The sequence below is a fragment of the Microbacterium sp. SW12 genome, from assembly GCF_055391095.1.
This window is the reverse complement of sequence record NZ_AP024335.1, coordinates 1,990,104-2,902,420: the sequence shown is the minus strand read 5'-3', so window position 1 is coordinate 2,902,420 and position 912,317 is coordinate 1,990,104. Positions and strand designations below refer to the sequence as shown.

General features: G+C 67.2%; 876 protein-coding genes, 17 tRNA genes, 1 other RNA gene, 30 pseudogenes and 3 riboswitches. Of the genes and pseudogenes, 565 read left to right on the top strand and 359 right to left on the bottom strand.

Annotated features, from left to right (window positions below):
- Positions 1–594 precede the first annotated feature (594 nt).
- Complete coding sequence (locus MICSW_RS14690; protein WP_267189609.1) at positions 595–717, top strand: hypothetical protein; 123 nt, start codon at positions 595–597, stop codon at positions 715–717.
- 14 nt (positions 718–731) lie between these two features.
- Here MICSW_RS14690 and MICSW_RS14685 read toward each other — a convergent pair whose 3' ends face one another.
- Both MICSW_RS14685 and MICSW_RS14680 read right to left on the bottom strand, forming a co-directional pair.
- Positions 732–827 carry a hypothetical protein gene (locus MICSW_RS14685; protein WP_370651862.1) on the bottom strand — a complete coding sequence of 32 codons (96 nt, stop codon included), beginning with the start codon at positions 825–827 and terminating at the stop codon, positions 732–734.
- An 84-nt stretch (positions 828–911) separates the two neighbouring features.
- A protein-coding gene (locus MICSW_RS14680) for an IS3 family transposase (protein WP_370428832.1) occupies positions 912–2,308 on the bottom strand; the annotation gives its coding sequence in 2 pieces (ribosomal slippage) (positions 912–1,972 and positions 1,972–2,308; 1,398 coding nt in all).
- A 279-nt stretch (positions 2,309–2,587) separates the two neighbouring features.
- Here MICSW_RS14680 and MICSW_RS14675 point away from each other — a divergent pair.
- Positions 2,588–3,823 carry an IS256 family transposase gene (locus MICSW_RS14675; protein ID WP_046746337.1) on the top strand — a complete coding sequence of 412 codons (1,236 nt, stop codon included), beginning with the start codon at positions 2,588–2,590 and terminating at the stop codon, positions 3,821–3,823.
- 43 nt (positions 3,824–3,866) lie between these two features.
- Here MICSW_RS14675 and MICSW_RS14670 read toward each other — a convergent pair whose 3' ends face one another.
- Positions 3,867–4,151 carry a helix-turn-helix domain-containing protein gene (locus tag MICSW_RS14670; protein WP_139833211.1) on the bottom strand — a complete coding sequence of 95 codons (285 nt, stop codon included), beginning with the start codon at positions 4,149–4,151 and terminating at the stop codon, positions 3,867–3,869.
- A 402-nt stretch (positions 4,152–4,553) separates the two neighbouring features.
- Between MICSW_RS14670 and MICSW_RS14665 the strand changes: the two genes are divergently transcribed.
- Positions 4,554–4,847 (top strand): hypothetical protein, encoded by a 294-nt coding sequence (locus MICSW_RS14665; protein ID WP_005055297.1) that lies wholly within the window; start codon positions 4,554–4,556, stop codon positions 4,845–4,847.
- Positions 4,848–5,118: 271 nt separating this feature from the next.
- Here MICSW_RS14665 and MICSW_RS14660 read toward each other — a convergent pair whose 3' ends face one another.
- From MICSW_RS14660 to istA (MICSW_RS14650), 3 genes are all read right to left on the bottom strand, one after another.
- On the bottom strand, positions 5,119–5,772 hold the full coding sequence (locus MICSW_RS14660) for a GNAT family protein (protein WP_005055300.1): 654 nt from the start codon (positions 5,770–5,772) through the stop codon (positions 5,119–5,121).
- Positions 5,773–6,159: 387 nt separating this feature from the next.
- Entirely contained in the window at positions 6,160–6,906 is a 747-nt protein-coding gene (locus MICSW_RS14655; RefSeq protein ID WP_183498614.1) for an ATP-binding protein, read from the bottom strand.
- Complete coding sequence (gene istA / locus MICSW_RS14650) at positions 6,903–8,465, bottom strand: IS21 family transposase (RefSeq protein ID WP_464495435.1); 1,563 nt, start codon at positions 8,463–8,465, stop codon at positions 6,903–6,905. The genes MICSW_RS14655 and istA (MICSW_RS14650) overlap by 4 nt, the downstream gene beginning before the upstream one ends.
- Before the next feature lie 815 nt (positions 8,466–9,280).
- Here istA (MICSW_RS14650) and MICSW_RS14645 point away from each other — a divergent pair.
- A pseudogene (locus MICSW_RS14645) lies at positions 9,281–9,869 on the top strand (aldo/keto reductase); the annotation flags it as partial.
- Positions 9,870–9,905: 36 nt separating this feature from the next.
- Here the strand turns inward: MICSW_RS14645 and MICSW_RS14640 are convergent.
- Complete coding sequence (locus tag MICSW_RS14640) at positions 9,906–10,478, bottom strand: TetR/AcrR family transcriptional regulator (RefSeq protein WP_292729152.1); 573 nt, start codon at positions 10,476–10,478, stop codon at positions 9,906–9,908.
- Between the two features lie 263 nt (positions 10,479–10,741).
- Here MICSW_RS14640 and MICSW_RS14635 point away from each other — a divergent pair, with 263 nt between their 5' ends.
- A complete protein-coding gene (locus MICSW_RS14635; protein ID WP_464496386.1) occupies positions 10,742–11,161 on the top strand; it encodes a DUF2269 domain-containing protein in 420 nt (139 codons plus the stop codon).
- Positions 11,162–11,207: 46 nt separating this feature from the next.
- On the opposite strand, the gene MICSW_RS14630 is transcribed toward MICSW_RS14635, so the two are convergent.
- The 5 genes from MICSW_RS14630 to MICSW_RS14610 are packed head-to-tail and all read right to left on the bottom strand — an operon-like array spanning position 11,208 to position 15,701.
- Positions 11,208–12,116 carry a DMT family transporter gene (locus tag MICSW_RS14630; protein WP_248243419.1) on the bottom strand — a complete coding sequence of 303 codons (909 nt, stop codon included), beginning with the start codon at positions 12,114–12,116 and terminating at the stop codon, positions 11,208–11,210.
- Positions 12,113–12,379, bottom strand: a complete 267-nt coding sequence (locus tag MICSW_RS14625; protein WP_375236790.1) for a DUF2933 domain-containing protein — start codon at positions 12,377–12,379, stop codon at positions 12,113–12,115. The genes MICSW_RS14630 and MICSW_RS14625 overlap by 4 nt, the downstream gene beginning before the upstream one ends.
- A complete protein-coding gene (locus MICSW_RS14620; protein ID WP_464496384.1) occupies positions 12,376–13,419 on the bottom strand; it encodes a type II glyceraldehyde-3-phosphate dehydrogenase in 1,044 nt (347 codons plus the stop codon). The genes MICSW_RS14625 and MICSW_RS14620 overlap by 4 nt, the downstream gene beginning before the upstream one ends.
- A 39-nt stretch (positions 13,420–13,458) precedes the next feature.
- Complete coding sequence (locus MICSW_RS14615; protein WP_036286080.1) at positions 13,459–15,114, bottom strand: ABC1 kinase family protein; 1,656 nt, start codon at positions 15,112–15,114, stop codon at positions 13,459–13,461.
- The gene (locus tag MICSW_RS14610; RefSeq protein ID WP_375236792.1) at positions 15,114–15,701 is read right to left on the bottom strand and encodes an AAA family ATPase; all 588 of its coding nucleotides are present in this window, start codon (positions 15,699–15,701) and stop codon (positions 15,114–15,116) included. The genes MICSW_RS14615 and MICSW_RS14610 overlap by 1 nt, the downstream gene beginning before the upstream one ends.
- A gap of 60 nt (positions 15,702–15,761) precedes the next feature.
- Between MICSW_RS14610 and MICSW_RS14605 the strand changes: the two genes are divergently transcribed.
- The 6 genes from MICSW_RS14605 to MICSW_RS14580 all read left to right on the top strand — a co-directional run bounded on the left by MICSW_RS14605 (position 15,762) and on the right by MICSW_RS14580 (position 20,541).
- The gene (locus MICSW_RS14605; protein WP_056207405.1) at positions 15,762–16,046 is read left to right on the top strand and encodes a metal-sensitive transcriptional regulator; all 285 of its coding nucleotides are present in this window, start codon (positions 15,762–15,764) and stop codon (positions 16,044–16,046) included.
- A gap of 45 nt (positions 16,047–16,091) precedes the next feature.
- On the top strand, positions 16,092–16,442 hold the full coding sequence (locus tag MICSW_RS14600) for a heavy-metal-associated domain-containing protein (protein WP_375236793.1): 351 nt from the start codon (positions 16,092–16,094) through the stop codon (positions 16,440–16,442).
- Positions 16,439–18,730: a heavy metal translocating P-type ATPase gene (locus tag MICSW_RS14595; RefSeq protein WP_464496382.1), complete on the top strand. Its 2,292-nt coding sequence runs from the start codon at positions 16,439–16,441 to the stop codon at positions 18,728–18,730. Before MICSW_RS14600 ends, MICSW_RS14595 begins: the two co-directional genes overlap by 4 nt.
- A 25-nt stretch (positions 18,731–18,755) precedes the next feature.
- Positions 18,756–19,046 carry a YHS domain-containing protein gene (locus MICSW_RS14590; protein ID WP_347425205.1) on the top strand — a complete coding sequence of 97 codons (291 nt, stop codon included), beginning with the start codon at positions 18,756–18,758 and terminating at the stop codon, positions 19,044–19,046.
- 30 nt (positions 19,047–19,076) lie between these two features.
- On the top strand, positions 19,077–19,694 hold the full coding sequence (locus tag MICSW_RS14585; RefSeq protein ID WP_284530398.1) for a hypothetical protein: 618 nt from the start codon (positions 19,077–19,079) through the stop codon (positions 19,692–19,694).
- Positions 19,695–19,809: 115 nt separating this feature from the next.
- Positions 19,810–20,541 (top strand): alpha/beta fold hydrolase, encoded by a 732-nt coding sequence (locus MICSW_RS14580; protein ID WP_464496380.1) that lies wholly within the window; start codon positions 19,810–19,812, stop codon positions 20,539–20,541.
- A 28-nt stretch (positions 20,542–20,569) separates the two neighbouring features.
- On the opposite strand, the gene lnt (MICSW_RS14575) is transcribed toward MICSW_RS14580, so the two are convergent.
- The 3 genes from lnt (MICSW_RS14575) to MICSW_RS14565 form a co-directional block, all read right to left on the bottom strand.
- Positions 20,570–21,949: an apolipoprotein N-acyltransferase gene (gene lnt, locus MICSW_RS14575; RefSeq protein ID WP_464496378.1), complete on the bottom strand. Its 1,380-nt coding sequence runs from the start codon at positions 21,947–21,949 to the stop codon at positions 20,570–20,572.
- A 222-nt stretch (positions 21,950–22,171) separates the two neighbouring features.
- Positions 22,172–23,191: a flavin-containing monooxygenase gene (locus tag MICSW_RS14570; RefSeq protein ID WP_464496375.1), complete on the bottom strand. Its 1,020-nt coding sequence runs from the start codon at positions 23,189–23,191 to the stop codon at positions 22,172–22,174.
- Between the two features lie 418 nt (positions 23,192–23,609).
- Positions 23,610–23,879: a hypothetical protein gene (locus tag MICSW_RS14565; protein ID WP_464496373.1), complete on the bottom strand. Its 270-nt coding sequence runs from the start codon at positions 23,877–23,879 to the stop codon at positions 23,610–23,612.
- Between the two features lie 146 nt (positions 23,880–24,025).
- Between MICSW_RS14565 and MICSW_RS14560 the strand changes: the two genes are divergently transcribed.
- Together MICSW_RS14560 and MICSW_RS14555 are read left to right on the top strand one after the other, a co-directional pair.
- On the top strand, positions 24,026–24,232 hold the full coding sequence (locus MICSW_RS14560; protein WP_375237503.1) for a hypothetical protein: 207 nt from the start codon (positions 24,026–24,028) through the stop codon (positions 24,230–24,232).
- A gap of 63 nt (positions 24,233–24,295) precedes the next feature.
- Complete coding sequence (locus MICSW_RS14555) at positions 24,296–24,664, top strand: hypothetical protein (RefSeq protein WP_464496370.1); 369 nt, start codon at positions 24,296–24,298, stop codon at positions 24,662–24,664.
- On the opposite strand, the gene MICSW_RS14550 is transcribed toward MICSW_RS14555, so the two are convergent.
- Positions 24,651–25,115 carry a hypothetical protein gene (locus MICSW_RS14550; RefSeq protein WP_464496367.1) on the bottom strand — a complete coding sequence of 155 codons (465 nt, stop codon included), beginning with the start codon at positions 25,113–25,115 and terminating at the stop codon, positions 24,651–24,653. The two genes, MICSW_RS14555 and MICSW_RS14550, sit on opposite strands and share 14 nt — an antisense overlap.
- Before the next feature lie 151 nt (positions 25,116–25,266).
- On the opposite strand from MICSW_RS14550, the gene MICSW_RS14545 reads away from it, so the two are divergent.
- The 29 genes and pseudogenes from MICSW_RS14545 to MICSW_RS14405 all read left to right on the top strand — a co-directional run bounded on the left by MICSW_RS14545 (position 25,267) and on the right by MICSW_RS14405 (position 53,985).
- Positions 25,267–25,737, top strand: coding sequence for a DUF6153 family protein (locus MICSW_RS14545; RefSeq protein ID WP_464496365.1), 471 nt, complete (start codon positions 25,267–25,269; stop codon positions 25,735–25,737).
- 212 nt (positions 25,738–25,949) lie between these two features.
- Positions 25,950–26,450: a DUF305 domain-containing protein gene (locus MICSW_RS14540; RefSeq protein WP_464496363.1), complete on the top strand. Its 501-nt coding sequence runs from the start codon at positions 25,950–25,952 to the stop codon at positions 26,448–26,450.
- Between the two features lie 117 nt (positions 26,451–26,567).
- Positions 26,568–27,428: a F510_1955 family glycosylhydrolase gene (locus MICSW_RS14535; protein ID WP_464496360.1), complete on the top strand. Its 861-nt coding sequence runs from the start codon at positions 26,568–26,570 to the stop codon at positions 27,426–27,428.
- Positions 27,429–27,548: 120 nt separating this feature from the next.
- Positions 27,549–29,938, top strand: a pseudogene (locus MICSW_RS14530) (phosphoketolase family protein).
- Complete coding sequence (locus MICSW_RS14525; RefSeq protein ID WP_464496357.1) at positions 29,935–31,029, top strand: cation transporter; 1,095 nt, start codon at positions 29,935–29,937, stop codon at positions 31,027–31,029. The pseudogene MICSW_RS14530 and the gene MICSW_RS14525 overlap by 4 nt, the downstream one beginning before the upstream one ends.
- Entirely contained in the window at positions 31,029–31,325 is a 297-nt protein-coding gene (locus tag MICSW_RS14520; protein ID WP_464498423.1) for a P-type ATPase actuator domain-containing protein, read from the top strand. Before MICSW_RS14525 ends, MICSW_RS14520 begins: the two co-directional genes overlap by 1 nt.
- Positions 31,313–32,536 carry a heavy metal translocating P-type ATPase gene (locus tag MICSW_RS14515; protein ID WP_464498421.1) on the top strand — a complete coding sequence of 408 codons (1,224 nt, stop codon included), beginning with the start codon at positions 31,313–31,315 and terminating at the stop codon, positions 32,534–32,536. The genes MICSW_RS14520 and MICSW_RS14515 overlap by 13 nt, the downstream gene beginning before the upstream one ends.
- The gene (locus tag MICSW_RS14510; RefSeq protein WP_464496355.1) at positions 32,529–34,058 is read left to right on the top strand and encodes a multicopper oxidase family protein; all 1,530 of its coding nucleotides are present in this window, start codon (positions 32,529–32,531) and stop codon (positions 34,056–34,058) included. The genes MICSW_RS14515 and MICSW_RS14510 overlap by 8 nt, the downstream gene beginning before the upstream one ends.
- A gap of 425 nt (positions 34,059–34,483) precedes the next feature.
- Positions 34,484–35,467: a bile acid:sodium symporter gene (locus MICSW_RS14505; RefSeq protein ID WP_204947467.1), complete on the top strand. Its 984-nt coding sequence runs from the start codon at positions 34,484–34,486 to the stop codon at positions 35,465–35,467.
- A 7-nt stretch (positions 35,468–35,474) separates the two neighbouring features.
- Positions 35,475–35,810 carry a Cd(II)/Pb(II)-sensing metalloregulatory transcriptional regulator CmtR gene (gene cmtR, locus MICSW_RS14500; protein ID WP_067165134.1) on the top strand — a complete coding sequence of 112 codons (336 nt, stop codon included), beginning with the start codon at positions 35,475–35,477 and terminating at the stop codon, positions 35,808–35,810.
- Positions 35,807–36,151: a hypothetical protein gene (locus tag MICSW_RS14495; RefSeq protein ID WP_048809235.1), complete on the top strand. Its 345-nt coding sequence runs from the start codon at positions 35,807–35,809 to the stop codon at positions 36,149–36,151. The genes cmtR and MICSW_RS14495 overlap by 4 nt, the downstream gene beginning before the upstream one ends.
- Before the next feature lie 323 nt (positions 36,152–36,474).
- Positions 36,475–38,092 (top strand): annotated as a pseudogene (locus tag MICSW_RS14490) (heavy metal translocating P-type ATPase).
- 272 nt (positions 38,093–38,364) lie between these two features.
- A complete protein-coding gene (locus MICSW_RS14485) occupies positions 38,365–38,760 on the top strand; it encodes a hypothetical protein (RefSeq protein ID WP_054678994.1) in 396 nt (131 codons plus the stop codon).
- Positions 38,761–38,851: 91 nt separating this feature from the next.
- Positions 38,852–39,520 (top strand): DsbA family protein, encoded by a 669-nt coding sequence (locus tag MICSW_RS14480; RefSeq protein ID WP_045246904.1) that lies wholly within the window; start codon positions 38,852–38,854, stop codon positions 39,518–39,520.
- The gene (locus MICSW_RS14475) at positions 39,520–40,539 is read left to right on the top strand and encodes an NAD(P)-binding domain-containing protein (protein ID WP_045246903.1); all 1,020 of its coding nucleotides are present in this window, start codon (positions 39,520–39,522) and stop codon (positions 40,537–40,539) included. The genes MICSW_RS14480 and MICSW_RS14475 overlap by 1 nt, the downstream gene beginning before the upstream one ends.
- 13 nt (positions 40,540–40,552) lie before the next feature.
- The gene (locus MICSW_RS14470) at positions 40,553–41,269 is read left to right on the top strand and encodes a copper resistance CopC family protein (RefSeq protein ID WP_048809232.1); all 717 of its coding nucleotides are present in this window, start codon (positions 40,553–40,555) and stop codon (positions 41,267–41,269) included.
- Complete coding sequence (locus MICSW_RS14465) at positions 41,266–41,541, top strand: TFIIB-type zinc ribbon-containing protein (protein WP_045246902.1); 276 nt, start codon at positions 41,266–41,268, stop codon at positions 41,539–41,541. The genes MICSW_RS14470 and MICSW_RS14465 overlap by 4 nt, the downstream gene beginning before the upstream one ends.
- Positions 41,542–41,618: 77 nt before the next feature.
- Entirely contained in the window at positions 41,619–42,152 is a 534-nt protein-coding gene (locus MICSW_RS14460; protein ID WP_045246901.1) for a signal peptidase II, read from the top strand.
- Positions 42,149–42,484 (top strand): DUF6804 family protein, encoded by a 336-nt coding sequence (locus MICSW_RS14455; RefSeq protein WP_045246900.1) that lies wholly within the window; start codon positions 42,149–42,151, stop codon positions 42,482–42,484. The genes MICSW_RS14460 and MICSW_RS14455 overlap by 4 nt, the downstream gene beginning before the upstream one ends.
- Complete coding sequence (locus MICSW_RS14450) at positions 42,481–43,080, top strand: TlpA family protein disulfide reductase (RefSeq protein ID WP_045246899.1); 600 nt, start codon at positions 42,481–42,483, stop codon at positions 43,078–43,080. The genes MICSW_RS14455 and MICSW_RS14450 overlap by 4 nt, the downstream gene beginning before the upstream one ends.
- Complete coding sequence (locus MICSW_RS14445) at positions 43,077–43,844, top strand: cytochrome c biogenesis CcdA family protein (RefSeq protein ID WP_045246898.1); 768 nt, start codon at positions 43,077–43,079, stop codon at positions 43,842–43,844. Before MICSW_RS14450 ends, MICSW_RS14445 begins: the two co-directional genes overlap by 4 nt.
- Positions 43,825–45,513, top strand: a complete 1,689-nt coding sequence (gene resB, locus MICSW_RS14440; protein ID WP_464496349.1) for a cytochrome c biogenesis protein ResB — start codon at positions 43,825–43,827, stop codon at positions 45,511–45,513. The genes MICSW_RS14445 and resB (MICSW_RS14440) overlap by 20 nt, the downstream gene beginning before the upstream one ends.
- Entirely contained in the window at positions 45,510–46,451 is a 942-nt protein-coding gene (locus MICSW_RS14435; RefSeq protein ID WP_045246896.1) for a cytochrome c oxidase assembly protein, read from the top strand. The genes resB (MICSW_RS14440) and MICSW_RS14435 overlap by 4 nt, the downstream gene beginning before the upstream one ends.
- Before the next feature lie 3 nt (positions 46,452–46,454).
- Positions 46,455–48,074, top strand: a complete 1,620-nt coding sequence (gene lnt / locus MICSW_RS14430; RefSeq protein ID WP_048809231.1) for an apolipoprotein N-acyltransferase — start codon at positions 46,455–46,457, stop codon at positions 48,072–48,074.
- On the top strand, positions 48,071–49,477 hold the full coding sequence (locus tag MICSW_RS14425) for a M23 family metallopeptidase (protein WP_048809230.1): 1,407 nt from the start codon (positions 48,071–48,073) through the stop codon (positions 49,475–49,477). Before lnt (MICSW_RS14430) ends, MICSW_RS14425 begins: the two co-directional genes overlap by 4 nt.
- Before the next feature lie 191 nt (positions 49,478–49,668).
- Positions 49,669–50,376, top strand: a complete 708-nt coding sequence (locus MICSW_RS14420; protein ID WP_048809455.1) for a M23 family metallopeptidase — start codon at positions 49,669–49,671, stop codon at positions 50,374–50,376.
- A 77-nt stretch (positions 50,377–50,453) separates the two neighbouring features.
- Positions 50,454–51,470 carry a c-type cytochrome biogenesis protein CcsB gene (ccsB, locus tag MICSW_RS14415; protein WP_464496348.1) on the top strand — a complete coding sequence of 339 codons (1,017 nt, stop codon included), beginning with the start codon at positions 50,454–50,456 and terminating at the stop codon, positions 51,468–51,470.
- 129 nt (positions 51,471–51,599) lie between these two features.
- Positions 51,600–53,579, top strand: a complete 1,980-nt coding sequence (locus tag MICSW_RS14410; protein WP_045246025.1) for a bifunctional copper resistance protein CopD/cytochrome c oxidase assembly protein — start codon at positions 51,600–51,602, stop codon at positions 53,577–53,579.
- 10 nt (positions 53,580–53,589) lie between these two features.
- Positions 53,590–53,985 carry a DUF4307 domain-containing protein gene (locus MICSW_RS14405; protein WP_045246023.1) on the top strand — a complete coding sequence of 132 codons (396 nt, stop codon included), beginning with the start codon at positions 53,590–53,592 and terminating at the stop codon, positions 53,983–53,985.
- 39 nt (positions 53,986–54,024) lie between these two features.
- Here the strand turns inward: MICSW_RS14405 and MICSW_RS14400 are convergent, their stop codons facing one another.
- Complete coding sequence (locus MICSW_RS14400; RefSeq protein WP_292732329.1) at positions 54,025–56,061, bottom strand: heavy metal translocating P-type ATPase; 2,037 nt, start codon at positions 56,059–56,061, stop codon at positions 54,025–54,027.
- Positions 56,062–56,139: 78 nt separating this feature from the next.
- Between MICSW_RS14400 and MICSW_RS14395 the strand changes: the two genes are divergently transcribed.
- The 9 genes from MICSW_RS14395 to MICSW_RS14355 all read left to right on the top strand — a co-directional run bounded on the left by MICSW_RS14395 (position 56,140) and on the right by MICSW_RS14355 (position 65,906).
- The gene (locus tag MICSW_RS14395) at positions 56,140–56,472 is read left to right on the top strand and encodes an ArsR/SmtB family transcription factor (protein ID WP_045246029.1); all 333 of its coding nucleotides are present in this window, start codon (positions 56,140–56,142) and stop codon (positions 56,470–56,472) included.
- A 386-nt stretch (positions 56,473–56,858) separates the two neighbouring features.
- On the top strand, positions 56,859–57,140 hold the full coding sequence (locus MICSW_RS14390) for a metal-sensitive transcriptional regulator (RefSeq protein ID WP_228179440.1): 282 nt from the start codon (positions 56,859–56,861) through the stop codon (positions 57,138–57,140).
- A gap of 32 nt (positions 57,141–57,172) precedes the next feature.
- On the top strand, positions 57,173–57,502 hold the full coding sequence (locus tag MICSW_RS14385) for a heavy-metal-associated domain-containing protein (RefSeq protein ID WP_228179439.1): 330 nt from the start codon (positions 57,173–57,175) through the stop codon (positions 57,500–57,502).
- The gene (locus MICSW_RS14380; protein WP_292726259.1) at positions 57,499–59,772 is read left to right on the top strand and encodes a heavy metal translocating P-type ATPase; all 2,274 of its coding nucleotides are present in this window, start codon (positions 57,499–57,501) and stop codon (positions 59,770–59,772) included. Before MICSW_RS14385 ends, MICSW_RS14380 begins: the two co-directional genes overlap by 4 nt.
- Before the next feature lie 40 nt (positions 59,773–59,812).
- Positions 59,813–61,996: a heavy metal translocating P-type ATPase gene (locus MICSW_RS14375; RefSeq protein WP_374198036.1), complete on the top strand. Its 2,184-nt coding sequence runs from the start codon at positions 59,813–59,815 to the stop codon at positions 61,994–61,996.
- 35 nt (positions 61,997–62,031) lie between these two features.
- Positions 62,032–62,469 carry a DUF6153 family protein gene (locus MICSW_RS14370; protein ID WP_363497899.1) on the top strand — a complete coding sequence of 146 codons (438 nt, stop codon included), beginning with the start codon at positions 62,032–62,034 and terminating at the stop codon, positions 62,467–62,469.
- Positions 62,470–62,565: 96 nt separating this feature from the next.
- Positions 62,566–63,177, top strand: coding sequence for a DUF305 domain-containing protein (locus MICSW_RS14365; RefSeq protein WP_228179436.1), 612 nt, complete (start codon positions 62,566–62,568; stop codon positions 63,175–63,177).
- Between the two features lie 61 nt (positions 63,178–63,238).
- On the top strand, positions 63,239–64,075 hold the full coding sequence (locus tag MICSW_RS14360) for a F510_1955 family glycosylhydrolase (protein ID WP_348681100.1): 837 nt from the start codon (positions 63,239–63,241) through the stop codon (positions 64,073–64,075).
- 319 nt (positions 64,076–64,394) lie between these two features.
- Positions 64,395–65,906, top strand: coding sequence for an MATE family efflux transporter (locus MICSW_RS14355; RefSeq protein WP_464496347.1), 1,512 nt, complete (start codon positions 64,395–64,397; stop codon positions 65,904–65,906).
- 26 nt (positions 65,907–65,932) lie between these two features.
- Here MICSW_RS14355 and MICSW_RS14350 read toward each other — a convergent pair whose 3' ends face one another.
- Positions 65,933–66,769 carry a formate/nitrite transporter family protein gene (locus tag MICSW_RS14350; RefSeq protein WP_228179419.1) on the bottom strand — a complete coding sequence of 279 codons (837 nt, stop codon included), beginning with the start codon at positions 66,767–66,769 and terminating at the stop codon, positions 65,933–65,935.
- Between the two features lie 243 nt (positions 66,770–67,012).
- Between MICSW_RS14350 and MICSW_RS14345 the strand changes: the two genes are divergently transcribed.
- The 6 genes from MICSW_RS14345 to MICSW_RS14320 all read left to right on the top strand — a co-directional run bounded on the left by MICSW_RS14345 (position 67,013) and on the right by MICSW_RS14320 (position 71,650).
- The gene (locus MICSW_RS14345) at positions 67,013–68,068 is read left to right on the top strand and encodes a TerC family protein (RefSeq protein ID WP_292726269.1); all 1,056 of its coding nucleotides are present in this window, start codon (positions 67,013–67,015) and stop codon (positions 68,066–68,068) included.
- 94 nt (positions 68,069–68,162) lie between these two features.
- Positions 68,163–69,452, top strand: coding sequence for a hemolysin family protein (locus MICSW_RS14340; RefSeq protein ID WP_464496346.1), 1,290 nt, complete (start codon positions 68,163–68,165; stop codon positions 69,450–69,452).
- 31 nt (positions 69,453–69,483) lie between these two features.
- Positions 69,484–69,711 (top strand): hypothetical protein, encoded by a 228-nt coding sequence (locus MICSW_RS14335; protein ID WP_228179416.1) that lies wholly within the window; start codon positions 69,484–69,486, stop codon positions 69,709–69,711.
- Positions 69,708–70,148 carry a TA system VapC family ribonuclease toxin gene (locus MICSW_RS14330; protein ID WP_228179415.1) on the top strand — a complete coding sequence of 147 codons (441 nt, stop codon included), beginning with the start codon at positions 69,708–69,710 and terminating at the stop codon, positions 70,146–70,148. The genes MICSW_RS14335 and MICSW_RS14330 overlap by 4 nt, the downstream gene beginning before the upstream one ends.
- A 49-nt stretch (positions 70,149–70,197) precedes the next feature.
- Positions 70,198–70,941 (top strand): alpha/beta fold hydrolase, encoded by a 744-nt coding sequence (locus MICSW_RS14325; RefSeq protein ID WP_228179414.1) that lies wholly within the window; start codon positions 70,198–70,200, stop codon positions 70,939–70,941.
- Positions 70,942–70,996: 55 nt separating this feature from the next.
- Positions 70,997–71,650: a hypothetical protein gene (locus MICSW_RS14320; protein ID WP_464496345.1), complete on the top strand. Its 654-nt coding sequence runs from the start codon at positions 70,997–70,999 to the stop codon at positions 71,648–71,650.
- An 87-nt stretch (positions 71,651–71,737) separates the two neighbouring features.
- Here MICSW_RS14320 and MICSW_RS14315 read toward each other — a convergent pair whose 3' ends face one another.
- On the bottom strand, positions 71,738–72,643 hold the full coding sequence (locus tag MICSW_RS14315; RefSeq protein WP_228179412.1) for a LysR family transcriptional regulator: 906 nt from the start codon (positions 72,641–72,643) through the stop codon (positions 71,738–71,740).
- A gap of 133 nt (positions 72,644–72,776) precedes the next feature.
- On the opposite strand from MICSW_RS14315, the gene MICSW_RS14310 reads away from it, so the two are divergent.
- The 7 genes from MICSW_RS14310 (at position 72,777) to MICSW_RS14280 (ending at position 79,519) form a co-directional block, all read left to right on the top strand.
- A complete protein-coding gene (locus tag MICSW_RS14310) occupies positions 72,777–73,805 on the top strand; it encodes an amidohydrolase family protein (RefSeq protein ID WP_464496344.1) in 1,029 nt (342 codons plus the stop codon).
- 10 nt (positions 73,806–73,815) lie between these two features.
- Positions 73,816–74,508, top strand: coding sequence for a 4-carboxy-4-hydroxy-2-oxoadipate aldolase/oxaloacetate decarboxylase (gene ligK / locus MICSW_RS14305; RefSeq protein WP_341578198.1), 693 nt, complete (start codon positions 73,816–73,818; stop codon positions 74,506–74,508).
- 2 nt (positions 74,509–74,510) lie between these two features.
- Positions 74,511–75,446, top strand: a complete 936-nt coding sequence (locus MICSW_RS14300) for an amidohydrolase family protein (RefSeq protein ID WP_464496343.1) — start codon at positions 74,511–74,513, stop codon at positions 75,444–75,446.
- Positions 75,447–75,448: 2 nt separating this feature from the next.
- On the top strand, positions 75,449–76,807 hold the full coding sequence (locus MICSW_RS14295) for a protocatechuate 4,5-dioxygenase subunit alpha/beta (protein WP_228179408.1): 1,359 nt from the start codon (positions 75,449–75,451) through the stop codon (positions 76,805–76,807).
- 80 nt (positions 76,808–76,887) lie between these two features.
- Complete coding sequence (locus tag MICSW_RS14290) at positions 76,888–77,844, top strand: Gfo/Idh/MocA family oxidoreductase (protein ID WP_228179407.1); 957 nt, start codon at positions 76,888–76,890, stop codon at positions 77,842–77,844.
- The gene (locus MICSW_RS14285; protein WP_464496342.1) at positions 77,841–78,815 is read left to right on the top strand and encodes an aldo/keto reductase; all 975 of its coding nucleotides are present in this window, start codon (positions 77,841–77,843) and stop codon (positions 78,813–78,815) included. The genes MICSW_RS14290 and MICSW_RS14285 overlap by 4 nt, the downstream gene beginning before the upstream one ends.
- Entirely contained in the window at positions 78,812–79,519 is a 708-nt protein-coding gene (locus MICSW_RS14280; RefSeq protein WP_292799373.1) for a substrate-binding domain-containing protein, read from the top strand. Before MICSW_RS14285 ends, MICSW_RS14280 begins: the two co-directional genes overlap by 4 nt.
- Positions 79,520–79,536: 17 nt before the next feature.
- Here the strand turns inward: MICSW_RS14280 and MICSW_RS14275 are convergent, their stop codons facing one another.
- Together MICSW_RS14275 and MICSW_RS14270 are read right to left on the bottom strand one after the other, a co-directional pair.
- Positions 79,537–80,826, bottom strand: coding sequence for an NAD(P)/FAD-dependent oxidoreductase (locus tag MICSW_RS14275; protein ID WP_464496341.1), 1,290 nt, complete (start codon positions 80,824–80,826; stop codon positions 79,537–79,539).
- Between the two features lie 29 nt (positions 80,827–80,855).
- A complete protein-coding gene (locus MICSW_RS14270) occupies positions 80,856–81,245 on the bottom strand; it encodes a TIGR03618 family F420-dependent PPOX class oxidoreductase (protein WP_228179403.1) in 390 nt (129 codons plus the stop codon).
- 63 nt (positions 81,246–81,308) lie between these two features.
- Here MICSW_RS14270 and MICSW_RS14265 point away from each other — a divergent pair.
- Positions 81,309–81,680, top strand: a pseudogene (locus MICSW_RS14265) (helix-turn-helix transcriptional regulator); the annotation flags it as partial.
- On the opposite strand, the pseudogene MICSW_RS14260 reads toward MICSW_RS14265, so the two are convergent.
- Positions 81,681–82,067 (bottom strand): annotated as a pseudogene (locus MICSW_RS14260) (squalene cyclase); the annotation flags it as partial.
- Between the two features lie 107 nt (positions 82,068–82,174).
- Between MICSW_RS14260 and MICSW_RS14255 the strand changes: the two are divergent.
- Entirely contained in the window at positions 82,175–82,588 is a 414-nt protein-coding gene (locus MICSW_RS14255) for a VOC family protein (protein WP_228179401.1), read from the top strand.
- Positions 82,589–82,612: 24 nt separating this feature from the next.
- On the opposite strand, the gene MICSW_RS14250 is transcribed toward MICSW_RS14255, so the two are convergent.
- Complete coding sequence (locus MICSW_RS14250) at positions 82,613–83,302, bottom strand: aspartate/glutamate racemase family protein (protein WP_292732301.1); 690 nt, start codon at positions 83,300–83,302, stop codon at positions 82,613–82,615.
- A gap of 85 nt (positions 83,303–83,387) precedes the next feature.
- On the opposite strand from MICSW_RS14250, the gene MICSW_RS14245 reads away from it, so the two are divergent.
- The 3 genes from MICSW_RS14245 to MICSW_RS14235 are packed head-to-tail and all read left to right on the top strand — an operon-like array spanning position 83,388 to position 85,991.
- Positions 83,388–84,344, top strand: coding sequence for a LysR family transcriptional regulator (locus tag MICSW_RS14245; protein WP_292732299.1), 957 nt, complete (start codon positions 83,388–83,390; stop codon positions 84,342–84,344).
- A 49-nt stretch (positions 84,345–84,393) separates the two neighbouring features.
- Positions 84,394–85,197 (top strand): alpha/beta fold hydrolase, encoded by an 804-nt coding sequence (locus MICSW_RS14240; protein WP_228179398.1) that lies wholly within the window; start codon positions 84,394–84,396, stop codon positions 85,195–85,197.
- A gap of 8 nt (positions 85,198–85,205) precedes the next feature.
- A complete protein-coding gene (locus tag MICSW_RS14235; protein WP_292726804.1) occupies positions 85,206–85,991 on the top strand; it encodes a dienelactone hydrolase family protein in 786 nt (261 codons plus the stop codon).
- 129 nt (positions 85,992–86,120) lie between these two features.
- On the opposite strand, the gene MICSW_RS14230 is transcribed toward MICSW_RS14235, so the two are convergent.
- Complete coding sequence (locus MICSW_RS14230) at positions 86,121–86,576, bottom strand: GNAT family N-acetyltransferase (protein WP_464496340.1); 456 nt, start codon at positions 86,574–86,576, stop codon at positions 86,121–86,123.
- Positions 86,577–86,647: 71 nt separating this feature from the next.
- Between MICSW_RS14230 and MICSW_RS14225 the strand changes: the two genes are divergently transcribed.
- The 3 genes from MICSW_RS14225 (at position 86,648) to MICSW_RS14215 (ending at position 88,737) form a co-directional block, all read left to right on the top strand.
- On the top strand, positions 86,648–87,643 hold the full coding sequence (locus tag MICSW_RS14225; RefSeq protein WP_464496339.1) for an aldo/keto reductase: 996 nt from the start codon (positions 86,648–86,650) through the stop codon (positions 87,641–87,643).
- A 90-nt stretch (positions 87,644–87,733) separates the two neighbouring features.
- Positions 87,734–88,387, top strand: coding sequence for an acyl-CoA synthetase (locus MICSW_RS14220; RefSeq protein ID WP_228179481.1), 654 nt, complete (start codon positions 87,734–87,736; stop codon positions 88,385–88,387).
- Positions 88,384–88,737, top strand: coding sequence for an amino acid transporter (locus tag MICSW_RS14215; RefSeq protein WP_228179482.1), 354 nt, complete (start codon positions 88,384–88,386; stop codon positions 88,735–88,737). Before MICSW_RS14220 ends, MICSW_RS14215 begins: the two co-directional genes overlap by 4 nt.
- A 14-nt stretch (positions 88,738–88,751) precedes the next feature.
- Here MICSW_RS14215 and purB read toward each other — a convergent pair whose 3' ends face one another.
- On the bottom strand, positions 88,752–90,161 hold the full coding sequence (gene purB / locus MICSW_RS14210; RefSeq protein WP_292726801.1) for an adenylosuccinate lyase: 1,410 nt from the start codon (positions 90,159–90,161) through the stop codon (positions 88,752–88,754).
- 55 nt (positions 90,162–90,216) lie between these two features.
- Positions 90,217–90,723: a low molecular weight protein-tyrosine-phosphatase gene (locus MICSW_RS14205; protein ID WP_464496338.1), complete on the bottom strand. Its 507-nt coding sequence runs from the start codon at positions 90,721–90,723 to the stop codon at positions 90,217–90,219.
- Positions 90,724–90,859: 136 nt separating this feature from the next.
- On the opposite strand from MICSW_RS14205, the gene MICSW_RS14200 reads away from it, so the two are divergent.
- Positions 90,860–91,147 (top strand): hypothetical protein, encoded by a 288-nt coding sequence (locus MICSW_RS14200; protein ID WP_228179485.1) that lies wholly within the window; start codon positions 90,860–90,862, stop codon positions 91,145–91,147.
- Positions 91,144–92,565, top strand: a complete 1,422-nt coding sequence (locus MICSW_RS14195) for an alpha/beta hydrolase (protein WP_464496337.1) — start codon at positions 91,144–91,146, stop codon at positions 92,563–92,565. Before MICSW_RS14200 ends, MICSW_RS14195 begins: the two co-directional genes overlap by 4 nt.
- A 7-nt stretch (positions 92,566–92,572) precedes the next feature.
- Here the strand turns inward: MICSW_RS14195 and MICSW_RS14190 are convergent, their stop codons facing one another.
- Positions 92,573–92,968 (bottom strand): phage holin family protein, encoded by a 396-nt coding sequence (locus tag MICSW_RS14190; protein WP_292726798.1) that lies wholly within the window; start codon positions 92,966–92,968, stop codon positions 92,573–92,575.
- Between the two features lie 91 nt (positions 92,969–93,059).
- Between MICSW_RS14190 and MICSW_RS14185 the strand changes: the two genes are divergently transcribed.
- From MICSW_RS14185 to MICSW_RS14105, 17 genes are all read left to right on the top strand, one after another.
- Positions 93,060–94,163 carry a histidinol-phosphate transaminase gene (locus MICSW_RS14185; protein ID WP_464496336.1) on the top strand — a complete coding sequence of 368 codons (1,104 nt, stop codon included), beginning with the start codon at positions 93,060–93,062 and terminating at the stop codon, positions 94,161–94,163.
- 10 nt (positions 94,164–94,173) lie between these two features.
- Entirely contained in the window at positions 94,174–95,304 is a 1,131-nt protein-coding gene (locus tag MICSW_RS14180) for a thiamine pyrophosphate-dependent enzyme (RefSeq protein WP_464496335.1), read from the top strand.
- A 62-nt stretch (positions 95,305–95,366) separates the two neighbouring features.
- On the top strand, positions 95,367–96,332 hold the full coding sequence (locus MICSW_RS14175) for an alpha-ketoacid dehydrogenase subunit beta (protein ID WP_228179512.1): 966 nt from the start codon (positions 95,367–95,369) through the stop codon (positions 96,330–96,332).
- Positions 96,333–96,432: 100 nt separating this feature from the next.
- Entirely contained in the window at positions 96,433–97,809 is a 1,377-nt protein-coding gene (locus tag MICSW_RS14170) for a dihydrolipoamide acetyltransferase family protein (RefSeq protein ID WP_341578175.1), read from the top strand.
- 78 nt (positions 97,810–97,887) lie between these two features.
- Positions 97,888–98,868, top strand: coding sequence for a metal ABC transporter solute-binding protein, Zn/Mn family (locus MICSW_RS14165; protein ID WP_464496334.1), 981 nt, complete (start codon positions 97,888–97,890; stop codon positions 98,866–98,868).
- Entirely contained in the window at positions 98,865–99,713 is an 849-nt protein-coding gene (locus tag MICSW_RS14160; RefSeq protein WP_464496333.1) for a metal ABC transporter ATP-binding protein, read from the top strand. Before MICSW_RS14165 ends, MICSW_RS14160 begins: the two co-directional genes overlap by 4 nt.
- Complete coding sequence (locus MICSW_RS14155) at positions 99,710–100,576, top strand: metal ABC transporter permease (protein WP_292732265.1); 867 nt, start codon at positions 99,710–99,712, stop codon at positions 100,574–100,576. The genes MICSW_RS14160 and MICSW_RS14155 overlap by 4 nt, the downstream gene beginning before the upstream one ends.
- A gap of 54 nt (positions 100,577–100,630) precedes the next feature.
- Positions 100,631–101,056 (top strand): Fur family transcriptional regulator, encoded by a 426-nt coding sequence (locus MICSW_RS14150; RefSeq protein ID WP_464496332.1) that lies wholly within the window; start codon positions 100,631–100,633, stop codon positions 101,054–101,056.
- Positions 100,974–102,080 carry a permease gene (locus MICSW_RS14145; protein WP_464496331.1) on the top strand — a complete coding sequence of 369 codons (1,107 nt, stop codon included), beginning with the start codon at positions 100,974–100,976 and terminating at the stop codon, positions 102,078–102,080. The genes MICSW_RS14150 and MICSW_RS14145 overlap by 83 nt, the downstream gene beginning before the upstream one ends.
- On the top strand, positions 102,073–102,894 hold the full coding sequence (locus MICSW_RS14140; protein ID WP_348681112.1) for a TIGR03943 family putative permease subunit: 822 nt from the start codon (positions 102,073–102,075) through the stop codon (positions 102,892–102,894). Before MICSW_RS14145 ends, MICSW_RS14140 begins: the two co-directional genes overlap by 8 nt.
- Positions 102,884–104,338: an Ig-like domain-containing domain gene (locus MICSW_RS14135; protein WP_464496330.1), complete on the top strand. Its 1,455-nt coding sequence runs from the start codon at positions 102,884–102,886 to the stop codon at positions 104,336–104,338. Before MICSW_RS14140 ends, MICSW_RS14135 begins: the two co-directional genes overlap by 11 nt.
- Positions 104,335–105,033: a DNA-3-methyladenine glycosylase gene (locus tag MICSW_RS14130; protein ID WP_347424243.1), complete on the top strand. Its 699-nt coding sequence runs from the start codon at positions 104,335–104,337 to the stop codon at positions 105,031–105,033. The genes MICSW_RS14135 and MICSW_RS14130 overlap by 4 nt, the downstream gene beginning before the upstream one ends.
- Positions 105,034–105,174: 141 nt before the next feature.
- The gene (gene rpmB, locus MICSW_RS14125; protein ID WP_228179498.1) at positions 105,175–105,411 is read left to right on the top strand and encodes a 50S ribosomal protein L28; all 237 of its coding nucleotides are present in this window, start codon (positions 105,175–105,177) and stop codon (positions 105,409–105,411) included.
- Positions 105,411–105,581, top strand: a complete 171-nt coding sequence (gene rpmG, locus MICSW_RS14120; protein WP_005051772.1) for a 50S ribosomal protein L33 — start codon at positions 105,411–105,413, stop codon at positions 105,579–105,581. The genes rpmB and rpmG overlap by 1 nt, the downstream gene beginning before the upstream one ends.
- 3 nt (positions 105,582–105,584) lie before the next feature.
- Complete coding sequence (rpsN, locus tag MICSW_RS14115) at positions 105,585–105,890, top strand: 30S ribosomal protein S14 (protein WP_228179499.1); 306 nt, start codon at positions 105,585–105,587, stop codon at positions 105,888–105,890.
- Positions 105,891–106,244: 354 nt separating this feature from the next.
- Positions 106,245–106,532, top strand: a complete 288-nt coding sequence (locus MICSW_RS14110; RefSeq protein WP_195692545.1) for an HU family DNA-binding protein — start codon at positions 106,245–106,247, stop codon at positions 106,530–106,532.
- Between the two features lie 74 nt (positions 106,533–106,606).
- The gene (locus MICSW_RS14105) at positions 106,607–108,583 is read left to right on the top strand and encodes a bifunctional copper resistance protein CopD/cytochrome c oxidase assembly protein (RefSeq protein ID WP_292728195.1); all 1,977 of its coding nucleotides are present in this window, start codon (positions 106,607–106,609) and stop codon (positions 108,581–108,583) included.
- Between the two features lie 13 nt (positions 108,584–108,596).
- Here the strand turns inward: MICSW_RS14105 and MICSW_RS14100 are convergent, their stop codons facing one another.
- Positions 108,597–109,721 carry a hypothetical protein gene (locus tag MICSW_RS14100; protein WP_228179501.1) on the bottom strand — a complete coding sequence of 375 codons (1,125 nt, stop codon included), beginning with the start codon at positions 109,719–109,721 and terminating at the stop codon, positions 108,597–108,599.
- A gap of 135 nt (positions 109,722–109,856) precedes the next feature.
- Here MICSW_RS14100 and MICSW_RS14095 point away from each other — a divergent pair, with 135 nt between their 5' ends.
- The gene (locus tag MICSW_RS14095; protein WP_228179575.1) at positions 109,857–111,050 is read left to right on the top strand and encodes an integrase; all 1,194 of its coding nucleotides are present in this window, start codon (positions 109,857–109,859) and stop codon (positions 111,048–111,050) included.
- 100 nt (positions 111,051–111,150) lie between these two features.
- Positions 111,151–112,527, top strand: coding sequence for an ATP-dependent DNA helicase (locus tag MICSW_RS14090; RefSeq protein ID WP_292732260.1), 1,377 nt, complete (start codon positions 111,151–111,153; stop codon positions 112,525–112,527).
- Between the two features lie 7 nt (positions 112,528–112,534).
- Here MICSW_RS14090 and MICSW_RS14085 read toward each other — a convergent pair whose 3' ends face one another.
- Positions 112,535–113,200, bottom strand: a complete 666-nt coding sequence (locus MICSW_RS14085; protein ID WP_228179503.1) for a biliverdin-producing heme oxygenase — start codon at positions 113,198–113,200, stop codon at positions 112,535–112,537.
- A 128-nt stretch (positions 113,201–113,328) separates the two neighbouring features.
- Complete coding sequence (locus MICSW_RS14080; protein ID WP_464496329.1) at positions 113,329–113,580, bottom strand: DUF2470 domain-containing protein; 252 nt, start codon at positions 113,578–113,580, stop codon at positions 113,329–113,331.
- Positions 113,581–113,659: 79 nt separating this feature from the next.
- Between MICSW_RS14080 and MICSW_RS14075 the strand changes: the two genes are divergently transcribed.
- On the top strand, positions 113,660–114,952 hold the full coding sequence (locus MICSW_RS14075) for a serine hydrolase domain-containing protein (RefSeq protein WP_464496328.1): 1,293 nt from the start codon (positions 113,660–113,662) through the stop codon (positions 114,950–114,952).
- 64 nt (positions 114,953–115,016) lie between these two features.
- Entirely contained in the window at positions 115,017–115,880 is an 864-nt protein-coding gene (locus MICSW_RS14070) for an EamA family transporter (protein WP_292728224.1), read from the top strand.
- Positions 115,881–115,901: 21 nt separating this feature from the next.
- Here the strand turns inward: MICSW_RS14070 and MICSW_RS14065 are convergent, their stop codons facing one another.
- The gene (locus MICSW_RS14065; RefSeq protein WP_464496327.1) at positions 115,902–116,870 is read right to left on the bottom strand and encodes a nucleoside hydrolase; all 969 of its coding nucleotides are present in this window, start codon (positions 116,868–116,870) and stop codon (positions 115,902–115,904) included.
- Between the two features lie 123 nt (positions 116,871–116,993).
- Between MICSW_RS14065 and MICSW_RS14060 the strand changes: the two genes are divergently transcribed.
- On the top strand, positions 116,994–117,830 hold the full coding sequence (locus tag MICSW_RS14060; protein ID WP_347424212.1) for a PfkB family carbohydrate kinase: 837 nt from the start codon (positions 116,994–116,996) through the stop codon (positions 117,828–117,830).
- A gap of 3 nt (positions 117,831–117,833) precedes the next feature.
- Here MICSW_RS14060 and MICSW_RS14055 read toward each other — a convergent pair whose 3' ends face one another.
- Genes MICSW_RS14055 through MICSW_RS14045 form a run of 3 tightly spaced genes read right to left on the bottom strand, consistent with a single transcriptional unit; the run spans position 117,834 to position 120,309 of the window.
- Positions 117,834–118,631 carry an ABC transporter permease subunit gene (locus MICSW_RS14055; protein WP_228179508.1) on the bottom strand — a complete coding sequence of 266 codons (798 nt, stop codon included), beginning with the start codon at positions 118,629–118,631 and terminating at the stop codon, positions 117,834–117,836.
- Position 118,632: 1 nt separating this feature from the next.
- A complete protein-coding gene (locus tag MICSW_RS14050; protein WP_228179509.1) occupies positions 118,633–119,574 on the bottom strand; it encodes an ABC transporter ATP-binding protein in 942 nt (313 codons plus the stop codon).
- A 42-nt stretch (positions 119,575–119,616) separates the two neighbouring features.
- A complete protein-coding gene (locus MICSW_RS14045) occupies positions 119,617–120,309 on the bottom strand; it encodes a TetR/AcrR family transcriptional regulator (RefSeq protein WP_464496326.1) in 693 nt (230 codons plus the stop codon).
- 199 nt (positions 120,310–120,508) lie between these two features.
- Between MICSW_RS14045 and MICSW_RS14040 the strand changes: the two genes are divergently transcribed.
- Positions 120,509–120,703 carry a hypothetical protein gene (locus MICSW_RS14040; protein WP_464496325.1) on the top strand — a complete coding sequence of 65 codons (195 nt, stop codon included), beginning with the start codon at positions 120,509–120,511 and terminating at the stop codon, positions 120,701–120,703.
- 378 nt (positions 120,704–121,081) lie between these two features.
- On the opposite strand, the gene MICSW_RS14035 is transcribed toward MICSW_RS14040, so the two are convergent.
- A tRNA-Gly gene (locus MICSW_RS14035) sits at positions 121,082–121,155 on the bottom strand.
- A 60-nt stretch (positions 121,156–121,215) separates the two neighbouring features.
- On the opposite strand from MICSW_RS14035, the gene dcd reads away from it, so the two are divergent.
- Positions 121,216–121,809: a dCTP deaminase gene (gene dcd / locus MICSW_RS14030; RefSeq protein WP_228178244.1), complete on the top strand. Its 594-nt coding sequence runs from the start codon at positions 121,216–121,218 to the stop codon at positions 121,807–121,809.
- A gap of 132 nt (positions 121,810–121,941) precedes the next feature.
- On the opposite strand, the gene MICSW_RS14025 is transcribed toward dcd, so the two are convergent.
- Positions 121,942–122,661 (bottom strand): hypothetical protein, encoded by a 720-nt coding sequence (locus MICSW_RS14025; RefSeq protein WP_292728184.1) that lies wholly within the window; start codon positions 122,659–122,661, stop codon positions 121,942–121,944.
- 140 nt (positions 122,662–122,801) lie between these two features.
- On the opposite strand from MICSW_RS14025, the gene MICSW_RS14020 reads away from it, so the two are divergent.
- Positions 122,802–123,386 (top strand): MarR family winged helix-turn-helix transcriptional regulator, encoded by a 585-nt coding sequence (locus MICSW_RS14020; protein ID WP_292728182.1) that lies wholly within the window; start codon positions 122,802–122,804, stop codon positions 123,384–123,386.
- Between the two features lie 110 nt (positions 123,387–123,496).
- Here MICSW_RS14020 and MICSW_RS14015 read toward each other — a convergent pair whose 3' ends face one another.
- Complete coding sequence (locus MICSW_RS14015) at positions 123,497–124,951, bottom strand: MFS transporter (protein ID WP_347424211.1); 1,455 nt, start codon at positions 124,949–124,951, stop codon at positions 123,497–123,499.
- Positions 124,952–125,013: 62 nt separating this feature from the next.
- Between MICSW_RS14015 and MICSW_RS14010 the strand changes: the two genes are divergently transcribed.
- From MICSW_RS14010 to MICSW_RS14000, 3 genes and pseudogenes are all read left to right on the top strand, one after another.
- A complete protein-coding gene (locus MICSW_RS14010; protein WP_228178247.1) occupies positions 125,014–125,502 on the top strand; it encodes a cation:proton antiporter regulatory subunit in 489 nt (162 codons plus the stop codon).
- Positions 125,503–125,505: 3 nt separating this feature from the next.
- Positions 125,506–126,725, top strand: a pseudogene (locus tag MICSW_RS14005) (cation:proton antiporter).
- Complete coding sequence (locus MICSW_RS14000) at positions 126,722–127,330, top strand: hypothetical protein (RefSeq protein ID WP_464496324.1); 609 nt, start codon at positions 126,722–126,724, stop codon at positions 127,328–127,330. Before MICSW_RS14005 ends, MICSW_RS14000 begins: the two are co-directional and overlap by 4 nt.
- Positions 127,331–127,344: 14 nt before the next feature.
- Here the strand turns inward: MICSW_RS14000 and MICSW_RS13995 are convergent, their stop codons facing one another.
- The gene (locus tag MICSW_RS13995; protein WP_464496323.1) at positions 127,345–127,911 is read right to left on the bottom strand and encodes a GNAT family N-acetyltransferase; all 567 of its coding nucleotides are present in this window, start codon (positions 127,909–127,911) and stop codon (positions 127,345–127,347) included.
- Positions 127,912–128,087: 176 nt separating this feature from the next.
- On the opposite strand from MICSW_RS13995, the gene dnaK reads away from it, so the two are divergent.
- Genes dnaK through MICSW_RS13970 form a run of 5 tightly spaced genes read left to right on the top strand, consistent with a single transcriptional unit; the run spans position 128,088 to position 133,234 of the window.
- A complete protein-coding gene (gene dnaK, locus MICSW_RS13990; protein WP_228178251.1) occupies positions 128,088–129,956 on the top strand; it encodes a molecular chaperone DnaK in 1,869 nt (622 codons plus the stop codon).
- Between the two features lie 12 nt (positions 129,957–129,968).
- Entirely contained in the window at positions 129,969–130,613 is a 645-nt protein-coding gene (locus MICSW_RS13985) for a nucleotide exchange factor GrpE (RefSeq protein ID WP_464496322.1), read from the top strand.
- A 15-nt stretch (positions 130,614–130,628) separates the two neighbouring features.
- On the top strand, positions 130,629–131,621 hold the full coding sequence (locus tag MICSW_RS13980; protein WP_228178253.1) for a DnaJ C-terminal domain-containing protein: 993 nt from the start codon (positions 130,629–130,631) through the stop codon (positions 131,619–131,621).
- Positions 131,622–131,641: 20 nt separating this feature from the next.
- Positions 131,642–132,106: a heat shock protein transcriptional repressor HspR gene (locus tag MICSW_RS13975; RefSeq protein ID WP_464496321.1), complete on the top strand. Its 465-nt coding sequence runs from the start codon at positions 131,642–131,644 to the stop codon at positions 132,104–132,106.
- A gap of 33 nt (positions 132,107–132,139) precedes the next feature.
- Positions 132,140–133,234 (top strand): DUF998 domain-containing protein, encoded by a 1,095-nt coding sequence (locus MICSW_RS13970; protein WP_464496320.1) that lies wholly within the window; start codon positions 132,140–132,142, stop codon positions 133,232–133,234.
- Here the strand turns inward: MICSW_RS13970 and MICSW_RS13965 are convergent.
- On the bottom strand, positions 133,221–134,504 hold the full coding sequence (locus MICSW_RS13965; RefSeq protein WP_464496319.1) for an ion channel protein: 1,284 nt from the start codon (positions 134,502–134,504) through the stop codon (positions 133,221–133,223). The two genes, MICSW_RS13970 and MICSW_RS13965, sit on opposite strands and share 14 nt — an antisense overlap.
- Before the next feature lie 94 nt (positions 134,505–134,598).
- Here MICSW_RS13965 and MICSW_RS13960 point away from each other — a divergent pair, with 94 nt between their 5' ends.
- Complete coding sequence (locus MICSW_RS13960) at positions 134,599–135,351, top strand: potassium channel family protein (RefSeq protein WP_228178257.1); 753 nt, start codon at positions 134,599–134,601, stop codon at positions 135,349–135,351.
- Positions 135,352–135,395: 44 nt separating this feature from the next.
- On the top strand, positions 135,396–136,568 hold the full coding sequence (locus tag MICSW_RS13955) for an AI-2E family transporter (protein WP_228178258.1): 1,173 nt from the start codon (positions 135,396–135,398) through the stop codon (positions 136,566–136,568).
- Between the two features lie 2 nt (positions 136,569–136,570).
- On the opposite strand, the gene MICSW_RS13950 is transcribed toward MICSW_RS13955, so the two are convergent.
- From MICSW_RS13950 to MICSW_RS13940, 3 genes are read right to left on the bottom strand one after another with little or no spacing between them, the layout of a single operon-like run.
- On the bottom strand, positions 136,571–136,912 hold the full coding sequence (locus MICSW_RS13950; RefSeq protein ID WP_228178259.1) for an SHOCT domain-containing protein: 342 nt from the start codon (positions 136,910–136,912) through the stop codon (positions 136,571–136,573).
- Between the two features lie 18 nt (positions 136,913–136,930).
- The gene (locus tag MICSW_RS13945; RefSeq protein WP_292728753.1) at positions 136,931–137,359 is read right to left on the bottom strand and encodes a DUF6325 family protein; all 429 of its coding nucleotides are present in this window, start codon (positions 137,357–137,359) and stop codon (positions 136,931–136,933) included.
- 40 nt (positions 137,360–137,399) lie between these two features.
- Positions 137,400–138,074, bottom strand: a complete 675-nt coding sequence (locus tag MICSW_RS13940) for a GAP family protein (RefSeq protein WP_228178261.1) — start codon at positions 138,072–138,074, stop codon at positions 137,400–137,402.
- 165 nt (positions 138,075–138,239) lie between these two features.
- On the opposite strand from MICSW_RS13940, the gene MICSW_RS13935 reads away from it, so the two are divergent.
- The 4 genes from MICSW_RS13935 to MICSW_RS13920 all read left to right on the top strand — a co-directional run bounded on the left by MICSW_RS13935 (position 138,240) and on the right by MICSW_RS13920 (position 142,627).
- The gene (locus MICSW_RS13935; RefSeq protein ID WP_292728750.1) at positions 138,240–139,463 is read left to right on the top strand and encodes a glycosyltransferase; all 1,224 of its coding nucleotides are present in this window, start codon (positions 138,240–138,242) and stop codon (positions 139,461–139,463) included.
- Positions 139,464–139,465: 2 nt separating this feature from the next.
- A complete protein-coding gene (locus MICSW_RS13930; RefSeq protein ID WP_228178263.1) occupies positions 139,466–140,665 on the top strand; it encodes a glycosyltransferase in 1,200 nt (399 codons plus the stop codon).
- A 236-nt stretch (positions 140,666–140,901) separates the two neighbouring features.
- On the top strand, positions 140,902–141,879 hold the full coding sequence (locus MICSW_RS13925) for a GlxA family transcriptional regulator (RefSeq protein WP_228178264.1): 978 nt from the start codon (positions 140,902–140,904) through the stop codon (positions 141,877–141,879).
- A gap of 76 nt (positions 141,880–141,955) precedes the next feature.
- A complete protein-coding gene (locus MICSW_RS13920) occupies positions 141,956–142,627 on the top strand; it encodes a hypothetical protein (protein WP_228178265.1) in 672 nt (223 codons plus the stop codon).
- A gap of 37 nt (positions 142,628–142,664) precedes the next feature.
- On the opposite strand, the gene MICSW_RS13915 is transcribed toward MICSW_RS13920, so the two are convergent.
- Complete coding sequence (locus MICSW_RS13915) at positions 142,665–143,900, bottom strand: DUF2254 domain-containing protein (protein ID WP_464496318.1); 1,236 nt, start codon at positions 143,898–143,900, stop codon at positions 142,665–142,667.
- A 166-nt stretch (positions 143,901–144,066) separates the two neighbouring features.
- On the opposite strand from MICSW_RS13915, the gene MICSW_RS13910 reads away from it, so the two are divergent.
- The gene (locus MICSW_RS13910; protein WP_228178267.1) at positions 144,067–146,280 is read left to right on the top strand and encodes an ATP-dependent Clp protease ATP-binding subunit; all 2,214 of its coding nucleotides are present in this window, start codon (positions 144,067–144,069) and stop codon (positions 146,278–146,280) included.
- 68 nt (positions 146,281–146,348) lie between these two features.
- Here MICSW_RS13910 and MICSW_RS13905 read toward each other — a convergent pair whose 3' ends face one another.
- Positions 146,349–146,915 carry a nitroreductase family protein gene (locus MICSW_RS13905; protein WP_375236828.1) on the bottom strand — a complete coding sequence of 189 codons (567 nt, stop codon included), beginning with the start codon at positions 146,913–146,915 and terminating at the stop codon, positions 146,349–146,351.
- An 89-nt stretch (positions 146,916–147,004) separates the two neighbouring features.
- Entirely contained in the window at positions 147,005–147,832 is an 828-nt protein-coding gene (locus tag MICSW_RS13900; RefSeq protein ID WP_341578126.1) for an LLM class F420-dependent oxidoreductase, read from the bottom strand.
- 119 nt (positions 147,833–147,951) lie between these two features.
- On the opposite strand from MICSW_RS13900, the gene rraA reads away from it, so the two are divergent.
- Positions 147,952–148,419, top strand: coding sequence for a ribonuclease E activity regulator RraA (gene rraA, locus MICSW_RS13895; RefSeq protein WP_292732226.1), 468 nt, complete (start codon positions 147,952–147,954; stop codon positions 148,417–148,419).
- A gap of 12 nt (positions 148,420–148,431) precedes the next feature.
- Here the strand turns inward: rraA and MICSW_RS13890 are convergent, their stop codons facing one another.
- A complete protein-coding gene (locus MICSW_RS13890) occupies positions 148,432–149,805 on the bottom strand; it encodes a glucose-6-phosphate dehydrogenase (protein WP_341578125.1) in 1,374 nt (457 codons plus the stop codon).
- A 119-nt stretch (positions 149,806–149,924) separates the two neighbouring features.
- Between MICSW_RS13890 and MICSW_RS13885 the strand changes: the two genes are divergently transcribed.
- The gene (locus MICSW_RS13885; protein WP_292728740.1) at positions 149,925–151,718 is read left to right on the top strand and encodes a glycoside hydrolase family 15 protein; all 1,794 of its coding nucleotides are present in this window, start codon (positions 149,925–149,927) and stop codon (positions 151,716–151,718) included.
- A gap of 19 nt (positions 151,719–151,737) precedes the next feature.
- Positions 151,738–152,004 (top strand): hypothetical protein, encoded by a 267-nt coding sequence (locus MICSW_RS13880; protein WP_464496317.1) that lies wholly within the window; start codon positions 151,738–151,740, stop codon positions 152,002–152,004.
- A gap of 140 nt (positions 152,005–152,144) precedes the next feature.
- Here the strand turns inward: MICSW_RS13880 and MICSW_RS13875 are convergent, their stop codons facing one another.
- From MICSW_RS13875 to MICSW_RS13860, 4 genes are all read right to left on the bottom strand, one after another.
- Entirely contained in the window at positions 152,145–153,248 is a 1,104-nt protein-coding gene (locus tag MICSW_RS13875) for an ABC transporter permease (protein ID WP_228178273.1), read from the bottom strand.
- Complete coding sequence (locus MICSW_RS13870; protein ID WP_228178274.1) at positions 153,245–154,129, bottom strand: ABC transporter ATP-binding protein; 885 nt, start codon at positions 154,127–154,129, stop codon at positions 153,245–153,247. The genes MICSW_RS13875 and MICSW_RS13870 overlap by 4 nt, the downstream gene beginning before the upstream one ends.
- A 105-nt stretch (positions 154,130–154,234) precedes the next feature.
- Entirely contained in the window at positions 154,235–154,879 is a 645-nt protein-coding gene (locus MICSW_RS13865) for a response regulator (protein WP_464496316.1), read from the bottom strand.
- Positions 154,876–156,126 (bottom strand): sensor histidine kinase, encoded by a 1,251-nt coding sequence (locus MICSW_RS13860; RefSeq protein ID WP_464496315.1) that lies wholly within the window; start codon positions 156,124–156,126, stop codon positions 154,876–154,878. Before MICSW_RS13860 ends, MICSW_RS13865 begins: the two co-directional genes overlap by 4 nt.
- A 258-nt stretch (positions 156,127–156,384) precedes the next feature.
- Between MICSW_RS13860 and MICSW_RS13855 the strand changes: the two genes are divergently transcribed.
- Positions 156,385–157,182 (top strand): UbiA family prenyltransferase, encoded by a 798-nt coding sequence (locus tag MICSW_RS13855; protein ID WP_464496314.1) that lies wholly within the window; start codon positions 156,385–156,387, stop codon positions 157,180–157,182.
- Here the strand turns inward: MICSW_RS13855 and MICSW_RS13850 are convergent.
- From MICSW_RS13850 to MICSW_RS13835, 4 genes are read right to left on the bottom strand one after another with little or no spacing between them, the layout of a single operon-like run.
- Complete coding sequence (locus MICSW_RS13850; protein ID WP_464496313.1) at positions 157,163–158,314, bottom strand: FAD-dependent oxidoreductase; 1,152 nt, start codon at positions 158,312–158,314, stop codon at positions 157,163–157,165. The two genes, MICSW_RS13855 and MICSW_RS13850, sit on opposite strands and share 20 nt — an antisense overlap.
- Positions 158,315–158,317: 3 nt before the next feature.
- Positions 158,318–159,001, bottom strand: coding sequence for a methyltransferase domain-containing protein (locus MICSW_RS13845; RefSeq protein ID WP_464496312.1), 684 nt, complete (start codon positions 158,999–159,001; stop codon positions 158,318–158,320).
- A gap of 19 nt (positions 159,002–159,020) precedes the next feature.
- Positions 159,021–160,193, bottom strand: coding sequence for a type III polyketide synthase (locus tag MICSW_RS13840; RefSeq protein ID WP_464496311.1), 1,173 nt, complete (start codon positions 160,191–160,193; stop codon positions 159,021–159,023).
- Positions 160,194–160,232: 39 nt separating this feature from the next.
- Positions 160,233–161,093, bottom strand: coding sequence for an exodeoxyribonuclease III (locus MICSW_RS13835; RefSeq protein WP_464496310.1), 861 nt, complete (start codon positions 161,091–161,093; stop codon positions 160,233–160,235).
- A gap of 173 nt (positions 161,094–161,266) precedes the next feature.
- Here MICSW_RS13835 and MICSW_RS13830 point away from each other — a divergent pair, with 173 nt between their 5' ends.
- Entirely contained in the window at positions 161,267–161,647 is a 381-nt protein-coding gene (locus MICSW_RS13830) for a hypothetical protein (protein WP_375236480.1), read from the top strand.
- Between the two features lie 32 nt (positions 161,648–161,679).
- Here MICSW_RS13830 and pntB read toward each other — a convergent pair whose 3' ends face one another.
- Both pntB and MICSW_RS13820 read right to left on the bottom strand, forming a co-directional pair.
- Positions 161,680–163,137 carry a Re/Si-specific NAD(P)(+) transhydrogenase subunit beta gene (gene pntB, locus MICSW_RS13825; protein WP_347424202.1) on the bottom strand — a complete coding sequence of 486 codons (1,458 nt, stop codon included), beginning with the start codon at positions 163,135–163,137 and terminating at the stop codon, positions 161,680–161,682.
- On the bottom strand, positions 163,134–164,672 hold the full coding sequence (locus tag MICSW_RS13820; RefSeq protein WP_228178284.1) for a Re/Si-specific NAD(P)(+) transhydrogenase subunit alpha: 1,539 nt from the start codon (positions 164,670–164,672) through the stop codon (positions 163,134–163,136). Before MICSW_RS13820 ends, pntB begins: the two co-directional genes overlap by 4 nt.
- 191 nt (positions 164,673–164,863) lie before the next feature.
- On the opposite strand from MICSW_RS13820, the gene pyrE reads away from it, so the two are divergent.
- Complete coding sequence (pyrE, locus tag MICSW_RS13815) at positions 164,864–165,457, top strand: orotate phosphoribosyltransferase (protein WP_292728348.1); 594 nt, start codon at positions 164,864–164,866, stop codon at positions 165,455–165,457.
- A 182-nt stretch (positions 165,458–165,639) separates the two neighbouring features.
- On the opposite strand, the gene MICSW_RS13810 is transcribed toward pyrE, so the two are convergent.
- Positions 165,640–166,449, bottom strand: coding sequence for an HAD-IIA family hydrolase (locus tag MICSW_RS13810; protein ID WP_464496309.1), 810 nt, complete (start codon positions 166,447–166,449; stop codon positions 165,640–165,642).
- A 42-nt stretch (positions 166,450–166,491) separates the two neighbouring features.
- On the opposite strand from MICSW_RS13810, the gene MICSW_RS13805 reads away from it, so the two are divergent.
- Positions 166,492–167,439, top strand: a complete 948-nt coding sequence (locus tag MICSW_RS13805) for an SDR family NAD(P)-dependent oxidoreductase (protein ID WP_464496308.1) — start codon at positions 166,492–166,494, stop codon at positions 167,437–167,439.
- A gap of 98 nt (positions 167,440–167,537) precedes the next feature.
- Here MICSW_RS13805 and MICSW_RS13800 read toward each other — a convergent pair whose 3' ends face one another.
- Both MICSW_RS13800 and MICSW_RS13795 read right to left on the bottom strand, forming a co-directional pair.
- Entirely contained in the window at positions 167,538–168,173 is a 636-nt protein-coding gene (locus MICSW_RS13800; RefSeq protein WP_464496307.1) for a metal-dependent transcriptional regulator, read from the bottom strand.
- Between the two features lie 34 nt (positions 168,174–168,207).
- A complete protein-coding gene (locus MICSW_RS13795) occupies positions 168,208–169,518 on the bottom strand; it encodes an Nramp family divalent metal transporter (RefSeq protein ID WP_228178289.1) in 1,311 nt (436 codons plus the stop codon).
- Positions 169,519–169,612: 94 nt separating this feature from the next.
- Between MICSW_RS13795 and MICSW_RS13790 the strand changes: the two genes are divergently transcribed.
- Together MICSW_RS13790 and MICSW_RS13785 are read left to right on the top strand one after the other, a co-directional pair.
- Positions 169,613–170,251 carry a TrmH family RNA methyltransferase gene (locus MICSW_RS13790; protein WP_228178290.1) on the top strand — a complete coding sequence of 213 codons (639 nt, stop codon included), beginning with the start codon at positions 169,613–169,615 and terminating at the stop codon, positions 170,249–170,251.
- A gap of 54 nt (positions 170,252–170,305) precedes the next feature.
- Positions 170,306–170,797, top strand: coding sequence for an FBP domain-containing protein (locus MICSW_RS13785; protein ID WP_464496306.1), 492 nt, complete (start codon positions 170,306–170,308; stop codon positions 170,795–170,797).
- A gap of 6 nt (positions 170,798–170,803) precedes the next feature.
- Here the strand turns inward: MICSW_RS13785 and MICSW_RS13780 are convergent, their stop codons facing one another.
- Together MICSW_RS13780 and MICSW_RS13775 are read right to left on the bottom strand one after the other, a co-directional pair.
- Positions 170,804–171,532, bottom strand: coding sequence for a pyridoxamine 5'-phosphate oxidase family protein (locus MICSW_RS13780; RefSeq protein ID WP_228178292.1), 729 nt, complete (start codon positions 171,530–171,532; stop codon positions 170,804–170,806).
- A complete protein-coding gene (locus tag MICSW_RS13775) occupies positions 171,529–172,875 on the bottom strand; it encodes an MATE family efflux transporter (RefSeq protein WP_228178293.1) in 1,347 nt (448 codons plus the stop codon). The genes MICSW_RS13780 and MICSW_RS13775 overlap by 4 nt, the downstream gene beginning before the upstream one ends.
- 192 nt (positions 172,876–173,067) lie before the next feature.
- Between MICSW_RS13775 and MICSW_RS13770 the strand changes: the two are divergent.
- The 3 genes and pseudogenes from MICSW_RS13770 (at position 173,068) to MICSW_RS13760 (ending at position 177,367) form a co-directional block, all read left to right on the top strand.
- Positions 173,068–174,428: pseudogene (locus MICSW_RS13770) on the top strand (ClC family H(+)/Cl(-) exchange transporter).
- Positions 174,429–174,451: 23 nt separating this feature from the next.
- Positions 174,452–176,416 carry a M13 family metallopeptidase gene (locus MICSW_RS13765; RefSeq protein WP_464496305.1) on the top strand — a complete coding sequence of 655 codons (1,965 nt, stop codon included), beginning with the start codon at positions 174,452–174,454 and terminating at the stop codon, positions 176,414–176,416.
- Between the two features lie 144 nt (positions 176,417–176,560).
- On the top strand, positions 176,561–177,367 hold the full coding sequence (locus MICSW_RS13760; RefSeq protein ID WP_464496304.1) for a serine hydrolase: 807 nt from the start codon (positions 176,561–176,563) through the stop codon (positions 177,365–177,367).
- Between the two features lie 24 nt (positions 177,368–177,391).
- On the opposite strand, the gene MICSW_RS13755 is transcribed toward MICSW_RS13760, so the two are convergent.
- From MICSW_RS13755 to MICSW_RS13730, 6 genes are all read right to left on the bottom strand, one after another.
- On the bottom strand, positions 177,392–177,985 hold the full coding sequence (locus MICSW_RS13755; RefSeq protein ID WP_300591854.1) for a PadR family transcriptional regulator: 594 nt from the start codon (positions 177,983–177,985) through the stop codon (positions 177,392–177,394).
- A 135-nt stretch (positions 177,986–178,120) separates the two neighbouring features.
- A complete protein-coding gene (gene ligM, locus MICSW_RS13750; RefSeq protein ID WP_464496303.1) occupies positions 178,121–179,533 on the bottom strand; it encodes a vanillate/3-O-methylgallate O-demethylase in 1,413 nt (470 codons plus the stop codon).
- A 53-nt stretch (positions 179,534–179,586) separates the two neighbouring features.
- The gene (purU, locus tag MICSW_RS13745; protein ID WP_228178300.1) at positions 179,587–180,459 is read right to left on the bottom strand and encodes a formyltetrahydrofolate deformylase; all 873 of its coding nucleotides are present in this window, start codon (positions 180,457–180,459) and stop codon (positions 179,587–179,589) included.
- A 19-nt stretch (positions 180,460–180,478) separates the two neighbouring features.
- Entirely contained in the window at positions 180,479–181,348 is an 870-nt protein-coding gene (locus tag MICSW_RS13740; RefSeq protein ID WP_464496302.1) for a methylenetetrahydrofolate reductase, read from the bottom strand.
- A gap of 146 nt (positions 181,349–181,494) precedes the next feature.
- Positions 181,495–182,004: a MarR family winged helix-turn-helix transcriptional regulator gene (locus MICSW_RS13735; RefSeq protein WP_292732185.1), complete on the bottom strand. Its 510-nt coding sequence runs from the start codon at positions 182,002–182,004 to the stop codon at positions 181,495–181,497.
- 109 nt (positions 182,005–182,113) lie between these two features.
- Complete coding sequence (locus MICSW_RS13730) at positions 182,114–183,610, bottom strand: aldehyde dehydrogenase family protein (RefSeq protein WP_347424192.1); 1,497 nt, start codon at positions 183,608–183,610, stop codon at positions 182,114–182,116.
- A gap of 328 nt (positions 183,611–183,938) precedes the next feature.
- Here MICSW_RS13730 and MICSW_RS13725 point away from each other — a divergent pair, with 328 nt between their 5' ends.
- A complete protein-coding gene (locus MICSW_RS13725; protein WP_464496301.1) occupies positions 183,939–184,715 on the top strand; it encodes an aldehyde dehydrogenase family protein in 777 nt (258 codons plus the stop codon).
- Here MICSW_RS13725 and MICSW_RS13720 read toward each other — a convergent pair.
- Positions 184,648–185,316, bottom strand: a complete 669-nt coding sequence (locus MICSW_RS13720; protein ID WP_464496300.1) for an acyl-CoA dehydrogenase family protein — start codon at positions 185,314–185,316, stop codon at positions 184,648–184,650. The genes MICSW_RS13725 and MICSW_RS13720 overlap by 68 nt on opposite strands.
- Before the next feature lie 79 nt (positions 185,317–185,395).
- On the opposite strand from MICSW_RS13720, the gene MICSW_RS13715 reads away from it, so the two are divergent.
- The gene (locus MICSW_RS13715) at positions 185,396–185,896 is read left to right on the top strand and encodes a MarR family winged helix-turn-helix transcriptional regulator (protein ID WP_464496299.1); all 501 of its coding nucleotides are present in this window, start codon (positions 185,396–185,398) and stop codon (positions 185,894–185,896) included.
- A gap of 15 nt (positions 185,897–185,911) precedes the next feature.
- On the opposite strand, the gene MICSW_RS13710 is transcribed toward MICSW_RS13715, so the two are convergent.
- Both MICSW_RS13710 and MICSW_RS13705 read right to left on the bottom strand, forming a co-directional pair.
- Entirely contained in the window at positions 185,912–187,087 is a 1,176-nt protein-coding gene (locus tag MICSW_RS13710; RefSeq protein WP_464496298.1) for a 4-hydroxybenzoate 3-monooxygenase, read from the bottom strand.
- Positions 187,088–187,181: 94 nt separating this feature from the next.
- The gene (locus MICSW_RS13705; RefSeq protein ID WP_228178307.1) at positions 187,182–187,934 is read right to left on the bottom strand and encodes an IclR family transcriptional regulator; all 753 of its coding nucleotides are present in this window, start codon (positions 187,932–187,934) and stop codon (positions 187,182–187,184) included.
- A 110-nt stretch (positions 187,935–188,044) separates the two neighbouring features.
- Here MICSW_RS13705 and MICSW_RS13700 point away from each other — a divergent pair, with 110 nt between their 5' ends.
- Positions 188,045–188,959, top strand: coding sequence for an NADP-dependent oxidoreductase (locus MICSW_RS13700; RefSeq protein ID WP_464496297.1), 915 nt, complete (start codon positions 188,045–188,047; stop codon positions 188,957–188,959).
- 110 nt (positions 188,960–189,069) lie between these two features.
- On the opposite strand, the gene MICSW_RS13695 is transcribed toward MICSW_RS13700, so the two are convergent.
- The 4 genes from MICSW_RS13695 to MICSW_RS13680 all read right to left on the bottom strand — a co-directional run bounded on the left by MICSW_RS13695 (position 189,070) and on the right by MICSW_RS13680 (position 193,552).
- Positions 189,070–189,780 carry a Pr6Pr family membrane protein gene (locus MICSW_RS13695; RefSeq protein WP_464496296.1) on the bottom strand — a complete coding sequence of 237 codons (711 nt, stop codon included), beginning with the start codon at positions 189,778–189,780 and terminating at the stop codon, positions 189,070–189,072.
- 96 nt (positions 189,781–189,876) lie between these two features.
- On the bottom strand, positions 189,877–191,253 hold the full coding sequence (locus MICSW_RS13690) for an NADP-dependent succinic semialdehyde dehydrogenase (protein ID WP_228178310.1): 1,377 nt from the start codon (positions 191,251–191,253) through the stop codon (positions 189,877–189,879).
- An 86-nt stretch (positions 191,254–191,339) separates the two neighbouring features.
- A complete protein-coding gene (gene purU, locus MICSW_RS13685; RefSeq protein ID WP_464496295.1) occupies positions 191,340–192,218 on the bottom strand; it encodes a formyltetrahydrofolate deformylase in 879 nt (292 codons plus the stop codon).
- Between the two features lie 23 nt (positions 192,219–192,241).
- Complete coding sequence (locus MICSW_RS13680) at positions 192,242–193,552, bottom strand: condensation domain-containing protein (protein WP_464496294.1); 1,311 nt, start codon at positions 193,550–193,552, stop codon at positions 192,242–192,244.
- A gap of 53 nt (positions 193,553–193,605) precedes the next feature.
- Between MICSW_RS13680 and MICSW_RS13675 the strand changes: the two genes are divergently transcribed.
- From MICSW_RS13675 to MICSW_RS13650, 6 genes are all read left to right on the top strand, one after another.
- Positions 193,606–194,439 carry an alpha/beta fold hydrolase gene (locus MICSW_RS13675; RefSeq protein WP_228178313.1) on the top strand — a complete coding sequence of 278 codons (834 nt, stop codon included), beginning with the start codon at positions 193,606–193,608 and terminating at the stop codon, positions 194,437–194,439.
- A complete protein-coding gene (locus tag MICSW_RS13670) occupies positions 194,436–195,146 on the top strand; it encodes a GNAT family N-acetyltransferase (RefSeq protein WP_292725940.1) in 711 nt (236 codons plus the stop codon). Before MICSW_RS13675 ends, MICSW_RS13670 begins: the two co-directional genes overlap by 4 nt.
- Before the next feature lie 181 nt (positions 195,147–195,327).
- Positions 195,328–196,461, top strand: a complete 1,134-nt coding sequence (gene menC / locus MICSW_RS13665) for an o-succinylbenzoate synthase (RefSeq protein ID WP_464496293.1) — start codon at positions 195,328–195,330, stop codon at positions 196,459–196,461.
- A complete protein-coding gene (locus MICSW_RS13660) occupies positions 196,458–197,342 on the top strand; it encodes a hypothetical protein (RefSeq protein ID WP_464496292.1) in 885 nt (294 codons plus the stop codon). The genes menC and MICSW_RS13660 overlap by 4 nt, the downstream gene beginning before the upstream one ends.
- A 41-nt stretch (positions 197,343–197,383) precedes the next feature.
- Positions 197,384–198,253, top strand: coding sequence for an LLM class flavin-dependent oxidoreductase (locus MICSW_RS13655; RefSeq protein WP_228178320.1), 870 nt, complete (start codon positions 197,384–197,386; stop codon positions 198,251–198,253).
- A gap of 103 nt (positions 198,254–198,356) precedes the next feature.
- Positions 198,357–198,803 carry a hypothetical protein gene (locus MICSW_RS13650; protein ID WP_228178321.1) on the top strand — a complete coding sequence of 149 codons (447 nt, stop codon included), beginning with the start codon at positions 198,357–198,359 and terminating at the stop codon, positions 198,801–198,803.
- Between the two features lie 29 nt (positions 198,804–198,832).
- On the opposite strand, the gene MICSW_RS13645 is transcribed toward MICSW_RS13650, so the two are convergent.
- Entirely contained in the window at positions 198,833–201,466 is a 2,634-nt protein-coding gene (locus tag MICSW_RS13645) for an MMPL family transporter (protein WP_464496291.1), read from the bottom strand.
- 113 nt (positions 201,467–201,579) lie between these two features.
- Here MICSW_RS13645 and MICSW_RS13640 point away from each other — a divergent pair, with 113 nt between their 5' ends.
- Complete coding sequence (locus MICSW_RS13640) at positions 201,580–202,188, top strand: TetR/AcrR family transcriptional regulator (protein ID WP_464498410.1); 609 nt, start codon at positions 201,580–201,582, stop codon at positions 202,186–202,188.
- A gap of 82 nt (positions 202,189–202,270) precedes the next feature.
- Positions 202,271–203,656, top strand: coding sequence for a glycine--tRNA ligase (locus MICSW_RS13635; protein ID WP_292732165.1), 1,386 nt, complete (start codon positions 202,271–202,273; stop codon positions 203,654–203,656).
- 27 nt (positions 203,657–203,683) lie between these two features.
- Here the strand turns inward: MICSW_RS13635 and MICSW_RS13630 are convergent, their stop codons facing one another.
- A complete protein-coding gene (locus tag MICSW_RS13630) occupies positions 203,684–204,250 on the bottom strand; it encodes an HhH-GPD-type base excision DNA repair protein (protein WP_464496290.1) in 567 nt (188 codons plus the stop codon).
- 236 nt (positions 204,251–204,486) lie between these two features.
- On the opposite strand from MICSW_RS13630, the gene MICSW_RS13625 reads away from it, so the two are divergent.
- The 5 genes and pseudogenes from MICSW_RS13625 (at position 204,487) to MICSW_RS13605 (ending at position 208,014) form a co-directional block, all read left to right on the top strand.
- Entirely contained in the window at positions 204,487–205,962 is a 1,476-nt protein-coding gene (locus tag MICSW_RS13625; protein ID WP_464496289.1) for a protoporphyrinogen/coproporphyrinogen oxidase, read from the top strand.
- Positions 205,959–206,345: a hypothetical protein gene (locus MICSW_RS13620; RefSeq protein ID WP_228178328.1), complete on the top strand. Its 387-nt coding sequence runs from the start codon at positions 205,959–205,961 to the stop codon at positions 206,343–206,345. Before MICSW_RS13625 ends, MICSW_RS13620 begins: the two co-directional genes overlap by 4 nt.
- Position 206,346: 1 nt before the next feature.
- Positions 206,347–206,748, top strand: a complete 402-nt coding sequence (locus MICSW_RS13615; RefSeq protein WP_228178329.1) for a phage holin family protein — start codon at positions 206,347–206,349, stop codon at positions 206,746–206,748.
- Positions 206,738–207,013, top strand: coding sequence for a hypothetical protein (locus tag MICSW_RS13610; protein ID WP_292726523.1), 276 nt, complete (start codon positions 206,738–206,740; stop codon positions 207,011–207,013). Before MICSW_RS13615 ends, MICSW_RS13610 begins: the two co-directional genes overlap by 11 nt.
- Positions 207,014–207,214: 201 nt before the next feature.
- A pseudogene (locus MICSW_RS13605) lies at positions 207,215–208,014 on the top strand (uroporphyrinogen-III synthase).
- Here the strand turns inward: MICSW_RS13605 and MICSW_RS13600 are convergent.
- The 4 genes from MICSW_RS13600 to cofG are packed head-to-tail and all read right to left on the bottom strand — an operon-like array spanning position 207,956 to position 213,487.
- Positions 207,956–208,642: an NTP transferase domain-containing protein gene (locus MICSW_RS13600; protein WP_464496288.1), complete on the bottom strand. Its 687-nt coding sequence runs from the start codon at positions 208,640–208,642 to the stop codon at positions 207,956–207,958. The pseudogene MICSW_RS13605 and the gene MICSW_RS13600 sit on opposite strands and share 59 nt — an antisense overlap.
- On the bottom strand, positions 208,639–209,652 hold the full coding sequence (gene fgd, locus MICSW_RS13595; protein WP_464496287.1) for a glucose-6-phosphate dehydrogenase (coenzyme-F420): 1,014 nt from the start codon (positions 209,650–209,652) through the stop codon (positions 208,639–208,641). Before fgd ends, MICSW_RS13600 begins: the two co-directional genes overlap by 4 nt.
- Positions 209,649–211,121, bottom strand: a complete 1,473-nt coding sequence (locus tag MICSW_RS13590; protein ID WP_464496286.1) for a flavin-containing monooxygenase — start codon at positions 211,119–211,121, stop codon at positions 209,649–209,651. Before MICSW_RS13590 ends, fgd begins: the two co-directional genes overlap by 4 nt.
- Positions 211,118–213,487, bottom strand: a complete 2,370-nt coding sequence (gene cofG, locus MICSW_RS13585; RefSeq protein ID WP_464496285.1) for a 7,8-didemethyl-8-hydroxy-5-deazariboflavin synthase CofG — start codon at positions 213,485–213,487, stop codon at positions 211,118–211,120. Before cofG ends, MICSW_RS13590 begins: the two co-directional genes overlap by 4 nt.
- A gap of 304 nt (positions 213,488–213,791) precedes the next feature.
- Here cofG and MICSW_RS13580 point away from each other — a divergent pair, with 304 nt between their 5' ends.
- A complete protein-coding gene (locus MICSW_RS13580; RefSeq protein WP_292728644.1) occupies positions 213,792–214,043 on the top strand; it encodes a helix-turn-helix transcriptional regulator in 252 nt (83 codons plus the stop codon).
- Between the two features lie 199 nt (positions 214,044–214,242).
- Here MICSW_RS13580 and MICSW_RS13575 read toward each other — a convergent pair whose 3' ends face one another.
- Positions 214,243–215,589 carry an IS256 family transposase gene (locus tag MICSW_RS13575; RefSeq protein ID WP_228481089.1) on the bottom strand — a complete coding sequence of 449 codons (1,347 nt, stop codon included), beginning with the start codon at positions 215,587–215,589 and terminating at the stop codon, positions 214,243–214,245.
- A gap of 7 nt (positions 215,590–215,596) precedes the next feature.
- Here MICSW_RS13575 and MICSW_RS13570 point away from each other — a divergent pair, with 7 nt between their 5' ends.
- Both MICSW_RS13570 and MICSW_RS13565 read left to right on the top strand, forming a co-directional pair.
- Positions 215,597–216,589, top strand: coding sequence for a hypothetical protein (locus MICSW_RS13570; RefSeq protein ID WP_464496284.1), 993 nt, complete (start codon positions 215,597–215,599; stop codon positions 216,587–216,589).
- Positions 216,590–216,888: 299 nt separating this feature from the next.
- The gene (locus MICSW_RS13565) at positions 216,889–217,428 is read left to right on the top strand and encodes a hypothetical protein (RefSeq protein ID WP_228178338.1); all 540 of its coding nucleotides are present in this window, start codon (positions 216,889–216,891) and stop codon (positions 217,426–217,428) included.
- A gap of 238 nt (positions 217,429–217,666) precedes the next feature.
- On the opposite strand, the pseudogene MICSW_RS13560 reads toward MICSW_RS13565, so the two are convergent.
- Together MICSW_RS13560 and MICSW_RS13555 are read right to left on the bottom strand one after the other, a co-directional pair.
- A pseudogene (locus MICSW_RS13560) lies at positions 217,667–218,628 on the bottom strand (IS481 family transposase).
- Between the two features lie 159 nt (positions 218,629–218,787).
- Positions 218,788–220,026 (bottom strand): IS256 family transposase, encoded by a 1,239-nt coding sequence (locus MICSW_RS13555; protein WP_464498407.1) that lies wholly within the window; start codon positions 220,024–220,026, stop codon positions 218,788–218,790.
- A 138-nt stretch (positions 220,027–220,164) separates the two neighbouring features.
- Between MICSW_RS13555 and MICSW_RS13550 the strand changes: the two genes are divergently transcribed.
- Entirely contained in the window at positions 220,165–220,737 is a 573-nt protein-coding gene (locus MICSW_RS13550; protein WP_228178339.1) for a hypothetical protein, read from the top strand.
- 164 nt (positions 220,738–220,901) lie between these two features.
- Here the strand turns inward: MICSW_RS13550 and MICSW_RS13545 are convergent, their stop codons facing one another.
- The 3 genes from MICSW_RS13545 to MICSW_RS13535 are packed head-to-tail and all read right to left on the bottom strand — an operon-like array spanning position 220,902 to position 222,315.
- Complete coding sequence (locus MICSW_RS13545; RefSeq protein ID WP_228178340.1) at positions 220,902–221,183, bottom strand: hypothetical protein; 282 nt, start codon at positions 221,181–221,183, stop codon at positions 220,902–220,904.
- On the bottom strand, positions 221,180–221,671 hold the full coding sequence (locus MICSW_RS13540) for a hypothetical protein (RefSeq protein ID WP_228178341.1): 492 nt from the start codon (positions 221,669–221,671) through the stop codon (positions 221,180–221,182). Before MICSW_RS13540 ends, MICSW_RS13545 begins: the two co-directional genes overlap by 4 nt.
- A gap of 26 nt (positions 221,672–221,697) precedes the next feature.
- Complete coding sequence (locus MICSW_RS13535; RefSeq protein WP_228178342.1) at positions 221,698–222,315, bottom strand: DUF6349 family protein; 618 nt, start codon at positions 222,313–222,315, stop codon at positions 221,698–221,700.
- Between the two features lie 310 nt (positions 222,316–222,625).
- Here MICSW_RS13535 and MICSW_RS13530 point away from each other — a divergent pair, with 310 nt between their 5' ends.
- Positions 222,626–223,015 carry a hypothetical protein gene (locus MICSW_RS13530; RefSeq protein WP_228178343.1) on the top strand — a complete coding sequence of 130 codons (390 nt, stop codon included), beginning with the start codon at positions 222,626–222,628 and terminating at the stop codon, positions 223,013–223,015.
- Here the strand turns inward: MICSW_RS13530 and MICSW_RS13525 are convergent.
- Positions 223,008–223,826: an ABC transporter permease gene (locus MICSW_RS13525; RefSeq protein WP_228178344.1), complete on the bottom strand. Its 819-nt coding sequence runs from the start codon at positions 223,824–223,826 to the stop codon at positions 223,008–223,010. The two genes, MICSW_RS13530 and MICSW_RS13525, sit on opposite strands and share 8 nt — an antisense overlap.
- Positions 223,823–224,857, bottom strand: a complete 1,035-nt coding sequence (locus MICSW_RS13520; RefSeq protein ID WP_464496283.1) for an ABC transporter ATP-binding protein — start codon at positions 224,855–224,857, stop codon at positions 223,823–223,825. Before MICSW_RS13520 ends, MICSW_RS13525 begins: the two co-directional genes overlap by 4 nt.
- A 125-nt stretch (positions 224,858–224,982) precedes the next feature.
- Between MICSW_RS13520 and MICSW_RS13515 the strand changes: the two genes are divergently transcribed.
- Entirely contained in the window at positions 224,983–226,029 is a 1,047-nt protein-coding gene (locus tag MICSW_RS13515) for an enoyl-CoA hydratase/isomerase family protein (RefSeq protein WP_292728454.1), read from the top strand.
- A 16-nt stretch (positions 226,030–226,045) separates the two neighbouring features.
- Here MICSW_RS13515 and MICSW_RS13510 read toward each other — a convergent pair whose 3' ends face one another.
- Positions 226,046–227,476, bottom strand: a complete 1,431-nt coding sequence (locus tag MICSW_RS13510) for a D-alanyl-D-alanine carboxypeptidase family protein (protein ID WP_464496282.1) — start codon at positions 227,474–227,476, stop codon at positions 226,046–226,048.
- Between the two features lie 38 nt (positions 227,477–227,514).
- A riboswitch (TPP riboswitch) is annotated at positions 227,515–227,625 on the top strand.
- Here MICSW_RS13510 and MICSW_RS13505 point away from each other — a divergent pair.
- From MICSW_RS13505 to MICSW_RS13490, 4 genes are all read left to right on the top strand, one after another.
- Positions 227,617–228,237: an ECF transporter S component gene (locus MICSW_RS13505; protein ID WP_228178348.1), complete on the top strand. Its 621-nt coding sequence runs from the start codon at positions 227,617–227,619 to the stop codon at positions 228,235–228,237. (Overlaps the previous riboswitch by 9 nt.)
- A complete protein-coding gene (locus MICSW_RS13500) occupies positions 228,197–229,714 on the top strand; it encodes an ABC transporter ATP-binding protein (protein WP_464496281.1) in 1,518 nt (505 codons plus the stop codon). The genes MICSW_RS13505 and MICSW_RS13500 overlap by 41 nt, the downstream gene beginning before the upstream one ends.
- Positions 229,711–230,496, top strand: coding sequence for an energy-coupling factor transporter transmembrane component T family protein (locus MICSW_RS13495; RefSeq protein ID WP_464496280.1), 786 nt, complete (start codon positions 229,711–229,713; stop codon positions 230,494–230,496). The genes MICSW_RS13500 and MICSW_RS13495 overlap by 4 nt, the downstream gene beginning before the upstream one ends.
- 50 nt (positions 230,497–230,546) lie before the next feature.
- The gene (locus tag MICSW_RS13490) at positions 230,547–231,311 is read left to right on the top strand and encodes an SDR family NAD(P)-dependent oxidoreductase (RefSeq protein ID WP_347425253.1); all 765 of its coding nucleotides are present in this window, start codon (positions 230,547–230,549) and stop codon (positions 231,309–231,311) included.
- Here the strand turns inward: MICSW_RS13490 and MICSW_RS13485 are convergent.
- A complete protein-coding gene (locus MICSW_RS13485; RefSeq protein ID WP_464496279.1) occupies positions 231,289–232,767 on the bottom strand; it encodes an LssY C-terminal domain-containing protein in 1,479 nt (492 codons plus the stop codon). The genes MICSW_RS13490 and MICSW_RS13485 overlap by 23 nt on opposite strands.
- A 188-nt stretch (positions 232,768–232,955) precedes the next feature.
- Between MICSW_RS13485 and MICSW_RS13480 the strand changes: the two genes are divergently transcribed.
- A complete protein-coding gene (locus tag MICSW_RS13480; protein WP_292734677.1) occupies positions 232,956–233,765 on the top strand; it encodes an enoyl-CoA hydratase/isomerase family protein in 810 nt (269 codons plus the stop codon).
- Entirely contained in the window at positions 233,762–234,601 is an 840-nt protein-coding gene (locus MICSW_RS13475) for an SDR family oxidoreductase (RefSeq protein ID WP_292734674.1), read from the top strand. Before MICSW_RS13480 ends, MICSW_RS13475 begins: the two co-directional genes overlap by 4 nt.
- A gap of 29 nt (positions 234,602–234,630) precedes the next feature.
- On the opposite strand, the gene MICSW_RS13470 is transcribed toward MICSW_RS13475, so the two are convergent.
- Positions 234,631–235,107, bottom strand: a complete 477-nt coding sequence (locus tag MICSW_RS13470; RefSeq protein WP_464496278.1) for a GNAT family N-acetyltransferase — start codon at positions 235,105–235,107, stop codon at positions 234,631–234,633.
- A 128-nt stretch (positions 235,108–235,235) separates the two neighbouring features.
- Between MICSW_RS13470 and rlmN the strand changes: the two genes are divergently transcribed.
- A complete protein-coding gene (gene rlmN / locus MICSW_RS13465; protein ID WP_464496277.1) occupies positions 235,236–236,468 on the top strand; it encodes a dual-specificity RNA methyltransferase RlmN in 1,233 nt (410 codons plus the stop codon).
- A 6-nt stretch (positions 236,469–236,474) separates the two neighbouring features.
- On the opposite strand, the gene MICSW_RS13460 is transcribed toward rlmN, so the two are convergent.
- Positions 236,475–237,923: a carboxylesterase/lipase family protein gene (locus tag MICSW_RS13460; protein ID WP_464496276.1), complete on the bottom strand. Its 1,449-nt coding sequence runs from the start codon at positions 237,921–237,923 to the stop codon at positions 236,475–236,477.
- Between the two features lie 67 nt (positions 237,924–237,990).
- On the opposite strand from MICSW_RS13460, the gene MICSW_RS13455 reads away from it, so the two are divergent.
- Positions 237,991–239,001, top strand: a complete 1,011-nt coding sequence (locus tag MICSW_RS13455; protein ID WP_464496275.1) for an aldo/keto reductase family protein — start codon at positions 237,991–237,993, stop codon at positions 238,999–239,001.
- Positions 239,002–239,077: 76 nt separating this feature from the next.
- Here MICSW_RS13455 and MICSW_RS13450 read toward each other — a convergent pair whose 3' ends face one another.
- On the bottom strand, positions 239,078–240,613 hold the full coding sequence (locus tag MICSW_RS13450; RefSeq protein WP_341578731.1) for a carboxylesterase/lipase family protein: 1,536 nt from the start codon (positions 240,611–240,613) through the stop codon (positions 239,078–239,080).
- A gap of 119 nt (positions 240,614–240,732) precedes the next feature.
- Between MICSW_RS13450 and MICSW_RS13445 the strand changes: the two genes are divergently transcribed.
- A complete protein-coding gene (locus MICSW_RS13445; protein WP_292727472.1) occupies positions 240,733–242,697 on the top strand; it encodes an ABC1 kinase family protein in 1,965 nt (654 codons plus the stop codon).
- A gap of 26 nt (positions 242,698–242,723) precedes the next feature.
- A complete protein-coding gene (locus MICSW_RS13440; RefSeq protein ID WP_464498404.1) occupies positions 242,724–243,194 on the top strand; it encodes an NUDIX hydrolase in 471 nt (156 codons plus the stop codon).
- Here MICSW_RS13440 and MICSW_RS13435 read toward each other — a convergent pair.
- Together MICSW_RS13435 and MICSW_RS13430 are read right to left on the bottom strand one after the other, a co-directional pair.
- Complete coding sequence (locus MICSW_RS13435) at positions 243,187–244,008, bottom strand: hypothetical protein (RefSeq protein ID WP_464496274.1); 822 nt, start codon at positions 244,006–244,008, stop codon at positions 243,187–243,189. The two genes, MICSW_RS13440 and MICSW_RS13435, sit on opposite strands and share 8 nt — an antisense overlap.
- An 84-nt stretch (positions 244,009–244,092) precedes the next feature.
- Positions 244,093–244,896, bottom strand: a complete 804-nt coding sequence (locus tag MICSW_RS13430) for a hypothetical protein (RefSeq protein WP_292734651.1) — start codon at positions 244,894–244,896, stop codon at positions 244,093–244,095.
- Positions 244,897–245,025: 129 nt separating this feature from the next.
- On the opposite strand from MICSW_RS13430, the gene MICSW_RS13425 reads away from it, so the two are divergent.
- The 13 genes from MICSW_RS13425 to MICSW_RS13365 all read left to right on the top strand — a co-directional run bounded on the left by MICSW_RS13425 (position 245,026) and on the right by MICSW_RS13365 (position 258,322).
- Complete coding sequence (locus tag MICSW_RS13425) at positions 245,026–245,397, top strand: VOC family protein (RefSeq protein ID WP_228178364.1); 372 nt, start codon at positions 245,026–245,028, stop codon at positions 245,395–245,397.
- 98 nt (positions 245,398–245,495) lie between these two features.
- Positions 245,496–246,146: a GntR family transcriptional regulator gene (locus MICSW_RS13420; protein WP_228178365.1), complete on the top strand. Its 651-nt coding sequence runs from the start codon at positions 245,496–245,498 to the stop codon at positions 246,144–246,146.
- Positions 246,143–247,669: an MmgE/PrpD family protein gene (locus MICSW_RS13415; protein ID WP_292726184.1), complete on the top strand. Its 1,527-nt coding sequence runs from the start codon at positions 246,143–246,145 to the stop codon at positions 247,667–247,669. The genes MICSW_RS13420 and MICSW_RS13415 overlap by 4 nt, the downstream gene beginning before the upstream one ends.
- Complete coding sequence (prpB, locus tag MICSW_RS13410) at positions 247,669–248,583, top strand: methylisocitrate lyase (RefSeq protein ID WP_292800902.1); 915 nt, start codon at positions 247,669–247,671, stop codon at positions 248,581–248,583. The genes MICSW_RS13415 and prpB overlap by 1 nt, the downstream gene beginning before the upstream one ends.
- Before the next feature lie 2 nt (positions 248,584–248,585).
- Positions 248,586–249,776 carry a bifunctional 2-methylcitrate synthase/citrate synthase gene (locus MICSW_RS13405; RefSeq protein ID WP_347425192.1) on the top strand — a complete coding sequence of 397 codons (1,191 nt, stop codon included), beginning with the start codon at positions 248,586–248,588 and terminating at the stop codon, positions 249,774–249,776.
- Positions 249,773–250,948, top strand: coding sequence for a thiolase family protein (locus MICSW_RS13400; RefSeq protein ID WP_464496273.1), 1,176 nt, complete (start codon positions 249,773–249,775; stop codon positions 250,946–250,948). Before MICSW_RS13405 ends, MICSW_RS13400 begins: the two co-directional genes overlap by 4 nt.
- 92 nt (positions 250,949–251,040) lie before the next feature.
- On the top strand, positions 251,041–251,829 hold the full coding sequence (locus tag MICSW_RS13395) for an enoyl-CoA hydratase-related protein (RefSeq protein ID WP_292726178.1): 789 nt from the start codon (positions 251,041–251,043) through the stop codon (positions 251,827–251,829).
- Positions 251,830–251,898: 69 nt separating this feature from the next.
- Complete coding sequence (locus tag MICSW_RS13390) at positions 251,899–252,675, top strand: electron transfer flavoprotein subunit beta/FixA family protein (RefSeq protein WP_292726176.1); 777 nt, start codon at positions 251,899–251,901, stop codon at positions 252,673–252,675.
- A 10-nt stretch (positions 252,676–252,685) separates the two neighbouring features.
- Entirely contained in the window at positions 252,686–253,666 is a 981-nt protein-coding gene (locus tag MICSW_RS13385) for an electron transfer flavoprotein subunit alpha/FixB family protein (RefSeq protein ID WP_464496272.1), read from the top strand.
- 4 nt (positions 253,667–253,670) lie between these two features.
- Positions 253,671–255,407: a cytochrome b/b6 domain-containing protein gene (locus MICSW_RS13380; RefSeq protein ID WP_464496271.1), complete on the top strand. Its 1,737-nt coding sequence runs from the start codon at positions 253,671–253,673 to the stop codon at positions 255,405–255,407.
- A gap of 127 nt (positions 255,408–255,534) precedes the next feature.
- A complete protein-coding gene (locus MICSW_RS13375) occupies positions 255,535–256,800 on the top strand; it encodes a sensor histidine kinase (RefSeq protein WP_228178374.1) in 1,266 nt (421 codons plus the stop codon).
- Complete coding sequence (locus MICSW_RS13370; protein ID WP_292800892.1) at positions 256,788–257,465, top strand: response regulator transcription factor; 678 nt, start codon at positions 256,788–256,790, stop codon at positions 257,463–257,465. Before MICSW_RS13375 ends, MICSW_RS13370 begins: the two co-directional genes overlap by 13 nt.
- Positions 257,462–258,322: a head GIN domain-containing protein gene (locus MICSW_RS13365; RefSeq protein WP_464496270.1), complete on the top strand. Its 861-nt coding sequence runs from the start codon at positions 257,462–257,464 to the stop codon at positions 258,320–258,322. The genes MICSW_RS13370 and MICSW_RS13365 overlap by 4 nt, the downstream gene beginning before the upstream one ends.
- Before the next feature lie 32 nt (positions 258,323–258,354).
- On the opposite strand, the gene cofE is transcribed toward MICSW_RS13365, so the two are convergent.
- Positions 258,355–259,143 (bottom strand): coenzyme F420-0:L-glutamate ligase, encoded by a 789-nt coding sequence (gene cofE, locus MICSW_RS13360; protein ID WP_464498400.1) that lies wholly within the window; start codon positions 259,141–259,143, stop codon positions 258,355–258,357.
- 58 nt (positions 259,144–259,201) lie between these two features.
- Positions 259,202–259,708, bottom strand: a complete 507-nt coding sequence (locus MICSW_RS13355; RefSeq protein WP_464496268.1) for an N-acetyltransferase family protein — start codon at positions 259,706–259,708, stop codon at positions 259,202–259,204.
- A 131-nt stretch (positions 259,709–259,839) separates the two neighbouring features.
- Between MICSW_RS13355 and MICSW_RS13350 the strand changes: the two genes are divergently transcribed.
- Positions 259,840–260,400 carry an acyl-CoA thioesterase gene (locus tag MICSW_RS13350; protein ID WP_464496265.1) on the top strand — a complete coding sequence of 187 codons (561 nt, stop codon included), beginning with the start codon at positions 259,840–259,842 and terminating at the stop codon, positions 260,398–260,400.
- A 120-nt stretch (positions 260,401–260,520) separates the two neighbouring features.
- Positions 260,521–264,246: a proline dehydrogenase family protein gene (locus MICSW_RS13345; RefSeq protein WP_464496262.1), complete on the top strand. Its 3,726-nt coding sequence runs from the start codon at positions 260,521–260,523 to the stop codon at positions 264,244–264,246.
- Positions 264,247–264,308: 62 nt separating this feature from the next.
- Here the strand turns inward: MICSW_RS13345 and MICSW_RS13340 are convergent, their stop codons facing one another.
- Both MICSW_RS13340 and MICSW_RS13335 read right to left on the bottom strand, forming a co-directional pair.
- Positions 264,309–265,049 (bottom strand): YidC/Oxa1 family membrane protein insertase, encoded by a 741-nt coding sequence (locus tag MICSW_RS13340; RefSeq protein WP_464496258.1) that lies wholly within the window; start codon positions 265,047–265,049, stop codon positions 264,309–264,311.
- A gap of 124 nt (positions 265,050–265,173) precedes the next feature.
- On the bottom strand, positions 265,174–265,446 hold the full coding sequence (locus tag MICSW_RS13335) for a DUF6412 domain-containing protein (RefSeq protein WP_464496255.1): 273 nt from the start codon (positions 265,444–265,446) through the stop codon (positions 265,174–265,176).
- A 70-nt stretch (positions 265,447–265,516) separates the two neighbouring features.
- Between MICSW_RS13335 and MICSW_RS13330 the strand changes: the two genes are divergently transcribed.
- The 6 genes and pseudogenes from MICSW_RS13330 (at position 265,517) to rocD (ending at position 270,811) form a co-directional block, all read left to right on the top strand.
- Positions 265,517–266,764 carry an FAD-binding protein gene (locus MICSW_RS13330; RefSeq protein WP_464496253.1) on the top strand — a complete coding sequence of 416 codons (1,248 nt, stop codon included), beginning with the start codon at positions 265,517–265,519 and terminating at the stop codon, positions 266,762–266,764.
- Positions 266,765–266,868: 104 nt separating this feature from the next.
- A complete protein-coding gene (locus MICSW_RS13325) occupies positions 266,869–267,303 on the top strand; it encodes a hypothetical protein (protein ID WP_464496250.1) in 435 nt (144 codons plus the stop codon).
- The gene (locus tag MICSW_RS13320) at positions 267,303–267,539 is read left to right on the top strand and encodes a helix-turn-helix transcriptional regulator (RefSeq protein ID WP_228178384.1); all 237 of its coding nucleotides are present in this window, start codon (positions 267,303–267,305) and stop codon (positions 267,537–267,539) included. Before MICSW_RS13325 ends, MICSW_RS13320 begins: the two co-directional genes overlap by 1 nt.
- On the top strand, positions 267,536–268,570 hold the full coding sequence (locus tag MICSW_RS13315; RefSeq protein ID WP_464496247.1) for an NAD(P)-dependent alcohol dehydrogenase: 1,035 nt from the start codon (positions 267,536–267,538) through the stop codon (positions 268,568–268,570). Before MICSW_RS13320 ends, MICSW_RS13315 begins: the two co-directional genes overlap by 4 nt.
- A gap of 131 nt (positions 268,571–268,701) precedes the next feature.
- Positions 268,702–269,589, top strand: a complete 888-nt coding sequence (ddaH, locus tag MICSW_RS13310; protein ID WP_464496244.1) for a dimethylargininase — start codon at positions 268,702–268,704, stop codon at positions 269,587–269,589.
- Positions 269,586–270,811, top strand: a pseudogene (gene rocD, locus MICSW_RS13305) (ornithine--oxo-acid transaminase). Before ddaH ends, rocD begins: the two are co-directional and overlap by 4 nt.
- A gap of 139 nt (positions 270,812–270,950) precedes the next feature.
- On the opposite strand, the gene MICSW_RS13300 reads toward rocD, so the two are convergent.
- A complete protein-coding gene (locus MICSW_RS13300; protein ID WP_464496239.1) occupies positions 270,951–272,513 on the bottom strand; it encodes a molybdopterin-dependent oxidoreductase in 1,563 nt (520 codons plus the stop codon).
- Positions 272,514–272,613: 100 nt separating this feature from the next.
- On the opposite strand from MICSW_RS13300, the gene MICSW_RS13295 reads away from it, so the two are divergent.
- The 4 genes from MICSW_RS13295 to MICSW_RS13280 all read left to right on the top strand — a co-directional run bounded on the left by MICSW_RS13295 (position 272,614) and on the right by MICSW_RS13280 (position 276,727).
- Positions 272,614–274,290: a circularly permuted type 2 ATP-grasp protein gene (locus tag MICSW_RS13295; protein ID WP_292725616.1), complete on the top strand. Its 1,677-nt coding sequence runs from the start codon at positions 272,614–272,616 to the stop codon at positions 274,288–274,290.
- Positions 274,284–275,216 (top strand): alpha-E domain-containing protein, encoded by a 933-nt coding sequence (locus MICSW_RS13290; RefSeq protein WP_464496235.1) that lies wholly within the window; start codon positions 274,284–274,286, stop codon positions 275,214–275,216. Before MICSW_RS13295 ends, MICSW_RS13290 begins: the two co-directional genes overlap by 7 nt.
- Positions 275,213–276,058: a transglutaminase family protein gene (locus tag MICSW_RS13285; protein ID WP_228178390.1), complete on the top strand. Its 846-nt coding sequence runs from the start codon at positions 275,213–275,215 to the stop codon at positions 276,056–276,058. Before MICSW_RS13290 ends, MICSW_RS13285 begins: the two co-directional genes overlap by 4 nt.
- A gap of 123 nt (positions 276,059–276,181) precedes the next feature.
- Positions 276,182–276,727, top strand: coding sequence for an OsmC family protein (locus MICSW_RS13280; protein WP_228178391.1), 546 nt, complete (start codon positions 276,182–276,184; stop codon positions 276,725–276,727).
- A 9-nt stretch (positions 276,728–276,736) separates the two neighbouring features.
- Here the strand turns inward: MICSW_RS13280 and budA are convergent, their stop codons facing one another.
- Positions 276,737–277,453 (bottom strand): acetolactate decarboxylase, encoded by a 717-nt coding sequence (budA, locus tag MICSW_RS13275; protein WP_228178392.1) that lies wholly within the window; start codon positions 277,451–277,453, stop codon positions 276,737–276,739.
- Positions 277,454–277,538: 85 nt separating this feature from the next.
- Between budA and MICSW_RS13270 the strand changes: the two genes are divergently transcribed.
- Positions 277,539–278,669, top strand: coding sequence for a glycerate kinase (locus MICSW_RS13270; RefSeq protein WP_464496225.1), 1,131 nt, complete (start codon positions 277,539–277,541; stop codon positions 278,667–278,669).
- A 2-nt stretch (positions 278,670–278,671) separates the two neighbouring features.
- Here the strand turns inward: MICSW_RS13270 and MICSW_RS13265 are convergent, their stop codons facing one another.
- The 3 genes from MICSW_RS13265 to MICSW_RS13255 form a co-directional block, all read right to left on the bottom strand.
- A complete protein-coding gene (locus MICSW_RS13265; protein WP_292800503.1) occupies positions 278,672–279,952 on the bottom strand; it encodes an MFS transporter in 1,281 nt (426 codons plus the stop codon).
- A 5-nt stretch (positions 279,953–279,957) separates the two neighbouring features.
- Entirely contained in the window at positions 279,958–280,407 is a 450-nt protein-coding gene (locus tag MICSW_RS13260; protein WP_374198022.1) for a MarR family winged helix-turn-helix transcriptional regulator, read from the bottom strand.
- Between the two features lie 87 nt (positions 280,408–280,494).
- Positions 280,495–282,108 (bottom strand): MFS transporter, encoded by a 1,614-nt coding sequence (locus MICSW_RS13255; protein WP_464496219.1) that lies wholly within the window; start codon positions 282,106–282,108, stop codon positions 280,495–280,497.
- Positions 282,109–282,187: 79 nt separating this feature from the next.
- Here MICSW_RS13255 and MICSW_RS13250 point away from each other — a divergent pair, with 79 nt between their 5' ends.
- Genes MICSW_RS13250 through MICSW_RS13235 form a run of 4 tightly spaced genes read left to right on the top strand, consistent with a single transcriptional unit; the run spans position 282,188 to position 286,009 of the window.
- Entirely contained in the window at positions 282,188–283,036 is an 849-nt protein-coding gene (locus MICSW_RS13250) for an alpha/beta fold hydrolase (protein WP_464496216.1), read from the top strand.
- Between the two features lie 41 nt (positions 283,037–283,077).
- Positions 283,078–284,127: a lipoate--protein ligase family protein gene (locus MICSW_RS13245; protein ID WP_292800509.1), complete on the top strand. Its 1,050-nt coding sequence runs from the start codon at positions 283,078–283,080 to the stop codon at positions 284,125–284,127.
- Positions 284,128–284,162: 35 nt separating this feature from the next.
- Entirely contained in the window at positions 284,163–284,969 is an 807-nt protein-coding gene (locus MICSW_RS13240) for a DNA-methyltransferase (protein WP_292800585.1), read from the top strand.
- A gap of 35 nt (positions 284,970–285,004) precedes the next feature.
- Entirely contained in the window at positions 285,005–286,009 is a 1,005-nt protein-coding gene (locus MICSW_RS13235) for an LLM class F420-dependent oxidoreductase (RefSeq protein WP_228178398.1), read from the top strand.
- Positions 286,010–286,024: 15 nt separating this feature from the next.
- Here the strand turns inward: MICSW_RS13235 and MICSW_RS13230 are convergent, their stop codons facing one another.
- Positions 286,025–287,521: a carboxylesterase/lipase family protein gene (locus tag MICSW_RS13230; RefSeq protein WP_464496209.1), complete on the bottom strand. Its 1,497-nt coding sequence runs from the start codon at positions 287,519–287,521 to the stop codon at positions 286,025–286,027.
- Entirely contained in the window at positions 287,518–288,117 is a 600-nt protein-coding gene (locus MICSW_RS13225) for a TetR/AcrR family transcriptional regulator (protein ID WP_228178400.1), read from the bottom strand. The genes MICSW_RS13230 and MICSW_RS13225 overlap by 4 nt, the downstream gene beginning before the upstream one ends.
- An 83-nt stretch (positions 288,118–288,200) precedes the next feature.
- Here MICSW_RS13225 and MICSW_RS13220 point away from each other — a divergent pair, with 83 nt between their 5' ends.
- The gene (locus MICSW_RS13220; protein WP_464496207.1) at positions 288,201–290,474 is read left to right on the top strand and encodes a glycoside hydrolase family 3 C-terminal domain-containing protein; all 2,274 of its coding nucleotides are present in this window, start codon (positions 288,201–288,203) and stop codon (positions 290,472–290,474) included.
- A 137-nt stretch (positions 290,475–290,611) separates the two neighbouring features.
- Here the strand turns inward: MICSW_RS13220 and galK are convergent, their stop codons facing one another.
- A complete protein-coding gene (gene galK, locus MICSW_RS13215; protein ID WP_347425164.1) occupies positions 290,612–291,751 on the bottom strand; it encodes a galactokinase in 1,140 nt (379 codons plus the stop codon).
- Between the two features lie 44 nt (positions 291,752–291,795).
- Positions 291,796–292,953, bottom strand: coding sequence for a galactose-1-phosphate uridylyltransferase (gene galT, locus MICSW_RS13210; protein ID WP_464498394.1), 1,158 nt, complete (start codon positions 292,951–292,953; stop codon positions 291,796–291,798).
- A gap of 55 nt (positions 292,954–293,008) precedes the next feature.
- On the opposite strand from galT, the gene MICSW_RS13205 reads away from it, so the two are divergent.
- Positions 293,009–294,016, top strand: a complete 1,008-nt coding sequence (locus tag MICSW_RS13205; protein ID WP_347425146.1) for a LacI family DNA-binding transcriptional regulator — start codon at positions 293,009–293,011, stop codon at positions 294,014–294,016.
- Positions 294,017–294,037: 21 nt separating this feature from the next.
- Here MICSW_RS13205 and galE read toward each other — a convergent pair whose 3' ends face one another.
- Positions 294,038–295,015, bottom strand: coding sequence for a UDP-glucose 4-epimerase GalE (galE, locus tag MICSW_RS13200; protein ID WP_228178403.1), 978 nt, complete (start codon positions 295,013–295,015; stop codon positions 294,038–294,040).
- A gap of 197 nt (positions 295,016–295,212) precedes the next feature.
- On the opposite strand from galE, the gene MICSW_RS13195 reads away from it, so the two are divergent.
- A complete protein-coding gene (locus MICSW_RS13195; RefSeq protein ID WP_267189684.1) occupies positions 295,213–295,434 on the top strand; it encodes an FUSC family protein in 222 nt (73 codons plus the stop codon).
- Here the strand turns inward: MICSW_RS13195 and pgm are convergent.
- The gene (gene pgm / locus MICSW_RS13190; RefSeq protein ID WP_292728966.1) at positions 295,431–297,071 is read right to left on the bottom strand and encodes a phosphoglucomutase (alpha-D-glucose-1,6-bisphosphate-dependent); all 1,641 of its coding nucleotides are present in this window, start codon (positions 297,069–297,071) and stop codon (positions 295,431–295,433) included. The two genes, MICSW_RS13195 and pgm, sit on opposite strands and share 4 nt — an antisense overlap.
- A 119-nt stretch (positions 297,072–297,190) precedes the next feature.
- On the opposite strand from pgm, the gene pheA reads away from it, so the two are divergent.
- Both pheA and MICSW_RS13180 read left to right on the top strand, forming a co-directional pair.
- Entirely contained in the window at positions 297,191–298,147 is a 957-nt protein-coding gene (gene pheA, locus MICSW_RS13185; protein ID WP_228178406.1) for a prephenate dehydratase, read from the top strand.
- An 8-nt stretch (positions 298,148–298,155) separates the two neighbouring features.
- Positions 298,156–298,575, top strand: a complete 420-nt coding sequence (locus MICSW_RS13180) for a hypothetical protein (protein ID WP_292728962.1) — start codon at positions 298,156–298,158, stop codon at positions 298,573–298,575.
- Here the strand turns inward: MICSW_RS13180 and MICSW_RS13175 are convergent, their stop codons facing one another.
- Positions 298,576–299,946, bottom strand: coding sequence for a cryptochrome/photolyase family protein (locus MICSW_RS13175; protein ID WP_347425144.1), 1,371 nt, complete (start codon positions 299,944–299,946; stop codon positions 298,576–298,578).
- Between the two features lie 220 nt (positions 299,947–300,166).
- Here MICSW_RS13175 and MICSW_RS13170 point away from each other — a divergent pair, with 220 nt between their 5' ends.
- Complete coding sequence (locus MICSW_RS13170; protein WP_464498392.1) at positions 300,167–301,342, top strand: serine hydrolase domain-containing protein; 1,176 nt, start codon at positions 300,167–300,169, stop codon at positions 301,340–301,342.
- Positions 301,343–301,374: 32 nt separating this feature from the next.
- Here the strand turns inward: MICSW_RS13170 and MICSW_RS13165 are convergent, their stop codons facing one another.
- The 5 genes from MICSW_RS13165 to MICSW_RS13145 all read right to left on the bottom strand — a co-directional run bounded on the left by MICSW_RS13165 (position 301,375) and on the right by MICSW_RS13145 (position 305,078).
- Positions 301,375–302,424: an LLM class flavin-dependent oxidoreductase gene (locus MICSW_RS13165; RefSeq protein ID WP_347425142.1), complete on the bottom strand. Its 1,050-nt coding sequence runs from the start codon at positions 302,422–302,424 to the stop codon at positions 301,375–301,377.
- 56 nt (positions 302,425–302,480) lie between these two features.
- Positions 302,481–303,242 (bottom strand): HNH endonuclease, encoded by a 762-nt coding sequence (locus MICSW_RS13160; RefSeq protein ID WP_347425141.1) that lies wholly within the window; start codon positions 303,240–303,242, stop codon positions 302,481–302,483.
- On the bottom strand, positions 303,230–303,850 hold the full coding sequence (locus MICSW_RS13155) for a DUF222 domain-containing protein (RefSeq protein ID WP_347425140.1): 621 nt from the start codon (positions 303,848–303,850) through the stop codon (positions 303,230–303,232). Before MICSW_RS13155 ends, MICSW_RS13160 begins: the two co-directional genes overlap by 13 nt.
- Positions 303,851–303,996: 146 nt before the next feature.
- Positions 303,997–304,848 carry a diacylglycerol/lipid kinase family protein gene (locus tag MICSW_RS13150; protein ID WP_464498390.1) on the bottom strand — a complete coding sequence of 284 codons (852 nt, stop codon included), beginning with the start codon at positions 304,846–304,848 and terminating at the stop codon, positions 303,997–303,999.
- The gene (locus MICSW_RS13145) at positions 304,761–305,078 is read right to left on the bottom strand and encodes a hypothetical protein (protein WP_464496199.1); all 318 of its coding nucleotides are present in this window, start codon (positions 305,076–305,078) and stop codon (positions 304,761–304,763) included. The genes MICSW_RS13150 and MICSW_RS13145 overlap by 88 nt, the downstream gene beginning before the upstream one ends.
- A 62-nt stretch (positions 305,079–305,140) precedes the next feature.
- Between MICSW_RS13145 and serS the strand changes: the two genes are divergently transcribed.
- From serS to MICSW_RS13130, 3 genes are all read left to right on the top strand, one after another.
- Positions 305,141–306,406, top strand: coding sequence for a serine--tRNA ligase (gene serS, locus MICSW_RS13140; protein WP_347425139.1), 1,266 nt, complete (start codon positions 305,141–305,143; stop codon positions 306,404–306,406).
- Entirely contained in the window at positions 306,403–307,311 is a 909-nt protein-coding gene (locus MICSW_RS13135) for an HAD family hydrolase (RefSeq protein WP_228178413.1), read from the top strand. Before serS ends, MICSW_RS13135 begins: the two co-directional genes overlap by 4 nt.
- 78 nt (positions 307,312–307,389) lie before the next feature.
- A tRNA-Ser gene (locus MICSW_RS13130) sits at positions 307,390–307,477 on the top strand.
- Between the two features lie 206 nt (positions 307,478–307,683).
- Here MICSW_RS13130 and MICSW_RS13125 read toward each other — a convergent pair.
- Positions 307,684–309,783, bottom strand: coding sequence for a DUF4012 domain-containing protein (locus tag MICSW_RS13125; RefSeq protein ID WP_464496198.1), 2,100 nt, complete (start codon positions 309,781–309,783; stop codon positions 307,684–307,686).
- 301 nt (positions 309,784–310,084) lie between these two features.
- Between MICSW_RS13125 and MICSW_RS13120 the strand changes: the two genes are divergently transcribed.
- The 3 genes from MICSW_RS13120 (at position 310,085) to MICSW_RS13110 (ending at position 312,132) form a co-directional block, all read left to right on the top strand.
- On the top strand, positions 310,085–311,371 hold the full coding sequence (locus MICSW_RS13120; RefSeq protein WP_228178415.1) for an LCP family protein: 1,287 nt from the start codon (positions 310,085–310,087) through the stop codon (positions 311,369–311,371).
- Positions 311,372–311,447: 76 nt separating this feature from the next.
- Positions 311,448–311,539, top strand: a tRNA-Ser gene (locus tag MICSW_RS13115).
- Between the two features lie 62 nt (positions 311,540–311,601).
- Positions 311,602–312,132: a cupin domain-containing protein gene (locus MICSW_RS13110; protein WP_228178423.1), complete on the top strand. Its 531-nt coding sequence runs from the start codon at positions 311,602–311,604 to the stop codon at positions 312,130–312,132.
- A gap of 35 nt (positions 312,133–312,167) precedes the next feature.
- Here the strand turns inward: MICSW_RS13110 and MICSW_RS13105 are convergent, their stop codons facing one another.
- Both MICSW_RS13105 and MICSW_RS13100 read right to left on the bottom strand, forming a co-directional pair.
- Positions 312,168–312,491, bottom strand: a complete 324-nt coding sequence (locus tag MICSW_RS13105; RefSeq protein WP_464496197.1) for a hypothetical protein — start codon at positions 312,489–312,491, stop codon at positions 312,168–312,170.
- 53 nt (positions 312,492–312,544) lie between these two features.
- Positions 312,545–312,982: pseudogene (locus tag MICSW_RS13100) on the bottom strand (transposase); the annotation flags it as partial.
- Between the two features lie 112 nt (positions 312,983–313,094).
- Here MICSW_RS13100 and MICSW_RS13095 point away from each other — a divergent pair.
- Positions 313,095–314,441 carry an IS256 family transposase gene (locus MICSW_RS13095; RefSeq protein WP_228481089.1) on the top strand — a complete coding sequence of 449 codons (1,347 nt, stop codon included), beginning with the start codon at positions 313,095–313,097 and terminating at the stop codon, positions 314,439–314,441.
- On the opposite strand, the gene MICSW_RS13090 is transcribed toward MICSW_RS13095, so the two are convergent.
- Positions 314,425–315,003 carry a DDE-type integrase/transposase/recombinase gene (locus tag MICSW_RS13090; protein WP_464496196.1) on the bottom strand — a complete coding sequence of 193 codons (579 nt, stop codon included), beginning with the start codon at positions 315,001–315,003 and terminating at the stop codon, positions 314,425–314,427. The two genes, MICSW_RS13095 and MICSW_RS13090, sit on opposite strands and share 17 nt — an antisense overlap.
- The gene (locus MICSW_RS13085) at positions 315,000–315,404 is read right to left on the bottom strand and encodes a transposase (RefSeq protein WP_138178340.1); all 405 of its coding nucleotides are present in this window, start codon (positions 315,402–315,404) and stop codon (positions 315,000–315,002) included. The genes MICSW_RS13090 and MICSW_RS13085 overlap by 4 nt, the downstream gene beginning before the upstream one ends.
- Positions 315,405–315,548: 144 nt before the next feature.
- Between MICSW_RS13085 and MICSW_RS13080 the strand changes: the two are divergent.
- The 3 genes and pseudogenes from MICSW_RS13080 to MICSW_RS13070 all read left to right on the top strand — a co-directional run bounded on the left by MICSW_RS13080 (position 315,549) and on the right by MICSW_RS13070 (position 318,434).
- Positions 315,549–316,540: pseudogene (locus MICSW_RS13080) on the top strand (epimerase).
- The gene (locus tag MICSW_RS13075; protein WP_464496195.1) at positions 316,530–317,204 is read left to right on the top strand and encodes a TetR/AcrR family transcriptional regulator; all 675 of its coding nucleotides are present in this window, start codon (positions 316,530–316,532) and stop codon (positions 317,202–317,204) included. The pseudogene MICSW_RS13080 and the gene MICSW_RS13075 overlap by 11 nt, the downstream one beginning before the upstream one ends.
- Before the next feature lie 60 nt (positions 317,205–317,264).
- Entirely contained in the window at positions 317,265–318,434 is a 1,170-nt protein-coding gene (locus MICSW_RS13070) for a MalY/PatB family protein (RefSeq protein ID WP_464496194.1), read from the top strand.
- Here the strand turns inward: MICSW_RS13070 and MICSW_RS13065 are convergent.
- The 4 genes from MICSW_RS13065 to MICSW_RS13050 form a co-directional block, all read right to left on the bottom strand.
- Positions 318,431–319,147 carry a glycosyltransferase family 2 protein gene (locus MICSW_RS13065; RefSeq protein WP_228178428.1) on the bottom strand — a complete coding sequence of 239 codons (717 nt, stop codon included), beginning with the start codon at positions 319,145–319,147 and terminating at the stop codon, positions 318,431–318,433. The two genes, MICSW_RS13070 and MICSW_RS13065, sit on opposite strands and share 4 nt — an antisense overlap.
- Positions 319,144–320,511 carry a PIG-L family deacetylase gene (locus MICSW_RS13060; protein WP_464496193.1) on the bottom strand — a complete coding sequence of 456 codons (1,368 nt, stop codon included), beginning with the start codon at positions 320,509–320,511 and terminating at the stop codon, positions 319,144–319,146. Before MICSW_RS13060 ends, MICSW_RS13065 begins: the two co-directional genes overlap by 4 nt.
- Entirely contained in the window at positions 320,505–321,605 is a 1,101-nt protein-coding gene (locus tag MICSW_RS13055; protein ID WP_464496192.1) for an acyl-CoA dehydrogenase, read from the bottom strand. The genes MICSW_RS13060 and MICSW_RS13055 overlap by 7 nt, the downstream gene beginning before the upstream one ends.
- A gap of 176 nt (positions 321,606–321,781) precedes the next feature.
- Entirely contained in the window at positions 321,782–321,952 is a 171-nt protein-coding gene (locus MICSW_RS13050) for a CsbD family protein (protein WP_228178431.1), read from the bottom strand.
- Between the two features lie 485 nt (positions 321,953–322,437).
- Between MICSW_RS13050 and MICSW_RS13045 the strand changes: the two genes are divergently transcribed.
- Positions 322,438–322,734, top strand: coding sequence for a hypothetical protein (locus MICSW_RS13045; protein ID WP_341578682.1), 297 nt, complete (start codon positions 322,438–322,440; stop codon positions 322,732–322,734).
- Positions 322,735–322,789: 55 nt separating this feature from the next.
- On the top strand, positions 322,790–323,218 hold the full coding sequence (locus MICSW_RS13040; protein ID WP_464496191.1) for a MarR family winged helix-turn-helix transcriptional regulator: 429 nt from the start codon (positions 322,790–322,792) through the stop codon (positions 323,216–323,218).
- A gap of 16 nt (positions 323,219–323,234) precedes the next feature.
- Here MICSW_RS13040 and MICSW_RS13035 read toward each other — a convergent pair whose 3' ends face one another.
- From MICSW_RS13035 to MICSW_RS13010, 6 genes are all read right to left on the bottom strand, one after another.
- Positions 323,235–323,567: a protein-L-isoaspartate carboxylmethyltransferase gene (locus MICSW_RS13035; RefSeq protein WP_464496190.1), complete on the bottom strand. Its 333-nt coding sequence runs from the start codon at positions 323,565–323,567 to the stop codon at positions 323,235–323,237.
- 87 nt (positions 323,568–323,654) lie between these two features.
- Positions 323,655–326,048, bottom strand: coding sequence for a phosphoenolpyruvate synthase (ppsA, locus tag MICSW_RS13030; RefSeq protein ID WP_464496189.1), 2,394 nt, complete (start codon positions 326,046–326,048; stop codon positions 323,655–323,657).
- Positions 326,049–326,085: 37 nt separating this feature from the next.
- On the bottom strand, positions 326,086–326,922 hold the full coding sequence (locus tag MICSW_RS13025; protein ID WP_292727590.1) for a pyruvate, water dikinase regulatory protein: 837 nt from the start codon (positions 326,920–326,922) through the stop codon (positions 326,086–326,088).
- A gap of 99 nt (positions 326,923–327,021) precedes the next feature.
- Positions 327,022–327,546 carry a flavin reductase family protein gene (locus tag MICSW_RS13020; protein WP_464496188.1) on the bottom strand — a complete coding sequence of 175 codons (525 nt, stop codon included), beginning with the start codon at positions 327,544–327,546 and terminating at the stop codon, positions 327,022–327,024.
- Between the two features lie 26 nt (positions 327,547–327,572).
- Positions 327,573–328,112: an NADPH-dependent FMN reductase gene (locus MICSW_RS13015; RefSeq protein WP_292727593.1), complete on the bottom strand. Its 540-nt coding sequence runs from the start codon at positions 328,110–328,112 to the stop codon at positions 327,573–327,575.
- Between the two features lie 274 nt (positions 328,113–328,386).
- Positions 328,387–329,010 carry an FMN-dependent NADH-azoreductase gene (locus tag MICSW_RS13010; protein ID WP_341578678.1) on the bottom strand — a complete coding sequence of 208 codons (624 nt, stop codon included), beginning with the start codon at positions 329,008–329,010 and terminating at the stop codon, positions 328,387–328,389.
- A 90-nt stretch (positions 329,011–329,100) separates the two neighbouring features.
- Here MICSW_RS13010 and MICSW_RS13005 point away from each other — a divergent pair, with 90 nt between their 5' ends.
- The gene (locus MICSW_RS13005) at positions 329,101–329,700 is read left to right on the top strand and encodes a PhzF family phenazine biosynthesis protein (RefSeq protein ID WP_464496187.1); all 600 of its coding nucleotides are present in this window, start codon (positions 329,101–329,103) and stop codon (positions 329,698–329,700) included.
- Between the two features lie 138 nt (positions 329,701–329,838).
- On the opposite strand, the gene dacB is transcribed toward MICSW_RS13005, so the two are convergent.
- Positions 329,839–331,401 carry a D-alanyl-D-alanine carboxypeptidase/D-alanyl-D-alanine endopeptidase gene (gene dacB / locus MICSW_RS13000; RefSeq protein WP_464496186.1) on the bottom strand — a complete coding sequence of 521 codons (1,563 nt, stop codon included), beginning with the start codon at positions 331,399–331,401 and terminating at the stop codon, positions 329,839–329,841.
- A gap of 108 nt (positions 331,402–331,509) precedes the next feature.
- On the opposite strand from dacB, the gene MICSW_RS12995 reads away from it, so the two are divergent.
- The 3 genes from MICSW_RS12995 (at position 331,510) to MICSW_RS12985 (ending at position 334,738) form a co-directional block, all read left to right on the top strand.
- A complete protein-coding gene (locus tag MICSW_RS12995) occupies positions 331,510–333,378 on the top strand; it encodes an ABC transporter ATP-binding protein (RefSeq protein WP_464496185.1) in 1,869 nt (622 codons plus the stop codon).
- An 80-nt stretch (positions 333,379–333,458) separates the two neighbouring features.
- Positions 333,459–333,677 carry a hypothetical protein gene (locus MICSW_RS12990; RefSeq protein WP_464496184.1) on the top strand — a complete coding sequence of 73 codons (219 nt, stop codon included), beginning with the start codon at positions 333,459–333,461 and terminating at the stop codon, positions 333,675–333,677.
- A 53-nt stretch (positions 333,678–333,730) separates the two neighbouring features.
- Positions 333,731–334,738, top strand: a complete 1,008-nt coding sequence (locus tag MICSW_RS12985) for a LacI family DNA-binding transcriptional regulator (RefSeq protein ID WP_464496183.1) — start codon at positions 333,731–333,733, stop codon at positions 334,736–334,738.
- Between the two features lie 12 nt (positions 334,739–334,750).
- Here MICSW_RS12985 and MICSW_RS12980 read toward each other — a convergent pair whose 3' ends face one another.
- From MICSW_RS12980 to MICSW_RS12965, 4 genes are all read right to left on the bottom strand, one after another.
- The gene (locus MICSW_RS12980; RefSeq protein ID WP_464496182.1) at positions 334,751–336,025 is read right to left on the bottom strand and encodes a PucR family transcriptional regulator; all 1,275 of its coding nucleotides are present in this window, start codon (positions 336,023–336,025) and stop codon (positions 334,751–334,753) included.
- The gene (locus MICSW_RS12975) at positions 336,022–337,461 is read right to left on the bottom strand and encodes a phytoene desaturase family protein (protein WP_375237195.1); all 1,440 of its coding nucleotides are present in this window, start codon (positions 337,459–337,461) and stop codon (positions 336,022–336,024) included. Before MICSW_RS12975 ends, MICSW_RS12980 begins: the two co-directional genes overlap by 4 nt.
- Positions 337,458–339,287, bottom strand: coding sequence for a DUF3556 domain-containing protein (locus MICSW_RS12970; protein ID WP_375237196.1), 1,830 nt, complete (start codon positions 339,285–339,287; stop codon positions 337,458–337,460). The genes MICSW_RS12975 and MICSW_RS12970 overlap by 4 nt, the downstream gene beginning before the upstream one ends.
- A gap of 91 nt (positions 339,288–339,378) precedes the next feature.
- Positions 339,379–340,905, bottom strand: coding sequence for a class I adenylate-forming enzyme family protein (locus tag MICSW_RS12965; RefSeq protein WP_375237197.1), 1,527 nt, complete (start codon positions 340,903–340,905; stop codon positions 339,379–339,381).
- Between the two features lie 334 nt (positions 340,906–341,239).
- Here MICSW_RS12965 and MICSW_RS12960 point away from each other — a divergent pair, with 334 nt between their 5' ends.
- The 7 genes from MICSW_RS12960 (at position 341,240) to MICSW_RS12930 (ending at position 346,712) form a co-directional block, all read left to right on the top strand.
- Entirely contained in the window at positions 341,240–341,617 is a 378-nt protein-coding gene (locus MICSW_RS12960; protein ID WP_464496181.1) for a DUF5684 domain-containing protein, read from the top strand.
- Positions 341,618–341,702: 85 nt separating this feature from the next.
- Positions 341,703–342,323 carry an asparagine synthase gene (locus MICSW_RS12955; RefSeq protein ID WP_228178447.1) on the top strand — a complete coding sequence of 207 codons (621 nt, stop codon included), beginning with the start codon at positions 341,703–341,705 and terminating at the stop codon, positions 342,321–342,323.
- An 88-nt stretch (positions 342,324–342,411) separates the two neighbouring features.
- Positions 342,412–342,484, top strand: a tRNA-Arg gene (locus MICSW_RS12950).
- A gap of 125 nt (positions 342,485–342,609) precedes the next feature.
- Positions 342,610–343,800: a CaiB/BaiF CoA transferase family protein gene (locus MICSW_RS12945; RefSeq protein WP_228178448.1), complete on the top strand. Its 1,191-nt coding sequence runs from the start codon at positions 342,610–342,612 to the stop codon at positions 343,798–343,800.
- Positions 343,787–344,962: an acyl-CoA dehydrogenase family protein gene (locus MICSW_RS12940; protein WP_464496180.1), complete on the top strand. Its 1,176-nt coding sequence runs from the start codon at positions 343,787–343,789 to the stop codon at positions 344,960–344,962. Before MICSW_RS12945 ends, MICSW_RS12940 begins: the two co-directional genes overlap by 14 nt.
- Before the next feature lie 158 nt (positions 344,963–345,120).
- Positions 345,121–345,582: an Hsp20/alpha crystallin family protein gene (locus MICSW_RS12935; protein WP_228178450.1), complete on the top strand. Its 462-nt coding sequence runs from the start codon at positions 345,121–345,123 to the stop codon at positions 345,580–345,582.
- Between the two features lie 98 nt (positions 345,583–345,680).
- Complete coding sequence (locus MICSW_RS12930; RefSeq protein ID WP_228178451.1) at positions 345,681–346,712, top strand: DUF2804 domain-containing protein; 1,032 nt, start codon at positions 345,681–345,683, stop codon at positions 346,710–346,712.
- Positions 346,713–346,824: 112 nt separating this feature from the next.
- Here MICSW_RS12930 and MICSW_RS12925 read toward each other — a convergent pair whose 3' ends face one another.
- The gene (locus tag MICSW_RS12925; protein ID WP_228178452.1) at positions 346,825–347,268 is read right to left on the bottom strand and encodes a MarR family winged helix-turn-helix transcriptional regulator; all 444 of its coding nucleotides are present in this window, start codon (positions 347,266–347,268) and stop codon (positions 346,825–346,827) included.
- Positions 347,269–347,311: 43 nt separating this feature from the next.
- Here MICSW_RS12925 and MICSW_RS12920 point away from each other — a divergent pair, with 43 nt between their 5' ends.
- The 3 genes from MICSW_RS12920 (at position 347,312) to MICSW_RS12910 (ending at position 351,782) form a co-directional block, all read left to right on the top strand.
- Positions 347,312–349,150 carry a DUF2207 domain-containing protein gene (locus MICSW_RS12920; RefSeq protein ID WP_464496179.1) on the top strand — a complete coding sequence of 613 codons (1,839 nt, stop codon included), beginning with the start codon at positions 347,312–347,314 and terminating at the stop codon, positions 349,148–349,150.
- A 130-nt stretch (positions 349,151–349,280) separates the two neighbouring features.
- Positions 349,281–350,492 (top strand): MFS transporter, encoded by a 1,212-nt coding sequence (locus tag MICSW_RS12915; protein ID WP_228178454.1) that lies wholly within the window; start codon positions 349,281–349,283, stop codon positions 350,490–350,492.
- A gap of 417 nt (positions 350,493–350,909) precedes the next feature.
- Positions 350,910–351,782, top strand: coding sequence for an aggregation-promoting factor C-terminal-like domain-containing protein (locus MICSW_RS12910; protein ID WP_464496178.1), 873 nt, complete (start codon positions 350,910–350,912; stop codon positions 351,780–351,782).
- 209 nt (positions 351,783–351,991) lie between these two features.
- On the opposite strand, the gene MICSW_RS12905 is transcribed toward MICSW_RS12910, so the two are convergent.
- Positions 351,992–352,291 carry a YrhK family protein gene (locus tag MICSW_RS12905; protein WP_292727290.1) on the bottom strand — a complete coding sequence of 100 codons (300 nt, stop codon included), beginning with the start codon at positions 352,289–352,291 and terminating at the stop codon, positions 351,992–351,994.
- Between the two features lie 122 nt (positions 352,292–352,413).
- Between MICSW_RS12905 and MICSW_RS12900 the strand changes: the two genes are divergently transcribed.
- Positions 352,414–354,132 carry a long-chain-fatty-acid--CoA ligase gene (locus MICSW_RS12900; RefSeq protein WP_464496177.1) on the top strand — a complete coding sequence of 573 codons (1,719 nt, stop codon included), beginning with the start codon at positions 352,414–352,416 and terminating at the stop codon, positions 354,130–354,132.
- Between the two features lie 275 nt (positions 354,133–354,407).
- On the top strand, positions 354,408–355,454 hold the full coding sequence (locus MICSW_RS12895) for an isopenicillin N synthase family dioxygenase (RefSeq protein ID WP_292727294.1): 1,047 nt from the start codon (positions 354,408–354,410) through the stop codon (positions 355,452–355,454).
- On the opposite strand, the gene MICSW_RS12890 is transcribed toward MICSW_RS12895, so the two are convergent.
- On the bottom strand, positions 355,448–356,113 hold the full coding sequence (locus MICSW_RS12890; protein WP_292727296.1) for a TetR/AcrR family transcriptional regulator: 666 nt from the start codon (positions 356,111–356,113) through the stop codon (positions 355,448–355,450). The two genes, MICSW_RS12895 and MICSW_RS12890, sit on opposite strands and share 7 nt — an antisense overlap.
- 101 nt (positions 356,114–356,214) lie before the next feature.
- On the opposite strand from MICSW_RS12890, the gene MICSW_RS12885 reads away from it, so the two are divergent.
- Positions 356,215–357,258 (top strand): NAD(P)-dependent alcohol dehydrogenase, encoded by a 1,044-nt coding sequence (locus tag MICSW_RS12885; protein WP_292727298.1) that lies wholly within the window; start codon positions 356,215–356,217, stop codon positions 357,256–357,258.
- On the opposite strand, the gene MICSW_RS12880 is transcribed toward MICSW_RS12885, so the two are convergent.
- Positions 357,246–360,041, bottom strand: a complete 2,796-nt coding sequence (locus tag MICSW_RS12880) for a S8 family serine peptidase (protein ID WP_464496176.1) — start codon at positions 360,039–360,041, stop codon at positions 357,246–357,248. The genes MICSW_RS12885 and MICSW_RS12880 overlap by 13 nt on opposite strands.
- A gap of 142 nt (positions 360,042–360,183) precedes the next feature.
- On the opposite strand from MICSW_RS12880, the gene MICSW_RS12875 reads away from it, so the two are divergent.
- Positions 360,184–361,008 (top strand): formate/nitrite transporter family protein, encoded by an 825-nt coding sequence (locus MICSW_RS12875; protein ID WP_464496175.1) that lies wholly within the window; start codon positions 360,184–360,186, stop codon positions 361,006–361,008.
- On the opposite strand, the gene MICSW_RS12870 is transcribed toward MICSW_RS12875, so the two are convergent.
- Positions 360,977–361,342, bottom strand: coding sequence for a DUF2834 domain-containing protein (locus MICSW_RS12870; protein WP_292727302.1), 366 nt, complete (start codon positions 361,340–361,342; stop codon positions 360,977–360,979). The genes MICSW_RS12875 and MICSW_RS12870 overlap by 32 nt on opposite strands.
- Positions 361,343–361,383: 41 nt before the next feature.
- On the opposite strand from MICSW_RS12870, the gene MICSW_RS12865 reads away from it, so the two are divergent.
- The 6 genes from MICSW_RS12865 (at position 361,384) to MICSW_RS12840 (ending at position 364,973) form a co-directional block, all read left to right on the top strand.
- Entirely contained in the window at positions 361,384–361,518 is a 135-nt protein-coding gene (locus tag MICSW_RS12865) for a hypothetical protein (protein ID WP_292727304.1), read from the top strand.
- Positions 361,519–361,545: 27 nt separating this feature from the next.
- A complete protein-coding gene (locus MICSW_RS12860; RefSeq protein ID WP_464496174.1) occupies positions 361,546–361,977 on the top strand; it encodes a sigma factor in 432 nt (143 codons plus the stop codon).
- Complete coding sequence (locus MICSW_RS12855) at positions 361,860–362,813, top strand: RNA polymerase sigma factor (RefSeq protein ID WP_464496173.1); 954 nt, start codon at positions 361,860–361,862, stop codon at positions 362,811–362,813. Before MICSW_RS12860 ends, MICSW_RS12855 begins: the two co-directional genes overlap by 118 nt.
- Complete coding sequence (locus MICSW_RS12850) at positions 362,803–363,660, top strand: Cof-type HAD-IIB family hydrolase (protein ID WP_348681165.1); 858 nt, start codon at positions 362,803–362,805, stop codon at positions 363,658–363,660. Before MICSW_RS12855 ends, MICSW_RS12850 begins: the two co-directional genes overlap by 11 nt.
- A 38-nt stretch (positions 363,661–363,698) precedes the next feature.
- Positions 363,699–364,532, top strand: a complete 834-nt coding sequence (locus MICSW_RS12845) for an aldo/keto reductase (RefSeq protein ID WP_292727314.1) — start codon at positions 363,699–363,701, stop codon at positions 364,530–364,532.
- Between the two features lie 120 nt (positions 364,533–364,652).
- Positions 364,653–364,973 carry a hypothetical protein gene (locus MICSW_RS12840; protein WP_464496172.1) on the top strand — a complete coding sequence of 107 codons (321 nt, stop codon included), beginning with the start codon at positions 364,653–364,655 and terminating at the stop codon, positions 364,971–364,973.
- An 11-nt stretch (positions 364,974–364,984) separates the two neighbouring features.
- Here MICSW_RS12840 and MICSW_RS12835 read toward each other — a convergent pair whose 3' ends face one another.
- Positions 364,985–365,995: a DNA-3-methyladenine glycosylase family protein gene (locus MICSW_RS12835; RefSeq protein ID WP_464496171.1), complete on the bottom strand. Its 1,011-nt coding sequence runs from the start codon at positions 365,993–365,995 to the stop codon at positions 364,985–364,987.
- A gap of 162 nt (positions 365,996–366,157) precedes the next feature.
- Positions 366,158–366,847, bottom strand: a complete 690-nt coding sequence (locus MICSW_RS12830; RefSeq protein WP_464496170.1) for a winged helix-turn-helix domain-containing protein — start codon at positions 366,845–366,847, stop codon at positions 366,158–366,160.
- A 364-nt stretch (positions 366,848–367,211) separates the two neighbouring features.
- Between MICSW_RS12830 and MICSW_RS12825 the strand changes: the two genes are divergently transcribed.
- The 7 genes from MICSW_RS12825 (at position 367,212) to MICSW_RS12795 (ending at position 376,412) form a co-directional block, all read left to right on the top strand.
- Positions 367,212–367,556, top strand: coding sequence for a hypothetical protein (locus tag MICSW_RS12825; RefSeq protein WP_375237357.1), 345 nt, complete (start codon positions 367,212–367,214; stop codon positions 367,554–367,556).
- Positions 367,557–367,573: 17 nt separating this feature from the next.
- Positions 367,574–369,001 (top strand): GH1 family beta-glucosidase, encoded by a 1,428-nt coding sequence (locus MICSW_RS12820; protein WP_464496169.1) that lies wholly within the window; start codon positions 367,574–367,576, stop codon positions 368,999–369,001.
- Between the two features lie 65 nt (positions 369,002–369,066).
- On the top strand, positions 369,067–369,360 hold the full coding sequence (locus tag MICSW_RS12815; RefSeq protein WP_375237359.1) for a GNAT family N-acetyltransferase: 294 nt from the start codon (positions 369,067–369,069) through the stop codon (positions 369,358–369,360).
- 185 nt (positions 369,361–369,545) lie between these two features.
- The gene (locus tag MICSW_RS12810) at positions 369,546–370,655 is read left to right on the top strand and encodes a LacI family DNA-binding transcriptional regulator (protein WP_292727324.1); all 1,110 of its coding nucleotides are present in this window, start codon (positions 369,546–369,548) and stop codon (positions 370,653–370,655) included.
- 41 nt (positions 370,656–370,696) lie between these two features.
- A complete protein-coding gene (locus MICSW_RS12805; RefSeq protein WP_292727326.1) occupies positions 370,697–371,851 on the top strand; it encodes an exonuclease SbcCD subunit D in 1,155 nt (384 codons plus the stop codon).
- Positions 371,848–374,826, top strand: coding sequence for an AAA family ATPase (locus MICSW_RS12800; protein ID WP_464496168.1), 2,979 nt, complete (start codon positions 371,848–371,850; stop codon positions 374,824–374,826). Before MICSW_RS12805 ends, MICSW_RS12800 begins: the two co-directional genes overlap by 4 nt.
- Before the next feature lie 59 nt (positions 374,827–374,885).
- Positions 374,886–376,412 (top strand): MFS transporter, encoded by a 1,527-nt coding sequence (locus MICSW_RS12795; RefSeq protein ID WP_414683161.1) that lies wholly within the window; start codon positions 374,886–374,888, stop codon positions 376,410–376,412.
- Between the two features lie 134 nt (positions 376,413–376,546).
- Here MICSW_RS12795 and MICSW_RS12790 read toward each other — a convergent pair whose 3' ends face one another.
- Positions 376,547–377,104: a phosphorylase family protein gene (locus tag MICSW_RS12790; protein ID WP_464496167.1), complete on the bottom strand. Its 558-nt coding sequence runs from the start codon at positions 377,102–377,104 to the stop codon at positions 376,547–376,549.
- A gap of 80 nt (positions 377,105–377,184) precedes the next feature.
- Between MICSW_RS12790 and MICSW_RS12785 the strand changes: the two genes are divergently transcribed.
- Positions 377,185–377,778: a hypothetical protein gene (locus MICSW_RS12785; RefSeq protein ID WP_292735034.1), complete on the top strand. Its 594-nt coding sequence runs from the start codon at positions 377,185–377,187 to the stop codon at positions 377,776–377,778.
- Between the two features lie 20 nt (positions 377,779–377,798).
- On the opposite strand, the pseudogene MICSW_RS12780 reads toward MICSW_RS12785, so the two are convergent.
- Positions 377,799–379,876 (bottom strand): annotated as a pseudogene (locus MICSW_RS12780) (NAD(+) synthase).
- Between the two features lie 119 nt (positions 379,877–379,995).
- Here MICSW_RS12780 and MICSW_RS12775 point away from each other — a divergent pair.
- Both MICSW_RS12775 and MICSW_RS12770 read left to right on the top strand, forming a co-directional pair.
- Positions 379,996–383,640, top strand: coding sequence for a TM0106 family RecB-like putative nuclease (locus tag MICSW_RS12775; RefSeq protein WP_464496166.1), 3,645 nt, complete (start codon positions 379,996–379,998; stop codon positions 383,638–383,640).
- 45 nt (positions 383,641–383,685) lie between these two features.
- On the top strand, positions 383,686–384,687 hold the full coding sequence (locus tag MICSW_RS12770) for a magnesium and cobalt transport protein CorA (protein WP_228177847.1): 1,002 nt from the start codon (positions 383,686–383,688) through the stop codon (positions 384,685–384,687).
- 40 nt (positions 384,688–384,727) lie between these two features.
- Here the strand turns inward: MICSW_RS12770 and upp are convergent, their stop codons facing one another.
- Positions 384,728–385,360 (bottom strand): uracil phosphoribosyltransferase, encoded by a 633-nt coding sequence (gene upp, locus MICSW_RS12765; protein WP_464496165.1) that lies wholly within the window; start codon positions 385,358–385,360, stop codon positions 384,728–384,730.
- A gap of 29 nt (positions 385,361–385,389) precedes the next feature.
- Between upp and MICSW_RS12760 the strand changes: the two genes are divergently transcribed.
- Positions 385,390–385,857: a nucleoside deaminase gene (locus MICSW_RS12760; RefSeq protein WP_292735039.1), complete on the top strand. Its 468-nt coding sequence runs from the start codon at positions 385,390–385,392 to the stop codon at positions 385,855–385,857.
- A 94-nt stretch (positions 385,858–385,951) separates the two neighbouring features.
- Here MICSW_RS12760 and MICSW_RS12755 read toward each other — a convergent pair whose 3' ends face one another.
- From MICSW_RS12755 to MICSW_RS12745, 3 genes are read right to left on the bottom strand one after another with little or no spacing between them, the layout of a single operon-like run.
- Positions 385,952–386,881 carry an LLM class F420-dependent oxidoreductase gene (locus tag MICSW_RS12755; protein ID WP_228177849.1) on the bottom strand — a complete coding sequence of 310 codons (930 nt, stop codon included), beginning with the start codon at positions 386,879–386,881 and terminating at the stop codon, positions 385,952–385,954.
- 11 nt (positions 386,882–386,892) lie between these two features.
- Entirely contained in the window at positions 386,893–387,876 is a 984-nt protein-coding gene (locus tag MICSW_RS12750) for a cation diffusion facilitator family transporter (RefSeq protein WP_464496164.1), read from the bottom strand.
- Positions 387,877–387,917: 41 nt separating this feature from the next.
- Entirely contained in the window at positions 387,918–389,030 is a 1,113-nt protein-coding gene (locus tag MICSW_RS12745) for an alpha/beta fold hydrolase (protein ID WP_228177851.1), read from the bottom strand.
- Positions 389,031–389,189: 159 nt separating this feature from the next.
- Between MICSW_RS12745 and proC the strand changes: the two genes are divergently transcribed.
- The 3 genes from proC to MICSW_RS12730 all read left to right on the top strand — a co-directional run bounded on the left by proC (position 389,190) and on the right by MICSW_RS12730 (position 392,163).
- A complete protein-coding gene (gene proC, locus MICSW_RS12740) occupies positions 389,190–390,029 on the top strand; it encodes a pyrroline-5-carboxylate reductase (RefSeq protein WP_464496163.1) in 840 nt (279 codons plus the stop codon).
- Between the two features lie 78 nt (positions 390,030–390,107).
- Positions 390,108–391,475 (top strand): TrkH family potassium uptake protein, encoded by a 1,368-nt coding sequence (locus MICSW_RS12735; RefSeq protein WP_228177855.1) that lies wholly within the window; start codon positions 390,108–390,110, stop codon positions 391,473–391,475.
- Positions 391,468–392,163: a potassium channel family protein gene (locus tag MICSW_RS12730; protein ID WP_228177856.1), complete on the top strand. Its 696-nt coding sequence runs from the start codon at positions 391,468–391,470 to the stop codon at positions 392,161–392,163. The genes MICSW_RS12735 and MICSW_RS12730 overlap by 8 nt, the downstream gene beginning before the upstream one ends.
- 39 nt (positions 392,164–392,202) lie before the next feature.
- On the opposite strand, the gene MICSW_RS12725 is transcribed toward MICSW_RS12730, so the two are convergent.
- On the bottom strand, positions 392,203–392,874 hold the full coding sequence (locus tag MICSW_RS12725) for a potassium channel family protein (protein WP_195692296.1): 672 nt from the start codon (positions 392,872–392,874) through the stop codon (positions 392,203–392,205).
- Positions 392,867–394,303, bottom strand: a complete 1,437-nt coding sequence (locus tag MICSW_RS12720) for a TrkH family potassium uptake protein (protein WP_464496162.1) — start codon at positions 394,301–394,303, stop codon at positions 392,867–392,869. The genes MICSW_RS12725 and MICSW_RS12720 overlap by 8 nt, the downstream gene beginning before the upstream one ends.
- Before the next feature lie 104 nt (positions 394,304–394,407).
- On the opposite strand from MICSW_RS12720, the gene MICSW_RS12715 reads away from it, so the two are divergent.
- From MICSW_RS12715 to MICSW_RS12705, 3 genes are all read left to right on the top strand, one after another.
- Entirely contained in the window at positions 394,408–394,815 is a 408-nt protein-coding gene (locus MICSW_RS12715; RefSeq protein WP_228177858.1) for an ArsR/SmtB family transcription factor, read from the top strand.
- Positions 394,816–394,926: 111 nt separating this feature from the next.
- Positions 394,927–395,118: a helix-turn-helix domain-containing protein gene (locus MICSW_RS12710; protein ID WP_195692293.1), complete on the top strand. Its 192-nt coding sequence runs from the start codon at positions 394,927–394,929 to the stop codon at positions 395,116–395,118.
- 92 nt (positions 395,119–395,210) lie between these two features.
- On the top strand, positions 395,211–395,309 hold the full coding sequence (locus MICSW_RS12705; RefSeq protein ID WP_003792170.1) for a 30S ribosomal protein bS22: 99 nt from the start codon (positions 395,211–395,213) through the stop codon (positions 395,307–395,309).
- A gap of 175 nt (positions 395,310–395,484) precedes the next feature.
- Here MICSW_RS12705 and MICSW_RS12700 read toward each other — a convergent pair whose 3' ends face one another.
- Positions 395,485–396,693: a mechanosensitive ion channel family protein gene (locus tag MICSW_RS12700; RefSeq protein WP_464498384.1), complete on the bottom strand. Its 1,209-nt coding sequence runs from the start codon at positions 396,691–396,693 to the stop codon at positions 395,485–395,487.
- 191 nt (positions 396,694–396,884) lie between these two features.
- Between MICSW_RS12700 and MICSW_RS12695 the strand changes: the two genes are divergently transcribed.
- Both MICSW_RS12695 and MICSW_RS12690 read left to right on the top strand, forming a co-directional pair.
- The gene (locus MICSW_RS12695) at positions 396,885–397,175 is read left to right on the top strand and encodes a glutaredoxin family protein (RefSeq protein WP_464496161.1); all 291 of its coding nucleotides are present in this window, start codon (positions 396,885–396,887) and stop codon (positions 397,173–397,175) included.
- Entirely contained in the window at positions 397,172–397,474 is a 303-nt protein-coding gene (locus tag MICSW_RS12690) for a Dabb family protein (protein ID WP_228177861.1), read from the top strand. The genes MICSW_RS12695 and MICSW_RS12690 overlap by 4 nt, the downstream gene beginning before the upstream one ends.
- A 17-nt stretch (positions 397,475–397,491) precedes the next feature.
- On the opposite strand, the gene MICSW_RS12685 is transcribed toward MICSW_RS12690, so the two are convergent.
- Positions 397,492–398,310, bottom strand: coding sequence for a tyrosine-protein phosphatase (locus MICSW_RS12685; RefSeq protein WP_464496160.1), 819 nt, complete (start codon positions 398,308–398,310; stop codon positions 397,492–397,494).
- A 31-nt stretch (positions 398,311–398,341) separates the two neighbouring features.
- A complete protein-coding gene (gene aspS, locus MICSW_RS12680; RefSeq protein WP_292727561.1) occupies positions 398,342–399,685 on the bottom strand; it encodes an aspartate--tRNA(Asn) ligase in 1,344 nt (447 codons plus the stop codon).
- Between the two features lie 57 nt (positions 399,686–399,742).
- Between aspS and MICSW_RS12675 the strand changes: the two genes are divergently transcribed.
- From MICSW_RS12675 to ccsB (MICSW_RS12645), 7 genes are all read left to right on the top strand, one after another.
- Positions 399,743–400,243 carry a DUF6264 family protein gene (locus MICSW_RS12675; RefSeq protein WP_464496157.1) on the top strand — a complete coding sequence of 167 codons (501 nt, stop codon included), beginning with the start codon at positions 399,743–399,745 and terminating at the stop codon, positions 400,241–400,243.
- A 126-nt stretch (positions 400,244–400,369) separates the two neighbouring features.
- Positions 400,370–400,978: a DedA family protein gene (locus tag MICSW_RS12670; RefSeq protein ID WP_464498380.1), complete on the top strand. Its 609-nt coding sequence runs from the start codon at positions 400,370–400,372 to the stop codon at positions 400,976–400,978.
- A 67-nt stretch (positions 400,979–401,045) separates the two neighbouring features.
- Entirely contained in the window at positions 401,046–401,675 is a 630-nt protein-coding gene (locus MICSW_RS12665; RefSeq protein WP_292728946.1) for a histidine phosphatase family protein, read from the top strand.
- Between the two features lies 1 nt (position 401,676).
- A complete protein-coding gene (locus MICSW_RS12660; RefSeq protein WP_464496154.1) occupies positions 401,677–402,297 on the top strand; it encodes a TlpA family protein disulfide reductase in 621 nt (206 codons plus the stop codon).
- Positions 402,294–403,049 (top strand): cytochrome c biogenesis CcdA family protein, encoded by a 756-nt coding sequence (locus MICSW_RS12655; RefSeq protein WP_464496151.1) that lies wholly within the window; start codon positions 402,294–402,296, stop codon positions 403,047–403,049. Before MICSW_RS12660 ends, MICSW_RS12655 begins: the two co-directional genes overlap by 4 nt.
- Entirely contained in the window at positions 403,030–404,763 is a 1,734-nt protein-coding gene (gene resB, locus MICSW_RS12650) for a cytochrome c biogenesis protein ResB (protein ID WP_464496150.1), read from the top strand. Before MICSW_RS12655 ends, resB (MICSW_RS12650) begins: the two co-directional genes overlap by 20 nt.
- Positions 404,764–404,772: 9 nt before the next feature.
- On the top strand, positions 404,773–405,837 hold the full coding sequence (gene ccsB, locus MICSW_RS12645; RefSeq protein WP_347424115.1) for a c-type cytochrome biogenesis protein CcsB: 1,065 nt from the start codon (positions 404,773–404,775) through the stop codon (positions 405,835–405,837).
- A gap of 346 nt (positions 405,838–406,183) precedes the next feature.
- On the opposite strand, the gene MICSW_RS12640 is transcribed toward ccsB (MICSW_RS12645), so the two are convergent.
- Positions 406,184–408,241 (bottom strand): YhgE/Pip domain-containing protein, encoded by a 2,058-nt coding sequence (locus tag MICSW_RS12640; protein ID WP_464496145.1) that lies wholly within the window; start codon positions 408,239–408,241, stop codon positions 406,184–406,186.
- Positions 408,238–411,138 carry an MMPL family transporter gene (locus tag MICSW_RS12635; protein WP_464496142.1) on the bottom strand — a complete coding sequence of 967 codons (2,901 nt, stop codon included), beginning with the start codon at positions 411,136–411,138 and terminating at the stop codon, positions 408,238–408,240. The genes MICSW_RS12640 and MICSW_RS12635 overlap by 4 nt, the downstream gene beginning before the upstream one ends.
- Positions 411,139–411,269: 131 nt before the next feature.
- Between MICSW_RS12635 and MICSW_RS12630 the strand changes: the two genes are divergently transcribed.
- The gene (locus MICSW_RS12630) at positions 411,270–411,944 is read left to right on the top strand and encodes a TetR/AcrR family transcriptional regulator (protein ID WP_464496138.1); all 675 of its coding nucleotides are present in this window, start codon (positions 411,270–411,272) and stop codon (positions 411,942–411,944) included.
- A gap of 27 nt (positions 411,945–411,971) precedes the next feature.
- On the opposite strand, the gene MICSW_RS12625 is transcribed toward MICSW_RS12630, so the two are convergent.
- Positions 411,972–412,985 carry an o-succinylbenzoate synthase gene (locus tag MICSW_RS12625; protein ID WP_464496135.1) on the bottom strand — a complete coding sequence of 338 codons (1,014 nt, stop codon included), beginning with the start codon at positions 412,983–412,985 and terminating at the stop codon, positions 411,972–411,974.
- Positions 412,986–413,066: 81 nt separating this feature from the next.
- On the opposite strand from MICSW_RS12625, the gene MICSW_RS12620 reads away from it, so the two are divergent.
- Complete coding sequence (locus tag MICSW_RS12620; protein ID WP_292730240.1) at positions 413,067–413,870, top strand: LLM class F420-dependent oxidoreductase; 804 nt, start codon at positions 413,067–413,069, stop codon at positions 413,868–413,870.
- Positions 413,871–413,888: 18 nt separating this feature from the next.
- Here the strand turns inward: MICSW_RS12620 and MICSW_RS12615 are convergent, their stop codons facing one another.
- Positions 413,889–414,293 carry a glucose-6-phosphate dehydrogenase gene (locus tag MICSW_RS12615; RefSeq protein WP_347424111.1) on the bottom strand — a complete coding sequence of 135 codons (405 nt, stop codon included), beginning with the start codon at positions 414,291–414,293 and terminating at the stop codon, positions 413,889–413,891.
- Positions 414,294–414,557: 264 nt separating this feature from the next.
- Between MICSW_RS12615 and MICSW_RS12610 the strand changes: the two genes are divergently transcribed.
- Genes MICSW_RS12610 through MICSW_RS12600 form a run of 3 tightly spaced genes read left to right on the top strand, consistent with a single transcriptional unit; the run spans position 414,558 to position 417,604 of the window.
- On the top strand, positions 414,558–415,460 hold the full coding sequence (locus MICSW_RS12610; protein ID WP_228177875.1) for a 1,4-dihydroxy-2-naphthoyl-CoA synthase: 903 nt from the start codon (positions 414,558–414,560) through the stop codon (positions 415,458–415,460).
- A gap of 21 nt (positions 415,461–415,481) precedes the next feature.
- Positions 415,482–416,612 (top strand): AMP-binding protein, encoded by a 1,131-nt coding sequence (locus MICSW_RS12605; protein ID WP_292735074.1) that lies wholly within the window; start codon positions 415,482–415,484, stop codon positions 416,610–416,612.
- A gap of 11 nt (positions 416,613–416,623) precedes the next feature.
- Positions 416,624–417,604, top strand: coding sequence for a 1,4-dihydroxy-2-naphthoate polyprenyltransferase (locus MICSW_RS12600; RefSeq protein WP_374198010.1), 981 nt, complete (start codon positions 416,624–416,626; stop codon positions 417,602–417,604).
- Here MICSW_RS12600 and MICSW_RS12595 read toward each other — a convergent pair.
- Positions 417,551–417,892 (bottom strand): DUF4229 domain-containing protein, encoded by a 342-nt coding sequence (locus MICSW_RS12595; protein WP_228177876.1) that lies wholly within the window; start codon positions 417,890–417,892, stop codon positions 417,551–417,553. The two genes, MICSW_RS12600 and MICSW_RS12595, sit on opposite strands and share 54 nt — an antisense overlap.
- A gap of 94 nt (positions 417,893–417,986) precedes the next feature.
- Here MICSW_RS12595 and MICSW_RS12590 point away from each other — a divergent pair, with 94 nt between their 5' ends.
- The 4 genes from MICSW_RS12590 (at position 417,987) to mgtE (ending at position 422,652) form a co-directional block, all read left to right on the top strand.
- On the top strand, positions 417,987–418,406 hold the full coding sequence (locus tag MICSW_RS12590) for a PLD nuclease N-terminal domain-containing protein (RefSeq protein WP_228177877.1): 420 nt from the start codon (positions 417,987–417,989) through the stop codon (positions 418,404–418,406).
- Complete coding sequence (gene menD, locus MICSW_RS12585; RefSeq protein ID WP_464496126.1) at positions 418,366–420,228, top strand: 2-succinyl-5-enolpyruvyl-6-hydroxy-3-cyclohexene-1-carboxylic-acid synthase; 1,863 nt, start codon at positions 418,366–418,368, stop codon at positions 420,226–420,228. Before MICSW_RS12590 ends, menD begins: the two co-directional genes overlap by 41 nt.
- Positions 420,229–420,255: 27 nt before the next feature.
- Positions 420,256–421,119 carry a polyphosphate kinase 2 family protein gene (locus tag MICSW_RS12580; protein WP_464496123.1) on the top strand — a complete coding sequence of 288 codons (864 nt, stop codon included), beginning with the start codon at positions 420,256–420,258 and terminating at the stop codon, positions 421,117–421,119.
- Positions 421,120–421,302: 183 nt separating this feature from the next.
- Positions 421,303–422,652 (top strand): magnesium transporter, encoded by a 1,350-nt coding sequence (gene mgtE / locus MICSW_RS12575; RefSeq protein WP_375236610.1) that lies wholly within the window; start codon positions 421,303–421,305, stop codon positions 422,650–422,652.
- Positions 422,653–422,667: 15 nt separating this feature from the next.
- Here the strand turns inward: mgtE and MICSW_RS12570 are convergent, their stop codons facing one another.
- Complete coding sequence (locus MICSW_RS12570; RefSeq protein ID WP_464496120.1) at positions 422,668–423,948, bottom strand: isochorismate synthase; 1,281 nt, start codon at positions 423,946–423,948, stop codon at positions 422,668–422,670.
- Between the two features lie 22 nt (positions 423,949–423,970).
- Here MICSW_RS12570 and MICSW_RS12565 point away from each other — a divergent pair, with 22 nt between their 5' ends.
- The 8 genes from MICSW_RS12565 (at position 423,971) to MICSW_RS12530 (ending at position 431,286) form a co-directional block, all read left to right on the top strand.
- Complete coding sequence (locus tag MICSW_RS12565; protein ID WP_464496118.1) at positions 423,971–424,546, top strand: DUF402 domain-containing protein; 576 nt, start codon at positions 423,971–423,973, stop codon at positions 424,544–424,546.
- A gap of 62 nt (positions 424,547–424,608) precedes the next feature.
- On the top strand, positions 424,609–425,346 hold the full coding sequence (locus tag MICSW_RS12560) for a demethylmenaquinone methyltransferase (protein WP_228177883.1): 738 nt from the start codon (positions 424,609–424,611) through the stop codon (positions 425,344–425,346).
- Between the two features lie 9 nt (positions 425,347–425,355).
- Positions 425,356–426,411 carry a polyprenyl synthetase family protein gene (locus MICSW_RS12555; protein WP_292727030.1) on the top strand — a complete coding sequence of 352 codons (1,056 nt, stop codon included), beginning with the start codon at positions 425,356–425,358 and terminating at the stop codon, positions 426,409–426,411.
- A gap of 57 nt (positions 426,412–426,468) precedes the next feature.
- Complete coding sequence (locus MICSW_RS12550; RefSeq protein ID WP_228177885.1) at positions 426,469–427,842, top strand: FAD-dependent oxidoreductase; 1,374 nt, start codon at positions 426,469–426,471, stop codon at positions 427,840–427,842.
- Positions 427,839–429,041, top strand: coding sequence for a multidrug effflux MFS transporter (locus MICSW_RS12545; RefSeq protein WP_228177886.1), 1,203 nt, complete (start codon positions 427,839–427,841; stop codon positions 429,039–429,041). Before MICSW_RS12550 ends, MICSW_RS12545 begins: the two co-directional genes overlap by 4 nt.
- Positions 429,042–429,137: 96 nt before the next feature.
- Positions 429,138–429,719 (top strand): DUF3558 domain-containing protein, encoded by a 582-nt coding sequence (locus MICSW_RS12540; RefSeq protein WP_228177887.1) that lies wholly within the window; start codon positions 429,138–429,140, stop codon positions 429,717–429,719.
- Between the two features lie 61 nt (positions 429,720–429,780).
- Complete coding sequence (locus MICSW_RS12535) at positions 429,781–430,260, top strand: hypothetical protein (RefSeq protein WP_228177888.1); 480 nt, start codon at positions 429,781–429,783, stop codon at positions 430,258–430,260.
- A 51-nt stretch (positions 430,261–430,311) separates the two neighbouring features.
- Positions 430,312–431,286 (top strand): alpha/beta hydrolase, encoded by a 975-nt coding sequence (locus MICSW_RS12530; RefSeq protein ID WP_464496109.1) that lies wholly within the window; start codon positions 430,312–430,314, stop codon positions 431,284–431,286.
- Here MICSW_RS12530 and MICSW_RS12525 read toward each other — a convergent pair.
- Together MICSW_RS12525 and MICSW_RS12520 are read right to left on the bottom strand one after the other, a co-directional pair.
- Positions 431,283–432,527 carry a type II toxin-antitoxin system HipA family toxin gene (locus MICSW_RS12525; protein ID WP_464496107.1) on the bottom strand — a complete coding sequence of 415 codons (1,245 nt, stop codon included), beginning with the start codon at positions 432,525–432,527 and terminating at the stop codon, positions 431,283–431,285. The two genes, MICSW_RS12530 and MICSW_RS12525, sit on opposite strands and share 4 nt — an antisense overlap.
- A complete protein-coding gene (locus tag MICSW_RS12520; protein ID WP_464496104.1) occupies positions 432,524–432,763 on the bottom strand; it encodes a helix-turn-helix domain-containing protein in 240 nt (79 codons plus the stop codon). The genes MICSW_RS12525 and MICSW_RS12520 overlap by 4 nt, the downstream gene beginning before the upstream one ends.
- 194 nt (positions 432,764–432,957) lie before the next feature.
- Between MICSW_RS12520 and MICSW_RS12515 the strand changes: the two genes are divergently transcribed.
- The 4 genes from MICSW_RS12515 to MICSW_RS12500 all read left to right on the top strand — a co-directional run bounded on the left by MICSW_RS12515 (position 432,958) and on the right by MICSW_RS12500 (position 436,331).
- The gene (locus MICSW_RS12515) at positions 432,958–434,442 is read left to right on the top strand and encodes a type I restriction-modification system subunit M (RefSeq protein WP_464496102.1); all 1,485 of its coding nucleotides are present in this window, start codon (positions 432,958–432,960) and stop codon (positions 434,440–434,442) included.
- A complete protein-coding gene (locus MICSW_RS12510; protein ID WP_464496100.1) occupies positions 434,439–435,584 on the top strand; it encodes a restriction endonuclease subunit S in 1,146 nt (381 codons plus the stop codon). Before MICSW_RS12515 ends, MICSW_RS12510 begins: the two co-directional genes overlap by 4 nt.
- A gap of 94 nt (positions 435,585–435,678) precedes the next feature.
- Positions 435,679–435,951 carry a hypothetical protein gene (locus tag MICSW_RS12505; RefSeq protein ID WP_464496097.1) on the top strand — a complete coding sequence of 91 codons (273 nt, stop codon included), beginning with the start codon at positions 435,679–435,681 and terminating at the stop codon, positions 435,949–435,951.
- Entirely contained in the window at positions 435,948–436,331 is a 384-nt protein-coding gene (locus tag MICSW_RS12500) for a PIN domain-containing protein (RefSeq protein ID WP_464496094.1), read from the top strand. Before MICSW_RS12505 ends, MICSW_RS12500 begins: the two co-directional genes overlap by 4 nt.
- A 73-nt stretch (positions 436,332–436,404) precedes the next feature.
- On the opposite strand, the gene MICSW_RS12495 is transcribed toward MICSW_RS12500, so the two are convergent.
- Positions 436,405–436,926 (bottom strand): hypothetical protein, encoded by a 522-nt coding sequence (locus MICSW_RS12495; protein WP_464496091.1) that lies wholly within the window; start codon positions 436,924–436,926, stop codon positions 436,405–436,407.
- Positions 436,927–436,942: 16 nt separating this feature from the next.
- Positions 436,943–437,821: an Ltp family lipoprotein gene (locus MICSW_RS12490; RefSeq protein ID WP_464496089.1), complete on the bottom strand. Its 879-nt coding sequence runs from the start codon at positions 437,819–437,821 to the stop codon at positions 436,943–436,945.
- 148 nt (positions 437,822–437,969) lie between these two features.
- On the opposite strand from MICSW_RS12490, the gene MICSW_RS12485 reads away from it, so the two are divergent.
- From MICSW_RS12485 to MICSW_RS12475, 3 genes are all read left to right on the top strand, one after another.
- Complete coding sequence (locus MICSW_RS12485) at positions 437,970–439,322, top strand: HNH endonuclease signature motif containing protein (RefSeq protein ID WP_464496085.1); 1,353 nt, start codon at positions 437,970–437,972, stop codon at positions 439,320–439,322.
- A 60-nt stretch (positions 439,323–439,382) separates the two neighbouring features.
- Positions 439,383–442,772, top strand: coding sequence for a DEAD/DEAH box helicase family protein (locus tag MICSW_RS12480; RefSeq protein WP_464496082.1), 3,390 nt, complete (start codon positions 439,383–439,385; stop codon positions 442,770–442,772).
- 182 nt (positions 442,773–442,954) lie between these two features.
- Positions 442,955–443,539, top strand: coding sequence for a hypothetical protein (locus MICSW_RS12475; RefSeq protein ID WP_464496078.1), 585 nt, complete (start codon positions 442,955–442,957; stop codon positions 443,537–443,539).
- Positions 443,540–443,546: 7 nt separating this feature from the next.
- Here MICSW_RS12475 and MICSW_RS12470 read toward each other — a convergent pair whose 3' ends face one another.
- The 10 genes from MICSW_RS12470 to MICSW_RS12425 all read right to left on the bottom strand — a co-directional run bounded on the left by MICSW_RS12470 (position 443,547) and on the right by MICSW_RS12425 (position 449,135).
- The gene (locus MICSW_RS12470; RefSeq protein WP_464496077.1) at positions 443,547–444,254 is read right to left on the bottom strand and encodes a hypothetical protein; all 708 of its coding nucleotides are present in this window, start codon (positions 444,252–444,254) and stop codon (positions 443,547–443,549) included.
- 6 nt (positions 444,255–444,260) lie between these two features.
- Positions 444,261–444,446: a hypothetical protein gene (locus MICSW_RS12465; RefSeq protein WP_375236522.1), complete on the bottom strand. Its 186-nt coding sequence runs from the start codon at positions 444,444–444,446 to the stop codon at positions 444,261–444,263.
- A gap of 85 nt (positions 444,447–444,531) precedes the next feature.
- The gene (locus MICSW_RS12460; RefSeq protein WP_375236521.1) at positions 444,532–444,750 is read right to left on the bottom strand and encodes a hypothetical protein; all 219 of its coding nucleotides are present in this window, start codon (positions 444,748–444,750) and stop codon (positions 444,532–444,534) included.
- Between the two features lie 347 nt (positions 444,751–445,097).
- Positions 445,098–446,009 (bottom strand): phage major capsid protein, encoded by a 912-nt coding sequence (locus tag MICSW_RS12455; protein ID WP_464496073.1) that lies wholly within the window; start codon positions 446,007–446,009, stop codon positions 445,098–445,100.
- Between the two features lie 64 nt (positions 446,010–446,073).
- On the bottom strand, positions 446,074–446,295 hold the full coding sequence (locus MICSW_RS12450) for a hypothetical protein (protein ID WP_464496069.1): 222 nt from the start codon (positions 446,293–446,295) through the stop codon (positions 446,074–446,076).
- 488 nt (positions 446,296–446,783) lie between these two features.
- On the bottom strand, positions 446,784–447,059 hold the full coding sequence (locus MICSW_RS12445; RefSeq protein WP_341578583.1) for a hypothetical protein: 276 nt from the start codon (positions 447,057–447,059) through the stop codon (positions 446,784–446,786).
- Positions 447,056–447,340 (bottom strand): hypothetical protein, encoded by a 285-nt coding sequence (locus MICSW_RS12440; RefSeq protein WP_375236519.1) that lies wholly within the window; start codon positions 447,338–447,340, stop codon positions 447,056–447,058. Before MICSW_RS12440 ends, MICSW_RS12445 begins: the two co-directional genes overlap by 4 nt.
- Positions 447,337–447,903 carry a hypothetical protein gene (locus tag MICSW_RS12435; protein WP_375236518.1) on the bottom strand — a complete coding sequence of 189 codons (567 nt, stop codon included), beginning with the start codon at positions 447,901–447,903 and terminating at the stop codon, positions 447,337–447,339. Before MICSW_RS12435 ends, MICSW_RS12440 begins: the two co-directional genes overlap by 4 nt.
- A gap of 321 nt (positions 447,904–448,224) precedes the next feature.
- The gene (locus MICSW_RS12430; RefSeq protein WP_464496062.1) at positions 448,225–448,920 is read right to left on the bottom strand and encodes a hypothetical protein; all 696 of its coding nucleotides are present in this window, start codon (positions 448,918–448,920) and stop codon (positions 448,225–448,227) included.
- Complete coding sequence (locus tag MICSW_RS12425; RefSeq protein ID WP_375236516.1) at positions 448,920–449,135, bottom strand: hypothetical protein; 216 nt, start codon at positions 449,133–449,135, stop codon at positions 448,920–448,922. Before MICSW_RS12425 ends, MICSW_RS12430 begins: the two co-directional genes overlap by 1 nt.
- A gap of 96 nt (positions 449,136–449,231) precedes the next feature.
- On the opposite strand from MICSW_RS12425, the gene MICSW_RS12420 reads away from it, so the two are divergent.
- From MICSW_RS12420 to MICSW_RS12410, 3 genes are read left to right on the top strand one after another with little or no spacing between them, the layout of a single operon-like run.
- Complete coding sequence (locus tag MICSW_RS12420; protein WP_375236515.1) at positions 449,232–449,933, top strand: helix-turn-helix domain-containing protein; 702 nt, start codon at positions 449,232–449,234, stop codon at positions 449,931–449,933.
- Entirely contained in the window at positions 449,908–451,017 is a 1,110-nt protein-coding gene (locus MICSW_RS12415; protein ID WP_464496057.1) for a site-specific integrase, read from the top strand. Before MICSW_RS12420 ends, MICSW_RS12415 begins: the two co-directional genes overlap by 26 nt.
- Positions 451,014–451,835, top strand: a complete 822-nt coding sequence (locus MICSW_RS12410; protein WP_375236513.1) for a DUF3800 domain-containing protein — start codon at positions 451,014–451,016, stop codon at positions 451,833–451,835. The genes MICSW_RS12415 and MICSW_RS12410 overlap by 4 nt, the downstream gene beginning before the upstream one ends.
- Before the next feature lie 194 nt (positions 451,836–452,029).
- On the opposite strand, the gene MICSW_RS12405 is transcribed toward MICSW_RS12410, so the two are convergent.
- The gene (locus MICSW_RS12405) at positions 452,030–452,518 is read right to left on the bottom strand and encodes a YajQ family cyclic di-GMP-binding protein (protein ID WP_228177902.1); all 489 of its coding nucleotides are present in this window, start codon (positions 452,516–452,518) and stop codon (positions 452,030–452,032) included.
- A gap of 206 nt (positions 452,519–452,724) precedes the next feature.
- Between MICSW_RS12405 and MICSW_RS12400 the strand changes: the two genes are divergently transcribed.
- The 8 genes from MICSW_RS12400 to MICSW_RS12365 all read left to right on the top strand — a co-directional run bounded on the left by MICSW_RS12400 (position 452,725) and on the right by MICSW_RS12365 (position 462,414).
- Complete coding sequence (locus tag MICSW_RS12400; RefSeq protein WP_228177903.1) at positions 452,725–453,960, top strand: sugar ABC transporter substrate-binding protein; 1,236 nt, start codon at positions 452,725–452,727, stop codon at positions 453,958–453,960.
- Between the two features lie 72 nt (positions 453,961–454,032).
- Positions 454,033–455,655, top strand: coding sequence for an ABC transporter permease subunit (locus MICSW_RS12395; RefSeq protein WP_464496050.1), 1,623 nt, complete (start codon positions 454,033–454,035; stop codon positions 455,653–455,655).
- 1 nt (position 455,656) lies between these two features.
- On the top strand, positions 455,657–456,649 hold the full coding sequence (locus tag MICSW_RS12390; protein ID WP_464496047.1) for a sugar ABC transporter permease: 993 nt from the start codon (positions 455,657–455,659) through the stop codon (positions 456,647–456,649).
- Positions 456,650–456,652: 3 nt separating this feature from the next.
- Entirely contained in the window at positions 456,653–458,128 is a 1,476-nt protein-coding gene (locus MICSW_RS12385) for an alpha-amylase (RefSeq protein ID WP_464496045.1), read from the top strand.
- Between the two features lie 121 nt (positions 458,129–458,249).
- On the top strand, positions 458,250–460,172 hold the full coding sequence (locus MICSW_RS12380; RefSeq protein ID WP_464496043.1) for a glycoside hydrolase family 13 protein: 1,923 nt from the start codon (positions 458,250–458,252) through the stop codon (positions 460,170–460,172).
- On the top strand, positions 460,159–460,950 hold the full coding sequence (locus MICSW_RS12375) for a hypothetical protein (RefSeq protein WP_292729706.1): 792 nt from the start codon (positions 460,159–460,161) through the stop codon (positions 460,948–460,950). The genes MICSW_RS12380 and MICSW_RS12375 overlap by 14 nt, the downstream gene beginning before the upstream one ends.
- 55 nt (positions 460,951–461,005) lie before the next feature.
- Positions 461,006–461,506, top strand: a complete 501-nt coding sequence (locus MICSW_RS12370; protein WP_228177908.1) for an FBP domain-containing protein — start codon at positions 461,006–461,008, stop codon at positions 461,504–461,506.
- The gene (locus MICSW_RS12365; protein ID WP_292729711.1) at positions 461,503–462,414 is read left to right on the top strand and encodes a PfkB family carbohydrate kinase; all 912 of its coding nucleotides are present in this window, start codon (positions 461,503–461,505) and stop codon (positions 462,412–462,414) included. Before MICSW_RS12370 ends, MICSW_RS12365 begins: the two co-directional genes overlap by 4 nt.
- A 212-nt stretch (positions 462,415–462,626) precedes the next feature.
- Here MICSW_RS12365 and MICSW_RS12360 read toward each other — a convergent pair.
- Positions 462,627–462,708, bottom strand: a tRNA-Tyr gene (locus MICSW_RS12360).
- A 196-nt stretch (positions 462,709–462,904) separates the two neighbouring features.
- On the opposite strand from MICSW_RS12360, the gene MICSW_RS12355 reads away from it, so the two are divergent.
- The 6 genes from MICSW_RS12355 (at position 462,905) to MICSW_RS12330 (ending at position 467,359) form a co-directional block, all read left to right on the top strand.
- Positions 462,905–463,969 carry a hypothetical protein gene (locus MICSW_RS12355; protein ID WP_341579954.1) on the top strand — a complete coding sequence of 355 codons (1,065 nt, stop codon included), beginning with the start codon at positions 462,905–462,907 and terminating at the stop codon, positions 463,967–463,969.
- A gap of 20 nt (positions 463,970–463,989) precedes the next feature.
- The gene (locus MICSW_RS12350; protein WP_228177911.1) at positions 463,990–464,790 is read left to right on the top strand and encodes an inositol monophosphatase family protein; all 801 of its coding nucleotides are present in this window, start codon (positions 463,990–463,992) and stop codon (positions 464,788–464,790) included.
- A 583-nt stretch (positions 464,791–465,373) separates the two neighbouring features.
- A complete protein-coding gene (locus MICSW_RS12345) occupies positions 465,374–466,489 on the top strand; it encodes a M23 family metallopeptidase (protein ID WP_375236509.1) in 1,116 nt (371 codons plus the stop codon).
- 73 nt (positions 466,490–466,562) lie between these two features.
- Positions 466,563–466,634, top strand: a tRNA-Thr gene (locus tag MICSW_RS12340).
- Between the two features lie 35 nt (positions 466,635–466,669).
- Positions 466,670–466,746: transfer RNA gene (locus MICSW_RS12335), tRNA-Met, on the top strand.
- A gap of 103 nt (positions 466,747–466,849) precedes the next feature.
- Positions 466,850–467,359, top strand: a complete 510-nt coding sequence (locus tag MICSW_RS12330; RefSeq protein WP_464496034.1) for a hypothetical protein — start codon at positions 466,850–466,852, stop codon at positions 467,357–467,359.
- A gap of 252 nt (positions 467,360–467,611) precedes the next feature.
- On the opposite strand, the pseudogene MICSW_RS12325 reads toward MICSW_RS12330, so the two are convergent.
- From MICSW_RS12325 to MICSW_RS12290, 8 genes and pseudogenes are all read right to left on the bottom strand, one after another.
- Positions 467,612–468,340 (bottom strand): annotated as a pseudogene (locus MICSW_RS12325) (recombinase family protein); the annotation flags it as partial.
- A 522-nt stretch (positions 468,341–468,862) separates the two neighbouring features.
- Complete coding sequence (locus tag MICSW_RS12320; RefSeq protein ID WP_464496032.1) at positions 468,863–469,684, bottom strand: replication-relaxation family protein; 822 nt, start codon at positions 469,682–469,684, stop codon at positions 468,863–468,865.
- A gap of 163 nt (positions 469,685–469,847) precedes the next feature.
- Positions 469,848–471,959, bottom strand: a complete 2,112-nt coding sequence (locus tag MICSW_RS12315; RefSeq protein ID WP_464496031.1) for a type IV secretory system conjugative DNA transfer family protein — start codon at positions 471,957–471,959, stop codon at positions 469,848–469,850.
- Complete coding sequence (locus MICSW_RS12310; RefSeq protein WP_300590599.1) at positions 471,959–472,162, bottom strand: helix-turn-helix domain-containing protein; 204 nt, start codon at positions 472,160–472,162, stop codon at positions 471,959–471,961. Before MICSW_RS12310 ends, MICSW_RS12315 begins: the two co-directional genes overlap by 1 nt.
- 16 nt (positions 472,163–472,178) lie before the next feature.
- Positions 472,179–472,373, bottom strand: a complete 195-nt coding sequence (locus MICSW_RS12305; RefSeq protein WP_300590598.1) for a hypothetical protein — start codon at positions 472,371–472,373, stop codon at positions 472,179–472,181.
- Positions 472,374–472,420: 47 nt separating this feature from the next.
- Positions 472,421–473,026 carry an MT-A70 family methyltransferase gene (locus MICSW_RS12300; RefSeq protein ID WP_300590597.1) on the bottom strand — a complete coding sequence of 202 codons (606 nt, stop codon included), beginning with the start codon at positions 473,024–473,026 and terminating at the stop codon, positions 472,421–472,423.
- 265 nt (positions 473,027–473,291) lie between these two features.
- Positions 473,292–473,567 (bottom strand): hypothetical protein, encoded by a 276-nt coding sequence (locus tag MICSW_RS12295; protein ID WP_300590596.1) that lies wholly within the window; start codon positions 473,565–473,567, stop codon positions 473,292–473,294.
- Between the two features lie 3 nt (positions 473,568–473,570).
- On the bottom strand, positions 473,571–473,879 hold the full coding sequence (locus MICSW_RS12290; RefSeq protein WP_300590595.1) for a hypothetical protein: 309 nt from the start codon (positions 473,877–473,879) through the stop codon (positions 473,571–473,573).
- Positions 473,880–473,992: 113 nt separating this feature from the next.
- On the opposite strand from MICSW_RS12290, the gene MICSW_RS12285 reads away from it, so the two are divergent.
- The 5 genes from MICSW_RS12285 to MICSW_RS12265 all read left to right on the top strand — a co-directional run bounded on the left by MICSW_RS12285 (position 473,993) and on the right by MICSW_RS12265 (position 479,781).
- Complete coding sequence (locus tag MICSW_RS12285; protein ID WP_464496030.1) at positions 473,993–474,979, top strand: hypothetical protein; 987 nt, start codon at positions 473,993–473,995, stop codon at positions 474,977–474,979.
- A 159-nt stretch (positions 474,980–475,138) separates the two neighbouring features.
- Complete coding sequence (locus tag MICSW_RS12280) at positions 475,139–476,845, top strand: SIR2 family protein (protein ID WP_464496029.1); 1,707 nt, start codon at positions 475,139–475,141, stop codon at positions 476,843–476,845.
- Between the two features lie 700 nt (positions 476,846–477,545).
- On the top strand, positions 477,546–478,628 hold the full coding sequence (locus tag MICSW_RS12275; protein WP_464496028.1) for a helix-turn-helix domain-containing protein: 1,083 nt from the start codon (positions 477,546–477,548) through the stop codon (positions 478,626–478,628).
- A gap of 146 nt (positions 478,629–478,774) precedes the next feature.
- Positions 478,775–479,104 (top strand): hypothetical protein, encoded by a 330-nt coding sequence (locus tag MICSW_RS12270; protein ID WP_464496027.1) that lies wholly within the window; start codon positions 478,775–478,777, stop codon positions 479,102–479,104.
- 164 nt (positions 479,105–479,268) lie between these two features.
- On the top strand, positions 479,269–479,781 hold the full coding sequence (locus MICSW_RS12265) for a DUF3846 domain-containing protein (RefSeq protein ID WP_464496026.1): 513 nt from the start codon (positions 479,269–479,271) through the stop codon (positions 479,779–479,781).
- Between the two features lie 188 nt (positions 479,782–479,969).
- Here MICSW_RS12265 and MICSW_RS12260 read toward each other — a convergent pair whose 3' ends face one another.
- Positions 479,970–480,398 (bottom strand): hypothetical protein, encoded by a 429-nt coding sequence (locus tag MICSW_RS12260; RefSeq protein ID WP_300595135.1) that lies wholly within the window; start codon positions 480,396–480,398, stop codon positions 479,970–479,972.
- A 120-nt stretch (positions 480,399–480,518) separates the two neighbouring features.
- On the opposite strand from MICSW_RS12260, the gene MICSW_RS12255 reads away from it, so the two are divergent.
- Complete coding sequence (locus MICSW_RS12255) at positions 480,519–480,851, top strand: DUF6907 domain-containing protein (RefSeq protein ID WP_300595137.1); 333 nt, start codon at positions 480,519–480,521, stop codon at positions 480,849–480,851.
- Positions 480,852–480,910: 59 nt separating this feature from the next.
- Here MICSW_RS12255 and MICSW_RS12250 read toward each other — a convergent pair whose 3' ends face one another.
- Positions 480,911–482,077 (bottom strand): hypothetical protein, encoded by a 1,167-nt coding sequence (locus tag MICSW_RS12250; RefSeq protein WP_464496025.1) that lies wholly within the window; start codon positions 482,075–482,077, stop codon positions 480,911–480,913.
- 145 nt (positions 482,078–482,222) lie between these two features.
- Between MICSW_RS12250 and MICSW_RS12245 the strand changes: the two genes are divergently transcribed.
- Positions 482,223–482,513: a helix-turn-helix domain-containing protein gene (locus MICSW_RS12245; protein ID WP_464496024.1), complete on the top strand. Its 291-nt coding sequence runs from the start codon at positions 482,223–482,225 to the stop codon at positions 482,511–482,513.
- 22 nt (positions 482,514–482,535) lie between these two features.
- On the opposite strand, the gene MICSW_RS12240 is transcribed toward MICSW_RS12245, so the two are convergent.
- Positions 482,536–483,042, bottom strand: a complete 507-nt coding sequence (locus MICSW_RS12240; protein WP_464496023.1) for a hypothetical protein — start codon at positions 483,040–483,042, stop codon at positions 482,536–482,538.
- A gap of 113 nt (positions 483,043–483,155) precedes the next feature.
- Between MICSW_RS12240 and MICSW_RS12235 the strand changes: the two genes are divergently transcribed.
- Both MICSW_RS12235 and MICSW_RS12230 read left to right on the top strand, forming a co-directional pair.
- Positions 483,156–484,124: a thymidylate synthase gene (locus MICSW_RS12235; protein WP_464496022.1), complete on the top strand. Its 969-nt coding sequence runs from the start codon at positions 483,156–483,158 to the stop codon at positions 484,122–484,124.
- Positions 484,117–485,055: an alpha-glutamyl/putrescinyl thymine pyrophosphorylase clade 3 protein gene (locus MICSW_RS12230; RefSeq protein ID WP_464496021.1), complete on the top strand. Its 939-nt coding sequence runs from the start codon at positions 484,117–484,119 to the stop codon at positions 485,053–485,055. Before MICSW_RS12235 ends, MICSW_RS12230 begins: the two co-directional genes overlap by 8 nt.
- Here MICSW_RS12230 and MICSW_RS12225 read toward each other — a convergent pair.
- Positions 485,039–485,989, bottom strand: coding sequence for an ImmA/IrrE family metallo-endopeptidase (locus MICSW_RS12225; protein ID WP_464496020.1), 951 nt, complete (start codon positions 485,987–485,989; stop codon positions 485,039–485,041). The genes MICSW_RS12230 and MICSW_RS12225 overlap by 17 nt on opposite strands.
- 1,127 nt (positions 485,990–487,116) lie before the next feature.
- Between MICSW_RS12225 and MICSW_RS12220 the strand changes: the two genes are divergently transcribed.
- From MICSW_RS12220 to MICSW_RS12185, 8 genes and pseudogenes are all read left to right on the top strand, one after another.
- Entirely contained in the window at positions 487,117–487,776 is a 660-nt protein-coding gene (locus MICSW_RS12220; protein WP_464496019.1) for a hypothetical protein, read from the top strand.
- Between the two features lie 205 nt (positions 487,777–487,981).
- Positions 487,982–488,497, top strand: coding sequence for an RNA polymerase sigma factor (locus MICSW_RS12215; RefSeq protein WP_464496018.1), 516 nt, complete (start codon positions 487,982–487,984; stop codon positions 488,495–488,497).
- A gap of 2 nt (positions 488,498–488,499) precedes the next feature.
- Complete coding sequence (locus MICSW_RS12210) at positions 488,500–489,159, top strand: hypothetical protein (protein WP_300593559.1); 660 nt, start codon at positions 488,500–488,502, stop codon at positions 489,157–489,159.
- Positions 489,160–490,173: an ImmA/IrrE family metallo-endopeptidase gene (locus MICSW_RS12205; protein ID WP_464496017.1), complete on the top strand. Its 1,014-nt coding sequence runs from the start codon at positions 489,160–489,162 to the stop codon at positions 490,171–490,173.
- 67 nt (positions 490,174–490,240) lie between these two features.
- Positions 490,241–490,396, top strand: a complete 156-nt coding sequence (locus MICSW_RS12200) for a hypothetical protein (protein ID WP_464496016.1) — start codon at positions 490,241–490,243, stop codon at positions 490,394–490,396.
- A gap of 79 nt (positions 490,397–490,475) precedes the next feature.
- Positions 490,476–490,736, top strand: a complete 261-nt coding sequence (locus MICSW_RS12195; RefSeq protein WP_464496015.1) for a DUF3892 domain-containing protein — start codon at positions 490,476–490,478, stop codon at positions 490,734–490,736.
- 208 nt (positions 490,737–490,944) lie between these two features.
- The gene (locus tag MICSW_RS12190) at positions 490,945–492,024 is read left to right on the top strand and encodes an IS110 family RNA-guided transposase (RefSeq protein WP_292735243.1); all 1,080 of its coding nucleotides are present in this window, start codon (positions 490,945–490,947) and stop codon (positions 492,022–492,024) included.
- Positions 492,025–492,431: 407 nt separating this feature from the next.
- Positions 492,432–493,413, top strand: a pseudogene (locus tag MICSW_RS12185) (IS481 family transposase).
- On the opposite strand, the gene MICSW_RS12180 reads toward MICSW_RS12185, so the two are convergent.
- Positions 493,410–493,901 (bottom strand): hypothetical protein, encoded by a 492-nt coding sequence (locus MICSW_RS12180; RefSeq protein WP_464496014.1) that lies wholly within the window; start codon positions 493,899–493,901, stop codon positions 493,410–493,412. The pseudogene MICSW_RS12185 and the gene MICSW_RS12180 sit on opposite strands and share 4 nt — an antisense overlap.
- 257 nt (positions 493,902–494,158) lie before the next feature.
- Here MICSW_RS12180 and MICSW_RS12175 point away from each other — a divergent pair, with 257 nt between their 5' ends.
- Positions 494,159–494,953, top strand: a complete 795-nt coding sequence (locus MICSW_RS12175) for a helix-turn-helix domain-containing protein (RefSeq protein ID WP_464498377.1) — start codon at positions 494,159–494,161, stop codon at positions 494,951–494,953.
- Between the two features lie 41 nt (positions 494,954–494,994).
- On the opposite strand, the gene MICSW_RS12170 is transcribed toward MICSW_RS12175, so the two are convergent.
- Positions 494,995–495,477: a hypothetical protein gene (locus MICSW_RS12170; protein WP_464496013.1), complete on the bottom strand. Its 483-nt coding sequence runs from the start codon at positions 495,475–495,477 to the stop codon at positions 494,995–494,997.
- Positions 495,478–496,763: 1,286 nt separating this feature from the next.
- On the opposite strand from MICSW_RS12170, the gene MICSW_RS12165 reads away from it, so the two are divergent.
- The 4 genes and pseudogenes from MICSW_RS12165 (at position 496,764) to MICSW_RS12150 (ending at position 499,463) form a co-directional block, all read left to right on the top strand.
- The gene (locus tag MICSW_RS12165; RefSeq protein ID WP_464496012.1) at positions 496,764–497,675 is read left to right on the top strand and encodes a peptidoglycan-binding domain-containing protein; all 912 of its coding nucleotides are present in this window, start codon (positions 496,764–496,766) and stop codon (positions 497,673–497,675) included.
- Positions 497,676–497,683: 8 nt separating this feature from the next.
- A pseudogene (locus MICSW_RS12160) lies at positions 497,684–498,219 on the top strand (ATP-binding cassette domain-containing protein); the annotation flags it as partial.
- Positions 498,211–498,366 (top strand): hypothetical protein, encoded by a 156-nt coding sequence (locus tag MICSW_RS12155; RefSeq protein ID WP_464498373.1) that lies wholly within the window; start codon positions 498,211–498,213, stop codon positions 498,364–498,366. The pseudogene MICSW_RS12160 and the gene MICSW_RS12155, both read left to right, overlap by 9 nt.
- Positions 498,366–499,463: an ABC transporter permease gene (locus tag MICSW_RS12150; protein WP_464496011.1), complete on the top strand. Its 1,098-nt coding sequence runs from the start codon at positions 498,366–498,368 to the stop codon at positions 499,461–499,463. Before MICSW_RS12155 ends, MICSW_RS12150 begins: the two co-directional genes overlap by 1 nt.
- 211 nt (positions 499,464–499,674) lie before the next feature.
- On the opposite strand, the gene MICSW_RS12145 is transcribed toward MICSW_RS12150, so the two are convergent.
- Together MICSW_RS12145 and MICSW_RS12140 are read right to left on the bottom strand one after the other, a co-directional pair.
- Complete coding sequence (locus MICSW_RS12145) at positions 499,675–500,160, bottom strand: hypothetical protein (protein ID WP_464496010.1); 486 nt, start codon at positions 500,158–500,160, stop codon at positions 499,675–499,677.
- 227 nt (positions 500,161–500,387) lie between these two features.
- Entirely contained in the window at positions 500,388–500,975 is a 588-nt protein-coding gene (locus MICSW_RS12140; RefSeq protein WP_228177913.1) for a Dps family protein, read from the bottom strand.
- 264 nt (positions 500,976–501,239) lie between these two features.
- Here MICSW_RS12140 and MICSW_RS12135 point away from each other — a divergent pair, with 264 nt between their 5' ends.
- The 3 genes from MICSW_RS12135 (at position 501,240) to MICSW_RS12125 (ending at position 503,307) form a co-directional block, all read left to right on the top strand.
- Positions 501,240–501,605 (top strand): hypothetical protein, encoded by a 366-nt coding sequence (locus MICSW_RS12135; RefSeq protein ID WP_348681563.1) that lies wholly within the window; start codon positions 501,240–501,242, stop codon positions 501,603–501,605.
- A 59-nt stretch (positions 501,606–501,664) separates the two neighbouring features.
- Complete coding sequence (locus MICSW_RS12130; protein WP_375236508.1) at positions 501,665–502,426, top strand: DUF2510 domain-containing protein; 762 nt, start codon at positions 501,665–501,667, stop codon at positions 502,424–502,426.
- An 83-nt stretch (positions 502,427–502,509) separates the two neighbouring features.
- Positions 502,510–503,307, top strand: coding sequence for a sulfite exporter TauE/SafE family protein (locus tag MICSW_RS12125; protein WP_228177916.1), 798 nt, complete (start codon positions 502,510–502,512; stop codon positions 503,305–503,307).
- Between the two features lie 16 nt (positions 503,308–503,323).
- Here MICSW_RS12125 and MICSW_RS12120 read toward each other — a convergent pair whose 3' ends face one another.
- Both MICSW_RS12120 and MICSW_RS12115 read right to left on the bottom strand, forming a co-directional pair.
- Positions 503,324–505,753 (bottom strand): aminotransferase, encoded by a 2,430-nt coding sequence (locus MICSW_RS12120; RefSeq protein WP_464496009.1) that lies wholly within the window; start codon positions 505,751–505,753, stop codon positions 503,324–503,326.
- 58 nt (positions 505,754–505,811) lie between these two features.
- Positions 505,812–506,195, bottom strand: a complete 384-nt coding sequence (locus MICSW_RS12115) for a hypothetical protein (protein WP_464496008.1) — start codon at positions 506,193–506,195, stop codon at positions 505,812–505,814.
- 31 nt (positions 506,196–506,226) lie between these two features.
- Here MICSW_RS12115 and MICSW_RS12110 point away from each other — a divergent pair, with 31 nt between their 5' ends.
- A complete protein-coding gene (locus tag MICSW_RS12110) occupies positions 506,227–506,922 on the top strand; it encodes a hypothetical protein (protein WP_292726816.1) in 696 nt (231 codons plus the stop codon).
- A gap of 51 nt (positions 506,923–506,973) precedes the next feature.
- Here the strand turns inward: MICSW_RS12110 and MICSW_RS12105 are convergent.
- The 3 genes and pseudogenes from MICSW_RS12105 to MICSW_RS12095 all read right to left on the bottom strand — a co-directional run.
- Positions 506,974–507,546 (bottom strand): annotated as a pseudogene (locus MICSW_RS12105) (aldo/keto reductase); the annotation flags it as partial.
- A 34-nt stretch (positions 507,547–507,580) separates the two neighbouring features.
- Positions 507,581–508,873 (bottom strand): glycosyltransferase, encoded by a 1,293-nt coding sequence (locus tag MICSW_RS12100; protein ID WP_375237592.1) that lies wholly within the window; start codon positions 508,871–508,873, stop codon positions 507,581–507,583.
- Complete coding sequence (locus MICSW_RS12095; RefSeq protein ID WP_464496007.1) at positions 508,870–511,023, bottom strand: glycosyltransferase; 2,154 nt, start codon at positions 511,021–511,023, stop codon at positions 508,870–508,872. Before MICSW_RS12095 ends, MICSW_RS12100 begins: the two co-directional genes overlap by 4 nt.
- A 151-nt stretch (positions 511,024–511,174) precedes the next feature.
- Between MICSW_RS12095 and MICSW_RS12090 the strand changes: the two genes are divergently transcribed.
- From MICSW_RS12090 to MICSW_RS12075, 4 genes and pseudogenes are all read left to right on the top strand, one after another.
- Positions 511,175–512,362 carry a polysaccharide pyruvyl transferase family protein gene (locus tag MICSW_RS12090; protein WP_464496006.1) on the top strand — a complete coding sequence of 396 codons (1,188 nt, stop codon included), beginning with the start codon at positions 511,175–511,177 and terminating at the stop codon, positions 512,360–512,362.
- A gap of 46 nt (positions 512,363–512,408) precedes the next feature.
- Positions 512,409–512,858, top strand: a complete 450-nt coding sequence (locus MICSW_RS12085; RefSeq protein ID WP_292732781.1) for an FAS1-like dehydratase domain-containing protein — start codon at positions 512,409–512,411, stop codon at positions 512,856–512,858.
- A complete protein-coding gene (locus MICSW_RS12080) occupies positions 512,855–513,280 on the top strand; it encodes a MaoC/PaaZ C-terminal domain-containing protein (protein WP_347424955.1) in 426 nt (141 codons plus the stop codon). The genes MICSW_RS12085 and MICSW_RS12080 overlap by 4 nt, the downstream gene beginning before the upstream one ends.
- Positions 513,280–514,429: pseudogene (locus MICSW_RS12075) on the top strand (UDP-N-acetylmuramate dehydrogenase). The gene MICSW_RS12080 and the pseudogene MICSW_RS12075 overlap by 1 nt, the downstream one beginning before the upstream one ends.
- 16 nt (positions 514,430–514,445) lie before the next feature.
- On the opposite strand, the gene MICSW_RS12070 reads toward MICSW_RS12075, so the two are convergent.
- On the bottom strand, positions 514,446–515,645 hold the full coding sequence (locus MICSW_RS12070) for a pyridoxal phosphate-dependent aminotransferase (protein WP_292730016.1): 1,200 nt from the start codon (positions 515,643–515,645) through the stop codon (positions 514,446–514,448).
- A gap of 52 nt (positions 515,646–515,697) precedes the next feature.
- Entirely contained in the window at positions 515,698–515,916 is a 219-nt protein-coding gene (locus MICSW_RS12065; protein ID WP_464496005.1) for a response regulator transcription factor, read from the bottom strand.
- Positions 515,917–516,006: 90 nt separating this feature from the next.
- On the opposite strand from MICSW_RS12065, the gene MICSW_RS12060 reads away from it, so the two are divergent.
- The 6 genes from MICSW_RS12060 to MICSW_RS12035 all read left to right on the top strand — a co-directional run bounded on the left by MICSW_RS12060 (position 516,007) and on the right by MICSW_RS12035 (position 522,897).
- The gene (locus MICSW_RS12060) at positions 516,007–517,311 is read left to right on the top strand and encodes a nucleotide disphospho-sugar-binding domain-containing protein (RefSeq protein ID WP_464496004.1); all 1,305 of its coding nucleotides are present in this window, start codon (positions 516,007–516,009) and stop codon (positions 517,309–517,311) included.
- Between the two features lie 103 nt (positions 517,312–517,414).
- Positions 517,415–518,320 carry an ABC transporter ATP-binding protein gene (locus MICSW_RS12055; RefSeq protein ID WP_228177925.1) on the top strand — a complete coding sequence of 302 codons (906 nt, stop codon included), beginning with the start codon at positions 517,415–517,417 and terminating at the stop codon, positions 518,318–518,320.
- Positions 518,317–519,165, top strand: a complete 849-nt coding sequence (locus MICSW_RS12050; protein ID WP_464496003.1) for an ABC transporter permease — start codon at positions 518,317–518,319, stop codon at positions 519,163–519,165. The genes MICSW_RS12055 and MICSW_RS12050 overlap by 4 nt, the downstream gene beginning before the upstream one ends.
- 39 nt (positions 519,166–519,204) lie before the next feature.
- On the top strand, positions 519,205–520,368 hold the full coding sequence (locus MICSW_RS12045; RefSeq protein WP_464496002.1) for a sensor histidine kinase: 1,164 nt from the start codon (positions 519,205–519,207) through the stop codon (positions 520,366–520,368).
- Positions 520,365–520,988 (top strand): response regulator, encoded by a 624-nt coding sequence (locus MICSW_RS12040; RefSeq protein ID WP_228177928.1) that lies wholly within the window; start codon positions 520,365–520,367, stop codon positions 520,986–520,988. Before MICSW_RS12045 ends, MICSW_RS12040 begins: the two co-directional genes overlap by 4 nt.
- A gap of 187 nt (positions 520,989–521,175) precedes the next feature.
- Positions 521,176–522,897, top strand: a complete 1,722-nt coding sequence (locus MICSW_RS12035) for an acyl-CoA dehydrogenase (RefSeq protein ID WP_292727853.1) — start codon at positions 521,176–521,178, stop codon at positions 522,895–522,897.
- An 85-nt stretch (positions 522,898–522,982) separates the two neighbouring features.
- Here MICSW_RS12035 and MICSW_RS12030 read toward each other — a convergent pair whose 3' ends face one another.
- Together MICSW_RS12030 and aceB are read right to left on the bottom strand one after the other, a co-directional pair.
- Positions 522,983–524,578 (bottom strand): isocitrate lyase, encoded by a 1,596-nt coding sequence (locus MICSW_RS12030; RefSeq protein ID WP_228177930.1) that lies wholly within the window; start codon positions 524,576–524,578, stop codon positions 522,983–522,985.
- A 32-nt stretch (positions 524,579–524,610) separates the two neighbouring features.
- Positions 524,611–526,272, bottom strand: coding sequence for a malate synthase A (aceB, locus tag MICSW_RS12025; protein ID WP_374198012.1), 1,662 nt, complete (start codon positions 526,270–526,272; stop codon positions 524,611–524,613).
- 203 nt (positions 526,273–526,475) lie between these two features.
- Here aceB and MICSW_RS12020 point away from each other — a divergent pair, with 203 nt between their 5' ends.
- Complete coding sequence (locus tag MICSW_RS12020) at positions 526,476–527,924, top strand: helix-turn-helix transcriptional regulator (RefSeq protein ID WP_292732802.1); 1,449 nt, start codon at positions 526,476–526,478, stop codon at positions 527,922–527,924.
- A 12-nt stretch (positions 527,925–527,936) separates the two neighbouring features.
- Here the strand turns inward: MICSW_RS12020 and MICSW_RS12015 are convergent, their stop codons facing one another.
- Complete coding sequence (locus MICSW_RS12015) at positions 527,937–529,307, bottom strand: NAD(P)/FAD-dependent oxidoreductase (RefSeq protein WP_292732771.1); 1,371 nt, start codon at positions 529,305–529,307, stop codon at positions 527,937–527,939.
- Between the two features lie 111 nt (positions 529,308–529,418).
- Between MICSW_RS12015 and gabT the strand changes: the two genes are divergently transcribed.
- The 10 genes from gabT to rplA all read left to right on the top strand — a co-directional run bounded on the left by gabT (position 529,419) and on the right by rplA (position 536,908).
- Positions 529,419–530,774: a 4-aminobutyrate--2-oxoglutarate transaminase gene (gene gabT / locus MICSW_RS12010; RefSeq protein ID WP_228177932.1), complete on the top strand. Its 1,356-nt coding sequence runs from the start codon at positions 529,419–529,421 to the stop codon at positions 530,772–530,774.
- A 38-nt stretch (positions 530,775–530,812) separates the two neighbouring features.
- Positions 530,813–532,177 (top strand): aldehyde dehydrogenase family protein, encoded by a 1,365-nt coding sequence (locus MICSW_RS12005; protein WP_375236527.1) that lies wholly within the window; start codon positions 530,813–530,815, stop codon positions 532,175–532,177.
- A gap of 72 nt (positions 532,178–532,249) precedes the next feature.
- The gene (locus MICSW_RS12000; protein WP_292727846.1) at positions 532,250–532,690 is read left to right on the top strand and encodes a pyridoxamine 5'-phosphate oxidase family protein; all 441 of its coding nucleotides are present in this window, start codon (positions 532,250–532,252) and stop codon (positions 532,688–532,690) included.
- A gap of 46 nt (positions 532,691–532,736) precedes the next feature.
- Positions 532,737–533,558 (top strand): hypothetical protein, encoded by an 822-nt coding sequence (locus MICSW_RS11995; protein ID WP_292727844.1) that lies wholly within the window; start codon positions 532,737–532,739, stop codon positions 533,556–533,558.
- Positions 533,555–534,037, top strand: coding sequence for a hypothetical protein (locus tag MICSW_RS11990; protein WP_292727842.1), 483 nt, complete (start codon positions 533,555–533,557; stop codon positions 534,035–534,037). Before MICSW_RS11995 ends, MICSW_RS11990 begins: the two co-directional genes overlap by 4 nt.
- Before the next feature lie 152 nt (positions 534,038–534,189).
- Positions 534,190–534,262, top strand: a tRNA-Trp gene (locus tag MICSW_RS11985).
- Between the two features lie 45 nt (positions 534,263–534,307).
- Positions 534,308–534,571: a preprotein translocase subunit SecE gene (secE, locus tag MICSW_RS11980; RefSeq protein WP_228177937.1), complete on the top strand. Its 264-nt coding sequence runs from the start codon at positions 534,308–534,310 to the stop codon at positions 534,569–534,571.
- Positions 534,572–534,640: 69 nt separating this feature from the next.
- The gene (nusG, locus tag MICSW_RS11975; protein WP_228177938.1) at positions 534,641–535,669 is read left to right on the top strand and encodes a transcription termination/antitermination protein NusG; all 1,029 of its coding nucleotides are present in this window, start codon (positions 534,641–534,643) and stop codon (positions 535,667–535,669) included.
- A gap of 100 nt (positions 535,670–535,769) precedes the next feature.
- Entirely contained in the window at positions 535,770–536,201 is a 432-nt protein-coding gene (gene rplK / locus MICSW_RS11970) for a 50S ribosomal protein L11 (protein ID WP_195692156.1), read from the top strand.
- 14 nt (positions 536,202–536,215) lie between these two features.
- Positions 536,216–536,908: a 50S ribosomal protein L1 gene (gene rplA / locus MICSW_RS11965; RefSeq protein ID WP_228177939.1), complete on the top strand. Its 693-nt coding sequence runs from the start codon at positions 536,216–536,218 to the stop codon at positions 536,906–536,908.
- A gap of 51 nt (positions 536,909–536,959) precedes the next feature.
- On the opposite strand, the gene MICSW_RS11960 is transcribed toward rplA, so the two are convergent.
- The gene (locus MICSW_RS11960) at positions 536,960–537,622 is read right to left on the bottom strand and encodes a LysE/ArgO family amino acid transporter (protein WP_228177940.1); all 663 of its coding nucleotides are present in this window, start codon (positions 537,620–537,622) and stop codon (positions 536,960–536,962) included.
- Positions 537,623–537,693: 71 nt separating this feature from the next.
- Here MICSW_RS11960 and MICSW_RS11955 point away from each other — a divergent pair, with 71 nt between their 5' ends.
- Positions 537,694–538,608, top strand: a complete 915-nt coding sequence (locus MICSW_RS11955; protein WP_228177941.1) for a LysR family transcriptional regulator ArgP — start codon at positions 537,694–537,696, stop codon at positions 538,606–538,608.
- Here MICSW_RS11955 and MICSW_RS11950 read toward each other — a convergent pair.
- The 4 genes from MICSW_RS11950 to MICSW_RS11935 form a co-directional block, all read right to left on the bottom strand.
- Positions 538,595–539,626: an NADP-dependent oxidoreductase gene (locus MICSW_RS11950; RefSeq protein ID WP_228177942.1), complete on the bottom strand. Its 1,032-nt coding sequence runs from the start codon at positions 539,624–539,626 to the stop codon at positions 538,595–538,597. The two genes, MICSW_RS11955 and MICSW_RS11950, sit on opposite strands and share 14 nt — an antisense overlap.
- Positions 539,627–539,793: 167 nt before the next feature.
- The gene (locus tag MICSW_RS11945) at positions 539,794–540,279 is read right to left on the bottom strand and encodes a MarR family winged helix-turn-helix transcriptional regulator (RefSeq protein WP_228177943.1); all 486 of its coding nucleotides are present in this window, start codon (positions 540,277–540,279) and stop codon (positions 539,794–539,796) included.
- Complete coding sequence (locus MICSW_RS11940) at positions 540,276–541,997, bottom strand: MDR family MFS transporter (RefSeq protein ID WP_228177944.1); 1,722 nt, start codon at positions 541,995–541,997, stop codon at positions 540,276–540,278. Before MICSW_RS11940 ends, MICSW_RS11945 begins: the two co-directional genes overlap by 4 nt.
- 172 nt (positions 541,998–542,169) lie before the next feature.
- The gene (locus MICSW_RS11935; RefSeq protein WP_292725857.1) at positions 542,170–542,820 is read right to left on the bottom strand and encodes a YqaJ viral recombinase family protein; all 651 of its coding nucleotides are present in this window, start codon (positions 542,818–542,820) and stop codon (positions 542,170–542,172) included.
- A gap of 329 nt (positions 542,821–543,149) precedes the next feature.
- Between MICSW_RS11935 and rplJ the strand changes: the two genes are divergently transcribed.
- The 3 genes from rplJ (at position 543,150) to MICSW_RS11920 (ending at position 546,719) form a co-directional block, all read left to right on the top strand.
- The gene (gene rplJ / locus MICSW_RS11930) at positions 543,150–543,665 is read left to right on the top strand and encodes a 50S ribosomal protein L10 (protein WP_228177946.1); all 516 of its coding nucleotides are present in this window, start codon (positions 543,150–543,152) and stop codon (positions 543,663–543,665) included.
- Positions 543,666–543,706: 41 nt separating this feature from the next.
- Entirely contained in the window at positions 543,707–544,096 is a 390-nt protein-coding gene (rplL, locus tag MICSW_RS11925; protein WP_109211492.1) for a 50S ribosomal protein L7/L12, read from the top strand.
- A gap of 103 nt (positions 544,097–544,199) precedes the next feature.
- Positions 544,200–546,719 carry an HAD-IC family P-type ATPase gene (locus MICSW_RS11920; RefSeq protein WP_464496001.1) on the top strand — a complete coding sequence of 840 codons (2,520 nt, stop codon included), beginning with the start codon at positions 544,200–544,202 and terminating at the stop codon, positions 546,717–546,719.
- Here the strand turns inward: MICSW_RS11920 and MICSW_RS11915 are convergent.
- Complete coding sequence (locus tag MICSW_RS11915; protein WP_464496000.1) at positions 546,649–547,032, bottom strand: hypothetical protein; 384 nt, start codon at positions 547,030–547,032, stop codon at positions 546,649–546,651. The two genes, MICSW_RS11920 and MICSW_RS11915, sit on opposite strands and share 71 nt — an antisense overlap.
- 208 nt (positions 547,033–547,240) lie before the next feature.
- Entirely contained in the window at positions 547,241–548,275 is a 1,035-nt protein-coding gene (locus tag MICSW_RS11910; RefSeq protein WP_228177949.1) for a LacI family DNA-binding transcriptional regulator, read from the bottom strand.
- Between the two features lie 300 nt (positions 548,276–548,575).
- Between MICSW_RS11910 and MICSW_RS11905 the strand changes: the two genes are divergently transcribed.
- The 4 genes from MICSW_RS11905 to MICSW_RS11890 all read left to right on the top strand — a co-directional run bounded on the left by MICSW_RS11905 (position 548,576) and on the right by MICSW_RS11890 (position 553,718).
- Entirely contained in the window at positions 548,576–549,898 is a 1,323-nt protein-coding gene (locus tag MICSW_RS11905; protein ID WP_228177950.1) for an ABC transporter substrate-binding protein, read from the top strand.
- 102 nt (positions 549,899–550,000) lie between these two features.
- Positions 550,001–551,134, top strand: coding sequence for a carbohydrate ABC transporter permease (locus MICSW_RS11900; protein ID WP_228177951.1), 1,134 nt, complete (start codon positions 550,001–550,003; stop codon positions 551,132–551,134).
- A 58-nt stretch (positions 551,135–551,192) separates the two neighbouring features.
- The gene (locus tag MICSW_RS11895; RefSeq protein WP_464495999.1) at positions 551,193–552,179 is read left to right on the top strand and encodes a carbohydrate ABC transporter permease; all 987 of its coding nucleotides are present in this window, start codon (positions 551,193–551,195) and stop codon (positions 552,177–552,179) included.
- A 162-nt stretch (positions 552,180–552,341) separates the two neighbouring features.
- Positions 552,342–553,718, top strand: a complete 1,377-nt coding sequence (locus MICSW_RS11890; protein ID WP_464495998.1) for a multidrug effflux MFS transporter — start codon at positions 552,342–552,344, stop codon at positions 553,716–553,718.
- Here the strand turns inward: MICSW_RS11890 and MICSW_RS11885 are convergent.
- Complete coding sequence (locus MICSW_RS11885) at positions 553,708–554,301, bottom strand: nitroreductase family deazaflavin-dependent oxidoreductase (protein WP_464495997.1); 594 nt, start codon at positions 554,299–554,301, stop codon at positions 553,708–553,710. The two genes, MICSW_RS11890 and MICSW_RS11885, sit on opposite strands and share 11 nt — an antisense overlap.
- Positions 554,302–554,347: 46 nt before the next feature.
- On the opposite strand from MICSW_RS11885, the gene MICSW_RS11880 reads away from it, so the two are divergent.
- Together MICSW_RS11880 and MICSW_RS11875 are read left to right on the top strand one after the other, a co-directional pair.
- Positions 554,348–554,980: a GNAT family N-acetyltransferase gene (locus MICSW_RS11880; protein ID WP_464495996.1), complete on the top strand. Its 633-nt coding sequence runs from the start codon at positions 554,348–554,350 to the stop codon at positions 554,978–554,980.
- Between the two features lie 9 nt (positions 554,981–554,989).
- Positions 554,990–556,542 (top strand): annotated as a pseudogene (locus MICSW_RS11875) (SDR family oxidoreductase).
- Here the strand turns inward: MICSW_RS11875 and cydC are convergent.
- Both cydC and cydD read right to left on the bottom strand, forming a co-directional pair.
- Positions 556,539–558,200, bottom strand: coding sequence for a thiol reductant ABC exporter subunit CydC (gene cydC, locus MICSW_RS11870; protein WP_228177955.1), 1,662 nt, complete (start codon positions 558,198–558,200; stop codon positions 556,539–556,541). The pseudogene MICSW_RS11875 and the gene cydC sit on opposite strands and share 4 nt — an antisense overlap.
- Positions 558,197–559,858, bottom strand: a complete 1,662-nt coding sequence (gene cydD / locus MICSW_RS11865) for a thiol reductant ABC exporter subunit CydD (RefSeq protein WP_292732758.1) — start codon at positions 559,856–559,858, stop codon at positions 558,197–558,199. Before cydD ends, cydC begins: the two co-directional genes overlap by 4 nt.
- A gap of 173 nt (positions 559,859–560,031) precedes the next feature.
- On the opposite strand from cydD, the gene MICSW_RS11860 reads away from it, so the two are divergent.
- The 4 genes from MICSW_RS11860 to MICSW_RS11845 are packed head-to-tail and all read left to right on the top strand — an operon-like array spanning position 560,032 to position 562,795.
- Positions 560,032–560,424, top strand: a complete 393-nt coding sequence (locus MICSW_RS11860; RefSeq protein WP_375236855.1) for a TOBE domain-containing protein — start codon at positions 560,032–560,034, stop codon at positions 560,422–560,424.
- A 3-nt stretch (positions 560,425–560,427) separates the two neighbouring features.
- Positions 560,428–561,213: a molybdate ABC transporter substrate-binding protein gene (gene modA / locus MICSW_RS11855; protein ID WP_228177958.1), complete on the top strand. Its 786-nt coding sequence runs from the start codon at positions 560,428–560,430 to the stop codon at positions 561,211–561,213.
- Complete coding sequence (locus tag MICSW_RS11850; RefSeq protein ID WP_228177959.1) at positions 561,210–562,028, top strand: ABC transporter permease; 819 nt, start codon at positions 561,210–561,212, stop codon at positions 562,026–562,028. The genes modA and MICSW_RS11850 overlap by 4 nt, the downstream gene beginning before the upstream one ends.
- Complete coding sequence (locus MICSW_RS11845) at positions 562,025–562,795, top strand: ABC transporter ATP-binding protein (RefSeq protein ID WP_228177960.1); 771 nt, start codon at positions 562,025–562,027, stop codon at positions 562,793–562,795. Before MICSW_RS11850 ends, MICSW_RS11845 begins: the two co-directional genes overlap by 4 nt.
- Positions 562,796–562,855: 60 nt before the next feature.
- On the opposite strand, the gene cydB is transcribed toward MICSW_RS11845, so the two are convergent.
- The 3 genes from cydB to MICSW_RS11830 all read right to left on the bottom strand — a co-directional run bounded on the left by cydB (position 562,856) and on the right by MICSW_RS11830 (position 566,148).
- Positions 562,856–563,887, bottom strand: coding sequence for a cytochrome d ubiquinol oxidase subunit II (cydB, locus tag MICSW_RS11840; RefSeq protein ID WP_228177961.1), 1,032 nt, complete (start codon positions 563,885–563,887; stop codon positions 562,856–562,858).
- 12 nt (positions 563,888–563,899) lie between these two features.
- The gene (locus tag MICSW_RS11835) at positions 563,900–565,342 is read right to left on the bottom strand and encodes a cytochrome ubiquinol oxidase subunit I (RefSeq protein WP_228177962.1); all 1,443 of its coding nucleotides are present in this window, start codon (positions 565,340–565,342) and stop codon (positions 563,900–563,902) included.
- A gap of 161 nt (positions 565,343–565,503) precedes the next feature.
- Positions 565,504–566,148 carry a helix-turn-helix transcriptional regulator gene (locus tag MICSW_RS11830; RefSeq protein WP_292732750.1) on the bottom strand — a complete coding sequence of 215 codons (645 nt, stop codon included), beginning with the start codon at positions 566,146–566,148 and terminating at the stop codon, positions 565,504–565,506.
- Positions 566,149–566,237: 89 nt separating this feature from the next.
- Between MICSW_RS11830 and MICSW_RS11825 the strand changes: the two genes are divergently transcribed.
- From MICSW_RS11825 to MICSW_RS11800, 6 genes are all read left to right on the top strand, one after another.
- A complete protein-coding gene (locus tag MICSW_RS11825) occupies positions 566,238–566,846 on the top strand; it encodes a hypothetical protein (RefSeq protein ID WP_292732748.1) in 609 nt (202 codons plus the stop codon).
- 79 nt (positions 566,847–566,925) lie between these two features.
- Positions 566,926–567,582 carry a copper resistance CopC family protein gene (locus MICSW_RS11820; protein ID WP_464495995.1) on the top strand — a complete coding sequence of 219 codons (657 nt, stop codon included), beginning with the start codon at positions 566,926–566,928 and terminating at the stop codon, positions 567,580–567,582.
- A gap of 11 nt (positions 567,583–567,593) precedes the next feature.
- Positions 567,594–568,148 (top strand): copper chaperone PCu(A)C, encoded by a 555-nt coding sequence (locus tag MICSW_RS11815; protein ID WP_443477147.1) that lies wholly within the window; start codon positions 567,594–567,596, stop codon positions 568,146–568,148.
- Positions 568,148–569,377 (top strand): Dyp-type peroxidase, encoded by a 1,230-nt coding sequence (locus MICSW_RS11810; RefSeq protein WP_464495994.1) that lies wholly within the window; start codon positions 568,148–568,150, stop codon positions 569,375–569,377. Before MICSW_RS11815 ends, MICSW_RS11810 begins: the two co-directional genes overlap by 1 nt.
- A gap of 71 nt (positions 569,378–569,448) precedes the next feature.
- Entirely contained in the window at positions 569,449–569,799 is a 351-nt protein-coding gene (locus MICSW_RS11805) for a hypothetical protein (protein WP_464495993.1), read from the top strand.
- Between the two features lie 7 nt (positions 569,800–569,806).
- On the top strand, positions 569,807–570,802 hold the full coding sequence (locus tag MICSW_RS11800; RefSeq protein WP_464495992.1) for a TIGR00341 family protein: 996 nt from the start codon (positions 569,807–569,809) through the stop codon (positions 570,800–570,802).
- Between the two features lie 3 nt (positions 570,803–570,805).
- On the opposite strand, the gene MICSW_RS11795 is transcribed toward MICSW_RS11800, so the two are convergent.
- The gene (locus tag MICSW_RS11795) at positions 570,806–571,261 is read right to left on the bottom strand and encodes a hypothetical protein (protein ID WP_464495991.1); all 456 of its coding nucleotides are present in this window, start codon (positions 571,259–571,261) and stop codon (positions 570,806–570,808) included.
- 84 nt (positions 571,262–571,345) lie between these two features.
- Between MICSW_RS11795 and gnd the strand changes: the two genes are divergently transcribed.
- Together gnd and MICSW_RS11785 are read left to right on the top strand one after the other, a co-directional pair.
- Positions 571,346–572,404: a phosphogluconate dehydrogenase (NAD(+)-dependent, decarboxylating) gene (gnd, locus tag MICSW_RS11790; protein WP_228177971.1), complete on the top strand. Its 1,059-nt coding sequence runs from the start codon at positions 571,346–571,348 to the stop codon at positions 572,402–572,404.
- Positions 572,405–572,441: 37 nt separating this feature from the next.
- Positions 572,442–572,807, top strand: coding sequence for a PLD nuclease N-terminal domain-containing protein (locus tag MICSW_RS11785; RefSeq protein WP_228177972.1), 366 nt, complete (start codon positions 572,442–572,444; stop codon positions 572,805–572,807).
- Here the strand turns inward: MICSW_RS11785 and MICSW_RS11780 are convergent.
- Complete coding sequence (locus MICSW_RS11780; RefSeq protein ID WP_464495990.1) at positions 572,783–574,024, bottom strand: sensor histidine kinase; 1,242 nt, start codon at positions 574,022–574,024, stop codon at positions 572,783–572,785. The two genes, MICSW_RS11785 and MICSW_RS11780, sit on opposite strands and share 25 nt — an antisense overlap.
- A gap of 50 nt (positions 574,025–574,074) precedes the next feature.
- Between MICSW_RS11780 and MICSW_RS11775 the strand changes: the two genes are divergently transcribed.
- The 12 genes from MICSW_RS11775 to MICSW_RS11720 all read left to right on the top strand — a co-directional run bounded on the left by MICSW_RS11775 (position 574,075) and on the right by MICSW_RS11720 (position 584,083).
- Positions 574,075–575,937 carry an ABC transporter permease family protein gene (locus MICSW_RS11775; protein WP_464495989.1) on the top strand — a complete coding sequence of 621 codons (1,863 nt, stop codon included), beginning with the start codon at positions 574,075–574,077 and terminating at the stop codon, positions 575,935–575,937.
- 3 nt (positions 575,938–575,940) lie between these two features.
- Positions 575,941–577,959 (top strand): FtsX-like permease family protein, encoded by a 2,019-nt coding sequence (locus MICSW_RS11770; protein WP_464495988.1) that lies wholly within the window; start codon positions 575,941–575,943, stop codon positions 577,957–577,959.
- Positions 577,959–578,570, top strand: coding sequence for an FtsX-like permease family protein (locus tag MICSW_RS11765; protein ID WP_464498367.1), 612 nt, complete (start codon positions 577,959–577,961; stop codon positions 578,568–578,570). Before MICSW_RS11770 ends, MICSW_RS11765 begins: the two co-directional genes overlap by 1 nt.
- Before the next feature lies 1 nt (position 578,571).
- Positions 578,572–579,504, top strand: coding sequence for an ABC transporter ATP-binding protein (locus MICSW_RS11760; protein ID WP_228177978.1), 933 nt, complete (start codon positions 578,572–578,574; stop codon positions 579,502–579,504).
- Complete coding sequence (locus tag MICSW_RS11755; protein ID WP_464495987.1) at positions 579,497–580,219, top strand: ABC transporter ATP-binding protein; 723 nt, start codon at positions 579,497–579,499, stop codon at positions 580,217–580,219. Before MICSW_RS11760 ends, MICSW_RS11755 begins: the two co-directional genes overlap by 8 nt.
- A gap of 73 nt (positions 580,220–580,292) precedes the next feature.
- Positions 580,293–580,928, top strand: a complete 636-nt coding sequence (locus MICSW_RS11750; RefSeq protein WP_464495986.1) for a DMT family transporter — start codon at positions 580,293–580,295, stop codon at positions 580,926–580,928.
- Positions 580,886–581,191, top strand: a complete 306-nt coding sequence (locus MICSW_RS11745) for a hypothetical protein (protein WP_464495985.1) — start codon at positions 580,886–580,888, stop codon at positions 581,189–581,191. The genes MICSW_RS11750 and MICSW_RS11745 overlap by 43 nt, the downstream gene beginning before the upstream one ends.
- Before the next feature lie 53 nt (positions 581,192–581,244).
- Positions 581,245–581,661 carry a GNAT family N-acetyltransferase gene (locus tag MICSW_RS11740; RefSeq protein ID WP_464495984.1) on the top strand — a complete coding sequence of 139 codons (417 nt, stop codon included), beginning with the start codon at positions 581,245–581,247 and terminating at the stop codon, positions 581,659–581,661.
- Positions 581,662–581,703: 42 nt separating this feature from the next.
- The gene (locus tag MICSW_RS11735) at positions 581,704–582,792 is read left to right on the top strand and encodes a DNA glycosylase AlkZ-like family protein (RefSeq protein ID WP_464495983.1); all 1,089 of its coding nucleotides are present in this window, start codon (positions 581,704–581,706) and stop codon (positions 582,790–582,792) included.
- Between the two features lie 23 nt (positions 582,793–582,815).
- Positions 582,816–583,163: a DUF2200 domain-containing protein gene (locus tag MICSW_RS11730; protein ID WP_464495982.1), complete on the top strand. Its 348-nt coding sequence runs from the start codon at positions 582,816–582,818 to the stop codon at positions 583,161–583,163.
- Complete coding sequence (locus MICSW_RS11725; RefSeq protein ID WP_464495981.1) at positions 583,160–583,573, top strand: VOC family protein; 414 nt, start codon at positions 583,160–583,162, stop codon at positions 583,571–583,573. The genes MICSW_RS11730 and MICSW_RS11725 overlap by 4 nt, the downstream gene beginning before the upstream one ends.
- Positions 583,574–583,993: 420 nt before the next feature.
- Positions 583,994–584,083 (top strand) — tRNA-Ser (locus MICSW_RS11720).
- Positions 584,084–584,138: 55 nt separating this feature from the next.
- Here the strand turns inward: MICSW_RS11720 and MICSW_RS11715 are convergent.
- The 3 genes from MICSW_RS11715 to MICSW_RS11705 form a co-directional block, all read right to left on the bottom strand.
- Positions 584,139–586,334 carry a transglutaminase TgpA family protein gene (locus MICSW_RS11715; protein WP_464495980.1) on the bottom strand — a complete coding sequence of 732 codons (2,196 nt, stop codon included), beginning with the start codon at positions 586,332–586,334 and terminating at the stop codon, positions 584,139–584,141.
- Between the two features lie 89 nt (positions 586,335–586,423).
- Complete coding sequence (locus MICSW_RS11710; RefSeq protein WP_292725874.1) at positions 586,424–587,644, bottom strand: DUF58 domain-containing protein; 1,221 nt, start codon at positions 587,642–587,644, stop codon at positions 586,424–586,426.
- A gap of 1 nt (position 587,645) precedes the next feature.
- Positions 587,646–588,659, bottom strand: coding sequence for an AAA family ATPase (locus tag MICSW_RS11705; RefSeq protein WP_464495979.1), 1,014 nt, complete (start codon positions 588,657–588,659; stop codon positions 587,646–587,648).
- Between the two features lie 142 nt (positions 588,660–588,801).
- Between MICSW_RS11705 and ffs the strand changes: the two genes are divergently transcribed.
- The 7 genes from ffs to recR all read left to right on the top strand — a co-directional run bounded on the left by ffs (position 588,802) and on the right by recR (position 598,585).
- An RNA gene (gene ffs, locus MICSW_RS11700) (signal recognition particle sRNA small type) lies at positions 588,802–588,898 on the top strand.
- Between the two features lie 105 nt (positions 588,899–589,003).
- Positions 589,004–591,187, top strand: a complete 2,184-nt coding sequence (pta, locus tag MICSW_RS11695) for a phosphate acetyltransferase (RefSeq protein WP_464495978.1) — start codon at positions 589,004–589,006, stop codon at positions 591,185–591,187.
- Positions 591,184–592,416, top strand: a complete 1,233-nt coding sequence (locus tag MICSW_RS11690) for an acetate kinase (RefSeq protein ID WP_464495977.1) — start codon at positions 591,184–591,186, stop codon at positions 592,414–592,416. Before pta ends, MICSW_RS11690 begins: the two co-directional genes overlap by 4 nt.
- A 91-nt stretch (positions 592,417–592,507) precedes the next feature.
- The gene (locus tag MICSW_RS11685) at positions 592,508–593,329 is read left to right on the top strand and encodes an HAD family hydrolase (RefSeq protein WP_464495976.1); all 822 of its coding nucleotides are present in this window, start codon (positions 592,508–592,510) and stop codon (positions 593,327–593,329) included.
- On the top strand, positions 593,326–595,869 hold the full coding sequence (locus tag MICSW_RS11680; protein WP_464495975.1) for a glycoside hydrolase family 65 protein: 2,544 nt from the start codon (positions 593,326–593,328) through the stop codon (positions 595,867–595,869). Before MICSW_RS11685 ends, MICSW_RS11680 begins: the two co-directional genes overlap by 4 nt.
- Before the next feature lie 20 nt (positions 595,870–595,889).
- Positions 595,890–597,989: a DNA polymerase III subunit gamma and tau gene (locus MICSW_RS11675; protein ID WP_464495974.1), complete on the top strand. Its 2,100-nt coding sequence runs from the start codon at positions 595,890–595,892 to the stop codon at positions 597,987–597,989.
- Between the two features lie 2 nt (positions 597,990–597,991).
- Complete coding sequence (gene recR, locus MICSW_RS11670) at positions 597,992–598,585, top strand: recombination mediator RecR (protein WP_464495973.1); 594 nt, start codon at positions 597,992–597,994, stop codon at positions 598,583–598,585.
- Between the two features lie 24 nt (positions 598,586–598,609).
- Here recR and MICSW_RS11665 read toward each other — a convergent pair whose 3' ends face one another.
- A complete protein-coding gene (locus MICSW_RS11665; protein ID WP_464495972.1) occupies positions 598,610–600,043 on the bottom strand; it encodes a threonine/serine exporter family protein in 1,434 nt (477 codons plus the stop codon).
- A gap of 122 nt (positions 600,044–600,165) precedes the next feature.
- Between MICSW_RS11665 and MICSW_RS11660 the strand changes: the two genes are divergently transcribed.
- From MICSW_RS11660 to MICSW_RS11645, 4 genes are read left to right on the top strand one after another with little or no spacing between them, the layout of a single operon-like run.
- A complete protein-coding gene (locus MICSW_RS11660; protein WP_228178037.1) occupies positions 600,166–601,452 on the top strand; it encodes an aspartate kinase in 1,287 nt (428 codons plus the stop codon).
- 11 nt (positions 601,453–601,463) lie between these two features.
- Positions 601,464–602,534, top strand: coding sequence for an aspartate-semialdehyde dehydrogenase (locus MICSW_RS11655; protein WP_464495971.1), 1,071 nt, complete (start codon positions 601,464–601,466; stop codon positions 602,532–602,534).
- A 52-nt stretch (positions 602,535–602,586) separates the two neighbouring features.
- Positions 602,587–604,062 (top strand): malate:quinone oxidoreductase, encoded by a 1,476-nt coding sequence (locus MICSW_RS11650; protein ID WP_464495970.1) that lies wholly within the window; start codon positions 602,587–602,589, stop codon positions 604,060–604,062.
- Between the two features lie 32 nt (positions 604,063–604,094).
- The gene (locus tag MICSW_RS11645; protein WP_228177997.1) at positions 604,095–604,748 is read left to right on the top strand and encodes a thymidine kinase; all 654 of its coding nucleotides are present in this window, start codon (positions 604,095–604,097) and stop codon (positions 604,746–604,748) included.
- Between the two features lie 21 nt (positions 604,749–604,769).
- On the opposite strand, the gene MICSW_RS11640 is transcribed toward MICSW_RS11645, so the two are convergent.
- Complete coding sequence (locus tag MICSW_RS11640) at positions 604,770–605,612, bottom strand: DUF1295 domain-containing protein (protein WP_464495969.1); 843 nt, start codon at positions 605,610–605,612, stop codon at positions 604,770–604,772.
- Between the two features lie 104 nt (positions 605,613–605,716).
- On the opposite strand from MICSW_RS11640, the gene MICSW_RS11635 reads away from it, so the two are divergent.
- Positions 605,717–606,424, top strand: coding sequence for a FadR/GntR family transcriptional regulator (locus tag MICSW_RS11635; protein WP_228177999.1), 708 nt, complete (start codon positions 605,717–605,719; stop codon positions 606,422–606,424).
- Here MICSW_RS11635 and MICSW_RS11630 read toward each other — a convergent pair.
- From MICSW_RS11630 to MICSW_RS11615, 4 genes are all read right to left on the bottom strand, one after another.
- Positions 606,405–607,181 carry an HAD-IIB family hydrolase gene (locus MICSW_RS11630; RefSeq protein WP_228178000.1) on the bottom strand — a complete coding sequence of 259 codons (777 nt, stop codon included), beginning with the start codon at positions 607,179–607,181 and terminating at the stop codon, positions 606,405–606,407. The two genes, MICSW_RS11635 and MICSW_RS11630, sit on opposite strands and share 20 nt — an antisense overlap.
- Positions 607,182–607,379: 198 nt before the next feature.
- Positions 607,380–607,453 (bottom strand) — tRNA-Pro (locus MICSW_RS11625).
- A 24-nt stretch (positions 607,454–607,477) separates the two neighbouring features.
- Complete coding sequence (locus tag MICSW_RS11620; protein ID WP_464495968.1) at positions 607,478–608,437, bottom strand: metallophosphoesterase; 960 nt, start codon at positions 608,435–608,437, stop codon at positions 607,478–607,480.
- Positions 608,434–611,043, bottom strand: coding sequence for a transglycosylase domain-containing protein (locus MICSW_RS11615; protein ID WP_464495967.1), 2,610 nt, complete (start codon positions 611,041–611,043; stop codon positions 608,434–608,436). The genes MICSW_RS11620 and MICSW_RS11615 overlap by 4 nt, the downstream gene beginning before the upstream one ends.
- A 119-nt stretch (positions 611,044–611,162) precedes the next feature.
- Between MICSW_RS11615 and MICSW_RS11610 the strand changes: the two genes are divergently transcribed.
- A complete protein-coding gene (locus tag MICSW_RS11610; RefSeq protein ID WP_228178003.1) occupies positions 611,163–611,375 on the top strand; it encodes a DUF4177 domain-containing protein in 213 nt (70 codons plus the stop codon).
- Positions 611,376–611,379: 4 nt separating this feature from the next.
- Positions 611,380–611,847: a RidA family protein gene (locus MICSW_RS11605; protein WP_228178004.1), complete on the top strand. Its 468-nt coding sequence runs from the start codon at positions 611,380–611,382 to the stop codon at positions 611,845–611,847.
- A 92-nt stretch (positions 611,848–611,939) separates the two neighbouring features.
- Here MICSW_RS11605 and acs read toward each other — a convergent pair whose 3' ends face one another.
- Entirely contained in the window at positions 611,940–613,904 is a 1,965-nt protein-coding gene (gene acs / locus MICSW_RS11600) for an acetate--CoA ligase (protein WP_228178005.1), read from the bottom strand.
- Positions 613,905–614,288: 384 nt separating this feature from the next.
- On the opposite strand from acs, the gene MICSW_RS11595 reads away from it, so the two are divergent.
- From MICSW_RS11595 to MICSW_RS11545, 11 genes are all read left to right on the top strand, one after another.
- The gene (locus tag MICSW_RS11595; RefSeq protein ID WP_375236571.1) at positions 614,289–615,317 is read left to right on the top strand and encodes a TadA family conjugal transfer-associated ATPase; all 1,029 of its coding nucleotides are present in this window, start codon (positions 614,289–614,291) and stop codon (positions 615,315–615,317) included.
- Positions 615,314–616,264, top strand: coding sequence for a type II secretion system F family protein (locus MICSW_RS11590; RefSeq protein ID WP_464495966.1), 951 nt, complete (start codon positions 615,314–615,316; stop codon positions 616,262–616,264). Before MICSW_RS11595 ends, MICSW_RS11590 begins: the two co-directional genes overlap by 4 nt.
- A gap of 46 nt (positions 616,265–616,310) precedes the next feature.
- A complete protein-coding gene (locus tag MICSW_RS11585; protein ID WP_228178008.1) occupies positions 616,311–616,508 on the top strand; it encodes a DUF4244 domain-containing protein in 198 nt (65 codons plus the stop codon).
- Positions 616,505–616,837, top strand: coding sequence for a TadE family type IV pilus minor pilin (locus tag MICSW_RS11580; protein WP_228178009.1), 333 nt, complete (start codon positions 616,505–616,507; stop codon positions 616,835–616,837). Before MICSW_RS11585 ends, MICSW_RS11580 begins: the two co-directional genes overlap by 4 nt.
- On the top strand, positions 616,837–617,154 hold the full coding sequence (locus MICSW_RS11575) for an Rv3654c family TadE-like protein (protein WP_228178010.1): 318 nt from the start codon (positions 616,837–616,839) through the stop codon (positions 617,152–617,154). The genes MICSW_RS11580 and MICSW_RS11575 overlap by 1 nt, the downstream gene beginning before the upstream one ends.
- Before the next feature lie 63 nt (positions 617,155–617,217).
- Positions 617,218–619,950 carry a type I DNA topoisomerase gene (gene topA / locus MICSW_RS11570; protein ID WP_228178011.1) on the top strand — a complete coding sequence of 911 codons (2,733 nt, stop codon included), beginning with the start codon at positions 617,218–617,220 and terminating at the stop codon, positions 619,948–619,950.
- A complete protein-coding gene (gene tmk, locus MICSW_RS11565; RefSeq protein ID WP_464495965.1) occupies positions 619,947–620,576 on the top strand; it encodes a dTMP kinase in 630 nt (209 codons plus the stop codon). Before topA ends, tmk begins: the two co-directional genes overlap by 4 nt.
- 59 nt (positions 620,577–620,635) lie before the next feature.
- Positions 620,636–621,808, top strand: a complete 1,173-nt coding sequence (locus MICSW_RS11560) for a DNA polymerase III subunit delta' (RefSeq protein WP_292730400.1) — start codon at positions 620,636–620,638, stop codon at positions 621,806–621,808.
- A complete protein-coding gene (locus MICSW_RS11555) occupies positions 621,805–623,352 on the top strand; it encodes an alpha/beta hydrolase (RefSeq protein WP_228178014.1) in 1,548 nt (515 codons plus the stop codon). Before MICSW_RS11560 ends, MICSW_RS11555 begins: the two co-directional genes overlap by 4 nt.
- Positions 623,353–623,420: 68 nt before the next feature.
- A tRNA-Thr gene (locus tag MICSW_RS11550) sits at positions 623,421–623,493 on the top strand.
- 354 nt (positions 623,494–623,847) lie between these two features.
- Positions 623,848–624,234 (top strand): hypothetical protein, encoded by a 387-nt coding sequence (locus MICSW_RS11545; protein WP_228178015.1) that lies wholly within the window; start codon positions 623,848–623,850, stop codon positions 624,232–624,234.
- A gap of 7 nt (positions 624,235–624,241) precedes the next feature.
- Here MICSW_RS11545 and MICSW_RS11540 read toward each other — a convergent pair whose 3' ends face one another.
- Positions 624,242–625,198 carry a DMT family transporter gene (locus MICSW_RS11540; protein ID WP_228178016.1) on the bottom strand — a complete coding sequence of 319 codons (957 nt, stop codon included), beginning with the start codon at positions 625,196–625,198 and terminating at the stop codon, positions 624,242–624,244.
- A gap of 53 nt (positions 625,199–625,251) precedes the next feature.
- Between MICSW_RS11540 and MICSW_RS11535 the strand changes: the two genes are divergently transcribed.
- On the top strand, positions 625,252–627,558 hold the full coding sequence (locus tag MICSW_RS11535) for an MMPL family transporter (RefSeq protein ID WP_464495964.1): 2,307 nt from the start codon (positions 625,252–625,254) through the stop codon (positions 627,556–627,558).
- A 20-nt stretch (positions 627,559–627,578) separates the two neighbouring features.
- Positions 627,579–628,157 (top strand): isochorismatase family protein, encoded by a 579-nt coding sequence (locus MICSW_RS11530; RefSeq protein ID WP_464495963.1) that lies wholly within the window; start codon positions 627,579–627,581, stop codon positions 628,155–628,157.
- On the opposite strand, the gene chrA is transcribed toward MICSW_RS11530, so the two are convergent.
- The 4 genes from chrA to MICSW_RS11510 form a co-directional block, all read right to left on the bottom strand.
- Positions 628,158–629,390, bottom strand: a complete 1,233-nt coding sequence (chrA, locus tag MICSW_RS11525; RefSeq protein ID WP_464495962.1) for a chromate efflux transporter — start codon at positions 629,388–629,390, stop codon at positions 628,158–628,160.
- A 9-nt stretch (positions 629,391–629,399) separates the two neighbouring features.
- Positions 629,400–630,149, bottom strand: a complete 750-nt coding sequence (locus MICSW_RS11520; protein WP_464495961.1) for an aquaporin — start codon at positions 630,147–630,149, stop codon at positions 629,400–629,402.
- A gap of 11 nt (positions 630,150–630,160) precedes the next feature.
- Positions 630,161–630,571, bottom strand: coding sequence for an arsenate reductase ArsC (locus MICSW_RS11515; RefSeq protein ID WP_464495960.1), 411 nt, complete (start codon positions 630,569–630,571; stop codon positions 630,161–630,163).
- Between the two features lie 74 nt (positions 630,572–630,645).
- Entirely contained in the window at positions 630,646–631,539 is an 894-nt protein-coding gene (locus MICSW_RS11510; RefSeq protein ID WP_464495959.1) for a metalloregulator ArsR/SmtB family transcription factor, read from the bottom strand.
- Between the two features lie 52 nt (positions 631,540–631,591).
- Between MICSW_RS11510 and MICSW_RS11505 the strand changes: the two genes are divergently transcribed.
- Entirely contained in the window at positions 631,592–632,386 is a 795-nt protein-coding gene (locus MICSW_RS11505) for an MOSC domain-containing protein (RefSeq protein WP_464495958.1), read from the top strand.
- A gap of 30 nt (positions 632,387–632,416) precedes the next feature.
- On the opposite strand, the gene MICSW_RS11500 is transcribed toward MICSW_RS11505, so the two are convergent.
- Positions 632,417–632,492 (bottom strand) — tRNA-Lys (locus MICSW_RS11500).
- A 109-nt stretch (positions 632,493–632,601) separates the two neighbouring features.
- On the opposite strand from MICSW_RS11500, the gene MICSW_RS11495 reads away from it, so the two are divergent.
- Together MICSW_RS11495 and MICSW_RS11490 are read left to right on the top strand one after the other, a co-directional pair.
- The gene (locus tag MICSW_RS11495) at positions 632,602–632,853 is read left to right on the top strand and encodes an antitoxin (protein ID WP_228176812.1); all 252 of its coding nucleotides are present in this window, start codon (positions 632,602–632,604) and stop codon (positions 632,851–632,853) included.
- Positions 632,850–633,278: a TA system VapC family ribonuclease toxin gene (locus MICSW_RS11490; protein WP_228176813.1), complete on the top strand. Its 429-nt coding sequence runs from the start codon at positions 632,850–632,852 to the stop codon at positions 633,276–633,278. The genes MICSW_RS11495 and MICSW_RS11490 overlap by 4 nt, the downstream gene beginning before the upstream one ends.
- A gap of 102 nt (positions 633,279–633,380) precedes the next feature.
- Here the strand turns inward: MICSW_RS11490 and MICSW_RS11485 are convergent, their stop codons facing one another.
- Positions 633,381–634,049, bottom strand: a complete 669-nt coding sequence (locus MICSW_RS11485; RefSeq protein ID WP_464495957.1) for a fasciclin domain-containing protein — start codon at positions 634,047–634,049, stop codon at positions 633,381–633,383.
- Positions 634,050–634,171: 122 nt separating this feature from the next.
- Between MICSW_RS11485 and sigK the strand changes: the two genes are divergently transcribed.
- The 4 genes from sigK to MICSW_RS11465 all read left to right on the top strand — a co-directional run bounded on the left by sigK (position 634,172) and on the right by MICSW_RS11465 (position 637,584).
- Entirely contained in the window at positions 634,172–634,762 is a 591-nt protein-coding gene (sigK, locus tag MICSW_RS11480) for an ECF RNA polymerase sigma factor SigK (RefSeq protein WP_292730371.1), read from the top strand.
- Positions 634,759–635,514, top strand: coding sequence for an anti-sigma factor (locus tag MICSW_RS11475; RefSeq protein WP_228176815.1), 756 nt, complete (start codon positions 634,759–634,761; stop codon positions 635,512–635,514). The genes sigK and MICSW_RS11475 overlap by 4 nt, the downstream gene beginning before the upstream one ends.
- Before the next feature lie 30 nt (positions 635,515–635,544).
- Entirely contained in the window at positions 635,545–636,183 is a 639-nt protein-coding gene (locus MICSW_RS11470) for a DNA-directed RNA polymerase subunit beta (RefSeq protein WP_464495956.1), read from the top strand.
- Positions 636,184–636,699: 516 nt separating this feature from the next.
- Positions 636,700–637,584: an aminodeoxychorismate lyase gene (locus tag MICSW_RS11465; protein WP_464495955.1), complete on the top strand. Its 885-nt coding sequence runs from the start codon at positions 636,700–636,702 to the stop codon at positions 637,582–637,584.
- Positions 637,585–637,666: 82 nt separating this feature from the next.
- Here the strand turns inward: MICSW_RS11465 and pstB are convergent, their stop codons facing one another.
- The 4 genes from pstB to MICSW_RS11445 form a co-directional block, all read right to left on the bottom strand.
- On the bottom strand, positions 637,667–638,446 hold the full coding sequence (gene pstB / locus MICSW_RS11460) for a phosphate ABC transporter ATP-binding protein PstB (RefSeq protein ID WP_228176818.1): 780 nt from the start codon (positions 638,444–638,446) through the stop codon (positions 637,667–637,669).
- A gap of 16 nt (positions 638,447–638,462) precedes the next feature.
- Positions 638,463–639,554 (bottom strand): phosphate ABC transporter permease PstA, encoded by a 1,092-nt coding sequence (gene pstA, locus MICSW_RS11455; RefSeq protein WP_228176819.1) that lies wholly within the window; start codon positions 639,552–639,554, stop codon positions 638,463–638,465.
- Entirely contained in the window at positions 639,554–640,516 is a 963-nt protein-coding gene (pstC, locus tag MICSW_RS11450) for a phosphate ABC transporter permease subunit PstC (protein ID WP_292730361.1), read from the bottom strand. Before pstC ends, pstA begins: the two co-directional genes overlap by 1 nt.
- A 129-nt stretch (positions 640,517–640,645) precedes the next feature.
- Positions 640,646–641,749 (bottom strand): phosphate ABC transporter substrate-binding protein PstS, encoded by a 1,104-nt coding sequence (locus MICSW_RS11445; RefSeq protein ID WP_348681467.1) that lies wholly within the window; start codon positions 641,747–641,749, stop codon positions 640,646–640,648.
- A gap of 176 nt (positions 641,750–641,925) precedes the next feature.
- Between MICSW_RS11445 and MICSW_RS11440 the strand changes: the two are divergent.
- A pseudogene (locus MICSW_RS11440) lies at positions 641,926–645,944 on the top strand (Pls/PosA family non-ribosomal peptide synthetase).
- A complete protein-coding gene (locus MICSW_RS11435; protein ID WP_292727537.1) occupies positions 645,941–647,311 on the top strand; it encodes a M1 family metallopeptidase in 1,371 nt (456 codons plus the stop codon). Before MICSW_RS11440 ends, MICSW_RS11435 begins: the two are co-directional and overlap by 4 nt.
- On the opposite strand, the gene MICSW_RS11430 is transcribed toward MICSW_RS11435, so the two are convergent.
- The 4 genes from MICSW_RS11430 to MICSW_RS11415 are packed head-to-tail and all read right to left on the bottom strand — an operon-like array spanning position 647,308 to position 651,741.
- Positions 647,308–647,865: a 4'-phosphopantetheinyl transferase family protein gene (locus MICSW_RS11430; RefSeq protein ID WP_228176824.1), complete on the bottom strand. Its 558-nt coding sequence runs from the start codon at positions 647,863–647,865 to the stop codon at positions 647,308–647,310. The genes MICSW_RS11435 and MICSW_RS11430 overlap by 4 nt on opposite strands.
- Entirely contained in the window at positions 647,862–648,800 is a 939-nt protein-coding gene (locus MICSW_RS11425; RefSeq protein WP_292733971.1) for an NUDIX hydrolase, read from the bottom strand. The genes MICSW_RS11430 and MICSW_RS11425 overlap by 4 nt, the downstream gene beginning before the upstream one ends.
- A gap of 29 nt (positions 648,801–648,829) precedes the next feature.
- Complete coding sequence (locus MICSW_RS11420; RefSeq protein WP_292728922.1) at positions 648,830–650,995, bottom strand: RNA degradosome polyphosphate kinase; 2,166 nt, start codon at positions 650,993–650,995, stop codon at positions 648,830–648,832.
- 50 nt (positions 650,996–651,045) lie between these two features.
- Positions 651,046–651,741 carry a response regulator transcription factor gene (locus MICSW_RS11415; RefSeq protein ID WP_292709182.1) on the bottom strand — a complete coding sequence of 232 codons (696 nt, stop codon included), beginning with the start codon at positions 651,739–651,741 and terminating at the stop codon, positions 651,046–651,048.
- Positions 651,742–651,820: 79 nt separating this feature from the next.
- Here MICSW_RS11415 and MICSW_RS11410 point away from each other — a divergent pair, with 79 nt between their 5' ends.
- The 4 genes from MICSW_RS11410 to MICSW_RS11395 all read left to right on the top strand — a co-directional run bounded on the left by MICSW_RS11410 (position 651,821) and on the right by MICSW_RS11395 (position 655,147).
- Complete coding sequence (locus tag MICSW_RS11410; RefSeq protein WP_292709180.1) at positions 651,821–652,111, top strand: hypothetical protein; 291 nt, start codon at positions 651,821–651,823, stop codon at positions 652,109–652,111.
- Between the two features lie 173 nt (positions 652,112–652,284).
- On the top strand, positions 652,285–652,896 hold the full coding sequence (locus MICSW_RS11405; protein ID WP_464495954.1) for a heme-binding beta-barrel domain-containing protein: 612 nt from the start codon (positions 652,285–652,287) through the stop codon (positions 652,894–652,896).
- Positions 652,896–654,005 carry a CAF17-like 4Fe-4S cluster assembly/insertion protein YgfZ gene (ygfZ, locus tag MICSW_RS11400; protein ID WP_228176829.1) on the top strand — a complete coding sequence of 370 codons (1,110 nt, stop codon included), beginning with the start codon at positions 652,896–652,898 and terminating at the stop codon, positions 654,003–654,005. Before MICSW_RS11405 ends, ygfZ begins: the two co-directional genes overlap by 1 nt.
- Complete coding sequence (locus tag MICSW_RS11395; RefSeq protein ID WP_228176830.1) at positions 654,002–655,147, top strand: FUSC family protein; 1,146 nt, start codon at positions 654,002–654,004, stop codon at positions 655,145–655,147. Before ygfZ ends, MICSW_RS11395 begins: the two co-directional genes overlap by 4 nt.
- A gap of 14 nt (positions 655,148–655,161) precedes the next feature.
- Here MICSW_RS11395 and MICSW_RS11390 read toward each other — a convergent pair whose 3' ends face one another.
- Entirely contained in the window at positions 655,162–655,983 is an 822-nt protein-coding gene (locus MICSW_RS11390) for a methyltransferase domain-containing protein (protein WP_292733962.1), read from the bottom strand.
- Positions 655,984–656,091: 108 nt separating this feature from the next.
- On the opposite strand from MICSW_RS11390, the gene MICSW_RS11385 reads away from it, so the two are divergent.
- Positions 656,092–656,841: a phosphoglyceromutase gene (locus MICSW_RS11385; protein WP_228176832.1), complete on the top strand. Its 750-nt coding sequence runs from the start codon at positions 656,092–656,094 to the stop codon at positions 656,839–656,841.
- 78 nt (positions 656,842–656,919) lie between these two features.
- Here MICSW_RS11385 and phoU read toward each other — a convergent pair whose 3' ends face one another.
- Positions 656,920–657,591 carry a phosphate signaling complex protein PhoU gene (gene phoU, locus MICSW_RS11380; protein ID WP_228176833.1) on the bottom strand — a complete coding sequence of 224 codons (672 nt, stop codon included), beginning with the start codon at positions 657,589–657,591 and terminating at the stop codon, positions 656,920–656,922.
- Positions 657,592–657,756: 165 nt separating this feature from the next.
- On the opposite strand from phoU, the gene MICSW_RS11375 reads away from it, so the two are divergent.
- Both MICSW_RS11375 and MICSW_RS11370 read left to right on the top strand, forming a co-directional pair.
- On the top strand, positions 657,757–659,061 hold the full coding sequence (locus tag MICSW_RS11375; RefSeq protein ID WP_292728507.1) for a sensor histidine kinase: 1,305 nt from the start codon (positions 657,757–657,759) through the stop codon (positions 659,059–659,061).
- Positions 659,058–659,741: a response regulator transcription factor gene (locus MICSW_RS11370; RefSeq protein ID WP_228176835.1), complete on the top strand. Its 684-nt coding sequence runs from the start codon at positions 659,058–659,060 to the stop codon at positions 659,739–659,741. The genes MICSW_RS11375 and MICSW_RS11370 overlap by 4 nt, the downstream gene beginning before the upstream one ends.
- Positions 659,742–659,815: 74 nt before the next feature.
- On the opposite strand, the gene MICSW_RS11365 is transcribed toward MICSW_RS11370, so the two are convergent.
- Positions 659,816–660,280 (bottom strand): DNA modification methylase, encoded by a 465-nt coding sequence (locus tag MICSW_RS11365; RefSeq protein ID WP_228176836.1) that lies wholly within the window; start codon positions 660,278–660,280, stop codon positions 659,816–659,818.
- A gap of 168 nt (positions 660,281–660,448) precedes the next feature.
- Between MICSW_RS11365 and MICSW_RS11360 the strand changes: the two genes are divergently transcribed.
- Both MICSW_RS11360 and ispD read left to right on the top strand, forming a co-directional pair.
- A complete protein-coding gene (locus tag MICSW_RS11360; protein WP_195692045.1) occupies positions 660,449–660,931 on the top strand; it encodes a CarD family transcriptional regulator in 483 nt (160 codons plus the stop codon).
- 31 nt (positions 660,932–660,962) lie between these two features.
- Positions 660,963–662,162 (top strand): 2-C-methyl-D-erythritol 4-phosphate cytidylyltransferase, encoded by a 1,200-nt coding sequence (gene ispD / locus MICSW_RS11355; protein WP_464495953.1) that lies wholly within the window; start codon positions 660,963–660,965, stop codon positions 662,160–662,162.
- A 17-nt stretch (positions 662,163–662,179) separates the two neighbouring features.
- Here ispD and MICSW_RS11350 read toward each other — a convergent pair whose 3' ends face one another.
- Positions 662,180–662,656: a GNAT family N-acetyltransferase gene (locus tag MICSW_RS11350; protein WP_464495952.1), complete on the bottom strand. Its 477-nt coding sequence runs from the start codon at positions 662,654–662,656 to the stop codon at positions 662,180–662,182.
- Between the two features lie 92 nt (positions 662,657–662,748).
- Between MICSW_RS11350 and cysS the strand changes: the two genes are divergently transcribed.
- The 4 genes from cysS to MICSW_RS11330 all read left to right on the top strand — a co-directional run bounded on the left by cysS (position 662,749) and on the right by MICSW_RS11330 (position 666,171).
- Positions 662,749–664,182, top strand: a complete 1,434-nt coding sequence (cysS, locus tag MICSW_RS11345) for a cysteine--tRNA ligase (RefSeq protein WP_464495951.1) — start codon at positions 662,749–662,751, stop codon at positions 664,180–664,182.
- A complete protein-coding gene (rlmB, locus tag MICSW_RS11340) occupies positions 664,179–665,174 on the top strand; it encodes a 23S rRNA (guanosine(2251)-2'-O)-methyltransferase RlmB (RefSeq protein ID WP_347424453.1) in 996 nt (331 codons plus the stop codon). The genes cysS and rlmB overlap by 4 nt, the downstream gene beginning before the upstream one ends.
- Positions 665,175–665,452: 278 nt before the next feature.
- Complete coding sequence (locus tag MICSW_RS11335) at positions 665,453–665,770, top strand: helix-turn-helix domain-containing protein (protein WP_464495950.1); 318 nt, start codon at positions 665,453–665,455, stop codon at positions 665,768–665,770.
- A 5-nt stretch (positions 665,771–665,775) separates the two neighbouring features.
- The gene (locus tag MICSW_RS11330; protein ID WP_464498358.1) at positions 665,776–666,171 is read left to right on the top strand and encodes a cupin domain-containing protein; all 396 of its coding nucleotides are present in this window, start codon (positions 665,776–665,778) and stop codon (positions 666,169–666,171) included.
- 33 nt (positions 666,172–666,204) lie between these two features.
- Here the strand turns inward: MICSW_RS11330 and MICSW_RS11325 are convergent, their stop codons facing one another.
- Positions 666,205–666,732 carry a zinc-binding dehydrogenase gene (locus MICSW_RS11325; RefSeq protein ID WP_292727063.1) on the bottom strand — a complete coding sequence of 176 codons (528 nt, stop codon included), beginning with the start codon at positions 666,730–666,732 and terminating at the stop codon, positions 666,205–666,207.
- Between MICSW_RS11325 and MICSW_RS11320 the strand changes: the two genes are divergently transcribed.
- Both MICSW_RS11320 and MICSW_RS11315 read left to right on the top strand, forming a co-directional pair.
- Complete coding sequence (locus MICSW_RS11320) at positions 666,671–667,216, top strand: 2-oxo acid dehydrogenase subunit E2 (RefSeq protein WP_292733176.1); 546 nt, start codon at positions 666,671–666,673, stop codon at positions 667,214–667,216. The genes MICSW_RS11325 and MICSW_RS11320 overlap by 62 nt on opposite strands.
- Before the next feature lie 108 nt (positions 667,217–667,324).
- On the top strand, positions 667,325–667,963 hold the full coding sequence (locus tag MICSW_RS11315; protein ID WP_228176849.1) for an NAD(P)-dependent oxidoreductase: 639 nt from the start codon (positions 667,325–667,327) through the stop codon (positions 667,961–667,963).
- Between the two features lie 10 nt (positions 667,964–667,973).
- Here MICSW_RS11315 and MICSW_RS11310 read toward each other — a convergent pair whose 3' ends face one another.
- From MICSW_RS11310 to MICSW_RS11300, 3 genes are all read right to left on the bottom strand, one after another.
- The gene (locus MICSW_RS11310; protein ID WP_228176850.1) at positions 667,974–669,287 is read right to left on the bottom strand and encodes a DUF4032 domain-containing protein; all 1,314 of its coding nucleotides are present in this window, start codon (positions 669,285–669,287) and stop codon (positions 667,974–667,976) included.
- Between the two features lie 79 nt (positions 669,288–669,366).
- Positions 669,367–670,470 (bottom strand): ABC transporter ATP-binding protein, encoded by a 1,104-nt coding sequence (locus MICSW_RS11305; RefSeq protein ID WP_228176851.1) that lies wholly within the window; start codon positions 670,468–670,470, stop codon positions 669,367–669,369.
- A 141-nt stretch (positions 670,471–670,611) separates the two neighbouring features.
- Positions 670,612–671,460: an NAD-dependent epimerase/dehydratase family protein gene (locus tag MICSW_RS11300; RefSeq protein ID WP_464495941.1), complete on the bottom strand. Its 849-nt coding sequence runs from the start codon at positions 671,458–671,460 to the stop codon at positions 670,612–670,614.
- Between the two features lie 190 nt (positions 671,461–671,650).
- Here MICSW_RS11300 and ppk2 point away from each other — a divergent pair, with 190 nt between their 5' ends.
- From ppk2 to MICSW_RS11280, 4 genes are all read left to right on the top strand, one after another.
- Positions 671,651–672,532 (top strand): polyphosphate kinase 2, encoded by an 882-nt coding sequence (ppk2, locus tag MICSW_RS11295; protein WP_375237365.1) that lies wholly within the window; start codon positions 671,651–671,653, stop codon positions 672,530–672,532.
- A gap of 184 nt (positions 672,533–672,716) precedes the next feature.
- A complete protein-coding gene (locus MICSW_RS11290) occupies positions 672,717–673,667 on the top strand; it encodes a DsbA family protein (RefSeq protein ID WP_292729993.1) in 951 nt (316 codons plus the stop codon).
- Between the two features lie 40 nt (positions 673,668–673,707).
- Positions 673,708–673,783, top strand: a tRNA-Thr gene (locus tag MICSW_RS11285).
- A 186-nt stretch (positions 673,784–673,969) separates the two neighbouring features.
- Positions 673,970–674,926: a DMT family transporter gene (locus tag MICSW_RS11280; RefSeq protein ID WP_292733156.1), complete on the top strand. Its 957-nt coding sequence runs from the start codon at positions 673,970–673,972 to the stop codon at positions 674,924–674,926.
- 12 nt (positions 674,927–674,938) lie between these two features.
- On the opposite strand, the gene msrB is transcribed toward MICSW_RS11280, so the two are convergent.
- Positions 674,939–675,343 carry a peptide-methionine (R)-S-oxide reductase MsrB gene (gene msrB / locus MICSW_RS11275; RefSeq protein ID WP_292727169.1) on the bottom strand — a complete coding sequence of 135 codons (405 nt, stop codon included), beginning with the start codon at positions 675,341–675,343 and terminating at the stop codon, positions 674,939–674,941.
- A 58-nt stretch (positions 675,344–675,401) separates the two neighbouring features.
- On the opposite strand from msrB, the gene MICSW_RS11270 reads away from it, so the two are divergent.
- The 5 genes from MICSW_RS11270 (at position 675,402) to groL (ending at position 679,435) form a co-directional block, all read left to right on the top strand.
- Positions 675,402–676,412, top strand: a complete 1,011-nt coding sequence (locus MICSW_RS11270) for a DUF2332 domain-containing protein (RefSeq protein ID WP_292727171.1) — start codon at positions 675,402–675,404, stop codon at positions 676,410–676,412.
- Between the two features lie 9 nt (positions 676,413–676,421).
- Entirely contained in the window at positions 676,422–676,721 is a 300-nt protein-coding gene (locus MICSW_RS11265; RefSeq protein WP_228176857.1) for a DUF3263 domain-containing protein, read from the top strand.
- Positions 676,721–677,320: a LytR C-terminal domain-containing protein gene (locus MICSW_RS11260; protein ID WP_292727173.1), complete on the top strand. Its 600-nt coding sequence runs from the start codon at positions 676,721–676,723 to the stop codon at positions 677,318–677,320. The genes MICSW_RS11265 and MICSW_RS11260 overlap by 1 nt, the downstream gene beginning before the upstream one ends.
- A 129-nt stretch (positions 677,321–677,449) precedes the next feature.
- Positions 677,450–677,650 (top strand): cold-shock protein, encoded by a 201-nt coding sequence (locus MICSW_RS11255; RefSeq protein ID WP_228176859.1) that lies wholly within the window; start codon positions 677,450–677,452, stop codon positions 677,648–677,650.
- A gap of 165 nt (positions 677,651–677,815) precedes the next feature.
- Entirely contained in the window at positions 677,816–679,435 is a 1,620-nt protein-coding gene (gene groL / locus MICSW_RS11250; RefSeq protein WP_228176860.1) for a chaperonin GroEL, read from the top strand.
- A 66-nt stretch (positions 679,436–679,501) separates the two neighbouring features.
- Here the strand turns inward: groL and MICSW_RS11245 are convergent, their stop codons facing one another.
- The 6 genes from MICSW_RS11245 to MICSW_RS11220 all read right to left on the bottom strand — a co-directional run bounded on the left by MICSW_RS11245 (position 679,502) and on the right by MICSW_RS11220 (position 686,251).
- The gene (locus MICSW_RS11245) at positions 679,502–679,789 is read right to left on the bottom strand and encodes a WXG100 family type VII secretion target (protein WP_228176861.1); all 288 of its coding nucleotides are present in this window, start codon (positions 679,787–679,789) and stop codon (positions 679,502–679,504) included.
- A gap of 131 nt (positions 679,790–679,920) precedes the next feature.
- Positions 679,921–681,672, bottom strand: coding sequence for a sensor histidine kinase (locus tag MICSW_RS11240; protein ID WP_464495930.1), 1,752 nt, complete (start codon positions 681,670–681,672; stop codon positions 679,921–679,923).
- Positions 681,673–681,691: 19 nt separating this feature from the next.
- On the bottom strand, positions 681,692–682,384 hold the full coding sequence (locus tag MICSW_RS11235; protein WP_228176863.1) for a response regulator transcription factor: 693 nt from the start codon (positions 682,382–682,384) through the stop codon (positions 681,692–681,694).
- A 169-nt stretch (positions 682,385–682,553) separates the two neighbouring features.
- Complete coding sequence (locus MICSW_RS11230; RefSeq protein WP_464495926.1) at positions 682,554–684,209, bottom strand: DNA repair helicase XPB; 1,656 nt, start codon at positions 684,207–684,209, stop codon at positions 682,554–682,556.
- Between the two features lie 41 nt (positions 684,210–684,250).
- Entirely contained in the window at positions 684,251–685,984 is a 1,734-nt protein-coding gene (locus MICSW_RS11225; protein ID WP_292727179.1) for a helicase-associated domain-containing protein, read from the bottom strand.
- Positions 685,985–686,251, bottom strand: coding sequence for a multidrug ABC transporter ATPase (locus MICSW_RS11220; protein ID WP_228176866.1), 267 nt, complete (start codon positions 686,249–686,251; stop codon positions 685,985–685,987). It abuts the gene before it with no gap.
- Between the two features lie 107 nt (positions 686,252–686,358).
- Between MICSW_RS11220 and MICSW_RS11215 the strand changes: the two genes are divergently transcribed.
- On the top strand, positions 686,359–686,739 hold the full coding sequence (locus MICSW_RS11215; RefSeq protein WP_228176867.1) for a cold-shock protein: 381 nt from the start codon (positions 686,359–686,361) through the stop codon (positions 686,737–686,739).
- Positions 686,723–687,316 (top strand): DUF3027 domain-containing protein, encoded by a 594-nt coding sequence (locus MICSW_RS11210; protein WP_292727181.1) that lies wholly within the window; start codon positions 686,723–686,725, stop codon positions 687,314–687,316. The genes MICSW_RS11215 and MICSW_RS11210 overlap by 17 nt, the downstream gene beginning before the upstream one ends.
- Here the strand turns inward: MICSW_RS11210 and serC are convergent.
- Positions 687,313–688,419 carry a phosphoserine transaminase gene (gene serC, locus MICSW_RS11205; RefSeq protein ID WP_464495915.1) on the bottom strand — a complete coding sequence of 369 codons (1,107 nt, stop codon included), beginning with the start codon at positions 688,417–688,419 and terminating at the stop codon, positions 687,313–687,315. The genes MICSW_RS11210 and serC overlap by 4 nt on opposite strands.
- Positions 688,420–688,520: 101 nt before the next feature.
- On the opposite strand from serC, the gene MICSW_RS11200 reads away from it, so the two are divergent.
- The 3 genes from MICSW_RS11200 (at position 688,521) to MICSW_RS11190 (ending at position 691,190) form a co-directional block, all read left to right on the top strand.
- Positions 688,521–689,222: a metal-dependent transcriptional regulator gene (locus MICSW_RS11200; protein WP_228176870.1), complete on the top strand. Its 702-nt coding sequence runs from the start codon at positions 688,521–688,523 to the stop codon at positions 689,220–689,222.
- A gap of 255 nt (positions 689,223–689,477) precedes the next feature.
- Positions 689,478–690,377, top strand: coding sequence for a M23 family metallopeptidase (locus MICSW_RS11195; protein WP_464495911.1), 900 nt, complete (start codon positions 689,478–689,480; stop codon positions 690,375–690,377).
- Positions 690,378–690,692: 315 nt separating this feature from the next.
- Entirely contained in the window at positions 690,693–691,190 is a 498-nt protein-coding gene (locus MICSW_RS11190; RefSeq protein ID WP_228176872.1) for an HNH endonuclease, read from the top strand.
- A gap of 3 nt (positions 691,191–691,193) precedes the next feature.
- Here MICSW_RS11190 and MICSW_RS11185 read toward each other — a convergent pair whose 3' ends face one another.
- The gene (locus tag MICSW_RS11185) at positions 691,194–691,694 is read right to left on the bottom strand and encodes a MarR family winged helix-turn-helix transcriptional regulator (RefSeq protein WP_292733169.1); all 501 of its coding nucleotides are present in this window, start codon (positions 691,692–691,694) and stop codon (positions 691,194–691,196) included.
- A 65-nt stretch (positions 691,695–691,759) separates the two neighbouring features.
- Here MICSW_RS11185 and MICSW_RS11180 point away from each other — a divergent pair, with 65 nt between their 5' ends.
- The 6 genes from MICSW_RS11180 (at position 691,760) to MICSW_RS11155 (ending at position 700,489) form a co-directional block, all read left to right on the top strand.
- Positions 691,760–692,764 carry an EamA family transporter gene (locus tag MICSW_RS11180; protein WP_464495905.1) on the top strand — a complete coding sequence of 335 codons (1,005 nt, stop codon included), beginning with the start codon at positions 691,760–691,762 and terminating at the stop codon, positions 692,762–692,764.
- A 2-nt stretch (positions 692,765–692,766) separates the two neighbouring features.
- Positions 692,767–693,324, top strand: coding sequence for an isochorismatase family protein (locus MICSW_RS11175; RefSeq protein WP_464495904.1), 558 nt, complete (start codon positions 692,767–692,769; stop codon positions 693,322–693,324).
- Positions 693,325–693,550: 226 nt separating this feature from the next.
- Positions 693,551–694,327, top strand: coding sequence for a hypothetical protein (locus MICSW_RS11170; protein WP_292735556.1), 777 nt, complete (start codon positions 693,551–693,553; stop codon positions 694,325–694,327).
- Position 694,328: 1 nt separating this feature from the next.
- Positions 694,329–695,918 (top strand): DNA polymerase Y family protein, encoded by a 1,590-nt coding sequence (locus MICSW_RS11165; protein ID WP_464495900.1) that lies wholly within the window; start codon positions 694,329–694,331, stop codon positions 695,916–695,918.
- Entirely contained in the window at positions 695,918–699,469 is a 3,552-nt protein-coding gene (locus tag MICSW_RS11160) for an error-prone DNA polymerase (protein WP_295794933.1), read from the top strand. The genes MICSW_RS11165 and MICSW_RS11160 overlap by 1 nt, the downstream gene beginning before the upstream one ends.
- Before the next feature lie 18 nt (positions 699,470–699,487).
- On the top strand, positions 699,488–700,489 hold the full coding sequence (locus MICSW_RS11155) for an NAD(P)-dependent alcohol dehydrogenase (protein ID WP_464495896.1): 1,002 nt from the start codon (positions 699,488–699,490) through the stop codon (positions 700,487–700,489).
- 35 nt (positions 700,490–700,524) lie between these two features.
- Here MICSW_RS11155 and MICSW_RS11150 read toward each other — a convergent pair whose 3' ends face one another.
- Both MICSW_RS11150 and MICSW_RS11145 read right to left on the bottom strand, forming a co-directional pair.
- Entirely contained in the window at positions 700,525–700,662 is a 138-nt protein-coding gene (locus MICSW_RS11150; RefSeq protein ID WP_292709076.1) for a hypothetical protein, read from the bottom strand.
- A 212-nt stretch (positions 700,663–700,874) separates the two neighbouring features.
- Entirely contained in the window at positions 700,875–701,156 is a 282-nt protein-coding gene (locus MICSW_RS11145) for a Fe-S cluster assembly protein HesB (RefSeq protein ID WP_195692006.1), read from the bottom strand.
- A gap of 154 nt (positions 701,157–701,310) precedes the next feature.
- Between MICSW_RS11145 and MICSW_RS11140 the strand changes: the two genes are divergently transcribed.
- Together MICSW_RS11140 and MICSW_RS11135 are read left to right on the top strand one after the other, a co-directional pair.
- A tRNA-Arg gene (locus tag MICSW_RS11140) sits at positions 701,311–701,382 on the top strand.
- A 37-nt stretch (positions 701,383–701,419) separates the two neighbouring features.
- Positions 701,420–701,779 (top strand): nuclear transport factor 2 family protein, encoded by a 360-nt coding sequence (locus tag MICSW_RS11135; RefSeq protein WP_292709072.1) that lies wholly within the window; start codon positions 701,420–701,422, stop codon positions 701,777–701,779.
- On the opposite strand, the gene MICSW_RS11130 is transcribed toward MICSW_RS11135, so the two are convergent.
- From MICSW_RS11130 to MICSW_RS11120, 3 genes are read right to left on the bottom strand one after another with little or no spacing between them, the layout of a single operon-like run.
- Complete coding sequence (locus MICSW_RS11130; RefSeq protein WP_464495890.1) at positions 701,769–702,587, bottom strand: hypothetical protein; 819 nt, start codon at positions 702,585–702,587, stop codon at positions 701,769–701,771. The genes MICSW_RS11135 and MICSW_RS11130 overlap by 11 nt on opposite strands.
- Before the next feature lie 4 nt (positions 702,588–702,591).
- A complete protein-coding gene (locus tag MICSW_RS11125; protein ID WP_292709068.1) occupies positions 702,592–702,822 on the bottom strand; it encodes a helix-turn-helix domain-containing protein in 231 nt (76 codons plus the stop codon).
- A complete protein-coding gene (locus MICSW_RS11120; protein ID WP_464495884.1) occupies positions 702,822–703,298 on the bottom strand; it encodes a DUF2975 domain-containing protein in 477 nt (158 codons plus the stop codon). The genes MICSW_RS11125 and MICSW_RS11120 overlap by 1 nt, the downstream gene beginning before the upstream one ends.
- 105 nt (positions 703,299–703,403) lie before the next feature.
- Here MICSW_RS11120 and MICSW_RS11115 point away from each other — a divergent pair, with 105 nt between their 5' ends.
- The gene (locus MICSW_RS11115; protein WP_292735538.1) at positions 703,404–704,528 is read left to right on the top strand and encodes a hypothetical protein; all 1,125 of its coding nucleotides are present in this window, start codon (positions 703,404–703,406) and stop codon (positions 704,526–704,528) included.
- On the opposite strand, the gene MICSW_RS11110 is transcribed toward MICSW_RS11115, so the two are convergent.
- A complete protein-coding gene (locus MICSW_RS11110; RefSeq protein ID WP_292727868.1) occupies positions 704,515–705,360 on the bottom strand; it encodes an LLM class F420-dependent oxidoreductase in 846 nt (281 codons plus the stop codon). The two genes, MICSW_RS11115 and MICSW_RS11110, sit on opposite strands and share 14 nt — an antisense overlap.
- Positions 705,361–705,432: 72 nt before the next feature.
- Here MICSW_RS11110 and MICSW_RS11105 point away from each other — a divergent pair, with 72 nt between their 5' ends.
- The gene (locus MICSW_RS11105) at positions 705,433–706,359 is read left to right on the top strand and encodes a DUF1990 family protein (RefSeq protein WP_348681278.1); all 927 of its coding nucleotides are present in this window, start codon (positions 705,433–705,435) and stop codon (positions 706,357–706,359) included.
- Positions 706,360–706,367: 8 nt separating this feature from the next.
- Here MICSW_RS11105 and MICSW_RS11100 read toward each other — a convergent pair whose 3' ends face one another.
- Both MICSW_RS11100 and ald read right to left on the bottom strand, forming a co-directional pair.
- Entirely contained in the window at positions 706,368–708,476 is a 2,109-nt protein-coding gene (locus MICSW_RS11100; RefSeq protein WP_292727867.1) for a heavy metal translocating P-type ATPase, read from the bottom strand.
- Between the two features lie 79 nt (positions 708,477–708,555).
- The gene (gene ald / locus MICSW_RS11095; protein WP_292735533.1) at positions 708,556–709,641 is read right to left on the bottom strand and encodes an alanine dehydrogenase; all 1,086 of its coding nucleotides are present in this window, start codon (positions 709,639–709,641) and stop codon (positions 708,556–708,558) included.
- A gap of 177 nt (positions 709,642–709,818) precedes the next feature.
- Here ald and MICSW_RS11090 point away from each other — a divergent pair, with 177 nt between their 5' ends.
- The 4 genes from MICSW_RS11090 to MICSW_RS11075 all read left to right on the top strand — a co-directional run bounded on the left by MICSW_RS11090 (position 709,819) and on the right by MICSW_RS11075 (position 712,862).
- Positions 709,819–710,289: an Lrp/AsnC family transcriptional regulator gene (locus MICSW_RS11090; RefSeq protein WP_228176884.1), complete on the top strand. Its 471-nt coding sequence runs from the start codon at positions 709,819–709,821 to the stop codon at positions 710,287–710,289.
- A 121-nt stretch (positions 710,290–710,410) separates the two neighbouring features.
- The gene (locus tag MICSW_RS11085; protein WP_292735528.1) at positions 710,411–711,262 is read left to right on the top strand and encodes an ABC transporter substrate-binding protein; all 852 of its coding nucleotides are present in this window, start codon (positions 710,411–710,413) and stop codon (positions 711,260–711,262) included.
- Positions 711,259–712,131 (top strand): amino acid ABC transporter permease, encoded by an 873-nt coding sequence (locus MICSW_RS11080; protein WP_292730469.1) that lies wholly within the window; start codon positions 711,259–711,261, stop codon positions 712,129–712,131. Before MICSW_RS11085 ends, MICSW_RS11080 begins: the two co-directional genes overlap by 4 nt.
- Positions 712,128–712,862 (top strand): amino acid ABC transporter ATP-binding protein, encoded by a 735-nt coding sequence (locus tag MICSW_RS11075; RefSeq protein WP_292799316.1) that lies wholly within the window; start codon positions 712,128–712,130, stop codon positions 712,860–712,862. The genes MICSW_RS11080 and MICSW_RS11075 overlap by 4 nt, the downstream gene beginning before the upstream one ends.
- 42 nt (positions 712,863–712,904) lie before the next feature.
- Here MICSW_RS11075 and MICSW_RS11070 read toward each other — a convergent pair whose 3' ends face one another.
- From MICSW_RS11070 to MICSW_RS11060, 3 genes are all read right to left on the bottom strand, one after another.
- Entirely contained in the window at positions 712,905–714,659 is a 1,755-nt protein-coding gene (locus MICSW_RS11070; protein ID WP_464495866.1) for a carbohydrate-binding domain-containing protein, read from the bottom strand.
- Positions 714,644–715,378: a CYTH domain-containing protein gene (locus MICSW_RS11065; RefSeq protein WP_292736190.1), complete on the bottom strand. Its 735-nt coding sequence runs from the start codon at positions 715,376–715,378 to the stop codon at positions 714,644–714,646. The genes MICSW_RS11070 and MICSW_RS11065 overlap by 16 nt, the downstream gene beginning before the upstream one ends.
- A 269-nt stretch (positions 715,379–715,647) precedes the next feature.
- Positions 715,648–717,171 carry a SulP family inorganic anion transporter gene (locus MICSW_RS11060; RefSeq protein WP_464495864.1) on the bottom strand — a complete coding sequence of 508 codons (1,524 nt, stop codon included), beginning with the start codon at positions 717,169–717,171 and terminating at the stop codon, positions 715,648–715,650.
- 241 nt (positions 717,172–717,412) lie between these two features.
- Between MICSW_RS11060 and MICSW_RS11055 the strand changes: the two genes are divergently transcribed.
- From MICSW_RS11055 to MICSW_RS11045, 3 genes are all read left to right on the top strand, one after another.
- Positions 717,413–718,597, top strand: coding sequence for a sensor histidine kinase (locus tag MICSW_RS11055; protein ID WP_464495862.1), 1,185 nt, complete (start codon positions 717,413–717,415; stop codon positions 718,595–718,597).
- A gap of 71 nt (positions 718,598–718,668) precedes the next feature.
- The gene (locus tag MICSW_RS11050) at positions 718,669–720,345 is read left to right on the top strand and encodes an acyltransferase family protein (RefSeq protein WP_464495860.1); all 1,677 of its coding nucleotides are present in this window, start codon (positions 718,669–718,671) and stop codon (positions 720,343–720,345) included.
- Positions 720,345–721,052 carry an SGNH hydrolase domain-containing protein gene (locus tag MICSW_RS11045; RefSeq protein WP_464495857.1) on the top strand — a complete coding sequence of 236 codons (708 nt, stop codon included), beginning with the start codon at positions 720,345–720,347 and terminating at the stop codon, positions 721,050–721,052. The genes MICSW_RS11050 and MICSW_RS11045 overlap by 1 nt, the downstream gene beginning before the upstream one ends.
- 11 nt (positions 721,053–721,063) lie before the next feature.
- Here MICSW_RS11045 and MICSW_RS11040 read toward each other — a convergent pair whose 3' ends face one another.
- The 4 genes from MICSW_RS11040 to MICSW_RS11025 form a co-directional block, all read right to left on the bottom strand.
- A complete protein-coding gene (locus MICSW_RS11040; RefSeq protein ID WP_464495854.1) occupies positions 721,064–721,915 on the bottom strand; it encodes an alpha/beta fold hydrolase in 852 nt (283 codons plus the stop codon).
- Between the two features lie 40 nt (positions 721,916–721,955).
- Positions 721,956–722,300 (bottom strand): histone-like nucleoid-structuring protein Lsr2, encoded by a 345-nt coding sequence (locus MICSW_RS11035; RefSeq protein WP_228176893.1) that lies wholly within the window; start codon positions 722,298–722,300, stop codon positions 721,956–721,958.
- A gap of 87 nt (positions 722,301–722,387) precedes the next feature.
- On the bottom strand, positions 722,388–723,236 hold the full coding sequence (locus MICSW_RS11030; RefSeq protein WP_228176894.1) for a LuxR C-terminal-related transcriptional regulator: 849 nt from the start codon (positions 723,234–723,236) through the stop codon (positions 722,388–722,390).
- A 145-nt stretch (positions 723,237–723,381) separates the two neighbouring features.
- A complete protein-coding gene (locus MICSW_RS11025; RefSeq protein ID WP_464495852.1) occupies positions 723,382–723,930 on the bottom strand; it encodes a methylated-DNA--[protein]-cysteine S-methyltransferase in 549 nt (182 codons plus the stop codon).
- A 220-nt stretch (positions 723,931–724,150) separates the two neighbouring features.
- Here MICSW_RS11025 and MICSW_RS11020 point away from each other — a divergent pair, with 220 nt between their 5' ends.
- Both MICSW_RS11020 and MICSW_RS11015 read left to right on the top strand, forming a co-directional pair.
- Complete coding sequence (locus tag MICSW_RS11020) at positions 724,151–727,831, top strand: AAA family ATPase (protein WP_292799322.1); 3,681 nt, start codon at positions 724,151–724,153, stop codon at positions 727,829–727,831.
- Entirely contained in the window at positions 727,818–728,018 is a 201-nt protein-coding gene (locus tag MICSW_RS11015) for a hypothetical protein (RefSeq protein WP_228176896.1), read from the top strand. Before MICSW_RS11020 ends, MICSW_RS11015 begins: the two co-directional genes overlap by 14 nt.
- Before the next feature lie 135 nt (positions 728,019–728,153).
- Here MICSW_RS11015 and mscL read toward each other — a convergent pair whose 3' ends face one another.
- From mscL to MICSW_RS11000, 3 genes are read right to left on the bottom strand one after another with little or no spacing between them, the layout of a single operon-like run.
- A complete protein-coding gene (mscL, locus tag MICSW_RS11010) occupies positions 728,154–728,582 on the bottom strand; it encodes a large conductance mechanosensitive channel protein MscL (RefSeq protein WP_228176897.1) in 429 nt (142 codons plus the stop codon).
- Between the two features lie 23 nt (positions 728,583–728,605).
- Positions 728,606–728,929: an FmdB family zinc ribbon protein gene (locus tag MICSW_RS11005; protein WP_228176898.1), complete on the bottom strand. Its 324-nt coding sequence runs from the start codon at positions 728,927–728,929 to the stop codon at positions 728,606–728,608.
- 27 nt (positions 728,930–728,956) lie between these two features.
- Complete coding sequence (locus MICSW_RS11000) at positions 728,957–729,553, bottom strand: 5-formyltetrahydrofolate cyclo-ligase (RefSeq protein WP_464495851.1); 597 nt, start codon at positions 729,551–729,553, stop codon at positions 728,957–728,959.
- A 116-nt stretch (positions 729,554–729,669) separates the two neighbouring features.
- On the opposite strand from MICSW_RS11000, the gene galU reads away from it, so the two are divergent.
- The 4 genes from galU (at position 729,670) to MICSW_RS10980 (ending at position 732,373) form a co-directional block, all read left to right on the top strand.
- On the top strand, positions 729,670–730,557 hold the full coding sequence (gene galU / locus MICSW_RS10995) for a UTP--glucose-1-phosphate uridylyltransferase GalU (RefSeq protein ID WP_292801336.1): 888 nt from the start codon (positions 729,670–729,672) through the stop codon (positions 730,555–730,557).
- Positions 730,558–730,581: 24 nt separating this feature from the next.
- Complete coding sequence (locus tag MICSW_RS10990; RefSeq protein ID WP_292734844.1) at positions 730,582–731,211, top strand: GNAT family N-acetyltransferase; 630 nt, start codon at positions 730,582–730,584, stop codon at positions 731,209–731,211.
- Between the two features lie 84 nt (positions 731,212–731,295).
- Positions 731,296–732,246: a large exoprotein gene (locus MICSW_RS10985; protein ID WP_464495850.1), complete on the top strand. Its 951-nt coding sequence runs from the start codon at positions 731,296–731,298 to the stop codon at positions 732,244–732,246.
- A 54-nt stretch (positions 732,247–732,300) separates the two neighbouring features.
- A tRNA-Ala gene (locus MICSW_RS10980) sits at positions 732,301–732,373 on the top strand.
- Between the two features lie 40 nt (positions 732,374–732,413).
- Here the strand turns inward: MICSW_RS10980 and MICSW_RS10975 are convergent.
- Together MICSW_RS10975 and MICSW_RS10970 are read right to left on the bottom strand one after the other, a co-directional pair.
- Positions 732,414–732,611, bottom strand: coding sequence for a hypothetical protein (locus MICSW_RS10975; RefSeq protein ID WP_228177190.1), 198 nt, complete (start codon positions 732,609–732,611; stop codon positions 732,414–732,416).
- A 5-nt stretch (positions 732,612–732,616) separates the two neighbouring features.
- A pseudogene (locus MICSW_RS10970) lies at positions 732,617–733,018 on the bottom strand (helix-turn-helix domain-containing protein); the annotation flags it as partial.
- 49 nt (positions 733,019–733,067) lie between these two features.
- On the opposite strand from MICSW_RS10970, the gene MICSW_RS10965 reads away from it, so the two are divergent.
- Positions 733,068–733,535 (top strand): DUF3817 domain-containing protein, encoded by a 468-nt coding sequence (locus MICSW_RS10965; protein WP_228176933.1) that lies wholly within the window; start codon positions 733,068–733,070, stop codon positions 733,533–733,535.
- A 26-nt stretch (positions 733,536–733,561) separates the two neighbouring features.
- Here the strand turns inward: MICSW_RS10965 and MICSW_RS10960 are convergent, their stop codons facing one another.
- Genes MICSW_RS10960 through MICSW_RS10945 form a run of 4 tightly spaced genes read right to left on the bottom strand, consistent with a single transcriptional unit; the run spans position 733,562 to position 735,532 of the window.
- Positions 733,562–734,320 (bottom strand): ZIP family metal transporter, encoded by a 759-nt coding sequence (locus MICSW_RS10960; protein WP_292735993.1) that lies wholly within the window; start codon positions 734,318–734,320, stop codon positions 733,562–733,564.
- Between the two features lie 50 nt (positions 734,321–734,370).
- Positions 734,371–734,511 (bottom strand): hypothetical protein, encoded by a 141-nt coding sequence (locus MICSW_RS10955; protein WP_375237642.1) that lies wholly within the window; start codon positions 734,509–734,511, stop codon positions 734,371–734,373.
- 60 nt (positions 734,512–734,571) lie between these two features.
- Positions 734,572–735,375, bottom strand: a complete 804-nt coding sequence (locus tag MICSW_RS10950; protein WP_228176936.1) for a cation:proton antiporter domain-containing protein — start codon at positions 735,373–735,375, stop codon at positions 734,572–734,574.
- A 4-nt stretch (positions 735,376–735,379) separates the two neighbouring features.
- Positions 735,380–735,532, bottom strand: a complete 153-nt coding sequence (locus tag MICSW_RS10945) for a hypothetical protein (protein ID WP_228176937.1) — start codon at positions 735,530–735,532, stop codon at positions 735,380–735,382.
- 64 nt (positions 735,533–735,596) lie between these two features.
- On the opposite strand from MICSW_RS10945, the gene MICSW_RS10940 reads away from it, so the two are divergent.
- A complete protein-coding gene (locus MICSW_RS10940) occupies positions 735,597–736,073 on the top strand; it encodes a YbaK/EbsC family protein (protein ID WP_228176938.1) in 477 nt (158 codons plus the stop codon).
- A gap of 22 nt (positions 736,074–736,095) precedes the next feature.
- Here the strand turns inward: MICSW_RS10940 and MICSW_RS10935 are convergent, their stop codons facing one another.
- The 6 genes from MICSW_RS10935 to MICSW_RS10910 all read right to left on the bottom strand — a co-directional run bounded on the left by MICSW_RS10935 (position 736,096) and on the right by MICSW_RS10910 (position 742,212).
- Entirely contained in the window at positions 736,096–737,367 is a 1,272-nt protein-coding gene (locus MICSW_RS10935; RefSeq protein ID WP_464495847.1) for a DUF445 domain-containing protein, read from the bottom strand.
- A 51-nt stretch (positions 737,368–737,418) separates the two neighbouring features.
- Positions 737,419–738,546: a baeRF11 domain-containing protein gene (locus MICSW_RS10930; protein WP_464495843.1), complete on the bottom strand. Its 1,128-nt coding sequence runs from the start codon at positions 738,544–738,546 to the stop codon at positions 737,419–737,421.
- Positions 738,547–738,617: 71 nt separating this feature from the next.
- Positions 738,618–739,796: an acyl-CoA dehydrogenase family protein gene (locus MICSW_RS10925; protein ID WP_292735999.1), complete on the bottom strand. Its 1,179-nt coding sequence runs from the start codon at positions 739,794–739,796 to the stop codon at positions 738,618–738,620.
- The gene (locus MICSW_RS10920; RefSeq protein ID WP_228176942.1) at positions 739,793–740,548 is read right to left on the bottom strand and encodes an alpha/beta fold hydrolase; all 756 of its coding nucleotides are present in this window, start codon (positions 740,546–740,548) and stop codon (positions 739,793–739,795) included. Before MICSW_RS10920 ends, MICSW_RS10925 begins: the two co-directional genes overlap by 4 nt.
- Before the next feature lie 15 nt (positions 740,549–740,563).
- Complete coding sequence (locus MICSW_RS10915; RefSeq protein ID WP_464495832.1) at positions 740,564–740,971, bottom strand: DUF4260 family protein; 408 nt, start codon at positions 740,969–740,971, stop codon at positions 740,564–740,566.
- A gap of 35 nt (positions 740,972–741,006) precedes the next feature.
- The gene (locus tag MICSW_RS10910; RefSeq protein WP_228176944.1) at positions 741,007–742,212 is read right to left on the bottom strand and encodes an MFS transporter; all 1,206 of its coding nucleotides are present in this window, start codon (positions 742,210–742,212) and stop codon (positions 741,007–741,009) included.
- A gap of 422 nt (positions 742,213–742,634) precedes the next feature.
- Between MICSW_RS10910 and nrdH the strand changes: the two genes are divergently transcribed.
- The 7 genes from nrdH to MICSW_RS10875 all read left to right on the top strand — a co-directional run bounded on the left by nrdH (position 742,635) and on the right by MICSW_RS10875 (position 750,378).
- Complete coding sequence (gene nrdH / locus MICSW_RS10905) at positions 742,635–742,868, top strand: glutaredoxin-like protein NrdH (RefSeq protein WP_195691937.1); 234 nt, start codon at positions 742,635–742,637, stop codon at positions 742,866–742,868.
- Positions 742,869–742,871: 3 nt separating this feature from the next.
- On the top strand, positions 742,872–743,309 hold the full coding sequence (gene nrdI, locus MICSW_RS10900; RefSeq protein WP_228176945.1) for a class Ib ribonucleoside-diphosphate reductase assembly flavoprotein NrdI: 438 nt from the start codon (positions 742,872–742,874) through the stop codon (positions 743,307–743,309).
- Positions 743,291–745,447, top strand: a complete 2,157-nt coding sequence (gene nrdE, locus MICSW_RS10895; RefSeq protein ID WP_228176946.1) for a class 1b ribonucleoside-diphosphate reductase subunit alpha — start codon at positions 743,291–743,293, stop codon at positions 745,445–745,447. Before nrdI ends, nrdE begins: the two co-directional genes overlap by 19 nt.
- Positions 745,448–745,474: 27 nt before the next feature.
- Positions 745,475–746,275 (top strand): NUMOD3 domain-containing DNA-binding protein, encoded by an 801-nt coding sequence (locus MICSW_RS10890; protein ID WP_292729928.1) that lies wholly within the window; start codon positions 745,475–745,477, stop codon positions 746,273–746,275.
- Positions 746,268–747,242, top strand: coding sequence for a class 1b ribonucleoside-diphosphate reductase subunit beta (nrdF, locus tag MICSW_RS10885; RefSeq protein WP_228176948.1), 975 nt, complete (start codon positions 746,268–746,270; stop codon positions 747,240–747,242). The genes MICSW_RS10890 and nrdF overlap by 8 nt, the downstream gene beginning before the upstream one ends.
- Before the next feature lie 106 nt (positions 747,243–747,348).
- Complete coding sequence (locus MICSW_RS10880) at positions 747,349–747,609, top strand: hypothetical protein (protein ID WP_228176949.1); 261 nt, start codon at positions 747,349–747,351, stop codon at positions 747,607–747,609.
- Positions 747,610–747,612: 3 nt separating this feature from the next.
- A complete protein-coding gene (locus MICSW_RS10875; protein WP_464495812.1) occupies positions 747,613–750,378 on the top strand; it encodes a DNA methyltransferase in 2,766 nt (921 codons plus the stop codon).
- 9 nt (positions 750,379–750,387) lie between these two features.
- On the opposite strand, the pseudogene MICSW_RS10870 reads toward MICSW_RS10875, so the two are convergent.
- The 5 genes and pseudogenes from MICSW_RS10870 to MICSW_RS10850 form a co-directional block, all read right to left on the bottom strand.
- Positions 750,388–750,795: pseudogene (locus MICSW_RS10870) on the bottom strand (methyltransferase); the annotation flags it as partial.
- A 64-nt stretch (positions 750,796–750,859) separates the two neighbouring features.
- A pseudogene (gene istB / locus MICSW_RS10865) lies at positions 750,860–751,667 on the bottom strand (IS21-like element helper ATPase IstB).
- Positions 751,664–752,971, bottom strand: coding sequence for an IS21 family transposase (istA, locus tag MICSW_RS10860; protein ID WP_464495809.1), 1,308 nt, complete (start codon positions 752,969–752,971; stop codon positions 751,664–751,666). Before istA (MICSW_RS10860) ends, istB begins: the two are co-directional and overlap by 4 nt.
- A 154-nt stretch (positions 752,972–753,125) precedes the next feature.
- Positions 753,126–753,854 carry a 23S rRNA (guanine(1835)-N(2))-methyltransferase RlmG gene (locus tag MICSW_RS10855; protein WP_464495805.1) on the bottom strand — a complete coding sequence of 243 codons (729 nt, stop codon included), beginning with the start codon at positions 753,852–753,854 and terminating at the stop codon, positions 753,126–753,128.
- A gap of 32 nt (positions 753,855–753,886) precedes the next feature.
- Positions 753,887–754,138, bottom strand: coding sequence for a DUF4287 domain-containing protein (locus MICSW_RS10850; protein ID WP_464495804.1), 252 nt, complete (start codon positions 754,136–754,138; stop codon positions 753,887–753,889).
- 86 nt (positions 754,139–754,224) lie between these two features.
- Here MICSW_RS10850 and MICSW_RS10845 point away from each other — a divergent pair, with 86 nt between their 5' ends.
- The gene (locus MICSW_RS10845) at positions 754,225–755,541 is read left to right on the top strand and encodes an acetyl-CoA hydrolase/transferase family protein (protein ID WP_464495802.1); all 1,317 of its coding nucleotides are present in this window, start codon (positions 754,225–754,227) and stop codon (positions 755,539–755,541) included.
- A gap of 22 nt (positions 755,542–755,563) precedes the next feature.
- On the opposite strand, the gene MICSW_RS10840 is transcribed toward MICSW_RS10845, so the two are convergent.
- Positions 755,564–755,803 carry a hypothetical protein gene (locus MICSW_RS10840; protein WP_228176954.1) on the bottom strand — a complete coding sequence of 80 codons (240 nt, stop codon included), beginning with the start codon at positions 755,801–755,803 and terminating at the stop codon, positions 755,564–755,566.
- 151 nt (positions 755,804–755,954) lie between these two features.
- Here MICSW_RS10840 and MICSW_RS10835 point away from each other — a divergent pair, with 151 nt between their 5' ends.
- The 4 genes from MICSW_RS10835 to MICSW_RS10820 all read left to right on the top strand — a co-directional run bounded on the left by MICSW_RS10835 (position 755,955) and on the right by MICSW_RS10820 (position 758,694).
- Positions 755,955–756,398 carry a MarR family winged helix-turn-helix transcriptional regulator gene (locus MICSW_RS10835; RefSeq protein WP_228176955.1) on the top strand — a complete coding sequence of 148 codons (444 nt, stop codon included), beginning with the start codon at positions 755,955–755,957 and terminating at the stop codon, positions 756,396–756,398.
- Positions 756,399–756,400: 2 nt separating this feature from the next.
- Complete coding sequence (locus tag MICSW_RS10830) at positions 756,401–756,781, top strand: DoxX family protein (RefSeq protein ID WP_464495795.1); 381 nt, start codon at positions 756,401–756,403, stop codon at positions 756,779–756,781.
- Positions 756,782–756,855: 74 nt separating this feature from the next.
- Entirely contained in the window at positions 756,856–757,236 is a 381-nt protein-coding gene (locus MICSW_RS10825; RefSeq protein ID WP_292800772.1) for a DoxX family protein, read from the top strand.
- Between the two features lie 66 nt (positions 757,237–757,302).
- Positions 757,303–758,694, top strand: coding sequence for an HNH endonuclease signature motif containing protein (locus MICSW_RS10820; protein WP_464495790.1), 1,392 nt, complete (start codon positions 757,303–757,305; stop codon positions 758,692–758,694).
- Between the two features lie 6 nt (positions 758,695–758,700).
- Here the strand turns inward: MICSW_RS10820 and MICSW_RS10815 are convergent, their stop codons facing one another.
- The gene (locus tag MICSW_RS10815; protein WP_292729943.1) at positions 758,701–759,681 is read right to left on the bottom strand and encodes a Gfo/Idh/MocA family protein; all 981 of its coding nucleotides are present in this window, start codon (positions 759,679–759,681) and stop codon (positions 758,701–758,703) included.
- A 47-nt stretch (positions 759,682–759,728) separates the two neighbouring features.
- Between MICSW_RS10815 and MICSW_RS10810 the strand changes: the two genes are divergently transcribed.
- Positions 759,729–761,057: a M20/M25/M40 family metallo-hydrolase gene (locus tag MICSW_RS10810; protein WP_292729946.1), complete on the top strand. Its 1,329-nt coding sequence runs from the start codon at positions 759,729–759,731 to the stop codon at positions 761,055–761,057.
- A 10-nt stretch (positions 761,058–761,067) separates the two neighbouring features.
- Here MICSW_RS10810 and MICSW_RS10805 read toward each other — a convergent pair whose 3' ends face one another.
- The 6 genes from MICSW_RS10805 to MICSW_RS10780 form a co-directional block, all read right to left on the bottom strand.
- Complete coding sequence (locus MICSW_RS10805; protein WP_464495784.1) at positions 761,068–762,384, bottom strand: O-acetylhomoserine aminocarboxypropyltransferase/cysteine synthase family protein; 1,317 nt, start codon at positions 762,382–762,384, stop codon at positions 761,068–761,070.
- 77 nt (positions 762,385–762,461) lie between these two features.
- Complete coding sequence (hrpA, locus tag MICSW_RS10800; RefSeq protein WP_464495783.1) at positions 762,462–766,340, bottom strand: ATP-dependent RNA helicase HrpA; 3,879 nt, start codon at positions 766,338–766,340, stop codon at positions 762,462–762,464.
- 18 nt (positions 766,341–766,358) lie between these two features.
- Positions 766,359–768,764 carry a transglutaminase domain-containing protein gene (locus MICSW_RS10795; protein WP_464495780.1) on the bottom strand — a complete coding sequence of 802 codons (2,406 nt, stop codon included), beginning with the start codon at positions 768,762–768,764 and terminating at the stop codon, positions 766,359–766,361.
- The gene (locus MICSW_RS10790; protein ID WP_464495778.1) at positions 768,761–770,044 is read right to left on the bottom strand and encodes a DUF58 domain-containing protein; all 1,284 of its coding nucleotides are present in this window, start codon (positions 770,042–770,044) and stop codon (positions 768,761–768,763) included. Before MICSW_RS10790 ends, MICSW_RS10795 begins: the two co-directional genes overlap by 4 nt.
- A 62-nt stretch (positions 770,045–770,106) precedes the next feature.
- A complete protein-coding gene (locus MICSW_RS10785; RefSeq protein WP_228176965.1) occupies positions 770,107–771,072 on the bottom strand; it encodes an AAA family ATPase in 966 nt (321 codons plus the stop codon).
- On the bottom strand, positions 771,069–771,791 hold the full coding sequence (locus tag MICSW_RS10780) for a hypothetical protein (RefSeq protein ID WP_464495773.1): 723 nt from the start codon (positions 771,789–771,791) through the stop codon (positions 771,069–771,071). Before MICSW_RS10780 ends, MICSW_RS10785 begins: the two co-directional genes overlap by 4 nt.
- Before the next feature lie 255 nt (positions 771,792–772,046).
- Here MICSW_RS10780 and MICSW_RS10775 point away from each other — a divergent pair, with 255 nt between their 5' ends.
- The gene (locus MICSW_RS10775) at positions 772,047–772,241 is read left to right on the top strand and encodes a hypothetical protein (protein WP_464495771.1); all 195 of its coding nucleotides are present in this window, start codon (positions 772,047–772,049) and stop codon (positions 772,239–772,241) included.
- A gap of 412 nt (positions 772,242–772,653) precedes the next feature.
- On the opposite strand, the gene MICSW_RS10770 is transcribed toward MICSW_RS10775, so the two are convergent.
- Together MICSW_RS10770 and MICSW_RS10765 are read right to left on the bottom strand one after the other, a co-directional pair.
- Positions 772,654–776,949: an Ig-like domain-containing protein gene (locus MICSW_RS10770; protein WP_464495768.1), complete on the bottom strand. Its 4,296-nt coding sequence runs from the start codon at positions 776,947–776,949 to the stop codon at positions 772,654–772,656.
- 1 nt (position 776,950) lies between these two features.
- Positions 776,951–778,009: a serine/threonine-protein kinase gene (locus MICSW_RS10765; protein ID WP_464498342.1), complete on the bottom strand. Its 1,059-nt coding sequence runs from the start codon at positions 778,007–778,009 to the stop codon at positions 776,951–776,953.
- A 187-nt stretch (positions 778,010–778,196) separates the two neighbouring features.
- On the opposite strand from MICSW_RS10765, the gene MICSW_RS10760 reads away from it, so the two are divergent.
- Entirely contained in the window at positions 778,197–779,033 is an 837-nt protein-coding gene (locus tag MICSW_RS10760; protein WP_464495765.1) for an aldo/keto reductase, read from the top strand.
- A gap of 10 nt (positions 779,034–779,043) precedes the next feature.
- On the opposite strand, the gene MICSW_RS10755 is transcribed toward MICSW_RS10760, so the two are convergent.
- Positions 779,044–780,615: a dolichyl-phosphate-mannose--protein mannosyltransferase gene (locus MICSW_RS10755; protein ID WP_464495762.1), complete on the bottom strand. Its 1,572-nt coding sequence runs from the start codon at positions 780,613–780,615 to the stop codon at positions 779,044–779,046.
- Between the two features lie 99 nt (positions 780,616–780,714).
- Here MICSW_RS10755 and rsmI point away from each other — a divergent pair, with 99 nt between their 5' ends.
- The 3 genes from rsmI to MICSW_RS10740 are packed head-to-tail and all read left to right on the top strand — an operon-like array spanning position 780,715 to position 784,018.
- Positions 780,715–781,524 carry a 16S rRNA (cytidine(1402)-2'-O)-methyltransferase gene (gene rsmI, locus MICSW_RS10750; RefSeq protein ID WP_292800782.1) on the top strand — a complete coding sequence of 270 codons (810 nt, stop codon included), beginning with the start codon at positions 780,715–780,717 and terminating at the stop codon, positions 781,522–781,524.
- 38 nt (positions 781,525–781,562) lie between these two features.
- A complete protein-coding gene (gene metG, locus MICSW_RS10745) occupies positions 781,563–783,140 on the top strand; it encodes a methionine--tRNA ligase (protein ID WP_300590393.1) in 1,578 nt (525 codons plus the stop codon).
- Positions 783,137–784,018, top strand: a complete 882-nt coding sequence (locus tag MICSW_RS10740) for a TatD family hydrolase (protein ID WP_292725700.1) — start codon at positions 783,137–783,139, stop codon at positions 784,016–784,018. Before metG ends, MICSW_RS10740 begins: the two co-directional genes overlap by 4 nt.
- On the opposite strand, the gene MICSW_RS10735 is transcribed toward MICSW_RS10740, so the two are convergent.
- Both MICSW_RS10735 and MICSW_RS10730 read right to left on the bottom strand, forming a co-directional pair.
- Entirely contained in the window at positions 784,000–785,085 is a 1,086-nt protein-coding gene (locus MICSW_RS10735; protein ID WP_464495757.1) for a LacI family DNA-binding transcriptional regulator, read from the bottom strand. The two genes, MICSW_RS10740 and MICSW_RS10735, sit on opposite strands and share 19 nt — an antisense overlap.
- Positions 785,086–785,091: 6 nt before the next feature.
- Positions 785,092–786,351 carry a glutamyl-tRNA reductase gene (locus tag MICSW_RS10730; protein ID WP_464495754.1) on the bottom strand — a complete coding sequence of 420 codons (1,260 nt, stop codon included), beginning with the start codon at positions 786,349–786,351 and terminating at the stop codon, positions 785,092–785,094.
- Between the two features lie 41 nt (positions 786,352–786,392).
- Between MICSW_RS10730 and hemE the strand changes: the two genes are divergently transcribed.
- The 8 genes from hemE (at position 786,393) to hemL (ending at position 794,910) form a co-directional block, all read left to right on the top strand.
- Positions 786,393–787,514, top strand: a complete 1,122-nt coding sequence (gene hemE / locus MICSW_RS10725) for a uroporphyrinogen decarboxylase (RefSeq protein ID WP_464495751.1) — start codon at positions 786,393–786,395, stop codon at positions 787,512–787,514.
- Positions 787,504–788,913 carry a protoporphyrinogen/coproporphyrinogen oxidase gene (locus tag MICSW_RS10720; RefSeq protein ID WP_464495749.1) on the top strand — a complete coding sequence of 470 codons (1,410 nt, stop codon included), beginning with the start codon at positions 787,504–787,506 and terminating at the stop codon, positions 788,911–788,913. The genes hemE and MICSW_RS10720 overlap by 11 nt, the downstream gene beginning before the upstream one ends.
- 30 nt (positions 788,914–788,943) lie before the next feature.
- Positions 788,944–789,639, top strand: a complete 696-nt coding sequence (gene hemQ, locus MICSW_RS10715; protein ID WP_347424886.1) for a hydrogen peroxide-dependent heme synthase — start codon at positions 788,944–788,946, stop codon at positions 789,637–789,639.
- A complete protein-coding gene (locus MICSW_RS10710; RefSeq protein WP_425355667.1) occupies positions 789,636–790,850 on the top strand; it encodes a ferrochelatase in 1,215 nt (404 codons plus the stop codon). The genes hemQ and MICSW_RS10710 overlap by 4 nt, the downstream gene beginning before the upstream one ends.
- Positions 790,793–791,770 carry a hydroxymethylbilane synthase gene (gene hemC, locus MICSW_RS10705; protein WP_464495744.1) on the top strand — a complete coding sequence of 326 codons (978 nt, stop codon included), beginning with the start codon at positions 790,793–790,795 and terminating at the stop codon, positions 791,768–791,770. Before MICSW_RS10710 ends, hemC begins: the two co-directional genes overlap by 58 nt.
- Positions 791,763–792,536: a uroporphyrinogen-III synthase gene (locus MICSW_RS10700; protein WP_292725712.1), complete on the top strand. Its 774-nt coding sequence runs from the start codon at positions 791,763–791,765 to the stop codon at positions 792,534–792,536. The genes hemC and MICSW_RS10700 overlap by 8 nt, the downstream gene beginning before the upstream one ends.
- A gap of 62 nt (positions 792,537–792,598) precedes the next feature.
- Positions 792,599–793,600 (top strand): porphobilinogen synthase, encoded by a 1,002-nt coding sequence (gene hemB, locus MICSW_RS10695; RefSeq protein ID WP_464495740.1) that lies wholly within the window; start codon positions 792,599–792,601, stop codon positions 793,598–793,600.
- Entirely contained in the window at positions 793,597–794,910 is a 1,314-nt protein-coding gene (gene hemL, locus MICSW_RS10690) for a glutamate-1-semialdehyde 2,1-aminomutase (protein ID WP_464495737.1), read from the top strand. The genes hemB and hemL overlap by 4 nt, the downstream gene beginning before the upstream one ends.
- A gap of 89 nt (positions 794,911–794,999) precedes the next feature.
- Here the strand turns inward: hemL and MICSW_RS10685 are convergent, their stop codons facing one another.
- The gene (locus MICSW_RS10685) at positions 795,000–796,454 is read right to left on the bottom strand and encodes a sugar porter family MFS transporter (RefSeq protein WP_347424883.1); all 1,455 of its coding nucleotides are present in this window, start codon (positions 796,452–796,454) and stop codon (positions 795,000–795,002) included.
- A gap of 92 nt (positions 796,455–796,546) precedes the next feature.
- Between MICSW_RS10685 and rsmA the strand changes: the two genes are divergently transcribed.
- From rsmA to MICSW_RS10645, 8 genes are all read left to right on the top strand, one after another.
- Positions 796,547–797,401, top strand: a complete 855-nt coding sequence (gene rsmA, locus MICSW_RS10680; protein ID WP_464495734.1) for a 16S rRNA (adenine(1518)-N(6)/adenine(1519)-N(6))-dimethyltransferase RsmA — start codon at positions 796,547–796,549, stop codon at positions 797,399–797,401.
- Positions 797,402–797,410: 9 nt separating this feature from the next.
- The gene (locus tag MICSW_RS10675; RefSeq protein ID WP_292725721.1) at positions 797,411–798,490 is read left to right on the top strand and encodes an aldo/keto reductase; all 1,080 of its coding nucleotides are present in this window, start codon (positions 797,411–797,413) and stop codon (positions 798,488–798,490) included.
- Complete coding sequence (locus MICSW_RS10670; protein ID WP_228176990.1) at positions 798,487–799,461, top strand: 4-(cytidine 5'-diphospho)-2-C-methyl-D-erythritol kinase; 975 nt, start codon at positions 798,487–798,489, stop codon at positions 799,459–799,461. Before MICSW_RS10675 ends, MICSW_RS10670 begins: the two co-directional genes overlap by 4 nt.
- A 148-nt stretch (positions 799,462–799,609) precedes the next feature.
- Entirely contained in the window at positions 799,610–799,912 is a 303-nt protein-coding gene (locus MICSW_RS10665; RefSeq protein ID WP_228176991.1) for a DUF427 domain-containing protein, read from the top strand.
- 12 nt (positions 799,913–799,924) lie between these two features.
- Entirely contained in the window at positions 799,925–800,767 is an 843-nt protein-coding gene (locus MICSW_RS10660; protein ID WP_464495727.1) for an ABC transporter ATP-binding protein, read from the top strand.
- A complete protein-coding gene (locus tag MICSW_RS10655) occupies positions 800,764–801,450 on the top strand; it encodes an ABC transporter permease (RefSeq protein WP_341579392.1) in 687 nt (228 codons plus the stop codon). Before MICSW_RS10660 ends, MICSW_RS10655 begins: the two co-directional genes overlap by 4 nt.
- Entirely contained in the window at positions 801,447–802,208 is a 762-nt protein-coding gene (locus MICSW_RS10650; protein ID WP_464495724.1) for an ABC transporter permease, read from the top strand. The genes MICSW_RS10655 and MICSW_RS10650 overlap by 4 nt, the downstream gene beginning before the upstream one ends.
- Positions 802,209–802,246: 38 nt before the next feature.
- Complete coding sequence (locus MICSW_RS10645; RefSeq protein ID WP_464495721.1) at positions 802,247–803,161, top strand: ABC transporter substrate-binding protein; 915 nt, start codon at positions 802,247–802,249, stop codon at positions 803,159–803,161.
- 75 nt (positions 803,162–803,236) lie between these two features.
- Here the strand turns inward: MICSW_RS10645 and MICSW_RS10640 are convergent, their stop codons facing one another.
- The 7 genes from MICSW_RS10640 to MICSW_RS10610 form a co-directional block, all read right to left on the bottom strand.
- The gene (locus MICSW_RS10640) at positions 803,237–803,398 is read right to left on the bottom strand and encodes a hypothetical protein (RefSeq protein WP_195691894.1); all 162 of its coding nucleotides are present in this window, start codon (positions 803,396–803,398) and stop codon (positions 803,237–803,239) included.
- Between the two features lie 86 nt (positions 803,399–803,484).
- On the bottom strand, positions 803,485–803,772 hold the full coding sequence (locus MICSW_RS10635; protein WP_374197992.1) for a metal-sensitive transcriptional regulator: 288 nt from the start codon (positions 803,770–803,772) through the stop codon (positions 803,485–803,487).
- A complete protein-coding gene (locus MICSW_RS10630) occupies positions 803,772–805,457 on the bottom strand; it encodes an FAD-dependent oxidoreductase (RefSeq protein ID WP_464495719.1) in 1,686 nt (561 codons plus the stop codon). The genes MICSW_RS10635 and MICSW_RS10630 overlap by 1 nt, the downstream gene beginning before the upstream one ends.
- Before the next feature lie 204 nt (positions 805,458–805,661).
- The gene (locus tag MICSW_RS10625) at positions 805,662–807,479 is read right to left on the bottom strand and encodes an ABC-F family ATP-binding cassette domain-containing protein (RefSeq protein ID WP_464495718.1); all 1,818 of its coding nucleotides are present in this window, start codon (positions 807,477–807,479) and stop codon (positions 805,662–805,664) included.
- Positions 807,480–807,518: 39 nt separating this feature from the next.
- Positions 807,519–808,835: a GNAT family N-acetyltransferase gene (locus tag MICSW_RS10620; RefSeq protein WP_292736161.1), complete on the bottom strand. Its 1,317-nt coding sequence runs from the start codon at positions 808,833–808,835 to the stop codon at positions 807,519–807,521.
- A gap of 67 nt (positions 808,836–808,902) precedes the next feature.
- Positions 808,903–809,463 (bottom strand): hypothetical protein, encoded by a 561-nt coding sequence (locus MICSW_RS10615; RefSeq protein ID WP_292736164.1) that lies wholly within the window; start codon positions 809,461–809,463, stop codon positions 808,903–808,905.
- Positions 809,456–809,953 (bottom strand): MarR family winged helix-turn-helix transcriptional regulator, encoded by a 498-nt coding sequence (locus tag MICSW_RS10610; RefSeq protein ID WP_292736167.1) that lies wholly within the window; start codon positions 809,951–809,953, stop codon positions 809,456–809,458. Before MICSW_RS10610 ends, MICSW_RS10615 begins: the two co-directional genes overlap by 8 nt.
- Positions 809,954–810,037: 84 nt before the next feature.
- Here MICSW_RS10610 and MICSW_RS10605 point away from each other — a divergent pair.
- The 6 genes from MICSW_RS10605 (at position 810,038) to MICSW_RS10580 (ending at position 815,624) form a co-directional block, all read left to right on the top strand.
- Positions 810,038–810,109: transfer RNA gene (locus MICSW_RS10605), tRNA-Gln, on the top strand.
- 1 nt (position 810,110) lies between these two features.
- Complete coding sequence (gene glmU / locus MICSW_RS10600) at positions 810,111–811,577, top strand: bifunctional UDP-N-acetylglucosamine diphosphorylase/glucosamine-1-phosphate N-acetyltransferase GlmU (protein ID WP_464495710.1); 1,467 nt, start codon at positions 810,111–810,113, stop codon at positions 811,575–811,577.
- Positions 811,552–812,586, top strand: coding sequence for a ribose-phosphate diphosphokinase (locus tag MICSW_RS10595; RefSeq protein WP_228177003.1), 1,035 nt, complete (start codon positions 811,552–811,554; stop codon positions 812,584–812,586). The genes glmU and MICSW_RS10595 overlap by 26 nt, the downstream gene beginning before the upstream one ends.
- Before the next feature lie 92 nt (positions 812,587–812,678).
- Positions 812,679–813,140, top strand: a complete 462-nt coding sequence (locus tag MICSW_RS10590; RefSeq protein ID WP_292736170.1) for an FMN-binding protein — start codon at positions 812,679–812,681, stop codon at positions 813,138–813,140.
- Between the two features lie 13 nt (positions 813,141–813,153).
- Entirely contained in the window at positions 813,154–814,053 is a 900-nt protein-coding gene (locus tag MICSW_RS10585) for an FAD:protein FMN transferase (RefSeq protein WP_464495706.1), read from the top strand.
- Entirely contained in the window at positions 814,050–815,624 is a 1,575-nt protein-coding gene (locus MICSW_RS10580) for an FAD-dependent oxidoreductase (protein ID WP_464495704.1), read from the top strand. Before MICSW_RS10585 ends, MICSW_RS10580 begins: the two co-directional genes overlap by 4 nt.
- Here MICSW_RS10580 and MICSW_RS10575 read toward each other — a convergent pair.
- Together MICSW_RS10575 and MICSW_RS10570 are read right to left on the bottom strand one after the other, a co-directional pair.
- Positions 815,618–817,156, bottom strand: coding sequence for a sensor histidine kinase (locus MICSW_RS10575; RefSeq protein WP_464495701.1), 1,539 nt, complete (start codon positions 817,154–817,156; stop codon positions 815,618–815,620). The genes MICSW_RS10580 and MICSW_RS10575 overlap by 7 nt on opposite strands.
- The gene (locus MICSW_RS10570) at positions 817,153–817,884 is read right to left on the bottom strand and encodes a response regulator transcription factor (protein ID WP_292725743.1); all 732 of its coding nucleotides are present in this window, start codon (positions 817,882–817,884) and stop codon (positions 817,153–817,155) included. Before MICSW_RS10570 ends, MICSW_RS10575 begins: the two co-directional genes overlap by 4 nt.
- Before the next feature lie 191 nt (positions 817,885–818,075).
- On the opposite strand from MICSW_RS10570, the gene MICSW_RS10565 reads away from it, so the two are divergent.
- Complete coding sequence (locus MICSW_RS10565) at positions 818,076–819,530, top strand: ABC transporter permease (RefSeq protein ID WP_464495697.1); 1,455 nt, start codon at positions 818,076–818,078, stop codon at positions 819,528–819,530.
- Positions 819,531–819,597: 67 nt separating this feature from the next.
- A complete protein-coding gene (locus MICSW_RS10560; protein WP_464495694.1) occupies positions 819,598–820,317 on the top strand; it encodes an ABC transporter ATP-binding protein in 720 nt (239 codons plus the stop codon).
- 68 nt (positions 820,318–820,385) lie between these two features.
- Here MICSW_RS10560 and gndA read toward each other — a convergent pair whose 3' ends face one another.
- Both gndA and MICSW_RS10550 read right to left on the bottom strand, forming a co-directional pair.
- On the bottom strand, positions 820,386–821,861 hold the full coding sequence (gndA, locus tag MICSW_RS10555) for an NADP-dependent phosphogluconate dehydrogenase (RefSeq protein ID WP_464495692.1): 1,476 nt from the start codon (positions 821,859–821,861) through the stop codon (positions 820,386–820,388).
- 59 nt (positions 821,862–821,920) lie between these two features.
- Positions 821,921–822,046, bottom strand: a complete 126-nt coding sequence (locus MICSW_RS10550) for a hypothetical protein (RefSeq protein ID WP_292736217.1) — start codon at positions 822,044–822,046, stop codon at positions 821,921–821,923.
- Between the two features lie 236 nt (positions 822,047–822,282).
- Here MICSW_RS10550 and MICSW_RS10545 point away from each other — a divergent pair, with 236 nt between their 5' ends.
- The 3 genes and pseudogenes from MICSW_RS10545 to mfd all read left to right on the top strand — a co-directional run bounded on the left by MICSW_RS10545 (position 822,283) and on the right by mfd (position 827,180).
- Positions 822,283–822,912 (top strand): 50S ribosomal protein L25/general stress protein Ctc, encoded by a 630-nt coding sequence (locus tag MICSW_RS10545; protein WP_375236551.1) that lies wholly within the window; start codon positions 822,283–822,285, stop codon positions 822,910–822,912.
- 34 nt (positions 822,913–822,946) lie between these two features.
- A pseudogene (gene pth, locus MICSW_RS10540) lies at positions 822,947–823,530 on the top strand (aminoacyl-tRNA hydrolase).
- Positions 823,531–823,565: 35 nt separating this feature from the next.
- On the top strand, positions 823,566–827,180 hold the full coding sequence (gene mfd, locus MICSW_RS10535; RefSeq protein WP_464495688.1) for a transcription-repair coupling factor: 3,615 nt from the start codon (positions 823,566–823,568) through the stop codon (positions 827,178–827,180).
- Here mfd and MICSW_RS10530 read toward each other — a convergent pair.
- Positions 827,177–828,071, bottom strand: a protein-coding gene (locus MICSW_RS10530) for an IS5 family transposase (protein WP_464495685.1) whose coding sequence is annotated in 2 segments (ribosomal slippage) — positions 827,177–827,719 and positions 827,721–828,071 — 894 coding nt in all. Because the reading frame shifts where the segments join, the coding sequence is not laid out codon by codon here. The two genes, mfd and MICSW_RS10530, sit on opposite strands and share 4 nt — an antisense overlap.
- A gap of 166 nt (positions 828,072–828,237) precedes the next feature.
- Between MICSW_RS10530 and MICSW_RS10525 the strand changes: the two genes are divergently transcribed.
- Positions 828,238–829,233: an IS481 family transposase gene (locus tag MICSW_RS10525; RefSeq protein ID WP_292801103.1), complete on the top strand. Its 996-nt coding sequence runs from the start codon at positions 828,238–828,240 to the stop codon at positions 829,231–829,233.
- Here MICSW_RS10525 and MICSW_RS10520 read toward each other — a convergent pair.
- Positions 829,230–830,015, bottom strand: coding sequence for a siderophore-interacting protein (locus tag MICSW_RS10520; protein ID WP_464495683.1), 786 nt, complete (start codon positions 830,013–830,015; stop codon positions 829,230–829,232). The genes MICSW_RS10525 and MICSW_RS10520 overlap by 4 nt on opposite strands.
- 84 nt (positions 830,016–830,099) lie before the next feature.
- Between MICSW_RS10520 and MICSW_RS10515 the strand changes: the two genes are divergently transcribed.
- Complete coding sequence (locus tag MICSW_RS10515; RefSeq protein ID WP_464495679.1) at positions 830,100–830,699, top strand: gamma carbonic anhydrase family protein; 600 nt, start codon at positions 830,100–830,102, stop codon at positions 830,697–830,699.
- Between the two features lie 4 nt (positions 830,700–830,703).
- Here the strand turns inward: MICSW_RS10515 and MICSW_RS10510 are convergent, their stop codons facing one another.
- On the bottom strand, positions 830,704–830,877 hold the full coding sequence (locus MICSW_RS10510) for a hypothetical protein (protein WP_228177015.1): 174 nt from the start codon (positions 830,875–830,877) through the stop codon (positions 830,704–830,706).
- A gap of 59 nt (positions 830,878–830,936) precedes the next feature.
- A pseudogene (locus tag MICSW_RS10505) lies at positions 830,937–833,623 on the bottom strand (phosphoenolpyruvate carboxylase).
- 167 nt (positions 833,624–833,790) lie between these two features.
- Here MICSW_RS10505 and nhaA point away from each other — a divergent pair.
- The 13 genes and pseudogenes from nhaA (at position 833,791) to MICSW_RS10440 (ending at position 845,582) form a co-directional block, all read left to right on the top strand.
- Entirely contained in the window at positions 833,791–834,966 is a 1,176-nt protein-coding gene (gene nhaA, locus MICSW_RS10500) for a Na+/H+ antiporter NhaA (protein ID WP_464495677.1), read from the top strand.
- Positions 834,963–835,661 (top strand): MazG nucleotide pyrophosphohydrolase domain-containing protein, encoded by a 699-nt coding sequence (locus tag MICSW_RS10495; protein ID WP_228177018.1) that lies wholly within the window; start codon positions 834,963–834,965, stop codon positions 835,659–835,661. Before nhaA ends, MICSW_RS10495 begins: the two co-directional genes overlap by 4 nt.
- A 31-nt stretch (positions 835,662–835,692) precedes the next feature.
- Complete coding sequence (gene hisS / locus MICSW_RS10490) at positions 835,693–836,943, top strand: histidine--tRNA ligase (protein WP_228177180.1); 1,251 nt, start codon at positions 835,693–835,695, stop codon at positions 836,941–836,943.
- Positions 836,944–837,011: 68 nt separating this feature from the next.
- Positions 837,012–837,851: an SGNH/GDSL hydrolase family protein gene (locus MICSW_RS10485; protein ID WP_228177019.1), complete on the top strand. Its 840-nt coding sequence runs from the start codon at positions 837,012–837,014 to the stop codon at positions 837,849–837,851.
- A gap of 54 nt (positions 837,852–837,905) precedes the next feature.
- Positions 837,906–838,343, top strand: a complete 438-nt coding sequence (locus tag MICSW_RS10480) for a GntR family transcriptional regulator (protein WP_464495676.1) — start codon at positions 837,906–837,908, stop codon at positions 838,341–838,343.
- On the top strand, positions 838,340–839,359 hold the full coding sequence (locus MICSW_RS10475) for a DUF1648 domain-containing protein (RefSeq protein ID WP_464495674.1): 1,020 nt from the start codon (positions 838,340–838,342) through the stop codon (positions 839,357–839,359). Before MICSW_RS10480 ends, MICSW_RS10475 begins: the two co-directional genes overlap by 4 nt.
- 124 nt (positions 839,360–839,483) lie before the next feature.
- A complete protein-coding gene (locus tag MICSW_RS10470; protein ID WP_464495671.1) occupies positions 839,484–840,152 on the top strand; it encodes an O-methyltransferase in 669 nt (222 codons plus the stop codon).
- Between the two features lie 105 nt (positions 840,153–840,257).
- Complete coding sequence (eno, locus tag MICSW_RS10465) at positions 840,258–841,538, top strand: phosphopyruvate hydratase (protein ID WP_228177023.1); 1,281 nt, start codon at positions 840,258–840,260, stop codon at positions 841,536–841,538.
- A gap of 35 nt (positions 841,539–841,573) precedes the next feature.
- Positions 841,574–842,107 (top strand): FtsB family cell division protein, encoded by a 534-nt coding sequence (locus MICSW_RS10460; protein ID WP_228177024.1) that lies wholly within the window; start codon positions 841,574–841,576, stop codon positions 842,105–842,107.
- Between the two features lie 97 nt (positions 842,108–842,204).
- A pseudogene (locus MICSW_RS10455) lies at positions 842,205–842,755 on the top strand (DUF501 domain-containing protein).
- Positions 842,752–844,056 carry a S8 family peptidase gene (locus tag MICSW_RS10450; protein ID WP_464495667.1) on the top strand — a complete coding sequence of 435 codons (1,305 nt, stop codon included), beginning with the start codon at positions 842,752–842,754 and terminating at the stop codon, positions 844,054–844,056. The pseudogene MICSW_RS10455 and the gene MICSW_RS10450 overlap by 4 nt, the downstream one beginning before the upstream one ends.
- A 23-nt stretch (positions 844,057–844,079) precedes the next feature.
- Positions 844,080–845,455 (top strand): annotated as a pseudogene (locus MICSW_RS10445) (NAD(P)/FAD-dependent oxidoreductase).
- A 54-nt stretch (positions 845,456–845,509) separates the two neighbouring features.
- Positions 845,510–845,582, top strand: a tRNA-Leu gene (locus MICSW_RS10440).
- A gap of 162 nt (positions 845,583–845,744) precedes the next feature.
- Here the strand turns inward: MICSW_RS10440 and MICSW_RS10435 are convergent.
- Both MICSW_RS10435 and MICSW_RS10430 read right to left on the bottom strand, forming a co-directional pair.
- Positions 845,745–846,494, bottom strand: a complete 750-nt coding sequence (locus tag MICSW_RS10435) for an SDR family NAD(P)-dependent oxidoreductase (protein ID WP_464495665.1) — start codon at positions 846,492–846,494, stop codon at positions 845,745–845,747.
- Positions 846,491–846,850 carry a darcynin family protein gene (locus MICSW_RS10430; RefSeq protein ID WP_292725777.1) on the bottom strand — a complete coding sequence of 120 codons (360 nt, stop codon included), beginning with the start codon at positions 846,848–846,850 and terminating at the stop codon, positions 846,491–846,493. The genes MICSW_RS10435 and MICSW_RS10430 overlap by 4 nt, the downstream gene beginning before the upstream one ends.
- 38 nt (positions 846,851–846,888) lie before the next feature.
- On the opposite strand from MICSW_RS10430, the gene MICSW_RS10425 reads away from it, so the two are divergent.
- Positions 846,889–847,437 carry a TetR/AcrR family transcriptional regulator gene (locus tag MICSW_RS10425; RefSeq protein ID WP_464495664.1) on the top strand — a complete coding sequence of 183 codons (549 nt, stop codon included), beginning with the start codon at positions 846,889–846,891 and terminating at the stop codon, positions 847,435–847,437.
- A 36-nt stretch (positions 847,438–847,473) separates the two neighbouring features.
- Here MICSW_RS10425 and MICSW_RS10420 read toward each other — a convergent pair whose 3' ends face one another.
- The gene (locus MICSW_RS10420) at positions 847,474–847,929 is read right to left on the bottom strand and encodes a GNAT family N-acetyltransferase (protein WP_464495661.1); all 456 of its coding nucleotides are present in this window, start codon (positions 847,927–847,929) and stop codon (positions 847,474–847,476) included.
- A gap of 67 nt (positions 847,930–847,996) precedes the next feature.
- Here MICSW_RS10420 and MICSW_RS10415 point away from each other — a divergent pair, with 67 nt between their 5' ends.
- A complete protein-coding gene (locus tag MICSW_RS10415) occupies positions 847,997–849,349 on the top strand; it encodes an HNH endonuclease signature motif containing protein (protein ID WP_464495658.1) in 1,353 nt (450 codons plus the stop codon).
- A gap of 107 nt (positions 849,350–849,456) precedes the next feature.
- Here MICSW_RS10415 and MICSW_RS10410 read toward each other — a convergent pair whose 3' ends face one another.
- A complete protein-coding gene (locus MICSW_RS10410; RefSeq protein WP_464495657.1) occupies positions 849,457–849,978 on the bottom strand; it encodes a hypothetical protein in 522 nt (173 codons plus the stop codon).
- A gap of 98 nt (positions 849,979–850,076) precedes the next feature.
- On the opposite strand from MICSW_RS10410, the gene MICSW_RS10405 reads away from it, so the two are divergent.
- The 4 genes from MICSW_RS10405 to MICSW_RS10390 all read left to right on the top strand — a co-directional run bounded on the left by MICSW_RS10405 (position 850,077) and on the right by MICSW_RS10390 (position 854,164).
- Complete coding sequence (locus tag MICSW_RS10405) at positions 850,077–851,306, top strand: alanine racemase (protein ID WP_464495654.1); 1,230 nt, start codon at positions 850,077–850,079, stop codon at positions 851,304–851,306.
- On the top strand, positions 851,303–852,616 hold the full coding sequence (locus MICSW_RS10400; protein WP_464495651.1) for a D-arabinono-1,4-lactone oxidase: 1,314 nt from the start codon (positions 851,303–851,305) through the stop codon (positions 852,614–852,616). Before MICSW_RS10405 ends, MICSW_RS10400 begins: the two co-directional genes overlap by 4 nt.
- Before the next feature lie 66 nt (positions 852,617–852,682).
- Positions 852,683–853,252 carry a LemA family protein gene (locus tag MICSW_RS10395; RefSeq protein WP_228177035.1) on the top strand — a complete coding sequence of 190 codons (570 nt, stop codon included), beginning with the start codon at positions 852,683–852,685 and terminating at the stop codon, positions 853,250–853,252.
- A gap of 18 nt (positions 853,253–853,270) precedes the next feature.
- Positions 853,271–854,164 (top strand): M48 family metalloprotease, encoded by an 894-nt coding sequence (locus tag MICSW_RS10390; protein WP_228177036.1) that lies wholly within the window; start codon positions 853,271–853,273, stop codon positions 854,162–854,164.
- 27 nt (positions 854,165–854,191) lie between these two features.
- Here MICSW_RS10390 and MICSW_RS10385 read toward each other — a convergent pair whose 3' ends face one another.
- On the bottom strand, positions 854,192–855,103 hold the full coding sequence (locus MICSW_RS10385) for an Rv0361 family membrane protein (protein ID WP_347424711.1): 912 nt from the start codon (positions 855,101–855,103) through the stop codon (positions 854,192–854,194).
- 60 nt (positions 855,104–855,163) lie between these two features.
- Between MICSW_RS10385 and MICSW_RS10380 the strand changes: the two are divergent.
- Both MICSW_RS10380 and ilvA read left to right on the top strand, forming a co-directional pair.
- A pseudogene (locus tag MICSW_RS10380) lies at positions 855,164–856,356 on the top strand (AI-2E family transporter).
- Positions 856,353–857,579, top strand: coding sequence for a threonine ammonia-lyase (ilvA, locus tag MICSW_RS10375; RefSeq protein ID WP_464495645.1), 1,227 nt, complete (start codon positions 856,353–856,355; stop codon positions 857,577–857,579). The pseudogene MICSW_RS10380 and the gene ilvA overlap by 4 nt, the downstream one beginning before the upstream one ends.
- Positions 857,580–857,586: 7 nt before the next feature.
- Here the strand turns inward: ilvA and greA are convergent, their stop codons facing one another.
- A complete protein-coding gene (gene greA / locus MICSW_RS10370; RefSeq protein ID WP_464495643.1) occupies positions 857,587–858,078 on the bottom strand; it encodes a transcription elongation factor GreA in 492 nt (163 codons plus the stop codon).
- Between the two features lie 79 nt (positions 858,079–858,157).
- Positions 858,158–858,577: a DUF4307 domain-containing protein gene (locus tag MICSW_RS10365; RefSeq protein ID WP_228177041.1), complete on the bottom strand. Its 420-nt coding sequence runs from the start codon at positions 858,575–858,577 to the stop codon at positions 858,158–858,160.
- Positions 858,578–858,642: 65 nt separating this feature from the next.
- Here MICSW_RS10365 and MICSW_RS10360 point away from each other — a divergent pair, with 65 nt between their 5' ends.
- The gene (locus MICSW_RS10360) at positions 858,643–858,939 is read left to right on the top strand and encodes a hypothetical protein (RefSeq protein ID WP_363496726.1); all 297 of its coding nucleotides are present in this window, start codon (positions 858,643–858,645) and stop codon (positions 858,937–858,939) included.
- A gap of 24 nt (positions 858,940–858,963) precedes the next feature.
- Here MICSW_RS10360 and trhA read toward each other — a convergent pair whose 3' ends face one another.
- Positions 858,964–859,653 carry a PAQR family membrane homeostasis protein TrhA gene (gene trhA, locus MICSW_RS10355; protein WP_228177181.1) on the bottom strand — a complete coding sequence of 230 codons (690 nt, stop codon included), beginning with the start codon at positions 859,651–859,653 and terminating at the stop codon, positions 858,964–858,966.
- A gap of 168 nt (positions 859,654–859,821) precedes the next feature.
- Here trhA and MICSW_RS10350 point away from each other — a divergent pair, with 168 nt between their 5' ends.
- From MICSW_RS10350 to MICSW_RS10340, 3 genes are all read left to right on the top strand, one after another.
- The gene (locus tag MICSW_RS10350) at positions 859,822–860,610 is read left to right on the top strand and encodes an isoprenyl transferase (RefSeq protein ID WP_228177043.1); all 789 of its coding nucleotides are present in this window, start codon (positions 859,822–859,824) and stop codon (positions 860,608–860,610) included.
- A 50-nt stretch (positions 860,611–860,660) separates the two neighbouring features.
- Positions 860,661–861,785, top strand: a complete 1,125-nt coding sequence (locus tag MICSW_RS10345) for an aminotransferase class V-fold PLP-dependent enzyme (protein WP_464495639.1) — start codon at positions 860,661–860,663, stop codon at positions 861,783–861,785.
- A gap of 187 nt (positions 861,786–861,972) precedes the next feature.
- A complete protein-coding gene (locus MICSW_RS10340) occupies positions 861,973–863,337 on the top strand; it encodes a PhoH family protein (protein ID WP_374197988.1) in 1,365 nt (454 codons plus the stop codon).
- Between the two features lie 229 nt (positions 863,338–863,566).
- On the opposite strand, the gene MICSW_RS10335 is transcribed toward MICSW_RS10340, so the two are convergent.
- Genes MICSW_RS10335 through xseA form a run of 7 tightly spaced genes read right to left on the bottom strand, consistent with a single transcriptional unit; the run spans position 863,567 to position 869,637 of the window.
- Positions 863,567–864,223: a response regulator transcription factor gene (locus MICSW_RS10335; RefSeq protein WP_228177045.1), complete on the bottom strand. Its 657-nt coding sequence runs from the start codon at positions 864,221–864,223 to the stop codon at positions 863,567–863,569.
- The gene (locus tag MICSW_RS10330; protein WP_464495635.1) at positions 864,220–865,317 is read right to left on the bottom strand and encodes a sensor histidine kinase; all 1,098 of its coding nucleotides are present in this window, start codon (positions 865,315–865,317) and stop codon (positions 864,220–864,222) included. The genes MICSW_RS10335 and MICSW_RS10330 overlap by 4 nt, the downstream gene beginning before the upstream one ends.
- Before the next feature lie 46 nt (positions 865,318–865,363).
- Complete coding sequence (locus MICSW_RS10325; RefSeq protein WP_228177047.1) at positions 865,364–866,758, bottom strand: class II fumarate hydratase; 1,395 nt, start codon at positions 866,756–866,758, stop codon at positions 865,364–865,366.
- Positions 866,759–866,806: 48 nt separating this feature from the next.
- The gene (locus tag MICSW_RS10320) at positions 866,807–867,442 is read right to left on the bottom strand and encodes a carbonic anhydrase (protein ID WP_375236631.1); all 636 of its coding nucleotides are present in this window, start codon (positions 867,440–867,442) and stop codon (positions 866,807–866,809) included.
- The gene (locus MICSW_RS10315) at positions 867,439–868,086 is read right to left on the bottom strand and encodes a DUF4245 family protein (protein ID WP_464495632.1); all 648 of its coding nucleotides are present in this window, start codon (positions 868,084–868,086) and stop codon (positions 867,439–867,441) included. Before MICSW_RS10315 ends, MICSW_RS10320 begins: the two co-directional genes overlap by 4 nt.
- The gene (locus MICSW_RS10310; RefSeq protein WP_228177049.1) at positions 868,083–868,331 is read right to left on the bottom strand and encodes an exodeoxyribonuclease VII small subunit; all 249 of its coding nucleotides are present in this window, start codon (positions 868,329–868,331) and stop codon (positions 868,083–868,085) included. Before MICSW_RS10310 ends, MICSW_RS10315 begins: the two co-directional genes overlap by 4 nt.
- Before the next feature lie 10 nt (positions 868,332–868,341).
- Positions 868,342–869,637: an exodeoxyribonuclease VII large subunit gene (gene xseA / locus MICSW_RS10305; RefSeq protein WP_292725825.1), complete on the bottom strand. Its 1,296-nt coding sequence runs from the start codon at positions 869,635–869,637 to the stop codon at positions 868,342–868,344.
- A gap of 55 nt (positions 869,638–869,692) precedes the next feature.
- Between xseA and MICSW_RS10300 the strand changes: the two are divergent.
- Both MICSW_RS10300 and MICSW_RS10295 read left to right on the top strand, forming a co-directional pair.
- A pseudogene (locus tag MICSW_RS10300) lies at positions 869,693–870,738 on the top strand (4-hydroxy-3-methylbut-2-enyl diphosphate reductase).
- The gene (locus tag MICSW_RS10295; protein WP_292725827.1) at positions 870,735–871,289 is read left to right on the top strand and encodes a DUF6264 family protein; all 555 of its coding nucleotides are present in this window, start codon (positions 870,735–870,737) and stop codon (positions 871,287–871,289) included. The pseudogene MICSW_RS10300 and the gene MICSW_RS10295 overlap by 4 nt, the downstream one beginning before the upstream one ends.
- 44 nt (positions 871,290–871,333) lie before the next feature.
- Here MICSW_RS10295 and fbaA read toward each other — a convergent pair whose 3' ends face one another.
- A complete protein-coding gene (fbaA, locus tag MICSW_RS10290; protein ID WP_228177053.1) occupies positions 871,334–872,365 on the bottom strand; it encodes a class II fructose-bisphosphate aldolase in 1,032 nt (343 codons plus the stop codon).
- 186 nt (positions 872,366–872,551) lie between these two features.
- On the opposite strand from fbaA, the gene MICSW_RS10285 reads away from it, so the two are divergent.
- The 4 genes from MICSW_RS10285 to MICSW_RS10270 all read left to right on the top strand — a co-directional run bounded on the left by MICSW_RS10285 (position 872,552) and on the right by MICSW_RS10270 (position 874,741).
- Positions 872,552–872,881, top strand: a complete 330-nt coding sequence (locus tag MICSW_RS10285) for a DUF7882 family protein (protein WP_228177184.1) — start codon at positions 872,552–872,554, stop codon at positions 872,879–872,881.
- A 74-nt stretch (positions 872,882–872,955) separates the two neighbouring features.
- Entirely contained in the window at positions 872,956–873,309 is a 354-nt protein-coding gene (locus MICSW_RS10280) for a hypothetical protein (RefSeq protein ID WP_464495627.1), read from the top strand.
- A 99-nt stretch (positions 873,310–873,408) separates the two neighbouring features.
- Positions 873,409–874,398, top strand: a complete 990-nt coding sequence (gene glpX, locus MICSW_RS10275) for a class II fructose-bisphosphatase (RefSeq protein WP_228177055.1) — start codon at positions 873,409–873,411, stop codon at positions 874,396–874,398.
- Positions 874,399–874,516: 118 nt separating this feature from the next.
- Positions 874,517–874,741 (top strand): UDP-N-acetylmuramyl pentapeptide phosphotransferase, encoded by a 225-nt coding sequence (locus MICSW_RS10270; RefSeq protein ID WP_228177056.1) that lies wholly within the window; start codon positions 874,517–874,519, stop codon positions 874,739–874,741.
- On the opposite strand, the gene MICSW_RS10265 is transcribed toward MICSW_RS10270, so the two are convergent.
- On the bottom strand, positions 874,722–876,065 hold the full coding sequence (locus MICSW_RS10265; RefSeq protein WP_464495625.1) for a DNA recombination protein RmuC: 1,344 nt from the start codon (positions 876,063–876,065) through the stop codon (positions 874,722–874,724). The genes MICSW_RS10270 and MICSW_RS10265 overlap by 20 nt on opposite strands.
- A gap of 83 nt (positions 876,066–876,148) precedes the next feature.
- Positions 876,149–876,748 (bottom strand): 3'-5' exonuclease, encoded by a 600-nt coding sequence (locus tag MICSW_RS10260; RefSeq protein ID WP_464495623.1) that lies wholly within the window; start codon positions 876,746–876,748, stop codon positions 876,149–876,151.
- An 83-nt stretch (positions 876,749–876,831) separates the two neighbouring features.
- Between MICSW_RS10260 and ychF the strand changes: the two genes are divergently transcribed.
- The 3 genes from ychF (at position 876,832) to MICSW_RS10245 (ending at position 879,453) form a co-directional block, all read left to right on the top strand.
- Positions 876,832–877,905 (top strand): redox-regulated ATPase YchF, encoded by a 1,074-nt coding sequence (ychF, locus tag MICSW_RS10255; RefSeq protein WP_464495620.1) that lies wholly within the window; start codon positions 876,832–876,834, stop codon positions 877,903–877,905.
- Between the two features lie 100 nt (positions 877,906–878,005).
- Positions 878,006–878,617, top strand: a complete 612-nt coding sequence (locus tag MICSW_RS10250) for a hypothetical protein (RefSeq protein WP_292735939.1) — start codon at positions 878,006–878,008, stop codon at positions 878,615–878,617.
- Positions 878,618–878,775: 158 nt separating this feature from the next.
- Positions 878,776–879,453, top strand: a complete 678-nt coding sequence (locus MICSW_RS10245) for an alpha/beta fold hydrolase (protein ID WP_464495617.1) — start codon at positions 878,776–878,778, stop codon at positions 879,451–879,453.
- Here MICSW_RS10245 and MICSW_RS10240 read toward each other — a convergent pair.
- Positions 879,435–879,770: a hypothetical protein gene (locus MICSW_RS10240; protein WP_464495614.1), complete on the bottom strand. Its 336-nt coding sequence runs from the start codon at positions 879,768–879,770 to the stop codon at positions 879,435–879,437. The genes MICSW_RS10245 and MICSW_RS10240 overlap by 19 nt on opposite strands.
- Positions 879,771–879,882: 112 nt before the next feature.
- On the opposite strand from MICSW_RS10240, the gene MICSW_RS10235 reads away from it, so the two are divergent.
- The 4 genes from MICSW_RS10235 to MICSW_RS10220 all read left to right on the top strand — a co-directional run bounded on the left by MICSW_RS10235 (position 879,883) and on the right by MICSW_RS10220 (position 881,714).
- A complete protein-coding gene (locus tag MICSW_RS10235) occupies positions 879,883–880,713 on the top strand; it encodes an oxidoreductase (RefSeq protein WP_464495612.1) in 831 nt (276 codons plus the stop codon).
- Between the two features lie 76 nt (positions 880,714–880,789).
- Positions 880,790–881,134, top strand: a complete 345-nt coding sequence (locus MICSW_RS10230) for a flavodoxin family protein (RefSeq protein WP_347424861.1) — start codon at positions 880,790–880,792, stop codon at positions 881,132–881,134.
- Positions 881,135–881,197: 63 nt separating this feature from the next.
- Positions 881,198–881,515: a hypothetical protein gene (locus tag MICSW_RS10225; RefSeq protein WP_228177064.1), complete on the top strand. Its 318-nt coding sequence runs from the start codon at positions 881,198–881,200 to the stop codon at positions 881,513–881,515.
- A gap of 37 nt (positions 881,516–881,552) precedes the next feature.
- Positions 881,553–881,714, top strand: a complete 162-nt coding sequence (locus tag MICSW_RS10220; RefSeq protein ID WP_228177065.1) for a hypothetical protein — start codon at positions 881,553–881,555, stop codon at positions 881,712–881,714.
- Here the strand turns inward: MICSW_RS10220 and MICSW_RS10215 are convergent.
- From MICSW_RS10215 to MICSW_RS10200, 4 genes are all read right to left on the bottom strand, one after another.
- Positions 881,689–881,955, bottom strand: coding sequence for a DUF7218 family protein (locus tag MICSW_RS10215; RefSeq protein WP_464495609.1), 267 nt, complete (start codon positions 881,953–881,955; stop codon positions 881,689–881,691). The two genes, MICSW_RS10220 and MICSW_RS10215, sit on opposite strands and share 26 nt — an antisense overlap.
- A gap of 104 nt (positions 881,956–882,059) precedes the next feature.
- Positions 882,060–882,950: an SDR family oxidoreductase gene (locus MICSW_RS10210; RefSeq protein WP_464495606.1), complete on the bottom strand. Its 891-nt coding sequence runs from the start codon at positions 882,948–882,950 to the stop codon at positions 882,060–882,062.
- A gap of 71 nt (positions 882,951–883,021) precedes the next feature.
- Complete coding sequence (locus MICSW_RS10205) at positions 883,022–883,447, bottom strand: HhH-GDP family DNA glycosylase (RefSeq protein WP_292728526.1); 426 nt, start codon at positions 883,445–883,447, stop codon at positions 883,022–883,024.
- On the bottom strand, positions 883,441–883,854 hold the full coding sequence (locus MICSW_RS10200) for a hypothetical protein (RefSeq protein WP_292728528.1): 414 nt from the start codon (positions 883,852–883,854) through the stop codon (positions 883,441–883,443). The genes MICSW_RS10205 and MICSW_RS10200 overlap by 7 nt, the downstream gene beginning before the upstream one ends.
- Positions 883,855–884,097: 243 nt before the next feature.
- Between MICSW_RS10200 and MICSW_RS10195 the strand changes: the two genes are divergently transcribed.
- Genes MICSW_RS10195 through MICSW_RS10185 form a run of 3 tightly spaced genes read left to right on the top strand, consistent with a single transcriptional unit; the run spans position 884,098 to position 887,033 of the window.
- Positions 884,098–884,433, top strand: a complete 336-nt coding sequence (locus MICSW_RS10195; RefSeq protein ID WP_228177070.1) for a DUF7882 family protein — start codon at positions 884,098–884,100, stop codon at positions 884,431–884,433.
- Entirely contained in the window at positions 884,420–884,674 is a 255-nt protein-coding gene (locus tag MICSW_RS10190) for a hypothetical protein (protein ID WP_292728530.1), read from the top strand. Before MICSW_RS10195 ends, MICSW_RS10190 begins: the two co-directional genes overlap by 14 nt.
- Positions 884,640–887,033, top strand: a complete 2,394-nt coding sequence (locus MICSW_RS10185; protein WP_464495602.1) for a phosphoketolase family protein — start codon at positions 884,640–884,642, stop codon at positions 887,031–887,033. The genes MICSW_RS10190 and MICSW_RS10185 overlap by 35 nt, the downstream gene beginning before the upstream one ends.
- Positions 887,034–887,058: 25 nt before the next feature.
- Here MICSW_RS10185 and surE read toward each other — a convergent pair whose 3' ends face one another.
- From surE to MICSW_RS10160, 5 genes are all read right to left on the bottom strand, one after another.
- A complete protein-coding gene (gene surE, locus MICSW_RS10180) occupies positions 887,059–887,805 on the bottom strand; it encodes a 5'/3'-nucleotidase SurE (RefSeq protein ID WP_292728534.1) in 747 nt (248 codons plus the stop codon).
- Entirely contained in the window at positions 887,802–888,803 is a 1,002-nt protein-coding gene (locus MICSW_RS10175) for a 1-phosphofructokinase family hexose kinase (protein ID WP_292728536.1), read from the bottom strand. The genes surE and MICSW_RS10175 overlap by 4 nt, the downstream gene beginning before the upstream one ends.
- Positions 888,804–888,814: 11 nt before the next feature.
- On the bottom strand, positions 888,815–889,363 hold the full coding sequence (locus MICSW_RS10170; RefSeq protein WP_292728538.1) for a type 1 glutamine amidotransferase domain-containing protein: 549 nt from the start codon (positions 889,361–889,363) through the stop codon (positions 888,815–888,817).
- 95 nt (positions 889,364–889,458) lie between these two features.
- Complete coding sequence (locus MICSW_RS10165; RefSeq protein ID WP_464495597.1) at positions 889,459–891,003, bottom strand: DHA2 family efflux MFS transporter permease subunit; 1,545 nt, start codon at positions 891,001–891,003, stop codon at positions 889,459–889,461.
- Positions 891,004–891,168: 165 nt separating this feature from the next.
- On the bottom strand, positions 891,169–891,378 hold the full coding sequence (locus MICSW_RS10160) for a hypothetical protein (RefSeq protein ID WP_464495595.1): 210 nt from the start codon (positions 891,376–891,378) through the stop codon (positions 891,169–891,171).
- Between the two features lie 44 nt (positions 891,379–891,422).
- On the opposite strand from MICSW_RS10160, the gene MICSW_RS10155 reads away from it, so the two are divergent.
- On the top strand, positions 891,423–892,076 hold the full coding sequence (locus MICSW_RS10155) for a DUF2461 domain-containing protein (protein ID WP_464495593.1): 654 nt from the start codon (positions 891,423–891,425) through the stop codon (positions 892,074–892,076).
- Positions 892,077–892,079: 3 nt separating this feature from the next.
- Here the strand turns inward: MICSW_RS10155 and MICSW_RS10150 are convergent, their stop codons facing one another.
- Genes MICSW_RS10150 through MICSW_RS10125 form a run of 6 tightly spaced genes read right to left on the bottom strand, consistent with a single transcriptional unit; the run spans position 892,080 to position 898,662 of the window.
- Positions 892,080–892,973: a glycosyltransferase family 2 protein gene (locus MICSW_RS10150; RefSeq protein WP_292728545.1), complete on the bottom strand. Its 894-nt coding sequence runs from the start codon at positions 892,971–892,973 to the stop codon at positions 892,080–892,082.
- On the bottom strand, positions 892,970–894,112 hold the full coding sequence (locus MICSW_RS10145) for a cysteine desulfurase family protein (protein ID WP_464495591.1): 1,143 nt from the start codon (positions 894,110–894,112) through the stop codon (positions 892,970–892,972). The genes MICSW_RS10150 and MICSW_RS10145 overlap by 4 nt, the downstream gene beginning before the upstream one ends.
- Positions 894,109–894,978: a carboxylating nicotinate-nucleotide diphosphorylase gene (gene nadC / locus MICSW_RS10140; RefSeq protein WP_464495590.1), complete on the bottom strand. Its 870-nt coding sequence runs from the start codon at positions 894,976–894,978 to the stop codon at positions 894,109–894,111. The genes MICSW_RS10145 and nadC overlap by 4 nt, the downstream gene beginning before the upstream one ends.
- Positions 894,978–896,534, bottom strand: a complete 1,557-nt coding sequence (gene nadB, locus MICSW_RS10135) for an L-aspartate oxidase (protein ID WP_464495586.1) — start codon at positions 896,532–896,534, stop codon at positions 894,978–894,980. Before nadB ends, nadC begins: the two co-directional genes overlap by 1 nt.
- The gene (gene nadA / locus MICSW_RS10130) at positions 896,531–897,880 is read right to left on the bottom strand and encodes a quinolinate synthase NadA (protein WP_228177081.1); all 1,350 of its coding nucleotides are present in this window, start codon (positions 897,878–897,880) and stop codon (positions 896,531–896,533) included. The genes nadB and nadA overlap by 4 nt, the downstream gene beginning before the upstream one ends.
- Positions 897,877–898,662 carry an NUDIX hydrolase gene (locus MICSW_RS10125; protein ID WP_292728550.1) on the bottom strand — a complete coding sequence of 262 codons (786 nt, stop codon included), beginning with the start codon at positions 898,660–898,662 and terminating at the stop codon, positions 897,877–897,879. Before MICSW_RS10125 ends, nadA begins: the two co-directional genes overlap by 4 nt.
- 101 nt (positions 898,663–898,763) lie before the next feature.
- Between MICSW_RS10125 and MICSW_RS10120 the strand changes: the two genes are divergently transcribed.
- The 4 genes from MICSW_RS10120 (at position 898,764) to gcvP (ending at position 904,797) form a co-directional block, all read left to right on the top strand.
- Complete coding sequence (locus tag MICSW_RS10120) at positions 898,764–899,948, top strand: MarP family serine protease (RefSeq protein WP_228177083.1); 1,185 nt, start codon at positions 898,764–898,766, stop codon at positions 899,946–899,948.
- Between the two features lie 65 nt (positions 899,949–900,013).
- Positions 900,014–900,105: riboswitch (glycine riboswitch) on the top strand.
- Position 900,106: 1 nt separating this feature from the next.
- Positions 900,107–900,221: riboswitch (glycine riboswitch) on the top strand.
- A gap of 48 nt (positions 900,222–900,269) precedes the next feature.
- The gene (locus MICSW_RS10115) at positions 900,270–901,505 is read left to right on the top strand and encodes a glycine cleavage system aminomethyltransferase GcvT (protein ID WP_228177084.1); all 1,236 of its coding nucleotides are present in this window, start codon (positions 900,270–900,272) and stop codon (positions 901,503–901,505) included.
- Positions 901,502–901,885, top strand: coding sequence for a glycine cleavage system protein GcvH (gcvH, locus tag MICSW_RS10110; RefSeq protein WP_228177085.1), 384 nt, complete (start codon positions 901,502–901,504; stop codon positions 901,883–901,885). The genes MICSW_RS10115 and gcvH overlap by 4 nt, the downstream gene beginning before the upstream one ends.
- Positions 901,882–904,797 (top strand): aminomethyl-transferring glycine dehydrogenase, encoded by a 2,916-nt coding sequence (gene gcvP, locus MICSW_RS10105; RefSeq protein WP_464495575.1) that lies wholly within the window; start codon positions 901,882–901,884, stop codon positions 904,795–904,797. Before gcvH ends, gcvP begins: the two co-directional genes overlap by 4 nt.
- 43 nt (positions 904,798–904,840) lie before the next feature.
- Here gcvP and MICSW_RS10100 read toward each other — a convergent pair whose 3' ends face one another.
- The gene (locus tag MICSW_RS10100; RefSeq protein WP_464495573.1) at positions 904,841–905,812 is read right to left on the bottom strand and encodes a hypothetical protein; all 972 of its coding nucleotides are present in this window, start codon (positions 905,810–905,812) and stop codon (positions 904,841–904,843) included.
- Between the two features lie 192 nt (positions 905,813–906,004).
- Positions 906,005–906,844: a CPBP family intramembrane glutamic endopeptidase gene (locus tag MICSW_RS10095; protein ID WP_464495571.1), complete on the bottom strand. Its 840-nt coding sequence runs from the start codon at positions 906,842–906,844 to the stop codon at positions 906,005–906,007.
- Positions 906,845–906,981: 137 nt separating this feature from the next.
- On the opposite strand from MICSW_RS10095, the gene MICSW_RS10090 reads away from it, so the two are divergent.
- The 4 genes and pseudogenes from MICSW_RS10090 (at position 906,982) to MICSW_RS10075 (ending at position 912,276) form a co-directional block, all read left to right on the top strand.
- Positions 906,982–908,604 carry a peptide ABC transporter substrate-binding protein gene (locus tag MICSW_RS10090; RefSeq protein ID WP_464495569.1) on the top strand — a complete coding sequence of 541 codons (1,623 nt, stop codon included), beginning with the start codon at positions 906,982–906,984 and terminating at the stop codon, positions 908,602–908,604.
- 151 nt (positions 908,605–908,755) lie between these two features.
- Positions 908,756–909,685, top strand: a complete 930-nt coding sequence (locus MICSW_RS10085) for an ABC transporter permease (protein WP_464495567.1) — start codon at positions 908,756–908,758, stop codon at positions 909,683–909,685.
- Positions 909,675–910,621 (top strand): annotated as a pseudogene (locus MICSW_RS10080) (ABC transporter permease). Before MICSW_RS10085 ends, MICSW_RS10080 begins: the two are co-directional and overlap by 11 nt.
- Entirely contained in the window at positions 910,618–912,276 is a 1,659-nt protein-coding gene (locus MICSW_RS10075; RefSeq protein WP_464495565.1) for a dipeptide ABC transporter ATP-binding protein, read from the top strand. Before MICSW_RS10080 ends, MICSW_RS10075 begins: the two are co-directional and overlap by 4 nt.
- Positions 912,277–912,317 lie beyond the last annotated feature (41 nt).

The window sequence follows — 912,317 nt, the reverse complement described above, 5'->3', positions numbered from 1 at the left end:
GATGTTCCGAGACCTCCAGGAACGCGGATGGATCGGTTCGTTGGTCGGGGAGCTGACGACCACCCTGGTTGGCGTGGCGCTTATCGTCGCTGCGGTGCTACTTTCGGTCTCGGGGGGTGGCCCCCAGCTCGCCCCGACGTCGCACTCCTACCGTTCCTAGGGGCGGGGTGGTCGGCCTCGCGGGCAGGCTCCTCGTGCTGAGGCCGCTGCGCACCTCCTTGATGCGCACCACGCTGATCGCCGGATCCTGGCAAACTATCCCGCGACGCGAATTCGCAGGGGGTGTCGGCGCGACTTTCGATCGACGTACAGTGCCGTCCGTTAACAAACGATCGGTTCGTGCGACCGAACTGTCGAACGCCTGTGCATCGCTGCGGCGAGTTCCTCATGGCGCAGTACCTGGGTTTCGCTTCCGGAAGAAGATTTCACGAACCCCAGCGACACGGTGTTGCGGTGACGTTCGACGAAAGAGAAGAAGGATGGCCCGGCGAATCCCAATCGCGCGAAGTCTCGCCTTCGAAATGACAGAAGCGCTCCTGTGCTCGCGCGTCGGTTACTTCGCACCTTCTAGGTGTGACGTTATCAATTAGGGTGATGACGACCGGTGACGGGTACCGGTACCTGCTGAACTCTGTCGTGTCCGGTGACGGCGACCGCGACGCCTCGTCTGTGTTGACGCGGTATTACGCGGAGGCCGGGACTCCTGGCTCGATGTAGCGCCGAGGGGGTCGCTACTGGTCGGTTCCGACGTTGTGTTCAACCCAGTCGCGCAGATGCTTCAACGGGGCGGCTGCGCTGTGTCCGAGGTCAGTAAGTTCGTACTCCACGCGAGCGGGAACCTCGGGGTAGACGGTGCGAGTGAGCAGGCCGTGGTCTTCCGGAAAGTGTCAAGGCGGGTGAGACAGATTCCGTCAGGCGGTCTGTATGAGGGCCTCCTGTGAGGGCTGGTTGATCCAGGCGGCCTCGGGCAGCTTGGGCGCCTGGGGTCGGCGGTGGCCGAAGCGCTCGGGACGGGCGGCGTAGGCCGCGTCCAGGGTGGCCTGGCGCTGGGCGCGGACCTGCCCGGCGGTGCCGAAGTGGACGCTGGCGGGGGTGTGCAGCCCGATCCCGCAGTGGCGGTGCTCGTGGTTGTAGTAGGCGAAGAACTGCTCGGCGAACGCGCCGGCGTCGGCCAGGGACCCGAAGCGCTCGGGGAAGACCGGGGCGTACTTCAGCGTCTTGAACGCCGCCTCGCTGTAAGGGTTGTCGTTCGACACGTGCGGGCGGGAGTGCGACCTGGCCACCCCGAGGTCGACGAGCAGCTGAGCGACCGGTTTGGAGGTCATCGAGGTCCCGCGGTCGGCGTGGATCGCCTCCGGCACGCCATGGATGCCCATGGCGTGCTCGAGCAGGTTCTTGGCGATCTCGGCGTCCTCGCGGGCCGCGATGGTCCAGCCCACGACGAACCTGGAGAAGATGTCGAGCACGACGTACAGGTCGTAGTACACGCCCCGCTCCGGCCCCTTGAGCTTTGTGATGTCCCAACTCCACACCTGCCCCGGCGCCGTCGCGACGAGCTCGGGCCGGGTCCGGGGCGGGTGGCTCGCCTGCCGGCGCCGTTCCCCGGCCATGTCGTGCTCGCGCAGGATCCGGTGCATCGTGGACATCGAGCACAGGTAGGTGCCCTCGTCCAGCAGCGTGGCCCAGACCTGGGCGACCGACTTGTCCGCGAACCGCTGGCTGGTCAACACGGCCAGCACGTGGGCCCGCTCGGCGGCGGACAGCTTGTTCGCCGGTGCCGGCCGCGGTGTCCGTGGACGTGGCGGTGGCGGGTTCTTGGCCCGGTAGTGACTGGCGCGGGAGCGACCCAGCAGCGCGCACGCAGCCGCGGTGCCGACGTGCTCGGCCAGCCCGTCGACGGCCGGGTTGATCACCGCGGCGACCGCGGCGGCTTGTCCGCGCTCTCGGAGAGCGTCTCCAAGAGCGCGTGTGCTTTTCCCATCAGGTCCAGCGCCGCCCTGGTCTTGGCCAGCTCGGCCTCGGCCTTCTCCGCCCGGGCCCGTAGCGCCTGCAGCTCCCGCTCGCGCCGGTCCCGCGGCTTGCTGCCCAGCCCGGACAGCGAGCCGGCGGCCGCGGCCTTGCGCCACTCGATGATGTGGGAGGTGTACAGGCCCTCCCGGCGCAGGATCTCCCCACGCCCAGAGCGGTCCGCGGCGTCGTACTCGGCCAGGATCGCCGCTTTGAACTCGGCGGTGAACGTCCGCCTCTTGGGCCGGTCAGCACGAGGAGCCATAGCCCCATCATCGGTGCCGACGTCAGCAACCGTCATCGTCATCTCAGTATTGGTCCGTTCTCGCCCCGTGCAGTGCGAAGGTCAGCAGTGCTGGTGTCTCACCCCATCCTGACGCACAGGGGGCGGCTGGACGATCTCACCGAGTGGGCGCATGGTTTCACCGGCCGGGCCCAGTCGTTCCCCGGCTACCGGGCCTGGAGTCCCGCGGGGTGGTGGTCTTTCGGGCCCGCGGCGTCGTGACCGCGACGGGGTGAGCCATCGTGCGATGGTCAGTGAGAACGACCAAGAACTCACACAGAAAGACGACACCGCACGATGGCTCTTGACCAGTCTGCCCTCCTCGAGCTGCTCGGGGAACTGAAGCTCACCGGCACCACCGACCGCATCCGAGCCGCGACCGAGCGGCTCTACCAGGAGCTGATCGACGCGGAGACAGCCGCATTCATCGGCGCCGCCCCCTACGAGCGCACGAGCGAGCGCACGACTACCCGCAACGGTTCCCGGCCGCGGGTGCTGTCGACCACGGCTGGGGATCTGGAGTTGCGGATCCCGAAGTTGCGGCAGGGGTCGTTCTTCCCGTCGCTGCTGGAGCGGCGCCGCCGGGTCGACCAAGCCTTGTTCGCGGTCGTGATGGAGGCCTACCTCCACGGCGTCTCAACCCGGAAGGTCGATGACCTCGTCAAAGCGCTCGGCGCTGACACTGGCATCTCGAAGTCCGAGGTGTCCCGCATCTGCCAAGGGCTCGACGCCGAGGTCGCATCGTTCCGCGACCGCTCGCTGTCTGACATCGCCTACCCCTACGTGTTCCTCGACGCGACCTACTGCAAGGTCCGCATCGACCACCGTGTCGTGTCCCAGGCGGTCGTCGTCGCGATCGGCGTCGCCGCTGACGGGCGGCGGGTCGTGCTGGGCTTCGATGTCGGAGACAGCGAGACCGAGGAGTTCTGGAAGCAGTTCCTGCGCTCGTTGAAGACACGAGGTCTGGGCGGGGTGAAGCTGGTGATCTCCGACGCCCACGCCGGACTGAAGAAGGCCGCAGCGACCGTGTTGCAGGGCGCCGCCTGGCAGCGCTGCCGCGTCCACTTCATGCGCAACGTCCTGACCGCCCTCCCGAAGGGCCGGCAGGAGATGGTCGCCAGCGTGATCCGCACGATCTTCGCCCAACCCGACGCCGAGCACATCGATGCCCAGTTCGACGAAGTCGTGCGCATGATCGAGCGCGTCCACCCCAAGACCGCCGTGATGCTCACCGACGCCCGTGACGACATCCTCGCGTTCAAAGCGTTCCCCGCCCGGCATTGGCGACAGATCTGGTCCACGAACCCGCTGGAACGCCTCAATCGGGAGATCAAGCGCCGCACCGACGTCGTTGGCGTGTTCCCGAACAACGCCGCCCTGCTCCGCCTGGCCGGCTCCGTCCTCGTCGAGCAACACGACGAATGGGAAGCCGCCGACCGCCGCTACTTCTCCGAAGCCTCCATGACCGAGCTCACCGCGACCACCCCCACCATCGACGAGGCGGTGATACTCCCCGAGATCACCGCCGCCTAAACTAACGACAGCTGATCATCGCAACGAAGCGAAAGACCACCACTCAAACGGACGCGGCCGATTCCAACGCGATGTGCAGCACCGTGTCCGTACTGACTTTGAGTCGGTAGACCGCTCGCTCAAGCCGCAACCGGCGCAGGTGCGCTTTCGGGTTCTCACCCACGACCGCACGGAAGACGCGGTGAAAGTGATGCGGCGAAAGACCAGCGACCGCCGCGATCTCGGCGAGGGTCACCGGCTCCTCGAGACGCTCCTCCATCCAGTGAAGTGCCCGGCTCACACGTTCCGCATGCCGCTGAGCGGTGAGTGGAAGGACGACTGAGGACACGCTTCGAATCTACGAGCGCCGGTCAGTCGGCGTCTCGACGTTTTTTGCGAATCCCACCGAAGCGACTCGCCCCAATGCCCCGAAAGGTCCATATGGACATCGCGTAGACATCTCCCCTGCGAAATGGACAACTCGGAGCGTGACATCTGTAGGAACCGGCTGACGATGAACTGCTGTCGGTCGTCAGAACTGGTCTGCGAGCGCCCTCCGCTGCGCATCCCAATCGAAGTCCTCCAACGTTTTGCGAGCCGGTAACCCGGCGGCCTTGATCCGCAGCTCTGCGCCCGAAGCGTTGCGCGCCGTGGTCTTCCGCGTGAAGGAGCCTGAGTGGGACACTTCTTCTGAGGGCCACCTGTAGGGATCGCTTTGGGGTCGTCGACCGCGCATGAAGGGAGAACCGTGATGACTGGGGATGAAGTGTTCGACACGATCGCTCACGAGATGACTGCGCTTGACGGTGTGTCACGGAACCACCGCGGCAGTCTCATCGTCTCGGGAAGCAGCAGTGGCGCCGTGCGCGCCATGACCAGCGGCGGGCAGGTGGTGGTGAAGCTTGACCCAATGCGCACGGCGGCTCTCGTTGACGCCGGCGTCGGGACACACTACAAGGGTCAGAAGAACGCGTGGCTCCAGCTTCCGGCCGACCTCGACTTTGATCACGTGCGCGGTCTCATCCTCGAGGCGCTGACTGCATGAGAAACCCTTCTTGATTGATGGTCCTGTCCCCTGGTGTGGTGGAGGATCCGGCCGGGTTGTCTTCGTCGTAGACGTTGGTGAGCCATCGTGGTGATAGTCAGTGAGGGCTCGTCGGATCTGATCGACGCGGGAAGCGACCGTGTGGATCGTTGCCGCTCCGCACGATCTCACCACGGAGCGCACCGCCCGCCGCAACTGGACCCGCCCGACGACGCTCGCCACCTGGCCGGGGAGGTCGACCTGAAGGTTCCCAAATACCCGGGGGCGTGACTCACGCCTCGAGGTTCTCGGTCCCGACGAACGCGTTGTGACGCCAATAGATGTTGTCCCGGAAGTGCGCAAACCCGACGCTTTCGTACGACGCAGCGACCTTCTTTCGGGAGCGCCGAAACTCGATCTCGGACAGGTGCTCCCACGGCACCGGTTGCGCGCGGAGAACGATGAGAGTCTCCCTCCCCGTGCCGGTCACCGTCTCCACCAGCGTCGTGAGCAGACGTGGACCAAGGCGCTGACCCCGGTACGGTGGCTCCACAAAGACGCCCTCGACGATCACGAGCTGCGACACCTGCTCGCCAACCAGCGGATCGCGGGAGTCGAGCCACTCGAAGACGTTCTCATCACCGAGAATCGACTCGGTGATCTCGAATGCTTCGCCGCCTACTTGATCGAACACGTCAACGACGTCACCCACCCGGTCGAGGTCGACGGTGTACGCAGTAGCGCGCGCGATGACACGACGCTCCGGCTCCCCCTCGTCGTCGTCATCGAAGATGTACAACGTCGCGTCAGCGGAGATCTTCGCGACGCCCGACGGCAACTCCGTCCAGTTCACGGAGTCCGGTACTCCGACCAGTGGCCGCGTGACCTTCACAATGCACTCAATATCCGTGAGGTCCACGTCAAGTCGCGCAACAACAGCAGACATACTCACCCCTTCAACAACGGATACGCGGCAACGGCATCGTGCCGACAATACCCGGGCGCTAGCCGCGATCCAGCAGAGAAGCTGAGGCGCTGTGAAACCGCCGCCCACATGATCGCGACGGTCGGCCGGCGTCCGAAATGTCCATATGGACATCGCGTGGACATTTCAACTGCGAAATGGACATTTCAGAAAGATCCCTACATGTCGGATCCCGATGATCCTTGCGTAAACCGCGATATCGGCCGGACTACTTTGCATTTACGTGAGTATTTGAAGGGTTGAGGGCCAGTCGATATTGGGGTTCAGTGCCACTCGATATTGCGATTCAGGGCCGCCCGGTATTGCCGGTGAGCGCCACCCGGTGATGGCAACGCTCACCGGCGCCGGTCAGGCCGTCCTGGCGGTGTGTTCGCGCATGTTGGTGCTGCCGGTCTCGATCCAGATGGTGTTGTGGACGATGCGGTCCATAATCGCGTCGGCGTGGACTCCGCCGCCGAGGCGTTGGTGCCAGTCCTTCTTCGCGTACTGGGTGCAGAACACCGTCGAGGTGGCGTCGTAGCGGCGCTCGAGCAGCTCGAGCAGCATGCCGCGAACGCTGTCATCGGGGTTGTCGAGGAGCCATTCGTCGATCACGAGGAGCGTGAACGCCGCGTATTTGCGGAGCCACTTCTCCTTCCCCGCGGGCCGGTCGCGGGCGGTGGCCCAGGATTCTTCGAGGTCGGGCATGCGGATGTAGTGCGCCCGGTAGCGGTGCTGACAGGCCTGCTTCGCCAACGCCGATCCGAGGTAGCTCTTCCCAGACCCGGTGAAGCCTTGGAATACGACGTTCTGCTGCCGGGTGATGAACTGGCAGGTGCCGAGTTGCGCGATCACCCCGCGGTCAAGACCCCGCTGCTCGAGCAGGTCGACTCGCCGCAGGTCCGCGTTCGGGTAGCGGAGACCCGCCCGCCGGATGAGGCCTTCGACCTTGGCGTGGGTGAAGGTGGCGTGGGCGTCGTCGACGGCGAGCTTGACGCGTTCTTCGAACGCCATTCCCAACGTGAGGCTGTCGTCCTGGACCTCGAACGCGTCGACCAGCGACGTCACCCCCATCTCACGCAGCTTCCGCTTCGTCTCCGAGTCGAGCCGGCTCATCGGATGTCACCGGCGTAGTAGTCCGCGCCGCGGACGTATCCGGTCGGCCCCGTAGTCGCGGGTTCAGCCCATGGGCTCCTCCCGTCGGGTTGGTCCTGGTTCGTCTCGAGGATGGGCCGCAGATGCGCGTAGCGCGGAGATCTCACCCGGGACGCGAGGGCGATCCCGGCGGCGGCTTCGACCCGAGCGGCGGAGTAGCGGCGGGTGAGCCGCAACACCGCCAAAGCCGCGTCCAGGCCCTGCTCGTCGACGGGCACGGACTCGAAGATCCGATTCACCACGATCGTGGTGTCCTCCCCGATCCGGCCCGCCCACTCGCGAACACGTTCGGCGTCCCATTGCCGGTAGCGGGGACCGTCGGGCAGATCGCTGTCGTGGGTGCGATACTCGTTCACCATCCCGACCGGAGCGAGCAGGTGGCTCGTCAGCCGCTCCTGCCCGGCGAAGATCTCGACCGTGGTGTCGGTGACCCGCAGATCAACACTCCGACCGATGTTCGGGTAGGGCACGGAGTAGAAGTTGCGCTCGAACACGACGTGCCCGTTCTTCTGAACCCGGCGCCGGTAGAACCACCTCGAGATCTCAAACGGGACCACCGGAAGCGGCCGCAGCAGCGGCTTCTCCTCCGAGTCGAACACGCTCAGCCTTGACCCGGCGCGCTTTTGGAACGGCTCCGCGTTGTAAGCGGCCACGCGTTCGTAGACGACCGCCCGCAACTCCGCCAAGCTCGCGAAGCTTCGGTCGCGGAGGGATGCGATCACCCAGGTCGCGACGTTCCCGACCGTGTTCTCGACACTGGCCTTGTCTTTCGGCTTCTTCACCCGCCCCGGGAGCACCGCCGCGGAGTAGTGCGCCGCGAGTTCCCGATACGCATCGTTGAGCACCACCTCACCTTCCGCCGGGTGCTTCAGCACCCCGGTCTTGAGGTTGTCCGGGACGACACGCAGGACACTCCCGCCGAACCAGTCGAACATCGACACGTGCGCGCGCAACCAGGCGTCCTGCTGCATGTCCAGCGTCGGCTCCACGAACGAGTAGCGGGAGAACGGCAGCGTCGCAACGAACAAGTAGACCCGCGTCTGCTGCCCGGTGACCGGGTCGGTCAGCTGCATCGTCTTGCCCGACCAGTCGACCTCGACCGTCTGCCCCGCCTTGTGCCCCACCCGCGACGCCGCCCCGGAGATGAGGACGTGCTGCTGGTAGGCCTTGCAGAACCTGTCGTATCCCATCGCCGTCGATCCCGCCGCCCGGCAGGCGTCGACATACTCGCCATGCAGCAGCTTCAGCGTCACCCCGACCCGCGCGAGCTCCCGGTGCACCCTGTCCCAGTCCGGCTGCGCGTGAACGCTGTCATGTTCACCACGACCAGGAAACAGCCGCGCATACACGTCCGCTTCCTCGAGCTTGGCGACGTCGTCCCAACCGATCCCTTCCCGGTCGGCGGCGTCGATGACCGCCGCCACACTCGTCCGGGACATGCCCTGCGCGGCGATCTGCCTCCCCGTGAACCCCTCCGCGCGAAGCCGAAGCACCAGCTTCGCCTTGATCTTGCGTACCATCCGAATCACTCCTTCTGCCGTGTGATTGGCCACGCGGCAGAAGGAGCCTAGGAACGGTGGCCCTCAACCCCAATATTCGGTGGCCCTCACCGACACGATCGCGTCGATGAGCGAGTGGCCCTGAACCGCAATATCAGTGGCCCTCAGAGGAGCGAATACTCATTTACGCAAAGAATGAGTTGATGCAGGTCGCCGGCGAGATGGGCGAGGCTGGTGCGGTACGTCTGGCCGTCATGTAGGTTCCACGCCGAAATGACATATTCCACGGGTAGTTGGCAGGCACTTGGCATCTCTGCCATTTGCCGTGGACGATCGGCGGTCCGGCGCGACTGATGAGACGGGGGCGCGCGCGTTTACGTCTCACAGCTCGGCGGCGCGTACGCCTCGGTTCTGCGGCCGACGAACACCTACGTCGCGCGTCTATCGGCCACGGCCGCGACCCCCGGATGGCCAGATCTAGGACGCGGAGCGTTCCTCGACCGCGGGAGCGTCGTCGACATACTGGCTCGCGGCGTCCCACCAGGGGTTCTCGCGTACGCGGTAGAGGAGGGTGCGTTCGCCGGGCACTCGCTCGACGAGCTCGATGAAGTTCGCGCGGCGAAGCTACTGGATGAGTGGATGCACGATTCCGGGGGAGAGTCTCGTTGCGTCGGTGATCGACCTCGAGGAGAACTTCTCGCCGTGCTGCGCGCCCGCGAGCTCGACCCCACCGCCGACGTGGGGTTCAGGTGGGGTCCTCGAGCGCGGATTCGGTCGTCCCTACGATCAGTATCCCTGTGTAGGTTCCACACCGAGATGACGGTTTTCACGGGTACGTGCTGCTCCTGCACCGCCCCGACGCGCTCGTCGAGCCCGAGGAGGTCGCCCGCGCGTTCGATCACCTCGAGTCGTCGGCGAAGGTCCGTCACTTCGGGGTTTCCAACCACGCCCCCGTCAGATCGACCTGCTGAAGACGGCGGTGAGGCAGCCGATCGTGGCCAACCAGGTGCAGCTGTCGATAGGAACACGCCGTCCTGATCGCGCAAGGCCTCTCGTCGAACATGACCGACTACGACGACTCCATCACCCGCGACGGCGGCGGCCGGGCCGACTACGCCAGGATCAACGACATCACGCTGCAGGCGTGGTCTCCGTTTCAGAAGGGCTTCCACGGCGGCGTGTTTCCTCGACTCGCTCGACTACCCCGAGCTGAACGCGGAGCTCGACCGGCTCGCCGCGAAGTATGTGGTGACCTCGATCGCGGTCGCCACCGCGTGGATCACCCGGCGCCACGCGAACATCCAGGTCGTGCTCGGCACCACCACCCCGTAGCGCGGCGCCGACGCGGCCCAAGGCTCCGACATCCCGCTCACGAGAGCCGAGTGGTACGTCCTCATCCAGGCCGCCGGCCACAACGTGCCCTGATATTGCTCCTGACCGCGTGAACGACGGTCGGTCTGCTCACTCCTCGGCGTCTTGCCGGATGGTGGCGACGACGAGCGTGGCGAGTCGTGAGACGGCGGTCGTGTCGGGCAACGCCGCGGCGGCGCCGATCGCGCCGACCGCGTACGCGGCGAGTTCCTGCGGCGAGAGGTCGGTGCGGGTTGTTCCTGCCCGGGTGTCGTCGTCGATGATCTCCTGCACGAGCGCGGTGAGCTCGGATTCGGCGGGTGCGAGCCGGATAGTGCCGTGGAGTGCATCGTCGTCGTCGTCGCCGTGCCGGTGCCGGCGCAGCCGGGCGTAGGCGAGCAGCACGTCGGACAGCCGGGATTCCGGCGGGCTCTCCTGTGCGATGGTTCGCAGGCGCTGCAGGTGGCGTCCGATCTCGCGCTCCTGCCACGCGGTGAGAGCGGCGGCGACGTCGGGCACGTACTTGTACAGCGTCGCCCGGCCCACCCCGCTCGCCTCGGCGAGGGCGGTCATGGTGAGTCCGGTCAGGCCGTCCCGGTGCACGAGCCGACCGGTAGCGTCGAGGATCGCGTCCCGCACCGCGGAGCGATGTTCCACGATGGTGTCACTCCACAGCTTGGGCACTCCCCTACCTTATCAGGAACGAGACGCTTTGACCTGTATGCAACAGTGTGTATAGATAAAGCCGTGATGTCGAAACCGAGTCCGGTGCCCCGCTGGGTGATCGTCGGGGGAGTCCTGGTGCTGCTGGCCGCCGGGGCGTTCGTGGTGCTGCATCTGACCGGCAACGGGATGGCGGGGATGCATTGATGGGCGCGTCCGGTCGTCGGCTGCGGTCAGTGTTGCGGGCGTTGCATGTCGTGTTTTCGATCGGGTGGGCGGGGTCCGTGGCCGTGTTCTTGGTCGTGGCGGCCGCCGGCTGGGCGTCGCCGGACGCGCGGATCTGGGCGGGTGTGTACGCGGCGCTGCAGGTGACCATGTGGTGGGCGGTGGTGCCGCTGGCCGGGTTGTCGCTGCTGACCGGGATCGGGGTGTCGCTGGTGACGCGGTGGGGGCTGACCCGTCACTACTGGGTGCTGTTCAAGCTGGTGCTCACCGTGGTCGCGACTGGCGCTCTTGTGCTGCACACCGGGGTGGCCGACACCGCCGCGCACGCGTCCCTCCAGGTCGGTATGGACTTCTCCGCGGTGCGGCTGCAGCTGATGGTGGACGCGGTCGCGGCGTTGGTCGTGCTGGTCGTGGTGATGATCCTGGGGTTCGTCAAACCCCGCGGGACCACCCCGTGGGCGGCCCGGCCCGTCTCCTGACTGTGCGACGTCCGTCTGCCGGACGCCGGGTGTGGCAGGCGGGCGCTCAACCTTCAAGCCGACGGGACGCGCGGTCAGCGTGTCTGCCGGGGATGGTGAGGAGGGCGACGGAGCCGATCACGATGGCGGTGCCGGTCCAGCCGAGCACGCTCTGGGTCTCCTGCAAGAGCCCGACGGACAGGACGATCCCGAAGACGGGCACGAGGATCGTCCATGTTGTGAGGATGTCGAGCCGGGACCGTTGCGTCTCCGCGTACCAGGCGACGGTGGTCGCGGCGGTGCCGGCCAGGGACATCCACAGCAGGGAGAGCACGAATCCCGGCGTCCATTCAATGACCGGCGGACCTTCGACGATCGCGGCGGCGACGAGGAGGATCCCGCCGCCGAGCAGCAGCTGCACGGTGGCGACGAGGAACGGGTCGGCGCGCACGGCGCGGCTGATGAGGGTGCCGGCGGTGACGGCGGCGGCGGCGGTGAGGGACAGCCATGCCCCGGTCCCGGCGCCGGCGGGCAGCACGATGAGCAGGAGTCCGGCGAGCCCGGTGAGCATCGCGGCCACCGATCGCAGGGAGGGACGTTCGCGGTAGAGCCACCAGGCGGGCAGCAGGATGAGGACGGGCTGGACGTTGGCCAGCACGGACGCGACGCCCGTTGTCAGGCCGATGGTGCCGCCGAACATGGCGGCGTAGGCGATGGCGACGTTCACGACGCCGAGCACGCCGATCAGCGTCCAACTGCGTACCTCGCGGGGGACGGGCGCGCGGCGGATGACAGTGAGGATCAGCAGAGCGGCACCGGCGACGAGGGCGCGCAGTGCTGCGAGCCACAGCAGCGGCGCATCTTGCAGCCCGACGCTGATCGCGACGAAGCAGGACCCCCACGCGAAGGTGATCCCCAGCATCCGCCACGGGCTCGGCGCCCGCCGTCCGGTGCCGGCCGCGGTGGGGGTGCTCATGCGTCGTCGTCGGGGGGCGGGTTCGTGTGGTCGTGACGGGTCTGTTCACGGTGTCGTCCGTGGCCTCCGTGTCCGCGGTGGCTGAACAGGTGCAGCAGGGCGATCACGATGATGCCGGCGTAGGGGGCGGCCGCAGCGAGGTGGGTCCAGTGGTCGATGATCAGGTAGATGACGATCCCGGCGACGGCCAGCGCGATGATCACCCAGATCCACACGCGTCCAGCGCGGGGGGCACGGGGCGGCCCGGCGTTCGGGGAGGTCATGACCGCTCAGGGGCGAGGAAGTCCTGCCTCATGCCGAGGGTCGCGTCGGTGAGCCGGATGGAGGCGGCGGGGTCGGTGACGGTGCCGGTGAGGGCGCGGATCGCGTCGACGGTCTCGGGGATGACGATCGCCTCGTTGCACACCTGGTAGGTGAGGTACGCCTCGTCGCCGTCGACGGTGACGAGGTCTTCCCAGACCGCGACCTCCCACATGTCCCCGCGGGGCCGGCCGAGGTCGCGCATCAGCTCGACCGTGGAGTTGAGGGCGACCAGCCCGTCGGACATCCGGATGAACGCGATCCGGGGTGCGGCGCGCAGTGCGTCGAGGACCTCGTCGCGGGATGCGCGGCGGGTCAGCTGCAGGGTCCAGTAGTGGTTATGGGTCTGGGTGTGTGCGCCCTTGGCGGCGATGGTGACCACGTCCAGGTCGGGGAGCACGGTCTTCGCGTCGGGGCCCTGGTGGGAGGGGATGACCGGTTCGGGGACCATCGTGTTCATGATGCCGCCCAGGTGCGATTCCCACGGGTCGGTGGCGCGGCGGATGAGGACCCCGCGGGCGCGCAGCAGCAGCCCGGCGTTTTCGAGCGCGCCGAGGACGCGGACGATGCTGGTGGTGTTGCAGGACACCACCCGGGTCAGGTCCCGGCCGAGCGCGGTGGCGTAGTTGGCCTGGGCGACGAAGGAGTGCCCGGTGGTCGAGTGCGCTTCCCCTCCCTGCACGATCACCTTTACTCCCGCCGCCTGGTAGCGGGGCAGGTTTCCGGCGGCGACGTGCTTGGGGGTCGTATCGACGATCACGTCGCTCTGCGCGAGGAGATCGTCGAGGGTTCCCTCGGGGCGGATGCCGGTGTCCACCATGCCGCTGCGCGCGTCGGGGGTGGCGGCGAATACGGGCAGCCGCGGGACGGCGGATTGTATTCGCCAGTCGGTGACGATGTCCGCGACGCCCACCAGGTGCATGTCGGGTTGGGCGTGGACGGCGTCGGCGACCCTCTTGCCGATCACTCCGTACCCGTTGACGCCGACTCTGATCCTGTCCATCTTCGTCTCCTTTCGTGGTGTTCTTGAGCCGTGCGCGGGTCAGGGGCGGGGTCGGCGGCGCCGCAGCGTCCACAGCAGATAGCTGCCGAGGGCGCCGATCGTGCCGGTCCCGGCGCCGATCAGGACGCCTTCCCGGGAGCGCCATTTCGTGTTCCCGCCGACGAGGGTGCCGATCCCGCTGATCAGCGCGGCGGCGATCATTCCCGCGACGACACGGTTGCCGACGCGTTCGGCGCGCCCGACGAGAGGTTCCAGCTCCGTCGCGCGCAGGTGCACCTCGAACCCGCCGTCTTCGAGGAGATGCCGGAGCCGGCTCAGGGTGGCGGGCAGCTCGGTGAGCAGTGCCCCGGTGTCGGCTCCCGCGCGCGCCCATCGCCGGGCCAGAGCCGGCAGGGACAGCTGGGCGCGGGTGAGCTGCTCAGCGTAGGGCTGCAGGGCGTCGAGCATCTGGAAGTCCGGATCCAGCCGCGCCGCGGTCCCTTCGGCCATCATCAGCACTTTGAACAGCAGCGCCGTCTCCTGCGGAAGGTGCAGCTGGTGCTGCTGCAGGATGCCGAGCAGCTGCTGGAGCATGATTGCGAGGCTGATCTCCGACAGCGAACGGCCCCGGTAGCGGGCCGTGAACGCGGTGATCGCCTGCCGCAGCCCTGCCCGGTCGACGACGTCGGCGGTCCGGGAGAGTTCTATCAGGGCGGTGGTGAGGGTGTCCGGGTCGTCGCGGGTGAAGGCGAGCACGATGCCGGCGAGGCCGTCCGTGGTCTGTTCGGTGAGCTCCCCGACCATCCCGAAGTCGATCAGCGCGAGCGCGCCGTCGGGCTGCACGAACATGTTCCCGGGATGGGGGTCGGCATGGAAGAACCGGTTGTCGAACACCATCGTGAGCACGATGTCGGCACCCAGCCGCGCGAGTGCGACCCGGTCGATGCCGGCGGCGTCCAGGCCCTCCAGGTCGTCGATCCGCACCCCGCTCATCCGCTCCAGGGTCAGCACGCGCGAGGTCGTGGTCTCCCCGTGCACGCGGGGAATCCGCACCCGCGCCGCGTGGGCGAACTCCTGCGCGAACCGTTCGGCGTTGCGGGCCTCCTGCAGGTAGTCCAGCTCGGCACGCAGCGTGCGGGAGAACTCCTCCACCAGCCCGGGCAGGTCGTACTGCCGGATGGCATCCCAGCGCCGGTCGGCGCGGTCGGCGAGGTTGCGGAGAATGTCCAGGTCTTCATGCACCTGCGCGACCACGCCGGGCCGGCGCACCTTCACGACGACCTCGGTGCCGTCGTGAAGAGTTGCCGCGTACGCCTGCCCGATGGACGCCGCCGCCAGCGGCACCGGGTCGAACTGGGCGAACACGTGCTCTGGGTCGGCGCCGAGCTCTTCACGGAGCACGTCCCGAATGCCCTCCCACGGTGCCGCGGCGACGTCGTCCTGCAGTTTGGCGAACTCGGCGACCCATGCCGCGGGGAGCAGATCGTGCCGGGTGGAGAGGATCTGGCCCAGTTTCACGAACGTCGGCCCGAGCTCCTCCAACGCGACCCGCACATGCTCGGGGTTCGTGTAGGGGTCCTCCTGCCGGGCGTGTCCGAGGGCGCCGCGGTGGAACGGCACCAAGCCGCCCAGGCCCAGCACGCCGGCCAGGACGCCGAGTCCGTGCCGGCGCAGCACGGCCCCGATCTGCCGGTACCGGCTACTCCCCGCGCCCATCAGCTCACGCCCCTCTCGGCTGGAGTGCCGGCCGATGCTCGTTCGAGGATGAAGTCGACGCGCGCGTCGGGGGCGAGTGCGGGGACGGTGACGACGGGAAAGCCCAGCTCCTGGTACACCAGCCCGAGCAGGTCGTGGATGCGCCGCTGCGCGGCGGGGTCCTCGGTGCGCGCGTAGTCGGGCGCCAGCGGGAGCAGGTCCAGCAGGAACACCGTCGCGTACCGGGTGGCGGCCAGCGCGCCCAGCAGGGCGGTGTCGGGCTCGAGGTTGAGGAAGCGGTAATAGGCGAGCGAGTCCGGCAGGGCACGGTCCAGGAACACCGTCTGTTGCGGGTCGAGGGAGTGCTCCTGCTCGATCTGCATGTCTACGACCGCGCGCTGGAACTCGCTCTGCCGTGCCCGCACCTCCGCAGTGCTGCGCCCGGTGATCCGTTGCAGGTCGATGTAGTGCCGGGCGTGCTCGATCGTGGTCGTGTATCCGCGGTCGCGCAGCAGGTTGACCGTGGTGGTCTTGCCCGAGCTGGGACCGCCCGTCACGACGTGCCAACGGGTGGGCTGTGCGGGCCGCGGCTCCTGGATGCCGGTCATGACCTCACCCTACACCCTGTACCCCTACAGGGTATGTTAGATTGTAGGTGGAGGTACGAGATGGCACACGGGTATGTGGACAACAAGCCGGCGCTGCTGGCGCGGCTGAGCCGCGCGGAGGGGCAGGTCCGCGGGATCGCGCGGATGATCGACGAGGACGTCTACTGCATCGACGTGCTGACCCAGGTGTCGGCGGCGACGAAGGCGCTGGAGTCCGTCGCGCTGGCGCTGCTGGAAGACCACCTCGCGCATTGCGTCGCGCAGGCGACCGCCGAAGGCGGCCCGGTCGCGGAGGAGAAGCTGCGTGAGGCGAACGCCGCGATCGCGCGCCTCGTGCGCTCCTAACCTCGCCCCACTCACATCGTTCAACGCTCTTGAAGGGAGCACATCATGACCGGACAGGGATTCCAGGACCTCGGACTGCAGGCGACGAGCACCGGCGCGGGGTGCGCGTGTTGCAGCCCCACCTCACACGGCGCGGCAGCCACCGACACCACCGCAGTCCCGGCGACGGGTGACACCGTGTCGGCGCAGTTCCTGGTGGAGGGGATGACCTGCTCGCACTGCGTGCGCAGCGTGACCGAGGAGGTCTCCGCGATCGACGGTGTCTCCGACGTCGCCGTCGATCTGCGCGCCGGTGGCGTGTCCACGGTGACGGTGTCCAGCGCGACGCCGGTGGATGCGGCGCGGGTGCGGGAGGCGGTGGAGGAGGCCGGATACAGCCTCGCCTCAGTGTCATGACCACGACGACGACGGATGTTGATCTCGACATCACCGGGATGACCTGCGCGTCGTGCGCGACCAGGGTGGAGCGGAGGCTGAATAAACTGCCGGGGGTGGCGGCGACGGTCAATTTCGCCACCGAGAAAGCCCGCGTGCACGCCGAGTCCCCGGTGCCGCTGGAGGAGCTGATCTCGGCGGTCGAGCAGGCCGGGTACGGGGCCTCCGTCCCCGCCCCACCGGCCACCGAAGCCCCCGATGAACAGGCCACGGTGCCGCGGGATGCGGAGTTGGTGTCGTTGCGGCAGCGGCTGATCGTCTCGACGGTCCTGGCGGTGCCGGTGGCGGTGCTGTCGATGATCCCGGTGCTGCAGTTCACCTACTGGCAGTGGCTGACCCTGACCCTTGCGGCCCCGGTGGTGGTGTGGGGAGCGTGGCCGTTCCACCGTGCCGCGGCGATCAACGCCCGCCACGGTGCGGCGACGATGGACACCCTGATCAGCCTCGGCGTGCTCGCCGCGTTCGGCTGGTCCCTGTACGCCCTGTTCTTCGGCGGCGCCGGCACGCCCGGGATGCGGATGAGCGTCACCTTCGTCGGCACCCCGCAGTCCGGCGGTCACGAGGTGTATCTGGAGGTCGCCGCCCTGGTGACCGTGTTCATCCTCCTCGGCCGCTACCTGGAAACGCGCGCGAAGCGGCAATCCGGCGAAGCCCTCCGCGCCCTGCTGGAGCTGGGCGCGAAAGATGCCGTCGTCCTCCGCACAGGTAGCGAACAGCGCGTCCCCGTCGCCCAGCTGGTGCCCGGCGACATCGTGGTGGTGCGGCCCGGGGAGAAGATCCCCGCCGACGGTGTCGTCACCGAGGGTGTCTCCGCGGTGGACGAGTCGATGCTGACCGGCGAGTCCGTACCCGTCGAAGTCGCCCCCGGCTCGAAGGTGGTCGGCGCGACCGTGAACACCGGCGGCCGGCTGCTGGTAGAGCTCACCCGGGTCGGCGCGGACACGGAGCTGGCCCGGATGGCCAGGCTGGTGGAGGAGGCGCAGACCGGGAAGGCGCAGGTGCAGCGCCTCGCCGACCGGGTCTCCGCGATCTTCGTCCCCATCGTCATCGCCCTCGCCATCGTCGCGTTCACGGTATGGCTGCTGGTCGGCGCCTCCCCGGAGGTCGCGTTCACCGCCGCGGTGACGACGCTGATCATCGCGTGCCCCTGCGCGCTCGGGCTCGCGACCCCGACCGCGCTGCTGGTCGGCACCGGGCGAGGCGCGCAGCTGGGCATCCTCATCCGCGGCCCGCAGGTGCTGGAGCAGACCCGCCGCATCGACACCGTGGTGCTGGACAAGACCGGCACCATCACCGCCGGCACCATGACCGTCACCGCCACCCACCCCGCCGCAGGGACCGACGAGACGGAGCTGGTGCAGGTCGCCGGAGCGCTCGAGCACGGCTCCGAACACCCCATCGGCCGCGCCATCACCAACGCGGCCAGCGGCCCGCTCGCGGCAGTGGAATCGTTCCAAGCCGAGGCCGGGCAGGGCGTGCAGGGCATCGTCGACGGCCGGATGGTCGCCGCGGGCCGCGCCTCCTGGATCACCACCCAGTGGTCCCTCCCCATCCCCTCAGGCCTCGCCGACACCATCGCGGCGGACGAGGCTGCGGGAGCGACGGTCACGGTGGTGGCGTGGGACGGGCAGGTGCGCGGGGCGATCAGCGTCGCCGACACCATCAAACCCACCAGCCGTGAGGCGGTCGCACGGCTCCGAGAGCTCGGGTTGACCCCGATCCTGCTCACCGGCGACAACCCCGGCGCCGCCCGCGCGATCGCCAACCAGGCCGGGATCGAGGACGTCCGCGCCGGGGTCACCCCGCAGGGCAAGCTCGACACCATCCGCGACCTGCAGGCCGCGGGCCGGGTGGTCGCGATGGTCGGCGACGGCGTCAACGACGCCGCAGCCCTCGCCGCCGCCGACCTCGGGATCGCGATGGGCACCGGCACCGACGCGGCCATCACCGCCGCGGACCTGACCATCGTCTCCGGCGACCTGATGCTGGTCCCGGACGCGATCCGGCTGGCCCGCCGCACCCTGGGCACGATCAAGGGGAACCTGTTCTGGGCGTTCGCGTACAACGTCGCCGCGATCCCGGTCGCGATGCTCGCCCTGCTCAACCCCATCCTCGCCGCCGCGGCAATGGCGTTCAGCAGCGTGTTCGTCGTCACCAACAGCCTCCGCCTGCGCCGCTTCCGCCCCCTGCCCACCCCAACCCGTGCCGGCGCCCCCGCCACCCGAGAGCCCGCGCCCGTCCAGGCCTAGCCATCGCTCGAGAAGGAGACACACCATGTCCCACGACCACGACCACGACCACGACCACTCCGGGCACGACCACACGCACGGGCACGCCCATGGGGGACACGAGCATGGTGCGCACGAACATCACCATCACGAGCCGCCGGCGGGCGCGACGAACCTGGTGACCTGCCCGGTGATGCCCGGCAACCAGGTCGACCCGGCCTGGGCCGAGCAGCGCGGCCTGTTCCGCGACTACCAGGGCACCCGGTACTGGTTCTGCTGCGCCGACTGCGGGCCCCTGTTCGACGCCGACCCCGCCCGCTACACAAACGCCGCCTGACCGGCCAGATAACCCGGTCGGAGATAGAGGGTGGACACGGCGGTCGGGCTGGTGCAGGCGTACCTGCGGGTCAACGGCTACTTCACCGTCGCCGAATACCCCGTGCTGGACGCCACCGGTCCCGGCGGTCCCCGCACCATCACCGACCTGGACATCCTCGCCGTACGGCTGCACCGCGCACCGGGAGCGTCCGGGACCGTCGACGCACCGCTGGACCCGGCCCTGGGCGCCGGGGGCGGAGCGGACATGATCGTCGGCGAGGTCAAGGAAGGCCGCCCGCACCCCAACCCGGCGATGCGGGACCCGGCCGTGCTGGAAGCCGCGTTCACCCGGTTCGGGTGCTGCGCCCCGACCGATGCCGCCCGGCTGGTCGCCGAACTGCTGGAAACGGGACGGACGGTGGCGCCGGAAGGGCACACGATCCGCACGGTCGTGTTCGGCAACCCCACCTCCCCGCCCGGGGCGGGGGCGCCGTGGCACACCGTCCCGTTCGCCCGGGTGCTGCGCTACCTCGAAGACCACCTGAGCGCGCACTGGGGCATCCTCGGCCGCACCCAGATCAAGGACGACACCCTCGCCCTGCTGGCCCTGCGGGAGAAGGCCCACCGCGCCGCGACCGGCGCCTCCCGCCAGGGCACGGACCGGTAGGGCGGGTCATGGCGGGGGAGCGTGTGCACACGCAGGGGGAGCCGGTGTGGGTGCGCACCCGTGACGGGCGCGCCCTTTATGCGATGGTGCTGCCGGGTCCCGCCGGGGCCCCGGGGTGCCGACGGTGGTGTTCGAGGCGGGATCGGCGGCGACCCGCTCCACCTGGGCGTCGGTGCAGACCCGGGTCGCCGCGTTCACGCGGGCCGTGGTGTATGACCGGGCAGGGCTGGGCCGGTCCGCCCCGGATAGTGCAGGGCGCACCCTGGACCGGATGACCGACTACCTGAACGATCTGCTGGACGGCCTCGAGCCGAGCAGCGGGTTCGTGCAGGTGGGGCATTCCGCGGGCGGCCCGATGGTGCTGGTGGATCCGACCGACGAGGCAGCGACCCAGCAGTTCGGTGTGCCGTTCCGGGTCGGGGAGAAGATCGTGATCGCCGTGGAGTGGGTGCTGGCACGGGTGGGGTTGCTGGAGCGGTTCTTCCGGTTCCTCGGGGAGGGGATGCCCGAGGATGTGCGGGCGGATCTTCACCGGGAGGCGTTCCAGCCCGCGGTGGTGGTCACCCAGGGTCGGCAGGCGCGCACGTTCCTCACCGAGCTGCACGCCTGGCGCGGCGACCCGCCGGTGCTGCCCGATGTCCCGGTCACCGTCATCTCCGGCAGTCTCGCGGACGGGATGCCGCGACGGGTCCGGGATGCCGCGACCGCCGCCGGGCGGTATCGGGCCGCACGGTCCCGGCAGGGCCGGCACGTGGTCGCTGCCCGCTCCGGCCACTACATCCCCGCCACAGAACCGGACCTGATCGCTGCGGAGATCCGCCGCCTCGTCCTCCCGCCCGTCGGATAGCCCCGGGTTGTCTCGCGGGCATGCCTGGTCAGGCCACGGCAGGGGTGCGTCGCCGCCGGGCGATCGCACCGGTGAGGGCGAGACCACCCAGCCCACCCCACAGGGTGACAGTGGAAACGCCTTGCCCGATGAGGACGGCGGGGGTGAGCCCGGCGCGCAGGTCGGTGTCGGCGATCATCGCCCCGGCCTGTCCGGCGGGCAGACCGGTGAGGGTGCTGCCGTCGGGGCGGATGATCTGGCTGGTGCCGACGGTGGAGACGTTCACCACAGTGCGGCCGGTCTCCACCGCGCGGATCCGGGCGACCGCGAGCTGCTGCAGGTTCTCGTCCGTGCCGCGGAAGTCGGCATTGTTGGTCTGGAACACCAGCAGCTCCGCACCGGCGGTGACGCTCTCGGCGATGACCTCGTCGTAGATCACGTCGAAGCAGATCGCCAACCCCACCGGCACACCGCCGACGGTGACCAGCGGCACGTCCGTGCCGTGCGCGTAGTCGCGTTGCAGCAGCCCGACCAGGTCGGGAGCGAGCAGGGTGTAGAACGCCCGGTCGGGCACGTACTCGCCGAACGGCACCGGGTGGCGTTTCGCGTGCGTCTGCACCTGCTCCCGTCGTGGCGTGGCACCGGCGGTGGCCGGGTCCCACAGGAACGACGTGTTGTAGATGTTGCCACCCGACGTGGTGGCCGCGTTCGCCAGCAGCGGGGCCCCTGCCCGGGTGCTGATGCCGGTGAGATACTCCGCCAGCCACGGGGTCTGGAACGGGTCAGCATCCAGCCCTTCCGGCCACACCACCACATCCACATCCGCGTCGAGCACCGGGCCGGTCGCGTCCCCCTGCGCCCGGGCGATCGCCCCCACGGTGCGCTGGTCGAAGTACCCGGACGGGCCGTTGCCTTGCACCGCCCCGACCCGCATCGTCCCGGCCGGTGTCGTGGGAAACGCCGGGACCAAAACCAGCATCAGGGCGGTGACGGCGGGTACGGCGGCGGGGAACGGGCGACGCCACAGGCCGGTCCGGATCGTTTCGATCGCGGCGGCGACGGTGAAGACCATCAGGAAGGTGAGCCCGCTCACCCCGACCCAGGACACCGTCTGCACGAGGGGGCTGTCGGCTTGGGTGATCCCGAGCCGCGCCCACGGCAGCCCACCGTACGGCCAGGCGCCCAGCAGCACCTCCCGGCCCGTCCACAACGCGGCCACCAGGCCCGGCAGCAGGAGCAGGCGTCCGACCGGGCCGGGGGCGGCGCGCGGCACCCACCGGTAGGCGAGTGCCAGCGGGATGATCCCGACCGCGGTCAGGGTCCCTTCCACCACGGTCAGTGCCGCCCACGGCACCGGCCCGAGATACCGGGTCGTCCAGGACACCAGCAGCCCGAAGAACAGCAACCCGAACACCGCCCCGACCGCCACCCCCCCACACGCTCCGGCCGATCAGGGCGAGAAGCAGCAGCCCGGTCGCGGCGAACGCGGCCGGCCAGAATCCCACCTCCGGGTAGGCGAGATCCATCAGCACCGCCGCGGCCGCCGCGACCGGCAACGCCACCGCCAACGGCATCACCGCCCGGGCACGGCGATTCGGCGGGGTGGGTTGGGGGCGTCCGTGCGGGTCCTGGAGGGGCGTCGGCGTGGCGGTCATGGCCGGTCCGCGATGGTGCGGGCGATCACGGCGGCGTCCCGGGACACCCCGGCGAGGGTGTCCGCTCCGGGGCGGCTGTGGGCGGGGATCCCGGCGACGAACAAGCCCGGCAGCCCGGTCATCGCCGGTCGGGACCGGGCTGCTGTCGCCTCGGCGGGGAGCCAGTCGTCACCGGGGTCGTACCCGGTGGCGAGGATCACCGAGTCCGGGGCGAGGGTGCTGCCATCGGCGAACGTGACATGCCCGCCGTCCGCGCCGGTCACCGCCGGGGCGACCGCCACACCCGCGTGACGCAGCGCATGGTAGCTGTCGCCGAACACCGGCTGCACGGCGGGTGGGCGGCCCAGCCAGGACGAGCCTGCCCGGGCGTGGACGGGGAAGGTACGGGCGGGTCGGTGCGGGTGCCTGGTGCGGACCGCGAGGGTGACCTTGTGGGAGGCGGACAGCTCTCGCGCCAGCTGCACCCCGCTGTTCCCTCCGCCGACGATCAGCACCCGCCCGGTGGGCACCTGCCGGGGGAACTGGTAGTGGGCACTGTGCAGCACCACCCCGGGCACCCGCAGCTGCTGCGCCCACGCAGGGATGCGGGGGTGGGTGGCGGCGCCGGTCGCGCACACCACGTTGCGGGTCTGCACGTCGCCCTCCGCGGTCTGCAGCTGCAGCACCGACCCGTGACCGCGGCGTTCCACCCCGACCACACGCAACCCCCAGAACGGGTCCACCCCCAGGGTGTGCTGCACCTGGTCCAGGTAGTTCGCGATCTCATCGGCCCGGGGATGCTCGTGCGGGTCCAGCGGCAGCGGCCGGAGCGGAAGCGTGCTGTGGCGGGCGTCGGACAGCAGCCGCATCGAATGCCACCGGGACGCCCAACTGCGTTGCCGATCCGTGGCGGCGTCGACGACCACGAACTCCTGCTGCGGCCGCAACCCCAACCCGATCAGCGCGGCGGCCACCGCGAGCCCGGCCTGCCCGGCCCCGACGATGATCGCCCGCCGATGCGTCAACCCCGACCGCATCACCACCCCCTCCCCGCACAAGAGGGCCGGGGCGGGAACGGACGGAGGATGATCGCGCCGGCGCCGCGGCGGGACGGGGCCGGGTGGGCGGCGGTGACCGGCCGCAGCCGTCGGCACCGGACCGGCGACGGGGGCCGCCGTGATACGGGTCGTCAAGACATTCTCCAAACCTAGAAATCGGCATCACACAGCGCCCGCACACGGGCGGGCGGGAAGACGCCGCCCATGGGTGGGCGGCATGCCGGATCTCAGGTTCGGGAAATCGACAACAGCAGCAGTGAGGGCGCGGCCGGACGCCGCGACACGGGCACCAGCAGCGGCGCGCGCACCGGACGGGATACCCGCAGTATCCGCAGCCGGCTCTGTAACCGCAACCCCGTCACGGCCGCCAGTACCAGCAGCGTGCACACCACCCCGATCAGGCACCCCCACGCCCCGGACGCATCGACGGACACCCCCGCAGAGGACGACGCCGTCCGGCCCTCCACCGGTGCCCCGAGTCTGGGGTAGAGCCGGTCGCGACGGGGGAGCCCGCACTGGTGTCGGCGTGCGCGTCAGCCGTGGTGTGGGAGGTGGTCCAGCCGCCGATGATGAGCACAAGTGCCAGGCCCAGGATGGTCAGCAGCCGCCCCGACCACCACCCCGCCGCGATGACCCGGTCGGGCCGGGATCGGGGGTCGCGGGGCATAGTCCCTCACTATACCAATCCGACCTTTGCGTCTCCCGGATCCCGCCCGGCCGCAGGCCCTCCACGCCTTCGCCGACAGAGCAGCCACATCGCGTCCACCGGCACGTCGTTCTCGAACGACGTCCGTCTCCTGAGCGGAAGGATCAGTGCCCTCGGGGTGCCGTGGTGTCGGTGAAGGCGGGCAGCAGGATCGCCGTGACGCCGTCGAGGTCGAGTCTGCCGGTGCGGACTTCTTCGGCGGCGCCGTTGAGGACGGCACCGGGTCGCTGAACTCCGCCGCGATCGTCTCAGCTGCGTCAGGTTCGCCCCACCGGGCACGTGCACCCGTCGGCACCCGAGGCGGCGCCGATTGAAAAGAATACCCATAGGGGGTATAAGGTGTGGGGGAGTCGTGTGCGAGGGAGAGGCGGGCGAGGATGATTCAACCGATCGACTATTTCCTGGTCGCCTGGTTCGTGCTGGTCGCGATCAGCACGATCTGGGTCGGGGTGGACCAGTTCCGTCACAACCCGGAGCCGGCGGTGATGAAGTGGGGCTTCATCCTGGTCACCCTCTACCTGGGGCCGATCGGGGCGCTGCTGTATGTGCTCGCGGACAAGGAGCCGCGGCCGGGAGAGCATGAGGAGTTCACCCGGCCGCTGTGGAAGCAGGGCATCGGGTCGACCATTCACTGCGTCGCGGGCGATGCCACCGGCATCGTCATCATCGTGGACCGTCGGCGACATCACGCGCCGGCGGCGGCTCAGGCGGCGGGCGCGGGCGGGGTGCTGATCAGGTGCGGCTGATCGACAGCACGATCAGGGAGGGTCGCAGAAGAGGCGACCCGGACGTGAACGAGCCCGACCTGCCCGGGAGGGATCGCAGCCATGCCAGCAGCGACATCCACCCGTCCCGGGCCGGGAGCACCAGGATGAGCAGGGTCAGCAACGCGAGCAGACACGTCACGGCAGCGACAGCATGAGACGTCCCGCAGACCGTCTCATCGCACGAGGGCGTCACCACCCCGCTGACCAGGACATCAGCGGCGGCATCGGGGGCCGCAACGACTGCGGAGGCGGACACGACAGTGCCCGCCTGGTCCTCTTCCAGACTCAGCGAGTGCATCGCGAGCAGCCCTGCGATGATCGCGGTCACCGCGGACAGGTAGAACCACAGGGCACGCCGGGACCCGAGTGCCCGCCGTCGCGCCACCACCTGGTTCACCGTCGACGCCCCTTCCTCGATCACGCCCAGCATACCCCGGGCGGGTAGCCATCCCCGAAGCGATACCCATCCTGGATACCCCGGATGGGTATATGCTGAGTGGTAGGGCCCGCTCCCGTGCGTGGTGTTCTGACCGTGTCGCGGGGGCAGGGCACCGCTACCCTGGACGGGAAGGAGGTCGGTCGTGAACGTGATTCGCTCGCACGCGCGTCTGACCCCCGGGGTGCGCCGGTTCCTGCTGGCCGCTCCGATCGCCCTGGCGATCATCACCGGGCTGCTGTCCATGCACGTCCTGACCGGTTCCCACCAGCCCGCCCTGGCATCAGAGACCAGCGCGATGAGCACGCACAGCCAGGTCGGCTCCGCACCAGCCGCCGCCGACGATACGCCGATGACCGCAGCTGCGGCGGAGGGCGCTGGGGGGCATTGCCAGGACGGGTGCGGCAGCCCTGCGGGGATGCCGGATCATTCGTTGCTGATGATGGTGTGCGTGCTGGCGCTGCTGGCCGCGGTGATCGTCCTGCTCGCACCGACGTTCCGTGCCCTTCTCACATACGCCGTAGACCGCTCGCGCTCCCATACCCGGACTCTGCTGGCCGGATTGCCGCATCCCCGCCCGCCTTCACTGCTTGTCCTGTCCATCAGTCGCACCTGATTCCGCCTGAACCCCGGCGACCCTTGCCGGGGATGCTGCGCTCTGCCCTCCCGGGCACTGATCAGACCCTCACCGACTGACTAGATAAGGACACTCCTGATGCGTTTTCGTACTCTCACGCTGACCGCCGGCGCCCTGGCCACCGTGCTTGTGCTCGCCGGTTGCGCCCCCACCGACGGCACCATGCCCGGCATGGACCACGGACCCGGGGGATGACCAGCACCGCCCCCTCCCAGTCCGCCGCCGCGTTCAACGCCGCGGACGAGATGTTCGTGACCATGATGATCCCGCACCACCAGCAGGCCATCGAGATGGCCGATCAGATCCTCGCGAAAGACGGCATCGACGAGCGGGTCGTCTCCCTCGCCGAGCAGATCAAGGCCGCACAGGACCCGGAGATCCAGACCATGAAGGGCTGGCTTCAGGAGTGGGGCGTCCCGTACGACGACTCCATGTCCGGGATGGACGGCATGGACATGGGCGGCGGGATGATGTCGGAGGACGACATGGCCGCTCTGGATGCCGCGACCGGGGTCGAGGCGACCCGCCTGTTCCTGAACGGCATGATCGCTCACCACCAGGGCGCCGTGACGATGGCGCAGTCGGTGCTCACCGACGGACAGAACACGGACGTGGCCGCCCTCGCGCAGCAGATCATCGACGGGCAGACCGCCGAGATCACCACGATGCAGGACATCCTCGCCAGCCTCTGACCCGGTACCCCTCGGACGGGACCCGCGCTCCCGATGCCGGTCCCGTCCGAGGCCCCACCCTCGACCCCTGTGCGGTCACCGGTATCCGGCGTACCCGCACGGAAAGGCTCTCCGTTCATGATCTCTCCCACCACCCGCAGACTGGCGATCACGGCCACCGTCACCGTCGCGCTGCTGCTCACGGGCTGCAGCACCACCCCTGCGGAGCCCGATGCCCCCGCGAGCACCGCGGCCGGGTTCGGGCATGTGCACGGCATCGTCGACGCCGGTGACGGCACCGTGCTGCTGGGCACCCACACCGGCCTGTACACGCTGGGCGAGGACGGCACTGTCACCGGCCCGGTCGGTGGCATCGACCTGGACGCGATGGGACTGACCGCTACCGGTGACAACCTCTACGCGTCCGGGCACCCCGGCCCGTCCACCCCGGCGGAGCTCGGCGCCCCCAACCTCGGCATCATCCGCAGCCTCGACGCCGGCGCCTCGTGGGAACCGGTCGCGTTCACCGGGGAAGAGGACTTCCACGTCCTCACCGTCACCGGCGACGGCACCCTGTACGGGATCGGATCCTCCCGCCCGCTGCTGCGCACCAGCAGCGACGGCGGGCAGAGTTGGGCGGACGGTGCCGAGCTGCCCGCCGTCGACCTGGCCGCCGCGGCCGACGGCACCCTGTACGCCGCCACCCAGGACGGGCTGCAGCACAGCACCGACGGTGGCGCCACCTTCACCCCGGCGCCGGACGCGCCAGTGCTGTACCTGGTGGAGACCGACCCAACCGGTGGGGTGGTCGGAGTGGACACCGACGGGACGTTGCGACGCCTAGTCGGCACCGGCTGGGAGAACGTCGGCACCACCACGGGAACCGTCCAAGCCCTCGGGGTCACCGGGGACGGTGCGATCGTCCTGGTCGATGACCGCGGCGTGGTCTGGATCCGCGACACCACCGCCACCGTTCTCATCCCGGCGGCAACACCATGACCCCCGTCATTCGCACCTGGCGCGACCCGAGCGGCCGCGGATCGGAAGGAGACCGACCATGACCCCCACACCGGCACCCCCGCGTGGGCGCACCGCACCACTGATGCCACCGTCGAGCAGTTGGCGGCGGTGGATGCGTGGTGGCGGGCGGCGAACTATCTGAGCATCGGCCAGATCTACCTGCAGGGTAACCCGCTGCTGCGCCACCGCCTCAGCCGGGACGATATCAAGCCGCGGCTGCTGGGCCATTGGGGCACCACCCCGGGCCTGAACTTCCTCTACGCCCACCTGAACCGTGCCATCCGCGACCGCGACCTGAACACCCTGTACGTGACCGGGCCCGGGCACGGCGGACCCGGCATGGTCGCCAACGCCTACCTGGACGGCACCTACACCGAACGGTACCCGGGCATCGACCGCACCGAAGAGGGGCTGCGGGCGTTGTTCCGGCAGTTCTCCTTCCCCGGCGGGATCCCCTCGCACGCGTCCCCGGAGACGCCGGGGTCGATCAACGAGGGCGGCGAGCTCGGCTACTCCCTGGTGCACGCCTACGGGGCGGCGTTCGACAACCCCGACCTGCTGGTCGCCTGCGTGATCGGTGACGGGGAGGCAGAGACCGGGCCGTTGGCGACCGCGTGGCACGGCAACAAGTTCCTCAACCCCGCCCACGACGGGGTGGTGCTGCCGATCCTGCATCTGAACGGGTACAAGATCGCCAACCCGACCGTGCTGTCCCGCATCCCCGAGGAAGAGCTGGTCGCGCTGCTGCGCGGCTACGGCCACGACCCCCACGTCGTCACGGTCGGCTTCGATGGGGAAACCCGCGTGAGTCCCACGCGGCCTTCGCGGCAGTGCTGGATGCGGTACTGGATGAGATCGCGGACATCAAGGCCGCCGCGGCGGCGGGGACGTTGGAGGGGCGGCCGGCGTGGCCGGCGATCGTGCTGCGCAGCCCGAAGGGGTGGACCTGCCCGAAGATCGTCGACGGTCTGCCGGTGGAGGGCACCTGGCGGGCCCATCAGGTGCCGCTCGCCGAGGTCCGCGACAATCCGGAGCACCTGCGGATCCTCGAGGACTGGCTGGCGTCCTACCGTCCGCACGGGCTGTTCGACGTGATCGGCGCCCCGCGCGCGACCACGGTCGCGATCGCCCCGGACGGGGATCGGCGGATGAGCGCGAACCCGGCCGGCAACGGCGGACAACTCACGATCCCGCTGCGGCTCCCGGACTTCCGCGAGCACGCCCACCCCGTCGACCCCGCCGCGCGCGGGGCGTCGACCGGCGAAGCGACCCGGACGTTGGGGGATTGGCTGGCGGGGGTGATCCGGGACAATCCGGACAACTTCCGCATCTTCGGCCCGGACGAGACCGCCTCCAACCGACTCGCCCCACCCGTCTACTCGGCGACGGGCAAGCAGTGGAACGCGGCCGTGGAGCCCGTCGACGAGCACCTGGCCCCGACTGGGCGGGTGATGGAGGTGCTCAGCGAGCACCAGTGCCAGGGCTGGCTCGAGGGCTACGTCCTGACCGGCCGGCATGGGCTGTTCAACTGCTACGAGGCGTTCACCCACATCGTCGACTCGATGTTCAACCAGCACGCCAAATGGCTCGAAGCGGCCCGGGAGGTGTCGTGGCGGGACCCGATCCCGAGCTTCAACTACCTGCTCTCCAGCCACGTCTGGCGGCAGGACCACAACGGGTTCTCTCACCAGGACCCCGGGTTCATCGACCTCGCCCTGAACAAGAGCCCCGACATCGTCCGCGTCTACCTGCCGTTCGACGCGAACACGCTGCTGTCCACCTACGACCACTGCCTGCGCTCGGCCGGGTACATCAACGTCGTCGTCGCCGGGAAGCAGCCCGCCCCGCAGTGGCTGACGATGGACGAGGCGATCGAGCACTGCACCCGCGGGCTGGGCATCCTGCCGTGGGCGGGCACCGAAACCGAGGGCACCGAGCCGGACGTGGTGCTCGCCGCCGCCGGCGACGTGCCGACCCTGGAGACCCTCGCCGCGGCGGCGCTGCTGCGCGAGCACGTCCCCGACCTGAGAGTGCGGGTGGTGAACGTGGTCGACCTGACCCGGCTGCAGTCGGAGGATCAGCACCCGCACGGGCTGCCGGACCGGGAGTTCGATGCGATCTTCACTCCCGACAAGCCGGTGATCTTCGCCTACCACGGCTACCCGTGGCTGATCCACCGGCTCACCTACAAGCGCGCCGGGCATCAGAACTTGCACGTGCACGGCTTCCAGGAGCGCGGCACCACCACGACCCCGTTCGACATGGTCATGCTCAACGACCTCGACCGGTACCGGCTCGCGATCGACGTCCTCGACCGTGTCCCGGGCCTGGCCGCCCGCCACGCCGGCCTGCGGCAGGAGCTGCAGGACGCCCGCCTGCACGCCCGCGCCCACACCCGCGAGCACGGCACCGACATCCCCGCCGTCGCCGACTGGCACTGGCCCCACCCCGACACCACCGACCCCACCCTCGGAAAGGAACCGAAATGAGCGACACCAGAACCGTGACCCTGCAGGTCAGCGGCATGATCCGCGCGACCTCCAAGAACGTCACCGAAGCCCACCTGGGCCGACAACCCGGAGTGATCGCTGTCGACGCGAACCCGGTCTCACAGACCGCGACCGTCACCTACGACCCCGAGACCACCTCGGTCGCCCACCTCCAGCAATGGGTCATCGACTGCGGCTACCATTGCGCCGGCCAGTCCGTCCCCGACCACATCTGCCCTCCCACCGGCGACGCACACGACCACGGCGCCCACGACCACGCCGGCCCCTCAGCCGACGGCGCACAAGAACCGCAGGCGGGTCACGACGCGCGCCAAGGCCACACGGATCGCACAGGCCACGCAAACCACGAGGGTCACGCAGGCCATCACGACGACCCCGTCCACGATCACGCCGCTGGCCACGACCACACGCACGCCCCGTCGGCGACGGCGGATGACGGTGAGCATGCCGGTCACCACGTCGAGCACGCCGATCACGCCGCGGCTCCGGGCGGACACGACCACGGCGCGGCGTCGGGTCACAGTGCGCAGGAGATGATGGGCCACGGTGGGCATCACGGCGGGATGTCGATGGACGCGATGATCCGCGACATGCGCAACCGGTTCCTGGTCGCGCTGATCCTGTCGATCCCGATCACCCTGTGGTCTCCGATCGGGCGGGAGGTGATCGGATTCGAGGTGCCGGCACCGTTCGGGCTGCGCGATGACGTGTTCATGCTGATCCTGTCGCTGCCGGTGATCTTCTACTCGGCGTGGATCTTCTTCGACGGCGCCTACCGGGCGCTGCGCGCGAAGACCCTCGACATGATGGTGCTCGTCGCGGTCGGTGTCGGCGCCGGCTGGCTGTACTCCCTCGCGGTCACCCTCACCGGCGGCGGTGAAGTGTTCTACGAAGCCGCCACGGTGCTTGCCACCTTCGTGCTGCTGGGGCATTGGGTGGAGATGCGCGCCCGCGGCGGCGCGAACGACGCCATCCGCACCCTCCTGGAGCTCGCACCCTCGCAGGCGGTCGTGATCCGTGACGGGCAGGAGGTCGAGATCCCCACCAGCGAGGTCGTCCCGGGGATCTGATGCTGGTGCGGCCGGGGGCGAAGATCCCCACCGACGGTGTCGTGGAATCCGGAGAGTCCGAGGTGGACGAGTCGATGGTTACCGGCGAGTCCATGCCGGTGGACAAAGCGCCCGGGTCGGAGGTGATCGGAGCGACCGTGAACACCGTCGGCACCCTCCGCGTCACAGCCACCAAAGTCGGCTCGGACACGGCGTTGGCGCAGATCGTGAAGCTCGTGCAGGAGGCGCAGAACTCCAAAGCCCCGGGCAGCGCCTCGCCGACCGGGCAGCGTTCTGGCTCGTCCTGGTCGCCCTGATCGGCGGCACCCTCACCTTCCTGGTGTGGTTTCTTGCCGGGGCCGAACTGCCGATGGCGATCCTGTTCGCTATCACCGTCGTCGTCATCACCTGCCCCGACGCGCTCGGCCTCGCCACCCCGACGGCGATCATGGTCGGCACCGGGCTCGGCGCGAAACGGGGCGTGTTGTTCAAGAACGCCTCCGGGATCGAAACCGCCGCCCACATCGACACGGTCGTGTTCGACAAGACCGGCACCCTCACCAAGGGGGAGCCGGAGGTCACCGACTACATCCCCGTCGGCGGCGACGACCTCGAGACTCTCTCCCTCGCGGTCGCGTTGGAGCGGGAATCCGAGCATCCTCTGGCGAAAGCGATCGTGAATTACGCCGACGCCCGCGACATCCCCCGTCGCACCGCGACCGCGTTCCGAAACGTCACCGGGCAGGGCGCGATCGCCACCGTCGACGGTCGACAGGTCGTCCTCGGCAACCCGCGCCTTCTCACCGGGGAGGGGATCGACATCAGCGGGGTGCAGGCCGCTCAGCAGGACCTGGCTGGGTCCGGCCGCACCGCGATCCTGTTCGCCGTGGACGGGCAAGTCGCCGGGATCATCGGTCTCGCCGACGCACCCCGGGACACCGCAAAGACCGCGATCGACGCTCTCCACGAGCAGGGCGTCGAGGTCGCAATGCTCACCGGGGACAACAAGCCCACCGCCGACCGGATCGCCGCTCTCCTCGGCATCGACACCGTGATCGCGGATGTGCTCCCCGAGGACAAGTCCGCGAAGGTCGCCGAGCTGCAGAAGACGGGCAAGAAGGTCGCGATGGTCGGCGACGGCGTCAACGACGCCCCCGCCCTCGCCCAGGCCGACCTCGGCATCGCGATCGGCGCCGGCACCGACGTCGCCATCGAGACCGCCGACGTGGTCCTGATGCGCTCGGACCCGCTCGATGTTGCGATCGCACTCAAGATCGGCAAGGGCACACTGCGAAAGATGCGGCAGAACCTGGGCTGGGCCATCGGATACAACGCCGCCGCCCTCCCCATCGCCGCTGGCGTGTTCTACCCGGCGTTCGGGATCATGCTGTCCCCGGAGATCGCCGCCCTGTCGATGTCCGGTTCCTCCGTGATCGTCGCCGTCAACGCCCTCCTCCTCAAGCGGCTCCGCCTGCCCGCCCAGGCGCCCGCTGCGACGACCATGCAGAAGGAGCCCGAACATGCCTGACCGTCCGCTCTCTCCCACACCGTCCTCCCCGATGCTGCTGACCCGACGAGGTGTGCTCGGACTCGGACTGGGCGCCGTCGCGGCAGCCGTGCTCGCCTCCTGCACCCCCGCGCCGCAATGGGTGACACCCACCGGCGCAGCGGTGTCCGGCACGGAGAAGAACCGCGGCGGCACCGGCCGAGTCACCACCGTCGACCTCACCGCCGCCCCCACCACGCTCGACCTGGCCGGTACCGCCGCCGCCACCTGGGCGTTCGGAGGTATCCCGGCCCCGGTAATCCGGCTCACCGCAGGCGACACGCTGAAAGCGACCGTCCGCAACCAGCTCGACGCGGACACCTCCGTGCACTGGCACGGACTCGCCCTCCGCAACGACATGGATGGGGTCCCTCCGGTCACCCAAGCCCCCATCGCCCCGGGCGGACAGTTCGCATACGAGTTCGTCACCCCGCATCCGGGCACCTACTGGTTCCACCCCCACGTCGGCCCGCAACTGGACCACGGCCTCTACGGTGCGCTCATCATCGACGACCCGGACGAGAAGGTGACGTGGGACGACGAATGGGTGCTGATCCTCGACGACTGGCTCGACGGCGTCACCGCCACCCCGGACCAGGTCCTCACCGACCTCTCGAAGGGCATGGGAGACATGGGCGGGATGGGCGACATGTTCATGCGGATGGGGAACCTGCTGATGGGTGCCACCTCCGACCTGCTCGGCGGCGACGCCGGCGACGTCTACTACCCGCACTACCTCATCAACGGCAAACCCAAAGCCGACCCCGCCCAATTCACCGGCACTCCTGGTGCCCGGGTGCGGATCCGTGTCATCAACGCCGGCAGCGACACAGCGTTCCGGTTCGCGATCGGCGGCCACACCCTGACGATCACCCACACCGACGGGTTCCCGGTGGATCCGGTCGAGGTCGACAGTGTCCTGATCGGGATGGGCGAACGCTACGACGTGCTGGTCACCCTGGACGATGGGGTGTTCCCTGTCGTCGCCGACGCGGAAGGCAAGCAGGATCGCGCGTTCGCGCTCGTTCGCACCGCCGCTGGCACGGCTCCGGCCAGCGACGTCCCCGTCGCCGAGCTCGGCACCGGCAGGGTTGGCACCGCTGCCGGGCTGAGCGCGACCGCCTCCGTCACCCTGCACCAGGCATCCCCCGACCGGGTCGTGCACCTCGCGCTGACCGGGGGGATGGAGGCGTACGACTGGGGGATCAATGGGCGCCGGTTCGACATGAACGACCCGTTGCGGGACGCGCACGCGATCAGTAGGGGGGAGCGGGTGCAGTTGCGGATCCGCAATGACACCGAGATGTGGCATCCGTTCCACCTGCACGGCCACACCTACCAGCACGCGAACGGCGGCCCCCGGAAGGACACCTCCATCATCCTCCCGGGCCAGACCCTGACAGTCGACTTCGACGCCGACAACCCCGGCCAGTGGGTCGCGCACTGCCACAACATCTACCACGCCGAGACCGGCATGACCACGGTGCTCGGATACCAGTCATGAACCGCGCGTTCACCCCCAGCACGGGAGGATGATCGCGCGGGCAATCGGACGGCGGCGGCGGACGTCAAGTCTAAGTGGACTTCCTACTCTTATGTAGGGATCTGCCATTTCGCGCGGAATCCTGCTGACGAAACTGCTGCCAATTAGCGTGGAATCCCCGAGTTCTCCGCCACCTTGACCGGGAACCTACATGCTTGTAGGTTCTCGGCGAAGATGGCGGATTCTTAGATGAAGTGGCGGACAAGTGGCGGATCCGAAAGATTGGTGAGAACGATGCGTGTAAGTGCCGTGTCGGTTCCTATCCGAAATGACAGATTCCGCGGGTAGTTGGCATGCACCTAGCAGTCCTGCCATTGGCTGGGGGTGAAGGGTTACTCGCTCACTCGATTAGGGGCGAACCGGCTACATTCGACAGGCTTGTGCTCGTGTGCACAGCTGTGGAGTGGTGGGAGCGGCATCAGGTAGTGCTCTACCTCGCAGCGATCGCCGTGGGTGCGGTGGTCGGTCTACTCGTGCCGGCGGTGGCGGATCCGCTCGAGTCGGCGATCAATCCCGTGCTCGGGTTGTTGCTGTACGCGACGTTCCTGGGGGTGCCGTTCACGGCGATCGGCCGGGCCTTCACGGATTGGCGGTTCCTGGGCGTCGTGCTCGTCCTGAACTTCGTCGTCGTGCCGGTGGTCGTGTTCGGGTTGAGTCGCGCCGTGGCGGCTGATCAGGCGGTGCTCGTTGGGGTGTTGTTCGTGCTGCTGACGCCGTGTGTGGATTACGTGATTGTGTTCACTGGCCTGGCTGGCGGTGCACGTGCGCGGCTGCTTGCTGCCACGCCCCTGCTGATGCTTCTGCAGATCGTGTTGCTGCCGGTGTACCTGTGGCTGATGGCCGGCGCCGAGGTGGTGGGTGCGTTCGACCCGCATCCGTTCGTGGAGGCATTTCTGTTGTTGATCGTGCTGCCGCTCGTTCTCGCCGCCGCCACGCAGCTGCTGGCGAAACGGTTCCGTGCCGGCCGCGCGATCGAGGGCGTGGTGCTGGCGGCAATGGTGCCGCTGATGATGCTGACTCTCGCCGTGGTGATCGGCTCGCAGGTCTTCGGCGTGAGCAGCGCTCTCGGCCAGCTGCTAATCGCGGTTCCCGTGTTCGTCGTGTTCGTCCTAATCGTGGCACCACTCGGTGCGCTCCTCGGGAGCGCGGCACGCTTGGATGTTCCCAGCCGCCGGGCGGCCACGTTCAGCGGGGTCACCCGCAACTCGCTGGTCGTGCTCCCGCTCGCTCTCGCGCTGCCGGCATCTTTCGCTCTGACGCCGTTGGTTGTAGTGACTCAGACCTTGGTGGAGCTCGTCGCAATGGTGGTCATGGTCGCCGGGGTACCGCGACTCATCCGCCCTCGCATTAGTACAGCGGAGAATGTATAGTCAGCCTGTGCTGACTCTTACTTCTCGCCTCGATGTGATGAACCGGCTGGGTCGGGCGATGGCCGACCCGACCCGTTCCCGGATCCTCCTCACACTGCTGGACGCTCCCGGCTACCCGGCTGAGCTGGCACGAGATCTCGAGCTGACCCGCACGAACGTCTCGAATCATCTGACGTGCCTGCGGGGCTGCGGGTTGATCGTCGCCACACCGGAAGGTCGGCGCACCCGGTATGAGATCGCCGACCCGCATCTGACCCAGGGGTTGCGACAGCTGCTCGAGGCGGTCGTCGCCGTCGACGAGGGCGCCCCGTGCATGGACGATCAGTGCGAGTGCTGCGCATGAGCCTCATCGACCGTGACCTGCTGCCGGTGGCCTGCACGCTGACGCCCGGCGCTGGTGCTGCACAGCTAGCCGCGTGGCAGGAATTCAACGACGACTACCTCCTCGACATCGACAGGACGGCCGCCCAGATCACCGTCCACTACCCAAAGATCGACGACGCGACCGCCCGGCTGACGGAGCTGGTCCGCACCGAGCAGTCCTGCTGCGCGTTCGCGACTTGGGCGATCGACACGACCCACCCCGACCTGCGCCTTTCCGTTACCGGCACCGATGACGCACTGGCCGCGCTCACGTTCCTAGAGCAGACGCCCGCCCCCGCAACGAAGGAGAGCGTGCAGTGAGCGAAGAGTGTTGCGGCCCCAACGAGCCGCGCAAGCCCGGTACGGTCCGGCGCATCGAACTGTCCCGGCCGCTCTCGACCGGTGACGCCTGCTGCGCCGCGGAACCCTCCTCCAAGACCGCGGCGCCAAGCGCGGTGCACGATGCGGGCGATGCCTGCTGCGGCCCCGACCTCGCCACCACCCCCACCGAGGCGGACGAGGAGCCGGAGGTCCGCCCGCCCTGGTGGCGCGACTTCGCGTTGCTTCCCTCCGCGCTGTCCGGGCTGTTCCTCCTCGCCGGATACACGTTCGAGTGGACTGGTCTGCACATCCCGGCGCTGGTGCTGCAGTGGGCGGCGCTGCTCGCCGGCGCCTACACCTTCGTCCCCGGCGCGATCCGCCGCCTCATCCGCGGTCGCCTCGGGGTCGGGCTGCTGATGACCATCGCCGCGATCGGCGCGGTCCTGCTCGGCCACGTTGGCGAGGCCGCGACCCTGGCGTTCCTGTTCTCCCTGGCCGAGGCGCTTGAAGACCGGGCGATGGACCGCGCCAAGGAAGGCTTGCGCGCCCTTCTGTCCCTCATCCCCGACACTGTCCGCGTCTCCCGCCTAACCAGCGACGTCACGATCCCCGCCGCGGACGTGCGTGAGCTGGACATCCTCGTCATCGGTGCCGGCGATCGCATCGCCACAGACGGCGTGGTCGTGGAGGGTAGGTCGAGCCTGGACACGTCGGCGATCACGGGCGAGTCGATCCCGGTCGAGGTCGGCCCCGGCGATCCGGTCGCCGCCGGTTCGGTCAACGGGGCGGCGACGTTGCGGATCGAGGCAACTGCGGACGGCCGCGACAACTCCCTCACCCAGATCGTCGCCCTCGTGGAGCAGGCCCACGCCCGCAAGGGCAACCGGGCACGCCTCGCCGACCGGATCGCGAAGCCGCTCGTTCCCGTCGTCCTGATCGCCGCTGCCGTGGTCGCCCTGTTCGGGCTGCTGGTCGGCGACCCGTGGACCTGGATCGAACGCGCCCTCGTCGTCCTGGTTGCGGCATCCCCGTGCGCGCTGGCCATCGCGGTGCCCGTGACGGTGATCAGCGCGATCGGAGCGGCGTCAAAGTTCGGCGTCGTCATCAAGTCAGGTGAAGCGTTCGAGCAGCTCGGCACGATCCGCGCCGTCGCCCTCGACAAGACCGGCACCCTCACCCGCAACGAGCCCACCGTCGTCGACGTCCAGCCCGCACCCGGTATCACCCGCGACGACCTGCTCGCCTGGGCCGCCGCCGTGGAGGCCACCAGCACCCACCCCCTCGCCGCGGCCATCATCGCGGCCGCACCCGTCGCCAGCCCCGCAACGGAGGTGGTCGAGGAGGCCGGGCATGGCATCACCGGGACCGTCGACGGCCGAGACGGTCCGGATGCTGCAGTCGCAGGGCATTGAGACCATCATGCTCACCGGCGACAACACCCGCACCGCCCACGCCATCGCCGCCGAGGCGGGCGTAACCGACGTTCGCGCCGAGCAGCTGCCCGCCGACAAGGCCGCCGCGATTGAGGCGCTCGTCACGCAGCAACCGACCGCGATGGTCGGCGACGGCATCAACGACGCCCCGGCACTGGCGACGGCGACGGTCGGGATCGCGATGGGTGTGAAAGGCTCCGCGGCGGCGATCGAGTCCGCCGACGTCGCCTTCATCGGCCACGACCTCCGCCTCATCCCCGGCGCCCTCGCCCACGCCCGCCGCGGCCGACGCATCATGACCGCCAACATCGGTCTGGCTCTGGCGATCATCGTCGCGCTGTTCCCGCTCGCCCTGTTCGGCATCCTCGGGCTCGCCGGCGTCGTGCTGGTGCATGAGATCGCCGAGGTCGTCGTCATCCTCAATGGCGTCCGCGCCGCCCGTCGCCCCGCTGCGCTACGGCAACTCGCCACGGTGCCCGCTCGCCAGCCCGAACCCGCCCACGCCTGACCACCGACCCCTCGCCCCGCGGTGGCAGAACACCGCCCGACTTGGAACCGGCCCTTGTGAAGACCCCCATCAAAGCCACCTTCGCCACCGTTGCCGTCGTCATCGTCCTGGTTGACCGGCTAGCCGCGCCGGACCCGGCCGGCGCTGCCGGCGCTCCCGTGCTCGGGTGAACCGGGCTCCGAATGGGTTTAGGTGCGTACGGTAGGCTGTGGGCGATGGTCTCTTCGGCCCGGACTCCGCGCTCCACGACGCTGAATGAGCAATTGTTGATAATGAGGCTCATTACCAGCGTCGGTTTGGCGCTGCTGCTGATGTTGGGTCTGGCAGCGACGGGTCACACAGAGGCGGACGGTTCGACTCCTGTTCCGCTGGTGATTTCTGGGTTCATGGACCCCCACGTCGAGCCCGTGGCAGACGCCCCAGTCGAGCATGAGGCGGTCGCCGGTGGCGTCGTTTCTGGGCCGAACGCGTTGGTGGGCGCTGCGCTGTGCATGTTGGGCGTGTTGTGCGGGCTGACGTTCATGGTGGTGCTGCGGGGGTTGTGGCGTCGGCGGATGCCTCCGGTTCTCGGTGACGGGCCACGGATGCCTTCGCTGCTTCCGGCGCCGGCTGCCCGTGCTCACCCGATTGTCTTTTCGTTGACGCAGTTGGGTCTTTCCCGAACCTGACATTTGGCACGCCACCCTTTCCGGGTGGCGCTTCGTCCCGGGCTGCGTGCCCGGGTTCTGTCCTGTGCCGTGTCTTGGTTTGGAGTACCCGATGAAAACCCCTGTGAAGGCGACGCTCGTCACCATTGCCGTTGTGGTGGTGATGGTGATCGCCGCGTTGATCTATGTCCTTGTCAATCAGAGCCAGTCCGCTCCACCTTCATCTGGGGGCGGTGACGCATCCCCGCAGGTGGTGCGGGAGAGCTCGCATGTCCTCGACGACGGCGGGGAGGGCGCTGTCACCCTGGTGGAGTTCCTCGACTTCGAGTGCGAGGCGTGTGGCGCGTTCTTCCCGATCGTGGAGGATATGCGGGAGCAGTTCGCTGGGGAGATCACGTATGTGGTCCGCTACTTCCCGCTGCCCGGTCACTTCAATTCGAAGAACGCGGCGGTCGCGGCGGAAGCGGCCGCGCAGCAGGACCGGTTCGAGGACATGTATGTCCGGTTGTTCGAGACGCAGGCGGAGTGGGGTGAGGCGCAGGAGTCTCGCGCCGACCTGTTCCGTGGCTTCGCGGAGGAGATCGGTCTGGACATGGCCGCCTATGACGCCGCCGTGGCGGACCCGGCTACGGCGGAGCGGGTGGAGCTGGATTTCGAGGAGGGCCAGGCGCTCGGGGTGAGCAGCACGCCGACGTTCTTCCTCGACGGTGAGCTGCTCGAGCTGCAGGAGTGGGACGACCTCGAGAACGCCATCCAGGCTGCGGTGAACGGTGGCCGGTGATGCGGGCGGGTTTGACGCATCGGCGGGCGATCATCGTCGGCGCCGGGCAGTCTGGGCTCGCGGTTGCCGCGGCTCTGGCCGCGGAAGGGCTGCGGCCGCAGCACGAGTTTGTGGTGATCGACGCCGCCAGCACGGGGCAGCGTTCCTGGTCCTCACGGTGGCATTCGATGGAGCTTCTCAGCGACGCCCGGCATAGCGCGCTGTCTCCGCGGCGGCTGCTGGGTGACCAGCGCCGGCATCCGCGAGTGGACGAGATGGCGGACTACCTCACCTTCGTGGAAGCCGGGCTGGGCGTGGAGACGGTCTGGGGCATCCAGGCGACCGGGGTGGAGCATCGCGGGAACGGCTCGACTCTGCTGCTGTCGACGACGGCAGGGGAGGTGCAGACCCGCAACGTGATCTGCGCGACGGGCGCGGCCGCGCACCCGCGGATTCCGGAGTGGGCGTCTCTGCTGACGATGCCCGGGGTGGTGCTGCACAGCAGCGAGTACCTGTACCCGAAGCAGATCCCCGTCGGCGACGTGCTCATCGTGGGCGGCGGGAACAGCGGTGTGCAGCTGGCCCGCGAACTGTCCGCGTCGCACACCGTGACGCTGTCCGTGCGAACCCGGCGGCAGCATCGCCCCGCGATGAGCTATCCCGCCGCGGCGGGGGAGAGGGTGCCGCTGTTCTCGCGGGAGCGTCGCCCCGAGCCGATCTTCGGCGACAGCTATGAGCAGCTGCGCCGCGTCGGGGTCACGATCGCAGCTGCGGTGCAGGACGCGGCCGGCGCCGGGGTGACCTTCGCCGATGGCACGCAGGCATCCCCCCGCTCGGTGATCCTCGCCACCGGCTACACCCCTGGCGACGACTGGCTCCCGGAACCGGCCCGCGTCGACCGGCCGCGGCGCACCCTGACCGGCCTGCCCGGGCTGTTCGTGGCGGGGATGCCGCAGTACGGCGGCCGCGGCTCCGACACCCTCGCCGGGGTCTGGAAAGACGCGACGACGATCGCCCAGCACATCATCAACCGGCCCTGAAAGGACCACCGCCTTGACCACCGTCACCGACCACGAACACCCGCACCGATCCGGCTCACGGAGACGCATCCTCCTCCTGTCCACTCTGACGACGCTGCTGCTGGCCGCCGGGCTCCTGTTCGCCACCGCGGCGCCCGCAGCCGCGCACGATGAGATCGTCTCCTCCTCCCCGGAAGCCGGATCCACGGTCAGCGTGGTCCCGGAGGAGATTTCGCTGACGTTCAGCGGCGAGATCCTCACCGATTTCAGCGCCGTGATCATTGAGGTGGTCGCCCCGGACGGGCAGAACATCGCATCGGGGGATCCGGTCATCGACGGGACCACGGTCACCCAGGCGGTGACGCCTGGTCAGGCGGGCGTGTACACGGTGCGGTGGCGGGTCGTGTCCAGCGACGGGCACCCGATCAGCAACGAGTACCAGTACACCGTCGAAGCGGTCACCGTCCCCACCAGCGCCCCTACCCCCGAAGCGACCGAGGAGCAGACACCCGACCCGTCTCCCACATCTGCCGCCAATACGTCCGGAGAGGTTCACAACGGGCCATCCGGAGGTGGGGAACTCCTCCCCGTCCTTGCGGTCCTGAGTGGCGTAATCGTGCTGGGCGGCGCGCTGGTGGTCGTGCTCATGGTGGCCAGAGAGCGTCGTCGCCGCGACCGAGCAGCCGCGGCCGCGGCCGCCGCGGATGGTGGAACCGCCGACGACCAGCAACAGAAGGAGAACCCCTCATGAAATGTCCGGTCGACGGGACCGCCCTGCTGATCACGGAACGCTCCGGGGTCGAGATCGACTACTGCCCGCAGTGCCGGGGCGTCTGGCTGGACCGTGGCGAGCTCGACAAGATCATCGACCGCGCCGCCGACCTTGCCGGCGGCGGCCGGCAAACCAGCACCGCCCCCTATCCGCGCGAGGGCGACCACCGTTCTGACCGCGACAGGGATCATCACGGTCGCTCCGGGCGTCGGCGGAAGGAAGGGTTCCTCGGTGACCTCTTCGACTTCTGACACCAAAAACCTCTTCCTGATAGCCGGTCTGATGACCGGGTTATCATCGGCCCTCGCGAACGCAGGAGGAGCCGCTGATGGTTCGTGAGCAGACCCGGCGGTTCGCGGTCGCGTGCCTGGCCGCCGCTGTGGTGGTCCTGGTCGACCAGGCGACGAAGGCGGCCGCACTGGGAGGGTTGAGTCAGGAGGAGCGGATCCCGCTGCTGGGGGATCTGCTTGGGCTGCAGCTCGCGTTCAACCCCGGCGCGATCCTCTCCCTCGGAGCCGGGGTCACCGGGCTGCTCACTCTCCTCGGGGTCGGTGCCGTGGTGCTGCTGGTCGTCGCCGCCGCGCGGGCGCGGACCGGATGGTGGGCGATGGGGATCGGCCTGATCCTCGGGGGCGCGATCGGGAACCTGATCGACCGGCTGTTCTCCCCCCCTGGGTTCGGGGTCGGGCACGTCACCGACTTCCTCGCCTACGGGAACCTGTTCATCGGCAACCTCGCCGACGTCGCCCTCGGTGCCGGCGTCATCGTCCTCGGCCTGAGCCTGTGGACCCGACACCGCCGCTCCCGCGTCAGCGCGGACAGCGCGGCGCCTGCGACGGGCTCCGTGGTGAGCGGGTCATGATGGCGAAGCAGCGGACCTCGTCCGTATACCAGCGCAACGCGTTCGCGCCGGGGCTGCTCGCGGCGGCGGTGTTGTTCCTCGCGCCGGTACTGATGGGCGGGGACTGGTTCACCGTTGTGCTGTTCGTCGCCGCGATCTTCGCGGTCATCGTGGGGTGGTTCGCGATCCAGGCGCGGCAGTGGTGGTGGTTGCCTGTGTTCGTCGTGATCGCCGTGATTTGGAACCCGGTGTTCCCGTTCCCGTTCACCGGCCCGGTGTGGACTGCGGCGCAGCCGGTCGCCGCGGTCGTGTTCCTGGTCGCCGGCGCCCTGATCAAGGTCAAGCGCGCATGATCCGCCGCCGCGTCCTTGCCGCCATGACGCTGGTCGCGGCGCTGCTGCTGGCCGGGTGCACGTCCAGCGACTCGCTCGCGCAGCAGTACCGGGACGGAAGCGAGAAGGGCTACATCGCCGGTGACTTCCAGATCGTCGAGATCCCGGATGCCGACCGCGGGGAGCCGGTGGTGTTCGAGGGCGTCACCGAGACCGGGGAGACGGTGTCCAGTGACGACTACCGCGGCGGGGTGCTGGTGGTGAACTTCTGGTACGCCGCGTGCGGGCCGTGCATCGTCGAAGCCCCGATGCTCGAGGAGGTCTGGCAGGAGTATCAGGACCAGGGCGTCGCGTTCCTCGGGGTGAACACCTACGACCAGCCAGCCACCGCACTGTCGTTCGCCCGTGACAACAACGTCACCTACCCGAGCGTGATCGACGTGAACGACGGACGGGTCAAGCTCGCGTTCGCGCAGGTCACTCCGATCCAGGCCACCCCCACCACCTTGGTCATCGACCAGGAGGGGCGGGTCGCGGCGCGGATCATCGGGCAGTTGGCCAGCGCGTCGATCCTGTCCACCCTGGTCGCCGACACCCTCGCCGAGGACACCTCATGAATCCGGGAGCGGTGATCGTCGACGGCGCCCTGTGGGTCGCGATCCCGGTCGCGATCCTCGCCGGGCTGGTGTCGTTCGTGTCCCCGTGCGTGCTGCCGCTGGTGCCTGGCTACCTCGGCTACCTCGGCAGCACCACCACGACGACCGCGGCCCCCACGCTGGACGGGGGGCGCACGGTGACGGCGGAGCGCGCGCGGCTGCTGCTGGGCGTGACATTGTTCATCGCCGGGTTCACCGTGGTGTTCGTCGCCGTCACGATCCTCGGCGGCACCTTCGGGTACCTGCTGCTGCAATACGCCAATGTGCTCACTCGCGTCTTCGGGGTCGTCATCATCGCCCTCGGCCTGGTGTTCCTCGGCTTCTTCGGCATTGCCCAGCGCACCCTCCGCCCTCGCGCCCAGGGTAGGACCGGGCTGATCGGGGCGCCGCTTCTCGGGTTCGCGCTCGGCGTCGGCTGGACCCCCTGTATCGGCCCGACGCTCGCAGCGATCATCTCTATGTCGTGGAACCTCGGTGACCCCGCCCGCGCGGGCCTGCTCGGGCTCGCGTACTCGCTGGGCCTGGGCATCCCGTTCCTGATCCTCGCGGCCGGATGGGGGTGGGCGTCCCGATCGGTGACGTTCCTGCGCCGCCACATCCGCGCCCTGAACATCATCGGCGGGGCCATGCTCATCGCCCTCGGCCTGCTGATGGTGACCGGGCTGTGGACGGCACTGATGTCGCAGCTGCAACAGGTGGTGATCAATGTCCCCCTCCCGCTCTGACACCGGCACCGACGTCACCGCCGACCCGCTACGCCCCGGCGACCACGCCGACAGCGAATCCGCGACGGAGATCACCCAGCCGGCGCTGGGCATCACCGGGTGGTTGCGGTGGGCATGGCGGCAGCTGACCAGCATGCGCACCGCATTGGTCCTGCTGCTGTTCCTCGCGATCGCCGCCGTCCCCGGGTCCCTGTTCCCGCAGCGCAGCGCCGACCCCAACGGTGTCATCCAGTGGGAGCGGGACAACCCCGACGTGTTCCCCCTCGCCGATGCGGTCGGCCTGTTCGACGTGTACCTGTCGCCGTGGTTCTCCGCGATCTATCTGCTGCTGTTCACCTCCCTGATCGGCTGCGTGATCCCGCGCGCCAAGCACCACTACAAGGCGCTCCGCTCCCGCCCCCCTCGCACCCCGGCCCGGCTGTCGCGGCTCTCGGAGTACCGGGAACTGACCTTGCCGAGAGAGGAAGGGAGGACCGACCCGGCCGCGCACGCGATCGACGTCGCGGCAGAGCAGCTGCGCAAGGCCGGATACCGGGTGGAGCGATACGACGCCCGCGGAGCCGCGTCGGTGTCGGCCGAGCGCGGCTACCTGCGCGAGACCGGCAACCTGATCTTCCACGTCGCCCTCGTCGGCGTGCTGGTCTCGGTCGCGATCGGCGGGTCGTTCGCGTATACCGGGCAGCGGGTGGTGGTGGAGGGCACCACGTTCGTGAACGCGCTCAGCGACTACTCCTCGTTCAACCCCGGCCGTTTCGTCGACGGCACGGGCCTTGCCCCCTACTCGCTCACCCTCGACGACTTCCAGGTCTCCTACCGGCTGCCCGGCACCCCCGGCGCAGGCCAGGCCGGAGACTTCTCCGCCGACATCACCATCCGCCAACCCGGGCAGGACGATCGGGCGCAGAGCGTGATCGTGAACTACCCGATCACCGTCGACGGCGATCGCATCTACCTGCTCGGCAACGGCTACGCCCCCACCCTCACGATCCGCGACGCCGCCGGCGAGGTGGTGTACAGCGAGTCGCAGCCGTTCCTGCCGCAGGACTCCAACATGACCTCGCTGGGCATCATCAAGATCCCGGACGGGCTGCCCGAACAGGTCGGGCTGGTCGGGTTCTTCTACCCCACCCAGGGGGTGTTGCCCTCCGGCGCGTTCACCTCCGTCTACCCGGACGTGGTCAATCCGGTGCTGACTCTCAACGTGTTCAGCGGGGATCTCGGCATCGACGACGGCACTCCGAGGTCGGTGTACACGCTCGAGGTCGACGGGCTCACCCAGCACACCGGCGGCGACACCGCCGCCGACTCCCTTGAGCTCACCCCCGGCGCCACCGTCGACCTGCCGAACGGGTGGGGCACGATCACCTGGGAGGAGGTCACGGCGGAGGAGCCGGTGAAGCGGTTCGCGTCGCTGCAGATCCAACGCGACCCCAGCAGCGGCTGGGTGCTCGCGTTCTCCGTGCTCGCCACCCTCGGCCTGTTCGCCGGCCTGTTCGTGCCCCGCCGCCGGCTCTGGGTGAAAGCCCGCACCACCCCGGATGGTGTGCACGTCGAGTACGCGGGACTGGCCCGCGGCGAAGACCCCGCTTTGGCGCGCGCCGTCGACGAGTTCGCGACCCGCCACGCGCACGCCCTCGGCGTAGACCAGCCTGCGAAGGACACACCGTGACGACCGTGTGGATCCCGGACGCCCCGCCGACCCTCGGCGGGTTCCTCACCCCGGCCCCGCTTCCGGCTCCGGTGCTACCGCTCCTCGCGGGACTCCTCGCGGTCGCCTACCTGGCCGGTGCGATCCGGATGTGGGTCCGCGGCCGCGGCTGGCCGGTGTGGCGGACGGTCAGCTTCCTGCTCGGCTGCGTCGCCCTCGCCGCGGTCACCGGCCTGGCGGTGGAGAACTTCGGGTACGCCCTGTTCTCGGTGTTCATGTTCCAGCAGCTCACCCTGATGATGGCGATCCCGCCGCTGCTGGTCCTCGGCTCTCCCGGCACCCTGCTGCTGCGCGCCACCCCGCACCACGGCCCAGGTCTCCTGGTGCTCCGCGCCGCGCACGCCGGGCTACGCAGTCGCACCGCACGGTGGCTGCTCAGCCCGTGGCTGGCGGTGCCGCTATACCTGGCCGCGTTTTACGGTCTGTACCTGGCGAACTTCGCCGATCCGATCCTGTCCACCGTCACCGGCCATACCCTCCTCGAGGTCGGGTTCCTGGTCGCCGGGATGCTGTTCACCATCCCGATCCTGTCGTCGGACCCGCTGCCGGTGCGGATGAGCCACGGCGGCCGCGCCCTGGACGTGTTCGCCGAGGCCGCCCTGCACGCCTTCTTCGGCGTCTTCCTGATGATGGCCACCACTACCCTCATCGACGGGTTCGCCGGCCCGACGAGCGCGCTGGGCATCGACCCGATCGAAGACCAGCGCCTCGCCGGCGGGCTGGCCTGGTCCTACGGCGAGGCCCCCACCTTGCTGATGCTCATCTACGTCATGCACCGCTGGTTCCGCGACGACACCGCCCAAGCGGTCGCCGCCGACCGTCGCGCCGACGCACACGGCGACCCTGAGCTCGACGCGTACAACGACTACCTCACCCGACTCCACCAGAAAGACACCTGACCGATGCGCACGCCTTTGCCGACACCCGCCCCGGCCGCCGCGCCGGAGCAGGAGACGCCGCGCCGCACCGTGGCGGCATGGTCGCTGCCGGTGTGGGCGGCGGTGCTGGCATCCGCGGCCGCCGGCCTGCTGCTGGACCTCGCCTCCGCACCGGTGGGGTGGTGGCCGTTGACGTTCGTGAGTGTCACGGTCGCCCTGGTGGCCCTGATCGGCCGCAGCATCGGCGGGGCGCTGCTGGTCGGCACTGTGTTCGGCGCCGTGTTCTACACGACCCATCTGGTGTGGGTGGGGGAGTTCCTCGGCCCGGTGCCGTGGCTTGCCCTCGCCGGGCTGGAAGCGGTCCTGTTCGGCGCGGGCGCGGTGCCGATCGCGCTCGCCTACCGGTGGACCGCCCGCTATCCGGCCCGCGGCCTCGTGCAGCTGCTCGCGGTACCGCCGCTGATCGGGGTTCTGTGGACGGCCCGTGAGGTGGTGATGGGTGCGTGGCCGTACTCCGGGTTCCCGTGGGCGCGCCTCGGGATGACCCAGGTGGGCGGCCCGCTCGCGGAGGCCGTGTCGTGGACGAGCGTGACCGGCCTGTCCCTGCTGATCGTCATTCTGTGCGCCTCTGTGGTGCAGTGGATCCGCGCCGGCGGCATCCGCTTCATGCTCGGGTTGCACCCTGCTGTGAGCGTCGCCGCTCTCCTGGTGATAGCGCCGCAGTTCCCCACCGCGCCGGCCGGGGAGTTCCGCGTGGGATGGGTGCAGGGCAACGGCCCCACCGGGTACTTCGACGACAAGGTGCCCGGCGACGTCCTGGCCGCGCAGACCGCCGCCACGGTGCCGCTGTACGGGCAGCCGATGGATCTGCTGGCCTGGCCGGAGGGCGGCGTCGACGCCGACCCGCTCAGTGATCCCGCCGCCGCCGAGGCGTTGGACCGGGTCGTGCGCTCGGCCGGGGCGCCGTTGCTGATGAACGCCGCCACCACCCGCGGCGACGATGTCTTCAACACGTCCCTGCTGTGGACCGCGGATCCCACGGGCCGGCAGTGGCACGACAAGGTCAACCCGGTCCCGTTCGGCGAGTACGTGCCGGACCGGTGGTTCTACGAGCTGATCGTCCCCGACCTGGTGGGCTTGATCCAACGCGAATACACCCCCGGCAGCAGCCCGCCGCTCGTGCAGGTCGGCGACGTCGGGGTGGGGTTGGCGATCTGCTTCGACGTGATCTACGACGCCGTGATCTGGGACGGTGCCCGCGCCGGCGCAGAGGTGTTCGTGTTCCAGACCAACAACGCCGACTTCCGCGGCACCGACGAGAACCTGCAGCAGCTCGCGTTCGCCCGGATGCGCGCCATCGAAACCGGCCGCGCGGTCGTCAACGTCTCCACGGTGGGCACCAGCCAGGTCATCACCCCGGACGGCACCACCGTCGACAGCATCGGCGTCGACACCGTTGACGCGTCGATCACCACCGTCCCGCTGCGCACCGGACTCACCCCGGCGGTGATCCTCGGTCCCTGGCTCACCGCTCTCATCGTCCTTGCTGCCGCCGGCGCTCTCACCGCGGCGGGGTTCTCCCACCGTGCCCGCACGCGTGCGGCCGCCGCAGATCGTTCGACTGATCCGGGGAGGCACCCATGAACACGCCACGGATGAGGCCTGCCGGAGGTCGACTGGCCTGGTCGCTGCGAACGCTGGCGACGGGCAGCGATCTCACCCTTCCTGGTGACCTGACGGCGGAGGAGTGTGGGTGCGCGCCCACGCCCGCGGAGAGCCGCGCATTCCGGGCCGGGGTGAGCCGGCGCACTCTGCTGACGGCGGGAACATTGAGCGCGGCAGCCGTCCTGGTCGCCGGCCCGCTGTTGCCGGCAGCGTTCGCGGCGACCTATCCGTCCTGGGAGGACGTGCAGGCCGCGAAAGCGAACGAGGCCACCAAAGCTGCCGAGGTGCAGCGGATCCAGGGCCTCATCCAAAGCCTGACCGGCGAGGTGGCGCGCACCCGCACCGCCGCCGAGCAGGCCGCCGGCGCGTTCTACACCGCCCAGCAGGAGTACTTCGACGCATCCATCCGCGCCGACACGTTGCAGTCCCAAGCCGACCTGGAAGCGCAGAACGCGACCGACGCGGCGAACAAGGCCGGCCGCATCGCCGCGCAGCTGTACCGCGACGGGGGCGACACCACCTCCCTCGAGCTGTTCCTCTCCGGGTCGGCCGCGACCGCGGACGATCTCCTGTCCCGGCTGGGCGTGATGGACAAGCTGCTGGAACGCAACCAGGCCGTCTACGCTGCGGCGCTCACCGCCCGCGATGCCGCGCAGAGCCTGACCGATCAGGCGGTGGTGGCCCGGGATGAGCGCGACCGGCTGCAGCAGGTCGCCGAGCAGAAGATGCTCGAGTCGCAGCAGGCCGCCGATGCTGCGCAGGCCGCGCTGGACGCGCAGACCCTCCACCTCGGCGAGCTGCAGGCCCAGCTCGCCGCCCTCGAGGACACCACCGCGAAGACCATCGCCGACTATCAGGCCGGGGTGGAGGCTGCCCGCATCGCCGAGGAGCAGCGGCGAGCGGCGGAGCGCGCCGAAGCGGAACGGCTCGCCGCCTCGGGAGGTGCTGGTGGGGGTGTGGTCAGCTCCGGGTGGGCACGGCCGACCTCCGGGCACCGCACCTCGGGGTTCGGGCCGCGCAGCTCCCAGTGTGGCAACGGGTACTGCTCGACCAGCTACCACTACGGCGTCGACCTCAGCGGCGGATGCGGCGCGGGGATCTACGCCGCCGCGGCCGGCACCGTCGTCTACGCCGGGTACAACGGCGGCTACGGCAACTACATCAAGATCGACCACGGCGGCGGGATCGGCACCGGATACGCCCACATCCGCCCCGGCGGCTTCTACGTCGGATACGGCCAACGCGTGAACGCCGGCGACCTGATCGGCAGCGAAGGCAACACCGGCAACGCGTTCGGCTGCAACCTGCACTTCGAGGCCTACGTGAACGGCTCCCCGGTCAACCCCATCCCCTTCCTCGCCGACCGCGGCGTGTCCATCTGATCCGAAACGAACCAGGACATCATGACTGACCAGACCACCCCACCCGGCGGCGGCGACCAGCCCCAGACGCCCCCCACGCGCCGCAGCCTCCGCCGCGCCGCAACCCCGCCAGTCACCAGCATCACCACCCGCCCCCACGGCGCCCGCCCGCAGAAACGTCCGCCCGTGGTCGGGTAATCGCGCTGCGCCCAGTGCGCTCCCTGGCGGTCCTGACGGTGGTCACCGGCCTGATCGCCACCTTCGCCCTCCCCGCGTATGCCGCCTGGCAGCCGGCGGACCTCGAGATCCCGACACTGCAGCAAGTCGCGTCCGAGGACGCGCAATCCTTGATCGTCGCCTCCGACGCGACTGGGACGCAGCTCACACGGGAGAGCTACTCGGCCACCACCCAGGCGGAGATCGACCAGAAGAAGGCGGCAGAAGCAGCCGCAGAACGTGCCCGCGCCTCCGCACAAGTCGCCTCGGTGCCCTTCGACTACAGCATCGTGCCCCAAGGCAGTGGAGCCGTGCGGTGGCCGGTGGGCGGTCCGTTCACCGTGACCGACCGCTTCGGTGCTCGAGGCGGCGCGCATATGGGCACCGACATGGTCGCTGCCGGCGGAACCCCCGTCTACGCGTCCGTCGACGGCGTCGTGCGGATCTCGCAGGACAGCTACGGCGGATACGGGGTGACCGTGGTGGTGGAGTCCGTGCTGAACGGGCAACAGGTGAGCACGGTGTACCCGCACATGCAGACCGGAAGCCGGCAGGTCGCCGCCGGGCAGACCGTCACGGCCGGGCAGCTGGTCGGACTCGTCGGCAGCACGGGACGCTCCACCGCGAACCATCTGCACTTCGAGGTCTACCTCGACGGAACCGCCGTGGACTCGCTGGCCTGGCTGGAAGCGAACGCGGGCTGACCGATGTGCACGGATCTACCGCGCCACCCCGCTCGCGGGCACCCCCTGACCGCAACGACGAAGAGGACGACCCTGCCATGACCGGAACCGACGCGCTCTCCCTCGACGGCATCTCACTGCTGCTGGTGTGGACGGCGATCGCCACCTACCTGCTCGCGTTCATCGCGTACACCATCGACCTGGCCGGGCGCTCCGTCCCCGCCAGCGTCCCGCAGCGGGAGCCGGTCCTGGCCGGCGCTCCCGCCCGGGCGGGCCAGCAGACGGACAACGCCCAGAGTGGGTCGGTGGACAGTGTTCGCACGCCGCCCGCGCAGCGTCAACGGCTGCTGTGGGCGCGGATCGGGACGTCGCTGACGGTCCTCGCGTTCCTGTTCCACCTGGCCGGCACCATCCTGCGCGGCATCGCCGCGGAGCGGGTGCCGTGGGCGAACATGTACGAGTTCGCGCTGACCGGCACGGTCTTGATCGTGGCCGTCTACCTGCTGGTGCTGCGCCGCTACGACCTCCGCTTCCTCGGTGCGTTCCTGATCGGCATGGTGGTGCTGCTGCTGGGTGGCGCGACGGTCTCGTTCTACGTCGAGGTCGTTCCGCTGATGGATCCGCTCAAGAGCGTGTGGCTGGTCATCCACGTCTTCGTCGCGTCCCTGGCCACCGCCCTGTTCGCGATCGCCTGCGGCATCTCCATCACCCAGCTCCTGCAGGCCCGCCGGGAGCGCCGCACCCGAGCATCCTCGGACACTGCCCGCGCCGACGGTCTTGGGTTTCTGCGCACTCTGCCCGCCGCCGACGTGCTCGAGTCCCTCGCGTACCGGTTCGCGATCGTGGGGTTCGTGTTCTGGACGTTCACCCTGATCGCCGGCGCGATCTGGGCCAACGACTCCTGGGGTCGCTACTGGGGCTTCGATGTCAAGGAGGTGTGGACGTTCGTGATCTGGGTGCTCTACGCCGGCTACATCCACGCCCGCGCGACCCGCGGCTGGCGCGGCACCCGCTCCGCCTGGCTGTCCATCATCGGGTTCGTCGCGGTGCTGTTCAACTTCACGATCGTGAACATGTTCTTCCAGGGCCTCCACTCCTACTCCGGGCTCACATGACCCCGCACCCCTGCCCCGCCCTCTTGCCCGAGCCGAAAGCACGCACATGACCCCGATACTCTCGATTCCCGCCACCACGGGTGCGGATGCCACTGAACGCGGACAGCGGTCACTCCGACCGCGACAGGATTGACTCCTCGCGTCTTGCGGGTCGCAGGGCCTGCGATCCTCGGCGGGGTCGCACTCATCGCCTTGGTCGGGGCGTTGTGGTTCGGTGGGGGTGCTGCGCAGATCCCACTCGGCGACGCCGGCCCTGTTGTGCGCTGGGGGCTTCCGGTCACGAAACTGGTCGTGAATCTCGCCGCCGCGGGCATGGTCGGTGTGCTCGTGACCGCCTTGTTCACGCTGCGGGCCGGTGAGCGCGAGTTCGACGTCGCCCTCGATACCGCGTCGATCTCTGCAGCCCTGTTCACCGTGGCCGCGGGCGCGACCGGGTTCCTCACGCTTCTCAGCGTGTTCAACCCGGCCATCGACGCAGGCCCCCAGTTCGGTGCCCAGCTCGGCCGGTTCCTCGTCGAGCTCGAGGTCGGCAGGACATGGCTGATCACGACGGTCGCCGGCGCCGCCCTCACCGTCCTGACATTCGCCGTGCGGTCCTGGGTCGGGACGCTTCTGGTCGCCCTGGTGGCGGTGGCCTCGCTCGTGCCGATGGGCACGCAGGGGCACTCCGGCGATGACGCCTTCCACCACGAGGCGATGATGGCGCTCATCCTGCACATCATCGGCGCCGCGGTGTGGCTCGGCGGGCTCCTGCTGCTCATCGCCGTCCGTCCAGCCCTCGACCGTCGCCGCATCCCCGATCTCGTCGCCCGCTACTCGAGCATCGCTCTGGCCGCGTTCGTGCTCGTCGCCGTGTCCGGCACGGTGCGCGCCGCCATCGGCCTGCAGGAGTGGTCCGATCTGCTCTCGCCCTATGGCGCGATCTTGGGCATCAAGGTCGTCGCGCTCGTCGGCCTCGGCCTCTTCGGGGCGTGGTACCGCACCCGCCTGATCGGCAGGATGCGCAGCTCCGACGCGGCATCCCGCCCTTTCTGGATGCTCATCGCGTTCGAGCTGGCACTGATGGGTGTGGCCAGCGGCGCCGCCGCAGCGCTGGCCCGCACTCCGCCACCGAACCCGGCCCCGCTTCCCGAGATCCCCTCGCCGGCAGAACGCCTCACCGGTGCCCCGCTGCCCCCGGAGCTCACGATCGAACGGTGGGTCACCGCGTGGAACGTGGACATGTTGTGGGCGGTGCTCGCCGGGTTCGCGATCTTCTTCTATCTCGCCGGGGTGTGGCGGCTGCGCCGGCGCGGCGACGCGTGGCCTGTGTATCGCACGATCATGTGGGTCGCCGGCATGGTGCTGCTGGTCTGGGTCACCGGCGGCGTCGTCAACGTCTACCAGGACTACCTGTTCAGCATGCACATGGTGGGGCACATGCTGCTCACGATGGCGATCCCGGTGCTGCTGGTCGCCGGCGCCCCGGTGACCCTCGCCGCCCGGGCGATCCGCAAACGCGACGACGGCACCCGCGGCGGGCGGGAGTGGATCCTGTGGGCGGTGCATTCGCCCGTCGCCCGCATCCTGACGAACCCGTTCGTCGCGGCCGCCCTGTTCATCGGCTCACTGTGGGTGTTCTATTACACCGACCTGTTCCGCTGGTCGCTGTACGACCACCTCGGCCACCAGTGGATGATCGCGCACTTCCTCATCACCGGCTACCTGTTCGCGCTCTCCCTGATCGGCATCGACCCGGTGCCGTGGCGGCTTCCCTACGCCGGCAGGCTGCTGCTGCTCATCGGTGTGATGGCGATGCACGCGTTCTTCGGCATCGCCATCATGATGCAGTCGGGGCTGATGGTCGCCGACTGGTTCGGGTCGATGGGTCGCACCTGGGGTGTCACACCGCTCGAGGATCAGTACACCGGCGGCGGTATCGCGTGGTCGATCGGTGAGATCCCCACCCTGATCCTCGCGATCACGGTCGCGATTCAGTGGAGTCGCAGCGACGACCGCGAGACCAAGCGGCGAGACCGGCACGCCGACCGCACCGGCGAAGCCGAGCTCGAGGCCTACAACGCACGCCTCACCGAGCTCGCCGACCGCGATGCTCGCAGCCGCAGATAGGGCGCACTACGTGACGACGAAAGAGGAGCTCGCCGACCGCTACGGTCGGGGACCGCGGCCCATCCGCCGCCGCGTGTTCTGGGTCACCGTCGCGACGGCGGCAATCCTGTCTGTCGCCGGGCTTTCGTGGCTGACTGTCTCGAACTCGCTCGACGACGTCGGATTCGACGAGACCGGATACGAGCTGGTCGATGCGCGCACCGTGACCGTATCCTTCCAAGCCACGCCACCCGCTGGGACGTCGTTCGCATGCGCGGTGCAGGCATTGGATGAGGACTTCGGCATCGTCGGTTGGCGGGTCATCGAGTACCCCGCGTCCGAGGAGATCACACGAGCACTCGTGGAGACCATCCCGACCGTCGCGCAGGCAACGACCGGCACCGTGCAATCCTGCTGGGCCACATAGCCGCGCAAGGGAGGCCGTCGCCTGCGCCGGCTGAGTCTCTCAAGCGGTGGGCCTGTCTTCGTGGTCGATGCCGTGGTGCTCTTTGCCGCGCTCGAAGTTGAGCAGGCGGAGTGCGTTGCCGACGACGATCAGGGTGGAGCCTTCGTGGATGAGTACGACCGCGCCGATGTTCAGGCCGAGGAAGGTGGCGAGGATGAGGAACGCGACGATCGCGAGGCTGGCGATGAGGTTCTGCCGGATGATGCGGCTGGTGGCGCGGCTGAGCCGCACGGCGAACGGGACGCGGCCGAGGTCGTCGCTCATCAGCGCGATGTCGCAGGTTTCCAACGCGACGGTGGAGCCGGCGGCGCCCATCGCGATGCCGACGTCGGCGCGGGCCATCGCGGGGGCGTCGTTGACGCCGTCGCCGACCATCGCGATCGGTCGGTGGGTTTCGGCGAGGCGGGTGATCTGAGCGACTTTGTCCTCGGGGAGCAGTTCGCCGATCGCGGTGTCGACGCCGACTTCCCGGCCGACCGCGTCGGCGACGCGCTGGTTGTCGCCGGAGATCATCACGAGCTGCCCCACGTTCGCGCCCCGGAGCGCGCTGAGCACCTGGGCGGACTCCGCGCGGGACGCATCCATCACGCCGACGATGCCGAGGAACCGGTCGCCACGGCGGATGATCATCAGCGTCTGCCCGGAGTCCCGCGCCTGCGTGTACGCGTCGGAGAGCGTGCCGGTCAGCGCGAGTTGCTGCTCGTCGAACATGCGCAGGTTGCCGACGTCGACCCGCTCGCCGTCGATCGTCGCCGTGACGCCACGCCCGACGACCGCGTTCAGGTCTGTCGCGGTGAGGCGCTCGGCCTGGGGGACGCGGGGCTCGAGGTCGCGGACGATCGCCTCGGCCAGCGGGTGATCGCTGAGCGCTTCGACAGCGACCAGAGTGCGGATCAGCTCGGACTCGGGCACGTCGGCGGCGGGGGTGACGGACGTCACCCGGGGGGCACCCCAGGTCAGGGTGCCGGTCTTGTCGAACGCCATCGCCTTGACCCGCCCGAGCGTCTCGAGCGGGGCGCCGCCCTTGACGAGCACCCCGGCACGCGCAGCACGGGCGACCCCTGCCAGCACCGCGGCCGGGGTTGCGATCGCGAGCGCGCAGGGGCTGGCGGCGACGAGCACGGTCATGGCGAGGTAGAACGCGTCGGGGAACGGTTGCGCGAACGCGAGCCAGGAGATCAGGAGGGTGACGGCGACCCCGAGGATCACGGCGGGCACGTACCAACGCTGGAACCGGTCGATGAACTGCTGTGTGGGGGAGGCGGCCTGGTCGGCGGAGCGGACGAGCTTGACGACCTTGCTGAGCGTCGAGTCCGCGGAGGTCGCGGTGACCTCGACCTCGAGCACGCCGGACCCGTTCACGGTGCCGGCGAACACACGGTTGGCGGCGGGCAGGGTGTCGACGGTGCGCATCGCCCGCTCCGGGTCGGCCACCGGCTCCTTCTCCACCGGAATCGACTCCCCGGTGACCGCGGACTGATCCACCGCGGACACCCCGGAGATCACGAACCCGTCTGAGGGAATGCGGGAGTTCGGGCGGATGACGACGATGTCCCCGACGACGATCTCCTCCACCGGCACCTCCACCGGCTCGTCCCCGCCGCGGCGCACCAGGGCGCTGCGGGGAGCGAGCTCGGCCAGGGACTCGATGGACTTGCTGGCACGGCTGAGGGCGTATTCCTCGAGCGCGTGGCCGAGGCTGAACAGGAACAGCAGCACCGCCCCTTCCGCCCACCGGCCGATGAGGGCGGCGCCGATCGCGGCCACCAGCATGAGGAAGTCGACCTCGAACTTCCCTCGCATCGTCGAGGCGATCGCGGTGCGGAACGTGAAGAACCCACCGAAGAAGTAGGTGGCGAGGAAGAACACCAACGGCCACCCGACCATCGGCAGCCCCAACGCGAACTCGGCGATCATCCCGCCGGCGTAGGTCACGCCCGCGGCGATCGCGAACCACAGCTCCCACCGGGCCGAACCGTGGGAATGGTCGTGCGTCTCCGCAGCGGGCGCGGTAGTCGTCGGGGAAGAAGCAGTCATGCGACCAGGATACATCACAAGATCATGATATATTGTAGTTGTGAATGATTATCGTGATCGGAGGGCACAATGGTGAGCATGGCCGGTACTGAGACGCGTCGGGAAGCAGGCACCCTGTCCGTAGCGGATGCTGAGCGTCTCGCCGAGATCATGCAGGCACTGGCGTCACCTGTGCGGCTGCGCATTCTGAGCGCGCTGAGTGTTCAGCCGAGCACCGTGACCGACCTCAGCGAACAGCTGCACATCGGACAGACGACCACATCGAACCATTTGCGGCTGCTGCGGCATCTGAGCCTGGTCCTTGGCACGCGCGACGGCCGGCACATCCACTACTCGCTCTTCGACGACCACGTCTCCGAACTGCTCGAGGAGGCCATCGGGCACCTCGAGCATCTGCCCGGCGGAGGATGACGCCTGCCGGAGCTCCCCGATTGACGAGAGTATTCCCGTTCACGTCGGGGGGCGCTGCTGCGGCCGGGGAGAGCGCGTCGCTGCCGGTTCGGACACGCTGCATGGTGTGTAGCCGATCGCCGCGACGGCCATGAGCTCTTGTAAGAATCCGCCACTACTCGCGGAATCCTGAACCCGAAACCCCAGCCAACTACCGTGGAATCGCGGCATTCCTCGCCATCTCGAGCGGGAACCTACAGCCACTGACCAATCCGTGCGGTGCTGCCTGCTGTCGCTTCACCGCATTTGCCCGGCGATCTCCGTCCCCCAAGTCACTGAAGGTTTCTGGGTGAGTCCGTGAATCGAATCGCTTGCTCTACATACGGTAGGGGGGTATGGTACTTGCCATGAATGGTTACACGGCGAGCAAGGATGACCTTCTGAAGCGGCTGCGTCGCGTGGAGGGTCAGGTTCGTGGGATCGCGCGGATGGTCGAGGAGGACAAGTACTGCATCGACATCCTCACGCAGGTCTCGGCGGCCACGAAGGCCCTTGAGTCCGTCGCGCTGTCTTTGTTGGGTGACCATCTTTCGCACTGTGTTGCCGAAGCCAGCGCCGAGGGTGGTGCCGTTGCGGACGAGAAGATCCGCGAAGCCAACGAGGCGATCGCCCGTCTGGTCCGTTCCTGACCCACCTGCCCACTCACGACGAGGAGACGATGATGAACACCGAGAACCGCAACGACCTGGGCTTGAAGGACACCGGCGCTGGTTGCGCCTGCTGCGCGACCGCATCAACCCCCGAGACCGCGGATGCGGCCACGGCGGCCGTGACGGCTGACGTGCTGGTGACGGGGATGACCTGCTCGCACTGCGTGTCGAGCGTCACCGAGGAGTTGTCCGCGATCGACGGGGTCGAGGGTGTGTCGGTGGACCTGAACGCGGGCGGCGCGTCGCGGGTGACGATCCGCAGCTCGACGGCGATCCCTGCTGCTGCCGTGGAGGCGGCGGTGGAGGAGGCTGGCTACGCCGTGGCCGGCAGCCCGTCATGAGCATGGTCGATGTCGAGCTCGACATCGCCGGGATGACCTGCGCGTCGTGTGCGACGCGGATCGAGCGGAAGCTCAACAAGCTGCCGGGTGTGGAAGCGACCGTCAACTACGCCACCGAGAAGGCTCGCGTGCGCGGTGAGGACGTCGATTCGGCCACATTGATCGCGGCGATCGAATCCGCCGGCTACCAAGCGGCGCTTCCTGCGCCGACGGTCGTCGAGGCTGCGGGTGAACCCGGTGCGCCGGTGGACCGCGATCTGGTTTCGCTGCGGCAGCGTCTGCTGATCAGCGCCGCTTTGTCGGTGCCGGTCGCGGTGCTGTCGATGATTCCCGCGCTGCAGTTCGAGTTCTGGCAGTGGCTGGCGCTCACCCTCACCGCCCCGGTGGCGGTGTGGGGCGCGTGGCCGTTTCACCGTGCTGCGGCGGTTAACGCCCGTCACGGTGCCGCCACGATGGACACGCTCATTAGCGTCGGGGTGATTGCCGCGTTCGGCTGGTCGCTGTATGCCCTGTTCTTTGGTGGCGCCGGTATGCCCGGGATGACGATGACGTTTACTCTCATCGGCACCCCGCGGGCGGGCGGGCATGAGATCTACCTCGAGGTCGCCGCGTTGGTGACGGTGTTCATCCTCGCGGGCCGGTACGCCGAGGCCCGCGCCCGCAAGTCGTCCTCTGAGGCGCTGCGCGCTTTGCTGGAGCTGGGAGCGAAAGACGCCGTCAAGCTCGTCGATGGTGTGGAACAGCGAGTCCCGGTCAGCCAGCTGATGGTGGGGGATGCCGTTCTGGTGCGGCCGGGGGAGAAGATCCCCTCCGATGGACTCGTCGTCGACGGGTCCTCGGCGATTGATGCGAGCATGCTCACGGGCGAATCGGCCCCGGTTGAGGTCGGTGCGGGTTCCCGTGTGGTGGGTGCGACGGTCAACGTCGGCGGCCGGCTTACGGTGGAGATCACCCGCGTGGGCGTGGACACCGAACTGTCGCGGATGCGGCGGCTGATGGAGGAGGCGCAGACCGGCAAAGCCCGCGTGCAGCGTCTCGCGGACCGGGTGTCCGGGATCTTCGTGCCCATCGTGATGATGCTGGCTATCGCCGCGTTCGCGGGCTGGCTGCTGGTCGGCGGGTCTGTGGAGCTGGCGTTCACCGCCGCGATCGCGACGCTCATCATCGCGTGCCCGTGCGCGCTCGGGCTGGCCACGCCGACCGCTCTGTTGGTGGGCACCGGTCGCGGCTCTCAGATGGGAATCCTCATCCGGGGACCGCAGGTACTGGAGCAAACCCGCACGGTCGACACGATCGTGCTGGACAAGACCGGCACCGTCACCACGGGAACCATGGCCGTCACAGCCGTCCACCCCGCACCCGGAGTCACCCGGGAGCAGCTGCTGGCCGCGGCCGCGGCGGTGGAGTTCGGGTCGGAGCATCCTGTTGCCCGCGCGATCGTCGCCGGAAGCGTCCCCGTCCCGCCGGCGGAGACGTTCGACTCTCACGCCGGGTTCGGGGTGCAGGGCATCGTCGCAGGCTCTCTCGTCGTCGCCGGCCGTCCGTCTTGGCTGCAGGAGCAGTGGAGCATTCACCCCACCGCGCAGCTGCAGCACGACGCCGACGAGCTGCAAACCGCGGGAGCGACCGTCGTCGCCATCGGTCGTGACGGCACCCACCTGGGCATCATCGCGGTCGCCGACACAGTCAAACCCACCAGCGCGGAGGCGGTCGCCCGGTTCCGGGCGTTGGGTATGACACCGGTGCTGCTCACCGGCGACAACGATGGCGCTGCACGGGAGATCGCTCGACAGGTCGGCATCGACCAGGTGCACGCCGGGGTAACCCCGGCCGGGAAGCTCGACGTGGTCCGCCAGCTACAGGGCGACGGGCGTGTGGTGGCGATGGTCGGTGACGGGGTCAACGACGCCGCTGCTCTCGCTGCCGCTGACCTCGGTCTCGCGATGGGCGGGGGAACGGATGCCGCGATCGCTGCGAGCGATATCACCGTGGTCTCGGGTGACCTGCTGGTCGTCGCTGACGCGATCCGGTTGGCACGCCGCACCCTGGGGACGATCAAGGGCAACCTGTTTTGGGCGTTCGCGTACAACGTCGCCGCGATCCCGGTCGCGATGGCCGGGTTGCTGAACCCGCTGGTTGCCGCGGCCGCGATGGCCTTGTCCTCGGTGTTCGTCGTCACGAACAGTCTGCGCCTGCGCGGGTTCCGCACCATCCCGGCGAGCTCGACGACCGCTACCCCTGAACCGGCCCGCGTTTCCGCCCGGGTCTGACCTGCATCTGCTGGATGTGAACAGTGGAAGGACGCTCATCATGAGCCAGCACGATCACCACGCACACCACCACCCCACGGCTACCGGCGCCGGCGGTGATGACACTGCGCAGGAGCTGCGCGAGACCGTCGCCGAATCCGACACCGTCGACAACCCGCACGCACACCACACCACGCAGAACAGCCCTGATGAGGGACACGGCGGCGCGCACGCGGGGATGCAGCACGGTGCTCATGGTGGGCATGCCGGGCACGGCGCGGACCATGTCGCACGGTTCCGTCGATTGTTCTGGATCAACCTGATCCTCGCCGTCCCGGTGGTGGCGTTCTCGGGCATGTTCTCGATGCTGCTCGGCTATTCCCTCCCCGACGCAGCGTTGGTGGGGTGGATCTCCCCGGTTCTCGGCACCGTCATGTATGTGTGGGGTGGTGCCCCGTTCCTGACCGGCGCGGTCAGCGAACTGCGTGCCCGTAAGCCCGGCATGATGCTGCTGATCGGGCTGGCGATCACCGTCGCGTTCGTCGCGTCATGGGGGGCGAGTCTCGGGCTGCTGGATCACGAGCTGGACTTCTGGTGGGAGCTGGCGCTGCTGATCGTCATCATGCTCCTTGGGCACTGGATCGAGATGCGGTCGCTCGCGCAGACCACCTCGGCACTGGACTCCCTCGCTGCGCTCCTCCCCGACGAGGCGGAGAAGGTCGACGGGGACACCACTGTCACCGTCGCGCCCGCGGATCTGCAGGTCGGTGACGTTGTAGTGGTCCGCCCTGGTGGGCGGGTTCCGGCTGACGGTCGGGTGGTGCAGGGTTCGGCGAGCATGGACGAGTCGATGATCACCGGCGAATCCAAGCCGGTCCGCCGCAGCGATGGGGACGCGGTCGTGGCCGGCACCGTCGCCACCGACTCCGGAATCCGTGTCGAGATCAGCGCGGTGGGGGAGGACACTGCCCTCGCCGGCATCCAACGCCTGGTTACCGAGGCGCAGAACTCGTCCTCGAAAGCGCAGCGTCTCGCCGACCGTGCCGCCGGGTGGCTGTTCTGGTTCGCGCTGATCGCCGCGGCCATCACCGCGGTCGTGTGGACGGTAGTCGGGCTCCCCGATGACGCGGTGATTCGCACTATCACGGTTCTGGTGATCGCCTGCCCGCACGCCCTGGGTCTGGCGATCCCGCTGGTGGTGTCCATCGCCACCGAGCGCGCTGCCCGGGGCGGGGTGTTGATCAAGGACCGTCTGGCGTTGGAGAGTATGCGCACCGTGAACACGGTGTTGTTCGACAAGACCGGCACTCTCACCAAGGGCGCTCCCGCCGTCACCGCGGTGGAACCGGTCGACGGGATGGATGCGGACCGGCTGATGGCTCTCGCGGCCGCTGCGGAGTCTGATTCCGAGCATCCGCTGGCCCGTGCCATCGTCACCGCCGCGCGGGAGAAGGACCTGTCCGTGCCCAGGTCGACGGACTTCGAGTCCTCACCCGCGGTCGGTGTCCGCGCGACCGTCGACGGCCAGGTGGTGCAGGTGGGCGGACCGTACCTGCTCGAGCAGACCGGTGGCCAGGAGCTGCCGATCGCGGACGCCTGGCGGGAGGAGGGTGCGATCATCCTGCACGTCCTCGTTGATGGGAAGGTCGCCGGCGCGCTCCGATTGGCCGATGAGATCCGTCCCGAGTCCCGGCAGGCGATCGACGCACTGCACGCCCGAAACGTGCAGGTCGTGATGATCACCGGCGACGCCGAGGCCGTCGCCGCGTCCGTGGCCGCTGAACTTGGCATCGACCGGTTCTTCGCGGGTGTGCGGCCGGAGGACAAGGCGTCCAAGGTGAAGCAGCTGCAGGATGAGGGCCGGAAGGTCGCGATGGTCGGCGACGGTGTGAATGACGCGCCCGCTCTCGCGCAGGCGGATGTCGGTATCGCCATCGGTGCCGGCACGGACGTGGCGATCGCGTCGGCCGGCGTCATCCTCGCGAGCGATGACCCCCGCTCGGTGCTGTCGGTGATCGAGCTGTCCCGCGCGAGCTACCGGAAGATGAAGCAGAACTTGTGGTGGGCTGCCGGGTACAACCTCATTTCGGTGCCGCTGGCCGCCGGCATCCTCGCCCCGATCGGGTTCGTGCTGCCGATGTCGGTGGGCGCGATCCTCATGTCGCTGTCCACGATCGTCGTCGCTCTCAACGCTCAGCTGCTGCGCCGGTTGGATCTCAGCCCCGACGCGGTCATCCGTCGCTGACCGGTCTGACGTAGCGTGTAAGGGAGGGAGGTGACATGTCGCTGATCGCACTGACGGACCGGGTCCACACCGGCCGCTCCATGGCTCGCACCCTCCTGCTGCTCGTCGCAGTCACCGGCGCGATCATCGTGGGCCTGCTGGCCATGCATTCCCTCAACACCCACACCGCCACCGACACCAGTCATCAGACCACCGCCACCGCTTCTGCCACGACAGGTGCCGGCGATCACCACGCCGGCACCACCGCAACTGATGAGCCGTGCGCGGATTGCGGCAACGGACACTCCACCATGCTCGCGATGGCGTGCGTGCTGGCATTGCTGGTGACCGTGCTGTTGCTGGTGCGGCCCGGCGCGGCCATGCGATGGTTGTCGATCCTCCCTCGACCAAGATCCTCGGTCGCGTCGGCGCTGTTTACCGGGCCGGCCCTGCGGCCTCCTTCACTCACCGTTCTCTGCATCAGCCGTACGTGATGCGTCCGGGGCCGGACCTTTGTGCTGGCTCTTGCACCCGCACGCCCGTCATCCTGACCGGCGCTGCTTCACGTACCCCTGTATTGGAGAACTCTGATGAAGATTCGTACCGCGGCAACCGCCGCACTCACCCTCGCCGCTGCGCTCACTCTCGCGGGCTGCGCCGGCGACTCCGGCTCAGAGTCCATGCCTGGCATGGACCACGGCAGCTCGGCCCCGTCGTCCTCCTCGTCTGCCGCGACGGCGGACTTCAATGACGCGGATGTGATGTTCGCGCAGATGATGATCCCGCACCACGAACAGGCCGTCGAGATGTCGGACATGGTCCTGGACAAGGAAGGCATCGACCCGGGTGTCCTCACCCTGGCCTCCGATATTAAAGCCGCCCAGCAGCCCGAGATCGACCAGCTGCAATCATGGCTGGAAGAGTGGGGTGCCGATAGCGACACCGGCTCCATGGAAGGCATGGACCACGGCGGCGGCATGATGAGCGGCGACGACATGGCGGCGCTGGAAGCGGCTACCGGAGCGGAGGCGTCGCGGCTGTTCCTCGAACAGATGACGATGCACCACGAAGGCGCCATCACTATGGCGCAGGATGAAGTCGATAACGGGCAGAATCCGGACGCGATCGCGATGGCGCAGACCATCATCGACACGCAGACCGCGGAGATCGCCACCATGCAGGAGCTGCTCGCGCAGCTCTGACCGCACCCGGTGAGGACGCCCCACCCGAGGGCGTCCTCACCCTGGACTCGAAAGGGTGCGTATGCGCATGCCCCTTCGCGCGACAACGAGTCTTGTCGCGCTTTCTGCTCTGACTCTCACCGGCTGTGCAGCTGCTGCACCGCCCTCCACCGGTGCCGAACACGCCCAGGTTGTTGCCCACGTGCACGCCATCGTTCCCGCACCTGACGGGGACGGGTTCCTCCTCGGCACCCACGAAGGCATCTTCACTGCCACCGCGGACGGCGAGATCGGTCCTCGTGTCGGCGGTAACGACTTCGACGCGATGGGGCTCACCGCGCTGAATGGGGATCTGATCGCTTCCGGCCACCCCGGCCGCAACACACCCGCCGAGCTGGGGGAGAGGAACCTCGGCATCATCCGCAGCCAAGACGGCGGCGAGACCTGGGAGCCGGTCGCGTTCACCGGAGAGAAAGACTTCCACGCCCTCACCGCCGGCCCGGACGGCACCCTTTATGGGCAAGACGCCGGAGACGGCGCCGTGCTCATCAGCACGGACGGCGGTGTCTCGTGGTCGCCCACCGGTAGCACCCTGCTCGCCTTCGGTCTGGAGGTGGATGCAGTCGGTCGGATCATCGCGGTCACTCCTGACGGCCCGCAGGTCAGCACGGACCGCGGTGAGAGCTTCGCGGCTCTCACCGACGCACCCAACCTGTTCCTCATGGCAGCCTCCCCGGACCGCCAGCGGTTGGTCGGCGTTGATGCCAACGACACGATCTGGACCGTCACGGGGGCTGGGTCATGGCAGGAGGTCGGCACCGTACACGGCACTGCCCAAGCCATCACGATCACCGACGAGGGCGACGTGCTCGTCGTCGACGACAGCGGACTCAGCCTGCTGCCCTCACCGCGTCAGTGAGGCACGCGGTCGTCTCATGGACAACTCAAGCCGGAGAGTGGAGGCGAATCGGCGGCCATCTGTCGCTGTAAATCCATCCCCGACACGGGCCACATGGACATCTTCCAGCGGTTCCTACAATAGGTCCGGGGTCTTTCGGCTGCGAGTCGGTAGCTCTGACGTATCCGGGCAGAACTTGGCCCATCGCTTCCCGCTATTGTTTCGCGGCGCAGATCGCTGACTCCCTCTTGCCTCGCCTCGAATCGATTCGATAAACTGAGCAACGGTGCCCTCAACGACACCGTCTTCCCCATCTCCGACGCAAGACTCGAGGGCACGAATGGCGCGCAGCCTGATCACCGGGCACCCGTGGCGGGTGATCCTTCTCTTTTCGGTGCCGCTGCTCATCGGCAACGTGGTGCAGCAGCTCTACCAGTTCGTCGATGCGATCGTTGTCGGGCGCCAGCTCGGCGTTGACGCGCTCGCGGCGGTCGGGGCGACGGGCAGCCTGCTGTTCCTCTTGCTCGGCTTTGCGTGGGGCATGACGACGGGGTTCGCGATCCCGACGGCGCAGGCGTTCGGCGCGCACGACGGCGCTGCAGTGCGCCGGTCCGTAGCTGTCGGGACGGTGCTCACGGCGGCAGCATCCGTTGTCCTGACCGTTGTCGCACCACTGGTCGCCGAACCGCTCCTCGTGCTGATGCAGACGCCCCCCGCTCTGATTCCGCAAGCAACGGTGTTCGCGCAGGTGAGCTTCCTCGGGTCGGGCGCGATCATGTTCTTCAACTACCTCTCGGCGATCATCCGGGCGATCGGCGATTCCCGCACGCCCCTGGTGTTCCTGAGCATCGCGTGCGCGCTCAACGTCGCCTTCGTCATCGTCACCGTCGGACCCCTCCAGTGGGGAGTCGCCGGAGCCGCGGCATCCACCGTCATCGCCCAGGCTCTCTCAGTGATCTGGTGCCTGGACTACGTGCGCCGGCGGGCTCCTGCTCTGCATGTGCACCGCGCCGACTGGCGACTTCGCCGCGCGGAGGTGCTCAACCACCTGCGGCTCGGTTTGCCGATGGGCTTCCAGGCGTCGATCATCGCGATCGGCACCCTGACGGTGCAGGTGCGCCTGAACGAGCTGGGCACCGCCGAAGTCGCCGCCTACACCGCTGCCTCGCGGGTCGATGGCCTCGCGGTGGCTCTTCTCCAGTCGCTAGGTCTCGCCGTGTCGATGTACGTCGCCCAGAACTTCGGCGCTCGGCGACCGGATCGCATCCTACGCGGCGTCAGGCAATCTCTGGTGATCTCGACGATCGCGTCTGTCGTGCTCGGCGTGGCGCTCGTCGCCTTCGGGAGGCAGATCATCGAGCTCTTCGTGGGCCGCGGGGTCGAGAACGTCGTCTCGATGGCCGCCACGATGCTCGTCGTCAACGCCTTCAGCTATGCCGCGCTCGGCATCCTGTTCGTGCTCCGCGGCGCCTTGCAGGGCCTGGGCCACGCCCTGATCCCGACCATCACGGGGATCGTCGAACTCGTCATGCGCGTGGGCGCAGCGATCGTGCTGGGCGCGATGTTCGGGTTCATCGGCATCGTCTGGAGCAACCCGCTCGCCTGGATCGGTGCCACGCTCGTGCTCGTGCCCGCGTACCTTTACGCACGGCGCGCACTCCTGCGGATGCCGGTCTCGCCGCTCGCACCGACCCCGACCACGCCCATCCCGATCGTCGGACCGACAAACGGATCACTGGCGGTTGATGCGATCGTGACTGCTCCTGTCCCGGTCGTCGTCCCCGAGCAGCGTCGGCGGCTGCTCGGGCGTCTTCCCTCGATACGCCCGCGTCGTCGGCGGATGCGTCGTTGACCACCGCTCGTAACTAGCGCCAGGTGCTAAGCGCGGCCGGCGTTCTTGCGCCGCCGGAGCTCGAACAGCTCGCCGGTCCGCACGATGCGCAGGAGCGTGACGAGCAAGACGCCGCCAGCCAGGTTCAGGAGGAGAACCGGCAGGAACCAGAGCAGCCAGTCGAGGTACGTGATCGGTGCTCCGCTGATGATCGCTCCGAAGGCGAACAGCGAGTCGAGGATCGAGTGGAACAGCTGAAAGCCGGCGAGGACGAAGCCGCCTGCCACGGCCGCCGCGATCTTCGCGGGCACGGATTCGGTGCCCGTCTGCATCCGCGTCATAAGAGTGATGACGGCACCGCCGAGAATTGCGAGGGCCGCAAACTCGAGGGTGAGAGGCGCCTCGATGAAGTGTTCGGCGGTCTCGGCGAGGACCGGGTGCCAGTCAGGAAAGGCGAGAACGATGATCGCCATGATCAGCCAGCCGCCGAGCAGATTGGATAGCAGCGTGCCTCCCCAGAGCTTGGCCAGGTCGAGCCATGTGCCTTCCCGCGCCACGAGCGCGGCGATCGGCAGCAGGAAGTTCTCGGTGAACAGCTCGCTGTGGGCGAGCAGGAGCGCGATCAGACCGATGCTGAATCCGAGGCCCGCGAGAAGCTGATCACCCGTCTGGTACAGGATGCCGAGGTAGACCAGCACCCCGATGCCGACTTCGACACCGCCCAGAAAGCCCGTGACCAGAGTCGCGCGAAGGGTACGGTGGAGCCGCTCGGCACCCTCGCCGACGACCTCTTCAAACTCGATCTCGATCTCTTCCTCGACGGCCTCGTCATTGGGGCCGTCCTGGCGCCGCTGCTCTGCCCGTGCTTCGCGCGAATCGCTCATCGTGCCATCCTCGCAGCCGGGAGCGCCATCGGGGCGGCTACGTCGAAAACCCCAGCTCCCAGCCCCTTCCCAGAGACAGGAACTGCGATTCCGGTATCGTCGCGCGTAACCAAGGGGAGTACTCCACCACGGTCGGCTCGTCATTACGGACGCTCTCGCGTCCCGGGTCACCGGTTCTCGGCGACGGGGATGGAGAAGACCTTGGCGTAGATCTGATCATCAACGCCAAGGCAGGAGTCCCTTGTGAACGTCACCCTGACGGTCTGGCTCATCACGATCGCGGTCACCATCGCGTTCTTCGTGTACGAGTTCTACGCGCACGTGCGAAAGCCCCACGAACCGACCCTGGGCGAATCCGCTCGCTGGTCGGCCTTCTACATCGGCCTCGCGTTGCTGTTCGGTGTCGGCATCGGCCTCGTCTCGGGCTGGGACTTCGGCGGCGAGTACTTCGCCGGCTACCTCACCGAGAAGGCTCTGTCAGTCGATAACCTGTTCGTCTTCCTCATCGTCATGACCGGCTTCGCGGTGCCGAAGATCTACCAGCAGAAAGTGCTGATGATCGGCATCGTCATCGCGCTCATCATGCGCGGGATCTTCATCGCGGTGGGCGCCGCGCTCATCGAGAACTTCTCGTGGATCTTCTGGGTCTTCGGCGCGCTGCTCCTCTACCTCGCCTACCGCCAAGCGTTCACCCACGGTGAGTCCGACCCAGCCAATGGCCGGTTCATGCGCTTCATGCGACGCATCCTGCCCGTGAGCAACGAGTACAACGGCGACAGGCTGACGGTGAAGAAAGACGGACGCCGCTTCGTCACCCCGATGCTGCTCGTCATCATCGCCATCGGGTTCATCGACCTCATCTTCGCCGTCGACTCGATTCCCGCGATCTATGGGCTCACGCAAGAGGCCTACATCGTTTTCACCGCGAACGCCTTTGCCCTGATGGGCCTGCGCCAGCTCTACTTCCTGATCGGCGGTCTCCTCGAGCGCCTCGTTTACCTCGCCCAGGGGCTCGCGGTCATCCTCGCCTTCATCGGCGTCAAGCTCCTCATCCACGCCCTGCACAAGAACGAGTTGCCGTTCCTGAACGGCGGCGAGCCGATCACGGTGATCCCCGAGATCCCGATCTGGGTCTCGCTCCTGTTCATCGCGGGCACGATCGCTGTGGCCACGGTCGCGAGCCTCGCGAAGACCCGCAAGGACCGTCGCGCCAGCGCTATCGCCGAGAAGGCGGACGATGCGGATGCCGCAGCCGACGCGATCTCCGAGGCGCGCAGCGACGCCCGGGACCGCTCGTGAACGCATCCGGCACCGACGCGCTCGGCGATAGACCCGGCGCCCGGGTGACCCTGGGCGGCAAGAACAGGACCGCGCGCGACGGGGTGACCCGCTGATGGCCGACCTGTGGTGGAACATCGCCCTGGTCGTGGTGTTCGTGCTCATCGGCGGCGTGTTCGCCGCGACCGAGATGGCGCTTGTAACTCTGCGCGAGAGCCAGCTCAACGCGATCGCCGCACGCGGGCGCCGCGGCGCGAAGGTCGCCGCGCTCGCACGGAACCCGAACACGTTCCTCTCCGCGGTCCAGATCGGCGTGACGGTCGCTGGCTTCGCCTCGGCCGCGTATGGCGCGGCATCCATCGCCCCCTCCGTCACCCCGCTGCTCGTGGAGATGGGACTTGCGGAGCCGGTCGCGGCGACTATGGCGACGATCGGGCTGACGCTCATGATCGCATACCTCTCGCTGGTGCTCGGGGAACTCGTTCCCAAGCGCCTCGCGATCCAGCGCAACGCACAGTTCGCCTATGCCGTCGCTCCCGTGCTCGACGGGTTCGCGGTGCTGATGCGACCGGTCATCTGGCTGCTGTCGGTGTCGACGAACGCGCTGGTGCGGCTTCTCGGCGGCGACCCGAACAAGACAGCCGACGAGCTCAGCGATGAGGAGATCCGTGACATCGTCACGTCCCATCAAGGCCTGCCCGAGGATGAGCGCCGCATCCTGGATGACGTGCTGTCGTTGCGTGGCCGGCAGGTGAGCGAGGTCATGCGGCCGCGACCCGAGGTCGTGGCTCTGGATGACGGCATCACGGTGGCTGAGGCCGTGGAGCGCATCCGCGACCTGCCCTACTCCCGCTACCCCGTCGCCGACACCTCCATCGACGACATCGTCGGCTTCGTGCACGTGCGCGACCTGTTCGATGCCGCCAGCGACGACGCCGGTAAGCCCGTTGCGCGTCTCGTGCGCGACATCCCGTACGTACCCGCTACCGCTCGAGTCCTGCCGACACTCACGAGCCTGCGTGCCCGCGGGCACCACATCGCGGTCGTCGTCGACGAGTACGGCGGAACCGACGGCATCGTGACTTTGGAAGACCTTGTCGAAGAGGTCGTGGGTGAGATCTTCGACGAGTACGACACCGCCGAGACCGTGGTGGTCGGAAGCGACACGATCGACGGCCGGTTGAACCTTCAGGAGTTCGAGGAGCGCACCGGAATCGAGTTGCCTCGCGGAAGCTCAGACACGATCGCCGGATATGTCATCGAGCAGCTCGGCCGCCTCGCCGTCGTCGGCGACACCGTCGACATCCCTGGCGCGACACTGCAGGTCACGTCGCTGGATCGACGGCGAATCGCGACGGTCCGACTTCTTGCCCGCGCCGAGGATGAAGCTGGGCAAGTGCGTTGACGACGGATGCGTGATGCGTGATGCTTGATGCATGCGCACGACCCTCACGATCGACGACGACGTTCTCGCCGCGGCGAAGCAGTTCGCCGACGCCCGGGGAATCACGCTCGGAGAGGCGGTTTCGCAGCTCGCTCGCGCCACTTTGACCGAACGCCGGCGCTTCGACAAGCGCAACGGCATCGTTCTGCTGCCGACCACGCCTGCGGCGGGTCGCGCGACCCTTGACGATGTCAACGCACTGCGAGATGACAACCAGTGACGCGCCATCTGCTGGACGTCAACGCGATCATCGCTCTGATCGACCCGTTGCACGTCCATCACGAACGCGCGCACGCCTGGTTCGCCGCGCGAGTGGTGCGGGACGGCGACGGCGCGTGGCACACGTGCCCGATCGTGCAGAACGGCGTCGTGCGGGTGGTCAGTCACCCGAAGTATCCGAACACTCAGCCGGTTCCTGTCGTGCTCGCGAGCCTCGCGAGCCTGACCGCGCGAGAGGACCACGTCTTTCTCGCTGATTCGGTGAGCCTGCTCGACACGTCGATTCACACCGAGCGACTGCTCGCCAGCTCACAGGTAACGGATACCTACCTGCTGCACCTCGCTGCGTCCCACGACGCGCTGCTGGCCACCTTCGACACCCGCCTCGTGACGGCCGCGGTTCCGGGCGGCAAGGCAGTGCTGTGCCCGATACCCTGACTCCCGTCGCCCGCATCGTCGCGTCGGCACTGTCTTGAGAGGTTCGCCCATGTCGTCATCCGCCCCCACCCTTGTTCTGGTCCATGGCGCCTGGGGAGGCGGCTGGGTCTGGCGGCGCGTGCTGGCGCCGCTGCGGGATGCCGGGTTCGAGGTCCACACCGTGACCCTGACCGGCGACGGCGAGCGGGCACACCTGCGCCGACCCGACATCGACCTGCACACGCACATCGCCGATGTCATCGGCCTGGTCGAGATGGAAGAGCTCGAGAACGTCGTGCTGGTCGGGCACAGCTACGGCGGCATGGTCATCACGGGCGCCGCCGTCGAACTCCAGCAGCGGCATCCGGGCGTGCTCTCGGGCCTGGTCTACGTCGACGCGATGTTCCCGCGCCCCGGAGACGGGTGGGGTGTTGCCCATTCGCCCGAGGTCGCCTCGGCGCGGCTGGCGGCAGCTGCAGAGAACGACAACTCGCTCCCGGCGCCCAACGCCGAATCAGGCTTCGACCTCACTCCCGAGGATGCAGCGTGGCTGAACCGCCGGCACGTGCCGCATCCGTTCGGGATGTACCGGCAGCCGCTCGACTACGACGCAGCCCTGCTCGAGGCGGTCCCACGCCTGTTCATTGACTGCACGGATCCCGCCTATCCGACGATCGAGCCGGTGCGGCGCCTCGTGCGCGAAGAGCCCGGATGGCAGGTCGTCGAGATCGCGACGGGGCACTTCCCGATGGTCACGACGCCGACGGAACTCATCGCTCACGTGCGCGGGTTCGCCGAGTCCTTGCGCTCTTGAGCGGCGGTCGCTGCCCTCCTGAGCGGGAGCCGCGGTGGCGGAGCACAATAGGACCATGACCGACTCACTGCCGAGCCTCGACACTCCATGGACGCGGCTTGACGCGGCATCCGTCGCTGACCTGCTCGCCGACACCGAGGCGCGCTGGTGGCTCTCGGGCGGGAGCGCCTATGACCAGTGGCGCGGCGAACCCCTGCGGGAGCGCGACCGCACCACGATCAGCACGGTGTACACCCAGCTCGATGACCTCGTCGGCTCGCTCCCCGACGGGATGAGCTGCTGGGCGCGGATCGGCGACGAGCTCGTCCGGTGGTCCGACCTGCCCGACGGTGCCGACATTCCGTCGGCCTGGATCTTCGACGCGGCGATGGATGCCTGGGTCCTGCAGATCAACCTCGAAGACGGAACCGCTGACCGCTGGGTCTACCGGCGCGATCCTCGCCTACAGCTCCCGTGGGAGAAGGCAGTCCTCGACATCGATGACATTCCCACCGGCGCGCCCGAGGTGCAGCTGGTCTGGAAGGCACTGCGGCCCTACCCCGACGACGAAGCCGACAAGGACGTCATCCTTCCCGCGCTTCCCGAAGAGGCGCGGACCTGGTGGGAGAAGGCGATCCTGTCGATTCACCCACATTCGACGTGGTCGATCCACGTCCGCAGCCCGTTCGCACCCGCCAAAGCGAGCTGGAACCGCACCCGACGCAGCTGAAACAAAGGGGCTTGCTTTCGGTCGCGCCTAAGTGTGGGTCTGCGCCGGGTGAACCCGCATCAAGGCGCGACTGAACGGAGGGCCGGGCTAGATCTCGGTGCCGGGCTCGACGACCGCGCCGTGGACGAGCCGTCGGAACCAGCGCTGTGCCGGTGTGAGGCTCGACTCGCGCCGTGTGAAGATCGCTACCGGGGTGCTCTGGCCCGGCCAGGGCAGGTCCGCGATGCGGAGCGCCGGGAACCAGCCGCAGAACACTTCAGCAACGTGACGGGGCAAGAACGTCACCAGATCGGTGTCTTGCAGCACCGCCGGGAGCGTGCCGTACTCCTCGACAGTCAGCGCGACCTGCGGCATGAGTCCGTGCTCGAGCAGCAGCTGTAGCGGGTAGGTGTGGCCGCCGCGGGATGACACGCGCACGAACCCGCGTCCGTCGAACATGTCAGGCCCCGGTGGGGGCAACGGATGCCGTCGCGAGGTGAGCGCCACGTACTCCACAGCGCGCACCGGCGTGCGCCAGAGGCGCGCGGCATCCATGAGTGCGACGGTGATGGCGAGGTCGAGGTGTCCCCGCACGAGCTCTTCCTCCACCTCGTCGGCATCCAACCGCTTCACCGCGAGGCGCGCGGTCGATCGCTCGCGCGCGAGGGCCGCCATGATCGGCGGCAGGAACGTCTGCTCACCGATCGAGGTCAGCCCGAGGGAGAGCTCTCCGGTGAATGCCGACGGATCAAAGGATGCCGTCTCGCTCACCGTCGACTCGATCTGCGCGAGTGCTTCGTGCAGCGGGCCGAACAGCTGGGTCGCGCGGGTCGTGGGCACCATGACGTGCCCCTCGCGCCGGAACAGATCGTCGCCGAAGCGCTCTCTCAGACGCGCGAGCGTGTAGCTCACCGTGGGCTGCGTGACATGCAGGAACTCCGCGGTCGCCGTGAGGCTGCGCAGTTCGTAGAGCACGACAAAGGTGCGCAGTTGGTTCAGATCCGGGATGGCCATGCATCGACTCCGTCTATGGAGAGGGACTCCGGAATCTATTGGACCATACCGAAGCCCCGACTTACTCTCGAAACAAGCACCCCTCGCGACAGCGCCAGTGACAGCGCCAATCCAGTGACAAGGACGACACTCGGTGATCATCGACATCCACGGCCACTACACCACCGCACCGGCCCAGCTCGGAGCGTGGCGTGACCTGCAGATTGCCTTCGCGAACGGCCAGGGCGAAGCCCCCGATCCCGCCGCGTTGCACATCAGCGACGACGACATCCGCGAAACCATAGAAGCCAACCAGCTGAAGCTCATGAATGAGCGTGGCTCCGACCTCACGGTCTTCAGCCCGCGGGCATCCTTCATGGCCCACCACATCGGCGACCTCGCGGTCAGCCAGACCTGGGCGCGCATCTGCAACGACCTCGTCGCGCGGGTCAGTGAGCTCTTCCCCGACCGCTTCATCATGGGCGCGATGCTCCCCCAATCGCCGGGAGAAGCCCCCGCCACATCAGTGCCGGAACTCGTGCGTGCGGTCGAAGAACTCGGCGCGGTCGAGATCAACCTCAACCCCGACCCGTCCGGTGGCCTGTGGACTGCACCCGCGCTCACCGACCGCTCCTGGTACCCCGTCTACGAGAAGCTCGTCGAGTACGAGATCCCCGCGATGATCCATGTGAGCACCTCGTGCAAGTCGCAGTTCCACACCACCGGCGATCACTACCTCGGCGCCGACACGACTGCCTTCATGCAGCTGCTCAAGGGGGATCTGTTCCGCGACTTCCCCGACCTGAAGTTCGTCATCCCGCACGGTGGCGGCGCCGTCCCCTACCACTGGGGCCGGTTCCGGGGACTCGCGATGGCCCTCGGCAAGCCCGAGCTCGAAGAGCACCTGCTGAACAACGTGTTCTTCGACACCTGCGTCTACCACCAGCCGGGCATCAACCTGCTCACTGAGGTCATCCCGACCGAGAACATCCTGTTCGCAAGCGAAATGATCGGGGCCGTGCGCGACATCGACCCGCGCACCGGCCACTACTTCGACGACACCAAGCGCTACGTCGACGCAACCCCGAACCTGACGGATGCCGAACGCGAGCTCGTCTTCGAGGGCAACGCCCGCCGGGTCTACCCGCGGCTGGATCGCGCACTTGCGGCGCAGGGGAAGTGAGAGGACCATCATGCGACTGAACAACCTCGGCATCGTCCGCACGAAGATCGAGCGGCCCGACCCCGCCGATGTCGCGCGCCTGTCACAGTTCGGTGTCGCGACGATCCATGAGGCGATGGGCCGCGTCGGACTGCTTCGCCCCTACATCCGTCCCGCCTACACCGGGGCGAAGCTGTGCGGACCGGCAGTGACAGTGCTGCTGCAGCCCGGTGACAACTGGATGTTCCATGTTGCTGCCGAGCAGGTGCAGGAGGGTGACGTGATCGTCGCGGGCTGCACGACCGAGAGTGAAGACGGCTTCTTCGGCGAGCTCCTGGCCACCTCCCTCACCGCTCGGGGTTGCAAGGGCCTGGTCATCGACGGCGGCGTTCGCGACGTTGCCGACCTCGAGAAGATGAACTTCCCGGTCTTCTCGCGCGCGATCAACTCCAAGGGCACCGTCAAGGCGACCCTCGGCTCCGTCAACGTCGATGTCGTCGTCGCGAACGCCCTGGTCCACCCCGGCGATGTCGTGGTCGCGGATGTCGACGGTGTCGTGGTCGTGCCTCGCGAGCTCGTCGGCGCAGTGGCCGATGCCAGCCAGAAGCGCGAAGACAACGAAGAGGCCAAGCGCCAGAAGTTCCGCGAGGGCGTGCTGGGCCTGGATATCTACGGCATGCGTGAGCCGCTTGCCGCCGCCGGCCTCGAGTACGTGGAGGACTGACGATGGCCCACGGAGACACGAGCGGCGGGTTCGAGAAGACCCCCGGATGGCTGGACTGGTACGACGGTCCCTCGACGCCGACATTCCGAGTGCCCGAGGGCGCGGTCGACGCGCACTGCCACGTGTTCGGACCCGGAGAGCAGTTCCCGTACGCCCCGGAGCGCAAGTACACACCGTGCGACGCCTCAGCCGACCAGCTCTTCGCGCTGCGTGATCAGCTCGGATTCGACCGGAACGTCATCGTGCAGGCCACCTGCCACGGCGCCGACAACCGCGCTCTCGTCGACGCGCTGCGCCGCAGCGAAGGCCGCGCTCGCGGGGTGGCCACGGTGCGCCGCGATGTGACGGATGCCGACCTCGCCGACCTGCACGCTGCCGGTGTGCGCGGGGTGCGCTTCAACTTCGTCAAGCGACTGGTCGACCGTGTGCCGACCGATTCGCTGCAGGAGATCGTCGAGAAGATCGCGCCGCTGGGATGGCACGTCGTCATCTACTTCGAGGCCGAGGACCTACCAGATCTCTACGAGTTCTTCTCGAGTATTCCCGCCGACGTCGTCGTCGACCACATGGGCCGGCCCGACGTCAGCAAGGATCCCGACGGTCCCGAGTTCGACCTCTTCCTGCGCTTCATGCGGGAGAACCCGAACGTGTGGACCAAGGTGTCGTGCCCGGAGCGGCTGAGCATCACCGGCCCCCGAGCTCTCGACGGTGAACAGCACGCCTACACCGATGTCGTGCCGTTTGCCCGACGCGTGGTCGAGGAATTCCCCGACCGCGTGCTGTGGGGAACAGATTGGCCCCACCCCAACCTCAAGGACCACATGCCCGATGATGGCTTGCTGGTCGATTACATCCCCCAGATTGCCACGACCGCCGAGTTGCAGCAGAAGCTGCTGGTCGACAACCCGCGGCGACTCTACTGGCCAGAAGGAGACTGACTATGGCACTCGACAAGCCCTACAAGAACGTTCCCGGCACGATCATTTTCGACGCCGAGCAGGCCCGCAAGGGCTACCAGATCAACCAGCTCTGCATGTCGTTCATGAAGCCGGAGAACCGCGAACGGTACCTCGCCGACCGTGAGGCCTACCTCGACGAATGGCAGCTGACACCCAAGGCGCGGCAGGCGATCCTCGACCTCGACCTCAACGCCGCGATGGAAGAAGGTGGCAACATCTACTTCCTCGCCAAGCTCGGAGCCACCCACGGTCTGAGCTTCCAGCAGATGGCCGGTTCCATGACCGGCATGAGCGAGGCCGCCTACCGCGACATGATGATCTCGGGCGGCCGCCGCCCCGAGGGCAACCGCATGAAGGACCTCGATGGCTGGACGCCGCCGCAGCCCGGCGAGAAGGCCGAGACGATGCGGCCGGATGCTCCCGCCAAGCTCACCTCGGCCTTGTACACCTCTCACGTGCCGGCAATCGGCGCGGCGATGGACCTCGGCAAGACCGAAGAGCCGTACTGGAAGAAGGTCTTCGACGGCTACACCTGGACCCGCAAGTGGGCCAAGGAGAACACGCCAGACGTCGTCATCCTGGTCTACAACGACCACGCCACGGCTTTCGACTCCTCGCTGATCCCGACGTTCGTGCTCGGTACGGGCGCTGAGTACCCCGTCGCCGACGAGGGCTACGGCCCCCGCCCGGTGCCCGACGTCAAGGGTTACCCGGAGTTCGCTGCCCACCTGGCACAGTCGGTCATCCAGGATGACTTCGACCTGACCCTCGTGAACGAGATGGTCGTCGACCACGGACTCACCGTGCCGCTCTCGCTCGTGTACGGCCAGGTCGAGGAATGGCCGGTCAAGGTCATCCCGCTCGCGGTCAACGTCGTGCAGTACCCGGTACCCTCGGGTCGCCGCTGCTACGAGCTCGGCAAGGCACTGCGCCGCGCCATCGACAAGTGGGACGGCCCCGAGCTGAACGTGCAGATCTGGGGCACCGGCGGCATGAGCCACCAGCTCCAGGGCCCGCGCGCCGGGCTCATCAACCAGGAATGGGACAACGCGTTCCTTGACATGCTGATCTCCGACCCGCTGGGCCTGACCGAATGGCCGCACATCGACTACGTCGACGAGGCCGGTTCGGAAGGCATCGAGCTGGTCATGTGGCTCATCGCCCGCGGCGCGATGGACGACCAGTTCGGTGGCGGCGCTCCCGAGGTGAACCACCGGTTCTACCACGTACCCGCCTCGAACACGGCTGTCGGTCACCTCGTCATCACCAACCCCGTCGCAGCCCCCACGGCCGACGCCGAGGTCGAAGAAGAGAAGGTTCCTGTCGGCGCAACGGCCTGACAGGCTGACCATAGACCCGCTCCGTGGGGATCGATCGCGCGATCCCCACGGAGCGCACCACGTTCGAAGGAGGACACCGAATGAGCAGTGACAAGGTCCGAATCGCCGTTGTCGGCGCGGCAGGCGCCTTCGGCATGAAGCACCTCGACGGCCTGGCCAACATCCCCGACGCAGAGGTGACGGTCGTCAGCGGCACCAAGCCCGAGGCCACGCAGGCCGTCGCCGAAAAGTACGGGGTTGCGAACGCCGTCGTCGGTTACGACGCCGTCCTCGAGCGCGATGACGTGGATGCCGTCATCCTCGCCACCCCCACCGGGATGCACGCGTCGCAGACGCAGGCAGCGCTCGCCGCAGGTAAGCACGTGCAGGTCGAGATTCCGCTGGCCGATTCACTTGCGGATGCCGAAGCCACCCTCGCCGCCGCCGAGGCATCCGATCGCGTCACCATGGTGGGACACACCCGCCGGTTCAATCCGTCGCACCAGTGGATCCACCAGCGCATCCAGAGCGACCAGTTCCACATCCAGCAGATGGATGTGCAGACCTACTTCTTCCGTCGCACCAACACGAACGCGAAGGGCGAGCCGCGGTCGTGGACCGACCACCTGCTGTGGCACCACGCCGCCCACACCGTCGACCTGTTCGCCTACCAGGCGGGGCGCATCGTCCAGGCCAATGCGATTCAGGGTCCCATCCACCCGGAGCTCGGGATCGCGATGGACATGTCGATCCAGCTCAAAGCTGAGACCGGCGCGATCTGCACCCTCTCGCTCTCGTTCAACAACGAGGGACCGTTCGGCACGTTCTTCCGCTACATCGGCGACACCGGCACCTACATCGCCCGCTACGACGACCTCGTGAACGGCAAGGAAGAGCCGATCGACGTGTCGCAGGTCGCGGTCAGCATGAACGGCATCGAACTGCAGGACCGCGAGTTCGTGGCTGCGATCCGCGAGGGACGCGAACCCAACTCGTCGGTGCGGCAGGTCTTCGACTGCTACCGCGTTCTCGGGATGCTGGAGGAGCAGCTCGCATGAACCTGCCCCGGTACGGGCTCGGATGCATGTCACTCAGTCACGCGTACGGGGTGGCGCCGCAGCCCGAGGAGGGCCTGCGGTTGTTGCAGACCGCGCTCGATGAAGGCGTCACGTTCTTCGACACCGCGACCCTGTACGGGGGCGGCCGCAACGAAGAACTCGTCGGGAAGGCCATTGCGGGCCGACGGGACGAGATCATCCTTGCCAGCAAGGGTGGGATGGCGATCGTCGACGGTTCACGCGTCATCGATGGTCGCCCTGAGACGCTGCGGGCGCAGGTGGATGCGTCGCTTCGCCGACTGGACGTCGACCACATCGACCTCTACTACCTGCACCGCTGGGACAAGTCGGTGCCGATCGCCGATAGCGTCGCGGCGCTCGCCGAAGCCGTTGATGCCGGCAAGATCGGTGCGATCGGACTCTCGGAGGTCTCGGTGGCCCGACTTCGGGAAGCGCAGCAGGTCGCGCCCATCGCCGCGGTGCAGAACGAATACTCCCTGTGGAGCCGGAATGCGGAGCTGGGCATGCTCGAGGCGACGAAGGCCGACGGCATCGCACTCGTGGCGTTCTCGCCGGTCGCGCGGGGGTTCCTCGCCGATGCCGTCCACAACCCCGAGGAGCTCGTGGCCAAAGACATCCGCCGCGGGATGCCGCGGTTCCAGTCGCCGCACTGGGAAGCCAATGCAGCGCTGCTGCCGGCATGGCGCGCCCTCGCTGCTGAGGCAGGGGTCAGCCCGGCCCAGCTCGCGCTCGCGTGGCTGTCGTCTCGAGGTGAGCATGTCGTGCCGATTCCCGGGACAACGAACATCGACCACCTGCGCGAGATCATCGCCGCTGCGCAGCTCGAGGTCACGCCCGACATTCTGCAGCGCGCCGGCGGGCTCATCGGCACTGAAACCGTGTCGGGTCCGCGCTACCCGGCGAACAACGCTGTCGAGGTCGACACCGAGACATTCGAGGATGCCGCGTGAAGGCCATTTCGTCGATGGCGACGCGGCTGCTGCTTGCCGACCTCATGGCGGCCGCCGACGATGCCGGGCTCGGGCACGTCGAGATCGAGTCGGTCGGTGGAGTCGACGCGGCTGACCGGGTCGCCGCCGGCGAAGAGTTCGACCTCGTCTTCCTTGCCGACGGTGCGCTAGCGAAGCTCGCCGCCGACGGGCACGTCGTGGCGGCATCCGTGGCGCCCCTCGTGCTGTCGCAGGTGGCAGTGGGCGCTCCGTCGGGCACTGACGCTCCGGCGACCGCGGTCTCCGATCCCGCATTCCCGGATGCCGCCGCTGTGCGGGAGGCGATTCGGGAGGCGAGGAAGATCGGCTACTCCACGGGGCCGAGCGGTACAGCGCTGGTGTCGATGATTGAGGACTGGGGCTTGAGCGCGGAAGTCGGTGATCGGCTGGTCCAGGCGAGGCCCGGCATCCCTGTCGCGCGCCTTCTCGCCGATGGCGACGTCGATCTCGGCTTTCAGCAGCTGAGCGAGCTCGTCGGCAGCCCGGGTGTCAGTGTGCTGGGCGTTTTGCCCCAGGACTGCGCGATCGACACCGTGTTCTCGGGTGCGATTGCCGCGACGTCGTCGGAGCCGGAGGGCGCGGCCGCAATCCTCGCCTTCCTGCGCACCGACGCTGCTCGCGACATCGCGCGCTCGCGCCACTTCGCGCCACCGCCCGCGCCGTAGCGCGCTGGCGGCGTCTTTCAGCTGGGCGCCCCGGCGATAAGAGCGCGGGCAACCCGGTCGCCGGAAACCAGCGCGCCCTGAATCGACGCGGTGTCGCGGTGATCGCCCGCGATGTAGACGCGTTCCGAGAGTCGCGCGCGCGTGACGGTTCGCAGCGGCACTGACTGCGCCGGCAGCGCGTGCGGGATGTCATCGCGTCGCAACAAGCGCCAGTCAGTGGCATCCGTACCCCAGATCTGAGAGGCGTGCCGCCGTACCTGCGCCTCGGTCGGAGAATCGAAGGAACCTCGGTGTGTCGCCGGCGGCAGCAGGCAGGTCGCCTGGACGAGGTGCATGCCCTTCGGCGCATACGAGGGCACGGCGTGCGACATCACCGCCGTGTTCACGACCGGTCCGGCGCGCGTGCCGTCCACCGCGATCATGCCGGATGCCGACGGCGCGGCATCCGTCGCGAACCACCACGTCTGCAGGCCGCGGGTCCTCGGCACGGGAATCGGCGCGAGTCCTGATGCCGCCTCCGGTCCGACGGCGACGATCACCGCGTCAGCGCTCACCGGGTCTGCCCCGGCAACAGCGACCTCGACGCCCGCGGCAGTCTCACGGAGGGCGGTCACGCGACGCTGCACGGCGATTTCGGCGCCGAGCGTCCGGGCGTAGGCGGCGAGCTGTTCGGGAAGGGCCTGGATGCCGCGCTCGGGCAGGCCCGGGCGGCCCAGCGCGAACATGCGAATCAGCAGCCGAACGAAGGCGTCGGAGGTCTCGAAGCTCCCGTCAGCGATGACGCCGGAAAGGAACGGCTCGAGCACCGCGGTTCTCAGCGGGCCGGTCAGTCCGGCACGATCCCACGCCTCATGCACCGGCAGATCGCGGCCGGCGGCGGCTTGGCGGATCACGCGCCGGGGAGCGCTGAGCGCCGTTGCGGCCCAACGCACCAGTCCGGCAACGTCCCGTGGCGCGAGAAGACCACTGCGAAGTGTCGCGGCGAGAATCGACGGATGCCGGCCCGGATCTGCCAGCGTCGCGAGGCCGCGCTCGCGCCGCACCTGCACCCCGACGGGGAACGGCTTCAGGCGTAGCGCCTGAATGTCCACCCAGCGCCGCACCGCGGGATAGGCGGGATTGAGCACTTGGAACCCGCGATCAAGCAGAAAGCCGTCGACGGCGTCAGTGCGCTGCCGGCCACCGACGGTGTCTGCAGCCTCGAGAACGACAACGTCGCGTCCGGCGTGTCCGAGCGTGATCGCTGCCCGAAGTCCTGCCAGCCCGGCACCGACAACGACCACATCATGCTGCGGCGTTCGTGCCATGACTGTCCTCCGGGCTCAGTACTACGACGCTACGGTGCCACGAGTCCCGCGGAACCCATGATCTTCTCGGGCCGCAGCTCGATCGCCACCCGGCGCGGATTGGGCTGCGGCTGCCGGTACCGCGCCGCATAGAGTTCCACGGCGCGCGCGACGGCATCCGGATCGCGCGACACCGTCGCGTGCCCCGCAATGCTCAGCCACTGAGGGCCCGCGATCTGCGCGACGGTAGCGCGACCATCCCGTTCGATGTTGCGCACCTTCTGGCTACCGTCCATCGTGATGATCCGCACCAGACCGTCTGCGAAGCTGAATCCGACCGCGACGACGTGGAGGAGCCCGGAGGGCGCGAGCGTCGACAGTGTTGCGAGGTGGTAGTCCGAGACGAAGCGCTGCCCGTCGTGGGTGAGAGCCGTGGCCATGCCCTCGATCCTGCCGCACCAGCGTCGACAGCGCGCGCCACATCGTGTGAGACTCGGGGCACCATGCCTCCGACTCCCGACGATCTTCGCGATCTCGCGCTCCTGCGCCGCGTCCGGGACCGCATCGACCGCGAGTACGCCGCGCCCCTGGATGTCGAGGAACTCGCCCGGGGCGCCCACATGTCAGCGGGGCACCTGAGCCGAAAGCTCAAGGCGGCCTTCGGCGAGAGCCCGTACTCGTACCTCATGACCCGCCGGATCGAGCGCGCCATGACACTGCTGCGACGGGGACATCTCAGCGTCACCGAGGTGTCGCTGGCGGTGGGTTGCGCGTCCCTCGGCACCTTCAGCACCCGGTTCACCGAGCTCGTCGGAATGCCGCCGAGTGCTTATCGGGCGCTCGCCGAACATGACGCGGCGGGCCTGATTCCCTGTGGCATTGATGCACACGTCGGTCTCGCCATCCCAATACGGCAGATCGTCGTACTCCCACCGAGCGTTCTCGCGCAGCTTCTCGGCCGTCCCGGCCAGGGCTGCGGCATCCAGTCCCCACTCGCGAAGCGTCGTGAGGGTCCAGGTCGTTGCGGTCCACGGCTGGCCTGGTCCCTCGCCCGTATACCCCGCCGGAAAGTAGGCGCCCCCAGCCCACTGGCCATCGGCATCCTGCAGCGCGAGCAGCCGCGCGGCGTCGCCTTCATGCGCCATGCTCGCCCGCGTCGCCTGCCACACCTCTTCGGGCGCACCCGTCAGATCGCGCTGCACCTGCCACCGCAGTGTGGGGTCGGAATCCAACAGCCACTGCTCGAGCTCGTCACGGTCCATGCCCGAAGGGTAAGTCACGCCGCCGACACGCGACAGTGGGTCGCGGGCGCCCCTATCGGTCACGAATCGAGAAGCGCACACCGGATTCGGCCACTACCGTGACGGGTATGCAGACCACTATTCACTCGAGCTTTCTTCCTCATCTCGAGCCCGAGCAGTCGCTCGCCTTCTACCGCGACGTTCTCGGGTACGAGGTGCGGCTGGATGTCGGGTACGAGGACCTGCGCTGGATCACGGTCGGTCCGGCAGGCCAGCCCGACACCGCGATCGTGCTGCATCCGCCGGCCGCTACCCCCGGACTGACCGACCAGGAGCGCACGACACTGCTGGAGCTGATCGCGAAGGGCTCGTACTTCGGGATCAACCTGGCAACCCGCGACCTCGACGCAACCTTCGCGGCTCTCGAGGCCGCCGGTGCCGAGATCGTGCAGGAGCCGATCGATCAGGACTACGGCGTGCGGGACTGCGCGGTGCGCGACCCCGCCGGCAACCTTATCCGCATTCAGCAGCTCACCGACTAACGCGTCGCACTCCCGGGCTGTAGATCACGCGAAGGCTGCCTCGACCGCCGCCTCGATGTGCAGGCGGGCGGTCGGGAACACCGGGACGGGGCAGTCCTCCCCCGTTACGAGCAGTTCGATCTCGGTGCAGCCCAGGATGATTCCCTCAGCACCATCGGCGACCAGGCCCTCGATGATCCGGCGGTACGAGGCGCGGGACTCGTCGCTGACAATGCCCATGGCGAGCTCGTCGAAGATCACGCGGTGCACGAGTTCGCGGTCCCTATCACCGGGGATGACGACGTCCAAGCCGTGTTCGGCCAGGCGTTCCCGGTAGAAGGGCTGCTCCATCGTGAATGCCGTGCCCAAGAGCCCGACCCGAGACAGTCCGGCGGTGTGGACCGCAGCCGCAGCGGCATCCGCGATGTGCAGCAGCGGAACATCGATCGCCGCAGAGACCTCTGGTGCGACCTTATGCATCGTGTTGGTGCAGATGAGTACCATCTCGGCGCCGGCATCCTGCAACCCGCGCGCGTGAGTCGCGAGAAGGTCGGCCGCATCGCCCCACCGATCCTCGCGTTGCATCAGACCGATCTCGGCGAAGTCGACGGAGTCGAGCAGGATCTTCGCGGAGTGCAGCCCGCCCATCCGATCGCGCACTGTCTGGTTCGCGATGCGGTAGTACTCCGCGGTGGATTCCCAGCTCATGCCGCCCAGCAGGCCGATGGTTTTCATGCTTCAACAAGACCACCGCGCGATACTTCAGCACAACGGCATACTTGTATGAAGAAACCAAAGCATTGCTAATGAATGGGGTGACATGGAACCGCACGAGACGCACGCCGACCTGGATGCGCCGCGCGCCCTGCCGGCGCTCGACCCCCGCAGCATCCTGATCTTCCGCGAGGTCGGACGCACCGGATCACTCACCGGCGCTGCTCAGGTGCTCGGCTGGACGCAGCCGGCGGTCAGCCAACACGTCCGGCGCCTCGAAGCGGTCGCCGGCGTTCCCCTCCTTGCGCGGGAGGGCCGCGGGGTGGTCGTGACGGATGCCGGGCGCGCCCTGCTGCGTCACGCCGACGCCCTCGCTGCAGCTCTGCATGACGCCGAGCACGAGCTCGCCGACCACGCTCACCTGCGCGCGGGCCGCGTGAGGATCGCATCCTTCCCGTCGGCCAGCGCCACGATCGCGGCGCGTGCCGTCAGCGACCTGGCCGAGAGGTTTCCGGGGATCGATCTGCGGCTGGAGCAGCTCGAACCACCCGAGGCCCTCCGCGCGCTCGAGGAGGGGGCGTGCGATATCGCCATCGTCTTCGAGTACGACGATGGGCACGTGTCGGTGCCGGTTGACGCTGACCGCACGCCGCTGGCCGTCGATCCGCTGCAGATCATCCTTCCCCCCGGGCATCCGCTGACGGCCCGAGCAGAGATCCGTCTCGACGATCTTGCCGACGAGCAGTGGGTTACCGGATGCATCAGCTGCCGCCGTCACCTGCTGACCTCGACCTCGGCCGCAGGGTTCACTCCCGACATCCGTCACAGCACCGATGACTACGTCGTCGTCCAGGCGCTGGTCGCGACGCGCATGGCAGTGGCAGTGCTTCCCTCCCTTGCCGTGCGGGCGAGCCGGAACCCGGACGTGACGGTCCACCCCCTCGCCGACCACGCCCCGCGCCGGGTCTCGGCGATCACCCGGCGAAGTGCCCGGTCAGTGCCGTCGGTCGGAGCAGCGCTCGCGGCGATTCAGCGGGCAGCACACGCACTCGACGCGCCGTGACTTTCGGCATCCGCCTCGCACCGTGCCCGGGCGGCGGAAGAATGGGCCCATGGATGCCGCACCGCGCCCGCTGACCGAAATGCCCGACCCGCAGTACGTCATGGTGGGCGAGGGGTACCGCATCGCCACGTACTCGTGGGGCGATCCCGACGCCGAGACTGTGCTCGCGGTCCACGGGTTCTCGTCGAGCTGCCGCGACAACTGGGTGAACACCGGCTGGGTCCGCGACCTCACTCGCGCCGGATTCCGCGTTCTCGGCGTGGATCAGCGCGGACACGGTGCGAGCGACAAGCCGCACGATCCTCGCGCGTACGAGATGCCCGCGTTCATCGACGACCTCGCAACAGTGCTCGACACGTACCTGATCGACTCCGCGCGCTACCTCGGCTATTCGCTCGGCGCTCGGGTTGGATGGCAGCTCGCTGTCGACCGCCCGCAGCTGGTGAGCCGTGCAGTTCTCGGCGGCATCCCCGACGGCACGCCGCTGGCACGCCTCCAGCTCGACCAGGCGAAGGCGTATGTCGCCGACGGCACTCCGGTGACCGACAAGGTCACCAACAACTACGTGACCCTGGCCGAGCGAGTCCCGGGCAACGATCTGACAGCTCTCGTCGCGCTCGCCGAGGGAATGCGTTTCGGTGAGGACGGCGACCCCGACCCCGACCGGCCTCCGCAACAGCCCGTGCTGTTTGCGACCGGCAGCGAAGACGCGATTCTTCCGCGGTCGCGGCGCCTTGCCGAGGCGACTCCGAACGGCACGTTCGTCGAGATCCCCGACCGGCACCACTTCAACACCCCAGGGTCCCGCGACTTCCGGGCCGCCGGCGTCGAGTTCTTCGCCACGAGTGATTGACTGAGCGCGTGAGCGAGCTTCTCGCGCAGTGGCAGATGATCCCCTTCGAGCACGAGGGGGTACGCCACGACGTCTACTACCGGGGCGACGGGCCGGGAGTCATCCTGGTCCCCGAGTTACCGGGAGCCACCCCCGAGGTGATCGCTCTCGGGGAGCGCCTGGTTGCGGCCGGTTTTCGGGTCGCGATGCCGTCGGTGATCGGCACGCCGGAGCGTCCCATCAGCGGCGGATACATCGCGGGCTCGGCGCTTCGTATGTGCGTCTCGCGGGAGTTCGCGGCCTTCGCGCGCCGCGCCGACCGGCCGATCGCCCATTATCTGCGGGCACTCGCCCGCCAACTGCATGCCGAATGCGGCGGGCCCGGTGTGGGCGTGATCGGGATGTGCTTCTCGGGCGGATTCGCGCTCGCCGCAGCAGCTGACGAGAGCGTGCTGGCCCCGGTGCTTTCGCAGCCGGCGATGCCGCCGCCGATCGGGGCAGGTAAGTCGGCGACGGGTCTGAGCGTTATCGAGGAGGCGGCGGTCAGCCGTCGCGCCGCGGACGGCCTGTGTGCGCTCGGGCTTCGATTCACACAGGACCGCAGCGTGCCACCGGAGCGCTTTGCCGCATTCGAGCGTCTGCTCGGCGACGGATGGCGCGCCTTCGAGATCGATTCGTCACCGGGCAATCCCGACGGCATCCCGGCGAACGCGCACTCGGTACTGACGGATGCCTCGGCAGACGTCCCCGCCCACCCGACCCATCGCGCGAACGAACTCCTGGTCGACTTCCTGCGCGAGCGCCTGACCGGTTAAGGCGTCGAGCCCTCAGATCGCGAGGTCGGCATCCTCCACCAATACCAAACGAGCCAGCACGCGCCGAACGAGCCGGCAGTGCGGGCTGGCTCAGCGGGATCGGGCTTGTTCGCGGGGGTTCGACGGGCGTCAGCCGCCTCCCGCGGGGCGGCGCATCGGTACGTGCGGGATGTCGTCCTCCGAGAACGCCGGACCCGATACCGCGAACCCGAAACGCGCGTACCAGTCAGCGAGCTGAGATTGTGCGTCGAGCACGATCGGCACCCCGGGTGCCAGCTCCTCGCATCGAGCGACGGCGCGACGCATGAGCTCTGCCGCGATGCCGCGCCCGCGGGCTGCGGCGTCAGTGGCAACCCGCCCGATGCGCATCTCGGTCGGGTCCTCGAGGATGCGCAGGGTGGACAGCACCTCATCGCCGTCGCTCGCCCACATCAGCTCTGCGCCCGGCTCGATGTCGCGGCCGTCGAGCTCCGGGTAGGCCGCGCGCTGCTCGACAACGAACACGCGAAGGCGAAGCCACAGCATCCGGTACAGCGTCTCGGGCGCGATCTCAGCGGCGGCGGCGCGGTGGTAGGTGACGGGCATGGCCATACCCTAGAGCCTTCCGCAGGCTGCTTCAGGGTCCGAGCGTCGGCGGTCGATGGCAGCATGGATGCATGCAGCAGCGACCCCTCGGAAGAACCGGCCGTCTCGTCTCAGCGATCGGCCTCGGTACCTGGCAGCTCGGCGCCGACTGGGGAGCGGTCGACGAGAACGACGCGCTGGCCGTGCTCGCGGCATCCGCCGATGCCGGCGTGACGCTCTTCGACACGGCGGATGTGTACGGCGACGGCAGGTCGGAGAAGCTGATCGGACGGTTCCTCGCCGAGCGACCCGACCACGGCATCACGGTCGCGACGAAGATGGGCCGGCGCGTCGACCAGTTGCGCGAGAACTACACCGATGAAGCGTTCCGGGGCTGGACGGAGCGTTCCCGCGAGAACCTCGGTGTCGAAACGCTCGACCTGGTGCAGCTGCACTGCCCACCGACCGAGGTCATTGCCGCCGACGACCTCTTCGATGCGCTTGACCGGCTCGTCGAAGACGGTCTCATCGGGGCGTACGGCGTCTCGGTGGAGACGTGCGAGCAAGCGCTCGCCGCCATTGCGCGCCCGGGCGTGACCAACGTGCAGATCATCGTCAATCCCTTCCGCCTGAAGCCCCTCGACGAGGTGCTTCCGGCGGCCGCCGCGGCAGAGGTCGCGATCTTCGCGCGGGTGCCGCTGGCATCCGGCCTGCTCTCGGGCAAGTACACGACAGCCACGACGTTCGCGAGCGATGACCACCGCTCGTACAACCGTCACGGCGAGGCCTTCGATCGTGGCGAGACCTTCTCGGGCGTCGACTTCGAGGCCGGGATCGCCGCGGCATCCGAGCTGGCTACAACGCTGCCCGACGGCGTCTCGCTGCCGGCCGCGAGCCTGGCCTGGATCGCCGCGCAACCGGGTGTCACCTCTGTGATCCCGGGCGCACGAACGCCCCAGCAGGCCGAAGCAAACGCCGCTGCGGGGGCACTGCTCGAACCCGGTTCCTTCGACCTCGACTCGTTCGACGCGGCAGTTCACGCCGTTTATGACCGTCACCTGCGAGAGGCGATCCACCCCCTCTGGTGACTCTGCGCCGCCGTCGGCGCGGGCCGCGGGTGTGACCGCGAAGCTCAGGCCCGCCGAGAAGGCCCGCATCGACGAATAGACTTGAGTGTTGTGACCAGCGCTGCACCCCTCCGCACCCTCGAGGTGAGGCATCTTCAGCTGGCGCGAGCCTTCTTCGCCGCGCTGGCGGCTGTCATGATCACCTTCTCCCCCGATCATTCCGCTGCCGTCGGCCTCGCCGTGTTCAGTGGCTTCGCGATCGCGACGGGTCTGGTGTGGTTCGCCGCGGTGTGGCTGATCTTCCCGAAGGGCGACCGGTGGGCAGCGGTGCTGCTCGGCATTCTCGCTCTCCTCGCCGGAATGGCAACCGGGATGCCGGGCCTTCGAACCGACACGATGTTCTTCGTCGCCGTGATCGCTTGGGCTGTGCTCAGCGGCATCGTCGAACTCGTCGCGGGTATCCGAGCGCGACGGATGACACACCTGCCGCGCTCGCAGAGTCGCGACGCGATCTTCGTCGGTGCCCTGGGCATCCTGCTCGGACTGGGGCTCGTCGCGGTGCCGGTGCAGTACGCCCTCACCTACACGATCGAAGAAGCAGGACAGACTTTCACCCTGACCGGAATCACCATCGCCGTCGGCATTTTCGGTGGTTACGCCGCGATCGTCGCCGTGTACCTCGGAATTGCTGCGTTCTCGCCGCGCCAGACGGATGCCGAGGCCGCGGCGGCGGTCACCGAAGCGACGGCCGAGAGGAAGCCATGACCGACAAGCCCTCGCGCCGGGAGATCATGCGCCCCGTCCAGCTCTTGGGGCTCGCCTTCGCTGCGGCCCTCTTCGCGGGAATCGTGACGCTCGTCTCGATGGGGTTCTTCCAGCAGATTCCCGCCGAAGACGTGCAGAACGCTTTGGTCGTTGCGCTCATCGTCGCGGGAGTGACCTTTGTGGTCACCCTCGTCGCGCTCGCACTCCTGCTGCTGGCGATCGACCCCGCGCAGGTGACCAAGACCATTGATCGGCCCGTGCTGCTGGACGACGAGCCCGACGGCGACGCGGCATCGGCGACCGCGCCCGATGACCGCGAGGCCGGCGGCTCCTCAGCACCAACCGCCTAAAGCTCAGCCGGGGCTCACTCGATCTCGGAGACGAGGTCCGATGCGAGACCCGTATACGAGGCGGGCGTGAGGGCGAGCAGGCGCTCCTTCGCGGCATCCCCGATGTCGAGACCGCGCACGAACTCCGCGAGCTCGGCGACGCCAACGCGCCGCCCCCGTGTGAGGTCCTTCAGCAGCGCGTAGGGGTCGCTGATCTGCGAGCGTCCGGCCACGATCTCAGCGCGCACCACGGTCTGGATCGCCTCGGCCAGGACCTCCCAGTTACCCTCGAGGTCGGCATCCAGCGCGGCTTGCGCGAGCGAGATCTCGGTGAGTCCCCGGGCGAGGTTGTCGAGCGCGAGCAGCGAGTGCCCCAGGGCGACGCCGATATTGCGCTGCGTCGTGGAATCGGTGAGGTCCCGCTGCAGCCGCGAGGTGACGAGTGTTTGCGCCAGCGTGGCCAGCAGTCCACCCGAGATCTCGAGGTTCGCCTCGGCGTTCTCGAAGCGGATCGGGTTGATCTTGTGCGGCATCGTCGACGAGCCGGTCGCGCCGGCCACCGGGATCTGCGAGAAGTACCCGAGCGAGATGTAGGTCCAGACATCGGTCGCGAGATTGTGCAGGATGCCGCCCGCGTGCCGGATCCGGTCGTAGAGCTCGACCTGCCAGTCGTGCGACTCGATCTGGGTCGTCAGGACGTTGAACCCGATCCCGAGCGACTCGATGAACTCGCGCGAGAGGGCCGGCCAGTCGGTGTCGGGCTCAGCGGCGAGGTGGGCTGACCAGGTTCCGGTGGCGCCCGAGAACTTTGCGAGGAACTCGGATGCCGCGATCTGCCGCTCGACCCGCTCGAGTCGCCACACGAAGACGGCGAGCTCCTTGCCCATCGTGGTGGGGGTCGCCGGCTGCCCATGGGTGCGCGAGAGCATGGGAGCGTCCCGGTGCTCGTGGGCGAGGGCGGCGAGCCGGTCGATCACGACGCGGAGTCGGGGCAGCCAGACCTGGACGACGGCGCGCTGCACCGTGAGTGCGTAGGAGGCCGAGTTGATGTCCTCGCTCGTGCACGCGAAGTGGGTCAGTTCGGCGATCTGCTCGAGTCCGAGCTCGCTGAGCCGGTCGCGAACGAGGTACTCGACGGCCTTCACGTCGTGGCGGGTCACTGACTCCTTCTCGGCGAGCCACGCGATCTCGTCGGCGCCGAAGCCGCGGTACAGCGCGCGAAGGCGTTCCTTCTGCGTCTCCTCGAGCGGTGCTGTGCCGAACAGGGAACGGTCGGTGAGGGCGATCAGCCACTCGACCTCGACCTCGACGCGGGCACGGTTGAGGCCGGCCTCCGAGAGATAGTCGCTCAGGGGTGCCACCGCGGCGCGGTACCGTCCGTCGAGGGGACTCAGCGGCTGATCGCCGAACGAGCTGGCGTCGTGCTCACGGGGCAGGGAGGTCACGGTACTCCTGTCGGATCTGCGGTCCGGGCTCCCGTCGCGCCGGGCGATGATCGCCTCAGGGCGCGGGGCGAAGCGCCGGCTCCAGCTGGCGGAAGAGTGCGCGGCTGGCGTTCTCGATCATACCGAGCACCTCGTCGAACATCGCCTCGTCGGCGTAGTACGGGTCGGGCACATCGAGGGTCGGGGCCCCGGCATCGAACGACATGAGCAGAGAGATCTTGTCGGCATCCGCGTCCGAGTGTGCCCAGCCGCGCAGGATCCGCTCATGGCTGCGATCGAGGGCAAGCACCAGGTCGCTGCGATCGAAATCGGCCCTGCCGAACTGCCGTGCGCGATGGCGCGCGCCGTCGTAGCCGCGCCGGGCCAGCGCCTCAATGGTGCGTTCGTCGGCGCGCTCGCCGACATGCCAGTCTCCGGTGCCGGCGCTGGTGGAGGGCACGCGGTCGCCGACGCCCGCACTGTCGGCCAGGGCGCGGAACACGACCTCGGCCATGGGAGACCGGCAGATGTTGCCGGTGCAGACGAAGACGACGCGAAACGGCTCGACGGCGTTCGCAGTCATGCGTTCATTCATACCCCTCCTGCCCGGCGATCGCATCAGTTCGTCGCCTCCTCCCCGGTTTCGCCGGGGGCCGAACCGTCGACAATACGTGACGGATGCCGCATCCCGCGCCCCGAGGGTCAGCGACCGTGGACGAATGGATGAGCTGTGTGCGTCACCGGCGGCCGGTGCCGTGCGGGCACAGCTCGCGGCGCTCGCGTCGTGGGCTGACGACCTCGCTGCCGACGCCGAGGCGATCGCGCGGGTCAGTGGCTGGGAGACGCCGGCCGTCGCCGAGTTCCAGACCGAGATGGCGGAGCTTGTGGCCGCGCTGCGCGGCCTGCGAGAGCGCGCCCTCGATCTGCGCGCCGACGTCGGAGCGCCGCATCCGTGGTCCATCGCGGGCGGGTACCCCGGCTTCGGTCTGGCCGGAGCTGGGGCGTGAGCGATCTGGAGATCCGCAGCGGCGGTGCGATCGCCGTCGACACCGAGCAGTTGCGAGCGGTCGCCGCGCGGTTGCGCGAGTTCGGCATCCGTCTGGGCGAATTCGCGGACCGGGCGCGCTGGGTGGCAACGGATGCCGCAGCCACCGCGACCCGGTTCGGCATTGACCTCGAGGCGCGGTGGCTCGCAAGCGGCGCTGACCGGGCTGCGGAGCAGCCGGCGGCGCTCGCGGCAGCCCTCGACGGGCTCGCTGCAGCGTATGAGCTCATCGAACTGCGGGCGCAGCACGCGGCAGCGGCCGCCGCCGGTGATGCCGATGCGGCGCGAGCGATCGAGTCGCGGATGACGGGGCTTGAGCAGGAGTACCCGGATGCCGCGCGCGCTGCCGACACCGCGGTGCGCGGGTGGCGCAGCGGCGGTCCGATCGAGATGGCCCGCCAGGCTGCGGCTGCGACGTGGTGGATTCCCGGGATGGCCCTTCCCCTGGCCGTCGGCACCGGTGTGCTCTGGGGCGGGGTGGCGCTCGCGGGTTTCGGCCGGATGTCGCGGGCGCCGGTCTCGCCGGGCGCTCCGGCGGCGGATGCCGCGGCCACGGCGCCCTCGACATCAGTGCCCGGGCATCGCGGCGGGACCCGGCACCCGCCCACGGCACCTCCAGCCACGCCGCCCGGAGCCCCTACCGCGCCGACTACCGTGCGCGCAGTAGCCCCAACCCCCTCATCAGCGTTGGCATCGGGGCCGTTGACGGGTTTGGCGGATGCCGCCCGCCGCGTGCCCGGCGCCGCTGAGGCCCGGGTGCGCGTCGAGCGTTACGCGATGCCCGGCGGTGGGTCGCAGGCGGCCGTCTACATCGCCGGGACACAGACCATCTCCGGCGGTTCGGGCGACCCGTTCGACATGCGCTCGAACCTCGAGCTGTACGGGGGTGAGAGATCGGCGTCCCTCGAGTCCGTCGAACTCGCCCTCCGCGAGGCAGGCGTGGCTCCCGGCGAGCCGGTCCACGTCTTCGGCCACTCGCAGGGAGCGATGCTCGCTTCTGCTCTCGCGATGGAGGGCACCTACGACGTGCAGACCCTCGTCACCTATGGCTCACCCGTCGAGGCAGCAGTGCCCGACAGCGTGCTCAGCGTCGGCATCCGTCACACCGACGATCCCGTCGCGGGGCTCGCCGGCGGCGGTCACGCCGAGACGGTGGGCGCGCCGGGAAGTTTCGTTGCGGAGCGGGTGGCCGACCCGACGGGCGGCGTGCAAGACCTGACCCTGGCAGCGCACGGCATCGAGCGGTACGCCGAGACGGCGGCGATGGTGGATGCCTCGAGTGACCCCCGCACTGCGGCGCTGCGGGAACTGTGGCGTGACCTCGGGTCGGCCGAGAGCGTGACCGTCACCGAATACGCCGCCGATCGAGGCGGCAACTGAGGCCGACTCAGTCGTTGTTGCGGCGGGGCCGGAGGAGGATCCCGATGAACCAGTTGATGATCGAGATCAGAAGGGCCGCGACCACACCCCACCAGAAGTCCTCGACTCGCAGACCCCAGTCCCACCACTGCGTGAACCAGGCGGTCAGCCACAGCAGGAAGCCGTTGATCACCAGCGAGATGAGCCCGAGCGTCAGGATGTAGATCGGGAAGGCGAGCACCTTGATTACCGTGCCGATGATGGTGTTCACAAGCGCGAAGATGAGCGCCACCAGCAGCAGCGTCAGCACCAACTGCAGCGTCTCCCCCGGTGCGAACGGGATGACAGTGACCCCGAGGGCAGGGATCAGGGTGACGATCCAGATCGAGAACGCGTTCACGACGATGCGGACGAGGAAACTCATGCCCGCAGTCTTTCACGAGGGTGCAGACAGGTAACAGCCCGGTCGCGCACTCGGGCCGGTCCTGAAACCGCCCCGGTCCTAAACTCATGGAGTGACCGAACCCGACCCGATCCCCGTTCGCGTACGCCCCGCGATCGCGGCGCTGCCCCCCTACAAGCAGGGCAGACAGGCGGCTCCAGACGCGTTCAAGCTCTCGAGCAACGAGAACCCGTACGACCCGCTCCCTGGCGTGATCGACGCGATGCGCGCGGTAACAGCGGTCAACCGCTACCCCGACGCGAGCGCTGCGCGGCTGCGGGATCGGATCGCCGCCGACTACGGTGTGAGCCCCGAGGCCGTGCACATCGGCGCCGGAAGCGTCTCGCTCATCGCGCAACTCATCTCGGCGACCGCAGGTCCCGGCGACGAGGTGATCTACGCGTGGCGCTCGTTCGAGGCCTACCCGTCGCTGGTCGAGGTGTCGGGCGCGGCATCCGTGCGTGTGCCGCTCACCGCCGACGCGCGCCACGATCTCGCCGCTATGGCGGATGCTGTCACCGACCGCACGCGCACGATCCTGGTGTGCAGCCCCAACAACCCCACCGGTCCGGTGGTCACGCAATCCGAGTTCGACGACTTCGTCGCCCGGGTCCCCCGCGACGTGCTGATCGTGCTCGACGAGGCGTACGCGGAGTTCGTCACGGCCCCGAATGCCGTCGACGGCGTGCGGGTGCTGCAGGCCGGGCATCCGAATGTCGTCGTGCTGCGCACCTTCTCCAAGGCTTACGGTCTCGCGGGACTCCGCGTCGGCTACGGCATCGGTCACCCGCGGGTATTGGATGCCGCGCGCAGCACCGCCATCCCGCTCTCTGTCACCGCCCACGCTGAAGAGGCGGCCCTGGCGAGCCTCGACGCACGCGACGAACTGCTCGAGCGGGTAGCCGAGATCGCCAAGCGCCGCGACGCGCTCGCGGCAGGCCTGCGGAACCAGGGATGGCGCGTCCCCGCGGCCCAGGGAAACTTCGTGTGGCTTGCCACCGGACCCGACACGCTGGCTGTGGCCGACGCCTTCCATGACGGCGGAATCGTCGTCCGGCCCTTCGCGGGAGAGGGTGTTCGCATATCCGTCGGAGAGCATGAGTCTGTGGACAGAGTGCTACGGATCGCGGGTTCCGTTGTAGAGGACCTCCCGGAAGGGCACCCCGCACGCGGGTAGCGTAGGGACCGTGACCCAGCCAGAAGAACCTGAGCTCGTCCGCATCCTCGCCGCTGACGGCTCCCTCGCGCCCAGTCCGGCAGCCGAGCCGTACCTCGAGCTCGTGAACGCGCTCGCCGACTCCGACCTCGAGATGCTGTACCGCGACATGGTCGTCATCCGTGCGATCGACCGGCAGGCAACCAACCTCCAGCGCCAGGGACAGCTCGCACTCTGGCCCCCGAGCCTCGGACAGGAGGCAGCACAGGTCGGTTCGGCCCGCGCCGCCCGCGCGCAGGATCACCTCTTCCCCTCCTATCGCGAGCACGTCGTCACCCGAATCCGGGGCGTGGATCCGATCGGGATCATCAAGCTCATGCGCGGACTCTCGCACGGCGGATGGGACCCGACAGACCCGGCCAACGGCAACACCCACATCTACACGCTGGTGCTCGGGGCCCAGACGCTGCACGCCACGGGCTACGGCATGGGCCTGGTCTTCGACGGACGCTGTGGCACCGGCGACCTAGAGCGTGACGAAGCCGTCATCGTCTACTACGGCGACGGCGCCTCCAGCCAGGGTGATGTGCACGAGGCAATGGTCTTCGCTGCCAGTTACCGCACGCCCGAAGTCTTCTTCCTGCAGAACAATCAGTGGGCCATTTCGGTGCCGGTCGCGACCCAGTCCCGCACGCCGCTCGTGCGTCGCGGCGAGGGGTACGGGATGCCGAGCATCCGCATCGACGGCAACGACGTACTCGCCAGTTACGCCGTCACCCGGCGTGCCCTCGACGAGGCGCGTAGTGGTGAGGGCCCCCGAGCGATCGAGGCGATGACCTACCGCGTCGGTGCCCACACCACCAGTGACGACCCGACCAAGTACCGCACCTCCGACGAGGAGCAGTTGTGGGCGCAGCGCGACCCGATCGCACGGATGCGGGCCTTCCTCGAGCATCGCGGAGCCCCCTTCACGCTCTTCGACGAGGTGGATGCCGAGGCCGCCGCCGCTGCCGATGATCTGCGCGTGCGCACGAATGAGCTCGGCGGACTGGAGCGCGACGCGATGTTCGCTCACGTCTACAGTGACCCGCACCCGCTCATGGACGAGCAGCGCCGCTGGCTCGCCGAGTACGAGGCATCCTTCGAGGGAGGCACCCGATGACCACCGTCTCGACCTCCACCGGCCAGGCTTCCGCGGCCGCCGCGGCTCCGGCATCCGGGCCCATGCCCTTGGGGCGCGCGCTCAACGCCGGTATGCGGCAGGCGTTGGCAACGAACGACCGCGTCCTGCTCATGGGTGAAGACATCGGTCGTCTCGGCGGCGTGTTCCGGGTGACCGAGGGGCTGCAGGCAGAATTCGGCGAGCAGCGGGTGCTCGACACGCCCCTTGCCGAGTCCGGCATCGTCGGTACCGCGATCGGGCTGGCCATGGCCGGGTTCCGCCCGGTGTGCGAGATCCAGTTCGACGGGTTCGTGTTCCCGGCGTTCGATCAGATCACCTCGCAGCTGGCGAAGATGACCAACCGCCTCGAGGGGGCAGTGTCGATGCCGGTCGTCATTCGCATCCCCTACGGCGGGCACATCGGCGCGATCGAGCACCACCAGGAGAGCCCCGAGGCCTACTTCACGCACACCCCGGGCCTGCGGGTTGTGAGCCCCGCCACCGCGGGAGACGCGTACTGGATGATCCAGGAGGCGATCGCCTCCAACGACCCAGTGATTTTCCTTGAGCCCAAGAGCGCGTACTGGCAGAAGGGCGAGGTGGACACGACTGCCCCTGCCCTGCCACTTCACGCCTCCCGCATCGTCCGCCGCGGCACCGACGTCACCCTTGTCGGCCACGGCGCCATGGTCGGCACACTGCTGCAGGCAGCGGCTCTCGCCGAGTCCGAGGGCACGAGCTGTGAGGTCGTCGACCTGCGTTCGCTCTCACCGGTCGACTACGGTCCGATCCTCGACTCCGTGCGCCGCACCGGCCGCATGGTCTATGCACAGGAGGCCCCGGGCTTCACGAGCCTGGGCAGCGAGATCGCCGCTACCGTGACCGAGCGCGCGTTCTTCTCGCTCGAGGCGCCGGTGCTGCGGGTGTCGGCGTTCGACACGCCGTTCCCGCCCGCCAAGCTCGAGGGCACCTACCTGCCGGATGCCGACCGCATCCTCGAAGCCGTCGACCGCGCCCTCGCCTACTGACACCCGATGGCGCTAACTCCTGCAATGTCGGCACGGACACGGCGATACTGAGGCACAGACCACCGAGGTGCAGGAGTTCGTGCACCGCGAAAGGACCGACATGAGCACGCAGACCTTTGTTCTCCCCGATGTGGGGGAGGGCCTGACCGAGGCCGAGATCGTCACCTGGAAGGTCGCGCCCGGCGACGCCGTGCAGGTCAACGACGTGCTCGTCGAGATCGAGACCGCCAAGTCCCTGGTCGAACTGCCCTCGCCGTTCACCGGCACGGTCGGCGAGACGCTCGTCGAGGAGGGCGTGACCATCGCCGTCGGAACCCCGATCGTGACGATCGAGACCGCTCCCGCCGCATCCGCTCCGCTGTCACAGACCGACGCTCCCGGGGGCGGCGACGCGCAATCTGAGACAGCGGAAGGTGGTGCTGAGGGCGGCGGCGCGGTGCTGGTCGGATACGGGACGGGTGGAGCTGTCACCTCGCGTCGCCGCAAGCCCGCTGAGCGGCCGGTGACGGCATCCGTCGGGGTCATCGCGAAGCCGCCGATCCGCAAGCTCGCGCGCGACCTCGGTGTGGACCTTGCCGCCGTGACCCCCTCGGGTGAGGCCGGCGAAGTCACCCGCGAGGACGTCGTGAAGCACGCGTCGCAGGCAAGCGTCTTCCGCAATATCGAGACTCCCGACTGGCCCGAAGTGCGCGAAGAGACCATCACCGTGACACCGGCAGCGGCACCAGCGCCTCCCGCCCCCAACGGCGTCGCCTCGCCGTTCGCGCAGGCGGCGGGCCGGGTCGAGTCGATCCCGGTCAAGGGTGTGCGCAAGGCCACCTCGACCGCGATGGTGCAGTCGGCGTACTCGGCACCGCACGTGTCGGTGTGGACGGATGTCGACGCGACCCGCACCATGGAGCTCGTCAAGCGACTCAAGGCATCCCCCGACTTCGCCGACGTCAAGGTCTCGCCGCTGCTGATCATGGCGCGCGCCGTCATCTGGGCGGTACGCCGCACGCCGATGGTGAACGCGGCGTGGGTCGACGGTGACGGCGGCGCCCAGATCAGCGTGCGGCACTACGTCAACCTGGGCATCGCCGCAGCTACCCCCCGCGGGCTTCTGGTTCCGAACGTCAAGGACGCCCAGGACCTCAACATGCGTGAGCTTGCGCGGGCTCTCGAAAAGCTCACCCTCACGGCGCGCGAGGGCAAGACCACGCCTGCCGACCAGCAGGGCGGCACCATCACGATCACCAACATCGGGGTGTTCGGAATGGATGCCGGCACCCCGATCATCAACCCCGGAGAGTCGGGCATCGTCGCGATGGGTACGATCCGGCAGAAGCCCTGGGTCGTGGACGGAGAGGTGCGCCCGCGCTACGTCACCACCGTCTCGGGCTCGTTCGACCACCGCGTCATCGACGGCGATGGGATGAGTCGCTTCATCGCCGACGTCGCGTCGATCCTCGAGGAACCCGCGCTGCTGCTCGACTGACCCGTCGCGCTCGGGAATGCCGGAATGTACCGGCCGCCCGTTTTGATAATGATTCTCACCGCCGTTATCATTGTCGACATGGCAACCCGACGACTTTCCACCCTGCTCGCGCTCGGCGCGGCATCCGCCCTCACGCTCACGGCCTGCGCCGGCACGGGTGGAACGCCGGCGACATCCTCCCCGGCCGAAGCAACCATCGGCGTCGTCGCGTCGACCAACGTCTACGGTCAGATCGCCGAAGAGATCGGGGGTGATGCCGTCACCGTCACCTCGATCATCACGTCGTCGGCTCAGGACCCGCACGAGTTCGAGCCGACGGCCCAGGACCAGCTCACGGTTTCGGAAGCCGATCTCATCATCGAGAACGGCGGCGGATACGACGGCTTCATGGATGCCATGATCGAGGCCAGCGGCACGACGGCGCCCGTCATCACCGCTGCCACCTTCAACCACGACTACCCCGCTGAGGGCGAAGTTGGGGAGGAAGGTCACGACCACGCCGATGAGGACGGTCACGACCACGCGCACATCGAGGGATTCAACGAGCACGTCTGGTACGACCCTCACACCATGGAGCACCTCGCCGAAGCCATCGCTGAGGAGCTCTCGACGCTCGACCCCGACAACGCCGACCTCTTCGAGACCAACGCTGCAGCCTTCATCGACCAGATCGCCGGGCTGGAGGCATCCCTCGACGAGATCTCGGCAGCTCACGCCGGCACCGGAGTCTTCGTCACCGAGCCCGTGCCCGTCTACCTGATCGTGGCAGCCGGGCTCGAGAACCTGACGCCCGAAGCGTTCAGCGAGGCAGTCGAGGAGGGGCAGGACGTGCCCCCCGCAACTCTGCTCGAGGCGCTGGGCATCGTCGAAGACGGCTCCGTCAAGGTCGTCATCGCCAACGCACAGACCGGCGGCGCCGAGACCACGCAGGTCATCGATGCCGCGACTGCGCAGTCAATCCCGGTGCTGGAGTTCACGGAGACCCTCCCGGAGGGCCAGACTTACATCTCGTGGATGCAGCAGAACATCGCGGAGCTCGCGGACGCGCTCGACGCGTGAGCTCCAGCGCGACCTCGGACGCCCAGCCGCCGCTCCGCATCCGCGGAGCGGCGCTGCGCCGTGGCGAGCGGGAACTGTGGGCCGGGCTCGACCTCGACGTCGAACCCGGCGAGTTCATCGCGGTTCTCGGACCCAGCGGCTCCGGCAAGACGACGCTGCTGCGCGCCATCCTCGGCCTCGAGCACCTGAGCGCTGGGATCATCGAGACGAGCGGTCGCCGGGTCGAGCGCCGGGGCAACCGGCACATCGGCTACGTACCCCAGCAGCGCCCCCTTCCGCCCGAAACCGCATTGCGCGGTCGCGACCTCGTGACCCTCGGTGTCACCGGCCACAAGTTCGGCTTCAGCCTTCCAAACCGGCGCGATCGCGAACGCGTCGATGTGCTGGTGGCAGACGTCGGCGCCGAGGGGTTCGCCGACCGGCCCGTGGGCGAACTCTCCGGCGGCGAGCAGCAGCGGCTGCGCATCGGGCAGGCGATCGCCGACGACCCCGGCCTGCTGTTGTGCGACGAGCCGCTCACGAGTCTCGACCTGGCCAACCAGCAGGCGATCGTGGCGCTCATCGACAGGCATCGCCGCCAGCGCGGCGCCGGGGTTCTCTTCGTCACGCACGACATCAACCCTGTCCTCGACGTCGTTGACCGCATCCTCTACATCGCCGGGGGGCGCTTCACGCTCGGAAGGCCCGATGAGGTCTTGCAGACGAGCGTTCTCAGTGACCTCTACGGCGCTCCCGTCGCTGTGCTGCGGGCAGGCGACCGCCTCGTGGTCGTGGGCGCGCCGGATGCCGAGGTCTCGCACCATCACCACGACGACGGCGACGAACCCGGTGGGGTGCACGCATGAACTGGTCTGACATCGGCGACGCGATGTTCGGGGGGATGGCCGACTACGGCGCGATCCTCGCGCTGGTCTCGAACTCGGTCATCGCGGGGGCAGTGCTGGGCCTGGTCGGCGGCCTCGTCGGCGTCTTCGTGATGCAGCGCGACATGGCTTTCGCCGTCCACGGCATCAGCGAACTCTCCTTCGCGGGAGCCGCATTCGCGCTCCTCATCGGCTGGGATGTCGTGACGGGGTCGATCGTGGGCTCGCTCATCGCCGCCGGGCTCATCGGATGGCTCGGTGCGCGGGCGCGGGACCGTAACTCGTTCATCGGCGTGCTCATGCCGTTCGGCCTCGGTCTCGGCATCCTGTTCCTCTCGCTCTACAGCGGTCGCAGCGCCAACCGGTTCAGCCTGCTGACGGGTCAGATCGTCTCGGTGCAGAACGCGCAGCTCGGGTGGTTGATCGCGATCAGCATCCTGGTTCTGCTCGGACTGCTCTTCATCTGGCGGCCGTTGCGCTTCGACTCCCTGGACCCGCAATCCGCTGCAGCGCGCGGCGTACCGGTCACGGCGGTCTCGCTCGGATTCATGCTGCTGCTCGGGCTGATCGTCGCCGTGGCGATCCACATCATCGGCGCGCTCCTGGTCATGGCCCTGCTCGTGACCCCCGCTGCTGCTGCCATGCGAATCGCATCCGGGCCCTGGAGCGTTCCGCTGCTGGCGGCCGGCTTCGGATTCGTCTCGGCAGTGGGCGGCATCCTGTTGGCCATCGCCGGCACGCTGCCGGTGAGCCCCTACATCACGACCATCTCATTCTTGATCTATCTCGTCTGCCGCCTCGTCGGCGGTCGGCGCGGTCGGGTGACTCGGGCGCGGTTCGCGTGAGGGCTCCCACGCGCTCCCAGCCGGCGCCGAAGGTAGGTCGATAGACTCCCGGCCATGGCGCAACGCAATACCTGGCAGCGCGAACGCGTGCGCACGGCGCTGGGCGACGCCCCCGGCTTCATCAGTGCCCAGTCACTTCACGCCGTTCTTCGTGATGAAGACACGGGGATCGGCCTCGCGACGGTCTACCGCGCCCTGGCAAGTCTCGCCGATGAGGGCGCGGCCGACACGCTGCACGGACCCGACGGCGAAAGCCTCTACCGTGCGTGCGAGACCTCGGGGCACCACCATCACCTGATCTGTCGGCCCTGCGGCGCGACCGTGGAGATCGCAGCGACCCCCGTCGAGCAGTGGGCCCGGTCGGTTGCGCAGCAGCACGGCTACACGGATGCCGAGCATGTCGTCGACATCTTCGGGCGCTGCCCCGAGTGCACGGCGCGCGCCCGCGCGGCATCCGGCGACGGGAACCGTGCGCGCTGACGCTCCGGCGACCGAAGGCGTCCGCTCCGAGGGTGCGACCCCGGGAGTACGGGCGGGAGTCGGCGTCGGAATCGGCATCCTCTTCATCGCGCTTCTTGTCGCGATTGATGCCCTCGCGCCCTCACTGTTCGCCTCACCGCTGTCGACTCGCGCACAGGATGGGCTGACCCTCGCGATCAGCGTTCTCATCGAGTCGCTCCCGTTCGTGGTGCTCGGTGTGGTGCTGTCGATCGTCGTGCAGGTGTGGATCCCGCCAGGAGTGCTCGAGCGATGGATGCCACGCACCCCGTGGCTGCGACGCGGCGTGCTATCCCTGCTCGGCATGTTCATTCCCGTGTGCGAGTGCGGCAACGTCCCGTTCGCCCGTGGCCTGCTGATGCGCGGGTTCACGGTGCCCGAGACCCTCACCTTCCTCATCGCGGCACCCATCGTGAACCCCATCGTGATCATCACGACGCACCAGGCGTTCGGGTTCAGCGACGGCATCCTGGTGGCGCGCCTGGTGGGCGGCTTCCTGATCGCAAACCTCCTCGGCTGGCTGTACAGCCGGCATCCGAGCCCCGACGCACTGCTGACCGACCGGTTCAGCGATACGTGCGAGCTCGTGACTCATGAGCCCGGCGGCAAGGGGCGCCGGAGCCTTGCCCAATTGGTCGTCGAGCTGCGCGCCGTCATGCCCGCGCTTATCATCGGATCCGCCATCGCCGGAGCCGTTCAGGTACTCATCCCACGAGACGTGCTGTTGGCGATCGGATCCAACCCGGCACTGTCGATCGTCGCCATGATCGCGCTCGCAATGGTCGTCTCGATCTGCTCCAACGTCGACTCGTTCTTCGCGCTCTCGTTCGCCTCGACCTTCACCCCCGGCTCGATCGTGGCGTTCCTTCTTGTCGGCCCGCTGGTGGATGTGAAGATGCTCGCCCTGCTGCGCACGACCTTCACGACCCGCACCCTCGTCGGCATCGTCGTGGTCGTCGTGCTGTCTGCCTTCGCGATGGGGACGGTGGTGAACCTTCTTGCCTAGGCTCAGCTCCCTCGGAACGCGCTGGCTCGGTGTCGGGCTGGCCACGGTGCTTGCTGTGCTCACGCTCGGGCTTGCCGTGACCGGCCGACTTTCTCTGTACATCAACCCGGAGTCAGCCTGGTTCGCGATCGGGATGTCGGTGATCGTGCTGATCGGCGCCGTTGCATCCTTCGCGCTGCCGTTGGGTGCCGAAAACGACCACGGACACGATCACGGTGACACCGGTTCGGCCCATCACACGGATGCCGACCGCGGCCGCGCCGCGACGGAGGGGACCGAGCAGGGCAATGCGCTTGCCCACGCGCGGCATCCGGTCGCCCTGGCCGGCACGGTTGTCGCAGGAGTGATAGCCAGTGCCGTCGTGGTCGGCGCGCTCGCCCTGCCACCCTCGTCGCTGTCGCCGCAGTTCGCCTCGACGAGCGCCTCGACCACGCCGGTGCTGTTCGGCGGCCGGGATGTCGTCACCCTGGCATCCACGGGCGATACGGCGACCTTCGGGGTGGGCGAGTGGGCGACGGTGTTCGCGACGGCGACAGACCCGGCATCCTTCGACGGCGACGCCGTCACTCTGACCGGTTTCGTCTCCCCGGGCGATGCCGGGGCCGGCTTCCTGCTGTCGCGGTTCGTCATCACCCACTGCGTCATCGACGCGCAACTGGCCGCGGTGCCGATCGCGTGGGGCGGCACGGCAGCGCCTGAGGGCGAGTGGGCTACCGTGACGGGCACGGTGCGCTCGGACTCCGACGGGCGGCTGCACATCGCTGCCGACTCGGTCGAGACCGTACCCGAGCCCGAGGACCCGTATGAGTACTGACGCGGGCCGTCGGCGCGACTCGGCTGCGCCGTCGCGCCGACAGCGAGCTGCCCGTCGACGACTGCGGGGATTCGTCCTCGGCTTCGTCGGGGTCGCTGCGGCCATCGGGCTCGTCGGCGCGCTCGGAGCCGCGGCCACCGTTCTCATGGGGCCGCGAGTGACCGCGGTGCAGGTCGACCCGTCAGCTGCCATCGCGGCATCCGGGTCCCGGCTCATCGTGACGACCTCGCAGTCGCTCGCCGACGTCGACCCGACCTCTGTCACGGTGACCCCCGCAACACCGTTCGACATCGACACCTCGGGTCGCAGCATCGGGGTGCGCTTCACGGTTCCGCTCGATGCCGACACCGAGTACACCGTCACGATCGACGGGGTGACCGGAGTGTCGGAAGGTCCGTCATCCACGATCACCGAGACGTTCACCACCCCGCCGAGCGAGGTGTTCCTGCTGCAGCGCGGGACTGTCGATGGCGACACGATCTTCCGCACCGACCTCACCGGTGAAGCCGCCGTAGCCGTGTTCGCCCACCCGCGCATCGAGGACTACCGTGCGACCCGCGATCACCTTGTCGTGCTCGTCGATGAAGACGGCGAAAGCGCGCTGATCGTGACCGACCTCGACGGGCAGAACCCGGTCGAACTGACACTGCCGGGCAGTGGATATATCGCTGATCTGCAGATCGCTGACCGGGGCGATCGGATTGGATACCTGTTCACCTCGTCGACGGTCGGGACGGGTTCGGGTGACGAATCGGCGCTGTACACGGCATCGCTCGACACCCCGACCGCCGAGCCCGCGAAGGTCGTCGTCGCGGGCGCCGACGAGCGCGTCGCGCAATGGTCGTTCGTGCCCGACACCGACAGTGTGTTGCTGGTCGCCTTCGACGGAAACCTGTTGCTGACCGACCCCGAGGGCTCGGCTCCGACCGCTCTCGGTACGGCGCTCGCGATCGATGGCATAGCTCCGGGAACCGCTCAGGCGATCGTCGAGCGCATCGATGGGCTCGTTGTACTCGACCTCCTGACCGGCGAGGAGACGCCGCTGGATGTCGGCACCGACCCGGCGGTGATCGGCAGCGTCATGCCGCTCCCGCGCGGGGGGACCCTGCGCACGACGTTCCCGATCGCCGATAGCGGGCTGCCGACCGGTGCGACATCCGTCGTCCTGGTCGATGACACCGGGGCGTCGAGGGAGGTGTTCTCGGCGCCGGATACCGACGCTGTCCTGCAGACCTGCGTGTCGCCGAGCGGTCAGTATGCGGCGATGCTCGTGGCGCCGGACCTGGCATCCAACCCCTACGACACCTACCAACTGCCCCTTCCTGCGACCGTCGAGACGCACATCGTCGAACTGCCGCGGGACGAGACTTCGGAAGCTCGCGAACTCGTGGCGCTCGCTGGCTCGTCGATCTCGTGGTGCCGACAGTCGGTGTCGTGGCGGTGACGGTTCCCGACGGTCTGCGTCCGGCAACGCGCGACGACCTCTCAGCCCTGCCGGTGGAAGTCGCACCGACACTCCTCGGAGCCCATCTGGTCGTCGAGGCCGGCGGTGAGCGCGTCGTCGCCCGACTCACCGAGGTCGAGGCCTACCACGGTGCCGGGACTGGCGATGTTCCCGACCCCGGCTCTCACGCGCGGTCGGGCCGAAGCCCGCGTAATGCCACGATGTGGGGCGAACCGGGTCACCTCTACGTCTACCTCAGTCACGGCATCCATTCGTGCGTCAACGTCGTGTGCGCGCCGGCGGGGGTCGCCGGTGGTGTGTTGCTGCGGGCTGCCGAGATCGTCGAGGGGACTGAGATCGCGACGCGGCGCCGGTTCGCGGCGCGGGAGCCTGGGCCCGTGCGCGACCTTGCACGCGGGCCCGGACGTCTCGGTCAGAGTCTCGGTCTGCGCCACGCCGAGCACGACGGCGTCGACGCCGTCACCGGTGCGGAACAGTCCGGTGCCGTGGCTCTCCTGCTTCTGCGCGAGCAACCGGTGACGTCCGTTGCTACCGGTCCTCGGGTCGGGGTCGCCGGAGTCGCGGGCACTGACGCCTACCCGTGGCGGTTCTGGATCCCGGGCGCCCCCACGGTCTCGGCCTTCCGCTGGGGGCGGGGAGCGCAAGGGGCGCGCGCAGCCGCCGTGCTAGACTGACTCTTTGTCTGCGCGCACTCCAGCACGCAGTTCGTACCCTTCCCTCATCATCCGGCCGGAAACGGCCTGTCGAGTGCGGGGTGCAGACAAGGGATCTTGGGTGGCACCGTCCGGTGTCACGGTACAGAAGGAGACATCACCATGGCTGCAGTGTGCCAGGTGACTGGAGCGGTTCCCGGCTTCGGTCACAACATCTCGCACTCGCACCGCCGGACGAAGCGCCGCTTCGACCCGAACGTGCAGAAGAAGACCTACTACGTGCCCTCGCTCGGTCGTAAGGTCACCCTGAACGTGTCCGCCAAGGGCATCAAGGTGATCGACGCGCGCGGCATCGAGTCGGTTGTGAAGGACCTCATCGCGAAGGGTGTGAAGCTCTAATGGCGAAGAAGGCTCAGGACGTTCGTCCGATCATCAAGCTGCGCTCGACCGCCGGCACGGGGTACACCTACGTGACGCGCAAGAACCGCCGCAACAACCCTGACCGCATCGTTCTCAAGAAGTACGACCCGGTCATCCGCAAGCACGTCGAATTCCGAGAGGAGCGCTGATCCATGGCTAAGAAGAGCAAGATCGCGCGCAACAAGCAGCGCCAGGAGGTCGTGGACCGCTACGCCGCCAAGCGCCTCGAGCTCAAGAAGCAGCTCGTGGACCCGAACGCGACCGACGAGCAGCGCGAAGCCGCTCGCGTCGGCCTGCAGAAGCTTCCCCGCAACGCGTCGCCGGTGCGTCTGCGCAGCCGTGACGCGATCGACGGTCGCCCCCGCGGCGTGCTGACCAAGTTCGGCATCTCGCGTGTGCGTTTCCGCGACATGGCCCACCGTGGCGAGCTGCCCGGTGTGACCAAGTCGAGCTGGTAAGCCAGCCCGCGAACAAGCACTGTCGAGCTGGTAAGCCAGCCCGCGAACAAGCACTGTCGAGCTGGTGAGCCAGCCCGCGAACGCAAGGCCCGGCATCCTCACGGATGTCGGGCCTTGCGCGTTCCTTCGCTCTGGCGTTCCCCCGCGAGAGGGGGGCGGACAGTCACGGGAGTCACACGCGTCACTTCCGTGACGCGACACGCCGCGAATCGGACGCCGATGCCCGCGAAATCCGCGGAATTCCGGGGTTCGTGGGTATATTCGAGGTCGGTCGGCAAGAGACCAGCCGAGAGCCACCTAGCTTTCGGTCCATGCACGAGGGCGGGGACTTCACCGCCTTGGAGGACAACCACAATGGCTGAAAAGTCCATCACCAAGACCGAGCTCGTCGCGAGCATCGCAAGCGCGACCGGTCAGAGCCAGGCCACCGTTTCGGGCGTCGTCGACGCGCTGTTCACCACTGTCGCCGAGGCCGTCGCCAAGGGCAGCAAGGTGTCGATCCCGGGCTGGGTCTCGTTCGAGCAGGTCGCCACCTCCGCTCGCACGGGCCGCAACCCGCAGACCGGTGAGGAGATCAAGATCCCCGCCGGCAAGCGCGTGAAGGTCTCGGCCGGCGCCAAGCTCAAGGCTGCCGCCAAGTAAGACCTATCGTCTTCACCTCGAAAGGGGAGCGTCCGTCCGCGGATGCTCCCCTTTCGCGCGCGTAGGCTGAGGGGATGGATTCCCGCCTGCTGCGGGCGATCGGCCCGGCGACGCTCGTGACGGTCGCCGTCGTCGTGATGGTGGCCTCCCTCGCGTACGGCGGCGGCGCCGCGCCGCTGGTGATCGCGGATGCCGGACCCGTGGTCCGCTGGGGTCTGCCGACCACGACGCTGATCTTCAACCTCGCGGCAGCCGGGCTGCTGGGATCACTGATCCTGGCCCTGTTCGCCCTGAAGGCCGGCGACAGGGCTTTCGATGTGGCCCTGGACGTGGCATCCGTCTCGGCAGCCGTCTTCACCGTCGCCGCCGGTGTCACGGGCTTCTTCACGTTCATCGACGCCTTCAACGCACAGGTCACGCTCGGCCCCGAGTTCGGGGCGCAGTTCGGCAAGTTCCTCACCGACACCGAACTCGGTCGCGCGTGGCTGCTCACCACGGTGTTCGGGGCACTGCTGACGGTGCTCACCTTCGCGGTCCGCTCGTGGACGGGAACCTTTCTGGTCGCTATCCTTGCGATCGCTGCCCTCGTCCCGGTGGGCACGCAGGGCCACTCGGGCGAGGAGGCCAACCACAACGCCGCGGTGATGGCCACGGTGCTCCACATCGAAGGAGCGGCTCTCTGGCTCGGGGGACTGCTGCTGCTCATCGTCATCCGGCCCCTGCTGCCCGCCGAGCGGATGACGACAGTGCTGCGCCGGTACTCGACCATCGCGATAGTGGCGTTCGTGGTCGTCGCGGCATCCGGGTACGTGCGCGGTGTCATCGGCGTCGTGACGTGGGAGGCGATGCTCTCGCCGTACGGCGCGATCCTCGCCCTGAAGATCGTCGCGCTCGTCGCCATTGGGCTGCTCGGGGCCTGGTACCGGCTTCGGCTGATCGATCGGATGCGCGAGAGTCGCGCATCCCGGTTCTTCTGGTGGCTGATCCTCGCTGAGATCGGGTTCATGGGACTTGCGAGCGGTGCCGCCGTCGCGCTCGCGCGCACCCCACCGCCGGTCGACACGTCGCTGCCCGAGCTGCGGACGCCGGCCGAGTTCCTCACGGGCGCGGCGCTACCGCCCGAGCTGACCCCGTGGCAGTGGGTGGCCGCGTGGGAGATCGACCTGCTGTGGGCGCTGCTGTGCGCATTCGCGGCGTTCTTCTATCTCGCCGGCGTCTGGCGCCTTCGTGCCCGCGGCGATCGGTGGTCGCTGTATCGCACGGTGCTGTTCCTCTCGGGCCTCGTCATGCTCGCCTGGATCACCAACGGTGCACACAACGTCTACCAGGAGTACCTGTTCAGCGTTCACATGTTCGGGCATATGGCGCTCACGATGGGCATCCCGCTGCTTCTGGTCGCGGGAGCCCCGGTCACCCTCGCACTGCGTGCTGTACGCAAGCGGGATGACGGCACGCGCGGTGGCCGCGAGTGGATCCTCTGGGCCATCCACACGCCGTTCGCGAAGGTCGTGACCAACCCGTTCTTCGCCGCCGGGAACTTCGTCCTCTCGCTCTGGCTGTTCTACTACACCGACCTGTTCCGCTGGAGTCTGTACGACCACCTCGGGCACGAGTGGATGATTTTCCACTTCCTGATCACGGGCTACCTGTTTGTGCTGTCGCTGATCGGCATCGATCCGGTGCCCTACCGCCTTCCCTACCCGTTCCGCCTGCTCATCCTCATCGGCGTCATGGCGATGCACGCCTTCTTCGGTATCGCGATCATGATGAACAGCGGGCTGATGGTGGCCGAGTGGTTCGGGGCGATGGGCCGCACGTGGGGGGCGACGCCGCTCGAGGACCAGTACATCGGCGGGGGCATCGCATGGTCGATCGGGGAGATCCCGACCCTCATCCTCGCGATCACCGTCGCCATTCAGTGGAGCCGCAGCGACGAACGCGCGCAGCGGCGCGAGGACCGGCAGGCCGAGCGCACGGCGGATGCCGAACTCGAGGAGTACAACGCTCGGCTGGCGCAGCTCGCCGAGCGCGACGCACGCGTGGGGCGCTGAGCTCGGCCGACCCTCACCCGAGCAGGATCGAGGCCGTGCCGTCGGGAAGGATGTCGATGGTGCCCGTGACCACGAACGGGACATCGACACTCACATCGCTCACGCTGCCGTCGAACAGGGAGCGAGAGCGAAGCTCGATGTGCGCCATGGCGGCTGCCTCAGCGATGCGCCACCCGGCGCCGTCGGCCACGAGCGACACCGTCGGGTCCTGCACGATCGACCACGTCGGCAGAGTGACGATTCGATCGGTGAGATCGAACCCGAACGGGCAGGCGGTGGGCTGCAGGACCTGCTGCAGCGTGCACTCCTCGAGGAAGGCATCCACCTTGTCTTGCACGAGGGTGACGAACTCGTCGGATGCCGTCGCGGTGACCGTGACCGGGACACTTGTGAACGGGACGTCGGAGAGCATCGCAACTCCCGGCGAGGTCGCGGTGGGGGTGTCGACGGTCACCGAGTAGATGCCGGGTGAGAACACGAGCAGGGGAATCGACGCTGACAGGTCGGCGGCGACTCCGTCGGGCGAGACCTGCCGCTTGTCCACGCTGAAGCCGTTCACCGCGAACTCCGCCGATCCGTTGACGGTGAGATCCATGACCGCGATGGGGCTCTGCGCGAACTCCCAGCGCGGGAAGATCCCGATCATGCCGTCCTGTACCACCGAGAACGTCGTGGATGCGTCGTGGCCGCCCGCGGAGTACGCGAGGGTCACCGCGACGGTGTCGCCGCTTCTCGTTTCAGACACGACACGGATGTCGCTGAGATCGCCGAGCGCGCTGGAGCGAAGGAAGTCCTCGGAAGCGTTGGCGGGGAGCCCAGCGGCCTCCAGGTCGGCTGACGAGACCGCGACCCCCGGCACGGCAAGCGCCTGGGTGGCATTGCCGTCAGCGAGCAGGTTTGCGTAGCGCACCACGAAGGCCGACGGGCTGTAGAACTGCGCGTAGAGGGTCGCTCCCGCGGCGATGAACGCGGCGATCAGCAGTAGGCCGACCGCCGAGAGGATGATGAGGTCGCCGGTGAGTGAGCGGCGCGCGTCCCGGCGGCCGCGGCGAGACGCGCGCTGCGCGGCGCCTGTCGCGAGTGGCGTCTCGGGCGCGATGGCAGCACCGCCCGACGCGTTCTCCCCCGTGGTGCTCACGGCACCAGTCTAGGAACGACGTGCTGTGAGGACGCCCTGCCGACTTGACTCATGTAAAAGGTCCGGGAACGGTGGCGTTTGCCTCAGATAGGAATGTCCGCGTAGTTCTCTGGCCGTGTGAGTCAGGAGTTGTCGATGGCCGCGCGCCGTGAGATCACGAAGAAGTTCGCCCGCGAGTATGTGCGGGCGGACAAGCATGCGAAGGGCGAGATCCTCGACGGGCTCGTCGCGGCGACCGGGTGGACGCGGGATCATGCGCGGCGGGCGATCCGATCCGCGAACGCCCGGACCGGTCCCGCGGGCCGGCAGCCCCGCAAACCGCGGGAGCGGAAGTACTCCTACGACGCGCTCGTGGTGTTGCAGGAGGTCTGGCGGCTGTCCGGTCAGCCCTCGGGCAAGTACCTCGCCGCGGTCATGGACGACACCTTGGAACGGCTCGTCCGGTTCGGTGAACTCGGCAAGGTCGGCCCTCGGGTCACCGACCTGGTGCTCGACGAACTGCGGTCGATGTCCGCGGCGACGATCGACCGGTACCTGAAACCGCACAAGGATGCCGCATACCCGGTCGCGCTGTCAGGCACGAAACCGTCGCACATCCTGCGGTCGTCGATCCCGCAGCGCACCGCGATGGATGCCCCGCTGACCGTGCCGGGGTTCTTGGAGCTGGACACCGTCGCGCACTGCGGCCACACCCTCAAGGGCGAGCACCTGTGGACGTTGAACGCGACCGACCCGGTGATCGGGTGGACGATGATGCGCACCGTCCGCAACAAGGCGTTCGTGCACGTGCACGAAGGGCTGAACTGGATCGCGAAGCACGCGCCGGTGCCGATCGCCGGGATGGACTTCGACAATGGATCCGAGTTCCTGAACTGGTCAGTGATCGCCTGGGCCGACAACCGCGACATCCCCCTGACCCGCGGACGACCGTACCAGCACAACGACAACGCGCACATCGAGCAACGCAACGGCGACTGGATCCGCAGACACGCGTTCCGCTACCGGTACGAGACCGACGCGGAAATGACGCTGCTGAACGAGCTATGGGACCTGGTGATGGCCCGCAAGAACCACCTGCTGCCCTGCGTGAAAGCGACCGGCTGGACCGCCACGAGATCCGGCCGAAAGAAGCGGATCTACGACACCCCCCGGACCCCGTACCAGCGACTCCTGGACAACGGCATCCTCGACGCCAAGACCAAGACGCGCCTCGAGCACGAGCATGCCAAGCTGAACCCGGCACGCATCACCCGACGGATCAACCAGATCCAGCAACAACTCATCGAACTGGCCTCAGCCCGCACCCAGGGAACCCGACCCGCCGCATGACCCACGCGGACATTTCACGTGAGGCAACCACGAATCACACCCGGACATCTTGACGTGAGGCAAGGCGCCTGCCGCGGCGCGCGCTGGGTAGCATGGCCCGGTGCAGGCGCCCGAACTCTCCGCAGAGCAAGAGGCGCTGTTCCGACTCATCGAGGACACGCGCGACCACGTGTTCGTGACCGGTCGGGCCGGAACCGGCAAGTCGACGCTCCTGCAGCACCTGTCCTACCGGACCAGCAAACAGATCGCCGTCTGTGCGCCCACCGGTGTCGCTGCCCTCAACGTCGAAGGCCAGACGATCCACTCTCTGCTGCGCTTGCCGATCGGTTTGATCGCGGACGCCGACCTCGAGCATCCGGATGCCACCCGCAAGCTGCTGAACGCCATCGACACCCTCGTGATCGACGAGATCTCGATGGTCAACGCCGACGTCATGGATGCCATCGATCGCTCCCTGCGGCAGGCCCGCGGTCGGCGTGCCGAACCGTTCGGCGGGGTGCAGATCGTCATGTTCGGGGACCCGTACCAGCTCGCACCAGTGCCGCCCCGGCACGGCGACGAGCAGCGGTACATCCGCGATCACTACCGGTCGTTCTGGTTCTTCGATGCGCGGGTATGGGCCGGGTCGGACGCGGCGCTTCCCGGATCGGAGGGGTCGTCGCTGCTGGATCTCGGGCGGTACGGCGCATCGCTCCAGATCCGCGAGCTCGCCGAGATCCATCGGCAATCCGATCCGGAGTTCCGCCGGATGCTGGGAGCCGTCCGCCACGGTCGGGTCACCGCCGACATCGCCCAGGTGCTCAACGACACTGGCGCTCGCACCCCGCCGGTGGGTGGGGCCGACGAACCTCCGATCATCACGCTTGCCACACGCAACGACATCGTCACCCGCATCAACCGTGCTCACCTGGATGCGCTGCCGGGTGCGACTCAGACGGCGCACGCCGAGATCAGCGGTGACTTCGGACGTGGGGATGCCGCGTATCCCGCCGACGCGGAACTGCAGCTCAAGGTGGGTGCTCAGGTCATGTTCTTGCGCAACGACGTGTCGACATTCGGCCAGCCGCCTCGGTGGGTGAACGGCACCATCGGAACTGTGACGCGGATCGCCGGCGGCACGGTGCGCGTCGAGGTCGACGGTGAACAGATGGATGTCGAGCCCGCCGTCTGGGAAAGGTTCCGGTACGCGTACAACTCGTCGACGCGGTCGATCTCGCGCGAGATCGTGGCGGAGTTCACCCAGTTCCCGCTGCGCCTGGCATGGGCGGTGACGATTCACAAGTCGCAGGGGAAGACGTACGACAGAGCCATCATCGACCTGGGCTCGGGTGCTTTCGCGCCCGGCCAGACCTACGTGGCGCTGAGCCGCCTGACCTCGCTTGACGGGCTGTACCTGACGCGCCCGTTGCGGCCCCGTGACATCCGGGTCGACCCCGATGTGCAGCGGTTCATGGCTGCCGTCCGCGGGCGAGCCTGAGGATCGCTCAGGCGATCTCGGCGATGCTGCCCGAAGCCTTGGCGGCGGCAAGGTCGACGAAGACATCGGTGTTGAACTGGTAGGCGCGGAGCACTTCGTCGATGACGCGCTCCTGTTCGTCGGCGTCCCAGGGAGCGGCATCCAGTTGCTCCCGATACACGTCCTTGAACGCGCGCGGGTCGGCGATGTCGTCGAAGACGTAGAAGCCGATGCCGTTGGTCTCGAAGCCGAATTGACGCGCCATGAGCTTGCCGATGAACTGGCCGCCCGAAAGGTCGCCGAGGTAGCGGGTGTAATGGTGGGCGACGAATCCCCCGGCCCAGGTGGAGCCGACCTCGTTGATCCGGTCGACGTAACGCTGGGTACTCGGGAGTGGGGCGATCCGGTCGCGCCAATCCGGTCCGATGAGGAACTCGAGGTCGGCCTCCAGCGCCGGAATGCGGGTGAGCTTCTCGCTGATGAAGGGCGCGGCGACGGGGTCGTGGCGCATCACCTCGGCAGCGCGCTCGATCGCGTCGTACATGAACCAGTGCTGGGCGACCAGCGCGATGTAGTCCTCGCGCGTGCCCTCGCCCTTCATGAGATCGCTCATGAAGCCGGCGTGTTCACTGCCCGAGTGGGCATTGCTCGAACGCTCGCGCAGGGCGGCCGAGAATGGGGTCACGGGTGTCATGGGCACCAGTGTACCTTCAGGTAAGCATAACCTGACAAGACCAAAGTCCCCGTGGTTGCGGGTCGGCGCCACTCACTCGTGCGGTCGGGGCTGGACTCCCAGACGCTCGCACGCCGCGTCATAGAGCTTCACGATCTCGGCCCGAATCTGCGGGCGCTCCGTGATGGGGCCCCCGGCCATGGCACGGACACGGTGACCGTCGCGCCATCGCCCATTTCGGCATCCCACACGCCGCCGTTGCCATCGAGATCCGACATGACCGCACTCACGGCATCCGCCTGCCCGAACGCCCTGACGATCAGAAGATTGTCGCCGCCGTGGTCGCCGTTCATGTGGGCAAGGACGCCGGTGCGGATGCTGTCGTCGAAGCGATACGTCATGGTCACAGCGTAGGGGCCGTGATCTTCGTGTGATGTTGATGTGTTTGAATGCTGAGTGCACGAACAACGGGGGTTGGGTATGGGTGCGACGATCCTCAGGAGGCGATGGAGCGCCCTCGGGATCGCGACGGTTGCCCTCGCGGCCACTCTGGTTGGGTGCGCTCCCACGGAAACCGTCGAGATCGACGTGCCCGCGCAGGTCGAGGGCGGCTTTCCCGCCGACACTCAGTCTCAACTGGATGCGGCGCTGGCCGAGGCCATGGCCGCGACCGGATCGTCGGGCGCCATCGTGGGCGTCTGGGCGCCCTGGAGCGGCTCCTGGGTCGCCGGCGTCGGGACGCAGTCTCCGTCGAGCTCGCAGGAGGTCACCTCCGACATGGAGTTCCGCGCAGCGCGCGTGACGCGGGCCATGACCTGCGACGTGCTCTACGCGCTCGTCGAGAAGGAGGTCGTCGCCCTCAGCGACAAGGTCTCAGACTACGTCGGGGGCGCATCCGGCCTGGAAGACGTGACCCTGGGTCAGCTGTGCGACAGCTCGTCGGGCCTCGGCGCATCAGCGCCCTCGCTCTGGAATGACTGGCTGAAGACCCCGAACCGCGAGTGGCCCCCGCTCGAACTCGCCGCCTACGGCATGGGGCGAGAGCGCACCACCGATCCCGGCGACGCCTTCGTCGACTCGGATGCCGGTTACTTCTTGCTCGGTCTCGCGCTCGAGACGGCGACGGCGACATCCCTGCCCGACCTCGTCGAGCAGTACGTCACGGAGCCTCTCGCTCTCGATTCCACGTGGCTACCCGGCCCGGAGCCGGCGACACCGTCCGGTGACAGCGACACGCCGTCGCTGCGCGGCAACAACTCTCTGCCGGGCGAGGACGGGCAGTTGCTGTGCGCCGACCCCCTCGATATCACCACGCTATCCGCGAGCATCGGCTACGCCGACTCGGGAGCGGTCTCGACGATCACCGATCTTGGTCGCTACGCGCAGGCGCTTGCCACCGGCGCACTGCTGGCAGATGACCAGACGCGGTTCGATAGCCCCCGCGCGGTGTACCCGGGCGCATCGACCTGGTACACCTATGACGGCGGAGCCTTCACCGCTGGGGGCCTGATCGGTCAGCACGGCGCGATTCCGGGGTACCTCACAGCTGCCTACGCCGACCCCGACACCGGCCTCACTGTGGCGGTCGTCCTCAACAACTCCGCGGCTCCCGCGGGGCTTGCCGCCAACCTCGCCTGGGAACTTGCCGCGATCGCCTCGAAGGCCCCCGCCGCGGCAGGCGAAACAGCCCCCGCGGCCGGGCTGCCGTGGACCGCCGAACAGCAGGCCGAGACCATCCGCGGCGCAGCGGTGTGCCCGCTGCCTCAGCCGTGACCACGGACGCGGGGTGAACGCACCGCGCGCCGTCCCCCTGTCGTCGCCGCCGTTCGCGGTCGGGATGGTCGTCACGGGTCTGGTGTGTCAGGAGCTCGGGGCATCGCTCGCCGTGCTCTTGTTCCCCGCCCTCGGGCCCCTCGGGATCGTCTTCCTGCGCCTCGGCTTCTCGGCCGTCATCCTCATGATCATCGCTCGGCCGAGCCTTCGCGGTCATACGCCGGCAGCCTGGCGATCGGTCATCGGGTTCGGTCTGGTCCTCGCCCTCATGAACTGCCTGTTCTATCTGGCGCTCGCACGACTTCCTCTCGGGGTCACCGTGACGATCGAGGTACTCGGACCGCTCGTGCTCTCGGTGATCGCCGCGCGTCGCGCCAGCGCCTGGCTGTGGGCGGGACTCGCGCTCGTCGGGGTCATCGCCCTGGCCGGCGGCGGCTGGGACCGATTGGATCCCCTCGGCGTACTGTTCGCCCTGGGAGCTGCCTCTAGTTGGGCGCTGTACATCCTCGCTTCTGCGCGGGTGGGGCGTGAGTTTCCGCGCCTCGATGGGCTCGCTCTCGCAATGGTCGTGGGGGCGCTTGCGGCACTGCCGTGGGGGTTGATCGCCGCCGGTGGCGCGCTCGTGCGCGTCGATCTGCTCGCGTTGGGCGCGGCAGTGGCAGTGCTGTCTTCGACCATCCCGTATGCACTCGAACTGTTGGCGCTGCGACGGCTGGCGGCATCCGCCTTCGCGATCTTGATGAGTCTCGCCCCGGCGACAGCGACCCTTGCCGGCTGGCTGCTGCTCGGTCAGGGCATGACGTGGCTCGAGATCGTCGGAGTCGCGTTGGTCATCGCCGCGAGCATCGGTGCGGTGCGTGCAGCATCAGCCCGAACGACAACCGGCGCGCACGGACCGGATGTCGCGCCAGCTGAGCCCTTGCCGTGAACCCGTGCCGCCTGCCGCGAGCTACCGCGCGGCCGCGTCGCCGAGGATCGTCGACACCAGGTGCGCGGTGAGGGTATCGGAGCCCTCGAAGAGCACCCGGGTCCGCACACCCTGGTGATCGCGAGGGCCGAGGCGCTGCCCGCGCATATCGACGACGGTCGAGCCGCGAGAGGGTCCGTCGGTCGTATCGATGACGACGGGAACTCGCAGGCCAGGGCCGATGCCCGGGGCGCCGGCCGCGGCCATCGCCGCCAGCGGGTCGTGGAGCGGGCTCAGCCGGGCGCCGAACTGAGGCACATAGAAGTCGAGGTAGTGATCGAGGATCTCGCCGACAGCGCGGGCGAACGGATCAGCGGAGGCGAGCAAGAGGCCGCGGTCGCTGTCGGTGAGGATGTGATTCATCGTGACGTCCAGGGGAACGAACGTCACATCCCAGTCGGCCCGCGCGAGGGCGTCGGCAGCCTCGGGGTCGTTGAAGATGTTCGCCTCCGCGACGGGGGCGATGTTGCCGGGGACGAGAGCTGCGCCACCCATCGTCGTGACACCGGCGATCCGCGACGGCAGCGAGGGGTCTCGCTCCAGAGCGATCGCGATGTTGGTGACGGGCCCGATAGTGAGGATGTGAAGCGCGCCAGCGTGAGCGTGGGACAGCTCGAGAAGAAGGTCTGCAGCGTCGCGATACGAGGCCGTGTTTCCTGCCTCGGGAAGGGCGACACCACCGATGCCGTTGGCGCCGTGCACGTGTGGCGCGCCGCCACTGTAGGGGTGGCTGAGGTGGTCGTGAGCGCCGACAGCGACGGGGATGTCGGGCGCGCCCGCCAGCGCCAGGAGGTCGAGGGTGTTGCGGGCCGCCTGCGCGGCATCCGTGTTGCCGCTGACCGTTCCGATGCCGACCAGCTCCACCAGGGGCGAGCGCAGCAGGTAGGCCAGGGCGACGGTGTCGTCGATACCGGTGTCGCAGTCGAGGTAGAGCGGAAGTGGCGCAGTCATGTCGCTCCCGAAGATGAGGTGAGCGGACGGCGCTGTCCGGGGCGCGTCGCGCACCCCTTCGGTTATATCGCGCGGTGACCCCTTGGTCGTAGCCGGGGTGATGCCGCGTGATGGAATGTAGACATGACATCCCCAGCCCCCGGTCCGCTCTGTGTGGTCGGAAGCATCAACGTCGACATTTCGGTCACCGTGGATCAGCTCCCGGTCCCCGGTGAGACGGTGCGTGGTGTCGGGCCGGTTCGGGGCGCCGGCGGCAAAGGGGCGAATCAGGCAGCTGCAGCCGCTCGACTGGGCGCGGCGGTACGGATGCTCGGGGCCGTTGGAGACGACGCCGACGGTCGGGCCATGCTCGAGAACCTGCGCCGCGCGGGAGTCGACACGTCAGGCATCCGTGTCGTCGCAGAACCGACGGGAACGGCAATCATCACGGTGGATGCCGCGGGCGAGAACACAATCGTGGTGTGCGCGGGCGCCAACGATACGGTCGATGGCGCGGGCCAGTTCACGCCCGACGAAGCCGTGCTCGCGCAGCTGGAGATCCCTCCGCACGCGATCGAGGCGCTCGCGGCATCCGTGCCCGGGTTCTTCGCGCTGAACGCAGCGCCGGCGCGGGACATCCCCGCATCGGTCCTGCAGCGTGCGGACCTCGTGATCGTCAACGACGCCGAGTTCGCCGCTCTGCCATCAGTCTCGGCGGCGCAGCTGGTCGTGGTCACACACGGCGCGCGCGGGGCGTCGCTGTGGCGAGAGGGGACGCGGGTGCTGACCGCTCCGTCACCCGTGGTCGACGCGGTGAGCGCCGTCGGCGCCGGGGATGCCTTCAGCGCGGCGATCACGCTCGCCGTGCACGCCGGATGGCCCGACGAGGTCGCGCTGGCTGCCGCGTGCGCGGTGGGCGCCGACGCGGTGACCCACGTCGGCGCCCAGCCTCCCCTTCGCTCGCTCGATCAGTACCGGTGATCCTCAGCCGGTGACATCGCGGGAGCGCAGCGCAAGGGCTGCAGCTCCGGTGAACACGATCGCGACGCCCCAGACCGCCGCGATGCCCCACCCGAGTCCCGATTCAAGCGGCGACTCGCTGTAGGCCCAGGAGTACGGCGACAGCCGTTCAACCCACGCGAGATCCTCGGACTGGTTCGCGACAGCCTGAAGTGCGTACCCGTAGACGGCGATTCCCGCACCGGCCGCGACCCCGGCGATCCGGCGACCGGAGATCGCTCCGGCCAGCAGCGCGGCTGTGGCAGACAGTGCCCCCAGCCCAGTGAGGGCTGCTGTGGCAGCGACGATTCCGGATGCTTCGAGCCCGAGTTCCGAGGGACCGTTGAGGACCCCGACCACCACGCCGATGACGACGCCGAGCGCGATGAGCTTGACGAGGATAGCCAGCGCGTTCTCGAGGACATAGGCAACGCGGCCGATGCCGTGGGCGAGGTCGAGTTCCAGGCGGCCGTTCTCTTCGGCGCCACCGATCGCGCTCGCTCCCCAGGCGGTGGTTGCGATGACGATGAGCGCGAAACCGATCAGACCGAAGAAGGTTGCTTGCGCATATCCCGAGCCGGTGCCGATCTGGTCATAGCCGAGCGCGTCGACCAACTCCGGGGGAAGGGTGGCGATGATCTCCTCGAGCGAGCCGTTGCTGCCGAACGATGGAAACAGGGGAAGGTACAGAGCAAGGGCCGCGGTCAGACCCAGCGCCCACGCGAGCAGCCCGCGCCAGGAGTCGCGCAGGTTCCGGCCTGCGACAGGAAGCACACCGGCCATGTCACTCGCCTCCCATCGCTGCGGAAGTATCGGCGCTCGCGGCGCCGTACAGGCGCAACACCGACTCTTCGAGGTCGGGCTCTTCGATCAGCAGCTCCGCCACGTGGAAACGGGCCAGTGCCTTCACGAGTGGGTCGATTTCACCCTCGATCGTGGCGTGCACGATCACCCGGTCATCCTGCGCGCGAACCTCGGGAGGCGCGGCCGGCGACAGCGGTGTGAGTGCGCCGCGGACCGCGTCGGGGTCGGCATCCGTCATCACAGCCCGGATGCGGCGCACGGCGCCGAGCCGGAGCTCGTCGACAGCACCCGCCGCGACCATCCGGCCCTGGCTGAGCACCGCGACGTCGTCAGCTGCCTGCTGGATCTCGCTGAGGACATGAGAGCTCAGCAGGACAGTCTGGCCGTTGTGTCGGGCCTCCTGCACAAGCCCGAGGAACTCGCGCTGCATGAGGGGGTCCAGTCCGCTCGTCGGCTCGTCGAGGATGAGCAGCGGTGGCTCGTGCATGAATGCCTGGATGAGCCCGAGCTTCTGTTTGTTGCCCTTCGAGAGGGTGCGGACGGGACGGGACAGATCGCACGAGAGACGCTCGGCCAGCTGCTCGATCCGTCCCTGGCGCACCGGCCCCGAGACGCTCGCGTAGAAGTCGAGGAGACGTCGTCCGGTGGCGCGTCCCTCCATCCGCAACTCACCGGGGACGTAACCGATGCGTCGCCGGAGCGCGGCCCCGCCGGTTCGCGGATCAGTTCCCAAGACGCGGGCGGTGCCGCTGGTCGGCCGGATGATGTCGACCAGCATCCGGAGAGTCGTGGTCTTGCCGGCCCCGTTGGGGCCGATCAGGCCGAACACCGTGCCCTGAGTTACCGTGAGGGTGAGGCCGTGAAGGGCGGTGCGCCGCCCGTATTGCTTGCGCAGGTCGTTCAGTTCAATGGCAGGGGTCATCCCCTGCTCCTTTCGTCGCTGGAGTGTTGATGGATGCCGGGGTCAGCCGGCCAGCGGCGGGTCGGGATCCTGGTGCGGGTCGTTCTCACCTTTGCCCGAGGGCGGGCCGAGGGGTCGCGCCAGCGCGTCCTGCGCGGCGGTCAGCAGCCGGTCGTCCGCGTAGATGCCGTGGGTGTAGAGCTCCAGGAGTGGCAGGGTGAGCCGGCGAAGAAGCGCCTCGGTCAGGCCGTCCTCACCGAGGCTGCGAGCGAGCTGGCGGCGCAGCAGCACCGGGGCGAGGCCGTACAGCGTCACTGCGGTGACGGTCGCGTCCATGTCGGACTGTGGGCGCATCATCCCGGCCGCGGCCTGTTGCTCGAGCAGGTCGCGCGTCGCGGCGGCCAAGGAGTCGAACAGATCGTCTGCCGCCGCGGTGTCGGATGTCAGCATCCGGGACATGTAGTCCAGCAGCGGCTCATAGCGCTGGCGGTCAGCGAGGGCCTCCCGCATCATCGCTGACGCACCGCCACCTGCGAGGCGCCCCTTGTCGGTGACCAGTGTCTGGACGACATGGGCGTCGCACTCTTCGCGCAGGCCTTCCTTCGAGCCGAAGTGGTGCACGATCAGAGCGGCACTGACGCCCGCCCGTTGTGCGATGTCGCGCAGGCTCGCTGCGTCGAAGCCGCGCTCTGCGAAGGCCGCGATTGCCGCATCGCGGATCCGATCACGGGTCGAAGCGTCGGGGGCTGAACGCATGTTCGACAGGCTAAACACCCGTTCAGCCTGTCGTCAAGGGCTAGCGGCTCTGTAGGGCTCGGGATGGGGAATCCCGACTGCCGGCGCGAACTATGGACGGTCGGGCCGGATCTTGCAACCCCCTGGGACATGGCAAAGAGACCAGCTACCTTCATGCATTGCGACATCACGTCGCGCTCTGCAGATGGAAGGAGACCCCATGGGATTCATGGACGATGCGAAGAAGAACATCGCTGAGGCTGCGGAGAACACCGCCGACGCCATCCAGGACGGAGTTGACCGAGCCAAGGACAAGGCCGAAGAGATGTCGGCTGAGGCCGACGTCAAGAAGGCGGAGGCCGAACGCGACGCCGTGAAGGCACGCAACGACGTCAAGGAAGCAACCCGCGACTGACGTCCCCTGAACCCGAAGGCCCGCGCAGAGTACTGCGTGGGCCTTCGATGTTCTCGGGCCATTGGAGGGGCTGACGGGAATCGTCCCCACCGCCACTCCGCCCGCCGCTGCGCGGCGGTCGGAGCCTCTGGCGGCGTGGGCCCACCCGCAGGCGAGCCGGTTCCTACGGCACCCACACGAATGCCCTCTCGCACGGCCTACGGCCGCACGTGAGGGCATTGGAGGGGCTGACGGGAATCGTCCCCACCGCCACTCCACGCGCCGCTGCGCGGCGCGCGGAGCCTCCGGCGGCGTGGGCCCACCCGCACGCGGAGATCGGTTCCTACGGCACCCACGCGAATGCCCTCTCGCACGGCCTACGGCCGCACGTGAGGGCATTGGAGGGGCTGACGGGAATCGAACCCGCGCTGTCTGCTTGGGAAGCAGAAGTTCTGCCATTGAACTACAGCCCCATGCGCCGAGGCGCCCCGCCAGCATACCAAGCAGCTCGCGAGGGGTCGTAGGCTGGGCTCGTGCTGCTCTCGGACCGCGACATCCGCCACGAAGTGTCCACTGGTCGGGTCGCGCTCGACCCATGGGATGCCGAGATGGTGCAGCCCTCGAGCGTAGACGTTCGCCTCGATCGCTACTTCCGGCTGTTCGACAACCATAAGTATCCGTTCATCGACCCCGCCGTCGACCAGCCCGATCTCACACGGCTGATCGAAGTGGCACCCGACGAACCGTTTATCCTGCACCCGGGCGAGTTCGCCCTGGGTTCGACGTTCGAGCAGGTGACGCTCCCCGACGACATCGCCGCGCGGCTCGAAGGCAAATCCTCGCTCGGGCGGCTCGGGCTGCTCACCCACTCCACTGCGGGGTTCATAGACCCTGGCTTCTCGGGCCACGTGACCCTCGAGCTGTCGAACGTCGCTACCCTGCCGATCACGCTCTGGCCCGGCATGAAGATCGGGCAGCTGTGCTTCTTCCGGCTGTCGTCTCCCGCCGAGAACCCCTACGGATCTGGCCCGTACGGCAACCGCTACCAAGGACAACGCGGACCGACGGCATCCCGTTCGCACCAGAATTTTCACCGCACGGATGTCGGAACCCGCGCCGCGGAGTAGTCCGGCGCTTAGTCATCCTGTCTCTGGCTCAGCGAGCCGCCAGCAACAGTTCGGTCGCGCCTTCTTGCGGGTTGACGTGAGCCGAACCCGCAAGACGACGCGACCGATAGGTGTGTTTGGGGTCGGAATGCCTCAGCTTGCCGCTGACTCGCGACCGCGCGTGAAGCCGGCGTCAAAGCCCCGCTCGTAGGCGCGCTCGCCGCGGCGGTGCTCGCCCCGGTGAGGCTTGCCGTGACGGTGACCCTGTCGGTGCGAGCCGTGGTCACGGCCGTCGTCGCAGTGGCGCGCATCGTTGTCGGCTTCGAACGCCGGACCGAACCCCGGACGGAAACCGGGGCCGAAGCCGCGTCCGAATCCGGGGTGGAACCCCGGTCCGAAGGGGCGACCGTGCCGCCCGCGGCCGCACCGGCCGAAGCCGAGGTCCGGGTCCAGGTCGTGCTCCTGCTCTCCGCCGAGTCCGCGGGCCATCGCCTGAAGTGACGCGATGGTCGTGGCGTAGTCCTCGGGTGAGACGGCGCCCGAGACGCTCTCACGGATGCCGGACACGGCCTCGGCGAGGCGTTCCTTCATCTCACGACCGGCGTCGGTGAGCGTCCAGTCGCCGGATCCGTTCTGCTCGATCCAGCCGCGATCCTCGAGGCGGCGCATCCGCTTGCCTCGAGGTGCTCGGGCCCAGGCGTGCGTGCCGTCGATGACGCCCAGCAGCATCCAATCGCGGCGGTCAGCGCCGCACTCGGCGAGGCGTGTGTCGAACTCGCGGCTGATCAGGGCCTCGACCAGGCGCAGCCAGTAGCCGAGCGGGCGGTCGCTCCCGGCGGGTGCGTCTTCGTGGTGTTCTTCGTGGGTGTACATGGGGAATCCTCTCTGGCGGGCAGAACCCGCGTCGTCTCCGGGCGCTCTTTTGCGTTGCTCCGGAATGCATGTATTAGTGCATGTACTTGCATGGTGACATGTAATCGATATCCATGTCAACTCGCATGTAAATTGGAGGGATGCCGATCACGCCGTCCGACCCCATCGATCAGATCGCGGCGGCACTCGTTCGCCTGCGAGGACGGCGCGGCCACCTGCCGTGGATGCCTCCAGGGCCGCACGACTCGCAGAACCACGGGACCGACGACGCGGACGGCCATCGTCGGCGCGGTCATCACCGAGGCGGCCCCGGCTTCGGTCCGGGCGCCGGCTGGGGCCCGTGGGTGGGACCGATGGGCTCGAAAGAACATCGCGGCGATGCCCGCATCTCGGGTCCGGCGCGGATGCGTGTGCTTGAAGTGCTGGCATCCAGCGACCATCCGCTCACTGTGAGCGAGCTCGGCGAAGCGATCGGCGTCGATCAGCCTCGCGCATCGCGCCTCGTGCAGCAGGGGGTCGAGTTCGGGCTCGTTCGCCGCGAGGCCGACCCCGACGATGCCCGCCGAACGCGGATCGTTCTCACCGAGAAGGGCGAGACCTTCGTCCGCGGCTTTCGCGATCAGCGACGCGATGCGATCACGACGGCCCTGGCATCCTTCACGGATGCCGAACGCACCGACCTCGCCCGTCTGCTGACCAAGCTCGCCGACGCCTGGCCCAGCTGACCCGCCTCGCTGCATCCCGTAGGTAGGAGTAATCACCCAGGTAGGACGGATGCCGCCCCAATACTCCTACGTAGGCGAGTTGTCCTACATCGCGGAGGCGAGCGCCGCGCTCAGACCGCCGAGCGCTTGGGCAGCCGCACGAGCAGCAGCAGGATGAGGCCGAGCAGGAGCACCAGTCCGATGCCGAGGACGCCGAAGATGGTCGAGCCGAAATACGCGATGAAGACGGTCCACATGGCCGGGGAGAGGAAGCTCGCGACGCGTCCGGTTGTGGCGTAGAGCCCGAAGATCTCACCCTGCATCCCGGTCGGGGTGACGCGAGCGAGCAGCGAGCGGGATGCTGCCTGCGCCGGCCCGACCATGGCCGAGAGGATGAGTCCGCCGATCCAGAAGATGACGGCACCCAGGTCGTGGAACGCGAAGACGACGAACGCGACGACCACGAGGGTGGTCAGGGCGACGACGATGACGGCCTTCGCGCCGAACCTGTCGTCGAACCGACCCGCGATGATCGTCGACAGCCCGGCCACGACATTGGCCGCGATCGCGAACAGGATGACGTCGGTCGGCCCGAATCCGAACGCGACGGCTGCGAGCACTCCGCCGAATGCAAAGACCCCGGCCAAACCGTCGCGGTACACGGCGCTGGCGATGAGGAACCAGAAGGTCGGACGGTGCTCCCGGAACAGGCGCGCGATGTCGTGCACGAGCACCACATAGCTGCGGAAGAAGCCCACGCTTTGGCCGGGCGCCGAGGGCGGGGGCTCGGGGACGTTCCGAAAGAGCGGGATGGAGAAAAGGATCGTCCACACACCGCATCCGACCGCGATCAGGCGATACGCGAGGCCGTCGGAGGTGTCCATCCCGAACCAGTCCGCGAACGTGAGAGCGACGACGATCACGAGGGCGACGATTCCGCCGATGTAGCCCATGCCCCAGCCGAGGCCGCTGACCTTGCCGACCGTCTTCGGCGTTGACACCTGGACGAGGAGCGCGTTGTAGTTGACGCCGGCGATCTCGGAGATGACCGCACCCACGGCCAGCACGGCCGCGCCGTACCAGAAGAAGACGGGCTGGGCGTAGACGAAGAACAACGCGAACTGCGTGAGCGCGAGGAGCATCGTGAACACGAAGAGCCAGCGCTTCTTGCTGCCCCGGCGATCGGCCTGTTGGCCGAGGACCGGCGCGAGAAACAGGATCAGCAGCCCCGCGATGGTGGTGACCAAGCCGTACCCGCTGGTGAGGTCGGCCAGCGCCGCCTCCTTTACAGGGGAATCATCGGGGAGCGAAGCGACGTCAGCGGGCAGGAAGCTGTCGGAGACGAGGTACAGGGCCGCGAAGACGAAGGTGAGGATGACGGAGTTGAAAGGCTGGGTCGCCCAGTCCCAGAACGCCCACGAGATCACCTGCTTGCGCGGGACGTGCCGCTCCTCGGTGGAGTCCTGGAAGAGCACCGCCAGGCTCTCGAGGGCATCGGTGTCGGTGGTCGGCGGAGGAGTCGGCACACCGGTTGCGTCGGGTGTCGGGGCCTGGGCCTCGCGGAGTTCGGGCTCGCTGTCGCTCACTCGCCATACGCTAGGGGTCCAGAGTGAACATTGGGTAGCCCTTTTGGTGGGAAGATGGGCGCATGCCCGTTCACGTGGAGCGCGCCGAGCTACCCGGCATCGGCATCCGTCACGACATCCTCACCGACGATGGTCGGCGTCTCTCGGTGGTGAACTTCCGCGAGGGCGGTCGAGAGATAGCGATCTCCGACGAGGACGACCCCGACCGCTGCGGTGACACCCTCGCGTTGACGGATGACGAGGCCACGGCGCTCTCGGAGGTGCTCGGCGGCTCGGTGATCCTCACCCAGCTGGCGGGCCTGCAGGAGGCCTTCGCCGGCCTGCAGATCGAGAAGATTCCCGTGCGGGCAGACTCCCCGTACGTCGGGCGACCCCTCGGCGACACGAAAGCGCGCACGCTCACGCGCTGCTCCGTCGTGGCCATTGTGCGCGAGTCGGGCGTGATCCCGGCGCCCGAGCCCTCCGACGCGCTGCGCGCCGGAGACACCCTGGTCGTCGTCGGCACCCGTGAGGGTCTTGAGCACCTGGTCCGGATCCTGAACGGCGCTTGATCGATGCATGATGGCGCGCTGCTCTTTCTCGAGATCGGCGCGCTGCTGTTCGGTATCGCGCTGTTGGGTCGCCTCGCGGGCCGCATCGGGATCTCCCCGATCCCGCTGATCCTCCTGGGCGGCCTCGCGTTCGGTGAGGGCGGCATCCTGCCGATCTCACAGGGCGAGGAGTTCATCGAGGTCGGCGCCGAGATCGGCGTCATCCTGCTGCTGGTGATGCTAGGCCTGGAGTACAACGCGAAAGAGCTGATGGGCAGCCTCAACCGGTCACGCATGGCCGGGGGATCGACATGGCCCTGAACGCCGTCCCCGGTGCCATCGCCGGGTTCGTCCTCGGCTGGGGGCAGATCGGTGCCCTGGTGCTCGCCGGGATCACGTGGATCTCATCATCGGGTGTCGTTGCGAAGTTGCTGCAGGATCTCGGGCGTCTCCCCAACCGTGAGACGCCGACGATCCTTTCGATCCTCGTGATCGAAGATCTGGCGATGGCGTTCTACCTTCCGATCCTGACGGCTGTTCTGGTCGGTATGGACCTCGCCGGTGGGACGATAAGCGTCACGATCGCGCTCGCCGCGGTGCTCGTCATCCTGTGGGTGGCACTGCGACACGGGCCGCTTGTCTCCAAGCTCGTCTGGTCCAAGCGCGCCGATGTGCTGCTGCTGTCGGTGTTGGGACTCACCCTGATCGTTGCGGGTCTTGCCGCAGAGGCTAACGTGTCTGCCGCGGTGGGCGCCTTCCTCGTGGGCATCGCCATCTCCGGCCCCGCCGCCGAGCACGCGACGCAGGTTCTCACTCCGCTCCGCGACCTGTTCGCGGCGGTCTTCTTCCTCTTCTTCGGCCTCTCGACCAACCCCGCCGACCTCCCTCCCGTTCTCATCCCCGCGCTCATCCTGGCGGTCGTCACCATGGGCACGAAGGTGCTGACCGGCTATCTTGCCGCCCGCAAGGCCGGAATCGCCGAACCGGGGCGCTGGCGTGCCGGCTTCGCTCTCACGCCCCGCGGGGAGTTCTCGATCGTCATCGCGGGGCTTGCGGTATCGGCTGGCGCCGATCGATCACTTGCCGCCCTAGCGACGGCTTATGTACTCATCACCATCGTGGTCGGGCCGCTCCTTGCCCGCATCCCCGACACCGCGCGCTTCGACGCCTGGGCCAAGGCGCGTCAAAAGGCACGGCGGATGCGACAGCGGGCGGCGGCCGAGAGCCGAGGAGAGACATCATGACTCCCGCATCTGCCGACGAAACCGCCGACGGTGCCCGCCCGAAGGACGCGCACGACCGGCCGGCCCCCGAGGGCGGTTCGTCGATGCAGCGGCGCTATGACCGCCTCTTCAACACCGGCGGCAGCCGGGCAGTCGGCGCCTATCTTCGCGAGCGGATCTACGCCACCTTCACAGGACTTGCCATCATCCTCGTGATCGCGGGTTCCGATCACGAGGATGCCGACCACGCCCTGCTTGCCCTGCTGTTCGGTGTGATCGGCATCACGATCGCGGGTCTGGTGTCAGACGTGGTTTCGCACCTCGCGGTGGAGGGGGAGTTTCCCCATGGCCGGGACTGGATCGTCCTGACCCGCGTCGCCGGCGGTGGCCTGTCGACGGTTGCCGTGCCGGGCGGACTGCTGTTTCTCGGATGGCTCGAGATCATCGACCTGTCCACGGCGATAAGCGCTGCCGCCATCGTCTACATCGTCACCCTCGCGCTGATCGGCTGGCTCGCCGTTCGCCGTTCGCACGCGAGGTGGTGGGAGAGGGTGCTCGCTCTCGGCATCCTCATCGGGCTCGGCCTTCTCGTGATTGCGCTGCAAACCCTCGCGAAGCTCGTGTGAATCACTCGCGGCACTCAGGCCCGAATGCGTCGATAGTCCTGCTCGAGGATCGCGTAGATCGCGGTGTCGACCCACTCGCCCTTCAGCCACATGTTCTCGCGCAGATGGGCCTCGTGACGCATTCCGAGCCGCGCACAGACTGCGGCTGACGCTTCGTTGCGGGGATCGAGTTCGGCGTAGATGCGGTGCAGCCCGAGCTCCTCGAATCCGACCCGCAGGAAGATGTCAGCGGACTCGGTCGCGTAGCCCTTGCCCCGCGCGGATGCCGACAGGAGCCATCCGATCTCTGCGGTGCGGTCATCAGTGCTGGCGAGCTTGAAATACAGCGTTCCCACCAGCTGGCCATCGGCATCCCGGATCGCCGGCTGAACGTAGTCACCGGCCTTCTCGAGGCGGTCGTGGGCGCTGTCGCGTTCGATCGCCGCTTCGACCTGGTCTCGCGACCTGGCTTCGTAGAGCATGTACCGCACGGTGGCGGGGTCTCCTTGGATCGCGCTCAGCGCCGCGAGGTCATCGGGGCGCAGCAGATCGAGAGTCACGCGCTCGCCGCGCAGCGGAGCGAAGTGCCACGGAAGATTCACGCGATCATTATCGCCCGCACAAAATTGATACGAGTGGACTCAACTCCAGTTGACACCGAGAGGGTGGGTGGCTACGCTTGAGTCATCGCGACTCAACCTCGTGCCTCAACCGTGCAAGGAGCCGCGAGTCGACTTTCAACCGGAACATCGCTTCCACGCAAAACAAGGAGAATCAGATGCCACGTGCAGTGGGAATCGACCTCGGAACCACCAACTCCGTCGTCAGCGTCCTCGAGGGCGGCGAGCCCAAGGTCATCGCCAACGCCGAGGGCTTCCGCACCACCCCGTCGGTGGTCGCCTTCACGAAAGACGGCGAGGTGCTCGTCGGCGAGACCGCCAAGCGTCAGGCCGTCACCAACGTCGACCGTACGGTTTCGTCGGTCAAGCGCCACATGGGAACCGACTGGACCTTCGACGTCGACGGCAAGAAGTACACGCCGCAGGAGATCTCGGCGCGCATCCTGGCCAAGCTCAAGCACGACGCCGAGCAGTACCTCGGTGACTCGGTGACCGATGCCGTCATCACCGTCCCCGCGTACTTCAACGACGCCGAGCGTCAGGCGACCAAAGAAGCCGGCGAGATCGCGGGCCTGAACGTCCTGCGCATCATCAACGAGCCCACCGCCGCCGCCCTCGCCTACGGCCTGGACCGCGGTAAGGAAGACGAACTCATCCTCGTCTTCGACCTCGGTGGTGGAACCTTCGACGTCTCCCTGCTGGAGGTGGGCAAGGATGACGACTTCTCGACGATCCAGGTGCGTTCGACCGCCGGTGACAACCGCCTCGGCGGTGACGACTGGGACCAGCGGATCGTCGACTACCTGATCAAGCAGTTCAAGGACACCACCGGTGTGGACGTCTCGGGTGACAAGATCGCCCTGCAGCGCCTCAAGGAGGCCGCGGAGCAGGCGAAGAAGGAGCTCTCGAGCTCGGCATCCACGAGCGTGAACCTTCCCTACCTGTCGCTGACGGAGAACGGCCCGGTGTCGCTGTCCGAGACGATCACGCGCGCGAAGTTCGAGGACCTCACGAAGGACCTGCTGGACCGCACGAAGAAGCCGTTCGAGGACGTCATCCGCGAAGCCGGCATCAAGGTCAGCGACATCGACCACGTCGTGCTCGTCGGTGGGTCGACCCGCATGCCCGCGGTGAGCGACCTGGTCAAGAAGGAGACCGGCGGCAAGGAGCCCAACAAGGGAGTCAACCCTGATGAGGTCGTCGCCGTCGGTGCGGCGCTTCAGGCCGGTGTCCTCAAGGGTGAGCGCAAGGACGTTCTGCTCATCGACGTCACCCCGCTGAGCCTCGGTATCGAGACCAAGGGCGGCATCATGACCAAGCTCATCGAGCGCAACACCGCCATCCCGACCAAGCGCAGCGAGACCTTCACGACCGCCGACGACAACCAGCCGTCCGTCGCGATCCAGGTCTTCCAGGGTGAGCGCGAGTTCACCCGCGACAACAAGCCGCTGGGAACCTTCGAACTCACCGGCATCGCGCCGGCCCCTCGCGGCATCCCGCAGGTCGAGGTGACCTTCGACATCGACGCGAACGGCATCGTGCACGTGTCCGCCAAGGACAAGGGCACCGGCAAGGAGCAGTCGATGACGATCACCGGTGGATCGTCGCTGCCCAAGGAAGACATCGAGCGCATGGTGCGCGAGGCCGAGGAACACGCCGCTGAAGACAAGAAGCGTCGCGAGTCGGCTGAGACCCGAAACCAGGCCGAGACCCTGTCGTACTCGATCGAGAAGCTGATCAAGGACAACGAAGACAAGCTGCCCGACGAGGTCAAGACCTCGGTGCAGGCTGATGTCGACGCCCTCAAGACCGCTCTTGCCGGCGAGGATGACGACGCGGTGAAGGCTGCGTTCGACAAGCTGAACCAGAGCCAGTCGCAGCTCGGTGAAGCCATCTACCAGGCAGGGCAGGCCGCCGGCGAGAACCCCGACCCCGCGGCGAGCGAGCCCGGCTCGGGTGAGGTCCCCAACCCCGACGAGGACGTCATCGACGCCGAGGTCGTCGAAGACGAAGACGACAAGAAGTAAACGGAAGAGATCATGGCACGCAAGGACGACGAAGAGCCCACACCTTCGGAGAAGGACTCCGGAGTCGGACCTGACGGCGCCCCTGACAGCGCGAGCGCTGACAACGGTGACGCGGCAGCGTCGGAGGACACCTCCTCCGGCGCCGCCGGTGCCGGGCAGGATGACCTCACGGTGGACGCCATTCTCGGGGCTGCGCAGTCGGCTGACGCCGCTGCGGCCGAGGATGTCGTGCTCGCCGACCTCGAGTCGGCGCTGTTGACCGACCTCAAGCGCCTTCAGGCGGAGTACGCCAACTACCGCCGCCGCACGGAGGAGCAGCGGGAGATCGAGATCGAACGCGCGAAAGGGGCTGTCGCGAAGGGCTTCATCCCCGTGCTCGACGACCTCGACCGGGCCGAGAAACACGGCGACCTCGAAGAGGGCTCTCCCTTCGCAGCGATCGCAGAGAAGATCCGCTCGGTCGCCGAGCGGCTCGGTGTCACCTCGTACGGCGAAGCCGGCGAGGTCTTCGATCCGCAGCAGCACGAGGCGATCTTCCAGCAGCCCACTCCCGGGGCTACCGAGACCACGATCTTGGAGGTCGTGGAAGTCGGCTATCGGCTCGGATCGATCGAGCTTCGCCCCGCGAAGGTCGTCGTCGCGGTGCCCGCTGAGTAGCACGGAGGACAATCGATGGCCAGTCAAGACTGGTTCGACAAGGACTTCTACAAGGTCCTCGGCGTCTCGAAGGAGGTGTCCGCGGCAGACCTGAAGAAGACGTACCGGAAGCTCGCCCGCCAGTACCACCCCGACTCCAACGCCGGCGATGCGAAGGCCGAAGCACGGTTCAAGGAGATCAGCGAGGCGTACGCCGTGCTCTCCGACCCCGAGCAGCGCGAGGAGTACGACCAGATCCGCGCGATGGGATCGGGCGCACGCTTCACGGCGGGCGGTCAGGGCGCGGGCGGATTCGAGGACGTCTTCAGCCGGTTCGGTCAGAGCCGCGGGGGCTACAGCTACGAGAGCGCTGACTTCGATGACATCTTCTCGATGTTCGGGCAGGGCGGTGGCAGCTCGTTCGGCTCGGGACGGTTCGGGCAGGCATCCGGCGGTTTCCGCGGCTACGGCGGGCCCACCCGTGGCGCCGACGTCACCGCCCGCGCGACGATCGACTTCGTGACCGCGACCAAGGGTGAGACCATCACCCTGCAGTCCGAAGACGGTCAGCCGTTCAAGGTGAAGATCCCTGCGGGTGTCGCCGACGGGCAGAAGATCAGGCTGCGCGGTCGTGGTCGGCCCTCGCCTGATGGCGGTGAGAGCGGCGATATCGTCGTGCAGGTGACGGTGCGGCCGCACCCGGTCTTCACCCGAGAAGGGCTGAACCTCCGCGTGGTCGTTCCCGTGAAGTACACCGAGGCCGTGTTCGGCGCGACTATCGAGGTCCCCACCCTCGGCGGCGACCCCGTGAAGCTGCGCGTTGCCCCCGGCACGCCGTCGGGGCGCGTACTGCGCGTGAAGGGACGTGGCGTGCAGACCCGGAAGGGCACCGGTGACCTGCTCGCCGAGGTCCAGATCGCCGTCCCCACCCACGTCGACGGCGCCGCACGGGAAGCGCTCGAGAAGTACCGCGAGGCCGAACCGAAAGAGAACCCGCGCGCCGAACTGCTGGCCCGCGCGGCAACCTGACCCCCATCGAGGACACACGGATGGCTGAACACGAGATCGACGACGAGGCCCCGATCCTGGCGATCGCGACAGCGGCCGAACTCACCGGCATGCATCCGCAGACCCTCCGGCAGTACGACCGCCTCGGTCTCGTCGTTCCGGCGCGTACACAGGGCGGTTCGCGCCGGTACTCGCTGCGCCACGTCGAGCAGCTGCGAGAGATCGCCCGGCTCTCGGGTGAGGGAATGAGCCTGCCGGGGATCGCGCGCATCATCGAGTTGGAGAACCGCGTGCGCGAGCTGCACACCCGGGTGCGCGACCTCGAGGCGCGCGTCGAAGCGGAGCTCGCCAGTAGGCCGGGCGCTCGGGTGTTCGCGGCGGGATCGAGCGGATCGGTCATCACCCTCCGACGTGGACGCCGCGTCCGTCGCGCCACGGAGATCGTGCTGTGGCGCCCGCGCCACGCGCTGCCACCGGCATCCGACACCCCGGCCGGCGACGACTGAGTCGCGGTGCGGTCGCTGCGCTACTCTCATGCCGTGACAGCGACACCATCACCTGAGACGCCCGCGGCGCAGGCCGACACGCGCCGCGCTCACCGCATCGTCGTCGCCGAGGATTCCGGGTCCGACCACGAGCGAGCTCTCGAGTCGCTCAGTCTAGGCGTCGGAGCCGTCGCGTTCGTCGTTGTCGCGCTGGTTGCGTTGGCCGTCTTCCGGTTTCAGAGCGCGCCGATATCCGGCCCCGGTTCGGTGGGCCAGTTCTCCGCGATCGTCTCGGGGGTCGCGGGCATCCTCGCCTTCGCGGCCGGCCGCTATGTGCTCCACGCCCGCCAGTCCGGCGCTCGCCGCCTCGGGGTGCTCGACTATCTGGATGCCGGGGCGCTTGCCTTCGCCCACGGCATCATCGCGCTGCTGTCGTGGACGCTGCTCGCGGTGATTCTTGAGGACGCCTTCATCGGCGCGGAAGTGTATGCGCTGCCGCTGCTCGCCCTGTCGGGTGCCGCGGCCTCGGTGACCGCGTACCTGGTCTTCTACTCGGCCACGCATATGGATCTGTCGCTGCTCGCCCTGATTCTCGCGGTGTTCCTCATCGAGGGAGTGCTGGCGGCGATGCTGACGGCCAGCGACCCGTACTGGTGGAGAGACAACCTTTCCGCGCTGGGAATGACGAACGACCTGTCGGCGATGACGTTCAACCTCACGCTCATCGTGGCGGGCTTCATCGTCACGACACTTGCGCGGTACGCGACCCGTGGCATCCCGACCTCGCACGCTCACGGCATCCGGTGGGTGCGGCTGTGCCTCATCCTGGTCGGGGTCTTCCTCGCCTTTGTCGGGGTCTTTCCGGTCAACGAGTTCTTCTTCATCCACACCGCGTTCGCCTCGGGCATGGCTGTCGTGTTCGGCGTGCTCGTGATCCGCCTTCCCGCCTGGATCCCCGGAATTCCTCGCCCGTTCGTCGCGCTCGGCTGGCTTTTCATCGCCGCGATCGTCGTGTTCGCGGTGTTCTTCGTGGTCCGCTACTACACCCTGACCGCGGTCGAACTGGTCGCGGGCATCCTCGTGTTCACGTGGATCATCCTCTTCATCCGCAACGCGGCAGCCTTGGAGACCGACATCAACGCGACGTGACAAGAGGCGTCGGGTGATCCTCGATGATCATCTCCGGTGCCCGCGCAACGACCAGCCAGGTCGGCAGGATCGCCACGCACATGATCGCGAGGATGCCGATGTCGCCGACCATCGCGACGGCGACGAACAGGGCGATCCAGCCGTCGCGGGCGATGGCAAGCGTGAACCCAAGCACCCCGCTGGCGATCGCGAGGCCGAATGGGATCGACGGCACGAGGGTATGGGCCAGCATCCCGAACGCGACGCCGAGAAAGATCGCCGGGAACACGCGACCACCGCGGAACCCGAAGGATGCGGCCACCACGAGTGCCGCAAGCTTGATCCCGACGACGGCGAGGAGCCCTGCCCAGCCGATCGTGCCGTCCAGCGCGATGAGTTGAGCGCTCTGCTCCAGGCCCTTGAAGAGGGTCAAGGGGCCACCGAGGGCGCCGAGCCCGCCGAGGAGCAGGCCCCCGGCGATGCTCAGAAGCAGCGGGTTCGGCATCCGTCGGCGCAGGAACGGATGTAGGGCCTTGAACGCAATGATCCCGACGAGCGCCACCGCGGCCCCGACTGCGGCGATGACGGATGCCGAGACCAGGTCGATGGCCTGTGGATCGGTGTACGGAGCGATGTTGGCGACGGCGCCCAGCCCGCCGCCGAGGACGAGAGAGGTGACTGTGCCGGTCGCGGCGGCGACGAGGGGAAGGAAGAGCTTGTCCCACAGCGCTCCTCCGCCGGAGGCGAGGGCGCCGGTGAAGACGAGCGCAGCTGCCACGGGAGTCCCGAACAGAGCGCCGATCGTGCCGGCAGCAGTCAGGATCACGACCAGCTGAGCAGGGATCGCGGGCCACAGGCGTGAGACGATCCACACCGCCAGGGCCGTGTTGATCGCGATGATCGGGCTCTCGGGGCCGAGGCTTACGCCGCCGATGAGCGTGAGCAGGATGACGACGATGATGCTCGGCACCGCACGGACCGGCTGCGGCGGTGCGATGAGCTCGACGGTCGCGGAGTCCTGGCCGCCGTGGCCCGGCATCTTCCAGACGACAAGCCCCACGAGGAATCCGGTGAGGGCTAGAACGCCGAAGATCCACCAGGGTGAGTCGCCGGTCGCGCCCAGAGACTCCGGCAGCGCCTCCCACACCCAGTGCACCCCAAGGTGCGCGACTTCATCGAGCGCCCACAGCATGACTCCCGACAGGATGCCGATGAGTGCGGCGGGGATCGACAGGGCTACGAGCGTGCGCGAGCTGGAAGCGAATGCCCACGGGTTCGGGTTCGTGACCATGCGGCTCACCCTAGTGCGAGGGAATGCTGCGCGATGCTTGGACTCTCGGCGAGCGCTCGCAGAGGTGGTTGTTCAGTTCAGTACGCTCGGCGACATGACCGAACAGCGTTGGCAGCGCATCACGTACTGGCCGCTGGTCATCGCCTCGCTCGCATTTCTCGTCGCGTACTCATGGCAGGTGATCGCGAACCTGCAGGGCGCGGAGTACGTCGTCATGCGCACAGTCATGGCTCTGACATGGGTGATCTTCGCTGTCGACTACCTCGTGCGGCTCGCGCTCGCCCCGCGGAAGGCTCCGTGGTTTCGTGGCCACCTGTTCGATCTCACAGTCGTAGTGCTGCCGGTGCTCAGACCACTCCGGCTGATCCAGGCGATGACCGAGATCCAGAAGATGTCCAAGGGTGACGCACTTCGCACGCAGGCCTCCATCCTCGCCGGCGGCACCGTCCTGATTCTGATCTGGATCTGTTCTCTGGGCGTCCTGGATGTCGAGAGGGCCGCGCCGGGGGCGAACATCCTGAACATCGGGGACGCGATCTGGTGGGCCTTCGTTACCGTGACGACTGTCGGTTACGGTGATTTCTACCCCGTAACCGTGGCGGGCCGCGTCATCGCCGTCGTATTGATGACAGTCGGTATCGGAGTCGTCGGAGTGGTGACGGCGACCACCGCATCGTGGTTCGTCGAACGTGCCGCTGCCGTCGGAGGCAACGACGATCAAGAGACAGCCACTCGGGGCCAGATCCGCGCCCTCTCGCGACAGCTCGAGGCGGCGGTGAAGGGTCTTCCGGCAGACGTTGAAAAAGTCATCCCCGGCCACAAGCACACCGAACCGCCGAAGGCGTGATCGCCAACAACCGATGCTCGAAGGCCCCGCGGTAGCCTGGCGCGGTGAGTTCCGCTCAGCCGTCTCCCGCGCCGCCCGCGCTGTCACCCATGCTCCGGGTGCTGGTGGGCCTCGCCGCGACGGTGATTGTCTTGGTCGGCCTCTCGTGGGCGCGCGAAATCGTCGGTCCGCTCGTACTCGCAGCCGTGATCGTGATCATCTGCCACCCACTGCACGGCGTGCTGCGCAGACGCGGATGGCCCCTGTGGACTGCCACCACGGCTGTCATCGTGCTTGCCTACGTCATCCTTACGGCGATGGCACTGCTCCTGTGGTTCGCCGGAAGCCAGTTCGCGCGTCTGGTCGTCGAGTATCTCGGGCAGTTGCAGGCAACGGTGACCGACATCGAGCAGTGGCTGGCCTCGATGGGCTGGGATCAGCGTGCCGCCGACACCGTGTCGTCCTTCCTTGAACCGACGAGGCTGCTGAGCGTCGCGACGTCGGTGTCGGGAATGGTCGTCGGAGTCGCGCTCGGTCTGTTCTTCGTGCTCGCCTACGTGATCTTCATGGCAGCCGACGCAGCTCGCTATCGGCGGCTGGGCGCGGTGTTCCAAGACTCCGTCACCGACACGCTTGCACGCATCCGCGCGTTCAATATCGGGACGCGGCGTTACTACATCGTCAACGCCATCTTCGGAGCGATCGTCGCAGTCATCGACGGGATAGCGCTCGCGGCCATCGGCGTGCCAGCTCCCGTAGTGTGGGCGATTCTCGCTTTCGTCACCAACTTCGTACCCAACATCGGGTTCGTCCTCGGACTCATCCCGCCGGCCGTGCTCGCCCTTGTCGTCGGGGGTTGGCCCCTGCTTCTGGCGGTGATCGCGATCTACAGCGTTGTCAACGTGGTGCTGCAGGTTCTCATCCAGCCGAAGTTCGTCGCTGACGCGGTGAGCCTCAGCCTCACGCTGAGTTTCTTCTCCGTCATCTTCTGGACGTTCATCATCGGGCCGCTCGGCGCGATCCTCTCCATCCCGTTGACGCTCTTGGTGCGCGCACTGATTCTCGAAGCCGATCCGAATGCCCAGGTTCTCCGGTGGTTGAGCGGTGATCGGGATGCGGCGCCAGAGAGCGCAGTCGGGCGAGATCGTCACGAAGACGAGCCCCCGGCCGCAGACAGCTCGACAGACGAAGGGTCGCCGGTCGAGCCCTCAGACCCGCCCAGCGACCCCTCGGACTGAGTTCAGGCGAGGAGCTTGGCCTTCGCCGCGGCGAACTCCTCGTCGGTGAGGACGCCGGCATCCTTGAGCGCAGCGAGCTTCTGAAGTTCGGCAACGACATCCACCGCGGGAGCCGCTGCCGGTGCGGGGGCTGCAGCCTGCTGCGCGGCGACGGCCTGCTGTGCCGCCTGCTGCATCGCCGCTTGCTGTTGCGCTGCCTCGTACTGTTCCTGCTCATACTGAGACTGTGCTTTGCGCTGCCTGTTGCCCGCCATCGCGCCCGAGACGGCGCTAGCTGTGCCGGCCACGACGGCGGTACGTGCGGCGAGGCCGATGAGGCCGGGTCGGCCGACTCGTCTAATCATGTCGATCTCCTGTTTCTCTCAGGCCTCTTCGGCCAGGTCCATGACGGCGTTGACGATGGGTGCAGGGATGCGCTCGGCGCTCAGGACCACTCCACCCGACGACGCGAGCTTGTCGGCGAGCCGGCGCGCGTAGACGAGTTCGAGGGCGACGATCGCCGCCGAGGTGCCCGGCTCGACGAGCTCGACAAGCTCCGCGATGTCTTCCTCACCGGTGATCCCGATCTCTGCGAAGTCGATACCACCGAAGCCGTACTCCTCGGTTTGCTCTTCGATCTCAATGACCTCCACCTCGCCTGATTCCGACTTCGACACGATCACGAAGTCGAGGAGACGAACGAGGCCGCCCTCAACGAGCTCGGCCAAGGCGGCTGCGGTATCGGGGCTCGGGCGATCGCCCTCGAAGCCGACGAGGTAGAGCTCGACCGGTCCGTAGCGGAACTCAGCCATGGTGGATCCTTTCGGGTTGATGACAGGGATGCAGGAGAAGTCAGAAGTACGCGAGTCCCTTGGCGATGACCACGACGCCGAGGATCAAGAGCACCACCCCCATGATGACGGCGTTCTCGCGTTCCAGCCAGGACCTGAGTGAGTCAAGCGGTCGGCGGAGGCGGTCGCGGGCCACAAGGAATCCGACGACGGGGACAACGATCGTCGAGGCCGCCAGGAGCACGTACACCGCGATCGCGCCCACGGCGTTGCCGACTGCCAGGTTCGAGGTGCCGATCACGACACCCGCAGCCGCACCCAGGACCAGGTTCTTCGGGTTCGCAGCGGCCAGCAGGATGCCGAGGCCGAGAGCGTCCCAGAACCCGAGTCGACCGATCCCCTGCATCCAGCGTGGAAGCTCCGGCGGCCGCCCGTGCGACCTCGCCTGCGACCGGAACTGATGAGCGGAGAGGCCAATGAGCGTGACACCGAGAAGGAGATGGATCCCGCCCTGTACGGGGCGAACGCCTCCCACGACAGGCGTCGAGATCACCGCAGCGCAGAGTAGGAAGACGATGACCGCGGTGAGGATGCCCAGAATCCACCCCGCGGCAAACCCGACTGAAGATGCTCGCGCCCGGGGTGAGAGCAGCAAGAGAATCGTCGCGATGATCGGGATCGGGCTGAGAGCGATGCCGAGTGCGAGAGGAAGCACCGCGCTGATCGCGTTGCCCATGTCGAACCTCCTGCGAGATGTTCCCGGCTCCATCATCGTCCATACGACACGCGATCCCTCGCCGGAGCACCCGGGAGCGCCTCCCGGGACAGCTCGGGTCGCTCAGGTACAGTTGTGTCGCCGCATCCCGCGGTGCGACCGCCGTTCAGCAAAGGCAGCCCCTCTGTGACTTCCCTCGACGCGTCCGACGGCTCGCCGACCGGCGACCATCCCGGTGGCGACGGCCGCCTCACCGTGCTCATCGGTGCTGACACCTTCTTTCCTGACGTCAACGGCGCCGCGCGTTTCGCGGAGCGGCTCGCGGCAGGTCTGGTTGCTCGCGGGCACGACGTTCACGTCATGGCCCCAAGCAAGACGTGGGCGCAGCACGGCGTGTTCCGTGAGGTGATCGAAGGTCAGGAGATGACCGTTCACCGCATTCGCTCGTACCGGTGGTATCCGCACGACTGGCTGCGTTTCGTGTGGCCATGGCGCGCCAAGCACTACTCCCGCATCGTGCTCGATGACGTGAAGCCGGATGTCGTCCACATTCAGTCGCACATCGTGATCGGTCGCGCGCTGACCCGGATCGCGCGCGAGCGTGGAATTCCCGTCGTCGCGACCAACCACGTCATGCCGGAGAACATCCTCGATTACTCGGCGATGCCGAAGTCGTGGAACGACACGATCATTCGGTGGGCGTGGGCAGACGCGAACCGAACGTTCCAACTCACCCGTGTCATCACCACTCCTACGCGCCGCGCTGCCGACTATCTGGAGCGGGCGACGGGGATCACCGGCGTCATCCCGATCTCGTGCGGCATCGACATGCACAACTACACGCCTGACTTCAGTGCCCGTCCCGACAAGCGCGTGTTGTTCGTCGGTCGACTCACCAACGAGAAGCAGATCGATGTCCTGCTGCGAGCCATGACCAAGCTCGACCCCGCACTGGGGGCGACCCTCGACATCGTCGGCGGCGGCGACCAGCGCAAGAGCCTGGAAGCGCTGACTACGGAGCTTGGTCTCGGGGATCGCGTGACCTTCCACGGTCACACCTCCGAGGAGGAGTTGCGGGCGCTGTACTCGCGGGCAACAGTCTTCGCTATCGCCTCGATCGCCGAGCTCCAGTCGATCGCCACAATGGAGGCGATGGCCTCGGGTCTTCCGATCGTCGCGGCCAATGCCGTGGCACTCCCGCACCTGGTGCACGACGGCGAGAACGGTTATCTCTTCACGCCGGGCGATGACGATGAGCTGGCAGCGCGCCTCACTGATGTGCTCACCGCGGAGTCTGAGGAGCGCCGCCGGATGCAGCAAGCCTCTCTCGATGCCGTCGCCATCCATGACATCAACCGCACACTCGACACTTTCGAAGCGCTGTACCGCGGCGAACCCGTCCCGGAGTAGCAATGCACGTCGTGATGTTCGGCGACCAGCACGCCGAAACGCTCGGCGGCGCACAGGTGTCGATGCGGCTACAGCGCCGGTTCCTCGAGAAAGCCGGTCACACCGTCACGATCGTCGCGCCCCGCAGACACGGCCGGCGCTCGGCCCAGCATTCTGAGGACCCGGGATACGCCGACCTTCCATCCATCCCAGTGACCCTCGATCGCGAGTACTCGATGACGTGGCCGAGTGCCAGGGCCGATCGCGCCGTCGACGCGGTGATGGCCGGGCGGCTACCGGTCGACATCGTGCACGTGCAGGGTGACTTTTGGGGCGCGTTCCTCGGCCTACGCTTTGCCCGGCGCCACGGTCTTCCCGTGGTGTTCACGTTCCACAACCGGGTCGATGTCGGCATCCGCGCGGTCGCCCCATTCCCGGACCTCGTGCTGCGCGTTCTGAACCGGTGGGGCCGTCGTGCGCTCTCGGAACCTGCGGATGCGGGCGCCGACGGCTGGGCGTACCTACGCATGCTGGCGGCGTCGGCGGATGCCGTCACGGCGCCCTCGGCCCACTTCGCGCGCCGCCTTGAGGCCCACCGCGTCGCCCCGCATGTCGATGTCGTTTGGAACGGCATCGACGACGACGAACTGGCCCTGGCACTCAGCTCCCCGCGCGGGCTTCCCGAGTCCAGGTCTCCGCGCCTGGTGTGGGTGGGGCGGATGAGTCCCGAGAAGCGTCTGATTCCGTTCTTGGAGGCGGTGGTCGCGTCGGGAATCGACGCCGACATCGAAGTGATCGGCAACGGCGCGCAACGGGCTGCCGCTCAGCGGGTGGCCGAGCGTGCCCGTGCGTCGGTGTTCTTCCTCGGGTCGTTGCCCTACCGTGAAACGCTGCGACGCATCCGGTCGGCCGACGCCCTCGTCCAGACCTCGATCGGGTTCGAGACGCAGGGAATGACGATCTTCGAGGCTGCGACACTCGGAACCCCATCGATCGTTTGCGACCCGGACCTCGTGGCAGAACTCGGCTCTGGTGTGTGGGCAGTTCCGGATGACGAGACCGCAACCCTCGCTGAGGTCTTGCGCAGCGCCGTCGCCGACATCCGCGACGGCGCAGCGCCAGTGCCCGACCCGTCGATCGCCGAGAGATTCCGCCAGTCGTCGCGGACCGCGGCCATGCTCGAGGTGTACGAGGCAGCGAGAGCCCGGCACGCCGAGCGCTGAACCCGCGCTGGCACCGTCACGGCAGGCGTCGATAGTCGGTGGGAACGCGGCGAAAGCCGTCGGTGCGGACGGCGCGGAGCGCGGAAACCACGCCCCACACGGCAATCGCTGACATGAAGAGGAGAATAATCATGTCAGAAAAGCTATGATCGAATAATTCCCGCCACGAGTGGCGGAATGAACATACGTCGTAGGATTCATGCCACCCTGGGTGCGCTGCCGAAAGTCGAGTCATCATGATCCGCACCGTTGCCACCGTCGTCCAGCCGGGCTTCGCGCCATTCGAATTCGGGCTGGCATGTGAGGCTTTCGGTCTCGACCGCTCCGGCGATGGCATCCGAGGGTTCGATTTCCGCATCGTGGCTGCGGAGCCGGGGCTCGTGCCGAGCAACCTCGGGTTCTCGATCACGGTCGACGAGGATCTATCGTTCGCGGAGACCGCTGATCTTGTGATCGTGACACCGGTGCCGCGCGAGAGGTGGCACGAGGCCGACACCCGGGTATCGGCCGTCGTTCGACGCGCAGCCGAGCGCGGCGCGTGGCTCATGAGTGTGTGCAGCGGGTCGTTCGTCCTGGCGGCGGCGGGAGTGCTCGACGGTCGTCGTGCCACCACCCACTGGATGTACGCCGAGACCATGGCTCGGATGTATCCCCAGATCGACGTGGACCCCGATGTCCTGTACGTCCAAGACGGCCGCATCATCACGAGCGCCGGGACGGCGGCGGGGCTGGATGCCTCCCTGCACCTCATGCGCCAGGAACTCGGCGCAGAGGCGACGAACCGCATCGCCCGGCGAATGGTGGTCGCACCGCAGCGGGACGGCGGCCAGGCGCAGTTCATCGACAAGCCGCTGCCGGTGGCGGCGTCTCACTCCCTTGCTCCGGTGACCGACTGGATGCTCGAGAACCTCCGCGCCGATCTGTCGGTGGAACAGCTCGCCGCGCGAGCGCACATGTCGCCTCGGACGTTTGCCCGGCGCTTCAAGGCGGACCTTGGCGCGACACCGGCGGCGTGGCTTGCCCGCCAGCGCATCATCCACGCGCAGCGGCTGCTCGAGCGCACCGACCTGGGCCTTGACCGGATTGCGTGGGAGAGCGGATTCGGTTCCGCAGCGGTACTGCGTCAGAACTTTGCGCGGGTCCTGGGGATCACCCCGACCGCGTACCGCGCGCGCTTCCCCTCGGTATCGCAGGACCTCGCTCCGACCGGCTGAGGCTGTCCTCGTCTGCGGACGCAACGATCGGGCAACGGCGCCCTGTGGCGTGCTGCGGCTCCGATACACTCTGGCCATGTCGAGGGCTGGGGGACAGATGGCCGCGTCGCGGATCTCGGTATGGGCCGGCGTTGCTGCGCTGAGCGTTGCTCTGGTCGGGTGCACCCCGGCTAGCCAGCCCGACCCGACGCCTTCGGCATCCGCATCGACGGAGCCGTCCCCGGATGCCACCTCCGACGGGCCACCGATGACAGAGGCGCCCGCCGAGGAGATCGACCTCGACGCTCTCGCGTGCACCGACCTGCTCGATCTGGCCGTCGCGCAGGCCCAGTTCGGGGCAGACGCGCAGTTCATCGCTGAACTCGGACCCACGGAATTCGCGGGCATCATGGCGGGCCCTGTCGCAGAGACCGCGCTGACCGAAGCGACACAGAAGATCGGATGCATCTGGGGGATTCCGCAGAGCGACGGAGCTTTCACCGTCGTTGTTGCCGCGCTGCCGCAGGCATCCCGCGACACCCTCACCACAGCCCTCGGTACCAGTGTCTTTACGGGCACCTTGATCGGTACAGCTCCGGCATACACGTGGGAGCGCGACGACGCCCTCGGGATGTTCACGACCGTCTACGCTTTCGCGTCCCCACTCTGGGTGACTGTCAACGGCGCAGGCACGACGAGTTCGCAAACCGAGATCACCGGTGACGTGCTCAGTCACCTCCGAACGCTGTACCCCAGCCTCGGCGACTGAGTCCGATCGGCTCCCGCCGCGTCAGTGGCGGCTGTCGTCAGCGGCGCGGCGCGGCTGACGCTGCCCTCCGTAAGGCCACAGCGTCGGAGCGGGAGAGGACGCGCTGTGCTCGCGCGCGAGCGTCGGTCGCGGCATCCGTGAACGGACGACCGCGCGCGGGACCGGCGAGGTCGGCGAGCGAGGCGAGGGTCTTCTGGAGCCGGATGCCGACCTCCACCACTCCGGCACCGTCGCGAGCGATCGGGCGGAACGCGTCCTCGACGAGGTCGCCGAGGGTGACGGGCTCGACGGTGACGTGGCCGTATGGTGTGTCGTCGTCGGCCTCGGTCTGCAGCATGTTCTCGAACACGCGACTGAGGGCAGCGAGGACGTCGATAGCGGTACCTGGGTCGTTGGTCGAGGGTGAGAGCGCGCGGCTCGCGATCTCAGATAGGGCGATCATCCCCAGTCGCGGGTCCTGGTCGTAGCTTCGGTGGGACTCGATGTGGAATGCGGTGGCGACTTTCGAACGGACCTCTTCATCAACGGTGCCGGCAACCAGCGCGAGGGGGCTGGCCGCGTCGACGACCGTCCCCGGCAGTGCGCGGACATGAATCGTGAGCTCTCGAGCTTCGGCCACCGCTTCCAGGCGGCCGAGGTCGATGTGCGTAACGTATCCCGCGCGCTCTGGCCTCACCGAGGCGCCGGTCACCGTTCGCGGGTCCTGCCGGCGGGCACCCAGGCTCGGACGATTCGCGTACTGGGACGTCGTGCGCTGGGCCGCCGATTCGACGCGGTCGATGATGTCCGACATACGCCCGAACGATCCGAGATGTGAGATCCACCGCAGGAGCACGACCACGACGATCACGATGACCACCAGCGTGCCCGTGAACAGAATCGCCTGGCCCTGGTCGCCGTAGTAGCCGGTTGAGATCGCGATGATTCCCACCATCGAGAAGACGAACGCGCCGATGAAGGTCGACAGCACGTTCTGCGACGTGGGGTCGGCAACCAGGAGCTGAGTTGCACGGGGCGTAGCTACCCGTGACGCCGAACCGTAGGCCGTGACCATCGCAGTCAGGGAGAACGTCGTGACGGCGAGCATCGAGCTCGCGACGATCTGCAGGATTTCGTCGACCGACCCCTGCCCCAGGTTGACGGCGAGATCGGGAAGCAGCGGCTCGAGGAACCCCGCCGCGAGGGCGAGCAGCACGGCGGCGAGGCTGAACAGCGAGGCCCGGAACCACACCGCGCGGGTCATCTGGGTCAGAAACACCCTCACGTTTGTCATCGTCGGCTCCGCATGAGAACCCACGCTATCCCGAGGCCCCGTTTATCGGCGAAGCTCTTCCCGAATCGACCACGCGGTGATAAAATTGAGTCAGAACGGCTCAAGTTTGAGCTCACGCAGATTTCGGCGGACGAACCGCCACCCACGTCGCCGCGCAGGAGGCATCATGCAGACCACCCCGATGGCCGACCAGGACGAGCAGCAGAGCGCGCTCGAACAGTTCGGTATCAACCTCACCGACCGTGCCCGCCAGGGCAAACTCGACCCCGTCATCGGGCGGGATGCCGAGATCCGGCGTATCAGCCAGGTCCTGACCCGCCGCACCAAGAACAATCCCGTCCTCATCGGCGAACCGGGCGTCGGCAAGACTGCCGTCGTCGAGGGTCTCGCTCAACGCATTGTGGCGGGGGATGTTGCCGAGAGCCTCCGGGGCAAGGAGCTCATCGCGCTCGATATCTCGGCGCTGGTCGCCGGCGCCATGTACCGCGGGCAGTTCGAAGACCGTCTCAAGAAGGTGCTTAAGGAGATCACCGACTCCGAAGGTCAGATCATCACCTTCATCGACGAACTCCACGTGCTCATGGGCGCGGGCGGTGGCGAAGGATCGGTCGCGGCATCCAACATGCTCAAGCCGATGCTCGCTCGCGGCGAGCTGCACATGATCGGGGCGACGACCCTCAACGAGTATCGCGAGTTCATCGAGAAGGATGCCGCGCTCGAGCGCCGCTTCCAGCAGGTTTACGTCGGCGAACCCAACGTCGAAGACACCGTCGCGATCCTTCGCGGACTCAAGGAGCGATACGAGGCACACCACAAGGTCGCGATCTCGGATAGCGCGCTGATCGCGGCGGCTGCCCTGTCGCACCGCTACATCCCGAGCAGGCAGTTGCCCGACAAGGCCATCGACCTCATCGACGAAGCAGCATCCCGGTTGCGGATGGAGATCGACTCGGCACCGCTGGAGATCGACGAGCTGCGCCGCCATGTCGACCGGCTCAAGCTTGAGGAGCTCGCTCTCAAGAAGGAGAAGGATGACGCGTCGCGCGAGCGCCTCGAGAAACTGCGCGCGGACCTGAAGCGCGAGCAGGACAAGCTCTCGGAGCTGCAGGCCAAGTGGGAGACCGAGCGCTCGATCCTCAACCGTGTCGGTGAACTGAAGACCCGCCTGGATGCGGCGCGCAGCGAGGCCGAGCGCGCTCAGCGCGAGGGTGACCTGGAGCGCGCGTCGCGGCTGCTCTATGCCGAGATCCCGGCGCTCGAGCGCGGGATCATCGAGGCCGAGAGCATGGAACCCAGCGAAGACCGGATGGTCAACGAGCAGGTCACCGAGGAAGACATCGCGGCTGTCATAGCCGGGTGGACCGGTATTCCGGTGGGGCGCCTGCTGCAGGGCGAGAGTGAGAAGCTCGTGCACCTCGAGGCCGAGCTCGGCAAGCGCCTGATCGGGCAGAAGGAGGCAGTGAAGGCGGTCGCCGATGCGGTGCGCCGATCGCGCGCCGGGATCAGCGACCCGAACCGACCGACAGGCTCGTTCCTGTTCCTCGGCCCCACGGGAGTCGGCAAGACCGAGCTCGCGAAGGCGCTCGCCGCATTCCTCTTCGACGACGAGCACGCCATGGTGCGCATCGACATGTCGGAGTACGGCGAGAAGCACTCGGTTGCCCGGTTGGTGGGTGCCCCTCCCGGATACATCGGTTACGAGCAGGGTGGACAGCTGACGGAGGCTGTACGGCGACGTCCGTACAGCGTCGTCCTGCTCGACGAGGTCGAGAAGGCGCATCCGGAAGTGTTCGACATCCTGCTGCAGGTGATGGATGACGGTCGCCTTACTGACGGCCAGGGTCGCACCGTGGACTTCACGAACGTCATCCTCATCTTGACCTCGAATCTCGGTTCGCCGATCCTCATCGACCCGACGATGCCGCTGGAGCAGAAGCGCTCACAGGTACTCGCTCTGGTGCGCCAGGCGTTCAAGCCCGAGTTCATCAACCGGCTCGATGACATCGTCATCTTCCAGGCGCTCTCGCAGGACGATCTGGCCCAGATCGTCGAACTGACGGTCGACCGACTGCAGCAGCGCCTTCACGAGCGTCGACTCACCCTCGCGGTCACCCCGGACGCACGAGGGTGGCTTGCCGAGCGGGGCTACGACCCGGTGTTCGGTGCTCGTCCGCTGCGCCGTCTCATCCAGTCCGAGATTCAGGATCGCCTGGCGATGGCGCTGCTGTCGGGCGGGGTACGTGACGGAGACCTCGTCCGGGTGGATGTTGCGGTCGACGGGGACTCGCTGGTCCTGACCAGTAATGGACCGGCCGCCGCCCCGACGCCGCGTCCGGGCGAGGATGACGACATCATCGAAGCCGAACTGATGGACGACTGACGCCGAGAAACACCGCGGGGCTCGAGATCAGATGATGACCTCGAGCCCCGCGCCTATGCCCCGTGCGATCAGGCGTCGACCAGAACTGTCTCCGACAGCGGCCGGCGGGTGCGTGGCGCGGCCTCGCGTTCGCGGACCGCCTCGTCTGCCGCGTCGAGATCGCCGAGGTTCCCGACGGCCATGACGGTGAGCGGGCGAACCGTCTCAGGGAGCGAGAACGCGGCAGCGATGGCGGCGCGATCGAACCCTCCCATCTGATGGGTCATCAGGCCGTCGGCGTGTGCCTGCACGGTGAAGTAAGCAGCGGCCTGGCCCGCGTCATACTCGGCCCACGGCAACTCCACGCCGTCGTGCTCGGTATCGGCAAGGAAGACCACGAAGGCTCCCGCCGTGACCGCCCAGACCCGGTTGAACCCCGTGAGCGCATCCGAGATCTGCGAGAACGTGTCAGTTCCGCGCCGTGCGACGATCATTCGCCATGGCTGGGTGTTTGCCGCCGACGGGGCCCAGCGCGCAGCCTCGAGGGCTGCCGACAACGCTGACTCGTCGACGGGGCGCTGATCGTCGAAGACCCGAGTGCTGCGGCGGTTCGCGAGGACATCGAGCAGGGCATTGGACGGGGCGATGGTGGTCATGATTTCTCCCGGTGTTGAGGAATGTGGGAACGGACCCCGTCGTCCTTTTCCGTCAACACCGAGTTCCGGTTGGTATTCCCCGCGCCGCGTCAGGCTCCGTTCATCCGGTCTCGCCACTCCAGCAGCGGCTTCACGGGGGAGAGGTCGTAGTCCGGCCCGTCAATCGACGGGATGATGAATCGCACCCCGAGCGGATGCAGCCGCTCCAGGGCATCCTGTTCCAGCAGCGGCCCGAATCCGCGCGGCGTGAAGCCCGTCGCGATCTCGATGTCGGCGGGATCCCGATTGACGCGGGCACACCAATCGTGAAGTACGTCGAGCTTGTGCGGGATCTTCTCAATCGGCGTGAACGTATGCCAGATGGCGGCGTGCTCGGCTACGAGCCGGAGTGTCTTCTGTTCGCCCTGTCCGCCGATGAGGATCGGGATGTCCCGCGTCGGGGCCGGATCCAACAACTCCCACCGGCGACGGATGCGGCCGAGGTCGTCGCGCAGATCGTTCAGCCGTGATCCGACAGTGCCGAACTCGTAGCCGTACTCGAGGTAGTCCTTCTCGGCCCAGCCGGAGCCCGTGCCGAAGATCAGCCGACCCGTCCCGCCTTTCGCACTGATGTGATCGACGGTGCGGGCCATGTCGGCCTGCAGGTCGGGGTTGCGGTACGAGCTGCAGTTGACCAGCGGGCCGAACTCCACGCGATCCGTGAGTTCGGCGATCGAGGCGAGCATCGTCCACGCCTCGTAGTGTGCGGCCTCCAGCGGTTCGGTGAGCGGGAAGAAGTGATCCCAGTTGAAGATCGCGTCGACTCCCAGATCTTCGGCGCGAAGGATGGCATCGCGGATCTGGGAGTAGGAGGCATGCTGGGGCGCGAGCTGCACGCCGACGCGCACGGGGCGATGCTTTGCGGGGTGGGTCGTCATCCTTCGAGTATCGTCCGATCCGGTCGTGACGGACCCGCGGTTGCGCCGCTCGGAAGTCTGCGGAATCTTTCCGGCTGCCGACCCACTCACCCGGCGATGCGCGCAGATACCGTCAGGGCATGACGATTGCAACAGCTGACCTGTTCGATGAACGCGGCGACGAGCTCGATTCGCTCGGCATCCAGCTGCAGGACATCGGCGGCCGGATCGAGTTCGACGGGCCCATCCGTACGGTCCGCTGCCATCGCGACAACGCCCTGGTGAAGGCGATCCTCGCAACCACAGGGCACGGAGCCGTGTTGGTCATCGACGGCGGAGGCTCGTTGGAGTCTGCGTTGGTCGGAGACCTCATCGCGGCGTCCGCTGTCGAGAACGGTTGGACCGGAGTCGTTGTTTACGGGGCGGTCCGCGATCGGGAGGCGATCGGCCAGCTCGACATCGGCCTCAAGGCGCTGGGCTCCAACCCACGTAAGAGCGCCAAGGACGGTGTCGGCGAGGTCGATGTTCCGGTCGAGATCGGCGGCGTAACGTTCACCCCGGGCAAACACGTGTGGGCGGATGCCGACGGCGTGCTTGTGGAGCGGTAGCGCGGCGATGCCTCAGTAGTCGTGGTCGGGCCAGCCGTCAGGCCCGTGCGAACCTGCCGCGTAGTCCTGCAGCGGGACATCACCGGCTGCCCAGGCGTCAAGCACCGGCTGCACGATGCGCCAGCACTGCTCGGCAGCATCCCCACGCACCGACAGGGTCGGATCCCCATCGAGAATCTCCGAGAGGACTTCGGCGTAGGCCAGAAGCGCCCCCTCGCCGAGATCGGCGCTGAGCTTTGCCCACGTGAGCGCGAACGGGTCGTCGCTTCCATTGACGTTCAGCCCCAGCGACATCCGGTCGGGCCCGAGCGTGAACCGCAGCCGCGACCCGTGGGTCGCGCCCGTGAATCCGTCAGGGAGGTGCCGAACCGGGCGGAAGCGGATCAAGATCTCCTTGACAGGGTCACCGACAGCCTTGCCAGAGCGCAACGTGATGGGCACGCCGGCCCAGCGGTTGTTGCGGACTTCGAGCACGACCTCAGCAAGGGTCTCGGTGTCGCGGTCGGGTACGACGCCTGGTTCGTCCACGTAGTCGGGGAGATCTCGCCCATCGATCGAGCCCGACGTGTAGCGGCCACGGCGAGATGACCCGACAGGGTCGTCGTTCCAGATGTGGGTGGCAAGAAGCGCCGACGTGGTAGCTCCGCGGAGGTCTTGCTCGCCGAGGGTTGCCGGCGGCTCCATCGTGACCAGGGCCATCAACTGCAGCAGGTGGCTCTGGATCATGTCGCGAAGCGCGCCGGCCTTGTCGTAGTACCCGGCGCGACCCTCGAGCCCCAGCTTCTCGTCATAGGTGATGTCGATCGACTCGATGTGCTCGGCAGACCACACCGGCTCGAGGACCCGATTCGCGAATCGTGCGCCGATGATGTTCAGCGACATCGACCGTCCCAAGAAGTGGTCGACCCGGAACACCTGGCTTTCGGGCACGAGGGCCGCGAGCTTCGCGTTCAGCTCGTGGGCGCTCGTTGCGTTGCTGCCGAAGGGCTTCTCGAGGGCCAGGATGAGGCCGGGCGGCAGGTCGACGGCCGACAGTGACTCGCACGCCTTCGCGGCGATCGCCGGGGGCACCGCGAAGTAGAGAGCGATGCGGCCCTCCGTTTCCGAGAGCAGCGCTGTGAGGTCATCGGGCGCGGTGATATCGGCCTTCGTGTAGGTAGTCTCGGCGACCTTCTCGAATGCCGCCGCAGAGTCGCTCGAGGCGAAGGCGTCGCGCACGACCTGCTGCCAGTGCGCGTCGGTCCAGTCATCCATGCCTGCGCCGCGAAGACGGACGCGCCGCTGCGGCTGCCTGGACAGAAGCTGTCCGAGCGCGGGAAGCAGCAGGCGGGAGGTGAGGTCGCCCGAGGCGCCGAGGATGAGGAGGGTCGTCGTCTGGTCGGCCATGCCGCCACCCTATCGACGCCTCGTGAACCGCGACCAGGGGCTGGTCCAACTCCGAGCGGATTCGTATCGAATCCTCGCTATACCGCGGGCAAGGCATCGCGGACTGACAGAATCGGGTCATGGCTGCCCCGATCGAGGACTACGCGATTCTGAGCAACTGCCGCACGGCTGCGCTTGTCTCCCGAGAGGGAAGCATCGACTGGCTGTGCCTGCCGAGATACGACTCTCCGTCGATCTTCGGAGCGCTGCTGGGCGAACAGAAGCACGGCCACTGGACCATCCGCGCTGCCGACCCCGACGCCACGGTGACCCGGTACTACGAAGACGACACGTTCGTGCTCGTCACCCGCTGGGAGACACCCACCGGTGTGGCTGAGGTGCGAGAGTTCATGCCGATCGACGGCGGTCGGGTGGAGCTCGTGCGTCGCGTCGAGGGCGTCTCCGGGCACGTTGACTTCACAACGGAGCTGCGGATGCGCTTCGACTATGCCCGTGCGCTGCCCTGGGTCCGCCAGGTGGGCAGCCATGTTGCGCCGGCACTGCTGGCCATCGCGGGCCCGGATGCCGTGCTGGTGCGCGGTGTCGAGATGAACCCCGACGACCATGTCCACCGCGGATCGTTCACGATCGAATCGGGCAGTGGCGTGGATCTGACCCTGACCTGGTTCCCGTCTCATCTCGAGGCGCCGGATCCCGCCGACGTCGACCGGATGCTCACCCACACGCTGCACTGGTGGCGCGAGTGGGCAGGCCGCGTCGACCACGACGGGCCCTTCGAAGACGAGGTGGTGCGCTCGCTCATGGTACTTCGGGCGCTCACGCACGAAGACACGGGCGGCATCGTCGCGGCGGCTACCACCTCCCTTCCCGAGGACTTTGGGGGAGTACGCAACTGGGACTACCGCTATGTATGGCTACGCGATGCGGCGTTGACGATCGAGGCCCTCATCTCGCACGGTTTCCTGCGGGTGACTGCCCGGTGGCGGCAGTGGCTGTTGCGGGCGATCGCGGGTGACCCGAAAGAACTGCAGATCATGTACGGGCTCGCAGGGGAACGCGATCTCACAGAACGTGAGCTGACCTCCCTTCCCGGGTACCAGGGCGCGGCCCCCGTGCGGATCGGCAACGGGGCACAGGTGCAGTACCAGGGTGATGTCATCGGAGAGGTGATGGTGGCCCTTGAGGCGGCGCGTGTCGCCGGGGTCGAAGAGACCGACTTCTCGTGGGCGCTGCAGAAGGCGATGCTCGCGTTCGCCGAGCGTCACCTCGACAAGCCTGACAACGGCATCTGGGAGATCCGTGGCGAGCCGCAATTGTTCACGCATTCGCGAGTCATGATCTGGGCGGCTTTCGACCGCGGCGCGCGCGCCGTGCGTGAGTTCGGGCTGTCGGGCGATCTCGAGAAGTGGGAGCGATTGCGCGATCGGATGCGGAACGAGATCGACGAGCGCGGCTTCGACGCCGAGCGCGGACACTTCGTGCAGCACTACGGCACGACAGAGGTGGATGCGTCGCTCCTGCTGCTCGCGCAGGTCGGATACGTGGCCCACGACGATCCGCGCATGCTCGGGACCGTGGCCGAGATGGAGCGCACGCTCATGGTGGATGGGCTGCTGCACCGCTATCGCACGGAAAGTGGTGTGGACGGACTCGCCGGCACCGAGCATCCGTTCCTGGCGTGCTCGTTCTGGCTCGTGGAGCAGTACGCGAACAGCGGCCGTGTCGATGACGCGATGGCGCTCATGACCCGGTTGTGCGGCTTCGCGAACGATGTCGGACTGCTCTCGGAGGAGTACGACGTGGACGGCAAGCGGCAGGCGGGGAACACGCCGCAGGCGCTCTCGCACCTCGCGCTCGTTCGCGCCGCCGATGCGCTGGCCGGCCACCACGGCCGCGCCGCTGACCGGGAGTAGTGCCGGGTCAGCGCGTTACGTGCGGCTCGGGCTCGATGACGCCGGCATCGCGCATCCGCACCGCCTGCTCGACGCGGAACAGTTTCATGAGCCCGGGCTGGGTTCGTGCGAAAGCTGTTTCGGCGATCGGGACCACCTCGATCCCGTCGACGCGGTGGCGCGCGCCGTCGATCCGCAGGACCGCCTCACCTGCGGCAATGGCGTTGCGCGCCCACGCGGTCTGCGGGCCGTAGACCAGAGCGGCGCTCCAGCCGTCGGCATCCGAACGCTGTCAGCAGGACGCTGAAGATCACCACGATGACGGCGGTTGCGCGCTTCATGAGGGTCCCTCGTGTGCGGTGATGTCCCGAGTGCCTCCACGCTAGCGCGGTTGGCCCCGCCCCGAAAGCCGAGGCGAGACCAACCGTGCGATACGAGACCGGTGGATCAGGGGGTCTTGAGCGCCTCGCGCCACGAGACGCGAGCGCCCATCCTCAGGATCGAGCGTTCGTAGATCTTCGCCGCCAACACGATCGCGGCGACGCAGGTGGCGATGAGGATGACCAGCGACAGGATCGGCTCCCACCACTGCGCCTCCCCGAGGTACAGGCGAAGCGGCATCCCGACCGGCGCCGAGAACGGCACATACGACATCACGGTCAGCACGACGGGGTTGTCGTTGAAGAAGATCACGAGGAAGTACGGGGCCATGATGAGCATCGTCAGCGGCGCGGTCGTCGAGCCGATGTCTTCCATCCGCGAGACGAGCGAACCCGCCGCCGCGAACAGCGACGCGAGGAGCACGAACCCGAAGAGGAAGAAGATCGCGAACCAGGCGATCGGGGCGCCAAGGCCCTGGAGGACCTCGCTCTGCCCGGTGACGATCAGGCCGACCACGGCGATCGTGGCCAGCAGCAAGATCTGCGCCATCGCCAAGATGGTGTTTCCGATGATCTTGCCCGCCAAGAGTGTTCGCGCCGGCATAGCGGACAGAAGCAGCTCCACGACGCGGGTCTGCTTCTCTTCGACGACGCTCTGGGCGATGGTTCCGCCGAACAAAGACGCCGCCAGCAGGAAGACGACTCCGAACCCGATCGAGACGAAGTACCGCAGGGCGAAGTCGACAGTCGCCGGGTCGAGCAGTTTGACTGACGGCGACTCCGACAGGCCCATCAGCAGCGACGTCGGTGGCGAGTCCTCGGTGATGACGACCAAGCCGGTGGGCGAGGAGGCGTCATCGACAACAGCCGCGCTGACCTCACCGCTGCGGACGAGTGCTTCCGCGGCATCCTGGTCGGCGACCTGCGTCACCTCAACCCCGGGAACCTTCTCCACTGCAGCCGCCGTCGAGGAGGTGACTGCGACCTTGGTGGCGGACGGATTGCCGGCAGAGAACCCACCCCAGATGACGGCGGCGAGCGCGATCAGCAGGGTGATGACCGTCGAGATCACGAAGGCGCGGCTGCGCAGCTTGGAGCCCACTTCGCGTTCGGCGACGAGCCAGACGTTCTGGAAGCCTCGGGGCGTGGATGTCGAAGCGGCGGTGTTCACTGGATGACCTCCTTGAAGATCTGCGCGAGCGTCGGGCGAACCGGGGCAAAGCTCTCGATGCTCGCCTCGCTCGCTGCGCGTTGCAAGATGCGCTGTGCGGCGGCGTCATCCGCCGCATCGAAAAGGGCGTTCCCGCCGTCGAACTCGACCACCGTGATGTCCGGCTGGTCGCGCAGCCAGCCGAGGTCGCCGGCGGTGCGCAGTTCGTAACGGTGTCCCGAGTGCTGCTGGCGCAGGTGTTCACTGCTGCCGGCGGCGCGGATCTCGCCTCCGGCGATGATGACGATGTCATCGCAGAGGCGCTCGACGACGTCGAGCTGGTGGGACGAGAACAGCACCGAGACGCCGGCAGCTGCCCGGCGGTGCAAGACGTCGGCTACCACGTCGACCGCGAGCGGGTCGAGCCCCGAGAAGGGCTCGTCGAGGATCAGCACGTCGGGCTCGTGCACCAGCGCCGCTGCGATCTGCGCCCGCTGCTGATTACCGAGCGAGAGCTTCTCGACAGTGTCGTTCAGGCGTTCCCCGAGTCCCAGCTGCTCGAGCAGAGCCGTAGCGCGGGTCTCCGCCTCGCCCTTGTCGAAGCCGTGCAACCGCGCCAGGTAGGTGATGTGCTCACCGACCTTCATCTTCGGGTAGAGCCCGCGCTCTTCGGGCATGTACCCGAAACGGCGTCGGTCGGCAGAGGTCAGCGCTGCACCATTGATGGTGACCGACCCCGCATCCTTGGCAAGCACCCCGAGGATGATGCGCATCGTCGTGGTCTTTCCCGCACCGTTCCCTCCCACGAAGCCGGTCAACCGGCCGGGCCTGACAGCGAACGACAGATCGTTCAGAACACGGTGCGCGCCATAACTCTTGGTCACGTGCGACAGCTCGAGCATGTTGCTCCTCTCACTCGGTTCTTCCAGGCTAGGAAGCTCCGCCTCGCCGCGCATCCGCCTCGAGGCGGGTTCGCGCCCTCCCTCGTACGGGGGATTCGACTCCGTTCAGGACAGCCCGTGGCGGTAGGCATAGACGACGGCGGCTACGCGGTCGCGGACGCCGAGCTTGAGCAACACATTGGAGACGTGGGTCTTCACCGTTGCCTCGCCGATGATCAGGTGCGCCGCGATCTCAGCGTTGCTCATCGCCTGGGCCATGAGGCGTAGGACCTCCGACTCGCGCTCGGTGAGCTCGGCGGCCACCGGTGGTGTCGGCGTCGGGGCTGCTGCGGCGAACCGGGCGATGACTCGGCGAGTCACCTCCGGGGCCAGGAGTGCGTCGCCTGCCGCCGCGACCCGCACGGCGGCCTGCAGCTCCTCGGGTGCTGCGTTCTTGAGCAGAAAGCCGCTGGCCCCCGCCTGCAGGGCTTCGAAGAGATAGTCATCTCGATCGAAGGTGGTCACGATCACGACGGCGCACTCGAGCTGGGGGTCGGCGACGATCTGGCGTGACGCTGCGAGACCTCCCATTCCGGGCATCTGTACGTCCATGCAGATGACGTCAGGCCTGAGATCGGATGCCGCCCGCACCGCCTCCTCTCCGCTGGCGGCCTCTCCGACGACCTCCAGGTCGGGAGCGCTGTCGAGGATGAGACGGAACCCGGCACGCATGAGCGCATGGTCGTCGACGAGCAGAACGCGGGTACTCACGCGCTCACCGCCTCGGGACGCGGCACGGTCAGGCGTACCCGGAACCCGCCCTCGCGGCGCGGTGAGATCTCGATCGAGCCGCCGGACGCGACGGCTCGCTCACGCATCCCGAGAAGTCCGAGTCCGCTCTGCGAGGTCAGGGCGGGCCTGCCCGAGTTCACGATCTCGACCTCGACGGCATCGGGCAGGTACCGGACGCGGACGTCGGCCTCGGCATCCGGGCCGCCGTGGCGGCGTGCGTTGGTCAGGGCCTCTTGCGCGATCCGGAAGGCATTGACCTGAACCGTCGGCGCCACCGGCCCCGGCTCGCCGATGATCGTCAGAGTCGTCGGCAGACCGTTCTCGCTGGCATGCGCGACAAGGGCAGGCAGGCCTTCCAGGCCCACCGTGGATGCGTCGCTGGGGTCATCGTCGACCGGAGTGCGAAGCGTCTCGAGCAATTGGCGCAGCTCCACGAGCGCATCCCGGGCTGCCTGCTCGATGTCGACCAGAGCGCGGCGCGCGGCATCCGGATCGGCGTCCCACACGGTCCGCGCAGCGCCCGCCTGCACGCCCATGGCGGAGACGTGGTGCGCGACCACATCATGCAGCTCCCGCGCGATGCGCACGCGGTCGAGGGCGACCGCCTGGGCCGCCGTTGTCTCGCGCTCCCGCTCGAGCTCGACGCTGCGCTCGGCGAGGATCTCGCGCTGTCGGCGGGACTCGAAGGTGCGATTGCCGAAGTAGTACGCGCCGCCGAAGAAAGCGACGTTGACGAGGAACTGGATGAGCATGAACGCGACGTAGGGCGAGAAGAGGCCCGCACGCGAGAGGCCCTCGTCGGTCGGCGCTGTGGCATCGATGAACATCGAGATGAGCAGCCACGTGAACATGCCAGCGATGATCGCGACACGGACGAGGAACGCTCGCCGTCGGTTGTCGACCCATGCCCCGACGGTGTAGAAGGCGATGAAAAGCGCGACATTCCCGACGTAAAGCTCCGGGACGCGGGCCATCATCCCGGCAAAGAACGCGACGGATACTGCCACCGCGACAGTGCAGGGCAGGCGTCGACGCCAGGCCAGCGGGGCGGTGAGACAGAGCGCGTAGAGCAGCGCGACCCGCAGGTCGATCTCGGTGGAGTTGTAGATTCCGGCGACTGCGCCGAGGGCGGTGCTCAGCACCGCCGTGACGAAGAGGGCTGCCGCCAACCAGACGTCCCCTCGGGTCGGAACCCACCGCGAGGTGGCGCGCGTCGGATCACTCACCCATCCACGCTACGTCGCTCGCACACCACGCCACATCCCTCTCGCGGGGGAGCCCCCCCGTCCGCCGGCCGCGGCCGGCGATGGTCCCGATTGCAGGATCAGCTGCCTCGGCAGGGGCGGTGGAGGGCAGCAGAGCGGGTTGATCCTGCGTTCGGCTCGCCGGGTGCGGTGTCGGGACGCGTACTGTGAGGGCATGGCGACCCGGCAGACTTCCCCGGGCACGACAGGTTTCGGGGGCCGGGTGCTCGCCCTGCTGGCGTGCTCGCATCCTGGGCCGACGGTGGTCGTCACGACTCTCGCCGGATTGCTCGCCGTGGGGGCGGCATCGGGGTGGGGCGCATTGTGCTGACAGTCGCGGCTGTGCTCTTCGGTCAACTGTCGGTCGGATGGTCCAACGACGCTATTGACGCTCAGCGGGACCTCGCCATCGGGCGCCGCGACAAGCCGATCGCTGCCGGCGTCATCTCGCGCCGAGCGGTAGCCGCCGCAGCCGGCGTCTCGCTGGTGATCGCGCTCATTATCTCGGCCATCATCGGGTGGGAGTTCTGTCTCGCCCACGGCATCGCCCTGGCCTCGGCGTGGGCGTACAACGCGTGGCTGAAGTTCACATGGGCATCGGGGATCCCGTTCGCGGTGAGTTTCGGCATCCTGCCCTCGCTCGCGACGCTGGCAGCTCCCGCGCCCGTCGTGGCTCCGTGGTGGCAGGGAGCCGCCGGCGCTCTGCTGGGCATCGCCGTCCACCTCACCAACCTGCTTCCCGATCTCGCCGACGACGAGGCGACGGGTGTGCGCGGGCTCGGTCACCGGATCGGCGCCACGCCGAGTGCGATAGTCGCGTTCGCTGCCGTCATCGCGGGGACTGTGGTCGTCGTCGTCGGATCGTTCGGCCAGGTGCCCTTCGCCGTGGCGCTCGCGGCGTCAGTGAGCGTTGCGGCGTGCGCGGTCGCGGGCCTGCTCCGCGCTCTCCGGAAGCCGGACCGCGTGGTCTTCCGCCTGGTGATGGCGTCGGGTCTGATCCTTGCTGCGCAGCTCGTTCTCACCGCGTTTGTGGCGTGAGGGGGCTTTCTTGCGCATCCGGATCGAAGCCCATCCCGTAGGCGTGTGCGAGGAGCCGCGCCGGGGCCAGACGGACGCCTGCGAGCCGCGTGACCGCGCCGACGCTGCCGTGACCACGCCCGGCGACGGTGTTCAGCGCGGCGATTCGCGCCGCGGTCGTCGCGGCCGACCTGCGTCGACGCTCCCACGCGGCCAGTGCGGCCGGCGGCTCTCCCGTGATGTCCCACTCTCGGAGCAGCGGCGCGAGCGTCGCCGCGTCGATAAGGCCGAGGTTGAGACCCTGCCCGCCGATGGGGCTCACCTCGTGGGCCGCGTCACCGATCGCGAGAACCCGTCCGCGCAGCATCCGGCGCGCGACGAATCGGCCTACCCCGAAGTTCGACGCCGTCGTGATCGTGTCGCCGGAAGATCCCGCACGCCGGCTGACAGCGTCACGCAGGGCGGTCGCGTCATTTGTGGAGCCCGCGCGGTGCCACGCGACGTATCGCCGCAGGCCGCCGGGTAGCGGAAACGACTCGAGGACGCCATCCGGATGCAGGTGGACGATGGCGCGAGGCCCTTCGTCGGTGTCATCGGGAACGTCGGCCATGACGTAACGGTCGGGGTACGCGCGGCGCCTCCCGTCGCGGATGAGGATACTGATGTGGCGCGAGCGAGACCCCGCCGCAATCACGACCGCATCGCCGTGCACGTCACCACTGTCGGTGATCACCCGACACGTCGCCCCTTCGTCGATCACGTCGAGCACCTGGACTCCGCGCTCCGGCGCGGGGGCGCCGTTGCTGGCGGCCGCGGCGGTGATCGCCGATTCGGTCGCTGCCTGCGGAAGGGTCGCGACGAACGGGAAGGATGCGAGCGAGCCGGCCCGCACAGCGTCGAACCGGATCGTGGTCACGGTCGCGGCGCCGACCCTGGCCTGGCCCTCCCGCACCTGCAGACAGGCGGAAAGAATGCGATCGGTCACCCCCGAGGCTGACATCGCCGTCAGCGCGGCGGAATGGATGCCGATGGCCCGGGACCCGGCGCCGGGAGCCTCACGCGCCTCGAGCGTGATGTGCTCCACACCCAGGCGGGCGAGTTCGCCGCCCAGCAGCATGCCGACGGGACCGGCGCCGATGATCACGACCCGCATGGCTCACCTGTCACCGGGTCCCTCGGGCCCGCGGGTCGCGAGGACGCGAAACGGCGCCGGCGGGGTCACTGTCCACCCCCGTGGGACCTCCCGCTCGAGCTCGGCGACGGTGTATGACCGGCGGATCGAGCGGAGCCCGTCAGTGAGGAGGAAGGTCCCGGGTGCGACCGGAAGGATGCCGACCGCGTAGAGACCCCACGCCGTCTTGCTGCGGGCGATGTCGTTGTGCAGCGCGAGCTCGGCGCCGAGCGCGTCGGTGTGGGTGAGCAGTTCGTGCAACTGATCGCGGCTGAGGTGGTGGAGGACATGGTTGGAGACGACGACGTCGAACTGTTCGCCGGCGTCGACGAGGTCTGCGGCATACGCGCCTCGAAACGTGACCCCGGGCTCGGGTGGCTGCGACGTCGCGATCGACAGGCACCGTGGGTCGGGGTCGATTCCGCAGATCTCCACCGCGAAGCCGTCGCTGTGAGCACGTCGCGCGAGGTCGCGTGTGACGTCGCCGCCGCCGCATCCGACGTCGAGAATCCGAACCGGCTCCTCACGCTGCGCGTCAGCTCGGGTGCGAAGGTAGGGACGCAGACGGGATCTGTAGATCGCGCCCCATCCCGCCACCGCCCGGTTCACCACTGTGAACCGGCGTACCGTGCGCAGCAGCGCCTGTTCGTCGCACTGCGGATCGTCCATCAGCTCGCGAAGAGTCTCGTCACGAACGCGCACTGTCCGCCTGCCCCACGCGCAAGCTTTCCGCCGCCGCTATCGGCTGGCGCGCTGCGATGCGAGCCGTTGCACTCTCTACCGCGAGGCCAGGACCGAACGCTGTGACGAGAACCTGCTCGCCCTCGGCCACCGTGGGATCACCGAGAAGGTCGGCGAGGATGAACAGCACGGTGGCAGATGACATATTGCCGTAGTCGCGCAGGATCGCTCGGGATCGCTGCAGAGCCGTTTCGTCGAGATCCATCGCCTGCTCAAACCTGTCCAGGATGCTGCGTCCGCCCGGGTGGACCACCCACTGGTCAATCGCACCGGTGCGCTCAAGCACCGGCGCGAGGGCTGCGCGGACTTCGCGTCCGACGATGCGGGGGACATTGCCGGTGAGTGTCATCTCGAAGCCGTGGTCGCCGATGATCCACGCCATGTCCTGCTCGCCGTCGGTCGTGAGGGCGGTGGTGAAGCCCGTCAACTCGAGCCCGCGAGACGGTGCAGCCAGTTCGCGGGGACCGCTGGATTCCGGCGACTTTGCGGTCACGACCGCCGCTGCCGCGCCGTCGGCGAAGACGGCGGAGGCGACGATCTGGTCGGGTTCGGATGATGAGCGAATGTGGATGGAGCACACCTCGGTGCACGTGACCAACACCGTTGCGGTGGGATCGGCGAGACAGATTCGCCATGCCGAGCGCAGCGCCGGGATTGCCGCGGCACACCCCATGAATCCGATGTGCTCGCGTTCGACCGTCGGAGCAAGCCCGATGTCGCGCACCAGCCGGTATTCGGGGCCGGGAGCGTAGAAGCCCGTGCAACTGGCAGTGACCACGTGGGTGATCTCGCCCGGATGTACGCCGGCGTTCTCGAGCGCACGCCGCGCGGCGGCCTCCGACAGTCTCGGGGCTTCGCGTGCGTAGATCTCGTTGCGGGCGGCTGTCCCGGGAGCGCGGATGACACGGCTCTCCGGGTCCAGGAAGGTCCCGCCGCCACCGGCGAAGTCTTCGATGACGGTGTGGCGCCGCTCGATCGCTGAGTTGTCGTAGGCGGCGCGGATGAGCCGAGCGGTGAGCGGCGCGAGATCCGGCTCCGCGAGGAACAGGTCGCGCACCTGAGCCTGCGAGAGCGCAAACTCCGGCACCGCGGTCCCAATGCCGATGAGCTGGACTGCCATGCACTCACCCTAGGCGCCGGGTGCGGCTCTGGGCCCGCCTCAGCCGAAGATCATGGGGCGGTCGTCGTCCTCTTCATCCGCGTCAGGGAACAGCCGCCCGCGGTCCAGGTCGACGACAACAGGCACGTGATCGCTCGGGGCCTCGCCCTTGCGTTCGTTGCGATGGATGGCGGCATCCGTCACTGCATCCGCGAGAGCGCGGGAGCCGAGGATGAAGTCGATCCGCAGTCCCTCGTTGCGGGGGAAGCGCAGCTGCTTGTAGTCCCAGTAAGTGAATCCGGTCGGAACCAGGGGCCTGACGACGTCGCTGAGCCCCGCCTGCTCGAGAGCGGTGAAGGCCTCGCGTTCGGGGGCGGAGACGTGCGTCGAGAATCCTTCAACGATCGCGGGGTCGCCGTTGTCGGCATCCGTCGGGGCGATGTTGAAGTCGCCGACCAGAGCCAGAGGCAGGTCGGGCGCTGCCGCGAGGGTGGTTGCGGTGTACTGGCGCAGCGCCTCGAGCCAGTGGAGCTTGTAGACGTAGTGGGGGTCCTCGAGGGCACGACCATTGGGGACGTAGAGGCTCCAGACGCGCACGCCGTCGATGGTCGCGCCGATCGCGCGGGCCTCCTGCGGGGCATCCGGGCCCTCGTGCCCCTTCGCGAAGCCGGGCATCCCGGGGAAGGCGGTCTCGACCTCGGTCGGACGCGAGCGGCTGGCGATCGCGACACCGTTCCACTGCGAGAAGCCGTGGGCTTCGACGTGGAACCCCGCCTGCTCGAACTGTTCGAACGGGAACTGCTCGACCTTGCACTTGATCTCTTGCATTGCCAACACGTCGATGTCTTCACGCACCGCGAAGTCGACGATCCGGTCGACCCGGGCGCGGACGGAGTTCACGTTCCAGGTGGCAAGGCGCATGGTCTCAGCCTAGAGTCGCCGGCCGACGTCGCCCGCTTCCTGACGCGGGCTCCGGGGCGGGGTGTGGCCAACTCCTGAGTTCCGGTGCCGAACCCCGGCCGTGTCGAGGTGAGGATGCCGTGCGGCCGTCGAGTGTGCGGAGTTAGCTGCGGTGGTGGCCTGGGGAGATAGGGGTGGTCGCGTGGTTCAATCTGGCGTCCGCGTTGCTCGGCATGGCCGGCCTCACCTTCGGTTTCATGCCCATTCCGACGGAGTGGATCGAGGGATCCGTTTTCACGTCGTACGTCTGGCCAGGTGTGATCCTCGGGGTCGTCGTGGGTGGATCGCAGGCGCTCGCGCTGGCGGCGCAGTACTGGCGCTTCCGCCTCGCGGCTGGACTACATGCGGCGGCCGGGCTCGTCATGATGATCTGGATCTTCGTCGAGATCGCCATCATGCTCGTCTGGTCGCCGCTCCACGGCATCTACTTCGCGACCGGCCTCGTTCAGACCGTCCTCGCGGTGCTCGCGCTCGGTGCCTGGCCGCATCCATTCCTGGCCCGAGACCCGCGCTGAACGCGGCGTCTGGGGCGGCTCGGATGTCGCGGCTAGAGCTCCCGCAGGATCTGCTCGACCTTCTCCTTGGCGTCACCGAAGAGCATCTGGGCGTTCTCGCGGAAGAACAGCGGGTTCTGCACGCCGGCATAGCCCGAGGCCATCGACCTCTTGAAGACGATGACGTTGTCGGCCTCCCACACCCGCAGCACCGGCATCCCGGCGATCGGGCTGCCCGGATCCTCGGCGGCGGCGGGGTTGACGGTGTCGTTCGCGCCGATGACCAGGACGACCGATGTCTCGCCGAAGTCGTCGTTGATCTCGTCCATCTCGAACACGATGTCGTACGGAACCTTGGCCTCGGCCAGCAGCACGTTCATGTGTCCGGGAAGGCGTCCGGCGACGGGATGGATGCCGAATCTGACATCCACGCCGCGCTCGCGCAGCTTCGCCGTCAGCTCCGCAACCGGGTACTGGGCCTGGGCGACCGCCATGCCGTAACCCGGCGTGATGATCACCCGGTCTGCCTCGGCGAGGAGCTCGGCGGCGCCCGTGACGTCGATCTCGCGGTGTTCGCCGGTCTCGTCATCCGTCGACCTGGGCGCCTCGATCCCGAACCCGCCGGCGATGACGGAGATGAATGATCGGTTCATGGCACGGCACATGATGTACGACAGGTAGGCACCCGAGGACCCGACGAGCGCGCCAGTCACAATGAGCAGGTCGTTGCTGAGGATGAAGCCTGCCGCCGCGGCGGCCCAACCGGAGTAGCTGTTGAGCATCGAGACGACCACCGGCATGTCGCCGCCGCCGATCGAGGCGACGAGGTGCCAGCCGAGCAGCAGCGCAAGGACCGTCACGACGATCAGCAACCACAGGTCGGGCGTGATGACGTACCAAACCGTCAGGCCGACGAAAGCGACCAGGGCGCCGAGGTTGAGGGCGTTCTTGCCCGGCAGCATGAGCGGCTTCGACGAGATGCGAGCCGACAGCTTCAGGAACGCGACGATCGACCCCGTGAAGGTCACGGCACCGATGAACACGCCGATGAAGACCTCCGCATGATGGATGCCGAGCAGAGCCCCGTCGATCTCGCCCGGGTCGAGCGCCCCGTTCCACCCCACGATGACCGCCGCGAGGCCGACGAAGCTGTGGAGGAGCGCAATTAGTTCGGGCATCCCGGTCATTTCGACAACGCGGGCGCGCCACAGCCCGATGGATCCGCCGATCAGCACCGCGACCACGAGCAGCGTCAGTCCAATCGTCGCCTGTGGCTGCCCCCACAGCTGCTCCACCGTGAGCCAGATCGTCGCGGCAATCGCGATGACCATGCCGCCGATACCGAACAGCACACCGCGGCGGGCTGTCTCGTGCTTGCTGAGCCCGTGCAGACTCAGGATGAACAGGAGCGCAGCGACGAGATACGCGGCCCCCGCGACGGATGCCGCAACTGACGCGCTCGCGGCAGATACTGACGCACCGCTGTGGAGAAGGATCGACGCGGCGCTCATCGGGCCTCACCCTTCGAGAACATCGCGAGCATTCGGCGGGTCACGGCGAAGCCTCCGAAGATGTTGATGCTTGCCAGGAGCACGGCGATTGCCGCGAGAATCTGGACGACGAGTACGCCGGATGCCAGCTGGAGCATCGCGCCGACGACGATGATGCCCGAGATGGCATTTGTCACGCTCATGAGCGGCGTGTGGAGGGCGTGATGCACCTTGCCGATCACGAAGAAGCCGATGATGATCGACAGGACCAGCACAGTGAAGTGCTGGGGGATCGGTGGCGGTGCGATCGCGGTCACGACGAACAGGAGAACCGCCGCGGCCCCGAGAAGCACCGGGGTCCGCCACGCGGGCGCCTTCTTCGGTTCTGGCTTCGGGGCAGGCTCCCCCGCGACCGGCTTCGGTGCGGCCGAGACCTGTACGGGCGGTGGTGGCCAGGTCGACTCGCCGTCGCGAACGATGGTGACACCACGCTGCACGATGTCGTCGAAGTCGATCGTGAGCTGCCCGTCCTTGCCGGGGGTGAGCAGCGCGACCAGGTTGTAGACGTTTGTGGAGTACAGCTGCGACGCCTGCGCGGGAAGTCTCCCCGCAAGATCCGTGTAGCCGAGGATCGTTACGCCGTTCTCGGTCACGATGCGCTCGCCCGCAACCGATCCCTCGACGTTGCCGCCCTGCGCCGCCGCCATATCGACGATGACACTCCCCGGCTTCATCTGCGCGACATCGGATGCCGTAATCAGCCGCGGCGCTGCGCGCCCGGGAATGAGCGCGGTGGTGATGATGATGTCGACATCCGCCGCCTGCTCGGTGTAGATCTCGGCGGCGCGCCGATCGTAGGCCTCGCTCGTCGCCTTGGCATACCCGTCGGAAGACTCCATGACCTCGTCGACCTCGACGGGAAGGTACTCTCCGCCCACCGACTTCACCTGGTCGGCGACCTCGGGCCGCGGGTCGGTGGCGCGCACGATAGCGCCCAGGCTCGCGGCCGTACCGATCGCCGCGAGTCCTGCGACGCCCGCGCCGGCGACCAGCACCTTCGCGGGCGGTACTTTCCCGGCGGCCGTGACCTGGCCGGTGAAGAAGCGCCCGAACTCGTGCGCTGCCTCGACAACGGCGCGATACCCCGAGATGTTGGCCATCGAACTCAGGACATCCATCGACTGCGCCCGAGATATGCGCGGAACGGCATCCAGTGATAGCGCCGTGATTCCGCGGGTCGCGAGCGACTCCCGAACCTCGGGCCGGAACGCGGGTGCGAGCATTCCGATCACTGTCGCGTCGTCCCGAAGCAGGGCCACGTCATCAGCGCTCGGAGCCGTCACCATCACGACGATGTCTGCACCCCAGGCGCCCACACGGTCGGTCACCTGGGCGCCGGCATCCGTGTACGCCGCATCGGGGAACGAGGATGCCGCGCCCGCTTCTGCCTCCACGACCACCTCGTACCCGAGCGTGATCAACCGAGCGACAGTGGGCGGGGTGAGAGCGACGCGGGTTTCGCCGCCGCGCTCCGCGACGATGCCGATGCGGGTCATGTGCGCACTCCCTTGCTTCTCGCGTGCGGGTTCCGCGAACGGGCCTGACTCTATCGGCGAGCTCGACGCGGCTTCGGGACCATCGTCCTCGCGATGAGGCGCGGCCCGAGCTACACCAATCTAGGAGCCGCCGCGGGGCTACGGTCCCAGATGACGCGGAAACATTGTGCGTTCTTTCCTAGACTCGGGCTGTGACCGCTTCCTCCACGCCCGAACTCGAAGCCGACCGCCAAGCCCTCATCGCCCTCATCGGCGCCGAAGCGGTCTTCCACGGCGACTTCACCCTGTCCAGCGGCAAGAAGGCGTCGTACTACGTCGATATGCGCAAGCTCACGCTCGATCACCGGGCGGCCCCCGCCATCGGGCGGATCATGCTCGACCTCGTTCGCACCGGGCTCGGGACGGATGCCGACACCGTCGTCGCCGTCGGAGGCCTCACCCTCGGCGCCGACCCCATCGCGAACGCCGTCATGCACGCGTCAGTCGACACCGAGCATCCGCTCGACGCCTTCGTCGTCCGCAAGGAGCCGAAAGACCACGGCCGCGGCCGTCAGGTCGAGGGAGCGGACGTCGTGGGTAAGCGCGTCGTCGTGCTCGAAGACACCTCGACGACGGGGCAGTCGGCGCTGAAGGCCGTCGAGGCGCTGCGCCGCGAGGGCGCGGAGCCGGTCGCCGTTGCCGTGATCGTCGACCGCAAAACCGGTGCGCAGCGGGCGATCGAGGATGCCGGGCTGCAGTGGCTCGCGGCGATCGACCTCGACGACCTGGGCCTCGCCCCGCAGTAACACCTCAGTCCTCGCCGCGGTCGCCGCGGCTGCGCCACCACTGCCACACCGCGACGACGAGGGCGCCGCTGATGATGATCAGCGACGTCCACAGCAGCAGCGACTGTTCGAGCTCGTTCACTGACGCTTTCCTTCGTCTGCGTCCCCGGCTTCGACGTGGTCGCCGTCGTCCAGGGCACCCATCACAGCACCTCGGGCATCTCCGACTCTTCAGACTCCGCGGGAAGCAGCGCGGCGATCGAGTCCAGGATCTCGTCGGGACGGAAGGGGAAGCGTTCGATCTCGGCGGGGTCGCTGATGCCGGTGAGGACGAGCACCGTGTGAAGGCCTGCCTCGATGCCCGCGACGATGTCGGTGTCCATCCGATCGCCGATCATCCCCGTGGATTCCGAGTGCGCACCGATGCGGTTCAGGGCTGAGCGGAACATCATCGGGTTCGGCTTGCCGACCACGTACGGCTCCTTGCCGGTGGCTTTCGTGATGAGCGCCGTGATGGCCCCCGTCGCTGGGAGTACGCCCTCGGCGGAGGGCCCGGTCGCGTCGGGGTTCGTGGCGATGAAGCGCGCGCCGGCTGAGATCGCGCGGATCGCCTTCGTGATGGCCTCGAACGAGTAGTTGCGGGTCTCGCCGACCACGACATAGTCGGGGTCGTTCTCGGTCATGATGAAGCCGGCTTCGTGTAGCGCCGTGGTCAGGCCCGCCTCGCCGATCACGAAAGCGGAAGCGCCGGGGGCCTGTCCGCGCAAGAAATCCGCCGTCGCCAGTGCCGAGGTCCAGATGGCCTCTTCGGGCACGACGAGCCCGGATGCCCGGAGCCGGGCGCTGAGGTCGCGTGGCGTGAAGATCGAGTTGTTCGTCAGCACGAGGAAGGGAACTCCCTGCTCGCGCCAGCGCTCGATCACCTCAGCCGCCCCGGGGACGGGGATGTTCTCGTGGACGAGCACGCCGTCCATGTCGGTGAGCCAGCATTCCACGTCTGCTCGGGTCCGCATGGGCACAGCGTATCCCGCTCGCGGAGGTCTAGTGTCGATCACGTGACGCGCAGGCGGTGGGATCCCGAGTCGCTGCCCGACCTTTCCGGGCAGTCGTACCTCGTGACGGGTTCCAACGCGGGCCTCGGCTACTTCGCGAGCGAGCAGCTGGCGCGCGCCGGAGCGCACGTCATCATGTCGGGCCGCAATCCCAAGCGCCTCTCCGCCGCTCGGTCAACGCTTGCCGGTCGCGTTCCGGGAGCCGACATCGAATCCCTCATCATCGACACCGCCAAGCCCGGGTCGATCAGGTCTGCGGCGGCTTCCCTGCGGACGCGTGGCCCGCTGGACGGGGTTCTCCTCAACGCCGGCATCGTGCATCCGCCCCGGCGTCGAGAAACGACGTCCGATGGAGCCGAGGTCGTGCTGGCCACCAACGCACTCGGGCACTTCGCGCTCGCGGGGGAGCTGCTCGTCCCGCTCGCCCGGTCGGGTGGCCGCATGGTGTGGCTCGGCAGCATGTCGATCTCGCTCACGCCGTACGACCCCATCGATCTGCAACTGGCCGAGGGCTACTCGGGATGGCGTGCGTACGTGCAATCGAAGGTGGTGACCACGGCCCTCGGGGTGGAAGCAGATCGGCGCCTGCGCGAGCACGGCGTTCCCGTCGACAGTGTCGTCGTGCACCCGGGGTACTCCGTGAGCGGACGCACACCGGGCCTCCACGGCGTGAACCAACCAAGCAAGATCACCCGGTTCGTCGACAACCTGCAGACCCCGTTCACCCAGTCCAAGGAGCACGGCGCGTGGCCGCTCGTGCGGGCGCTGGCCGACCCGTCGATCGCCGGTGGCCAGTTCTGGGGACCGCGCTACATCGTCAAGGGGGACCCGCGGCGGGCGCGAGCGCCGAAGATCATCCGCGACCCGGAGCGCCTCGCGCGGATCTGGGAAGCCTGCGAAGCGGCAACCCGCACCCGGTGGCCGTTCGCAGCGGCATCCGTGGCCCGCTGAGCCGACGGTATCCCGGTTCGGTCGCGCTGTCGTGTGGGTGCGGCGCGGCGTGACCCGCGTCAGCGCGCGACTGAGGCTGGGGTTACAGCGGACCCGACTCAGGCGCTCAGCCAGATAGCCTCGGGCGCCGTCGAGGGCAGGGTCACATCCCGTCCGTCGACCTTGAGGACGGCGGGTCCTCGGACGCACACGACGCTGCCGACGTCGACGGATGCCGCATCCAACGCCTCGAGCAGCCCCGGGACGCGGTCAGAGACGCGAAGAATCCGTCCACAGTGCCCCGGGGGAGCATCGGCGAGCAGCACGAATCGCTCACGGGTGACCGTGCCGTCGGCATCCGGGATGGCGTCGCCGTGGGGATCGAACCGGGGCCTCCCGAGGCGCTCATCGATGCCGTCGAGGAGCCGGTCGCTGATGGCGTGTTCGAGGATCTCTGCCTCCTCGTGCACATCGGCCCAGGTGTAGCCGAACTCGCGTACGAGCCAGGTCTCAATAAGGCGGTGGCGGCGGATGATGGCGGCTGCGCGGTGCTCGCCGGCTGTCGTGAGCGAGATCGGTCCGTACGGGCGATGGGTCACGAGCCCGGCCGCGGCGAGCTTGCGAACCATCTCGGTCACGCTCGAGGGCGCAAGTCCGAGCTCGGAAGCGAGTTGCGACGGCGTGATCCGTTCGGTCTGCCACTCCGTGTGATTGTAGATCGTCTTCAGATAGTCGTCGACGGCCGCGGAGGACATGCCGAAACCCTACCCGCCCCGGGTGGGCGCTCGATCACGTGCCGGTGAAGACCAGCCACAGCAGCACCAGGTTGAGAGTGATCAGCAGCGCCGCTGACACCACGCCCAGGACGGTCGTTGCGAGTCGGTTCCGGAACGGACCGAGGACGCTGCGCCGTGCGGTGATCCACACGAGCGGAACGAGGGCGAACGGGATGCCGAACGAGAGCACGACCTGGCTGAGGACGAGAGCGAAGGTCGGGTCAACGCCGAACCCGAGGATCAGCAGAGCGGGAACGAGCGTGACGAGGCGCCGGACCACGAGCGGCACCCGGATGCGCAGCAGGCCGCTCATGATCTCGGCGCCCGCGTACGCTCCGACGGCTGTGGAGGCCAGGCCGCTCGCGAGCAGTCCGACGGCGAACAGCGTCGCGATGATCGGTCCGAGCCCGTCACGCAGGGCGGCGTAGGCGCCCTCGAGCGAGTCGGTGCCGGGGACGCCCGCGAGGTTCGCTGCAGCAAGCAGCAGGATGCAGAGGTTCACGGTTCCGGCGATCACCATGGCGATCGTGACGTCCCAGCGCGTGGCGGTCAGGAGCCGCCTCGTCGACACTCCGCGCCCTGATTCGAGGCCGGCCGCCGCGGAGCCGAACGCGAACGGCCCGGCCGTGGTGGTCGGCGCGAACCGGTCGCGGCTGAGAGCCGAGTGCGCGTAGATCGCATGCGGCATGACGGTCGCGCCCAGGATGGATGCCGCCAGCAGCACGGAGTCAGCGCCTTCGAACCGGGGGACGAGACCGCCGACGATTCCGGCGGGGTCGGGCGGCGCGACGAAGACTCCGGCGGTGAACCCGACAGCAATGAGGACCACGAGCCCGATGACGATGACCTCGAAGGGCCTGGCCCCGCGCCTGGACTGCACGATCAGCAGGCCCAGGGAGACGACACCCGTGATCACCCCACCCCAGAGCAGGGGGATGCCGAACAGCAGGTTCAGGGCGACGGCACCGCCGATCACCTCGGCGACGTCGGTCGCCATCGCGACGAGCTCGGCTTGCAGCCAGTACAGGCGCCGCCCCCAGACGCTCCGGATTCGCCCTCCGAGTGCCTGGGGCAGGCTCTCGCCGGTGACCACGCCGAGCTTTGCCGAGAGGTACTGAATAAGCCAGGCCATCACGTTCGCGACGACGACGACCCACACCAGCAGATAGCCGTAGCGTGCGCCGGCTGTCATGTTGCTGGCAACGTTGCCGGGGTCGAGGTAGGCCACGCCGGCAACCATCGCCGGGCCGAGGAGCCACACCAACCGGGGTGCGCGCGCCGACGCTGAGACCGTGGCAGTGAGCGTCGGTGGAGACTTCGGCATATCGAAACCCTATCGATTTTTCGGTATACCGAAAAGATGCGCGGTGGGCACTCACCGTCCGGGCTCAGCGCGACCGTCAGATAGATTGCTCGACGTGCAGGACGAGACGGAGCCCGGGAGCGAGCCGGAACTCCCTCACGGAGTCGGACCCTGGCCGGGCGGTGAAGCTGAATGGCCGGATGATCCCCGACTTGACCCCGACCTCCTCGCCGCAGGTGACCGCCGCAACGTCGTCGACCGGTACCGATACTGGCGAATGGACGCGATCGTCGCGGACCTGGACGAGCGGCGGCATCCGTTTCATGTGGCGATCGAGAACTGGCAGCACGACCTCAACATCGGCTCCATCGTCCGCAGCGCGAACGCCTTCCTCGCAGCGGAAGTGCACATCATCGGGCGTCGCCGCTGGAACAAGCGCGGCGCGATGGTCACCGACCGCTATCAGCACGTGCGTCACCACGAGGATGTCGCGGCTTTCGCCGTGTGGGCGGATGCTGCGAACCTTCCTGTGATCGCGATCGACAACGTCGAGGGCTCCCGGCCGCTGCCCGAGGCGGACCTGCCCCAGGCGTGCGTTCTGTTGTTCGGTCAGGAAGGGCCGGGGCTCTCGGCAGAGGCGCTGGCCGCGGCATCCGGCAGCGTCGAGATCGCGCAGTACGGGTCGACCCGCTCGATCAATGCCGCCGCGGCTGCAGCTGTCGTGATGTATGAGTGGTGTCGACGCTGGGCGTGAGCTGGGCTCTGCTCGAGCAGGCCGCCGCGCGTTCACACCCTGAAAGGCACGCATATGCGTCCCCTCACCGACGCCCAGATCCGGGCATCGTTTCTCAACGCCTCGCGCAGCGAGCGCAAGAACCTCACCCTTCCCACCGACCTCGACACTCGCGACTGGGAGGCCCTGGACTATCTCGGCATCCGCGATTCGAAGCTGCCGAAGCTCGCGTCAGTCGTGATCGAACTCGACGACGAGCCCGTCGGCATCCTGCTGCGTCAGACCGATGCTCGCCCCCTGAGTCGTCCGCAATGTTCGTGGTGCAACGACGTCCAGCTCCCCAATGACGTCGTGATGTTCGCCGCCAAGCGAGCGGGCGACGCCGGACGGCGCGGCGATACCGTCGGCATCCTCGTCTGCGAGAACTTCGAGTGCTCGGTGAATGTTCGAAAGCTCCCGCCGTCGGCGTACCTCGGATTCGACCGTGAGTCGGCGCGCGATAGGCGCATCGAGGCCCTGCGCGCGAACGTCACCGAATTCGCCCGCAGCGTCCGCGACGGCGCGTAGCCGCCCTCAGGGCTGCATGATCTCGCGCAGTCGAGCCTCACGCTCGGCGGCGAGATCGTGCAGCCGCTGAGCGAAAGCAGCGACGGATGCCGCATCCGCAGCCCCTGCCGCGCGGGTCACCGGGGAACCTATCGGTGTGCCCGCGCGGACGGCGAGCGGCACGACACCCGCCCAAACGGTGTGGTCCTCGCCGTCGTCCTCAGTGTCGCCCACCCCGTCGAAGCGGACCTTGACGCTCGCCTGATCGAGCGGGACCTGCAGAACGTGAGTGGCGCGGACTTCTTTGCGGGTCATCTCCCGCACCTCGGCGCGGCGGCCCGGCATGAGGTGATCCGAGACCTGCCACAGCGCCCGCTCCCGCTGGTCTTCAGGCACAATGCGGGCGCGCCCGAAGACCACCGCGCTGCGGTAGTTCGCGGAGCTCTCGAACGTGGATGCCGCGAAGACGAGTCCGTCGACGTGGGTGACCGTGACCGAGACCGGGACGCCCTCGCCCGCGGCATCCAAGAACAGCCCGCCGCCGGTCGACCCGTGCAGCAGCAGAACGGGGCCTTCACCGAGATCGCCGACCCCGTAGAGGTAGGGCAACACGATCGGTGCGCCGTCCCGCACGAAGCCCACGTGGGCGACGATCCCCTCAGCCAGGATGCCGCGCAGCACGTCGGCGTCAGTGTTCTGCCGCTGCGGCTTGCGTCGCACCTGCAGCGAGGGGGAGGAGGGGCTCTCGGGGCTCATATGTTGAGGGTAGAGCCGAGCCACGTCTGGCCCCGCAACCGCCAGCCGAGCGTCGCGGCGCGCGCAAGCATGTAGACGCCGAAGAAGGCGACGGCAAGCCACGCGAGCCCAGCGGCGCCGCCGGGGTGGAAGATCGCGACGAGGGCCAGGGCGGGGAGGAACGGTACGAGATTCAGCGCGCCCGCGATCGCGAGATAGCGCGCGTCGCCGGCACCGATGAGCACGCCGTCCCAGACGAAGACGATGCCGCACAGCGGCTGCGCAACGGCGAGCACGAGCAGGGCGGGCTGCACGATGGCCGCAAGTTCCGGGTCGCCGGTGAAGAGGATGCCGATGACCCCGGATGCCGCCGCGACCCCCGCGCCGACGAGGATGCCGAACCACAGACCCCACGCGCTGGTGCGCTGCAGCACCTTACGCACTCTGGCATGGTCCTGCTCGCCGAGTGACTTGCCGATGAGCGCTTGGGCCGCGATCGCGAGGGCGTCCAGAGCGAACGCTGCTGCCGAGAAGATCGTGTACGCGACCTGCCAGCCGGCGAGCTCATCGGTGCCGAGCCCGGTGGCGACGGCCACCGTGGTCAGGAGGGCTATCCGCAGCGACACCGTGCGCAGGAATAGCCAGCCGCCGGTGCGGGCGGACCCGCGCACGCCGCGAGCCGACGGGCGGACCTGGGCCGAATGGCGCTGAGCCAGCCGACCGATGACACCGACGTAGGCGACGACCATGCCCCATTGGGCCAGCACGGTTCCCACCGCCGAGCCCGCGATCCCCCACCCGAGCCCGTAAATGAAGAGCGCGTTCAGCGCAGCATTCGCGCCGAAGCCGGCCGCGGCGATCCACAGCGGCGTGACGGTGTCTTGCATCCCGCGCAGCAGCCCTGTCGCGGCGAACACGATGAGCATTGCGGGAAGACCCCACATGGAGATCTGGAGGTAGGTCACCGCATCCGCCGCCACCTCCTGGGTGGCACCGAACAGCGAGACGAGGGGTGGTGTCGCGAGGGATCCGGCGAGGGCCAGAAGTGCGCCAAGCCCGAGCGCGAGCCAGAGGCCGTCGATGCCGACCGAAACCGCAGATTTCGCATCGCCGGCGCCGAAGCGTCGGGCGACTGCCGGTGTGGTCGAGTACGCGAGAAAGACCATGAGCCCGACGATCGTCTGCAGGATCGCCGAAGCGATCCCGAGGGCGGCCAGCGGCACGGTACCCAGGTGCCCGACCAGTGCCGAATCGACGATCAGGAACAGCGGCTCGGCGATGAGGGCGCCGAGGGCCGGCACCGCGAGCCGCAGGATGTCACGGTTCAGCGTCGTCGGTGCGTCGCCGGCGGGTCGAGAAGGCACGAGCCGAGCCTAGGGTTCACCGCCGCTGACACGGATGACGCGCGCCGCGCCACCGTACGGTGCTGGTCTGTTCGGTTGCCGCGACACGCCGTGCGTGGCATCCGTCGTCCGCGCTTCGCGGCAAACGAACCGCGCGGATGCCACGATGGGCAGTGCGGAAGAGGCGCCGCCGGGCGCCCGGGCAGGGGTGGGATGACGGGGAACACGTCGTCGACGACATCTCCGGATGCCGGCAGTGGGGCTGCCCGGCAGATCGCGATCCTCATGCTGCTGGCTGCCATCGCGGGTCTCGCCCTCGGACTCGTCGGCGGGGCCTTTCGCTGGTGCATCGACCAGGCCGAGCATATGCGCATCGAGGTCTTCGCGTTCGCGCACGACCAGCCCGCGTGGGGGTGGCTCATCGCTATCGCCGTCACCGCCACGGGCGCGACGCTGGCAGCACTTCTCGTGAAGTGGGTCCCGCAGGCGGCCGGGAGCGGCATCCAGTACGTCGAGGCTGTCGAGCGCGGGGAGGAGCCGCCGAGCGCTCTGGGCGTGCTTGTGGCGAAGTTCGTGGGCGGCGTGCTCTCGATCGGGTCGGGAATGGTGCTGGGTCGCGAGGGCCCCACGGTTCATATCGGGGCGGTGCTCGGCGCCGAGGCTGCTCGCCGCAGCCGCAGATCCGCGGCGGACGCGCGCACCCTTCACTCCGCCCTCTCTGGCGCTGGCCTAGCCGTCGCTTTCAACGCTCCGCTGGGCGGATCGCTCTTCGTCATCGAAGAGGTCGCCCAGTCGGTGCGCGCGCGTATCGTCCTCCCAACCCTGACCGGTGTCGCTGTGGCAGTTGCCACGGCGTGGATCGTCGTTGGCAATGCGCCGATCTTCCAGGTAGCGCCCGTCCCGCCGCCCGACCTCGCGCAAGTGGGCGTCTTCGCGGTGTTTGGCCTGCTCACCGGCATCCTCGGTGCGGGATACAACCGGCTGATCCTCGGGTTCCTGACGGCGGCCCGGGCAGCGCGCCGCGTGCCGCCGGTGGCCCAGGCGGCGATCATCGGCGGAGCAGTCGGCCTGCTGCTCTTCCTCGACCCGCTCGGTGCCGGCGGGGGCGATCCGATCTCGCAGGGCCTACTTCGCGGCGAGTCGCTCATCCCTATCGTGCTCGCCGCAACCCTCGTCATCCGGTTTCTGGCCGGTCCGCTCTCGTACGCGGCGGGAACCCCCGGGGCCTGTTCGCCCCGCTCCTGGCGATCGGTGCGCTGTGGGGAGCGCTCTGCGGATCCGTCGCGAAGCTGATTCTCCCGGAGGTGGCCGATACGACGGTCGTGGTGTTCGTCCTCGTCGGCATGACCTCGATGTTCGCTGCCACGATCCGGGCACCCCTGACCGGCATCGCCGTCGTGGTCGAGATGACGGCCGTTGCCACAGTGCTGGCGCCGATGCTCGCGGCATCCGTCTGCGCGATCCTCGTCGCCGCGGCTCTTCGCACCCGGCCCCTCTACGAAGACCTGCGCGAACGGATGCTGCATCCGCCAGCCGTTCGTTCGGTGTTCCCGCCTCGCAGGGATCGTCCATAGCGGAGGTGCTTATTCTGGAGGACATGACCGACGCCCTCGTCTCTGGCCTCCCGCTCGAAGAACTTTCTGCCGACATTCGCCCGCAAGACGACCTGTTCCGTCACGTCAACGGTGCGTGGATCGATCGCACCGAGATTCCGGACGACAAGGCTCGCTGGGGCTCGTTCCACCTGATCGCCGAACAGGCCGAGAAGGATGTGCGCGCCATCATCGAAGAGAGCACGGATGCCGAGCCCGGCACCGAAGCACGCAAGATCGGCGACCTGTACACGAGCTTCATGGACACCGAGCGCATCGCCGAGCTCGGCGCGACCCCGATCGCCGCTCAGCTGTCCGCTGTTGATGGGATCTCATCGATCCCGGAGCTGATGACGACTCTCGGCACCCTTGAGCGCGACGGCGTCTCGGGCCTGTTCGGCCTGTACGTGGAGCCCGACCCTGGCAACCCGCAGCGCTATGTCCCCTTCATCGTGCAGGGCGGGCTGTCGCTTCCCGACGAGAGCTACTACCGGCTCGAGAACTTCGACGAGACGCGCCGCGAGTTCCGGGCCCACGTCGAAAGGATGCTGACCCTCGCAGGTGCCGCGGATGCCGCGACGGACGCCGATCGCATCGTCGCCCTCGAGACCGAGCTGGCTTCCCACCACTGGGACAACGTGCGCAGCCGCGACGCGATGGCCACCTACAACCTGCGGACGTGGAGGCAGCTCCTGGAGTTGGCGGGGCTGGACCTTGCGCCGTGGCTGTCGGCGCTCGCGCCCGGAAAGGAGACGGCCTTCGACGAGGTCGTCGTGTACCAGCCGAGTTTCATCGAATCGCTGGGTGCGCTGCTGGTTTCCGAGCGACTCGATGACTGGAAGGCCTGGCTGCGGTTCGCCGTCATCCGCGGCGCCGCACCTCTCCTGTCGGACGAATTCGTCACCGAGAACTTCGCCTTCTACGGCACTCAACTCACCGGGGTGCCCACGATCCGAGAGCGCTGGAAGCGCGGAGTCAGCCTCGTCGAGGGCTCGATGGGTGAGGCAGTCGGACGCGTGTACGTCGAGCGGCACTTCCCGCCGGCTGCCAAGGAAGCGATGGACGAGCTGGTTGCGAACCTCATCGAGGCGTACCGCCGCAGCATCCGTTCGCTGGAGTGGATGAGCCCCGAGACCCGCGAACGGGCTCTCGCCAAGCTCGACGCGTTCACGCCGAAGATCGGCTACCCGACGACGTGGAAAGACTATTCAGCGCTTGAGATCGACGCCACGGATCTCGTCGGCAACGCGCGCCGTGCGCACCGGGTCGAACACGATCGCCAGCTCGCCAAGGTCGGGAAGCCGATCGATCGCGACGAGTGGTTCATGACACCACAGACGGTCAATGCGTACTACAACCCGCTCATGAACGAGATCGTCTTCCCCGCGGCGATCTTGCAGTATCCCTTCTTCGACGCCAGCCGCGACGCCGCGGCGAACTACGGCGGTATCGGCGCGGTCATCGGTCACGAGATCGGCCACGGATTCGACGACCAGGGCAGCCGTTTCGATGGTGACGGATCGCTGCGCGACTGGTGGACCGAGGCCGACCGTGAAGCGTTCGAGCAGCGCACCAAGACCCTCATCGAGCAGTACGACGCGTTGACCCCGCGAGGCCTTGACGAGAAGCATCACGTCAACGGCGCGCTCACGATCGGTGAGAACATCGGCGACCTCGGGGGCCTCGGTATCGCGATCAAGGCCTACGAAATCTCGCTCGGCGATGAGTCGGCTCCGGTCATCGACGGCTACACCGGCATCCAGCGACTCCTGCTGAGCTGGGGACAGATCTGGCAGCAGAAGGGACGGGATGCCGAGACCATCCGCCTGCTCACGGTCGACCCGCATTCGCCCAACGAGTTCCGTTGCAACCAGATCGTGCGCAACGTGGATGCCTTCTACGACGCGTTCGAGGTGACAGAGGCCGACGAGCTGTGGCTGGACCCCGCCGAGCGCGTCACTATCTGGTGAGGTCGATCACCCAGAATCCCCCCACCTGAACACGGGAAGGATCCCTCGGTGGGCACACCACCCAGCACGTCGCGCGCGGATCACCGCGCCGATTCTCGGCGGACTCGTCATGCCTCTGGGCGTGCGCGTTCCTTTGGCGCGACGATGCACGCTCTCGAACAGCTGGCCAGCACGGGTAGCCGTGTCTCGGTGTGTGTCACTGACCTTGATCGCGGGAAGGACCTCGTGCTGGGGGATGCGTTCGTCACGCTGCCGGTCGCCCAGCTTGGGGTCATACCTCTTCTGATCCAGGTGTCTGCAGCGATGGAGTCGGGCAAGGTGGATGCTGCGGCATCCGTTGCCCGGCAGCCCCTGGTCGACGGCTCGTCGGCCGGACTGTGGCGCCACTTCGCTGCCGTCGATCTGAAGCCGGTGGATCTTGCGGTCCTCACGGCGGCGGCAGCCGACCCGTTGGCGACCAACGCGCTCATCGATCTCGTCGGGCTCGACCCGGTTCGAGAGCGCATCGAGCACCTTGGGCTCACACGGACAGCACTACTCGACCGCGTCCGTGAGGACCGGGGGCCGGATGACGCTCCGCACTTCGCGCTGTCGACGACCCGTGATCTGACGACGATGTTCTCGGCGCTCATGAACGGCAGGGCAATATCTGCCGCGGTCAGTGCGGAGGTGGTCGGGTGGCTCGCGCTCAATGCCGATCTCGGACTCGCCGCTGGCGCGACGGGCCTCGACCCGCTCGCACACGCCGGCACCGGGAAGGAGCTGCTTCTCGTGAACAAGACCGGGCGCGACCGCGGCATCCGTGCCGAGGCCGGCGTGCTCGCCGGGCCCCGGGCAGGCGTCGCCTACGCGATGATCGTGCAGTTCACGGAGCACACTCCGCTCGATCGGTTGCGGGTGCAGGATGCGTTCCGGGTATTCGGCGCCGACCTGATGGAGTCCGTGCACTGAACCTGGTGCCCTCCGGGGCTCAGCTCAGACGTCGCCGTCGAGCTTGTCAACCAGATCCAGGCCGCGCTGTGCCCACGCGATCTCGCTCTTTGCCCGCTCGACAAGACCCTCGTACGCGAAGTGCTTGTACGCGACGATGCGCTCGTGTTCTTCGGCGGGGGAGGCTTTCAAGCGACGTTCGAGCATGGGGTTCGGTGGATCGATGTGATCGATCTTGCGGAGTTCGCCGTCCCACTGGGCGAGCTCGCCTTCCCACTGTTCGATGTGTCGACGAAAGAACTCTCTCGCGGCATCCGGCGACGCCGACTCCAAGTACGCGGCGCGCAGGTGGGCGGGGTCGCGTACGCGCTGATAGTCGAGCGGGGAGGCCATCCAGGCGAGGAAGGCACGGTCGCCGGCATCCGTGACGTGGTACATCCGCCGCGTGCCGCGCTCGCCCCGAGCTTGCTCTTCGGCTTCGATGAGGCCGTCGGCTTCCATCTTGCGTAGCTCGGGATAGATCTGCGAGTCCGGCGCGTGCCAGACATGACCCACGGACTGCGTGAACTGTTTGGCCAGCTCATACCCCGACAGCGGTCCGACCCGCAGCAGCGCCAACAGTGCGTAGCGAAGGCTCATCGCTGTGCTCCTTCCCTGCCGAGTCCGCTCCCGTGATGCTACCGATACGCCGCGAGACTGCCCCCGCGCCGCGAGACAGCGTGTTGCGTGTGCTGTCTCGCGGGCAGGATGCAGTCTCGCGGGTTTCTGAGGTGATCAGTCGTTCTTGTAGCCGGTGCGCCAGCCGCCCTGGTAGGTCTGGCGGGCGACCGTCGAGTAGGGCACGGGGCTCACGACGACGCGGACCTCGGTCTGCTCGTGCGGCTCGACCGATGCCTTCTTCGAGCCACCGTTCGGCTCGCCCCAGACGACCTTGAGCTCGGTGCCCTCGGGGACGTCGGGCGAGACGGTGGCCAGCGACAGGCCACGGCGCTCGTTGGACGAGTACCCGGTGAACATCGAGTAGCCGACGACCGTGCCATCGGCATCCACGACGGCGTCGTAGTTGGCCGAGCCGTAGTTCGCGAGCGGCAGGTCGAAGAACTTGTAGTTCGGGCCGTCGACGTTCAGGAGCGAGGTCCAGACCTTGCCGAGGTCATCGGCGTTCCAGGCCAGCGTGACCTTCTTGCGCTGGGCAGCCGGGTCCATCTTCTCGAGTGCGTTACGACCGATGAAGTCGTGGTCGAACTTCACGAACGAGCCGTAGCCGAGCTCCCAGGGCGTGAGGTAGTAGTCCTCGATGTTCTCGGACACGAACGATCCCGCAAGCGTGCCGGTGGCCTCGTACGAGTTGGCTGGCAGCCAGTCGCGGTAGGCCTGCTCTTCGGCGCCGGTGTAGATGGCGGGCAGGGGCGAGGGGATCCAGCCCGACTCGAGCGTGTTCGACGGGTAGGCCCGCGAGCCGACGGGAAGCAGCCCGAACTCGGCGCCAGCCTCGACGATCAGATCGCGGATCTTGTGGTGGTCGGCGTAGGGTCCCCAGATCTCGAGGCCCGGCGCGCCTGCCATACCGTGACGGAGGGTGCGGACATTCATGCCGCCGATCTTCATCTCCGACATGTTGAAGAAGCCGAGCTTCTCGAGCGGTCCGCCGTTGAGCTTCTCGATAACGGCCCAGGCGTTCGGGCCCTGAATCTGGAAGCGGTAGTACTTGCGCGAGACGGCGTCGCCGTAGGGGCGCGAGTTCGAGCGGCGGTCGACCTCGACATCCAGGTTCTGGTAGCCACCGGTCTCACCGTGGAACATGAGCCAGTTCGACGCGGGCGCGCGGCCGACGTAGACGTACTCGTCCTCGGCCTCGCGGAACAGGATGCCGTCGCCGATGACGTGGCCCGACGCCGTGGTCGGCACGTACTGCTTGGCCTTGTTGACAGCGAAGTTCGCGACCGAGTTGATCGCGGTGTCCGAGATCAGCTTGATGGCATCCGAGCCCTTGAGGAACACGTTGTCCATGTGGCGGGACTGGTCGTAGAGCACGGCCGTGTCGCGCCAGGCCTTCTGCTCCTTGATCCAGTTCGTGAAGTCGGCCGGCACGACGGGGTAGATGTACGAGCCGATCTGGGAGTTGCGCAGCAACTCGACGGGCGAGCCCGCCGCGTCGATGACCTGCTGCAGATTCTGAGGTGCCACGATGAACCTTTCTTCAGTGGTGCGGGCACATCCCGCGGTGGTGGGTGGGTAGGTCAGAAGACGACGGTGTGGTTGCCGTGTCGGATGACGCGGTCTTGTGCGTGCCACAGCACGGCGCGCGAGAGGACTGCCCGTTCGACGTCGGCGCCGCGGCGTTGCAGGTCGGCGGCGGAGTCGGCGTGGGTGACCCGTACGACGTCCTGCTCGATGATGGGTCCTTCGTCGAGGTCCTTGGTCACGTAGTGGCTCGTTGCGCCGATCAGCTTCACGCCGCGTTCCTTCGCCTTGCGGTAGGGACCAGCGCCGATGAAGGCGGGAAGGAACGAGTGGTGGATGTTGATGACCGGGACTGCGACGTCGTCAATGAAGTCCTCGGAGAGGATCTGCATGTACCGCGCGAGGACGACGAAGTCGACGTTGCCCGCGAGCAGCTTCACGATCTCGGCTTCGGCAGCCGACTTGTCCGGCCCCTGGGAGGGCACGTGGAAGAACGGGATGCCGAAGCTTCGGACGTCCTCGGCCATGTTGGTGTGATTGGAGATCACCATCGGGATCGATACGGGGAGCTCGCCGCGGCGGTGACGCCACAGCAGATCGAGAAGACAGTGGTCCGAGGTTGAGGCGAGCACTGCCATGCGTTTGGGAATCGACTGGTCGGTGAGTCGCCAGGTCATCCCGTACGGCTCGAGCGTCTCGGCGATGTCGCTTTCGATCTCTTCGAACGCCGCCGTCAAGTCCGGTCGGTGGAAGACGACGCGCTGGAAGAAGGCGCCGCCTTCGGGGTTGTCGGAGTACTGATCAAGACTCACGATGTTCGCCTTGTGGCGCGTGATCAGGCCGGTGACCGCCGCGACCAGGCCGGGCTGGTCAGGGCCGTGGACGATCAGGCAGGCGTGATCGCGCAGCGCTTCGTTGTGTACCGTCATGGCGTCAAGTCCTCCCCGCTCACTTCGCGATGAAGTCGCGGGCCCACGTCGCCGTAGCTTCCAGGCCACCGAACGTGTACATGTGCAGCTTCACGGCGCCGACCGAAGGGTCAGCGTCGAACAGCGCGGCGAGATCGGAAACGAACTTGTCAGGTCCCGCGGAACCCATGAGGTTCGTCAGCGAGAAGCCGTACTTCTTTACGATCATCGCGTTGGCTCCCACGCCGAAGCGCGACGCGAACGAGATGAGGCGCTTGATGCCGGCGGGGCCGGGCGTGCCGAGGCGGATCTGGGTGTCGATGCCGCGGTCGCGAACACCCTTGATCCACGCCATCACCGGGTCGGTGTCGAAGCTGAACTGGGTGAGGATCACGGCATCCAGGCCGGCATCCTTCAGGGCGGCAGATTTGTCTTCGAGGTGCTGCCACAGGACGTCGGTGGCGATGTCGGGGTGGCCCTCGGGGTAGCCGGCGATCGACACCTCCTTGACGCCGTACTGCTGCAGGACTCCCGAACGGATCATCGTCAGCGCGTCGGGGTAGGGGCCCTCCGGCGTCGCGGGGTCGCCGCCGACCGCGAACACGTGCTCGGTGGCGCCGATCTCGGCAAGTGCGCTGAGGAATTCCTCGAGCTGCACCTGGGATGCGATGCGGCGCGCAGAGATGTGCGGGACGGGGACGAACCCGAGCTCTTTGACGGCCTTGGCTGCAGCTACCCGCATCGGCAGGTCTTCGTTCCCGAGGAAGGTCACGTTGACCTTCGTCCCGGCCGGGATGAGCGAGGCGGCCTCGGTGAGACCGACGACGTCCTTCTCTTTTCCGTTGATCTCGAGGGAGTAGCCCTCGACGAGACGTTTGGCCGACTCGGTCGTCGGTGTGGCGTGTGCCATGGCGAGTGGTCCTTTCCGCTGCCAGGAGTGCGTCGTTGCAGTCTGCAGCAATTTTACCTATGGGCATAGGCAATGTCTAGAGGTACGAAAGCGAGGAGGGGATACCCGACGCCCGGTCGGATATCCCCTCCTCGGGAAGGCGCCGCTCAGCGCGCTCGGCTCGCGGCGGTCTCGTTCTCGAGGATCTGCAGCTCGCGCGCGTCGACGAGCATCCGCTGCAGCAGAGCATTGAGGCTCGTGATCTCGTCGGGTGAGAGGTGGGCGAGGATGATGTCCTGGCCCCTCATCGAGATCGGGAGCATGTCGTCGTGCATCTCGACGCCGTCGCGTGTCAGATACATGGGCCGGGAACCCCGGGGGCCGTCCAGCAGGACGATCAGCCCCCTGCCGACGAGCGTGTTCACGCTCTTGGAGACCACTGCCTTGTTGACGCCGATGAACTCGGAGACCTCGGTCGCGGAGAATCCGGGGTTAAGCGCCAGGACCGAAATCACCCGCCAGTCGTTGGTGCCGAGGCCGAAACGGCGTCTCAGCTCGTTCGATTCTCGCCACACCAGAGCATTGGACAGCAGCGCGAGCAGGCGCGGCGTGAAGTTATCGGGGTCGACGGTGTTCTGAAGTGGTTCCCACTGGATGCGTTGATCGAGCCGGTCCATGTGGTCCTTCGCGCGTCGGGATCTGAGTCTGGTCGGGTTGGGAGTGACAGTAGTAGACGATCGGGGTCGCGCGAGGAATCTGCCCGACCCCGATCGTGTGAGGTGCTTCTTAGTGCGCCATCGCCGCGAGGGCTTCGGGGTCGATGGTTGCGATCGAGCGGGTGTCCTGGAACGCACGGATGCCTTCGATACCCTGCTCGCGACCGATGCCGGACTGCTTCATGCCGCCGAACGGAGCACGCAGGTCGAGGCGGGTGGCGCCGTGGTCGTTGACCCAGACGTATCCGCACTCGAGCGCGCCTCCCACCCGCTGAGCAGCTTCGGGGCTTCCCGTCCACACCGACCCGCACAGGCCTGCCCAGGTGTCGTTGGCCAGGCGGATGGCGTCTTCTTCGGTGTCGAAGGGGATGATCGGGATGACGGGGCCGAACTGCTCCATGGTGACAACGCGCAGGTTCGGGTCGGGGTCTACCACGATCGCCGGGCGCATGAAGTTGCCGCCCGCGAGCTCCCCACCGGGCAGCTCGCCGAACTCGCGCACGTCGGCGCCGGCATCCTTGGCCTCCTGGATGAGTTCCTCCACGAACGCTTTCTGCGCCGACGAGTGGAGCGGGCCCATCGTGGTCCCCTCATCGAGGCCGTACCCGATGACTGCCTTGCTCAGGCGGTCGGACAGACCGTTCACGACCTCGTCGAGGCGCGAGCGGTGTACGTAGACGCGCTTGGCGTTCATGCAGATCTGGCCGGTGGTGTCGTAGATCGCGGCGTACAGGCGGTCAAGGTGGGTGTCGTCGATGACGGCGTCTTCGAGGAAGATCGCCGCGTCGTTGCCGCCCAGTTCCAGGGTGACCCGAGTGAGCGTCTTCGAGGCCATCTCCATCATCCGCTTGCCGCCGTTCACCGATCCGGTGAAGCAAACCTTTGCGATGTCGGTGTTCTGAATCAGGCCCGACATGTTCTCGTCCTTGCCGGTGACGATGTTCAGCACCCCGGGCGGGAGCTTCTCTGCTACGCGCTGCACGAGCTTGGCGGTGGCAAGCGGCGCGGTCGGCGGCGGCTTGACGATCGCCGTGTTCCCGGCCAGCAGCGCGTGCGGAAGGGCTGCGCCCAGGATCGCGATCGGCCAGTTGAACGGGACGATGATCGTGGTCACACCCAGCGGCTGGTACGACACCTTCGTGTCGACGGGGATCGCGCCGGGCACCGCGGGGAGGGTGTGGTCGGTGTCGACCTCGTCGGCGAGCATGAGAGCAAGGTTCCAGCGGATCTCGAACACGAGTGCGTCGACCCACGCCTCGAAGCGGACCTTGCCGTTCTCTTGCGACAGGATCGCCGCGTCCTCGTCACGGTCATCCGCGATCCCGGCGATCGCCTCGGCCATCAGGCGTGCGCGCTCTTTCGCGCCCAGAGCCGCCCACGCCGGAAAAGCCTCTTTCGCGGCAGCAACCGCGTCGGCGACGTCCTGCGTCGAAGCGGACGCGGCCTCGCCGACAACCGCGCCCGGCTTTCCTGGGTCCGCGATCTTCAGCGTCTCGTCGGTGAACCGTTCGGTTCCCCCGATGAACAGACCGGTCCGTACACCAGCCTGCGTCAACGTGTCAGACATCCTGCACCTCTCTGTGTGTTGTCTTCCTGATTTCGGATGCCGTCGCACCCTCCCCGCGCCGGGCGGCGCGAGTCCATTGTGCAGCGCCGTCGTGGCGTTGGTAACCGTCTTCGGACAATTCCGGATGCCGCGGGAGACGTCCGACCATGCCGTGCACCCAATCACCAGGATGACGCTTCAACGAGTTTAGATGCATTCCTGTTTACTTGTAAATGAGTTTGTGTTAGCGTCACTGCGTCGCCCCGGCTGAGCCGGTGGCCACCCGAACGAGAGTCGATGATGACCCCCGCGGTCCGTCGCTCTCCTGTCATCGATGAGGAGGCATGTGATGGGTCGAACGTCCCCTGTAGCGCAGGAGCGTCGGAGCGTCGAGGAACTCGAGGATCTCGCTTTCGAGCTTCGTCAGAAGCTCCTGAACCTGTGCGGTACGTACGAGGGAGCAGTGCACATCGGCGGTGATCTGTCCTCTGCCGACATCTTCACCGTGCTGTTCGAGTACGGACTTAATGTCGACCCCACCAACCTCGCCAATCCGACCCGCGATCGGTTCGTCCTCAGCAAGGGTCACGCCGCTGTCGCGATGTACATCGCGATGGCGATCGATGAGGTACAGCGCGATCGGGTACACGCCCTGGTGATGGATGCCGTCGCAAGCGGCGCCGAGCTGCGCGCGGGCGGCACCTACGAGGACCTGTTCTACCGACCGACAGTGCTCGCGAACACGCCCGCAGAAGCGCCCGCCTACTGCGAAGAAGTCTTCGGACCCGTCGCGTCGGTGGTGAAGTTCTCGACCGACGAGGAGGCCGTGGCGCTCGCGTCGGCGACCGACTACGGCCTGTCCCTCGGCATCGTCACCAAGGACGCGCTCGCGGGGTGGGGCCTCGCACAGCAGATCCCGACCGGGATCGTGCACATCAACGATCAGACCGTGAACGACGAGGCCAACACGCCCTTCGGCGGAACCGGAGCATCCGGCACGGTCTCACGCCACGGAGGTGCCCAGGCCAACATCGATGCCTTAACCGAGACTCGGTGGATCACGATGCGCCGAGAGCCGTATCCTGTGCGCCCAGGCCGATCTTCTTCAGGGGGCCGCTGCGGGTGAACCCGGGCATCCCGTCCTCCGCGACGAGGAGGCTGAATCCGTCTCGACCGGCGTCGGCATCCGTTCGAGCGACGACGATCACGAAATCGGCGAGGAGACCGTTGGAGATGAAGGTCTTCGCTCCGTTGAGCACGAAGTCGTCACCGTCGGGTCGTGCGGTAGTCGCGATGGATGCCAGGTCTGAGCCGGTTCCGGGCTCTGTCATCGCGATAGCGCCGATCTTCTCGCCAGCCACCAGGGGAGTGAGCCACCTGTCGTTCTGCTCGTCGGAGCCGAAGGCGATGAGGTAGGGCGCGATGAGGTCATTGATGCCGCACAGCGACATCGACACCGCTGTCGCGCCGGCGGTAGCGAGCTCCTCGATCATGATCGCGTTGTAGCGGAAATCCTCGACGTCCCCGCCTCCGTTGCTAGCCGGGGCCGAGATTCCGAGCAGTCCGGTCTCGCCAGCCTTCGCGAAGAGGGTCCGATCGACGCGTCCGGCTTCTGTCCAGGCATCCAGGTGGGGCGACACCTCGCGCTGGACGAACCGGCGAACGGTGTCTCGGAAGTCGGCGTGGGACTCGTCGAAGATCGTGCGGGGTACGGCGACGCTGCTCATGGTGAGGATTGTGGCTGCGTCCTCAAATGATTGTCAAGTTCAACGATTGTGTTCGGCAGCGAATTGCTACAATCGCCGGGTGTCCACCGCAAACGATCAGGCACGAGCGGCAGAGCCCCTTGCCCGCTCGGAGAGATTGTGGCGCACACCGGTTGGGGACGACCTGGCATTTCTGCTGGCTCGCGCTAATGCGGTGTCGGTTTCGCGGGTGAATGCGGCGCTTCAGGCTGTCGATCTGCGGGTTCGCGCGTACTCGGTGCTGGCCATTGCCGCCAACAACGCCCGTCCCTCCCAGCGCGAGCTCTCGGAGTTTCTGCGGCTCGATCCGAGTCAGATCGTCGCTCTCATCGACGAGCTCCAGTCTCGCGGGCTCGTCGAGCGCGAGCCCGACCCCAATGACCGGCGCGCCAACGTCGTCGTAGCGACGCCGGCTGGCCGGGACCTGCTCGCCCGGGCCCAGGAGCTTGCGCGCGAGGTGGAGAGCGAGATGTTCGGTGCTCTCGACGGCTCCGAGCGCGAGGCACTCGCGCAAGCGCTGCGCGTGATGGCGGGAGCGGTCGAGGTTACTCCCGACCGCTGAGCGGCGCCCGGCTCCTTACGCGAACTGCCAGCCCGTGTAGGCCTCCGCGAGGTAGGTCTGGCCTGCTTCGGACTCGACGACCGAACGCAGCTCGCCGATCTGGCGGCGGCGATCGAAGTCGGATGCCTCGGGAGTCAGGTGCAGCATGCTCGTCATCCACCACGAGAAATGCTGAGCCTTCCAGATGCGCTGCAGGGCCGTCTCGGCGTAAGAATCCAGCAGGCGCTCGTCGCCGTCGTTGAGCAGCGCTCCGAGTGCCCGGTCGAGCAGTACGACGTCGGCGACGGCGAGGTTCATGCCCTTGGCTCCCGTCGGCGGAACGGTGTGGGCGGCATCCCCGACAAGGGCCGCGCGTCCGCGCCGCAGTTCGTAAGCGACGAAGCTGCGGAACCGCAGCACGTCCCGCTGGAAGATGGGCCCCTCCTGCAGCGTCGTGCCGGGAACGCACGATTGCAGGGTCTCCCAGATCTCGGCCTCGCCCATCGCGTTCGGATCGGTCTCGGGATCGCACTGGAAGTACATCCGCTGCACGGTGGCGCTGCGCTGGCTGATGAGAGCGAAGCCGCTCGGGGAGTTGCTGTAGATCAGCTCTTCCGAGCTTGGTGGCGCTTCGCACAGGATGCCGAACCAGGCGAACGGATACTCGCGGAAGTATCCGCCGGTCGACGATCCGGTGACGGCGGCGCGGACCAGGCTGCGGGAGCCGTCACCGCCCACGATGAAGTCGGCCTCAATCTCCAGCGGCGAGCCGTCAGGGTTCGTCGCGAACACGCGGGGTCGATCGGTCTCGATGTCTTCGACACGGTCGACGGTGACACCGAACCGAAGATCCTGCCCGGCAGCCAGGCGTACCGCGATCAGGTCGATGAGCACCTCGTGCTGCGGGAAGAGCCAGACACTGCGACCCGTGAGCGCGGGGAAGTCGATCCGATGCCCCTCGCCCTGGAACCGAAGCTCGATGCCGTCGTGGCGGTTTCCGACAGACTTCACGCGTGGGGAGGCGCCGGTCTCGTCGAGAAGCTGCACGGTGGGGTATTCCAGGATGCCGGCGCGGATCGTCTTCTCGATCTCCTCGCGGGTGCGCTGATCGAGCACGATCGAGTCGATGCCTCGGGCGGCAAGAAGGTGTGACAGCAGCAGCCCGGCGGGGCCGGCGCCGACAATGGCAACCTGAGTGCGGACGGTGGACATGGCGTCTCCTTCGACGGATGCGGGTCTTCGCCGAGTCTGCAACATCAGACCGGTTCGAACCGGCACTTTCCCATTGAACGGGACCAGATCGCGGTCAGAGTCGCTGGCGTCGAAGATCGCTCTCGATCGCTGCGACTGCATCCCGCAGCGCGGCGACTGCCGGCGTCGGGTCGGCATCCCGGGGAAGCACGACGGATAACGCGGCCACGACTTCGCCTTCGTGGCGAAGCGGAACCGCCACACCCGTGGACACCGACTGAATCGATCCGGGCGCGATAGCCACACCGTCGCGTCGGATCCCCGCAATCACGCGCTCGAGTGTCCGCGGGTCGGTGATGGTCTCGCCTGACACGGCGCGCAACGGGCCGCCCAGAACACTCGCGCGCACCGCCGCCGGCGCGTAGGCGAGCAGGACGAGGCCCGACGACGAGGCGTGCAGCGGAAGCCGACCAGCGATGCGGGTGATGTTGGCACCGGCATCCGGATGCGAGAGACGTTCGATGAACAGCGCTTCGTCCTTCTCGCGTACGGCGAGCTGCGTGTGCTCGCGGATCGTCGTTTGCACCGCCTCCATGTGAGGGAGGGCCGCCGTTCGCAGGCGTAGTGCCGAGGATCCGCGCAGGGCGAGTTCCCACAGGCGCATGCCCAGGCGGATCTGCGCATCCTCGTCCCGATCGAGCAGGCCGGCCGAAACGAGGTCATCCACGATGCGGTGGGCGCTGGAGGACGGGAGCCCCGACCGTCGACCGATCTCGGATGCCGACTGCACGGTCCGTTCGGACGTGAAGGTCTCCAGGACGCGCACGATGCGCTCTGTCATCGAGTCACCGGTGGGCGAGTTCGCCATGGCGACAGCTTGGCATGTGCCGATCGGCCACGCAGGCGCCGAGGTTTCCCGTGGGATTCATATAGCCCTGCTCGGTCCGCATCGGCGCCCGCCTCGCTACGCTCGAGGGTATGACCCGCGCAGCCATGTACAACGAAGTCGGAGGACCCGAGGTCCTGTTCGTGACCGAGGTCGAAGACCCTTCGCCGGGCGCACGGAAGGTGCTGGTCGCCGTCGAAGCTGCCGGGCTGAACCCCTACGACGCGAAGGCTCGCGGCGGATTCATCCCCTCGGACGCCCCGTTTCCGCGACGCATCGGTGGCGACTTCGCCGGCACCGTCATCGCGGTCGGCGAGGGGGCCGCCTATGCGGACGGGACGCCGGTCTCTGTCGGGGATGCCGTCATGGGCCGCGCCGCGGGCGCGATCGCCGATCAGGTGGTCGCGAACGCGGCAGAGATCGCACGGCGGCCCGAGGGGCTTGCGGTCGAGGTCGCCGGTGGGCTGCATGTTGCCGGCCTGACCGCGGTCTCGTGTTTGGCAACCGTCCCGGTCGACGAGGACGATGTCGTGCTGGTCGGTGGCGCGAGCGGCGCCGTCGGACTGGTGGCCTCGCAGCTCGCGATCGCACGCGGAGCGCGAGTGATCGGGTCGGCATCCGTCGCCAACCACGACTTCTTGCGATCGCTCGGCGTCGAGCCGGTCGAGTACGGCGACGGACTCGCCGACAGGGTGCGCGAACTCGGCGAGATCACGGCCGTCATGGATTGCCACGGCCGCGACGCGCTCGATGCCGGGGTCGCTCTGGGCGTTCCCGCCGACCGGATGGTCGCGATCGCCGCCTACGCGGCCCTCGACGAGCTGGGCGTACACAATGTCGAGCGGGAGGCCCGCACGCCGGAGAACCTGCGGGCCCTCGGCGAAGACATCGCCGCCGGCAGGATCGTCTTCCCGGTTGTGGCTACGTACCCGCTGGACGACGTGGTGGCGGCATTCCAGGCGCTCGAGTCGTCGCACGAGCCCGGCAAGATCGTCGTCCTTCCCTGACGGATGCGCCGAGCCCCTGCGGTTCGTTTGCCGCAAACTGTGCGCTCGGCATCCGTCGCGCGGCGTGTTGCGGCAAGCGAACCGGGCACACGTAGCCGGGGTGAACACCCTCAGTGGTCCGTGACCTCACTCGGCGCGCTCGCGGTAGATGGCGGTGCGGCGGGATCGATGGATGGTGCCGTCAGCCGGCGCGAGACGAACCCCGACAGACGGTCGAGAGCCACGACCGCAAGGGAGATCACCGCGAGCATCACGACGACCCGTAAGAGCGCCAGGAGCATTCCGTCGACGCCGTTGAGCGTCGGATCGAGGAACGGGTAGGGGTAGCGCACGTTGATCTCCGGCAGAAGCGCACCGCGCGCGATCATCACCACGCCATAGCCGATCGGGTAGAGCAGCCACAGCAGCGTGTCGCGCCAGCGGACGATGCCATGCGGCCCGAAGAGTGCCCAGTCCAGGAGGACGAGCCCCGGCGCCACGTAGTGCAGCAGGAAGAGCCCCCAGTTGTCGATCGCGAGCGCTGGGTCCGCGACGACGAGGCCGGGCAGCGGGCTCTCGCCCCGGTTGTTCAAGATGTGCGAGATCAGCGCCGTTGTCAGGAGCCAAAATGTGACGGCACCCCGAAGACGCGGCGCCGGAGGGGTGCTCGTGCGTCGCTGGATCGTCACAACCAGCGTCGTTACGACGTAGGCCAGCGCGATGATGCTGCTTTGACTCGTGAAGTACGGGAGCAGGCGCTCGCCGAGGAGCAGGCCTGTCGCGAGCGCCGCCACGATGGCGCTGCGGAGGATGAGTGGTCCCATGTGGTCGCGGCGATTCATGCGGGCTCTCTTCATCGAGTGCAGGCTTCTCGTTTGCCGCAAAGTGTGCGCTCGGCATCCGTCGGGCGGCGTGTTGCGGCAAACGAACGCGGGCGGCTAGGCGCGCCAGACTGTCTTCAGATTCATGAACTCTCGGATGCCTGCTGCGGCAAGCTCGCGGCCAACGCCCGAGTTCTTGATTCCGCCGAAGGGCAGCTCGGGGTGTGAGACCGTCATGCCGTTGACGAACACAGCGCCGGCTTCGAGGCGGTCGATGAACCAGTCGATCTCGTCGTCGTCGGAGCTCCACAGCGAGGATGACAGACCGAACGTCGTCGCGTTGGCGATCTCGACGGCCTCCTCGCGAGAGTCGACCCGGTAGACGGTAGCCACGGGGCCGAACGCCTCCTCCTGGAACAGGCGCATGTCCCGCGTGATGCCGGCGAGGACGGTCGGCGGGTAGAACCAGCCCGGGCGGTCGGGAACGGAGCCGCCCGTCAGCACCTGTGCGCCGCGCTCGATCGCATCGCCAACGAGTTCGGCAAGCTCATCCCGACCGCTCTCGGTCGCGACGGGGCCGACATCGGTTCCGTCCTCCAGAGGGTCGCCCACGCGCAGAGCCGCCGTCTTCTGCACGAAACGCCCCACGAAGTCGTCGTAGACGTCAGTGTGGACGATGAACCGCTTGGCAGCGATACACGACTGCCCGTTGTTCTGGTTTCGGGCGGTGACAGCGACGGATGCCGCAGCATCGAGGTCCGCCGTCGGCATCACGACGAACGGATCCGAGCCACCGAGCTCGAGCACGACGTGCTTGACCTCGCTGCCCGCGATGGAAGCGAGCGAGCGACCGGCGGGCTCCGAACCGGTCAGGGTCGCGGCCACGACCCGCGAGTCGCGGAGGACCCGCTCGACTCCGGATGCCGGGATGAGCAGCGTGTGGAAGGAGCCGACCGGGAATCCGGCGCGCTCGAAGAGAGTGTCAAGGTAGAGCGCGGAACGCGGAACGTTAGAGGCGTGCTTCAGTAGCCCCGTGTTGCCGGCCATGAGCGCCGGGGCAGCGAAGCGCATCACCTGCCACAGCGGGTAATTCCAGGGCATGACCGCAAGCACGACGCCCAGCGGTGCCCAGCGGGTCCCGGCGGCCGAGGCCTTCACCGACGAGGGGTCGGCAAGCTCCTCTGTGGCCAGGAAGTCCTCGGCGTTGTCGGCGTAGAACCGGCATCCGCGAGCGCACTTGAGCACCTCGGCTCGCGACTGGGCGAGGGGACGCCCCATCTCGATCGTGATGGTGCGCGCCATCTCGTCGACGTCAGCTTCCAGCAGCTCGGCAGCCTTGCGCATCCATCCGGCGCGCTCGGCGAACGTCGTATCGCGCAGCGCGACGAACGCCGACTGTGCGGCGGCAATGCGGCGCTCGACCTCGGCCTCATCGTGAGGCTCGAAGGTTTCGATGACTTCGCCGGTTGCAGGATTTGTCACTGCAATGGCCATGAGCTGCCTCTTCCTCGAGATAGGGGACTCCGCGAGCCTATCCGGCGCTTCGGTGTCGCGACAATGTGCCCCGTGGGACCGAGCGGTCAGAAGACGATGGTGTGGTTTCCGTGACGGATGACGCGATCTTGCGCGTGCCAGAGCACGGCGCGCGAAAGCACTGCACGTTCCACGTCAGCGCCACGTCGTTCGAGGTCTGCAGCAGTGTCGGCGTGGGTGACCCGCACGATGTCTTGCTCGATGATCGGCCCCTCGTCGAGGTCGGTGGTGACGTAGTGCGAGGTCGCTCCGATGAGCTTCACGCCGCGGGTCTTCGCCTGGCGGTAGGGCTGGGCGCCGACGAACGCTGGAAGGAACGAGTGGTGAATGTTGATCACGGGCACCCGCACGCTCTCGAGGAACTCGCCGCTCAGGATCTGCATGTAGCGGGCGAGAACCACGAAGTCGGCATCCGCGTCAGCCAGCACCTCGAGGATGCGGGCTTCACTGGCGCTCTTGTCGGGCCCGGCGACCGAAGGCACGTGCACGAAGGGGATGCCGAAACCGGTGACATCAGCCTCGGCATCCGTGTGATTCGAGATGACGACCGGGATCTCCACCGGCAGTTCGCCGCGACGATGACGCCACAGGAGGTCGAGCAGACAGTGGTCCTGCTTCGAGGCGAGGATCGCCATCCGCTTCGGAACCGACTGGTCGGTGATCGCCCACTGCAGATCGAACCCGTCGCCCAGGGTCGTGGCAAGGTCGTCTTCTATCGCGGGCAGCGCCTCGCGCAGGCCTGGCCGGTGGAAGACGACGCGCTGGAAGTAGGCGCCGCCGGCAGGGTTGTCGGAGTACTGGTCGAATTGCACGATGTTCGCGCCCTGCCGCGTGATCAGCGCCGAGACCGCCGCCACGATGCCGGGGGAGTCCGTGCCATGGACGATGAGGCAGGCGTAATCGACGGGAAGCTGGGCGGCGGGCATGGATCGATTCTGCCGGACGGGCCTCAGGAGGCGCCGATCGTGTCGCGCAGTCCGGAGTGGACGGCATCCAGCCAGGCGCCGACGTTTCGGCGGGCCTCCGGGGTGTCGGGGTAGCGGCAGCGCAGGTGCAGGCCTGTCTCGTTCGCGATGAACCAGATCATGACGCCGTCGGTGCGCACCACCGCCGACACGTATTGGATGTCGCGGAGCCTGCCCGGCGCGATCGGGAGCCGCCCCGTATCCAGCCACGAGACCGCGAACATCCCGGGGGTTGCCGGCATGCCGCCGTAGGGAGCAAGGATCGGGCCGAGCGGATGCGAGCCGAGGCCGATCGCTTCCTTCACCGCTTGGGCGCATGCGAGGGGCGAGGGGTCGGATGACTCGATCACGGCGTTCGTGATGAACCATCCGACCGAGTCGTGCCACTGCGGATCGTGCCGGCTGTGCACGGGGAACACCGCGCGCAGCGGCTGGTCACCCATCGCGAGGCTCACGCGCGTCATGACCGATACCGCGATAGCGATAGCGCGGACCCCCGCGGCGGCGGCGCGCTCGCAGAAGGCCTCGAACTCGGAGCCGTCGAAGACGTCGCGAACATCGACGATCTCCGATCGCGACCCCGCGACGTCGCCCAACGTCAGGGGGAACAGCGGCATCTGGCCGCCCTCGGCATCCAGGATCTCCGCCCATCGGGTCGTGATCGCTTCGGGCGCGGGAGCGCGGGCCGCAAGCTCTGCGGAGTGCTCGGCGAACGCTCGCGGTGCAGGCAGCGCCCCACCCGGCGTGCGATCCTCCCGCTCGTCGTCGACGACCTCGGCGAGATCCCGCGCGAGTACGAGAAGCGACCACATGTCGACGTGTGCGTGATCGGAGGCGATCACGATCGTCGGGTCGGCCCCGCCACCGGGTTCGATGAGGCACAGCCGGTGGGAGGGGGTGGCGAAGGGCCGGCATCCGTCGTCGAGCACTTCGCGCAGCACTTCGCGTGTCAGCCGCTCGGGCGGTGCCGGATGCGTCACCCACCGTCCGACTCCCAGTCGCGCCGGTCGTACCCGCACGGTCCCGTCATCGTCCCGTTCGAACACGGTACTGAGGGTGCCGTGCCTGTCGACGACGGTGGCCCACGCGTCAGCGATCTCGTCGGGGGCTGCCGGTGTGCGCAGGCGGAACGAGATCGCCATCCACGATCCGGGTCGATCTCCTTCGGAGACGTGCCGACCCTGGTCGAAGGACAGCGTCAGCGGCTCCGCGTCGGGCAGAGCCTCGGCGGGAAACACGAGGCTGCGGACTCGGCCTGGGGGCAGCGTCATTCGGGCGACGTTCGTCAAGCGCATCGCGCGTAGTCTAGGCGGCAACCGTTTCGCACAGAGGACGCCCGGGAGGGCACGTGAGCACGCTGCGGATTCGAGGCGCCACACTCGACTTCGATGTGACCGGTGATGACGGTCCGCTGGTCGTCCAATTGCACGGTCTGATGTCCAGCCGCAGCCGAGACAGCCACCTCGGTCTTGACCTCGGCCGGGCCCTTCGGGATCACCGCATCCTCCGCATCGACGCGCGCGGCCACGGTGGCTCGACGGGGACCGAGGATCCGCTCGACTACCGGTGGGACAACCTCGCCGACGACCTCCTGGCGGTGCTGGATGCCGTCGCTCCCGGTGAAGCGGTTCACGGCGTGGGGCCATCGATGGGGACCGGCACGATGCTGCACGCCGCACTCAAGGATCCGGTCCGCTTCGCGAGCTTGACCCTCATGGTTCCGCCGACGGCATGGGGTACCCGCCGCGCGCAGGCCGAGGTCTACCGAACGAACGCGGAGCTCATCGAACGCCACGGTGTCGAGGCTTTCGTGAAGCTCGGTTCCACCACGCCCGTCCCGCCGGCCCTCGCGGATGCTCCCGAGTCGCTTCCCGCGGTCGACGAGACACTCCTCCCGACGGTGCTGCGGGGAGCTGCGGCAGCTGACCTGCCGCCGAAGGAGGAGCTCGCGCGCATCGATGTGCCGACGCTGATCCTGGCGTGGACGGGTGACCCGACGCATCCGCTTCGCACCGCGACACGTCTCAACGAGCTCCTGCCGAACAGCCGCCTCATCGTTGCCCGCACGCCCTACGGGGTCATGGCCTGGCCGGGACTGTTCGCCGAACACGTCATCACGGCGGGGGTCGAACTCACCGCGACCGGCTCGATTCCCGTCGTCCGCGAACCGAGGGCCTCATGAGCGACACCGAATCGGCCCGGCTCAGCATCCGCGAGCTCGACACCGTGGCAGAGGTTTTCGAAGCCTCCGCGGTGCTGTCGGAGGTGTGGGGAGGGGACCGCACCGGCATGCCGCCGAACCTGCTGCGCGCCCTCGCCCATTCGGGCAACTACGCGGTCGGGTTCTTCGCGGACGAGCGGATGGTCGGGGCATCCGTCGCCTTCTTCGCCGAACCCGCAGCCCGATCCATGCACTCGCACATCACCGGCATCCTGCCGAGCGCCCAGGGCCAGGGCTTCGGACGGATGCTGAAGCAGCACCAGCGTGAGTGGGGGTTGCGCCGCGGCATCGGGCATGTGACGTGGACCTTCGACCCGCTCGTGTCGCGCAACGCCCACTTCAACCTGGCCGTGCTGGGCGCGCGCGTCACCGAGTACCTCGTGGACCACTACGGCGCGATGGATGACGGGGTCAACCGCGGCGACGAATCGGATCGGCTCATGGTGTCGTGGGCCCTGGCCGCGCCGCCGGTTCCGACCCCCACGGATGCCGAGGTCCGGGCATCCGTCGCGATTCCCCGCGACATCGAGTCCCTCCGGCGCCGCGAACCTGATGCCGCTGCCATCGAGCGACGGCGCGTCCGCGACGCCCTGCTCACCCACGTGAACGCGGGCCGCCGCATCGGTGGGTTCGACGAGCGTCGGGGCTATCTCATCGTCGACGCCTGAGTCGTGCGGGCCGGTTTCGGTCGCGCCTTCGTGTGGGGTGTGGGTTGGGTGACCCGCAATATGGCGCGACTGAACGATGGTGGCCTCCATTTCGGTCGCGCCTAACTGCGGGTGCCGGGTCGGTTGGCCCGCAATATGGCGCGACTGAACGATCTGGCCTAACGAGGATTAGCCTTGCCGCATGCCGATCGCACAGCCCGCTCCGACAGTGACGCTCGAGGGAATCGAGTTGCGGGTGCTGCACCTACCGCTCGTCTCGCCATTCACGACATCCTTCGGCACCGAGACGGTGCGCGAGGTCATCGTCGCGCGGGCGCTGACTGCCGATGGGGACGGCTGGGGTGAGATCGTCACGCAGGAGTCTCCGCTGTACTCGAGCGAGTACACGCAGGGCGCGTGGGACGTGTCGCTGCGCTTTCTCATCCCCGCGCTGTTGGATCGGCACACTCTCACCCCCGAAGACGTCGCCTCCGTCTTGGAACCCTTTGTCGGGCACCGGATGGCGAAAGCGGGGCTCGAACTCGCGATACTCGATGCCGCGCTGCGCGCCGAGGGGCGACCGTTCGGACAGTACCTCGGCGCGATCCGCGACCGCGTGCCCTCGGGTGTGAGCGTCGGCATCCAGCGCGACCCCGCCGCTCTGGTCGACACCGTCCGTGGATACCTCGACGAGGGGTACGTCCGCATCAAGATCAAGATCAAGCCCGGCCGCGACATCGCCGACACCGCCGCCGTTCGGGATGCCTTCGGCGATATCCCGCTGCAGGTGGACGCCAACTCCGCGTACACGCTCGCTGACGCCGACACCCTCGCCGAACTCGACAGGTTCGACCTGCTCCTGATCGAGCAGCCCCTGCAGGAGGACGACCTCGTCGACCATGCGACGCTCGCCCAGCGCCTGCGCACACCGGTGTGTCTGGACGAGTCGATCGTGTCGTCGAAGGCTGCAGCCGACGCTCTCGCGCTCGGGTCGGCATCCGTCATCAACATCAAGGCGGGGCGCGTGGGCGGCTACCTCGAGGCCGTGGGTATTCACGACCTGTGCCGAGTCGCCGGCGTGCCGGTGTGGTGCGGCGGGATGCTCGAGACGGGGATCGGTCGCGCCGCGAACGCTGCGCTGGCAGCCCTCCCCGGATTCACGCTGCCGGGCGATATCTCGGCATCCTCGCGGTTCTACGATCGCGACATCGTCACCGAGCCCGCCGTTCTCGAAGACGGCCACGTTCGGGTGCCCACGGGCCCCGGGCTGGGCATCGAGATCGACCCTGTCGCGCTGGAGGACATGACAGTTGCCCGCGAGGTGCTCCGCCGGTGACCGGCCCCGCCGGTACCTCGGGTCAGCGGCGACTCGTCGCCGTGATGCTGGGTGCTGCGCTGGTCCTCGGGATCGCCGCGTGTGCTTCCGCGGCCCCGAACGAGGATCTTCCCGAGGGGGTGAGTGTGCGGCTTGTGCAGCAGCGCTCGGATGTCGCGCTGCATCAGGCCCAGGTCGAGATCACCAACGGCACCGACTCACCGCTGAGTGTCGACGCCCTCTCAGTGGCTGACCCGCGTTTCGAGACGGATGCCGACCGCGTGCTCCAACGGACGAGTGTCATCGCTCCGGGCAGCACTGTCGGCATTCGTATCCAGCTCCCGAGGCCGGCCTGCGATGTTCCCGATGACGGGGCGTCCACCGTGGAGTTCGCGTGGCGTCTCGATGAGCGCTCGGGGATCGCGCGGGCAGACCTTCCCGACGTGCTCGAGTTCCTGCCGGCGATGCACGCGCGCGAGTGTGTCGCCGACGCGCTCGGCGACGCGGCGGCTGCCTCGTTCACGCACTTCGAACCTGGCGCGGGCGGAGGTGTCGGCATCCTCACCCTCGGGGTCCTGCCGACCGGAGCCGGTGGCGCGAGGATCGAGGCGATCCGCCCGACCAACCTCCTCGGTTTCGGCGACGCCGGCACCGGACCGGACGCCGCGCTACCGCTGCAGATCGAGCTCCCCGCCGGCGATACCGCTCGCCGCGAGGTGAACATCGTGCTCGAGCCGTTCCGCTGCGATGCCCATGCCGTGCAGGAAGACAAGCGCGGCACGATCTTCACGACGGATGTGACAGTCGGCGGCGAGAACGGCCAGATCGAGCTGGCGGCCCCGCCGGACATGCGCGCCGAGATCCTGAACGCCGTGGCCGACTACTGCGGGTTCGGTTCCTGAGGCCCACCGGGCTTGTCGGCTGCCTGCTCTAGCGTGGGTGCATGCGCTCACTCGGTGTCGTGTTCGAACCCGCCTTCCCGCCCGAACGTCTCCGGGAAGTGGCTCTCTCGGTCGAGGACGCCGGAGTACCCCAGCTGTGGCTGTGGGAGGACTGCTTTCGCGAGTCGGGTATCGCCTCGGCTGCCGCGGCTCTGGCCGCCACGACCGAGCTGACCGTCGCGATCGGTGTGCTGCCCATGCCGCTTCGCAACGTCGCGCTGACCGCCATGGAGCTCGCTACCCTCTCGCGGCTGTTTCCGGGGCGCATCATCGGCGGCGTCGGCCACGGGGTGCAGAGCTGGATGGCGCAGGTCGGCGCGCGGCACGCATCCCCCCTCACGCTGATGGCGGAGTACTTGCCGACACTGCGAGCGCTGCTTTCCGGGGAACGGGTCACGATCGACGGGCGGTACGTTCAGCTCGATGACGTGGCCCTGGACTGGCCGCCGACCGTCGCCGTTCCCGTCTTCGCCGCGGCAGAAGGACCCAAGACACTCGACAGAGCTGGGGCCCTCGCCGACGGAACGGTCATTCCCTCGGGCTGGAGCCCGAGCCGACTGCGTGCTGCGGCGAGCCGGGTACGAACTGCGGCAGCCGAGAGAGCTGACGACTACCCCGTCGTGGTGTACCTCCCGGCGCGGTTCACCGATGGGTCCGCGGCATCCGACGAGCCGGCGGGGCGCGAGCGCGCGCACGGCGACGTGGCAATGGTCGCCGAGACGGTCGAGGCATTCTTCGCCGCGGGTGCAACCACTGTTGTGCTCCAGCCTTATCCCGACGAGCAGGACCTCATCGGGTTCTCGCAGCGCAGCGGAGAGGTTGCTCGGATGCTGGGAGTTGCGCGGTCTTCGAGCGGCTCACCATCCGTGTGATCGCCGCCCCTTGCGGGGCGCACAGCGAGTCGCCACACTCAGAGGTGGGAGCCGACCATCGCCGGTGTTCGCGTCGGCGCGCGCTCCCAGGGGAGGAACACCAATGAAGACCCGAATCGTCGCTGCCGCGCTCATGCTCGGCGTCGGAGCCATTGCCCTGACCGGATGCGTGAACCCGGTCGAGCAGCTCATCAACAACACCGTCGAAGATGCCATCGAGGGCGCCACCGGCGTCGACATCGACACCGGTGACGGCGCGAGTGTGCCGGAGGGCTTCCCCTCCGACATCCCGCTCCCTTCCGGCTCACCACTCGTTGCGCTCGCGGTCGACGGTGGCTACACGGTCACCTACACACTGCCGAGCGTCGCCGACGGTGAGGGCATCATCGAGCAGCTGAAGGCCCGGTACACCGCAGACTCCGAGTCCGACTTCGGGGGGATGAAGATCTGGTCGTTCACCGGCTCTGACTACACCGTGGGCGTCACTCTGCTCGAGCAGGAAGACGGCACGGCGCAGCTGCTCTACGTGGTCGCGCCGATCACGCAATAGAGACGCCCGGGCCGCTCGCCGGCCGCTGGCTACAGTTCGCCGCGTTCGCGCAGTTCACGCCGCGTGAGCGCTTCCCCCTGCGTCGCAGCGGGTTCTGATTCGTGGGAAACCTCGGCCTGATCCTCCTCGGCCCAGGGCGCGTGGTGGGCGCGTTCGAGCTTGGCGCCTTCCACATCGACATTGGGAACGATGCGGTCGAGCCAGCGCGGCAGCCACCAGGCGGAGCGTCCCAGCAAGTGCATGAGGGCAGGCATGAGCAGCATCCGTACGACGAAGGCATCGAGCAGCACACCGAACGCGAGACCGAAGCCGATCGAGCGGATCATCGTCGATTCGGCGAAGATGAAGCCGCCGAACACCGAAACCATGATGAGCCCCGCCGCTGTCACTACCGCTCGCCCGGCCCGCAGGCCGCGCATGACGGCGACGCGCGCAGGCGTGCCGTGCACGTAGGCCTCCCGCATCCCCGACGACAGGAACAGCTGGTAGTCCATCGCGAGTCCGAACAGGATGCCGACCAGCAGCACCGGCAGGAAGCTCAGGATCGGACCCGTGCTGTGGAGGCCGAAGATCGGGGCTCCCCACCCCCACTGGAACACCGCGACAGTCGCGCCGTAGGTTGCGAACAACGACAGGATGAAGCCGCCCGTAGCGATCAGCGGCACCAGCAGCGACCGGAACACCACGATCATGATGAGAAGCGACAGGCCGACGACGACGCTGATGTAGAGCGGGAGGACTCCGGCGATGTTCTCGGAGATGTCGATGTTGATCGCCGCCTGCCCGGCTACGCCGAGCTCGTACTCCCCGTCAACGGGAGGCAGGGCTCGAAGGTCTCGGACCACTTGTTCGGTCGACTCTGCGCTGGGCCCTTCGGTCGGGATGACCTGGAACGCAGCGAGCGTGCCGTCATCCGATACCGCGATCGGCGCGACGGCCACCACGTTCTCGACCTCCGACAGGGCTGTCGCCACGTCGAGCTGAGCCTGCAGCTGAGCGGTGTCATCCAGGTCACCCGGCAGAGCCGCCGTCACCAGCAGCGTGCTGTTCGCGCCGGATCCGAACGCTTCCGCGGTCAGCTCGTATGCCCGATAGGCGTACGAGTCCTCCGGCTCACTCGATCCGTCGGGCAGGCCCACGCGCATCGACAGGGCAGGAATCGCGATGACCAGCAGCGCCACGATTGCGCCGACTGCCGTGAGCAGCGCACGCCAGGTCGGCATCGCGCGAGCTCGATCGTCAGCGTGGTGCACTGTCCCAACGCGCGCCCGGGCGCGCCGGCCCAGGACCCGCATCCCGACGAGCCGCAGGAGTGCAGGAGTCAGCGTGATGGCGATGAGGACCGCCACGAGAACAGCGAAGGCGCCGACGGTTCCCATGAGGCCGAGGAACGGGATGCCGGTGATATTCAGGGCAAGCAGCGCGATGATCACCGTCGACCCTGCGAACGTCACGGCGTTGCCGGCGGTGCCGTTGGCCAGGCCAATCGACTCGCGGAGGTCAGCGCCCTCAAGCAGCTGCTTGCGGTGACGGTTGATGATGAACAGCGAGTAGTCGATGCCCACGGCAAGTCCGAGCATCACCCCGAGGATCGGCGTGACAGAAGACGTGTCGATCACGCCCGACAAGGAGAGTGCCGCCAAGACCGCGATCCCCACTCCTACCAGCGCCGTGACGAGGGGCAGCGCGGCGGCAATGACGGTGCCGAGCATGACCAGCAGCACGATCGCGGCGATGACGACACCGGCGATCTCCCCGATACCGATCAGGTTCGGGAGGGACTGCGCGAGGGTCGTCGAGAAAGCGACCTCGACTCCGTCGATCGGGTGCGCCTCGACGTAGTCGATCACCGCTTGCTTCGCTTCGGCGTCGAGTTCGAGCAGCGGTACATCGAACGCGACGTTCAGGAGAGCGGTAGTGCCGTCGCTGGAGACCACTCCGATGCCCTCTGAGAGCTCGAGCAGGTCGGCACCGAGCTCGAGCTGCGTCTCGTTGGTGGCCAGTTCCTCACGAGAGGCATCGAGTTCCGCCTGTTGCGCCTCGAGCTGCTGGCTCGCGGCATCCAACTGTTGACGCTGGGCATCCAGCGGAGCCTGCTGCTGGTCGAGGGCCGCGAGTTGGGAGGCGGGGGCGCCGCCTGCCTCAGCCTGCGCGCGGGCGGCATCCAGTTGCTCCTGTGCGTCCTGGAGCTGAGCCTGTCCGCTCTCGACCTCGGCTCGGGCGGCGTCGAGCTGTGCCTGTCCGGACTCGAGCTGCGCGCGTCCTTGCTCGAGCTGGGCACGCCCGTCGGTGATCTCCTGCTGTCGGTCGGCTCGTTCCTGTTCGGCCTCGAACGGGTCGACGACCCGGGCGACGTCGGGCAAGTCGCGGATGCCTGCAGCAAGGTCAGCGACCTCCGCACGCTGTTCGTCGCTGAAAGGCTCGCCATCTTCGGTGTGCAGCACGATCTGACCCGAGGCCCCCGAATAGTTGGGGAGCTTCTGGGCGAGCTCGTCGGTTACCTCGCCCGATGCGGTTCCGGGAACGTCGAAACTCGTGGCCAGCGTGCCGGCGCCCAGGGCGAAGGCGCCGCCCGCGAGACCGAGAACCGCGACCCAGGCGACGATCACGATCCACGCGCGCTGGGCAGAAGCCTTGCCGAGCCGGTACAGCAGTTCAGCCATGGTCACCTTTCGGGCGGGACGCGGGGGAGAGCAACCGACAGCATACGATACGTACCGTCTCGCATGCTGAGTCGAAGACGGACACTGACTCGAGGATGGATACTGTGACCGACATGACCGAAGCCCTGCCCATCTCCACCGGGCGACGAGGTGGCCCCCCGCGCAGCGAAGAGGCGCGCCTGGCGATCCTGCGCGCGACAGCTCGCCTGTTCCTGGAGAGAGGGTTCGGCAACCTCAGCATTGAGGGGATCGCCGCCGAGGCGGGGGCCGGCAAGCAGACGATCTATCGGTGGTGGCCGGGAAAGAGCGACCTGGTCGCCGAGGCGCTCATCGAGGGCTTCCTGATGCCCGAACACTTCGCGCCCAGCTTCACGGGGACACTGCGAGACGATCTGGCGAGCTGGATGCGTATCGTCCTGGACTTCGTCGATGACCCCGGGCATGACGAGATGCTCCGGTCGCTGCTGGCAGCGGGAACGACCAACCCTGCGATCGGCGAGCGCATTCGCGAGCGACTCGGGGCTGACGGTGACCTCGTGCATCGGCTCGAAAAGGGCGTGACCGATGGCGAACTGCCGCCGACAGCACCCATCTCCTCGATCATCGAGCTTCTGGTCGGCGCGATCGTCCTACGCGTCTTCGCGCCCTCGAACGGGGACGACGGTGAGGCCGAGCGGCTCGTCGACGTCGTCCTCGGAACCCACACGGCACGCGGCCAGTGAGTCGCGACGGATAGAATCGACGGATGTCGCGGCATCCGCGATACCCTCGCGCGCAGCGCATCCCCGACCCAGGAGTTCCTCCGTGGCCGAGCAGTCCCGCCTCGACAAAGTGATCGCCCTTGCCCGCCACCGCGGGTTCGTCTTCCAAGCCGGCGAGATCTACGGGGGCTCCCGCTCCGCATGGGACTACGGTCCGCTCGGCACCGAGCTCAAAGAGAACATCCGCCGTCAGTGGTGGCAGACCTTCGTCCGCGGGCGCGGCGACATGGTCGGCCTCGATTCCTCGATCATCCTGCCCAAGCGCGTGTGGGAGGCATCCGGGCACGTCGCGACCTTCACCGACCCCCTCGTCGAGTGCCTGCAGTGCCACAAGCGGTTCCGCGCCGACAACCTCATCGAGGACTTCGAGGCGCGCAAGGGTCGCACCGCCGAGAACGGGCTGGCCGACGTGCCGTGCCCCAACTGCGGCACGAAGGGCCAGTACACCGAACCCCGCGCGTTCTCGGGTCTGGTCAAGACCTACCTCGGGGTCGTCGACGACGAGTCGGGCCTGTACTACCTCCGCCCCGAAACCGCGCAGGGCATCTTCGTGAACTTCACGAACGTGCTCACCGCGAGCCGCAAGAAGCCGCCCTTCGGGATCGGTCAGGTCGGCAAGGCGTTCCGCAACGAAATCACCCCCGGCAACTTCATCTTCCGAACCCGCGAGTTCGAGCAGATGGAGATCGAGTACTTCACTCCCCCGGCCGAGGCTCCGGAGTGGTTCGACCACTGGGTCGAGGCGTGCTGGGACTGGTTTACCGACCTCGGTATCGACCCAGCGAACATGCGGCGCTTCGATGTGCCCGAGGAGGATCGCGCCCACTACTCCGCCGGCACGATCGACGTCGAGTACCGCTTCGGGTTCCCGGGCAAGGAGTGGGGCGAGCTCATGGGGGTCGCCAACCGCACCGACTACGACCTGAAGAGCCATGCCGAGGCATCCGGGCAGAGCCTGACCTACTTCGACCAAGCCTCGGGCGAGAAGTACACCCCGTATGTCATCGAGCCCTCGTTCGGGCTTACTCGCGCCATGATGGCGTTCCTCGTCGACGCTTACCGCGAAGAAGAGGTTCCCAACGCGAAGGGTGGCACCGACACCCGGACCGTCTTGAAGCTTGACCCGCGCCTGGCGCCGGTCAAGGTCGCTGTGCTGCCGCTGTCGCGTAACGAGGCCCTGTCGCCGCTCGCCCGCGGACTGGCTGATCGCTTGCGCGGGCACTGGGCTGTCGATTTCGACGATGCAGGCGCGATCGGTCGCCGTTACCGCCGACAGGACGAGATCGGTACCCCGTTCTGCGTCACCGTCGACTTCGATTCCCTCGACGACAACGCCGTCACGGTGCGTGATCGCGACACGATGGCCCAAGAGCGTGTGCCGCTCGAGAACGTCGAAACCTACCTCGGCGAGCGCCTCACCGGCGCCTGACACAGGCTGCGGAATCGAGGGTGAGTATCAGCCCTTGGCGGCAGCCTTCATCGCCTTCTTGTGCTCTCGCACCTTCGCAAGGGACTCGGGGCTGGTGATGTCAGCGACGCTGCGGAACGAGCCTGCTTCGCCGTAGGGAGCCGAGGCCTCGCGCCATCCGTCCCCGTCGAAGCCGTACTGCTTCCCGAGCAGTGCGAGGAAGATCTTCGCCTTCTGCTCCCCGAACCCGGGCAGCTTCTTCAGTCGTCTCAACACCTCGGCGCCATCGGGATTGCCTTTCGTCCAGATGGCAGCGGCGTCGTCATCCCAGTCGGTCGCGACAGCCTCGCACAGCGCCTGCACCCGACCCGCCATCGATCCCGGAAACCGGTGCACGGCCGGGGTCTGGCGGAACACCTCGACGAATGCTTCGGGGGCGTATGCAGCGAGGGCGGATGCCGAAAGCTCTCCGGTGCGGTCTTTGATCTTCTTCGGGCCCGTGAACGCGGTCTCCATCGCGATCTGCTGATCCAGCAGCATCCCGATCAGGAGGGCCAGCGGGTCATGCGACAGCAGACGGTCAGCAGCCTCGTCGCCGGTGATGTGCAACTCCATGTCATCAGTGTTCCACGCACCTCCCTCCTTCAGCCCAGTTGTCCTTCGCTCAGCCGACTTGTCCTCCTTTCAGCCGACTTGTCCTTCCTTGAGTCGAGTTGTCCTTAGTTGCTCGATGTGGGTGAAGGACAACTCGCGCGGAGGAAGGACAACTCGCGCGGAGGAAGGACAACTCGCGCGGGTGAAGGACAACTCGGCTGGGATTGGGGCTCGCGCGGATGGTGGAGGATGGAGGAATGGCCGAATCCGCGTTCGAGAAGCTGGTCGAACACGCCAGATCCGAGCACGTCGTCGTTGTCGGTGCCGGGATCGCCGGACTGGTTGCCGCGCTGGAGTGCGCGAAGGTCGGGCTGCAGGTGACGCTGGTTGAAGCATCCGAGCGTCTCGGCGGTGCCATCGCGCGCGCCGAGGTCGCGGGTATCGCTGTCGACCTCGGCGCCACGGGCTGGGCTACCCGAAACGGTGCAGTCGACGCGCTCGTGGCGGAACTGGGTCTCGGCGATGAGGTGGTCGAGCCGGCGAACGCGGATGTCTGGGTCGCGGTTTCCGGTGGGGTCCAGCCCTACCCGGAGCAGACCGTGGCCGGCATACCGGCGAATCCGTGGGATCCGATGGTGCGCCGCGTGATCGGGTGGGCCGGCACCTGGCGGGCCTATCTCGACCGGCTGCGCCCGCCGCTGACCATCGGGAAAGAACGCAACCTCGGCACACTCGTTCGTCGTCGCATGGGCGGGCAGATTCTGGGCCGGCTCGTTGCCCCGCTGATGCGGGGCCGGTACGGACTGGTCCCCGACGCGGTGGATGTCGGCCTCATCGCGCCCGGACTGAGTTCGGCACTGACGCGAACCGGATCGCTCGCCGCCGCGGCTGGCGAATTGCTGGCGGTCGCCGACGACGAGTCAGGGGTTCCGCCGATCCATGGCCTGGTGGGCGGGCCGACACGTCTGGTCGATGCCCTGATCGCGCGCCTTGGCGACTACGGGGCTTCTGTCATCACCGGGGCGCGAGTATCCCAGCTCACGTCCTCGGGCGGTTCCTGGACCGTCACCCTGGATACCGTCGATGAGACGCAGACACTGGCCGCTGACGCCGTGATCGTCGCAACGGAAGCTGCCGACGCCACCCGCCTCGTGCCCTTCTCCGTCCCTGAGCTCCTGACGCGCGAACTCGTGCAGGATGTCGTCACGCTCGTCGCCTCCGCGCCGGCACCCGAGGAGCAGCACACCACCGTCTTCACGCTGAACCCCGCAACCGAACCGGTTGTCGCGTCGGACGAGACCGCGCGCTGGACCGGTACTGTCACCGGGGTGCGCGTGGCCCGCCTCACGTATGGTGACCTCGAGACCGCGCCCCCGACTGCCGCGCTCAGTGACGACGACGTTTTCGTCAAGGCGGCGCGTGAGGCTGAAGCCTTGCTCGGTCTACCCGCTGACGCGGTTGTCGAAGCGCGTCGAGACCGGTGGGTGCAGCCGCCGGCCGCCGTGATGCGGGGGCGAGACGAGGCAGCCCAGACGCTGCGAGAGCGGGTAGGCAAAGTGCGCGGGCTCGGCCTCGTGGGTGCGTGGGTGTCGGGCCCGGGCCTCGCGCGCGTCGTCGCGCACGCGCGCGAGGAGGCTGAGCGGCTCCGTGTCAACCTCCTGTGGGGGACACATGCCGATGGCGTTACGCTGGGTGAGGACCACCCGCTCGACAAGCGTGAGGAGACCCCATGAGGGGCAAAGCAGGACTCGTCGTCGGACTCGCCGTGGGCTACGTGCTCGGGTCGCGTGCCGGTCGGCAGAGATACGAGCAGATCAAGTCCCAGGCTCTGAAGGTCTGGAACATGGAGCCCGTGCAGAAGCAGGTGGGCAAAGCGAAGGACTTCGCGAAGTCCAGCGCGATGGCGTTGCCGAGCACCCTTTGGGACTCGGCGGTCAAGGTGACCAAGGCTGCCACCTCGAAGGGGACCGCGGGCGAGCGGCTCGACGCCGCGGTGAAGGCCGGGAAAGACTCCGTGGATGCCGTCAGCAGCGCAGCGGACACGTCCGCCGACGCTGTGAAGCAGGCAGCCGACGAGGCGATCGACGACATCGCCAAGGCAGCCGGCAAGGAGTGACATGAGCGCCCCTCGAGAATTCCGCGATCGGGCGAACGATTCCCTTCTCTCGCTCCTCGGCGAGCTTCCGGAACTGATACGGAACCTGATTGTCGCTGAGGTCGATGCCGCGAAGGCATGGGCGCGGCAGGCGGGGAAGGATGCCGGGATCGGCGTCGTCCTGTTCCTCGTCGCCCTGTTCGTGCTGTTCTGGTCGTTGCCGGTGTTCGGTACCTTCCTGATCGCCGGGCTCTCGTCGTGGTGGCCGGTGTGGCTGTCGGCGCTGGTCGTGTTCGCCGCCCTCCTGGTCGTGACTATCGTGTTCGCCCTGCTCGGCGTGCTGAGATTCCGGAAGCTCACCCGCAGGCGTAACCCCGCCCAGGCTGTCAGCCAAGACATCAAGGAGATCCGTGATGAGCTCTGAGACCGGCGTTCCCAAGACAGCGGTAGACCTGTCGCTCACGGACCCGGTCGAGAGGGCCCGGGCAGAGTTGAAGGCCGCGCTCGCTGCCATCGAAGACAAGACCAACGTTCCCAAGCAGGTCTCGAAGGCCACCGACAGCGCGGTGACGAAACTGCGCCGCTTCTCGCAAGAACACCCCGTCGCGACCGTCACTCTCGCCGTGGTGAAAGCGGCGGCCGTGGGTGCTTTGGTGTGGTGGGGCGTCAACTCCTACGTCAACAAGTAGCCCCGCAGCAGCCACGAGGTGACCATCTCGTGACCTTTTGACCGCGACATCCCCCGAGCGTGGGGGTTATGCTCGGACAACAGGCAGCGCGATGATGCGGAAGCTGCCGACGACGTAGTTGCCACCATCCTGTGACCCGAGGTGACACGTCGTTCGGCTGCTCGAACGTCGGGCGGTCGACTCCGCATCGATGAGTCGATCATGAACCGAGCACCGTCCAAGACCGCCGCCAAGCCACTGGCCGGGTGGCGTGTTCTGGTCCCCCGCGGGGGACCCTGGGGCGACTCCGTCGCCGCGACGCTGCGGCGCCAGGGCGCCGTACCTGTCATCGCGCCGCTGATCAATTTCGCGCCCACAACTGACCAGACAGAGCTCGAGTCGGCGCTAGCGGCCCTTGCGGCGGGCGATTTCGACTGGGTGACGCTCACGAGTGCGACCACCGTCGACGTCCTCTATGCCTACCGCGCCGTCATCCCCCGCAGACGAAGGTCGCCGCGGTCGGAGAAACCACGGCTGCAGCGCTGCAAGCCGTCGGGTACCGCGTGGATCTCGTACCGGACCTCGACAATTCAGCCGCGGGCCTGGCAGGCCAGATGATTGACCTCGAACCCGAGCCGCGCGACATCCTGACACTGCGCAGCGAGACGGCGAAGCCGGTGCTCACCGGAATGCTCACGGAAGCCGGCCACCGCGTGCGCAGCGTGGTCGCCTATCGGACGGTCGGGGTTCCGGTCACCGAGCGCATCGCGAACGACGTGCGTAGCGGTCGGATCAACGCGATCCTCGTCACAAGCGGATCGGTCGCCGAACAGGTGCGCGAGCAGTTCCCGCACATTCCGCCTTCGACCGTCGTGGCGGCGATCGGCCCGCGGACCGCCACTGACGCCCAGGCCGCCGGTCTCACTGTCGACGGTGTGGCCGATCGCCAGACCGTCGATGCGCTCATCGAGGTCGTTGCGCGCTTTCCGCTGCTTCATGCGACCGACGAAGCTGCGCCCTGACGCGATCTCCCTTCCAAGAGTGCGGCCGTGCGGATGCCGAGCCCGAGCTGGGCGGCTTCGTGGAGCTGATCGAGAGTGTCGACGTCTCGCCGTGCGCTCCAGGCCCCCGCTGCTGCCGGCCGGCCTCGATCTCGCGGGCGAGGTCGAGGAATCCTGCTGCCCGGTGGCGGGTGAAAGAGTCCTCACCGAATGCGGGGACGAGCTCGCCGGCCACCGTCCGCGTGATGAGGGTCGTGCCCGTCCCCTCCGCGTCCGGCAGCGCCGCGCTCTCGTACCGTGCTGCCGCCACGAGCACGGTCTCCAGGTCTGTGGCGCGAAGCGCGGGAAGGTCGCCGAGCATCGCGGCTCGCGGCTGGGCGGCATCCGTCACCGCGAGCCCGGCCCGCACCGCGTCGTTCAAGCCGGTTCCGGGGTCGGTGACGATGAGGCAGCCATCCGAGATCTCACGCGCGATCTCGGCATCCGCGGTCACGACCACCACTTGCGCGACAGCCGGGCACGCCTGCGCTGCGGCTATCGTGTCGAGCCCGATCGCGCGCGCCAGTGCTGCCCGATCGATATCCGGCACGACGAGGCGACTCTTTCCCGCGCCGCCGCGCACCGGGATGACAAGCGTCCAGCCGCTCACGGATCCAGACGTTCGCGCAGGCGGGGGAGGATGTCGCGGCTGTAGCGTTCCATGAACTCCGCCTGGTCGTGCCCGGGGTCGTGGAACACGAGGTGGCGAAAGCCGCGCTCGGCGACTTCGAGGATGCGGTCGACGTGCTCGTCGGGGTCGGACGAGACGATGAACCGCTTCGCGACGCGCTCGATAGGCAGTTCCGCCGCCCGCCGCTGCATCTCGATGGGGTCGTGGATGCCGACCTTCTCTTCGGGGCTGAGCGCGAGAGGGGCCCAGAACCGGGTGCGCTCGAGGGCCTCGGCAGGATCGGGGTGGTACGAGACCTTCACCTCGATGAGCGTGTCGATGTCATCACGCGTGCGCCCCGACTTCTCCAGCCCCTCATCAAGAGCCGGAAGGAGTGTGTCGGTGTACAGGGCAGGGTCCTTGCCGCTTGTCGTGATGAAGCCATCGGCGACGCGACCTGCGAGGCGCGTGGCGGCGGGCCCGGCGGCGCCGATGTAGACCGGGACGGGAGTATCGGGACGGTCGTAGATCGTCGCATCGCGAACCTGCCAGAACTCGCCGTCGAAACTGACGCGCTCGCCGGTCCACAGCTTGTTCAGGAGCGTGAGCGACTCCTTCAGGCGACGGAAACGTTCGGGCGGCTCGGGCCACGGGATGCCGAGGGTCACCTCGTTGAGGGATTCGCCGGTGCCGACCCCCAGGATGATGCGACCCGGATACATCACGCCGAGGGTCGCGAAGGCCTGCGCCACGACACCCGGGTGGTAGCGGAAGGTGGGGGTGAGCACCGACGTGCCGAGGAGGACCCGGGACGTTCGCGCCCCGACGGCGCCGAGCCACGGGATAGCCGCCGGCGCATGGCCACCCTCGTGCATCCAGGGCTGCAGGTGGTCGGAGACGAACACCGAGTCGAACCCGGCCTGCTCGGCGCCCACCGCGAAGTCTGCGAGCTCGTTTGGTCCGAACTGCTCGGCTGATGCCTTGTATCCCAGGCGCAGGGGGATCGTCATGGCGTGGTGCTCCTTTCGGTAGCGGGTTCAGTCAGGAATTCGCTGCCGTCGGCCCGGCGGAGCTGGTCGCGGAACTGTGTCACGGTGCCCGGCCACAGCAAGGTGAGGCGCCCGGACCGTTCGTCGACGTACCAGTTGCGGCATCCTCCGGAGACCCAGGCGGTGTCGCGCGAGCGTCGCACGATCATGCGGGTGTACTCCTGCTCGACGGCGGGGTCGGGGCGCAAGGTGGCCGTTGCCGGGGCCGCGGCGATCGTCCGCGCGGCGTACGCTGCCTGCTCCTCCAGCATGAGGATCGAGGAGTTGTGACCGAGGGACGCGTTGGGTCCGTTGAGGATGAACAGGTTCGGGAATCCGCTCACGACCGTCGACAGCGCTGATGACATTCCGCTTGCCCAGTGTTCGTCGAGGGAGATCCCGTCTTCACCCGTGACCAGCTCGGCGTAAGGCTGACGCGTCGCGCTGAACCCGGTAGCAAGAACGACGGCATCCACGGCATGGCGCCGCCCGCTCGCGGCGACGAGGGTACCGCCATCCGCCCGTGCCAGCGCCGAGGGCTCAAGGGTGACGGCGTCCGAGGCAACGGCAGGGTAGAAGTCGTCGGAGAGCAGCACCCGCTTGCAGCCGAACGCGTAGTCGGGGGTGAGCCATGCGCGCAGCGTCGGGTCGGATACCTGCGCGTGCAGATGCGCCTGTGCCTGGTCGGATGCCGCGGCAGCTGCAGCGGCGTCACCCGCGCGCGAGGCGTGGCGGGCTTCCCCCTCGCGGAAGAGATCCTCGCGCAGGGCGGCGAGCACCTCGGGGTGGGTCGCGAACCGCTCGCGTTCGGCATCCGTATAGGTTCTGCCGCCGCGGGGAAGGATCCAGGGCGCGGAACGCTGGAACAGCGTCACCTCGGCACCACGGCGCACGAGCTCCGGGACGAGCTGGACTCCGCTCGCGCCCGTGCCGACGACCGCGATGCGCTTACCGTCCAGGTCGAGCTGGGAATCCCACCGTGCGGAGTGCACGACCGGACCGGGGAAGGCAGCCAGCCCATGCACCTCGGGGAGCGACGGTTCGGTGAGCCGTCCGCACGCGAGGACGAGCATCCGTGCGCGCAGACTGCCGCCGGTGGTATGCAGGGTCCACGCGCCGTCGTCCCAGCGGGCGTCAAGCAGCGCGGTGTCGAACCGGATGCGGCGCTCGATCCCTGTGGTGGCGGCGACGCGTCGGAGGTACGCCTGGATCTCGGCTCCGGGCGCGAACTCCCGTGTCCAGTGCGGCCACGGATGACGCGCCAGAGCGTAGAGGTGGGCTGGAACATCGCAGGCGACGCCCGGGTAGGTGTTCTCGCGCCAGGTGCCTCCCACCTCTCTCGCTCGCTCTAGGATCACGACGTCGGTGACTCCGGCGGCTTCGAGTTCCATCGCGGCGGCGAGGCCCGCGAAACCCGCGCCGACGATCACCACCTCGTGTTCGGGTGTCATCGCGGCTCCCGGTTTCGGTCGCCCGTGCGAGCAGCGGGGCGCGCGTCCCGGTAGTCGGTCGTGCGCTGCCGGAGGGGCCGCAGCAGGTGCCGGGCGATGCGCTCAGCCTCAGACAGGGGGAGCTCGCGCCCGTGCTCCACACCGGTGCGGGGCAGGACCCGACCATCGAGCAGCGTGCCGCCGAGGTCGTCGGCACCCGAGCGCAGCAACACGGGAATGCTGGCGGCGTCGAGCCGAGGCCACGGCACCTGGATGTGTGAGATCGCGCCCGACAGCAGCAGCCGTGACACGGCGACCATGGCGCGATGCTCATCGATCGGTGACCTGTCCGCGACGAGCGGCACGCCGTATCCGGGCAGCGGGATCGGCACGAACTCGGTGAATCCACCGGTCTCGCGCTGCAGGTCGCGAAGGGTGCGCAGGTGCGCGACGCGGTCGGCGGCGCTTTCGACGTGGCTGTAGAAGAGCACGGATGTCGACCGCAGCCCCGCAGCATGTGCGGCGCGGATTGCGGTGAGCCACTGATCGACGGGAAGATCGGTGGCGGCCACCCGCTCGCGGATGCCGTCATCGAGAACCTTGACTCCGGTGCCCGGGACGGTATCGACGCCCGCAGCCCTGAGCTCGCGGTAGGCCTCGTCGATCGAGAGTCCGCTGCGGGTCGCGAAGTCCCAGACATCCTGCGGGCGGAAAGCGTGCAGGTGCAGCGTGGGCGCGGCATCCTTCACCGTGCGAGCAAGCTCGAGGTAGGCATCCGCCTCGATCGGGATGATGCCCTGCGCGCACAGCTCGCTCGCACCGAGGTCAGCCGCATCCCGAGCGATCTCGGCGACCTCGGCGATCGTGAACGTGTCGCGGTCCGCGTCGCCGACGGACACGCTCGGACGCAGCCCGGTCGTGGTGAGGTTGCGGTTGGCGACAACGCTGATGGCCTCGCCGACCGTGTAGCGGCGCACATCGTCGGCTGCGCGCGTGACTGCCTCGAGGTCCGCGTCCCGTGCCGACAGCAGCCGCCCCCAGTCCTCGTCGGCGAGAGACTCCGGGTCGGTCGCGGCATCCGTCACCAGCGTTTCGAACGAGTTGCCCCGGCCGGGCCGGGTCGCGCTCGCCGGGGCTGGTGCAGTGAACGTCGACAGTGCGAGCCCGGTGACCGGGTCGGCAAGGGCGGCCACGGCCGAGTGCAACTCGGGAGCGAGCCACGTCGCGGCGTCGCGGAGGTACTCCGGATGCACCGTGAGACGTTCACGCAACTCGAAACCCAACTCGGCCGTGCGGGCCGCCAGATCGTCGAGGTGGGGCCACGGACGCTCGGGATTGACATGGTCGGCTGTCACCGGCGAGACCCCGCCCCAGTCATCAGCACCGGCCCGCACGAGAAGGGCGAACTCGGTCGGGTCGCTGAGGTTCGGCGGAACCTGGATGCGTGCATTCGCGCCCATCGTCAGGCGCGCAGCCGCCACTGCGGCGACGTACTCCTCCAGCTCGGCATCCGCCGCGTCCCGCATCGCGGTCCCGGGCTTCGCGCGGAAGTTCTGCACGATGATCTCTTGCAGGTGTCCGTGGCGACGGTGCGCGTCCCGCAGAGCCAGCAGGGAGTCGGCGCGGTCGCTGATCGTCTCGCCGATCCCCACGAGGATGCCGGTCGTGAACGGAATGCGGTGGATGCCGGCTTCCTCGATCACCCGAAGCCTGACGTCGGGATCCTTGTCGGGGGACCCATAGTGCACCTGTCCCGGGGTCTCGAACAGCTCGCGCGACGTCGTCTCGAGCATCATGCCCATCGATGGTCCTGTCGGGCGCAACCGCTGAAGTTCGTCGGCGCTCATGACGCCGGGGTTCAGATGCGCGAGCATGCCGGTCGCGGCCGTGATGAGGCGGGCGACGTGCGCGACGTAGTCGAGGGTCGAGGCGAAACCGTGCTCGTCGAGCCAACGGCGAGCCTCGGGCCATCGTTCCTCGGGGCGGTCGCCGAGCGTGAGCAGAGCCTCCTTGCAGCCCTGGCGCTGGCCGGCGCGGGCGACGGCGAGCACCTGCTCGGGGCTCATGAACACCGGCTTGCCGGCGCGCTGCAGCTGTCCGGGGGTATCGACGAACACGCAGTAGTGGCAGCGGTCCCGGCAGAGGGTCGTGACCGGCACGAACACCTTGCGGGAGTAGGTGAAGATTCCCGGGCGTCCAGCCTCTCGCAGGCCGTGATCCCGCAGGTCGCCCGCAACATCGAGGACCGCGTCCAGGTCCGACCCGCGCGCCGAGAGCACCGCGATCAGATCGTCGCGGCTGAGGTCGTCGCCCGCCTCGGCTCGTGAGAGGGCATCGTCGAGGCTCACGGCAGCGGGGCGAGTCGGTGTTCGGTTGAGCGTGCCCACCACCCCAGTGTTGCACCGTCGGTGCAGGGCCCGGTCGTGTGTCGCGGTCGTGTACCCGCGTCCGGTAGATCAAGCGCTTGCGGACGCGCCGATGGCTTCACGGGGCTGCCGCGGAATTCCGGGTGCCGACTCGGTCGGTATCGCGCCTGACCAGGTGTCCATGGAACGATCGTCTTTCGGACGCCGGTCTGGCGAGAGGCCAGGCTTGTCCCCCTTATGGGGGACAGAGATCCGATGTCCGTAGGTAGCGTCGGCCTTGGCTCGTGAGCGCCCCGTGGGCATTTCCGTGTCGAGGGAGGCCTCTATGCAGGAAGCGCGGTCATTCGCTGACCGGTACTACGAAGTGACGCGAGACCTTGCCGAGGTTCTTGTGACGGCGCGACGCAGGCGCGGCCTCTCTCAAGAAGAGGTCGCGCACATGGCCGATGTATCTGTGCAGACGTATGCGGCGCTCGAGCGGGTCGGGCCTGGTGTCGGGACGGCTCCGAACCCCACGATGGTCACGGTCATTCGTGTTCTGTGGGCTCTGGAGCTGACACCTCACCCGCCGACGTAGCGTACCCGCCTATCTCATGTTTCCGCCTCTGAGTCCAGGGAACGTACTGCCTGGTTTCGTGTGAGTGCCATGGAGAGAGTGAGACATCGACACTCAACGATGACAGGAGGATTGATGAGACACCTGAAAGCCATCTCACTCGGCGGGGCAATCGCCGGGGCTTGTCAAGTCTTCTGTGTAAGCGGGTTGGTGTTGGTGGTTAGAGGTAGGGGGTGATGCGGTCGGGGTAGGCGAGTGCGAGTTGTTCGAGGGCTTGTTTCCAGTTCGTGGTCACGTTGCCCTCGATGAGTCGGCCGGAAGCTTTTCGCTGGCTGGAGGGGCGCCCGCGTTCCTTCTCGCGTTCTCGGGCGCGCTTGTCTTCGATGTCGCAGATCGCCAGCCAGAGCAGCTTGACCGCGGCGGCGTCGTTGGGAAAGTGACCCCGCGATTTCGTCACTTTCCGCAGCTGGTAGTTCAGCGACTCGATCGCGTTGGTGGTGTAGATCACGCGGCGCAGCTCGGGCGGGAACGCCAGGAACGGGGTGAACCGGTCCCAGGCGTCCTGGAACGTCTTCACCGCCGAGGGGTAGCGGCGGCCGAGCTCGGAGTCGCTGAACGCCTCGAGCGCTTCGAGCGCGGCGTCCTCGTTCACCGCGGTGTAAATCGGTTTCAGCGCGGCGGCGACGGCTTTGCGGTCTTTGTAGTTCACGAACCGCATCGCCGCGCGGATCAGGTGGACCACGCAGGTCTGCACGGTCGCTTGCGGCCACGTCGCCGCGACCGCCTCGGGAAATCCGGTGAGCCCGTCGGTGCAGACGATCAGCACGTCGCGGATGCCACGGTTGGCAAGCTCGGCGCAGACCGATGCCCAGAACTTCGCGCCTTCGGTGGCCTGCACCCAGATACCCAGGACGTGCTTGATCCCGTCCATGTCGACCCCGACGGCGATATGCGCGGCCTTGTTGCGCACGTGACCGCCGTCACGGATCTTCACGATGATCGCGTCGAGATAGATCACCGGATACAACGCTTCCAATGGGCGGGTCTGCCACGCGAGGACCTCGTCGGCGACCTGGTCGGTGATCTTCGAGATCGTCTCATGGCTGAGCTCGGTGCCGATCGTGTTCGCGAGATGATGCTGGATATCGCGGATGGTCATCCCGCCGGCATAGAGCGAGATGATCATCCCGTCCAGCCCATCCAGCCGGCGCTGCCCCTTCGGGACGAGCATCGGGGTGAACGACCCGTTCCGATCCCGCGGGACCGATAGGTCGATCTCACCGATCTCGGTCGACACCGTCTTCGGCGTCGTGCCGTTGCGGGAGTTCGGATACAGCGACGCTTCCGCATCACCACGCTCGTACCCGACGTGCTCGGTCAGCTCCGCGTCCAGGCCCCGCTCCAGCGCGGCCTTCAGCATGCCACCGAGCAGCCCCTGATCGCCCGTCAGCGGGGTGCCGGCATCGATCTTCGCGAAGATCTCATCCATCGCACCCGACGACTTCAACTGATCAGCGAGCTCCTTCTGCCGACGCCTGCGCTCCTCGCGCTCCGGACTGATAGCCATGGTCTCCATGATGTTCTCCTTCGAGGTGAACCCCACTCACACAGACCATCTGACACCCCCAATCGCCGCGGTGGTGCTCGCAATGACACCGGCCGCGGCAATTGCCGAATCGGGTAACCAGAGCCCCGTGAAGGAGCCCGTCGAGGAGCCCATCACACCGACGTTCTCCGAGATCTCCTTCGCGCACCCGGTCAGCCTGGAGTCCGCGACGACCGTCGCTCGGGCGGCTGGGCTGCCGGTAGAGGGTTACCGGTTCGAGAGCGATTCGATCGTTGGCGACTTCTGGGTCGACGGCGGACTGACGGTCGAGGAGTTCCTTGCCGAGGTCAGGAAGGAAACAGGCACCGCTCCGGAGATCGTCACAGCGTACGTCGACGGGGAGGCATTCACGGACAAGCGTGAGCAGTCCCGCGGACTGGGTGACGTGGTCCTCGGCGCAGATCTCCCCGTGTACGACGCCCCAGACGCTGTTGTTCCGACGGATCGCGGGCCCGCGGAGAGAAGTTCCACAGCGCAACTCTCCCCTGTTGTGGCGTCCTCGGCTGCCGCGGGGGACACGTGGCAGCCCAACGACGCTCAGGTGATGATCACGGACATGGGGCAGAACCTCTCGATCTCATCGCAGTACTCGTGGTGGTCACTAGACCCATACGCGTCCCCGTTGGTGATGGCAGATCATTGGGGCATGGAGTTCCAGGTCGACTTCTACACGAACAACAGGCCCTGGCCCCCGGAACACCGATTACATTCCCCGGGAAGGATCTGCGTCCGAATTGCTCCGGCGATGACTACAAGGATTGGGCTGCTGCGTCGAACCAGCCGTTCGACTGGTTCGGATGGGTCATCGACGGCGCGAACGTGGTCGCGGCACCAGGTGCCCTCGGGCTCTATGGTGACTACAACGATCTGTCCGACCCCTGCAACGTGTCGACCGTCGCGGTGGGAATGGCACAGCCCTGGGCCATGCCTTCAGGCACCTACGGCACGAACACTCTCATGATCTACTCCTACCCACTCCGGGGGCAGGAAACCCAGAGCAGGGTCGGATCAATCGTCCAACCCGTGACCCGACACCAATGTGAGAACCAACCCTGGATGCCTCTCACAGACTGCATGGGGGTAACCGCCCTTAGCTATCCCGGTCCCGGTACTGGCCAGAACAGGATGGTCCTCAACGCAGACAACAACAATCAGGCGCCCGACCTCTGCTGGTATTCCGGAGAGTTCGGCCTCGTCGCGGCACAGATCTGGTCATGCAACGGTCCGTACTGATCTGGTGTCGTCCTGTTTAGTAGATACATGAGCGCACAACCTCGACTGCACCAGTCCGGCCTTCTCGGGCTGGGCTGGTGCAGTCTGCTCGTCTCTCTTCTGATCCCGCTCTTCGTCTCCGCCGGCCACTACATGCAGCAACGCAGTCCGTACTGCCAAATCGGCTCCACGTTGAGCGCCGTGCCGCTGCTCTACAGCTGCGGCGAACCCTCCGACCAGCAATTGGTCATCGGCTGGATCGGTGCGATCGTCACGATCGTCCTGTTCGTGGTCGCGGTCGTCTCCGCCGCTCTCGCCCTATGGAAGGTGAGAAGCGCGCGGAGGCTGTCACCGGGACTATGGTCCACCTTCGCCTTCGCGATGACAACCCTCGCCGTGATGGCTGTCATCGCGTTGATGGTCCTCGCAGTCGATGGGGTCCGAACAGCCTCGTGGATCATCTACGCCTCATTCCTGGGTACCGTCGTCTACGTCGTCGGTGGCATCGTGGCCATCATCGTCAGCGTGAGAGCAGCGAATCTCGAGGAGAAGCTTCAGACGCAGGGTCGCTCCGAGTCGGGAACGTAGTCGACCGTGCGGGGCCTGATGATCCGCGCGGGCGCTGGGACGGTCGCTACCGGTAGCCCACCGCGGTGCCCAGCAGTGAGCCGATGCTGTGGGTGGCGGATCGGACGTGTCTCACAGAACGATCGTCTTTCGGACGCGGGGTCGCTGAGAGGCTTCATGGTCGTTGGCGAGAGGCGTCGTGCGAGGCCGGTCCTCTACGGCCTCCTGCGGCGTTCTGAGCGCCTCTAGGTGTACCCGGTCATGACGTTGGTTGCAGTCGGCTGATCGGGGGTTTGCCTCCGAGGGCTGAGTGGCGTCGTCCAGTGTTGTAGTGGTCGAGCCAGGGGTCAAGGGCTTCGGTGCGCTGCTGGTTCGAGGTGAAGGGCTGCCGGTAGGCCCATTCGGTCTGCAGGGTCCGGTTGAACCTCTCGACCTTGCCGTTCTGCCAGGGGCAATGCGGTTTGATGAACTTCTGCCGGATGCCGTGCGCAACGCAGACCTCGCGCAACGACCATCTGTACGCCCACGCGTTGTCGGTGATCAGCCGCTCGATGCGGGGGATGCCGTGCGCGGCGAAGTAGTCGATCGCACGTTCGAGGAACGCGGCGCAGGTGGGTCCCTTCTCGTCGCCGAGGACTTCGGAGTACGCGAGCCGGGAGTGGTCGTCGACGAGCGAGTGGACATAGTCGAACCCGATCTTGACGTTTCGGTGCCGGTCGACGACGTCGCGACCGAGAGCCCGCCATCCACCGCCGTCGGGGATGCGGCCGAGCTTCTTCACGTCCATGTGCACGAGCTCCCCGGGCCGCTCGCGCTCGTAACGAACCGTGGTGGTCTTGGATGCACGGATCCGTTCCCCGGTCATCGGATCCAACTCGGCCAGGCGAGGAAGCCCCGCACGAGCGATGATGCGCGACACGGTCCGGGCCGGCACTCCCGTCCGGGCTGCGACCTCGTCACGCCCCAGGCGCTCTGCTGTCCGCACCGCGACGACCGTGGCGATGACCTCGTCCGCAGTGCGGTTCGCGACATGGTGCGGACGCGACGATCGGTCATGAAGGCCGGCGTCGCCCTCGGCCCGATAGCGGTCAAGCCATCGCTTCACACAGCGACGAGATACCCCATCGCCGAGGCGATATGCGCCTGCTTCCACCCGGCGCGGGCACGTTCAACGATCAGCAGCCTGCCACGGACAGTCAGGCGCGCATTAGCGTGGGACATCGAGGACCTCCGGTCAGCAGAGACGTCAGATATCTCCACTAAGCCCGGAGGTCCTCCCCATTCACAAGGCCCGCACCGCCACCAACCTCATGGCCCGGTACATCTAGGGCGTTCTGGGCGGGTCTGTCAGATAAACGGTGGATCTGATCTGGCGCATGGTTAGTTGATGCGGCCTTCGAACGTGATCGCGAACGCGTTCAGCGCCGGCTTCCACCTGGTCACCCAGCGTGCCCTGCCACGGCCTGTGGGGTCAAGCGAGCGCGTCACCAGGTAGAGACACTTCAGTGCCGCGGCGTCGTTCGGGAAGTGCCCGCGGGCACGGACCGCGCGGCGGTAGCGGGCGTTGAGGGACTCGATCGCGTTCGTCGAGCAGATGATGCGGCGGATCTCGACGTCGTAGTCCAGGAACGGGATGAACTCGCTCCAGGCGTTCTCCCAGAGCTTGCGGATCGCTGGATACATGCTCGCCCACTTCTCCGCGAACTCCTCGAACCTCGCCTTCGCGGCAGCCTCGGTCGGGGCCGTGTAGACCGGCCGCAGGTCGCGGGCGATCTGATCCCAGTACTTCCGTGACGCGAACTTGAACGTGTTCCGGATCAGGTGGATGATGCACGTCTGCACCACCGCGAGCTCCCACGTGGTGGTGATCGACTCGGGCAGCCCCTTCAGTCCGTCGCAGACGACGATGCAGACGTCCTCGACGCCGCGGTTCTTCAGCTCGGTGAGCACGCCGAGCCAGAACTTCGCGCCCTCGCCGCCGTCGCCGGCCCAGATGCCCAGGATGTCGCGCTCCCCGGCCGTGGTGACGCCCACGGCCACGTAGAACGGTTTGTTGCGCACCTGCCCGTCGCGGACCTTCACCACGATCGCGTCGATGAACACCACCGGGTAGACGCGGTCCAACGGGCGGTTCTGCCACTCGGTCATCTCCTCGATGACCTTGTCGGTGATCTTCGAGATCGTGTCCTTCGACACCGACGCGCCGTAGACGTCGTCGAAGTGCGCCGCCACCTCACCGGTGGTGAGCCCCCGCGCTGTCAGCGACAGCACGATCTCGTCGATCCCATCCAGTCGGCGCTGCCTTTTGCGGACGATCTTCGGCTGGAACGACCCGTCCCGGTCCCGTGGCACGTCGATCTGCACAGCGCCAACCTCGGTGAGCACCGTCTTGGACCGGGTGCCGTTGCGAGCATTGTCGCCCTCGCTGGCGCCGTGCTTCTCGTAGCCGAGATGCTCGGTCATCTCCGCCTCGAGCGCGGTCTCCAAGACCGTCTTGGTGAGGTTCCCGAGCAGTCCCCCTGGGCCGACCAGGCTGACGCCCTGCTCCTTAGCCTGCGCGAGCAACTGCTCCGCGAGCTGTTGCTGATCGATGATCTCTCCGGTCACAGGATCGATCATCTCGATGACATCGGTCATCGCCTTTCCTTTCGGTCAGGCCAGACCAGATCCACCGTTATTCGGACAGTCCCTTCTGGGCATCCATGGTGGGGTGGGAGCGGCCTCGAGGGTGTCGTGTGTGGCCGGTAGCGTGTGGGCGTGGAGTCGCTTCAGCTGTCAGCGTGGGGCGATGAGAGCATGCGCGAGGTTGGCGGGATCTCTCACTACCTGCTGGGTGTGGTCGTTGCTGAGGACAGTCGGTGCGACGAGCTGCGGGAGCGGATGCGGGAGCTGCACACTCGCGGGCCGAAGCTTCATTGGCGTGATCTTGAGGGCGCCGAGCAGGCGCGGGTGATCGCGAGCATCGCGGCGTTCGATGCGTACCACGTGGTCGTGGTGGGGGCGCCGGTGAATCCCCGCAAGCAGGAGAGAGCGCGGGCGCTGTGCATCCAGCGGATGTTGTGGGAGCTCGAGCGGCAAGGCGTGACTCGGCTCACGCTCGAGTCGCGTGGTCGATCGCTGGACGGCGCCGATATGCGGACAGTGGAGCGGATGCGCGGGGCGCAGTCGCTGGGTCGGTCGCTGCGGGTGTTCCATGCGCTGCCCAGTGGTGAGCCGATGCTGTGGGTGGCTGACCAGACCCTCGGGGCGTACGGGGAGTCGATCGCGAACCGGAGTCAGTTCTTCGAGCCGATCCGTTCCGCGACCACGATCGTGGATATCCGGCTGTAGCAGCGCGAAAGCCGGGTCCCGTCAAACGGCGGGGGTCCCGGCTTCTACTTCCCTTCCCCCAGCAGGGGGCGGGCTGCGTCCAGTCTAGGACATATCCGTTCACTGTTGGCTGTATACGGCCGTAGCCGTCGCGCTCGGCCGCGGGACGGCTACGGGTGCTGTCATCACGCCGGGTCGCCCTCGGGCGCCTCGGTTAGTCGGATGGGGTGGTCGGGTTCGAGGTAGAACTCGTCGAACGTGTCGCCGTCTTCGTTGTCGGCGGGCCAGAGGCCGATGTTGATCTTGTGGCCATCGAAGGCGAGCCAGGCGATTTCGCGGGGTGGGATGCGGACGGGGAGGAGCAGGTTGGGGCTGGGGATTTCCCAGCTGATCCAGGCACCGACGTGGGGGTGCCCCAGTTCCCCCGCGATGGTGGGGTTCTGGGGCACCTGAGCATTGCCGGTCACAGGGTCTCGCCTTCGGTGAGGTAGAGGCCGGTGTCGATGTAGTGCTGGCAGAATGCCGAGCTTTCCCGGTCGAGGATGCCGGGTTCGATGAGCGCGATCCACCGGTTGACTTCGGTGACGAACTGGGGGTCGTTGCGGTCGTCCCAATCAGTGTCGTTACGCGCCCACCGGTAGATGATTTCGCCGGCGAGGCTGGAGTAGCCGCCTGCGTGAAGGACTTGGGCGATGGAGAGCGCTTCGACGTATTGGAGGCCACCGAAGACCTCGACGTCGCAGCGGGCGACGACTGACCAGGTTTCCGCGAGGATGCGTACCGCGTCGGTCATAGTGGGGCGTTCGGGGGTTGCCACGGCCGCGGTGGCGCCGTTGTGGTGGCGGGCGACGTGGAGGCTGAGTTGTTCGGTGAGTTCGGTGTCGGTGAAGGCGACGAGGGTTTCGGGGCACATGCTGCAGGCTTCGGTGAGAGCGCGCGGTTCGGGGGTGCTCATGGTGATCTCCGTTCGGGGTGGTGTGGTCAGTTGTGGTCGCTGAGGTCGAAGCCGCCGTAGGGGCTGTAGTCGGGGACGTGACGCATGCCGCTGCCGCCCCGGTCGGTGAGGATGGGTGCGCCGGGGACGCGGAAGTTCTCGGGGTAGTTCGCGTCGAACCAGGCTTCGAGCGCGGGGGTCATTTTCCGGGTGCCCATGTGCCCGCGGAGTTTGCTGGGCAGGGTGGGGAGGTCGCGCCATCCGGGCATGGCGTGGTCGTGCCAGGCTTCGACGGCGGTGTTCTCGTCGTCGGTGATCGCTTGCCAGGAGCAGACGCTGCAGACGCTCTTGTAGAGGAGTTCGCCTACGCACGAGCAGGCGTGATACTCGGCGCCGTGGTGGTCGCAGCGGAGGTCTGTGATCCAGGTGGTGAGGTTGTGGTGCTCGAGGTCGAGTGCCCCGGCTGCGGGGGCAGGGCGCCACAGGTGGCATCGACGCCAGGTGCCGGGTGTTTGTTCGGCTCGCCAACGCTCGAGCGCTGCGGCGAGTTCGTCGGGGGTGTGGTAGGCGCTGGTGTAGTGCAGGGGTGCGCCGTCCCAGGTGGGTAGTGCGGCGATTTCGGCTTCAACGATCAGCTGGTCGATGGCGCTTGTGAGGTCGAGCATTGTGGTCTTTCCCTTCCCGAACATTTCCCTGGGCCTTGGCGGCAAGGAGATCTCCGTGGTCGGTGGAGCCGACCTATGATCGGATGCCGGCAAGGGACCAGGAGTCAGTGGAGGCTGCGGAGGAGCTCGAGCTCCCGGTTGGGCGCTCGGGACGCTGCAGTCGCTGTCGAAGGAGCAGTTGATGCGGAGAGTGCACGTGCTGTCGATCGCGCCAGAGCGTCTGCCGTTGGAGGGAGGGTGCAGAGGGATCGTTGCGGGCTTGTAAGCAAACTCCCCGTAAGGGCGCGAACGCCGCTGGCAGACTAGGTTCATGGTCACCCTGCTGCTTGACTCCGCCCACCTGGAGGTGGCGTTGTCGGGGTCTGAGCGGCTGCTTGCATTCCGGCGGCAGAATGTAGACCTCCCGCGCGACACGATTGCAAAGGTTCAGCTCACCGACGACGTGTGGACCTGGCTTCGCGGCGTGCCGAGCCCCGGCACGCATGTGCGCGGTGTCGTCGCCATGGGAACCTGGAAGTCAGCCGGCAGCGAGGATTTCGTCCTGGTGCGCGGGCGGCGGCCCGGTGTCGTGATCGACCTTGAGGAGCATCCGGACTACGAACGCATCGTGCTCACGACGCGACACGGTCTGGCGCTGGTCCAGGCGCTCCGGCTGGATGTCGAGGGCCCAGCCGAAGACGTCGCCGACCTCGTCAGCTGACGTCGCGGCGCCAGTTGAGCGCGTAGCCGAGCACGAGCAGCACAAGCGCGTAGCCGAGCAGGACGGCGCCGCCAGCCCACCATTCGAGTCCGCTCGTGCTGGCTCCTGCGCCCGCCATCTGGAAGATGCTGGCTCCGACGAGGGCATCGCTTGCCGCGCCCGGCAGGTAGTTCGTGACGGTGTCGAGTCCCTCCACGAACGCGCCTGCCGTGCGGGCGATCGGTTCGAGGAACTGCGTGAAGACAAGCACTCCGACGACGGCGGCTACCTGGTTGCGCACCAGCGTGCCGACCCCGATCCCGACGACCACCCAGATCGTCAGCGCGAGCACGACCCGCGCGATCAGCGCCCAGGTCGACCCGGCTCCCAAGTCGGTATCGATACCGAACACCGTGAGAAACCCCGCCGCGGGCCCGACCGATGACAGCGCGCCGACGATCCCGAAGCCCACGCCGACCACAATGCCCGCGACGATCTTCGCCCACAGGACGGTGCCGCGGCGGGGGGTTGCAAGGAACGTTGCCGTCAGAGTCTTGTGCCGGAACTCGGTCGTAACGATGAGGGTGCCCAGGATGAGCGGGATGACATAGCCGACGCTCGCCGCCAGCGAATACAGCAGGGGGGCGACGCCCTCGGTCGGGACCGGCGCACCGTCTCCAGGAAGGGTTCCGTTGCTGACGGCCCCGAACACGAACGCAAGCGCGCCTGCCGTGGAGGCGATGTAGACCACGAGCACGAGCCCCAACACCCACCACAGGGATGTCGAAAAGAACTTGGTGAACTCCGACCGGGTAACGGTGGCGACGGTCATCGGTTCGCCCCTTCCTCGTCGGCTGACGCACCGACGGGCGTATCGGCCTCGGAATCCGACGCCGTCGTGACCTCAGGCTGCTCCTCGGTCTCGATCGGGACCTCTGGCTGAGGCTCGTCCGTCAGCAGCCGCGGCGGCCTCGTTCCGTTGACGTACTCGAGGAAGATCTCTTCGAGGGCCGGCCCCCGGTCGGTCAGTGCCGAGAGGGCGATGCCGGCAGAGGCAGCGATCGCGCCCACACGAGCGGCGTCGAGGCCCTCCACCTGGATGCCGGTGCGCAGGATTTCGAGCGGAACACCCGCAGCCTCCAGCGCCGTGACGAGTGCGCCGCGGTCGGGAGAGTCGACGAGGGTGACCGGAACCTCCTGGTACGCGAGGTCGGCGAGCGACCCCTCGAAGACGAGGCGTCCGCCCGAGATGATGAGCGCGGCATCCACCGTCTGCTGCACTTCGGCGAGAAGGTGAGACGACACCAGGATCGTCCGCCCCTCGCCGGCCAGAGTCCGCAGGAACGACCGCATCCAGCGGATGCCTTCGGGATCGAGGCCATTGGTGGGCTCGTCGAGCACGAGCACGCCGGGGTCACCGAGCAGCGCGAACGCAACCCCGAGCCGCTGGCGCATCCCGAGGGAGTAGCCGCCGACCTTGCGTCCCGCAGCGTGCGAGAGTCCGACCAGCTCCAGTACCTCATCGACGCGCGAACGCGGGATGCCGGCAGCTTGTGCATACACCGTGAGATGGGCTGCTCCCGTGCGGCCAGGATGAAACCCGGTCGCCTCGAGAACCGCACCGACCGAGTGCAGGGGATGGGTGAGTTCGTCGTAGCGGCGACCGCCGATGGTCGCCGAGCCGGAGGTGGGACGGATCAGACCCAGCAGCATCCGCAGCGTCGTGGTCTTGCCGGCCCCATTGGGTCCGAGAAACGCCGTGATGCGCCCCGGCTGGATGCTGCACGTGAGGTCGGCGACTGCCGAGATCGTCCCGAAGCGCTTGGTAAGCCCCGCGAACTCCAGAACCTGTCCGTCGGGCATGACGAGCCCCTCCCTGGGTGTGGATTGCGCACCAGTTTGGCCGACGCAGCCCTTACGGATGCGGCACCACGCCCGAGGGCGGTCGAAGACCCCCCTCCGTGGCGGTCCCTCGCTACCGTGGGACCGTGGAGAGTACACCGACGGTTGAGATCGAGCAGCGCGGCGAGATCGGCATCCTGACCCTGCAACGACCGCGGGCGCTGAACGCCCTCGATCTCGAGATGGTCGAGGTGCTTGCCGCGGCTCTTGAGCGGTGGGAGCGGGACGACAGCATCCGAGCTGTCGTTCTGCGCGGCGGCGGCGATCGCGGGTTCTGCGCCGGGGGCGATGTTCGCGGGCTGTACGAGACGCTGATCGGCGATCATCCCGAGCAGGTCGAGGCCTTCTTCCGCGCCGAGTACGCCCTCAACGCCCGGATCGCGGAGTATCGGCATCCGATCGTCGCGTTCGCCGACGGGATCACGATGGGCGGTGGAATCGGTCTTGCCGGCCATGCCTCGCACCGCATCGTCACCGAGCGATCGATGCTCGCGATGCCCGAAACGCGGATCGGCTTCACGCCGGATGTCGGCGGATCGTGGCTGCTCGGCCGTGCCCCCGGGCGGGTCGGCGAGTACCTGGCGCTCACCGGCAACACCGTCGGGCCGGCCGACGCCATAGCGGTGGGCCTTGCCGACCACCACGTCCCGAGCGTGCGGCTCGAAGGCCTGCTGTCGGCGCTCGAGGATGGGGCCGACCTCGACAGTGCGATCCAGGCCGTCGCGACAGAGCCAGCTCCCGGAACCCTGACCGGGGAGCGGGAGTGGATCGACGTCGCGTTCGCCCAACCCACCGTCGCCGAGATCGTCGAGGCACTGCGCGGACGGCCCGAGAATGCCGCGCGCGCGACTGCTGCGCACCTCGGGACGCTTCCGCCCACAGCGCTCGCGGTGACGCTCGAGGCGGTCCGACGCGCGCGCAAGCTCCCCGACCTGCGGGCGACGCTTGCCCAGGAGTACGGGCTTGTGCTGTGGTTCGGGACGACGCAGCCCGATCTCGTGGAGGGCATTCGCGCGCAACTCGTCGACAAAGACCGCTCACCGCGCTGGAACCCCGCCCCCGGCCAGGAGCTTCCCGCCGACCTTCTCGATCAGGCTTACGGGTTCACGCCGCCGACGCCCCTCTGGCGCTGAGACCGGGCCCGGGGCCTCAGTCGATCAGACCGAACAGCTGCAGCGGATGCGTCAAGCGCCACCATGGCGAGGGCTGCTCGATCTCGGCAGACACCGCGGCTTCGACGGTGGTGGAGTTCACCGGGCCGGTGAGGGTGAACGTGCCAGCCGGTGATCCGGCTTCCCAGTCGTCGACAGCGAGCGTGGATGACGAACTCGATGCCGCGCCGTTCCAGAGGATGACCGCGGCATCCGCAGTCGTGCGGATCTCTGGGTTCGATCCCCACGCGGTCTCCACTGTCCCGACGACCGTGCCGGCCGGGATGACGTACGGGGTCGTGAGCTCCGCCTCGAGCTGAGCAAGCAACGCCCGGGCCGAGCTGTCTCGCGACTCGTCGCTCGGCTGGGCCAGCACCGTCGCGTAGGTGCGGACCGTCGTGTCGCCGATCGTGAGGTCTCTCGCGGTGGCCAGGTCGTCGACCTCTCGGCCGTTGACGAAGAGCGAACCCGTCTTGATGCCGACGACGCCCGGATCCGCCAGCAGGTCGTTGGTGTTCGTGACCTCACCAGCGCCGGGCAGGTCCACCATCGGTGTCGCGACGATCTCGGCTATCACCGGGTTCTCGAGCGCCTTGCGGCCGAGCGCGATCACGCCCGCAGGAGTGCCGACATTGTCGGAGTCGATACCCGAGGGCTCCACGACCGTGATGCCGCTGATTCCGTGGGTTCTCAGCCAGTCGGCTGCGGCGCTCTCGAAGACCTCGTCCGTCGGCCAGAACTGGTCGGCCAGGCGGGCCGCATAGTTGTTCGCAGAGCCGATCAGTAGCCCCTGCAGCATCTGGTATTCGGTGAGGGACCCGCCGACAGGGACGTCGAGCGCCGACTCGCCGCGCCCGCGGTAGTTCCAGTAGGTGGAGCGATCGCGCGAGGTGAACGCATACTCTGGGCCGGTTTCGCCGAGCGCGAGGGGCTGGCGGTCGAGCACCATGAGCGCGGTCACGAGCTTCGTGATGCTCGCTAGCGGCGCCGCATCCGTCGTCGAGGTCAGCGTGTCCTCGGGAGACGTCGACTCGAACCCGTCGACGGCAACTGCAGCCGAACCCTCGGCGGGCCAGGCAGGAGCCGCAGCGGATGCCGTGAGCGGCGCCACATCGACGGACTGCGCCGTCGGCATCACCGCTGTCAACGGCCAGAGCAGGGTTACCGCGGCGTATGCCGCGACGACAGCGAGCACGATGAGCGTCGGACCGATGACGGTTCCGCGCAGCAGCGAGCGGCGCGGCATCCCGTCCAGGAGGTCGCCCTGGTCCGGGTCGTCGTGCATCCGGCGCGCGGCAGGTGCGCTAGCAGGGCGAGCCCACTGCAGTGCTGCAGTGTCGGCGCGCTCCACCGCTCCCCCCGCGGCCGCACTCGAAGCCTGGTCGGCGTCGGTCGGGTCGGGGGCGGTCGGCGCCTCCGTGTCAGTCATCCCGCCCAGATTATCCGTACCTGGCGCGTATACTCGGCACCACGAACCACGGGAGTCCGGTGTGCCGGGCTGAGAGGAAGCGAATCCACGCTTCGACCGTCGAACCTGATCTGGGTCATGCCAGCGCAGGAAGGAGAACAATGTCTGTTTCGTCGTCCACCCCCACAGCGACCACGCGCCGGTTCCGTTGGCGGATCGTCGACATCGTCGTCGCCAGCGTCATTGGTGTGGCATCCGGCCTGATCTTCCTGGCCTGGAACGTCGGTTACGTCGGCCCGAGCGCGCTGCTCGAGCCGCTGCTGCCGGGCCTGCAGGGTCTGCTTGACGGACCGTGGCTGTTCGCCGGAGTCCTGGGCGCTCTCGTCATCCGCAAGCCGGGTGCCGCGATCTACACCGAGCTGCTCGCTGCCGTCGTCTCGGCGCTGGTCGGCAATCAGTGGGGCGGGTTCCTGACGCTCGAGGCCGGCTTCGTGCAGGGGCTCGGCGCCGAGATCATCTTCCTGATCTTCGCTTACCGCGTCTGGACGCTTCCGGTCGCCATCCTCGCCGGAGCCGGCGCCGCGCTGGCCGGCGGCATCAACAATCTGATCCTCTGGTACGCGGGAGCCGACGTGACCTTCACGATCGTCTACCTGATCAGCACTGTCATCTCGGGTGCGGTGATCGCGGGTCTGCTCTCGTGGTTGTTGGTGCGGGCGCTTGCCGCGACGGGCGCACTCGATGCCTTCCCTGCCGGGCGTGAAGTCCGGCAGCGCGTCTGACGTGACGGCGCCGTCTTCTCGGACTTCTCCGGCCAGCCCTCGTCCCGTTGCTGTCAGGATCGACGGCTGGGGCTGGCGGCACGGCAGTCGACGGGCGTGGGCGCTAGGCGATATCGATCTGCGGATCAGCGCTGGCGAGAGAATGCTGCTGCTGGGAGCATCGGGGTCGGGCAAGTCGACGCTTGTGAGAGCGATCGCCGGAGTGCTCGGCACAGACGAGGGCGAGAGCGAAGGCTCAGTTCGCCTCGACGGGTCCCCACCGAGTGCGGCGCGGGGCAGTGCCGGTCTGGTCTTGCAGGACCCCGACTCTCAAGTCGTGCTCGCGCGGGTCGGCGATGAGGTCGCGTTCGGTTGCGAGAACCTCGGCGTCCCCCGCGAAGAGATCTGGTCGCGCGTGCGCGAGGCCCTCGACCTGGTGGGACTTGACGTGCCGCTGGATCACTCGACGACCGCTCTGTCGGGAGGGCAGAAGCAGCGGCTGGCGCTCGCCGCCATCGTCGCGATGCGGCCGGGGCTCATCATCCTTGACGAACCGACGGCCAATCTCGACCCCGACGGCGTCGAGCAGGTGCGGGATGCCGTCGCCCGCGTCGTCGACCAAACGGGAGCCACCCTCGTTGTCGTCGAGCATCGGATAGCGGCCTGGGAGTCGCTGGTCGATCGGGTCGTGGTCCTCGAGGCTGGCGTCGTCGTCGCCGACGGCTCGCCGGACGCGGTGCTGCGCGACCGAGGCGCCGATCTCGCCGCGGCCGGCGTCTGGGTCCCCGGCCATCGCCCGGCGTGGCCCCCGCGCGCCCTACACGCTCGGGGTTCGGTTCTGGTGTCGGCCCACGATCTGGTCGTCGCTCGGGTGCCGGGTCGGCCGGTTGCCGAGGTCCCGCGGCTCGACATCGTCGAAGCGGGTGTGACGGCGATCACCGGGCCGAACGGTGCCGGCAAATCGACCCTCGGGTTGACCCTTGCCGGTCTGATCCCGCCTGCCGCGGGCTCGGTTGTGGCCTCCGCGGCGCTTGCCGCGGGAGAGCGTGGGCATCCCCACCAGTGGCCCTCGCGAGCACTGCTCACCCGCCTTGGCATGGTGTTCCAAGATCCCGAGCATCAGTTGCTCGCACGAACGGTGCGCGGCGAGCTCGAGGTCGGTCCACGAGCGCTGGGTCTCGTGGAGTCCGAAATCGCGGCACGCGTCGATGAGCTGCTGCACCGGTTGCGGCTGGACAGGCTCGCCGATGCCAACCCTTACACGCTCTCGGGAGGCGAGAAGCGCAGGCTCACGGTCGCCGCGGCTCTCGCGACTCGACCCCGGGTCCTCATTCTCGACGAACCCACCTTCGGGCAGGACGCGCGCACCTGGGCCGAACTCGTCGCCCTCCTTGGCCGGGTGCGCGATGAGGGGTCGGCGGTCGTGACGATCACGCACGATCTCGACGTCGTCGAGGCACTGGGCGCCGACAGTTTCGTGCTCGGCGGGTCGTCGTGATCGACATCCAGACTGTCGCGCCCTCACGGGTGGCGCGACTGAATCCGGTCGCGAAGCTGCTTGCGATCGTGGCGCTCACTGTCCCGCTCGTACTGACCCTGGATGCGGTGTCGGCGGGGGTCGCGCTGGCGATCGAGCTCAGCCTCTTCCCGTTCGCGGGCCTCGGCTGGCGTCGGTTCTGGCGGCGTACGTGGATCGTGTGGCTGCTTGCGCCACTGACGGGTGTGACGATCGCGCTGTACGGCCAGGCGAGCGGACAGATCTACGCGGAGTGGTTCGTGGTGCGCATCAGCGAGGGATCGCTGACTCTGGCGCTTGCCACCATGCTTCGTGTGCTCGCGATAGCGCTGCCGTCCGTCGTACTGTTCGCCACCGTTGACCCGACCGATCTTGCCGACGGGCTCGCGCAGGTGCTTCGACTCCCGGCCCGGTTCGTCCTCGGCGGGCTCGCCGGTCTGCGGATGGTCGGACTCTTCGTCGATGACTGGCGTGCGCTCGAGCTCGCGCGTCGCTCGCGCGGTGTGGCCGACCGCGGCCGTATCCGTCGGTTCCTCGGAATGGCTTTCGCGCTGCTCGTGCTCTCCATCCGCCGGGGCACCAAGCTCGCTGTCGCGATGGAGGCCCGCGGCTTCGGGGCGCCCGGCCCGCGCACGTGGGCGCGCGAGTCCCGGTTCGGACTGGCTGAGTGGTTGCTGGTACTCCTCGGTGCGGCAATCGCCGCGGTCGCCGTCACCGCCGCCGTCCTCACCGGCTCGTGGAACTTCATCCTCGGCCCGTCCTGAACCGCAGTCACCTCGGGGGTAGCCTGGAGCGCGACACGAAGGAGAGTCGGATGAAGGTCAGTGGTGCTGCAGCTCTCGTCACCGGCGGAGCGAGCGGTCTGGGGTTGGCGACGGCGGAGCGGCTCGCCGCTGCCGGGGCGCTGGTCACGATCATCGACCTGCCCGGCTCGCCCGGCGCAGACGTCGCGGCACGCCTCGGCGGCACCTTTGCTCCGGCGGATGTCACGGATTCCGAGGCCGTGCGCGACGCGGTCGCGGTCGCTGCGGCATCCGGCCCGCTTCGGGTCGTCGTGAACTGTGCAGGCATCGCGCCCCCCGCCAAGGTGCTCGATCGGGATGGAGAGCCCTCGTCGATCGCCGCGTTCGAGCGGATCGTCCGCATCAACCTGGTCGGGACGTACACGGTGCTCGCGCATGCCGCGGCAGTGATCGCCCGAACAGAACCGGATGCCGAGTCCGGCGACCGGGGCGTGATCATCAACACCGCCAGTGTCGCTGCCTTCGACGGCCAGATCGGCCAGCCAGGGTACGCCGCCAGCAAGGGCGGGGTGCACGCCATGACGCTGCCGATCGCGCGGGAGCTTGCCCGTCACGCGATCCGCGTCGCCACGATCGCTCCCGGGATCATGGAGACTCCGATGCTCGCCGCCCTGCCGCAGGCGGCGCAGGATTCGCTCGGTCAGCAGGTGCCGTACCCGGCGCGTCTGGGGCGGCCGCAGGAGTACGCGGCGCTCGCGATGAGCATCGTCGAGAACGGTTATCTCAACGGGGAGACGATCCGGCTCGACGGAGCTATCCGGATGGCGCCGCGCTAATCGAGTCAGCACGCCCGGCGTCGCGTCGTTCGCGGCGGCGGGAATAGGCAGCCGCGCTGCGGCTTGAGAGCGCCAGCAGGATCAAGACATCGAGACCGACAGCCAGGAGCGACGTTCGCAGGGTGATCTCCTGCTCCCGCAGGAACCACGTCGTGAACGCCGTGGATATCGAGACGACCGCGAAGACCATGACGACCAGACGAGCCCAGTTGCGTCCCCACCACAGCGAGAGCAGCACGCTCACCTGAACCGCGAGGCTCACGCCCATCAGGGCGATCACGATCCAGAGCGCGAATTGTTCTTCCTCCGCCGTGAGTACATCGCCGCCGACGGCCAGGTCGGCGCTGTCCATCACGTCGGGCCACTCCGCCCACAGGCCAATGATCAACAGGATGCCGGCGAGCACCCGCAACAACAGAAGGAGTGTCCCCGTCGTGATCGTCGCAGGGCGGCGCATGCCGGGGTCCCGGGTGAGCGGGGCGAACAGCGTCGTCGGCGGTTCGAAAGCCACGCGTTTACGCGGTAGGTTCTGTGGAGCCTCCGTCGCGGTCACTGCCGCTACCGTCGCGACCTCCTGGACGCCAGAGGCCGAGAGGGAGGCATCGGTCATATCGGTTGCGGCGTCGGTAGTGGCGGCCTCGGCTACCGCCACCGGCCGCAGGTCCAGGATCGGCAGGTCTCCGTCGGTGCGGATCGAGTCACCGCCGCCGTTACGAGCGTGGTAGCTCGTCGAGAAGTCCTCGATCACCTCGACACGGATGCCGGGGTCTGCCGCAAGCAGCGAACTGACGATGTGGTCGCGTTCGACATCCGTGTCGGCATCGATGCGGTGTGTGACCTGGAGCGTGAACAGCGACAAGCCGACGGAGCTGTCGAAGGTTCCCGCCGCGAGCCATTCGACTCGGCGGCCGCCGGGGAGTGGCCAGTCGTCGGGGCACCGCCAGAACCTGACGTGGTGACGCTGCGCGGGGTTGCCGTCGACCTCCTGCTGGTAGGCGAAGTCCTGCATCCGGCCGAAGAGGAACAGCGGACTGACGGGGGCTTGGTGATAGCTGCGACGGGTGAGCGTTGAGGTGACGATCCGGACGGATGACCGCAGCGTGACCGGATCGGCGAGGGTCCAGCCGGCCCGCTCCATCGCCTCGTGCAGCGCAGCCTCTTCACCCATTAAGGCAAGGTTGACCGGATCGCCGAGCAGGCCGTCGCTCGTTCGGGTGCGTCCGATGAAGTAGCCCGGCACGTAGATCGTCGTGAGGATGCGGTGGATGCGTGGCAGCACCAGGTACGCAAGCAGGGCCCAGAACGCGATAGCGACGAGCACGCCCCACCACCCGACGCGGAACGATTCGGTCAAGCTCAGGTAGGCGAGCCAGAGCGCCGATACCCCGGCGAACACGAAGAAGAACCAGTCGAGCGCTACCCCAATGGAGTAGCTGCGACGCCGTTCTCCGCTCACGCCGCAACCCTACCGCCGGTGCGCTCGGGAAGGGTCTCGTGGTTGCCGCCGGCATCGACCACCGATGGGACGCAGTGCCACGGATCGTGAAACGCGGGCTCGCGCGCGATGGTGGCCAGAGTAGAGTGACGGGAGGTTTCGAAGGGGAACGCCGTCTGGCCGCACCCTCACTGCTGAAGGAGGCCGAGATGAGCGATTCCATCCTGGTCGAGGTCGAGGACGGCCTCGCGCACGTCACCTTGAACCGTCCCGCGCGCCTGAACGCCGTGGACTTCGAGATGGGTCGCCGCTGGCGGGATGTGGCGGTCGAACTCACCGGCGATCCCACCGTGACGGCGATCTTGCTGGATGCCGCGGGTCCGGCGTTCTGCGCCGGCGGCGACGTGGTGGCGATGTCGGAGGCTGACCCCGGCGACGGGAGTGCCGGTGACGCCGTCACGGCGATGGCGAGAGTCATCCACGAGGGGATCCTCACGCTGGTGTGCTCGTCGACCCCGATCGTGGCGTCCGTGCAGGGCGCTGTCGCCGGCGGCGGTCTCGGGCTGATGCTGTGCGCCGACTACATCGTCGCCTCTGAAGCGGCCCGCTTCGTGAGCAAGTACGCCAACATCGGGCTCACCCCCGACCTTGGTGTCTCGACACTGCTCCCCGCCGCAATCGGCCAGCGCCGTGCACTGACGATGCTGCTGCAGGATCGGAGCCTCACTGCCGCCGAAGCTCTCGAGTGGGGTCTGGTGAACGAGGTTGTTCCGGCCGATCAGGTTGCTGCGCGCGCACGGGAGGTTGCTGATTTCTGGCAGTCGGGTGCTGTTGTGGCCTTCGGTGAAGCGAAGCGACTCGTGCGCTCAGGCGCGGGCCGCGCGTTCGCCCAGAACCTCGAAGACGAGGCGCAGACGATCGGGGAACGATTCGGCACCCACGACGCTCGGACGCGAATCGCCGCGTTCGCTGCGGCATCCCGTACCCAGAAGAGCGACACCCGAAAGGACCTCGCGTGACCGAGAAGAAGCTTGCCGGAAAGACCGTTCTGCTCTCCGGCGGTAGCCGCGGGATCGGGCTTGCGATCGCGCTGCGCTGTGCGGCCGACGGAGCGAACATCGCCATCCTCGCGAAGACCGACACCCCGCATCCGAAGCTCGAGGGCACCGTTCACACCGCGGCCGAGGCGATCGAGGCGGCGGGCGGGAGTGCGCTGCCCATCGTGGGTGACGTGCGCAACGATGACGATGTCACCGCGGCAGTGCTGAAGACCCAGGGCGAGTTCGGGGGAATCGACGTCGTGATCAACAACGCGAGCGTGATCGACCTGTCGGGCTCGCTCGATCTTTCCGCCAAGAAGTACGACCTGATGCAGGGCGTGAATGTGCGCGGCACGTTCATGCTCTCGCGAGCGGCTGTCCCGATCCTGCGCGAGGCAGAGAACCCGCACATCCTGTCGCTGTCGCCGCCCCTGAACCTCTCGCCGCGGTGGCTTGGCGGGCACACCGGCTACACGCTCGCAAAGTACGGGATGACGATGGCGACCCTCGGTATCGGCGCCGAGTTCGCGAAGGATGGCATCGCGGCCAACACGCTCTGGCCCCGGACCACGATCGCGACAGCGGCCGTGCAGTTCGCGCTCGGCGGCGACCAGATGATGAAGGTCAGTCGCACCCCCGAGATCTACGCGGATGCCGCGTACGAGGTGGTCACGAAACCCTCGCGGGACTACACCGGCCAGACACTGATCGTCGAAGACGTGCTCGAGGCTGCGGGTGTCACTGACTTCTCACGCTACGCGGCCGTTCCTGGCACCCCGGACGATCAGCTGTTCCCCGACATCTTCCTCGACTGACGCGCGGTTCGGGGCCTCGCCGCAACCGATCAGTCGAGTGTCTTGCGCAGGAACACCTGCTCGATGCCGGCATCTCCCGGCACGCGCTCGCTTTCGACGTAACCTTCGCGTTCGTACAGGCGCAGATTCGCCTCGGACAGTGACCCGGTGAACAGTTCGGCTGCCGTGGCGCCGGCATCCTTCCCCCGCTGCTCGACTGCTGCGAGCAGCGCCGTGCCGATTCCCCCGCCCTGCTGATCGGGGGCGATCGCGAGCCGCCCGATGAGCAGCAGCTCGCCGTCTTGTCGAGCGCGGACGGCTCCGACGATCCGGGGTCCGCGCAGCGCGACGCAGCCGAGGTTCTCGACCAGTTCGGCGGATATCTCCTCCAGTGTCTGTGTCAACGGGGGCATGTGCGGGGTCCCGTAGATGATCGCCTCCTGCACGAAGGCGGCGCGCTGCAACGTCAGCACCTCGCCGGCGTCGTCGGGAGTGATCGGGCGGATCTCGAGATCGTCGTGGGGCACGACCTCACGGTACTGGGCAGTAGCCTGCGCGGGCAGGGCTTTGACAGCGCCGACTAGGCTTCGCAGCGCCGACAGGGCTTCGCCGGTCGAGCAGGGTCGCGCGGCATCCGCTCGCTTACCCTGGAGTCATGGCTCGCGCGCTCCCTCCCACGTCCTCCGGCGCGCCTCAGGTGCGCCCTGCCACCGAAGGATGGCAACAGAAGAAGGATGCCGAGGGCCGGCCACTCTTGCAGTTCGCGAGCCCCAAACGCGGCAAGCCTCCCGTGCACCTGGCCGATCTGACTCCCGAACAGCGCGTCGAGAAGGCCAAGGAACTCGGTCTTCCGGGCTTTCGCGCCGGTCAGCTTGAGCGCCATTACCTGACCCGCTGGACGAGCGATCCGGCAGAGATGACCGATCTGCCGGCATCCGGTCGTGAGGAACTTGTCGCGGGGCTGCTGCCGCCGCTGCTGACTGAGGTGCGCCGGCTCGACACCGACAAGGGCGACACGATCAAGTTCCTCTGGAAACTGCACGACGGTGCGCTCGTCGAGTCGGTTCTCATGCGGTACCCGGGTCGGATCACCCTGTGCGTATCAAGCCAGGCCGGATGCGGAATGAACTGCCCGTTCTGCGCGACCGGCCAGGCGGGGCTCACCCGGAACATGTCGGCTGCCGAAATCATCGACCAGGTGGTGCGCGCCAATCAAGCGATCGCCCGAGGTGAGCTCGGCGGCAAGCGCAGCACCGATCAGTCGCTGGAGCGGGTGTCGAACATCGTCTTCATGGGGATGGGGGAGCCGCTTGCCAACTACGCCCGTGTCATGCAGGCGGTTCGGGTGATGACCGACAAGAAGCACGGCATGGGCATGAGCGCTCGTGGCATCACGGTGTCGACAGTGGGACTTGTGCCCGCGATCACCAAACTTGCCGCCGAAGACATCCCGGTCACCTTCGCCCTGTCTCTGCACGCTCCCGACGACGAACTGCGCGACGAACTCATCCCCGTGAACTCGCGGTGGAAGGTCGACGAGGCGCTGGATGCCGCCCGCGGATACTTCGAGCGGACCGGGCGGCGCGTATCGATCGAGTACGCCCTCATCAAAGACATGAACGACCATCCGTGGCGGGCCGACCTGCTGGCGGACAAACTCAACGCGCGCGGGCGCGGCTGGGTGCACGTGAACCCGATTCCGCTCAATCCGACGCCAGGGTCCATCTGGACGGCATCCGAACCGCACGTGCAGAACGAGTTCGTGCGCCGCCTGAATGCCGCCGGCATCCCGACGACCCTGCGCGACACCCGCGGCAAAGAGATCGACGGGGCGTGCGGGCAGCTGGTTGCGACCGAAGACGACCAGGCGGCGGCGTCAGTCTCGTAATTCTCGTCAGGATGCCGGGCTGAAGGCGTCCACGGCCGCAGCGCGCGGGAGCGGCAGCGTCCGCGAATCGACATCGAAGACGCGCACGCGGCGGCCGGGGGCGAATGGCTCCCATCCCGGGTCGCCGTCGCGAATCATCCGCACCCACGCGCCGTGCATTTCATCCGCGAGGCGCTGCGGCGGCGCATCCCCGGCCATTCGGATGCTGTCGGGATTGCTCACACCGTCGAAGACGAAGCCGAGTTCGAGAGCGTGCCCGGCGCCGAGGCCGTCGACCGGGCTCTGCCAGGCGAACTCGTAGACGAAGGTCGGCGCCGTTCGGCGATCCGCCACCTGGGTCATCGGCGCTCGCAGCATCGAGTCAGTGAGCGCTTGCCCGAGCCGGTCGCCAGTGCCGGCATCCGGGAACTGCGTGCGATACGCCCGCACCGCGGCCCGCGGGATTTTCAGTGCGAGATGGCCCAGAGCGGCCTGCCAGGGGGAGATCTTCGCGAGCGCGTCGGGGGTGAACCAGAGCCGGTACTCGTCGGTGTTGGTGCCGATGAGGATAGGGGCTGAGGCCGTGGCTAGCGCCGTGCGCGGGGACTCGGGGAGGCTCTCGGGGTCGCGGGCCAGCAGGAACCCGGGTGCGCCCCGCAGCGGCGAGCTGCCGGCAGCCTGGGCCGTTCGTGCCTCCAGCAGCTCGGCCGGCGACAGCGCGGCAAACGCCTCGCGCGTCGCCGGCACGCCGAGCCGTTTGGCGAGCGCGCGGGTGACCCGGCCCGCCCGCTTCGGGTCGACGGCATCCAGGGGCCCTGACTCGATGATCGCGCCCGAGATGAGGGGCGCGGTGTCGGGTCGGGAGAGGAGCGCGGCGACCAGCGCCCCGCCGGCAGACTCTCCCATGACCGTGATGCGCGAGGGGTCTCCACCGAACGCCGCGATCTCAGCGTGCGTCCAGCGAAGGGCCGCAGCGACGTCTTCGAGGCCGAGATTGCGCGGGGCATCCTCGAGCACCGAGAAACCCTCGGACCCGAGGCGGTAGTTCGCCGAGACGAACACGACGCCGCCCCGGGCAAAACTCGTCCCGTCGTACCCGGCGATCGAACTCCCGCCGCGCTCGAACGCGCCGCCGTGGATCCAGAGCACGACAGGCAGCGGCCCGGATGCCGGGTCGGTCGCGTCCGTCGGGGCCCAGACGTTGACGGTCAGGATGTCTTCGTTGGTCCCGTCGCTGGTCAGGCTCGGCAGGAGTTCTCCGATCCTGCCGCGGTAGGGCGTTTGCGGTGCCGAGGGCCCGAACTGCGTCGCATCGCGCACCCCGACCCAGGCATCCGGTGCCGCGGGCAGCCGGAACCGCCGCGGACCGAAGGGAGGGTCGGCGTACGGGATGCCGAGGAAGCGACGGATGCCGTCCGTCACGCTCCCGCGGAGTGTTCCGGTGCTGATGGTCGTTTCGATTGCTTCGGTGCCCACGCCCTCAGGGTAGGCCGTTCCATCACGGGCCGGCCCCGCTGTCGCGGCGCGGCGATAGCGTGGAGCAATGGTCAACTATCGCTATCTCGGCAACAGCGGCTTCAAAGTCACAGAGATCACCTACGGCAACTGGATCACCCACGGCTCGCAGGTCGAAAACGACGCAGCCATCGCGACAGTTCACCGAGCACTGGACCTCGGCATCACGAGCTTGGACACCGCCGACGTGTACGCGAACACGGTCGCCGAGCAGGTTCTCGGCGAGGCGCTGAAGGGCCAGCGTCGGGAGTCGCTCGAGATCTTCACGAAGGTCTACTGGCCCGTCGGGCCGGGCGGCGCCAATGACTCGGGTCTGTCGCGCAAGCACATCATGGACGGCATCCACGGCTCGCTCGAGCGGCTCGGAACCGACTACGTCGACCTCTACCAGGCGCACCGGTACGACTACGAAACCCCGCTGGAAGAGACGATGCAGGCCTTTGCCGACATCGTCCGGCAGGGCAAGGCGCTCTACATCGGCGTGAGCGAGTGGACGGCCGAGCAGCTGCGCGCCGGGCACGCGCTGGCCAAGGATCTCGGCATCCAGCTCGTTTCGAACCAGCCCCAGTACTCGGCGCTGTGGCGCGTCATCGAGGGGAAGGTCGTTCCGACCTCCGAGGAGCTCGGAATCTCGCAGATCGTCTGGTCGCCGATGGCGCAGGGCGTGCTCAGCGGCAAGTACCTGCCCGGTCAGCCGGCTCCCGCCGGTTCGCGGGCCACCGACGAGAAGAGCGGCGCGGGCTTCATCAAGCGGTTCATGACGGATGACGTGCTCAGCGCAGTGCAGAAGCTGCATCCGGTAGCCGAGCAGGCGGGTCTGACCCTGCCGCAGCTCGCGATCGCGTGGGTGCTTCAGAACCCCAACGTGTCGGCGGCTCTCGTCGGCGCCTCGCGTCCCGAGCAGCTCGACGACACCGTGAAGGCGTCCGGAGTGACCCTGGATGCCGACACGATGGCGGCGATCGACGCCGCTCTCGGCTCGGTGGCCGAGACCGATCCGGCGCTCACCGAAGAGTCCTCGCCACCGTCCCGCCCATAAGGGCGCGACGTCTGGCACCGTCCCGCCCGTGAGGGCGCGACGTCTGGCACCGTCCCGCCCATAAGGGCGCCACGGCTCAGGGGAAGGCGAGAACCTCGTCTCCCCAGCCGGTGCGCAACTCGTGATCGAGGTCGGGGACCACACGGTCCGCGGCCTCGATCACGAGCGTTGCGCGGGTATCGACATCGAATGCCGGCCACTCCACGGCGCCGTCGGCGTTCGGGGCCTCCCCCGTGGCGAACGCCGTCCATCGTTGCTGCATTCTCGCCGAGATCCGTTCGGCCTCATGGCGGCCGCCGAGTCGGAAGCTGATGTCGTGCGCGCGGCGGCCGAACGTGCCCCATACGTAGGGGAGCTCGGTCGCGTGCGTTGCGCCGATGCGCAGCAGGTGCAGCATCGGCGTCGCGTGGTCAAAGCGGTAGAGCCAGACCGGCGCGACGCGGGAATGGCCCTCGACGGCCCAGAGCGTCGGCATCCGGAATCCGATGTCACGGGCGATTCCCAGCCCGACCGCGTGGTGACGAACGCCCTCGTACGCTGAGAGCACCTGCGCCATCGACGGCAGGTCGATACCGGGGCGTTCGGTGCCGAGTTCGGCGAGCATCTGCTCGATCTGCTCCTCGCGGATGGGCATGAGCGGTGACTTCATCATCCGGAAGAGGGATGCCTCGTCCTTGTTTGTGCCGATCAACAGCGGTACCGGCAGACCACGCCCCTCGGCAAGGACTGTCGCCGGCGCCTCGGGCAGCAGGTCGCCGTCGATGACGGGACCGAACGCGATCGTTCCCGGATGCTGTGCCGGGACTTCCGCGAACACCGTCATCCCGGCTTCGACGATCGTGTCGACCGGCAGTGTTCGCAGATCTGCCGGGGCGGGATTACCGACCGCCGCCAAGAACAGGTCGGTGACGGTCTCGGCCCGGGCCGCGTCGTAGACGCTCGAGACCGGCGAGGATTCGGCGATCGCGCGCGAGAAGAGCCCCGCAGCGCTCGGGACGGCGAGCAGCGTCGTCACGAGGCCCGCGCCCGCGGACTCGCCGAAGACGGTCACGCGCTCGGGGTCGCCCCCGAACGCTGCGATGTTCCGCTGCACCCAGCGCAACGCCAGCATGACGTCCTTCAGGGCGAGGTTTCCGTCGAAGGGATGCTCCGGGGTGGACTTGCTCGACAGATCGAGGAATCCGAGCGCGCCGATGCGGTAGTTGATCGTCACTACGACCACGCCGTGGCCCGCGAGGGCTTCGCCGTCATAGACCGGCTGGCTGCTGGAGCCGAACGTGTAAGCCCCGCCGTGCAGCCACACCATGACCGGAGCCGGAGCATCAACATCCGCCCCGCTCCAGACGTTCAGGAAGAGGCAGTCCTCGTCGAAGATCGGGTCCGGCCCGAGGTCCATGGCCGGATTCGCCTTCTGCGGTGCGGCGGGCCCGAAGCTTGTCACCTCGACCGTCACGCCGGCATCCAGCGGCTCGGCCGGAACAGGGTCGCGCCAGCGGGCGTCGCCGGTCGGGGCCTGGGCATAGCGGATGCCGCGCCAGACGCGGATGCCGCCTGCAAGCTCCTCTCCGGCGAAGCGCCCGGCGGGTGCGGCTGCAACAGGGGTCTCGTCCATGGGGGCCTTCCGGGTCTGGTGAGAGGGCGGCGTCGCGAGACAGCGTAGACGGTGGCGCTATGCGGCCGGGTTTCGGTGCAGTTCGTGCGCCCGGATCATGCTGCTGACACAATCGGGACATGCCGATCTGGCTTGCTGTCCTTCTGCTCACTGCCGCCTTCGCTGCGCTGTCCGCATGGGTCAGCAGGCGACTCCTCGACGCCCAGATCGGATGGGTTCGCGCTCTCGTGACCTCCGCCGTGGTGTTCCTTGGCTCACTTCCGCTGACAGCGTGGGTGTTCGAGCAGGCCGACGTCATCGACGGTGATCGCGTCGTCGTCGAAAGCCCGATCGTGGTGGCCTTCGTCGCCCTCGTACTCGGCTGGATCTTCGCCGTCGTCGTCGTCATCCTCGTCACCCTGGAGTTCCTCTGGCCCAGTCGCCCGCTCGGAAATCCGGTGACGATCGTCCGGGAGGCGTTCCGTCGGCGCGATCGCGCCCGCCGATACGCGCAGATCGTTGCCATCGCCTCCCGGCACGGCCTGGGAATGTACCGCGGCCGATCGGATGCCGCGCGGGATGCCTTGCCCCAGGCGCTGGTGGCGGCCCTGGCCGAGGCCGGCGTCACCTTCGTCAAACTCGGCCAGGTGCTCTCGACGCGCGAGGACGTGCTGCCGCGAGACCTCATCGAAGCGCTCTCGACGCTGCAAATGGACTCGACCCCGATTCCCTGGCCGGAGGCCGAAGCGGCGATCCGTGCCGAACTCAGGCGGCCGATCACCGAGGTGTTCGCAGAGATCGAGTCGGAGCCGATGGCTGCGGCATCCGTCGCCCAGGTGCACGCCGCGACGCTGGTGTCGGGCGAGCGCGTCGTCGTGAAGATCCAGCGGCCCTCCGCACGCGCCCAAGTCACCACCGATCTCGACATCCTCGAGCGCCTCGCGCGTGATGCCGAACGTCGCACTGCGTGGGCAGCCGACTATGGTGCCGTCGCCCTTGTCGCCGAGTTCTCGCGCGCACTCACCGAGGAGCTCGACTATCGCATCGAGGTGGCCAACGCCGAGATGCTGCGGGGCGCCATCGCGAAGACGCACGCGATGCCGTTGCGGGTTCCCCGGGTCTTTCCGGATCTGTGCACCCAGCGAATGATCGTGCAAGAGCGCATCGAGGGGGTGCCCTTCGGCAAGCTCCCCGAGGGAGTGGTGGAGCCGGGCGCAGCCCGCGCGCTCGCCGACGGGGTCCTGGATGCCGTGTTCGAGCAGATCGCCGTGCGCGGGGTCTTCCACGCCGACCTGCATCCGGGAAACCTGATCCTCTGCGATGACGGAGAGGTAGCCCTGATCGATTTCGGCGCCGTGGGCATACTGGAGGCCAGTATGCGGCGCCTTCTCGTGCCGCTGCTGACAGCGATCGCCGCCGACGATGATCAGGCCGCCACCGATATCGTGCTGCTGCTGTGCGAACCCGACCCGGCGGGCGCCGATCAGGCAGCGCTGCAGCGTGATGTCGGAGCGATCATCACGCGGGTTCGCAACGCCCCCGCGGGCGAGGATGTCTTCCGGCTTCTGCTCGACACCCTCCGCCACCACCGACTGGCGATGCCCCCGTCTCTGCTGCTGGTATTCCGGACTCTCGGCTCGCTCGAGGGGAGCCTCCGCCGTGTCTATCCGGGCTACGACATGGTCGGTCAGGCGCTTACGCGGGCACCGCACTTCGCCCGCAGCATGCTGTCGCTGCGTGCCGCAGCGCTGTCGGCGCAGACGCAGCTCGTGCTCGCTCTGGAGCAGGTGCGCCGCGTGCCGCGGCGCCTGGAGAACATTTCGCGCTCCCTCGAACAGGGCACCTTCTCGGTGCGCCTTCGCTCGTTCGAGGGTGCGGGTGAGCGGCGATGGATCGAGGGAATGCTCGGCCAGGTGACGAGCACGCTCGTCGGTGTGACTCTGCTGGCCACGGGCATCGCCCTGGCGATTTCCTCGGGCGGACCGCAACTGACCGAGGACGTTCCCCTGTTCCCGTTCCTTGGCAGTGTCGTCGGCCTGGGCGGTCTGCTGCTGCTCGTGCGGAGCCTTCGCGCGGCGCTGCGGCGCCGAGACGGCGCCGGCTGATGCCGGTAACGAGCGCCGGCTTGCTGGTGTATCGCCTCGCTGTCTCCGCGTCGGGTGGCTCGAGCGCCCTCGAGGTACTCATCGCCCACAAGGGTGGACCGTTCTGGCAGCGCAAGGATGCCGGAGCCTGGACGATCCCCAAGGGCGAATATGACCCGGCGGAGGAGTCCCCACTTCAGGCCGCGCGGCGCGAGTTCCGTGAGGAGCTCGGGATCGATCCGCCGGATGGCCCTGTGGTCGAGCTCGGGTCTTTCGCGGCATCACGCAAGACGATCAGCGTCTTCGCCATTGAGGACACCGGGCTCGATATCTCGCGCCCGGTCTTCGGGGAGTTCGAGCTTGAGTGGCCGCCCCGCTCGGGGCGGATGGCCAGCTTCCCCGAGGTCGACCGCGTCGCCTGGATGCCGCAGGCCGTCGCTGCCGAGAAACTCACCGTGTCGCAGCGGCCCGCGCTCGCCGCGCTTGCTGAGACGCTCGGCAGCCGCAGCGCTAGTTGACGGGGTTCTGCGGGGCGGGGTCGACGAAGACGCCCACACGATCGCCCTGCAGCACGAACTGGAGCGCGGATCCTTCCCCGAAGCGTTCGAGAGCCTCTGCCGGCGCGTCGGACCCGAGCGGAACGGCGACAATCGGGGGAAAATCGCCTCCGCCACAGCCGTAGTATGTGGGGCCCCCGATGCTGCCAGCGTCAACATCCACGAGCTCCGTCTGGATCACGATCAGGCATTTCTGGACCGTGTCATAGGTGAGGTTGGAGACGCGCGCCAAGGTGAACCCGGCGAATTCGAATCCGGGTTCTTGCTCCGACGGATCCCCGAATGGCGGAACGGTGACCGACGGATCCGGAACGAGCGCCGCAATCTGCCGTGCTCCCGAGCCTTCGGCGATCACCGGAATCGATGCGAGGCCCCACGTGACGGTCGCCGCAAGCGTCGCTGCCGTTAGCACAGAGACGAGCCAGAGGGCGCGCGCAGGCGGGGGCACGCGGGTGAGTGGCGACCAGGTCGCTCGGCTCGCTGATTCCAGCGCCGGTTCGCCGCTGCTGGGTGCTGGCGCGCCCGCGGAATCTGGGGCGTCGGCGCTGGCCGAGGCGGACACGCCCGTCGACGGGGTGGCCTCTTCGGTGCCGGATGCCGCTGGCGGTGTATCTGTGAGCGCATCGCTGTGCTCCGGCGAGCGCTGCGCACTCCGCAGCTGCTCCTCGAGCTCGCGCAACCGCTCGTACGCTGCCGGGTCGCGGAGGATGTCGGCGTCGGGGCCGTATGCTCGCGCCCGAAGCGCGTGCAGTTCAGCGGCAGCATCCTCGTTCATCGCTTCATGCTCGCATGGCCCGCGCCCACCAACCTCCGCCTGGATCCTTGGGGTTGCACACGGTTGTCGCGTTCGTCTCGGAAGCTAGGCCGCGGTCGCGCCGCCGTCCCAGAAGACGCCGATCCGGTCACCCTGCAGAACGAACTGCAGCGCGCCGCCCTCGGGGAACTGCGCGCGCAAGCGCTCCGGCGCTGTGTCATCCAAGGGAACTTCGATCGTCGCGGGGAAGGCCCCGGCCCGGCATCCGTAGTAGAACGGCCCGTTCACGCCTTGACCATCGGCAGTCAGGTCGTCTTCGTCCAGCCCAATAAGACACTCGCTCTCCCCGTTCGGGCTCATGGCCGACGATTGCGCCATCAGAAGCCCGTAGTACTCGTAGGCGATGGCCTGCTCCGACGTCGTGCCGAAGAATCCCTCGGGTATCGCAACGTCGTCATCGATCTCGAGAGTGGCTACCTGACGGCTCGCGCTTGTCTGCGAGATCATGGGAAGAGACGCGAGTCCCCAGACGATGGATGCCGTCAACGCAATCGCCGCTGCGATCGACACGGCGACGATGGCGGTCGCGACAGGTGGCAGCCGCGAGGTCAGCATGCGCACCAGTGCCCACAGGCGGCGTGTCGCCGGGTCGTCTGCGGCTTCGGCGTCGAGGTCTGCGGCGGGCGCATCGGGCGATTGTGCCTCGGCGGCTGGGCCTGGCTCGCGGCCCGTTCCGGATGCGCTGGACGCCGTAGCCACCGGAGGCCGCTCTGCCTCGCGCTCCGCTCGAAGCTGTGCTTCAAGTTCCATCAGGCGCGAGCTGGCGGCGGGGTCCTCGAGCAGGTCGGCGTCGGGGCCGTATGCCCGGGCGCGGAGCCTCCGCAGTTCGGCAGCCGATGCGTCATCCATTGCCTCATCGTCGCACGGTGTGCATTGCAGGTTCGGCGTGACGAACGCCCTTGTCAGTGCCCCGCGCGACGATCAGACTTGCACCGTCGGGTGAGTCCCGGCTGCTCAGCGCTCATCGAGGAGAACGACATGGCACACGGTGACATCACGCACATCGACATTCCGGTCGCCGACATGGCGGCAGCGACAGCGTTCTACGAACGGCTCTTCGGGTGGCAGATCCGAGAGGCTCCCGGTTTCGAGGGCTACCCGATGTGGCAGGCGCCGAACCAGATCAGCGGTGGGGGCCTCGCCCCACGCAGTGAGGGCTTCACGCAGCCGCGGTCCTACGTCGAGGTGGATTCGATCGACGAGACTGTCGCGTCGGCGACGGATGCCGGTGGCGCCGTCTTGATGTCGAAGCAGCCGATCGATGACACGAGCTGGTGGGCGGTCATCAGCGACCCCGACGGGAATGTCATCGGCCTGTACGAGGGCTCGCCGGGAACGGACGGCTCCTAGCGAACCGTCGCTCTTTGTATACCTAGAGCTATCACAGGAACCAGTATTGATAGCTGGATAGCTTTTGTGTATACATGGAGGCGGGGAAGGGAGAGTCCATGCGAGCGAGCGATCGTGCGTACCGGACGCTCCTGACCGAGATCCAAGACGGCCTCCTACCCGCGGGTGCCGTGCTCGGCGAAGTCGAGCAGGCGGCCCGCCTCGGTGTGAGCCGTACGCCACTGCGTGAGGCGCTCGCGCGCCTGGCTGCAGACGGGCTCGTCGTGCAACAGTCGCCGAGGGTCACTGTCGTGTCGGACGTCGATGCTGATGACATCCGTGCCCTGTTCGAGTTCCGCCGGGCGCTCGAAGAAGCTGCGGCGCGCCTTGCCGCGACGCACGCCGACCCTGCCGCGTTCGCGGCGCTCGCCGCCGAGTTCGACCGCACGTCGCTTCGCGGCGAAGGGCGGGAGCACTACTACGACCTGATCGCTCGGTTCGATGCTGCCCTCGACGACGCCGTCGACAACGCCTACCTCAGCTCGGCGCTGCACACCATCCGCACTCACCTCGTGCGCGTCCGGCGCCTCGCCCGCGAGAATCCCGACCGTCTTTCCGCCTCCGTCGGCGAACACGCCCTGATTGCGCACGCGATCGCGGCGCAGGATGCCGACCTTGCCGCCCACGCAACTCACGTCCACCTCCACAACGCCCTCACCAGCATCCTCGCCTCCCTGTCGGAGGCCCGCACCGAATCCGGAGCAGCATGACCATCACGCATCACGTCCGCGTCCACCGCAGCGACGAGAACCTCGCCCGCGAGGGACAACTCGCCTGGCACATCGCGGAGGTTGCCGCCGACCCGGTAGCGGTCGAACCCGAGGTCGTCGACATGATCATCAACCGCGTGATCGACAACGCCGCGGTTGCGGCGGCATCCCTCACTCGCCGACCGGTGAGTGCTGCACGACAGCAGGCGCTCGACCACGCGGTGTCGGTCAGCGGTGCCGGATCGACGGTCTTCGGCTGCGCGAACGAGCGTCGCACGAGTCCGGAGTGGGCGGCGTGGGCAAACGGAGTCGCGGTGCGTGAGCTCGACTACCACGACACGTTCCTGGCTGCCGAGTACTCTCACCCGGGTGACAACATCCCGCCGATCCTGGCCGTCGCCCAGCACGTCGGGGCCGATGGTGCCGCGGTGGTGCGGGGTCTCGCGACGGGCTACGAGATCCAGATGGACCTCGTGCGCGCGATCTCGCTACACAAGCACAAGATCGACCACGTCGCACACCTCGGTCCGTCGGCAGCTGCCGGCATCGGCACCCTCCTGGGCCTGTCCGTCGAGACGATCTACCAGGCCGTCGGGCAGGCCCTGCACACGACCACCGCGACCCGCCAGTCCCGCAAGGGCGAGATCTCGACGTGGAAGGCCCACGCCCCTGCCTTCGCCGGCAAGATGGCAGTCGAAGCCGTGGACCGGGCGATGCGCGGTGAGACGAGCCCCAGCCCCATCTATGAGGGCGAGGACGGCGTGATCGCCTGGCTGCTCGATGGCAAGGATGCCGCCTACGAGGTGCCGCTTCCGGCGCCGGGCGAGTCCAAGCGGGCGATCCTCGACTCCTACACGAAGGAGCACTCGGCCGAGTACCAGGCGCAGGCGTGGATCGACTTGGCCCGCAAGCTCGGTACCGAGCGCCCCGAGCTGCGCGACCCCGCCAACATCGCGAGCATCGTGCTGCACACGAGCCACCACACGCACTACGTCATCGGCTCGGGGGCGAACGACCCGCAGAAGTACGACCCGCAGGCATCCCGCGAGACCCTCGATCACTCGATCCCGTACATTTTCGCGGTCGCGTTGCAGGACGGCGCGTGGCATCACGTCGACTCGTATCTTCCCGAACGTGCCGCACGGCCCGACACGGTGGAGCTCTGGCGCAAGATCACGACGGCCGAGGATGCCGAGTGGACGCGCCGCTACCACTCCGAGGACCCCGACGAGAAGGCCTTCGGGGGTCGCGTGGAGATCGTTATGGCCGACGGTTCCACCGTTGTCGACGAGATCGCTGTTGCCGACGCGCACCCGTTGGGCGCGCGGCCGTTCGCTCGCGAGGACTACGTTCGCAAGTTCCGGCTGCTTGCCGAGCCCGTGCTCGCTCCCGAAGAGATCGAACGGTTCCTCGACCTCGCCCAGCGCCTCCCTGAGCTCTCGGCAGACGAGGTCGGGCAGCTCAACATCGTCGCGAGAATCGGTGTTCTCGCCTCGGCGCCCGCGCCCAAGGGGCTCTTCTGATGCTCTACAGCCAGACATCCGCGGCCGAGAAGCGAAGGCTGTTTCGGGAGCGCCTTGCGTCGGGAGAGCTGTTGCGATTCCCGGGAGCCTTCAACCCGCTGTCGGCGCGCCTGATCGAGCGCAAGGGCTTCGAGGGGGTCTACATCTCCGGTGCCGTCCTTGCGGCCGACCTCGGGCTCCCCGACATCGGCCTGACGACCCTCACCGAGGTCGCGGGCCGCGGGCAGCAGATCGCCCGGATGACCGAGCTTCCGGCGATCATCGACGCCGACACCGGGTTCGGCGAGCCGATGAACGTGGCACGCACCATTCAGACCCTCGAAGACGCAGGCCTTGCGGGCACCCACATCGAGGATCAGATCAACCCCAAGCGGTGCGGTCACCTCGACGGGAAGGCCGTCGTCGATGCTGACACCGCGGTCAAACGCATCCGTGCCGCCGTCGACGCGCGTCGGGACGAGAACTTCCTCATCATGGCTCGCACCGACATCCGTGCCATCGAGGGACTGGATGCCGCGATCGACCGCGCGAAGGCGCTGGTGGATGCCGGTGCCGACGCGATCTTCCCCGAGGCGATGCGTGATCTCGGCGAGTTCGAGCGGATGCGTGCGGCGCTGGATGTGCCGGTGCTCGCGAACATGACCGAGTTCGGGAAGAGCGAGCTGTTCTCGACGGCGCAGTTGCGCTCGGCCGGGATCAACATTGTGATCTGGCCGGTCTCGCTGCTGCGGATCGCCATGGGCTCCGCGGGGCGTGCGCTCGATGAGTTGGAGACGAAGGGGCACCTGCGCGACAGGCTCGACGAGATGCAGCACCGCGCCGACCTCTACGACCTGATCGATTACGAGCAGTACAACCACTTCGACTCGAGCATCTTCAACTTCACTGTCTCTGCACCCATCACGAAGGAGTGAGCATGGCCGACACCGACATCAAGAAGGGGCTTGCCGGCGTCGTCGTCGACTACACGGCAGTCAGCAAGGTCAACCCCGACAGCAACAGCCTGCTCTACCGCGGATACCCGGTTCAGGAGCTCGCCGCCACACAGCCTGTCGAAGCCGTCGCGCACCTGCTGTGGACCGGCGAGCTGCCCTCAGACGAGCAGCTTGCCACTCTGCGCAAGACGGAGCGCGAGAACCGCGCACTGCAGCCCGACGTGAGGGCCGCGATCGATCTCATCCCGCTCGATGCTCATCCGATGGATGAGGTGCGCACAGCCGTCAGTGTCATCGGGGCGCGTGAGACCCGCGGCATCGTGAATGTCATGGACGCGGTGGGCACTCCGCAGCAGAACCTCGAGCGCAGCATCCGTCTCTTCGGCGAACTTCCGGCGATCGTCGCCTACGGGCAGCGGCGCCGCCACGGGCTCGAGCCGGTCGAAGCTCGCGACGATCTGGACTACGCCGCGAACTTCCTCTGGCTGACTTTCGGTGAAGAAGCGGACGAGGTCGTCGTCGAAGCGTTCAACCGCTCGATGATCCTGTACGCCGAGCACTCATTCAATGCGTCGACATTCACTGCCCGCGTCATCACCTCGACCCTCAGCGACCTTTACTCCGCAGTGGTAGGTGCGATCGGCGCGTTGAAGGGACCCCTGCACGGTGGCGCGAACGAGGCAGTGCTGCACATCTTCGACGAGATCGGCTCGGCCGAGAACGTGTCAGCGTGGCTCGACACGGCTCTCGCCGAGAAGCGCAAGATCATGGGCTTCGGGCATCGCGTGTACAAGCGCGGTGACTCGCGCGTTCCCACCATGAAGGCGGCGCTCGACACCCTTGTCGCCCACTACGACCGCCCGGATGTCGCAGCCCTCTACGACGCCCTCGAATCGGAGTTCGTGGCGCGTAAGGGCATCTACCCGAACCTCGACTACCCGTCGGGTCCGGCCTACAGCCTGATCGGCTTCGACACGCTGACCTTCACGCCGCTGTTCGTCGCTGCCCGCGTTGTGGGCTGGACCTCACACATCATGGAGCAGCAGGCCTCGAACGCGCTCATCCGGCCGCTGTCGGCGTACAACGGCCCCGATGAGCGCCACATCGAGGGCTACGTACCCGACACCTCCGCGATCAACGTGCAAGAGCGCCCGGAGGAGGCCGCCGAGTGACCACCGCCGTCATCGTCGACGTCGTCCGGACGCCCTCCGGTCGGGGCAAGCCCGGAGGCGCGCTCTCCGGTGTGCATCCCGTCGACCTCGCAGCCGGCACGCTGACCGCGATCCTCGAGCGCAACGGGCTCGAGTCGCGCCAGATCGATGACGTCCTGATGGGGTGCGTCAGTCAGGTCGGCGACCAGGCCGCCAACATCGCTCGTCAGGCTGTTCTTGCGGCGGGCTTCGACGAGTCGGTGCCGGCCGCGACGATCGACCGGCAGTGCGGCTCGAGCCAGCAGGCTGTGCACTTCGCGGCCCACGGGATCATTGCCGGTGCCTATGACGTCGTGATCGCGGCGGGCGTCGAGTCCATGAGCCGCGTTCCGCTGGGATCGGCTGGTGCCGGCGGTGCGGATGCCGACGGCATCCGTCGCCGCTACCCTGAGGGCCTCGTGAACCAGGGCGTCTCCGCGGAACTTATCGCGGCGCGGTGGGGCCTCGGACGAGATGAGCTCGACGCGTATGCTGCCCAGTCGCACCGACGGGCCGCCGAAGCCGCGGCGGCAGGCCGTTTCGCGGCTGACGTGCTGCCGGTCGTCACGCCGGGCGGGCTCGTGGACGCCGACGAGACGATTCGAGCCGGCACGTCCGCCGAACAGCTGGCGAGCCTTGCGCCGGCGTTCCGCACACCGGAACTCGCCGAGCGCTTTCCCGACGTCGACTGGCGGATCACCGCGGGAAACTCGTCGCCGCTGACGGATGCCGCCTCAGCAGCGCTCATTATGAGTGAGGAACGCGCGAATGCGCTGGGCCTGACGCCTCGCGCCCGCTTCCACGCCTTTGCCGCGGTCGGCGATGACCCGATCATGATGCTCACCGCACCGATCCCGGCAACCCGGAGGATCCTCGACCGGGCAGGGCTCACGATCGATGACCTCGACGCCTACGAGGTGAACGAGGCTTTCGCGTCAGTACCACTTGCGTGGCAGCGGGAACTCGGCGCCGATCCCGACAAACTCAACCCGTGGGGCGGCGCGATCGCGCTCGGGCATGCGGTCGGCGCATCCGGAACCCGCCTGCTCGGGACCCTCCTGGCTTCGCTCGAACACAGCGGCGGACGCTACGGACTGCAGACGATGTGCGAAGGCGGCGGGATGGCGAACGCCACCATCATCGAGCGGCTGTAGCCAACCGACAATCGGTTGGCGACACCGCCTGTGGATTCGGCAGGATCGATCCGGCCGGCACGCCCCAGCGACACCGAAGAAGGAGAGCGAACGTGACCGAGAACACCGGTGATTTCCAGACGATCTTGGTCGACACGCGCGGTCGCGTGGGCTGGATCCAGCTGAACAGGCCCGAGGCGCTCAATGCGCTGAACTCGACCCTCGCCACCGAGCTTGGCGCGGCAGTGGCAGCTCTCGATGCCGACGAGCAGATCGGATGCATCGTGCTGACCGGTTCGGAGCGCGCCTTTGCCGCGGGCGCCGACATTAAGGAGATGGCCGACAAGACGGTGCGCGACATGACAGTCGACAGCCCCTTTGTCGGCCTCGAGGCCCTTGGCCGGGCCCGCACACCGATCGTCGCCGCCGTTTCGGGCTTCGCACTCGGAGGCGGGTGCGAGCTCGCGATGAGTTGCGACATCATCCTCGCCGCCGACACCGCGAAGTTCGGGCAGCCGGAGATCACCCTGGGAGTCATTCCGGGCCTGGGCGGCACGCAGCGCCTGACCCGCGCGATCGGCTACTACAAGGCCGCCGAGCTTGTCCTGACGGGGCGCATGATGGATGCCGTCGAGGCCGAGCGCGCGGGCCTCGTATCCCGAGTGGTTGCGGCCGCAGATCTTGCCGACGAGGCGATGGCGGTCGCCGAGTCGATCGCCGCGAAGTCACTGCCCGTGGCCTACGCGGCCAAGGAAGCCCTGCGCGCCTCACAGGAGAGCGGACTTGCCGAGGGGCTGAGGTTCGAACGGCAGGCGTTTGCCGCACTGTTCGCCCTCGACGACCAGAAGGAAGGGATGGCCGCTTTCCGCGAGAAGCGCGCCCCCCGATTCACCGGCCGGTGACCGATTCACCCGCACGGATTCGCCCTGGGCTGGCGCGACCATAGACTCGATGCAAGAAGGAGGAGCGCGATGAGGATTCTCGTCCTGGTGAAAGAGGTCCCCGACACGTGGGGGGATCGAGTACTGAATCTCGAGACGGGACTGGCCGATCGAGGCGCAAGCGATGCCGTCATCGACGAGATCGGTGAGCGCTCGCTCGAGGTCGCGCTCTCGTACGCGGACGCCAACCCCGGCACCGAGGTCGTCGTCGTGATGATGGCGCCGGAGTCGGCAACCGGATCGGTGCGCAAGGCGCTCGCTATGGGGGCAGCATCCGCCGTGCACGTCGTCGATGACGCGCTGCTGGGTGCCGATCTGGGGCTCACCGCACAGACCCTGGCCGCCGCGATCTCACGGGCCGGGTTCGACCTCGTGATCACGGGAAACCAGTCCACCGACGGATCGGGTGGGGTCATGGCGGCGATGCTCGCCGAACTGCTGGATGTGCCGAGCATCACGAGCATGAACTCCGTGACCATCACCGAATCTGAGGTCTCGGGTGAGCGGTCGGTCGACGGTGGGTCGATGACGGCATCCGCTGCTCTTCCCGCCGTGATCTCGATCACCGAACGGCTGCCCGATGCGCGGTTCCCGAACTTCAAGGGGATCATGGCGGCCAAGAAGAAGCCGGTCGACACGGTCTCGCTCGCCGATCTCGGCGTCACCGCCGATGACCCGGATGCCGCTCGCTCGATCATGATCGCGGTGGCACAGAAGCCGCCGCGGGCGGCGGGCGTGAAGGTCGTCGACGAGGGCGATGCGGGCGTGAAGCTCGCCGAGTTCCTGATCTCGAACCGGTTGGTCTAAGGGGCAGATGATGGTGGATATTGCAGCTGACGCTGTTCTGGTCGTTCTCGATGTCACGCCCGGTGGCACGCTCGCCCCAAGCGCCGCGGGCCTGCTGGGTGCTGCGGCCGGCGTGGGAACCCCCGTCGCTCTGATCGTCGGCGAGCACGCCGAGACCCTCGCGCCCACGGCCGCTGAACTCGGCGCCGCGCTGGTGCTCACCGCCACGCCAGAGGGCCAGGGGGCGGCGCTGGGTGTGCCGGCGACCGATGCGGTGGCTGCCGCCGCGGCGCTCGTGAATCCTGACGCCGTGCTGCTGTCGCACTCGATCGAGTCGCGCGAGACCGCGGGCCGGTACGCTGCCCGGTCTCGTTCGGCGCTCTGCGTGGATGCTGTCGGCGTGACCCGCGACGACGAGGGAATCGTGGCGCACCACTCCGTGTATGGCGGCGCTTACAACGTCGAGGCAGCGGCTACCTTCGGTGCTCCCGTCATCACGGTGCGCCAGGGCTCGATCGATGCGCGAGCGGAGGCTCAGCCGCTTGTCGCCGAGAAGCTCGAGGTGGCGGCATCCGGGCGCAAGGCCGCGACCGTCGGGTCTGTCGAAGAGGTCGTGGTGACCTCGGCGCGGCCTGAGCTGCGCGGCGCCGCCAAGGTCGTCTCGGGCGGGCGTGGCCTCGGCTCGGAGGAGAAGTTCGCCCTCGTCGAGGAACTCGCCGATGTGCTCGGCGCCGCCGTCGGTGCATCGCGTGCTGCGGTCGACGCCGGCTACATCGCCCAGTCCGCGCAGGTCGGTCAGACCGGTGTCTCGGTTGCTCCGCAGCTGTATGTCGCGCTCGGCATCTCCGGAGCGATCCAGCACAAGGCCGGCATGCAGACGGCCAAGACGATCGTCGCGATCAACAAGGATGCCGACGCCCCGATCTTCGAGATCGCCGATTTCGGCGTCGTCGGAGACCTCTTCACCGTCGTGCCGCAGTTGATCGAGACGCTGCAGACGAAGAAGGCCTGACCCCATGGCGACCTACGCGCGCACCCTGCGGCGCGGGCTGCCCCGCATCCCGGGCGGCGACCCCTGGCCGCCCGCCGGAGAGACGCCCGGCGGGGCGGCCGCGGAGTCCGCGGAAGCACCCGCACCCTCCGCGGCCACGCCGGCTGCGGCATCCGTGCCTGCCGGCGGCTCACACGAGAGCGGCAGTTCTGCGCAGGAGCTGCGGACAGATGCGCCGCAGTCGCACGAAACTGCCGCACCCGCAGGGGTCGCCGCAGCGACGGATGCCGCCACAGTCGCGCCGGCTTCACGGGCTGTGCGCCGGGGTCTGCCCCGCGTCCCCGGCGGCGAGCCGTGGCCGCCGGCCGCGCCGTCCCCCGAGCGCGGCACTTCTGTGCAAGCGCTGCGGGAAGATGCACAGCAGTCGCACGAAACTGCAGCACACACGGGAGTGACCGCCACGGCGGTGACGGATGCGGCATCCGGCGCCCCTGAGTCTCGCTTGCCGCAACACGCCGCGTCGGCGACGGACGAAGCGCGGTTTGCGGCAAACGAAGGTGCCGCGCGCCCCGTACGTCGGGGCCTGCCTCGTGTTCCGGGTGGCGAGCCGTGGCCGACCGCCGAGATGGTCGCGGCGATTGCAGCATCCAGCGCCGAGGCTCGGTTGCCCGAAAACGCCGGCTCCGACGACGACGCACGGCGTGTTGCGGCAAGCGAAGCGCACCCGGATGCCGCCCCTGCCGAGACCTCAGTGGTCAGTGCTCCGGCACATGACGTCAGCGTGCCGCTCCCGTTCACGCCGACGGTCTGGGAGGGGGCATCAGCCCGCACGCGCCCCGCGCCGCGGCCAGAGCCCGCCCGCGTCGGCCCGTTCACACGCACGCAGTGGGCAGGCGCCGTCATCGTGGGCGGCCTCGGGCTGCTCTTCGCTGCGGGCATGGCGGTGCTTGCGGTGCGCTGGCTGCTCTCGCTTGATGGGATGCAGGACTTCCTTACGACCTACCCCGGCGAGTACCACCTGCCCGAGGGTGCGCCGGTGGGCTTCCCGGCGTGGCTCGGATGGCAGCACTTCTTCAACGTGTTCCTGATGGTGCTGATCATCCGGTCCGGCCTCACCATCCGCACCGAGAAGCGCCCGAGCGTGTTCTGGGCGCCGCGGAACAAGCCCAAGGGCAAGGTCAGCCTGACGATCTGGTTCCACCAAGCCCTCGACATCCTGTGGATCGTGAACGGCCTCATCTTCGTGGTGCTGCTGTTCGTGACCGGACAGTGGATGCGGATCGTTCCCACAAGCTGGGAAGTGTTCCCCAATGCCCTGTCGGCGGCGCTGCAGTACGTGTCGCTGGATTGGCCGACCGAGAACGGATGGGTCAACTACAACTCGCTGCAGCAGCTCGCATACTTCACGACGGTGTTCATCGCGGCTCCGCTGGCGATCATCACCGGCGTGCGGATGAGCGGGATCTGGCCGAAGAACGCGAAGGCGCTGAACCGGGCCTACCCGGTCGAGTGGGCACGCACGGTGCACTTCCCCGTGATGCTGTACTTCGTCGCGTTCATCATCGTCCACGTCATCCTGGTCTTTGCGACCGGGGCCCTGCGCAACCTCAACCACATGTACGCAGCCACTGACGCCGAGAACTGGGTCGGTTTCTGGCTGTTCGTCCTGTCGATGATCGTGATTGCGGCAGCGTGGGTTGCGGCGCGCCCGCTCGTACTGGCGCCGATCGCGCGCCTGTTCGGCACGGTGTCCAGCCGCTGACGGGGTCGGGTTCGGGCGGCATCCGTCAGGACCCGGCGAGCCCGGCCGGATGTCGGGGGTTATCCCCCCGTGATTCGACCGGCTGGCAGGGACGCGGAAAGCGGATGCCGGAACCTACCGTGGAGGCATGACGACAACGTATTCGCCACCTCGGCCCGTCGCGACGCCCGCGCGCGTGGCTGGCGCGATCGCCCAGCTCGCCGCGCTCGGTGTGATCGGCCCCGGGGTGTTCGCCATTCTCATGACGCTTCTGGGTCTCGGCCTCGGGCTTCTGCCCGTGATCGGGATCGGGCTCCTCTTCCTGCTGGCCTTCGTGTACGTGCTGTTCGCGCTGAGTTGGCTCGAGAACGCGCGCATCGACGGGCTCTACCGCTTCGGACTTCCTGCGCGTCGCCCCCGCCGCAGCCCCAAGCCGGGATTCGGTGGCTTCCTCCACACGATTTGGCTGCAGTTCATCGACCCGGGCATGTGGCGCGCTGTGGCAAACGGCGCGATCGCCACCATCCTCGGCTGGATCGTGCTGAGCCTCGTCGGCGTCACGGCATCCGGTGTCGCGCTCGCGTTCTCGCCCCTGTACGCCGGAACAGCGGATGCCGTTCGCCTCGGCAGCACGTGGATCGATGTGTCCACGGCGTGGGCGGTCCCGGTCGGCATCGTCGTGTCGCTGCTGGCGCTGGCGACCATCGTGGGTCTTGCCATCTTGCACGGTGTGCTGGCCCGCGCGATCATGATCCCCTCGCGGGAAGCGCTTCTGGCTGAGCAGGCCCGGCAGTCCCAGGCGCAGCGTGCCGGGGCTGTGCGCGCCGCCGACGTCGAGCGCACCCGGATCGAACGTGACCTCCACGATGGCGTGCAGCCGCGGCTCGTGTCGGTGGGGATGACCCTGGGGCTGGCGCAGCAGAAGATCGATTCCGATCCCGCAGCCGCGAAGGAACTCATCTCCGAGGCCCACACGTCGACGAAGGCGGCGATCACGGAACTGCGGCAGCTGGCGCGCGGCATCCACACCTCCGTGCTCGACGACCGCGGACTGGATGCTGCGCTATCCGCCCTGGCTGCCCGGTCGCCCGTGCCCGTTGTGCTCGACGTGAGGATCACCGAGCGCTGCGCACCGACAGCGGAGGCCGCCGCCTACTTCGTGATCGCGGAAGCGCTCACCAACGCGGCAAAGCACTCGCGTGCGACCGAAGCGCGGGTGCTGGTGCGCCAGCGCGAGGGAGGAGTGCTCTGGGCCCGCGTCGAAGACAACGGCATCGGCGGTGCCCAGGTCATTCCCGGCGGGGGACTGGACGGCATTTCGAACCGTGCTCTCGGCGCCGGCGGCACCTTCTCCGTTGACAGTCCCGTCGGCGGCCCGACGACCGTGGAAGTGAGCCTGCCATGCGCATCGTGATCTGCGAAGACTCCGTCCTGCTGCGGGAGGGTCTGGTCCGCCTGCTCGAGGATGCCGGGCACGAGGTGGTCGCCGCTCTCGGCGACACCGACGGCCTGACCGACGCGGTAGCTGACCTCGACCCTCAGCTGTGCATCCTGGACGTTCGCCTTCCCCCGACCCGCACCGATGAAGGCATCCGTGCTGCAGTCAGCCTTCGCGCGTCGCGCCCCGATCTTCCCGTCCTGGTGCTCTCGCAGTATGTGGAGGAACGGTACGCGAGCGAGCTCATCGCCGGACGCGGCGGCGCCCTCGGCTATCTGCTGAAAGACCGGGTAGCCGACGTGGCCGAGTTCCTCGAGTCCGTCGACGACATCGCGGCAGGAGGGACTGTCTTCGACCCCGAGGTCGTCGCCCAGTTGCTGGGCAGGCGAGCCCGGGATGAGCGGATGCAGCGGCTGACCGACCGCGAGGCCACGGTGCTCGCACTCATCGCCGAAGGCGAGTCCAACCAGGCCATCGGGCGCACCCTCCACATCAGCGAGGGCAGCGTCGAAAAACACATCACGGCGGTTTTCCAGAAGCTCGAACTCGAGCAGGACGACTCCGGCAACCGGCGGGTGCTCGCGGCCCTCGCCCACATCGCTCACGGCGGGATGCCGCCCCAGACGGGAGAATTGTCATGACCACGAACCTCACACCGCCACCCGCTCCGGCGCCGTCGGCACCCGAGCCGCAGCACCCGGATGCTGCTACCACTCGCGGATCCTCGACCGTGGTCGCCGTGCTGCTGATCGTCTTCGGCGCGCTCATCGTCCTCGTCACGATCGTGGGGGCGGTGTTCAGCACCATCCGCGCCGCGGCCGTATCAACCGAATCGCGGACGGTAGCCGTCGCGGGTGTCGACGCGCTCGCCGTCGAACTGAACGCCGGATCGCTGACGGTTGAGTACGCGGATGTCGATGAGGCACAGCTCGAGGTCACGGCGCCGTTCGGTGGCGACCGCTGGACCCTCGAGCGCGACGGTGACACCCTGACTGTTGCCTCGCCGCGCTGGGAGTGGGGCATGGGATGGGTCTTCGGGGGCAGCGGGCGGGCTGTGCTCGTGCTGCCCGAGAACCTCGAAGGTCTGGACGCCGAGCTGCAGATGGGTGCGGGGTCGTTCCACGCCGATGGTGACTTTGGCGTCGTCGGGCTTTCGGTCGGTGCGGGCGAGGTCGATCTCGCCGGCTCAGCCGACGAGATCACCGTCGATCTGTCGGCCGGACGTGCAACACTCGACCTTGCCGACATCGATACGGCGGACCTCACGGTCAGCGCCGGGTCGATGGATGCCGCCTTCACCGGAGCACCGCCGAGCGACATCCGTGCCGAGGTCAGCGCCGGCTCGCTGAACCTCGTCGTGCCCGACGGCCGCTATGACGTCACCTCCGATGTATCAGCGGGGAACTTCCGAAACGCTCTCGGCAGTGATCCCGGTGCCGACAGCACGATCTCGGTCAGCGTCTCGGCGGGGCAGGTGTCGCTGCGCTCGGCGCGCTGATCAGTCTCTAAACGCGGCGGCGGGTCGGTAGCTCAGGTAGCTGCCGGCCCGCCGCTCGCGTCTGTGTCGGTCTGGTCTGCGCGACCCCGGGCGTACCCGTCCGCGTAGGACTCGGCAGCGCCGGTGTGGAACATGTCGTGCTCGCGCGCCCGGATGATCGTCCGTGCGCCGGGAAGGTCGAGGGATCCGACAAGGTCGCCGCGGCCACGGACGACGGCGACCGGTGTCCGCCCCGTCTTGCCCTTCACAAGATCGGCCGCGGCTGCGAGCTCGTCGGCCACGCACGGCATTGTCACGACAAGCGGCCGCCCCTCGGCATCCGTGCCGCCGCGCAGGTCTTCGAACACGTGGATGCCGGCCGCGCCGATCGCGACATCAGTCTGACCCTCGCGCCACGCGCGCCCGAGGGTGTCGCTGATGATCACGCCGACCTCGGCTCCGGTTGCCTCGCGCAGCCCCGCAGCCAGGGCGCGAGCTGATGCATCCGGGTCGAGGGGAAGCAATAGCACCGTGCCCTCGGGAGTGTTCGAGGCATCCACGCCGGCGGCCGCCGCGATGATGCCGAGGCGGTTCTCGACGATGCGGGTGGCATGGCCGGATGCCGTCACCCGTGTCGCGACAACTCGCACCGTTTCGGCGGTGATGGTCTCTTCCCGGTCGGTTGCGGCAACGAAGCGCCCCTCGGCCTTGGAGACGATCTTCGAGGTCACCACGAGAATGTCGCCGTCCGTGAGCGAGTCGCCGGCTGCCGCTGCGATCAGGCGGGTGAGGTCATCGCCGGCGACGACCTCGGGGATACCGTCGAGCGCCCAGACCTGCAGTGCCGTCACGGCTGGCCCATTCGGGCCGACCCGTCACGCTCGACGGAGCGGGACGGTGTCACCGGACGAAGCGGACCTCGGTGAGCGTCTCGCCGAGGAAGGTCTCGTCGTGCGTGGCGCCGTCGAGGGCAAAGCCGTTGCGTGCATAGAACCGATGAGCGCGCGGGTTGTCGGCAGCCACCCACAGGTAGAGCCCCTCGCCCTCATCGACGGCGGCGTCGAACAGCTGCTGGCCGACGCCCGTGCCGTGGAAGGGGTCGAGGAGGTAGATGAAATACAGCTCGCGCTCGCGCGGAGCATCTTCGTCTCGCGCCGGGCCGGAGCCGACGAAGCCGATGATCTCGCCGTCGACGAGGGCCGCGCTCATGCGGTACTCCTCGCCCTGGGCTGCCCAATGGGTCCACAGCTCGGCCAGTCTCTTCGGTGAGACGTTCTCGAGTGCTGCCTTGCTGATGAGGTGGTCGTAGGTCTCGTGCCAGCACGTCGCGTGGACGCGACCGAGTTCCTGTGCGTCGACATCACGCACGGGTCTGACGATGACGTCCGTCTGCGTTTCGGCGTTCATGGCCAGACTCTACGCGGGCGATCACGGGGAGAGAAATCGGCGCAAAGCCGGGGCGGATGCGGCGGGTTCGTGCTGTGGGAATCCCACAACCGGGTGCCCCGTCGAGGCGTTCTCCCCTAGCATCGCCCCTCGTGAACGTGATGTGGCGAACGATGCTGGTGATCTGGCGGGCGCGGTGGCGGAAGCACCGCGAAGGGCTGGTCTCACCAACCGGCATTGGGCGGATTCGCCTCACGACCATGCCTACCGATATCGACATCCTGCGCCATATGAACAACGGGCGATACCTGTCGCTGTTCGATCTCGGCCGGTGGGATCTGCTGGTTCGCTCAGGCCTGCTCGACGCGATGCGCGAGCAGGGCTGGTACGCCGTGGTCTCGAGCGAGACCATCTCGTTTCGCAAGTCGCTTCAGCTCTGGCAGCGCTTCGACGTCGAGTCGCGCTTCATCGGCCACGACGATAAGGCGCTGTACCTGGAGCACCGAGCTGTGGTGAACGGTGAGATTTTTGCGCGAGCAATCATCCGCTCGCGGATGCTCAAGCGCGCCGGGGGCACGGTCACTCACGACGAGTTCTTCGCCGCCGTTGGGCGGCCTGACGACACCCCGGATGTGTCGGCCTGGATCCACGACTGGGCCGCGGCATCCGCCCTTCCGCCCACCAAGGCCGAGGCGCCCAGCATCTGGGCCTGATCGGGTCCGGTTCACCCGCCGCTGACTCCTCAAGTCCGCGGATGTGAGGAGTTAGCCACGTCCCGAGAAGACCGCCCCGCGCAATCTCTTCCGCGGGCCGGCCGGACGTAGGCTGATCGCATGCAGGAGACCCCCGACACGGCGCCATCCGCGCCGTCGGGCGACCTGGCGCCGCGCGCGATCGACCTCGCCGCACGCTGGGTCGCCGAAGCCGCCGAGTTCCCCGCGGATGCCTCGGCGCAGCGCCTCGCCGGAGTCCTCAAGGATCCGAACGGTCTGCCCTTCACGATTGGGTTTGTCGACGGCGTCATGCGCCCTGAGAGTCTGACGGCGGCGGCATCCACGCTGTCGCGGATCGCCCCGCTCGCGCCGGAGTTCCTGCCGTGGTACCTGCGCGGCGCCGTCAAGGTCGGTGGGGCAGTGGCGCCCGTGCTCCCTTCCCCCGTCGTGCCGATAGCCCGCCGCGCCCTGCGCGAGATGGTCTCGCACCTCGTCGTCGACGCACGGCCCGACAAGCTCGGCCCCGCAATAGCAGCGCTCCGCGAGGGCGGCGCCAAGCTGAACCTCAACCTGCTGGGCGAGGCAGTGCTCGGTGAGCGCGAGGCGCTGCGCCGACTCGAGGGCATCCACGACCTCATCCGTCGGCCCGACGTCGACTACGTCTCGGTGAAGGTCTCGGCGATCGCGAGTCACATCTCGATGTGGGCCTTCGATGAGATCGTGGATGCCGTCGTCGAGCGTCTTACGCCGCTGTACCTCACCGCGGCGGCGGGACTGCCCGAGAACGGCGGCCGCACCTTCATCAACCTCGACATGGAGGAGTACCGCGACCTCGACCTCACGATCGCGGTGTTCACTCGGATCCTCGAAGATGAGCGGCTCCGCGATCTCGAGGCGGGGATCGTGCTGCAGGCCTATCTGCCCGATGCCCTGCCGGCACTGCGAGAGCTGACCGCGTGGGCGCGCCAGCGGGTGGCTGATGGTGGTGCTCGCATCAAGATCCGGCTCGTCAAGGGCGCGAACCTCGCGATGGAGCGCGTCGATGCGATCATGCATGACTGGTCGCTGGCAACCTACGACCGCAAGGTCGACGCCGACGCGAACTATCTGTGCTGCCTCGACGAGGCGCTGCAGCCGAAGAACACGGATGCCGTGAGGCTCGGCGTCGCAGGGCACAACCTGTTCGACATCGCCTACGCGTGGCTGCTCGCGGGCGAGCGCGGAGTACGCGAGGACATCGAGATCGAGATGCTCCTCGGCATGGCGCAGGGCCAGGTCGCGGCGATCTCCCGCGAGGTCGGACACGTGCTCCTGTACGTGCCGGTCGTGCACCCGCAGGAGTTCGATGTCGCGATTAGCTATCTCGTGCGCCGGCTCGAAGAGAACGCGTCGAGTGAGAACTTCTTGTCGGCAGCGTTCGACCTCGCCGACGATCCTGCGCTGTTCGAGCGGGAGCGGGATCGTTTCGTCGCATCCCTCGAGCGCGCCGCCGATCCCGGGCTTCCGACCGGACCCAACCGCCGCCAGAACCGCGCGGACGAGCAAGCCGCAGACGGGGCCGCCGAACCGCGTATTCTTCGCGACTCCCCGCCGCCCCAGGTCGGGGGTTTGACCCAGGCCGTGCTCGGGATCGCCAGCTCCGCGGCATCTGACGATGGCATCGCCCGCTTCGGTGGCGTTGAGTACGTCGAGACGGCGATCTATTCCGCGACCGAGTCTGACGGAGTCGCAGCCGGCGCGCCGGGGTTCCGAAACGCGCGTGACACCGACCCGGCACTCCCGGCGAACCGCGAGTGGGCCAGGCAGGTTCTCGAGCGCATGGCGGTCTCGACGGCGGGGGATGACACGATCGAGGCATCCCGGGTCACGGATGCCGAGCGGCTCGAAGAGATCATTGCGGGTGTTCGCGACGCGGCGCCTCGGTGGGGCGCGATGCCGGCAGCAGACCGGTCGGCGGTGCTGCAGGCGGCGGCCCGGGCGCTGGAGGTCCGGCGCGGTGAGCTGATCGAGGTCGCCGGATCCGAGACGGGCAAGGTGTTCGCCGAGGCTGATGTCGAGGTGAGCGAGGCTGTCGACTTCGCCAACTACTACGCCGCGACGGCGAGGGAACTCGATCGGGTGAGCGGTGCGGTCTTCGTGCCCGCGCGGGTGACCGTCGTCACCCCGCCGTGGAACTTCCCGATCGCGATTCCCGCGGGCGGAGCGCTTGCTGCGCTCGCCGCGGGCTCCGGAGTGATCTTCAAGCCGGCGCCGCAGGCGAGGCGCTGTGCGGCAGTAGTAGCCGAGGCGCTGTGGTCGGCAGGCGTTCCGCGTGACGTCCTCGCCCTGGTCGACATCGACGAGGGCGGCCTCGGGCAGCAGCTGGTCTCGCACCCGGATGTCGATCGCGTCATCCTGACCGGCTCCTTCGAGACGGCATCTCTCTTCCGCTCCTGGCGCCCCGACCTGCCGCTGCTCGCTGAAACGAGCGGCAAGAACGCGATGGTGATCATGCCGTCTGCGGATCTGGACATCGCGGCATCCGATCTCATCAAGAGCGCCTTCGGACACGCGGGTCAGAAGTGCTCCGCGGCGTCGCTCGCGATCCTCGTCGGCCCCGTCGGGCGCTCGGAGCGCTTCGCGCGTCAGCTCGTGGATGCCGCGACGTCGCTGCGGGTAGGACCGCCGACCGATCCGCGCTCCGAGATGGGGCCGGTCATCGAACCGCCACGCGGAAAGCTGCAGTGGGCTCTGACCACCCTCGACGAGGGCGAGCAGTGGCTCGTCAGGCCCGAGCCGCTGGATGTCGGGCCTGAGTATGCCGGCCGGTTCTTCCGTCCCGGCATCCGTGTCGGGGTGCAGCCCGGGTCGCGCGTGCACCTGGAGGAGTTTTTCGGGCCCGTGCTCGGGATCATGCACGCGAACTCCCTCGGGCACGCGATCGAACTCCAGAACGCCGTCGCGTACGGACTCACGGCGGGTCTGTATACCCAGAACCCCGACGACCTCGCGATGTGGCTCGACCGCGTCGAGGCGGGCAACCTCTATGTGAACCGCGGGATCACGGGCGCGATCGTGCAGCGGCAGCCGTTCGGTGGCTGGAAGCGCTCGTCGGTCGGTCCCGGCACGAAGGCCGGCGGACCGAATTACCTCATCGGCCTCGGGAAGTGGCGGGGGACGGATGCCGGTGCCCCCTCGTCCACGCTGCACTTGCGTGGTCTCGATTCGCGCATCACGACGGTGATCGAGGCTGCCCAGGCATCACTCGATTACCCCGCGTTCGAGTGGCTTCGCCGCGCCGCGCTCTCGGACGCGGTCGCCTGGAACGAGGAGTTCGGGCGGGTGACGGATGTCTCGCGGCTGGGCGTGGAGCGCAACCTCTTCCGCTACCGGCCCGTCGAGGTCGCGATCCGGGCGACGGGGGATGCGACGTGGCAGGCGCTGCTGCGCGTCATCCTTGCCGGCATCCGCACCGGGTCGGCGACCACCGTCAGTGCTCCTGTCGGCCTGCCCGCGGCGGTGCGTCGAGCGCTCAGCGACCAGGACGTGAACATCTTCGTCGAGACCGAGGACGAGTGGCTCGACCGCGTCGCTCGTCCCGAGCAGGATGTCGCGGATGCCGTCGCCGGCGAGCCCAGGCCGACCCGCCCGCCCCGGGTGCGCTTGGTCGGCGGCGCCGTCGCCGTCGCGGCATTGCATTCCGCGCTCGCCGAGGCCGTCGGCGGAGACCCGGATGTCGCGATCTATGACAACGAGGTGACAACGGCGGGCCGCATCGAGCTGCTCCCGTTCCTGCACGAGCAGTCGATCACCATTACCGCCCACCGCTTCGGCAACCCCGACGCGTGGTCGGCGGACGTCATCTGAGGGGCGATGGTGGTCGCAACGGCGCAGATTCTGCGTAACGCGGCGCCGTTGCGAACGCGACATCACTCGAGCGGGTAGCGACGCCGCAGAACCCAGCGCTGGCCGAGCGTCCAAGTGACTGTCACGGCGAGATAGAGCGCGGCGGCCAGTGGCACGAACGCCGCGAACACGACGGACAGGTACGGCAAGAACCCGAGCGCACGCTGCACGCCGCCGGATGCCAAGGGCGAGGCATCCGGCTCTGCGGGAACCGCCGGGCGGAAAATGCGCCGCGTGACCTCGGCGACTGCTGCCATCAGCACCATGAGGGTGCCGAACACGACAGCCGTCTCGACCGAGAAGACGCCGGCGGACCCCACGAGGCTCGTACCGAGAGGTACCCCGAGGACGTGTTCGGTCAGCAGGTCGTTCGGGTGATCGGCGACGGTCGTGCGCAAAAACACGGCGTAGATCAGACCGACGATCGGAGCCTGGATCAGGGCGGGCAGGATGCCGGCAAGCGGTGAGGTGTTCTCATCGCGGTAGAGCTGCATCATCTCCCGCTGCATCCGTTCGGGGTTCTTTCGGAACCGCTTCTGTATCTCGCGCAGTCGGGGAGCGATTCGCATGCGCACCTGCTCGGAGCGGGCCTGGGCTATGCCGGCGGGAATGAGCGCGGCGCGGACGAAGAGGGTGATGATGACGATCGCGAGGGCTGCGGCGGCGGTGCCCGCGAGAGGGGTGAGTAGGTCAGACAGGCCCATCAGGGTTCGGTAGGTGGTGTCGAGAAGAAAGGCGAACGGAGGAAAGGCGAACAGGTCCACGGCGGACTCCCGGTAAGTCGATGACGGATGCGGGTGCGTCTGGCCGCAGGGTCATCGAACGTCCGGGTGCACGCCATAAGGGGGCGTGCGTAAACTCCGGAAAAGGCGAACGAACGGGTGCGGCCTAGGCCGCGAGCCCCGGGGCCCTCGGGCGGGCGTGGCCCTCGGCATCCGGGTCGCTCTGCTCCACGAGCGCGGAGGGATCGATCTCTCCGCCGGCTCGGGTAAGCCGTTGCCGGGCCGAGCTCGGGCGGGCGATCGCGTGGAGGGCGAGGACCGCGAGCGCGATGGTGGTGACGACGACAACCGCGAGCGTCACGGTGTTCGCATCGGCGAGCGTCAGCAGGCCGAGCGTTGAGAGGATGAGCGCGAGCAGCGCAGCGGTCGCGTTACGCATCTGTCGGCCTCCTCTCGCCAGTGACACGCTAACACCGCGCTGCGTGGCATGCGCGTGCTGGAATGGGGGCATGGCCGAAAAGAACTGGGCGGGGAATCTCACGTATCGGGCGGCGGCGGTGCGGGAGCCCGCGAGCCTCCGCGAGCTCTCCGACATCGTTGCCCGGACCCCGCGGGTTCGGCCGCTCGGTAGCCGCCACTCGTTCAGTCCGATTGCCGACACCGATGGCACGCTCGTGTCGCTCGCGAGGATGCCACGCGAGATCGAGATCGATACGGATGCCGGGACAGCCCGGGTATCGGCGGGGCTTCGGCACGGCGACCTGGTGCCGGCCCTCGATGCCGCCGGGTTCGCGCTTGCCAACCTCGCCTCGCTGCCGCATATCTCGGTCGCCGGCGCCGTGCAGACCGGGACGCACGGTTCGGGAGATCGGATCGGGTCGCTTGCCACCCAGGTGCTCGGCGTCGAGATGGTAACCGCCGACGGCGAGGCGCTGACCCTGCGGCGCGGTGATCCGCAGTTCGACGGAGCGGTCGTGGCACTCGGAGCGCTCGGTATCGTCACGCATCTGACACTCCAGCTCGAACCGGCATACGAGATCGCGCAGACCGTCTACGACGGCGCCCGGTGGGACGACGTTCTCGCCCGGTTCGATGCGGTCACGGGCGCGGGAGACAGCGTCAGCCTGTTCACGACGTGGCAGGATGCCGACACGATCGACCAGGTCTGGGTCAAGGCGCGTCCGGGGCGAGCTAATGCCGACGCCGTGCTCGCAGCGGGTGGACGCGAGGCGGACGGGCCGCGGCATCCTGTGCCCGGCGTGGGGCCCGAGCCCTGCACGGTGCAGGGCGGAGTGCCCGGTCCGTGGCACTCCCGGCTGCCGCACTTCCGGCTCGAGTTCACGCCATCGGCTGGCGCGGAACTGCAGAGCGAATACCTCATCGACCGGCGCGATGTTCTCGCCGCGATCGAGGCGCTGCGGGCACTCGCGCCGGCGATCGCCCCGCTGCTCTATGTCTGCGAAGTGCGCGAGATGGCGGCTGACGACCTGTGGCTGAGTCCCGCGTTCGGGCGGGAGACCGTCGGTCTTCACTTCACGTGGCGACCTGACGTAGCGGGGGTCGAAGGGCTCCTACCCCGAATCGAAGACGCTCTACCCGAGTCGGCGCGGCCACACTGGGGCAAGGTCTTCACGATGGATGCTGACCGCATCCGCAGTCGGTACCCGCGGTGGGACGAGTTCGCGGCGCTGCGTGCGCGGATGGACCCCCGCGGCAGGTTCACCAACGACTACCTCTCGCGCCTCGGCTTAGCCTGACACGTGAGCGCCAGCGATATGTAAAGAACACTTGACACGGATGCCTCGCGACTCTACGCTCGGAGATGTCAAACATTCTATACATTCAAGCTCGAGGAGTCGACATGGGATACGTCGAGAGAAATACCTGGTCGCAACTGATTGCAAGTGCTGCGGGAACCGCTGTGTACCTGGTGCTGGTGCTGCCCCAGCTAGGGACCACCCCCATAGGAGAGATCGCCTGGCAGTGGCCGATGGTCTGGACGATCGCCGGTGCCATCGTGGTTTCGATCCTGATCAGCATCCTGTGGGGTATCGGCGCGGGCATGCACGACCCCGACGAGGAGCACCGCGCCGACCAGCGTGACCGGGAGATCGAGCACCTCGGCGACCGCGTCGGACAGGCCTTTCTGGTCATCGGTGGGCTGGCAGCGCTCATCCTGGCGATGGTGCAGGCCGAGTGGTTCTGGATCGGCAACGCGGTCTTCTTCGGCTTTTTCCTGTCCGCGTTCATCGGCGGCATCGCCCGCATCGTCGTTTACCGCCGAGGGATGCCGTAATGGTCAAGCCGACAAGAATCACCAACACGATTCGCGCGACGCGGGAAGCTGCCGGGATGACTCAGGCCGAGGTGGCCCGCCACATCGGAGTCACCCGCCAGACGCTCATCGCGATCGAGCAGGGCAAGTACTCCCCGTCGCTCGAACTCGCCTTTCAGCTCTCGCGGCTGTTTGGCATGACGATCGACGATCTCTTCGAGTACCCGACGGATGCCCCGGACGGAGTGTCAGCATGACGACGAACCCTCCCATGGCCGAATCGGCGGCACCCCACGTGCCGAACGAGACGATGCGGGCCTGGGCCCAGCAGCGCTACGGCGGTCCGGAGACCGTTGAACCTGTCCGGGTCCCGGTGCCGACGCCCGGTCCCGCGGACCTCCTCCTGCGGGTGCGCGCGTGCGGCATCCATGCCGGCGACGCACGACTGATGCGTGGCGACCCCGCACTCGTGCGGCTCGCTTTCGGCATCCGTCGCCCGCGGACTGCCACGCGAGGGATAGATGTCGCAGGCACGGTGGTCGCGATGGGAGCGGCCGTGACGGGCTTTCGGATCGGTGACGAGGTGGTGGCCGAGATCGGTGTGGGTGGGGGCCTCGCCGAGTATGCGATCATACCCGCCGCCCGCGCGGTCAGCCGCCCCGCCCGGATCTCGCCGGCGGTCGCGGCCGCGCTCCCGGTTTCGGGCGGTACGGCCTGGCAGGCGCTGGATGCCGCCGGCGTCCACTCAGGAAGCCGCGTCCTGGTGATCGGGGCGTCGGGAGGCGTCGGCACGTACACCGTGCAGCTTGCCGCCGAGCGCGGCGCCGAGGTGTGGGCTCTCGCCGGCGAGCGAGCGCTCGGCCTCGTGACCGGCCTCGGCGCGGCCCACACGTTCGACTACCGACAGGTGCAGCCCGGCGCGCCCGAGCTCCCCCCGGCGAGCTTCGACGCGGTCATCGACATCGCCGGCACCGCTCCGCTCGCCACGTTGCGCGGTCTGCTCCGGGAGGGCGGGACCGTCGTGCTCGTCTCGGGCGCTGGGGGGAAGATCCTCGGACCCATGGGGCGGATGCTGAAAGCTGCCTTCCTGTCGCGGCGCCGCCGCCGCATCCGTTCCCTCGCCGCCACCGCGAGACCTGAGATCCTGGCGCAGCTGCTGGAGCTGACTGATCGTGGCAGCATCCGTCCCGTGATCGAACGGACGTACTCGTTGGACGCGGCACGCGACGCGCTCGCGCACGTGGACGCGGGACACGCTGTGGGCAAGGTTGTCGTCACGGTCGAGTGACCCGCCGAGGTTCTCGGCCGATCGCGACGATCGTGCGAGAATAGAGCCCGGCGTGCCCGTGTCGCCGGCATCTTTCTGCTCCGTCGGGCCTCTGGACAGCGTCCGCCAGCCGCACTCTCTTGGAGAACGACGTGACGACTACGACGCCCGCACACAATGCAGCAACGACTCGCACGGCTCAGCACCGCCGCTACCTGATGTGCCGTCCCGAGCACTTCACGGTCAGCTACACGATCAACCCGTGGATGGAGCCCGCGAAGCCCACCGACACCGCCAAGGCTGTCGCGCAGTGGCAGGTGCTCTACGACACCTACCTGCAGCTCGGCCACGAGGTCGAGCTGATCGACCCCGCCGAGGGGCTGCCCGACATGGTCTACACGGCCAACGGCGGCTTCATCATCGATGGCATCGCGTACGCGCCGAAGTTCCGCTTCGCCGAGCGCGCCGGCGAAGAGCGCCACTTCATCGACTGGTTCCGTGCCGCAGGGTTCGACACGGTCATCCCCGAGGAAGTCAACGAGGGCGAGGGTGACTTCCTGCTCGCGGGCGATGTGATCTTGGCCGGCACCGGCTTCCGCTCGACCGGCGACAGCCACCGCGAGGTCGGTGAGGTTTTCGGCAGGGAGGTCATCTCGCTGACCCTCACCGACCCGCGCTTCTACCACCTCGACACGGCGATCTCGGTGCTTGATCCCGTCGTCGGCGCTGCCCAGGGCGGGCCGGATGCCGCGAACATCGCCTACCTTCCGGGCGCCTTCGACCAGGCCAGCCAGCGGATCCTCGCCGAGCGCTTCCCCGACGCCATACGCGTCTCGGATGCCGACGGCGCCGTGTTCGGCCTGAACTCCGCAAGCGACGGCTACAACGTGTTCATCTCGCCGCGGGCTACCGGTTTCGAGGCGCAGTTGCGAGAGCGCGGCTATAACCCGGTGCTCATCGACCTGTCCGAGCTGCTGCTCGGCGGCGGCGGGATCAAGTGCTGCACCCTCGAGCTGCGGGCGAAGCGGGACGAGTCATGAGCGCCGACCAGATCTCCGTCGACGCGACCACGCTCGAGATCATCCGGGCAGAAGACGAGCACCTCGCCCACAACTACCACCCCCTGCCGGTCGTGATCTCCCGCGGCGAGGGAGTGTGGGTGACGGATGTCGAGGGCAAGCGCTACCTGGACCTGCTGTCGGCGTACTCGGCGTTGAACTTCGGGCACGGGCACCCGGCTCTGCTCGCCGTTGCCCGGGAGCAGTTGGAACGGTTGACCCTCACGAGCCGGGCGTACCACAACGACAAGCTCGGAACCTTCGCTGCTGCGCTCGCGAAGCTCGCCGGCAAAGACATTGTGCTGCCGATGAACACCGGCGCCGAGGCCGTCGAGACCGGCATCAAGGTCGCGCGCGCCTGGGGTATCGGGTCAAGGGCATCCCCGCGGACGCAGCACGCGTGATCGTCGCGGGCGGGAACTTCCACGGCCGCACCATCACGATCGTCGGGTTCTCCGACGACCCCTCGGCGCGGGATGCTTTCGGGCCGTACAGTGGCGGCTTCGCGCAGGTTCCGTTCGGGGATGCCGCAGCCATCGAGGCGGCGATCGACGAGAACACCGCCGCAGTCCTTCTTGAGCCGATCCAGGGTGAGGCCGGCGTCATTGTTCCGCCGGATGGCTACCTGCGATCGGTGAGCGAGATCTGCGACCGCCACAACGTTCTGCTTATCGCCGACGAGATCCAGTCAGGTCTCGGCCGGGTGGGCGAGACCTTCGCGTGCGATCGCGAACAGGTCGTGCCCGACATGTACCTCCTCGGCAAGGCGCTCGGTGGCGGCATTCTGCCCCTGTCGGCGGTCGTGGCGAACGCTGACGTTCTCGGCGTCATTCGCCCCGGTGAACACGGGTCGACCTTCGGCGGAAACCCGCTGGCCGCCGCGATCGGTGAGCGCGTCGTCGAGATGCTCTCGACCGGAGAGTTCCAGGAGCGAGCTCGCGCACTCGGGGAGCACCTCGAGTCGCGCCTTTCGGACCTCGTCGGGCACGGGGTGACCGCGATCCGCGTCGCGGGGCTCTGGGCGGGCATCGACATCGATCCGAAGGTCGGTACCGGACGCGAGGTCGCCGAACGGCTCCTCTCCCGCGGCGTGCTCGTCAAGGACACGCACGGCCAGACCATCCGGATCGCACCGCCCCTCGTCATCCGTGCCACCGAGATCGACTGGGCCGTCGAGCAACTCAAACTCGTCCTCGCTGCGTGACCCCAGCGCCCGGCCTGTCCCGAGGCGCGAACCCACAGCATCCTGCCCAAACCCACACGTTCTGGCGCGCGGAAGGTGTGGGTTCGGCGCGGAAGGTGTGGGTTCGGCAGAAGATGGGGTGGAGGCGGGAAGCGGCGGCTCAGGCGACGTTGGCGATGATGGTGTGCCAACCGGTCGCACCGTTCGGAGCCGGCGGGGCCTGATCGGATGTCTGCGTTTCGCCGTTGACGTTCGTGGCGCGGCACCGTATGGTGTGCTGGCCGGCATCGGTCGCGTTCCACGGGATGCTCCACTGCACCCAGGTGTCGTCCGAGATCGCGGTCGCAAGCTCGGCCTGCTGCCACGGGCCGTCATCGATCTTCACCTCGACGCCGGCGACCCCGACATGCTGCTGCCACGCCACCCCCGCGATGACCGTCTCACCGGCTGGCACCGTGACGCCCGAGCGAGGCACGTCGATGCGGGACTGCAGCTTGATAGGCCCGAGTTCCGACCAGCCGCGCGGAGTCCAGTAACCCTCGGCCTGATCGAACCGCGTGACCTCGAGATCGACGACCCACTTGGTGGCCGATACGTATCCGTAGAGCCCGGGTACGACCATCCGCACCGGAAAGCCGTGCTCGGGCGGAAGGGGCTCGCCGTTCATGCCGATGGCGAGAATCGCATTGCGATCGTCAGTGAGCGCCTCCAGTGGCGTCCCCGCGGTGAACCCATCGACCGACGTCGACAGCACCATGTCGGCATCCGCCGTCGGGCGAGCCCGGGCGAGCAGCTCGCGGATGGGGTAACCCAGCCATACCGCGTTGCCGACGAGGTCACCGCCGACGTTGTTCGAGACGCACGTGAGTGTCGTCGTGCTCTCATCCAGCGGCAGCGCGAGCAGTTCGTCCCAGGTGAGTTCGACCTCTTCCTCGACCATGCCGTGGATGCGAAGACTCCACGTCGCAGGATCGACCTGCGGAACCACCAGGGCAGTGTCGATGCGGTAGAAGTCGGCGTTCGGCGTGATGAGGGGCGTGATCCCCTGGATGTCGAGCTCGGCGCCCGCGGGTATTGGCGGGGCGGTCGTCGCGGGCGCAGGCAGCTTCAACGCGTCGCGCACGGTCGTCACCGCTCGCGCCCCGCCGCGTGCGATGTTTCCGGCGACTGCCGCAATAACGCCGACCGCGGTTGCGCCGCCCATCCACACGAGTGCCTGGCGGCGGCTCGGTCGAGTGTCGGCATCCGTGTCGGTGGCCTCGTCATCGCGCGCCGCACTGCGCCGCAGTACCCGGATGAGGTAGTGCAGCGCAAGGACCGAAACGACGCCTGCGATGACCGAGGGAAGCCAAGCGATCCCGCTGGCATCGCTGCGAGTGAGGGCGACGACAGCGCCCACGACACCGAACGCGCCGAGAATGACCAGGCCCCACGGGGGCTTGCGCAGCTGCAGGATGCCGGCCACTCCCGCCAGCAGCACGAGGACGATTCCGATGCCCGTCAGCAGAGCGATCTTGTCGTTCGTCCCGAACAGGGCGATCGCGAGGTCCTTGCCCCACGGCGGCGCGGCATCGATGATCGCCCCGCCGATGACGGCGAACGGGCTGGATGCCGGAGCGAACAAGACCGCCGAGAGTTCTCCCAGGCCCGCACCGAGGATCGCCGCGGCGGCTCCTGCGAGAGCGGCGACGGCGGTGTCTTGCCTGCGTCGGGTGTCACCCACGTTCCCGAGGCTAACCGCGTTCGGAGGGGGTGCGGCCCGTCCGTAAGGAATCCGAAAGAAGGAAACACCCGTGCAACACGGCCGCGACTAGGCTCGACCCATGGGTGACCTGTTCGACGGATACGGCTCCACCGCATCGACGCGGAAGACATCGTCGGGCGTCCCGCCCTTCGATGAGATGTTCGCGTCAGCGCCGGCAAAGGATGGGTCGGCCGAGTCGCGGCGGGCGTACCGCGAGCTCTACCAGGCGCTCGCGCAGATGACCCAAGAGGAGCTGCGCGGCCGCACCGATTCGCTTGCGAGTTCGTACCTCGCGCAAGGCGTCACGTTCGATTTCGCGGGTGAGGAACGCCCCTTCCCGCTGGATGCTGTGCCCCGTGTCATCCCCTACGACGAGTGGTCGCGTGTGGAGGCTGGAGTCTCGCAGCGCGTCCGGGCCCTCGAAGCGTTCCTCGATGACGCGTACGGTCGGCAGCACTGCGTGCGTGACGGAGTGCTGCCAGCCGCGCTCATCGCGTCCTCGCAGTACTACTACCGGCAGGCTGCCGGGATTCACAGTGCCAACGGAGTGCGCATCCAGGTCTCGGGGATCGACCTCATCCGTGATGAGCACGGCGAGATGCGCGTGCTCGAAGACAACGTTCGTGTGCCATCCGGCGTGAGCTACGTCATCTCGAACCGGCGGGTGATGGCCCAGACGCTGCCCGAGCTGTTCGTGTCGATGCGGGTGCGCCCGGTCGGTGACTATCCGAACAAGCTGCTGGGCGCGCTTCGTGCCTCGGCGCCCCCGGGCATCGAGGACCCGAACGTCGTCGTCCTCACCCCCGGTGTCTACAACTCGGCGTACTTCGAGCACACCCTGCTTGCCCGGCTCATGGGCGTCGAGCTCGTCGAAGGCCGGGATCTCGTATGCATCGGCGGCAAGGTCTTCATGCGCACGACCCGTGGACCGCAGCGCGTCGACGTGATCTACCGTCGGGTCGACGACGACTTCCTCGATCCGCTGCAGTTTCGCGCCGACTCCATGCTCGGAGCTCCCGGCCTGCTGCTGGCGGCGCGCCTGGGCAACGTCACGATCGCCAACGCCGTGGGCAACGGCGTCGCCGACGACAAACTGCTCTACACCTACGTGCCCGACCTGATCCGGTACTACCTCGCCGAAGAGCCGATCCTCAAGAACGTGGACACGTGGCGCCTCGAGGATCCGAACGCTCTCGAGGAGGTTCTCGATCGCCTCGACGAGCTCGTCGTGAAGCCGGTCGATGGCTCGGGCGGTAAGGGTCTGGTCGTCGGCCCGGATGCCTCGCCGGCCGAACTCGAGAAGCTCCGGAAGCGCCTGCTTGCCGACCCGCGCGGCTGGATCGCGCAGCCGGTTGTCATGCTCTCGACCATCCCGACTCTCGTGGAGGACGGGGTGCGGCCGCGGCACGCAGACCTGCGTCCGTTCGCCGTCAACAACGGCGACGAGGTGTGGGTGCTCCCGGGTGGTCTCACCCGCGTGGCGCTGCCGGAGGGGCAGCTCGTCGTCAACTCGAGCCAGGGCGGTGGATCGAAGGACACGTGGATCGTCGGCGGCGATGCTCCGCCGCACGTCGAGTACGGGCAGGGTCACGGTCTAGCCGGGCTCGTCGCCGATCAGGCGTCCGTCACCGAGGCGATCCCGATCATCTATCCCGAGCAGACCGAGCCGACGCACTCGCCACAGGATCGTCCCCGCACGCACACCGAGCAGCAAGAGCAACAGCAGCAGCAGGCCCAGGATGGTGCGCCATGCTGAGCCGCATCGCCGAGAGCCTCTTCTGGATCGGACGCTACATCGAGCGCTCGGACGGCACTGCCCGCATCCTCGACGTGCACCTCCAGCTCCTGCTGGAGGATCCCTGGATCGACGAAGACACCGCGTGCCGGTCGCTCCTGAGCGTCATGGGCTCCGTTCCGCCGGACGGCCTCGAGGTCGTCGGGCGTAACGACGTCCTGCAGCGGCTCGCTGTCGACCGCATGAACCCGTCGAGCATCGCCTACTCGGTGGCATCGGCCCGTGAGAACGCTCGTCGGGCACGTGAGATCGTCTCAACCGAACTCTGGGAGTGCCTCAACACCACCAATTCCCGGATGCCGCGACGCCTGCAGACCGACAAGGTGCACGACTTCTTCCAGTGGGCTCGCGAGCGCGCCGCGCTCGCGGTCGGAGTCGTGGACTCGTCGACGAGCCGGGATGAGTCGTGGCAGTTCTTCACACTCGGGCGCAGCATCGAGCGGGCCGACATGACCGCTCGGCTCCTTGCCACGCGGTCGCTGACCGAGGCATCCGGTCCGTCCTGGACGACGATTCTGCGCTCGTGCGGCGCCTACGAGGCATACCTGCGCACCTACCGCGGCATCCCGAGCGCGCGCAATGCCGCCGAGTTCCTGCTCTTGGATCGCCTGTTCCCGCGCTCGATCATCTACTCGATCCAGCAGGCGGAGGGGTGCATGTCGGCCATCGATCCGCGTGCCGACCGCGTCGGGCACTCCAACAGCGTGCTGCGGACCCTCGGCCGGATCCGCAACGAACTCGAGTACAAGCCCGTCGCCGACATCCTCAGCGATCTTCCCGAGGAGATGGAGCGCGTGCAGGTCGTCACCCGCGAGGCGTCGGAGGCGATCCGCCAGCGCTTCTTCCCGACGCAGGCTGAGCCGAGCTGGATCGGAGAGATCTCATGAAGCGCCTGCGCATCGAACATCAGACGGCCTTCGCCTACCAGGGGGATGTCTCGGCTTCCTACAACGAGGCGCGGATGCTGCCGGGTTCCACCGACAGCCAGTTCGTGCTGAGCGCATCGCTCGATATCGAACCGTCGACGTCGGTCAATCAGTACGTGGATTACTTCGGTACGCGCGTGACCTCGTTCGACATCCTGTCGCCTCACGCCTCGCTGACCCTCACCGCTCGCTCCCTCGTGGAGGTGCGCCCGCGTCCACTCGAGCACGCAGACATGACCTGGGATCAGCTGCGCCGGGAGGCAGCGCGTTCGGTGGAGGTCGTCGAGCAGCTCGGGCAGACCTCGCGCACCAAGCCGCATCCGGAGGTTGCGGAGATAGCCCGGGCAGTTGCTGCGCAGCACGATCAGCCGGGCCAGGCCGCCCACGCTATAGCGATGGCTATCGGGGATGCCGTCGAGTACGTCCACGGCGTGACGGGCGTCCACTCCACCGGGGCTGAAGCGTGGGAGGCGCGCAAGGGCGTCTGCCAGGACATCGCGCACATCGTGTTGGGGGCGCTGCGTGAGGTCGGCATCCCCGCCCGTTACGTCTCGGGATACCTGCACCCGAATGCCAACGCCGAGGTCGGGGTGCCCGTCGAGGGAGAGTCGCACGCCTGGGTGGAGTGGTTCTCGGGATCGTGGGAGGGCTTCGACCCGACCAACAACACCGAGATCGGAGACCGTCACGTGCTCGTAGGACGCGGCCGCGACTACAACGACGTGCCGCCTGTGCGGGGCGTGTACGCGGGACCGTTCAAGAGCGACATGTCGGTGAAGGTGACGATCACCCGCGAGGCGTGACCTGGGTGACGGAGTGTTGCGTCGCGTGACGGCGGCTGACGCGGTGTGACGCTGTGTGACCTCGTGTGACCCTTCGTGTCGGACTGAGTTCGCTGGATGCGCTCACGGGCCTACCGTCGCGTCATGACAACTCTCGCCCCCACCTCCGAAGACCTTGCTGTCGAGCGCGCGTCCCGCCTGGATGCTGCAGCATCCGCCTGGGGATCGCGGATCGACGCCGACCGCACGGCCGCCCACCTCACCTATCGCGTCCGCGGCACCGGCGAGGGAGCCGTTGCGACCCGCATCCGTGCCGGCGGACACGAGTTCGTCATCGACGAACCTGCCGCGCTTGCCGGTGACGATTCAGCTGCCAGCCCCGTCGAGTACGCGCTCGGCGCGATCGCCGCGTGTCAGGTGGTCGTTTTTCGCCTCTACGCTCACGCGCTCGGCATCGCGCTCGATCACATCGAGGTGACGGCCGAGGGAGATCTCGATGCGGCCCGATTGTTCGGCAAGGACGAGACAGTCCGCCCCGGTTTCTCCGAGGTGCGCGTTTCGATCGAGGTGAGCGGCGACGCGAGCGCAGCCGAATACGAGCGGCTGCGCCAGGTCGTCGACGCGCACTGCCCCGTCCTCGACCTGTTCGCGAATCCCACGCCGGTCACGACATCCGTGACGGTTCGCTGACCGACCTCCTCAGGACTCGGCCCGGTCGACCTGTTCGCGCAGGTCCTCCGGGTCGAGGTTTGCCCGAGCGAACTCGGGGGTGCGGGGGAGCTCAAGATGCAGATCCGTGCCGACGCACACCTGCACCCTGCCGCGGAGTATGACGTGATCGAGCACATGTCCGCCGCTGCGGCGCTCATCGAGCAGCACGTGCGCGTGGTAGCCAGGAACTGACAGACCTTCCTCGAACGCCGGCGTTCGAAAGCCCACGACGGTGCCCGAGACATCGCTGAACTCCGTCACCTTCTGCTCTGCCGTTGCCTGCACGAGAGGGCGGTACGGCTGCTGCTGCACGTGGACGGCACGCACCGTCATCCGCTCGTAGACGCCGTCCACCCGCACCGCGTACATGTAGTTGGCAGAGCCGAGCCTCTCGTCGATGAGCGCCGTGAACTCTGCCCGCGTGTTCCGCCCGGTGATCTCGAAGCTCAGGTGAGGCTCGAAGCGCGTGACGACGGCGTAGGGCACCCCTTCGCCGTCGTCTGCCACCGTAGCCGTGCCGTCATCTCGGATGCGGTAGCAGATGTCGTCGAGAAGGATGAGTTCGCCGTCGAGGCCTTCGAAGGTGCCGATTCCGAAGTCACCGCGGCGGCGGAGGCTGCCGACGGTGGTCTCGCCGTCGTAGACGCCGTCAAGAAGCGCGGCGATGACGCTCGTCTGATGGATGGTGTGGCGCGCGGTGGTCACGCCTCGAGGCTATCGGCGGGAGGTGCCGCTGGTGTGGGTTGCGGCGCGCAGCTACCGCGCTCGCGAAGATCCGTAGACTCGCGGCGTGACCGTGAAACGGCGCATTGTGATCGCGCCCGACAGCTTCAAGGGGTCGGTATCGGCGCGGCGTGCAGCTGACGCGTTGGCGCGGGGCTGGGGCCGGGCAAGGCCCGACGATGAGGTGATTGTTCGTCCGATGGCTGACGGCGGCGAAGGGACGCTCGACGCGTTCTTGGCGGCGATCCCCGGCGCCACGCTGCGGCCGATGCGGGCGACAGGCGCTGACGGTGAGCGCCATGACAGCGCGTGGGTGCTCGTGCCTCCGGAGGGTTCGTGGGGCGGCACTACCGCAGTCATCGAGTTGGCGTCGACCTCGGGAATCGAAGCGCTACAGGGTCGTCTGCGTCCCTGGGATGCTGACACCACGGGGGTGGGCGAGGCGATCGTCGATGCGCTGCGAGCCGGCGTATCCCGCATCATGGTCGGTCTCGGTTCGAGTGCCTCCACGGACGGCGGGGCCGGGATCCTCCGCGCCCTGGGTGCACGCATCCTTGATGCTGATGGCGAGCCGATCGCGCCGGGCCTTCGCGGCCTCAGGGATGTCACAAGCGTCGACCTGTCAGGGCTCGCCTCCCTGCCCTCGGGCGGCGTGATGGTGCTCGCCGACGTCGACACTCCGCTGTGCGGTCCTCGGGGAGCTGCTGCCGTGTTCGGTCCCCAGAAGGGGCTGCGTGTCCACGAGATCGCCGGGGCTGATGCGGCGCTCGCGGCGTGGGCTGCGAAGATGGGGACGCCGCCGGACGTGCCGGGCGCGGGAGCCGCCGGTGGAGCCGGGTTCGCTATGCATGTCTGGGGTGCGAAGATCGTGTCCGGCGCCCGCTATGTGGCCGAACTCATTGGCCTGCCCAGGCTCCTTACGCCCGACACGATCGTGGTGACGGGTGAAGGCGCTTATGATCGGGCGACAACGGCTGGGAAGGTGCCGGAGGTCGTCGCGCGGCTGGCGCAACGCACCGGAGCACGTGCGGCGCTTGTCGCGGGCCGCGTCGACGGCGCTGCCGACACTCACGCATTCGCTGCGGCACTCTCGCTCGCCGAAATTGCGGGGGATCCGGCTGCCGCGTTGGCCAGTCCGGAGCGCTACCTCGAGGCCGCTGGATCCGTGCTCGCGTCACGGCTTGCGGAGCCGGCCTGACCTCAGTTCGACGCGGAAGCCTTGGCTATCGGCTGTGTGATGACCGAGAGGGGGCGCGTCTCGTCAAGTCGAAGCCGGAGCCTGCCACCCCGGTGCACTCGCCCCGACCAGACGAGCCAGGTGATGGCTATGGCCGCGGCGATCAGGGACGCGAGGGTTCCTAGCTGGATGGCGGCGCGAGGCCCGAGCTCGTCCGCAACCCAGCCGACGATCGGTGCCCCCACCGGGGTGCCTCCGAGCAGAATGGCGACGTAGATCGCCAGGACGCGCCCGCGCAGGTGAGCGTCAGTCGTTGCCTGGACGTATCCGTTGGCCGTCGAGAGGATCGTGACGACGGTGAATCCGGTGAACACCAGCGTTACGGCATACAGCGCGTACGTCGGCATGACAGACGAGATCGCTGACGCCACCGCGAATCCGAGGACCCCGGCGATCACGACCCGAACCCGCGCGCGGTCGCGCCTGGCGGCAAGCAGGGCGCCCGTGAGCGACCCGATCGCGAGCACGGAATTCAGCAGGCCGAATCCGTCGGCTCCAGCGCCGAACTCGAGAGCCATCGTGGAGGCGTAGATCGGAAAGTTCATGCCGAACGCGCCCAGCAGGAACACGACGATGAAGACCACGATCAGGTCGGGTCGGGTGGCGACATAGCGAAATCCGTCGGAGAGGCGGGAACGACCGTGGGTGACAGCGCGGGGGGTGAGCTCGTGCCGGCGCATCGCGAGCAGGGCGCCGATCGTTGCGAGGAAGGTGAACGCGTTCACGATGAACATCCATCCGGTCCCGACCAGAACGATGAACAGGCCCGCCACTGCGGGTCCGATCATCCGCGCCGCGTTGAAGGATGCCGAGTTCAGCGCCACAGCGTTGCTGGTGTTCTCCTTCGTCACCAAGTCCGAGACGAAGGCCTGGCGCGCCGGATTGTCGAAGGCGGCGACCAGGCCCAGCCCCAGGGCGAACGCATACATGAGGGGGAGCGTCATGGCGCCGGTGAGGATGAGGATGCCGATCGCCGTGGCAAGCAGCAGTGAAACGCCCTGCGTCGCGAGCAGGATGTGGCGTCGCTCGAACCGGTCAGTTGCCCACCCCGTCAGGCCCACGAGCAGGAGGGGCGGCCCGAACTGGAGGGCCATCGTGACCCCGACGGCACCCGCATCACCAGGAGTCAGCTCGGTGAGGACCACCCAGTTCTGGGCTGTCGACTGCATCCAGGCGCCGACGTTCGACACGAGAGCGCCGATGAACCAGACACGGTAATTGAAGATCCCGAGGGACCGGAACATTGTGCTCACTGCGCTGCCAGCCGCTGCAGGATCTCCGCGGCCGCAGCCAGCGTCATCCGCTCTTGTTCGCTGACGTCAGCAAGCACTGTCTCGACCCATGCATCGCGGCGTCGAGTCGTCTCGTCGACAACGGCTCGCCCGGCATCGGTGATCGTGATGACGACCTTGCGACCATCGCTGTCATCTGCTGACCGCTCGACATATCCGGCATCCTGCAGACAGTTGACCGTTCGGTTCATCGACGGCGGCGAGACCCGCTCGCGCTCCGCGAGCTGGCCGAGCGTGCGCGGTCCGTGCAGGTAAAGGCCCGCGAGAACCGCGAACTGACCATCGCTCATCGAGTCGACTGAGCGCTCCGTGCGCATCCGCCTCGCAAACCGGAAGACGCCTATGCGCAACTGCGAGGCGTCGCCGGCGAGGGGATGCGAATCAGGAGGTGATGTGGGTTCGGTCACGGTTTCTTTAGCATAGCTCATTAGTCATGCTAAGGAACTTGCGCGTCCTACTTCCGTGGACCCGGGGCAGCACCGCGCGGCCGGGGATCAGTCAGTCGCGGTCTTCGGTGCGTTCTCGCTGTGGTCGCTCTCGGTCGCCTCTTCCGGGCGTCGGGAGGGGAGAGCGAGTGTGGCGACCAGCCCGATGGCCAAGAACCCGGCAGCGGTGAACGCCGCGTAGCGGGTGCCGTCTGAAAAGGCGGTCTTGGCGGCATCCGCGGCAGCCGACGTCGCCGGCGACTGCTCGAGCTGCGCGATGGCACCGCCGGCGCTTTGAACGACTGCCGTCACGATCTGATCGGCCTGGTCGCTGGCCATTCCTTGGTCTTCGAGGTTCGAGGCGAGGATGCCGGCGGTGCTCGTGAATAGGACGGTGCCGAGGATGGCGATGCCCAGTGCCGATCCGATTTGCCGAGCTGTCGACTGCGTGCCAGAGCCCTGGCCGCTTCGCTCGACGGGAACGTCCACCAGAATGACGCCGGTCAGCTGCGCGGTGGCAAGGCCGACCCCGAATCCGTAGATGAACAGGGCGGGGATGAGCCAGCCCCACGCGGCATCCGGTGCGATGACCAGCCCGACCCACACCACGCCGATGATCTCGGCGGCAAGACCCACGCGCACGACCCAGACCGCCGGGATACGCGAGCTCGCGCCGGCTGCCGCGCCGCTGGCGACGAACGACCCGCCAGCGAGGGCCAGCAAGATGAGCCCGGTCTGCAGGGCGTCGAACCCGAGAACGAACTGCAGCCAGAGGGGGAGCGAAAGGATGATGCCGAACTCGCCGAGCGAAACGAGCATCGCCGCGATGTTCCCGTTTCGGAAGGTACCGATGCGGAAGAGGCTGAACGAGAGCAGCGAGACCCGACCCGTACGCTCGCGGTGGATGCCCCACGCGATGAAGGCGACGGCGCCGAGGATTGCGATGAGGAACGCGACGGGGACGGGAGAGAGCGCCCACGGCCAGGTCCAGGACCCGATCGTGAAGTCGCCCTCGGTGGCCCACCACCCCAGGGTCCGCCCCTCGATGAGGCCGAAGACAAGTGCGCCGAACGTGATGAACGAGAGCGCGCCGCCCATGATGTCGATCGAGCGGGTGTTCTCATCGCGCGACTCGGCAACCGTCAGCAGCACCCCGATGATGATGAGGATGCCGAGCGGGATGTTGATCCCGAACGCCCATCGCCACGAGAACGCGGTAGTGAGCCATCCGCCCAGCAGCGGCCCGACCGCCGCCATGCCGCCAATTGTCGAACCCCAGACAGCGAACGCGATTCCGCGCTCGCGGCCACGGAAAGTCGCGTTGATCAGCGACAGGGTGGTCGGCAGGATCATCGCACCGCCGATGCCCTGGATCAGCCGCGCAAGGATCATCAGGTCTCCGGTGGGCGCGAAGGCTGCCGCGATGGACGAGAGCACGAAGATCACGACGCCGAGCAGCATGATGCGGCGGCGGCCGCAGCGGTCTGCCAGTGATCCGAACACGAGTAGGAGCGACGCGAAGACCAGTGTGTAGGCCTCCTGCACCCACTGCACCTGCGTCGAGGTGATCCCGAGATCGTCGACGATCGCCGGAATAGCCACGTTGACGATCGTCGAGTCGACGATGATCAGCGAAACGGCGATGCTGATGAACACGAGGCCGAGCCAGCGACGATTTTGCACGTCGCTAGCTTATCTAGCTAAATACTCGCTTCAAGAGGCATCTCGCATCAGCCTCTGCCCGGCGCGCTAAGCTTCCGGCATGCCCGAGTACACCGACGTGCACGGTGTCGAGATCGTCTACGACCTCGCCACTCCCGTGACCACTCCCCGCGGCGTCATCCATCTCCTCCACGGCGTGGGCGAGCACGCCGGCCGCTATGGCGCGGTGATCGGTGCGCTGAAGGATGCCGGGTTCATCGTCTACGCCGACGATCATCGCGGTCACGGCCGCACCGGGATGCGCCAGCACGGCAGCAGCGAGCGCCTCGGTCGCCTCGGCCCCGGCGGCTTGCGTGCGACGATCGACGCGGTCTGGCAGTTGAGCGAGATGGCTAGGGCGGAGCATCCGGATCTTCCCTTCATCCTGCTCGGTCACTCGTGGGGATCCTTCGTCGCGCAGATCCTCGTGAACCGTCATTCGGCGGCGATCGATGGACTGATCCTCAGCGGGTCGGCGTTGCGCTGGCCGGGATCGCTGAACTCGGGTGATCTGAACGCGCCGTGGCAGGGCCCGAACGCCAACGGCATGGAATGGCTCTCGACCGATCCGGCAGTTGCCGAAGCGTTCCTCGCCGATCCGCTCACGACCTCGACTCCGCTGGCCAAGCTCTTCGGGCCCGTCGATACGCTCCGACTGATCGGCAAACCCGGTCGTCATCTCGAGCACGACGTGCCGACCCTCATCATGGTGGGGCGCGAGGACACCGTCGGCGGCCCGCGCAGCAACCATTTGCTGGCGGATGCCTATCGCACGCGTTCGGGGTTCACCGATGTCACCACGCTCGTCTACCCGGGAGCGCGGCACGAGATCTTCAACGAGGCCCAGCAGGCCGAGGTCCGCGCTGACCTCCTGGCGTGGCTCGATGCCCGCTTCCCGGTCCGCGACTGACGGTCCGCGCCTCGGTGCGCAGCTCCTCTTAGGCTGGTGCCATGCACGCTGAGTACAAGGTCCCGGGCGGAAAGCTCGTCGTCGTCGACCTGGATGTCGAAGCCGGGCGCTTGGCGAATGTGCGACTCGCTGGCGATTTCTTCCTCGAGCCCGACGATGCCCTCGGCGCGATCAACGCGGCGGTGTCGGGCCTTCCCTCCGAAGCCGACGTGCCCACGATCGCTGCGGCCGTACGTGCGGCGCTCCCTGACGGTGCACAACTTCTGGGGTTCACGCCCGAGGCCGTGGGCACCGTGGTGCGCCGGGCGCTCGTGACCGCATCCGGCTGGAAAGACTTCTCATGGCAGATCGTCCACGACCGCCCGGTCTCGCCGCGCATGAACCTCGCGCTCGACGAAGTACTCACGACCCGTGTGGGCGACGGGCGACGGATGCCGACCCTGCGCCTGTGGGAATGGAATGAGTCGGCGGTCGTCATCGGATCGTTCCAGTCGTACCGCAATGAGGTGGACCCGGAGGGTGCCCGCCGTCATGGCTACGACGTCGTCAGGCGAATCTCGGGCGGCGGCGCGATGCTCATGGGCGCCGATGCGATCATCACGTACTCGCTCTCGGTTCCCGCGTCGCTGGTGGCGGGCATGACCTTCGCCGACTCCTACGCGTTCCTCGACGACTGGGTTCTGCAGGCGCTGCGCTCGCTGGGAATCGATGCGACGTACCAGCCGCTCAATGACATCGCGAGCCCGGAGGGCAAGATCGGCGGCGCCGCGCAGAAGCGGTTGGCCAATGGTGGTGTGCTGCATCACGCGACGCTCAGCTACGACATGGACGGTGAGGTGCTCACCGACGTGCTCCGCATCGGCCGGGAGAAGCTCAGCGACAAGGGGACGACCTCGGCCGCCAAACGCGTCGACCCGCTGCGGCGGCAGACGGGACTGCCTCGCGAGGCGATCATCCAGGCCTTCGCCGACACATTCACCACGCTCTACGGCGCCGAGGTCGGGCATATCACCGAAGAGGAATACGCCGAAGCAGAGGCTCTCGTCGCGTCGAAGTTCGCCACCGACGCGTGGCTGCATCGGGTTCCGTGACCGTCACGATCCATCACGGCGACAATCTGTCCGTGATGCGCGGACTGCCGGATGCGTCCTTCGGTCTGGTCTACCTCGACCCCCCGTTCAACACCGGGCGCCTCCGGGAGCGGGCAGTCGAATCAGCCAGCACGCCCCGGGATGAGCGGCTTCCGGGCGCTGTGACCCGGCGCGGATTCCACGGTCGCGACTACGAACGGCTGCGGGGAGACCTGCGTGTGTACGACGACCGGTTCGACGACTACTGGGGCTTTCTCGAACCGCGAGTGCTCGAGGCGTGGCGACTGCTTGCCGACTCCGGCACTCTGTACCTTCACCTCGATTACCGCGAGGCGCATTACGCGAAGGTGCTCCTGGATGCAGTGTTCGGTCGCGACCACTTCCTCAACGAGATCATCTGGTCGTACGACTACGGTGCGAAGACCCGCAAACGGTGGCCCACCAAGCACGACACGATTCTCGTCTACGTGAAAGATCCAGCGCTGTACTGGTTCGATTCCGAGGCCGTTGATCGCGAGCCGTACATGGCGCCGGGGCTCGTGACCGCTGAGAAAGCGGCCCGCGGCAAGCTCCCGACAGATGTGTGGTGGCACACGATCGTCCCGACGGCGGGGCGCGAGAAGACCGGATATCCCACTCAAAAGCCCGAGGGTGTGCTGCGGCGAATCGTTCAGGCATCCTCTCGCCCGGGCGAGGCTGTCCTCGACCCGTTCGCCGGGTCGGGAACGACAGGTGCTGTCGCCCAGGCGGTGGGGCGCGACGCCGTGCTCATCGACGCGAATCCCGAAGCGATAGCGGTGATGCGGACCAGGATGCCGCTCGCGATGATCGTCGAAAACTGACCCGTGCTTCGGCTACGCGAGCCTAGGCTGACGCTATGCGATTCGGAATCTTCATCCCCCAAGGCTGGCGACTCGACCTCGTGGGAATCGATCCCGCGCAGCAGTGGGAAGCGATGAACGGACTGGCTCAGCGCGCCGATGCAGGGCCCTGGGAATCCCTCTGGGTCTACGACCACTTCCACACGGTGCCCGTCGCGACCCAGGAGGCGACACACGAGGCGTGGACGCTGATGTCAGCGTTCGCAGCGTCGACCAGCCGCATCCGTCTCGGCCAGATGTGCACCTGCATGGGCTATCGAAACCCGGCCTACCTCGCGAAGGTCGCCGCAACGGTCGACATCATCTCGGGTGGCCGCGCCGAAATGGGTATCGGTGGCGGATGGTACGAGCACGAGTGGCGGGCCTACGGGTACGGCTTCCCGGAGGTACGCGATCGCCTCGCGATGCTGCGCGAGGGAGTGGAGATCATGCACCAGGCCTGGACGACGGGCTCGGCATCTCTTGACGGGAAGTACTACCAGGTCGACGGCGCGATTGTGCAGCCCCAGCCGCTGCAAGCAACACAGCCGCTGCAGCGCCCGGGGATTCCCTTCTGGATCGCTGGTGGCGGCGAGAAGGTCACGCTGAAGATCGCAGCGAAGTACGCGTCGTACACGAACTTCGCCGGCAGCGTCGAGGAGTTCGATCACAAGCTGTCGGTCGTGCGCGAGCACTGCGCGACGCTCGGTCGCGACCCGGGCGAGATCACCGCGTCGTCGAACGTCAACACGATCGTGGGTGCGACCGAGGCAGAGGCAGAGGAACGCCTGCGTGCGGTCCTGGGGCGCCTCGCGCCGTTCGTCGGTGACGAGCGACTTGCCGGCATCGAGGCCGAGTACCGCGGGTCGCTCGGTTTCGGCACTCCCGAGCAGGTGGCCGAGCGGCTGCAGGAGCGCGCGAGTCACGGACTCGGGTACGCGATCCACTACTTTCCCGAAGCGGCATACGACACGAGCGGCATCGAACTGTTCGAGGCGGAGGTCGTGCCGGCGCTTGCGTGAGCCGGCCGGCGCGGGTCAGAGCAGGGCTCGGACGCTGGCGTAGCCGTCCGCGATGGTTCCGGGGCCAGTGGCGTCGAAGATCCGCGTGCGACCGGGCTCGGCCGACCATTTCTCCCACCCCGGATCGCCAACCCGCACGAAGGCTGACGCAGCACCGTGCACCGCATCCGCCAGGAGTTGAGGCGGGTCGTCGCCGGTGAGTGCGTCAACCCGCTCCCGGTCGAGCACGTCGAACCAAAACGGCACGTCGACGCAGTGGCACGCCCAGCCGATGCGCGTCGAGGCCCACGAGAAGCGGTACACCCAGGTCGGCGCTTCGCCACGGGCCGCCGCAATCCGTACGACGCCGCTGCGGAACACCTTGTCGGAAACGTAGCGGCCGAGCAGGGCTGCCGTACCGAGCCGGTGCTGCTCCGCATTGTCGGAAAGATAGCCGCGCCGCATCGGCCGACCCACACCGAGCGCACCAAGCGCGACTGTGGCCGGAACGAAGCGGAGCTTACCGCGGGCGTCGTCAGTGATCATCGTGAATTCGTCGTCGGTTGATCCCACGACCAGCGGCTTGTTCGCGCCAACCCCCGATGCGATCGATTCCGGCGTCGTGGTCGTCAGCAGATCACCGTCGACGAGGGGACCCCACGGCAGACCGTCGTCGAGCAGCGAGCGAATTCCCGACAGTCGGGCTCCGCCACGCTCGCTGACCGTCTGCTGCAGCCCGATCAGCGCATCCGGATCGACGGATGCGAATCCGTCGCGCGTGGCAGGGACCCCGGCGAGTTCAGCGAGCTGCGCCGCAATGTTCTCGGCGCGCGCGAGCGAGACATCGCCGAGCGCCGGGGAGAGCGCCCAGACCCGCTCGAAGAGGTGCTGGGCAGCCGGCATCCCGAGCAGCGTCAGCACGGCGCCACCGCCAGCGGATTGCCCGGCGATCGTGACAGCATCCGGGTCTCCGCCGAACGCCGTGATCTCGCGCTGGACCCATTCGAGCGCCGCCAGCCAGTCGCGCACGCCGCGATTGCTCGGGGCTCCCTCGATGAGGCCGAACCCGTCGAAACCGAGCCGGTAGGACACGACGACAGTGACGACTCCGCGGCGCGCGAACGACTCGCCGTCGTACCAGGGGCTTGCCGGCGATCCCGAAACGTAGCCGCCGCCGTGGATGTAGACCAGTACCGGCATCCGTGCTGACGGGTCGCCGGGTCGGGGCGTGAACACGTTGACGTTCAGGGTCGAGTCTCCGGGAACCGACGGCTCGGGGATGAGGGTGACCTCGGCGACGGGGCCGCGTTGTGGTGTCGCGCCGAAGCTCGTAGCATCCCGAACGCCGGTCCACGGCTCGATGGGAACCGGCGCCGCGAACCGTAGTTCACCGACCGGTGGCCGGGCGAACGGGATGCCGAGGAAGGCGGCAGACCGAGCCTCACCGCTGGTGCGCCACAGGCCCCGCACTGCGCCGGAGGTGGTTTCGACGACGGGTGCCTCTCGGCTTGGTAGCGGTGTGGGATTGGTCACGGTGTCGCGGCGGGCTTCTGCTCTAGGGCGGCGAGGAGCTGGTCGATGATACCCGCCATGTCAACGGTGGGGTCGACGAGCCACTGGAGCTGCAGGCCGTCAGCGACTGCCTGCAGAATCCGGGCATAGACATCGGGTGGCAGGCTGTCGGACGCTGCAGTCAGCTCGAAGGCTCCCCGCACTGTTTCGCCCCGCTCGAGAAAGTAGTCGTGGGCGGGATGCTCGGGGTTCGCGGCCTCGACGGCCAAGCGCGAGAAAAGCTCGACGAGACCTGGAACTTCGCTGTTGTGGCGGATGACGCGAATCACGCTGTCGCGGATCACGGCGGGGTCGACCGGATCGGCGTCCTTCGACCTGTCATCGGGCAGACCGAACTGTTCACCGTCGTGTTCGTCACGCTTGCGCAGGACCTCGGTGAACAGCTCCTCTTTGCTGTCGAAGTAGTGCAGCAAGCCCGCCTGGCTGAGCCCAACGGCCTCCGCGATGCGCTTGACGCTCGCGCCGTCGTAGCCCTCGGTCGCGATCACATCGAGTGCACGTTCGAGGATCTCTTCGCGCTTGGCTACGCCCTTCGCGTACGACCCTCGTTGTGCCATGAGACGAGTGTGCCCAATGATGCTTGTTTTTCAAAACCTAGTGTCATAAGGTTTTCGTCGAGTCTGCTGTTGGAAGGAAATCCATGACTGACAATGACGTCACAGCCACTGTCGCTGATCTGACCCTGGAAGAGAAGGCGTCGCTGACCAGCGGGCTGAACTTCTGGCACACCAAGCCGGTCGAGCGGGTAGGCATCCCGTCGATCATGATGACCGACGGACCGCACGGCCTTCGTAAGCAGGCGGGTGCCGGTGACCACCTGGGCGTCGGATCGAGTGTGCCGGCTACCTGTTTCCCGCCGGCCGTCGGGCTTGGGTCGTCGTGGGACGTCGAGTTGCTCGATCGGGTCGGCCGGGCCCTCGGCGCCGAGACGTCGATCGAGGGTGTCGCCGTGCTCCTCGGACCCGGCATCAACATCAAGCGCTCGCCGCTGTGCGGTCGCAACTTCGAGTACTTCTCCGAAGACCCCTTGATCTCTGGCGTGCTCGGCGCCGCATTCGTCACGGGCGTCCAGTCGCAGGGCGTCGGTACCTCGCTCAAGCACTTCGCCGCGAACAATCAAGAGACCGATCGGATGCGAGCGAGCTCCGACATCGACCCGCGGCCACTACGCGAGATCTACCTGCGCGGGTTCGAACGGGTCGTGCGCGATGCTCAGCCGTGGACGGTCATGTGCTCGTACAACAAGATCAATGGGGTCTACGCATCCGAGGACCCCTGGCTGCTCACGCGTGTGCTGCGCGACGAGTGGGGCTTCGAGGGTCTTGTCGTCTCGGACTGGGGAGCGGTCAACGAACGCGTGAAGGGTCTTCCCGCCGGACTCGATCTGGAGATGCCCTCCTCGAGCGGGCGCACTGATGCTGAGCTCGTCGCGGCAGTCCGTGCCGGAGACCTCGATGAGTCGGCTCTCGATGTCGCAGCGGGCCGTGTCATCGACCTTGTCCGCAAGGCCCAGGCCGGGGCCGGCGCGGTGGCAGGACTGCTCGACGTCGACGCACACCATGCCCTCGCCCGCGAGGCTGCCGGCCGCTCGATCGTGCTCCTGAAGAACGAGGGCGACATCCTGCCCCTGGCCAAGGACGCGAACCTTGCCGTCATCGGAGCGTTCGCCGAGAAGCCGCGCTACCAGGGCGCCGGCTCGTCGTTGATCAATCCGACCCGCCTCGACACGGCGCTCGAGGAGATCCGCGCGCTCGCGTCCGGCGAGGTCGCCTATGCGCCCGGATTCTCGCTGGCTGCCGATGTCGCCGAATCCGAGGCGGCTCAGTTGCGTGATGAGGCTGCGGCTGCGGCATCCGCCGCCGAGGTTGTCGTGCTGTTCCTCGGGCTGCCCGCGCGCCTCGAGTCCGAAGGCTACGACCGCGACGACATCGACCTGCCGGCGGAGCAGCTCGCGGTGTTGGATGCCGTCCGTGCCGCGAACCCGAACGTCGTCGTCGTGCTCTCCAACGGTGGGGTCGTCGCGCTTCCCTTCGCGCGCGACGTCCCCGCAATTCTCGAAGGATGGCTCCTCGGTCAGGCCGGGGGTGGGGCGACGGCCGACGTACTCTTCGGTGACGTGAACCCGTCGGCCAAGCTCACCGAGACGATTCCGCTGCGGCTCTCGGACACCCCTGCCTACCTGGACTTCCCGGGTGAGTTCGGCCACGTCCGTTACGGCGAGGGTCTGTTCGTCGGCTACCGCTGGTACGACGCGCGGAACCTCGAGGTTGCCTATCCCTTCGGTCACGGCCTGTCGTACACGACGTTCTCGCACACGGATGCCGCGGTCCGCGTCACCGACAGCGGCGACCTTGAAGTCACGGTCACCGTGACCAACACGGGTCAGCGCGACGGCCGCGAGATCGTGCAGGTCTACACCTCGCTGCCGGGGTCGACGGTGCAGCGCCCGGTGCGCGAGCTCAAGGGCTTCGCGTCAGTGGCTCTGACTGCGGGTCAGTCCCGGGAGGTTGCGGTGACGGTGCGCCGTGCGGACCTCGCCTACTGGGACATCCGTGTCGACGATTGGATCGTCGAGGGCGGGGAATACACGGTCGAGGTCGGGGCATCCAGCCGCGACATCCGCAGCTCGGTGACCGTAGCCGTCGAGGGGGACCCGGTGGCGATTCCGCTGACCCGCGAGTCCTCGCTCGCTGAAGCGATTGCTCACCCGGTTGTCGGCGAAATGGTGCAGGGCGCTTTGCGGCAGATGATGGCCACTGTGGAAGGCCTCGAGTCCGTGATGCCCGAGGGCGTCTCGATGGACAGGATGATGATGTCATTCCCCATCGGCCGGATGTCGATGATGACCGGAGATCAGGTCAGCCCCGAGATGATCGACGGCCTTATCGCGATGGCGAACGCCCCACAGCAGTAGGCGACGGGCTTACGCCGCAGGAGCGTAGGCGAAATCCCCGGGGTAGGACGTTTGGTAAACCATTCGTCCTACCCCGGGGATTTGTCCTACCTCGGTGAGATGGGCGAGAAGGGGTGTGGCGGGGATCGCGAGCGAAATCAGCTGTCGCGGTGCGCGCCGGCTGAGGGCTGCACCGTGAAGATGCGGGGTGCTCGGAACCCGGATGCCGAGAATGCCGCGGTCACGGCATCCGTCACCGCAGTCAGGGTGTCGCGCGCGACGAGGGCGATCGCCGCGCCCCCGAAACCGCCGCCGGTCATGCGCGCGCCGATCGCGCCGCCCGACATCGCCGCCTCGACAGCAGTATCCAGCTCCGGCACCGAGATCTCGAAGTCGTCGCGCATCGACGCATGCGAAGCGAGCAGAAGCTCGCCGATGGCCCGCGGGCCGGACTCGCGCAGCACGCGCACGGTCTCGAGCACGCGCTCGTTCTCGGTGACGACGTGCCGCACGCGGCGGAAGGTGACCTCATCCATGACGGATGCCGCCCGCTCGAGGTCATGGACCGAGAGATCACGCAGTGACTCGGCGCCCATCGCCGCCGCGCCCCGTTCGCAGGATGCCCGGCGCTCGCGGTATCCGCCGGTGGAGTGGGCGTGGGTGACGAGCGTGTCGATGACGAGGACGTCCAGGCCTGCGGTCTGCAGGCCCAGGGGGACGACCTCGGTAGCGAGCGTGCGGCAGTCGAGGAACACCGCGGCATCGGTCTGGCCGAGCATCGACGCTGTCTGGTCCATGATGCCCGTGGGCGCGCCGACCGCGTCGTTCTCGGCGGTGCGACCCACCCGCGTGAGGTCCTTCGCGCTCAGGTCGGCGCCCCACAGCTCGTTCAGCGCCATGGCGACGGCGCATTCGATGGCGGCGGATGACGAGAGCCCGGCGCCCACGGGAACCGATGAGGCGATCGCGAGGTCCAGCCCTGCGGCTGTCGCGGCGTCGCCGGCCGCCCGCAGCAGCGCCCACGCCACTCCGAGCGGGTAGGTCGTCCACTCGGGAACCGAGGTCGGTGCGGGGCTCGCGAACAGCTCATCGAGGTCGGCGATAGCGACGGATGCCTCGGAGTCATCGAAGCTCGAACGAACCCGCAGCAGCCGGTCTGTGCGTGGGGCGACGGCAACAGCGGTGCGCGCATCGATGGCGAACGGCAAGACGAAGCCGTCGTTGTAGTCGGTGTGCTCGCCGATGAGGTTCACGCGCCCGGGAGCGGACCAGACGCCCAGGGGAGCGGCATCCGTCATCTCGCTCAGCAGGGCGAGGGCGAGCGGGCGGGGATCGGAGGCGCTCACAGCTGCACTCCCTCGACCGCGTCGCGCAGGCGTGCTGCGGCATCCTCGGGAGGGATGTCGCCGATCCAGGCGCCCATCGCCGCCTCGGACCCGGCGAGGAACTTCAGCTTGTCGGCAGCTCGCCTGGGAGAGGTGATCTCGAGGTGCATCCGCACGGTGTCCCGCGCGACGTTCACGGGCGCCTGGTGCCAGGCGGCGATGTAGGGAGTGGGGGTGTCGTACAGGGCGTCGATGCCGCGCAGCAAACGCAGATACAGCCCGGCGAGTTCGTCGCGTTCGGCATCCGTCGCCTCGGCGAAGTCCGGGACGTGGCGGTGCGGCATGAGGTGCACCTCGATTGGCCAGCGGGCAGCGAACGGGACGTAGGCCGTCCAGTGCTCGCCGGCGAGGATGACGCGGCTTCCGTCTTGTTCGAAGTCGAGCACGCGCTGCATCAAATCGGGAGAGGTACGCGAGATGTTCTCGACCAGCCGCCGCGTGCGCGGCGTGACGTACGGGTAGGCGTAGATCTGGCCGTGCGGGTGGGGGAGGGTTACCCCGATCGCCTCACCGCGGTTCTCGAACGGGAACACCTGCTCGACACCCGGCAGGGCCGACAGTGCTGCCGTGCGGTCGGCCCACGCTTCGATGACCGTACGTGCCCGGGTGACGGACTGGGTGCCGAAGGATCCGGTGTGCTCAGGGCTGAAGCAGACGACCTCGCACCGGCCCACGGAGGTCCGAACGCTGCCGAGGCCCAGCGCGTCGAGATCGTCGAGACCGCGCGGCGGGTTCGGTGCCTCGGGGGCATCGCCGTGCGCTGCGGACAGGGCCGGGCCGAAGGAGGGCGACCGATTCTCGAAGACCGCGACGTCGTAGCGCGACGGGATCTCGGAGGGGTTGGTCGGCGTCTGCGGAGACAGCGGGTCAAGCTCCGCGGGCGGCAGGAAGGCGCGGTTCTGCCGCGCTGCCGCAATCGAGATCCAGTCGCCGGTCAGGATGTCTTGGCGCATCGTCGCCGTGGCCGGGCGCGGGTCGAGCGCTCGCTGATCGATCCCGCGTTCGGCGCCGAGCGTTGTGTCGGGATCGTCGTAGTAGAAGAGGTCTCGTCCGTCGGCGAGGGCGGTGTCGCGTCTGATGACGCCGGCGCCAAGCACTACCGGTTCCCGAAGCATGTTCACGATAACACGCTAATGCCCGGGCGTGATATCGTCAACATCGGAGGGCCCAATGACCCAGCACCGACGCGCATCCATGGCCGATGTCGCAGAACTGGCAGGCGTGTCCACGCAGACCGTGTCACGGGTTGCCAACGGGAGCCCCCGCGTGGACCCAGCAACGCGTGCTCGTGTCGAGGCCGCGATGGCCCAGGCCGGCTATCGAGTCCACCGGGCGGCCCGGGCCCTGCGCACGGGTCGCACGGGAGTCGTCGGGGCTGTTGTTTCGACCCTTGCCACGGTCGGTAACTCGATGCTGCTCGAGGCCGTCGTCGACGAGGCATCCGCGCGCGGCTATGCCGTCGCGGTCGCCCGCATCGGCGAGGGCGGCCCGGCCGAGGCGTTCGAGCGGCTGCGCGATCAGGGCGTGGACGGTGCGATCGTTGTCAACGAGGCGTCAGCGCTACTGCGTCACACCGAGCTGCCCACCGACCTGCGTCTTGCTGTGGTCGACTCACCGCCCGACGACCGATACGCGGGTGTCGAGACCGCGCACGCCGCCGGCTCGGCTGCCGCGACGGCACACCTCCGCGAACTCGGGCACCGCGTCATCGCCCACATCGCAGGTCCGGAATCGTCGTACGCCGCCGCCGAACGTGAGCGCGGATGGCGCGAGACTCTCGCGGAAGCGCGCTTCCGGCACGGTGTGCTGTTGCGTGGTGCATGGGATTCGGCGTCCGGCTATCGAGCGGGCCTGGAGCTTCTGACGAACATCGACGCCAGTGATCCCGTGACGGCTGTCGTCGTCGCGAACGATCAGATGGCGCTCGGCGTCCTGCGAGCAGCATCCGAGCTCGGCATCCTCGTCCCCGAACAGCTGAGTGTGGTCGGGTTCGACGACGTCGCGGATGCCGCGAACTTCACTCCCGCGCTCACGACGGTGCGTCAGCGATTCGACCTGCTCGGACAGCGCGCGGTAGCCGCCGTACTCGACGGCGCAGAGGCGGGATCGCGAGAGGTGATCGATGCGCCGCTGGTTGTTCGCGGCAGCAGCGCAGCGCCCTTCGTGCAGCCTGCCTGATCGTTTCGCGACCGCGACCGCTCAGAGCGCGTTCTGGCGCGCTTCCCACCCGGTGCGCACCATCTCGTCGATCGAGTAGCGCATCTGCCAGTCGAGGTCGCGGGCAGCGAGTTCTCCCGTCGCGACGATTCGGTCGGGGTCGCCAGGGCGACGCGGCCCGACCTCGGGAGTGAACGCGATCCCGGTGACCCGAGCCATGGCATCCATGATCTCGCGCACCGACAGCCCGTTCTGCGACCCGAGGTTGTAGGCGGCCTCGATCGGCTCGCCCGCGATCAGCCGCTGTGCAGCGGCGACATGGGCTGCGGCGATGTCGCCGACGTGCACGTAGTCGCGCACGTTGGTGCCGTCGGGGGTGTCGTAGTCGTCGCCGTTGATGCGTGGTGTCTCGCCCGCAATCAGCTTCTCGAAAACGATCGGGAAGAGGTTGTGCGGGCTCGTGTCGTAGACGCTCGGGTCAGCCGACCCGACGACGTTGAAGTAGCGCAGCGACGTGTGACGAAGGGGCGCCTCGGTGTCCGCGGTGGCCCGGGCCTGGTCGGCGATGAGCCACTCCCCGATGAGCTTGGACTCGCCATAGGGGGAGGCTGGGCGCTTGGGAAGGTCCTCGACCACGAGCGGCACATCCGGGGTCCCGTACACCGCGGCGCTGGACGAGAACACGATCTTGGTCACTCCCGCCGCCGCCATCGCCTCGAGCACGATCCGGGTGCCCTCGACGTTCTGGTGGTACGTGTGCAGGGGCCGGGTGACCGAGACGCCGGCGTACTTGTAGCCGGCGACATGGATGACGCCCTCGACCTCATGCTCGCGCAGCGTTTCTTCGACGAGCTCGCGGTTGAGGATGGAGCCGCGCACGAACGGCACTCCCGCCGGCACGAAGCCGTCGTGTCCGCTGGACAGGTCATCGATGACGACCGGGGCGATCCCCGCGGCGGACAGCGCGCGGACGACGTGGGCACCGATGTATCCGGCACCGCCGGTGACAAGCCAGCTCATGGCTTCCATCCTGTCAGGTCGGGGATCACTCTTCGGTCGGGCCGAGGAGTGCGGAGGGGACGAAGCGTGCGGTCGCCGAGCTCGCGGCATCCAGAGTCAGCACGACGATCTCATTGGTCCCGGCGCGCGTCACCGGCGCTGGGACGTAGAGCGTGCGCTGGGGGCCTGCGCTCCAGAAGCGGCCCAGGAGGAACCCGTTGATCAGGGCGAAGTTCGGAATCGAGCTTGTCGTCGCTCGCAACTATGCGCTCGCGCTCGTGCTGATCACGCCCCTGGTCCTCGTCCTGACAGGCGCGGCAGCCGGAGAGTTCGGCTCGGTGGCGATCGCCGGCGAGCGTGTCGTCGACACGATCGTCGGGTCAGCGCTGGCGGTTGCCGTCAGCTTCGTTCCGCTTCGGGCGTACCGCAGGCCGGCCTAGGAACCGAGAGCCGCGGAAACGACGGCGCGCGCCTGCTCCTGCACCTCGCGCAGGTGCTCTTCGCCCTTGAGTGATTCGGCGTAGAGCTTGTAGACGTCTTCCGTGCCCGACGGCCGTGCAGCAAACCACGCGCTCTCGGTCTGCACCTTGAGGCCGCCGATCGCTGCGCCGTTGCCGGGCGCGTGCGAGAGCTTCGCGGTGATCGGTTCGCCGGCAAGCTCGGTAGCTGTCACCGACTCGGGGGAGAGCTTCGAGAGCGTCGCCTTCTGCGCGGGAGTGGCCGGCGCATCAACCCGCTGGTAGGCGGATGACCCGAACTGTTCCTCGAGCTCGGCATAGCGCTGCGAGGGTGTTTTGCCGGTGACGGCGAGGATTTCAGCGGCGAGCAGGCACAGCAGGATGCCGTCCTTGTCGGTTGTCCACACCGACCCGTCCTTGCGGAGGAAGGCCGCGCCGGCCGACTCTTCACCGCCGAACGCGACAGATCCATCGAGCAGACCTGGCACGAACCATTTGAATCCAACCGGCACCTCGTAGAGGTCCCTGCCCAGGGCCGCGACGACGCGGTCGATGATCATCGACGAGACCAGGGTCTTGCCGACCGCGGCATCCGATTCCCATCCGTCGCGGTGCGTGAAGAGGTAGTCGATCGCGACGGCGAGGTAGTGGTTGGGGTTCATGAGTCCGGCATCCGGGGTGACGATGCCGTGGCGGTCGGCGTCGGCGTCGTTGCCGGTGAGGATGTCGAACTCGTGGCGGCGGGCGACCAGCGATGCCATCGCGGAGGGGGAGGAGGGATCCATGCGGATCTTCTCGTCCCAGTCCAGCGTCATGAATCGCCAGGTCGGGTCGACGTCGGGGTTCACGACGGTAAGGTCCAAGCCGTAGACCTCGGCGATGTAGGCCCAGTACTCGACTGACGCACCGCCGAGCGGGTCGGCGCCGATCCGGATGCCGGCGCGGGCGATCGCGTTGACGTCGATGATGTTCTCGAGGTCGCGCACGTAGGCGTCACGGAAGTCGTAGGAACCGATGCGCTCGCCGTCCATATCGGCGAAGCGCACCCGCTTCACACCCTCGAGACCTGCCGCGATGAGCTCGTTGGCCCGGTTCGCAATCCAGCCCGTCGCGTCGGTGTCGGCGGGACCACCGTGGGGCGGGTTGTACTTGAAGCCGCCGTCCCGGGGCGGGTTGTGCGATGGGGTGACGACGATGCCGTCGGCACGCGTCGGGTCGTCGCCGGCCTTGCCGCGGTTGAAGGTCAGGATCGCGTGGCTGAGCGCCGGGGTCGGTACCCAGGAGTCACGCGAGTCGACGCGCACGCCGACGCCGTTGGCCACCAGCACTTCGATGGCGCTGCGCTCGGCCGGTCGGGAGAGCCCGTGGGTGTCGCGGCCCAGGAACAGGGGACCGGCGATGCCATTAGCCGTGCGGTAGTCGACGATCGCCTGCGTCGTGGCGAGGATGTGCACCTCGTTGAAGCTCGTCGACAGCGATGAACCGCGGTGACCGCTCGTTCCGAACGCGACGCGCTGCTCCGGCACCGCCGGATCGGGGACCCGTTCGTAATACGCGGCGATCAGTTCGTCGATGTCGATGAGGTCGGATTCTTCGGCTGGCAGACCTGCGCGGCTCATGAACACAGTCTGTCACCCGAGCGAGCGCACGCAATCCCGCGTGGCCTCTCGATGCCGATGCCCCCTGCTCTGGGGGCTGAACTGCGTGGGGTCGAGCCGCAGGTCTAGGCTGGGTTGCCGTGAGCGACGAGCCCGAAGCTACCCGCCGGACCTATAGCTATCTCGGACCCGCGGGGACCTTTACCGAAGCGGCTCTGGCGCAGGTGCCGGAGGCCCGCGGGCAGATCTGGCGCCCCGTCCGCAATGTCGGCGAGGCGCTCGCCGATGTCGTCGAGGGTCGATCGGATGCCGCGATGATCGCGATCGAGAACTCGGTCGACGGTGGGGTTTCGACCGCGCAAGACGCCCTCGCGACGATGCCCGGACTGCGCATCGTCGGCGAGTACCTCGTTCCGGTCGAGTTCGTCCTCGTCGGGCGGCCCGGCACACGGCTTGAGGACGTGTCGCTGGTGGCTGCGCATCCCGTCGCCTACGCCCAGTGCCTGCGGTGGCTTACCGGCACTCTTCCCGCCCACGCCCATATCCCGGCGGCGTCGAACGTCGCGAGCGCTGTCGGGCTGATCGACGGTACCTCGGATGCCGATGCCGCGATCGCTGCCCCCGGCATCCTGGAGCACCTCGATGTCGAGCTGCTGGCCGAGGGTATCGGTGACAACGCCGAGGCTGTCACGCGGTTCGTGCTGGTCAGTCGGACCGTCGCGCCACCTGAGCCGACCGGTGCCGACAAGACATCGCTCATCGCCGAGCTGCCCGATGATCACCCCGGGGCCCTTCTGGAGATGCTCGAGCAGTTCGCAACGCGCGGGATCAACCTGAGTCTGCTTGCATCGCGGCCGATCGGCGATGCGCTGGGTCGCTACCGATTCGTCATCGACGCCGACGGGCACATCAAGGACGAACGTATGGCCGATGCGCTCTTGGGGCTGCGGCGTTTCAGTCCCAAGGTCATCTTCCTCGGTTCCTATCCCCGCGCCGACCACGCGGTCGTCCGCTACCCCGACCGGTACTCCGACGATGTGTTCGTCGAGGCTCGAGACTGGTTGCGCGGCCTGCTCTCGGGTGAACCCGACCGCTGAGGCCTGCGATGGAAACTCTGGCGGTGGTTGCGGCATGGGTCGCGGTGGTCCTGCTCCTTGTGCTCGTCGGATTTCAGGTAGCGCTCGCGGCCGGGGTGTCGTGGGGGAAAGCGGCGTACGGCGGCGCAGCCGCGACGCTCGCACCGGCGCAGCGGGTCTCAAGCGGCGTCGCTGCAGTGATCTGGGCGCTGGTGGCGTGGTTCTTCCTGTCCCTTGCCATCCCCGCTCTCCCGGGCACCGTGCCCGCGTCGTGGCACATTGTCGTGCTGTGGGTGCTCGTCGCGCCCTTCGCGATCGCCACGGTGATGAACGGGATCTCGCGGAGTCGCATCGAGCGCGCCATCTGGACGCCGGTGTCCGCCGTGCTCCTCGTGTGCGCGCTGGTGAACGTCTTGCAGGCCATCGCGCTCTCAGGCGTCGCCGGTTAGTCAGCGCGAGTTCTTGACCGCCTCGTAGGCGGCCAGGGCCGCGTCCCGGGTCGCCTTCAGGTCAACGATCGGTTCCGGAGCCTCGTCCCCCGCGTACTCAGGAGCCCACTGACGAACGTATGTCCCGTCGGGGTCGAATTTCGCCGCTTGCAGCTCCGGGTTGAAGATACGGAAGTAGGGCGCCGCGTCGGCGCCGGAGCCGGCCACCCACTGCCAGCTGAACGGGTTGGATGCGGCATCCGCATCGACGAGGGTGTCCCAGAACCACTGCTCGCCCTTGCGCCAGTCGATCATGAGGTTCTTCGTGAGGAAGGATGCCGTCACCATCCGGACTCGGTTGTGCATCGTTCCCGTGTGCCAGAGTTCCCGCATCCCGGCATCCACCAGCGCGACCCCGGTACGCCCGCGTTGCCATGCCTCCAGTCGGGCGGGGTTCAGGCGCGGCCATGGGAACGCATCGAACTCGGACCGCCAGTTCCTTGTCGCCAGCTCCGGGAAGTGGAAGAGGATGTGCCACGCGAACTCGCGCCATCCGACCTCGGCGAGGAACTTCTGTGCCGCGTTCGCGTGGGCTCCCTCCGCGTGGCGGGCCAGTGTCTGATGCCATACCTCGTGTGGGCTGATCTCTCCCCACCGCAGGTGTGGGGACAGGCGGGAGGTCACGGCGCGGTCGGGTCGATCGCGTTCTGCCGCGTAGTCGGGCAGGTCCTCGGCGAGGAACGCCTCGAGGCGGGCGTGCGCCGATGCCTCGCCGGGCTCCCAGGTTTCGCGAAGACCCGCGGCCCAGTCGGGGTCGGTGGGCAGGAGCTGCCAGTCGCGAAGGTCATCGCTGTCGACGCCGGGTCGGGCGCCGCGTGCCTCAGTGGGAGCGGGGAGCGGCTCGCGCGGTTCAGGAAGTGCCAGGCACGCTTTCCAGAACGGCGTGAAGACACCGTAGGGAGTGCCTGACCCGGTGCGGACCGTCCAGGGCTCAAACAGCAGGTTCGCGTCGAACGAGCGGACAGCAAGCCCGGCATCCCGCAGATCGGACTTCAGTCGTGCGTCGATGTCGCGTTCGGGGAGGGCGTAGCGCCGATTCCAGTAGACGGCGTCGGCGTCTGTCTCGGTGACCAGCTCTCGGATGACCTCGCCCGCGGCACCTTTCCTCAACACCAGGCTGATGCCGAGGTGGTTCAGGTCGCGCGTCAGGGCGGCCAGGCTGTGGTGGAGCCACCAGCGGCTGGCGGCGCCGAGCGGACGGATGCCGGGGGTGTGCTCGTCGAGGACGAAGACCGCGACGATCGGCTCTCCCCGGTTCACAGCTTCGTGAAGGGCGGGGTTGTCGCCGATCCGCAGGTCGTCTCGGAACCAGACGATCGTGCGAGAGGTCACGTTGGGATGCTAACGCCCGCTGACACACCCGAGGGCGGAAGCCGCGGATCTGGCAGGGTAGGTTCTCATACAGTGGCCGCCGGACCCCGAGGGATCTGCCGCGGAAGGAGCCCCGATGAGCCCTGCCCGACCCCGTTCTCTTCACAGTGCCGCACCGCCATCTACTCGCCCCTCCGCGCGGGTCCGCACCTCGCTGACTGCCTCGGTGGTCGCCGTGACCATGTTGTTGTCGGGATGCGGCGGGGTCGCCGACGACCGGACGACTGTCATCGCGGGTGAGGATGCCGGCCTCCTCCGTGTCGCCGTCGAGAACGCGATCGAACAGATCGGCGCGGAGGCAGCGATCGTACGGGTTACGCGCGGGGACGACGTGCTTCTCACCCAGGCGTGGGGGGAGTCGATGGCAGGGGTCCCCGCCACGGTCGACATGCATTTCCGAAACGGCGCAGTGGCGATCCCGCAGGTCGCGACGGTGCTGCTGCAGCTCGTCGACGAGGGCGTCGTGAGCCTCGACGATCGGCTCTCGACGTGGCTGCCGAACGTGGCGTACGCCGACGAGGTGGGGCTCGGCCAGCTCGCGCAGATGACGTCGGGGTACGCCGACTACCTGTGGAGTGATCAGTTCCGCGCGGCGTTCTCGGCTGACCCGTTCCGGCAGTGGACACCCGAGGAGCTCGTCGCGATGGCGACTGTGCGACCGCTCGTGTACCCGCCGGGGACCAACTGGAACTACTCGCACACGAACTACGTCATCCTCGGGCTTGCGCTCGAAGAGATCACCGGCAGGCCGTTGGACGAGCTGATCAGCGAGCGCATCCTGGATCCGCTCGGGATGACCCAGACTGCCGACCCCGGGACGCCAGCGCTGTTGCAGCCCGCCCTTCACGCCTACAGCCAGGAGCGCCGCGTCGACCTGGGGATCGCTCAGGGGGTCTCGTTCACCGAGGAGTCGACGTCGTGGAATCCGTCTTGGACGTTGGCGCGGGGCGCGATCCAGAACACCGACATCACCGACATGGCGACCGTCATCCGCGCGGTCGGGCGGGGCGATCTGCTGACCGCGCAAAGCCATGAGTTGCAGGTCGCCCCGACCCTTCGCGTACGCACGACGCCGGTCGAGGGGTGTCCGACCTGTTTCGTGCAGGGCGAGGGATACACGTTCGGCTACGGCATCGTGCTCACCGGTGACTGGCTCATGCAGAACCCTCTGTTCCACGGCTATGCCGGGGTGGCTGCATACCTGCCGGACGAGGATCTGGCGATCGCGATCGCGGCAACCTACGGACCCGACGCGTTCGATGAGGACGGCGAACCTCGCGGGAACATCGCGATGACGATCTTCCGTGACGTCGCTGCGGCCCTCGCGCCCGATCACCAGGTTCCGTCCCGCTCCTGATTCCGGGGCGGGGCAGTGCCGGACGAGCGCCCTCAGGCAGCTGTCGCGAGATTCTCGAGAGTCCGCAGTCGTGCGGGTGCAGCATCCATCGGATCGCTGTCGCGGGCCGCGGCGACCGGCGAAATCATGACCTCGTCGACCTGCCAGCGCTCAGCGAACTCCCGCAGTCGTTCGGTCACGGCAGCGGGCGTGCCGATGAACCAGCGCTCCGCCGCCCAGGAGGCGAGGGGTGTCGCGAGGCCGTCGGATGCCTCGGCGCTGTGCGCCTGCTCGACGGTCTCGAGCGCCGTCAGGGGCCGGCCGCCGCGAAGCCGCGCCATCATGCGCAGCTGCGGAAGGGCGAGAGCGTGGGCTTCGGCATCCGTGTCGCCGACGACGACGTTCGCCGTGAGGAAGGTGCTTGGGGTGTCGCCGTCGGTGGCCGGGCGGAACTGGGAGCGGTAGAGGCCGAGCGCGCGCTCGAGTCCGTCTCCCGAGAAGTGGTTTGCGAAGACGTAGGGGAGCCCCATCGATGCGGCGAGCTGCGCCGAGTAATCGCTGGAGCCGAGCAGCCACACGGCGGGGGGCGTGGCCGCCGCGGGCGTGGCCCGCACCGCGTATTCCTGTCCGGAGGTGAAGCGCAGGCTCGCGCCCTCGGGGGAAGAGAGGGCGAGGATGTCGCGGATGTTGTCGGGGAAGCGATCGACGTCGCTGGTGGTCCCGGACTGCCGCAGGAGTTGCGTGATGACGGGATCGCTGCCCGGTGCTCGACCGATGCCGAGGTCGATGCGTCCCGGGGCGATCGCTTCGAGCGCGGCGAACTGTTCGGCGACGACGAGCGGCGAATGGTTGGGGAGCATGACGCCTCCCGAGCCGAGGCGGATGCGGGAGGTCCGCGCAGCGGCCGCAGCCACGAGGACTGGCGGTGTCGTCGAGGCGACCGCCGGCATGTTGTGGTGCTCAGCGAACCAGTAGCGCCGGTACCCGAGTCGGTCGGCCGCGTCAGCGGTGGCGAGGGAAGCGGCGATCGCCTGGGCGCTGGTCTGGCCCGTGCGTACCGGGACGAGATCGAGGACGGAGAGGGCGAGCGGTGCGGCAGACATCGTTTCACACAACGCCGAGTGGCTCGATCCCATTCCGGCGCATCAGATCCGGCGTATCAGAAAGGTGCGGGGTCGTCCGGACCGTCTGGTGTGAAGTGCACGGAGACTGGCGGTGGATGGTCTATGTAGATCCGGCCTGTGGGTGAGGTGAACTGGATGACTCCGCCGTCGAGTTGCTGTACCTGCCAGGCGGTGAATTGCTTCATCGAGTGATGTCGCTGACAGAAGTGACACAGGTTCGAATGCTCGGTCTTCCCGCCCTTGGCGTAGTCGTCGTTGTGGTCGACCTCGCAGTTGATCGCGGGGGTGCGGCACCCGATCGTTCGGCAGTGTTGGTCGCGGGCCCGAAGCCAGCGGTCGAGCGCCGCGGGCCTGGCATACCCGTCCGCCGCCAGCACGGTGCCGGTGACCGGGTGGGTGACCAGTCGTTCCCACCAGGTCGCGCCGGCTGCGAGCTCACGTGCCGTTCCGGGATCGATGGGTGAGTGTCCGATCAGGTCCGCGGGTCCAGCGGTTTCGATGGTGTCGGTACCGGCCAGGGCGAGCGCGGGAATGACGACCTGCACCTTCGCGCGGATTGCGCCGAGAGGGCCAGGTCCGTCTCCGGCGGCGGGGTCGACGACGGGTGAACCAGCGAGCAGCAGCTGCGCGAACAGGTCAGCTCGGATCTGATCCATCGTGCGGGTATCGCCGGTGAAGACGTTTCCCTGAACGTCTGTCCCTTTTTCGGGGGCGCCCGGGCTCGGGCGGGAATCGATGACTGCGTGCGCCATCTGGGTCAGTCGGTCGTCGATGCCGACAGCGATCACCGTCGGCACCGCGCGCAGACCTCGCTCATCCCGTCGGATAGCGGCCGGATCCGCACCGCGCGCCCTTCGCGTGCTTCCTGATGGCGCTGCTGCGGGGTGCGAGGGTGCATGCGCTCGGCGAGGATCATGACCGAGGCGCGAACCCGGTTTGCCGAGTTGGTCAGGCATCGCTCGGTGGCGAGCCGGTCGAACTCGGCGCGGACTTCGGGAGGCAAAGGGGCGCCGGCCTCCACGACGAGGGTGACGTGCTGACGGGTGATCGCGCCGGTCTCGCGCGCCTCCAGCAACGCGGGGTAGTCCTCGACAAGCTGGACAGCGTCATTGATCTGGCGCTGCATCGACCTGTCACTCACCCGCGAAGCAGCGCCGAGCTCGAGCGCTATCGACCGCAGCGCCATGTCGTGCGCACGAACCTTGGCCGTCTGGCCCGCGGCTTGCTTCCGCGCTAGCTGGCCCGCGCGAGCGAGGACCCGCACGCGCGCTACTTCTTCGCGCGCGGCCCGAACCTCCGCGTCTTCGAAATCGGCGAGGATCTGGCACAGGGCGCCGAGGTCGGCATCCGTGTACCCGATCACCGGTCCGATCGACCGGTCACCCTTCCCAACATTCGAAGACATGTTCTAATCATGACAGGGGCCTCCGACATTGAACCGGTTGCCCAGCTGCCCCCGGAACATCCACGCGAAACTTCAGGCTGGGGGGGAGGGCAGCGGGCACTCACTTCGAGTGAGCACGTCCGGGTGTGATCGCGACGCTCTGCGCCCTACGCGCCGGTGATGTCGTGGCCGGAGGGGATCGCGATGACGAGGCCCTTCTGCTCGACGCGGCATTCGATCCGCACAGCCTCGCCGAATTCGTCTCCGTCGAGCTGCACGGGTTGCGCTGCCTCGGGCATGATCTCCACGGTCGTGCCGCGGGAATAGACGATCGCGTTGTCCGCGGTCCGCAGCTTCAGGAATGCCTTACTGCGGTGTAGCCGCCGGCGCAGGAACCCGTTGATCCACGCAACCCGACGCCACACGAAGAACCAGCCGAAGAACCCCTTGGGTTGGATGACCGCGACATCCAGCTGCCCATCGGCGACCGACGCCTCGGGAATGAGCGTCAAGCCGGCCGGCAGCGACCCACAGTTGGCAAAAAGCACGCTCTGCACGCGGGAGGTCCGCATCCGCTGGCCTGACACCTCGTACAGGATGCGGAACGGCTTGGCGGTCCAGAGAGAGCGGGCTGCTCCGTCGACGTAAGCGATCCAGCCGAGGCGCTTCTTGAGGTCGCTGTTCGTGTTGGCGATCATCGCGGCATCCATGCCCATGCCGCCCATAACGACGAAAGCGTGCTCGTGACGCGAGCCGTCGGCACGCCGCAGCTCGGCCATGCCCACGTCGATGGTCTCGTGATCGCCCGAGAACGTCGCGGTCACCATCGCGTCGGGCGGTGACAGCGGCAGTTGGAGGTTGCGGGCAAGGAGGTTCCCGGTTCCCGAGGGAACGATCGTCAGGGGCACGCCGGTCCCTGTGAGCGCTTCGGCTACCGCGCGGACGGTACCGTCACCACCGGCGACGAGCACGGCATCCGCACCGGCGTCGAGCGCTTCTTGCGTCGCAAGCTGACCCAGGTCATCGACTGTCGTCTCGAAAAACAGCGGGGTCCCCAGCCCGCGGCCGACGATTCGCGCTCGACCGAGGCGCGGATGGCATTCTGATCGACCTTGATCGGGTTGTAGACGAGGGCTGCGCGCTTGGCATCCCCCGGCTGAGCCTCGTGGCCGGTGACATCGACCGGCGAATCAGTGCCGGGGTCATTGGTCGACGCGGCTTCCTCGTCGGATGCGGAAGCGTGCGTCATGCACACACGATAACCCTCCCAGGCCGAGGAGCCGGTTCCGGGCGCTGTGACAGACTTATCGGGTGATCGATCCCGTGCTTCTTCGTGAGAACCCCGAGCTGGTCAAGCGCTCGCAGGAAGCTCGCGGGCACTCGTCCGAGACGGTGGATGCCGCCCTCGACGCAGACCGCGAGCGCCGCGCCGCAATCACGGCCTTCGAGGAGCTCCGTGCCGCGCAGAACGCCCACGGCAAGCGGGTCGCGCAGGCACCGAAGGATGAGAAGGCTGCACTCGTCGCCGAGGCCAAGGAGCTCAGCGCGCAGGTCAAGCAGGCCCAGCAGCGCGTGACGCTCGCCGAAGAAGCAGCAGAAGCCGCACTCTCACGCATCGAGAACATCGTCATCGACGGGGTTCCGGCTGGCGGCGAGGCCGACTTCGTGACGCTCCGCACACACGGCGAGCCCCGCACCTTCGATTTCGCACCGCGCGACCACCTCGAGATCGGTGAGATCCTCGGCGCCATCGACATGGAGCGCGGCACGAAGGTGTCGGGCAGCCGCTTCTACTTCCTCACCGGCATCGGTGCGCGCCTCGAACTGGCGATCATGCACCTCGCGCTCGACCGCGCCCTCCAGGCCGGGTTCACCCCCGTCATCCCGCCGACCCTCGTTCGGCCCGAGGTCATGCGCGGCACCGGATTCCTCGGCGCGCACGCCGACGAGATATACCACCTCGAGGAGGACGACCTCTTCCTCGTCGGCACCAGCGAGGTGCCGCTCGCCGGCTACCACATGGACGAGATCATCGATTTCGCCAAGGGGCCCAAGCGCTACGCCGGCTGGTCGACGTGCTACCGGCGCGAGGCGGGTTCGTATGGCAAAGACACTCGCGGCATCATCCGAGTGCACCAGTTCAACAAGCTCGAGATGTTCGTCTACACGAGCCTCGAGGATGCCGAGACCGAGCACCTGCGCCTCGTCGAGATGCAGGAGCGGATGCTGCAAGACCTCGGCCTCGCATACCGCGTCATCGACGTCGCCGCCGGCGACCTCGGGTCGAGCGCAGCTCGCAAGTACGACGTCGAGGCGTGGGTCCCGACCCAGGATGCCTATCGCGAGCTCACCAGCACGAGTAACTGCACGACCTTCCAGGCGCGTCGGCTCGACATCCGTCACCGCCCCGACGGAGGGAAGACGCAGCACGTGGCAACGCTCAACGGGACGCTCGCGACCACGCGCTGGATCGTCGCGCTGCTCGAGACGCACCAGCGTGAGGATGGATCCGTGACGGTGCCTGAGGTACTGCGCCCGTACCTGGGTGGGACGGAGATCCTGGAGCCGGTCGCGTGACGGATGCCGTGGTGCCGCACACCGGTGAGGTCGAGGCGGTTCCCGAGGAGGATGCCGCCGAGATCGTCGAGGAACTCGCCGAAGAGACCGAACACCACCCCGGGAGCACGCCGCGGCTGCTCATCGCGCTAGATATCGATGGCACCGTGCTGCTCGAGGATGAGACCCTGAGTCCCGGCGTCGTCGAGGCTGTCGAGCATGCTCGCCGCGCGGGGCACGAGGTCATGCTCGCGACCGGTCGCTCGTGGGCGAGCACGCGTGGAGTCGTGCGCGTCCTCGAGATCGAACCCGACTACGTCGTGTGCTCGAACGGCACCGTCATCCTCAAGAAGATCGAGGGGGATGAGGTCCGCTACGAGCAGGTGCACACCGAGACTTTCGACGCGACAGAGGTCGTCACGCTGCTGCGTGAGCACCTGCCCGACGCGAAGTACATGGTCGAGCTCGAGGACGGCAGCCGCCTCTATACCGAGGAGCTCGATGACTGGAACCTGCTCGGTGCTCGCCGCGTCGCGTTCGATGAGCTCACCCGTGAGCCGGTGTGCCGCGTCGTTGTCGTCTCGCCCGATCACGCTGAGGGGGACTTCGTCGACCTCGTTGCGCAGGTCGGCCTGAACGAGGTCTCGTACGCGATCGGGTGGACCGCCTGGCTCGACATCGCCCCGCCCGGCATCGACAAGTCGACGGCGCTGGAGATGGTGCGCGAGTGGCTCGGCTTCGACCCGCATGAGGTGCTCGTCATCGGTGACGGCCGCAACGACCTGGGCATGTTCGCCTGGGCCCTGGAGAACGGCGGTCGCGCGATCGCGATGGCGCAGGGTCCGCAGGAAGTGCTCGACGCGGCCGGAGAGATCACGTCATCCGTTCACGAGGGCGGAGTCGCGGCGATTCTTCGCGCGCTCTGAACCTTCGCGGCGAGAACGTCGTCGGGGTGGTCGGATAGAGTGGACGCCGTTCGCTGGATGCCGCGTGCGGCGTCATCGGGAGGGTTGTCCGAGCGGCCGATGGACCTGGTCTTGAAAACCAGTGGGCAGCAATGTCCCGTGGGTTCGAATCCCACACCCTCCGCCATCGGAAGAGGCGTCGCCCGGAGGGCGGCGCCTCTTCCGATTCTCGGGCGCGGCGGGTTCGAGCCCTTGGGTGGGCCGCCGGCCGAGAAGTGGGCGCGTTCTGCCGCATCCTGCACCAATAGCGACCATGTGCGCCAATCTTCAGCATGGTTGCCGACGATATGCGCCCACCTTCGCCAGGGCGTGAGCGCGTGAGGCGCGGCGGGGTCAGCCGATCTTCGACAGGGAGATGTTCGTCGAGCCTTCGGGGCTGGCGAACAGGCTCGCGCAGTTCGCATCCACTGTGACCTGGGTGTCGTTCGCGCCCGGAGTGTGACGCAACTGCAGCGGACCGAGGGGTCCGTCGGGGAGCTGGACCTCGTACGACACCGTGCGCGACTTGCCCATCGGTAGGAGCAGGGTGCGACTCAGCCCCTCGTTTCCGTGGTCGACTCCCGAGCGATCGTGGAACGTGCCATCCTGCCGGTCGCCCCGCTTCGGGTCGGTCCAGAGGATCTCGCCGCCGGGCGGGGCGAAGAAAAGCACGTCGAGCATCATGGTGCGTCGGTCGAGACCGCGACCGATGTTGCGCAGGCCCAGCGTGTAGTTGCTTGAGATGTCCGGCGGAACGCTGCTGTGCAGGTTCATGGTGACTGTGATCGTGCGCTCGTCGACGTTGCACGTTGCGTGCTGGTCGTATGACAGGTGGTAGTTGAGCTTGCCGATCGAGTAGTCGTTGAAGTAGATGCCGAGCTGCGTGGCATCCGTGTTGTCTTCGCGGAGTGTCGCATCGAGGCCGTACTCCGTCGCGAACGCTTCGAGGCCGGGGTCGTCGAACCACATCTGAATGCGACCCTCGCTGGCGCTACGAACGAGCTGATCCCACATCGCGCCGAACTCCCAGTTGCCGCTGGTGAGGGCGCTGAACATCTTCGAGGTCACCTCGTTGAAGAACGCGTCCATCGCGGCGTTGTTGTCGCCGTATCGCTCGTACGGCTCGCTCATCAGGAGCGCACCCGTGTTCTCAGGGGTGACTTGCTCTCCCGAATCGAGGGTGAGGGGACCGGTCGCCTCCAGAAGGTGGGCAAGCACGATCGGGTCGATGGAGATCGCACCATCGAACGTCGGCAGGTCCTCCCACTCGCGGGTCGCCTGGAAGAGGTCAACGGCGCGCGGGAAATCCGGGGTCATCGTGAAGTTAGACGACCAGTTGTCGAGCTCCGGAGGGTAGAGCGATCGAACCGTCCGAGGGAAGGTGATGAGGGAGCCGTTCTCAGTGTCGAAACCCAGCGACGGAAGCCGCGAGTACATTAGATCGACGCCGTTGTCTTGGCCGACGAGTTCGGCCTGCCCGTTGTCCACTTTGAAAATCAGCCAGTGGGCGACCCCGCCGCCGGTCGCACGGATCTCGGCGGGGGTTTGGATCATGACTTGATACAGCATCGGCCCATTGGCGCCGGCCGCCTGCAGCAGCGCAGGAAGGTTCTCTTGCGCGACCTTGAGGATCGGCACTGCCTGGTCGAGAAGCCCAACCATCTCGTCCATCGGCTCGTAGACGGCGGGTAGGACATCCGTGCGATCCATGCTCGCAGCGATCGCTGCGGCATCCTCGAACGACGAAATGATGGTCGGCAGCACCGTCTCGGCCTCGAGGAACGGTTGCAGGTTGATGCCGAGGCTTCCCTCGGCGCGCTGCTCATCGACGTTCGCGGCAGCGACCATGTTCACGACGGGTGGGATCGACTGGCTCGCGATCGTGTTGACCGCTTCGGCAACCGTGCGCACCGCAAGGACGTTGTTCCCGATGCGGGAGAGCGTGGATGCCAGATCCCAGAGTGGACCGTTCGCGGTCTCGGACGCGCGCTGGGTGCGAGCGACGATCTCATCGCCAGCATGCTGGAGGGTGTCGGTGTTGCCCGACACGGCGGCCTCTGCCAGTCCACCCAGCTGCGACTTGACGGTTTCGAGGTCATCGCGCACCTCGAGCACCTGGAGTGCGAAGACGCCGCCGACGATGACGGAGCCGACCAGGACCAGGCCGAGGGGGCTCAGGGCGATCCAGAACGTCCGCCATCCGCGGCGCCGGCGCGACGCCCCGGATTCGGGCGCGGCGTGACGGGCAAGCGGCCTCGCCGGACTTCTCCGCGTCCGTGCGTCTCGCCGGGTCATCGGGGCCGAGGGGGCGACGGATGACGCACTCGACCGGGTTCGCGGTAGGACGCCCTGCGGGTCTGACGAACGGCGCGCACGCAGGGCAGGCGCGTTGCTTGAGGAGGGCTCGCCTTCCGGGACGGAATCGGCCTGCCGGTCGCCGTCAACGGTGGTCACGGCGCTGATGTTACCGGTGCAGCCTTGCGTAAAAGCCGAGCGCAGCCCGTGAAAGCCGGAAAGGATGCTGTGCATCGCATATGTGTCTCAGAATCGCCGCTGAGCATGCCCACAGTGCATGCTCAGCGGGCATGGCATAACCTACCTTTCTTAAGGCATCCGTTCTTCGGCTTCGCTAACACCCGACGTCCTCCAGGACAACAACCCGTGACCGGACGGCGTCGCGCAGAGCCGAGGCGCAGCCTTGCGCGGCCCACCCCGCCGACTGGGTGCGTTGCGATCGTCGTCGGAAGGGAACTTTGTGAGCAAGACAGCACCGCAGCGCGGCCGCCACACGGTGGCCCGTCATGGGGCGCTGAAGTCGCCGCATCCGTTCTCGGTCTTCATGAAGGCACTCGGCATTGTCGTTGCCGTCGTCCTCGTTTCGGGTACAGGGGTTGCCGCCTACACGGTCTACGACCTGGCCGCCAGCTACGCCACCGAGAACACGGTCGAGCTCGAAGAGCAGGTCGTCGTTCCGCCCGACATTGGCGCGATCGAGGGCGGCGTGAACCTCTTCGTTGCAGGCACTGACGCCTGTGAGCCGGAGTTCGCGGCGATCTTCGGCGACCGCTGCTCGGGTTCCGATTCCGAGGGCGAGCTCAACGACGTCAACATGCTCGTGCACATATCGGATGCTCCGCGCCGGGTCACCGTGATCTCTTTCCCTCGCGATCTCATGATCCCGATTCCCTCGTGCGATCGGGGCGACGGATCGACGTCCTCGGCAATGAGCAAGCAGCCCCTGAACTCGGCGTTCTACGCGGGCGGTGGCGCGGACGGCGGCGGCCTCTCGTGCGTCGTCAAGACCATTTCGCAATTGAGTGGTCAGAGCATCCCGTTCGCTGCGAAGGTCACCTGGGGTGGCGTGATCAACATCACCGACGCGATCGGTGGGGTCGACGTTTGCGTCCAAGGTGGCATCAGCGACCCGCTCGCCGGCCTCTACCTGCCCGACGGAATCTCGACAGTCTCGGGAACCCAGGCACTCGCTTTCCTCCGGACCCGCAAAGGCGTCGGTGACGGATCGGATCTCGGCCGGATCAGCAACCAGCAGCAGTACATGTCGAGCCTTGCCAAGAAGCTCGTCAGCGAGAACGTGCTCTCGGACCCGGCGACGCTTTACCGCCTCGCGACCGTGGCGATCGACAACATTACGAAGAGCTCGAGCCTCACCAACCCCCTGACGCTCGTGCAGATCGCGCTTGCGATCAAGGATGTTCCGTTCTCGGACATTGTCTTCGTTCAGTACCCCGTGAACGGCGACCCGGACGACCCGAACAAGGTCGTGCCGAACTACGCCGCGGCAGACCAGCTGTGGGCAGCACTCGAGGCCAACGCGCCGCTCGAGCTCACCGGCAAGGCTGGAGCGAACGGGAGCGTTGTCGATGTCACGCCGACCGAGGAGCCCGCGCCTGAGCCCACCGCGGATCCGAACGCCACGGCCGCGCCCACGGAAGCGCCGGCTCAAGACGCCGCGGTTCTTCCGAACTCGATCAGCGGCTCGACGGCTGCGCAGACCACCTGCTCGGTCGGAAACCTCGGCTGACGGCATCCATTCGTCGCGGCGGACCGCAGCGGTTAGTATTGACGAGGTCATCCGCCCGATTCGGGCACGGATGCCTGGAGACGTCGCATAGTCAGGCCTAGTGCACCACCCTGCTAAGGTGGAGTCCCCTCACGGGGACCGAGGGTTCAAATCCCTCCGTCTCCGCCACTTTTCCTGAACGTAGCTGAGCTGATCTCTTCTCGAAGCGGCATGCGGGCACGATGGAGCATGTGACACATCATCCTCGAGCCGACGAGTGGATTGAGCGGCTGGGACTGCGCGTGCTCGAGGGTGAATCGGGGTGGTGGGCTCCCGCCTTCCGTTCGGATGTGGAAGTCCGAACTGCCGACGGCGCGGCGTCTCCAGCCGCGAACGCAATCTATTACCTGCTCGACCCTCGTCGCCCCATCAACGCGTGGCATTGGCTTGCTGTCGATGACACCCACGTCATCGTCGACGGTGGTCCGGTCGAGTACGTGGTTGTGGATAGCGACGGTGCGGTGACCAGGTCGGTGGTGTCTCGGGAGACGCGGCCGATGATCACTGTCCCGGCCGGATCCTACAAAGCACTTCGACTCGTCGACTCCGCGGGCTTTGCGTTGATCTGTTCAGTTGTCACGCCGGCCTGGACTCCCGAAAGGGTCCGAATCGAACCGCCGGCGCAAATCATGCGGCCCTCATGGCTCGACGACCTCACGATGTCTGAGCTGACGACCGGGAACGTGAGTGCTCCGGGGCGTCCTGACCGGCCGCTGACCTGATCAGGGGTACAAGCCTTCGGCCCGGCGAACTTCAGTCACGTCGCGACATCATCGGCTGTCCGACTCATCAATGCCTCCTCGAGCCGATCGACGAGCAGGACGAAGGCGTCAGCGCCACGCTGCTCTTCGGTGCGTTTGTTGCGTGTTCCTCCGGGGAGGAAGCTGCGCATGTCCTCGGCGTGCAGCTCGGCCGTTATCCGTCCGAGCGCGTGCACGAGCGCCGCGCCGCTATCGCCTGCCAGTTTGCCTCCAAAGCTGGTCATGCCGGCGGACTCTTCGGAGTTCTCCATCAGGGCCGTGATCGCTTCGAGAAGCAGTTCGGCGGGTTCGTCTTCCACAAGGACATCAGTGATCGTCATGACGGCACGCTATGTCGTGCCGGAAAGTGTCAAGGCGGGTGAGACAGATTCCGTCAGGCGGTCTGTATGAGGGCCTCCTGTGAGGGCTGGTTGATCCAGGCGGCCTCGGGCAGCTTGGGCGCCTGGGGTCGGCGGTGGCCGAAGCGCTCGGGACGGGCGGCGTAGGCCGCGTCCAGGGTGGCCTGGCGCTGGGCGCGGACCTGCCCGGCGGTGCCGAAGTGGACGCTGGCGGGGGTGTGCAGCCCGATCCCGCAGTGGCGGTGCTCGTGGTTGTAGTAGGCGAAGAACTGCTCGGCGAACGCGCCGGCGTCGGCCAGGGACCCGAAGCGCTCGGGGAAGACCGGGGCGTACTTCAGCGTCTTGAACGCCGCCTCGCTGTAAGGGTTGTCGTTCGACACGTGCGGGCGGGAGTGCGACCTGGCCACCCCGAGGTCGACGAGCAGCTGAGCGACCGGTTTGGAGGTCATCGAGGTCCCGCGGTCGGCGTGGATCGCCTCCGGCACGCCATGGATGCCCATGGCGTGCTCGAGCAGGTTCTTGGCGGGGGGTGTCAGATGGTCTGTGTGAGTGGGGTTCACCTCGAAGGAGAACATCATGGAGACCATGGCTATCAGTCCGGAGCGCGAGGAGCGCAGGCGTCGGCAGAAGGAGCTCGCTGATCAGTTGAAGTCGTCGGGTGCGATGGATGAGATCTTCGCGAAGATCGATGCCGGCACCCCGCTGACGGGCGATCAGGGGCTGCTCGGTGGCATGCTGAAGGCCGCGCTGGAGCGGGGCCTGGACGCGGAGCTGACCGAGCACGTCGGGTACGAGCGTGGTGATGCGGAAGCGTCGCTGTATCCGAACTCCCGCAACGGCACGACGCCGAAGACGGTGTCGACCGAGATCGGTGAGATCGACCTATCGGTCCCGCGGGATCGGAACGGGTCGTTCACCCCGATGCTCGTCCCGAAGGGGCAGCGCCGGCTGGATGGGCTGGACGGGATGATCATCTCGCTCTATGCCGGCGGGATGACCATCCGCGATATCCAGCATCATCTCGCGAACACGATCGGCACCGAGCTCAGCCATGAGACGATCTCGAAGATCACCGACCAGGTCGCCGACGAGGTCCTCGCGTGGCAGACCCGCCCATTGGAAGCGTTGTATCCGGTGATCTATCTCGACGCGATCATCGTGAAGATCCGTGACGGCGGTCACGTGCGCAACAAGGCCGCGCATATCGCCGTCGGGGTCGACATGGACGGGATCAAGCACGTCCTGGGTATCTGGGTGCAGGCCACCGAAGGCGCGAAGTTCTGGGCATCGGTCTGCGCCGAGCTTGCCAACCGTGGCATCCGCGACGTGCTGATCGTCTGCACCGACGGGCTCACCGGATTTCCCGAGGCGGTCGCGGCGACGTGGCCGCAAGCGACCGTGCAGACCTGCGTGGTCCACCTGATCCGCGCGGCGATGCGGTTCGTGAACTACAAAGACCGCAAAGCCGTCGCCGCCGCGCTGAAACCGATTTACACCGCGGTGAACGAGGACGCCGCGCTCGAAGCGCTCGAGGCGTTCAGCGACTCCGAGCTCGGCCGCCGCTACCCCTCGGCGGTGAAGACGTTCCAGGACGCCTGGGACCGGTTCACCCCGTTCCTGGCGTTCCCGCCCGAGCTGCGCCGCGTGATCTACACCACCAACGCGATCGAGTCGCTGAACTACCAGCTGCGGAAAGTGACGAAATCGCGGGGTCACTTTCCCAACGACGCCGCCGCGGTCAAGCTGCTCTGGCTGGCGATCTGCGACATCGAAGACAAGCGCGCCCGAGAACGCGAGAAGGAACGCGGGCGCCCCTCCAGCCAGCGAAAAGCTTCCGGCCGACTCATCGAGGGCAACGTGACCACGAACTGGAAACAAGCCCTCGAACAACTCGCACTCGCCTACCCCGACCGCATCACCCCCTACCTCTAACCACCAACACCAACCCGCTTACACAGAAGACTTGACAAGCCCTCTTGGCGATCTCGGCGTCCTCGCGGGCCGCGATGGTCCAGCCCACGACGAACCTGGAGAAGATGTCGAGCACGACGTACAGGTCGTAGTACACGCCCCGCTCCGGCCCCTTGAGCTTTGTGATGTCCCAACTCCACACCTGCCCCGGCGCCGTCGCGACGAGCTCGGGCCGGGTCCGGGGCGGGTGGCTCGCCTGCCGGCGCCGTTCCCCGGCCATGTCGTGCTCGCGCAGGATCCGGTGCATCGTGGACATCGAGCACAGGTAGGTGCCCTCGTCCAGCAGCGTGGCCCAGACCTGGGCGACCGACTTGTCCGCGAACCGCTGGCTGGTCAACACGGCCAGCACGTGGGCCCGCTCGGCGGCGGACAGCTTGTTCGCCGGTGCCGGCCGCGGTGTCCGTGGACGTGGCGGTGGCGGGTTCTTGGCCCGGTAGTGACTGGCGCGGGAGCGACCCAGCAGCGCGCACGCAGCCGCGGTGCCGACGTGCTCGGCCAGCCCGTCGACGGCCGGGTTGATCACCGCGGCGACCGCGGCGGCTTGTCCGCGCTCTCGGAGAGCGTCTCCAAGAGCGCGTGTGCTTTTCCCATCAGGTCCAGCGCCGCCCTGGTCTTGGCCAGCTCGGCCTCGGCCTTCTCCGCCCGGGCCCGTAGCGCCTGCAGCTCCCGCTCGCGCCGGTCCCGCGGCTTGCTGCCCAGCCCGGACAGCGAGCCGGCGGCCGCGGCCTTGCGCCACTCGATGATGTGGGAGGTGTACAGGCCCTCCCGGCGCAGGATCTCCCCACGCCCAGAGCGGTCCGCGGCGTCGTACTCGGCCAGGATCGCCGCTTTGAACTCGGCGGTGAACGTCCGCCTCTTGGGCCGGTCAGCACGAGGAGCCATAGCCCCATCATCGGTGCCGACGTCAGCAACCGTCATCGTCATCTCAGTATTGGTCCGTTCTCGCCCCGTGCAGTGCGAAGGTCAGCAGTGCTGGTGTCTCACCCCATCCTGACGCACAGGGTGCATCCGACAGCGATAGAGTTCTTCAGTTTCTGAACACGTTCAGAAAAGCGCTATCGTCGATGTATGGACACCGAGAGGCGGCAGGTCGCCGTGATCGCCGGCGGCAGCGGCTTCGTCGGACGAGCCGTTGTTCAGGCGCTCGCCGAAGACGGCTACGCGGTCCGTCAGATCGGGCGAACTGCGCCGGTCCAGTGGCACGATGCCGCGGCCCTGGCGCGCGCGGTCGACGGTGCAGACGTGGTCATCAACCTCGCGGGTAAGTCCGTGAACTGTCGCTACACGGACCGCAATCGCGCCGGCATCCTGAACTCGCGGGTCGAGACGACGCGAGCGCTGCGCGAGGCCATTGCGACGGCGGAGCGACCGCCGCGGGTCTGGATGAATGCCTCCACGGCGACGATCTACCGTCACTCCACCGATCGACCAAACGCCGAGTCGGACGGTGAGATCGGCTCGGGGTTCTCGGTAGATGTCGCAACGTCGTGGGAGCGCGAGCTCTTCGCCGGCTCGCTTCCCGACACACGCCGGGTTGCGCTGCGGATGGCGATCGTCATCGGCGACGGTCCGGCGACCCGGATGCTGCTGAACCTCGCCCGGTGGGGGCTGGGCGGCACGCAGTTCGACGGATGGTGCCCCCGCACCACCGCTACCGCGGCATCGGTGACCAAACGACCGGCCCGGCGCGGGCGCCCTGGTACCGCACTCGCGGACGCCAGAGATTCAGTTGGGTGCACATCGACGATGTCGTTGCGGCCGTGCGCTTCATCCGTGACGACCCGCGCATGTCGGGTCCCGTGAACGTCGCCTCGCCCCATCCGAGCGACAATCGCACCCTCATGCGAACGCTGCGCAGCGTGGTCGGTGCGCCGGTCGGGCTGCCCGCCCAGCGCTGGATGCTGGAAGCCGCGATGTGGGTGCTGCGCACCGAGCCCGAGCTGGTCCTGAAGAGTCGGTGGGTCGTGCCGCAGGCCCTGAGCGATGCCGGCTTCACATTCGGGCACACCGACCTGCGAGCAGCGCTCGTCGACGCGAAGGAGGCGATCGATGCCAGCTGAGGTTCGACACACGAAGGGTGAGCGCACCCGTGAGCGCATCCGCTCCGCGGCGCTGCGATCATTTCGCGAGAACGGGTACGACGCGACGACGATCCGGGGGCTGGCCGACGAGCTGGGGATGTCGGTGGGGGCGACGAACTACCACTTCGCGTCGAAGAATCACCTCATCCAGGAGCTGTACCTCGACGTGCAGGAGCGGCACCGGGCCGCGGCTCAGCCGCTCCTCGCCGACGCGACCGACCTGATCGAGCGTCTGCGGATCGTCTTCGAGACCGGACTCGATCAGCTCGAGCCCTACCACGCCCACGCGGGAGAGTTCCTCTCGGCGGCGGTCTCGCCGCGGTCGCCCATCAATCCGCTGTCCGTGGAATCGGCCCCAGCCTTAGCAATCGTCGAGGGGTTGTTCGCGGAGGCGATCGATGGCGCGGCACCGACGCGGCTAACCAACGACGTGCGGCAGCGGATGCCGGACGCGCTCGTTCTCGCGCACCTGCTGCTCGCGCTGTTCTGGGTCTACGACACCTCGGAGGGCCGCCAGCGCACGATGCTCCTGCTCGATCGAGCGTTGAGGCTGCTCTCGGCGGTGCTGCCGCTTGCTCGCCTTCCACTCGTTCGCGGCGCGGTAGCAGAGGTGCTCGCCCTCGTCGGCAGCATCCGCGCCTGAGGGCCCGCCGTCGGTGGCGCGAGCTATCGTGGGAGCGGCCACGAGCAGGAAGAGCGCGCAATGACCGACTTCGCCCGGCGCATGGACGCCATCACGATCGAGCAGCTTCGCGCGACGGGCGCGACGAAGTGGTCGGCGACGGATGGCTCCATCGGCGCCTTCGTTGCCGAGATGGATTTCGGCATCGCCCCCGCCATCACCGCCGCCCTTCACGCTGCGGTCGATGAGGGCGCCTTCGGGTACATGCCGCAGCGCATCGCCGCTGACCTCTCGGATGCGACAGCAGAGTTCCTCGAGCGCCGCTACGGCTGGAGTGTGCCCGCGAGCGACGTGTGGGGCATCCCGGATGTCATCATGGGCCTCGAACTCGCGATGCAGCACTGCTCGGTGCCGGGCTCCAAGATCATCGTTCCCACTCCCTCTTACATGCCGTTCCTCATGGTGCCGCCAATGCGCGGCCGCGAGGTCATCGAGATGCCGCTCGCGATTCGCGACGGACGCTACGAATTCGACCTCGACGCGCTGCAGCGGGCGTTCGACGAGGGAGGCAACCTGCTGCTCCTGTGCAACCCGTACAACCCGGTGGGTCGCGTGTTCGCGAGAGACGAACTGATCGGGATCGCCGAGGTCGTCGACCGAAACGGCGGGCGCGTCTTCTCGGACGAGATCTGGGCGCCGCTCGTCTTCTCAGGCGCCACCCATATCCCGTACGCGACGGTGACACCGGCTGCTGCCGAGCACACCATCACTGCCATGAGCGCCTCGAAAGCCTGGAATCTCCCCGGTCTGAAGTGCGCGGAACTCGTGCTCACGAGCGACCGTGACCGCGAGACGTGGGAGCGCATCGGGCGGTTCTCGGGGCACGGCACGAGCAACCTCGGCGCGATCGCCAACGCCGTCGCTTTCCGCAGCGGGGATGCGTGGCTTGCCGACCTCGTGCCCTACCTCGAGGGCAATCGTGATCGGCTGCTCTCGCTCCTTGCCGAGCATCTTCCGGGGGCATGGATGCCGAAACCGGAAGGCACGTACGTCGGGTGGATCGACTTCCGCGGCGCCGGAATCGACGACCTGCCCGCGGAGTACTTCGCGCGGGAAGCCTCCGTCACTCTCACTGAGGGGACGATGTGCGGCCAAGCCGGGGCAGGGTTCGCGCGCCTCATCTTCGCGACCCCCACGCCCGTGCTCGATGAGATCGTTCGCAGGCTCGCCGCAGCGACGCCAGCGCGCTAGACCGGCTCGGGAGTGACCGCTCCGAGACCCCGATGCTGATCCCGGAGGTACGCCGCATAGCCGCCGGGAGTACGTCCGACGAACCGCCCAGAGGTGATGACCTCGGCCCCGTCGCTGGCGACGACGTGCGCTCCCGCCGCGCGGCAGCGATCGACCAGCATCACGTCTTCGTGCTCCGAGGCATCGCTGAAGCCTCCGGCCGCACGATAGACATCGGCCCGCACACCGAGGTTCGCCCCGTGCACGTGCCCGTTCGGACGGCCCGGCTCATGTGTGTCGAGCCACAGCTGCCGGTGCTGCGGGGTGAGGTCGGCGAAGTCCGGCCGCACGGTGCCGATGACCAGGTCGGCACCCTCGCGGGCAAGGTCAAGCTGAAGGGTGAGCCAGTTCGGTGGCACGACCGAGTCCGCGTCGGTGTTGGCGATCCAGGTGTGCCGGTCGATGGCTGGCGCCAGGCTTGTGAGCGCGGCGGTGACCCCGACCGAGCGGGCGGCGCCAACGGAGCCCGCTCCGATCTCGATGACGGCGAACGGATGCCGCCGCGCGACCGCTACCGACCCGTCGGTGCTGGCATCGATCACGACGACGACCGCGCACGGCACGCGGACCCGCGCGACGGCGGCTTCCAGCGCGTGCAGACACCGGGACAGAAGCTGTTCTTCGTTGTGGACCGGGATGACGACGGCAAGTGCGCGGATGCTGGAGCCGATCACGCCAGCCCCTCCCGCGCGGCCACCGACTCGACATCCGCGCCGCCGAAGACCTCGAGTACGAAGTCGTCCTCTTCGTGGAGCACGATCCTGCGCCATCCGGGCACCCGTCGCAGGGTGTGGTGCACACGATCGCCGGTGGACGGGTATTCCGCGACCGGATGCCGCCAGTGGCACGCGACGACGATGCCGTCCGCGGTGAGCGCAGCGTCGATTCGACGGATGAGCGTATCCAGATCGGCCGCGTCGAAGTAGTAGCCGACTTCGGAGAGCACGACGGTGTCGAACTCTCCCTCCGGCCACTCTGTCGGCACATGCGCGCGCGAGATCGTCACGTGATCCGCGCCGGCCAACCGGCGGCTCGCGCGATCGACCGCGCGGGCTGACGCGTCAACGGCGATGACCCGGTCGGAGCGAGCCGCAAGCGACGCGGTCAACAGACCCGTGGCGCATCCGATCTCAAGAACACTGCCGAGGTTCGGGGCCGGCAGCGCTGCAAGCAGGACTGCGCGCTTTCGCTCCTCGTACCACCGTGTCTCGAAACCCCACGGGTCGTCGTGACGCGCGTAGAAGTCCTCGAAGAACCTCGACCGGAGAGTTGCCCGGTCGCCGGGGTCCTCGGCGAGGAAGACCTCTCGGTCGCGGGTGAAGTGAGCGTGGAATCTCGGCGGCACGATTGCCTCGTCGCCCGGCTCGTTTGAGAGGGCCTTCACCTGAGACGTGTGAGCTCGCAGGGCAGCACCCTTACGTGTCAGTTCGTCCTCGGTCAGCTGCACCGCGAGCGCCAGAGACCAGGGAACATCCTCGGGAGTGCCCCAATGCCACATCCAGATCGGATACCCGAGCTGACGCACACCGCGAACTGACGCGACGTTGCGCACGGCACCGGCAGCTTCCCGGTGATCGCGGTGTCCGTCTCCCGACCAGGGGGCGACGACCAGCGTCTGGGCCGGCGCGGCATCCGTCGCATCCAGCGCCGCCGCGACGGCATCCTCGACGACGCTCGCGTGCGTGCCCACCTCGCCATCGGGGATCGACAGGAACTGCACGCGTGCTCCAGGAGCCAGAAGCGATAGCGCTTCGATGACCTCGAGACGCCGCTTTGCGCGGAGGGAATCGGGGGAGTGCGTTCTCGATCCCGGGTGAGAGCCCTCACCGTCGGTGGCGACGATGACACTCACCCGGCCTCCCTGGCCTGCAACGCGGGATATCAGTCCCCCGGCGCCGAGGGTCTCGTCGTCGGGGTGGGCGGCGATAACGACCAGCTCGTCGGGGAGGGACTCCAGCGGCGGCGCGGAGATCAGGCGAGTATCGGCGAGCCACCGTTCCTCGGCGGTGCCATCGTCGAGGTGGCTGAAGGTCACCACGCGGCACGCTGCCGAGCTGCTTCGCGACCGATCCGCGCCACATCGCGGAGCCCGTGATGCTGCTGGATGTAGAGGTGAAGGTCGGCGCTTGACCGGGCGAACTGCTCGTCACGGGTGAGGGGGCTCGGACCGAGAGCCTCGGCGGATTCGGTGAGGGTGAGAGCGGCGGCATCGACCACGACGGCGCGCACGCGTTCACTCAACAGTCGCTCGCCCACTCGGGTCGAGCGGCCATCGTCCAGGAGCTCGGCTGCTTCGGCGAGCACGGCGCGGGCCGTCCAGAGGGACGCATCGACGCGGCCGAGATGGACGAGTGCGAGCTGGTCGGCATCCGCCGATTGTGCGGGAGTCAGGAGCCGTCGGGCGATGCCGGACGCCGCCCCCCACCAGCACGCCGCTACGGACATCCCGCCCCAGGCGAAGCCCGGGCGCTCCAGATACCAGCCCGGTGGTCCGATGGGGACAGCCGGAGCATCGTCGAAGTCGACGGGTGCGCTCACGACCTGAGTCAGCCCGCGCGCCACCCACGGCCCGTCGTGGGCTCGAACACCATCCGCGCGAAGGTCGACCGCGAACAGTGCGCGTCGCCCGTCGTCGAGGGATGCCGTCACGAGCGCGCGGGACAGGTGTGACGCGAGCGAGCACCACGGCTTAGAGCCCCGCAGGGTCCACCGTGCCGCTGACTCCTCGGCGCGGAGGCGATGATCGGGGCTCTCGGCCGCGAACACTCCCCACGTGTCCTCGGGTCGGACCAGATCTGACCTGTCGGCCTGATTCAGGATGGTCAGTGCGTCCAGGTGCGGCTCCAGAATGCGCGCCGCGCCCACGTCTATCGCAGCGGTGGCGGCAAGAAGCTCCCACAGCTCTGCCGTACGCCCCTCGCCGACGCGCGGCGCCCACTCCCCGACGTCCACGCACCAGTCGAGAGTCTCGTCGAGGTCCATGCCGAACCCACTGATCTCGGCCGCCGACGCGAGAGCACGACCAACCTGCGCGGTCGTTGCGCTCGGGTGCGGACTGAGAGTCACGTGCCGGACGTCGCCCGAGCGCGCGACCGGGTGAGTCGCGATGTCCGAATCGATGATGATGGTCAACCTCCAGCGGGGAGCCTAGACGGGATGCCTGCCCGGCGAACGAGGCTTGACATCGGATGACGCGAACGGAATGTGTTCCGACGAATGCGGTCGGCGACTTCGCGAAGCTCGCGAATGCGACACAGCGACGGGGCCCGTCCGTCTGGACAGGCCCCGTCGGATGTTGGCGCAGAGCGTCAGGACAGCGCATCCTTTGTCTTCTCGCCAGCCTGCTTGACGTCGGCCTTGGCCTGGTCGGCCTTGCCTTCGGCCTCGAGGCTCTCGTTGTCAGTCGCGTCGCCGACGGTCTCCTTGACCTTGCCCTTGGCTTCTTCCGCAGCGTTCTTGATCTTGTCGTCCATACCCATGATGGCTCTCCTCACATAGATTGCTGGGTGGTTGTCGGCAAAGTTAGGCGCATGACGCGAACTCGACAAAGGGGCTTGACGAGTCGCCAGTCGCCTGTCTACTCGGGCTGGTTGAACGGTTCATGCCGCTGAGAGGCCGCGGTCGAGCAATCGACGGTGGTGGCGACGGACGGCCAGCATGTCAGCGAACCCGCCGAATCCAATGAGTCGGGAGCGCGGCACGAGCCCTACGCCGTGCTCGCGTGGCGTCGCCGGCAGCGGGCGCGTGCTCCGCCGGTTCGAGATTGTGGGAAGCGGTTCAGTCTGCGGGAGCGGCTCGTTTGACGGTCTGGCACCGGTAGCAGTGGTCACGTTTTACCTCCAATGTCAGGAGAAATCTCAGGATGTGTCTCAGTTGCTATAAAGCACAGTAACGAAATAGTACAGCAAGTGTGCAATATGGTGTGTGGCACAGAACGTGTTGGGTATCATGAGACGGAAGCACAATGGAAGTGATCGAGACCTCGTCGGCACTGACGGTGGAAACTCTGGGGACTGCGCGCGCGAACACCGCGGTGTGGTACGAAGTCGACCGGGGATTCTGGGTGGGTAGCGCCGTCGGCGAGTTTCTCGGCACGATCGAGCGACGTGCACGTGACTCGTTCGTTGCCAGGGGCGCCACAGGATCTCACGTCGGGCAATACGAAACGATGGATGCCGCACGGGCCGCCATCACAGGAACAAAGCGCTACGAAGTCATCGGAGGTAGGCATGCCCAGGACGGTGGTTCACCACGAGGGTGAACACCTCTACGCAACACAGCCGTCGTCCGACGCGGGGAGACGGCTAAGCAGCGCCGTGCTGCACCTTCGTCGAAGCGAGCGAATCCAGGCCGACCGCGCGGTGCGGTGCTCCGGTCTTTCAAGCCTCGACCTTGGCGCGCTGCGATACCTCGTTCAGGCACGGCGCGACGATCGCAAACTCAGCCCCAAAGACCTCATCGTGATGCTCGACACCTCGAGCGCGACAGTGACGAACGTCGTCGAGCGGCTTGTCACACGCGGTTACCTCGTGCGCGAGGAGCATCCGACTGACCGGCGCGCTCACTATCTCTTGCCGACGGATGCAGCCATCGAGAGGGTTGACTCTGCCTACGCCTCCCGGGATGGGGCTGTGGTCAGCGTGATCGACGGTCTGTCCGAGGGCGAGGCTGAGGTGGCAGCCCTCGTCATCGACCGACTCGCGCGGGCTCTCGATGCTCTCGAAGCTGCGAGCCAGGAGCGGTAAAACTCCCCGAGCCCGGTCAGGGCTCGGAGTCTGTCCGGCCCTGCAGGTACTGACAGAGCAGGGAGAGCAACGTCAGATCCGCAGCCAACGCTTCGGTCTGTTCACCGTCGAGATCAAGCCCCTCCTCGCGCGGATCGAAGTGGACCCGCCAGGTAGGAGCACCGTCCTCCACGACCGGTTGAATCGATGTCACGGTGGTCGCCGTGCGCAACTGTACGACGACCAGGCCCGAATCGGGCCCCTCGGCGTAGTACTGATCCACGACGGAGATCTGAGGCGAGACCCCAGGGTGACTGTTCGCGAAGTCCGTCACCCACGACTGAACCTTCGCCTGATCTCGGTATGACATTGTGCTCCGCATCTTCGTGATGCGTGTGCATCTGTGAGGATTCTATCTTCGGCCGGGGCGGATGAGCCGGGCCATCCGCACTCACGGCTATGGCGTAGTCGGTGCAGAGTCAACAGATGACCCGGCCAGCCGCATCCAGGTCTCAACGACCGTGTCGGGGTTCAGGGAGATCGATTCGACACCCTGCGCGAGCAGCCACTCGGCAAGGTCAGGATGATCGCTCGGCCCCTGACCGCAGATGCCGACGTACTTGCCCTGCGCGCGGCACGCCTGAATGGCCATCGACATGAGCTGCAGCACGGCGGGATCGCGCTCGTCGAAGGTGTTGGCGACAAGGCCGCTGTCGCGATCGAGTCCCAGGGTCAGCTGGGTCATGTCGTTCGAGCCGATCGAGAAGCCGTCGAAGAATTCCAGGTACTGATCGGCCAGCAGTGCGTTGGTCGGCAGCTCGCACATCATGATGATCTTCAGGTCGTTGACGCCGCGGCGCAGGCCGTTCTCGGCGAGCATCTCGACCACGGCATGACCCTCGCCGACGGTGCGGACAAAGGGGATCATCACCTGGACGTTCGTGAATCCCATCTCGTCGCGCACGTACCGCAGCGCCTCGCACTCCATATCGAAGCAGGCCCGGAAGTCGGGGGAGATGTAGCGGGACGCCCCGCGGTAGCCGAGCATCGGGTTCTCTTCGTGCGGCTCGTAGCGTTCGCCGCCGATGAGGTTTGCGTATTCGTTCGATTTGAAGTCGCTCATCCGGACGATGACCGGTTCGGGTGCGAACGCGGCGGCGATCATCGAGATACCCTCCGCGACGCGCTGCACGAAGAAGTCACGCGGCGACGGGTAGGCGGCGACCCGCTCGTCGATCTGGGCTTGCAGCTCGGCGGGTAGGTCGCCCTCGAGGAGCGCGCGGGGATGGATGCCGATCTGCCGGTTGATGATGAACTCGAGCCGCGCCAGCCCGACCCCCCGGTGGGGAAGGCGCGAGAACGAGAACACCTGGTCGGGCGTGCCGACGTTCATCATGATCTTGACGGGCAGTTCCGGCATCCGATCGAGGTGCGTCTCCTCCTCGGCGAATTCCAGCAGGCCCTCGTAGACGAACCCGGTGTCGCCCTCGGCGCACGAGACTGTGACGTCTTGTCCATCGCTCAGGATGCGGGTGGCATCGCCTGCACCGACGACGGCCGGGATGCCGAGCTCGCGCGCGATGATCGCCGCGTGACAGGTGCGTCCACCGCGGTTGGTGACGATCGCTGCGGCCCTCTTCATGATCGGCTCCCAGTCGGGGTCGGTCATGTCGGCCACCAGAACATCGCCCGCGCGGAACGAGTCCATCTGAGCCAGATCGCTCAGCACCCGCACGGAACCCGAGCCGATGCGCTGGCCGATGGCGCGACCTGCCGCCAGGACCGTCCCCGATTCGTGCAGGCGGAAGCGGCGGATGACGTTCGCCGACGCGCGAGAGACGACAGTCTCGGGCCGGGCCTGCAGGATGTAGAGCCGCCCGTCGACGCCGTCCTTACCCCATTCGATATCCATCGCCCGGCCGTAGTGCTCTTCGATGACGAGAGCCTGCCTGGCCAGTTCCTCGAGTTCGGCATCCGTCAGCGAGAACCTGGCGCGATCGGCGAGTGGAACATCGACGAAGGCCGTGCTCGCGCCCGCGGCACGACTGTCGGTGTAGCGCATCGCCACCGCTTTCTCGCCGACCGACCGCTTTAGCACCGCCGGGCGCCCCGCGCGCAAAGCCGGCTTCGAGACATAGAACTCGTCGGGGTTGACGGCTCCCTGCACGACAGCTTCGCCGAGCCCGTACGAACTCGTGAGGAACACCGCCTGATCGAACCCCGACTCCGTGTCGACGGTGAACATGACGCCGGCGGCACCCACATCCGAGCGCACCATGCGCTGCACGCCGGCAGACAGCGCAACCTCGGTGTGATCGAATCCCTGATGCACGCGGTACGCGATCGCGCGGTCGTTGTAGAGCGAGGCGAAGACCCGACGGATCGCGGTCAGGATGTTCTCGATTCCCCCGATGTTGAGGAACGTCTCCTGCTGCCCCGCGAAGGAGGCGTCGGGCAGGTCCTCGGCCGTCGCCGACGACCGGACCGCCCAGGTCACGGCATCCGGATCGGCGTCGTCGTGCAGCAGCCGGTCGTAGGCGGTGCGGATGTCGATCTCGAGGTCCTCGGGCAGCGGGTGCCGCTCGATGCTGGCGCGGATCTCGCCGCCGACGCGCGTGAGGGCTGCGACGTCGTCGGTGTCGAGATCGCGCAAGAGGGCTGCGATCTGGTCGCCGAGACCGTCGTGGGCCAAGAAGCGGCGGTAGGCGTCGGCTGTGGTGGCAAACCCGCCGGGAACCCGCACGCCGAGCGCTGACAGATGAGAGACCATCTCGCCGAGCGAGGCGTTCTTGCCGCCGACGGCTGGCAGATCGGTCATGCCGATCTCGTCGAACCAGAGGACGTTCTTCATGGGTGCTCCTTTGTGAGGGCCGGGAAGGGCTGGGGTGTCAGGCGCGAAGCTTCAAGGTCTGCAGGATGATTGCCGACATCTCCTCGACGCTCTTGGTCGAGGAGTTCAGGAACGGCACGCGCGTGCGGCGATACAGCTCTTCGGCGCGTCGCAGCTCGAGGGTGCATTGCGCGAGGCTCGCGTAGCGCGAATCCGGGCGTCGCTCGTGGCGCACCTGGCTCAGGCGCAGGGGCGTCGTGGTGAGGCCGAAGCAGCGCTCGGCGTGCGGGGCGACGAGCCGCGGGAGTCCATCGGTGGGAAAGTCCTCGTCGGTGAGCGGGTAATTCGCGACCAGGAGGCCGTACTGCAGCGCGAGGTACATGGTCGTCGGGGTCTTGCCGCAGCGCGAGGGGGCAATGATGATGACGTCGGCGAACTCGAGCGCCCGCGAGCTCTGCCCGTCGTCATGCTCGATGGCGTACTCCACAGCGCGCATCCGCGCGAAGTAGGCCTCGGTGTCACCGAGGGTATGGAATTGCCCGAGCTGTTCGGATGCCGTCGTGCCGAGCGTTCGCTCCAGATCAGTGAGGTGGCCACCGAGAAGGTCGATGCGCGGCGCCGGCGCGGTATCGAGCACGCGTCCGACAGTCGCGTTCTTCATCGTCGAGAAGACAATGGGCGCCAGGCCCGCGGCATCCGCACCGGTGATCGTCTGCACCACCGCCGCTGCCGCTTCGGCGGTGTCGACGAACGGAATCGTGTGGCGATCGAACCGGAATCCGGGAAAGTTCGCCAGGAGCGCGTTGCCCAGGGTTTCGGCAGTGATGCCGGTGCTGTCTGAGACGAAGAACACGGCGCGGCTCGGGAGCGCGTGGTCGCTCAGGGCAGGATGCATGCCTCGAGGTTAGGGAGATTTACCCCTGCTTTTCGCCGAAGAGTGCGTCAAGATTCAGGCTTCTTTACGCATGGGCAAGCATCGTGATGCCGGCCTCGCTCACCCGGCGAGCTGGTCGAGGTCGCGGAGGTGACGGTAGGAACCCTTGAAATAGAGCAGCGGTTCCTCGCGGTGCCACTCGGCCGGACTCATCCCCACAACCGACCCGATGACGATCAGGTGGTCACCGGCCTCGTGCTCTGCCCACGCTTCGCAATCGACCCACATGAGGGTGTCGGCGATGATCGGGTTACCGGAGGCTGCGGGGTTCCAGGCGACGCCCGCCCACTTGTCGGTGCCCCGCCGGGCGAACTGGTTGGCGATCTCGTGCTGGTCGTGGGCCAGGACGTTCACGGCGAACCTGCCGGTGGCGGCTATCCGGGGGTACGTCGTCGAGGTCTTCATGACGCTGAACGAGATCAGTGGCGGCTCGATGGACACCGAGAAGAACGACTGGCACGTGAAGCCGATGGGTTCGCCATCGTCGATGCCCGACACGATCGTGATCCCCGATGCGTAGTGCCCGAGGGTGTCACGGAACTGACGGGGAGAGAGGGGCACATCGGGTGCCGAGTACTGAGACATGGGTTCGCTTTCTCTTCGCCGTCGGTTCAGGATGCCGGGACGCCGGCGCGGAGGGCGCCGGCCAGGGACGCGACCTGTCGGATGTTGGTGGCATACTCGGCGACCGCCGCGTCAAGGACCTCGTCCACGCGCTCCAGTTGGCTGAGGGCCAGATAGAAGCCGCGTCCTGGCACTGTCGCCCCGAGTTCCACCAGGAGGGGAGACAGCGTGAAGGTCGGTCCCATCGAGTGGGTGAAGTCGGCGCCCGTGTGAACCGGGATCGCGGTGACACCGGCGAGCCCGTTGGCCGGATACCGGTCGAGGAAGGCTTTCAGCAGCCCCGTGTAGGTGGCCTTGTAGGTCGGTGACGCGAAGATCGCGAGGTCGCTGTCGGCGACCACGGCGTTCAGCGACCCCATGACCTCCGACGGCCAGGCGAAGATCTCGTTCGTGTAGTCGGCCAGGTCGATCACCTGGGCCTCGTAGGTTCCCTGGTCGAGAAGCTTCTCGACCAGGAGCTCGGCGATCTTGCGGGTGCGCGATGCCGGCTTCGGGTTGCCGACGACAACCGCGACTTTGAGTGACATGACTCTCTCACTTCCATACCGATGAACAGGAAGGGATGAGTCGCCGCACCACACCGCGAGAGGGACGTGGAGCGAACGACATCTCCACACGCCCCGGGGTCTTGTGGCCCAGTGCGCCCGCAACGGCTTACGCTGCACACCCATTGTGCACACGCTCGTGTTTCGGTCGCGTAAACCGCGGCTCAGAGCGCTCGGGTGAGCCGATCCTGGGGCGCCATGAACCACGTCACGGCGTCCGGGAGAACCGGCCCCCGTCGGAGTGAGCCTGATCACCTCAGAAGGTTGCGGCAGCTTCCTCGACCTTCGCGAACGCGGCGGCCATGATCTCATCCGAGCGGGCCGGGTCGTGGTCCATGCCCTCGGCGGCGATCTCCGTGTAGTCGTCGATGCCGATGAATCCGAGCATCGTGCGCAGGTACTGGCTCGCGGGATCCTGGGAGTTGAACACTCCGCCGGCGGCCTGGATGTGCAGCGCCTTCTTGCCGTGCACGAGGCCGACCGCCTCGCCCTGTTCGTTGTAGCGGAAGGTCTTGCCCGCCACACAGATGCAGTCGATCCACGCCTTCAGTCGGGTGGGTACCTGGAGGTTCCACAGCGGGTTGGCGATCACGATCTTGTCCATGTTGAGGAACTGGGTCGTGTAGCCCTCAAAGAGGGTGAGCTTGCTCTGCTCGGCCTCGTGGAGGCGGACGAACGGCATGCCTTCGCGCAGCTTCCCCCATGCGCTGAACAGATCCAGATCGATCTCGGGGATCGCGATGTTGTACAGGTTCTGGTCGATGACGTCGTCGTCGGGGTGCGTCTCGACGTACGTCTTGAGGAACGCATCCGTGAGTCGCATCGACTTCGAGTTCTCTGAGGTCAGAGGGTGGGCGCGGATAACCAGCAGCTTGGACACGAGGTCCCCTTCTTCATCGTGTCGGAATGTCCGACCCCTCAACTGTGCGCCGGATCCGACCGTCGGCGGCAGGGACCAAAGACCCTCACTGTGGCGGCCGACGGGGCTGACCGCCCGCTGCATCCCGTGCAAGACTGGCCAGTCATGGGCATCCTGGCAACTGTCGTGAACGTCTTCGTCGATGAAGCCGGCGAGCACGGCAATCCGCTCGGAATCGTGTGGGCGTCGACCGCCACTCGCGGGCATGAGCAAGACATCGCCGCTGACCTCGGGTTCAGCGAGACGGTGTTCATCGACGAGGTGGACGGGCGCACTGTTCGGGCGCGGATCTTCACCCCGAAGCAGGAGCTGCGCTTTGCCGGGCATCCCACGGTGGGACTGGCAGCCTGGCTGCGCGCGGCAGGCGACGACATCCGGCACGTCGTCGTGCCGGCGGGCTCGGCCCGGGTCCGTGCCGACGGCGACCTCACGTGGATCAGTGCCGACGTCGATTGGGCCCCGGAGTTCGAACTCGAACGACTCGACTCCCCGGTGAGGTCGACGCCGTCGATCCGGATGCCTACACCGAGGGCATGCACTACGTCTGGGCGTGGCTCGACGAAGAAGCGGGAAGGGTGCGCACGCGGATGTTCGCGCCGGGCCTCGGGATCCGCACCGACGAGGCGACCGGGTCAGCAGCAATCCGGCTGACCGCCGCACTTGGCCGAGATCTGCAGATCGAACAGGGAGCAGGGTCGAGGCTGGTCACGCACCGCCGGAACCTCGGCCGGGAGGTCGAGATCGGCGGCCGTACGACCCCGGGGCGCGACGTCGAGCTGGCGTGAGCTTTCAGTACAACTGGAACAGTTCAGACGCGATCGCGCCCAGATCGGTGTTGGCCTGGATGACCGCTTGCACCTCGGTGATCGGTACGTCATTGACGAACACCGCGAAGGCGAGACGCCGGCCGGATGCGGCATCCAGAAATCCGGCGAGCGCCTTCGTCTCGAGCACGTAGGGGGTGTCGGTTCCCGGACCGACGAGCGTGCCGGTCTTCGCGTGGGCAGAACCGATCGCGGGGTCACCGTCGGGCAGCACGGTTGCCAGGGACCCGTCCACCCCGAGGATCGGTGTGGATTCGAGGAAGGTCTCGAAGTACGGGGCGTCCGTCAGCGACACCAGGTAGGAGGTCATCGCTGCCGGAGTGATGCGGTTCCCCGGCAGCCCTTGACCATCGGTGATCACGACGTCGTCGGGCCCGAGTCCCGCCGCTTCGAGCACGCTCATCTGTCTCGCCAGCCCGGCGTCGAGGGTTCGCTCACCCGCCTGCGCCGCCAGCAGCAGCGGCAGTTGATTGGCGCCGAGGTTGTGGCTGACCTTGTTGATCAGCCGGGCGGTCTCCGAGAACGGCGGGGAGGTGAACGTGGCGACCGGGATCGCGCCGTCGAGGTCCGCCACCGGCGGCAGCTCGCTCGAGCTCGGCGTCCGCGGGTCCGCCGTGACGGTGACGCCCGCGCGCTCGAGCGCCTCGATGAACAGGATGCGGGCCCACGCTGCCGGATCAGGGACCTGATAGGTCTGCACCACCGGTTCGGCGCCCAGAGGGATCGTTCCGGTGGCGGTGAGGATGCCGCCTTGCTCGGTGATCGTGACGTCGAACCCGCTGTCGGCATCCGCTGTGCTCACCAGATTCTCGACGGTGTACGCCGAGCTCTGCGGCCGCCAGCTCGCGGTCGTGGGGTCGCCGACCGCCGCGCCGGGGGTGATGACGATGTCCACCAGGTTGTCGTTGACCACGATCGGTGAAATCGGTTCGCCGTCCAGGACGACGGGATCCCAGAGCCTGTCGTCGACGAGGACGTCCCCGCCCACCGTGTGGATTCCGGATGCGGCGACCTGCTGAGCGAGATCATCGAGGCCGGTCAGCGGATCCTCGGGAGTGAGCGTCGCCAGGCCCGGGAGGACGTTCGCGTCGTAGTGGTCGAAGATCGGCACATCGAGGGTGCCATCGGGCATCGTTCGACCGCCGAGGGTGAGGTCTCCCGAGCCGCGCAGAATGAGATCTCCCTCGAGGGTGCCGTTCGAGACCTCGCCGACGGCGACGACCGGGGTCGTGAACGTCGCATCCGCGCCGAGCAGGTCGAGGGCTGCGGTGACAGAGAGGATCTTCGCCGTGGACCCGGTGAGGAACTGCTCGTCGGGGTTGACGGCGATGAGGGTCTCGCCGCTGTCGATGTCGATCACCGACATCCCCCAGCGGCCGCCCTCGTAGGTGGGCTGGTCCATGATGGCCGCGATCGTGGGTGGCACATCAGTGGGCGGACCGGGCGGGGCGGCGGTGCACGAGATCAATCCCGCTGACGCAGCGATGATCGCTGCAATGGTCACCGGTCGTCGGGTGCGGCGGAGCATGGGACGGAGTCTAGTGAGGCGCCCTCTGTGCCTCGGCCCGCAGGCCGTGCGGGGAAGGTACGATTTACATGTACTAAGACATGGAAAACGTCGGACGGGAGAGCGCGGATGAGCATGGTGCGCGGAGGCTTCGGCGGGGGGCTCACTCGAGGGGCCGACGAACGGACGCAGCGTGAGCGGAACGCGGAGGCGCCCCACATCCCTCACCTCGGGCGCCGCATCGTCGCGCTGTTCTCGCCGTACCGTGGGCGGCTCGCGGTCACCGCGGTTCTCGTCGTCCTGAGTGCGGCGCTCGGCGTCGTGCCCGCGCTGTTGGTCGAGCAGGTCTTCGACCTCGCCCTGTTCCCGGCATCCGGGTCCCCGGACATCCCGCTTCTGATCGAACTCGTCGCGCTGATGATCGGACTGTTCGTGGCATCCGCGGGACTGAACGTGCTCCAGACGTGGCTGACCTCGTCAGTGGGTAACCGTGTCACCGGTGATCTGCGGGTTCGGCTCTTTCGGCACCTCCAGTCGATGGAGCTCGCGTTCTTCACACGCACGAAGACGGGAGTGATCCAGTCCCGCCTCCAGAACGACGTGGGCGGGGTCGCGAGCGTGCTCACCAACACGTTCACCTCGATCCTCGGCAACAGCGTCACCGTTGTCGCGTCGCTCGTGGCGATGGTCATCATCGACTGGCGGCTGACCCTCGTGGCGATCGTCATGCTTCCGGTGCTCGTGGTGATCCAGCGCCGCGTCGGGCAAGTGCGTGCCCGGATCGCCGCGCAGGCCCAGGAGTCCCTGTCGACCCTCACCGCCATGACCCAGGAGTCGCTCTCGGTGTCGGGCATCATGCTCACGAGTTCGTTCAACCGCTCGGATTACGAGACAGGTCGCTACGCCGAAGAGACCAGCCGTCAGGTGTCGCTGCAGATCCGGCAGGCCATGAGTGGCCAGGGCTTCTTCGCGGTCGTGGGCGTCATCATGTCTGCGGTACCGGCCATCATCTACCTGCTTGCCGGAGTATTCATCACGGGTGGTGTCGACATCACCGCTGGTGCGATCGTGGCCTTCACCGCGGTCCAGGGGCGACTGCTCTTCCCGCTCATGGCACTCATGAGGGTTGCTCTCGACGTGCAAACCTCGATGGCGCTGTTCGCCCGCATCTTCGAGTACCTGGATCTGACACCCGCGATCGTCGACTCGCCGGATGCGGTCGACGTCGCCGATGCCCCGGGACCGGTCGGTCGGATCGAGTTCCGCGATGTGTCGTTCCGCTACCCCGGGGCGGGAGAGGATGCTGCGACCCTCCGGGGCGTCTCGTTCGTCGCCGAGCCCGGTCAGCACATCGCGTTCGTCGGTTCCAGCGGAGCCGGCAAGACGACGATCCTCTATCTCGCCCCACGGATGTACGAGGCCTCGTCGGGCGCCGTGCTCTTCGCCGGTGCCGACGTCCGCGATCTCCGCCGCGCGTCCCTCCTCGAGGGTGTCGGGATCGTTTCGCAAGAGACCTACCTCTTCCACGCGTCGATTCGAGAGAACCTGCTGTATGCGAAGCCGGATGCCTCGCCGGAAGAGATCGAGCACGCGTGCCGCGGCGCGCACATCCACCACGTCATCGAGTCCTTCCCCGAGGGATACGACACCGTCGTCGGTGAGCGTGGCTACCGCCTCTCAGGCGGGGAGAAGCAACGGATCGCTATCGCGCGGGTGCTGCTGAAGAACCCGCCGGTCCTGCTGTTGGACGAGGCGACCAGCGCGCTCGACACGGTCTCGGAGAGAACCGTGCAGCAGGCACTTGATACGGCAGCCCAGGGGCGGACGACGCTGACGATCGCGCACCGTATCTCCACGATCGTCGGAGCCGACGTCATCCACGTCGTGGAGGCTGGACGCATCGTCGAAAGCGGCACGCACGCCCAGCTCCTCGCGGCGGGCGGCGCGTATGCCCGCCTTGTCGCACACCAGCAGGAGACCGCTCTTTCAGCGATCTGACGGTTGCTGCCGGCGGCCGCCGCTGGGAAGCTGAGAGCGCGCGCGTTTGGATGCGCGCCTCGCCAATGGAGGAACACACGATGGCTGGCAAGTTCGATCTGAACACGACCACTCTCGGGCAGTTGCTCGACGACCCGGAGGCGCGGGCGATCATCGACGAGCTGGTTCCCGAGCTTCCGACCCATCCCATGGTCGGAATGGCGAAGGGCATGCCTGTGAACACCGTGCTGACCTTCGCGGGCGGCCAGGTCGACCCCGAGATCGTGGCGCAACTGAAAGCGCGGATCAGCGTACTCTGACCGCCCCGACGCTCGTCGTCGCTGGGCGCAGCGCAGCAGTACGCTGAGGGCCCATGAGCGATGTCACCCGTCCGGCGCGTCCTGCCGGGGTGCGCGAGGTCGCCCACCTGGCGGGGGTGTCGACCCAGACAGTGTCGCGGGTCATCAACAACTATCCGAACATCCGACCAGAGACACGGATGCGTGTGCTCGAGGCCATGCGAGCGCTCGACTACCGGGTCAACAACGCCGCACGAGCGCTCGGCACGGCATCCACGCGCACCATCGGTGTCATCGCGACGGATGCCACCCTCTACGGCCCCACGGTCGGAATCGCGGCCCTCGCTGAAGCCGCGCGGGAGGCGGGCCTGTGGATCGCGACTGCTTACGCGGATGCCGGCGATCCGGCCGCGATCGACGGATCGATAGCCCACGTTCTCGCACAAGGCATCGACGGGCTGGTGCTCGTCGCACCGCACGCCCGCACGATCGAACGGGTCCGGCAGAGCGCGGCGGATGTTCCCGTCGCATCGCTGCACGCCGATGAGGGGGCCGAAGCCCAGCGCGCCGGGGCGGCCCTGGCCGTCGCGCACGTGATCGAACGCGGGCACACCCGTATCGCCCGACTCGCGGGACCCGAGGACTGGCTCGAAGAAGCCGCGCGCGCCGAGGGCACGACGCGCGCGCTGACGGCTGCGGGGCTGCAGGAGACGCGGCGGTGGCGTGGTGACTGGTCTGCCCGATCCGGCTACGCCGCTGCGGCGGAGATCGCCGCGGCGGTCCGCGCCGGTGAGGTCACGGCGATCCTCGCGGCCAACGACCAGATGGCCCTGGGGTTGATGGCGGGGCTCGATGCCGCCGCCATCCGTGTCCCCGATGACCTCGTCGTCGTCGGTTTTGATGACAACCCCGACGCAGCCTTTTATGCCCCGGCGCTGACGAGTGTGCGCGTGGACGTCCTCGGCGATGCCCGGAGGTGCGTGGCAGCCGTGGTCGGGGCGCCATCCTCCGCGGATGCTGCGGTGGGGGCCTCCGCTCCGCAGATCATCGTGCGGGCGTCTTCCCAGCCGGCTTCTGCCTAGGGCGGGAGCTTCTCACCCGCCGCCCTGCGTCGGATCGATCGGGTCGAAGTCGTCGTACACGCGCAACGCCAGGGCGATCTGCAGCGCGTCCCCGCGGAACCCCGCCCGGTCGTTCTCGTGTTTCGCGATGCGTTGACGCACGGTGTTGCGGTGAAGCCCCAGCGCTTCCGCCGTACGCACCGCGTTCTCGCCCTGGGCGTAGTAGGTCGCGAGCGTCTCGCGGGCGATGCGGTTCTGCTCGCCCGCGTCGGCCAGCGGGCCGAGCACCTCCCGGATCCAGATCCGGGTCGCGGCGGCATCCTTCAGCAGGAGGGCGACGAGGGCGATGTGCGGGTCGGCGTGGGACACCACTGCTGTGCCACGGTAGCGAGGGGAAGTCAAGGCCACCAGGCGGGCGGTGACAGCCTGCTCGTGCGAGCGCCGGAACCCGTCCCAGCCCGCACCGGTGTCGCCCAGGGCGAGGCGCACCCCGGGATGGGAGGCCACCAGGGCCGCGATATCGGCGTATGACTGCTCCGTCATGACCGGAGCGGCGACCCACGCCCAGGCGGTGGATCGGTCGGCGGCGGCGACCAGCGGCGGCGCCGAGGAGTGGAGCAGCGCCGCGACCTTGCGGAGCAGCTGGTCGATTCCGCGCTGCTGATCCTGGTCGTCGGAGGAACTGTCGGTCCAAGCGACCAGGGCGACGTGCGTCTGCGTGAGGCTGTACCCGGTCTCCGACTCGAAACCACGCGCGGGGAGCGTGTCCCCGCGCAGCACCTTGAGGATGATGCCGGCGTTCAGGCTGGCGCGGTTGTTCCACCAGCGCCGCCGCTCCTGATCGTGGACGCTCGTCACGAACTGCAGAATCCAGTCGATGTAACGGTGCACGACGTCGGCGATGGCACGCACGACGTCGATGCGGATGCCGTCGGGGATGTCCAGACGCTCGATCTCGTCCATGCCCAGCCGCAGGAACATGCTCTGCCCGAGGTAGTAGGCCCGTGTGAGAGCGGCGAGGGGCACATCCCGCTGCGCCAGCCGGGCCGCGTACTCGACGGCAGCGGTGGTGGGTTGGAGGCTGTCCAGATCGATGTCGTTGGCCAGGATGTGGCAGATCGTGGTGACGTTTCCCTCGATGCTGGCTTGCAGCATTTCCACCAGGTGGGGGTCGCCGCCCAGGTCGGTGATCCGCGAGGCGAGCAGGTCGCGCATCTCCCGCACGATCTCGGGGATGCGCACATCGAGGTGCCGCGCGACGAGGGCGAGCAGCTCGCTGATATCGAACTCGGGTTCGGACGCTTTCACGCGGCGGCATCCTGGTGTGGGCGTCGCCGCGATCTCTCGACGTGCAGCGCTCGCTGTGCCGCGTTCACACCGCACATGCCGTGCACGCCGGGTCCGGGCGGCGTCGCCGCGGAACAGATGTAGGAGCCCGGCACTCCCGTGTCGTAGGGGCGTGCGCTCAGGCGCGGCCCCAGGGTGAACTGCAGGGGCGACTTCGCGCCGGTGAGGATGTCACCGCCGACGAAGTTGGGGTTCGTACGGCTCAGCTCGGTGGAGGTCACGACACGCATCGTATGGATGCGATCGCGGAAGCCGGGCGCGAACCGCTCGAACTGCGCGATGATCGCCTCGGTGGCGTCGCCGCGGAACCCGCCCGGCACGTGCGCGTACGCGTACACCGGGCGGATGTCTCCGGCGGATCGTTGCGGGTCGGCGACATACTGCTGTCCGACGAGCACGAAGGGGCGCTCGGGCATGCGGCCGGCGACGATCTCACGTTCGGCGGCCACGATCTCGGCTGCCGCACCGCCGAGATGCACGGTCCCGGCGCGGGAGACACCCTCGGCGAGCCAGGGCACACCGCCGTCGACGGCGAACTCGACCTTGAAGGCGGCGGGACCGGGACGGAAACGGGTGAAGGCGCGGCGGGAGCGTGCGGGCAGCGCGTCGCCGAGAATCCGGGCGACTTGGTGCGGATGCAGGTCGAACATCGCGATGTCGTGGGCGGGAAGTTCCCGTCGCTGCGTGATCATCCGACCGGTTTCGAAGGTGACACCGCGAGCGCGCAGACGCTCGATGACCGCCGAGGTCAGGGTGCCGGTGCCGCCGGCGACGACGGGCCAGCCGACGGCGTGACCGGCCGTGATGATGCCCGCACCGATGCCGGTGACCAGGGGGATGTCCAGGCGCTGGAAGGCATGTGCCGCGACGCCGAGGAAGAGTGCTCGGGTGCGTTCGCTGGCGAAGGCATGGGCAACCCAGGTGGGAGGTAGCGCCGCCACCGCCCCGAAACGGGCGAGCGTGAGCGGATGCCGCGGCATCCCGATCAGCGGCCGCATGATGTCTTCCGACAGTGCCGAGAACCGCCGTGACGGAGCGCCGAACAGTGCCGCCCACCGTCGCCCGTCGTCGCCGAGGTCCTCCGCGGTGCGGTCGATCGACTGGCTCAGCAGCGCGGCGTCGCCCCCGTCGAGCGGGTGCGCGCAGTCGATCTCGGCGCGGGCCCACGTGACACCAGGAAGGTCCAGCCCCGTCAGGTACGGGGAGCCGGCCGCCATCGGATGCACCGCGGCGCAGTGGTCTTGCACGAGCCCCGGCAGGAGGGGCGCGCTGTTGCGCGCCCCTCCGCCGAGTTCATCGGATGCCTCGATGACATGCACCTGGACACCGGCGGCGGACAGTTCGGCGGCCGCAGCCAGCCCGTTCGGTCCGCTGCCGACGACGACGGCGCGTGTCACCGGGGGACCTTCCGCGTTCGTGACGAGGCGACGGTGCGCAGGTCGTTCGTGACGGCAGTGTCGGAGCCTCCGGGAGAGGCCTTCCAGAACACGTCGAGCGGGATCGGACCATCCGGCAGCCAGGGCTGGGCGGCGACGGCATCCGCGACACGCCACCGGCCACGTTCGATCACGCCGAGAGCTGCATCGACCACCTTGTACTCCTGCGTCGCCTTGTGAATGGGTTGCGATTCCACCCAGACCACCACGAACTCCCCAGGCGCGAAGTGACAACGCGCCTGGAGTGCCCGGATGAGGTCTTCATTGTGCAGGTGTCCGTCGCCGAAGTTGAAGCCGATGACCGAGTTGCAGGCGAACTCCGCTTCCCGGATGGTGCGGGTCTCCAGGTCGGGCAGTGACCGGTAGAGCACCGAGAACAGGCCCCGGCCCTGGCTGTGCATCGACCGCCAGGCGAGCGTCTGCTGCATCGTGATCTCGGCCACCTCCGCCGGGTAGCCCATCTGCTGGAGCTGGTCGACCTGGTTGCGGGTGGGGCGCACGACGGCGTTGAGCTTCGCTTCAGCGCCCGGGGTGAAGGTCCACAGTGCCGAGGCCCAGTTGCCGGCGTACTGCCGCATCGACGGCAGGAACGACACCTTGTCGGGGCGCAGGTTGCCCAGCACCGGGAAGAAGATCAGCGCCGCGATGACGGCGGCGAGAACCCAGCCGGTGGCGATGTCGGTCAGGGCGTAGCCATCCCAGCCGGGGAAACCGAGGAAAAGGAAGATCGCTCCGTAGCAGAAGAGCAGGTTCCACTCCAACGGCACCGCGAGGGGGAAGGTCGAGACGATGAACAGGTGGAACCCGACGATCAGGACGACGCACGCCAGCGTCAGCCAGATGTTCTGCGAGAACAGCAGCACCAGCGGAGCGACGATCTCGACAGTGGTACCCATGACGTGCGCCATGAAGTGCGCGAACCGCGACGGCCGAATGTCTTCGGGGAAGCTTCGGTACATCGAGCGCTTGAACCACCGCGGCGGCCAGAAGGGAGTGTTGCTGAGCATCGGGGGGATGACGTTGACGAAGTGTCGACCGAGCTTGGAGACGCCCGCGCCGACCCACACCACGACGATGAGCAGCTTGAGCGCGATGATCATGTCGATGAACGGCAGCGCCACGAAGAACACCAGGGCTGGCAGGTACTGCTCGATCCGGGCGGCGATCGCGACGGTCTTGTCACGCAAGCCCGCGAGGATGAGGAACACGATGGCGGCGATGACCGGTGCCGGCTGCACGAGGCCGCTGGTGTTACCCGGGAGAGCGACGGCCAGCGAGGTCGAGACCGCGCCGGGAAGAACCAGGGCGAGGGTCAGGGAGACGAGCAGACCCAGGTAGAGCACCACATCGAACACCGTGCGGGTGTCGCCTGCGGTGCCGGGAACCCAGCTCCACGGGCGCAGCCGGATGGTTCCGGGACGGGCCCAGAACAGGATGCCGCCGGTCATCGGCTTGAACTTGCCGGCGATCGGACCCCACGAGCCCGCGAGGCCGATCGCCTCGAGCAGCATGGTCCACACGATGGCCTTCTGATACACGATCGGCTGGTTCCACCACTGATCCACCTGCCAGAACCATCCGACACCGCTGGTCGCGGTGATGATGAATGCGCCGACGAGAAGCCACAGCAGGGCGACTTTCAGGACGTAGGTCGTCGCGATGATGCGCGGTGACCCAAAGCCGTAATCGACCCAGTGCAGGGCGAGCGCTTTGACGCGTTCCCGCAGGGGGAGATGCAGGAAGGTCTGCGTATCGACGGGAGGAAAGTCTCCGGTGGTGAATCCCATGACAGCTCCTTTGGTGATGGGGTGGCGGTGAGCGCGCGTGCGCTCGGTCGTCGTCGACGCGGCGCCGACGCGACAGCTGGGGTGGTGTGGGTTACGCCGCGGGCGGCGGGTTGTCAGCGAGTGCGCGACGCATGGCCGGCTTGTCGACCTTCCCGACCGGGTTGCGCAGCAGAGCCTCGACGATGTGGATCTCGGCGGGGATCTTGATCTTGGTCAGGCCGGATCGGCAGTGTTCGGTCAGCTCGTCGGTGGTGACCTCGCTGTCGGGGTGCACGACGACATGGGCGATGGGGACTTCGCCGTAGACCGGGTGGGGTCGACCGACGACGGCCGACTCGAGCACGGCCGGGTGGGCGCCGAGATACGACTCGATCTCCTTGGGGTAGAGGTTCTCGCCCCCGCGGATGATCATGTCCTTGCTGCGGTCGACCAGGGTGAGGTAGGCATCCTCGTCGAGGAACCCGATGTCTCCCGTGCGCAGCCAGCCGTCGCGCAACGCTTCGGCGGTCGCTTCCGGCCGGCCGAGGTAGCCGCGCATGACGGTGGGGCCCGCGATGGCCACCTCGCCGAGGGTGCCGGGAGGGACCAGGGCGCCGTTTTCGTCGAGGATGGCGATCTGCTGGCGGGGCAGGGCCCGCCCGACGGTCCCCGGCTTGCGCACACCCCACAGGGGGTTGCAGGAGGAGGCGCAGGTGGCTTCCGTCAGTCCGTAGCCTTCGATGATCGGGATGCCGAGCCGCTCCTCCGAGAGGGCGAGCAGCTCGCTGGTCGCCGGTGCGGCACCGCAGATGGCGAACCGCAGCGCGGTACCGTGCGGCATCCGTTCGGCCGGGAGTTCAGCCAGCCGCGCGAAGATCGCCGGAACGGCAGAGAAGTACGTCGGCCGGTAGTGCTCGATCGCGGCCAGGAAGGTGTCGGGTGCGAACCGTTCGAGGATCGACACGCTGCCCCCGGCGCTGATCGGTGCGAGGAAGCTCACGCACAGCGAGTTGACGTGGAACAGCGGCAGCACGAGCAGTGCCTGGTCATTGACCCCCATGCCGACGTGCGTGACGAGGGAGGATGCCATGGCGCTGAGGTTCGCGTGATCGAGCATCACACCCTTGGGCTGCCCCGTGGAGCCGCTGGTGTAGACCAGCAGGGCGATCGCATCGGGCCGGATGTCGGGGGTGGTGATCTCCGCCGCGGGCGTGGTCACGAACTCGCTCGGGCGCAGCTGGGGCAGGTCGTGCGCGGGGGCGTCGGCGGCGATCAGCAGAGCAGCACCGGAGTCGGAGAGCTGATAGGCGAGCTCGCGTGCGGTGAAGGTGGGGTTGATGGGGGTGACAGCGGCGCCGATACGCCAGGCGGCGAGCATCGCGACGAGCAGGGGGACGGAGTTGGGCAGCATGATCGCGATAACATCGCCGGCCCGGATGCCGAGAGCGCTCAACTGCTCCGCGCAGGCCGCTGCCCGGCGCTCGAGGGCGAGGTAGGTCAGCTGGACGTTGCTGTCGCGCACGCACGGTGCGAAGGAGCCCGCGGAGGGGCTCGTCCAGGGCAGATGCGTCAGGTCCGCGGCAGCATTCCTGCCCGCCTGGGTCTGCGTCACCCGGATGTTCGTATCGGTGCCAGACATCGTCACTCCACTTCTGCGCCCGCCGTCAGGGGGCGCACGACTTCTCTGTCGTCGAGTGCGGCGTGGTGCCGCCGCGCTGGACCCACGCTAGAAACCCGGATCACGGGAGACAGTGTTCGAGATGATGAACTTCCGGACCGCGTATGTGCACTCTGCATCGCGGTGACCCGAGGGGGATGTGTGCTCCGGACGCCTTCAATGACGACAGCTACCCGTTCGACACGGGGCTCGGTGTGATCGCACCGGGTGACGCGCACAAGGCGTCGTGGCGGATCGCTGCGGTTTCCTGAGAGTTAGCTGGAAGAGCGGGTCGCTTTCGCCCTAGGCTGTGGCCATGCTCGCAACCTCCATCACCGACCAGGCCAGTGTGTCGTCCCTGTGGACGACGTCGATCTTCGGGCTGGTGATCTACGTCATCGTCGTCGTTGCCCTGTGGCGGGTCTTCGCAAAGGCGGGGTGGCCCGGCATCCTGGCGATCATCCCGATCGTGAACATGTTCATCCTCGTGAAGATCGCCGGATACTCCGCTTGGCTCGGGCTGCTCTACTTCATCCCCATCGCCAACTTGGTGCTGGCCATCATCGTGGCGATCAAGGTCGGTGAGAGATTCGGCAAGGGGGGCGCGTTCTCCTTCTTCCTGCTGTTCCTCTTCCCCTTCATCGGATACCTCATCCTCGGCTTCGGTGACGCCAGGTACGCCAAGCGCGCCTGAATCTGATCCCATCACCCTCGCGGGCGCCGGCCATGGGTCGGCGCCCGCTCTCATGCCCCGATACCCTCTACCCAGGAGGTTGCGGATGGGCAGGACGGCCGATGCGATCGCTGAGGGCGTCATCATCGCCATCGCGGCGGCGCGTCTGAGCATCCGAAACCGGATTCTGGTCGACGCGATTCGCAACGACAGCGCCTTCTCGGTTGACGCCGTGAAGCCGTTCGCCCGGCAGACTCTCGAAGCGCTCGCCGATGAGCAGTCGGCAGCTGCAGATCGCGCCCGGGCCGACTGGCGCCGCGCGTGGGGGAGGCAATCCGACCCGAGCGGGACGCACGACTACCGAGGGCGTGACTCCCGGAATCTGCGGCGGCGCGCCCGACAGTACACGGGGGTTGCCAAGGAGCTCCGTGAGAGGGCAACCGACGACGCGGCACTCGAGCAGCTGATCGAGCAAGCGCGCGATGCCGCGTGGGGCGATGTCGAATCGAACCTCGAGCGGCGCCTGATCGTTGAGGCGATGCGACCGGATCTGGATCCCGACTACGCGTCGATGCGCGCAGCGCGGATGCAGTCGATCAGGCTCATCGACCTGCCGCGCCTCGCATCGCACCAGCGCAGACTGAGCAGCCCGGCGGCGGCGGCGCCGATCGTTGATACCGACGACTCCGGTCCGGTTCCCGACGGTGAGAGACCCGAGGGAGGGTGAGTCTCGGTGCGGTCTCCCGCGATTCGCTGTCTGAGGCATTCGTGGGGTAATCTGGACGCTGGTTTGCTCGCGGAAATGAGCGGACCATGCGCCCGTAGCTCAATGGATAGAGCATCTGACTACGGATCAGAAGGTTAGGGGTTCGAGTCCCTTCGGGCGCGCACTGTGTTGAGACAGTGATGAGGTCCCTGAGCCCTACGGCTCGGGGACCTTCTTCGTTTCCCGACGTCCAGGGAACTCCCTCGGTAGGGTTGTCTCACTCTCACCGGGAAGAGCGAGGAAGCGGATGCCTGGTCCGATGCCCCTGGACGGCGTCGTCGTCGCCGACTTCAGTCGCGTGCTCGCAGGACCGTTGGCGGCATCCACTCTCGCCGACCTCGGTGCCGACGTGATCAAGGTGGAGCGCGCCGGATCCGGAGACGATACTCGGCGGTGGGGCCCGCCGTGGACCGCTAACTCCTCCTCCTACTTCGAGTCGGCCAACCGCGGGAAGCGCTCCATCGCGCTCGACTTCGGCGACCCCGCGGATCTCGACCTGGCGTGCCGACTGGTCTCACGCGCAGACGTCGTCGTCGAGAATTTCTTGCCCGGCACCCTCGAGCGGTTCGGGCTCGACTACGAGAGTGCGCGTGCGCGCAATCCCGCCATCGTCTATGCGTCGATCACGGGGTTCGGTAGCAAGGCCGGCGCCCACGCGGCTGGCTACGACTTTCTCGTGCAAGCGGTGGGCGGTCTCATGGACATCACCGGGCCGCCCGGATCCCCATCCAAGGTCGGCGTTGCGATCGTCGATGTGCTGACGGCTAAGGATGCCACGGTCGCCATCCTCGCTGCCCTGCACGAGCGTTCCCGGAGCGGGCTCGGGCAGCACGTCGAGGTCGCTCTTCTCTCGAGCCTGCTCGCGGCGCTGGTGAACCAGGCCTCGGGGTTCCTCGCGACGGGCCACTCTCCGCGCTCGCTCGGTAATCGGCATCCGTCGATCGCGCCCTACGAAGCTCTCGACACCGGCGACGGCGTTCTCGCGCTCGCCGTAGGAAACGACCGGCAGTTCGCGCGGCTGTGCGAGGTTGTGGGAGCCCCCGACCTGGCGACCGATCCGCGCTTCGTCACCAACGCGCAGCGCGTTGCCCACCGGGATGAACTGGCGGCAGCACTCGAGGCGCGCCTGCAAGCCGACGCCGCGGCATCGTGGACGACGCGGCTGATGGATGCCGGGGTGCCGGCCGGCACGATCGGCAGCGTCGCCGACGGCTTCGCTCTGGCAGAGCGGCTCGGCCTTGAGCCTCGGGTGCCGGTCGAAGGCGGTACCGACCAGATTCGATCTCCGTTGCGGTTCACGCGGACACCGATCCGCGGGTACGAACGCCCGCCGCGGCTCGATGAGCACGGTGACGAGATCCGCCGGTGGCTTGCCGGCCCCGATCCGACCGGTCGCGCGAGTGACCTGCCCCAAGGAGAAGCCCGTGGCATCCAGTGATGACGTGATCGACGTCGCCGACATCGACGCGCTGCTCAGCGACGACGAGCGCGCCACGCGTGATGCGGTCCGCGCCTTCGTCGAGCGGCGCGTGATTCCGCACGTCGGTGACTGGTTCGAGCGGGGCGAGATCGATGATCTGCGGGGCCTCGCGAAAGACCTCGGTCAGCTCGGGGTGCTCGGCATGCACCTCGAGGGATACGGGTGCGCGGCTATGTCGGCCACCGAGTACGGCCTGGCATGCCTCGAGCTCGAGGCTGCGGACTCTGGCATCCGTTCGCTCGTCTCGGTGCAGGGGTCGCTCGCGATGTACGCGATCTGGCGGTGGGGGAGCGAAGAGCAGAAGAATCAGTGGCTGCCCGGGATGGCGGCGGGGGAGATCGTCGGATGCTTCGGTCTGACCGAACCGGATGCCGGGTCCGACCCCGCGAGCATGCGAACGCGAGCCCGACGCGATGGTGACGATTGGGTGCTCGAGGGTCGCAAGATGTGGATCACGAATGGGTCGGTCGCGGATGTCGCTGTCGTTTGGGCGCAGACCGAGGGTGGCATCCGGGGGTTTCTGGTTCCGACTGACTCCGCGGGGTTCTCAGCGCCGCAGATCCAGCACAAGCTGTCGCTGCGCGCATCCGTGACTTCCGAACTGGTGCTGGATGCGGTGCGCCTGCCCGCGGATGCCGTGCTCCCGGAGGTCCAGGGACTTCGGGGTCCGCTCAGCTGTCTGAACGAGGCGCGATACGGTATCGCCTGGGGCGCGCTGGGTGCAGCGCGATCGGCACTGACCGCCGCCCTGACCTACGCCGCGGAACGGACGCAGTTCGGCAAGCCGATCGCGGCGTTCCAGCTCACGCAGCAGAAGCTCGTCGACAGCGTGGTCGAGTACGAAAAGGGGCTGCTGCTCGCGCTTCACCTTGGTCGCCGCAAGGATGCCGGCGAGCTCACACCGCAGCAGGTGAGCCTGGGCAAGCTCAACAATGTACGGGAGGCGCTGGAGATCTGCCGCACCGCCCGCACGATCCTCGGCGCAAACGGAATCTCCCTCGAGTACCCCGTCATCCGTCACGCCGCGAACCTCGAATCAGTGCTGACATATGAGGGCACCGTCGAGATGCACACGCTCGTGCTTGGCCAGGCGATCACGGGCATCCCGGCCTTCCGCTGAGACGTTCTTCGTGTTCGCCGAGAGCGAGCCTCTCGTGCGCTCGGATATCTGGCACTCGAATGGTGAGAGTGCTAATCTGAGATCAGTTGAGTCGAGGTGACTCAACTTCTAGAACTCGGTCGGATGCCGCATCCGGCCCCGCTCATGAAGGAGACGAGATGGCAAACTATGACCCGCTCCGCGAGATGGAGCGATTCGCGAACGCACTCTTCGACGGCAACCGGCGCGGACCGCGCCAGATGCCGATGGACCTCTACCGTGACGGCGACCACTACGTCCTCTCGGCCGACCTTCCGGGCATCGACCCGGGCTCGGTCGACGTGGATGTCGACGGTCAGCTGCTGACGATCCGCGCCGAGCGCACACTGACGTCGCAGGAAGGCGTCAAGTGGATCACGCGCGAGCGTGAGGCCGGCAGCTTCCTGCGTCAGCTGAGCCTCGGTCAGGGGATCGACACCGAAGGCATCGCCGCCAGCTACGCGCACGGCGTGCTGACGGTCACGATTCCGGTGAGCCCCAAGGCCAAGCCGCGCAAGATTGACATCGCGACCGACGCGCCCTCGACGATCACGGTCGACGAGTCCCACAGTGAGATCCAGGAGGCCGGCGCCAGCGCCTGACCTGCTCTCCAGAAGCCCCCGGCCCGAGAACGGACCGGGGGCTTCTGCGTGCTCGCTCGGGCGCGAGGATGAATAGTCCCGCATCTAGGCTGGAGCGCGTGTCGACGACGACTCGTTTCCCCAAACAAGACTCTCGCAGTGAGATCACGGCTCCGGTCGAGCTCACCCTTCCCGACGGTCGCCTGAACCCCGCGGCTCTCGGCTGGGCGCGCTCCCCACTGATCCGGACCGGCGGGATTGGGCCGCGCCGGTTCTGGGGGCGCAATAAGCGCTGGGAGTACTGGAACATCATGACGCCGCGATACATCGTGGGTCTCACCGTGTCAGCCATCGACTACGCCGCGGTGCACGAGGTGTGGATCTTCAATCGCGACACCCGCGAGGCTGTTCATCGCGCGGCCACCGTGCTTCCCGCTCGCGGGGTCAGCCTGCCGCCAACGCTGGGTCAGGGTCCCGCTTCTGCCCGGGCCAAGGATCTTCGGATCGAGGTCACGGAGGAGCCAGACGGCGTTCGGATGCGAGTCGAGGTCCCACGCGCATCCGTCGATGTTCTCGCCGAGAAGCCTGCGGGGCACGAAAGTCTGGCCGTCGTCGTGCCCTGGACTAAGCGGCGCTTCCAATACACGGTCAAGGATGTCGCGCGTCCCGCACGTGGCACGGTGACGGTCGACGGCACGGTGTACGACCTGCCGGCTGGCGAGTCGTGGGCGGTGCTGGACCACGGTCGCGGGCGATGGCCGTACGACATCACCTGGAACTGGGGCGCGGGATCGGGCCGCTACCAGGGCAGCGTGATCGGGATCCAGGTCGGCGGAAAGTGGACCGACGGCACCGGCGCCACCGAGAACGCGTTTTTCATTGATGGACGGATGCACAAGATTCACGAGGACCTGACCTGGGAGTACGACCAGGCAGACTTCCTGCGTCCGTGGTCAGTGCGCGGCGGCGGTCTTGACGCCCGATTCGTCCCGTTCTATGACCGTGTCGCGCGAACGAACCTCGGCATCATTGCGGCGGCGACGGATCAGTGCTTCGGCGTGTGGTCAGGGGCTTTCACGACGGCTGGCGGCGAAGTCATCCCGTTCGACGGTGTCGAGGGGTGGGCAGAACACGTCCACAACCGTTGGTAGCGGATCACGCCCGGGATCGCCTGCCGCGCCGTTTGCAGGATGAACTGGCGCCGAGGTCTAGAAGAGAGTCGAGACTCCGGGTCTCGTCCTGCGTTCGGCCCGGATGCAGGCTTCAGCAGTCTGACGCGCGGGGGCCGCGGAGCTTCGAGGTGAGCGTGCGGAGCTGTTCGAGTTCGGTGTCGCTCAGGGTTGACATCCGTTCGGCGATGGACCTGCCGTGAGCTGAGGCGACCTTGCGAAAGAGACCGGCACCCCGATCGGTCGCGGTGACCACCGCGCCGCGGCCGTCGTCCGGATCCGAGCACTTGGTCAGCAACCCCGAGGCGACCATCCTGTCGACCAGGCGCGAGACACTCGGCTGGCTGATCAGCATGTTGGATGTCACATCGCGCAGGCGCGCCGACATCCCCGGCGCGCGGGTGACGGTGAGCAGGACGTCGTACTCGCCCTGCGTCAGTTCGCCGACGATGAAGTCGCCACTGATCTCGGCGAGCACTTCGTGTTGCGCGCGGAACAGACTCTCCCAGGCGTCGATCGCCAGTCGCCGGTCCGTCATGCACACCAGAGTACGACCATGCCGGCGCCCGTAGGCTGATCACATGTCAGCTCGGATCCTGACGCGGCGGGCCGTCGGCGCCGCCGCGGCCGCCGCCCTTGCTCTCGTCGCCCTGGTCGCGTGTTCGGTGAGCGTGTCGTTCGGCGACGAGGCTGCCGCTGTGTCGACAGACGTCAACGACTTCGTCTTCGAGAGCATGGCTGCCGACTACACCCTGGGCCGTGCGGACGATGGAACCAGCACGATGACCGTCGTCGAGACATTCGTCGCGGTCTTCCCGGAGTACGACCAGAACCGCGGGATGCGCCGCATCCTGCCCGACTCGTACCTTGGTGCCCCGCTGCACCCTCAGCTCGTGTCGATCACCGACGCCGAGGGAGCCCCGCGGCCCGCCGAGGTCGAGAGCGAGGACGGGGTCTACGTCATGACCTCGCGCGCCGACGACTACGTGCATGGCGCGCAGACCTACGTCTTCACCTACACGCTCGAGAACGTCGCCCGCTTCTTCGACGACACCGGGGTGGACGAGCTCTACTGGAACGTCAATGGTGTCGACTGGGCCCAGCCCTTCGGGTCGGTCTCGGCGACGCTGCATGTGCCGGCAGAACTCGCATCCGCACTCACGGGGGCGGAGTCCTGTTACGTCGGTGCGGCAGGCGCTACCGACCAGTGCCCGATCGCCTCGACGACGGATGCCGACGGCGGCGTGACAGTCACGGCATCCGCCACCGACGTGCTGGCCTACGAGACCGTTACGATCGCCGTGGCCTTCGACGCCGACACCTTTGCGTCCTTCGACAGCTCGTACGTCGCGTCGCCGTTCGGATGGCTGCAGGCTCTCGCGTTTCTCGGCGTGATCGGTTCGTTCGTATGGGCGATCGTCTTCCGGACCAGGATGCTGCGTGACGAGCCCGGGCGGCCGACGATCATCGCCGAGTTCAACCCGCCGCCGCGGATCGACGCGCTGGAAAGCGCGGTGCTGCTGGGAAAGACGACCAAGGCGATCCCGGCTGAAGTGCTCGAACAGGCGGTCGTCGGCAGCATCCGTATCGAGGAAGCCGGTCGCAAACTGTTCGGCGGTCTGAAGCTCAAGGCGGTGCTGCTGGACCCCGCGCGCGCGGACGGTGACGGCTTCCTGCTGCTCCAGGGACTGTTCCCGCACATGACACCCGGCGAGGAGTACGAGTTCGGATCGAACGACACGCGGCTCTCTTCCGCTGCGCGCCGCATCATCAAGGCCGCCGAACGGGAACTCGACACCCGAGGACTTCGGCGTGCGGTTCCCAGCGGCTCGCGGTTCTGGCCGATGTTCGGGTCGATCGTGTTCGGCATCCTGACGATCGTGTTCGGGTTCTTCGCGCTCGGCGCGTTCGTGGACGCCACCATCCCTGTGCTCCTCATGATTCCGACGTTCGTCATGATCTTCGTGGTCGCACTCCTCGTGTCCCGGAAGCCTCTGACCGCTGCCGGCGCCGAGACCCGCGATCATCTGAAGGGCCTGCGGATGTTCATCGAGTGGGCCGAGGCTGACCGGATCCGGATGCTGCAGTCGCCGCAGGGTGCCGAGCGGTTCGCTGTGGACGAGGCCGGCGCGCGTGTGGATCCCGCGAATCCTCGTCAGATGCTGCGGATCTACGAGACCTTGTTGCCGTATGCCGTGGTCTTCGGCCAGGAGGAGGAATGGGCAGAGCATCTCGCTGTGCTGTATGACCAGACCGGTGTTCCCGGCTGGTACGTCGGCACGGCGGGATTCAACGCAGCGGCGTTCTCTTCGGGCATCTCCACCCTCTCGACGACGACCACCTCGTCCACCTCGGGTGGTTCCAGCGGTGGCGGGAGCGCCGGCGGTGGTGGCGGCGGTGGTGGCGGCGGCGGAGTCTGATTCGCTCCGCGCCGGGGTTCAGGGCAACATGGACGAAATCCTCCGCTGATAGAGTCCGACCCACAACAGTTCATCAGCGGGCGGGCGACGTCATCCGGGTCGGGGGATGCGTCGGAAAGAGATTCCGTCTGTGACCGATCCGTCGTCGGGGCGTTCTGCCCTTGCCGCCTACCGCGCCCTGCCATCTCTCGCCGGCTGGGGCTATCTCATTGCGACGTCATTCGGACGCCTCCCGGTGTCCATGGTGCCGCTTGCCATCCTGACCCTCGCGACCTCGGCGACCGGTTCAATCGCGGTCGGAGGAGTCGCCGCCGCCGCGACGGCGCTCGGGGAAGCGGTCGGAGCCCCCGTCGGCGGCGCCCTCTCTGACCGGTGGGGTCAGCGCCGCGTCCTCATGATCGGCGTCGTCGTCAATGTCGCATCCGCCGTGGCCTTCGTCCTCACCATCGGGAACGTGCCCGACGGTGTCGCTGTCGCGCTCGCGGGATTGGCTGGTCTCTCCCTGCCGCAGGTCGGACCTCTCTCGCGGGTGCGCTGGCTCGCGATGTCGCGCGAAGACGTCTCGGCGGCGTTCGCGTTCGAGGGCGTCGTCGATGAGGTCGTCTACATCATCGGTCCGGCGCTGGTGGGGATCGTCGCGGTGGCGCTGTCCCCGCAGGTCTCGCTGCTGGCGGCGGCAGCGCTGATCGCGGTGTTCGTGACGCAGTTCGCTCTCCACCGCACCGCCGCACTGGTGCCGCGCCGCGACACGAAGCCGGATGCCGAAGCCGTAGAGGTGGCAGAACCTGGCCGCGCTCGCTGGGCGATGGCGGCCCTCGTGCTCGGAGGCATGCTCGCGATGGGCGTGTTCTTCGGGGCGAGCCAGGCGGGGCTCACGGCGTTCGCGCAGGCTCAGGGGATGCCTGATGCGGGTGCGCTCTTCTATGCCGTGATGGCAGTCGGTTCAGCGGTCACGACGTTGGCGATGGTCGCCCTCCCGCCCTCGATCGGGCCCTGGACGCGATGGATCGGCGCAGCCGTCGGCATGGCGCTCGGTGGCGTCGGCATGACCCTTGCCCCGACCGTCCCGATCGTGCTGCTGTTCGCGGTGTTCGCCGGCGCCTTCCAGGGGCCGGCGCTGCTCACGCTCTACGGCGTCGCGGGCTCCATCGTCGAGCGCGGCCGGGCGGGAGTTCTCATGACACTCACCGGCAGTGGGGTGGTGTTGGGTGTCGGCATCGGTACCGCGGCCGGTGGCGCCGGAGCCGCGACCGGGGGCGCCGCGGTCGCGTTCAGCCTTGTCGTGGCGGCATCCGTACTGCTTGCCCTGCTCGGCGCTGTCGGGCGGCTCGTGCGTCGCTGACTGAGCTGGCGCCGGGGCGTCGCGCAGGCACAAGTAAGGGCCGGTCGGAGAGGCTTCCGACCGGCCCTTGTCCCTTGCACCAAGAGTGTCCTGCAATCACATGCCGGTAGCTGCCACAGCAAAACAACTACCGTGCAAGCACTCTATAACGGTGAGGTAACGGAAGGGAAGACCTCGCCGTTATCTTTTTGTGATTCATAGCTGACGCATGATTCGGTCAGGCTTCGTGGAGCTTTCGTTCAGGATCAGCACCCAGACTCGGAAACTTGTGTGCCGTCCCGAGGCACTCTCTTTCCGGGCCCACTGGTGCTGCCCGCTTGATTCTCCGATCAGGAAGCCACTGAATTCGTGCGTCAACGCTCATCGTCAACTCCTTTCCTCTCCCGCCCTCGTGCCCGTGCTCTGACTGCAGCTGCCATGGGTGTGACCCTGCTGCTGGGTGCCTCATCGACGGCCGCATTCGCGGACACACCCGCCCCCGCGAGTGCGTCGACACTCGGCGGTGAAGCGCCCCCGCTTCCCGCATCCATCCAGACGGAGGCATCCTCTGTTCAGTCCCTGACCTCGGATGCCGAGGCGGCTCTTGCCGCCGCCGCGACGGTGGTTGCTGACGCCGATGCTCTGAACGAGGAGGTTGCGGCATCCGGGCTGACGGTCGAAGCTCCGACAGCCGTGTCGGTATCGGCGGTGGACGTGGCAACCGCCGATCTCGAGGGCCTGGATCTTCTGCCGGTCGTGCTGCTGCCCTCGCTCACCTCCGCGGTGACGGATGCTGTTGCCGATGCGCAGGCGGACATCGACGCACTGCGTGAGCGACTCGCTGCTGCCGTCGCCGCCGAAGAGGCGCGCCGGGCTGCGGAGGAAGCCGCCGCCAAGGCCGCGGCTGAAGAGGCCGCGCGCGTCGCAGCCGAGGAGGCTCGCCGAGCCGCTGCCGCTGCTGCTCCGGCCGTATCCGGTCCGGTCGCTTCGACCGGTGACAACTCCCCGGGTGCGGCGCAGGCCGCTGCCCGTGACATCATGGCGTCGCAGTACGGCTGGGGTGACGGTGAGTTCTCGTGCCTCGTGTCGCTGTGGAACAAGGAGTCTGGCTGGAACTACGCCGCCTACAACGGTTCCAGCGGCGCAACCGGTATCCCGCAGGCGCTGCCGGGCAGCAAGATGGCGTCAGCCGGTGGCGACTGGGCCACTAACGCCGTCACGCAGGTGCGTTGGGGCCTTGGTTACATCGCCGGACGCTACGGCTCGCCGTGCAACGCGTGGGGTCACTCGCAGTCAGTCGGCTGGTACTGACTACGGGGCACAAGTAAGGGCCGGTCGGAGAGGCTTCCGACCGGCCCTTGTCCCTTGCACCAAGAGTGTCCTGCAATCACATGCCGGTAGCTGCCACAGCAAAACAACTACCGTGCAAGCACTCTATAACGGTGAGGTAACGGAAGGGAAGACCTCGCCGTTATCTTTTTGTGATTCATAGCTGGTGCACGATCCGCGATGCGGAAACATCAGTAATCCCCGCCATGATCGGTCCGGTCTGGAGTGTCAAAGCGCTGGAGATGTATTCGCCGAGCAAGCCGGATGCTCGGCCGAATGAGCAGCTGGACGCTGCCGACGATGAAGAACCACGTGCCGACTGTCGAGGTGGACTCCGAGAGGAAAAGGACGCTTCCGACAACGAACATCACGCCGATGAGGAAGTCGTTGGCGGTGCTGAGGGTCTCGTAACGGTTCCGGATAACGAGCTCGTCGTGTCCAACAGGAATATTGAGGTCGGTCGGATCTTGGTTGTTCTCAGAATCGGCCATCGCGACATCGTGCCAGACCGCCCGCCGCGACCGCGACCCCGGCCGTGTTCGTATCGACGTATGCCCGGCGGGACGTATGGGCCTCCGTAGACTGGCGCGCGCTGCCGATCAGAAACGAGACGATGAGCATCCCGAACCCGTCTGAGCACTCGTCGCCGCTGGCCCACCGCCCGTGGCTTGCCGCCTACGCCGACGGGGTGCCCGCGGACATCGACCCGGTCGACCAAACGCTCGTCGACATGCTTTCGGCATCCGTCGACCGCTACCGCAAGGACGTTGCCCTCGAGTTCTTCGGCGAAACGACCACCTACGGCGAACTGGGGGAGCAGGTCGAGCGGGTCGCGAACGGATTGCGCAAGCAGGGGGTCGTCGCGGGTGACCGGGTAGCGCTCGTGCTGCCGAACTGCCCGCAGCACGTCGTGGCGTTCTACGCGATCCTGCGCCTGGGCGCCATCGTCGTCGAGCACAACCCGCTGTACACGGCTCGCGAACTGCGCCACCAGTTCGAGGTGCACGGCGCGGTAGCCGCGATCGTGTGGGACAAGGTTGCCGACACGGTCGCCGAGATGCCCTCAGACGTCAGGCCGCGAACGATCGTGTCGGTTCGGATGCCGGACGCGCTGCCCCTGGGCAAGCGACTTGCCCTGAAGCTCCCGGTCCCCGCCGCGCGGGAGACCCGCACCGCGATGACGGCGACACCGACCGCGAGGAAGCTCGTGGCGTGGAAGACGTTGACGACTGCCCGCCGTCTTCCCAAGAAGACCGCGAAGCCGGCGCTCGATGACATCGCGCTGCTGCAGTCGACCAGCGGAACGACCGGAACACCGAAGGCCGCCATCCTCAGCCACCGCAATCTGCGCTCGAACGCGGCGCAGGGCCGGGCATGGGTGCCGGGCCTGAAGGAAGGCGCCGAAACGTTCTATGCGGTGCTTCCTCTGTTCCACGCGTACGGCCTCACCCTGTGCCTGACCTTCGCGATCTCGATCGGGGCGCGTATCGTGCTGTTCCCCCGGTTCGATGTCGACGCGGTCGTCACTGCCGCGAAGCACTCGCCGCCGACCTTCCTACCGGCCGTCCCGCCGGTCTACGACGCCCTCGCCCGGGCGGCTGCCCATCGGCGGATCGACCTGCGCAGCATCCGGTTCGCGATCTCGGGGGCCATGAGCCTGCCGATTCCCACTGTGACGCGGTGGGAGGAAGCCGGCGAAGGCCTCCTGGTCGAGGGATACGGGATGACCGAGTCCTCACCCGTCGCACTCGGAAATCCCATCGGTCCCACGCGGCGCCCCGGGACGGTCGGGGTCCCGTTTCCGAGCACCGAGATCCGCGTCGTCGACCCCGATAGCCCGACCGTTGATCGCGCCATCGGGGAGGCGGGGGAGCTGCTCATCCGCGGACCCCAGGTCTTTCAGGGGTATTGGGAGCGCCCTGAGGAGACAGCCGTAGCCCTGCTTCCGGGCGGCTGGCTGCGCACTGGCGATATCGTGACCGTCGCTGAGGACGGTTTCGTCACGGTGATCGATCGCGTGAAAGAACTCATCATCACAGGTGGCTACAACGTGAGCCCGAGCGAGGTCGAGCAGGTGCTCATGCTGCATCCGGATGTCGATGCCGCGGCCGTCGTCGGCGTCCCGCGCTCCTCGGGGGGCGAGGATGTCGTGGCAGCCGTCGTCATGCGGGACGGTGCCCACTTCGACTTCACGGGACTGCGGGACTTCGCACGTCAGCATCTCGCCGGCTACAAGGTCCCGAAGCGCATCGTTGACGTTCCCGACTTGCCGCGCTCGCAGATCGGCAAGGTGCTGCGCCGCTCGGTGCGCGAGAGTCTCACCCGAGGCTGAGGCCCTCCCCCCAACCCGCGCCCCCGCGGTGCAACTGACCCACAGGTGCGGCAGTTTCGTGCATCCGCTATACATCGATGCGCCGCGGATGCGCACAACTGCCGCACTCGTGTGACGTTGAGCCGGACGCGGCGCAGCACCTGTGAGGTCGAATCGAGGCGACGTAACGCAGGCGAAACGCCTCGCGCGTATCGTGACGCGTAACGCTCATGAAAGCGAAAGCCCGCACCCCGCGGGTGAGTGGAAAGCGTGAAGCGGCTCGAGAAGGAGTTGCTATGACATTCCAGGTCCCCCTCGTGGACATCACCGCATACGTGACCGACGGGACACCCACCGCCAAAGCCGATGTTGCTCGCCGTATCGACGACGCGTGTCGCACCGTCGGGTTCATCCAGATCACCGGTCACGGCATCCCGGATGCCGTGATCCACGGCCTCACCGAGGCTATGGATGCCTTCTTCGCCCTGGACCTCGAGACGAAGAAGACCTACCGGACCCCGCCGCAGATCAACCGCGGGTACAGTCCGCCGAAGTCGGAGTCGCTGAGTCTCAGCCTCGGCGTCGAACAGGCGAGTCGCATGAACGACTTCTTCGAGGCGTTCAATATCGGAGCATCAGCCGCCACCTATCCGCACATGGCGGAGCTTCCACAGCCCGACTACGCCGAGAACATCTGGCCCACGGTCGACGGGTTCCAGGCGCAGGTCGAGGCGTACTTCGCCGAGGCTGCCCGCGTCGCCCGGGTTATGACGCGGATCTTCGCCGACGCGCTGGGACTCGACCCGGAGTTCTTCGTCTCCCGCACCGATCACTCGCTGGACGTCATGCGGATGAACAACTACGCGCTCCCGCCGGGGACCGACGTGACCCTGGACGGCGACCTCATCGGCATGGGCGAGCACACCGACTACGGGATCGTCACCATCCTGTGGGCCGATCAGGTGAAGGGCCTGCAGGTGCTCGGAGCTGACGGCTCGTGGAACGACGTATCGCCGGCTGACGACGCCCTCCTGATCAACCTCGGCGACGTCACCGCCCGCTGGACCAACGAGCGCTGGATGTCGACACTGCACCGCGTGAAGCCACCCGTGATCAATGGCACCATCGAGCGACGCCGGTCGGCGGCGTTCTTCCACGATGGAAACGTGGATGCCCTGATCGAAACACTGCCCTCGTGCGTGGACGCCGATCATCCCGACCTGTACGAGCCGGTCACCGTCGGTGAGCACATCGCCGCGAAGCTTGCCGGATCGCGCGCTGGCGTGCGCAATGCGTCTGCTCAGCGGGAGTCGGCGCGCGTCCTCGCCAGCCAGCGCTACTGAGGATCTCGGCGTCCGAGGCGCGCATCGAGACCGTCGAGCAGAAGCATCAGACCGAAGTCGAATCCTGACCCCTGCTCAGAGGCGTGAAGGTTCACGTGCTCGATGAGATGAGTGTGTCCGACCTGTTCGAGATAGGCCAGGGCGGCGTCGCGTTGCTCCAGTTCGGTGGCGGCATCCGTCGGCGCGAAATCGAGGGCTTGAATGACGTACCCCTGGATGTAGGCCTCGAGCACGTGATGGGCGTGAAAGGCCTGTTCGGGCGTGAATCCAGCGCTGCGCAGGTGCCCGAGGGATGCGTCGATATATGCCATCCGCGCCGGACCGCCACTGGTCGCACGAATCCGGTTTGCCCACGGGTGGTGCAGCAGCGTAGTGAACGCTGATCGGGCAGTCCGGCGTACCGCCGTGCGCCAGTCGCGCGCGTCGCCGGTCAGGGTGACCTCGGCCCAGACGAGATCCACGATCCCGTCGATGACGGCCTGCTTCGACGGCAGATGGTGGTAGATCGACATCGCCTCGACGCCGAGCCGGGCCCCGAGCGCTCGCATGGTGAGCGACTCGAGCCCCTCGGCGTCGACGAGTTCGAGCGCCGCGGCGAGGATGCTGTCGCGACTGAGTGGTCGGCGAGTCGCGTCGTGGGCTCCGTCGGATTTCGTCATCTGACGACCTTCCCGCACCTTGACGAACTTGCGGTGTAAGACTAGCCTGATCCTTAGCCATACGGCGTAAGGCTGTACTCGTTCACCTCAGGAGGGCCACCATGCGCGCTATCCGCCGCTCCCGCTACGGCGGACCGGAGACGCTCGAGATCGCTGACGTCGAGGATGAGCCGCTGGAGGAGGGACGAGTCCGGCTGAGGGTGGCCGCTGCATCGCTGAACCCGTTCGAGTGGCATCACCTGCGTGGCCTGCCCTGGTTGATGCGCCCAACATCCGGATGGCGACATCCGCGCAATCCCGGACTCGGTGTGGACGTCGCCGGCGTCGTTACTGAGGTCGCGGATGACGTCGCTGATCTGCGGGTGGGGGATGCCGTGTTCGGCGTCGCGCGAAACTCGCTGGCGGAATCGGCGACGGCGCGCGCGGAGTATCTCGTGCGGATTCCCGACGGCGTGGAGCCGGAGGCCGCGGCTGCCGTGCCGCTTGCCGGTCTGACGGCGCTGCAGGCGCTGCGTGATCAGGGGCAGATGACCGCGGGCTCTCGCGTGCTGATCCTCGGTGCCGCGGGCGGCGTGGGGCATTACGCCGTGCAGGTTGCCCGTGCCCTCGATGCTGGTCGGGTTGTGGCCAGTTGCAGCGGGCGCAACGCCTCGTGGGTCGAGGGGCTGGGCGCGGACCGCGTTCTGGACTACACGCGGGGCGAGGTCGACGACATCGACGAGCGGTTCGACGTCATTCTCGACATCGCCGGCGGGGCGCGAATCGCCTATCTGCGATCCCTCCTTGCGCCCGGCGGGTCGCTCGTACTCGTGGGCGGGCCCGGCGATGGCATGTTGCTCGGCCCGGCGACCCGGATCTTCGGCGGATTGATCGCGAGTCGGTTCCGCCGTGAGCGGGTCGTCGGGGTCAACGCGACGTGGTCGGGACCCGACCTCGCCATCCTCGCGGCGATGCTCCGTGACGGTTGCGTGCGCACCGTCATCCACCGCATCGTCGGGCTTGCTGACGTGCCCACGGCGATCGCAGAACTAGAAGATGGTCATGTTCCGGGGAAGTTCGTTGTTCGTCCCATGAGCGATGAAGGAACGCGCGAACCGAACAACGCCCCCTCGTGGAGCGGGTTAAATCCCCGTCAGCGGTACTGATCCGGCTTCGCGGACCGAAGCAGCTCCGCGCGACGCCGACGCTTTCCGGCGACCGATGCCAAGGCCGCACCGGCCAGCACGATCACTGCCGCCGCGGGAAGAAGAACCGCCGGGCTCTCGGTCGGCCCGGTCGCGCTGAGCGTGCCCCGGTTCTGGGCGACGGATGCGGGGACCGCGGCATCCGCTGCGACGCTCAGGCCTGTCCAGCCGAGAACGGTGCCATCGGCTGCGAGGACGACGAGCCGGTGTGCCCCACCCGGAACTGACGCGGGAATCGTGAAGCTTGCCGTGCCGGCGGCTCCGGTCCAGGCCCAACCGAGCGAGACCGGCGTCGAGTACAGGTACCCCGCGACCCACGACAGGGGTGGCAGGCCTGTGATGGCCACGGTTCCGCCGTCGGCGGGAAGACCGGTGGGTGATGCCGTGATGCCGCCTGCGGCATCCGGGGTCAGTGTGTCCGGCGATGGTGGGGCTGGTAGCGGCGACGGCTGGGGCGGGACCGGCGTCCGGACGGATGTTGCGACTGCCGTTCCGGCGTCGCCCTCGCCATCGAGCACCGAAACGCTCACGGTGTAGGCGGTGTCCGGATCGAGATCGACATAGGTCGGAGCGGTTTCATCGTCGGCGAGGGTGGCCGTATCGATTAGGTCGTCGTCGGCGCGCAGCTCGACGAGATAGCCGCTGGCCGTGGAAACCGGATCCCAACTCGCGGCGATGCTCGTAGCCGACAGCGCCTCAGCGATCAGCCCATCGACCGTGGGTGTGGGAAGGATCGCGAGGGCGCCGTAGGCGTCGGCAAGACCCGCGCCGAACACGTCAGCATCGTCGAGGTATGCGGGGTACGGATTGGTCATGCCCGCCGCGGAGTCGAGGATGGCTGCCGTGATCTCATCGGCGCTGGCCTCCGGGGCATACTGCGCGGCCAGAGCGTGGATCGCGGCGACGTGCGGAGCTGCCGCCGACGTTCCCGAGAAACGGTGCGCGCCGTCTGTCGTGTCGATCGGGAAGAAGCTCGTCTGCGTGTCGTCGACGCCCGCGATGGACGGCGTTGCCACCCTGACGAACTCGTCGTACTCCTCGGACGGTTCACCGGATGCCGGATCGACGGGCGCGAAACGCAAGAACGACGGGCCGGGAGAGGTGAACGCCTCGGGTGAGCCCGCCGAATCCCATGGCGCCGCCGCAACCCCGACAGCCTCTCCGTGCCCCGAATGGCCGTAGGTCACGTGTCCGACGAGGTCGGTTCCGTCACTCTCGTCGTACTCGAGCCAAGCGAGATTCTGGATGCCGGTGAAGAACGTGATCCACACCGCAGGTGAGGTGATCTCATCCTCGGGGATTCCCGTAAGGTCGCGAAATAACACCATCTGGTAGTCGGCCATCTCGGCATCCTCGGTGAAGCCCGATGCCTGCACTGGCAGCGCGGGGTCCAGGTTGCTCGGCTGGCTCACCGCCGTGGGCTCGGCATCCGTCGTATACGCCACCAGCGCGAAGTCCGTCGTCACCCCATACTGCGGCTCGGCCCAGCTCATAAGAAGGACGGGCGGGTCGCTCTCGAACATGCCGAACGTGAGCGTCGGGTCGGCGTCGGGGCCCGGGTCGAAGTCGAGGCAGTCGTAGGCCTCGACGTCGTCGCCGGGGTCTGCCCACTCCGGGCACGCCGTCCCGCGATACGCCAGCGTTTGCCAGGACGAGATCGGTTTGTCTTCGCTCTGGGTTCCCTCGGCGCCCGGTAGCCCGCTGTTACCGGCGGAACTGTAGTACGCGACGCCCTGGTCGCGGACCTGCGTGATCGCCAGCGAGATGACGCTTTGCTGGTAGTAGGGCTCGTCAGCAAAGCCGAGGTCGTCGACGATGATGTCGGCGCCAGCATCCGCGAGATCGAGGATGGCATCGGCTGTCGCGTCCCGGCCGGCGTACCCCGTGGCAAAGACGATCTCGGCCCCAGGCGCGATCCCGTGCACCAGCTGTGCCATCGCCCGGCCCTCGTCCGTGCCCGGCTGCGAATCATCGAGCACGCGGACCGGCGTGGTGTAGCCGCACGGGTTGCCGGGTCCGGGAAGGAGGCCGGCGGCGATGTCTTCCTCGGGCGTCGTGACGTCGGTGAAGCGCGCGTACGAGTCGGAAATGATGCCGATGGTGATGCCAGTGCCGTCCACGCGATAGACCTCGCGAGCGAGGTCGGAGCGGTGAGGTCCGTCGGCTTCGACGGGGAGGTTGCGGCAGGATGCTCCGCCCGGGGCCATCGGCACGCCACGCGCGGTGCCGACCGGGGCGGCAGTGCCGAGACCGCGTGACGCGCCGCCAGCCATCTCGCGGCCGGTGATCGGCCTGATGGCAGGCACGACGGAGGTCACCCCCGGCACCGCTGTCAGCGCATCGAGGTCCTGCGTATCCACGGAGACATCGACGGTTGGGCTCAGCCGGTGGACGCGGTTCACGGCGCCGATGGCCTCGAGTGCGGCAAGGTCGGCATCCGTCGGGCGGGAGGAGAAGGTGACGATCACCGAGAGGCGGCCGTCGGCATCCGTTGCGAGGCTGCCCGCTCCGTCCTGCGGAAGGGCGACGGCGTCAGCGAGTTCCTCGGGGGAGGTGGCGCCGGTTCGGGTCGCGTCGGTGATCTTGTCCAGGATGCTGGAGGCCGCCGTGTCGGGCTGGGTGGTGTTGGTCTCGTCAGGCTCCGCGGGGCTCGCCGTGGCGGCGGCTGGATGAGCTGCCCAGGCGCTCGCGGCGAGAACGAGAGTGATGGTGGTGGCCCCCAGTGCGCGCACAGCACGATGCATGACGTTGTCCCCCGAGAGTGTCTGCAGGCACACTCTCCCACAACATCGCGTCACGTCGCGAACCTGCGGGCAGCGGCGGGGATTCGACGCGGTGGGACCTACGCCCCTACATGTGGCCTGACCACATCGCTAGCGTGGCGATGTGCGCACGATCGAAGACACCCTCGACGTCCAGGCCGATGCGGCGATCCACAAGATCGAGGGGATGCGGCATCCGCTGCGGTTCGCCATCTCAGGAATGCTCGCCGGCGCCTACGTCGGCATCGCCGTCGTCCTGATGCTCAACGCTGCAGGCCCGCTCGCCGCCGCGGATGGCGGGTGGGCGAAGCTCGTGAGCGGACTCGTGTTCGGCGTTGCCCTCACCCTCGTCGTGTTCGCCGGTGCCGAGCTGGTCACGTCCTCGATGATGACGCTCACGCAGGGCACGCTCATGCGGGCCACCGCTGCCGGCCCGGCCACGGGCGCGCTCGGGTTCACGTTCGTCGCGAACCTCGGGGGATCAGCAGTCTTCGGGCTCTTCGTTGCCGCCTCGGGAGTGCTGCACGCCAACCCGGCAGCCGGCGAGATGCTCGAGGCGATGCTCGATGCCAAAGCCCACGAGTCCCCGCTCGAGCTGTTCGTGCGCGGCATCCTGTGCAATGTCCTTGTCTGCCTCGCGATCTGGATGGTGGCACGATCGACCACGGACGGCCCGAAGTTCGTCGTGATCTTCTGGGCGCTCCTGGCCTTCATCACCTCGGGATTCGAGCACGTGGTGGCGAACATGACGACCTTCACTCTCGGCCTCGCTACCGGGGTTCCGAGCGCCACCTGGCTTTCGTTCGGCACAAACATGCTGTGGGTCGGGCTCGGAAACCTCGTCGGCGGCGCGGTTGTCGTCGGGCTCGCCTACTGGGTTATCGGCGGATCGCCCCGGTGGCCGCAGGCGCACACGCTCACGCCTGAGGAGGCGCAGGCGTCGGTGTGACGGATACCGCCAGTTGCGTCATCCGGCGCTGGCGCATCGCCAGAAACAGCGGGAAGGTGAACGCGAACGCCGTCAAGCCCGAGCCGAGGATGTAGAGCCACGCGAAGCGTATGCCGAGCCGCCGCGCCTCGACCACGATGAACACGCACCCCGCGACGGCGACGACCACCAGGTCGACCGTGATCGATGAGACCGCCGGGCCGCTCGTGACGAGATCGCCGATGAAGTCGCGGAGCTGGATAATCGCGAGGGCGTTGAACCACCATGTGCCCACGAGGCCCGCGAAGGCCAAGGCGAGATAGGTGACGGCCAGGGGGCTCCAATGGCGACTCATGCCTCGATCTTGGCCGCTCGCGCAGCATCCGTCAGTTTTTCTTGTCAATCCGTGTCGATCTCATCGAGCCGCTGCGTCATTCCAGTGAGGGCGAGAAGGCCTCGGCCTCGGAAAGGCAGATGATGGTGCTCGACATCCTTGTCATGAGCGTCATCATCGGCCTGTTCGGCAACTGAAGTGCGGCCGCTGGCATACGCCCCGCGGTGACCCGGGAGGCGCTCACTCGGCTGGCTCGCGAGGAGAGCGGGCGAATCATCGCTCTCCTCGCGAGCCGGTTCGGGCTGGATGCCGCCGATGAGGCCGTGCAGGACGCGCTCGTTGAGGCGCTGAATTGGGCATCCGTTCCCGACAACCCCGCGGCCTGGCTCCACACGGTGGCCCGCAATCGCGCTATCGACCGGATCCGCCGTGAGCAGGCTGCGCTCCGGCGCACCCGGGATGCTGCAGCCGACCTCGCGGTGCTGACCCCGAAAGTCATGATCCCTTCGGCGACACGGGTGAGGAGGAGGTGGATGCCGTGGTTGAACTCGGACGCGTCGGTGACGAACGGCTGCGGCTCATCCTGCTCTGCTGTCACCCGGCGCTGGCAGCCGAGGCGCAGGTCGCGCTCACGCTGCGCCTGGTGTGCGGCCTGACGACCGACGAGATCGCCGCGGCCCTGCTGATCCCCGAGCCGACCGTCGCGCAGCGGATCGTGCGCGCGAAGCGCAAGATTCGGGATGCCCGCATCCCCTTGTCGGTCCCCGAGAATCTGGGCGAGCGCCTCGATGTGGTTCTCGGTGTCGTCTATCTGGTGTTCAACGAGGGCTACCTTTCCCGCGGTCGCCGCTCCGGCGCGCGCGTGGACCTCGTCGATGAGGCGTTGCGGTTGACCCTCGCCGTTCTAGCCGAGGTGCCCGGCGACCCCGAGATCGAAGGACTGCTCGCGCTCGAGCTGTATGCGAAGTCGCGGCTGGCGACCCGGTTCAGCAGCGGAATCCTCGTGCTGCTGGAAGATCAGGATCGCACTCGCTGGGATCTCGCTCTGATCGAGGAAGCCAACCTCATCCTGGATGCCGCGATGCGCCGTCTCGCGCCGGGGCGGTTTCAACTGCAGGCCGTGATCGCCCGCTATCACGCCAACGCCCGTACCTACGCCGATCCGACTGGACCGCGATCGCTGCGGTCTATGCGCGACTCGCCGACATCGACCCGTCGCCCGTCGTCGCGCTCAACCGCGCCGTGGCCGTGGCGATGGCTGACGGGCCGCGCGCCGGTCTCGCGTTGCTGGACGGCATCCGGGGCCTGGAGCGCTATCACCTGTGGTGGGCCACCCAGGGGGAACTGCTCGCCCGCGCTGGAGAACAGCGTGCCGCGATCGGCGCGTTCGGGCGGGCCCGCGAGCTTGCCACCAACCCCGCAGAGCTCGCGCATCTGCAGCGGCGGCTCGACGAGGTGCGCGCCTCGGGCAGGATGGATGAGTGACCGATGACTCCCCGCACGGATCGCCCGATCTTCCTGTCGACCCCGACGCTCTTGCCGGCCGGGCAAGTGAGATCCGTCTGATCGCGGCCGATATGGACGGCACTCTGCTCGATGGGCAGGGCGCCGTACCTCCCGCGCTGTGGCCGATGCTCGATCGCCTCCGCGACGCGGGGATCGCGTTCGCCCCCGCGAGCGGCCGGCAGCACGCGACGCTGCGGCGGGAGTTCGGCGCGCACGGCGACGATCTCGTCTTCATCGCTGAGAACGGCACGTTCGTGACGCGCGGCGATGAGGAGCTCAGCTCCGACACCATGGACCGCGCCTTCGTCGACAGTCTTATCGCCGAGATCCGGGGCTTCCGTCACGACGTCGGCGTCGTGCTGTGCGGCAAGGCTTCGGCCTACATCGAGCGAACGGATGCCGCCTTCCGCGACCAGGCCGAGAAGTACTACGCCCGTCTCGCGGATGTCGCGGACCTGACCGCCGTGGACGACGACATCCTCAAGATCGCCGTCTTCGACGTCGAGGACGGAGAGAAGAACACGGCACCGGCGCTGGAGCGACACCGCCTGACGCACCAGGTCGTCGTGTCGGGGCATCACTGGGTCGATGTCATGAATCAGGGCGTCTCCAAGGGCAAGGCGTTGCGTGCGATCCAGAACCTGTTGGATGTCACACCCGAGCAGACCGCCGTGTTCGGGGATTACCTCAATGATCTCGACATGATGGATGCCGCAGATTTCTCCTTTGCGATGGCGAACGCGCATCCGGATGTTGCAGCCGCCGCCCGCTACCGGGCGCCGTCGAACGTCGACCACGGAGTCATTCAGGTCTTGGAGCGCCTTCTGGGCTGACGGCCCCGACCGCGGAAACAGCGGGGGAGGATGGAACCATGATCTCCATACCCACTCTGACCCTGGCTGATGGCACGACGTTCGCCGAACTCGGTTTCGGCACCTATGGACTGCGCGGCACCGACGGCACGGACGCCATCGTCTCGGCCATCCAGGCCGGCTACCGCCTCCTGGACTCGGCCGTGAACTACGAGAACGAGTCCGAGGTGGGCGAGGCCGTGCGCCGCAGCGGCCTGGAGCGCGACGAGCTGATCGTCACGACGAAGATTCCCGGCCGTGACCACGGGTACGACGAGACCCGCCGCAGTGCGCGGGAGTCGCTCGACCGCCTCGGGCTCGATCGCATAGACCTGTACCTCATCCACTGGCCGAACCCCAGCGTCGACAAGTATGTCGACACGTGGCGAGCGATGATCGACCTCCGGACGGAGGGCCTCGTGCGCTCGATTGGCGTGTCGAACTTCACCGAGGCGATGCTCGATCGCTTGCACGCCGAGACGGGCGTCACGCCCGTGGTGAACCAGGTCGAGCTGCACCCCTATTTCCCGCAGGCATCGCTGCGGGCCTATCACGCTGAGCACGGCATCCGCACCGAGAGCTGGAGCCCGCTCGCGCGCCGCAGTGAGCTGCTGAACGAATCCGTGATCACCGACCTCGCGGAGCAGCTGGGCGTTAGCCCCACGCAGGTCGTGCTGCGCTGGCACGTGCAGATCGGGTCCACGCCCATTCCGAAGTCCGGTCACGCGGGTCGCCAGCGCGAGAATGCGGACGTGTTCGGGTTCTCGCTGAGCGACGAGCAGGTCGAGGCCATCTCCGCCCTCGAGCGCGGGCGCCTGTGGGACGGCGACCCGAACACGCACGAGGAGATGTGACGCCGAGCCACCGCGAACACCGGCTGGGCTGTCAAGTCCCTCGCCGGGCGGGCCCCGAAGCGGGAGCCTGACCCGTACCCGCCGCGCAGGCTGCGCGGCTCACGGCGAAAGGAACTCGACATGACTGACAGCGCACGCGATCCCCTGGAAGAGGCCGACACCGTCGAGCAGATCCCGCCGATCGAAGGTGCGGAGTCCACCGTGGACCCGCAGCGTCCGTCCGAGGACGGGTCGGTCGAGGATGCCGCCGTCGACATCGACCCTGACATCCAGCCCGACGCCGAACGCCCGGCCGACCCGGCAGCCGACCAGCACAACCCAGCCGCCCAGCCCGGGGCTGCACCCGCGTCCGAGGTTCAGCCCGAGACGCAGGGCGGTGAGCCGCTCAGCGCCGACCTCGGCGAAGAGGGGCAGGGAGATCTCGCCCCCGAAGACGAATGAACGGGCCGGTGTCAGCGGGAGCGGTGGTCTTCGGGATGAAGGCGCGCACCGCGTCGCGGTTCTCGGGGGCCGCCCGCTCCCAAGAGCCGGATGACGCGCTGGCGGTGGCCCGCCCAGGGCGAAAGGAGTTCGAGCATCCCGTCGTCATCGGTGCGTGAGCCGGTCAGGGCGTAGCCGACCTCGTGGGCGAGGTGGTAGTCGCCGACACTCACTGCGTCCGGGTCGCCGAAAGCCTTGATGCGTGTCTCGGCTGAGCTCCACGGCCCGATACCGGGCTGATCGAGCAGGACGCGCTCCACGTTCTCCGCGTCGGAGGCGGCAAGAACGGCGCGGACGATCGAAGCCCCTCGTGCTGCGAGCTGCACGATCGTGCGAGCCTGCGGGGGCTCGAGCCCCGCGCGGTGCCAGTCCCAGGACGGGATGCGGTGCCAGCCGTCAACCGATGGTGGGGCGAACATCGGCCTGGGGGTTGGTCCCGGAGCGCGCGTTCCGTGGGTGGTCACCACCCTTCGCCAGGCGCCGAACGCCTGAAGACCGGTGATCTTCTGCTCGAACACCGAGCTGACCAGGGCATCGAAGACGAGGTCGGTGCGGCTCAGGCGCAGCCCGGGGTGACGATGCGCGAGTTCAGCGATCAACGGATGCATCGAGGGGTCGAACCCGCTGCTGTCGTCGCTGGCTCCGCACAGCGCAGGCATCTGATCAAGGGCCCATTCAGCGCCCTCGCCCCATGCCGCAGCGCGCACGGAGCCATCCGCGCTGCCACGAAGAGCGAGCGTCGCCACACCCAGGGGAGTGCGGCTCGCACGCCAGATGACCGATCCGGCCGTCGCCATCGTCGGGTCGTGGGCACCGCGTCGCTGGAACAGCACAGTGGCGGCGAGGTGCAGCGGATGCCGGGGGCGGTAGACCGTCTCGATCGGGTGTGAGGATCGCGCGAGGTCGGATGATCCGCGCTCGCTCGCCACCGGGGGCTCGGTCGCCGCCGTCACCACACGTGGCGACGGTGCGAGCGAGGTCATGCGATTACGATACGTGCGCCAACCGACACCCGGGCGGTGTCCCGATGGTTCGGTCGCGCCGTTGTGTGGGTGTGGGGCGGCGCGACCCGCATCAGGGCGCGACCGAACGATGGTCAGGGGCGTGACGCGCCGCAGGATGCCGAGAGAAGCGTCGCTGCGGGCTCAGAACCGGTCGGGCGAGGGGGTGCCGTGGCCGTAACGGATGACGACGTCGGCGTGACGGTCGAACCGGTAGCCGACGCCGCGCACCGTGCGCACGATGTCTTCGTAGCGGCCGAGCTTCGAGCGCAGGCGGCGCACGTGCACATCGATCGTGCGCTCGCCGGGAACCTCACCGTCATCGTCGCTCTGCCACAGCGAGGTGACGAGCTCGGACCGCTCGATGGTGCGACCCTCGCGCAGCACGAGGTACTGCAGCAGCTCGAACTCGGTGAACGTGAACGGAGCCGTCTCACCGTCGATGACGACGCGCTTGCGTGAGATGTCGAAGACGACGCCGCGTGCCGAGCGATCGGTGTCTTCGGGCTCCGTGGTAGCGGTCACCGCAGCGATGGCCGAGGGTTCGCGCAGGGCGCGGCGCACGACATCGACGTCGCGGCCACCTGCGCCGCGAGGTGCGAGAGCCACAGTGGCGTAGGTTTCGGCATCCGGAGCGAGCTCGGCCAGCGTCCGTCGGAGCGCGTCGACGAGGACGGGGAGCGAAACGCCGGCGGCGGCTGCCTTGGCCTCATCGAGTCCGACGTAGAGGGCGAAGCCGCGGGGAGTGCGCGTAGACGGCTCGTCGGCAATGGGCGGCACGGCGTGCAGGTGACGAGCGGGCGCGGGGCGAGTGAGGAGGGCGGTGTTCGACATGGGGATGATGGTCCTTGCGGAGGGCCCGGATGTTTCGGGCAAGAGTGTTGCGGTGACCCGGCGGTCGGTGTCGAGCGCGGACTGGATGGGTGCGCTCTGCGAGAGGGCTAGGGGGCAGTGCGATCTGGATCGCAGAACGAGCCCCGCTGAGGTGTCGTCAGCGACACATTCGACAACACATGACTGAGCGGCCGGCCATCATCATGCCGGCAGTTCCGTTCGCCTCCCAGGCGGACAGAACATGCGCGTTGTCAGTCATGCGGCCGATTATGACCGACCGTGTCGAACTGCGTCAAATCACGGTCATCGCGCCCGACACCCCTGGTTCCTGCCGCGCAATCTGCTCAGTCGGAGAGGAGTCGCCTTGCCACTTCTTCAGCCACTCGCTCCGGTCTTCACGGCTACCGGCGAGGTGACGTTCTATCTCCCGCCCGGCACGTGGACGCACCTTCTGACGGGGGAGCGCGTCGCGGGCGGCGCATGGCGGACCGAGGTCCACGGGTTCGACAGTCTGCCGCTGTACGTCCGGCCCGGAGCCGTGCTCCCCTGGGGTGCGCGCGAGGACCGCCCCGACTACGACTATCTCGACGAACTCGCGCTGCGTGTCTTCCCGGGGGGAGCGGGGATTGCTAGCGTCACGGTGACCACCCCCGACGGGCGAGTCGATACCTTCGAGGTCGACCGCGCCGCGGTAACCGAAGAGGAATGATCCAGAGTGAGTGAGCAATGACCGGTTCGCGTGATTACCGTGACTCCGGCCTCGTCTTTCCCGACGACTTCACGTTCGGTTCGGCGACCGCGTCGTATCAGGTGGAGGGCGCGTTTGATGAGGACGGGCGTGGACCCTCGATCTGGGACACGTTCAGCAAGACGTCGGGCAAGGTCTGGAACGGCGACACCGGGGATGTCGCGTGCGACCACTACCACCGCTGGGAGAGCGATCTCGACCTCATGGCGGAGTTGGGTCTGGACGCCTATCGGTTCTCGATCGCGTGGCCCCGCATCGTGCCAGCGGGCCGCGGTGCGGTCAACCAGGCGGGGCTCGACTTCTATTCGCGCCTCATCGACGGTCTGCTCGCTCGGGGGATCAAGCCGGTAGCGACGCTGTATCACTGGGATCTGCCGCAGCCGCTGGAGGATGCCGGCGGTTGGGTGAACCGCGCGACCGTGGATGCGTTCGAGGAGTACGCGCGGATTGTGGGCGCGGCGTTCGGTGACCGGGTCCACACCTGGACGACGCTGAACGAGCCGTGGTGCTCCGCGTACCTCGGGCACGGCCAGGGCGGTCACGCGCCGGGCAGGCATGAGCCGGCTGCTGCGCTCGCGGCGGTCCACCACCTGAATCTTGCGCACGGCCGGGCGGTGCAGGCGCTGCGGGCGACATCGGCCGGGAACCCGCAGTACTCGGTGACGTTGAACTTCCACGTGCTGCGCGGTCAGGGTGATGGTGCAGCGGAGGCGATGCGCCGCATCGATGCGCTCGCGAACCGCGCGTTCACGGGGCCGATGCTGCGGGGGGAGTACCCGTCCGACCTGCTGGAGGACACGGCATCGGTGACCGACTGGTCGTTCATCCGTGACGGGGATCTTGCCGACATCCATCAGCCGATCGACGTGCTGGGCGTGAACTACTACTCGACCGCGACGGTGCGGATGTGGGACGGGGTCTCTCCGAAACAGCAGAACGATGGTCACAAGGGCGCCGAGGGCGGCACCGCGTGGCCTGGCAGCGACCAGGTCGTGGAGTTCGTGGAGCAGCCCGGCCCGTACACGGCGATGGGGTGGAACATCGCGCCCGAAGGACTCGAGGAACTTCTCGTATCGCTGCACGACCAGTTCCCGGGCCAGGCGCTCATGGTCACCGAGAACGGTGCTGCCTTCGACGACGTCGTGGCAGCAGACGGTTCGGTCCCGGACCCGGAGCGGCTGGACTATCTGCGCCGGCACTTCACGGCGGCCCACCGTGCCATGGCTCGCGGTGTCGACCTGCGCGGCTACTTCGTCTGGTCCCTGCTCGACAATTTCGAATGGGGGTACGGGTACGCCAAACGCTTCGGCATCGTTCGCGTCGACTTCAACACGCTCGAACGCACCGTCAAAGACAGTGGCAGGTGGTACCAGCAGCTGGTCGCAACCCACCGGATTCCCGCGTAACCCTCAGGCGCGACATCCGCCGCAACGCCGGAGCCGTCTTTCGCGCGCGAGCGTACCCTGGAGGAATGAGCGAGACGCGGTTCGCCGACCAGAAGGATGCCTCCCGGTACACCCTGCACGTGGGGGATGACCTGGTCAGCGCGCTCGACTACAACGACGACGGTCGATCCGTCGCGATGACCCGGGCCTTCACGCCGCCGCCGTTTCGCGGCAAGGGCTACGCGGCCGAGATCGTGGCGCGCGCCGTCGCGGAACTAGAAGAGCGCGGCGACCGCGAAATCATCCCGGTCTGCTGGTACGTCGCTGAATGGTTCGAGCGGCACCCCGAGCACGCCGGCATCCTCAAAGCTCGCGCCTGAGCACCCGCGTCAGCGGGATGCTGGCGCAGATTGTTGGCGCATACGGTCGTCTCGCCGAGAGGCGGCGACCATATGCGCCATCTTTTTCGACGAACGCGGCAGTATTCGGCAGTTTGCTTGCAACGCCGCGGCGAAGCGTCCGTAACGGGCGCGCTCTAGGATGCTGCGAACGAAGGAGGAACGCCGTGAAGTCGAAGCGCGTAACCCTCGCCGATGTCGCCGCTGCCGCCGGTGTCTCGCGGACGACCGCCTCACTCGTGCTCTCGGATCGAGGCGACGAGCTGCGGATCTCGGAGGCGGCGCAGCAACGCGTGCGTCGCGTGGCCGCCGAACTCGCGTATCGCCCGAACATCCTCTCGTCAGCGTTGCGCCGCGGATCGAGCCGGACGATCGGTTTCGTCTCCGACACGGTGGCGACCTCGCAGCTGGCCGGAGACCTCATCAAGGGTGCCCTCGAACACGCACATCGCAACGGGTACATGCTCTTCATCGGTGAGACCGAAGGCGCCCCCGACGAAGAGAGGCGCCTCGTGCAGGGCATGATCGACCGCCAGGTCGACGGGCTCATCATCGCGTCGATGTTCACGCGTGTGCGTGCGGTGCCCGCGGGAATCGATCCTCGCAGCGTCGTGCTGCTGAACGCGCTTCCCGAAGACAGTGCGGTCGGAACCGTACCCTCGATCGTGCCCGATGAGTACTCCGCGGGGCGAGCGGCGGTCGAAGTGCTCCGTGCCGCGGGGCACTCCCGCATCCACCTCCTCGGTGCCGGTCCCGGGCCCGACGATGTCCCGGTCCAGACCGTCGCGGGGTCCGAGCGACTGCGCGGCATCCTCGACGCCCTGGCAGAAGACGGACTCGAGCCAGCCAGCGCGCGGCTGTGCTCGGTGTGGCTGCCCGAGGACGGATGGGCGGCGGCACGCTCGCTGTTGGAGACCGGCGTGCGCGGTGAGGCCATCATCACGTTCAACGATCGTCTCGCGTTCGGTGCGTATCAGGCGATCCAGGAGGCGGGACTGTCGATCCCGGGCGACTTCTCGATCGTGTCGTTCGACGATCATCAGCTCGCGAGCTGGTTGCGGCCGCGTCTGACGACCTTCGCGCTGCCCCACTACGAGTTGGGGGCGCTCGCGCTGCAAGTGCTGCTGGAAGACGACGCCCCGGACTGGGGGACTGTCCGGCGAGTACCGATGCCGCTGCGCATGCGCGAGTCGGTGGCGGGCCCCGGAGGCGCGCCGACGGGTGCCGGGCGCCGCTCGGCGGCATCCCCATCGCGCGAGGCTGCGGTATCTCCGTGAGCCTCGGACCCGATGTCGGGAGCCCGCCGTAGCGTGAGGGCATGCGCATCCTCCACACCTCCGACTGGCACATCGGGAGGTCGTTCCACGGCCACTCGACGCTGCCAGCGCTGCGGGAGGTGCTCGATGCGCTCACCGACCAGGTTCGAGACAACTCCGTCGATCTCGTGATCGTCGCGGGCGATGTCTTCGACTCATCGACGCCGCCGGCCGAGTGCTACACGCTGCTCACCGACACGCTCTCGGGGCTCGCTGACGCCGGTGCTGCCGTGGTCGTGACCAGCGGCAACCACGATTCGGCGGCCCGCCTGGGATTCCAATCCGGCCTTCTGCGGTCGGGGATTCACGTTCTGACCGACCCGGCGACGCTCGACGCGCCGATCACGCTGACCGACGCGCACGGGCCCGTCCACGTATACGGCATCCCCTACCTCGAACCGGCACTGCTGCGCCGGACCTGGCCCGGCGAGAAGCTCCGCACGCAGCACGACGCCATCGCTCACGCGATGGGACTCATTCGCGCAGACCGTGCTACGCGGGGTGGTCGCTCGATCGTCGTGTCGCACTGTTTCGCCGCGGGGGTCGATCCCACACCCGGCCTCGAACGAGACATCCAGCAGGGCGGACTCGACGTCGTCCCCCTCGCCGAATTCGAGGGCATCGACTACGTCGCACTCGGACACATCCACGGTCGTCAGCAGCTGGCCCCCGCGGTGCGGTACGCGGGAGCACCGTTGCACTACAGCTTCGGCGAGGCAGACAAGCCGCGCGGCTCCTGGCTTGTCGATCTCTCGGCAACCGGCGAGGCCTCTGTCGCCTGGCTCGATCTGCCGATACCCCGCCGCCTCGTCACAATTCGCGGGACGCTCGATGACCTGTGCTCCGGCGCCGACCACGAGCACGCCGCGAATGCGTGGGTGCGGGCCGAATACACGGATGCGACGCCGCAACGGGATCCGCTGCGCCGCCTGCAAGAGCGCTTCCCCTTCTGCGCCGCCGTCGTGCACGCTCCCGAGAAGCGGCACGACCGCGACGAGCAGACCTACGCGGGCCGCGTCCGGACAGCCCAGACCCACGTCGAACTGATCGATGCGTTCCTTGCCCACGTCCGCGAGGGCGAGGGAGCGAGCGAAGCCGAGGCCGCGCTCATCGCTGACGTGCTCGCCGATCGCGCGGTCGCGGAGGCCCTCGCGTGAGGATCCACAGGGTCCAGATCGAGGGGTTCGGTCCGTTCCGCGAACGGCAGGATGTCGACCTCGACGCACTGGCCCCGTCGGGGGTGTTCGTGATCGCCGGTCGCACCGGAGCGGGCAAGTCCAGCATCCTCGATGCGATCTGCTTCGCCCTCTACGGCACGGTCCCGCGCTATGACGGCGTCGATCGTCGCCTGCGCAGCGATCACGGCGGCCCCGACGATCCGACGCAGGTCACGCTGGAGTTCAGCACCGGAAGTGACCGGTGGCGCATCTCGCGGTCGCCGGACTACGAACGCCCCAAGCGCCGCGGCACCGGCATGACAGTCGTCGCCGCCGACGCGCTGCTGGAGCGGCTGGAGACGGACGCGGATGGCGGCGAGCGGTGGGTAGGTTATGCGGCGGGTCCGCGCGACGTGGGCCACGCGATCGACGAGGTCGTCGGCCTTTCCCACCAGCAGTTCCTGCAGGTGATCCTGCTCGCCCAGAACCGTTTCTCGCAGTTCCTGCTGGCCGGAAACACCGACCGGCAGCGGGTGCTCCGAACGCTGTTCGGCACCCAGATCTACGAGGACTACGAGAAGCGGCTCGACGAACGCCGCCGCGAGTCCGAGCGCGAACAGGAGCGCGACACCGGGCACCTGCAAAGCCTGCAGAGTGACATCGAAACGCTCGCACGAGAGGCCGGATGGCTCGTTCCCGACGAGACGGTCGACCTCGAGCGGCTGGCCGCCCGCGCCGGGTACGACCTGCAAACCCGCGCCGACGCCGTTGACCGGGCCGAGGAGGCTCTCGCCGCCGCGGAGGGCGAGCACACCCGCGTGCGCCAGTTGCGCGAGCAGCAACAACAGCGCAACGCCGCGCGCGAGCATCTGGCAGCGATCGAGATCGAATCCGAGAGACTCGGGCCGGATCGAGTGCTCCTCGAGAGAGCCCGCGCTGCGGAGCCGCTGCGCGCCGCGATCGAAGCGGCGGGCCGTGCTCACGCCGACGTCGAGGCGACGGGCAAGAGCGAGGCGTCGATACTCGCTGACGCTGTCGCGGGGGTAGACACCGCCCTCACTGTCGACGAGTTGTTCGCCGCGGCTCAGGCTCTTACGGGCGACATCGCGCGATGGCAGGATGCCGAAGATGCCGAGCAGCAGCTCGCTATGTACCGCGCCGATCTGAACCGCGCAACCACCCAAGCGGAGGCGGTTCGGGCGGTTCTTGCGGTGACACGCGACGCGCTCACCGTGGCTGAGCAGGAGCGGGCGCGGCTCGGCGACGAGATCGAAAAACTGTCCATCGCTGCGGCTGGACTCGATGCCGCCCGCGCCGAGAGCGAAGACCTAGCCATGCGCCTGGTCGCCGCGCGAGAGGCTGAAACCGCGGCAGGTGAGCTTGTCGACGCGAGCGCTGACCGGCTCACGGCGTCGCGTGCCGTCGAGGAAGCTGTGGCAGCGTGGGGACAGCTGATGCGTCGGCGCCTGGCCGGGTTCGCCGCGGAGCTTGCCGACGGGCTCACGGATGACGATCCCTGCCCCGTGTGCGGGTCGCTGGATCACCCCGAGCCCGCTCCGAGCAACCACGATCCCGTCACGGATGCCGTCCTCGCGGCCGCCGAAGAGGATCGCGACCGCGCCCTGGCGGCGGATCGCGAGAGCGCCGCACGTCACACCGCGGTCACCGCGCGCGTCGACGCCGCGCGTGCTCGGGCGCGAGGTTCGGTCGACGAACTTCATGCGCGTCAACGCGAGAGCCAGTCCCGGCTCGAGCTCGCCGAGCGCGCAACCGAGGCGCTCGATCGCGCCCGTCGTCTGCGAGGCGAACTCGAGGCACGCGAGAACGAACTGCGGCGAGAGCTGGACGAGGCTGCCGCTCGCCTGACAGAACTCGACACGGCCCGCACCGTACTGGGCGGGCGGATCACGGAGGCCGAGGAAGCCGTCGCTACTGCGCGCGGTCCTTTCCCCAGCGTTCACGCACGGATCGCCGACGCCGAGGCTCGGCGACGAATGGCGCAGTCGCTCGCGGAGGCTCGCCGTGCCCACGAGCTCGCGCTCGAACGGGTACGGGATGCCGATCGCGAGCTCGACGCGGGAGTCGCGGCGTCCTCGTTCCCTGATGCGCCGTCAGCACGTGCCGCGCTGCTCACACCGATGCAGCTCGAAGACCTTTCGTCGCGGCTGAGCGATCACGACGCCGCCAAGCGCATCGCGAAGGAGCGCCTGCTCGAGCTCGAACTGCAGCTCGCCGATGCCCCCGATGACCTCATCGACACTGACGCGTCGCTCCGCGAGGCAACGGCAGCCCGGGAGACGTGGCAGCGTGCCGTCGCCGAACTGGCAGCGGTCCGCGAACGCGTTGCACGTTTCGGCGACGTGCGCGCGGCAATCGAGAGGCTCAACCAGGACGGCGAGCAGCGGCGCGAGCGGCACCGGATGCTCGTCCGTCTGGCCGACACACTCGCCGGGCGCGCCCCGAACACCATGCGCATGACGCTCGAGACGTTCGTGCTCGCCGCCGAACTCGAAGAGATCGTCGCAGCCGCGAACCTGCGCCTCGCCGATATGTCCGACGGGCGCTATCGCCTGGAACACACCGACGCACTTGCGCGGCGAGGTGCAGCTTCGGGTCTCGGGCTACAGGTCCACGACGCGTACACGGGACGATCGCGTCCGCCCCAGTCACTCTCCGGTGGCGAGACCTTCCTTGCCTCACTCGCTCTTGCCCTGGGCCTGGCAGAGGTCGTCACGAGCCGCGCGGGCGGCATCCGGCTTGACACGCTGTTCATCGATGAGGGGTTCGGATCGCTGGATGCCGAGACCCTCGAGCTCGCGCTGCGGACCCTCGACGACCTGCGCTCGGGTGGCCGCACGATCGGCGTCATCAGCCACGTCGAGGCGATGAAAGAGCAGCTGCCGATCGGCATCCTTGTCGAAGCGTCGCCGCACGGCTCAAGGGTGATCACGGAGGCCGCGCCCAGCCTGCTCTGATCGAGATCCTGCTGACCCGAGCGGGCCCTCGCCCCACCGCCCGGGCATACGCTGGCAGAGTGAGTGCGGATTCGACAGCTTCGTCCCAGCCGCGCACCACCGACATCCCCCTCACCAATGCCGCCCGGTGGCGAGCGTTCGCTGTCGCTGCCGGCGTCGCCGCCATCACGATCCTCGACTTATCGAAGGTCAACGTTGCACTGCCTTCGATCGAACAGGCTCTGGGCGCCGGTTCCACCGAGCTTCAGCTGATCGTCTCGGGCTACGTCCTGACCTTCGGTCTGTTCCTGGTTCCCATGGGGCGCCTCGGCGACCAGCGATCGCGTCGTGCACTGTTCCTCGTGGGCCTGATCCTGTTCACGCTCTCGAGCTTCGCATGCGCGCTGGCCCCAAACATCATCGTGCTCATGGTCTTCCGGCTGTTGCAGGGAGTGGCTGCCGGCATCCAGATGCCGCAGGTGCTCGGCCTGATTCAGCAGATCTTCCAGGGAGCAGAACGCGGGCGTGCGTTCGGCTTGTTCGGAGCGACGATCGGGCTGGCAACGGCATTCGGCCCGACGCTCGGAGGGCTCATGATCGCCCTGGGCGGTCCGAATGACGGCTGGCGCTGGATCTTCTGGATGAACGTTCCGTTGGGAATCGCCGCCATCGCCGCGGCGGTCTGGGTGCTGCCCACCACTCGCGTCCCAACCGGGCGTCGCATCGCGCTCGATCCGGTCGGCGTGGTCCTTTTCGGTATCACGGTGCTCGCGTTGATGTGGCCGTTCCTGTTCACCACCGGTTCGCCCGACGATGACCCGCGCCGGTGGTGGCTGCTGACCGTCTTCCTCGTGTTCGCAGCGCTGTTCGTCGCCTGGGAGCGGCGGTACGCTGCCCGCGGGCACGCGCCGCTGATCCCGTTCACGCTGTTTCGGATCGCGTCGTACCGCAACGGCACCCTGTTGGCTACCTCGTATTTCGCCGCACTGCCGGCGCTGTTCCTGCTGACCACCCTGTACCTGCAGACGGGGCTCGAGCTCGAGCCGGTTTTCGCCGGTATGGTCACCATCGGCTTCGCGCTCCCCAGCGCGCTGGCCTCGTGGGTCGGCGGCAACCTCGTGACCCGCATTGGCCGCCCGCTGGTCGTCGGTGGACTCATCATGGTCCTGGTGTCGGCGGTCGGTCTCGTGATCGTCGCCGTCTTCGCGAGCCCGGAGCTGACCCCGTGGTTGATGGGAACCGTCATGATCCTCGGAGGCCTGGGTGGCGGGCTGGTGATCTCGCCGAACCAGACCCTCGCCCTTGCGGATGTGCCGGTGTCAGAAGGCGGTCTTGCGGGGTCGGTCGGCCAGCTCGGTCAACGAATCGGCACGGCTGTCGGGACGGCGGTAGCTCTTGCCCTGTTCTACGCCACGATCTATCGCGAAACCGGCAGCCGAGATTCGCTCGTCGTCTACCACGACGCCTATCTGATCGGGATGTCGTCGGTTGCCGTGTTCATCGCGCTGTCGTTCATCGTGTCGATCGTCGACCTTTCGCGGCGCCGGGCCGCAGCGCGCGATGCCGAATCCGACGAGTCCGACGAGCATCGCGCCGGCCCCACCTGACCCGCCTTTCACGCGAGTTGTCCCTGCTTCAGCCGAGTTGTCCCTGCTTCAGCCGAGTTGTCCCTGCTTCAGCCGAGTTGTCCTTTCTCGCGCCGAGTTGTCCTTCGTTCAGCCGAGTTGTCCAGTCCGGCTAGCTACAGACCGTAGTCGCTGCGCACGCGTTCCAAGAGCAGCACGCTGCAGGCATCCGTCGCCTCGCCCCAGTCGCTGAGGGCACCGTTCTGCGCCCGATCCGAGACCGCCTTGAGAACGCGAATGGGAACGTCGTACTGCTGCGCTACCCACACGTAGGCGTACACCTCCATGTCGACGAGGGTTGCGCCGAGGTCACGGATGCCTGCGGCGACGTCTGCGTCGTCGACGAAGTGGTCGCCGGTAGCGATCGTGTGGCCGCTCCCGCCAAAGGAGAGCATCGCCGGCAGCGATACGTGCTGCCCCACGACGTTGTCGAGGTCGGTGACGTCGTGCTGGATCGCGGCAGTGACTTCGTGCACGGTGGCCTCGACATCCTCGTGGATGGCACCGGCGGTTCCGACAACAACGATCTCGTCGTAGCTGCTGCGTTCGAGGGCGCGGGTCAGTGCATGAGTCGCCTGGAGCTTGCCGGGGCCCGTGACGAGACGGTCGAAACCCGGGAGATCGTCGGGAAAGGCAACGAGCTCGCGGTCGAGGGCAGCAACGAGAAGTCTCATGCCTTCATTTTGCCCGGCGTCGCCAGGTGGAAGCTTTCGTGCTGAGCGGCGAAGATGGAGGCGACGACAGGAGGACGTGAGTGAAGTCTGTGGTGCTGGAGACGCCCGACGGGATCGACGTGAGACTCGGCTGGGACCCGTCGATGAGCGAGCACGACCGGAAGCGGGTACTGGCCAAGGAACTCGTCGCCGCCAAGCTCAAGCTCGACCCGAAAGACGTCAGGGTCGAGCGCGAGGCTCCCGCGCAATTCGGGTTCCACACGCAGCTGTTCGCCAGCGTCGATGGAAAGGAGCTCTCGTTGCAGATCCGCAATGCGAGCTTCCGCGCGGCAACCGTCGTGGCGCTGACCGATCGGCCGTACACGATCGGGCTCGACATCCGCGACCTGCATCCCGATGACGCAACGATCCACGAGATGCAGCGTCACTCGCACCTGTTCGATGAGACCAACATCCTGAACCTCATCGACCACTGGACCCGCGTGCAGGCCGTGCGCGAAGCCGACGGTCGCGGGGCGCGCGTCGTGCCGGACGTGGTCAAACTCGACGCGACCCGGCAGCGCGGGTGGGTGCCTGATCGCAGGGCGCAGTACACGATCCTCGACCTCTCCCGCGACGGCTTCGTCGTGACGCTTGCCTTCGCTGACGCCGAAGACGCCCGCACGCCGGTGTGACGCTGACCCCGTGAGACGGATCAGGCGTCGGATGCCGGGCTGAGCGCGGCATCCAGCTCGGCGAGCCAGGCCCTGGCGTTGCCATCGGATGGCGCGCGCCAGTCTCCGCGCGGCGAGAGGGACCCCGCCGGAGACACCTTGGGACCGTTCGGGATGGCAGACCGCTTGAACTGTGCGAACCCGAAGAAGCGCTGCAGGAATACCCGCAGCCAGCGCACGACGGTCTCGCGGTCGTACGCGTAGCGCTCATCGAGGGGGAATCCGGGGGCCACGCGCCGGCGTCAGCTTCTCGCCACGCCCGCTCGGCGAGGAAGGCGATCTTCGAGGGACGGATGCCGTAGCGCAGCACGTGGAAGAGGGTGAAGTCGTGCAGCGCGTAGGGTCCGATGCGATCCTGCGTCGATTGGAGCTTGCCGTCCTCGTCGGCGGGAACCAGCTCGGGGCTGATCTCGGTGTCGAGCACCGACTGCAGCACGGTGTTCGCTTCGGATGTGAGGGCAGCGGCTCCCTGATCCTCGCCGTGCGCGATGACCCACCGGATGAGGTGCTGAATGAGGGTCTTGGGAACCCCGGTGTTCACGGCGTAGTGGCTCATGTGGTCGCCGACGCCGTAGGTCGCCCAGCCGAGCGCGAGCTCCGACATGTCGGAGGTTCCGATGACGATGCCGCCGTTCTGGTTCGCGAGACGGAACAGCAGATCGGTGCGCACCCCCGCCTGCACGTTCTCGAACGTCACGTCGTAGATCGGCTGGCCCTGGCTGAACGCGTGTCCGATGCTGCGGAGGATCTCGGATGCCGTGGCGCGGATGTCGATCGTCTCGATCGAGGCGCCGATCGCTGTCGCCAGGGCTACCGCGTTCGACTTCGTGTGGTCGCTGGTCGCGAAGCCGGGGAGGGTGTACGCCAGGATGTCGGAGCGCGGCCGCCCCATCCTGTCCATTGCCCGTGCGACGACCAGCAGGGCGTGCGTCGAGTCCAGCCCGCCGCTGACGCCGATGACGGGTCTCGGGTCGCCGATCGCCCGCATCCGCTGCACGAGGCCCTCGACCTGGATGTTGAAAGCCTCGTAGCAGTCCTGGGCGAGGCGGGCGGGGTCGTCGGGCACGAACGGGAACCGATCGAGGTGCCGGCGAAGACCGACATCCGTCGCCGGCGGATCCAGGACGAACTCGATAGTGAGGAAGTCATCTCCTCCGAGCGCGCCGCGGTTGTCGTCGAACGTCCCCTGACGGATCCGGTCTTGCCGCAGCCGATCGAGATCGACGTCGGCGATGCTGCGGCGGGGGCCGTCGGGGAACCGTTCGGTCTCGGCCAGCAGGGTGCCGGCCTCGTAGATCATCGTCTGGCCGTCCCACGACACATCGTTGGTCGATTCGCCGAGGCCCGCTGCCGCGTAGACGTATGCGCTCAGGCACCGCAGCGACTGGGATTGCACGAGGATGCGGCGATCGTCGGCGCGCGCAATGGTGATCGGACTTCCCGAGAGGTTCGCGATCACGCTCGCGCCGGTTAGCGCTGCTCGGGACGACGGCGGGACGGGCACCCACATGTCCTCGCACACCTCGACGTGCAGGGTGAGGCCCTCGACATCGCGGGCCTCGAAGAGCAGGTTCGTGCCGATGACGGTCTCGAGCGCGCCGATCCGGATCGCCTCGCCCGACCACGCCTCGCCCGGCGCATACCAGCGCCGCTCGTAGAATTCGCGGTAGGTGGGCAGGTACGCCTTCGGCACGACGCCGAGCACCTCACCACGGTGGATGACGACCGCGCAGTTGTAGAGCCGGTTGCGGTGGTGCAGCGGGGCGCCGACCACGAGCACGGGGAAGAGGTCGACGGATGCTGCCACGATCCGCTCGATCGCGCTGGCCACACCGTCCAAAAGCGCGTCCTGCATGACGAGGTCATCGATGGCGTAGCCCGACAGGCAGAGCTCGGGGAACACGGCGATAGCGACGGCATCCGCATCGCATTCGCGCGCTGCCGCGAGGACCGCTTCGGCGTTCGTGGCGGGGTCGGCTACCGCGACGGGGATCGTGCACGCCGCGACGCGCGCGAACCCGTGACGGTAGGCGCTTTCGAACGGCAGGCTCGTGCTCACGCCTCCAGTCTCGCACTTCGCGTGTGCGCACGCGGTCTCGTCGAGGTATCGGCGACAACCGCGCATCCCGGCTGGGTCGTGTCGGATACCCCGGCTATCGTCGGGAGCGGAAAGGCATCATGCGATACATCGAGAGCGAGCGTCGGTTCGTCTGGAGTGCGAGCGACCTCAAGGCCGCCGCCGAGTGCGAGTTCGCCTGGGTGCGCGCCATCGACGCGAAGCTCGGTCGTATCGATCCGGTCGAGGATCCGGTAGATCTCACCCTGGAACGTGCCGGACGCTTGGGTGGCGTGCACGAACGCCGAACTCTCGAGGCTTACCGCGAACGCTTCGGCGGCGCGGTCGTCGAGATTCCCGAGACCGCCTCCTCGGATGCCGAAGCCCTTGCCCGTGCCGTCGCGCTCACCAACGAAGCACTGCTGTCGGATGACGCGGTCGTGATCTATCAGGCCAGCTTCGCCGACGACGAGTTCGTGGGCTTCGCGGACTTCCTTCTGCGGGATTCGGACGGGCGCTGGATCGTTCAGGACACGAAGCTCGCCCGTCACGCGCGTGTCACCGCCCTCATGCAGCTGGCGGCATACGTCGATCGCCTCGACCAGCTCCGAGTGCCCCGGGCGGACGAGGTCCAGCTGCTGCTCGGCGACGGATCGACCAGCACTCACCGCGTCGACGACCTCCTTCCGGTCTATGCGCTGCGCCGCCAGCGGCTGCGTGCGCTTCTGGAAGACCGGCTCTCGGCATCCGTGCCGATCGCGTGGGATGACCCGCGCGGCGAGCTTGGGGTCCTCGCGTGCGGCAGGTGCCCGACGTGCGAGATCGAGGTCGTCGCGACCCGGGATCTGCTGCTGGTGGCCGGCATCCGACCCGTGCAACGCGAACGGATGCAGGCAGCCGGCATCCGCACAATCGATGATCTGGTCGGCGCGAGCGCGACACCGGCGGGGATGAACCCCGATACCTTCGCGATGCTGCAGACCCAGGCGAGACTGCAGCTGCGAACGGCCGCCGGGGTGGGCGCCTTCGACTCGTCGGCCGCGGTGGATGCCGTACCCGGTGCCCCTGCCGCGCCACAGCCACCGCCGTTCGAGGTCGTCGCACCGGCTGCCCTGGCCGCTCTGCCGAGGCCCGACCACGGTGACCTGTTCTTCGACTTCGAGGGCGACCCGCTCTACACCGAGTCGGTCGCTGGCGACGCGAGCGGGCGCGAACAGACGATCTCGTGGGGCTTGGATTATCTATTCGGCTGGGTCGATGACCGCGAACAGTACAACGCGCTGTGGGCCCACTCCTTTGCCGACGAGCGCGCTGCCCTCGAGACCTTTCTCGACATGGTCGAGGTACGCCGGCGGGCCCACCCTGGGATGCACATCTACCACTACGCGCCCTATGAACCCACCCACCTGTTGCAAATGGCCGCGCGGTACGGCGTGCGTGAGGCGGAGGTCGACCGCCTGCTGCGCGACGGCGTCTTCGTTGACCTTTACCCCGTGGTCAGGCGCGCCCTGCGGGTAGGGTCGCGGTCCTATTCGATCAAGAAGCTCGAGCCGCTCTACATGGGCGACGAGGTCCGCACGAGTGACGTGCAGCGCGGCGATGACTCGATCGTGCGTTACGTCGAGGCGCGGGCGCTCGCCGAAGACGGTGACGCGGATGCCGCACAGCTCATCCTCGATGACATCGCCGACTACAACCGCTACGACTGCGTCTCGACCCGGCGCCTGCGTGACTGGCTCGTGGACCGCGCCCGCGAGACGGGTCGGCGCCCGGCAGCGAATCCGGAACCGAGCGAAACCGGCTATGAACCCTCGCCGCAGGCGACGACTCTGCTGCGCCTTGCCGGCGAGACGCCCGATGCTGCCGACGCGCAGGCGCTGCGCCTGGCCGCCGCCGCGATCGACTATTACCCGCGTGAGGCGAAGTCGTTCTGGGCCACTCACTATCTGCGGCTTCGTGAGCCGATGTCTCTCTGGGAAGACACGCGAGACGTCATCGCGGTGGATCCGGCGCGTTCGCGCATCCGTGAGGACTGGCACAGGCCCGAGGGTTCCCGAGCCGATCGACGCGTCGTCGAGGTGCGGGGTGAGCTCGCTCCCGGCACGCGACTGCGCCCCGGCGCGGATCCCTTCGCGATCTACGAACTGCCCGCGCCCTTCCCGTTCGACGCTTCCCCGCGATGGATCCACGCCGATCATCGGGTCACCGTGATCGAGGAGCTCGAGGACGGCGTGGTCATCGAAGAGCGAGCGGTCGAAGGCTTCACATGGCAGGAGCTGCCGATCGCGTTGACGCCCGCCGCTCCGCCACGCGCCGCAAGCCAGCAGACCGCCATCGACGCGTGGGCGGCTGGGGTCATCGAGGCCCATCCGGATCTCCCGAAGGACCCGGCATCCGACATTCTGCGGCGGCGCCCCGCTCGGTTGCTTGCGAGCGAACCGGTTGCAACCGCTGAGAACTCGGACGACGTTGAGGCGCTCGTCGAGGCCGTGCTGCGGCTCGACCACAGTGCGCTGTCGGTGCAGGGTCCGCCGGGTACCGGAAAGACCTACGTCGGTTCGCACGTGGTTCAGCGGCTCGTCACCGATCACGGGTTCCGCGTGGGAGTCGTCGCCCAATCGCACGCGGTGGTCGAGCACATGCTCGGTCGTGTCATTGCGGCGGGGGTGCCCGCTTCGCGAGTCGGCAAGGCGCCCAAGGATGCTTACGCCGAGGTGCCGTTCACGGTGATCCCCAAGAACGGCGTTGCGGCGTTCGCGGCCGAGAACGCTGCAACGGGATTCGTCGTCGGCGGGACGGCGTGGGACTTCAGCCACGAAGGGCGGGTGCCGCGCGCGAGCCTCGACCTGCTCGTGATCGACGAGGCCGGTCAGTTCTCGCTCGCCTCGACGATCGCTGTCGCGCTCGCAGCGCCCCGGCTGCTGCTCATCGGCGACCCCCAGCAGCTTCCGCAGGTGAGTCAGGGGACGCATCCGGAGCCGGTCGACACGTCGGCTCTCGGGTGGATCATGGACGGCGAAGACGTCATCCCGCCGAACTTCGGGCGCTTCCTCGCGGCGTCGCGGCGGATGCATCCGGCGGTCACTGCCCCCGTCTCTGACCTGTCGTACCGTGGCGCGCTGCGCGCTCACCCCAGTACCGCGCTCCGGCGCCTCGAGGGTGTGGAAGCCGGCGTCATTCCTCTCCCGGTCCGTCATCACGGCCGGGCTACCCAGTCGCCTGAAGAGGCAGATGCCGTCGTCGCGCTCGTGCGCGATCTCGTCGGGCGCTCGTGGACGGATGTCGTTGTTGACGACAGCGACGGCTCGGCAACCAGCGCGACAACCCGGCCGCTGCAGGCTTCCGACATCATCGTCGTGACGCCCTACAACGCGCAGCAGGTTCTCGTGGAGTCAGCGCTCGCGGCCGCAGGCTTTCCCGAGGTTCCGGTCGGGACGGTCGACCGCTTTCAGGGCCAGGAGGCGGCTGTCGCGATCGTGTCGCTCGCGGCATCCTCGGGTCGAGACGCGCCTCGAGGGCTGGAGTTCCTGCTGCTGCGCAACCGCCTGAACGTCGCCATCTCGCGGGCGATGCACACCGCCTACATCGTCTACTCGCCGGGGCTGCTCGACGATCTTCCGCGCACCCCCGACGGGGTGGCCCGCCTCAGTGGATTCGCGCGCTTGGTCGGCGCCGTACCCGCCGAGCCGGGCAGAACGACGGATGCCGGTTCGGCGGTCCGTGCGATGAGTGCGATGGTTCCCGGCGGGGATACCCCCGTCGGCTAGTATCCGGCCGAGGCTCGCTCGCGCCTCGGATCTCGGGAGTACATCATGCCGGTCATCGACAACGCCATCTATGTCGACGGGGTTCGGGTCGAAAGCCCGACATCGCTGGAGGAGGCCTATCGGCTGCGGCAAGAGCTCCATGGCTTCGCCTGGATCGGGCTGTACCGCCCCACGCCCGAGGAGTGGGACTCGGTGTCGCGAGAGTTCGACCTCCACCCGCTCGCGGTGGAGGACGGCTCGACAGGGCACCAGCGGGCCAAAGTGGAACGATACGACCGCACGCTGTTCGTCGTGCTGCGGCCCGCCCGCTACGACGATGCCCGAGAGCGGGTGGAGTTCGGCGAGGTTCACCTCTTCGTGGGACACGGCTTCGTGATCAGCATCCGCCTCGCCGAGTCTCCCGACCTTGCCGCAGTGCGGCAGCGCCTCGAGAGCACACCCGAGCTGCTACGGCTTGGGTCAGAGGCGGTTCTCTACGCGGTCCTCGACCGGGTCGTCGATGATTACGAGCCGGTCATCGCGGGAATCGAGAACGACATCGATGAGATCGAAGACCAGCTCTTCGGAGACGCCAACGACGAGTTTCTCTCCCGGCGCATCTACGAGCTATACGGTGAGGCCGCCGCGTTCGGCCGAGCGGTCCACCCGCTGATCGGAATGATCGAGCGCCTGCGGCGGGGCTACGAGAAGTTCGACGTCGATCTGGAACTGCGACGCCATATGCGGGACGTCCTCGACAATGTCACCCGGGTGAGCGAGCGGGTGCAGGCGTCGCAAGCGCTGCTCGACAAGGCACTGACGGTTCACTCGGCGCTCGTCGCCCGTCACCACACCGAAGTATCGATGCGTCAGGACGAGCAGGTCAAGAAGATCTCGGGATGGGCGGCGATCATCTTCGCGCCGAGTCTTATCGCCGGCATCTACGGGATGAACTTCGACGACATGCCCGAGCTTCACTGGCCGTGGGGTTACCCCATGGCGATCGGGATGATGCTCGCCTTTGCGGGCGGTCTGTACGCGATCTTCCGCGCGCGCAAGTGGCTTTAGGGGCGCATCGCCCCGCCCACCACGGTACTGTCCGGGGCTATCAGACCGTGCCGTAGAGGCGGTCGCCGGCGTCGCCCAGGCCCGGCACGATGTAACCGCGCTCGTTGAGACGCTCGTCCACGGCGCCGAGCACAAGCGTCACATCTCGACCGTCGACCTGCTTCTCGATCGCGGCCACCCCTTCAGGGGCTCCGAGCAGGCAGATCGCGGTGACGTCCTGGGCGCCGCGGTCGAAGAGGAAATCGATAGCCATCCCCAGGGAGCCGCCGGTCGCGAGCATCGGGTCCAGCACGAAGCACTGCCGGTCGCTCAGATCAGCCGGCAGGCGCTCGGCGTATGTCGTGGGCTCCAGGGTCTCTTCGTTGCGCACCATGCCGAGGAACCCGACTTCAGCGGTGGGGAGGAGCTTCACCATCCCGTCGAGCATCCCCAGGCCCGCGCGCAGGATCGGAACGACGATCGGGCGCGGCTCGCTGATCTTCACACCGGTCGTCTCGGTCACGGGGGTTCGGATGCTGATCTCGGACACCCGGACGTTGCGGGTCGCTTCGTAGGCCAGCAGAGGCACAAGCTCTTCGGTCAATTGCCGGAAGACCGGGGAGGGTGTGCGCTCGTCCCGGAGGACGGTGAGCTTGTGCGTGATGAGCGGGTGATCGGCGACGTGCAAGCGCATACGCCTCAGAGTAGTCCTAGGCTCGTGGCGTGACCCACGCTGACACCGACCGCTCCGCGATGGGCCGCGCGCTCGAGCTGGCCCGGGAGGCCGGGCACACGGGCGAGGTTCCGGTCGGTGCGGTGGTCATCGACGAGACCGGGGCGATCATCGGGGAGGGTCGAAATCGCCGCGAGGCGACGACCGATCCGACAGCTCATGCCGAGGTCGTCGCGTTGCGCGCTGCAGCCCGGGCACGCGGGTCCTGGAACCTCGAGGGATGCACCCTCGTGGTGACGCTCGAGCCGTGTCTCATGTGTGCTGGAGCCCTGCTCCAGGCGCATGTCTCCCGGCTGGTCTTCGGCGCATGGGACGACAAGGCGGGAGCTGCCGGCTCGCTCTACGACGTCGTGCGGGATCGCCGGCTGCCGGTGCGCGCTGAAGTGGTCGCGGGGGTCGAGGCTGATGCGGCGGCATCCGTGCTGCGCGACTTCTTCGCCGTTCGCCGCGACTCCTGACCCGGCTTCGGCGTCGCTAACTCCTCAATTTTGGTCGGGCTCGCCCGAAGCAGACCGTTCTTTGAGGAGTTCGCGACGGTGGGCGCGGGCGAGGCTAGCGGGGCAGGTGAGGGAGGATCTCGGTTCCGAGCTCGTCGAGCTGGTCGAGGTCGGTCAGATCGACCTGCTGGAAGTAGATGCGGCTTGCCCCCAGTGCGGCAAGGCGCTCGACTTTCGGGATGATCTCTTCCGCACCGCCGAAGAACATCGCCGCGCCCTCGTTGCCGTCCCTCTCCCGGCCGATCGCGGCCAGACGTCGGTCGAGAGTGGCGTCGTCGCGGCCGACCACGGTGGGAAGTGCCACCGAGAGCTTGAGTGAATCCGGCTGCCGCCCGGCGTCGACGCACGCCTGACGCACGCGTTCGAACGCGTCGGCAACCTTATCCTCGGGTTGGAAACCGATGTTGAACTCGGTGGCGAACCGTGCGGCCAGGGCGGGGGTGCGCCGTTGCCCGCCACCGCCGATGATCACGGGCACCTGCGGTTGCACGGGCTTGGGAAGTGCCGGCGACTGGGTCAGACGGTAGGCGGTGCCCTGGTGGTCGAACGTCTGCCCCTCGGCTGTTGCCCACAGGCCGGTCATCACCTCGAGTTGCTCTTCGAACAGGTCGAAGCGCCTCGGTGGGAACGGGATGCCGTAGGCCTCGTGCTCGCGCTCGAACCATCCGGCTCCGAGTCCGAGCTCGGCGCGGCCTCCCGACATCTCGTCGACCTGTGCGACCTGAATCGCGAGGATGCCGGGGTGACGGAAGGTCACCGGCGAGACGAGCGTGCCCAGGCGTACCCTCTCGGTCTCCCGAGCGAGCCCAGCAAGGGTAGTCCAGGCATCCGTCGGGCCGGGAAGCGGGTCGCCGGCGCCCATCGCGAGGTAGTGGTCGGAGCGGAACCACCCGGCGAATCCGAGCCGCTCTGTGGCCTGGGCGCTCGCCAGCTGCTGCGCATACGAGAAGCCCTGTTGTGGTTCGGTGAAGACGCAGTACTCCATGGTGTCCTTTCTCAACGGCGGGCGTCGTTCGCGTCGGATGCGGACACCCCTGCCGTCCCGGCATCCGTGTCGGTTTCGGTCGGGACATGGTAGATGTCGGGCTCGAGGTAGATCACACGGGCGATCGGGACGACGTCGCGGATCCGAGCCTCAATGGCGTCGATGTCGGCAGCTACCTCGCCGAGCGTCTTGTCGGAAGCGAACCCGAGCTTGCCCGCGACCATGAGTTCATCGGGGCCGAGGTAGAGGGTTTTCAGGTGGATGAGCCGTTCGATCTCGTCGCCGCCCTCGATCGCGGTGACGATGCGGTCTCGATCCGCGCGCGTGGCGCCTTCGCCGACGAGCAGGCTCTTCGTCTCGATGCCGAGCGTGACAGCGACCAGGATCAGGAGCGTGCCGATCATGAGCGTGCCGATGGCGTCGTAGACCGGATTGCCGGTCAGCCATGACATCCCGACTCCGAAGAGGGCGAAGACGAGGCCGGTCAATGCCGCCACGTCCTCGAGCAGCACGACCGGCAGCTCCGGAGCCTTCGCATGGCGAACGAACGAGACCCAGGACTGCCCCTTGGTGCGCACGAGGTTGCTCTCGTGAATCGCCGTGCGCAGCGAGTACGACTCGAGGCCGATTGCGATGAACAGAACGAGAACGGGCAGCCAGACGTTCTCGAGTTCGTGGGGATGCGTGAGCTTGTCGACGCCTTCGTAGATCGAGAAGAGTCCACCGACCGAGAACAGGATGATCGAGACGACGAAGGCGTACACGTAGCGCTCGCGGCCGTAGCCGAACGGATGCTCGGCGTCGGCTGCTCGTCGGGACTGGCGACCCCCGAGCAGGAGCAAGAGTTGGTTGCCCGAATCGGCTACCGAGTGGATCGCTTCGGCGAGCATCGAGGCCGATCCCGAGAAGAACCACGCCGCGAACTTCGACAGGGCGATCCCCATGTTCGCGAGGAACGCCGCAATGATGGCGCGATTGCCGCCCGATGCACTCATGAGCGGGAGTCTAGGCCCGCTCGGTGTCGGGTTAGCGCGGCTCAGTCGGCCGAGCGCAGGATGATCGTCTCGGTTGCAGGGAGCGAGGTCGGGGGCTGCCCGATGTAGCCGATGACCTGCAGCAGTGCATGGCGGAACTCCACCGGACGCTCCAGGTGGGGCGAGTGGCCCACGCCCTCCAGGCTCAGCTCTTCGACGTGGCCGCCGGCTGCGGCGTAAGCCTCGAGCACGTCCCGGGTCTGCGAGACCATCTGTTGGGCGGGGGCGACATCCTCCCCGGGCCATCCCGGGATGATGCCGAGAGCGCCGAGGTGGTTGAGGTCGTAGAACGAGGCATCCGACACGATGGCGTCAGCGGTGCCGTGCACCCAGAGGATCGGCGGTTTGGGTTCGAGCTCCACGATCGACGCGGTGTTGAAGTACTTCGGTGCCATCGTGTTGAGAACGCCCACGGTTCCAGCGGCGAAGCCGGGCCAGTTCTCGCTCGGCACGCCGTCGCCGGGGTAGTTGCCGGATGCCGTGGATGTCGTGAGCATCGAGGCAACCCAGACATCCTCGTTCTCGCTGCTGTACCCGGGGGCGACGTAGCCCGAGCGGAAGACGCTGCGGGGCGAGGTCTGTGCCTCGTCGCTCGTGTCGCCCGCGTTGAGCCGCTCGACGAAGTCCGGGTTGCCCCCTCCGCCGCCGGTGCCGGCGTCGTCGTCGGTCAGGCGGCTGCCATCGCGGCGGGTGCCGCCGAAGCCGTAGGGCGAGACCGGGGCCTGCAGCGTGAGACTGAGGACAGGGTGGTCTAGCGCGTATTGCATCACGACCCCGCCGCCCATCGACCAGCCCACGAAGTGTGCGGTCGGAAGACCCAGAGCCTCCATCGTCGCGAAGACGTCGTCGCTGAAATCGCGGACGCCGCGGGTGGCATCCACCGGCAGGTTCTCGGTGCCCCCGAAGCCGCGCAGATCGATGGCGATGACGCGGAGGTCAGACGGCAGATCCTGCATGATCTCCTGCCAGAACAGGGCCGAAGACACATTGCCGTGCACGAACACGACGGTTCGATCGGTGGGTGTCGCGGGGTCGTCCCCGCTGCGTTCCAGGATGTTCACGGCGAGTCGGGGAGTCTCGATCGTGCGGGAGACGATGCCGTCGAAAAGGGTCATATCGGATCCTTGGTTCTCGAGTGACTCTGGTTCGGGAGTGACCCAGGCCGGTGGGACGCGGACGTTGCGCCGACTCCTCCGACGATAGCTCGCTCTCACCACGGGGAGGGATACGCCGAGCGTGAAAATTGGCAGAACGTGCGCGCCTAGGATGACGCCATGGCCTCCTCTGCACCTTCTCTCGTCGTCGCCGTCCTCGGAGCTGGTTCGATGGGGGGTGCGGTCGCGCGCGGCGTCGCCGCATCCGGCACAGCAGGCGTCATCGCGACCAACCGCTCGGGGCAGAAAGCCGCCCTTCTCTCCGACGTCCCGGGTATCCGCAGCTACGCGCTTGATGAGTACCCGGAGCGCAACCGCCTGTCGGCCGCCGAAGCCGACGTGATCCTCATCGGCGTCAAGCCCGCGATGGTCCCCGACCTGCTCCGCGAGATCGCTCCCTCGCTGCGCCCCGGGGCGATCGTCGTGAGTCTGGCGGCAGGGGTGACGACAGCGACCTACGAGGCGCTTCTTCCCGAAGGGGTTGCTGTGCTGCGATCCATGCCGAACACGCCGGCGCTGGTGGGTCAGGCAGTCACGGGACTCGCGGTCGGCTCGCGCGCGAGCGACGCGGACCGCGCGACAGTGCGTGCCCTGTTCGAAACCGTCGGCGTCGTCGTAGACCTTGACGAGGAGCAGATCGACGCGCTGGGCACCATCTCGGGGTCGGGGCCGGCGTACGTGTACCTCCTCATCGAGGAACTCGCCCGTGCAGCCGAGAGCAAGGGCTTCTCTTCCGACCAGGCGCGGCTGCTCGTTGAACAGACCTTCATCGGCGCGTGCGCGCTGCTCGAGGCATCCGGCGAGGACCCGAGGGAGTTGCGCCGCCAGGTGACCAGCCCGAATGGCACGACAGAGCGGGCGATCGCCGTGCTCCAGGATGCCGACCTGGGTGCGCTCTTCGGACGGGCGACGGATGCCGCGCTCGTGCGCTCGCGGGAACTCGCCGCCGGAGCTTCCTGACACCGCGGTCCCGACAAGAACGGGTGTACCGGGGCAATCCCGCGCGGCGGGTGTGGCACCGGCGTATGCTTCTCGTTCGTGACTTCCCGCGCGGCGTTGACGTCGTCGACGCGACGAGGCTGGTGGCGACCCCACCCGGCCCAGGCGATCGTGTTCGGCTTTGCCGGTGCGATCCTTGCCGGCACGGCTCTGCTGCTTCTGCCGTTCTCGGCGGCTGACGGCCGGTCCACGGGCATCGTCGACGCCCTGTTCACCGCCACCTCAGCGGTGTGTGTGACCGGACTCACCGTCCTCGACACCGCCACACATTGGAGCGGCTTCGGCCTCGCCGTGATCATGCTGCTCATCCAGCTGGGTGGCCTCGGGATCATGATCTTCGCCTCGCTCGTCGGACTGCTCATCGCGCGGAGATTCAGCATGCGCGCGCGGATGACGGCGGCGGTCGAAGCGCGAGCCCTCTCGACCCGGGACGTGAAGGGGCTGGTCCGCGGGATCGTGCTCATGTCCCTGACGATCGAAGCCGTTGTGTTCGCGTTCCTGTTCCCGCGGTTTCTGTTCGAGTACGACTACGGAATCGGGGAGGCAGCCTGGCACGCCCTTTTCCACTCGGTCTCATCGTTCAACAACGCCGGATTCGCCCTCTACAGTGACAATCTGATCCCGTTCGCCGCTGACCCTTTCATCGTGCTGCCGATCTGCGGCGCCGTGATCCTGGGGGGTCTCGGCTTCCCCGTTCTGCTGCAGCTGCGCAAGGAATTCCGAAAGCCCCTGCACTGGAGCATGAACACGCGGATCATGCTGTGGGGCACCGTCGTCCTTCTCGTGGCGGGGACCGTCTACATCACCGCGCTGGAATGGTCCAACGACCGAACCTTCGGCACCTACCCGCCGGCCGATCGCATCCTCATGGGGTTCTTCCACGCCGTTCAAACCCGCACCGCCGGATTCAACTCCGTGGACATCGGCCAGATGCACGATGAGACCTGGCTCGGGATGGACGTCTTGATGTTCATCGGAGGCGGGCCTGCCGGCACCGCGGGTGGCATCAAGGTGACGACCTTCGCGGTGTTGTTCTTCATCATGTGGACCGAGCTGCGCGGCGAGGCGGCAGTCAACATCTTCGGCAAGCGCCTCTCGCGCGCCGTGCACCGGCAGGCGATCACGGTGGTGCTCGTCGCGCTCGGTGCTGTCATGACCGGCACCATCACCCTCATGATCATGACGGGCGACGGCCTCGATGAGGTCCTCTTCGAATCGATCTCCGCTTTCGCCACGGTGGGGCTCAGTACCGGGATCACCGCCGACCTCCCGCCCGGCGGCGATATCGTCCTCATCATCCTCATGTTCCTCGGTCGCCTCGGCCCGCTCACCCTCGGATCGGCGCTCGCGCTGCGCGAGCGGCGCATCCTGTACGAACTCCCCAAGGAAAGGCCTGCAATTGGCTAGGTTCGCTCTGTTCGCCGATTCGTCCCGCCGCATCGCCGAGGCAGACTCGGTGGCGGTCATCGGCCTCGGTCGTTTCGGCAGCTCGCTCGCGAAGGAACTGATGGCGGCCGGAACCGAGGTACTCGGCATCGACACGGATGAGGATCTCGTCCAATCCCACAACGGTGAGCTCACCCAGGTCGTGCGTGCTGACTCGACCAAAGAGGAGGTGCTGCGCCAGCTTGCCGTCGACGAGTTCGATCGCGTTGTGATCGCGATCGGTCAGGACCTCAAGGCATCCATCCTCACGGCATCCCTACTCATCCAGCTCAAGGTCCCGGTGATCTGGGCCAAGGCCGTTGACGACCAGCACGGCCGCATCCTGGAGCAACTCGGCGTGCACCGGGTCATCTATCCCGAAAAGGACATGGGCAGGCGCGTGGCCCACCTCGTTCGCGGAGCCGCCAAGGACTACCTCGAAATCGAGCCGGGCTATTCACTCGCCAAGATCACGACGCCCGATCTGATCGTGGGCATCCCGCTCGGCCAGACAGTTCTTCGTCGCAAGCACGGCGTAACCGTGACCGCCTTCAAGCACGCCGGGGAAACGTGGCTCAACGCCGACAACGAGACGGTGCTCGCTCACGGAGACAGCATCCTGATCGTCGGACCGACCGACCGGGTCGAGGCCTTCGCCCAGCTGCGCTAAGTCCTCGGGCGCGCAGTGTTCTGGTGCGGATGCGCAGGTCTAGCGGTCGAGGGCGGCGAAGCGCTCGATGTCGCTGTTCGTGCCCGACACGATGATGAGGTCGTGGTTGGTCACCACCGTGTTCGCCTCCGCGTAACGGAAGGGCTTGCCGGGGCTCTTCACGCCGACCACCGTGACGTTGTACTTCGAGCGCACTCCCGACTCGTTGAGACCTACGCCGCGGATGAACTTCGGCGGGTACATCTTGGCGAGCACGAAATCGTCGTCGAAACGGATGAAGTCCAGCATCCGTCCGCTCACGAGGTGGGCGACGCGCTCGCCGGCCTCCCGCTCGGGATAGATGACGTGGTTCGCTCCCACACGAGCGAGGATCTTGCCGTGCGACTGGGATACCGCTTTCGCCCAGATCTGCGGCACCTTCAGGTCGACGAGGTTAGCGGTGATGAGCACTGACGCCTCGATCGAGGAACCCACGGCGACGACCGCCACCTGAAACTCCTGGGCGCCGATCTGCTTGAGTGCGTCGATGTTGCGCGCATCTGCCTGCACGGTGTGTGTGACCCGCTCCGACCACTTCTGGACGAGCTCGAGGCTCTCGTCGATCGCGAGGACCTCGCGCTCGAGACGGTCGAGCTCGCCGGCGCAGGCGGCGCCGAACCGTCCGAGCCCGATGACGAGGACGGGGGAGTCGCTTCGGATGCGCTCAACCAACGATGGGCCTTTCCACGGGCAGCGAATACAGCTGCGAACGGGATGTCGCGGCCACGGCCGCGGCGAGTGTCACTGTACCAACGCGCCCCATGACGATCGTCACGGCCAACACGTATTTCGCGGAGTCGGGCAGCTGTTCGGTGAGTCCGGTCGACAGGCCGACCGTTGCAAAGCCCGAGATGACGTCGAATAGCACGGAGGCGACGTCAGCCTTCGTGATCTGCAGGATGATCACCGTCGAGAGGGCGACGATCGTCGATCCCCACGCGAGAACCGACAGCGCGACCCGCAGCACGTCGCTCGGGATGCGGCGGCGGAACACCTGGGTCGAACTGCGGCCCTTGGCTTCCGACCATACGGCCAGCGCAATGACCGCCAGCGTGGTCACCTTGATCCCGCCTGCCGTGGAGGCGGAGCCGCCGCCGACGAACATCAGCATCATCGCCACGATCTGGCTCGAGCCGTTCAGCTCCGACATGTCGAGAACCGCGAACCCGCCTGAACGGGTCATGGCCGAGAGGAAGAACGACTGCATCGTCGTATCAGCGGCATCCAGGCTTCCGAGCGTCGCCGGGTTGTTGAACTCCAAGCCGAGGAACACGAATCCGCCCAGAAAGAAGAGCGTCGTCGTCGTGATCAGCGTGAGCTTGGTGTGCAGGGACCACCGGCGGATGTGCCAGAGCTCGCGGCGCAGCGCGAAGATGACCGGAAACCCGATCGATCCGAGGAAGACCCCACCCATCAGGACGGTGAGGACCCAGTAGTTGTCGGCGAATGCGCCGACACCCTCGACGTTGGGGGTGAAGCCGGTGTTCGTGAACGCCATGGCCGCGTAGAACGGAGCCTCCCAGAGCGCAACGTTCCATTCGATGCCCGATGCAAGCATCCCGGGATAGAGCAGGATGGCGACGACGAGTTCGATGACCAGGGTCGACAGCGCGACAACCCGCAGCAGCGATCCGATCTCGCCCAGCCGCACCGTCTGGCTCTCGTTGACCGGTCCGCCGTGGCTGCGGAGTGGGTTCGTGTCACCGGCGGCGAGCAGTTTCGCGCGCAGTCCGAGCCGCCGCGAGATCACGAGCCCGAGGATCGAGGCCAGGGTGAGGACTCCCATCGCGCCGATCTGAACGCCGATGAAGATCACCACGTGTCCGAACGGAGACCACTGTGTGGCCATGTTCACTGTGGAAAGCCCGGTCACGCAGATCGTGGAGACCGCTGTGAACAGGGCGTCAGCGAACGCTGTGACCTCACCTGTCGCCGAGGCGATCGGCAGCGAGAAGAGCCCCGTGAAGATGAGGATCAGGCCCACGAACACGAAGATCGCGAACCGCGACGGCGAGTTCTGTGCGACGGTGCGAAACAGCTCGAACAGGCGGTGCCCGAGGGTGCGCAGGGGGTGCGGCGTCGCACGTACGCCTTCGGACATCCCCACCCTCCCTGGTGTCTCGCTCGGTGGCTATCCCGGCGGCCCTGTCGGCCGGATCGCTCCCTCATGCTACTGCCGGGCGCGCACGCGACTACCCTGAACACATGGCGGACATCTTCGACGTGATCGCAGACGGAACTCGGCGCGACATCCTGCGGCTGTTGCTCGACCGCGAGTCCGAGTCCGACTCGGGCACGAGTGTGTCCCAGATCGTGAGCGAGCTCGGGGTCAGCCAACCCACGGTCTCCAAGCACCTCAAGGTGCTGCGGGATGCCCACCTCGTGTCGGTTCGGGAGGAAGGGCAGCACCGCTACTACAGCCTGTCACCCGAACCCCTCGACGAAGTCGACGATTGGCTGGTGCCGTTCCTGACGACCGAAGATGACCTCGAGATCGAGCTGCCGGCGGCGCTGTCGGAGTCGGCGGCGCACGCGGCCGAGGCGGTGGGCCGCGCCGCGGCATCCGCCCGGTACGCCGTCACCAACGCCTGGCGGAAGCTTCCTGGCCGGTAACCACTCACGTCACACGGGTCACACCGGTTTACACGCGTCTCGCGCAGGCTCTAGAGTGTTCGCTACCGCCGGTTTGTGATGCCGGCGGGCTGGGCATTGGAAGGGGAGGCCATGGCAGAGCTGCCAGACGTGCGCTTCCTGACGGTCGCGGAAGTCGCCGACCTGATGCGGGTATCGAAGATGACCGTCTACCGGCTGGTGCACAGTGGCGAGCTGCCGGCTGTTCGGTTCGGACGCAGCTATCGCGTGCCGGAGTCCGCGGTGACAGCAGCCCTTCAGCGGCCCATCGCCGACGTCGGCTAGACTGATCCGAGGCATTTTTCCATTCATGCCCGTTCCCGGGCGAGAACGCACGCCGCGTTCGACGCCCAGACCCCGACATTGTGAGGTTTTCCGTGGGTTCTGTCATCAAGAAGCGCCGCAAGCGCATGGCGAAGAAGAAGCACCGCAAGCTGCTTCGCAAGACTCGCCACCAGCGCCGCAACAAAAAGTAAGTTGCGGCAGCCACACCAAGCGCCTGTCCAATGGACGGGCGCTTCGTGTTTGTGCTCACGCCGCTGACGGCATCCGTTCGCCCGCGCACGCCCGCGCTGAGGACCGCACCGAGGTAGGACTTTTCGTCGAGGTCGGCCGATTCGCGGCTGAATCGTCCTACCTTGCTGATTTCTCCTACTTCGGCGACCCGCTGCGGGCGTCCTCCGAGTCCTCGTCGGGACCGTCATCCTGCACCGGAATCGCGTTGGTGTACTGGGCGGCACGGGCCTCTCCCTGCGCGCTCCCCGAGAACAGACCTTCCACGGCGCCGGTGTTCGTTCCCTCGGCTTCGGTCTCCTCGGCAGGCTGCGTGACCAAGACGCGCTGCACCGGAAGGGCGTCGGGATTCGTGCGGCGCACCCAGGCGACCATCTCTTCGCGCACCAGGCACCGCAGGTCGAAGAGCGTTCCCGCGTTCGCAGCGGTGACCAGGATGCGGACCCGCACCATTCCGCCGGTGGCTTCTGTCACCTGGAGCACCGCGGTGCGGCCGTCCCACAGCTCGGTCTCGCCGACGACGCGCTGCAGGTGTTCACGCATGCGGGCTGTGGAGATGCGCCAGTCGACGTCGAGCTCAACGGCTCCGAGCAGCTCGCTGCCCTTGCGGGTCCAGTTCTCGAACGGCGTCGTGGTGAAGTATGTGCACGGCAGCACGAGACGGCGGTCATCCCAGAGGTCGAGGACGACATAGCTGAGGGTGATCTCGCCGACACGTCCCCACTGGCCGTCCGCGACGACGACATCATCGACACGCAAGGCCTCACTGAAGACCAGCTGGATGCCGGCGAACATGTTCGCGAGCACCGACTGAGCGGCAAGACCGGCGACGATGGAGGCGATCCCGGCGGATGCCAGCACGCTGGCTCCGAACGCCTGGATCGCGGGGAAGGTGAGCAGCGCCGCACCGATGGCGATGATCACGATGATCACCACGGCCACGCGGCGCAGGATCAGCACCTGGGTGCGGATGCGTCGAGCGATGCGGTTGTCGGGCACATCGATCCGGTAGTGGCCGAGCGCCATCTCGGTGGCGAATCGCACGAGTTCGATCAGCAGCCATGCTGCAGCCGCGATAGAACCGATCGCCGCGACGCGGTCGATGACGGCATCCCAGGCTGTGTTGGTTGCCGCGTCCCCGCCGGCAAGTCCCAGCGGGAAGAATCTATCGATCGCGATCCACAGGGCGATGATCAGGACGATGGTGCGAAACGGCCGCCGCGCATGGCGAACGAAACTCTGACCCCATGAGCGCCGCCGAAGCGCGAGCTTGACGATCCCCGAAACGATCGTGGTCAGCACCAGGGCTGACACGACCGCGACGACCACGGCGATCGCGAATGTCATCCACGGTCCAAGGGTCGCTGTCGTCGCATCGACAACGTCCGTCGCGCGCCGCCAGTCGTGCGGGCGTAGGTCAAGCATCCGTTCTCCCTCCGGGGCCTTCCTCCACGCTACGGGGAACACCGGGTGCGCCCGCAAACCGGGAGCGAAGCGCACAGCAGCCTCGGAGGATCCCGCCCCCGTACGATGGCACCGTGACGACAGTGACTCTCATCGGCCGCGACGGGTGCCACCTGTGCGATGTCGCGCGTGGCGTCATCGACCACGTCCTCGCCGACCTCCCCGACGACCAGGCCGACGCGGTAACTGTCGAGGAGCTCTCGATCCAAGACGATCCGGTCCTCTCAGAGCTGTGGTGGGAGAAGATCCCGGTCGTGCTCATCGACGGCGACCTGCACGCGCATTGGCGTCTGGACGCTGCACGGCTGTCCGCCGCGCTGCGCGATGCGGATGCCGCATCGCGAGCCCAGGAGGTGTCGCGATGACCCTGCGCCACGTGGTCATGTGGACGATGGCTGCAGGCGATGCTGCCACGCGCGCCGAGCACGCCGGCGAGGTCGCGCGGCGGCTGAGCGCCCTAGTCGGTGTCGTTCCCGAGATCCGCTCGCTATCGGCCGGTGCCAACAGCGAGTATCCGGACGTCAACGCGGACGTCGTGCTCATCATGGATGTCGATGATCTCGACTCACTCGAGGCCTACCAGGTGCATCCGGCGCACCAGGAGGTGGCAGCCTACATCCGCAGCGTCGTGGCTTCCCGCCACGCCGTCGACTTCGTCATCTAGGCGCGGCGCTCACGGCCTCAGACCAGGCGCCGCCGCAGGGCGTCGAGTTCGGCATCCGTCAGCCCGCCTGAGCGTAGGTAGCCTGCCGCGCCGCCATGGGTGGAATCCACCCACTCCAGGGCGGTGACGATCGCTGCGGGCGGTGTCGCGGCGACGAGATCGTCGAGAGGGGGCGTGCGCGGAATGCCCATCGCCTGCAGCATCCCGAACATGCGCTCGGTCCAGGGGCCGGCGAGGTTACGCTCCGACGACGCATAGTCCTCGACGATCGCCGGGCGCTCGACTCCGACCGCCTCGAGGATCAGCGCGATCGCGACGCCGGTGCGATCCTTGCCGGCGGTGCAGTGGACGAGGACTGCTGCCTCAGACTGCGCTACCGCCCGGGCAGTCTCGGCGAAAGCGCTCGCGCCGTGTTGCAGCATCGAGACGTACAGTTCCGGCAGCGAGGGGATCTGGGCTAGCGCTCGTTCGATGATGCGGGATACCGCCTCCGGGTCGCTCGCTTGCGAGGCGGACTTCATGACCTCTTGAGCCATCCCGGCCATTGCGCCTTCGAGCACGCCCAGTTGCACAACGCCCGGCGGCGGCGATGCGGGAAGCCGGTCGGGCGCCATCTGCCTCTCGGTGTCGGTACGGAAGTCGATGACGACCTCGATGTCGCTCGCGGCCAGTTGATCCAGGCCGCGAGGCGTCAGGTCGCTCAGGGCATCCGACCTGTAGAGAACCCCGACGCGCGTACGATCGCCCGACATGACGGGCAGACCGCCGACGTCGCGAAAGTTGTGGGTCCCCTCGGGGCTCGAGGGAGTGAGCTCGGATGCCGAAGCCGCGGTCATGTCTCCAGCGTAGGCGTGACCGGTGACCGGCTCAGGGCGCGAGGCGCGTGGGGCCGCGGAAGAGGAAGGTCACTTCGCGGATGGAGGATTCGCCCAGCAGCAGCATGAGAAGGCGCGCGAGCCCCATCCCGAAACCACCGTGCGGGGGAACGCCGTAGCGGAAGAAGTCGAGATAGTGCTCGAGCCCCGCGACATCCAGGCCCTTCTCGGTGGCCTGCGCCTCGAGGACCTCGACGCGGTGCTCGCGCTGCGCGCCGGTGGTGATCTCGGTGCCGCGGTAGAGCAGGTCGTAGCTCTTGGTCATCCCGGTCCTGGGATCGCGCATGTGGTAGAACGGCCGGATCTCGGGGTGGTAGTCGGTGACGAACACGAAGTCGTGGTCGTACGTTTCCTTCACGTACGCCGACAGCTGGCGTTCGCCCTCGGGGTCGAGGTCGCCGTCAGCGCGGGGGATCTCGTAGCCGCGGGATGCGACGATCGACCGGGCCTCGGCAAGCGGAATGCGTGGGAACGGCAGGGTCGGAACCGTGACCTCGAGTCCGAAGAGCTCCTCGATCTCGGCGCCGTGCTTCTCTTTGACGGCGGCGATCGCGGTCTGAAGCAGCTCTTCTTGCATCCGCGCGACGTCTTCGTGGGACTCGACCCAGCTGATCTCCGCGTCGATGGAGGTGAACTCGGTGGCGTGGCGGCTCGTGAAGCTGGGGTCGGCGCGGAAGGCGTCGGCGATCTCGAACACCTTGCCAAAGCCCGCGGCCTGCGCCATCTGCTTGAAGTGTTGGGGGCTCTGCGCGAGGTAGGCGGTCTGGTCTCCGAAGTACTCCAGCTGGAACAGCTCCGCACGCGATTCGGCGGGGCTCGACATGAGCTTGGGGGAGTGGATCTCGATGTAGTCGCGCTCGATCCAGTAGCTGCGCATCGCGTGCTCGAGGGTGGTCTGCACGCGGAAGATCAGGTTGTTGCGGGCCTGACGCAGATCGATGAAGCGCCAGTCCATGCGCTTGTCGAGTCCGCTGTCGGCGGCGATGGGTGTCTCGGGGTCGGATGCCGCGGCGATCTCGAGAGTGTGGATCTTGATCTCGACACCTCCGAGCTTGACGCGTTCGTCGTGCTTGAGTTCCCCGGTGACGGTGAGGAAGGTGCCGGTCGAGAGAGCCGAGATGGTCTCCGTCAACGCAAGCGCCGCGTGAGCCGTATCGTCGGCATCCTCGGGAAGTTCGCGGGTCGCGGGATTGACCAACTGGACGGCGCCTGTCTCATCGCGCAGGATGACGAACTGCACCTTCTTCTGGTCGCGCACCGTCTCGACCCATCCGGAAACGGAGACGGAGCCCGCGGGCAGTTGCTTCAGCTGGTTCACCAGGACGCGTTCACTCACGAGCGCCCAGTCTACGGGCCGGTGCGGCCGGAACCCCCTGCGCCCTAGGATGGGCCCGTGAGCGACCCGAAAGATCCCGTCTTCCGCATGGATCCCAGCACGTTCCGCGTGCAGGAGCCCCCGCGGGCAGAGCACGCCGACGTGCCGGGCGAGACGGACACCGCGTCCGAGGCGCCGGAGGGCGACGCGGCAGAGTCCGAGGCGCCGGTCGCGCCTCGCCCCCGCAAGCCGCGCCGCCCCCTGCGCTGGGCGGATCTGATCGTCTCGATCGTGCTGTTTCTTCTCTTGGCTGCAGCGGCGGTGACGGCATCCATTTTCGGGGCGTTCCTGACCTTTGCGTCGGACTCGTGCTCGGCGACCGGGTGCAATTTCAACGTCATGACCATCGGTATCTGGGTCGCGGTGCTCTCCCCGTGGGTCGTCTTCCTCGTCGCGCTCGCCGGCTCGATCGTCATGATCGTGCTGCGCCGGATCTCGTTCTGGATTCCGATCACGGCGTTCGTCCTGATCGTTGCGCTGTGGCTGATCGGTGCCGTTCTGGTCTGGGCGGGCACCTGACCCGAGCCGCCCTACACAGGCGGCGTCCAGCCCGCTGTAACCTCGCGGCCGTACCGTGGTGGGGTGCACACCGCGACACCAGACGGCTCCTGGATGACGCACCTCATCGACTGGTCGGTCTCGCTCATGGAGATCATCGGGCCCGCAGGTGCAGGTCTTGCGATCGCGCTCGAGAACATCTTCCCGCCGCTGCCGAGCGAGGTGATCCTGCCGATGGCGGGTCTCTCGGCCAGCCGCGGGTCGTTCTCTCTTGCGGAGGCCCTGATCTGGACGACCCTCGGCTCGGTCATGGGGGCCTTCCTGCTCTACGGGATCGGCGCCTGGCTCGGCGTGGACAGACTGCGCACGATCGCGGCCAAGGTCCCGCTACTGCGTCCGGATGACATTGATCGCACTGTCGCGTGGTTTCACCGTCACGGTGGCAAGGCGGTCTTCTTCGGGCGGATGGTGCCGATCTTCCGCAGTCTGATCTCGATCCCGGCGGGCGTGACCCGCATGCCGCTGTGGAAGTTCGGCCTGCTGACGTTCGCCGGTAGCGCGCTGTGGAACACCATCTTCGTGCTTGCCGGTTTCCTCCTCGGCGAGGCCTGGCCTGTCATCGAGCGGTACGCCGACATCCTCCAGTACGTCGTCATCGCCGCCGTAGTGGTCGGGATTGCATGGTTCCTCGTCGTTCGCATCCGTACGCTTGTGGCCGACCGGCGCGCAGGGGATCCCAAGCCCTCCGCGGACTGAGCCCTCGGTCGCAGAGCAGCGAGCGCTCTCAGCCCGCGCAAAGCGAACCCCCACGTAGACTGGGGGAGTGCCCGCTGACCGTGTCCATCTCGTGCGTCACGGGGAGGTCTTCAACCCGAATCGGGTCCTGTACGGACGTCTCCCCGGGTACGGGCTGAGCGACGACGGGCGCCAGATGGCCGAGCAGGCTGCGGCCTGGATCGGCGGGCTCGAGCGCCCGCTGGCATCCCTCATCGTGTCCCCGCTGCAGCGGGCGCAGGAGTCGGCCCAGCCCTTCATCGACCGTTTCGGTCTGCGGGCCACCACCGACGAGCGCGTCATCGAGCCGACCAACGTCTTCGAGGGCAAGCGCATGAAGCGCGCCCTGATGAACCCGCTGAACTGGCGGTACCTCGCTCGCCCCGCGGTGCCCAGCTGGGGTGAGCCCTACGCGCAGGTCGTCGCCCGTATGGATGCCGCGATGACGGATGCCTGGGGTGAGGCAGACGACGGCGACGTGGTCGTGGTCTCCCATCAGCTCCCTATCTGGGTGACCCACCTTGCAGTTGCCGGGCTTCCGACGCAGCACGATCCGCGGCACCGCCGGTGCGCGCTGTCGAGCGTGACGAGTTTCGAGCGGTCAGCCGACGGGTGGGTCGAGGTCGACTATGTCGAGCCCGCAGCGACATCGGGCGCCATCGACGTCGGGGCGGTGTGACGTGACGATTCGCCGTGGCCGCAGGTCGGCATCCGTCGCTCTCGCGCTGGTTGGCGTCCTCGCGGTGGGCGGAGTGCTCGCCGGGTGCACCGCCGATCCGCTCGCCGACCAGTACCGGGCGGGTGACAACAAGGGCTTCATCGCGCAGAACGGAATGGAAGCCGTCGCGATTCCCATCGACCAACGCTCCGCGCCGCTGAACTTCTCGGGCGTCACCGATACCGGCGAGACGGTGACCAGCGAGGACTACCGCGGTCAGGTGCTCGTGGTGAACTTCTGGTACGCCGCATGCGCGCCGTGCATCGTCGAGGCGCCCGAACTCGAGGCCGCCTACGAGGAGGTCGGCGGGGCCGATGTCGCGTTCCTCGGTCTGAACACTGCCGACGAGGCGCCGACGGCGCGATCGTTCGCCGAAGACAACGGCGTCAGCTATCCGAGCCTCATCTCGGTCGGCGACCGCGAACTCAAGCTCGCGTTCGCGGACGCGACCCCCTTGAACGCGACCCCCGTCACGCTTGTCATCGACCCCGAAGGCCGCGTCGCTGCTCGGGTCATCGGCGCGCTCTCGAGCTCGTCCATCCTCACGACTCTCGTGAAGGAAACGCTCGCGGAGAACGGATGAACGTCACCGACCTGATCGGAGGGGGAGCCCTCTGGGTTGCCGTCCCGATCGCGTTGGCGGCGGGCGTCCTATCCTTTCTCTCGCCCTGCGTCCTTCCCCTCGTCCCCGGCTACCTCGGGTTCATCGGTGGCTCAGTCACCTCGACCCGCAACGACCAGGGGATCGCGGTCCCGAGCCGGGCGCGTCTCCTCGGCGGGGTTTCGCTGTTCATCGCAGGCTTCACCGTCGTATTCATGGCGATCACGATCCTCGGTGGTGCGCTCGGCCAGTTCTTCCTCCGGTATGGCGACCTCATCACCCGCATCCTCGGTGGTGTCATCATCCTGCTCGGCCTCGTCTTCATCGGGCTGTTCGGCTTCGCGCAGCGCACGATCAAACCGCAGGTACGCGGCAATATCGGCCTCATCGGCGCCCCCCTGCTGGGTCTCGCGCTCGGCCTCGGCTGGGCTCCGTGCATCGGCCCGACCCTGGCCGCGATCACCGCGCTGTCCTGGAATTTCGGCGACCCCGGGCGCGCAGCCCTCCTCGGCCTCACGTACTCGCTCGGACTCGGCATCCCCTTCGTGCTGCTCGCACTCGGCCTCGGCTGGGCAACCACGGCAGTCGCGTTCCTGCGACGCCACATCCGCGCGATCAACATCGCCGGCGGCATCCTGCTGGTGCTGCTCGGCATCCTCATGCTCACCGGCGTCTGGACGACGCTCATGATCTCGCTCCAGGGGGTGCTCATCAATGTCCCCCTCCCGCTCTGATGACGTGACCGTCGATCCGCTTCGCCCCGCCGATCACGCCGATGCTGCGGCCGACGGCACGGATGCCGGTGGTCCGGCCCCCGCCAACACCGTCAACTCGCCCGCGCTCGGCGTCGTCGGATGGGCGCGGTGGGGATGGCGCCAGCTCACCAGCATGCGCACGGCGCTGCTCCTGCTTCTGCTGCTCGCAATCGCGGCGATCCCGGGGTCGCTCGTACCCCAGCGCAGTGCCGATCCCAACGGCGTGACGCAGTACTTCACCGACAACCCCGACCTCGCGCCGATCCTCGACGGGCTCCAACTGTTCGACGTGTACACGTCGGCCTGGTTCTCGGCGATCTACATCCTGTTGTTCATCTCGCTCATCGGATGTGTCATCCCGCGCACGCAGCACCACTGGAAGGCGCTGCGGGCCCGGCCCCCGCGCACTCCTGCACGTCTCGAGCGGCTCTCGACGTATCGCGAGACGTTGATCGAAGGGGCGGATGCCGACCCCGCAGCCTATGCGGCCGCCGCTGTGGCTCTCGCCGAGCAGCAGCTGCGCCGCGGTGGTTACCGCACCGAGCGGTACGACACCGATCGTCGGGGCGCCTCGAGCTTCAGTGTCTCGGCAGAGCGCGGCTACCTGAAAGAGACCGGGAACCTCATCTTCCACGGCGCGCTCGTGGGCGTTCTCATCGCGGTCGGAGTCGGCGGAGGCTTCACCTACACCGGCCAGACCGTCATCATCCAGGGTGACACGTTCACGAACGCGCTCGTTGATTACTCCTCGTTCAACCCCGGCCGCTTCGTCGACGAGAACTCCCTCGTTCCCTATGCGATAACGCTCGACGAGTTCAGCGTCAGCTACGTCGCTCCCGACGAAAGCGGCGCCGGTCAGGCCGGAGACTTCGTCGCGCGACTCACCACCCAACGCGCAGGCGAGGACCCGACAGCCGGAGAGGTGCGGGTGAACCATCCGCTCGATGTCGCGGGCGATCGAATCTTCCTCATGGGCAACGGATACGCGCCGACCATCACGGTTCGCGCTCCCGACGGCGAGGTCGTCTACTCGGCATCCGTTCCCTTCCTGCCGCAGGACCGGAACCTCACCTCGCTCGGCGTCGTCAAGGTGCCCGACGGACTACCTGAGCAGCTCGGGCTCGTCGGCTTCTTCTACCCGACGGTCGCGGAGCTCGAGACCGGGGCCCTCACCTCGGGATGGCCAGCACTGGTCTACCCGGAGTTGACCTTCAACGTGTTCGAGGGGGATCTCGGCATCGACGGCGGCATCCCGCGCTCGGTGTACGCCCTCGACACGACGGACATGACACAGCTCACCGGCGGAACCACCGGTGTCGACTCGATCCGGCTGCTGCCGGGCGAAACCGCAGAGATCCCCGGCGGCCGCGGAACCGTCACCTTCGAAGACGATTCCGCCGTGACCCCCACGGGCGAGCCGGTCAAGCGGTTCGTCTCGCTGTCGATCCACCGAGACGCCGGGGCGACGTGGGTTCTCGTGTTCGCTTCGATCGCCGTCGCGGGGCTGCTCGCTGCCCTGTTCGTGCCCCGCCGCCGCATGTGGGTGAAGGCGACAGTTCAAGGCCCCAACGTGAGGATCGAGTACGCGGGACTCGCCCGTGGTGAGGATCCGACGCTGGATGCCACGGTCGAGCGCTTCGCCGGCGACCACGGTGCCTCCCTCGCGGGGCGCGGCGCCAGCAAGCCCACGTAAACTGGCCCCATGCCCGTCGATTCCGCGCTGTCCCTCGAGTCGGTCTCGTTTCTGCTGGTGTGGACCGCCATCGCGATCTACGCACTCGCGTTCATCGCCTACGTCGTCGACCTCTCACGCCGTTCGGCGGTAGCGGTCGACCGCTCCGCTCAGCGGGAGCTCGTGTCGGTCGGTGCAGGAGCGGCATCCGTCGATGGCGCGGCGGGTCCTGCATCCGCTGTCGAGGAGCTTCGCGCCGAGGGTCGGGCTGCCGAAGAGAACCTCAACGCTGCGCCCGGTCGCCGCACGCGTCTACTGTGGGCGCGTATCGGCACGAGCCTGACGTGGCTCGCCTTCCTCTTCCACCTCGGGGGCGTCATCACGCGCGGCATCGTCGCCGGTCACGTGCCCTGGTCGAACATGTACGAGTTCGCCCTCACGGGCACGGTGCTGATCGTCGCCGTCTACCTCGGGGTGCTCTTCCGCTACGACCTCCGTTTCCTCGGATCGCTCATCACAGGCATGGTCGTCCTCATGCTCGGCGGCGCCTCGCTGCCGTTCACGTTCTATGTCGAGGTCGTGCCGCTGGCCGACCCGCTCAAGAGCGTCTGGCTCGTCATCCACGTGTTCGTCGCCTCGCTGGCTACCGCGCTGTTCGCTATCGCGTTCGGCCTGTCGGTGCTCCAGCTCATGCAGGCGCGCCGCGAACAGCGGGCGATTGCCGCCGTCGGCACCGGTGCGACGATGCGATCCGGCCCGGGCTTCCTGCGTACCCTTCCCGGCGCGGAAGCACTCGAATCGCTGGCCTACCGCTTTGCGATCATGGGCTTCGTCTTCTGGACCTTCACGCTGATCGCCGGATCGATCTGGGCCAACGACGCGTGGGGCCGCTACTGGGGCTTTGACACGAAGGAAGTCTGGACCTTCGTGATCTGGGTCCTCTACGCCGGTTACATCCACGCCCGGGCGACGCGCGGGTGGCGCGGCGCCCGCTCAGCGTGGCTGTCGATCGTCGGATTCGCGGCAGTGATCTTCAACTTCACGATCGTGAACATGTTCTTCAAGGGACTGCACGCCTACAGCGGCCTCAGCTGAGGCTTTGGCCGGCTCTCGTCATCCGGGCCGGTTCCGCGTCTGGCCCCATCTTTCGGTCGCGCCTTCCTGCGGGCTGCAGGCACCCATACCCACACCAAGGCGCGACTGAGCTGCTCTTCAGGGACGCTCTGGGTCTGACGAAAGATCTCGGTCGCGCCTAGATGCGGGTGGAGGCGGGGAAGACCCACACCAAGGCGCGACTGAGCTGCTCGGTACGGGTGCGAGGGCGCGACGGATGCTGCGGCGTGCACACGGCTCGTCATCCTTCGGTCGCGCCTTGACGTGGGTGTGGGGTCGTGAGACCCGCGCGAGGGCGCGACCGAAGGGGATGTGCGCGTCAGCGCGGCTAGTTTGTGGCGGGGGCGGCGAGGATGGCGCGGGCCGTGGTCGTCCGCTTCGCGGCCACCGCGAGGATGGTCGCGATGAAGGCGAGGCCGCTCCAGATCAGGAGACCCGCGATCCCCGCGCTGACGCCGCCCGACCCGGTCAGGGCGCCGAGCATCGCGTTGTACGCGGGCGAGACCGGCATGACCGCGTCGATCGCCGTCAGCACACCGGGAACCGTGGACACAATTCCGGTTGCAACGGCGAGTACGCCGATCAGGGCGGCCGCCCAGCGGCCGGCGCCACCGAAGACGGCAACGAGTGCCTGGTTCACTGCAGCGAACGCGATACCGGCCAGGATGCTGACCCCGGCGAAGATCGACCAGTCTCCCCAGTCATAGCCAGCAGAGATCTGGACGATCCCAGCCACGAGCAGACCCTGGACGGCGCCGATCGCCGCGGCGGGGGCCAGCGAGCGCAGGGCGAGCAGCACGGACGGCGACCGGGAGGCGAGCGTGCGAGCCGGGAAGGCCCGGAGCACGACGAACGAACCAAGTGCGCCGAACCACAGGGCGAGCGCGGTCAACAGCGGAATCGCTGACGCGCCGAACAGGTCGGAGCCGACACCTTCCGCCGCCACGGGATCGGCCACGACCTCCGCGAGGCTCGCGGCCTCGGCATCCGTATACGACGGGAGCTGCTCGACCGCCGTGTGGAGCCCATCCGCGAGGGAGGTCGTGCCATCGGCGAGCTGTCTCAGCCCGTCGCTCAGGGTCGTGGCACCGGTAGCGGCGTCACCGACACCGGTGGCGAGACCCGATGCGCCCGACGCGAGCTGTGCGCTGCCGGCAGCGAGGTCGTTTGCGCTCGCTGCGAGCTGATGGACGCCCGCGGCCGCCTCGTTCGCACCACCGGCCAGTCCCGTGATGCCGGAAGTGACCTGTGAGCTCCCGCCCGCGAGTTGAGTCACGCCGGCTGTCAGGTCGGGTCCGAGCGTTGACAGGTCGTCGACCCCGGCAGCGATCGTATCGGCGTTGTCGAGAATGTCGTTGACCGCAGGCAACGCGGCGTTGGCCTCATCGGCGATCTGGGTGAGTGTCTGACAGACCGGGCCCGGGAGGCCAAGATCCGTACACGTCGCGACGAGCTGGTTGAGGTCGTCGACAGCTCCATTCACCGAGGCGCTGATCTGCTCGCTGTTGGCAGCGAGCTCGTATGCGGCATCGACAACGTCTTGCGGGAGGGTTGGAATTTGGGCGGTCTGCGCCGCCAGCTGATTCAGGCCGTCGGTGACCTGCTGTGAACCGCTGGCTACGGCTCCGGCTCCCGCGGCCCACGAGTCCAGGCCGTTCGCGGCGTTCGTCGCCCCGGCTGACCAGGCGGTCAGGCCGCCACTGAGTCGGCTCGTTCCGGCGGAGAGTTGCGAAGCTCCCGATGCAGCGTCCTGCAGCCCGCTCGCAAGTTCGGCCGACCCGTCAGCCGATTGCTTCATCCCGTCGGCGAGCTGGTCGGCGCCATCGGCTGCCTCGCCGAGCTGGTCACCGAGGGTCGTGAAGCCGAGGAACACGTTCTCGAGGTAGGCGGTCGAGATCTGCTCGCCGGTCAGCGTTGCCGCGGTCGAGGTGATCTGAGCGGTAATGGCGTCGTCGACGATGAGGCTGTCGGGCGGCGTCGTGACCTCGATGGTGGCGCGCTCCGGAGTTTCGCCGGGGCGGGTCGATGTCGCTGCGGCCGAGAAATTCTCGGGAATCGTCACGACTGCGGCGTAGGTGCCGTCGGCGAGGCCCGTGGCCGCGTCGACGGCGTTCGAGATCGTCCAGGTCAGGTTGCTCTCGCTATCCCCGGAGCCTTCCACGAGGCCGGCTGTGAGCTGGCGTCCGAGTGGGACGTACTGACCATCGATCGTGACAGCCTGATCGTTGTTCACAATCGCGGCGTTCATCGTGTCAAGCCGCGACGCGGGGTTGTACAGGGCGACCACCAGGATGCCGCCGATGACGGCGGGCAGCAGGATGACGCCAAGGATCGTCAGCCACGTGATGGGCCGGCGGGTGCGAGCTCGTTCGACAGAAATGCTCATGCGTGCTCCTCAGCGGAAGCGGGAACGGGTGTGTGAAGACGTGTGGGAAGCGCCAGTGAGTGCACGCCCGCACGGTGGGCGTCGGCCATGAGGCTGAGCGCCGAGCCCTCATGCTGGGTCGAGGCCAGGATCGTGAGTGGCGAGTGCGCGTCATCGAAACGCTCGCGACGTGCGACTGCCGCATCACGCAGGAGCGCCGCAGCCTGATCTCGCGTAGCTTGGCCTTCGAGTCGGCCGAGACCATCGATGACGACGATCAGCGCGGATCCGCGCAGGGCGCGCGCGAGCTCCGCGAGGGGATCGTCGGCATCCGCGAGGAGTGCAACTCCGACCTGTGAACGCACCCATGCGGCACGCTCGGGAAGCAGGTGCCCGGCAACTCGCAGGCGGCCGCCGGTCGGGGCGAGGCGGCCGGCGATCGTCAACAGCAGGGCGCGTGAGGCGCGCGGGTCGCCGGTGACGATGACCGTGTCGCCGAACTCGACGCTGGTTGTCACCCCGGCGAATACGTCGACATCACCGCCGTGCGCCGACCCGTAGGCCAGCAGATCGAGATCCTCGGCGGCCACGGCTGCGATGCGGTCGGACTTAGGCCAGTCCTTGAGCGAGAGCTCTCGCTCCACGGCTTCGCCCTCGACGTCGAAGTGCGGCAGCACACGGTGCATCCACCGCGGCATCCACCACGCGTGCTGACCCAGAAGAGTCATCACGGCGGGAACCAGCGTCATTCGCACGAGGAACGCGTCGATCGCGATGCCCGCCGCAAGTCCCAGCGCGATGGGTTTGATGTTGATGTCACCCTCCGGAACGAACGCCGCGAACACCGCAAACATGATGACCGCGGCTGCGGTCACGACGCGGGCGGATGCCGTGAACCCCGACCGGACAGCGCTGATTGCCGTCGCGCGGTCGGCGCGGCCCCCGCGGGCGCGCCGCAGGTGGACGTAGTCCTCGCGCATCCGTGAGACCAGGAAGACCTCGTAGTCCATCGCGAGGCCGAAGAGGACTCCCATGAGGATGATCGGCATGAAGCTGATGACGGGTCCGGTCTTGGACACGTGGAGCATGTCGGCGACCACTCCCCACTCGAAGACGAGGGCGACGATCCCGAACGCTGCGGCGACCGAGAGGAGGTAACCGGCGGCTGCCTTGAGGGGAACCCAGATGGATCGGAAGACGATCGTGAGCAGCACGAGCGAAAGCCCGACCACGAAGATGCCGAACGGCAGGAGTGCGCCGCCCAGCCTGTCGGAGATGTCGATGGCGACGGCGGTGAAGCCGGTCACTTTGAGGTCGACGCCGTACTCGTCGAGAAGCCTGTCGTGTTGTGAGCGCAGTTCGCGCACGAGTTCGGCCGTGGCGGGGTCATCCGGTGCGGTCTCGGGCACGATCTGCACGATTCCGGTATCGGCCGTGCGGTTGGGGGTTGCGAGTGCTACCTCTTTCACGCCGGGTATCGTCGCGATGTCATCGCCGAGGTCCTGCATCAGAGTCAGCGGATCGGTCGAGGTGACGATCGTGCCAGTCATGATGAGCGGCCCGTTGGCTCCGGCCCCGAAGTGCTCGGCCACGAGGTCGTAGCTCTGCCTTGCCTCGTTGTCTTCGGGCAGCATCCCGGCGTTGGGAAGAGCCAACGCGAGGCTGCCGGCGGGGATCGCGAGCGCCCCGAGAAGCGCCACGACCGACACCGTGGTGACGACCGGATGCCGGGTCACGAGCTTCACCCACGGGTTCGTCTTCTTGCGGTGTGCGGTTGCAGGTGCGGGCTCAGCCTCGGGTTCGGCATCAGCCTCGGATGCGGCCTCAGCCAGTGCCGCGGCATCCTCGCGTGCAGATGTGCCACGCCGTCGTCTGGTGACCTTTCGGCGTCGGGGCCATCCGGCAACCCGGCCTTTGACGAAGCCGAGGAAGGCGGGCGTGAGGGTCACGGCAATGGCAACGGCGATGGCGACCGCGACCGATGCGGCGATCCCCATGGTGGTGAGGAAGGGGATGTTGGCAAAAGAGAGGCCGATGAGCGCGATCAGCACTGTCGCGCCGGCGAACACGACAGCGGAGCCGGCCGTTCCTGTCGCTCGGGCTGCAGCCTCTTCGGGGTCGACGCCGTCACGGACGGCATCCTGCTGGCGGGAGATGATGAACAGCGCGTAGTCGATGCCGACTGCGAGCCCCAGCATGAGCGCGAGCATCGGCGTCGTCGACGAGATCGTCGCAAAGGCCGTCGAGATGAAGATGAGCGCCATCGACAGGCCGACGCCGACGAGGGCAGTGATGAGAGGGAGGCCCGCGACGACGAACGATCGGAACGTCACGATGAGAACCGCCAGAGCGAGGACCACGCCGAACAGTTCGACGATCGACAGCGTCGGCAGTGACTGGGAGAAGAGGTCTCCGCCGAGCGCCACCGTCGTTCCGGCGGGAAGCTCGGCCTGCAGGGCATCGGTGATCTCGAAAAGCTCATCCTTCGTTTCGGACGAGACCGACGAGGCCTGCCCTTCGAACTGGAAGCGCACAAGGACCGCCGACCCACCGTCGGAGATCAGGCCCGAAATCGACTCGTCGTACGGGTCGCTGACGGCGAGGACCCCGTCAATGCCCTCGATCTCGTCGATCGTCTGGGCGATGTCTTCGGGGAACGGTGCGTCCTCAACAGTCATGCCCTCGGGGGCGACGACGATGAACTGCGCACTGGTTCCCGAGACTTCAGGAAAGGTCCGCTGCAGCTCCTCGAGGCCCGCCTGTGACTCGGTTCCGGGAATCGAGAAGGTGTTGTCGGTGCCCTGCTGGAAGAGCACAGCTCCGCCGCCCGCGAGGACCAGCACGAGAAGCCAAGACGCGAGCACCCGCCACGGGTGCCGATACGCCCATCGTCCGAGGGCATAGAGAACGGTGGACACGGGTCTTCCTCCGGGAGTCGTCAAGGGGAGTCTCGATACACCGGTGTATCCGATACGCATGTGTATCGTAGACGATTGCTGAGACCAGCAGGCTGAAGGCGCGGTGTGAACACCGGTGAGGGGAGGGCGTGATGTCGGCAGATGACGCTGACGCCACCCGGTATGTGCTGCAGGCGATCGACGGCATCACCCCTGACGGGGCGCGTGGTCGCGAGCGCACTAAAGCGCGGCTGATGCGCGCCGCCTACGAGGTGTTTGCCGAAGTCGGGCTCGACGGAGCCTCGGTCGAGGCGATCTGCGAACGTGCCGGATACACGCGCGGTGCGTTCTATTCCAACTTCTCCACAAAGGAAGAGCTGTTCTTCGAGCTGGTGCGCGCGGTGACCGACCGCAAGCTTGAAGCTGTCTCCGAACGCGTGGACGGCTTGCGTGCCCAGGATGCCGCGTTGACGCCCAACGAGCTGGTGCAGAGCGTGCTCGATGGCACCGTCGAAGGGCTCCTCGATGTCGTCCTCATGAGCGAGATCCGGTTGCGCGCGATGCGCGACGACGAGACGGCGCGGGCGTACCTTGCGTGGGCTTCGAGCCTCATCGATCGGGTGCAGCGGATGATCGAATCGCTTGTCACCTCCTACGGTCTGCGGCTGCGCCTCCCAGCCCGCGACGTAGCTCGCCTCGTCTTGACAGTCTGGGAAGACGCGCTCATCACGGCAGCGATCGAGCGGATCGATGACGACGGGCTGCGTCGACGCGCAGAGTCGCAGACGCAACAGCTCGCGCTCGCGCTCGTCGACGCGGCATCCTGATCGCGCGCTAGGCCCAGCGCGACCGTTTCAGCCCTGGGACACCGCCAGGAGGGCGTGGCACCTGGTTAGTCGCTCGCGCCACCACCGTCTGCGGTCCGGCGGTGCTGCCTGGAATTCAAGCGCTGACTCGTCGACCGCGGGTCTGCGAACAGGAATGGTGCCGTGCTCCGGCCGCACCGGCTGCGTCGTGACGTCGGCAGCCAGCAAAGAAGCGGTGCCCAGGCCGCAGTCGTAGTCGAGATCGGGAAGGGCCGCGGCCAGCGCAGCGCCCATTGCCAGCCCCACCGAAGTGTCAAGCGCGCTCGAGACGACGACGGGCAGCCCCGCCTCGGCGACGATCGCGAGGGCCCGGTGGACGCCGCCCAGGGGCTGCGCCTTGATCACCAGCAGATCTGCGGCGCCGGAACGTGCCACAGCGAGCGGGTCTTCGGCCTTGCGTACACTCTCGTCGGCGGCAACCGGAACACCCATGTACCGGATGCGGCGCCGCAGCTCCCGGAGCTCCTCCAGGCTTCCGCAGGGTTGTTCGACGTACTCCAGATCGAACTCGGCGAGCGCACGCACCGCGTGCTCCGCCTCGTCCAGGTTCCACGCTCCGTTTGCGTCGACCCGGATGCGGCCGAGCGGCCCCATGGCCTCCCGGACCGCTCGCACGCGGGCCACATCATCGGCGAGTGTCCCGCCGGACTCTGCCACCTTGACCTTCACCGTGCGGCATCCATCGAAACGGGCGAGCACGTCGGATACGGCATCCGGTGCAACCGCGGGAACTGTCGCGTTCACGCGGATCTCGCTGCGACGGGCCGCGGGGGTGCTGTGCCAGCCGAAGTCGATGGCTGCGGCAAGCCAGGTGCTCGCCTCGGCGTCGTCGTACTCGAGGAACGGTGAGAACTCCGTCCATCCCGCGGGCCCGCGCAGCAGCATCGCTTCTCGGTGCTCGATGCCGCGGAACCGTGTTGCGAGCGGTAGTGCGACAACGTGGGCGCTCTCGAGGAGTTCGTCCAGGGGCGGGAGTGACGGCAGGTGCAAGGCGGCGACCATGCTCTCATCCTGCCCGCCGCACTGCCGCTCGGCATCCCGGCGCGCGGGCCCTGGGGGTGTGGACGTCCGTAGGCTGAAGACATGGTTCTTCTCGATACTCTCGTCCGACTCGGCGTGCAGGTGCGCCCCCAGCACGTGAGCTATCCCCAGATCCGTGAGGCAGTGCTCTGGCTCGAGGACTTCGGCGTCGACATCGCCTTCAACTGGGATCATTTCTACCCGCTCAGCGGTGACCCGGATGGCGCGCACTTCGAGTCGTGGACGATGCTCGGCGCGTGGGCTGAGCAGACCGAGCGCATCGAGTTCGGCGCTCTTGTCAACTGCAACAGCTACCGCAACGCCGACCTGCAGGCAGATATGGCGCGGACGGTCGACCACATCAGCGCCAAGGGCGGCGCTGCCGGCCGGTTCATCTTCGGCACCGGCTCGGGGTGGTTCGAGAAGGACTACGTCGAATACGGCTATGAGTTCGGTACCGCGGGTTCTCGGCTGGATGACCTGGCCGAAGGGCTCCGCCGGGTCGAGGCCCGGTGGGAGCAGCTCAATCCGGCGCCGACGCGCAAGATCCCCGTCATGATCGGCGGCGCGGGCGAACAGAAGACCCTGCGTCTGGTTGCCCGCCACGCCGACATCTGGCACAGCTTCGTGAAGCCGGATGCCGTCACCAGCAAGCTCGACGTTCTCGAGCGGTGGGCGCAGAAGGAAGAGCGGGACCTGTCGAACCTCGTGGTCTCGAACGAGATCGGGGCGCGAAACGTCGACGAGGTCGAGGCGCTCTATGGCGCGGGAGTGCGGCTGTTCACGCTGGGGATCGATGGCCCCGACTGGAACTTCGACGCCGTCAAGCAGTGGGTGGCGTGGCGCGACGCCAAGAACGCGGCGTGATGGTCGCGCGCGGACCGGTCAGCTGACCGATTCGCCGCAGACACCGCAGATGCCGCTCGTCGGGACCTCGACGAAGCAGTTCGGGCACACCGCTGCGACCCGCTCGGGCTTCGACGGCGTTGGGCGGGATGTACGGGGTGCGCGGGGCGTCGTGCTCTTGCGTGCCCGGGCAGCCGGGGGAGCCGAGACCGGAGGGAGCGGTGCGACGGCCGGGCGGTGTTCGAGGCAGTAGAGGCGCACGAACCCGGCGTGGTTGTTCGGGTGCCGGTGCTTGACCGCCCACAGCTCGGTCCGCTCTTTCAGCGGCTCGTCTGCAGGGCATCGGGCGCAGCGACTCGCCTCACCGGGCATCGCCTCGGAGGCCAGGACGGGGGTCTCGAACGGGAGCGCGTCCCGCCAGTCCGACGATGTCCTGATCTGCATCCGTATATCTCCCTGTCCTCTCCTCCAGGCTACCCGCGCCGAGTTGTCCCTCTCTCCGCCGAGTTGTCCTTCCTCCCGCCGAGTTGTCCCTCTCCCCGCCGAGTTGTCCTTCGTTGTGCTGAGTTGTCCCTTGCTGCGTCGAGTTGTCCCTTGCGCTAGGCAAGGACAACTCGCGCCGGGCAAGGACAACTCGCGTGAAGGAGGGACAACTCGCGTGAAGGTGTGGCCCGCCAGACGGGCTAAGCGCCCGCGTAGGCTGGTGCCGTGAGCGTTTCCGAGCTGTTCGATCCGGATGCCTGGGTTCTTGCCCCCGGTGCTGAGGGGTACACCGACATCACCTCCCACGTCTCGCCGGACGGCCGGATCGCCCGGATCGCGTTCGACCGGCCCGAGGTTCGCAACGCGTTCCGCCCACACACCGTCGACGAGCTGTACCGCGCCCTCGACATCGCACGGCAGGACTCGAAGATCGGCGTCGTGCTCCTGACCGGCAACGGCCCGAGTCCGAAGGACGGCGGCTGGGCGTTCTGCTCCGGCGGCGACCAGCGCATCCGTGGTCGCGATGGCTACACCTATGCGGCCGACGACGCGACGGCACCGGACCCGGCCCGCTCGGGGCGCCTGCACATCCTTGAGGTGCAACGGCTCATCCGGTTCATGCCGAAGGTCGTGATCGCGGTGATCCCGGGCTGGGCTGCGGGCGGCGGACACTCGCTGCACGTCGTGTGCGACCTGTCGATCGCGAGCCGCGAGCACGGCAGGTTCAAACAGACGGATGCCGACGTCGGCTCCTTCGACGCGGGCTACGGCTCGGCGTACTTCGCCCGCCAGATCGGCCAGAAGTTCGCGCGCGAGGTGTTCTTCCTCGCGGAGGAGTACGCGGCGCAGCGGGCGTACGAGATGGGCGCGGTCAACCGCGTCGTCGAGCATGCGCAGCTCGAGCGCGAGGCCATCGCGATGGCCCGCACGATCCTCACCAAGTCGCCGACCGCGATCCGGATGCTGAAGTTCGCGTTCAACGCCGTCGATGACGGGCTCGTGGGCCAGCAGGTGTTCGCGGGGGAAGCGACCCGGCTCGCATACGGCACCGATGAGGCCGTCGAGGGCAAGGACGCGTTCCTGCAGAAGCGTGACCCCGACTGGTCGCCGTATCCCTGGCACTACTGAACCCGGGCCCGGACCGCCGTCGTGACGAACCGATTGCAGGATGACACGCCGCAGCCGACGCCCTGGCGGCTCATCCGGCTGAGTTCCTCCTGCAATCGGGACGCGCAGGCGCTCGTGGAAACAGTGCGCGACGCGCTCGCCGAGGTTCCGGGGTCAGATCTCGAGCCGGCGGTGATCGTCGAGACCTCCGGCTCGTCGGGCTACCCCAAGTCGGTCGTGCTTCCGATCGGCGCGCTGCGCGCCAGCGCCACAGCGACGGCAGAACGGATCGGGTCCGGGTCCTGGGTGCTCGCGCTCGAACCGACGTATGTCGCCGGTCTCCAGGTGCTCGTGCGCAGCATCCTGGCGGGGACCGACCCGGCCGTCATCCCTGCCTCGTTCACGCCCGAGCAGTTCTTCGAGGCCGCCGCGGGACTCGACGCTCCCCGGTACACGTCGCTCGTGCCCGCCCAACTCACCCGGCTCCTGGATGCCGCAGCCCGCGATCCCGCGGTCGCAGACTGCCTGCGCGGGTTCGAAGCGATCCTCGTCGGCGGCCAAGCGCTGCCAGCGGCGGAGTTGCAGCGTAGCGCCGCTCTCGGCATCCGGATCGTGCGCACGTACGGCTCCAGCGAGACCAGCGGCGGATGTGTGTACGACGGCGTGCCGCTGGCCGGAGTGAGCATACGTGTCGAGGGCGGCGAGGTGCAGATCGCGGGACCGGTTCTCGCGTCCGGGTACCTCGACGATGACGAGCGAACCGCGAAGGCCTTCGTCACGGATGCCGACGGCACCCGCTGGTACCGCACCGGCGATACGGGCACGTTCGACGGCACCCTCCGGGTGACCGGGCGCCGCGACAACGTCATTGTCAGCGGTGGCATCAACGTGTCGCTCGACCGCGTGGAGCGCGTCGTGCGCACAGTCCCGGGACTCGAAGCTGCGGTGGTGGTTCCCGTGACGGATGCCCGCTGGGGACAGGCCTCCGTCATCGTCGTCGAAGGGAGCGGCGCGGCCGTGGATGACGCGCTCGCCGAGGCACGCACGCGGGTGGAGTGCGAGATCGGTGCCCCGGCGCGGCCCCGCGCCATCGTCAGGGTCGAACGGATGCCGCTCCTGCCCTCGGGCAAGCCTGACCGCGTCCGGCTCCGCGAGCAGATCACGACGCTCTAGGATTGCTCCCCGTGGCAGCACCCTCCAAGAAGAAGCGCTCGCGGTCTCGCACGAAGCCGCATCCGGGTTCGACCAATCACGCTCGTCGCGACCACCGTTCGCCCGTCGCCGCCCCCAAGCCTGCGACGCTGCGTGACTGGATCGGTGCAGCCCGCCTGCGGACGCTCCCGCTGGCAGTCACCCCGATCCTCATCGGCACAGGAGCAGCACTTCTGATCGAGCGTCCGATGCACTGGGTCATCGCTCTGGCGTGCCTCGTGGTGTCGGTGAGCCTGCAGATCGGGGTGAACTACGCCAATGACTACAGCGATGGCGTGCGCGGCACGGATGCCTACCGGGTGGGGCCGGCTCGCCTGACCGGAGCCGGCAAGGCGAAGCCCCGGACGGTGCTGATCGTCGCGCTCGTGTACTTCGCGATTGCCGGTCTTGCGGGCCTCGCCATCACGATCCGCACCGAACAGTGGTGGTTCCTCGCGGTCGGTACCGCCTGCATCCTCGCTGCTTGGTTCTACACGGGCGGCAAGCGCCCCTATGGCTATGCGGGCCTCGGTGAACTGTTCGTGTTCGTCTTCTTCGGCCTCGTAGCAACGCTCGGCACGACGTGGGTGCAGGTGTTCGCGCTGCCGCAGGAGGCCTGGTTCGGTGCGGTCGGGGCGGGCCTGCTCGCGTGCGCCGTGCTGCTCGCAAACAACCTGCGCGACATCGATCAGGATCGCGTCGCCGGTAAGCGCACGCTCAGTGTTCTGATCGGGCGCCGCGCCACGCAGGTGCTGTACACCGTGTTCGTGCTGGTCCCGTTCGGGATCGCGGGCTACCTTGCGGTCTTCTACCCGATCGCGTGGTTGACCGCGATGGCGTTGCTGCTCGCGCTTCCCGCGATCCTCATCGTGTGGACCTACCGGCAGCCGCGCGAGCTCGTCATCGCCCTGGCGTTGACGTCAGGAACGTCGCTCGCTTTCGGAGCTTTCCTCTTCTGGGCCTTCGCCGGCTGACGGCGCGGGTGCTTCGTCGGCAGCCGGTGCGTCTTCGAGGGTGGCATCCTCAACCTGCTCGTCGGTCGGGTCAGTACGGCGCGCCCTGCGCTCGGCAAGCGATGCCGACACCTCATCGAGGGGGCGGCGCAGGAAGATCACCGAGAGGCTCAGTCCGATGAGCGCGGCGAAGATCGCCGACAGCCAGTAGAACTCGCGGCCGATGGGCAACAGCATCAGGATGCCGAACGGGACGAGGAAGAACAGGATGCGCAGCACCGTATAGAGCCAGAAGGAGCGCGCGTTCACCCCTCCATCGTAGGCGTCGGGCGCCCTGCCGCCGTCCGCCCCGGTCAGCGCCCGCAACCAGCCCCGGCGTGTCGAACCGACCTAGGATGGAGGTGTGCCCCGCGTGCTGTTGATTCTGGCGTTGGTGGCGACCGCGTTCTGGGTCTACACCATCGTCGATTGCGCTGTGCAGCCGCCGACGCGGCACCGCGGCGTGAGCAAGCCGCTGTGGATCGTCATCGTCCTCGTGCTTCCCGTGATCGGCGGGGTGCTGTGGTTGCTGGTCGGTCGCGCACGACGGTCCGCGGTTCACGCCACGCGCGCCCCGGATGATGACCCCGAGTTCCTGGGCCGCATCGGCACGATCTCGGATCAAGACGAACGAATTCGCCGGCTCGAGGAAGAGCTCGCACTGCTGGATGCCGAAGATGCGTTGGACGGTCCGACGGATGCTGACACCGTGACCGATCACGAAGCGGCATCCGCGCCCCGCGATGACGACGACGAGCCCCGCGGGTCTCGCGGCGCCGCCTGACGGGCATCCCGTGAGCGACCTGGTCGGTGGGGGCACCCGTTCGCCCGCGACGGATGCTGCAGCGGCCCTGCTCGATCAGCTGATCGCGCGGGGAGTGCGCGATGTCGTTCTCAGCCCGGGTTCGCGCTCGCAGGCTCTGGCGCTCGCCGTTGCCGACGCCGAGGAACGGGGCCTCCTGCGGTTGCACGTGCGCATCGACGAGCGGGTCGCCGGGTTCACCGCCCTGGGAATCGGTCGCGAGACACGGATGCCGGCAGCTATCGTCTGCACCTCCGGCACTGCGGTGGCAAACCTCGCGCCCGCCGTCCTTGAGGCCCACCACTCCGGGGTGCCCCTGCTTCTGCTGACCGCCGACCGACCCCCGGAGCTGCGGGGAGTCGGGGCGAACCAGACGACGCGTCAACCTGGCATCTTCGCCCCCAACACGCGGTTCGAGCTCGACGTGCCGACGCCGACCGAGATCGACGACACCGGTGAGGGCGACCAATCCGTGATGCTGCGCGATATCGCCGACCAGGCAGTGAGCGCGGCGCTCGGTGACGCGGTGCGTCCGGCCGGTCCCGTCCATCTCAACCTGCCGTTTCGCGAGCCGCTGGCCGGATCGCTCCCGCCGTGGTGGGGCGCGGATGCCGGAGAGGGAGCCCACACGGTCGATGCGCCGCTCGAGAACGACCAGTCGGGCGCGCTGTATCAGGGCGGGGGCGGCATCGGTGATGCCGACGAGGCTCTCGCAGCCGACGAGGAGCCGCTCGTGCTGCCTCGCGGCATCCGGACGATCGTTCTGGCAGGCGAAGGAGCGGGGCCACGCGCCGAGGCGCTGGCGTGGGAGGGCGGATGGCCGCTTGTCGCTGAGATCGTCAGTGGCGCCCGTTTCGGCCGTCAACTCGTCCATTCCTACCGGGAGCTGCTGCGTCGGCCGGAGCTCAGCGACCCGATCGAGCGCGTCGTCGTGCTGGGTCACCCCACGCTCGCGCGCGAGACCAGCGCGCTTCTCTCCCGCGACGACGTCGAGGTGATTGCGCTGCGCGGTCCCGGAGAGACGGTCAACCTCAACGGCGCGACAGTCGCCGTTGCAGCCGTGGCCCCGGCCCCAACCGCCGCGTCGACGACAGAGGCGATCGCGGCTGATCGCGCATGGCTCGGAGAATGGATGCGGGCCTCGCGTGCGGCATCCGTCGACCTGTCAGTGCCGGCTCCCGACGGTGAGGCGCTCGCGTCGGCCGACCCGCAGACGCGGCTGGGGGCGATCTCGGCGGAGCTTGCGGTGCTGCGAGAGAAGCTCGACCGCGTGGCTCTCGTCGATGCGGCGTGGCGGGCGACGTGGCCACACGACCGGCTCGTGTTCGGCTCTTCGCGCCTGGTTCGGGTGGCCGACGCCGTGCTGCCGGGCAAGAAGGTGACCGTGCACGCCAATCGGGGTTTGGCTGGAATCGACGGAACAGTGGCGACGGCCTTCGGGGTCGCCATCGCGAGCCAGGCCGAGGGTGCTGCAGGAGTGACCCGCGTGCTGCTGGGTGATCTGGCCTTGCTGCACGACGTCGGAGCCCTGTTGCTCGCGCCGGGGGAGACGGCGCCGCGGATCCAGGTGATCGTCGGGAACGATTCCGGCGGCACGATCTTCGACGGCCTTGAGGTCGCCGCGCTCGGCTCCTCGCAGCAGCGCGATCGCGTGCTCTACACACCCCAGGATGCCGATTTCGAGGCGCTGGCGACCGCCTACGGCTGGACCTATGCGCGCATCGAGACCCGAGCCGCGCTCGACCAAGCGCTCACCTCGCCGGTGGTGGGCCCGCAACTGATCGAAGTGCCGCTCCCGCGCTGAGCGACGGGCCGGGTCCATGATGGACGGGTGACCGCGAGAAGTCAGACCTATTGGACCGGCGACGTTGCCGAACTCCTGCGAGTCCGGGAGGGCTTCGTCCTTTCGGGGGTCGACCCCGGCTCGACACCCGGCTATGGCAGCGACAAGCAGCAGGCAGCGCAGGACCTTGCTGCGGGCGTTGCGGAGCTCGACCTCTTGCAAGAGAAGCTTTTCGCCCAGAGCCGGGTGGGCGCCACGGACGCTTCGGTGCTACTTGTCCTGCAAGGGATGGACTCGTCGGGCAAGGGCGGGATCGTGCGTCACGTCGTCGGCTCGGTCGACCCGCAGGGTGTTTCGCTCGCATCCTTCGGCGCGCCGACCGAGGAGGAGCGCTCGCAAGACTTCCTGTGGCGCATCCAGCGCAAGCTGCCGGCCGCCGGCCGGATCGGTGTGTTCGACCGGTCGCACTACGAGGACGTTCTGATCGGACGGGTCCGGGAGCTCGCGGATGCCGATGAGATCGAGCGCAGGTATGGAGCGATCAACGAGTTCGAGCGTCAGGTCGCGGCATCCGGAACGCGGATCATCAAGGTCATGCTGCACATCTCGTACGCCGAGCAGAAGGCGCGGCTCATGGAGCGCTTGGATCGCCCCGAGAAGCACTGGAAGTTCACGCCCAGTGATGTCGACGAGCGGATGCGCTGGCCGCACTACATGGCCGCGTATCAGACGGTCTTCGAGCGGACGTCCACCGAGCATGCACCGTGGTACGTGGTGCCCGCCAATCGCAAGTGGTACGCCCGACTGGCGATCCAGCACCTGCTTCTGGAAGCGCTGGAGAACATTGATCCCCAGTGGCCCACCGCCAGCTACGACGTCGCCCTCGAACGCGAACGCCTCGCCGCAACCTGACCCCCTCCGCCGAGTTGTCCTCCCCTCAGCCGAGTTGTCCCTGGTTCAGCCGAGTTGTCCTTGGTTCAGCCGAGTTGTCCTTGGTTCAGCCGAGTTGTCCTTGGTTTAGCCGAGTTGTCCTCCCCGTCGACCGCGCGGTGAGTGTTAACTGACGCGCCCCCACCGTCTGCAAGGATGCGCTCCATGGATGACGAGTTTGAGGGATTCCTCGAGACAGTGACTCCGCTTCTGCGGGACCGCCGGCTCGATGAGCTGCGCGAGTTGCTGGCCGAGCAGGATGCCGCCGATATCGCTCAGCTCCTGGAGCGGGAGGATGCGCGCGACCGCGCGGTGCTGTATCGACTGCTGCGCCGCGACCAGGCGCTCGAGGCCTTCGAACTGCTCGATCCGGGGATGCGGGCTGAGCTCATCGGCGGCCTGCGGGAGGACGACGTCGCGAAGGTCTTCGAGGAACTCGACCCCGACGATCGTGCGCAGCTGATCGACGAACTCCCGGCGGGCGTCGCACGGCAGCTCATGCGGGGCCTCTCACCCGCCGAGCGCGAGCTGACGGCCCCGATGCTCGGGTACCCGAAGAACAGCGTGGGCCGCTTCATGAGCACGGAGTATGTCCGGCTTTCGCCCCAGCTCACGGTCGGGGACGCGCTCAGCCACGTGCGTCACCGCGGTGTGGATGCCGAGACCGTCTACATGCTCCCGGTGACCTCACCGCACCGTCGCTTGCTGGGCGTCGTCGGTTTGCGGGAGCTCGTGATGGGGCGCTCCGACGTCACGGTCGAGGAGCTCATGACCGAGGCGCGGACTGCTCGGGCAACGGATGCCGCAGAGACCGCCGCGCGATCGCTGGTCGACTCCGGACTGCTCGCCATGCCGATCGTCGACAGCGAAGACCGCCTGCTCGGCATCCTCACCGTTGATGACGCAGCTCGCATCCTGGAGCAGGCTGAAGACACGGATGCCGCCCGCCAGGGCGCCTCGGAGCCGCTGGGCCGCCCCTACCTCACAACGCCCGTGCTGCGGATTGTGCGCGCCCGTGTGGTGTGGCTCCTGGTGCTCGCCGTCTCGGCGCTGCTCACGGTTCAGGTGCTCGGGATCTTCGAGGCAACACTCGAGCAGGTCGTGACCCTCGCCCTGTTCATTCCGCTGCTGACCGGCACAGCGGGTAACACCGGTTCGCAGGCGGCGACCACCGTCACCCGCGCCCTCGCGATGGGGGAGGTGCGAAAACGCGACGCGCTCACGGTGATGTGGCGCGAGGTGCGCGTCGGGGCGTTTCTCGGTGGCCTTCTGGGCATCCTCGGCTTCGCTTTGGCGAGCCTCGTGTTCGATCTCGCCCTGGGGGCCGTGATCGGCCTGACGCTGCTGTTCATCTGCACGCTCGCAGCGACGGTGGGTGGTCTCATGCCGATCCTTGCGATGGCGGTGCGGGCAGATCCGGCGGTGTTCAGCACGCCGTTCATCTCGACGTTCTGCGACGCGACGAGCCTCATCATCTACTTCCTCGTCGCGACCTGGATCCTGCAGTTGGGCTGAGTCCGCCCGCAGGGCTCAGGCGAGGGCGTCGACGATGGGCCGGAACTTCACGCGCGTCTCGAGAAGCTCGGCCTCGGGGTCGCTTGCTGCCACGATGCCGGCGCCAGCGTGCGCGATGACCGGAATCGTGTCGCTGTATCTGGCGGCGTCCCGCTGCGGCTCGGCGCCGATCTGGGCGCAGCGCAGGGCGATCGCCCACTCGCCGTCGCCGTTGGCGTCGATCCAGCCGACGGGTCCGGCGTACCGGCCCCTGTCGAACGGCTCGAGTCGACGGATGACGTCGAGTGCGGCATCCGTCGGGGTGCCCGCGACCGCAGCCGTCGGATGCAGCACCGTGACGAGGTCGAGCGCGGAAGCCCCGTTCGATAGCCGACCCGAGACGTCGGTGGCAAGGTGCCAGAGATTCGGAAGCTCGAGCAGGTGCGGCTCGCCGGGAGCGACGAGGTCACGGGTGAGCGGTGCCAGTGCGTCAACCACGCTCGTGACCGCGAACCGGTGCTCGTCGAGGTCTTTGCGGCTGGCCTCGAGTGCGTGCGCCGCGGCGGCATCCTCGTCGGCATCCGCGCCGCGCGCCGTGGTTCCCGCGAGCACGCGCGCCGTCACGCTGCCCCGGTCGACCGTGATGAGGGTTTCGGGGCTCGCGCCGATGAGGCCGTCGACGGCGAAGGTCCAGGTGTCGGGGTAGCTCGTGGCAAGTGCGCGCACCAGCCGACGCAGATCTGCGCCCGCCGGAATCGTCCCGACGAGGTCCCGTGCGAGAACGACCTTCTCGACCTCGCCCGCCGTGATCGCCTCGATCCCGGAGCGCACAGCGTGTTGGTAACCGTCGGGGTCGAGCGAGCCGGGTCCGAGCGTTGCGGACCAGTGGGGGCCGTGGGGAACGGACGTAGGCTGCGGCGGCTCAGGATCGCTCTCGTGACGGATCGTTGTGACCCACGCCCGTCCGTCGTGCACGCCGGTGATCGTCTGCGGAACGACCAGGAACGGCGGCGCCGTCGAGGCCGGGTCGAACCCGAGCGCGCCGAACGCGACCAGCCCGGTGCCGGGCAGTTGCACGGGATCGGACACTCGAGCGTTTGCCGCCAGGTCGCGCCAGATTGCGGCAATCGGCCGGGACAGCGGGGGCGAACCCGGCCCGCCGATCGTTACGACCGCCGCGCCGGAGCCGACGATGCCCTCACCCCGACGCAACCACGCCAGCGGATTATGCGGATCGGTCAGCGACAGCAGGTCGTCGACCGGTTCGATGTCCCTGGTCTCGACCACCAGCGGTGGGAGACGGGGAGTGCGGGTCACCTCACCAGCCTAGACTTCCGGCGTGGATGCGGATCGACTCGGGCGCCCGGTGCCCGGCACTGTTACCCAGTTCCGGTGGCGCAAGTGGGACGACGGCGTCCATTGGGTGCACGACTGCGTCTATCTCGGCCACGACAGCTGGGGCGAGTGGTTCGGGCAGCCGGCGGGATGGCGCAGCATCCGTCCCGGCCGGAACGTCGTGACCGCCGGCCCCAACGTCACCCTCATGCCCCCGAGCGGCGAGTACGCGATGACGGTGAACGCAGCACCGTCGCGGACCCGCATCTATATCGACCTCGGCTGGGACATCGGCTGGTCGCAGAGCGCTCCCGGCGTCGCGGAGGGCATCGACATGGATCTAGATGTCGTGCGAGCCCTCGACGAGCGCGGGATCTGGATCGACGACCGCGACGAGTGGGACGAGCACCGCGTCCACTACGGCTACCCGCGCGAGGTGGTCGAGCGGCTCGAAACGTTGGCTGTCGACCTGGAACGGCGGGTGCGCGCCGCGGAGGCTCCCTTCAACGACGCCACGGCGGATGCCTGGCTTAAGCGCCTCGCCGCCCGTGGACTGGCCCCCCAGGGTCTTGATCGTTGAGCGAGCGCAGCGAGTCGAAACGCCCCGGACTCGCCCCTCACGTGGCGTCCTAGACTCGACGCGTGACCCAGTCCCATCGCGCAGATCTCCAGAAGGACCCGGCCCGCGTCAGCGGAATGTTCGACGAGGTCGCGGCAGGCTACGACCGGACGAACACCATCCTGAGCGTCGGTAACGACCGTCTGTGGCGACGTGCGACGACCCGCGCGCTGTCACCGCGCCCGGGGCAGCGCATCCTCGATCTCGCGGCAGGGACCGGCACCTCGAGCGTCGCGATCGCGCGCACGGGCGCCGACGTCGTCGCCGCTGACTTCTCCCCGGGCATGATCGCCGAGGGGCGCCGTCGCCACGCCGGGGTCTCTGGCGTGAGCTTCGTGGAAGCAGACGCAACGGCACTGCCGTTCGAGGACGAAGAGTTCGACGCCGTCACGATCTCGTTCGGACTTCGGAACGTCCAGGATGCCGACGCCGGCCTGCGCGAAATGCTGCGGGTGACCAAACCGGGTGGGCGACTGGTGATCTGCGAGTTCTCGCACCCGACCTCTCCGGCTATCTCCGCTCTGTATCGGTTCTACAACGACCGCATCCTCCCCCCGGTCGCGCGGCTGGTCAGTTCGAACGGCGACGCGTACGACTACCTCAACGAATCAATCCGCGCGTGGTCGGATCAACCGGCCCTTGCGGGGCGCATTCGGGCTGCGGGATGGACGGATGTGGCGTGGCGAAACCTGACGCTCGGCGTCGTGGCGCTGCACCGGGCGCGCAAGCCCGTCGGGGATGGTGGCTCCCAGCCCCGGTAGGCTTGTGGTGTGACCCCCTCCGCGTCAAGTTCCCGAATAGCGAGCCAGCTGGGTCTCGCGGAACGGATCTTCGCGGGCCCTCGTGCGCGCCGTCTCATCGACGGTGTCGAAGCCGGGCTGGATCGGGTCGATGCAAATCTCGAGCGGGAGCTTCACATCTCGGACGCGCTGGCTGATGCGACAAGCCGGTACCTGTTCGATGCCGGCGGCAAGCGGGTGCGTCCGATGCTTGCTCTGCTGACCGCACACCTCGGTGACGGCGTCACGGAGGACGTTGTCGAAGCTGCCACGGCGCTCGAGCTCACCCACCTCGGTTCGCTTTACCACGACGACGTGATGGATGATGCCGACAAGCGTCGCGGGGTGCCGAGCGCTCACTCGGTGTGGGGCAACAACATCGCCATCCTGACCGGCGACCTCCTCTTCGCTCGTGCGAGCCAGATCATGGCGCGGCTGGGAGAGGGAGCGATCCGACTGCAGGCGAACACCTTCGAGCGGCTCGTCCTCGGTCAGATGCACGAGACTGTCGGGCCGACGGATGCTGATGACCGCGTCGCGTTCTACCTGCAGGTTCTCGCAGACAAGACCGGATCGCTCATCGCCGCGGCAGCGCAGTCCGGCATCATCTTCAGCAACGCTCCCACCGAGTACGAAGAGCCGGTGCGAACCTTCGGTGAGGCGGCCGGCGTTGCTTTCCAGCTGCTGGATGACGTCATCGATCTCTCGGCAGATCCCGATGAGACCGGCAAGGTGCCGGGGACGGACCTCCGCGCTGGCGTCCCGACGATGCCCTATCTGCTTCTCGCGCGCCGTGACGACCCCGAGGCTCGCGCTCTTCGTGACCGGATCGACGAGGGCGTCGCCCGGATCGCTGACGGCGAGGACCCCGCGTTGCTGGACGAGCCTCTTGCGATGCTTCGCTCTGACAGGTCAACGCGCGAGACTGTGGAACTCGCCAACGCTTGGTCGCGTGATGCGATCGCGGCACTCGATCCCATCCCTGACGGCCCGGTCCGCGAAGCCCTCACGAGGTTTGCGCAGGCCGTCGCCGACCGCTCGAGCTGAGGCCGTCCCGGCGCTCTTGCGCCGAATCACCGTGCTCTCGCGTCCCGAAAGGAACACATGACCACTCTGAGGTTGGCCATCGTCGGCGCAGGCCCGGCGGGCATCTACGCTGCTGACATCCTGCTGAAGGCGGAGCGCGCGTTCGACGTGTCGATCGACCTGTTCGAGCAGCTGCCTGCGCCGTACGGCCTCGTCCGATACGGTGTAGCTCCCGATCACCCTCGCATCAAGGGCGTCATCACGGCCCTGCGCGAAGTGCTCGACAGGGGCGACATCCGCATCTTCGGCAACGTCGAGTTCGGTCGCGACATCACCCTCGACGACCTCAAGCGCCACTACAACGCCGTCATCTTCGCCACCGGCGCTGTCCGCGACGCGACCCTCGACATCCCGGGAATCGACGCCGAGGGGTCCTACGGTGCTGCCGACTTCGTGAGCTGGTTCGACGGGCACCCCGACGTGCCCCGCACCTGGCCGCTGACCGCGCAGTCGGTAGCCGTCGTCGGCAACGGCAACGTCGCGCTCGACATCACCCGCATCCTCGCCAAGCACGCCGATGATCTGCTGCCCACCGAGATTCCCGCGAACGTCTATGAGGGGCTCAAGGCCTCGCCCGTGACCGACGTCCACGTCTTCGGCCGTCGCGGGCCCGCGCAGGTCAAGTTCACGCCGCTCGAGCTGCGCGAGCTCGGTGAACTGCGGGATGTCGACATGGTCGTCTACGACGAGGACTTCGACTACGACGAGGCATCCCGGACGGCGATCGAGAGCAACAAGCAGGTCAAGGTCATCGACCGCGTGCTGCAGGAATGGCGGACCCGGCCCGGTGTGAACAACGCGGGCGGGACGGCATCCCGTCGCCTGCACCTGCACTTCTGGGCTCGGCCCGTCGAGGTGAAGGTCGATGACCGCGGCCACGTGTCGGGCTTCGTGTACGAGCGCACGCGCCCCGACGGGCAGGGTGGTGTCGCCGGAACCGGTGAGTTCCGCGAGGTTCCCGTCCAGGCCGTCTACCGTGCCGTCGGCTACTTCGGATCACCGCTTCCCGAGGTGCCGTTCGATGAACGGCACGGTGTGATCCCCAACCACGAGGGCCAGGTTCTGCGCGCCGATTCCAATGAGCGCGCACCTGGGCTGTACGCGACCGGATGGATCAAGCGTGGCCCGGTCGGCCTGATCGGTCACACCAAGTCCGACGCGATGGAGACCGTGCGCCACCTCATCAACGATCAGGGTTCGTGGTGGCAGCCTGAGGACCCGTCGGAGGCGGCGATCCCCGCACTCCTGGCCGAGCGCGGTGTCGCCTGGACCGACCTGGAAGGCTGGCACCGTCTCGATCAGCACGAGATCGGTCTGGGTGAGCCTGAGGGGCGTGCCCGTATCAAGGTGGTGCCTCGCGACGAGATGGTTGCCATCTCTCGAGGCGAGTGAGTTCCTCGCGGAGGCTGTCGCCGGGGCTGATCGCAGCTCTCGGCTTCGTCTCCGCTGTCGGTCCGTTCGCGACCGACATGTACCTCGCATCCTTCACCGACATCGCGGGCGACCTCGGCGTTGACGCCGCGGCCGTGCAACTGACGCTCACCTCATTCCTCGTGGGTGTCGCGGTGGGTCAACTCGTACTCGGTCCCTGGTCCGATCGCGTCGGGCGACGCCCCGTCCTCGTCGTCGGCGGAGTGATCTTCGCTCTGTCCAGCATTGCGCTGGTGTTTGCCCCGACGATCGCCGTGTTCGTCATCCTGCGATTCGTGCAGGGTTTCTCGGGGTCTGCGGGGATGGTGTTGGGGCGCACCGTCGCTGTCGATCTCAGCCCCAAAGAGACTGCGGTGCGCGCTCTCAGCCTCATCGTGGTCGTTGTCGGGGTTGCGCCGCTGGTCGCACCACCGATCGGCGGTCTGCTGAGCGAGGTCGTCGGCTGGCGCGGCGTGATGGCGGCGCTCGCGGTCGTCGCGGTGGTGATGCTGGTCGTGTCGCTGGCCGTGGTTCCGGAATCCCTCTCCATCGAGCATCGCCATACTGCCGGGATGTCGCAGACGCTCGGCGCCTTCCGCGGATTGCTCGCCGACCGCGCTTTTCCCCTCTATACGGGTGCCTACGCGCTCACGTTCGGCGCGATCATGGCGTACGTGTCGGCGTCGCCGTTCGTGGGCCAGGTCGTGCTCGGGATGTCGCCGACGGTGTACTCGATCTCGTTCGCGGTTGCAGCCAGCGGCGTCATCCTCTCGAACATCGTGAACGCCCGGGTCGCGGTGCGGTTCGGGCCGAGACGGATGCTGGGCGTTGGCCTCGGCGCCACGACCGGCGCCGCTGCGCTTCTGCTGGCACTCACGCTGACCGGTACCCTCACGATCCCGGGGTTCGTGGCCTGTGCGTTTCTGCTCACTCTCGGACTCGGATTCACGATGTCCAATGCCAGCGCTTTGGGCCTTGCCCGCGCCGATCACGCTCGCGGTGCGGGCTCAGCAATCATGGGAACATCGCAGTTCGTCATCGGTGCTGTGGCGTCACCGCTCGTGGGGTTGGCGGGAGAGGACACGGCTGTGCCGATGGCAGTCGTGATCGCGGCGATGATGGCGCTCTCGCTGCTGCTCGGCATCCTGGCCCTGCGGACGACCCGCCGCGGCCGCCGCTGAGCCGGCTGGCGCGGCGCGCGGCTCTTGTGCCTTACATTGAGGTGTCCAGAGTGCGTGGGTGAGGTGGTCGCCCGCGCACCGAATCGAGGAGTCACTATGTCCCGGTCCCGCTTTGTCCCTGCCGTCGCCGTCGTCGGTATCCTGCTGCTCGCTGGTTGTGCACCGACCCCCGAGCCTTCGTCCACGCCAACCTCTGAGGCAACGCAGAACGACACGCCCAGCACCGAGCCGACGCAGGAGCCGCAGTCGTTCGTCGCGAACGTTCCCACGGACTGCGCAGCGGTCGGCACGGCCGAGAGCCGCGCCGACAGCGTCGATCAGCTGAACCTTCAGGGTGACGGCGCCGACTTCGTTCGCCCGGTTCCCGAGGGCTCCACGCTGCTGCTCGGCTGCGACTGGTTCGCTGGCGACAGCCAGGGCGTGCTGCTGCTGATCAGCGAGGTCGACCCCGCGGCCGCCGAGGCATATGTCGCAACCCTTCCCGGTGAGGGGTACACCTGCGTCACGGGGGATGCCGGAAACCCGGTGTGTCAGATGGTCACCCCGAACGCCGAGTTCCCGGTCGACACTGTCGAGACGATCACGAGCCGCGAGGACATCTGGATCTACTCGTCGGTGACGAACGTGGACGCCGAGATGCTGCTGGGCGATCTGAACCTGCAGATCTGGGGCAACTGATCCCGTTCGTGTCGGTCCTGACACGGTTGGCCCTCACTGGCGGCCGTGTCAGGATCGATGCGTGAGCATCAACAACCCGAGCGACAAGACCCCCATGAGTCGCCGAGGACTTCTCGCGTCAGCACTGGCTGCGGGAACTGTCGGTGCACTCGCGGGTTCCGCGGCGCCGGCGGCGGCCGCGGCTGAGGATCCCCGCGGTCCGAACGAGGTTTGGCTCAAAGGGTCGGGCCTGAAAGTCACCAGCGATGAATGGCAGCCGCTTCCAGAGGGCTACTCGTGGGGTCCCGGGAGAATCCTCTATTACTCGGTCGTCATGGAACAGCAGACGGAGGCGCGGCGTGTATGGGCCGTCGTCCTTCCGGACGGGACTCAGCGCACATTCCCGGAGTCGGCATATATGTCGCAACTCCGCATGGCCTTCGCCGAACGCGGCTGGCGCTGGACCACCACTAATCACCCCGCGGCATCCCACGTCGTTGTGTACCTGGAGCCAGCTGATTTCTTCGCTGCTGGGCTCGGCGACGCTCCCCCGATCAGGTAGCTTCGGTCTCTTCGCGTCCCGCACGAGAACGGGCCGCGATAGTCTCAACTCGTGGAAGAGGTGTGGCTTCCTGACCTGCTCGGCGGTCGCTTTCGGCAGCGCACGCTGAGTCTGGGCAGCGACGCCGAGGGCGAGATCGTCGCCACGCTCGTGCGGCTGCTGCCGTCGTGGCCTGCCTCGTGGACGGGCCGTCTTCGCGACGTCGACGTTCTCTACGTCCATGGGTGGTCGGACTACTTCTTCCAGACGAGACTCGCGCAGTGGTGGGCTGATCGGGGCGCCCGGTTCTACGCGCTCGACCTGCGCAAGTACGGTCGGAGCCTGCGGGCTGGCCAGACGCCGGGTTACGTCTCATCGCTGGCCGAGTACGACGCAGACATCGCGGCGGCACTCTCGGCGATGGGGCGGGAGGATAGGCCGGGGCGGCGCCTCGTGCTGTTGGGCCACTCCACGGGCGGGCTCACGCTCTCGCTGTGGGCGGCGCGGCATCCGGGGGTTGCGTCAGCGCTTGTGCTCAACAGTCCGTGGCTGGAGTTCCAGACGGGGGCCTGGGGCCGAGAAGCGCTCACGCCCCTCGTCGCGGCCCGAGCTCGGTGGGACCCGTTGGGGATGCATCCGGTCGTCGATCTCGGCTTTTACACCCGAGCGCAGCAGGAGGTCGGGACTCTGCCGGAGGCGCCGGAAGGATGGCGGCCTGAGCGTGGGTTTCCGACCACTCCGGGCTGGCTCAAGGCGGTGCTCGACGGCCACGACACCGTTGCGCGAGGGATCGACGTGGCATGCCCCGCGCTCGTGCTGCTGTCGCAGCGGTCGAGCTCGCCGCTGGTGTGGCGCCCCGACATGCTCGAGACCGATTCCGTTCTCGTCGTCGATGACATAGCGAAGGCGGCGACCCGCCTGGGCCGGCTCGTCACGATCGCACGAATAGACGGCGCGCTCCACGACGTGTTCCTCTCCCGCGCAGCCGTGCGGGAGAAGGCCTACCGCGTGCTGGGGGAGTGGATGCAGTCGCAGACGCTTCGCTAGCCTGCGGAGGGTGCTCGACCGTCTCCGACGGCCCGCCCCTCTCGCAGATTGCGGACGAAGCTGCTCATCGAATCGTGCAGTTCGGGATGAGCCGAGTCAAGCGGAACCTCTTCGGCTACAGCAGCGGACAACTCATCGAGCGCATCCGAGACCGCCGCTGCTGCTCGACGAAGCTGCCACGACTCGAACTCGCTGACGAGGTCGTCGCGCGTGATCTCGGCATGCCGGTACTTCCGGTTCACGGCGAGCGCCAGTCGACCATCTCCTCCGGAAGCGTGGGCGAGGGGCACCTGGTCATATGCCGGAGCGAGTGCCGGCACGTCGTGGGCGGGATGCAGCAACCCGAGGTTCTTCGTGTGCATGTCGAGATTGCCGATACCGACGGCGAGAATGGTCGTCCGCGCGAGGCGGAGCACATCTTCGGACCCGGCATACTGCGACAGTGCACCGGCGACGCGGGCGAGCGAGACCACGCCTCCGAGCTCCTGGTACTTCTGATTGGCGCTCGCGCCCAGCACCTGGTTGAAATCCTCCTGGTGGATGCGCGCGCCACCGGCTCGATCAAAACGTTCGATCACGAGCGTCGGCAGTCCGTCGAACTCCTCGACCCGGGTATCGAAAGCCGCGAGTCCGAGGCGACGTGCGAGGCGCGCGCCGTACTCCTCATCGAAGATGACAGTTGGTCGTGTGGGCAGTTGAGGCTTCAGGATGTGCGTCGACGGGAAGCCGTCGAGTGCTTGGTTCCACCTGGCTCCGGTTCGCGCCAAGACGATCTTCGGCTGGACGCCGCCCAGTGAGGTCCGCCCAGAGTCCGTCGCGTTCCCGAGCGGAGCGCCGATCGGATCCTCCAGGAGGCGTCGGATCCCCTCAGCGTCGATCGGGATCACCTCGGGAGTTCGTGGTTCCGATGGGTCGTCGACATCCCAGATCTGCAACGCACCCGCGACGTCACGGCCGTACCGCGCCAGAAACGCGGGTATGTCGCCGCGCCGCACGCCACCCTGCGTGAGCATGTAGTCGAGTTGGTCGCCTTCGGGCAGGAGCTCCGCGAACCAATTTCGGCGACGCCCCCCATGTTGCCTTGGCATCGAAGCCAGCAATGGAATCGCAACCGACATCACCCGGCTGTTTACCCCGAATGTCTCCCGTGCCTCATCGGTGATCTCGACGTCGAACGAGCGTGCATCAGGGCCGTGGATGTGTCCGATGATCGTGCCATAGAGCTCGACGGCGAGTCTCATGGCCGGGCTTCACTATCCCACATCGCCGATAGCTCGACCCCGGTCGCCCGCATGAGGTCGAACATTCGACGAGCCCAGATCGTGGGCTTTCCGGATTCGAGCTCACTGACAGACCGCTGCGAGATGCCGAGCTGGTCGGCCAACTCCACCTGTGTCAGTCCTCTTGCGAGCCTCGCCTGTTGGATCGCAAGCCCGATGTCGGCTGGGGAGCGCAGCTTTGCTTCGTACGATGTCATGGCCGTCCCTACTACGAAATCCGGATAGCGCAAGTCTATTACGAAATCCGTATGGGGAAAGTTCATTACGAAATCCGGATACGGCGAGTTGTCGTGAGATTTCACGGGGGCGCGACGAAGCCGTCTGTTGTCGTCGGGTCTGCTGGCTGCGCTCCATTAGCGTGGAGGGGTTGCACGGATCGAGGGGGCACAGCGTGGTCACGGGTGAGCTCAGACGCCAGGTCGACAAGGTCTGGGATGCCTTCTGGTCGGGCGGCATCGCCAATCCCGTCGAGGTGATCGAGCAGATCACGTATCTGCTGTTCATCCGGCGGCTTGACGATCTGCAGTTGCTCGCTGAGAAGAAGGCAGCCCGCTTCGGCGAGGAGGTCGAGAACCCGGTCTTTCCCGAGGGGTACGACAATGATCTGCCGAGCCGCCGGCCGTACCGCGATCTGCGGTGGAGCGTGTTCACGAACTTCGCGCCCGCCGAGATGTTCGAGGTCGTCTCCGAGCATGTGTTCCCGTGGTTGCGCCGGCTGGGTGCCGAGGGGTCGAGCTATGCGCGGAACATGCGCGATGCCCGGTTCACGATCCCGACGCCGGCGCTGCTGACGAAGGTCGTCGACCTCCTGCACGAGATCCCGATGGAGGATCGCGATACCAAGGGCGACATCTACGAGTACATGCTCTCGAAGCTTGCGACCAGCGGCACGAATGGGCAGTTCCGCACGGCCCGGCACATCATCAAGCTCATGGTCGACCTGACGGCTCCGCGCCCCGACGACCTCATCATCGATCCGGCCGTCGGCACCGCGGGGTTCCTGGTTGCCGCCGAGGAGTACCTGCGCGAGCACCACCCCGAGCTGTGGGCGGATGCCGCCAGTCGCGCCCACTTCAACGGCCCGATGTTCACGGGGTACGACTCCGATGCCGCCATGGCCCGCATCGCCAGCATGAACATGCTGCTGCACGGCGTCGAGAACCCGACGATCGAGCGCGCGGATTCGCTGTCGGAGGGGCATCCGGGCGATGACCGCTACACGCTCGTGCTCGCCAATCCGCCGTTTGCCGGGTCGCTCGATCAAGAGACCGTCTCGAAGGATCTGCAGAAGCTCGTCAAGACCCGCAAGACCGAGCTGCTCTTCCTCGTGCTCATGATCCGGATGCTGCGCAACGGCGGACGTGCCGCGGTCATCGTGCCCGAGGGCGTGCTGTTCGGGTCGAGCAACGCCCATAAGGCGGTGCGCAAGCTGCTGATCGATGACCACAAATTGGATGCCGTCATCAAGCTCCCCTCGGGAACGTTCAAGCCCTACACCGGGGTCTCGACCGCCATCCTGCTCTTCACGAAGACCTCATCGGGCGGCACCGACCGGGTGTGGTTCTACGACGTGCGCGCCGACGGTATGACCCTGGACGACAAGCGCACCCCCATCGAGGCGAACGATCTTCCCGACGTGCTCGCGCGGTGGCAGAACCTGGATGCCGAGACTGCCCGGCTCCGTACCGACCAGAGCTTCTTCGTGCCGAAGCAAGAGATCGTCGACAACGGCTACGACCTGAGCCTCAACCGCTACAAGGAGATCGAGATCGAGGAGGTCGAGCACCGGTCCCCGGTGGAGATTCTCGACGAACTCGATGCGCTTGAAATCGAGATTCAGGACGGACTCAAACGCCTGCGGGAGATGCTCGCGTGAGGTGGGAGACCGTGCCGCTGGGGGACGTTGTCTCACCTGTGTCCAGCCGAGCCGGGGCGCGGAAGCTACCCGTCTACTCAGTGACAAAGCACAGCGGGTTCGTGCCGTCAACTGACTACTTCAAGAAGCAGGTGTTTTCGCAGGACCTATCGACCTACAAAGTCGTAGAGAAGGGACAGTTCGCGTACGCCACGATTCACCTCGACGAGGGGTCGATTGGCGTTGCGCCGGAAGCTTGCATCATCAGCCCGATGTACACCGTCTTCTCTGTGGATCAGAGCCGAGTGGATGCCGGCTATCTCATTCGACTGATGAAGTCCCCCACAGCGGTGGCTCAGTATTCGCGACTCGGGCGCGGTACGGCCGAGCGACGTAAGTCGATTTCGCTCGAAGCGTTGGGTCGGCTTGGGGTGCACCTGCCGCCTCTCCCCGAGCAGCGCCGCATCGCCGCAATCCTCGACGACGCCGATGCCCTCCGCTCGACGTGGGGAGAGACACGGGAATCCGCCCGGCGTGCGATCAGTAGCCGCATCAGTGCGCTCCTCTCGAAGTCCACTGATATCAAGCCCCTCGCGCAGTTGCTGGCCGAGCCGATGCGGAATGGAATCTCGCCGTCGCGTGGTGGTCGGTATGAGGGCGAGGTCCTGACGTTGTCTGCGATCACGAGGGGTGCCTTCGACCTGCGCCAGCGCAAGTCTGACCTGTTTGCTGCGCCTCACGCGGCGGACAAGCTCGCGATCGAGGGCCTGCACCTGATCTGCCGTGGTAACGGAAATGCTGAGCTGGTCGGGGCGATGGTCGCTGTCACTGATCAGCTTGACGGCGTTGCATTCCCCGACACGATGATCGGTTTCAGGCCGTCGTCTGAGATCAACTCGCCGACATTAGTGGCAGCCTGGCGGCACCCGACCGTACGCGATCAGCTCCGCCGGGCGGCTCGAACGACCAACGGAACCTACAAGGTCAATCAGCAGAGTCTGTCCTCGATCATGGTCCCGGTGCCACGACGCGAGGATCAAGAGCAGATTGCGGCGCTAGATGCAGAACGAGCCAGACTCGACTCGCAGCTGGCTCGAGGTCTCGTTAGCCTCGACGAACTCTTCGCATCCCTCCAGCACCGAGCGTTTCGCGGCGAGCTGTGAGCTGCTCCGCGGTGCTGTGAGGGTCGTCGCCTGACCCTTGATTCTGATACCCGAGTCGTAAAGAATAGCTCTGTTCGAGAGAAATAGAGCTGAAATGTCTGACTCAGAGCTGAACGAGCCGCAGGTTCCCATCAGTGTCTTCAAGGCGAACCCGATCGCGTACGCGACGACGGGTGCTGTGGTGATGGTGCATAACAAGCCGCGGCTGCGCGTCGTGCCTATCGACGCCGATCCCGGCGCGACCCTCGCCGAGGTCAAGGCGCGGCTGCGCGTGCTCAATGCCCTCATCGATCAGGCGGACGCCGATGACGAGCGTCGCGCGCTCGCGGCTGAGCGTGACGCTGACCTTCTTGAGGATGCGCAGTGACGGGGCTTCTCGACACGAGTGTGCTCATCGGTCCGATACCCGCGGCCGTCATTGAGAGCATCGAACGGTACGTAGCGCCGTACCTCGTGCGGGCCGAGCTTCTTCGCGGTCAACGCCGATTCGAGTTGTCGCCGAACATGCGCCAGCGCGCGGCGGCGCGAGCGCAGTTGATCGCGGCGCTGGACGATCTACACGGGTTCTGGCGACCCTTCGGGTCCGCGGAGTCCGACGCATATGCTCAGCTGCGCGCCTCGAGCGAGCAAGCCGTGCGGTCCAAAGATGCCATCATTGCAGCGCACGCGATCGCTGCGGGCCAGACGCTCGTCACCGCAGACCGCGGTTTCACCAGATTCCAGGGCCTCGAGGTCGACCTCATCTGACGGTGGCTCGAACGCCGAGCTGCATCCAGTGGAACGGGTGTGGATGCCGGCGCGCGACATCCACACCCGGAGATCACTCGACGATCTCGAAGATGATGTCGAGCCCGTCGTCGGGGTGATAGCTCCAGCTGGCCGAGATGTCGTCCCACTCTCCCGATTGACGTCCATCGAGCGATCGCGTGGAGTACATGAGCTCCTTCACCGATGCCGGCGCTCCGACAGCTTCGATGATGCAGTCCAGGTCGCTGAACGAGACATCACCGCTGCCGAAATCCTCGCCTTCGCCGTCGACGATCATCGTCCTGCCCTGATCGGCGATCTCGACAACGCCGTCCAGGTTGCACTGGGTGGCAGCATCCGAGAAGAACTCGCTCTTCGCTTGCTCGGCGGCTTCGGCCATCGCGGCTGCATCGGCGCGCTGCGCAGCACCGATGACAACCGCGGTCACAGCGGAACCGGCGGCGGCACCGACCAGCAGCGAGACGACACCGACCACGATCGGTACCACCCACCTGCTGCCTGCAGGTGCGGGCATTGCGGCGGTTGGCGGCGGTGTCTCAGGCTGGGCCACGGGTTGTTCGTTCATGTTAGACATGCGTCTTCCTCCCTTCTCAGTAGCCGACGGCCGTCAGGGCGTACTCGGCCTGCTCGGGAGTGAACTGCTCGCCATACTCGCTCGTCAGCTGGTCGTACAGGCCCTGTCGTGAGAAGGACGTGAAGTCCAGGTATGACTGCGCGGACTCGGCAGCCTCGGCGTTCCAGTCCACGAGTCCGTTCTGTTCGAGATGAGCGATGGCGAACTCGGCATCCGCAGCCTCGAATCCCTCGCCGTATTCGCTCGTGAGCTGCTCGAACAGGCCCGCGCGTGAGAAGGCGGTGAAATCCAGATACGACTGCGCAGATCTGATCGCGTTTTGCTGACCGAGCGTCAGCTGCGGCTTCTCCTCCAGGGTCAGGGTGACGGTCGCGCCTTCCTCGATCTGAGCGCCCTCTGCGACATCCTGCGCGATCACCGGCATCGACTCGTCGCCGTCGGCAGAAACACGGATGCCGAGTGCCTCGAGAGCCGCGCGAGCCGATGCGCCGTCCATTCCGACCACGTTCGGCACGACGATCAGCACCGGATCGGGTTCGGGCTCGACGGTGGCTGCCGCCGGTTCGGTCGTGCGCACCGGTGCGGCGGGTGCGGCATCCGAGGTCGATCGCCCGCCTCCCAGCGCGCTGCCGATCCCGCCGATGACGACCAGGCCGACGACGACTGCGGCCGGAATGATGACCGCCTTGCGCGTGTACCACGGCCGCTTCGAGGGAGCGGCGACGGCGGCATCCACGGGGACGGCGGCATCCGTTGCGCCGGGCTGGCGCACGAGGTCGGTGCGCCAGGTGGTTCCATCCCAGTACATTTCGGAGCCGGGCGCGGCCTCGGCGCCCGGATGCGGGTACCAGCCTGCCGGAGTGGACGATGGTGTGGTGTTGCTGTTCTCATCCATGAGAACGCCCTTCGGGTCGGATTAGGCGCGCACCCCCCGGCGCGCGTCACTAGCCGTTGGCCAGTGGAACAGGACATACCACCCCTCCGACATTGCGCGCGGCGACACCGGCCGGATCAATGTCGGACCCCCCTCGTAGTGTCGGGGTATGGAAGCAGTCGGTGCGGGTGATTCGGGGCGGTGGCCCGAGGGTCCGGATGCTGACGTGTTCCTGGGCCAGGGTGATGTGCGTGAGTGGGATGCCGAGGTGGCGGGGTGGGTGCCGCCGCGTCCGGACGCTGTCGCTCTGGTGCTGGAGGCTGCTGATTTGGAGGCGGTGTTCGCTGCGCAGCGGTTCGCCCGGGTCGATGACCTGCGCCTGGAAGCCCTCGACGACGTCACCCGGTATGGGGGTGGGTCCCGGGAACTGGTGATGCGCTCCCTCCGGCTGGAGCTCGCCGCAGCGTTGCGGGTGACGGAGAACGCCGCAGGGATGATGCTTGCCCGCGCCGAGTCCCTGGTCCACTCCTACCCGGCCGTGTTGGAGTCGCTCTCGCGTGCGGGGGTGACGGTCCGGCACGCGGAGATCCTCGTCGATGACCTCGACGTGCTCCACCCCGATGTCGCCGCGGGCCTGGTGGGTCGGGCGTTGGGGTTGGCGGAGTCTCTGCCGGTGGGGTCGTTCCGGCGCGCGTTGCGCCGCCTGATTGACCGGGAAACCGCCCCGACGTTGACAGAGCGGCATGAGGTGGCGGTGCGGGGGCGTCGGATCCTGGTGGAGCCGGCGGGGGATGCGATGTCGTGGGTTCACGCTCTGGTCCCGTCGGTGGAAGCCCACGCGATCTACGGGCGGGTCACCCAGAAGGCTGTGGTGATCCGTGACCATGACCGCGGCAGCACCCGGGGAGGGGAGCGGGGGGATGGGTCGGAGCGGAGTCTGGATGAGATCCGGGCTGACGTGTTCTGCGACCTGTTAATCGACGGGACCGTTCCCCAGCACCCGAAGCAGGCGCGGGGGATCCGCGCGACCGTTGTCGTCACCGTCCCCGCCCTCGCGCTCCTCGGCGTCGACGGGGTGACCGACCCGGCGGAGGTGGAGGGCGTCGGTCCGATCCCGATCGAACGGGCCCGGGAACTGGCCGGTAACGCGTCAGGGTGGATGCGGGTACTGACCCACCCCGAAACCGGGGCCGTCATCAGTGTCGGACGCACGAAGTACCGGCCACCACCGGAGCTCGCGAAGCTCGTGAAGTGGCGGGCTGACCGGTGCATGGGACCGGGATGCTCGAAACCAGCATCGCAGTGTCAGATCGACCATTCGGTCGCGTGGGCCGACGGCGGGGAAACCTCCGTGACGAACACGGCACCGTTCTGCCAGGGACACCACACCGTGAAGCATCACGGCGGGTGGGTCATCACCCACCTGGGTGACGGGTCCCTGGAATGGGTGTCCCCACACGGGCGCCGGTACATCGTGAAGCCCGAACGACACCTCCCCACCTTCTACCCCAACGCGGCTTGACGGTCCCAGTAGCATCGGCTCAAGGGGTCGGCCGGCGACTCCTGACAGAGGAGCCGTTCGGTGGGGAACTTCGACTTCGTCGCGCAGGCGTGGCCGCAGGTCGGTGACGCCGCTGCGCGCGCCGAAGCCTATCTACGCGCCGACCCGCGGGCATCCGCCACGTACGCTCGACGCGCTGCCGAACTCTTCACCGCCTGGATCTACTCCGCCGAGAACCTCGAGCGCCCCTACGACGACACCTTCGCTAACCTGACCGCGCAGAGGGCGTTCCGCGACACCGTCGGCGACTCGATCTGCGGCAGCCTCAAGATCATCCGTCTCGTCGGCAACGACGCCGTCCACAAGGATGACGAGATGCCGCTCGCGCGGGCGCGCGGCTCCCTCGAGCAGCTGCACCGCGTGTGCCTCTGGCTTCACCATTGCTATGGTGACCCGGCAGCACCGCAGCCGGCACCATTCGCGTTCGACCGCGTGCCACCGGCACCCGAGTCAGTCGTACGACAAGCACGTAGCGAACTCCTCAAAATCCAAGCCGAGTTCGACAACGCCCGCGCGCAATTGAGCGAAGCGGCGGCGCTCGGCGCCAAAGCGCAGGCCGAAATTGAGGAGTTACGCGCAGACATCGCGCGGCTCAAGGCCGAGAACGCCCAACGCAGCACCACGCACAAAATCGCGGATCCGACCGACGCGACCGAGGCCCAGACCCGCGAACAGCTCATCGACCTGCTGCTCCACGAAGCGGGCTGGCCGCTCGATGATGCCCGCGACCGCGAGTGGCCGGTGACCGGCATCCCGAGCCCGTCGGGCGCTGGCAAAGTCGACTACGTACTGTGGGGCGACGACGGAAAGCCGCTCGCCGTCGTCGAAGCGAAGCGCACCTCGAAGAGCGCGAAAGAGGGCCGCGAGCAAGCCGCGATCTACGCGGATGCCCTCGAACGCGACACCGGCCAGCGCCCGCTCATCTTCTACACGAACGGGTACGACACCTGGTACTGGGATGACCGACGCTACCCTCCACGCAAGGTCGCGGGATTCCTCACGAAAGACGAACTGTTGCTGGCCGTGCAGCGGCGCACGATGCTCAGACCCCTCGAGACCGTCGCGGTCGATCGGGGAATCGTCGAGCGGTCCTACCAGCTGCGCGCCATTCGGGCAGTGAGCGATGCATTCGAGCACAAGCGGCGCCGAGCGCTGCTGGTCATGGCCACCGGTACCGGCAAGACCCGCACCGTGATCGCGCTGGTCGACGTGTTGCAGCGCGCGAACTGGGTCAAGCGGGTGCTGTTCCTCGCCGACCGCACCGCGCTCGTGAACCAGGCGGTCGGCGCCTTCAAGACGCACCTGCCCGACAGTGCACCCGTGAACCTGCTCACCGACCGCGACAGCGAGGGCCGTGTCTTCGTCTCCACGTACGCGACGGTGATGAACCTCATCGACGCGGGAGACGACAACCTGCGCCGCTTCGGCCCCGGCTACTTCGATCTCATCGTGGTCGACGAGGCACACCGATCGATCTACAACCGGTACGGCGAGATCTTCGACTACTTCGACGCGCTCGTCGTCGGTCTCACCGCAACACCCCGAGCCGACATCGACCACAACACGTATCGACTCTTCGAGCTCGACGATGGAGTACCCACCGACGCTTTCGAACTCGACGACGCGATCGCGGGAGGTTTCCTCGTGCCGCCGAGAGCTCGCGTCATCGACCTCGGGTTCATGAGTCGCGGCATCCGCTACGCCGACCTCAGCGACGAGGAACGCGAGCAGTGGGACGCCCTCGAATGGCAGGACGGCGACATCCCCGACGAGGTGGATGCCGCAGTCCTGAACCGCTGGCTGTTCAACGAAGACACCGTCGACAAGGTCCTCGAGATCCTCGTCGATGAGGGACAGTACGTCCAGGGCGGCGACGTGCTCGGCAAGACGATCATCTTCGCGAAGAACCAGAAGCACGCCGAGTTCATCCAGGAACGCTTCGACGCGAACTTCCCCGAGCAACGCGGCCAGACGGCGGCGATCATCACGCACGCCTCGGGGCCCTACGTTCAGGACCTCATCGACAGGTTCTCGACCCCGGGCGCGAAGCCCCACATCGCCATCTCCGTCGACATGCTCGACACCGGCATCGACATCCCGGATGTCGTCAACCTCGTATTCTTCAAGCCGGTGCATTCGCAGACGAAGTACTGGCAGATGGTCGGACGCGGCACCCGACTGCGTCCCGACCTGTACGGGCCCGGCAAGCCGAAGACTGACTTCATCATCTTCGACGTGTGCGGCAACATCGAGTACTTCAACGCCGACATTCCCGAGGCTTCCGGTCATCGAACGGTATCCGTCTCGGAGCGCGCGTTCCTCGCACGCCTGCGACTGCTGGGACTGCTCGCGGGTCGCGACGACACGGATGCTGCGCCGCTGCGTGACCAGCTCGCGACGCGCCTTCACGCCGCGGTGGGAGGCATGAACCGCCAGAACTTCCTCGTTCGCAAGCATCTGCGCGCCGTCGACCGTTTCACCCCCGCCCAGGCGTGGCAGCACTTCACTCCCGCCGACGTGGATGGCGCCGCCGCCCTCGCGGGACTACCGACGGCCTCCGAAACCGACACCGACGAAGCGGCGAAGAGGTTCGACCTGCTGCTGCTCGAGGCGCAGGTCGCCGTTGCCGGCGGCGACCCGGTGCCGCAGCTGATCGTTGCACGGGTCGGCGACGTCGCTGCCGCGTTGCTTCAGCGCCGCGGCATCCCGGCCGTTGATCAGCAGGCTGCGCTGCTCAGCGCCATCACCGATCCAGAGTGGTGGGATGCCGCGAGCCTCACCTATCTGGAGTCTGTCCGCATAGGCCTGCGCGGGCTCGTGCGTCTGATCGATGCCAGCGGCCAGCATCCGATGTACACGGACTTCGCCGACACGATCGCCGAGCGCCGCGACGTCGACATCGCGCGGGTCATGCCGGGGCTGGACCGTCGCGCTTTTCGCGAGAAGATCCTCGGATTCCTCGTGGCGCATCGCGACAACCTCGCGCTGCGCAAGCTTCGGACCGGACGCGAACTCACCGCCGTCGATCTCGCCGAACTCGAGGCGATCCTCATCAGCGTCGGGGGAGTGGATGCCGAGCAGCTGCGCGCTCAGGCCGACGAAGCACGCGGCCTCGGGCGACTCATCCGTTCGATCGTCGGGCTCGATCGTTCAGCGGCCGAAGCCGCGCTCAGTGACTTCGTGGCGGCATCCGGTTTCACACACCGCCAGCACGTGTTCGTCGATCTCATCGTCGAGCAGCTCACGATCGCGGGCCACCTCGACCCGCGTCGACTCTACGAAGACCCATTCACGGGAGTCGCTTCCGAGGGGCCGGATGCCCTGTTCACGGAGGCGCAGGTCACCGACCTCATCGAACGCCTGCGTCAGCTCGACGAGTCGGCCGAGCCCCACGACTCGGCATCCGCCTAGCCGCCACCACGGAGGTGTTCGGGGCGGATCAGCGGTAGTTGACGAACTGCTCCCTGGGTGATGCCTGGTGTTGGGAGTCGACGTGAACCCCGGAATTACGCGGTTTGCCTGATGTGAGTTGTTGGCGCTGACGGTGCTGGAATGCGGATTCTGCGGACTCGCTGCGGACTGAGGGAGCACCGGTGAGCGCGCTGCCAGATGAACGTCGTCTGTACTCGTACCGGGACGCGGCGAAGCGGATCGGGAGGGACGTCAGGACGATCAAGCGGTGGCGCCGGCAGGGCATGCCGACGGTCCTGATCGACGGGACGCGGTTCGTCCGTGGGACCGTGCTATTTGCGTGGTTTCGGTCGACGCTCGCAGCGTCACCGGTTCACAGGGCGCGGATGTTGAGCCTTCACGGCGTCACACTCGAACCCGAGCCCCGGCCGATCGATCCCAACTATGTGCCGCCGGGCTCAGGTGTGTCAGTTGACACAGGTGAGTCAACTCGCACACCTGCGGTTCCGGTTGAAGACCTCATTGAGGCGGTCAGGATCCGTCACGGTGGACCCGAGTACACCGCCCTCCGCAGGGCAATGGCAGAACACCCGCCAGAATGCGCCGGAAACGACCTCTACACGGCCGAGAAAGTGGACCCGGGCACTCAGGCAGTAATGGCGTCGGTTTGCTCACGGTGCATACTCAGCGCGCTCTGCGAACAGTTCGCGACCGTGCACAAGCCTGCATCCGGGTTCTGGGCGGGGAAGCCCGCGAAGCTGTACTGAACAGCTGTCACCAGCGATGTAGGACACCAGGTCCCTCGTCCCGCGGGTCGGCAGGAGGCTCAACTTTCCATCCATGGCCACGAAGCACATCAGCAGCTTCGTCCTGCAGATCACGGACCGTTGATCGGAACTGCATTCGGCGCCACTTCGCCCGCCCAGCGCGAATCGCGTCCTGCCAGCGATCGTTGTGGTCGATACCGAACTCCCTGACGAGGAACTCGAGCACGTCCTCCATGCACGGGCGAAATCGCTCTCCACCGACAGGAAAATGCAGCGACGACATGTCGTGAGGCTTCCTCACGACATCCGGCCGAACCGCGTGCGCTCGTCCGAGCAGATGGGACAGCGCACCTCGGTCGGCGTGAACGTGCCAGTGAGCTAATGGTGCACTCTCGGAAATCAACGCGTCGAACTCCTGCCGAACGAGAGGCGTTCGGTCGAGCGTCGAGTGCACAGCGATCTTTGACCGCCATGCCTTCAGGTAGTTCCCGGAACTGTCGAGCCCGAGATAAACCTGGACCCCAAGCATCGCGAGCTGCTCACCGTCAACGAACAGGGGTATGTGCTGCTTCGAGGCTTCATCTCCCGCGGGCCTCACAACAAAGCGTCCGCCGTGCGAGATCGAAACGATCTGGAAGTCCCCTGGCAGCACCGCCGATATGGTGTCCTGCACCTGCTGCGCGAACTCGGCCGCGCGAGCGTGCAGGTCGATCATGAGGGCTCAGTCGTCGGCGCCGAGGAGAAACTCAATCTCCTCAAGCTCTTCCTTTGCTTCCCACTCTTCGCTGGACAGGCTGCGAGTGGCGCGTGCCTCCGCAAAATCCCTCTCGTCCAGCTCTATACGACGCAGGATCGCGGCGCGGCGAGCAAGCAGATCCTCGCGTGTGACGTCAATCACCGGTGCCATGGCATCCTCCTGTGCTCTTGGAGCCACAGTAAACCACGAAACTACGACATTGGATGTGCGCGCGAACGAACGATCTATTGCGCGTCTAGAACGCGACTAATTTCTCAACGTCACCGAGCTCTAACGAAGCTTCCAAGTGGATCCGAACGATGTGGGAGGTCGACGAGTTCGCGACTCGCGGCTGCGGGATCACCTCGACAGCTCCAGAGTCGCTGAGGCGTAGGTCACCTTGCACGAACCCGAACTTCTTCGCGAGGTAGTCGAGAACCTTATCGTCACTGACCGGGACTGAGATGTTTGCCATGGCGTGATGCTAGCGAGCCGCTCAGACCAACGAAACGAGACGTGACGCTCTCGTAACGTCCGCGGACGTCCGCAGCGTCACGCGATCAAGAGCGTGAGAGTCCCGCAATATCAGGCGAAACCGGCTATCCAGGGGACTCGGTGCGTAACGCGTGACGCGCGCTCCTGATTCGTTTTCGACCTGGATGGGGAAATCACTTGCCGGAGAAGTGGTTTGGGGGCGAGGTGCGCAGAGATTGGGACGCCCTTACCCCTGGGAGGTGAGTCCGGCAGCCGTTGAAAGGACCAGCTGCCGGACTCGTGTCACGCGCCCGGGAACAGGGCAGGCGCGTGAGCCTTGAGTGAGGATCACTCCTCGGGTTCGATGGTCTCGACCTGGACGAACGCTCCGGGCTTCTTGACGCGGAAGCCGTAGCGGCCTTCGTGCATGAGCAGGAACGTGTTGTTCGTGGTGCGCTTGCCGGTGTCGACCACGAGCTCGTCGTCGCCGAGCGGGATGATCTCTGCCTGGGTGAAGTCGCCCACGAGAGCGTTGCCTGTCGGCATGCCGGCGCTGGTGGCGACGGGCCCGCCGAGCCAGTCCTCGATCGCAGAGCGTCCGCTGAACAGGAACGGTCCTGTCGCGCCGTCCTCGCGCATCAGCTCGAGGGTCTGCAGGTCGGTCGGGTTCAGCACCCATCCGTTGAACGGCAGCTCCTGCGCGATGAACTTGTGCTTCGCGTTCGACAGCGTCGTGAGCAGGTCGGTCGCCCATACCTGCACCTGGATGCCGGCGGTCTCGAGGATCCCGACGAAAGCGTCGGTGCCTTCGATCTCGTCGGGGCCTTCGCCGGAGAGGATGTCCTGCTCGATGGCGACCATCATGTCCTCGGCGAGCTGCTGCTCGACGACGTCCATGAGGCGTTCGTAGTCGGCGAGGTAGCGGTACGGGAGGTCTTCGGTCTTGTTGACGTACGTGCGGTAGTGGTCGGTGACCTCACCGAACGTGTAGATCGAGGTGGGCTTGTCCTCGCCGTCGGCGATCGCTGCCGCGTTGTTCGTGCGGGTCGTCTGCCGCATGTACGAGAATTCGTTGCCGACCCGGCCGTCACGTGGGCTTCCGCGGCCGATCAGATCCAGCAGGGTGCGGCGGGGCGCGTGGATCTCGACAGGGTCGCCGGCGTCCAGAAGGTTCGGAACCGAGATCGATCCCGATACGAGAGCCTTGACGCCGTCGGGGGATCCGGCGTGTACGAGCCCGCGTTCCTGCAGGGCCGTCATCGCCTTCTCGGCCCACTCACTGCGGCGTGTGCCCTTGCCCCAGCTCTTCGCCGGCGCAGCACCCTCAACGAAGCCCCGGCTGGAAGCCGATCGCCCCGAGCCGACGCTTGATCTCGTCGCTCTCAACACCCTTCGCGTAGAGGGCCTTGAGGCGTTCGTACTCGGCCAGATGCTGCTGGGCGAGCTTCACCTCAGGTTCTGTCATTTCACGGCCGGCGGTCTTCGCGCCGTCGGCGATCTTCTTGGCTTTTGCGAGAGTGTCTCGCATCTGCTCCTTGAGGTCCATGGGACCACTCCTTCGAATGCAAGTGCGCACCGGCACGAATACGCCGTGCGCGCGTGAACAGTGGACCTGCAGCGGCCTATGTGACCTCAACCACGTGATGCGCGGGAGGCGGGTTCAACCTGAGGCTGCAGTTCGCTCGTGTCCGGAGGTTCCTCGACCGGCGCCCCGTCAGGCTACCCAGTCTTGACCACTCGCATTCGCAACGGATCCGCTTCCCGCTTCGGCTCCTCGACCTTGGCCCCGGCGGGCTCCTCGGTCTTGGCTTTCACGAGTCGGACTGGCTGCGACGCCATCCACTTACTGATCTGATTCTACCCGCGCCCCTCCGACAGCGCCCTCGGACACGCCCGCCAGCCAGGCGACCTCCACAGACGCCGGCAGGAACCCATTCGGATCACGCAGCGACGACGGCGGCCGCACGAACGGCGCCGATCCCGCCCCGTCATCCTGCGGCGCCCACGGACCCGGCCCCACACCTCGACGACGACTCACGACCGCGCCCGCTCGATCGCCGCAGCCCGACTATCCAGCCGCCCGCGAGCCTTCCTCACATCACCGGCCTCTAGATCCCGGTGCACCTGATTCAACGTCGACCGTGCGCTCTTCGCGCGCCGCTGAGACGCCGTCAACAGACCCTCCATACGGCGCACGTCACCCTCAAGATCCTCGATCAGCTTGTACGCCTGCCCGAGCGTCTGCCGGAGGTCGCCGGCGTACTCGCGCCATGCTGCCTCACCGTCCCCACGTGCTGGCTGCGGGATCACTCGTCCACCTCGGCGAGCAGCTGCGCGAGGTAGCGGCGTGCGAACTCCGCGGCGTTCTGCTCGCCCGACGCTGCGACCATCAACGACGCGACGTCCTCGCTCAGGGCTCGGATCACGTTGATCAGCGACCCACATTCACCGAACCCCCAGTCATCCGCGAAGGTGTCCTGCACTGCGGCCGAGATCATCTCGTCGTCCCGCGTCACCTGGCCGCAGACGATCTGCGCCGCCCGCGCACGGTCGATCGGCCGAATCGGATCGAGTTCTGCTGTGGTGCTCATGCTGCTCCCTTCGACCCGACCGGCTCCCACCGGCCTGGCTCTGTTTCCATCCACGAATCCGGCTCCCCCGGAACACGAGTCGCCCAGTCGGCGATCTCGCCCGTCGTTGGATCTGCTTCGACTTCGTCGTTCTCCTTGCCTGTCTCTTGCCTTGCCTGGCCTTGCCTTGCCTTGCCTGTCATGTCCCCCGGGACGTTCCCCGGGGACTGTCCCCCGGGACTCTCCTTCGCTTTCGCTCGCTGCCGGGCTTTCTTCTCCCGATCGCGGCGACGCGCGTTGTCGAGCACCTCGAACTCCGACCGCGTGGTCTGCCATCGCGCATAGTCCGCAATCCGCCACGCGTCGGCACCGTCCACGACCCAGCATTCCCAGCGCACGAGACCCGGGATCGCTGCGGGCGCGAACGTCGGGATGAGCGGTAGGTCTCCTCGCTCGATCCGCCCGTCTGTGCGGTTTGAGATTGACCAGACCAGCGCCATGAAGAAGCTGGATCGTTCTGAGTCCGTCAGCCGCAGGATCCTCTTGTCGGTGAGGTACTGCTCCGGGATGCGCGCATCAGCCATCTCGCTCCCTGAGTAGTTCGTCCACCCGCCCGGATCGCATCAGCAGCCGCCCTGCGCCGTGATCTGATGTGTCCCTGGGCTCTACCCACGCCTCAGCCCTCGAAAGGCGTCCGGTACGCGTTCGCCAGCCTTTCTGTCGAGGAACCGGCCAGCCAGCGATAATCGGCGCACACTCGTCACACGGAGGGTGAACCGTCGAGAAGCCGTTCTGCACACCCCAGGCGAGCTGCGCCGCGCACGTCGCGCAGAGCCCTGCCGTGCGGGCGTGGTCAACGACACGCTGCCAGGCCCGCGCCGCACCTTCCGTCTCCGGCGCCTCGCTCACACCGGCACCGCCGATTCCCGAATCCCTTCGAGCACATGCGCAGCAGCGCGCAAGGACTCGGCGTAGGCGAGCGCGGCGCTCGCCTCGTAGAGCTCCTCGGCCGGCGTGAGCACGATGCTTGGCGAGTCAGTGAACCAGATCACGTTACCCACGTCGCGCGTGTCTTCTGGCCGCTTCACGCTTCCGACAACGACGTGAACGCCCCAACACACGCGGACGTCGGAGTCCGAGCTGTTGAACCACACGGTCACCTCTTCGCCCATCTCCTCGAACTCGACATGCGATGCCCATTCCGGGACGACGGGGAACGGCGACACTCGATCGTGAAGGTGGCTGCCGACGGCAAGGTTGAACGCGACACCGGGGTAGGTCTGCTCGTTCACCCATGCCGTGAACGCCTCATCGGCCTCGAGATCCCTGACGATTGCCGCGCGCGTTGCGCGGTACTCGTCGACCCAAGCACGAATCTTCTGGAGGTTGTCGGGGGTGTCGTAGATACTGGTCATGATCGTTTCCTCTCTCTGGGGTGATTCGATTCCGGCCCCGGCGGCTCCGCCCGACCGGGGCATCTCTTCTCTTACAGCGCCCTGCTCGGCAAGCAAGGCACGCAGCGCATCCACCGCATCGGCCGGCTGATCGAGATCGATCGTCCCGACACGACCCGAGGGCATCCGCCACGTCTCGACGGCCATCAGACCGCGGCCGCCGTGCTCGTGCGCTCCGAGGAGCTGCCGGCGAAGAACTCAGCCAGGTCCTCCGCAGTGCTGACGCGGCGCCCGCCGACGATTCGCGATTTCAGTGCTCCCGTTGACCACAGCCATCGGACGGCTGCCTCGGTTCGGCGGAGTTCCGTTGCCACCTCGGGGCAGAAGTAGAACTTGGGCAGCCCTGGTGCATCCTTAGTCATCTCTTCTCCGTTTCTATTTCGGCGAAGATACGCCGATACAGAAATATCATGCATGGCGTTTGCGGGGGCGTCAAGTATCGGCGTAGATTCGCCGATATGGAAAATTCCCAGCCCGCCACGAGCGTCACTCTCGGCCCGAGCGGGCAGACCTTTCGCGAGAACGTCCGCCGTGTGCGGCAGCAGCGCGGATGGACGCTGAAGGAGCTGTCAGCCGCCCTCGCGGCTAACGCTCATCCGATCTCGCAGTCGGCCCTGAGCAAGATCGAGAACGGTACTCGTCGTGTTGACGTCGACGATGCGATCGCCTTGTCGGCGGCGCTCGGAGTCCCGCCTAATGCCCTACTGATGCCCTCCACGTCGGATCCTCGAGCCACCGTGCAACTCACGGGGTGGGGTGAGGAGCGAGCTTTCGAAGTGTGGAGGTGGGCGATTGAGGCGGTGCCCTTGGCTGGCGATGGCAAGGAGGCTGAATCACCCGGGCTGCCGTGGTGGCTAGAAGTCTCCTCTCGATTCGCGCTCGCGAATCTTCTTCCGTCGTCGAGCCCACCTCGGAAGGGGCAGATAACCAGGACCGTGAAGTTCACTCTTGAGGAGGACGACCCACGCATCCCCTTCATTGTGAGCGGCGAGACATTAGCCGACAGCTATCAGGAGACCCCTGCCGGTCAGAAGCTGCAGTACGGCGACATGGCCGGCGTCAACCAGGCGGCTCTCGAGCGGGCGCTGCGGGATGCTCAATCGGAACGGGCATCCAGAGAAGAAGACGACGAGCATGGCGAGCATCAAGCAGAGGGCTGATGGGGTGTGGCGGGCCCGATACCGGGACGCCGATGGCCGGGAGCACGCCCGGCACTTCAAGCTCAAGCGAGACGCGCAACGTTGGCTCGATGAAGTCACGACATCGGTCATCACCGGTCAATACGTTGACCCTCGGGCTGGCGAAGCAACGTGGGGCGAGTTCACACGGGCGTGGATGGACCGGCAGACGTGGACCGCAGGCACCCGTGAGGCGGCGCAGACGGCGATTCAGAGTGTCCCCTGGAAGGGGGAGGGTATCGGCACTGTCCGACCGTCCGCGGTGCAATCCTGGGTGACGGGCGAGACGAAACGCGGACTCGCGCCGACGACCGTCCGCACCCGGCTGAACTACGTCCAGATGGCGTTCCGCGCCGCAGTGCTCGACAAGGTCATTCCCTCGAGCCCCGCCATCGGGATCAAACCGCCGCGGGTCCGCAAGGCCGAGGCGACGATGAAGATCCTCACTGTCGACCAGATCCGCGCCGTCCTCGATGCTGCCGGTGACTTCCGCCCCTTCGTCGAGGTCTGCCTGTTCGCCGGCCTGCGCCTCGGGGAAGCTGCCGGTCTGCAGCTCGGTGATGTGAACTTCTTGGCCCGCACGATCGATGTGCGCCGGCAGGTGCAAGGGTCGACGATTGCCACGACGACGGTCGTGCTCCCGAAGTACGGCAGCGAGCGCACCGTCTATGTCCCCAGCGAGCTCATGACCGTGCTCTCAGCGCACGTCGCAGCGCACGGACTCACGGAGCCCGACGAGCCGCTGATCACGACGCCGCTCGGCCGCCTGTACAACCGCAACACTGCGGGGGAGGAGTGGCGCCGGATCCGTGAGGCAACCGGACTCCCGGCAGAGCTCACCCTCCACACGCTGCGGCACACGTTCGCATCGAATCTGATCGCGTCAGGGTGCGACGTCGTCACCGTGCAGCGCGCGCTGGGGCACGCGCAGCCCTCGATCACTCTCAACACCTACAGTCATCTGTGGCCCTCCGCGGAGGACCGCACGAGGAGCGCGACGGCCGAGTTCATGGCGACGATTCTGGACGCGGGGGAGAGTGCTGAGCGATCGAGGAGCGGGCCATGAGCTGGGCGGTGTCCCCGGACTCCGCGAGTGGGCCCGAGCAGGCCGCGCGGGCAAGATGGCCGGGCCGCTCACCTGGAGAGCCGCGCTTTGGCGACTACGTCGTGTACGTGGACGAGAGCGGCGACCACAGCCTCACGCAGATCAACCCCGACTATCCGGTCTTCGTTCTCGCGTTCTGCATCTTTCACGTGCCGACCTACGTGGGTCAGATCGTGCCCGACGTCGAGCGTCTCAAGTTCAAGTACTTCGGCCACGACATGGTCGTCCTGCACGAGATGGACATCCGTAAGTCCAAACCCCCCTTCGACATCCTGCGTGACTCTGCCGTTCGGGGTGAGTTCATGACGGATCTGAATGACCTGCTCATTCGAGCCCCGTTCGCTGTCACAGCGAGCGTGATCCTGAAAGAGCAGTACCTCGAGCGGCGCGGTGAGAGTACCAACCCGTACCATGTCGCCCTTGAGTTCGGCCTTGAACGCGTCTTCTTGCACCTGCAAACACTTGGGCAGCGAGGCCGACCCACCCGCGTGATCTTCGAGAGCCGAGGCAAGAAGGAAGACGCTGACCTCGAACTCGAGTTCCGACGCATCATGGACCGGACATCGATGCAGGGGATGGCAAGCACCCTCGACTTCCTCTGCGTGAGCAAGCAAGCCAACAGCTCGGGACTCCAGGTAGCCGACATGGTCGCACGACCGATCGGACTCCATGTGCTCCGACCTGAGCAAGAGAACCGGGCATGGGACATCATCTTCCCCAAGCTGAGGAAGTCGGCGAGGGGCGACATTCACGGCTACGGTCTGAAGATTCACTACTGAAAGCGAAAGGCCCCCGGTAATCCGGAGGCCAGGCGCCGATCGGGTATGCCCAATCCACTTAGACAGAACGATAGAGCACAACCTTGTGTTCCCGCTATAGGTGGGCCGTGTGTGTCGCCGCCTGAACGGCAGATCCAGAATTCTGCGGACTCCCTGCGGACTGAAACCGGAAAATCCCAGGTCAGAAGCTACCCTTACCGGTAGTTGACGAACTGCAGGTCGACGTCGAGGTCGGCTGCCTTCAGGATCCGGATGACTTCCTGCAGGTCATCCCTGCTCTTGGACTGCACGCGCAGCTCATCGCCCTGGATCTGTGACTTCACCGACTTGGGGCCCTCGTCGCGGATGATCTTGCCGATCTTCTTCGCGTTCTCCTGAGAGATCCCGTCCTTCAGGCTCGAGACGATGCGGTATTCCTTGCCGCTGGCCGTCGGTTCACCCGTGTCGAGGCTCTTCAGGGAGATCCCGCGCTTGATCAGCTTCGACTGGAACACGTCGAGCACGGCCTTCGCGCGCTCCTCGGAGTTGGCCTTGATGAGGATCTGCTCACCGCTCCAGGCGATCGAGGCGTCGGTGCCTTTGAAGTCGTAGCGCTGCTCGACCTCTTTGCGGGCCTGGTTGAGGGCGTTGTCGGCCTCCTGGTGGTCGACCTTGCTCACGATGTCGAAGGATGAATCAGCCATGTGGAAAGTCTACGGGGGCTAGGGCATGGAAGCGCTTCCACCGTTGTGGGAAGTCACGAACTGATATCGATGACCAACCGTCTTCTCGCATTATTGTCACGCGGATGATACAAATGTAAGCGCTTGCAGAACCCGTGAGCACACTGGTTCGACGCGGAACACTCGCGACGGCCGATCCCATCAGCACTCAAGAGAGGCACACACCAATGAAGGTGAACACGAGGAGCATCGTCGCCCTGGGCGCGATCGCTGCGATTTCATCTCTGACCCTCGCCGGTTGCGCGGGCAGCTCAGACAGTGGCGAGACCACGGCGCCGGACATGTCCGGCTCCATCACCGTGTGGGTCGACGCCGACCGTGCAGGCGTGCTCGAGGCGGCGGCTGCCGACTTCACCGAGCAGACCGGCGTCGAGGTCACGCTCGTCCAGAAGGAGTTCGGCGAGATCCGCGACCAGTTCGTCCAGCAGGTTCCGACCGGTGAAGGCCCCGACATCGCGGTGGGCGCGCACGACTGGCTGGGAACCCTCGTGACCAACGGTGTCGTGGCACCGGTCGAGCTCGGCGACAAGGCGGGCGACTTCGAGGATGTCGCCATCAACGCCTGGGCCTACGACGGCCAGACCTACGCCGTTCCCTACGCGATCGAAAACATCGCCCTCATCCGCAACACGGATCTCGTGTCCGAGGCTGCAACCGACTACAACGACATGATCGCCAAGGGTCAGGCCGCCGGTACCGAGTACCCCTTCCTCGTGGGCCTTGACCCCGAAGCCGCCGACCCGTACCACCTGTACCCCTTCCAGACCTCGTTCGGTGCGCCAGTGTTCGGTCAGAACGCCGACGGCAGCTACAACGCCGACGACCTGCAGATCGGCAACGAAGGTGGCGTCGAGTTCGCGAACTGGCTAGGCGAGCAGGGTGCTGCCGGCATCCTGAACACCAACATCACCGGTGACCTCGCTCTGGAGAACTTCACCTCGGGCAAGTCGCCGTTCTTCCTGACCGGCCCGTGGAACGTCCCGGCGATCGAAGAGGCGGGGATCAACTTCTCCGTCGACGCGATCCCCTCGGCCGGTGGCCAGGACGCTCAGCCGTTCGCCGGCGTGCAGGGCTTCTTCCTGAGCTCGGAGAGCGAGAACACCCTCGCTGCCAACGAGTTCCTCGTCAACTACGTCGGTAGCGAAGACGTGCAGATTGCCCTCTACGAGGTCGGCGGCCGCGCCCCGGCGCTGACGGCCGCTTTCGATCAGGTCGAAGCGAGCGACCCCGTGGTCGCCGGGTTCGGCCAGGTCGGCGCCAACGCCGTGCCGATGCCGAGCATCCCCGAGATGGGCTCGGTCTGGCAGTACTGGGGCGTGACCGAGGCTGCGATCATCAACGGCGGCGACGCGCCGGCGCTGTGGACGCAGATGGCGGCCGACGTCCAGGCAGCGATCGAGTAATCCGATCCACGCAGGTGGGGTGGTGCGTAAGCGCCACCCCACCTTGTACCCTGCTCAGGAAGAGGGATGAGGATGTCTGCTCCGACCACCGAGAACCGCGACCCCGCGATCGACCCGCGGCGTGAGAAGCGCTCACAGCGCGCCCGCCGCATCGCCGAGACTGCCGGCGTCGGCTGGAAAGTCCTGCTGCTGAAGATCGTCGCGATGGCGATCATCGACGCGCTCGCGCTCTACTCCGTGCTCGTGCTCATGCAAAGCGAGCAGTGGGTTCCGATCGTCGTCATCCTGCTCATCACGGGCTTCGCGAACTACATCTACTTCAGCCGCGGAAACCTGCCCGCGAAGTACCTGATTCCCGGGCTCATCTTCCTCTTCGTCTTCCAGATCTTCGCGGCCGGCTACACCGCCTACGTCGCCTTCACCAACTACGGCACCGGTCACAACAGTGACAAGGACGCCGCCGTCAACGCGCTCCTCCTCCAAGCGCAGGAGCGGGTGCCGGATTCCCCCGCCTACAAGCTCACGATCGTCGAGCAGCTCGGGGAGCTCTCGTTCCTGGTCACCGACCCTGACGGGGGCGTCGAGATCGGAAATGACGAGAACCCGCTCGAGCCGGTCGAGAACGCCCAGATGGACGGCGGCAAGGCTGTCGGTCTCGACGGCTACAACAGCTTCACGTTCGCCGACATCGTCGCGAACCAGCAGCAGATCGCCGCGATGGCGGTGCAGATCAGCGAAGACCCCAACGACGGGTCGCTGCGCACCCCCGACGGCTCCAGCGCGTACGTCTACCTGTCCAAGCTCGTGTACGACGAGCAGGCAGATACGATGACCGACACCCGGACGGGCACGGTCTACTACGACATCGGTACCGGGGCCTTCACCGCCGAGGACGGCACGGAACTGCTTCCCGGCTGGCAGATCTTCGTCGGCTTCGACAACTTCACGCGCGCCTTCACCGAAGAGTCCATTCGCGGACCGTTCTTCTCGGTACTCATCTGGACGTTCGTCTTCGCCTTCCTCTCGGTGGCGACGACCTTTGTGCTGGGACTGTTCCTCGCGATCGTCTTCAACGATCCGCGAATGAAGTCCAAGAAGTACTACCGGGTCCTCATGATCCTCCCGTACGCGTTCCCCGGGTTCCTCTCGGCGCTCGTCTGGGCGGGCATGATGAACCAGGAGTTCGGCTTCATCAACGTCGTCCTGTTCGGCGGCGCCGACATCCCTTGGCTCACGAACGAGTGGCTGGCCAAGTTCAGCATCATCCTGGTGAATCTCTGGCTCGGATTCCCGTACATGTTCCTCATCTGCACGGGCGCGCTGCAGTCAATCCCTGATGACCTGCAGGAAGCTGCCCGGGTCGACGGGGCCAACGCGTGGCAGGTCTTCCGCAGCATCAAGTTCCCACTGCTGCTGGTTGCCGTGGCACCGCTGCTGATCGCCTCGTTCGCCTACAACTTCAACAACTTCAGCCTCATCTATATGCTCACCGGCGGTGGGCCCCGGGATGCGACAGCCGGCGTCAACGTCGGCGCCACCGACATCCTGATCACGATGGTCTACAAGGTCGCCTTCGTCGGTTCGACTGCCGACTACGGGTTGGCGAGCGCGTTCTCGATCATCATCTTCCTCATCGTCGGCACGATCTCGATCATCGCGTTCCGACAGACCAAGGCACTTGAGGAGTTGAACTGACATGAGCGACTTCCGTCCCGGCGCCCCGGCCGCCAAGGGCCTTCTCGAGAAGGTCGCCGACGAAGACACCGAGATCACCTCGAGCCGCGACGGCGGCAGCGGGGGAGCCGGCGTCCCCGGCGGTGCCCCCGCGCCCAAACGGCCGTTCCGCCGCTACTTCCGCGAGACCGGATGGCGCCACCTCATCGGCATCCTGGTGGGGATCTTCGCGATCTTCCCGCTGCTGTACGTCATCTCGGCATCCTTCAACCCCAACGGCACGCTGCTGACGGCCAACGGCCTCTTCCAGCGCCTGAGTCTCGACAGCTATGTCTCGCTGTTCACCAGTGCCCAGCATCCCTACGGCGCGTGGTTTGTGAACACGCTCGTGATCGGGCTGATCACTGCCGCAGGAACGGTGTTCCTCGGCGCGCTCGCGGCGTATTCCTTCTCGCGCATGCGGTTCACGGGGCGTCGCGTGGGCCTCACCACGCTTCTGGTGGTGCAGATGTTCCCGCAGCTGCTCGCCGTCGTCGCGATCTTCCTGCTGATGGTGGCGATCGGTGACATCTTCCCGGCGATCGGGCTGAACTCCCAGATCGGGCTGATCATGGTGTATCTCGGCGGCGCGCTCGGGGTGAACACCTATCTCATGTACGGGTTCTTCAACACGGTTCCGTCGTCGATCGACGAGGCCGCGAAGATCGATGGTGCGGGGCACGCGCGGATCTTCTTCACGATCATCCTGCGCCTGGTCGCTCCGATCCTTGCGGTGGTCGGGCTGCTGTCGTTCATCGGAACTTCGAGCGAATTCGTGCTCGCGAGCGTCATCCTGATCGATCCCGATAAGCAGACGCTCGCCGTCGGCCTGTACAAGTTCATCTCGGACGAGTTCTCGAAGAACTGGTCGGTGTTCGCCGCCGGTGCGGTGCTGGCCGCCATCCTGCCCGTTGCCCTGTTCCTCGCGCTGCAGCGTTACATCGTCGGGGGCCTGACTGCGGGAAGTGTGAAGTAACGGATGCCGGGCCTTCGCGCCCGCGCCGGGGCGGTGGTCGCCGCCGTCTCGGCCGCGGTGCTTCTGCTCGCCGGCTGCACGCAGGCCTCGATCGAGGTCCCCGAGCCTGCCGCACCGGATGTCGGCATCCAGCTCTTCCAGCTGCCGTGGACCTCTGTGGCCAAGGAGTGTGAGACAACGCTCGCGCCCGCCGGGATCGCGTGGGTGCTGCTCTCGCCAGCGCAGGAGCACATCGCCGCCGACGAGTGGTGGGCGTCGTACCAGCCCGTGAGCTACCAGCTCGAGTCGCGCCTGGGAACCCGGGACGAGTTCGCCGACATGGTGCAGCGCTGCAACGCCGCCGGTGTCGAGGTGATCGCGGATGCCGTCATCAACCACATGACCGGCCAGGACGAACCCGGCGCTGGGTACGCCGGCACAGCGTACGCGCACTACGACTACCCGGGGCTGTACACGGAGTCCGACTTCCACCGCTGCGGGCTGACAGCGAACGACGACATCCAGCTCTATAAGAACCGCGAGCAGGTGCAGAACTGTGAACTGGTGAACCTCGCGGATCTCGACACCGCGAGCCCCACGGTGCGTGCGACGATCGGCGCCTACCTCGAGGATCTGCTCTCGCTCGGGGTGTCGGGATTCCGGATCGACGCCGCCAAACACATTCCCGCGACGGATGTCGAGGCCATCGTCTCGCAGCTGCCGCAGGGCACCCGCATCATGAGCGAGGTCATCCGCGGGGCCGGTGAACCGATCGCGCCTGAAGAGTACGAAGGATTCGGGGAGGTCTTCGAATTCACGTACGCCCGCGAGCTCACCCCGCCCCTCGAGAACGGGGTCTTCTCGGATCCCGTTCTCTCCGATGACCGCCCGCAACAGGTTCCCTCGGAGGCGGCCATCGTGTTCGTCGACAATCACGACACCGAGCGGGGCGAAGCGAACGTCACAGCGCGCGATCCGCAGCTCTACATCATCGCGAACGCGCTCATGCTCGCCGACGACTACGGCACCCCCGTCCTCTATTCGGGGTACGCCTTCAGTGACCGGGATGCCGGAGCACCCACGGATGCCGACGGCCGCGTCCTTGATGCGAGCTGTGCGGACACGACGGGCCCCGTATCCGATCTCGCCGACGGTGAGCGCACGTGCGTGCAGAGCTGGCCGGCGATCCGCGGCATGCTCGAGTTCCGCGCGATGGCGGGGGACGCGCCCCGGATGCCGGGAGTCGACTCCGGCGACGCCTACGGTTTCGAGCGCGAAGGTCGCGGCGTCGTCGCCGTGAACGTCGGCGACGACATCCAGAGCATCGAGGTCCCCACGACGATGCCCGACGGTGCCTACTGTGATGTCATCACCGGGGGACCGGATGCCGCCGGCGACGGCGGGTGCGCCGGAAGTGAGTACTCCGTCTCCGGTGGCATCGCTGTGTTCGCCCTGGACCCGGGCGCCGCTGCCGCCATCCATCTCGGCTCGAGGCGCTGACCCGCAAGAACCCGACTCCATAACTGAAGAACAATCTGAGGGCTCTGTCATGGCCGCGGCCGTGCAACCACGATTCCCCGACCGACGGTGCACCGCGCCGACCTCTCGAAACGGACCGATCATGACCACGCCCACCCTGCTGCCACACCACGACGGATCGCCCCTCCACGTCTCCACCCAGACGCCCGCGCTCGGTGAGCTCGTTCGCGTTCGACTGCGTGTTCCCGCCGACTATCCCGCGCTGCGGGCAGTACGCACTCTTTCCAATCCCGACCACGAACCCGCCTGGACTGAGGCGACCGAACTCGGGACCGCCGACGGCTGGAGCTGGTGGGAGGCCCCGATCGTCGTGCGTAACCGCCGGCACGGCTACCGCTGGCTGCTCGTCCACGAGTCCGGCCGCGTGGAGTGGCTCAACCAGGCCGGCCTGTCCGATCTCGAAACCCGCGACGCCGACGACTTCGCCCTGGTCGCTCACCCCGCCCCGCCGGAGTGGATGTACGACGCCGTCATGTATCAGGTCTTCCCCGACCGGTTCGCCCGCTCGGAGGCGGCGGATCGGCATCCGACCCCCGATTGGGCGATCCCCGCGAGATGGGACGAGCCGGTCGATCCCGTCATGCCGGGCCGTTCGCAACAGTTCTACGGCGGTGACCTGGACGGCATCCGTGAACGCCTCGACCACCTCGCCGACCTCGGCGTGAACCTGCTCTACCTCACCCCCTTCTTTCCGGCAGCCTCGAATCACCGCTACGACGCGTCGAGTTTCACGCGCGTCGACCCGCTCCTCGGCGGAGACGAAGCGCTGATCCGTCTCGTTGAGGCTGCGCATGAGCGCGGCATCCGTGTCATCGGCGACCTCACCACGAACCACTCCGGCGACCGGCATGAATGGTTCCAGGCGGCGCTCGGGAATCCCGAAGCGCCCGAGGGCGAGTTCTACTACTTCACGGATGCCGAGCGCACCCGCTACGAGTCGTGGCTGGGCACCCCCACCCTGCCGAAGTTCAACTGGGCCTCGTCGGAGCTGCGTCGCCGATTCGTCGAAGGGCCGGATTCGGTCGTTGCGCAGTGGCTCAACCCCCCGTTCTCGCTCGATGGCTGGCGGATCGACGTCGCCAACATGACCGGGCGGCTCGGAGATGTCGACCTGAACGCCGAGGTCCGGCAGCTCACCCGGCAGACGATGATCGAGACGAATCCCGACACGATCCTCATCGCCGAGATCACCAACGACGCCTCGGGTGATCTCACCGGCGACGGCTGGCACGGTGCGATGACCTATCCCTCCTTCGCGAGGCCGCTGTGGGCGTGGCTGTGCGAGCCGACGGGGACGCCCTACCTCACCGGCGACGGGCAGGAGCGCACCGAGCCGTGGTTCTTCGGGCAACCGGTCGGCGGCATCCCCCGCTATGACGCGAGACAGTTCGTCGGCGCCGTCACCCGGTTCACGGCGGGCATCCCGTGGCGCGTGCGGCTGGGAAACATGCAGACCCTCGACAGTCACGACACCGCCCGCTTCGCAACCAACGCACCGGCGGAGGCCATTCCGCTGGCCGTCGGCCTGTCGATGACACTGCCGGGGATGCCAGTGCTGTTTGCCGGCGACGAGTTCGGCCTCGTCGGCGCCGACGGTGAAGCGAGCCGCACCCCGATGCCGTGGGGCACGGAATCAGAGCCCGCGGCTGCCGCGCGGCTCGACCTCTACCGGCAGTTGATCGCGCTTCGCCGCCGGCATCCTGCGTTGGCAACCGGCGGGCTGCGCTGGGTCCATGTCGACGAAAACGCGGTCATGTTCGTGCGCGAGAGCGCACAGGAATCAATCCTCGTGTTGGCGGCCACGACGGATGCTGACATTCTCCTTCACGCCGGCGCGGTCATCGCTGCCGACCGTGCGGAGGCACTCTTCGGTGATGCGGCGCTGGCAGCCGCAGCGGACGGCAGAGTCGGCATCCGGTCGACGGGCCCCACGTTTGCAGCCTGGGCCCTCCCGGGCGTCGATGTGCCGGAGTCTCGGGAAGGATCGGGCGATGGCGACGCCTGAGCGTTTCGACGAGCTCAGTCGCGGGCTCGTGGACGGCGTTGCGCGGCATCCCGACCTCGTCGGCCTCGCGCTGCTCGGATCGGCATCCGACCAAGCCCGTGACCGCCGTGATGAGTGGTCGGATCACGACTTCTTGGCCATCGTCGCGCCGGGTCGGGGCCAGGCCCTGCGCCCTGACCTCGGCTGGCTTCCCGACCCGGATTCGCTCGCGCTGACGGCCCGTGAGGGTGAGATCGGCTTCGTCGCCGTCTACGACGACGGCCACGTGATGGAGTTTGCGGTGGCCGAAGCATCCGAGTTATCCGGCGCCGTCGCCGGGGACGCGACGGTAGCCCTGGACGACGAATCCGACACGGTGACCGACCTCATCGACGATGCGCGCGAGCGGGCAACACTCGCTGACCGCTTCGATCCCGCCCAGGACGCTCGACTCGTGCTCGTGAAGATCCTCATCGGTGTCGGCCGCGCTCGCCGCGGAGAGGTGCTCGTGGCTGGGCAGTTCGTCAGGACCTGGGCCGTGCAGCTGCTTGTGCGGACGATCCGTGGACGGTTTCCCGACCGGTGCGGACCGACGCGGGATCGGATCGATCCGCTACGTCGGTTCGAAGCCGACTTCCCGGAGCTGGCCGAGCAGATCGCGCGCGCCGTCGCGCAGGAGGTCGAGCCGGCGGCGCGGGCGCTGTTCGACATCCTCTGTGGGCTCGAGCGCGGCTGGGTGGACTTCCCGCGTCGTGCGGCCGACGCGGTAGCAGCTCGACTCGGATGGACCGGAGACTGATCAGACCCTGCTCCGTGAGCTGCCACCTTCGTAGGATGTCGGGGGAGGAGGTGGCATGCGTCCGCTTACCGAAGAGGAACTTCGCGCGTCGTTCGTCAACGCTGCACCCGACGAGCTTCGCGTTATCGAGGTTCCGCTGAGTGCCCGCACGACCGACTGGTATCACTTCGACTTTCTCGCCTGGCGCGACCCCGAGTTCCGGGGCCGCGGATACCTCGTTGCCGAAGTCGATGGAGAGCCGCGGGGAGTCGTGCTTCGCGCATCCGACAGTTCGTCGCGGTCGCGAGCGGCGATGTGCAACCTGTGCCACACGATGCAGCCCGGCAACCAGGTCTCACTGTTCACCGCGCGACGCGCCGGGGACGCTGGCGCTCACGGTGACAGCGTCGGCACCTACATCTGCACCGACCTCTCGTGCCACGACAACGTGCGGCTGGCCGCGCCGCTCGCGCCCAGTGAGATGCGCGGTAGCGTCGACCTGAAAATTGATGGCACACGGCGCCGCACCGAAGCGTTCGTCGCGCGTGTGCTCGAGAACGGAGAGGCCCCGGCATGAGCTCGGTGGTAGTGATCGGCGATGCGCTGATCGACGAGTTGCGCGACGACGCCGGCGTGAAGGAGTTCGTCGGGGGAGCGGCACTGAATGTGGCTGTTGGCCTGTCGCGACTGGGCGTGCCGACAACGCTGATTGCCATGGTCGGAGACGACGAGGCCGGTGCCAAGATCCGGGCCTACCTCGACGACTACGGCGTGCAACTACTCGCCTCTCCCTCACCGCTCGGAAGCTCGCGAGCCGTGAGCGTGCGGGTCGACGGTGAACCGACCTACGTTTTCAACGACGCGGCCCAGGCCCGTCATCTCACGTTCGATGAAGCCCAGCGAGCTGCTATCGCGGATGCCGATCGCATCGTCGTCAGCTGCTACCCGTTCGACGACGCCGAACAGACCGCGGCGCTCATCGACGCTGTGGGCGAGGCATCCGATCGCCTCGTGATCGACCCGAACCCTCGCACCGGCATGATGAAGGACCTCGACGAGTTCCGCCGCGGGTTCGAAGCGCTCGCCGACGGGGCGGGTGTCGTGAAGATCGGTGACGACGACGCGACGCTCCTCTACGAGACGGACCTGGATGCCGCGGTCACCCGGATGCGAGAGCTTGGCGTGCCGACCGTTCTTGCCACCCGGGGTGCCGCAGGAGCGACGCTGGTCACCGATCCGGCAACAGTGACCAAGCCCGTCTCGTCCCTTCCCGGGGCGGTGACCGACACCATGGGCGCGGGGGATGCATCCCTCGCCGCCCTCGTCGCCGGGATTGTGCAGAAAGACCCCACGACCGCGGACGAGTGGACTGACGTGCTCGGCACCGCAATGGACATCGCCGCGGCGACCTGCCGCTTCCACGGTGCCCTGCTGCGAACCCCGGATGCACTTGCCGACGACCACATGGATCCCATCGGCACCTGAGACCGCAATGCCCAGAATTGTTCAAGGGCCCCCGCTTCGCGAGAGCCCTTGAACAATGAGTGGCAGGTGAGGGATTCGTCCCCACCGCCTGTCCACGCGCCGCTGTGCAGCGCGGGGAGCCTCGGGCGGCGTGGGCCCACCCGAGGGTTCGAACCCGCAATGCCCACAATTGTTCAAGGGCCCCCGCTTCGCGAGAGCCCTTGAACAATGAGTGGCAGGTGAGGGATTCGAACCCCCGAAGGCTATGCCGGCTGATTTACAGTCAGATCCCTTTGGCCGCTTGGGTAACCTGCCAAGTGCGCACCCGCCCAGCTTGTACAGTCGACCGGAGGCGCGACTAGCAATATTACAGCGAGTGACGGGCTCTCAGAAATCGTGCCCCTCCCAACCCTCGCCCTCAGCCAGCGCGTCCACAACTGAGGCGAATTGGGGGTTTCGATCTGAGGTTCGCGTGCGAGGATGACAGCGACATCGATCCTCGGGAGGATTCATGACCACGCCGTCGCCTGACGCCCCAGCGCCGCACGTTCCGTCGCCGCCGCCAGCTGCCGAAACCCCCGACCAATCCTTCGCTGCGCGGTCGCCCTATGCCCGGGCGGCGATCTGGGTCGCAGTCGGCGCGCTCGTCGCAGCGGCCCTCATCTGCGTCGTCTGGGTGCTTGTCGGCCCGCAGGCCGGTTCCATCTTCCGCGCATTCGTAACCGTGCTGCTGTTCGCCGGTTTCGCCGGTATCGCGATCATGGAAGCTCGGCTCGCGCCGCGCCGTCCGGCGTGGTTCGCCATCGCCAGCATCGCGACCTGGGTCGTCGCACTGCTTGCGGGAATCATCCTGATCTGGATGCCCGAGCCGTGGTCGTTCTACGAATGGGGTTTCGTCGGCCCCGAACGGTTCCTCCGCTTCCTCCTCGTGGTCCTCGTGCTTCAGCTCGCTCTGCTCCACGCGCGGTTCTTCCTGCGGGCTGCGTTGCGTCAGATCACGCCAATGAACCGCATCCTTGCTCCCGTCACGGTCGGGCTGGTCGCGGTGCTTGCACTGCTGCTGCTGACGCCCCTGGTCTTCAGCGACTGGATCTACTTCACGGAGTTCTACTGGCGCGTGGTCGTGGCGGTCGTGATTCTCGCCGCGGTCGGCACGGCACTGGTGCCCCTGCTCAATCTGCTCTTCGCTCCCCGGCCGATGGGCGGGGTGCCGGCTGCTTCGGTGGCGCCCGCGCCCGCTGCGCCAGCGCGCACTCAACAAGAGTTGCTTCCGTGGCCGATGTACATCGACGGCGTCACGCCCCTGCCGATGCTGCCCGATGGTTCGCCCGACTGGAACGCCTACTACACGGGGCGCCCTACGCCCGGCGCTCAGATCTTCGCGCCGGTCTCACCGACCCCCGCGCCGAGCGCTGCTGCGCCGACTCCCGAAGCCGAACCATCCGCGTCGACGGCCGCTGACGCTGCCCCCGAATCTTCGGTGTCGGTCGATTCGGACACGAGTTCCGACGCTGTGGCGGAGTCGGCCGCGGATGGACCCGCCGACGACTCTGCGGACCCGCCGCGGCAATCGTGATCGGGCGCTAGCGTGAAGAGGTGAACCACCCCGACCCGCGAGAACTTGAAAGTATCGCTGTAGGCCTCGCTCGCGAAGCGGGAGATCTGGCGCGACAGCGACGTAGCGAGGGCGTCTCGATCGCGGCCACCAAGTCCGCCCTCGCCGACATCGTCACGGAAGCCGACCGCGAGGTCGAAGCGCTGATCCGCTCGCGGCTGCGAGCGCTTCGACCGGCTGACGGTTTTCTCGGTGAGGAGTCTGAAGCCGACCCGGGATCCAGCGGCGTCACGTGGGTCGTCGACCCGATCGACGGCACCGTCAATTACGCGTACGGCATCCCGTTCTACGCCGTGAGCATCGCAGCAGTGCAAGGCAGCGCTGCCCCGGAGTCGTGGACGGCTCTCGCCGCGGCCGTGTACGTGCCGTCGCTGGATGAGATGTTCCACGCGGCCCGGGGCGCGGGGGCGTGGTTGGATGAGCGGCGGCTCCATGTTGAGGCTGATGCTTCCGACGCCGGCGCGTTGCTGGCGACGGGTTTCGGGTACGACCCCGCCACCCACGCGGGCGATCTGGGCCGCGTTGCCCGCGTGATGCCGATCGCTCGCGATATTCGCCGCATGGGTGCGGCATCCATCGACCTCTGCTCGGTAGCGGCCGGCCGGGTCGACGGGTACTTCGAGCGGGGGCTCAAGCCTTGGGACCACGCCGCGGCGGCCCTGATCGTGACCGAAGCTGGGGGACGCTTCGAGCTTTTTCCGGCGGACGACACCGGTCGCGTTCTGGTGATCGCCGCGATTCCCGGGATCTTCGAGCGCCTGTCTACACTCGCGCAACCCTGACAACGGATCTGCGGATACCACTGTGGAATCCGCAGAATGGGCGCCGCCCATGGCTTTCTCAGGTGGGAGCGGGTAGCGTTTACCGTATCGTTACCTTCTTTGCGCACCGGTGAAATCCGCGCGGAGCAGGGTGAGAACCATTCGAAACACCCGCGTCGTACCCGAACGACCGAGAGCGAGATCCGTGACCCCCGATATTCCTGCGCTTGACGCAGCGCCAACGCGCCGCTCCAGTCGCACAACCCCCACGCCTGTGCAGGCGTCGGAGGCATCGGGCTCTTCTCGCGCAGACCTGCGCCGCGGACGCCGAGTCGATCCACAAGCCGCAGCCGCGGGCCCCGACACGTCGGCCGGTTCGCTCGCTCCGAGGCCGGCAGGACTGCGGTCGAGGCCGCACAACGTTCCGCTGACGGATGCCGAAGCTGACGCCCTTTCGGGTGCCGGACTCGATTCTCCCCGCCCGACTGAGCAGGCGACCGCCGCTGCGGAGGTCACTGTGCCGGCCGCGCCGCTGACACGTCGCGCGCGCCGTGCTAGCGCCGTCCCCAGCTCTCCGGTTTCCGAGCCGGTCGAATCTGACGCGGTGATCGGATTCGTCTCGGTCGGCGACGTTCCCGAGGAAGCTGCAGCAGCGCCCGCTTCTGTCGATGCTGACACCGCCATTTCTGGCAACGATGGCGCGACGGTAGCGGAAGTGTCCGACCAGGCCGCTGCGGAGCAGCCCTCGTTCGCCGATGAGTCGGCTGCGCCGGCGGCCGGCGGCAACGGTGACCTCTTCGACGAAGTCGTGCGCACGTTCGGCGCTACGGGGGAGACACCTACGCTTGCGCGGGAGACGTCAGCGGCAGCGGATTCGTCGCCCGCAGATGAGTCCGAGGCCGTTGAGCCCGATCATGTGGCTCGCCGTCGTCCCCGCCTCGGATCCGTGCGCAAGCTCGCAACCACATCGTTCTCGGTCGGCGTCATGGGCATCGTCGGACTGCTCGCCGTCGGCATGACCACGCCTGTTGAGGCTGTCGCAGCTGCCGGCGGCGGCGAAGGCCCCACAGCCTCTATCGTCGCGCTGGCCGACGTCGAACCGACCGCGACGCCCGAAGAGGACATTCAGGCGTACGTTGCGCCAGCCGAAGCATCCACCACTGCTCTCAGCCGTGAGGAAGGCTATTCGGCTGTGTCCATGGCTGAGCTCGCGGTCGAGGCTGGCGTGCGAGAGATCGCGTCGACGTACGTAAACAACGCCGCGGCTGCCGTGCAGTACCCCTTCACGGTCGGAGTTCCGATCAGCTCTCCGTACGGCATGCGGTGGGGCCGGATGCACGAGGGAGTCGACTTCGCGCCCGGTGGGCAGGGCGCTGAGATCCACGCTGTCGCCGACGGTATCGTCCGTATCGCTACCGAGGCCGGAGGTGCCTACGGCGCCCGCGTCGTCATCGACAGCATCGTGGACGGCGAGCTTATTTCCACGAACTATGCGCACATGCAGTACGGCTCGCTCCGCGTTCAGCCGGGTCAGGTCATCAGGCTCGGCGACGTCGTCGGAACCGTGGGTACCACGGGTCGCTCGACGGGTCCGCACCTGCACTTCGAAGTTCTACTGAACGGCAAGACCCCGACAGAGCCGATGGCCTGGCTGGCGGCGCACAACGTGGCATCGACGGTCGTGACCGTGCCCGATGCCCCCGCTGTCGTCAACCAGTAATCACCACAGGAGCGGATTCTCTCCGACGACAGCGCTCTGATATTCTCTTCTAGTTGCCCGCGCGCCGGGCTTCGCCCCGATAGCTCAGTGGCAGAGCACTTCCATGGTAAGGAAGGGGTCGTCAGTTCAATCCTGACTCGGGGCTCGCAGCATCCATCTCGTGACCGACGGATGCCGTGCGGCAGGGTAGCTCAGTTGGTGAGAGCGCACGACTCATAATCGTGAGGTCGCGGGTTCGAGCCCCGCTCCTGCTACCAAACTAGTCTTACTCGAACAAATGACCTTGAGATATTGGTTTGAGTGTTCGACAGAGGAAGCGTCGGAGATTTCTCCGGCGCTTTTCTTGTTGGCCGAGCGTGGGTGGAGCGCGGCATCGCGGGTGTCGGCGACGATCGGCTGGAACTCGCGCTCGACGGTCAGGAGGTGGCCATCGTCGTCGATCCAGATGCTGGTGAAGAACGCGGCGAGCAGCTTTCGCTTGATCGGTCCGCTGGCGGCGGCGAACAGTGCGTCGGGGCGGCTCATGAGGTCGAGGTAGCTAAGCACGGTGCTGGTGCGCTCCTCGAGCGCGTGAGACGTCGTGTCCAGACTGGAGCGCACCTGATGCTTCTTGACCTGGATGTCGCGGAGGCGGCGCTTGAGTGCGTCTGTAGCAAGCGATCCGTCCGCGGCGAGATCGATGAGGCGTTCCTCCTTGCCGTCCAGCTTCTTGAGTTCTTTAGCGAGCCGGGCCTTCTCTTCCTTCTGCCCCGCGAGGACTTCCTGCAATGCCGCCGCGACTTCGGTCTTGGCTTCGTCGATGGTCTCGGGGGAGAGGCCGAGGAGTCTGAACTCGCGAGTCAGGGCCCGCTCGATCTCTTCGGTGGGTAAATAAGGCAGATCGCAGACGCCGTCCTGCCGCCCGCGGCAGAGATAGTACGAGTAGAGCTCTCCGGCATGGTTCTTCGCCTCGGTGTAGATGAGGCGGTGCTCGCGTCCGACTTCGTGACAGCGGCCGCAGTGGAGCATGCCGCGTGCGAAGTGATTGTGGACGCGGTCGCGCTGTCCCCGCTTCACACGGGCATCAATCACCATCTGCACGCGTTCGAAGAGCTCCGGGGTGACCAGCGGTTCGTGGCGTCCGGGATAGACGTTGCCTTTGAAGGTCACCATGCCGAGGTAGTACGGGTCGCGCAGGATCTGACCCAGCTGGCTGCGCGACAAGGGGCGCTCCGGCCACTTCGAAGACTTGCGTGTGGTGAGCCCTTGCTCGGCGAGCATCTGGGCGAGCTTGATCATGCTGTACTCACCCGTCGCGTATTGCTCGAAGGCCCAGGTGATGAGCGGGGCGCGCTGCGGGTCGATGGCGATGGTGTTGACGAGCCGTCCGTCGAAGTCTTTGCGGTCGTTGATGTAGCCGAGCTTGGCGCGTCCGGTGGTGCCGCCGCTCTTGGCCTTGTGGAGGAGCTTCTGCTTGATGTCTTCGCCGGACTGGCGCACCTGCATCTCGTTGAAGACGTCGACCATGGCTTCCATGGCGTCACCCATGTAGCCCTCTCCGAAGTCCTCTTTGGCGGAAACGAGCTTGACGCCCATGGCCGAGAGAACGCGCTTGGTGAGGGCGGCATCGGTGAGGTTGCGGAACGCCCGCGAGCGCATGTAGATCACGACGTGGGTGATCTCTGGGTGTTCCTCGATGTAGCGCAGCATTGAACGAAAGACAGGGCGCTTGCCGATGGACTGCGCAGAGTTTCCGGGCTCGACGAACTCCGCGGCGATGGGTGCGCCGGCCTGCCTGGCGCGAACGATGCACGCCTCACGCTGGGTGGCAATCGAGTTGCCGTCAGCGTCGATATCGATCGCCGTGAGCATCTGGCGAGGCGTCGAGACGCGGAGGTAGACGACTGCCTGGTTTTCTGCGGCGGTCGTCGGCAGTGCGGTGCTTTCCACCGCCAGGATCTTCTCCCAGTCCGTAAAGGTTGTGCGGCGGGCTCCCTGAGTCGGGGTTCTGGTCGTGTCAGTCATGGGGCTCTTCCCTGCTCTACTTGTCGGCCTGATCAGCGACGGATGCTGCGGCCCCGGCGCGTGCTTCGGCTTCTCGGCGGGCTTTAGCGCGGGCCTTGCCCTCGCGCACGAGGCGACCATGCTCTTCGCTCTGTGCGCGCCAGAACTCGTGTAGGGCATGTGCAATGGGATTCTCCGTCGCAAACTTGGCCCGAGCGCGCCTCACCCGCTCGTCGGTGTGTGGTTGGTGTTGGTTCATAAGGGTGTTTCCCTCCTTTCTGCCGGGTCCCGCTTTGAGTCGGCGGGTGGCCTTCGGATTAACGCTTAACTCGTGGGTTAAGTCCAGATGTTTGGTGATGTGGAATTGTCAACTGATCTGGGATTTATATGTCATGCATCGGTGCTCTCGTGGGGTAGCAGAGTGGTCAGGAAGCGATCAGGTGTGGTCGTGACAAACAGGCGGTCGGTGAGCGTGGTGTCGGCAGCGATCGCCTTCCGGAGGCTCTCCGCGCGCTTCTCGGTCGGCACGATCCACAGCACTCGGGGGAAGACGCCGTGCTCGGCTTGGGCGCGTCCGGTACGCCGGTACTCCTCATAGGCGTGGCACTTGGCGACGAGAGTTGGCATCGACTCGGTTCCACGATCGACCTCGAGATACCAGTGGTCGTCGTAATCGCTTGTGCTGAGGGTGATGAAGAGGTCCGGCCGCAGAACACGGGTTCCTCCTGTGGAGGCCGCGAAGGTGCGCGACGCTTCCGCCTCCACCTGGACGTTGGTCAGGGCGTATGGCCCTGTTCGTGTCGCTTCGAGGAGGTGGACGTGGGTGTCGGTGACTTCGAGAGTGTGGTCGAGGAAGGTCGTGGATGGGTCGCCGAGGCGGCGGCGGGTGGCGCCGGGCGTTCGGGTGAGGCGTTCCCCTGCAACGTCGAGGTGCCAGATGTAAGCGGCAGATCCGTGGTGTTGCCCGCCGATGCGACGTTCAAGCCTGCCGATGAGTCGGTTGGTGAGGAGCCTGTCGAGGACTCGGACGGTAGCCCTGGTTGCGGCCGTGAGCGTTGCGTGGTCGGTGAAGTAGACGCGCCTCAGGTGGACGGTTGTCGCGTATCGGTGGCGCGCGAGGAATTGGAGGATGTCGCGGTCGCGATCGGAGAGTTCGCCGCGGAGGTGACGTAGCCGAGAGGCGCTGATCCGCGAAGTGCTGGAATCTGTCATCGCGCGCCTCCGTACTCGTCTCGGGCGGTGAGGGATCCCGCCAAGGGCGGGATAGTCGTTTCCCGTACGGAGGGGGCATTGGCGGAAAGTCGTGGGAATTGGGCGGTGGAAGTGTTAGTGAACAGACGTCCGAACGGACACTGCTGTACCTCTGCTGTAGTTCTCATGAGTGGCTCCGTTTCCGGCGTCCGAGTGGCTCGTCGTCGTGGAAGTCCAGCGGGAGCTTCAGCTGCACGGGAGGGGTCTCGATCCGCCCGTACCGGGCTTGGCTCTCGGCGATGACCGCGTCGGTGGAAGCGACCATCTTGGGTGGTGGGAGGACGCGGGCAGAGAACCAGCCCGTGCGGCGGCCCTTGTTCTGGAGGCTGGTGTAGATCTCGTAGGGCGGGAGGCGGGAGAAGTCCTCGGCGGATAGGCCGGTGGTCCGAGCGGCTTGGTGGGCGTGTTCGTCTTCGAGACCGAAGATGATCTTGTTCCTCGCGTTCGCGTCGATTCCCTTCAGGAGCTTGTCGGGGAACTGGGCCCGATGCTGGTGCGCCAGGTGCCAGGCGGCACCGAGCGAGCGGGATTGCTCGAGGGCTTCGCCGAGGTCGGAGTCGAGGTGCAGGAACGATTGGGCTTCGTCGAGGTAGATCGAGATCGGGGTCCGCTCGCTCTGCGGGACGGAGGCCCGGCGCAGGATCAGCTGCCACAGCTGCGACACCACCAGCGACCCGAGAAGCTCGGCTGCCTTCGGGCCGAGTACGCCTTTGTTGAGGGTGACGACGACGATGCGGGGCTTGGTCACGATGTCTTCGAGCGCGAACCGCGGCTCGGGCTGATCGAGCACAGCACGCAGGCCTGGGCGGAGAATGAACTGCCGCAGCCGGGTCAGTACCGGTGAGATCGCAGCGGCTTGTTGTCCGCTGCTCTTGGCGTCGAACTGGGCCCAGAAGCCTTGGAGTACCGGATCGTCGACGGCCCGCAGGGCATTCCGCCGGAAGGTCGGGTCGGTCAGGAGCGACGGCAGATCAGTCAGGGCCGAGCCGGGGTTGGCGGCGAGAGTCAGGAGTGACGCGTGCAGCGTGTCCGAGGTGAGTGGTCCGAACTCTGACGGGAACAGGCCCTTGAAGATCGCGAGGACGTTGTCGGCAACCAGCGCGGCGTCATCACCGGCGTTGGCGATCGGATTCACGCCTACGGGGTTGGGCAGCGTCGGATCGATGACGACAACATCGCCGTGCCGGTCTTCCGGGACAAGGGTGAGGACGTCGGTGCCGAGATCCCGCTTGGGGTCGATCACGACCACGCTCCGGCCCGCCTGGATGTCGGCGGCGATGAGGTGCAGCATGAGGGTGCTTTTGCCGGCCCCTGTAGGTCCGTAGATATGGGTGTGGCGGAGGCTGTCCTCAATCCCAATGCCGACGCAGGTCTCCGGCCCAGGTGCGGTGCTGAGCGCGAAGACCCGTTCCTTCGGCACCTTGTAGATCTTGGGTGGCGAGATCAGGCGCGGGTGCGCCGGGGGTAGTCCCGGCAGGTCCGCTTCCCCGACCGGCCAGGCCAGCAGGGCGAGCGCTTCCTCGGGCGTGAGGCGCAGCGGCTGACGCAGCGGGACGCGGGCGGTGTCGAGGTTCTCTGGTTTCTTGCTGGCCAGTGAGATGGTGGTGCCGCTGCTCTGGAGCGTCCGGAGTGCGGCGAGCGCGCTGTGGACGAGGAGGCGGCGGCGTACGGGTGAGGTCGACGAGATCCCGATGCGGGCGACGGCGCGGAATCGGTACTGTGCCAGTTTCCCCTCCAGCCGCGCCCGCGAAAAGCTGGTCGCCTTCCTCGGTCCGGTCGTGAGCAGATCCATCCAGGATGTCGAAGGGTCGGCAGCGTTCGGCGGCAGGATCTCTGGGGCCTGGCCGCGACCCAGCATCACCTGTACGACCAGGACGTCGTCCTTGCCGGTCGCTCCTGACAGAGCAGCGAGCAGCGCCCGGAGGCTCTCGTCGCTGGTCTCGAGGGAGAGGTTCAGACTCGGGCGGCGGATCTGCACCCGCCCGGCTCGCTCCACCTCCTGCCGTGGTTCCACCAGGTCGGTGATCGCCACGTCGGGGATGAGGCGACGGATCAGGGAGAGCGTGCCAGACAGGTCGGTTCCTTCGGCACCGAGCAGATGCCGAGTGTGCCCTGCCTCGGTGCGGGCTTCCCAGATGAGTGGCCCCCGGTGGTCATCGGCAGCCAGCGCCCGGAGCAGCCCGAGGGCTGCTGGGGCTGCGAGGGGTCGGGGCCAGTGCAGTTCACGCCACTCCATCACTCGCCTCCTTCGCGCTCAGGGACGTCGCTGGTGTCCCGCGCCTGAGATGAGGTCTCGCCTTCCCTGCGGGCTGCGTCTTCGATGGCGGCGTGCTCGAGCAGCGCCCGGGCGAGCTTCGGGTAGTCGATCGGGAGGCGACGCTCGGCCCGGACACGGATCCGGTACTCGCGGCGCGGCCTTCCCCTCTTGCGGCTCACCATGCACCTCCCCAGGCCGTTACCAGCGGTCTCGGCGCAGCCGCAGCGCGACCACGACGACCCAGACGAGTCCGGCAGCGAGCAGGCCGATGAGCAACCAGACCCAGATGGCCTGGATGATCGTGACCGCGACCCACAGCAGGACGCAGATAACGCACAGCAAGAAGACGGCGGACAGCAGGGCGTTCAGCGGACCCTTCTCGGGATTCGACATGGCCAGGTTCCTTTCGGGTGGTGGGATTCGGGATTGAAACGGGAGGGTTAGACATCGGCGACCTCCTCGAAGCGGGCATCGCTCGGTACGGGGTAGCCAAGGACGCGGATATCCGAGGTGACCTCGTTGCCCCAGACGTGCCAACCCGGGAACGGCCGGCGGGCGAAGAGCTCCAGATATGGGCCGGGGCTACAGCGCTGGATCATGATGTGGACCTCTTCCGGCTTGTGGGAGTGGTCCTGACGCGGCAGCATCGCGAACGAGCGTTGCCCGTGGAATCGGAACGTGAGCTTGCCTTTCACGCCGAGCAGGAGTGTCTCGTGGGCGTGGCGGAAGTACTGGCCGAGGCCCATCTGGTCTTTGCCCCAGACGAACTCGTCCTTGAATTCGAAGCCCCAGCCGCGCATGATTTCCTCGGCGAGTGCGCGGGTTGCTGGGTAGCACCACATGTAGAGGTGCGCGTTCTCTGCCATGAGGTCCGGGATGGGGAGGCCACGGATCTGCTCGATGGTCATCAGCGGGTAGTGGCGCCCTGCTCCGAGCGTGCCTCGCTGGCCTGTCGGCCAAGGTGCGTCGAGAATCGCCGTGGAATACCGCAGCGCCGTCTTCGCTGACGTCTCGGCGCCCTTGTTCGTGTTGATGGTGGTGTTCATGTGTGTGTTCCCTCCCTTCGTGAATCCGCGGATGATGTGGCGCGGTTACCGTCACTGGTTATGACGGCGAAAGATGAAATCTTCTAGTGTCCGATCGCTCAATCCGTGCGCTACATGTGGACGCGAGGTCGGACCCGGAGACTCGCGCCAGAGGTCAGGAGACGAATCTGACTGACGGTCGTGGTGTGGATTTCACAACGCCTAGAGATGAAGAGGGCTCGGCGGGAGCGCCGCCATATGCGCTGCCGCCGAGCCCTCACCGTTGCTACTCGTCGTCCGGGATGCGGCCGGAGGCCATGAACGACTCGCGGATGAGGGCCTTACGGGCCTCAAGCGCGTCGCCGTTCAGTTCCGCCGCTAGCCGCAGGATCGTGGCGCGAAGCTGAGCCTGCTTCCGGTCGAGCTCTGCCTCGATCTGAGCTCGCTTGCGGGCCTTCCGGTCGCGGAGCTTGCCGACGGCCCACTCACCGCCCACCACCGCACCGTTGATCGCGGCACCGGCCGCGAATACGGGCAGCAGGAGCGCGGCCAGGAGAGTCATCGCTCACCACCTCGCAATGGCCGAGGCAGCGCCCATCGCGTAGGCGTCGACGATGTGCCGGTAGCGGGACTCGCCCAGCGGCGCGACCGTGATTAGGTGCTGCTCTAGGGCTGTGAGCGCGCCGACGTTCTGCAGCGCAGTGTTGGCGATGAACGCCCGCCCCTGCTCCTGCGTCTCCGCTACCAGCGCGCGAGCCTGCACCCGCTCCACCTCGCGGCTGGCTTGCCGTTGCATGTTCCAGCTCATCTGAGCCAGACCATTCGAACTAAACGCTCCACCCAACGGGGCGAGGTCCTTCTTGGGATCCAACATGTCGGTTCCTTCCTGTCGCAATCGGTTAGGTGACATCGACGGTAGAAACCGAACTCGCGTCCGATCGGAAGTGGTGAAAAAGTTGGAATCACGCGACGGAAGGGGGCGACATCGTGACCCAAGATGAACTCGATGTGGCGAAGCTTCGTGGAGATGATCTCGCCGCCGAGCTCGAGTTCATGCGTAAGAACGAAGGCTTCACCGAGCGCAGACTCAATCCCACGGGCATGCTCGCCGAGGTGCTCCGTGAAAAGCCCGATGACTCCTTCGAGCGGGTCCGTAGCCGGTTCCTCTCAGCCATCCACGCGGGGAGCAACGAGGACCAAGCTCTCCTGCTCGATGTCTTCGCTCTCAGTCCGGGGACCACGGGTTCACCTCGGCTCATGGAGCGTCGCAGGGTTCACGGAAACCGCATCGGGCGTAGCGCCGAGACGGTCGCCGACCGCGAGCGACCCGCGCTTGAGAGACTCTTCACTCGTCTCGTGACGGGGCGCTACCCCCAGTCACCGGTCTTGCTGGAAGTGCCCGAGATGCACAACGGCATCATTTACCAGACCACCAGCACCCTGATCGTCGTCGAGAACCGTATGTGGAAAGAAACGCGGGAGCACTACCGCTTCATCGCGACCTTCGACGAGATGGACTACCTCACCATCACTCGCTCGTACGACGGCATCACCAGAGCTGAGCCCGGTGGCGCGTTCAAGGTCAACTCGCGACGGGTGCCAGGAGCAGGCTGGAACGACCACTTCTGGCACCTAAACCTTCAGCGCACCGAGCCATCACCGATGAGGCGAGGTGAGGTTTATGACTTGCGGTTCACGATTAGGCCGCCAGAAGGCGCGGGCGAGCAGGAGCCGATCACGCTGGCAAGTCGCGCGTTCCACGAGCGATCGCTGCTCGCGTCGATACAGGTTGCGTTCATTGGCGAGAAACCGCGCGAGGTTTGGAAGTTCGAGGCCGTTAGTCCCTATGCGCGGCCAGCCACGGCCAACTCCTACAACCTGACAGAGTTGCGCAAGGGTATAGCCTCGCTGCGGATCCGTGACGCCCACGGAGGTCTATTTAGCGGGCTCGGGTGGCGTTGGCGAACCACATGACTTGAAGGATTTCGTTGGCACCAATACCATCACGGGCCCTCAACGTGAGACTCCACCTGAGGGAACTTCCGGATCACGCCGGGGCAGCGTGTGCAGCGTCCCGAGCGCGCGCCGGACTGCGTGCCACGGCTGGGAGAGGGTCGCTGCTACGATCTCGCCATGATCGATGCGCTAGTTGGACTCGCTGAGCCCTTCTTTCACGATCGCTCAACTCACAACGCGATCGACGAGATGGCGCGTCTCGAGAACGTGACGATATTTGTGGGCGCAGGAGCATCAATCGAGCGAACGGGACTCACCTGGGCGGGCATGTCTGCCCATTTGCTCGACAAAGACCTTGGCAGTTACGCCGAGCGGATATCAATTGTCAGGACCATCGGTGAACTCGCAGCCGCATCCGCCATTGAACGACAGTTCCAGAAGCGCTTTGCCGACGAGCCGAAGCGCGCTCTCACTCGTGCGATCCACGAGCTTCTCTACGGAGGATCCCAGGTCGAGCCAAGCTACTTCAATGAGCGAGTCGTCGCCCTTGCAAACGACTTCGTTGGTGCCTCCCAGAGCGTAGTCGTCGTAACACCCAACTATGACGACTTTCTTCTTGGGGAGCTCTCGAACCTTCTACGGGATGGGGATGCTTCGTTTCAAGGTGTGGATGTATTCGCGTTCGGAGTAACCGCAGATGGCGAAGCCACCACGCTCACGGATGAGAAGCGCGAGAGACTCGTTGCCTCTGCTGCGGATAAGACACGCATAACGCTCGTACACGTACATGGGCTTGAGCAGCGCGAACTACACGCGGATTCGCAACCGGACGGCGACCAAGTCACGATCGTTCTTCCAGACGAGCACGCGTACCCCGTCTTCAGCGAGGGAGACTACGTCGCAACGCGGACAAACACGGAAGAAATTCTCGGACTGCTCTTTCGCGAGCGCGACATTATGGTTGTCGGATCGAGCCTCACTGACCCTCCACTTCTCCACGCACTGACCGAGCGCGCCCGCGCGTTTCACGACCGTAAGTGCTATGCAGTTCGTCCCCTCCAGGGACTAGATCTGAGCAGGCTCAGCGACGAAGTTGCAGCATCGTTCGTGGAAGTCGAACGTGATCGCGCGTCGGCGCTCGGAATGAATCTTGTTAGCCCTCCCTTCTATTTTCAGGCACCGCAGTTGCTAGAGGAGGTTCGTGTTGCCCTCAAGCTCCATAGGCCCCCAAAGGGAACGCGGAAGCGCGACTATGCCGGCCCAGGATCGTCGCCTAGGTATGGATCGCGACTTGAGTCGTGGTGGCGAGCTTGGCGCGACGATGAGACCATCTCGGTACCCGAGATGCAGTCGTACGCTCATTCTTTGCTCGCGTTGGCGGTCCTTCCGGTCGTGAGGGAGGTGCTCGACAGCGACGAAGACGAGGACATGCGCCTTGAAGCGTGGGTTAGGTGGGAACCGCAGTCGCGGGAACTTCGCCTGTGGGCGTCGTCTACCGGGGACTGGCCCGAGATGGACATGGCGCGCCGTGAGCGCATCGGCATCGGAGCGAACTATCCCGCGACGACCGCCTTCATCAATGGCGCACCAACTTACGCGACGGGGCCGACCCAACGGACTCGATGGCATTCCTTCTTATCAAAGCCGGTTCGCTACATGCAGCCGGAGGAAGAGAAATACGGGGGATGCCACATTCAGGTCGGTGTGTTGTCGCTCTCATCGATGAGGTCAGAATCGACAAGCTCTCTAAATCCGCGTGTGAAGGAGAACGCGGGCATCCTCTTCAACATGCTCGACGCGGCAGGTAGGGCACTGTTCGCGCCTGAGGAGCGCGGCGTCATGATCGAGTCGATAGCTCGAGGAGAGGTTACGTTCTCGTACTAGTGTCCCGCCACCCCGCTAACGCGACTTGCGCTTGACATGGACGCTCAGCTTGCTTTCGTGGGACGGCTTGCTAGGTATGGGCACCACTACCCGCTTGACAGGGTAGCGGCCATACTCGACTGCTTTCATCCGCACATCCCTGATTGACGCCACAGATCCTTCTTGCTTGTGAGACTCCGCGACGAGATTCTGGTCGACAGTCACGGGACTGTGGTCAACTGCAGACGGCTGCTCAACAGATGATCGCCGACTACTAGTGCGACTACTTACGTCAGGCAAAATCCACCTCGGCAATCTTAAAAGCTGCCTCGGAGGCGGTGGCAGGTCGAGCTCGTTCCCGCAGCGAGGGCATCTGTCGACCGGATGAAATTGTTCTGGCGTAAGGCGCTCCATGTACACCCTTGGTATACATCATTCCCCGGTCGCGGTCAACAAGAATCAGGTGAGAAGCCCTCGGGGGCCTCTCCCGGACGCCTAGCAGTCCGGAGGTAGTCAGCGTATCAGCGCCCACGGCGTGTCGCATACTCAATGCCAGACTTCGTAGCTTCACGCCGCCAGTGTCACGCAATTGACGGTTTTTTGCTTTGCGCCGCGCCGACATGCCGCGAAATCCTCGTTGCCTCTATTGCCTGGGCCCACCTGCCATCGTAATGTCAGGTCAGGAGGCGAGGGAGAAGTGTCGGATCAGTCGCGAGATGGCGTGTCCGAGTACAAGCTCGACCCCGAACGACTAGAGCTTGCGAAGCATCTTGCTCAAGTACCTTTCGCGGCCGATTTGGCGTCCCGCGTGGGGCGCACACCGGGCACGGTGCTTAACTGGGAACAGGGCCGAACAAACCCTCCACTCAGCACTTTGACTCGTCTCGCGGATGAGTTGCAGACAGACGTCAGGTTCCTGACCGATTCGCGCCCCGTTCCGGAATTGCAGGATGCGTTCTTTCGTCAACCTCGGAGAAACGCAGGATGGGCGCTCGAGCGCTTCGGCGCCTATGCCCGACTGTTTGCGCGGTTCGTTGAGCACCTAGGAACACATGAGTGGTCCGCCGAGCTTGAACGCATACGGCGACACAACGCAGGCAACGCTCCTACCGTCGCAGCCATGAACACACGCGACGGCCTGGGATTGCCGAGAACGTCACCCATCAAGGACACTGTTCAGGTAGCACGTGACCTCGGAATCGTAGTCGGTTACGGACCCGTTGCCTCGGCTGGCCTGTCCGCCTTCTCAGCAAGAGCTGGTCGCCTGCCACTCGTCGTGCTAAACCCGGCAGGGGGTGATCACCTTCGCCAGCGCTTTTCAGTGTTGCATGAGGTTGGGCATCTTGTGATGCATGGCGCAGACGACGGCATGACTCTTGGTGAGCGGGAGAAGGAAGCGCATCGCTTCGCCGCCGCCATGCTCTACCCTCCTACGAATGCGAACATGGGAGCTTTGGCCGCCGCGGTCGCTGATGCAAGCTTCGATTCACTCATCGAAATAAGTCGAGCATGGCGAATCAGCGTAGAGGCACTGGTGGAACTTGCTTGCGCCGAACTGCGCGGATCTGCTCGGACGTCAGCGTTCGAGCGTCGGAAGAGTCTCGCGGACCGTCCAGGAGCTATTCAATCTCACTACAGCGCTCCCGAGAGAGTCACAGAGATTCCTGATGCACTCGATGCGCTCGAACAGGGAAGAGCGCGGGTCGGCTATCTCGCTCACGAAGCGGGCCTCCCTCGTAGGTATGTCGCGATAATGGCAGCATCGACCGCGCACGATGCTGCTTCGGCTGATTCTTCCGCCTAGCGTGACAGTGATCGGACGCTTGCCCCCTGCGCTGCCCCGTCGTTAGCTAAGAGCGTCGCGCAGCCACGCTCGCCTTCCTTGCCGGTCTGCGGCTTCCAGGGAACCACCGGGTTCTCGGCCGCTTCCGTCAAGGAGGTGATTCGCATATGAGCGAGTCAGTGTCAGGTCAGTCGGCGAACAGTCTGGGTTATGGCCCGGTGAAGACGCTTGCTGTCAGGTTGAGTGAGTCGACCCGTGCGCAGTTGGACATCATTGCCCAGCTGAACGATCGCACGGTCACCGACGAGATTCGCCTGGCCCTGGAGGCCTGGATCGAGAAGACGAAGTCGGATCCTTCCGTGCTGGAGCGTGCACAGGCTGTGCGCGACGAGATCGAGCGGGATGCCGCTGTCAGGCGCGATGCGATCGCTGCCATCTTCGATACCGGAACCACCGGTGCGAAGACGGCGTCAGCGAAGCGTCCAGCCAGCAGCTGAGCCCTGCTCTACCAAAGAGGGTGGTCGGCCCGGGATGAAGGACCTCGCGGTTCTCTCCCGGCCGGCCACCCTGTAACCCAAGCTCCGAGTGCGTCTTCGTTTGCGTGCTGCGACTTGAAGAGAACAGCCCTGTTCTCGGTCGCTTACGCAAAGGAGGAAGGACCATGGTGCAAGCCATCGTGATCCCCGCGAATGACACCGAGCCCATCGAGCCGAGGGACCTTCGAACGCTCGAGGATTATCAGGCAGAGGCGGGCGGTTGGATCGAGCACGTCGATCTGCCGGACATCGGCGTGACACTAGTCGTGAACGAGAACGGCATCGCCCAAGCGTTGCCGTTCAACCGGAGGGCAACTTTCCTCTGGTGGTTCCACCAGGGATACGGACGCAGACGGGCGCGGCTCGTCGGGAACGTCGTTCTGGTGGGCCTCGAGGGCACGGACGGTGACCCTACCGACATCCCTACCCCCATCGCCGAACTCCTGCTCGTCCCGGGCGAATTCGCTGTCGAGGCGCGGCGCGCTGGCGATCAGGAGTGGCGCAGCGACCCGAGCCTCCATCCGAACTATGTCGAGGCGCTGGTCTGGGCCTGCATGGTGAAGGAACTCGGCGAGACGGGCCTCGAGCTTCGAGTCACTCGGGCCGAAGGTGACACCGCATCGGAACCACCCTGCTGAGAACACCTGCCCTACCTGTGGCGGCATCCGCGTGTGGACACCTGGCTATCTCGCCAGCGAGTCCACCGCGGATGCCGTCAATTTCACTTTCCGGGGCTTAGCCGCCGTGGACAGATCGCCCGTCGAAGGTGTAAATGAGATCGTCGGCTTGACGCAACAGAAATCCGCTCAAGAGGCGGAAGGTCGCTCTAGGACGCCTCATCAAGCGCGCGAGAGTCAGCGGCGGACTTTCGGTCACGCCACGTGGCGATCGCGTATCGGCGCGTGGTATCCAGCGCAAGGTGGCACCCCGCCGCGAAGAGTGGGTATGCGAGTTCCGCCGCGACGCCTGTGAGTTTGCCGATGTGCACCTGGGACGCTAACCCTCCGGCGACACCGCCACCGCCGTTTGCTTTCGTGCCACCCCCTAGGATCGCGTAGGCCGCGTTGTAGCGCGCTGCGCCGTGGATCGTCTTTACAGGTGTACCAGTGCTGGCAATGCCGTCCACAGCGCGGTTGTAGCGCCACTGCTTCGCCGCGTCGCTCGCACCACTTCCGATCCCCTCCGGGGAGCTCGGCACAGGTATGTAGGCATAGAGCGACTCTCGAAAGGCGCTCGCGAGTCGAGAGGCGGACATGCCGCACAGCGTAGCAGCGCGAGATCTAGGTGCGCCGCTGAAATCCATGTGTGCAGATGTCTTCCCTGCCCGGCTGCACGGGCTATATGGTCGTCGGCGACGACCCGAGGAGAAGACGCCATGACCGAACCCGAACGGTACGAGGCCGTCCCCTGCCCGCCGTGGTGCGAGCAGCTGCAATGCCAGGAGCCCCGGGCAGAGGACCGGTTCCACCAGCTAGCTCGGACGGTGCCGGTCACGCTTCGGCGGCGCTACCCAACCGGAACCGGCGTCGATGCCCGACCCGGGTCTGCGGAACTGAACGTGGTGGTCTTCGCCAGCGCGACCAGGCCGGACGAGACGTGGGGGTCGATCGACGTTGGAGAGTGGTCCTCGACCATAGCCGTGACCGTCGAGAGCATGCGCCGGGTGCATGCGGCCCTGGGTGAGGTGCTGAGCGTCGCCGAGGCATGAGAAGAAGAAGGGGCGGTTCCGCATGATCTGCGGGACCGCCCCTCGTGTGCTGGAACGGGTTAGGCCCGCGCCTTGCGTCTGCGGGCGTTCGTGACCGTGAGGACGGCTCCTGCCCCCAGTGTGGCCACAGCCCCAGTGGCGAGCAAGACTGTCGCCGTGGCATCGAGCCCCGTGGCGGGGAGCATCTGAACGACGGTGAGGTCGAGCCAGACAGAACCGGAGTCGGCTCCTCGGATCTCGATCTGGTGGGCGCCGGTCGGGACGCTGGCGGGGATGACGACGCTCTGGCTGATCGTCCCCGTCGCGCTGGCGGTGCCGGACCACAGCTGGATCGGTGTGGAGTGGAGCCAGATCTGAACGGGCTCGTTCGGTTCGAACCCCGCTCCGGTGACGGTCAGGGAGTGGTCTTGCCCGACGGTGGTCTCGGAGAGGCTGCCGGAGGGTTCGGTCGGGGTGGGGCCAGCGGGGACGGTGTAGATGGCTTCGGGGCAGCCGAACCCACCGATCCAGATCTCCGACCCGACGGGCGCGGTGACAGTCGTCGTTCCGGTGTCTCCGGGAGCGATGACGAGCATGCCGAGGTCATCAGGGTTGGTGATCCCGATCGGGTAGTCCATCTCGTACGAGTTCACGTTATAGATGGAGATCGTGATCTTCGTCGCATCACTCGGGTCTTGGGTGAACGTCACCGTCGGAGTGGCCGCGGACAGGTCGATGGTCGAGCCCGCGTCCAGCCAGACCGTGGTGGGTCCGCCTTCCTGGGCGTTGATCGCGGTGAAGGGAATGCTCGACAGATCCCAGTAGGTGTTGGGCAGGCGGGTTGGCACCGTGACCGTCAGGAGCGACCCGTCCGCATTGGTGCTGGTGTCGAGTTCGACGGGGCGGATCTCCCCATCCTTGCCGCACTGCCCCAGCTGGCTCCACGGCGTCGTCCCGACCATGTCATCATTCGGGCCGGTCGTCCACAGGTTCTCCGGACCGGAGATCGTGAAGCTCTGACCGGCGGCGAGGGAGATGGGGTCGGGGTCTGTTCCGTAGTGGTAGTACTGCGGCGGGTCGGAGTCTGGTAGCGGGCCGACGACGACGGCATGAGCATCGGCGGCGGATGCCGCGCTGCCTCCGGCCAAAAGGAGGGCGGCGGTTCCGGCCGCCACGGCGGTGCTGGCGGCGAGCCGGGTGAGGCCGGTTCGGGGGCTGTGGGGCGGTTTCCGGGTACGGGTGGGCATGGGCGGGCTCCTCGGTGGCGGCGCGGCGTACGCGGCCCGTTTCGGGCCGCGCGGGGTTGCCCGAGGGCGGACCCGCAGCCAACGCTCCGGACTTTACCAACTTTTATTGGTTCTCACCAACTCTTGTTGGGCTGAGGCTGGGGTGATGGTTTCCGGCCCCGCAGCAACACCCGAGTGGGCCGACTACGCCAAGCAGCTGGGTATCAACCTGCGCAGAGCGCGGGATGCCAAGGGCTACACGCAGGAGAAGATGGCTGAGCTCACCGGCATCTCGCTGTACGCCTACCAGCAGTACGAACGCGGAAGCGTCACCCGCGGGGGAGCGCCGACCAATCCGAGACTGGCGACCGTGCTGGCGATCTGCGAGGCGCTCACAGTGAGCATTGACAGCCTCCTGCCCGGCTCACCCAATTTCGCGGCAGGTGACGCTCGCTGAATATGTCGTCGTTGCGCAGGTGCTACTCACGACGCGGTAGCGACTCCTGAATCCGCGAAACTACGGCGCTGGCATCTAGGTTCTGCCAATTCAGTAAATGATCGGGCGAACCCAGGATCCGCCGGTATTCGCGAGCGATGGAGATCAGCCGCTCCTCGCCTTCAACTAGATCATCGCCGCGCGGACCGCGAAACCGCTCCACTAGCACTTCGTCAGGTGCGTCAACGTGGAGCTTCAAAGCGCCATCTTTGTCTAGTGCCCGCTCGATCTCCTCCACATCGACAACCGAGAGGAGGCAGCGCCCGCGATAGATCGGGCCATAGATAAGCTCGCCCACATGCAATCGATCGAAAACGGTCAGTTCGGATCGACCTGACGCTCCGATCACCTGTTGCAGGTAGTGGTGTGAGAGATCAACACCCGCTGGTGGCTGTCCGTTGGAGAGAATCCGACCGTTGAAGCGTTCCTGAAGAGTCTCCGCGAGCGTCGACTTGCCTGCGAAGTCGGGCCCTTCTAGTACAACGATCATCGCGCGCCCCTAACGAGCTTTCGGGGATGTACTGGGATGAAACGCGGCCCCCGCTACAGTCCGACACAGTACGACATCAATAGGCTAGCTGCCGTCGCCACCGGGAGGCCAGGATGTCACTCGTGCAATCTGCGAGCACCGTTGATGACTTGTTGGCTGCGTCGATCCAATACTTGCTAGACAGCGGCGAATGGGTGGAGACATCGCGCGGTCGGACGCTCGAGACGCGAGGCGCGCGACTCGAGCTCACGAACCCGCGAGCGCGCGTCAGTCGCAGTGCGACGCTGGGGCACCTATTCAGCGCGCTTGCCGAGACGACGTGGTACATCTCTGGGCGAGAGGAGCATGACCACATCGACTTCTACCTTCCGGACTACTCTTCTTTGATCGGCACAGGCGGCGGGGCCTACGGTCCGCGTCTATTCGGCGTCGGTGAGGACGCTCAGGTTCAGCGAGTCATCGAGCAGCTTCGAGACACGCCTTCAACGCGACAGGCCGTCATTCAGGTCTTCCGCCGTGACGACCTCAGCGGCAACCTACGCGACGTGCCCTGCACATGCACAATGCAGTTTTTCGTTCGAGACGGCCTCGTAGACCTCGTTGTTCACATGCGTTCAAACGACGCAATCCTCGGATTGCCTCACGACCTATTCGCTTTCACGTTCATCCAGGAGCTAGTCGCGAGATCCTTAGGCTGTGATGTCGGTACCTACGTTCACTTCGTGGGTAGCTTGCATATCTACGACGAGCGCATCGACTCCGGCGCCGCCTACCTCCGCGAAGGGGCGCTCGCTAGCTATCCGATGCCTCCCATGCCGACTACTGACCCGTGGCATGCGGCGCATACCCTCCTTGAATGGGAGGAGTCGCTACGGCTTGGAGCTGAACATGAGTTCAGGCCGCCCGATGACCTCGACCTGTACTGGGTGCAGCTAGGGCGCGCGTTCGAGGGCTTCCACGCGTATAGGGCGAAGAACAAAGAACGACTCGCGGCCGTACGGTCCATCCTCAGCCGTACTTTCTTTGACCTATATCTAACCGATCGACACTTCAGACTCGAGGGGATACTTCCCGATGCGTAAGAACTACCGCGACGACGCGAACCGCATCGCGAGGTCCCTCACTGACTACGAGTCAGTTCACGGCCCACTGCCCGGCATCGTGGAGCCCATCCATCGCGAGACCCTCATTGAACAGATAATCGACAGCGAGCAACGGGTTGTCTATACCGATCGTCTCCTTTCTCGACGCCTCGACCCGATGTCTGGCGACCCTCGAGACACGGGATTCGACCCTTTGCGTGCAGCTGTGCTGCATTCCCGCACCGGAAACCTCGACGAAGCGGTCTGGCTCGTGTACCTATTCGTGCACTTCGGGAAACACCGACACTCCGGCTGGAGGTACGTGCGCGGTGTGTACGGCGCGTTCGGCGAAGAGCCTGCGAAGTGGTGGACGTGGGATAGGACGGCAGCCGACCCCTTCTCCTTTCGAATCTGGCTCGGCGAGCACCAGGATGACTTCCACGCTGGTGGCGACCGCCACGGCTTCGGGAATCACCGAAAATACGTGAGCCTCGATGCCTGGAAGGAACAGGGCACTGGGGCCGCGATCCAAAGCTATGTCGATTGGGTTCTCGATGCAGGGGGCGACCATGCAGAGAGATTCGCCTCGCTCAAGAGAGCTACGCCGGAAGCGTCATTCGAGGCTATGTACCGGTCGCTCCGAGGAGTGCGACAGTTCGGTAGGACTGCTCGTTTTGATTATCTGTCGATGCTGCGCAAGCTCAACCTGATTGACATTCGGCCAGCACATTCGTACCTCGTCGGCGCAACCGGTCCACTTACCGGCGCCCGTCTCCTCCTTCGCGGCGACCCGAGCCAAGGCCCCGCGAAGGAGCTACAGTCGGAACTCGCCGCGGTCGGCGCTGCGACCGGGATACGACCGGATGTGTTTGAAGACGCGATCTGCAACTGGCAAAAGCACCCGGATCGCTATGTCAGGTTCTCAGGCTAAGCGTCTGGTCTCGCCAACGATAGCGACGGACCAGGCCATTGAGCTGGTTGTACGCGAGCACGCCGTCGTGATGTAGGCGGCCCACCACCACGCCGGGCGCGACACCACAAGTCGCAGCGAACGCTACTACCTGGCGCTTCGTGGGGCCCGAAGCACGCGAGGTTGCGAGCGCCTCGATACCCGAAGGGAACAACGTGGTGCGCGCGAAGTCATTCGCTTCTTCCTCCGTCGCTGAGTACTTTGCGTCGTCTGCGTCGAGAGCGTCCAGAAAGTCACCCTCTCCGTCATGGAGGAGGAGGTGACCAATTTCGTGAAAGAGAGTGAACCATAGATGGTCCTCCGCTAAGTGCCTTCCCGTGAGTGCTATTGCCCTCGCGCTTTCGCCCAGCTTGAAAGCAGCACCGCTCAACCGGTTCTCGCTGGGCGCCCGAAGCACCACAAGCGCAACGCCCGCGGCTGCGAGCAACTCGGCGATCCTAGGGAGGAACCGCGAAGGGTCTCCGACCTTCGAGAGTTGCCGTATTCGAGGGACGGCCTCGCGCAATCTACTGGGGGACCAGACCTGCAAAGACTGACGACTCGCCTCGACTTCAGCGCGGCGCAACCAGACCGCCACCGACATCTCGTTCGAGGTAAACGAAGCAGATGTGCGATAAAGCGCTTCGCCGAGCCGGGACGCCCAAGTCCGGTCCCACTGAGCAGCATCGGATACATCGAAGTAGCTGAGCAGCGAAGCTGCTTGGTCCTTCCATCCGGCTTCCGACTGAAGCCAGCCGAACCGGACCATTTCTGCAATGGGTGACCGTCGCGCGAGCTCGTCGGCGCCTAGCCAACGCAACGACGCCCTGTACTGCTCTTCTCGACGCATCCAGAAATCAGGCGTTGAGCCCAGAAGTCGCGCAAGCGCAGCTGCGATTTCGGCGTCGACGGCCATCTCGCCGCCCGCAAGCCGCCTAGCATCCGGATCGCTTATCCCGAGACAATCTGCGAGGTCCTCCGTCGTCAGACCTTTCGCCTCCAGTACTCGGCAAATCGTGTCTCCGGGGGCTGAGGCCCAGCGAGGCTCACCTCCGACGCGGTCCCGCACAGTCACAAGCAACCGTCCCTCCACCCGTCTATCAGTATGCGATTGATCTGTCGCCACGAGGGCTTGCCGCCTTGCGTGCGACGAATCTCCACGTGATCCACCCTGCACTGAAGCACCACGCATGTTCCGGTGCCAACTTCGAACCCAGTCACGTCAACGCTCTCGAGGTCAGGGAGACCGAGCGGTAACTCAAGGAGCGAATCAGCAGCCATGAGGTCCGCAATCTGTTGCATCATGTCCGCCCGATGTTGTGGCGACGGCCAATCGTTGGGGCCTGGATCGAGGAACATTTCCCGCAGAGTGATCGTCGCAAAGCTGAGCTGCATTTGATGTTCCCCGGCATCCTCGCTGCACGCCACCGCGCGACATGTTTAGTCTCCCACCGATCACGAAGGGGATCTTGCTCTGCATCAGGATAGACGGATGGTCGCGCTTACTCGGCGAGGGGGACGCGTTTCTGCGTAGCCCGTCGGATGTCGGCGGTGTATCAAGCATTCTGAGTGGGCGCACTCATTGGCACCGGAGGACCCAAAGCGCATCAAGTTGCCCCGCCGGGTGCGCGGGCTAAATTGCGTTCAAGATCTCATAGCACGTCCGTCGACGACTGGGGCTGAACTCAGCTTCGCCGATGTCAAGCAGCAGTCCCTCTGGGCTGGCACGGGACAGAGGAATCCGGGAAAGATTGCAGCATGACCGCAGCGAGTTTCGACCGATGGACGCCGCATATGGGAGCGTCGCTCGCATATCGTCGCTTCCAGCGAGATTTTACGATCCTGAACAGTTACTACTGGGGCGGGACTTCCGCCTCGAGCGCTGTCGCGGGGGTACTACGACATCTTGGTGACGAGGATGACTATCGTGCCGAGCTCGGGCTCAAGGACGATCGCTTTCGCCGTCCGCTCGCGCACCTCACGTCGCTCTACTCAGACCAGCTCCAGCTAAGCCAGTCGTGGCACCGTCGCGCGTCACTCGTCATGCTGCTGTCCGCGTTCGAGCGGTACCTCGCAGCAGTGACGACGTTGGCCGTTGCATCGAACCCAACCCTCACCAGCTCGCCTCGGCTACTCGACGGGCTCGCGCTCCGAACGCGCTCTGTGAAACTCGCGGAATGGGACATGGAGTCTCTCGTCAAAGGGACATGGAGCGCGCGAGCGTCAGCCTACGAGCGGCTGTTTGGCTCGAACGCGGTCCTCGCGGCCTCGATAAGCAAGCTCGACAAGATGCGCATCGCCCGGAACGAGATCGCTCACCAGTTCGGTGCCCAACTGCAAGGGAAGGTCCTGTCACCGCATGCAGCGTTGCTTGTGGGAGCGAGCCGGACGGCCAGCGCCTTCGGCGAGGTGAACATCACCGAGAAGACGTTGCTCAAGTGGTTCGAGGCGGTCCGTTCAACAGCGGGCGCTATCGACAAACAGCTTCTCCACGATCACATCGGTAGCTACGAGGTTGCCGCTCTTTATCTCGAGTGGGAGCCCGATCCCAAGGCGTTTGAGGCGGCGTGCGGTGAGACTCTGTGGGACCCGCGCGCGAGCTTTGAGAGAAACGCGAAGCGATTCCTGACGTTTGCGATCGGAGAGGCGGGAGTCACGGTTGACTATGTCAAGTCCCTTCAGACCTATCTCGCTGCGCTCTGACTCCGAAGGCTACGCCGCGTCGTCTTGGCGGTGGTAACGCTCATTGCACCCGGACGAGGAGCAGGGTCTAGTCGTGTCCGACCCGGCAACATTTCATAGGTCAGGGGCTAACTAAAACGGGCGCTCGCTCGACTACCTTGTAAGCGTCACTCATCGACGCAGATGGAGGTAGCGAGATGCTCGCAAGCTGGAAGGGCGACGGCTGATGCCGGACGCCTCGATAGATTGGGCGGCTCTGTATCAGAAGCATCGCAAGGCGATGTTCGGGGCCGCCCGTGAGGTGCTGTGCGGAAGTGGACGCGTAGACCTCGCAGAAGATGCTGTTCAGAACGCCATGGTGTCGCTCATGCAGTCGCCGCCGACGGAAGCGCCCCGCAGCTGGGAAGCACTTCTTGTGGCGACGGCTAAACGGAGAGCGCTGGACATGGCAACGTCGGCGTACATGTCCCGTCGTATGCCGCTCTCGGAGGAGTACATCCCCGAGACCAACCACGTGGTAGTGGAGGACGAGATTCTTGAGCGAATCGAGGCGCTAGCCGTGGCGCGCGCCGTCCTGGCGCGGCTCGATCATCGGACGCGTACCGTGTTCAGAGAGATCGTGGTCTTCGACCGGGCGCGAGCAGAGGTTGCGGCTGAGTTGGGTGTGACACCACCTCGAATTAGTCAGATCGTCACGAAGGTGCTGGCGGAGATCCGCGCAGCCGTTGAGAAAGGAGGGTGACGATGAGTTCAGATAACGACGAGGACGTGATTGCAGAGATCCTTGACGCTCGGGCGGGACGGTCAGCCCTCGTTTCGGGTGCCGAGTACCTTGAGGGGCGACCAGACCTGCGTGCGCTCCTCGATGCAGCCGACCTGGCCTGGGAGGCTGAGCAGGAACCGCCTCCGCTCCCAGAGGACCCGGTGGCCGCGATGCTCGGCCTCGTGCCTGACCCAGAGATTGCGCTCGATGGAAAGGCACTCGCAGCAGCGCGCAAGCGAGCGGGCCTGTCCGTGAGTGGTCTCGCAGCGAAGATGGCAGACCGGGGTTGGGATGTCACGAGCAGGGATGTCTTCGGCTGGGAGAGCAACAAGAACGCACCCCAGGTGCCGGCGGTCATAAACGCCCTGGCAAGCATTACCGGCGCAGACCCAGATCGACTCCGAAGGCGCGTAGGAGAGGACCCAGAGCGGGCTCGACTCGCAGCGGTTGTGGCTTCGAGTGCGTTCAAGAGCCTGGCCGAGCGGTGGGCGCGGCTGCAAGGGACGAGCATTTCGTTGGCGACTTCTGCTCTTGAATCGCGGATGGTCGCGGCGGTGCACCGCGGGACTCCGCCGGAGCCTGATGTACTGCTCGAGACCCTCGAGACGATGGTGGCCGCCGTGGAAGAGCCGGAGGGCTGAATGCGGCTGGCGGGCTGGGTCGATCGTTCGATCGAGATACTTGACAGCCCGACCCGCGAGCAGTTCGCGCTCGACCCCGAGGCTGCTCTCACGAGCCAACTTGGTCTCAAGGTCCGCGCCGTCGAGAGCCTGTCAACGAGCCGTGAGGGCGGCGGCTTCTGCGACGGCATGTCGTTCCTTGATGACGGCGTCGTCCTCTACGCGCCCACGCCAAACAGCCGCAGGCAGAACTTCACGCTCGCGCACGAACTCGGACACTGGATCGTCGAGCAAGACAAGGGGCTCTTCGACTGGATCGCGGACCAGACCGACCCACCAGCGCTTCTCGAGACGGTGTGCGACCAGATCGCCCAGCGCCTCCTGCTGCCCGACGACCTCACGAACGAAGTCGTCGGGCAGTCGCTGGTGCGCGCCCAGCACGTGCAGGACCTCTACGACTCCAGCCAGGCGAGCTACCAGGTTTGCGCGATTGCTATCTCGCAGCGGATACGCGGACTCGGAGCGGTCGTGCTCATTGACTCTCGTGACGGGCTGGTGCATCACGCGAGCATCCAACCCGACCCAGACGACGGGTGGCCAGAGGTCTATCCGTGGCGCGGACAACTCGTGCATGAGGCCCACGCCCTCCGCGTCATCACGCCCGGAGCGGCATTCACCCGCCGCATTACCTGGCGGGACTCCTGGGCTCGGACCGCGGAGTTCTACGCGGATGCAATCAGTGATGATCGGCGCATCATCGCCGTCCTCGCCGGAGACGATATCTGGAAGGTCGAGCCGAACTACGCCATTCAGCCGCGCGAGTTCGACAAGAGACCGCTGCTGCGCGTGCATTGCTGCGATCAAGAGCACGTTTTTCGGGGCTACCCCTGCTCCGACTGCGGGCAGGGCTTCTGCCCGAGCTGCGGGCAGTGCCGCTGCACTCGTGCGGCGAAGACCGAGGCGAACTGTCGAGAATGCAACCTCCTCGTGCAGCGCCGCCTGCTCATCGACGGCCTATGCGACATGTGCCGCTAACACAATCGCCTCCCGCTCCGACTACTTAGTGAGGGGCTGATGGTCAGCTCCGGAAATGGAGCCTGCGATGGCAAAAAACACGGGACGCGGCCACCGCGTCGGAGCGGTCAAAGGACGTAGCGAGTTCCAGGTCGGCAACACCTGGTTCAAACGCGACACGTCCACCGGCCGCATCATGAACGGCAGCCCCAGCCAGCACAAGGGCGTCCGCAACGAGAAGTGATCGGGCGGGCCGGTTCATCTCGGACCGGCCCCCAGATCGTCGCACCGTCTGAACGACATCAAACAGAGAGAAGAGAACAATGGCAGATCGACGAGTGACCCATTCCGGCAAGAACCGCGACGGTGACATCACCTCCATCGGCACACCCGGCCAGTATTGGTCGCCGCGTGCGAAAGCGGGGGCCATCAGCGACATAGAGCTGGGCATCCACACGTACCACGTGCAGTGGCCCGAGAAGCGCACCGAGATCCGCGTCGCGAACGGCGCGAACGGCAAGTACCTCCGTACGGACCGGGACAACACGACCCGCAACAACCTGGACGACTTGCCGGATCTGTGACGGTGAAGTCGAAGATGAAGGACCTGCCCGATTACGCGGGCAGGTCCTTCATCTTTGGGAAGCTAGAGATACCTTGGGGGCACCACTTTGATGCGCGCCTAGACGATATGAGCCTTCGGTCCTCTTGAGGCTGGGGCCTCGATTCGCGTAAGCGTGGGTTGCCAGCCTGTGGGGGCTGGCCTATCCGACAGGCGAATGGAGGCCCCAGTTGAGTTCTCAGCGTACGAGCGTCGGGCTGGATGTGCACGCGCGGAGCGTGGTCGCAGCCGCGATCGATGAGCGGACCGGTGAGGTGATCCGGCGACGATTCGGGTACGACCCTGCCGGCGTCGTGGCCTGGGTGCGCTCCTTGCCGCAGCCGACGACGGTGACCTACGAGGCCGGTCCGACGGGGTTCGCGTTGGCGCGGCTCTTCGAGGCGGCAGGGGTCATGTGCCTGGTCGCGGCGCCGTCGAAGCTGCAACGACCGACCGGTGACCGGGTCAAGACGGACGCGCGGGACGCGTTGCATCTGGCGCGGCTGCTGCGGCTGGACGAGATCGTCGCGGTCCGGGTGCCATCGATCGAGCAAGAGACCGCGCGAGATCTGGTCCGCGCCCGTGAGGACAATCGCGGCGAGCTGATGGCTGCGCGGCACCGGCTCTCGAAGCTGTTGCTGCGACACGGGATCATCTACGACGGCAAAGCGTGGACGGGTGCGCACGACGCATGGTTGCGCCGACACCGATTCGAGCATCCTGGCCTGCAGGCTGCGTTCGACGCGGACTACGAAGCCGTCCAGCAAGTTGGAGCCCGCAAGGATCGCCTGGACAAGCTGATCGAGCAGATGGCGGCCAGCAGCGAGTATTCGGGCACGGTGCGGCGGCTGGGCTGCTTGCGCGGGATCTCCACGCTGACCGCGTTCGCGTTGGCGGTCGAGATCGGCGACTGGGACAGATTCACCGGGTCAACGATCGGCGCGTTCCTCGGGCTGGTGCCGTCCGAGTTCTCTTCCGGGCAGTCTCGGGTGCAGGGCTCGATCACCAAGACCGGAAACACCCACGCCCGCCGTCTGCTCGTCGAAGCGGCCTGGCATCACCGCAAACCGTATCGTCCGGGCGCGGTCATGCAGACCCGATGGGCCCAAGCCCCCGGCATCGCCGTCGCTCGCGGCGATGCCGGCAACCATCGGCTGCATCGAAAGTGGCAACAGTTCACCACCCGCAAGAAGCGTCCCGTGATCGCGAACGTCGCCGTCGCCCGCGAACTCGCAGGCTGGTGCTGGTCCTTGGCCGTCATGCCCGACTGACAGCCGACCCGACCGGTCGGTGGCGGCCACGACGACGATGACGGCACCGCGAGGAGCGACCCGCGATACAGCTATGAGCAGCCCACCAGGCGACGCTCGACTCTAGACAAGCGGTCCCGCTCCAGCCGAAAAGCACGTCCTGCGGTAACCAACCCGCGCATATCAGTCTGACCGCGCGTCGCCAACGACACGCTCGTCACCCTCGAACGTGACACCGCCGACCCAACGAAAGAGCACCCGGAGCTCGATCACTCCGGGTGCTCTTTCCCCTGCCACTTGACAAGGATCAGTCACATATCAGTTGTAGTGCCCAGGGACATTGTTTGATCTGGATGCCCTGATGTGACGAGAACCTCCCAGGCAGAGTGGAGCTGCTACCGCTTCCGCTCTGAACCGAGGAGGTTCTCGTGTCCCACGCTAACGCGGCGCTGACTCCGCGCCAACGACTCCGGCTGGCCAGGCAGATCATCGAGGATGGCTGGTCGGTGTCGGCAGCGGCCGACTACTTCCGGGTGTCGTATCCGACCGCGGCGAAGTGGGCTCGACGCTATGTCGAGCTCGGACCCGACGGGATGGTCGACAGGTCGAGCCGGCCGCACCGGCATCCGAACAGGACCCCGCAAAGCCTTGTGAAGCGAATCGTGCATCTGAGGATCCGCAAACGCCTCGGCCCGGTCCAGATCGCGGGACGTCTGGGGATGTCGGCTTCCACTGTTCACGCAGTCCTGACCCGCTGTCGACTGAACCGTCTCTCGCACGTTGACGTGCGCACCGGCGAGCCCGCCCGACGATACGAGCACGACCATCCCGGATCCCTGATCCACGTTGACGTGAAGAAGCTCGGCAACATCCCCGACGGCGGCGGCTGGCGTTACGTCGGACGCACCCAAGGACGCCGCAACCGGGCCGCTACGCCAGGGAAGGACCGCAACGGCTATCGGAACCCGCTGATGCGGCACGCATTCGTCCACACCGTCATCGACGACCACTCCCGAGCGGCTTACGCCGAAATCCACGACGACGAACGAGCAGAGACCGCGATCGGCGTCTTGCGGCGAGCGTCGTCCTGGTTCGCCGACCGCGGCGTGAGAGTCGAGAGAGTGCTCTCCGACAACGGCTCCGCCTACCGCTCCCACGCCTGGAAACACGCATGCGCAGACCTCGGCATCACCCCGAAGTTCACGCGGCCCCGCCGACCGCAGACCAACGGCAAGATCGAGCGCTTCCACCGCACACTGGCCGACGGCTGGGCCTACGCCAAGCACTCCACGACGCGCCGCCCTGCCCGCGTGGCTGCACTTCTACAATCACCACAGGCCCCACACCGCCATCGGAAAGCTCCCGCCCATCAGCCGGATCTCAAACAACCTGACTGGGCACTACACCTAGTCCCGAATGCCGTATCTGGCTAGGAGATCGTCGCGGAGCCTGGAGCGCTCATCTTCAGTTGCGCTGGCAAAGATGTCGACATGCTCCTGAAGGTCAAAACCCATGTCCTGCGTAGACGAGCTACGGCTATAGAGCGGCCAGATCGCGTGGGTGAAGCCATACATGATCTCGAATATGCGCTCGTCGCGAGTCTGTCCAAGAAGTGCGATGACCTCGTCGAATATGAGCCGAAGTGTGTCGACAGTTTTTTTGGAGAGTAAGTCGACTGCAGGATTGGAGGATTCGCTATGGCGCAGGGCGACATAATAACGCTTCGCCTCGGAGAGAGACGCAATGTGTAGCGGACTAGTGGTCGAAGTGATTTCCTGCGTCAGCGTCTTGATACGGGAAATATGTCCTGCGTCGACATCGCCAAAAGCGCCAGAATCGGGAAGAAACGATCCCGCGAACGAAGCTAACGCTGATGCAATCGTGGCATTACTAGGCATTGTCTATTTAATTGTAACAAGAAGACACCGAAACAAATAGGTGAGCCTTTTTTCGCCATGCTCAGGGCGTCCCGTTCAGTGGACGAGATCAGTGGCCAGGACCCGAGTACTGGCCTCTGCTCGTACCGTTGTCGTTCGGGCCGCTACCAGATCCATAGTGGTCGTGGTTCGCCGAGTCTAGGAAGTTCGTCTCGCTCCGGTCGCCGTCACCTAGCAGTGTGTGGCCTTCGGCGGGGCCAGTGCCAAACGACACGGTGATGGCATTGCCATCTGCGTCGGCACCACCCATCGGCTCACTCCAGTTACCCATGGTCTCTCCTCCGTTCGCTATCCACTCTTCTTCGTTCCAGGCTGCGGGTGCCTGGAGAAGCGTGGCCACTTCTAGACTCGGCGCTACGGGTGTGGTGAGGACGATGATGGGACGGATCTGGGACAGCAGAGCGCAGCACGCCGGCTCTACCGATCTGCCGGCGACGCCGACGGAACTGGGTCGCGTCCTCCGTACGTTGCGCGGCCGCACTAGCTTGCGTCAGCTAGAAGCGAGTCAGCCGGGTGGTCCGGAGAAGCTTGTCCTGTCCAAGTCGACGCTCGCTCGGTTCGAGAGCGGTGACGTTGTGCCTGCCCTTGCCTACGCCGATCACCTTGATGACCTATACGGAGGTGGCGGCTGGATTGGGATGTCCGTTCGCGCTCTATGGAGGAGTTCTTGGGAGCCGTGGTCGCCCACCGTCACCTCCCCTCCTCGACGAGCGCATGTCGGCAGCTGGCCGGCCACGTACCGGGGCCCAGTATGGATCTGTGTCAGACCCGCTGCAAAGAACCGTGGAATCTACCATCATCTGACCCTTGATTGGGGACCATGGACCTGCACGGTGGAATCGGTGTTCGACGATGAGGGGGTGACGTTGAGGACCGGAAAGGCGGCGGATCCAGACGGCGTCCCCGTTTCGCTCCACCTCCTATCAGATCACCCAGTGTTCACTCTCTATGGTGCCGGGGAAAGCGAAGGAGAGGACGTGCTCGACATCCGTTCGTGGTGGCGGAAGCGTTAGCGTGCGCGCTATGTCGACCGTACGAGGCTGAATGCAAGCCGCTATAGCTGGGGGCAGATGCTTAGGAGTTCGTTCCACCGATCCTCGTTAACCTGCCCTACGTAACCGTAGGCCAGCCAGGGGTCCCCTGTCGTGTATCGCTCGATGAAGGTTTCCTCAGAAGGGATCTCCGGCACGTCTATACCCTCAGCTCGCAGGCACTCCGCCGTCCACTTTTCGTATTCGTAGATCTCTGAGAGTTGCTCTTCTGTGAGCGGAGTCGTGTCGTAGAGGCCGGCGACAGACTCATTACATTCATCTCTAGCCGCAGAATAAGCATCGTATTGCTCTTCGGGGATGTTGACCTCAAACGATGCGCTCGACTCGTCGTAATCAACTTCCCAGCCGGCGTCATGCAGGCACGCGACCAGCTGCTCAACCGCCTCGGTGTTGTGGTCTCCTAGTGATGTCGTCGGAGGGGCGGTAGGGGCGGCTGTCGTGCAGCCGCCGAGCGCTACTGCGATCAGTAGGAGAGCCGTCATCATGGCTGGTTTCTTCAACGTGCTGCTCCTCACAACGAATGCGCTTTGGTCCTACTCGCCAATCTAGGTGCCGGGCGTCACCTCGGCGCGAAGTCGGGATCAATGATTCGCGACCCGTTAATGCATCGTTTACCCTGGGCGCTTGATACATCCAAGTAGGTTCGAAACGGGGCGCGCGACTATTTGCTCGCGTGCCGGGGGTCGCGCTGGTGAGCTCGCAAACCTGTGCTCATCCGGCGGGGTCAGATAATTCGGCACAAAAGTTAGGGGTAACCATGAAGTACCGAGTACCTATCGCTGCTGGAGCGGCTGCGCTAATTGTGGTCGCCGGGGCTCTCCCGGCATCGGCGCTGTATGCAGGCACCAAGACCTGCACCGGCAGTAGCTATGTCTACACAACCGGGACGTCTACGGGTCCGCACGCACACCAGCACAAAGGCCCTGACATTCGGGAGCGCACGTACGACGGAAACATGTTCCTGCAGCAGACAACACGGTACTACTCCGGTGGGCAGGGAACGTATCAGGGTAACGTCTACGGAACTCTTTGGTATTCGAACGTAAGCTCAGCATCGATCGGATGTGACTACTAGTGAGCAACGTATCAGCGGGAGAAGCCAAGATGGGTGCCAGACTCAAGAAGCGGCTCGCATTGATCGCAGCGGGAGCGCTAGTCGGCTCGGTCCTTTCGGTCGGAGCAGTCTCCGCAGCAAACGCATTGGAGACAATTCAATACGGCCCCAAGTATTGTTCGTATGGGGTGGCGGCCACATACAGAGTCAACGATTATACGTTGGTTAAGATCCACGAAACGAACAACTGGATTGCGTCACACGAGGTGTTCATTTACGATGGAATCTGGCGAACGCGCTACTACTATTCGCCCGTTGTTGACAGCGATTGGTCGAATCTTCGCACGAACAACTATTTCGCGAGCGGTTCAGCGTACATTTTCTGCGACTACTGACGACTCACCTTGAGCCGTCTCTCTAGCCGGTCCGGGCGGGGGCATCGCGCCTCGCCCGGACTGCGCTTAACGCGATCCCAGGGTTCGCGCGAGCGTGTCCTCTAGTCTTTGTCGCGGCGAAGGGGGAAGTCCTGTGACACACAACGCGAGAGCTGCCAAAGAGCCCAGACCGACTGGCCGTATTTGGGGACGAGTAGCGTTCGTAGTTGCTATTGCGGCTGCGGTGGCAGCGGCTGTTTGGGCCGCTTCAGTCTTGCTTCGCCCGGCCGAGGACCCAACCCAGGCCGTCGAGTACACCTTTGCCACCGCTCAGGAGGGCGAAGTGGAGGCAAGTCTTGCGCTCAACACGGTCGCAGAGTGGACGACCGCCCCGGCCGGAATCAACCAAGCGGCCGGGATCGTGACGGGCGTAGGTGTCGCTAACGGCGAAACCGTGTCGCAGGGTCAGGTCCTCTACACCGTCGATCTCAAACCGGTCGTGGTGGCTGCAGGTGCAGTACCGGCTTTTCGCGCGATAGGTGAAGGGACTGTCGGAGCTGACGCGAAGCAACTACAGCAGATGCTGGCGGACCTGGGATACTACCGCGGCGACATCGACGGCAAGGTGGGTAGCGTCACTACTAGCGCGATTCGTAGTTGGCAGAAGAGCCTCGGATCGCTTGAGACCGGAGTCGTAGCCCTCGGGGACGTGATCTTCGTCCCCGAGCTGCCGAGCCGAATCGCGCTGGATTCGGACTCGATTGCTCGAGGTATGTCGTTGGTCGGAGGAGAGACGGTTGTGAGCACCTTGCGCGCATCCCCGGAGTTCACCGTCCCAGTGACCGAACCACAATCCGCTCTAATGCCTATTGGGACACGTGTTGAGATCGACTCTCCGCTCGGTAATCTGTGGGAAGGATTCGTCTCGGACCGGCGACGGGACGACCAGACTCAGACCGTTGTGGTTTCGCTCAGTGGTTCCGATGGGAGATCGATCTGTCAGGATCAGTGTGGGGAGCTGCCCCCGAACGGGCAGACGTCATTGTCTTCGAGAGTCATTACTGTGGAGCCCGCTTCCGGAGTCCTGGTGCCATCCGCGTCGCTCATGACGGAGGTTGACGGTACAGTTTCGGTGGTCGGAGAGGACGGAACCCACATTCCGGTCGTCGTCGGCGCATCGGCGAAAGGTATGTCCGTCGTTGAGGGTGTCAGCACCGGCACCCGAGTGCGAATCCCTGCAGAACCGAACGGGTGAACTACGAGATGGTCCCCCGGGGTGACGCGAGCGACAAGGCCGTTGTCGGTCGCGTCGTCCTCAGTGCTTCTGACCTTTCATTCTCTTATTCGCCGCAAGCTCCACGTATCCTCAAGGGCTGGTCGGCAGAGTTCCGCAGCGGGACAGTTACTGCAATAACCGGCCCATCAGGCCGCGGAAAGTCCACTTTGCTTTACTTGCTAGGCCTGATGCTGCAACCCTCCTCTGGAGAGGTCTGCGTCGACGGGGTACCCGCCGATTCTCTGCCGGACAGGGATAGAGCGCGCCTCCGGGCCGCGAGGTATGGCTTCGTATTCCAGGATGCGGCGCTCGATGCGACCCGGACCGTGCTCGACAACGTGACAGAGACCAGCCTCTATCGAGGTGCGAACCGATTCGGCGAAAGTGAGCGCGCATTGTCGCTTCTCAATCGTTTCGGTGTCAGCGTTCCGCCTACGCGAAAGCCAGGTCAAGTCTCCGGGGGCAGGCCCAGCGAATCGCGCTGTGCCGAGCCCTACTGAGTGACCCAGATATCTTGCTTGCAGACGAGCCGACAGGAAATCTCGATCCAGAGTCAGCGAACACGGTCGTCAACGGTCTGATCGATCACGCTCGAGCAGGGGCGGCGGTCGTTGTTGTAACCCACTCGCCCGCTGTGGTGGATGCCTGTGACGAAGTGATTCTCCTGTAATGAGAGTGTCGGCGATTCTTAGGGAGGCGGTCGCATCAGCGCGCTCACAGGCTGTCGCGTCCGTCCTTGCGGTACTGGTCATCGCAGGAATGGTCGTGGCCGTGATGCTCACAACCGGTCGTACGGTTGGAGCGGAACGCCAGGTACTCGACTCGCTCGACCAGGCCGGAACCCGATCCGTAGTCATTCATGCAGAGGATGCCGCGGGGGTTACCAGCGACGTGCTCAATCGCATCGGCGCGATCGACGGCATTGAATGGGCCGCCGCGTTCACCGCAGCGGTTGACGCTACCAACTCTGGGATCCCGACCGGGGCAAGGGTTCCCGCACGCTACCTTTATAGCTCCGACCTAGAAGCGCTCGGAATCCCTGCGCAATCGCCCGATCCGGGCAGGCTGGCCTACGCTTCACGGACGGCGCTTGAGCGGTTGGGAATAACGTCTGTCGCTGGCGGCATCGCCCTCTCCCAGGGAATGCAATACAACATCGGCGGAGTAATCCAGGCCCCAGATTTTCTTGACCAGTTTGAGCCTCTTGTACTGATCCCCAAACCGGACGCGACCGGTGCCGAGCCCGTGAACATCATCGTCGTTCTCGCCGACGCCCCCGAACTTGTTGCGCCGGTGTCGACTGGTGTTCTCTCCGTACTAGACGCCAGGGACCCATCACGGATCACTGTTGCAACAAGTGAAGCGCTTGCGGAGATGCGGGGCATCATCGAGGGGCAGCTCAGTACATTCTCGCGAGGACTAGTAGTCGCTCTCTTGGCTGTCTCAGGAGTTCTGGTGAGCGTGATTCTCTATGGGTTGGTAATGCTGCGCCGGAAGGATTTTGGCCGGCGGCGAGCGTTGGGGGCGAGCCGCGGGCTCATTGTCGGGCTTCTGCTCGCACAGACGGGGATGCTGGCGGGGCTTGGGACCTGTATCGGGCTAGCCGTAGCCAGTTCCATATTGCTTGTTTCCTCCGACCCGTTGCCAGAGGCTTCCTTCGTTATAGCCCTCGGGATCGCTACGATTGTCACCGCAACTGTCTCGGCCCTGATTCCCGCGCTCGGCGCAAGCCGCAGAGAACCAATCCGCGAGCTCCGAGTGCCCTAGCGGGGACGTTGCCTCGAGCGTCACCCCGCATCCACCCCTACTCCGCCGAAACCGCAAAGAGCCGCCGCATCGGCCGACTCGGACCGGATTCGGCACATCCACATCGCCAACTGGCATGCACCCGAACTGCACGAGTATCGAAATCACCCCAACCCCCTCATGCTGCCACGATGCCCTGAACTAGTCGTCAGCCTGGCCGTCGCTCCGTTGTTCAGGCAACGCCGTGATGGCTCGGGCGATGTGGTGGTCGGCCGCGGGGACGGATAGGCATACCCGCATCCGCGAAGTGCTTGCGAACTGCGCTGGTACTGGCACCCACAGCCGCGGCAACGTTCTCGAGCGTGTTTCCCGTGACGTAGAGGAGCACAGCGGTCATCGCCTGCTGTTCGTCGAGGGTCCGAATGCGGTCTCTGTCGGTGGCGGGGCGGGATCCGCCACGGGGCCTGCGCTCGATGCCCAGCCGTTCCATGTTCTGTCGGACGTTGTTGTAGCTGGTGTCGAGGTAGCTGGCGATCGCGGCGATTGAGAAGCCGTAGCTGTAGAGAGTGACAGCTTGCTCGACCTGCTCTGGGGCGAGTGGTTGGCGGCGCATCTTGACGCCTCGGTCGGTGAGTAGCCGGAGCAGTCCGCCTTTCGAGAGGCCGTACTCGGCGCACAGCGCCGGAGTCGTCGCGCCAGCTCTGTACTTCTCCACCATCTCCGCACACGTTTCCGGACTCAGACGTCGCTCCAGGCGACGCGGTGGCGGTGATGGTGCCGCTGATGGATCTGGCATTCGCGCTGCCGCCACCGCCAATTTGCTGAGTTCCGCCGTACTTAGGGGGAGCAGCATCGAATTATTGGAGTAGCGGTCTACTGGGTCTACGACGAAAGAGGCCCCTTGTGGGCCTCTTTCGTCGTTCGAGGTTGAGGTGTTCCGCCGAGTCAGCGGCCCTGGGGGGTGCGGCGCTCGGCGCTGACCATCCAGGCGAACTGTTCCATCTGACCGAGAACCTCGTGCAGGATGTCGGCGCTCGTGGGATCCTCATCGTCGACGTCGTCATGCACTTCACGGCAGGTCGCAACCACCGCTTCGAGACGTTCGGTGATCAGGTCGACCACCTCGTCTGTGTCAACCTCGCCGTGCGGGAACTCGGGGAGTGACGTGGTCTCGGCGATGGTGTCGCTACGGCCGTCGGGCAGAGCGTGAAGTGCACGCATACGTTCGGCGACGACATCCGAGAGGCTACGAGCCGCGTCGATGATCTCGTCGAGCTGCAGGTGGGTGTCGCGGAAGTTGCGGCCCACGACGTTCCAGTGCGCTTGCTTGCCCTGGAGCGACAGCTCGAGAAGGTCGACGAGCACTCGCTGCAGGTTCTCGCTCAGCTGCTTCGACGCCTGGAAGCCGCTCTCGGCGTTCTGCTCGTCGGTGAGTTTGGCTCCAGCGCCACCCTTCGCTGCCTTTCGCGCATTGCGCGGCGCTCCGGATGCCGAGGTCTTCGTCTTGGTCGCGGTGTCGGACTGCGTTGCCATCTGTGTTCCTTTCGACGTTCCGTCGAACGGGACTGTAACCAACCTCGGTCGCGGCCGCCCGCCCCTTGTCAGCCGCGCCGTCGGGTGCTAGCCGGTGAGCGATTGCGGCGGAAATGTGGAGCTGCGGCGCATTTATGCGCAGCGGATGCACGAATCTGCCGCATCCGTGGGGTTGGGATCGCGCCAGCTGCACGAATCTGCCGCACTCGCGGGATTGCCCGGAGCGCGGGTGCGGAACCGGCAACGGCACCCTAGACTGCGCTCGTGACCGCATCCGTTTCGCCGGCATCGCCGCCCGCACCGACTGCCCGCCGCATCCCCATCCTCGGAATCATCGCGTTCGTCGTCGCTTTCATTGCCCTTGCGCCTTCGCTTGCGATCTTGCTCATCGGGTTCCTCCCCGAGATGGCGACGATCTGGTGGCTGCTGATCGTGACGATGCCCTTCTCGATCCTCGTGGGGGCGGTCGCCCTGGTGCTCGGGATCATCGCACTGATTCTGGACATCCGCGCACGTCGTGTGCTCGTGTGGTCGATCGTGTCGCTGATCCTCTCCCTGATCACGGTGCTCGTGCCGCTGTGGCTGATCACTGGTGGTTTCAGCAGTGGAGACTACGGCGCGAACTTCTGAGCCCGAGGTCCGCGCGCATAGAGTGAAGGCGAGCCCGGAACGACGAGGAACGAGAGCGGATGTCGGCGATTGCCCCCGGCTGGTATGACGACGGCCACGGCGCCTTGCGGTGGTGGGACGGTCAGCAATGGACCGAGCATGTGCAGCCGCACCCACAGGGGATGCCCGACCCGTGGCAGCGTCCCCGCACGACGCCCGCACCGGAGACGTCCTCGCAGTCACCAGAAGCGACCGGCGACACCGCTGCGTCCGATGGTGTTCCCGTGGCGCAGGATGCCCCGTCGGGAATCTTCGTTGCAGCCACCGCCCCCCAGCGCAGCCGAACCTGGATCATCTGGGTGATCGTCGGTGTTGCGATGCTCGTTGCGGTAGTTCTCGCCGCGGTTCTCATCCCGCTCGCAATCCTCGGATTCGGTCGAGTGAGCGCACCGGCGGCCGTCGAACCGACGAACGACGATGAACGCGGCGCCGTCGAGGCCGTCTACCAGTTCGATGAGGCCTGGCAAACCGCGGACTGCGACCTCTTCCTCGGCGTCACGACCGAGCGCCTGCGCGAAATCGTGCAGATCAAGGATTGCGCGACGTTCGCCGGTCAGTCCGAGGCCTTCACCGAGTGGTACTCGGACTACGAGATCGTTGTGACCGGCATCCGTGGCCCGGGCTACGAGTACACCGTCGCAACGCAAGAAAGCTATGTCGCTCACTTAGACCAAGACGGAAACCCGATCGAACCGGGCGTGCAGCAGGTCGTCGAGTACGAATACACGCTGGTTCCGGATGACGATGGTTGGGCGGTCTACGACCTCGTGAGCGTGGAGTAGGGCTCTCCACGCCGCGTCGGAGTGTCTGTCTCGGACGAGTAGGCTGGCACGGCCGGCGTTCCGGCGCCGACGAGAGCGAGCACATGACCACGACACCCCAGCCGCGCACCGCGCGTTTCTACATCGTCGCGATTCTGGTGGGTCTGGCTGCTGGCCTGCTGTCGGGTCTGTTCGGTGTGGGCGGGGGCACCGTGATCGTGCCGGCTCTCGTGTTCTTCCTCGGCTTCAACCAGCGCCTCGCCGCGGGTACATCACTGGCAGCAATCGTCCCGACCGCGACAGTGGGCGTGATCTCCTACGCGACGACTGGCTCCGTGGCGTGGGTCGCGGCGATCATCCTCGCCGCCGGGGCGATCATCGGTGCTCAGATCGGCACGTGGCTGCTGCACCGACTTCCTCTTCCGGTGCTGCGCTGGGGCTTCGTCGGGTTCTTGGTCCTCGTGATCATCAGCCTCTACCTGGTCATTCCGTCGCGGGATGCTGGGATCGAATACACGATTCTGTCGGTCGTCGGCCTGATCGTGCTGGGCCTGATCACCGGCATCCTGGCGGGGCTTCTCGGCGTCGGCGGGGGCATCGTGGTGGTTCCGGTTCTCATGATCCTGTTCGGTGCGAGCGACCTCGAAGCCAAGGGCACGTCGCTGCTCATGATGATCCCCACGGCGCTATCGGGCACCGTCGGAAACCTTCGGCGCAAGAACGTCGATCTCCCGGCAGCCATTGCCATCGGCATCGCGGCGTGCACGACAACGGCTCTCGGCGCCTGGATCGCGACGCTGGTCGACCCGTTCGTCGGCAACGTGCTGTTCTCGATCTTCATCGCCTTCATAGCCGTGCAGATGGCGCTTCGGGCGATTCGTGCTCAGCGCTCCGGTTCCTGAGGGCCGGTGCCGCGCGTCACCAGCCGGTGCTGAGAACCCGATCGAGCGAATCGACGAAGTAGTCAACCGACTCCAGTGACACGCACAGCGGCGGCTTGATCTTCAGCACGTTCTGGTAGTCACCGGTGGGCTGCATGATCACCCCGAGCGTCAGCAGCCTGTCGCAGATTGCCGCGGTCTCTTCGGTCGCCGGCTCCAGGGTGACGCGGTCGCGCACGAACTCGACGCCGAGGTACAGGCCGGCGCCATGCACCGCTCCCACGAGGGGATGGTTCTCAGCCAGCGCTTCCAGACGCCGCTTCAGATGAGTTCCGACGACGCGCGCGTTGTGTTGCAGACCCTCCTGATCGATGACATCCAGAACAGCCAGACCGATCGCCGCCGACACCGGCGAGCCGCCCGTTGAGGAGAAGAAGTACCCCTGGGTGCGGTAGCGATCGGCGATCTCCCGGCGGGTGATGACGGCGCCGAGGGGGTGGCCCGCGCCGATCGACTTGGCGACGGCAACGATATCGGGGACGACTCCCTGTTGCTCGAACCCCCAGAACCATTCACCCAGCCGACCGAAGCCCACCTGCACCTCGTCGGCGATGGCCAGGCCACCGTGGCGGCGAATCGCGTCATAGACCTGAGCGAGATACCCCGGCGGCAGCGCGACGCCGCCGGCGTTTCCGAAGAAGGTCTCGCAGATGAGCCCGGCTGGAGCGCGTCCGGATGCAGCGAGTTGATCGATCACTGCAACGGCCTCGGGGGCATAGCGCTGCGCGTCCTCGCCGCGATACGTGCCGCGGTAGGAATTGGCGGCTGCCACGGTGTGCACCCACTCCGGGCGCGTCGCCAGCGCGTTCGGGTTGTCGGCGATCGACGTCGACACAGCATCGCTTGCGAAGGTCCACCCGTGGTAGGCCTCGCGCATCGCGACGATATCGGTGCGACCCGTGGATGCCATTGCCAGTCGAAGAGCGAGATCTGCTGCCTCCGACCCCGAGTTGACGAAGAACACCGTGTCGAGCTCAGCGGGCAGCGTCTGGGCGATGCGCTCGGCGTACTCGGTGATCACGCCGTAGTGGAAGCGAGAGTTCGTGTTGAGCAAGTTGAGCTGTCGGGTTGCGGCATCCGCGACGTGGGGATGCGCATGGCCCACCGAGGCGACGTTGTTGACCATGTCGAGGTAGACCCGACCGTCGACGTCGATCAGATACTCCTGCCATCCGCGCTCGATCCTCGGTGGCGTGTCGTAGTAGTGCTCCTGAACCTCTGCCAGGACTCCGTGCCGACGCGCGAGAATGTCGTCCTCGCGCGGGAGCGGCGGTGTCATCCCGAGAGCGTCAGAGACGTCGCCGATCACCTCACGCCAGGCCTCGGCGAGGGCCGCGGCGACCCGGGGAGGTGGGAGTTCATCGCCCGTCGCATGGCGCTGCACGAACAGGCGCGTGCGTGCCGGCAGCACAGCATCCGAGTTGTCGGGAACCCCGGTGATCGTGACGAGCTCGTCGCCGCAACGCCAGGTGAGCGCCCCGGCGCTGCCCGTCCACTCGCCATCGTCTCGACCGAGCGCGAGCGGCTCAGCTAGCCACAGCGTGGTGCCGGTGGGGATCGTGGCGGGCGCCGTCGGGGTTCGAGGCGGCGCCCCGCTCAGCATCGAATGCCACGCAGGAACGACGACCGCGCCGGCGCCGGCATCCAGCATGCTGAGCGCCGCCCGGTCGAGTTCCTCCGGGTCGAGCCAGGCGCCCCGATCGTTCACGGGTGAGACGGTGCCGGTATCGAGAACGACGACCTCGGCCGGGAGCGTGACCACGGGAGCGCCCTCCCATGCTCGGGTCGGCCCGGAGCTGTCGGGGTCCAGCGCCCGGCGTATCGCCGCAATCATGACGGATGCCGGCACCGACGTCGCGACATCGAAGATGCGGCGCTCGCGATCAAGCGCATCAGCGGCGTACTCGTTGGCGTCGTCGAGGCGAACCTGCGCGCGTCCGCTCAGCACGAGAGTCGCCCCGCGTAGGACGACCAGGGGCCACAGCGCCGTGATCTCCTCGTCGGTGAGGTGGCGCCGCGCGTGGAAGGCGCGGATCGCGGGGATGACTGATGTCGGATCGGCACCGTCGTGGTGCAGCACGGAGGATGCCGTCACGGCTATCTCCGCGACCCGCCACGAGCGCATCACGTCCCCGAAGTCGATCACGGCATCGGGGAGGAGTTCGCCGTAGCCGCGCAGGACGTTGTCGTCCGTGATGTCGAAGTGCCCCGCCTGCATCGGGAGGTGGGGCACGATCGGGTCGAGCGCAGCAACGGCCCCGCAAACTGCCCGTTCTATCGCGGCGCGAACCTCGGCGTCCGGTTCATCAGGCAGCAGGGCGTCGATGACTCTGCGTGCATGGCGCAGATCCCATTGGAGGATGCGTCCGCTCGCGGGATGCTCGAAGCTCTCCAGCGCTGCGCTCACCCGGCCCGCAAGGTCTCCGAGTCGTTCGATGACCGCGGGGGAAGGTAGCGCGACCCGGTCAGGGTGTGGCCGGCGATGTTCTCGAGCACTCGAGCGTGAATTCGCCCCTGTGAGCTGTCCCACCAGGCCCACAGTGCGCCCCGGGGGCCGAGAGCACGCGAGGCACCCGCAGCGTGGGATCGGCCACCGCGACAGCATCCGTTGCCGCATCCTGCATCCGGATCTCGGTCTCGCTGAAGACCGGGTTGCTGAGCTTGAGCACACCGAACGGTGCGTCGGAGCCTCGCGGGAAGAGGCGGAAGTTCTGGTCCTGCTGGCTTCCGAGGGGGTTCGCTACGACGTCGATGCCGAAGACGAGCTCGCACAGCTTCTCGACCTCGTCGGTGCTGAGCGTCGGAGTCGGCAGTTCGACGTGGTCGAAGTAGTTGAACAGTTCGGGCATGGCGTCTCCTTGGCGGCCCCATGATGGTGGAGTGGATTCTCTCACTCCCGACGACGTTCTGCCCCCCGCGCGAATCGTGCTGCCGTGGCGTCCGGCGCCGTCGCGCATTGACGCGTTTGAGCGCGTGGCTGCGTGGTACCGCGAGAACCTCCCGGAGATCCCGTTGACCACCGTCGACACCGGCGACGTCCCGTTCGTCCTGGCCGCGTGCCGCAATCAGGCGATGGCGGATGCAGCGCCGGACGAGGTCGTCGTGATCGGTGATGCCGACACCATTCCCGAAGTGGGTCCGGTGCGAGAGGCGATCGCAGCGGCAGCGACGAGCGGCGTGGTGCACCTTCCCTACACGGAGTACCGCTGGCTCGGAGCGACGGGCTCCGCCGACTACGCGCGCGGGGTGCCGCTGCCGGAGTGCACCGTCGAGCAGTTCGTTTCGGGTGCCTGCTCGGGCGTGTACATTGCGACACCCCGCACCTGGGCGCGGCACGGGGGCCAGGATGCCGGGTTCCGCGGGTGGGGGTTCGAGGATGCAGCGTGGAACCTTGCCCATCAGACGCTGCTCGGCGAGCCGCCGCGCCGCCACGAAGGTCGCGTCTACGCGCTTCACCACGTCGGCGAAGTCCGTGCCGGCGCCGGCTACGACGCCAACGCCGCGCGGATGCAGCAATACCGGGATGCCGCGGGCGACCGCGCCGCCATGGCAGCGCTCGTCGGCCTCTCGGATTAGGCGCGCGTTCGCGGCATCACCTGCGTTGGGCAGCGACGCATCGGGCCTCGGCTGGATCAGCGAATGGCGAAGCTGAACGGCCGACCATGGCTCGACTCTCAACCCGTGAGCCGCAGCGCGCGCTTTCTCCACGCGCCACGATGCATGATTGGCGGCACCAACGCGTCCCACCGTCCCGCTGGAGACGAGGTCTCCGAACGCTGCCACCGTTTCGGCGAGCGGAACGCTGCGATCCTCCGCGTGCGCCCACAGCAGGTCGACCGATTCCACTCCCAGCCTGTCAAGGCTGCCTGCCATCGCGGTGACGATCGCGTGCGCCGAGAGGCCTTCTGCGGACTCTGGCCACCGGTGCGGCACGAGCGGATTCTGCCGAACCTTGGTTGCGATGCTCACTCTCTCGCGGATGCCGTCGTTCGCACGCAGCCACCGTCCGATTACCCGCTCGCTTGCCCCTCCGACACCGCTGGGGTCATCCCAGAACGCGTAGCAGTCGGCAGTATCGAGCCACACCCCGCCCGCCGCCACGAATCGATCCATCAGGGCGAACGCGCGATCCTGATCGATCGTCGTTCCGTAGGACATCGTGCCCAGAATCAGTCGGGCCACCGTCGTTTCGTTGTTCATGCGACCCATGCTCTGACCTGGAGCGCGCTCCAGGTCAAGCGGTGAGCGTCCGGTATGCCCGCTCCGGACCCGGGTCGGAGAGTTGGTCGGCCCGGATCGCGGTGAGTGTTGCCCGACCCGCCCAGGCCGGGTCCAGGAGGGCCGAGAGAGCAGCCTCGAGATCGTCGACGCTTGCCGCATTCGGATCGAGGGCCCGTCCGATGTCCTCGCGCTCGATTGCCGCTGCCCCCGCGAACTGGTCGGTCGAGAACGGCAGCACGAGAAGCGGCACCCCAGCCCCCGCGCCCTCTGTAACCGAGTTGTTGCCGCCGTGGGTGACGGCAGCGGCGGCGTGATCGAGCAGCCGCACCTGCGGAAGGTACTCGCGCACCAGCCAGCTCGGCGGAATCCAGCCGAGTTCTGCCGGGTCAGTCGCCCCGGTCGATATGGCCGCGCGGACGCCAACGCGGCGCAGCGCCTCGGCAACACGCGCGAGCACGTCGCCGCGCACGGACAGGAAGCTGCCGAAGCTGACGTACACGAACGGCTCGTCGACGCCGAGCCACGCACCGACTTCATCGTCGGCGGGCTCAGCGCGCCGGGTGGAACCCAGAAAGACGTGCGGGGGCAGCGCCCGTCCGTCGGTGCGGGCGAGCTCACCGGGATAGTTGTAGAGCACGCGCTCGCCGTGGGTGGCGAACGCGTCCTCGACGCCGCGCGATCTCGGATCCAGGCGCTGGGCGACATCGTTCCACTGCGCTGTGAACCCTTCGGAAACCTCGATGCAGACATCCTGGAGCGTGCGGAGGTCATCGGGGTCCGGAGTGAAGGCGGCCGGCCACGCGGGCGGGAAGCCGTACACCTCGCCCGCGATCGGGAGTGCGCTCGGATGCCCGAGCACGACATCCCCGTAGGGGATGCCTGCGGTGTGTAGCGCGAGCCGTGCGCTGAAGGCCAGGTGGTCGACAAGGATCTCGTCGGGAGAGACATCCTCGATCACGGCGAGGGTCGCGCGGGCGCGATCCTCGGGTTGCCACATCAGGTCGGTGAGGCGCTCCCGAGCCTGATAGAGGAGCGTAGGGATCATGCCGCGCCGGGTGGACTCGAAGAAGCCCTCCAGCGACGCTGCCTCCTCGGCCTGCTGCTGCGCCGTGCGGATGATCCCCGCATTCGCACCGCGGCCGAGCGGCAGATCTACCCGCCGGTACCCGAACTGTCGCACGATCGGATCGGTCGCGGGACCCGTCGCCACCACGACCTCGGCGCCGCGCCGTTGCCACGCTGTCGCGAGCGTCGCCAACGGAAGCAGGTGCGAGGCGTAGTCGGGGCTGATGACCAGCAGGGTCATGCCGCTCCTGCCGCTCGCACGAGCTCGGCCTCCTGTTCGGCGACCCTCCGGTACACCGGCGCGAGCGCTGCCGCCATGGCCTGGATCGTGAACCGCTCGGCGACCATCGTTCGGGCTCGCTCGGCGATCGCGGGGTCAGCCAGTGCAGCGCGGTCCAGGGCTCGGTGCGTCGCTTCCTTGAGCGCCAGGGTGTCCCAGGTGGCGGTGAGGAACCCGGTGTCCTGGTCGGCGACATAGGTGGCCGGCCCGCCTCCGTCGGGAGCGACGACGACCATTCCCGTCGCGAGAGCCTCCAACAGGGCGATACCGAACTCCTCTTTGATGCTCGCGCACACGTACACGCCCTGCCCGGACACTCGGCCCGGGATCCCCAACCGTGCCGCAGCTACCCACCGGGCGGCAATGTCATTCGGGCGGTGCCCGGCGAGGATGAGGCCGCGCGTCGCGCGCTCGGCGGAGGGAACCGCGAGCTCGATGCGATCGAGCTGCTCCCGCTCATCCAGCGAGGGGTTCTCGAGGTCGCCGCCGATGATGAGCAGATTCGCGCGCTCGCTGAGAGCGCTGCCGGCCCAGGTTTCGGCGAGCGTGGCCATCCCCTTGACGCGGTGCATCCGGCCGACGCTGACGATCAGCGGAAGATCGCGTCGATCCGGCGCCAACCCGCCGACCAGATCGGCAAGCTCGCGCAGTGCGGGATCGGCATCCGTCGCCCCCGCCGACACGAGCGCGACAGCTCGATCGACGACCTCAAGGTCGACACCCTCGGCGACGATCGTGTGCCTTTCGGGGACGCTGTCGATGTCGACACCGACGAGGGAGCGCATGTCGTCGGCAAGGTTGGGGCGCGGGAACAGCACGCTGTGCGAGGCAGAGCCGGCAAGCGAACGCACCAGGCTCGTGCGGAACCAGAAGTGCTCAGCGAGGTCGGTCTCGCCGAAGTTCTCGCGCGTGAGGGTGCCCGCCCGGTCGAGCGATTGGATGACCCCGTGCGGATCGGGCGCGAGGGTGAACACCGTGGGGATGCCGAGCTCGCGTGCGACGTCGGCTGCGGCGAGTGACCCGACGTCGGCCATCCGGAGGTGCAGCACGTCGATGTGACCGGCCGCGCGAAGGAGGCGACGGATGCCGCGCCGGGCCCGCACGCGCAGGGGCCATGCTGCAGCAGACGGAGTGGGGTGAGGCGCCAGTGGGACATGGCCGTAGACGTGCCCGCTGCTCTGGGAGGCGACATCGAGGAGGTCAGCTGTCGCCTGCGAGATCGAGCCGCGCGAGAGTGTCAGCACGCGCTCGACGGTGCCCGGCTCGTGAGTGAGAGCATCGCCGAGCCTCACCAGGAGGGTGGCAATCCCGCCGTTATCCCCGGCCCCGGCGGCGCTCAGCGACGGGTCGATGTCGGCGTGCAGGAAGAGCTGGGCAACGGTGAGTCCGCTCGAGGTGTCGCGCGTGGTGTGAGCGAGAGCCGGCTCAAGGTCGATGACAGCCAACCGTGCGTGGTCAGACAGGGGTCCGTCGGCAGCGACGAGATCCTCGAGCGCACGCCGCACCCCCGGCTCGCCGGAGCGCTGACCCAGCGCCGCGACGGCGGCCTCGCGCACCTCCACGGCTTCTGTGTCGGTGCGGGCAATGGTCAGCAGTGTGCGCGTCGCGGACGACTGGCGCACGAGTCCGAGCGTCTCGACCAGGCGTGCCCGGCCTGCAGCATCCGTCGACTGAGCCGATACGGCCAGCACCGACTCCAGCGCGACCGCCAGCACATCTCCCGCGGCGACCGACCACTTCTCGAGCGTGCGCTGCGCGAGCATTCCGGTGAATCCACCGCGCTCTACCAGGGCGATCAAGCGGGCGAGCGCCGAGAATCGCGGCAGCCCCTGGCCGAGCGCCCAGGCGGCGTGTTCGTGGATGTAGGGGCGCGGATCGTCCAACAGTGAGACCAGGCGCGCGGCAGCCTGTTCGTCGAACATCTCAGACAGGGCGTGCACCGCCGCGATCGCGGCGATGTCGTCGTCGCCCGAGAGAGCCGCAGAAAGCACGCGGAGCGTTCGCACCCCCGGATCGCGGCCGGCCTCGAACGCCAGGTCGTCAGCGGCGCGCAACGCCTCGACGATCGTCGCGGCACCGGTCACCCGGTCCATCGCTGCTTGAATCCCCATGGCGGTCCTTTCTCGGCACGTCCCGGCACCGCCACCCGGACACGGTGATCGTACTGCCCCCGGGTGACCGGCGCTCCCCTGTCAGCCGTAGGGTTGACAACGCCGCGGATCCGTGGCGTCTTCCCTCGTCTTGGCATTGCTGGAGAAACCCGTGTCTGTTCTCATCATCGGTGACGTCGGCGTGCTCGATGGCATGTTCCATATCGGCGACGAGGCGATGTTCGAGGCCGCGGTGGGCGAGCTCGCTCAGCGCGGCCTGTCGCCCGTCGGGGTGAGCTCGAATCCCGACGAGACCGCGGCGCGATACGGCATTCCAGCAGTGCCGCGGCTCGGGTTTGCGGGGCTTGATCGCGCCGAGGCCGCCCGGCGCGCCGACCACCTCATCGCGGTAGCTGCGGGCACTGCGGAACTGTCACCGGACGACCCGGCGGCCGAGGTCTTCGCGGCGCTCGACGGGGCACAGATGCTTGTCAACGCCGGCGGCGGGAACCTCGCGACCCGCTGGCACAGCCACGTGTTCGAGCGCGCCACCCTGGCGCGCCTTGCCCGGCTGAGGGGTGTGCCGGTCGTGGTCACGGGCCAGACTCTCGGTCCCGACCTCGACGCACCCGATGATGCCGTCGTGGCACGGATGCTGCGCGAGGCCGTTCTCGTCGGCGTCCGAGAGCCTGATACGGCGGCCCTCGTCGACTCCTGGGGTCTGAGCGCGACCCTGAACGTCGACGACGCGTCCTTCCTCGGCCTCGGCGAAGCCGGGGAGGCCGGTGCGTCGGCGCCGCGCGGCGGAGTCGTCGTCAGTCTGTCGGGCTGGTTTGCGGGGCGACCGGCCGATGAGGTCGAGCAGCGCGTCGCGGACCTGGCGGATGCCGCCGCGCTTGCTGTTGGACCGGTCTCGTTCCACGCCCACTTCGGTGCGGTCGATCCCGCCGCTCCCGCGCGGGGTGATGCCGGGCTGCACGAGAGGATCAGGCAGCGGATGTCGCAGCCCTCCGCCGTCGTCCCAACGGGCACCTCACGCGATGCTGCGGCACTCGTGCTTCGCGCTGACCTTCTCATCACCGGCCGGTACCACCCAGCCGTGTTCGCGACTCCGGCCGGCACGCCGGTGCTCGCGCTGTCGGCCGATCGGTATACGCGCATCAAGCTCGGGGGAGCCCTCGGACACTGGGGCCAGACCGGCGTGCTCGACCTGGACGAGCTGCCTGACGCGCCACGCCTGCTCGAAACGATCGCGGCGAACGCCGACGCGATACGCGACGAGGCAGCGGCGCGACTGCCCCGATTGCGGGCGGCATCCGGGCAGTGGTGGGACCGCGTCGCAGCAGCCGGCCGCAGCTGACCTCCGTCCCGAGGAGGCCGCGTCGGCCCCTCGGTAGGATGGGCTGGTGCCTGTGAACCCTGAACTGGTCGGGCGGGACTTCCCGCCGACCGCCCCGTATCTGGTGGGACGAGAGAAGGTCCGGGAGTTCGCGAGAGCGGTGTTCGCCGATGACCCGCAGCACACCGACCCCGACGCCGCTCAGGCCCTGGGCTATGCCGATGTCGTCGCCCCGCCGACCTTCGCGATGGTCATTCAAGACCTCACGCTGCAGCAGCTGCTCGCCGAGCCCGACTCCGGCATCGAGTTGCACCGACTCATCCACGCCGAGCAGCGCTTTGCCTACAGTCGTCCCATCGTCGCGGGCGACGAACTGGTCGCGACGCTGGCGATCACCCAGGTGCGCCCGTTCGGCAAGGGAGCGATGGTCACGAGCGAAGCCACCATCACGGATGCCGATGACGCTCACGTCGTCACGGCGACCTCCGTGTTGCTGGTGGGAGGGGACGAGGAATGAGCGCGCACACGATCGACTCTTCGGACCTTGCTGTCGGTGACATTGTGGCCGAGCGTATGGTGCACCTGACCCGCGAATCACTGGTGCGCTATGCGGGGGCATCCGGCGACTTCAACCCCATCCACTACCGCGATGACATCGCGGCATCCGTCGGCCTTCCCGGTGTGCTCGCCCACGGGATGCTGACGATGGGCCTGGCAGCCGAGACCGTTGTCCCCTGGCTCGGCGATGCCGGCCGCATCCTCGACTACGGCGTGCGGTTCACGCGGCCCGTGGTCGTCGACCCGGATGCCGGCGCCGACGTCACCGTGCAGGGGAAGGTCCTCGCGCTCGACGAGGAGTTCGTGACCATCGATCTGAGCGTGACCGCCGCCGACACTGCCGTGCTGGGCAAGGCCCGCCTGCGCGCACGCCGAGGCTGATGCCTGAGACCGCACCCAGGCCGCTGTCGAGCCTGACCACACTGCGCACCGGCGGCGAACCCGCCCGGATGTGGGATGCCCACGACCGGGACGAACTCGTCGCGGCGCTGCGAGACACGTGGGCGACGGGGGAGCCCTGGTTCGTCCTCGGCGGCGGGTCGAACCTGTTCGTGAGTGACGAACCCTTTGAGGGCACCGTGATCCGCATCCTGACCCGCGGGATCGAGCGTTTGCCCGCGCCCGCGCCGCAGGTGGCGCGGCTTCGCATCCAGGCCGGGCACGACTGGGATGACCTCGTCGCCTACACGGTGGCCGAGGGGCTGTCGGGGATCGCCGCGATGTCAGGCATCCCGGGCACCGTCGGCGCAGCTCCCGTGCAGAACGTCGGTGCATACGGTCAGGAGATCATTCAGACGCTCGTCGAGGTCGAACTGATCGACGAGAGCACTGGCGAGGTGTCGACGGTTCCCGCCGCCGAACTGGGACTCGGCTTCCGCACGTCGGTCCTCAAGCACCACCACGGCTCCGAGCCCCTTCGACGTGCGGTCATCCTGTCCGTCACTCTCGACCTGCTCGAGGTGGGTCCTGCTCCCCGGCGGCTGCGGGGCGCCCAGCTTCGGCAGGCGCTGGGTCTCGCAGAAGATGACGCGGTCACGCTGCAGTGGGTGCGCGATCACGTCCTCGCCACCCGCGCCCGCAAGGGAATGGTGCTTGATGACGCCGATCCCGACACCTACAGCGCCGGTTCGTTCTTCCAGAACGCCGTGGTCTCGGCATCCTTCGCCCGAAGCCTGCCCGCAGAGTGCCCACGGTGGCCGGTTCGCCCCGACGGCGCCGACGCGACCTCAGAGCCGGTTCGGATCATTCCGCTCGACACGTTCGACGGGTACATCCCCCCCCGAGGTCGAGGAGCCGGATGTCAAGGTCAGCGCCGCGTGGCTCATCGAACACTCCGGCATCCGCAAGGGCTTCCATCTGCCGCGTTCGCGGGCGGCGCTCTCGAGCAAGCACGCGCTCGCGCTGACCAATCACGCCGGCGCGACAGCGGAGGAGATCGCCGAGCTCGCTCGCTTCATCCAGGGGCGGGTTCAGGCCGAGTTCGGACTGATCCTGCAGCCCGAACCGGTGCTCGTCGGCGTCGACCTGTAGGGGGCTCGGGCGGGCTCTAGGAGAACAGGCCCTGCATCCGCCGCACGCCCTCCAGCAGTGCGTCATCGCCGAGTGCGTACGACATGCGAAGGTACCCGCTCGGGCCGAAAGCCTCGCCGGGAACAACGGCGACTTCGATCTCATCGAGGATGAGATCAGCGAGCTCCAGCGACGTCTCGACGCGCTTACCGCGCCACTCGCGCCCGAGCAGACCCTGCACGTCGGGATACGCGTAGAACGCGCCGAGGGGCGTCGGAACGGTGACACCGGGGATCTTGGCCAGCTCCTCGACGATCACACGACGACGACGGTCGAAGGCTTGCCGCATCCGCTCGGCTTCATCCTGGGGCCCGGTCAGAGCTGCGACCGCCGCCCGCTGCGCGATGTTGTTGACGTTGCTCGTCAGGTGCGACTGCAGGTTCGCCGCCAGCTTCATCGCGTCGGCGGGCCCCGTCATCCACCCCACACGCCATCCCGTCATGGCATACGTCTTCGCGACCCCGTTCACGAGGATCGTCTGCCCCGCAAGCTCCGGCACTGCCCGCACGATCGAGACCGCCGTGGCCCCGTCATAGACGAGGTGCTGATAGATCTCATCGGTGATGACCCAAATGCCGTGCTCAAGGGCCCATTCGCCGATCGCGCGGGTCTCCTCCTCGGTGTACACGGCACCGGTGGGGTTGGACGGCGAGACGAACACGAGCGTTGTCGTGCGGTCGGTACGTGCCGCTTCGAGCTGCTCGACAGTTACCTTGTAGTCCTGGTCGGCCCCGGCGAACACCTCGACCGGGATGCCGTCAGCGAGCTGGATCGCTTCGGGGTACGTGGTCCAGTACGGCGCCGGGAGGAGCACCTCATCGCCCGGGTTCACGACAGCCTGGAAGGCCTGGTAGACGGCCTGCTTGCCGCCGTTGGTCACGATCACCTGGGATGCCGCGACCTCCAGCCCCGAGTCGCGGCGGGTCTTCTCTGCGATCGCCTCACGCAGGTCCGGGAGGCCGGCAGCCGGCGTATAACGGAAGTTCTTGGCGTCCTTCAGCGCTTTGGCTGCGGCATCCACGACGAACTGCGGCGTCGCGAAATCCGGCTCTCCCGCGGCGTAGCTGATCACCGGCCGCCCTGCAGCCTGCAGCGCCTTCGCCTTCGCATCGACCTTGAGGGTCGCGGACTCGGCGATGGCGGACAGTTTGCGAGACAGGGGAGCACGTTCGGTCACGGTCAAAAGCGTAGTCGGCGTCGACCTGACCGTCAGCACAGAGGCGCGGCGGTCAGTCGAGCTGCGCGTCCGCGTACAACAGCGTGAACAGGCGCGACGCCACTTCGCGGCGCGACGAGACGCCGAGTTTCGCGAAGATCGCCTGAAAGTGGTCCTGCACGGTGTACGGAGACAGGTGCAATGACTGAGCGATCGCCTGCGTAGCTTCCCCGCGCGTCATCGCTTGCACGATCTTCGTCTCCCGCGGCGTCAGGCAGTATGCGGTGATCATGAGGGGAACGATGTCGGGCGGGCGCGCCGGTTCGATCGTGACCGATCTCATTCGCGGTAACCACCCCGTGCTCCGGGCGGAGGATGCCAAATGAAGCTCCTGCTGGCCTCGCCGCCCATCCATGGCCACATTCTCTCGATCCTCGGGGTTGCTGAGGGTCTCGCTTCTCGCGGCCACGACATCTGCGTCCTCGCCGGCCAGAAGTACCGCGGCCGCGTGGAGGCGGCTGGAGCTCGGTTCTTGCCGCTTCCGGCCGCCGTCGACTTCGACGACGCGGACCTCGACGCTTTCCTGCCCGGACGGGCCGACAAGCGCGGTATCGCAGCACTCCGTCACGACCTCATCGGGATATTCATGAGCGTGGTGCCAGCGCAGTACCGCGCACTGAGGTCGGCCCTTGCGACGGAGTCGTTCGACGCGGTCATCACCGAGCTTGTGTTCGGTGGGACTTTGCCCTACCTGCTGACGACGCCTCGACACCGCCGCCCGCCCGTCTACGGGATCTCCTCCGTGCCGGTCACGATCGATAGCGTCGACACCGCTCCGTTCGGGTTGGCCCTGCCGCCGCGGCCCGGCGCGCTGGGATCGCTGCGGAATCGGGCGCTCAACGCCTTCGTCCACCGCGGCGCCTTCCGGCCCGTGGTCACCGCGCTGAACCAGGCGCTGGCAGAGTGCGGAGTGACACAGGGTGCCTGGATCTTCGACGCGGCGCTCTCATACGATGGGGTCTTCCAACTGACCCTTCCCGGTCTGGAGTATCCGCGCCGCGAACTCACCGATCGCATCGAGTTTCTCGGACCGCTTCCAGCGTCCAGCAGCGGCACCGAGCTGCCGGACTGGTGGGATCAGGTGGGTGAGCGTCCGATCGTGCACGTCACCCAGGGAACGATCGACAACCTCGACTTCGAGCGCCTTGTGGCCCCGACTATACGTGCGCTCGCGGACGAACCCGTCACCGTCGTCGCCTCGACCGGAGGTCGGGACGTCGAGAGCCTCACCGATCTCTTCCCAGAGGGGCGACTGCCCGCCAACGTGAGGGTCGCACGCTACCTTCCCTACGGTGCGCTGTTGTCGCGGACTTCTGTCATGGTCACCAACGGAGGCTTCGGAGGCGTTCAATTGGCCGCCCGTCACGGCGTCCCGCTCGTCGTCGCGGGGGCGACCGAAGATAAGCCCGAGGTTGCGGCGCGCGTCGCGTGGGCCGGCATGGGAGTGGACCTGCGAACGGGAACCCCTTCGCCGGAGCGGATCGCGCAGGCTGTAGGGACAGTGCTTGCTGATCTGCGCTTCGCACACCAGAGTGCGGCCATCGGCAGTGTTCTGGGTGCGGATCACGATCCCATCTCCCGCATTCTCGCCGTCATCCACGAGGATGCGCTGACCGAGGTTCGCTGAATCTCGCGCGCCGGGGCTGAGGTGCGGCATCCACCGAATGGGGGATGCCGCACCAACCCAACGGCCGCTGTCGCCTCCTGTCTCGCCGCGGCACGCTGGAAGCATGGAAAACGATGCGGTGCGGGTGCGGAACCTGCGCAAGACCTACGGATCGCGAGCTGCCGTCGACGACGTGTCGTTCGACATCGTTCGCGGTGAGACCTTTGCCCTGCTGGGCCCCAACGGCGCCGGCAAGTCCACCACCGTCGAAATCCTCGAAGGGTATCGCCGCCGCACAAGTGGCGAGGTGTCGGTGCTCGGAGATGACCCCGGACATGGGGGTCTGGCGTGGAAGGCACGTCTGGGCATCGTGCTGCAGACTACCGGCCAGGCCGGCGCCTTCACGGTGCGCGAGCAGCTGCGCCAGTTCGCCGGCTACTACCCGCGGCCGCGGGACGTGGAGGAGGTGATCGCGGCTGTAGGGCTGGAGGAGAAGGCGAACACGCGCATCGCCAAACTCTCCGGCGGCCAGCAACGCCGCGTCGATGTCGCCCTCGGCATCATCGGGAACCCCGAACTCCTCTTCCTCGATGAGCCGACCACCGGGTTCGACCCGCAGGCGCGTCGGGAGTTCTGGAGTCTCATCCGCAGGCTTCAGGGCGAAGGCACAACGATCCTGCTCACCACCCACTACCTCGATGAGGCTGCGCAGCTGGCCGATCGGGTTGCAGTAATCGATCGGGGCGTGCTCCAGGCGATCGGACCCATCGCCACGTTCGGGGGTGAAGACGCCCGGATGCCGCGCGTCACCTGGCGCGAAGGTGGGACGCTGCACACCGAGCGCACCCCAGAGCCCTGGGCCTTCGCCCGTTCGCTCGCCGAGCGCCTGGGCGGCGAACCCGAGGAGCTTGAGATCCGCCGCCCCACCCTCGAAGACATCTACCTCGGCATGGTCGACCCGGAGGGCGCAGCCGTGCCGGGCGAGACAGTTGCCGCGCCGTCCTCCTCGATTCCGGAGACCCTGTCATGACCGCTATCGCCTTTCCCCCATCCCGCCTCAGCCCGACGCACGCGCTGCGCCACGGCATCCGTCGTACCGGGTTCGAGATCCGCGGCTATACGCGCTCGCCCGAGACGATCTTCTTCACATTCCTCTTCCCGATCCTCATGCTCGCCCTGTTCAGCACCGTCTTCGGCGGTGACGGCGAGCAGAGTTACGGGCAAGGGCTGCCGGCCCTCTCGGCGGCTCAGATGTACCTCCCCGGCATGCTCGCCGCGGGGGTCCTGCTGTCGGGCTTGCAGAACCTGGCGATCGACATCGCGCTCGAGCGGCATGACGGCACCCTCAAGCGGCTCGGTGGCACACCGCTGTCGCCCGTGAGCTATTTCATCGGCAAGATCGGTCAGGTACTGGTCACCGGCACCGTGCAGGCAGCGGTGCTGCTCGCGTTCGCGGGGCTCGTGCTGGGCGTGCCGCTTCCCTCCGATGCCGAGTCGTGGCTCACCTTCGTGTGGGTGTTCGTCCTGGGCTTGGCGACATCCGCGTTCCTCGGAATCGCCATCTCGGCCATCCCTCGCAGCGCCCGCAGTGCGTCGGCGGTCGTGATCCCGGTGGCGCTCGTGCTGCAGTTCATCTCGGGCGTCTACCTGTTCTTCTGGCTGCTACCGGAGTGGCTGCAGAACGTTGCGAACCTCTTCCCCCTGGCGTGGATGGCGAAGGGCATGCGTGCGGTCTTCCTGCCGCCGGAATACGCGACTCTCGAGCAGAGTGGCGCCTGGGAGCTCGGCGGCGTTGCGATCGCTCTGCTCATCTGGCTCGTCGTGGGCCTCGTCATCAGCCGGCTCACCTTCCGGTGGATCCGACGCGACGCGTAGCCTGGGGCGGTCACGCGTGACGCAGGAGAGGGGGCGATGATGAGCGAATCGCGATGGTGGGATGCTGTGGTCCCGATCGTGGCGGCAGCCATCGTCGCCCCCGTCCTGATCCTGTCGGACCTCGATGTCCTGGGCCGGGCGCTGGTGGCGGCCTCCGCGGCGCTTCTGATCGTCGCGTACTTCGGATTCGGGCGGCGGCTACGCCAGGGTGGCAGCACGCCGCTTGCTGTTGTGTTCGTCATCCTGTTGGCCATCTCGATCGGAGTGGGCGTCGCCGCTGCCCCGTTCATCGCGATGCTGCAGACCTTGGCCTATCCGCTCGTCTGGGTCTCGGTCGACACCCGACGAGGAGGCGTGCTCGGATCCGTCGCGATTGGTTTCGGTGTCTTCATCGGATTCGTGGCTCACGGCGGCTTCACGATCGAGTCGCTCTGGGAAGGCATCCTCTCGGGGGGCCTTGCCGTCGTGTTTGCAACCGCCCTAGGCCTGTGGATCTCGAGCATCGCCGAGTATGGCGAGGAGCGGGCGCGTCTGGTGACCGAGCTGACCGAAGCGCAGTCGCAGGTCGAGGCGCTTAGCCGCGATCGGGGCGCGGCAGAGGAGCGGGAGCGCATCGCTCGCGACATCCACGACACTCTGGCCCAGACTCTTGCGGGCCTGGTGCTGTTGAGCGAGCGGGCGGGCAGGCAGGCGCGGGACGGGCGAACCGATGCCGCTGCCGAGGCGATCGCGACGATCGAGCAGACCGCGCGCGAGGCGCTCGCCGAGTCTCGCGCGCTCGTGGCGCGGATGGCAGCGGTCCCCGCCGATGATGCTCTCGCGGCAGCGATCGAACGTCTCGCCGCGCGCTTCCGTGCGGAGGTCGGTCTCGCGATCGACGTCGAGGTCGCGGCCGGTGTGGATCTCGATCGCGAACAGCAGGTCGTGCTGCTGCGCTGCCTGCAGGAGGCACTCGCTAACGTGCGCAAGCACGCGCGGGCGACATTAGTGGTCGTGACCGTCGCGCCCCACGGCGAGGGGATTGGGATGACCGTCCGCGACGACGGAGTCGGATTCGACCCCTCAGCTGCCCGCACCGGATTCGGACTCGACGGCATCAGCGACCGTGCAACACTCGCCGGAGGATCCGTTGAGGTCGACTCGGTCCCCGGCCGCGGCTCGGTCCTCACGATTCTGCTGCCGCGTGCAGGAGTTGCCGCATGATCCGGCTGCTGATCGCCGATGACCATCCCGTCGTCCGTGCCGGGCTTGCCGGTCTTTTCGCGGACGAGGAAGGCTTCGACGTCGTCGGGCAAGCGACCGACGGCGCGCAGGCAGTCGAGCTCGTGGCGCGCGAGAAGCCGGATGTCGTGCTCATGGACCTGCGGATGCCAGTGCTCGACGGCGTCGCTGCCACAGCGAGCATTGTCGCCATGGGCGACGATGCCCCGCGCGTGCTGATTCTCACGACCTACGAGAGCGACGACCAGATTCTCGCGGCGATCGAAGCTGGGGCGGCGGGCTATCTCCTCAAGGCAGCCCCGCAGGACGAGATCATCGCCGGCATCCGGTCTGTCGCAGCCGGGCAGACGGCGCTCTCCCCGGCGGTTGCGGCCCGACTGGTGTTACGGATGCGTGAGCCCGCGGCATCCGTGACCCTGACTCCGCGCGAGATCGAGGTGCTGCGTCTGGTAGCCCGGGGCCGCAGCAACAAGCTCATCGGCCTCGACCTCGGCATCGGTGAGTCGACGGTGAAAACCCACCTGCTGAAGGTCTTCGACAAGCTTGAGGTCGCCGATCGCACCCACGCGGTGACGGTAGCCCTGGAGCGCGGCATCCTCTAGCCCCCAGCCACCGTCGCTGAACCCACAGAGTCCGGCGCGAGCCCACACGATTCGCGGGCTGAAAGGTGTGGGTTCAGCGCAGAGGGTGTGGGTTCGGCAGAGAGGGGGAGACGGATGCTGCACGCGCCGTGAGACGCAGTGTCATCTATGATGAGTCGCAGTCCCACCTCTTGAAAGCGAGTTCGTCATGGCTGACACCTCCGCCTACGTTCCTCCCATCGATGACTACGCGTTCCTGTTCGCCGAGGCGTTCGGCACCGACGTCGTGGCCCGGGCCACAGACGGTGCGCTCTCCGCAGAAGATGCCGTTGACGCACTTTCTGCGGCAGGGGAGCTCGCCGCAGAGGTCCTCGCACCGCTGAACGCCTCCGGCGACCGCGAGGGAGTGACGGTGGTCGACGGTCAGGCTAAGACGCCCACGGGGTTTCCGGAGGCCTATCGTGCCATCGTCGACGCAGGCTGGGTCACCGCTGAGGCTCCCGAATCAGCGGGCGGGGACGGGCTTCCCGCGCTCGTGCAGGCGGGCCTCGGTGAGATGTGGAACGCCGCCAATACCTCGTTCGCACTCTGCAGTGCCCTCAACACCGGTGCGATCCACGCCCTGGACGCTTATGCCTCCGACGATCTGCGCGAGCAATACCTCACGCGGCTCGTCAGCGGCGAGTGGACCGGCACGATGAACCTCACCGAGCCGCAGGCGGGCACCGACCTCGGCGCGATCCGCACCATGGCGACCCCGAACGGCGACGGCACGTGGTCGATCAAGGGTCAGAAGATCTTCATCACGTGGGGCGACCACGATGTCGCCGAGAACATCGTCCACCTCGTCCTCGCCCGCACACCAGATGCCCCTGAGGGATCGAAGGGGATCTCGCTGTTCGTCGCCCCGAAGTTCCTGCCCGACGCGTCAGGCAACCCCGGGGAACGCAACGCGATCACGACCGTCTCGGTCGAGCACAAGCTCGGCATCCACGGGAGCCCGACCTGCGTGCTTGAGTACGAGGGAGCGACCGGTTTCCTCGTGGGCGAGCTCCACGGGGGCCTTGCCGGCATGTTCGTCATGATGAACTCGGCGCGGGTCGGCATGGGCCTGCAAGCCACCGGCATCAGCGACCGCGCCTACCAGCGCGCGCGAGCGTATGCCGAAGAGCGCATGCAGGGTGCGGTGCTGGACCGACCCGACGGAACCCCGATCGCGGAGCACCCCGATGTGCGGCGCCTGCTGCTGTCGATGGCGAGCGAAATCGCCGCGATGCGCGCCCTCGGTGTGTACGTCGGCGACCTGTTCGACCGGGCCACGGATGCTGACGGCATCCGTCTTGCCGAACTGTTCGTCCCGATCTTCAAGGGATGGACCACCGAAGAGGCACTGCGGATCACGTCCGATGCGATCCAGGTGCACGGTGGCATGGGCTTCATCGAGGAATCCGGGGCCCCGCAGCACTACCGCGACGCCCGCATCATGCCGATCTATGAGGGCACGACGGCCATCCAGTCCAACGACCTCATCGGCCGCAAGGTCATTCGAGACGGCGGCACGACTGTCGCGCGAGTGCTCCAGGAGGTCGCCGAGGCTATCGCCGCGCTTGAGGCGTTCGACCACCCGGTAGCGGCGCGCACCGCGAGCCGGCTCGAAAGTGCCCGCGCGGCGGCCGAAGAGGCTACAGCCCGGCTGATCGCGTTCGGGACGACCCGCGACGCATATGCCGTCAGCGTCCCGTACCTCATGCTCCTCGGATTCCTCGCCGGTGGGCTCATGCACGCCCGGATGCTCGCGGCAACGCTCGCGCACGACACCCAGACGGATACCGACGCGCGCCGCATCCGTGAAGCAGACGCCTACGGGGTCTATCACCTTTCACGCGTTGCGGGCCTGGCGGAGGTCGTGGCCGCGGGCGAAATCGCCTGACCCGTCCTGCGCTGCGGGACGACGGGCCAGGGCACGACGGATGCCCCGGACGATGTCGTCCGGGGCATCCGTGTCTGGTCGATGATCAGCTGAACTGGTTCATCGTGTTGTGCTGACCTCCGGCCTTGAGGGCAGCGTCACCGGCGAAGTACTCCTTGTGGTTGTCGCCGATGTCGCTTCCTGCCATGTTCTGGTGCTTGACGGTAGCGATGCCCTCGCGGATCTCGCGGCGCTGCACACCCCGCACGTAGGCGAGCATCCCCTCGTCGCCGAAGTACCCCTTTGAGAGGTCATCGGTCGACAGTGCCGCCGTATGGTAGGTCGGCAGCGTGATGAGGTGGTGGAAGATCCCTGCCCGGGCCGAGCCGTCGCGCTGGAAGGTGCGGATCTTCTCGTCGGCCAGCCGCGCGAGCTCCGTGTCGTCGTACTCGACGCTCATGAGATCGGCGCGATCGTATGCCGAGACATCCTTCCCCTCCGCGGCGAGGGCGTCGTAGGCCTGCTGACGGAAGTTCAGTGTCCAGTTGAACGAGGGGCTGTTGTTGTACACGAGCTTCGCGTTCGGGATCTCCTCGCGGATTGCATCCACCATCCCGGCGATCTGCTCCACGTGCGGCTTCTCGGTCTCGATCCATAGCAGATCAGCGCCATTTCGCAGCGACGTGATGCAGTCGAGCACGCACCGTTCTTCGCCGGTCCCGGGACGGAACTGGTACAGGTTGCTCGCCAGCCGCTTGGGACGCAGCAGCTTGCCGTCGCGCTTGATGACGACATCGCCGTTGCCGAGGTCGGCATCCGAGATCTCCTCGACGTCCAGAAACGAGTTGTACTTGTCGCCGAGGTCCCCGGGTTCGTGAGTGACAGCGAGCTTCTGCGTGAGACCCGCGCCGAGCGAGTCAGTGCGGGCAACGATGATGCCGTTGTCGATCCCGAGTTCGAGGAACGCATAGCGCACCGCGGTGAGCTTCGCAATGAAGTCCTCGTGGGGAACGGTGACTTTGCCGTCCTGGTGACCGCACTGCTTCTCGTCCGAGACCTGGTTTTCGATCTGGATGGCGCAGGCGCCTGCCTCGATCATCTTCTTGGCCAGCAGGTAGGTGGCCTCGGGGTTACCGAAGCCCGCATCGATGTCGGCGATGATCGGCACCACGTGGGTCTCGTGGTTGTCGATCTGGGACTGAATGAACTCGGCCGCGGTCTCGTCGCCCGCTGCCCGTGCGGCATCCAGCTTCGTGAACAGCAGGTCCAGCTCGCGAGCATCGGCCTGGCGCAGGAACGTGTAGAGCTCCTCGATGAGCGCCGGTACCGCGGTCTTCTCATGCATGGACTGGTCAGGCAGCGGCCCGAACTCCGAGCGGAGCGCCGCGACCATCCACCCCGAGAGGTAGAGGTAGCGCTTGTTCGTACTCTTCAGGTGCTTTTTGATCGAGATCAGCTTCTGCTGGCCGATGAAGCCGTGCCAGACCCCGAGTGACTGCGTGTACAGCGAGGAGTCGGCGTCGTACTCGGCCATGTCGCGGCGCATGATGTCGGCGGTGTACTGCGCGATCTCGAGCCCGGTGCGGAACCGGTTCTGCGCCCGCATCCGTGCGACGGACTCGGGGTTGATGGCGTCCCAGGCGGGACCGTGCTGCTGCTTGAGGTCCCGGATGGCGGCGATGTCGTCCTGGTAGGTGGTCATGTCATGTCCTTCGTCGTGGGTCTCGGGCGCGATCAGTCGGTCTCGACCAGGTAGCGCGAGTAGGCGGGGAGGGTGAGGAAGGCGGGGAACTCGGTTCCGAGCGCGACTTCGCGGAAGATCGCTGCAGCGTCGTCGAACCGGTCGCCCTCGAAGCGCGACACCTCGCCCAGCACCTGGGAGATCAGCCCCTCGACGTACTCACGGGTGATGGGCGTGCCGTCCTCAGTGGTCCGGTCCTGGTGGATCCACTGCCAGATCTGGGAGCGGCTAATCTCGGCGGTCGCGGCGTCCTCCATGAGGTTGTCGATCGCCACGGCTCCGAGGCCTCGGAGCCACGCTTCGATGTACCGGATGCCGACAGACACGTTGCCGTAGACGCCGGATGCCGTGATGGGGCGACCGATGTGCACATCGATGAGATCTGCGGCGCGCACCGACACGTCGGGTCGCTGCCGGTCGAGCTGGTTGGGTCGGTCGCCGAGGACCGCGTCGAACTCCGCGCGCGCCACCGGGATCAGGTCGGGATGGGCCACCCACGTGCCATCGAACCCGTCGCCGGCCTCCCGCTTCTTGTCGGCTGCCACCTTCTCAAAGGCACGCTCGGTCACCTCGGGATCGCGGCGGTTGGGGATGAAGGCACTCATGCCGCCGATCGCGAAGGCACCCCGCTTGTGGCAGGTCTTCACGAGCAGTTCGGTGTAGGCCCGCATGAACGGCACCGTCATTGTCACTTCGCTGCGGTCGGGCAGCACGAACCGCGCCCCGCGGCCGCGGTAGTTCTTGATGATCGAGAAGATGTAGTCCCAGCGGCCGGCATTCAGGCCCGCGACGTGGTCCCGCATCTCGAAGAGGATCTCCTCCATCTCGAAGGCGGCGGGCAGGGTCTCGATCAGCACCGTGGCGCGGATCGTGCCGTGCTCGATGCCGAGGTAGCGCTCACTGAAGGTGAACACGTCGTCCCAGAGCTTGGCTTCCTCCGCGGACTCGAGCTTGGCGATGTAGAAGTAGGGACCCACTCCGTTCTCGATCAGCTGCTTCGCGTTGTGGAAGAAGTAGAGCCCGAAGTCCACGAGCGAGCCCGAGGCATCCATCGTGCGTCCGGTGCGGTCGGTGTAGCGCAGGTGCTTCTCGACGAGGTGCCACCCCCGCGGGCGCATCACGATCGTCGGGGTCTGTTCGGCGGTGACCTCGTAGCTCTTACCTTCAGGGCTCGTGAACTGCAGCTGGCCGCGAATGGCGTCGTACAGGCTCAGCTGCCCCTCGATCACGTTCTTCCAGGTGGGGCTGGTCGCGTCTTCCTGGTCGGCGAGCCACACCTTCGCTCCCGAGTTCAAAGCGTTGATCGTCATCTTCGGGTCGGTGGGGCCGGTGATCTCCACGCGCCGGTCCTCGAGGCCGGGGCCGGCGCCGGCCACCCGCCACTCGTCGTCGTGGCGGATGTGCGCGGTGTCGTCGCGGAACTGCGGGTCGTGGCCGTTGCCGATCTCGAACCGGCGCCGCATCCGGTCGGCGAGGCGATCGTGACGGCGGGCCGAGAATCGAGAATGCAGCTCAGTGAGGAACGCGAGCGCGTCGGGTGTGAGGATCTCGTCGTAGCGATCGCGGATCGGGCCGACGACCTCGAGCACCGCCGCGGCGCTCGAGGTCGGCACGGGGGCCGTCCGGGCGGGCATCGGGGTGGTGGTTGCAGTCATGGCGCATCCGTCCTGTCTGGTCTCTCATCCGCCGGCTTCTCATCCGGTGGATCGACGCCTGGTTGGTCGTCGTGCACCTACTCTCCGTGAAGTTTTGGCGCCAACCTGACCAGATCGGTTGTGAAGATCACACGAAATTCCGCTTCTGTGACAGAATCGGCGCTATGACGAGCCTCACAGCGCCGGAAGAGTCGCTCCCGGCGATGACAACGGATGACGACGATGTCATCGACACACTCACCATCGGCAGGCGCATCCGCCAGTTGCGCACCGAGCGGCGGATGACCCTCGACGACCTGGCGGCGGCGGTCGACCGTGCTCCGAGCCAGTTGTCGATGATCGAGAACGGAAAGCGAGAGCCCAAGCTCACGCTGCTACGCACCATCGCGCGCGCGCTCGGAACGGATCTGGACGCCCTGCTGGAGTCAGAGCCGCTGGACGAGCGCGCGACGATGGAGGTCTCCCTCGAGCGGGCGATGCGGGGGCCGACCTTCCAGGCACTCGGAATCTCCCCGTTTCGCATCGGTCGCTCACTCCCCGATGAGGTGCTCGCGGCGATGCTTGCGTTGCAGGGCGAGATCGAGCGGCTGCGAGACGAACGGGCAGCCACTCCGGAAGTGGCGCGCCGCGCGAACCTGTCCCTACGCCGCCTTATGACCAGTCAGCAGAACTATTTCGCCGACCTCGAGGCTCACGCCCGCGACCTGTTGGCCGCCGTCGGACACACCGGTGGCCCGCTCACGCAGCGCACGGCATCCGATATCGCGGCCCACCTCGGCTTCACGATCCATTACGTCTCGGATGTCCCGCTGACCACGCGCAGCGTCCTGGACCTCAAGCACGGCAGGCTGTACCTCTCGAGCACGATCGCCAGCAAGCGCGATGCCCGCACTGCGGTGCTGCAGTCACTGGCTAGCCGCATCCTGAGCCATGCTGAGCCCGCCAGCTACGGTGACTTCCTGCGACAGCGCGTCGAGATCAACTATCTGACGGGGGCGCTCCTCATGCCGGAGGCCGACGCCGTGCCGTTTCTGCAGGAAGCCAAGGCTCGCCGCGCGCTGTCCATCGAAGACCTGCGTGACGCGTACTCGGTCTCGTACGAGACGGCAGCTCACCGATTCACGAACCTCGCGACGGTTCACCTCGATCTTCCGGTGCACTTTCTGAAGGTCCATGAGTCGGGCACGATCACCAAGGCCTACGAGAACGACGACGTGAACTTCCCGACCGACCGGTTCGGTTCCATCGAGGGGCAGATGTGCTGCCGCAAATGGACGAGCCGCGTCGTGTTCGACATCCCCGACCGGTTCAACCCGTACTTCCAGTACACCGACACCGGTAACGGGACCTACTGGTGCACCGCGCGCGTCGAGCCCTCGTCCGAGGGGCTCCATTCGGTCAGCGTGGGCGTGCGCTTCGACGACACGAAGTGGTTCATCGGCCGTGAGACGACCAATCGTGGCCTCTCCCGCCATTCGGTGGAGGTGTGCTGTCGCCGCGCGCCGGCAGAGCTGGAGTCATCCTGGCGTGGTCACTCCTGGCCGAACGTGCGTACCCCGCGCACGCTCCTTGCCACCCTCCCTACGGGGGCGTTCCCCGGTGTGGACACGACAGACATCTACGAGTTCCTCGAGGCTCACGCACCCGAGTGAGCCGGGCTGACCTCATCGCCCGGCGATGAGGTCAGCGACCCGCGCGAGGGCAGATGTGCGTGATCCACCGCGGGCCTCTAGCCGGTCGGCCCCGCGGTAGGCGGTGTAGATCGCGTTGACGGCGGTCCATCGCAGCGGCTCGATCTCCCACCGCCTGGCTCGATGATCCACCCACGGCAGGCGCGTGAGGTCGGTGCGACGGCGCAACAGCAGGTCGGCGAGCGTGCGCCCGGCGAGGTTTGTCGCTGTGACTCCGGTCCCGACGTAGCCCCCTGCCCATCCGAGCCCGGTCGCGCGGTCGAAGCCGACGGTCGCCGACCAGTCCCGCGGTACGCCGAGCACACCGGCCCAGGCATGAGCGACCGGCACACCACGCGTGGCCGGGAAGAAGTCGTGCAACAACTCGGTGAGCGAACGGATCGTGCGTTCCTGAGTGCGCCCGTCAGTATCGACGCGGGATCCGTAGCGGTAGGGCACCCCACGGCCGCCGAATGCGATGCGGTCATCAGCTGTGCGCTGTGCGTACATGTACACATGCGCGAAGTCGCCAAGGGCCTCTCGCCCCGACCAGCCGATCGCGTCCCACACGCCGCTCGGGAGCGGCTCGGTGACGATCATCGACGAGTTCATCGGCAGCCACGTGCGGTGCTCGTGACGCAGGCCCGCGGTGAACCCTTCGGTCGCGCGGATGACGGCGTCGGCGCGAACCGTGCCGAGATCAGTCTCGACGCGTCCGGGCTCGATCGTTCGAGCTGTCGTCTGCTCGAAGATCCTCACACCCGCCCGTTCCACCGTTTCGGCAAGGCCCGCGGCGAGCTTCGCCGGGTGGATGCGTGCGCAGTGCGGATGCCAGAGACCACCGAGCACGCCCGCGACGTCGATGCGCGAGCGAGCACCCTCGGCATCCAGTTCGTGCACGTCAGTGTGGGGCCACGACAGTTCTTCGGCGGCAGTCTTGCGGAGGCGGGCGAGTTGCGCGGGGGTGCGGGCGATCTCGAGCTCGCCGCCCGCCACGATGTCGGCGTCGATGCCTTCGCGGCGGGTGACCTCGATGACCTCCCTCACGGTGTCGTTCAGTGCTCGTTGCTGCGCGATCGCGGCATCCCGCCCGTGGCGGGCGACGTACTGCGAGCGGTCTCCCGTAACCGAGTTGGTCAGCCAGCCACCGTTACGGCCTGACGCTCCGAAGCCCGCGAAACTCTGCTCGATGACGCCGACGCGCAGGTCGGGTTGTGCCAGCTTGAGGTAGTAAGCCGTCCACATTCCGGTGTACCCGGCGCCGACGATGCAGACGTCCAGCGTGAGGTCACCCGGGAGCGGCGCGCGAGGGGCCGGGGTACCGCCGATGTCTCGCCACCACCACGACACGCCACCATTGATCACGCGATGATTCTCCCACGACGGGAGCCGTCGCGTAAGTGATTGAGGACGACGGATTCCGACGTTCGAGCCGGACGGGTCGCGCGCGATCGATCGTCCAGCTATCCTCACGACATGAGCCAACTCGATAGCCCCACGGTCCCGCTCGGCGGCCCCACGCTCCCGCAGGAGCGACGCCTGGTCACGTCCATTCCGGGCCCGCGATCGCAGGAGCTGATGGCCCGCAAGGCTGCAGCAGTGTCGGCCGGTGTGGGGCACACGGCGCCGCTGTCGATCGTGGCTGCAGGCGGGGGCATCCTGCTGGACGCCGACGGCAACTCGATCGTGGACCTCGGTTCTGGCATCGCCGTCACCTCTATCGGCAATGCACACCCCGCCGTGGTCGCGGCAGTGCAGCAGCAGGTCGGCCAATTCACCCACACGTGTTTCATGGTGGCGCCCTACGAGCCATACGTGGCGGTGGCAGAGGCGCTGAACCGCATCACCCCGGGCGATCACGAGAAGAAGACTGCACTGTTCAACTCGGGTGCCGAGGCCGTCGAGAACGCGGTGAAGATCGCACGCAAACACACCGGCCGGCAGGCTGTCGTCGCTTTTGATCACGGCTACCACGGCCGCACGAACCTCACGATGGCCCTCACTGCCAAGCACATGCCCTACAAGGCCGGATTCGGCCCCTTCGCTCCAGAGATCTACCGGGCGCCGATGTCTTACCCCTACCGAGACGGGCTCGACGGTGCCGCCGCAGCAAAGCGTGCGATCGGCGTCATCGAGAAGCACGTCGGAGTCACGGATGTCGCGGCGATCATCATCGAGCCGATCCAGGGTGAGGGCGGATTCATCGTCCCGGCCGACGGCTTCCTACCCGCCCTGCAGGAGTGGGCGAACGCCAACGGGGTCGTCCTGATCGCCGACGAGATCCAGACCGGCTTCGCCCGTACCGGTGCGATGTTCGCCAGCGACCTGTTCGGTATCGTCCCCGACCTGATCACCACGGCCAAGGGGATCGCCGGCGGGCTGCCGCTTGCCGCCGTCACGGGACGAGCCGAGATCATGGATGCCTCGCACACCGGAGGACTCGGTGGCACCTACGGTGGCAACCCTGTCGCGTGCGCCGCGGCCCTCGCGGCCATCGAGGTGTACGAGACCGAGGACCTGTCGGCGCGGGCGCGGCACATCGGCGACGTTCTCGAACGGCGCTTGCGCGACATTCAGGCATCCGACCCGCGTCTGGGCGACATCCGAGGGAGGGGCGCGATGATCGCTGTCGAGTTCGTCGACCCCGCCACGGGTGAGCCGGATGCCGCTCTCACGTCCCGCGTCGTTCGTGCCGCCCTCGACCAGGGCGTGTTGATGCTCACCTGCGGCACGTATGGGAACGTGATCCGCTTCCTGCCGCCCCTGGTCATCGGCGATGACCTGCTCGATGATGCACTGGACGTGTTGGCACACGTCCTGTCATCGTCGTGACCAACCGACCACCGTTCGCTGCCGACCGAGGAGGACCCATGAGTATCTACGCCGTCGTTAATCCCGCCACCGGGGAGACGCTTGCCACCTACCCCACCATGACGGATGCCGAGGCCACAGCTGCGATTGCGGCAGCCGACGATGCCTACCGCACCTGGGGCCGCACCTCCGCTCCTGCCGAGCGCGCTGAGCTCGTGCGGCGCGCGGCGCAGCTGCACCGCGAGAGGCGAGATGAGCTTGCCGAGATCATCGTCCGCGAGATGGGCAAGCCGCTGTCGGCAGCTCTCGGCGAGGTCGACTTCGCCGCCGACATCACCGAGTATTACGCCGACAACTACGAGAAGATCACCGGTGACACGCCTCTCGACATCCTCGCCGAGGGAACCGCCGTCATCCGTCGCTCGCCCCTGGGGGTGCTGTTGGGCATCATGCCGTGGAACTTCCCGTACTACCAGGTCGCACGTTTCGCCGCTCCGAACCTGGTCATCGGCAACACCATCCTGCTCAAGCATGCTCCCCAGTGCCCCGAGTCGGCGGCGGCGATCGCGGCGATCTACCGGGATGCCGGGTTCCCGGAGGGCGCCTACGTCGATGTGCGTCTGACCAATGAGCAGGCTGCGACAGTGATCGCTGATCCTCGCGTCCAGGGCGTCTCAGTGACCGGTTCGGAGCGTGCGGGTGCCGCTGTCGCCGAGGTGGCCGGTCGCAACCTCAAGAAGGTCGCGCTCGAGCTCGGTGGCTCCGACCCGTTCATCGTGCTCTCCACCGACGACCTTGACGCGACGGTGGACATGGCGGTCGAGGCCAGGCTCGACAACAACGGCCAGTCCTGCAACGCCCCCAAGCGCTTCATCATCATCGATGAGCTCTACGACGCGTTCGTGGAGAAGTTCGTGGCGGCCATGGCTGCGGCCCCCCTCGGGGACCCCTTCGCAGACGACACGGTGATCGGTCCGCTCTCGTCGCTGGCTGCAGCCGAGCGGCTCGAAGAGCAGGTGAACCGCGCCGTCGCGCAGGGCGCCACTGTCGAGCTCGGCGGTGCCCGAGACGGGGCGTTCTATCCCGCGACGGTGCTCACTGGCGTCACGGCCGACAACGACATCTATCGCGAGGAACTGTTCGGTCCTGCGGGAGTGGTCTATCGCGTCGCCGACGAGGCGGAAGCTGTCGCCGTGGCGAACGCGACCAGCTACGGACTCGGCTCGTACGTGTTCACGACCGATCCCGCGCAGGCCGAGCGGGTGGCCGACGCCATCGATGCGGGCATGGTGTACGTCAACATCGTGCTCGCCGACAGCCCCGAGCTTCCCTTCGGTGGCGTCAAGCGCTCCGGCACCTCGCGCGAGATGGGCCTGCTCGCCGCAGACGAGTTCGTCAACAAGAAGCTCATCCGCGTCGCCTGAGCCCACAATCTGGGGCGCCGCAAGGGCCAAGGGTCCCTAGCGGCGCCCCAGACGTGCGCCCACAATAAGGGCATGGAAGAGATGATGGACGATGTCGTCGCCACCCTCAGCGATGAGGAGTGCTGGCAGCTTCTGGCTGGCGAAGAACTCGGCCGCCTGGTGACCCGGGTTGGAGATGTCTTGGACATCTTCCCGGTCAACTACGTCGTGGATGAGGACACCATCGTGTTCCGCACCGCCGAGGGCAGCAAGCTTGTCGAACTCACCGTCAACGACGAGGTGCTCTTCGAGGTCGATCACTACACCGACACTCTCGCGTGGAGCGTGATCGTGCGCGGTCGGGCTCATCGGCTCGCGACCGAGGAAGAGGTCGAGGCTGCTGACGAGCTTCCGCTTCGGCCCTGGGTGCCGACGTTGAAGTACCACTACGTCCGGGTGCACGCCGAGACGATGTCGGGTCGGCGTTTCCGTCGTGGGCCCGAGCCTGACCGCTACGGCATCGCCGACTATTGAGCCCGGCGCTCGGCATCCGGGATGCTGCGTGCCCGATCATGGTGGGATGACCCCCGCGCGGCTGTGGATTCCGGTACTCGCCGGAGTCCTCACTGTCGCGCTCGGAATCGCCGCCGTCATCGGGCTGGAGTGGCTGACCGCAGACCGCAGACCCACCGTGGTGACGGCATCCCAGGCGGATGCCATCGCTGACGTGTTCGCCGAGAATCAGGCGTTCGCTGCCGAGCTCCGACGCGCCCGCGGGCAGTACGTGGAGGCTGCTGCGGCATGGGAGGCTGACGCCGCCTGGATCCGGCAGTGGCGCGAGCAGGATGCCGCTCCGCAGCCCGCGGCCCCCAACCCGGGCGGCCAGGTCTTCCCCGGCGACGATCCGCAGGGTCGCGCCTTCCTCGACTCCATCGGAGCAACCGAGGTCACGGTGATCTTCGATGCCGGTCCCGAGAACTGTGGCTACGCCGGACAGGAGGACCGTCCACGCTTCCTCGTGGTCGGTGGCTGCTACCAGACCGGCTACCCCGACTGGCTGTTCGTCGCGTGGGAGCCGGGAATCGAGCGCCTCGCCTGGCCGATCTTCGTGCACGAGGCGATGCACTGGTACCAGTACCAGAACTCCTTCCCTGCCCTGCTCGCGGCCGAACGCGCCGGGGTGTCGCACGACGATTACGAGTGGGCGCTGGAGACGGATGCCAGCTGCCGAGCTGTGTACCAACACGGCATTGACCGGTCCGCCTTCGATGGCTCCTCGTCACCGTGTGACATCACTGACTGGCACGACGGCTGGTTCGTCGACCAGCTCGCCGCGCTCGGGGTGCGCACGAGCGCTCCGACGCCCGAGGAGTTCGAAGTCAGCGCGGTGGTGCGTCCGTGAACGGGGGCACAGGGATGCTGCGGGCGCGCAGACCGATCATGCTCGCTCTCGCGTTCGTGTCGGCATCCGTGCTGCTGACAGCGTGTGCTGGGCCCGATCTCGATGAGCTCGAGACGGATGCCGCGGCCATCTTCGACACCCTGGTGGAGGCTGCCGGAGCGGTCGAGGAGGGAACACTCCGCACTCTCGAAACGACGGGCCCGGAGGAGCAGTCCTGCGGCGAGCAGGATCGCGGCACCCAGCGCACATTCGCCGCGGTCGGTTCTGTCTCGGTGGGGGCGGACTACGCCGCCGAGGACGCACTCGTCGATGCCGTGACGGCGGCGATCGACCCGGAGGTGTGGGCGACGATCGACGCCGACGGACTCGCGGGGCGCGAGGGCGCGTGGGTGGACGAGAGCGGCATCGTGGCCACGGTCAGCTACGAGTCTCCGCTTCTGGTGATCGCCGTGTTCACGCCGTGCCTCGAGGCCCCCTAAGGCGCGGGGACGGTTCGCCCGCCGTGAGGGCATGCCGTACACTTGACCTGCAGTAGAAGTCTGCATTCTTTCGCCGTGCCCGCGATCGGGACACATCCCTCCTTTCACGTCGCGGCAGAAGACTGCAGACACCTCAAGGCCTTCCGGCCTTTAGGGCGGTAGCTCAATTGGCAGAGCAGCGGTCTCCAAAACCGCAGGTTGCAGGTTCGATTCCTGTCCGCCCTGCGCGTCAGCGCAAGCTGGCACAACAGAAGCAACCAGGTGGGATACATGGTCCAGGATGACGCCAAGGGCGAGATCGTTGCCAGTGGCAGCGCTCCTCGCGAGAAGAAGCTGAACGTCTTCGCGCGGATCGCCCTGTTCATCCGTCAGGTCTTTGCGGAGCTTCGCAAGGTCGTCACCCCGACGCGCCAGGAGCTCCTGAAGTACACGGCAGTCGTGCTCGGGTTCGTCGTCATCATGATGGCACTCGTGTGGGGAATGGACTACGTGTTCCTCTGGCTGACGACGCAGGTCTTCGGCGTTCCCGCCTGATCTGTTCGTCCTCACGGTGCGAGGCAGGATGCTGCATCGCGCCCGATCAAATGGAAGTGAACGAAATACGTGTCTGAACGATTTCTCGACGACGCCGACTGGGCGCCCTCGGCCGAGCAGTCCTCCGAGGAGGACGAGGCCCAGGAGGGCAACGAGCTCGCGCGCGAAGAGCACCAGAGCGATGCGGCCGAGCACGTCGCCATCCACATCGAGGATGAGGACGACGACGCGGACTACTCGGATGACGACGACGTCGAGGTGAGCGACCCGGAGGCTGATGCGATCGTGAACGATGCACTCGAGATCGACGAGGCAGCAGAGGCTGAAGCCGCTGCCGAGGTTCTGACCGACGACCTCGCCGAAGAAGAAGCCGAGCGCGCTGCCCACGCCGCCGAAGAGGTCACGCCTTACGACGGTCACGAGCTCGGTGACGACGTCGACGAGGCTGACGTGGCCGACGGGGACGAGGCCGAGGAAGACCCGTACGAGACATTCCGCGCGGAACTGCGGTCCCTCCCGGGCAAGTGGTACGTCATTCACTCCTACGCCGGCTTCGAGCGCAAGGTGAAGGCCAACATCGAGCAGCGCAAGTCCACGCTCGAGGTAGAAGAAGACATCTACCAGATCGAAGTTCCGATGGAAGATGTCGTCGAGATCAAGAACGGCCAGCGCAAGATGGTCACCCGCGTGCGCATCCCCGGCTACGTGCTCGTGCGCATGGAACTGAACGAAGACACCTGGTCGGTCGTTCGCCACACTCCCGGTGTCACCGGGTTCGTCGGCAACGCGCACAACCCGACGCCGCTCCGTTTCGAAGAGGCCTTCACGATGCTGAAGTCGCTCGTCGAGGTCAAGGAGACTGCTCCGGCCAAGGGCGGCGCGAGTGGAGCCAAGGGTCAGCCCGTGGCGCGCAGCGTCGTCACCGAAGTCGACTTCGAGATCGGTGAGACCATCACGATCAAGGAAGGCTCCTTCGCGGGCCTGCCGGGCTCGATCAGCGAGATCAAGCCCGAGAGCGGCAAGCTCACGGTGCTCGTGTCGCTCTTCGAGCGCGAGACCCCGGTCGAGCTCAGCTTCGACCAGGTCACCAAGCAGTAACGCAACCGCGCTCCAGCGCGATACAGACCACCGCTCCCGGAACGGCCGGGCTGCGGGAGAGAGGATGCCGATGGCGTCCGCTCGATGAAAGGAAAGAAGAATGGCACCGAAGAAGAAGGTGACCGGCCTGATCAAGCTTCAGATCAACGCCGGTGCAGCCAACCCGGCGCCGCCGATCGGGCCCGCGCTCGGTCAGCACGGCGTCAACATCATGGAGTTCTGCAAGGCGTACAACGCCGCGACCGAGTCGCAGCGCGGCAACGTCATCCCCGTCGAGATCACCGTCTACGAGGACCGCAGCTTCACGTTCATCCTGAAGACCCCGCCGGCAGCCGAGCTGATCAAGAAGGCTGCGGGCGTGCAGAAGGGCTCGAAGACGCCGCACACGGCCAAGGTGGGCAAGCTCACCAAGGACCAGGTGCGTCAGATCGCCGAGACGAAGATGCCCGACCTGAACGCGAATGACATCGAGGCCGCCTCGCTGATCATCGCCGGCACCGCCCGTTCCATGGGCATCACGGTCGAGGACTGAGGGGGATAACGACAATGGCTACCAAGTCCAAGGCATACAACGAAGCCGCCGCGAAGATCGAGGCCGGCAAGTTCTATTCACCCAGCGAGGCTGTGAACTTGGCGAAGGAGACGGGCTCGAAGAAGTTCGACTCCACCGTCGAGGTCGCCCTCAAGCTCTCGGTCGACCCGCGCAAGGCAGACCAGATGGTGCGCGGCACCGTCATCCTGCCCCACGGTACCGGCAAGACTGCGCGCGTCATCGTGTTCGCGACCGGTCCTGCCGCCGAAGCGGCGATCGCCGCTGGCGCTGACGAGGTCGGCGGCGCCGAGCTGATCGAGAAGGTCGCCGGCGGCTACACCGCGTTCGACGCTGCAGTGTCGACCCCGGAACTGATGGGCCAGGTCGGGCGTCTGGGTAAGGTCCTCGGTCCCCGAGGCCTCATGCCCAACCCCAAGACCGGCACCGTGACCCCCAACCCCGCCAAGGCGGTCGAGGAGATCAAGGGCGGAAAGATCGAGTTCCGTGTCGACAAGCACGCCAATGTGCACTTCGTCGTCGGCAAGGCATCGTTCTCGGCCGAGCAGCTCGATGAGAACCTCAAGGCTGCGCTCGACGAGATCGTTCGCCTGAAGCCCTCGAGCTCGAAGGGCCGCTACATCCAGAAGGGTGCAGTCTCGACGACGTTCGGTCCCGGCATCCCGCTGGACGTGAACAGCATCGCCTGAGCAACGATCTGATACGACGACGGCCTCCGCTTCGGCGGGGGCCGTTGTCGTTCATCCGCCGACGACGAGGCTCACGCCGAGGACGATCATCACGACCGCGATGATGGCGTCGAGGATGCGCCAGGCTCGGGGCGTCGCGAGCCAGCGACCGAGATAGCGGGCTCCGAACCCCAGTGCGCTGAACCAGAGGATGCTTGCCATCACGGCGCCGAGCGCGAAGAGCCACCGGTCATCGCCGTGGGTGTTGGCGACACCGCCGAGCAGAAACACCGTATCGAGGTAGACGTGGGGGTTCAGCCACGTAAGCGCGAGGACGGTGAGAACCGTCGCGGAGAGCCGTGTCGCGGTCGTGGTCGGCTGAACCTGCACGGGCCGTTCGGTAGCAGAACCCGCGATGTCATCGCGCGGGTCGTCCACAGTCAGTGCGCCCGCGGGACGCCACGCGCGCCTGGCAGCGAGGAGGCCGTAACCCACGAGGAAGGCCGCGCCCGCCCACCGCACGGCGGTCACCAGCCATGGCAGTGCAGCCAGTGCGAGCCCGACACCCGAGACGCCGAGCACGATGAGGATGGCGTCGGATGCGGCGCACACCACGACAACCGCCAGTACGTGCTCGCGCCGGATTCCCTGTCGAAGCACGAACAGGTTCTGTGCGCCGATGGCCACGATGAGCGATAGTCCGAGGCCGAGACCGGCGAGGAGGGGAGGGAGCACGCCTCGACGCTAGCTGGCGCGAGACATGCACTCCAGCTCAGGATTCTCACGGGGCATTAGCATCGCTTCATATGAAGATCGACTTCGACCTCGCCGACACCGTCGCGATCATCGCCGAGGAGGGCACTCTGGAGGCTGCGGCGCGGCGCATGCGGATCACGCCGAGCGCCGTGAGCCAACGCCTGCGCGCGATCGAAGATCAGCTCGGTCGGGTGCTGCTGGTGCGCTCGAAGCCCGTGCGCCCGACGGCTGCCGGGGAAGCTGTCATCCGGCTCGCACGTCAGGCGCGTGTGCTCGAACATGATGCCCTTGCCGGCATCGGTGAAGACGGAGCCGCCGACGGACCCGTTTCTGTGCCGCTCGCGGTGAACGCGGACTCTCTCGCCACCTGGTTCCTCTCGCCACTGGGCCGCCTGAGTGCGCGGCATCCGATCGTGTTCGACCTTCATCGCGACGATCAGGACTTCACCGCTGCGCTCCTCGAGGGCGGCACCGTGATGGGCGCCGTGACGTCCCGTGCAGAGCCGGTAGCCGGATGCCGCGTTACCGCGCTCGGTGTCATGCGCTACGAGGCAGTCGCCACTCCCGAGTTCGTCGCCCGCTACCTCAACATCTCACGCGGCGACACCCGTGCACTGGCTGCGGCCCCGGTCGTCCAGTTCGATCGCCGCGATGATCTGCAGGACCGGTGGCTACGGGAGAAGGGCGTGTCGGCTTCGGAAGCCCCGCGCCACTACGTCCCGGCATCCCATGACTTCGCGCAGGCAGTTGTGTTGGGACTCGGATGGGGCTTGCTGCCCGGCTTCCAGTCGGCAGCTGAGCTCGAGCGCGGAGCGCTCGTACGCCTGGGAGGTCCGCCCGTCGACGTTCCGCTGTACTGGCAGCAGTGGAATCTGCGTTCGCGGCTTCTGGATGCCGTGGCCACCGAAATCGTCGAGGAGGGACGCCGCGTGCTTCGACCTGCGCGAGCCCTCAATCGTCGCTGACGCGCAGCACGATCTTGCCGCGTGTGTGCCCGCCCTCGATATCGGTGTGCGCCCTCGCCGCTTCCGCAAGGTCCAGCACGTGATCGATGTACACCTGAATCGATCGTGAGTCGAGCAGGCGGGCGATCGTCGCAAGGGTCGCGCCTTCCGGAATCACCTTGTAGCTGGTCGCGCGGACTCCTGCAGCCGCCGCAGCGTCGCGATACTCCGGCCACGATCCGGTGGGAACGAGGATGTAGATCCCGCCGGGCCGGAGCACCGACAGCGAGCGGGAGCCGATCGAGTCGGTGACGTTGCCCACGAGGTCGATGACGACGTCCATGTCGTGCACGACCTCCTCGAAGCGCGTCGAGGTGTGGTCGATCACGACCGAGGCGCCGAGATCCCGAAGCCACGGGGCGTTGGTTCCGGAGGCTGTGGCTGTCACGTGAGCGCCGAAGTACGCAGCGAACTGCACGGCGAAGTGCCCGACGCCACCGCTTCCGGCGTGGATGAGGATCCGCTGTCCTTCGTGAGCGTGAGCGGTCTCGACCACGAGCCCCCAGGCGGTGAGCGCTGCCACCGGCACTCCCGCCGCTTCGACATGCGAAAGGGAGGCTGGCTTGCGCGCGATCGACAGGGTGGGTGCGACGACATACTCGGCGTAGCTTCCCGGCGTCCGGGGGAACCCGGCCATCCCGAACACTTCCGTACCGACGGGGAACGGATGGGTCTCGAACGGCGACTCGACGACGACGCCGCTGAAGTCGAAGCCGAGGATCTCGGGAAGCTCGGCTACGGCAGGAGCAAGTCCCTTCCCGGCCCGCGTCTTGGCATCGATCGGGTTCACACCGGCGGCGACCACCCGCACAAGCACCTCGCTCAGGACGGGGTGGGGCACCGGGACGGTGGTCTCGGTCAGGACGCCGGGAGCGCCCCACTGCGCGACGGTGACCGCACGCATCACTTCGGGGACCTGCGAGAGTTCGGTGGAGAATGCCCGGGTTTCGGGGGATGGGCGTAGCGGCCGGAATCGCATCGGTCGCTCCTTCCGCGAATTCGTCGCCAGCGGACCGCGCACATCGGCATCGACGTGGCACATGACGACCAGGTGAAACCCCGCCCTCCGCGAGGTGATCTCAGTCAACCCCCCGATTGTCTCGCTCGTGTTACGCCGTTGTCACCGAGCCGATAAGACCCGGCCCGTCAGCGTTTCGGGATATCGCCCGACGCGAAGGCGGTGAGTAGGTCGGTCAGGTCGTCGATCGACTCGGTCGGCCACTCTGCGAGCGTGTGGGAGAGCATCCGTTCGTACGGTGCTCGCGCGGCATCCAATCTCTTCCGTCCCTCTGAGGTGAGGGAGATCAACCGTGAACGACGGTCGTCCGGATCAGCCGTCCGCTCGATGAAGCCAAGACTTTCGAGCTCGCTGATCTGCCGACTGATCATTCCCTTGTCGGCGGTCAGGCGATGAGCGAGGGCCGACGACGTCGTGGGTCCGATTCGGCCGATGGTCGCGAGGAGTTTGAACGTGCCGGGGAGCATTCCCGGGCTCACCTCATCAGCGATCTGCGCATAGAACTTTCGGATGCGCGAGATGAGCTCGGAGATCGCACCCTCGAGTCTGTCCACTGCCGCGCGGTGCTCGCGGGTCGCCGGGTCGAGGTCCTCGGGGGACTCGGACTCGCTCATCGCGGCGGTTCCTGGGTGGATGCCGCGCCAGCAGCCTTGGCGCGGTGAGAACTGTCGGAATCCGCTCCGAGCTGGGCAGTGGCGGTGAGGGTTTCCATGCCCTCGGCGACAGACACGGTAGCGAGGTCGGCTTCACCGGCTTCCAGTCGCTCGCGGTTCGTCATCCGGGTCAGGGGAACGTTCGGCAAGAACGCGATGGCGATGAGGCTCACGATCGCGAACGGCACGAGGATCAGGAAGGACTGTGAGATGCCTTGAGCATAGACGTCTTCGAAGATGACGCGCAGGCCCTCGGGCATCGCAGACACCTGCGGGAGGGACCCCGACTGGAGTTGCGAAGCCCAGGTCGACGCCTGGTCGCCGAGGGTTGCGAGCGCAGCGGTGACGTCATCCTTGCGTCCTCCCAAGAGGTCGGTGACGCTGCCGGCAAGAGCTGCGCCCATGACGGCAACACCGACGCTGCCGCCGAGGCTTCGGAAGAAGGTGACGCCGGAACTTGCCACGCCGATCTTGGTGGGTTCGGTCGTGTTCTGCACGATGAGCACGAGGTTCTGCATCGTCATCCCGACGCCCGCGCCGAGCAGGAACATGTACAGCGACACGAGGGCGAAGTTCGTGTCGTAGTGGATCGTCGTCAACAGGGCGGACCCTGCGATCAGCGAGATGCTGCCCCCGATGAGGTAGGGCTTCCAGTGCCCGAAGCGGGTGATCAGCTGGCCGACTCCGACGGATGCCACCAGGAGTCCGGCGATCATCGGGATCGTCATCAGCCCGGCCTCCGTGGGTGTGGCGCCTCGAGCCAGCTGCATGTACTGGCTGAGGAATACCGAAGCCCCGAACATGGCGATGCCGGTGGCGATCGAGGCGAGCACGGCGAGTGTGAATGTGCGGCTCCGGAACATCGAGAGCGGGACGAGAGGTTCGCGCGAGCGCAGCTCGACCACGATGAACAGAACTGCGGCGAGAACAGCGCCGCCCACCATCAGCAGGGTCGTCACGCTCCACCAGTCGAAGGAGTCGCCGGCGGTTGTCACCCAGATCAGCAGCAGCGAGACGGCGGCAGAGAGCAGGACGATGCCGAGGTAGTCGATCGAGACCTTCCGTGCCGCGAGGGGCTTCAGGTGGAGGGTGCGCTGCACGATGATCAGGGCCGCAACGGCAAAGGGAAGGGCGACATAGAAGTTCCAGCGCCACCCGATCCCGTCGGTGATGACGCCGCCTACAAGGGGGCCACCGATGGTAGCGAGCGCCATGACGGCGCCGAACAAGCCCATATAGCGACCGCGCTCGCGGGGGCTGATGATGTCGGCCATGATCACCTGGCTGAGTGCGGCTAGGCCTCCCGCGCCGACGCCCTGCACCGCGCGCATGGCGATCAGCCACTCGGTGTTCGGTGCGAATCCCGCCGCGGCGGTTGCGACGACGAAGATGCCGATCGCGAGCTGGAAGAGCAGCTTGCGGTTCACGAGGTCGGCGAGCTTGCCCCAGACGGGTGTCGAGATCGCTGTTGTCAGAAGCGTCGCTGTCACGACCCAGGTGAACGCTGCCTGATCGCCGCCGAGGTCGTGGATGATCACCGGCAGGGAGGTGGAGACGACAGTCGAGGCGAGCATCGAGACGAACATGCCCAGGAGCAGGCCCGAGAGGGCCTCGAGGACCTGGCGGCGAGTCATGCCGGATTCGGTGAGGGCCGCAGCTGGAGGGGAAACGGATGCCATGGGATGCCTTCTTGACGACGAGGAGTGGCTGCGCTCGTCATCGCGCAGTCATTGACAAATGTCAACTATAGAGTATTTGGTTGACAGGAGTCAATTAGTTGGCGGCTGCGCGTCGACGAAGAAACCTCGGCTCGGGGTCCGGCGGGGTGAGCGGGGTGCAGTCCGTGGCTGATCAGTCAGACAACGCGAGCGCGCGATACGGCTCGCGGGTCTCGACCGAGGCGACCGCCAGTGATCTCGTGCGCTGCGTGCGTAAGTACAGCTCATCGATGAGAGCCGTCGCCAGGCCGACAAGCCGGGCAATCTCCGTCTCGTCGCGATCAACCCACGCGCACCGGGGCTCGTCGCCGACAGGGACGAAACCGTCGTGCTGTTCCCATGCGACCAGCGTGCGCTCGGCACCGAGGACGTGTTGCTGCCACCAGACCTGGCGCAGGTAGGAGCGTGGGATGCTGCGCCACTCCTTATTCGTCGTCTTGATCTCGGCGAGGATGACGCGCCCCTGCGCGTCGACCACCACGCCGTCGGGGGTAGCGAGATGACGTTTCTCAATCTCGGCGTGAAAGAGCGCCGAGGAGGGCTGGATGCCGTGCGTTGCGGCTACCCACCGTGCGATTTCGGGTTCGCGCAGCCGCCCGTGGTTCGTATAGGCATTGCCCGAGAACCCGGAGCCCATGAGCTTGGCGTCGGCGGCGCGGGCAATGGCCCGTTCAGAGGTGAGCGTCGCGACATCCGTTGCTGTGATTCCCCGCGAACGCGCCCGCACCCACGCGACCCGGTCTCGCGAGTCGGCGACGATGCGCGCTTGGAGTTCGGGAGTCACCACTTGACCCTACGTCGGGGTCGCGACCTCGGCCGCCCTCACACGCGAAGATGTGCGAGAGGCCCGGCGACGATTTGTTGGGGTGGGGACCGGAGCGTACACTTGTCGGAGCCGAAGACCGCCGGTCATCGGCGTGCGCGTAAGCGAACGTCGATCGAAGCGCTGGAAATTCTCTTCCGGGAGAGTAGCCAGGGGCCTGCGCAGGTGTCACGAACAACGCCCATCCGGGCCGAAGCTCCGTGCGCTTGCGCCGGAGCTTTTCTCATTTTTGGGGGTCCGAGGCTCCCGTCCCGCCACCGCGGAATGGGGACAAGACACAAGGAGTGGCCATGGCGCAGAAGGAAGCGACGGTTGCCGAGCTCACGAAGAACTTCGAGGACTCGACTGCCGTTCTGCTCACCGAGTACCGCGGCCTGACGGTTGCTGAGCTCAAGGAGCTCCGCAACGCGATCCGTCAGGACGCCGAGTACGCCGTGGTGAAGAACACGCTCTCCAAGATCGCCGCGAACAACGCGGGGATCACGTCGATGGATGAGGACCTCAAGGGACCCTCGGCTATCGCATTCGTGCACGGTGACCCGGTCACCGTCGCGAAGGGACTGCGCGCCTTCGCCAAGGCACACCCTCTTCTGGTGATCAAGGGCGGATACTTCGACGGTTCCCCCCTGAGCGCAGAAGAGGTAAACAAGCTCGCCGACCTCGAGAGCCGTGAAGTCCTGCTGGCGAAGCTCGCCGGCGCGATGAAGGCCTCGATGACCAAGGCAGCATTCGTCTTCAACGCACTGCCGTCGAAGGCCGTTCGCACGGTCGACGCGCTGCGTGAGAAGCAGGAGTCCGCGGCCTGAGTCGGCCCCGGCGATAACCACACCCATCAAGGAGAATCATCATGGCAAAGCTCAGCACTGAAGAGCTGCTCGACGCGTTCAAGGAGCTCACCCTCATCGAGCTCTCCGAGTTCGTCAAGGCGTTCGAGGAGACCTTCGACGTCACCGCCGCCGCGCCCGTCGCGGTTGCCGCCGCCGGCGCCCCCGCCGGTGGTGCCCCCGCCGAAGAGGCCGAAGAGAAGGACGCGTTCGACGTCATCCTCGAGGCCGCCGGCGACAAGAAGATCCAGGTCATCAAGGTCGTCCGCGAGCTCACCTCGCTCGGCCTCGGCGAGGCCAAGGCCGTCGTCGACGGTGCTCCCAAGGCTGTCCTCGAGGGCGCCAACAAGGAGACCGCAGACAAGGCGAAGGCTGCTCTCGAAGAGGCAGGCGCCACGGTCACCCTCAAGTAAGTCCCTGCGACTTTCTCGCGAAGGCCTCGGATGCTTCGGCATCCGGGGTCTTCGCGCATCTCGGCATCCGTCAGCGCCAGAAGGTGCCCGCTAGGGTGAACGCATGACCAGCGGTACCGACGTGGCGACGCAGCCAGGGCCTGAGCCGGCCGGCGATGGTGAGCTCACCGGACTCACGGCAGCCGAGGTAGCCGAGCGTGTGTCGGATGGCCGAACCAACGCGTATCAGGCCGACTCCAGCCGGAGCATCGGCAGCATCATCCGCGCCAATGTGTTCACGATCTTCAACGCGATCGTTGGATCGTGTTTCGCCGTTCTCCTGCTGCTCGGGCGCTGGCAGGACGCGATCTTCGGCCTCAGCGCTCTGGCCAACACGATCATCGGTGCGTGGCAGGAGTTCCGCGCCAAGGCGGCGCTCGATCGCCTGGCGCTGCTGAACGCACCGACTGCTCGGGTCCTGCGCGACGGTGTCGAGGCTGAGATCCACCCGACCGATGTCGTGATCGATGACATCCTGGTGCTGCGCGCCGGCGATCAGATCGCAGCCGATGCCGAAGCAGTTGCCGCCCGCGGATTGCAGGTCGACGAGTCGATGCTCACCGGTGAGTCAGATGCTGTCGACAAGCATCCCGGCGATGAGGCACTTTCGGGTTCGATCGTCGTCGCGGGAGAGGGGCTCGCGCGCGTCATCCGTGTGGGTGCCGACTCGTATGCCAACCGATTCGCCGCTGAGGCCAAGCGGTTCTCGCTCGTCTCGAGCGAGCTGCGCTCGTCGATCAACCTTGTGCTGCGTGTCGTCGGCTGGGCGATCGGACCCATGGCACTTCTCGTCCTGAACGCCCAGATGATGGTGTTCGGCGGATGGGTCGCCGCCTGGGAGAGTGGCGACTGGGTTCAGGCAGCCGTCAATACGATCGCCGCCGTGACCGCGATGATTCCCCTCGGGCTCGTCCTCATGACGAGCATCGCCTTTGCGGTCGGCGCCGCAAAGCTCGCCTCCCGCCAGGTGCTCGTCAACGAACTCCCCGCCGTCGAGGGGCTGGCGCGCGTAGACGTTGTATGCCTCGACAAGACCGGCACGCTCACAGCCGGAGAGATCGAGTTCGATGCCGTTCATCCCGTCGGCGATGCCGCGGCCCCCGGATGGGATGAGGCACTGGCCTGGTACGGCGCTGACCCGGCGGCCAACGCCACAGCGCGGTGCCTGCGCGACCCCTACCCGCTCGAGGCTCCTGTCGCCGTCGGGTCAGTCATCCCGTTCTCGTCGGCACGCAAATGGAGCGCAGTATCGTTCAGCGACGGGCCGTCGGGTGCCTGGGTTCTCGGTGCTCCTGAAATGGTCTTTCCGGAGGGGACCGGGGACGGAACCGAGCTCGGGTCCCTGTTCGCCGAACTTGCCGCGACCGGACGACGCACCCTCGTGCTCGGCCACTCGCCGCATCCGATCTCCGATGAGCAGGCCGAGGCCGAGCGCATCCCCGACGATCTCGTCCCGATCGTCGTGCTCACCTTCCGCGAACAGGTGAGGCCGGATGCCGCGCAGACGCTGGCGTATTTCCGGGAGCAGGGGGTCGGCATCCGTGTCATCTCGGGCGATAACCCCCGCACCGTCGCTGCCATTGCGCGCGAGGTCGGGGTCGACGCTCCGGAGGGGTTCGATGCTCGGCAGCTACCCGAGGACGACGAGGCGCTCGCAGACGTGCTCGAGACCTACCACGTGTTCGGCCGCGTCACCCCGGAGCAGAAGAAGCGCATGGTCACTGCGTTGCAATCGCGTGGCCATACCGTGGCGATGACCGGCGACGGCGTCAACGACGCGCTCGCGATCAAGACAGCCGACATCGGCATCGCGATGAACTCGGGCGCAGCCGCCACGAAGGCGGTAGCGCGCCTCGTGCTGCTGGACGGGCAGTTCTCGCACCTCCCCGACGTCGTCGCCGAAGGACGTCAGGTGATCGCCAACATCGAGCGCGTCTCGATGCTGTTCCTCACCAAGACGGCTTACATCTTCGTGCTGTCGATCGTGTTCGGCATCCTGGTGCTGCAGTTCCCGTTCCTGCCTCGGCAGCTCTCGATCACCGACGGACTCACCATCGGCATCCCGGCATTCTTCCTGGCCCTCATGCCCAACCGGCAGCGCTACATTCCGGGGTTCCTGCGGCGCTCGCTCAGCTTCGCGATTCCCGCCGGCGTCGTCGTGGGAGCAGGGCTCACCCTCTACACCCTCGGCGCGCAATCGCTCGGCGTCGACGAACAGCAGATGCGCACTGGGGCGACGATCCTGCTCGCGATCGTCGGGATCTGGATTCTGACCGTGCTGTCCCGTCCGATCAACCGCTACAAGGGCCTCGTGATCGGTGCCATGTTCATCGGCCTGGTGCTGATCTTCTCGGTGCCGCTCGCGACGGAGTTCTTCCAACTTGTCGACCCGGGTGAGGATGCCGCGTACCTGCTCACCGTCGTGATCGTGGCGACCATCGGTGGTATCGAGATCGTGCGGTTCATCCACCGCCGATTCGTGGCGCGTGATACTGCTGCCAGGACGGCGGGGCTCAGCGCCGGGCAGCCGCGGCGGCGCGGAAGAAGCGGTTCGTTGGCGGAAGCCACAACACCACGAGAGTGAACAGCTCGAGCGCGAGCTGAACGGCGGCGATCCAGTCGAAGTCCGCGGCGGCGATGGCCAGGACGTGAAGTGGCACCTGGATCGCCAGGTACACCGTCAAGACGATGCGAGACAGGCCGCTGCCGCGCGCGACGCCGGAAGCGATCCCGATGATCAACAGCCCGACGAGGATGATGGCAGCCCCGATGAGCGACACAGCGAGGACATCGCCGGAGCCTGTCTGGTCGTAGCGGCTGAGCAGCACCAGGATGCCGAGCAGGATGCCGAGCAGGCCTGTGAGGTAGACGAAAGCAACGGCGAACGAAACGATCACCGGCCGCCGCACGCCCTTCGGGGAGTTGTGACAGCACCGGCATCCGTCGTCGCCTCGCTCACGGCACCACTGTAGCGGGAGGGCCCTCGCGGCCGATCCTGGCGCGAACCCACACGAATCAGCGCGAACCCTCACCTTTCGGTCGAAGAAACCGGTGGGTTGGAGGGCGAAGGTGTGGGTTCGGCGCCTTCCCGCGGGGGGAGAGAGGTCAGGATGTGACGCCGACGCCCACGGTCACCGAGGGGGTTCCCGGGGGAGGGGCAGTCGAGTTGCGCACAATCATGCGCGCCTGGATGCTGACATCCGCGGGATCCTGCTCCGGATTCTCGAGCTGCTCGAGCAGCATCCTGGCCCCCTGTGCGCCCTGACTGCGGGGCGACTGCTCAAGCGTGGTGAGTGAGAACATCTCGGCGAACTCGTGATTGTCGATACCGACGACGCTGAGTGCTGACGGGACCGGGATGCCGAGCCGGCGCGCCGCGATGATGGCCCCGATCGCGACCTCGTCGCACGTAGCCAGAAGTGCCGTGGGCCGTCGATCGGGGTCTCCGAGGAGGTCGACAGCCGCTGCGTACCCACCCGGCAGACTCACCTCCGATCGCACGTGCGTCACCTCGAGGCCGGCCTCCCTCATCGTCGTCTGGTATCCCGCCAGACGCGCGCGATCGACGTGGGGACCGCTGGAGACCGAGACGCCTCCAAGGAAGGTGATCTTCGTGTGACCGAGTTCGATGAGGTGCGCTGTGGCACGTCGAGCGGCAGACTCGTCATCCAGCCGCACGACTCCCGCATTGTCGCCCATTGCGACGACGCTCACGACGGGGCGGCCGATCGCGACAAGTCGCTCCAGCTCGTGGTGATCGGGTTCAAGCCCGACCGCTATCAGTCCGTCGAATCGCTTGCGGGCCAGGAAGTCGTCGAACACGCGCCTGCGCCCTTCGGTGCCTGGCTTGGCGTCGTAGAGGGTCAGGTCGTACCCGGATTCGAGGAGCACCTCTTGAATACCTTCGAGAACCTCGGCGAAGAACCATCTGTTGAGGTAGGGCATGACGACGCCAATATTGCGCGTGCGCCCGGTGGCCAGGCTCGCAGCGCTCGAGGAGGGGACGTATCCCATTTCGTGGGCGACGCGTGTCACCCGCTCTCGCGTGGCTGCGGCGACGTACCCGTGTCCGGTGAGGGCGCGACTTGCCGTCGCCTTCGAGACTCCCGCAGCGCGGGCCACGTCCTCGATGCCGCTCACGTCGTTGTACCTTCCGGCGGTTCTCTGCGGTTCCCGACACCGCACCCGCGATCGATCGTCGATCTCTTGTAGGGACAGGCTAAACGACGAAAGGCGAAAAGGGGAACCGGTTCCAGGTGAATGCAGTGTCGTCGATCACTATGCAGATAGCGAAAAGAGCGCTCCCAGGCGCAGTTATCGGCTCGTAATGGTTCATCTGTTGTGCGCGGGAGAAGAGGGCGATACGGTGTCATGGAAACGGTTCCGGAGAGGCTCTTACGAAGGAACCATGTCTGCGCTCAACGAGGAGGAGTCATTCATATGGGCATGACACAGCGTCACAAGGTGCTCGGCGCCGTGGCGATCGCCGGCATCGCGGGCATCGCGCTCGCGGGCTGCAGCGGTGACAGCGGCGGCGGCAGCACTGACGGTGGGGGCGGCGACGTCGACAACGTCGTCACGATCTACGGCACGATCTCGGACACCGAGGCGGAACTGCTGGACGAGTCGTGGGCTGACTTCGAAGAGGAGTCGGGAATCGACATCCAGTACGAGGCCTCCAAGGAGTTCGAGTCTCAGATCGGCATCCGCGCACAGGGTGGCAACCCGCCCGACATCGCGATCTTCCCGCAGCCCGGTCTGCTCGCCGACCTCGCGTCGCGCGGCTACCTGGTTCCGGCTCCCGAGGCCGTGCAGCAGAACGTCGCCGACTACTGGTCGGACGACTGGGCTGCTTACGGCACCGTCGACGGCACGCTGTACGGCGCGCCGCTGATGGCATCCGTCAAGGGCTTCATCTGGTACCAGCCCGCCAAGTTCGCGGAGTGGGGTCTTGAGGTCCCGACGACACTCGACGAACTCATGCAGGTCACGCAGACCATCCAGTCGACCACCGGCAAGGCCCCGTGGTGTGCCGGCTTCGGCTCGGGCGACGCGACCGGCTGGCCGGGAACCGACTGGGTCGAGGACATGGTGCTTCGCGACTCGGGTCCCGAGGTCTACGACCAGTGGGTTGCCAACGAGGTGAAGTTCACCGACCAGCCGATCATCGACGCGTTCGACGCGACCGGTGAATACCTGCTGAACCCCGAGTACGTCAATGCCGGTTTCGGTGACGTCCAGTCCATCAACTCGACCGAGTTCGGCGACCCTGCTGCCGCCCTCGTCTCGGGTGAATGCGCACTGCACCACCAGGCGTCGTTCTTCACCGGATTCATCGAGGACGCCGGCGGCACTGTCGCCGAGGACGGCGACGTCTGGGCGTTCATCATGCCCGGTCAGACCGCCGGTGCGCCGGCAGTCACCGGTGGTGGCGAGATCGTTGGCGCGTTCAACGACGAGTCCGACACGCAGGCCGTGCTTGAGTACCTCTCGAGCCCGGAGTGGGCGAACAACCGCGTCTCGCTCGGTGGTGTCATCTCGGCGAACACGGGCCTCGACCCGGCCAACGCTTCGTCGGGCATCCTGACGCAGGCGATCGAGATCCTTCAGGACCCGAACACCACGTTCCGGTTCGATGCATCCGACCTGATGCCCAGCGCCGTCGGCGCCGGGACGTTCTGGAAGGGCATGGTCTCGTGGATCAGCGGCACCCCCGTTGACGAGGTCACCGCACAGATCGAAGCCGGCTGGCCGTCCAGCTGACAGTGATCACGGAGGGGCCGCCTCGCTCAGGCGGGGCGGCCCCTCCGCCGTCTTCCTGGCTAGGATTCGAGTGAGTCCACTGACGTACTCGAAAGGAGCGACGTGACCGCTTTCTTCAACTGGGTCGGCACAATGCACCCGATTCTGCAAGCGATCGTCGTGGTCGTTGCATTCCTCGTGGTGATCGGCCTGATCCTCTTTCTCATCGACATTGCTCCCCGTTCGGGACCCGTCTATACCTGGATCAGGCTCGCGATGTGTGTGCTCATCCCGGTCGCCACGGTTCTGCTCTTCAACTCCGTCTGGTGGGCGGCGATCGTCGCCGCTGTCATCGGCGGGCTGTTCTTCGTGATCGATTACCGATCTCGAAACGGCAAGGGCTATTTCATCCAGCTCATCGCCTTCATGACCCCGGCGGCGCTGTTGCTGCTGATCGGTCTGATCCTCCCGTCGATCCAGACCTTTGTCGCTTCGTTCATGAACGCAGCGGGAAACCAATTCGTCGGCCTCGACAACTTTGTCTGGATCTTCACCCAGCCAGACGGAATCCGCACCGTCGTGAACACCATCGTCTGGGTGCTCATTGCCCCGACAGTGTCGACGATCGTCGGGCTTGCGTATGCGGTCTTCATCGACAAGACGCGCGGTGAGAAGGTCTACAAGGTTCTCGTGTTCATGCCGATGGCGATCTCGTTCGTCGGTGCGAGCATCATCTGGAACTTCGTGTACGCCTATCGCGGTCCCGAGTTCACCCAGATCGGTCTTCTCAACCAGATCGTCGTGTGGTTCGGGGGAGACCCCGTGCAGTGGCTTCTCAACGAGCCGTGGAACACGCTGTTCCTGATCGTCGTGCTCATCTGGGTGCAGACCGGTTTCGCAATGGTCATCCTTTCCGCGGCGATCAAGGGCGTTCCGACCGAACAGCTTGAGGCCGCGCAGCTTGATGGAACCAACGCGTGGCAGCGCTTCATCAACGTCACGGTTCCCGCGATCAGTCCCGCGATCATCGTGGTCCTCACGACGATCTCGATCGCTTCGCTGAAGGTCTTCGACATCGTGCGCACGATGACCGGCGGTAACTTCGGCACCTCGGTGATCGCGAACGAGATGTACACGCAGTTCACCAAGTTCGAGGCGGGCCGCAGTGCGGCGTTCGCCGTCATCCTGTTCCTCCTGGTGCTGCCGATCGTGATCTATAACGCCCGGCAGATCCGCAAGCAGAAGGAGATCCGATGAGCATGCGGTACGCATCCAGCGCGCCCTCGCGCGCAGATCTCCCGAAGGGAGCGATCCAATGAGTGAGGTTATGCCGATCGATCTCCCGATCGACAAGGAGACCGAGAAGGAACTCGAGCGCGGGATGCGCCGGGACCAGAACGGTGGTTCGGGCCGCGCGGGCCGTGTTCGACGCGTGCTCTCCAAGCCGTGGGCAACCGTCGCGTCGATCATCATCGCGCTGGCGTGGACGATCCCGACCTTCGGACTGCTGATCTCGTCCTTCCGTCCTGAGCAGCAGATCAAAACGACCGGATGGTGGACGTTCTTCGCCGACCCGCAGGTGACGCTGGAGAACTACATCCAGGTTCTGCAGGCAGGTAACACGCAGCTGACGATGGCCGAGGCCTTCATCAACTCGATCGCCATCACGATCCCCGCGACCATCGTGCCGCTGACGATCGCGGCGTTCGCGGCCTACGCGTTCTCGTGGATCGACTTCAAGGGGCGCGACTGGCTGTTCATCTTCGTGTTCGCGCTGCAGATCGTGCCGATCCAGATGGCGCTGATCCCGCTGCTGAGCTCGTTCTCTCGTGGTCTGAACATCTTCGGGGCGCAGATCACGGGGCCGCTCGGAGTGTCGGGTGGGTACGCGCAGGTCTGGATCGCCCACTCGATGTTCGCTCTGCCGCTGGCGATCTACCTGCTGCACAACTTCATGTCGCAGATCCCGGCCGACATCATCGAGGCGGCACGCGTCGACGGGGCATCCCGCGGGCAGATCTTCTTCCGCATTGTGCTGCCCCTGACGATGCCCGCTCTCGCGTCGTTCGCGATCTTCCAGTTCCTGTGGGTCTGGAACGACCTGCTCGTGGCCTTGATCTTCGCCGACGGGCCGGTGGCGCCGATCACCAAGCTGTTGGCGGAGATCACGGGAACGCGTGGCAACGAGTGGCAGCTGCTGACAGCGGGTGCGTTCGTCGCGATCATCGTTCCGCTGATCGTGTTCTTCTCGCTCCAGCGCTACTTTGTACGAGGTCTGCTCGCAGGCTCGACGAAGGGCTGATCGCAGAAGGATGAAGCTCGAAGGGGCGTCCCGGGGAGGGGCGCCCCTTCGCTTTCTGATGCCGCCGTGTCGAGCATCCGTTATCATGGAGTCGAATCGATTCGACGCCGATCGGGGGCGTGGGTACTCCGATCCCGCGCAACCTCCCCCTGAACGGAACCCGTGCTCGACACTGCCTCCATTCCCGTAACACCCGCGGACGCGTCTGCTGCTGACCGGCCGGAGCTCACCCCGACCGGATCGGTGCGGCTTCGTTCGGCGACCGGTGCGATCCGCACCCTTGGAGCCAACCCGGCAACAGCGCCGGTCATGCTGCACCCCGGCGATGCCATCCCCACGCGGCGCCGCGTGCTGTACATCATCCTGCTCGGCGCGCTGACGGCGCTCGGGCCGTTCACGATCGACCTCTACCTCCCGGCCTTCCCGGTGCTCGAGGCCGACTTCCAGACGACGTCGGCGGCGATTCAACTCACCCTGACGGGCACGATGATCGGCTTCGCTGTCGGGCAGCTGGTCGTAGGCCCGCTCAGCGACAAAGTCGGGCGACGGATGCCGCTGATCGCCGTGACCGTGCTGCATGTGCTGGCCAGCGCAGCTGCAGCGCTCTCGCCGACGCTCATCACCCTCGGCGCCGCCCGGTTCTTCATGGGAGTGGGGGCTGCCGCGGGAGGCGTGGTTGCAATGGCGATCGTGCGCGACCTGTTCGGCGGGAAGCGGCTGGTCGTGATGCTCAGTCGACTCGCACTCGTGAGCGGTGTTGCCCCGGTCGTTGCGCCTCTCATCGGCTCGGCGCTTCTGATCGTCATGGCGTGGCAGGGGATCTTCGTCGTTCTCGCCGTGTACGGCGTGGTGATGCTCGTCAGCACGATCTTCATCATCCCCGAGACCCTGCCGCCGGCCCGTCGGCACGACAAGGGGAGCACCACGACCTGGCAGCGCTACCGGTCGGTGCTCAGCGACCGCGTGTTCCTGGGCGTTCTGGTGATCGGCGGGATGAACTTCAGCGGCCTGTTCTCATACCTGTCGGCCTCGCCCTTCCTCTTTCAGGAGGGCTACGGGTTCGATCCGCAGGCATACGGTCTGCTGTTCGCCGTGAACTCCCTGGGCATCGTCTTCGGTGTGCAGATGGCCTCGCGGCTGGCTGCCCGGTTCGGCCCCCAGTGGGTGCTGGCGTTCTCGACGGCCGGCACCGTCGTGTTCGGTTCTGCCATCATCCTCGCCGACAGCTTGGGTCTCGGCCTGTGGGGAACGATGGTTCCCCTCTTCCTGTTCATCACGTCGGTCGGCTTCGGCTTCCCGTGTGTGCAGGTGCTCGCGCTCGATCGCCACGGCAAGGCGGCGGGGACGGCAGCATCCATCCTCGGCGCCGTGAACTTCGGTGTGGCAGGCGCGGTCTCGCCTCTCGTCGGCTGGCTCTCTGCCAGTGCCGGCATCACCGCCACGACAATGGCATCGGTCATGGTCGGATGCGGAGCGATCGCGGTCATCGCACTGTGGACGATCGTGCGGCCGCGGACGGTGCAGGCCCTCACTCCGTAGGATCCGGCTCCCAGCCCGCTGTCGCTGCGTGGCGCAGCACGGGCTGAAGCCGGAACAGCCGCACCGTGCGGTGTGATTCTCGCTCGTAGGCGCGGTAGCCGGGCCACTGCGCTTCGATGCGAGCCCACACGGTCTCTCGTTCATCGTCCGGGATGACGGTCGCGTGCACGAGCATCCGCCGCCCGCGAACCGTGATCGCAGCATCCGGATGGGCGAGCAGATTCGTCGTCCAAGCGGGGTGGCGTTCGCCGGCGAAGTTGGTCCCGGCGACGATCGCCCGGCCCTGTCCGTCGGGGGTGTACATCAGCGGAACATCACGGATGAGACCGCTTCTGGCCCCGGTCGTGTGGAGAACGAGTGAGGGAACCAGGACGGCGCTGAGCTGCACTCGGCCGCCGCTGAGGGCGGCGAAGAACCGCTCGACCGGGGGAGCAGGCGGGGACCTGCCGCGCGGAAGAGCCGGGTTCTGGTGAGAGGCGCCAGAAGCGCGCGGAGCAGGTTGCGCACCGGCCGCGCGATGCGCTGTGCGATCTCGGACACCCGACCAGTGCTCACACCCACGCGTTCGTCCTCCCCCCGCCATCCTCGCACCTCATTGCAGGGTAGCCACCCCCGCGTACGATCGGGGCGTGGCCAGGATTCGAGCATTTCGCCCCGAGGACAAGGCGGCGCTGTCGTCGGTGTGCATTCGCACTGCGGATGCCGGAGCCGATGCGAGAGGCATCCTGACCGACGACGAGATCTGGCCCGAGGTGTTCCTGCGCCCCTACCTTGCGCGGCACCCGGACTACGCTTTCGTGGTCGACGTCGACGGTGAGCCCGTCGGGTATCTCGTCTGCGCGCCCGATACGAGGTCTTTCGAGGACTGGTTCAGCACGTCGTGGTGGCCCGAGCGCCGGTCGCGGTGGGCTCCGGATGTCGACGCCGGAGATCCGCGTGCGGAGCGAACCGCCGGCATCCTGCGTCATGCAGCCGCCAGACGCGCAGGAGCCGAACCCTACGGTGACGCCTATCCCGCTCATCTGCACATCGACCTGCTCCCACAGGCGCAGGGCCAGGGATGGGGGCGACGGTTGATCGACGCGCTCATCGAGACCCTCCGTGAGCGCGGAGTCTCGGGCGTGCACCTGGTCGCCGATGCGGCCAACACGTCAGCTCTCGCCTTCTACTACCGTCTCGGGTTCGCAAGGCTCGCCTCGCACGAGGGAGTTCAAGCGTTTGGAATGTCGCTGGGCGGCCCCGAGGGGTCGGGTCCGCGTTAGCCTGCCGGTGTGGAAGACCTCACCGCCCCGACCGGCCGCGAGCCTGCTCTCGCAGCTTCAGCCCGTGCCGACGGCGAGAAGCCGCGCACGCTCGTGCTCGGTGCCACCGGATATCTCGGCGGACGACTTGTTCCGCGGCTTCTGAACGCCGGATATCGCGTGCGGGTGCTTGCCCGCCATCCGGAGCGCGTCGCCGCCTTCTCGTGGGGCGATCGCGTCGAGGTCGTCGCTGGCGACGCGAAGGACCCGGATGCCGTTGCCGACGCCGTGCGCGACGTTGACGTTCTCTACTACCTCATCCACTCCATGATGTCGGGTCGGTCTTTCGAGCAGACCGACCACGACGTTGCCACCACCGTGGCGGATGCCGCAGCTGCGGCATCCGTGGCCCGCATCGTGTACCTCGGTGGCCTTCATCCCGACGACGCTCCGCTGTCGCCTCACCTTCGCAGTCGCGTCGAGGTCGGCGAGATCCTGCTCGCCTCGGGAGTGCCGACGCTCGTGCTGCAGGCGGGTGTCGTCATCGGGTCGGGGTCGGCGTCGTTCGAGATGGTGCGGCACCTGACCGATGTTCTTCCCTACATGCCAGCGCCCAAGTGGGTGCGCAACTGCATCCAGCCGATCGCGGTGCGCGACGTGTTGCACTACCTGCTCGGTGCGGCGCACGTTCCCGCTGAGGTGAACACGGCCGTCGACATCGGCGGCCCCGACGTGTTGCGGTACGGGCAGATGATGAACGGGTACGCGGTCGTCGCGGGCCTCCCGCAGCGCGCGATTGCCGCACTCCCCGTGCTCACCCCGCGTCTCGCCTCGCTGTGGGTCAACCTCGTCACGCCGATCCCCGCCGCTATCGCTCGCCCGCTGGTCGAGTCGCTGCAGGTTGACTGTGTCGTGCGCTCCTGGGCTGTCGATGATCTCATCCCTCGGCCAGGCGACGGGCTCATGCGGTACCGGGATGCCGTGGCTCTGGCTCTTAGCCGCGAGAAGGAGGACACCGTCGAGACGAGCTGGGCCGATGCGGAGCTCTTGGATGTGCCCTCCAGCCCGTTGCCGAGTGACCCAGACTGGGCCGGTCAGGTCGTGTTCGTCGATGAGCGTTCCGCGACGACTCCCGCACCGGCATCCGCGCTGTGGCGGGTGATCGAGGGCATCGGTGGGCAGAACGGCTGGTACTCCTCGCCCCTGCTGTGGGCGATTCGGGGATGGATGGACCGACTCGTGGGGGAGTGGGGCTGCAGCGCGGACGCCGGAGCAAGGGTCGGCTGTCAGCCGGTGATGCCCTCGACTTCTGGCGTGTCGAAGCGATCGAGCACGGGAGCTTCCTGCGGCTGCGGGCCGAGATGAAGGTTCCGGGTCTGGCGTGGCTTGAACTGCGGGCAGTCCCGACCGAGACCGGATCGCGCTATGAGCAGCGCGCCGTTTTCTTCCCGCACGGACTTGCCGGGCGCCTGTACTGGTTCGCCGTGCTGCCCTTCCACGGGTTCATCTTCAGCGGGATGGCCAATCGAATCGCGGCGACCGCCGAGACCTTCGTCGAGGATGCGGAACGGGTTGATGTCTAGGCCAGAGCGCCGCGCTCCAGGCGCACGACGCGGTCGACCAATCCCTCCGGGACGGTGACGTGCGAGATCAGCACGACGCATTGGTGCGGCTCGACGGCCGAGAGCAGGTCGATGAGCAGCGCATCCGATGCCGCGGGGTCAACGCCAGCGGTCGGTTCGTCAAGAACCAGGACGGGGAACCCATGCAGCAGCGCACGGGCTAGGGCGATCCGTTGTGCTTGGCCGCCCGAGACCAGCTGCCCCCGCTCACCGACCCGGGCATCCAGCCCGCCGCGCTCTCGCAGCCACGGTCCGAGTCCGACGCGCTCAAGGACCGCCTCGAGATCGGCATCCGTGGCGTCGTCGCGCGCAAAGAGCAGGTTCTGTCGGATGTCTTCATCGAACAGCATGGGGCTCTGCTCACACAGTCCGACGGTTCTGCGCAGGTCGTCCGAGGCGATCGCGTGCGCGTCGGTATCTCCGATGCGGTACTCGCCGGTGCTGTCGAGGAAGCGCACCAGCGCGTGCGCCAGGGTCGATTTGCCCGCACCCGATGACCCGACGACCAGAAGTCTTTCGCCGGGACGGATCTCGAGCGCGATGTCGCGCAGCGCTGCGTCGTCCGAGTGTGGCCAGGTGGCCGAGAGATCGCGCAGAACGATTCCGTCGCCGAGAGCGGGGGCCGCTCCGGTCGCGAGAGGCTCATCGCGGACGATCCCCGCCGGGGGCTCGGCGGGGAGAGCTGCAGCGATGCGCTCTGCCGATGCGTGAACCTGGCGCCAGGCGGCGGCGGCCAGCGGCACCGCGGCGAAGACCTCGAAGACCGCCATCGGGACGAGGACCGCCACCGCAAGGTTCGGGCCCGTAAGCGTTCCGGTTGCGACGGCGGGCATCGTTACGAGGATCGCTGCGAGCGAGGCGGCCCCCGCAAGCAGCGAGATGATCCCCGCGGCTCCAGCCTGTGCGCCTGTGCGCCGGATGATTGCGCGGCGGAGTTTGCTGTCGGCTTCCTGGATGCGGGTGCGGCTGGCCTCTTCGGCGCCGTAGGCAAGAAGCACATCGAGGCTGCCGAGATGATCGAGGAGAGCATCGGCGAGCCGGGAGCGCAGGGGGGCAATCGCCCGCTCCGCCCGGGCGCCGGCTGCCCACCCCCAGCCGACAGCGATGAGCGCGGCGATGGCGAGGCAGGCAAGCAGCGTCAGCCCCGCGGGCCACGAAATGATCGTCACGAGTACGACAGCTGCCAGCGCCACTGTCGCGGATGCGACCAGAGGCTGCACGACGCGCAGGGGCAGGTTTTGAAGATCGTCGACGTCGTCCACCAGTGCGCCGAGGACAGACCCGCGCCTGGTGCGGGTGAGCCCGTCGGGCGCGAGCGGAATGAGGCGGCGCACCATGTCGGTGCGTGTCGTGGCGAGTTGGCGCAGTGCAGCGTCATGCCCGGCGAGCCGGTCGACATACCGGAAGACCGATCGGGTCAGCGCGAAGAAGCGCACGCCGACGACCGCTACAGAGATATAGAGCACCGGCACCATCTCGCTGGAGCGAACGATCAGCCACGCGCTGGTCGCCAGCAGCCCTACCGCTGACGCCTCTGAGATGAACGCGGAAGCCGCTCCCGGCCAGAACCGACGCAGCGGCGGCATCGCGCCCCGGAGGACGTCGCGTGCCGTGGTCATGCCATCACCTCGCTCACGGTCACCGTGACGATCTGATCGGCGATCGCGCGCGCGCTCTCGCGATGGGAAACCAAGAGAACTGTCGCGCCGGCGTCGGCGAGCTCGCGAACGGATGCCCACAGTCGCGCCTCGGTCTCGGCATCCAGTGCCGCGCTGGGTTCGTCGAGCGCGATGACGCTCGCCGCTTTCCGGAGGTGTCGATAGAACGCCCGCGCCACCGCGACGCGCTGCGCCTGGCCGCCGGAGAGCCCTGCTCCCTGGACGCCGAGTTCTTTCTCGGGGTGGATCTCGTCGGCGCACGCCAAGCGCAGCGCCCGGGCGACGAGCGCGGCATCGGGGCGGGTATCGCCCAGGGCGACGTTCGCAGCGACAGTGCCGGAGATGAGTCCAGGTTGCTGCCCCGCCCAGGCGAGCCATCCGGCAGGATCGAGGGCGGCGATCTCGATGCCACCGTAGCTGGCTGCGCCGGAGTAGCCCGCTGCACGGCGCAGAGCGGCGAGGATGCTCGACTTGCCCGCGCCGCTGGGGCCCTCAATGAGGGTCACGAGGCCGGGCCGGGCCCGAAGGCTGATGGCGGGCAGAACACGCTCACCGCGATGGACGGTGAGTTCATCGAGCACGAGTTCGGCTCCATCTCGGGTGTCTAGGGACCGCCCACCTCCGCCGACCGTGGTGGAGTAGGCATCCAGGACGTCGAAGATGTCGTCGGTTGCGGCGACGCCCTCCGCTGCAGCATGGAACTGGACGCCGACCTGACGAAGCGGGAGATATGCCTCGGGTGCGAGGAGGAGCACGAACAGGCCGACCGTGAGAGCCAGGGAACCGTCGAGCAGGCGGAAGCCGATCGTGACGGCGACGATCGCGACGGCGATCGAGGCGAGGAACTCGAGCATGAAGCCCGAGAGGAATGAGACCCGGAGGACCTTCATCGTCTCGCGCCGGTACCGTGTCGTGACGCTCTCGATCGAGGCCGCGGCGCGGTGCTGACGGCCGAACACCTTCAGGGTCGACAGCCCCTGCACGGTGTCGCTGAAGCGCGCGGCGAGCTGGCCAAGCGTTTGCCACTGGCGCTGCTGCACGGCTCGGGTGGCTAGCCCGATGAGAACCATGAAGATCGGAATGAGGGGGAGGGTCAGCAGCACGATCAGGCCGCTGAGCCAGTCCTGCCACCACATGACACCGACCAGGATGGGGGTGGCGATCGCGGTGAGCACCAGCTGCGGCAGGTAGCGGCCGAAGTAGGCATCCAGGGCTTCGAGTCCGCGGCCCGCAGTTACCGCGAGCTGCGCGGTGTTCCGGTTAGCGAGCCACTCCGGACCGAGTGTGCTGACTGCGCCCACGAGGTGATCGCGCAACTCGCTCTCGACGCGTGCGGCAGCTCGAGATGAAGCTGCCTCCCGCGCCCAGATCAAGACAGCGCGCACAGCGATCGTGGCGCCGAGCGCCATCAGCGTCGGCGCTAGCTCGTTCAGCCGCACCCCGTCGATCGCGCTAACGATTCCCGTCGTGAGGAACCAGGCGAAGGCGACGATCGTCAAGGTCTGGGCAAGGCCGATGACCGCGATCAGGGCGAAGAAGCCGCGGGAGCTTCGCGCGTAACGAAGGAGACGAGGGTCGACAGGTCCCCGACGGGCTGGTCGGTCCTGCTCGGCGGGCATGAATCGAGTCTGCCTCATTTCGTCGGGCCGACGCCCAGGTCGACCGTGCCAAAGGTCCCGCTGCTGCGGCAGGCATCTGCGGCCGCAGCATCGGAAAGAATCCGCATGGCAGGCCGCGCAAGCGGAACTTATACCTCCAGATGCCCGCATTCACGGAATGTTAGGGTTTGAGGATGCACGCTTATCGCATTGCCGATGCTGCCCGTCTGCTCGGGGTGAGCGATGACACCGTCCGGCGGTGGATTGAGGCGGGCAGTCTCGCCACAACGGGAGCAAGCCCGGCCGAGATCCCCGGCGACGCGCTCGCCCAGCGCGCGGTGGAGCGCGCACAGCAGGCAGCCGAGGCATCCGACGCGCTCTCGAGCGCCCGTAATCGATTCGTGGGCCTGGTGACCCGTGTGCAGATTGACGGGGTGATGGCCCAGGTCGACATCCAGTCCGGCCCCCACCGGGTCGTATCCCTCATGTCAGCAGAGGCCGTTCGCGAGCTAGACCTCGAGGTCGGATCGCTTGCCGCGGCAGTCGTCAAGGCGACGACAGTCATCGTTGAAGCACCGAAGGACTGAGCAGTGACTCTTCCGCTCGTAGCCCGCGCCGCGCTCGCCGCTGCTTTCGTGCTCGTTCTGGCCGGCTGTTCGGCGGTGTACACAGACGAATCACCGACCGCCTCGACGCCCGAGGTCTCTGGCGAGCTGACGGTCTTCGCTGCGGCGTCGCTCCAGGGGGCGTTCACGGAGATCGCCGCGCGGTTCGAAGACGCCTACCCCGACGTGGACGTCCGCCCGATCACCTACGACGGCTCCGCCACCCTGGCGACACAGATCGTCGAGGGAGCGCCAGCTGACGTCTTTGCCGCAGCGAACGAGTCGACCATGGCGACAGTTGTCGATGCCGGGCTTGCCGAGGCTCCGCAGCTGTTCGCCTCGAACACTCTCGTGATCGTCGTGCCCGCGGGCAACCCGGCGGATGTCTCAGAGCTCGCCGACCTGGCCGATCCGGACCTGTCTGTCGTCTTATGTGCTCCGGAGGTGCCGTGCGGTTCGGCGTCGCAGAGGCTCCTTGCGGGTGCTGACGTGTCAGTCGCACCCGCGAGTCTCGAGCAGAACGTCACCGCGGTGCTCACCAAAGTCGCTGCCGGCGAGGCCGATGCGGGCCTGGTGTACCGCACGGATGTCGCCGGTCGCGAAGACGTCGAATCGATCGTTCCCGATGGTGCCGAGGCCGTCGTGAATCTCTATCCCATCGCTGCGCTCCGCGCCGCCGCCTCGCCTCAGGCAGCGGCAGCGTTCATCACCTATGTCAGCGGACTCGAAGGACAGCGCGTCCTTGCTTCGTTCGGATTCGGCGCGCCGTGAGCACGGGAACCGGAACGCTTCTTCCGCGTGCGTTGATCGTTCCGGCGCTGCTCGGCCTCGCGTTTCTCGTCCTGCCACTCATCGCGCTCATCGCCCGGGTGCAGTGGGGCACCTTCTGGGCTGACATCACCTCGACCGAGGCTGCACAAGCTCTCGGGTTGTCGCTGGGAACGGGACTGGCCGCGACGGGGCTCTGTGTGCTGCTGGGCCTTCCCCTCGCCTTGCTGATCGCCCGGTCGTCGCCTCGCACGGCTGCGGTCTTGCGAGCCCTCGTGACGGTTCCCCTGGTGCTTCCCCCGATGGTGGGGGGAGTGGCCCTGCTCTTTCTGTTCGGGCGTCGCGGCTGGGTCGGTAGCCTGCTCGCCGAGGCCGGCATGGCGTTGCCGTTCACCACGACCGCGGTCATCATGGCCCAGACCTTCGTGGCGCTGCCGTTCCTGGTCCTGGCCGTGGAGGGATCGCTTCGCGCCACGGGCACCGATCTCGAGCAGGTCGCCGCTGGGCTCGGCGCCGGGCGATGGGTGATTCTGAGCCGCGTGACTCTTCCCCTCGCAGCACCCGGGCTGATCGCCGGCGTGGTGCTGAGCTTCGCACGTGCGATCGGTGAGTTCGGCGCCACGGCGCTGTTCGCCGGCAATGCGCCCGGGGTGACCCAGACGATGCCGCTGGCGATCTACACAGCCTTCAACGGGGCCGGTGTCACGCAAGGAACTGCAGTGGCGCTCTCGCTGCTCCTGCTGGTGACGGCGTTGGCTGTGCTGTTGCTCGTGCGCGGGTGGCGAGGCGAGGCACCGAGACGGGGAGTTCCCGGATGACGGCACAGCTTTCGGCGCGGATGCGGGTCATCCGATCATCGCTCTTCGACCTGGACCTGCACCTGGATCTCGCACCGGGCGAGCGGGTTGCGGTGATGGGGCCGAGCGGCGCGGGGAAGTCGACGTTGTTGGCTGCGCTCGCCGGCTTCGTCCGCCTGGATGCCGGTCGCATCGAACTCGACGGGGATGTGATTGCCGACGCTTCGGTGCGAGGGGGCACGGCCCGCCGTGGCATCCATGTCGCTCCGATGGATCGCGGGGTTGTGCTGCTCGGGCAGGAGGCCCGCCTCTTTCCTCACCTCAGTGCCCGTGAGAACGTTGCGTTCGGCCCTCGCGCGCGGGGTCATTCCCGCACCGAGTCAGGGCATGCCGCCGATGAATGGCTCGACCGCGTCGGACTTGCCGGGTTCGGCAATCGGATGCCGGCCCAGCTCTCGGGTGGGCAGCAGCAGCGGGTGGCTGTGGCTCGCGCACTCGCCGTGGAACCGCGGCTCGTGCTGCTCGATGAACCCCTGACCGCGCTTGATATTCAGACGGCGGCAGAGATCCGGATGCTGCTGGCAGACCAGTTATGCAGCACGGCTGTGGTCATCACCCACGATCCGGTTGACGCCCTCGCCATCGCCGACCGACTCGTCGTGATCGAGCGGGGGCGAGTGACGCAGTACGGGTCGGTTCGCGAGGTAATGGGTCATCCTGCGACGCCGTTTGCGCGGGCGCTCTCAGACCACGTGCGAATTGCAGGGTGCATCGGCGACGACGGCTGAACGCAAGGACCGCCTGGCGCAGCGCCAGGCGGTCCTCGACAATCTCGGTGTTTGGCCGGTTCAGTGTTTGACGAGCTCCGCCTTCTCGATCCGCGACCGGGTGACGCGCTTGCGGAACACCCAGTACGTCCAGCCCTGGTACGCGAGGACCAGCGGGAGGAAGATCAGCGCCGCCCACGACATGATCGTGAGGGTGTAGTCGGTGCTCGAGGCGTTCTCGATCGTGAGGCTGAACGCGACATCCGTGGACGAGCGCATCACGTTCGGGAACATCGACATCCACAGCGTGAGTACCGCGAACGCGACGGTGAAGATCCCCGCCGTGAACGCCCAGCCCTCGCGCTCCTTCGTGTGGAAGAACATCGACAGCAGCAGGGCGACGGCCGCCAGGGCTGCGGCTGCGATCACCAGCGGCAGGAGCGGCGCTTCGTGAGCTGCAGCGATGAAGATCGTCCAGATCAGGAACGCTGCAGCGACCACGACGGTGATGAACCCGACCCGGGTCGCGAGGCGCTTGGCATCCTGATGCACCTGAGCGTCGGTCTTGAGGCCGATGAAGTACAGGCCGTGCAGGAAGAGCACCAGCACGAGCGTGATGCCGCCGAGCAGTCCGTACGGGTTGAGCAGCGTCAGGAGAGAACCGGTGTACTCGTGGTTCTCATCCAGCGGCACACCTTGGACAAGGTTCGCGACAGCGACACCCCACAGCAGCGCCGGCAGCACCGACCCGATGACGATCATCGTGTCGAAGCCCTTCTTCCACCGCAGGCCCTCGCGCTGGTGGCGGTACTCGAATGAGACGCCGCGCAGGATGAGGGCGAGCAGGATCAGCAGCAGCGCCAGGTAGAACCCGCTGAACAGCGACGCGTACCACTCGGGGTAGGCCGCGAACAGGCAGGCGCCGGCGACGATGAGCCAGGTCTCGTTGAAGTCCCAGACGGGACCGATCGTGTTGATGATCTGACGCTTTCCGACCTCGTCCTTGCCGAGGAAGGGGAGCGACATTCCCACGCCGAAGTCGAAGCCGTCGAGCACGAAGTAGCCGACGAACAGCACTCCGACGATCCAGAACCAGAGGTATGCGAGATCCATGATGATCAGCTCCTAGTAGACCGTCGTCGGGGTGTCTTCGCGTGAGGTCGGTTCGGCATCCGCGCTGCCCGGCTCGGGGAGCGGATCCGGTCCCTTGTGCACGGTCTTGAGGATGAGGCCGAATTCGACCACCGCAAGCGATGCGTAGATAGCGGTGAAGGCGACCAGCGAGATCAGCACCGACCAGCCGGGAACGCTCGGCGATACGCCGTCTTCGGTCAGCATGAGGCTGAACACGATCCACGGTTGGCGTCCCATCTCGGTGAACACCCAGCCGACGAGCGAGGCTACGAGTGCGATGGGTGCCGTCCAGATCGCGACGCTCCACGCCCAGCGGGGCACCTCGCGCTTGGCGTTCTTGCGGGTCAGCCACAGGCCCACGATCGCGATGAAGGTCGCGAGGAAGCCGAGGCCCATCATCCAGCGGAACGACCAGTAGGTGATCCACAGCACGGGGTTGAAGACGCCGTCCACCTGCGCGGCAAGATCCGGCCACTGCGCGGCGTACTGCGCGTTCAGGTCGTTGATGCCTTCGACGCATCCGTCGAGCGTGTGTGTCGACAGCAGCGAAAGCAGATACGGGACGCGGATCGACCAGATTTCACCGGTGCCGTCGGGGGTTCCGATCGAGAAGATCGAGAACGATGCGTCAGCACCACACGCCGAGTTGAACAGCGCCTCGGCAGCTGCCATCTTCATCGGCTGGGTGGAGACCATGACCAGACCCAGCTGGTCGCCGGCCAGGAAGGTGCCAGCGAAGGCGACGATCATGCCCCACAGCCCGAACTTCAGGGCGGGGCGCATCATCTCGATGTTTCGCTTGCGGGCCATGTGCCAGGCCGCCGCGGCGATCACCACGCCCGACGAGAACATGAACGCCGCGAAGATTGTGTGCGGGAACGCCGCCAGGGCGATCGGGTTGAAGACGACCTCGAGGAAGTTGTTCATTTCGGCGCGCGAGCCGTCCTCGGCCATCTGGTAGCCGACCGGGTTCTGCATGAACGCGTTCGCAGCGATGATGATGTATGCCGACAGCAGCGCGCCGATCGAGGCGATCCAGATGGATGCCAGGTGCAGCCCCTTCGGGAGTTTGTCCCATCCGAAGATCCACAGGCCGATGAAGGTGGCTTCGAAGAAGAACGCCATCAGCCCTTCGAAGGCGAGGGGGGCGCCGAAGACATCACCGACGAAACGCGAGTAGGACGACCAGTTCATGCCGAACTGGAACTCCTGCACGATGCCGGTCACGACTCCCATCGCGAAGTTGATCAGGAAGATCTTCCCGAAGAACCGCGTCAGGTGCAGCCACTTGACGTCGCCGGTGCGGTACCAGACGGTCTGGAAGATCGCGACGGTGACCGACATGCCGAGGGTCAGCGGCACGAACAGGAAGTGGTACAGCGTCGTGAGGCCAAACTGCCATCGGGCTAGCAGCAGCGGATCGAGCAGATCCATGATTATTCCCCCCAGATCGAGGTTGTGTACTGGTGGTCACGCTACCCCCGGCTCTATCAGCCGGGGTGAAAGTTAGGGCCGTGAATAAGTCGCCCTTGCCGGTGTCTGACCACATCACGGTACCTCGCTGGCGGCAATGCCGGAGGAGGACCTTGGTCCGGTCAGCTCGCGACGAGCTCCGCGGTACGCGAGGCCTGCCCGGCGAGAAGCTTGACCACACACCGCTCCGGATGCCGGGACGCCGTCATGCAGTCGACCCGGAGCGGCCCCCCGGCTTGGGAGAGCACGCCGTCCATGAGGCCCAGGTGCACAGCGCACAGCGTCTCCCGGTCGCGCGCGCTGGCCGAGGCGTGGGGGCAGGGGGAGAGGTCGACGGTCAGTGTCGACTCGTCGACGATGGGATCGAACCCGGCGTCCCCGAGATCCTCCACCAGGGCATCGAGCTGATGGACGGCCTCTGTCGGCAGGTCGTCGACATCCGTCCACGGCATGACCCGACGCATCAGGTCACCGCGCTGCGCAGCAGCCCGGGCCTTGTGGCGTGCGACTGCGCTGGTCGAGTCTCTGTCCTGCCCGGTCGCTGCCGAATAGAGCACTCGCGGGCGGCCGCGTGTGGTGCGGTGCTCGGTCTCGGCCACCACGTAGCCGCCGTCGACGAGCCGCTGCAGGTGTTCACGCACGGTGTTCGCGTGCAGGCCCGTCGCCTCGCACAGTTCGGTGACGGTCCGCTCGGGTCGCGCCTGCAGCAGGAACAGGATGCGGACGCGGGAGAAGCTCGAGATCGCACTGTAGGTAACGCGGGTCATAGCAGGATTATGGGTCGCCGATCGGCTCGCCCAACCGGGAATAAGGTCCCATGGGCGGGGGCCCGGTCGATGTTTGCCACAATGGATGCATGTCCCGATCGCGAGCGACGCGCGTCATCCGCGCCTCAGTCGCCGCGTCGATCGCGACCTTCGTCGCGCTGTTCTCGCACGTCGCAGCGGGCGGAGCGATGCCCTCGTGGCTGGGAATCGCCGTGCCGTGGGTGCTTTCGCTCGCCGTGTGTACGGTGCTCGTCGGCCGCGCGCTCTCACTGCCGCGACTGGGTGTCGCAGTGGTCCTCAGTCAGCTCCTGTTCCACCTGCTGTTCGTCCTCGGCGCTGACAGCGGAGCCCCTGCAGGAACAGTCGCCACCGGCCACGTCCATGGCCTCCCTGTCCTCGATCTGTCGACGGGAGCAACGCCAGTCGCCGCTGACCTGTCGATGTGGTTCGCGCACCTCGCGGCAGCCGTGCTCACGGTCGCGGCGCTGTACCGGGGTGAACGACTCGTCATCCGGCTTGGTGTCCTGGCTCGCGAGCTGCTCGCATGGGTGCGCCGGCGCATCCTCTCCGGTGTCGTCAGGCTTCCTGCGGTCGCTGAGCGACCCGGGATCGTGTGTACCCCGGCGGCGCCGCTGCGTTCGGCCCCCGTTGTCTCGCTCGTCCGGCGACGCGGTCCGCCTCTGTCTTTCGTGGTCTGACTCTCTGTCTCGACTCCCGCGGCTTCCGACTCGGCGCCGGGGGAGGCGTATCGACGTTCACTCACGAAAGGCGTTCCTCATGTCGTTGTCTCTTCGCGCCCGTGCCGGAGCCTTCGCGGCTTCGGTCGCGGTGGCCACCGTCGCGCTGTCTCTCGTCGCCGCACCCGCGTGGGCGCACGACGAGCTCATCGCGAGCTCCCCGCAGCAGAACGAGCAGCTCACGGTGGCCCCGACCGCCGTCGAGCTGATCTTCTCGGGCGAGATCATGCAGATGGGCGCAGCCGTGATCGTTGCGGATGCTCAGGAGAACGACTGGGTCGCCGGCGACATCCAGATCGACTTCGACAGCCTGACGGTGACCCTCGACGAGGGGATGCCGAACGGCGCATACGAAGTGCGGTGGCGGGTCGTCTCGTCGGACGGGCATCCGATCTCCGGCCTCATCCCCTTCACGGTGGATGATCCGGCAGCGGCATCCCCGACGCCGACGGCGACCTCCACGGCCGTGAGTTCACCCACGCCGACAGCAGATCAGACCACCGGTGGTCCTTCCGATGACGCGACCACCGCGCCGCTGGACTCGGCGGCAGAGGACGGCGGCATTCCGCGCGTCGTTCTGATCGGCGCGATCGGGGCGGCATCTGCGCTCGCCCTGTTCGGGCTGGTTCTCTTCTTCCTTCGCGGCCGCGCCGGGCGTGGCCGCCAGGGTTCCGACGAGGAACCCCCGAAGCCCTGAAAGGGAAACCTGTGAACACCCGCATTTCCACCCGATTCGGCATCCTTCTGGTTGCGGCGGCCCTCGGTCTCGCCGGCTGCGCGTCCACGGACACCGGCACAGCGACTGCCACCGAAGCCGACTCCGTCACCATCACGGATGCCTGGGTCAAGGCTGCCGACAGCGGCATGACAGCAGCCTTCGGTGAGCTCGAGAACACCGGCGACACCGACGCTGCGATCGTCTCGGTCACCTCCGACGCGTCCACGACGTTGGAACTGCACGAGGTGGTCGACGACGGCAGCGGCAGCATGGTCATGCAAGAGAAGGACGGCGGTTTCATCGTGCCGGCAGGCGGCAGCCTCACACTCGAGCCGGGCGGCTACCACTTCATGCTGATGGGCCTCACGGCTCCGCTGGTCGCCGGTGACGAAGCGACGTTCACCGTCACGTTCGAGGACGGCTCGACGATGGAGTTCACAGCACCGGTGAAGGACTTCACCGGTGCTGACGAGAACTACAACGGCGGCGGCATGGACATGGACGAGGGCCACTCGGACATGGACATGGGCGGTGACGACCAGTAATGACCGCTGATCGGAATAGCTCCGATCGCTCCGGGTCGACCCGGCGGCAGTTCCTCGTGGGGGGAGCTGTCGCCGGCGTCGGCGCTGCAGCGGCGATCGGCATCGACCTCGCCCTGACCTCCGCCCCGGATGCTCCAGCACCCGCGGCATCCGGTTCGACTCCGCAGGAGGGAACGGAGATCGTTCCCTTCTACGGCGCCCACCAGGCAGGGATCGACACCGCGGCCCAGACCTACGGGACCTTCGTCGCACTCGATCTGCTTCCCGAGGTGCAGCGTGAGGCGCAACGGCGCATGATGAAGGTCCTCACCGACGATGCGGCGCGTCTGACGCGTGGCGAGCCGGCGCTGGCGGACTCGGAGCCCGAGCTGGCGATGGCGAGGGCCCGTCTGACCGTCACGTTCGGTTTCGGTCCCGAGTTCGTGGCGCGGGCAGGAGGGGCCGGGCCGTCGTGGCTGAAGCCCCTCCCCGCCTTCTCGATCGACAGGCTCGAGCCCGCGTACACGGGCGGTGACCTGCTCATCCAGATCGCGGCCGATGACCCGCTCGTCGTCGCCCACGCGACCCGGATGCTGTTGAAGGACTCGCGGTCGTTCTCCACCGTGCGGTGGGTTCAGCGGGGGTTCCGACGCTCCGCCGGCGCGTATCCCGAGCGCAGCATGCGAAACCTCTTCGGCCAGGTCGACGGCACCGTCAACCCGGTGGCGGGGACGGCGGACTTCGACGAAGTCGTCTGGAACTCGGACGGATGGCTCGCCGGCGGCACCGGGATGGTTGTGCGCCGCATCCGAATGACGCTTGACACGTGGGACAAGCTCGATCGGTCGGGACGAGAACAGTCCGTGGGCCGCACCCTCGACACCGGTGCGCCGCTAACCGGCACGGCCGAAACCGACGATCCGGACTTCGAGGCACGCACCGCGCTCGGCTTCCCGGTGATCCCGGAGTTCTCGCACATGCGGCGGGCCCGCAGCGACAACCCTCGGGAACGCATCCTGCGCCGCCCGTACAACTACGACGATGCTCCGACCGGGGGTGCGCTGTCGGACTCGGGACTGATCTTCGCGTCGTTCCAGGCCGACATCGATGCGCAGTTCGTGCCGATGCAGCAGCGCCTTGCGGAGCTGGACCTGCTCAATGAGTGGACGATTCCGATCGGTTCGGCGGTGTTCGCCGTGCCGCCCGGGTGCGCGGAGGGCGGGTTCGTCGGGGAGACCCTCCTCGCGTAGCGCCGCTCCCGGTACAGTGATGCCCACGGGACGGATGCCGCGCCGGGCGGGCGCCCCGCTTGGAGGGGAACATGGCGGGCAGGCGACCTTTCGGAGTCACCCTGGTGGCGATCATCGCCTGGCTCACGGGTGCGCTGCAGATCATCGCGGGAGTGCTGCTGCTGATCGGCGGCGAAATCACTTTCGGCATCGTCGCGATGCTCATCGGCTTCGTCACAATTCTGGTGAGTCTGGGGCTGTTTGGCGGCAGCAATGGCGCCCGCATCCTGACCGCCGCCGTCTTCGTGCTGAATATCGCCGGTTCGGTCTACCTCATGATCACCGAGCCGGCTCAGCTCTGGTCGGCGGTGGGGTCTGCAGTGCTGCCACTGATCGGCCTCCTGCTGCTGTTCACCTCTCGCGCCAACAGCTTCTTCCGCTAGAGGTACCGTGTCACGGCTTACCGAAGCGCTCATTCCGCCGTCGCAGCGACTGTCGTCCGACGAGCTTCACGATGCGCTGAACCTCGGTGCGGGGGATGTCGGCCGCAAGCGTTCCGCCTTCCTCATCATGCTCGTGCTCTCGGCGATCATCGCCGCGGCCGGTGTGCTCGGCGACTCGACGGCGACGGTCATCGGAGCCATGATCATCGCGCCGCTTGCCACCCCGATCCTCGGTATCGCACTCGGGATCGTGGTCGGGCAGTTGCGGCTGGTGGTCAGTTCCCTGCTCTGGGTGCTGCTGGGTGTGGTCCTGGTGGTCGCCATCGGCGCGATGTTCGCCGTCTTCGTCGCCGATCCGACAGCCCTCGCAAGCAACTCGCAGATCACCGGTCGTACCTCGCCCGGGCTGCTGGACCTCGCGGCCGCGTTGGCGACCGGAACCGCCGGTGCCTTCGCGATGTCTCGACGCGACCTGAGCACCGTGCTGCCCGGTGTCGCGATCGCGATCTCGCTTGTTCCCCCGCTCGGTGTCGTGGGTGTATGCGCGGGTGTGGGTGAGTGGGACGCCGCAATCGGCGCCCTGTGGCTCTTCCTCTCCAATGTCGTGGCGCTCATCATCGCGGGCAGCATCGTTTTCACCCTCGCGGGGTACGCCCGCGAGCCAAGCTCGCTCCCGACCGCGCGGCGCCGCCGTGCCTACGTCATCGTGGGAATCGCTGCCGTCATCGTCGTCATCCCGCTCGCCTTCAACACCGTCGTGTCCTTCGCCCTCGCCTCGTGGGGGCTCACGATCCGAGATGCGGCCCAGGACTGGGTGGGGTCCGATGCCTCCGCATCCGTGGCCGGCGTCAATTGGGTCGGCGTCAATGCGACGATCGATGTCGTCACCGAGGACGGGAGTATCCCCGACACGGCAGACCTCGCCACGGCCTTGGACGGGCTGCCCGAGTTCGTCGGCGTCTCGGTGCGGGTACAGACCGAAGCCGAATACGCGATTCGCTGACGGTCAGACCCGGATCGGGAACGTCGCCAGGATGACGACTCCGACCGCTCCCAGCGCTGTCGCGCCGATCAGGAGGAACTTGCGGGCCCACGGTGCGAGGTCGCGTTGGGACATCGCGGTGAGGAAGAGCACCAGTGCGAAGAGCACGGTGAGGAGCGAGTAATTGTCGCCGCGCTGATTGTTGGTGAGCGCCTCCTGGAACTTCGCATCCGCGCGTTCGTTAAGTTCCTGCGCCTCGACGGTGCCGGGAGGGATGTACTCGGGCACCGCGAAGGGACCGGCTTCAACCTGTACTCGTGCGCTGGATGCCTGGCTGAACGCGATCGACATCTCGCCGCCCCACTTGGAGGCCTCGAACCCACACCATGCCGTGAGGACTGCCGTGATCGACAACACGAACACCGCCATGATGTCGAGCCAGTCGCGGCGCGGACGGGTCGCTGGCGAATCTCCACTCACGCGGTCATCCTATGGCTCTCTAGACTGCAGGCAGGCCCGCATCGATTGGCCGTGTCAGCGATACCGCGGAACAGAGGATCACGAATGCAACTGGGAATGGTCGGACTCGGACGAATGGGCGCGAACATCGTGCGCCGCCTCATGAACGACGGGCACGAATGCGTCGTCTACGACGTGAATGCGGATGCCGTGACCGCGCTCGCCGGCGAGGGCGCGACGGGTGCGGAGTCGTTCGCCGACATGGCGAGCAAGCTCGAGGCACCTCGTGCGATCTGGCTCATGATCCCCGCGGGCCTCACCGGCGATGTCGTCGACCAGGTGGCCGAGGTGCTGGAGCCCGGGGACATCATCATCGACGGCGGCAACTCCAACTACCGCGACGATGTGCGCCGGGCCGCGAAGCTCAAGCCCAAGGGCATCCATTACGTGGATGCCGGCACCAGCGGCGGCGTGTTCGGCCTTGAGCGCGGTTATTGCCTCATGGTCGGCGGTCCGAACGAGGCATTCGACCGGATCGAGCCGATCCTCAAGACCATCGCGCCCGGCAAGGGCGACATCGAGCGCACGCCGGGGCGTACCGGCGACTACGCGCCCGAAGAGCTCGGCTACCTGCACTGCGGCCCGTCGGGGGCCGGCCACTTCGTCAAGATGGTCCACAACGGCATCGAGTACGGGATCATGGCCGCGCTCGCCGAGGGGATGAACATCCTCAAGAACGCCGACGCGGGAGTCCGCGAAGCCGAACATTCGGCCGAGATCGCCCCGCTGGAAGAGCCTGAGTTCTATCAGTTCACGATCGACACCCCCAAGGTCGCGGAGCTGTGGCGTCGCGGATCGGTCATCTCGTCGTGGCTGCTCGACCTCACCGCAGCTGCCCTCGAAGAGAACCCCACGCTCGACGGACTCGCCGGCCGGGTCTCCGACTCGGGCGAGGGCCGCTGGACCGTCAAGGCCGCCGTCGACACGGGGGTTCCCGCTCCCGTGCTCTCTGCAGCGCTGTTCGAGCGGTTCGCATCCCGTGATGAGGATCACTACGCCAACCAGCTTCTCTCGGCGATGCGCCTGCAGTTCGGTGGCCACCACGAGCTTCCCACCGGGGATGTGCTCGAGGCAGGTGCTCGCAAGTCCGATCAGGCTGGCTGACCTTTACGGCTGCGCGGCCTGTGCTTAGGCTGTCGGCATGCCAGTGCTGTTCTCGGTCCTCGTCATCGCACTGAGCATCGGTGCGCTCATCGACGCGATCGTCATCTCCGAGAATCGCGTGCGCTACCTCCCCAAGGTCGCGTGGGTGATTCTGATCGTTCTCGTGCCGCTGCTGGGCAGTGTCTTCTGGTTCGCACTGGGACGGGACTATCAGCGTGCGCCGGCGCCCTGGCGCGAGTACACCGACAAAGGGGCTCCGCCGGCGAGCGCCCCCGTGCGGCCCCGCGACACGCGCAGCACCGAGCAGCAGCTAGCCGATCTGGACCTCGAGATCGAGGAGTGGCGACTTCGGGCTGAGATCGAGAAGCGCAAGCGCGATCACCGCGACGGCTCGGCAGGCTGACCGTCCAGCGCGGGAAGATTCGCTTCGAAGGTCGTTCCCTGGCCCGGCGCGCTGGTGACGCGCAGGATGCCGCCGTGTGCGCTGACCAGGGCATGAGCGATCGCGAGTCCGAGGCCCGAGCCCGCAGAATGGCGGGAGGTGTCGCCCCGCCAGAACCGCTCGAACACATGCGGTAGTTGTTCGGCCGGGATGCCTGGTCCGGTGTCGTGTACGCGCAGGATGACGCGGTCGGCGTTCATCCGTGTGCTGACCGTGACGTCGGCATCCGGCGGAGTGTGCTGCAACGCATTACCGACGAGGTTGCGCGCGACCTGGGTCAACCGAGGTTCGTCGCCGAGGACGGGCGCGGGACCATCCGTGTCGACGATGAGGCGGCGTTCAGGATGCAGCACGCGAGCGTCCGAGACCACCTCTGCGGCGACGGCGGCGAGATCGACCGGCGTGTTCTGGAGGGGCCGGCCGGAGTCGGTCCGCGCGAGCAGGGACAGCTCGTCCGTCAGCAGCCTCATTCGCCCCAGCTGTCGCTCCACGCGCGCCATCGCTTCTGCGAGGGCATCGGGGTCGGTCAGACCACCACGCAGGTAGAGCTCGACCCAGCCGCTCGCTGTGGTCAGCGGCGTACGCAACTCGTGCGAGGCATCTGCGACGAACGAGCGCATGCGGTTTTCGGCATCCTCTTGCACATCGAAGGCGAGGTTCACGGTGCTCGCCATGCGCGCGATTGCCGGGTCGCCGCTGCTCTCGACCGGAAGACGGAGGGTGCGGTCGCCCTCTGCGATCCGCTCGGCGTGCTCAGCCATCGCCGTGAGTGGGCGAAGACCACGACCGACGACGATCGCCGCCGCAATGATGAGGATGATGGTCGTCACCACCGCCGTCACCGACAGCGCCGAGATCAGGAGAACGCCAGTGGCCTCGCGATCGGTTGTGCGCACCACGAGCACGGCGGAGGTCACCGGGACTTCGCTCTCGTTGTCGCTGAACGACAGCGAGAAGCCCGTCGTGTCGATCGTTTCGGCGAGGTACCGGCCGTCGATGTCGGTCGGCTCGTGAGCGGCGCGAGCCACAATCGTCGGGACATCGGCTTCGGGGATTCCCGCGGCCGCGAGCACGCCCTCGCCGTCGAGAAGAATGATGCCGAGCGAGCCCGCTGCGATGCGCTGCACGTTCTCGTCGGAGACGACGGCGCCGCCTGTCGCGTTCAACCCCGCGGCCATCCGCTGGGCAGGGCCCTCGGCTAGAGTGCCAGGATGCGGAGCGGGTGCGAGTGAGCGGAGGCATCCGTTTCGCCCTCCGCCGCGCTGGCGCCGCGCGTGCGTCACTTGTGGCCCTGGCAGTCTTCGCGGGGCTCTCGGGCGCGCTGGTCAGCGCAGCAGCGTCGGTGGATGCAGCTCGGGTGGCGCACTCGGCAGAAGAAGGGTTGGCGAGCGACGGGTCAGCCGGTGTCGCCGCGGTCGCGGTTGGAATGCTCGCGCTGCCGGTCGCCCTGGCCGCGGTGCTGTCGGCAGCGGAAGTGACCCGGTCACGCGCCGGCGAGACGCGATTGCTTCTGGCCCGCGGCATGCGGCCGCGCCGGCTCGTGACGATGGCGGTGTTCGAGGCCGCCCTCATCGCAACGGTGGCGGGCCTCGCCGGTGCTCTCGGAGCCGGTGTGCTCTTGTGGATGCTGACGGCAGCCGCTGCGCAGGTCGTGCTGACGGCTACGGGTGTTGCGGTGTTCGTCGTCGGCACTGCGGGTGCCGCGGGGCTGCTCGCCGGTCGCGAGAGCCCGCCGGCGCGGGGCGTCGCGGTCGCTGTCGCTGCGATCATTGTCGTCGCCATCGTCACCGGGGTGGCGACCTGGCGCCTTCTGACCTTCGGTGTGGATCCGATCTCGTTCCTGGCCCCGGCGCTGCTCCTGCTCGTGGTTGCCACTGCATCGACCGTTCTCGCACTTGCCGGGCTCCGGATGCTCAGCAGCGCGGCGTCCCGGAGTCGGGGCCTCATCCTCGTCACGGCGCTGCGGCGGCTCTCTCGCAGGCCCGGGCGCTCCGCCTCATCGATGATCGCCGTCGCCATTGCGGTCGGAATAAGCGTCGTGGCAGCCTCGTACACGTCCAGCGCTGTCGGTGTCGGCGAAGGACCGGAAGCGCTGCGGGTGGGCGCAGACCTTCGCGTCGTGACCATCCCCGCGGACGTCACACCCTCGGCAATTTCCGCCGCAGCCGGGGCGGACGCCGCAATGGAAGGCCGTCAACTGGTTGCAAGCATGCCCTCGACGCGCTCGGAGCGCGACCGCGTCCCGATCCTGGCGCTGGAATCACAGAAGATCCGCGAGGTGATGACGGCGATCCCCGGTGTCGTCGACCCGGGCGAGTGGTCCGAGCGCTTGAGCCGACTTTCGAGTGCCGGCCAGATCCCCGCTCTCGTGTCGCAAGACGTCGCCGATGATCTGGGGCTGATCGAGGGTGACTCCCTTGCCCTGGATGCCTCCTCGCCCTCACTGACTGCGGACCTGGTGGTCGCCGGCGTGGTTCCCGTTATCCCAGGGACACCCGGCTCGCGAGGTTTTCTCGTAGATCTCGCGCGCCTGGCCGTCGTGTCGGGGGAGCGGGTCGAGCCCAATCAGCTCTGGATCGCCGCCGACGACCCCGGTGCCTCCGCCGCGCTGATCGAACGGGAGTACCCGCAGGTGGTCGTGCTCGCCCCCGATCCGGCTGTTGCAGCAGACCGTGTCGCCCAGGGATCAATCCTTCAGGTGTCGGCGATCGGGTCCGTCCTCATCGCCCTGACTCTGCTGGTCCTGCGCGGCAGAGTCAGCGGAGTCGAGGCCCGCGAGGCGGCGCTGCTGTCCATTGTGGGAGCCGGCAGGCGAGGTGCGACCACGGTGGTGGCAACGCAAAATACGACGGCGCTCGTCGTCGGTTTCGTGGCCGGAATCATCGGGGGAGCGGTGACGGCAGCGGCGACGGTGCCTCCGGCTGTCCGGTGGGCATCCGGTGATCTTCCCGCTGCCTACCCCGTCGGCATCCAGGTCGATGTTCCCGCCTTGCTCGTGCTGCTGGCGGTGCTGCTGGTCGGTGGACTCGCCATTGCCTGGTGGGTCCGTCTTCCGCGAGCGCTCGCGCGGCTGATCCGAGAGGACGAGTAACGGATGCCACCGAATCGCCTCTCGGTTCTCCGCCTGCTGCGGCGTCGCTTCGGCATGCCGCGCGGTGCCGCGACGGTCATCGTCGTTCTTGCTGCGCTGACTGCTCTGCTCATCTCCGTTGCGCCCCGCATGCTCGTCCAGGTCACTCGGGACGAGGTAGCTCACCAGGTGGGGCAGCTCGCCCCGACAACACGAGACCTGACCGGGACGGTATCGGCGGTCGTGCCCGATGGCGGCATCCCGGGCCTGGAATCGTCACTGTCGAGCGCGCGCGATCAGTGGCCGTCGATCGTTCAGAGCCTGGTCGGTGATGGCGAGGTCGCGGTCTACACCGATCCGCTACGGGCATCGCCGGAGGCTCTGGGGCCGACCTCGCCCTTTACTGACGTTCACCTCATGGCAGAGCCGGATGCCCTCGCGCACCTGCAGATTGCCGAAGGGGCGTGGCCGAGTGCGTGGTCGGGTTCCGGGCCGATCGAGATCACCCTGTCGGAGGACGCGGCCGCCACGATGGACTGGCCGATCGGAGAGCGGCGCACGATTCTCACCGCGACGGCACCGCTCGAGCTGGTATTGACGGCGACGGTGCGAGCAGCAGATCCGGATGATCCGCGCTGGCTTCATCTGCCAACAGCGCTTACGGCAACCGTCTTCGACGACGGGAACCGGCGTCCGGTGGCGACCTCCGCTGCCTGGATTGATCCCGGGACCTGGGAGGTGCTCGACCCGCCAGGGACGGTGGTCGTGTGGTACCCGGTCGATGCTGCCGGTGCCGCCGACGTCGATGTCGCGCAGCTGCTTCCCGCGATTCGCGCAATCGTCACGTCACCGCTGCCGCTGGGCCCGGGTGGCGATGTTCGCGTGGCGCTCGATTCCGGTCTGGTCGCCGCGCTCGGCACCGCCGTCGGGCGTACCGAAGCGACGCGTGCGATCCTTGCGGTGGCGGCGGTAGGCCCTGTCGTCGTGGCCTTCTCGCTCGAGGTCCTCGCGGCGGCGCTCATGGTGCGTAGACGTCGGCTGCAGCTGGCGCTGCTGGCCGCGCGAGGTGCCGCCTCGTCCCAGTTGCGGCGCCTGCTCGCTCTCGAGGGGGCGCTGCTCGGCATCCCCGCCAGTGTCCTTGCGGCCGCGCTCGGGGTCTTCCTCGTTCCCTCGGACGCAGGCTGGGTCCCTGTCGCGCTCGCTGTTCTCGCGGGTGCGGTTCCGGCCGCGGCACTTGCTCTCGCACTGCCCCGACATCTCCTCGCTGTCGGTCGGGAAGACCTCGATCGAAGGCGCCGCACGCTGCCGATGCTGGCGACGGAGGCTCTCGTGGTCGTGCTCGCCGCGGGAGCCGTGACCGTGCTGCTGGTCCGCGGCGCGGGCGCTGGAGCTCTCGATCCGCTCGCGGTGGCCGCGCCGCTGCTGGTGACCGTAGCGCTCGCGCTGATCGTCGTGCGGCTGCATCCGATCCCCCTCGCTCTGGCCTTGCGTCTGCAACGGCGTCGCTGGGGAGCGACGGGCCTCGTGGGCGCCGCGCGCGCCGTCCGGGAACCGGTTGCCGGGACGGCGGCAGTGCTCGCGATGCTCGTGGCCGTCGCGATCGCGGTGTTCTCCTCGGTTGTGCTTGCCACCGTCGACCGTGGCGCCGTCGTCGCGGCTGAGCGCATGGTCGGCGCAGACATCCAGATCTCCGGCCCGTACGTTGATGCCGATCAGCTCGACACGATCCGGGGGGTCGAGGGTGTCGCGGCCGTCGCGGGCCTGCTGCGCGGCGACTATCTGCCGGTCACGGGCCCCGGGGGCCGCGTAACCGCCGAGGTCATCGCCACCGATCCGACGGCGCTCGCGGCTGTGCAGGACGGAATGGTGGGAGCCTTCCCCGGGGACTCGCCGACGGGGAGATCCCCGTGCAGGTCGTCCCCTCGACGGCGCTCGCTGCCGACCTCGGTGGAGCGATCGACGCCATTTCGGGGGCGCCTGCGGAGGCAGCCGAACCGATCGAGCAGATTCTGGGTCTCACGGCTTCGTCGGAGTTCGTCGTGATGGGGGCCGATGACTACACCGCACTCACCGGCAAGGGCTTTTTCCCGCGCACGGTGCTGATCGAGGTCGCGCCGGGCTACGACGCCGCTGCCGTCATCGATCGCGTCGGTCAGATCGTCGGCGGCACCTTCTCGGTAAGTCTGCTGGATGCCTCAACCGACGAGATCCGCAGTTCTCCGGCGGTCACGGCCCTGCGGGTCGCCTTGCTCAGCGCGGTCGGTATCGCGATCGCGCTGTCGGCGGTTGCCGTCCTCGTCGTGGCCGGCGTGACCCGCGATGCGCGCTCCCGCGTCATTGCGCTGCTGCGCACGATGGGCATGGGGCGCCGCGAGACACGCGGCGTCGTGGCGTGGGAGTTCGTTCCGCTCGGAGTCACCGCCTTGGTGGCTGGCGGGGCTCTCGGCATCCTGCTGCCCCTTCTGATCGTGTTCTCCATCGATCTGCGCCCGTTCACCGGTGGGGGCGGCCAGCCCTCGCTCTTCATCGATCCCGTCCTGAGCGCTACGCTCGTCGCGATCGTGCTGGCAGCTCTCGCCCTCGCCGTGATCGGCGGCGTGCTGAGTGCTCGCGCGACCTCGACGGCGACAGTGCTGCGAATGGGGGAGGACTGAGATGACACCAGCACCCTCGGCTGAAGCCGACATCCACTGCGAAGGACTCGTGCGGATCTTCACCGTCGCCGATATCGAGGTGCAGGCCCTCCAGGGCCTTGACCTGTTCGTCGGTCGCGGGGAACTTGTCGCACTCGTCGGAGCCTCGGGTTCAGGCAAATCGACGCTGCTGGCGATTTTGTCGGGATTGGATACCCCCACGGCGGGGAAGGCTGTGGTCGCTGGCCGTGACCTGCCGTCGCTGACCAACCGCGATCGCGTGGCCTACCGGCGCGATGTGGTGGGCTTCGTCTGGCAACAGACAGCGCGGAACCTGCTGCCCTACCTCTCCGCGCTCGAGAACGTCGAGCTGGCCGCAGCCATCGGGCGCAAGCCTCGTGCGAAGGAGCGTGCGCTGCGGATGCTGGATCTCGTCGGGGCTGCCCACCTGGCAGGCCGGCACCCGGCAGAGCTCTCGGGCGGGCAGCAGCAGCGCGTCGCGATCGCGGTCGCACTGGTCAATGAGCCTCGGGTGCTGCTGGCCGATGAGCCGACCGGCGACCTCGACGAGGAAGCATCGGCGGAGGTTCTTCGCACCTTCGAGCAGGTCAACGCCGAGCTGGGAACCACCGCTCTGATCGTCACCCACGACCCGGCGGTCTCTGAGCACGTCCAGCGGACTGTCCAGATCCGGGACGGTCGTACGGCAACCGAAGTGTTGCGCTGGACTCACACCGATGACGACGGACGCGAGCACGCCATGGCCGAGGAGTTCGTCGTGCTCGACCGAGTCGGGCGGATGCAGCTGCCGGCGGACTACCTGACGAGCCTGGGCCTGCGTGATCGGGTGCGACTACAGCTTCAGGCCGATCATGTCGCGGTGCGGCCCGGTCACGAGGGCTCTGCAAGCCGGGGCGGAGCCGGAGAGACACGAGGCGAGGCTACGGATGAGTGAGCGTTCCGTGGAGCCCGTGGTCACGGCATCCGACCTGTCGGTGACCCACGTGACGCCCGCCGGAGAGGTGCACGCCCTCGTCGGGGCCTCGCTGGAGCTGTACCCGGGCGAACTCGTCGTGCTCATCGGCCCCTCGGGGGCGGGAAAGACGACCCTCCTGCACGTCCTTGGCGGTATCGAGACGGCGTCGAGCGGATCGGCCCGCGTCGGAGAGGTCGTCATCACGGATGCCTCGGAGCGTGACCTCGACAGGGTCAGGCGTGAGGACGTCGCCTTCATCTTCCAGTCGTTCGGACTTCTGGACGCGCTCACCGCCGCCGAGAATGTCGAGATCCCACTGCGGATCGCCCGGACCGAACCGGGCGCGCGCGACGAGCAGGTCGCGGCGCTCCTGGAGCGGGTCGGCCTGGCTGGCCACGCCGGGCAGCGTCCGTCGGAACTGTCTGGCGGTCAGCGTCAGCGTGTCGCGATCGCTCGGGCTCTGGCGGCGTCGCCGCGGGTGCTGCTGGCCGATGAACCGACCGGCCAGCTCGACTCACACACCGCCGAGGCAATGATCGACCTCATCGCCTCGGTCGCGCACGACGACGGCGTCGCGGTGCTGCTGTCAACGCATGACCCATCGATCGTGGCCCGCGCGGACCGGGTGCTGGAGATCCACGATGGGGTGCTCACCGAACGAGGCGTTCTCGCGCAGCCCGCGGCATCCGGCTGATCGGCGTCCCTAGATCCTGCGCTGTCGGATAGCCTGAGCGCCAGGTGACACGGCGAGACAGCGGGGGACCCACATGGAGCTGAGTTCGTTTCCGATCATCGGTATCGCGCTTGCCGTGTTGTCAGCGGCGCTGCTCACTGTCGGAAACCACCTCCAATCAGTCGGAGTGGAGCGAGCGAAGGGCGAGAGTACTTCGGGACTGGGGGCCGCGGGGTTCTGGGCGCTTGCCAGAACTCCGGTCTGGCTTCTCGGCTCCGTGCTGTTCGGGCTGGCGATCCTTGCACAGCTCACCGCTCTGGCGTTCGCACCCCTGATCGTGGTGCAGCCCGTCGGTGTCATTGCTTTGGTCTTCGCATCGGCGCTCACCGCGCTCGTCACCCGGCGCAGGCCCAGCAGCGCCGAGATCGTCGCGATCCTCGTCGCTGTCGCCAGCCTCGCGGCGTTCGTTGGCGTCGCGGCCGCCGTCAGCGTGCAGACGACGATCACCGATCGCGAGCTCATCCTGATCCTGATCATCCTGCTCGTCGTTCTCGCCGTCACCTTCGCTGTTCTTGCACTGCTGCGCCGGCGGGGCATCCCCCCTGTCGCCTACGTCGTGCTCGGGGGCTGTTCGCAGGTTTCGTCGCGACGCTCGGCAAGACCGTCATCCTGCGCGTCCAGACGGCGTTGGCATCGCAGGACTTCCGTATCGACGACACCAACCTCCTGACGATCGCGTGCCTGGTCGGGATCGCGGTGGCCGGGGCGCTCTCGATCTATTTCGTCCAGACGGCCCACACGGTTAATACTCCGCAGACCGTCGTGGCGGGCCTCACGATCGTCGATCCGTTCATCGCCGTCATCCTCGGCATCTCGGTGCTCGGCGAGGCAGTCGGGGCACCGCTGTGGAGCTTCGGAGTGTTTGCGGTGGCCGGCGCGGGCGCCATGTGGGCGGTCTGGCGGCTCGCCTCGATCACGCAGCCGACGCGATGACCGGTTTCCGCGTCGCGGCATAAGCGACGGACCGGCTCGGGGAGAATATCCCCATGGCTGCATACGAGTTCTCCGCCGACCCGCGTCGTGTCGATCGGGCCACGGTTCACCGTTGGCTGAGCGAGCTGTCGTATTGGGCACGCGGACGCAGTCGCGAGCAGCAGGATGCCGCGATCGAGAACTCTCGCAATTACGGGATCTATGACTCCGAAACCGGCGCGCAGTTGGGTTACGCGCGGATCGTGACGGACGACGCGACCTTCGCCTGGCTGTGCGACGTCTTCGTCTCACCGGACGCTCGAGGTCAGGGCATCGGGAAGGCGCTCATGGCGGGAATCGTCGCCGACGTCGAACCGCTCGGCGTCCGGCGTATCATGCTCGCCACTGCTGACGCGCACGGACTGTATGCACAGTTCGGATTCGAGGGTGTCCGCGCGCCCGAGAAGTACATGGTTCTCGGCGCCCACTGAGCTGGCTGCATGGGTGTCGGCGCGGAGCGGTACGCTCGCGGCATGCATCGCCTCACGCGGGACGAAGCGCGCCGAATCGCTGTGCGCGCCCAGTTACTGGATGCCGATCGTCCCGGCGATGTCGTCGAGGTCGCCGAGCAGCTCGGCAGCATCAAGATCGATCCGACAGTGACCATCGCGCCCGCGGAGCAGACCGCGTTCTGGAGTCGGATCGGATGGGGGTACGAGCCCGGGCAGCTCAAGAAGGCCGTCGAAGACGATCGCCTGCTGTTCGAGTTCGATGGTCGGTTCTTCGCGTCCAGCCTGATGCCCGACATGGTCGCGTTGATGCGCGCCCGGCAGCTGCGTGCCGCGTCTCGCGAATACCTCGAGGCGAACGCCGCCTTTCGCAAGGACGTGCTCGCTCGGCTCCGCGCGGAGGGGCCGCTGCTGGCATCCGAGATCCCTGACACGAGCGTGGTGCAGCGCAGCAACGAGAGCGGCTGGTACGGATCGAACCAGGTGCCACGGATGCTCGAACTGCTGTCGGTCATCGGCGAGGTGGCCGTGGTTCGACGTGAGAACCGGCAGCGCGTGTGGGACCTTGCCGAGCGGCTGTACGGTCCCGATGACGGGTCCATCACCGCAGAGGAAGCCGAAGAGCGGTTGCAGCAGCGGCGCCTTCATGCCGCGGGTATCGCGCGACAGAAGTCGCCCTGGAGCGAGGTCGGTATGGCGGGGGAGCCGGCCGAGGTCGAGGGGAGCGCGTGGAAATGGCGAGTCGACCCCGAGGCGATCGCCGCGCTGGGAGATGACCCGGGTGGCCGGGTCGCGATCCTCAACCCGTACGACCGGATGCTCTTCGACAGGTCCCGCCTGGCTGAACTGTTCGACTTCGAGTTCATCCTCGAGCAGTTCAAGCCCAAAGCCCAGCGTGTGTACGGCTACTTCGTGCATCCGATCCTCATCGGTGACCGTTTCTCTGCGCTGATGGATGCCGAACTCGACAAGAAGAAAGAAAACCTCGTCGTCTCCGCGGTTCACGAACTGATCCCGTTCGATGACGAGGAACGCGAGATGGTGGATGCCGAGATCCGCGATCTCGGGGAGTGGCTGGGTGTTCCCGTGGTGTTTGCCTCGGGACGCAGGTAGACCCCGGCGCGTACCCTCGGATCATGGCGCACCGGATCCTCACGACGAGCTTCGCGTCGGTCTACCCGCTCTACGTTGCCAAGGCAGAGCGCAAGGGCCGGTCGAAAGGCGAGGTCGACGAGATCATCGCCTGGCTGACGGGTTTCGACGACGAGGCTCTCGCGCAGCATCTCGAACGTGAGACCAGCTTCGAGGAGTTCTTCGCGGATGCCGACCTCAATCCGCGCGTCTCGGCGATCACCGGCGTCGTCTGCGGCGTTCGTGTGGAAGAGATCGAGGATCCGCTGATGCAGAACATCCGCTACCTCGACAAGCTGATCGACGAACTTGCCAAGGGCAAAGCAATGCCGAAGATCCTCCGGGAGGCGTGACGGTGCCTCTCGTCGACCACCTCGCCCTGACTGTTGACGACGTGCCCGCCGCCGCGAGCCAGTTCGAACCTGTGCTCCTCGCGCTCGGGTACACCCGAACGGATGCCGGCAGCATCGTGTTCTGGACCTGTCCAGGAGAGTCCGAACTCATCTTCTATCCAGCGCGCGAGCCGGGGACGGGCCCGCACCGCCACGGTCGGGTCGGCTGGCAGCACCTCGCGTTCTCGGTCGGCTCGCGCGCCGAGGTTGACCGACTCCACGAGATCGCGGTCCGCGCTGGGTGGACGATCGTGCGTGACCCGAAGCCGTACCCGCGCTTCACGCCCCGCTACTACGCATCCTTCGTCGAGGACGCCAACGGTATCCGCATCGAGTTCATGCACAACCCACCGCGGGAGTCGACGGACTGACTGTGCCCCGGAGCGCCGGGACCGCTCGTCGGGCCCTGCTGCTCAAGGACGCAGTCGCGTAGTCTGCCCCGCCCTCTGCCTGACGGCAGAGCGTCGGATGGCTCTGGCGCCGAGCCGCGATCGGCCATAGCGGTATCTCGGTATCTCCGGGTCGGCCCTCCGTTCAGTCGCGCCCTGACGTTGGTCACGAGACCCGGAAGTCGCGCGAAGGCGCGACCGAGTGACGGTGCTCAGTATCTCCGGGCACGAGGTGTTCTTCGGTCGCGCCTTCGTGCGGGTCACGGGCGGCGACACCCGCATTTCGGCGCGACTGAAGAAGGACGTCCTAGCTCACGGCGGTTTAGACCGCCGGGCACTGCCTGATCCCTCGCGCTGGTCGGGGCGGCGAAGAGGCATCGGGTACGATGGACAGGCTGTTCTGGTGACGTGTCTGAGCGGCCTAAGGAGCACGATTGGAAGTCGTGTGTGCGTGCAAGCGCACCGTGGGTTCAAATCCCACCGTCACCGCCATTGTCCTGAGCCGCGTCACCGTTTACGAACGGGTCGCGGCTCAGGGCTTTTTCGTCTAGCCGCGGGTGAACAGGCCGAACACGAGCGAGCGCGGCGCGACGAGAGCGATGGAGCGTCGAGCAGGAGACGCCGCCAGCATCACCTGCCCCCGAACGTCTCGTGCCGCACGCACAAGCGTCCCGCGCTCGGTTCCCTCACCGCCAATCCGGGCCCCCGACGCCGTGCGGGCACCTGCCAGTGCATACGACTCGCGTTCGATAGCCGACACGAGTATGGACATGGCATCCGCATCAACGCCATGCTCTCGCACGAGCCGGTCCCCGAGCATCCGCGGGGTGTCGCTACCTGCCACGCGGATGCCGAGATCTACCGCCGTATCCCGAACGATTGCCCACGCGGCAACCGCATCACCGCGCGCGGCCGAAGCAAGCCGCCGCCGTCGGCGCAGCTCAGCCACAACTCCCGGCGCCGCCAGAAGAGCAAGCAGCCCCATCGCGAAGGCTCCCCAGCCAAACGCCGCCAGGTTGCGCTGCAGGGGAAGGGGAACCGTGGCATTCGGGGTGTCGAGGTTCTCGGAGAGGGCCGACCGCGTGGGTTGCGGCGTCGCCGACGGCGCAGATGACACCGTCGGCGTGGGGCCAGCCGCATCATCCTGCGCGGCATCCGTGGCCGAGCCGAACCGCGTCGCCGTTCCGAGGCTGTTGGTGGGTTCGAACGCGACCCAGCCGATCCCATCGAAGTAGACCTCGGGCCACGAGTGAAGCTGTCCGCTGAGCACCGATCGCACGTTCTGCCCGTCGACGACGGTGCTCGTGTTGACGCCGGGCAGGTAGCCCACGACGATCCGGGAGGGCATGTCGAGAGTTCGGGCCATCAGTGCGAACGCCGACGCGTAGTGCACGCAATACCCCGACTTCACGTCGAGGAACGATGCCACCGCATCAGCGCCTGACCCATCGAACCCCTGCTCAACCGGGGCGTCGAGCGAGTACCGGAAGTCAGCCCCGCGGAACCACGACTGCATCGCGATCAGGGCGTCATAGTCGTTCGTGGTGCCAGCCGTGATCTCTCGCGCTGTCTGGGCGATGATCTCGGGAAGATTGTCAGGCAGAGCGGATGCCGTCTCCCGAACCTGGCCAGGATTGGCATCCGCTGCTCGGATCTGCTCGAGGGTCGGCTCGGGGACGCGGGTCTCGACGACATACGACTGTCCCTGCGTTGCGCCGTTGTCGCCCACGACAGTCCGGTTCAGTGGCATCACGTTCCACGAACCCGACAGGCCTTCGACTCCCACAGCGGGGAAAGGCACCGGAAGCCAGGATGCGGAGAGGTCGGTGATCTCGACAGTCGTGAGGTATTCCGCAATCTCGATCCCGGGGGACGCCTCGACCTCCCCGAAGGCGCGGGAGCTGTCCAGCGGAAGTGACCATGTGCGATCGGGTTGCCAGACGGCGCCGGTGAACTCGCTGAGCGTTGCCACGCGCAGGTACGGAGGCAGAGGCGCGGTCGAGCGCATCCGCAGGACCTCGATCTGCTCAGGGCGACGCAGATCCTGCCCGAGCGAGAGGGATGCGTCGATTCCCGCGGCACCGCTTCCGGATGCGACCCGGGGACCGGGCTGGGGGAGCGAGGGTGTGATGATGAGGGTCGCGACCAGAGCGAGAGCTCCGATACCTGCCGCGACAGCGGAGGCACCGCTGGCGCGTCCTCCCCGAGGCTCCCGGCCGCGGGTCTCGGCGCGAAGCAACAGCAACACAGCCGCCGCGAGCAGCGCGAACGACCAGAGGTTGACGGCGCTGGGCACCGCCAGAGCAGGGATCAGCGACACCGTGAACAGTGCGACACCGGCCAGCAGCGGCATCCGTGCTGTCAAGGCAATGTGATCCACAGCAATCGTGAACAGGCCCGCTGCCCCGACCACCAAGAAGCTCAAGGCCGGGGTCGGAACCATGGGGGCCGCGCTGTAGAAGATCTCCTCGGATGCCGTGACCACGAGGCCTGCTGCCTGATCCACGCTCGCAAAGACCGGGATGATTCCCCACAGCGCGGTCTCTCGCAGGAACACGACGGTGACAACGCCGATCGTGAGGGCAAGCTCGACCGCGCTGATGCCGATCGCCGACATCCGGGTACGGCGAAGCAAGAATCCTGTGACCATGATCGCCGCCGACAGCGCGAGGGTGCCCCAAATCCAGGCGCCGGGCGCGATGACTCGCGTCACCGGAAGAAGGGCGGCAACGATCCCGACCATCACCCCGATCGTCAGTAGTGCGTCAGAACGTCCGGTTCGCATCCCCCGCCAGCGGGCCCTGCGAGCAGCTCTCCATCGTGTCGACCAGCTCATCGCCTCTGACCCTGGTCTCGCGCGTCGTCCCACCAGCCGGGCATCTCGGGGCCCACGCGAATGGCCTGAACCCGCCACCCCAACTCCGCCGCTCGGTCGAAGGCGTCAGCGCTGGCGTCGGTGGCCAGCAGAATCGGCAGGGTCGTGTGTGCGCCGATCGGAGCGAGGGCGGCGACATCGGCCTCCGAGAGGGTGCCGGTAATGATGACGATCGGGCCGCTGCCGACGCGGGCGAAGGCGCGCGGTAAGTCATGGATGTTGTGCCCAGTGCCGGCGACGATGGTTGCGCAATCTGCGGCGAACGCGTCGAGGAGTGCTTTCTCGCCCGGTTCGATGGGCTCGTGGAGGGGTGTTCCGTCGCTCTCGAGCACGCTCACGGTGTAGCCGTCGTGGGACAGTTGCGCGACAGCCGACACGGTAGTGGCAACTGCCGCCTCGAAAGCGGGATCCTGCCCGGGCGCTGCGGCGGCCCCGGCGCCCCAGCGCGCATCGTCCCGGTCGATCACGACGACGGCATCCGGTGCAGCCTCATTCTCTTCCTGGCGCACCATGAGTCCGTCGTGGTGAGCTGACGCACGCCAGTGGATGCGGCGCATCGAATCCCCTGGCTGGTAGGGGCGGGCCAGCAGATTGTCCACGCCATGGCCGCGCTGCGTGTGGGTGGCGTGGAGCGCCCCACCCGCTGTCGCCGTCATCGCCCGCAGTGCCGTTACCTCGACCTGCGCGGGAGCGACCCGGACCGATTCGGCTTCGATCACGCGCACCGCGCGTCGGGCGAGCCCGAAGGGGTCTTCGGTGATGACCCGCAGCGGACCGAGAGCGTAGGTGCCACGCGTGCTGGGCGTCACGCTATATGTCACCGAGGCTGCCTTGTCGGCCCCGCCCCAGTTGAGGTCGCCCTCAAGCTCGCCGATGAAGACCGGGTCGGCGAGCTCGTGCCACCGTCCGGACCTGCCCATCATGCGCGAAGGCGGCCGGAGCGTCACCGTGACGGTCGTGGGTTTGCCGACCGTCGAGACGTCGGGAACGATCCGCCGAGGCGTGGCGGTGGGAGCCGCCCGAAACCAGAGCGATGCGAGACTCCCCGCACACACCACGACCATGAGGACACCGAAGAACATGAGTTCGACGACGCCGGTCTCTCCCGCGATCACGAACGAAGCGATGGCGAGGATCAGGGCACCGGTGCCCCGAGGCGTAAATGGCCACCAGCGCATGTCACCGCCGCGAGGCGAGCGGGACGCGGGCGCTTGCCGCGATCTGATCGAGGGCACCCGCCACCGCGGCTTCGCCGTGGTTGGCTCCGCCGGCTGCGCGTGTGGCGATCAGGCGGTGGGCGAACACCGGATGCAGGAGGCCGGTGATGTCGTCGGGGATGACAAAAGATCGTCCCTCCAGCGCCGCAGCCACCTTGGCAGCTCGAACGAGTTGCAGCGTCGCGCGCGGGCTCGCTCCGAGCTTCAGGTCGGGGTGAGCGCGGGTCGCCTGAGCGAGGGAAACGGTGTACTCCTCGATCGCGGGCGCCACATGAATATGCCGCGCCGCAACGATCAGCTCAGCCACCTCGTGGGTTGTGACGACGGGTCGGACGGATTCGAGCGGGTTGACTGTCTCACGCTGGCGCAGCATGAGGGTCTCGGCGCGTGCATCCGGGTAGCCCATCGAGATCCGCATCGTGAACCTGTCGCGCTGCGCCTCGGGAAGCGCGTACGTCCCCTCCATTTCGAGAGGGTTCTGGGTGGCGACGACCAGGAACGGGTGCGGCACGAGGTGTGTGTGCCCGTCGACGGTGACCTGCCGTTCCTCCATCGCCTCCAGCAGTGCGGATTGGGTCTTGGGGGAGGAGCGGTTGATCTCGTCGGCGATGACGATGTTGGCGAACACGGCACCCGGTTTGAACTCGAACTCACGCTCGATGGGGTTGAAGGCCGAAACACCGGTGACGTCGCCCGGGAGCAAGTCGGGCGTGAACTGGATGCGTCGCACCGCGGCGTCGATGGATGCTGCCAGCGCCCGGGCAAGCATCGTCTTTCCGACTCCGGGGACATCCTCAATAAGAAGGTGCCCCTCGGCGAGCAGGCAGATGAGTGCGCTGCGAGCCGCTTCCGGCTTGCCGTCGATCACGGATGTGATCGCCCCGAGGATCGCGTCGGTGACCTCGGCGAAGCGCTCCACGGCGATTGGCGGGCTTTCTGCGGTGACCCGCTCCTCGCCGATGACGCTTTCGGTCATGCCGACCCCCTCCGCCTGTGCGCGCGCCGCCTCGTCGGATATGCGGCGCCTCGTCGGTCGTTGCACAATCGTAACCTCGGCTGACCGGGTGCGGCTCTGGGAGGACGCCGCGAATCCCGGCGGGACGAATGGTTAGACTAGGGGAAGCTCTCCGCGCGGCGGCATCCAGGCCAACTCCCCCAGGACGGAAACGTAGCAAGGGTAACCAGGCTCTGCCGGGTGCGCGGAGAGTCTTTTCATGCCCGCGTGGTCCTGACGCAACGGGGCGTGAACATTCGGTTGCCTCGGGTTTTTCTCCGGTAGGCACCCGGCGGCACCCCCGCGGTCGCACCTAGGCTGATGGGGTGGCGCAGAGCATCTTCATCACCTCGGCAGAAGGTCACTCCGGAAAGTCCACGATCGCCCTGGGGGTGCTCGATGCGTTGAGCCATGCCACCCCACGCGTCGGCGTGTTCCGAGCGATCGCCCGCTCGACCACGGAACCCGACTACGTGCTTGAGATGCTCCTCGCGCACGACGGCGTCGACCTGCCCTACGACGACTGCATCGGTGTGACCTACGACGAGGTGCGGGCTGACCCCGATGCGGCTCTCGGGAAGATCGTGGAGCGCTACAAGGCCGTTGAGGCGCAGTGTGACGCCGTCGTGATCGTGGGGAGCGACTACACGGACGTCGGGTCACCCGCGGAGCTCGGCTACAACGCCCGCATCGCGGCAAATCTCGGTGCCCCAGTCTTGCTCGTGATGAGCGGCCGAACCGGCGAAGCGGAAAAGCTCGGGTCGTCACCTGCGCGAACCCCCGAGGAGATTGGCCAGATCACCGCACTAGCACTGGCCGAGCTCGCCCACGGACGAGCGGGGCTCCTCGCGGTGATCGTCAACCGTGCCGATGCGGAGCGGATCGAAGACGTCGTCGGATCCGTGCGTGAGGTCATCGATCGTGCTCGCGAGCCCGAGCACGTGGCATCCGACGGTGTCGTGCCGGTGTGGGCGATTCCCGAGGACACGTTCCTGGTGGCCCCCACGATGCGCGAGGTCATGGCGGCGATCGATGGAACCCTGATCAAAGGCGACGAGGAGTTGCTCTCGCGCGAGGTCCTCGGTGTCGTGATCGCGGGGATGTCGATGGTCAACGTGCTGCCGCGGCTGAGTGAGAGTTCCATCGTCATGATCCCAGCCGACCGCACCGAGGTGCTGCTGGCGACGCTGCTGGCGCACTCCTCGGGCACGTTCCCGTCGATTTCCGGCATCCTGCTCAACGGCCCGTTCCCCCTGCCCGAACAGATCGACAGGCTGATGGATGGCGTCTCCTCGAACCTGCCGATCATCGCAACCGATGAGGGTACCTTCGAGACCGCCGTCAAGGTCATCAATACGCGGGGACGCTTCGCCGCGGCATCCCAGCGGCGGTACGACACCGCGCTGTCGATGTTCGAGCAGTACGTCGACACCGCGATGCTGAGCAGATCGCTCGGCTTGGCGCGGTCGTCAGTCGTCACCCCACTCATGTTCGAATACCAGCTCGTGGAGCGGTCCCGCGCGGATCGGCGGCGGATCGTGCTTCCCGAGGGAAACGACGATCGCGTCATCCGGGCCGCCGCGACAGTCCTCGCGCGCGGCATCGCCGACCTCGTCATCCTCGGCGATGAGGGCGATATCCGCACGCGAGCGGCAGAGCTCGGCGTCGACCTGACAGCAGCGCAGATCATCAGCCCGTTCGACCCCCACTACGTCGAACAGTTCGCGCAGGAGTACGCGCGCCTGCGGGCCCACAAGGGGATCTCGCTCGATCAGGCAGCCGACACCGTCACCGACGTGTCCTACTTCGGGACGCTGATGGTTCACCTGGGCCTGGCCGATGGCATGGTCTCGGGTGCTGCGCACACGACGGCGCACACGATCCGTCCGGCGTTCGAGATCATAAAGACCAAGCCGGGTGTCTCGGTGGTGTCGAGCGTCTTCCTCATGGCTCTGGCCGACCGCGTGCTCGTGTACGGCGATTGCGCCGTGATCCCTGATCCCACTTCTGAGCAACTCGCCGACATCGCGATCTCGTCTGCAGCGACAGCCGCGCAGTTCGGGATCGACCCCCGCGTCGCGATGCTGTCGTACTCGACGGGGGAGTCCGGGTCGGGGGCGGATGTCGAGAAGGTGCGCGCAGCCACCGCCTTGGTCCGCGACAGGGCGCCGGAACTGCTCGTCGAGGGCCCCATCCAGTACGACGCAGCGGCTGACGCGGCGGTTGCCGCCGCGAAGATGCCCGGTTCACAGGTCGCCGGTCGCGCAACAGTCTTCGTCTTCCCGGACCTCAACACCGGGAACAACACCTACAAGGCGGTCCAACGCTCGGCCGGAGCTGTCGCGATCGGGCCCGTCCTGCAGGGGCTCAACAAACCCATCAACGACCTGTCGCGGGGCGCGCTGGTCGACGACATCGTGAACACCATCGCGATCACCGCGATTCAGGCCCAAGCGGATGCCGACACCTCGGCTCCAGCATCCAGTGAGAAGGAAGGGACCACCGCATGAGTGTCGTCCTCGTCGTCAACGGCGGTTCGTCGTCATTCAAGTACCAGCTGATCGACATGGACAACGAAGCGGTGCTCGCCTCGGGCCTCGTGGAACGGATCGGGCAAGAGAACGGTCACGCGCGTCACACCGTCACCGCGGCGGAGTTCGCCCCGGATGAGCCGGCACCGACATTCGTGAGCGCGACCTCCGAGCGAGACCTGCCGATTCCCGACCACACCGCAGGCTTCCAGGTGATGCTCGATGCCTTCGCTGCGCACGGCCCCTCACTGCAGGCGAATCCGCCCGTCGCCGTTGGTCACCGCGTCGTGCACGGTGGGGCGCGCTTTTTCGAGCCGACGCTGGTGACTCCGCTGGTGCTCATCAACATCGAAGACCTGTCGGTACTCGCGCCCCTCCACAACCCAGGGGCGGTGCAGGGCATCCGTGCCGCACAGGAAGCGTTCGACACGATTCCTCACGTCGCCGTCTTCGACACCGCGTTCCATCAGACGCTCGCCCCCGCCGCCTACACGTATGCGATCGACACCGAACTCGCGCAGGAGCACCGCCTGCGCCGGTACGGCTTCCACGGCACCTCACACAAGTTCGTCAGCGAAGCCGCAGCGGCGTTCCTCGACCGGCCGCTGGGAGACCTGAAGCAGATCGTGTTCCACCTGGGAAACGGAGCCTCGGTCACCGCGATCGACGGTGGTCGTTCGGTCGACACGTCCATGGGGCTCACACCGCTGGAGGGACTTGTCATGGGCACCCGTTCGGGCGACGTCGACCCGGCCATCGTGTTCCAGCTTGCGCGACGCGCGGGGCTCTCGATCGACGACCTCGACGATCTGCTCAACAAGCGCTCGGGACTGCTCGGCCTGGCGGGGGCCTCCGACATGCGCGACATCGAACAGCGACGCGAGGACGGCGATGAGGCGGCGACGCTGGCCTTCGACGTCTACATCCATCGCCTGCGCACCTACGCCGGCGCGTATCTCGCGCAGCTGGGCGGCGTGGACGTCATCTCCTTCACCGCCGGCGTCGGCGAGAACTCGCCCATCATCCGTGCGGCGGCCCTCGAAACCCTCGGCTTTGCGGGAGTGGAGATCGACCCCGAACGCAACGAGCGGCGGGAGCGCGGCATCCGTCGTATCTCGACCGATGCGTCTGAGGTGAGCGTCCTGGTCGTACCGACCAATGAAGAACTCGAGATCGCTCGGCAAACTCTGGGCGTCGCGCAGGGCTGAGCGCCCGCAAACCAGCATTGCGGCAGGGTCGAACTACTACGCTGGCACCACGGCGTCAGCCGTACCCGACCTATTGCCGTGGCTCGTGCCAATGCTTTCGACATCGCCACCCGCCGGGAGGATTCCTGTGGCCGACGCTCTTCCCGATCTCACCGCCTACGATGCGGTGCTCTTCGATCTGGACGGGGTACTGACACCGACCGCCGAGGTGCACATGCACGCGTGGCAGTCGATGTTCCAGGAGCTCTTCGCGGCGTGGAACATCACGCCCGAGTACACCAAGCGTGACTACTTCGAGCACCTCGACGGCAAGAAGCGCTACGACGGCGTCGCGAGCCTGCTGTGGAGCCGTGATGTCGAAGTACCCTGGGGCGACCCGAGCGACTCGCCTGAGATCGACACCGTCTGCGGCATCGGCAACCGCAAGAACGCTGTCTTCGAGAGCGTGCTGCGAAGCGAAGGAATCGCGCCGTATCCGGGCTCGCTCGCGCTGCTGGACGTGCTGCGGGATGCCGGTACCCGGATCGCGGTGGTCTCGAGTTCCAAGAACGCCCGGGAAGTGCTCACTGCCGCCGGCATTATCGATCGCTTCGAGGTGATCATGGACGGCGTCATCGCCGAACGCGACGGGCTGGCCTCCAAGCCCGCCCCCGACGTGTTCGTCGAGGCTGCTGCGATGCTCGGTGTCGACCCGGCATCCAGCGCGGCCGTCGAAGATGCCCTGTCAGGGGTACGTTCCGCGGCTGCTGGCGGATTCGCGCTCGTGGTCGGCGTCGACCGTGGCGTCGGAGCCGAGGTGCTGCGCGACGCTGGCGCACACGTGGTGGTCTCCGATCTGGCCGAGTTCCTCGACGGCGACGGTGCCGGCATCCCTACCGCTGCTCTCGCACCCGAACCGGAGGAGTCCGCGTGATCGATCGTGATCGCTACCCCATCGACCCATGGCGGCTCGTCGAGACGAGCTACTCGCACGACGAGGTCGGGGTCTCCGAGACACTCTTCGCCGTCGGTAACGGCTACCTGGGCTTGCGGGGCAACAGCCCCGAGGGTCGCTTCGCGCACGAGCACGGCACCTTCATCAACGGCTTCCACGAAGTCTTCCCGATCCGGCATGCGGAGCAGGCGTATGGGTTCGCCGAGGTCGGCCAGACGATCATCAACGCCCCGGATGCCAAGATCATGCGGGTCTACGTCGACGACGAGCCGCTGTCACTCGACATCGCCGATGTGCGCGAGTACGAGCGTGTCCTCGATCTGCGCGACGGCGTCATGCGTCGGCGGATCCTGTGGGTGACACCGTCGGGCAAAGAGGTGCTGATCGAGGATGATCGGCTGGTGTCGTTCGAGGAGAAGCACCTTGCGATCCTTCGGCAGACCGTCACGGTCCTGAACGCCGATGCGCCGGTCACCATCAGCTGTCAGATCATCAACCGGCAAGACGGCGAGGACGTCTACGGCGGAACTCCCGTCGCACCCAAGAAGGCGGGATTCGATCCGCGCCGGGCCGAGCGGATCCACCAGCGCGTTCTGCAGCCACAGGAGTACTGGCAGGACGGCACGCGGTCGGCGCTGGCCTACAAGGCATCCGAATCCGAGATGACGATCGCGGTCGTGGCCGACCACATCGTCGACACCGACAACGAGTACGACCCCCGCTGCCTGATCGAACCCGACATCGCCAAGAACGTCTTCCGCGTCCGGGCGAAGGCCGGCGTGCCGGTCACCGTCACCAAGCTCGTGAGCTACCACACCTCGCGCGGTGTGCCCGCTCGGGAACTGGTCGATCGGTGCCGCAGGACCCTTGATCGCGCGGAGGCCGAGGGCGTCGATACGTTCTTCACGCGCCAGCGCGAATGGCTGGATGCGTTCTGGGAGCGTTCGGACGTTCGGATCGGCGGCCATGACGATCTGCAGCAGGCGACCCGCTGGTGCCTCTTCCAGCTCGCCCAGGCTGCCGCGCGGGCCGATGGGCTCGGCGTCCCCGCGAAGGGTGTCTCGGGGTCGGGCTACTCGGGTCACTACTTCTGGGACACCGAGATCTACGTGCTGCCGTTCTTGGCTTATACGACCCCGCAGTGGGCGCGAAACGCACTGCGGATGCGGTACCTCATGCTTCCCGCCGCGCGTCGGCGCGCGCGTCAACTCAACGAGGCCGGGGTGCTCTTCCCGTGGCGCACGATCAACGGTGAGGAGGCCTCGGCCTATTACGCCGCTGGCACCGCTCAGTACCACATCAATGCCGACGTGAGTTTTGCCCTCGCGAAGTATGTGCGGGCGACGGGCGACACCGAGTTCCTCTATCGCGAAGGCGTCGATATCGCCGTCGAGACCGCCCGGATGTGGGCGAGCCTCGGGTTCTGGCGTGAGACGGAACTCGACTCCGAGCGGTCGTTCCACATCCACGGTGTGACGGGGCCCGACGAGTACACGACAGTCGTCAACGACAACCTCTTCACGAACGTCATGGCGCGCTTCAACCTGCGTTTCGCTGCCCACACGTTGCGCGACATGGCCCTGGACGCTCCCGAGGATTACCGCCTCATGGTGGATCGCCTGGGCCTGGGGGAGCACGAGGTCGAGGCGTGGGAGGCCGCGGCTGAGGCGATGAACATCCCGTTCAGCGACGCGTTCGGCATCCACCCGCAAGACGCGGTCTTCCTCGAGAAGGAAGTCTGGGATCTCGAGAACACCTCACCCGACCAGCGGCCGCTGCTGCTGCACTTCCACCCGCTCGTGATCTACCGGTACCAGGTGCTCAAGCAGGCGGATGTCGTGCTGGCGCTGTTCTTGCAGGGCAATCACTTCACGGCCGAAGAGAAGCTCGCTGACTTCGAGTACTACGACCCTCTGACGACGGGGGACTCGACGCTGTCGGCGGTCGTGCAGGCGATCCTCGCAGCCGAGGTCGGCTATCAAGACCTCGCGCTGCGCTACTTCCTCGAGTCGATCTATGTCGATCTCGGCGACCTGCATCACAATGCCGCGGATGGCGTGCACGTCGCCTCGGCCGGTGGCGTCTGGACCGCGCTGGTCAGTGGATTCGGAGGTATGCGCGACCACTTCGGGGAGTTGAGCTTCGATCCGCGGCTGCCTGCCGACTGGCCGGAGCTCTCCTTCACGCTGCACTGGCAGGGCACGCGGCTGCAGGTGACGATCGCCCGCGACCGGATGTGGTTCGCGGCGGGGCCGGGGCAGAGCGTCTCGTTCTCGGTGCGGGGCGCTCAGTACGTCATCGACCCCGAGCAAGAGCTGATGATTCCGCTTGCCGATCAGGGTCCGGTGATTCCCGGCCGACCCTCGATTCGTCAGTTCGCGGATGTCACCCGCGACGACGGGTCGCTGCTGTCGGCATCCGTGCCGGTCGTCACGACCTCGATCCCGATCGTGGGGTCGCCGGAGACGTTCGAGAGCGTGCCGGATCAGCTGCCGCAGGCCGCTGACCCGATGTCGTGACCACGCCCTAGGCTGGACGAATGACCACCGCCCTGTACCGCCGGTATCGCCCCGAGGCGTTCGGCGAGATGATCGGGCAGAGTCAGGTCACCGAACCGCTCATGACCGCGCTGCGGGGCGACCGCGTCGGGCACGCCTACCTGTTCTCCGGGCCTCGCGGGTGCGGCAAGACGACCTCGGCGCGCATCCTCGCGCGGTGCCTGAACTGTGCCCAGGGACCGACCGACACCCCCTGCGGTACGTGCGAGAGCTGCATCGAGCTCGGACGCGGCGGCGGGGGATCCCTGGATGTCGTCGAGATCGACGCCGCCAGCCACAACGGTGTCGATGACGCACGCGATCTGCGGGAGCGCGCCGTCTTCGCACCCGCACGTGATCGGTTCAAGATCTTCATCCTCGACGAGGCGCACATGGTGACGCCGCAGGGATTCAACGCCCTGCTCAAACTCGTCGAAGAGCCTCCCGATCACGTGAAGTTCATCTTCGCCACGACCGAGCCTGAGAAAGTCATCGGCACGATCCGGTCGCGCACGCACCACTACCCGTTCCGACTCGTCCCGCCGGCGGCGATGCTCGAGTATGTGGGCTCGCTCTGCGAGAGCGAGGGCGTGGTCGTCGATCCCGGTGTGCTGCCCCTGGTCGTCCGCGCCGGCGGCGGGTCCCCGCGAGACACGCTGTCGCTGCTCGACCAACTCATCGCGGGCTCGGAGGGCGCCGTCACGTACGAACGCGCGGTCGCACTTCTCGGGTACACGCATGCCGAGCTTCTCGACGAGATCGTCGACGCGCTCGCGGCATCCGACGCCGGCGCCGTCTTCGCCGCCGTCGACCGGGTTGTACAGACCGGGCAAGACCCGCGCCGCTTCGTCGACGATCTTCTGGAACGGCTGCGCGACCTCATCGTCGTCGCCGCGACGGGGGACGGCGCCGCAGCAGTGCTACGCGGCGCATCCCCCGAAGACCTCCAGCGGATGTCGGCGCAAGCAGACCGGTTCGGCGCTCAACGGCTCTCGCGCACAGCGGATGTCGTTGTCGCCGCGCTCGACGAGATGACCGGTGCCACCTCACCGCGACTGCAGCTCGAGCTCATGTGCGCGCGCGTTCTGGCGCTGGCCACCGCCGCTCCAGCTGCTTCCTCTGCCCCTGTGGCCGCTGCCCCGGCACCCGCTCCAGCTGCTTCCCCTGCCCCTGCGGCCGCTGCTGCCCCGGCGCCCGCCGCTGCTCCCACTCCCTCGCCCGCGCCTACGGAAGCGAGCGTTTCGGAGACGAGCGTTGCGACAGTGCCTCCCGCGCCACCGACCGAGCCGGTGACGCTGGACGTGGTTCGGGAGCGGTGGGCTGCGGTACTTGCCGCGCTGGAGAGCATCAGTCGCTCGTCATGGTTGCTGGTGTCTGTCGCGACAGTTGCCGATTTCTCGGGCGACGTGCTCACCCTCACGTTCGCGAACGCTTCCGACGTCGCCAAGTTCAAGCATCTTCTTGCCGGCGCAGGACCCAGCGAGGATCTTCGCACCGCGATCAAGCAGGTTCTCGGCATCCGGGTGAAGTACCTTGCCAAGCACGACCCCGCGGGCGGTCCCTCGGACTCGTCGGGCCCTTCAGACGGCGGGCCTTCTGGCGGGCCGGGCCCGGGCGAGGCGCCCCGGACGCCGCAGCCCGGCGGCGGCGCGAGTGCACAGCCCGGAGACGGCACGCCGGCCCCGCCTCGTGGCGGCGGAACGACAGCGCAGCCTCGCGGCGGAACGAGAGCAGCTGCCGCAGCTCCTGCCGTGACGGACTGGGCGGTCGCCCCCATCCCTTCGTCCGAAGCGCCGACCGCGGTCCTTGCGTCTTCTCTCGCGGTCGATGACGAGCCCGAGGATGCGCCGGTCGGTCTCGCTGTGCAGCTTCCGGCTCCCCGGGAGGGCGACGTCCTCGACGCTGATGAGCCCTCAGCCGACGATGATGACAGCGAGGGTGCCGATCTGGATGTCGCCCCCGAGCAGGCGCCCGTCGTCGCACAGCGGATCGCCCGGGCTCCCGACGGAACGCAGCGCTACGGGGAAGCGGTGGTGCGCCAGCTGCTGGGGGCGCGCTTCATCCGTGAAGAACCGCACGCATCACCCACGAGGTTCGGCTGAGCATGTACGACGGCATCGTCCAAGACCTCATCGACGAGCTCGGTCGGCTTCCCGGTATTGGGCCGAAGTCGGCGCAGCGCATCGCATTTCACATCCTGCAGACCCCGTCGTTCGACGTGTCGCGACTGTCGCAGGTGCTCGCCGAGGTGCGGGAAAAGGTTCGGTTCTGTGAGATCTGCGGCAATGTATCGGAGCAGGATCGCTGCAGCATCTGCCGCGACCCTCGCCGCAACCAGACGCTGATTTGCGTCGTCGAGGACGCGAAGGATGTCGCGGCGATCGAGCGCACGCGCGAGTTCCGCGGGCTCTACCACGTCCTCGGCGGGGCGATCAGCCCAATCGCGGGTGTCGGTCCCGACGATCTCCGCATCGCGCAGCTCATGCAGCGACTTGCCGACGGTACGGTTCAGGAAGTCATCCTTGCCACCAACCCGAACCTCGAGGGTGAAGCTACAGCGACCTACCTGTCGCGCCTGCTGACCTCCCTGCAGATCACAGTCACGAGACTCGCCTCGGGGCTGCCGGTCGGTGGTGATCTCGAGTACGCCGACGAGGTCACGCTCGGTCGCGCCTTCGAGGGTCGTCGCTCGATCTGAGTCGGGTCAGCAGGACCCGGCTCGTCAGATGCGGAACCGGGCGCGCGCGTTCATGACACTCGTGAGGGTCGCCCGCACCGGCTGCCCGAGGTAGATGCCCAGTGATGCGCCGACAGCCAGTGCGATACCGATCACTCCGGCGTTCACGAGTGTCCCGAACCCCACGAGCATGTGAGCCGGGTCCTCACCTGACTGCACCAGCGTGAGCAGGCCCCGGAAGACCATCGCACCGGGCACCATTGGCAAGATGGCTGCCGCCGTCACGGCTACCGACGGCACGTGGAGGCGGTAGGCGAGCAGGATGCCGATGAAGCTGCCGGCGAGGGCGCCCACGCCGCATGCTGCGGCGGTGTCGAGGCCGATGAGCGACGCCAGAAGGTAGCCGGTCCAGGCTGCGACGCTTAGTGCCGCGCTGACGAGGATGATCCGCATCCCTGACCCGTTGATGACCGCCACCGATACGGCGATCAGTGCGGCGCCCAGGAACTGCAGCGGGATGGCGCCGAGGGGGAGAGCCTCGCTCGGAGGATCGACGGTGAGCCCGATAAGGCTGGCGACCTGCAGACCCACCAGGATGCCGATGACAACGCCGAGCGTCTGAGTGGTCAGTTCCAGGATGCGTCCCGATGCGGTGAGGGCGAACCCGTCGATCGCATCCTGGGCTGCTCCCACGACGGTGAGGCCGGCGAGCATCAACACGATCGCTGAGGCGACGATGACGGAGGGGCGTGCGTCAGCGGCGCCCGGCAGGCCTGTTCCAGCCAGCGCGGGAGCGAGCGATGCGAACAGCGTCAGGACTGCGGCGGCGGTGATCTGGCTGAAAAAGAACGGCACCCGTGCCCGCGCGAGACCGAATTGTGTGAGCGCGGCGAGGGCTGCAGCGAAGAACGCGAGAACCGTCACAACGGGATTGCCGCCGAACATGATCGCAACGCCCACGGCGAGCAGGCCCTGCGCTGCGACCACGATGATCGGTCGACGGGAGAAAGGTGTTCGTCGGATCCCGGTCAGGCGCGCCCGCGACTCCGGTAGCGCAAGGCCGCTCGTGACCTCGTTCAGGAGCGCCTGCAGTCGCAGCAGTTTCTCGTAGTCGGGAGCCGCCGCCCGGACAACGCGCAAAAGCGTGATCGGACGGTCTTCGCCACTGCGGTGATAGGCAGCAGTGATCGAGTTGTATGTGACATCCACGTGCACCGGATGTAGACCGTACGCGCCGGCGGCGCGCACGATCGCAAAGGTCACCTCGGAGGCGGGAGCCCCAGTCACCAGCATCGTCTCGCCCAAGCGGACGGCGAAGTCGAGGATGCGCACCGCAGCGGCGTCATCGACGATCGGAAGCGCTTCGGTCGCCGGGTAGGCGTCTGCGGAGATACGGAAGAGGCGGCCAAGTGGATTCGGTAGGCGACGCCGACGTTGCATGGCGGAAGCTCCCAGGTCGTCACGGATGGCTTCGTCCACCCTACGTGCCGCGTTCCGGTGCTAGCTGGCGCCGACGGTCCCCATGACGTGTTCGGCATGTGCGCCTCCGTAGAATGGGTCGCTGGGTTCGGCATCCGAGCCTGTCATCCCGGGAGTTGCATGTGGCGCTGATCGTCCAGAAGTACGGTGGGTCGTCGGTGGCCGACGCCGAGAGCATCAAGCGCGTCGCCAAACGGATCGTCGACACACGTCGTGCCGGTCACGACGTCGTTGTCGCCGTGAGCGCCATGGGCGACACGACCGACGAGCTTCTCGACCTCGCGGGCCAGGTCGCACCGATTCCCGCTCCGCGCGAGCTCGACATGCTGCTCTCCAGCGGCGAGCGGATCTCGATGGCGTTGTTGGCGATGGCCATCTCGTCGATGGGATTCGAGGCGCGCTCGTTCACCGGCAGTCAGGCCGGCATGATCACGGATGCCACGCATGGTGCCGCCCGCATCGTCGATGTGACACCCATCCGGCTCCGCGAAGCCCTCGACGAGGGGGCGATCGTGATCGTCGCGGGCTTCCAAGGCTTCAACCGCGACACCCGTGACATCACGACCCTCGGCCGCGGCGGATCGGACACGACTGCCGTCGCGCTCGCTGCGGCTCTCGAGGCTGACGTGTGCGAGATCTACAGCGACGTGGACGGCATCTTCACCGCCGACCCGCGCGTGGTGCCGATGGCACGAAAGCTCGATGTCGTCTCCAGCGAAGAGATGCTGGAGCTCGCTGCCAACGGCGCGAAGGTGCTCTACATCCGCGCCGTCGAATATGCCCGCCGTCACGGCGTCCTCATCCATGCCCGGTCGACGTTCAGTTCGAGCGAGGGCACCTATGTTCTGGGTCCGGGCCAGTCCCGTCCCGATGCTCCGGAGGGAGTCACCATGGAAGAACCCATCGTCGCGGGGGTCGCCACCGACCTCGGCCAGGCCAAGATCACCGTCATCGGCGTGCCGGATGTGCCCGGCAAGGCAGCCGAGATCTTCAAGATCGTCGCCAAGTCGGGTGCGAACGTCGACATGATCGTGCAGAACGTGTCGGCTGCCGCCACCGGGCGCACCGATATCTCCTTCACGCTCCCCAAGCAGGATGCCGCGCCCGCCCTGAAGGCGCTCGCGGCAGACCAGAGCGAGGTCGGGTTCGAGAGCCTCGTCCACGACGACCAGATCGGCAAGCTCTCGGTGGTCGGGGCAGGGATGCGCACGCATTCGGGCGTATCAGCGACCCTCTTCGAGGCGCTGAGCGTTGCGGGGATCAACATCGAGATGATCTCGACCTCCGAGATCCGGATCTCGGTGGTGCTTCGTGGCTCCGACATCGCCGAGGCGGCTCGCGTCGTGCACACCGCCTACGGGCTGGATGCCGACAGTGCCGCCACCGTCTACGCCGGCACCGGCCGATAGAATCGACTCCCATGACCCGCATCTCCGATTCAGGACTCTCCGTCGCCGTCGTCGGCGCCACCGGCCAGGTCGGCACCGTGATGCGCGAGATTCTCGCGGAGCGGTCGTTCCCGATCGGTGAGCTGCGGCTGTTCGCCACCGCCCGGTCGGCCGGCAGCGCCGTCGAGTTCGGCGGGCACACCGTCATCATCGAGGATGTCGCCACCGCCGACCCCGCAGGTATCGACATCGCCCTGTTCTCGGCCGGAGCAACCGGCAGCCGCGCCCACGCGCCGCGCTTCGCGGCTGCTGGCGCCACCGTGATCGACAACTCCAGCGCCTGGCGCATGGACCCCGAGGTTCCCCTCGTCGTCAGCGAGGTCAACCCGCACGCGATCGACCAGGCAGTCAAGGGCATCATCGCCAACCCCAACTGCACCACGATGGCCGCGATGCCGGTGCTGAAGGTGCTGGATGCCGAGGCCGGACTCGAGCGCCTCATCGTCTCGACCTACCAGGCAGTGAGCGGCTCGGGCCTTGCCGGCGCGCAGGAGCTGCTCGGCCAGGTCGAGGGTGTGCTCGCCCAGGGCGACACCCTGCGCCTCGTGCACGACGGCTCAGCTGTCGATTTTCCGCAGCCCGAGAAGTACGTTGCGCCCATCGCGTTCGACGTCATCCCGTTCGCCGGCAACCTCGTCGACGATGGCCTCAACGAGACCGACGAAGAGAAGAAGCTCCGCAACGAGAGCCGCAAGATCCTCGAGCTCCCCGATCTTCGCGTCGCCGGAACCTGTGTTCGAGTTCCCGTGTTCACGGGGCATTCGCTGAGCATCAACGCCGAGTTCGCGCGTGAGATCACGCCCGAGCGGGCGCGGGAGATCCTCGCCGACGCTCCGGGCGTTCGTCTCGACGAGGTGCCGACCCCGCTCCAGGCCGCGGGCAAGGACCCGAGCTTTGTAGGACGCATTCGCGCCGACCAGTCGGCCCCCGAGGGCAAGGGTCTCGTGCTGTTCATCAGCAACGACAACCTCCGCAAGGGTGCAGCGCTCAATGCCGTTCAGATCGCTGAGCTCGTCGCCGCGCGTCTGGGTGCACAGGTCTGATCCCGATCTCTCGACGTCGAGATATCGTCCCAGCCGCCCGTAGACTTGACCGGTGACCGAACCCGTCGACGTCCTGCTGATCGGTGGCGGTGTGATGAGCGCCACCCTGGGCACCTTCATCTCCCAACTCGAACCCGACTGGACCATCGAGGTCTATGAGCGGCTGGGCGATGTCGCCCTGGAAAGCTCAAACGCCTGGAACAACGCCGGGACGGGGCATGCCGCCCTGTGCGAGCTGAACTACATGCCGGCGGCAGCCGACGGCAGCGTGGATCCCGCCAAGGCGATCTCGATCAATGAGCAGTTCCAGCTCAGCCGCCAATTCTGGGCATCGCTGGTCGAGCGCGGCATCCTGGACGAACCGTCGACGTTTATCAACTCGACGCCGCACATGACATTCGTGCGCGGCGAGAAGGATGTCGCGTACCTCAAGCGCCGCTACGAGGCGCTGAAGACGCAGCCGCTGTTCGCCGGGATCGAGTACAGCGAAGACTCTCGGGTCATCAACCAGTGGGCTCCGCTGCTCATGCAGAAGCGTCTCGCGAGCGACGAGCCGTTCGCGGCGACGCGCGTCCCGGCCGGCACGGATGTCGACTTCGGTGCCCTCACCAGACAGCTGTTCGACAACCTGAAGCAGCATGGTGGTCGGGTCGTGACCGACCGCCAGGTGACGGGACTGAAGAAGCTGAAGGACGGCACCTGGGAGGTGTCGTGGCGCAACCAGGTCGGTCGCACTCCCGGCAAGACGCGGGCACGCTTCGTGTTCGTCGGCGCGGGCGGATGGGCAATCAAGCTTCTGCAGAAATCCGGTATCCCCGAGATCAAGGGATACGGCGTCTTCCCGATCGGTGGGCAGTGGCTCAAGACCAGCAACCCCGCCCTTGTCGCCCAGCACCGTGCGAAGGTCTACTCGCAGGCATCCGTCGGTGCGCCGCCCATGTCGGTGCCGCACCTGGACACTCGCGTCGTCGACGGCGAGACCTCGCTGCTGTTCGGTCCGTTCGCGACGTTCAGCCCCAAGTTCCTCAAGCGTGGCTCGATCTTCGACATCATCGCCCAGGTGCGCCCCGGCAACCTGTGGCCGATGCTCAAGGTCGCGATCGACAACCCGAGCCTCATCCGGTACCTCATCGGCGAGCTGTTGAAGAACAAGAAGCGCAAGGTCGACAGCCTCCGCACGTTCATGCCCACGGCGAAGGATGAAGACTGGATGCTCCTGAACGCAGGGCAGCGTGCTCAGGTGATGAAGAAGGACCCCGAGAAGGGTGGCGTGCTGCAGTTCGGCACCGAGGTCGTGAGTTCGGCCGACGGCACGATCGCCGGCCTCTTGGGTGCCTCCCCGGGTGCCTCGACTGCCGTGGCGATCATGCTGGGCATCCTGAAGTCGAGTTTCCCCGACCGCATCGACGAGTGGGAGGGGACGCTGCGCGACCTCATCCCGAGCTACGGCGGGCACCTCAACAGCAACCCGGATGCCGCGCAGCAGACCCTTGCCGAGACCGCGAACGTTCTCGCGCTGAAGGCGTAATGCTCGCCTATCCGTTGAGCTGAGATCCGATCGTGGCGAAGCTGTACTTCCGGTACGGAGCGATGAACTCCGGAAAGTCCACCGCCCTGCTGCAGGCGGCGTACAACTACGAGGAGCGCGGTCAGCACGTGCTGCTGGCCAAACCCGCGATCGACACGAAGGAAGCCGATCACATCTCGAGTCGGCTCGGTGTGACGCGTCCCGTGGACTTCCTCATCCCTCCCGTCGCTGACCTGCGTGAGCTGTTCGCGCACCACCGGGAACAGTTGGTTCGCCGCGAAAACGAAGCGCTCGTTCCCGAAGCCGAAGGCCGTCGCACGGATGTCGCATGTCTCCTCATCGACGAGGCGCAGTTCCTCACACCCGAGCAGGTCGACGATCTGCTCCGGATCGTCGTGCTCGATGGGGTACCGGTGCTCGCCTACGGCATCCGCACTGACTTTCGCACCCACGCGTTCCCGGGATCGCGACGGCTTCTTGAGCTCGCCCACTCGCTCGAAGAGCTCAAGACGATCTGTCGGTGCGGCCGTAAGGCGATCTTCAACGCCCGTCTGGTCGGCGGGAGGTTCGTCTTCGACGGTGATCAGGTCGCGATCGACGAGCTCTCGACAGACCGGGTCACGTACGAGTCGATGTGCGCCGAGTGCTACCTGCGCGAGTCCGGCGGGCGCATCGACGGACGCTGAGCCCCTCCGTCCGCGGCGGCCTCAGGCATTGGCTTCGGCAGGCCGCTGACGCGGCGGCAGCGGTACCAGCATCGATGTCGTCCGCTGGTACTGCGTGTATTCCGGGTACTTGGATGCCGAGATCGACTCGGTGAACACTGTGGAGCCGATAAACAGGACGGTCAGCAGTGCGGCGCCGATGATCGTCCAGTTGAAGGCGCCGCCCCAGAGTCCCGCGCCGGCGGTGACGGCCGCTGTGGCGCCGAGCGCGTAGAACGCCCACCACTGCGCCTGCTCGAAGAAGAAGTTCGGATGCCGGCTGTAGCGCCACAGTCCGGTCGTGAGGAATCCGGGCTCGAGCGTCCCGCCCGCGGCCTGCTTGGCCTTGTGGAAGTCCCACTGTTGCTGATCGGCGATGAACTCGCCGGCGAGGAACAGCACGAACAGTGCGGCGAAGGCGGCATCCCATCCGGTGAAGGGCGTCGGGTTCTGCCACGCGATGAGGGCGGGGAGGGAGATCAGCACGAGCAGCGCGTTCTGGTACAGCACGATGAAGAACACGTTGAAGAGTTGGAACTGCGCGGGCGACATCCGGGCCCGCAGGATCGCCCACCGGTAGTCCTCCATCCCGGTGTAGCCGCCCTTGCGGGCGAAGTTGAACGTCAAGCGTGCACCCCAGGCGGTGACGAGGACCGCCATGACCACCAGACGCGTCGCATCCTCGCCGGCCACGAGTGCGGTGACCGCGAACACCCACACGTAGACTGCGGGCACGATCGACCACAGCCGGTCGACCCACGAGGTGTCTTTCGTGATGATCGAGGCGACCCAGCAGAACAGTGAGACAGCGGCGGCGATGCCGATGACGACAAGGAGGGGATCCATGCCCCCACGCTAGCGTCGGCGCAGGGGTTTTGCGTGGTCATCGCGCGTGCGCGTTTGGTGGTGGTCAGACCACTGGGTAGCCTGAGGCAGACGAAGGAGTGCCTGTGACGGATGCCCCGGCCAAGGCCTGGCGGATCGTGCTGGATCGGATCGAGAGCGATCTGATGAGTGGAGAACTCGGTCCCGGCGACCGCCTGCCGCCCGAGCGCGAGTTGGCGACGACCCTCGGTGTCGGCAGATCGAGTGTTCGCGAGGCGCTGCGGGTGCTCGAGGTGATGGGGCTGATCCGCACCGGGACGGGTTCAGGCCCGACTGCCGGTGCGATCATCATCGGCACGCCGTCCGGCGGCATGTCGGCGCTGCTGCGGCTGCAGCTGGCGGCGCAGAGTTTCGCAGTCGAGGATGTCGTCCAGACCCGTATTGCGCTCGAATCGGCTGTCGTTGCCGACCTCGCGTCCGCAGAGTCGCCCGTGCTCGTCGACGTTCAGCGGGTGCTGGCCGCGATGGATGACGAGTCGCTGAGCCCCGAAGAGTTCGTCGCCCTTGATGCCCAACTGCATCTTGCGCTGGCCGAAGCTGCAGGCAACGGCGTCACGGTGGCGATGATGGGAGGCCTCCGTGACGCGATTGAGGGATATGTGGCGCGGGGCATCCGTCGAATCGCCGACTGGGACGGCGCTGCTTCCCGCCTGCGCCACGAGCACCACCGGATCGTCGAGCTCATCGGCGAGGGCCAGGCCGAAGCTGCGCGTGCCGCAGTAACCGACCACATCCGCGGCTACTACGCGACGGTTACCGCTCCGACGGAGTAGGCAGCGTCGGGATGAGCGCCTCGAGGAACTCGGCGGTGTCTTCCCAGCCCTCGACAGCCTGGCAGGTGACGCCCATGGCGAGCACGGGGTAGTCGTTGCCGTCCGGGTCGAGACGGTCACCGACGAAGAGCATGTCGTCGAGCGCGATGCCGGTCTGATCGGCGAGCTGACGCATCCCGTAGGCCTTATCGATTCCGCGCGCGGTGATATCGACGGATGTCGATCCGCCCGAGCGCACCTCGAGGTCTGGCACGCGAGCGGCAACTGCTTCGCGGAGCCGGTTCTTCTTTTCACCCGTCGGATCCCAGGCCATTTTCGCGTCGACAGGGGCCTGCTGCCCGAGGGCGGAGAACGTGATCTGCGAGCCGCGGTCTTCGAGGATCTCGCCCCAGGTCTCGGACTCCCACAGCCCCAGACGCTTGGCCTCCTCCTCGACGGCGGTGATGGCGCGCTGCTTCTCATCGTCGGCGAGCGAGTGGGCGTAGATCGTGTCGATACCGTCAGTGCTCAGCCGGTAGTACTGCGTGCCGCAGGTGGGGAGCAGGTGCAGCCGAGCGAGCGTGTCAGCTGAGGCCTCGGGAAGACGGTCGACGACCTGCATCGTGAACTGCGCGAGCTGCCCACCCGAGATGATCGCGACCTCGACGCGTGCGGCGAGAGCGACGAGCAGATCGCCCATGCGCGGATCGATCGCGCTCTTCGAGGGAGCGAGAGTGTCATCCAGATCGAACGCAACCAGGCGGGGAGGGGTGGCCATCAGGATCCTTCCGGGAGGGGGCGACGACACCGTCAGGTCTTGATTGTTGTGATCTTGCTCGATGGTCGGGGTGCGCCCCAGGGCCACTCCACACGCCGCGTTGCGTCGTGCGGAGCCTCGGGCGCTGGGGGCCCGTTAATCACCGCGATCATTGTCTTGCGGGAGCCGACTTCTGGTCGGCTCCCGCAAGACAATGCGTCGGGGTGACAGGATTTGAACCTGCGGCCTCGTCGTCCCGAACGACGCGCGCTACCAAGCTGCGCCACACCCCGTGGCAACCGTTCGAGTCTACCCGATCAGCGCTCGCCGCCCGAACCGCCGTCGGCATCGACCGCCGTGAGAGTGATCAACGAGACCTCCGGCCGGCAGGCGAAGCGCACCGGCGCGTAGATCGAATGACCGACGCCGGCGCTCACGTTCAGCGGCACCGAGCGTCCCTCCTTGCGCCACGTGCTGAGGCCCCGCGCTTGGTCGAGCGGGATATCGCAGTTGGCCACCAGGGCACCGAATCCGGGCATCCGTACCTGGCCGCCATGGGTGTGTCCGGCGAAAATCATGTCGGCGCCGAGCCCCGTGAAGGAATCGAGCACGCGGCGATAAGGAGCGTGGCTGACGCCGATCGTGAGGTCGGGTGATTGCGCCTTCAGGTCGGCCACGAGCGGCGGGAGGACCTCGAGGCGGTCCCAGTGCCGGTGGGCATCGCTGACACCGAACGCTGCGATGGTGCGTCCGGCCACGGGGAAGGCCGCAGCAGCGTTGTTCAGCTCGTGCCAACCGAGATCGTTCTGCAGGTAGTCGTCGAGTGCGCCGACGTCGAGCCGCTCGGGCCTGGGCACAGACTTCGACGGCCCAGAGAAGTACAACAAGGGGTTTCGGGGGAGTGGGGCGTCGTGATCGTTCGATCCGTGCACGTAGGCCCCCGGGATGCCACGCAGTGGGTCGAGCGCGGCACGGACGCCGGTGATTCCCTCAGCGTGCCCGAGGTTGTCTCCGGTGTTCACGACGAGGTCGGGGCGAAGTTCGTCGGCAAGTCCTGCAAGCCACCGCTGCTTGCGACGCTGCCACGGCGCCATATGGATGTCGGAGAGGTGCAGGACCCGGAGCGGAGCGGAGCCTGCAGGCAAGACGCGCACCTCATGGCGTCGAACCGTGTAGAGGTAGCGCTCGATTCCCATGCCCCAGACGGCGGTGCCGACGCCGACCGCCCCCACGACCCCGAGGGTCGTGAGGGCGGTCCGGCTGAGAGGAAAACTCACGGCGTCTTCGTGGGCTTCGGGGCGGGTCCCGTGCACGACACCTCGATGTTCACGGTCGATCCCCGTGCGACCATCGCGCCTGCTCCGGGATTCGTGCCCGTGAGTGCGACCGTGTCGTTAGAGTTCTTACACGTCCCGCCAGTGACGTTCAGACCCGCTCCCTGCAGCGTGCTGCGTGCCTGGTCGACAGAACCGCTCACGCTTGGCACGATCACACCCTGACCATCGCTCGGATAGATCGTAACCGTCGCGCCCCCTGCTACCTGGCCTGCGCCCGGATCCTGCTGTGCAACGATTCCCGCACCCTCGGTCGAGGTGACGGGGTTGCCGAGGGCCACCTGGAAGCCAGCATCCTCGAGTGTCTTGGTGGCAGCCTCGACACTCTGACCCACGACGTTCGGGAGCTCGTAGTAGACGGTCTTCGTGAGGTTGGTGTCAGGCGCCGGGAAGCTGTCTCCGCCATACAGTGTGTTCGCTGCCGCAAGAATAGGCCTCGCGACCGAGTGGCGGGTGTAGAGGTGGTTCCACGGCCAGCGGCTGACGTCCGCGTCGCCGTCCGAGTTCCCGACCCATACGGCAGTGGTGACGTTCGTGCTCGATGCGACCAGCCAGGTCTGCTTGGCTTCGTGGGTACCAGTCTTTCCGAGGATCGGCGTGCCGTCGTACGGGTTGGATGCCCGGCCTGAACCACCGGTCATGACGCCCTGGAGTGCGAAGGCGGCTGTCGCGGCGATGTTGGGCTCGAGTGCCTGGGTGCACGATGCTTCCGGCAGGGCGACCTCGTTGCCGCTTGCGTCCGTGATCCGGTCGATCGCCTTCGGGGTGCAATAGACGCCATTGTTCGCGATGGTTGCGTACGCGGCGGCGACATCGATGGGCGCGATGTTGTTCGACCCGAGAACATCGAACGGCACTCGCACTTCTACCGGGTCTCCATTCCCGCGGACGACTCCCATCTTTGCGGCTGTCTTCTCGATGCCGCACATGTCGAGCTGGGATGCCATCGCCAGGAATCCTGTGTTGAGCGAATCGGCAGTGAACCGCATCGGCGTTCCGACGTACCCGGGACTCTTCGCGAAATTGTTGATCAGGGTCGAGTTGGTGATGTCGCCGAAGCAGCTGTTGCGGAAGTTCTTGAAGACCTGCACATTGCCGTTGAGGACCTCGTTCACCGAGTGGCCCTCTTGCAGCCACTCCAAGAGAGTGAAGACCTTGAACGTCGATCCGCCCTCGAACCCGGTGGCACCGCCGTACTTGAGGTTGCCCGCATAGACCAGCGATGAGTAGTTCGGGTCGTCGGTGATGGTCTCGCTGAATAGCGTGTTCTGCGTGATCTCGAGGATCCGACCGGTTTTCGTTTCAATGCTGGTCGTCGCGGCGCCGAGGCGCCCCGTCAGGTCGTTCGTGTAGCCCTCGATCGACGTCTGCACGTTGTCGGTCATTGCCTGCTCGGCAGCGGCCTGCAGGCGCCGGTCGATCGTCAGGTAGACGTTGAGGCCACCCTGTTTGAGGAGCTTCGTCCGTTCTTCCTTCGTTGCGCCGAAGGCCTCGTCGTTCTCCATGATGCCGCGCGCATACTGGCAGAAATACGCCGCCTTACCGGGGACGACCCCACAGCCGGTGTCGGCCGGAGTGATAACAGGGACAATCGGTTCGGCGACCGCCGCGTCGTGCTCCTCCTGCGTGATCTTCCCGTCGGCGAGCATCCGGTTCAGGACGTAGGTCTGCCGTTCCTTGGTCAGTGAATAGCCGTCTGCCGCGCTGTTGATCGGATTGCCGTCCTTGTCGGTCCAGGACCCATCCGGCCTGTCGAGGCGGTAGAGGTTCGGTGTCTGCACCATGCCGGCAAGCGCCGCGGCCTGGCCGAGCGTCAGATCGGCGGGGCTCACGCCGAAGTAGTAGTGTGCGGCGGCACCGATGCCGTAATTCTGGCCGCCGAAGTTCGCGATGTTGAGGTAGCCGAGCAGAATCTCGTCCTTCGAGTACTTCTGCTCGAGGGCGATCGCGTACCGCATCTCTTGCAGCTTGCGCTGGTAACCCTCGACGCCGCTGGCGACAGTCGCATCCTCGAAACAAGCGATCTTCGCAGCGTCGATCTCTTCCTGCGTCATATCGGCGTCCTCGCCGGTGCCGACCTCGGCCTCGCACTTCTGGATGAGGATGTTCTTCACGTACTGCTGGCTGATGGAGGACCCACCACCCTGCGAACCGCCGGAGATGACGGCGCGAGCGGTGCCGACCAGGTCGACGCCGCCGTGGGAGTAGAAGTTCTTGTCTTCGCTCGAGAGGATCGCGTTGTACATGACAGGCGCGACCTCATCGAAGGTCACCGGGTCACGGTTCTGGTCATAGAACTGCGTCATGACCTCGTACTCACCCGTGTCGGGGTTCATCCAGTAGAAGGTCGTCGGCAGCATCAGCTCATCGATCTCGAGCGCGCTGGGAAGATTGTCGAAAAGCGTGATCGCGCTCGATGCTGCGGCACCGGAAAGGGCGATCGCCGGCGTCACGGTGGCGGCAACGAGGACTCCTGCCACGGCGCTGAGGCCGACCACACCGAGCAGGCCGCCGAGCACCCCGCCAGCCGTTCGTTTCGTTTCAGGCATAGGCTTGATGCTAAGGGAGCTTCCTGTGCGAAGGCTCGACAGCCTCGCGCGTGCCCGCGAGGTCGAGGCTGGAGGGAAGCATCCGTTCCCCCGCCATCACCGACCACCCGGGAGCCCCGATGATCACGTGGGAGTACATGACCACGCCGCTGCTGATCCACAACACCGCTGCGATCCTCAACAACTGGGGCAAGCAGGGGTGGGAGCTCGTGCAGGTGGTCCCGGGCCCCGAGGGCGGTTTGGTCGGATACTTCAAGCGTCCCACCGGCGGCGGAGCAGCCAACGCCGGCCTCGATGCGGCAGCCGTTGCCGCCCAGCAGTTCGGAGAGTGACCCGATGAGCGTTTCCGCCCGCCTTGCAGAGCTCGGTATCGATCTTCCCCAGATCGCCCCGCCCGTCGCGGCCTACATCCCCGCGAAGGTGCACGGCGACCTCGTCTACACCGCCGGTCAGCTCCCCTTCGTTTCGGGTGCGCTGCCGGCCACCGGCAAGGTCGGTGACGGCCACGGGCTCGTTCCCGCTTCGGATGCCGCATCCTATGCGCGTCAGTCCGCGCTCAACGCGATAGCTGCCGCAGCCGCCGCCGCGGGTGGCGTGGACAAGCTCACCGGCGTGCTCAAAGTGACCGGTTTCGTGGCATCAGTCCCCGAGTTCACCGGGCAGCCGGGCGTCATCAATGGCGCGAGCGAACTGCTCGGTGAGGTCTTTGGCGACGCCGGGCGCCACGCGCGCTCGGCAGTGGGCGTACCCGTGCTGCCGCTGGACAGCCCCGTCGAGGTCGAGGTCGTCTTCACCCTCGCCTGAGCCGCACGGGCGAACGAATTATCGCGGGGTAAGACGATTCGGTTCCGAAACGTCCTACCCCGCGGGTTTCGCCTACCCCACGGATGCTGAGCTCAGCGAACCTGCGCCGAGATCACCGACATGACGGCGGTGTCGGCGAGGGTCGTGGTGTCGCCGACCTCGCGGCCCTCTGCCACGTCGCGCAAGAGGCGGCGCATGATCTTGCCCGACCGGGTCTTGGGGAGTTCGCCGACGATGTAGATGTCTCGCGGGCGGGCGATCGGGCCGATCTGTTCGGCGACCCAGCTCCGCAGCTGCGCAGCGAGGCCCTCGGGGGAGTGCGCCTTGAGGAAGCTCTCTTTGAGGATGACGAACGCAACGACCGCCTGACCGGTGGTCTCATCGGATGCCCCGACAACTGCCGCCTCGGCGGTGGCTTCGTGTGCGACCAGAGCCGATTCGATCTCGGCCGTCGACAGGCGGTGACCTGAGACGTTCATGACGTCATCCACGCGGCCGAGCAGCCACACGTCGCCGTCCTCGTCCAGGCGCGCGCCGTCGCCGGCGAAGTAATAGCCCTGATCGCGGAACTTCTCCCAGTAGGTTTCGACGAACCGTTCCGGGTCGCCCCAGATGCCGCGCAGCATGCTGGGCCACGGTTCGGTGAGCACGAGCAGCCCACCGTTCCCGTTGCCGACGTGTTCGCCGGCCTCGTCGACGACATCCACGCCGATTCCCGGCAGCGGCACCTGTGCGCTTCCGGGCTTGGCCTCAGTGACGCCGGGCAGCGCCGAGATCATGATCGCGCCGGTCTCGGTCTGCCACCACGTGTCGACGATCGGAGCGGCATCCCCACCGATGACCTCGCGGTACCACATCCATGCCTCGGGGTTGATGGGCTCACCCACCGAGCCGAGCAGCCGGATGCTCGACAGATCGAACTTCTGCACCGCGGTGCGCCCGATCTTCATGAACGAACGGATGGCCGTCGGGGCGGTGTAGAGGATCGTCACGCCGTACTTCTCGACGAGCTCCCACCAGCGCGCCGGATGCGGGGTGTCGGGCGTTCCTTCATAGAGGACCTGCGTTGCACCGTTGGCCAGCGGACCGTAGGTGACGTAGCTGTGACCGGTGATCCACCCGATGTCGGCAGTGCACCAGTACACATCCGACTCTGGGTGCAGGTCGTGGACGACGCGGTTCGTGAAGGCGGCCTGGGTGAGGTAACCGCCGGAGGTGTGCAGGATGCCCTTCGGCTTCCCGGTGGTACCGGAGGTATAGAGGATGAAGAGGGGGTTCTCTGCCGGGAACGGCATTGCCTCGTGATCGGCGGATGCCGCAGGCACTGCGTCGTGCCACCAGATGTCGCGGCCCTCGGTCCATTCGACGGGGTTCTCGCCGCGACGAACGACCAGCACGTGCTCGACGGTCTCTTGCTCCCCCGATCCGCGGTCACTGAGGGCGGCGTCGACGGCGGGCTTGAGCGCCGACACCTTGCCCTTGCGGTAGCCGCCGTCGGCGGTGATGACGACCTTGGCGCCGGCGTCGTCGATCCGTGCGCGCAGGCTGTCGGCCGAGAAGCCGCCGAACACGACCGAGTGAATCGCGCCGATCCGCGCGACGGCGAGCATCGCGGCAACCGACTCGGGGATCATCGGCATATAGATGGCGACCCGGTCGCCCTCGCCGACCCCGAGGCCCTCGAGGACGTTGGCCAGGCGCTTGACCTCGTCGGTCAGCTCGGCGTAGGTGACGCGGCGCGTGTCGCCGGGCTCTCCCTCCCACAGCAGCGCGACCCGGTCGCCGTTGCCCGCTTCGACGTGCCGGTCGAGGCAGTTGTAGGCGACGTTGAGCGCGCCATCCGCGAACCACTTCGCGAACGGGGGAGTCGACCAGTCGAGCACCTCTGTGAAAGGCGTGTGCCAGTGCAGCTCGCGCGCCTGCTCCGCCCAGAAGTCCTCGCGATCGTCAGCGGCGCGCTGATAGAGCTCGGCGCGACCGATCGCACTCTGGGCGAAAGCTGCAGACGGGGCGAACCGCCGGGTCTCGTTCAGCAGGTGGTCGATCTGACTGCTCATTCGGCTCGCTCCTTCGCGGGCTTGAGTGGTTCTCGTGATTCGTCTCGTCTCGAGAGCTAGCGAAAGGCTAGTCAGCACCGCTCGGGCACACTACCTCCGGAAGTGGGCAGGTGGATTCTCCACAACGGATTGTGACGGCCCCTTTCGTTGCGTATGCTGGTGCGCGGCCGAACATCTGATTCTGGCATCGCGGCACCGACCACCCCCGATAACGGTGTCGTACGGCGGCATCCCTCTCCCCCGATGGGATGCCGCCTTCTCTTGTGTTGGGGCTTCATCCTGTCGCTCGGCAGCGTTCCTCCCCAGCCCGCCTTGTCGGCGCGTTTGACCGCGCTATGGCGCCGGTGCGCGGTCCGCGAGGAACCGGATGCCTACCGTCGATGCATGCCTGACCTCTTCGTCCCGCTCCCGCCCTCCGCCGCCGGGCGCGGAGTAGGCGGACAGTTCGCGCCTGATGGTGGTAGTGCCCTGCGCAGAGCAGACTGGTTGCGTCATCCGTCGCTGGAGCGCGTGCGTCCTCACCTGGAAGACCCCGCGACGACTGACGTTTTTGTGAACGGGCCGCAAGTCTTCGTCGACCGAGGCCACGGGCCGCGTCGCGCGGCAGGCATCGAGCTTTCGGAGGCCGACGCGCGTGATCTCGCGGTGTCTCTGATTGCGGCGGGTGGTCGACACATTGATGAGTCACACCCGTGCGTCGACGTGAGGCTGGACGGCGGTGCACGGGTACATGCTGTGCTTCCTCCCGTGTCGGTCAGTGGGACGCTCGTATCCATTCGGGTCCCGCGCCTGCAATCGGTCACCGTGGCTGAGCTCGGTCGGCGTGGCATGTTCGATGCCACGGTAGGTGACCGGCTGCGCGACATCGTCGCCGCCCGAGAGAACGTGCTGGTCACGGGAGCCGCGGGCGCGGGCAAGACCACGCTGCTGTCTGCGCTTTTGTCCGAAGCCGGCCGCGACGAACGCATCCTGACCATCGAGGATGTCGCCGAGCTGCGTCTCGAGCATCCTCACCATGTGCGCCTCGAAGCGCGACAACCCAACCTCGAGGGGGCCGGCGGGATCACCCTCGCTCGCCTTGTGCGCGAGGCGTTGCGAATGCGGCCGGACCGGCTCGTCGTAGGGGAGTGCCGCGGCGAAGAGATCCGCGAATTGCTCTCGGCGCTGAACACCGGTCACGACGGCGGTGCCGGCACCGTGCACGCCAACAGCCTCGGCGATGTCCCGGCGCGGCTCGAGGCGCTCGGCGCACTCGCGGGCCTCACCGACCACGCCCTCGCGCGGCAGGTCACGAGCGCGATCGGAGTGGTCATTCACGTGACCCGCGACCGCGACGGTATCCGTCGCATCGGCGCTCTCGGCCGCCCAACGCTCGGCCCCGACGGTCGCCTCCATATAGAGGAGGTGTCATGACAGCGCAGGTCGCCGAGACAGTTCTGCGCGTCGCTGTGTTGCTCGAGGCCGGGGTCACCCCGACTCGTGCCTGGGACCATCTGGCGAAGCAGGGCGACCTGCAGGCGTCGCAGGTCGTCAATGCCGTCGACGGCGGTGCCCGAATTGACAGCGCGATCGCTGCCCTGGCCGTCGAGCCCGCACCGGAGCCACGCCGCAGGATCCGCATCGCGAGAGTCGATGCGGTGGGCGAGTCGGTCCACGCACGAGAGCGACGAATGTGGCGAGACGTGGCTGCGGCGTGGTCGATCGCGACGACGGTCGGGTCGCCGCTGGCGCCCGCCCTTCGCTCCTTCGCCGACGTGCTGCGGGATGCCGAGGAGTCAGCTGACGAGATCCGCGTCGCTCTGGCCGAACCGACGTCCACTGCTCGACTGCTCGGCTGGCTTCCGGCTGTCGGAATCGGTCTCGCATTCGCCCTCGGGTTCGATCCCCTCGGAACGTTGCTGCGCGAGCCTGCCGGATGGGCATGTGCCGTGGCCGGCGTCGGGCTACTCATGGCCGGGCGACGCTGGACGTCGCGGCTGGCGCTTGCCGCTCACCGTGACGCCGTGATGCCGGGAATGGATGCCGACCTCACCGCGATAGCGCTCAGCGGCGGCGTATCGGTGTCGCGGGCCCGGACCCTCGTGGATGCCGCGCGCGGCGCGGATGCCGACGATTCCGCGGCGGTGCGTGACACTCTCCTCCTTTCTGAGGCGGCAGGAGTTCCGGCGGTCGAACTGCTGCGCTCCGCTGCCGCGCTGGATCGGCACCGGGCTCGGGTCGACGGTCGCCTGCGCGCAGCTCGCCTGTCGACCAAACTGCTCCTGCCGCTCGGCGTGTGCACGCTCCCGGCCTTCCTGTGCCTGGGCGTTGCGCCGATGTTCCTCAGCATCCTGCCGTCCGTGTCTCTTCCCCTCCCCTGACCGTGCCCACTTCCTGTGCCCGCTTCCACAACCGATTGGAGAACCCATGTCCTCACTGCCCCGTTTGACCTCGCGTGCCGCGCGCGAGCTGTTTCTGGACGAGACCGGCGCCGCCACCGCGGAATACGCGATTGCCACGATGGCCGCAGTCGCCTTCGCTGGCCTTCTGGTCGTGATCATGCGCTCGGACGAGGTGCGCGGCATCCTCACCGACCTGGTGCGCCGCGCGCTCAGCGTCGAATGATCCGCGACGGACTCGGCGGTGATCGCGGGTCGGTCGCCGCCGAGTTCGCGATCGCGATGACTGCTGTCGCGGTTGTGGTGCTTCTCGCCGTCGGGATTCTGGGTGCTGCCGGGCGGCAGATTCTGTTGCAGGATGCCGTTGCCGACGCTGCGCGCCTTGCCTCACGCGGCGAAAGCGGCGCGCGCGTGAGTGCCGTCGTGCAGGCAGCCGTCCCCGGCGCGTCGGTCGAGATCAGCGACGAGGGAGACCTCGTGTGCGTGACCGCGGCGCGCACGGTTTCCGGGATTCCCGTCACAGCGCGCGGCTGCGCCCTCGCGGATGGCTGGTAATGGCGGGCACCGTTGCCTCGGCGGGCATTGCGGTGATCGGTGCTGCGGTGATCGTGGCGGCGGCGGGCGTGGGCGCGGCATCCGTCGTCGCCCAACGCGTGGCCGGCGCGGCTGACTCGGCGGCTCTCGCGGCAGCGGATGCCGCATCCGGAGCGGTCCCCGGTGTCCCCTGCGATCGGGCTGCCGAGGTCGCTTCCGCGCTGGGAGCACGGATGCGTTCGTGCGAGCTTGTCGAGCTCATCGCGACCGTGTCGGTTTCGGTTCCCTTCGGCGCGTTCGAGGTCACTGCAACCGCACGCGCCGGCCCGCCACCGTAGCGCTCTCAGCCTTCGCTGTGTCGCCGTGTGTGTATGGTGTGCATCGAAGAAAGGAAGCTTTCGTTGGCCACAGGCAAGAAGCTTGTCATCGTCGAGTCCCCGACGAAGATGAAGTCGATCCAGGGATACCTGGGCGACGGGTACGAGGTGCTCAGCTCGGTGGGACACATCCGCGACCTTGCGAGCAAGAAGGACATCCCGGCCGAAAAGAAGCAGGCCTACGGGAAGTATTCGATCGACGTCGACAACGACTTCGACCCCTACTACGTCATCAGTGATCGCAAGACCAAGACCGTCGCTGAACTCAAGCGCGCACTGAAGGATGCCGACGAGGTCCTGCTGGCCACAGATGAGGACCGCGAGGGTGAGGCCATCGCCTGGCACCTGCTCGAGGTGCTCAAGCCCAAGGTTCCCGTCAAGCGCATGGTCTTCCACGAGATCACCAAGGATGCGATCCGTGCCGCCGTCGACAAGACCCGAGACCTCGACCTTGCCCTGGTCGACGCGCAGGAGACCCGGCGCGTGCTCGACCGCCTCTACGGGTGGGATGTCTCGCCGGTGCTGTGGCGCAAGGTCGGCTCGGGCCGCGAAGGAGCTGCCCTTTCTGCCGGCCGCGTGCAGTCCGCCGCAACCCGCATGGTCGTCGACCGCGAGCGGGAGCGGATGGCGTTCGTTCCCGCCGACTACTGGGACGTCGAGGCTCTCGCCGGCAAGAATGGCTCTTCCTTCACGACGCGCCTCGCGCGCCTCGACGGCGCATCGCTCGCGCGCGGAGCGGACTTCGACGACAAGGGCCAGCTGAAGAAGGCGGTCGTCGTCCTCGACGAAGCAGCGGCGCGCGCACTCGCCGCAGCCGTGGAGGCCGCTGCTGAGGCATCCGTCACCGCCCTTGACGCAAAGCCCGGCACCCGTAGCCCCAAGCCGCCGTTCACGACCTCGACCCTGCAGCAGGAGGCAGGCCGCAAGCTCTCGATGAGCGCGAAACACGCCATGAGCGTCGCTCAGCGCCTCTACGAGAAGGGGTACATCACCTATATGCGCACCGACTCGACGGCCCTGTCGGCGCAGGCGGTCACCGCCGCGCGCACGCAGGCCGTCGAGCTCTACGGCGACAAGGCCGTGCCGCTGAACCCGCGGACGTACCGCAACAACTCCAAGAACGCGCAGGAGGCGCACGAGGCGATCCGTCCGTCGGGTGAGTTCTTCCGCCGCCCGAGCGAGGTCACCGGCCAGCTCGACCGCGACGAAGAGCGCATGTACGACCTCATCTGGAAACGCACGATCGCCAGCCAGATGTCGGATGCCAAGTACGAGACCACCACCGTCACGCTGGCCCTCGATGCCGATGGCAAGAAGGCCGAGTTCACGGCATCCGGAACCGTCTACACCTTCAAGGGCTTCCTCGAAGCCTACGAAGAGGGCCGCGACGAAAAGCGTGCCGATGCCGACCGCTCCGACGACCAGTCGCTGCCGGCGCTCGCGGTCGGCGATGTGCTGAGTCTCACGGATGTCGAGCCCAAGGGCCACAGCACGAGCCCCAAGCCCCGCTACACCGAGGCGAGCCTCGTGAAGGCGCTCGAAGAGAAGGGCATCGGACGCCCGTCGACGTTCGCGAGCATCATCGACGTCATCCTCGACCGCGGGTACGTCACCAAGCGGGGTCAGGCCCTTGTGCCCAGCTGGGTCGCGTTCAGCGTCGTGCGTCTGCTCGAAGAGCACTTCTCGGAGCTTGTCGACTACGACTTCACTGCCGCGCTCGAAGACGACCTTGACGCCATTGCGCGGGGTGAGCAGAAGCGCATCGAGTGGCTCAAGGAGTTCTACTACGGTTCGGATGCCCACGTCGGCCTTCGCAACATCGTCGACAACCTCGGCGACATCGACGCGCGTGAGCTCAACGCGCGTCCGATCAGCGACACCGTGACCCTGCGTGTCGGCAAGTACGGGCCCTACCTCGAGGTCATCGACCCTGCGAACCCGGATGCCGACCCGCGCCGCGTCAACGTTCCCGACGACCTCGCGCCCGACGAGCTCACGCCCGAGAAGGCACAGGAACTGATCGACGCCCCGGTCGCCGGCAACCGCGTCCTCGGCGAGAACCCCGCCAACGGCAAGCTCGTCGTCGTCAAGGATGGCCGATTCGGCCCCTACATCGAAGAAACCGAGCCCGAGGCCGCCGCGGTCGTTGACCCGGAGACCGGTGAGGTTCTCGAGACAGCACCGGCTGAGCCGGCGCCCGCGGCGAAGGGCAAGAAGTCCACCGCGAAGAGCGCTGCCCCGAAGAACCGCACGGCGTCACTGTTCCGGTCGATGTCGGTGGACACGATCGACCTCGAGACGGCGCTGCGCCTGCTCGATCTGCCGCGTGTCGTGGGTGAGGATCCCGCCTCGGGCGAGCAGATCACGGCGCAGAACGGTCGATTCGGTCCGTACCTGAAGAAGGGCACCGACTCGCGCTCGCTCGAGAGTGAGGCGCAGATCTTCGACATCACGCTCGAGCAGGCGCTCGAACTCTATGCCCAGCCGAAGTACGGTGCCCGCCGCGCGTCGAGTGCGCTCAAGGAGTTCGAGGCCGACCCGACCAGCGGCAAGCCGATCCGCTTGCGCGACGGCCGGTTCGGACCCTACGTCACCGACGGTGAGACCAACGCGACGATTCCGCGCGGTGAACAGGTCGATGATGTGACGTTCGAGCGTGCCGTGCAGCTGCTCGCTGACAAACGCGCGAAGGGGCCAGCACCCAAGCGCACGACCAAGCGCGCTACGACGACGCGCAAGACGACGGCCAAGAAGTGACCTCACCGGGACTGTTCATCACCCTCGAGGGCGGTGACGGGTCGGGCAAGACCACGCAGGCAAGCCTGCTTCGCGACTGGCTCGAGTCTGAGGGCCGCATCGTGGTGCGCACGCGCGAACCCGGCGGGACCGAGGTCGGTGTGCTCATCCGTGACATCGTCCTGCACCATCGAGGCGAGGTGTCGCCGCGTGCCGAAGCGCTGCTCTACGCAGCCGACCGAGCTCATCACATCGCCACGGTGGTGCGCCCGGCTCTCGCGCGGGGCGAGGTAGTCATCCAGGACCGCTACCTCGACTCGTCCGTCGCCTACCAGGGCGCGGGTCGGGTATTGGGTCGCGACGAGATCCGCGACCTGTCGCTCTGGGCTACCGGAGGGTTGTTTCCTGACCTCACCGTGCTGCTGGATCTCGACCCCGAGGCAGCTCGCGCGCGGCTCGACGCCGCCGACAAGCCCTTTGACCGGCTTGAGGCAGAGCGTGACGAGTTCCATGCCCGCGTGCGTGCCGAGTACCTTGCGCTGGCTGCCGCTGAACCCGAGCGCTTCCTCGTGCTGGATGCCTCGCTCCCGGCAGGCGAGATCGCCGAGGCGGTCCGCGCGAGGGTGACGGCTCTGCTCGCTCGGTGACGTAGGCCGCCCCGGTGGCTCACGGCAGATCGTCGGATGCCGCAGCTACGCTGGTCTGCATGCAGCAAGCGCCCCCCGAACAGGTAGTTCCGTGGGGCGCCGTGTGGGGGCAGCCGGAGGCCGTCGCGCAATTCCAGGCCGCGGCATCCGACCCCGACTCACTCGCGCACGCCTGGCTGATCACGGGTCCACCCGGCTCTGGCCGCTCGACCCTCGCTGCGGCGTTCGCGGCAGCGCTCATCGCCGAGCCCGGCGACGAGGCCACGATGCGTCAGGTGATCGCGCGGACCCACCCCGATGTGACAGTGCTGCGAACCGAGCAGGTCATCATCCGCATCGACGAGGCTCGGCAGCTGGTCGAGCGCGCCTACTTCGCCCCCTCGCTCGGCCGGTATCGGGTGATCATCGTCGAGGATGCCGACCGCATGGCCGAGCGCACCTCCAACGTTCTGCTCAAAGCGCTCGAGGAGCCACCCGAGCGCACCGTGTGGGTGCTGTGCGCCCCGAGCGATGCAGACCTTCTTCCGACCATCCGTTCTCGGGTGCGTGTGGTGCGCCTGCGCGAGCCCGACGTCGCCGACGTCGCTGCGCTCATCGCCCAGCGAACCGGAGCCGATCCCGTCACTGCTGAGCAGTCAGCGCGGCACGCGCAACGGCACATCGGCATGGCACAGCGGCTCGCCACGGATGGCGAAGCTCGTGCACGTCGAGACGTGACGCTGCGAGCTGCGCTCGGTGTTCGCAGCGTCGGCGATGCTGTCGATGTGGCAGGTCGCATCGTCCAGGCGGCTACGGATGACGCCAAGGCGCTCACCACGGAGCGAGACGAGACCGAGCGCGAGAGCCTCAAGCGCACTCTCGGAATCGCCGAGGGCGCAGCCGTGCCGCCGGCGGTTCGAGCGCAGATCACCGCGCTCGAAGAGGATCAGAAGCGCCGCGCGACCCGGAGCCTGCGCGACGGAATCGACCGCGTGCTCACGGATCTGCAATCGCTGTACCGCGACGTACTCATGATTCAGTTCGGCAGGACCGACCCGACAGGAGGGAGTGTCCTGATCAACCGAGAGCTGGACGAGGACCTTCGCGCGCTCGCGGCGGCGTGGTCACCGCAGCGCACGCTGGTCGTGCTCGATGAGATCGCCCGCACGCGCCGGAACCTCGAACAGAACGTCGCACCCACCCTTGCTCTCGAGAGCCTGCTCATCACCGTCTCGTCGGGAAGGACACCATGACCGCACGCCTCGCTCGACGCATCCTGACAGCGAGCGCCACGATGGTGGCGGCGGCTGTCGCGCTCGCCGGCTGCTACCTCATCCCGATGCCGGATCAGAGCTCAGCCCCGCACCGTTCCCCGACACCGATCACCGACGGGGTCGCGGAGGATCTTCTTTCCTTCTATCAGCAGACACTGGACTGGGCCGCCTGCGGCGAAGGCTTTGACTGCACCACCGTCACCGCGCCCCTGGACTGGAGCGACCCGGATGCGGGGACGATCGACCTCTCTGTCATCCGTCACGCGGCGACCGGTGGTGAGCCGCTCGGTTCGCTGCTGACCAATCCCGGCGGCCCGGGAGCGAGCGGCGTGGATCTCGTGCGCGATTCCCTGGGTTTCGCGGTCGGTCAGGCGCTCGAGGAGAACTACGACGTCATTGGCTTCGATCCCCGCGGGGTCGGCAAGTCCACCGCGGTCACGTGCCTGGACGCTGCGGGCATGGATTCGTTCGTCTTTGACATCCCGCCCGGGCAGCGCCGTTCCGCCGAATGGGACGCGTTCGTCACCGAGCAACAGCAGGAGTTCGCGGCCGCGTGCGAGCAGAACAGCAACGGCATCCTGCCGTTCATCACGACCGGAAACGCGGCGCAGGACATGGACCTGTTGCGCGCGGTTCTTGGCGACGAGAAACTCAACTACCTCGGCTACTCGTATGGCACCTTCCTCGGGGCGACGTACGCGAAGCACTACCCGGATCGTGTCGGGCGTCTCGTGCTCGATGGCGCGATCGATCCGTCCTTGAGCGGGCTTGATGTCTCGACCCAGCAGGCCATCGGCTTCGAGAACGCGCTACGCGCCTACATGGCGTCGTGCGTGGGTCAGAGCGATTGCCCCTTCAGCGGTTCGGTCGATGAGGCCATGGGAGATCTTGCGATCCTTCTGGCCAGCGTCGACCGCGACCCCATCCGCAACAGCGATGGCCGGATGCTGGGCGCTGACTCGCTCGTGACCGCCATCGTCACCGCGCTGTACGCGGAAGAGAGTTGGCCGTACCTCACGCAGGCGCTCACCGACGTGCTGCGGGGGAATCCCAGCACCGCATTCACTCTCGCCGATTTCTACTACAACCGCCAGGGCGGCCAGTATCTCGACAATTCGACCGAGGCTTTTCTGACCTACAACTGCATGGATTACCCGGACGGCGAGACGGATGCCGAGCGCGCTGCGTCTCAGGCAGCTATCGCCCAGCAGGCCCCGACCATCGCCCCCTACTGGGAGGGCGTGGACTTGTGCGACGTATGGCCATACGCACCTACTGGCGTTCGGGAGCCGATCGCCGCAGCAGGTGCCGAGCCGATCGTGGTGATCGGGACGACGGGTGACCCGGCGACACCGTATGACTGGTCGGTCGCGCTGGCCGAGCAGCTCGAGTCGGGCGTGCTCATCACGCGCGTCGGTGAGGGCCACACCGGCTACAACAAGGGCAACACATGCGTGGATGATGCCGTCGAGGCCTATTTCATCGACGGCATCGTGCCAGCCGACGGCCTTGTCTGCGAGTAGTGACAGGTGGTCACGAGCCGAGTGGGGACACGGTAAGATCGTTGATCGTGCATCGCGCGAGCGATCACGCCACCTTAGCTCAGACGGCAGAGCGATTCACTCGTAATGAATAGGTCAAGGGTTCGATTCCCTTAGGTGGCTCTGAACGAAAGAGACCGTCCGTAGGGCGGTCTCTTTCGTTCATCCGGCGGGGAGCGAACCCTTGGGTGGGCCCACGCCGCCAGAGGCTCCGGGCGCCGCGAAGCGGCGGCTGGAGTGGCGGTGGGGACGATTCCCTTAGGTGGCTCTGAACGAAAGAGACCGTCCGTAGGGCGGTCTCTTTCGTTCATCCGGCGGGGAGCGAACCCTTGGGTGGGCCCACGCCGCCAGAGGCTCCGGGCGCCGCGAAGCGGCGGCTGGAGTGGCGGTGGGGACGATTCCCTTAGGTGGCTCCGTTTATGGCCCGGGGGAGCGAACCCTTGGGTGGGCAGGTCCGCTCCCTGAGAGAATGGGGCTGTGCCACCCGCGCTAGCCGTTGCCCTGGAGATCTACACCTGGATCGGACTTGGCGCGGCTGTGCTCCTCGGCATCGCGGCCCTGATCGCGTGGGTCGCCGACGGGTCGTGGGTGCCCGTACGGGCCGTCGTCTCGCCAACTCCCGCCGGCGAGGTGGTGCGATGGTTCGATGACAGCGGCATCCTCGGCGAAGCCCCGCTGCCGCACGGCGCGACCGTGCACGATGAAGAGGTCGACCTGTGGGCGCGCCTCGGTCGGCACGATACCGTCCGGGTCTCCCGGACGTCGCCGCTGGTGCGCTCGCTCGCTCGTCTCACCGCAGGCTTCGCCGCGCTTGCCCTCATCGGCCTTGTCGTGTCGGTCGTGCTGCTGTTCCTTGAGGTCTGACGCCGCGTCAAGCGAGTGCCAGCAGCACGCCGGCGCCCAGAGCCAGCGCAAGACCCAGCCACTGCACGGCAGCGACGCGCTCGCGAAGCACGACGGCGGCGAGCAGGATCGTCCCGGCGGGGTACAAAGCGGTAAGGGCTGCCACGATCGACAGGTCTCCGAGACGGAGTGCAGCGAGTAGCAGCACGTTGGCGGTGACATCAAGCACACCGCACACGAAGGCAAGGCCCCATCCTGCGGGCGTGGATCGTGCCGTCCCTGTCGGAGAGGTGCGCGCATGCTCGAGGTCGGCGTGCCCGGTGGGGGTCGCGCCGAGTTCGATACCGCGGGCTCGGAGCGCGGATGTCGCGCTGGCTCCCCGCCGTGTGGCGGCGATGATCATCGCAACGACGATGACCATCGTGATGGTCGCGTTCGTGGCGCGGTTGGCGATCATCGGCACGAGCCCGCTGTCATCGCTGGCCTGATCGAGGGTGATAAGGAATGCGCCGATCGCCAATCCAGAGCCGATCGCCATCACGAGTCCGCGCGCTGACGGACGAACCGCACCTTGTCCGGGGATGAATCCGACGAGCACGACGGCGATCAGAGCCACCCCGAGCCCGAGGTAGCCGGTGACCGTCAGGCTCTCACCGCCGATCGTGAGCCCCCAGATCATCGGTGCAATCGCGGACGTGACCGCGGTGACGGGGGAGAGGATGCTCATCGGGCCGATCGCGAGGCAGGCGTATAGAAGCGCGATCGCTGTCACGCCGAACACTCCCGAGAGCGCGCCCCAGGCGACGTCTTCGATGTTCCACCGGGCTCCGAGCAGGGGGATCAGTATGAACAGAACGACCAGACCGCTCAGAGCCGCCGTCGCGGTAACGACGATCGAGCGCAAGCGTCTGGCTGCAAGGCCCCCGAAGAAGTCGGCGGCGCCGTAAATGAACGCTCCCAGGAGAGCGATTGCTGCCGACACCATCCGTCAACGATAGGGCTTGCGCGGATGCCGGTTTAGCTAGATAAGCTAGCAAGATGGCTCAGAAGAAGAACTCCGTCCGCCCCTCCCGGTGGTTGCGAATCGGCATCCCCGCGTTGCTCGTGCTGATCTGGGTCGGGGTGGGGTCGGTCGGGGGCCCCTACTTCGGAAAGGTCGACGAGGTCGCGAGCAACGACCAGTCGAGCTTCCTCCCCGAGAGCGCGGACGCCACGCGCGTCGCTGAGCGCCTCCCAGACTTCTTGGGTGACGAAGCAATCCCCGCCGTCCTTGTCGTGACGGGCGACGGAGAGCTCACCGATGATCAGCTCGCCGAGGTCCAGACGCTCGTCGACGAGATCGCGAACATCGACGGTGTCCTCGATGGAGTATCCCCACCGGTGGTCTCGGATGACGGCGAAGCGGTGCAGGGCTTCATCCCGATCGATTCGTCGGGTGAAGTGCGTGAGATCGTCGAAGAGATCCGTACCCTCGTCACCGACGATCTGCAGGCGCCGCTCGAGGGGTGGGTAACGGGACCGGCAGGCTTCACGTCTGACCTCGTCAAGGGATTCCTCGGCATCGACGGACTGTTGCTCATCGTCGCCCTAGTGGCGGTGTTCGTCATCCTGGTGATCGTCTACCGATCGCCGCTGCTGCCGATCCTCGTGCTCATGACCTCGACCTTCGCGCTGACCGTGGCGCTGCTCGTTGTGTGGTGGCTCGCCTACGCCGGCGTCTTCGTCCTCAACGGTCAGGTCCAAGGCATCCTGTTCATTCTCGTGATCGGCGCGGCAACAGACTATGCCCTGCTGTATGTCGCGAGATTCCGGGAGGCCATCGGCGAGGGCGAGCAGCGATGGAACGCGACGCTGCGTGCCTGGAAGGGATCCTTCGAGCCGATCCTCGCGTCGGGCGGCACAGTCATCGCGGGTCTTCTGATCCTGCTGCTCTCGGATCTTGCGACCAACCGGGCGCTAGGACCCATCGCCTCGATCGGCATCGCGTTCGCGATGCTCTCCGCCCTCACCTTCCTGCCCGCGCTGCTCGCGCTCTTCGGCCGCGTAGCGTTCTGGCCGTTCATCCCCAAGCACGGGCTCGCAGAGCTTCCCGACGACTTCACCAAGCCGGTCAAGGGATTCTGGCCACGCCAAGCGCGCCTGATCGCGCGACGGTCGCGCCCGGTCTGGATCATCACGACGGTCGCGCTGCTGGTGGCAGCCCTCGGTGTCACCCAGTTCAAAGCGGATGGTGTGGCATCCAGCGACCTCGTGCTGGGCTATTCCGAAGCGCGAGACGGGCAGAATGTTCTCGCCGAGCACTTCCCGGCAGGCTCCGGTAGCCCCGTCTACGTGATCGTTCCCGAGAGCGAGCTTGCCGCCGCGGTCACGATCCTCGACGACAGCGCCGGGATCGACTCGGTATCTGTCGCCTCCGAGGACTCGCCGAGCGGACAGGCGCCTGTCTCTGTCGAAAACGGGGAGCCGGTCTTCACGGCCTTCGGGCCGCCGGGTACTCCGGCGCCGAGCCCCACCGTCTCGGACGGCGACGTGCTCGTGATCGCGACGCTGACGGATGCCGCGGACTCGGTCGAGGCCGAGCAAACCGTGCGCGACCTGCGCGTCGCGTTCACCGACGAGCTCGGCGACGGTGTCGCCCTGGTCGGCGGAGTGACGGCGACGGATGTCGATTCCAACGACACCTCGATCCGCGATCGCACCGTCATCATCCCGATCGTGCTGGTGGTCATCCTGCTGATCCTGATGCTGCTGCTGCGGGCAGTGCTCGCGCCGGTCCTGTTGATCCTCACGGTTGTCGTGTCGTTCGGTTCGGCCCTCGGTGTCAGCGCGCTCGTCTTCGACTACGTCCTCGGGTTCCCGGGCGCAGACCCGGCAGTACCGCTTTATGGATTCGTGTTCCTCGTTGCCCTCGGCGTCGACTACAACATCTTCTTGATGTCGCGCGTGCGGGAGGAGTCGCTCGTGCACGGCACGCGTCGCGGCATCTTGCGCGGGCTCGTCGCCACCGGCGGGGTGATCACATCGGCGGGCCTCGTGCTCGCAGCGACCTTCGCTGCGCTCGGGGTCATCCCGATCCTGTTCCTCGCACAGCTGGCGTTCATCGTCGCGTTCGGTGTGCTGCTCGACACCTTCGTCGTGCGCTCGCTCCTCGTCCCGGCCCTGTCGTACGACATCGGGCGGGCGATCTGGTGGCCGTCGAAGCTCTGGCGGCGCGGACCCGAAGTGGTGGGAGCGGTTCACGACCCGCGGTCGGCTGACCTTGTCGGAGCCACCCACGCCGAGGGCGAGTCGCAGCCGCTCAGCCGCCGTGCGCTGCGGAAGAAGCGGGATTCCGACGACGGGTGAACGAGCGTAGCCTCGACGTTATGGGTAGGGCACTGTTCATCGTCGATGTCCAGAACGACTTCACCGAAGGCGGCGCGCTCGGTGTCGAGGGCGGGGATGCCGTAGCCGAACGGATCTCGCAGTACCTCGTGACGCACGCCGAGGAATACGACATCATCGTCGCCTCGCGCGACTGGCACCATCCCGATCACGACAATGGCGGACATTTCCATCCCGAACCTGACTTCGTCGACACGTGGCCGGTCCACTGCGTGAGCGGGACGGAGGGCGCGGAGTACGACCCGGGTTTCGACACGGCATCCGTCACCCACCACGTCAAGAAGGGGCAAGGAGAACCGGCGTACTCACTCTTCGAAGGTACGACGGATGACGGCGCCAAGGTGTCGGATCTGCTGACCGAGCACGGGATCCTCGAGGTGGATGTCGCCGGCATCGCCACCGACTACTGCGTCCGCGCCTCGACGCTGGACGCGATCGCGCACGGCAGACACGTGCGGGTGATCACGAACCTCATCGCGGGGGTCGCCGCCGAATCCAGTGAGGCTGCGCTCGCCGAGGTCGCGCACGCCGGCGCTGAACTGGTCGAGATTCCGAGCTGATCAGGAAACTCCCAGCGCAGCCAGCAGGATGCCGCCCGCACCCCCGATGAGGACGACTGCCCAGGGCGGCAACTTCCACGCAATGAGCAGCACGAAGCACACGAGCGCGAGGCTGAACGACCCTACGCCGACGATCCCCGTCGTGAACAGCGGGTCATAGAGAGCCGCGCCGAGGATGCCGACCACGGCGGCGTTCGCCCCGCGCATGAGCGACTGCATCCAGGTTCGCCCTCGAAGAGCGTTCCAGAACGGCAGCACACCGACCAGTAGCAGAAACCCGGGAAGGAAGATCGCGACCAGGGCGATGGCGGCGCCGAGAACGCCGCCGGGGCCGACCGATGACAGGGTCCCGAGGTAGGCCGAGAAGGTGAACAGCGGCCCGGGCATCGCTTGCACGGCGCCGTAGCCGGCGAGGAACTGCTCAGGGCTCACCCATCCGGTCTCGACCACCCCCGCCTGCAGCAGCGGGAGGACGACGTGTCCGCCGCCGAAGACGAGGGCTCCGGCGCGGTAGAACGTGTCGAACAAGCTCACAGCCCCGTTGCTGCTGAGGGCGGCGAGGATCGGCATCCCGAGCAGGATGACGACGAACGCCACCAGGCTGACGACTCCTGCTGTGCGTGATACCGGGAAACGCATGAGACCGGTGTCGCCGATTCCGGCGGGCGCGGACCGGCAAAGGAGGAGACCGGCGACCGCGCCGAGAACGATCGCGAGGACCTGTCCGATCGATCCCGCGAGAAGGAGCGCGACGACTGCCGCAACCACGGCAATTGAGGCACGCCGCGCATCGGGGGTCAGCGTCTTCGCCATGCCCCAGACCGCCTGGGCGACGATAGCCACCGCCACGATCTTCAGGCCCGTCAGCAGACCCGCACCGATGACACCCTCAAACAGTGCCGCGCCGAACGCGAAGGCGACCATGAGGATCGCCGAGGGCAGCGTGAAAGCGAGGAAGGCCGCGAGAGCGCCGAGCGGGCCGGCACGGTGCAGGCCCATCGCGAAGCCGACCTGGCTGGACGCCGGCCCGGGCAAGAACTGGCACAGGGCGACCAGGTCGGCATATGCCTTGTCACTCATCCACCGGCGTCGCGCGACGAGGTCGTCGCGGAAGTAGCCGAGGTGCGCGATCGGTCCGCCGAAGGAGGTAAGGCCCAGGCGCAGGAAGGCCCAGAACACCTCGCCTGCCGAGCCGCGCGATGCGGTGGCGGTGTCGTGGGCGCTCGCGGTCACGGCCGGATTCTACGGGGCGGTTCGGTCGCGGCGGTGAACAGCTGAGGCGTCGGGATCGACATCCGCATGCGGGATGACGATCTCTTCGGCAGCATCAGCGACGTGGGGGAAGAGCGCGATCGCTGCGACCACCGCGATAGCAGCGCCGACAAGCTGCGCGGCGATGAACGGGAGTACCGACGTAGCCCCGATGCCGGCGAAGGTGTCGCTGAACAGGCGCCCGATCGTGACCGCGGGGTTCGCGAACGACGTCGAGCTGGTGAACCAGTACGCCGCACCGATGTATGCGCCTACCGCCGGTGCTGCTGCAGCGCCGCGCCCGGTGCGGGCGAGCGCGACGATCAGCAGCACGAGTCCGAACGTCGCGACAACCTCTGCGATCAGCGTTGCCGGAGTTGCTCGGGCAGTGGTCGACAGGCTCGTGGGCACGTCGAACATGACGTTGGCGAGGACGGCTCCGCCGATAGCGCCGGCGATCTGGGCGAGCGTGTAGATCCCGAGCATCGGCCCTGTGAGCCCCACCCGGCGGCGCCGCCCGAGGAACCAGTCCACGAGCGACACCGCCGGATTGAAATGTGCGCCTGAGATCGTGCCGAACATCAGGATCAGAACCGATAGGCCGAGGGCCGTCGCGATGCTGTTGGCGAGTAGCTGGATGCCGACATCCGTCATGAGCCGGGTCGCCATGATGCCAGAGCCGACGACGACCGTGACGAGCAGTCCGGTGCCGAGGAACTCGGCGACCGCGCGGCGAGCCACGGGAGCGAGAGTCACGCTGCGGGGACGAGTTCGGACAGCAGGGTCTCGACGCGTCCCCGGATCTCGTCGCGGATGCGACGCACGGTCTCGACGTCCTGGCCGGCGGGGTCGTCGAGTTGCCAGTCCTCGTAGCGTTTGCCGGGGTAGATCGGGCAGGCGTCGCCGCATCCCATCGTGATGACGACATCCGACTCCTGGACGGACTGCACAGTGAGCACCTTCGGCGAGTTATTGGCGATGTCGATGCCCTCCTCGGCCATGACCTGCACGGCGACAGGATTGATCTGGTCCTTCGGCTGGGATCCCGCGGAGCGGACCTCGACACGGTCGCCGGCGAGGGCCTGCAGGTATCCGGCGGCGATCTGCGAGCGACCGGCGTTGTGGACGCAGACGAACAGGACGACGGGAGGGGTTGTCGACATGGGCTTCACCTTTCTTGGGTTGAGAAAAGCATAGATGGTTATCTATCTATCGGGGAAGCCGAACCCAGGGGAGTTCAGCTCGTGTTCACTTTCTCGGCGGAGCGAAGTTCTGTGAGGAGTTCTCGCACGCGCCTGTCGATGTCATCACGGATGCCGCGCACGGCTGCGAGCGGCTTGCCGACGGGATCTTCGAGCTCCCAATCGAGGTATCGCGTTCCGGGATAGATGGGACAGGCGTCGCCGCATCCCATCGTGATGACGACATCCGCGGCACGAACTGCTTCGTCGGTCAGTGGCTTCGGGAACTCGTCGCCGATCGAGACGCCGATCTCATCCAGCGCGGTGACGATCGTCGAGCGAACGTCCGTGGTAGGTGCAGAGCCAGCGGTTCGCACGCTGACCGCGCCGCCGGCGAGGTGGCGCAGGATGCCGGCCGCCAGTTGGGATCTGCCGGCGTTCTGCACGCACACGAACAGCACGCTCGGCGGTGCTCCCCTCGACGAGGATGCCTCCGCGATCGCCTCGAGCCGGCTTGCGGCGAACGAGAACGTGCGGGATGCCAGAAGAGGGGCATCCGTCGCCGACAGGCGTGCATGGCTGTCGGCGACGACCTCACGAATCTGGTCGGCGTCGACGCGCTCGCCGAATCGGGCCTGGAGGTCCGTCGTAATCCGAGCCAGGTCAACGGATGCCGTCTCCCGCCGCCGGCCCAGGATTGCATTGACGCGGTCAGCGGCATCGGGCGCGATCGAGTACCACACCTGCCGCCCCTCGGGCTCGCGGGTCACGATCCCATCCGTCAGCAGCGTCTTCATGTGGTGACTCACCGTGGGCTGACGCAGACCGAGCTCGACCGCAAGGCGCCCGACGAGCACGCGACCGTCCGTCGAAGAGCGCATCAGGCTCAGGATGCGGGCACGGGTCGGGTCGCCCAGGGATGTGAGCGCGGCATCCGTTCCGGCATCCATTGATCGCAGTCTATCGAAGTGAGCGGTACCCGGCGCGTGGCACGATGGCGGCATGGCATCTGTCGCCGCGCTGTATCGCTACCCGGTGAAGGGGTTCACGCCCGAAGTGCGCGAGCAGATCGTGGTGCAGGACGACGGGCGCGTCGAGGGTGATCGGGTGCTTGCCTTTCGGTTCGCCGATGCCGTCGAGCCCGAGGTCGAGGACGGGCTGCCGTACTGGCCGAAGAAGCGCGGCCTTGCGCTCATGGACATGCCCTCGCTCGCGCGGCTGAAGCTGAGCTACGACCGCGACCGGCGTCGCCTCACGATCCGCGACGGTGACGAGGAGGTCGTGGCTGGCACGCTCGACGATGCCGGTCGGCGGCAGATCGAGGATGCCGTCACGGGGTGGCTGCGGGACACTCCCGATGCTCGGCACCTAGACCGGCCAGGGCGGCTTCCCCTTCGGCTCATCGGTGATGGGGTCACCTCACAATTTCAGGATCGCCCCCGCGGGTATGTGTCGGTCCATGCGTCGGCATCCGTCGCAGAACTTGGCCGGGCCGCTCAAGCCGTCGTCGATGATCGCCGATTCCGCTCGAACGTCGTGGTCGAGGGCATTGCGCCGTGGAGCGAGCTCGAGTGGCAGGGGAGGGTGCGGATCGGCGACGTCGTGTTCGCGGTGCAGCGTCCTATCGTGCGGTGCGCTGCGATCATGGCAAACCCCGACACCGGTCAGCGGGACGCCCCGCTGCTGCGAACCCTCACGCGCGAGTTCGGGCAGTCCGCGCCGACTCTGGGGATGCTCCTGCTCCCCAAGAGCGGCGGCGGAGTTCTCCGCATTGGTGATCCCGTCGAGGTCGCATAGCGCGCGACAACCACTCGAGTAACGCTGATGTGGTGGGCCCGGAGGGGCTCGAACCCTCGACCCGCGGATTAAAAGTCCGATGCTCTACCGACTGAGCTACAGGCCCCAGGCCTACCAGCCTACTTCGTGCGCGGTATCCGCTTTGCGACCCTGCCGCAAAGCGTCTCATGCGCGCTGCATCAAAGCATCATGGCAAGTGATGATATGATGCGCGGATGCGGACCACGATCACGCTGACCTCAGCTGCCGAGGAAGCCGTGCGCAAGGTCATGCGTGAGCGTGGCCTCTCTTTCAAGGACGCGGTGAACTCGGCGATCCTCGCTGGTCTGGACCCCGATCCCGTGGACAGCTACGAGACGCCGGTGCACAGGCTCGGCAAGGCAAGCGTCCCGTTGGATCGTGCTCTCGCTATCGCGGCTGAACTGGAAGACGAGGCAATCACTCAGAAGCAAGAGCTGGCGAAGTGAAACTCGTTGACGCAAACGTCCTGCTCTACGCCGTAGACGCGGATGCGCGTCATCACGCACGGGCCAAGACGTGGCTCGATAGCGCACTGAGTTCGAGGGAAACCGTCGCGATTCCGTGGGTCTGCGCATTGGCCTTTGTTCGTCTGGCGACGAGTCGTCGGATCTACGCGAATCCCTTACCGGTCGATGACGCCTTCGACATCCTCAACGGATGGATGAATCGACCTAGCGTCATCAGCCCCGAGCCCGGCGCCGGACACTCCGATCGGATGCGCATGCTTCTCGCCGACGTCGGCACCGGTGGGAATCTGGTCATGGATGCTCACCTTGCTGCCCTCGCCATCGAGAATCGCGCACAGATCGTGACCTTCGACGGTGACTTCGGGAGGTTTCCGGGAGTCGTCTGGGGGCGGCCCGGGGATTGAAGTCCGGGGCCGCTTCCGACCACACAGAAACGACGAGGCCGCCGCATCCGAAGATGACGACGGCCTCGCGTCCCTCCACCCTGGGGGATCGTCAACGGGCGCTCACATGGGAGGCATGAGCACCGTGTCGACGAGGTACACGACAGCGTTGGCGGTCTGAACGCCACCGCAGATGACCATGGAGTCGTTGACCATGAGCTCGTCGCCCGAACCGGTCACCTCCACGTCAGCACCCTGCACCGTGGTGTGGGTGCCGGGAAGGTCCTCAGGCAGGATCTGACCGGGAACGACGTGGTACGTCAGGATCGACGTCAGCAGATCCGAGTCAGTCGACAGCGTGTCGATCGTGGCCTGGTCGATCTTCGCGAACCCGTCATCGACCGGAGCGAAGACGGTGAACTCGCCACCGTTGAGGGTGTCGACGAGGTTCACGTCGGGGTTCAGTCCGCCGCTCACGGCTGCGGTGAGCGTCGTCAGCAGCGGGTTGTTGGATGCCGCGGTAGCAACGGGGTCCATGGCCATGCCATCGACGGAGCCGGCGCCAGAAGGCACGGCCTCGGCGTACTCCATGCAGCCCGGGCCCACGAGGTAGGCGGCGGCATCCATTTCCTCCATGTCGTCCATGGGAGTGGTCTGTTCGGTCATCGGCGTCTCGGCCATCTCGTCGTCCATGTCCCCCGTGCTGGCGGTGGAGCAGGCAGAAAGGGCAAGTGCGGCGACGAACGCCAGCGAGGCGCCAGCTGCGACGCGCGACTTCTTGGTGATCAACATTGTTCCTCCGGTGTTGTCGGAGCCTCGTCAGGGCTCGTGGTCGTCCGCTCGTGGCGGCCTACACAGGGGTCTTCGGAAGCGAGTCGACATCGGATGGGAAATTCATGCGGCATGCTGGACGCATGGTGATCGACGGCATGGACGTGCCAGACGACGGGGCGGGCGCCGTCGATCACGTCGCGGAACTTCTCGAACGAGTCGCGCGCGGCGACCACGAGGCTTTCGCGAGCCTCTACGACATGCTGTCGTCGCGGGTCTTCGGACTCATCCTGCGCGTGGTGGTGGACCGGTCGCAGAGCGAAGAGGTTCTGCAGGAGGTGTTCCTGGAGGTGTGGCAATCCGCCGCGCGCTTCGCTCCGAACAAAGGCCAGGGCAGATCCTGGGTGCTGACGATCGCACACCGCCGAGCCGTCGACCGCGTGCGGGCTTCGCAGGCGAGCGTCGATCGCGACATCCGGGTCGGGTTCCGTGACATCGACGTCGCTCACGATGGCGTCGCCGAGCAGGCGGAACTGCGGATCGAGAGCCGACGAGTAACAGAGGCGCTCACCGCCCTTCCCGAATCACAGCGCGAGGCCCTCACCCTCGCGTATTTCGGGGGTTACAGTCAGAGCGAGATTGCGGCGCTGGTGGGGGCGCCGCTGGGAACAGTGAAGACCCGGATGCGCGACGGCTTGTCGCGCCTGAGAGCAGAAATGGGGGTGGCCTCATGAACGAGCAGGAGTTCGCCGAGCTGTCGGCGGCGTCCGCCCTCGGCGCTCTCGACGCTGAGCAGCAGCAGGCCTTCGACCTCGCTCTCACGATGCATCCGGAATGGCGCGGCATCGCTGAACGCGACCTCGAAACCGCGGCTGCGCTCGCCGACTACGCACCCGAGGTCGACCCGCCCGCAGAGCTTCGCCACCACATCCTCACCCGAATCGCGCTGGCGCCGCAGACGGATGCCGTCCCGATCGGTGCGACACCGGCGCCGAGTACTGGCGCCATCCAGACCCAGTCCCGCACGCGCTGGATGCGCAGCATGTTCGCCCTCGCGGCATCCTTCGTTCTTCTTGTCGCGCTGGGCTTCACCGCCGTCAGCATCAACGACTGGGTCAACCGCCCGCCCGAGGTCGTGGCCCTGCAAGAGGTTCAGTCGGCACCGGATGCGCAGTCCGCGACGGCTCAGATCGAAGGCGGCGGCGAGTCCACTGTTTACTGGGCCGACTCCGTCGGAAAGGCCGTCATCGTCTCGGACGGACTTCCGCAGATCGCTGACGATCAGAGCTATGAACTGTGGTTCGTGAGAGGCGATGAGTCTCCGATCCCGGCCGGCGCGTTCGCAGCGAGCGGGCAGCGAACCGAGACGTGGATCCTCGATGGCGAGATGGAGCCGGGTGACACGATCGCCATCACGATCGAGCCTGCCGGTGGTTCCCCGACGGGCGAGCCCACGTCCGACGCGGTGGTCGCGATCGCGACCTGAGCGGCTCTCGTCGCGACTACCCTGGAGCGGGTGAGTGACGACCCCCGGCCCTACCACAAGCCCGTCCGCAGACCTGCCGAGCTGTTCGACCGGCTGTTTGCTGCCGAGGACCCCGCCGAGGTCTCCCGTGTCGCGCACTCGACGGCGCAGGCGCTGTTGTCACGCGTTCGGGCCAGCCCCGACGAGGCCGTCGTTGACAGGCTTATCGCCTTCACCGCCGAGCACGGGATCGACGACATCGCGGAGCTATGGTCGCGCTCACCGGCCAAGACTCTGCCTGGGGCGCTCTGGCGGCTCTACCTCGTGCAGCTGATGATCCATGACGACCCGAGCACAGCGGCTTTGACGTACGAGCGGGGGCGCGCAGCTCTCGACACGGCGGATGCCCTGATCGCCGGGGCGCCCGTTCCGGCAAGCCCCGACGAGCTCGTCACTCTCGTCGACACGATCCTGCGAGGGCTCTTCCGCGGTGACTTTGCGGTAGCTCTCGATCGCGCCGCCGCGTTCTGCCGTGTGCAGGCGGCTGGTGCCACATACCTGGCTGATGACTACGACGCAACCGAGTCAGACCGCAGCGCCGCCTTCACGACCCGCGCGCTGCGCTTGAGTGACTACGCATCCGACCTGAGCGCCTGCGCGGCCCTCTGGCGCCGCGAATCCCTCACCTGATCAAGGGCCGCAGCGCCCGACCTCGCTCCCCGCCTCGGTATCCTGCCCCGGCATCGTGGCGCGAACCCACATCATCGGTCGCGAGCCCGCAGGTTTCGGGCGTCGGATGCTGTGGGCTGGCGCGGAAAGGCGTGGGTTCAGCGCCTCCGTCCCGGTCAGCTGGCCGCAGCCGGTCAGCCCCTGACCTCGGCATCCTGCCCTGGCATCGTGGCGCGAACCCACACCATTGGTCGCGAACCCAGAGGTTTCGGGCGCTGAATGCTGTGGGTTCGCGCGTGAGCGTGTGGGTTCGACACTCGGAGCGTGCGGGTTCAGCGACCTGGGGGTGGGCGCGGGAGGACGGAGTCGCGGCGGACCTGCAGGCCACCCAGACACGAAAGTGCCGGGCCGCAGAACGCCTCTCGGCGCGAGGCCGCTCGTAGCGGCAGAAGATGGAGCCCGGGGTTACTGCGGCCCGGCTATGACAGTCTAACCGCGTCACCGGACTGGGTATTCCCGACGCGTAGGCTTCATCGCATGGCCACGACTTTCGCCCTCATGATCCAGCCTGCTGAGGCGGATGCCGACCGCACCGACTTCGCTGATACGTTCGCCTCGGTGGATCCCGAAGCCCCCGCGCTGAGCGTCGGCGAGCTGAGCACGCAGCGCGGCGACGGCATCTTCGAGTCGATCGGCGTCGTCGACGGTCACCCTCAAGAAGTCGACGCCCACCTCGACCGGCTCGCCCACTCCGCGCGGATTTGCGATCTTCCGGCGCCGAACCTGGCGCAGTGGCGTGCTGCGATTGCCGCGGTGGCCGCGCACGCCCCGGCGGGAGAGTCGGTCATCAAGCTCATCCTCAGCCGCGGTATCGAGCACGGGCCGACCCCAACCGCGTGGGTCACGCTCGCACCCGCGGCTGACTTCACCGCGGTGCGCACGAACGGCATCCGTGTTGTGACGCTCGACCGCGGCTACGACTCCACGGTCCCGGCGCGCGCGCCCTGGTTGCTTCTGGGGGCCAAGACGCTGTCGTACGCCGTCAATATGGCGGCGCTTCGTGAGGCTCGCCGTCGCGGGGCGGATGACGCGATCTTCGTCACCACCGACGGCTTCGTGCTCGAGGCTCCCACGGCGTCCCTGGTGCTGCGCCGCGGGGACCGGTTCATCACTCCGGCGCCGACCGGCGGCATCCTGCACGGCACGACGCAACTGAGCATGTTCGCCTACCTCGAGGAGCGCGGCTACGAGAGCGGGTACGAGCAGATCACGACCACGTCGCTCGCGACCATCGACGCAGCGTGGCTCGTGTCGAGCGTTCGTCTAGCAGCGCCCATCACCTCGATCGACGGGTCGTCGATCCCGACGGATGCCGCTTTCACGGCCGAGCTGAACGCCTATCTGCTCAGCGCCCGCGACTGACGCTCAGCGGCGCGAATCGTTGTGACCGAAACCGAAGAGGGGGCGTAGCCGACAGGCCACACCCCCCATCCGTTCCCGGTGCTTATCCGAAGCGGCCCGAGACGTAGTCCTCGGTGTCCTTGACCTTCGGGCGGGTGAAGATGGTGGTGGTCTCGTCGTACTCGATGAGCTTGCCCGGCTTGCCGGTGCCGGCGATGTTGAAGAACGCGGTCTTGTCGGACACGCGCGAGGCCTGCTGCATGTTGTGGGTCACGATGACGATCGTGTACTCGCTCTTGAGCTCCTCGATGAGGTCTTCGATCGCGAGGGTGGAGATCGGGTCCAGGGCCGAGCAGGGCTCGTCCATCAGCAGCACGTCCGGTTCGACAGCGATGGCGCGAGCGATGCACAGGCGCTGCTGCTGACCACCCGACAGACCCGATCCGGGGCGGTCGAGGCGGTCCTTGACCTCGTTCCACAGGTTCGCGCCCTGCAGCGACTTCTCGACGAGCGCATCCTGGTCGCCCTTGGACATGCGCTGGTTGTTGAGCTTCACGCCGGCGAGCACGTTCTCGCGGATCGACATCGTCGGGAAGGGGTTGGGGCGCTGGAAGACCATGCCGACCTGGCGACGCACGAGCACGGGGTCGACGCCTGCGCCGTACAGGTTGTCGCCGTCGATCAGCACCTCACCCTCGACACGGGCGCCCGGGATCACTTCATGCATCCGGTTGAGGGTGCGAAGGAAGGTGGACTTGCCGCAGCCCGAGGGGCCGATGAAGGCGGTTACCGAGCGGGGCTCGATCGTGAGCGAGACGCCCTCGACGGCGAGGAAGTTGCCGTAGTAGACGTTGAGGTCGTTGACATCGATGCGCTTGGACACGGATATTCCTTCGGGTTCAGCGACCGGTCTTGGGCGCGAAGAACTTCGCGACAAAGCGGGCGGCGAGGTTGAGCACCATGACGATCAGGATCAGGGTCAGGGCCCCGGCCCACGCGCGCGAAATCGCGGCGTCGGGGTTGGTGCCCTGGTTGGCGTACTGGTTGTAGACGAACACGGGGAGGGTCATCATGTTTCCATCCCAGATGTTCCAGTTCATGCTCTGCGTGTAGCCGGCGGTGAGCAGCAGCGGAGCGGTCTCTCCGATGACGCGGGCGATCGCCAGCATGACACCGGTGGTGATACCGGCGATGGATGTCGGCAGCACGACCTTGACGATCGTGAGCCACTTGGGAACACCGAGCGCGAAAGACGCCTCGCGCAGTTCGTTGGGAACCAGGCGCAGCATCTCTTCGGAGGATCGGACGACGACCGGGATCATGAGCACGCTCAGCGCGATGGCGCCTTCGAAACCTGACGAGTATCCGGCTCCGAAGAAGATGACAAACACGGCGTAGGCGAAAAGACCCGCGACGATCGAGGGGATGCCGGTCATCACGTCGACGAAGAACGTGATCGCTCGAGCGAGCTTGCCGCTGTTGCCGTACTCGACGAGGTAGATCGATGTCATGAGGCCGATCGGCACCGAGATGATCGTCGCGGTGAGCGTGATCATCAGAGTTCCGGCGATGGCATGCAAGGCGCCGCCGCCGTCGCCGATGACGTTGCGCATCGACTGCGTGAAGAAGTCGAGGTCGAACCGGGCAAGACCGTTGACCAGAACCGTGAACAGCAGGGAGATCAGCGGCAGGAGAGCGACGGTGAACGCTGCCGAGACCACCGCGGTGATGAATCGGTCAGTCGCGTTGCGGCGTCCCTCGACGATGGATGCCACGACGAAGATCAGGATGGCGTACAACACCGCGCCCAGGAACACAGCGGCGACGATGTTGTAGTTGGCGACGGGCTGGTCGATGTTCAGGAGGAAGAACACTAGGCCCATGACCAGGAGGGAGCCTGCGAGCAGGAGCCAGCTCGTTCCCCGGGGGAGCCGTCCGTTCGAGAAGTTGTTGACGCCAGAACGCGTCGCGGTGGCGGTAGCGGTGGACATCAGTTGGCTCCCGAGAACTCAGCGCGGCGGTTGACGATCCAGCGAGCGATCGCGTTGACGGCGAAGGTGACGACGAACAGAACGAGGCCGGTGGCGATCAGCAGGCTCACACCTGTGCCGTATGCCTCGGGGAACTGCAGGGCGATGTTCGCCGGGATGGTGGTCGGGTTGGTTGCGGTCAGCAACTCGAAGGTCACGACTCCCGATACCGAGAGCACCATCGTGACGGCCATCGTCTCGCCGAGTGCTCGACCGAGTGCGAGCATCGCCGCCGATACCATGCCACCGCGGGCGAAGGGCAGCACTGCCATCTTGATCATTTCCCAGCGGGTGGCGCCCAGGGCGAGAGCCGCCTCTTCATGAAGCACTGGCGTTTGCAGGAAGACTTCGCGGCAGATCGCGGTCATGATCGGCAGCACCATGATCGCGAGCACGAGGGCGGCTGTGAGGATCGTGCGGCCGGTGGCTGACACCTGGCCGCTGAACAGCGGAATCCATCCGAGGTAAGTGTTCAGCCACACATAGAAGGGCTGCACGAACCCGGCGAGCACCAGGCCGCCCCAGAGGCCGAAGACCACCGAGGGCACGGCGGCGAGGAGATCGATGATGTACCCAAGGACGGCTGCCGCCCGGCGCGGTGCGTAGTGCGAGATGAACAGGGCGATCCCGATCGCGAGCGGCGCGGCCATCACCAGCGCGAGGATCGATGACCAGATCGTTCCGAACACGAGCGGCCAGGTGTACTCGAGGAAGGTCCGGCCCTTCAGGAGCGGGTTCTCGTCCGGGGGAGTCGTGAAGGCGGGGATGCTCTCGATGACCAAAAAGATCGTGACAGCGGCCAGGACCGCCAGGATGATGATCCCTGCCCCGAGCGCCGTTCCCGAGAAGACGAGGTCTCCCGGGCGTTTCTTGGCGTGGATCTTCGCCGGGGCTTCGGGTCCCGCGTCCGTGGTCGTCGCCATCCGTGTGTCCTTCGTGTCGAGTCCGGGTCAGGCTCAGCGAGAGCTCCGGTGAAACCGGCTCTCTCGCTCAGCCCGCCCCGTTCAGTACATCGTGAATGTACCGAACGGGGCGGCCGAGAGGGAGGTTGATCAGCCGATCAGGGCGATTGCGGCGTTGACCTTCTCACGCAGCGAGTCCGAGATGGGGGCCGAGCCGGCGTTCTCCGCAGCGGCATCCTGGCCCTCGGGGCTGGCGATGTAGGTGAAGTAGGCCGAGACGAGCTCCGCGATGTTCGCGTCCTCGTACTCGACACAGCCGATCTCGTAGCTCACGAGGGCGATCGGGTAGACCCCGGCCTCTTCGGTCGCGTAGTCGATGTCGAAGACGATGTCGCCCTCGGTGCGGCCTTCCTGCAGGGGCGAGGAGTCCACGATCATCGCGGCGGCCTCAGCCGAGTAGGGGACGAATTCGCCGCCGACGCCGACCGACACGGTGCCCAGGCCGCTGACCTGCGACGCGTCGGCGTACGTGATGGTGCCGTTGCCGTTCTTCGTGGCGTCGACGACGCCCGAGGTGCCCTGTGCGGCCTCGCCGCCCGAGATCGGCCATTCTCCGTCGGGCTCGTAGGTCCACACCGAGGGGGCTGCGGCCGAGAGGTAAGAGGTGAAGGTCTCGGTCGTGCCCGAGTCGTCGGAGCGGTGCACCGGCGAGATCGCCAGGTCGGGGAGGGTGACTCCGTCGTTGAGGTCGGCGATCGCAGCGTCGTTCCAGTTGGTGATCGTGCCGGCGAAGATGCCCGCGATGACGTCGGCGCTCATGTTGAGCGAGTCGACGCCCTCCAGGTTGAAGGCGACGGCCACCGGGGAGATGTAGATCGGAATCTCGACGATGCCGGCCGAGCCGCCGTCGGCGCACGCTGCGAAGGTGTTCTCCTCGATCTCCTCGATCTTGAACGCGCGGTCCGAGCCGATGAAGTTGCTGGCGCCGGCGATGAAGTTCTCGCGGCCCGTGCCCGAACCGGTCGGCTCGTAGTTGACGGTCACGTCGGGGTTCGCGATCTGGAAGTTGGCGACCCAGGCCTCCTGCACGGCGGTCTGCGACGAAGCGCCGGTCGCGCCGATGGTGCCCGAGAGGGTCGATTCGGTGGGCTCGGTGGTGGAGCCGCCGTTGGACTCGTTTGAGGCGCAGCCAGCCAGCGCGAGGGTGGCGACGGCGGCGACAGCGCCCAGTTGGGCGAAGCGGGTGATCTTCACTGTGAATCCTTCACTGTGTCGGGGTATATATGGCGGGCCCGGTGCAGGGCACTGACGTGACGGTAGACAGCGACTCTTAAGGGATCGGTTGGTAGAGGTGAACAGCAGGTAAACGGGCTCGGGCGGTCTGCAGCGTTTCCCCTACCCGGCACGACGTGCCCCGGTACCGTCGGATCGTGACTTTCGACCAGGCGGCATTCCTCGATCGGGCCGCTCACGCCGCTGCGCCGCGTACGCTCGTCGACATCCTGCAAGAGACGGTGCGTCGCCATCCCGAGGCTTCCGCGATCGATGACGGCGCGGGGCCGGCGGTGAGCTACCGGGAGCTCGCTGCCCGGGTCGCTCTCACCGCCTCGCGCCTCGTGGCCGCTGGCGTGCGGCATGGCGATCGCGTCGGCATCCGCATGACGTCGGGCACCAAAGAGCTCTACATCGCCATCCTCGGTGTGATGGCTGCCGGCGCTGCATACGTGCCGGTCGACGCGGATGACACGGAGGAGCGCGCCGCGCTCGTATTCGGGGAGGCGGGCGTTCGCGGTGTCATCACCGGTCGCGGCCTGTACTCCCCGAGTGCGCACGCGTCCGGTGAGGATGCCGCGGAACCGTCGGATGTGACGGCCGAGATTCCAACCATCGATGACTCCGTCGACGAGGAAGCCGACGAAGACGAGGACCTGTTCGCCGGCGAGGCCCCGCGGGGCACACGCGAGCGCTCGACGTCCTCGCCCAGCCGTCGCCGGATGACGACGCGTGGATCATCTTCACCTCCGGCTCCACTGGGGTCCCCAAGGGTGTTGCTGTCACGCACCGGTGTGCGGCGGCGTTCGTGGATGCCGAGAGTCGCCTGTTCCTGCAGGAGGAGCCGCTCGGGACCTCCGACCGGGTCCTGGCGGGACTGTCGGTGGCGTTCGATGCGTCCTGCGAGGAGATGTGGCTCGCGTGGGCGCACGGAGCCTGCCTCGTTCCTGCACCGCGTGCCCTGGTTCGCTCCGGGGTGGATCTTGCGAATTGGCTTGCGCGACAGGGGATCACGGTGATCTCGACGGTTCCAACCCTCGCCGCGATGTGGCCGAGTTCGACGATCGACAACGTCCGGTTGCTGATCTTCGGCGGCGAAGCTGTGCCGCCCGAACTCGGGACGCGCCTGGCAGCCGAGGGCCGCGAGGTCTGGAACACCTATGGTCCTACCGAGGCGACTGTCGTCTCGTGCGCTGCGCCGCTCGTGCCCGACGCCCCGGTCCGCATCGGGCTTCCTCTCGAGGGCTGGTCGCTTGCGGTGGTGGATGCCGAGGGTGTCCCGGTCTCGGAGGGGGAGAGCGGCGAGCTGATCATCGGCGGCGTCGGGCTCGCTCGCTACCTCGACCCGGCGAAGGATGCCGAAAAGTACGCTCCCATGCCGACGCTGGGGTGGGATCGCGCCTACCGCTCGGGCGATCTCGTGCGCTACGAACCCGAGGGGCTCGTCTTTCTGGGGCGAGCCGACGATCAGGTGAAGATCGGTGGGCGGCGCATCGAACTCGGTGAGGTCGAGGCTGCCCTGCAGGATCTTCCCCGGGTCACCGCCGCGACTGCCGCGGTTCGCACGTCGGAGGCCGGCAACCCCGTCCTGGTCGGGTACATCGTCGTCGACGATCCCGACCTCTTCGATCGTGCCGCAGCCCGAACGTTCCTCGCAGACCGCCTGCCCGCCGGCATCATGCCCCTGTTCGCGCTGCTGCCTGACCTTCCGGCGCGCACGTCGGGGAAGGTCGATCGCGCAGCGCTGCCGTGGCCGGTTCCCGGGGCAGAGCAGCCGGTTGCGGGGCTGTCCGAGAACGAGGCATGGCTGGCTGAGCAGTGGCAGGCTGTGCTCGGTGTTCCCGCTGAGGATCGCGGGTCGGATTTCTTCGACCTCGGCGGCGGGTCGCTCGCCGCTGCGCAGCTTGCTTCGCGGGTGCGGGTGCGGCTTCCCGAGTTCACGGTCGCCGACATCTACGACATGCCCCGCCTCGGGGCCATGGCGTCCCTTCTTCCGAAAACGGATGCCGCCGCCGACGCGTCTGCCGCCGCGTTCCACCGCGCCGTCCCCACCCCGGCCACCACACGGCTCGCCCAGACCCTGCTCGGGGCGCCGCTGTTCATCCTGTCCGGCATCCGGTGGCTCCTCTACCTCCTTACCGCGAGCGCGCTGTTGCAGCTCGGCGGTGGCTTTACGTTCCTCCCGGACGTGCCGTGGTGGGTGCTCGTCATCGGCCTCCTCGTCTTCGCGACCCCGTTCGGGCGCATGTCGATCGCGGTGATCGCGGCCCGAACGCTGCTCGCGGGACTGCAACCCGGTGACTATCCGCGCGGCGGCGGCGTGCACCTGCGACTGTGGCTGGCCGAGCAGATCGCCGATCAGGTCGACGCCGTCGGGTTCGTCGGAGCGCCGTGGGTCACCTACTACGCGCGGGCGCTGGGGGCCTCGATCGGCCGCGACGTCCACATGCACACGCTGCCCCCTGTCACCGGGATGCTGGAGGTCGGCGACAACGCGGCGATCGACCCCGAAGTCGATCTCAGCGGCACGTGGGTCGATGGCGACACGGTGCGCGTGGGCGGCATCCGGATCGATGCGGATGCCGTGATCGGTGCCCGTAGCACGCTGGCTCCCGGCACAAAGATCGGTCAGCGGGCGCGGGTAGCTCCCGGATCGGCGGTGTTCGGACGGGTCAAGCCCGACCAGGCGTGGGCAGGCTCGCCCGCGGTGCGGGTCGGCGAGCCCGCCGCCGACTGGCCCGCGGAACACGCGCCCGCTCCCCACCGGTGGCTCTGGGCCTACATCGCCTCCTCGCTTGGCCTTGCCCTGCTGCCGATCGTCGCGTTCGCCGCCGGCGCCGGCGTCATGGCGCTCGCGATGCGGGACGCGCAGACGCTCGCCGAGGCTACGCTTCTCGGCCTCGCGTGGCTCGTGCCCGGCATCCTGATCGCCGGTGTGGTCTTCGCCGGCACCGTCGTGCTGGCGGTGCGCCTGCTCTCGCTCGGCCTTCGCGAGGGAACCTACCCGGTGCGCAGCCGGCTCGGCTGGCAGGTGTGGACGACCGAGCGCCTGCTCGATTCGGCACGCACCGTGTTGTTCCCCCTCTATTCGAGTCTGTTCACGCCCATCTGGCTCCGGATGCTGGGCGCGTCAGTCGGACGCAACGTCGAGGCATCCACGGTGCTGCTGATTCCGTCGATGACCACCATCGACGATGGTGCGTTCCTTGCCGATGACACGATGGTCGCCTCCTACGAGCTCGGCGGCGGATGGATGCGTGTCGACGGTGTCAGGATCGGCAAGCGTGCCTTTGTCGGCAACTCCGGGATGGTCGCGCCAGGGCACCGCGTGCCGAAGGACGGACTCATCGCGGTGCTCTCTGCGGCGCCGGCGAAGGCAAAGGCGGGGTCGTCTTGGCTCGGGTCCCCGGCAGTGCGCCTCCGACGGGTCGTGGCCAGTGTCGATGAGTCCCGCACCTATGAGCCGCCCGCAGCACTGCGCGTTGCGCGGAGCCTGTGGGAGCTGTCGCGGATCGTTCCCGTGTTCGTGACGGGGCTCATCGGTTTCGGAGTGCTCATGACCCTGGCCGCCCTGTGGAACAGCATTGGACCGTGGTGGACGGTGCTGCTGTCTGGCATTGTCATGCTCGTCGCCGGCGCGGCGGCGGCTGCTGCCACGACAGCCGCCAAGTGGGCACTGGTCGGTCCGATCCGCGCGGGCGAGCATCCGCTGTGGTCGAGTTTCGTGTGGCGCACCGAGGTGGTCGACACCTTCACCGAGATGGTTGCGGCGCCGTGGTTCGCGCGGGCGGCATCCGGAACCCCGGCACTTGCGGTGTGGCTGCGGTCCCTGGGTGCACGAGTCGGCCGCGGAGTATGGTGCGAGACCTACTGGCTGCCCGAGCCCGATCTCGTGCACCTCGGCGACGGATCCACCGTGAACCGGGGATGCGTTGTGCAGACTCACCTGTTTCATGATCGGATCATGAGTATGGATGCCGTCACCCTCGAACCCGGCGCAACGCTCGGCCCGCACTCGGTTATCTTGCCCGCGGCCTCGATCGGCGCTCACGCAACCGTGGGGCCCGCCTCGCTGGTCATGCGCGGCGAGAGCGTTCCGGTCGGTTCTCGGTGGAGCGGAAACCCCATCGGCCCGTGGCGCGCGGTGAAGATCCGCGCGTACCAGGCGGCCCCGTGAGTCCGAACAGCACCGAGCAAGCTGGCGCAGAGACCCCCGAGGCGCGCACCCACGACGCCTACACTCCCCAGAGCGGCGACACCTCGTTCGACGTCGAGGCCTACGCGCTCGATCTGAGCTACCGCGTCCGCACCAACAGGCTCGAGGGGTGCGCGACCCTCAGCATCCGGATCGTGGTCGCGACGTCGTCGATCGCGCTCGATCTCGTCGGCCTTCGGGTCAGTCGGGTGCGCATCGAGGGACAGCGTCGCACGCCGCACAAGCAGGGCCCGCGCAAGCTCCGCGTCACCCTGCCGCGCACGATGCAACCGGGGGAGACCCTGACGCTGACGATCGAGTATGCGGGCGCGCCCGCGCCCCGCCGATCCCGCTGGGGGACGATCGGCTGGGAGGAACTCACCGAGGGCTCGCTCGTCGCATCGCAGCCGATCGGCGCGCCGACGTGGTTCCCGTGCAACGATCGCCCCGGTAACCGGGCCACCTACACCATCCGAGTCGCGACGGATGCCGAGTACACCGCTGTCGCCACCGGCGTACTGCAGTCGCGTACGCGCTCGGGCGGCCAGGTCAGCGCCGAGTACACGATCGGAGTGCCGACGGCGACGTACCTGGTTGCTGTCTACGTGGGACAGTTCGAATCGCACCGGCTCGATGATCGCATCGTCGTTGCCTCACCCCCGTCCCTTCGCGCCGACGTGAAGCGGGCTCTCGGGCCCCTGCCGCGCATGATGTCGGCGTTCGAGGAGCGGTTCGGGCCGTATCCGCAGGAGAACTGCACGATCGTGGTGACAGCGGATCCGCTCGAGATCCCACTGGAGGCGCAGGGCACCGCCGTCTTCGGCGCAAACCACCTCGACCCCGACTCGGAGCGACTCGTTGCTCATGAGCTGGCCCACCAGTGGTTCGGCAACAGCGTCGGGGTGGCGCGGTGGCGTGACATCTGGCTCAACGAAGGATTCGCCTGTTACGCGGAGTGGCTCTGGTTCGAGGCGGCCGGCGCGGAGACCGCCGATGGCGCTGCCCGCCGGGCTCACGCGAAGCTCGCGGATCTCGCGCAGGACCTCGTCATCAGTGATCCCGGCGCCGACCTCATGTTCGATGACCGGCTTTACAAACGCGGGGCACTGACCCTGCACGCCGTGCGTCTGACGATCGGCGACGAGCCGTTCTTCGATCTGCTGCGCGGGTGGTGCGCGGCGTACGCGAACGCCTGCGTTACTACGGCCGACTTCCGGCGCTTCGTCGCCGAGGCCGGTCACGACCTCGAGGCGCTGCTGGAGGACTGGTTGGACGACGGTCCGCTTCCCTCTCTCCCACCGGGGCCGGGTACGTCCAAGAGCTCCGCAAAGAAGAAGTCGTCGCGCTAGGCGTCGGCAGATTCGATGCGAGCGAGTGCGGCGCTGACCAGAATCCCCGGGGGTCCTGTGAGATCCCAGCCGAGAACCGCATCCGCGCGCCCCGGGACGCGGGCACGCCACGACGCGCCTGCACCCTGGTCAGTGCCGGTGCCGCCCAGGATGTGAACCGCTCCGGGTTCGATCCGCAGTCCCCGCCTATCGGCCTTGAGCGCGGCTTCCACCCGCACCCAATCGCGCGCGGACGCAGATCCCGCGCCGAGGACACCGTCAAGACCTGCCCGGTCGCGCCGAGTATCGACCTCGGGCTCGGCATCCACCCCCACGCTCCCGGCCTCCGCGGGTGCCAGTGCCACGACAGCCCACTCGGCTGCGTACGACACGCTCGCGGTAACCGCCGCGCCCTCGAGCTCCACGGGGCCGTGGTCGCCACCGCAGCGCGGGCACCTGTTCGAGAGCCGGATGCCGGACTGGCCGATCAGGTCGCGCAGGAGCCGCCAGGCGGTCTCGCGTCGGGAGTCACGATCCGCAGCCACGGCCCAGCCGAGCCGGATCAGTCCGCTCACGCGGGAGGCTGGTGCGTCTCGATCGCGACGATCCCCGAACCCGGATTGTCGGTGGACAGGTGCACGACGGAGAAACCTCCGGTTGCCAGCCCTGAGGCGTTACCCAGGTGCGAACCCATGAGCGATCCGGTTGCCATCGCCAGTTCCTGGATGATCTCGGGAAGCACCGGGCCGTGGCTGCACAACACCGCCGGTTTGCGGGAGCGCACGCGCTGCCCGACGACCGTGCGGGCGTCGGTCGCACCCTCTTCCCACGCATCCTGGCTGATCAGCGGCGAATAGTCGACACGGCGCCCCAGAGCGGCAGAGAGCGGGCCGACGGTCTTGGCACACCGAACCGCGGGGCTCGACACGATCCGGCGCGCGCCGAACGCGAGGAGCGGTCCGACGAGGGCGTTAGCCTGTTTGCGTCCGCGAGGAGCCAGCGGGCGCGAGGCATCCGGCCCGTCCCATTCGTCGGCGGGCACCGCCTTGGCGTGGCGCAGCGCGATGATCGGGAACGTGCGCAGCACATCCTTGTCGCGGATCTCGAGGAACTTGTCCAGGATCTCGACATCCACCGGGTAACTGAGCTTGGCGCGCGCCTTCTTGGCCGAGACCCACTCGAGCGCCGCGATCTCTTTGTTCGGGACGAACGAGGATGCCTTGATCGCTGCGTCCGTGGCCTCCGCTGCCCAATAGTGCACGATCTTGTCGCGTTTGGAGGGCATGTGATAGGTCGAGACACCCACGGGGACGCCCAGGGAGACGCGGATGCCGGTCTCTTCGTGGATCTCGCGGACGGCGGTCTCGGCGAGAGTCTCGCCGGGATCGACCTTTCCCTTGGGAAGGGTCACGTCGCGGTACTGCGTGCGGTGGATCAACAGGATGCGGAGCTTGCCTTCAACGATGCGCCACAGCACGCCGCCGGCTGCGTAAACGATGTTCTCTGACATGGTGGGGTCCGGGACGGTGAGAGTGTCGGTCATCGCGTTGCCCGCGCCCGTCGCCGGCTCTGCACATCGCTCATGGTCTGATCCTGTAGGTCGACGAGCTGATTGCCGTGCTCATCGAGGTGGTGGCGTACCCACGTGCCGGAGGCGTCGAGCCACCAGGAGCTGGTCGCATCGCTCATCGCGAGGTCGAAGAGCGTCATCAGCTGTGCGAGGTGGGTGGGGTCGGTCACCCGCACAAGAGCCTCGACCCGGCGGTCGAGGTTGCGATGCATCATGTCGGCACTGCCGATGTAGATCTGCTCGTCGCCGCCGTTGTGGAACGCGAAGATTCGCGAGTGCTCGAGGTACCTACCGAGGATGCTGCGCACCGTGATGTTCTCGCTCAGTCCCGGCACTCCCGGCTTGATCGAGCAGATGCCGCGCACCCAGATCTCCACCGGCACACCGGCCTGACTCGCACGGTAGAGCGCGTCGATGATCTGCTCGTCGACCATCGAGTTGACCTTGATCCGGATGCGTGCGGGCTTGCCTTCGGCAGCATTGCGACGCTCGGCCTCGATGAGTCGCAGCAGCCCCTTGCGCAGGTGCAGCGGCGCAACCAGCAGGCGTTTGAATTTCTTCTCGATCGCGTAGCCCGACAGCTCGTTGAACAGGCGCGTGAGGTCCCGCCCGACCTGCTCATCGGCCGTGAACAGCCCATAGTCCTCGTAGATCCGGCTGGTCTTGGGGTTGTAGTTGCCGGTGCCGATGTGGCAGTAGCTGCGCAGCGTCCCCTCCTCTTCGCGGATGACCAGGGCCAGCTTGCAATGGGTCTTGAGGCCGACGAGGCCGTACACGACGTGGACGCCGGCCTTCTCGAGCTTGCGCGCCCACACGATGTTCGCGGCCTCATCGAAGCGGGCCTTCACCTCGACGAGCGCGAGCACCTGCTTGCCGGCCTCGGCAGCGTCGATGAGTGACTGGATGATGGGGCTGTCGCCTGAGGTGCGGTACAGCGTCTGCTTGATCGCGAGCACCTGGGGGTCCTTGGCCGCCTGGTCGAGGAATGCCTGAACGCTCGTCGCGAACGATTCGTACGGATGGTGGACCAGGACATCCCCGGTGCGGATGGCGCTGAAGATGTCAGAGCGCTCGTTGTTGTCGCCCGGCTGGAACGCGATAGCGGTCGTGGGAAGGTGCGGTTTGTACTTGAGCTCGGGCCGGTTCAGGCGGCTCAGGCCGAATAGTCCCCGCAGGTCCAGCGGGCCGGGAATGCGGTACACCTCCTGCTCGGTGATATCGAGCTCGCTGATCAGCAGCTTCAGCGTCAGCTCGTCCATGTCCTCGGTCACCTCGAGGCGGATCGGAGGGCCGAACCGGCGCCGCATGAGTTCTGCCTCGAGAGCCTGGATGAGGTTCTCGGTCTCGTCCTCTTCGATGACCATGTCTTCGTTTCGCGTGAGGCGGAACGCGTGGTGGTCCAAGACCTCCATTCCCGGGAACAGATCGCCGAGGTGGTTCGCGATGAGGTCTTCGAGCGCGAGGTAGCGCACCCGCTCGCCCTCTCGCGAGATCTCGACGAATCGGGGCAGCATCGGCGGCACCTTGAGACGTGCGAACTCCTGACGACCCGTCCGCGCGTTGCGGATGCGGATCGCCAGGTTCAGGGAGAGGCCCGAGATGTAGGGGAAGGGGTGGGCTGGGTCCACAGCCAGCGGCATGAGAACAGGAAAGACCTGGTCGTGGAAGTAGTCAGACAGGCGGGAGCGCTCGTCATCGCCGAGCGAGGCGAACGAGACGAACTCGACTCCAGCCTCCGCAAGCGACGGCGCGACGAGGCGGCTCCACGCGTCGGCGTGGCGCAGCTGCAGTCGATGCGCCTCTTCCGAGATATCGGCGAGCGTGTCTTCGGGAGAGGTGCCGATGTTCGTGGGCACCGCGAGTCCGGTGACGATGCGGCGCTTGAGCCCAGCGACCCGGACCATGAAGAACTCGTCAAGGTTGCTCGCGAAGATCGCGAGGAAGTTCGCGCGTTCCAGCGGCGGCAGACCCGGATCCTCGGCCAACTCGAGGACGCGCTGATTGAACGCGAGCCAGCTCAGCTCACGATCCAGGAAGCGGTCAATGGGCAGGAGATCATCGGCTGCTGCCGCTGAGTCGAAGTCGTCGTCATCTTCGTCGCCGAGCCCGGTGTCGAGAACCTCGTGGTCGATCATGGGTCCATCCTGTCAGCGCTACGTGACTCCCGCGTGAACAGTTTTCGTCGTCAGGCGTCGGCGCGCTCCCGCGGCGGCGGGGCGTCATCCTCGTAGACGTTGAAGCGGTACCCGACGTTGCGCACGGTGCCGATGAGCTGCTCCAGGTCGCCGAGCTTGGCACGAAGGCGTCTGACGTGCACATCGACGGTTCGGGTTCCCCCGAAGTAGTCGTAGCCCCACACCTCGCTGAGCAGTTGTTCCCGGGTGAAGACCCGCGACGGGTGAGTGGCGAAGAAGTGGAGGAGCTGGAACTCCTTGTAGGTGAGATCGAGCGGGCGTCCATGCACCTTGGCCGAGTAGGACGACTCGTCGATCGTGATGCCCGAGGTCTGAATACGCGTGGAAACCTGTTCCTTCGCCATCCGGCCGATCGCCAGGCGCACCCGCGCATCGACTTCGGCCGGACCCGCCGTGACCAGGATGACGTCATCGACGCCCCAATCCGGCGAGACGGCGGTGAGGCCGCCCTCGGTCACGATGAGGATGAGCGGGACATCCAGCCCCGTCGTCCCGAGGATCTTGCACAGCGACTTCGCTCCCACGAGATCGGTGCGGGCATCCACGAAGACGATGTCGGCGCTGGGTGCGTTCACCAGCTGCGCGGGTTCTGCGGGGATCTGGCGAGTGCGATGACTCAGCAACTCGAGCGCGGGCAGAGCTGGCCCACCGCCTGGGGCGGAACTCAGAACCAATAGCTGTGCCACGCTGACATCCTCCCGGTGCCGGAGGCGCACCGCGCCCCTCAGTTTAGGGTGTCCTCCGCGGATAGGAGACAATGGGGCGATGGACCTGCCACCGCTTGCTCCACGCCGTGCCTTCGGCGGGATCGTCACTGTCTGGGTGGCCGCCGCTGTCGCCGGCGCGATCATCGGCTTCTTCGTGCCTGCCGAGTGGCGGATCGCCTGGCTCGGCGTAGCTCTCGGGTTGTGTGTCGTGTTGGCTTTCGCGGTGCAGCTGGCCTACGGGCGATCTCAGGCCTTCGTCGAGCGCGTCGCGCTGAGCACCCTCGGTGCGGCGATCGTGCTCGGTGTGATCAGCCTCGGCTTCGGGCTCGCCTCGATCGTGCCGCGCTGACCCCCCGAGCGTGAGCAGTTCAGGCGGGGCGATTCCGGGATAGAGTGGAATCTATGGACCTCGTAGCGCTCGAACTCTTCTTCGTGGGCCTGCTTGCGCTCGCGTCGCTGGCGATCGTGTTCGTCTCAGGTGTCGTCGTGAAGAACCTGTACCGCGGCCAGCGCTGACGCGCCGTGATCGATCTTCCCACCGACCTCCCCGCCGAGCTTGCGCCACTGTCGTGGCTGGTCGGCGTATGGGAGGGCACCGGTGTCATCGACTACGACACCGACGGCACGCACTTCACCGGTGAGTTCCATCACCGGGTGAGTTTCAGCCACGACGGAGGCGGCCACCTGAACTATTCCGCACAGGCCTGGCTTCTGGACGCGGATGATCCTGCTGGGCCACGAACAGCATTGGTCAGCGAAACCGGGTACTGGCGGTTGGCGATCCCCGCGACCGACGCCGTGCCTGGTCCCGGCCTGCTCCCGGCGGCTGCCGCTGCTTCGCCGCTGACGGTCGACGACGTCGAAGCCCTGCGAACTCCCGAGGGCGGGTTCGAGATCGAGGTCTCGCTCGTGCACTCCGATGGTGTCTGCGAGCTCTACCTCGGGCAGATCCGCGGGCCTCGCATCGATATCGCCACGGATGCCGTCATCCGCACCGCATCGGCGAAGGTCTACTCCGCAGCGACCCGCATGTACGGGTTGGTCGATGGTCACCTCCTGTGGGCGTGGGATATCGCAGCGCTCGGCGGATCGCTCGCGTCCCACGCCTCAGCTCGGCTCGCGAAGGCCGACTGATGGCATCCGCATTCGAGCGGGTACCCGGGGCTGTGGCTGAGGGCGGCATCCTCATGCACCTCGGGAACCCCCTTGCCGAGCAGCGTCGACTTCTGCGCGGCGACGCTGTCGCACCGCTCGAGAACCGTGCAGTGGTCAGCGTCGCCGGTCCCGATCGCCTCGCGTGGCTCGACTCGATCACCTCGCAAGCCGTCGCAGGTCTCATGCCGGGAGAAAGCAGCGAGCTGCTGATCCTTGACCCGAACGGTCACATCGAGCACGCCGCCGGGATCGTCGACGACGGCGAGACCGCCTGGCTCCTGGTCGACGCAGCGGATGCCGAACAGTTGACGGCGTGGCTGACCAAGATGCGGTTCCGCATGCGCGTTGAGATCCAGCTCGTCGGTGACGTGGTTGTCATCGGTGCCGTCTCACCCGATGCTGCAGGGCTCACCGCGTTCTCGCCTGCCGGAGTTCCACTCGTCTGGCGCGATCCGTGGCCGGGCGTCACGGCCGGAGGGCACGCGTACGCGGTCGGCGAGCATCCGGGGCAGGCACGGGACTGGGTCGAGGTCATCGTCGACGCTTCCGAGCGCGACCGAATCGCGCAAGCCGCCGCAGCGGGCGAGGTGTCGCTGGCCGGCGCGCTCGCCGTCGACGCCTTGCGTATTGCCGCATGGCGCCCCAGCTGGTCGCGGGAGGTCGACGAACGATCTCTGCCGCATGAGGTGGACTGGCTCCGAACCGCCGTGCACCTGACCAAGGGGTGCTACCGCGGCCAAGAGACCGTCGCGAAGGTGCACAATCTGGGGCACCCTCCCCGCCGGCTCATGGCGGTACACCTCGACGGTGCCGACAGCATCCTCCCCCCGCCCGGTTCCAAGGTCCACATCGCCAGTGGTGAGGTGGGCGTGCTCACCTCCGTCGCCCTGCATGTGGATGACGGACCCATCGGACTTGCGCTCGTTCGACGCACGACCCCTGACGGTGACGCGACTGTCCAGACGGCCGAGGGTGCTGTAGCCGCGAGGCTCGAGACGATCGTGCCACCCGAGGCCGGCGCCGCGGCATCCGTTCCTCGACTGCCTCGGCTCTCCCGGCGCGCGGCGGCGTCCCCTCCCTCGCCGTGAGCGCAGGGCAGGACCCGCGCTCGCCGCGGCCGGCAGCACCCGACGAGACTGCGCCGCTGACACTTCCGGTTCGCGTGCGGTGGTGGACGAGGTTCAGCCCGCTTCCCGGATGGACGCGGCTGCGCGCGTCATCCATCGCCATCGTCCAGATCGTGGTCGCCGCGACTGGCGCTTACGCCTTCGCCGCGTACGTTCTCGGACACCCGGCGCCGCTGCTTGCCGCGACGGTCACGGTCTCGAGTCTCGGACTTGTGCGCGACGCTCGGCCGCGCCGCGTACTCGAGACCGTCATCGGCATGATCATCGGCATCCTTGTGGCCGAAGTGCTGCTCCTGGTCGCCGGCAGCGGATGGTGGCAGCTGGGCCTCGCACTTGCCGCAACCCTCGCCGTCGCACGGTTCCTCTCGCCCCAGCCGGGGTTTGCGATAGCGGCGGCGATTCAGTCGCTCATCGTCATGATCGTCCCGACCAGTTCTCCGATGCTGCGGCTGATCGACGGAGTCGTCGGTGGAGTCGCGGCGCTGCTGGTGACAGCGCTGATCCCGCGCAGCCCGCAGCGCACGGAGGTCGCCTCCGGCGAGGTGCTGTTCACCCGCTTCCAGAGCGCCACCGAGACGATCATCCGCGCCCTGCGCCGCGGAGATCGCGTTCGCGCGCAGCGGGGCCTCGAAAAGGCGCGAGCGCTGCAGGCCGACATCGATGACTGGCGCCTGACACTGGAATCCGGCATGGGGATCGCGCGGATCTCGCCCTTCCTGCGATCGCAACGGCATGAGATCGCCCGCCACCAGCGCATCTGGCAGTCGATGGACTTCGCGTGCCGAAACCTGCGCGTGATCGCGCGGCGCACGGTGTACCTCGTCGATGACCGCGAGCCGCGAGAGGTCGCTGCAGACTTGCTGGCCGACCTCGGTCGCGGGGCTGATCTCATCGCCCAGTCGTTGCGCGACATCTCGCTGGAGCCTGTCGCCCGTGAAACGCTCCGCGCCGTCGCGGTGCGGCTCGATCCTGCAGTGGTCCTTCCCGATGCGACACTCGGTGATCAGAACCTCATCGCGGCGCTTCGGCCGCTTGCCGTTGACCTGCTCACCGCCGCCGGCATGTCAGGCGAGGATGCCGCCCATACCGTTCCGCGCATCTGAGTACCCGGTGCTGGTCAGCGCGGCGCGACAGATGCCCACGGGACAGTGACCTCACCCAGTCGCCACCGGTGACGTCCGATGAGCGGCCAGCCGGCGTCGTGCATCGCCTGCAGGCTAGCCTTCCACCGCTGGGCCGGCGAGAACGTCGACAGCGGCGCCGCGCGCTCCCATTCCCGCGTCAGATCCAGGAAGAATGCGTGAATCGGCTCACCGGGAACGTTCCGGTGGATGAGGGCCTTCGGGAGGCGCTCGGCGGCGATTGCCGGCGACTCGAGTCCAGCCAGGCGCAGCGAGACGGTCAGTGACCGAGGTGCGGCGTCCGACCCGACCACGACCCAGGTCATGACCCGCCCGATCTCATCGCACGTTCCTTCGACGAGCAGTCCGTCGGGCGCGAGGCGACCTGCCATGCGCGACCAGGCTGGTTCGACGTCGACGTCGTCGTACTGGCGCAGCACGTTCAGGGCGCGTATCAGGGTCGGGCGCCGGGGCGCGGGGACCTCGAAGCCGCCCCGAGCGAACGAGACCCGGGTGTCGGGGTCGAACGTCGTGAGGCCCGCGCGGACCGCTCGCAACTGCTCGCGTGCTCGCTCGACCCGCTCGGGGTCGATCTCCAGGCCCAACACGTCGATGTCGGGCCTCACCGGCGACAGGCGCGCAGCCAACTCGAGGGTCGTGATGCCGGTGGCGCCGTACCCGAGGTCGACAATCAGAGGGTCGGATGCGCGACGGAGCACGGGATGCCGCGCTATCCACCGGTCGACGCGGCGCAACCGGTTCGTGCCTGTCGTGCCCCGCGTGGGGCGCCCGGTCGGCGCGGAAGGAGCAGAGGACACGCCCCCAATGATGCCAGCGGTGCGCGCGCGTCCGAGCCCGTGCGCGCGAGGGCTTTCACGGCCCACCGCGCCATCTGTCGGACACCTGGCCCGGATATCATGAGGGCCATGACCGAGCCATATACGTTGATCCTTCTCCGACACGGCCAGAGCGAGTGGAACGAGCTGAATCTTTTCACCGGATGGGTCGATGTGCGGCTCACCGAGCAGGGGCAGGCCGAGGCCCGCCGGGGCGGGGAGTTGATGGCCGCGCAGGGCATCCTTCCCGACGTTCTGCACACGTCGCTGCTCAGCCGCGCGATCCAGACCGCCAACATCGCGCTGGATGCCGCCGACCGCCTCTGGATCCCGGTCAAGCGCACCTGGCGACTCAACGAACGCCACTACGGCGCGCTGCAGGGCAAGGACAAGGCACAGACCCTCGAGGAGTTCGGCCCCGAGCAGTTCATGCTGTGGCGCCGCTCGTTCGACGTGCCGCCGCCGCCGCTGGATGATGACAGCGAGTTCAGCCAGGTCCACGATCCTCGCTACGCCGGGATCGACGGCGATGTGCCCCGCACGGAGTCCCTCAAGCTCGTCATCGATCGCATGATGCCGTACTGGGAGAGCGACATCGCCGCTGACCTGCGCGCCGGCAAGACGGTGCTCGTGACCGCGCACGGGAACTCGTTGCGGGGCCTCGTGAAGCACCTCGACGGCATCAGTGACGCCGACATTGCCGAGCTCAACATCCCGACCGGCATCCCGCTGGTCTACAAGCTTGACGAGAACCTCGTCCCGCTCGGTCCCGCCGAGTACCTGGACCCCGAGGCCGCTGCTGCTGGTGCCGCCGCCGTGGCTGCTCAGGGCAAGAAGTAAGCCGAGACCCGAATCTCACGAGAAGAGCGGATGCCTCGCGTGAGGCATCCGCTCTTCTTGTGAGCTGGAGGGGGAGAGTTACTCTCCCGTGGCTGTCCCATCGCTCGCGTAGAACTCGCCGCCTTCTGCCAGGTACTGCACCTTCTTGGCGACCGAGACGGCGTGGTCGACGAAGCGCTCGTGGTAGCGGCTCGCGAGGGTGGCATCCACCGTCTGCGCGGGCTCGCCCGACCAGCTGTCGCTGAGGACCTTCTCGAAGACGCTCACGTGCAGATCGTCGACCTGGTCATCGATGTCACGGATCTGGTCGGCGAGAGCGAGGTCCTCGGTGTCCAGAAGCTGCGTCAGCTTCCGGGCAGCCTCGACATCCAGCTCGCCCATCTTCTGGAACGTCGACTTCAGTCCCGAGGGGATGGCGCGCTCGGGGAAGCGCAACCGCGTCAGCTGGGCGATGTGCTCGGCGATGTCGCCCATGCGCTCGAGCGACGCGCTCACCCGCAGAGCCATCACGACGATCCGCAGGTCGCGGGCTACGGGCTGCTGGCGGGCCATGATCTCGATGGCGATTTCGTCCAGTTCGTGGGCCTTGTCATCGATCTCGGCGTCAGCCGCGATCACTTCTTCGGCAAGGGCGACATCGCTGGTCTTGAACGCCGTTGTCGCCTTCTCGATCGCGGTTGTGACCATCCCGGAGATCTCAACGAGACGGTTCTGCACATCTTCGAGCGACTGGTGGAAGACTTCGCGCATTCCGATCCCTTTCGTGTGTTGTCGACCGGCAGACGCCAGACGACCCAGTGATTCTCGCCACCGAAGGTTAACGGACAGTGCCGCTCCGGTGAATAGTGACGCGCCCGAGGTGGGCGCGAGCACCGCTCGCAATGTCGTCCTCCGGGCCGCCCGTACGCTGTTTCCATGCAACCTGCGCAGATCGCCCTGCTCGGCCTCCTGGTGGGGCTGCTGATCGGTGCGGGTCTGGCTACCCTCATCCTGTTGGCGCTGCGGGCTCGCGAGCGCGCCGAGTACGGCGCCGGCATGGATGTTCCCGAGGGTGCGCGAGTGGTCCTCCACGGACTCGACGATCCCGCGGTCGTCCTCGATTCGGCCGGCGTCATCATCGCGGCATCGGCATCCGCGGCGCCCTTCGACCTGACCGAGGGAAGCATGCTGCCCACTGCCGAGTTGCGCGGCGTCGCGCGCCGGGTCAGCGATGCCGACGCAGCGTCGAACGCGACATTTCGCATTCGCCGCGGCACCGGGCCGGGGGAGTCACGTCTGGTCACCGTACGGGCGACGCCCCTCACTTCCCGACTCATGCTGCTCGTGCTGCGCGATATCACCGAGAAAGAGCGGGTCGAGCAGATGCGACGGGACTTCGTGTCCAACACGAGCCACGAGCTGAAGACCCCGGTGGGCGCGGTGAGCCTGCTAGCCGAGGCCATCGAGTCGGCATCCGACGACCCTGCCCAAGTACGGGTGTTCGCCTCGCGCCTGTCTGCCGAGGCGACGCGACTGGCAACCCTCACCTCTCGCATCATGAACCTCTCGCGCCTGCAGGCAGCCGATGAGCTCAACGATGAGCGGGACGCTTCGATCGACGAGATCATCGCGTCTGCCGTCGAAGCTCACGCCGTCCAAGCCGACTCCGCGGGCGTGCAACTCGTCCGCGGCGGCACACGGGGTCTGTTCGTTCGCGGCGATGCCCAGGTGCTGAGCGAAGCCGTGGGCAACCTGATCGCCAACGCCATCGCCTACTCCCCGAAGGGCTCAAGCGTAGGAATCGGTGTCAAAGCGGCGGACGGCGTCGTCGAGATCGCCGTCACCGACCGAGGAATCGGAATCTCCGAGGAAGACCAGGACCGCGTCTTCGAACGGTTCTACCGCGCAGATCAAGCTCGCTCGCGCCGTACCGGAGGAACCGGCCTGGGGTTGGCGATCGTCAAGCACGCCGTACAGCGCCATGGCGGCGACGTGCGCCTGTGGTCGCGCGAGGGCCGCGGCTCGACGTTCACCATTCGGCTTCCTCTGATCGAGTCTCCTCACGACGAGCCGCCCCGAAAGCGGGTTCGAAAGGAGAAGAAGGTCAAGAAGAAGAAGACCAAACTGCAGGGCTCGGATGCCGTGCTGACCGAGGGTGCGGTCCACGTCGCGCTCGATCGGACCGGAACACCGGACAGAAGTGGCATCGCTGCCCGAGAAGGAAACGGAGAAACCGCATGACTCGCGTCCTACTTGTCGAGGACGAACCCGACCTCGCCGACCCGCTCGCGTACTTGCTGCGCCGGGAGGGTTATGAGGTCGAGATCGCCGAGGATGGAGCCGCCGCCCTCGCCTCGTTCCGTGAGTTCGGCGCCGACATCGTGTTGCTCGATCTCATGCTTCCCGGGATGCCCGGCACCGAGGTATGTCGGCAACTGCGCGCCTCGTCGTCTGTTCCGATCATCATGCTCACGGCGAAGGACTCCGAGGTCGATATCGTCGTGGGACTCGAGCTCGGCGCTGACGACTATGTGACCAAGCCCTATTCGGCTCGGGAACTGCTCGCACGGATGCGCGCAGTGCTGCGCAGGCTCTCCACCGCCGAGGCGGACCTCGACGACCGCATCCTCGAAGGAGGGCGCGTGACGCTGGACATCGACCGGCACACCGTCTCGGTCGACGGCAGCGAGATCAGCATGCCGCTGAAGGAATTCGAGCTCCTCGAGGTGCTCATGCGCAACGCGGGCCGGGTGCTCACGCGTGGTCAGCTCATCGACCGGGTGTGGGGAACCGACTACTTCGGCGACACGAAGACACTGGATGTCCACATCAAGCGCATCCGCTCACGCATCGAGAAGAACCCGAGCGATCCGACCATGCTCGTGACAGTCCGCGGGCTCGGCTATCGCTTTGAGTCCTGACCCGCCACGACCTCAAAACCACGTCGGCCCCGCTCTCGACAGAGGCGGGGCCGACGTTGTGGTTCCGGGAAGACTCAGGGCACGAAGGGTGCGAGGTATTCGAGGTCGCCGTTGAATACCGGCACCGAGATGACGGAGGTGACGCCCTCACCGGACTGGAATGATGCCGACAGCGTCGCTCCGGGCGGGGTGTTCAGGTCGCGGATCAGAATCGGATCGGCGTTCTCGCCGAGGCTCTTGACGGTGCCCGCCGGAACGATGACCTGTTCTGTCACACCATCGGCGAAGTCGATGTTCAGAACGTACGTCTCGTCCGTGCTGTTGATGATGGCGGCGAGGAAGTTGCCTTCGGTGCCCTCGTCGTTCGCGACGATCATCGTGTTGCGAACCTGCAGGGGACCGGACTCGTCGGGGACGTTGGTTCCCTCGGCGGGCGAGTACTCGATCGTCGTCGCGTGCGCGGAGATCAGGCTGCACCCCGAGGTTCCGAGGACGAGGGCTGCGCCCACAACGAGCGACGCGATGAGGCGCGATTTCACGGATCCTCCTTGAGCGGATGACGGCTTCACGATGCATTCTACGGGGTTGCGCACCGTCGGCTTACGCCTCCCTGAGGCTCACTTCCGCCCGGGGTCGAAGAGTGGGTGGCGAACTCTAGCGTATGGGCCCTGTGGTATTCTGGAGTTTGCCGAAAGGAACATAACTCCATGCTTTTTGAGGTTGGCGAGACGGTTGTCTACCCGCACCACGGGGCCGCAACAATCATCGAGGTCAAGGAACGCGTCATCAAAGGCGAGACCAAGAAGTACTTGAAACTCAACGTCACTCAAGGCGATCTGATCATCGAGGTCCCGGCTGAGAACGTCGACCTGGTCGGCGTCCGTGATGTGATCGGCAAGGACGGTCTCGAGCGCGTGTTCGACGTGCTGCGCGCGCCGTTCACCGAGGAGCCCACGAACTGGTCTCGCCGATACAAGGCGAACCTCGAGAAGCTCGCGTCGGGCGATGTCATCAAGGTGAGTGAGGTCGTCCGCGACCTGTGGCGCCGCGATCAGGACCGCGGTCTTTCCGCCGGTGAGAAGCGGATGCTGGCCAAGGCCAAGCAGATCCTGATCTCCGAGCTCGCGCTGGCCGAGAAGACCGACGAAGAGAAGGCCAGCGTCCTGCTCGACGAGGTCCTCGCCTCCTGAGTCGGTGCTGCCGCGCGGTAGCGTGGCACCCGTGAGCATCATTCCGGTCCCCCGCGTCGCGGTCATCGTCGTCGCAGCGGGCTCGGGTAGCCGGCTCGCCGCCGGAATCCCCAAGGCCTTCGTCGGCCTCGACGATCACACCATCCTGCGACATGCGCTTCGAGGCATCTTCGAGGCTCCACCGATGCAGGTCATCGTCGTCGCGCCCGCCGGTCGCGAGGGTGATGCGTTGACGGATGCCGAGGAGGCCGCGGCGGACAGGCGCGACCTCGTGTCCGTTGTCACCGGCGGACCCAGCAGGCAGGCATCCGTAGCCGCAGGCCTCGCCGTGCTGTGGGGCGACGTCGAATACGTCCTCGTGCACGACGCGGCGCGTGCCCTCACCCCGCCTGATGTGTTCACGCGCGTGATCGGCGCGCTCGAGGCCGGCGCTGCCGGCGTCGTCCCGGTCATGCCGGTCGTCGACACGATTCGGCAGATGGAGGGCGACACCATCGTCGGGGTCGTCGACAGGTCGAGTCTGACTGCCGCGCAGACGCCGCAAGGGTTTCCTCGCCGCATCTTGGAGACTGCATACGCTGCTGCGGACCAGGAGTACACGGATGACGCGGCAGTTGTCGCCGCGGCCGGGCACGCCACAACGACGGTTGCCGGCGACGCTATCGCGTTCAAGATCACAACCCGCGCCGATCTCGACCGAGCGCGCGCCCTCGTTTCGCCCCTACCGAAGTCCGCTACACCGCTGGGTGAGCCGGCGCTGCCGCGCGTGGGTATCGGAACCGATGTCCACGCCTTCGGCGGTGACGGATCGCTGTGGCTCGCCGGGCTCGAGTGGCCGGGCGAGCAGGCGTTGTCGGGACACTCAGACGGAGACGCGGTGGCTCATGCGATCGTCGACGCGCTCCTGGCGGCATCCGGGCTCGGCGACATCGGCACCCACTTCGGCACCGACCGTCCGGAGTACGGCGGGGCCCACGCTGAGGCCTTTCTGGGCAGGACTCTTGCGCTGCTCGGCGAGGCGGGTTTGCGTGTCGGCAACGTCTCGGTCCAGGTTCAGGCGCGCCGGCCACGATTCGCTGGGCGTCGTGCCGAGGCAGAGGCTGTGCTCTCACGGGCCCTCGGCGGTGCCCCTGTGTCGGTCTCGGCCACAACGACTGACGGGCTCGGTTTCACCGGCGCCGGCGAGGGCGTCGCAGCCTTCGCGGTCGCGCTGGTGGTCCCCGCGCGTTAGTTCGGATTTGCGCGCTGCTACAGCTTCTTCGTCATGAAGAGGGAGTACGGGTCGAGCACGTAGCTGCCGAACGGCTCGCAGCGTGCGAAGCCCGCCGACTCATAGAGTCGCTGCGCCGGCAGAAACTCCGGCGTCGAGCCCGTCTCGAGCCACAGCGCCGACATGCCGCGACGGCGCGCCTGGTCGATCACGTGCTCGAGCATCGCGCGCCCGATACCCGTGCCACGATGGCTGTCTGCGACACGCATCGACTTGAGCTCGCCGTTGTCTTCGTCGAGCTGAGCAAGCGCGCCGACGCCGGCAAGCTCGCCGGCGACCCACGCCGACCACACCTGGACGGAGGGCTGCTCGAGCCCGCTGAGATCCAGAGCGTGGCAACTCTCCTCGGGCGAGATCGAGCGCATGTCCGACAGGTGAGCGGCGATCAGCGCTCGGGTCGGCTCGCCGCTGAGGTCATCGAGGCGGATGTCGAGCGCTGCGGAAGAGGAGGGCACGTCCACAGTTCTACCCCAGATCCTCGCTTGTCCGGGGCGCCGGCTGCGTGGCACCACGGCGGCTTCCGAGGGCCCGCCGGTAGGCTGAAGGGATGACGGACGCGGTGACGGCTGAGAGGCAGGGCGCTCTGCAGCTTTACGACACCCGCGCTCAGCAACTCCGCGTTTTCGCGCCGCTGGATCCGGGCAATGTCACCGTCTATGTGTGCGGGCCCACCGTGCAGTCCGGGCCGCACATCGGCCACCTGCGTGGTGGCCTTGCCTTCGACATCCTGCGCCGCTGGCTCGCCCATCGCCATGGCCGCGTGACCTTCGTGCGCAATGTCACTGACATCGACGACAAAGTGCTCGATAACGCCACCGAGTCAGAGCCCTGGTGGGCGCTGGCCTACCGGGTCGAGCAGGAATTCGCCGCCGCCTATGCTGCGATCGGCATCCTCCCGCCGACGTACGAGCCGCGGGCTACCGGATCGATCCCGCAGATGATCGCGCTCATCGATCAGCTGATCAGCACGGGTCACGCCTACGCGGCCGAGCCGGGGACTGACGCTGTCGGTGACGTGTACTTCGACGTGCGCTCGTGGGCTGAATACGGCGAGCTGACGCGTCAGTCGATCGACGACATGGCGCCGGCCGCTGATGCCGATCCGCGGGGCAAGCGCGACGTGCGCGACTTCGCGCTCTGGAAGGGCGCGAAGTCTGACGAACCCGCGGATGCCACGTGGGATTCGCCGTGGGGGCGGGGGCGCCCCGGATGGCACATCGAGTGCTCGGCCATGGCGCGCCGCTACCTGGGCGACGAGTTCGACATCCACGGCGGTGGCCTCGACCTGCGCTTCCCGCACCACGAGAACGAACTCGCCCAGTCCAGTGCGGCAGGCGACGGGTTCGCCCGCTACTGGGTGCACAACGGACTGGTCACTGTCGAGGGCCAGAAGATGTCGAAGTCGCTCGGAAACTTCGTGCTCGTACGGGACGTGCTGGCCGAGCACGATCCCCTCGTCGTGCGGTATGCCCTGGCCGCCGCCCACTATCGATCGAGCCTCGATCTCTCGGCTAAGTCCTTCGACGAGGCCGAGGCAGCGCTTGGCCGCATCCGGACCTTCCTCGAGCGGGTCGCTCGGCACGGAGCCCTCGTGGAGACATCGGTGATCGATTCGGCGTTCGCCGCGGCAATGGATGACGACCTCGGCGTGCCGCAGGCCCTGGCGATCGTCCACGAGCGAGTCCGCGAAGGCAACACCGCACTCGATGCCGGCGATGCCGAGACGGCACGAGCGCTGGCGGGCGAGGTTGCCAGACTGACCGGCATCCTCGGACTCAACCCTCTCGACCCGCAGTGGGCATCACGATCGGGCCCGGAGGCTCCGGCGCTGGATGCTCTGCTGCAGGAACTCATCGAGCAGCGCGCTCGCGCGCGCGCAGGAAAAGACTGGGCCGCGGCCGACCGCATTCGCGACGCGATCGCGGCTGCCGGAGTCACGCTCGAAGATGGGCCCGACGGAACGCATTGGAGCATCGCATGAGCAAGCCAGGGCGCCCCGGCGCACGCAAGTCCACCAAGAAGGGGGCAACCAAGGGCTCGGGCGGCCAGGGCCGCAAGTCCCTCGAAGGCAAGGGCCCGACCCCCAAGGCCGAGGACCGCAGTTGGCACGTCGCCGGCAAACGCAAGGCTGCGCAGGAACGTTACGCCGCCGCCGGAGGCACGGGGCGGCCCGGGGCGCGCGTCGCGGGCTCGAACCCGAACCGGGGTGGTCGTCCGAAGCAGAGCGATGACACCGAGACCGTGACGGGACGCAACTCCGTCTTGGAGGCGCTGCGAACGCGCATCCCGGCCACCGCGTTCTACATCGCCCAGCGCGTGGAGATGGATGACCGCGTCAAGGAGATGCTGTCGATCGCGGCGCACCGGGAGATTCCCGTGCTCGAGGTCACGAGGCCCGAACTTGACCGGATGGCGGGCTTTGACGGCGTGCACCAGGGCGTGGCGCTCAAGGTGCCGCCCTATGAGTACGCGCACCCGCAGGACCTGCTGGAGAACGTGATCGACGCGGGCCAGGTGCCGCTGCTTGTCGCGCTGGACGGCGTGACCGATCCGCGAAACCTCGGCGCCATCATCCGATCTACTGCGGCCTTCGGCGGCCAGGGCGTCATCATTCCGCAGCGCCGCTCGGCCGGGGTCAACTCGGCGGCGTGGAAGACCTCAGCGGGAGCAGCAGCTCGCATCCCCGTGGCCATCGCCCCGAACCTCACCACAACCCTCAAGGAGTTCAAGAAGCAGGGTGTATTCGTGCTCGGCCTCGACGGTGACGGCGACGTGTCACTTCCCGCGCTTGAGCTCGCCGATCGCCCCGTCGTGATCGTCGTCGGCTCGGAGGGCAAGGGGCTCTCACGCCTGGTAACCGAGACGTGCGACCAGATCGTGTCGATTCCCATCTCGGCGGCCACCGAGTCCCTGAACGCCGGAATCGCGGCATCCGTCGCGCTGTACCAGGTATCGACGCTGCGGGCCGACTAGACCGGGCCGAGGAGAGCGCAGCGGCGGCGCCGAGATCGACGCCGCCGCTGCGCACCCTGAATGCTGCGCCGTATCAGTCCTTCTTGGAGCAATACGAACGACACACTCCGGGGGGCAAGCTCGCGACGATGGCCGACGTGGTGGATGCTACGCAATTCCTATTGCGCAACCGCGGCGTTTCCGCGGTCAACCTGCCGGTCGACCGGGGAACCGTCCTGATGTGAGACGCGGCGGTCCGAGGTCGTGCGCATGTCCTGCCCTAGAATGAGCGGACGTTCGTGGCTGACCAGTGGCCGCGCTGGTGGGAGATCATGACCGAGGGCCTGGGAGCCAAGCTCCGCGAGGTGCGCACCGCGAAGGGAATGAGCCTTCGCTCGCTCGCGCAAGCGCTCGGAGTTTCGGCGTCGCTGATCTCGCAGGTCGAGATCGGTAAGACGCAGCCCTCAGTGTCGACACTGTTCGCCATGGCGAACCACCTCGGAGTGTCGCTGGACGAGCTGGTCGGTAACGTTCCCACCGCGGGTCCCTCGCCCGTTGCCCCGGCCCCGCAGCGCCGGACGCTTCGACCGTCCGGCGCGCTGCAGAGTACCCCGTGATCGAGATGGAGAACGGCGTTCGCTGGGAGAAGCTCGCGAGTGTTCCCGGCGGTCCTGCCGATGCGCTCCTGGTGACCTACCAGCCCGGGGCGAGCAGTTCGGTGGAGGACCGGCTCATGCGCCACGCCGGGGTCGAGTACGCCTACCTTCTCGAGGGTGAACTCACGCTGCAACTGGATTTCGACACCTATGTGCTTGGCCCGGGCGACTCGCTGAGCTTTGACTCCATGCGGCCGCACTTGTTCGTGAACCACTCGGACACCATTGCTCGCGGCGTATGGTTCGTGTTCGGCCGCAGGCCCCAGAACGAGACGCTGCCCGTGGCTCCCGGGGCCGCATCTCAGCCCGCTGTTCCGGCATCCGCCGTCGACGTGTTGCGCGCGATGGAACGACTGCCCTGATCCGGTTGACGGAGCCTGCGCGGGTCGCTCGCGTCAGGCCTGTGCGCGGCCGTGGACGGCTGCTCTGCGGTGCTCGGTCCAGGGGTCGATCAGTGTCTTGACCTGACCGGGAGCGCCGCTCAGTAGCGGCTGGAGCGCCCCGTCCACGACCTCACTCAGGGGGAGGACTTCGGCGGCGACATCCGTCCAGTCACCGCGCTCTGCGAGCAGTCGGACGGCTTCGGGGATGTCGTCCCGGTACACGTGCGCGACGGTGCCCACGATCGTGTACTCGCGAAGGGTCCACGAGCCGAGCGGCAGCCCCGGCTCACCGCGCTGGATGCCGACGGGAACGATCGTTGCGCCCGGGCTGGCAGCTTCGAGCACCGACGCGAGGCCCGGCGCAGACCCCGAAACCTCGAAGAAGACATCGGGGACGATCCCGCGTTCGCTGAGCGCTTCGCTCAGGCTCTGGCCTCCGGCCTGCAGGGTATCTGCGGCCCCGAGTGCCCGCCGCCAGATCAACGCGGCCCATGCCGCCAAGGTCTCGGTCAACGACCTGGTGGTGAAAGCGGTGGCCACCGCCCTACGCGAGGTCCCCGAAGCCAACGCCATCTGGATGCCAGACGCGACGCGGCAGTTCTCCTCGGTGGAGATCGCGGTAGCCGTTTCTGTCGACGGGGGGCTTCTCACACCCGTCGTGCGCGGAGTCGACCGGATGCCGCTCAGCGAACTGAGCGCCGCGATCCGCGACCTCGCCGATCGGGCGCGCGCGGGCCGGATCAAGCAGCACGAGCTCGAGGGTGGCTCGTTCTCGGTGTCGAACCTCGGGATGTACGGCACGAGCGAGTTCTCGGCGATCCTGAATCCGCCCCACGCGGGCATCCTCGCTGTCGGAGCGGCCGAGAAGCGGCCGGTCGTCGGTGCGGATGATGTTCTCGAGGTCGCCACGATGATGACCGTGACGCTCTCTGCCGACCACCGAGTGCTCGACGGTGCACTGGCAGCGCAGTGGCTTGCCGCGTTCCAGCGACGGATCGAGAACCCCGTCTCCATCCTCATCTGAGGGCAGCGCCGCGCGAGACTTGTCACAGCGGCAGGATGGAATACGGCGCACATCATCCGCCGTTGGCTCCATCGACTGCCCCCGCAGCCCATCGACGGAAGGATCACCATGGCCCGCATCGCAGTTCTCGGAGGAACCGGCTACGCCGGCTCCCACATCGTCAAGGAAGCGGTCGACCGCGGCCACACTGTCGTATCGGTCGCGCGCGTCGCGCCGGCAGAGCGGATCCACGGCGCCACCTACATCGAGGGCACCCTGCTCGATGTCCCAGGTCTGGTCGCCGAGCTTGCGGGCGTCGATGTCGTGGTCAGCGCGGTCCCCGGTCGCGGAGACATGCTCGGAAAGGTCCGCCCGGCGATCCAGCAGTTGCTGTCAGTGCTCCCCGGTGACGTGCGCATCGGAATCATCGGCGGTGCTGGCGGGAGCCTCGTGGCCCCTGGCGGGCCGCGTGTGATCGACAGCGGCTTTCCCGACGAGTTCAAACCCGAAGCGCAGGAAGCCATCGACATCCTCGAAGACCTGCAGGCCGACAGTTCGGGTCGCGACTGGTTCTTCGTGCACCCGGCCGGCGGCTTCGGCGCGTGGAACCCGGGGGAGCGCACCGGGAAGTACCGCACCGGCGGCGACGTCATCGTGACGGATGCCGACGGCGAATCCTTCATCTCGGGAGCTGACCTTGCCGTGGCGGTACTCGACGAGATCGAGAACCCGCAGCACGTGCGCGGCCGCTTCACCGTGGGCTACTGACCGCGCACCCTTAGACCAGGTCCCGCCAGTCGGTGGGACCGGTCGACGGGCTGCGGGTCACCGGGACCGCATCCGTCACGATCGGAATCGCCAGCGTGTCGGTCGGCGGCCCCATCACTGTTGCTTCGTCGCGGCGGAATCTGAGCACGTCGTCGATGTAGCTCGTGACAGCCTCGGCGACGGGCACTGACTGCCCGCGCGCCTGCGACATGTACCACCGGTGCTCCAGGAACTGGTGGTACACCTCCGCCGGTTCGAGCTTGGAGCGCAGGTCGAAGGGGATGGCGCGGATGACGGGTTCGAAGACCCGGGTGAGCCATTCGTGCGCCACCATCTCTTCGTCATCGCCCGCGCGTGAACCGCGTGCGTGAAACTCATCGAGGTCGTTCAGCAGCCGCCGCGCCTGGTTCTCTTCGACGTCGAGCCCGGTGAGACGGATGAGGCGGCGCTGGTGGTGACCGGCATCCACGACCTTGGGCTGGATGGACACGCGGGTTCCGTCGGCCGTTGTCTGCATCGACATCTCACCGATGTCGAAGCCGAGTTCGTTGAGGCGTTCGACGCGCTCGGTGATGCGCCAGGCCTCTCGTGCCTCGAACGTCTCGATCTCGGTGAGCTCCCGCCACAGGGACCGGTATGCGCTCATGATCCCGTCGGCGATCTCGACGGCGTCGACACCACCCTCAAGGCGTCCGCCGGCCTCGAGGTCCATGATCTCGCCGGCGATGTTGGTGCGCGCGACGTCGAGGTCGTGCTCGCGCTGCCCGGGCGTGAGTCCGTTCTCGTGCAGCTCGCCGGTCTCTGCGTCCACGAGATAGGCGGCGAAGGCTCCCGCGTCGCGGCGGAAGAGCGTGTTCGACAGCGACACATCGCCCCAGAAGAACCCGACATTGTGGAGGCGCACCAGCAGCACCGCGAGGGCGTCGACCAGTCGGGTTGCGGTAGTCGGCCGCAGCACCTGGGTGAACAGGGCGCGGTACGGGAGGGAGAACTTCAGGTGAGAGGTGACCAGGGCGGCCGGTAGCGGTTCGCCGTCCTCGTCACGGCGTCCGGCGATGACGGCGACCCGGTCGACACACGGCGCATCCAACCGGTCGAGGTTGCCGAGCATGTCATACTCGCGTCGCGCCATCTCCTCGGTGGTCTCTTTGATCGCCACCACGCGACCTGACAGGCTCGCGAAACGCACGGTGTGACGGGAGATGCCCTTTGGGAGCGACACGATCGTCTCGGACGGCCACTCCACGAGAGGCACCGACCACGGCAGGGTCAGCAGTCCGGGATCGACGGTGCTCGCGGTGATCGAGAGCTGCGTGGACGACATCCGATTCTCCGCATCCAGGGCTTACGTGCGTGACGGCGCGGACGTCTGAGACATCCGCGCCGTCACGAGGTCATGGTGATCAGGCCGAAGCGACAGCCTTCTCCGAGAGGCGCTCGCCCGACTCGAGGTCGAACAGGTGAACGTGGTCGAGAACCGGAGCCAGCACGACGGTCTCACCGGCGTTCGGGTGGTTGCGACCGTCGACACGAGCGACGACATCGGTGCGCTTGCCGTTGATGTCGGCGTGACCGTAGAGGTAGCCGTCGGCGCCGAGCTCCTCGACGAGGTCCACGACCACCGAGAGGCCCTTGCCGTCGGCGGGGCTGACCTCGATGTCTTCGGGGCGGACACCGATCGTGAGCTCCTTGGCGCTCGTCTTGGCGAGGACATCGCGCTCGACCGGCACCAGGTGCGTACCGAAGTTGACGCCGCCCTCGGTCACGTCGACGGTGAACAGGTTCATGGCAGGGGAGCCGATGAAGCCGGCGACGAAGATGTTCTTCGGTGCCTCGTACAGATCGCGCGGGGTGCCGACCTGCTGCAGGATGCCGTCCTTGAGGACCGCGATCCGGTCACCCATCGTGAGGGCCTCTGTCTGGTCGTGGGTCACGTACACGGTCGTGACGCCGAGGCGGCGCTGCAGCGACGCGATCTGGGTACGGGTCTGGACGCGCAGCTTCGCGTCGAGGTTCGACAGCGGCTCGTCCATGAGGAACACCTGGGGCTGACGCACGATGGCGCGGCCCATCGCGACACGCTGACGCTGACCACCCGAGAGAGCCTTCGGCTTGCGGTCGAGGTACTGCTCGAGGTCGAGGAGCTTCGCCGCCTCGAGAACGCGGGAAGCGCGCTCATCCTTGTTGACGCCGGCGATCTTCAGGGCGAAGCCCATGTTCTCGGCGACGGTCATGTGGGGGTACAGCGCGTAGTTCTGGAACACCATCGCGATGTCGCGGTCCTTCGGCGGGACATCGGTGACGTCGCGCTCGCCGATGCGGATGTGACCCGAGTTGACCTCTTCAAGGCCCGCGAGCATGCGCAGCGAGGTGGACTTACCGCAACCCGAGGGACCGACCAGGACGAGGAACTCGCCGTCGCCCACTTCGAGGTTCAGCTTGTCAACTGCGGGACGGGTTCCACCGGGGTAGAGGCGGGTTGCGTTGTCAAAGGTGACTGACGCCATTTCTTCTTCTCCTTCACCGGCAGGTACGTGCCGGACGATCCGTTGTGAGGATGAGCGGGGGCTTGGCCCGCACGCCCGTCATCGGGCGCATCTTTCAGTATGCCACCCCCACCTGGGAGCGAACACCGAGGATCGCTGTGCTCAGTGGCCCTCGCGCCAAGAGTGCTGGGGCGCGTAGCCCAGCATCCGTGTCGCCTTTTCAATCGACAGCAGCGTCTCGTTCGGTCCGACCTCGCGGGTGACCGGCACATCGGGGAAGACCTCCGCGAGCAGCTCGGCGTTCGGCCGCGACATCACGGTGTCGGCTGCAGCGATGATGTACTGCTCGAACCCGGCCGGCGCGATCTCGAGTGCGCGCTCGATGGCCTGCGATCCGTCGCGGGCATCGATGTAGCCCCACAGGTTCCACTTGCGGGCCCGCGCATCCTCATCGAAACGGGGGAAGGCCGCGTAGTCCTCCGGAACCATGACGTTAGAGAACCGCAGCGCTGTGATCGACAGATCGGGATGCCAACGCACGAGCTCGCGCGCCATCCGCTCTTCGAGGGTCTTCACGAGCGAGTACACGCTCTCGGGGCGAGGCTCATACTCCTCGTCCACCGGAACGTACGGCGGCGGCACGTCGAAGGGAAGCCCCAGCACTGTCTCGCTGGAGGCGTAGACCAGGCGACGGATGCCGAGCCTGACGCTCGCCCAAAAGACGTTGAAGGTCGCTGCCATGTTGTTGTGGAAGACCGCGACCTCGGAGCGGATGCCGGGTGCCGGGATGGCCGCGAGGTGAACGACGGCATCGAGCCCGCGGTCGTCGCGATCGCCAAGGCCCGCGAGGGCATCGATCACCTGGCCGTAATCGGTGAGGTCCACCTGCAGGAAGCCCGGCTGGGGGCGGCCGGCGATGTCGAACCCGATCACCTCGTGTCCCGCTGCGCTCAGCTCCCGAACAACGACGCTTCCGAGCTTTCCGGTCGAGCCGGTCACCACAATTCTCATGACCCCAGCCTTACACGCCCGATCGTCGAGGCGGCGGGACGGCGGGGCTTGATCGTCACCGGATGTTCACCGGGCGGTGAACGTCGGTCTCGTGTGAGGTACTCCGGTGAGTGAGAATGCGAAGACGGCGCACACGATGCAGACCGCGCCGTCGGAGGCTGCCATGTTCGAGAACGTCCCCGCCGGAGATATGCGGGCCTACATCGAGTACCTGCGCGAGCACGGCTACACCGTGCGCGACGGGCACACTCCCGACCCCGATCTGATCGATCCCGAGGGCAATCCGGTCTACACGTGGCAGGAGGGCTACCCCTACGCGGACCGGATGACGCGCGACGAGTACGAACTCGAGAAGTACCGCCTGCAGGTGGAGCTGCTGAAGTTCCAGTACTGGCTCGAAGACACCGGTGGCCGCGCCATCATCCTGTTCGAGGGCCGGGATGCCGCGGGCAAGGGCGGCACGATCAAACGGTTCACCGAGCACCTCAACCCGCGGTCTGCGCGCGTCGTCGCCCTGGCGAAACCGAGTGATCGCGAGCAGGGCCAGTGGTACTACCAGCGCTACATCCAGCACTTTCCGACCGCGGGCGAGATCGTCATGTTCGACCGGTCCTGGTACAACCGAGCCGGCGTCGAACGGGTCATGGGGTTCTGTTCGGATGACGAGTATGAGACGTTCATGGAGCAGACTCCCTCGTTCGAACGGATGCTGGTCGAGTCCGGCATCCATCTGACGAAGTTCTGGTTCTCGGTCTCGCGAACCGAGCAGCGCACGCGGTTCGCGCTGCGTCAACTCGATCCGGTGCGGCGGTGGAAGCTCTCGCCGATGGACATCGCCTCGCTGGACAAGTGGACCGAGTACACGGTTGCCAAGGAGGAGATGTTCCGCCGCACCGACAAGAAGTACGCGCCGTGGACCATCATCCGATCCAACGACAAGAAGCGTGCTCGGGTGAACGCGATGAAGTTCTTCCTCGGGCAGTTCGATTACGACGACAAGGATTTCGAGGTTGTGGGAACGCCCGACCCCTTGTTGGTGATGCGCGGCAAACAGGAAGAGGCCGACGAATAGCCTGACCGTGAGTGGTGCTGGTTTCCCGGCCACATCACACCTAAAGAGGCGCCATGTCTGGGGTTTTCCCAGGCTGTCTGGCTACCATCGTGGGCGGTGGTCGTTACCTGAGCGACATCCCCCCGGCCAACGCCACGGCCCCCTGTCGGGTACAGCCCGACCCCTTGTTGTGTGAAGAGGTTTCATGTCGAGCGATCAGACGCCCAGCGGTGAGCAGCCCACGGCGCCCGAGGCTCGCGACCGCCGCGAAGCGGTCCGCGAGAAGGCGCAGAAGGTTCACGCGAAGCAGACGCGAGCGCGCCGCATCCGTACCGGAATCATCGGCGTCGGAATCGTCGCTGTGGTCGCCGTCGTCGCCGTCTCGGTCACCTGGGCGGTGACCTCGACAACCTCGACGAGCGCGCTCAGCCCCGCTGCTGCCAAGGCCGACGGTTTCGCGGTGACCGACGTCGACGGTGCGGTCATCGCGCAAGAGGGCGTCGACGACAGCACGTCCACTGAGGCCGGGGCGACAAGCGCTGCGACCCCCGAGCCGACCCCTGTTGTCACCGAGGCGCCCGAAATCGAAATCCGGGTCTATGTCGACTACCTCTCAACCGGCTCAGCCGAGTTCCAGCTCGCCAACGCGGCGCAGCTGTCGACCTGGGTCGACGAGGGTGCGGTCAGCCTGACGTACTACCCGGTCGCGATGCTCACGGCGAAGTCCAACGGCACGAAGTACTCGCTGCGCGCCGCAGCAGCGTCAGCGTGCGTCGCCACCCACGCATCAGACGCGTTCTTCAAGTTCAACAACGCGTTGCTGGAGCAGCAGCCGGATGTCGACGCCGACGGGTACTCCGACACCGAACTGGCCGACATCGCGCAGGCATCCGGGGTGTCGAACCCCAAGGTCGTGCGGGCCTGCATCGAGGACGGCGACTTCCTCTCGTGGGCGAAGAAGGCAACCGAGCGCGCGGTCGAGGAGATCCCCGACACCGAGGGCGTCCAACTCACCGGCACACCGCTCGTGCTCGTCAACGGCTCGGTCTATGTCGGGGCGCTCGATGACCCGAAGGAGTTTGCCCAGTTCGTGTTGACGATCGACTCCGACGCTTACTATCAGACGTTGTCGCCGACACCGACGCCCACTCCCTGAGACGGGGAGCACCTCGGCGCCCCGATAGACTGGGCGCTCTGCCGACGTGGCGCAATTGGTAGCGCACCCGACTTGTAATCGGGCGGTTACGGGTTCAAGTCCCGTCGTCGGCTCCAGTTTTCGGCGTCGCAACCGGATGCCGACACCGACGTTGTCATCGGGCGGTTACGGGTTCGCGTCCCGTCGTCGGCTCCAGTTTTCGGCGTCGCAACCGGATGCCGACACCGACGTTGTCATCGGGCGGTTACGGGTTCACGTCCCGTCGTCGGCTCCACACGCGCCCCGTCCGGCAGAATGAACCGGTGACGTCCGGCAGAGCAGCGACGGCCCTCGGGCTTCTCGGTACTGCCCTCGTCGGTGCCCTCACCGCCCTTCAGGTGCGAGCTAACGGCCAACTCGGTCACCGCATCGACGACAGCACTCTCGCCGCGGCGTTCTCGTTCGGTTCCGGCCTCGTGCTCATCACCGTCATCGCGGCGTTGACGCCCGCGGGCCGTCGAGGAATCCGCGCGTTACGGGACGGCATCAGCGCTGGCGGCATCCGGTGGTGGATGCTGGCGGGCGGCCTCGCGGGAGCCTTCACGGTATCCAGCCAGAGCATCACGGCCGGCATCATCGGGGTGTCGCTGTTCACGGTCGGATTCGTCGCCGGCCAGATCGTCTTCGGCATCGTGATCGACCGGGTCGGTTACGGGCCGTCCGGCGTGGTCCCGGTCACGATCCGGCGGGTTATCGGCGGCGCTGTCGCCCTGCTCGCCGTCGGGATCTCGGTGACCGGGGGGAACCTCACTGGGGTGCCCTGGTGGATGCTGCTCCTGCCGCTCCTCGCCGGGGGCGGCGTTGCCTGGCAGCAGGCCACGAACGGTCGGCTTCGCGGCGCGACCGGCTCAGCGATAGCTGCGACCGCCGTCAACTTTCTTGGCGGAACGATCGCGCTCGTGCTGATCGCCGCTGTCCACGTGGCGATCGTGGGGTTGCCGGAGCGGTGGCCGAGCGATCCGTGGCCCTATGCGGGCGGCGCGCTGGGGGTCGGGTACATCCTGCTGTCGGCAGCTCTCGTCCGCCGCACGGGCGTGCTGTTGCTCGTGCTTGGCTCGGTGGTCGGCCAGCTGGCGACTGCTCTTGTTCTTGACGCGTTTTGGCCGGCGCCCGCAAGCCCCGGCCTTGGGCACGAGGTGCTGGTGGCTCTCATCGCCGTAGCGTCGGTCGCCATCGTGGTTGTGCCGTGGCCTCACACGCGGCCCGGAGCGCGCGCGTGAGGTGACGGACGGTCAGGACTCTTCGGGCGTGAAGGTCAGGGCGATCGAGTTCATGCAGTACCGGTCGCCGGTGGGCGTGCCGAATCCATCGGGGAACACGTGGCCGAGGTGGGATCCGCACTGGGCGCACCGCACCTCGGTGCGCACCATGCCGTGGCTGCGGTCCTCGATGAGTTCGACAGCCTCGGGGCGAACCGACTCGTAGAAGCTCGGCCACCCGCAGTGCGAGTCGAACTTCGTGCCGCTCTTGAACAGCTCGTTGCCGCACGCAGCGCAGGCGTACAGACCGGCTCGACTCTCGTCGAGCAGTTCACCGGTCCAGGGACGCTCGGTTGCCGCTTCGCGCAAAACCGCGTACTGGTCGGCGCTGAGCTCTGCGCGCCACTCGGACTCGGACTTCTCGGTGCGATAGGACATTGCTCCTCCTCACCACAAGTCAACACGAAGTGGCGACGGACTGTTCCACAATGGGGGCATGGTGTCATCCCCGGATGCGGAGGCCGGCCGTGTCGCGGAACGCTATCGCCGCTTCGCAACGCAGGAGGCGCCGGGGCGCTCTGACGTATATGAGGAATGGGCCAGGGGCGTCGCGGCCGATCCTGACGCGCAGCGCCTGCTCGCACGTATCCCCGAGGGGCGGCGTCAGCCTCCGCTCGTGTTCGCGGTGACCCGGATGCTGGGCGCGACCGAAGGCGGGTATGCAGCCTGGTCGCAGTGGCTGGCGGCGAACATCGACGGCGTGGCGGCGGAGTGCGCTGCGCGCGGTCTGCAGACCAACGAACCGCTGCGATGCGCAGCTCTGCTGCCCGCGCTGAGCCTCATCGACGGCCCGATTGCGCTTCTCGAGGTCGGCGCGAGCGCCGGCCTGTGTCTCTACCCCGATCGCTACTCATACCGGTACGAGAGTGGACAAGACCTCGACCCGGCCGGTGGTCAATCACCTGTCGTGCTTCGAAGCAGCGCCCGGGGTCTGCCGAGTCTGCACCTGCCCGAGGTCGTGTGGCGTGCCGGTATCGACCTGGCGCCGCTGGATGCGGCATCCGAGGCCGACCGTCGCTTCCTGACCTCGCTGGTCTGGCCGGGGGAGGAGGGGCGACGCGAGCGGATCGTCGCGGCGCTCGACGTCGTGCGTGCGGAACCCCCGACGCTCATTTCAGGAGATGCCACCGCCGACGGCCTGCTCGCGCAGCTCGCCGCCGAAGCACCTGGCGACGCCACGCTGGTCGTGACCACCCCGGGCGTGCTTCCCCACATCGCCAGAGCCGGACGCACGCGGGTCTTCGAGCACATAGACGCACTTCGCGCCGCACGCCCCGGTACACACTGGATCTCCATCGATCCGCCCGGGCTCCACGATCGCTGGGGCGCGGATGCCGCGGGCCGGCCCGGCTTCGTCCTGGGTATGGACGAGCGGGCGCTCGCCGTCGTCGACCCACTCGGCGGATGGGTGGAGTGGCGCGCGCCGGATGTCGGTGCTCGCCGATAACCTCTCACCGTGCCCCTGAACGAGCGTGAGCGCGCGATTCTCGACTTCGAGTCGTCGTGTCGGTTGCGAGGCTGGGCGAAAGAAGAACAGATCCGCCAGACGCTCGGCATGTCGCCCGCTCGGTATTACCAGTTGCTGGTTCGGATGCTGGATTCGGTCGATGCGCAGGCATACGATCCGCTGCTGATGGGCCGACTTCGCCGACTCCGCGAGCACGGCCGTGGCAGCAATCGATCCGGTGCGGCCAGTGGCGAGCCTGGCGCCCGCCCGCGCACAGTTTCCCTCGGCGGCATCGGTACGATCGTCTGATGCCGAACTCCGAGTTCCCGCGCGATCGATTTGACGACCTGCCCGAGGATGTCGGTCGAGTCGGTGCACACCGTGCGGAGCAGCCGCACATGCGCGGCGGAGTCGTCTTCTTCTGGGCGGCACTTGCCACTGTCATCCTGATCGCGGTGGGGATCTTCGCGATGTTCGTGGTTTCTGGGCGCATCGTGCTGTTTCCCGAGCCCACTCCCGAGCCCACCCCGACGGTCACCGTGGACCCCGTCGTCGACACGTCCTACTCGGTTCTGATCCTCAACGCGACGCCAGAGACCGGCCTTGCCACGCAGCTGAAAGACCAGCTCATCGCCGCCGGGTGGGTCCCCGACACCGTCCTGGCGGGGCAGGCCGGGACCGACGACTTCCCCGAGACGACGGTCTACTATGCGACGGATGCTGACTACGCCGCGGCGTTGGGCCTCGCTAACGTGATCGGCGGCGCGGCAGTGGCCCAGAGCGACATTTATCAACCGACCGACGACCCCGCAACCGAGGTCGACGAAGGCGCCACGAAGCAGCTCACGATCGTCATCGGCCTCGACCGCACCGCGGCCGGTGCGCCCACTCCCGAGCCCACGGCCTGACCCGCGCGGCCCGCGTGTTTCCGGGCCGTAACAAGGTGAAGACGCGCGTGTCAATACTTCGTCCTACGACCGTTTCGGGTCGATTCCGGTGCATACGATGACGGTGTCCTACCAGCATCAGGAGTACCCATGGCCCAAGGCACCGTCAAGTGGTTCAACGCCGAGAAGGGATACGGCTTCATCACCGTCGATGACGGTCAAGACGTGTTCGTCCACTACTCGAACATCGACATGACCGGTTTCCGCGTTCTCGAAGAGGGACAGAAGGTCGAATTCACCGTCGGGACGGGCCAGAAGGGCCCGCAGGCGGAGTCGGTGCGGGTGGTCTAGCCACCGCGTCGACCAGGTTTCAGAAGAGACGGATGCTGCGGCATCCGTCTCTTCGTCGTCTTCGTCGTGCGCGGCTTGCACTCCCCATGGGCGAGTGCCAGAATGGGTTAGCACTCCAGATCGGTGAGTGCTAAGACCTAGCCCCGTCCGGGAGGGACGACACACATGGCAAAGATGATCGCTTTCGACGAGGAGGCCCGTCGCGGCCTCGAGCGCGGCCTGAACACCCTCGCCGACGCCGTCAAGGTGACGCTCGGCCCCCGCGGCCGCAACGTCGTGCTCGAGAAGAAGTGGGGAGCCCCCACGATCACGAACGACGGCGTTTCGATCGCCAAGGAGATCGAGCTCGAGGACCCGTACGAGAAGATCGGCGCGGAACTCGTCAAGGAAGTCGCCAAGAAGACCGACGACGTCGCCGGTGACGGCACCACGACCGCAACCGTGCTCGCCCAGGCGCTCGTGCGCGAGGGCCTGCGCAACGTCGCGGCCGGCGCCGACCCGATTTCGCTCAAGAAGGGCATCGAGAAGGCCGTCAAGGCTGTCACCGACGAGCTGCTCGCTGGTGCGAAGGAAGTCGAGTCCAAGGAGCAGATCGCCGCTACCGCGTCGATCTCCGCCGCTGACCCCGAGATCGGCGCCCTGATCGCCGAAGCCATCGACAAGGTGGGCAAGGAAGGCGTCGTCACCGTCGAGGAGTCGAACACGTTCGGCACCGAGCTCGAGCTGACCGAAGGTATGCGCTTCGACAAGGGCTACCTGAACCCCTACTTCGTGACCGACCCGGAGCGTCAGGAAGCGGTCTTCGAAGACCCCTACATCCTGATCGCCAACCAGAAGATCTCGAACATCAAGGACCTGCTGCCGATCGTCGACAAGGTGATCCAGGACGGCAAGGAGCTCCTGATCATCGCTGAGGATGTCGAGGGTGAGGCTCTCGCGACCCTCGTGCTCAACAAGATCCGTGGCATCTTCAAGTCGGCTGCCGTCAAGGCTCCCGGCTTCGGCGACCGCCGCAAGGCTCAGCTGCAGGACATCGCGATCCTCACGGGTGGCCAGGTCATCACCGAAGAGGTGGGCCTCAAGCTCGAGAACGCGACCCTGGACCTGCTCGGCCGTGCGCGCAAGGTCATCATCACCAAGGACGAGACCACGATCGTCGAGGGTGCCGGCGACGCCGCGCTCATCGAGGGTCGCGTGACCCAGATCCGTCGCGAGATCGACAACACCGACAGCGACTACGACCGTGAGAAGCTGCAGGAGCGCCTGGCGAAGCTCGCCGGCGGCGTTGCGGTCATCAAGGCCGGAGCGGCTACCGAGGTCGAGCTCAAGGAGCGCAAGCACCGTATCGAGGACGCCGTTCGCAACGCGAAGGCTGCCGTCGAGGAGGGTATCGTCCCCGGTGGTGGCGTCGCGCTCATCCAGGCCGGCACCAAGGCGCTCGGTTCGCTCGAGCTCAGCGGTGACGAGGCAACCGGCGCGAACATCGTCAAGGTCGCCATCGAGGCTCCGCTCAAGCAGATCGCACTCAACGCCGGTCTCGAGCCGGGTGTCGTCGCGAACAAGGTGTCGGAGCTGCCCGCAGGTCACGGCCTGAACGCCGCTACTGGCGAGTACGGCGACCTCTTCGCTCAGGGCATCATCGACCCGGCGAAGGTCACGCGCTCCGCGCTGCAGAACGCCGCGTCGATCGCGGGCCTGTTCCTGACGACCGAGGCCGTCGTCGCCGACAAGCCCGAGAAGGCTCCGGCCATGCCCGCCGACCCGTCGGGTGGCATGGACTTCTGAGTCCGGCTGCATTTCACACCGAAGGCCCCTCCCACGTGGAGGGGCCTTCGGTCGTTTTCGGTGCGATCAGCGGAACAGGCCGAGGGTCATCTGCTCGGCATCCGCGTACTGGTGTCCTGCCGCTTCCAGGGCGACGCCGATTGCGCTGAGGGCCTCCTCCACCTGAGCGTTGGCTGCGCGCCACTGGTCGATGACGCCGGCGAAGGCAAGAGATGCCGCCCCGGTCCAGTGCGACTGCAGGCCGGTGAGCTGGGCGAGCATGGTGTGCGTTTCTGCGCGGACGCGGTCTGCGGTGGCCCGCACACCTGCCGTTGCGGCAAAAACTGCGTCGCTGTCGACGGAATAGACGGCCACAAGAACCTCCCGGTGTCGTGAGTGTAGGTGACACGCTACGGTCGCGGCTCGCGTGTGCGCGGCGGCGGACCCCCTGTTCACATAGGCCACGGCTGAGCCCCTTTTGGGGAGGAGAACTCGGTGCGCGGTGCTCAGGCCGGGGGGTCGCTCCGCAGATCAGCCGGCAGGCGGTCCAGCGGCTGCGTTTCGAGCAAGGCGTGCTCGGCCGGGTCAAGGTGCCTGGCGAGAGGGAATCCGACGCGGAATGTGGCGCCGCCACCGGGAGTGTCCATGACGCGGACCGAGCCGTGGAGCGACTCCACGATGGAAGCGACGATCGACAGCCCGAGTCCGGACCCGCCGGTCTCGCGCGTGCGCGAGTTGTCGGCGCGCCAGAACCGCTGGAAGATCTTGTCTTTGATCTGGTCCGGCACGCCTTCACCGTGGTCGACGATCTCGATCCAACCGGACTGCGCCGCGGCATCCACCCCGATGCGCAGCTCGATGGGAGAGTCGTCGGCGGTGAAACGGCGAGCGTTCCCGATGAGGTTCGTGATCACCTGACGAATGCGGTTCTCTTCGCCGAGCACGATCGGGGGGAGCGCGACAGGCGCCGACGATGACGGCCCGAGGTCCAGTGGCCCGATGACGATCTGCTCGGTGGTCGGCGCGATGCCGCGCGCATCCCTCGGGCGGCGGCGCAGCAGGATGGAGCCCGCGCGGCTGAAGGCCGACCGTGGCCGTTTGGGTGTCTCAAGGGTGTCGGTTTCGGTCTGTGGCGGCCGCTGTTCGGTCGGCTCGACGATGGTCGTATCGATGACTGCGACCGGCCGCTGGGGAGCGGCAGCGCGCACGTCGAGGGCTGCATCGCGCGCGAGCGGCCGCAGATCGACTGGGGCGAACTGGATGTCTCGGCGTTCATCGAGCCGGGCAAGGGCAAGCAGGTCTTCGACGAGCAGGCCCATGCGCATGGCTTCCTTCTCGATCCGCTCCATCGACTGTGCGACATCCTGGTCGGTGCGGATGGCTCCCATCCGGTACAGCTCCGCGTAGCCGCGGACGGTGACTAGGGGCGTCCGCAGTTCGTGCGACGCGTCGCCGACGAACCGGCGCATCTGGCGCACCGTGGCGTCTCGCTGCGCCAGCGCGGCGTCGATGCGCCCGAGCATGGCGTTGATCGCGGTCTTGAGTCTTCCGACCTCGGTGGCGGGGGCGATGTCGGTCATGCGCTGGCCGAAGTCACCGGCCGCGATCTCCATCGCGGTGTTCTCGACCTGGGTGAGGCTCCGGAACGCGAGGGTGACCAGCAGCCGGATCGCGACGGCGCCGAGCACGATCGTGATCACCGACAGGATGCTGTAGATGCCCAGATAGGTCGCGAGAGTCTGGGTCACTGTCGACATCGGCAAAGCGACCATCTGGGTGTAGAAGATCGAGGTTCCGGGGATCTCCACCGGTGCGACCGCCGCGCGGAAAGTGCTGGTGTCGGACTCGCTCGACAGATCGAACGGCTGTTGTGCCAGCGAGAACGCATCCGCGTAGGGAAGAAACGTCTCCGGGAAGTCCGGCTTGGCGTCGCGCCGTCCGCCGCCGGCCTGAGCGACGTAGTTTCCGTCAGCATCGTAGATGGCGACGAAATACTCGGTCGGTGGGGAGTCGGGGACGACCACTTGGCCGGTAGAGGTTTCGATAGCGAACAAGCCGCCTACCGCACCCGCTAGGTCGCTGACTTGCGTGTCGACGCTCGCCAAGAGTTGGCTCCGCAGGAACACCGTCGTTCCGATGCCGGTGGCGATCAGCCCGAGAGCCAGGATCGACACGGCAACGCCCGTCACCTTGGCGCGCAGGCTGAGGCTGCGCCACCACCCGGTGACGGCGTCGGTCTTGCCGGTCGTGGTGCTCACGCCGACTCCGACGGATGCCTCACGCCGACTTGCCGGCCTTCAGCATGTATCCGAATCCGCGTTTGGTCTGGATGAGCGGCTCGGACGAGTACGGGTCGATCTTGCGGCGCAGGTACGAGATGTAGCTCTCGACGATGCCGGCATCCCCGTTGAAGTCGTATTCCCAGACGTGGTCGAGGATCTGCGACTTCGAGAGCACCCGGTTCGGGTTGAGCATCAGGTACCGCAGCAGTTTGAACTCGGTCGGGCTGAGGTCGATCGAGACATCGCCGACCGAGACATCGTGGGTGTCCTGATCCATCGTCAGCTCTCCGGCGCGGATGACCGACTCCTCGTCGGTTTGCATCGTGCGGCGCAGGATCGCCTGGATGCGCGCGACGATCTCATCGAGGCTGAAGGGCTTGGTGACATAGTCGTCGCCGCCGGCGTTCAGGCCGGTGATCTTGTCTTCGGTCTCGTCCTTGGCCGTCAGGAACAGGATCGGGGCGGTGTACCCGGCGCCGCGCAGGCGCTTGGTGACGCTGAATCCGTTCATGTCGGGCAGCATGACATCGAGCAGGATGAGGTCGGGTTCCTCTTCGAGAACTGCCGAGATCGTCGAGGCGCCATTGGCGACTGCCTTGACCTGATAGCCGGCGAACTTGAGGCTCGTCATCAGCAGGTCTCGGATGTTCGGCTCGTCGTCGACGACGAGGATGCGGGGTGCGCTCATGCCCCCATTATCGTGATTCGCCTGGTGTGGATGCTGGATATCGCGCGGATCGGCGGTTTCCCCCCTCCCAGGCGTAGGAGGAACCCGCGGCGTAGGACGGTTCAGGTAGGCATCCTCCGACCTCGGCGAGATCGCCTACCTGCGGTAGACGGATGCCGGGCTGTGCAGGTCACGCCGCGAGTTTGTCGGCATCCAGGATCGTGTAGCTGTAGCCCTGTTCGGCGAGGAACCGCTGCCGGTTCTGCGCGAAGTCCTGGTCGACCGTGTCGCGCGCGATGAGCGTGTAGAAGCTGGCAGTATTGCCCGACTGTTTGGGGCGCAGGAGTCGGCCGAGCCGCTGCGCCTCCTCCTGTCGGGACCCGAACGATCCCGACACCTGGATGGCGACGGATGCCTCGGGCAGGTCCACCGAGAAGTTTGCGACCTTCGACACCACGAGCACCGGAATTTTCCCCTCCCGGAAGCCGCGGTAGAGCTCTTCGCGCTCATCGACCGGGGTTGCGCCCGTGATCTGCGGGGCATCCAGCGCCTGCGCGATCTCGTCAATCTGGTCGAGGTACTGACCGATCACGAGGGTCTGTTCGCCGGCGTGCCGTGCCACGAGATCCTTCACGACGCCGATCTTCGCCGGGGCTGTGGCTGCGAGCCGGTACCGCTCGTCATCCGCTGCCGCCGCGTACTCGAGCCGTTCGCCGGCGGGAAGGTCGACGCGCACCTCGTAGCAGGCTGCGGGGGAGATGAAGCCCTGCGACTCGATCTCTTTCCAGGGGGCATCGAACCGCTTGGGGCCGATGAGGCTGAACACATCGCCCTCGCGGCCGTCTTCGCGCACGAGCGTCGCCGTGAGGCCCAGCCGTCGACGGGCCTGCAGGTCGGCCGTGAGCTTGAAGACGGGGGCTGGCAGCAGATGGACCTCGTCGTAGACGATGAGACCCCAGTCGAGGGCGTCGAGCAGCGCGAGGTGCGCGTACTGTCCCTTCCGCTTGGCGGTGAGGATCTGGTAGGTCGCGATCGTGACCGGCTTGACCTCTTTGGCCTGCCCCGAATACTCGCCGATCTCTTCGGGCGTGAGGCTCGTGCGCTCGAGCAGCTCGTCGCGCCACTGCCGCGCACTGACGGTATTGGTAACCAGGATCAGCGTTGTCGTCTTGGTGTCGGCCATCGCGCCTGCCCCGACGAGTGTCTTGCCCGCGCCGCAGGGAAGCACAACGACTCCCGACCCTCCGTCGGTGAACGCGTCGACAGCCTGCCGCTGGTAGGGGCGCAGGTGCCAGTCCTGCTCGGCGAGGTCGATCGGATGCGGCGTTCCGGGTGTGTAACCAGCGAAGTCTTCGGCGGGCCAGCCGATCTTCAGCAGCTCCTGCTTGATCTGCCCCCGCGCCCAGGCGTCGATGACGTACGTGTCGGGGGCGGGATGCCCCACCAGCAGTGGCTGGATGCGCTTGTTCTTCGTGACCTCGGCCAGCACCGCAGCATCCGTCGACCGCAGCACGAGCACAGGCTCCTCGGAGTCGTCGACGGTGTCGCGCTCGATCACGAGGCGGCCGTACCGGCCGACCGTTTCGCGGATGTCGATAGCCACCGACGGCGGCACGGGGAAGCGGGTCCACCGGTCGAGGGTGCCCAGCATGTCTTCGGCCGTGTGCCCGGCCGCCCGGGCGTTCCACAGGCCGAGCCGCGTGATGCGGTACGTGTGGATGTGCTCGGGAGCGCGCTCGAGTTCGGCGAAGATCGCGAGTTCGTGGCGTGCGGATTCGGCATCCGGATGTGCCACCTCAAGCAGCACTGTCCGGTCGCTTTGCACAATGAGAGGGCCGTCAGCCATAGCGGTCCAGTCTACCCGCGAGGTGGTGGGGCGGACGGCTCTCAGGCCGGCGAGACGTTCACGATGGTCGAGATCGGGAGGGTGCGTTCGACATCCGCTCCCCGGTCTCTGCCCCGCAGCCGGCCGCCGCCGAGCCCCGTGGCCTCCAGCGTGAACGTGCGGGTTTCGGCGTCGCTGATCTGCGCCGTGACCACGATGATCGACTTCGTGCGCACCGCCTGCTCAAGCTCGCGCTCCAGCCAAGCGGCGTCGCCATCGCCGCCCGAGGCGCGGAGCGACCCGATGAGACGCGCGTAGACGTCGCCCGCCGGTTCTGCGGAAGCAGTCTGCGCCGCGGTTCGGCGTCGGAGTGACTCGGGCGCTCCGTGCTCGTCGAGCGCGACGACGGGGTAGCGCGCATCGGCCAGTGCCCAGAACAGGTGATCACGACCGACCCGGCTCACGAGCACATCGCCGTGGCGCACCAGGCCGACGGGGCGCAGGGCCTGGTCGATGACGACGAGATCGAGCAGGTGCGGATCGCTGCTCTCGACGATCGTGTTGGGGCTCGCGGCATCCGAGCGGACTGTGACCGAACCGTGCCGGGAGGCTGTCGTGTCGATGACGTAGTCCAGCGGTTGCGGGATGCCGGTGAGCGACAGCTCGCGCAGGAAGTCGCGGATCGAATCGGCGCTCTCCCCGTCGGTGAGGCCGGCCCCGATCGTCTCAGCCGTGAACCGGTACGTCGAGGCCTGCGCACGGGATTCGCGCCGCGCGATCCTGCGCAGGCGCAGGTCGAGCCGGGGGGCGAGTGGGCCGGGAGCGACAGCGGTCAGGTCCGCCTGCAGGTAGATCCGGTCGATTTCGGCGGGAAGAGCATCGCGCAACGCATCAGTGTCGAGACCTGTGCCCTCGATGAGTCCACGTGACCACGGCGGGACCGTTCCCTCTGCCGCGAGGATGCCCCACCGCTGCGCCGTCTGTCGCAGCGCCGCAGCCCGCGCCGGCCATTCCGGGCTCAACGGGTACGTGCCCGCCCAGCCGGCAGGGTCGACGATTCCACCCTGCGGGGTGCGCAGCCCCGCTGGGAGACTCCGACGATAGCCGTCGGCGATCGCCGCCCACCGCGCGACGGTGCCGCCATCCAGCCACTGTTCGCCCGTGGCGGTGACGACGAGCTCCCGCCCGATCGGCGTGAGCAGTCCTGCGGCGAGACCTGCGGCGATCAGATCGTCGAGGTCCTCGGGCGCGCCGATCGCGCCTGACTCAGTGAGGCGCTTGCGGTCTGCAGCGCTAACTGCGCCTGCGCCGGTGAGAGTCAGCGGAACGTGCAGGGCAGCCAACAGCACGTCGGCCAGCGACGCGGATGCCGTGAAGATCCGCTCTGCCGCGCTCGCGGTCTCGGCCGCCGAAGCTGGGACCGGGGCGGGCGACGCGCTCGCGGTCTCGGCCACGTCGGCGGGCGGATCCGCGAGTCCTGAGCCGCTCGCGGCCGCAGCGATCCGCTCCTGCACCGGGGCATAGACCGCGCCGCCGGGCCGGGCCAATCCCCAGGCCACGATGGTCGGGGCGGCGACATCATCCGTGCCCGCGGCGACGAGGGCGGTCAGTTCGCGACGGTCGAGCCGTGCCAGCGCCCGGTCTATCGACGCCGGATCGAGCAGCGCCTCGGCGGCATCGAAGAAGTCGCGCCAGGATGCCGCGGGCGAGACGCCACGCCGGGTGAACAGATCAGCGAGGGCGTTGTCATCGAGCGATGCCAGCCAGGTGGCGAGTGTGCGCTCGTCGCCCGCCATCTATTGGCTCCGGTTCGCCCGCGCCCTTCGCACGAACGTCATGATGAGCACCGTCAGCAACATCGCGAACGCGAGGATCGGTGCGACGTAGACGACGATGCCGACAGCGGGCCACAGCCCGGTGCTGAAGTCGGCGTGCGAGGCGGAGCCGATGAGAATCGCGAAGAACGACAGAACCGAGAGCGCCAGCAGCCCGAGAGACATCGACGCGAGCACGCGGTCGATCGTGCGAACCGGGAGGTCGCTGCCAGGGCTTCGCGTGCTCATCCGCCCCAGACTACTCCGTCGCGGTGCTCTAGGCTTAACCGGGGATCGATCGGTCCCTGCGTCACTCCTGCCGCCCAACCGCGGCGCCGTTCAGAACGAGGTTTCCCATGCCCACCGGCAAGGTCAGGTTCTACGACGAGGAAAAGGGCTTCGGCTTCATCTCCTCCGACGAAGGACAGGATGTCTTCCTTCATGCCACCGCGCTGCCCGCTGGGGCCACGGTGAAGGCTGGCACGCGCCTCGAATTCGGTATCGCCGACGGAAAGCGCGGCCCGCAAGCGTTGTCGGTGCGGGTGCTTGAGGCGCCCGCCAGTCTCGCCAAGCGCTCCCGCAAGCCCGCCGACGACATGGCGATCATCATCGAGGATCTCGTGAAGCTGCTCGATGGTGTCGGTGGGGACCTGCGGCGCGGTCGTTACCCGAGCAGCGCACACGGTGCGAAGGTCGCCGCCGTGCTGCGCAAGGTGGCCGATGAGCTCGACGCCTGATCCGGCGCTGCTTGCCGCACACGACCTCGCTCTCGCGGCACTGCACGAGATCACTCCGGCGGCTACCGTGGGCCCGACTGCCGGGTACGCCGTGGAGTCGGACGGCGTCGTCTCGCTGCGGTTCGAGACGACCCTGCGCGGGTATCCCGGGTGGTTCTGGACGGTGAGTGTCGCCCGGGTCGGCGAGGAAGAGCCCACTGTGCTCGAGGCTGAGCTTCTGCCCGGCGAGGATGCGCTGCTCGCGCCGGAATGGGTGCCGTGGGCGGTGCGTCTGGCTGACTACCAGGCAGCTCAGGCGGCGTTGGCAGCAGAGGCGGCATCCAGTGACGAGGATGACGACTCCGACGAGGCTGACGGAGACGAGGGCGACGACGAAGACGACGACCTCGATGACGTTGATGATCTGGATGCCGACGACTTCGACGAGGACGGGTCGCGGCTCTTGCACAGCGGCGACGTCGACGGTGTCGACATCGATGAGCTCGACGAGGACGCTGAGGAAGACGGCGCTGAGGACGACGCTGACGACGAAGCCACCGACGTCGACCCGGACGACAGTGACCCCGACGAGGACTAGAGCCGCTCGGCGGTGTACTCGATCGCCCCGATGAGCCGGCGCACGTCGTCCTCGTCGATAGAGACGAACGTCGCGATGCGCAACTGGTTGCGTCCGAGCTTGCGGTACGGCTCGGTGTCGACGATGCCGTTCTCGCGCAGGCTCTTGGCGATGGCTGCGGCATCCACGCTTTCGTCGAAGTCGATCGTGACGACGACAGGTGAGCGGTCAGCGGGGTTCGTGACGAACGGGGTCGTGTAGGCGGTCGCCTCGGCCCACGCGTACAGGGCCGCCGAGGTGGCTGCAGTCTTGGCTCCGGCCCAGGCGAGTCCGCCGTTGTCGAGGATCCAGCGCACCTGCTCATCGAGCATGAGCAGGGTGGCTACCGCCGGAGTGTTGAGTGTCTGGTTCAACCGGGAGTTGTCGATCGCGTTCTTCAGGCTCAAGAACTCGGGGATGTAACGGTCGGATGCCGCGATCCGCTCGATCCGCTCGATTGCCGCAGGCGAGACGAGGGCATACCAGAGCCCACCGTCGGAACCGAGGTTCTTCTGCGGGGCGAAGTAGTAGACGTCGGCCTGGGTGGCGTCGAAGTCGATACCGCCGGCCGCGCTGGTGGCATCGATGACCGTCAGCGCACCAGGGTCTGCGGTGACGCGAGTGACGGGAGCTGAGACGCCCGTCGAAGTCTCGTTGTGCGGCCAGGCGTAGACATCCACGCCCTCGACCGGTTCGGCGGTCCCGCCGGTGCCCGGCTCGCTCTTGCGGACATCCGGTGCCTCGAGCCACGGGGCTTTCGCGGCCGCGGCGAACTTCGAACCGAACTCCCCGAACGCGAGGTGCTGGCTGCGACGCTCGATGAGGCCGAACGCTGCAGCATCCCAGAACGCCGTCGAACCGCCGTTGCCGAGGATGATCTCGTAACCTTCCGGCGCGCGCAGCAGATCGGCAAGACCCTCGCGGGTGCTCGCGGCGAGGTTCTTGATGGGGGCCTGGCGGTGCGACGTTCCGAGGAGCGATGCCCCGCGCGTGACGAGAGCTTCGAGCTGAGCGCCACGGACCTTGGAGGGTCCGCAGCCGAATCGGCCGTCGACGGGAAGCAGTTCGCGGGGCAACTCGACCATGTCCCGATTCTAGGGTTGCGCCGAGGACGGCCCGGACCGGGGGCCGTGGAAAAGGCTAGGCTCGTCTTACCCCCACGAGGATGCAGACACGAGGATCCCGCATGACAGATCTCATCGATACGACGGAGATGTACCTTCGCACCATCCTCGAGCTCGAAGAAGAGAACATCACTCCGCTTCGGGCGCGGATCTCGGAGCGGCTCGGCCACTCGGGTCCGACGGTTTCGCAGACGGTGGGACGCATGGAGCGCGATGGTCTGGTCGTCGTCACCGAGGATCGGAGCCTCGAGCTCACCGACCTCGGGCGCCAGAAGGCCATCGATGTCATGCGCAAGCACCGCCTGGCTGAGCGGCTGCTTTCCGACGTGATCGGACTCGATTGGGCGTACGTCCACGATGAGGCCTGCCGGTGGGAGCACGTCATGAGTGAGCAGGTCGAGCGCCGGCTCGTCGAGCTGCTCGATCACCCCACCGAGTCGCCCTACGGGAACCCGATTCCGGGGCTCGATCAGCTCGGTGATGTTCCGGCGCTGACGTTCGAATCCGGTGTGGTGGGGCTCGTTCGCAAGCTCGATGCCGCCGGCGAGCCGATCACGGGAACAATCCGTCGGCTTGCCGAGCCCGCTCAGGTCGATCCCGAGTTGCTGCAGCAGCTCAAGGGCGCCGGGGTGCTGCCCGGGGCTCACGGAAGCTATCGCTACAACGAGGGGTACGTCCTTGTTGAGATGGATGGCGCGGACGAGGGTCTCGAACTGCCGGTCGAGGTCGCGGGGCATATCTTCCTCGTCGACGACCGCGTTTGACTGCGGGGACAAGGGCACTCCGTCAGTTCCTCCCCACCCCGCACGGAGGGGTTATCTCCGGCCGCCAGCGTGACATGTTCGTTACCTTCGGGTAGCCTCGAACAGTCCGAGCGAGTCCAGCACGACCTCGGACCCCGATCGAATTGCCTCGCGGCTCGTCATTCGAACGGTGACCCCCGTGATCGAGCGGAACGCAGGTTCCGCACCGAAACGTGACGAGTCGGCGCTCCGGCGCAGAGGCGCCGGAGGACTTAGTTGGCTGAAGAGAACGATTCGACCGCGGTGGATGCCGAGGCCGCGACGACCCGAAAGACCTCGCGTCTTGCCCGCATCCGTCGCGGGGCCGTCGACAAGCCCGCAGGCAAGACCGCACCCGCGGCATCCGTTGCCCGGCCGGCAGTCCGTACTCCCAAGGCGAGCGTGCGTGGTCCGGTTCGCAATGTCGCAACCCTCGTGATCGTCGGCGGCCTCGTGGCCACTGTCGCTCTTCCCGCCTACGCGTCCTTTCAGCAGCCCGACGAATCGGTGACCCTGCAGCAGGTTGCCGAGGGCGACGCGCAGTCGATCGTGATCGCGTCGGATGCGGCGACGACCGACCTCAACCGCGAGAGCTACTCGGCCACCACTCCCGAAGAGATCGAGAAGAAGAAGGCTGAAGAGGCTGCGGCCGCTGCGGCTCGTGCGGCTGCTTCGCTCGCGTCCAGCAGCGCTGCATCGGTCAACATCAACATGGTGGCCCCGGGGTCCGGGGCCGTGCGCTGGCCCGTCGCGAGCTTCCACAGCGACTGGGCGATCAACGGATTCCGCACACCCACGCGTCCGAACCACAACGGCCTCGACATGCTCAACTCGGGCGGAACGCCGATCTTCGCGGCAGCCGACGGAGTCGTGCGTGTCGCGCAGGACGGCCTCGGCGGCTACGGGAACGCTGTCGTGATCGACTCGGTCATCGGTGGTCAGGTTGTCACGACTCTGTACGCGCACATGATCTGGGGAAGCCGCACCGTGGGCGCCGGACAGACCGTGTCGGCCGGCCAGATGATCGGTCTCATGGGTCAGACCGGATCTGCCACGACCACCCACCTGCACTTCGAGGTGCGAGTCGGCGGTGCGCTCGTCGACCCCATGGCGTGGCTGAACGCCAACGCCGGCTGAGCGCCGGTTTCGTTCCTCGACACGCCACGTTCCGTTCACCCTCGTTGACCTTCGGGTGTCGTGAGGTGCATTAGCCTTATCGCGACGTGTAAGAGAACGGGAGAGAGTCCGATGGGCAGCACACCGCGCAGCCGAACCACGGTTGCACTGGGGCGCCTCGTCCTTCGGCATCATGTTCTCGGACACCGCAGCTGTGCTGTGGTTCCAGGGCGCTGTCTGTAGAGACAGCGCCTTTTTTCATGCCTTGCGCGCTCTGATCACGTCGAACGTCGAAGAATCCCGGGAAGCCGTCTCGGGCCGTTCGAGAGGACAGCAATGCGCACTCTGGTGTTGAATGCGGGCTACGAACCGCTGGCCGTCGTGTCGTTCAAGCGGGCGCTCGTGCTCGTCATGAACGACAAAGCCACCGTCATCGAGCACATCCCGGAGGATCCGGTCTGGGGTACGGACGGGGCGCACGATCGGCCCGCGGTGATCCTGCTCAGCCGCTACGTTCGGGTTCCTGGCGGACGCACCATCCCGGTGACCCGTCGCGGGGTTCTTCGCCGAGACGCGCATCGCTGCGGATACTGCGGCAGATCGGCATCCACGATCGACCACATCCTGCCGCGCTCTCGGGGTGGCGCTGACTCGTGGGAGAACCTCGTGGCGTGCTGCCTGAAGTGCAACAACCTGAAGAGTGACCGCACGCCGCAGGAGATGGGTTGGGAGCTGCGCCTGACGCCGGGAGCGCCGCGCGGAGCGCAGTGGACGGTGCGCGGCACCGATCGCACCGACCCGTCGTGGGAGCCCTATCTCGCGCTTGCTGCCTGACTCTTACGCGGGTGGCTCCAGGACGCCGAGCCAACGGCGCAGAATCGGCTCGAGTGTTTCGGCATCCGTCCCCAGCTCCTCGATGATGCGGTGCTCGCCGGCCATGTGCGCGGTAAAGGCTTCGTCGATGAGGGCGAGTCCGGCATCCGTCAGGCCAATGAGCCTGCCGCGCGCGTCGGATGCTTCGGGGCGGCGTTCGACGAGCCCACGGGCGATGAGGCGATCGACGCGTTTGGTGAGGCCGCCGCTGGTGACCATCGTGTGGTCGGCAAGCTCACCGGCCCGCCGCTGGTAGGGCGCACCTGCGCGGCGTAGGGTCGCGAGGATGTCGAACTCGGCGTAGCTGAGGTCGAAGCTTGCGTAGACCTCATCGAGACGGCGGTCCAGGAGCAGTCCGATGCGGTGCAGACGCCCGATGATGCCCTGGGGGAACGTGTCGATGTCGGGACGTTCGCGGCGCCATTCGGCTTGGATCTGCGTGACGCGGTCGGGGGCGGCATCCATGGATCCACGATAGGGGAATAAATCTTCCACGGAAGCTATTGTTAGCTTCCGTGGAAGATAAATCCGTGAGGTGGCTCCTGCTGACCGCGATCGCACCGATCGCCTGGGGCAGCACGTACTTCGTGACGCGGCAGTTCCTGCCCGCCGATGCTCCGCTGTGGGGTGCGCTGTTTCGTGCCCTGCCGGCGGGACTGATCCTGTTGCTGATCTCGCGCCGCCTCCCGCGCGGGGTGTGGTGGTGGCGTGCCGCGGTGCTCGGCATCCTGAACGTCGGCGGCTTCTTCGTCCTCGTCTACATCGCCGGCCAGCGCCTGCCCTCGAGTGTTGCGGCGACAGTCATGTCGGCGTCAGCTGCCGCCATGATGCTGCTGGCCTGGATGCTGCGCCGGCAGCGGCCGCGCGTGCTCGCGGCCATCGGCGCGGGAATCGGGCTCCTCGGTGTCGCGCTGCTAGTTGGTGTCGGTGGCGAGCCCGTCGACGGATGGGGGCTCGTCGCCGCGTTCGCCGGGATGACCTCCTCCTCGCTCGGGTTCGTGCTGACGGGGCGGTGGGGCAACGAGATTCCGGGACTCACGATGGCGTCGTGGCAGCTGACGATGGGCGGCCTCATGCTGCTGCCCGTCGCGCTCATCGTGGACGGTCCGCCTCCCGCGCTGACCCCGACCTCATTCGTTGGGTTCGCCTACCTCTCGCTCGTGTCCACAGCGCTTGCCTTCACCGTCTGGTTCGCGGGCCTGCGGCGCCTGCCAGCCGCGACCGTGGGGCTTGTCGGACTGCTCAACCCCGTGACCGGCGTGGCACTGGGCGTCTTCCTCGCGGGGGAGTCGTTCGGTCTTGCGCAGGTGGCGGGGCTTGGCCTCGTGCTCACCGGGATCGTGCTGGGTGCGGTCGTGCCCCGCCGGGCGCGCTCTCGGGAGGGGATGGATGCTCGGGAGGGTGTGGATGCGGCATCCACCCTCCCGAGTGACCCTAACCTCCCGAGTGCGCGGGCGGGGGCGCCTGTTGTGGACGGATTCCTGCCAGTCCAGGATGCGCCGCCTGTAGTGTCGGCGCGGCGTGATGGGATGTGAGCATGACGCGCGCGCTCGTGGTGATCGATATGCAGCGGGGGTTCGATGACCTCGACTTCTGGGGTCCGACCGCAAATCTCGGCTGTGAGGCTAATGTCGCGCGGCTGATCGAGGCGTTCGCGGGGGAGCCGGTGGTGGTCGTGCGACACGACTCGCGGCATCCGGAATCTCCGCTGCATCCGTCCAACCCGGGCAACACGTTGGTTGATGCCGTGGCTAACGCGGATGCCGCGGTGCTGGTGACCAAGAACGTGAACTCGGCGTTCTACGGCGACCCCGACCTGCATGCGTGGCTGCAGGAGCGGGGGATCGGTGAACTGGTGCTGTGCGGCATCCAGACCAACATGTGCGTCGAGACCACCGCCCGGATGGCGGGAAACCTCGGCTACGACGTGACTGTCGTGCTGGATGCGACCCGCACGTTCGATCTCGAGGAAGAGATCCCGGGGCTCGGTGTCGTGCGCCGGTCGGCGGCTGAGCTCATGGCCGGTACGGCGCTCGTGCTGCAGGGCGGCGGCTTCGCGCGCATCGCCACAACCGCCGAGATCGTTCCGGCCTGAGGTCCGCAACCCTCAACTCCAGCTCGAGGGTTAGAACAAAGTATCTATTCTTGCTGGTTCAGTCGGTGGGCTCCGGTTCTGTGGGGTCCCTCGGACCGGATTCTCTGACAGAAGAGATGAGCTCCGACGATAGCTGCGGTTTCGATGTCGGATGGCTCTCGTATCGTGCTCTCATCGCATTGACGCATTAGAACATGCGTTCTAACCTGTGGGAGTGAGGGCGATCATGGGAGCACAGCGCACCGAAGCCATCGCTGACGTCCGCGACCGGCTGGCTGAGGTGCATCGCCTGCGCGCCCAGGTCGAGCAGGTGCAGGGGCGATCCTTGGATGCTCCGGCCTTGCCGGCGTATCCCGCGCTCTCACGGTTGCTTCCTGGGGGAGGATTGCGACCCGGGTCGGTGTACACGCTTGCGCCGGGGGCGGCATCCGTCTCGCTCCTGCTTGCCCTGCTTGCCCCGCCCTCGCAGGCTGGGTCCTGGTGCGGGGTCGTGGGGATGCCGCACCTGGGAGCCGAGGCCGCCGAGCGACTCGGGGTTGATCTGTCGCGGCTTGTGGTGATTCCCGATCCGGGGTCGCGGTGGCTCGCGGTGGCGGCGACAGTCGCCGAGGTTCTTCCTGTCGTGGCAGTGCGCCCGCCGGGGCGGGTGTCGGATGCCGACTCCGCTCGGTTCGCGGCACGCCTGCGTGATCGCGATGGTGTGCTGCTCGTGCAGGGGCCGTGGCCGCAAGCTGAGGCGTCGCTGTCGGTGAGCGATCCGGGCTGGAGTGGGCTCGGTCGCGGGCACGGATATCTGGATGCGCGGGAAGTCACCGTCACGGTGACAAGTCGCCGACTGTCGACCCCGCGGCGCGGACCCGTTCTGCTCCCGGCGCCCGGGGGAGTCGTCGACGCTGGCCGAGAGATTTCTCCCGCAGTTCGAAGCGTGAGTGAGCGTGAAGCTCTGTTCGTCAGGGAAGCCCTATCAGTTCGGGAAGCCCTATCTGTTCGGGAAGCAGGGTGACATGCCTGCCGACTCATCCCTGCGAGCGCCGACGCGAAGCCTCGTGGTCTGGATGCCGGATTGGCCGGTCATCGCCCTGACCCGAGACGGGCCGCATCCGCTCGATCCTGCCGACCCGATCGCCGTGGTCGAGAAGAACCTCGTGATCGCATGCTCGGCGGCGGCACGGCGTGACGGGGTACGCCGAGGACTTCGGCGGCGCGATGCGCAGGCCCGGTGCCCGGCCATCGCCATCGTCGCCGCTGACCCGGTACGCGATCATCGCGCCTTCTCGCCGGTCGTCGCTCAGCTCGAAGAGCGGGCACCGGGGGTGCAGGTCATCCGCCCCGGGCTGTGCGCGATCCGTGCCCGTGGCCCCGCCCGCTACTACGGTGGTGAGTCCGCCGCGGCGCGGGTGCTGCTTGAACGGATGCGGGAACTCAGCCTCGTCGATGTTCGCATCGGGGTTGCCGACGGTCCCTTCACCGCCGAGCAAGCTGCGCGCAGTGCGACCACGGCGGCCGAGCCCATCCGCGTCGTGCCGGAGGGAGCGGCATCCGCGTTTCTCGCCCCGCTGTCGGTCGCCGCGCTCGGCGACGCCGACCCGGGATCCGGCATCGTCGACCTGCTCGCCCGCCTCGGCATCCAGACCCTCGGGGCCTTTGCTGCCATGCCCGAAGAGCGTGTGCGTGAGCGGCTGGGTGAGCGAGGAGTCAGACTCCGGGCACTCGCCGCCGGCAGTGATTCCCGGCAGATCGAGCCGCGTGTGCCGCCGCCGGAGCTTGCGCGCGAGATCGCCTTCGAGCCGCCGCTCGAGCTTGCCGAACAGGTCGCGTTCGGGGTGCGCCAGACCGCGGATGCCTTCGTCGCCGGTCTCGGGGCGATCGACCTGGTCTGCACCGAGGTGCGCATCGAGCTGGTTGGCGACCGTAGGGAACGCAGCGAGCGGGTGTGGCTGCATCCGGGATCATTCGATGCCGCAGCGATCGTCGACCGGGTGCGTTGGCAGCTCGCCGAAGATGCGGCCAACCTCGTTACGGGTGTCGGACTCGTGCGGATCTCGCCCGAGGCGGTTGATGCGGCATCCCACCACGCCCCGGCGATTTTCGGCTCGGGTCCCGAAGAACGGGTCCACCACGCACTCTCGCGAGTGCAGGCGATGCTCGGTCACCGTGGGGTCGTCACTCCCGCCATCGGTGGTGGGCGCTGGCTCGCCGAGCGACAGGTGTGGGTGCCGTGGGGTGACCGGCTGCCCCGCGACCACCGCACGCTCGCCGCCGAACGCGCTCGCCCCTGGCCCGGGAGCCTCCCCGATCCGCTCCCTGCCACCGTGTTCGCCGCCCCGGTCGCGGTCGAGGTTGTGTCGGCATCCGGGGTCACCGTCTCGGTCGATGACCGTGGGCAGCTCACCGGTACACCGACGCTCATGATCGAAACCGGCAGGCGTCGGGCAGTGGCTGCCTGGGCAGGGCCATGGCCGGTGATCGAACGCGCGTGGGATGCGAAACGGGCGCGGCGGGCGCACCGTTTCCAGGTCGTGGATGCCGACCAGACTGCCTGGCTGCTGGTGTGCGAGCAGGGTGCGTGGCATGCCGAGGGACGGTACGACTGATGGGATTCAACAACCCGTCGGTGTCGTGGTCGGAGATGGAACGGCTGCTCAGCGACCGACGCCGCCCGAAGCCTTCCCCCGGCGACGGCGGTGACAGCCCGGCCTGGTCGCACAAGCGCGGACCCTATGTTGCACCGCCGATCGAGCGACCTGCCGAAACCGTGCCGTACGCCGAGTTGCACGCGCACTCCTCGTTCTCGTTCCTCGACGGGGCATCCTCACCCGAGGATCTCGCCGAGGAGGCCGAGCGGCTCGGGCTCCACGCGCTCGCAATCACCGATCACGACGGTTTCTACGGCATCGTCCGCTTCGCCGAAGCCGCCGAGCAGCTGAGTCTGCAGACCGTGTTCGGAGCCGAGCTCTCCCTTGAGCTGCCGAAGCCGCAGAACGGGGAACCCGACCCGGTGGGCGCCCACCTGCTCGTGCTCGCCCGGGGCGAGGAGGGGTATCACCGGCTCGCCTCCGCCCTCACCCGCGCCCAGCTGCAGGGGGCCGAGAAGGGGCGCCCGCACTATGACCTCGAGCAGCTCGCGGCCTTCGCCCGCGGCGAGGAACGCCTCGACGGACTCACCGGCGCTCGCGGCCGGTCGGAATGGGCGGTGCTCACCGGATGCCGCAAGGGCGCTGTCCGTCGCGCATTGGCCGATGGTGGGCCGGATGCCGCAGCCGCTGCCCTCGACGAGCTCGTCGCGCTGTTCGGCCCGGGCGCCGTGCACGTCGAACTCATCGACCACGGCAATCCGTCGGACACGCGAGACAACGACAGCCTCGCCGCGCTCGCCGCCGACCGCGGCTTGCCGCTGCTCGCGACCAACAACGTGCACTATGCGGCCCCGGAGCGCGCGCAACTTGCCGCGGCGGTGGCGGCGGTCCGGGCGAACCGGGGGCTCGACGAGCTCGACGGCTGGCTCCCCGCCCACGCCGGGGCGCACCTGCGCTCGGGTGCCGAGATGGCTGAGAGGTTTGCCCGGTACCCCGGTGCGGTGGCGAACACCGTGACCCTTGCCGACGAACTCGCCTTTCCGTTGCGCCGGGCCAAGCCCGCCCTACCGAAGCTGCCTGTTCCGGAGGGCCACACACCGATGACGTGGCTGCGCCACCTCGTCTGGGAGGCGGTGCCCCGCAAGTATCCCGATCTAGCCCCGAAAGACCGCGACCGCATCGAACGGGAACTCGGCGTCATAGAGATGAAGGACTTCCCCGGGTACTTCCTCATCGTGCACGGCATCGTGCAAGAGGCCCGGCGGCGCGGCATCCTGTGCCAGGGACGGGGATCGGCGGCCAACAGCGCCATCTGCTACCTGCTCGACATCACCGCCGTCGACGCGATCGCCTACGACCTGCCCTTCGAGCGGTTCCTGTCGAGCCTGCGCGACGAGGAGCCCGACATCGACGTCGATTTCGACTCCGACCGGCGCGAAGAGATCATCCAGTGGGTCTACGCGACCTATGGACGGGACCGCGCCGCGCAGGTCGCGAACGTCATCCAGTACCGGCCCAAGAATGCCGTGCGAGACATGGCCAAGGCCCTCGGCTTCTCGCCGGGTCAGCAGGATGCCTGGTCCAAGCAGGTCGAAAGGTGGGGGAGCTCCCTGGAGAGCAGCCCCGAACACGACATCCCCGCCCAGGTCATCGCGTACGCCGGCGAGCTGCTGAAGGCGCCGCGGCATCTCGGCATCCATTCGGGTGGCATGGTGCTCACCGAGCGGCCGGTCGGAGAGGTAGTGCCGATCGAGCACGCGCGCATGGAGAACCGCACCGTCATCCAGTGGGACAAGGATGACGCAGCCTGGATGGGTCTCGTGAAATTCGATCTGCTGGGCCTCGGGATGCTGGCGGCGCTGCAGTACTGCTTCGACATGATCCGCGAGGCGACGGGGGAGGAATGGGAGCTCTCAACGCTCCCGAAAGAGGAAGCGGCGGTCTACGACATGCTGTGCCGGGCCGATTCGATCGGGGTGTTCCAGGTGGAGTCGCGCGCGCAGATGGGGCTGCTCCCGCGCCTGCAGCCGCGGCGGTTCTACGACCTCGTGATCGAGATCGCTCTCATTCGCCCCGGTCCGATTCAGGGTGGCGCGGTGCATCCGTTCGTGCGACGCAAGCTCGGGGACGAGAAGGTCACCTACCCGCATCCGAAGCTCAAGCCGGTGCTCGAGCGCACCCTCGGGGTTCCGGTGTTCCAGGAGCAGCTCATGCAGATGGCTGTCGCGATCGGCGACTGCACCGCTGAGGATGCCGATCTGCTGCGCCGGGCGATGGGCTCCAAACGCGGGCTCGAGCGGATCGAGTCGCTGCGCGAGAAGCTCTACGAAGGCATGGCGCGCAACGGTCTCGTGGGCGAGGATGCCGATGCGATCTACGCGAAGATCCAGGCATTCGCGAACTTCGGGTTCGCCGAATCCCACTCGCTCTCGTTCGGGCTGCTCGTCTATGCGAGTTCGTGGATCAAGCTGCACTATCCCGCCGCGTTTTTGGCCGGGCTCCTGCGTGCCCAGCCGATGGGCTTCTACTCGCCGGCGACCCTCGTCTCGGATGCCCGCCGCCACGGCGTGGAAGTGCGTCGCCCCGATCTGCACGCCTCCGGTGTGTGGGCCGGGGTTGAGCCGTTGATGCCAGATCCGGCATCCGTCCCTCCGCTCATCCGGGAGGGGCAGGACGCTCGGGAGGATGCTGCGGGGAATATTGAACCTCCCGAACGATCACAACCTCCCGAAACGCCATGCCCTCTCGTACGGATGCCGACGCCCACGGGCATGGATGCCTGCACGCACCGCACCCAGCCGCCGGTGGGTCCGTTCGATCGTGATGCGCCGGATGAGTCGGCAGCCCACCGCCGCGATGGGAACTTCGCGGTGCGGTTGGGGCTCGCGGGCGTCAAGGGCGTTGGGCAGCCGACCGCCGTGCGCATCGTCGCCGAGCGGGATGCGCACGGGCCGTTCCGCGATCTGCGTGATCTCGTGCGCCGAACGGGGGTGACCGAGGTGCAGCTCGAGGCACTGTCGACCGCTGGCGCGTTCGAGTCACTGGGCATCTCGCGCCGCGAGGGGGTGTGGCTCGCAGGGGCCGCAGCTCAGGATCGCGCCGAGTACCTGCCCGACTCGCTGGTGTCGGTGCAGCCGCCCCTCTTCACCGATCCGACGAGTTACGACATTCTCGCCGCCGACTTGTGGGCGACCGGCATCTCGACCGACGACCACCCGCTCACCCACTATCGCGCGCCTCTCGACGCACGCGGAGTGCTCACTTCCCGGGAGATCCGCAGCCACGAAACCGGGCGCCGCATCGAGGTCGCGGGACTCGTCACCCACCGGCAGCGGCCGGCGACGGCATCCGGAATCACCTTCCTGAACCTCGAGGACGAGCACGGTGTCGTCAACGTCATCTGCTCGGTCGGGGTCTGGAACCGCTATCGGCGGGTTGCGCGGGATGCTCCGGCGCTCATCGTGCGGGGGATGCTGGAACGCTCGCCCGAGGGGGTGACGAACGTGCTCGCCGACCGCTTCGAGGACCTGCGTGTCGGGGTGCAGCACCGCTCGCGAGACTTCCACTGATCTCCCTAAGCTGGCGTCGTGAGCGATCCCGAACACGTCGAGGCGCTGCCTGCCACCATGCGTGCCGTCGTGTATGACGCGTACGGACCGCCCTCGAACCTCCGGGTCGAGCAGGTCCCCGTGCCGCGGCCCGCCGCGGGTGAGGTGCTTGTGCAGCTCGTGGCGACCTCCGTCAACCTGAGCGACTGGGAGACGCTGCGCGGCGACCCCTTCTACGCGCGTATCGGCGGGCTCACCAGGCCCGTGCGACGCATCCTCGGTTCGGACATTGCAGGCATGGTCGTCGCCATCGGTCGGGGCGTCTCCCGGTTCGCGGTCGGCGACGAGGTCTACGGTGACATCCTCGAACGCAAGGGAGGCTTTGCCGAGTATGCCGTCGCTCCGGAGTCAGCCCTCGCTCGAAAACCGGCACAGCTGAGCTTCGCCCAGGCCGCCGCGATCCCGCAGCCTGGGGAGATCGCCGTCGAGGCGATGACCAAGGCCCGCCCGGGTTCCCGCCTGCTCGTCAATGGAGCAGGTGGCGGGTCGGGGGCGTTCCTGCTTCAGCTCGCGAAAGCCGCCGGGATGCATGTCACCGGGGTGGACAACGCCGGGAAGCTCGACTTCATGAGGCTCATGGGCGCCGACGAGACCATCGACTACCGCGAGCAGGACTTCACCCGCACCGGGCCCTACGACCTCGTTATCGACCTCGTCGCGTACCGATCGGTGTTCGCCTACCGACGGGCGCTGGCCCCGGGCGGGCGATGCTTTGTCGTCGGTGGCACGACCCGTGTGTTGATACGGATGCTGACCGTCGGCGCGCTTGTCGGTCTTGTCAGTGGGACTCGGCTGGGCGCACTTGCCGTGCCGACTGGACCTGCGCGGTTCGAGCCGCTCGCAGCCCGGTGCGCCGCCGGCGAGATCCAGGTGCCGATCGACGCCGAGTACAACCTCGCCCACACGCGGGAGGCGCTCGAGCATCATGGCAACGGTCGCGCGCTTGGCAAGGTGGTGGTCCGGATCCGCGACGACCCGTGATGCATCGGTCGTGCGCGAAGTTGGTCTCTGTGTGATCACAGAGTCGGGCGTCGCGAGTCGTAGGAACCGACCTCGGGGCGCCGTCCGTGGCCGTCGCGAATGACCGAGCGCGCGAGAGCGATCACGCTCGTGATGATCGCCGCGATGAACAGAACAAGGATGATGACGGACACGGTGGCTCCCTTCCGCCTCCATGTCACCCCGTCACGGATGCCGCACCCCGCGGCCAACCTGCCGCGCGTGGCCCGGTCGTGCACGCGATCCGCGAAAACACAGGGTCTCGTGATGGCGCCGCGAGCCAGCATCCGCCGATTGGACCGCTTGCCACCCGCCAAAACGGCCCCCGACGACCGAAGTCATCGGGGGCCGCTATATCGCTGGGGGATCAGCCCTGTGCGGCGAGCGCGAAGCGGACGGTGCCGTCCTGCTCGAGCTGCGCGTCCAGGACGCGGTCATTGAGCGCAAGCGACGCTGCGGTGTCGAGGAACACGCGAGCGCCCTCGGTCACAACGACGGTGTCGTCAGGCTCGGGTGCGGGTGCCACGCTGAGCTCGAAGCCGGTCTCGGCGCCAGCATCCCGGATGCGCAGACCGCCGTCAGCTGCCTGTGGCACGCGGGCGACGATCGTCTTGACGGCCTCAGCGGCGGTGTCGGTCATGGTGAGCATGGGTGCTCTCCTTCCGTTGCGGTCTCTGGGCCAGCCACGATTCCGAGAGTTGGCAACGCTCGCAACCTCACAAGCGCCATACCCAGGGGATTCCCACGTTGGGACGTTGATCGGCTCGGTCGGGTCAGCGACGCCGCCTAGACTGGAGCAGCCAGCCTCTGTAGCTCAATGGAAGAGCAGTTCCGTCCTAAGGAAACGGTTGGGAGTTCGAGTCTCTCCAGGGGCACTTTCCGTAACGATCGCCGTGTGCGAAGGTGGCAGCCATGGATACGGATGCCGTCGGGCGCTGGGTCAAGGAGTATGAGAGAGCCTGGCGTGAGTGCGATGCGCCAGCGGTGCGCGATCTTTTCACCGAGGACGCGCATTACCTCACGTCACCATACGAAAAACCGCTCGTCGGGCACGAAGCGATCGAGGATTTCTGGAACGATCCGCAACCGTTCGAGATGGAGATCCAGTCGGTGACGGTTGATGGCTCTCACGCTGTCGTGCGCGTGCGGGTCACGTATCGCGACCCTGAGCAGGAGTACCTCGACCTCTGGGAGCTCGACTTCACGCCCGACGGGCGAGTCGAGCATTTCGTCGAGTGGGCCTACTGGCCCGGCAAGAGCTTCACCGCGTAGCTTCGACGGCGCACGCGGTCTCGAGCCTGAGGTGAAGCATCCCGTCGACCGACGTGCTGTCACGGATGCTCATCCGCTCGATGGGCAGCTCAGTGCTGTAGCGAATGTCCTCCTGCATCGCGCGATCGGGCATGTACCCAGCGCTGTCCCAGGCTGCCAGCATGCGGGTCAGCGAGGCGGCATTGTCACCCGTGCGGAACGCCAGGTCAACGGTCAGTCGAGATCCGACCTCTCCGCAGGGAACTGCCGAGACAGGCGTTTGGTGGACTGTAACGGGGACGTCCTCCGGTGTCCGAAGGGGCCGCGTGCTCGCCTCGATCGTGGCGTGAAGCATCCGCGTGATCTCGTCTCGCGCCTGCGTGACAGTCAGGGGATCCGGTGCTGGCGTCGTGCCTCCCGGCGGCAGGATCGCGGCAGTGTTGCCGATCGCGGATGCGGCCATCTCGGTGAGCCTGTCGACATTGTCGTCTCCCCACGCGACGAGCACGAGCGAGCCCGAGAGGAGCACACCGCACACCAGGCCGGCTGCCAACCAGTCAACGGATCGTCTCCAGGCGGCGATGGCGATGATGACGCACACCACGATCAGGGTGATGCTGAGGATCGCTGACGCTGAGCTCCTGGCTGACGCGGCTTCGGCGATCTCTTCCAGCCAACCGGCCGCTGTCACCGGTTTGTCGTAGCCGACGTCGCCGCTCAGCATCACGAACAGAACGGTGGCTCCGCACAGCACAATTGTGCCGACGACGAGAGTAAGGATCGCGAGCGCTTTGATCGCCCGCGTAGCGACGCCCGAGGTGGTGCTCACCCGCTCACTCGCCGCCGCTGACGCCGGCCTCGTCGGGTTCCCACCGCAGGACGTCGCCGGGTTGGCACTCCAGCACGCGGCAAATGGCATCGAGTGTGGAAAAGCGCACGGCCTTGGCTCGACCGTTCTTGAGGACCGACACGTTGACGGGGGTGATGTCGATGGCGGCAGCGAGCTCTGAAACGCTCATCTTCTTCTTCGCGAGTTGGACGTCGAGATCGATCACGATGGCCATCAGACGACCTCAGACAGGTCCTGGCGCAGTTGCGTGGCCTGGCGAAGTAGGCCGCGCATCACGACAACCACGAGGGCAAGACCCGCGGCACAGATGAGTGAGATCAGTCCAACGAGCGCCGTGAAAGGCCCACCAGCGCTCGCTGCATCGAGCACAACGAGGCCGGCGACGATCAGCAAGCCGGCGACGACAATACTGCCGATGATGATGTCGACCCACCGAAACGCGGCGTTGTCGAAGATACGGTCCTCCGCAGCGAGCGACAGAAGGGCCCACACGCAGACCAGCACGACCTGACCGCACAGCAGGAGCGCGTCAACCAAGAGCATGCCGGGAAGCTCGAGGGCTGCAAACTCGGGCGCGGCCTGTGCGAAGCTCCTGGCGTTGGCGGGAACGTAAGCCACCTGCACGAACACGATCGCGGCGAACAACACCACGATCAGGGCTTTGGCCGCCACAATCACCACGTTCCGCATCCGCGTTGTCCTATCGTTTATCGGTTGCAATCTATCGAAAAACGATAGTAGCTTAGCTGCTCGACCGAGGTCCACGTAACTCGGTGCGGGAGAAGGCGGGATGCTATGGCTACGAATGCCGAGAGGCTGCGGTCGGCGTACTCGCGCGCGACGTGGCCAGCACTCATCGTCGGCACTGTCGTGGGTGCGGTGCTTGGCCTGATGGTCGTTCAGATCGTGGGGTCAGCGGCACCGTGGGGTGTTGCACTGACCTTCGGCGTCGCTGGCGTCGTGACGGCCGCGATCGCCGCCGGCCTCAGCTTGGCGGTCTTGGCTGGGATGAACACCTACGTGTCACCGTCGCCCCACGTTCGCGTCGCCGCCGCGACGCTGACCGCATCCGTCGCCACGGCGATGGTGTCGCTGGCGCTGCTGTGGATGCTGTTTCTTCGGGGGGTGCTGTGGATCGCCGCGCTCGCGGGGGTCGTCGCGGCGATCGTCGCACTCGGTCTAGCGCTTGCCGCCGAATGGCGGGCTCCGACCTTGCCTCAGCCGGCGCGGCGCGATCACATTCCCAGCGGTATCGGTTTGTGGCCGCTGGGAGCAGCCATGCTCATTCCCATCGGCGGCGCGAGCTCGATATTCCTGCTCCGAGCTCAGTTGCATGTGCAGTGCGGCATCCACTTCGAGGTTGCTGTTTCTCAGGTCGAGGCGAACGGGTCGTGGGTGTGCGCGGACGGCATCAGCTACCTGATTCCCGGAATCATCCTGAGCTGCGGTCCCTTTGTGTTCGCCGTTGTCGGCGCCGGGATCGCACACCTGGTCGTTCGAGACGTTCTGGCTCGGCTCGTGCTCGCTCTTCTCGCCGTGGCGAGCGTCGCGTGGGTGCTCGGATGGACGTGGTACGCCTCGGGTGCGCTTGTGTCGTCAACGCCGCCCGGCATCGACTCGCTCCACTACTGGTATCTCGCCGTGGGACCCGCCGCAGCCGTGGCGGCGGCAGGACTGGTCTTCGGGCTAGTCGCTCTGCTCGCCCGCCTCTCGGGTACCGGGTGGATGTTGGGTCTCGCGATCGGTGCGATGATCTTCGCCAGCCTGTCAAGCCTCGGGGTCTCCGCCGGCACGTTCGTCGCCGCAGGTCTGCTGGGCGCGGCCTACGGTCGCGGGTTGAGGCGCGAGCACCCCTGTGAGCCGCGCCGGAATGCAGCTGGAGCCAGCGACGAGGCTGCCGGCCCGCTCAGGAGCGCGTGACCGCACCCCGGTTCGGTGCCACAGCGCGATACACCTCGAGCGCTGAGTCGCTCGGTACACCCTGGACGCAGACGTGGTCGGCACCGGCATCCAGATGAGCGCGGAGCCCATCGAGAAGGGTCGCGGCGTCTCCATGGACCACAATGCGATCTACCAGGTCGTCGGATCCCGATCCCTGAACGTCATCATCGCTGAACCCGCCTCGCTTCATGGTGTTGGTGTAGTTGTTCAGGCCGAGATACGGCGTGAGGAACGCGCGTGCGGCCTTGCGTGCGGACACCGGGTCGGTATCGAGTACGACGGTTTGCTCCGGCGCGACAAGGACCCCGTCCCCCAGCGTCTCGCGGGCTTCGGCGGTCTGCGCGGGCAGTGTGAGGTAGGGATGCGTCCCCGCACTGCGGGTGCGGGCGAGTTCGAGCATCCGGGGCCCGAGCGCGGAGAGTAGCCGGTCTTCCCGAGGCACGCCCTCGGCATCCAGCAGGTCGAGATAGCTGCTCATCGCCTCCAGCGGCCGGGCGCGTTCGTGCTGGCGTTCACGGTGACCTGAGCCGATACCGAGCAGGAGCCGGTCGGGATGCCGCGCGACGATGCGATGATACGACTCGGCGAGTTCGGTGGCATCCGACATCCAGATGTTCACGATGCCGGTGGCCAGCACGATCGACTCGGTGGTGTCGAGCAGCCGCTCCGCTTCCACGAGATCGGCGGCGGGAGATCCGCCGAGCCAGATCGTGCCGTACCCGAGCCGCTCGATCTCCACCGCCATCGTTTCTTCGATGTCGGTGCTGCGTCGCCAGACCCCGAATTCACCTAGCCGATCCGTCCACGTCATTCCCCCATCCTCGCAGGCGTGTGGATGTCCAGCCCGGGGCTGCGCGGCACGTCCCTCAGGCATGATCGAACCGTGACCAGTCGATTCGTCGTGCGCACCCGCGCTGCGGTGGCCGCCGACGAGCTTTTCGAGGTCTCGCTCGACATCGACGCTCACGTCGCCTCGATGGAGCAATCCGGCGAGCGGGCGATCTCGGGCGTCGTCTCGGGCCGCATCGACCTCGGTCAGGAGGTCACGTGGCGAGCCCGCCACTTCGGCATCTGGTTCACGATGACCTCGCGGATCACGGCGCTCGACCGACCAACGCGGTTCGTCGATGAGCAGGTGCGTGGGCCGTTCCGGTGGTTTCGTCACGAGCATCGCTTCGATGACGTCACCGGCGTGACGACCATGACCGACACGATCGATCTCGCTTCGCCGATTTTCGGCATCCTCGCCGAACGTGCTGTGCTTGTACCCTACCTGCGGCGACTCATCCGTGTGCGCAACGCACATCTGCTCGACCGGCTCGGCCTGGGCCCGACGACCGATCCCGGTGCTGCCGCCTGGGAGCCGGGCGAGTCTTCGCCGTACCGCGCTGTCGAGAGCGCAACCCACCTCGGTCGAGGCGAGGCGGTGTGGGAGTTCGCGAGCCGCGAGGTGCTCCGCTGGGGCGTGAAGACGCGGAGCGGATTCCGAATCTCTGATGCGCACGAGGTGATCCCCGGGGAGCGGCTGCAGATCACCGCAGCGATCGGTCCCCTGTCGATCCGAGAGCCGGTCGAAGTCCGCAGCGTCATCCGTGAACCCGATCGGGTCGGCTTCTCATATGTGGCTCTGCCGGGTCATCCCGTTCGCGGCGAGGAGGCGTTCATCGTCCACCGCGAGGGTGAGGATGTCTTCCTCAGCATCCGGTCACTCGCGGCGCCCGCGAGCCGCGGCGTCTGGCGTTTCGCGTACCCCGTGCTGCGGGTGGCGCAGATGATTGTCCGGAGGCGGTATCAGAGCGCGCTGCGCTGAGCCCGCGCCTACCGACGCAGCGCAGCTCGAACCGCGGAAGCGGGGTCCAGATCGATGCGTCGCAGCAGCTGGGCATTGAGAGCGACGACGACGGTGGACAGCGACATCAGGATCGCACCGACCGACATCGGCAGCACGAAGCCGATCGGGGCCAGGATGCCGGCGGCCAGCGGCACCGAGATGAGGTTGTACCCGCCCGCCCACCACAGGTTCTGCGTCATCTTCCGATACGTCCGGCGCGACAGCTCGATCACCGAGAGTACTGAGCGTGGGTCGGATGTCGCGAGGATCACTCCGGCCGAGGCGATCGCGACATCCGTGCCCGCACCGATCGCGATGCCGACGTCGGCCTGTGCGAGGGCCGGAGCGTCGTTGACGCCGTCGCCGACCATCGCGACCCGCTTGCCCTCCCACTGAAGTTCACGTACCTTCGCAGCCTTGTCTTCGGGGCGCACGCCGGCGAACACCCGGTCGATGCCGAGGTCGTCGGCAACGGATGCGGCGACGCTCTCGGCATCCCCGGTGATCATGACGACCGTGATGCCCAGCCTGTGCAGCGCATCGACGGCCTTGCGGGACTCCGGCCGCACCCGATCGGACAGTGCCAGCCCGCCGATGACCTGCCCGTCGCGCGCGACGTGCAGGATGATGGCTCCCTTGTCGTGCCAGGATGCGGCGGCTTCGACCTCATCGGCGCCCAGCTGCTCCAGCATCCGGGGCCCGCCGACGCGGATCTCGTGTCCGTCGACCGTTGCAGTGACGCCGACGGCGGGGGAGGACGAGAAGTCGGTCGCCTGGGGGACACGGATGCCCCGCTCGGCCGCCGCGCGCACGATGGCCGCTGCCAGCGGGTGCTCGCTCACGTTTTCGGCGGCGGCAGCGAGGGCGAGCACGTCGTTGTCGTGCCACGCGCTCGCGGTCTCAATCGCCGTCACCGCAGGGGCGCCTTCGGTGAGCGTGCCGGTCTTGTCGAACATCACGGTGTCGACGGTACGCATGCTCTCTAGCGCCAGCCGATCCTTCACCAGGATGCCGGCCCGCGCGGCCCGCTCGGTGGCGATCGAGACGACGAGTGGGATCGCGAGGCCCAGCGCGTGTGGGCAGGCGATCACGAGCACGGTGATCGATCTGATCACCGCTGAGTCGGCGTCGCCGATGAGTGTCCAGACCACGGCGGTGATGACCGCAGAGCCGAGCGCGAACCAGAACAGCAGGGCCGCGGCGCGATCGGCGAGCCGCTGTGCGCGGGATGTCGAGTTTTGCGCATCCGCAACAAGGCGCTGGATGCCAGCCAATGCCGTGTCGTCGCCTGTCGCGGTGACCTCGATGCGAAGACCGGAGTCGACGGCCACGGTACCGGCGGTGACGGTGTCGCCGACGCCGCGAGGGACAGGACGGGACTCTCCGGTGACCATCGACTCGTCCATGTCGGCATGGCCATCGATGACCACTCCATCTGCCGGAACGTTCGAGCCGGGTCGCACCACGACGACATCACCCACGCGCAGATCGGCGGGGGAGACGGTGACGATCTGGTCTCCCTCCACGCGTTCTGCTTCGTCGGGGAGGAGCGCGGCGAGTGAGTCGAGTGCTGACGTGGTTTGCGCAAGTGAGCGCATCTCGATCCAGTGGCCGAGCAGCATGATCACGATGAGCAGCGCCAGCTCCCACCAGAACTCGAGGGCATGGTCCAGGATGCCGAGAGTCGCCCCCCAGGAGGCGAAGAAGGCGACCGTGATGGCCAGTCCGATCAGGAGCATCATCCCCGGCGTGCGCGAGCGCAGTTCCGAGATCGCTCCGCTGAGGAACGGCCAGCCGCCCCAGGCGTACATGACGGTACCCAGGACCGGCGCGACGACCAGCGCCCAGTCCGGCACTGCGTAGCCGAGGATCATCGCGAACATGGGTGATGAGGCGACGACCGGAATCGCTATGACGAGGTTGATCCAGAAGAGTCGACGAAACTGCGCGACGTGATCCCCGTGGCCAGTGTGTCCGCTGTGAGCATCGTGCGATCCATGGCGTTCGCGGTTCTCGTGGCTCTCGTGCTGCGCGTGCTCATCGTGCTCGACGCGCCCTGTCGCTGCCGTGTGGTGGTGCTCGTGCGAACCGCTCATGGCCGTCACTCCTTGGGTCGTCGGCGTACTCTCGACCACAACGAGGATACCCCCGGAGGGTATTCCGGCCCAGGAGGGATCACATACCGAAGGCGGCGCGCACTCCCTCGTTTACCACGACGCCACCCCGCACGTTGAGTCCACGCGCGAGTGCCGGGTCAGCCTCGGATGCCGCATCCCAGCCGTGGTCAGCGATCGTCGCGATGTATGGGAGGGTCGCGTTGCCGAGCGCGCGTGTGGAGGTGTGAGGCGCCGCGCCGGGCATGTTCGCGACGCAGTAGTACAGCGACTGGTGCACCGGGAAGGTGGGGTTGTCGTGGGTCGTGGGGTGTGAGCCTTCGAAGCATCCACCCTGGTCGATCGCGATGTCAACGAGAACGGAGCCGGGCTTCATTGCCGCGACCATCTCGTCGGTCACGAGCTTGGGGGCTGCAGCTCCCGGGATCAGGACCGACCCGATCACGAGATCGGCTTCGGCGAGCTGCTCGGCGATCTCGTACCGGGTCGAGGCGCGGGTCTGGATGGCTCCGCCGAAGCGAGCCTCCAGGGCGCGGAGCTTGGGCAGCGAGATGTCGATCACGGTGACGTTCGCACCCAAGCCGAGCGCGTTCGCCGTTGCGTGCTCGCCCGCCACACCGCCACCGATCACGACGACCTTGGCCTTGGGTGTGCCGGGCACGCCGCCGAGCAGCATCCCTCGCCCGCCCGCGGGGCTCATGAGGGCGTTCGCGCCAACCGTGATGGACAGGCGCCCGGCTACCTCGCTCATCGGAGCGAGCAGCGGCAGCGCGCGGTCGACGGTCTGCACGGTCTCGTAGGCGATCGCGGTAGTTCCAGCGCTCATGAGGGCGTCGGTCAGCGGCCGGTCGGCGGCGAGGTGCAGGTAGGTGAAAAGGGTGAGGTCTTCGCGCAGCAGCCCGTATTCGGGGGCGATCGGCTCCTTGACCTTGACGACCATCTCGGCGCCGCCCCAGGTCTCTTCGGCGGTGTCGGCGATCTGTGCGCCCGCGGCGCGATACGCGTCATCCGTGAACGCGCTACCGAGGCCCGCGCCGCGCTGCACCGTCACGGTGTGGCCTCGGCGAACGAGGGCGTCCACTGCTGCCGGCGTCATGGCGACGCGGTTCTCGTTGTTCTTGATCTCGGTGGGTACGCCGATCCGCATGGGTTTCTCCGTTCTTCCTTGAGCGCGGCCATACAGCTCGCCGTCGAAACCGAGAATCGCACGATCTTCTGCTCTTTATGTTTCAGAACGAAGAAATCGAGCCTCGAACTGCGCATACGGGCGCGTTGTCGTGAAGAAGAGTTGGCGCTGGTGCTCGAATGGCGAAGAATATTCGGTATGGAGAAGGACCTCGACCCCGTCGACGAACGCATCGTCGAGCTGCTGTCAGCCGATGGCCGCATGACGAACGCGGCGCTCGCTGATGCGATCGGCCTCGCACCGTCAACCGCGCACACCCGCGTTCGCGCTCTCGTAGACCGCGGCGTGATCACGGGCTTTCACGCAGCCCTCGACCAGGGCGCCCTCGGGCGAGGGCTCCAGGCTGTCATCGGAGTGACCCTGCGTCCCGGTGCGCGCCAGGAGAGCATCCGTGCTTTCACGCAAGAGGTGCGACGCATCCCCGAGGTGATCCAGGTCTTCTTTCTCGGCGGGGCTGACGACTTCCTGGTCCACATCGCTGTCGAGGATTCGTCGGCGGTGCGGCGCTTCGTTGTCGACCACCTGTCCGCCCGGCACAGTGTGGCGTCCACCCGCACCAGCCTGATCTTCGAGTACCACCGCAATGCCGTCGCCGCCGACTTCGACTAGGCCCGTATTGCGGGGCATCGTAAGAAAGCGCCGCGCAATTGGTCCCGGGGCGCCGCGACGACGGATGATGGAGGAACGGCGCATCACAGCATCCGTGCGTCGACCCACCCTTGGAGGCCCTGTGTCCCGTGCCCTTGGCGCATCGCGCGCCCGTATCCTCACCGCCGCTGCCGCACTCGCGCTCTCGGCGCTCGCCCTGGCAGGCTGCTCGACGTCCGGCGAACAACCCGACTCCGCCGATGCGGGGTACGTGACGCCCGGAAAGCTCACCATCGCGACCGGACAAACCGCCTACGAGCCGTACGTCATCAACGATGACCCGGCCTCCGGTGAAGGGTTCGAGGCGGCCCTCGCGTACGCGATCGCCGACAAGCTCGGGTTCGCTGCCGACGACGTCGAATGGGTGCGCACGAGCTTTGAGGCAGCGATCGCCCCCGGTCCGAAGGATTTCGACTTCAACATCCAGCAGTACACGATCACCGACGAGCGCAAGCAGGCAGTCGATTTCTCGTCCCCGTACTACTCGGCGGCCCAGGCTGTCGTGGCGATCGAGGGCGGACCGGCAGAGGGTGTCACCGACATCGATGGGCTGAAGTCCCTCGTCTTCGGCGCGATGTCGGGCTCGACCAGCGCGCAGACGATCGATGCGGTAGTTCAGCCCGACACGGCGACCCAGCTCTACTCGTCCAACGAGGATGCCGTCGCAGCCCTCAAGGCCGGGCAGATCGACGCGTTCGTGATCGACCTGCCGACGGCGTTCCTTGCCACGTCGCAGTACATCGAGAACTCCTTCATCGTCGGCCAGCTGCCCCTGGGCGGAATCGCCGATGAGTGGGGCGTTGTGCTGGCGAAGGACTCACCGCTGACGGCATCCGTGTCGGAAGCGATTGACGAGCTGCGCGCCGACGGCACGCTCCAGCAGATCACCGACCAGTGGCTGGATGCCGAGCAGGGCGTTCCGATCCTGCAGTGACCGCTCCCGCCCCTGCTGCCGCGGACGGCCCGCCGCCGCTCAGCGCCCTCGAGCTCGACCGCCGCGCCTATCGGCGCCGGCGGTCGCAGCGCTCTGTGCTCGTTGCGGTCGCGTCGACCGTGGTGTTCGGCGCGGTCGTCTGGCTCACTGTCATCCAGACGCCGGGGTGGTCGGCGGTACAAGAGGCCTTTTTCAATCCGCGGATCGCGATCGAGGCGCTCCCGAAGATCTGGGACGGATTCCTCCTGAACCTGCAGGTGCTGGGTCTGTCGGTCATCACGGTGAGCGTTGTCGCGTTGACTGTCGCGGTGCTCCGCACCCTGCGCGGACCGGTGTTCTTCCCGCTGCGGGTGCTCGCGGCCGGCTACACCGACCTGTTCCGCGGCTTCCCGTTCATCATCGTGCTCTACCTGGTAGGGTTCGGCATCCCCACGATCATGGATCAGCGCATCCCGCCGGTTGTCCTCGGGGTGATCGCGGTCACCCTCACCTACTCGGCATACGTTGCTGAAGTCATCCGTGCCGGTATCGAGGCCGTGCATCCGTCACAGCGGCTCGCCGCCCGTGCCCTCGGGCTCGGCCACGTGCAGACGCTTCGGCATGTCGTGCTGCCGCAGGCGCTACGCAAGATGACACCGCCGCTGATGAACGACTTCATCTCGATGCAGAAGGATGTCGGGCTGATCTCTATTCTCGGAGCCGTGGATGCCGTCGCGGCCGCCCGCTCGGAGGTGTCCCTCACCTACAACTTCACGCCCTATGTCGTCGCGGGCATCCTGTTCGTCCTGCTCGCCATCCCGACGATCCGGGTGGCCGACTGGTACACGGCGAAGCTGCAGCGTCGCGAGCAGGCGGGATCGGTCCTGTGAGCGCCGTGCTGCGGGCTGAGGGCCTGTGGAAGAGATTCGGCGACCAGCCCGTCTTGCGCGGCGTATCGCTCGAGCTCTCGCGTCACGAGGTCGTCGCGGTGATCGGTTCGAGTGGATCGGGTAAGTCAACGTTGCTGAGGTGCCTGAATCTGCTCGAGAGCATCGACGATGGCCGCATCCTGCTCGGTGACGATGACATCTCGGATCCGCGAGTCGATGCCGACCGGGTGCGTTCACGGCTGGGTACCGTCTTCCAGAGCTACAACCTGTTCCCGCACCTGAACCTGCTCGATAACGTCACCCTCGCTTCCCGGGTCGTGCGACGGATTCCGCGCCGCGACGCCGAAGAGCGAGGGAAGGTGCTACTCGATCGGGTGGGGCTCGGAGCATTCGCGGACGAGCATCCCGACCGGCTCTCCGGCGGCCAACAGCAGCGCGCGGCCCTCGCCCGGGCCATCGCAACCGACCCCGAGGTGCTGCTACTCGACGAGATCACCTCGGCGCTGGATCCGGAGCTCGTCGGCGAGGTGCTCGGCCTCGTCCGTCAGCTCGCCGAGGAGGGTTCCACCATTCTGATGGCCACACACGAGATGGCCTTCGCGCGCGATGTCGCGCATCGCGTGCTGTTCCTCGACGAGGGGCGCGTGCTCGAGGAGGGCACGCCAGCCCAGGTGTTCGGCGCGCCGCGCGAGGCCCGCACGAGAGAGTTTCTGGCACGATTTCGTGCGTGAGGCGGGTAGTCGTTGGGCCACCCGCCTCACGCGCCGCTCTTATCAGGGGCGCTGACCACCGCCTCCGCCACCGCCCATTCCTCCGCCGCCCATACCGCCGCCCATACCGCCCGAGAGCGCGGTTCCGGTCTGAGCCGAGACCGTGGTGCTGCCGGTGCTGAAGGTATACGTGGCGCCGCTTGCGACATCCGCCGAGCTGAACACGACAGTTTCGAACTGCTTGGGCGAGGTCACCTCGGCGAGCACGGTGCCGCTGGAGTCGGTGATCGTGACGGTCGTGCCGGCTGAGCCGGAGACGGATGCCGCGACCCACGACTGGGACGACGTCGAGTCGGGTGTCTCGGCCATGCCCGAGCTTCCCAGCGCCAGCACCGTGCCGCCGGTGACCTCGATGCCACCGTTGGAGTCGAGCGCCCCGTTCCCGCTGTTCGTCGGACCGAAGACGACGGTCTGTCCGCCCGAGATCACGATCGTGCCGTTGGAATCCAGGCCGTCACCGTCGGCATCGATCGTCACGATGCCGCCCGAGATTGTGAGCGTCTCGCCTGAGTTCTGCATCCCGCCGCCACCCATGCCGCCGCTCGAGCTGCCGCTGGCGGCATTGAGACCGTCATCGCTCGCGGTGACGTCGACCGTGCCCCCCGAGATAGCAATGTCGGCTCCTTCGATCCCTTCGTAAGATTCAGTCACCGTCACTTCGCCAGATCGGATCTCCACGGTCTGCTCCGCGTGAATGCCGTCATCACCCGTCGACAGGGTGACATCGGCGCCACCGATGCCGACCGATCCGTCGCTGTGTACGGCGTCATCGGCTGCGTCGACGTTCATCGTGCCCTCGTCCAGGGCGACGACCACGCCGGCGGTGATCCCCTTCGGATCGGCGTCCGCCGACAGCGCGGCGTCTGCGCCTCGGCCCGCCTCGATCGTGACGGTTCCGCCGGTGACGACGGCGTCGGTGGCAGCGGCAATCCCGTCGTCACCAGCGGTGACCTGGACTGTCCCATCGGCGATGAGCACGTAGCCGCGCGTAGCATCGTCATCCTGATCGCTCTTCAGACCATCCCCGCCCGCGGTCACGGTGACCGTGCCGCCCTCGATCACGAGTGCGTCCTTGCCGCGCAGGCCATCGTCGATGGCGTCGACCTCGATCGTTCCCGACAGGATCACGAGGTCGTCGGTGCTGGTGATGCCGTCATTGCCGTTGCCGTCCACCGTGAGCGTGCCGTCGCCCGAAATCGTGAGGTCTGTGGCGGCGTAGATCGCGGCGTTCGCTTCCGCCTCATCGGCATAGCTGGATGTGTCTGAGACGGCGTTGGTCGTCCCGGACTCCAGGTAGATCGCGACGTCGTCAGCGGTCTGCACATCGATCGCTGCGCCGGATGTGTTCTCGATTGTCGCGCCGTCGAGAATCAGCACGACCAGCGCATCGTCAGGTGCGGCCACGATCACGGATCCCGCGAGATCCCCGCTGAGTCGATAGACGCCGGCAGCGGTGATCGTGACCGTGGAACCATCGATCGCGACAGCGTCCGATGAGCTGGATTCCGACGAACCGCTCAGGGTGACATCGACGGCGGATGCGGCATCCCACTCATCATCGTTGACGGTCGCGTAGTCCTCGTTGGCGGCAAGCACGGCTTCGGCGGCCAGGTCGGAGTCGACGGTCACGGTGGTCTCGATGACCGCGGTATCAGCCGTGGTCGACTCTGCCGTCGATGTCGTCACGGCGGTGCATCCCGCGAGGACCACACCGGTCACGACAAGGGGGCGAACAGGAGGGGCTAGGCGGCGGCGCATGATGTCTCCTCTCGTGAGCCGACGGCGAAGGGACCGCGCAGGAGGCGCGACCACTTGTTGCGGGGAAGTTCGGGGTGAAGCGCGGCAAGGCCGGTCGCATACTTGCTCAGCGACACGGGCCGCGCGCCCAGGCGCCACAGGATCCTGTCGACCTCGCTCGCCTGCGACATGGACTTGGTTTCGACGATCGTCATGCCGGGAAGCTCGAAGCCTCCGCCGTCTGGTTCGATCCACTCGCGTGCCGGCTCATCGCGATACACGACGCCGTTACGGATGACGATGCCGGTGTCGCGGAATCCGTAGTAGTCGCCGTTGATCGCGAACACCGCCGAGTTGTCGGCAGCGATCGCCGAGGTGAGTTCGGTGATGTTCTCACCGAACTGATCCTTGGCGAACGCAGACCTCAGATCGGTGGCATCACCGAGCACAACATCGGCGACGTAATACGTGACGGCGTCGGACCCACTCCCGGTTTGCACCGTGCTGATCGTGATCGACGTGTCGCCCGACGTGTAGGAGTTGTCGGTGATCACCGCCTCGGTGTCGGTAGCGGCGTCAGTGTCGGTGTCTGTGTCCGTCTCTGTCGCGTTCGATGGTGTCCCGTACGAGGCTTCGTAGGCCGAGACATCGGCGATCTCCACGTGCTCGATCAGGAATCGGTCTGCGGCCCACCACGCCCCTCCGCCGGCCGCGAGCACCACGACCAGCCCGCCCGCCATCACTGCCCGCCGCAGCCGACGGCTTTTCCGCGGGAGCGTCACGGCACCCGGTTGTGTCGCACGGGATGCATCGCGTGGAGGGTGGTCGGCGGTCGAGGGTGAATCAGCCATCCTCTATGGGTACGCATCGGGGCTATGCCGACTGTCGGCGCACCCTGTGTCCCACCTGCCGGATGATCAAGCGCTGGGCATGATCCGACCACGAACTGGCTGGGAGTGCTCGTCGACCGTTCGGTCCACGGGGTGGTCAACGGGCGCGGCGGGACTCCTCAGTGGCCGGCGCCGAGTTCCCCCGAGAGTCTGCCGTGGAAGTCGGTAGTCGCCTCGTTCATCCCCTCAAGGATGACGCGCTTGCCGCGCTGCTCGTACTTCGTCACGACGGCATCCAATGCCGCGACAGTCGAGGCATCCCAGATGTGCGAGTTGGACATGTCGATGACAACACGGTCGGGATCGTGGGAGTACTCGAACTGGGTGGTCAGGTCGTTGCTCGAGGCGAAAAAGAGCTCTCCGTCGACGGTGTAGCGCGCCGTCGGAACTGATGCGTCGGCATCCATCTCTCGGCGCACCTGAACGAAGTGCGCGACCCGGCGGGCGAACAGCACCATCGCCGCGAACACACCCACGACCACGCCGATCGCGAGGTTGTGGGTCCACACCGTCACGATGACCGTGATGAGCATGACGGCAGTCTCGCTCTTGGGCATCCGGCGCAGGGTCGACAGGCGGATGCTGTGCCAGTCGAAGGTCGCGACCGAGACGACGATCATGACGGCGACGAGGGCTGCCATCGGAATGACCGCGACGATGTCGCCGAGCACGAGCACCAGGATCAGCAGGAAGACCCCGGCGAGGAACGTCGAGATGCGCGTGCGAGCGCCTGAGGCCTTGACGTTGATCATCGTCTGGCCGATCATCGCGCACCCGCCCATGCCGCCGAAAAGGCCCGACAGGATGTTCGCACCGCCCTGCCCGAACGCTTCGCGCGTCTTGCGGGAGTGCGTATCGGTGATGTCATCGACGAGCTTCGCGGTCATGAGTGACTCGAGCAGGCCGACCACCGCGACCGCGAGCGCGTAGGGAGCGATGATCTGGAGTGTCTCGAGGCTGAAAGGGACGTCCGGGATGAACAGGGTCGGCAGGCTCTCGGGAAGGTCCCCCTGATCGCCGACGGTGGGGATGTTCATGGCGAAGACGACAGCCGCGGCGGTCAACAACACGATCGCCACCAGGGGTGCGGGGACGACCTTCGTCCACAGCGGCATGAGGTACATGATGAGAAGTCCCGCGGCGACCATGGGGTAGACGAGCCAGGGCACATCGATGAGCTGCGGAAACTGCGAGACGAAGATAAGGATCGCGAGCGCGTTCACGAAGCCGACCATGACGCTGCGCGGGATGAAGCGCATGAGCTTGGCCACCCCGAGGGCGGCGAACACGATCTGGATGAGCCCCCCGAGCATCACTGTCGCGATGAGGTAGTCGACGCCGTACTCGCGCGCCACCGGCGCGACCACCAGCGCGATGGCGCCCGTGGCAGCGGTGATCATCGCGGGCCGGCCGCCGAGGAACGCGATAGCCACCGCCATGACGAACGACGAGAACAGGCCCAGGCGCGGATCGACGCCCGCGATGATCGAGAAGGCTATGGCCTCCGGGATCAGCGCGATGGCAACGACAAGCCCCGCAAGCACCTCTCGGGTGAGCAGCCTCGGGCTTCGCAGTGCCTGCAGCACTGTCGGTTCGATGTGGTAGCGGGCAGAGTTCTCGCGCGCAGGGCTGGTATCGGTCACGGCACTCCAGGGGAGATCGGGCGCCCTGGTGTGGCGCCGGGATGGCGGCGACCACCCTACCTGGGAGTGACTGGGCGTCCCTAACTCCGCAGAATCACCCGTACTCCGCATCCGTTCGGCTGGATGCTGCGAGGAACGTGCAAGATTGCGGAGTTCGTGAGGTTTGACTCCGGCGCTCGCGGCCCTCGCAGGGGCGGGCACGCCGTATCCTGATCCTGATTGGGCGTGAGGGGAACGACGGATGACGACAGTCGACGAGGCAGCCCGGCTGGAGGCGATCGACAGCTACGACGTGATCACGTCGCCACCCGCGTCTGAGCTTCAGGGCCTCGTCCGCCTCGCGGCGATGCTGTGCGAGGTGTCGAAAGCCGTCATCAACATCATCGATGATCGCTTCCAACACCAGATCGCGGCAGAGGGGTTCGAACCGGTGGTCTGCGCCCGCACTGATTCGATGTGTGTCGCCGTTCTGACAGAGCAGGCGCCCATCGTGATCTCGGATGCCCGGCAGGACCCGCGATTCCGCGCCAACCCGTTCGTCATGGGTGACATCGCCTGGGTGCGTTTCTACGCATCGAGCCCACTCGTGACACCTGACGGCGCGATCATCGGGACGCTCTGCGTGTTCGACGAGGACCTTCGGGAGCTTGACGACGACACCCGGCGCGGACTGGATGTTCTTGCACGGCAGGTGATCGACGTCCTCGAGCTCCGGCGAAAGACGCGCGAACTCACCGAGACGAACGAGATGCTCACTCAGTTCGCGGGGCAGATCAGCCACGATCTGCGCAACCCGCTGACCGCGCTGACGGGATTTTTGGAGCTCGCGGCCGACAGTCCTGACATCGACCGGGCGCCACAGGCTGCCCGGTCTCTCGCGCACGCGGAGTCCGCGGCCGACCGGATGGCCACCATGATCGCGGATCTGCTGGAGTATGCGCGGCGCGGATCGGCGGCACCACATCCGCAACGGGTGCGCGTCGACGAGTTGACGGCAGAGGTCTTGACGGACCTCGGCGTACCGATCGCCGCGTCGTCGGCCACGATCGCCGTGGATGCCGCACTCGACGTCTGGGCCGATCGCACTCTCTTGGCCGTCGTGATCCAGAACACCATCGCGAACGCGGTGAAGTTCGCGGCAGCTGCTGGAGTCCAGCCGCACGTCGAGGTACGAGCGACGCGAGACGCGTCTGGTTCGCTCATCACCGTCGACGACAACGGTCCGGGAGTTCCTCGTGAACTGCGAAAGCGCGTGTTCGATCTGATGGAGCGAGGAAACGCCGAGGGGGTCGACGGGCTGGGGCTCGGTCTTGCCACGTGTCGCCGCATCGTGCTGGCGCACAGCGGTCGCATTGCCATTGAGGACTCTCCGCTGGGCGGCGCGCGGGTGCGAGTCGCGCTGCCGAACCCACCAGACTTTCACTGACGGGTCGCCGCGGCCTCGGTGCTGGGCGGAGGCGGCGGAAGCGCTCCCATGCAATTGTCGGCGGCCTCGCCATGAATCCCGATTCCCCTTCCCACACTGCGCCGCGCCGTGACATCCAGGGCCTGCGCGCGCTTGCCGTCCTGGCGGTACTTGGCGCGCACGCCGTCGGGTGGCCGACCGGGGGATTCGTCGGGGTCGACATCTTCTTTGTGATCTCTGGATTTCTCATCACGGGGATGCTGCTTTCTGAGGTTCGTCGCCGCGGAAGAGTCTCGTTGGGCGGCTTCTACGCGCGCCGTGCCCGTCGCATCCTTCCCGCGGCTCTCGTGACCCTGGGCGCGGTCGTCGGAGCCGCCTTCTTGCTGTTCAACACGGTGCGCGCCGACCAGACGCTGTGGGATGCCGTCAGCGCGGCGCTATTCGTATCGAACTGGCGCTTCGCAGCGCAGGGCACCGACTATTTCCACGCCGCCGATGCCGTCTCGCCGCTGCAGAACTTTTGGTCGCTGTCGGTGGAGGAGCAGTTCTACCTTGCGTGGCCGGGTCTGCTCGTCATCCTCGTGCTCCTCGTGCCCGCCGCCGCACGGCAGCGCAACGCCGCTCGAGTGGTCGTGGGAATCGCTGCGGGAGTGGTCGTTGCTGCATCCTTTGCCTGGGCGCTCACGCAGACCGAGGCCCAGCCCACCCTCGCCTACTTCTCGAACCTGACACGGGCGTGGGAGCTCGCGGCCGGGGCGGTGCTCGCGGCGGCGGCTCCGCTGCTCGCCCGCATCCCGCGACCGGTCGGAATCGCGCTGGGATGGCTGGGGCTTGCTGGTGCTGTCGCCTCGGTATTCGTCATCGAGCCGACCGCGGCGGGTTTCCCCGCGCCCTGGGCCGCGTTGCCCGTTGCTGCAACCTGCCTCGTGATCGCGGGAGGCGTGGCGGGAGACCCGCGGCAGCGGCACCTCTTCCCCCTCACCAACCCCGTCAGCGTGTTCGTCGGCGACATGTCCTACTCGCTGTATCTGTGGCACTTTCCCGTCATCGTCTTCGCCGCTGCACTGCTTCCCGAGTCCGATCAGATGATCTGGATCGTGCTGGCGGCCATCGCCGTGCTGAGCCTTGGTTCGTACTTCGTCGTCGAACAGCCATTGCGGTACGCCCCGTGGCTGGGGGCCCGGATGCCGAGGGTGCCCGATCCTTCGATATCCGAGGCGGTGGCGCCACCCGCGGCGCCACCGGTGGCCACCGGGCCCGCAGCCCGTGCTGCGACCTCGACTCGACCCGCGGGATGGACGCCGGGAACGCGGTATTTCCCCGACAGCCGCCGGGCGACACCGCCAGCCGTGCCTCCCGTGCCTTCGGCTGCGTCCACTGGTCCGGCCGCCCCCACGGGACCGTGGTCGCCGTCCGCTGCGCATGATGGTGCAGCCCCGGTTGCGGTCGAGGCGGAGCCCGGTCGAGTCTGGCGTGAGCGATTCGGGGCGCAGATCTTCCATCGCGACGGCCGGCCTGCTTGCCGTTGCGCTGGGAGCAGCGACCTGAATTCATGCCACCTCCGGCGCCGGCCCTCTCATCCAGGCTCCCGCGCTCGCTGTGCTCCCGTGGCTCCGACCCCGCGGCCGACCCGACAGCACAGCTGCAGGCGGAGCTGGCTGCGGCAGTCACGGCGACGTCGTGGCCGGAACTGCGTCCGTCCCTCGACGAGGTCATGGGGCAGTCATCCGGAGCGAATCCGGCGCACGATTGCTTTTCTCCGACGGTGATGCCAGACCCCGCGGCGTGCACGTGGGGGAGCGCTGACGCGCCGACCCACCTGTACCTTGTCGGCGACTCGACGGCGATGGCCTACGCTCCAGCGTTCCGGGCGATGGCCGAGAACAGCGGCGGTCAGATCTCTGCAACCACGATGGGGCTCTACGGATGCCGTTTCACCGATGTCCTCGTGCAGAACGACGGCGACGGGATCATGGCTGCCTGCCCGCAACGCAAGGAATTCGTTCGCGCACTGATCGCGGCTGATCAGCCATCCCTGCTCGTCGTCTCGAACGCCTTCACGCTCGGGCGCTCGACGGAAGGAACCGATCTGTCTGCGCAGGATCTCGTCACGGCGGCGCAGGCCGAGACTGCCACGTACGGGATGCCCGGACGAGTCGTGTACCTGGCTCCGCCGCCGCAGGGAGTGAACCTCGGTGCGTGCTACTCGCAGGTGTCGTCCCCGGCGGCGTGCGCGGCCGCGGTCGACGACACCTGGATCGCGATGTGGGAGGCGACAGCAGCCGCCGCGGCGGCATCCGGTGATCATGCCATCGACGCGCTGCCATTCAGCTGTTGGGAGGGGATCTGCCCCGCGTTCGCTGGGACGCTACCGACCAAGTACGACCAGACGCACCTGACGGTCCCGTATGCAGAGCACATCGCGCCGTATCTCACGTGGGCGCTTCAGAGCCAAGGCCTCATCGCCAACGGCTGACGGTCTCGCGATCACCCGAGGTGCTCGTCGAGCGCCGTCATCACGGCATCCGGATGGGCCAGTCCGACGAAATGCCCTGCCTCGGGAAAGTTCACGAGCGTTGCCGAAGGCAGCGCGCTGAGCATTCGCGAAGACCAGACAGGTCGGATGAGCTGATCGGCGTCGCCTTGGATGATGGTCACCGGCGCAGAAACCTCGGCGGGCGTGAAGCCCCACGGCGCTCCGAAGACCCGGTACTCGTCGACCGCGCCGTCGATCTGCGTGACTGCCTCGAGCATGCAGGCGGTATACCACTCGGAACGGGCGCGGATGATCGCCGCATCGGCGGGCCCCAGCGATTTCTCCGACAAGCGTTCAACCTGCTCTGGCCTACGGCGTAGCATCCGCCGCATCACATGGAAGTAGCTGCGGGCTGTAGCGGGCAGGCGCCGGGACAACGTGATGAGCCGCCGGTCCATGCGGTTGAGCTCGCGGAGATTGTCGGCGTCGTCCAGCGGCAGCGCGCCCGCGATCACGACGACGCCTCGAATCCTGTCAGCCTGTGCCACGGCAGCCGCTAGCGCGTACTGTCCGCCGGCCGACCAACCCAGCGCGACGGCGTCGGTCGCGCCGATGTCGTCGAGAACGGCGCCGACATCCTCATGTCCCCACGAGAGAATCGACCGCTGCGGGTCGCGATCGCTCATTCCGACTCCGGGACGGTCGGGCGAGACGATCCGGATGCCGCGGTCGCGCGCAATCTCGTCGTAAGCCGACGCATCCCCGGCGCTCACCAGTCCGCCGTGAGCGCTGATGACTGTGCGCGATGAGCTGGTGTCACCGAACACGCGATAGCCGATCGCACGGCTCCCAACGGTGACCACGCGCGATGCGGACCCCGTGATCTGAGGCTCCATCGCCGGCTCAGTTGGCGGCGTTGTATGCCTCGAGGACGGATGCTGGGACCCGACCGCGCTCAGAGACGGAGTAGCCGTTCTCCTTCGCCCAGGCGCGGACCGCGCTGTAGTCCTGTTGGCCGGAACGCCGGCGCTTGCGCCCGGCGGTCGACCCGCCCTGCGATGCCGAGATGCGCCGGCCTGCGGAGACATAAGGGGCCAGCGAATCCCGCAACGCCGCGGCATTTGCATCGGTGAGGTCGATCTCATATGCCGTGCCGTCGAGGGAGAACGTCAGTGTTTCTCCTTCGCCGATTTCCAGAACTGTTCCGTCGAGATCATCGACGAGTTGGTGAACAATTTTGCGTGCCATATGTCGAGTCTATTGTGAATGCAGCCGCTCGTCGGGGGGAAAGTCCCTCGCGGGGTGAATTCCGTTCTTTCGCGACTGGACGCCGAATTACGGCAGAATTCCGGCACGGCGGGCCTTTGTCACAGCCGCGTGGCGGGTAGAGACATCCAGTTTGGACATCGCCGATTGCAGATAGGACTTGACCGTTCCTTCGCGGAGCCCCAGGGATGCCGCCACTTCCGCGTTGGTCGCGCCCACCGCGACACTGGCGAGCACATCGACTTCTCGAGGGGAAAGGCGTATGTCCAGCGTGGCGGCTGATCTGTCGCCGCTCAAGGCGGCTAGCCGCCGCTCGATGGTCTGGAGTCGACGTTTCACCGATTCGTCCGAAATCGCGGCCGCGATGCTGCGTATTTCGGCGTAGCTCTCTCGCAGCTCTTCGCGTGCGGCACTGCCGATATCGGTCGGTGCTGGCGCCGCGAAGCTCGATAGGCGGCGTTCGATTTCGCTTCTCACGCGCAGTTCGGTGGCGAGAGATTCGGCAACAGAGAATGCGGCGCGCGCCACGACATCGCCCACGGCGGATTCCGCCCACGAACCGCAATAAAGCACTCCCTGCGCCTGACCATCGACCATCACGGGAACCGCGAACAGCGTGGAGATTCCCTCGCCGAGAACCGCGCGATCATAGTCATGAGTAATGCCCCGCGCGGTGCGGTAGTCGATCGCCAACCGCGCGCGTTTTTCAACCAGCGACCGACCTCCGAGTCCCCGCTCGGGTTGCACGACGAGTCCGGCAAGCGATCGAGTCCGAGTTCCGGCCGTCGCGGTGACCGGTAGGAGCCCGTCGGTGGTCAGCCCGCCGAAGGCGACCGGGAACTTTGTGACGCGGGGAAGACTGTCGACCGCGCGCGCGAGTAACTCCTGCTCCGTCTCGGAGGAGAATCGCAGGGCCACATCGACCGCCTCGTGTCGGGACGACCGCGTCGGTCCAGGACGTCACTGTCGCCGAATTCAGTAGCGATGAGGCTACCACCGGTGATTCCACGTGCGCAGTGCGGGACCCCCGGTGTGCGCCGGGGGTCCCGTCGGTTGCGCCGGCCTACACGGCGCGACCGGTCTGGGCTCGCTCGAGCGCGTTCGACTCGAGGTCGAGGAGGAATCTCTTCGTTTCGGGGTGGCCGCCGTACTCTCCGATCGATCCGTCGGCTCGGATGACGCGGTGAACCGGGACGACGATCGAGAACGGTGTCGTCGCGCATGCCGTGCCGACAGCGCGTGCAGCCCGCGCGCGCCCAGCCATGACAGCGACCTCGCCATATCCGGCGGTCTCGCCGAACGGGATTCGCGTCACAGCCTCGAGCGCGTCGCGCGTGAAGCCGCGCACGAGTCGCCAGTCGAGCTGCACATCAAACGCCGTCCGATTGCCTGCGAAGTACTCGTCGAGCTGCGCCGCAAGCTGCAGCGCGGCATCCGTGGTTCCGGGGCTCGGCTCAGCCCGAAGTGCCAATGTCAGGGCCGCGAGGTCATCACCGGGGTCGTCGTACGCGGGATGACACGAGATGACCGCATCGGGCGTGCTGACGATCAGGATGTCTCCGAGGGGAGCGGGATGCAGGAGGTATGTCGAGGAGACGGCTACAGGAGGCATGTCTCCATCCTGTTCGGCGATGCGGGTTCGGATGCGGAACGGGTTGCCGCGGTGGACAGTATGGCCACATCGGCGGCGGGGGAGGAAGCCTTGACGGATGCGGCGTGTCGCGCAATACCGCAACACTCGTGGTGCGTTACCGGGACGCATCGAGAGCGCAACCTAGTCTGACCGTGTGGTGCGAGCAGAAGGTGGCGTCATCCTTGGCGCTGATGGTGCGATGCGTGCGGTGTCAGTGGACCCCGCAGACCTGACTCTCGCCGACACCGACGCGACGATCGTCCACATCGCCGAGCAGGAGCGTGAGAGGTTGCGCGCCCAGGCAGCGGACCTCGGCGGTCGCTCTGCGCTCCTGCATTTCTCAGACGCACCGGATGCCGGAATCGAGATCACCAAGGCACACCCGGGAAGTCTGCCGCAGTTCATCACGGGACGATCGACACTTCTGTCGGGGCTGTTCCGCGACGAAGTCGCCCTCGGTACCGCTCGGCGGGCCGCCGAGCGGATCACCACCAAGAACGTTGAACTGCGCACGGCCCGCGGTATCGATGCCGTGCGCCTGGCCGTCGGGATCGCGTCATGGCGCATCGGGGGGCTCGAGTGCATCGCTCCCGTGCTGCTGCGCCCACTCGCGATCCGTCGTCACCACACCGACTTCGAACTGAAGCTGCACGGCAGTTTCCAGGTCAATCCCGAACTGCTGCGTGCGATGCGGATGCACTTCGGGATCGAACTCGACGGCGACGCCCTGTCGGGTCTTGCCTACGATCAGGGCGTCTTCAAGCCGCAGCCGGTGATCGATCACCTGCGGGCGCTCATGGCGCAGATTCCGTCTTTTGTGGTCAAGCCGCGGCTTGTGGTCTCGACGTTCGTGGACGTCGGCTCCGCGATGGCACGCGACTCGGCCCAGTTGGACCACCCGGTTCTGAACGCCCTCGCCGGTCATCCCGCCGATCGGGAAGCCGTGACGCTGCGCCGGCCGGTTCCTGTGATGCCCGGGCCCGACGAGCGCGTCCCTGCCGCCGACACCCTGCTGTTGGACGCCGACGCCGAGCAGGAAGCCGTGCTGGCTCGGGTTATTGCGGGCCAATCCCTCGTGGTTCACACGCTGCCGGGAACCGGGGGCACCCAGACCGTGATCAACGCGGTGGGAGCGCTCGTGCGCGAAGGGCGGCGGGTCCTCGTCGTCAGCGCTCGCCGCTCGACGCTCGACGGTGTTCGCCACCGCCTCGCCGGCGTCGGTCTACCGGGACTTGCTGTCTCGCCCAGCGAACTGCAGCGGGATCTCGTCCGCGCAATCGGACGCAATGAGAAGGCAGTCGCCCCAAAAGTCTCCGAGATCGATGACGCGCTCGTGCGCCTTCGCACCGTGCTGCGCGACTACCGCTCGTCGTTGGCCGACCGCCACGACGCGCTCGGTGCGTCGGTGCTCGACATCCTGCGGGAGCTGTCGGCGCTTGCCCAGCGTGAGGAGCCCCCGACGACGACCGCGCGCCTGGACATCGAGACTCTCGTGCGCCTCGCGAAAGGACGAGAGGATGCCGCCGCCAAGCTTGCGTCGGCGGCGCGCCTCGGCGAGTTCCGGATCGGCCCGTCGGATTCACCCTGGTACGGCGTGAGCTTTGCCACGACCGAGCAGGCGCGCTCAGCGCACGCGCTGGCCGGCAAGCTCCACCGCATGGACCTTCCGCATCTGCTGGAGCGGGGATACGTCCTGCTGGGGCAGACCCACATGCGCCCGTTCGAGAGTGTCGGCGAACTCGGCGAGTACCTGCGGCTGCTGCAGGGCATCCGAGACTCCCTCGACCGCTTCAGCCCGACCGTATTCGAACGGCCGATCGGCGACCTCATTCAGGCGCACGCGCCGCGCCGCGACACCTCGACGCTCAGCGGAGCAGACCGCCGGCGGCTCCGGCGCCTCTCTCGCGAATACGTGCGCCCCGGCGTGCACGTCGGCGACATGTATGAGGCGCTCGTTCGCATCCAGAAGCAGCGTCAGCAGTGGCAGCGCTACGTCGAGGCGAACGTCGTTCCCGACATCCCGCTCGGCCTTGCCGATGTCGCGGTTGCCTGGCAGCGGGTGGATGCCGAGCTCAGCGAGCTGGATGCCGTCCTGGGGCGATCAGGGTCGCAGGCGCTGTCGTCGCTTCCGGTGAAGACCCTCGTGCGCACCCTTGCTGGACTGGCCGCGGAGTCCGAGGTGTTCGAAAACCTCATGGAACGCGCGAGCCTGCGCAGTGAGTTGGCCTCCCTCGGCCTCGAGCCGCTTCTTCTCGACCTCTCGGTGCGACACGTTCCCGAGCAGCAGGTCGCGGGTGAGCTCGAATACGCGTGGTGGCAGTCGGCGCTCGAGCACCTGCTACGCAGCGACCGAGCGCTCCTGGGCGCCAACACGGCAGTCGTCGACCGCTTGGAGCGTGATTTCCGTCTGGTGGATGAAGCGCACGCCGCGGCATCCGGGCAGCTCCTGGCCGCCCAACTGGCGACCCAGTGGCGGGTCGGGATCGTTGATGAGCCGCACGAGGCGGCGGCGCTGAAGCAGGCGCTGCGCGAGGGGAGGACGTCGCCGCGCACCGTCGTGTCAACGGCGCCGACACTCATGCGCTCGCTCGCCCCGGTCTGGCTGGCCTCGCCCTACGAAGTGCCCGCGATCCCCGACGACCTCGTCTTCGACGTCGTCATCATCTCGGATGCCGCATCGCTGAGCCTCGCCGAGGCTTCCCCCGCGATCCGTCGTGGCCGCCAGATCGTGGCGCTCGGCGATCCCGTGACCCAGAAGCCGACGGCGTTCCGGGTGGCAGCCGGGACGCCGACCGCCGAGGACGAGCCGGAGGAGCCGTTCGACGACGCGAGCGTATTCGAGCGTCTTGCCGAGATCCTGCCCGTTGAAACACTCACGCGCAGCTATCGCGCGGGCGGCGAGGACCTCGCGGAACTGGTCAACGGCGCGTTTTACGGCGGCGAGATCGTCTCCCTGCCCTGGGCCGGTTCCTACCTCGGACGTGGAAGTCTCTCGGTGGATTACGTCGAGGGCGGTATCGGTGTGCCCGACCCCGAATCCGGCGCGGTCGAGAGCCCGGATGCCGAGGTCGCCCGGGTGGTGACCCTTGTCGTCGAGCACGCGGTCAACCGCGGGTCCGAATCGCTCATGGTCATCACCGCCAGCGCGAAGCACGCTGCCCGCATCCGTGCCGCCGTCGACCGCGCGTTCGCGGGACGGTCCGACGTCGCCGACTTCGTCGCGCGCGACTCAGCCGAGCCGTTCTCGGTTCTCACGCTGGAAGAGTCGGTGGCTGAGAGCCGCGACCGCGTCATCTTCTCGCTCGGTTTCGGACTCACTCGCCACGGGCGTGTCCTCAGCGACTTCGGTGACCTGTCGAGCGCCGACGGTGAGCGGCTTCTGACGGTCGGGATGACGCGTGCTCGCCGCTCGATGGTGATCGTGTCCTGCATCCGTCCCGGCGCCGTCGATGACCGTCGCCTCGCGCACGGCGCGGCATCCCTCATGTCGATCCTGGGAGACGTCGAACGTCGCGCTCGGGTGTCTCGCCAGGAGGATGACGGCGACCCGTTGATGCTCTCGCTCGCGAAGGAACTGCGGCGCCTGGGCGTTGCTGTCGAGGTGAATTACCGGGGCCTGCTGCCGCTGGTCGCGCATCATCAGGGCAAGGCCGTGGTCGCCGAAAGTGATCCCGAGACGATCGGCGGATCGTTGCGCGAATCGCTGCGGCTGCGCCCGCAGATCCTGCGGCGCCTGGGCTGGCATTACGTGCGTGTGCACTCGTTCGATCTGTACAGCGACCCCGGCGGCGTCGCGCAGCGGATTGCCGGCATCCTCGGGGTGACGGTCGAAGCGCCCGTTGCCGAGGGTGACACGCAACCGATCGATGTCGTCGCCTGATGAGCGTCAGCGCGTCGAGCGCGTTCCCGGATCACGCCGCGCGCGTCTGACTCCGGCTCCGGGGACCGATGTCGCCCCAGAAGCCCCGGATGCCGACGCCGACCCGTCATCGGGGGCGCCGACGACGTCATCCGACACCGGCCCCAACGACGATCGTCTGCGAGCCGACGTCCCCCCGCACTATTGAGCTCGCGCGCTACCCGCCCTCTGCGCCGAACCGCACATCCCGCCGCGAACCCACAGGGTCCGGCCAGAGAATCCTGTGGGCTCGGCAGGGAGAGTGTGGGTTCGCGGGCAGTGACGCGGGGCAGGATGCCTCGCGTCAGGGCTTCGGCGGGGTGGCGTCGTTCTGCTTCTGGAGCAGGTCGCGGATCTGGATGAGGATCTCGGCCTCGCTCGGCATCGGCTCGGGCTCGGGTGGCAGCTGCTCTCGGGCCGCGGCGCGCTCCTTGAGCTTGTTCATCGGCATGACGAAGACGAAGTAGACGACCACGGCTACCGCGAGGAAGTTGATGACCGCGCCGATGATCGCTCCGAAGGCGAAGGTCACGGTGCCGCCGCCGAGGGTCGGCACAGGCACCGCCAACGCCTCGTTGAGACTGTCAGCGGCGAAAAACAGACCGATCAGCGGATTGATGAACGCCGACACCAGAGTGTTGACGATGCCGGTGAAGGCGGCGCCGATGACGACGGCGACCGCGAGGTCGATGACGTTGCCGCGGAGGATGAACTCCCGGAATCCCTTGATCATTGCGGTCCCTTCGTGATGGAGCGTCAGCTGGCGGCGGTCGCGGTGCTTGTCGAGGTGCTAGATCCCGACGACGAACTCGAACTCGACGACGAGCTCGAGCTGTCGGACTTCGAACCCGAGTCCTTTGAGCCGGAATCCTTCGAGCCGGACTCCTTGCCAGCGCCGGCACCCGTCCGGGAGTCGGTGCGGTAGAACCCAGACCCGTTGAAGGTCACGCCGATCGATCCGTACTCCTTGCGAAGCGATCCACCGCACTCTGGGCACTCGGTGAGGGAGGCATCCGTGAAGGACTGCACGGCTTCGAATCGGTGGCCGCACTGGCGGCAGGCGTAGGCGTAGGTAGGCATCGGTGGTCTTTCGGTCGGTGCGAGGGATCAGGTGTGGGAAGGATGCAGGTCGACGATGCGGGTCGGCGTGACGACACCGGTGACCGGCTGATCGTGCACGTCTCGCGGGACCTCCGCGACGAGCTCATCGTCGAAGACGACGGCGTAGACGGGCGGGCACCGCTCCATCGAGCCGATGGTCTTGTCGAAGTAGCCGCGTCCCCAGCCGAGCCGCATGCCGGTCGTGTCGACGGCGGCGGCGGGAATGACCATGAGGTCTACGTCGTTCACGGCGATCGGGCCGAGGAGTTCACCGGTCGGTTCCGGCATCCCGAACAGCCCCTCGACCTCGCTGCCGTCGCGCTCGGCGACTGTCCAGTCGAGGAGCCCGTCGGCGCGGGTGATGGGGAGCAGGACCCGCAAGCCGCGGTCGATTGCGGCATTGACGAACTCGCGGGTTCCCGGCTCCGTCGTCGTCGACAGGAAGCACGAGAGGGATGTTGCGCCCAAGCGCTCCACGAGCGCATCGAGCTGGGTCCGGATCCCCTCCGCGGCGGCCTGCCGGGCGGCTTCGGAGATCGTCTGCCGACGCTCTCGGAGATCCGCGCGCATCGCACGCTTGGCATCGGCGATCGCATCAGACATGCGTAGATTCTAGGCTGCTTGCGTGCGCAGGCAGGCTTCGGCATCCGATGTCAAGGGGGACGGCGCGTCGCGTATCCGTCACATCGCGTTCATAGCCTCTCGGTAGAGTGAGGGCCATGTCTGATCTCCCCTTCAAGGCAGTGATCCCCGCGGCGGGCCTCGGCACTCGCTTCCTTCCTGCCACCAAAGCCATGCCCAAAGAGATGCTGCCGGTCGTCGACAAGCCGGCGATCCAGTACGTCGTGGAAGAGGCCGCGACTGCCGGCATCCAGGATGTGCTGATCATCATCGGGCGCAACAAGAACAACATCGCCAACCACTTCGATTCGGTTCCCGAGCTCGAACAGAAGCTGCGCGAAAAGGGTGACGGCAAGAAGCTCGCCGCCGTCGAGCACTCCTCAGACCTGGCCGAGGTGCACATGGTGCGCCAGGGAGAACCGAAGGGCCTCGGGCACGCGGTGCTGCGTGCGAAGTCGCACGTCGGAAACCACCCCTTCGCTGTGCTCCTGGGCGACGACCTGATTGACGAACGCGACCCGCTGCTGGTCAAGATGCTCGATGAGCACCGTCGCACCGGTGCCGCGATCGTCGCGCTCATGGAGGTCGACCCCGAGCAGATCCACCTGTACGGATGCGCGGTTGCCGAGCCCACCGATGACCCGGATGTCGTCACCGTCGGCGGCCTGGTCGAGAAGCCCGCCAAGGAAGACGCTCCCTCGAACCTTGCGATCATCGGCCGCTATGTCCTCGCGCCGACCGTGTTCGACGTGCTCGAGCACACCGAGCCGGGTAAGGGCGGCGAGATCCAGCTCACCGACGCTCTCGAAGAGCTCGCGAAGGACCCCGACGGACCCGGCGTGCGCGGCGTGATCTTCCGAGGACGCCGCTACGACACCGGCGATAAGGTTGACTACATCAAGGCCATCGTTCAGCTCGCCTCGGACCGCGAGGACCTCGGCGCCGAGCTGAAGCCCTGGTTGAAGGATTTCGCGGCGACCCTGTAGCGCCGCCCGGGCGGGAGGGGTCACGTGGATCTGACGTCACCCTTCCACCACGGCCCGGTGTCGATCCGGCTCGTGCGGCCGCGCGATGCCCGCGTGCTCCAGCAGCTATTGCTCGACAACCGTTCGTGGCTGCGCCGGTGGGAGGCCACAAGCCCCGACGGACCGGTCTCGTTCGACATGAGGCTCAGCATCCGTCGCCTGTTGCAGCAACACCGCGACGGGGCGGGTGTGCCCTACGTCATGGAGTACGACGGTACGGTCACGGGCCAGCTCAATGTCTGGGGCATTGCGCGGGGTTCTCTCGCATCAGCGACCATCGGGTACTGGATCGCCGAGGAGTTCGCCGGCCGCAACGTGACGCCGATCTCGGTCGCCCTCGCCACCGACATCTGTTTCCGGGAGCTCAACCTGCATCGGGTTGAGATCTGCATCCGTCCCGAGAACCGCGCGAGCCTGCGTGTCGTTGAGAAGCTTGGCTTCCGGTACGAGGGCTATCGGCGCCGCTACATCCACATCGACGGGGACTGGCGCGACCACTACGCCTTTGCGCTCGTTCGTGAGGACGTTCCCGAGGGTGTGCTGCGCCGGTGGGCGTCGGGGCACGTACCCCCGGATGCCGCGACAGTTCCCCCCGAAGACCGAATGCCCGTCTGAATCGAGCCGTCTCGACGCGAACCCGCACCGACACACGTCGTGGGATCCCGGGATCGTGGGCTGCCGTCGCATACCGTATGGATCATGGATGGGCAGGTACTCGGAGGCGGCGTGATCGTCGCGGTCTCCGTGCTCCTGTGGCTCGTCTATCTGGTGCCCTCCTGGTACGAGCGCCGCCAGTACGACGCTGCCGAACGTAATGCCGTCCGGTTGAACCAGGCGCTACGCGTCCTCGCTGAGACGAGCGAGACGCCCGACGAGGTTCGGCTCGAACTCACCACCCGCACGGCACAGGCCCAGCAGCGGGAGGCCAAGCGCGCGCTCGCTGAGCGCGAGCGGTTGGCGAAGCTCGCTGCCGCGGAACGTGAGCAGGCAGCGGTGGAGGAAGCCCGTTCCGAACTCGTCGCCGCGCGGTCGCTGCCTGCTGCCCGCCGCGCACGCGCTCGCCGCCGCGCGCGGCTGTTGACGACGATCGTCGGGCTTGTCGCCATCGCATTCCTCGGATGGGGTTTCTGGCTGCTCGCCACGACCGGGTCGCAGACGCTGTTGTGGTGGTCGGCCGGCATCCTCGCCGTATGCGCCGCGATGCTGGTACAGATGGCGCGCGTGTCGGCCCGTGCCGCAGTGCGGTCCCAGGTCACCGTGGAAGCTCCGGTGCGTGCTGCCCCCGCCGTACAGGATGTTGCGCTCCCCGTCTCACGCCAATGGGCGCCGCGTGAGCTACCCAAGCCCCTCACTGCGGCATCAGGATCCCGTGCTGCGGCAACGCTCGACGGTGTGGCTGCGCGCGAGGCGCTGCGGCAGGCCGCCCGCGATGAGGCGATGCGTCAGCGGGCGGAAGCTGCTGCGCCGCCCACTATCGACCGCGCTCGCGCTGACCGGGAACGTGCCCGGCAGGCGGCATCCGCTTCTGCGCCTGCGCGCGAGACAGGTGCTTCGGCGGGACCCGATTTCGGGCGCATGGGTTACGTCGACGACGCCGAGATTGAAGCCCACGTCCGCGATCTGTTGAGCCGCCGCGCCGCCAGCGCTTAGGGGCTCCAGCGATTCAGCCCGCCGGGGCGTGCGTGATAGTGTTACTGGGTTCACGGGCCTGTGGCGCAGTTGGTAGCGCGCTTCGTTCGCAATGAAGAGGTCAGGGGTTCGAATCCCCTCAGGTCCACTCTGTGATGAGTCGCGACATAGGTCTCTCTTGAGTCGCGTCATAGGTCACTTGTTGGAAGCCTCCGGCCAGCGGCCGGGGCTTTCATCGTGTTGCGCCAGTAGGTCTTGTCGGGGTCGATCTGATTGGTGGCGAGGATCTCGCCGGTACGGGTGGCGACGACGGTGACGGTGGAGTCGTCGGCGAGCAGGAGCACTGGGGTGCCGCGGTGGTCGGCTCCGATTCCGAGGTGGTGCATGCGAAGTCGGACTGCCAGGTCTCGTTCGGCTGGGTCGCTTCGAACCGCACGTACGAACTGCGCGGGCGTTTGCGGGGTTCCGGGGCGATCAGCCCGGCCGCGTGCAGGATCCGGCGGATCGTCGAGGTCGACGGTGCCCGCAACCCCTCCTGATGCAGGTGCCAGGCGATCGTGACCGGTCCGGCATCGGTGCCCGTCGCGGTCAACGCGACCCGCAACTGCACGATCCGGTCCCGAACCCGATCGGTGGCCGCGTGCGGTGAGGACTTCGGCGCACGGGAACGCGCCTCCAACCCGTCCAGACCCTCGTCCCGGTAGCGGGCGAGCAGCCGATGCAGATGCCGCCGCGAGATCCCGAACTCCTCCGCCGCCTCGGTCACGCTGAGCTGCCCGGCGACGATCTTCAACGTATCAAAGGTGCGACGGTGCTCGGGTTCCTTCAGGTATGCTGAAGGTGTGTTCCGTCATCCCCTCTCCCTGTTCCGTACCCTGGCCATCCTCGAGGCGATTTCGTGGACCCTGCTTATCGCAGCTCTCATCATTCGGGCCGTGAATCCCGAGCTGGCGCTCGCCGTGACGATCGGTGGCGGCATCCATGGCTTCGTCTTTCTGTCCTACGGCGCCACGGTGATCCTCGTAGCGCTGAACAACAGATGGCGCGCATGGCCGACGGTTGTCGGTCTCGTCAGTGCGATAGTTCCGTACGCGACGATCCCCACCGAGGTCTGGCTGCACAGGCGTGGTTCGCTGGTCGGGCAGTGGCGCCTCGAGCAGACAGGCGACCCGCGCGATCAGGCGTGGTATGACCGCGCGCTGCGCTGGTTCCTGCGCCGTCCGTGGGTGCTCGGCATCCTCATCGCCGCCGCGGTCGTCGTGCTCTACGTGAGCCTGCTGATCATCGGCCCGCCGGGCGGGAAGGGCTGAGGCTGGCCCGCGCCGCAGCCGAGGGGTCAGCCGAGTTCGTGCATGACGAACGCGAGCAGGAATCCGAGAGTCACCCATAGCCCCGTCAGGAGGTGAAGGCGCTCAAATGCTTCCGGGATCATCGTGTTTGCGACCATGGCGAGCAGAGCTCCCGCCGCGACGCTGGTAATGATTGCGATGAGTTCGGGCGGCGCGGTCTGGAGGGCCAGGTATCCAACCACGGCTGCGAGAACGGATGCGGCAGTGATGCCACCCCACAGGAGAGCCACCGTGCGTCCGCGGCTCCCATCCTGTTTGAAGGCCGCCGTGGACGAGAGCCCCTCGGGGATGTTGCTGATGGCGATCGCGGCGACGATCGGGATGCTGAGGCCTCCTGTTTGCAGCACCGAGAGTCCCATAACGACGGACTCGGGGATTCCGTCGATGAGCGATCCGATCGCGATCGCCGCGCCGCCGCCTGAGAGTGCAGCTTTCCCGTTCCCGCGGCGCTTGGCGATGTTGCGGGAGTCGGTTGCAGCGGGCTTGGGGCGCGAGACGAGCCAGTCGGCGACGATGTAGACGACCGCGCCGCCGAGGAACCCGGCAGCGGTCGGCACGATCCCGCCGCCGTCAGCGGCTTCAGCCACGAGCTCGAACGCGAGCGTCGAGATCAGCACGCCCGCTCCGAACGCCATGACCGCCAGGACGACCAGCCGCGGCGCCTTGACGAACCACGCGACGCCGGCGCCGACGAACAGTGCGCCGCCGCCGATCAGGCCGCTCAGCGCGGCTAGCCACACTCCCACGCGGCAAGCCTACGGATGCCGGTCGCTGAGGTGCGGCATCCGTGCGTGTGTCAGCTGCCGCCCGAGAGGATGCCGACCAGGCCCGAGACGACCAAGTACACGCCGACCCCGGCGACGACGACCCAGATCGTGATGTGCGCGGGGGTGATCTTGTTCTTGTCGTCGCCTGATCCGCCGCCGAGAAGGCTCATCCGCACAGGATATCCGCCGCCCACGATCGCGGCGGGGACATACGGCGAGTGCGCCGGTGCTCAGCCCGAGGAATTCGTAGCTTGTCGTTCGCGCGCCTCGCGTCGAGCGAACCAGCGAGCGATCGGGACATCGGTGGACGAGTGGGCGATGATCGAGAGCGAGATCGCCACGACGATGATGTGGAACAGGTGCGCGGAGTCCGGGTGTCCGCCCTCGAGCACGAGGAGCCCGTACAGAACCGACGCGAATCCCTTCGGGCCGAACCACGCAGCTGTCGCTCGCTCTTCCCAGGGCAGCTTGCTTCCGATGAGCGCAGTCTCGACGGCGACGGGCCGGGCCACCACGAGCGTGAGAACGGCGAAGAGGTACCCCCAGCCGTTGACGTCCGCGAGCAGCGCGGGCGAGATCAGTGCGCCGAACACGAACAGGGCGAGCAGCTTCACGATCTCGGCTGCGTAATCGCCGAACTCGATGAAGGCGTCTCGCACCTCGGGCATGGCGCTCGCGATCGTGATTCCTGCAGAGAACGCCGCAAGGTAGAGGTTTGCTCCCGTCAGCGAACTGACGCCGAAGATGATGCACGCAATCGCGACGGGAGTCAGCGCCGCGTAAAGCGGGGTCGCCCGCAGGAAATTGATCCGGATCAGCAGGTTCACCACGAGGGGTACCGCAACGCCGAGCGCGACCCGGCCGACGAGCTCCAGCGCAAGCGCCCCATACTCCGTCTGGGTTCCGTCGACGATCGCCAGGAACACGAGCACCGCCGGCAGCGCGAGACCGTCGTTCAGCCCCGACTCGACGCTCAGCAGGTGCCGGATGCGCCAGGGAATCTCCTCGCGTCCGACGATCGCCGAGGAAAGCACGGGGTCAGTCGGAGCGAGAACGGCGGCGACCCAGCATCCCCTCGCCCAGCAGGAACCCCGCGATGAGGAAGAGCACCGCCGTGGAGAGCACCGTGCGGTGGGCGATCCCGGAGATGAGGATGGCAAGCAGCAGCACGACCCCGAACGCGATGACCATGCATCCACGCTGTCGTCAGAGAGCGGGTTTCGCCACGGTCTTGACCCGGCTCTAGGCTCAGACCATGTCCGATCACCTTCCCGCCCGCAGCCGGCTCGTCCACGATGCGATCCGGGCGGCGGGGATCCCCGGCGACATCGTTGTGCTGCCGGATGCCGCCTCCACGGCCGCTCTCGCCGCTGAGGCGCTCGGAGTCGAGGTGGGGGCTATTGCCAACAGCCTTGTCTTCTGGTCCGACGGCGAGCCGCTACTCGTGATGACCAGCGGCGCCCACCGCGTCGATACGAAAGCGTTGGCTACCCGGCTCGGTCGGACCTCGATCATCCGAGCCACGCCCGACCAGGTGCGTCAGGCGACGGGCCAGGCGATCGGCGGGGTCGCGCCGACGGGGCATCCGGCGCCGCTGGTGACGATCGTGGACGAAGACCTCGCCGCGTTCCCCGAGATCTGGGCAGCCGGCGGCACACCGCACACGGTGTTTCCGCTGACGTTCCCGCAGTTGGTCGATCTCACCGGCGGAACGGTCATCAGCGTCGTCTGATCACGACCCTGGCACGCCGCTCTCAGCCGAACAGGGCGTGAGCGATCGTGTAGATCACCAGGCCCGCAAGCGCGCCGACGATCGTGCCGTTGAGGCGGATGTACTGCAGGTCTCGCCCCACCATGAGTTCGATCTTCTCGGTCGTCTCGGCGGGGTCCCACCGCTCCACCGTGTCGGTGATGAGGGATGCGATGTCGTGCCGATACCGGTCGACGAGGAAGACCGCGGCATCCGTCACCCAGGTGTCGACGCGGCGTTGCAACTCGGGTTCGCGCGCGAGTCGCTCACCGATATCGCGGAGTGCACTGTCGATCTGGGTGCGCAGGCCGCTTCGCGGATCCGCCAGGGCATCGAGGAGCCCAGTCTTCGCGGTGTTCCAGGCGTGCGCGGCAAGGTCGCGGACACGCGGGCTGTCGAAGACGGCGAGCTTCGCGTCCTCGAACCGCCCGATCGTCTGCGGGTCGTGCTGCATGCTCTCGGACAGGCGGGCGAGGTACGCCGTGATCGCGGCGCGCGCGGGATGATCGGGATTCGTCCGCACCGCCCGCACGAAGGTGACGGCCTCGGAATAGACGGTCTCGTCGACGAGGCGCGCGGCGATGCTCGGCACCCACGAGGGAAGGCGCCCCGAGACGAGGCCCGTGAAGGCATCCCGGTTGTTGGCGAGCCACTCGTCGATGTTCTCGGCGGCAAGATCCACGGCGGTGCGGTGGGCGTCGGCGTCGACGATGCGGCCGAGCCATTCGCCGATCGCCGGCGACCATTCCGGCACGATGAGGTGCTCGCGCGCGAGGGCTGTGATGACCTCCTGCGCGTCGTCGTCGCTGAGCGCACGAAGGACGCCGGATCCCATGGCAGCCGCCTCCGAGCCGACGCGCGCCGCGTGGTCGCGATCGCTTAGCCAGGCACCGAGGCGGGCGGCGATGGAGGTCGATTCGAGCTTGGTGCGCACGACGTCCGCCGCGAGGAAGTTCGTCTCGACGAACTCTCCGAGCGACTGGCCGATCTCGTCCTTACGGCGGGGGATGATCGCGGTGTGGGGAATGGGGATTCCCAACGGATGCCGAAACAGTGCTGTCACGGCGAACCAATCCGCGAGAGCTCCGACCATGCCGCCCTCGGCTGCCGCGCGCAGGTACGCGAGCGCGGGGACCTGCTGCTGGCCGATGAACCCGACGAGGAACAGGGCCGCCATGAGCAGCAGTGCGCCGAGGGCCACGGACTTCATCTTCCGCAGGCCCCGCCGACGCTCCTGGTCAGCGGGGCTCAGCGAAGCGGTCGGCGTGTGAGCCATGTCCACATCTTCACACGGCGCACCCTTTCGACGCGGAGTTGCGTGAGCAGATCAGGTAGCCATCTGATCGAGCGGGAACCGAAGGGTCGCTGCAACCGGTGACCCGGCGATCATGTCGTCACCCCGGGCGGCGCGCACCGTGCCTCCCGTGCGCAGGACGCGGGCCGCGATCTCGTCGACGAGAACCGTTGAATCCGGCCCAGGCGTTTCCGCTCGCTCAAGGCGGCCTCGGTCATCGATCGTGCCTTCCGTCTCGGATTCGAGATCGAACAGCAGCTCATCGATGGCGGCGTTCGAGGCGGCAACGGCGACGTCATCGAGGCTGGTGGTGGCCAGCCCCTGAGCCTCGAGTGATCCGAACCGCTCCCGCCAGGCTGCGAGGACGTCCTCTTCGTGCCGGTCGAGAATGCTGCGTGCTCGTTCTTCGAGGTCGTCGTCGCCGAGGGAGTCCGGGTGCGCATCGATCGCGGGCTCGAGGAGTGCTGGATGCGTGTTGACGGCGCGGTACGCGGGCTCGAGGTCTGTCGAAACGCACAGGATGACGGGGATGTCCCGCGGCACGATGCGGACCACCTCGTCTTGCACGACCCGGCAGAAGCGCTCACGCTCGAGCCTGTCGCCGGTCGAGCCCTGCGGCCGCGGGAAGTCGGCATGGCCGCCGTTATCTGCCTCTTCGAGAATCAGCCCGTGATCACTCGGCAACGAAAGGTCGCGCTCGGCGAGCCCGTGATCGGCGCCGAATTCGGTCAGGCGAGCTCCGCCCCGGGAGATCTGCACCACGAAGGCGCGACGCGGGAAAGTGACAGCGCGAAGCAGCGGTCCGGTGTCGAACCGGTCCGAGACAGTCGCCCTCGCGGTGAGCCGGTTGGCCAGTCGGAAGGTCTCAAGCCGCTCGGCCGACGCGAGCAGCACGAGAGAGCGCGACTGGTGCGTCCAGAAGTCATCGTCGTCGAGGACGGAACGCAGTCGGGCGATCGCTGCCTCTCGCTCGGGGCGCCCGACACTCGTTTCTTTGGCCTGGCGGTCGGCGTCATCGATCAGGTCGCGAAGCTGGAGGCGAATGCGTTCGTGGTCGGCCGGGACCGGTGATGAGGGCAGCGAGATGGTGATGCTCGGGATGCCGCGCATCTCGACGAGCTCGAGGAGGTGGTCGGTCTGGGGAATGTCTGCGGGCAACATGCGTGCGACCCTACGTGGCCGCATCGGCGTGCGCGACGCCCTTGCATCGGTTCCGGTGACTCGCTAGGGATTCAGCCCACGGGCCCGAGCCATGCCGTGGCGACGGTGGAGTGTGCCGATTCCGGGTCGGACGGGTGGAACATCCCGGCCAACACATCGCGGTACAGCCGGCTGAGCTCACTGCCGGCGAAGTAGCTCGACCCGCCCGCCACGAGAATCGCGTCATCGACGACCGCCTTGGCCATCGTGACGGCGCGGTGCTTCACGCCCGACAGGAGCGAGAACCACCGCGGCCCGTGGTCGACGAGGGTGTCGATGTCACGGCTGAGCGTCTCCAGCTGCGGGGGCAGCGCGTCGTAGGCGAGGGCCATATCGGCGATCCGCCACCGGATGTCGGGATCCTGGCTGTAAGTCAGCCCCGTCTTCTTCGAGCGGCGCGTCCCGACGGTTGCGACAGCGACATCCAGCGCCCGCCGCGCGATTCCGGTGTAGACCGAGGCCAGCAGGATCTCGAAGACGCTGAAGATGCCGAACACGATCGGGTCAGGGTTCGGCCCCGGTGGGATACGGCGCACGACACGGTCTGCCGCGGCCGTCGCGCCTCGCAGCTGTGTCGTGCGGGACTGTGTGGCGCGCATGCCGAGCGTGTTCCAGTCATCGCGGGTGGCGATTCGCCCGGCATCCTCTTCGGACCGGGGGACGAAGGCATAGACCATCGTCGGGCCGTCGGGGGAGGTGGTATCCAGCCCGTGGAGGCCGAGCTGTGTCCAGACCGGTGCCAGGGAGGTGAAGATCTTCGTGCCGGTGAAGGCATACGAGCCGTCGGGCTGCGGCGCGGCCTCAGTGTCACTACCGAAGAGCACGAGATCGTTGCCCGCTTCGCTGATGCCGAATGCAAAGATCTCGCCGGCTACCGCGCCTTCGAGAACGAAGCGCAGATCGTCGACCCCGCGATCGGCAAGCGCCTTCGCGACACCCGTCCACACCAGGTGCATATTGATCGCGAGCGCCGTAGCCGGTGCCGCGGTGGCCAGGCGCTGCTGCAGCAGCGAGACCTCGGCGAGGCCGAGGCCCGCCCCTCCGATCTCCGTCGGGGCGAACAGCGCGAGGTATCCGGCATCCGTCAGATCTGCCAGGTCATCATGCGGGAAGGTGTTGTCGCTATCGTGCTGTGCGGCGCGCTCACGGAACCGCTCGAGCAGCGCATCGGGCAGTACGGATGCCGGGTCGAAGGTGGTCGTCGTCGTCATGCCAGTGCCTCCCACAGCTGCCGCATCGTCTCCTCCGGCGCGTCGCGGTGCGGGGAATGCCCGGCTCCCTCGACGACCGACATCGTGATCGAGGGCCGCGTCAGGAGCTGCTCGACGATGTCGCCGCGAAAGAGCGCATAGACCGCGGGGTCACCGGCGATGATGTGGATGGGCATATCCAGCGACAACGTGGGAAGCCGCACATCCCATTCCTCGTTCTGTTCGCTCGTCTGCTCGACAGCCCAGCGGCTCACGTCCTGGATGCCTTGCACCTTCAGTTCGATATCCAGCGGATGCCACGACGGATGCTCAGCGCGCACCGCCTCGGCGCTCGGGTCGTCGAACTGCCGCTGCTGACTCTCGCGGATCTCGTCACGGGCCGGCTCATCGAGCTGGATCGCGGGATCGACGAGCACGAGGCGGTCAGTCCAATCCGGGACCGACGCTGCAGCAACGACTGCTGCCGTGCCGCCCAGCGAATGACCGATAACCAGATCCCAGGGCGTCTCATCCTGCGGGCGGCAGGCCGCCAGATCGGCGGCATAGGCCCCGATCGTGTAATCCAGCGCCCGCGGGGCGCGCCCGTGTCCACGAAGATCGACGGCCTCGGCAAACCAGCCGCGCTCGCTCAGCTCTACGCCGAAACGCCACATGAGGGCGCCCGTGGATCCCAGACCGTGGACGAGCAGTGCTCGGCGGGAGGATGACGGGTCACCCCACCCGTGGCGGGGCAGAACAAGGGGACTGGTCATGGTTTCGGCATCCTCTCAGCGCGTGCGCTGTCCGTACGTGCCGACGGGAATGATCGTGCCGTCGGGGGCTCGCATCCCGAACCCGAAAGTCCGATCCAGCGCGATGTGAAGCAGCCAGCCCATGCCGCACCAGAACAGCGGCAGTCCGACCTCCCGCATCTCCCACAGGTATGCCATGGAGCCGCCGACGAAGAACAGCAGAGCGGGAATCCACGCCTGATGCAACCAGTTGTAGAACGCGACGCGCTCGGGGCGCAGGATGCCGCGCTGGTCGCCGAACGCGCCGATCAGGGCGATGTCGGGGAGCACCGCGAACACGATGATGATCCCGGCAGTCACCCACCCGTGACCAATGCTCTCGAAGACCGCGACGATCAGCAGCGCAATGGCAAGAAGAGTCCAGGCGAGCCGGGTGTAGGTCACGGGTTCATCGTAGGCGCGCGCGGTGAACGCGCGGGTCAGGTGATCGTGGGAACGGGCTCGGTATCGGGGATGGGGCTCGGATCCCGGTCGCGCAGGTCGGGGAAGCCACGGACGAACACGATCGCCACGATCGCGCCGGTGGCGGCGAACAGTGCTGCGGCGAGGTAGGCGCCCTGGGGGCCCGCGCCGTCGACGAGGAAACCCGCGACTGCCGAACCTGCGGCCGCACCGATGAGCTGTCCGGTTCCAATCCAGCCGTAGGCCTCGGCGGTCTCGCTGAACTTGACGCTCGCAGATGTCATCGCGAAGATCACTGCGAGTGCTGGCGCTACACCGAGTCCCGCGACGGCGAGTGTCGCGCCCAGCCACCAGGCGTTGAGCGAGATCATCGTGAGGCTGAGTCCTGCCGCAACGATCAGCATCCGTCTGGCCGTCGCCCATGGTCCGATCGGGATATGCCCGAAGGAGAGACCGCCGGCGAGGCTTCCGATGGCGAAGACGGCAAGCACAAGGCCCGCCTCGATCCCCTCGTGTCCGAAGGTGGCGACCACGCCGACCTCGACGGCGGCACAGGCACCGATCAAGAGGAAGCCGACGACCGTTGCCAGCAGCACCGCGGGCTTGCCGAGCACCTTTCCGAAGCTGCGCCGACTGCGAGGGATGCGCACCCGGCCGACCTCGGGGGAGAGGATGAACCACGCGCCGCCGCCCAGCAGCACGATGACGATGAGCGCGAGGGCTTGGACCGTGCCGATCTGCGTCGCGACGAACGTGATGAGCACGGGAGCGACGACCCAGATGATCTCCTGCAGCGAGGCATCCAGCGAGTACAGGGGAGTCACCTGTCGCGAGTTGACCATCTTGGGGTAGATCGTTCGAACCGCTGCCTGCACCGGCGGGGTGGAGAGGCCCGCGACGAGCCCCAGCACCATATAGGCCGGAAGCGGGAGGGTGAAGGCCGCGATGCCCGCGATGGCGGCAGCGCAGATCGCGAGAGTCACGGTGAGGACCCGCCGCATGCCCCACAGGCCCATCCACCGGCTCGTGATCGGACCCGCAACCGCCTGCCCGACAGAGGTCGCAGCCAGCACGAGCCCTGCAGACCCGTAGGAGCCGGTGACCTGCTCGATGTGCAGCAGGATCGCCAGGCTCGTCATCCCGTTCGGGAACCGCGCCGTCAGCTGCGCAGCGATGATGCGCGCGACCCCCGGAGTGCGCAGCAGTTCTCCATAACCCGCCACCTTCCCACGATAGTCGTGCCGAATCGGTTCGGCGATATCGGCACGGAGGCAGGCTGAGTCGCAACGGATGCCGTGACCGTCGGACTGACACGCCGCGACACGCCGCGACACGCCGGGACCGCAATCCACAGGCGAATTCGATGTCGGTGGATCGTCGTAGCCTCGCGCTGTGGAGGGATGCCGGATGGAGGCATCTGGACCCGCGTGATTTCAGGCTTCTCCCAGGTTTCGCGGACTCGTCGATCTGTGGATGAAACGGTGGACAAATCGCGTTGTATCTGAGGAGAGCGGTGGAAAACTACACGAATGTAACTACTACCCCTTGTGGTGCTATCTGATGTCGGCACCCATATGTAGTATTGGACTCCCGGTGGGGGAGCTGCCGGTTCGACGAAGGATTTTGAGGGGACAACGGATCTAACATGGCGATCACGGTCTACACCAAGCCCGCCTGCGTGCAGTGCACTGCTACCTACCGCGCGCTGGACTCCAAGGGCATCGACTACAACGTTCTCGACCTCTCGCAGGACCCCGCGGCCCTCGAGCAGGTCAAGGCGCTGGGCTACCTCCAGGCCCCCGTCGTCATCACCGACGAGGACCACTGGTCGGGCTTCCGTCCCGACAAGATCGACGAGCTCGCGTCGCGCCTCGCCTGAGCCATGAGCACGGCGATCGCGACAGAGACGCCGTTGCTCGTGTACTTCTCGAGCGTTTCGCAGAACACGGCGCGCTTCATCGAGAAGTTGGGACTGCGCGCAGAGCGCATCCCGCTCTTCGCATCCGAGCCGATGCTCCTCGTGGATGAGCCCTTCGTCCTGGTGACCCCCACCTACGGGGGAGGCCAGGGCCGGGACGAGGAGCGGGGTGCGGTCCCCAAGCAAGTCATCCGGTTCCTCAACGTCGAGCAGAACCGAACCCTCATCCGCGGTGTCATCGCCGCGGGAAACACCAACTTCGGCGACGCTTTCTGCGCAGCCGGCGACATCATCAGCCGCAAGTGTCACGTGCCGCACTTGTACCGGCTCGAACTGTTCGGCACGTCAGAAGACGTCACACGCGTAAGCGAAGGATTGGAACGATGGTGGAAGCTGCAGTGACAGACACGGCATTTAAGACCGAGACCCGATTTGACGGGCTGGACTATCACGCGCTCAACGCGATGCTGAATCTGTACGGTCCGGACGGGAAGATCCAGTTCGACGCCGACAAGCGCGCTGCGCGGGAGTACTTCCTGCAGCACGTCAACCAGAACACCGTCTTCTTCCACTCGCTGAAGGAGAAGCTCGACTACCTGGTCGACAAGCAGTACTACGAGCCCGCCGTGCTCGAGAAGTACTCGTTCGATTTCATCTCGTCGCTGCACGACCACGCGTTCGAGAAGAAGTTCCGCTTCGAAACCTTCCTCGGCGCGTTCAAGTACTACACGAGCTACACGCTCAAGACCTTCGACGGAAAGCGCTACCTCGAGCGCTTCGAGGACCGCGTCGTGATGACCGCGCTCGGCCTTGCCGACGGCGACGAGGCTCTGGCCACCCAGCTGGTAGACGAGATCATCTCGGGCCGTTTCCAGCCTGCGACCCCGACGTTCCTGAACACCGGCAAGGCCCAGCGCGGTGAGCTCGTCTCGTGCTTCCTGCTGCGCATCGAAGACAACATGGAGTCGATCGCCCGCGGCATCAACTCCGCGCTGCAACTGAGCAAGCGCGGCGGCGGAGTCGCCCTGCTGCTCTCGAACATTCGCGAGGCGGGTGCGCCGATCAAGCAGATCGAGAATCAGTCCAGCGGCATCATCCCCGTCATGAAGCTTCTCGAAGACAGCTTCAGCTACGCCAACCAGCTTGGTGCCCGTCAGGGAGCGGGCGCGGTCTACCTGTCTGCTCACCACCCCGACATCCTGAAGTTCCTCGACACCAAGCGCGAGAACGCCGACGAGAAGATCCGCATCAAGACGCTGTCGCTCGGGGTCGTCGTTCCCGACATCACGTTCGAGCTGGCCAAGAACGGCGAGGACATGTACCTCTTCTCGCCGTACGACGTCGAGCGCGTCTACGGCGTGCCGTTCGGCGACATCTCGGTCACCGAGAAGTACCGCGAGATGGTCGATGACCCGCGCATCAAGAAGAGCAAGATCAACGCGCGTGAGTTCTTCCAGACGCTCGCCGAGATCCAGTTCGAGTCGGGCTACCCGTACATCATGTTCGAGGACACCGTGAACCGGGCCAATCCCATCAAGGGCCGGATCAACATGTCGAACCTGTGCTCCGAGATTCTGCAGGTCAACACCCCGACGACCTACAACGAGGACCTCTCGTACGACCAGATCGGCAAGGACATCTCCTGCAACCTCGGGTCGATGAACATCGCGCTGGCGATGGATGGCGGCGACCTGGGTCGCACGGTGGACACCGCCATCCGTGCGCTGACCGCAGTCAGCGACCAGAGCCACATCTCGTCGGTGCGTTCGATCGAGGATGGCAACGACCGCTCCCACGCGATCGGCCTCGGCCAGATGAACCTGCACGGCTACCTCGCTCGCGAGCACGTCCACTACGGCTCCGAAGAGGGCATCGACTTCACGAACATCTACTTCTACACGGTGCTGTTCCACGCACTGCGGGCCTCGAACAAGCTCGCCATCGAGCGGGGGACGGCTTTCGAAGGCTTCGCCGACTCGACCTACGCGTCGGGGGAGTTCTTCGACAAGTACACCGAGCAGGAGTGGGTGCCCCAGACCGAGCGGGTGCGCGAGCTGTTCGCCGGCCACCACATTCCCACGCAGGATGACTGGCGTGAGCTGAAGGCGTCGGTGCAGGCGCACGGCATCTACAACCAGAACCTGCAGGCCGTGCCCCCGACAGGCTCGATCTCGTACATCAACAACTCGACGAGCTCGATCCACCCGATCGCCTCGAAGATCGAGATCCGCAAGGAAGGCAAGCTCGGCCGCGTCTACTACCCGGCGCCGTTCATGACCAATGACAACCTGGAGTACTACCAGGATGCCTACGAGATCGGTTACGAGAAGGTCATCGACACCTACGCCGCTGCCACGCAGCACGTCGACCAGGGCCTGTCTCTGACGTTGTTCTTCAAGGACACCGCGACCACTCGTGACATCAACCGGGCACAGATCTACGCCTGGAAGAAGGGCATCAAGACCATTTACTACATCCGTCTGCGTCAGATGGCCCTCGAGGGCACGACCGTCGATGGCTGCGTCTCGTGCATGCTCTAGTTCTTCTGGATCGGTGAGAGGACACTGATGATGGAGGGCGGGTGGCAGCCGTTCATGGGTCACGTCTACGGCGTTCGCCTGCTGGGTGACGTGGAGTACCGCTACGTAGGCCTCACAACGAAGACGCTCGTGCGGCGGAAGTCCGAACACTTCAAGCTCGCCGCCAGAGGGCGGAAGACGGCCTTTGCGGATTGGCTGCGCAAGCAGCCGGATCGCGAGATGGTTCACTTCCAGTCGCTTGAGCTTGTCCTCAGCGACCTCGAAGACTTGAGTCGGGCCGAACAGGATTGGATTCGCATGCTGCGCGAGGAGGGTCATCGGCTCCTCAACCTCAACGATGGCGGGCGTGGCAATCATGGCTATCGGTGGACAGCCGAACAGAGGGCGGCGGCCTCCGAACGATCGCGCGGTCGCCGAAATCCGAGCTATCTCAGCGGTCCTGATCATCCACGATGGGGGGCGTCGCACTCGGACGAGCAGAAAGCTCTGTGGTCTGAGCAGCGGAAGGGCATGAATGCGGGGCCGCTGAACCCGAACTACGGAAAATTCGGAAGCGATCACCCGTCGTTCGGCCACACGATGTCGCCGGAGTCGCGCAGGCGGCTCTCGGAGATGCGGCGTGGCCCGTTGAACCCGAACTATGGGAAGACCGCGAGTGAGGAAACGCGCGCAAAACGATCTGCAGCACTCAAAGGGCGGCCCATGCCCTCCAGCGTGCGAAGCGCGCACACCAGGTACCACACCAACAAGGGCGTGGTTAAAGAATCGTGTCAACATTGCCGGGACGACGCTGATCGTACGGCTGAGCAAGGAGAGAGTCGTGGCTGAGAAGCTGAAGCTGATCGATCATGTCCAGGCGATCAACTGGAACCGTATCCAGGACGAGAAGGATGTCGAGGTCTGGAACCGTCTCGTGAACAACTTCTGGTTGCCCGAGAAGGTGCCCCTCTCCAACGACGTGCAGTCGTGGAACACGCTCACGCCCGAGGAGCAGACCCTCACGATGCGGGTGTTCACCGGTCTCACGCTCCTGGACACGATCCAGGGCACGGTCGGCGCTGTGTCGCTGATTCCCGACGCGATCACGCCGCACGAAGAGGCGGTGTACACGAACATCGCGTTCATGGAGTCGGTGCACGCGAAGAGCTACTCGTCGATCTTCTCGACGCTGTGCTCGACGAAGGAGATCGACGAGGCGTTCCGCTGGTCTGTCGAGAACCCCAACCTGCAGCGCAAGGCGCAGATCGTCATGGAGTACTACCGGGGCGACGAGCCGCTCAAGCGCAAGGTCGCTTCGACCCTGCTGGAGTCGTTCCTGTTCTACTCGGGCTTCTACCTGCCCATGCACTGGTCGAGCCGTGCGAAGCTCACCAACACTGCCGACCTCATCCGCCTCATCATTCGTGACGAGGCAGTGCACGGGTACTACATCGGCTACAAGTTCCAGAAGGGGCTCGAGCGGGTCGACGAAGCCAAGCGTCAGGACATCAAGGACTACACGTTCTCGCTGCTGTACGAGCTCTACGACAACGAGGTGCAGTACACGCAGGACCTCTACGACGGCGTCGGCCTGACCGAAGACGTGAAGAAGTTCCTGCACTACAACGCGAACAAGGCGCTCATGAACCTCGGCTACGAGGCGATGTTCCCCGAGTCGGTCACGAACGTGAACCCCGCGATCCTGTCGGCCCTGTCGCCGAACGCCGACGAGAACCACGACTTCTTCTCGGGGTCGGGCTCCTCGTACGTCATCGGCAAGGCTGTCGCGACCGAGGACGAGGACTGGGACTTCTAGATCCGGCTGTGGAGAAACGGTGATGTCCACAGATCCTGCGTCGGCGTCTGACGACGTCGCAGGCGCGGCATACCGTGAAGCTCACGCCGCATCGGAAGGGGACGAGATGGCACAGCAGATGACCGACAGTGTGGATGCCGAGGAGCGGGCGCGTGAGCAGGCCATGGGTGAGGTGTCGGATGTGCTGACGAACCTCGACTATGCGCTCGAGCGCGCGCGTAAGGCGCTCGAGCGCATCCGCAAATCGGGTGCTCACCCGAACGCAGAGGCAGCCACGAAGGATCTGGTTGACGCACTCCAGGCCGAGCGCAAGCGGTTCGTTCAGCAGACCTACTTCAGCGTGCCGAACAAGACTCGGATGTTCTGAGCGGTGGCGGATGCGGTCCGCAGCGGCGCGGAGCTTCAGCGAGCACTTACCGAGTTCGTGCGTCGATGGTCGGGGTATTCCGGCTCGGAGCGGGCAGAGGCTCAGACCTTTCTGAACGAGTTGTTCGCTGCGTACGGCTCGGATCGCCAGTCCGTTGGTGCGCGGTTCGAAGATTTTCGCAGTTCTGCGGGCTTCATGGACCTGCACTGGCCGGGCATCATGATCGTCGAGATGAAGGCTCCCGGCATCGCCCTGGAGAAAGCCGCCGATCAACGCGATCGGTACTGGCGCGAGTCGAGTGATCCCGCCACCGACACGCCGGCTGCCCGGTGGGTCGTGCTCTGCAACTTCCAGGAGTTCGAAATCTGGGAGCCGGGTCGTTTCCCGAACCGACCGCGTTCGCGGTTCACGCTCGCGGAGCTTCCCGAGCACTACGACGCCCTGCTGTTCCTCCAAAACGAGTCGTTGGAGCCGGTCTTCAGCGAGCATCGACGTGAACTGACCGAGGATGCCGCGCGTCACGTCGCAGAGCTCTATCGCTCGATGCTCGACCGATCGGCGGCCCCGGTCGATGAGATCCAGCGCTTCACCATGCAGTTGGTCTGGTGTCTCTTCGCTGAAGATCTCGGGATGCTCGAGGGGTATCCGCTGCAGGCGACCGTCGAGGCGCTGCTCAAGGAAGACGATCCCGACTCCGCGAAGGAGATCGGCTATCTTTTCCAGCTGCTCAATCAAAAAGGCGACCACAACCGGAAGGGTCGCTTCGCGGGTACGCGATACGTCAACGGTGACCTGTTCGCCAGGCCTGCCGCCGTCTACCTTGATCGAGCGGAACTTCTTCATCTGAAGCAGGCCGCCGAGTTCAACTGGCGCGAGGTCAACCCGACAATCTTCGGTTCGCTCCTCGAAGGAGTGCTCGGCGATGACCGCCGCTCCGAGATCGGCGCGCACTACACGCACGAGGCCGACATCATGAAGATCGTTGCGCCGACGATCGTGCGCCCCTGGCGTGAGCGGATCGAGACGACCGCGTCGGTGACGGAGGCGGTCGCGCTTCTGGACGAGCTATGCGCCTTCCGCGTTCTTGATCCCGCCTGCGGGTGCGGCAACTTCTTGTACGTCGCGTATCGCGAGCTGCGCGGACTCGAATTCGATCTCAAGCAGCGCATCAATCGCCTCGCCGCCGAAACCGGTGCCCCGCCTCCCACCGGCACGCTGCCCTTCTACCCGCTGTCGAACCTCTTCGGCATCGACATCGAGCGGGTCGCCGTCATGATCGCGAGGGTCACGCTCTGGATGGGGCACCGGCAGATGATCGAACGGTACGGCGAGGCTGAGCCCGTGCTGCCGCTCGTCGACCTCTCCCGCATCGCGCAGGCCGACGCGCTGCAGACCGACTGGCCCGAGGTGGATGCGATCATCGGCAACCCGCCGTTTCTGGGAGCTAAGCTCTTACGCCCCAGCCTTGGTGACGACTACGTGGATTGGCTCGTCCGTCAGTTCGGCGTTGGGGTCAAGGATCTCTGCGTGTACTGGTTCCGGCGCGCTCAAGAGCATCTTCAGCCTGAACAGCGGGCGGGACTCGTGGGAACGAACTCGATCAGCCAGACAACCGGACGTCTGGCATCGCTTGCCTACATTGCCTCGACTGGTGGGGTGATCACCGATGCGGTCTCCTCGCAGAAGTGGCCGGGGGACGCGAAAGTCCACGTCAGTATCGTGAATTGGGTGAAATCGCCGTCTCGGAACCCTACAGATTTCACCCTTGACGACCAGGTCGTATCTGGGATCGCACCGAACCTGCGCGCCGGTGACGCGGCAGGTCTCGAGGTCGGCTCGATCGCTGAGAACAGAGGGCGTTGCTTTGCCGGAGTAGTTCCGCAGGGCAAGGGATTCCTCCTTGACGACTCGGTGGCGAGCGCGCTCTTGGCTTCGGATGACGCCGCCTACGAGCAGGTCGTTCGTCGATTCCTTACGGGCGCCGACATCGCGGAAGACGTCAGGCAGGCACCGTCTCGATGGGTCATCGACTTCGGTTCTCTGCCACTCGAGCGCGCTCTCACCTTTCCCGCCGCTGTCGACATCCTCCGCTCGTCGGTCAAGATCGAGCGCGAGACTTCGACAAACCGTGCCGTCGAACGTCGATGGTGGCTCTTTGGTCGACGTGTGGAGGACATGCGGGCGGCGATTGCACCGCTTCGTAGATACGCCGCGGCGGCGGCAACGGGCAAGCGACTGCTGCTTGCCTGGGCAGAACGGACGGTGGTTCCGAACAACGCGGTCGTCGTGTTCGCGTTCGATGATGATTACTCAATGGGCGTCCTGCTATCCAGCGCACACGAAGCATGGGCGAGGGCGCAATCTTCGACACTCGAGACGCGCCTCCGCTACACGAACGCCGCTGTGTTCGATACCTTCCCGTGGCCGGATCCCGTCACGCCCGAGCAGCGGGAGGCGATTGCTGCCGCATCCCGCGCGCTCTACGACCGTCGAAGCGAACTCTGTATCGATCACAGCATGGGCCTCACGAAGCTGTACAACCTCATGGATGAGGGTGGTTTCGCCGATCTCGCCGCCCTCCACCGCAGCCTCGATGAGGCTGTCGCCGCTGCGTACGGGTGGCCGAAGTCGGTGGCGCAGGACCCCGAGCAGATCGTGAGCCGACTCACCGCGCTCAACCGTGAGATTGTCGAGGGAGGCCGGACATACGATCCGTTCGCTGGCGCCGCCGCCGACCGAGCCGGAGAGCTGAGGGCTGGAACCTCTTGAGGCGGCCACTCAGCGACGTGTCGAGGCCGTGACCGTGAACTTCGGGGTGCGGGCGATCTGACGGGTCGGGCCGACGAGTTTCTCGAGCGACGGGCGGTAGCGGAGGACCGAATTCCAGACGGTCCACAGTTCGCCACCCGGGCGCAGCACGCGAGCTGCATCGGCGAACAGGTGCCGGGCGATCGTCTCGTCGATCGCAGCACCCCGGTGAAACGGCGGGTTCAGTGCGATGAACGACGCGCTCGCGGCAGGAAGGCTCGCCAGCGCGTCATCGCGAGCCACTGTCATCCGGTCGGCGATTCCGTTGGCGGCGGCGGTCGCCCGAGCCGATGCGACGGCGGCGGCCGACTCGTCCGACGCGTAGACACGCAGCCCCGGATGCCGCAGAGCGAGGGTCGCAGCGACGATGCCGTTCCCGTGACGGCGCTCAGCGAATTTCCCCGGTTCTGCTCACCGAAGTTCCCCTGGTCGCGGGGTCAGGTTAGCGCAGGTTGGTGCCGGTGGTGACGCGGCGGAGTTGTTCGGCTGCGGCGTGGTGGTTGCGGAGCCGGTAGGACGCCTCCGTCGAGGGTGATCACGACGGAGCGGTGTAGGAGCCGGTCGAGCATCGCGGCGGCGACGGTGGTGTCGCCGAGGATCTCGCCCCAGGCCCCGACGGGCCGGTTCGTGGTGATCACGATCGAGGTTTTCAGGTACCGCTGGTTGATGACTTGGAACAGCGCGGACGCGGCTTCGCCGGGCAGCGGGAGGTAGCCCAGTTCGTCGACTATGAGGAGGGTGGGTCCGGCGAAGAATCGCATCATGGTGGCCCATTTGCCTTCGATCGCGGCGCGGTGGCAGCGGGCGGCGAGGTCGGCGGCGGAGGTGAAGTAGACCCGGTAGCCGGCGTTGACGGCGGCGTGCCCGAGGCCGGTGGCGATGTGGGTTTTCCCGACGCCGGGCGGGCCGATCAGGAGCACGTTGGTGGCGGTGTCGATGTAGCGGCAGGTCCCGAGTTCCTGGAGCAGATTCCGGTCTATGCCGCTGGCGGAATCTAGGTCGAAATCGTCGAGGGTGGCGCCGGTGGGGAGGTTCGCGAACCGGAACCTGCCGGTCAGGCGCCTGGCGTCGGTCGCGGTGACCTCGACGCGGAGCAGGTGCTCGAGGGCCTGGGTGAGGGTCCAGCCCTCCGCGGTGGCCTGGTCCAGCACGGCGGGCAGGGCCTCGGCGGCGTCGGCGAGTTTCAGGTCGGTGAGGTGGCCGCGCAGCTGCTGGTAGACGCTCGCGGCGGTGGGCGTGGTGGTGCTCATCGGAGGGTGTTCCTGTTCTTCGCGGCCTGCTCGTAAGCGGCCAGGCTGATCACGGTAGAGGTGGGTTCGGTGGTGCCGGTGAGGGCCGCGGCGGCACGTAGCGCTGCCGTCCCGGGCGGGATGCGTTCCTTGCGGCGGTGCGGACGTCCCGGCGGCGCGGCGGCGAGGGCGATCGCTTCCAGCGCGGTGACGTGCCCGGTGTCACGGATGGTGACCCCGAGCCCCGGCTCGGCGACCTTGTGCCGGGCGATGACCGTGCCGGAGGCTGTGGCGATATCGATCGTGTCGGCGCCGAGCCGCTGGTGGACGATCACTCGGGCGGCGGCGAGTTCGGGTGGCACGGAGTACCGGTTGCCGCGCCAGTCGATCAGCGCCTGCCGGGTCGCGGTGCGCTCCTCGGTGACGACCACGGGGAACACCGCCGGCGGCAGCGGACGCAGATTCTCGTTCTGGAACATGACCGCGGCGGTCGTCTTGCCGGTGGCGTCCTCACGGGCCCGCTGGTCTTGCCGTGCTGCGAACGCGTTCAGGCCGGCCTGGGCCTGCTCGAGGGTGAGAGCGTCGGGCAGCGTCCGCCACCACCGTTGCGCGGCGGTGTGGTTGTTCTTCTCCACCACCCCCTTCCGGTTCCCCGACCGCGGCCGGCACGCGATCACGGACACGGCGTGGTGCTTCGCGAACGCGGCGAACATCGGCGTCAGGTCACTCGTGCCCGGCCTCAGGACCGTGGCCATCCTGTCGAACCGCCAGTCGCGTGTCACCCCGCCCAGCAGCACCAAGACGGTGCTCAGCGCGGCCAGCAGGTGCGGCAGATCCATCGACGGGGAGATCACCGCCCGCCAGACCCCGGAGTGCGCGAGCGACCCGACCAGCACGTACGCCTTCTTAGCCGGGAACCCCCACCCCGCGGGCGGGTCGGGCATCTCGACCCAGTCGAACTGGGTCTCATCCCCGGGCGGATGCTCGATGATCGCGTTCGGCCGCTCGGTGACGTGCGCGCACGCGACACACGCCGGCCGCAACCCGCGGTCACGGATCTGCCGCGTCAACGTCTGATACGACCCCGTGAACCCGAGCGGGACCAGCTCATCGAGCAGCGTGATCACCCACAGGTGCGGGTCCTCGACGAGCCTCGCCGTCACATACCCGACGAACACGTCGAACACGTCCGGCGCCGCACGTCTACGCACCCCTGGGCTGCGTCGCCCGGACAGATACGCCCGGATCGTCTTACGGTCATGACCGGTACGGCGGGCGATCTCGGTGATCGTCATCCCCTGCCGTCTGAGCGCGTGGATGTCCACGTCGTCCTCCTCTGAAAGCATGAAGACAGGGGCCTTTCTCGAGCTGATGCGTGTCGAAGAACATCAGCATCGAGGAAGGCCCGCCCTCACGAACGGAAGCGACCCGGAGTGGGGAAATTCGATGAACGAAACTGGGGAATTTCAGTGAGCGCCGTCACCCGCACGCCAGATCAACCGCCGGATCGTCCGCGTGCCCGGGAATCGTGTCTGGCAGGTTATCGATCAACAGGCGCGTTCCGATGTCAAGCGCTGCCCCGGCGAACACGCCGCCGAAGGCGCGGACCTCGACATCCGTGTCACCGATGCGCAGCCGCGCCGCGGACGGCTCGGGATCCCGACCGTCGTGGGGACCGTGCGCGATAAGCACCCGCGACTTCTGGCGGGCGAGCGAGACATCCACGGTGTCGAAGTGCTCGCGCAGCACGTCGTTCATGCCGAGGCTCATGTGTTTGATCCGCCCGCCCGCGAACACAACGACATCGGGCGCGGCGTGCGCGGCGATCAGCCCCGCGATGTCGCGGAGCGCCTCGAGCGACCGGGGGAGCCGCACGAGCACGACACGAGCATCGCGCACCAGCTCCGGATCGAGAGGGAGCGAGGCGACGGATGCTTCGAGCCCGGTCGACCGCGCGTTGGCAGCCAGCGCGCGCTCGCCGCCGAGGGAGTCCTGATGAACGCGGACGACACCATCGCTGGCATCGCTCGCGCACGCGAGGGCCAGGGCGCCGAACGTGTCGCCGATGACGGCGATCTCGCGCCGCGCAACGCCTTGTCGCGCCTCCGCTGATTCGTCGAGCAGCAGCCGATCCGCCGCATCGTGTGCGCGGCTATCCGGGTCGCCAGCGTCGGGATACGGGCGAAGAGTGTCGAGGTCGAGAGTCACTGGATCCACGCTATCCCGCGCCACGACCGCTCTCAGCTCTTCGCGAGCGCAGCCTTCGTATATGCCACCACCGCGTTCGCGTGGCCGTGACCCGGCCCGTGCTCCGACTTGAGGACATCGACCACAGCCATGTGGGTGCCGCCGGCATCGAGCCGCTCGACGGCGATGTCGATCCACTCCTGCACGGGACGGCCATAGGTCTTCTCGATGCTCGGGAAGTACGACGCCGGTCCTTTCGGCTTGTCGACGCCGGAAAGATCGGGGGCGAGCACGCGCGAGGCCATGGCACGACAGTAGCGCTCGCGCTCGACATCGCGGCAGCCCGTCATGCCAGAGTGGATCCGTCGGCGACAGCGCTGGAGGATCACGGATGCCGGTTCAGGATGAGTACCGTCGCAAGCTCATGTCGGCAGCGGATGCCGCGGCATCCGTCCCCTCGGGTGTGCAGGTGCTGGTGGCGATGGGGCTCGGGGCGCCGCCAGCGGTTCTGGCAGCTCTCGCCGATCGTGTGCGTGCCGACGATCTGCTCGACCTCGACCTCTACTACGGCATGGGCGGCGATGCGATCGGTGACACGATCCTGCAGCCGGGGGTCATCGAGAAGCTCCGTGCCCATACGTTCTTCGTCGCCGGGCGCGATCACCACATTATCGCCGACCCTGCCCGGGCCGACCGCGAAACCCTCGACTTCATTCCGGTCAACTTCTCGAACCTGCCGCGCGTGATCCGCGAACACCTCGACGTCGACACGTTCCTGGTGCAGGTCAGCCCGATGGACGCGAGCGGTCACTTCTCGTTCGGCGTCGTGAACGACTACGCGAGCGTCGCGGCGCGCGCCTGTCGCCGCCTGATCGTCGAGGTGAACCCCAACATGCCGCGCGTGTTCGGTGATTCCCTGCTCCACATCGATGAAGTGGACGCCATCGTCGAGCATGCCTCGCCCCTCCCCGAGGTCGCCGAGGCGGCTCCGACGGATGCCGACCTCGGTATCGCGGCGCACGTCGCGGCCCACATTCCCGACGGCGCGACGCTGCAGATCGGTGCTGGCCGGGTTCCCGCTGCCGTCGCTGCGGCGCTCGGCGACCACCGGGATCTCGGCATCCATTCCGCGCTCTTCTCCTCGGCGTTCGTGCCCCTGATCGAGTCGGGCGTCATCACAGGGCAGCGCAAGACCCTGCATCCGCGGCGACACGTCTGGACCTCGGCGGTCGGGGATGCCCACACCTACGCGTTCATGAACGACAACCCGTCGATGGTGAGTTTCCCGGCCGACTACGTCAACGATCCGCAGGTGATTTCACGCAACGACGCCATGATTTCGGTGAACGCAGCGATTCAGGTCGATCTCTACGGGCAGGTCAACGCCGAGATGATCGCGGGCGTGCAGTATTCCGGGTCGGGCGGTCAGTTCGATTTCGTGACCGGAGCAGCCAAGTCACGAGGCGGCAAGTCCTTCGTGGTTCTCCCGGCCACAGCGAAGGGTGGTGCGATCTCGACGATCGTGCCGCGGGTCGACATCGTCACCGACGAGCGTATGGATGTCGAGCACGTCGTGACCGAGCACGGCATGGTGAATCTGCGGGGGCTCTCGACGCAGGAGCGGGCTCTTGCCCTGATCTCGCTTGCCGATGACGCTCACAAGGATGCGCTCGTCGAAGCGGCACGTGCCCAGCGTCTCATCGCCTGAGGCGCTCCCCGGCCCTGGATCCCTATCGGTGATGCCGATGCCCCGAGCCTGACGCAACCGGGTGCGGACCGGTCGAGGTCGGGACGGGCAGCGAGAAGAAAGAGTGAATCTCTTCGAGCACACCGGTGAGGCGCTCTACGGCTGACTGGAGACTGTCGATCGCGTGGAGGGTGGGGTCGTCGGGGTAGCTCTGCTGGGCCTCGTGAAGCTCCGCGAGGGCCCGGCTGAGGTCCTTTCGGATTTCGTACAGCGAGGTGTCCATTTCCCGATGATGACATGACCTACGCGAGGTTGCGTAGGGACCTTTTTCCCGGTCATTGCCGCTGACTTCTTTATCCACGACGGTCTGTCCGGTGAGTTCGGGAGGGCGCGGGCTACGATGAAGGATCTGGCGTCCCGCAAAAGGAGATCCCGTGGCAGCTCAGCAACGACGGTTCAGCCCGGTCATCGCGCTGCTGACGATGTCGAGCATCTGGGAGGCGCAGCTCGGGGCGGTTCTGAAGGATCTGGGACTGACCACGCGCAAGTATGCCCTGCTCGGCCACATCTACGGGATGCCGGGCATCTCGTTCAGTGAACTCGCACGCCGCTCCCAGATCACCGTCCAGACCGCGCACACTGCCGTGCGCACCCTCGTCGACGAAGGATTCGTGCACGATTCGACAGCTCACGCCGGTTCGGCGTCCGAGCTGCGCGTCACAGAGAAGGGCGACTGGGCCCTGACCGAAGCCGAAAAGCGGCTGCGTGCTCTCGACCGTGAACTGTCGAAGGGTGCGCCAGAGTTGTCGCAGGCCCTGCGTGGCCTGCACGAGGAACCCGTCGAGGTTCACCCGGCTGCGGGCCGCCGCACGGCATGAGGGTGCTTCGCTGGCTCCTCGCCGCCCTCCTGGTAGCGGCGGGGGTCTCACATCTGACGTGGGGGAGACGAGGCTACCGCATCGTGGTGCCGGACTGGGCGACACGGATGCTGCATACCGACAAGGATGCGGTCGTCGTCGGCTCCGGCGCCGTCGAGATCATGCTCGGCGCGGGCCTGGTTGCGCTGCCGCGCGAGCGCACGCGACTCGGCGCAGCCGTCGCAGTGTTCTTCATCGCGGTGTTCCCGGGCAACGTGCACCAGTGGCAGACGGGTCGGTCTGCGCCGCTGCTCGACACGGATACCCGCCGCTTTGTGCGGCTCTTGCTGCAGCCGCTGCTGGTGGTCTGGGCGCTCGCCGTCGCCCTGTCTCCCCAGCGGTAACGACCCGCGCCGGCCTCGGCTGAGCGTCCGTCGACGACGTTGACTTTGCCGGTTCGGGAGGTTTGGCTGGGCGCATGCGAACAGTACTGAGGTGGATGCTGGCCGGGGCGATGGTGCTCGCGGGGGTGACGCATCTCACGGTGGTCCGCAAGGAGTTTCAGGCGCAGGTGCCTCCCTGGGCTGCCGAGCTCTCACCGCTCGACGAGGATGCGATTGTGGTGGCATCCGGAGTTGTCGAGATCATGCTCGGCACGGCGCTTGTCGCGCTGCCCAAGGAGCGGCGCCGCGTCGGCGCGATCCTGGCGGCATTCTTCATCGCGATCTTCCCCGGCAACATCTCGCAGTACGTCGAGAAGCGCGATGGCTTCGGCCTCGATACCGATAGGAAGCGCCTCGTTCGACTGTTTTTCCAGCCCGTGCTCGTCGCGTGGGCCTGGTGGTCGACGCGCCGCTGACGGCATCCGGCCTGGCACCGGGCACCGCAGAGAAGCGATGTCGGAACCCCCTCGTAGTGTCGGGGTATGGATGATTTCGGCATCACCGACCCGGGCGGGAAAGCCCGTGGGACGGATGCCGCGTCCTGGACCTCACCGCGCACCGCAGACCCCGACGAGGACTTCGTCTACGACGGTGAGTACTGCGAGCACGACGAGGTAGTCGGATGGGTGCCGGCGCAGCCCGACGCTGTGGAACTCGTGCTTGAGGTCGCGACGATGGAGGCAGTGTTCGCGGCGCAGCGGCTGGCTCGCATCGACCAGCTCCGGCTCGAGGCGCTCGATGACGTCACGCGCTACGGCGGAGGAGCGCGGGAGTTGATCGAGCGCTCGGTGCGGCTTGAGCTCGCCGCAGCCCTCCGGATCACCGAGAACCAGGCCGGGATGCTGATGTACCGTGCTGAGGCGCTCGTGCACCGGTATCCGACGGTCTGGAATTCGCTCGCCCACGCGGGCATGACCGAGCGGCACGCGACGATCATCGTGGATGAACTTGCGCCCCTCGAACCTGAGGTTGCAGCGCGGCTTGTCGAGAAGGTGCGAGACCTCGCAGAAACCCTCGCGATCGGTCCGTTCCGCCGGGCACTTCGACGCCTCATCGATAAGGAACTGGCGCCCACGCTGTCGGCGCGTCACGAGCACGCCGTCCGGCGTCGGCGGATCTTCGTCGAGCCGGAGGCCGACGGGATGTCGTGGCTGCACGCGCTGCTGCCCTCTGTCGAAGCTCACGCGATCCATGGACGAATGACCGCACAGGGCAAAGCGTTGCTCGCCGCGCAGGTCAAGGGCGAGGGCCGCGGCTCTCAGCGCGACGACCGCACGCTTGACGAGATCCGCGCCGACATCCTGTGCGATCTCCTGCTCGACGGCATTGTTCCGGCTCACCCGAAGGACGTGCAGGGCATCCGCCCGACGGTTGTCGTGACGGTACCCGCGCTCGCCCTCCTCGGTGCGGATGGCGACGGTCCTCATGAGCCCGCGATCGTGGAAGGCGTTGGTCCCATCCCGATCGAGAGAGCACGAGAGCTTGCGGGAACCGCGACGTCATGGATCCGGGTACTGACACATCCGGAAACGGGGGTCGTCCTGTCGGTCGGTAGAACCCGGTACCGACCACCGCCAGACATGGTGGCGCTGACGAAGTGGCGCGCTGAGAGATGCATGGCGCCGGGGTGTGGGGTTCCCGCCTCCCGATGTCAGATCGACCACTCCCTCGCGTGGGAAGACGGCGGTGAGACCTCAGTTGTGAATACCGCCCCGCTCTGCCAGGGGCACCATACGATCAAGCACCATGGCGGGTGGCGCGTCATCCAGACCGGAGACGGGTCGCTGCTGTGGATCTCGCCGAGCGGTCGCCAGTACACAGTTGCACCGGAGCGCCGACTTCCCGTCTTCCGGGTGGACTCGGTTGCCGCCTGAGCAGACCTACTCGCCGGGGTAGCGCACGCCCAGCTGAGCGCGCAGTTCGTCGAGGACGTGCATGATGGCAACCGATTCGTCCAGCGGAAGCAGGTCGCTGTCGGTCTTACCCTCGGCGAGCAGCCGTTCCGCGGCGAGCGCCTGGTACTGCATCCCCCGGCCCTCCACATCGCTCTGGTACTCCTCGAGAACCTCTCCGTCGGGTGCAACGACGCGGAACGACGTGGGCGTGTACCAGACGCGGTCGATGTCGATCCGCGCGTCAGTGCCCAGCACATGAGCGGTATTGGGTCCGACAGCGCGCGAGGTTGAGATCGAGGTTGAGACCGCGCCGCCGGCGTGAGTGAAGATCGTCGCTACCTCGGCATCCGCGCCCGTGTCACCGAGGCGGCCGCGAGCGGTCACCGTCTCCGGCTTCCCGAGCACATCGCAGGCGAACGAGACCGGATAGATTCCGAGGTCAAGAAGCGACCCGCCGCCGAGTTCCAGCGCGTTCAGGCGGTGGCTCGGGTCGGATGAGATCCGCTGGGTGTGGTCGGCGAAAACGGTGCGGATCTCGCCCAGCGTTCCTGCGGCGATGATCTCGCGAATCCTCACCATGTGCGGGAGGTACCGCGTCCACATCGCCTCCATGGCGAGCAGCCCCTGAGCGCGTGCGACCTCGCGCACACGTTCGGCCTCGGGGCCGGTCAACGTGAACGGCTTCTCGATCAGTACGTGCTTGCCCGCTTCGAGCGCGAGCACAGCATTGTCGGCGTGCATCGGATGCGGCGTTGCGATGTAGACGATGTCGACGTCGGGATCGGCGACGAGCTCCTCGTACGATCCGTGCGCGTGCGGAATCGCGAACTGGTCAGCGAACGCCTGCGAGGCATCCGGGCGCCGAGACCCCACCGCCGACACCGTCAGCCCGGCCGTCCGCAGGTCGCTCGTAAAGGCGTGTGCGATACCCCCGGTCGCCAGGATTCCCCATCGCAGTCCAGTCATGGTTCGAGCGTAGTCCGCCCGCGCAGTGCCGCGAGTAGCCTCGAAGCATGAGCACTCCATTGGATCGCTTCCGAGAACTCCTATCCATCCCTACCGTGTCGTACGCCGACGAGTCGCGGATGGATGCGTCGGTGTTCGACGAGTTCCACAGCGCCCTGGAGCGCCTGTACCCGAAGACCCATGAGCGCCTCGAGCGCGACGTGATCGCCCGCCACTCACTGCTGTACCGGTGGCCGGGCGCCTCATCCGAAGATCCGCTCGTGCTCATGGCCCACATGGATGTCGTGCCCGTGGTCGAGGCGGAGTGGCAGCATCCGCCGTTCGGCGCCGAGATCGTGGGTGAGGGCGAGGATGCCGAACTCCACGCCCGCGGCGCGATCGACGACAAAGGATCGCTTGTCGCGATCTTCGAAGCCGTCGAGACCCTCGTCGCCGAAGGCTTCACGCCGGCACGCGACATCTACCTGTCGTTCGGTCACAACGAAGAGACGGCGGGAGACGGGGCGCGGGGAATCGTCGCGCACCTGGAGGAGCGCGGCATCCATCCGGGACTCGTGCTCGATGAGGGCGGCGCCGTCGTCGAGGGCATCATCCCCGGCGTCGACGTGCCCACCGCGATGATCGGTGTCGCAGAACGCGGCGTGATGACGCTCGTTATGACCGTCCGTGAGCAGGGCGGCCACGCATCCACGCCGCCCGCGATGCCCGCCACCGCCCGGCTGGCGCGGGCTATCGACCGGCTGCGGCGCAAGCCGTTTCCGACCAGGCTCGCGCCTCCCGTGCGGGCCATGCTCGCCACGCTCTCGCCCCACGCTCCCGAACCGCTTCGGACCCTGTTCCGACGCGGTGAGATTACGGGCCCGCTGCTTGCCGGCGCCTTCACCCTCGGCGGACCCGAGACCAACGCGATGGTGCGCACCACCGCTGTCGTCACCGAACTCAGCGGCGCACCCGGCGAAAACGTCCTGGCAACGACGGCGAAGGCCTCGGTCAACATCCGCCTGCTCACCGGCGACACCATCGACAGCGCGACGGCGCACGTTCGTCGGGCGGTGGCCGACGAGAAGGTCGAGCTCGAGATCCGTCACGCATCCAACCCGTCACCGGTCTCGCCCTGGCGAGGAGAGCCGTGGCGACGGATCGCCGGCGCGGTCGTCTCGACACTTGGCGGCGACATCGTCCCGACGCCCTACGTGCAGCTGGGAGCCAGCGACAGCCGCTGGTTCACGGCGATCAGCGACCACGTGTACCGGTTCACGCCGTTTCACCTGACCCGCTCCGAGCGTGATGCGTTGCACTCGCACAACGAGCGGATCCGGGTGGAGGTGTGGCTCCGCGGGATCGGGTTCTACCGCGCTCTCATCGAAGCGTCGTAGCCCCGTTCAGCTAGGCCAGCGCTTGCGCCAGGTCTGCGATGAGATCTGCCTCGTCCTCGAGCCCGATCGAGAGGCGGATCGTCCGCGGCGAGATGCCGGCCTCGCGCAGCTGGTCACCGGTGAGGTGAAGATGGGTCATGGATGCCGGGTGGTTCACCATGCTGCGGGCATCCCCGATATTCGCCACGAGCCGGATGACGCGCAGAGCGTCGATGACCTGCTCGACGCGGCGGTCATCGGCATCCACGTCGCCGGTGCTGGCGAGATCGAACGAGAACACCGATGACGCTCCGCGCGGCAAGTAGTGCTGTGCCGTCGCGTGCCACGGGCTCGACGCGAGGCCCGGATGCCACACCTTCTCGACGGCAGGATGCTGCTCGAGGAACCGGGCGACAGCGAGCGCGCTCGCGGAATGACGCTGCATCCGCAGGTCGAGAGTCTCGAGCCCTTGCAGGAGCTGGAACGACGACCACGCGGGCAGGGTAGTTCCGAAATCGTGCACGAACCGGGTCTTGATGTAGACGACAAGGGCAAGGCCCTGCTCGCCGAAACGGTCCCACAGCACGAGGTCGCCGAACCGGGGATACGGCGTCGTGAACTGGGGCCACCGCTCGGGATCGGCACCGAAATCGAACGATCCGATATCGACCACCACGCCACCGAGGGCAACGCCGTGCCCGCCGATGTACTTCGTGGCGGAATGGATGACGATGTCGGCTCCGTGCTCACCGGGACGCACGAGGTACGGAGAGGCGACAGTGTTGTCGACGACGAGCGGCACGCCCGCGGCGTGGGCGACATCGGCGATGGCACGGATGTCGAGCACGGTCGCCAGGGGATTGGTGATCGTCTCGGCGAAGAAGGCCCGCGTGCTCGGGCGCACCGCATCGCGCCACGCGTCAGTGTCGTCCTGATCGACGTAGGTGACCTCGATCCCGAGGCTCCCGAGCGAGTCCGAGAGCAGATCGACCGTGCCGCCATAGAGCTGGCGGGCAGCTACCACGTGGTCGCCGGCTGAGGCCAGCGCGAGGATCGCCGCGGCCGCAGCCGCCTGGCCGGACGACACCGCGACAGCGGCCCGCCCACCCTCAAGGGCAGCGATGCGCTGCTCGAACACCGCCTGGGTGGGGTTCGCGTTGCGGCTGTAGACGTTCCCGAGACTGCGAAGCGCAAAGACGTCGCGCGCCTGCGCCAGGGAGGGGAACTCGTACCCGTTGGACTGGTAGATCGGCACGACCGCCGTGTTCTGCGCGGTACCCGGCACATAGCCGGCCTGAACCTGGGCGGTCGCGAAGGACGCGGTGGGGTCAGGCGCAGGAGTGCTCACATTCTCATGGTGGCACGCGTAGCCGCTGGCCCCTTCGCTGTGTGTCGCTGTGTGACGGACCGGCGGGCTGCCAGCGATCAGGAGCCGGAGAGGGCCTTCGTCAACCGCTGCAGCGACACCGGCTCGGCGGTTCCGAGGCTCTGCGCGAACAGGCTTACGCGGTACTCCTCGAGCAGCCAGCGTCCGTGCACGAGGTTCGGTGACGCGTCTGCGGCCAGGGGAATCGTGCCGCCGGAGTCCCGATAGATCGCCGCGGCGCGCTCGTACTCCGTCAGGCGCTGTCGATCCCGACCGGGGTTGTCGGCGAGGCTGCCGGTGCGTGTGACCAGGGCCGCGAGATATCGCGGATAGTGCGCGAGACGCTCCAGCCCGACTGCCGACACGAAGCCGGGATAGATCAGCCCCGACAGCTGTCCGCGAACGTCGGTGAGCGCTGCCAGCAGCGTCATGGCGTTGAGGTTTCGCAGGCCCCGCTCGACGTCGCGCGCCGCGGTCAGGATGCGGGCAGTCAGCGAAACTGCCGAGAACAGCGCGTCAGTCACGTCGGCCGAGAACGCATCCCGCGCTGCCTCGAACTGGGCGCGGGTGCGGATCGGGTCGGGAAAGCGCGCGAGGACCGCGTCTGCCACGGCGACCCGGCAGTCCTCGACAAGGGAGCGCGCCGACGAGTACGGGGATGCCGCGAGCGCGAGCTTCTCTGCGGCGGTGAGGTGGTCGAGCACGTACGCGGCGGGGGAGGGGACCGCCAGCAGCAGCAGGCGACGAAGACCCGCATGGGTGGCTCGCGCGGCGGCCTCCGGAGTGGCGTCGATCCGCAGCGCGACGCTCTCTCCCTCGTCGACGAGGGCCGGATAGCCGCGCACCACGCCGCCGGCAACGCGCGTGTCGACGACGGACGGAAGCTCGGAGATCGTCCAGTCGGTGAGCCCCGAGACTTCCGTGAACTGCGCTCTATCGGCATCCGGCTTCGCTCCTGAGGGCCGCGGCGCGCGCTGGGCGGGCGCGGGAGGCCGCTTCGGGGCGGAGAGCGAGGATGCCACGGCGCCGCGCGCGGCCCCGGCCAACTCCTGCTGCAGGCGGGTGAGGTCGCGCCCGGAGCCGAGCGTGCGTCCTCGGTGGTCGACAACCCGGAACGAGATCCCGAGGTGGGCGGGGACGCGCTCGAGGTCGAAATCGTCTGCCGTGACGGGTTGGTGGGCCACGCGCTGGATGCGTGCTGCGAGGGCTGCCCGAAGGGTGGTCGGCGGGAGTCCGCCGTGATCCTCCGGGCCTTCGCCGGCAAGATCTGCCGAGAACCGAGCCGCCCAGTCGGCAGCGGGCACGACGTGACGCCGGATGGTCTTGGGCAGTGCCCGGATGAGGGCGGCGATCAGCTCGTCGCGCAGTCCCGGTACCTGCCAGTCGAATCCGGTATCGCGCAGCCCCGCGAGCAGCGCCACCGGTACCACAGCATTGACTCCATCGTCGGGTGCACCCGGCTCGAAGCGGTAGCTGAGCGAAAGTACCTGATCGCCCTGTGTCCACCGGGAGGGGTACTCGTCGCTGCGCGCCGCAGCCGCGCCCTCGGCGAGGTCGGACTCGCCCATGTCGAGCAGGCGCGGTGTGCGGTTCGAGGTCTCACGCCACCAGGACTCGAACGAGCGGACGTCGAAGACCTCGCGCGGGATCCGCGCGTCGTAGAACGCGAACACCGCCTCATCACCGGCCAGGATGTCGCGGCGACGCTCCCGCTCCTCGAGCTTCTCCAGGCGCCGCCGCATGTCCGCGTTACGCCGGTCGAAGGCAGTGAGGCGCTTGTCGAGGTTCGCGGCATCCCATTCGCCCTGCACGAGCGCGTGGCGGATGAAGAGCTCGCGTGCGAGCGGCCGATCGAAGCGGGCCAACTGCACGCGGCGCTTCGGGATGATCTCTACCCCGAACAGGGTCACCTTCTCGTACGCGGATGCCGCACCCGCCGATCGAGACCAGTGCGGCTCGCCCAGCTGACGGTGGGCGAGCTCGCCGGCGAGCTCCTCGGCCCAGGCTGGGTCGACCGCTGCGACCGTTCGGGCGAACAGGCGCGAGGTTTCGACGAGTTCTGCCGCCATGACGGCATCCGGGCTCTTCTTGCGAAGCCCCGAGCCCGGGAAGATTGCGAAGCGCGCGCCGCGGGCTCCCCGGTATTCGGCGGTGGGGCGCCGTGGCTTCCCGGAAGCTGCACCCTTGGCTGCGGACGTCGTCGTGCGGTCATCGCGGATGCCGATCTGCGAGAGCAGCCCCGACAAGATCGCGCGATGGACGGCATCGGGGTCGGCGTCGACCCTCGTCTTCGCGCGCCGTGCACCCATGAGGTCCGCGAGTTGTCGGTGCACATCGACCCATTCGCGCACGCGCACGTAGTTGAGGAACTCGGCCCGGCACATCCGCCGAAACGCGCTCGAGCCGAGCTCTACCTGCATCTCTTGTAGGTAGTTCCACAGACCCAGCAGCGAGAGGAAGTCGCTCGTCGGGTCGGTGAACCGCGCATGCAGGCGATCGGCCTGCTCGCGCTGCTCCTCGGGACGCTCGCGGACATCCTGAATAGACAGGCCGGCCACGATCGCCAGGACACTCGGCAGCACATCCCGCTCGCGCGCTTCGACGAGCATCCGCGCCAACCGCGGATCGATCGGGAGCCGGGCAAGCTCCCGGCCGACCTTCGTGAGTCTGCCTCCCGAGACCGCGCGGAGTTCGACGAGGAGGTCCATCGCAGCCTTCACGCCGCGTGAATCCGGGGGAGTGAGGAACGGGAAGGCTGCGACATCCCCCATTCCGAGGGCCATCATCTGCAGCAGCACGGCGGCCAGATTGGTGCGGAGGACCTCGGGTTCGGTGAACTCGGGGCGCCCGGCGAAATCCTCCTCGGCGTAGAGCCGGATGGCGATACCCGGCGCCGTGCGCCCCGCACGGCCCGAACGCTGCTGCGCGGACGCCTGCGAGATCGCCTCGATCGGGAGTCGCTGGATCTTCGACCGGGCGGAGTAGCGCGAGATGCGCGCGGTCCCGGTGTCGATCACGTACCGGATGCCGGGCACGGTCAAGCTCGTTTCGGCGACGTTCGTGGCAAGGATGACGCGGCGGCGCACGCCGGCGCGGGTCGACGGTTCGAAGACCCGGTGCTGCTCGGCGGCACTGAGGCGACCGTACAGCGGGAGCACCTCGGTGGGAGCGGCATCGTTCGCGTACATGCCGCGGACGGCATCCATCGCGTCGCGGATCTCGGATTCGCCGGGAAGGAACACGAGAACATCGCCCCGCTCCTCGCGATCCAGTTCGCGCAGCGCGGCGACCAGGCCGTCGATGTCGTCGTCGGCGTTCTCGTCGTGGGGGCGGTAGCGAATCTCGACCGGGTAGGTGCGCCCCGAGACCTCCACAATCGGGGCGGCTGCTTCGGGATCTTCCGGCCTCGGTGAGAAGTGCCGCGCGAAGCTCTCGGGATCGATCGTCGCCGAGGTCACGACGACCTTCAGGTCGGGACGCTTCGGCAGAATCCGGCGGAGGTACCCGAGCAGGAAGTCGATGTTCAGTGACCGCTCGTGAGCCTCGTCGATGATGATCGTGTCATAGCGGCGCAGCAGCCGGTCACGGTGGATCTCGTTGAGCAGGATGCCGTCTGTCATCAGGGTGATGCGCGTGTCCTCGCTCACGGCATCCGTGAACCGTACGCGATAGCCCACCGCGCCGCCGAGGGGCACCTGCAGTTCGCTCGCGATTCGCTCGGCGATCGAACGCGCGGCGATCCGCCGAGGTTGCGTATGGGCGATACGACCGCGACCGAGCTCTAAGCAGATCTTCGGAAGCTGGGTCGTCTTGCCCGAGCCTGTCGCCCCCGCGACGATCACGACTTGATGGTCTTCGATGGCGCGCGCGATCTCGTCCCGGGCGGCACTGACGGGCAGTTCCGGCGGGTAGACGATGACGGGTTCTGGCGCGGGCATAGCCTTCGATCGTAACCGCTACGGTCGTCGATCACGCCGGCCGCGGCGCAGTGATCGCAGCGAGAGCGTCGCCCGTACCCGATCGCGCCAGGACCCCGCTTCGCCCAGTCGCTCGCGCTCGCGGTCGACCAGCTGCCAGAACGCGGTGGCTTCCTCGTCTTGCGGCGACTCGTCGGCGAAACTGGCGTGGTCGGCGATCATCGCGAGTGCGCGAGCATCATCGGCCCCGCCGACGGCCTCGACGATCTCGGTGCGCGTGCGGGTGGCGGGCAGCGGCCCACCACTGTCGATCGTCGCGTCGACCCACTCATCCCAGCCCCCGAGGATGCGCTCGGCAGGCAGAGCCGCCCGGCGGCGTCGACGGCGGCGCCACGCCTTGACGGCAACGATCACCGCGAGCGGCCCGAGCAGGATGGCCAGAACGAGCAGGATGCTGCCCGCGATCTGCACCCCCAGCACCAGGCTCGACAGGTCGGCCTCGCTCTCCGGATCGTCGGAGGTGCGAGGGTCAGCGTCCGCCGGGTCGGCCTCGGGCGGCTTGACGACCTCGGCGCGCTCGCTCTCGACGTCGGTGGCGTTCTCCGGGTCACGCCGTTCGTCGACGACGGCATCCATCGGGATCTCATGCTGGGGAGTGACATCGACCGGAATCCAAGTGCCGGAGACGTCTTGGACCTCGAGCCATGCCGTGATGTTGCGCCCTCGGCACGTTCCGTCCTCGCACGGCGGGACACCCGCCGCCGAACCGTCTTCTGCCTGCAGGCGCGCGCCGACCACGATCCGGGAGGGGAAACCGAGCTGGTCGGCGATCATCGCCGCCGCCACGGCGAACTGCTCGTCATCACCGACAGCCGCCACAAGTTCGGCATCCGTCGCATCGGGAAGCTGGGTCTGGCGGTTCACGAGTGCGGTGAAGAGGGCGTCGATGCGGTCGGTGGAGTGTCCGGCGCGACTGGGCGCGAAGGTGTAGTCGCCGAGGTCGGCGACCCATCCGGTGCCGGGAGGCGGTGTCTCGAGGGCGTGGCTGAGATATCCGCGCTGTCGCAGCCGATCGACGAGGTCTGCCAGGCCCGCACCCGCACTCCCCGCCTCCTGCAGGCGGATCCATTGCGTGAGGCTCTCAGGGACGATGGTCTCATCCAGGGTCGGCGCCGAGCGAGGCGGTGTCGCCTCCGACAGCTCCATCGATGCGGGAGCCGCGGCGCGGAGCGTGTAGCTGGTTCCCGCACCGTAGACGGGGCTGATGTCGATGCCCGAGCCTGCCGCAGCGTCGTAGAAGAAGCCGTCGGCCAGCGCCGCGCGGTCGGGGCCGTCGAAGGCGATAGCGGCCACCGTTCCCACTGTCGGTACCCAGAGACCGGAATACTCGCCGATGACGACGTCTGCCCGCACTCCGTCGCCGCCGACGAGGCGTGCCGAGGGGAGTCGCGTGTAAGCCGTGGCGGGGTCGTTGATCCCGGCAGCTGGGTCGGTGACCCGAGCCAGCTGCCCGTCGTAGAAGGCCAGGGTGGCAAGTCGCACTCGGTCGACGCCTGCTGTCGTGATCTCGAAGAGGACCTCGTCAGCGGTGTCGGCGGCGAACATCGCGCGATACGTCGACAGGGGGCTAGCCTCCTGGGCGAGACGGATGATCGGTTCGCTCGCCGAGCGGGGAACCGTTCGGGGGTGCAGTGCCGTGAGGACCGGGGTGATGCTGACAGCCGCGACGACCGCGATGAGGAGCATGCTCGTGCCGATCGCAGCCCGGCCCATCGCCGCGCGGCGGGCCGGACGCTGACGGATGCCGCCCGCTTCGCGTAGGGCGAGGCGCCGCACCATCACCGCGCGCCACAGCATCCAGAGCAGCACTGTGCTGCACGAGGCGATGCCGATCAGCGCCTCACGGAGGCCGGGGATCGGGACTGCCGCGAGAATGCCGGCCGTCGCGGTCGTTGCGCCGAACACGATCGCGAACGTTGCCGGCGTCAGCGCGATCGGTGCCGCGAGCCCCCACCACCGGGACCTTCTCGCCCCGATGGCCAGCGCCGCACCCGGTGCCAGAAGCAGCACCAGGAACGCGGGCGCCAGCGTCGCCTGGTACGTGCCCAGCGGCAGCTCGAGAGTGAGCAGGTTGTTCGGCCCCGTTACCGGCGCACTGAGCACTCCGATCAGAGCAGCGGGAATCTGGCTGGGGTCGGTGAGGACCGCGGGAACCGCCAAGGGCACGCCTGCCACGACGAAGACCGTTGCAAAGGCGATAGCCGTCCGCCACCACACCCACGAGCGCGCAAGCGCGATCGAGCCGATGCCGATCGAGAGTGCTATCGCTGCGGCTGCCATCACAAGGAACCAGGGGTCCTCGTAGATCGGCCACATGCCGATCGCGCCGACGGCGGCCGCGACGACCATGAAGGCTGCGGTCCCGACGACCATTGCCGGTCTCACGACTGTGCTCCGCGCAGCAGGATCTGGCGCAAGTCATCCAGAACGCCGACGGAGATGACCGTCGCTTCGCCCAGTCGCCGCAGCCGTGGCTCGCCCTCGAGGTCGCAGACCACCGCCGCAACCCCGACATGGGACGGGAACGCCAGAGCGGACCGCTGCAGGCCGGCTGCCGTCATGGTCGAGCCGCACACCAGGAAGGCGAGCGAGACGTCGCTGTGCGCCTCGACGGCCAGCGCCGCGACCTCGGACAGCGGGTTGACTGCATCGTGGCTTGTCACGCCGGCGAGGGCGTCCATCACGATGCGTTCGGTCATCGTCGGAAGCTCCCGGATCGCGCGCACTCGACTGCGCGCGAACTCGGGAAGTTCTTCGCCGACGACGACCTGAACATCCCGCCCGTCGCGCACGCCGCGGACCCCGAGCGAGGCTGCAACGCTGACGGCGAGTTCGAACTCCTCCTCGTCCCGGTAGCTGTCTCGATCCGTGTCGATGGCGATGACCATCCGAGACCGGCGGGTCTGCTCATACTGGCGCACCATCAGGGTGCCGGTCTTGGCCGTCGACTTCCAGTGGACATGGCGCTGCGCGTCGCCGGGAACGTACTCGCGAATCGCGTGGAAGGAGATGTCCGAATCGACCAGGACGGAGGAAGGCCGACCGTCGAGGTCACGGATGAAGCCCGCAGACGTTGGCGGAATGGCGGTGGTCCGCGGGTGGATGTAGAGCGTGCGCGTCTGCGACCACGTCGCCTCCCTGCGCAGCAGACCCAGGGGGTCGCCGCGCACCGAGCTGATCGGTCCGATCGAGACGACGCCACGGCGCGGCGCGGGGATCTCGACAGCCTCGACGTGGGAGGTGCCGGCACGCAAGAGGGGGACCGCGATGTCGATGATTCCCGTCCCGACCGGAATATCGATGGTTCCTGGCAGAACGACCGGTGACGTTTCGTTTCGTACCGTGATCTGCGCGTGGGCGCTGGAGCCTGCGACGACGCGGTCGTGAGCGAGAGTGAAATCGACGGTGTACGGCCGCGCGCGCAGGAGGAACGGGAGCGCGAGCAGCAGCAGAACCCCCGCGAGGGTGCCGGCAGCGATCAGTTCGGCGATCCCCAAGCTGACGCCGATACCGAGTGCCACAGTCGCGACGATCAGTGCGAGCCAGCCTCCCGGTCGCACGACGCCCCGGAGCCACCGCCACGCGCTGACAACGTGCGCAGTGAGGCGGTGCCACACTCCGACTCCGCGCATGGCGATGACGGTGGTCCCGTGGGTCTGCGTCATCCGCGTTCGGCTGCTCGCCTGTGTCGCGGTCACCTCCCTGGTGAGCGGTGAGGGAGTGGGCGTCATGGCGCCTCGCGCTGCGTCGGCGGAGCGACATCCAGCAGGACCTGGCCGATCACCGCACGGGCGGTGACGCCGTCGAACTCTGCCTCCGGGTCCAGCACGAGTCGGTGTGCGAGCACCGCCTCGGCGAGAGCCTTCACGTCGTCAGGTGTCACGAACCCGCGGCCGTGTGCGATTGCCCAGGTCTTCGCCGCACGTGTGAGGGCGATGGCGCCGCGGACGCTCACGCCCAGGCGTACCTCGACAGCCGCGCGCGTGGCGTCGACGACCCGCGCGATGTAGTCGAGCACGACCGGGCTGACATAAACGTCGCGGGCCAGCGCCGACATCCCGCGGATGCCATCCAGAGACACGACCGGGGAGAGTTCGACACGCTCGGTCGCGGTGCCCTCCAGGATGCGCAGCGTCGCGGCGTGGTCGGGGTACCCCAGGGTCGCCTTGATGAGGAACCGGTCGAGCTGGGCCTCCGGGAGCCGGTAGGTTCCGGCCTGTTCGATGGGGTTCTGGGTCGCGACCACGAGGAAGGGCTGGCCGACCGGCCTGGTCACACCGTCGATCGTGACATGGCCCTCTTCCATCACCTCGAGCAGTGCAGACTGGGTCTTCGGGCTTGCCCGGTTGATCTCGTCGGCCAGCACGATGTTCGCGAAGACCGGCCCGCGGTGGAACTCGAACTCGCCGCGCTTCTGGTCGTAGACGGTGATGCCTGTCACGTCGCCCGGGAGCAGATCCGGGGTGAACTGGATGCGGGAGCTGACCCCGTCGACACTCTGCCCCATGGCTCGGGCCAGCGAGGTCTTTCCGGTGCCCGGATAGTCCTCGAGAAGCAAATGCCCTTGCGAGATCATCGCCGTGAAGGCGAGCTCGATGACGTGGCGCTTGCCGAGAACCACACGCTCGACGTTCTCGACCAGGACGCGGAACGTGTCGTGGAACCTGGTCACCTGGTCGGCTGTGACGGTCATGGAGTCCTCTCGGGGGTAGGGCACACCAGGCCCGTGTGGGTGTAAGCGTCGAGGCCACTCAGGCGACCAGAGAACGAGACAGTGATCTCCCACGCCGTCTCGGTGCCGTCTGCCGACGGCGTTCCGCTGGTTGTGATGCTGTAGTCGGCTGGTGCGGCATCCACCATCGTCGCCGACGGCTGGCCGCCTGTGTCGCAGGTGGCGGGAAAGACGACCTGTGTCGTGTACGCGGCACCGGTCGGCGTGATCGTCGTCGCCTCGTCGGAGCACGCATCGCCGACGCACCACCAGGCTTGGACCGTTCCGGGGTCGGTGCCGGTGCGGAAGAGGCTCGCGAAGTCCGTCGTTCGGGGCGGGCCGTAGCGCGCCTCGTAGCGGGGATGATCGAGCGAGGGCCCACTCACTCGCGTCCAGGTGGCGGTCTGTCCCGACACCGTGGGCGCGGGGTCGACAGTGTAGGTCGTGGTTCCCGACGGGGCGGGGATCGGTTCGGTCGGTTGCGCGGTGACCGGCCCCGCCGTGGCACGGCCGAACGATGTCGATCCGATCCGGTACTCGGCGCACGCGCGGGCGGTGGTGTCCTCCCAGACGGTGCCGGAGATGACCTCGTTGACCTCGCCGCTGGTCACGTTTCCGACGAATTCCACGGTGCAGGTGCTTCCGGTGGTGATCCCGACCCACAGCTCGGTGTCGACCCCGTTCGCTGCGACTGTCGCCACCGCGCGCACCTCTCCGCTGCCGTCGTCACTTGGCTCGAGGCGAAGCTGCAGCCGGGGGCGCCGATCCCGTACGCAACGACAGATGTGGTGGTCCCTTCGGTCGTGCCCGACGCGATCGGGGGGTAGTCGAAGCGAGAAAGCGGCGTCACGCTCAGTGTCGTCTGCCGGTTGGCTCCCACGGCAAACTCCGGGAAGACGACCTCGCCCCCGTCCGAGGGAACCGGGAGAGTCTCTGAGTCTCCCGTAACGGGGCTCGTGACCCGAACCGATCCGGTGGTCGGGTCGAACCCGCCTATCGTCACGGCGGCGACGGCGCCGCTGCCGTCGGCGGTCGGGACGGGGTGGGCGGACGCCGACCGTGGTGCGCTGGGCGCGAGATACGGCCAGGCGGTCACGGGGCTGGTGGCGGCCCGGGACTCACCCACGCTGTTGACCGCCCAGGCCTGGTAACGGATCTTCTTCCCGGCCTCGGCAGTGATCGCTGGGCAGAGTCCGTTGGCGCCGCACGTGATGTCTTGACCGCCCCCGCTCACCCGGAAGGACTCCACAGCGGGGTAGGAGCCGAGAGCGCCTGTTACGCGCAGGGTGACGGATGTCGCATCGAACGCTGTCCACTCGATCGTCGTGGGACCGGCGGGAAGACCACGAAGATCGAGCACCACTGTACCGGTGCGCTCGCCGTTGGATAAGCGCCCCTGGGCATCGGCGAGAACGAACGCGCCCGTGCAATCCGACGCGCCAGCCGCGTCGGCGGTCCATGTGGCCCGCACCGTAGATGCCGAAGCTACCGCGAAGGTGACGTCTGAGCAGTTTGTGGGAGATGTGACCGACGCGAGCCGCAGCGGTGTTCCGGGAAGGGGGTTCACTTCACCCGCCACGCCCACGACCGGAATCTCGCATGAGGTGGTTCCCCCGCCTGCGAGCATTGCTGCGTCACCGTGCCAGCCTTGGGTAGCGTTGACGGCGCTGGGCCGACCACGAGTGTCAGGGCTGCAGGTTCGGTGTCCGGGTGGCTCACCAGTCGCACGAGAACGACTTCCGTGCGACCCGGATTCGCGTTGTCGACTCCCGTGACTTCCAGGCGCGAACCGGTGAGCGAGACCTTGAACTGGTCGCCCGGCGCCTCAACCGCGAACTGGAGCGAGCTCCAGTTGGGAGCGCCGGTCCATGTTGTCATCTGCTGCAGGTCGTACGTCTCCGTCTGTCCGGGACTGAGCGTCCGTGAGGCGGCGGAGAGAATTGGCTGCGGCGCCTCGGCCTCGATCAGGAACCGAATCGTCAGGACCGTCCAGTCCTGCGCGCCCACCCGGCGCGCCTGGATCGCGCAGGTGTCGTTCCACGGAGCTCCGGGCCCTGCCGTGTAGCGGAGCGTCGTCGCTCCCACCAGTTCGCAGGAAGCTCCGCCCCGCGCGCCACCTGTTGTGGCGAGCGGGTAAACCTCGAGCTCGGCGCCACGGGGTACGGTGATGATCCCGGCGAGGCCGACCTCGACTGAATCGTTCTCTCCGACAGTGAACGCGCCGGTTCCGGTACGCAGAGTCGGGCGAAGCTCCGACTCGCCCGGTACGCGCAGGAAGCCGTAGGAGGTAACAGTGGATCCGTCTGCCGCCGACCCAGTGACGCTGAAGGGAATAACCATCGCCTCAGGCTGAGCGGTCCCTGCGATGCGACGACCGGAAACGGTCACGGTTGAACTCTCCCGCCAGAGCGCGAGCTTCACAGAGTCAGGATCGCCACCTGCCCACGTGACCTTGTCTGTGAGTACGTCTATGCCCTTGTCGAACCCGTCGATGGTTTCGGCGGTCAAGACCGTGTCGCGTACCTCCGGGTAGTCGGGAACCGGATTTCGGACGACCTTGAGGACGATAAGCCCCATCGCGGTATCGCCGGCGGCGTTGGTCACTGTGTACACGAAAGAGAAAGTGCCCAGCGCATCGCCCGCGCGCACGGCGACGGACCCGCCCTCGAGGTCGACATCCGCGAGCATCGCGTCCAGGTCGTCGTACTCGGAAGTCCCCGGCTGGGCATTCGGTCTGACCCCCACGAGCGTGAGCTTGGCCCCGGAGGGGTCGACATCGTTATCCAGCGGGGTGATCGTCGTCTCGCGTGCGGGGGACTGGCCGCCCTCGAGCTGGACGTAGTCAGAGAATGTCACCGGCCGAGGATCGGATTGGGCGTCGCGCACGCCTACGAGGGCAAGCGCGGTGGCTGTGGCTCCGCGCCCATCGCGCACCCGGTAGGTGAAGGAGGTCTGCCCACTCCATGCTGGGGGGGCGGTGTATATAAGGCTGGTTCCGTCCGGTGAGATGGTGGCCGTACCAGCAGGTGAGCCGCTACTGTCGACCGGCTGATCCACGACAGCGTCCAACGCGACGCTGTCACCGTCTGGGTCGATCCCGAACGGATCAAAGTCGATTGTGGTCGACGTGCCGCTGAGCGCCCGGCCCTCGAGAGTCACGGGCGAGGGTGGCGTGTTTGCCTCATCACCGAGCACCGTGATAGTGACTCGTGCGCTGTCGGTGAGCTCTGGGTATCCCGCCCCGTAAGCGGTGTACGTCACGCTGTATACGCCGGGACTGTCGGGTGCCAGGTAGCGAAGGGTTCGACTCGTTGCGAACGCGAGCCCGGCATCCGTCTCGTTGACGACCAGTGATGGATCGATTGCCAGTTGCCCACCCGCAGGCGCTGAATCGTTCGCGAGCACCGGGATGTCGATCTGTCCGCCCACGCGCACCGTCGCGGAGTCGGCCACGGCAATCGGGGGATCGGCGGTCGCCGCCGGCAACAGGATTACGGTGAGTTGTCCCGTGATCGCGGCCGACGGGTCTTCGGTGCCATCCGAGATCGTGTAGCGGACGACGCCGATCTCACCGGGTGTGCCGTCGGCTGTCGTTCCGCTGACTCGGATCGTGGATTGCGCGACCGGATCAACGCTCACGGATGCGCCTTCCGCGGCCTGAGGACGAACATCGCTGACCAGCAGCACCAGATGTGCGGGGTTGGAAACGGCGCTCAGAACATCGACGGTGGAGTCCTCGTTCGGTCTGACGAACGCGACGAGAGGTGGTGCTGACAGCTCGGCCTCGTTGTAGGCGACCGCGGTCACCCGAACGGTGGCGGTTTGTTCGCTCTCACCGTCCCGGATGGTGTAGGTCAGCACCGTTGACCCGGGTGCCTGCGCCGTGTACGAGAACGAGAGGGCGCTGGCATTGACGGAGATACCGGAGTCGTCGTTGTCTGCGGTCACCGCCGACAACGTCTGCGACCCGGATCCTCCGCGCACTCTGTCGCGTAGCTCGACCGTCACAGACCGGCCGACAATCGACGTAACGGCGAACGAGTCCGCCTCCAGCCGTGGAGTTGGTGCGACACTGATGGTGAGGGCACGGCTGGTCGCAGCGCCCCTGCTGTCGGCGACGGTGACAGTCACTGTTGCGGCGGTCGCGACCTCCGCGTTCGCATCCGGATGCTGATACGTCAGGATCCCCGCGGGATCGACGGTGACAGTGCCAGGTCCCGCGTCGACGGTCGCCGCTGACACATACAGCGCGTCACCCTCGGGATCAACGAAAGCATCAAGAATCGGGAACCGGACAGTGTCGCCGGGAGCCGTAACCGGTTCCGGCCAGTTCGCCAGGCACCGTTCGGTCCCGCACCACAGCGGGGCGGCGTTCTCATCTGCGGGAACCACCGTGAGAGTCACGGTGGCAAGGTCGGAGGTCAGGCCCTCCACTGCAGTGCCATCGGTCACGCGGTACTCGAAGGTCGCGGTGCCCGATGCATCGGCCGGCACGTCGATGGTGAGAATCTGGTCGGCATCGGTCGTCACCGGTGTTCCGAACGCTGACGCTGAAACTGATTCGGGAACGACGCTCAACACGTCCTCGTTCGGATCATGGTCGTTCAGGAGAACGGGCAGGGTTATGGCCCGGCCGGCTCGGACACCGAAGGCATCGTTCTCGGCGACGGGAGGCTTCGGCTCGACGACCTCGGGAGCAACGGCATCGTCCGACTCCGCAGCGCTCACCTGGTCATCGATCTGCCATGACTGCGATGAGGGCACGAGATCGCCGGCGGGTACGGTCCACACCCACCCCGACTGTGTCTCGTTCAGAATGAGCCGCCGGTCGGTGCCCAAGAATTCGGGAAGCGGGTCGGCTCCGAGTTCTGCGCCGGCGTAGTCGAGGGCGGAATCGCCGGTTGACTGCGACCACAGCGTGCCGCCGGTCGGTCCGAGCCAGGCGGCGAAGACCTCACCACCGAGCGTGCGGGGCGCGGCTGGCACGCCGCGCACCTCGAGTCCGCCGGTGACCTGCCGCTGCGCACCGTCGCCGAGGGCCACCGCGACGAGCCCCTGCGAATCGGCGAGGAAGACCTCGTCGCCGCCGTCACTGGATGCTGCAAGTCGCGCATCGGGCAGCATCGCCGTCTCCACCGGGGCTGACAGGCCCTGGATCCAGAGCCGGCCGGTCTCGGCATCCAGCATCACCCACCGCTGCCCGACGAGGGTCAGTGAAGCGCCCTCGCCCGGGGCGTCGGGAACCTCATCAACGCCGAGGATGCTGCCGCTCGCGAGATCCGCGCGCACCATTTCGCCGGAATCCGCCGAGAACGCGGCGACGGTGCCGAGGGGACCGACGGCGACTGCGTCTGCGGCGAACGGATCCTCCTCGTCTCCGATGTCCAGGCGCGCAGCTCCCGGGCGTGACAGGTCGCCGATGAAGATGTCGCCGGCCTCGGTGAGGTAGGCCACCGAGGTGCCGCTGGTCGACACGGATCGCGTACCGGCGGGAGTCGCGACGAAGGCGTCGGCGCCGCCGGCGTCCAGATCCGGGGGAGTGGCGGGGTCGATGCCGGCGACGCGGGTGGCGGATGCCGCGAATGCCCACACCGCGTCAGTCGTCTGCGCGAGCGTCGTCGGCTGGCTGATCTGTTTGACAGTGTCGAGTTCGAGGAGTTCGGCATTGACGCGTGCGTAGTGTCCGCCCGCCGAGCGCTGCAGGGCCCAGATCGTGCCGTCGTCGAGGGGTGCCTGCTGCGCATCGTAGCCGGGCCAGACTGCCGCCAAACCCACCACGAGGACTGCAGCCAGTCCGGCCGCTCCACCCCACATCCACCGCGAGGGAGAGCCCCGCCGTGTCCGTGCCGGGCGGGCCATGTCAGATCACGCTCACAATCACGGCAGCGGCAACTCCCGCGACGATGATCGCGCCGCCCACGACCAGCGACCAGATCAGCCCTGTCCGGCGAGGCGCGGGGGCCTCGGGGAGGTCGTCGCTCGGCAGCCGGTTGGCGGTGCGCTGATCGCGGGGACGTCTCCGGCGCGGAGAGTCGTGCGGCACTCGCGGGCGCACGAACACGGGAGCTGCGTCCTGCTCGCGTTCGGGGAGGGCAACGGCGCCGGCCAACTCCAGCGGAGTGACGGGCATTCCGGTGTCGTACTGCACCAACTGCAGGGCGTGGGCGAATTCCGCGGCTGACGAGAAGCGGTCGGCGGGGTTCTTCGCGAGGGCGAGACGAAGCACGTCCTCGAGGCTCGGTGGCACGTCAGAGCGGTCGATCGGTGTGTAGCCGGCGCGGCGGATGCGGGACTTCAGGTGGTCTCGCGTGTTGTCGCTGTGCGACGGCAACTCGAACGGGCTGCGGCCGGCGAGGAGGGAGTAGACGGTGGCACCCAGGCTCCACACTTCGGCGGGCACCGAGCCGCTCGTGCGCTCATCGATGATCTCCGGCGCGCTCCAGGGAACGCTCATCGCGAAGACTTCGATGCCTTCCCGGGCTGACACCGAAGCGGCGATCCCGAAGTCCGACAGCACAGGCATCCCGTAGGCGGTCAGCAGGATGTTGGACGGCTTGATGTCGCGGTGCAGGAGCCCCGCCCGATGCGCGGATTCGAGAGCCGACGCGACCTTCACCCCCGTTCGCAGCACTTCGTCGACGGGGATCGTCTCTCGCCGATATCGCGACGCGAAGGAGGCCGGGCAGTACTCCATGACGATGTACGGGCGCCCATCCGGTGAAACACTGGCCTGGTAGATCGTGAGGATCGAGGGGTGTGCCGACAGGTGCGCCATCGCGTCGGCCTCTGCCGCGAACATGCGCAGCAACGACTCATCGACGATGTCTTCGAGGAGAACCTTGACCGCCACTGCGCGACGGGGCATGTCCTGTTCATAGAGGAAGACGTCAGCGAATCCGCCTGCCCCCAGCGGCCGCACGTAGCTGAATCCGGCGAGCGTGGGCGCCGCTGCCGGAAGCCGGCTAGGCACCGGAACCCCGGGTGCGGAGGGGTAGCGTGTGGGCGCAGCGAGTCGATCGATCTGCGCCGTGTGCCCCCCGATTCATGCGACAAGCCTAAATCGACCCCCTGAGCCGGTGCTGTAGGCATCCACGTAGGCTGGAATCATGACGATTCCTACGCTGCAGCTTCTCGATGGCAACCGCATTCCGCAGGTGGGTTATGGCGTGTTCAAGGTTCCGGCCGATGACACGCGTCGTGCAGTGCTCGAGGCGTTCGAACTCGGTTATCGGCATATCGACACGGCGGCCATCTACGGCAACGAAGAGGGGGTCGGTGCTGCGATCGCCGAGAGCGGCATCCCGCGTGAGGACCTTTTCATCACGACGAAGCTCTGGAACGACCGCCACGACGGCGACGAACCCCGAGCTGCGCTGGGCGAAAGCCTCGACAAGCTCGGACTCGACGCCGTCGACCTGTACCTCGTGCACTGGCCGACTCCGGCACGCGACAACTATGTGCACGCGTGGGAGCGCCTGATCGACCTGCGTGAGCAGGGTCTCACGCGAAGCATCGGGGTCTCGAACTTCCTTGTTCCCCACCTCGAGCGGATCATCGCCGAGACCGGAGTCGCCCCCGTCGTCAACCAGATCGAACTCCACCCCGCCTACCAGCAGCGGGAGGTGGTCGAGTGGGCACTCGCTCGCGGCATCCGGATCGAGGCCTGGGGCCCGCTCGGTCAGGGCAAGTACGACCTCTTCTCGGTGCCGGCTGTCGCGGACGCGGCAGCTGCCCACGGCAAGACCCCGGCGCAGGTCGTGCTGCGCTGGCACCTCGACAAGGGCAACATCGTGTTCCCGAAGTCGGTGCGCAGGGACCGGCTCGCCGAGAACATCGACATCGTCGATTTTGCCTTGACGGATGACGAGATCGCCGCAATCGATGCGATCGACCCGGGCGATGGTTCGGGGCGTGTCTCGGCGCATCCCGACGAGGTCAACTGAGCGCTACGCGTCAGATCCAGGTGGGCGACCAGTTGTGGAGTCGCCAGAAGTCGTAGGGCACGCTCGTCGCGGTGAGGATCGGATACCAGAACGCCGAAAGCACCAGAGCGACGATGAAGAAGACGGCGACCACCCGCTGGCCCGTTACGCGTCTTTCGGGACTGGCCCCGGCCGGATGGGCGAGATCACGCAGCGCAATCCCCAGCGCCAAGAGGAGGAACGGCAGCATCACGACCGTGTAGAACTGGAACACCGTGCGCTCGGGGTATAGCAGCCACGGCACCCAGGTGACGGCGACGCCGGTCAGGACAAAGCCCGAGGCGAGGTCCCGGCGTCGGATGAACCTGATGACGAGGTAGACGGTAGCCGCGACGGCGGCGTACCACACGAGCGGATTCGGCATCGAGTAGATGTTCTGTACGCATCCTGAAGCCGCTGTGCAGCCAGCCTCGCCGAGGGCATCGCTGTGATAGAACATCGAGGTCGGTCTGGCAAGGAGCGGCCACTGCCATGCAGGGCTCGCATAGCTGTGGCTTGCTGACAGGCCGACGTGGAAGCCGTACATCGACTGGTGGTAGGCCCACAGGTTCTGCAGAGACAGCGGTACCCACGACCAGAAGCCGGTAGCCGGCGAGCCGTCGACGGTGTGCCTGTCGTATCCGCCGTCGGTGGCCAGCCATCCCGTCCACGTCGCGAGATAGAGAAGGAGTGCCGGCGGCACGAGCAGCACGAACGTCACCGGTCCCTGGCGCACCGCGGCATCGGCGGGCCAGTACTCCACGCCGCGCCGACGCCGCTCCAGGGCGTCGACGATGACGAGGTAGATCCCGATACCGGCGAGCACGTACAGGCCCGACCACTTCACGGCGGTTGCGGCGCCCGCAGCAAGGCCGGCAGCGACAACCCACGGCCTCGCCCAGAACACCGGACCCCAGCGAAACTCTGAGCTCCAGCGCCCCGTTGCCAGTCGGCGCGGCCACTCTCGCTCGTGAAGCCATCGCCGATCCAGCAGCACGAACCAGAACGCCAGCAGGGTGAAGAACATGACGAAGGTGTCGAGCAACGCCACACGGCTCAGCACGATCGCGAGTCCGTCGATTGCCATCAGCCCCGCTGCTGCCGTCGCCACACCGATCGACCGGGTGAGCGTGAGTGCGACGACATAGAGAAGGAGTACGGCGAGAGTGCCGAACAGCGCCGTGGCAAAGCGCCATCCGACCGACGAGTCGGCGCCGAACAACGCCATCCCCGCACCGATGAGGAATTTTCCGAGGGGTGGGTGGACGACGTAGCTTCCTTCGTCGAGGAAGATGTCGGTCTCGCCGGCAGCGAAGCGTGAGTCGGCCTCATCGGGCCACTTCGCCGCGAACCCCAGGTTCCACTGGGACCAGGCATCTTTCACGTAGTAGGTCTCGTCGAAGACGAGTTCGTGTGGATGTCCGAGGTTCCAGAAGCGCAGGATGCCGGCAACGGCAGTCACGAGCGCCGGCACCGCGATCTGCAGTCGGGGGGAGGCCGCGACCCGGGTGCTGACACGGTCGTAGACCGTCGGCCGTACGGGGGTCTCGACGGTGGTGGTCACCGTGACAGCCTATTCGGGCCAGGATGTGAGCTCCGGCGGCTCCGACGCAGGGTCCGGCGGTCTCGGGGGATCGTCACCCTACCGGCCTAGGCTGGGGCCGTGATCATCCTCGCCGCCACGCCGATCGGGAATCTCGGCGACGCGTCCCAGCGCCTCATCGACGCGTTGGAAAATGCGCAGGTGGTCGCCTCTGAAGACACCCGGACGACGCAGCGGCTCCTCGCCGCGCTCGGCATCCAGAACCGGCCCCGCCTGATCGCCCTGCACGATCACAACGAGAAAGCCCGCGCTGCCGAGCTCGTCGAGCTCGCGCGAGCGACCGACGTGCTCCTGCTGTCGGATGCCGGGATGCCGACCATCAGCGACCCGGGATTCGGGGTGGTAGCTACGGCAGCCGGCGCCGGGGTCGCGGTGAGTGTCCTCCCGGGCCCGAGCGCCGTCCTCGCAGCTCTGGCCGTCTCGGGTCTCCCGACCGACCGATTCACGTTCGAGGGCTTCGTGCCGCGGAAGGCGGGGGAGCGGCGCAGCGCACTGTCGGCTCTCGGTGCCGAGCGGCGCACGATGGTGTTCTTCGAGTCCCCGTCGCGGCTCGCGACCACCCTCGCCGACATGGCTGCGGCCTTCGGCGCCGACCGCCCAGCCGTCGTGTGCCGCGAACTCACGAAGCTCCACGAAGAGGTACGCCGCGGCCCGCTCTCGGATCTCGCCGCCTGGGCAGACGACGGCGTCAGGGGTGAGATCGTCATCGTCGTCGGTGGCGCTGCCGGCCCCGCCATGTCGTTCGAGGACGCAGTTGCCTACGTTTCGGATCTGCTCGCGCAGGGAAAGCGCCTGAAGGATGCCTGCGCCGAGGTCGCCGCAGCATCCGGTCACTCGTCGCGCGAGCTGTACAACGCGTCGCTGTCATAGACCCGCGGGGCGGCGCCGGCCCGAACTAGACTTCTCGGGTGAGTTCCGGCAGTTCCTTCTACATCACGACGCCGATCTACTACCCGAGCGATGTTCCGCACATCGGCCACGGGTACACGACGGTCGCCGTCGACACGCTCGCGCGTTGGCACCGGCAGTCCGGCGACGACACCTGGATGCTGACCGGAACCGACGAGCACGGCCAGAAGATGCTGCGGGCTGCCGCCGCGAACGGCGCGACGCCGCAGGAGTGGGTCGATCGCCTCGTCGGTGAATCCTGGTTCCCGCTGCTTCGCACCCTGGATGTCGCCAACGACGACTTCATCCGCACGACGCAGGCTCGCCACGAAGAGCGCGTGACGCAGTTCGTCCAGGCGATCTATGACAACGGCTACATCTACGCGGGCGAGTTCGAGGCGCTGTACTGCGTCGGGTGCGAGGAGTTCAAGACCGAGGCCGAGATCATGGACGGCACGGGGGCGTTCGAGGGCCTCAAGGTCTGTGCGATCCATTCGAAGCCGCTGGAGCTGCTGCAGGAGAAGAACTATTTCTTCAAGCTCAGCGAGTTCCAAGACCGCCTGCTCGACCTTTACAAGAGTGTGCCCGACTTCGTGCGGCCCGAGTCTGCGCGCAACGAGGTGGCATCCTTCGTCCGCAGCGGTCTAAAGGACCTGTCGATCTCGCGATCGACCTTCGACTGGGGCATCAAGGTGCCCTGGGATCCCTCGCACGTCATCTATGTGTGGGTCGACGCGCTCCTGAACTACGCCACGGCTGTCGGCTACGGGTCCGACCCCGAGCAGTTCGCACGGCGCTGGCCGGCCTATCACGTGGTCGGGAAGGACATCCTGCGCTTCCACGCCGTCATCTGGCCCGCGATGCTCATGGCTGCCGGCGTCGAGGTGCCCCGCGGTGTTTTCGCGCACGGCTGGCTGCTCGTGGGCGGCGAGAAGATGTCGAAGTCCAAGCTCACGGGTATCGCGCCGACCGAGATCACCGACGTCTTCGGCTCCGACGCTTACCGCTTCTACTTCCTCTCGGCCATCGCGTTCGGTCAGGACGGGTCGTTCTCCTGGGAGGACCTGTCTGCCCGATACCAGGCAGAGCTCGCGAACGGATTCGGGAACCTCGCCTCGCGCACGGTGGCGATGATCGGGCGGTACTTCGAGGGAATCGTGCCGCCGCCCGCGCAGTACACCGACGCCGACCTCGCGATCCAGCGGGTTGTCGCGGAGGCTGCGGCGAACGCGGATGCCGCGATCGAGCGCTTCCGGATCGACGAGGCGATCGCCGCGATCTGGACGATCGTCGACGAACTCAACGGCTACATCACCGAGAACGAGCCGTGGACTCTCGCCAAGGATGACGCGAAGCGCGCCCGACTCGAGACCGTGCTGTACACCGCCGCCGAGGGTCTGCGCGCGCTTGCTCAGTTGCTCTCGCCGGTGATGCCTATCTCGACCGAGAAGCTCTGGATCGCCCTCGGCGCTGCCGAGACCATCGGCCGGCTGCAGGATCAGCCCCTTCGCGAGGCGGGGAGTTGGGGTCAGCTGAAGCCGGGCACCTCGATCAATGGCTTGGCGCCGCTGTTCCCCCGGGTCGAGCAGCCCGCGTGAGCGACCCGAGCGCCTACGTGCGGGAGAGGTCGGCATCGGGTCGGCGTGACCTCACCTACCCCCCGCTGCCTGAGCCGGTGGCTGTTCCGGTGTACGACAACCACTGTCACCTCGAGATCGTGGACGGCGACGACCCGCTGGGCCTGTCGGAGCAACTCGCCCGCGCGGCCTCGGCGGGGATCGCGGGTGTGGTGCAGGCATCCGGTGACGTGGAGTCGTCGCGGTGGGCGGTGTGGGCCGCGGAGCATCACCCGCAGGTTCTCGCAGCGGTGGCGATCCACCCGAACGAGGCACCGACCTACGAGGCGGCGGGAGGCCTCGATGAGGCGATCGCGGCGATCGATGAGCTTGCCGCCCACCCTCGGGTGCGGGCGATCGGCGAGACGGGGCTTGACTTCTTCCGCACGGATGCCGAGGGTCAGCCGGCTCAGTACCGGTCTTTCGAGGCGCACATCGCTCTGGCCAAAAAGCACGGCATCGCAATGCAGATCCACGACCGGGACGCGCACGACGAGGTTCTGCGCCTGCTCGAGAGCGTTGGCGCGCCCGAGAAGACCGTCTTCCACTGCTTCTCCGGGGATGCCGAGATGGCGCGGATCGCCGCCGACCGCGGCTACTACCTCTCTTTCGCGGGCAACATCACGTTCAAGAACGCGCAGAATCTGCGCGATGCGCTCGCCGTGACCCCGGCGGAGCGCATCCTGGTCGAAACCGACGCGCCCTTTCTCACTCCGGTACCCCACCGTGGGCGCCCCAACGCGCCGTATCTCGTGCCGATCACCCTGCGCTTCATGGCAGCAGAGCTGGGTGTTTCCGTCGACGAGCTCGCCGCCCAGGTGGCCGCGAACACGCTCGAGGTTTACGGCACGTTCGCCTGAACGGAAGCGCGCGGGACCCCGTCGTCCCGGCGGATGCGGCTCGGGGTCGCGCGGGTCGTTGATCCACCTTCCAACTCCCACGGCAGCACGACCGGCGAGCTCGGGGTGCTCGCCGTCTCCAGCGCGTTCACGAGTTCGGGAAAGAGCAGCGCGGGAGCGAGCTCGGGGTGGACGCACACGTGCGTCACGCTCAGGCGGCGGTTGAGTGCGCAGTCGTGAAGACAGAGCGCGACAAGCTGCAGATCCCGCGGCAAGACGACATCGAGCGCGGCGAGGTCGAGGAACAGGCGCGGCCCCTCCTGCGCGAACGAGAACAGCCCGTCGACACCGTGCAGCAGGAATTCACGGATGCTCCCCGCAAGCTCCAGGCTCGCGGCATCCACCCGGGCGACGATCGGGGCCTGGCCGCGGCTGGCACACCACTGCTGGTAGACGCTTTCGCCGATCTCCAGACGGGGAAGCCCCGGTTCGCCGGTGAGAAGCCCGATGTTCGTGGCGCCACTGGCAGCGAGCAGGTCAAGGGCCGCGGTCGCGGCATCCTCGTATCCGGTGCGGATCCACATCCCTGCGTCCGGCGGAAGGGGGAGGTCATTGGTGATGACGGGGATGCTCTGCGCTGCAGCGATCGCCAGCAGTGGGTCGCTCTCGCGGGCGTCGGGCGCGTACACGGCGTCTACCCGGGCGCTGCGCAGCAGCTCCGGGCGCGCATAGGGGATGACCGTGACCGTGAAGTGGTGCGCGGCTGCGGCGTCAACGAGGGCACTGAGCTGTCGCATGGCGTATTGCGCCTGAGTGGCCTCGCGAACCGGGTCAAGCGGCGGTGACGCGACGTACCCGATCGAGAGCGTTCGCCCGCGCCGGAGCGCTGCGGCGTAGCGGTCGGGGGAGTATCCGAGCTCGGTCGCGGCATCGAGTATCCGCTGTCTGGTGTCGGCGCTGAGCGCGCCCCGGCCATTGAGTGCCTGACTGACCGCGGCGGTGGACACGCCAGCTCTCGCCGCGACATCCTTCACCGTGACCCGCGCGCGCGGCAACGGGATCGGTGTCTGGTCGGGCTGCTGGGTCATGCTCACTCACGTGCCGGGATTCGGCGCTTCCGAGAAAACCGTCTCGACCGCTGCTGACCAGCGTTCGCCCTCCCCGGAGGACGCCAGTGTATGGCCGCGCGCAACGACGTGATGCATGATCACGCCGGCAAAATGCCGGAGCGCCCGTTCGGTCTTCAGCGAACTCTCCGAGGGGTTCTCGGGGAGGCGCGCGATCTCAGCATCCAGGAGCTGTTGAACCCACCCCCGCGCCGCTCGAACCGCCGGTGCGACATCGTGGACCCGACCTGCCCCGGCGTGGCGGAGCGCCGCGTCGGCGACGATCGCTTTCGCATCGGCAAGCGAGGCGAACTCGTCAAGCGGTGCGTGCAAGCGAATCGTCTCGAGGTCGAGTACCTCGACGCCGTGACGCGCCTGCACGTCGGCGGCGACGTTCCGGGGCATGCCGAGGTCGATCACCAGGAGCCGCTCGGCTGCGGCTGTCACCGCGGCGCGACCGGCATCCAGCTCGTCGCCGCCGAGCACGACCCGGGTCGTGCAGGTCACGATGACATCGGCCGACGCGATCTCGGCGGGAAACGATTCCGGGTCGACCGGGATCAGTCCGTGTCGTTGGGCGAACGCGGGGCCGCGACCGGATGCCGAATGAACCCGGATGCCGCGCGCGCCGCGCACGCGCAGTGCCGCCAATGCTGCCGCGGCATACTGACCGGTCCCGATCAGGAGCACGCGGGCGCTTGACCAGTCGGCGATCCGTGAGGAGGCGAGCTCCAGGGCAAGTCGAACCAGAGAACGACCGGATTCCCCCACGCGCGCCGAGTTCTTGACGGTCCGCGATGTCTCTTTCGCGCGCTCGAAGAGGTGCTCGAGGGCGCGGGTCGTCATCCCCTCGCTGCGGGCGTCTTCGTAGGCGCGCGTGACCTGACCCGCGATCTCGTCCTCGCCGACCACGACCGAGTCCAGGCCCGACGCCACGGCGAACAGATGATGCGCGACACGATTGCCGACGGTGACATCGAGCGTTTCGCGCAGCTCTCGGTAGTCGATACCCGAGGCATCGGCCAGCTCGCCGAGCGCGGCAGTGACGGCGGACTCAGCAGAGTGGCCCTCGTCGGGGTCGATATCGAGGTAGGCCTCGAACCGATTGCAGGTGGCAAGCACGACGGCTCCGCCGATCGACTCGTGGGCGAGGGGGATGTCGCGGCGGACCTCGCCACCCACCTCGGCCAGGCGCTCAAGAGAGGCGAACGGGGTAGCCCGATGGTTGGCCGATAGGCAGACCAGCATCGCTTCCTCCTCGCGTCGACTGGTTAGTATATCGATTAACTATGCAGCTCTCCGATCAGCATCCGTTCGTTGCGCACGCGACGAAGGACTCGCACCTCATCCGCGCCTTCGTCGGACACCGACCAGCTATCACCCCCGTGTGGTTCATGCGGCAGGCGGGGCGTTCCCTTCCCGAGTACCGTGCGCTGCGTGAGGGCAGCTCGATGCTCGACGCCTGCCTCGACCCCGCGCTCGTGAGTGAGATCACGCTGCAGCCCGTGCGCCGTCACGGCGTGGATGCCGCGATCTTCTTCAGCGACATCGTCGTGCCCCTGATGCTGGCGGGGATCGACGTGCGCATCGTCGCGGGCCGGGGTCCGGTCTTCTCCCAACCGGTTCGCGCCGGTGCCGACATTGCGCGGGTCACCGCGATCGACCCGCAGACCGTCACCGAGCGGGGCGGGCCGATCATCGAGGCTGTGCGCCGCACGACCGAGATGCTCGCCGCCGAGTCCGTTACTCGCGGCACGCCGCTCCCGCTCATCGGCTTCGCGGGCGCCCCGTTCACCCTCGCTGCCTACCTCGTCGAGGGCGGGCCCTCGAAGGACCATCTCGCCGCGCGCCGCCTGATCCACGAGGACCCGCCCGGGTGGGACGCGCTCACACAGTGGCTCGCCGACATCAGCGGACGCTTCCTCGCCCTCCAGATCGAGGCCGGCGCCAGCGCTGCGCAGTTGTTCGATTCCTGGGCTGGTTCTCTCTCCCCGCGCCTGTACCGGCAGGCAGCGCTCCCGGCATCCGCTCGAGCACTCGCTCACGTGCGGCAGATCGAACCGCCCGCGGACTCCGGGATGCTGCGGGTCCCGCTCTCGCACTTCGGTGTCGGCACCGGCGACCTTCTCGCCGACATCGCGAGCCTCGATCTCGACGTCGTCGGAATCGACCACCGGATCGATCTCGACGAGGCCCTGGAGCGGGTAGGGCGAGAGGTGACAGTGCAGGGGAACCTGGATCCCGCCATGCTGTTCGCTCCCGCCGAGGTCCGCGCCGCGGAGGTCTCCCGGATCATCGCCGCAGGTAAGGTCGCCCGCGCTCACGTCTTCAACCTCGGGCACGGCGTGCCACCCGAGACGGATCCTGACGTGCTGACGGATCTTGTCGCGATGGTGCACGATGCCCGCTGAGACGGACGAGATCGTCGATGTGTGCATCGTCGGCGCGGGGATGGCGGGCCTGGTCGTTGCCGCTGAAACCGCCGCGGCTGGACTCCGAACCGTCGTCGTGGACGCCTCCGACCGCGTCGGGGGGATGCTCGCGCCGGTCATGATCGCCGGCGGTGCTGGTGTGGGCGCTGCTGGTGGGCAGGTCGCTGCGGATGCCGGCGCCGAGTCGTTCGCGACCCGAACGACCGGCGTGACAGATCTCATCGACCGCTGGCAGCTTCCCGTCACTGTCACGGCCCCGAACCCCGCCGGGGCGTGGCTCGTTGCCGGCGGCGACTCCGGCATCCGTCGCGCCCCGCTCCCGCGACAGAGCGTCCTGGGGATCCCCGCCGATCCCAGCGCTGCCGACATCCTGGCGCTCGTACCGCCCCGCGCCGAGCAGGTGCTGCCCGTGCCCGCCGAGGAGCCTTCGCTCTACGACCTCGTCGCCACACGACTCGGTGATGACCTGGCAAGCGCGGTGGTAGACACCGTCTGCCGCGGCGTCTACTCGCGCTCTGCCCGCGACCTGAAGCTCTCGGTGGTGCACCCGCAGCTCTGGCAGCGGTTCATGCAGACCGGCGCGCTGACGGATGCCGTCGCCGAGCTTGCCGCGGGGCCCCGCCCCGGCAGCGCTGTCGCGGGGATCGTCGGTGGCATGTGGCGGCTGCCCGTCGAACTGGCAGCCCGCGCCCGCGCCGCCGGGGCGACCATCCTGCTCGATACCCCGGTTCGTCGCATCCATGGTGCCGAAAGCACGCGGGAAAGCGTGGGCCACGGGGCACGCGACGAGGTGCTGAGCGTGGATGCCGGCAGCACCGCGATCCGCGCCCGAACCGTTGTCATCGCCACCGGTCGCGACGAGGCGCTCCGACTCCTCGGCGAGCACAGTGATGGTGACGAAACGCCGGTCGAGCTGGCGATCGCGCTCGTGCGTTCGCCGGGCCTGGATGCTCACCCGGTCGGCACGGGAGCGCTGATCGCCGACGCTGCACCCATCGGTGCGAAGGCGCTCACGCACGCCAACGCCAAGTGGCAGTGGCTCGATGAGAAACTCGAGCCCCACCACCACGTCGTCCGGCTCTCGGCGCGCGACGGCGTCACAGGCGCGTTCGATGAGGCATCCGTCGCGGCGGCGATCAGCGCCGTCACGGGAGTTTCGGTGGCGCCGCAGGACGTGCGCGAGCTGCACGTGCGCCGCTGGGATGCGTCCTCGTCGTCGTCCACGACGCCCGTCATCGCCGCTGACCCCCGCCTGCACCTCGCCGGCGCCGCCGTGGCGGGCACCGGCCTTGCCTCGGTGGTGCCGCACGCGCGCGAGCTCGCCGCAACCCTGATCCACGCGTTCGCGGCGCCGTCGCTCGCATCCACCGCTTCCTGACCCGCACCGCCGCTTCTGACTGGAGGAATCGTGACCGATCCCGTAACCCCCACCGCCTCGAGCCCCGAGGCTGAGTCGACGCCCGCTGGCTACACCCTCTTCACGGTGCTTGAGGTGCCGCGTGTGGCGGCGCCGGAGTTCGGTGACCTGGAGCGCGAGGTCGCAGAGCTTCCCGCCGCCGGCGTGACCCTGCGCGGGCTCTACGACGTCACCGGCATGCGCGCGGATGCCGACCTCATGGTGTGGCTGCACGGCGAGGACCCGGCGGCACTCCAGGCTGCACTGCGCAGGCTTCGTCGCACCTCGGCGCTGCGCGAGGCGAGCATCACGTGGAGTGCCATGGGCGTTCACCGCGAGGCCGAGTTCAACAAGCGACATGTTCCCGGATACCTGCGCGGGGAGGCACCCCGCGAATGGCTCTGCCTCTACCCGTTCGTGCGCAGCTATGAGTGGTATCTGCTTCCCGAGCAGGAGCGCTCAGCGATGCTCGCCGAGCACGGCCGCAAAGGCAGCGCTTTCCGTGATGTCGTGGCCAACACGGTCTCGACTTTCGCGCTCAGCGACTACGAGTGGCTCTTGCCGTTGGAAAGCGACAACCTGCTGAGCCTTGTCGACATGATGCGCGATCTTCGCGCGACGGATGCCCGCCGTCATGTGCGTGAGGAAGTCCCGTTCTTCACCGGGAGACGCGTCGAGGTCGGCGAGCTCGAGGACGTCCTGTCGTGACCGCCGAGAACTTCCGGCCCAAGCCCCCGCACGCGACCGGTGCCTACTGCGCGCCGGGGGCTGCGGTGTGCGGTGCGACGCCCGCGGCGGAATCCGGCCCGGCACACGTGGAAGAACCCGTCGCGTACGACGCGCTGCTGCTGCTCGGGTTCGGTGGACCCGAGGGGCAGGATGACGTCATCCCGTTTCTACGCAACGTCACGGCCGGCCGCGGCATCCCCGACGAGCGCCTCGAGGAGGTCGCGCACCACTACCGCCACTTCGGTGGGGTCTCACCCATCAACCAGCAGAACCGCGACCTGGTCGCCGCCCTCGATGCCGAGCTTCGCGCGCGCGGCATCGACCTGCCGGTGTACTGGGGAAATCGCAACTGGATGCCGTACGTCGCCGACGCCGTGCAGCAGCTGCACGCCGACGATCACCGGCGCGTCCTGGCGCTGGCAACGAGCGCCTACAGCTCCTATTCGTCGTGCCGGCAGTACCGGGAGGACCTCGCCGATGCGCTCGAGGCGACGGGTGTCGGGGAGCAGCTGCAGATCGACAAGGTCGCCCAGTTCTTCGATCACCCGGGCTTCGTGACTCCCTTCGTCGATGGCATCCGGTCGGGGCTGGAGAAGCTGCGAGAGCACGGCATCGAGAAGCCGGACGAGATCGAGGTGCTCTTCTCGACGCACTCGATTCCCGTCGCCGATGCCGAACGCTCCGGTCCGCGCGACCGCGACTTCGGGCCGGGCGGCGCCTATGCCGCTCAGCACACCGCCGTCGCGGAGCAGATCATGCGAACGCTCGGGTCCGAGAGCCCCTGGCAGCTGGTGTACCAGAGCCGCTCAGGGCCGCCGTCGGTGCCGTGGCTCGAGCCCGACGTCAATGACGCGATCGCCGCGCTGCCCGCGCAGGGCCGGCGCGGAGTGCTGATCGTTCCCCTCGGGTTTGTCAGCGACCACATGGAAGTCATGTGGGACCTCGACACCGAAGCCATCGAGACCGCCACCGAGCTCGGTCTTGTCGCCGTACGCACCGCGACCCCGGGAACATCGCCCACCTACGTCGCGGGCCTCGTTGACCTCATCGAGGAGCGGCTGCAGGGTACGCCCGCGTCGCAGCGCGAGCGGGTCACGTCCCTCGGTCCCTGGTTCGACGTGTGCCGGCCCGGATGCTGCGAGAACGCCAGGCTGGGCTTCCGCCCGGCACTCGCGGGGTTGACGCCGTGACCGTGCGCTTGGGGACCCGGGCCAGCACGCTGGCGATGACGCAGTCCGGAACGGTAGCCCGGATGCTGACAGCATCGTCGGGCCTCGAGGTCGAGCTCGTCCCCCTCACGACGCACGGCGATGTCGCCACCGGTTCTCTCGCGTCGCTGGGCGGCACGGGTGTGTTCGCGACGGCGTTGCGCGCAGCGTTGCTCGCGGGGGAGTGCGACCTGATCGTGCACTCCCTCAAGGACCTGCCGAACGCTGCCTACCCGGGCCTCACGCTGATCGCGGTTCCCGAGCGCGAGGGTCAGCGCGATGCCCTGTGTTCGCGCGGCGGCGTGACCCTTGCGGAGCTCCCCGCCGGCGCGCGCGTGGGGACCGGCTCCCCGCGCCGGGCCGCTCAGGTGCTGGAGCGGCGGCCTGATCTCGTTGTCGCCGACATCCGCGGCAATGTCGACACGCGCCTGCGCAAGGTCACAGACGGCGAGTACGACGCCATCGTGCTGGCCGAAGCCGGGCTTCGCCGCATCGGTCGGGAGAGCGAGATCTCGGAGCTGTTCGACCTGCACGCGTGGCCGACCTCGGCAGGTCAAGGGGCACTGGCGATCGAGATCCGCACGGCTGATACGACCACCGAGCTGGGCCGCGCCCTGCGGGGCCTGAACGATCCAGCCGCCGCGATCCCCGCGCTCGTGGAGCGGGCGGTGCTCGCAGAGCTCGAAGCCGGCTGTGCTGCGCCTGTCGGTATCTCTGCGATCCAGAACGGCGAGAGCGTGGAGGTCGCCGCGACGGTCTACCGGAGTGACGGGTCGCGCAGCATCCGTGTCGAGGACGCCGCGCCAGTCGCCGTCGTCGCCGAACCGGCGGGCCGGGCGGCGCTTGCTGAACGGGTCGTGCGGGTGCTCCGAGATCGCGGGGTCGATGAGCTCGATGACTGAAGCACTCGCCGGACGCACGGTGCTCGTGCCGCGCGGTGGAGCATGGGGTGAGCGCGTCGCGCGCCTTCTTGTAGACCGCGGTGCCGTGCCCGTGATTGCGCCGCTGATCGAGACCAAGCCCCCGCGCGACCTCGAGGCCCGGGACCGGTTCTTCGCCGACCTCGCCGCCGGCACCTACGACTGGGTGTTCATCACCAGTGCCGCTGCGGTCGAACACCTGCGCGCTGCGGGCATCGAGATTCCTGCTGCCACGCGCGTCGCCGCGGTCGGGCGTGCAACCGCTCGCGCTGTCGTGGATGCCGGGTTCGAGGTCGACTTCATTCCCGCCGGGCGCTCGTCGGCGTTGGCCCTCACCCAGCAGTGGTGCTCAGCGCACGAGCCGGCGCGCGTTGGGCGGTGCCTCGTGTTGCGCTCCGACCTCGCGATGGCGGTCGTCAGCGACGAGCTGGAAGTCCGCGGCTACGACGTGGAAGTCTGTATCGCTTACCGGACGGTGGGGGTCGACCTTCCGGATGAGATCGTCGACGATCTGCGATCGGGGCGGATCGACACGGTGCTGCTCACCTCGACGAGCGTCGTGCGCGAACTCAGTCACCAGGTCGGCGTGCTTCCGCCGAACACGGTCCTCGCCTCGCTCGGGCCCGGCACGACCCGGGATGCCGAACGCCGGGCCCTCACCGTGACGCTGACCGCCCCCGAACAATCCATCGAATCCCTCCTCGCCGAGCTGTCCTCCCTCTCGCCGAGTTGTCCTTCCCCCAGCTGAGTTGTCCTCTTTCCAGCCGAGTTGTCCTTCCTCTCGCCGATCTGCACCCCGGAGTTCCGTCCATGACGACCTATCTCACCCACCGCCCGCGGCGCCTGCGACAGAGCCCCGCGATGCGCCGACTCGTCACTGAGCACACGCTGTCGGCATCCGCCCTCGTGCTCCCCGTGTTCGTGACCGAGCGGGACGAACCGCAGCCCATCGCGACGATGCCGGGAGTGCGGCAAGAAACGCTCGAGACGCTGCCGCAGGTCGTTGACGCGGCGGCGGATGCCGGGCTCGGCGGCGTCATGCTGTTCGGTGTGCCGCTCGTTCGTGACGCGACAGGGTCGGGCGCGACCGACCCGGACGGCATCCTCAACCGCGCTATCCGCGTCGCCCGGACAGCGGCGGCTGGACGGCTCACTGTGCAGGCGGATCTCTGCCTTGACGAGTTCACCGACCACGGCCACTGCGGTGTCCTCGATGCGCGGGGTGGGGTCGACAACGACGCGACGCTCGATCGGTACACGGCGATGGCGCTCGCGCAGGCTGACGCGGGGGCCGAGATCCTGGGTCTGTCGGGAATGATGGACGGTCAGGTCGCCGCGGTTCGCGAAGCACTCGACGCGGCGGGGCGAACGGATGTCGTGCTCCTGGCGTACTCGGCGAAGTACGCGTCTGCGTTCTACGGCCCGTTCCGTGACGCCGTGGAATCCACGCTCGTCGGTGACCGCAAGACATATCAGCTCGACCCGGCGAACGGCCGGGAGGGGCTGCTGGAGGCGTCCCGCGACATCGAGGAGGGCGCCGACATCGTCATGGTGAAACCCGCGGGCCCCTACCTCGACGTTCTCGCGGCCGTAGCCGAGCACTCGCCAGTCCCGGTGTGGGCGTACCAGGTGTCGGGGGAGTACGCGATGGTCGAGCTCGCCGCGGCAGCCGGGGCCATCGACCGCGATCGCGCGGTTCTCGAGTCCCTCGTCGGCATCCGCCGGGCCGGGGCAGACGCGATCCTGACGTACTGGGCGCTGGAGGTCGGGCGATCGTTGCGCGAGGGGCACAACGCGGGGGGTGCGCGATGACCCACAACGATCAGCTCTTCGCCCGCGCGCAAGCGGCAATGCCCGGGGGCGTCAACTCGCCGGTGCGGGCTTTCGGCTCGGTCGGCGGCACACCCCGGTTCTTCGTATCCGCCCGAGGGCCCTACGTGACGGATGCCGATGGCCGCCAGTACGTCGACCTCGTCGCCAGCTGGGGGCCGGCGATCCTCGGTCACGCGCATCCGGAGGTCGTTGCGGCAGTCACGGAGGCCGCCTCCCGCGGTCTCTCGTTCGGCGCGAGCACGCCAGCCGAGACCGAACTCGCCGAGGAGATCACGGCTCGGGTAGGTGCCGTCGACCGGGTGCGGCTCGTCTCGACAGGCACCGAGGCGACGATGACCGCCGTTCGCCTCGCCCGCGGCTTCACACGGCGAGATCTCGTCGTGAAGTTCTCGGGCCACTACCACGGGCACTCCGACGGGCTTCTCGCCCAGGCGGGCTCGGGACTTGCAACCCTCGCGCTGCCCGGTTCAGCGGGGGTGCCAGAGGCCGTGGCGGCTCAGACTGTCGTCATCCCCTACAACGACCCCGATGCGCTCGCCGGAGTCTTCGCCCAGCACCCGGGGCGCATCGCTGCCGTCATTACGGAAGCCGCCGCTGCGAACATGGGGGTCGTCCCGCCGCATCCGGGCTTCAACGCCCTGCTTGCCCGCGCATGTCGCGACAACGGTGCGCTCCTCATCCTCGACGAGGTGCTCACCGGCTTCCGGGTCGGCCCGGCCGGGTTCTGGGGACTGCAGGATGCCGCGGGCGAGACCTACGCGCCCGACCTGTTCACGTTCGGCAAGGTCGTCGGCGGCGGCCTCCCCGTCGCGGCAGTCGCGGGCCGCGCGGAGGTCATGGAGCTCCTCGCGCCGCTCGGCCCGGTGTACCAGGCCGGCACGCTGTCGGGGAATCCGGTAGCGGTGGCTGCGGGGCTTGCGACGCTCCGACTCGCGGATGCCGCGGTCTACGCGCGACTCGGTAGCGCCGCCGACGAGCTTTCGGCCGCGGTGGGGGTCGCTCTGACACGCGAGGGCGTTGCTCACGGCATCCAGCGGGCGGGGAATCTCTTCAGCGTGTTCTGGGGCGAGGATGTCGCCACCGGCGTCGCTGACTACGAGACTGCCGTGCGGCAGGAGTCTTTCCGGTATCGGGCGTTCTTCCACGCGATGCTCGATGCGGGAGTATCGCTCCCGCCGTCGGCGTTCGAGGCGTGGTTCCTCACCGCCGCGCACGACGATGCGGCGCTGGCCCGGATCGTCGACGCCCTCCCCGCCGCGGCGCGCGCCGCAGCATCCGCCCGCGCCTGACCCGTGCCTCCTCCGCGAAGCAGCCCATTCCCGCCGAACCAGCCCGCACTGCGGGCTGACTGGACGAAAATGGGCTGCTTCGGGGTGGGTTAGGCCGAGGCCTTGGCCTTAGGGCGGGTGAAGAGGGTCTCGGTCTGCTCGAGCTCCATCCCCTTGGTCTCGGGGATCCGCCACAACACGAAGAAGAACGAGAGCGCGGCGAACGTCGCATACATGCCGTAGGTCAGCGGCAGCGACCAGCTCGACATCACCGGGAAGGTCATGGTGATCAGGAAGTTCGCGATCCACTGAGCGCCGGCAGCAACACCGAGGGCCTTACCTCGGATGCGGCTGGGGAAGATCTCTCCCAGGAGCACCCAGACGAGCGGTCCCCACGAGGCGCCGAATCCAATGACGAATAGGTTCGCTGCGACCAAAGCGATGGGTCCCCACGCGCCGTCCAGGTGGACGTCCTTACCCGTACCGGTAGCGAACGAGAAGGCCAGCGCCATCGTCCCGAGCGACAGTGCCATGAGCACCGAACCGGTGAGCAGGATCGGCTTTCGTCCGACGCGGTCGACCAGGAAGATCGCGATCAGCGTCACGAGCACGTTCGTGACGCTCGTGATCACGCTGATCAGCGGTGCGTTGGTCATGCCGACCGAGTTCCACAGGCTCGTCGAGTAGTAGAAGATCACGTTGATGCCCACGAACTGCTGGAACACCGACAGGATGATGCCGATCCAGACGATCGGCTGCAGTCCGAGAGCCTTGCCGCGGATCGATACCCCCGCGTTCTTCTTGTCGGTCTCGATGGCGAGGGTCAGCTCGTTCATCGTCTTGTCGAGATCGACCGCGGGAACCAGGCGTGCGAAGACGGCGCGGGCCTCGTCGCTGCGGCCCTGGCTGATCAGGAAGCGGGGAGATTCGGGAACCGTGAACGACAGGATGCCGTAGACGGCGGCCGGAACGACGCCGACCAGGAACATCCACCGCCACGCCTCCAGCCCCCACCACAACACGTTGTCCGCGCCGCCGGCGATGCCCTCCAGCAGGGCGTCCGAGAGGAGCGCGGCGAAGATACCGATCGTGATCGCGAGCTGCTGCAGCGACGCGAGCGATCCGCGGATCTGCCGGGGAGCCACCTCCGCGATGTAGGCGGGGGCGACCACTGACGCGATACCGATCCCGATACCGCCGACCACACGCCAGAGACCGAGGTCCCACACCGAGAAGGCGAGACCTGTTCCGATCGCACTGACGAAGAACATGATCGCGCCGAGGAACATCACCCGCAGGCGCCCCCACCGGTCAGCGAGGTTGCCGGCGATGAGCGCACCGAGTGCACAACCGAGTAGCGCGATGGCGACGATGAATCCGGTGACGAAATCGTTGAGGGCGAAATCGCTCTGGATGGACTCGACCGCGCCGTTGACGACCGAGGAGTCGAAGCCGAAGAGGAATCCACCGACAGCAGCGGCGATGGACAGGGCGACGGCACGGCGACCATAGGGACTGTTGAGATGGAACGTCCCCGTGGGGAGCGCGTCAGATGAGGATGTCACGCGACTCACCGTACTCCCGCCGCGGCGCCGTGTGACGGATTCGCCTCATCCGATTCACGAAGTCCCCGCCTGCAGCCAACTACAGTGATCGCATGCCCGTCACCCTCCTGGGCGCCGCGGAAGTGCGGGCGCTGGCCGCCGACCTCGACGTCACCCCGACCAAGAAGCTCGGCCAGAACTTCGTCGTGGACGCGAACACGGTGCGAAAAATCGTGCACCTCGCGGGCGTCCAGGCCGGGGAGCATGTCGTCGAAGTCGGACCTGGGCTTGGCTCGCTGACGCTCGCGATCCTCGAGGCCGGCGCCAAGGTGACCGCCGTTGAGATCGACCACCGACTCGCGGAGCGACTGCCCGCCACGGCATCCGCTCATGGTGTTCCAGACGGTGCGCTCCGGGTCATCGATCAGGATGCCCTGCGGGTGAGGGACCTCCCCGGCGACCCCGCAGTGCTTGTGGCCAACCTGCCGTACAACGTGTCGGTTCCCGTCCTGCTGCACTTCCTCGAGACGTTCCGCTCGATCGCCCGAGGCGTCGTAATGGTCCAGGCCGAGGTGGGGGAGCGGCTTGCCGCTGCGCCCGGGTCGAAGGTGTACGGGGCGCCCAGCGCCAAGGCCGCCTGGTGGGGATCGTGGCGCCTTGCGGGGACAGTTTCGCGGCAGGTCTTCTGGCCGGTCCCGAATGTCGACAGCGTGCTCGTCGGTTTCGAACGCTCCGAACCGTTGGGCTCCGAAGACGAGCGGATGCTGACCTTCCGCATCATCGACGCGGCATTCCAGCAACGACGCAAGATGCTCCGACAAGCGCTCGCCGCGGTGCTCGGCGGAAGCGCGCTCGAGGCGTCCGCCGTGCTCGAACGTGCTGGAATCGCCCCGACTGCCCGCGGCGAGGAGTTGGCGGCTGGGCAGTTCCTGCGCATCGCCAGAGCAACCCCGGCGCCTGCGCGATAGCCTCGAAGCATGACCGACGAGCAGCGATTCTCGCGCAGCCGAAACGACATCCACCGCCCCTACTCGGCATCCGAGGACCGCTACTCCATCACCGACTACCGCCAGGTGGGCACGTCGGGCCTCTACCTCCCGCCGATCTCGCTCGGACTGTGGTGGAACTTCGGAGACAACATCCCGTTCGACAACCAGCGGAAGCTACTGAGGCACGCTTTCGACTCCGGGATCACGCACTTCGATCTCGCAAACAACTACGGACCCCCGTACGGGTCTGCCGAGACGAACTTCGGGCGGATGATGCGCGAAGACTTCGCGCCGTACCGCGACGAGCTGATCATCTCGTCCAAGGCCGGGTACGACATGTGGCCGGGCCCGTATGGCGACTACGGTTCGCGCAAGTACATCCTCGCCAGCGCCGATCAGTCGCTGCGGCGCATGGGCCTCGAGTACGTGGACATTTTCTACTCGCACCGGATGGATCCGGTGACTCCGGTCGAAGAGACGATCGCGGCGCTTGACACGCTCGTGCGCCAGGGGAAGGCCCTCTACGTCGGCATCTCGTCGTACTCCGCAGAGCAGACAGCGATCGCGGTTGCGGTGGCTCGCAGTCTCGGTACTCCGCTGGTCATCCATCAGCCGTCGTACTCGATGCTCAACCGCTGGGTCGAGGATGGCCTCACCGGCGTGCTGCGTCAGGAGGGTCTGGGGGCTATCGCGTTCACGCCCCTCGCGCAGGGGCTTCTGACTGACAAGTACCTCAGCGGTGCGGCCGCCGACCGGGCACAGAACCGCAATTCGGTTCCCGCCGACCGGGTGTCGGAGCACGGCCGCTCGCTGTTGGGTGGTCTCAACGAGATCGCCCGGCAGCGGGGCCAGAGCCTCGCGCAGATGGCGATCCAGTGGGTGCTGCGGGACCCGGTCGTCACCTCGGCGCTGATCGGCGCATCGCGTCCCGATCAGCTGGACGAGAACCTGGCAGCGATCGCGGGCCCGGCTTTCGACACCGAGGAGCTCGAGCAGATCGACGCTCTCACCGACGGCGTCGATCTCTCGCCGTCGGGTCCGATCTGGGCGGATCCCTCGGACTCGTGACGGCGCCGCTTCGCACAGACGTCGTCCGGGTGCGGGCTCCGGGCAAACTCAACGTGTACTTCGAGGTCGGTCCGCTCCTCGACGACGGCTACCACGCTGTCGCGTCCGCGTACCAGGCTGTCTCTCTGTTCGAAGACGTGTGGGCCGTGGCGGCGGACGACTTCCGGCTCGAGGTCACCGGCTCAGTCGATGTGTCGACAGTCCCGCTCGATGATCGGAACCTCGCGCTGCGGGCGGCGCGGATCCTCGCTCAACACACGGGGTACGACGGTGGGGTGCACCTCACGGTCGACAAGCACGTTCCGGTAGCCGGTGGCATGGGCGGCGGCTCCGCGGATGCTGCGGCAGCCCTCGTCGCCTGTGATGCACTGTGGGGGACCGAGGTGGGTTCCGCCGAGCTGCAGCGCCTGGCTGCCAGGCTCGGCGCCGACGTGCCGTTCGCTCTGATGGGAGGAACGGCAGTTGGCCTGGGGCGCGGAGATCGGCTCAGTCCCGCGCTCGCGACAGGCCGCTTCGAGTGGGTCATCGTGCTCGCCGATGGCGGACTGTCCACGCCGGCGGTCTACAGCGAGCTCGACCGGCTTCGCGCGCGGACCGCGTCGGCCGGGCATCCGTCGACCGGCGCACTTCGCCTCGACCGCATATCGGACGCTCGCCACGGCGGCGCAGACCCCGCGGTGGCGACGGGCGTGCTGCACGCCCTCCGTTCCGGCGACCCCGAGGAGCTCGCCGGTCACCTTCACAACGACCTGCAGGAGGCGGCACTGTCGCTGCGGCCCGAGCTCGGCGATGTGCTCGATCTGGGAGACCGGGCCGGCGCCTTGGCCGGGGTCGTCTCAGGGTCGGGTCCCACCACAGCGTTCCTCGCCGAGGATCTCGAATCGGCCCTGGAACTGCAGGTCACCATGTCGGCCGCGGGATATACGGCCCTTCACGCACATGGCCCTGTTCCCGGCGCACGACTGATCTGACCGACTGGTCTCACAAGGCCGCGGATGCTTCTGACGGGCTGCGGACATTACCGCCGGATTTCCGCTTCGGTCAGAACCGCCCGCGATGTCCCCGGCCTCCGGTAGCGTGATTCGAAGCCGAATCGGCCGTCCCGACGAACGGAGAACCATGAAGGCTGTCATCGACAACGTTGTCATCGCGGAAGCTTCCCGCGATGATCTCCTCTCCATCGAGGGGAACTGGTACTTCCCGCCGAGCAGCATCGTAGCCGGCGCACTGGTCGAGAGTCCGACTCCCTACACGTGCCCGTGGAAGGGCGTGTGCCAGTACTACGACATCGTCGCCGACGGGGTTACTCACTCGGACGGCGCGTGGGCATACCCGACGCCGTATCCCAGCGCGTTCGAGCGTGTGGGGGCTGACTTCTCGGGCTATGTCGCCTTCGGGAAGGACGTGTCGGTCATCGACTGACCCGGTGCCGCCGTGATCATCTTCGACGACGTCACGAAGCAGTTTCCCGACGGAACCCGCGCGGTCGACGGGTTCAACCTGACGCTCCCCGCGCACAAGACGACGGTCTTCGTCGGCTCCTCGGGCTGCGGCAAGACGACTCTGCTGCGCATGATCAACCGCATGGTGGAGCCCTCGGCCGGCGTCGTGTCCATTGATGGCGAGGACATCGCCGGCAAGGACCCCGTCAAGCTGCGCCGGGGGATCGGCTACGTCATGCAGAACTCGGGCCTCCTGCCGCACTACACCGTGATCGACAACATCGCGACGGTTCCGGTGCTGCAGGGACTGTCGCGCTCGGCGGCTCGGAGCCGCGGTCTCGAGCTCATGGACACGGTAGGTCTCGATCGATCATTCGCCAAGCGCTACCCGAGCCAGCTTTCCGGCGGCCAGCAGCAGCGCGTGGGGGTGGCGCGCGGCCTTGCGGCTGACCCCAACATCCTGCTGATGGACGAGCCCTTCGGCGCTGTCGACCCGATCGTGCGCGCCGAACTGCAGCAGGAGTTGTTGCGGCTGCAGGACGAGGTCGACAAGACGATTGTGTTCGTCACGCACGACATCGACGAGGCGTTTCTGCTGGGTGACCAGGTGGTCATCCTCGAGAAGGGCGCGCACATCGCGCAGGTCGGTACGCCGAGTGAGATCCTCGAGAATCCGGCATCCGAATTCGTGGCCTCGTTCATCGGCGCCGATCAGGGCAAGCGCTCGCTGCGGTTGAAGAAGACCGCCACCGGCACTGCAGTGATCGATGGGCAGGGGCGCACGCAGGGCATGCTCAGCGATCCGGACGAGAGCGCGCGAGGCGTCCCGTCGTGAGCTGGGTTCTGGACAACCTCGGCCTGATCCTCCAGCTGTCGGTGGAGCACCTCCGCCAGTGTCTGATCGCGATCCTCCTCGGGTTCGTTCTGTCGATTCCGCTGGGCTTTCTTGCCTGGCGGTTCCGTCTCCTCCGGGGTGCTGTCGTCACCATCACCGGATTGATGTACACCATCCCCTCGCTCGCGCTACTGTTTCTGCTCCCCGCCCTCTTCGGGTATGTAGCGTTCAGCGATCTGAACCTCATCCTCGCGCTGACGCTCTACGCGATCGCGCTTCTGGTGCGGTCGGTTGTCGACGGACTCAACTCTGTCGACGAGGGCGTACGTGGCGCTTCCACTGCTATGGGCTTCTCAGGTGCGCGTCGGTTCTTCGCCGTCGAGCTTCCGCTGGCCGGCCCCGTCATCCTCGCGGGTCTGCGGGTTGCTGCCGTGAGCACGATCGCGCTTGCACCGGTGGGCATTCTCGTGGGCGTGTCGAATCTGGGGTACCTGTTCACCAATGGTCTCCAGCGCCGCATCATCCCCGAGGTCCTCGCGGGGGTCGTCGCCGTCGTCATTCTCGCCCTCGTGATCGATCTCGTGCTGGTTCTGATCGGGCGGATACTGATGCCGTGGACGCGCCGGACGCGAGTACGGCCTCGCGCAGCCTCATCCGCTGCTCCTGCGGAGGCGAGCGCATGAATCTTCTCATCGACGCCTGGGCCTGGATCATCGCACCCGAACAATGGTCCGGCCGATACAGCCTGCCAACGCTGCTGCTCGAGCAGCTGGGCTACACCTTCGCCGCCGTCGGAATCGCCGCTCTCATCGCCGTGCCGATCGGCTGGGCAATCGGACACACCGGCAAAGGACGCGAGGTCGCTGTTGCCGTTTCGGGCGCGGCGCGCGCCATTCCCTCGTTCGGGCTACTGATTCTTCTCGTCCTGGTCATCGGTGTGACGCGCCGGGCTGAGGCTGCGCTGATCACGTTCGTCCTCCTTGCCATCCCGTCTCTGCTGGCCGGCGCCTACACGGGCCTCCAGGCAATCGATCGGGCCACGATCGACGCGGCGCGCGCCATGGGGATGACTCGCTGGCAGACCCTGTGGCGCGTCGAGGTTCCGCTGGGTCTCCCGCTGCTGGTCGGCGGGCTGCGGACCGCCACTTTGCAGGTCGTCGCAACCGTCACCATCGCCGCCTACGTGAACCTGGGTGGGCTGGGATTCCCGATCATCCAGGGCCTTCCACTGCGGGCGTTCGATCAGGTTCTTGCCGGATCGATTCTCGTCGCCCTTCTCGCCCTGGTCCTCGATGGTCTGCTCGCGCTCCTGCAGCGCGCTGCACTGCCGCGGGGACAGCGCGCCACGAAGACCCGGCGTACGCCATCCGACACCGGGCCCCGGTCCGCCCAAACGCCCGCTCGGGTCCCTGACACCGTCGCGTCTAGCCCGTCCACCTGACCGCACCATCCCGCACCACCAGAAAAGAAAGAGGCACCATGACCACCACACGCACCCTCCGCGCCGCCGCGCTCGTCGGCGCCGCCGCGCTGCTGCTGGCCGGCTGCGCTTCGGGCAACCCGCTCGAGGAACCCACCGACGGTAGCGGCAGCGGCGAGATGATGTCCGACACGATCGTGGTCGGCTCGCAGGCTTACTACTCCAACGAGATCATCGCCGAGATCTACGTGCAGGCTCTCGAGAACGCCGGCTTTGATGTCGAGCGTCAGTTCAACATCGGGCAGCGGGATGCCTACATCCCGGCGCTCGAGAGCGGCGAGGTGACGCTCTTCCCGGAGTACAGCGGAAACCTCCTGCAGTACTTCGACCCTGAGACGACGGCACGCACGGCCGATGAGGTCTACGCGGCACTGCCCGACGCGCTGCCGGAAGGACTGGTTGTGCTCGACCAGTCCACCGCGACCGACCAGGACTCGTACACCGTCACCTCAGCATTCGCCGATCAGTACGGTCTCGTCTCGATCGCCGACCTCGCTAACGTCACCGAGCCCCTGACGCTCGGCGGCCCGCCGGAGCTTGCCGAGCGCCCCTACGGGCCGACGGGGCTTGCCGACGTGTACGGCATCGACGTCGGCTTCTCGGCGACGGGCGACACCACGTTCGAGGACCTCGAAGCTGGCACGATCAACCTCGCCAACATCTACACGGCCGACCCGCGCATCCAGACCGCGGGCCTCGTCGTTCTCGAGGACCCCGAGGGGCTTTTCCTGGCTTCGAATGTCGTCCCGGTCGTGAACGCGGATGTCGCTGACGAGATCGCCGACGTCATCAACGCCGTGAGCGCCGCCCTGACCCCCGAGGGTCTGGTTGCGCTGAACGTGCAGAGCACGGTTGACGAGATGTCGCCCGCCGACATCGCGTCGCAGTGGCTGCAGGAGAACGGCCTGAGCTAACAGCGCGACGTCAACGAAGCGGCTGCCACCCGAGAGAGAGGGTGGCAGCCGCTTCGGCGTTCGGTGGGTGGTGGGTCAGCGGCCGAACAGGCTCGCGAAGAAGCCTTTCGATGGCTCGTTTTCGTGCCCGGCACAGCGCTGCGCTTTCGGGACCCCGGCGAGGGCCTGCTGCACGTGCTGGCCGCAGCCGCCCCACGTGACCTTGCCGCACTTCCGGCACGTCGTCTGATAGCACATGGTGTCTCCTTCACTGGCTGCGCGGGCAGCACAAATGGCGGTCCGTCACCGTGACGGTCCGAGCGATGAGTGTTCGGGGATGCGGCTCAGGCGAGCGACAGGAAGAGCTTCTCGAGCTCCTCCTGCGTCAGGCCCTCGGCCTCGGCGGTGCCGTCCGGGTCGGCGACGCAGTCGCGCATCGCCGCCGAGATGATGGCGAACCCGGCGCGGTCGAGAGCGCTCGTGACGGCAGACAGTTGCGTCACGATGTCGCGGCACGTGTCACCGGCCTCAACCGAAGCGATGACAGCGTTCAGCTGACCCTGTGCGCGCTTGAGCCGGTTGGTGATGCGCTTGCGTGTTGCAGCCTGCTCCTCGGGGGTGCCGGTGATCATCATGCGTGGACCTCTTCTCTGACAAGAATGCTGGCGGCCTGATCGCCCCACCACTGGCGAAGGGTCTGCGTCCCACCCGACAGGGAGAACGCGTCAAAGCCGTTTCCTACCAGGATGCGGTAAGCGATGTTCGATCGGACGCCCGCCGCGCACAGCGCTGCGATCGGGCGGCCCTGCGCTGCCTCACGTACCTCGTCGATGCGCTCACGAAGTTCGGTGTGTGGAATGTTCAGCGACCCCTCGATGTGGCCGCTGCTGTATTCGCGCGGAGTTCGGACGTCGAGGATCAGTGCGGATTCCCGCATCTGGTCGAGCTTGTCGGCATACCAGAGCTTCAGCCGCCCGTTCTCGACGTTTTCGGCGACCATCCCGACGAGATTCACGGCGTCTTTGGCTTGACCGTACGGCGGCGAGTAGGCAAGGTCGAGATCCATGAGGTCGGTCGCCGGCAGGCCGGCACGGATCGCGGTCGCGAGAACATCGATGCGCTTGTCGACTCCTTCATAACCCACGGCCTGCGCTCCAAGGACTCGTCCATCGTCCGTCGAGACATGCACGATCAGGTGCACGGTCGAGGCTCCAGGAAAGTAGCCGGCGTGCTGCATCGGGTGCAGGTGGATCGTCGTGTAGTCGATTCCCGCGGCATCCAGGCTCGCACGGTTCGCCCCGGTCATCGCTGCCGTGATCTCGCCGACGCGCACGATGGCAGTGCCGACGGGCTGGGGGATGGGCCGGCCGCCAGCCATGCCGAAGATGTCGTCGGCGATGAGCCGACCGGCGCGGTTGGCGGGGCCGGCGAGGGGCACGGGGCGCTGGACGCCTGTGACGGCATCCGTGCTGATGACCGCGTCGCCGGCGGCCCAGACTCCCTCAGCGGAGGTGCGTCCGCGATCGTCGACGACAATCGCGCCTCGAGCCGTCTCGATTCCTGCAGTCTCCACGAACGCGGTGTCGGGGCGAACGCCGACCGAGAGGACCACGAGGTCGGTCGGGATGCGGGTGCCATCCGCGAGGACGACGACATCCTCATCGTCGCCGACCTCGACGCTCTCGGCGGCGACACCGGCGTGGACCCGGATGCCGAGATTTCGCAGCTGTGTCGTCACGACCGAGGCCATCTCGCGCTCGAGCGGCGGGAGAACATGCGGGGCAAGCTCGACGACGTCGACCTCGAGCCCGCGATGGCGCAGGGCCTCGGCGGCCTCGAGTCCGATGAACCCGGCGCCGAGCACGACGCCGCGCGTGGCGCCGTCATCGACCCACTTCTTGAGGGTCACGGCGTCCGCCACGGTGCGAAGCGTCCGCACTCGCGGGGAGTCGAGCCCGGGGAGGGGCGGCCGAATGGCGACGGCGCCCGGCGCGAGGATGAGCGCGTCGTAGCTGAGGTCTTCGACGCCGGAGGTCGAGGCGACAGTGACAGCCTTCGCGGCCGTGTCGATCGCTGTCACATCGTGCCCGGTCCGCACGTCCAGGTTGAGGCTTGCGCGCAGGGTCTCGGGCGTGTGCAGAAGCAGCGACCCCTCGTGGGGGATCTCGCCGCCGACGTGGTACGGAAGGCCGCAGTTCGCGAACGAGACCTCGGGGCCGCGTTCGAGCACAATGATCTCGGCTGACTCGTCGTGACGGCGGGCGCGGGCGGCCGCGCTCATCCCGGCGGCCACGCCGCCTACGATGACGATGCGCATGGAGCACTCACTTTCTGGAGAAGAGATGCAGTGAGCATACCCCAGGGGGTATACGGGGGGCAAGCTGACCGCATCACGAGAGCCACCTCGTGCCAGCGAGGGACAACTCGGCTCGACGAGGGACAACTCGGCTCGACGAGGGACAACTCGGCTCGACGAGGGACAACTCGGCTCGAGGAGGGACAACTCGGCTGGAGGAGGGGGCTAGGTTGCGAGCTCGGTGAGCTCGAACCACCGCTCCTCGAGAGAGGCGGTCTCTGTTTCGACCTCGCGGAGTTCATCGCCGAGGCGCGTCAGACCCGCGAAGTCGCTCTGGTCGTGCGCTGCCATCCGCTCGTGGATCTCGGCGGTGCGCTGGGTCAGTCGCTCCAACTTGCGTTCGATCGCGCTCAGCTCCTTCTGTGCGGCGCGCAGATCGGCGCCCGACAGCCCCGGTTCCGACGTCTGCTGGGCTGCCGACGCGGCGCCCGATCGGTCAGGTCCGGCATCCGTGGTCTGCTCTCGCAGCCGGAGGTACTCGTCCACCCCGCCGGGGAGGTGCCGTAGTCGTCCCGCGCCGCCGGGTCCGGGGAGGATCGCGTACTGCTGGTCGGTGACGCGCTCCAGGAAGTACCGGTCGTGGGAGACGACCAGCAGAGTGCCCGGCCACGAGTCGAGGAGGTCTTCCATCGCCGCGAGCATGTCGGTATCGAGGTCGTTGGTCGGTTCGTCCAGGATGAGAACGTTCGGCTGGTCCAGCAGGATCAACAGCAGCTGCAGGCGGCGCTTTTGCCCTCCCGAGAGGTCGCGCACGGGAGTCGAGAGCTGCGCGGATGAGAAGCCGAGCCGTTCAAGCAGTTGGCCTGGGGTGAGTTCTTGCGCTTTCGAGCCGGAACCGATCGTGTAGCTGGTGCGGAGCCCACCGATCACGACACGTACAGGGTCGGCCAGGTGCTGCTCGAGTTCGTCGAGACGCTGCGTGAGGGTTGCCACCCGCACGGTCTTTCCCCGCTTGACCCGGCCGCCCGTGGGAGAGACGCTGCCGTCGACGAGCCCGAGAAGGGTAGACTTCCCGGCGCCGTTGACGCCAAGGATTCCGGTCCGCTCGCCCGGCGCGATGCGCCACTCGATGTCTCGGAGGATCTCGCGGCCATCGAAACTCACCGAGGCATCCAGCAGATCGACCACGTCTTTGCCAAGGCGGGTGACTGCCAGCGACTGCAGTTCGGTGGAGTTGCGGATCTCGGGGACATCCGCGATCAGCGCGTTGGCCGCATCGATGCGGAACTTCGGCTTGGAGGTTCGTGCCGGGGCGCCGCGGCGCAGCCAGGCTAGTTCCTTGCGCGCGAGGTTCTGTCGACGTGCCTCGATGGCGGCAGCCTGGCGATCGCGTTCGACGCGCTGCAGGATATAGGCCGCATAGCCGCCCTCGAACGGTTCGACGATCCGGTCGTGCACCTCCCATGTGAGGGTGCACACCTCGTCGAGGAACCACCGGTCGTGGGTCACAACCAGCAGCGCCCCGGCGTTCGCTGTCCACCGCTTCTTGAGATGTGCGGCGAGCCACGCGATCCCCTCCACGTCGAGGTGGTTCGTCGGTTCGTCCAGGATCAGGACGTCCCAGTCGCCGATGAGCACTGCTGCGAGGGCGACGCGGCGCCGTTGACCGCCCGACAGGGTCGAGAGGGGAGCTTTCCAGTCCAGGTCCGTGACCAGCCCGGCGAGGACGTCACGGATGCGGGCGTCGCCTGCCCACTCGTGCTCGTCGAGGTCGCCGACGATCGCTCGTCCCACCGTCTGGTTGTCATCGAGGGTGTCCTGCTGGTCGACGACACCGATGCGGGTGCCGCCACGGACGGTGACCTTGCCGGCATCCGGTTCGAGGCGGCCGGCGATCATGGCGAGCAGGCTCGACTTGCCGTCGCCGTTTCGTCCGACGATCCCGATTCGGTCACCTTCGGCGATGCCGAGGGTCACGGAATCGAAAACCACTTTCGTGGGGAACTCGAGGTGCAGCGACTCAGCGCCGAGAAGATGTGCCATCCCTTCCAGGCTAGGCGCCGCGCGGGGTTCAGCCGCGCGTCAGTACCAGAAGCTCAATCGGGGGGACTCGACGGTCTGGAAAACGCGTGCGATCCGCGTCGGATCGTCAGCTTCGACTCGACCGGCACGGGCCAGGGTCGACACCGACACGCCTCCCAGGAACAGCGACGACAGCTCGCGTACGCCGAGCCGCAGCAGGGGAACACCGGCCGGGGGAGCATCGACTGCCTCAACTGTCGCGCGACCCTCGGCATCCGTCGTCGCGATGAACGTGCCACCCGCGATCCCCAGCGAGTCGTCAACCTCGAGGGCGATGGTGTCCGCGGCGCCGAAGCGTCGGCTCGTGAGAGCTGCCGGTACGTCGAGGATGCGCACGTATTGATGGTCGGTCACGGTGATCTTCGCGGCCCGCTGGTCGGCGATCATCCACCATAGGGGCTCGTCGAGGCCGAGTTCTGATGCGCGCAGAAGCGCGATGAGATCCATCTCGAGGAGGAACCGCCACAGGCCCGCGTACGCATCGTCGGTCGCGGCGAGCAGCCACGACAGCTCGAGCGTCGACTCGCTGAAGTCGTCGGGGTTCTCGACCACGCGGTAGACCGCAAGCCCATCAACCTCACCCGCGGGCGAGCGGTACTGGATGGTGCGCAGCCGCTCGGCCTTCTCGGCATCGGGGCTCGTGCCGAAGAACCGATTGAGATGTCCTCCGGGAAGAGCGATCTCGCCGGGGGAGGTGACGCGCACGCGCTCGTGCAGGGCTTCGGCGACCTCTCGCGCCTGGTCGCGGGAAACGAAGTCCACGCGCCCCGGTGCCTCGGGTCCGATCCACCCGGCACGCCGCGTGCGGATCTCCCAGTTCGCAGCGGCGGCTGCCGCACCGAACCCGAACCGGCCGTAGATGGTCGACTCGCTGACGGTCAGCGCTGCCACCGGCAGCCCGAGCGAGGCGGCGGTTCGCAGCTCCCCCGCCATCACAGAACGAAGGATGCCGCGCCGCCGGTGCGTCGGTGCAACGGTCACCGAGCTGACGGCGCTGGCTTGGACGGTGCCACCGGGGACGGTGAGTTCGGTGGGCCATGACGCAAACGTCGCGACCGGAATCTCGGGCTGCGGGCAGGTGGCATCGTAGACGCCGAGCTTGCGGCGGTGAGCGGTGTGTCCGACGAAGGCTTCGCGGCGAACCTCGACCGGCTCGTCTTCGAGAAACCCGCGAGCGACCGCGGACAACCACGGATCGTTCTGCACCCTCGTGGCGTTGTCGATCTGCTCGATGCGCAGGCCCTGGTTGGCGAGAGCTTCCGACATCGCGGCGTCAAGTGGCGCGTCGTGAAATGGCTGCTGGTCGTCACTCATCATGCCCCCACGCTACGCGGACAGTGCGACACCGCATGCCGCCCGCCCCGTCGCTCCAGCGAGCCGGTGCTCAGTGGAAGGCGTACTCGAGGATCGCGACGAAGGCGCCGAGAAAGGCGGTTCCGGTGGCACCAAGGATGCGCTTGGCGATTCCGGCGCCCGTGCGGGAATAGGCGACGTAGCCGAGGAACGCGAGCACCAGCATCGTGACCCACAGCGCATAGGCCGACGCGTCATCCGCGGTCCTCCCCGCGGCCCCGGCGATCACCATGGCAAGCGTGGGCGGCACTGCTGCCCACAGCATTCCAGCCGAGTGTGTCAACGCGTAGCGTGTGGCTGTGCCCAGCGGATGCTTGCCGTGGTCGGCGAGCGTATAGGCGAAGACGTGGGCAATGAAGAACACGATGAGCGTGGCTACCGATGACACGACCACTTCGGCCACATCGGTCTCGTAATCGGACGTGATCATCAAGAGCGCCGAGTAGACGATGAGTCCGTACACCGCAGCCGGTGTTCGAAACCGGACATCGAACCAGTCGTGCCAGCCCCCTGTTCTCGCCCCATCGCGATTTCCGGTGGCGGGAGTCTCGGGCGAACCGGCGTCCATGAATCCGTCTTCTGTGTCAGACATCGAACCCCAGGGAGAGTTTGCGCAGCAGGGCTGCGAGGCGGTCACGGTCGGCGCGGGAGAGGCTTTCGAGCAGCACCGCTTCAGCGTCCACGAGACGGGTGATGGCGGCATCCACACGGGTTCGTCCCTCGTCGGTGAGGGTCACCAGGATGCCGCGTCCGTCGCCCGGATCGGACTCACGCCGCACAAGCCGGCGACCGACGAGCCTGTCGACGCGGTTGGTCATCGTGCCCGAGGACACGAGTGTCTGCTGCAGCAGCTGTTTCGGGCTCAGCTGGAACGGCTCGCCCGCCCGTCGCAGTGCCGACAGCACATCCCACTCCCACGGCTCGAGCTCGGAACGGCGGAAGGCCTCGCGGCGTGCCCGGTCGAGGTGGCGGGAAAGGCGGTCCACCCGCGAGAGAACTTCGAGTGGAGAGAAGTCCAAGTCGGGCCGCTGGGCACTCCAGGCACCGACGATGCGGTCGACTTCGTCGGATTCTGCGGACACTGAGCCATTATCTCGACTGATGGGGCCATTATCCCGGCCGACTCGTCCTCTGGCAGACTGGTTCGCGGCCGCGTTACGCGCCGGTCCGCCGTGGTGTAATGGCAGCACGACAGCCTTTGGAGCTGTGAAGTCTAGGTTCGAGTCCTGGCGGCGGAGCATGGCTGAGAACCCAACCCCCGTCGCCGTCGTCATTCTGGCGGCAGGCCAGGGGACGCGGATGAAGTCCGCCACGCCGAAGGTCCTTCATCAGATCGGTGGGCTTCCGCTGATCGGCCACGTGTTGCGCACCGCATCGGCACTGGCGCCGGAGCGTGCGGTGGTCGTGGTCCGTCACGAGCGGGATGTGGTGGCGGATGCCGTGACCGGCCTGCTTCCGGGAGTTGATGTCGTCGACCAGGACGAGATCCCCGGCACCGGTCGCGCCGTGGAACTGGCCCTGGCCGCGCTCGACGGCTTCGACGGCGACGTGCTGGTGCTCAGCGCCGATGTGCCCCTGGTCGAGGTCAGCGTCGTCGAGGGGCTGCTCGCGCGTCACCGCGCTGCGGCTGCATGCGCCACGCTGCTGTGCGCGACGCTCGACGACGCCACGGGTTACGGCCGCGTCATCCGTGGTGCCGACGGGGCGGTCGAACGCATCGTCGAGCAGAAGGATGCGTCGCCCGACGAGCTCTCGGTGCGGGAGATCAACACCGGAATCTATGTGTTCCGCGCCGCGCAGTTGCGCACGAGCCTTGCCTCAGTGGGCACGGCCAACGCGCAGGGCGAGAAGTACCTGACTGACGTCATCGGCATCCTCCGCACCGCGGGCGAGGTCGTCGCGGCATCCAACGCTCCGGCGGCGCAGGACGCGCTCGGCGTGAACGACCGGGTGCAGCTGTCGGAAGCGGCCCGCGCGCTCAATGCGCGGACCGTCCGTCGCTGGCAGCTCGAGGGTGCGACGATCCTGGATCCGGCCACGACCTGGATCGACGTGACAGCCACGCTCGCTCCCGACGTCACGGTCCTGCCGAACACGCACGTCCTGCGCGCAACAACTGTCGAGCGCGGGGCGACGATCGGACCCGACACGTCGCTCGTCGACTGCGAGGTGGGGGAGAACGCGACGGTCACCCGCACCGACGCGACGTTGGCCGTCATCGGCCGCGGCGCCACTGTCGGCCCGTTCGCCTACCTGCGCCCGGGTGCGACGCTGGACGCCCAGAGCAAGGTCGGTACGTTCGTCGAGATAAAGAACTCCACGATCGGTGAGCGGAGCAAGGTTCCGCACCTGTCCTACATCGGCGACACCACAATCGGGCGCGGCGTCAACCTCGGCGCCGGGGCGATCACGGCCAACTACGACGATCTCGCCAAGCACCGCACCGAGATCGGTGACGAGGTCCACTCCGGGTCGCACAACGTCTTTGTCGCGCCCGTTAGGATCGGAGACGGTGCGAAGACCGGTGCCGGTGCCGTCATCCGCAAGGATGTCCCTCCCGGTGCGCTGGCTCTGAGCGTTGCCCCTCAGCGCAACATCGAGGGATGGGTCGAGAACAACAGACCGGGAACAGCCGCCGCCGAGGTCGCCGCGCGGGCCCGGTCCGCACAGGAAGCGGACGATGGCGAGCAAGAACAAGACGGTTGATCTCGACAGGGATAGCGGTATCGCTCCCGGTCTGGTCGCCAAGACCAAGAAGCGCCTGGTCGTTGCATCCGGCCGTTCGCACCCGAGCCTCGCGGACGATGTCGCGACGGCGCTCGGCACGAATCTCGTCCCGACGGAGTACCGCACGTTTGCTTCCGGCGAGATCCTGACCCGCTTCGAGGTCTCGATCCGCGGGTGCGACCTGTTCCTCATCCAGTCCTTCGGTCCGCCCGTGAACGAGTGGATGATGGAGCTGCTCATCATGCTGGATGCCGCCAAGCGGGCGTCCGCGAAGCGGATCACCGTTGTCGCGCCGTACTTCCCGTACTCCCGCCAAGACAAGAAGGGTCGCGGGCGTGAGCCGATCAGCGCGCGTCTGGTCGCCGACCTCGTCAAGACTGCCGGCGCCGACCGGGTGATGAGCGTCGATTTGCACGCCGCCCAGATCCAAGGGTTTTTTGACGGGCCTGTCGATCACCTCTTCGCCAAGCCGGTGCTGCTGGAGTACTTCGAAGAGAACCTCTCGCCCGAGGACCGCGCCAAACTCACCGTCGTCTCGCCGGATACCGGACGTGTGCGCGTTGCCGACACCTGGTCGGACAGCCTGGGCGCACCGCTGGCGATCATCCACAAGCGTCGCGATCCGAACGTCGCCAACCAGGTCACGGTCAGCGAGATCGTCGGCCAGGTCGACGGTCGTGTCTGTCTTCTCGTCGACGACATGATCGACACGGGTGGCACGATCGTGAAGGCCGCGCAGGCGCTGAAGAAGAACGGCGCCGAGCGCGTCATCGTCGCCGCGACCCACGCGGTCTTCAGCGACCCGGCCAGCGAACGGCTCCAGGATGCGGCAATCGATGAGGTCGTGGTGACCGACACGATCCCGATCCCCGACCGCAAGCGCTGGGAGACCCTCACTGTGCTCCCGATCGCACCGCTGCTGGCGCGTGCGATCCGCGAGGTCTTCGAGGACGGCTCGGTCACCAGCATGTTCGACGGCGCCGCCTGAGCCGAGATCTCTCCGCGTTCGTCGCCGCCTCAAAGCCTATGCATAGGCATGAAAGCAAAGATGGCGGAGACGACCTCTAGGAAGGACTGCTCATGATTCGCACCCCCTCCCGCCCCGTACGCGTGGGCGTCGCCCTCGTGGGTGTTGCCGGCGCTCTCAGCCTTGCCGGGTGCGGCGCGACCACAGCCGCCGACACCGGCTCCGCACAGACGGATGCCGGAAGAACTGACGCGGGTTCGGGATCGAGCTCGTCCGGCGGCTATGCCGACGGCACGTACACGGCGGAGGGGTCCTACGCGACGCCTGAATCTGTTGAGACGGTCACGGTTACCCTCACGATTGCAGACGACACCGTCACCGACGTTGAGGTCACCGGCGACCCGCAGGCCCGCGAATCCGAGCAATACCAGTCCCAGTTCATCGGCGGGATCACCGACGAGGTGGTGGGCAAGAGCCTCGATGACGTTTCGGTCAGCCGAGTGTCGGGATCCTCGCTGACGAGCGGTGGATTCATGCAGGCTGTCGAGCTCATCAAGGCCGAGGCCGCTGCCTGATCCTGTCGGTCCAATGGGTGACGAAGCCCGCGTCGCCGGGGGGCCGCGCCCGGGCTGGCGTTTCGAGGCGATCGGAACGCAGTGGGCGATCGATACTCACGAGCCCCTCACTGACGACGAACGCGCCGCCGTCCTCGTCATGATCGACGAGTTCGACCGCGAGTGGTCGCGCTTTCGCGAGGACTCAACCGTCAGCGCTCTCGCGTCCGGGGGTTCCCGTCCGCTACCCGCCGACGCCGAGGCGATGTTCGCGATCTACGCGGACCTTGATGCTGCAACGGGTGGGGCGGTGAACCCGCTCGTCGGGGTCTCGCTCGAAGCGCTCGGCTACGACAGGTCCTATTCGCTCCGCCAGAGCGCCCCTGTCAACGCCCCAGCCGACTGGCGGCGAGTTGTCTCCATCGACGACGGCGCGCTGACGCTCTCGCAACCGGCTCTCATCGACGTCGGCGCGATCGGAAAGGGTCGCCTCGTCGATCTCGTTCTGGATCACCTCGAGGGGCAGAAGCAGGGCGCCCTCACTGTCGATGCCGGTGGCGACGTGCGCTGCTCGGGTGTGCGTGAGCGGATCGGCCTTGAGCATCCGTACGACCCGACGCGGATCATCGGTGTCGTCGACCTCGAGGATGCCGCGCTGTGCGCCTCGGCGACGAACCGGCGGGCTTGGGGCGATGGTCTTCACCACGTGCTCGACGCGCGCACCGGTGTGTCGGTTCGAACCGTCGCGGCGACCTGGGCTGTAGCCCCCACCGCGATGGTGGCTGACGCTGCGGCAACCGCGTTGTTCTTCGAGGGGGGCGCGGAGCTCGCGTATCGGTGGGGCGTCGAGTGGGTGCGGATGACGACGGTCGGCCGCGTCGAATGGTCTCCCGGATTCGGGACGGAGCGGTGTAGGGCAGAGTTGTTCACATGATCGGATGGTTGACCGCAGGTTGGAACCGCGTGTTCGCGGTGCTCGGCAAGGTCTCGATGTATCGCATGGTCTTCCTGGCGCTGCTCGGCCTGACCGTCGTTGCGTTCGGAGTCTCATTCTTCGGCCTCGTGGCACCCAGCCCCCTGGAGCTGCTCGCGACCCTCGCGGTGCTTGCTGTCGCGTGCGGCATCGTCGATGTCGTTGCGCACCGGATCATCGGGCAGTCGCTTCGGCTTGAGTCCTCGGTGATCACCGCGTTCATCCTGCTGTTCGTCCTGCGGCCCACTCTCGAACCGGTCGCTCTGGTCGGTGTCGCGCTGGCAGGAGCCGTGGCCGCGGCATCCAAGTATCTGTTGGCCTGGCGGGGCCGCCACATCTTCAACCCTGCCGCGGTGGGCGCTGGAGTTCTCACGATCGTGAGCATCTGGATTCCGGCGCTCGGCGCATCGGCGTGGTGGGTGGGAACGCCGGTTCTCGCAGCTCCCGTCGTCATTCTCGGTCTGGCGGTGCTGTGGCGCACCGAGAAGATCCGCATGGTTCTGGTGTTCCTGCTTGTCGCCGTCGCGGTCGGCTTCGCGCGCACCTCGATCCAGTACCAGACTGCCGGGCTCGCCGTCGATGCGCTGACGATCTTCTGGTCGCTGCTGTGGTCCTCGCCGTTCCTCTTCCTCGGCGTGTTCATGCTGTCGGAGCCGCTCACCCTCCCACCCCGGCGGTGGCAGCAGTTCCTTGTCGCCGGTGTCGTCGGTGTCCTCGCCGGGTGGCCGATCTCGCTCGGCGAAATCACCCTGGGACAGGAGCGTGCCCTGTTGGTGGGGAACCTGGTTGCCTTCGCGTTCTCGGTGCGGGCTGCTGTTCGGCTGACCCTTGACTCGCGCGAGATGATCACCCCGACGGTACGAATGCTGACCTTCACCGCCAAGCGCCGCATCCACTTCCTCCCCGGGCAGTACCTTGAGCTTGACGTCCCGCACCGCAGGCCGGATGCGCGCGGCACGCGCCGGGAGTTCAGCATCGCGTCGGCCCCCGAAGACCTTCCCGCGATCCGTATCGCGTTCCGGGAGTACCCGGCAGGCTCCGGCGGCCCCGCGCCCAGCTCCTACAAGCGCGCGCTGGCGGAGGTCGATGCCGGGGCATCCCTGGCAGTCACCGGCATCTGGGGAGACTTCGTGCTCCCGAACCGGGCCGAAACCCCCCTCCTCATGGTCGCCGCCGGAATCGGTATCACCCCGTTCGTGTCGCAGCTGCGGCATCTGCAAGCGAGTGGGCAGCACCGCGACATCGTTCTGGTGTACGTAGCCTCCGAGGCTGCCGAGTTGGCTTTCCGCGACGACATCGCGGCATCCGGCGTCCCCGTCGTGGTCTTCACGCGCGATGACCCGGGCCCACTGCCACAGAATTGGCAGTGGGCGCGCGGAGTGCGCCTCGACGCACCAGGTCTGCTGCAGGTCGTTCCCGACCTGCACGCCCGGCACGCTGCCATCTCGGGGCCGCCGCGACTGATCGCCGACCTCGCGCCGGCCCTCGAGCGGGCGAAGTCGGTGACGACTGACGCCTTCAGCGGCTACTGAGCTGCAGCCCGTGCCGCGGGGCCAGTCCGGTCGGCGTGCGTCGGAAGCGGAAGCCGCACCGTGAACGTGGTGTCTCCGGGCCTGCTCTCCACCGAGATCTCACCGTGGTGAGCGTGGACGATGGCCCGCGCGATCGACAGACCCAGCCCGGTGCCACCGGTTTGCCGGGCTCGTGATCTGTCGGCGCGTGAGAACCTCTCGAACAGTTCGTCGGCGATGGCAGGCTCGATCCCCGGTCCGTTGTCATGGACACGGATGACCGCAGCATCCGTGGCTGGCCCGCCCGCGGCCGGTGAGCTCTCTCGGCCGACCGATAGTGTGACCTCGGTTCCCGCGGGTGTGTGGGTCCGCGCGTTCGCAAGCATGTTTACGACCACCTGCTGCAGCCGAGCGGAGTCGCCGGGAACGGTCACCGGCTCCTCATCGACCTCCAGCAGCCAGACGTGCTCGGGACCGGCGACTTGCGCATCGCCGAGCGCTTCAACGGCGAGCTGCGTGAGATCGACCACCCCGTAGACGAGCTCTTGGCCCTCGTCGAGACGCGCGAGAAGCAGCAGGTCTTCGACGAGCCGCGTCATCCGCAGCGACTGCGCCTGGATTCTGGACAGGGCCGACTCGGTAGTCTCGCTCAGCTGTGGATCGCGCAGCGAGAGTTCGGAGTATCCGCGGATCGAGGCCAGCGGCGTGCGCAGTTCATGGCTCGCGTCGGCGACGAACCGACGCATCCGCTCTTCGTTACGCTGGCGGGCTTCCAGCGACGCGTCGACGTGATCCAGGAGTGTGTTCAACGCGTGACCGACCCGACCGATCTCGGTGCGTTCATCGGTTTCGGATGCCGGAACGCGATCAGCGATCGAGACCTCGCCCTCAGCCATGGGAACACTCGCAACACGCTCGGCGGTGTCAGCTACCACGCGAAGCGGCCGCAGACTCCGTCGCACGATGACCGTGACGGCGAGCCCGAGAAGCACAAGACCCCCCGCTGTCAGCAGGGCGACGGTCGTTGCGATCTGCGCGAGCGTTTCGGTCACCTGGCTGACCGGCAGGCCCGATGCGATCGCGAAGCTCCCGCCGCCGAGTGCGAGCATCCGGTAGGTGCCGACACCGTCGATCGTTATCTCGCGGACGGGGCCGCCCTCGCCCGGCTGGCCCAGCTGCTGCACGATCTGGGCGACCTGAGAGTCGTTCAGGGACGACGCGGTTCCGTCGGCGTCGATGTAGCCACCCGTGACGGAGCCGAAGGCTGACTCGATAACGATGAGAAAGCCCGGCTCGAAGGGTCCCGAGGCCAGGAGCGCGGCGGCATCCTCGGTCCCCGCGGCTACTTGGGGTGCATCGTGTACCGTTCGCAGCGCCTTGGCCGTGGCTTCGGTGACCTCGTTGTCGAGGTTCGACTGCAGAATCGAGCCGAGGATCGCGCCCGTGGCGATGCTGACTGTGGCGAAGATCAGGGCCACGACCGCGACGATCGTGACGACCAGGCGCCCCTCGAGGCCCCATGGTCGCCATCCGCCTCGATGAGAATCCGTCACTGTGTCGGCGCCTTGATCATGTAGCCGACGCCACGCACGGTATGGATGAGTGGCTCCTTGCCTTGGTCGATCTTCTTGCGCAGGTAGGAGATGTAGAGTTCCACGACGCTGGATCTGCCGCCGAAGTCGTAGTTCCAGACGCGATCCAGGATCTGCGCCTTCGAGACCACGCGACGCTGGTTGCGCATCAGATAGCGCAGCAGTTCGAACTCGGTTGCGGTGAGTTCGATCTCGTCGCCCCCGCGCTCCACCTCATGGCTGTCCTCGTTCAGTGAGAGGTCGCCCACTCGCAGGATCGGCTCCTCCTCGCTCTGGGTAGCCGTTCCGGCGCGGCGCATCAGACCGCGAAGTCGCGCGACGACTTCTTCGAGGCTGAACGGCTTGGTCACGTAGTCATCGCCGCCCGCGGTGAGCCCCGCGACCCGGTCGGCGACGGCATCCTTCGCGGTGAGGAACAGCACCGGCACGTCGTTGCCAGACTGGCGCAGGCGATGCAGCACAGCCATGCCGTCGAGGTCGGGCATCATGATGTCGAGCACCATCGCGTCGGGCTCGAAATCGCGGACGGCCTGCAGGGCTTCGAATCCGGATGCCGCGGTTCGAACATCCCAGCCCTCCATACGCAGGGCCATAGAGAGCAGGTCGGTGAGCATCTGTTCGTCGTCGACGACGAGGATGCGAACAGCCGCGCCGTCGGGTCGGCGCAGGGCGGGAGCCGGAGATGTCATGGACTCATTGTGATGCTCCAGCTATGGGTTTCCTATGGAGCCAGCTATGCGCCGTCTGTGAAGATCACGCCCACTCCGCTGTCTCGTGCGGCGCGCGATCCATAGGTTCGGCATAGAGATCCCTTTTCGGGCTCATCAACACCATCCCTACCTTCGTGCCGAAGGCTGCAATCCGGAGCTGAAGGAGACCCATGTATTGGACCTACCTGCGTCGCGAACTCGCTGGACGCAAGAAGCAGACGATCATCGTGGCGGTGGGCCTTGCCGTCGCGATCGCTCTCGTCATCGTCGTCAACGCTCTCTCTGCGGGAGTCCGGGACGCACAGGCGCAAGCGCTCGAATCCGTCTACGGCGTCGGAACCGACCTGACGGTCACCGGCGCCGCCGCAGAGCCGGGAGAGGGCGGTGGTCAGCGCTTCGAGTTCGACAGTGAGGCAGGCGAAACCACCGACGGCACCACCTCGGTGTCGCAGTCGCGCCTCACAGCCGACTTCATGCGCGGGACGCTGGATGCTTCGACCGTCGAGAGTGTTGCATCCCTCGACGGCGTTGCTGCAGCATCCGGCGCGCTTTCGCTCACGAACATCACGTTCAGTGGTGAGATGCCTGACAGGTCGCAGATGCAGCAGGGCGGCCCGGGCGAGTCGGGGGAGCCTCCGGCAGGCGGTCCTGACGGTGCCGGCGGCAGCGCCTTCGATCTGGCCTCGTTCACCGTCCTTGGAATCGACCCCGATGACACCGCTGTCGGGCCGCTCTCGGCGGTCGAAGTTTCGGAGGGCCGCGCGCTGGCAGCTGGCGACGCCGGAGAACTGGTCGCGGTCGTCGACGCGAGCTATGCGACCACCAACGAGATCTCTGTCGGGGACACGATCGATGTCGGTGGCTCCGAGGTCGAGGTCGTCGGACTCATCGCCTCGACCTCCAGCGACGCCGACACGGCGGCCAACGTATACATCCCGCTCGATGTCGCACAGTCACTGGCCGGTCTCGACGACGTCGTGTCGACGGTCTATGTCCAGGCGACCTCGGCCAACCAGATCGATGCCGTACAAGCGGAAATCGAAGACAGCGTTGCCGGCGCCACCGTCAGCTCCCAGTCGGACCTGGCATCGACAGTCTCGTCGTCACTCGCGAGCGCCTCGTCGCTGATCACGAACCTCGGTACGTGGCTGTCGATCCTCGTGCTCGCTGTCGCGCTGGCATTGGCGGTGCTCTTCACGATCTCGGGCGTGACACGACGCACGCGCGAGTTCGGAACGCTCAAGGCGATCGGATGGTCCAATGGCCGGGTCGTCGGGCAGGTCGCCGGCGAATCGGTGATCCAGGGTCTGATCGGCGGTGCGATCGGCCTGGCGGTCGGACTTGCGGGTATCTGGATCATCAACCTGATCTCGCCGACGATCTCGTCGACAGCCGCATCCACCGGTCAGGCGGGGCCCGGTCAAGGGGGCGGTCCGATGGGCGGAGGCTTCGGCGGAATGGCGCAGCAGGCGGCGGCGGATGTCGTCCTTCACGCGCCGATCACGCTGTGGGTCGTCGCCGCAGCGGTCGGAATTGCCATCGCCGGCGGCCTGATCGCCGGTGCCTTCGGAGGCTGGCGAGCCGCCCGGCTGAGCCCCGCGGAAGCACTGCGGTCGGTCGGCTAGGGACATGAACACAGTCACGAACGAAAGTGTCACGAACGAAAGTGTCACGAACGAACAGGAGAATCCCATGAGCATGACGGAACCCGCGACGGCATCCATCGAATCGTCAGCGCCATCGCCGATCTACGCGTTGCAAGCGGTGATTCGCGAGTACCAGCAGAAGAACCGGAATGTCCGCGCTCTGGCGGGCGTCGATCTCGAGATCCGCGAGGGCGAGTTCGTCACCATCCAGGGCCCGACGGGTGGCGGGAAGTCCACCCTCCTGCAGATGCTGGGCGCGCTCGATCGGCCGACCTCCGGTGTCGTCAAACTCGGCGAGGTCGATCTTGCGAAAGCCTCGAACGCCACACTCGAACACGTCCGAGCCACCGAGGTGGGTTTCGTGTTCCAGGGGTTCAATCTGATCCCCACCCTCACAGCGCACGAGAACGTCGACATGGGCCTCGAGCCGCTCGGGCTGAGCGGCACCGACCGCCACAGCCGGGTCACCGAGGCCCTTGCCCAGGTGGGCTTGGCAGAACGCGCCGATCACCTGCCGGGCGAGCTCTCGGGTGGGCAGCAGCAGCGCGTCGCGATCGCCCGTGCAATCGCCAAGCGCCCGCGCGTGCTCCTGGCCGATGAGCCGACCGGAAACCTGGATGAGCACATGCGCGACGAGATCCTCGAGCTGCTGGAAGGGCTCAACCGAGACGGCCTCACCCTCATCGTGGTGACGCACGACTCGGCAGTCGCGCGCCGCGCTCATCGGCGCCTACGCCTTGAGAAGGGGAGCGTCCGCGAGATCTGACGATGTTGCGCGAACGAGGGGCCGTGACCGAGGCTGAGTCGGTCACGGCCCCTCGGGGTTCGCGGAGGTCAGTGAGTGTCGACGGCTTCGATTTCGCTGCGATCCCCCGACCACAGCGTGTGGAACGTGCCCTCGCGGTCGATGCGCTTGTACGTGTGCGCACCGAAGAAGTCGCGCTGTCCCTGGATGAGAGAAGCCGGCAGACGCGCGGCCCGTAGGCCGTCGTAGTAGGCAAGCGACGAGGAGAACACGGGAGCCGGAAGCCCCGTGGCGGCTGCGTGCGCGACGACGTCCCGCCATGCGTCTTGAGCGGTGGCGAGCGCGCCGACGAAGAACGGCGCCGTCATCAGGACGGGCAGATCCGAAGTCTCGGCATATGCCTCGGTGATGCGATTGAGGAAACGGGCACGGATGATGCAGCCGCCGCGCCAGATCGCCGCGACCTGACCGAGGTTGATGTTCCAGCCGTAGTGCGCGGCGCCCGCACGAATGATGTCGAACCCTTGCGAGTAGGCAACGATCTTCGAGGCGTAGAGTGCCCGACGAACCTTTTCGATGAACGCCTCAGGGTCGTCTGCGAAGGACGTTTCGGCATCCGCGTCGGGCCCCGGCAGAACGCCCGCGGTCGAGCGCTGCTCAGGGTGCGACGAAAGCGAGCGAGCGAACACGGCTTCGGCGATGCCCGATGCCGGCACGCCCAGATCGATCGCTGTCTGGGCAGTCCACCCGCCAGTACCCTTCGCGCCGGCCTGGTCCAGGACGACGTCAACGAGCGGTGCTCCGGTGTCTGCATCCGTCTGGCGCAGCACCTCGGCGGTGATCTCGATCAGGTACGACTCGAGCTCGCCGCGGTTCCACTCGGCGAACACGTCGGCGATCTGAGCGGGGGAGTAGCCGGTCGCGTGACGGATGAGGTCGTAGGCCTCGGCGATCACCTGCATGTCTGCGTACTCGATGCCGTTGTGCACCATCTTCACGAAGTGGCCAGCGCCGTCGTGGCCGATGTGGGTGACGCACGGCTCGCCCTCGGCGACCGCAGCGATGGACTTCAGGATGGGGCCGAGCGTGACCCACGACTCGTCCGAGCCGCCGGGCATCAGCGACGGGCCGAGGAGAGCGCCTTCCTCACCGCCGGAAACGCCCATACCGACGAAGTTGATGCCCGTCTCGCGGACCGCCTTCTCGCGGCGAATGGTGTCGGTGAACAGGGCGTTGCCGCCGTCGACGATGATGTCGCCGGGCTCGAAGACGCGCAGGAGCTCGTTGATGACGGCATCCGTGCCGGCGCCGGCCTTGACCATGATGATCGCGGTGCGCGGCGTGGTCAGTGAGGCGGCGAACTCCTCGTACGAGTACGTGGCGACGAACCCGGCTTCGGGATGTTCCGCGACCAGGTGCTCGGTCTTCTCCGCGCTGCGGTTGAAGATCGCGACGGTGTTGCCTTCACGGCTTGCGAGGTTGCGCGCGAGGTTGGACCCCATGACCGCGAGTCCCACGACTCCGATATTCGCTGTCGCAGTGCTTGTCGCTGCCGGATCCGTCACGTTCACTCCCTGGGCGTCTGCGGGTGGTTGCCGCAGTCAGCCTAAGGGAACGACGCGGATCACTCCTTGCGGTAGGCCGAACGCCCCATCGACCAGAAGGCCGCAACGACACCGACGAGGGTGCCGAGGGTGAGGATGCCGATCACGGCGACGAGAATGTTCGAGGTGACCTGGGCGTCCATCATTCGTCCTTGCTCTCGGGAAAGCGGGCCCGTCGCGGCCCGTCACCATCGTACCGGGGCCGCTGGTAGACTTGCGGACTGTACTTCGGCGAGGGATGCTCGCGCGTGCGCCCAGCACTGCTCACAGCATCCGTTATCGACGGGGGTGTGCGGTCTCATCGGGTTCCTCACGCGCTCGCGGTTGAGTCGAACCCCTGATGTCCGGGCTGAGATCACCACCCGGTCCCTGCCCAAGGAGAATGCACATGTCTGAAGACACCACCGTCCACGCCGAACTCCGCGAGAACTTCGGTAAGGGCTTCGCCCGCCGTCTGCGCGCCGCCGGCAAGATCCCCGCCGTTCTCTACGGCCACGGCACCGACCCGGTGCACGTCGCGCTGCCCGGCCACCAGATGCTGCTGCTCGTGCGTCGCGCGAACGCACTGATCGAGCTCGACATCGCCGGCAAGTCCCAGCTCGCGCTGGTCAAGGACGTCCAGAAGGACCCGGTGAACCAGATCATCGAGCACATCGACCTCGTCGTCATCAAGAAGGGCGAGAAGGTCCAGGTCGACGTTCCCGTTGTCGTCGTCGGTGAGTCCTTCTCGGGAACCATCGTCAACCTCGACGCCACGAGCGTGTCGCTCGCAGTGGACGCCACCCACATCCCCGAGCACGTCGAGGTCGACGTCGAGGGCCTCGAAGAGGGCGCCCGCATCACGGCCGGCGAACTGACGCTTCCCCGGGGTGCGACTCTCGTCACCGACCCCGAGGTTCTCGTCGTTGCTGTCTCGGTGCCCGCTGCCGCAGCCGCTGACGAGGCTGCTGAGGACGAGGCTGCCACTGACGCCGCAGACGCTGACGAGGATGCTGCGACCGAGTCGGAGTAATCCGACGGGCTGATCGAGCCGGGAGGGCGCTGCCGTGAGCGACGCGTGGCTCATCGTGGGCCTGGGCAACCCCGGTCCGCAGTACGAGCGAACCCGCCACAACATCGGGCAGCTCGTCGTCGATGAGCTCGCGGCTCGGCGCGGCGAGGGCTTTCGCTCCCACAAGGCGAACGCTCGCGTGGCCGAAGCGTGGCTGCGACCGGGTGGACCCAAGATCGTGCTCGCCAAGCCCAACTCGTTCATGAACGTCTCGGGGGGTCCCGTTGCGGGTCTCGCGCAGTTCTACGGGATCCCCCCGAACGTGTCGTCGTCGTGCACGACGAGCTCGACATCCCGTTCGACGCCGTTCGGCTCAAGATCGGCGGCGGGCACGGCGGACACAACGGCGTGCGCGATGTTGCCAAGGCCCTGAACACCCCGGAGTTTCCGCGGGTGCGCGTGGGGATCGGTCGGCCGCCCGGCCGTCAGGATCCTGCCGACTGGGTGCTGCAGCCCTTCCCGGCCTCGGCGCGCGAAGAGCTCGCGCTTGCCGTCTCGGATGCCGCAGACGCGGTCGAGCGACTCGTCGATGAAGGTCTCCTCGCAGCCCAGCAGGTGTACCACGCACCTCGGCCGTGAACCCGGCGGCCTACCGGGCGGCCTAGAATCGTCCGGTGACTTTTCCCGGGATCTCGCGCGCCCTCGACCGCTCCGAGCACTTCCGGGATGTGGTTGCGGCGGCAGCCGTGGATGCCGATATTTCGGTGGTCGATGGTCTTGATGCTCCGCTGCTGAGCGCACTCGTTCGTCGGCGCAGAGACTCCGGTAAGCCGCCGGTGCTGCTGGCGATCGCGCCGACCGGCCGCCGCGTGGAGTCCCTCATGCCGGCGCTGCGCGCGCTCCTTCCCGAAGCCGCCGTGTTGCAGTTTCCTGCTTGGGAGACGCTGCCGCACGAACGCCTGAGTCCGAGCCCCGAGACCGTCGGGCGCAGGCTCGAGACGATTGCGCGCATCGCGTCGTCGCCCGATTCCGCCCCGATTGTGGTCGTCGCGTCAGTGCGCGCGGCGCTTCAGCCGTTGGCGGCGGGCCTAGCGGACGTCGAACCGGTGCGCTTGCGCGCGGGCGAGCGCGGCCACGATCTCGCGCTGATCGTCGAGCGCCTGGTCGAGCTCGCCTACCACCGCGTCGACATGGTTTCACGCCGCGGCGAGTTCGCGGTGCGCGGCGGCATCCTGGATGTGTTCCCGACCGTTGCCGATCACCCGTACCGCGTCGAGTTTTTCGGCGACGAGGTCGACCAGATCCGTACGTTCTCGGTCGCCGACCAGCGTTCGCTGCCCGGGGCCGTCGAAGCCGTCGATCTGCTTCCCGGGCGCGAACTCCTGCTCACCGCTGATGTGCGCGCTCGTGCACGGCAGTTGGCCGGCGAGTTCGCGGGCCTGCAGGGGATGCTCGAGAAGATGGCGGAGGGGATCCCTGCCGAGGGGATGGAGTCGCTGACGCCGGCGCTCGTGCCGCGGATGGCGACCCTCGTCGACTATTTGCCCGCGGGGTCTGCCGTTGCTCTCGTGGACCCCGAGCGATCCCGCACACGCGCCCGGACTCTCGCCGAGACCAACCGGGAGTTTCTCGAGGCCGCGTGGAGCGCTGCGACAGCTGGCGCGAACACGCCGATCGATCTGGGCGCTGGCGACTTTCTGACTATCGCGGCGCTACGTGAGGCAGTTCACGAACGTGCCGGCGTGTGGTGGACGTTGAGTCCCTTCGACTCGGGAGCTGCCGATGCGGCAGCCGAGGGGTTGCTCGCCGACGACCGTGAGGACATGCTCGGCGATGCGCCAGTGAGGATTCCCGCACGATCGGTGCCGTCGTTCCACGGCAACGTCGAGGGGGCCACCGCCTACGTGGGCGACCTCGTGACCGCCGGGTGGAGCGTCGTGGTCACGGCATCCGGCGCGGGACTGGTTGAGCGCGCCAGGGACGTTCTCGCGGAGCGGGAGATTGCGGCAGCGCTCGTCGAGGACGCGGATGCCGCACCCGAGCCCGGCCGGGCCACACTCGCGGTGGCACAGCTCGAGCGCGGTTTTGAGCTCGAGGACGCCCGCCTGGCCGTGCTGACGGAGTCTGAGTTCTACGGACGCACGATCGGTGGCGACAGCCGTGTGGTCAAGAAGCTCGCGTCGAAGCGCCGGAACGTCGTCGATCCACTCCAGCTGACTCCCGGTGATCACGTCGTGCACGCCACGCACGGGATCGGACGGTTCGTCGAACTCGCGAAGCGTGAGGTGTCGTCGGGCGGCCGAAACCCGGTCAAGAGCGTGCGCGAGTATGTCGTGCTCGAGTACGCGCCGTCCAAACGGGGGTACCCCGGCGACAAGCTCATGGTCCCCACCGACCAGCTCGACCTGCTCTCGCGCTACGTCGGCGGTGAGGCGCCGACCCTCTCAAAGATGGGCGGCAGCGACTGGGCCCAGGCGAAGGGCCGTGCGCGCAAGGCGGTGCGCGATATCGCCGTTGAACTCGTGAAGCTCTACTCGGCGCGGATGGCGGCCAAGGGGCACGCTTTCGGACCGGATACGCCGTGGCAGCGTGAGCTCGAAGAGGCTTTCCCGTTCGCCGAGACGATGGATCAGCTGCAGACAATCGATGAGATCAAGGCCGACATGGAGCGGCCGATCCCCATGGACCGGCTGCTGTCGGGGGATGTCGGGTTCGGGAAGACCGAGGTTGCCGTGCGGGCCGCATTCAAGGCCATTCAGGACGGCAAGCAGGTAGCGATGCTCGTTCCGACGACGCTGCTGGTCAAGCAGCACCTCGAGACGTTCACGGAGCGCTTCGCGGGCTTCCCGGTCAAGGTCAAGGCACTCTCGCGATTCCAGACCGACAAGGAGGCCCGGGAGACGTTGGCGGGCCTCACCGACGGCACCATCGACATGGTGATCGGTACGCATCGGATCCTGACCGAGAAGGTGATCTTCAAGGACCTCGGACTCATGATCATCGATGAGGAGCAGCGGTTCGGCGTCGAGCACAAGGACGCCCTGAAGAAGCTCAAGACCAATGTCGACATCCTCGCGATGAGCGCCACCCCCATTCCTCGAACGCTCGAGATGGCCGTGACAGGCATCCGGGAGATGTCGACGCTGCAGACACCACCCGAAGACCGGCATCCGATCCTCACGTATGTCGGGGCTCGCAATGACAAGCAGATTGCGGCGGCCATTCGCCGGGAGCTGCTGCGGGAGGGTCAGGTCTTCTACGTCCACAACAGGGTGAGTTCGATCCAGCGGGTAGCGAGCGAACTGGCAGAGCTCGTGCCGGAGGCGCGGGTCGTGGTCGCTCACGGGCAGATGGGTGAGCATCAGCTCGAGCAGGTCGTCGACGACTTCTGGGAGCGCAAGGCCGACGTACTCGTCTCGACGACGATCATCGAGACGGGCCTCGATATCGCCAACGCCAACACGATCATCATCGACCGGGCCGACAAGTACGGACTGTCACAGCTTCACCAGCTGCGCGGCCGTGTGGGGCGTGGCCGGGAGCGCGCCTACGCGTATTTCCTTTACGACGACACGAAGCCGCTTTCAGAGACCGCTGCCGACCGACTCGAAACGATCGCCGTCAACAACGATCTGGGCAGTGGGATGCAGGTTGCGCTCAAGGACCTCGAGCTGCGCGGTGCCGGAAACCTCCTCGGCGCCGAGCAGGCCGGGCATATCGCCGGGGTCGGGTTCGACCTCTACCTGCGGATGATCGGTGAGGCTGTCGCAACCTTCCGCGGCGAGGACGTCGAGGGCCCCGCCGAGTTGCGGCTCGAGCTGCCCGTGCAGGCCCGCATCCCCGAGGACTACATCGACAGCGAGCGGCTCCGTCTCGAGGCGTATCAGAAGCTCTCGGCGGCGGCATCCGCGAGCGCCAAGGATGACGCGATCGACGCTGTCGTCGAGGAGCTCACCGACCGCTACGGCGAGCCGCCGACCGACGTCGCCGGGCTGCTGTCGATGGCCCGGCTGCGTCGCCGCGCCGCGCGCGCAGGTCTGACGGATGTCGTCGCGATGGGTCCGAACCTGCGCATCGCTCCGGCGCGACTGGAGGACTCGATGCGTGTCCGCCTGCAGCGGCTGTATCCCGCAGCGAAGCTGTTGGCCGGTGGCGAGGCTGTGGTCGTGCCGCTGCCTCGGGCCAGCGGCGAGTCGGTGGCGGATGCCGACCTCATCGAATGGGTCGACACGCTTCTCGGGCAGCTGTGGCCCGAGCCGTCACCCGCTACCGCACCTGCCGACGCCTAGGGCGTGTCTGACAAAGCCTTGGTCCAGGCGATGACGGCGTTGAGGACGATCGCGGCGCGGTAGATCACGGCGTGCTTGTCGTACCGGGTCGCGAGTCCCCGCCACTGCTTGATGTGGCAGTAGCGCCGCTCGATCACGTTCCGATTCTTGTAGTCGGCGACATCGAGCCCGACCGGGCGGCCGCCTCGTGATCCGCGCCGCTTTCGGTGGCCCTTCTGGTCGTCGGGTTCGGGGATCACGGCCTTGATTCCGCGGGAGCGCAGATGTCCTCGGATCGCGCGGGACGAGTACGCCTTGTCACCCCGGACCGCGTCAGGCCGGGTCCTCGGCCGGCCGGTGTCGCGGCCGACCCGCAGCTGCGCCATCAACGGCAGGAACATCGGCGAGTCCCCGGCCTGCCCCGGTGTGATCAGCGTCACCAGCGGCAGCCCGTTGCCGTCCACGAGCTGGTGGATCTTCGTCGACAGGCCGCCCCGCGAGCGGCCGATGTCATGGTCAGGCGGCTCGAGCGTCAGATCCTTGTAGTTCGATCCAGCCCCCTGTGAGGCGGGTCGTGTTCGTCGCGTGCTGATGCGCCCGTGCGATCGTGGAGTCCACCGACAGTGACCAGTCGACCATCCCGGCCGCGTCCGCTGCGGCTGTGACCTTCGCGAGCACCCGGTCCCAGGTCCCGTCCGATGCCATCCGGCGATGCCAGGTCCACACCGTCTGCCACGGACCGAACACCTCCGGCAGATCCCGCCATGCGATCCCCGTCCGATACCGGTAGACGATCCCCTCCACCATGGTGCGGGCGTCGGAGAACTTCCGCCCCGGCCGGCCCGTGGGACGCGGCAGCATCCTCTCGATCAACGACCACTGACCATCCGAGAGCATCTGAAACCGCGACACCCCTCGAGACTCTCAGCCGAAGCCCTCAACCTTTGTCAGACACGCCCTAGGTGTGATGTCCAGGGACGTTGTTGCGTGAATCGCGTGTGATCTGGTGACGGGTGAAGGCCTCCCGTTGCGAGAGTGGAGCTGTCTAGGAACCGCTTCACGCACACAGGAGGCCTTCTTGTCCCACGCTAACGCTGCTCTCACCCCGCGCGCTCGACTGCGGCTGGCCAAGCTCATAGTCGAAGAGCGCTGGCCTGTCATCGTCGCGGCGAAGATGTTCATGACTTCCCCGCCGACCGCCCGGAAGTGGGCGGCCCGGTTCCGCGCCGAAGGGCCCGCGGGAATGGTTGATCGGTCCAGCCGACCACGCTCGATGCCCACCAAGACACCGCCCGCGACGGTGAAGCGGATCCTACGGTTACGGTGGCGTCGCAGACTGGGTCCAGCGCAGATCGCCGGCGAGCTCGGCATCTCGGCCTCGACCGTGCATGCGGTGCTGGTGCGGGCGCGGATCAACCGGCTCAGCCATATCGACCGGGTCACCGGCGAACCCATCCGTCGCTACGAACACGACCATCCAGGGGCGATGATCCACGTCGACGTCACCAAGTTCGGCAACATCCCCGACGGCGGCGGCTGGCGATACGTGGGCGAGCAACAAGGCAAGCAGAACAAGCAGCGCGCCGCCCGCGCCGGCGCCGGATACACCGAGAAAGGCCATCCCAACATCGGCACCGCGTTCCTGCACACCGTGCTCGACGATCACTCCCGCGTCGCCTACGTCGAGATCTGCACGGACGAGAAGGCAGTCACCGCGATCGGCGTGCTCGAACGCGCCGTCGCATGGTTCGCTGACCACGGCGTCACCGTCGAACGGGTCCTCTCCGACAACGGATCGGCCTATCGTTCCCACGCCTGGCGAGACGCCTGCGCCATGCTCAACATCCGACACAAGCGGACCCGCCCCTACCGCCCACAGACCAACGGGAAGATCGAGCGGTTCCACCGTACCCTCGCCGACGGCTGGGCATACGCCCGGTTCTACTCCTCAGACAGCGAGCGTCGCGCCGCGCTGCCCGGTTGGCTGCACTTCTACAATCAGCACAGGCGCCACTCCGCGATCGGAGCCCCACCCTTCAGCAGACTCAACAACCTGCCTGGACATCACACCTAGGCGGGCGGAAGGATCTGGCCGATCGGCTCGCGCTTTTCGGCCTGGAATCGGTCTTCGGTACGGCCGCGGGCCCAGTATCCCGATAGGGATACCTGTCCGCGCTCGAGGGCGTGCTCGTCGAAGAACACGCGGCGGAGTTCTTTCATCGCTTCGCGCTCGCCGTGGGCGAAGACGTGAACGCGTCCCTCGCGCCAGTCGATCGTCCGGACGGCGTCAGCGAGCGCCGAAACGGCATGATCCGGGTTGCTGATCCACACGACGTCGACGCCGGTTGGGTGATCGAGGTCGAGGATGTCAGCCTCGGTGTCGACTTCGATGATCGCCGCGCCCACCGCGTGCACGGGGAGAGCTTCGAGTGCGGCCGCGATGGCGGGAACTGCCGACATGTCACCCGCGAACAGATGCCAGTCGGCGTCGGGATCGGGGGAGTAGCCGCCGCCAGGCCCCATGAGACTGATCGTCGCGCCAGGCTCCACCGTCGCTGCCCAGGGACCTGCAAGTCCCTCGTCGCCGTGGATGACGAAGTCGACGTCGATCGCCTGCGCGGCACGGTCGACGTGGCGCACCGTGTACGTTCGCGTCACGGGGTGTGACTCGGGTTCGGGAGTCGTGAACTTCAGCTTCACGTACTTGTCGGTCTCGGGCCGGTCCTGGAACTGAACGAAGCCGGGCCCGCCGAGGCGGACGCGCACAAGGTGTGGGTTCAGCCAGGTCGTCTCGAGAACGGTGAACTCGATCGTCGGTCGGGGCGCGCGGGACGTGGTTCGGGAGGAAAGTGCCATCCCCACAACGGTAGCGCCGCTCGCAACAGTCCGGGGTGGTGCGGAACTCCGGCGCGGTACGCTGACACCGATCGAGGAGGAACGATGCGGTTCGAGCACCTCGGGGCGCAGCCCCGCATCCACCCCACGGCCGTCATCGCGCCCAGCGCGGTGATTTCGGGTGATGTCACGATCGGGGCGAATTCCCAGGTCCTGCACGGCGCCGTCATTACGGCCGAAGGCGGCCCCATCACGATAGGCGAAAACGTCATCGTCATGGAGAACGCGCTGATCCGTGCCAGCGCGACGGATGCCGTGCACATTGGCCACCACGTGCTGGTCGGGCCGATGGCGAGCATCTCGGGCGCGTCGATCGCCGACGAAGTGTTTCTCGCCACAGGCACGCGCGTGTTCAACGGCGCGCGGATCGGGGAGCGAGCCGAAGTTCGCATCAATGCCGTCGTGCACCTGCGGACAGTCCTTCCCGCGGGGACGGTCGTTCCGATCGGGTGGATCGCCGTCGGAAATCCGGCGCAGCTGTACTCGCCCGACCGGCACGACGAGATCTGGGAAGCGCAGAAAGACCTCGACTTCCCGGGCTACGTGTTCGGGCTCGACCGCGAGACGCCGGATCTGATGGTCCAGCTCACGGAGCGCTACGGCCGGAGTCTCGCGCGGCACGCCGACGACGTTCGCCTCGACTGAGCGGTCAGTCCCAGTTCACGCCACATTCGCGGCACAGAAACACCACGGCATCCTGCGTCTCGACATCGTCGTGAAGTTCGGCCCGGCGATCGAACGCGATGGCAAACCAAGCCACGTCGTCGACGCGAACGTCATCGGTGCCGCACAGCGGGCAAGTCTCGACGGTCGTGATAGCCATGCCCAGACGCTAACCCTGCCCACCGACACCGCTGGCAGCGACGCGCGATCCGCGCAGGATCACCCGGTGTTCTGCAGTCCCGCCGCGACCCCGCTCACCGAGAGCAGCAGAAGGCGCTGCTGATCGGGGTCCGCGGGGCATCGGATGCCGCGGCGTCCCTAAGCCCGCGCAGCGCTCGCAGCTGAAGCAGCGACAGCGCATCGACATAGGGGCTACGGAGCTTCACCGCACGCTGCAGCACAGGCTTGTTGGCAAGCACCTCGTCGCCCCCGGTGAGCCTCACGACCCACGAGCGGGTCAGCGTCATCTCGTCGAGGACGAGGCCTGCCAGGTCGTCGCGGTCGCCGAGTTCGAGATAGCGGCGCGCGATCCGCGGGTCTGTCTTGGCAAGGCTCATGCCGACGTTGTCGATCATGGTCCTAAAGAGCGGCCATTGCTCGTAAGCCTCGCGCAGCAGGTCTTCGTCGCCGACGGCGTCAAGCGCGGTGCCCAGGCCGAACCATCCGGCGAGGTTGATGCGCGCCTGCGCCCAGGCGAACACCCACGGGATGGCGCGCAGGTCCGCGAGGGACTCGACCGACAGGCCGCGGCGTGCTGGCCGAGAGCCGAGCGCGAGCAGCCCGATCTCTTCCATCGGGGTGACCTGGGCGAACCACGGCGCAAACCCCGGGGCCTTCACGAGGTCGAAGAAGCGCTGGCGGGATGTCGCATCCAGCGTCGCCGCGACGTCGGCGAACTTCCGCGCAGCGCCCGAGTTGCGCCGCTCGATCGAGGGTGCGGATGCCAGCAGCGCAGCTGCAGCTACCTGATCGATGTGGCGCATCGCGATCTCGGGGTCGCCGTAGCGAGCGAAGATCACCTCGCCCTGCTCCGTGAGCTTGAACCGGCCATCGACCGAGTGCGGCGGCTGCGCGAGGATCGCGGAGTTCGCGGGGCCGCCTCCGCGGCCGAGCGCACCGCCACGACCGTGGAAGAGCGTGAGCTCGATTCCCTCGTCCTTCGCCCAGGCGGCGATGTCGGCCTGCGCCTCATAGAGCGCGAGTGTCGCGGCGACCGGCCCGACATCCTTCGACGAGTCCGAGTAGCCGAGCATGACCTCCAGGCGCCGACCCGTGCGCTCCAGCCTGTCCGCGAACTCGGGATGCTGCACGATCTCCGCAAGGATGCCCGGTGCAGCCTGCAGGTCAGCGAAGGTCTCGAACAGCGGGATCACATCGAGCACCGGCATCCGTCCGTCCTCGCCGACCGCGTGGCGCGCGAGGCGATGGACGTTCGCGAGATCTTCGGCGGACTGGGTGAACGACACGATGTAGCGGCCCGCCGCTGCCGGACCGTAGCGTTCCTGCAGGAACGCGATCGTCCGGAAGACCTCGAGCACCTCGTCGGCCTGCTCCGAAAGCTCGCCGGCCGAACCGGCAGCCGCATCGAGCTCGGCCAGCACTTTCGCGTGCACAGCCGAGTGCTGCCGCACTTCGAGCTCCGCGAGGTGGAAACCGTAGGTCTCGACCTGCCAGATCAGCTGCTGCAGGTGACCGTAGGCCTGCCTGGCAGCCCCCGCTGCGACGAGCGAGTCCTGCACGGTGCGCAGGTCGGCGAGGAACTCGCTCGGCTCGCGGTACGCGAGGTCGGCATCCCGCAGCCGCGTTGCGTCGATCTTGCGCGCGAGCATCAACAGGATGCGGCGGTGCGGCTCGTTCGGCGACCGCTTCGCGATCTCGGTAGCTGCCTCTTCGTCTGCAGCCTTCAGCCGCTTCCACAGGGTCACCAGTGCGTCGGACGGTGGCGTGGTCTCGGCATCCAGGGTGAGGGTTCGCCCGATGCGCTGCGTCGTGCGCTCGAGCCCCAGCAGGATGTGCTCGGCGGCGATGCCAGCGGCCTTGCGGGTCACGGATGCCGTCACGAACGGGTTTCCGTCGCGGTCGCCGCCGACCCACGAGCCCACGCGCACGAAGGGGGCGACGAGCGGTGCGCGACCACCCGCGTTCGTGCCCTGCAGCATGTCATCGAGGCGCCGATACACGGCGGGGACCACGGTGTAGAGCGTCTCGTCGAAGATCGCCATGACCGAGCGCACTTCGTCGACCGGCGACGGCTTCTCAGGTCGCAGCGGGGCTGTGCGCCACAGGGTGTCGATCTCTTCGACCATCCGCCGTTCCAGGCGCGCCGTGTCGTTGCCGTCGCGCAGGCGGTCGTCGTGCTCCTGCAGCAGCCCCGCGAGGCGACGGATGCTGGAAGAAATCGCCCGGCGACGCGCCTCGGTGGGGTGCGCCGTGAAGACGGGGTGGAAGCGCAGCGCCTGCAGGCGGGCGAGCGCGGTATCCTCACCGACTTCGTCTGCGAGGCGCGCGTACGCGGCCTCGATCGAGTCGGCTGCGCCCTCGCTGTCAGGGCGGCCGTCGCGCTCGCGCACGATCCGCACTCGCTGGTGCTCTTCGACGAGGTTCACGAGGTGGAAGTACGCCGTGAACGCGCGGGCCACCTCATGTGCACGCTCGATGGAGAATGACTCGGCAACCTCGGTGGCATGCGCGAAAGCCTCGGGCGTCTCATCCGTGTAGGCCTGGATGGTCGCAAGGCGCAGGCGCTCGACATCCTCGAACAGCCCCGGCGACCCGCTCTCGCGGAGCACTTCACCGAGGAGCGAGCCGAGCAGGCGCACATCGGCGCGCATCTGCTCGGGTATCTCCTGACCCGCTTCGTATCGGCCGACGAGGTCGATGGCTTCGGTCCGGGTCAGTTCATACATGGATTCCACCGTATCTGCCAGGTGTTTCATCAAGGTGACGTGTGACGAGTCGTGACGGGTGCGACCCGAGTCGGCTTCGAGGTGCATCGGGCCCCGCCGGTAGGATAGGGGGCGGAGAGCCGGGAAGTCTGGTCGGCGTCGGCTGCCGCATCCCCCGAAAGGACTCCATGTCGTTGCTTCGCTCTGCGCGTTTTCCCGCCATCATGCTGCTGGTTGCTGCTGCCGCGGGACTCATCATCGCGAACTCCCCGATCGGCCACAGTGTGCAGGAACTGCAGCACACCTACGTCGGCATCCCGGGCGTCTTCGAGCTCTCGGTGGGTCACTGGATCGCTGATGGACTTCTTGCGTTGTTCTTCTTCGTCGTCGCCGTGGAGCTGCAATTCGAGCTGACCAACGGACAGCTCAACTCGGCGCGCAAGGCGCTGCAGCCCGCGATCGCCGCGGCGGGCGGCGTGATCGTGCCGATCGCGGTCTACCTCGCGTTCGCGTGGGGCACGGAGTCAGCCGACGGATGGCCGATCCCGACAGCCACCGATATCGCCTTTGCCCTCGGCGTCCTCGCGGTCTTCGGCAAAGGTCTGCCCTCGGGCGTGCGGATCTTTTTGCTCGCGCTCGCGATCCTCGACGACATCGTCGGCATCATCTTCATCGCGGTGCTCTTCACCGACGGCGTCAACATCGCTCTCCTTGCCGCTGCGGCAGTGCTCGTCGTGATCTTCGGGTACCTGAGCCGCAAGCTCGATACCCGGGCGCGCGCCGCCCTCATCCCGATCCTTCTGCTGCTTGCCGCGGGCACGTGGGTTCTGGTCTACCTGTCGGGTGTTCACGCCACGATCGCCGGCGTCGCGCTGGGCCTTGCGATGGCCCAGCAGCCCGCGCTTCACACGCGGCACGCCATGGAGCCGTGGGTCAACGTCATCGTGCTCCCGCTGTTCGCCTTCTCGTCGGCACTCGTCATCATCCCGGCCGTCTCGATCGAAGAACTCACGCCGGCCTTCTACGGCATCCTGATCGCGCTGCCGGTCGGAAAGATCCTCGGCATTTCGCTGTTCGGGTGGATCTCGCAACGTGTTGCGCACGACCCCGCGATGCCGCGGTTGCCGCTTGCTGACCTCATCGCCGCCGGCGCGCTCGGGGGCATCGGCTTCACAGTGTCGCTGCTGCTGTCTGAACTCGCATTCGAAGGCAACGACCTCCTCACCGACGAGGCTGTCCTGGGTGTGCTCTCCGGCTCGTTGATCTCGGTGATCATCGCCGGCATCCTGGTGTCGACGCGCGCTCGCCACTACCGGCGGCGGGCAAGTTCCGTCAGTGAACCGAGCGAAGCAGCGACGTCATGACCGACCCGGCCGAGCCGACCTCAGCGGACCCGCTGCGCCGGGCTGCCGACACGATGCGAGCGGTGCGCGACAGGTGTGTGTGGACCCAGCAGATCGATCACCGGGCGCTCGTGCCCTACCTCGTCGAGGAGAGCGCCGAATTGATCGATGCGGTGGAGGTCGGGACACGAGCCGACCTGCGGGAGGAGCTGGGCGACCTGCTGTGGCAGGTGCTGTTCCACGCCGAGATCGCTTCGCGTGACAGCGATGACCCGTTCGACATCGATGATGTAGCCCGCACCCTCACCGACAAGATGGTGCGCCGGCATCCGCACGTTTTCGCCGGCGAAACTGCCGAGACGCCCGAGCAGGTGTTGGTGCTGTGGAACGCCGCCAAAGCCGAAGAGAAGCGCGCTCGCACGAGCGTCTTGGATGGCGTGAGCGAACGGATGCCGACACTCGCGCTCGCGCAGAAACTGGTGGGAAAGGCCGGGTCGCTGCCCGCACTGACATCACCGCGACTCGGTGGTGGCGCCGACGCGACACCGCCGGCGACTCCTGCGTCCGAAGATGAGCTCGGCGACGCGCTCCTCGCCCTCGTCTCGACCGCCCGGGATCACGGCTGGGATGCCGAGCGCGCACTGCGCCAACGACTGCGCACGCTCGCGGGGGAGATCCGGGCTGCCGAAGCGGAGCCTGCCGACCTGGAAGAATAGGCCGGTGCCACCCGTCACCCCGCCGCGCGGCATGCGCGATTTCCTCCCCGCCGACAAGGCTCGCCGAGAGCGCGTGCTCGCCGTCATCCGACAGCGCTACCGCGCCCACGGCTTCGACGAGATCGAGACTCCGGTCGTCGAAGACTACGAGCGGCTGCACGCCGGTATCGGTGGTGACAACGAGAAGCTCGCCTACAACGTCCTTCGTCGCGGACTGGATGCCGACGGCATCCGGGCGGCAGCCGACGACCCCGCAGCGCTCTCGGACCTCGGCCTGCGGTACGACCTGACGGTGCCGCTTGCACGCTTCTACGCGAGCCACCGGGCCGAGCTTCCGGGCGTGTTCCGTGCCGTGCAGATCGCGCCGGTCTGGCGTGCCGAAAGGCCTCAGAAGGGTCGATACCGGCAGTTCGTGCAGTGCGACATCGACATCATCGGCGATCCTTCGTCGCGCGCCGAAGCCGAACTCATCACCGCCACCCTCGACGCGCTGGACGCGCTGGGGCTCGAGGGCGGCATTGTGCGCGTGAACGATCGTCGTCTGTTGGATGCGATGCTCGATCACTTCGGCTTTCCCCAAGCAGAGCGTCCGGGCGTGCTCATCACGATCGACAAGCTCGACAAGATCGGTGCGGTGGGTGTGGCGACCGAACTGCGTGAACGCTCGGCGGCGCCCGAAGCGGTCGACGCCCTCGCGGAATTCTTGGCTCGGGAAAAGGGCACCGTGAGCGGCTTCGACGAGGAGCAGATCCGTGCAGCGCTGCCCGACGGGCTCGAGGGAGAGGCCATCGGCGCCCTCGCCGCGATCGGCGATGCAGTCGCGGTTGCCCGCGGGGGAGAGGCTCCGCTGGTGTTCGATCCGTTCCTCGTTCGCGGCATGGGCTATTACACCGGCACGATCTTCGAGATCGCCCACCCGCTGGTGTCCTACTCGCTCGGTGGCGGGGGTCGCTACGACGGCATGATCGGCCGGTTCCTCGGCCAGGACGTTCCCGCCGTCGGGTTCTCGCTCGGCTTCGAACGGCTCGTCGACCTCGTCGCGGACGCAGCCGATGACGACATTGACGCCGTCGTGCTCGTTCACGACCGGGAGGTCGAGCTCGCTGAGCTCGTCGCGCTGAAGTCAGCGCTCGTGGCCCGGGGAAGTCGCGTGCGCCTCGAGCAGCGCCCGAAGAACCTCAAGCCGCTGCTGGATCGCGCGACCGCCGACGGGTACACCCACTTCGCGGCAGTCCGCCCGGGAGCGACCATCGACACCCTCGAGCTCAAGCAGCTCGGCTGATCCGTTTACCGCTCGTTCGTTCACCGGTGCGTCAGCGGCGATTCAGATCGAGCGGCTCAAATCGCACCATGAGCCGGATCACGACCGGGGCGCTGTGGGCAGCGGCGGTGGTGGGCGCCGCGGCGACGACGGCCCTTGCCGCGCGCGCGTTGCTCGATCGCCAGGCCGCGCAGGCCCGGCGACTCATCGGCAAACCGCTCGGTGAGGACGCGCTCGAGGCCGATCGGGTGTGGCGCCGAAAGCTCGAGGGTGACCCGATCGAGCTTCTCGTGCTGGGTGACTCGATCGCCGCGGGTCTCGGCGCGCAACGGCGCAAAGAGACGCTCGGCGCACGTCTGGCGATCGGACTGGCGAAGAAGGCGAAGCGCCCCGTGAGGCTGCGCACTGCGGCGGTCGTCGGCTCGGAGTCTTCGGCCTTGGGAGCCCAGCTCGACGAGCTCGCCGATGACTATCGGCCGGATGTCGCAGTCATCGTGGTCGGCGGCAACGACATCACGCACCGCGTCGCGGTATCCACCTCCGTGCGGCACCTTGTCGCGGCGATCGAACGGCTGCGCGGACGGGGTACGCAGGTCGTGGTGGGAAGCTGCCCAGACCTCGGCGCGCTGCGGCCGGTGCCGCAACCCCTGCGATCGCTGGGGTCGAGGATGTCGCGCCAGCTCGCCGACGCGCAGGAGGAGGCCGCGGTCGGCGCCGGCGCCTACGCCGTGTCGCTCCGTCACGCGGTCGGACCGTTCTTCATCTCGCAGCCCGATGAGATGTTCAGCCTGGACCGCTTCCACCCGAGCCCGCTCGGCTATCGGCGCACTGCCGAGGCCCTCCTTCCGGCGGTCGCGGGTTCCTTGGGCTATGGGAGAACGAGCGCAGCGACCCGCCATCCGCGAATCCAGGGAGTGCCTTCGAATTGAGGCACGACCGTCGATCATCTTTTGTAATTGTTCTATTGCAACTAGAATAAAAGAGTGCTGATTCGCATCGACCCCTCGCGAGACGTTCCCCTCTGGGAACAAATCGCCGCGTCCGTCCGGAGCGCGGTCGCGGGAGGTCGCCTGCGAGCGGGTGACCGGCTCCCCTCCGCGCGCGAGGTCGCGGACGCGCTGGATCTCAACCTGCACACCGCGCTTCACGCCTACCAACACCTGCGAGACGAAGGTGTCATCGATCTGCGCCGCGGCCGCGGCGCCGTCGTAACGGATGCCGCCGCCGCGCTTCGCGAGCTCCACGACGACGTTCTGGCCCTCGCCCAGCGGGCTCGCGATCTTGGAATCGCTCCGGGAGCGCTCGCTTCTCTTCTTGTGGATGCGAATGCCCGCACCCCTGACGGCGTGATCGGCGGGCCCGACAACCTGGCGAGCGACTCGCGCGACGCTTGCCGCCCATCCGAAGAGGAGACCTCATGACCGACAACTCCGCCGCGCTCGCGCGTGCGCGTCGCGCATTCCTGTGGCTGGGTATCGCCCTGCCGCTCGTCCTGACGGCCGTCGCCGTCGGAGTGCAGGTCGCGGCGTTGCCATCCTTGCCCGACCCGGTCGCGATCCATTGGAATGCCGCCGGGGAGGCCGACGGGTTCGCGCCCCCGTGGGTCGTGCCGCTGTTCAGCGCAGGCTTCGGCATCCTGCTCACGGCACTCCTTGGAGTCTTCGCGCTCCTGGGGACGCGTGAGGGCGAGTGGGGGCCGACGATGCGCTTCCTCGGCACGATGACGCCTGCAGTGGTCGGGGCGATCCTCGTCCTGACCACCTGGGCAACGCTGGCGCAGCGCGGGCTGGTGACCGGCGAGGCAGCGCCGGGCGTCCTGCCCGCACTTCTGGCCGGCGGTGTCGCCGGGGTCGTCCTCGGCGTTCTCGCGTGGTTCTTGCAGCCGGCGGTGACTGTCAGCGGCGGGACCGTCGCAGTCGCCGACGATGGCCATGTGCCCACCTTCGCACCGGGAGAGCGCGTCGTGTGGATGCGTAGCGTCACGATGTCCCGGCTCGGGATGGTCATCCTCCTCGGACTCGGAATCCTCCTCCTGGGTGGTGCGGTGTTCGACGCTCTTGCTGGGGGATCAGCCTGGCCCATTCTGCTCTCGGTTGCTCTTGTGGTGGGGCTCGCGATCACCGCGACCGGCCTCTTCCGGGTGCGGGTCGACGACTCCGGCGTGCGGGTGATCAGCTATCTCGGTGTTCCGCGCTTCCACGTTCCGCTGACCGAGATCGCTGCCGTGCGCGCCATCCTCGTCAACCCGCTGGCGGACTTCGGCGGGTGGGGCGTGCGCACCGCGCTGGACGGCCGGACGGGCGTCGTTCTGCGTCGCGGCGAGGCGCTCGAGATCGCCAAGAGAAGCGGGCGCGTGTTTGTCGTGACCGTCGATGACGCCGCAACGGCTGCGGCGGCGATTGAGGGCCTTCGCGCCCGTGAGGAGGCAAAGAAGTGACCAACGACCAGCAGGCCACCCGGGTCGCCACGAGTGCCGCTACCGACCAATTCCGGCGCCAGCCACCACTCGCACCAGAGCGAACCCGTTGACCTCGCCCCCTCCGGCGCGGTTGTCTGGCGATATGACAGTGCCAACTCCGGATGCGTGGACGCGTGTCGATCACTACCTGACAGAGACTCTTGTCGAGCAGGATGCTGCGCTCGAGGCGGCACTTGCCGATCAGAGCAGCGCTGGGCTGCCGGCGATCGAGGTAGCCCCCGTGAACGCCAAGTTCCTGCACCTGCTCGCAAGAATCGCCGGCGCCCGCCGGGTGCTTGAGGTCGGCACGCTCGGTGGGTACTCGACGATCTGGCTGGCCCGCGCGCTTCCCGCTGGGGGGAGGGTGATTACGATCGAGGCGGAACCGGTCAACGCGTCGATCGCGCGCGCCAACCTCGATCGAGCGGGCGTCGGAGATCGCGTTGAGGTCCGCGTCGGGAAGGCCGCTGACGTCTTGCCGACCCTCGCGGAGGGCGACCCGTTCGACCTCGTCTTCATCGACGCTGACAAGGAGTCCAACACGCTCTACCTCGACTGGGCTGCGCGCCTCGGGCGTCCGGGAACCGTTGTCGTCGTCGACAACATCGGCCGATCCGGCCAGGTCGCCGATCCGCTCGACACGACCAGCCAGGTCGTCGGTACCCGGCGCGGACTCGAGATGCTCCGCGATGATCCGCGGTTCGATGCGACTGCCCTGCAGACCCTCGACCGCAAGGGATGGGATGGGATCGCGCTCGCGGTGGTGGTCTGAGCTTTTCTCCGCCCAGCGGGCCTGTGGCGCAGCATCCGTCGTCACTAGACTCGATGTCGGACCGACGACGCTCCGACACAACCCTCCCAAACAAGGAGTCCTTTCGTGGCATTGATTGAGGCTGTAGGCGCGCGCGAGATTCTCGATTCGCGCGGCAACCCGACCGTCGAGGTGGAAGTCCTCCTCGAAGACGGCACCGTTCAGCGGGCGGCCGTCCCGTCCGGTGCATCCACCGGCGCATTCGAGGCGTATGAACTGCGTGACGGCGACAAGAGCCGGTACGGCGGCAAGGGCGTGCTCAAGGCCGTCGCTGCCGTCATCGACGAACTCGGCCCCGCGCTTGAGGGCGTGGATGCCAGCGAGCAGCGCATCGTCGATGAGATCCTCATCGAGACCGATGGCACCGACAACAAGTCGCGCTGCGGCGCGAACGCGATCCTCGGCGTGAGCCTGGCCGTCGCCAAGGCCGCGGCCGACAGCGCCGACCTGCCGCTGTTCCGCTACCTCGGCGGACCCAACGCGCACGTGCTGCCCGTTCCGCTGTTCAACGTCATCAACGGTGGCGAGCACGCCGACAACGGCATCGACTTCCAGGAGTTCTTCCTCGCACCCATCGGCGCTGAGACCTACGCCGAGTCGCTGCGCTGGGGCACCGAGACCTACCACGTCCTCAAGGGCGAGCTGAAGGCTGCGGGCTTCTCGACCGGCCTCGGTGACGAGGGTGGTTTCGCCCCCGACCTGCCCAGCAACCGCGAGGGCCTGGACTTCCTCATGAAGGCGATCGAGAAGGCCGGCTTCACCCCCGGCAAAGACATCGCCGTGGGTCTGGATGTCGCTGCCACCGAGTTCTTCTCCGACGGTGTCTACACCGTCGAGGGCAAGCCGTGGACGGCAGCTGAGCTGACCGACTACTTCGCGGACCTCGTCGCGAACTACCCGATCGTCACGATCGAGGACGCGCTCGCCGAGGACGACTGGGACGCGTGGAAGGCTCTCACCGACGCGATCGGCTCGAAGGTGCAGCTGGTCGGTGACGACCTGTTCGTGACCAACCCGAGCCGCCTGCAGCGCGGCATCGACCTGGGTGTTGCTAACGCGCTGCTGGTGAAGGTCAACCAGATCGGCACGCTCTCCGAGACCCTGGATGCCGTGGCTCTTGCCACCTCCAACGGCTACCGTTCGATGCTGTCGCACCGCTCGGGCGAGACCGAAGACACCACGATCGCCGACCTCGCGGTCGCCGTGAACTGCGGTCAGATCAAGACCGGTGCGCCTGCCCGCAGCGAGCGTGTCGCGAAATACAATCAGCTTCTGCGCATCGAAGAAGAACTCGGCGACGCGGCGGTCTTCGCCGGTCGTGGAGCCTTCCCGCGATTCAAGGGCTGATGCGCTCGAACTGACCTGACGAGAGGGGAGCCGCGATGACGAATCCGGCTCCCCCTTCTCGTTCCCGCGGTGCTCGCTCGGCGCGCCGCGTCGACGTGCGGGGCTGGCTCGGCGGCATCCGGCTCTCAGGCTTCATGGTGATCATGCTGGGCCTCGTCGTTCTCGCGGCCTTCGTCCTGGTTCCGACCGTGGGCACCTACCTCGAGCAGAGGCAGCGGATCGCGGCACTCGAACAGGCTGTGCAGGTAACTCAGGACGAGATCGCAGCTCTCGAGACCGAGAAAGACCGGTGGCAGGACCCGGCCTACATCACGACGCAGGCTCGGGAGCGGCTCTATTACGTGCGCCCCGGTGAGGTCGTGTATCTCGTCGACGATGATCTTCCCGACTCGGCGATACCCGCAGAGCAGGCGCCCGTGAGCGATGAGGTCGTGCAAACCACGACCGACTGGATGTCGCAGCTCGTGCGCTCGGTGACCGCGGCGGGGCTCGCGAAGACCGCCGCGCTTCCGGTCATCGGGATCCCCGATCCTGAGCCGACTCCCTCGGAGTCGACAGTCGCGCCGTGACCGGCGCTCGGGTTCGGACAGCAGCAACTGTCTGACGAGTCTGCGTCGCCGCAGGACACGCAGCCGAACTTCAGGAGCTCATCGGTAGCCTGGAGAGGTGTCCAGGCCTCCGTTCGCTCCCGTCACCGAGGCTGAACTCGCCGTTCTGCGCGAGCAGCTGGGTCGCCCGGCTCGAGGCGTGCTCGGGATCGCCGCGCGTTGCGCGTGCGGAAACCCGACGGTTGTCGCCACCGCCCCGCGACTTCCCGACGGCACGCCGTTTCCGACGTTCTATTACCTGACGCATCCGGGTGCGACGGCCGCGATGTCGGTGCTCGAGGCCGACCACACCATGCGTGAGCTGGCTGACCAGCTCGATGTGGACGACGAGATCGCGGCGGTCTACCGTCTCGCGCACCAGAGCTATCTCGAGGACCGCGCCCAGTACGGCGACCCGGAGGAGATCGCTGGTATCTCGGCGGGCGGCATGCCGACACGCGTGAAGTGTCTGCACGCTGTGCTGGCGCACTCGCTTGCCGCGGGGCCGGGGTGAACCCGATCGGGGACCGGGCGCTGGCACTGTCAGATTGGTCCCCGGATCGTTGCGTCTGCACCGACCCGGGAGCTGCCATCCGCCCGGTGGAGGCTGTTTCCGAGGAGATCGCGTGAGCGCTGCGACGGCGCCAGAGACCCGCCGCCGCTCTCTCGGGCGGCTGGCAGCCGTGACGCTCGCGATCGTCGGCATCATCGCGCTGCCCGGTTTCACCGTTCCCCCCTCGCCGTCGCCGTCTGAGGCCGACCCGCTCCGGGCGGCGGAGTACTGGCTCGACGATTACGGCATCCGGGACGCCTGGAAAACCTCCACGGGCGCAGGCGTGAAGATCGCCATCATCGACACCGGAATCGGCAAAGGACCCCCGGAGTTCTCGGGAGTTGTCGGCGGCACGGATGTCTCTGGCCTCGGGTCGCCGGACGGTCGCACGCCCGTGGGAGCGCGAGACCCCGATCACGGCAGCTGGGTCGCGTCCCTCGCCGCCTCCCGCGGAACAAGCCCTGTGACCGGCATGATCGGTGTGGCACCGGATGCCGAGCTCCTGTCGATCTCGGTGGGATTCGGTGTGTCGGCATCCGTCCCCTTCACGGAGCAGATCGCTCAGGCGATCTATTGGGCTGTCGACAACGGCGCCGACATCATCAACCTGTCGTTCACGACGAATACCCCGGACTGGGATCGCAGCTGGGACGACGCATTCATGTATGCCTTCGAACACGATGTCGTGGTCGTCGCGGCCGCCGGAAACCGGGGGAGCGGGACGGGAGTCGTCGGTGCCCCGGCAACGATCCCCGGTGTTCTCGTGGTCGGCGGAGTGGATCCGCAGGGGCGCGCAAGCCTGGACGCCTCGACGCAGGGCATCACGATCGCTGTCGTTGCGCCGAGCGAGAAGCTCCTGGGCGTCTCTGCCGACGGCACCGTGGTCGAATGGCCCGGCACCAGTGGTGCTGCCCCGATTGTGGCGGGTATTGCCGCACTCGTGCGTTCCGCCTATCCCGACATGGATGCCGACAATGTCATCAATCACATCATCCGCACCGCGACCCCGCCCGCCGGAGTGACGGAGCTTCCCGATCCGCTCTACGGGTACGGCCTGGTGGATGCGCAGGCCGCGGTGACGGCATCCGTACCCGCGGTCAGCGAGAACCCCCTGGGGAGCCTCGCGGAGTGGATCACCATCTACCGTCGGGCAAATCTCGTGCCCGATCCCGAGCCGACAGTTCCCCCCGCCGCAGTCGAACCCCTCCCTCCCGTGGAGCAGCAGGCTGCGGCCTCGCCGCTGCTGCCGAGTACCGAGTCACTGCTGTATGGGACTGTTCCGCTGACGGCGGGCACGGTCGCGGCTATACTGGTGGCGCTCGGCGTCACCGCTGCTGTCCGACGCGTCCGATTGGCGTCCCGCGCCCCCCGCCGCTGAAACATCTCAGGAGTTCTCCCATCGTGAGCAACACCACGCCCAGGATCCTTATTGTCGGCGGAGGGTATGCCGGCTTTTACACGGCCTGGAAACTCGAGAAGCACCTTCGCCGCGGCGAAGCACAGGTGACGATCGTCGACCCGCTTCCGTACATGACCTACCAACCGTTCCTTCCCGAGGTCGCTGCGGGCTCGATCGAGGCTCGCCACTCGGTGGTGTCGCTGCGTCGTCACCTCAAGCGCACGCGCGTCGTGACGGCCAAGATCACCGGAATCGACCACGCCAACAAGGTAGCGACGGTTACTCCGGCCCTCGGTGAGCCGTGGCAGGAAGAGTACGACCAGATCGTGGTCACCGCGGGCGCCGTCTCGCGCACCTTCCCGATCCCCGGGATCGCCGACAACGCCATGGGGCTGAAGACGATCGAAGAGGCCGTCGCGATCCGCGACAAGCTCTTCTCGAACTTTGACAAGGCAGCGACTCTTCCCCCGGACCCGAGCGGGAGCGCCTGCTCACCGTCGTCGTCGTGGGTGGTGGGTTCGCGGGCATCGAGGTCTTCGCCGAGCTTCGCTCCATCGCATCCGCTCTGCTCAAGAAGTACCCCGAGCTGAGCTTCGACGAGACCCACTTCCACCTCGTCGAGGCGATGGGCCGGATCATGCCCGAGGTCTCGCTCGAGACTAGCAAGTGGGTCCTGAAGTCACTCGGTGAGCGCGGTGCAGCAGTCCACCTCGACACGCAGGTCACCGGAGCGGTCGGCGGCAACGTCGAGCTCTCCACCGGGGAGGTCATCCCGAGCGATCTGATCGTCTGGACCGCCGGTGTCATGGCAAACCCGACAGTCGTGCGGGGCAGCGACCTGCCCGTCGAGGAACGTGGCCGCATCCGTACCCGCGCCGACCTTCGCGTCGGCAGCGAGGATGAGATCGTCGAGGGTGCCTGGGCCGCCGGTGACGTTGCGGCGGTGCCCGACCTCACGGGCGGTGGCGTCGGCGGGTACTGCGTTCCGAACGCGCAGCACGCCGTGCGTCAGGCCAAGCTCATGGCCAAGAACATCACCGCGGTCCTGCGCGGCGAGCTTCCCGTCGAGTACGTGCACAAGAACCTCGGCGCCGTCGCGGGTCTTGGTCTGTACAACGGTGTATTCCAGTCGGGCAAGCTTGCGCTCAAGGGCTTCATCGCCTGGCTTGCGCACCGCGGCTACCACGGCCTGGCGATGCCGTCGTGGGAGCGCAAGTGGCGGGTCATCTGGGGTTGGTGGAACAACCTCTGGCTCGGCCGTGACATCGTGAACCTGTCGACCGTGCAGCACCCGCGGTACGTGTTCGAGGAGTTTGCGGCGCGTCCGAAGCCAAAGCCGGCCGAGTCGGAGCCTGAGAAGGTCGCCGCGAAGTCCTGACACTGTCGGTCGCGGGCGCCCCTGCGGGTAGCGTGGGATCGCTGATCACGGCGCGCCCCCGTAGCCCAATGGCAGAGGCAGGCGACTTAAAATCGCTCAAGTGTGGGTTCGAGTCCCACCGGGGGTACACGGCACCGTGCCGCGCGCAGCGCGGCGGGGTGCCGTGTCGCTTTGGTGGGCGAGAAGCCCACTCGGGCCCACGCCGCCGGAGGCTCTGCGCGCTGCGCAGCGGCGCGTGGAGTGGCGGTGGGGCGGGGTTCGAGAGCCACACTGGGGGTGTGCGGGTGTGTCACTCGTTGCGGGTGATGCGGGCGGCCGCTCCCGGGGCGATGTGGTGGAGGGTGGTCAGGATCCGTGCACGACCGATGACGATCTCGTCCTTGCCGCGCTCGATCGCCTGGGCCGCTTGCTGGGCAGCATCCTCGGGCGATATCTTGCCGCTCCCGCGACCGCGGGTCATATCGGTATCCACAAGCGGGAGCATGATGCGAATCGAGCTCAACTGGGGGTGGCTCTTAGCCCACTGGTAGTGAAGCGACAGGGCGAATGCGGCGAGTCCCGCCTTGGCGGCGCAGTAGGCGGGCGCGGACTGTTTGGGCGCAAAGCCGAGCGTGCTCGTGATGAAGGCGACCCCAGCGCATGACTGTTCTTCGAGATGAGGGCGCGCGAGGGCGGTCAGGGCGAGCGGTGCCTCCAAATCGACTCGGATCTCGCGGAGCGAGGCCTGCTCGGCCTGCGCGGATGTGTCCGCGTCGAACCGGATGCCGGTTTGCGTCGCTGCGTTGTTCACGAGGAGCGTCAATCCACCGAGGTGATCGGCGGCGGTCTCGATGAGACGTCGCCGATCACCGGGATCTTCGACGTCCGCGACGATCCCGGTGAGTCCGTGCGCGTTCGCCGCGGCGACGGCTTCGACGGATCGTCCGCAGACCGCGACGAGGGCGCCCGTGCTCTGCATCCGGCGCGCCAGGGCCCATCCGAACCCGCGGGTGCCGCCCGTTATCAGCACACGCTCAGTGAGCGCGGTCGGCGCGCTCACGCAGCACCGGCGCCTGTCTCTGCGGCGCGGTAGCCGTCCTCGATCCCCACGAGAATCTGGTCGACGCGGAAGTACGGCTCGGAGAAGAAGGAGGTGTCGCGGAGCTTCTCGAAGAGAAGATTCCAGTCCGCAAGGTCGGTCACGTGGGCGATGAGGATGTCGGACGACGCGGCGGAGTAGGACTCCACGTCGATCCACTGGGTGTGGATTCGGGGGTGCGCCGCGAACGCGGTGAGCAGTTCGTCGGCACGGACGGCGGCGCGTCGTTCGTGGGGGAGGCGGAGCCAGGAGGGGAGTGCCGTGAGATGGACGAAGACGACGAATCGGGTTTCTGTAGCAGCTGCTTCGTTAATCATGAGGCGAGCGTAAATGTAGCAACTGCTACAGTCAAGGAGTGGCGAGACCCATTGATGCGCAGCGACGACAGGAACTGCTCGACGGCACTGTCGACTACATCATCGGGCACGGAGTCGCCGGACTTTCACTGCGACCCCTCGCGGACGCGTTGGGAACGAGTGATCGGATGCTCATTCACCACTTCGGCTCGAAGCAGGAGCTGCTCACCCAGGCGCTCGCGGCAAGCGCGCCCCGTGTGCCCCTGTTCGACACCAGCGCGCGCCTCGACGACACCATCCTCGGCATATGGCACGCCATGGCCGAGGGGAGTCAACGAGCCCGCGTCATGCTGACGCTCGAAGTGATGGCGCTTGCCGTTCACGACGAGACACTCCGACCTCTCGCTCTGGCAACGACCACGGAGTGGCTCGACCGCGTTACGGAAGCACTTGAGCACCACCCGGCCTACAGTGGTGATCCGCGTGAGGGCGCCACCCTCCTCGTCAGCGGACTGAAGGGGTTCGCTCTCGATCTCTACGTGACGGGAGACACTGCGCGCGTGGAGTCGGCCGTGCGGCGGCTCGCTCGAGCGCTCGTCGACCTCTAGTGGCGTGTGGATGGCTGCCGCATGGGTTCGAATGCTTCACTCGCTCAATTGGCATGACCATGCGATCTCGCGCTCGAACTGGCCCGTGCGCTGAAATAGCCGCACCTGCTCCGTTCCCGCCAGCGCGACCGCGAGATCGTCGCGGTCTGCGGGCAGGAATCCCAGGCTTTGCCAGAACGGTCCCGAGCGGCGGCTGAAGAGCCACGCGCGCCGCACCCCCTCCTGCGAGGCTTGGTGGAGGGCGAACCGCGCCGCTTCCGCGCCTCGGCCACCAGACCGGAGGCGCGGAGTGACCGCGACGCTCCGGATGAGTACGTGAACACCGTCGGCGCTCAGTTCGTACCCGGCGCTTGCGACGATGGCGCCGGTGGGGTCGCGCTCGATCCACAGCCGCGCGGTCGGCGAGTCCAGCCCGCTCGCGGTGAGATCCACGCGGCCGAGAAACTCCTCGAGGTCGTGGATATCGCCCACCTGACATGGCTCGAGTCTCACGTGCCAAGTCAATCACCGATGGGCCGCGCGGGCGTGTCAATGTCGTACCCCCTCGTAGTGTCGGGGTATGGATGAGGTTGGCATGGGCGAGTCGGGGCAGCGGCCCGAGGGTCCGGATGCTGACGTGTTCCTGTATGAGGGTGATGTGCGGGAGTGGGATGCCGAGGTGGCGGGGTGGGTTCCGCCGCGTCCGGACGCTGTCGCCCTGGTGTTGGAGGCTGCTGATTTGGAGGCGGTGTTCGCTGCGCAACGGTTCGCGCGGGTCGATGACCTCCGCCTGGAAGCGTTGGATGATGTGTCCCGGTATGGGGGTGGGTCCCGGGAGTTGGTGATGCGCTCCCTGCGGCTCGAGCTCGCGTCCGCGTTGCGGATCACGGAGAACGCGGCGGGGATGATGCTTGCCCGCGCCGAATCACTCGTGCACTCCTACCCGGCCGTGTTGGAGTCCCTCTCCCACGCAAACGTGACGGTCCGGCACGCGGAGATCCTCGTCGATGACCTCGATGTACTCGACCCCGATATCGCGGCGGGCCTGGTGGGTCGGGCGTTGGGGTTGGCGGAGTCTCTGCCGGTGGGGTCGTTCCGGCGCGCGTTGCGCCGCCTGATTGACCGGGAAACCGCCCCGACGTTGACAGAGCGGCATGAGGTGGCGGTGCGGGGTCGTCGGATCCTGGTGGAGCCGGCGGGGGATTCGATGTCGTGGGTTCACGCGTTGGTCCCGTCGGTGGAAGCCCACGCGATCTACGGGCGGGTCACCCAGAAGGCTGTGGTGATCCGTGACCATGACCGCGGTTCGACCCGGGGCGGGGAACCGGGGGATGGGTCGGAGCGGAGTCTGGATGAGATCCGCGCTGACGTGTTCTGCGACCTCCTCATTGACGGGACCGTTCCCCAGCACCCAAAGCAGGCTCGGGGCATCCAAGCAACCGTTGTCGTCACCGTCCCCGCCCTCGCGCTCCTCGGCGTCGACGGGGTGACCGATCCGGCGGAGGTGGAAGGCGTCGGTCCGATCCCGATCGAACGGGCCCGGGAGCTCGCCGGTGCCGCGTCGGGGTGGATGCGGGTACTGACCCACCCCGAAACCGGGGCCGTCATCAGTGTCGGGCGCACGAAGTACCGGCCACCACCGGAGCTCGCGAAGCTCGTGAAGTGGCGGGCTGACCGGTGCATGGGACCGGGATGCTCGAAACCAGCGTCGCAGTGTCAGATCGACCATTCGGTCGCGTGGGCAGACGGCGGGGAAACATCGGTGACCAACACGGCACCGTTCTGCCAGGGCCACCACACCGTGAAGCATCACGGCGGGTGGCAGATCACCCACCTGGGTGACGGGTCCCTGGAATGGGTATCCCCACACGGGCGCCGATACGTCGTGAAGCCTGAGCGACACCTCCCCACCTTCTACCCCAACGCAGCCTGATCGCGCCGGGAGCCGACGATCAGGATCGGCGCGAACGAAATCCAGGCACCGCCGTCACCGCATCGCTGCAGCTGGGCCGATCGGGGCGTGGCCGCTAGATGCGTCGGTCACTCCGCGAGCGTCGGTTGTTTCAGCGGTTGTCGCCCGGCGCCGCGCTGAGGCACGAGGGCCAGAACAGCGGCGACAACGATCGCACCCGCACTCACGCCGTACAGCACAAAGCTCCAGCCCGAATGATCGGCGCCAGAGGTGAGGTAGGTATCTGCCAACGCCATACCGGGGCCGAATGACGCGATGAAGTATGCAGGCGCGCCGAACGCAAGAAGTGAGGCATAACCGATCCCGATAGCGCGGGCACCGATGGTCGGCTGCCGCGAGAGCAGAAGCATGAGCAGCACGGCCAGCGCCGGCCCGAGACCCAGGATCGCCAGGACTAATGGTGTGCCGATGGCCTCACCTGCCTGGGCGAGATCGGTATGAATCTGACTGAGAGGCTTCCCCGGCGCGAGCGCGAGAGGGTTCAGCACCAGGATCTGCACCGCCGCCAATGCCGCATAGAGAAACACCGCGATCGTCCCAACGATTGCAGCGACACTGACGCGAAACGTCGGGCTCTCCCGTCTTGTCATGGCGGCACCCTAACCCGCTCACCTGCGCTCTACCAGAGTGGATGCGCGCGAGCCTGTCGTGACCGGAAGCGCTCCGCCTGCCCGGGTAGAGTGCCGTCATGGTGTCGCTTGCTCAGGCCATCGCGGATGCGAAACAGCCGGCTCACGACGCCGCCGCCTATTGGCGCAGGCAAACGGATGCCATAGCCGACGTTTCCGGCCCCGTGGCGACCCTGCACCTCGGGGCGCTCCGGCACAACGCACTCGACATGGCGGTGCGCGCTGCGGGCGTCCCCATCCGGGTCGCGAGCAAATCCGTCCGGGTGCGAGAAGCGATCGACGCGACCCTCGCGCTCCCGGGCTACGCCGGCATCCTGGCCTTCACGCTGCCCGAAGCACTCTGGCTCGCCGAAACTCATGACGACGTCGTTCTCGGATATCCGACCGTTGACCGCGCAGCGATCGCCGCCCTCGCCGAGAACGAGCAGGCCTGCGCACGCGTCACCCTCATGGTCGATGACCTTGCCCAGCTCGACGTTGTTGACGCCGTCGTACCGCCCCGCGCGCGGCCCACCATCCGCGTCGCGATCGACGCTGACGCATCCTGGCGCGCCCCCGCGCTCGGCCACATCGGCGTGCGCCGCTCACCCGTGCACGAGCCGGGGGAGGTGGCGAGCCTCGCGAGAGCCATCACCAGACGCGATGGCTTCCGACTCGTCGGACTCATGATGTACGAGGCGCAGATCGCGGGCCAGGGAGATGCCACCGGCTCCGGTGACGGCCTCATCCGATGGATGCAGCAGCGCTCCTCCGCAGAGCTTCTGGCCCGGCGCGAAGCGATCGTGGCGGCCTTGCGCTCCATCGCGCCCCTCGAGTTCGTCAATGGTGGCGGAACGGGCTCGCTCGAGTTCACCGCATCCGATCAGGCGGTCACGGAGGTGACAGCGGGAAGCGGGCTGTTCGCCGGTCACCTGTTCGACGGATACCGCATCTTCACGCCCCAACCCGCTGCGGCTTTCTCGCTCGAAGTGGTCCGCAAGCCCACTCCCGACATCGCGACGGTGCTCGGCGGCGGATGGATCGCGTCAGGCCCGCCCGTCGCGTCGCGCCAACCGAAGCCGGTATGGCCCCAAGGCCTTCGCACACTGCCCCGTGAAGGAGCAGGCGAGGTGCAGACCCCGCTGCAGGGTGAAGCTGCTCGAAGCCTGCGCGTCGGAGACCGGGTGTGGTTCCGGCATGCCAAGAGTGGGGAGCTCGCCGAACGAGTCGAGCGCTATCTTCTCGTGGATGATGACAGGGTTGTCGGCGAGGCTCCGACGTATCGCGGCGAAGGGAAGGCGTTCCTGTGACACGACCCGGCGGCATGTGGCAGAACTGGGGACGCTCGGCGCGGGTGCGGCCGCAGAGCGTCGAGTTTCCGGCATCCGCGGATGCCGTGCAGCGGTCGGTGCAGGCAGCCCTAGCCCGAGGCCGGCGCATCAAGGCGGTGGGTGCCGGGCACAGCTTCACCGGTATCGCCGTCGCACCCGACGTGCTGCTCGACCTCACCGACCTCTCCGGGCTCGTGTCGATCGATCACGAACGGCGCCGCGTGACGCTGCGCGCCGGAACGAGGCTGCACCAGATCCCGGGGATCCTCGCGCGCTACGGCCTGGCGATGCAGAACCTCGGAGACATCGACCGGCAGACGATCGCGGGAGCCATCTCGACCGGGACGCACGGGACCGGTGCTGCCTTCGGCGGGATCTCCACCCAGATCGTCGGTGCCACACTCGTCACGGGGACCGGCGACATCCTGCGCGTGAGCGACACCGAGAACGCCGACCTCCTTCCCGCCGTCGCCCTCGGACTCGGCGCCCTCGGCATCCTGGTCGATGTCACGGTCCAGTGCGTTCCAGCTTTCGTGCTCGAAGCTACTGAGCGCCCGGAGCCGCTCCTCGACGTTCTTGACTCCCTCGATGACCGGGTCGCGAGCACCGACCATTTCGAGTACTACTGGTTCCCGCACACGGATGTCGCGCTGACCAAATCCAATACTCGTCTGCCCGAATCCGCCGTCCGCAAGCCCTTGCCGCCGGTGGGGAAGTGGGTCGACGAGACACTCCTCGCGAACGGTGTCTACCGAGCGGTGTGCGGTGTCGGTGCCCGCGTTCCGGCTGTCGTGCCCCCGTTCTCTCGGCTCGCGGTCAAGCTCACCGGCAACCGCGACTACATCGACCGGTCCAACCGCGTCTTCACCCAGAGCCGCACCGTGCGTTTCCGCGAGATGGAGTACGCGCTCCCGGCCGCCGCTGTGCGCCCCGCGTTCGACGAAATGCGTGCGCTCATCCGCGCTCGTGGATGGCGGATCTCCTTCCCGGTGGAGGTCCGATTCGCCGCCGGCGACGATCGGTGGCTCTCGACAGCGCATGATCGCGGCTCGGGCTACATCGCCGTCCACAGGTACTGGCGCGAAGATCCGACTGAGTACTTCACCGCCGTCGAGCAGATCATGCTCGCGCACGGCGGAAGACCCCACTGGGGAAAGATGCACACGTTGGATGCCGATCAGCTGCGTGAGCGCTACCCCCGGTTCGACGACTTCCTCTCGCTGCGCGACAGGCTCGACCCGCGCCGGGCATTCCAGAACACCTACCTGGAGCGGGTTCTCGGGGCCTGATCCAGCTGCGGCGGTACCCGACGCACTCACAGTCAGTGAGCAGGCGAGTCCCCTAGGATGGGGGCCATGTGGGAGTGGCTGATCCCGGTTCTGATCGTCGTGGCGCTCATCGTCATTGTCGGTATCTATTTCTGGGCGACATACAACTCGCTCGTGCAGCTCAATGTGCGCGTCGACGAGGCATGGAGCGACATCACCGTCCAGCTCAAACGACGAGCAGACCTGATCCCGGGGCTGATCGAAACCGTCAAGGGCTATGCGGCCCACGAACGCGCGGTTTTCGAGAACGTCACCCAGGCGCGCGCCGAGACGCTGTCGGCATCCGGCCCGGCGGAGGCGGGAGTCGCCGAGGGGCACGTGCAGCAAGCGCTGAAGTCGCTGTTCGCCGTCGCCGAGGCCTACCCGCAGCTGCAGGCCAGCACGAACTTCCTGCAGTTGCAGCAGGCTCTGGTCGACACCGAAGACAAGATCCAGGCATCCCGCCGCTTCTACAACGGTGGCGTTCGCGAGTTGAACACGAAGATCAAGGTCTTCCCGAACAACCTTTTCGCCAAGAATCTCGGCTTCAGCGAGCGCGAGTTCTTCGAGGTCGTGGACGGGGCAGCGATCTCCGAACCGCCGCGCATCCAGTTCTGATCGACCTCCTGAGGTCGCATGTACAGCGCCATCGCGCGGAATAAGCGCAATACCTGGTTCATCCTCGTCTTGTTCGTCCTGGGCCTGGGGGCAATCGGGCTGCTGGCCGGATGGCTCATGGGCAACAACTGGTGGGTCACCGCTTTCGTGCTGATCTTCGCCGTCGGCTACGCCACCGTGCAGTACTTCGCGGCAGACCGCGAGGCCCTCGCGATGGCCGGGGCCATCCAGGTGTCCCGTGAGGAGGCACCGCGCTATTACCGGCTCGTCGAGAATCTGTGCATCACGACCGGCACCCCGATGCCGCGACTGTATGTCGTCGAGGATGCCGCGCCGAATGCCTTCGCCACCGGCCGCAAGCCCGAGGAAGCGGCGATCACCGTGACGACGGGCCTGTTCGAGATCATGACCGACCGCGAGCTCGAGGGCGTTCTGTCACATGAGCTCGGCCACATTCGCAACTACGACATCCGGGTCTCGCTCATCGTGTTCGGCCTCGTCGTGGCGGTGGGGCTGCTGGCAGACATCCTGATGCGGATGGCGTTCTTCGGTGGTCTGCGCCGTTCGGGAGGCAATAACGGCCAGGCGCAGCTACTTTTCCTCATCTTCGGGATCGTGGCAGCGATCGTCGCACCGCTGTTGGCAGGCGCCGTGCAGGCGGCGATCTCGCGTCAGCGTGAGTACCTTGCCGACGCCACCGGCGCGCTCACGACCCGTGACCCCGACGGCCTCGCCTCCGCGCTCGCGAAGCTCGAGACACACGCGCAACCCCTCCGCCGCGAGAACACGTCGATGGCCCACCTGTGGTTCGCGAATCCGCTCAGCGCCAAGGGCATGTCGCGCCTGTTCGCCACGCACCCCCCGATTCCCGCGCGCATCGAACGGCTGCACACGATGGGCGGCCAGTTCTGACCTTTCCGGTTCGCCAGCTGGAGGTGTTCAGTCGACCGACAGCACCAACTGGTTACCGGTGAAGTCCATGCCGCCGCGCAGCGACCAATCGTCGGTGCGGTAGGTGAACGTCCCCGCTGAGCCGTCGCGAGCCGTGCCGGTTGCCGTCGCAACGAGGACCCCGCCGGTAGCGGCAAAGCTCGACAGATCCTCGGCGAAGGCGAGGGTCGGCGCCGTTTCGACGCGGAACGCCAGTGAGGTCAGTGTCGCGAGATCTGCGGCCCAGGGGACGCGGATGCCGCAACCCTCCGGCACAGCATCCGTCGGTGCCGTGCACGCGTCGATGTAGGCCTGCACCTGCGCAGATGCGGTCTCCAGCGCGGTGTCTGACAGTTCGGGCTGCAGGTCGGCTGTTGCAGCTCCGCCAGGGGTAACCCCCGCCGTCGCAGTCCCCGTCAGGATGCCGACCGGCGCGGGAAGCACGTCGTAGAGCCCGGGAAGGAGAAGGAACGGAGCGCCCACCTCGACGATCGCGGTGCCGATCGCTGCAGCATCGCCGCGCGCCGAAGCGATCGTGAGGGTGCCGAGCCCGCTCTGGGTCACCTTCCATCCCGCGTCGGTGCGGACGAGCGTGATCTCACCCGAGGCGGATGCCGCATCCAGCGTGTACGCGATCTCAGCGGTCGCCGTGTCACCGTCCTCGTTCATGGCGGTCACCCTGGCTTCCGAGATCGTCCCCGAAACGCCGGCGAACGCGTCCTCGGCGGAGGACACATCGAGCCCGTCCGTGACCACGAGCCCGAGCGCCGATGCGGCATCGCCGCGGCTGAGCGCAGCGAGGTAGTCCTCCGCTGCTGACTGCGGTCCGGAGGGGCGCAACACCAGCCACAGCACCACCCCGGCGAGCACGAGAAGCGCCGCTCCCGCTGCGACAACAGCGATAAGGGCGCCACGTTTCACACCACCACGCTAGCGCCAGCGCATCCGGCTGGCGGCATGTGCCAGTTCTAGACTGAACGGATGAGCACGTCCGACGACAAGCCCACGGGGTCGTTCTTCGACGCGATCCGGGACAGGCGACGGATCGTGTCGGTTCAGGCGACGCGCGGCATTCCGCCCGGGCTGCATCTGGCCGCCGCGTACGCGTGGCGGTTGCTGGTGATCGCGGCAGCGGTCGGGGTCGGAATCTGGCTCGTGATCCAGCTCAAGCTGCTGGTCATCCCGCTGCTGATCGCGATTCTGCTCACGGCACTGGTATGGCCGGCGTTTACCGGGATGCTTCGCCTGCGTTTCCCGAGGTGGCTCGCGATCGCCATCGCGGTCCTCGGCACTGCAGCGATCGTCACCGGCTTGCTGTGGCTTGCCATCTGGCAGATCACACAGCAGTGGTCGTCGGTCCAGTCCCGCACCATCGAGGCGATCCAGCAGTTCCGTCGATATCTGATCGACGGTCCCCTTCACCTCACTGCCGACCAGATCGACGACCTGCTCGCGCAAGCATGGACCTTCATCCAACAGCAGGCCGAACTGCTGTGGTCGGGTGCGCTGGCGATCGGCACCACCGTCGGGCATGTCGCAACCGGCGCGCTGCTCACGGTCTTCATCCTGCTCACGCTGCTCGCCGACGGGGCGGGTATCTGGCGCTGGACGACGCGTCTGTTCCCCGGGCAGCGCGACCCGCCGTCGACGGGGCCGGCCGCGCAGGCTGGGTCACTGTCGCAAACTACGCTCGCACGCAGTTGCTCGTGGCAACGATCGACGCTGTCGGCATCGGCCTTGGGGCCTTCCTGCTCGGGGTTCCGCTTGCGATTCCCATCGCGGTGCTCGTCTTCCTCGGTTCCTTCATCCCCATCGTCGGTGCCGTCGTCACCGGCGCGCTCGCCGTCTTCCTGGCCCTCGTCTACAACGGGCCATTGATCGCGCTGTGGATGCTGGTGGTCGTGCTCGGCGTCCAGCAGCTCGAGGGCCACGTCCTCCAGCCGCTCCTCATGGGATCAGCGGTCAAGGTGCACCCCCTCGCGGTGGTGCTCGTGGTCGCCGGTGGGGCGCTCATCGCCGGCATCCCCGGAGCCCTCTTCGCCGTGCCGCTTGCGGCGTTCGTCAACGTGGTGGCGGTCTACCTCGGTGATAGGGCGTGGGAGACGGGCGCGAAACCCGAGGCCCCAGACTTGATTTGGTCGACAGTTCCGCGTCCGAGGAGAATCGGCAAGTGAGTATCCCCACCCTCGCCGACATCGAGGATGCTGCAGCGACTCTGTCGGGAGTCATCCGCCGCACCCCGATGGACGAGTCCCTGCATCTGACCGACCTGCTCGGTGTTCCCGTCGCTCTCAAACTCGAGAACCTGCAGCGGACCGGCTCGTTCAAGATTCGCGGCGCGGCCAACCGGCTCTCCCGCCTCACGGAGTCGGAGCGTGCGCGTGGAGTCGTCGCCGCTTCTGCGGGCAATCACGCACAGGGCGTCGCGCTGGCGGCTCACGAGCTCGGCATCTCCGCGACGATCTTCATGCCCCTCGGTGTGCCGGTCCCGAAGCTCCTGGCGACCCGCGGTTACGGGGCTGACGTCGTCCTCGAGGGAGCGACCGTCGAGACACCACTTCGCCTCGCCGCCGAGTTCGCTGAACGTACGGGCGCGGTGCTGATCCACCCCTTTGATCACCCCGACATCATCACCGGCCAGGGCACCCTCGGTCTCGAGCTGATGGATGACATGCCCGATCTCGACACCGTCATCATCGGGATCGGCGGCGGGGGACTGATGTCGGGTGTTGCCGCTGCGGTGAAGGCCCGCGCTGCCGCAGTCGGCCGCACCGTGCGCGTCATTGGTGTCCAGGCCGAGAACTCTGCGGCCTATCCGGTCTCGCTTGCGGCGGGTCGCCCGATGGAGGTTGCCACCCGAGCGACGATCGCCGACGGCATCGCTGTCGCGCGGCCGGGAGATCTGCCCTTCGAGATCATCAGCCAGTTGGTGGACGAGGTTGTCACGGTGTCGGAGGACGACATCGCGCGGGCCCTCCTCGTGTTGCTCGAACGCGCGAAGCAGGTCGTGGAGCCCGCGGGTGCTGTCGGTGTCGCCGCCATCCTCGCGGGTAAGGTCGCACCCCAGGGACCGACGGCATGCGTGCTGTCGGGCGGCAACATCGATCCCCTGCTGCTGCAGCGTGTCGTCGCTCACGGACTGTCGGCATCCGGTCGCTATATGACAATGCGCATCCCACTGCCTGACCGCCCCGGGCAGCTGGCTCGAGTCTCAGAGCTGCTGGCGCTCGCCGGCGCCAACGTCATCGAAGTCCTGCACACCCGCCATGGGCAAGGTCTACAGATCAGTGAGGTGATTCTGCAGCTCAGTGTCGAGACCCGAGGCGAAGAGCACAAGGCTCACGTGATCGCGACGCTCGAGAACGCCGGATTCGTCGTGCACGTCGCCTCCGAGTGACCCCAACCTACTGGCCGTCGTAGGTCTCGACCTTGACGATTTCCACGGTGATCTCGCGTCCGTTGGGCGCAGTGTAGGAGGTCTTGTCGCCTTCCTTCAGGCCCAGGATGGCGGAGCCGAGCGGTGAGGCCTCGCTGTAGACATCGAGTTCTGACCCGGCACCGATCTCGCGGTTACCGAGGAGGAAAACCTCTTCTCCACCGGCGATGACAGCGGTGACAACGGTGCCGGACTCCACGACGCCCGTGCTCTCGGGTGCGACCCCCACGGAGGCATTCTTGAGCAGAGCCTGGAGCGTGCGGATGCGAGCCTCCTGCTTGCCCTGCTCGTCCTTGGCGGCGTGGTAGCCGCCGTTCTCCTTGAGGTCGCCTTCTTCACGCGCAGCTTCGATGCGCTTGGCGATCTCTTCACGGCCGACGGTTGACAGGTGCTCGAGCTCCGCGTTGAGGCGGTCGAAGGCCTCCTGGGTCAGGAAGGTCACCGGGGCATCGCTGGACACGAGCGTCTCCTTTCGTCGGCGCCGATATGGCAAGACGCCCCGGCATCGCCAGGGCGTCGTTGATTACGGTCTGGCTAGATTACGTCACCCAGCACGAGTTGATCAAACCCGTCGTCGCTGCCGCCGTCGTCGGGATCGTCTCGACGAACGCGCGGGTGTGCTCGCTCGAGGGCGGGATCACGAGCACCCGCCAGCCGACGATTCCGTGCTCTTCGTCCTGCGCCTCGAGGATGCACGCGACTTCGCGTTCAAGCGGCGCGGTGATCTGGAAGCTCAGGCTTACGGTGCCGTCATCGACCACAGCGAATCCGGTGGTGTCGGCATCCACGCTCTCGAGCGAGGTTGCCACCGTCATCCAGCCGAACCAGCCGATGACTGCAACCACGATCGCGAGACCGAGGACGATCACCCAGCGCGAGGGGCCCCCGCGTCGTCGTCCGTAGCGATCGTCGAGTCTCGCGCGGATCGCGTCGTCAGCGGCGGGGGGTGCGGTAGTCATCGGGGGTGTCTCGTGAGTCGTTAGGCTGGAACTCCAGGCTAGACGCTGGCCAGTCGAAACGAGACATGATGCGCATTCTTTTGGGGACCTCGACCCCGGTTCCAAGCCCGTCGGAGACGGTCAATCCCGACCTCGTCACTCCGGGGCCGTGGGGCTTTCTGGTCATCGCACTGCTGGCGGTCGTGGTCATCCTGCTCATCACCGACATGATGCGCCGCATCCGTCGTGGCCGGGTGCGTGCCGACATCCGCGAAGAACTGGATGCCGAGGAGAAGGCAGAAGCTGACGCGGAGCGATCGCCCGAAGCCGACGAGACCGACGGCGACGCATCTCCCAGTGTCGACGGATCCGAGCGGTCCTAGCTGCGCGGGTCCGCTGCGGCAGTCCTAGCCGTGATAGGCGGGGCTGAGGCCGATGAGCAGGCACGCCGTCCAGTGGCAGAGGAACGCCAGCACCGTGCACACGTGGAAGATCTCGTGGAACCCGAAGTGGTTCGGCCACGGGTTAGGACGCTTGAGCGCGTACACGACGGCACCGAGGGTGTAAAGGATGCCGCCTACCGCGACCAGAACCATCATCGCGACGTTGGCCTGGAAGAGCGGCACGATGTACATGACCGCAGCCCATCCGAGCACGAGATAGAGCGCCACGTACAGCCAGCGTGGGGCGTCGATCCAGAACACGCGGAACAGGATGCCGAGAATCGCCCCACCCCAGACCAGCGAAAGCAGAATGATCGACTGGCTCGTCGGTAGCGCGAGCACTGCGATCGGGGTATAGGTGCCGGCGATCAGAAGCAGAATGTTCGCGTGATCGATGCGCTTGAGGACCGCGCGGGTCTTCGGCTTCCACCGGAACCGGTGGTACAGCGCCGAGTTCCCGAACAGCAACAGCGACGTCAGCATGAACACTGCGGCCGACCATTTCGCGGCCGCTCCCTGGGACAGGGCGATCAGGACGATGCCGGCAGCTATCGCGATGGGGAAGGTGGCTGCGTGGATCCAGCCACGCCACGAGGGCTTCAATTCCTCAGGAGTGACCGACTCGGCCTCTTCGATCAGCGGCAGCCGCGGCATCTCGGCACCATCGACCGACTCGTCCCACTCGGGGGTCGGGCGATCAGTGGGATGGTTCACGCCAGAGCTCACCCTCCGAGCCTACGAGCCGGAGTATTCCCGCGGGGGCACGCGTCGGCGCGTGGCAGCTCGCCGTACCCGGGCCGGGGGCAGGAGTAACGTGGCCGTGTGGCATCGGGACTCGGGACAGCGCGCGGCAAGGGCCCGCTGTATCGGCTCTACACCGCTCGGCTTCGCCGCGAGCTGACCCCCGAGAACATGCCGCATCACATCGCGATGATGATCGACGGAAATCGGCGTTGGGCGCGTCAGCTCGGCTACGAGACCGCCGCACACGGTCATCGAGCGGGAGCCGCGAAGATGCGGGAGTTCCTGGAGTGGTGCGACGACCTCGGAGTCAAGGTCGTCTCGCTCTACCTGCTCTCGACCGACAATGTCCGAAAGCGCGATGCCGCCGAGTTGAACGACCTGCTTCAGATCATCGCCGAGCTTGCCGAGGAGATCTCGCGGGTTCGCGACTGGCGGGTCAAGCACGTGGGTCGAGCCGAGCTCCTACCCCCTGAGCTCACCAGGGTGCTCCGCGCCGCGGAAGATCGGACAGCTGGCAACCCCGGCCTTCACGTGAATCTGGCTGTCGGTTACGGGGGGCGTTCCGAGATCGTGGATGCCGTCCGCAGCATCATCGCCGCCCACGATCGGGACGGCGGGTCCCTCGAGGAGCTTGCCGCAAGCCTCACGCCCGAGCAGATCGGTGAACACCTGTACACCGGGGGGCAGGCAGACCCCGACCTCGTCATCCGAACCTCCGGAGAGCAACGGCTCAGCGACTTCCTGCTCTGGCAGAGCGCACACAGCGAGTTCTACTTCATGGAGGCGCTCGGACCCGACCTTCGGGAAGTGGACTTCCTTCGTGCGCTGCGTAATTATGCGAGTCGGGAGCGCCGCTTCGGCGGCTGAGGGACCGCTGCGCCAGCCCACGCCTTCGTCCGGCGTGCGAAAATGTGACAGTGACGGGTGATATCACGACGTATATCGAGTCCTTCGATTCCGAGCCCGGCTATCTCGACTGGGCGGCATTCGGACCGCTCTCGCCAGTTGTTCGCAGCGAAGTGCACGCGGATGCCGAGCTCCTCGGAACGGGCCGCCGCTCGAGCGTTGACCTCGTTAACGAGCACGTCGACCAGTCGCGCTCTCACGCGGCATCCGTGCTGGGTGTTCCCGCGGAGCAGATCGTCATTCAGCCCTCGACCAGTCACGGCCTGCAGCAGGCGATCTACGGCCTCAGCGGCACGCTTCTGCTCTCTCGTGCCGAGTACCCGGCGTTGACGATCGCCGCGGCGCGCGCCGAGGCGTCGCTCGGCACGATGCGAGCGGCGTGGCTCGAGCCCGAGCACGGGTTTGTGACCCCGGATGTCGTCCGCGAAGCCCTCACCGATGAGGTCACGGCGGTCGCCGTGAGCCTCGTGGATTTTCGCACCGGCTATCGCGTCGACCTCAGCGCCCTTCGCGACGTGATCGGAGACCGACTGCTCATCGTCGACGCGATCCAGGGGCTCGGGATCGTGGACGCCGATTACGGTGCGGCGGATGTCGTCTGTGCCAACGGATACAAGTGGCTGCGCGCCGGACGCGGCACCGGCGTCGCCACCTACAGCCCGCGTGCGGTCGATCGGCTGACCCCGGTGCTCTCGGGCTACGCCGGGGTTGCCGATGGACTGCCCGTGGATGAGGTGCCTGAGCCGTCGCGAGATGCGCGCGCTTTCATCGTTTCGAAGGCCGATTCGCTCGCGGCTGCTCGCCTGGGTAGCGCACTCCATGAGATTCACGAGGTCGGTGTGGCGACGATCGCCGCAGCCGTCGAGGCGCGGGCAACGCGAGTGATCGAGATCGCCGATGAGAACGCCATCCCCGTCATCACCCCGCGAGAGCCCGAGCGCCGCGCGGGGATCGTGACGTTGGCTCCGGAACCGCAGGACGCGGGGCCGCTCGCGGCTGCCCTCGCTAATGCGGGAGTCACGATCACCCCCCGGGGCGGCACGATCCGCGTCTCTGCCCACGCCGGTACCGATGACGAATCGCTGTCGCTGCTGGCCGCCACGCTCTCGGCCTACGTGGCAGCCCGAGCCTGGTAGGGCTCGGAGGAATTTACCTCGATGTAACGGTGTCGACAGCGTGTCGATGCCTACGGCGCCCGATCCCCGTCGTACGTTCAACTCGTCGGGCAAGGCGCCCGACCGGGTCGGCCGTCAGGATCGCGACTCGTGACCCCTGGTCGACTCGCTGGGTACCGGGAATTACCACCCGGGGCGGGAGTGGGTTGTGACCACACGGGCAGCACAGGCACAGGACCGGGTTCACCAGGACGACCGGATCGAAGATGCCGAGCAGGATCAGACGCTGCGCACCTACGTGCTCGACACATCAGTGCTGCTGAGCGATCCGCGCGCGTTCTTCCGATTCGCCGAGCACAACGTCGTGGTCCCGGTGGTGGTCATCACCGAACTCGAAGGCAAACGGCACGATCCAGAGATCGGATACTTCGCACGGCAGGCGCTACGCCACCTCGATGAGTTGCGCGTCGAGCACGGACGACTCGACTTCCCGGTCCCGGTCGGCGCCGGCGGAACGCTGCGGGTCGAGTTGAACAACACCAACCCTGACGCGTTGCCTTCGGGTATGCGACTGGGAGACAACGACAGCCGCATCCTTGCCGTGGCCATGAACCTGGCATCCGATGGTCAGGAGGTCACCGTCGTCTCCAAGGACCTGCCGATGCGGGTCAAGGCGGCGTCGCTCGGCATTTCGGCCGAGGAGTACCTTGCCGAGCAGGCTGTCGACTCCGGCTGGACCGGCATCGCGACGATCGACATCTCCGGGGACGAGCTCAGCGATCTGTACGAAAGCGAAGTCGGCGCCAGCGACCAGGTGACGGGGCTGCCGGTCAACACCGGCCTGATCATTCACTCCGAGCGGGGCTCGGGCCTTGGCCGTGTCACCGGCGACGGTGGTTACCGACTCGTGCGTGGCGACCGCGATGTGTTCGGACTGCACGGCCGCTCGGCTGAGCAGCGCGTGGCGATCGACCTTCTTCTCGATCCCGAGGTCGGCATCGTGTCCCTTGGCGGCCGGGCTGGCACGGGGAAGTCGGCTCTTGCCCTGTGCGCGGCGCTCGAGGCAGTGCTCGAGCGGCAGCAGCAGCGCAAGATCATCGTTTTCCGTCCCCTGTTCGCGGTCGGCGGCCAGGAACTCGGGTACCTGCCCGGCGATCAGACCGAGAAGATGAACCCCTGGGGCCAAGCGGTGTTCGACACGCTCGGGTCGGTCGTCTCTGGCAATGTCCTCGACGAGGTCGTCGAACGGGGGCTCCTGGAGGTCCTTCCCCTGACGCACATCCGCGGTCGCTCCTTGCACGACGCCTTCGTGATCGTCGACGAGGCCCAGTCGCTCGAGCGCAACGTGCTGCTCACGGTGCTCAGCCGCATCGGCCAGAACTCCCGAGTCGTCCTCACCCACGATGTCGGCCAGCGAGACAACCTTCGGGTGGGTCGCCACGACGGTGTCGCCTCGGTGATCGAGACGCTCAAGGGTCAGGCCCTGTTCGGGCATGTCACCCTCGTGCGGTCGGAACGGTCCGCCATCGCGGCCCTGGTCACCGACCTCCTGGAATCGGGAGAGCTGTCCTGAGGCGGGAAGGGTCGCGCTGTGAGCGAACCCTCACGCAACCATGAGAAGAGTCTCATCCAGAGGTGGGTCATCGGGGACCTGGCGTCTGTCACCATGGGTGCAACGGGTTCCGCGAGCCCCCCAGATCGCGAGACCCTCCGGTCGGTGACCCCCCAATAACCGGCCCTGCCCCCGGCGACACCCCAGACACCGGGGGCACTCTCATGCCCTGGTCACTCTCATGCCCGGGTCACTCCCAGCGGTAGCCGGCTCCACGCACGGTGGCGATGTGATGCGCGCCGAGCTTGCCCCGCAGGTACCGCACGTACACGTCGACGACGTTCGAACCGGGATCGAAGTCCATCTCCCAGACCCGGCTCAGAAGCTGTTCGCGGGAGAGCACCATTCCCGGGCTGCGCAGAAACTGCTCAGCAAGAGCGAACTCCCGGGCCGACAGTTCAACCTCCCGCCCCCCGACCAGCGCGCGCCGTGACAACAGATCGAGTGAGACCTCACCGTGGACGATCGTCGTCCCCGCGTCGGCTGGTACCTCCCGCAGCCGTGAGCGCACACGCGCGAGGAGTTCCTCGAAGGTGAACGGCTTTCGGATGTAGTCGCTCGCCCCGGACTCGAGCCCTTCGACGGTATCCCGAGTGCTGGTGCGGGCAGTCAACATGATGATGGGCACCGTGCGGCCTTCACGACGAATCTGACGAAGCACCTCGAGCCCGTCCAGTGTCGGCAGACCGATGTCGAGGAGCGCGAGGTCGATCGCTCCGCCCCGAAGGAGCTCGAGCGCCGGCGGCCCGTCGTCGACGATCACCGTCTCATAGCCTGCGGCGCGCAGGCCACGTTCCACGAACGCCGAGATCTGCGGCTCGTCTTCTGCGATGAGGATCCTCGTCACCGCTTTCCCCCCTGATGGATCACGTCATCGGCGCGTACCGGCGCCGGGTAGGACGCACCGCTGGTGTGCGGCACGTGGATGGTGAACGTTGCCCCGCCCCCGGGGGTATCGGTCACCTCGCATCGGCCACCATGGCCTGTCGCGATGGCGTCGACGATCGCCAATCCCAACCCCGAGCCTCCCACACTTCGGCGTCGTCCCGCTCGGTCGAATCGGCGGAAGATGCGATGGCGCATCGCCGGCGGTACGCCGGGACCGTGGTCACGCACCCAGAGGCGGACCTCGACAGGGTCCACCGCGCTGCCGACATCGATCGGACTCGCGTCAGGGGAGTACTTCGAAGCATTGTCTGCCAGCTGCAACCACGCCTGAAGCAGGCGGTCTCCGTCGCCGAGCATCCGCCCCGTCGCCCGGTCGGTGACGTGCCAGTCGTGTCCCGGGATGACAGCCACCATGTCTGCCATCCGAGCAGTGAGAGCGGCGAGATCGATCTCGTCGGACGCGTAGGTGTCGGTCTCCGCTGCTGCCAGCAGATCGATGTCTTCGACCAGTCGTGTGAGTCGGTCGAGCTCGGCGATTCCGATCGCCCGGGTGGCATCGACGTCGGCCCGATCCGACGCATCCATGATCTCGAGATGTCCGCGCACGATGGTGATCGGTGTCTTGAGTTCGTGCCGCACATCATCCAGCAGCTGTCGCTGCGAGTCGACCGAACCTTCGAGGCGGTCGAGCATGGAGTTGACGCTCTGCGACAGGTCGGCGATGCCCTCGCCGCCGTCGGACGGCAGGCGGCGGCTCAGATCCGCGAGCGTCATACTTTCGGCTGCTTCTCGGACCTCCGCTATCGATCGAAGCGCCGCGCCGGCGACGAACCATCCGACGAGCACCACGAGAACAATGGTGACGACGGATGCAACGCCGAAGACGGTCATCGGCATCAGCAGGGGATCCAGCGGCGCGCCGGCACTCCAGAGCGCAGTCGCCTGCGCCGTGAATGTCACGCCGCCGACGAGGGCGAGGGCCACGGCGCACGCCAGTGCCACCCCCGTGACGATGCGACGCCGCGCCGATCGCGGCCGCTGGGACCGTGTCATGGGGTGATTATCGCCCGGCGCGCCGGTCCGGCGCATCCGCGGCAGTTCAGCCCGGGTGGGTCATTGACAGCAGGTCGAGCTTCTCATCGAGCTGCTGGGGAGTCAGCTCACCGCGCTCGATGTAGCCCAGCGCAACGACGGCTTCGCGAATCGTGATCCCTTCGGCGACCGCGTGTTTGGCGATCTTGGCCGCGGCTTCGTAGCCGATCAGCTTGTTCAGGGGCGTCACGATCGACGGCGACATGCCGGCGAAGGCCGAGGCGCGCTCGACGTTGGCTTCCAGTCCCACGATCGTCTTGTCTGCAAGGACTCGAACCGTGTTCGAGAGCAGCCGGATCGATTCGAGCAGAGCGGTCCCCATGACCGGTATCGCGACGTTCAGTTCGAACGCGCCGGAGGCGCCTGCCCAGGCGATGGTCGCGTCATTGCCGATGATGCGCGCGCACACCATCAGGGTCGCCTCGGGAACAACGGGGTTCACCTTGCCGGGCATGATCGACGAGCCCGGCTGAAGGTCCGGGATCCGTAGTTCGGCAAGACCCGTGTTGGGGCCCGACCCCATCCACCGCAGGTCGTTGTTGATCTTCGTGAGAGAGACCGCGATCGTCCGCAGAGCACCGGATGCCTCAACGAGCGCATCGCGGTTTGCCTGAGCCTCGAAGTGGTCCTTGGCCTCGGTGATCGGCAGCTCGGTCTCAGCGACCAAGATCTCGAGGACCTTCTGGGGGAAACCGAGCGGAGTGTTGATTCCGGTCCCGACGGCGGTACCGCCCAGTGGGACCTCGGCCACGTGGGGGATGACAGCCTGAACACGCTCGATGCCGAGGCGGATCTGGCGGGCGTAGCCGCCGAACTCCTGGCCGAGGGTGACGGGGGTGGCGTCCATGAGGTGGGTCCTGCCGGACTTCACGACGCTCTTCCAGAGCTCAGCCTTCTCTTCGAGCGCTACCGCCAGGTGGTCGAGCGCCGGGATGAGGTCGTCGATCAGTTCCTGGGTGACCGCGACGTGCACCGACGTCGGAAAGACGTCGTTCGAGGACTGGGACGCGTTGACGTGGTCGTTCGGGTGCACCGTCTGGCCGAGGCTGTGCGTCGCGATGGTGGCGAGCACCTCGTTCATGTTCATGTTCGACGAGGTGCCGCTGCCGGTCTGGTACACATCGATCGGGAACTGGTCGGCGTGCGCCCCGCCGATGATCTCATCGGCCGCCGCGGCAATGGCCTCTGCGATCTGGGCGTCGAGGGTGCCGAGGTCCCGGTTGGCCAGCGCCGCAGCCTTCTTGATGCGCGCCAGCGCCACGATCTGCGCGGGGTCGAGGGCATCACCCGAGATCGGGAAGTTCTCAACGGCCCGCTGGGTTTGCGCGGCGTACAGTGCGTTCTTGGGCACCCGCACCTCGCCCATCGTGTCGTGTTCGATGCGGTACTCGATGTCAGTCACGTCCTCGTTCCTTCGCTTCAGGTGTGCTCGGGCAGCTGCCCGCAGTGATCAGGGGTTCTCGGCGGCGCCCACGATGACATCGGGGATCGCCGTGCCCTCCGACAGCCGATAGTTCGCTCCGACGATCGCGAGGGTTCCGGCGGCGACGGCATCGCTGATGAGTTCGGAGGAGTGGAGGAGCTCGGCGACGGTGTCGCGCAGGTGCTCTCGGCCTACCTCTTCGGCGTCCACCGGTCCGCCGTCGGAAGAGCGGATGACGCGTCTGACCGCCGGGACGATGGGCGCGATCTGGCGCCAGATGTGCGGGGGAAGGGAGGGGGCATCCACGGTCGTTGACTCGATAGCCGCGGCTACGGCGCCGCATTCGTCATGTCCGAGCACGACGATGAGGGGGACTTCGAGCACCGCGACGGCGTATTCGAGGCTGCCCACAACAGAGTCGGAGATGACCTGTCCAGCGTTTCGGACGACGAACAGGTCGCCGAGGCCCTGGTCGAAGATGATCTCCGCCGCGAGGCGCGAGTCGGCACAGCCGAAGAGCGCGGCACGGGGGCGTTGACCTCCGGCCAGCTCGTGACGACGCTCGACATCCTGCCGAGGGTGTGAGGGCTCGCCCGACACGAACCGTGCATTGCCGTCGCGCATGTCTCCCCAGACCTCGGCGGGAGTCGCGGTCGGCATCATGAGATCCCCTCTCGGGCGGCGATGATCTGGTCGGCCAGGCCCTCCGCGACCACACGAAGGGTGTCGGCATCCGTCGCGCCGTAGACGAGGATCGTGTCGTCGCCGGCGGTGGTACTCAAAGCAGCCGAAATGTTGCCGGCGCGGGCGGGGTCGGGGATGTCGTACTCGGTCCATTCGACACCATCGATGACGATGGTTCCCGCCGAATCTGCCCCCGAGAGCTCGCGAGTCGGCCACGTTGCGTCTGCGCTGAAGCCCTGGGAAACCCGCACGAATCCGGCGTCCTCAGCCGGGACATACAGCACCGTCCACGTGCGCGGGTCGTCTCCCGCGACGGCGGCTGAGGTCACGAGCCAGGTCTCGGGAACGACAGGAACGATCACGGTCGAGCTGTCGAGGGTGAGTGAGACCTCCTCGGCGACGGCGGCGACGTCGATCGGCTCCGAGGCTGGTGGTTCGCCTCGTGGCACGGCGAAGATGACGATCGCAACGATTCCGAGCGTGATCACCAGGGCGGCAACCAGATTGCGAAACGTCTGGCTCGACCGATACACGCGGGAAGACTCGGCCTTCCGGGCCGCCGTCTCCTCGGGCGTTTCGGGACGCCCGAGCTCGGCGACGATCCGGTCGCGCTGAGCCATCATGACTCGTCTCCGCTCGGGGACGACGTCGACGCCGCGCGCGCAGCATCCAGCCGCTCCTTCGCGCCGACGAGCCATTGCTCACATCGCGCTGCGAGTGCTTCGCCGCGCTCCCACAGTCGCAGCGACTCCTCGAGGGTCGGTGCGCCCTGCTCCAGCGCTGCGACGACCCGAACCAGCTCGTCGCGAGCCTGTTCGAACGACAGGTCGTCGACATCCCCCGGTGCATGCGGGTTGGCGGCGGTCATGATCTCCATCCTAGAGCGGCACGTCGGGGGTGCTGCTCTCCTCGACCTCGCCTGCAGAACGGGCCCCGAACGAGCCACGCCCCACTGTGACGGTGACGTCGGTACCGGCGGGCGCCTGCTCGGCATCTCGCACGATGACCCCACCCGCGACGTGCGCGATGGCGTAGCCGCGGGCAAGAGTCGAGGCGGGGGAGAGGGCTCGCACCGCTGCTCGCAACTCCGCGGTCTTCCGGGCCTGCGCCGCCACGGCACGCTCGGCGTGGTCCCGCCCTCGCGCCACGAGAAGCTCGATGTGCTGCGCTCGCTGGGCCACGGCGTTCTCGGGATTGCGCAGCACGGGGCGTGAGCGCAGCTGCTCGAGCTGCGTGATGTCATGAGCCAGCCGCTGTGTCACCCGGGTCCGGGCGCGGCTGAGCAGCTGGGACACGAGCGCCCGCTGCTCGGCGACGTCGGGGACCACGCGCTTGGCGGCATCCGTCGGCGTGGATGCTCGAAGATCTGCCACGTCGTCGAGGATCGGATGGTCGTTCTCGTGCCCGATCGCGCTGACCACGGGGGTAGATGCCGCGGCGACCGCACGAACGAGGCGCTCGTCACTGAACCCCAGCAGCGTCTGCGGGTCACCTCCGCCGCGAGCGATGATGATCACATCCACCTCGGGGTCGGCGTCCAGGGTCTTCAGCGCCGCGATCGTCTCGGGCACGCAGCGATCCCCCTGCACCGCCGCGTACCGCGTGCGAAACCGCACGCGCGGCCAGCGCAGTTCGGCGTTGCGATGCACATCCTTCTCGGCATCCGAGTTCTCGCCCGTGATCAGGCCGATGAGGTGCGGGAGGAAGGGGAGCGGCTTCTTGCGCGAGGGGTCGAACAGTCCTTCGCCACGCAGCTGGACCCGGAGCCGCTCGAGCCGCTCCAACTGGTCGCCGAGCCCCACGTGCCGCATCGCCGAAACGGCGAAGCTGAAGTCGCCGGTTCGTGTGAAGTAGTCGGCCTTGACGCACGCGACGACGCGATCGCCGACGGCAAGGTCGGCGGGGAGGCGTTGGCGCGTGCTCGACCAGATCCTGATCGAGATCGTCGCGTCAGTTGTCAGGTCCTTCATCCGCCCGAAAACGTTGCCGCCGCGAAGGTTCCACGACGTGATCTCTCCCTCGACCCACACGGAACCCCACGTTTCGACGAAGCCGCGGATCGTGTCGCCGAGGCGGGCCACCGAGGTCGGGGAGTGAGCGTTCGAGTCCCGAGGGTGGACCGAATCAGGGGGTGGGGCCTGCCCCGGGACGGGTTCGGGCTGAAACGTCGTCATAATCCCTTTCGGCTCGCCCGGCCCGCGCTCAGGACGCCCCCGTAGAATCGGACCGATGAGCACTCCCGCGGTACACATGCCCATGCCCCGCGTTCCGCGGCGCCGTGAGCGCCTCCAGGATATCCCGGTCGACCGACCCAAGCGGGTGCTGCTCGCTGCGCCCCGGGATATTGTGCGGGGGTCGATCGAGCCGTCATCGCGGTCGAGAAGGCGCTCGAGCGATTCGGTGCCCCCGTCTACGTCCGCAAGCAGATCGTTCACAACATCCACGTCGTGACCGAGCTGGAGCAGAAGGGCGCGATCTTCGTCGACGAGGTCGACGAAGTTCCCGAAGGCGCGCACGTCGTCTTCAGCGCGCACGGTGTGTCACCGGCTGTCGTGCAGTCGGCAGCCGATCGGCAGCTCCAGGCAATCGATGCGACCTGCCCGCTGGTGACGAAGGTTCACCGCGAAGCAGTGCGCTTTGCCCGCGACGAGTTCGAGATCCTCTTGATCGGTCACCTCGGTCACGAAGAGGTCGAGGGCACGGCGGGTGAGGCGCCGGAGCACATCACGATCGTCAACTCGCCCGAAGAGGCCGACACCGTTCAGGTGCGGGATCCGTCCCGCGTGGTCTGGCTCTCGCAGACGACGCTCTCGGTGGACGAAACGATGGAAACCGTCAGGCGGTTGCGCGAGCGGTTCCCCGAGCTGCAGGATCCACCCTCCGACGACATCTGCTACGCGACCCAGAACCGCCAGGTAGCCATCAAGAAGGTCGCCCAAGGTGCTGACCTGGTGATCGTCGTCGGCTCGGCCAACTCGTCCAACAGCGTGCGGCTCGTCGAGGTCGCGCTCGAGTACGGCGCGAAGGCTGCGTATCGCGTCGATTACGCTGACGAGATTCGGCAGGAATGGCTCGATGGCGTTGCCAGCGTCGGTGTCACCAGTGGCGCCTCAGTCCCCGAGGTGCTGGTTCAGCAGGTGCTCGAGGACCTTGCGGCGGCCGGCTATCGCGACGTCGAAGAGGTGCGCACAGCCGAGGAGGACCTGATGTTCTCGCTTCCCAAGGAACTGCGGCAGAGCACAAGCGAACACCGGGGCGGGCGCGTGCGCGCATGAGCGACGAAGACCGGCCCGAGCCGAAGTACGGCGTCTATGCGACGCCGGAAGAGCAGCGGGCGCGCATCCAGAAGCCCGACGCGACATGGGCTCTCGAGACCGGCGAGTCGGTGACGGATGCCGCGGCGTCGGCATCCGTGGGCAACGACGGCACGCCCCGCAGTGCCGTCGACCCTGCACGATCGAGGGCAATCGACCGCATCGTCACCTTCGCCCTGCTCGCCTACGCGTTGGTCAACGTCGCTGTCGCTGCTCTCGCGCTCGTGGATTTCTCGCAGTACGCCGCAACGGTCTTCGAGGTGATGGGGATCCCCGGCGAGTTCACGAACCTGGGCGGCGGACAGACGTGGGGTGCTGCAGCTGCGGTCGCCCTGATCATCGGATACCTCATCACCGCATGGTTCTCGGTGCGGCGGACCATGGCCGGCAAGATCGCGTGGTGGGTGCCGCTGGTCGGCGCCGTCGTGACTCATGTGGTCGTCGGCGCGCTCGCGATCGTCCCGCTGATGTCAGACCCCGCCTTCGCCGCGTACCTGACCTCGATCTCTTGAGATCAGGCACGCGGGTCGGCTGACTGAGTGCGTGCCGTTGTGTCTCAGGCGCCGAGCGACTTGCCCGCGGAACCGAGCTGCTGCGTGGCTTCGACCACACGTGCCGCCATCGCGGACTCCGCGACCTTGCCCCACGCGCGGGGGTCGTACGCCTTCTTGTTGCCGACCTCGCCATCGACCTTCAGGACGCCGTCGTAGTTGCTGAACATGAAGCCCGCGACGGAGCGCGTGAACGCGTACTGGGTGTCGGTGTCGATGTTCATCTTGATCACACCGTTCGCGACAGCCAGCGCGATCTCTTCCTCGGTCGAACCGCTGCCGCCGTGGAAGACGAGATCGAGGGGCTTGGCGCCGGTGCCGAACTTGGCTGCGATCCCCTCCTGGATCTCGCCGAGCAGTTCGGGCTTGAGCTTGACGTTGCCGGGCTTGTAGACCCCGTGCACGTTGCCGAAGGTGAGCGCGGCGATCCACCGGCCCTGGTCACCAAGACCCAGGGCCTCCACGACCTGCGTGACATCGCCGGTCGTGGTGTAGAGCGCGTCGTTTGTGCCCTCGTGCTTGACGCCGTCCTCTTCGCCGCCGACGACACCGATCTCGACCTCGAGGATCGCGTTGATGTTCTTCAGCCGGGGCAGCAGCTCCTTGGCGATCTCGATGTTCTCGCCGAGCGGGACTGCCGAGCCATCCCACATGTGGGACTGGAAGATCGGCTCGCCGCCGGCCTTGACCTGCTCCTCGGATGCCGCAAGCAGCGGGAGCACGAAGTCTTCGAGCGCGGGCTTGGGGCAGTGGTCGGTGTGCAGCGCGACGGTGATCGGGTAGTTCTTGGCGACCTCGGTCGCGAACTTCGCCATCGCAAGCGCTCCGGTCGCGCGAGCCTTGACGGTGTGACCGGCGAAGTAATCAGCGCCACCCGTCGTCACCTGCAGGATGCCGTCGGAACCTGCCTCCGCGAGACCCTGTAGTACCGCGTTGATCGACTGCGAGCTCGAGACGTTGATAGCCGGGTAGGCAAACCCGCCCGCCTTGGCGCGGTCGAGCATCTCGGCGTACTGGTCGGGGGTTGCGACGGGCATGAGTGCGCTCCTTGTCGGTGGGGATTCACCTCGGTGGGGGTTCACCGTCACTCTAGCGAAGCGGGCTCGCGCTCACCGAGACAGCGAGCCGTGAGATTGACCGGCGCGGCGGCTAACGTGCAACCCGAACATGAAGGTTCTGCCATGTCGGCCTTTATCGACGGCTGTGCACGTATGGTTGCGCACATGGGAACTGTTTACTACGGAGGATCGGCGACCCCGATCTACATCGATGACCTCGCGCTTGCGCATCTCAAAGTGGTGATCGCCACGAAGCTGCGCCGCGGCGAGAGTTTCACGGTGTCGTGGCAGCACCCAGAGGACCAGGAACCCGGCCGCACCACCCTGTGGCTGCATCCGTCGATACCACTCCGTTTCGTCTTCGATGAGCCGGAATCGCCGCAGTTGAGCCGCGAATGGATCGAGGACCTCGCCAACTCGGCGAACTCATCCGGGGGGATACTGCTCGTCTCGCAACACTTCGATGCAACGACGGCGCCCGTGGCGAGACCGTAACCGCGTGCAGCGGCGGTGCGCAGGATCTGTCAAGGGGAGTGCTCGCCGGAACATGAGGCCCTACCGTCGGAACGATGACTGATCCGACTGAGTACGATCCGACCAGTATGCGCAACCAGCCCGCTATGCGTCAGGGTGGTGAGAAACGGTGGTTGATCGCCGGCGGCATCCTTCTTGTGGTTGCCGGCACCATCTTCGCCTTTCTCATGCCGCTGCAGTTCGCATCGGCGGGCATGGCGCTCTCACTCCTCGTCGCCGGTTACCTCGCGATGATCCTGAGCGCCATCTTCATCCAGTCGGCGCGCGCTAAGAGCATGACGTTGGCGTGGCTGATGGCTGCAATGGGAATTTCCGCGGTCATCGGACTTGTCGTGCTCATCGCGCTCGAGTGGGCCGCCGGGGCATCGAGCGGACACAGCGGCGTCTGACACACCGCGCTTTCGGGCGTGGCAAGAACCGCGATTCTTACCCCGAACGCGATGACCTAACCCCACGGTCGCGGGCGCGGCCGTGGCTAGGGTGAGAGCATGGTGAGCCTGACCGCAGACATGAGCCCGTTGCATCCCGACCGGAACCTGGCGCTCGAGCTGGTCCGTGCGACCGAGGCTGCGGCGATCCGGTCGGTGCCTTTCATCGGCCGCGGTGCCAAAGAGGCTGCCGATGGGGCAGCGGTCGACGCCATGCGCGCGTTCCTCACGACAGTGAGTTTCGACGGCACCATCGTCATCGGCGAGGGCGAAAAGGATGACGCCCCCATGCTCTTCAACGGTGAGAGTGTCGGCAACGGTCGCGGGCCGAAGTGCGACGTCGCGGTCGACCCGATCGACGGCACATCGCTGACGGCCGAGGGCCGCAATAACGCGCTCTCCGTCCTTGCCGTTTCAGATCACGGCACGATGCTCGACGCCTCGTCGGTGTTCTACATGGACAAGCTGGTGACCGGGCCCGCCGGTGTCGGCGTGGTCGACATCCGCCTCCCGATCGGCGAAAACATCCGGCTGTTGGCAAAGGCGCTCGGCAAACCGGTGGATGAGATCGTCGTCTCGGTCCTCAACCGGCCGCGACACGACAAGCTCATCGCACAGATCCGGGAGGCCGGGGCCGGCACACGCCTCATGAGCGACGGTGACGTCGCGGGGGGAATCAACGCGGCCCGTCACAACGCGCGAACCGACATGTGCGTGGGTATCGGAGGCAGCCCCGAGGGGATCGTTACGGCATGCGCGATCAAGGCCCTCGGCGGACACATCCAGGGACGGCTCTGGCCCCGCAATGACGACGAGGCGCAGCGCGCCACCGACGCGGGCCTGAAGGTCGACGGGCACATCTATGAGGCCGACGACATGGTCCAGGGCAACAACACGATCTTCGTTGCTACCGGAGTGACCAACGGCGAGCTCGTTGCCGGGGTTCGGCGTGAGGGCGGGTACGTCTACACGGAGAGTGTCGTTCTTCGCGGAGCTTCGGGGACCCTGCGTCGGATTTCGTCCGAGCACCTCGTATCGAAGTGGCTGTGAGCAGGTGACTTCCTCGTCGGCCTGATGGGCTGGCGCTGCTCTCGGGCGCGGTGCGGCCGCCTCCGCGCGGGCCTCTGGCAGAATCAGAGGAGTCCGAACGGAAGCGAGGAGTGACGCCATGTCGACACCGCCGAGCGAAGACCGCAATCCCCGAACGGGCCCGCACACCGGTGCTCAGGCCGTGATCGCGGACGCCAGCGATCCGGCACGCCGACCTGACGTCTTCTTTCGGGTGCGTCGCCCCGAAGGGCATCAACCGTCGGTGTGGTGGTCGATCGGAGCGTTCATTTTGGTGTCGGGAACGGTTGTCGCCCTGCTGAGCCTCATTCCCGGCGGTGCGTAGGCGCCTGAACGCGCCCCCTGACCTCACCGAGATCTGCCGTTATGCGAGTTGACGGCTCGTTATCGGTGATCCCCGAAGCTCGACTTCCGTCGTGTTCTGACCCGGGTTCCAGAAGTTCGATCGCCGTCAGGTGCCGGGGAGCCGACTCGATCGCGGCCGGGCCGGTGACGGCATCCAGCTTCGTGTCATCGATCCCGGGGAACTTCCTTGCCGTCACGAGCACCCGAGACTCGAGAGTTCCCGCGAAGCGGTTGAAGGACTCGACGGTCCGTTCGATCGACCGGCGCAGGTCGTTGGCGTGCGATGCGAGGCCGCCGAGCCGCGTGAACAGTTCATTGCCGAGATCGAACAGGCGCCGGGCATCCGCGGTGACGTCCTGCTGCGTCCAGGTGTAGGCGACGGTCTTGAGCACCGCCCACAGATTGACCGGTGACGCTAGCGCGACGCGTCGTCCGAAGGCGTAATCCAGCAGCGTGGGGTCGGCATCGAGTGCCGACGACAGAAGTGACTCGCTCGGCACGAAGCAGATCACGAACTCGGGGCTCGACGTCAACCCGGCCCAGTACGTCTTTTTGGCGAGGGCGTCGACGTGCGCGCGCATGGCCTTCACGTGCTTGTCCATGAGAGCACGGCGGGATGCGGCTTCGGCGCCGACTGCGGTCTCGGGGACTGCTGCGGCCTCCAGATACGCGTCAAGGGGCACCTTGGCGTCGACGGCGATGGCCTTGTCTCCGGGCAGGCGAATGATCATGTCGGGGCGGCCGGCGCCGGCATCCGTTTCGATCGTCGACTGGATGTCGAAATCGACATGCCGCGTGAGCCCGGCAGCCTCGACGACCCGGCGCAGCTGCGTCTCGCCCCACACGCCGCGCGTGCTGCCGGAGCGGAGGGCGCTGGCGAGGCTCTCGGTCGTGGCACGCAGGGCCTCGTCGGACTGCTGCGCTCGCCGCAGCTGCTCGGCGATCGTGCCGTACTGGTTCTGCCTCTCGCGTTCGAGTTCGGCGACCGTCATCTGCATCGACTGCAGCGTCTCGCGCACCGGCTCGAGGGCGCGGAGCACCGATTGCTCGCGTCTCTCGCGTTCCTCGCGAGCTGCCTGATCAGAGCGGGTCTGGGCGACGAGGTCGCGGTACCACTCCTTCTGCTGGGCGAGCTGCGCGAGGGTCGCCTCGTGTGCGGCGGTGGTTGCGGCAAGCTGCTCGCGCACGCCTGCCAGCTGAGACATCGATCGCGCCCGCGCCCCCGCCGCACCGAACGCCCAGCCCGCGATGAGGCCTGCCACGAGGCTCCCGAGGATGATTCCCGACACCAGTAATGCGTCCATGTCGTCAGGATGCCGCGGGCCACCGACATCGCCCGCTCACCGCGCCGCGACCGGGCCAGAGGCAGGGCAGAGGACGTGGCGCGTCAAGCGAAGATCGTCTCGGCTGCTGCGGCGAAGCCCTCGAGACGCCCGAGCCGCACCCCGAGTGCTTCGGCGAGTGACGTGATGTCGGGTGCGGCGGCGCGGCGCGCAGCATCGATCGCGATGTGCGCACAGGCCACGGCATCCGCGACAGCCTCGTGGTGCACGAAACCGGAGTATCCGGCTGCGGCTGCGGCGGCGGGAAGGCGGTGGGACGGGATGTCGTACGTGCGTCGTGACATCTGCACGGTGCACGCGTAGGTCAGGTCCGGGCAGGCAGTTCCCGTTGCCTCGCAGGCACGGCGGATGACGCTCATGTCGAACCCGGCGTTGTGGGCGATCGCGACGTCATCACCGATGAACGCGCACAGGTCCGGGAGCTGCTCAGCCCAGGTCGGTGCGTCTACGACGTCCTGTTCGCGGATGCCATGGATGCGGGTGTTGATCTCGAAGAAGCGGTCGTGGGGGAACGGAGGGCGGATGAGCCAGCCCGCGGTTGCGACGATCGCGCCGTCGCGCACGCGGGCAAGGCCGACGGCACACGCTGAGGCATTGCTGGAATTCGCCGTTTCGAAGTCGATTGCGGTGAAATCCAGTGACACGGCTTCAGCATCGCCTGCCCATCCGACATCGCCCCCGAGGCGCGCCGGAGCGAGGGCGTGCCGCCCCCGTAGACTGGACCCCCGTGGCTCTTACCATCGGAATCGTCGGACTCCCGAATGTCGGCAAGTCGACCCTCTTCAACGCCCTGACGAAGAATCAGGTGCTCGCGGCGAACTACCCGTTCGCGACGATCGAGCCGAACGTCGGCGTCGTGAACCTCCCCGATCCGCGCTTGAACACCCTCGCGGAGATCTTCGGCTCCGAGCGGATCCTTCCGGCCAGCGTCTCGTTCGTCGACATCGCCGGCATCGTCCGTGGCGCGTCCGAGGGGGAGGGCCTGGGCAACCAGTTCCTCGCCAACATCCGCGAAGCCGACGCCATCGCCCAGGTCGTGCGGGGTTTCGCGGATTCGGATGTCGTGCACGTCGACGGTGCCGTCGACCCGAAGAACGACATGGAGACGATCAACGCCGAGCTTCAGCTGGCCGACCTGCAGACGCTCGAGAAGGCGATCACGCGGTACGAGAAAGAGGTCAAGGGCAAGAAGCTCGACCCGGTCGTGCTCGAGACCGCGCTCGCCGCGAAGGACGCGCTCGAGCGCGGGACGCTGTTGTCGGCATCCGGAATCGACCTCGCTCCGATCCGCGAACTCGGCCTGCTCACCGCGAAGCCCTTCATCTTCGTGTTCAATGTGGACGAATCGGTTCTGACGGATGCCGATGCCAAGGCGAACCTCGCGGCGCTCGTCGCCCCCGCGCAAGCGGTCTTCCTCGACGCGAAGATCGAGTCCGAGCTCATCGACCTCGACCCCGAGGATGCCGCGGAACTCCTGGCGTCGACCGGACAGGAGGAGTCTGGTCTCGACCAGCTCGCCCGCATCGGATTCGACACCCTCGGTCTGCAGACCTACCTCACCGCCGGGCCGAAGGAGGCCCGCGCGTGGACGATCGGCAAGGGATGGAAGGCGCCCCAGGCCGCCGGGGTCATCCACACCGACTTCGAGAAGGGCTTCATCAAGGCCGAGGTCATTTCGTTCGACGATCTCGTCGACGCGGGGTCGGTGCTCGAGGCTCGTTCGCGCGGCAAGGCGCGGCTTGAGGGCAAGGACTACGTCATGCAGGACGGCGACGTGGTGGAGTTCCGCTTCAACAACTGAATCGCCGGCCGCGGCTTGCGGCGCGCTGTCGGTTGGAGCCAGGCTATCTCTCACGCTCGTGGTGTTTCTGGTGGCCGCGACCGCGTTCGCTGGGTGTACCGTGACGGCGCCGGAGTCCGTCAAGACACTCGGCGCTCCCGTCCCCACGGCTGTCGCTACGCCGATCTCCGAGGCTTCGTCTGCGACGGAAGCGACAGATCCGGACTCCTGCGCCGGCCTATCCCAGGTCGTGAGCGAATCCGACGGTTTGTACTGGGAGCGGCGCGGGAGCCTTCGTGATCTGGGCGCACGAGAGTTCGCGCAAGGCGAGGTCACAGCCGATGATGACGGTGCTCCTGTGGCCTATACAGTTGCGTCCGGTGACGTCGAGTCCGTGATCGCTGAACGGCTCTGCGCGTACCCAAACCTGGCTCAGATGAACCACGTGCGTGTGATTCATCCGGGTCATGTGCTCTGGCTCACCCCCGACCCGGCCATTCCCTGGGTTCCCTACTACGCCCCAGGTGACGCGCCTGCGGGGTTCGAGCAGATTCCTTACCAGCAGGCAATCGAGTCCGCGGGCGCGGCAGTTGACACTGGGGACGTGGACACCGTGCGGTCAATCTGGAACGACACGCTCAAGCCGATGTTTGCGAACCAGACCACCATCGACGCGGTCCAAGAGGTCGTGGACGCCGGTGACCTCGACGCGCTGCGCCAACTCTTCTCCTGACCTCGCGCCTCGGTGGAGACGACGCCAGTGGACTGGGTGAGCCGCCGGGAACGGATTGTCCGCACCCTCGTTCGGTTAGGGTCGTCCAGGGTGATCACGCTTACGCGCTCTGTCCCGGTTGGGTCATGAGGCGCTGGCTTCGAGAGGACGGAGACGACATGGCTGACATCGAGACGTTCGAACCCGATGGGCGAGCGATCCCGTACGCCGAGGACCGCCGCAACGGCCCGTCTCTCGTGCTGGTGCCCGGCCAGGGATTGAACATCGGCTACCTCGGGCCACTTGCCGAAGCGCTCGCCGAGGAGGACTTCCACGTCGTGCGGATCGGCAGCCGTCTCCCGCAGTCTGGGGCCGAACCGACGATGCACGATCTTGCCGAGGACGTCATCGACGTGATGGATCACCTCGACCTTGCGTTCCCCTGGGTCGGTGGACACGGCTTTGGCGGCTCGGTGGCGCGCATCGCTTCCATCGACCACCCCGGGCGGTTCGGCGGACTCCTGCTTCTCGGCGTCGAGGGGGCCGAGGATGCCGCGGCATCCGCTGCATCCGAGGTGCCGGAGAACGCCCGTAAGTCCGAGCTCGTCGCCATGCAGCGCGCTGCTCGCGCCGCGACGCCTGACGTCGGCCCGCTCGAGATCCCGCCGGGTATCCCCATCCTGATCATCCAGGGAGCCGACGATGAGGTGGCAGCGCCGGCGAACGGCGAGGCTCTCGCAGCGCGCGCTCCCGAGCGGATCAGCGTCGTCACGATCGAGGGAGCCCGTGACCTGTTCCCGCTGACCCATGTCGGGGAAACCGCCTGGCCCATCGAGGATTACCTCGACTGGGACTGATCTGGCACGCTCTCGTCCGCCTCGAAGACGGGAAGCGTCAGCCAGGCGTGACCCGCGGCGAGGCGCGCCGCCTGCCCGCCCACACCGAGTGCACCAAGCGGGACAAGCGACGAGTCGGCGGCCGTGAAGTGGTACGAGTGTGCCATACCCCAGCAGTCGGTCCAGTGGTCGTCTCGCCCACACGTGAAGACCCATCCGAGCGAGTCATGCGAGACGAATCCGACTGGGCGCTCGCCCTCGCGGATGTGGCAGCAGGTGAGGACGAGGTCGTCAAACGCCGCTGGAGTCGCTGCAGCAGAAGAGTTGTACGTGGTCATGAACGTGCTCCTGTTCCATCGGGAGAGGGGCACGCTCTCGGTATGCATCGCACTCTAGGTCGAGCCTCCGACATCCGGAGCTGACCGCCACGGGGCGTGATGAACTAAGGGAATGAGCCCGAAACCACGCCCCGTCGTCCTCATCACCGGCGCTTCCTCAGGGATCGGCCACGCCACGGCACTCGCGCTCGCTGCGCGCGGCTGGATCGTTTACGGCGCAGCGAGGCGGGTAGACCGGATGCAGGAGCTCGAGGCAGCCGGATGCCAGGTGATCGCGATGGATGTCACGGATGACGCATCCCTGCGCGCTGGCGTTGACCGCGTCATCCGTGAGCATCGGCGTTTGGACGTGCTCGTCAACAACGCCGGATACGGGTCGTACGGCGCACTCGAGGACGTGCCCATCGACGAGGCCCGCCGCCAGTTCGAGGTCAACGTCTTCGGGCTGGCGCGGCTCAGTCAGCTCGTGATCCCGACGATGCGGGCTCTCGGGCGCGGTCGTATCATCAACGTCTCGTCCATCGGCGGGCGCATCTACGAACCGATCGGCTCCTGGTATCACGCCACGAAGTTCGCGGTCGAAGGGCTCTCGGACTCTCTGCGGATCGAGCTCGCCCCTCATGGGATCGACGTCGTCATCATCCAGCCCGGGCCGATCCGGACCGAATGGAACACGATCTCCCGACGCAGCGCCGAGGAGTATTCGGGGGCCGGCCCCTATGCGGCGCAGGCCCGAGCCCTCGTCCGCAACTACGAACGCGTCGACGACTCGCCGGCATCCGGGACCCCAGAGGATGTCGCGGCCACAATCGTGCGCGCGGCGACAGCGCGGCGGCCGAAGACCCGATACGCGACTCCGGCGTCAGCGAAGATCGTCGTCGCCGCACGTCGCCTGCTCCCTGATCGGATCATGGACCTGATCCTCAGGCGTCTGGCCATGTAGACCAGGCGCCCGGTCTCCGCGCTCGTCGGATGTCAAGGCCCGCGACGGGGCTCGCGGTGACCGATTGACTGGCGCCATGACTGAGACACCCCTGCGCGCGATCGCACTCAACTGCACGCTCAAGCCGTCGCCCGCCGAGTCCAGCACTCAAGACCTCACCGACATCGTGCTCGACTCCCTGACGCAGCACGGCGCTTCCAACAGCACGGTGAGGGTGGTCGATCTCGACATCCGTCCCGGCGTCGAAGCCGACATGGGTGACGGCGACCAGTGGCCGAAGGTCCGTCAGCAGATCCTGGTTTCCGACATCCTCGTCTTCGCGACTCCGACCTGGGTCGGACATCTCTCCAGTGGCATTGAACGCCGCTCACCTCGCTCGAGTGCTTCGTGCGACTCCTTATCCTGCGCCCTAATGTCCTAGGACTAGAGACTGCACTTGTCAACGGCCTCGTACCTCGCAATCCACAGAAGGTACGTTCGCGGCATGAAGCAAGTGCACTATGCCGGTAGGTCGCTCTTCATGCACGACGACACTGCTGATGCCCTGATCGATTACGCCCGCGTGCTCAGCGAGCACCGCTCAGCGGATGCTGTCACCGTTCCTGCCGTAAGCGCGGAGGGCAACCCGGTCACGGTCACACTGCTTCTCAATGAAGCCGCCGCGTTCGTCGTCGAATCCGTCGCAGGCGGCATCACGATCGAGCCCGATCAGGATGCGCTCGAAGAGATTGAACGGCGCACTCGACAGCTTGAGGGAGTGCGTGGCGGGGCCCCCGATGAGCCATGGCCCCTCGAGCTGTAGACCTGCGAGGCATGCTCGCGAGCGTTACTGTTGGCCCATGAAAGCTCTGCGAACCGCCGGAATCTGGGCAGCAGTGATCGCCGCGATCACCACGGTGCTGGGCATCCTCGTGACAGAACTCGTCTCGCTGCTTGCCGCCGTGCTGGGCGCGGTCGTGAAGGTCGTGCCGAACCTCAGCGGTCCCGCAGGGCGTCGATGAGTTCCTTCTTGCGCATCGACGAATAGCCGCTCAGTCCCAGTTCCTTCGCGCGCTTCTTGAGCTCGTCAACGGTCCAGTCCTCGTAGCTGCCCGATTCGCCGCCCTTGCGTCCGACGTTCGAGCGTCCTCGATTGGCTGCCGCATTCGAGATGCGGGCCGCCTTCTCTTTCGACGCGCCGTCATCGCGCAGTTCCTCGTACAGCTCCGGGTCCTTCAGGCTCGAGTTCCGGCGTCCAGGCATGGTTTCTCTTTTCTGTCGGTGGCTCTGTCGGTGGCTCTGTCGGTGGCTCTGTCGGTGGCTGAGGGGCCACGGATGGCCGATGGCCGATGGGTGCGGGTCGTGCGCTAGAGCGCACGTCCTCCCGTGACCGGGAAGACGCCGCCCGAAACGTATGAGGCCTCGTCGCTTGCGAGATAGACGTACATGCCCGCAAGTTCCGCGGGCTGGCCGGCGCGCCCGAGCGGGGTGTCGCTGCCGAAGGTCGTGAGCTTTTCCTCATCAAAGTCCGTCGCGGGGATGAGCGGGGTCCAGATGGGACCGGGGGCCACGGCGTTGACCCGGATGCCGCGGGGACCGAGGTCCTGCGCCATGGCGCGCACGAAAGCAACCTGCGCCGCCTTCGTCATCGCGTAATCAACCAGGCCCGGCGAGGGGTCGAATGCCTGAATCGATGACGTCACGATGATGGCCGAACCGGCATCCAGGTGCTCCATGGCGGCGCGCGCCGAGAAGATCAAGCCGTACAGGTTCGTGCGGAACGTCCGATCGAATTCGGCGGTTTCGAGCTCGGCAAGACTGTCGCGGTCGCGCTGGTAAGCGGCGTTCAGGACCAGGATGTCGATCCCACCGAACTCGGCTACCGTGTCGGCGACAATCTTCTCGGCGAATCCCTCGTCGCGGACGTCACCGCTGAACGACGCAGCGCGGACTCCCGCGTCGCGAACGAGCGCGACGGTCTTCTCGGCATCCTCGTGCTCTTCCGGCAGCGACGCGATGGCGACATCCGCGCCCTCGCGGGCGAAGGCGATCGCGACCGCCCGACCGATGCCCGAGTCGCCGCCGGTGATCAGTGCCCGCCGCCCGGCGAGTCGGCCGTGCCCGACGTATGAATCCTCGCCATGGTCAGGCGTCGGAGTCATCTCGGTCTCGAGCCCCGGCTGCTGCTGTTCCTGCTCGGGGAAATCGTCGCTGGTGTGTGCGGTCCGCGGATCCTGGGATGCGTCGTGCGAAGTCATGCGGCGACGATAAGGCGGACACCCGCGGGCGCCCGAGGGACTTGACCATCCGTCCAGGCGAGAGTACGGCCCTACCGGGGCAGCACGTGCTCCGGCAGATCACGAAGGAAGATCTCCGCGGTCTTGGGCCCTATGCCCTTCATCGCCGTGAGCCGCCGCGTGAGTTCGTCGCGGTCGCTGCTGGTGCGCACCATTTTCGACACTGTCCCGTACTCATCAACGATGCGCGCCATCACCTCGTGCAGCTCATCGGTCATGATGTAGTCGATCCGCGCGTAGTGCGCGTCGTCGAGGATGGCGCGCAGCTCTTCGCGCTCGAGCTCGGCGTACTTCGGGGGGCTGGTCAGTCCGCGATCGATCAGGGCGCGGTACGCGTCAGCGCCGACGGACTGCTGCACCGGCCGGCCGAAGAGCATGCTTGCAACGAGCCAGCGATACATGGCCTGCCCGCTGCCGCGGTCGAGATGGATGCCGAGATCGGCGGCGTGAATCACCATGTGTTTCGTTTCCTTTCGACGACGAAGGACGTGGTCAGGGTCACCCCGCACAGCGCAACGGAAACGGCGATCTCGGGCGGGTGGACCCCGTGCGCGAGCAGCCCGAACCCGTGTGGGTCGATCACGGCGATCGCGGCAATGACGCCGAACACGATGCCGACGAGCCGCAGGCGTATTCGCAGCGAGGACGCCGGATGACGCAGGCCAGTCAGCAGGACGGCGACGAGGACGATGCGAGCCAACGTCAGGGGAGGGTCTGCGCTCAGGAGGCCGAGGAAGACCGTCGAGCCGGGCAGGATGCCAGCGAATGCTGCGGAGGTCAGCAGCGCCAGAACGGCTATCGCGACGGCGCGGTGGATAGCCCATACCACCTGTGCTGGCGATGCTGCGCCGCTAGAATCGACCATGAGACCTCCCCGCGTCGTGACGCGACGGTACGCCGGGGTCGATGAAGTGAGTCGGGGGTTGCGCGCTGGCCAGGAGCGTGCCATCGTCCGCGGAAAAGATGTGGTCGAACGTGCCTTAGGGGGTACGAGGGGTCCTGGTCAATACCCTCGCGCTTTCGGGCTCGGCGTGCGAAGGTTCACACGATCCGCACCACGGGATGCCCCGATGATTCGGGTACATCCGCACATGGGAGAAAGAGCGGAATGGGAAAGTTCATCTACGACGGAAACGTCAAAGTCGATTTCGACGACCGCACGTTGGCTCACCTTCAGGTGGTCATCGGCACGAAATTGAGGCGTAACGAGGCCTTCCACTTTACGTGGAAGGACGACGCGAGCATCGGAGACGGGCGCACCACCGTGTGGGTCCACCCGAGATGCTCGCTGGTCTACAAGTTCTACGGTGGTCGTCGTCCACAGCTGAACATGGCGTGGGTCGAAGCACTTGCCTACACGGCGAACTCCCCATCCGGCCTCTACGTGGTGCCCGAACCGAAGGAAGGCGATCCTGTGCCCGGAGGGAACCATGAAGCGCATTGACATCGTCTACGGCGGAGAGCTCTACAGCGTCGGAGGACGAGAGTTCGAGGAGGTGCGCCAAGAGGTCGTGGACGGCACGACAGATGGACCGAGTTGGCTGCGCGTGAACGACGGCGAAGGTATGCGCCGAGAGGCCTATCTGCTCCTCTCCCCGGGTGTGCCGATCGCTCTGATTCCCGTGCCCGAAGATGACATCGAGCTCGCCGGTGACGGGCAGTGGAGCTCTGGCGACGATCACTGAGCAACGCGGCACGGATGCCTTCGCCAACCTCGATGCGTGGTGGCGAGCGGCGAACTACCTGAGCGTCGGGCAGATCTATCTGCGCGATAACCCTCTGCTTCGCCGTCCGCTCACTGAGGCAGACATCAAGCCCCGGCTGCTCGGCCACTTCGGTACGGTCCCAGGGCTGACTCTCCTCTACGCGCACCTGAACCGGGTTATTGCTGAGCGGGGTACCGAGGTGCTCTTCATCGCCGGGCCCGGCCATGGCGGTCCTGCCCTGAACGCAGTCAGCTGGCTCGAAGGAACCTGGAGCACGACCTACCCCGACATGCCACGAAGCGAGGATGGGATGCGCTCGCTTTTCTCGCGGTTCTCGGCGCCCGGAGGCATCCCGAGCCATACCTCTCCCCACGTCCCGGGATCGATCCAGGAGGGCGGTGAACTCGGGTACTCGCTGGTGCATGCTTATGGCGCGGCTCTCGATGACCCGGACCTGGTCGTTGCCTGCGTCATCGGCGACGGTGAGGCAGAGACCGCAGCGCTGTCGGCATCCTGGCAGTCGGCCGGCTTCCTCGACCCTCGGACCGACGGCGCAGTGCTGCCGATCCTGCATCTGAACGGCTGGAAGATCGACAATCCCACCGTTATGGATCGGATGCCGGAGCATCAGCTGCGTGACCTCATGAATGGTCACGGGCACGAACCGATCATCGTGGATCTTCGCGACGCGACCGATCCGGCCGAGGTTCACAGTGTCATGGCCCACGCCATGGACCGCGCGTTTGATCTCATCGCGCAGATCCAGCGTCGCGCGCGCAGCGCCGGAGAGCCACAGTCCGAGCAGGCCCCGCGATGGCCCATGATCGTGCTCCGCAGCCGCAAGGGCTGGACCGGCCCCGAGGAGGTCGACGGTGAGCCCGTCGAGGGGACCTGGCGATCCCACCAGGTTCCGCTTGAGGATGTCGCGTCGTCGCCGGACCGTCTGGCGCAACTGGAACGGTGGCTTCGCTCCTACCGACCCGACGAGCTCTTCGATGACCGCGGCGTACCCACCCGGGCGGTCCGGGAGCTCATTCCGGAACCGATCGAGGCCACGATGAGCGGCTCGTCGCGGGCGAACGGCGGTCTTCGTCGACGAGCTCTTCGGATGCCGGCACTGGCGGACGAGGCTCTCCACAGCGCAGACCGAGAAGGCGACGCGTCAGCGACTACGGTGTTCGGCGAATGGCTCGGAGAGCTGCTGCGGCTCAATCCTCGCGATTTTCGGATCTTTGCCGCCGACGAGTTGCGCTCGAATCGGCTTGCGCAGGGCGTGCTCCCCGCCACCGCAAAGCAGTGGAACGAGCAAGAGCGCGGTGTCGATGAAGATCTGGCGGACGAGGGCCGAGTGATGGAGATCCTCAGCGAGCATCTCTGCCAGGGATGGCTCGAAGGATATGTGCTCACGGGGCGCCATGGCCTGTTCACCTCGTACGAGGCGTTCGTCCACGTTGTGGACTCGATGTTCAATCAGTACGCGAAGTGGCTGGAAGCGGCAGCCACCTACCCCTGGCGCGCCGACCTGGCGAGCTTCACCTACCTCCTCTCGAGCCATGTCTGGCGCCAGGACCACAACGGCTTCACGCATCAGGACCCGGGCTTCCTCGATCTTGCTGCCCGCAAGAGCTCCGACATTGTCAGGCTCTCGCTTCCCCCCGACGCGAACACGCTTCTGGTCACGATGGAGCGCGCCTTCACCGAACCCGGCCGGATCAACGTCGTTGTGGCGGGCAAGCAGCCCGAGAAACAGTGGTTCTCCCTCGACGCCGCGCGCCGGGTCGTCACAGATGGCGCCGGCATACTGCCTGGAGCGGCAGATACCGCCACGGGGAGGGAAGGCGACGAGGAGCCTGAGGTCGTCCTGGCCTGTTCAGGGGACGTCCCGACACAGGAGGCGGATGCCGCCCGCGAACTCGTGCGGGAACTCGCGCCCTCCGTTCGCGTTCGCGTGGTGACGGTCATCGATCTGCTGAGACTGCGCCCGGGAGAGCCGCAGAGCCTTGACGATGACGACTTCGCGACCCTGTTCGGCGTGGGAGTGCCGATCGTCTTCGCGTTCCATGGGTACCCGCACCTGATCAAGGAGCTACTGTTCGATCGCCCGGTCACCGCCGGTGTGACGATGCGTGGCTACCAGGAGGCTGGATCGACCACGACACCGTTCGACATGCTCCTGCAGAACAAGATTGATCGGTTCACCCTCGCGTCCGACGTTCTCCGGCGGTCCAGTCTGGGTGAGCAGGAGCGAGCCGAGGCGCTCGCAGTGCTGGCGAATCGGCGGGAGCAGGCGGCAGACCACCTGCGCCGCTTCGGTGTCGACGACCCAGCTCTCGCATGACCGAGACGAGACGATTCTGAGGTGATCAGGCCAGCGCGCGGCTCAAGGGCACGCCCGAGACCGAGGCGATACTGGTCACCGTCGCCCATCCGTCTGCCAGAAGCGCAGCGTCGGTGCCGGGCTCTGGCCGGTTCGGAAGGTCCTCGACGGCAAGACTGATGTGGTGCTCATCCCGCTCGGCCAACGTTGTCTGCACGATGCCGAACGGAGCAAGCTCTGCCTCGACGATGCCGCGCGGACGCTCGATGTTCGGGACGTTGACATTCAGGATCGTGCCCGCCGGCTCGGCCATGAGGTACGGCAGCAGTTCATCGACCACCTCTACGGCGCTTTGCCACCAGAACGTCCCCGGCGCGAAGCCGACATCGAGTGACACAGCCATCGCTCGTGAGCCGTGCAGGCCCCCCGTAAGCGCCGCCCCTACTGTTCCCGAGTGCACAATCGCGCGACCGACGTTTGCGCCGTGGTTGATGCCCGACAGCACGACATCCGGCGGCTCGCCGAAGGCGCCACGTGCTGCGATGAGCGCGATCAGCCCCGGACCAGCATGCACGGCGTGCGCGGGAACGCCGGCCGCATCGGCAAGCTCACGTCGCTCGACGCGGATACGCCCGTCGGACTGCGCCGCCATGATGGAGGCGCTCGATCCGCTTGACTGTGACGCCGGCGCGGCGATCACCGGATCGAGGCCTGCTCGACGAAACCGGCGCGCCAAGGGAGCAAGACCGGCGGCGTCGATTCCATCGTCGTTCGTGATCAGGATGCGGGTCATGGGGATTTTCGGCCCTGTCTGTTCTCCTCCGGAGTCGTCATGGCAGCGAGGTCATCGGGTGTAACACGACCATCGGCAGGGGTTGCCGCCGAATCCACGACACGAAGTCTCACCTGGTCACGCAGCCCCTCGATCGCATCCCGGTGGCCCGTGCCCAATCCGTGCCTCGTGACGTTGAGCGCCCCCGCCGCGGCGCCCAGCGTCACGGCTTCGCGAACAGTCTCGCCGCGCGCGATTCCCGCGACGACCCCGGCCGTGAGAGAGTCGCCGGCGCCGCGATGGTCGGCGATCTCGAAGCGCGGCACCGCGATCTCGGCGAGGCCCTCGGCATCCAGGAGCAACGCCGGCTGACTTGCCCGCGTGAGGATCACCGTCTCCGCCCCTCGCGAGCGCAGCTCGCTCATCCGCTCTGCCAGATCAGCAGTCGATCCGTCGCCCTCATCGGCGGCAAGCTCCTCATCGCTGAGCTTCAAGACGCTCACGCCACCGCGCAGCGCGGCGTCCAGGCGTTCACCGGCGAGATCCACCACAACCGTCGCTCCGCCGCGGCGCAGGTCCGAAGCCAGACGATGGTAGATCTCTACGGGAATCTCGTCGTGGGGCGGACCGCTGAGAACCACGAGGCCCGTGTCGATCCCCCGGCTGAGGGTCAGCGAATACAGCTCGTCCATCTCGTGCCGGCCCGGGGTCGTCGCTCGCTGCTCAGCGATCGTGCGACGCTCCCCATCCCGGCGATCGTGAATGTAGGCGGAGCCGCGGTCACCGCGTTCGATGGCATCGATCGTGATTCCCTCCCGTTCAAGGAGAGTCCGGATGACGAGGCCGCTCTCGCCGCTCAGCAGCGCGCACAGCGTCACATCGACGCCGAGCAGTGTGAGCATCCGTGCCTGCCAGACCCCTTGACCGCCAGCGTGCAGATGGACATCGTCGCCGGAGGGATGACTCTCGATCGTGACCGTCAGAGTCGGGGACGGTGCGAACACCGTCGCGCTGTTCACCGATGCGCTCCTCAGGCCGTCTGGCCCTCGTGCCGACCCTCGCCGATCTCTTCGACGAGCTTGTCGTTGAAGGCGGGAAGGTCATCGGGGGTGCGGCTGGAGACGAGTCCCTGATCGACGACGACTTCTTCGTCGACCCAGTTCGCTCCCGCGTTTCGCAGGTCGGTTTGCAGGCTCGGGTAGCTGGTCAGGGTGCGTCCTTCGACGACGTTCGCCTCGATCAGCGTCCATGCGCCGTGGCAGATCACGCCGACAGGCTTGTGCTGCTCGAAGAAGTCGCGCGCGAAACCGCACGATGCGGCATCCATGCGCAGATGGTCGGCGTTGACGACGCCCCCGGGCAGGACGAGCGCGTCGAACTCGGCAGCGTCGGCGACGGAGCTATCGATGTCCACGCTCTGCTGGTGACCGTTCTTGCCCGTGACGCTGTCACCTGCGGGGGAGACGAGGCGGGCTTGTGCTCCGTGCGAGGTCACGGCCTCCCAGGGCGAGGTCAGTTCGCTGTCTTCGAAGCCATCCGTGACCAGGAATGCGACGGTCTTGCCCGTGAGATGCGACATAGTGATCCTCCCTTGTCTGTGTGCGTACAGAGACGGTACGAGGCCCCTGCCCGCAGGGGCAGGGGCTTGCACCTGGGAGACTCGCTCGCTAGGGATCAGTGCGCGGGAACGGCACCCTCGGGCTGGTCAGCGGGTTTACGGATGATGAAGGCCCCGACGAGGATCGGCAGCGCAACGATCGCCGAGACCAGGAAGGCTCCTCGTGCCCCAGCCGCTGCTGCCTCGTTGGCCGGGAGACCCGCTTCGACGGCGGAGGCGGCGATTGCCGACATCGTCGTGACCATGACGGCCACGCCCGCGGCTCCCGCCACCTGCTGCACGGTTCCAAGGACCGCTGATCCGTACGAGTAGAACCGAGGCTGCAGCGAGGCGAGAGAGGCCGTGAACAGCGGCGTGAACGAGAGCGCGAGACCCAGCGACAGCACGATCTGCGTGACGAGAATGACCCAGATAGAGGTGTCAGCCCCGTAGGTTGCGTACGCCCAGAGAGCTGCGACCGCGAGGATCGCGCCGGGAACCAACAGCACGCGGGTTCCTGACGTGTCGTAAATGCGGCCCACGATCGGACCGGCAAAACCCATGGCGAGCGAACCCGGCAGCAGCAGGAGGCCACTTTCGAGCGCCGTCGCACCCACCGCCTGACTGAGGTAGAGGGGGAGGACCGTGATGGCACCGAAGAACGCCATCGAGAGGACGCCCATCTGAGCGATCGACAGGGAAAAGTTGAGTGACCGGAACACGCGCAGGTCCATGAGCGCGTCATCCTTGCGTTGCAGCACAAGCTGGCGCCACACGAACAGCGCGAGGGGGACGACGCCGACGGCGATCGCGATCACGAGGGTCATCGTGGAGCCGGCTTCGGCCGCGGCGTCAGTCTGCGACCCGCCGTGACTTGCGGCGCCGCCGATCTGGCTGAGCCCGTAGACGAGTCCGCCGAACCCGAACGCCGACAGGATCACCGACAGCACGTCAATCGGTGCACGGGTGGTTTCCCCGAGATTGCGAATCCAAATTGCGCCGGCAACGAGTGCGGCGATCGCAATCGGCAGGACGATACCGAAGATCCAGTGCCATCCGAGGGAATCGAGAATGAGTCCCGACAGCGACGGGCCGATCGCCGGAGCGAGCGCGATGACGATGCTGACGCGCCCCATCATCCGACCGCGCGCGTGCGGCGGCACGATGGTCATGAGCGTCGTCATGAGCAGCGGCATCATGATCGCGGTGCCCGATGCCTGAATGACACGCGCGACGAGAAGGATCTCGAAGCCGGGCGCGATGAAAGCGACAGCGGTGCCGGTCGAGAAGAGAGTCATCGCCGCCAGGAACACCTGCCGGGTCGTGAAGCGCTGGAGGAGGAAGCCGCTGATCGGGATCACGACGGCCATCGTGAGCATGAACGCCGTCGTCAGCCACTGGGCGGCGACCGCGGTGATGCCGAGGTCGACGATGAGGTGGGGGATCGCGACGCCCATCGTCGTCTCGTTGAGGATCGCGACGAAAGCCGCAGACAGGAGGAGCCAGATGATCCGGCTCTCTTCGGGGCGAAGGTTCAGCCCCGGGACCGGCGTTGCGGAATCGGGGCCGGCAGGGACGACCGGGATCGAGCCGGTCTGCGGGTTCGCGTTGATCGCTGCCACGGGCGGGTCCTCACTATCAGGGCGCATGTCGTCGGAGTCGAAGGGGAGGGGACGCCGAGAATGGGCGCACGAGAGCCACGCGTGGTGGCGACGTTCACGATAACGGCGGGAACCGACATTCGATTCCCGAGGGGTGGAAGTTCGTGCTTCCGGAAGCGGCTGGGCTCAGTCGTCGAGGGTCTCTTCGTCCACCGACTTGTCCCACTGCTCGGACCCGATCGCGTTCGTCGGATGCGGCGTGGGCTCTTCCTCGAGAAGATCGGCCGGTGCCGGAGAGATGAGCTGCTCCTCCGGGATCGACTTCAGGTCGTCGATTTCCTTGCGAAGCGCGTCCAGGTCTTCGTGTCCAGCACCGGCGCCATCGTTCGCAGTCATGGTCACAGCCTACCGGTGTCACCGCCCGGCGTTATGCTCCAGGCGTGAGGTTTGATGGCCTGAATCCCGATGCCCCGGCCTTCTTCGATGAGTTGGCTGTCAACAACACCAGAGAGTGGTGGCAGAGCCAGAAGTCGCGCTTCACCGACCGCGTCGCCGCTCCCTTCGAGGCGCTGGCCGCCGAACTCGAACCGGAGTTCGGACCGGTGAAGATCTTCCGCCCGTACCGTGATGTGCGCTTCAGCGCCGACAAGTCGCCCTACAAGCTCCAGATCGGCCTGGTTACGCGCGCTTCAGCCGCCCATTACCTCCAGCTCTCGGCATCCGGGCTGCTCATCGGCGGCGGGATGTACCAGCCGTCCCCTGCGCAGCTGGCGGCGTTCCGGTCGCTCGTGGACGATGCCCGGACGGCGCCAGACCTCGAGGCCACCCTCGCCGAGGTCAGCGCTGGCGGCTTCGAGCCGATGCGAGATGACGCGCTCCGCACGGCGCCTCGAGGGTTTCCCACCGACCATCCCCGCATCGACCTCCTCCGCCTTCGCCACCTGGCGGTCGGGCGAGAAGAGCCGCCCGACGACTGGATGTGGACGCCTGGTGCTCTCGACGAGATCCGTGCAGCCTGGCACGTCGTGTCAGTGTTATCGCGACAGACCCCGAAGCCCGCTGACGGCAGCTGGACACCCTCCTCGCGCTGCTAGGCGTCAGCTGTCGCGGCCGCCGTCCAAGCGGCCCTCGAAGGCGTCTAACGCTTCGCGATAGCGAAGGTCGGGGTGACTGTCAGCGATTGTGCGTAGACGTGGCACGTCCATTTCTTTGATGAGATCAACGCGGGCCTGCCGAGCCTCGGAGTGACCGCGGAGAACGTCGAGTCCTTCGCTCATCGCCTCGAGGCAGTCCCGCAGCACACCGAGCTCGGACTCGCGCTGCGTGATCGAGGATCCGTCCGGGCGCATTCGCCACCGCACGACGACGTCGGGGATCGTGTCGAAGACTGACGCCGACACGAGCATCCGCTGCGCGACGACCTGATCCTCGTACAGCCGACCCTCAGGGAAGCGGAGCTCGTCCCACACGCGGGCCCGACTCACCTTCGCCCACGCCACGATGCTCCCCGTCGCCGCCGGATGCTCGTCCAACGTCACGCGGTGTCGCTCGGGTGATGTCGCCGCGGCAACCCACGGCTGAACCGGCCCATCGAGATAGGTGCCGTCGGGCTGCGGTCGCAGCCGCGTGTAGGCGCCGATCACGAAGTCGCTTCCGGTGTGCTCGAGGGTGCCGATCATGCGCTCGAGCGCTGACGGTGTGAACTCGTCGTCAGCGTCCAAGAACCCCACGAACGGAGTGGTGACCAGTTGCAGTCCGGCGTTTCTCGCCGCCCCGAGGCCCCGCGTGCGCGGCAGCCGCAGGGCGCGGAACCGCTCATCGCGCGCTGCTGCGCGCTCGAAGAGATGACCCGTCTGATCGGTCGAGCCGTCGTCGATGAGGATCGCACGCCAGTCGCCCCGGGTCTGGTTTCGGAGAGAATCGAGCGCCGCGGGCACGTAGGGTGCGACATCCAGACCCGGAACGATGACGGTGATCGCCGGGTCGGTCATACCCCGGATCCTACGGCGGCAACAGCTGCCTCGATGGCGTCAACGACCGGGGCGACCGAGCCGGTGGCGCCCTGCCCGAGTGTCACGCGCACGGCGGTGCGGGCCTCGTCGTGGTCGATGCCGAGAGCGAGCAAGACGTGTGAGGCCTCCTCGCTGCCTGCCGCGCAGGCAGAGCCGCTGGAGGTGATGATCCCGTGCCGGTCGAGTTCGAGCAGCACGGTCTCGCCGTTCACACCCGCGAAGGTGAAACTCGCCGTGCCAGGAAGGCGGTGCGTCGGATGCCCGGTGAGCCGCGCGATCGGCACGCGTTGGAGCACGCCCGCGATGAGGTCGTCGCGCATCGCAGCTACTCGCACCGCAGCGTCGGTGCGCTCGGCCTCGGCGAGTTCGAGCGCGCGCGCGAGCCCGACGGCGCCTGCGACGTTCTCTGTGCCGCTGCGCCGCTCCCGCTCCTGTCCGCCGCCGTGCAGCACGGGCTCGAGCGGAATGCGCGACCGGATGCCGAGGGCACCGATCCCTTTGGGAGCGCCGATCTTGTGGCCGGCAACCGAGAGCGCGTCGGCGCCCAGGCCGTTCAGCGGTAGCCAACCGGCGGCCTGGACGGCATCCAGGTGCAGGGGTACCCGCCCGGCGACGGCGGTAACCAGACCGTCGACATCCTGAACCGTCCCGATCTCGTTGTTGGCGTAGCCGACGCTGACGATTGCCGACTCGTCGCGAATCGCTGCCGCGACGGCATCCGGATCGACCCGCCCGGTCGCGTCGACCGGAACGAGAGTCGCTTCGAACCCGTGGATGCGGGTCAGGTAGTCGACAGAGGCGAGCACCGACTCGTGCTCGATCGGTGTGGTCACCACGTGCCGGGCGCCGCGTCGCTGCTGCGCGGCTATCGCAACGCCCTTGATGGCGAGATTATTGGCCTCGGTCGCACCCGAGGTGAAGATCACGTCGGTGGCCCGCATCCCGAGGACGGCGGCCACCCGAGCTCGCGCGTCGGCCAGGGCGTGAGCTGCCTGCTCGCCGACGGTGTGGTGGCTCGACGGGTTACCGAAGTGCGACGTGAGGTACGGCGTCATCGCCTCCAGCACCTCGCGCCGGACCGGGGTGGTCGCGGCGTTGTCGAGGTACTGAACGCTCACGAGCGCGCGGCCTCGGAATCGATCCGGATGTCGAGGCCCAGGTCGATCGAGCGGACCGAGTGCGTCAACGCGCCGACCGAGACCACATCGACGCCCGTCGCGGCAATCGCGCCGACCGTGTCGAGCGAGACGCCCCCGGATGCCTCCACGACGGCCCGACCCGCGATGAGTTCGACTCCCTCCCGAAGCTCCTCGAGCGAGAAATTGTCGAGCATGATGATGTCGACGCCGGCCGCGAGCACCGCGGGAATCTGATCGACGCGGTCGACCTCGACCTCGACGCGCATCGTGTGAGGCAGAGTCGCGATGCCCGAACGCAGCGCGTCGGTGATCGACGCGCCCGACGCGGTCAGTACGGCGAGATGGTTGTCCTTGACCATCACGGCATCCGAGAGGGAGTACCGGTGGTTGTAGCCGCCGCCGCTGCGCACGGCGTGACGCTCGATGGCCCGGAGCCCCGGTGTCGTCTTGCGCGTGTCAGCGATGCGTGCGCCGGTCCCTGCGACAGCATCCACGTACCGCGACGTGAGGGTGGCGATGCCCGACATCCGCTGCGCGAAGTTGAGTCCGACACGCTCGGCCGTGAGAACGCCGCGGGCGGGCCCCTCGACCGTCGCGAGAACGTCGCCGGCGGCGAAGCGCTCGCCATCGGCCACTCGGACCGAGACGGCGATCGCGGCATCCGTCAGCGCGAAAGCTGCGGCAAACACCTCTCCGCCGCTGAAGGTCCCGGGCTCGCGGGCGACGAGCTCTGCCCGGGCGTGCACGGATGCCGGAACGAACGCCTCGGCGGTCGCGTCGCCCCAGGGTGCGTCTTCGGCGAGGGCCGCGGAGACGACCCGGTCGATGTCGGACCGGGTCAGCATCAGCTCACCACCGCGAGTTCGGCGTCGCGCCGGAAGTGTGCGCCGGCCGAGACCGTCCGCGCCCGCGCTGCGGCGACGACCTGTTCGGCAACCAGCAGGAGGTTCTCGTCCTCGTACTCGCGTTCGGTTTGCGGCGATCGCGCCTGCGCTCGCCAGTCGGCGATCACGCGTGCCGCGCGCGAGAGACCCTCTTCGTCGCGCACCAGCGACGCGTTCTCCCACATGAGGTCCTGCAGAGCGGCGCGAGAGAAGGCCGCACGGACGCCTCCGAGGTTCTCGGCTGCGCTTTTCGCGGTGGGTTCGTTGCCATCCCGAGCGCTCGTGGGCCACAGGCCGGATGCGGCATCCGTCGCGATCGCATCCCCGGCGCGCGCGCCGAACACAGCGCCCTCCAGGAGCGAGTTCGACGCGAGCCGGTTCGCCCCGTGGACGCCGGTGCGGGCGGTCTCTCCGACCGCATAGAGTCCGGGAAGCGAGGAGCGGCCCTCGAGGTCGGTCACGATTCCACCCATGAGGTAGTGGGCCGCCGGGGTGACCGGCACGGGAACGCGCGCCCAATCCAGGCCGCGCTCGCGCATGGCGTTGTCAATCGTGGGGAATCGCTCGCGCAGCCAGGCGGCGCGGGCATCGGCATCCGTCGCGGGGATGGCCGTGGCATCCAGCAGCACGGGGCGTCCGTCCTGCTGCCGCATGACGCGGGCTATCGCGCGGGCGACGACATCGCGCGGCGCGAGCTCACCGTCGGGGTGATCGTCGAAGACGAACCGGTGGCCGTCCTCATCGATGAGTGTGGCGCCCTCGCCGCGCACCGCCTCGGAGACGAGGAAGGCGTCACCGGCTGCGAGCACCGTCGGGTGGAACTGCACGAACTCGAGGTCAGCAACAGCGGCTCCTGCCCGAATCGCCGCAGCGATCCCGTCTCCGGTGGCCACAGCGGGATTGGTCGAGTGTGCGAACAGCTCGCCGATGCCCCCGGTGGCCAAGACGACGGCATCGGCCCGCAGCTCGTCGGGCGTTCCGGCGTGACCGTCGCGGGCGTCGCGCAGAATCCGGATGCCGCACACCCGCCCCACCTCGACCACAAGATCGACCAGGAACGCGTGCTCGATAACCGTCGCAGCGGTCGCGCGCACGGCGGCGACCAGAGCGCGCTCGATCTCGGTTCCGGTCGCGTCGCCGCCCGAGTGCAGGATGCGGGGGTAGGAGTGTGCTGCCTCGAGACCCTTGCGGAACTCACCGTGTTCGTCGCGATCGAACGCGACCCCGAGCGCGACAAGCTCCCGGATCCGCTCCGGGCCCTCCGTCGCAAGTACCCGCACCGCTGCCTCGTCGCCGAGCCCCGCCCCGGCGACGAGCGTGTCGTGGATGTGGTCTTCGACGCGGTCATCGGCGAACATGACTCCCGCGATCCCGCCCTGCGCGTAGCGCGTGTTGGCGTGCTCCAGAACGTCTTTGGTGACGACTGTCACGCGGCAGCCGCTCGCCGCCGCGTGGAGGGCGACGGTCAAGCCTGCGATGCCGCTGCCGACGACGATCACGCGCGGCGCGGATGTCATGATGCCTGCTCCCAGGCTGCAGCGGGGGCTGCCGGGGGCTTGGCTGCCAGCATCCGTTCCAGGGCGACCCGCGCGGGGTCTGCGACGTCGGTCGGAACCGTGATGCGGTTGACGACCTCGCCGGCGACGAGCGACTCCAGCACCCACGCGAGGTAGCCGGGATGGATGCGGTACATCGTCGAGCAGGGGCACACGACGGGGTCGAGGCAGAAGATCTCGTGCTGAGGATGCTCGGCCGCGAGGCGTTGAACGAGGTTGACCTCGGTGCCGATCGCGAACGTCGTCGGTTCGGTCGCCGCCTCGATGGCCTTACGGATGTAGTCGGTCGAGCCCGCCTCATCGGCGGCGTCGACGACCTCCATCGGGCACTCCGGGTGCACGATGACACGGACGCCAGGGTGCTCGGCGCGGGCCTTGTCGATCTGGGAGACCGAGAACCGACGGTGGACCGAGCAGAACCCATGCCACAGGATGACGCGCGCGGCATCCAGGGTCGTGTCGTCGTTGCCGCCCAGGGGCTTGCGGGGGTTCCACATCGGCATCTGCTCGAGCGGCACTCCCATCGCCTTCGCGGTGTTGCGCCCGAGGTGCTGGTCGGGGAAGAACAGCACGCGGCGGCCCCGCTCGAAGGCCCACTCCAGCACGGTCCGGGCGTTCGAGGACGTGCACACGATGCCGTGGTGCCGCCCGACGAACCCCTTGATCGCTGCCGAGGAGTTCATATAGGTCACCGGGATCACCGGGAGCAGGCCCTCGGCGTCCGGTGTATCGAGATCGCCGTAGATGTCGGCGAGCTCCTCCCACGCCTGCTCGACCTCGTCAATCGAGGCCATGTCGGCCATCGAGCATCCGGCAGCGAGGTTCGGCAGGATGACCGCCTGCTCGGGTCCGGAGAGCAGGTCTGCGGTCTCGGCCATGAAGTGCACGCCGCAGAACACGATGGCCTCGGCATCCGTTCGCGCTTTGGCAGCATTGGCGAGCTGGAACGAGTCGCCCACGTAGTCGGCGTGTCGCACGACCTCTTCGCGCTGGTAGAAGTGCCCGAGCACGACGACGCGCTCGCCGAGGGTCTGCTTGGCGGCAATGATCCGTGCGTCGAGCTCGGCCTCCGTGGCCTCGCGGTATTCCCGCGGCAGCTCACCCTGGCGCGGTGCGCCGGTCGGGATGACATCGCCCTCCGACGCTCCGGGTCCATAGCCCGGAACCGTGTCGAAGAGCCAGGGAGCCTCGACGAGGTCGGTGTTGCAGGTCTCGCCCTGCAGCGACCCCGAGACGATGCCGTGGATCTCGTGGTCGACGGACGGGTCGATGCGGCGCGGCGTCAGGGCGATGTTGACAGCTGTCATGAGGTGCTCGATTCGGGCGAGGAGGGGTGGATGCCACCGGGCCGGGCGGCGCTCAGCGGGCCCCGATCGGCAAGTTCGACATCCTGGTTGTAGCGGTACAGGCGGGCGGGACGATGGCTGCCGGTGCGGAACCGGTCGGTGGGGATGAGGTTCCCGGAGTTCTCGACCTGACGTCGGAAGTTCGCGGGATCGAGACGCCGATCGAGGATCGCCTCGTAGACCTCGCGAAGGTCGGCCAGTGTGAACAGGTCCGAGAGCAGGCCGTGCGCGATGCGGCTGTAGCCGACCTTGTTACGCAGCCGCCACAGGGCATACGACACGATCTCGTTGTGATCGAAGGCGAGCGTGCCAGGCGCGTTCGCGTCGAACCAGGCGACGTTCTCGGGCGCATCACCGGCTGCCTCATGGGCAGCGCGCTGGGCGTCCACGTCGTCGGCCCGCAGGAGTGCCCAATAGACGATCGACACGACGCGCGTGGGGGAGCGATCGACGTCTCCGAACGCGTAGAGCTGCTCCAGATAGCTCGGCGTCAGGCCCGTTGTCTCGGCGAGGGTACGTGATGCCGCGGCATCCAGGCCCTCTCCGGCATCCAGCCATCCACCGGGCAAGGCCCACAGGCATTCATAGGGTTCGCGGGTGCGACGCACGAGCGGCATCATGAGGCGTCCCGACCCATCGCCGGGGTCGCGGCGCACCGTGAAAATGACGGTCGACACCGCGACGCGGATGGCATCGGTGGATGCGGCGCGTGAGATATCGGGAGCGAGACTGGTTTGTGTCATGGTGACTCTAACTACGGGTTCGATCTTAGAGTCAGAGTGACCAGAACCGCAACTCGGTCGGGTTGGAAGAAAACCCCCAGGTTGGTCGACAGACTGGATGCGTGGTCCTCGGCATCCTCACCGACGTTCTCGTCGTGATCCTGCTGCTCGGCGCGCTCGCGTGGGGGATCGGCAGCGGCGTCCTCGCGATCCTCGGATCGGCGGTCGGCCTCGCCGTTGGCGGCGTGGCGGTCTGGTGGCTCCTGCCGATCGTCGCGCCGCTGCTGCCCGGGTCGGATTGGCGCGGGCCGGTGCTGATCGCCGGCGTTGTCGCCCTGCTCGTGGGCGGTGCAATAGCTGGCGGCGCGATTGGCAGCGTCCTGCGGCGCGGAGCCGAGAAGCTGCGCCTCCACGTGATCGACCGCCTGCTGGGTGGGGCAGTCGCGGTCGTCGCCACCGCGCTCTCGCTGTCGCTGGTGGCCCAGAGCGCCGCGGTCTCCGGCGTTCCGCTGGTGTCGGCAGCCACCTCGTCGTCGCGCGTCCTCGCCACGATCGATGCGCTGACCCCGGCACCCGTGAGCGCGGCCCTCGCGCAGCTGCGGCAGGCGGTCTTCGTCGACGCTTTGCCTCGGGTGGGGACGCTGCTGGATCTGCCCGCCACAGCACCGACAGCCCCGCCGGTCGCGCTCGATGACCCAGCCCTGAGCGTTGCCGCGCAGTCGGTTGCCCGGATTTCGGGAACCGCGTTCTCGTGCGCGCGCGGCATGACAGGGTCGGGTTTCGTCGTCGCGGATGACCGCGTGGTGACCAACGCGCACGTCGTCGCCGGGATGGAGCAGATCGTGGTCGAACTGCCGGGGCGCATCGCGCAGACGGGCCTGGTGGTCTGGTTCGACCCCGACCAGGATCTCGCCCTCATCGCGGTCGAAACCGAGGACGTTGCGGCACTGCCGGTCGTGCCGACGCTGCGGTCAGGAGATACCGCGGCGGTTGCCGGCTACCCCTATGGCGGCCCGTTCACGCTCGGGCAGGCGTCAGTGCGGTCGGTGGGAACCGCGCAGGTGCCTGACATCTACGACAGCGGGTCGGTGAGTCGCGAGATCTACGCGCTCGATGCTCGGGTCGCTCCAGGCAACTCCGGCGGTCCGGTGCTCACCGCCGGCGGCGACGCTGCGGGTGTCGTGTTCGCTCGCGCCGACGACGGGACGGATGTCGGCTATGCGGTGACCTCGGGAGTCCTCGCGCCGTTGGCGGAGCAAGCGAGCGCTCTCGTGGAGCCGGTTTCGACGGGATCCTGCACGCCCTGACGCGCGTCTGCTGGCGGGAACCCGGCGCTGGGATATGCTGGCCGCGCAACTGAAGATCCGGCCACATGACGGGTGCGGGAGAGCCCCGGGTTACACCGGGCACCGAAGGAGCAAGCCTCCCCGCCAATCTCTCAGGTCCGCGTACCGCGCACGTCCGGCCACTCTGGAAAGCGTCATCACCCGCGCATCGGGTGGCGGCCGCCGACGGTGAAAGCACAGCATCCGGTTCGCTCGGGTGCCGCGCGAAACTCTCAGGCCACAGACAGAGGGGGAGTTCACGGGCGTCGTACGGCGTCCCCCGTCCGACGACCGGGAGAACTCATGTCACACCCTGCACCACCAGATACCGCGCACGCGGACACGGAACCGAAACGCTCGCCGCTCCAGGATCGACACGTCGCGCTCGGCGCCGCCTTCACGGACTTCGGCGGCTGGCAGATGCCGGTGCGCTACGCATCCGACCTCGCCGAGCACCACGCGGTGCGGCAGGCAGCAGGCCTGTTCGACATCTCGCACATGGCCGAGTTCCTGGTCACGGGAGAGCCCAGCGGCGCGTTCCTCGACTACGCCCTCTCGGGCGATCACTCGGGCATGCGGGTGGGGAAGGCCAAGTACTCGCTCGTCCTCACCGAAGACGGCGGCATCGTCGACGACGTCATTGTCTACCGCACCGCTGAGGATCGGTACCTTGTCATCGCCAACGCAGGCAACCGGGATGCCGTGGCCGAGGCGCTCCGGCTTCGGGCCGCTCGCGCGCCAGTGGCGGCATCCTTCCTCGCTCCGCGCGAGCGTCGTGAGGGCACCGCGTTCTTCCTTTTCGTTCCGGGTGTGTCTGACACCGCCCAGATCGAGGATGTGACCGACCAGTTGGCGCTTGTGGCGGTCCAAGGGCCAGCCGCGCGGGAGGTCCTCGAGGCGACTCCCGAGATCGGTGAGGTCACTCCGGCGTTCTCTGAGCTCGGGTACTACGCCTGGGCTGCCGGATCCTTCAGCGGAGAGCCCCTCTTCATCGCCCGCACCGGCTACACCGGCGAGGACGGCTTCGAACTGCTCGTGCCCCATCGCGCGGCGGGTGCCCTTTGGGACGCTCTGCTGGCGGCGGGAACGCCGCTGGGGCTCGTTCCGGCGGGGCTGGCGGCGCGCGACACCCTGAGACTGGAGGCGGGAATGCCTCTCTACGGTCACGAGCTCTCGCTCCAGACGACTCCCGCCCAGGCGGGGCTAGGCCGCAGCGTCGCCCACGGCAAACCCGACTTCGTGGGCAAGCGGGCACCGCAGGCCTCGGATGCCGACAGTCGCGTGCTCGTCGGGCTGGTTTCTGAGGGCCGTCGCGCCGGCCGCGCCGGGTATGCGGTCGTCGACCCGGCGGTCGACGGTGCCCCCGTTGTCGGCGAAGTGACCTCGGGAGCGCTGAGCCCCACTCTCGGGCATCCGATCGCCCTGGCCTACGTCGAGCCCGCACTCGCCGCGCCTGGCACCGAGCTGGCGATCGATGTGCGCGGCACGCTCATTCCTGCATCCGTAACGACCCTGCCCTTTTACCGGAGGACGACATGACCGACCTGACGACCCTGAAGTACACCGCCGAACACGAATGGCTGCGCCTGGAGGGCGACGAAGCCGTGATCGGGATCACCGACTACGCCGCCGACAAGCTCGGCGATGTCGTCTTCCTCGAGCTCCCTGGTGTCGGCGACGGCGTATCGGCCGGTCAGGTCTGCGGCGAAATCGAGTCGACCAAGTCGGTCGGTGAGCTGTTCGCGCCCGTCGACGGGGAGGTGCTCGCCGTCAATCACGAGGCGATCGATGACCCGTCGGTCGTGAACTCCGACCCGTTCGGGGCCGGCTGGCTCATGAAGCTCAAGGTCACGCCCGCCGACATCGACGCGCTCCTGGACCGTGACGCGTACGTCGCCCTCACCGGCGGCGCTGCATGACCGTCGGATCTTTCGCCGAGCGCCACATCGGAACCGACGCCACTGCCCAGCGCGCCATGCTCGACGCGCTCGGCTACGAGAGCGTCGATGCTCTCGTCGAGGCGGCGGTTCCGGCATCCATTCATGCCGCGCCGCGGGAGGGATCACGGATTCCGCTCGCCGCGACCGAGGCCGAGGCGCTCGGAGAACTTCGGGAACTCGCCTCGCGCAATCGCGTGTCGCGGTCGCTGATCGGCCTCGGCTACTACGACACGCTCACGCCCGCTGTGATCGCGCGCAATGTCTTCGAGAATCCGTCCTGGTACACCGCCTACACGCCCTACCAGCCCGAGATCTCGCAGGGCAGGCTCGAGGCGCTCATCACCTTCCAAACGATGGTGACCGATCTCACCGGGATGGCGACAGCCGGCGCGTCGATGCTGGACGAATCGACGGCCGTCGTCGAGGGGATGCTGCTGGCTCGCCGCGCCTCGAAGAGCGCGTCGAGCGTGTTTCTCGTCGACGCTGACGCCCTGCCGCAGACGATCGCGCTGCTGCGCCACCGGGCCGAGGCGCTGGGGATCGAGGTCCGGGTCGTGTCCTTCGATGAGCCCGAGGCCGTTCCCGAGGCTTTCGGTGGCTTCATCCAGTACCCCGGGGCGGCGGGCCGAGTCTGGGATCCGAGCGAGGTCATCGCGGCGATCCACGACCACGGCGGACTTGCCGTGGTCGCCGCCGACCTTCTCGCCCTCACGCTGCTGCGCTCGCCCGGCTCACTCGGCGCCGACGTGGCTGTCGGGACGACACAGCGTTTCGGTGTGCCGATGGGCTTCGGCGGACCCCACGCCGGATACCTCGCGGTCCGGGCAGGGCTCGAACGGCAGCTGCCGGGGCGCCTGGTCGGCGTGTCGGTGGATGCCGACGGTCGCCCCGCGTACCGGCTGTCGCTGCAGACGCGTGAGCAGCACATCCGTCGCGAGAAGGCGACCTCGAACATCTGCACCGCCCAGGTGCTGTTGGCCGTCATGGCGGCGATGTATGCCGTTTATCACGGGCCCGAGGGGCTGAAGCGGATCGCTCAGGGCGTGCACGCGAAGACGGCCCTGGTCGCCGGATCGCTTCGTGCGCGCGGCGTCGAGGTGCTGACGGAACACTTCTTCGACACGATCCAGGTGCGGGTCGCGGATGCCGCCGCCGTTGCCTCAGCGGCGGCGGGGCTCGGCATCCTGCTGCGACGCGTGGATGAGACCACGGTCGGGATCTCGATCGATGAGGTCAGCGCTGCCGATCCGTCGATCGAGGCGGATCTGCTCGCGGCGTTCGGTGCTGCGGGCGAGGTCCACGGGGTAGAGACAGCGGCGGACTCTCTCGCCGGCTCGGCCTTCACTTCGCTGGCCGGGGTGCGCATGTACCCCGAGCCGCTCCGCCGCACTGACGCCTACCTCGCTCACGAGGTGTTCCACGCGCACCGGTCTGAGACAGCCATGATGCGATACCTGAAGACGCTCGCCGACCGCGACTACGCGCTTGATCGCGGCATGATTCCGCTGGGTTCGTGCACGATGAAGCTCAACGCCGCTACCGAGATGGCGGCAGTCTCGTGGCCGGAGTTCGCGCGGATGCATCCGTTTGCTCCGGCATCCGATGTCGAGGGATATCTCGAGCTGATCGATCAGCTCGAAGTGTGGCTGGCTGAGGTCACCGGCTACGACGCCGTCTCGATGCAGCCGAACGCGGGGTCCCAGGGCGAGCTCGCGGGCCTGCTCGCGATCCGCGGGTACCACCGCTCGCGGGGCGACGAACAGCGCACGGTATGCCTCATTCCGTCGTCCGCGCACGGCACGAACGCGGCATCCGCGGTGCTCGCCGGGATGCGCGTCGTGGTCGTTGCGTGCGACGAGGCAGGAAACGTCGACCTCGACGATCTGCGCGCCAAGATCGCCGAGCACACCGAGACGCTCGCCGCCCTCATGATCACGTATCCCTCGACGCACGGCGTGTACGAGCACGAGGTGCTGGCGATCACTGCGGCGGTGCACGAGGCCGGCGGTCAGGTCTACGTCGACGGCGCGAACCTCAACGCGCTCGTCGGGTACGCGCGTCTCGGGGACCTGGGCGGCGACGTGTCTCACCTGAACCTGCACAAGACGTTCGCGATCCCCCACGGCGGCGGCGGGCCGGGGGTCGGTCCGGTGGCCGCCAAGGCGCACCTCGCGCCGTTCCTGCCCTCCCATCCGATGGCACAGCAGGACCGGCATCCGTCACTCGCGGATGCCGAGGGCGCGGTGTTCGCCGGGGGGCCGATCTCGGGTGCGCCGTACGGTTCGGCGTCCATCCTGCCGATCTCGTGGGCGTACGTCCGGATGATGGGCGCTGACGGCCTGCGTCAGGCGACAGGCAGTGCGGTCTTGGCGGCGAACTACATCGCGGCCCGCCTGCGTGAGCACTACCCGGTGCTGTACGCGGGGGAGAACGGACTCGTCGCACACGAGTGCATCCTCGACCTGCGGCCCCTGCGGGACGCCACCGGAGTCACGGTGGATGACGTGGCCAAGCGCCTCATCGACTACGGATTCCACGCGCCGACGATGTCGTTTCCCGTTGCGGGGACGCTCATGGTCGAGCCGACCGAGTCCGAGGATCTCGGTGAGCTCGAGCGGTTCATCGAGGCGATGATCGCGATCAAGGCCGAGGCCGATGCTGTCGCTGCGGGGGAGTGGCCTGCTGGCGATAATCCGCTCGTGAATGCTCCGCACACAGCCGAGGCCATCGCGGTCGGCGACTGGCAGCATCCGTATTCGCGCGAGCGAGCGGTGTATCCAGTTCGTTCCTTGGTGCGTTCGAAGTACTGGCCGCCGGTCCGCCGGATCGACCAGGCCTACGGCGACCGCAACCTCGTCTGCGCCTGCCCACCCCCCTCCGCGTTCGCCTAGCCCCGCGCCCTTCGCCGTGAGACGTAACCTGGCGCGGGAAACGTCAGCCCGCCTCACGCGCGGGGTTCCGTCTCGGGCGGTGTGAGTGAGACGTGAGGGTGGCGAGCATGGCGGGTACGGGTGGCCGGATGCGGCGCACGCCGCTTGCCTCGAGCGTTCGTCGCAGGGGCTCGGCGCGCATGGCGTCGTTCCAGTCCCAGCGCGCGAAGCCGCGCAGGTGGCGACGTAGGCGGTCTTCGCGGCGCTTCTCAGCGGCAAGGTCCGCGGGGGTGCGGTACTTGCCGTATCCGTCGGACTCTCCGGCGATGTCGGAGCGCGGCCAATAGAAGTCGCAACGGTCGTTCTGCCCTTCGAAGTGGAACGGGTGCTGGAGCTCAGGTTCCTCGTACCCCAGCCAGCCGATGACCGCGCGGCTGACCGATTCGCCGACGCTCTCGGAGCGTGGATCGGCGTGTTCAATGGCCCATGCGCATCGGCGGCGGTGACGGCGATCCACCTGCAGCAAGAAGGCGTCACGAATCTCCGCGATGGTGCACAGACCGAGTTGACGCTTGCCGATCGTCGCGTCCACGGCCGCCAAGCCCCACGCGGGCGGAAGGGCGCGGGCCAGGGCGACCGCGGTGTCAGCCGGAGCAGTAAGCAGGAGGCCCCCTGTCTCCACGAAACGCGACGTCGTGAGGCTCGCGTGTCGAACGACATCGCCTACCCGGTGCGAGCGCGTCGCCTGGCCATCCAAGAGATGGATGTCGCGAGGTTCACCGAATATCGGCTGACCCCAGAGGGCAGCGGCAGACTCACGGCAGAACAACGCGTCCGGTCGGAGCAGCGCGACGGCGTGGACGCGTGCGAGGTAGCGATCCCACGGCGCGAGAGCACGCCAGGCCGCCGCATCCGCCCATACGCCGTGTCGTACGGGCACCAGCGTGCGGTCATCACGCGGTCGAGCTGTTGGCGCGGCATCCGATGCAACGTGAAGGACAACGGGACTCGGAGCAATCGCGAGCTTGGGTGGCATCCTTCATCGTCGGCAGTTCCCCACCTACCCATTCCGGGCAACGCCCCCATCGGTGGACAACCCTCACGCCCCTCTTCCCGTGGAGGATCCCCGCTCCCGGCCACCCCGCTCCGTGAGACGTGCACTCGCGCGAGGGACGTGCCCCCGTGCGTCGCGCCAGGCTGTGTCTCACGGCATCAGCGGCGGGCGAGGCTAAAAGACGCCGGGGAAGAGGGTTACCGCGAGGGGGTAGCCGATGAAGGCGACGATGTCGATGAGGGTGTGGGCGATCACGAGGGGCATGACCCGGCCCCACCGGCGGTAGCACCAGCCGAAGACGATACCCATCGCGAAGTTGCCGACGATCGCACCGAAGCCCTGGTACGCGTGATAGGCGGCGCGAAGACCGGCGGTCGTCAGGATGATCGCCCACCAATTCCAGCCGAACCGGCGGAGGCGATCGAACAGGTACCCCAGAAAGATGACCTCTTCGGTCAGCCCTGCCCGTAGCGCCGCCAGCATCAGTAGCGGCACGGTCCACCACGCGGCATCCAGCGGCGACGCGCTCACCTGCAGCGTGATCCCGAGTGCGCGGCCGGCGACGTACAGGGCGAGTCCCGGGATGCCGATCGCGGCGCCGAGCAGGAGAGCGCGGCCGATATCGCCACCGAAACGTGAGAAGTCCAGACCGATGCGCCGCAGGGCGTTGGACCCGGGCTCCCAGAGCAGGTAGACGACCAGTGCGACCAGAGCCAGCCCGAAGAAGATGTTCAAGAACTGGTAGAGCGCGTTCCACAGCGCCTCGGCGTCCCGATTCGGGTTGAGCTGGGTCTGCTGCTGCGCGAGAGTCTGGTTCTCTTGAGCGGCCCGGATGAGCGACCGTATGAACGACAGGATGCTGTACAACGCCGACTGGCCGACGGTGATCGCTAGGACGATCCAGACTTCCCACGTCAAGCGCGTACGTGTTTGCCCGTCAACGGGCGAAACGTTCAGCACTTCGCTCACAACGGGAGGCCGCTTCGGGGGGTGCACCTTGTCAGATTGCCACATGCAACTCCCGCCGAGTTAAGGGTATGTAACTTTTCGGCCTCAGGTTTTGAACAACTCACAGCGCGCGCTTAGGGTTTTTCCATCCGTGCCGGGGTCACCCATGCCCACGGCACATGACCCCTTGCACAGGAGGAAATGTGACTCACAGGACGTGGCGCAAGCGCGTGCTGGCGGGGCTCGCGGTTGTCGCCGCCGGTTCGCTAGCGCTCGCCGGATGCGCGAGCGACGACTCGAACGGGGGTGGCGGCGACAACACGACAGCCGTCATCCGCACGAACGGCAGCGAGCCCCAGAACCCGCTTATCCCGACGAACACGAACGAGACCGGCGGCGGCAAGATCATCGACTCTCTGTTCGCCGGGCTTCAGTACTATGACGCGGATGGCAACCCCGTGCTTGACATGGCGGAGTCGATTACGACCGACGACCCGCAGCACCTCACGGTGAAGGTCAAGGAGGGACAGAAGTTCACGAACGGTGAGGACGTTACCGCCGACAGCTTCATTGACGCCTGGAACTACGGTGCCCTCGCATCAAACGGGCAACTCAACAGCTACTTCTTCGAAGACATCGAGGGCTTCAGCTACGACGAGGACTCGGAGCTCACGGGCCTGGAGAAGGTCGATGACTACACCTTCACGATCGCGCTGAACAAGCCCGCTTCGGACTTCGCGCTGCGCCTCGGCTACTCCGCGTTCTACCCGCTTCCCCAGGTGGCGTATGAGGACATGGATGCGTTCGGTGAGAGCCCGATCGGTAACGGCCCCTACAAGCTGGCCAGTGATGACGCGTGGCAGCACGACGTGCAGATCGATCTCGTCACCAACGAGGACTATAAGGGCGGTCGCGCGCCGGTCAACGGCGGCTTGACCTTCGTCTTCTACGCGAGCCAGGACGCGGCATACGCCGACCTGCAGGGTGGCAACGTTGACGTCATCGACGGCATCCCGGCGTCCGCCCTTGCGACCTTCGAGTCCGACCTCGGCGAGCGCGCAGTCAACCAGCCCGCCGCGATCTTCCAATCCTTCACAATTCCCGAGACCCTCGAGCACTTCTCAGGGGAGGAGGGTCAGCTGCGCCGCCAGGCGCTCTCGATGGCGATCAACCGCGAAGAGATCACCGACACGATCTTCCAGGGCACTCGCACGCCCGCGAGTGATTTCACGTCGCCGGTCATCGCTGGCTGGTCAGACTCGCTCGAAGGTGCGGATGTTCTCGACTACAACCCCGAGAAGGCTCAGGAACTGTGGGCCCAGGCCGACGCGATCTCGCCGTGGTCGGGCACGTTCCAGATCGGCTACAACTCCGACGGTGGCCACCAGGAGTGGGTCGACGCTGTTGTGAACTCCATCAAGAACACGCTGGGAATCGACGCTTCGGGCAACCCGTTCGTTGACTTCGCGTCGTTCCGCAGCGCGGTCACCGACAGGACGATCGGTACGGCGTTCCGCACCGGTTGGCAGGCCGACTACCCCGGTCTGTACAACTTCCTCGGCCCGCTCTATGCGACCAACGCGAGCTCGAACGACGGCGACTACTCAAACCCCGAGTTTGACGCGCTACTTGCTGAGGGCATTTCGTCCACCGATCCGGAGACGCAGAACGCGGACTTCCAGGAGGCGCAGGAGATCCTCCTTGTCGACCTTCCCGCAATTCCCCTCTGGTACTCGAACGTTGACGGCGGTTGGGCGACCACCGTCGACAACGTTCAGTTCGGCTGGAACTCGGTTCCGCTCTACTACGAGATCAGCAAGTCGTAGGCTAGTTGATCGCACCCGCGAGGCGGTGACGATACGTCACCGCCTCGCGGCCTGTTGTTTTCAGACATACCCTGCTGTCGCACGCTAGCCGGACGACGCGGCCGCGGTGGACGCCGCCACAACGACGTCACCCCGCCAGAGGAGAGGGCGAATGCTCTACTACATCACCAGACGCCTCCTGCAGCTGATCCCGGTCTTCTTCGGGGCGACGCTGCTGATCTACTTCCTCGTCTTCGCTATGCCGGGCGATCCGATCCTGGCGTTGTTTGGCGACAGGACTCCGGCCCCGGCGGTTCTGGAGCAGATTCGGGATCAGTACCACCTGAACGATCCGTTCATCGTGCAGTACTTCTACTACATGGTCGGGATCTTCCAGGGGGACATGGGGGTGACCTTCTCAGGACAGTCGGTCAACGACGTGCTCGCCCGGACGCTTCCTGTCACCGCTCGGCTCGCGATCATGGCAATCGCTATCGAGTTCGTGCTCGCGGTCATCATCGGCACCATCTCGGCGCTGCGCAAGGGCAAGATCTTCGACAACGTCTCACTTGTCATTGCGTTGGTTTTCGTCGCCATCCCCATCTTCGTGCTCGCGTTCGTGGCCCAATACCTCTTCGCGCTTCAGCTCGGGTGGTTCCGGCCCACAGTGGGAAGTCAGAACGACTGGAACGACCTCTGGCTACCGGCGATTGTGCTCGGAGTCAGCCTCTACGCCACAAGCATGAGACTCATGCGCGGCTCGGCGATCGACACGCTCAACCAGGACTGGGTGCGTACCGCCTACAGCAAGGGTTTGTCGCGTCGCCGGGTCATTCCCGTCCACGTGATGCGTAACTCCCTCATCCCAGTGATCACGAACACGGCGACCGACTTCGGTGTTCTGCTCGTGGGGGCTACCGTTACCGAAGCGATCTTCAACATTCCTGGTGTCGGCAACACGCTCTACCACGCGACACTTCAGCATGAGGGACCCACTGTCGTGTCCTTTGTCACGGTGTTCGTAATCATCTACGTCCTGGTGAATCTCGTCATCGATCTTCTCTACGGTCTGCTCGACCCAAGGATCCGCTATGTCAAGTAAATCCCCGTCCCCGGTGCATTACGTCGCCCCAATCGATGACGCTCGGGTCGAGCCCGACGCGGTCCGCGTCCCCGAGAAGCCCAGCAATCTGTGGACGGACGCCTGGCGCGATCTGCGACGACGCCCCGTGTTCTGGATAACGATGGCCGTCGTGTTCATCGTCGTCCTCATGGCGCTGTGGCCGACCTTGTTCACGCAGACCCCGCCGAACAACGACTGTCAGCTCGCCAACAGCAACGGCGGTCCGGCTCCCGGCCATCCCCTGGGGTTCACCTTCCAGGGGTGTGACGTCTACGCGCGCATCGTCTGGGGGCGCGTACATCGCTTGCTGTCGGAGTGATCGCCACGGCGATCGGCTCGTTCATCGGTCTCGTGATGGGAGCGTTCGCCGGCTACTACGGCGGCTGGCTCGACTCGCTCCTGTCTCGTATCGGAGACATCTTCTTCTCGATTCCCTACATCCTGGCCGCTGTGGTTGTCATGAGCGTGTTCGCCGACTTCCGCAACGTCTTCACCCTTGCGCTGGCGATCGGCGGATTCGCCTGGGCTGCGACCGCACGCATTGTCCGTTCCGAGGTCCTCCAGGTGCGCCAGTCCGACTTCGTCATGGCCTCGCAGGCGCTCGGGATGTCGAAGTTCGCGGTACTTGTTCGTCACGTGATCCCGAACTCGATCGCGCCCCTTCTCGTCGTGTCGACACTGAGCCTCGCGCTCGCGATCGTCGCCGAAGCGACCCTTGCCTTCCTCGGTGTCGGCCTCGGGGCGGACACGATGTCGTGGGGCAAGGACATCAGCGAGGCGGGCACCTCGATCCGGGTCGCGCCTATGGCCCTGATCTGGCCGTCGATCGCGCTGACGCTTACGGTTCTCGCCTTCATCATCCTGGGCGAGCTCATCCGAGATGCCCTTGACCCGAGAGCGAGGGCGAGCCGATGACTGAGCCGCTGTTGCGCATTCGCGACCTCAAAGTGGCATTCGAAGCGAATCGCCAGAGCCGAGAAGTTCTCCATGGAGTGAATCTGGAGGTCTACCCCGGGCAGACCGTGGCAATCGTAGGCGAGTCGGGATCGGGCAAGTCGACGACGGCTTCAGCGATCATCGGGCTCTTGCCGGGAACTGGCCGTGTCACGGGCGGGTCGATCACGCTCGGCGACCGTGACCTCACGAGCCTCACTGCCCGCCAAATGGAATCGGTACGAGGGCGCAGCATCGGTTACGTGCCGCAGGATCCGATGTCGAACCTGAACCCGGTATGGAGTATCGGCTTTCAGGTGAAGGAAGCGATCCGAGCGAACGGCATTGCCACCGGACGCAAAGAGGTGGAGGCGCGGGCGATCGAAGTCCTGGAGCAGGCGGGGCTCGCGGATGCGAGCAAGCGACTGCACCAGTTCCCGCACCAGTTCTCCGGTGGGATGCGCCAGCGCGCGTTGATCGGGATCGGTCTCGCTGCTGATCCCCAACTACTGATCGCTGACGAGCCCACCTCAGCTCTCGACGTCACCGTGCAGCGCGTGATCCTCGATCACATGGAGAGCCTGACCCGAGAAAAGGGCACGGCGGTGCTCTTGATCACCCACGACCTCGGCCTGGCGGCAGAGCGTGCCTCCACGATCGTGGTGATGCGCAACGGTGACGTCGTCGAATCCGGTCCCAGCCGCGAGATCCTGCAAAACCCCGTGCATCCGTACACGAAGAGGCTCGTGGCGGCTGCGCCCTCGATCGCGTCTCAGCGCATCCAGAGTCAGCACATGCGCGAGAGGATCGTGGTGGATGCGGGGACGCAATCGGCGCCTCCCGCCGTGCGGGTGCGTTCTCTCACGAAGGACTACAAGATCCGCACGGGTGGTTTCCGCGGCGAGCCGTTCCGCGCTGTGGATGACGTGTCATTCGACATCCCCGGGGGCAAGACTCTGGCTCTGGTCGGCGAGTCAGGTTCGGGTAAGTCGACCGTCGCGAAGATGGTCCTGAAGCTTGAGACTCCGACCTCGGGATCGATCGAGATCGACGGACAGGACATCGACAGCCTCTCGGGCAAGGAGGTGTTCGCCTTGCGCCGACGGATGCAGCCGGTGTTCCAGGATCCGTACGGTTCGCTCGACCCGCTCCGAAACGTCGGGAACACGATCGCCGAGCCCCTCGACATCCATCGCATCGGATCACGTCAATCACGACGGGAGCGAGTCAGGGAGCTCTTGGACCAGGTGTCGCTTCCGCAGGAACTGGCGTCGCGCTACCCCAATGAGCTATCGGGAGGTCAGCGTCAGCGTGTCGCGATCGCACGAGCACTTGCCCTCAAACCCGATGTCGTCGTGCTCGATGAAGCCGTTTCCGCGCTGGATGTGCTCGTGCAGGAGCAGATCCTCACGCTACTGGCGGATCTGCAGGCTGAACTGGGTTTGACGTATCTGTTCATCACACACGACCTGGCAGTGGTGCGTGTCGTCGCCGACCTCGTCTGCGTGATGGAGAAAGGCAAGGTCGTCGAGCAGGGGACCGTGGACGACATCTTCACTAGTCCGCAGAAGGAGTACACGCGCAGGCTCCTGGACGCCATCCCCGGAGCTGACATTCCGCTCGGAGCCGGCAGCTGAGGGCAGGCGTCATGGATACCGGCGGCACAGGATCCACATAC

Coding starts and splice junctions, on each gene's coding strand:
- MICSW_RS12280 (WP_464496029.1), top strand. CDS start 475,139: ATGATCGATGCGCTAGTTGGACTCGCTGAGCCCTTCTTTCACGATCGC.
- MICSW_RS13940 (WP_228178261.1), bottom strand. CDS start 138,074: ATGGGCAACGCGATCAGCGCGGTGCTTCCTCTCGCACTCGGCATCGCT.
- MICSW_RS11510 (WP_464495959.1), bottom strand. CDS start 631,539: ATGGATGCCGGAACGGATGCCGCGCTCACATCCCTGGGCGACCCGACC.
- MICSW_RS13490 (WP_347425253.1), top strand. CDS start 230,547: ATGAAGGTCAGTGGTGCTGCAGCTCTCGTCACCGGCGGAGCGAGCGGT.
- MICSW_RS11765 (WP_464498367.1), top strand. CDS start 577,959: ATGGGGGCCGATGACTACACCGCACTCACCGGCAAGGGCTTTTTCCCG.
- MICSW_RS13695 (WP_464496296.1), bottom strand. CDS start 189,780: ATGAATCGCCGCGACCACATGGGACCACTCATCCTCCGCAGCGCCATC.
- MICSW_RS14675 (WP_046746337.1), top strand. CDS start 2,588: ATGGCTCTTGACCAGTCTGCCCTCCTCGAGCTGCTCGGGGAACTGAAG.
- MICSW_RS13700 (WP_464496297.1), top strand. CDS start 188,045: ATGACCCGCGCAGCCATGTACAACGAAGTCGGAGGACCCGAGGTCCTG.
- MICSW_RS10625 (WP_464495718.1), bottom strand. CDS start 807,479: ATGGCACATCTTCTCGGCGCTGAGTCGCTGCACCTCGAGTTCCCCACG.
- MICSW_RS11920 (WP_464496001.1), top strand. CDS start 544,200: ATGACCAGCGGTACCGACGTGGCGACGCAGCCAGGGCCTGAGCCGGCC.
- MICSW_RS12895 (WP_292727294.1), top strand. CDS start 354,408: ATGACATTCCAGGTCCCCCTCGTGGACATCACCGCATACGTGACCGAC.
- MICSW_RS12270 (WP_464496027.1), top strand. CDS start 478,775: ATGAGCGAGTCAGTGTCAGGTCAGTCGGCGAACAGTCTGGGTTATGGC.
- MICSW_RS11535 (WP_464495964.1), top strand. CDS start 625,252: ATGGCTCAGAAGAAGAACTCCGTCCGCCCCTCCCGGTGGTTGCGAATC.
- MICSW_RS11100 (WP_292727867.1), bottom strand. CDS start 708,476: ATGAGCGGTTCGCACGAGCACCACCACACGGCAGCGACAGGGCGCGTC.
- MICSW_RS11170 (WP_292735556.1), top strand. CDS start 693,551: ATGGGAGCACAGCGCACCGAAGCCATCGCTGACGTCCGCGACCGGCTG.
- MICSW_RS13555 (WP_464498407.1), bottom strand. CDS start 220,026: ATGATCGATCCTGTGACCGGAGAGATCATCGATCAGCAACAGCTCGCG.
- MICSW_RS13035 (WP_464496190.1), bottom strand. CDS start 323,567: ATGTCATACCGAGATCAGGCGAAGGTTCAGTCGTGGGTGACGGACTTC.
- MICSW_RS10720 (WP_464495749.1), top strand. CDS start 787,504: ATGCCCGCTGAGACGGACGAGATCGTCGATGTGTGCATCGTCGGCGCG.
- MICSW_RS11370 (WP_228176835.1), top strand. CDS start 659,058: ATGACTCGCGTCCTACTTGTCGAGGACGAACCCGACCTCGCCGACCCG.
- MICSW_RS14285 (WP_464496342.1), top strand. CDS start 77,841: ATGAACCTGCCCCGGTACGGGCTCGGATGCATGTCACTCAGTCACGCG.
- ppsA (WP_464496189.1), bottom strand. CDS start 326,048: ATGAAGAACGTCCTCTGGTTCGACGAGATCGGCATGACCGATCTGCCA.
- MICSW_RS12140 (WP_228177913.1), bottom strand. CDS start 500,975: ATGGCAACGCAGTCCGACACCGCGACCAAGACGAAGACCTCGGCATCC.
- MICSW_RS10815 (WP_292729943.1), bottom strand. CDS start 759,681: ATGACTGGACTGCGATGGGGAATCCTGGCGACCGGGGGTATCGCACAC.
- MICSW_RS13980 (WP_228178253.1), top strand. CDS start 130,629: ATGGCCAGTCAAGACTGGTTCGACAAGGACTTCTACAAGGTCCTCGGC.
- MICSW_RS11045 (WP_464495857.1), top strand. CDS start 720,345: ATGCCAGACCCCGCGGCGTGCACGTGGGGGAGCGCTGACGCGCCGACC.
- MICSW_RS11710 (WP_292725874.1), bottom strand. CDS start 587,644: ATGCGCTGGTGGCCATTTACGCCTCGGGGCACCGGTGCCCTGATCCTC.
- MICSW_RS14020 (WP_292728182.1), top strand. CDS start 122,802: ATGCCGATCACGCCGTCCGACCCCATCGATCAGATCGCGGCGGCACTC.
- MICSW_RS13355 (WP_464496268.1), bottom strand. CDS start 259,708: ATGAACGCCGAAACGCAGACGGACGTCATCGTCAGACCCGTGCGTGAT.
- MICSW_RS13565 (WP_228178338.1), top strand. CDS start 216,889: ATGAGCGCACAACCTCGACTGCACCAGTCCGGCCTTCTCGGGCTGGGC.
- MICSW_RS12870 (WP_292727302.1), bottom strand. CDS start 361,342: ATGAGTCGCCATTGGAGCCCCCTGGCCGTCACCTATCTCGCCTTGGCC.
- MICSW_RS11860 (WP_375236855.1), top strand. CDS start 560,032: ATGCACGCTTATCGCATTGCCGATGCTGCCCGTCTGCTCGGGGTGAGC.
- proC (WP_464496163.1), top strand. CDS start 389,190: ATGGCCTCCTCTGCACCTTCTCTCGTCGTCGCCGTCCTCGGAGCTGGT.
- MICSW_RS11230 (WP_464495926.1), bottom strand. CDS start 684,209: ATGGCTGACGGCCCTCTCATTGTGCAAAGCGACCGGACAGTGCTGCTT.
- MICSW_RS13640 (WP_464498410.1), top strand. CDS start 201,580: ATGACCGAAGCCCTGCCCATCTCCACCGGGCGACGAGGTGGCCCCCCG.
- MICSW_RS10935 (WP_464495847.1), bottom strand. CDS start 737,367: ATGGCTCACACGCCGACCGCTTCGCTGAGCCCCGCTGACCAGGAGCGT.
- aceB (WP_374198012.1), bottom strand. CDS start 526,272: ATGACTGCAACCACCACCCCGATGCCCGCCCGGACGGCCCCCGTGCCG.
- MICSW_RS11730 (WP_464495982.1), top strand. CDS start 582,816: ATGGCGCACCGGATCCTCACGACGAGCTTCGCGTCGGTCTACCCGCTC.
- gnd (WP_228177971.1), top strand. CDS start 571,346: ATGCAACTGGGAATGGTCGGACTCGGACGAATGGGCGCGAACATCGTG.
- MICSW_RS13575 (WP_228481089.1), bottom strand. CDS start 215,589: ATGGCTATCAGTCCGGAGCGCGAGGAGCGCAGGCGTCGGCAGAAGGAG.
- MICSW_RS13785 (WP_464496306.1), top strand. CDS start 170,306: ATGCGTCCCCTCACCGACGCCCAGATCCGGGCATCGTTTCTCAACGCC.
- MICSW_RS10095 (WP_464495571.1), bottom strand. CDS start 906,844: ATGTGGCAATCTGACAAGGTGCACCCCCCGAAGCGGCCTCCCGTTGTG.
- MICSW_RS12130 (WP_375236508.1), top strand. CDS start 501,665: ATGTCGGCGATTGCCCCCGGCTGGTATGACGACGGCCACGGCGCCTTG.
- MICSW_RS11065 (WP_292736190.1), bottom strand. CDS start 715,378: ATGGCGGGCGGGCTGGTCGTGGTGCTCGCGGCCGGCGGAGGGGCGTGG.
- MICSW_RS13630 (WP_464496290.1), bottom strand. CDS start 204,250: ATGGAGTTGCACATCACCGGCGACGAGGCTGCTGACCGTCTGCTGTCG.
- MICSW_RS11410 (WP_292709180.1), top strand. CDS start 651,821: ATGGACCTGCCACCGCTTGCTCCACGCCGTGCCTTCGGCGGGATCGTC.
- MICSW_RS10925 (WP_292735999.1), bottom strand. CDS start 739,796: ATGACGACGACGACCACCTTCGACCCGGCATCCGTACTGCCCGATGCG.
- MICSW_RS12965 (WP_375237197.1), bottom strand. CDS start 340,905: ATGTCTGGCACCGATACGAACATCCGGGTGACGCAGACCCAGGCGGGC.
- MICSW_RS11330 (WP_464498358.1), top strand. CDS start 665,776: ATGGAGAACGGCGTTCGCTGGGAGAAGCTCGCGAGTGTTCCCGGCGGT.
- MICSW_RS14365 (WP_228179436.1), top strand. CDS start 62,566: ATGAAGATTCGTACCGCGGCAACCGCCGCACTCACCCTCGCCGCTGCG.
- MICSW_RS13610 (WP_292726523.1), top strand. CDS start 206,738: ATGAGCTCTGAGACCGGCGTTCCCAAGACAGCGGTAGACCTGTCGCTC.
- MICSW_RS10945 (WP_228176937.1), bottom strand. CDS start 735,532: ATGGTCATCGCGTTCGGGGTCGTGCTGCTGCTTGCCATCCTCATCTCC.
- MICSW_RS14145 (WP_464496331.1), top strand. CDS start 100,974: ATGTCGTCGACATCTTCGGGCGCTGCCCCGAGTGCACGGCGCGCGCCC.
- MICSW_RS10225 (WP_228177064.1), top strand. CDS start 881,198: ATGAAGCAAGTGCACTATGCCGGTAGGTCGCTCTTCATGCACGACGAC.
- MICSW_RS12020 (WP_292732802.1), top strand. CDS start 526,476: ATGACAACGGATGACGACGATGTCATCGACACACTCACCATCGGCAGG.
- MICSW_RS14370 (WP_363497899.1), top strand. CDS start 62,032: ATGTCGCTGATCGCACTGACGGACCGGGTCCACACCGGCCGCTCCATG.
- MICSW_RS12305 (WP_300590598.1), bottom strand. CDS start 472,373: ATGTCGAATCCCGAGAAGGGTCCGCTGAACGCCCTGCTGTCCGCCGTC.
- MICSW_RS12460 (WP_375236521.1), bottom strand. CDS start 444,750: ATGGCAAACATCTCAGTCCCGGTCAGTGACGATAAGGTTCTCGACTAC.
- MICSW_RS13045 (WP_341578682.1), top strand. CDS start 322,438: ATGGAAGTGATCGAGACCTCGTCGGCACTGACGGTGGAAACTCTGGGG.
- MICSW_RS12095 (WP_464496007.1), bottom strand. CDS start 511,023: ATGGGGATTCAAGCAGCGATGGACCGGGTGACCGGTGCCGCGACGATC.
- fgd (WP_464496287.1), bottom strand. CDS start 209,652: ATGACGATCCCCCTGCGCCTGGGATACAAGGCATCAGCCGAGCAGTTC.
- MICSW_RS10840 (WP_228176954.1), bottom strand. CDS start 755,803: ATGGACACCTCGCTGTACGAAATCCGAAAGGACCTCAGCCGGGCCCTC.
- MICSW_RS11425 (WP_292733971.1), bottom strand. CDS start 648,800: ATGTCAGAGAACATCGTTTACGCAGCCGGCGGCGTGCTGTGGCGCATC.
- MICSW_RS13430 (WP_292734651.1), bottom strand. CDS start 244,896: ATGGATGACGCATCGGCTGCCGAACTGCGGAGGCTCCGCGCCCGGGCA.
- MICSW_RS12770 (WP_228177847.1), top strand. CDS start 383,686: ATGCCGGTCATCGACAACGCCATCTATGTCGACGGGGTTCGGGTCGAA.
- menD (WP_464496126.1), top strand. CDS start 418,366: ATGACGACGACGAGCCCCGCGGGTCTCGCGGCGCCGCCTGACGGGCAT.
- MICSW_RS12615 (WP_347424111.1), bottom strand. CDS start 414,293: ATGCAGATCAGGACATCGTCGGACTGGCGGGACGCGCTCCCGTTCGAG.
- MICSW_RS14615 (WP_036286080.1), bottom strand. CDS start 15,114: ATGGGCGCGGGGAGTAGCCGGTACCGGCAGATCGGGGCCGTGCTGCGC.
- MICSW_RS10415 (WP_464495658.1), top strand. CDS start 847,997: ATGGATGAGGTTGGCATGGGCGAGTCGGGGCAGCGGCCCGAGGGTCCG.
- MICSW_RS14175 (WP_228179512.1), top strand. CDS start 95,367: ATGCCCTTGGGGCGCGCGCTCAACGCCGGTATGCGGCAGGCGTTGGCA.
- MICSW_RS10280 (WP_464495627.1), top strand. CDS start 872,956: ATGACTGATCCGACTGAGTACGATCCGACCAGTATGCGCAACCAGCCC.
- MICSW_RS12905 (WP_292727290.1), bottom strand. CDS start 352,291: ATGGCCGATTCTGAGAACAACCAAGATCCGACCGACCTCAATATTCCT.
- MICSW_RS11200 (WP_228176870.1), top strand. CDS start 688,521: ATGACAGATCTCATCGATACGACGGAGATGTACCTTCGCACCATCCTC.
- MICSW_RS12745 (WP_228177851.1), bottom strand. CDS start 389,030: ATGACCCTTTTCGACGGCATCGTCTCCCGCACGATCGAGACTCCCCGA.
- MICSW_RS13510 (WP_464496282.1), bottom strand. CDS start 227,476: ATGACTGACACGGAGGCGCCGACCGCCCCCGACCCGACCGACGCCGAC.
- MICSW_RS11885 (WP_464495997.1), bottom strand. CDS start 554,301: ATGGCGGGGGGAGGACGAACGCGTGGGTGTGAGCACTGGTCGGGTGTC.
- MICSW_RS11090 (WP_228176884.1), top strand. CDS start 709,819: ATGGAGAAGGACCTCGACCCCGTCGACGAACGCATCGTCGAGCTGCTG.
- MICSW_RS11190 (WP_228176872.1), top strand. CDS start 690,693: ATGCGCACTCTGGTGTTGAATGCGGGCTACGAACCGCTGGCCGTCGTG.
- hisS (WP_228177180.1), top strand. CDS start 835,693: ATGCGCGATTTCCTCCCCGCCGACAAGGCTCGCCGAGAGCGCGTGCTC.
- MICSW_RS10810 (WP_292729946.1), top strand. CDS start 759,729: ATGAGCACTCCATTGGATCGCTTCCGAGAACTCCTATCCATCCCTACC.
- MICSW_RS14465 (WP_045246902.1), top strand. CDS start 41,266: ATGAAATGTCCGGTCGACGGGACCGCCCTGCTGATCACGGAACGCTCC.
- MICSW_RS13500 (WP_464496281.1), top strand. CDS start 228,197: ATGCCTTCCCTGCCGGGCGTGAAGTCCGGCAGCGCGTCTGACGTGACG.
- MICSW_RS10075 (WP_464495565.1), top strand. CDS start 910,618: ATGACTGAGCCGCTGTTGCGCATTCGCGACCTCAAAGTGGCATTCGAA.
- MICSW_RS13170 (WP_464498392.1), top strand. CDS start 300,167: ATGTTGTTGTCGGGATGCGGCGGGGTCGCCGACGACCGGACGACTGTC.
- MICSW_RS12820 (WP_464496169.1), top strand. CDS start 367,574: ATGACCGGTTCGCGTGATTACCGTGACTCCGGCCTCGTCTTTCCCGAC.
- MICSW_RS13325 (WP_464496250.1), top strand. CDS start 266,869: ATGGGATACGTCGAGAGAAATACCTGGTCGCAACTGATTGCAAGTGCT.
- MICSW_RS10850 (WP_464495804.1), bottom strand. CDS start 754,138: ATGGCCTCGCGCGTGCTCGCCCCCGATCTTTCCGGCGTCGACAAGCCG.
- MICSW_RS14295 (WP_228179408.1), top strand. CDS start 75,449: ATGGCACTCGACAAGCCCTACAAGAACGTTCCCGGCACGATCATTTTC.
- MICSW_RS10365 (WP_228177041.1), bottom strand. CDS start 858,577: ATGACTACCGCACCCCCCGCCGCTGACGACGCGATCCGCGCGAGACTC.
- MICSW_RS10845 (WP_464495802.1), top strand. CDS start 754,225: ATGCCGGTTCAGGATGAGTACCGTCGCAAGCTCATGTCGGCAGCGGAT.
- MICSW_RS11160 (WP_295794933.1), top strand. CDS start 695,918: ATGGGATTCAACAACCCGTCGGTGTCGTGGTCGGAGATGGAACGGCTG.
- MICSW_RS13070 (WP_464496194.1), top strand. CDS start 317,265: ATGACCGACTTCGCCCGGCGCATGGACGCCATCACGATCGAGCAGCTT.
- MICSW_RS13840 (WP_464496311.1), bottom strand. CDS start 160,193: ATGGCAGTCCAGCTCATCGGCATTGGGACCGCGGTGCCGGAGTTTGCG.
- MICSW_RS14395 (WP_045246029.1), top strand. CDS start 56,140: ATGGCCGGTACTGAGACGCGTCGGGAAGCAGGCACCCTGTCCGTAGCG.
- MICSW_RS11640 (WP_464495969.1), bottom strand. CDS start 605,612: ATGGATCCCCTCCTTGTCGTCATCGGCATCGCCGCCGCTGTCTCACTG.
- MICSW_RS13375 (WP_228178374.1), top strand. CDS start 255,535: ATGACGACAACGTATTCGCCACCTCGGCCCGTCGCGACGCCCGCGCGC.
- MICSW_RS13435 (WP_464496274.1), bottom strand. CDS start 244,008: ATGAACGAGGATGCTGCCGCTGAACTGCACGCGCTTCGGGCGCGAGCA.
- MICSW_RS14065 (WP_464496327.1), bottom strand. CDS start 116,870: ATGACTGCGCCACTTCCGCTCTACCTCGACTGCGACACCGGTATCGAC.
- MICSW_RS10580 (WP_464495704.1), top strand. CDS start 814,050: ATGATCGGATGGTTGACCGCAGGTTGGAACCGCGTGTTCGCGGTGCTC.
- groL (WP_228176860.1), top strand. CDS start 677,816: ATGGCAAAGATGATCGCTTTCGACGAGGAGGCCCGTCGCGGCCTCGAG.
- MICSW_RS11220 (WP_228176866.1), bottom strand. CDS start 686,251: ATGAGCACGCGAAGCCCTGGCAGCGACCTCCCGGTTCGCACGATCGAC.
- MICSW_RS14540 (WP_464496363.1), top strand. CDS start 25,950: ATGACCAGCACCGCCCCCTCCCAGTCCGCCGCCGCGTTCAACGCCGCG.
- acs (WP_228178005.1), bottom strand. CDS start 613,904: ATGAGCAGTCAGATCGACCACCTGCTGAACGAGACCCGGCGGTTCGCC.
- MICSW_RS12375 (WP_292729706.1), top strand. CDS start 460,159: ATGGCGACGCCTGAGCGTTTCGACGAGCTCAGTCGCGGGCTCGTGGAC.
- MICSW_RS11835 (WP_228177962.1), bottom strand. CDS start 565,342: ATGGATCTGCTCGATCCGCTGCTGCTAGCCCGATGGCAGTTTGGCCTC.
- MICSW_RS12405 (WP_228177902.1), bottom strand. CDS start 452,518: ATGGCTGATTCATCCTTCGACATCGTGAGCAAGGTCGACCACCAGGAG.
- MICSW_RS11235 (WP_228176863.1), bottom strand. CDS start 682,384: ATGAGCGCACCCCGCATCCTCGTCGTCGACGACGAGCCGAACATCCGA.
- MICSW_RS11760 (WP_228177978.1), top strand. CDS start 578,572: ATGACACCAGCACCCTCGGCTGAAGCCGACATCCACTGCGAAGGACTC.
- MICSW_RS13730 (WP_347424192.1), bottom strand. CDS start 183,610: ATGTCTGACACGTTGACGCAGGCTGGTGTACGGACCGGTCTGTTCATC.
- MICSW_RS11015 (WP_228176896.1), top strand. CDS start 727,818: ATGTCGTCGCCTGATGAGCGTCAGCGCGTCGAGCGCGTTCCCGGATCA.
- MICSW_RS11005 (WP_228176898.1), bottom strand. CDS start 728,929: ATGCCTACCTACGCCTACGCCTGCCGCCAGTGCGGCCACCGATTCGAA.
- MICSW_RS14075 (WP_464496328.1), top strand. CDS start 113,660: ATGGGTGCGACGATCCTCAGGAGGCGATGGAGCGCCCTCGGGATCGCG.
- MICSW_RS12435 (WP_375236518.1), bottom strand. CDS start 447,903: ATGGCTGATGCGCGCATCCCGGAGCAGTACCTCACCGACAAGAGGATC.
- MICSW_RS14445 (WP_045246898.1), top strand. CDS start 43,077: ATGAATCCGGGAGCGGTGATCGTCGACGGCGCCCTGTGGGTCGCGATC.
- MICSW_RS12295 (WP_300590596.1), bottom strand. CDS start 473,567: ATGACTCTCCTGGCCGCGCTCCTGCTGCCCGTATTCGCGGCCGGTGCC.
- MICSW_RS14555 (WP_464496370.1), top strand. CDS start 24,296: ATGATTCAACCGATCGACTATTTCCTGGTCGCCTGGTTCGTGCTGGTC.
- MICSW_RS10220 (WP_228177065.1), top strand. CDS start 881,553: ATGAAAGCTCTGCGAACCGCCGGAATCTGGGCAGCAGTGATCGCCGCG.
- MICSW_RS11260 (WP_292727173.1), top strand. CDS start 676,721: ATGCCGAACTCCGAGTTCCCGCGCGATCGATTTGACGACCTGCCCGAG.
- MICSW_RS10545 (WP_375236551.1), top strand. CDS start 822,283: ATGCACATGTCTGAAGACACCACCGTCCACGCCGAACTCCGCGAGAAC.
- MICSW_RS12425 (WP_375236516.1), bottom strand. CDS start 449,135: ATGACTAAGGATGCACCAGGGCTGCCCAAGTTCTACTTCTGCCCCGAG.
- MICSW_RS12670 (WP_464498380.1), top strand. CDS start 400,370: ATGGAGATCATCGGGCCCGCAGGTGCAGGTCTTGCGATCGCGCTCGAG.
- MICSW_RS10470 (WP_464495671.1), top strand. CDS start 839,484: ATGACAGTGCCAACTCCGGATGCGTGGACGCGTGTCGATCACTACCTG.
- MICSW_RS10160 (WP_464495595.1), bottom strand. CDS start 891,378: ATGACTGCGAACGATGGCGCCGGTGCTGGACACGAAGACCTGGACGCG.
- MICSW_RS12370 (WP_228177908.1), top strand. CDS start 461,006: ATGCGTCCGCTTACCGAAGAGGAACTTCGCGCGTCGTTCGTCAACGCT.
- MICSW_RS11110 (WP_292727868.1), bottom strand. CDS start 705,360: ATGACGTGGACGGATCGGCTAGGTGAATTCGGGGTCTGGCGACGCAGC.
- MICSW_RS14245 (WP_292732299.1), top strand. CDS start 83,388: ATGGAACCGCACGAGACGCACGCCGACCTGGATGCGCCGCGCGCCCTG.
- MICSW_RS11615 (WP_464495967.1), bottom strand. CDS start 611,043: ATGCCTGAAACGAAACGAACGGCTGGCGGGGTGCTCGGCGGCCTGCTC.
- MICSW_RS11995 (WP_292727844.1), top strand. CDS start 532,737: ATGACCCCCGCGCGGCTGTGGATTCCGGTACTCGCCGGAGTCCTCACT.
- MICSW_RS10360 (WP_363496726.1), top strand. CDS start 858,643: ATGATGCGCATTCTTTTGGGGACCTCGACCCCGGTTCCAAGCCCGTCG.
- MICSW_RS14135 (WP_464496330.1), top strand. CDS start 102,884: ATGAGTACTGACGCGGGCCGTCGGCGCGACTCGGCTGCGCCGTCGCGC.
- MICSW_RS13835 (WP_464496310.1), bottom strand. CDS start 161,093: ATGCGCCTTGCCACCTGGAACGTGAACTCCGTCCGCGCCCGGGTCGAC.
- MICSW_RS13920 (WP_228178265.1), top strand. CDS start 141,956: ATGTCGAGGGCTGGGGGACAGATGGCCGCGTCGCGGATCTCGGTATGG.
- MICSW_RS11610 (WP_228178003.1), top strand. CDS start 611,163: ATGATCACGTGGGAGTACATGACCACGCCGCTGCTGATCCACAACACC.
- MICSW_RS10640 (WP_195691894.1), bottom strand. CDS start 803,398: ATGTGCTATCAGACGACGTGCCGGAAGTGCGGCAAGGTCACGTGGGGC.
- lnt (WP_048809231.1), top strand. CDS start 46,455: ATGCGCACGCCTTTGCCGACACCCGCCCCGGCCGCCGCGCCGGAGCAG.
- MICSW_RS12805 (WP_292727326.1), top strand. CDS start 370,697: ATGCGCATCCTCCACACCTCCGACTGGCACATCGGGAGGTCGTTCCAC.
- MICSW_RS13760 (WP_464496304.1), top strand. CDS start 176,561: ATGCACGCTCTCGAACAGCTGGCCAGCACGGGTAGCCGTGTCTCGGTG.
- MICSW_RS11310 (WP_228176850.1), bottom strand. CDS start 669,287: ATGTCGTCCACGCAGCTCTCGATCACCGCGAGCACCGTCGATCCCGGA.
- MICSW_RS12230 (WP_464496021.1), top strand. CDS start 484,117: ATGCGTAAGAACTACCGCGACGACGCGAACCGCATCGCGAGGTCCCTC.
- rsmA (WP_464495734.1), top strand. CDS start 796,547: ATGCCCGTCACCCTCCTGGGCGCCGCGGAAGTGCGGGCGCTGGCCGCC.
- MICSW_RS13985 (WP_464496322.1), top strand. CDS start 129,969: ATGGCACGCAAGGACGACGAAGAGCCCACACCTTCGGAGAAGGACTCC.
- MICSW_RS13050 (WP_228178431.1), bottom strand. CDS start 321,952: ATGGGTATGGACGACAAGATCAAGAACGCTGCGGAAGAAGCCAAGGGC.
- gcvP (WP_464495575.1), top strand. CDS start 901,882: ATGACCGTCGGATCTTTCGCCGAGCGCCACATCGGAACCGACGCCACT.
- MICSW_RS14270 (WP_228179403.1), bottom strand. CDS start 81,245: ATGGCCACGGCTCTCACCCACGACGGGCAGCGCTTCGTCTCGGACTAC.
- MICSW_RS11225 (WP_292727179.1), bottom strand. CDS start 685,984: ATGGCGGGCGACGAGCGCACACTCGCCACCTGGCTGGCATCGCTCGAT.
- MICSW_RS10585 (WP_464495706.1), top strand. CDS start 813,154: ATGGGTGACGAAGCCCGCGTCGCCGGGGGGCCGCGCCCGGGCTGGCGT.
- MICSW_RS10270 (WP_228177056.1), top strand. CDS start 874,517: ATGTCGACACCGCCGAGCGAAGACCGCAATCCCCGAACGGGCCCGCAC.
- MICSW_RS12215 (WP_464496018.1), top strand. CDS start 487,982: ATGCCGGACGCCTCGATAGATTGGGCGGCTCTGTATCAGAAGCATCGC.
- MICSW_RS13680 (WP_464496294.1), bottom strand. CDS start 193,552: ATGCGCTTGACGAACGTCGCCCGAATGACGCTGCCCCCAGGCCGAGTC.
- MICSW_RS14010 (WP_228178247.1), top strand. CDS start 125,014: ATGCCCGTTCACGTGGAGCGCGCCGAGCTACCCGGCATCGGCATCCGT.
- MICSW_RS10265 (WP_464495625.1), bottom strand. CDS start 876,065: ATGGACGCATTACTGGTGTCGGGAATCATCCTCGGGAGCCTCGTGGCA.
- MICSW_RS12265 (WP_464496026.1), top strand. CDS start 479,269: ATGGTGCAAGCCATCGTGATCCCCGCGAATGACACCGAGCCCATCGAG.
- MICSW_RS14230 (WP_464496340.1), bottom strand. CDS start 86,576: ATGCCCGTCACCTACCACCGCGCCGCCGCCGCTGAGATCGCGCCCGAG.
- MICSW_RS12890 (WP_292727296.1), bottom strand. CDS start 356,113: ATGACGAAATCCGACGGAGCCCACGACGCGACTCGCCGACCACTCAGT.
- MICSW_RS12220 (WP_464496019.1), top strand. CDS start 487,117: ATGCTGCTGTCCGCGTTCGAGCGGTACCTCGCAGCAGTGACGACGTTG.
- MICSW_RS10880 (WP_228176949.1), top strand. CDS start 747,349: ATGGCACAGCAGATGACCGACAGTGTGGATGCCGAGGAGCGGGCGCGT.
- MICSW_RS13845 (WP_464496312.1), bottom strand. CDS start 159,001: ATGGACGATCCGCAGTGCGACGAACAGGCGCTGCTGCGCACGGTACGC.
- MICSW_RS13975 (WP_464496321.1), top strand. CDS start 131,642: ATGGCTGAACACGAGATCGACGACGAGGCCCCGATCCTGGCGATCGCG.
- MICSW_RS14655 (WP_183498614.1), bottom strand. CDS start 6,906: ATGAGCCGGCTCGACTCGGAGACGAAGCGGAAGCTGCGTGAGATGGGG.
- MICSW_RS13620 (WP_228178328.1), top strand. CDS start 205,959: ATGAGGGGCAAAGCAGGACTCGTCGTCGGACTCGCCGTGGGCTACGTG.
- MICSW_RS14050 (WP_228179509.1), bottom strand. CDS start 119,574: ATGACCCCTGCCATTGAACTGAACGACCTGCGCAAGCAATACGGGCGG.
- MICSW_RS12450 (WP_464496069.1), bottom strand. CDS start 446,295: ATGGACCTCAAGGAGCAGATGCGAGACACTCTCGCAAAAGCCAAGAAG.
- MICSW_RS10635 (WP_374197992.1), bottom strand. CDS start 803,772: ATGATCACCGGCACCCCCGAGGAGCAGGCTGCAACACGCAAGCGCATC.
- MICSW_RS14255 (WP_228179401.1), top strand. CDS start 82,175: ATGCAGACCACTATTCACTCGAGCTTTCTTCCTCATCTCGAGCCCGAG.
- nrdE (WP_228176946.1), top strand. CDS start 743,291: ATGGTGGAAGCTGCAGTGACAGACACGGCATTTAAGACCGAGACCCGA.
- MICSW_RS10650 (WP_464495724.1), top strand. CDS start 801,447: ATGAATCTTCTCATCGACGCCTGGGCCTGGATCATCGCACCCGAACAA.
- MICSW_RS13225 (WP_228178400.1), bottom strand. CDS start 288,117: ATGGCACAACGAGGGTCGTACGCGAAGGGCGTAGCCAAGCGCGAAGAG.
- MICSW_RS11715 (WP_464495980.1), bottom strand. CDS start 586,334: ATGGTCGGGATCGTTGCCGCCCTTCTTCCGGTGACGCGAGTCATCGCG.
- MICSW_RS10410 (WP_464495657.1), bottom strand. CDS start 849,978: ATGACAAGACGGGAGAGCCCGACGTTTCGCGTCAGTGTCGCTGCAATC.
- MICSW_RS13780 (WP_228178292.1), bottom strand. CDS start 171,532: ATGAGCCCCGAGAGCCCCTCCTCCCCCTCGCTGCAGGTGCGACGCAAG.
- MICSW_RS12080 (WP_347424955.1), top strand. CDS start 512,855: ATGAGCGCGCACACGATCGACTCTTCGGACCTTGCTGTCGGTGACATT.
- MICSW_RS10430 (WP_292725777.1), bottom strand. CDS start 846,850: ATGATTAACGAAGCAGCTGCTACAGAAACCCGATTCGTCGTCTTCGTC.
- MICSW_RS13025 (WP_292727590.1), bottom strand. CDS start 326,922: ATGCATCCTGCCCTGAGCGACCACGCGCTCCCGAGCCGCGCCGTGTTC.
- MICSW_RS11315 (WP_228176849.1), top strand. CDS start 667,325: ATGGCCCGCATCGCAGTTCTCGGAGGAACCGGCTACGCCGGCTCCCAC.
- MICSW_RS10205 (WP_292728526.1), bottom strand. CDS start 883,447: ATGGTGATTCACGCCGCCGATCTCGGCATCCATCTCGACCGCGGCAGC.
- MICSW_RS11115 (WP_292735538.1), top strand. CDS start 703,404: ATGGCTACGAATGCCGAGAGGCTGCGGTCGGCGTACTCGCGCGCGACG.
- MICSW_RS10940 (WP_228176938.1), top strand. CDS start 735,597: ATGTCCGATCACCTTCCCGCCCGCAGCCGGCTCGTCCACGATGCGATC.
- MICSW_RS12355 (WP_341579954.1), top strand. CDS start 462,905: ATGACCACGCCGTCGCCTGACGCCCCAGCGCCGCACGTTCCGTCGCCG.
- MICSW_RS12495 (WP_464496091.1), bottom strand. CDS start 436,926: ATGTCTAACATGAACGAACAACCCGTGGCCCAGCCTGAGACACCGCCG.
- MICSW_RS13925 (WP_228178264.1), top strand. CDS start 140,902: ATGATCCGCACCGTTGCCACCGTCGTCCAGCCGGGCTTCGCGCCATTC.
- MICSW_RS12415 (WP_464496057.1), top strand. CDS start 449,908: ATGGCGAGCATCAAGCAGAGGGCTGATGGGGTGTGGCGGGCCCGATAC.
- MICSW_RS10785 (WP_228176965.1), bottom strand. CDS start 771,072: ATGACCGTCACAGCCGACCAGGTGACCAGGTTCCACGACACGTTCCGC.
- mscL (WP_228176897.1), bottom strand. CDS start 728,582: ATGATCAAGGGATTCCGGGAGTTCATCCTCCGCGGCAACGTCATCGAC.
- MICSW_RS11950 (WP_228177942.1), bottom strand. CDS start 539,626: ATGCGATTCCGGCCGCTACGCCCATCCCCCGAAACCCGGGCATTCTCC.
- MICSW_RS11580 (WP_228178009.1), top strand. CDS start 616,505: ATGATCCGCGACGGACTCGGCGGTGATCGCGGGTCGGTCGCCGCCGAG.
- MICSW_RS13285 (WP_228178390.1), top strand. CDS start 275,213: ATGAAGCGCCTGCGCATCGAACATCAGACGGCCTTCGCCTACCAGGGG.
- MICSW_RS11020 (WP_292799322.1), top strand. CDS start 724,151: ATGCGTGCGGTGTCAGTGGACCCCGCAGACCTGACTCTCGCCGACACC.
- MICSW_RS13205 (WP_347425146.1), top strand. CDS start 293,009: ATGACCCAGCACCGACGCGCATCCATGGCCGATGTCGCAGAACTGGCA.
- MICSW_RS11055 (WP_464495862.1), top strand. CDS start 717,413: ATGACGACAGTCGACGAGGCAGCCCGGCTGGAGGCGATCGACAGCTAC.
- MICSW_RS13590 (WP_464496286.1), bottom strand. CDS start 211,121: ATGACACCCGAACACGAGGTGGTGATCGTCGGCGCGGGTTTCGCGGGC.
- MICSW_RS12055 (WP_228177925.1), top strand. CDS start 517,415: ATGGAAAACGATGCGGTGCGGGTGCGGAACCTGCGCAAGACCTACGGA.
- MICSW_RS10620 (WP_292736161.1), bottom strand. CDS start 808,835: ATGATGAGTGACGACCAGCAGCCATTTCACGACGCGCCACTTGACGCC.
- MICSW_RS12625 (WP_464496135.1), bottom strand. CDS start 412,985: ATGGTCGCCGCCTTGCACCTGCCGTCACTCCCGCCCCTGGACGAACTC.
- MICSW_RS12180 (WP_464496014.1), bottom strand. CDS start 493,901: ATGCCTAGTAATGCCACGATTGCATCAGCGTTAGCTTCGTTCGCGGGA.
- nadA (WP_228177081.1), bottom strand. CDS start 897,880: ATGACAGCTGTCAACATCGCCCTGACGCCGCGCCGCATCGACCCGTCC.
- prpB (WP_292800902.1), top strand. CDS start 247,669: ATGCTCTACAGCCAGACATCCGCGGCCGAGAAGCGAAGGCTGTTTCGG.
- MICSW_RS10675 (WP_292725721.1), top strand. CDS start 797,411: ATGACCGACGAGCAGCGATTCTCGCGCAGCCGAAACGACATCCACCGC.
- MICSW_RS11830 (WP_292732750.1), bottom strand. CDS start 566,148: ATGACCCGCGTTACCTACAGTGCGATCTCGAGCTTCTCCCGCGTCCGC.
- MICSW_RS12205 (WP_464496017.1), top strand. CDS start 489,160: ATGCGGCTGGCGGGCTGGGTCGATCGTTCGATCGAGATACTTGACAGC.
- galU (WP_292801336.1), top strand. CDS start 729,670: ATGTCTGATCTCCCCTTCAAGGCAGTGATCCCCGCGGCGGGCCTCGGC.
- nhaA (WP_464495677.1), top strand. CDS start 833,791: ATGTCGTTGCTTCGCTCTGCGCGTTTTCCCGCCATCATGCTGCTGGTT.
- MICSW_RS10285 (WP_228177184.1), top strand. CDS start 872,552: ATGGGAACTGTTTACTACGGAGGATCGGCGACCCCGATCTACATCGAT.
- MICSW_RS11505 (WP_464495958.1), top strand. CDS start 631,592: ATGGCATCTGTCGCCGCGCTGTATCGCTACCCGGTGAAGGGGTTCACG.
- MICSW_RS11540 (WP_228178016.1), bottom strand. CDS start 625,198: ATGGTGTCGGCAGCAATCGCTCTCCTGGGAGCGTTCATTTACGGCGCC.
- MICSW_RS12520 (WP_464496104.1), bottom strand. CDS start 432,763: ATGACATCGTACGAAGCAAAGCTGCGCTCCCCAGCCGACATCGGGCTT.
- MICSW_RS10790 (WP_464495778.1), bottom strand. CDS start 770,044: ATGACGCAGACCCACGGGACCACCGTCATCGCCATGCGCGGAGTCGGA.
- MICSW_RS14390 (WP_228179440.1), top strand. CDS start 56,859: ATGAATGGTTACACGGCGAGCAAGGATGACCTTCTGAAGCGGCTGCGT.
- MICSW_RS10390 (WP_228177036.1), top strand. CDS start 853,271: ATGTACAGCGCCATCGCGCGGAATAAGCGCAATACCTGGTTCATCCTC.
- MICSW_RS10930 (WP_464495843.1), bottom strand. CDS start 738,546: ATGTTGCCCGCAGACATTCCCCAGACCGACCACCTCCTCGAGCTCGTC.
- MICSW_RS14095 (WP_228179575.1), top strand. CDS start 109,857: ATGGCCGCGCGCCGTGAGATCACGAAGAAGTTCGCCCGCGAGTATGTG.
- MICSW_RS11705 (WP_464495979.1), bottom strand. CDS start 588,659: ATGACCGAAAGCGTCATCGGCGAGGAGCGGGTCACCGCAGAAAGCCCG.
- MICSW_RS11825 (WP_292732748.1), top strand. CDS start 566,238: ATGTCCCGATCGCGAGCGACGCGCGTCATCCGCGCCTCAGTCGCCGCG.
- MICSW_RS11375 (WP_292728507.1), top strand. CDS start 657,757: ATGCAACCTGCGCAGATCGCCCTGCTCGGCCTCCTGGTGGGGCTGCTG.
- MICSW_RS14590 (WP_347425205.1), top strand. CDS start 18,756: ATGTCCCACGACCACGACCACGACCACGACCACTCCGGGCACGACCAC.
- upp (WP_464496165.1), bottom strand. CDS start 385,360: ATGCGCTTGCACGTCGCCGATCACCCGCTCATCACGCACAAGCTCACC.
- MICSW_RS13505 (WP_228178348.1), top strand. CDS start 227,617: ATGTCTGTTTCGTCGTCCACCCCCACAGCGACCACGCGCCGGTTCCGT.
- MICSW_RS13085 (WP_138178340.1), bottom strand. CDS start 315,404: ATGACGATGACGGTTGCTGACGTCGGCACCGATGATGGGGCTATGGCT.
- MICSW_RS10985 (WP_464495850.1), top strand. CDS start 731,296: ATGGATGGGCAGGTACTCGGAGGCGGCGTGATCGTCGCGGTCTCCGTG.
- MICSW_RS13960 (WP_228178257.1), top strand. CDS start 134,599: ATGACCGAACAGCGTTGGCAGCGCATCACGTACTGGCCGCTGGTCATC.
- MICSW_RS13385 (WP_464496272.1), top strand. CDS start 252,686: ATGGTGGATATTGCAGCTGACGCTGTTCTGGTCGTTCTCGATGTCACG.
- istA (WP_464495435.1), bottom strand. CDS start 8,465: ATGGTACGCAAGATCAAGGCGAAGCTGGTGCTTCGGCTTCGCGCGGAG.
- MICSW_RS13155 (WP_347425140.1), bottom strand. CDS start 303,850: ATGTCTTCGAATGTTGGGAAGGGTGACCGGTCGATCGGACCGGTGATC.
- MICSW_RS10150 (WP_292728545.1), bottom strand. CDS start 892,973: ATGACCGACCCGGCGATCACCGTCATCGTTCCGGGTCTGGATGTCGCA.
- MICSW_RS11945 (WP_228177943.1), bottom strand. CDS start 540,279: ATGAGCGAGTCCGAGTCCCCCGAGGACCTCGACCCGGCGACCCGCGAG.
- MICSW_RS12540 (WP_228177887.1), top strand. CDS start 429,138: ATGTCCCGGTCCCGCTTTGTCCCTGCCGTCGCCGTCGTCGGTATCCTG.
- MICSW_RS10615 (WP_292736164.1), bottom strand. CDS start 809,463: ATGTCTGACACAGAAGACGGATTCATGGACGCCGGTTCGCCCGAGACT.
- MICSW_RS14350 (WP_228179419.1), bottom strand. CDS start 66,769: ATGAGCGATTCGCGCGAAGCACGGGCAGAGCAGCGGCGCCAGGACGGC.
- MICSW_RS14665 (WP_005055297.1), top strand. CDS start 4,554: ATGACTGGGGATGAAGTGTTCGACACGATCGCTCACGAGATGACTGCG.
- MICSW_RS11210 (WP_292727181.1), top strand. CDS start 686,723: ATGAGCTCGACGCCTGATCCGGCGCTGCTTGCCGCACACGACCTCGCT.
- MICSW_RS14510 (WP_464496355.1), top strand. CDS start 32,529: ATGCCTGACCGTCCGCTCTCTCCCACACCGTCCTCCCCGATGCTGCTG.
- MICSW_RS12170 (WP_464496013.1), bottom strand. CDS start 495,477: ATGATGACGGCTCTCCTACTGATCGCAGTAGCGCTCGGCGGCTGCACG.
- MICSW_RS14610 (WP_375236792.1), bottom strand. CDS start 15,701: ATGACCGGCATCCAGGAGCCGCGGCCCGCACAGCCCACCCGTTGGCAC.
- MICSW_RS14565 (WP_464496373.1), bottom strand. CDS start 23,879: ATGCCCCGCGACCCCCGATCCCGGCCCGACCGGGTCATCGCGGCGGGG.
- MICSW_RS12290 (WP_300590595.1), bottom strand. CDS start 473,879: ATGTTGGATCCCAAGAAGGACCTCGCCCCGTTGGGTGGAGCGTTTAGT.
- MICSW_RS11675 (WP_464495974.1), top strand. CDS start 595,890: ATGACCACCGCCCTGTACCGCCGGTATCGCCCCGAGGCGTTCGGCGAG.
- MICSW_RS10315 (WP_464495632.1), bottom strand. CDS start 868,086: ATGATGGCTCAGCGCGACCGGATCGTCGCCGAGCTCGGGCGTCCCGAA.
- MICSW_RS11135 (WP_292709072.1), top strand. CDS start 701,420: ATGGATACGGATGCCGTCGGGCGCTGGGTCAAGGAGTATGAGAGAGCC.
- MICSW_RS13165 (WP_347425142.1), bottom strand. CDS start 302,424: ATGTCTGCCGCACCGCTCGCCCTCTCCGTCCTCGATCTCGTCCCGGTA.
- MICSW_RS12210 (WP_300593559.1), top strand. CDS start 488,500: ATGAGTTCAGATAACGACGAGGACGTGATTGCAGAGATCCTTGACGCT.
- hemL (WP_464495737.1), top strand. CDS start 793,597: ATGACCCACAACGATCAGCTCTTCGCCCGCGCGCAAGCGGCAATGCCC.
- MICSW_RS10115 (WP_228177084.1), top strand. CDS start 900,270: ATGTCACACCCTGCACCACCAGATACCGCGCACGCGGACACGGAACCG.
- MICSW_RS14165 (WP_464496334.1), top strand. CDS start 97,888: ATGGCAACCCGACGACTTTCCACCCTGCTCGCGCTCGGCGCGGCATCC.
- MICSW_RS12455 (WP_464496073.1), bottom strand. CDS start 446,009: ATGACGGCCCTGCAGGAACGCGGGCTCGTACACGCCGGATCCCCCGAC.
- MICSW_RS12385 (WP_464496045.1), top strand. CDS start 456,653: ATGCCGGGCCTTCGCGCCCGCGCCGGGGCGGTGGTCGCCGCCGTCTCG.
- MICSW_RS10405 (WP_464495654.1), top strand. CDS start 850,077: ATGGTGTCGCTTGCTCAGGCCATCGCGGATGCGAAACAGCCGGCTCAC.
- MICSW_RS12840 (WP_464496172.1), top strand. CDS start 364,653: ATGACTGACAGCGCACGCGATCCCCTGGAAGAGGCCGACACCGTCGAG.
- MICSW_RS10760 (WP_464495765.1), top strand. CDS start 778,197: ATGACGATTCCTACGCTGCAGCTTCTCGATGGCAACCGCATTCCGCAG.
- MICSW_RS11000 (WP_464495851.1), bottom strand. CDS start 729,553: ATGTCTGATGCGATCGCCGATGCCAAGCGTGCGATGCGCGCGGATCTC.
- MICSW_RS12485 (WP_464496085.1), top strand. CDS start 437,970: ATGGAAGCAGTCGGTGCGGGTGATTCGGGGCGGTGGCCCGAGGGTCCG.
- galT (WP_464498394.1), bottom strand. CDS start 292,953: ATGCTTCGGGAACCGGTAGTGCTTGGCGCCGGCGTCATCAGACGCGAC.
- MICSW_RS12935 (WP_228178450.1), top strand. CDS start 345,121: ATGGCAAACTATGACCCGCTCCGCGAGATGGAGCGATTCGCGAACGCA.
- MICSW_RS12200 (WP_464496016.1), top strand. CDS start 490,241: ATGGCAAAAAACACGGGACGCGGCCACCGCGTCGGAGCGGTCAAAGGA.
- MICSW_RS12245 (WP_464496024.1), top strand. CDS start 482,223: ATGGTTTCCGGCCCCGCAGCAACACCCGAGTGGGCCGACTACGCCAAG.
- hemC (WP_464495744.1), top strand. CDS start 790,793: ATGCTGCGAGAACGCCAGGCTGGGCTTCCGCCCGGCACTCGCGGGGTT.
- MICSW_RS13965 (WP_464496319.1), bottom strand. CDS start 134,504: ATGGTCACGAACCCGAACCCGTGGGCATTCGCTTCCAGCTCGCGCACG.
- MICSW_RS12960 (WP_464496181.1), top strand. CDS start 341,240: ATGCTCGCAACCTCCATCACCGACCAGGCCAGTGTGTCGTCCCTGTGG.
- MICSW_RS13580 (WP_292728644.1), top strand. CDS start 213,792: ATGCAGGAAGCGCGGTCATTCGCTGACCGGTACTACGAAGTGACGCGA.
- MICSW_RS14475 (WP_045246903.1), top strand. CDS start 39,520: ATGCGGGCGGGTTTGACGCATCGGCGGGCGATCATCGTCGGCGCCGGG.
- MICSW_RS10510 (WP_228177015.1), bottom strand. CDS start 830,877: ATGGCTATCACGACCGTCGAGACTTGCCCGCTGTGCGGCACCGATGAC.
- gabT (WP_228177932.1), top strand. CDS start 529,419: ATGAGCCAACTCGATAGCCCCACGGTCCCGCTCGGCGGCCCCACGCTC.
- MICSW_RS10245 (WP_464495617.1), top strand. CDS start 878,776: ATGGCTGACATCGAGACGTTCGAACCCGATGGGCGAGCGATCCCGTAC.
- MICSW_RS13850 (WP_464496313.1), bottom strand. CDS start 158,314: ATGCGGGTCGTGATCATCGGCGCCGGTCCCGTCGGCATGCTGCTGGGC.
- MICSW_RS11515 (WP_464495960.1), bottom strand. CDS start 630,571: ATGTCGACAACCCCTCCCGTCGTCCTGTTCGTCTGCGTCCACAACGCC.
- MICSW_RS13625 (WP_464496289.1), top strand. CDS start 204,487: ATGGCCGAATCCGCGTTCGAGAAGCTGGTCGAACACGCCAGATCCGAG.
- MICSW_RS13455 (WP_464496275.1), top strand. CDS start 237,991: ATGGTCAACTATCGCTATCTCGGCAACAGCGGCTTCAAAGTCACAGAG.
- MICSW_RS13520 (WP_464496283.1), bottom strand. CDS start 224,857: ATGCCCGACGGACAGGTTCTGGAGTTCGCGGGGCTTACCAAGCGCTTC.
- nrdH (WP_195691937.1), top strand. CDS start 742,635: ATGGCGATCACGGTCTACACCAAGCCCGCCTGCGTGCAGTGCACTGCT.
- MICSW_RS10125 (WP_292728550.1), bottom strand. CDS start 898,662: ATGACACAAACCAGTCTCGCTCCCGATATCTCACGCGCCGCATCCACC.
- MICSW_RS14225 (WP_464496339.1), top strand. CDS start 86,648: ATGCAGCAGCGACCCCTCGGAAGAACCGGCCGTCTCGTCTCAGCGATC.
- MICSW_RS13530 (WP_228178343.1), top strand. CDS start 222,626: ATGGTCACCCTGCTGCTTGACTCCGCCCACCTGGAGGTGGCGTTGTCG.
- MICSW_RS14080 (WP_464496329.1), bottom strand. CDS start 113,580: ATGACGTATCGCTTCGACGACAGCATCCGCACCGGCGTCCTTGCCCAC.
- MICSW_RS10495 (WP_228177018.1), top strand. CDS start 834,963: ATGACCGACCCGGCCGAGCCGACCTCAGCGGACCCGCTGCGCCGGGCT.
- MICSW_RS11555 (WP_228178014.1), top strand. CDS start 621,805: ATGACCGCACGCCTCGCTCGACGCATCCTGACAGCGAGCGCCACGATG.
- MICSW_RS11475 (WP_228176815.1), top strand. CDS start 634,759: ATGAACGAGCAGGAGTTCGCCGAGCTGTCGGCGGCGTCCGCCCTCGGC.
- MICSW_RS11740 (WP_464495984.1), top strand. CDS start 581,245: ATGGCTGCATACGAGTTCTCCGCCGACCCGCGTCGTGTCGATCGGGCC.
- MICSW_RS13265 (WP_292800503.1), bottom strand. CDS start 279,952: ATGTTCCGGTCCCTCGGGATCTTCAATTACCGTGTCTGGTTCATCGGC.
- MICSW_RS14480 (WP_045246904.1), top strand. CDS start 38,852: ATGAAAACCCCTGTGAAGGCGACGCTCGTCACCATTGCCGTTGTGGTG.
- MICSW_RS13450 (WP_341578731.1), bottom strand. CDS start 240,613: ATGGACGAGACCCCTGTTGCAGCCGCACCCGCCGGGCGCTTCGCCGGA.
- ygfZ (WP_228176829.1), top strand. CDS start 652,896: ATGGCATCCGCATTCGAGCGGGTACCCGGGGCTGTGGCTGAGGGCGGC.
- MICSW_RS14535 (WP_464496360.1), top strand. CDS start 26,568: ATGATCTCTCCCACCACCCGCAGACTGGCGATCACGGCCACCGTCACC.
- MICSW_RS13535 (WP_228178342.1), bottom strand. CDS start 222,315: ATGCTCGACCTCACAAGCGCCATCGACCAGCTGATCGTTGAAGCCGAA.
- MICSW_RS11255 (WP_228176859.1), top strand. CDS start 677,450: ATGGCCCAAGGCACCGTCAAGTGGTTCAACGCCGAGAAGGGATACGGC.
- MICSW_RS13820 (WP_228178284.1), bottom strand. CDS start 164,672: ATGACCCGCATCGGCATCGTCGCGGAGCGCGGCGGCGAAACCCGCGTC.
- MICSW_RS14335 (WP_228179416.1), top strand. CDS start 69,484: ATGCGCACGACCCTCACGATCGACGACGACGTTCTCGCCGCGGCGAAG.
- MICSW_RS12815 (WP_375237359.1), top strand. CDS start 369,067: ATGAGCGAGACGCGGTTCGCCGACCAGAAGGATGCCTCCCGGTACACC.
- rlmN (WP_464496277.1), top strand. CDS start 235,236: ATGGCTCGCGCGCTCCCTCCCACGTCCTCCGGCGCGCCTCAGGTGCGC.
- MICSW_RS14105 (WP_292728195.1), top strand. CDS start 106,607: ATGGATTCCCGCCTGCTGCGGGCGATCGGCCCGGCGACGCTCGTGACG.
- MICSW_RS10570 (WP_292725743.1), bottom strand. CDS start 817,884: ATGACATCTCCGGCTCCCGCCCTGCGCCGACCCGACGGCGCGGCTGTT.
- MICSW_RS13800 (WP_464496307.1), bottom strand. CDS start 168,173: ATGTCCTCCGCGGCCGTCGACGACTATCTGAAGACGATCTACAATCAC.
- MICSW_RS11530 (WP_464495963.1), top strand. CDS start 627,579: ATGGGTAGGGCACTGTTCATCGTCGATGTCCAGAACGACTTCACCGAA.
- MICSW_RS12150 (WP_464496011.1), top strand. CDS start 498,366: ATGAGAGTGTCGGCGATTCTTAGGGAGGCGGTCGCATCAGCGCGCTCA.
- MICSW_RS11820 (WP_464495995.1), top strand. CDS start 566,926: ATGTCGTTGTCTCTTCGCGCCCGTGCCGGAGCCTTCGCGGCTTCGGTC.
- MICSW_RS13235 (WP_228178398.1), top strand. CDS start 285,005: ATGCGATTCGGAATCTTCATCCCCCAAGGCTGGCGACTCGACCTCGTG.
- recR (WP_464495973.1), top strand. CDS start 597,992: ATGTACGACGGCATCGTCCAAGACCTCATCGACGAGCTCGGTCGGCTT.
- dnaK (WP_228178251.1), top strand. CDS start 128,088: ATGCCACGTGCAGTGGGAATCGACCTCGGAACCACCAACTCCGTCGTC.
- MICSW_RS12755 (WP_228177849.1), bottom strand. CDS start 386,881: ATGGAGTACTGCGTCTTCACCGAACCACAACAGGGCTTCTCGTATGCG.
- MICSW_RS14690 (WP_267189609.1), top strand. CDS start 595: ATGACGACCGGTGACGGGTACCGGTACCTGCTGAACTCTGTCGTGTCC.
- MICSW_RS12525 (WP_464496107.1), bottom strand. CDS start 432,527: ATGAGACTCGCCGTCGAGCTCTATGGCACGATCATCGGACACATCCAC.
- MICSW_RS12920 (WP_464496179.1), top strand. CDS start 347,312: ATGTCAGCTCGGATCCTGACGCGGCGGGCCGTCGGCGCCGCCGCGGCC.
- MICSW_RS10200 (WP_292728528.1), bottom strand. CDS start 883,854: ATGGTCGATTCTAGCGGCGCAGCATCGCCAGCACAGGTGGTATGGGCT.
- MICSW_RS10565 (WP_464495697.1), top strand. CDS start 818,076: ATGTATTGGACCTACCTGCGTCGCGAACTCGCTGGACGCAAGAAGCAG.
- MICSW_RS13380 (WP_464496271.1), top strand. CDS start 253,671: ATGGCGACCTACGCGCGCACCCTGCGGCGCGGGCTGCCCCGCATCCCG.
- MICSW_RS10955 (WP_375237642.1), bottom strand. CDS start 734,511: ATGAGCCTTCTCGGCGGCGGATCAGGCGACGACAAGAACAAGATCACC.
- MICSW_RS11165 (WP_464495900.1), top strand. CDS start 694,329: ATGCCTGCCGACTCATCCCTGCGAGCGCCGACGCGAAGCCTCGTGGTC.
- pstC (WP_292730361.1), bottom strand. CDS start 640,516: ATGGCGACGACCACGGACGCGGGACCCGAAGCCCCGGCGAAGATCCAC.
- MICSW_RS12640 (WP_464496145.1), bottom strand. CDS start 408,241: ATGAGCATTTCTGTCGAACGAGCTCGCACCCGCCGGCCCATCACGTGG.
- MICSW_RS14375 (WP_374198036.1), top strand. CDS start 59,813: ATGAGCCAGCACGATCACCACGCACACCACCACCCCACGGCTACCGGC.
- MICSW_RS12310 (WP_300590599.1), bottom strand. CDS start 472,162: ATGGTGAGCCGCAAGAGGGGAAGGCCGCGCCGCGAGTACCGGATCCGT.
- gcvH (WP_228177085.1), top strand. CDS start 901,502: ATGACCGACCTGACGACCCTGAAGTACACCGCCGAACACGAATGGCTG.
- secE (WP_228177937.1), top strand. CDS start 534,308: ATGGTCCAGGATGACGCCAAGGGCGAGATCGTTGCCAGTGGCAGCGCT.
- ppk2 (WP_375237365.1), top strand. CDS start 671,651: ATGCGGGCCTACATCGAGTACCTGCGCGAGCACGGCTACACCGTGCGC.
- MICSW_RS12955 (WP_228178447.1), top strand. CDS start 341,703: ATGGGCAGGACGGCCGATGCGATCGCTGAGGGCGTCATCATCGCCATC.
- MICSW_RS10595 (WP_228177003.1), top strand. CDS start 811,552: ATGGCGAGCAAGAACAAGACGGTTGATCTCGACAGGGATAGCGGTATC.
- MICSW_RS12320 (WP_464496032.1), bottom strand. CDS start 469,684: ATGACAGATTCCAGCACTTCGCGGATCAGCGCCTCTCGGCTACGTCAC.
- MICSW_RS14455 (WP_045246900.1), top strand. CDS start 42,149: ATGATGGCGAAGCAGCGGACCTCGTCCGTATACCAGCGCAACGCGTTC.
- MICSW_RS10210 (WP_464495606.1), bottom strand. CDS start 882,950: ATGACTTCGCACGACGCATCCCAGGATCCGCGGACCGCACACACCAGC.
- MICSW_RS13415 (WP_292726184.1), top strand. CDS start 246,143: ATGACCATCACGCATCACGTCCGCGTCCACCGCAGCGACGAGAACCTC.
- MICSW_RS10240 (WP_464495614.1), bottom strand. CDS start 879,770: ATGACCACGTACAACTCTTCTGCTGCAGCGACTCCAGCGGCGTTTGAC.
- MICSW_RS14520 (WP_464498423.1), top strand. CDS start 31,029: ATGCTGGTGCGGCCGGGGGCGAAGATCCCCACCGACGGTGTCGTGGAA.
- MICSW_RS12410 (WP_375236513.1), top strand. CDS start 451,014: ATGAGCTGGGCGGTGTCCCCGGACTCCGCGAGTGGGCCCGAGCAGGCC.
- MICSW_RS11485 (WP_464495957.1), bottom strand. CDS start 634,049: ATGTTGATCACCAAGAAGTCGCGCGTCGCAGCTGGCGCCTCGCTGGCG.
- MICSW_RS11025 (WP_464495852.1), bottom strand. CDS start 723,930: ATGCCTCCTGTAGCCGTCTCCTCGACATACCTCCTGCATCCCGCTCCC.
- MICSW_RS10295 (WP_292725827.1), top strand. CDS start 870,735: ATGAGCGACGAAGACCGGCCCGAGCCGAAGTACGGCGTCTATGCGACG.
- MICSW_RS14385 (WP_228179439.1), top strand. CDS start 57,173: ATGAACACCGAGAACCGCAACGACCTGGGCTTGAAGGACACCGGCGCT.
- MICSW_RS10730 (WP_464495754.1), bottom strand. CDS start 786,351: ATGCTGGTCTGCCTATCGGCCAACCATCGGGCTACCCCGTTCGCCTCT.
- MICSW_RS14190 (WP_292726798.1), bottom strand. CDS start 92,968: ATGAGTTTCCTCGTCCGCATCGTCGTGAACGCGTTCTCGATCTGGATC.
- MICSW_RS11175 (WP_464495904.1), top strand. CDS start 692,767: ATGACGCGCGCGCTCGTGGTGATCGATATGCAGCGGGGGTTCGATGAC.
- MICSW_RS13220 (WP_464496207.1), top strand. CDS start 288,201: ATGACTGACAATGACGTCACAGCCACTGTCGCTGATCTGACCCTGGAA.
- MICSW_RS10195 (WP_228177070.1), top strand. CDS start 884,098: ATGGGAAAGTTCATCTACGACGGAAACGTCAAAGTCGATTTCGACGAC.
- MICSW_RS12240 (WP_464496023.1), bottom strand. CDS start 483,042: ATGATCGTTGTACTAGAAGGGCCCGACTTCGCAGGCAAGTCGACGCTC.
- MICSW_RS14155 (WP_292732265.1), top strand. CDS start 99,710: ATGAACTGGTCTGACATCGGCGACGCGATGTTCGGGGGGATGGCCGAC.
- MICSW_RS13335 (WP_464496255.1), bottom strand. CDS start 265,446: ATGCGTAACGCGACCGCTGCGCTGCTCGCGCTCATCCTCTCAACGCTC.
- MICSW_RS14460 (WP_045246901.1), top strand. CDS start 41,619: ATGGTTCGTGAGCAGACCCGGCGGTTCGCGGTCGCGTGCCTGGCCGCC.
- MICSW_RS10735 (WP_464495757.1), bottom strand. CDS start 785,085: ATGACCCAGCAGCCCGACCAGACACCGATCCCGTTGCCGCGCGCGCGG.
- cydC (WP_228177955.1), bottom strand. CDS start 558,200: ATGACCACGGCACGCGACGTCCTCCGGGGCGCGATGCCGCCGCTGCGT.
- cydD (WP_292732758.1), bottom strand. CDS start 559,858: ATGCCCGCCGAGCAGGACCGACCAGCCCGTCGGGGACCTGTCGACCCT.
- fbaA (WP_228177053.1), bottom strand. CDS start 872,365: ATGCCCGTCGCAACCCCCGACCAGTACGCCGAGATGCTCGACCGCGCC.
- MICSW_RS11755 (WP_464495987.1), top strand. CDS start 579,497: ATGAGTGAGCGTTCCGTGGAGCCCGTGGTCACGGCATCCGACCTGTCG.
- MICSW_RS11895 (WP_464495999.1), top strand. CDS start 551,193: ATGAGTGAGGTTATGCCGATCGATCTCCCGATCGACAAGGAGACCGAG.
- MICSW_RS13290 (WP_464496235.1), top strand. CDS start 274,284: ATGCTGAGCCGCATCGCCGAGAGCCTCTTCTGGATCGGACGCTACATC.
- MICSW_RS12100 (WP_375237592.1), bottom strand. CDS start 508,873: ATGACCCTGCTGGTCATCAGCCCCGACTACGCCTCGCACCTGCTTCCG.
- sigK (WP_292730371.1), top strand. CDS start 634,172: ATGGTGATCGACGGCATGGACGTGCCAGACGACGGGGCGGGCGCCGTC.
- MICSW_RS12260 (WP_300595135.1), bottom strand. CDS start 480,398: ATGTCCGCCTCTCGACTCGCGAGCGCCTTTCGAGAGTCGCTCTATGCC.
- MICSW_RS12685 (WP_464496160.1), bottom strand. CDS start 398,310: ATGACCGCGGCTTCGGCATCCGAGCTCACTCCCTCGAGCCCCGAGGGG.
- MICSW_RS13900 (WP_341578126.1), bottom strand. CDS start 147,832: ATGACGACCCACCCCGCAAAGCATCGCCCCGTGCGCGTCGGCGTGCAG.
- MICSW_RS14275 (WP_464496341.1), bottom strand. CDS start 80,826: ATGGCACGAACGCCGCAGCATGATGTGGTCGTTGTCGGTGCCGGGCTG.
- pntB (WP_347424202.1), bottom strand. CDS start 163,137: ATGAGCGCCGCGTCGATCCTTCTCCACAGCGGTGCGTCAGTATCTGCC.
- MICSW_RS11035 (WP_228176893.1), bottom strand. CDS start 722,300: ATGGCACGCAAAATTGTTCACCAACTCGTCGATGATCTCGACGGAACA.
- MICSW_RS11560 (WP_292730400.1), top strand. CDS start 620,636: ATGCAGCAAGCGCCCCCCGAACAGGTAGTTCCGTGGGGCGCCGTGTGG.
- MICSW_RS12710 (WP_195692293.1), top strand. CDS start 394,927: ATGGCAGAGCTGCCAGACGTGCGCTTCCTGACGGTCGCGGAAGTCGCC.
- MICSW_RS10550 (WP_292736217.1), bottom strand. CDS start 822,046: ATGATGGACGCCCAGGTCACCTCGAACATTCTCGTCGCCGTGATCGGC.
- MICSW_RS12925 (WP_228178452.1), bottom strand. CDS start 347,268: ATGACGGACCGGCGACTGGCGATCGACGCCTGGGAGAGTCTGTTCCGC.
- dacB (WP_464496186.1), bottom strand. CDS start 331,401: ATGCTCCGCCGCACCCGACGACCGGTGACCATTGCAGCGATCATCGCT.
- MICSW_RS12830 (WP_464496170.1), bottom strand. CDS start 366,847: ATGTCGAACACCGCCCTCCTCACTCGCCCCGCGCCCGCTCGTCACCTG.
- MICSW_RS13905 (WP_375236828.1), bottom strand. CDS start 146,915: ATGACCACCATCGCCCCGTCCAATGCCCTGCTCGATGTCCTCGCGAAC.
- MICSW_RS13740 (WP_464496302.1), bottom strand. CDS start 181,348: ATGGCACACGCCACACCGACGACCGAGTCGGCCAAACGTCTCGTCGAG.
- MICSW_RS12900 (WP_464496177.1), top strand. CDS start 352,414: ATGAGCATCCCGAACCCGTCTGAGCACTCGTCGCCGCTGGCCCACCGC.
- MICSW_RS13910 (WP_228178267.1), top strand. CDS start 144,067: ATGCAGACCACCCCGATGGCCGACCAGGACGAGCAGCAGAGCGCGCTC.
- MICSW_RS12715 (WP_228177858.1), top strand. CDS start 394,408: ATGGCGGACATCTTCGACGTGATCGCAGACGGAACTCGGCGCGACATC.
- MICSW_RS14110 (WP_195692545.1), top strand. CDS start 106,245: ATGGCTGAAAAGTCCATCACCAAGACCGAGCTCGTCGCGAGCATCGCA.
- MICSW_RS12970 (WP_375237196.1), bottom strand. CDS start 339,287: ATGGGATTCACCACCGGAGACTTTCCTCCCGTCGATACGCAGACCTTC.
- MICSW_RS13540 (WP_228178341.1), bottom strand. CDS start 221,671: ATGAGCACCCCCGAACCGCGCGCTCTCACCGAAGCCTGCAGCATGTGC.
- MICSW_RS13870 (WP_228178274.1), bottom strand. CDS start 154,129: ATGCTCGAGCTGTCGCACGTGACCAAGAGTTATGGCGCGCACCGTGTT.
- MICSW_RS14400 (WP_292732329.1), bottom strand. CDS start 56,061: ATGACTGCTTCTTCCCCGACGACTACCGCGCCCGCTGCGGAGACGCAC.
- MICSW_RS12195 (WP_464496015.1), top strand. CDS start 490,476: ATGGCAGATCGACGAGTGACCCATTCCGGCAAGAACCGCGACGGTGAC.
- MICSW_RS13075 (WP_464496195.1), top strand. CDS start 316,530: ATGCCAGCTGAGGTTCGACACACGAAGGGTGAGCGCACCCGTGAGCGC.
- MICSW_RS10100 (WP_464495573.1), bottom strand. CDS start 905,812: ATGCCACCCAAGCTCGCGATTGCTCCGAGTCCCGTTGTCCTTCACGTT.
- rpmB (WP_228179498.1), top strand. CDS start 105,175: ATGGCTGCAGTGTGCCAGGTGACTGGAGCGGTTCCCGGCTTCGGTCAC.
- galE (WP_228178403.1), bottom strand. CDS start 295,015: ATGAGCTGGCTTGTCACCGGCGGTGCCGGATACATCGGTGCCCACGTC.
- MICSW_RS14600 (WP_375236793.1), top strand. CDS start 16,092: ATGACCGGACAGGGATTCCAGGACCTCGGACTGCAGGCGACGAGCACC.
- MICSW_RS12315 (WP_464496031.1), bottom strand. CDS start 471,959: ATGGAGTGGCGTGAACTGCACTGGCCCCGACCCCTCGCAGCCCCAGCA.
- MICSW_RS13615 (WP_228178329.1), top strand. CDS start 206,347: ATGAGCGCCCCTCGAGAATTCCGCGATCGGGCGAACGATTCCCTTCTC.
- MICSW_RS13795 (WP_228178289.1), bottom strand. CDS start 169,518: ATGCCGAAGTCTCCACCGACGCTCACTGCCACGGTCTCAGCGTCGGCG.
- MICSW_RS10890 (WP_292729928.1), top strand. CDS start 745,475: ATGATGGAGGGCGGGTGGCAGCCGTTCATGGGTCACGTCTACGGCGTT.
- MICSW_RS12440 (WP_375236519.1), bottom strand. CDS start 447,340: ATGAGCACCACAGCAGAACTCGATCCGATTCGGCCGATCGACCGTGCG.
- MICSW_RS13320 (WP_228178384.1), top strand. CDS start 267,303: ATGGTCAAGCCGACAAGAATCACCAACACGATTCGCGCGACGCGGGAA.
- MICSW_RS12690 (WP_228177861.1), top strand. CDS start 397,172: ATGACCCTGCGCCACGTGGTCATGTGGACGATGGCTGCAGGCGATGCT.
- mgtE (WP_375236610.1), top strand. CDS start 421,303: ATGGATGACGAGTTTGAGGGATTCCTCGAGACAGTGACTCCGCTTCTG.
- MICSW_RS11290 (WP_292729993.1), top strand. CDS start 672,717: ATGTCGAGCGATCAGACGCCCAGCGGTGAGCAGCCCACGGCGCCCGAG.
- MICSW_RS11125 (WP_292709068.1), bottom strand. CDS start 702,822: ATGGCCATCGTGATCGATCTCGACGTCCAACTCGCGAAGAAGAAGATG.
- MICSW_RS13250 (WP_464496216.1), top strand. CDS start 282,188: ATGCCCGAGTACACCGACGTGCACGGTGTCGAGATCGTCTACGACCTC.
- MICSW_RS10920 (WP_228176942.1), bottom strand. CDS start 740,548: ATGACCAGTCCCCTTGTTCTGCCCCGCCACGGGTGGGGTGACCCGTCA.
- MICSW_RS10395 (WP_228177035.1), top strand. CDS start 852,683: ATGTGGGAGTGGCTGATCCCGGTTCTGATCGTCGTGGCGCTCATCGTC.
- pstA (WP_228176819.1), bottom strand. CDS start 639,554: ATGTCCACCGCTACCGCCACCGCGACGCGTTCTGGCGTCAACAACTTC.
- MICSW_RS10190 (WP_292728530.1), top strand. CDS start 884,420: ATGAAGCGCATTGACATCGTCTACGGCGGAGAGCTCTACAGCGTCGGA.
- MICSW_RS12050 (WP_464496003.1), top strand. CDS start 518,317: ATGACCGCTATCGCCTTTCCCCCATCCCGCCTCAGCCCGACGCACGCG.
- MICSW_RS13095 (WP_228481089.1), top strand. CDS start 313,095: ATGGCTATCAGTCCGGAGCGCGAGGAGCGCAGGCGTCGGCAGAAGGAG.
- MICSW_RS13105 (WP_464496197.1), bottom strand. CDS start 312,491: ATGACGATCACTGATGTCCTTGTGGAAGACGAACCCGCCGAACTGCTT.
- MICSW_RS13930 (WP_228178263.1), top strand. CDS start 139,466: ATGCACGTCGTGATGTTCGGCGACCAGCACGCCGAAACGCTCGGCGGC.
- MICSW_RS14205 (WP_464496338.1), bottom strand. CDS start 90,723: ATGACTGCGAACGCCGTCGAGCCGTTTCGCGTCGTCTTCGTCTGCACC.
- MICSW_RS12430 (WP_464496062.1), bottom strand. CDS start 448,920: ATGGCCGTCGAGACGTGGCGGATGCCCTCGGGTCGTGTCGGGACGATC.
- trhA (WP_228177181.1), bottom strand. CDS start 859,653: ATGCCGCGGCTGCCGCTGATCGAAGAGGCCGAGTCGGTCACTCCTGAG.
- MICSW_RS14060 (WP_347424212.1), top strand. CDS start 116,994: ATGACATCCCCAGCCCCCGGTCCGCTCTGTGTGGTCGGAAGCATCAAC.
- galK (WP_347425164.1), bottom strand. CDS start 291,751: ATGACGGATGCCGCTCCCCTGGGCGTCTGGTCCGCTCCCGGGCGCGTG.
- MICSW_RS13710 (WP_464496298.1), bottom strand. CDS start 187,087: ATGTCCACCGTCCGCACTCAGGTTGCCATTGTCGGCGCCGGCCCCGCC.
- MICSW_RS13950 (WP_228178259.1), bottom strand. CDS start 136,912: ATGATTAGACGAGTCGGCCGACCCGGCCTCATCGGCCTCGCCGCACGT.
- serC (WP_464495915.1), bottom strand. CDS start 688,419: ATGGTCGAGTTGCCCCGCGAACTGCTTCCCGTCGACGGCCGATTCGGC.
- MICSW_RS14605 (WP_056207405.1), top strand. CDS start 15,762: ATGGCACACGGGTATGTGGACAACAAGCCGGCGCTGCTGGCGCGGCTG.
- MICSW_RS11735 (WP_464495983.1), top strand. CDS start 581,704: ATGCATCGCCTCACGCGGGACGAAGCGCGCCGAATCGCTGTGCGCGCC.
- MICSW_RS12145 (WP_464496010.1), bottom strand. CDS start 500,160: ATGGTGGAGAAGTACAGAGCTGGCGCGACGACTCCGGCGCTGTGCGCC.
- nrdI (WP_228176945.1), top strand. CDS start 742,872: ATGAGCACGGCGATCGCGACAGAGACGCCGTTGCTCGTGTACTTCTCG.
- surE (WP_292728534.1), bottom strand. CDS start 887,805: ATGACCCGCATCCTGATCACGAACGACGATGGAATCGACGCCGCCGGT.
- MICSW_RS12835 (WP_464496171.1), bottom strand. CDS start 365,995: ATGACCTCGCTCGCACCGTCGCCACGTGTGGTGACGGCGGCGACCGAG.
- MICSW_RS13670 (WP_292725940.1), top strand. CDS start 194,436: ATGAGCGACACCGAATCGGCCCGGCTCAGCATCCGCGAGCTCGACACC.
- MICSW_RS10645 (WP_464495721.1), top strand. CDS start 802,247: ATGACCACCACACGCACCCTCCGCGCCGCCGCGCTCGTCGGCGCCGCC.
- ligK (WP_341578198.1), top strand. CDS start 73,816: ATGCGACTGAACAACCTCGGCATCGTCCGCACGAAGATCGAGCGGCCC.
- MICSW_RS13245 (WP_292800509.1), top strand. CDS start 283,078: ATGCACGCTGAGTACAAGGTCCCGGGCGGAAAGCTCGTCGTCGTCGAC.
- MICSW_RS14215 (WP_228179482.1), top strand. CDS start 88,384: ATGACCGACAAGCCCTCGCGCCGGGAGATCATGCGCCCCGTCCAGCTC.
- MICSW_RS12300 (WP_300590597.1), bottom strand. CDS start 473,026: ATGAACACCACCATCAACACGAACAAGGGCGCCGAGACGTCAGCGAAG.
- MICSW_RS14290 (WP_228179407.1), top strand. CDS start 76,888: ATGAGCAGTGACAAGGTCCGAATCGCCGTTGTCGGCGCGGCAGGCGCC.
- MICSW_RS14595 (WP_464496382.1), top strand. CDS start 16,439: ATGACCACGACGACGACGGATGTTGATCTCGACATCACCGGGATGACC.
- MICSW_RS13915 (WP_464496318.1), bottom strand. CDS start 143,900: ATGACAAACGTGAGGGTGTTTCTGACCCAGATGACCCGCGCGGTGTGG.
- MICSW_RS14320 (WP_464496345.1), top strand. CDS start 70,997: ATGACCGACTCACTGCCGAGCCTCGACACTCCATGGACGCGGCTTGAC.
- nadB (WP_464495586.1), bottom strand. CDS start 896,534: ATGACATCCGCGCCGCGCGTGATCGTCGTCGGCAGCGGCATCGCAGGC.
- MICSW_RS14070 (WP_292728224.1), top strand. CDS start 115,017: ATGGTCGTCACGGGTCTGGTGTGTCAGGAGCTCGGGGCATCGCTCGCC.
- MICSW_RS11780 (WP_464495990.1), bottom strand. CDS start 574,024: ATGGCCGCGGGGTTGAACGCGACAGGCGGCGCCGTCGTCTCCGACGAG.
- rpsN (WP_228179499.1), top strand. CDS start 105,585: ATGGCTAAGAAGAGCAAGATCGCGCGCAACAAGCAGCGCCAGGAGGTC.
- MICSW_RS12065 (WP_464496005.1), bottom strand. CDS start 515,916: ATGATCACCGCATACTGCCTGACGCCGCGGGAGACGAAGATCGTGCAA.
- MICSW_RS13015 (WP_292727593.1), bottom strand. CDS start 328,112: ATGTCACTCAAAGTCGCGGTTGTCGTCGGCAACCCGAAGCCGGCATCG.
- MICSW_RS13645 (WP_464496291.1), bottom strand. CDS start 201,466: ATGGCTGAACTGCTGTACCGGCTCGGCAAGGCTTCTGCCCAGCGCGCG.
- rplJ (WP_228177946.1), top strand. CDS start 543,150: ATGGCGCAGAAGGAAGCGACGGTTGCCGAGCTCACGAAGAACTTCGAG.
- MICSW_RS14300 (WP_464496343.1), top strand. CDS start 74,511: ATGGCCCACGGAGACACGAGCGGCGGGTTCGAGAAGACCCCCGGATGG.
- MICSW_RS10460 (WP_228177024.1), top strand. CDS start 841,574: ATGACGAATCCGGCTCCCCCTTCTCGTTCCCGCGGTGCTCGCTCGGCG.
- MICSW_RS13020 (WP_464496188.1), bottom strand. CDS start 327,546: ATGTCTCAGTACTCGGCACCCGATGTGCCCCTCTCTCCCCGTCAGTTC.
- MICSW_RS13945 (WP_292728753.1), bottom strand. CDS start 137,359: ATGGCTGAGTTCCGCTACGGACCGGTCGAGCTCTACCTCGTCGGCTTC.
- MICSW_RS12775 (WP_464496166.1), top strand. CDS start 379,996: ATGCGATACATCGAGAGCGAGCGTCGGTTCGTCTGGAGTGCGAGCGAC.
- MICSW_RS11575 (WP_228178010.1), top strand. CDS start 616,837: ATGGCGGGCACCGTTGCCTCGGCGGGCATTGCGGTGATCGGTGCTGCG.
- MICSW_RS11750 (WP_464495986.1), top strand. CDS start 580,293: ATGGAGCTGAGTTCGTTTCCGATCATCGGTATCGCGCTTGCCGTGTTG.
- MICSW_RS14380 (WP_292726259.1), top strand. CDS start 57,499: ATGAGCATGGTCGATGTCGAGCTCGACATCGCCGGGATGACCTGCGCG.
- MICSW_RS12005 (WP_375236527.1), top strand. CDS start 530,813: ATGAGTATCTACGCCGTCGTTAATCCCGCCACCGGGGAGACGCTTGCC.
- MICSW_RS13145 (WP_464496199.1), bottom strand. CDS start 305,078: ATGACGCACGCTTCCGCATCCGACGAGGAAGCCGCGTCGACCAATGAC.
- msrB (WP_292727169.1), bottom strand. CDS start 675,343: ATGTCCTATCGCACCGAGAAGTCCGAGTCCGAGTGGCGCGCAGAGCTC.
- MICSW_RS12620 (WP_292730240.1), top strand. CDS start 413,067: ATGGTTCTTCTCGATACTCTCGTCCGACTCGGCGTGCAGGTGCGCCCC.
- MICSW_RS12490 (WP_464496089.1), bottom strand. CDS start 437,821: ATGGATGAGAACAGCAACACCACACCATCGTCCACTCCGGCAGGCTGG.
- MICSW_RS11940 (WP_228177944.1), bottom strand. CDS start 541,997: ATGGCATCCGTTTCCCCTCCAGCTGCGGCCCTCACCGAATCCGGCATG.
- xseA (WP_292725825.1), bottom strand. CDS start 869,637: ATGACGACGTTTCAGCCCGAACCCGTCCCGGGGCAGGCCCCACCCCCT.
- MICSW_RS12420 (WP_375236515.1), top strand. CDS start 449,232: ATGGAAAATTCCCAGCCCGCCACGAGCGTCACTCTCGGCCCGAGCGGG.
- MICSW_RS14045 (WP_464496326.1), bottom strand. CDS start 120,309: ATGCGTTCAGCCCCCGACGCTTCGACCCGTGATCGGATCCGCGATGCG.
- MICSW_RS14170 (WP_341578175.1), top strand. CDS start 96,433: ATGAGCACGCAGACCTTTGTTCTCCCCGATGTGGGGGAGGGCCTGACC.
- MICSW_RS12390 (WP_464496047.1), top strand. CDS start 455,657: ATGAGCGACTTCCGTCCCGGCGCCCCGGCCGCCAAGGGCCTTCTCGAG.
- MICSW_RS11805 (WP_464495993.1), top strand. CDS start 569,449: ATGGCGGGCAGGCGACCTTTCGGAGTCACCCTGGTGGCGATCATCGCC.
- MICSW_RS12910 (WP_464496178.1), top strand. CDS start 350,910: ATGGGTGTGACCCTGCTGCTGGGTGCCTCATCGACGGCCGCATTCGCG.
- MICSW_RS10320 (WP_375236631.1), bottom strand. CDS start 867,442: ATGATGCCGACCGCGACTCCCGCCGAGGTCTGGGGAGACATGCGCGAC.
- MICSW_RS13390 (WP_292726176.1), top strand. CDS start 251,899: ATGAGGATTCTCGTCCTGGTGAAAGAGGTCCCCGACACGTGGGGGGAT.
- MICSW_RS13420 (WP_228178365.1), top strand. CDS start 245,496: ATGCGAGCGAGCGATCGTGCGTACCGGACGCTCCTGACCGAGATCCAA.
- MICSW_RS12845 (WP_292727314.1), top strand. CDS start 363,699: ATGATCTCCATACCCACTCTGACCCTGGCTGATGGCACGACGTTCGCC.
- MICSW_RS10085 (WP_464495567.1), top strand. CDS start 908,756: ATGCTCTACTACATCACCAGACGCCTCCTGCAGCTGATCCCGGTCTTC.
- MICSW_RS14425 (WP_048809230.1), top strand. CDS start 48,071: ATGAACACGCCACGGATGAGGCCTGCCGGAGGTCGACTGGCCTGGTCG.
- MICSW_RS11070 (WP_464495866.1), bottom strand. CDS start 714,659: ATGCGCCGCCGCCTAGCCCCTCCTGTTCGCCCCCTTGTCGTGACCGGT.
- MICSW_RS13330 (WP_464496253.1), top strand. CDS start 265,517: ATGGCCGAAAAGAACTGGGCGGGGAATCTCACGTATCGGGCGGCGGCG.
- MICSW_RS12060 (WP_464496004.1), top strand. CDS start 516,007: ATGAAGCTCCTGCTGGCCTCGCCGCCCATCCATGGCCACATTCTCTCG.
- MICSW_RS12400 (WP_228177903.1), top strand. CDS start 452,725: ATGAAGGTGAACACGAGGAGCATCGTCGCCCTGGGCGCGATCGCTGCG.
- MICSW_RS10590 (WP_292736170.1), top strand. CDS start 812,679: ATGATTCGCACCCCCTCCCGCCCCGTACGCGTGGGCGTCGCCCTCGTG.
- MICSW_RS11685 (WP_464495976.1), top strand. CDS start 592,508: ATGCTTTCGACATCGCCACCCGCCGGGAGGATTCCTGTGGCCGACGCT.
- MICSW_RS12470 (WP_464496077.1), bottom strand. CDS start 444,254: ATGATCGACCTGCACGCTCGCGCGGCCGAGTTCGCGCAGCAGGTGCAG.
- MICSW_RS11905 (WP_228177950.1), top strand. CDS start 548,576: ATGGGCATGACACAGCGTCACAAGGTGCTCGGCGCCGTGGCGATCGCC.
- MICSW_RS14085 (WP_228179503.1), bottom strand. CDS start 113,200: ATGACACCCGTGACCCCATTCTCGGCCGCCCTGCGCGAGCGTTCGAGC.
- MICSW_RS10820 (WP_464495790.1), top strand. CDS start 757,303: ATGGATGATTTCGGCATCACCGACCCGGGCGGGAAAGCCCGTGGGACG.
- MICSW_RS12030 (WP_228177930.1), bottom strand. CDS start 524,578: ATGACCACCTACCAGGACGACATCGCCGCCATCCGGGACCTCAAGCAG.
- MICSW_RS13370 (WP_292800892.1), top strand. CDS start 256,788: ATGCGCATCGTGATCTGCGAAGACTCCGTCCTGCTGCGGGAGGGTCTG.
- MICSW_RS12985 (WP_464496183.1), top strand. CDS start 333,731: ATGAGCGATGTCACCCGTCCGGCGCGTCCTGCCGGGGTGCGCGAGGTC.
- MICSW_RS12655 (WP_464496151.1), top strand. CDS start 402,294: ATGAACGTCACCGACCTGATCGGAGGGGGAGCCCTCTGGGTTGCCGTC.
- rlmB (WP_347424453.1), top strand. CDS start 664,179: ATGAGCAAGCCAGGGCGCCCCGGCGCACGCAAGTCCACCAAGAAGGGG.
- MICSW_RS13365 (WP_464496270.1), top strand. CDS start 257,462: ATGACCACGAACCTCACACCGCCACCCGCTCCGGCGCCGTCGGCACCC.
- MICSW_RS10310 (WP_228177049.1), bottom strand. CDS start 868,331: ATGACCGCCGCCAACCCGCATGCACCGGGGGATGTCGACGACCTGTCG.
- MICSW_RS12990 (WP_464496184.1), top strand. CDS start 333,459: ATGGCTGGCAAGTTCGATCTGAACACGACCACTCTCGGGCAGTTGCTC.
- MICSW_RS13480 (WP_292734677.1), top strand. CDS start 232,956: ATGAGCGATTCCATCCTGGTCGAGGTCGAGGACGGCCTCGCGCACGTC.
- ccsB (WP_347424115.1), top strand. CDS start 404,773: ATGCCCGTCGATTCCGCGCTGTCCCTCGAGTCGGTCTCGTTTCTGCTG.
- MICSW_RS12550 (WP_228177885.1), top strand. CDS start 426,469: ATGACCACTCTGAGGTTGGCCATCGTCGGCGCAGGCCCGGCGGGCATC.
- rplL (WP_109211492.1), top strand. CDS start 543,707: ATGGCAAAGCTCAGCACTGAAGAGCTGCTCGACGCGTTCAAGGAGCTC.
- MICSW_RS11785 (WP_228177972.1), top strand. CDS start 572,442: ATGCCAGTGCTGTTCTCGGTCCTCGTCATCGCACTGAGCATCGGTGCG.
- MICSW_RS14550 (WP_464496367.1), bottom strand. CDS start 25,115: ATGCTGGGCGTGATCGAGGAAGGGGCGTCGACGGTGAACCAGGTGGTG.
- MICSW_RS12125 (WP_228177916.1), top strand. CDS start 502,510: ATGACCACGACACCCCAGCCGCGCACCGCGCGTTTCTACATCGTCGCG.
- MICSW_RS10235 (WP_464495612.1), top strand. CDS start 879,883: ATGAGCCCGAAACCACGCCCCGTCGTCCTCATCACCGGCGCTTCCTCA.
- MICSW_RS14000 (WP_464496324.1), top strand. CDS start 126,722: ATGACTCCCGCATCTGCCGACGAAACCGCCGACGGTGCCCGCCCGAAG.
- MICSW_RS13720 (WP_464496300.1), bottom strand. CDS start 185,316: ATGAGCAGCGTCGCCGTACCCCGCACGATCTTCGACGAGTCCCACGCC.
- MICSW_RS11465 (WP_464495955.1), top strand. CDS start 636,700: ATGGCCACGACTTTCGCCCTCATGATCCAGCCTGCTGAGGCGGATGCC.
- MICSW_RS12395 (WP_464496050.1), top strand. CDS start 454,033: ATGTCTGCTCCGACCACCGAGAACCGCGACCCCGCGATCGACCCGCGG.
- MICSW_RS10520 (WP_464495683.1), bottom strand. CDS start 830,015: ATGGCACTTTCCTCCCGAACCACGTCCCGCGCGCCCCGACCGACGATC.
- MICSW_RS14630 (WP_248243419.1), bottom strand. CDS start 12,116: ATGAGCACCCCCACCGCGGCCGGCACCGGACGGCGGGCGCCGAGCCCG.
- MICSW_RS12045 (WP_464496002.1), top strand. CDS start 519,205: ATGAGCGAATCGCGATGGTGGGATGCTGTGGTCCCGATCGTGGCGGCA.
- MICSW_RS12225 (WP_464496020.1), bottom strand. CDS start 485,989: ATGGCCGTCGACGCCGAAATCGCAGCTGCGCTTGCGCGACTTCTGGGC.
- rplK (WP_195692156.1), top strand. CDS start 535,770: ATGGCACCGAAGAAGAAGGTGACCGGCCTGATCAAGCTTCAGATCAAC.
- MICSW_RS11595 (WP_375236571.1), top strand. CDS start 614,289: ATGCCTGACCTCTTCGTCCCGCTCCCGCCCTCCGCCGCCGGGCGCGGA.
- MICSW_RS14250 (WP_292732301.1), bottom strand. CDS start 83,302: ATGAAAACCATCGGCCTGCTGGGCGGCATGAGCTGGGAATCCACCGCG.
- MICSW_RS10485 (WP_228177019.1), top strand. CDS start 837,012: ATGAGCCGGATCACGACCGGGGCGCTGTGGGCAGCGGCGGTGGTGGGC.
- MICSW_RS10700 (WP_292725712.1), top strand. CDS start 791,763: ATGACTGAAGCACTCGCCGGACGCACGGTGCTCGTGCCGCGCGGTGGA.
- MICSW_RS14340 (WP_464496346.1), top strand. CDS start 68,163: ATGGCCGACCTGTGGTGGAACATCGCCCTGGTCGTGGTGTTCGTGCTC.
- MICSW_RS12880 (WP_464496176.1), bottom strand. CDS start 360,041: ATGCATCGTGCTGTGCGCGCACTGGGGGCCACCACCATCACTCTCGTT.
- MICSW_RS12040 (WP_228177928.1), top strand. CDS start 520,365: ATGATCCGGCTGCTGATCGCCGATGACCATCCCGTCGTCCGTGCCGGG.
- phoU (WP_228176833.1), bottom strand. CDS start 657,591: ATGCGCGAAGTCTTCCACCAGTCGCTCGAAGATGTGCAGAACCGTCTC.
- MICSW_RS10665 (WP_228176991.1), top strand. CDS start 799,610: ATGAAGGCTGTCATCGACAACGTTGTCATCGCGGAAGCTTCCCGCGAT.
- MICSW_RS11690 (WP_464495977.1), top strand. CDS start 591,184: ATGAGTGTCGTCCTCGTCGTCAACGGCGGTTCGTCGTCATTCAAGTAC.
- MICSW_RS13810 (WP_464496309.1), bottom strand. CDS start 166,449: ATGCGGACCCGAGCAGACGTGGAATGCTGGCTCACCGACATGGACGGC.
- MICSW_RS11955 (WP_228177941.1), top strand. CDS start 537,694: ATGAAGATCGACTTCGACCTCGCCGACACCGTCGCGATCATCGCCGAG.
- MICSW_RS13725 (WP_464496301.1), top strand. CDS start 183,939: ATGGGTCGAACGTCCCCTGTAGCGCAGGAGCGTCGGAGCGTCGAGGAA.
- MICSW_RS11770 (WP_464495988.1), top strand. CDS start 575,941: ATGCCACCGAATCGCCTCTCGGTTCTCCGCCTGCTGCGGCGTCGCTTC.
- MICSW_RS11630 (WP_228178000.1), bottom strand. CDS start 607,181: ATGGCCACCCCTCCCCGCCTGGTTGCGTTCGATCTGGATGACACTCTC.
- MICSW_RS12365 (WP_292729711.1), top strand. CDS start 461,503: ATGAGCTCGGTGGTAGTGATCGGCGATGCGCTGATCGACGAGTTGCGC.
- MICSW_RS14040 (WP_464496325.1), top strand. CDS start 120,509: ATGGGATTCATGGACGATGCGAAGAAGAACATCGCTGAGGCTGCGGAG.
- MICSW_RS12505 (WP_464496097.1), top strand. CDS start 435,679: ATGTCTGACTCAGAGCTGAACGAGCCGCAGGTTCCCATCAGTGTCTTC.
- hrpA (WP_464495783.1), bottom strand. CDS start 766,340: ATGCCCGCGCCAGAACCCGTCATCGTCTACCCGCCGGAACTGCCCGTC.
- MICSW_RS12250 (WP_464496025.1), bottom strand. CDS start 482,077: ATGCCCACCCGTACCCGGAAACCGCCCCACAGCCCCCGAACCGGCCTC.
- MICSW_RS13765 (WP_464496305.1), top strand. CDS start 174,452: ATGACCGACGCCCTCGTCTCTGGCCTCCCGCTCGAAGAACTTTCTGCC.
- MICSW_RS14315 (WP_228179412.1), bottom strand. CDS start 72,643: ATGGCCATCCCGGATCTGAACCAACTGCGCACCTTTGTCGTGCTCTAC.
- MICSW_RS13755 (WP_300591854.1), bottom strand. CDS start 177,985: ATGAGCCTTCGCTACGCACTGTTGGCGCTGCTGCGGGTCGGACCGCTG.
- MICSW_RS13525 (WP_228178344.1), bottom strand. CDS start 223,826: ATGACCGTCGCCACCGTTACCCGGTCGGAGTTCACCAAGTTCTTTTCG.
- MICSW_RS13345 (WP_464496262.1), top strand. CDS start 260,521: ATGCAGGAGACCCCCGACACGGCGCCATCCGCGCCGTCGGGCGACCTG.
- MICSW_RS13445 (WP_292727472.1), top strand. CDS start 240,733: ATGCCGATCTGGCTTGCTGTCCTTCTGCTCACTGCCGCCTTCGCTGCG.
- MICSW_RS11495 (WP_228176812.1), top strand. CDS start 632,602: ATGCGGACCACGATCACGCTGACCTCAGCTGCCGAGGAAGCCGTGCGC.
- MICSW_RS13735 (WP_292732185.1), bottom strand. CDS start 182,004: ATGGACCGGCTCGATCAACGCATCCAGTGGGAACCACTTCAGAACACC.
- MICSW_RS14325 (WP_228179414.1), top strand. CDS start 70,198: ATGTCGTCATCCGCCCCCACCCTTGTTCTGGTCCATGGCGCCTGGGGA.
- hemE (WP_464495751.1), top strand. CDS start 786,393: ATGCAGCTCTCCGATCAGCATCCGTTCGTTGCGCACGCGACGAAGGAC.
- MICSW_RS14355 (WP_464496347.1), top strand. CDS start 64,395: ATGGCGCGCAGCCTGATCACCGGGCACCCGTGGCGGGTGATCCTTCTC.
- MICSW_RS11300 (WP_464495941.1), bottom strand. CDS start 671,460: ATGAGAATTGTGGTGACCGGCTCGACCGGAAAGCTCGGAAGCGTCGTT.
- MICSW_RS10215 (WP_464495609.1), bottom strand. CDS start 881,955: ATGCCTGGACGCCGGAACTCGAGCCTGAAGGACCCGGAGCTGTACGAG.
- hemB (WP_464495740.1), top strand. CDS start 792,599: ATGACGACCTATCTCACCCACCGCCCGCGGCGCCTGCGACAGAGCCCC.
- MICSW_RS12175 (WP_464498377.1), top strand. CDS start 494,159: ATGGCATTGCCATCTGCGTCGGCACCACCCATCGGCTCACTCCAGTTA.
- MICSW_RS10630 (WP_464495719.1), bottom strand. CDS start 805,457: ATGCGCATCGTCATCGTAGGCGGCGTGGCCGCCGGGATGAGCGCGGCC.
- MICSW_RS11050 (WP_464495860.1), top strand. CDS start 718,669: ATGAATCCCGATTCCCCTTCCCACACTGCGCCGCGCCGTGACATCCAG.
- MICSW_RS11420 (WP_292728922.1), bottom strand. CDS start 650,995: ATGATCGACCACGAGGTTCTCGACACCGGGCTCGGCGACGAAGATGAC.
- MICSW_RS13570 (WP_464496284.1), top strand. CDS start 215,597: ATGATGTTCTCCTTCGAGGTGAACCCCACTCACACAGACCATCTGACA.
- pgm (WP_292728966.1), bottom strand. CDS start 297,071: ATGAGCCGCGCAGGTCTGCCAGCCGAAGAATCCGACCTCATCGACATC.
- MICSW_RS11185 (WP_292733169.1), bottom strand. CDS start 691,694: ATGGATGCCGCCCCCGACCGCGTCACGCAGATCCAAGCCGAATGGCGC.
- resB (WP_464496150.1), top strand. CDS start 403,030: ATGTCCCCCTCCCGCTCTGATGACGTGACCGTCGATCCGCTTCGCCCC.
- MICSW_RS13650 (WP_228178321.1), top strand. CDS start 198,357: ATGAAGACCCGAATCGTCGCTGCCGCGCTCATGCTCGGCGTCGGAGCC.
- MICSW_RS14485 (WP_054678994.1), top strand. CDS start 38,365: ATGAGGCTCATTACCAGCGTCGGTTTGGCGCTGCTGCTGATGTTGGGT.
- cydB (WP_228177961.1), bottom strand. CDS start 563,887: ATGGATCTCGCATACCTCTGGTTCTGGATCGTCGGAGTGCTGTTCGTC.
- resB (WP_464496349.1), top strand. CDS start 43,825: ATGTCCCCCTCCCGCTCTGACACCGGCACCGACGTCACCGCCGACCCG.
- MICSW_RS11590 (WP_464495966.1), top strand. CDS start 615,314: ATGACAGCGCAGGTCGCCGAGACAGTTCTGCGCGTCGCTGTGTTGCTC.
- MICSW_RS13425 (WP_228178364.1), top strand. CDS start 245,026: ATGGCACACGGTGACATCACGCACATCGACATTCCGGTCGCCGACATG.
- MICSW_RS10230 (WP_347424861.1), top strand. CDS start 880,790: ATGACTGAGACACCCCTGCGCGCGATCGCACTCAACTGCACGCTCAAG.
- MICSW_RS10330 (WP_464495635.1), bottom strand. CDS start 865,317: ATGACACGGTCCCAGCGGCCGCGATCGGCGCGGCGTCGCATCGTCACG.
- MICSW_RS13690 (WP_228178310.1), bottom strand. CDS start 191,253: ATGGCCATTGCAGTGACAAATCCTGCAACCGGCGAAGTCATCGAAACC.
- MICSW_RS11385 (WP_228176832.1), top strand. CDS start 656,092: ATGACCGAGCCATATACGTTGATCCTTCTCCGACACGGCCAGAGCGAG.
- MICSW_RS11270 (WP_292727171.1), top strand. CDS start 675,402: ATGGTGTCATCCCCGGATGCGGAGGCCGGCCGTGTCGCGGAACGCTAT.
- MICSW_RS11585 (WP_228178008.1), top strand. CDS start 616,311: ATGTCCTCACTGCCCCGTTTGACCTCGCGTGCCGCGCGCGAGCTGTTT.
- MICSW_RS12465 (WP_375236522.1), bottom strand. CDS start 444,446: ATGGCACCGGTGATTGACGTCACACGCGAGGATCTGCTTGCTCGCCGC.
- MICSW_RS14570 (WP_464496375.1), bottom strand. CDS start 23,191: ATGCGGTCGGGGTTGACGCATCGGCGGGCGATCATCGTCGGGGCCGGG.
- MICSW_RS12380 (WP_464496043.1), top strand. CDS start 458,250: ATGACCACGCCCACCCTGCTGCCACACCACGACGGATCGCCCCTCCAC.
- MICSW_RS14525 (WP_464496357.1), top strand. CDS start 29,935: ATGAGCGACACCAGAACCGTGACCCTGCAGGTCAGCGGCATGATCCGC.
- MICSW_RS10475 (WP_464495674.1), top strand. CDS start 838,340: ATGACCGACAACTCCGCCGCGCTCGCGCGTGCGCGTCGCGCATTCCTG.
- MICSW_RS12720 (WP_464496162.1), bottom strand. CDS start 394,303: ATGTCCGAAGGCGTACGTGCGACGCCGCACCCCCTGCGCACCCTCGGG.
- MICSW_RS13280 (WP_228178391.1), top strand. CDS start 276,182: ATGACAACTCTCGCCCCCACCTCCGAAGACCTTGCTGTCGAGCGCGCG.
- MICSW_RS14200 (WP_228179485.1), top strand. CDS start 90,860: ATGGATGAGCTGTGTGCGTCACCGGCGGCCGGTGCCGTGCGGGCACAG.
- MICSW_RS14620 (WP_464496384.1), bottom strand. CDS start 13,419: ATGGACAGGATCAGAGTCGGCGTCAACGGGTACGGAGTGATCGGCAAG.
- MICSW_RS11810 (WP_464495994.1), top strand. CDS start 568,148: ATGACCGCTGATCGGAATAGCTCCGATCGCTCCGGGTCGACCCGGCGG.
- MICSW_RS12630 (WP_464496138.1), top strand. CDS start 411,270: ATGTCGGCAGATGACGCTGACGCCACCCGGTATGTGCTGCAGGCGATC.
- MICSW_RS14660 (WP_005055300.1), bottom strand. CDS start 5,772: ATGTCTGCTGTTGTTGCGCGACTTGACGTGGACCTCACGGATATTGAG.
- MICSW_RS13890 (WP_341578125.1), bottom strand. CDS start 149,805: ATGGCCGACCAGACGACGACCCTCCTCATCCTCGGCGCCTCGGGCGAC.
- MICSW_RS13240 (WP_292800585.1), top strand. CDS start 284,163: ATGCGCGGACTGCCGGATGCGTCCTTCGGTCTGGTCTACCTCGACCCC.
- MICSW_RS14055 (WP_228179508.1), bottom strand. CDS start 118,631: ATGGCCGGTGTGCTTCCTGTCGCAGGCCGGAACCTGCGCGACTCCTGG.
- MICSW_RS10170 (WP_292728538.1), bottom strand. CDS start 889,363: ATGTCGCATCTCACGGGCAAGACCGTCGCATTCCTGGTCACGGATGGC.
- glpX (WP_228177055.1), top strand. CDS start 873,409: ATGGTGAGCCTGACCGCAGACATGAGCCCGTTGCATCCCGACCGGAAC.
- purU (WP_228178300.1), bottom strand. CDS start 180,459: ATGACGGTACACAACGAAGCGCTGCGCGATCACGCCTGCCTGATCGTC.
- cysS (WP_464495951.1), top strand. CDS start 662,749: ATGACGGACGCGGTGACGGCTGAGAGGCAGGGCGCTCTGCAGCTTTAC.
- MICSW_RS10975 (WP_228177190.1), bottom strand. CDS start 732,611: ATGCACCACCTCGGAATCGGAGCCGACCACCGCGGCACCCCAGTGCTC.
- MICSW_RS14025 (WP_292728184.1), bottom strand. CDS start 122,661: ATGTACACCCACGAAGAACACCACGAAGACGCACCCGCCGGGAGCGAC.
- MICSW_RS10560 (WP_464495694.1), top strand. CDS start 819,598: ATGAGCATGACGGAACCCGCGACGGCATCCATCGAATCGTCAGCGCCA.
- MICSW_RS11120 (WP_464495884.1), bottom strand. CDS start 703,298: ATGCGGAACGTGGTGATTGTGGCGGCCAAAGCCCTGATCGTGGTGTTG.
- MICSW_RS14625 (WP_375236790.1), bottom strand. CDS start 12,379: ATGACCTCCCCGAACGCCGGGCCGCCCCGTGCCCCCCGCGCTGGACGC.
- MICSW_RS10770 (WP_464495768.1), bottom strand. CDS start 776,949: ATGGCCCGCCCGGCACGGACACGGCGGGGCTCTCCCTCGCGGTGGATG.
- nadC (WP_464495590.1), bottom strand. CDS start 894,978: ATGCTGACCCGGTCCGACATCGACCGGGTCGTCTCCGCGGCCCTCGCC.
- glmU (WP_464495710.1), top strand. CDS start 810,111: ATGGCTGAGAACCCAACCCCCGTCGCCGTCGTCATTCTGGCGGCAGGC.
- MICSW_RS13295 (WP_292725616.1), top strand. CDS start 272,614: ATGGGTGACCTGTTCGACGGATACGGCTCCACCGCATCGACGCGGAAG.
- MICSW_RS12945 (WP_228178448.1), top strand. CDS start 342,610: ATGCCTGGTCCGATGCCCCTGGACGGCGTCGTCGTCGCCGACTTCAGT.
- MICSW_RS14240 (WP_228179398.1), top strand. CDS start 84,394: ATGGATGCCGCACCGCGCCCGCTGACCGAAATGCCCGACCCGCAGTAC.
- rplA (WP_228177939.1), top strand. CDS start 536,216: ATGGCTACCAAGTCCAAGGCATACAACGAAGCCGCCGCGAAGATCGAG.
- MICSW_RS10515 (WP_464495679.1), top strand. CDS start 830,100: ATGCGGTTCGAGCACCTCGGGGCGCAGCCCCGCATCCACCCCACGGCC.
- MICSW_RS11605 (WP_228178004.1), top strand. CDS start 611,380: ATGAGCGTTTCCGCCCGCCTTGCAGAGCTCGGTATCGATCTTCCCCAG.
- MICSW_RS14495 (WP_048809235.1), top strand. CDS start 35,807: ATGAGCCTCATCGACCGTGACCTGCTGCCGGTGGCCTGCACGCTGACG.
- MICSW_RS12790 (WP_464496167.1), bottom strand. CDS start 377,104: ATGAGACTTCTCGTTGCTGCCCTCGACCGCGAGCTCGTTGCCTTTCCC.
- MICSW_RS11360 (WP_195692045.1), top strand. CDS start 660,449: ATGCTTTTTGAGGTTGGCGAGACGGTTGTCTACCCGCACCACGGGGCC.
- MICSW_RS12235 (WP_464496022.1), top strand. CDS start 483,156: ATGTCACTCGTGCAATCTGCGAGCACCGTTGATGACTTGTTGGCTGCG.
- MICSW_RS11145 (WP_195692006.1), bottom strand. CDS start 701,156: ATGCTCACCATGACCGACACCGCCGCTGAGGCCGTCAAGACGATCGTC.
- MICSW_RS14450 (WP_045246899.1), top strand. CDS start 42,481: ATGATCCGCCGCCGCGTCCTTGCCGCCATGACGCTGGTCGCGGCGCTG.
- rpmG (WP_005051772.1), top strand. CDS start 105,411: ATGGCGAAGAAGGCTCAGGACGTTCGTCCGATCATCAAGCTGCGCTCG.
- MICSW_RS13405 (WP_347425192.1), top strand. CDS start 248,586: ATGGCCGACACCGACATCAAGAAGGGGCTTGCCGGCGTCGTCGTCGAC.
- MICSW_RS13315 (WP_464496247.1), top strand. CDS start 267,536: ATGACGACGAACCCTCCCATGGCCGAATCGGCGGCACCCCACGTGCCG.
- menC (WP_464496293.1), top strand. CDS start 195,328: ATGCCGATCGCACAGCCCGCTCCGACAGTGACGCTCGAGGGAATCGAG.
- MICSW_RS14360 (WP_348681100.1), top strand. CDS start 63,239: ATGCGCATGCCCCTTCGCGCGACAACGAGTCTTGTCGCGCTTTCTGCT.
- MICSW_RS14150 (WP_464496332.1), top strand. CDS start 100,631: ATGGCGCAACGCAATACCTGGCAGCGCGAACGCGTGCGCACGGCGCTG.
- MICSW_RS12700 (WP_464498384.1), bottom strand. CDS start 396,693: ATGACATTCGCGATCGCCGTGGTCGTCGCGGTCGTGTCAGCCCTGGTG.
- MICSW_RS11845 (WP_228177960.1), top strand. CDS start 562,025: ATGACGGCACAGCTTTCGGCGCGGATGCGGGTCATCCGATCATCGCTC.
- ccsB (WP_464496348.1), top strand. CDS start 50,454: ATGACCGGAACCGACGCGCTCTCCCTCGACGGCATCTCACTGCTGCTG.
- MICSW_RS13885 (WP_292728740.1), top strand. CDS start 149,925: ATGGCTGCCCCGATCGAGGACTACGCGATTCTGAGCAACTGCCGCACG.
- MICSW_RS12255 (WP_300595137.1), top strand. CDS start 480,519: ATGACCGAACCCGAACGGTACGAGGCCGTCCCCTGCCCGCCGTGGTGC.
- MICSW_RS12035 (WP_292727853.1), top strand. CDS start 521,176: ATGGCTGACACCTCCGCCTACGTTCCTCCCATCGATGACTACGCGTTC.
- MICSW_RS12000 (WP_292727846.1), top strand. CDS start 532,250: ATGGAAGAGATGATGGACGATGTCGTCGCCACCCTCAGCGATGAGGAG.
- MICSW_RS10825 (WP_292800772.1), top strand. CDS start 756,856: ATGCGAACAGTACTGAGGTGGATGCTGGCCGGGGCGATGGTGCTCGCG.
- MICSW_RS11305 (WP_228176851.1), bottom strand. CDS start 670,470: ATGGCGTCAGTCACCTTTGACAACGCAACCCGCCTCTACCCCGGTGGA.
- MICSW_RS11655 (WP_464495971.1), top strand. CDS start 601,464: ATGACCCGCATCTCCGATTCAGGACTCTCCGTCGCCGTCGTCGGCGCC.
- MICSW_RS13655 (WP_228178320.1), top strand. CDS start 197,384: ATGCGCTCACTCGGTGTCGTGTTCGAACCCGCCTTCCCGCCCGAACGT.
- MICSW_RS12885 (WP_292727298.1), top strand. CDS start 356,215: ATGCGCGCTATCCGCCGCTCCCGCTACGGCGGACCGGAGACGCTCGAG.
- purU (WP_464496295.1), bottom strand. CDS start 192,218: ATGCCCGCCGCCCAGCTTCCCGTCGATTACGCCTGCCTCATCGTCCAT.
- MICSW_RS12115 (WP_464496008.1), bottom strand. CDS start 506,195: ATGCCCGAACTGTTCAACTACTTCGACCACGTCGAACTGCCGACTCCG.
- rraA (WP_292732226.1), top strand. CDS start 147,952: ATGACGATTGCAACAGCTGACCTGTTCGATGAACGCGGCGACGAGCTC.
- MICSW_RS11215 (WP_228176867.1), top strand. CDS start 686,359: ATGCCCACCGGCAAGGTCAGGTTCTACGACGAGGAAAAGGGCTTCGGC.
- ald (WP_292735533.1), bottom strand. CDS start 709,641: ATGCGGATCGGCGTACCCACCGAGATCAAGAACAACGAGAACCGCGTC.
- MICSW_RS12995 (WP_464496185.1), top strand. CDS start 331,510: ATGAGCATGGTGCGCGGAGGCTTCGGCGGGGGGCTCACTCGAGGGGCC.
- MICSW_RS13705 (WP_228178307.1), bottom strand. CDS start 187,934: ATGGCGAACTCGCCCACCGGTGACTCGATGACAGAGCGCATCGTGCGC.
- MICSW_RS12750 (WP_464496164.1), bottom strand. CDS start 387,876: ATGAGTGCATCGGGCGGCAATCGCGCCATCATTGCGGCGTTCCTCGCG.
- MICSW_RS13180 (WP_292728962.1), top strand. CDS start 298,156: ATGGAAACTCTGGCGGTGGTTGCGGCATGGGTCGCGGTGGTCCTGCTC.